Below are 922746 nucleotides of genomic sequence, written 5' to 3'. Positions count from 1 at the left end.
TATATAACTGTGCAAGCTCGTTGGCGGGATAACCCCGATAATACAATTCACCTTTGATTCCATCAATTGCACTAAGTTTTGTTTCTGCACAAATAATTCCTTTCAATCCTCTTTCGACCATAAAATCTCCTCCTTTATTGCTTATATTTAGTATAAGTTGTAACATCTATTTAAGAAATTAAATATATTTAAAAGAATTGATTAAAAATATTAATGGAGGAAGTTATGGAGCTATCCTGGATAAGAACGTTTGTGACGATAGCAGAGAAAGGGAGTTTCAGAAAAGCTGCGGATACTTTATATGTTTCTCAGCCCACGGTTACAGTTCATATTAAATTGCTAGAAAAGGAAATTGGCGTTCAATTGTTCCAACGGACAAATCGGACCATCAAACTGACCGAAGAAGGCCGGCATTATTTAAACCATGCAAATAAACTTCTTGCTGTTCACCAGCAAGGCATTGAGGAGATGCGCTCCTTTTCACAAGGGTACTCAAGAAAATTGCGTCTGGCAATATCACCGTCGATAGCAGATACTGCAATGCCTTTTATTTTAAAGAGTTATTTAAAAAAGAATACAGAGGTAGAAATATCTGTGGATATAATGGATTCTGTATATATAGAGGAAGCTGTTTCTCAAGAAAAGGTAGATATCGGGTTTAGCTTGTTGAAAAGCAATGATGCTTCTCTGTACTGTCGTCAACTATACGAAGACCAACTTGTGTTTTGTGTTCCTCATGATGGATTCGATCTTGAATCGGCTCCCGCGCACGACCCGGAGGAGATTTTCCGTAACCATCACTTGCTGACCCATAATTATCCAGGTTACTGGGATGCTTTGTCGGTTCAACTTAAATTGATTTATCCAAGGGTGAAAATGATGAAGGTGTCCCAAATTCACATTACCAAGAGGTTTATTATTCATGGATTAGGCGTTTCTTTCCTGCCCAAGTCGACTATCCATAGGGAACTATTAGAAGGGCGAATAATAGAGGCGGACATTCCCGAAATTAATTTGCCGCAAGTAAATACCTATGCATTGACTAAATATAATCATAATTTGGAAAATGATTTTTTGGAATTTGTCTCGATGCATCGATTTGGATAATCAAAAAGGCAGTTATATCCATGAATTAATGGACATAACTGCCTTTGTATCAACTGCTTTGTTTTATTTCTACAGCGTCTGGGTTGGTACGTCTCGTGCTCGTGAACATAACATAAAATGCCACTGTAGTGACAAGCACTAAGACAGCACTAAGGATGAACAATAAGGAGAATCCTGTGTAAGTGACAATAAGTCCAAGCAGGAAAGATCCAACGGCTATACCTGTATCAAACAGGGTGAAAAAGGTTGCTGTCACGTATCCATTCCTTTTGGCAGGTGCTGATTTTACTGCCAATGACAACAGAAAAGGTACAAGTGAGCCATAACCAATACCGATGAGTGCTGCAGATAAAAGCAGCAGCACTGCTGTCTGGGCGAAACTAAGAACTACTAAACCAACCGCAAACAAGACCAGGCATGGCAAGATGACCACTTTTGGACCTCGTCTGTCAAAAAGTCTTCCGAGCGATGGTCTTGTTAATAGCATGGTGACGGCGAAAACGAGAAAGAAATAACTGGATACTGATTCTAATCCGTTTGCAGAAGCATATACCGAAATGAAGGACAATATACCAGAATAGGATATAGCGACAAGGCTACCAATCAGCCCGATCGGAAAAGCTCTCCTTTCCAAGAAATCGTCGAATGTCCATTTTTTCTTATTTGTAGAAGATGTTTGTGGGACAGTTTCACTAACCTTTACAGCAGTTCCACATAAAACACTCAGTATAATAACAATGCTTAAGATAATGAATAAGGTTTGAAAAGATACAAACTGTAAAAGGGAAAGACCTATGAATGGACCTGCGACCACAGCAAGGTTCATCGACATGGTGAAGTATCCAAGCCCTTCTCCCTGGCGTTCAACAGGTACGACATCAGCGGCAATGGCTGCAGCTGCAGTAGTGAGGACACCGAAAGATAATCCATGAATGAATCGCAGTGCCAACAAGACTGTAAACTGATCGATGAAAATATAGCCAAAAGTCGTCAATGTAAACAGGACTGTCCCGGCAATTAGAATGTTGCGCTTTCCGAAGCGTTCCAATAGTCCGCCGGATAAGGGGCGCATTAAAATTGCTGCCAGAAGCATAGCTGTCACAATTAAGCCTCCTTGAGCTTCCGTTCCGCCTAAGTCGGCAATCACATAAAGAGGCAGGGTAGTAATTAAAGTATAGAATATAGTGAAAACAAGGAAATTCACAGTTGAAATACTGATAAAATCCTTGGTCCAAATCTTGTTTTGTTTTTCTGCCATGTACTTGTCACTCCTTTATTTTCCTAGTTTTTGTAATAGATGCAACAGTTGCTGTCTTTCTTGTTCAGATAGATGTGCAAGATGATCTTGTTCGAAGTTTTCTACAGATTGCTTGATTATGCTGACTTTTTGTTCAGCTTCAAGGGTTAATTGTACGATTCTTTCCCGTTTGTCTTTTCCGGGTTTTCGAGTAACCCATCCGGAAGATTCCATCCGGGCAAGTGTCCTTGTTACGGTTGGAGCCTCCACTTTCAAGTAATTCCAGATGTCGGTCTGTGTCATCGGACCACGTTTGTCTAGTGTGTAGAGAATTGTCCATTGAGAAGAATAGAGGTTATATTCCTGGAGTTTTTCATTCAATTCCTTTGAAAGCATTCTGACTTTTTGGTTAAGAGTGTGAAACAGGTGACTGGTGTCCATAACGTCAAATCTCCTTTTAATTATTTACCTGGGTAAATAATTGGCACTTGGACTATTATAGAGGTTATAAGAAGGTTTGTAAACCAGCGGATAGGGAGCAGAAAAACTGTAATGTTCCACTAAATTCATTCTAGATTATCATTAAGCAAAGATTCTTGGAAAGAATTTATTACACTATTTCTGTATATTGCGACATAACTTTAGTGTGACTTCCTATCATCCTTTTCGAATTGAATGCTAAGCCTACGCTGCGGAAAAATACTCGCTTTCCGTGGGAGCGCTTCAGCCAGGGTACTACTTGAGTAGGCTCCTTTGCTCCCTTGCGCCGAGGAATCTTACTACGAAGCGATACTAGAAGACGCAGGCGCATAGCTGTGTGGTCTTCAGACTGTTCCTTTCCCACTGGAGTCTCGCATTTTCCCTCCGCTTGGTATAGTTTTCTGATTAGGTGAGAAGTGATTCTAAAAAGTGTCTAACATGGTTTTCCCTAACAAAAATTTTTCATAATAAAACCTCCTATAGTTTTGTACCATTTAACTTTTCTAAAAAACTATAGGAGGGAACAAATACTAACATCAATTAACACTGCTGCTATTAGAAGTAGTAATAAAATGGAGGCAAGCGCTAATCCAGTAGATTTTAGAAATACCTATAACTGGCTTGATGGAAGGTGAGTGAAGCAGGGCCAATAAATAGCACCATGCTTAAACGGCATGGTGCTTGGATGGTGTGCCTGATGTCTGAATATGTTGTTCGTCATCAGACTCTATATAATGTTGAAGATGCTTTTTAAACAGATACATAACCCATAAATGGATTTTGGCCTGAGTATATTTGTAGAAAGCCCATGGCAAGGATGGTTGATATTCATGAATAGCAATGAGCAGTTCCCTCGAGTTCGGAATTTGTCTGAATTCCAACCGTCCCCTGTTTTTATGGGTGATTCGGGTGAACAGTCCCCCTGAAATCCTGTAGAGTGCCCGTGTTGAATCACTTCTTTCTGGAAGATAAGCTAGCTCGAGTATAGGTGATTTGAGCGGCTTTAAAAAGATCTTGCAATGTCTGTCTGCATCTACCTCAGACTTAACAATGAATTTTGCGAGACTGGAAATCCAGTGCATGTAGTAAGCACCAGCCCAGTTGGCGTTTTTTCCATCTGGGAGTTGGACCCGTTGAATGGATCTTACATCAGGTTGGTCTACCGATTTTTTAAGCTTTTTAATAATTGAATCTGTTGGATTATGTTCGTATTCGAGCGCCTTAACAGCAGCGGTTTTAAAACTTGTTTTTCCATCGCTGATTCCTTCCACTCTATTTTCTTTTTTGGCAACCATAGGATGTTTAAGGCTCTCAATCAAAGGATAAGCTGTTTCTTTCGGAGCACCGGTAATCAAGGTTACCCACAATCTAGATAAATTGACTGTCAACAAGGGAATATTGAACAGTCTTGGTTTCTTGTTCATTACTTCTGCGGTTTGTATAAGCATGTTCTTATAGGACATTACTTCCGGACCGCCGACATCAATTGAGCGATCTTTAACATCATCATTATCTACCGTCTTAACTAAAGAGTGTAGAACATCCTCTAATGCAATTGGATGTGTTTTCGTGCGCGTCCACTTCGGCAAAAGCATCACCGGAAGGCGTTGTACGAGTTTGGAAAGAATCGGGAATGAGGAACCTTTCGGGCCGACTATTAATCCGGCTCTGATAGTGGTTACAGGAATACCGGATGATTTCAAGATTTTTTCAACTTCCAGCCGGCTTTTGAGGTGGCGGGACAAATGATTATGTTCAGGAATGATACCGCTCAAGTATATTATCTGCTTCACCCCGTTCTTTTGCGCAGCTCTTGCAAAGTTATCCGCAAGAATGACATCCATGTCCTGAAATTCTGCCTGTGTCATTTTTGCGGATGGTTTCATGGAATGGATCAAATAGATGGCAATGTCTGCCCCGCTTAGTCCAACTTGGGCATCCTTTAAAGAGAAGAAATCACATTCCCTCCAGCTGACATGTTCAGTATTGGCTTTATCTTTCACATTTCTTGATAAAGCGATGACATCGAACGTATTCGTTATTTTGGAAAGGAGGTTTTTTCCTATATATCCGCTCGCCCCGGTCAAAGCTACTTTTAATCTTCTTTTTTGCACTTTCAGGCCTCCTATCAGTTCATTAATTTGTATGTACCCAGATTGATCAGATATGTAACAATGCTGTCTTTTATAAAGGGAATGTTAAGTTTTTATTAAAATAGTAAAATTTCCTTTGGACAATTTTCCCAAATGATTATAAAATCCTTACATGGGGAGGTGTTTTTTATCAAGTACATTGGTTTTCTTTTTATCGCTGTATTGATATATATGGTGACGAGCGGTTTTCAACAAATTTATGAATTTTCCTCATTCTGGTTGGTTGCCTTAAACGCTTTGGCCCTTGGTTATTTTGCTTATTTAATGGATCTTCCTATCTTAAGGGGGAGTAAGGACAATGCCGCGAATTAAGGATAGCATATATATGTTCCAATTTAGTACGTCCGGGAAGGGCGTTTTTTTTGTCCTAATTCACCGCTGTTTAACGAATTAGGAACAAGGGAATAGATTTTGTGTGAAATTTTGTTGAGTTATTGGACAGAACTACATAATACCATCTTATTTTACCCATCTTAAAATGAAAGCTAAAAAGGAGCTGACCCAAATGCCGCAAAGCAGACAAATTCCAAAGGAAACAGGAATGGATCATAGTGTAGCTCTGATGTCAGAAGGATATCTTTTTATTCCGAACCGATGCCGTCGATTTCAATCAGATATCTTTGAAACGAGGCTTTTGGGGGGACAGAAAGTAATCTGTATGAGTGGAGCGGAGGCTGCAGAAATCTTTTATGACAACCAAAAATTCCAGCGTAAAGGCGCGACACCAAAAGCAGTCCAGAAAACATTGTTCGGTGTGAATGCAATTCAATCTATGGATGGTGAACGACATAAGCATCGAAAGCAGTTGTTTATGTCGTTGATGACTCCGGATCGAATTCACGCATTGCAGAACATAGCTGAGGAACAGTGGGAGTATGCAATTAAAGAATGGTTGACAATGCCTGAAGTGAATTTATTCGAAGAGGCCCGGCAAATTATGTGCCGGACGGCATGCCAGTGGTCGGGTGTACCACTTAGAGCAAACGAACTGAAACAGAGGAGCAGTGATCTGGCGGCGATGGTCGATGCTTTCGGTGCCGCCGGTCCGCGGCACTTTCGCGGGAGACAGGCAAGAAAGAGATCCGAAAGATGGATAAAAGGAATTGTCGAGGAAGTGAGGGCTGGTGTAAGGGAACCAGCTGAAGGAACTGCCTTGTACGAATTTTCATGGTACAGGGATTTGGATGGCAATCTGCTTGACAGCCATATGGCGGGTGTGGAAATCCTCAATATTCTCCGGCCGATTGTAGCAATTGCATATTTTATTGTTTTTGGTGCCATGGCGCTTCATTCCTATCCTGACACAAAAGATAAATTGGTAGAGGATGATGGTACTTACCATAAGATGTTCGTACAAGAAGTACGCCGCTTTTATCCATTTGCACCATTTACCGGCGCTCGCGTGAAAAATGATTTTACTTGGAGAAACCACCAATTTACAAAAGGGACGCTTGTCTTATTAGATATTTATGGGACGAATCATCATAATGAAATTTGGGATCAGCCGAATCGATTTATGCCCGAACGGTTTAAAGATTGGAATGGCAGCCCTTTCAATTTCATTCCACAAGGTGGGGGAGAGTTTGAAATTGGTCACAGGTGTGCAGGAGAGTGGGTGACAATCGACCTCATGCAAATAAGCATGGAAGTACTTACACAAAAAATAGAATATCAGGTACCCCCGCAGGACTTTAGCATCCCAATGGACAGGATGCCTACGATTCCGATGAGTAGAATGCTTTTAACCGACGTGGAAAGAAAGGTATGAGGAAGAGAAGGCCAGCCAGAAGTATGGCTGGCCTTCTTGTTTAGCAACACACATCGCAGCAGGCTGTCCTGGGTCTAATAAAATTAAAAATGAGGCTTCTAGTCATTTTCTTTCTTTTCTGGTGGTTTGGTTTTTCCTGCCAAGCATCTTGGTTCATGCTTAGGATGCGGGATTTCTTTTCTTCAATCTCTTTTCCCATTGTATAAATATTCTCCATTATCTTACCTCCTCTGAACAACAAATACTGTTGTCAATTATTTCAGTATCGTTCTTAGTAAAGAAGAATTCCCACTCGTTGCCGTCTGGGTCAGTGATCCAGAATTTGTCTTGAAGAGCATAACAGCAGTTGGTATTTTTCTCATCACGTGTGAAAAAACCTAATTTCTCTAACCTTTGCTTATGGTGCTCTATTTCTTCTTGTTTTTCTACTTGTAAACCAAAGTGGCCGACTTGATTTCCATTTACAAATGGCTTCACATTTAGTGTAAAGTTCAAATTTAATCCTGATGGTAAGTATTTTGCATAATCGTTTCTGTTTTTGACCGGTCTTTCTCCGAATACTTTAGAGTAGAAGGCTATCGACTCTTCCAGGTTCGTGACATTGATTCCAATATGTACATTCATTTGATCATCTCCCTTAATCAATTTTTTTTGATTTATAAGATAAAGCAAACCTCAATCACAGTTAGTTGCTAGTTGCTCTTAGGTATCCAGATGATGTTGCCGGAACAGAATATTACTCACTTAGCCGGAATAAACAACATAATTCTTCAGAAAGAATATGATTGACCTGCTTAGTGTCCAGTTCATAATAACTCCATGTACCTTCTGTCTCTTTTTTTAAAAAACCGGTTTCCAGCAGAATTTTCAAGTGATAAGATAACTTGGATTGCGGAAGGTCCAGTTTCTCTGTTAAATCGCATACACACATACGCCCATTCTGTGTCAGCTCATACATGATGTGGAGTCGGCGTTTATCAGCAAGCGCTTTAAATGTTTGTTGGTAGTATTCAAATGTATTTTCCAGAGTGGGATTTTGATTCATTATTTGTTTCATCCTCCGGACACGCCTTTCATCAAATATTTTTGATTAATCTGATTATAACCATTTCCAGTATTTCTCGCAACTAATAAATCAATTTTTTTTGATTTAAATGAAATAATTACTATTGAATGTATAAGTATATTATTATATATTGATAATTAAAAGTATAGATACATGCTGAAGGCAATGACTTTGCTAATAATTTTTAAGGAGCATAAATATGTCTGAAAAAACTTTATACTTCCTTTGTACAGGAAACTCTTGCAGGAGCCAAATGGCGGAAGGATGGGGAAAAAAACACCTTGGTGATGACTGGGTTGTTAAAAGTGCCGGAATTGAAGCGCACGGTCTAAACCCCAATGCCGTGAAAGCAATGAAGGAAGTGGGGATCGATATATCAGGACAAACATCTGATATCATTGATCCTGAAATATTAAACAATGCAGATTTTGTTGTCACCCTTTGCGGAGATGCTGCAGATAAGTGTCCGATGACACCGCCTCACGTAAAACGGGAGCATTGGGGATTTGATGACCCCGCTAAGGTCGAAGGATCAGAGGAAGAAAAATGGAAATTCTTTCAGCGGGTACGGGATGAGATAGGGGAACGAATCAAGCGTTTTGCCGAGACAGGAGAGTAATAAAAAAGGAAACGGCTTAGGGAAGGGAAGCTAGCCGTTTCCTTTTTTTGATTAATGACGCTTGCTGAGCCATAAAACTCCAGACTTTGCCAGACGGGGAAGAAGTCCTGTGACAGGCTGCTTCATCATGTTGCCGAATCCGTCCGATTTACCTAATGAACCAAGTGTACCTTTCAACTTGATTTCTTTTGGTTTTTTCGGTTCATTGCCGTTTAACACGGCGGTAAGTATCTCTGCAATCTGCTCACCCTGTTCACCGGCAAGCTGGGCGCTCGGGGAGTGGTTGGAAGAGGCACAGTCACCGACTACGTAAATATTGTTTTGCTCGGGGACCTGGTAAAATTCATTCAAGATAATTTTATCCTGGCGATCCTTTGCAAAGGGTAATTCCCGAACTAGGTAGTTTGGACGTACACCTGCCGTCCAAATAGTCACATCGTTAGGAAAACAGGAACCATTATTGCAAACCGCTCCTTCTTCCACATACTCGACATTGGAATGATGTAATACTTCTACATCATTTTTCACGAACCATTCTGCTACATATTTCTGGATTTTCTCGTCAAAAGCCGATAGGACAGATGCCCCCCGGTCGAGCAGGCGAATATTTAAATCAGGTCTGCTTTCCCTTATTTCGGATGCTACTTCAATGCCGCTTAGCCCTGCTCCAACAACGGCAACTTTCCCATAGGCTTTCAAATCACCGATTGAAAGGCCGGCACGCCTTGCTTTTGAAAGCGTCTGAACACTGTGGGTGAATTCTTTTGCCCCTTCGATACCATGGTAATTATCCTCACAACCGAGACCGATTACTAAGTAATCGTAGTTGACATCCTTTTCAGAGTCTTGAATAATGATTTGTTCGTTTTCTGTATCGATTTTTTCGATTTCTCCATAGACGTAATCGACTTGGTTATGCTCCGGAAAGTTGATTCTTACTTCTTTATCGGCCGATGTTCCGGCAGCAATGGCGTAAAACTCTGTTTTTAAGGAATGATAAGGGTTTCTGTCCACCACGGTGATGTGAAGATCTGACGGAATTCCGTTGTCTAGTAATTCCTGCAATATCTCCATTCCGCCGTAGCCGCCCCCCAATATAACTAATCTCCTCATAAATATACCCTACCTTTATCAATGATATAAAAAAATATAAAAAATGCTGAAGATACCTCATTTTATGATTAATACAGATAAACCGTTTTCTAATTTCTCCCTCTTAAAGACTACCAAAAAAGACCTGGGAAAACTATAAAAATATCGAATTTTGACGACTTTTTGTCTATCTTTCTCTCACTCCTCCAAGAAAGCGTTATCATCCTTTTGTAATATCATTACCAGTAAATAAAAGATTAAAACAAAGAAGTGAAGGGAAGCATTAATCACCGGAATTGAAGTCATTCAGCAAGACAACCATTCCATTAAGTATAGAAAAAGGGCAGAGTTCAAAAACTAAGCAAATGGAACGAAAGGAGGAATGAAGAGTGACGAGACCCAAAGGTCCCAAACAGCAAAAAGAACCCGATTTACCAAAAAGTCCACAACAGCCATACGGTGAACCGTTAAGTGGATCGCATGAAGTCAAGAACAAAAACCATACCCGACAGAAGAGGAAATCTTCTCATGATATGTAAGGAATATTCCAAGACAGCTATATAGCTGTCTTGGAATATGATGCAACAATCTTTCGAAATAAATTTACAATTATCAACAAAATCACTGTTTTACACTGTCAAAGAGAAGCTGAATATGCAAGAATTTCTTGAAGGATTACATGACAATAAAGAGCTTTCCTTTAGTAAAATAATAGAAGAAAGGGAGGTGATTGAATAGAAATGGTTAAACTAACAGATATCGCAACAGACCGTTTTTTACAAAAATACACGAACTGGAACAACTTAGAGGAGTTAGAACGGAACGCTCCAATAAATCTAGCAGAGCATAAAGTTTATTGGCAGTATCTAAACCATCCTAATTTTAATCGGTATATTGCAGCTCATTCTGATTTTGATTGTTGGGAAAGCTTTGTCAGAAAAGCTACTGAAGAGTTTATGGCTAAACAGAAAGTCAGACTCTAGGTTTATATAGGACCAATTCACATGGCATCGGATCTCTCGATTCTACCCAGCTAGATTTGATTTGAAAAACGCAATAATTACATACACAGAGAGAAGCAATAATAATTTTTTCTTCAGTTAGACGATTTGCCGATTGGTCCGTTATGGGACGACTTCAGTTTGGAAGTTGATCATGAGAAAAACACTGGAAGAGTAAGGGGCCTTCCAGTGTTTTTTAGCGTTCTCTTGGTTGTACGTTCTATTTCTTTTTCGAGTTAAAATGTATGAGCTAAATCCCTGGCTCTTGCTATTCCATCTTGTTTTATTTCTTCTGCTTTGTCAGGAAGGGCGGCATGACCTTCAATGAATAGTCCTTCAAAAGATGGTACACCGAAAAAGCTCATGACAATATCCAGGTAGCGGTGGCCCATTTCCATACTTGCTGCAGGTCCTTCAGAGTAAAACCCACCCCTTGCCTGGATGTGTAGTGCTTTCTTGTCGGTAAGAAGTCCGACTGGTCCATGTTCGGTGTAACGGAATGCTTTACCGGCTACAGCGACTGAGTCGATATACGCTTTCATGATAGGCGGGAAAGAAAAATTCCAAAGCGGCGTGACAAATACGTATTTGTCAGCGGCGATAAATTGCTCGCTTAACTCTGACAAACGACCCACTTTTGATTTTTCTTCTTCAGATAGTTCCTCGAAATCCTTCCCTGATTGTAGCTTGCCCCACCCTTGAAATACATCTGCATCGATGTACGGAATGTGCTCTTTATATAAGTCGAGATGGATGATCTCGTCTTGCGGATTTTCTTGTTTGTAGGTATCGATAAAAGCAGTGGCAGCTGCCATGCTGAATGAAGCTGTTTCATCATGCGGATGTGCTGTAATATATAGAACTTGACTCATGCGATTCACCCTTCTTTTATATTATTGGGATGCTTGTTGCTTTGGATGTGTAATCATTAACGGTATATTTCCCATACTATGAATAAATAAACATGCAGGAGTAGCAAAAAAAGAACCTGTCCTTAATGGACAAGCTCTGTGATTATAAAGAGGGTTATTCATTTATATAAGGGTTTCCACTGATTTGCACCCTTATCTCATCGGTAATGTGAAAACGTTCATTATCTGTCTTAACGTTTGGCTCAAAATTCAATTTTCCGCTGCCGTCGAAGTGTGTAGGCTTTTGATCCATTTCAGACCCTCCTGAAGGTTGTTTTGATGCTTGTCTTTATTATAAACGAAAAGGCTTACAAAAATGAGTTTTTTTGAAAATTTTTTCAGGTTATCACCTCATAATGAAGGGTACTAGTTGTTAGCAGGAGACTAGACATCCGAAGGAGAGAGAATATGTGGATTCATCACCCGTTTTTTAAATATATGACCGGAACGATCCTGGTCTTGATTTGTGTTTTCCTGTTAGTGAAACTTCATTTGTTCGTGCCAGTAAAAACTGTAATTGGAGCGTTGTTCTTTCCGGTGCTTATTGCAGGATTTTTATACTTTATTACGAAACCATTTGTTCGTTTCTTGTCCCGAATGAAGTATTTGAACGATGTGACGGCAATCGTTATCTTATACGCCATAGTTACGGGGATAGTCTACGGTGGGTATAAGCTTTTGGCCCAAACGATCACAGACCAAGTATCTAAAATATCGACCAAATTGCCAGAAAAATTAAAAGAAACCACTGAACAGGCTGGTCAAGCGATTGAAAAAAACGATTTAGGAATGGTATCTACCAGTCGTCTGACCCAGAAAATAACAGGTCTGCTCGGTGACCTGGCAAAGGAGATGGGAAATCACTTAACCGAGATAGCTTCTGCTCTAACGAGTGCGACAACAGTATTGATTGTCGTTCCCTTTGTCTTGTTTTACTTTTTGAAAGATGATAACCGCTTTTCTCCATTCTTGCTGGCTTTTGTTCCAAAAAAGCATAGGCAGGAAGGGGAGGAGTTACTGTATAGGATAAGACAGACATTGGCAGCATACATTATTGGGCAAGTTATAGTGGCAACCGTTGATGGTATCCTGATGTTCATCGGCTATCTAATTATTGGTCTTGATTACGCTCTTATATTGGCATTATTTGTCATAGTGACCGCGGTGGTTCCGTTTTTTGGTCCGATGATCGGTGTTCTCCCGGCATTAGTAGTTGCCCTGACCGTTGACCCCCTTACCATGTTCTATGTTTTGCTTACATTGGTAATTGTGCAGCAACTGGAAGGGAATTTAGTAGCACCACTTGTGCTCGGAAACAAACTGGAAGTTCATCCATTGACTATCATCTTTCTGTTAATAATAGCTGCAGCTTTGTATGGATTTATAGGTATGTTGATTGCCATACCTGTTTATTCGGTCTTGAAAGTAATCGTTAAACACGTGTATTCTTTTTATTATCGAAAAAATTACACGCAAACAGGATAGAGAGGAGAAAACGAATGACAGAACACATAATTATTAACGGACTTTCCATTGAAGGAGAGAACTTTCTGGAAGAGAAAAGGGATAAAGGTGTGGAATTGAAAAGAAAGATCAGCTTTGATTTTAAAGTAAGACACGAGGAGTATCATCAGGTGACTACCACACTTTACGAAAAACGGCTTCAAGTTGAAGTTCCGAATAGAGGCTTGGATTTTCCTGCAATCATTCATGCCTATTCCACATCTCTCACCAATTTATATGAAGAGAATGCTGTAGGAACTTTTCATTTAGAATTAGTAGAAGATAAGTGAAAAGGAGAAAAAGATAATCAAACACAAATCCTTTCATGTTTTTGAGAAATCCCTGGCTTCTCAACCGGTTGAATGCTGTATCAGTATATGACATTTGTCATATAAACTGGTGACATTTATGACTATTATTGGATGCTCATTTTTTCTAAGCTAATACTAAGATTAAATTTCAGATATGAAACAGTCGATTCCGATCCTGTTTTTAGGAGGAAATCATGAGCAAACTAAACCGCCAGAAACAAGCAGAACTTAGAAAACAAGTGAAACCATTCGAGAAATCTAATGGGAAAACAAGTGTCATCCAATTGATCAACACAATCCCGCCTTTTTTCCTTTTATGGATACTGGCCTACCAAAGCTTGAACTATTCGATCCTGTTAGGGATAGTTTTTGCGATCATTTCCGCTGGATTTGTTGTTCGTATGTTCATTATTTTCCATGATTGCACACATCAGTCATTTTTTAAAAACAAAAAAGCAAATCGATTATTGGGAACCATTACAGGGATTCTCACTCATTTCCCGTTCGAAAAATGGAAGAGGGCTCATTCTATCCATCACGCAACAAGCAGTAATCTGGACAAGCGCGGGACTGGCGATGTCTGGATCATGACGGTGAAGGAGTATGTGGAGGCAGGCTTCTGGCAGCGTCTGGCTTACCGTTTTTATCGAAATCCAATTGTTATGTTCGGATTGGGCCCGATATATCTTTTCTTGGTCTCTAATCGGTTTAACCGAAAGGGAGCAAAGCCCAAAGAAAGATGGAACACATATTTGATAAATGCTTCGATCGCCATCAGTTATGCTATTGTCATCTGGGTGACAGGGTGGCAGCCGTTTGTATTAATTCAGGGCATCATACTCTTCGTTTCCGGAGCTCTTGGGATATGGCTGTTTTACGTTCAGCATCAGTTTGAAGACTCGTACTTTGAAAACGAAGAAGAATGGGATTATGTAAAAGCAGCGGTGGATGGAAGTTCCTATTATAAACTACCGAAAATCATACAATGGATTACTGGCAGTATCGGATATCATCATGTCCATCATCTGAATCCACGTGTACCCAATTATTATTTAGAGAAAGCACATGAATCTACACCGCCATTGCAGAAGGCTACTACCATTACACTATTGTCTAGTTTGGAATCCATTCGTTTCCGGTTGTATGACGAAGATAACAAAACCTTCGTCAGGTTCAAGGATGTTAAGATGCTGAAAAGAAAACTACAAAGGAACACTATTTCCATCAGCAGTGGCAAACCAAGCATAGAAAAATAAAGAATAGTTAAACCCTCTGAATCTGATTAGGAGGGTTTATTTTTTTCTGATATAATCATTAAAGCAAATTAAAGAGGAGACGGTTATGCGACACTGGTATCAAATAATACCGAAAAATATTTGGTTAAGTACATACATATGGGTAATCTTTTGTATGCTGCCTTTTTACTTCTTACTTCGGACATCTTCCACATTGGAAATTATCGCGGGAATCGGAATGATACTGCTTTTCTTTACGGCTTACAGGTTATCCTTTTTATCACAGGGGTGGCCGGTCTATTTGTGGGTAAGTATTGAAATCACCATCAGTATCATAATGACTTTGTTTTTCGGTTATGTCTATCTGGCCCTTTTTTTGGCTTTCTTCATCGGAAATGTTCAACATAAAGGGGGATTTTTAACTTTATATGTCATCCATCTGGTTAGTACGATTGCTGCTATAACAATTGCTTTTTTTTATATGAGCGATATGTTTTTGGCTCAATTGCCCTTTATCATTATTAGTGTTGTAGGAGTCATCCTGCTGCCGTTCAATATGTACAACCGTATTAAACGGGAAAAACTAGAAGGCGAACTTGAAAATGCCAATAAAAGAATTTCTCAATTGATGATCATGGAAGAGCGTCAGAGGATCGCGCGCGACTTGCATGACACACTAGGACAAAAACTTTCCCTTATCGGTTTGAAAAGTGATTTAGCCGGAAAATTGATTTATAAGAGTCCCGCCGCCGCCATGGAAGAGGTGAAGGATATCAATGATACTGCAAGAACCGCTTTGAAAGAAGTCCGTGAAATGGTAGCCAATATGAGAGGTAACAAATTAAGAGATGAAGTTATTCACGTAAAGCAGATTCTGGATGCAGCCCAAATCAATTATGTGATTGAAGGTAGTCCGGATCTTAAGAATACCCCGCTTTTAGTGGAAAATGTATTAAGCATGTGTTTGAAGGAAGCAATTACGAATGTGGTCAAGCACAGTCAGGCAGTACATTGCAAAGTAATCATTGGACAATCTTCTGAGGAATTGTTATTAAAAATCAAAGACGATGGGATAGGTATACCAGAACAAATCGAAATAGGCAAGGGCAATGGATTGCGCGGTATGAGGGAACGACTGGAATTCGTGAATGGCAGTTTTCATATAGAAACAGGTGAATGGACCGTGCTGGATATACGTGTACCGCATGTTATCAAGCAACCAAAAGAGGAGGGATTGGTGTGATTAAAATTGTCATAGCTGAGGATCAACGCATGCTCCTGGGTGCTCTAGGATCGATTCTTAATTTGGAAGACGACATGGAAGTCATCGGTAAAGCGAGGAATGGTGAGGAGGCATTAACACTGGTCAGGAAGCACAATCCCGATGTTTGTATTATGGATATTGAAATGCCTGTAAAGAGCGGGCTGGATGCAGCAGAGGAACTTAAAGGAAGTCCGTGTAAAGTGATTATTCTAACAACATTTGCAAGATCAGGCTACTTTGAAAGAGCCCGAAATGCTGGTGTGAGCGGCTATTTACTTAAAGATAGTCCCAGTGAAGAGTTGGCAAAGTCAATCCGCGGCGTTATGGATGGCAGAAGAATATATGCTCCCGAGTTAATAGATCTGGCTTTTGGTGAAGAAAATCCACTTACAGAGAGAGAAGAACAGGTCATTAAATTAATGGCAGATGGAAAGAATACCAAAGAAATAGCGAACCAGTTATACCTTACCACCGGCACCGTCCGAAATTATATTTCTGTCATATTGGATAAATTGGATGTCAGTAACAGAATCGAGGCCATATCAAGATTCAAGGAGAAGGGTTGGTTCAAATAGCCCAGAGAATAATTCCATTCTTTTGTTATTCTCCCCGAATTAATTAGGTAACTAGGATATTTTTTGAATAAGAATCATATCTTAGTTAGTGAAAATGTTGTAAGCGTTTTCAAATGAAAATGGGGAGGTAAGCGGATGAGTTTGACATCAAAGATTTTTATCGGCCTGTTGCTTGGCGCCGGAATTGGTTTACTGCTGCACTTCACTGCACCTGATTTGTTTGAGACCCTTGATGGTTATCTATTCAGCCCGCTTGGTACGATTTTTCTTAACTTAATCAAAATGCTTGTAGTTCCCATTGTCTTTTTTTCGATAACCCTTGGTACAGCTTCTCTTGGGGATCCGAAAAAGTTAGGAAGAATCGGCGGAAAGACTATCGCCTTTTTCCTTGCTACAACTACTATTGCCATCACAATCGCCCTGGCGCTCGCTTATATTTTTCAACCGGGGAATACGGGGATCGATACTTCAGCTGCAAGTTATGAAAGCACGGAAGCACCTACCGTCATTGAAACATTTACCAATATTATTCCGACTAACCCCGTCCAATCCATGACAGAAGGGAACATGCTGCAAATCATCGCTTTTTCCATTTTTGTCGGCCTGGCTTTGGCTATGCTCGGTAAAAAAACAGAGGCTGTACATCGTGTCATTGAACAAGGTAACGACATAATGATGTTCCTTGTGAATCTTATCATGAAGTTTGCACCATATGGAGCATTCGGTTTACTGGCCTCTGCTATCGGCACAATGGGACTTGATGGTGCCAAGGCCATGGCCTCCTACATGCTGGTTGTTATAGCGGGATTGTTCATTCATGCTATTGTGACTTACGGTTCAGCGGTGTCCATGCTTGGTAAAATGAATCCTGTCACTTTCTTCAAAGGATTTTTCCCGGCTATGACTGTGGCTTTCAGTACGTCCAGCAGCGGTGCCACTTTACCAATCTCTATGAAAACCGCTCAGGAAAATTTAAAAGTGCCAAAACCGATTAGCAGCTTTGTCCAACCTTTAGGGGCTACCATCAATATGGATGGAACGGCCATCATGCAAGGTGTGGCTACTGTGTTTATTGCCCAGGTTTATTCTACGGACTTATCTTTTACCCAATTACTGATGGTTGTTCTAACTGCTGTGCTGGCAAGTATAGGGACGGCCGGTGTACCGGGAGTGGGCTTGATCATGCTTGCGATGGTGTTGAATCAGGTATCACTACCAGTGGAAGGAATAGCGCTGATTATCGGAATTGACCGCCTGCTCGATATGCTCCGTACTTCTCTAAACATTACAGGCGATGCAGCATGTGCTGTGGTAGTCGCCGAAAGTGAGCGGAAACACGGAACAGAATCGGAAAGAACTGTCTCCTAGCGGTGAACAGGAATAGAGAAAGCCGCCTTCAGCATAAACTGCTGAAGGCGGTTTTTTTATGGAGATTGATTAATAGATTAATAAGGGAAATTAATGTATCTTTGTATAATGGATAAATTAATTAAATTCATAGACAGGATAAGAATGGAGATTTAGAAAGAAATGAATACAGAAAATCTGAATCAAAAGACAATTGTTACACTGCTGCTGGCTGGGGCATTTATTGCCATTTTGAATCAAACATTGATGATCACAGCAATCCCGCCGATTATGCACGAAATGAATATTACAGCAAATTCTGCACAATGGTTAACGACCGTGTTTATGCTTGTCAACGGAATCATGATACCTGTCAGTGCCTTTCTGCTTGAGCGTTTTACGACAAGACAGTTGTTCATTACGGCAATGAGTGTTTTTGCATTCGGTACTCTTGTCGGTGGCATTGCACCAAACTTCCAAGTGTTACTGCTTGGCAGAGTAATTCAATCTGCAGGTGCCGGGGTCATGCTTCCACTTATGCAGACCGTGTTTTTAATGATATTTCCGGTTAATAAGCGCGGGTCGGCGATGGGCTTGATCGGACTCGTAATATCGTTCGCACCTGCAATAGGACCCGCACTATCCGGGTGGGTGACCTCCCACTACTCTTGGAGATTATTGTTCTTTATTATTCTTCCGATTGCATTGATCGATATCCTTATTGCTGCTTTCGCACTTAAAAATGTCACTGAAGTAACCAAGCCTAAGGTTGATGTTCTTTCCATCATTCTGTCTTCTTTTGGATTTGGCGGACTGCTTTACGGCTTTACCTGTGCCGGAAATTATGGATGGACGTCTCAATGGACTTTATTGGCCCTTGGAGCTGGAGTCGCAGCCCTGATAGCCTTTATAATCAGACAGTTGCGGATGGAGCATCCCATGCTTGAATTCAGGGTGTTTAAGTATTCTATTTTCCCGCTCGCTGTAGTTATTGGCATGATTGTTTTTATGGGTTTAATTGGCGTAGAAACGATCATTCCGCTTTATATGCAGAATATGAGAGACTTTACGGCGTTTGAAGCAGGGCTTGCTTTACTTCCTGGAGCATTGATAACTGGATTTATGTCCCCGGTAACAGGCAGGATTTTTGATAAAATCGGAGCACGATGGCTTGCCATCACTGGTCTGATAATCATAACTTCATCTTCCTTTGCGTTTGCGAATCTTGATACCGATACATCATTTGCCTTTATTACCGTCATGTATAGTGTAAGGATGTTTGGTCTTTCCATGGTTCTGATGCCTATCGCGACTGCCGGATTAAATCAGCTTCCAAAGAGACTTATCCCCCACGGAGCAGCAATGGACAATACCATGCGAATGATTGCGGCTTCTGTTGGTACTGCTATTCTTGTCACAGTCATGACTACAACGGAGGAAGCTGCACAAGGACGTGCCGAGATAGCCAATCCCGGCATTTATGGAGCTAATATTGCTTTTGTCGTTGTTTCATTGTTGTCATTGATCGGACTGATTTTATCTTTCTTTGTAAAGAACAGACGGGCAGAGCAAGAGGAAGTGCAAACAATTGAATAACAACTAGCAAAAATCAGTTCTGGAGATTTAATTCCAGAGCTGTTTTTTTATGTCATAAAAGAGAGAGTAAATGTTGTTGACTAATTAGCAACTTATGATAATATAATAATACATACTACTTTAAAATTATTATAAATAAATAACCAATTGAACCAAATGTCTGTAAATACTAATTGAGGTTGGTTTTCATTCTCAATTAGAGAGGGGGAATTGAGAAAAATGTCAGTAGAAGCACGGGTTTATACAACTCCGGAAAAGGATCACTACCCGCATAAAAATATGCATTTTATGGAACAAGTGAAGAAACACGGGGAATTAATTGCTGCGTTGTCAAGTGGTATGTTGGTACTCGCTGCATGGTCGCTGGAAGGACGATTGAATGAGACGATGTTTGTTTTGTTTCATTTGGCTGCTTTCATAATCGGTGGTTATGCCAAGGGAAAAGAAGGCATTACAGCAACTATAGAAGAACGGAAGCTCAATGTAGAGATGTTAATGATCTTGGCTGCAGCGGGTTCAGCATTGATTGGATACTGGACGGAAGGGGCAGTTTTGATTTTTATCTTTGCGTTGAGTGGTGCTTTAGAAACATATACATTGAACAAAAGCCAGAAAGAAATTTCTTCTTTAATGGACCTTCAGCCAGAGACGGCATTAAAAATCACAGGGGGCAGAGAAGTGGTTGTCCCTGTTGACAGGCTCCATATCGGCGACCTTGTTAAGATTAAAGCCGGCGAGCGGGTGCCTGCGGATGGGACTATTGTGGAAGGTAAAACGAATATTGACGAGAGTACCATAACTGGGGAGTCTTTGCCTGTGCCCAAACAGGTAGATGCTGAAGTGTTTGCAGGAACAGTTAATCAGAATGGAGCAATCCTTATTGCTGTCACAAAAAAGTCGGGAGAAACTCTTTTTCAGAAAATCATTGACTTAGTACACACAGCCCAAAGTGAAAAGTCACCTTCGCAATTATTTATTGAAAAATTTGAAGGAAGCTATGTAAACGTAGTACTTGCCATTGTGGCCTCAATGATGATCTTCCCTCCTTTATTATTAGGGTGGCCGTGGCAGGAAACAGTGTACCGGGCCATGATTTTGCTTGTAGTCGCGTCTCCTTGCGCATTGGTGGCTTCAATCATGCCGGCAACCCTTTCGGCCATTTCAAATAGCGCACGAAAAGGTGTGTTATTCAAAGGCGGTATCCATCTGGAAAACCTTTCCCAAGTCAAGGCGGTTGCATTTGACAAAACAGGAACACTTACTAATGGAACGCCCGTTGTGACAGATGTCCACTTAAGGGACCAAAATGAAGAAGATACTATATTGTCTGCGATTCAAGCGATAGAAAAGCAATCCAATCATCCATTAGCCAAAGCCATTGTACATTATACGGAAAAACAAGATATTGCCATGAAGGAAGCTTTGAATGTGAATGAAATATCCGGAAAAGGGATAACTGCCCATGTGGATGGCCGGCTGTGGAAGGTAGGAAAAGATTTTCTTCCCGAACCAGCTCAAGAATATGAACGATGGAACACCATTTCCAACAAGCTTGCGGAAGAGGGGAAAACCATTGTTACTATTTTGGATGAACAAGGAGTTGCCGGCTTAATCGGGTTAAAGGATACAATACGCCAGGAAACCAAACAAGCGATTGCATCCTTGAAAAAACAGGGGATATGTACGGTGATGCTCACTGGTGACAATGAAATAACTGCTAAAGCCATTGCTGGTGAAGCTGGAATAGACCACTATGTGGCAAATTGCATGCCGGACCAGAAAGTTAAAGAAATGAAACAATTGAAGCAGCGCTTTGGCAGTGTAGGAATGGTTGGGGATGGCATTAATGACGCCCCGGCTTTGGCGGCCGCCGATATTGGTGTAGCAATGGGTGGCGGGACAGATGTGGCATTGGAAACGGCAGATGTTGTTTTGATGAAGAACGACTTGCCAAGAATTGCTAAAGCAATGGACTTATCTAAACGGATGAACAAGGTTGTAAAGCAGAATATTGTTTTCTCTATTGCTGTGATTCTGCTACTGATTACTGGTAACTTTACACAGTTTTTAGACCTTCCTTTAGGAGTAATCGGCCATGAGGGCAGCACTATTTTGGTTATTTTAAATGGTCTACGGCTTCTTAGAGGATAAAGAAAACCTGTGCCCCAAAAAGGCACAGGTTTCTATTTGGTTTACCAGCGGATATTTGACAAAGAAGTAAACAGGATCCGTTTTGAATCTTCGTCTATGGGCCAGTTGGAGATTTCTTCCCTCAAATCGGACATCCTGCAGTAGCCTTTGACGAAACCATTCAGCCTCGCTGTGATAGTGGCTTGTAGGAATTCATCTTTGTTGGGGAATAGTTCTGACATCTGTTCTATCGCATTCGGATAACGTTTCAGAAAGTACTTCTGGTGTCGTTCCTCCGCTAATGTAAAACCGTTATAAGCAGCAATTTCTGTTCTTATTTCTTCTGGTGAATCTTTCTCCAATTCAGCTTTTTTTTCATTGATCGTACGCTTTTGATCGACATTATGATATAGCAATAATGATAAATATTGCCGGCCACGATAATTTCCGCGGTTAGGATTATGAATTCTCCAAAATACGTCCAGTATATCGGTGAAAGAGATAATGGAAGGGTCGAAATCGATCTCAAGGGTCTCTGTATGATCCCCCATTTGCTTGTAGGTTGGCTTTTCTGTCGTTCCACCTGCATAACCAACCCGTGTGCTTATCACTCCGGGTAAGTGCCCGAACCGGGCATCCGTCCCCCAAAATCAGCCCATGCCGAGTGTGGCAGTCTGAAGCTCGTCCTCATTAAAAACAGGATTAAAATTACCCATCTTTTCCACTCCTTTTTAGCCAAATAAAACATAATACTACCTTTATTGCCCACAATACTTTTTTCCTTTTCCACAAAAATCATAAACCGTGACATAACTCCAGTGTGGCTTCCTATCATCCAATTCGGATTTAATGCTAAGCCCACGCTACGGAAAAATNAACTGCTAAAGCCATTGCTGGTGAAGCTGGAATAGACCACTATGTGGCAAATTGCATGCCGGACCAGAAAGTTAAAGAAATGAAACAATTGAAGCAGCGCTTTGGCAGTGTAGGAATGGTTGGGGATGGCATTAATGACGCCCCGGCTTTGGCGGCCGCCGATATTGGTGTAGCAATGGGTGGCGGGACAGATGTGGCATTGGAAACGGCAGATGTTGTTTTGATGAAGAACGACTTGCCAAGAATTGCTAAAGCAATGGACTTATCTAAACGGATGAACAAGGTTGTAAAGCAGAATATTGTTTTCTCTATTGCTGTGATTCTGCTACTGATTACTGGTAACTTTACACAGTTTTTAGACCTTCCTTTAGGAGTAATCGGCCATGAGGGCAGCACTATTTTGGTTATTTTAAATGGTCTACGGCTTCTTAGAGGATAAAGAAAACCTGTGCCCCAAAAAGGCACAGGTTTCTATTTGGTTTACCAGCGGATATTTGACAAAGAAGTAAACAGGATCCGTTTTGAATCTTCGTCTATGGGCCAGTTGGAGATTTCTTCCCTCAAATCGGACATCCTGCAGTAGCCTTTGACGAAACCATTCAGCCTCGCTGTGATAGTGGCTTGTAGGAATTCATCTTTGTTGGGGAATAGTTCTGACATCTGTTCTATCGCATTCGGATAACGTTTCAGAAAGTACTTCTGGTGTCGTTCCTCCGCTAATGTAAAACCGTTATAAGCAGCAATTTCTGTTCTTATTTCTTCTGGTGAATCTTTCTCCAATTCAGCTTTTTTTTCATTGATCGTACGCTTTTGATCGACATTATGATATAGCAATAATGATAAATATTGCCGGCCACGATAATTTCCGCGGTTAGGATTATGAATTCTCCAAAATACGTCCAGTATATCGGTGAAAGAGATAATGGAAGGGTCGAAATCGATCTCAAGGGTCTCTGTATGATCCCCCATTTGCTTGTAGGTTGGCTTTTCTGTCGTTCCACCTGCATAACCAACCCGTGTGCTTATCACTCCGGGTAAGTGCCCGAACCGGGCATCCGTCCCCCAAAATCAGCCCATGCCGAGTGTGGCAGTCTGAAGCTCGTCCTCATTAAAAACAGGATTAAAATTACCCATCTTTTCCACTCCTTTTTAGCCAAATAAAACATAATACTACCTTTATTGCCCACAATACTTTTTTCCTTTTCCACAAAAATCATAAACCGTGACATAACTCCAGTGTGGCTTCCTATCATCCAATTCGGATTTAATGCTAAGCCCACGCTACGGAAAAATACTCCCTTTCCGGGGGCAGCACCTCAGCCTCCTTGAAAATACAAAGCCATTTTCTGCGTGCGATGATTAGCTGTCGAAGCCTTACTTGGGCCTGCGATTACTCGGCCCACCGAAAACCATTGTCCTCGTGAGCAAACTGCACTCACTGCGGGGTCTTCGGAAGCTGCTCTTCCCCCAGGACTTTGGAAAGACATCCATGCATTTACACCGCACGCAGAAAATCGAACTTTATTTTCAAGGAGTGTCGCATTTTTCCTCCGCTCCGGATTGATATCTGATCATGTATAAGTGGTTCAAAAGTATATATAACATGAGGTTCTCCCAATCAAAATTCAGAAAGCCCCAAACAGCGGAGGCTAGAACAAGTAGTTTCCTCAAAATATAAACCAATTTCCTTCATACGAAGCGATGCTCTCGTAGCCTTCCTAGACCCTGCAATACTCGACCCCCTGGAAACATTTGTCCTGTGGGAATAGCAAAAGGTCTGCGATGGGGCGAGTAACCCCATTCCCGAATGGGAGCATGGAAGTTTATTCAAGTAGTCCCCTGGCTGAGTCCGTGACTGCGGAAAGTGAAGTGTTCTATCGTAGCGAGTATTAAAAGCTTAACTAAAATCAGAACACGAGTAGGCTACACCCAATAGAATGTCACTATGTCGAAGTTTTCCCTCAACTGTGAAACATATTTCAACGGCTGCTTGATTTTAGTTCTTAGACGGTTTTCTTTTTTAACAGGGTGTTGTGTTATAATCTATATAATAGAATAGGTTGTTTCAAGGGTGGTCGGCATACATCCCCACATGGAAGGGGGTGATGCTGTTGACAGTTTACGAAGCGCTTATGTTTTCTGTAGCGTTTTCAACTCTTGTAGTTGCGATACTGTCATTTAACCAAAAAAAATAATCCACCCTTGAGCTGATGACTCGCGGTGGTGGATTATTATAATTGCCCAGGGTCGATCCCCTTGCAGGGAACCATTCTATTGACTTCCGCAGATGTACCCGCATCTGCGGCTTTTTTTAATATACGTTTTCTTATGTATATTATACCATAAGAGTGGAAATACAACCACGTTTAGCGATTATAAAACTTTAAAATAAGGTTACTGCCTTACAGAATCTCGATACCTTCCTTTTCTTGGGAAAGCCAGTTATAATAATTTTCAGTCATTAATTTTTTTAGAGAGTTGGCAGGGGATATGAAGTTTCGGGATTTTCACCTCAATATCAAGATTCGGATTGTAGAATCGTTTATCAGCCGTTTTGTTGGAAGTATGATTTTCCCTTTTATGGCGATTTATCTGGCAAATCACTTCGGAACAAAAATGGCTGGCGTTTTACTGCTTGTAAATGTATTAGTCGGTATCGGTGTCAGTTTTATCGGTGGTTATTTCTCCGACCAGTTTGGTCGGAGAAAAATTATGCTGCTTGCGGAGGTAGTCCGTTTTTCAGCCTTTTTTACGATGATGATATGTAATTCACCATGGATTCAGGCTCCGTTCATCACGTTTTTAATGATGACAGTCCACAGTGTTTGCTGGGCATTGGCAGGACCGGCAAACCAGGCTATGTTGATCGACGTCAGCACTCCGGACCAGCGGAAGTTGATGTACTCAATTATGTACTGGGCCAATAATTTATCCATCGCCGTAGGTGGAATTATCGGTGCATTCTTGTATCAGGACCACTTGTTTGAATTATTCATTGGATTGAGTGTGGTTGCCGGCATTGTTGTTCTTCTTGTAGCTTTATTCATACAGGAAAGTTACACACCCGTTACAGTTCGTCTAAAAGCTGCCCAACATGCTGGAAGGATATTCACCAATTACAAGCGTGTCTTACAGGACAGGCTGTTTGTGTTGTTTGTTGTAGCTGGAGTACTTGTCATGTCGATGGAATTTCAACTTACTAACTATATCGGAATCCGGCTCAGTGAGGAGTTTCCTTCACAGCGGCTCCTTTGGTGGGAAATAGATGGCGTTAAAATGATGGGATTTTTACGCAGTGAAAATACGATCCTCGTAGCATTGATTGCGTTGTTTGCGGCGCGGGTTTCCGGCCGGTTGAAGGATCGATCTGTGCTTGTAACGAGTTGTTTTCTATTTACGGTGGGTTATGGTGCCATCTCTTTTTCCAATAATATATGGATTCTCTTTATTATGATGATCATTTTGACCGTGGGAGAGGTTTTTCGGGTTCCGGTCGAACAATCATACATGGCTGCCATTCCGCCTGATGATGCCCGCAGTTCTTATATGGCTTTCAATAATTTGAAATTTAATCTTGGCATGTTGATATCTTCATTGACGGTGACTATAAGTGCCTTTCTTTCCACCATGTTGATGGCTTTAATCATCACCTTTGTAGGTTTTGCAGGTACGCTATTGTATTATTTGATTGCTCCAAAGTTAGATGTGAGAAAAGGGAAAGCAGAGTTGAAACATGTGAGTTAAAAACAAACAATCCCGTTACTACTCGTGTAACGGGATTGTTTGATTCAAGATTCAACAACCAGCGGATCTGTAATAAAATTGTGATAATTTGTTTTCATAGCTTACTAGACATTTAAAATAGACGTGATAGAATTTAATTAACTAGATAAACGGTCATTAAAGAGGGAGATAGTTCAATGAAACTCTTACTGAAGAAAATATCCGTTATCCTGATTACTTTCATGACGTTGGGGATGTATATCCCGCCGACATATTTAGATGCAAATGCTCAAAGAGAAGATGTAGTCGCCGAAAAAGACAGCGTTGACACAGAGCATTCGTCAGAGATAGAAAATATAGAAGGTGAACTGCCTTCAATTGACCAGGTTAACTATTTTGAAATCATTTCAGGGCGAGCTAAAGAACAGACAGTTGCAAAGATGGGGCCAAGGATTGCTGATAAGGTCGAGAAAGAGTTTACATCTGAAGTATGGCCGAAAATGGAAGAGGCGCTAAAGTCTATTTCTCTTGAAGCTGGTGAAGAAACGGCCAGATATTATGCAGTTTCTGAAGAATTATCAAGCGGGTATGGCGAAAAAATCTTTAATGTATACGATGTGCGGAATGAAAAGGATATTGCCAAATTCCACGTGAGAAGGGAAAATCGTCCGGGCGAGGGATACTGGTTTAATTTTCACTATCATTTAAGTGTGGATGGATTCGAAGAACATCATACACTGGGTGAGATTTACTGGAATAAAAATACACCGCCAAAATGGATGGCGTAAAAAAAGAGCTGGACGACCTCCAGCTCTTTTTTACGCATTTTCTTGTTTTGCTTTTTTTCTGATTTGAATAAAACGATAAAGATTGATGACAATAGTTTTTCCTACTGCGTAAACTGGTATTGCGAATATCAATCCAAGCAAGCCTCCGAAATTGGCTGCCACAAGCAGGATCAATATAACCGTCAATGGATGGATCTCCAGTTTTCTGCCCATTACCTGGGGGGAGATGAAATTACTGTCCAATTGCTGTACGGCTATGATGACGATCAGGACTAGTAAAGCCTGGAAAGGGGAATCGAACAATGCGACGATAACTGCTGGTGCTGTTCCGATAAACGGACCGATAAATGGGACAACATTGGTTAGCGTAGCAACCAGCCCCAATACTAGAGGATAGTTAATCCCGACAATTAAATAACCTATTGTTAACAGCGTGCCTACGCAAAGGCTGACTAAAATTTGACCCTGTATATATGAGCTGAGGGCGTAGTCCATGTCTTTGAGCACTTTTCTGCCTTCGTTGTCATATTTATCCGGGGTGAATTGGAGTAACCGTTTCGGTAGTTTTTCTTCTTCTTTCAACATGTAAAAAAGAATGAATGGTACCGTTACAACCAATACGGCGATATTGGTGATTGTACTGATTACCGTAAGTACATTTGCTCCAATAGATTCCAGGGAACCACTTAAATATTCGGATGCCCTGCTGGCGATTTCGTTTGTAGAGATATTTCCGTTTTCCTGAAATCTTTTAAACCAACTGCTGTTTTGGAGATCGGTGAACCAGGATTGGGCAGCGTCAATAAATGATGGAATATTCTCGATAAGAGTTGAAAATTGTTTCTGGAGCGGTGGACCCACTAAGAAAACTACTCCGGTGATTGCTCCCGCCCCGAGTAAGTAAGCGAGAAGAATGGCCAACCCTTTTGGCATATATTTTTCGCCGAGATGTACAATCGGTCTCAGTAAATAATAAAGAACTCCAGCTACAATAATAGGCGCTGCGAGAGTGGTGATGATAATTGCCAAGGGGGTGAAAATAAAGCTGACTAAATCTGCTAAGTAAATAATCAATAATAAAAGAGCGATTCCCACTCCGGGAACAAACCATTTTCTTTTAGTTAATTCATTCATTTCTTTCACATCCTCTCTATATGAATACCTAATAGCCTTTCAAAAGAATATGTAAACGTGTTGGGTAAAGGAACTAATAATGGCCCGAATTAACGGGCCATTATTAGTTCCTTTAGTTTTCGTTATTTTCTCCGTCGGCGGAAGACTCGTTACCAGAGTCTGTCTGTTTGCTGGTGTCATCTTGTCCGCTTTCTTCGTTACTGCCGCTGGAGGTATCATTACCAGAGCCATCCTGCTCGGTGTCGGCATTGTCCTCTTCCTGACCAGTATCCTCGTCATTATTGTTGGAAGAGGCATCCCCATCAGAGCCATCCTGCTCGGTGTTGGCATTGTCCTCTTCATGACCAGTATCTTCGTCATTATTGTTGGAAGAGGCATCCTCATCAGAGCCATCCTGCTCGGTGTTGGCATTGTTTTCTTCTTGACCAGTATCCTCGACGTTATTGTTGGAAGAGGTCTCGGCAGCGTCTTCTTGCTCGGTGTTGTCACTGCTTCCGTCAGGTTCGTTCTGTTCGTCGCCAGAAGAAGTATCATTAGATTCTTCTTGTTGGCTGTTGTCATTTTCGTCATGTTCATTTTCATTATTGTTGTTGGATGAATTCTGCCCTGCTGCGTTTTCCTGCTCGTCATTTCCGTCTGAGTTCTGGCTGTCCCCTTCTTCATTTCCGTTGGAAGAGGAATCATTCGGGTTGTTTTGATTAGTGCCATTGGTAGTTTCGTTGTCTTCTCTATTATCGCCTTCTTGATTTGATGACCTTTCATTTGATTGTTCTTCGTCTTCGCTGTCACTGCTTTCGTTGCTTGAACCATTCCCGGATTGTTGTTCTCCACTGTTGTCCTTGTCTGTTGTTTCAGTTGTGTTGATTTTTACGGAGGCCGGGTCGCTTTCTTCTCCGTCTGAAACTGCTGTGACAGTGAAAGTATACTCTTTGTCAGGATCCAAACCGTTAACCGATAGCGCTTCTTCTTTGGTCGAGGTTGTCTGGCCGGTTTCTTCGCCATCAACGGAAGAAGAAATTTCAAAGTCGACGGTTCGATCATCTTCCTCTTGTTGATAATAATCCCATTCTAATCGCACGGCGTTGTTTTCACTATTATAGGATCCTTTTAGGTTAGTTGGGGATGGCAAGTCCGGAATGTATTCCTTGGATTCGGAAGTAGGTTCAGTTCCCTCTATAAACAACTCTTTTGTGATTTCTTCTTCAGGTGTGAAATCACTAGCTAGTTTTGGCGGATTACTGCCTTCTTCTATTTCCACTTCTTTCACGTTGTCAGGTTGCTTAAAGTCGGATGGATCTTTAGAAATGTGATCCATTAAATAGCGGAACATCCGTTGCGCAGTTCGCCTTTCTTCTGAAGTGAGATAGTTTTCTCTGTTCTGATAACCTGTCCAGATTGCTGTCGTGTATTCGGTTGTGTATCCAGCGAACCAGGAGTCCGGGGCGCCATCAGAGTCTATATTGTGCTTGTTTTTGTATTCTTCAGGGTAGTTTGTTGTACCGGTTTTCCCCGCAGCAGGTATATCGGATATTTCTGCGTAGCTGCCCGTTCCTTCTGGATGTTCGATCACATCTTTCAGCATATCTGTTACCATATATGCTGTTGATTCTTTCATTGCCTCATGGCTTTCAGGGTTTATTTCTATGGTGGAACCATCTCTTTGTTCAATCATGGTAATAGTGTGTGGTTCATTATATGTTCCGCCATTTCCGAATGAAGCGTATGCTCCAGCCATAGTCATAGGACTTGTTCCTTTATTAATTCCGCCAATCGCAGCACTTTCGTAAAGAGTTTCTTCTACATTTATACCTAAGTTCTCCAAGAACTCAGTGCCATAATCATGACCGACTTCATTAAAAGTCTTGATGGCAGGGATGTTTCGGGAATCCCATAATGCTTCCCTGATGGTGATATCCCCCTTAAATTCGCCATCCCAATTCTTTGGTTTGCCGCCGGCCTCATATTCCATTTCTTCATCTTCAATGATGCGGGCTGTTGACCATTCTAATTTTTCAATGGCAGGTCCATATACCAATAATGGTTTGATAATAGAACCTGGTTGTCTGCTTGTGTCGGTTGCAAAATTGAATCCTCGCTGCTGTTCTTTTCCGTAATTTCTGCCCCCGCCAATAGCTCTTACCGCACCGGTATCGGTATCCAGCAATGTGATCCCGGCTTGAAAAGGCTGATCGTTTTTATTGGCAGGAAAGTCAATGATGTCATCAGAGTTCAGCATTTCTTCCATCGTGGATTGGGCGTCTGTATCAAGGGTAGTATGGATCTTCAGGCCGTCCTCATATATGTTATAGTCACCATGTTCTTTCAGTTCATCGATTACCACATCGACGAAAGCTTCATTACCGTCTTCTTCGGTCAGCTTAGTTCTTTCATTATCATCTCTTTCAATTAACCCTTCATTAATTGGTGTGTTTTGAGCTTTTTCTTTTTCCTCGGTTGTAATTTTTTCATGTTCTTCCATCAGTTCCAGAACAATATTCCTGCGCTCTTCTGCTCGATCTGGATGTTCATAAGGATTGTAATTATTAGGGCTTTGGGGCATTCCTGCAAGCAGTGCGGCTTCGGCCAATTCAAGTTCCTCGATATCTTTACCAAAATAGTAGTCAGCTGCGGTCGAAATCCCGTAAATGTTATCGGAATAGTACACTTTATTCAAATACATTTCCAGTATCTCTTCCTTGCTGTAATCTTTATCAAACTGGTAAGCCATCCATGCTTCTTGCGCTTTTCTTTCCAGTGTCTTTTCAGGTGATAGAAAGGAACGTTTTACGACTTGTTGGGTGATGGTACTTGCTCCTTCTGAGCCGAAGCCATCTGTGAGGTTCGATATCACTGCTCCACCAAGTCTGATGGGATCAACACCGTGATGTTCATAGAATCTCGCGTCCTCGGTTGCAATTACCGCGTCTTCGACAAGGGAAGGTATCTCTTCATATTCGATGATCTCACGCTTCTTTTTCCCGATTGTTGCGATTACTTCTCCATCTTTATCCAGGATTTGAGAAGCGACAGGATCAACCAAATCACTTTCCCTCATCTCCGGAGCTTTACTTGCATAATATGCAAATACGCCTCCGCCAATAAGCAAGCCGGTTACAGCGGCTAGGAAAAAGAGTAAAATAACTTTTCTCCATAGAGGCATTTTATGTTTTGTTCTAGTTCGTCTTTTGTTCGGCATGTATATTTCTTCCTTTCTCCGTCCGAATCGTTTTCCCGGTTCGTATACCCGGATAGAAAGGATTTGGAACTTGTAACTTTTGACAAAGGTAAGAGGAGAAAGTCCTTGTTTTAACTAGACACGTTTAGTTTATGCAAGTACAATTTTCAAGAGAGGGGGGAATGAAGATGAGCGAGAGCAGCAAACCGATTATTCAAATTAGAGACAATGGTTCCATTCTTGTAAAAGGAGATGTGGAACTGTTGGATGCAGAAGGTAATGTATATGAAACAAAGCCGGCATTTTCTTTATGTCGTTGTGGTGCATCCAGCAAAAAACCATTTTGTGATGGTTCCCACAAAGCGATTGGATTTGAAAGTAAACTGAGAGCGAAAGATTAAGAGAATAAAAGAGCCATCCAAGTTGGCTCTTTTTTCTGTTCCGAATTTTCAAACTGAAGAAGAAAGGGGGGTTTTTATGGAAGGAATAGGTTTGGTTGTTTCAGTAATTGTAGCTGTTTATTTGGCGATCGACGCACCGAAGCAAGGAAAAAGTCCGGTCTTATGGGCTATTCTGGGTTTTATATTCGGGCTGTTAACCTTGGGGATCTATTTCATTAAAACAGGCAGAACAACAATAGGATGGGTGCTTACTATTATTATTGGTATTGCTTACTTAATCATCATCTTTTTGGTTATCTCTGCAATATTGGTGATGGGTTCCATGTTTACCTAAGGCAAGCTTTTAAAGAGCGAAGGACCTCGATTACCCGCCTCGGCGGAAGAGCATGCTATTACGCATAATCTATAAACTGCGACATAACTTCAGTGTGGCTTCCTTCCATCCTTTTCTGATTGAGTAGTAGTCCAGCGCTGCGGAAAAATACTCGCTTTCCGTGGGGAACGCTTCAGCCTCCTCGCTGGCAAAAAAGCGCCAACTGCGGGGTCTTCAGACTGTTCCTTTCCCACTGGAGTCTCGCATTTTCCTTCGCTTATGATGGAATTTCTGATTAAGTGTGAGGTTGTCCTATAATATGTCTAACATGGGTTATTCCAACTAAAAATTCAGAAAACTCCTAACAGCGAAGGCAGAACACGCAGACTCCTGCAGGAAAAGCGCGAGTCTGAAGACCCCGCAAGAAGCACTCTTTGCTGATGAGGAGGCTGAGGCCGTGCCTGCGGAAAGCGAAGTGTTCTGCCGCAGCGAGTGCATGCGCTTAACAATCATCAGAATCACAGGAAATAAAAATGTCACTATGTCGCAGTTTGCCTCTACTGTGAAGCTTACATGGTTGCCTAGAGAAGGATATACTTGTCGTTTCCGGCCTGGTTGATGAAGTCATTTCGCTCACCGAGAGACAGGACTGTTAGTTCGTGCATGGCGCGTGTGCAGGCTGTATAGAACAAGTTACGTTCCAATTCGTCATTATATGCAGACTGTGAGCCGTCGTAGATGATGACTGCATCGAATTCGATTCCTTTTGCCAAGTAAGCAGGGATGACAACAAGGCCTTCCTGGAACGTGAAGGTTTCCTGGTCGATTAATGCCGCATCTACTTTCCCTTCCAAAAAGTCAAAGGCATCATCGCTTTCTGCCATCGTTTTACAAATAACCGCCACATTTTTATATCCTTTATAACGATATGCTTCTATTTGCTCGAGTAACAGATCATGCAGCTCCTGCTTATTATTTGTTTCTTTAACAGCGGGCTTGTTTCCATCCCGGTTGAACGGGATGATCTTTTCACCACCTGGCATAAAAGCCTTTGTAAACTCGACAATTTGTCTTGTAGATCGGTAACTCCTCATCAAAGTGATTCTTTCGTGCCGGTCTTCGATATCCTCTGATAATAATGTCCCGTCTTCCAGTGCATGTGCATATATGGCCTGGTTAATGTCTCCCAACAGCGTCATCCTGCTGTAAGGAAATATCTCTTTGAAAAAGGCAAACTGAAATGGAGAGTAATCTTGTGCCTCGTCGATGAATACGTGTCTGATGGTGCGATTAACCTGAAAACCGATCAGTTTGTTCTGGAAGTATAAAAACGGTGCCGCTTCTTCCCATGTCAGTTTATTATCATCCAGCATGTCGATGGACACTCTGCAGATATCCTCCCNCTGCGGGGTCTTCAGACTGTTCCTTTCCCACTGGAGTCTCGCATTTTCCTTCGCTTATGATGGAATTTCTGATTAAGTGTGAGGTTGTCCTATAATATGTCTAACATGGGTTATTCCAACTAAAAATTCAGAAAACTCCTAACAGCGAAGGCAGAACACGCAGACTCCTGCAGGAAAAGCGCGAGTCTGAAGACCCCGCAAGAAGCGCTCTTTGCTGATGAGGAGGCTGAGGCCGTGCCTGCGGAAAGCGAAGTGTTCTGCCGCAGCGAGTGCATGCGCTTAACAATCATCAGAATCACAGGAAATAAAAATGTCACTATGTCGCAGTTTGCCTCAATTGTGTAACTTATAAATCATGTATCAAGTTGTTGCTGATAAATTCAGGTAAAAAAGGTTAGTTTCATTCGAACAAGGTAGCTGGTGTGCGGCTGCCTTGTTTTCTATTTTAGAATGCCGCATCGCTTTTCCTCCTAGTCTTTTCCCCTTCTTTTCTAGGTCAAAATATATAAATAAATATAAAATGTTCTCTTGTAACCAGTCCCAGTGTCCTTTATCTTCCCATGTTTTTCTGTACAAATAGTTCTAAATTACCTTGTTAGATAATCTTACAAATGCGTTGCGGGAATTTTCTGACGCTGGTAATTTATTAACTAACAAGTGATGTCACAAGACATTACATAAAAGGGGAGAATATTTTATGGAAACAGTTCTTATGGATAATTTATGGGTCATCATCGGAACATTTTTGGTGTTATTCATGCAAGGGGGCTTTATCCTGTTGGAAGCAGGTTCAACCCGGATGAAGAATGCTGGTCATATTGCCGGCAAGACAGTTTTCACCATCAGTATTGGTGCATTGGTTTTTTGGGCTGTAGGTTGGGGTTTTATCTACGGGGAAGGAAACTGGTTCATCGGGATGTCGGATTTCTTTTATGGTGACACGTCATTCAGTGAAGATGGATTATCTCCCGCAGTAGATTTCATGTTCCAAATGGTATTTGCACTAATAGCTTTAACAATTGCTTTTGGCGGTTTTGCTGAACGTGCTAAATTATCTGCGTATGTGATTTTTGCGGTTTTGTTCTCTGCACTTATCTATCCAGTAGTAGCTCACTGGATCTGGGGTGGCGGCTGGTTGGCGGACCACGGTAAACAGGACTTCGCAGGTTCTACTGTAGTCCATTTGACAGGTGCGATGGCTGCTTTGGCTGCAACCATTATCTTGAAGCCGCGTATTGGTAAATATAACAAAGATGGATCTTCAAACGAATTGGCGGGCCATAACCAAGTATTTACGGCTCTTGGTGTCTTAATCCTTTGGGTAGGCTGGTTCGGTTTTAATGGCGCTAGTACTTTCGGGGTGGCAGATGCTTTCTTCGGTTTTGTAATTCTTAACACTCAACTTGCAGCAGCAGCTGGTGCAATAGCCGCAATGCTAATTGCATGGGCCATGACAGGAAAAGCGGATGTCCCTACCACTTTGAATGGTGCATTGGCTGGTTTGGTTGCCATTACGGCATCTTGTGGTTTTGTTGAACCATGGGCAGCAGTTATTATTGGTATTATTGGCGGATTGATTGTATTCTTCAGCATGAAGTTCTTTGACAGAGCAAGAATCGACGATCCGATCTTCGCACTATCCGTTCATGGTACTGTAGGTGTTTGGGGAACAATCTCCAATGGACTCTTCGCTACACCGGAACTGTCAGTAGGTGCAGACTGGGGACAGCCAGGATTATTCTATGGTGGCGGATTCGAACAATTAGGTGTTCAAATCATGGGAGTCGTGGCAAGCGGCATCTATGCATTCGTAGTAGCTTTTGTAATCTTGAAAGTGATGGATAAAGTAATGGGCGGTCTTCGGGTATCCGAAGAAGAAGAAATCGTCGGCCTTGATATGAGTGAACATGGCGGCTATGGATATCCGGAGAATATTCCTGCACCAAATCGAAACGAACAGACAGGTGCTTAATATCCAGTTAATCATCGGTCAAAGGAAAAAGGCTGGGTGTTAGTTTTGAAAAGTTATGTAGAAATCAAACGGTATCGTGATAGGTATATGTCTTCTGTGTCCAGCGATCATAAAAAAATGAATTTGTTGCATGACGAATTGATTAGAAACACAGTCCATGTTGCGATGGATAAGGTGCAGGAGGAACTGGGGGGTCCTCCTGCTCCCTTTGCTTTCTTTTTAATGGGCAGTGCTGGAAGATTTGAACAATCAGTATGGAGTGACCAGGATCATGGGATAGTGTTTGATGGAGAGGATAGCTTTACAGATTACTTTCTTGCGTTGGGCGAAGAAATCACCCATGGACTTGCAACTGTTAAGTATGAGTATTGCGATGGGAAAGTGATGTCATCCAATCCTCTTTGGTGCCGCTCGGTACAAGAATGGAAAAAACAGTTATCCAGCTGGCTCGAGAAAGCAACTTGGGAGAGCCTGCGGCACTTCTCTACATTTTTTGACTCAAGAGTTTTGCTGGGTGAATCAAGCATGCTAAGAGTTCAGAAGCAGGAGGCGTTTTCCATCCTGCAAAATAATCCGGGGCTTTATATCCGCTTAATGGAAAACTTCGATTTTATCAAAAAGGGAATTGGTATTTTTGGTCAATTGCTTCCGGAACAACATGGATTAAACTCCGGGAACATTCATTTAAAACAAACAGCATTTTTTCCGTATGTAAACTCTTTAAGATTATTAGCTTTAAAAAATCAGATTTATTCTCCATCGACATTGAGCCGTTTCAAGCAACTGCCGGATAAATATCAATCTGTTAAATCGTATGAAGGTGATTTTGTCGATCTGCTTCAATTCCGGCTTCATTTTCGAAAGGATGCCAAAAGTTATAAAGAAGTACACCATGTACCGTTGAATTCAATGGGGAAAAATGAGAAACATCAATTGAAACAATTGATGAAACATGGCTATAAGCTTTTCGATGAAACGAAAAAAATAATCGAAAATGAGTGTTCAACATGATTATGGACCAAATGATTCATTTCATTAAAGAAATGTCTGGCAGATTGACTCCAGGGGGCTATACTTCTTTGCAAAACCAGACAGACCCGGGCAAGGTAGCCCTAATGAGGGAATTACAGCGCGAGATGAAAAAGAAGGATGTTCTCCAAGTTCCTTTTAATGAACTGAATGTAGTGGTTTTTGATTTGGAAACGACCGGTTTTTACCCTTACAAGGGGGATTCAATCCTATCAATCGGTGCGGTAAAGGTCAAAGGTGACCGCTTATTAAAAGAGGAAATGTTTTACGAGCCAGTGTACAACGAGCGTAGTCCTTCAAAAGAGATTGAGGAGTTGACCGGGATAACGAAAGAAATACTGCAGGAAGCTGATTCTTTACAGCATGTGTTAAAGAAGTTTTATCAATTTGCGAAAGCCGATGCACTTGTAGCTCACCATGCCAACCATGAAAAAAAGTTTATGAAACATGCCACCTGGTTTGCCTTGAAGATGAATTTCCAGCACCGGATCATTGATACATCTTTTTTGACAAAAATCATTGCCCCAACATCGGAACTGGTCACACTAGATGATTGTTGTGCCTACTATGGAATCGAAATCGGCCAAAGACACCACGCTCTGCATGACGCTATTGCTACTGCCGAGTTATGGGCGCATAGTGTACGTTCCATCCAACAACTTGGTTTCTCAAATTTAAATGATGTGTACAATCATATAGCTACTTGGAAGTAAGTGTAGATTGGCACGGAAAGAGGGGGGAAGGGGAGTGAGCAAAGAGTTACCTGATGATGTAGCAACTTTCCCGATGAGTGTAGTAAAAGAACTAACAATGCTGACGGCGCGACAAATACGTTATTACGAAGAACAAGGATTGGTTGAACCGATTAGAAATGATGGGAACAGACGAGTGTACTCATTAAATGATATTAATCGCTTAAAGGAAATCAAGGCATTAATTGATAAAGGCATCAACATTGCCGGTATTAAAGCAATGTTGAGTGAATAGGAGACAGATTCGATATGGAAAGGCGCATCGTTCATGGGGGTGGACGGTGCGCCTTTCCATGTGATTAAGAGATATCTACAGACTGCTTTTGACTGGTCCCTAAGGCAAAAAGCAGAGTAAACTAAAAGGAGTTATAACATTGTAGTATCCGATCTAATAGAAGGAAGCTTGAACGAAGGAGGGATTTTTATCGAAAATAAATGGTTGATTTCTGCATTTAATGAGAGATATCGAAAGGTTGTTGAACCACCGGGTTTTACTAGAGAGGAAACAGAAACGGTCGTGAGACACATTTCCCTGACAGAGGAGAAAAGTTTTATAAGCTATTCCAATTTTAATGAGGATGAAACGGAAAGAATAATTGATAGCGAAATAGAGTATTTCAGCAAATCAGGCAAAACGTTCGAATGGAAAGTTTATGATTTTGATCAGCCGCCTGAGTTGAAGAGTAAACTCAAAAATAAAGGTTTTATGGTGGAAGAACCAGAAGCATTGATGATTCTCCCCCTTAAAAGCCGAGCTGCTTTGACAGAAGGATTTGTCCCGAAGACTAATGTGACAGAAATTGACGACGAAACAGGCATAGGCGACTTGGTTAGATTGGAGAACTCTATTTGGAAAGAGTCTCATAAGCAATTGGGGGAACGACTTTGGAGGGACAAGCAAACCGCTCCAGAATCACTTTATATATATGGGATATACGAGAACAATCAGTTAGTAAGCGGGTCCTGGATTTATTTTGAGCCTAACACCAACTTTGCAAGCCTCTGGGGTGGTTCCACACTCCCGGAATTCAGGGGAAGAGGGTTTTACTCAGACCTTTTACGTACCAGAGCAATAATGGCAGTCGATAAGGGCTATTCGTTCCTGACGGTAGATGCCAGTCCGATGAGCCGGCCGATATTGGAAAAACTCGGATTTCATTTCCTTGGCTTTTCATTTGGCTGCCAATCCCCTTCATCATAATAGAATGAAAGTTACATTCTATTCTATAGTCCTGTTTTGACATTCTGAGTGATCTATTTTATAATTACTTTGAATTCGAGATATATTGTCGAGGATCGAGAAATCTGACCTTACAATCAATGGAACTCTCAGGGATAGGATAAAATAACTGGTTCAAAATGAGAAAGACTTAATATAGGAGGTTCGAATATGAAACATATTTTCAACAAAGGAACTGACCAATCAAAACCGACATTGCTTTTACTTCATGGGACAGGTGGTACAGAGCGGGATTTATTGCCATTGGCTGAGATGATTGATCCCTCTGCCAATGTGTTAAGTGTACGGGGGAATGTATCAGAAAACGGGATGCCGCGTTTTTTCCGTCGTTTGGCTGAAGGGGTATTCGATGAAGAGGATTTGAAATTCCGTACAACCGAGCTGAATGAATTCCTTGACAAAGCATCCGAAGAACATGGGTTCGATCGTAATAATATTGTTGCTGTCGGTTATTCAAATGGAGCCAATATTGCGGGCAGCTTACTGTTCCATTTTGCCAAAGTTTTAAACGGTGCGATTTTGCATCATCCTATGGTCCCGATCAGGGAAGTTGAATTGCCGGATCTTTCAAGTGTACCAGTATTCATCACGGCAGGGGAGAATGATCCAATTTGTTCACCCGAAGAATCAAAAGAACTGTACGACACACTGAAAGGTGCAGGAGCCAAAGTGGATATCCATTGGGAACGAAATGGACATCAGTTGTCACGAACAGAAGTCGAAGCGGCCAAATCTTGGTATGAGAAGAATTTTGGCGAATAAAGCTTTCCATAGGGCTGATCAGTTATTGCTGGTCAGCCTTTTTTGTAAGTATCTCTTATCAAAATTATGTACTATATTTATTCAAAAAAAATATGGGGAGGAAATAATAATTGAAAAGCAAAGCTCTCCTTTCTATTCTTGGAATTGGTGCATTGGTTATGGTTGTGAAGGAAGGAAGAACTTATAAAAGAAACCTTGAAAAGGAATTAAGGCGACAGCGGAATCAGTTGGTTGATGTAGTGGGGAAAGAGGTTAATGGATTTACGGAAGAAAAATAAATAAGAAAAATCCCTGTCTGCCATATAAGGGTTGAACATTTTTAATCTTTCCGTAAATTCATAAGTCCACGTGGATTCTCCAGTCTTGATTATAAAATAAAAGCCAAAAAATCCCCTTTCAGAAGATTGGGGATTATTTTTATAGTTGTTGACGTTTTTTGGAAAGTTCCAATTCTCCTTTTTCCTGGAGGATGACCAAATAAGGAATACACTTTTTCTTTTCATCCAAGTCCTCTGTTTCCCTGAATTTGGATTCCAAATGTTTATATTTCCTTTTATCTTCTTCTGAAAGTCCTTCTAAAAATTTCTGCATAACCCTTTTTCTCCTTTTGATAAGATAGCTGCTTATGTTAATACCAGGAAAGATTGGTGGTACGGAAAAGTATGTTCATCTCTGTAAGTTGCAATGATGGAAACTGCATAAGATAAAATATATTACTGATTGGACCAATAACAACATGGAGCTTATTAAAATTTCACAGACCCTTTTTATATCATTCTAGCTTTTTTGTGTCCATTATTAACTAAAGTTTAATATCATTGTTACCATATAATGGGCAAGTTATACAGACACTTAGCTTATAATCCAAAGGTTTGTAATAGTAGTGTATAACTTCTATGTGGAGAGTGTGCTGGTATTTCTCATAATTAAGTACCAATAGTACTGTTTTACTTTAGGATTTCCGCTTTAAGATGTTTTTAGAAATAAAGAAGGTTTTGGTTAGGTTTTATGTAGAGGAACATGAGGAAAAGGAGCATAATTCGCAACCAGCAGAATAAGATGTAACGAAATGCTTTTTCTTGTCTTTTTTAAGGCTCGGTTGCCTGTTAAATTGGTCAACTAGAAACCGCATTTCCTCCCTTCGGCTGCCAGGGCGTGGCTCTGGTCAGCGATTGGAGTGTACATTTTCCCAGTCATTGCAGCAGCTTCCATACATGGCAGCTGCTGCATTTTTGTTGCAACTGTTTTTACTTTCCGAGACTCATATATTCATAGCGGCCGCGAATGATTTCGAAGATGCCGTAAAGAATCAAACCTATAGCAACTCCGCCAAGCAGCCATTGACCAAACGGTTTTTGGGCAAGTTCCGATAAAGCACCGTCCAGCCCTTTTGTTTGTTCAGGATTGGAATTGATCGCCGTTTGAATAAGGAAAAAACCAATTAAGCCAAATACTATACCTCGGGAAATCAATCCGATAATGCCGGCATTTTTGGCTAAGTGACGTTCATGTTCATTCATTTCACTTTTTTTAAATCGGTTCATGAATTTTCCGGTTATAACACTGATCAGTTGGGAGATGCCTGTCACGATAATGCCTGCACCGATAATAGCGATTATCCATTGACCAAATGGCTGTGATAATACCTTGGCAGTAATCGTTTGTTGGGATCCTCCGCCGCTGCTACCTGCATGCATGGCGATTTTTATTGCTTGAAAGGCAATTCCTCCATATAAAAGACCACTTACTGTATAACTTGCCCGGATGATTTTTCCTTTCCAATCACTTCCGTGTTGATCAGGGTCTTTTACAATCTTAATCATAATCCAAACAATATAGCCAATCAGTCCGATTCCAATCAACCAAATGACTACCTCGCCAAGGGGGATGCTTGCTAAGGATCGAAACATACCGCTCGTACCTGTTGTTTGTCCACCGATTCCTGCAGCGGCCATGAAAGAAAGTAGTCCTATCAGTACGAATACAGTGCCTTTTGCCATATTGCCAATCCGGCCATATCTTCGAATCCAGGGCTTTAACTCATGCTTCGCTTCAGTTGCTTGTTGTTTGGCATCTGATTTTGACAACGAAGTATCCATGCTTTTTCCTTCTTTCGATAAGTTTTATCTTATAAATTCCCCTATAAGGCAATTTGGAAACTTTTTCGGTAAATACTCCGAAAAAAAGCTCTGAAATGCTGGGCAAATAAATAGGACAAACCCGAGTCTTCAGTCATATACATAAGGAGAGATGCTATTTTTTTGAAGGGGGGGAGACCATATGGATGGAGTAATGATGCTGGCGACAATCATTATGCCGATGGTGACGGCCTTGGTGGAACTTGTGAAAAGATCTGTTAACATGCCGAAAAACATTGTCCCTGCCGTTAGCTTTGTTATTGGCGTTTTAGTGGGAGCTGCGGCATACCCGTTTACAGACATGGAATGGATGATGAGGCTGTGGGCAGGGGGTTATGCCGGATTGGCCGGAACGGGGTTGTTTGAAATAGTGAATAAACGTGAGGGTATGACCAAGGTATCCAAAAAGAAGAAAAAGTAGCAGGATGTATAATACCTCTCTTCCTCCTGTTGATGAGCAGGAGAAAAAGAGGTATAACTGACAGCTACATTGTTTTTGGATTTGGTGATTTTTCCATGTAATAAGTATGGGCTCCAGGCATTTCATGGGTGCGAATGAACTCGATTAAATCGGCTTCTATTTTTAAATCGTAATAGCATATGGAACGGTAGGTGGGATCTTGTGAGGTTGTATGTGTAATTACAATGCAATTTGTTTCGCTTAAATCATAAAGGTTATCCGTCAACTTAAAGTCATAAAAAACGTTTTCTAAATCCTCAAGTATTTGAATTGCTTCCAAGTTGCTTAAACGAAGTTGCCGTGTCTTGGTTAATCGGACAGGACTCAAAAATTGCAAATGTAATTGGTCGATCACTACCAACTCCTTCCAAATTTTAAATATATGATATCAGAAAATTGAAATATTTTGTATAATAAAAGAAAAACTTTCGCAAAAAGAGAGAAATGAGGGAATGCGATGAAATGGGAAGTGCCGCCTCACAGCAGTAAAGGCTTTCAATTAATTGGGACAGAGAAGGTTAATGGGGAGATTTATCTACTATTTATGGGTTCCAAAGTAAACAGGGAGCGGGTGAACTTAAACTCTATCGAATCAGAGAGCAAGGAGATAAAATCCTATGTATCTTTATATTTAGGAAAAATTTTGTCAGGGGTTTATGATATTTCTTTAACCAAAAAAACCCTTGAATAGGGTTTTTGGCTGTTGCTTACTTATTTGAAAATTTTTCTGATAGCCTTACCAGTTGCTTTGCCGGCAGCGCGTCGGCCTATTCTTTTGCCAAGCTTGCCTTTCTTGGCGGCGTCAACATCGTTCCAAACCCGTAGCATCTTATAAATGGAAGACTTTAAGCCCATGCATGTTCACTCCTTTCTTTGATTTTACGTCTATATCATTGAAACGTTTCAACTTATAAGCGGAATATACCAACTTAAAAGGAGAATTTCAATCTATGCAATTAAATGTACTACCAAAACAGCTGGCTGTTATCAAAATAGCGATAAATGAAAAAATCCCGGAAAATATCTTCGAAGAAAGGGAGTTTCTCTCCATAACTTACACGGACGAAGAAATATCCATCATTTGTCCGGAAAAGAACATACCGCTTGACTTGTCAGCTCAAGTGGAAAAGGGTTGGAGTGCTTTCAAAGTGGCTGGAGAGCTGGATTTTTCATTGACAGGAATATTAGTTTCTTTAGCTGCTCCTCTAGCTGAAGCTAGCATAAGTATTTTTGCTTTGTCGACTTATAACACCGATTATCTATTGGTCAAAACAGACAACTTGGAAAGAGCCATTCACATTTTAAGAAGCGAAGGTTTTAAAGTAGAATAACATCATGTCCTTAATAAAAAAGCCTCCGGGAGGGAGGCTTTTTTTCTTGTCTAATCTAATTTCTTCACTTGTATCTTTATTTGTTCGAATTGATTAAGGGTCTCATCGAGTGTTTGGGAGATTTTTAATACTTCCGTGCTTTCTGGGTTCTTGAGGGAAGCCTGATACATTTTCTGACGAAGCTCTTCTACTTTTCTTTCTAAGGCAGTTAATTTATCCATTTTACAATCCCCCCATATCTCGCGAAAAGAGCAAGAACGTTTGTTCCTTTAATTATATGGCTTTATACCGGATTGTACAATGAAAATGTATGCGTTTGATTAGGGAAAGTTCTGACAAGTATGGTATATTGAAAGACAAGATTGCAGGAGGTGTTTATATGGAAAAGGTTATCTATGGATTTATTGGTACTTATACAAAAGGTGATAGTGAAGGAGTCTATTTGTTTAGATTGAATACGGAAGATTCCACTGTTTCTGTGGAAACAGGAGCGAAAGTGGATAATCCTACATATGTGACAGTAAGCAATAATAACCGCTATCTATATGCCGTAGCAAAAGAAGGGGACAAGGGTGGAGCTGCAGCATTCGCGATCGACCCGGAAACAAAGGCATTGACCAGAATCAACAGCCAAGTAACAGAGGGGGCTAACCCGTGTCATATTAGTGTGGATAAGAGCAATCAACTGTTGTTATCCGCAAATTATCATAAAGGTACTGTGGACGCTTATAGAGTCGATGAAGGGAACGGGACAATTGAGCCTCCGTTTTCAATAGCAAAACATGAAGGCTCTGGTCCACATGAGCGTCAGGAGAAACCACATACACATTATTCCGGTTTTACACCTGACGAAAAATATGTTGTTGCAGTAGATTTAGGCAATGACAACATTTATACGTATGAAGTAGCCGGCAATGAATTGAAAGAAGTCAGTCGTTTGGCGACTAAAGAAGGCAGCGGTCCCCGGCATATTGCTTTTCATCCAAATGGGAAATATGCCTATGTGATGACCGAATTGAGCAATGAAGTAATTCTGCTAGATTACAATCAGGAAGATGGAAGTTTCAAAGAACGGCAGTATATTTCCACAATTCCTGAAGACTTTAATGAGAATAGTCAAGGAAGTGCTATTCATCTTTCTTCCGATGGACGGTTTGTGTATGCAGGTAATAGAGGGCATGACAGCATTGCTTTATTCGAGATCGACCAATCAACTGGTGAACTATCGTTTAAAGAATGGACGTCCACAGAAGGTGATTGGCCGAGAGACTTCAGTTTGGATCCAACGGAACAATATCTGCTTGCATCCAATCAAAATTCCAGTAATCTCACTTTGTTTGCAAGGGATGAGGAAACAGGTAAACTTCAGTTACTTCAAAAGGATGTTTCCGTACCAGATCCTGTATGTGTGAAATTCCTTCATCAATAAAATGGAAAAACAGGTAACTTCCTAAGTGGAATTTACCTGTTTTTTCGTTGGGTTATTCGCCTGTTTGTCCTTTCCATAAATAAGCCGTTTTATTTGTTCCCTGTTTTTCTTATGGGTGAGAACATACAAAGTGTCTTCTTCTTCTATGATCGAGTTCCCGGTCGGGGTTATCACTTTTCCATCCCGGATAATTGCCGTGATGAGGGTATCGTCAGGCAGCTCTAAGTCTATTAGGTTGCTTCCAAGAACGGGGGAAGTATCATTCATGGACACCTCCATTATTTCTGAATCTGTCTTCCCGATAGTTATCAATTCCATGCTTGGCATAACGCCTGTTTGCTTTTCACCAGTTAAACCAAGTTTAGTGCCCACCCATGATAAAGTGCTGCCTTGGACGAGAGCTGATATTAACACTACGAAAAAGACAACGTTGAAAATAAGCTGACTGTTGTTGACTCCCTCCAACGTAGGATAGGTTGCAAGTACGATCGGAACAGCTCCTTTCAAACCTGCCCAGGAAACGAATAGTTTTTCTTTTACACTGTACTTCATAAATAGCATGCTGAGGAAAACGCCAATTGGCCGTGCCAGGAACATCAGGATGATCGACAATACGATTCCTTGCCAAAAAACGTCGAGCAGCTGGTTTGGAAATACAAGCAAACCAAGCAAAATGAACATGAGAATCTGCATCATCCATGCAAAACCTTCATTAAAACGGAGGATGGAAAAGCGGTACATAAGGTCATTATTGCCTATGAACACAGCCATTACATAGACAGCAAGAAATCCGCTCCCGCCAAAAGCCGTGGTAATGGCAAAAGTGAAGACAGCGAAAGCAAGTGCAAGAACTGGATAGAGGCCGGAAGCGTCCAGGGTGATATTGTTGATTACCCATACAGTCAATTTACCCAACAGGAGCCCCATGAGCAGTCCTAAGCCCATTTGCAGAAAGAAACTGCCGACAGCCGTCCAAACAGAACTTTCTGGAGTTTGGATTAAGGCGATAAATGTGATGGTCAAAAAAACAGCCATAGGATCGTTTGTGCCGGACTCCGCTTCTAATGTAGCCGTCAATCGTTTCTTGATATTTTTGTTGCCCAATACTGAAAATACAGCGGCAGCATCTGTAGAGCCGACGATAGCACCGAACAACATCCCTTCCAATAGGGAAAGGTTAAGTATGTACATGGCAGCAAGGCCTGTCAATACAGTAGTGATGAATACACCTATAGTTGCCAGAGAACCGGCTGCTCCTAAAATGGGTTTGATGTTGGTCCATTTAGTCTGTGTACCACCTTCAAAAAGAATGATAATAAGAGCCAAAATACCGATAAGCTGACTAAGACGGGCATTTTCGAAAAATATGTAGTTGTTCAGAAACATACCGACCAGAAGGAAAAGAACAAGTGATGGAAGCCCAAGCCGGGCGGAAAATTTGGTTGCGAGGACGCCGATGATCAACATGGTGGAAAATAAAAAAATCAAGGATTCTACAGATAAACTCAAGCTTTCTCCAACTCCCCCAAATCTTTGTTGTTTGTATCTCTATCATAAGCTTAAATCTGAAAAATCACAAAGCAATTGCCTTTTGATGGTCACAATAGAAAAAGGACTTGTAAGAAATATTCCAAGTCCTTTTTACTCTGCACATTATAAATTTGCCAAGTTGACATCATGAATTGTTATTATTTTGTTTCCCTTTCTAAAAGAGTTGAAACTTTTTATCGAAACCCTATTGGGCATGTCCTCTTAAAGAGATAAACGTCATGAACCCTTTGCACTTAGCGATTTAGCACGGGTCATTCCATTTACTTTTGCCGTTTCTTTTGTGATTGTATAGGAACTGAATAGTTCTTCTAATTTGGAGACGAGTCCCAAGGTCAACAAACCATTTCCTTCCGCTTGCTTGGCATGTCCCAAAGGGATTGTCCGTTTGATTAGCTGCGCATAAATCTCCGATTCGGACAATTCCCGGTTGAACTGTGTCTCAGCCACATTGATCAACAACGCAAGTGCCCCGGAAATGTGTGGGGTAGCCATCGAAGTTCCGCTTAACCTTGCATATTGATTATCAGGGTATGACGATAAAATACTGACTCCTGGGGCCACCAAGTCAATTTCATCATTTGTGTTGGTGAAGTCGGCCATTCGTCTGTCAAAATTGACAGCCCCCACCTGAATAACTTCATTATATGCACCAGGATAGGCAAACTCATTTGTGTCCTCACTTGCATCCCCTTCATTACCGGCAGCACATACAATCGAAATACCTTGGGCAACAGCTGACTTGATAGCCTCATGCAATTCAGGAATGTCATCTGGACCTCCTAAAGACATGGACATCACCCGCACTCTTTCCCCATTTGGCCCCCGCCATTTTGCAGCATACTCGATCGCATTAATGATCCAATCCATCTGCCCGCTTCCTTGTCCGGATAAAACTTTGAGGACTAGCAGGTTTGCTTCAGGACCGGCGCCCATGATACCCGATTCACCGCCAGATGCAGCTATAGTGCCCGCCACATGGGTACCGTGGCCATTGTTGTCGGTATAATTAAATTCATCACCGCCATAATCGGTTGTAAAATTACGGCCATCGATAATATTTTTCTGTAAATCGGGATGATCAATTTGGCACCCTGTATCAATTACGGCTACAACGATTCCTTTTCCCCGGCTTCCTTCGTTCCATAATTGAGGGGCTTCTATCAATTCAATGCCTTCTGGTACAACTCCGGCCGCGACATTCACTTCTTCTCGCTGGTAAGGTATTAAATGCACTTCACTCATTCTTTTTCCTCCCCGAAAAATGATTTACATCCCTTATCACCAATATAAAGCAATATGTCAGAAAATACTCTTTTTTCAATTAAATGGGTGCAAAAATCCTATGAAAGGGAGGGTGTTACTAGGCGTAAAGAAGGGGGAAAGTGACCTTTTGCTTTTCTGAAAATTTGGCTTCCATAAATTGCTTGGTTGTTATATACTTTAACTGTATCACATATACTAATACAGTTAATACAGATAATGGAATGGAGGGCAGTCGATGTTTGAACTAGATTTAAGAAGCCGCAAGCCGATCTATGAACAGCTTGTCGATAAGTTGAAAGAGCTGATCATCAATGAAGTGCTTCAAGTTGATGAGAAACTACCCTCCGTCAGGGTGCTTGCACAACAGTTGACAGTAAACCCAAATACCATTCAGAAAGCATACCGGGAATTGGAGAATCAAGGATATATTTATTCATTGAAAGGTAAAGGGAGTTTTGTCAATGTGCTTGAGTTTACAGAGACATCCGAGGAGTTGATGAAAGTGAAAGAACAATTGGAAAAGTTGATTGCGGAAGCCTTGTTTTTAGGAATGTCCGCATCTGAGTTGAGAGCAATAGTGGAAAAAATCGATGAATCGGCAAATAGGGGGGGATCAAATTGATCATCGGTCAAAACATCAGCAAAGCATTTGAAAAGGAAAAAGTACTCGATAATGTAAGCCTTCGTGTCGGAGAAGGATCTATTTATGGATTGCTTGGCTCAAATGGAGCCGGAAAAACCACTTTACTAAAAATATTGTCAGGTATCATCGGACAAGATGACGGTGAAGTGACTTTAAACGGTCAGCAGGTGTTTGAGAATCCTTCGGTGAAATCGGAAATGCTTTTTCTCTCTGATGCATTATACTTCCTTCCGCAGTATTCGGTAAGCCAGATGGCCAGCTACTTTGCAGAGATGTATCCGACATGGAACGAGGAACGTTACAAGAAGCTGAAAGAATTATTCGGACTGAACACAAAAAAGAAAATCGGACAATTTTCCAAGGGAATGCAGCGGCAGGTGGCGTTCTGGCTGGCTTTATCGGCGACTCCTAAATACCTGATTCTTGACGAACCTTTTGACGGACTTGATCCTGTCATCCGAAGAAGAGTGAAAAACCTGTTAATTCAGGATGTCGCTGAAAGAGGGATGAGCATCTTGATTTCCTCACACAACTTAAGGGAAGTAGAAGATATTTGCGATTACGTCGGTATTTTGCATCGCGGTACACTGCTCTTGGAAAGAGATTTGGATGATTTGAAGTCTGATGTACATAAAGTCCAGGTAGCATATAAAGGAGATGCAGACGAAAGTATTTGGGGTGATCTTGACATCCTGCATAAAGAAACACGGGGCAGTGTCCTTCTGTTTATCGTCAGAGGAAATGAAGCGGAAGTTACGGCCAGGTTCAAAAGCCATCATCCAGTCGTGTTTGATTTGCTGCCGCTTACCCTGGAAGAGATTTTCGTTTATGAAATGGGGGGTGCCGGCTATGCCATCGAAAACATCCTCGTTTAAAAAGGAAATTATCAAGTCCGACCTGTTAAATGTCGGCTGGATTGGATTCATCTATCTTGCCGGTTTGTTATTCGCCCTTCCGATTAACATCATGATGTTGCTTTCAAATGAAAGTAGTTTGACATATGATTCTTTATTCGGGTCCTTGGGCGAGTTTCAAATGATGTTCATCTTTGTGATTCCGGTGTTGCTAGCCGTTTTCTTGTTCAGATATATGCAAACAAAGAAAGCATCCGATTTTATGCACAGCCTTCCAATAAGCCGGGAAAGCTTGTATAACCATCACGTTTTCACCGGGATCGCACTGTTGATCATACCAGTATTTCTAACTGCTTTGGTGCTGATCGTCATGCATTTAACGACCGGGGCAAGTGATTATTATGAACTTACACAAGTGTGGGAATGGGCTTATGCTGTTATCGTCCTCAGCCTGATTATGTTTTTTTCGGCAGTATTTGTAGGAGTTTTTACTGGGATATCTTCCATTCATGCTGTCTTGACTTATTTATTGCTGTTGTTCCCAGCGGGAATAATAGTATTAATTTATTCCAATATCGACTTTTTACTATACGGTTTCCCGGGGAGATACTTCTATGATGTGAATAGCCAGCGGTTTTCACCTATAACAGATAATATAGAAGTATATAATTTTAAGTTTGACTGGACAGAAGGAATCGTTTACCTTGTGATTTCTTTTGCCTTGTACTTGTTCGGAATGTTTTTGTACAAAAAGCGGCCTGCCGAAGCTACCTCACAGGCTCTAGTGTTTCCCCGGATGAGACCCGTTTTCAAATATGGTGTGTCTTTCTGTGCGATGCTTTTCGGCGGTTTTTATTTCGGTGAAATGCAGAGCCAATTTACTTGGATTATTTTTGGTTATGTTCTCGGTTCTCTGCTTGGATATGTTATGGCCGAAATGCTCCTGCAAAAGACGTGGAAAGTATTCGGCCACTGGAAAGGATATCTGGTTTTTGCCGCTGTGACTACGATTATTCTTTTATTATTTGTATTTGATATTACAGGTTATGAAAATAGAATACCGGAGACTGAGGAAATTGCCGGAGTCTATTATACGGATAATCCATATTTTCAAGAAACAGACAATATGCTGGAAAAAAACTTGCTGACCAGCAAAGAGAATATCGAGGCGGTTAAAGCTTTTCACAAACAGCTTCTCGATCGCCCACGCAACAGACTGGATTCCAATCAAGAAAGTGGTGAAAGTATTTTCATAGGATATCGTCTGGAGAACGGAGACTTCCAAGCAAGAGAATACTTTGTGGAGGATAAAGTGGAATACGAAAATCAACTTAAATCCCTCTATGAGTCTGACGAATACAAACAAAACAACAATCCGTTATTCGAAATCTCTACTGAAAATGTCGAGAGAATTCAGCTATATTCCCATGTGGTTTATGAAAAAGGACTATCCATCGCCGATCCGGAACAGATGAGTGTGCTGATCGACAATTTGAAGAAAGATATATCCCAAGAGAGTTTTATGGATATGGCCCACCCAGTAGGTTCTCTTTCCTATATAATGCTTGAAATGGAAGATGGAAATGAAATAGAGGTTCCGCTGAGATGGACATATACAAATTTTATTGATTCATTAAAAGAATTTGAAATATATAAACAAGGGATCATACAGCCAGAAGACATCTCTAAAATTGTCGTCCTGGAAATCGAAAATACGGACGAGCACCCGTATGGAGATGCTTACACCCGGTTTTACGATGGAGAATTAACAGGTGATGATGTCATGACAATAGAAAACCAAGAACAGATTGCAGAAATACTCAAAAGTACCGGAACAAAAAATATTGGTCCGTATCTGATTGGTTTCTATTTCAACGGCATTCCTCATCCAGACATCTACAGCTTTGCAAAAGGCAAGGTTCCACAATTTGTGACTGAACACTTCCAACAATAGAGGAGGAGAAGGATGGAAGCAGTTGAAAAAGTTGACTTCTGCAAAATATACAGGAGATTTTATTATAGAGTTTACAAAGTGGCTTACCGAATCTTGAAAGATGAGTGCCTGGCAGAAGATGTAACGCAGGAAACCTTTATAAAAGCATTAGCACATATAGGGACGAGAAAGGACCCGGACAAAACTGGAGCTTGGCTAGCCTCGATTTCTTCCAGAACGGCTGTTGATTTTCTTAGAAAACAAAAGCGAGCTAGACATGTTTCATTTGAAATAGAATGTTCGTCTTTCCAAGCAAGGGAAAACGTAGAGCGGGAAGTTGAACAATGGAGTATGGAGCAAGAAATTATGCAAGAGTTGTCACTATTAACCTACAGTCTCAGAAAAGTTTTTCTGTTGAAATACCGGGAGCAATGGAAAGAGGCAGAAATTGCTCTTGCTTTGAACATCCCGGTTGGTACAGTAAAAACAAGGCTTTACCGAGCCCGCCATCAGATGAAAGCGAAACTGGAAAAAAAGAAGGATCAGGCTGGAGATGGAATGGTTTTGCCTGCTTGAATGATTAGAGTTTTGGAAAGCGGGGAATTGCAGATATAAGCAATACTATTAGGAGGTAAACTATGCTATATCTATTGGCGATTATCCTTCCGCCCGTTGCGGTATTATTTACTGGCAAACCCATGAAGGCAATTTTGAATCTCATATTAACCTTGATTCTATTCGTTCCAGGTGCTGTCCATGCAGCGTTAGTTGTCAAAGACTATAAAAATGGCAAACTGGCATAAACACAAAAAGCCGCTCATTTTGAGCGGCTTTTGTATTCCATAGTAGTAGTTTTTCGTAATATCCATAAACTACGACATGACTTTTTCTGGCTTCCTTCCATTCTTTTCGAGTTGAGTGGTAGTCCAGCGCTGCGGAAAAATACTCGCTTTCCGTGGGGAACGCTTCAGCCAGGGTACTACTTGGGCAGGCTCCTTTGCTCCCTTGGGACTGCGATTACTCGTCCCACCGAAAACCATGCGTCGAGGAAGCTTACTACGAAGCGATACTAGAAGACGCAGACGCATCACTGCGGGGTCTTCAGACTGTTCCTTTCCCACAGGACTTTGAAAAGACCTCCTTGAATTTACACCGCATGCAGAAAATCGACCTTTATTTTCAAGGAGTCTCGCATTTTTCCGCAGCTTGGTATAAGTTTTCTGATTAGGTGAGAAGTGATCCTGAAGGTGTCTAACATAGGTATCTTAACATCGAAATTCAGAAAACTCCTACCAGCGAAGGCAGAATACGTAGACTCCTATGGGAGCAGCGCGTGTCCGAAGACCCCGCAAGAAGCGTACTTTGCTGATGAGGAGACTGAGGCCGTGCCCATGGAAAGCGAAGTGTTCTGCCGCAGCGAGGCCATACCAGTCATTTATAATCAGAACGAGAGGAAGTCTCCCTAGAAGGAATTTTCACTATGTCGCAGTTTCCCTCAACTGTAAGTTAGTCTTACTGGTTAGCTGCTCAGATATTAGCGGACTTACAATATGAAATGCATCATCAAAAGAGGGGACATGTTTTTTTCCTTGACACCTAATCTGCCAGTCTATATAATTAATCGAGTGTAAAAATCATCACCGTATATATACGGGAGAGGTTCTTAGCTACAACCCTCTATAAAAAACTAAGGACATTTGACGTGATTTTATCAACTATCAACCATGTCCCTTAGGGCGTGGTTTTTTTAATTACTTGAGATCTATTATAAGGAGGCAGACCTATGGCAGGCAGAAGAGAAGAAGAATTGACAGATGTTACATTGTTAGGAAGCCAGGGTACAAACTATTCATTTGATTATACACCTGAAGTGCTTGAAACTTTTGATAATCAGCATCCAAACAGGGATTACTTTGTAAAGTTCAATTGCCCGGAATTCACCACCCTTTGTCCGAAAACACGGCAGCCTGATTTCGGTACCGTCTATATCAGCTATATTCCCGATGTGAAGATGGTAGAAAGTAAATCTCTCAAACTGTACTTGTTCAGTTTCAGAAACCATGGTGATTTCCATGAAGACAGCATGAATATCATTATGAATGACCTGATCGATTTGATGGATCCCCGTTACATCGAAGTTTGGGGTAAATTCACCCCCCGCGGTGGAATCTCCATTGATCCATATTGTAATTATGGCAAACCAGGTACAAAGTTTGAACAAATGGCAGACCACCGTATGATGAATCACGATCTATATCCGGAAAAAATCGATAACCGTTAAACTGCAGAGGGTAGCATTGAACATTTCTCCCAAGAAGGAGAGAGAACTTATATGTTTGTATATTTGAACGCCCTGTTTGTAGGGCTCTTGATTATTGCCAATATTTTAGGAGTTAAATTGATTAGTGTATCAGGTTTTGTGTTGCCGGCCGCGGCTGTTGCTTATGTGATTACTTACTTGGTTACAGACGTTATCGGAGAGGTTTACGGGAAAGATGCAGCACGCAAAATCGTTCAAGCCGGCTTCCTTACACAGGTTGTCGCCATGATATTTATATTTATAGCGATTCAGCTGCCTCCTGCTGCTGATTTTGGTATGCAGTCGGAATTTGAAATGATACTTGGCGGAAGCTTCCGCGTTATGCTGGCAAGCTTGATCTCTTATGTAGCGAGCCAAAACCTGGATGTTTCAATTTTTCACCGGCTTAAGGCAAAACATGGCGATAAAAAGCTTTGGCTTAGGAACAATTTATCGACTATGACCAGTCAGCTGATTGATACCATTCTCTTTATAACGATTGCTTTTTGGGGAGTTGTCCCGTTCTCTGTACTGATAGGAATGGTAATTACGCAATATATTTTCAAACTAATTGTTGCTGTAATCGATACCCCGATAGCATACCTGCTTGTAAAATGGGCCAAACGGTCAGACGCTAAAAATAATCATAAGACAATGGTTGCTTAATGATAAACAGGGCACTTGATTTATAATTCAGGTGCTCTGTTTATTTTTTTGCTTTCTTTCTACTTTATAAATTGTTAGAATATTAAGTTAACAAGGAAGTGATTATGAGATGATAGAGCAAGTACAACAAGGAGATGATTAAACTGACCTTCAAGAACTTTAAATGGTATGTTTTGTATGCCTTGTTCTTATTCTCCCTGATTTTTGTCATTATTTCTGTAGACTACGAATTAGAGCAGCATGCAGAATCAACCTTTAAAATACTTCCAAGAATGCTGTTTGCCTTCCTTGCTTATCCCTTGATCGGAATTGCTGTTGGTTGTTTAGGTTTATTTAGAGAAAAGCAAAAATCAGGCAGGTGGAAATTCAACCTTGGTAGGTTTCTTAGTATCGGGTTGCCTTCCTTCTATTTTGCTTATTATCCCTACCTTGTCTATTTCTCGGGACCTTTGAAATTTTTGGAGATACCAAATCAGCATTTTAATTTACTAATGGTCGAAGGTCCTGCTGTTATATATATATTTCAATTTATACTGGGATACAGTCTGGTAACAGGATTTCAGAAAGAAAAAACGTCTATGTTCAGTGTTGATTAAGGGGAATGAATGGACTGGATATAGTGATATGGGCTTCTTGGCGGTGGTTGTCGTGATTTAATCAAATTGTGTTCTTTAAAGGGAGTCATAGACCAACAAAAAATCGAGTCAAAAGGCTAGAGGCCTATAAACAACCAATGTGAGAATGCGAGGAGGGCGTGAACATGAATCTGATTTGTGAGTATTCGGATATAGAGTATTATTTGAAGGAGACAAAGGAGGTCGACTTTAACCACCCAGCAATACGGGAATTGTCTGAGGGACTATTTGTGCCGGCACAGACGGAAGTAAGCAAAGTGAAAAATGCATATGAATATGTCCGTGACCAGGTAAACCATTCATGGGATATTCAAGCACCCGAAGTTACTAAGACAGCTTCAGAGGTGTTGCTGGCTCAGCATGGAATCTGCTATTCGAAAACGATGCTATTGGCAGCTTTGCTACGGTCTCAAGGGATTGCTTCGGGTTTTTGTTATCAGCGTTTGCAGTTATTTGATACGCCTGAAAAGGGATATTGCATACATGCTCTAAATGCCGTGTACCTGGAGACTGTCGATGAATGGATCCGTCTCGATGCCCGGGGAAATAAACAAGGAGTGGAAGCGGAATTTTCCATTTACAACGAAAAACTTGCCTTTAATGTTAATGAGCAACTGGACGAGAAAGATTATCCCGTTGTCTATTGTGATCCACATCCAGCAACAACCGGCATCTTGCAGAAAGCGAATGATGCTGTAAAGATGTATAAACACCATTTGCCCAACAGTATTTAACTAGAAGCTTGCTGCATGGTGGGTATTCAAATGAACGAAAAAAAGGCCGTCCATTTCGGACAGCCTCTTTCCAGCTTTATTTTTATGAGTTATTGTTATTTTGCTGTTGGCGGCCTCTTTCCTCTCCGCCTTTTTTGCCAATTTCTTCATAGAATTCCTTGTCATGGTTCTTTGACGTGGTTTCTCCGCCTTTTTTACCAATCTCTTCATAAAATTCCTGATCATGATTTTTAGAAGTTGTTTCTCCGCCTTTGCGACCCGCTTCTTCTACAGACATCTTTTTGTTGTTATTGTTTTCAGCCATTTGTAAAACTCCTTTCGAATTAGTATTTGTTGGCTTCTATATAAGAACTATTCACGCTTTGGAAGAACTTCAAACATCTTATTACTAGTTTTATTAGTAATGCAAAATAGAGTTTAGATCGTGTCCTGTCGGGGTATTGTTTACACATTAAAGAAATTTTACGGAGGGATAGTATGGTAAGAATAGCGGTAGAAGAACCATTTAAGGATGTAAAACAGAAATTGATTAACAAAGGCTATGAAGCTGAAATGTTGCAGAGAAAAGTCGATGCAGTCGACTTTGACTGCTGCGTGGTCAGAGATAAAGAAGATTTGGCTGACTTGCATATGAACGTGCCATTAGTGGAAGCAAAGGGAAGAAGTGTCAAGAAGATTGTTACTGATGTGGAAACTCGTCTTCTAAGAACCGGTGCGATCGATAAAAAAGCATCATCCAACTTTACTGCCAAAGGGTTGTTCAGCGGCATAGCAGTCGGGAGCATAGTTGGAGCGACAGCCGGCCTTTTATTGGCTCCTAAAAATGGGAAGGACCTACGGGATGATTTAAATGGAAAGATGAATCAAGCAAAAGAACAGACAAACAATCTTACCGGTAAAGTGAAAGAGATGAAGCCAGGTAAGAAAAAAGAAGATAATCAGCAAAATGAAAATGAACTGGTGGTTCAAGAGGAAGAATTACCACAAAAAGTATAACAGACTATTCAAATATGGTTTGCGTGCTGTCAAGCTGTCGAGAGAGAACTCTCGACAGCTTTTTTTTATTGTCCAAGAGTAAAGGAGCGTACAACATTTTGGAAGCCGAAATTTTTTAAATTTGTTGAATCCATGTGATGCTATTTCGTGCTATGATGAAGAATAGGTTTTCAGGATAAAATTCCATATCAATTATTAGATTAGAAAGGATGTTAGATGTGAATCCAGGTTGGTTATTTGTGTTAGCGGCGGTTATCGCTGTGACGGGGATTGTAGTTGCCTTTAAACAAATGGCAGGGACAGCTGAAAAAAGACTGGAGGAAGGCAAGACAGTTACTACAGAGTCTTTCCAAAAAGAAACGACGCGCTTTTTTATCAAAGTCGCTATCATTGAAGTTATTCCGATTTTGTTGATTGTGTTCGGTTTCGTTCAAATAGAGTCATACAACGCCAACAGTCTTCAATTAATGTTTCCTATTCTGTTTATCTTGGTAATACTCCTGTTCGGCATGTTGAATGTCATTTTAACTCGAACTCGTTTAATGTCTATTAAGGATTTATCGGAGCAGTCCAGGGCATTTGTCAATTCGACTATTTTTATAGGGATTGGGCTTGTTTCAACTATACCAATCATAGGAGTTGTCGCTATTTTGACAATGGGTGCATAATACATACAGTTTCTATGCAAGTAATACAGCAGGAAGATAGCATAATCAAGATAATCTGTTTATGATTGAGAAATACAGGGTCATAATAAATAACAGACTTACTTGTTTGGAGAGGATATCGATATGAATACTCATTTAGAACAACTTTTTGAAACACCAAAGTCTTTTTTGCAGGATGCTTGGCATAATGCGGGGTTTGAGAAGGCTACTGCCGTTCAGTCGAGGGCTGTCCCCTTAATATCAGAGGGAAAAGATGTCATTGCCGAAGCACCGACGGGAAGCGGTAAAACACTTGCATACTTACTTCCATTAATGCAGCATATAAACCCGGAGCATAAGCATGTGCAGGCTGTCATCCTGGCCTCGAGTCATGAGCTCGTTATGCAGATCCACAAAGAGCTTCAGGCATGGGCAGAAGGGAGCGGCATAACTGGTATCACATTGATTGGCGGGGCAAATGTTAAACGTCAACTGGAAAAATTGAAGAAACGCCCACAGATTATCATTGGTACACCTGGCCGGGTAATGGAATTGATCAATAAGAAAAAGTTGAAAATGCATGAGGTGAAAACATTGGTGTTTGACGAAGCAGACCAATTATTCAATCCGGAGCATCAACAAACAATCCAGGCTGTTGTCAAAAGTACCATGAGTGATAGACAAATCGTACTTTTTTCTGCCACGTTATCTGAGCAGGTTGCAGATTCAGCACAAAAATTAATGAATAAACCGGAGATAATCCGAGTGACAAAGGATGAAGTCGAAACACCGCCAGTAGAACATGTCTATTTGGTGACGGAAGCACGTCAGAAATTGGATACACTACGTAAACTAATCAGAGGCTCGGAAATGAAAGCACTGGCTTTTGTTAGAGATATCGGTAATCTGTCTGTATCTGCAGAGAAACTTGAATACAAAGGGATTGAAGCTGGAGTCATTCATGGGGAATCTAAAAAACAGGAACGGGAAAAAACGATTAAAGAATTCCGTTCCGGAAATAAACCAATAGTCCTGGCAACAGACGTAGCCGCAAGAGGATTGGACATAAAGGATATAACCCATATTATCAATCTGGACTTGCCTGAAAACACGGACCAGTATATCCATCGGGCCGGTAGAATTGGAAGGCTTGGCACAGCTGGTGGTACAGTGATTTCTATCATCACCGAGCAAGAGGAAAAACAATTGCAAAAGATTGCAACAAATATGAATGTCAAATTATGTAGAAAACAGCTTGTAAAAGGTAAGCTTATAAATCCAAAATAGCCGGATTAAAAAAATTACAGGGCGCTAAAACTTGCTCCAAACTTGCATTTCCAGGTGATTTCCATGTCCGATCCTGGATAAATTTACTTTCTACTTTTGCAAGGATGTGTTACTAATAGAAAAAGCGTGAATATAGAGATTCGATATTTGCGAAAATTTTCGGGTACTGAGAAGGAGATTGCAATGAACAGAGGGTCAAGAAAGGTGGAGATTCTCCATGCAGCAGCAAGTATTGTCAGCAAGCAGGGGATTTTCAATTTAACCTTGGAGGCAGTGGCAAAAGAAGCAGGAATAAGCAAGGGCGGTCTACTATACCACTTTCCCTCTAAGGAAGCACTGGTGGAAGGAATGGTTGAGCATCTTGCGGATAATTATATGGCAAAGATCCAAAATAATGCGGAGAGTGATCCGGAAGAGAATGGGAAATGGACTCGGGCATTTTTGAACGTTACCTTTAACCAGACCTATCAGCATAAAGATATGAATGCAGGTTTGTTAGCAGCTAAAGCAGTTAATCCAGACTTGCTGCAACCTATCAAGAGTGCTTATGAAAAATGGCAGAAGAACATCGAAACAGATGGAATTGATCCTGTCAAGTCGACCATCATCCGGCTGGCGACAGATGGGATCTGGCTTTCTGAATTATTCGACATCTATCATCTGGACGCTGATCGGAAACAACAGGTATACGACACTTTGTCCGATTGGGTGGACGATTAAAAAAATTAAATAACAGGGCGAAGGCATTATCTTTTTGGATAGTGTCTTTTTTTTATGATTCTACGATTAAAAAAATTTTTTTATAAAATTTTTTCTGTACAAAAAATCAAAACTGAAATGCTCTTATTATAGGTTTTATCGACTATTAACTTCAATACTCAGAAATTTGAATCCCTTTTCATTGTTTTTTGCGCTGTTGATTAATTTACCGTCTGGATGGTATAGTAATCGCTGTGCTTAAACGAACGAGCTAAATACCTAATAAAGCCTAAAAAAATATAAAAATGAACTTTATACAGGGAGGAATTATCGATGAAATCAAAAGTTCTTTTAACAGCTGCGGTAACAGGTGCCGGTGATACGATAAAGAAAAACCCGAACGTCCCGGTAACTCCGAAAGAAATAGCAGAATCTGCAATTGATTCGGCAAAGGCAGGCGCCACCATTGCTCACGTTCATGCCAGAGATCCTGAAACCGGAGGAATCAGCCATAGCGTCGATTACTACCGGGAAATTGTTGACCGGATTCGCGAGTCAGAGACAGACGTCATCATTAACATCACTTCTGGAGGTGGGGGAGATTTCCTTCCAAGCCTTGAAACACCAGCCGCTGGAGGAGACGGTACAGATATCCAAACACCAGAGGAAAGGCATAAACCGGTTGGCGAATTGCTTCCGGAAATGTGCACGCTTGACTGCGGAAGCGTCAATTTCGGCAACATGATTTATTTCAGTCCTACCGACTGGCTCAGACAACAAGCAAAATTAATCCAGGAAAGCGGTGTAAAGCCGGAATTGGAATGCTTTGATACAGGCCATCTTCGTTTTGCAAATCAATTGATAAGCGAAGGTTTGATCGAGGATGATCCAATGTTCCAATTTTGCTTAGGAATTCCATGGGGAGCAGAAGCGGATGTGGAAACGATGAACTACATGAAAAACCGTATTCCACAAAATGCTCACTGGTCGGCATTCGGAATCGGCCGCATGCAAATTCCGGTTGCGGCACAATCCGCACTACTAGGCGGAAACGTGCGTGTCGGCCTGGAAGACAATATTTATTTGAGTAAAGGTGTCGTTGCAAGAAACGACCAGTTAGTTGATAAAGCAGTGAACATGCTTAACGCAAATGGACAACAACCAATGAGCCCGCAGGAAGCGAGAAAATATTTGGGCTTGAGAAACCCGAACGGAGGTAACAACTAATGACAAATACAACAGTAAACAAAGTAGCTGTAGTCGGAACGGGAGTCATCGGAAATGGGTGGATCGCTCGCTGTCTTGCACAGGGATTTGATGTAATCGCAACAGATCCGGCAGAAGGTGCTGAAGAACGTACTCGTGCCGCTGTCGACCATGCATGGCCTGCGATGGAAAAAATGGGCCTTGCCCCAGGTGCCTCCCGAGACCGTTTGGCATTCACAACAGATTTAGAGTCAGCCGTTGCAGATGCAGATATCATTCAGGAAAATGTTCCTGAACGGGAAGAGTTGAAGAGGAACTTACTTGCCTCGATTGATTTATTGGCGAAAGAGGATGCCATTATTGCGTCAAGTACTTCTGGAATCACACCGAGCACATTGCAAAAGGACTGTAAAAATCCTAATCGTGTAATCGTAGCACACCCATTTAATCCAGTGTACATTCTTCCGTTGGTCGAATTGGTCGGAGGACAGAAAACAGATCAGGAAGTAATCGATCGTGCACACTCTTTTTACGAATCTATTAACATGAAACCTTTGGTTGTCCGTCATGAAATTGAAGGTCATGTAGCCGACCGTTTGATGGAAGCACTTTGGAGAGAAGCACTTCACCTTGTGAACGACGGTGTCGCGACAACAGAGGAAGTTGATGCGGCTATCGTGTACGGCGCTGGTTTGCGTTGGGCACAGATGGGACCATTCCTGACTTTCCATCTAGCCGGCGGAGCGCAAGGAATGCGCCATATGCTCGAACAATTCGGTCCGGCACTCAAGCTGCCATGGACGAAGTTAGAAGCACCTGAATTAACAGATGAATTGAAAGAAAAGGTTATTACAGGCTGTGAAACACACGCCGGAGATCAATCAGTAGCCGACTTGGAACAGAGGCGGAATGAGTTCCTTGTACGCCTGTTGGATTTAGTGGAGGAATACTGGCCGGAATCAAAACAGCTTGCCAAAAACTAATATCTTTAACGGGGAAGGAGCTTGTACATGAACAATCAAGTACTTGCGTGCAAAGTATCTAAGGAATGGGTGGACTACAATGGCCATATGAATGATGCAGCGTATGCGAAGGTATTCAGTATGGCAGTAGATGCCTTAATGGGAAAAATCGGACTGGACAGTGATTCTATTGATAAACTGTCTTACACAATTTATACATTGGAAACACATCTTTGCTATTTGAAAGAAGCGCATGAAGGCCAGGATCTGAACGTGGAAGTTCATTTGCTGGACCGTGACGCTAAACGTCTCCATGTATTCTTTACCATGAAAAATGATAACGATGAAGCAATTGCTACGAGTGAGCAAATGTTGATGGGAATTGGCACTGTTGAAGGGCGTCCGGCCCCGTTTCCTGAAAGTGTGTCAGATAATGTCCAAAAACTTGAGGACATGAGTGCCGGACATGAAATACCACAACAAGCAGGAAGAACAATCTGTATTAGAAAAAAATAATTGTTTCTAAGCATTTGGGAATGAACAAAGAGGAGAATTCTTATGAATAAAATCGAAGTTCAAAACCTTACTAAAATATTCGGAAGCCATCCTAAAGATGGGATGAAGAAGTTAAATGCCGGTCAATCGAAACGGGAGATTCTTACTAAAACAGGAATGACGGTGGGGGTCAACCGGGCCTCCTTTTCTGTAAAAGCCGGAGAATTCTTCGTCATCATGGGTCTTTCAGGAAGTGGTAAATCGACCTTGATCCGTTTGATTAACCGGTTAATTGAACCAACAGATGGCGAGATTCTTATCGAGGGCAGCGATATTACCAAGATGAATAAACAAACCTTGACGGAGACAAGACGAAAGAAACTTGGAATGGTATTCCAAAAATTTGGTTTATTTCCACATCGTACGGTGCTGTCGAATGTAGCTTATGGTTTGGAAATTCAGGGTGTAAAGAAAGAAGAACGAGAAAAATCGGCTCTAAAAGCTATCGAGGATGTTGGACTGAAAGGTTATGAAGACAATGTTCCTGATCAATTAAGCGGTGGTATGCAGCAAAGGGTCGGACTTGCCAGAGCACTTGCCAATGATACAGACATCCTGTTAATGGATGAAGCTTTCAGTGCTCTTGATCCCTTAATAAGGAAAGAAATGCAGGATGAGCTCTTGAACCTGCAAAATAAATATGACAAAACGATTATCTTTATCACTCATGATTTGGATGAAGCACTGAAGTTAGGAGACAGAATTGCAATCATGAAGGATGGGGAAATCGTTCAAATTGGAACATCGGAAGAAATTCTGACAAATCCGGCTAATAATTATGTTTCCAATTTTGTGGAAGATGTCGATCGTTCCAAAGTATTGGAAGCATCACAAATTATGAAAAAACCAGAAGTACTGACAACCTATAAAGACGGTCCTCGTGTTGCGGTCAGAAAAATGGAAGAAGCTGGTCTATCCAGTATATATGTGGTCGATAAAAACAAACAGTTGAAAGGTTTACTGACGATTGATGATGCCATCAAGGCATACAAAGAAAACATTCCAATGGAACAAGTATTAAGAGAGGATTTCCATCGTACTTCCCCTGATACATCGCTAAATGATTTGTTTGGGTATGCTGCTGAGACGAAATATCCGATCACAGTGGTAGAAGACGATAGACTGCTTGGAATCATTTCCCGTGTCTCAATCCTTTCCGGACTTGTTCTAGGAAAAGAAAAAGATGAGGTGACAGCAGGATGAATTATTTCCAATTACCCTTGGAAGAATGGACAAATAATTTCGTGGATAATTGGCTTTTGCCAGTAATGGGCGGGTTCTTTGACAGTGTAAGTGAAGTAATTGGTTCTTTCGTCGAGGGAGTTACCAATCTATTGCTTTTCATACCTGCAGAAGTGTTAGCGATCCTATTGATTTTATTATCTTGGAAACTTGCCGGAAAAGGAGTAGCTTTATTTACTTTTATTGGTTGCATTTATTTAGGGGCTGTAAATTTATGGCCGGATGCCATGCAGACAATAGCGGTTGTTCTTGTTGCGACATTGCTTTCTGTTGTGATCGGTGTCCCGCTTGGGATTATGAGTGCTAAAAGTAAAGTGGCCAATGAAATTCTTAGGCCAGTATTGGACTTTATGCAGACACTGCCAAGCTTTGTCTATCTAATTCCAGCAATTCTATTATTCGGCCTTGGTGGAGTACCAGCAGTCGTAGCTACATTTGTATTTGCTACTCCCCCAGCAGTACGGATGACGAACCTGGGAATCAAGCAGGTTCCGAAAGATGTTATTGAAGCATCACAAGCTTTTGGATCCACATCATGGCAGTTGTTATTCAAAGTTCAATTGCCCATGGCAGTGCCGACAATTATGGCAGGAGTAAATCAAACAATCATGCTGGCGTTGTCTATGGCAGTCATCGCCTCTATGATTGGTGCGCCAGGTCTTGGTTCTACCGTACTTTCCGGCATTTCCAATGTGAATGTAGGACTAGGTTTGACCGGAGGATTAGGAATTGTCGTTCTGGCGATTATTTTAGACAGGATTACACAAGGGCTTGGCCAAAAAGTTTAACGAGAGGGAGTAAAAGATATGAAAAAAATCATCTTTAGCTTAGTAATGATACTTGTATTAGGGATTATTTCAGCATGTGGAGCTGATAGTCAAGGTGAAGAAGCTTCAACTAATTCAGATGAAGGCAAACCAACTATAACATTCGGCGTGGCACCATGGACGACGACCGTTCCTCCGACGAAGGTGGCCGGATTGATCCTGGAAGATATGGGATATACTGTTGAAGAAACGAAAGCCGATGTAGGCGGTGTTTTCACTGGGCTTTCCCGGGGAGACTTGGATGTATTCATGGATTCCTGGATGCCGATGCATGAAAACTATTTTGAAAAATACTCTGATTCTATAGAAGATACAGCAGTAAGTTATCCGGAAGCAGAAACAGGCTGGGTTGTACCAACTTATATGGAAGATATTAATTCCATCAGTGATATTGGAGGCAATGAAGATATATTTGATAACAAGTACTACGGCATTGAAGAAGGTGCCTCCGCTACGAAAACATCGAAAGAGTTGATTAAAGCATACGGGCTGGATATGGAACATGTTGCTTCCAGTGAAGGGGGAATGCTAGCTCAAGCTTCCCGCTTGATGAAGCAAGAAGAGCCAGTTGTATTCTTCGGCTGGAGACCCCATACGATGTTCAACAAATACGATTTGAAAGTATTGGAGGATGACAAAGGCTTCTTTGAAACTTCTTCCGTCCACGTGGTGACAAACAATAACTTAAAAGACAAAGCACCGGAGGCATATGAATTCTTAAGCAACTGGAGCATACCAATTGATGACGTCGAAGAAATGATTGTTAAAATCGAGGAAGGTGCTGATGAAACAGAAGTAGCACAAGAGTGGATTGACAACAATCAAGAGAAAGTGAACAAAATGATCGGAGAATAATTTTACTCAAAACCCGTCCTGGGCATAAGGGCGGGTTTTTTGTCTTAAAATGCAAAATCATTTCCCGGGAAATGATAACACTACCTTTCATGACGAATTTTGTAGCTGCGATTGCCAGATAAGTCCATAATTTCCTATTTACTTTTTATGATTTGTAGACGATAATAAATTACCTTTAAGAATTTTATTGTATAGGAGAAATGGTATTTGGACATCATTATCGGCTTCATTTTAGGGGTTGTAGAGGGTTTGACGGAGTTTGCTCCGGTTTCATCAACCGGCCACATGATCTTGGTCGGTCATCTGTTAGGATTTGAAGGGACGGTTAGGGCAAGTACGTTTGAAGTCGTTATCCAGCTTGGATCTATTCTTGCGGTCGTTTTTCTATTTTGGAACCGGATTTTGAATATCCTGGGTATCGGCCGAAGAGAGAGTCACCAGCAATCGATAGGAAGGCTCAGTGTTTGGCATATAGCAGCAGGGATTGCCCCCTTTTTTGCGTGCGGTTTCTTTTTCTATGATTTTATCAAAAGTCAGTTGTTTTCTACCCAAACAGTAGTATTTACTTTAATTGCCGGAGCTGTCCTGATGGTAATCGCAGAATTCTTTAAAGCGAAGAGTCCTGCCGCAGTTACTCTTGATCAAATTACGTACAAGCAGGCATTTGCAGTGGGGTTGTTTCAATGCTTTGCACTTGCACCGGGCTTTTCTCGTGCAGGTGCCAGTTTGTCCGGGGGGCTCCTTGTAGGTATGAACCACAAAACTGCGGCTGAATTCACCTTCATCATGGCTATCCCGATCATGTTTGCCGCATCGGGAAAAGACCTGTGGGAAAGCTGGGGGTATCTGACAGTTAACGATATCCCGTTATTTGCTACTGGTTTCGTTACAGCGTTTTTTGTAGCGCTGATTGCGATTAAATTTTTTCTGCAATTGATTAATAGAGTGAAGTTGATTCCCTTTGCGATTTACCGTGTATTATTGGCGGTTGTATTTTGGATATTTATCATATAATCCTCAAGTGAATTCTATCAATTTGAAACCATTAAGTTTCTGTTACGTATTCTATAGTACGAAAAAACTAAGGGGGGCTTATCGATGACTCTGTTAGGTTGGCTTTTTTGGGGATTTATCGCAACTCTCTTTATTGTAGCCTTGTTATTCAAACGGAGATCGCACAACGATAGCAAGTCACCAAACCAAATCAAAGCCGAAGAAGAAGCCAGGAACCATCCCAATCATCATACTGGAGGGTTTGGGGGGTTTTAAAGAGATTGATTGAAAGCAGGCTTTTTTCAGCCTGCTTTTTAGTTTATTAAAAAGCCACTAAGAAAATTGCAGACATACAGTCAGGAGGGAAAAAGTGAAGCACTTATTTCTGTTTGGTGGAAGTCCGCCATTTTCGCCTATACTGGGAGGGGAATTTGCCAGTATTTCATTGAGTAAATCGAAGCCGAAGATTGGTGTGTTATTTGTGGAGAGACCCGGATGGAAAGATTATATGACCAAATACACAGCGAGTCTGGAGGCATATGGGTTAAGGGATTTCTTGTTTTTACCTTTGTCCCCATATTTATCGAAGAAAGATTTTAAGGAACTCGGAAGCTGTACAGGTATAATTATCGGTGGGGGTAATACTGAAAAATATAGAAATTACATTGTCGATACACCCATCGGAGAAACAATCAGGCGATTATATGAGAATGGTGTACCGGTCGCGGTTTTTCTGCCGGAGCGCTGATAAGCCCAGCTCAGTGCGTAATTCCCCCTGTAGATAACAGTCAAAACAAGCACTTATTTTTACCAGGATTAGGCCTTATCAAAAATTGTGTGATAAGTGTCCATTATCTAAAATGGAAAGAAGAATCCAACTTGCAAACAGCAATGAGAAAGACAACCGTTCCACAAGGCTATGGGATAAATGATGAAGCAGGCATTTACTTTCAAGATGAAAAAGTAGAACAAACAGAAGGACAAGTATTTTATTTTACAAAAGAGGCTCTATAGAACGGCGTTGCTATTTCATAATATCTATAAACTGCGACATAACTTTCCTTTAGCATGACTTTCTCCCATCCTTTTCGAATTGAGTGGTAAGCCGCCGCTGCGGGAAGCGAGTATTTTACCGTAGCGCCGGGTTAGCAATTAACCTGTAAAGGATGACAGAAAGTCTCTCTAAGGTGGATTGTCACTATGCCGCAGTTTTTCTCTATTACGAATTTAATACGCAGTTGTTTGTCGGTAGCGGACGCCTTTAGTTTTTGGAAAGAGGTGTGTTAGGGATATATTTTTTAGGAAAGGGGGAAGGAGATATGCCTTATCAATTTCGCAAGATGACACAGTATGAAGCCGAGGAAATAGCTTATCAATGGAAATACCCTGAACCATATTCATTTTATGATATGACTGCTGATCCAGAAGATCTGGAAGAGTTTCTTGACTCAAAAGAGCGGGGGGAATCCTATTTCTCCGTATACGATGGACAAGAACTTATTGGATTTTGGTGCGCAACACAGCCAGATCAAACGGCTGTAGAAATCGGGTTGGGCATGAAACCGGAGATAACAGGAAAAGGTAAAGGAATCGAATTTATTAAAGCAGGAATAGCCTTTACGGAGATGTCCTGCAAATCCGAAAAAATAGTCTTATCAGTGGCGGCATTTAACAAAAGGGCAATTCGGGTTTACCAACAAGCAGGATTTAAAACATTGCATTATTTCAATCAAGATACAAATGGCAGTACATACTCATTTGTCAAAATGGAACTTCTGCTTAAATAAGCTGAAGGGCCGCTATATTACATACCGGCCCTTCGAAACAAAATTACTTACTTAAGATCTTTTGCAACTTCTTCAAAATGCGGAGCAAGAATTTCTTTCAGCACACGGGCACTATGATGAAATTTTTTCTTTTCTTCTTCGTCAAGGTCAAGTTCCAATATTTCCCGAATTCCATTTCTATTAATGACTGCAGGAACACCTGTATATACATGATTTTCTTCATATTGCCCATCAAGGTGGGCTGACACTGTTAATATACTGTTCTCGTTGTGCAAGATTGCTTTTGTTATCCTGACAAGTCCCATCGCAATCCCGTAATAAGTAGCGCCTTTTCTTTGAATGATATGATAGGCTGCATCTCGAACGTTAACAAAAATGTCGTCAAGATCTTCCTTTTTATATTTCTCATGACGTTCGATTAGTTTCATAACAGGTATTCCGCCGACATCTGCAGAACTGTAAACCGGCAGTTCACTGTCTCCGTGTTCGCCGATAATGTATGCATGGACATTGGTAGGGGCTACTTTGAAATAATCTCCTAATAAGAAACGGAAACGAGCAGTATCCAAGATTGTCCCTGAACCGATAACGCGTTCTTTCGACAAACCGCTGAATTTCCAAGTTGCATAAGTAAGGATATCAACCGGATTAGTGGCCACAAGAAAGATTCCATTAAAGCCGCTTGCCATTACGTTGTCTACGATTTCTTTAAAGATGGCCAAGTTTTTCTGCACTAAATCGAGTCTTGTTTCTCCAGGCTTTTGATTGGCTCCTGCGCAAATGACGATCAGGTCTACATTTTTACAATCTTCATAATTACCGAACCGTATGTTTGTTGGATTGGTTGCGAAAACTTTACCATGGTTCAAGTCCATTACATCGCCCATTGCCTTCTCTTCGTTCAAATCAATCATAATCAGTTCGTTGGCGATTCCCTGGTTCATGAGAGCAAATGCATAGCTTGCACCTACAAATCCTGTTCCAACTAAAGCGACTCTGTTCACTTTTTCCTGTGTCATCCGTATCTTCCTTTCTTTATGAAAGTTATCTATGTGAAATTGTTCACAATATAAGGATATAACAAGGTTTATTTTTAAACAACAGCATGAAAACCTTTGCATAAGTCATATTTGTTACAATTTAAACGTAATAACAAATCCTTCCGTTGGCATCTATTTCTACATTTAATTATAGGTTTCCACATTTTAGAAAACCAGAAACATAGACAATAGGTTGATTACAAAAGACATTTGCTCGCATAATATATAAACTGCGAACTTACTTTCTTTAGCAAGACTTCCTCCCATCCTGAATAAGTCGGGCGCTATACAATCGCTGCGGCAGAACACTTCGCTTTCCGCGGGCACGGCCTCAGCCTCCTCATCAGCAAAGAACGATTCTTGCTGGGTCTTCGGACACGCGGGACTGCGATTACTCGCCCCATCGAAGACCTTTCGCTGTTCCCACAGGATAAGGAAAGCTTCGTCGGCAAGACATCGCACGAAGAAAATCGTCTTTCATTTTCGAGGAGTCTGCGTGTTCTGCCTCCGCTGTTTGGGATGTTCTGAATTTCGGTTGGAAACATCTCAAGTTAGACATATATCAGTATTTTTCCGCAGCGCCAGGTTAGCATTCAACTAAAATCAGAACAAGAATAAGCTTCAAAAAATAGAACATTCACTAGTTCGCAGTTTCCCTCTACTGTGAAGTTAAATAGCAATTTTTTTGGTGGGGATGCATTTGCAATTCTTCTTAGAGCATATAAAATGCCTTACATAAAAAAAGAACCCGCAATTGATTTTTGCGGGTTCTTTGGGGTTAATTCCATTTTATCTCAACAGGCATAGTTTCTGCAATTGCCTTTTCGAATATGCTTTTTTCTGATTCTTTCAACCATAATTGGATAGTTCCTTTGTCTGAACTGCTTCTGATCAGACGTCCGATTCCCTGACGAAGGCGCAGAAGCATATAAGGTGCGTCGACTTCTTCCAAAGGATTATCAGCGTGTTTTCTTTTTGCCTGGAAGACAGGATCTTTCGGTGGAAAAGGCAGGGATGAAATAATAACCTGGGACAGGGACTCACCAGGTACATCCAGTCCCTCCCACAAGTGATAAGAGCATAGCACAGAATTTTCGTCTGTTTGAAAATTACGCACCGTTTCACTTATTTCTCTATCCCCTTCATAGTAGAAGTCAAATGACCAGTCGTGAATGTTTGCCCAAGCTCTGAAATCTTCCATCTCTTCCTTGGAAGAGAAGAGGACTAGTGATTTTCCTCCGTGCTTAATAAGTTGTTCCCCAATTGATCCCCATTTATTTTCATTTTCTGTATAACCATTGATGGTCATTTGTTGGTCATAATCAAAAGGAGATGCAACGGAAAAAGAATCAAATTTTTCGATACCGAGACTTCCAGCCAAGTGGGAAAAGTCCCCGCGCTGCGACAGAGTTGCGGATGAAAAGATAAATGGTATGTTTTGAGAAAACACTTCTTTTTTTAGTACATCTTCCACTAAGCGCGGCATGATTACCAATGTCCTGGCATCTTGGTCTTCTTCCAACCAGTAAATTCCCTGATCATCCTTAACCAAAATAGAAAGACCATAAGAAAAGAACTCTAAATATTCTTCGATGATTTTGATGTGATAATCATCTATAGTAAACAACTCTGAATCGAAAACAAGCTGCTCTAAAAGCTGTTGTACTTTTTCATGTAAAGTTTTCGCCATTTCAAGCATGTTTTGTGTGAGCGAAACTTCTTTACGATTGGAACCAGCTACGTCATTGGCATAGTCTCCGAGTAGGACAAACCAATCTTCGTGCAAGGCCAAAATATCTTCAATTAAATAAAGGGATTCTTCTCTGACATCCTGGCTCATGTAATTAGTCAATACATTGTTCAATGTTCCTGAATTGAATCGATAGGTAAGCCCCTTCTGAGCAGCAAATTCCAATAGATGGCCTTCATCGAATACGACACAGCTGGCATCAGGTAGAAGTGGCATTTGGCCCTCGCGCTTCCGCGAATCTTTGGTCCAAATGTGTTCCATATAAAAATCATGGGAACAGATAATCAAGTCCGTAGCATGTCTGTAATACTCTCGATAAAGCGTCTGGCCGCTTCGATGTCTCCATTCACAGGTAGAACATTGCTGTAGTGGATCCCAGGCGATTTTTTCCCAGGTTTCATTAGATACCCATGGATATTCTTTACGGTCGCCATATTTCTCGAATGATTTCATCGAAGCGCTCGTATCGAATACAAAATCAGGTATTTCATCGTGGACACTCAAAATATCCTCGTTTTTGGTCTTGTTGGCAAGTGCGTCCAGTTTTCTTACACATACATATTGCTCTCTTGCCTTGGCAAGTCTGACGTCGACCGTGAGGCCTAAAGCTTTCTCTAATTTTTCGATGTCTCCGCCTTTTTTGACCAGTTGTTCAATTAAGGTTTCATCAGCACAGGAAATGATTGCGGGTTTGCGGCGATAACGGGCATAACAGATTGCATAAAGTAAATATACAAAGGTTTTTCCTGTCCCGACACCTGCTTCAGCGAATATGGTCCGTTTGTTTTTAAATGCCTGTTCCAATTGAAAAGCCATGAAAATTTGCTCATCACGAAGCTCATACCCCTGCTCGGGAAGGATATCGTAAAAGACATCCCCGACATAATCGCCAAGGCGGTCGAAGAAATTTTCAGTTTTAGAAATGGAAAATGGAAGTGGATAAGTATTTGTCATAAGAACTCCTCACAATAGGTTTCATTCGATAAGTTTACATATTAGCATAATAGCCCTAAAATAAACAGTTTAGGCGATATTGACATTAAAAAGAGCATGTTAGTCATGCTCTTTCTTTCCTTATCAGTCGCTCCGCTGTAGTTCGTATTGCCGCTCATCCGGCAGGGAGAGAACGAGATGATTTTCATCGATAACTTGCAGAGCCGCTTCTTCCCCGGTATGAACTGCAATCGGACCTTCCTGGATATTTTGGACTGTGCCAATAAACGTATTTTCTTCTTTTGTGAATAAGGCAAGAACAATTTCATCCAATTTGTTGGAAGTTATATGTAAGTTGCTTGCCAATCCTTCAGTCAGCTCCCACTTATCGGAGCTGTTTGGATCTGTCCAGCTGCCGTATAGGGAAGAAAGCTTCTTGATTTCCATAGCTGTAAATTGATACGAAGCAATATCGTCAATTGTCAGGCGTGCGGTAGTATCATTTATTTTTTCCAGCTTGGCACTTTTCCCTTTCCAGTCAGGTTTATCTTTTGGTGCTTTCGTTATTTCTCCGAGGACCGTGTCTCCCTCCAATATATGATTGCCCATGAAAAAAGTTCCCAAATAGCTTTGTTCTTCCTTATCAGAAGAAAGTACCGGGATCTGGAAGACAATACCGCCGTATGCGATCTCCAAACTTGGCAAGTCGGGATTTCCCCAGCCAAGCCGGTCGCTCTCGTACAAGTCGAACAGCTGCTCAGTAAGTTCGGCCATTTCTTCTTCGGAATGAACTGGCTTTTCTATGTCTTCCACACTCAAGTCCAATTTTTCTTCTATATTAGTATCTTCCTGGTTGTCTGTCACTTCAGCTGTCGTACTGTTTTGGCAGCCGGAGACAAACAAAGCCATTAAAGGAAGGCAGATTATCCAACTTTTTTTCATCTTAACACTCCTAATTTACTTTCAATACTGTCCAGAAAGTGCAATAGTATCTATTTTACCATAGTAACAAGAGAGAGGGAATGTGAGATTGACGGCAAATTGGTGACATTATTTGAAAAGCTTGCATGCCTGCTTTTATACTTAATACATAATAATGATTTCAAAGGAGCCAGAGCCATGCTTTATGAATACACCGTACTTGTCGAATATCAAACTATTGACCAATCCATCGAATCTTTAAACGCTGCTGGGTTATACAATTTATACTATGAACCGCCAATAGAAATTATTAAAGTCCAGAACGGATACGATTATGAAGAAAGACAGCAGGAGTTTATTGAATTGAAGATTTATGCGGAAGAGGGGGAGAGTCCAGGATTGCCTGAAACTTATCTTTCTCTGATAGAAAATACATTAGGAATAGCAAAGGATGAAATCCGGTTAGCAAGAATAGATGATACAAGTTGGGATGTTAGTTTCGAAGACATCGATTTAGGAAATGGCTGGGTGCTCTGTTATTCTGGCCAAACAGATGTCCACCCTGGAAAAAAAATCCTTCGATTCGATCCGCAAGCTGCGTTTGGGACAGGTTTGCATGCTACTACTCAGGACTGTTTAAGAATTATCCTATCAGAAAATCTTAACGACAAATCAGTTTTGGACTTAGGGACAGGATCTGGTGTCCTCTCAATAGCGGCAGCCTTGAAAGGGGCAGAAAAGGTTACGGCGGTCGATTACGAACCTGTCGAAAGAGAAATCCGCTTAAATGCAGAGCTGAATAAAGTGGATATTCCTCTTTCAATTGAACAAGCGGATTTGCTAGAGGGAGAATACTCCGTTACAGAACCATTTGATGTCATTGTGATTAATATCGGTGCTGATGAAACAAGGAAAATCGTTGAAAGGCATCAGCTAGTCGACAAAAGTGACACGTTCCTAATATCAGGAGTAGTGGAGTGGAATGCCGGACAAGTGATGGAAATGTTTAAGAAAGAAGGATATTCTGCAGAAGTGCGGATGCAAACCGATGAATGGCTGACATTCTTGTTTAAAAAAGGAAAGTCGTAAAAGTAGTTTCCAAGCTTATATCTTCGCTTAAATGATTGAGTTTGAACTAACAGCATCCTTGGAATCGATCTTCTAAAAGACGATCGATTCCAAGTTGATTTTTCCAGCACGTCTGGTTCGACTTCAGGAGAGATCGGCTGGAGTTTGATTTCAAAAAATATTTGAGCTTTATTGGGGATTTCGTGAGGATGCAGATCATGAACCTTTGGCTCAAGCCTGCCATTGTTTGCTATACACTTGCTCATAAATAGTCTATTACAAATACGCAGGACTGTATTCACTCTTCCCATGATCAGGTTCCGGGCGGTCGAAAAGGGTATTACGTCAATTCCCATCAAATTCCTCCTTGGTATTAGTATTGTCATAATAGTATCCTATCGTAGTTGGGTTGCAGAATTAATAGTGTATCGTTCCTGATTTTGCCTTCTGTTTAAAAGGGTAAATAGATGGATGAAAGAAATCAATATCCTCATTTATCCAAGCAATCATATACTTTTTCCCCAGGAACATGGGTTTGGAAATAGGAGGAAATAAATAGAACGTTGTTTGTTTCAAGTAGGAATCAGTTATATATTGATATATTTGTCACAAATAAAAGAGGTTTGTTTCCTCAGAGGATGGGATAACCGTGGAATGGGAGATTATACTATCTTAACCGGATTGGAAGAATTCACCCTTAACATCACGCCACCTGAATGTTATAATTTAACAAATAGAATATGTTATCAAGAGTGGACGAGAGAACTGGCTCTGCGACTCCACAGCAACCTGTTAAAGGATAAGGTGCTAATACCAGCAAAGCAAGGGCTTTGAATGATAAAAACGGACAGTGCTCCTTTTGCATTTGAAGCGGAAGGAGTATTTTAACTATAGTCAGGAAAGCGGTTACATTCAAAGCCTCCAAATAGAAGGGGGAAGATTCAGATGAGATTGCATGTAAATGAAACAGCACGGGCTTATCTGGCCCAAGGAATGAAAGAAAAGGAATATTTGAGGTATGTAGCGGAGTGTGTCGAAAGCCTTTTGATACAATGGGGCTTACAAGCCGAACTAATACCGATGTGGAATAGCGGAAATGATGATTGTGTACTGGTCATCAAGATTGAAAAGCAAATTTTTTCACTAGTATTGGAAGCTTCCAGTATATATGCCCTCCAAAAGAGAGACCCGTATGCTCTGGACCTTGTCATATGGCAGGAAATCAAAGCGCAGGGTATTACCCTTGAACAGGATGATTATTTAGATACAGTATTTAACACACGGGTATCTTCTTGAAGAATCTAAAAAAACCTTAACCTAAATGGTTAAGGTTTTTTTAGATCAGTAAGCTTTCGCTGCATCATGATAATATTTGAACTCGAGCAAATTGTTAGCCGGATCAATCAGGAAAAAGGTCATATGTTCTTCTTGTTTCCCTTTGAATCGAACCATCGGCTCCTGGAAAAATGGCAGTTCCTGATTTATGGCGAATTCCAATGTTTTTTCGTAATCTTCTCTTTCTAGAAAAGTTACTCCATAATGTCTTGGGTACATTTTTGGTTCTGAATCGATATTGTCCGGGCTTAGATGACATACAACCTGATCCCCAAAGAAGTTGAATGTTACTCTGTCGGCATATCTCCGAGCAAGTTGACATCCCATTTTTTCATAGAATTCTACTGTCTCATCAAGATTTTTACACGGTATGGCTAAATGAAAGACTTTATTTGTATCCCTCACGGTTAATTCCTCCCTTAACAAGATGAAAAGTGTCTGATCGCAGGCCTAGCCGCAATGTTTCCAGGGCAATTGGATCCGTGAAAGGTATGTTGGCCAAGTTGACATTCGGTCCCAGTCTTTTAATAAAGAATGTTTGCATTTTTTTATTAGGTGCTTCGAAGATAAGTTGCTCGATACCCAAGTTGGAGGATAAGATTTCTTCGAAGATATCAAATCGGATATCACCATCCTCCCGGCATATTCCGCTAGTACCGCTTTCTCGTGCTTCTGTGATTACTTTGTCCGCTCCAGCTTCCAAGTCCTCCAGGATAAATTCCATCCATTCCGAAGAATCTTGACCAGTAGACGCTGCGGAGTCCTTGCTGCCTACTTCACTGAAAACAGTGAAATGTCCAGAAAAAGCAGATATATATTCTGCTTTTTTACGGTTGGAAAGATTGATGGTACCGTTGGATATTTCCACATACCGACAGCCGAATGACTGGCAATAATCCATATATGCTTCCACTTTATCCTGGCTGAGGAATTTTTCAAAAAGGGTGCCGCCAAAGAAAAATGCTACATTCTCTTTCTGGAGGCAATCAATTTTTTCTTGCAAACCACCAGTGATGATAGAAGTCCCCCAACCAAATTTGACAAAATCCACATATTCACTGGTACTGCTGATTGTATCCCGGAATAATTGAAGCGGGACTCCGTTGTCAATCAAAATGGTCTGGCCGTTTTGTCGGGGTTTTGTTTCACGAGTCGGTAGAGTTAATTCATGACTGTTCATTGTATGACCCTCTCGATCTTTGAATTTCTACAGAGCTGTTAAAAACAGCTAAATTCATTTACAAAACTCAGTATATTCGCCTAAAAACGAAGTGTGCCTTCCACCAATAAACATAGTCAGTTTGAACAATTACAGAGATGGTTGAATACATTGACATAAGACACATACCTAAATTTGGATTGGATGTATTTTTAGGAGAGCGAAGAGAGGGGTAATTATGGAAAAACGATTAACTTATGATAATTGGAATGAACAAACACAGCTAAATATTATAGAAGAAAACAAAGATTTCCTGGATATTCTTAAATGGGCATATCGGACATATGGGGACAGTATTTTATACTCCTGCAGCTTTGGTGCAGAAGGAATTGTACTACTTGATTTAATCTCCAAGATAGCGCCTGGAGCTAGAGTGGTATTTCTGGATACGGGTGTTCATTTCAAGGAGACTTATGACTTAATCGAACAAGTGAAAAAAAAGTATCCCGTACTCCGGATTGACTTAATTAAACCGGACCTTTCATTGGAGCAGCAAGCAGAAAAGCATGGTGAGCGTCTATGGGAGACAAACCCGAATCTGTGCTGCAATCTTCGGAAATTGCAGCCGCTTGCGAAAGAATTGGGCCAAGTTGATGCTTGGATATCAGGTTTGAGAAGAGAACAATCACCGACTAGAAAGCATGTGGAATATATAAATAAAGATGAACGGTTTAAAAAAGTGAAAATCTGTCCGCTGATTCATTGGACTTGGGATGACGTATGGAACTACATTCAACTAAACGACCTGCCGTACAACCCGCTGCATGATCAAGATTATCCCAGCATTGGGTGTGAGACTTGTACCTTGCCAGCTGAAGGTTCTTCACGTTCAGGGCGGTGGTCTTCGTTCGGAAAGACAGAGTGTGGATTGCACCAGGCTTAACAGGGGCTGTTTAATATGATTATCACTATCATAGCTTTTATCGTTGCTTTATTTTTTGCGATGAATATCGGGGCTAGCGGTGCGGCTGCATCTATGGGAATTGCTTACGGATCCGGTGCGATTAAGGTGCGCAAACTCGCCCTTGCCGTTTGTGCTGTCGGAGTTTTCCTGGGGGCTTCGCTTGGTGGTGGGGAAGTCGCGAAAACACTAGGCTCCAAAATAATTCCGGAAGATATCATTTCTATCCACATTGCTCTGGTCATATTGGCTGCTGCAGCCATCTCTTTATTTTTGGCCAATCTTGCCGGGATTCCCCTGTCGACAAGCGAAGTGACTGTCGGTGCGATAGTTGGAGTGGGTATTGCATTCAAGGCGTTGTTTGTGAAGACCCTGATAGTGGTTGTCATGTACTGGATCATCGTCCCTGTTGTTGCTTTCTTCTTAGCTGTGGCGGCAAATAAAATGATTCGCCGGATAGAAGGGCGATGGACGTTTTTAGCATTTGGAAGATGGCCGAAAATCCTGGCTGCCTTTGTTATTGCTGCGGGCTTTTTGGAAGCATTTTCGGCTGGGATGAATAACGTGGCAAATTCAGTAGGTCCATTGATTGCTTCAGGGATGATGACGATCGGGCAGGGTACACTGATCGGCGGAATCTTCGTTGCGTTGGGCGTATTGCTGCTGGGCGGCAAAGTCATGGAAACAAACGGAAAAAAAATCACAGAACTCAATCTGCTTCAAGGTGGAACAGTCTCTTCGATTGGTGCCGTTCTGGTGATTTTCGCCTCTTTGTTCGGCATTCCAATTCCCCATACTCAAGTGACTACATGCAGCATATTAGGAATCGGAATGTCTGATAAGGGTTGGAGGATTTTTGAAAAAGCCGTCATTACAAAGCTGTTGAAAATTTGGGTTGTATCTCCATTTTTTTCGTTGGTTATCTCTTACAATCTTGTCATTGTTTTTCTTGATTTTGATTTTTATTCATTAGGTCTGGTCTGCTGTGTATTCGTCGCTACAATCGGAATGATTGGTTTGTGGAAACCAATAAGAAAAAGTAAAGAAGTATATCCAGAAAAACCAGCGTTAAAAAAAGTGGAAGGAGCACCCTATGAATAAGTGAAATGGAGAATGGAGGAATTCGATGAAAAATCATATCATCTGGCATCCGGCTACGATTACTAAATCAGACAGACAAAGGTTGAATAACCATAAAAGCTGTGCCCTTTGGTTTACCGGCTATTCCGGTTCTGGAAAATCCACACTTGCCAATGAGGTGGATCACCAGCTGTTTTCCATGGGAGTGAGAAGTTTTGTGCTTGATGGAGACAATATCAGGCATGGATTGAATAAAGGATTGGGTTTTTCTAAAAACGACCGGATTGAAAATATTAGAAGAGTTGGCGAAGTGGCAAAGCTGTTTGTCGACAGCGGACAAATTGTCATGACAGCATTTATTTCGCCATACAGGGAAGACCGGGAAAACGTCAGGAAGCTGTTTAAGCAGGAAGAATTCAAAGAAATCTATGTAGAGTGCCCGTTTGAAATTTGTGAACGAAGAGATCCAAAGGGGTTGTACAAAAAGGCGAGAAAAGGGGAGATTCGTGACTTTACAGGTATCGATTCACCATACGAACCCCCGGTGGATCCTGAATTGGTAATCAGCACACATAATTGCTCCGTAGCAAAAGCGGCCGAAAAGATCATCGATTATCTGGTGGATGAAGGAGTAATTTTTAAATAAATTGTAAAGACCTGTGCCATAGAACCAGGAAAGGCCCAGGTCTTTTGATTGGCTGTTTTAGAAACAGAATAACATTTCTAATTGAGAATTTATTTCAATTAACCGTTGACAAGTGAGAATGAGAATTGTTATCATTTATTCAAGTTAAAAAACATGTTTAAACAATAATCTGGTTTGCAAACCATTATTTTTTTCATCTCAATTGAGAATGATTATCTTTATTACGAATGGAAACATTTTCTGTGGGGAAGTTACGATGAAACTAACATATTTAGCATTATCATTAGTTGTCTTATCTTTTATATCCATTTTTGTAGGGGTTTCCAATGTTTCTCCTTTAGACGTGTTCAGCTTAACGGAAGATCAACTTGACGTTCTGCTTGTAAGTCGTCTTCCAAGGCTCATAAGTATTTTGATTGCTGGTATGTCGATGAGTATTGTTGGCCTTATTATGCAGCAATTGAGCCGAAACAAATTTGTTTCACCGACAACTGCTGGGACAATGGACTCTGCCAGACTGGGGATATTGGTTGCATTAATCCTGTTTCCAGCTGACGGTGTCCTTACAAAAATGAGCATTGCCTTTGCTTTTGCTTTAGCGGGCACCTTTATATTCATGAAAATCCTGGACAAGATAAAGTATAAAGATGCCATCTTTATTCCACTGGTCGGCCTGATGTTTGGGAACATTGTCGGTTCCATCACAACTTTCTTCGCTTATAAGTATGATTTGATTCAAAGCGTCGGTTCCTGGCTGCATGGTGATTTTTCTATGATTATAAAAGGAAGGTATGAATTGTTATATATCAGCATTCCTGCTGTTATTATCGCCTACATATTCGCAAATCGCTTCACCATCGCAGGTATGGGGGAGGATTTTGCCACAAACTTAGGACTGAATTTCAAACAGGTAGTAAATATAGGATTAGTTATCGTCGCTCTTGTATCCTCTGTCGTGATGCTGACGGTTGGCTCGTTGCCCTTTTTAGGATTGATCGTTCCAAATATCGTCACGATTTATCAAGGCGATCACTTGAAAAAAAGCTTACATCACACTGCGTTGCTTGGTGCTGTATTCGTCTTAATCTGCGATATCTTCGGTAGAGTTATCATTTATCCATACGAAGTATCAATTGGATTGACAATTGGTGTAATCGGAAGCGGTATCTTCCTTTATTTACTGATAAGGAGAAGAGCGCATGGGTTATAAAATGAAAATCGTCATTCTAGCAATCTTGTCCATTATTCTGACCGCATTGTTTTTATTTTGGGATATCGGAGACCAGTGGGATTATGTACTACCGAGAAGAGCAACCAAAATATTTGCGATTATTCTAACTGGAAGCTGTATAGCATTCGCTACCGTAGTGTTTCAAACCATAACGAATAACAGGATTTTAACACCAAGTTTAATCGGTTTGGATTCCCTGTACATGTTGATCCAAACCATCATTGTTTTCTTGTTTGGGGGCAATGCACTTGCGATGATGAGCCGCGGCCATCATTATCTTCTATCAGTCGGTTTGATGGTCCTCTTCGCCTTAGTATTATTTAAATTTATCTTTCTTAAAAAAGAAGGAAGAAATATATACTTTCTTTTATTAGTAGGGATTATCATGGGTACATTCTTTGGGAGTATATCTTCTTTCATGCAATTACTCATCGATCCAAATGAATTTATGCTCGTGCAAGATTCCATGTTTGCCAGCTTTAACAATGTGAACGAAGATCTGCTTTTACTATCTATCGTGTTAGTGATTCTTGTCACCTTATACTTTTTTAAATATGTAAAATACTTGGATGTTCTTTCGCTGGGGCGGGACCAGGCAGTTAATTTAGGTGTACCTTATGATTCTGTTGTAAGACAATTATTGATTGTCATTGCTGTACTTGTGTCCGTTTCAACTGCCTTAGTGGGCCCTATAATGTTTTTGGGTTTGCTGGTAGTAAACGTGGCTCATGAATTTTTGAAAACTTACCGGCACTCCTACTTAATTGCAGGGTCTATCTTAATTAGTATCGTTGCTTTAGTTGGTGGACAGCTGATTGTCGAAAGATTGTTCACCTTTTCTACAACAGTAAGTGTCATTATCAATTTCATAGGCGGCGTATATTTTATATTCCTGCTGCTAAAGGAGAATCGATCATGGTAGAAGTCAAAAGTGTTACGAAATCATATGGAAATAAACCTGTCGTGAGTGATGTTTCCTTAAATATTGCTAAAGGAAAAATAACTTCTTTTATTGGTGCTAACGGGGCTGGAAAGAGCACCTTGTTATCGATGGTTTCCAGACTAATTCCGAGGGACAAGGGACACGTACTGTTAGACGGTAAAGAAATTACGTCTTACAAAAGCAATGATCTGGCAAAGTCAATCTCCATCTTGAAACAGTCCAACAATGTCAATATTCGTATTACAGTCCGGGAGCTTGTCAGCTTTGGGAGGTTTCCTTATTCCCAGGGAAAATTGGACAAAGAGGATTGGAAACAGGTCGATGAATCGATTCAATACATGGAGTTGGAAGATTTACAAGACAAGTTTATCGATCAGCTTAGTGGTGGACAGCTACAGCGAGCATATATCGCTATGGTATTGGCTCAGGATACGGAATATATATTGCTTGATGAACCACTTAATAATCTGGATATGAAACATTCTGTTCAAATTATGAAAGCATTAAGAAAAATGGTTGATGAACTTGGAAAGACCATCGTCATTGTCATTCATGATATTAATTTCGCTTCCTGTTATTCAGACTTCATTGTGGCCCTGAAAGATGGCAAGGTCATTCAAGAAGGTACTACAGAAGAAATCATAACGAATAAAGTATTGAAAGAAGTATTTGACATGGACTTTCAAATTAACCAAATCAATGGAAATCGTATTTGTGTTTATTTTACTTAACGAAGCATTTTGAAAAATTTAAATAAAAAATAATAGGAGTGATAGATATGAAGAGAAATATCTTATTCGCGTTGGTGGCGGCAGTACTTATGATATTAGCTGCTTGTGGAACAAATGATTCTGGGGAAGCATCTGAAGCAACAGCAGCAGACAATGAGACAGCATCTGAAAATCAAGAAACATCAGGAGACGCAGCTGAAATTACTGTTTCACATGAATTAGGAGAAACAGTAGTACCTAAGAATCCGGAAAATGTAGTAGTATTTGATTTTGGAGCGTTGGATATCCTGGATAGCTTAGGTGTCGAAGTCGGCGGTGTAGCCAAAGGAAGCTCTTTGCCCGATTATTTGTCAGAATATAATGAAGATGGTTATGTGAATGTAGGGAGTTTAAAAGAGCCCGATTTTGAAGCGATTAATGCTATGGAACCCGAACTGATTATTATTTCGGGCAGGCAGTCCGCTGCATATGAAGATCTAAGTGAAATTGCCCCAACTATTTATGTTGGTGTAGATAATGAAAATTACATGGAATCTTTTACTAACAATGTTAATACGTTAGCAGAAATCTTCGATAAAGAAGCAGAAGCTGAAACACAATTAGCAAAAATAAATGACAAAATTTCAGAAGTTCAAGAAATGACTTCCGATAGTGAGGAAACTGGTCTGGTTGTATTGACTACTGGCGGTAACTTAAGTGCATTTGGAGCCGGTTCACGTTTTGGCGTCATTCATGATGTATTCGGTGTGACCCCTGCTGACGAAAATATTGAGACAGAAGGACCTCATGGAATGAAAGTAACATTTGAATATATTGCTGAAACAAACCCTGATTATTTATACATCATTGATCGTGATGCTGTAGTGGGTGGAGATCAAGCTGCAAGCGAGGTATTTAACAACGAGCTGGTCGATAAAACAAATGCAGCCAAAAATGATAAGTTGATCTATCTGGACCCGGCTGTCTGGTATTTATCCGGCGGCGGTTTAACAGGTACTGCTAAGCAGGTGGATGAAGTCAAAGAAGGACTCGAATAGTATCTTTCAAAAGGAGACCATGCAATGCTGTGGTCTCTTTTTGTGCAGGAGAAGACTTTTTTATGAGCAGGGGACTTAGGTGTAATGGTACAGACTTGGGTTTTTCTGGAGGCCGGCATGTTTGTCTTTTATAAAGATTCAAAGAGAAATACATGGAAATGAAAACGGATTACTAATATAATAGATTTGAAACATCATTCATGACTCACAGTTACTCGTTGTGTCAAGCGAGCTGGATTGTAAACGTTTCCTGAAAATCGAGGGAAAACTACTTAATCTACATAAAGGTAGAAAAGAGGAGGAAAATGATGAGTAAAGGAATTAAAATAGCGACAATTGGCGGGGGTTCAAGCTATACCCCGGAACTGGTGGAAGGTTTTATAAGAAACTATGAGGAACTGCCGGTAAGAGAATTGTGGCTTGTAGACATCGAAGCGGGTAAAGAAAAACTTGAAATCGTCGGAAATTTGGCTAAACGAATGATTGAAAAGGCAGGGCTTCCGATTGATGTTCATCTAACATTAGATCGCAGGGAAGCATTGAAAGATGCCGACTTTGTCACTACACAATTCCGTGTGGGTCTACTGGAAGCCCGGGCCAAAGATGAACGGATTCCAATGAAATACGGAGTGCTCGGACAAGAAACCAATGGTCCAGGAGGGTTGTTCAAAGGCCTTCGTACCATTCCGGTAATCCTTGATATTTGTAAGGACATGGAAGAGTTGTGCCCTGATGCTTGGTTGATCAACTTTACTAATCCAGCGGGTATGGTGACGGAAGCCGTCCTGCGTTATTCCAATATAAGTAAGGTTGTAGGCTTATGCAACGTGCCGATCGGCATGGAGATGGGGATCGCAAAACTTCTTGATATCGATCACTCCAGAGTTCACATCGACTTTGCCGGTTTAAATCATATGGTGTACGGCTTGGACATATTTGTGGATGGTGTGAGCGTCAAAGATAAAGTAATGGACATGATAACAGATCCGGAGAACTCCAGCTTTGTTAAAAACATCAAAGGACTTGGTTGGGAACCGGAATTTATCAAGAGCTTGAATGTCCTGACATGCCCGTATCATATGTATTACTACAAATCCCGTGACATGGTCGAGAAGGCTGCTAAGAGTGCCGAAGAAGAAGGAACTCGTGCAGAAGTCGTTCAGAAGCTGGAAAAAGAGTTGTTCGAATTGTACAAGGATCCTGAACTTGACATTAAGCCTCCGCAGCTTGAAGAAAGGGGCGGTGCCTACTATTCCGATGCAGCAGTCCGGCTGATAACCTCCATCTATACCGATAAGCGGGACATACAACCAGTAAACACGGTCAATAATGGCGCAATTGCCAGCATCCCTCATGATTCCGCAGTAGAAGTAAGCTGTGTTATTACAAAAGACGGACCGAAGCCTGTCGTGATGGGTGACTTGCCTGTACCTGTCAGAGGACTTGTCCAGCAGATTAAATCTTTTGAAAGAGTTGCCGCTGAAGCAGCTGTAAGCGGTGACTATGATAAAGCTGTACTGGCTTTGACCATCAATCCTTTGACCCCTTCGGATACAGTAGCGAAGCAAATTGTTGACGAAATGATGGAAGTACATAAAGAGCATTTACCGCAGTTTTATTCCAAAGTAGAAGCATGAGAAAAAGCCCCTTCTTGATTCGAAGGGGCTTTTTTGTGTCCTTGTTTGGAGAATCTGCCAGGCATGGGTATACTTAGAAAGTAAGTGAATGTAGGAGGGTACCCAAATGAATGGCAGAAATCGAAAAGATATTGAGAAGGGCATGGAAGTAGATATTGTACTGAAAAAAGATCAGAGAAGCGGTGCATTGACTCGTGGAATCATCAAAGATATCCTGACGAATTCTCCGACACATCCGCACGGAATCAAAGTCCGTTTAGAAGATGGACAAGTGGGCAGAGTGAAGAATATCATCGAGTAATAACAGGATGGCACCGGAAAGGACATGTCTGGAACTTTAAATAGAAATAACAGAAGGCTGCCTGGCAGGCGATCCTGCCAGGCAGCCTTTTTATTTCAATAGACCCAAGGACGCTAAGCCTTTATAAATACCGTCATCATTTACTGTCGCAGTTTTATGTTTCGCAAATTCGAACAAATCGGGGTGCGCGTTACCCATCGCGAAGCTTTCTCCGACTGCCTGCATCATTTCCCTGTCGTTCATGCCGTCACCGAAAGCGATGGCACTTTCCTTCGGTATTTCAAGTAAATTTAATATTTTTGAGATTGCCTTTCCTTTGTTGACACTATGCCTGATAACGTCGTAACACTGATCTAAGTTACCGACGTTGACAGGGGAAAAGTGAAGATCGTCTTCGACTTTGTAACGGGCAGGTTCGGTTTTAGACAGTTTCATCAATGTCACACCTAAAATCTGGTCGATGAATTCAGGTCCGAATAAATCGTTCTTTTTTAACTGGAAGGTATCTATGAACTCCTGGACGGCTTTGTCTTCCATGGAAGTGAAGTAGTTTTTTTCACTAGTGTACAAAACCATTTGGTGATCATTTTCTTTCGCAGTCCGGACAAAGTGCTCGATCGTACTGCTTTTCATTGGCTCGTCCACGATAATTTCATCTTTATAGATGGCGTAGCCCCCGTTGTACCCAATAAAAGATTGAACATTCAACTGCTCGGCAATATCCGCCACCTCATGGAGCGGCCTCCCGGTTGCAAGGAACACTTCCACTCCTTGGTTTTTCACACGTAAAATCGCTTCCTTTGTTGAATCCTCTATCGAGTGGTCGGGTTTAACTATAGTGCCGTCAATGTCTAAAAATAGAATCTTGTAATCAGTCATCCTCGCTCTCCTTCATCTACATTATTGTCTGAACAAATCATACCACAATTAGAGGTTTGATTGGTATCGAGGCTGTGGTGTTTGGAATTTAAGAGCGGAATACCATTCAAGTATCCTTTGTTGTTAAGCTTTCCAAACATTTTTAGTTTTGTCTCTTAAAACAAATCTCTTTATTTATTTTTATCATTTCCTTACTCTTAAATAAGAACATTACGAGCAAAAGAGGGGTCATCAAATGAAACAAGTACATAGTGATATTATTACATTTCGAGGTTCCCATTATGATTTTGGATATAAGCAGGGGAAAATGTTGAAGGACTCTCTTATTATTCAAAACAGGGCGAGGCAGTGGAAAGTCAGAAAACCTCGTTTCAGCATAAATGAACAAGATGCAAAACAAGTATTTAAGCAATTCGGACCGGGGGTCTGGGAAGAATTGATCGGGCTCGGTGATGCGTTGGAATGGCCGATGGATAAAGTTCTCCAGGAGTTTGGCGGTTTTCGTGTAAATCATGTGAAATCGGGTTGTTCTATTTTAACTGGAGATCAATATTTCATCCGCAATTACGACTATCACCCGAAAACATATGAAGGCCGTTATGTCTTTTTTCAGCCGAATGATCAGGGATATGCGACTGTTGGACCGTCTCAAAGGATCACAGGGCGTCCAGACGGTATGAACGAAAAGGGTCTTGTATTGGGATACAATTTCATGCACCGTAAAAAGCCTGGCGATGGATTTATCTGTTGTGCAATCGGCAGAATTGTTTTAGAGACCTGCGCTAATGTGGATGAAGCTGTTTCCTTGCTGAAAGAGCTGCCGCACCGTCATTCTTTCAGTTATATTGTATTCGACAGAAGTGGTGAGACTTACATTGTTGAAGCATCGCCAAGGGGTGTAAAAGTGCGCCAATCAAAGATTTGCACCAATCATTTTGAAATAATGAAACATGAAAATAGAAACTACCTGGTTGATTCAGAACGCCGACTGAATATCCTGGAGGAACAAAGCCAGGAATATTCCGAAGCGATACAGGCTTTCCGGCTGATGAACGATTCAGATAAAGGAGTTTTCTCTGACCAATATCGGAATTGGGCCGGAACCATCCATACATCTGCCTACTTCCCGAGAGAATTGAAAACCTGGATGGTGCTTGGCGGGGATCAGGAACCGACCGAATTCAGTTTTGGTTCATGGCTCGCTGGAAAAGAAATAGAACAAAAGAAAATCACAGGAATGATCAATACAGATATACCTTTTGTCCATATGGAAGCAAATGCAGTATGGATGCGCAGCGACCGATAAGTAAACGGCTGAAAGAGATAACTTCTTTCAGCCGTTTTTTAGGCCATTCACCTATTTTAATCTGTCGACATAGGCTATTGTACAGTAATTTTCAAACAAGGGAGTGCTGTGGAATATGAGAGGGAAAGCAATCAACTTCTATGCCGGCGGTAATACGGCCAAAGGTTTTTACAGTTTATTCGATTCCAGTTTGGAAGGCTTGGAATCTGTATTTTTATTAAAGGGCGGTCCAGGGACAGGGAAATCTACGATGATTAAAAAGCTTGGTGACGAGTGGCAGGAGAAAGGGTATGATGTTGAGTTAATTCATTGTGCTTCGGACAATGACTCACTGGACGGGTTGATTATTCCCGCCTTGAAATTCGGTATCTTTGACGGAACAGCTCCACATATCCTGGAACCGAAAGCTCCCGGTGCGGCGGAACAGTATGTCAATCTTGGGCTTGCTTGGGATACAGCATGGCTTTCAGGGAAAAGGGAAGATATTTTGCATTTGCAGGATGATATCGAAAAAATGTACAAAAAAGCCTACCAATCTTTTGAAGACGGGCTTCGTGTCCACGATGATTTGGAAGAAATCTATATAGCACAACTCGATTTTGCCAAGGCAAATCAGCTGACAGAAGAGCTGATAGCAAAGATTTTCCAAGGAAGTAAAGAAAGAAAACGGGAAGCTAGAACGAAACACCGCTTCCTTGGAGCTGCTACACCGGAAGGAGCCGTCGATTTCATTCCCAATTTGACAGAGGGCACCAAACGATATTTCTTGAAAGGCAGAGCGGGAACTGGAAAGTCGACCCTGTTGAAGAAGATAGCAGCTGCAGGCACAAGGTATGGATTCGATGTAGAAGTGTATCATTGTGGTTTTGATCCGGAAAGCCTGGACATGGTGGTCATTCGTGAATTGGAAGTAAGTGTTTTCGACAGTACAGCCCCTCATGAATATGCGCCGAGCCGGCACGGAGATGAAATAATCGACTTGTATGAAAAAACAGTGGAACCTGGCACGGATGAAAAATATGAAGCCAGAATCAGTGAAGTAACAAAGCGGTATAAACAGCATATGAACGAAGGTATTGCATACTTGAAAGAAGCGAAAAAACTTCATGACCGGTTGGAACAAATCTATCTTGGCGCCATTGATTTTTCGATTGTGGATGAAATGTATGATACCATTAATACTGCTATTACAGATATAGCAGACCGAAATTAGAACAAAGAAAACAGAATCTTGTCAGTGAAGGGAATAACTGAGGAGAGAAACAACCATTATAAAATTGAATTTGGAATGATCCATGAGGATAAAAAACGCTCAGGTTGGTTGGTACCGACCCCCGAAAGTTAGAGTTATCAATCTAACTTTCGGGGGCAAACACCTGGTTCTGAGCGATTTAAGTCTGTGATAAAATCATTTCATATATTGCTCTACTAATTCGAAGCACCTTTCCTCTGTAAGGTTATTTTCGACTCTTACATATTCGTATTGCTCCATTGTTCCTCCCTCATATTTTAGCGATGCCTCTTTCGCAGTATCATCCCGGTAATCCAGCCATTCACGCTGTTCCTTTCTTAGCTGCTCCATCTTTTCTGGTGGGAGCTGCTCTTCTAAGACTCCATAAATTTCATTCAACAATCCATCCAAAATGTCGTATGCATCTCCTTCTACTTTCTTCAAAGCGAATGTTGTGTCATCTATTGGATTTTCCCGCATCTTTTCTACTTCTTTTTCGGCCTCGTTTAACTTTTTAAGATATTCTTCTTTCAGGCTAGGTCCAGTGTCAGTAGATGAGTCTTCTTCTTTTGCAGATTCATTGTTAACGGTTTCGTCTTTTTCGTTTGGATGTTGTTCGTCTGTCTCAGTTTGATCGCTCTTTGAATTGCTTTCCGTAGTGTTTTCATCAGAGGGATCTTTTTTTTCGTGTGGGGTAGAAGGGTTGTTTTCAGCCTGATTGTCGGATGTTGCACTCGATTCGTTTGATGAATTTCCGCAAGCAGCTGTTATGCCCAGTAATACTGTCAACATTACCATGAAGATTTTACGATTTTTTTTCATTATAGGTCACCTTTCTGCATTTTATTTATTGATTGTATTCAGTCAACGATCTTTAAACCAGACCGGAATTTTCATGTTTCTCAATCGTCTATACTGGTGTTTTTCTTTATTGTTAAAAGCAACAGCGGTGGAACAAGTTGGAAATAAAGCCAATTCAATTTTAACATATTGAAATGGATATTCAGCCGATAATTTAGGTGAACTTATTTTATGAAGGAATAAATTCTAAAAATTTACTAAATTAGATTGTAAGCGCTATTTTTTATTGCTAATATAATATTTAAGCAGGAAAAATTTTAGTAAAAATTTAGTGAGGTTTATCATATGGCTACGATCAAAGACATAGCGTCACGTGCAAAAGTATCTTCTTCGACGGTGTCAAGAGTATTGAATAAGGATGCATCCCTTTCAGTAACGGAAGAAACTAGAATGCGGATTTTTGCAATTGCCAAGGAGCTGAACTATAAAACAATCAAAACAAGGCATAATGAGCAAACCAGGTATCCCGGCAGTGGTCTATCCATTGGCATTATACTGTGTCAATCCTTTGAAGAAGAGTTGAATGATCCATACTTTTTATCGATACGGAAGGGGATTGAAAAGGAATGCTTCCGTAGAGGTATGGAAGCACCACATGTTCTGCCTTTGAGCACTATCACATCCAAGGTATCGGTCCGGGAATTTGATGGATTGATCGTCATCGGAAGGCTGAGCAATGAAGCATTAGAACACATCAGTGGTCATATGGACAATGTGGTCTATGTCAATCATTCACCAGATGAAGAAAAATGCGATTCTGTCATCATTGACTTTGAAAAAGCAACAAGGAACGCACTCAAACATTTCTTCCGACAGGGAATAGAGAGCGTTGGGTATATCGGAGGAAGAGAAAGAGAACACACGAAAGGAACGACACTGGAAACATATGATGAGCGGTTAACAACTTTTGAAAAAGTAATGAAGGATAAAAAGATATACCATGAAGAACATGTGTTTATCGGGGAATACAATATGTCTCAAGGTTATGAATTAATGAAAAAAGCGATAGAGACGGGACATTTGCCTGATGCATTTTTTATTGCGAGTGATCCAATGGCTATAGGTGCACTAAGAGCGCTCCAAGAGAAGCATCTCCGTGTCCCGGAAGATGTTGCTATCGTAAGTTTTGATGACATAGAAATGGCACAGTATGCCAGCACCCCTTTGACAACCATCAGAGTCCACACGGAGCAGATGGGGAGAACAAGCCTGCATTTGCTGCTGGATAGAATAAATGGTAGAGAAGTTCCTCTTAAAGTGATTATTCCGACCGAAATAATCATCAGAGAAAGCTGTGGGATTGGAACGGAGAAAGATAATCACTAGAATGAATGTTAGTGAATGTTGAATTGTAAGCGTTATATCAGTGGGATTATAAGAGTAATCATCTCAAAACTATAAATCTACAAAATGCACAGGAGGATGCAAATGATTTTTTATAATGAAAGCACAAGAGAATTCCATCTCCAAGCCAAAAATGTCAGTTATATTTTTACTGTGTTGCGAAACAATCAATTGGGACACTTGTATTATGGGAAGAAGCTGCGCCACAGAGATTCATTTGACCACTTACACAAGGAAAAACCCCGCTCAAATACAAGCAGCGTATTTGAAGGGGATGAGAGTTTTTCACTCGATGTGCAGAAGCAGGAGTTTCCTTCATATGGAACAACTGATTACCGGGAGCCTGCATACCAAATTCTTCAGTCAAATGGGAGCAGGATCACCAACTTGGAATACAAAAGCCATAAAATATATAAAGGAAAGAAGCCGTTGGAAGGACTTCCTGCTACATATGTAGAGGATGAAAACGAAGCTTCGACTTTGGAGATTTCTCTTTATGATAAATTGATCGATGTAGAAATTTTGCTAAGCTATACGGTCTTTGAAGCATATAACGCTATTACACGGTCCGTCCAGTTTGTCAATCATGGGCAAGAAGAAGTATCCCTGACAAGAGCGCTCAGTGCCAGTGTCGACTTTTTTGATTCCGACTATGAGATGGTCCAGTTGTCGGGTTCCTGGTCTCGGGAAAGACATATCAAGCAGAGAAAACTCGTTCCAGGGATGCAAAGCATTTCGAGTGCAAGAGGAGCCAGCGGGACACAGCAGAATCCTTTTCTTGCATTGAAGCGTCCTGCTGCGGATGAGCACCAAGGGGAGGTATATGGATTCAGCTTTGTCTACAGTGGAAACTTCCTGGCGCAGGTGGAAGTTGATCAATATGACGTTTCCAGAATGATGATGGGCATCAATCCTTTCGATTTTAACTGGCTGTTGGAAAGCGGGGAAAGTTTTCAAGCACCCGAGGTCGTCATGGTTTACTCTGACAAAGGTTTAAACGATATGAGTCAGACATACCATGAACTTTATCGCAAGCGACTGGCTCGTGGAAAATGGAGAGACAAAGAGCGTCCGGTTCTGACAAACAATTGGGAAGGTACTTATTTTGATTTTGATGAGCAGAAAATCTTGGAGATCGCCGGGGCTTCCAAGGAATTGGGCGTCGAGTTGTTTGTGCTTGACGATGGCTGGTTTGGAAAAAGAGATGATGACACTACCTCATTAGGCGATTGGTTTGTCGATAAGCGCAAGCTGCCAAACGGTGTGACAGGACTTGCGAAACAGGTGAATGAGCTGGGAATGGATTTCGGACTTTGGTTTGAACCGGAAATGGTTTCGAAAAAAAGCGAATTATACAGTGCACACCCGGAATGGGTCATCCATGTGCCCGAACGCAGTCTGTCACATGGCAGAAACCAATATGTCCTGGATTTTTCCAGAAAAGAAGTAGTCGATTACATTTATAGGTCCATGGCCGAAATTTTGAGTAAGGCTCCTATTTCCTACGTGAAATGGGATATGAACCGTTACATGACAGAGATCTTTTCAGTAGACTTGCCGGCTTCCAGGCAGAGAGAATTGCCTCATCGGTATATATTGGGGGTTTATGAGCTATATGAAAGGCTCACCTCGGACTTCCCGGATGTATTATTTGAATCATGTGCCAGCGGAGGGGCCCGTTTTGATCCTGGGATGCTTCATTATGCACCGCAGACATGGACGAGCGATGATACAGATGCGGTGGAAAGATTGAAAATTCAGTATGGAACCTCCTTGGTATATCCAGTCAGTTCGATCGGCGCCCATGTCTCCGACGTTCCGAACCATCAGGTTGGCAGGATTACAAGTCTGGATACGAGAGCGAATGTAGCTTACTTTGGTGCCTTTGGATATGAACTGGATGTTACCAAGATGTCCGAGGAAGATAGAGACAAGGTAAAGCATCAAATACGTTTCTACAAGGAAAACAGGCGGCTTATTTTAAATGGAACTTTTTACCGACTTGAGAGCCCTTTCGCTGGTGACGGGAATGTGACAAGCTGGATGGTGGTTTCCGAAGACAAAAGAGAAGCATTGGTAGGTCGTTACCAAATTCTTTCACTGCCAAATACAGGTTTCAAACGGATTCTCCTGCAAGGTCTGGATAAAGAATTGGAATATTCCATTGAAGGTCTGAAGGGGACCTTCTTTGGAGATGAATTAATGTATGCTGGTATTCAACTCGATCAGTTTCCTGATGAGATACGTGCTACAGATTTTTCATCTCAAATTTTTAAACTTTCAGCAAAATAGTCTTTAATTTCAAAATAAGGAGACGGATCTTTTGGGGATCCGTCTCCTTATTGTTATTCTGTCGTTTTCTTCCAACTTTCATCCATTACCATTTTACCAGGCCAAGTATAGGCGGTAATCCCGCCGTCAACGGTGATGTCCTGTCCAGTTAAATAAGAACTGTCGTCGGAAACTAAAAATAATACAGTAGTTGCGATTTCTTTCGGCTTTCCCAATCGTCCTAAAGGAGCCAGCCATTTATTGGATTCCCTGAACTCTCTGCCGCTTTCTTCTTCTTTTGAACCTGCCAGTTTATCGATGAGTGGTGTTTCCACTGTGCCAGGTGATACAGAGTTGGCTCTTATCCCTTTCCGTCCATAATCAATCGCAATCGATTTGGTGAAATTGATAATCCCGCCTTTTGCAGCATTGTAGCCGGAACGATCCAAATCTGCAAAGCTGCCGGACATCGAAGCATTATTGACAATTGCGCCCCCATTATCCAACATAAGAGGAATGAAGAATTTACTCATCAAAAACGTACCGCGCAAGTCAGTTTGATTGATTTCATCAAAAAGCTCTACAGGATACTCGTGCACTTTTCCCCCTTCTTGATCTGTACCTGCATTATTGAATAATGCATCCACGGTACCATAATCTTGTTTCACTTGCTCTGCGAAGGCTTTTACATCGGTCTCTTTGGAAACATCCACTTCATAGCTCCTGGCAGTTCCGCCTTCGTTGTTAATCGATTTGACGGTCTCTTCTAATTCTTTTTTCTTAATATCAGCAATCAAAACAGTGGCGCCTTCGTTGGCAAAGACTTCGGCAGTTGCTTTACCGATTCCGGTCGCTCCGCCAGTTACGACTGCTACCTTATTTTGTAATTTTCCCATTTTATCAACCTCCTGATTTATAAAATGTATCCATGTAAGTTGATTAGTAAACATTTTGATCAAGATTGTTGAATTTCGCGGAAAAGACTCTATTTCGTGATGGTATCGACTATAATGATAGAGAGAAAATACTAATATTAGAGGCGATAAAGTGAAAAAGAAGATTTATATTTCCATAAGTGCAATTACTCTGGCTGTGTTAATTGTGCTGGTTGCGGGTGCTAATTACTTTTACGGAGAAAGTGTCAAGCGCGGGAAAGTCGTAGAGCTTCATAAAGAAGCTGATACAGTTGAAGTGTTCGCAAATAGCCAGGAGCAAAAAATCCTTGAACAGGCAAAAATATGGTTTAATCGACAAGCTATGGAAGTAATCGAAAAAGAATCCTTCGACGGTTTGAAGTTAACGGCCGATTTCCTGGGAAATGATCAGAATACGGGAAAAGCTGTCATCCTCGCTCATGGCTACCGGGGGCAGAGCGATCAGATGGGGGATTACGCTCAATTTTATTACGACCAGGGCTTTGATGTTTTGCTTCCGGACTCCCGTGGACATGGAGATAGTGAAGGAGACTATATTGGATACGGATGGCATGACCGTCTGGATTATCTGTCTTGGATAGAGGAATTAGTGGAAAATCACCAGGCGGATAAAATAATCTTGCATGGAAACTCGATGGGTGCTGCGTTGGTTTTAATGGCAAGCGGGGAGGAGCTCCCTGAAGAGGTCAAGGGGATAATCGCAGATAGCGGATATACATCTGTTAAAGAAGAACTCTCCTACCAATTAAAACATCTGTATCATTTACCATCGTTTCCAATTATGGATATTACTAGTGCTATTACCAGACTTAGAGCAGGGTTTACTTTTGGAGAAGCGTCTGCTGTGAAGCAAGTCGCGGATAATACAAAGCCGCTGCTGATAATCCATGGCGACAAAGATGAACTGGTTCCGACGGAGATGGCGTATGAGCTATTTGATGCTGCAGGTGGCGACAAAGAATTATGGATTGTGCCTGACGCAGGGCATACGAAAGCATACTCGGTTGCAACGTTAGAGTTTCAAAACAGGGTGCAGGATTTCATTGAGCGATCGATGAATAAATGAATGATTAATAGAGAATCGAAAAGTTTCTATTAAATTTTGTTGAATAAGTGTTTGTTATACTCTACAATTTATATGGGTCAATTAGAGAGAAAGAAAGGAGTCACCATGAGACTTAAAGTAACTTTTTTGGTCATGGTTGTCGTCATGATTCTGGCAGGTTGTGGACAAAGCCAGCTGGATGAGCCGGTAACTTTGAAGAATCAAGATGATCAAGCGGTAACTTTCCCGATGGAGAAGCCGGTTTTATTCTTTTTCATTACCACATACACCTGAAGTCTCTGCCAACAACAGCTGGTTCAGCTGCATGAAAATCTGGATGAATTTCAGGATATGGATCTGGAAATGTATATTGTAAGTAAAGATACTACCGAGCAGCAAAAAGAACTGTCAATTGGTATTAGAGAATACACTGGAGAAAATAGCCTTCCGTTTATCTCTGATCCGGATTTTACTCTCATCGACACAATGGGAATGAAAGACCAGGACAGTGCTGCCCGAGGATACGGCCTCCTTGATACAAATGGCAATGTCGTCTTCCAGACGCAAAATGACCATTGGGGAGAAGAAATCGAGAAGACCGCTGCAGAAATAAAAAAAGAGTACAATAAGTTAACTGATTAATAGATGAATAGATAGAAGATACTGTCCTTGTGCAAAAGCAAGGGCAGTTTTTTTATTGCCAGCTTCTCTTTACATCCAAGACGGAAATAAGATTACTCGTTCAAAAAACTGCACAGTAACCATAAACTTCGACATAACTTTTTTGTGACTTCCTTCCATTCTTTTCGGATTGAGTGGGTAGTCCAGCGCTGCGGAAAAATACTCGCTTTCCGTGGGGAACGCTTCAGCTTCCTTGAAAATACAAATCGATTTTCTGCGTGCGATGTCTCGCTGTCGAAGCGTTACTTGGGCCTGCGATTACTCGGCCCACCGAAAACCATTGTCCTCGGTGCAAAGACCGCCCCTGCGGGATCTTCAGACTGTTCCTTTCCCACTGGAGTCTCGCATTTTTCCTTCGCTTTGGATAGAACATATAATCAAGTGGGAAATGGTCCTAGATTTGTTTAACATGGGATAATCCTTAGCCAGTATTCAGAAAAAATCTAAAAGCGAAGTGTTCTGCCGCAGCGAGTCCATGCACTCAACGATCATCAGAACAACAAGAAATAGAATTGTCACTATGTCGCAGTTTGCCTCAAATGTTAAATTTTTTTAAAAGGTACTGTATGGGGGGACCCGGTTTTAGGGTGGGGATAGAAAATTTCGCGATCAAATGTTGTTATAACGCCTTTGGAAAAGGGTAGATAAGTATAATCATGACAGCGAGAGGAGCAGAGTATAGTGAAAGTCGGAGTGATAGGAGCCAGTGGTAAAGCTGGAAGTTTAATAGCGAAAGAGGCTGTAGACAGAGGGCACGAAGTTACAGGTATCGTTAGAAATGCCTTTAAATTGAAGACCAAGTATATGGAAGTCCTGGAAAAAGACCTATTTGACCTGACGGCATCCGATTTAACCGAATTCGACATTGTCGTGGATGCGTTTGCCCCCTCCACCGGGCAAGAAAACCTTTTTCTGGAAGCCGGCACCTTACTAATAAAAGCACTGGAACAAAGCAGTACCAGACTGATTGTCGTAGGAGGGGCCGGGAGTTTGTTCATAGATGAGACAAAGGAAACCCGATTGCTGGAGACACGGGAATTCCCGGATTTTCTCCGCCCTACTGCAGAGCAACAACTCGAAACACTGAAAATGCTGGAGCAGACAAAAAATCTTAATTGGACATATATCAGTCCCGCGGTGTCTTTCGAAGCAAATGGACGGAGAACCGGATTTTATAAAAAAGGGACGGATTATGTCATCGGAAATAAACGAGGTAAGAGTCATATCAGTTATGCAGATTATGCGATTGCCGTAATCGATGAAATTGAAAATGAAGAACATAATAAAGAGCGATTCACTGTAGTGGGAGAAGAGTAAACTACTAAACTGTGAAATTCTCCTGTTGACCTTTTAATCGAAATGCTGTATATTATGTTTACAAGCTACTTTGTACGTAATGATAATAAGTTTTAACCTTTAAACTGTAATAGGGAGTTTTAAATTGAGTGTGAAATGTCAAGCCTCCAACATGCAGTGGAAGACAGGAAGCATTCTGCGAACACCCACTTTGAGGAGTGGTGGTTTAAAACTTTATTACGAAAAGTTACGGCAATGGTGGCTCTAACCATTTAAATGTTAAACCAGTCCTTAGGGGCTGGTTTTTTTGTTTTAAAATTGAGTCCATGCATGAATTACCAGCTTTCTCCTGTTGACACTTTTTGCGCCATCTGCGACAATAAATTTAATTAAATATTGGTACCTTTAATTCAGTCCAGTGAGGCTGACAAGGACAGCGGAGAACCGCAAGGGATCATAAGCACGTGTGTGTGTGTCTTTTATCGCTTGCAAATATGAAAAGCTTCTTGTCAGAAATGGCAGGAAGCTTTTTTTTGCGCTCTGATTCTTTCGCTTATTTGGTACCAGTTCTACTATTATATAGGGGGAATTGGTTATGAAACATCAACATATCGACCATGATTACGCGTTGCAAACTGTGCCGCAAAGGGGAAGGAACGGCTTTTGGAAAATGCTCTTCGTCATGTTGGGCTTTACATTTTTCTCCGCAAGCATGCTGTCGGGCGGGACACTTGGCCTGGGCTTAACTTTGGAGCAGTTTATTTGGACAGTATTGGCAGGTAACTTGATTCTTGGGCTTTACACAGGAGCACTTGCGCATATTGCGGCTAAAACTGGCTTATCAACCCATCTGCTTGCTCGTTATGCATTTGGTGAAAAGGGATCTTATCTAGCTTCTTTTCTGTTAGGAGCCACCCAGGTGGGCTGGTTCGGTGTCGGCATTGCCATGTTCGCTGTGCCTGTTCAGAAGGTTACTGGTATCGACATGACTTTTCTAGTAATTATTTCTGGTCTTCTGATGACAGCTTCTGCTTTCTTTGGTATGAAAGCACTGGCAATCCTTAGCTTTGTGGCAGTTCCCGCTATAGCTGTTTTGGGAAGCTTATCCGTTTTCAAAGCGGTCGATTCCATCGGAGGAATGACAGAATTGATGGCCTATCAGCCGGCTGAATCCATCGGAATCGCCGCAGCACTTACCATCTGTGTAGGATCTTTTGCAAGTGGTGGAACGTTGACTCCCGATGTGGCCAGGTTTGCTAAGACGAAAAGATCTGCAGTCGTCACCACAATTGCCGCTTTCTTTATCGGCAATTCGTTGATGTTTATTTTTGGAGGTGTCGGAGCTGTCGTTACAGGGCAATCCGATATTTCAGAAGTGATGTTCATTCAAGGTTTGATAATACCGGCAATTCTTGTACTTGGGTTGAATATTTGGACAACCAATGATAATGCCTTGTATGCTTCCGGTTTAGGCTTTTCAAATATCACCAAAATAACCAAAAACAAAGTGGTCATCTTCAACGGAATTATTGGGACGATTTTTGCAATGTGGCTTTATAACAATTTTGTCGGATGGCTAACTTTGCTAGGCGGTGCTTTGCCTCCGATTGGGGCGATTTTGCTTGCCGACTATTTCATTTTGAACCGCGGTAAATATCGCCGATTTGAGGAAATGTCCTTTAAGACTGTTAACTGGCCGGCGCTTGTAGCATGGGCCGCTGGATTTGCTTTTGCACAGTTTGTTCCGGGAATACCTCCTCTTAATGCCATTATTGGTTCGATTATCGTTTATGCAGGTATTTCAATTGGAGTGGAAAAAATAAAAAAATCGGCTGCTTCGATGGCAGTGGAAAAAGGGGCTTAACAGATTGATTATCACAAATGCAGTGCTCAGAGGAAGAGAAGGCCTTTGGCAAATAGTAATCGAACAAGGTATTATCCAATCAATTACACAGGAAGAGACAAATCATGCCAATCATGACGTAATCGACGCAAATGGCAGCCTCGTTCTTCCGCCATTTATAGAACCGCATATCCACCTTGATACAACTTTGACGGCGGGTGAACCAAAGTGGAATGAAAGCGGCACACTGTTCGAAGGGATTGAAACATGGTCTGAACGGAAAAAAGCACTTACAAAGCAAGACGTGAAAAACCGGGCAGTGAAGGCACTGAAATGGCAAATTGCCCAAGGTATCCAGCATGTCCGTACACATGTCGATGTAACTGATCCTGAATTGACAGCTTTGAAGGCATTACTTGAAGTGAAACAGGAAATGGCAGACTACGTGGATTTACAACTTGTTGCTTTCCCGCAAGAAGGCATCGTTTCATTTCCGAACGGAAAAGAATTGTTGGAAGAAGCTTTGAAATTGGGAGCGGATGTAGTCGGGGGAATACCGCATTACGAATTCACCCGCGAATATGGTGTGGAATCAATGAAAATCGTGTTCGAGCTTGCCGGTAAATATGACCGCTTGATTGATATTCATTGTGACGAGATTGATGACGAACAATCACGGTTTGTAGAGGTAGTGGCCGCCGAAGCACATCGGCTTGGATTGGGCAGTCGCGTTACTGCCAGCCACACTACAGCGATGCACTCCTATAACGATGCTTATACTTCCAAGCTGTTCCGGTTGTTAAAATTGTCCGGTATAAACTTCGTTGCCAATCCGCTGGTCAACATTCACTTACAGGGACGTTTTGACACATATCCAAAAAGGCGTGGAATCACCCGTGTCAAAGAGATGCTTGATTCGGGCATTAATGTCTGCTTTGGCCATGATGATATTTTTGACCCGTGGTACCCACTCGGTACTGGAAATATGCTGCAGGTGCTGCATATGGGTATCCATGTCACCCAGTTGATGGGCTATAACCAGATTAAGGATTCGATCGACTTGATTACCACCAACAGTGCGAGGACTTTAAGTATTGAAGACTCTTACGGAATAGAGGAAGGAAAACCTGCCAACATGATTGTGTTGGGAGCCGAAGATGAATATGAGGCGGTCCGCAGACAGGCAGATGTCCGTTATTCCATCCGGAACGGAAGCATTATTGCCGAGACAAAGCCTGGGGAAACAAGCCTTTCATTCGGGGAATCTGTTGAACAAGTAATATTTAAACGTTAACCATTTCTGTTGATGAAGAGAAAGTTTTCAACAGAATCAGTTAAAAGAACCGTAGATTTCATTCTAGAAATCACGGTTTTTTTTACTCTATCGTTTTTCCATTTTGTGGAGAATTACCTGTTTCTATTTAAAGTCAAACAAACATAGATGCTTTATAACTCTCTAAAGAAATTTTGGAAATGGTCAGGATGATTCCCACTATGTTTTCAAACTATCAACAATTTAAGTATGGAACTCCGCTTTACTTCCGTAAATCAATATTCAAATGTCCATTTGAATATTGACATTTCCATGCATTAATACATACACTATATTCAAATAGTTATTTGAATGTAGGTGAGTAGATTAGATGGCAGCTAAACAGGCAAGATTGAATAAAGATAAATGTGAAGTATTCTGCTATGACGAAGAAAAAGTGGATCGAATTTCCAAAGTTCTTGAAGGGATTGAACTTTCTCCAATAGCAAAGATGTTTAAAGCACTATCTGATGACACAAGAATGAGTATTACTTATGCACTAATGCAGGAACCGGAATTGTGTGTGTGCGATGTAGCGAATGTTCTCGGTGTCTCGACAGCCACCGCTTCACACCATTTAAGGCACCTTCGTTCATTGGGTATTGCGAAAAGTCGTAAAGAAGGTAAACTTGTCTTTTATTCTCTGGAGGACGAACATGTCCGCAGTCTGATTGAAACGGCTGTCCTTCACGAGAAGGAGGTGAGTGGAAATGAACGATAAGGAAGATAAAAAAGAGATTTACCGGGTCGAGGGTTTTTCCTGAGCTGGCTGTGCTGCAACGTTTGAAAAAAACGTTAAACACCTGGATGGTGTTTCAGATGCAAAAGTAAATTTTGGGGCAAGTAAAATCACTGTTTTCGGGGAGGCGGAAGTAAAAGAATTGGAGAAAGCAGGCTCCTTTGAAAATTTGAAAATTATTCCAGAAAAAGAGAACAGGAACGATTTCACAGAAGAAATAATTCCAGCATGGAAACGGCATTTTTCTATTATTGTGTCAGGGTGCTTATTTTTGCTTGGTATTGTATTTGCCATGTTTTTCCATGGAGATCATATCAGTGTGAAACTGGCATTCGGAGCCTCGATTATAACAGGCGGAAGTTCGCTTTTTAAAACCGGCTTCATTAATTTGTCTAAATTGAGATTTGATATGAAGACATTAATGACCATCGCCGTTATCGGTGCAGCAATTATAGGAGAGTGGGCAGAAGGGGCTGTCGTTGTCATTCTGTTTGCTATCAGTGAAACATTGGAAAGGTATTCAATGGATAAAGCTAGACAATCGATCCGAACATTGATGGACATTGCCCCAAACCAGGCAACCATCAGAAAAAATGGCAAACAAATCTCAGTCGATGTTCAGGAAATTGAACTCGGAGACATAATGATTGTAAAACCAGGCGAGAAAATCGCGATGGATGGAATCGTCCGGTCTGGACATTCTTCTGTGAATCAAGCCGCTATCACCGGGGAGTCGGTCCCTGTCGAAAAAGTGATTGATACAGAAGTATTTGCCGGAACATTGAATGAAGAAGGTTTCATGGAAGTTGAAGTCACCAAACATGTGGAAGACACGACGATTGCCAAAATCATCCACCTGGTTGAGGAAGCCCAAGGGGAACGGGCGCCATCCCAGGCATTTGTCGACCGGTTTGCCACGTATTATACTCCGGCAGTCATTTTGGTAGCCATCCTTGTTGCTGTGCTGCCACCTTTGTTCTGGCAGGCGGAATGGGTAACATGGATTTATCAAGGGTTGGCAGTTCTTGTGGTCGGCTGTCCTTGTGCTCTCGTCATCTCTACCCCTGTATCGATCGTTACAGCCATAGGCAACGCTGCCAAGCATGGAGTACTTGTTAAGGGCGGCGTCTATTTAGAGGAACTAGGCGCAATAAAGGCTGTCGCCTTTGACAAAACAGGTACATTAACCAAAGGAGAACCGGCAGTTGTCGATATTAGGTTATTCGAAGGTACAGAAAAAGAGTGGCTTTCCATTATGGCAGCACTGGAATCTCGTTCTCAACATCCGCTGGCTGCTGCAATTATTCGCAAAGCAGAGGAAAAGGAGATATCCTTTAAAGATATTCCCGTAGAAAACTTTTCTTCGCTTACTGGAAAAGGTGTACAAGGGAAAATAAACGGTACTGATTATTTCATGGGAAGTCCTGGTTTATTTGAGGAGTTATTGCAAAATGGGCTGTCAGCTCATATGAAAAAAGAAATCGAAACGTTTCAAAAAGAAGGAAAAACGGTCATGCTCCTTGGTACAGAAAGTCGCCTTATTGGCTTATTGGCGGTTGCTGATCAAGTCAGAGAATCAAGCCGTGAAGTTGTCCGGATGCTTCATAGAATCGGGATTGAGCAAACCACGATGCTCACTGGCGACAATCGAATTGCAGCAGATGCCATTGGTTCCAATGTCGGCGTGAAGGATATCCAGTCAGAACTTTTGCCAGAAGAAAAACTGGACGTAATCAAACAACTCTCAAAAGAATACGGCAAGGTAGCAATGGTTGGAGATGGTGTCAACGATGCACCTGCTCTTGCAGCTTCTACAGTCGGTATAGCGATGGGTGGAGCAGGTACCGATACAGCCTTGGAGACAGCGGATGTAGCGTTGATGGGGGATGACTTAACCAAACTACCATTCGCGATAAAGCTGAGCCGTAAAGCATTGTTTATTATTAAACAAAACATCGGTTTCTCCCTCGGAATTAAACTAGTTGCTTTATTATTGGTTGTTCCAGGCTGGCTTACGCTTTGGATTGCCATATTAGCTGATATGGGTGCAACACTGCTTGTCACCGCAAATGGATTGCGTTTATTGAAAATTAAAGATAAATAAATATATAACAGGGTCTTGTATCAACAATAAACAGGGCCCTGTTTTATTTATGTTTTCCAGTCAGAAACAAGCAGAAGAATTAACTGACAATTCAAGAGCATAAGAAGAAATATGTAAGAATATAAAAGAATTTATAAGAAATTGTATTTTTATATTTACATTATAGGAATATTTGGTATTATATAGTGGAATTCATTAAAAAATGAAGAATTTTTTGTAGAAAGGGGATAACAACGATGGTGATGTCTCTTTACTTGTTATCTTTGACTGTCCTACTAGTATTTCTAACTTTGTCTGCAGTAGAAAAGATCAGAACACGCAGAAACAGAAGAAAAGGGGAAATTCATTCTGAGCCGGTACCGACTGTTTTGGCTGTCAACGAACAATAAAACAATTAAATCTGTTACATTCCTGTATTGGAATTACAGCTGATATAACGCTTTTTGAGAAAAAACTCAAAAGGCGTTTTTTTTATGGAGAATTATTAATTCTTGAAATTCTTAGTTGAGGCAAACTGCGACATAGTGACAATTCTATTTCTAATTGTTCTGATGATCGTTGAGTGCATGGACTCGCTGCGGCAGAACACTTCGCTTTCCGCGGGCACGGCCTCAGCCTCCTCATCAGCAAAGAACGCTTCTTGTGGGGTCTTCGGACTCGCGCTTTTCCCACAGGAGTCTGCGTGTTCTGCCTTCGCTTTTAGATTTTTTCTGAATACTGGCTAGGGAATATCCCATGTTAAACAAATCTAGGACCATTTCCCACTTGATTAGATTTTCTATCCAAAGCGAGTATTTTTCCGCAGCGCTGGACTACCCACTCAATCCGAAAAGAATGGAAGGAAGTCACAAAAAAGTTATGTCGCAGTTTATCTATATTGTGAAAAACAGAGTATTTCAGAGGGGGGTTATTTTAGAGCCGGCGATTTTATTTAAAAGCAGCCTAATTTTTCTTTTACATGCTAATATTTCTCCAAGCCCCGGGTCAATTCCCTATCATACATGCCCAGTTAAAGCTATATAAATGTAGGGGAAGGGGGGAAGTCATGAACCAACGAGAAAACAAGGTGACATTGCAAGAGGTCCAACAGGCGAGGTTAGAGATAGAGACACTGGTTCAAAGGACTCCGCTCGTCCGTGCAGAAGCACTTTCTGAAGTAACGAAAATCCACACTTATTTAAAACTGGAAACGATCAATCAAGTAGGTTCCTTCAAAATCAGGGGAGCAGCAAACAAAATACGCAAACTGGCGGCACAGAAAAAAGCGAAAGGAGTAACCACTTTTTCCACAGGGAATCATGGATTGGCTGTATCTTATGTTGCTAAGCAATTAGGAATGAGGTCGGTAATTTGTGTCTCCAATCGCGTTCCCTCCAATAAATTGTCAGCTCTTAAGCGTTATGGAGCTGAAATCGTGGTAAGCGGAGAATCACAGGATGAGGCGGCTGAAAGGTGCTTGAAACTTCAGGAACAAGAAGGTTTGGAGCTCATCCCTCCATTTGATGACAAACATATCATTGCAGGACAGGGTACGATTGCTCTGGAGTTATTGGAGGATCTCCCGGAATTAAACGAAGTAATTATTCCGTTATCTGGCGGGGGACTACTGTCTGGCATCGGTTATACGGTAAAGCAACTAAAGCCATCCGTTAAAATTACAGGAGTCTCAGTTGAGGGTGCCTCTGCCATGAGCGAAAGTTTATCGGCTGGGAAGCCTGTCGAAGTGCCAGAAAAAGAAACCCTGGCGGATAGTCTTTTGGGAGGAATCGGTCTTGATAATTGCCATACCCTTTCAATGGTGGCTTCCTATATGGACGACTTGATTCTGTTATCCGAGAAGGCTATTGCCAAGGGGATGGCTTTTTTAATGGAAAAGGAGCGGATCATCGCAGAAGGGGCAGGAGCTGCAGGTGTTGCAGCCTTGTTAGAAAGGGATTTTCAACCAAAAGCTGGCCATATAGCAGTGATCGTGAGTGGTAACAATCTGGATTGGGTCCAGTTTTTTAAAGCATTAAGAGAGGAGGATCGACATGATTGTATTTACAGAAACAGAGATTCGTGAATACGTAAAGCAAAGTAATCGGTTATTATCCTCAATAGAAGATGGCTTTTCCCGTCTTCATTTCAATCAGGTGACAATGCCGCCGATTATGCGAATAGACTTTCCGGAAAACCATGGGGAAATAGACGTGAAATCCGCCTATGTAAAGGGGATGGATAAATTTGCTGTTAAAATGTCCACTGGTTTTTTTCTAAATGACAGATTGGGATTACCGAGCGGCAATGGTTTAATGATTTTATTCAGTTCGGAAACAGGCATTCCACAAGCAGCCTTGCTAGATAATGGATATTTGACACATCTTCGCACCGCTGCAGCAGGAGCTGTTGCTGCAAAATATCTTGCTAAAAACACTATAAAGACAGTCGGTGTTATTGGGACAGGAAGCCAGGCAAGATACCAAATTGAATCTCTTAAGCTTGTTCGTTCATTTGACCGATTGCTCGTTTATGGAAGAAGTGCAGACAAAGTAGAGCAGTATATCAATGAAATGGGGGAATTGTTCGAGGGAGAAATCGTTGGGTGTGATGCCGAAGAAGTTGTCCGTAACAGTGACCTGGTTATTACCACGACTCCGGCTGAGTCTCCAGTTATTCAGGCTGACTGGCTGCACCCTGGCCTCCATATAACAGCAATGGGATCTGATGCGGAACATAAGAATGAAGTGGAGCCTGCCGCTTTTCCAAAAGTCGATACGATTGTATGTGATAGCAAAACGCAGTGCTTACGTCTTGGAGAGCTTCATCATGCCCGGGATGTCATCAGGGAGTCCGAAATCACAGAATTAGGGGCATTGACCTCCGGATGGGAGAAAGGCAGGAAGAGAGAGGAGGAAATAACGATCTGTGATTTGACCGGTACAGGCATCCAGGACACAATGGTGGCAGATTTTGCTTTTGAAACACTGGTAAAACGGAAAGTCGGCACCAGGTTTAAGTGAGGTGGGAGGGGAGGGGGAAGCATTGTTTTCCAAAACAGAGTATATGAACAGGGTGAGAAGGACCAAAGAACAAATGGCAATTACAGGGATAGATGTCTTACTGATTACGAATCCGTCCAATATGAATTACCTTACCGGTTACAATGCCTGGTCTTTTTATGTGCATCAGATGGTAATGATATTGATCGATGAGGAAGAACCAAGATGGATAGGACGTAAACAAGATGCAAACTCTGCGAAAGAAACCACTTGGCTTCAGAATAAACATATCCTTTTTTATACGGATGACTTTATCCAATCACCTGTGAAGCATCCAATGGAGGCAATTGCAAGGGCATTAAAAAAGGCTGGAAAAGAAAAAGCGCGTATTGGAGTGGAAATGGAGAATTACTATTTCACCGCCAAGGCTTTGAAAGAACTGGAGAAAGGACTGCCGGATGCGAAATTTATCGATTCCACTTTGATGGTTAATTACTTGAGAATGGTGAAATCGGAAACGGAAATTCAATATATTAAAAAGGCAGCAGTCATTGCCGCCAAAACGATGCAAACGGCTATCGATTCTATTGAGGTCGGCACCAGGGAGAATGATGCCGTAGCAGAAATATACCATGCACAAATCAGCGGCACATCCACTTACGGGGGCGATTATCCTGCAATCGTACCACTCCTTCCTTCAGGCACCCGTACCTCTTCCCCGCACATCACCTGGTCAGACCGCCGATATGAAAAAGACGACACAGTGATCATCGAAATAGCCGGCTGCTATGAACGCTACCATGCTCCACTGGCAAGGACTCTTGTACTGGGAACGCCTTCTGATGAAGTGAGGGATCTGTCGGAGGTAGTTTTGGAAGGTTTGAATGAGACTTTAAATGCCATACAACCCGGCCAGACATGTGAAGAAGTTGAATCAGTTTGGCGCGACTCAATTGCCAGAAACGGATTTTACAAGGATTCAAGGATCGGTTATTCGGTCGGGCTTAGTTATCCACCTGATTGGGGTGAGCATACTGCCAGTTTAAGAAATGGGGATAAGACAATCCTTAAGCCAAATATGACCTTTCATATCATCCCGGGAATCTGGTTTGACGACTATGGAGTGGAAATTAGTGAAACGTTCCGGATAACTAAGACAGGTTGTGAAGTCCTGACCAACTTTCCAAGAAAACTGATTACTAAATAAGAGGGACCGAGAATGTTCTAGTGTATTTTTGGTGGCGCTAATGAGCATTTATAGGCGCAGTGGCCTAAGTTGTACAAAAAAGCTGAATTTATCTGTAAAACTCAAGTCCGTGCCGATTTGAGTTTTATTTTGTAATCTCACAATAATGATTCACCGTCTTATGTTAATGTTAAGATATCCATTCAATCTGTGTCATATGTAAAACCAATGGTTATGTATCATGCTCGGTAGTAATTGCTTTGAAATAGTTGAATGAAGGAGGTATTTTATTTTTGGGTAAAATCTTTGCGATCGTATGCAGGCTGTTTTTAGGAATTGTATTTTTGGTTGCTGGTATAAATGGTTATCTTGTAATTTTTAATTTAGAGCCATTCATTCAAACTAGTCCTGAAGCAATGGCCTTATTTGAATTTAAATATTTGTTAATAATGGAAAAAACGCTAGAAATTTTATGTGGTATGTTCCTAATCATGAACCAGTTTGTCCCATTAGTGATTTCCATCTTATCACCAATAGTCATCAACATCTTATTTCTTCATATCTTCCTCGACCACAGCCTGCTTCCGCTGGCAGTAATACTTCTTTTGGCACTTGTGTATCTATTGTTTTGTTATCGTAAAAACTTTATCGGAATAATTGAAAGAAAGCCATTCCCTGATAAGTAATTCAGTCCTTTTATCATCAATTGAAGGGAGGAAATGTGGTGAACGCCGCCGGTTTGATGCTGCGCTTTAAGGCATTTATGATTGATTACATTTTTATTCTGGTTTATTTAACATTGATTTTTGTCCTAACTGTATTTTTATTTCCTTCATTACAGAGATTTTATCAAGAATCACTAATCCAAGCTCAACTTGCTGGTTTTATTATGGTGACTCTCCCTGTCTCGCTTTATTTTATCATCGGTGATTCCAAAATCGGCAGGCAGTCTATCGGTAAAAAGAAAACGAGTATACAGGTGGTTGATGAAAATGGAGAGCCTCCCTCGATTCTCCATGCTGCAATTAGAACTCTGTTAAAGTTCTTTCCATGGGAACTTTCCCATTTTCTTGTTTATAGAGTGATAAATATTGGTGAGGGAGAAATGGCAGGCAATTTATACAGTATGGGTGCACTTGTATATGCAATGATATTCACTTACATATTGACCGCTGTATGGACAAAAGAAAAACAATCCTTATATGACTTGGCTGTTAATACCCGGGTAGTCAAGATTCCATAGCTTTTCTGCGACTTATGTTACCATAGGAGAAGAGTAGTCTTTAATTTGTAAATATTTAGTCTGCTTTTCTTCCTAGGGATATTTAGATGACACAAGCAGACACTAATTATAGTAAAACCAGCATAATACCGTAAAAGCAAAGGAGATAAAATGAATAAAAAAACAAACTTAACCGGATGGAACTTCGATAACAGTTACAGCCGTCTCCCAGACCTGTTTTATTCAAATGTTAATCCAAGTCCTGTCGAGTCACCGCAGCTTAGCATTCTTAATAGCTCATTGGCTGAAAACTTGGGATTGATTCAGGAAGAACTGCAAAGCGAAGATGGGGTTGCTATGTTTGCAGGGAACAAACTTCCTGGTGGTGCTTCCCCCCTTGCACAGGCATATGCAGGACATCAGTTCGGTCATTTCACAATGCTTGGCGACGGAAGGGCAGTACTGATTGGTGAGCAAATCACTCCCCAGGGGGAGAGATTTGATATCCAGCTAAAAGGTTCTGGTAGAACGCCTTATTCCCGTGGTGGTGATGGGCGTGCAGCACTTGGACCTATGCTCCGGGAATATATAATCAGCGAGGCAATGTATGCACTTGGCGTTCCAACAACGAGAAGTCTGGCAGTAGTGACAACCGGGGAATCGATTGTCCGGGAAACAAATTTGCCAGGTGCGATTTTAACACGTGTCGCTGCAAGCCATTTACGAGTCGGTACTTTCCAGTATGCAGCAAGATGGGGAACTACAGAGGATTTAAAGACACTTGCAGATTATGCAGTCAACCGTCATTTTCCAGAAGTCCAAGAGGATGCGCAACCATATTTGGCCATGTACCGGCAAGTAATCAAACGCCAGGCAGATCTGATGGCCAAATGGCAGCTGGTCGGGTTTATTCATGGAGTGATGAACACAGATAATATAACAGTGAGCGGGGAAACAATCGATTATGGGCCGTGTGCTTTTATGGACACTTACGACCCAGCAACTGTTTTCAGTTCAATAGACAGGCAGGGGCGTTATGCTTATGGGAATCAGCCGGATATCGATGGATGGAATCTGGCCCGGTTTGCAGAAGCTTTATTGCCGCTTTTCCATGATGACCAGGAGGAAGCAGTCCAAATCGCCCAGGAGGCGCTTGCCGAGTTTCCTAAGTTGTATCATGATAACTGGCTGAATGGCATGTGTGCAAAGCTAGGCATATTTGATAAAGAGAAAGAGGATATTTCATTAGTGGAAGAACTGTTGGCTTTGATGAAAAAACATGCAGCAGATTTTACCAACACCTTTCGAGCTCTGACTCTGGACAACTCCGTGGAAGATGGAATGTTTGCTACGCAAGAGTTTAAAGAATGGAAGGCTAAGTGGCAGGAGAGATTAAGCAGGCAGAAAGAGTCCAAATCGTCGGCGGCAGAGTTGATGAAAAAGAACAATCCTGCCGTGATTCCCCGTAATCATCGAGTGGAAGAAGCTCTGGAAGCCGCTGTTGACCATGGGGATTACACGGTCATGCACAAATTTCTCGATATATTGTCCAATCCTTTTGCATACACGGAAGAACAAGAAGAGTATGCAAAACCGCCTGCTCCGTCAAACCTTCCTTATCGTACCTATTGCGGTACCTGATCTGAATAAAAGGCTCTTGCCATCAAGTAAGGGCCTTGCTTCATAACTAGATAAGAGGGGGGATTTCTTTCAGTGAGAGAGGTACAAGCTAGTCGAAATGTAGTTTTATTCACTGCTATGAGTCTGGACGGTTACATAGCTGATGAAAATGATTCTTTGGATTGGTTATTCAAAGTAGAAGGGGAAGGAGATAACGGATACTCTGCATTCTATGATACGGTAGACACAATAATCATGGGCAAGAGAACTTATGACTGGATTATCAGGCATGAAACAGGTGAATTTCCTTATAAAGGGAAGGATTGCTATATCATAACAACATCTACAGAGGGGAAGTCAGAAGACGTCTGTTTTATAAATCCCAATCTAACTAATTTCACTAATCAACTGTAACAAAAACCTGGCAAAAATATATGGCTTGTCGGTGGTGGGAAATTGGTTCAATCATTTCTAAAAGAAAAACTGATAGATGAGCTGATATTGACAGTTTCCCCTGTTATACTAGGCAGAGGAATCCCGTTATTTAAGCAGTTGGATGATCAAGTAGAATGCACATTGACTGGAACTCAGAAATTTAATCAATTTGTGGAATTACGATATAAAATAAAATAGTAACAGTAAGCACAGGCGTTTCTCCAGATTGGAGGAACGTTTTTTCTTTGCCTTCCCAAGCAGAAGGGAATAAATGTTAAGCTGGAAGCAGGAAGGAGATGTAGAAGGTGGGATCAAGAATCATGCATGCAATCATAGCTGCTCGGATTGCAGAACATTTTTCTATTCAAGAACAGACGTCTTTTTTAATCGGGGGAGTAGCACCTGATGCCGTTTCGCCTAAAGAGTTGTCACACTTTTATACTGGAAGGGCTGAGGACTACTCTTTGGATATTAGTTTTGATAACTTTATTAACAAGTACAAACACAAATGCCAATCACCTTTCATATTGGGTTATTATACACACCTGATAGCGGATGAATTATGGCTGAAGGGTTTCTATAAACCCTGGCTGAAAAAGCAATTAGAGATGGATAAGACACTTTTTCATTGTTATCATAACGATTTCCGCTTGCTAAACGGTAAGCTGTTGGAATATTACGGTAATAAAAATCAATTAAAAGCAGAACTGAAGAAAAGCGTAGAAATTATGGGTTTAGACGAGGTTAAAAAGGCTGACGTGGAAAAACTCCTACCAGAAGTATTAGGGGATTTGGAGTATGATGAAGAGAGTCTGAAACAGTCTCTAGAAGTGTTTACTTTCAAGCAAATAGTTGGTTATATTGAAACGTCGGTTGATAAAGGGATTTATCATATGGAACTCCTGCGGAATCGATAGCGAACTTATTATACATACCATGAAACAAAGGATGAAGAGAAATGATGAAATTAAAGATAACGACGTTTGTATTAATAGGAGGACTTGTCGGAGCCATGACAGACGGTGTCATGATTGGCGTAGGTGCAGCTGCCCTCGTATTCATTGCCTATCAGCTCGAGAAACATTTTGATAGGGAATAGTAGAGCTAAACTGAATTACTGGGGAGGGAAAAGGGAATGATTCGTTTTTTGATGAAGTTTCTTTTACTTTTTATAAGTTTTACGGCGGGCGTCTTGTTTCTTATGTACATGTGGGGTTGGAGGGTCGAGGCCATTCTTTATGCCATTCCGGTACTGTCGTTGCTTGGGATAATTGGTGCGGGGATTCAATATGTTATGTCAGGAAGACAAAAAGCATTAGCACTGGCAACCCTGATCATTGCAACTGTCATCCTTCTTTGGTTTCTGACAGTATTAGCAGTTTCGGGAATGGGACAGTCGGGTTAACAATACCCGCTCACAAAAAACACCCGTTAATATACAAAATATATAAAATGCGACATAACTAACTTCACTTAACGGGACTTCCTTCCATCCTTTTCTGATTGAGTGGTAGTCCAGCGCTGCGGAAAAATACTCGCTTTCCGCGGGGAACGCTTCAGCCTCCTCGGGAAAAGCACCCTGCGGGGTCTTCAGACTGTTCCTTTCCCACTGGAGTCTCGCATTTTTCCGCAGCTCGGTATAGTTTTCTGATTAGATGAGCAGTGATCCGGAAATGTATCTATCATTGTCTCCTTAACAAGAATGGAGAAAAACCTTACGTAACGAGAGGCAGAACAAGTTGACTCTTGCGGTTACAGCACTCCTGGTTCTGGTACCTCAGAATTTTGAAAAGACATCCATTCATTTACACCGCAGAAAATTGACCTTTACATTTCAAGGAGTCTGCATTTTTCCTTCGCTTTGGATAGAACATCTAATCAAGTGGGAAATGGTCCTAGATTTGTTTAACATGGGATATTCTCTAGCCAGTATTCAGAAAAAATCTAAAAGCGAAGTGTTCTGCCACAGCGAGTCCATGCACTCAACGATCATCAGAACAACTAGAAATAAAATTGTCACTATGTCGCAGTTTCTCTCTATTATGAAGCTTACTGTTTTGGTGGAAAGGTTCTAGATTGGTGGGGAAGTTACTGGGCAATTAATTAAGAGGTTCTGTTTATAAAAGAAGGGTGCAAAATTCAATTTGCACCTCTTTTCTTTAGTTATCTAATTTGTCCGTTGCCGCTCATTTTGTATTTGATGGTTGTTAATGCAGGTAGCCCCATTGGTCCGCGTGCATGTAGTTTCTGGGTGGAAATCCCAATTTCTGCACCGAAACCAAGCGCGCCGCCATCGGTGAAACGGGTTGAAGCATTATGATAGATTGCTGCTGCATCAACCAAGTTCATGAACAGGTCAGCAGTATTCTTGTTTTCGGTCACGATTGCTTCAGAATGCTTTGTACCGTAATCTTCGATGTGCTGAATGGCCTGGGCGACATCATCTACCGTTTTTACCGCGATGTCTGTACTCAAATATTCATTGGCCCAGTCATCTTCTCCTGCAGGAACAGAACCCGGGATAACACGTACAGCTGTTTCATCACCGTGAACAGCGATGTTGTTATCATTTAAAGTCTTTATCAAAGCGTCTTTATTCGCTTCCAGCCAGTCTTTATGGATGATAGCCGTTTCCACCGCGTTGCAAACTGCCGGACGATCTGTTTTGGCATTGACCAGAATTGCCAAAGCTTTTTCCACATCCGCTTCTGCATCGATATAGATATGGCAGTTCCCGACTCCTGTCTCCAAAACTGGTACTGTTGCGTTGTTGACAACCGCTTGAATTAACTTGCCGCCTCCACGAGGAATCAACACATCGATATGCTCTTTCATCGTGAATAACTGTTGGGTAGCTTCTCGGTCTGTACTGTCAATGAACTGAACTGCTTCTTTTGGAATTTTCGTTTTCTCCAAACCACGGTGCATTACTTCGACGATTTGCTTGTTGGAGTGGATGGCTGATGATCCACCTTTTAAAACAATCGCGTTTCCCGATTTCAATGCCAAGCCTGTCGCATCGACAGTTACATTCGGGCGTGCCTCATAAATCATGCCAATAACACCAAGTGGAACGGTCACCTGTTGGACGTTTAGTTCGTTGTCGAGTGTCCAGTCCGATTTCACGATTCCGGTAGGATCTTCCAATTCCGCAACATCTCGAAGGCCTTGGGCAAAGTCCTGCACACGTTCTTTGGAAAGGCTCAGCCGGTCCATGAAAGCTGCATCGAAGCCTTTTTCACGGCCGTTTTCCAAATCCTTCTTATTTGCTTCGAGAATTGTCTCGTATTCAGCATCAAGAACATCTGCTAAAGTGATCAATGCTTCATTTTTTTCTTCAGTCGTTAAAAGAGACAATGTTTTGGCCGCTTTTTTAGCTTGGATTGCTTGTTCCTCTACATTCCATTCTTTAATGACAGTCATTGTTTTCCTCCTGTTTTGGTTTTAAACACTTGCAAGTACGGCAGTATCTAAGTGGCAGACAAGAAGTTCACTCTCAATTGCTGCCTTCTCAAAGTCCATTTGTTCGATTTCCTGATTGTTGATGAATCTGTCGAGTGCCTTAGAGGAATAATTCACCACACCAAGGCCGATTTCCTCCCCGGTGACATCCAAAATCTTAACAACGGCTCCTTTTTTAAATCGGCCGTTGACACTATGAACGCCTGTAGGCGCCAGGCTGAGATGCTCCTCGATGATTGCTTCCTTTGCATCATGCTCGACGGTTAATTCACCTTCCGGACCGGAGTTGAAAGCGATCCATTGTTTCTTCTGATCAAGGTTCTGTGTGTGTTCTTGTGGCTCGAAATAAGTTCCGACGGCGTTTTGATAAACAGCATCATATACGATGTTTATTGTACTTGCTTTACCTAGGAAAGAAGAGATTCCTGATGCCATAGCGATTTTGACCGCGTCGATTTTTGATTTCATTCCGCCAGTTCCGACTGCACTTCCCGGATCACCTGCAGCAGCTTCAATTTCCGGAGTGATTTCATATACATTTTTTAATAGTTCAGCATGTTCATTTTTACGAGGATCGCTATCATACAGTCCATCAATATCTGACAGGATAATCAATTGATCGGCATCGACAAGCCCTGCCACTTTTGCAGACAGTGTATCGTTATCGCCGAACTTCAAGAAGTCCATGGTGATAGTGTCGTTCTCGTTGACTATCGGTACGATTCCACGTTCCAACAATACATTGATCGTGTTTCTGGCATTGTCGTAACGGTTCTCGTCGGAAAAGTCGTTACGGGTAATCAATATTTGGGAAGCCACATAACCATGCGAAATAAATAAGTCAGAATATGTTTCGATAAGCAGTCCCTGACCAATGGAGGCTGCCGCTTGTTTTTCGTGGAGTTCCTCGGGCCGTGTAAGGCAGCCGAGTTTGCGATAACCGGCCGCCACAGCACCGGAAGAGACTAGCAGAACTTCGTGGCCGTCTTCTTTCAGCCGGACGACTTCTTCGACTAATTTTTCCAGTTTCCTGCGGCTTACTTCTCCGTTCATACTTGTTAAGGAACTGCTTCCGATTTTAATGACTATTCGTTGTTGGTCTGTACTGGGTGTCACGCGATCACTCCTAGTTTATTTTCCATCTGGATTGTTTTATTGATAAATTGGTGAATTTCCGGGAGATACTTACTGCTCATTTTATCGAGTATGCGTCGATTACTTTTGCAGGGCAAGTTTTTTCTCCGGTTGCTTACTTAATTCTTTTGAACGGGCAGCAGCACTTTTTACAGCTTCCATAATTGCCTGGCCGCCCCCGTATTCGTTTAATGCTTTAAGGCCAGCAGCAGTCGTTCCGTTAGGAGAGGTGATGTTCTCCCTCAATTGTGCTGGGGTTTCATTTTGGTCAAGAATCATTTTGGCGGCGCCATATAAGGTTTGTGCACCGATTTCCCTTGCCAGTTCGCGATCAAGCCCTGCCTGATGTGCTACTTCTTCAATATGTTCCATCAGGTTGTAGAAATAGGCTGGCCCGCTTCCGGCTATACCTGTATAGATATCCATTTTGTCTTCATCGATGATATATGCTTCGCCGATACATTTCATCAATTCTTTCGTCATTAATACTTGATCCATGGCAACATGTCTGCCAGGGGAAACAGCCGTAGCTGACTCCTGAATCATACTGGAAGTGTTCGGCATAACCCGAATTACTTGCTGCCCTTCGTTTAGGTTCTCTTCCATATAAGAAGTGGAGATTCCGGCTAATACAGAAATGAGTAATTGATCTGCAGTGATTCTTTCTTTCAAGTCTTCCATAACTTCATCAATGTCTTTCGGTTTCATGGCCAAAATGAACACATCGATTTCTTTATAATTCAACTGATCTTTGCTTACAGCGTTAATACCATATTTTTCTTTCAATTCATTTAAACGATTTTGATTGCTTCGATTTGTGACGGTGATTTGATCAGCATTCAGTTTATCTGAATTTACAAATCCTGAAATAATTGCTTCTGCCATATTTCCTGCGCCTAAAAATGCAATTCGTTGTTTAATCAAATGTAATACGCTCCTATAATTACGTTTGTTTTGTTTAACCGTTCATTAGCTTAACACGTACGAATTATTCTTCAAGGGTTTTACAACAAGTCGGGTGTATATGGACGAGATAGTCGGTGAAAACGATAACATGTCGAGATATATTCTTCAAAGCGGACGACAAATGCTCTCATCCGCTACAATCCGGACATATGGAAGCTGAAAAATAAGGTTTGGGGAAATAGGAAGCTTCTATTATTAAAAAAGGATACCGCACAGGCGGTATCCCATTGTTATGTCCTGATTGTATTGACGTTTTGGAGGGTAATGTCCGGATTTCTTCCTATATACGTTCTGAAGAGATTGCTTTTCTGATTCTTGTCAAAGAATCTTTTCCCTCCTCTTTTCTAGCTAATAAAACGTTTACATATATGGCGTCAATAACTGTAAGCTGTGCGATACGCGATGCCAGTGCTTCGGAGCGGAAGTCCGTTTCCTCTGAAAAGGTAAACAAGGGGATATCGACATTTTCGCTCAGGCGCGATTTAGCATAGTTGGTAATCGCAATGGTCTTGACACCGCTTTCTTTCGCCACATCCAGAATTTTAAGAATATCCTTAGTTGCCCCGGTATGGGAAATAAGGACTGCGACGTCTTGTTCCGTCATTTGTGAAGCGGACATCAGCTGCATGTGGGAATCGGTCTGGGCAAAAACAGGAAGCCCTGTGCGAATCAACTTATGATAGGCATCAAGTGCAATGATATTGGAACCGCCAATTCCGAAAAATTCAATTTTTCTTGCCTGAAGGATTGCCTGGACTGCAGGTCTGATGGAAGTTTCATTCACGACTTTAAGTGTGTCTTCAAGCGTTTTCATATTAGAATGAAAAACTTTTTCTGTTACCGTGATCTCGTTATCATTTTCCATGATCCGCTCATGGATATCCTGCATGGGTTCGACGATTTCCGCAGCAAGGACGATTTTCATTGCCTGGTATCCTTTGAAGCCTATCCGCTTACAGAAACGGAAGACAGTCGAATCGGCTATCCCGATTTCGTCGGCGACTTGATTGATGGTCCCATGCACGATTTTTTGTGGATTTTCCAAAATATAGTCAGCGATCTTTTTTTCTTTACCACTGAAAGTAGGGTAATCGGAACGAATACGCATAATACAGGTCTGTTTTTCCATTGTCGGCATTTTTCCTTCCTCCTATAAAAATCTATTATCCTAATAATAGTAGAAAACACGTAAAAAAGAAATATTTTTTTAAACGTTTACAAAAAATCGAATTTTTTTCTGGAAAACGGTTGCAATAAAATAATATTCTTTTTATAATGTGTCTATGAAATAATTTTTTTCGGAGGATGTTGTTATGAAACTAGCAATGATTGGATTAGGAAAAATGGGATACAATCTCGCACTAAACTTAATGGATCACGGACATGAAGTCGTAGCATACGATGTATCCAAAGATTCCATACAAAAAGCAGCACAAGAAGGAGCAACAGCCGCTGAATCTATCGAGGATTTAGTAAATAAATTGGAAACACCCCGGGTTATCTGGATGATGGTTCCTGCTGGAGAACCTACTACTAAACTGGCAGAAGAAATCAGCAGTTACTTGGACAAGGGTGACATTTTAATAGATGGTGGAAATTCCAACTATAAAGATACTGTTCAACGTGGTGAACAACTTGCCGAAAAAGGCATTCACTATTTGGATGTTGGGACAAGCGGTGGTATGGAAGGAGCACGCCAAGGTGCATGCACAATGATCGGTGGAAATCAGGATGCTTTCAGCCACGTAGAAAAGTTGTTCTCTGATATATGTGTTGAAAACGGTTACCTTTATACTGGCGAATCTGGAAGCGGTCACTTCTTGAAAATGGTGCATAATGGCGTGGAATACGGCATGATGCAGGCAATTGGTGAAGGATTCGATATTCTGGAAAAAAGTCAATTTGATTACGATTATGAGAAAGTAGCAAAAGTATGGAACAACGGATCGGTTGTCAGATCGTGGTTGATGGAATTAATGGAAGATGCATTCAAAGAAGACGCCCGTTTGGATGAAATCCGCGGTGTCATGAATTCTTCAGGAGAAGGAAAGTGGACCGTCGAAACGGCGCTGGATTTACAAGCAGCAGCTCCGGTTATCGCGATGTCTTTAATGATGCGCTATCGTTCCTTAGAAACAGATACTTTCAGTGGGAAAGTCGTAGCAGCACTGCGAAATCAATTTGGTGGACATGCTGTCGAGAAACAATAACAACATGACAATAGGAGGCGAATGAACATGTCATCAGCTGTATTAATATTGGTAGCGATTGCAGGTATATTTACATTATTATTCTTAGTTATCCGTACAAAATTACATGCGTTTGTGTCATTGATGATTGTAAGTTTACTAGTTGGACTAGCGGCAGGGATGCCATTCGGGGAAGTCATTTCATCCGTAGAAAGCGGAATGGGAGGCACGCTTGGTTTTGTTGCAATTGTCGTAGGTCTTGGGGCAATGTTTGGTAAGATGTTAGAGGTTTCCGGGGGCGCAGAACGCTTGGCTCAGACCCTTTTAGGAAAATTCGGTGAGCAAAACTCGCAGTGGGCACTTGGTATTACAGGGTTTTTAGTAGCTATTCCAGTGTTTTTCGATGTAGGTTTCATTATTTTAGTACCATTAGTATATGGATTGGCGAAGAAAACAGGTAAATCGATTCTTTATTACGGAATTCCGTTGCTAGCAGGCTTGGCTGTTACTCACAGCTTTATCCCGCCGACACCAGGTCCGATTGCCGTAGCAGACTTGATCGGCGCAGACCTTGGCTGGGTAATCTTGTTCGGTGTGATTGCAGGTATTCCGTCCATGTTGATTGCCGGTCCGATGTTCGGTAAATATATTGCTAAGAGAATTCATGCAGAAGTTCCCGAGTATATGAACTTTGAAGAAAACAAAGAATACGAAAAAGATTTACCAAGTTTCGGCATGATTACTTCTATCATTCTCGTTCCGTTGGTATTGATTTTGGTCAATACGCTTTCAACAGTCCTGCTTCCAGAAGGAAACGGTTTCCGAGCTTTCACAACATTTGTCGGACATCCGTTCGTGGCTTTGACTTTCGCAACAGTACTGACATTTATCTTCCTTGGAACAAGAAGAGGTTACACAAGACAAGAAGTGCAAGATATTGCAACTAAATCCTTGGAACCGGCTGGTATTATCATCCTTGTAACCGGTGCCGGTGGTGTATTTAAACAAGTTTTGATTGATTCAGGTGTTGGTGATGTACTTGGGGAAATGATGGCAGGTTCGCCATTGCCTCCGATCCTTTTGGCATTCTTGATCGCGGCAGTAGTAAGGGTGGCTCAGGGTTCTGCGACTGTATCCATGGTTACAGCGGCAGGATTGATTTCTCCGGTTATTTCCATCATGGATCTGCAAGGTCCTGTCTTGGGCTTGCTGGTAATCTCCATTGCATCCGGTGCAACTGTCTTATCCCATGTTAATGACTCCGGTTTCTGGCTTGTTAACCGTTACTTCGGCATTAACGTAAAAGATACGCTGAAAACCTGGACAGTAATGGAAACATTAATCGGCCTTGTCGGACTTGCGACGGCCATGATACTTGGATTGTTTATCTCATAAGGGAATATGTGGAGGTGGAAGCGCTTGTGTCGTAAGCGCTTCTTCCGCTTTTTCATGAAGTTTTGAGATTATCGTAAAAAAGGATACAATGAAACATGGATTTACATAGGCTTTCTATCTGTGGAGGCCAAACCTTTTATGTTTTGGAGGAGTAATGATGAAGAACTATTTGCTTGGAGTAGATATAGGAACAACCAGTACAAAAGCAGTCTTATTCAATAGGCAAGGGAAAATCCACAGCCAGCATGCGGTGGAATATCCGTTGGAGACTCCTGTACCAGGAGCTGCCGAGCAGGATACGGAAATAATATTAGAGGCCGTGATTTTATCCATTCGTGAAGCCGTTAAACAGAGCGATATCGATCAGGATGATTTACTGCTTGTATCGTTCAGTGCAGCCATGCATAGCGTGATTGCCGTGGACAAGGACTGTAATCCATTAACAAAAAGCATAACATGGGCAGACCAGCGCAGTGAACCATATGCAAAAAAACTGAAACGGGATGGCAGCGGGCATGAAATTTATTTGCGGACAGGAACCCCGATCCACCCGATGTCGCCGCTTGCCAAGATTATCTGGCTGAAAAATGAGCACCCGGATATTTTTGAAAAGGCCGCTAAATTCATTTCGATAAAAGAATATGTTTTTTACAAGCTGTTCAATGAATATGTTGTCGATCATTCGATTGCTTCAGCAACAGGTATGCTGAATCTGGAAAAACTCGATTGGGATCAAGGCGCTTTGGAGGCTGCTGGAATCACGAGCGACCAGCTTTCCAAGCTTGTGCCGACAACTCATCAAATCAAAGGGTTGCCTGAAGAAACAGCTGCGGATTTGGGTATAAGCAAAGACGTACCATTCATCGTCGGTGCCAATGACGGAGTCTTGTCTAATTTGGGAGTTAACGCCATCCAGCCCGGTGTTGTGGCTCTTACCATCGGGACGAGTGGAGCAATCCGAACGGTGACTGACAAACCGGTCACAGATCCTAAAGGGAGAATTTTCTGTTATGCATTGACGGAAAATCACTGGGTGATCGGCGGCCCGGTAAATAATGGCGGTATGGTCATGCGCTGGCTGCGAGATGAAATATGCCATGAAGAAGTAGAAGAGGCCAAAAGACTGAATGTAGACCCATATGACTTGATGACTGAAAAAATGGATCAAGTACAACCTGGGGCAGAAGGATTGATTTTCCATCCATACTTGGCAGGGGAAAGAGCCCCGTTATGGAATGCCAACGCAAGGGGATCTTTCTTCGGGCTTGGTATGCATCATAAGAAGGAGCATATGATGCGGGCTGTACTCGAGGGTATCAATATGAACATCTATACAGTTCTCTTGGCATTGGAGGAAGTAATCGGAATCCCGCAAAAAATCCAGGCGACCGGTGGTTTCGGTAAATCTCCTGTATGGCGCCAAATGCTTTCTGATGTGTTCAATCAAGAAGTGCAAATTCCGGAAAGCGTGGAAAGTTCGTGTCTTGGAGCGGTTGTCCTTGGATTATACGCTCTGGGAGAAATTGACGACCTCAACGTAGTCGAGGATATGGTCGGCACCACTGAAAGCCATACACCTGATCCCGAAAAAGTTAAAGTGTATGTGGAATTGATACCGATTTTCCTTCGTTTGAGCAGGTTGTTTGAAGATGATTACGATGCCATCGTCAACTTCCAGCATAAATATATCAAGTAATGAAAAAACACGGCAATCGCCGTGTTTTTTTTTATATGCAAATGCTCATTAGTTGAAAAAGATGCAGTGGGTGAGCTGATCAATATCCACCTTACCGCTCAAGATCATACTTCTTTTGCAGTTTGCTTCATTTCTCCTTTGCACATCGGGCATTCCTTGCTATCAAGCCCGGTTTCTGTACGAGAGTCAATCCGCATCCAGCATTTACACTGGTCGCTGGTACAATCCCACACGAGCATAGTTGTTTTCTTCTCTCTTTTGTTCGATGAATTGTTGGAACGTTCCTGTTCCGGTAGAAAGGGATCAAGAATGAATCGGGATACTTCCGCCTGCTCTCCTCGATAGTAGGAAGGCGAACAGATATACAACTCACTTTGTGCCCTTGTAATTGCGACATATGCCAGCCGGCGTTCTTCTTCAATGGCTGCCTGGATTTTTTCCCTGCCTTTATTTTCCGATATGATATCTTTCCGGTCGGAAGCTTCCAATGCAGAACTGTGTGGGAGAATACCTTCCGATGCACCAGTCAGAAATACAACGGGGAATTCCAGCCCTTTAGCACGATGAATCGTCATTAATGAAACAGCATTGGCATTCGGCGTCCTTCTGATTGTTTCCATTTCTTTGTTTTTCTCGACTACTTCATCAATGAAGGCCACGAAGTCTGAAACGGACTGGAATTTGGCTGCAGACGCTTCTATTTCGGAAAGGCTCTCCAGCAGCATTTCTTTATGAAGGGTAAGCGTATGCCGTTCATCCGCTTCCAGGAATTTATCGTAAAACTGGCGGATCTTTTTCACTGCTTTTACCGGTTTCCTGTCTTTTATGTCCTTAATCATGTTAATTCTCTCTTCAATCTGCTTTTTCTGAAAATCTTTCAACCCGCGCATTTTAATCAAGTGTTTCAACGGACGTTCGCTTGGATTGATCAGTTGTTCCGCTTCAATATGATACATCGCTTTTTCCCTGTTCAAATAAAGGGTAGGAAGGATCGACTGGATTGCTTCCAGATTGCCGGGCTCTATTGCGATGCGTAAATAATCGATGACCGGTTTGACAAGTCCCTGTTCATAGAAGGATTCTCCTTTTGTGTACGAAAGAAAAGGAATGCCCTTCATGACCAGCTGATCAAAAATTGCCCTGGCGCTGCTGTTGGTCCTGTGTAAAATGGCGAAATCGCTGTAATTTCGGGTGCCATTTTGAACCTCTGTCTCGATTTTGTCCAAGATGGCGATTGCTTCCTCATCCGTCGTTGGGGGACGAAGATAGTAAGGATTTTCCGGACTTGCCTTGGTTGCTCTCAGTTGCTTATGGTGGCGATGCTCGTTATATTGAATGACCTGGTTGGCGATTCCGAGAATGCTCGAAGTGGAGCGGTAATTGATATCGAGCGTAATGACACTGGCATCCGGATATAGCTTTTCAAAGTTTAAAATGATTGAACTATCGGCCCCGTTGAATGTGTATATGGTCTGGTCGTCATCCCCGACCACGAACAGATTATTATCTGGTTTGGCTATCATTTTAATCAACTCGAATTGAATAGGATTGGTGTCCTGCCACTCGTCACAAAGAATATATGCAAACCTGTTCTGCATGGCTTGCAGAAGTTTCGGCTGGTTGATTAGCAGATAGAAAGTTTCCAGCAGCATATCATCAAAATCGATGAAATTGTTTTCCTGTTTCCATTGCTCATATTGACGGAGAATATCTTTAATCTCTTTTTCTACCTTTGTCTTTTCTGGCATGTCATGCACGTTTTGCATATTGTTTTTATAAGAAGAAAGGATGGCAAGCAGTGTCTCCGGTTCATATGTGTCCTGAAGACTTTTCTTTTTCAGAATCAGCTTGATGGCGAGCTGCTTGCGATTCTCGCTGCTCAATACCCTTTGGTTGAACCCCTTGCTCCGCAGCAAACGGAAAAAAATAGAATGAAAGGTTCCAATCGTTATAGAGTCTACTTGTCGGCGGTCGATACCTGGCAGTGTTTGCAGACGTTGCTTCATTTCATCTGCAGCTTTTTTCGTGAACGTGACAAGCATCATCTTCTTTGGATCTACTTTTTTCATGGAAATCAAGTACCCGGTTCTCGATGTGAGCACCCGCGTTTTCCCGCTGCCTGCGCCCGCCAGGACGAGGGCAGGCCCCTCATAATGACGGACAGCTTCAATTTGCGGCTGGTTTAAATGAATTCCATTTTGCTCCAATGACCGAAAGAAAGGGGCATCGCTGTCATGATCTGATACCAGTTCCACACTAGTTTTATCACCTGCAAAAGCTGCTTCGCTGATTTTCTTGTTTTTTGAACCTAATGGATAGGAATAAAAAGTCGGTTGATTGCTCAAATCTTTCACCTTCAGTACGTAATCTGTGAAGTTATCAAAACTTTATTTTATCGAATAGATAGGACAGATACAATATCCAATCCACATTCTTTTCGTAGCAAATGAAATAAATAGAAACGGAAACACTGATTGTCGATCATTTCTGTATGTTAAAATTTAAATATAAGGAGTGAATCGACGTGAAAAAACAACTTTTGCTGTTGTTCACCATGTTTCTGCTCATCAGCGGTTGCGGGACACAGCAAACAGACAACGAAACGGCTACTAAAGAAAACGCGACGATACAGGAGGAATCGGATTCCACCCGAAACGCAGGAGAAGAGGATGAGGAAAAAGACGGCATGGAAGAAACGGCTTCCCGGTCTGCAGACGACCAATCGGGAACCCAGGAAGAGCGGGCTGCAGACGAGGAATCTAATTCAGAAGAAAATCTCCATGACGATCCTGACGACAAGCTCCGAGTCCACTACATAGATGTGGGGCAGGCCGATGCTTCCTTATTGGAGTTTGGGTCATACCGTATCTTAATTGATGCAGGCAATTGGAATAGTGACGATGTCGTCCAATATTTGCACGATCAAAATGTGGAAAAGTTGGACATTGTCATCGGTACACATCCTGATGCGGACCACATCGGCCAAATGGACCAAGTCATCAATCAATTTGAAGTGGAGGAGGTTTGGCTTTCCGGTAACACAAGTACATCAGATACTTTCACTAGGCTTATAGAAGCAATCGAATCTTCTGGCGCAGCGTATGAAGAACCAAGAGCTGGTGATGTGTATGACATTGGCCCTCTGGAAATTAATGTGTTATATCCGGACACGATCACAGGCAAAACCAACCAGGAATCGATTTCCCTCAAGCTGTCTTATGGGGAAACCGAATTTATTTTTACGGGTGATGCAGAAACGGAGCAAGAACGAGAGATGATAGAGAGTGGTACCGACCTGGATGCAGATATTCTTCAATTGGGGCATCATGGGTCAGATACATCGACCAGTAAAGCTTTTCTGAAAGCTGTCACACCGGAAGTGGCCGTCTACAGTGCTGGTGCAGATAATCCGTACGGGCATCCTGCTTCGGAGGTGATCCAGCGGATAGGAAAGCTTGGTGCGAAATTATATGGAACAGATATTCACGGGACGGTGATTGTCGAAACAAATGGGGAAGAATATCAAGTAACAACCAAGAAAGACGGAAATATATCCCCGGGAAGTTCAGAACCTGAAAACGGAGAATCGGAACAGCAAACAGAAGAGGCTACCTCAGGGCAATGCGTTGACATCAATAATGCATCTTCGGAGGATTTACAGGAAATCATTCATATCGGTCCTGCCCGTGCGGAAGATTTGATCGATTTGAGACCATACGACTCTGTGGATGACCTGTCACGTATTGACGGAATCGGACCGGTGAGAATGGCGGATATCAAAGCTGAAGAAATTGCTTGCATAGGAGGGTGAAAATGAAAGGTGTGCTTGACCGAATAGAGGATGAGCAGCATGCAGTGATTTTAATCGAGAAAGAAAATAAAGAAATCGTAGTCCCGGTAGAAAAACTTCCATCCGGCAGCAAAGAGGATTCTTGGTTTGAAATCGAGATGGATGGTAAGCATGTGACATCCATTAAGCTGGATCAGGAAAAAACGGCCTCAAGGCAAGGAGCGGCAGACAACCTGTTAAAGGAACTGCGGTCCAAAAGCAAAGGGAGTAGGTTTAAAAGAAAAGGATGAAAACAGGCACTCCCGCATTTTGGCGGGAGTGCCTGTTTATGGAGAACGGAAGCCGGGCGGACCTCTGCTTGTGTGGGCTGGTTACCGTGTTACAGGTGGCTTTCGTCGAGTTCTGGTGCGGCCGGGAGTGTTCGCAGTCTGGTTGTCAGTGCGTAATAGGCTGACAAAAATAAAAAACCGCCGGCCGCAACATTGAATACGGTTGCTCCACTAGTCACGGAAGCAATCGTTCCTCCCAATAATGATCCTAAAGGTGCCGCACTGGCCCCGACACTGGCCATGACGGAAAAAACCCTGGCCAACAGATGAGTCGGAACGATGCGCTGTATTGCAGCTGCAATGATCACATTGCAGGCTCCGACAGGTATCCAAGCTATTCCGAACAAAATCGCGCCAGCATATGCCCAAGGTAAATTTATGGAACAAAGCCACAGCGAGCCTCCAACCGCGAAGGAGACAATAATCAGCCTTCCCAGACGAAATTTTTCAAGGAAAGGGGCGGCCAAAGCTCCGGTCAATGAACCGAATGACAAGGCTGCCAGATAGAAACCATACAATTCCGGTCCCCCGTTTTCATCCGCATAAACAGGGAGTACGGCCAGGGTTGCGCCGATTGCAAAGTTTGCGACAATCATCCCGGTGAATATTTTTGCCAAGAGAGACCTGGTTACGAATTGTACTCCTTCCGTCAATTCCTGCCAATATCCTAGGACTGGTTTGAGAGAAGGGTCATCATCCTTGCTGCTTTCTGGCATTTTGAGCAACAGAAAAATGACCGCAGTGATAGCAAAAGTGACCGAGTCAATCAAAAACAAGACAGCCGCGCCCACTATTGCAATGATTATTCCTGCCAAGGCATTGAAAACTAAATCGACACCTTGATAAGCAAATGAAAACGCCGAATTTCCTTTGATCAATTGTTCTTTCGGCAGAATGGCTGGAAGTGCTGCGTTTTGGGCCGGATAAACAAATTGGTTCAACATCGAAACCAGCGGCATGATGACAAGCAACAATGGGACGGAAAGGATGTTCAAGTAGTAAGCAACAGGGATAAGCAGGACAAGCAGCCCCTGTGCGACCTGCGTGTTTACCAGTGTCTTTTTTAGAGGCCAGCGATCGATAAGAGGGCCGGTCAAAAATTGCAAAACAGCAGGAGCCATCACCAAAAAGCCAGCCAGCCCGCTGTAAAAGGCTGAACCGCTTAAATCATACACAAGCCACATGACAGCAACAGTGTACAGACTATCACCCATATTGGTAATAATTCTGCCAAGGAAAAGCAGAAAAAAGTTTCGATTTTTAAAAAGTTCCTTCATGTTTGTAGTTCCTCCGGAAAATCTCAAGCCATCCCATTGTAGAGGCTTTTTCTCCCAAAATGCAAGACATTAAGAAACAGCTGCCCTTTTCAGGACAGCTGCTATAAGATTCATTCAGCAAAATAATTGACTACACCTTCTGTAATGCCGGCTGCAACTTGGTCATTATAGGATTCCGACCGGATGACGGATAAATCGTTCGGATTGGAAAGGAAACCAAGCTCCACCAATGCCGATAAGTTGTCGTTCTTCCTTAGGACCCGGTATTGCGCCTGCTGGATGCCTTTGTCTTCCAAGCTGACATTGCCGGCTATTCCAGACTGAAGTGATTTTGCGAATTCCCGGTCATTACTATTATGGTAAAAGGTATGAATGCCGCCGACAGTGCTGATCGGAAAGGAATTAAAGTGAAAACTGATGAAGGCATCAGGATTTTGATCGTTGCTTAATGCTACCCTGTCATTTAATGATAAGTAAGAGTCACTATCGCGAGTCATTATCACATTCGCGCCTTTATCTTCCAAATTTGCTTCCACCTGTTTAGCGGTAGAAAGCGTCAGGTCTTTCTCATATGTATTATCAAAGCTGATTGCGCCTGGGTCTTTTCCTCCGTGTCCAGGATCAAGAATGATTGTGTATCCATCCAGGATTCCTACAGACTGGCTTTTACGCTTTTGTTCGGATGATTTTGAATCAGTAAGCCAGGAAGCCACCCAGCCAGTTTCACCGTCTTCTGTTTCAAGCTTGTGCCAATTATTCTTCGTTTCTACTACTTCAAAGGAATCTCCTTCATTTGTGTAGGTGGTTATTGTATGGTCTGTTCCAGGTCCCGTTCTTACCCTGACACCGTTCTCCTTTACAGTCACTTCTTGCTTTAAAGAGGTTTGAATTTCTGTATCGGAGGAATATAAATAATGAAATGCTACATAAGCAACCTGATTATCATAATAGGTTTGTGCCCAGCCGTTCTCCACGTCGAAAACAGTTACTTGGTCACCGTCATGAAGATGTCCAAGCACTTCCGCATCACCTGCAGGGGCATCCCGAACAAGTAAATTGGAAGCATCTACCGTATACACCTCATTACTTGATGCCTGGGCGAGATTTGTTGTTCCCATTAAAATGAGAAGGAATACTAAAGCTGACCCAAGATAGTTAATAAATTTCATTGAGCATCTCCTCTCCTGTGTTTTTTTAAATCGACTTTAACATGTTACCCATTCTTGCACTCTAGTAAACTAACTAATTCGAATGTTTTGGAGAAAATAGTCACTTTGGACCAGTAATAGACCCACTTCCCAATTTGGAAGCGGGTCTATTTAAGTGCTCATGAGGAGATTTTTTCTTTGAATTCTTTCAACTTTTTTTCCGTCTGTTCAAAAACTTCGCTCATTTTTTCAAAGTCAGGTTTTTCGTTTTGGGCATAAGCAATTAATGGGTAAAGACTTTCCTCGATGTTTTTATAGTCGTCTGGGTATCGTTCTTCCACTTTCTTTTCAATATGATCCCAGGTATCTGCAAGCTTCTTGCCTATCTTGTTTATTTCCTCCACCGCATCCTGTTTCTGAAGGACCGTTCTTTTCAATTCCTCCATCACGGTCAGGACATCCTCTACACTGGCAACAAGTTCGGCTTGTTCATCTTCACTTACGGGCTGAACCGCAGAAACTTCCTCGGAATTGATTTCCTGTTCTTGTTTCATATCTTTCTTTGTCTGTTGCTCTTCTTCGGGATTAGAGAAGTATAACATGGCACCGAAAACCAACAGTGCAACCCAGAACAGCTGTTTCATATAATTTCAACACCTTCCATTAATTAGTCGCTCTTACCTTCCCCTTCCATTATCTTTCTATACAAAGAATGGAAAATGAATATCATGTTTGACAAACGAATGACATGAGTGGTTGTTAGGTGACAAAAATGTTACCGGAAAATAAATTTCTTGTGACGTGAATAATTTGAAGTTTTTCTGAAGGAAAAATCGGTTATCGCCGATTTAACAGATTTTACACTTGCATGAAGGATAGCCATCAATTGCATCCGTAACACCGTTAATCCCTGCTATGCGAAAGATTGATTCGACGAGTAAAGGAGGAAGTGAAATGGCCGTTAAGAAGGCGGAGGGAGACAGACAAGACATCAAAGTAGGGTGCTTTCGACTGATTTTCAGCAAACAATGCAAGATAACAACCTTGATCAACGACCTATTAATTGGGCTATTCTTTGTGGCGGGTAGTATATTGAACTTTGCAGAAGCGATGGAAGGCTATGGGAAAATTCTATACTTATTAGGCAGTCTTATCCTTGCGAGCCGATCTTTGCAAAGCATTAAGTATAACACAGCAGTTTCGAATGAATGGAAGGGTAGACACAGTTACCAGAACAGTGAGGATGAGAAGCTCTCTTTGAAATAGGAACGGAATCCTTTATTGAATGGAAACGGAAAAAGGCAGTATGTATCGACATGCTGTCTTTCCTGTTATATAGTTGATTCGGGCAGGCCCAATGAGTTTATCTTGGTACCTGTCTTTTTTCTTGCCATGTGCAAAACTTAAGAAATTCTTCATATTTTTCCTGCCTTTATATTAAGAATTCCCGCCTATACTAGAAAACACGCAGCATTTCAACTGCTTTGGAAAGGAGGTCTGTAAAATTGGAAAGCAATGTCGTATTAGTAGTGGATGATGACAAGGAAATTCGCGATGCGATTGAAATCTACTTGAAAAATGAAGGGGTGCGAGTACTGAAAGCACAAGATGGACTGGAGGCAATCGACATTCTTGATCATCATGAGATCCATCTGATCATTCTGGACATCATGATGCCGAAGCTGGATGGGATTGCTTCTACATTCAAAATCAGAGAACAAAAGGATATCCCGATCATTATGTTGAGCGCCAAAAGTGAAGATACAGATAAGATTCTGGGGCTTCAGGTAGGAGCGGATGATTATGTGACAAAGCCATTCAATCCCTTGGAATTGATCGCCAGAGTTAAATCACAGCTTAGAAGATATGTTTCCTTTGGAAATTATGAAGGAAACAAGCAAATCGATTTGAACGGGCTGACATTGGACCAGGAGGCGAAGGAAGTGGCGGCAAATGGCGAAGCGGTCAAATTAACGCCGATTGAATACAGAATTGCGGAGTTATTAATGACTCATCCTGGCCGGGTTTTCTCCATCTCGGAAATTTACGAGCGGGTGTGGAACGAACCATCCTACAATGCAGAAAACACAGTGGCCGTACATATTCGTAAAATCAGGGAGAAGATAGAGATCGATCCGAAAAATCCAAGGTATTTAAAGGTGGTATGGGGAATTGGATACAAAATGGAAAAATAGAATAGAGCTGCTTTCGTGGCTTGTGTTGTTTGCTTACGGTTTCAGCGGAGTTATAACGGCATGGTTTGATGTCCATGATTATAGAAATCAGAACAGTTTGTTTTGGATTTACACTGTCGGAGCGGTGTTCGCCCTGATCTTCGGTATTATCCTAGGGAAAAGAAATGATTTTTTCACTCGGATTGCCCCGGACAAATGGCTTCATTTATACAAGAAAATTCCATTAGATCTGGCTATTTTTGTTTTCCTGTCAACCCTGTTCATAAGCCTGCAAATCTACACTCAAAATTTCTTCATTTATTACTATGGGCTTGTGGAGAAAATGCAGGGAATGATTTATCATTTTGTCCATATAACAATCTGGTGCGGGCTTAGCCTTGTTCAAGGAATATATTTATTCAAGAGGATGCGTGATTACACAAGTTTTCAAGCAGATTTGAAAAGAGGTTTGTCCGCCCGATTTTTAAAGGCCATAAGTGATATGTTTTTAAATAGAAGGGTTGGCACGCAGGTTTTCTTTAGCTTGGCAATGCTCTTTTGTTTCGGGGTTGGCACGGGATTGGTTCTGGTCGTGCCTGAATTAATCATTATACTGATCCCTGGTTTCTTGCTGGTTAAATTACCACTCCTTTTCCTTCTTGTCCGGAGAATTGGGTACTTTAACAGGATTGTCATGGCAACAAATGCAGTTGCAAACGGAGATGCTGAACCAGATTTGAAAGTGAAGGGGAAGTCAGTGTTGGCCAAACTCGCTGAAGACATTAACAAAATGAAACACGGGTTCAGAACTTCCCAACAGGCCCAGGCAAAAAGTGAGCGGTTAAAGACAGAATTGATCACAAATGTTAGTCATGATCTCCGTACGCCATTGACTTCGATCATGACATACACGGAACTGTTGAAGAAGCCGGAATTGTCTGAGGAAGATCGGCAATCCTACGTCGGGATTATAGACCGCAAGTCACAGCGTCTGAAAGTATTGATTGATGATTTGTTTGAAGCATCAAAAATGGCCAGCGGAAATATGGAATTGACGAAAGATAAAGTGGATATTGTCCAGCTCCTGCAGCAGGCGCTGGCTGAATACAACGAAGCTATTCAGGAATCATCCCTTCAGTTTCGTGTTCTCAAGCCTGATGAACCGGTGTATGCGTTGGTAGACGGCCAGAAGCTATGGCGTGTTTTTGAAAATCTGATTGGGAACATGCTCAAATATTCTCTGCCGAATACCAGGGCATTTATCATTATCAAGCGGGAGCAGGGACGAGTAATAATTACCTTTAAAAATATTTCGGAATATGAACTCAGCGAAAATATCGATGAGCTGTTCGAGCGGTTTAAACGTGGAGATGAGTCCCGGCATACAGAGGGATCAGGACTCGGACTGGCTATCGCCAAATCGATTATCGATCTGCACGGTGGAATATTAGAAATTCAGGTGGATGGTGACTTGTTTAAGGTGACGATCGAGTTGGACAATCAACGACAAGACATCAGCACATGATGAATACACTGGCGCGAAAGAATGCTTAAAACAGGCGTGCAATCTTTTCTTAGACTACACGCCTGCTTTTCTATTCATTTCTTTTCAAATAGACGAACAATTCGTCTGTTTGTTCAAAAATTACATTCGGCTCAGTCGAGTATTCGGAAGACTGATATTCCGGCAGCCATTTAACAGCGGCGGTTTTGGTGTGCGCCCTTGCCCCGGCTTCCACGTCAGCGTCACTGTCACCGATGTACATGGCATCTTCTGGTCGAACTCCTAATTTTGACAAAGCTTTTTCGACACCTTCCGGATCCGGTTTGTCTTCGGTTACATCATCTCCTGTGATCAGTACGTCGAAGTATTGCTTTAAATCGAGCTTATCCAATGACATTTCAAAACTCTTTCGTGACTTTCCTGTCACAATCCCTAATTTGATTCCACGTTCTTTTAATTCGGAGAGCATTCGGTTGATTTCTTCGTTCTTTTGGACAAGCTTGTCATGGTTTTCTTCGTATTCTTTATAGTAGAGGGCGACGGCTTGATCCAATTGATCGCTTTCCAGGTTTTTTTCTATCAACTCGTGTTCAGGCGGGCCGAACATTTCCTTTATTTCTTCATCTGATAAATCTTTTCCGTCATATTTTTTGAACACTTCGTGAAACCCATGGAAATTGATCGGTAATGTATTGGCAATAGTACCATCGAAGTCAAAAACGATTGCCTTCATAAGTTCCCTTCCTTTCCTGTTGATCATTGTTATTACTTTTCTTTACCCTGATTGGAAAATTTAAAAAGTCTGTCCTTAGTATTTCCTTTATAATGGAAGTTATAGAAGTATGGCAAGTTAGAAGGGACAAGCCGGTTTATATCTTAAATGCGATCATCGGCTGCATATTTGCTGAAAAAAGGGTAAAGAACTTTTATAACCAAAAAAGGAGAGTGCTCGTTATATGAGGTATGAAAATATCGCTGAAACTGATTTGTATGCCTCTGTACTTAGTATGGGCGGTGGTTCGATTACTTCACTGGATGATATCGAAGGGTGTTTCCGACTGCTGGATAAATATGTATCACTTGGCGGCAATTTTGTCGATACAGCGAATGTGTATGGAAAATGGCTGCCGGGCGGTCATAATACGAGTGAACAGATAATCGGTAAATGGATGGCCGCAAGGAAGAACAGACAAGAAATCATTCTGGCCACAAAAGGCGGCCATCCCGATTTGAATGCCATGAATACACCTCGATTATCCAAAGCGGAAGTAGAAAAAGACTTAAATGAAAGCCTTTCTTCTTTGAATACTTCCCATATTGATTTGTATTGGCTGCATCGTGATGACGAACGAATTCCGGTTCCGGAAATCATTCAATATTTAAACGAGTTTGTCAAACAGGGTAAAATTCGTTATTTCGGATGTTCCAACTGGCGGGTGTCGCGAATCAAAGAAGCGGTTGACTTTGCGGAAAAGGAAGGGTTGCAAGGCTTTACAGGCAATCAGATGATGTGGAGCTTTGCTGCCCCTGATCCTGAAGCGATAGAGGACAGGCTTCTTGTTCCGATGGACGAGGAAACATTCAAGCTGCATCAGGAAACCGGTTTGGCTGCAATTCCATACTCCTCACAAGCAAAAGGCTATTTTGAAAAACTGGACCGACAAGGGAAGAAGATGAACGAGGCAGTTAAAGCAGTGTATGATCACGATGATAATCAAACGAAATACAAGAGGCTGAAACAATTAACGGAGGAGCATTCGGTTTCCTTGACTACTTTGTCGCTAGCCTGGATGATCGCTCAATCCATCCAGACGTTCCCGGTCATCGGTTCAAGGACGATCGATCAGCTGGAAAGCAGCATGCAGGCCGGCGGGCTGGAGTTGTCACGGGAAGAGGTGCGCTTCTTGGAAACTGGGGACTTTTTTAGGAAGTAAGCTGAAAGCGATCCCCGCATTCTCCATCCTAAAAAAGTCATTGCATTTATTGAGCGGTATTTTCTGTGCCTGATATATTATCATGTAAAATAGGAGGTATCCGTACAGCTAGTATGAAGGAGACTTCTCATGAAACAAATTTCTGCAACCGTGTTTACGGTGTCTTTATGTATCTATGTTTTCATGCACTATTTCACTAATTTATTCCCGACAGACACTGGCAAACTGATTCTGTCTATTGCCGGAATTACCGCCTTGTTATTTGCGGCAGTCTACTTACCTTTCCGGGCGTTCCTTGTGCCGCTATTTTTATTATGCTCTGCAGGCATGATACTGGTTATTTCTGGAGGGTCTGTTACAGCTTTTTTGCTGGAAGGAATCATTCAAATGAGGGAACTGATCGCTTTATTATTGATTGTTCCTGTCATCGGTTGGATTTTAAAAGAAGAGCCTTATATTGACGGCATTATGAATGCTGCACGCGGCCTTTTGAACACAAGTAAAAGATTTTACTTCGGGCTTATGATGGTCAACCAAATCATTGCCTACTTCCTGTTATTCGGATCGATTCCGATGATGTATCAATTCATCAATGACTTCCTGAAGGGAAAAACAAGTGAAGCATGGGAGTATTTCAAAGGGACAGCGTTGCTGCGGTCGTTTGCATTGACGACGCTTTGGGTGATCAGCATTCCGAGTTTCGCTTTTGCTGTCGATCATTTAGGTGCGCCATTGGGTTGGACGATTGTACAAGGCTTTTTGGTATCCGTGGCTGGAATCCTGCTAGCGGTGTTGTTTGCATCAAGGCAAGAGAGTAAATATGGGGTCGATTTCAGTGCGGGGATAAAGGAAGAGATGGACAGACTGGTGGATAATACCGTGAATCCTCGGGAGGGGAAGCGGCTTGTTCTGGAATTTGCGGTATTGTTCCTGTCCTTGTTCAGTACAATTTTCATCGTACATATTATGTTTGGATGGGGACTGCTGCTTGTTATTCCACCAACGATCCTGCTGTGGACATATGGATATTTTTTAATCAAAAAAAAATCCAGACAGTTCCTGTCCCTCTCGAAAAATTATGTGGTTAAGGAGATGCGGTTCAAGTCCCAGCAGTTCAGCTTAATGCTGTCTGCAGGTGTATTGATTTTTTCCGTCAATCAGTCAGGGATAGGAAACTACATGGTGGACGGGCTCTTCTATATGGAGCAGTCTGTCCCGTTTTTGAATTTCCTGGCAATATTGCCGTTTACGGCCATCGTATTAGGGTTCCTGGGTCTTGGACCGTTGACCGTGATCGTATTGGTTGCCGGGATTCTTCAACATGTCAACTTGCCGTACCCGCCGGAACTTGTCGTGTTGTCGATGACTTCAGGTAGTGTGATTTCCGTGCTGTTATCTCCGGTCATTCTGCCGGTCATTGTCTTGAGTGCCACGAATAAATTGAGCATTCTGAAGAACGGTTTCCAGTTTAATATCGGTTACGCGGTAACCTTTTACTTTATCGTCCAGGCTTATATACAATTCATGTGGTATTTTATCTACCAATAACAGGGACCGGAAAGAGTGTACAGTTTTAAAAATTCGAAGGAGGGTCCATATGAAATTAGTAAGCAAAATACAGTTGGTAGCTGCAGGTCTATTTATCCTATTACTGGCAGCGGCTTGCGGTTCAACCGAAACAGAAGAGCAGCCGGCCGAGGATTCTGACAATCAGTCAAATCAACAGGTCGATTACCCAGAAGCAGAAGAGAACCCTGAGGTGACAATAACCATGGAAGACGGGGAAGAAATCATGATCGAACTGCTTCCGGAAGCTGCTCCCAACACAGTCGCCAACTTCATCTCTCTGGTAGAAGACGGTTTTTATGATGGGTTAATCTTTCACCGAGTAATCCCTGGATTCATGATTCAGGGTGGCGATCCGGAGGGGACTGGGATGGGCGGTCCCGGTTACCAGATTCCAGGTGAGTTTTCCGCGAACGGATTTGAAAATAACGTCAAGCATGAGCGGGGTGTTGTCTCCATGGCAAGATCCCAACAACCGGATTCAGCTGGGTCCCAGTTTTTCATTGTAGTCGAAGATGCTCCGCATTTGGACGAACAATATGCTGCGTTTGGCCGAGTCACCGAAGGAATGGAAACGGTGGATGAGATAGTAAGTGCCGAACGTGATAATAATGACAAACCATTGAACGGCCAACAAATAAAGCAAGTGACAGTCGATACAAAGGGATACGATTATCCAGAACCGAAAAAGACGGAATAGTAATAGTGTAAGCATCGGCATCTATTTCAGACATTGTTTCTACAAACAAAACAAAGAAGCTCCCATTCTCAGAAGGGAGCTTCATTTATATCACAGGAGGTAAAGGGCCTAAACTTTACCTTCTAACATTCGGTTTTTCAAATCCGTTGGAACCAACGTCGGATTTGGGGGCAGTTTTCTGTTTGCGCCTGTTTATCTCTGCTGATAAGTCGTTGAACCATTCACGATCTTTCGTCAATAGTGCCAAATCGATCAAGTCTTCCAACTGTTTCTCCGTGTGTTCAAAGTGAGTGCTTATTTTTTTGACGTTTTTCGGCTCTGTTTTAATTGAATTCCCGATTAGTTTTTCATTGTCGCTGACTACTACTTTCAATTCTACCTTCGAATTAAAGGCCTGGAAATTCTCCAAATATCCATGAACCAATTCCCCGTTCTTTGTTTTCGTTTTGACCCAGTCTCCAACTTGTAGAATGGGATTATAATTTGTTTCCATACTTGCACCACCTTTGTAGAATAATTGATCATGCTAGCTGCAGCACATACACGCAGAATCTTTATTACGCTTACCGTTAAACAGCAACTTAAGAGAGTTGCCTTTTTTTATTTGCAAATAGGATTCTTTCGCCAGTGTCAAAAGGCTTTGCTTCCTTTGTAAATACATCGAATGCCTGGATAGACTGGTCATAATCTCTGTCGTTAATTTGGCATTATTTTTTCTCAATAAATCAAAATTGTTTTCGTCTATACGTGTAAATTTAATGGTAGAGAGAGCTTCCGCATATATTTTTTCAGAATAATAGATAGATCGGTCCCCGAAAAATTCACCAGGGCTGATGATCTTGACCATACAGTTATCTGAATTGACTAACCTTACGAGACCCTCTTTTAAATAAAATACTGCATTTTCCGGTCTGTTTGAGGCATAAAGGATTTCACCTTTCCTTTTTTGCCCGTCTTGTCCGTACTTGCTCAGGCTTGTAGTGTTCTGTTCTAATGTAAGGATTGTCACAAGGAACGCCCTCCTTTATCTGTAACTTTTTTTGTTACAATTTAACTAAAATGAAAAACCTTTTGATGAGAAGGTTTCATCTGTAATTAGTCATACTACATTCTCAAAAAGCTTTCGTCAATGAAATAGACTCGGTTCACGTTTGTTTTACATTTGCGACTACATCCTCGATGCTGTATTTGGAAAGAAATTCTCCCAAATGGGTTTCGGCATCCGAAAAAATGGAAAGCAAGACGTTTTTCATATTGGCCCCGACAAGGCATTGCTCGTTTACATCCGGACATTTTGGCTGTAAGGAGCCTTCCGCTGTAATTTTATATATCTCCCAAAGGTTTACTTCTCCTGGATCTATGGCAAATATGAACCCGCCGCCAGTTCCTTCTTTGGATGTTATGATACCGTTTTTACGTAGTAAACTTAATACTTTTCTAATCCGGACAGGGTGCACGCAAGCACTTTCGGCGATAGCGTCACTTGAAGACATCCGGTCAGGCATTAAGGATAATAGTGTTAAGCTGTGCACGGCTAAGGTGAAATTACTATTCATTGTCATGGCCTCCTGGTGAACTGTTAACAGGAATCTATAATAGTGTACCTGATCGATACTAAATGTAATCTTAAATGTTACAGTATTAAATGTCAAGGTAAGCAAGCTGTAGAAGATGTTAAATCGTTTCTAGCATACAAGAAGAAATATGGTAAAATAACATTAGAAGTATTTGGAAATTAATCTGGGTTTGTCAGCACTTATCTCGTCCGGGAGGGATAATCATCATTGATTTCATTGGCTTATTCTTGTTCGGCGTTTTAATCCTTTTACTGGCATTTTTTTTGAACTTATTTATTGAGAAGAAAAAGATACTGGCTTTCGTTATGATTGTCATCTTTGTCGGAGCTGTATTAGTTTTCAAACAGTTGCAGTACACTACCTTTCAGAAGGTTTATTCTAACGACATTCCTGGAATTGATTCTGTAGAAAAAATAGTTCTCACTGCTTATGATCTTTCAGGTGAACTACCAGAGAGGGAAGAATCCATCACAGTGGAAGAAGAAGGTACGATCACAAAGTTGATGGGTGACTTTGAGAAAATAGAGCTTAAGAAGAGACCTGATATGGAACCCTATTACAAAGAATTTTCAGTAGAAATATTGGCTGCTAATGAGATAGAGGAGAACCATATACTTACGAAAAAAGTGCTCTTTGACCTTGATGAAAAATGTCTAAACAATTATGAAATAGTCAGCAGCACAGATCATTTACAAACAATTGAATCCCTTTTTGAACAAGCGGATTGACTAGATGGTATTTCTGAGTCTTGTTTTACAGGATGACTCTTTGGTCAATATATTCTATAAAAAGACCGAACCATCAACTCGATGGATCGGTCTTTACTTGTGTATGTGGTTGTTTTTCTTTTGTTAAAGTGAAAAATGCCGTGAAACCGATAAAGGAAGTTATGCATAATGCGGCACCCATCGGCACAGCAGTCGTTTCATCGATGCCGATCAGTGGAGATACAATGGAACCAAGCAAGAGCGGCAGGAGTCCTAGTACTGCACTAGCACTTCCGGCCCGGTGTCCCTGATGCTCCATCGCCAATGTAAAACTGCTGGTTACTATCATTCCAATCGTGGTCATATAAATGAAAATCAGGATGACCAGCGATGCGAGCGGGCCTTTAATAAGAGTCATGATCAACAGTAATGTGGTGGCACTGACAGAAATAATGACTGCTGCCCGTAATAGATTTCTTTCATGGTATTTTTCGCCGAGTCTTCCGATAATCGAGCTACCTGTCATGATCGCCAGCCCATTTATTCCAAACAAAATGCTGAAAACCTGCGGAGATACTCCATATATTTCCTGATAAACAAATGGCGTTCCGGAAACATATGCAAAACTTCCGCCATGGATAAACCCGACGATTAATGCATAACCGACAAACGACCTGTCCTTCAACAAGCTTCCCATTGTCCGGACTGAATCACCAATCGTGCTTGGGATCCGCTTTTCAGGTGGTAATGTTTCCTTCATACGGAGAGCCGCATTCAATACGATCAAAAGTCCGACAAAGCTTAAGAAAAAGAAAATCGTATGCCAGCTTGCGAATGGAAGAAGGAGAATCGCACCACCCGCCATCGGAGCAATCATCGGCGCCGCCGCCATGATCATCATCAATAATGCGAAAAACTTGGTGAGTTCACGTCCAGTGAATACATCCCGGACAATCGCCCGCGACAAGACGACACCGGCAGAAGCTGTAAGTCCTTGCAGAAACCTGCCCAAAATCAAGACCGTGATATTAGGGGCGAACGCACAAATCAAGGAGGATACGGCAAATAATAATATGCCAATCATTAGTGGCTTGCGTCTTCCGTGGGCATCACTCAACGGACCGACGATAACCTGACCTAAAGCCAGTCCGATCAGACATGTTGTTAAACTGAGCTGTACAAGTGAAGCATTGGTCCCAAGATCTTTCGCAATGTCGGGAAAGCTTGGTAAATACATATCGATATTCAGGGGTCCCATCATGACCAATGTACCGAGAAATAAAGCCAGCCCCATTCTTTCTTTTCCTGTTGGATTTTGCTGCATGCTCTAAAACACCTTTCCTGTCAACACTTTCTAGTATTCTAATCTATAAATATAGTAAGTGTACGGCAGAATGGCCCTGCCTGTCCATTAAGATGGACTGAGTAATATTTTTCACCCGGTAGTTTGGTATAGTAGAATAAGAACTAATATTGAAGAGTGTTTACACATATTCTTACATAAAAAAGAAAGGGTGTGAGCTTGGGATGGAAAAGGAACAATCTGCAAGCTGTCCATTTGAGCAGGAAACGGAAGCCGGTAAGCGTTCGATAGAGGGAAAACCAGCGGAGGTTGACAATGACGGTTCCTTTAAACGACAGACAAATCGATTTACCACTCCATTTGGTGAAGCGGAAGGCGAGCTGCCGGTTGAAGGGGGACGCTATCGTTTGTTATGGTCGGCAGCATGTCCATGGGCACACAGAGCGGTAATTGTCAGAAGCGTCCTCGGGTTGGATGGTGTGATCAGTCTAGGTACAGTCAGTCCGCTCCGGCCCAGAATAGACCGGGTCGACTGGGAATTTTCTTTGGATGATGATGGAGCCGACCCTGTCCTCGGCATCCGCTACCTGAGCGAGATTTACAGGAAGACCGATCCGGACTACACAGGACGGCCGACTGTCCCTGTAATGGTCGATTTACACACGCAAGAAGCGGTCAACAATGATTATTTCCGCTTGACGCATTATCTGGAGACAGCGTGGGCATCATTTCATAAAGACAAAGCTCCTAATTTATATCCAGCTTATTTGAGAGAGCAAATCAATTCGTTAAGTGATGAAATTTTTCATGATATCAATAACGGGGTATATAAGTGTGGATTTGCTGCCTCTCAAGAAGCATATGAACTGGCTTATGATAAACTGTTTGCCAAATTGGATGAACTGGAGTACCGGTTGTCGGGGCAAAGGTTTTTGCTTGGAGATTTCATAACCGATGTCGATGTCCGCTTATTTACCACGCTGGTACGTTTCGATGCAGCCTATTATACCTCGTTTCTGACCAACCGCAACTTAATCCGCGAGTTTCCGAATTTGTGGGCTTATGCACGCGATTTATTTCAGACACCAGGTTTTGGCGACACGACAGACTTTGATGCAATCAAGCGTCATTATCACCTGTCGATTACCATTAATCCTGATAAATCCGAAGCGAAAATCCTTCCGAAAGGGCCGGATTTATCAGGTTGGGATTTACCGCATGAACGGGAGCATCTAAGCAGCAGGGAAGGGAAATTTTTAGTGAAAGAGTAGGGAGAGCGAATAGAAATGAAAATACGTGATGCCAGGCCCGCAGAACTGGCCGTTATACGGGAACAAAGAGTGAAAGCATATGAGGATCATACGCTGAAGGTCAACAAAGAACACTGGCAGGCTTTGAAGCAGGCGATTACTTCAGACGCAGACAAAGGTGCCGGGGTCGAACTTATCGTAGCCGAATTGGATAATGATATTGCCGGAAGTGTCGCTTTGTTTCCTGCTAATGCCAATGCATATGATGGCTATGTCGAGGAAATCGCCTATCCGGAAATACGAGTACTCGCTGTTTCTCCCCAAGCAAGGGGGAAAGGTGTCGCCACAGCATTGATCAAGGAATGTATCAGGAGGGCTAAGCAGAAAGGCTTCCATTCGATCGGACTCCATACCGGTTCCTTCATGACAGAAGCCATCAGCTTGTATGAAAGGCTAGGTTTTGAAAGAGTGCCCGAATATGATTTCGAACCGGCAGATGACGGGATAGTCGTGAAAGCTTTCCGGTTGAAAATATAGACACAGAAAGACCGGCCCTATCAATGGACCGGTCTTTCTGTGTCTGAAATGACCTAAAGCTCCAATGTTCATGCAACGATGGATTACTTTGGTCAGTCCTTTCTTTCTAATCTTCGTCCGATGCCGATATAATCCATCCCTGTTTGTAAGACTTTGGCGGGATCTACGCAATTTCGGGCATCGAAGACTACATTTCCCTTCATTATTCTGGAAATCCTTCCTAAATCCAGGTTTTTGAATTCATCCCAGTCTGTAGCAATGATCAATCCATCGGAATTTCTAACAGCTGTCTCCTTATTATCCAAAACGCTTACATTTTCGGGGATGTCAGGAAGCTTGGCTACCGGGTCGTAACATTTAACTTTGTACCCTTTTTCTGCCAGTTTCTGAATAAGACTAACAGCCTGTGAAAACCGGATGTCATCCGTGTTAGGTTTGAAGGCGATTCCCCAAACGGTCAAGGAGGTATTGGCTGCTTTCGGAAATCGTGCCTGAATTTTATCGATAAAGTAATCGACTTGTGACTGGTTTATTTGTTGAACAGCTTCCAAAATCGGTGAACTGCCGTTGTGTTTGATTGCAAGATGGCAGAGCGAGCTGACATCTTTCGGAAAACAAGAACCGCCATAACCCAGCCCGGCATGTAAAAATCGTCCGCCGATCCGCTCGTCTTTTCCCATTCCTGTCGCTACATCCATAATATCCACGTCATAATGATCGCAAATCCTGGCTATTTCGTTGATAAACGAAATCTTGGCCGCGAGAAAAGCGTTTGAAGCATACTTGATTAATTCTGCTCCAGGAATACTTGTTACGAGAAAAGTGTCCTCGTACTCCTTATAAACATCTTTCATTTCAGCCAAGGAACGGGAGTCATCTGGTTCCAATCCGATGATAGTGCGGTCTGGATGGAACATGTCATTTACAGCAGACCCTTCACGCAGGAATTCCGGATTTGCTGCCACTCGGATTTTCTCTGGAGATATTCCGTTCTCGGCAAAACGATTTTTCACTTCATGGGTTGTTCCCGGAGGGACTGTGCTCTTCACAATAATTAACGTTTCCTTGTTAATCAAACCTGCCAATTCGTCTACGACGGAATAAATATAAGAGAGGTCTGTGCTTCCATCCTCTTTAGACGGCGTTCCGACTGTAATAAAGACGGCAGAGCTTTCCTTTGCCGCTCTATCGAGATTTGTCGTGAAAATCAACTGCCTTCTGTTTTTATGGATGAGTTCTTCCAATCCCGGTTCGTAAACAGGCATCTTTCCTTTTAGTAATTGAGTGATTTTCTTGCTGTCCTTGTCGACACAGAATACCTTATGTCCCAGCGAAGATAAAAAAGCTGCCGTCGTCAATCCGACGTAGCCAATGCCAATGATGGAAATATTCATAGTAAGAACCCTTTCTGTCTTAGAGTATCTTCTAATAATTTATTAATCGTTGTGTGCATTTGTCTCCTATAGCCGCACAAAAACATCCAAATTGAGAAAACAAACCATTTTTCCCGAGGGCCGTTACATAACAAAAAATTTACAATATCTTAATAATAAAAGGAGAAAGCGGGGTGATTTCTGTGGTCAAGAAGGCGATTATCCCGGCAGCTGGCTATGGAACAAGAAGTCTGCCGATAACGAAAGCAGTCCCCAAGGAAATGTTTCCTGTCTGGAATAAACCCGCCATACAAATTGTAGTGGAAGAGGCGGTCGAGGCCGGAATAGAAGAAATATTAATCATCGTTTCAAGGCGGAAAAATGTGATTATCGACTATTTTGACAGATCTGTGGAGCTGGAAAGTCATTTGAAAAAAGTCAATAAATCACATTTATTGGATGAACAGGAACCGCCCGCTGTAAACATTCACTATGTTCGACAGCCATATGCGAGAGGGCTCGGTGATGCAGTGCTGTTAGGGAAGTCGTTCGCGGGAAATGATCCGTTTGCCATACTGCTTCCGGATGATATAATCGTCAACGGGAAAACCTCGGGGCTTTCCCAACTAGTAGAGATTAGGAACAAACACAAAGGCAATGTATTGGCATTGAAGGAGATTCCGCTGGAACGACTACACAAATACGGGGTTGTCAAAGCGGAACAAAAAGAAGAGAGTCTTTATAAAATCATGGATATTGTAGAAAAACCGTTGAAAGACCCACCTTCCCGAATGGCGGTGATCGGCCGGTATCTCTTGAACCCGGACATCTTTTCTTATCTAGAGCAAGTTAAGCCGGGTGCCGGCGGAGAAATACAACTGACAGACGCCATCCGGATGTTGATTAAGGATCAACCATGCTTTGGAAAAGTAATCGAAGGCAAACGTTTTGACATCGGCTCATTCGAAGAATATTTGGCATTAAACGAATATATGTACCAAAATGGGCAAAAAAGCTGACTTACTGGGGATAAAGGTTAATGTTCTGGAGTCTGACCGAGGAGAACAAAATACCAAAACCGTGAGCAGAGAAGACAATCATTACTGATTACTGATGTAACGATCAAAAAGTTTATCGTCCAATTAGACACCTTTACAAAAAAGGTGTTTTTTTATGGGATTGAAGTCAAACGGCTCATAAGGATGTGTTGTTAGGAAAGAATAGAAAAGCGATTGTGAAATAAAGGAGGGCAGACAATGAAGAACATATGGAAAAACCCTGTATTTACCGTGTCGGCAGTGATCATTTCTTTATTAGTGATAACAGGGGCGGCCATGCCAGAACAGTTTGGAGAAATCGCCAGTAGATTGTTCGATTTTACTGCCATCAACTTTGGCTGGTTGTATTTGTTCGGGGTGTTTATTTTGATCATTTTCCTGGTTGGTCTTGCTGTCAGCAAATATGGAGCAATCCGGCTGGGAGGCGAACAAGAACGGCCTGAGTTTCCTTTTTTCACCTGGGTGGGAATGCTCTTCTCGGCCGGATTTGGAGTAGGACTTGTATTCTGGGGAGTCGCAGAACCGATGAGCCATTTTTTCTCAACACCTTTTCAAGGTATGGAAGGACAAACAGAAGAAGCCGCCAGAGTAGCCATGGGTTATGCTTTTTTTCACTGGGGTGTCAGTCAGTGGTCAGTATTTGCCATCGTCGGGCTCGTTGTCGGCTTTCTCCAGTTTAGAAAGGAAAAGAACGGGCTTATTTCCACAGCTCTCGAGCCTGTGGTAGGCAAAAAGCCTGTTGTAAAGGGAATCATTGACTCCCTTGCCGTGATTGCCACAGTCATGGGAATTGCGACTTCCTTAGGGCTTGGCGTCCTCCAAATGAATGGGGGATTAAATTCTGTTCTGGGAATCGGGAATTCAGGTTTTGTTCAAATTGTTATTATCGTTATTCTATTGGTTGCCTATATGTTGTCTTCCGCAACAGGCCTTGACAAAGGTATCCGCTATTTGAGCAACTTGAATCTCGGTCTGGCATTGGGACTGCTGGTATTTGTCTTTTTGTTCGGTCCGACAGTGTTCATTTTGGAGACATTTACTTTAGGAATTGGAGATTATTTCGCTAATTTCGTTCAATACAGTTTCCGTATGCAGCCATATAAAGAAGGGACTTGGGTACGCGACTGGACGATATTCTACTGGGCTTGGGCCATTGCCTGGTCGCCATATGTGGGGGCTTTTGTGGCCAGGGTATCAAGAGGCAGGACGATACGCCAGTACATACTTGGCGTAATGGTTATCCCTCCGCTCATTGCATGTTTATGGATTGCTGGTTTCGGAGGAACGGCGTTATGGTATGACTTGAATCAGGGAACTGCCATTGCCGAAGCAGTAAATGGAGATGTTACGACAGCATTATTTGCATTGTTTGATAACCTTCCTCTGACAATGTTCATGTCGATTTTATCCATTCTGCTCATTTTTACATTTCTTGTCACTTCTGCCGATTCTGCGACCTATATCTTGGGCAGCATGACTTCTTATGGCAGTATTCATCCACCAAAGTATGCCAAGTTTGTATGGGGTATCCTCATGTCGGCAATTGCCGGTGTTCTGCTGTTTGCCGGTGGTTTGCAGGCGCTGCAGACTGCTTCCTTAATTGCTGCTTTGCCATTCACCATTATCTTATTGTTGCTGATGGTCGCGATTATCAAACTATTGGCAGAAGAACCGTTGCCAATCCGGAAGGCTGACATAAAGAGATTCAAGAGGATCAGCAAGGAATTGAACAAAAAATAGAAGAACTATGGGAGGACTTATTTTCTCCTGTAGTTTTTCTTTATATCTATTCATTTAATGATACGGTCTTTTAAAATACTTGGAATACCAGTATGATACAAGTAACAGAGGAGGGATTTATATGCACAATAGAATCATTGAGCAGAACAGCCAGGCTGATCAGGTTAAATATATCATGCTAACTCTATTGTCTTTGTTGACTGTTAGAAAAATTAACCGTCTGGAATCATGGAGGAAAGAAGTGAAAGAGAAGATTGATGAAGAAAAGGACTTTACCAGATTATAATACATAATAAAAAAGAAAAGACCCGGTAAATGGAGTCTTTTCCTGGCTATATATAGGATTCTTTTATTTCAATATGGTCCTTGGTTACGGTATTCATATAGTTTCGGCCCCAGTCATACATGGCGTCAAGAATCGGCATGAGGCTCTCGCCGTGTTCTGTCAGGGAATATTCGACCTTTGGAGGTACAACGGGATAAACTTCACGGTGGATAATTTTATCTTCCTCCAGTTCCCGTAATTGGTTTGTCAGCATTCTTTGCGTTATGTCGGGGATCAGGGATTTTAGTTCGCCGAACCGTTTTGTTCCCGACTTGCCAAGATGCCACATAATCAGCATTTTCCATTTACCGCCGATGATATGCAGGGTTAATTCTTTTTCGCAGTTGAATGTTTTTGCATCTATTCTTCCCATCATAAAGCCCTCCACAATAAATTGCGCATCTTCACCAAATCAAAAGCAATGTTTCTGATTATGTTAAATATTATATTAAGCTGAAAAAGAAACACAAGAAATTTGTTTATACAAAAATCTTACAGCTACTTGGTCAGTGCATATGTCCCACCGAAATAGAGTGTAAGAATATTACAGTTGAGGCAAACTGCGACATAGTGAAAATTCATTCAAGGGAAGCTTCCTCTTGTTCTGATGATAGTGAAGTTGATATACCCGCTGCGACAGAACACTTCGCTTTCCATGGGCACGGCCTCAGCCAGGTGACTACTTGAATAAGCTTCCTTGCTCCCTTTGGGACTGCGATTCCTCGTCCCACCGAAAACCATGGGTCGAGGAATTTGCTCTGAAGCTTAACTGGAAGACGCAGACCCATCACGCGGGGTATCGGACTCGTGGGACTGCGATTCCTCGCCCCATCGAAGACCTTACGCTGTTCCCACAGGATAAGGAAAGCTTCGACAGCAAGACATCGCACGAAGAAAATCGATTTGTATTTTCAAGGATTCTGCGTGTTCTTCCTACGCTGTTAGAAGCTTTATGTATTTTGGTTAGGAATACCCTATGTTAGACATAACTTAGAACCACTTATCACTTGATCAGATATCTATCTAAAGCGGAGGAAAAATGCGACACTCCTTGAAAATAAAGTTCGATTTTCTGCGTGCGGTGTAAATGCATGAATGTCTTTTCAAAGTCCTGGGGGAAGAGCAGCTTCCGAAGACCCCGGAAAGCGAGTTTTTTTCCGCAGCGCTGGACCATCACTCAATCCGAAAAGGATGGAGGAAGTCACGTTTAGTGAAGCCAGTTATGTCGCAGTTTATGGTTTTTGTGTAATAGCAATTGTCAGGAATTGATGTTTACAAAAAAGTGGAGACTGTTTTCAGTCTCCACTTCGGGGGATCTTATTCAAGATTGGCGTGTCGTCCATACATTTTATGGGAATCGAGGCCTTTTCGCTCCATGAAACGAAGGATCACGGCGTCGAAGAACAACAACAAAGTCTGTTCAAACAAAGAGCCCATTGGTTGAATGGTTTGGTACGTATTGTTCGATTGATCTTTGGGCGAACCTGGCATTTGAATAACACTATCCGCAAGACCAGCAATCGTTGAATCAGGAGAAGTCGTCACACTGACAATCTTCCCACCGATATTTTTCGCTTTTTCAGCGATTGAAACCAATCCCTTCGTCTCTCCTGAACCAGAACAAATAATCAAAAGATCGCTGTCCTCATAGTTTGGCGTCACCGTTTCTCCGACAACATAAGCGTCGAGCCCGACATGGATCATTCGCATCGCAAATGACTTTGCCGCAAATCCGGAACGGCCGCCGCCTGCTACAAAAACCTTTTCAGCGGAAAGGATATCTTCCACCAATTGTTCTGCTTCCTGTTCTGAAAGGATAGATGCTCCCATATCCAGTTCATTGATGATGGTTTTCAGATATTCTGTAGTCTGCATAGAAAACTTACCCGTTAATCATGTTTCTCATTTGGGCTGCCACCCCTGATTTATCCTCCACGCCGGTGATACCGCCACCGACGATTACCAAATCAGGATCTGCATTTACTACTTCAGACAATGTGTCCAGTTTGATTCCGCCTGCGACTGCTGTCTTGGCATTTTTGACGACATTTTTAATGATTTGCAATTGGGCAAAGGAATTTTCCCCTTCAGCTTGCAAATCATATCCTGTGTGCACACAAATGAAGTCCACTCCAAGCTGATCGACTTCTTTAGCACGTTTTTCAATATCTTGTACATTGATCATATCTACGAGGATTTTATTGCCTTGTTTACGGGCTTCGTCCACTGCTCCTTTAATGGTGGCGTCATCGGTAGCGCCAAGCACAGTGATGATATCCGCTCCGGCCTCCGAAGCTTTCATCACTTCATAAGCTCCAGCATCCATGATTTTAAGGTCTGCCAAAACTTGTAAAGAAGGGAAGGCTTCTTTGATTTCTTTGACAGCACGCAGCCCTTCATTGATGACAACAGGAGTGCCGATTTCCACTATATCAATGTGTTGTTCAACTTCTTTCACTACCTCTTTTGCTTCTTCTATGTTTACAAGATCTAATGCTAATTGTAATTGCATGTTAACTCTCCTTTTCTGATTGAAAGTACAAAGTTTATTTTAGAGCGGGAAAAGCAGAAAAAAAAGTACGCACTTTTAAATAACATAGTTACACGGAGTATACTGTCAAAAGAGGAACATGTACTTTTTCGATAAACCAACGCTTAGTATGATGTTTATTTTTTTCTATATACTTTGTTAATATTGGAATCATAAATGAATGATCCTTTTCTTGCGTTTTATACCAGGCAGGAAACTATGAAGAGAGGGATAAGGCGTGCAATTTTCCGGAAAAATTATTATAATTGGACGGTATGTTTTTACCTAGAACCTTTTAGAAGTGACGCACCAGGAGGACCACCACATCATGAATGCATTTCCTACAGAAAGAGATATCCAGCAATGCCTGGATTTGCTATGGAATAAATATAAAGTGCCTGCCAGAACAATCCGTAAAATGTTCGGGAAGGCAAGCTTCACACGGTTGAATCAGTTACTACAGTCGTTAGGAAAAGAATCTCTGGATGCAAAAAAATTACTGGCGATTTTAATCAGGGAAAAGGGTGCAGAATTCTTTTCTGGCTCGGATGAAGGCATCAGAGAACTAAAAAAACATTTATTGAAACAACTCCCACAAGCAGATTTGATCGCTTTGTATGAACGGAACCCTTCTCCCCGGAAAAGCATTACCTCTCCGACTTATATGTTGACACCTTTGGTGACAAAGAAGTGGATGTTAGGTGGGACTTGGCCAAGAGATTTCATCCGGACGCTGGGCTTTCCGATTGTTTTCTCGGGGGTAAGCTTACCCAAGCAGTCAGGGGGCGAGCCCGTAATCGATATCGAGGCACGTAAATCCGTACCTCCGCTTGCCGACTTCCAACAGCAGTTGAAAAACGAGATGCTGGATGTGCTGAACATGGAAGGAGACCACACCAGATGTGTTGTAACATTGCCGACAGGTGGAGGGAAGACAAGGGTAGCGGTGGAAAGCTACATCGAGTGGATGCATGCCGGATTTTCTCAAGGCAAGTACTTGATTTGGGTTGCCCAAAACGAAGAACTTTGTGAACAGGCGATCTCTTGTATGTCTGACATGTGGCAGGAAAAAGAATATCCTGAATCACTTAGGATTTACCGTTATTTCGGTGGGAAAGACGTCGGGGAAGAACAGCTGATCGGCGGCGCGGTTGTTGCAAGTATTCAACAATTGTATGCCAGAGTGAAAAATGATGACCCGGTATTAAAAGAAATCCTGCAAAACTGCGGGGCGATGATTATTGATGAAGCACATCATGCAGTTGCGCCGATGTACAACCTGCTGCTTGAAAAAGCGGAAGATATTTGCGGTCCAGCCTTATTTCCGATTTGCGGGCTGACCGCCACTCCAGGAAGAAGCGATGGCGAAACGACCAAACTCGTCGATAAATTCCAGGCATATCTGGTGCAGCCCAGGTTCGAAGAATATCCGGCCTTCCATCAAAACCCTCTGTCATATTTTCGAGAACAGGGCTATTTAGCTAAACCGAAGCACATCATTTATGATTCTGGTCGTTCTTTCGAAGTGGACGAACAAAAGGTGGAAGCCGATGAGGATAAAATCAACGCAGAACTGCTGCATGTTCTAGCAAACGATGAATACCGCAACTATCAGATTATCAAGCGCCTGACAGAGATACCAGATAATTCGCAAACACTCGTTTATGCGTGCACGGTTGAACATGCCGAGTTTCTATCAGGAGCAATGAATGCATCCGGCCGTTCATCAGCGGCCATTTCTTCTCATACTCCAAAAAGCCAAAGGAGAGTATATATCGACGCATTCAAGCGCGGCGAAATCGAGTTTCTGTTTAACTATGGCGTGTTGACAACAGGTTTTGATGCCCCGAAGACAGAATATATCGTAATTTGCCGACCTACAACAAGCGTCGTGTTGTATGAACAGATAGTTGGAAGAGGATTGAGAGGGCCGAAGTTCGGAGGAACAGAGTTTTGTACCATAATTGATTTTGCCGATAACTTGCTTCGTCTCGGCAAACCGCTGGCATATGCAAGGTTCAGCGGCTTTTGGGAGAAAGAAGAAGACAGAGCGGAACTGGCCGGTGTCTAGTCACGGTTATTTCCGTTCCTGTTTTGATAATTTCCGACATATTTTAGCTTGACTGTTTAAATGGAATCGATTACTATTTAGAAAAGTGAATATTTTGTGAACTTTTTCAAAAAGGATGGTTTGATGGAGGGACAGCGTACCTGTGTCTTATTAAGCCGGCTCTTATTGAAAGCGCTTTAAAGAATTAGTGGTTTCATTTCAGCGACCCTGAAAATCGGACTACCGTTGCGTCTTTAACAGCTTTTTTGCTGTGAATGAATGTAACGGTATTTTTTATTTCAAAGGAGGAAGGGTAAAATGAACAAACACAAAAATCGTTGGTTAATCGCTCTGTCGGCAGTCGGAATCCATATTTCGATCGGTTCTGTTTATGCCTGGAGCAACTTTACAAACCCGTTGATGGAGCAGTTCGGATGGTCTGCAAGCCAGGTTCAGATGACATTTAGTATCGCCATATTGTTTTTGGGATTGTCGGCAGCTTTTATGGGGCATTTCGTGGAAAAATACGGACCAAGAACTTCCGGTCTGGTTGCGGCGACATTCTTTGGAGTCGGTGTTGCCGGTGCAGGACTAGCTGTCAATTTTGGATCATTACCATTATTGTATTTATTTTACGGAGCACTAGGTGGAATCGGTCTCGGTGTTGGTTACATAGCTCCTGTGTCGACTTTGGTCAAATGGTTTCCGGACCGCCGCGGTCTTGCTACAGGTCTAGCGATCATGGGATTTGGTTTTGCAGCTACTATCAGTAGTCCGATCATGGATGCGCTGATCAAGTCGGTCGGAGTCGCCAACACTTTTTACATTCTTGGTATAGCCTATTTCGTCGTCATGTTCTTGTCTTCTTTGTATTTGGAAAAACCAGAGGAAGGTTGGTTGCCGGCCGGCTATCAAGAGAAAGTGGACAAAGGAGAAAAAGCTGTCAAAAAGGATCTTGCACAATTAACTGCCAATCAGGCAGTAAAAACAAAACGCTTTTATTACATGTGGCTGATGTTGTTCATTAACGTCACTTGTGGTATAGCCATTTTGTCTGCGGCAAAACCGCTGGCACAAGACAGTATCGGACTCAGTACAACAGAAGCAGCTGCACTTGTCGGAGTACTCGGTATATTTAATGGCCTTGGAAGGATCGGCTGGGCTTCTGTTTCCGACTACATTGGCCGAACAAACACTTATACAACCTTTTTCGTTTTGCAACTATTCTTGTTCTTCTTTTTGCCGAATATTTCATCGGTCATTTTATTTCAAGTAATGCTTGCTATTATTTATACTTGTTATGGAGGAGGTTTCGCCTCGATTCCAGCTTATATCGGGGATTTATTCGGAACGAAACAATTGGGGGCAATCCACGGCTACATTTTGACAGCATGGGCAGCTGCGGGGCTCGCTGGTCCATTGTTTGCTGCATGGATAAGAGATACGACAGGAAGCTATGCGAACAGCCTGACATTCTTTGCGGCTTTGTTTGCGGTCGCCCTGGTGATATCTGTCTTGATCCGTTTGGATATCCGCCGGCTCGAAGGAAAAACAGCAAATACGAAATCAAAAGTGGTTGCAAATTAGCCGGTTTTGTTTTAGGGTATTTATTGCCAGCTATTAGTGAAAAGAGTTGTTTAACATGAACAAGTATGAAGCAGAATTCAGCAACCTTGTACGAGCATACCGGAAGCGCCACATGGGGAAAGGCCCTAGTCAGATCCAAACGACCTTTTGCAAAAACTGGGCGATTTGCGAGATGCAGGGTAATTTGTCGCCAGTAGAGAAGTTCATTGCCGGTTATGACGAAGGGAAACAGATGCTTCGTTCTGCACGGACAGAAATGGTGAAAGACATGTACCAGAAAAACCATCCGGTAGAAATGGAAGAACTGCTTGGTGCGAATTTCCTGGAGTTGTTCGTCGATATTGATATCGAAAAAGACAAAGGGATGTCCATCTTCGTCTTTGATCAGCAATTGGAAGACAAATTCAGTAAAGAATCATAATGGATAAAAATACAAAAACGTGTTGGCACTTGGCAGCGTTCCTGTTAAAGACTAACCACCGTGGGTTTGAGAGTGATTTTGCACTTCAGGCTTTTCGGTGGTTTTTGTGTTTTTAGAGCAGAAATTCACAAATGTGAAATAGCGGTCACATCCCTTCCTGCTCTGAAGGCCCGTCCCTGTGCAGGAAGCATATTTACATAGTTAATATTAATAGACTGATAAGGGTGAGAGAAATGGGAAAAACACAACATTCAGGTCCACAAAAAATGCCGAAGACTCCGGCGCCGGAACATTGGGTGAGTCCAGTTCCATTTGGTTTGGGAAAGGTAAAACCGAAACATATCCGCGATACGATGAAAGTGATTTGGGAAAACAAGGATAATTTGAATTATGCTAAAAACATCATAACAAAAGGTGTTTGCGACGGATGTGCACTGGGTGTGAGCGGGCTTCAAGATCAAACATTGAAAGGGCCGCATCTTTGTACGACCAGATTGAACGTGCTCCGGTTGAATACTGTGCCTGCCATGAAGGAAGAGGTTGTCCATGCAGATATCGATGAACTTCGTAAGTACAGCAGTGCAGAGCTGCGGCAATTGGGACGGATTCCGTATCCATTGATCCGCAAGCCGGGTGAGAAGAAGTTTTCCAGGATCAGCTGGGATGAAGCGATGGACATGATTGCGGAAAAAATGAAAAAGCTTGATCCCAAACAATACGGATTCTATCTGACATCCAGAGGAATTACGAATGAATCATATTATGTAGCGGCAAAAACAGCGCGTTTTCTCGGGACAAACCATATCGACAATGCGTCACGTATTTGTCACTCTCCTTCAAAGACAGCATTGAAACGGTCTGTTGGAATCGGGGCTTCCAGTGCCAATTATCAGGATTGGATCGGTTCCGATGTCTTGCTGTTCTGGGGCAGCGTTGCTTCAAACAGTTCGCCTGTCTCGACTAAATACATGCTTGCTGCCAAGAAAAAGGGTACGAAAATCATCGTTATCAATCCACACAGGGAACCTGCGATGGACAAGTACTGGATTCCGTCCAATGCGGAATCTGCCTTATTCGGAACGAAAGTGGCGGACGATTTTTATCAAGTGAACATCGGCGGAGACATCGCCTTCATGGACGGAATTATGAAGTATTGGTTCGAGATGGAGGACAGGGAGAAAGGATCTGCGATCAATCATGAATTTGTCGAAGAGCATGTCAACGGCTATGAGGAATTAAAGAGGAAAGTCGGCGAGAAAACATGGGAACAGATTGTCGAGTCGTCCGGCATTTCCAAACAACGGATCATCGAATTGTCTGAACTCCTCGCCAACAGTAAAAATGCAGTGTATGCATGGGCGTTGGGGTTGACTATGCACTCATTCGCTACAGACAATATTTCTCAAGTTGCCAATCTTGCATTGCTGCGCGGCCATCTGGGCAGAAAGTATAACGGACTGATGCCATTCCGTGGCCACTCAAGTGTTCAAGGCAGCGGCGAGATGGGAGCCGACCCTTTCGTACTGCCTGGCGGCGGCTGGGATGAAGAAAATGTCGAACGCATCGAAGAACTTTGGGGATTCGACCTTCCTGACTGGCAAGGAGACATTGTCGGCGTATCACTTGAAAATGCTGCTTTGCCGGATGATAATGAAAGAAAGCTGAAATTATATTATATGAGCGGCGGCAACTTCCTCGAGACGATGCCGAATCCGGAATTTATCGAAAAAGCCCTGTCAGAGCTTGACATCAGGGTGCATCAGGATATCATATTCAACACCTCAACACTCGTGGACGCGAAGGAAGCAGTTATTGTTCTACCCGCTAAAACGCGTTATGAACAAGACGGAGGCGGTACGTCTACTTCCACAGAACGAATGGTTTATTTTTCGCCGAAAATTGATGGCAACAAAAATGAAATTGAAGAGGCGCGTTCTGAATGGAAAATTTACGTGGATTTGGCCAAGCGAGTAAAACCGGAATCGGCCCATTTGGTGAAATTTGAAACAGGCCAGGAAATCCGTGATGAAATTGCCAAGGCGAATCCAAACTATGACGGGATTCAACACCTGAAAAAGCAGGGGGATGTTTTCCAATGGGGCGGCGCCTGGCTGTGTGAAGGCGGAGTTTGTCCGACTCCTGATGGAAAAGGAAACCTAATTCCCGTCGATATTCCGCAATTGAATAAGCCGGAAGGGACTTTCTATGTAACTACCAGGCGTGGCAAGCAATTCAATTCCATGGTTTACAAGGAAACCGATCCATTTAACGGTGCTGGCCGCTACGATGTAATTATTAACGAACAGGACGCGCATAACCTCAATATCCTGGAAGGTGAAGGAATAGTAGTTTACAATCAATTCGGCGTTTTCCAAGGAAAGGCCAGATTTGCCGAAATGGCACAGGGCAACATCGGTCTTCATTTCCCTGAAGGCAATTTCCTGATTCCAAAAGGGATTTACGACGGACCATCCGGTATCCCGCAATATAGTGTGGCTGTAAAGGTAGAAAAAGCCGAACGGTTTAACGCCCGCAAGGATACAGATTACCTCGAGAAGCCTGTTGCCGATCTTGAGACAGAAATCAGTTAACACAAAAAGAGGCGTTGCAAAATGAAAGACAATTCCGTGATGAAAAATAAGCGAATCATAAGATACGATGGAAAGTCTATACTGGAAGTCGACGATGACATAGCCAATGAATTCCCATTGACCATCTTTGTCAATGGGGAAGAGTTTGCCACCATGGTGTGCACCCCGACTTATCTGGAAGAACTGATCAAAGGCTTTCTTGCCTCAGAAGGAATCATCCGGTTTCTGGATGAAATAGACTCGTTCACAATAGATGAAGACCGCGGGTTTGCCTATGTGGAGTTGAAGAACAAACAAAGTTTGAATACCGATTCCCATTCCAAACGGTTCATCGGATCGTGCTGCGGAAAGAGCAGGCAGTTCTATTTTCAAAATGACGCCAAGACAGCGAAAACGATCATGAAGAAAACCAAAATATCTGTGGACCAATGCATCGACCTGATGAAAACAATGCAGGAAGATTCGACCGATTTCCACTCAACCGGAGGGCTTCATAATGCTGCGCTTTGCACAAGGGAAAACTTGCTTGTTTCCCGCTCGGATATCGGCAGGCACAACGCGCTGGATAAGGTATATGGATATTGTCTGGATAACCGGATTCCGCTGGCCGACAAAGTGATAGCCTTCAGCGGACGGATATCATCCGAGGTACTTCTCAAAGTTTCCAAAATTGGAGCCGGCATTATTCTATCCAAGTCAGCACCGACGACTCTTGCTTTGGATTTAGCTGAAGATTTGGGCATAACCACCGTAGGCTTCATCAGAGGAAACCGGTTGAATGTCTATACACACCCGGAAAGAATCGAAGAAATAACCGATTAAAACAACAAGCCAATTTTCCTTTGAGGGGGAAAGTTGGCTTGTATTTTTTTAGAAGAATTACTCCTGTTTAATTGGGTTCCGCTCAAGTTTCACCCCGGTTAATCTACTATTAATTTTGATTGCTCTACTGTTCTTCGTGTTTCCAATATGTTTCTTTGCCGCTAACCGGGCAAGATGGGAAGCTTTCATCTTTTTTCAATGTACTCATCTCACCGGACTGGCATAAGTAATTGCCTGTCTTAGGCACGCCTTGCCCTGTTCTATATTCACGTGATTGCTCTGTCATTTGCCTGCCTCCTTTTCACCCCCTATCCTGTCCAATTTGATTTCCACTTACTCATTTAATAAATGCCGAAACATTCACTTTATTTTGAAGGTAACCTGAAAGAGATGTAGTATTAATAAAAGGAGTAAATAAATGGAAAGAGGGATGCATATGGGGAAAGTTGTAGGTTTTGAAATTAGCAGTCAGGAGCCGGAAAAAGCGGTAGCCTTTTATTCAAAAGTGTTTGGATGGAAAGTGGAGGAACCAAAATGGGATTACCGGGCAATATCGACAGAAGGAACAGGTATTAACGGGGGAATATCCAAAGGTCCTTACGACTATCCGCACGGAACCAGGATCCAGATTGAAGTGGAAGATATCGAGGAAGCTATTTCAAGGGCAAAGGACAATGGAGCAATGGTTGTAAGGGAGAAAATGGATTTCGATGGTTTTTATCTGGCATATTTGGTCGATCCGACTGGTAATGGGATAGGGTTGATTCAAAAGCGTTAGGCATCTATTACTCCCAGGTAAACGGGAATATGTTACGATTGATGGTAGATACTGGAAGGAGGACAAACATGACTGACGAAAAAAAGACGTTGTATTTTTATATGTCCGTCGGCTATACAGGCCTCCTTTTCGTCGCACTGGCTGCTATGAGATACACTTCATATATAAACGATAGTCTTGGATATGCGATGGTTTTGTTTGGTTTTTTGATGGTTATTTCTTATGTGAGATTCTTAGAGAAGAAGCTTGGATTGACAAAGATGGAATTCGTGGTCAGCAAGGCGGTCTTCGTCATTGTTTTTGCCATTATTTCTTTCATTCTTTATGTATAAATGAGGAGGAGACGATTGAGGCGACCAATATTTGTGCTAACAGTAATATGCTGTATTCTGACGACGGCTGGCTGTTCGAATCAAAAGGATAATACTGCTACTATTTCCTCCATAGAGGATTCAGACTATATGAGTACATTTGATGATTTAGGGCTGGGATTGTTGCTGGATTTTGATTTCACTTTGCCTCAAGCTGATAAACGCTGGGTCAGGATTTGGGTGGAGGGATATAAGGATGGAGAGAAAATGCCCGATCCTTTAAATCAATTATATTATGGAGAAAGCCCTAATGAAACAGAACAGGGACATATGGGGTTTGGTCTTATCAACCCTCAATCAGAAGAATCCATGTCCTTTTTGTACGCACAGGGTGCACATCAGCAGCCGAGAGATATGGACGGCTTTTTGAAAATGGATGCAGCAAGCAGTTGGGGGTACGCCATAAGTGAAGACCAATTAGACATAGAAATCGGCCAAACATACATACTTGGCTTTTATTTTCAATCTAATTCTGAGTCAATCAGAACTTATGATTTACAGGATTCAAAATCGGTTCAGGAAATGATTGATGATAGTTCAAGATTATTGCTGTTGAAACTGCAAGTGGAGAATAAACAGACAGGATGATCATCCTGTAATGAACAGCACATCAGATCATTTTTATTGAAAATCATGCTACAATTACTTTATAGCAATTGTTTGAGGTGAAAGTGATGGATGCCAATACCATTTTAAAAAAAATAGAGAATCGTACACCGTCAGTCCTTGGACATGAGCAATTTGCCAAATTTGCTGTTCTTATCCCGATGATTGAAAAAGACGGTGAGCTTCATCTGCTGTTGGAAGTCCGCTCCCAGAATTTAAGGAGACAGCCCGGGGATATTTGTTTTCCCGGCGGGAAGATCGATAAGCAGGATAAAAGTCCAAAAGCTGCAGCCATAAGAGAGACGAGTGAGGAGCTGGGTATCGATGAGAGTGAAATCATCGATGTCCTTCCGATCGATTATATGGTGTCTGCATTCGGAATGATGGTATTTCCGTATGTCGGTATGCTGAAAGAGTCTCAAGATTTACAACCGAATCCCGATGAGGTTGGAGAGACGTTTACGGTTCCGCTGAACTTCTTTTTGGAGACGGAACCAAAGGTCTACCAGGTAAACTTGGAAGTACAGCCTGAAGAGAACTTTCCTCATGATTTGATCGCCGGGGGAGAAGACTACGATTGGCGTCCGCTCAAAATGGAAGAACATTTTTACCTGTATGAGAACAGGGTGATCTGGGGAATGACGGCGAAAATCATTTCACATTTTGTTCAGATGATCAGGGAATAAACAAACAGGAGTCCGCTGCAAGATTGCTGCGGACTCCTGTTTGTTTACTTTACCAGCGGACATCAATACCCTCGAATTGTAACTCTTCATAATCAGGAACAACGGTTGGATCTAAGTTTACAATGGTTAAAGACTCCAACTGCAATATATCCTCTACAGTACCGTTGAATGAAGAGTTCTGGATGTTCAAATACTGAACATGCTGCATTCCTTCTGAAACGCTGCTTAAATCATCCACGGTCGGACCTATGAAGGTCACTTGTTCTAAAATAGGCAGATGTTTAAGTAGCTCTCCCGGTATGATTGCCTGGTTTAGCTTCAATACTCTCAGCGATTGCATGGCCTCGAAATATTCTTCCTTTTCATCCACCTGATAAGTTCCGTCGAGATGGGAAGCATTGATGGTAAGTTCTTCTAATGCGAGCAGGTCGCTATTTGTCACTTCTTCCGGTTCCTTACCTATAGACATTGCGATAGAACGGAGAAACAGTTCATCCATCTTTACAGGTTCTTGAGGGTTATCAATTTTTTTGAATTTTTCACCAAATGAAAAAGCGTCAAAATCAAATCTCTCTTCAATCAAATGTTCCTTGTCTTCGGATAGATGAATCAACTTTACGGACTTAAGTATTGGTTCTTCAATTTCCAATGTTACGAATAAGTCGATGTTTTCTTTTTTAAACTTTTCGAAAGCCGGAGGTGAATGATATTCTGTTGTATCAAAATCTATTGTTTCATCTGAATACACAAAGGAGGTCAAATTGGAATCACTTTGTTCCTTTTCATGCTTCATTTTCTGTCCTCCATGTTGTTCAATCAATGATATCACTTCATCCGCTTTAGGGTAATCTAATACAATCTTCTTGATTTCAGCAATTTTGGCATTTATATCTTTAGATTCCGTTTTTTCCTCATTAGGCGCCTCTTCTTTCTCGTCGTCTTTTTCATCAGAGGCCGGGTGGAGAAAGGGGTTTCCGGATTGATAGAAATAAACGGACCCGCCAATCATTAGAAAAGCCAGCAAAACTGTCATGATTTTAGGTAAAACAGGAAGCGGTTTTTGTTTTGGTTTATTTTGATGGAATTTTCTTCGGTCCGCTTCTGTAAATAAAGGTTCTTCACTTATTTGTTTATTAATTGCCTTCTTCAACTCGTTACTATCCAAGTGACCATTCCCCCTTATCAACTTGTTTTTTTAACAACTGTCTGGCGCGCTGCATACGAGTTTTAATGGTAGATACCGGGGTGTCTGTGACATCTGATATTTCTTGCTGAGTCATACCTTGCTGGAATGTGAGAATCATAACTTCTCTGTATTTAATAGGTAAATTCAAAATGGCATTTGCTATTTCATCCAATCTTTCCCTATGTACAACGGTATCTTCCAAATGCTTCGGGTCTTTCTGATCAAGCCACTGATCCTTTGCCAGTTTGATGCGGTGGAGGGGAGAACGCAAATAATCCTTGCTGCGATTAATGGCAATTCTCATCACCCATGTTTTTACATGGGATTCTCCATTAAACTTATCCCATTTTCGATAAATAAGGAGTAATACTTCTTGAAAAATATCATCTGTAGTATGGTGATTTTTGACGTAAGTGTAGATAGTCCTTTTCAGGATTTCTCCATAATGATCCATGATAAATTCTATTGCTTGGTCTTTTGTGAAATGTTCATGTGTAGTGCCGGCCACCGGGTTTCTCTCTCCTTTCTTCTAACTGTTAGACGTTTCAAATAAGAACAAGGTCTGTATTTATTTAAAAAATATATTTTTTTCTATGTAAGCCTGGAAATTTGGAGAGGACGTTCCGTAATAATTCGATATTAACAAAAATCCAAAAATGGATATTGCTTTTTATAAATTTTTATTGTAATATGTAAAAAATCAAATTAAACTCCTTTATGATAAAAGCACGGAAAAGGACAAGAGATACTTTTTACGTTTTACAGAGAGGGAAGGGATGCTGGGAACTTCCTAACGCAGGAAAGTATTTTACCACCTTGGAGCAGTATTGGGGAAAGGAGAGTATCCAATACCGCGGATGCGGCGTTACAGCACCAAAGCCACAGGTTTATAAAAAATCTGTGGGAAATTGGGTGGAACCACGGGTATACGCACTCGTCCCTTATAGAGGGATGGGTGCGTTTTTTGTTTTCAATCAAATAACATGCAATGAAAAGGACAAGAGATACTTTTTACGGTTTACAGAGAGGGAAGGTATGCTGGGAACTTCCTAACGCAGGAAAGTATTTTACCACCTTGGAGCAGTATTGGGGAAAGGAGAGTATCCAATACCGCGGATGCGGCGTTACAGCACCAAAGCCACAGGTTTATAAAAAATCTGTGGGAAATTGGGTGGAACCACGGGTATACGCACTCGTCCCTTATAGAGGGATGGGTGCGTTTTTTGTTTTCAATCAAATAACATGCAATGAAAAGGACAAGAGATACTTTTTACGGTTTACAGAGAGGGAAGGTATGCTGGGAACTTCCTAACGCAGGAAAGTATTTTACCACCTTGGAGCAGTATTGGGGAAAGGAGAGTATCCAATACCGCGGATGCGGCGTTACAGCACCAAAGCCACAGGTTTATAAAAAATCTGTGGGAAATTGGGTGGAACCACGGGTATACGCACTCGTCCCTTATAGAGGGATGGGTGCGTTTTTTGTTTTCAATCAAATAACATGCAATGAAAAGGACAAGAGATACTTTTTACGGTTTACAGAGAGGGAAGGTATGCTGGGAACTTCCTAACGCAGGAAAGTATTTTACCACCTTGGAGCAGTATTGGGGAAAGGAGAGTATCCAATACCGCGGATGCGGCGTTACAGCACCAAAGCCACAGGTTTATAAAAAATCTGTGGGAAATTGGGTGGAACCACGGGTATACGCACTCGTCCCTTATAGAGGGATGGGTGCGTTTTTTGTTTTCAATCAAATAACATGCAATGAAAAGGACAAGAGATACTTTTTACGGTTTACAGAGAGGGAAGGTATGCTGGGAACTTCCTAACGCAGGAAAGTATTTTACCACCTTGGAGCAGTATTGGGGAAAGGAGAGTATCCAATACCGCGGATGCGGCGTTACAGCACCAAAGCCACAGGTTTATAAAAAATCTGTGGGAAATTGGGTGGAACCACGGGTATACGCACTCGTCCCTTATAGAGGGATGGGTGCGTTTTTTGTTTTCAATCAAATAACATGCAATGAAAAGGACAAGAGATACTTTTTACGGTTTACAGAGAGGGAAGGTATGCTGGGAACTTCCTAACGCAGGAAAGTATTTTACCACCTTGGAGCAGTATTGGGGAAAGGAGAGTATCCAATACCGCGGATGCGGCGTTACAGCACCAAAGCCACAGGTTTATAAAAAATCTGTGGGAAATTGGGTGGAACCACGGGTATACGCACTCGTCCCTTATAGAGGGATGGGTGCGTTTTTTGTTTTCAATCAAATAACATGCAATGAAAAGGACAAGAGATACTTTTTACGGTTTACAGAGAGGGAAGGTATGCTGGGAACTTCCTAACGCAGGAAAGTATTTTACCACCTTGGAGCAGTATTGGGGAAAGGAGAGTATCCAATACCGCGGATGCGGCGTTACAGCACCAAAGCCACAGGTTTATAAAAAATCTGTGGGAAATTGGGTGGAACCACGGGTATACGCACTCGTCCCTTATAGAGGGATGGGTGCGTTTTTTGTTTTCAATCAAATAACATGCAATGAAAAGGACAAGAGATACTTTTTACGGTTTACAGAGAGGGAAGGTATGCTGGGAACTTCCTAACGCAGGAAAGTATTTTACCACCTTGGAGCAGTATTGGGGAAAGGAGAGTATCCAATACCGCGGATGCGGCGTTACAGCACCAAAGCCACAGGTTTATAAAAAATCTGTGGGAAATTGGGTGGAACCACGGGTATACGCACTCGTCCCTTATAGAGGGATGGGTGCGTTTTTTGTTTTCAATCAAATAACATGCAATGAAAAGGACAAGAGATACTTTTTACGGTTTACAGAGAGGGAAGGTATGCTGGGAACTTCCTAACGCAGGAAAGTATTTTACCACCTTGGAGCAGTATTGGGGAAAGGAGAGTATCCAATACCGCGGATGCGGCGTTACAGCACCAAAGCCACAGGTTTATAAAAAATCTGTGGGAAATTGGGTGGAACCACGGGTATACGCACTCGTCCCTTATAGAGGGATGGGTGCGTTTTTTGTTTTCAATCAAATAACATGCAATGAAAAGGACAAGAGATACTTTTTACGGTTTACAGAGAGGGAAGGTATGCTGGGAACTTCCTAACGCAGGAAAGTATTTTACCACCTTGGAGCAGTATTGGGGAAAGGAGAGTATCCAATACCGCGGATGCGGCGTTACAGCACCAAAGCCACAGGTTTATAAAAAATCTGTGGGAAATTGGGTGGAACCACGGGTATACGCACTCGTCCCTTATAGAGGGATGGGTGCGTTTTTTGTTTTCAATCAAATAACATGCAATGAAAAGGACATGAGATACTTTTTACGGTTTACAGAGAGGGAAGGGATGCTGGGAACTTCCTAACGCGGGAAAGTATTTTACCACCTTGGAGCAGTATTGGGGAAAGGAGAGTATCCAATACCGTGGATGCGGCGTTACAGCACCAAAGCCACGGGTTAATAAAAACTCTGTGGGAAATTGGGTGGAACCACGGGTATACGCACTCGTCCCTTCATAGGGATGGGTGCGTTTTTATTTAATATATGAAGGAGTGTTGGTGATGGATAAGATTTTTATACAATTTCCAGATGGCAATGTAAAGGAGTACCACAAAGGAATCACAGTCGGAGGAGTAGCGGGCTCGATCAGTTCAAGCTTGAAGAAAAATGCAGTCGCGGGTAAAGTAGGTGATCAAGTCGTCGACTTAGACTTCAGGCTGAACAAGGACACACAGCTTTCCGTACTGACTCTCGATAGTGAAGAAGGATTGGAAGTGTTGAGACATACTTCAGCACATGTGCTGGCTCAAGCGGTAAAAAGAATCTATGGGAATGTCCAACTCGGAATAGGGCCGGCCATAGAATATGGCTTTTACTATGATATGAAACTGGAACATAGTCTTGGTTTAAATGACTTGGCAGTCATTGAGCAAGAAATGGAGAAAATCATTAACGAAAATTTGAAAATCAAACGAATGGAAGTTTCTTATCAAGAAGCTGAAAAGGTGTTGCGGGGAAATGACGAGCCATACAAGTTGGAAATGTTGAAACAGCTGCCAGAGGAGGATAAGATCACACTCTATCAGCAAGGAGAATTTATCGATCTTTGCCGGGGACCCCATCTTCCTTCCACTGGTTTGGTCAAAGCGTTTAAATTGACTCATGTGTCAGGCGCGTATTGGCGGGGAAATAGCCAAAACGAAATGCTCCAACGGATATACGGCGTGGCATTCAAAAAGAAAAAGGATTTAGATGAATATCTATTTTTTTTAGAAGAAGCATCCAAGCGTGACCACCGGAAGCTGGGAAAGCAATTAGAGTTATTCATGTTCTCGAAAGAAGCACCAGGAATGCCGTTTTATTTACCCAAAGGTCAGGTCATCAGAAATGAGTTGGAAAACTTTTCACGTGAGCTGCAAAATAATGCCGGTTATGAGGAAGTAAGGACACCTTTCATGATGAATCAGCGTTCTTGGGAGAAATCCGGACACTGGGATCATTACCATGAGAACATGTACTTTTCAGAAGTAGATGATACTAACTTTGCCTTGAAACCGATGAACTGTCCCGGCCACATGATGATCTTTAAAAACAATCTCTATTCTTATCGTGACCTGCCAGTCCATCTTGCTGAATTCGGTCAGGTTCACCGCCATGAATACAGTGGAGCCTTGAATGGGCTGCTCCGTGTCCGTACTTTTTGTCAGGATGACGCCCACATTTTCGTCCGCAAAGATCAAATCGAGGAAGAAATCAAACAGGTCTTCGCATTGATTGACGAGGTTTACCGTACGTTCGGTTTTGAATATTCGGTGGAGCTTTCGACTCGTCCGGAGGAATCTTTGGGAGATGATCAACTATGGGAAGTATCAGAAGGGGCTCTCAAAAATGTGCTGGACGACCTTGGCTTGAACTATCTGGTGAACGAAGGAGACGGTGCCTTTTATGGACCGAAAATTGACTTCCATATTAAAGATGCCTTGAATCGAAGCCATCAATGTGCGACAATCCAGCTTGATTTCATGTTTCCAGAAAAGTTTGATTTAACTTATGTCGATCAAAACAATGAAAAGGTTCGTCCGGTTGTAATCCATCGTGCTGTCTATGGATCCATTGACCGTTTCTTCGGTATCTTAATTGAACACTTTGCAGGGGCTTTTCCTGTATGGCTGGCACCTGTTCAAGTACAAATCATTCCTGTGTCAAAAGCTCATCTGGACTATTGCTTAAAGGTTCAGTCCGTACTGAAGCAAGCAGGGGTCAGGGTGAACATCGAACAAAGCGAAGAAAAGCTGGGATACAAAATCAGGAAGGCACAAATCCAAAAGATTCCATATATGCTTGTACTCGGGGATGAGGAAAGGGGAACAAATGCTGTAAATGTCCGAAAGTATGGAGAACAAGAATCGGAAATTGTCCCGGTGGATCAGTTTAAGGAGCTGATTCTCCAACAAATCAAACACCGCAGTATGTAATACCATAATTCAGATCAATCCATCTAATGGGTTGGTCTGGATTCATTATCTAATGTGTTGTAAATTCATGTTAAAATGAAGATAAAAACAACGCTTTAAGGAGAGTTAAATGCCTGTTATCATACATAAACAATGGATTAATGCATCTCGCCAATTATGCTTTGATCTGGCACGGAGTGTTGACGTCCATACGATGACTACATCTGGCACAAAAGAAAAAGCGGTCGGCGGTATAACGAAAGGGTTGCTGGAAGAGGGCGACACGGTCATATGGGAAGCGTTTCATCTTGGTCTGAAACGAAGATTGACAGCAAAAGTGATTGAAATGGACAAGCCGGATCAATTTGTGGATATTATGGTGAAAGGAGCCTTCCATTCCTTTACACACACACATCAGTTTGTTGAAAAAGATGGTGGGACGCTGATGATCGATACCTTTGACTATAAATCCCCATTTGGGTGGGTTGGGATTCTTGCCGACAAGTTGTTTTTAGAGAGGTATATGACTAAGTTCATAGCTGCCAGGGCAAAGGAACTCGGCAAGTTGGCAGAAAAAAGTCAGGGGATGTCTATTCGGGGAGGTTAGTATGGCGAAAAAATACAATTTGTGGTCCTTCTATATCCTGATATGTTGTATAGGAATGGCCATCTATTCTTTATATTCGAATATACATAACATGTGGTTGATTGCACCGCCAAATTACATACTCTTTTTAATCAGCGTATTCACTTTTATATTTGGTGTGAAAGGTTTTCAGGATAAAAGAAGTCCCTGGTCAAAACTTAGAAGCTGGTTAACGGTAACCTTTTCAGCTTTGCTTTCCATACTACTTTTGACAGCGCTGATTTTAATGTTGTTAGCTAGTTCCATGGGTGCGAATAAACATATCAAAACAGTAACATCTCCCGAAAACGACTACACGTTAAAGTTTTATCGGTGGGATGCGGGAGCGGCCGGTTCGTTTGGAATAAGAGGAGAATTGCATGGACCGCTTTGGTTCAAAAAGAGATTTTACTATCAGGAAACAATAGAAAAAGTTGATGTGGAATGGGAAAGTAACCGTGTAGTCACCATTAATAATCTTGCTTTGAATTTGGATGAAGGTGAGACTCATGGTTACTAGTAAGATTGGAGGAAATAAATGAACCCGCCAAAGCATATCGTTTCAGCAGCTGCAATTGTATTAAACAAGCAAAATGAAATCTTATTGATTAAAGGACCCCGCAGAGGATGGGAAATGCCTGGCGGCCAAGTCGAGGAAAGGGAGTCTTTGGAGAGAGCGGCAATCAGAGAAACGAAAGAAGAGTCAGGTATTGATATAGAAGTAACGACATTTTGTGGAGTTTTTCAAAATGTCGATCGTTCCATTTGTAACACGTTGTTCTTAGGTAAGCCGATCGGGGGAGAATTTTCGACAAGTCCTGAGAGTCTTGAAGTCGGCTATTTTCCAATTGAAAAGGCACTGGAGATGGTGACTTGGAATAACTTCAGGCAGCGGATCGAGTATTGTTTGAATAAAAAACTACATCCATTCTATGTATCTTTTTAGAATTTACAATGATTATAGGAGTGACCATACATTTACAAAAGGGTTGAAGAAAGATGTTACTCGGTATATCTGCCATGGAACCAACCCCCTGCAAAATGCAGGGGGTTGGTTTCTGTGTCTAATCCTTTTTTTCTTGTGCTGCTTCTTTCTTTTCTTTTGCAGCCTCTTCTTTCTCTTTTTGGGCTCTTTCCTTCTCTTCCTCAGCTTCTTTTATCTGATTGTAACGTTGTCGCTGCCGGTAGCCGTAGGTGGAAGACAGCACGACGTCCTCATTTTCCAGGGCAGAACCTAAAGCCCCGATGATTGTGGCCATGCTTGTTACTGTCCAGGCCACATAAAAATAGTTGATATAGCTGGCGTTTCCCGATAACTGGGACTCAAGTAATTCCATTGGAATGATCACGACTACCGCAATGGAAAAGAGGCAGAACAATAATAAGTAGTACATACAGACAGTGACATAAAGGGTAAGCACAGTAGCCATATTGTATAAATTCCGTATGTATTTGCTTCTTTCTTCATTTGGCTTTTCCCATAGACCATGTCCAAGGATTATCCACAAAACCATTGCGGAAATAGACACAAATGAAAGCATCAACATTCTCCATATTTCATAATTACTGCTGAGCATCCATAATGTCGGAAAAATCAGTGCATAGGAACCGGTTGTAAAGGCGATCATGACTACTTTCATAAAAGAGGGGAACATCGCCCAAGGTCGGTTGGCACGAACCATTCCCGTCAATACCCTTAAAGGGATACTGATGCGTGATTTAACTGTGAAGCGGACATCGATGGTTGATTCGTCATCATCTGGCCTTTCTCGTTTAATGGGGGACAAACGCTCAAATATCCGTTTTCCAACTAGACGGCGGGCACTTTTATTCTTTAATCCTTTGAATCTTTTTTGATCTTTCGTTTCCAGTTTTAGCTGGGCGTGTTCCCGGCTTGCATCGGAGCTCCCATAGTACATTTCGTTCAACAGCTGTAAGATCGATTCCCTGATTCGTTTAATCATCGGAGTTGACCCAAGCCCGGGAAGGCTGATGAGCGCAACATTTTGCTCTTCATTTGCTTCCGCAACGATTAATCTCTTATGTTTAAACAAGGGCAAATCAGTGAGACAGACGGAAAAATCCCATTCTTCCTCCACTTTTCTATTAATCATTTCATTTATGACTTCCTGGGAGTCTTCAGTCATCCCCGTAAGAGCATCAATGACAAACTCTACTTCCCAATTGTAATTATCATCTACATAATAACTGAGCAAGTTGGGTAGTGACGCCTGCAGTTCTTCGCCGATTGTGTTTGGATATCCAGGTGCTGTGATAAGGCCTAGCGTTTTCGTTGATTTGCTCATTCATGTCCACCTCGATTCATACTCTAATACTATATATCCTAAAATGATTGCTTTAAACGGGGTAATTTTTCACATTAATGCAAGAAGCTATATCAAAAGCAGTTTCTTGTACATAGACGGTGTGCCAGGAAAGTTTGACACAACGTTTAATAATCTTTATGAAATGGTCTTGATTTTTTTAATGAAATAATAATGTTTAAAGAGGGCGAGTACTGCCAGAAGAATTTGCACTGGCAGGATTTCCACAATGACGATCGAAATGATAATAAAGAAATCGGCAATCAGGTTGATGCGGATCTTTTCTTTGCGTGACAACCCTTTTTTCTCTATAAATGCTTCCGCGTATTTTTTATATAATTTGGTGTTTTTTAGCCAATTTTCCATCCGTCTGGAACCTTTTGCAAAGCAATATGCGGCGAATAAATAAAACGGACCACCCGGCAGAACGGGCAATACAGTTCCTGCCACACCAACCATGAGCGAGAGGAATCCAAGCAGTAGAAAAAGGATGCTTTTTAGTTTCTTAATTGTCATCACCTTTTATCTCTATATCTCTAATCATGTATAGGTTGAATTACATTTTTAAACTAGACTAAATTGTACTACAAATTTGAAGGAAGATTAATCAGAAAGGCATAGGAAAACATGGCATGCGGATGTACAGGCCATGTTTTTCTGTGGCTTATTACAGTATTGCTGCTTGATGTGACTTTTAAAGTCCTTGGTATATCTTTTTTAGATGGATATCGTCAGGATGGAACGGGTCGGCAGTTGCAAAAACTCCCGGGTGGGGATGCTGGTCGATGATGTTGATCAATTGTTCTCCCATATACTTTGCTGTGTATTTGAATCCGCTATGGATCCACTCCATAATCAACCCGAACAATGCATAGGCATAGTAGCTGGTCAAAAAATCCATGTCCACCCGGATTTCCGCATCATCCATAATTTCGAGGTCTTGTCTGGAAAGCTGCTTCAACACTTGGCAAAATTTAGTTTGGAAGCCTGGTATGATGCTGGATGATAGGAGAGCTTCATAGAATCTGGAGTAAGTGTATACATGTTCGAATATTTTAATTTTGGCTGAGGTCAGTTCCTGCACGACAAACGTTTCCGTATTAAGATACGGTGCTCTGTAGGAATCAATTAACTTGGTCATCACATCGTCAACCATATCGTTTAGTAATTCTTCCTTCGACTGATAGTGTTTATAGAAAGCCCCCCGGTTTACATCTGCATGCTGGACAATTTCCGTAATCGTTATCTGTTTGAGTGTCGATTTTTCTAAAAGGGAAAGCAAGGCATCGTGTAATGCGTTTTTGGTCTTCGTAATTCTCCTATCTTTTGTCATCGACAAAACACCACCAATATGTTCATTTTTTGGTATTGATTGGACAAATCATTTTAAACTATCCATTTTTCAACATTTGGGCACTTGATTGCTTATTGATACTAAAAAGTATAATAGATTAGAATTTTATTGAAAACATCATACGCTGTTTTAAATAGGAGGATGTTGAGATGAGATTGGAAGGAAAAGTAGCTGTTGTTACAGGCGCAGCTTCAGGTATGGGCAAGTCAATAGCGGAATTGTATGCAAAAGAAGGGGCGAAAGTGGTGCTGGCGGATTTGAACGTCGAAGGCCTCCAGCAAGTTGTCGAAGAGATTACCAGCAATCGTGGCGGCACCGCCAAGGCAGTAAAAGTAAATGTATCTGAAGCGGCAGATATCGAAAATATGATTGATACAGCAGTTAATGAATATGGCACATTGGATATTTTGGTGAACAATGCAGGAATCATGGACGGTTTTGAGCCAGTGGGAGATATCACAGATGAAAAATGGGATTTGCTCTTCGATGTTAATACGAAGGGAGTCATGCGTGCGATGCGCAAGGCTATCCCGATCTTTCTGGAAAAAGAAAGCGGGGTCATCATTAATACAGCTTCCACCGGCGGTTTCAGCGGTGCCCATGCCGGTGCGACTTACGGTGCATCAAAGCATGCAGTAATCGGGTTGACAAAGAACACAGGCTTTATGTATGCCAAAAAAGGGATACGGTGCAACGCCATCGCCCCTGGGTCGGTGGAAACGAACATTGGATCAAGTATGTTGAATATCAATCAATTCGGCATGGAACGTGCAGGTTTGACCCACGCCGTATCACCGAGGATCGGCAAGCCGGAAGAATTGGCTAAGGCTGCATTGTTTTTAGCTTCAGATGAATCCAGCTTTGTAAACGGCACAGTCATCACCGTGGATGGTGGCTGGACTGCTGCCTTTTAATGAATTTCAGGCTGCCGGATTAAATTCCGGCAGATTTATTGTTTTACGACTGTGGAAAAGACCGGTTAGTTAAAGACCATTCATTGATTCTTCCTATCTATGTTATGATAAAGAGACTTTTATCCATATGAGGAGGAAACCAGCGTGAATGATTATGGAAAATTGCATCAATTTAACGGTAGGTACTATTTAAGCTTTGACCGCTATCTACCGGTAAGCTGTAATGAGGCTTTTCGTGTTATCACTGATCCTCAGGCCTTCACACAATGGTATCCATTCGCAACAGGTGAAATGGAGTTGAAGGAAGGCGGGGCCATCGCATTCGATGATGGAGAGGGCTCTATTTATGAAGCGGTGATCACCCAGTTAGATGAGCCCCGTATCTTTGCCTTCCGTGAAGTCGATGATTTAATAGAAATTACTATGCAGGAGGAGCAAGAAGGCTGTAAGCTGAACTTCAAACATACCTTCGACAACGATGAATGGGCATCCAATATGGCGGCAGGCTGGCATCGATGTCTTGATGTACTTGTCCAAATAGTCAATGGGCAGCCTGTGGAGTGGGGCAATAATTCTGTGCAACTTAGGGAAAGATACAAAAAAGAATTCAATATGTGACAAACGATGGGTGCAATCCAAGTACAGGATTGCACTTCTTGTTATAAAACTGGAATAACAAAAATACTAGAGAGTCTGACAAATCCTTCCTTCTGGGAAGCTTCCATACGACCTTTAGAAGAGGCAATCAACGCCTATGTTGAGCAAACAGAGACTTATGTACAACCATAGTAAGATAATTATGCTAGTTTTATAGCTGTAGAAGGAGCATGCACTTAGGGATGCTCCTTCTTCAGGTTGAGTATCGATGCTTAGCGCATGTCATCCAACAGCCTTAAGAACGCCTTGACCTGCGGCAATCTCATTGCCGCTTCTGAAGCGCAAACCCATGTCTGTCTTGTAAGGGATTTCCCATCTACCTGCAAGGGGATAAAATGATACTCTTTGGAATCCAGGTCATGAATGGCAATTTCTGGCAGTACGGCAGTTCCTATCCCGCTGCAGACGAATTGTTTGCATGTCTGGATTTGATCCACTTTCAGGCTTTTGGAAAAAGTGATGTCAGGTTGTTGATGAAGCCAGCTGTCTACCATGGTGTGAAAGGTTGGATCAGACTGAAATTGGATAAAAGGTTTTATGTTTCCGTTTTGTTTTCTGTCCCTTTTTTCCACCAAATACAGGTTGTCAGAGAAGAGTTCTTGACAATAACCGGGTCCCTTTGGTTTATCCTCCCTGACAAGACATAGATGAAAATCGTCCCAGGAATGTCGGAAAACGTTGCTCAACCCTGTTTGCAGTTCTATTTTTACATGGGGATATGCTGCCACAAATCTCTCTAACACTTCTGGGAGGAGATACTGAGCGATTACAGAGGAAACTCCAAGTGACAGTGTTCCCTTGATTTCATCTGAAAGACTGGATATTTTTTCGCGCACCTTTTTCTCTGCCTCGACGACCCTTTCGGCCAAATGGATGATTTCTTCACCGGCAGGGGTTATGGTCAATGTCTTGTGTGATCTGATGAATATATCCTCACCCCACTGGTCTTCTATTTGTTTAAGCCGCTGACTTATAGCAGGCTGGGAAATCAGTAATTGTTGGGCCGCCCCTCTGATCGTCCCGGCTCTTTTCAACCCCACAAGCAGTTCATAATCATCCTTTTTCATATTATCCCTCTTTATATAAGTATTCCTTATCAAAATTGATTGGAAATATGTGTTTTTCTTATTCATCATTATTATATAAAATTAATGCAGGAAATAAAATGAGTTCAGGAGGGATGACAATGATACTTGGATTGCATCATGCACAGATTACGATTCCGAAAGGTGCTGAGCAGGAAGGGAAAGCTTTTTACTGCGGGATACTGGGATTACCGGAAATAGAGAAGCCTGACCCGCTTATAAGCAGAGGCGGGTTCTGGCTGAAAGTAGGGGATAAAGACGTCCATGTCGGAACCGAAGACGGATTTGAGCGAACCGCGACAAAAGCGCATTTGGCATACTTGGTCAACGACATCGAGGCTTGGAAAAAAGTGTTGGAAGAAAACAATGTGACAATAATTGATTCTGCTCCCATACCGAACTTTGAACGTTTTGAATTCCGGGACCCATTCGGCAACAGAGTCGAGATGATAGAAGAAATTTAATGGGAGCATACAAATGGAAGCAGAACCGATTATCAGACAGGCAGGACAAAAAGACTTGGATAAAATCGTTGGGATGCTCGCAGACGATCCGTTAGGGAAAAAGCGGGAGTGTTATGAACAACCGCTTCCGGCGAGTTATTTGAAAGCTTATCAAGCCATTGAATCCGATCCTAACAATGAACTGATTGTAGCTGTGTATGTCAGAGAAGTGATAGGTGTCGCTCAAATTACTTTTACACCATATATCACCTATCAGGGAGGATGGCGGGCTACGATAGAAGGAGTAAGGATTGCTCGTTCTGTGCGTGGTAAAGGTGTTGGAAGCAAACTGATCGACTGGGGAATTCGACGTGCGAAGGCACGAGGCTGTCATCTGGTGCAGCTCACTACAGACAAAAAACGGAAAGATGCCCTGCGGTTTTACGAGCGGCTGGGTTTCAACGCTACACATGAAGGGTTCAAAATGTCCCTTTGATTCGATCGTCCTCGCCGGCGATCTATTTTTATGTAAAATGTAATACCATAAATGCATAATGGAGAATGGAAATCAATAAGTCGTGAGAAGAGAGAAGCTGATACCACGCTGTTTGGGGGCTCGATTTATGTTAAGATTAGCTTAGTTTGAATTTTTTGATTATTAATCAAGAAAGGGCTCATGGAAACAAGACATCTTCATAATTAGAAAACTAAGATACCTTTTTATTGGTTCGATTGAAGCGGAAGAATGGGAGGATTGTAAATGGCGATTATAATCGCGCTCTTAATTGTCGTCCTTGGCTCTATCATTGCCTATATGCTGACTGAGGGAAAATCCAAAAAGAGAAAATTTATTATTTGGGGAATCGCCCTGATGATTGCTGTTGCACCATTCTTGTCTTTCGCCATTGGGCTGACGTACGCGAGCATTGTGAAGAGCGGTTGGGCTGCGCTGATTATGTGGTACATCTTTCCGGTGATTTTCATGATAGGATTGATCATGCTGTTGACAGGAATTTTTAAGAAAAAAAGAGTTTCAGCTCCGGATAAAGGAGGGGGTTAATTTGATGAGGCTTATGTTTCTGCTTGCTGCTTTGTGTATTCCGGTATTTGCTTACTTCGGTAAAGGAGCGAGTGGTATTTTACTAAGCCTGTTGTTTATGTTCGCAGGTGCCTTTTTCAGCAAACCGAGGTTTGAAATAGACGAAGAGTGAAGATTGGAGGGGGAGATTCTATGTTATATCGAGAGTTGGAAGAGCAGTATACCTACCATGTATGGGCCAATGACAGGTTGTTTAAGCACATTAAGTCTATTCCGGAACCGGTGTTTCATGAAGAACTGGAAAGCATTTTCCCCACCTTGGCGACAGTATTTGTCCATATGTACTTTACAGAATCGATTTGGTTGGAAGTGATGCAGGGAGAAGCGTTTCAAAATATCGAGGAATTTGTGAAACGGCCTGAACTAACCGATCATTTCTCGGGAAAATCGATGGAAGAAATCATAGACTTATATGGACAGATGGAAAGGAAATACCGTAAGTTCCTCGTTAAGACAGATCCGGACAGTGAGTTGTCTATTGACCATCCAAAACATGGGAATATCGTTATTCCTGTATCGGACATGATCAGGCATCTTATCAATCATGGAACCTATCATAGGGGAAATGTCGCAGCCATGCTGAGGCAGTTAGGACACGAAGGCATCTCCACTGATTATTTTGTGTACTTGATAGAAAGGGAATATCAAGGAAACCAAAGGTAAATCAGCAAAAATAAAAAGGGTGCAGACCTTGAATGAGATTCAAGTTGAAGAGAAAGCTATTGCGAGCGACTTCATTAAAGCAAGGGAATTTTATGTATCAGAAAATCTATTAAATCATCAAGCTGTGTAACTTATTTTGATAAAGAATAACCTTGCAGGAGGTAGACATGGATACAAAACAAATCAATAAAATATCAGGCAGCAACTACAAAGCGTTTGCAAAATTAGCCAATTCTGCGTTTGAAGGGCTTAATGCAGATCAATGGCTCCAAAACCACATTGAAGAAACCCCGACAGAAAAATTATACGGTTTATTTGAACAAGACACTTTAATTGCCGGGATGAGAACTTTCGAATTTGAAATGAATTTCTCCTCTACTACCGTTCAAGCTGGAGGTGTGGGGATGCTGGCTGTTGATATGTTACATAAGAAAGAAAAGAATGCGTATCGTTTGTTGCAATATTTCATTCAAATCAATGCAGAGTCAAATACAAATATCGTTATGCTCAATCCTTTTCAGGTAGGTTTTTATCGGAAAATGGGTTTTGGAATTGGAACACGTGCCCATCAAGTTTACATAAAACCAAAAGAATTTGTCGACTTTCAAGCAAAAAGCCATTTACAAGAACTATCGACTGAAGACCGGATACCAATCATGGAGTGTTATAACCGGATTTACTCCAGAACGCACGGAATGACAAAAAGATTTCCCCATGAGCGGGAGCTGAACAGGCCGTTTTTGTTTGGAAGAGTGATCGGTTATGTGGAAGCTGGAGAAGTGAAGGGGTATTTTGTGTACAGTATCAACGAACATCAATTACATATACATGAAATGTTTTTTGAAAATCCAGATGTAATGAAGGAATTCTCTACTTTCTTCAGCAATCAATCAGATCAAATTAAAAGGGTTGTTATCCATTCTAATTTGGATGACATCATTCATTTCATCAACTCCCCGGAAAGCGGCCTGGATACAATGATTGATCTACCTTCAAGCACCGATCATAAACATATCGAGAATGTCGGGACCGGAGTAATGTACAGGATAATCAATGTAAGAGGGTTTTTTGAAGAGTTAAAAGAAAAGAACCATCGTTTTAACCAAGTAACCATTTCGATCAAGTTGATGATTTATGATGATCTATGCTCTGAGAACGACCAGCCCTTCATTGTAAAATTCAGGGACGGGGAAATAGTAGAAATTACAGAAGAAGGCTTTTCAGATGTAGAGTTAACCATGTTTATTGGAGAATTTTCATCCCTCATGATGGGTGCTGACAATTTTTATTCCTTCGTCAAATGGGGCTTGGCAAAAGTTTCTGACGAGAGTTTTGTCCATAAAGTGAATCTACTGTTTCTGACTAGTAATAAACCGGTAATGACTAAAGCCTTTTGATGAAAAGGGAACTAATTCATTTGGTATCAAATGACAGCTTCATAAACAGACAGGGGGATTCATATGGATGCAACACAACAAAACAGCAATGCATGGGATAAAAAAGTAGAAGAGGGCTCAAGGTACACTCGGTTAGTTAGTAGCGAAGTGATTGAAAAAAGTAGAAAAGGTGATTGGAACATAACTGTCACTACAGAAAAACCTGTTCCCAGAAGCTGGTTTCCGGAATCTTTAAAAGGGTTGAAAATACTTTGCCTTGCTTCAGGCGGCGGACAGCAGGGTCCGGTTTTAGCTGCGGCTGGAGCGGACGTTACGGTTACGGATATTTCCGCAAAACAATTAGCACAAGATGAAAAGGTAGCCAAACGGGATGGCTTGACATTAAAAACCGCACAAGGGGATATGACAGATCTTAGCGACTTTGAAGATGGCTATTTTGATATAATCGTCCATCCTGTTTCCAATTTATTTGTAAACAATGTACAACCTGTATGGAACGAGGCCTCAAGGGTACTTAAAAATAAAGGTGTTTTGATTGCTGGCTTTACCAATCCATTACTTTGGATTTTCGATGACGACCAAGAACAGCAAGGTGTACTTGATGTAAGGCATTCTATCCCTTCTTCCACATTGGATTATTTGCAAAAGGATGAAGTGCAGGATTATATCGATTCAAACGAGACGATAGAATATGCCCATACTTTGGAAGACCAAATCCAAGGACAAATGGACGCTGGATTCGTTATTGCCGGTTTCTATGAAGATGACTTTGGCGGTACAAGGATTATCGATAAGCATATCAAAACGTTTATTGCGACTAAGGCGATAAAGTTGGCGGTAGATTAAGTACAGAAAAGTGAATGATTCGACTTCCAAGCAAAGGGAGATGGAGAAATTTGTTCGACTTTTTGAAAAGGGTTTTGTTCTCAATCCTGGGAATGACTGCATTGCTGGTGCTAGTCAGTATTTGGAACGGAGAAGAAATGGATTGGACAATCATTTCTGGAATTGGCGGCATTGTTCTTACAGGGCTAGTTATCAAGCTGGGTCTTGATTTATACAAATAATAAGTGAAGAAATGAATGTTTAATCTTGATTTTGTGGAGGTACATTTAATCATGTGCTTAGAAGGTATAAAGAAAGGAAGATGAAAAATGCCTGAAAATCCATTAGAAAAATATTATAATCAAGATTATCCAAAACAATATCAAAACCCGCCGGGAATCCAAAAAGAAATGGATCCTCAGCCTGACTGTGGGGAAAAGAGTTACAAGGGATCCGGACAACTAGAAGGAAGGAAAGCCCTGATCACAGGTGGTGACTCAGGAATCGGCCGGGCTACTGCGATTGCCTATGCACGAGAAGGGGCCGATGTAGCCCTCAACTATCTTCCGGTTGAAGAGCCGGATGCTCTTGAAGTGAAAGAACTAATCGAGCAAGAAGGGCGAAAAGCAGTTTTACTTCCCGGAGATCTACGGGATGAGGAGTTTTGCCGCTCATTAGTACAAGATGCGGTGAAGGAACTGGACGGACTTGATATCTTAGCCCTTGTTGCCGGTGAACAACAGGCGGTGCAAGATATCGAGGACCTAACCACAGACCAGATTTTGTCCACTTTCCAGACAAATGTATTTTCCTTGTACTGGGTTGTTCAAGAAGCAATTCCTCATCTGCCTGAGGGAAGCTCGATTATTACTACATCATCTGTGGAAGGGTATAATCCGTCACCAATGCTGCTGGATTACGGCGCAACGAAAAGTGCTATTGTCGGATTTACAAAAGCATTGTCCAAGCAAGTGGCCTCAAAAGGAATCCGTGTAAACTCCGTGGCTCCCGGACCGTTCTGGTCACCACTGCAAATATCCGGCGGGCAGCCGCAGGAAAACATCCCGAAATTCGGACAAGAAACACCTGCAGCTCCTTTAGGACGTGCAGGCCAGCCAGTTGAATTGAGCGGTATATATGTTTTCTTGGCTTCCGAACAAGCAAGCTATGTTACGGGCCATGTGTACAGTGCAACAGGAGGCTTGAATGCCAACTAATAAACAATGAACAGCAAAAAGCGCGCCAGGCATTGGCGCGCTTTTTTTTGATGAGAATATTTTTGAAGGCGGGCTTGCTGTGAGTCATGTATGGACGGATAAAAGAAGATAGTTAAAACCTACTTATGAAATGCACACGTTAATAATTATTTGAAATTGTCTAATCAGATGGTCATCTTCTTTCATGCACCTGAAGAACAAATGGAAATTTGTGTTAAAATACAAGGGAGCATTACTTTGAAGGAAATACTCTTAAAAAGAATGGAGAATGTTATGGAGAGGGTAGAAAAGCAACACATAATCAAAGTCTGCAAGGCAACTCCAACCCGCGTTCAGGGAATCGCAAAAGTTTGTATTGATGCGAACTGGTCTGCTTATCGCGGACTATGTTCAGATGAATATATCAATTCTATCATAACAGAATTCTATAATCATGAAAGAATCTTAAAAGAAGTGAAAACAGAATCTAAGGAATGGGGTGGTTATTTTGTCGCTTTAGAGGATGGAAAGGTTGTCGGTGCTGGCGGCGGTGGTTTGATCGATGATTCTGCTGGTGAAATTTATGTGTTATATATAAGCCCGGGCAAAAGAAAGCAGGGAATAGGCACCCTTTTGCTTGATGCGATTACAAACCAGCAAAAATCATATGGTGCTTCCGAACAATGGGTTTCGGTACTGAAAGGGAACGAGAAAGGAATCCTTTTTTATAAAGCTAAAAGATTCAGCTTTGAAGGTGAAGAGCAAGAGGATGAGTATCCGACCTTAAGGTTCAAGAGGCCAATTTGAAGAAAGAAGGGTTTTATTTGTTATGATTAGCTGCCTGTTTCGAAAACAGGCATTCTTATAAAAGACTAAAATAACATTTCTCCGGTTATCTCGAACCAAATACTCTCTATCAAACCCAAACAAACGACCGCCGCAATAAAAGCCATTAAAGACACCAATATTTTGATCCCCGGTGTAATGGATGTGAATTGCTTGTATAGTTTGTTGATCACGATACCAGCAAATACATAAATGGTAACAGAAATAATGCCATATACCGCATCATAATAATCAAACGGCGGACCAGTGTTTTCGTCGAGAAAGGTAACAACGATTAATCCAGGGATAAATAATATGAAGTGATAAACAGCAAATTTTAAATATTTCATGTCAGAAATGCTCCTTTAAAAATAGTCTATATTTAAATTCTAGTATTTTGCTCAGTTTTGGTTTGAAAGTATTTTAGTTTATTAAATCGTCGGGAGGCAGAGTATGAATAAAAAGCATTTCTGGATTTGGATGGTTATTATCGCGGTTCTATCTTTTTTTACAGGTGAAATGGTCACTTTCATGATGCTTCTCTTGATATTACTCACACTAAACGAAACTAATACTATTTTAAAAAAATTTTACGATGATTGGAAGAAAGAGAATTAGTTAAAGGAAGAAGAGAAGGTAGGTTATGGAATTCATAACGGAAAAATTATTATTCATCGCTTTGTTCATATTTATTATTCATTCCATTGAAACACTTGCATATTCAGTAAGATTATCGGGAGCGCGGGTTAAAATGATTGCCTCAGCATTGTCGCTCTTCAATGTAATGGTAATCGTTTCGAGGTTGGCCAATATGATGCAGCAGCCATTTACCGGGAGTTTAATCGATACGGCGCCAAAAGAGAATACTTTGGAGTTTGTAGAAACCCAATTCCGTTTTCTTATAGGAGCAGCCACTGGCGGAACAGTATTTGGAATTCTTCTGTTACCCACTTTCATAGCGTTGTTTTCAAGGGCTATTATCCATTTGTCAGAGGAGAAAGGTTCTGTCCCCTCTTTGTTTATGAAAATACTGTCTGTGCGATACATAAGAAGAGCAGTCACCCATTTTAGTCTGCCGAAATTTTCTTATTTGAAAGGTGCTAGATTAAAAGATTTTCCGATAAAGCTGTTCCTGGCGAATATGGTGATTACTTCGATCTATACGATAGGTGTTTTATCTGCTTTATATGCAGCATTAATCGCTCCTGAAAGAGCATCGACCGCTGTCATGGCATCGGGGTTGATAAACGGCATAGCAACTATTCTTTTGGTGGTTCTGGTGGATCCAAAGGTGTCCGTCATCGCTGATGATGTAGTAAATGGAAGAGGAAATTACTATCTGCTGAAAAACATTTCGTTAATAATGGTGTCTTCTAGGTTGTTAGGAACTCTGCTTGCACAATTGCTGTTCATTTCCGGTGCGAAATATATTGCCTGGTTTACTCAGTTCATTGTATAGCATTCAGGTTAAAAGCTGGGAATCATTAAAACGGGTCAGCGGAGTAGAGAATTTCAGCAGCATGAATCAAGCTTATGTAGCTGCAATTCCTGAACGATAGTGATTCATGACTAATCTGGTAAGAAAAAAGAAGGTGAGAAAATGGGGATTTTATTCGGTATTTTAATTTTTGCCGGGATTTTTGCGGTATATGACGCGTTGAGAAAAGTGAACAACAATATATTGGAACAAACCGAAGAAATAAGAAAATTACGAGAGGATATAAGCAGGAATAGTAAAAATTAGATAGATTTTTTCCATAAGAGCGATTTTTCCTTGGATGGAGAATTCGCATGGGGATTTTTTGTTATAATGGCCTGGCAAATATCCATTATCTTGGAAGTCAATTTCAGTAGGAGTGTAGTAATGAAGATAGCGAGATTTTTTTTGTTGGGAATTTTGTTTTTAACTGCTTGTTCTACAGGCGAGGAAGGCGGGACAGATAAGGAGGCAGAATCGGGAGATAGTCAGGGTACTACTTATGGATTCGAACCGGATCTTGGTTTTCATGAGGAAAATGGATGGTTACTGCCACTTTCATACCAAGTGACGGTTGATGAGTCGTTTGAAAGAATTTCAAGATACGTTACAGGTACCTCGGAAAAAATGTTTTTTTGGCACGAACCTTCAGCCAGTAAATATACCTTTGATCTTGAAACCACAACCGATAAACTACAAGAAGAAGTTCCAACCATTGAGATTAATCCAGTCAAAAAAGATACATATGCTTATATGGAGAAATATTTTTCTTTGGATTTAGAAGAAGCCGATGGACAGGAAATCAAGGAAACAGTCGAACAGGCCGTCAAAGAAAACGCTGAAGCATATTTAGAGGAAATGAAAGATAAAGCTTTGGAGGCATCAGAAGGTGAGTCGAAGGTATATACTAATGAAGAATATGATATCGAGCCTTTCACTTATATGATTGAAAGCGAATCAGCGCAAGGGGTGCTTCAATACAAATTGTTCGGAGAAGCAGAGGAAGAATATCTTAGAGCAACCCTGTCAATTCCGGACAAAAAGAAAGAAGACTTGTTCGACGGCATGCTGGCCTCCCTTCGGACAATTACGTACAACAAAGAAGAGTTTAAAGAAAATGCTGTCTACGATCAGCCGACAAGGTTGTCCTATGAACCAGCCGAGAATCTAACAGGGGCATATCCCGAAGTAGGCTATTCCTTTGAAAATCCGGAAGCGGCGACGTTTAGGCACTCTTTTCCTACATTCCATACATATCGTTATACGTTTGGAACTCTTTACGAGGAAGAAATTGAAAGGGAGCATTTTGGATTAAGAAGTTCAGAATTAGTAGTTCGGGCAGCGAAAGCGGAAAATGCCAGAACAAGGGAAGAAGAAATCCGCAATCGGCAGCTGGATGATTTTGTTGCATTCCAGTATGACTACGCCCGGTCGGTCGAATATTTACATGAAGACGAAAACTTTGATACAGGAGTATTCACCACTGGCGTTCGTGTCGAATTTGACGGTTATGAAGAATACTGGTTTTTGAGAGAAGCAGACGGCCATGTGTACGAAGTCACTTTCGATTTAGCGTTTGATGCGCCGGAATATGATGAATTGCTGGACAGTTATTTGAATGTCGTAAGGTCGTTTGAGCATACAAATATAGAGGAAGAGTGAATGGACAGGGAAATGTTTGTTTAACAAACCAAATGCAGTAGGGATTTGTGATTTAGTTGTATTTTGTCATACGGCCAACTTAATGAAAAGGTGGTTACCCTAATGAGTAAACGTTTGAAAAATAGTATCATTTCTTCATTGACGTTTGGGGTCACTGCCATCCTTTTTGGCAGTCTCATATACGGGGAAATAAAATGGCAAACAGTAATAGGGCTGTCGTTAGGCGGTTTTCTGTCTTGGTACTTCCTTATTCCAAAAATGAATAGAGAGAAAATAGAAAAAAAGAGAAATTAAAGAGCTGGACGTATCTGTAATACTAAGAATATTGTCGGCTTTAGTTGAATTAAAAAAAAGCAGAAGAAAAGAACTTCCTCAAAGCGGGGAGTTCTTTTCTTCTGCTGTTAAATCATGGATAAATTTAACTTCATACAAAAAAAAATTTTTGGAATTTTATGATAAAATGATGAAAGCGCTAGTTGCTGAGATTTATTTACAAAGCTAACGATTAAACGGAGGTGGGTTCATTGCCGAAAGTGTTCCTGACTTTTCCTGAAGGAAGACACAAAGTCCTTACGCTCAGTTATGACGATGGCAGAACGGCCGATAGACGGCTTGTAGACATTTTTAATAGTCACGGAATCAAGGGTACTTTTCATTTGAACTCTGGATTGTTCGAATTCGGAGACAGAATTCCCAGTGAAGAAGTGGCTGCGTTATACAAAGGGCATGAAATCTCAGCCCATACCTTGACACACCCGACGATTGCCAGATCCCCGAAAGAACAACTTGTACACGAAATTATCGAAGACCGCAAAAACTTGGAAAAGGTAGCTGGATATACGGTCAGGGGGATGTCTTATCCTAATGGTTCATTCAACTCACTAATCAAAGAATTACTACCTCATTTGGGGATTGAATATGCAAGAACGGTAACTAGTACGGGAGATTTTTCTATTCCCGACGATTTTTTAGAGTGGAACCCGACCTGTCATCATAATCATCGGTTAATGGAGCTGGCTGATTACTTTGTGCAGCTCCAAAAGAAACAATATTTAAATATGATGTATGTATGGGGACACAGTTATGAATTTGACAACGATCAAAACTGGGGCCTCATCGAAACCTTTTGTCAGTTCGTTGGAAACCGAAACGATATCTGGTACGCAACCAATATGGAAATTGTCGACTATATGAATGCTTTCAGGAACCTCAGATTCTCCGCAGACAGTCAGTTTGTTTACAATCCTTCCTCTTTATCGGTTTGGCTGAGTGTTGGGGACCAAATCATGGAAGTGGAAGGCGGCAGTCAGACTTGGCTTGTTTGATTCTTCGTAGGGATTTTAATAGGAAAATAGGAAACAGGGAGGAGAAATAATGAATCATGCATCAAAAATATACTGGGAACAGTTCCTGGAAAAACATCAGCTGGAAAAGCCAATTTCAGTCAGTGCATGGCAATTCGGAGCTGACCCGGACTATCTGGCTCAATTAGTAATGGAGGGTACAAAAACGGCAACATGTTCTGGATTGATTTTTTACGAATTGGAAAACGAGCCGCTTCCTTCAGCAGAAGATTACAGTGTTATTTTAAGCAGTCGTGACGAGCCTCTAGCGATCATTAAAACAGTGAGTGTCAAAATCATGCCAATGAATGAGGTGCCAGAGGATTTTGCAGTTGCCGAAGGAGAAGGGGATAGGACTTATCTTTATTGGAAGACCGTTCATGAAAAATTTTTTATGGACGAGTTGGGTCAATTAGGTCTTGAATTTTCAGAAGATATGCCCTTGGTATGTGAACGTTTCCAGTTAGTTGACGTGAAAAGATGATTTGGTGCAAATGTAAAGACAGAAAGAAAAGGATTTGGTAAAGTGCACAAATACATAATCGGAATTCTTGCCATCTTAGCTTTATCTTTTTTACTTGGATGTGAAGAAAATTCCAATGCAGTAACCCAGGAAGAAACTCAACAAGAAAAAAATGTAAAGGATCAGAAAGAGGCCGATCACAAAAAGGCAAGTGAGAATGCTGAAGCACCCTTCTTTTGGAGGGTGAATGACGGGGACACAACTGTTTACCTGCTCGGTTCCATCCATGTGGGGAACAAAGAAATGTATCCGATGGACCAAGTGGTGGAAGATGCATATGAATCATCTGACTCTGTAGTAGTCGAAGCCGATATTTTACAAGCTCCGGAAGAAATGTTCGGTGATGACTTCATGGCGAAGGCAGTTTATGCAGACGGCTCCCTATTGTCAGATCGTATTAGTGAAGAAGCATATGATCAACTGAGTGTGCATGTTAATGACTATTCGTTAGAAGGTCTGACGATGTCGGAGCTGAATCATTTTAAGCCATGGTTCATCGAAATCCTTTTATCAGACTTTTTGATGTCGGAAGAAGAGTCATTGACCTCTCAATATGGCATCGATTATCACTTTTTACAGAGGGCCGAAGAGGATAACAAACAAATCTTGGAGTTAGAGGGCGTCAACGAACAATTCAAGTTCATTTCAGAAATGCCGGAAGATCTCCAAATCAAATCATTAGAAAATTCCTTAGAGATTATGAAAGAAGAAACGGGCGGTAATGCCATTCAAACCTTGATCGAAGCATGGCAATCTGGGTCTGAAGAGAAATTGGCATCTATTGTTTCCGGTGATACCGACGCCTCCTTAACTGATTTGGTAGCTTACGAGACAGAGCTAATGGAAAAGCGGAACACCAAAATGGCAGAGAAAATCGAAAACTACCTAAGGGAAGGCTCAGGGGAAACGTACTTTGTTGTAGTGGGAGCAGCCCATTATTTAGCCGATTTCGGGCTGGATAATCTATTGGACAACGATTTTACTGTAGAGTCTTATTCAGAAATGAACTAATCGGTGAAATTTTCGGACCGAGGAGCCACGAAGCAGGAGAACCATGCCTAAATGAATATAACAAAGGGAGATGGAGTATGAAATACCAAATAGTGAGATTACCGGCATATCGTGCAGTGGGTTTGAAATGGGAGGGGACATTTTCTGAAATTGTACCCCATTTAAAAAATGTTATCGGTGAAATGAAAAACCGGGCCGGCGAGTTAGTCGGTAAGGTAACGCCCGATATTCATTTGGGTCTGTCTTACCATGTTATTGAAAATGGTTTTGTGCATTATTCGGTCTTTGAAGTCAAGGAAGAGCAGGAAATTCCGGACGGGATGGTGGAAATCAGAGTTCCAGAATGGACGTATGTGAAGACGACACATAACAAAGGCGAAGACGTAACAAAGACCTATACGGATTTACATCGTTGGTTTTCAGACAGTGATTATGCTGTCCTCTGGGAACCTGGTGTGGATTACTTTGATGACTATATGCCAATCAAACATGAATATTATCCAATCGATCAAGACCCGAATGATCCTCATTTCGATATTTATATCCCGGTTATTAAAAAGTGAATTTCTATTAAGAGAGAGGCTGCCTTAACCAGTCAGCAACAGTATATGAAGTCAGTTTTTAATGAAATAGTTATCGATCTCGATCCTAATGCGTCATTCCAAAAATGAGTGGCGCATTTTTATTTGCTAAAAATTTGCCTCTAATTACGGAACCTTGTCTGCCTTTGATTCGTCAAACAGTCGAACAAAAAGGGGGGGAACTAATGAATCAGGAACAACAATTTCATCATAAGTCAGATAAAGAAATCCTGGTGGAATTGATGGAGATGTATGGAGATATGGTTCTGCGTATTGCCTATACTTATGTAAAAGAAAAACAACTGGCAGAGGATTTAGCGCAAGAAGTATTTATACGATGTTATCAATCGCTACATACATTCGAGAAAAGATCAAGTTACCGGACATGGTTATATAGGATTGCTGTCAATCAATGTAAGGATTATGTGAAGAGCTGGACTTTCCGGAACTTTATCCCTTCAGACACTTTGAAATTAGAAAGTTCTCATGAATCCGATACAGTTAGCGCCCATGTTTTAAGACAGGAAGAAGATAGCATTCTTTTCAGGAATGTGCTGGATTTACCGGTAAAACTTCGAGAAGTGATTATTTTCTATTATTATGAAGAATTATCTGTAGAAGAAATCGCGGTTTTACTAGGGATTAAGGTCAACACAGTCAAAACGAGACTGCATCGGGCTAGAAAAAATTTAAAGCAAACGATGGAAGGAGGAACGACCATTGAGTTCTAAATGGAAATATCCCGAGGAAATGGATAATATGAAGTTTGGTAAAGACCATCAGAGAAGGGTGCTGGACCAATTGAACAAGACTTCTGTGAAAAACAAGAGGAAAAGAAATTTTAAACTTCGCTTGATGACAGCAGTAGTCGGCATTTTACTGGTTGCCTGCCTGGCATTCACACCTGAAATGCAGCACGTCCTTGCGAAAATCCCTTATATCAGCCAGTTTCTCGAACAAGAGGAAGAGCGGATGGAACAGATGGATACGCTTTTGAAAGAAGTAAATCTCCTTACACAAAAAGAAGGCTACCAATTAGAGAACTTTCATATGAATCATGATGACAAAGAAATGATCGTAGCGCTGAATAATTGGTCAGAAAAAAATGATGAAATGAAAAACTCCATTATTGAAATTTTAACTGAATCCGGCTTTGACGGTTACGATGTGAAGGTCATCCCTTATGAAGAGAAAGAGATAAAAACAGATGTCACGGAAGAAGAAATGGAGCAATATCAGAAGGATAGTCAAGAGTTAACAGAAACACTGACAAACCGTCTGGAAGAGGAAAACTTTGAGTTGATGTTTCCGGTCCAAGTACAGATGAATCCTACCCAAGGGGTATATATAAATGTCATTCTGCCTGAGACGGAAGACCGTTTAGACTTGGTAGAAAAAATCATGAAGGAAGAAGGAGAAAAATATATCGATAAACCCAAACTGGATATACGACAAGTCCAGAAAAAGGCCCGTGAACAAGAAATTCGCTGGGAGGAGACAGGTGCCGTTCATCATATTGCCCAGGCAATGATGGAGTCGGAAGAATTTCCTGTCACTGGTTTCTCTTATTCGTTCCATCCGTATCCGTTACAAATAAAGATTAAAACCTCATTGGAATCCTCTGACAATGATGCCGAAAAAGTCGCAGAAGAGATCAAAGATGAAATAAACCTGTATATAGAAAGCGGAGAAGGTACGGAACCGATCAGGGGAGATGAATTTGAAGTTCACGTTCTGGGGAAAGATAAAAAAGAAATAGACTGATATTCTCATAGAAGCACAGGATATATTTTAACCTATCCCTTTGGTTGTTTTAACCTTAGATATACCTATTATGATTGATATGCCGGTATATCTAAGGTTTTTGTTATGTGTACATACATATTTCCAGGGTCTTGAAAAAAGTTGAAACTTTTTTTTGCTAACACATATCTAATAGGCAGAAGGAGGGACGAAAATGAACGAAACAAAACTAGCAAGAAAAGCAGTCAAAGGAAATCAAAAAGCGTTAGAAGAGTTGTTGGTTGCCCATGGCGACCAGCTGTACCGAACGGCATTCATTTATACGAGAAACAGGGAAGATGCTCTCGATGTTGTGCAAGAAGCATCCTACCGGGCATTTCGCTACATAGGAAATTTGAAAAACGAAGAGTTTTTCCTGACTTGGTTGACTAAGATTCTTATCCATTGTGCTTATGATTTGTTAGAAAGAAAGAACAAAGAAATACCAAATGACAAGTTGATTGAGCTGGCAAGAATTAAAAAGGACAAGAGAGAAGAACATTTGGATTTAGTAGAAGCTGTTGGCCGTTTGGAAGATAAGTACCGCGATGTTATTATTCTATTTTATTTTCGAGATCTGCGGATTAATGATATTGCGCGCATGATGGAAATTCCGGAGAATACAGTGAAAACATACATGCGAAGGGCGAAGGCACAGTTGAAAAAACAGTTAGGAGGCTGCGAATATAATGACGAAAGATTATTTTCAAGAAGAGTATGAAAAAGTGGATGTCCCAAAAGAAGATGTAATCCATGCTATCAGGAAAGGAAGACAGCGTGCTAACAAGGCAGGAATAGAAGGAAAGAGGAGAAAAAGCTTCAAGAGTTCTTATCTTGCTGTCACGGCTGCAGCAGGTATCCTGATCACTTCAAGCTTTGCGGCTCCGACATTTTCAAAGGCGATGACGGACCTCCCTGTTATAGGAAGTATATATGATAGTTTCAACGACTTAGTAGGAAGAGACTTAGAATCGGAACAGCTGATAACAGCATTAGACAAAACGGCCAGCAGCAGAGGCATTGATGTAACAGTCAAAAGTGCTTACTATGATGGAGCAGTTATTGGTGTTACCTTTGATGTCGAAGGAAATGTGAAACCTGAACAGAATGGCGAGCTTCAAGGTTTTTACCAGATATTCGAAGGGGATGAGAGTCTTGGCGAGACGAAAGAAATCGTCCATATGAAGCCTGTGGAAAATGGTTTTACAGGACATGTTCAGTTACACTATCCAAAGTCTGATTTACCTGCCGATACTACTTTCCCGCTTGAATTTTTGACAATTGGCGGCAAAGAAGGGGACTGGAAGTTCGATGTGCCGATCGAGCAATTACCATATGAGACTGTGGAGGTTGAAAAAGAGAGTACCGGTGAAAATACGGATGTTAAAGTAAGGTTTGATTCCATTGTCAAAGGCCAAGCTTCCACTACGATCAATTATACGGCAATTTTTCCTGAGACAGGGAAGCACAATCAAGTAAGGTTGGATATGGCTACCAGCAAAGGAGAAGAAATCCATCAAGTTATAGGCGGAATCGATTTAGGATTAAAAACAGAAAATGGCAAAGGACTTGCAGAGGAAAGAACCATCATTTTGCAGCCATTGGAGGAAGAGACGGAATTTATTGAAATCCAACCAAAGGTGGCGCTTGCCGAACCAGATCAATTCGTTGAATTGGATGAACCCACTCCTGCCAAAATAGCTTCCGATAAACAGGACTTATCAATAACTGTGGAAAGAATAGCTATAAAGAAAGGCCAGGCAGTATTTGATTTCCAGATTAACGAAGGGGACAATAAAGGGAGGCGGTTCGGATTCTTCCAAGATATTGCCCGTACCGATGTAACGTTGGTTGAAAAATCTGAAAAAGATATCTATCAAGAACCGATGGAGCACTCCATTAAGGTATTGGACAAAGAGGATTTGCGATTTAGAAGCACATTCCAAACAAGTGAAGTGAGTGGCTTTAAGCAGGAGGATTACGTACTAAGAGTAAGTCTGGGTGGAATGAGCAGTAATATTCCGCTTGAATTGGAGAAAGTAAGAATTAAGATGGATTGAATTAAGGAGATAAATGAAGCTGATAATTTTCTATTAAAATAAACAGTGTCTATTTGATAAGCCAAAGGATAGCTCCGCTATTCCTTTGGCTCTTTTAATTCCTCTCCGGGTAAATAGTAGTTAGTTGAAACGATAATTTTTTCAATACGTACAAGATAAATGGATTTCTTTTTTATAAAATCTGGAATATCATGCTAATGTAATGAAAGGAGAGAACCAGGGGGGAACCGTGAATACATTTAAAATAATTGTTTTGATAATTTTTGTATTGCTTATGTATGCACTCTTGAAAGGGGAAAAAAGAAGCTTAAGATTGATAGTTCTCAGCTATTTTTCCGTATTATCCGTCATGTTTATATCAGGGATTTTTTACATATCAGAAAAGTATCAGTTAAACGATGGACCTGTCTTAGATGGCGGTTTCGTCAGTCTTTTTAACTGGGTAAGTGCATTTTCCTATTTGTATATACTACCTGCCTTTCTGGTCATGGCATACAGGCTGCTCGGATTAGCCGGAAACCTTTTTGAGGAGAAAAGAATAAGAGTAATCATGTACCTTGTTTTCGTTGCCGTCCTATGGTTGGTCGGTTATGTCTCCTTCTTTATTTTCACCCTGGTTTTTTATGGTTTTGCTCCTTGATTTAGTAGTGTTATTATTAAAGTCTTATTGTATTTATGGAGGGAAAAATGAAGAAACATAATGTATTTGGCAAAATTATTTTTTGGTTGGGTTTTTTTCTTTTTATACTTGGGGTAAGTGTAAATGGGACAGTCGGCATAGTGAAAGATGCTCCCGATATTGTCTCCTATTATTCTCTGCCTGCTCTCATTGTAGGTGTTCTTCTGCTATTGATTTCCAATGGATTCAAAAAGGAGGAACATTAGGGTGCCGGTGGAGCAACAGGATGAGAAACGACGGGATAGTTTGGTAAGAAGTAAATGGGCACTCCTTATTTCCGTAATTATTTTCGGTATTTGCATGGCTTTATATTTTCCATTTCCAAATAATCCTACCCTGGAGTCGACTACGACATTCATGTCGTTTCCGATCCAGAACCAGGATGGTTATATCCTTCTTGGTATAGTCGGTTCCGTGTTGTTCCTGATCGCCATGATTCTGCTTGTCGTTGGGTTGAAAAAATACCATGTCCGCTCCATCATACTTGTTGCCATCGGGTATGCTGGTTTGCCGGGTATGCTGACTCTGATGTACCAGGAAACGTTAGCGGGCGGGATTGACTCCATCTCTTACTACAACAATGGTGATTGCAACTTTGAGTATGTCCGGGAGGACTTGTTGAATGGGGAATGCAGCCTTGTTTTACATAACCGAAGCAATCAAGAAGTCACATTTGAACTGGAATTTCTCGATTCCTATATGGGAGAGGGGGTACGGATGGAGTCACTTATGAATGTAGCCGGACCGTACATTATTACCATGGAAGGTAATAGTAAAAAGTCTATCCATTTGGAGAAATCACTTGATGTAGCAGAGGTTCCAAATCATATTGAAGGCGGAACGTCGTCTGATGTTCATATAAAAATAAGCCATGGGGGGAAAACGCGAAAGATGTAGCGTTTCTCTGATGAGTTTTCTCGTTAGGCAATATAAATATCCAATTGGGCGCAATCAGGGGACATGGTTGCGCTTTTTATATTTTGTTTATGTTTTTGCCATCCTGTCTTAACGAAGGGACTAAAACAGTCAGCCTATCTTTGATAGTGATAAACCATTTACATACACTACAGGGGTAGTACGTAAAGGCCAAGAAATACTGGAACTTCTTCAGTTGACTTATATACTATAGGGGGGTATAGTATAAGTATAAAAGAAAAGGAAGTGATCCTTTGGAGGAAAAATGCTCGCATGATCATCCAAGTACACCGAGAACAAAAGAAGAAATGGATAAAATAATCAACCGTTTAAAACGAATAGAAGGTCAAGTGCGGGGAGTTCAGAAAATGGTGGAAGACGACCGGTATTGTATAGATATTTTGGTCCAGATTACCGCCATTCAATCCGCCTTGAAAAATGTAGGGTTCTCCATTACTGAGCGGCACATTAATCATTGTGTCAGCGATGCCATTTTGAAAGGGGAAGGCAAAGAGTCTATTGAAGAATTAATGAATGTCATGAAGCAGTTTTCTAAGTAGGGAGGGTTGATGATGAGCGAAAACAAACAGGTATCACTTGGTGTTACAGGAATGACTTGTGCCGCTTGCTCTAACCGGATCGAGAAAGTGTTGAATAAGATGGATGGAGTAGAGGCGCAAGTCAATTTAACAACGGAAAAGGCGACCGTTGCTTATAATCCGGAGAGAGCGTCGATAGAAGATATTACAAGCAAAATAGAAAAAATCGGGTATGGGGTCAGATCGGAAAAAGCTGACTTCGATGTGTTTGGGATGACCTGTGCCGCTTGTTCCACTCGCATCGAAAAAGTGTTGAATAAACAAGAAGGGGTGTCCAAGGCTTCCGTTAACTTGACCACGGAAAGTGCTTCTATTGAATATAACCCCGTATTAGTCGATCAGCATGCTTTAATCGAGAAAGTTCGAAAACTCGGGTATGACGCCAAACCGAAAGCCGAATCCGAAGAAAAACAGACTTATAAAGAAAAGGAACTTCAACATAAGAAAACAAAGCTGATCATTTCAGCAGTATTATCGGCTCCTTTATTGTTAACGATGCTCGTTCATTTATTTAACATGAGTCTGCCGGCCTTATTTATGAATCCATGGTTCCAATTCACTCTGGCAACCCCTGTTCAATTTATCATTGGATGGCAATTCTATGTCGGAGCCTACAAAAACCTGAAAAACGGTGGAGCAAACATGGATGTGCTGGTCGCTTTGGGAACGAGTGCTGCTTATTTTTACAGCTTGTATGAAGCTTTAAGGACGATTGGCAATCCTGGGTATATGCCGCATCTATACTTTGAAACGAGTGCCATTTTGATCACGCTAATTTTATTCGGCAAATATTTAGAAACTAGAGCCAAAAGTCAAACGACGAATGCTATCTCAGAATTGCTCAATCTGCAGGCAAAAGAAGCCCGGGTTATCCGGAACGGCAAAGAAGAAATGGTTCCTGTCGAAAGTGTGGTCGAGGGAGATCATTTAGTTGTAAAACCAGGCGAAAAAATACCTGTCGACGGTATTGTTTTAAAGGGAAGAACTTCTGTCGATGAGTCGATGCTTACTGGTGAATCCATTCCGATCGAAAAAGATTCAGGGGCGAAAGTGATTGGATCAACCATCAATAAAAATGGTTCGATCGTAATGGAAGCGACAAAGGTCGGGAAAGACACGGCACTAGCGTCCATCATCAAAGTAGTGGAAGAAGCGCAAGGATCGAAAGCGCCGATTCAACGCTTGGCGGATGTTATTTCCGGTTACTTCGTTCCAATTGTAGTCGGTATTGCCATGGTAACCTTCGTTGTCTGGATAGCTTTTGTACAGCCTGGCCAATTTGAACCAGCATTGGTCGCGGCCATAGCTGTACTTGTCATTGCTTGTCCTTGTGCATTGGGGCTGGCCACGCCGACTTCCATAATGGTCGGGACAGGAAAAGCGGCAGAAAGCGGAATATTGTTCAAGGGTGGAGAACATCTGGAAGGAACACATCAATTAGATGCCATCGTTCTTGATAAGACTGGAACGATCACCAAAGGTAAACCAGAGGTAACCGACTTTACTGGCGATGAGGAAGCATTGCAACTGCTGGCCAGTGCAGAAAAAGGCTCGGAACATCCGCTTGCGGAAGCGATTGTTTCCCATGCGACAGAATATGGAATCGACTTTATCGATGTGGATGAATTTACTGCCATACCCGGGCATGGTATCGAGGCGGTTATTTCCGGAAAACGAATCCTTGTCGGAAATCGCACGTTAATGCGGAATAACCAAATTGAATTGAAAGATACAGAAGAGAAACTGACGGACTTTGAAACGGATGGCAAAACTGCCATGTTGATAGCGATCGACGGTATGCATCGTGGAATTGTGGCGGTTGCGGATACCATTAAAGAAACAGCACCTGAAGCCATCAAGCAATTAAAAGCAATGGGAATCGAAGTAATTATGTTGACAGGGGATAATGAAAGAACAGCAAAAGCTATCGCTGAACAAGCAGGAATCGATCAAGTTATTGCACAAGTGCTGCCTGAAGAGAAATCAGATAAAGTGAAAGAGATTCAACTGCAAGGTAAAAAGGTAGCGATGGTAGGCGATGGTGTGAATGACGCACCTGCACTAGTCACTGCAGATATCGGAATTGCGATTGGGACAGGGACGGAAGTGGCAATTGAAGCTGCTGACGTTACGATTCTTGGCGGCGAGCTGCTGCTCATCCCGAAAGCGATCAAAATCAGCCATGAAACCATACGAAACATCCGCCAAAATCTATTCTGGGCTTTTGGATACAATACGGCGGGAATACCAATTGCAGCAGCCGGATTACTGGCACCATGGATCGCCGGCGCAGCAATGGCATTAAGTTCAGTTAGCGTTGTTTCTAATTCACTCCGCTTAAAACGGGCGAAGTTATAATGGGAAACTTCCATCAAGGTTTGTGGAAAGAATCGGGGTATCAGCATCCGTTGATACCCCGAGAAAAATCAACATTTAAAGGAGGTGAAAGAGCATGGAACAAACGATAAGCGTCCAAGGCATGTCTTGCGGGCACTGCAAAATGTCAGTGGAAAATGCATTGAATGATTTAGACGGTGTCACAGCAGCTGAAGTAAATTTAGAAGCAGGCAATGTAAATGTTACTTATGATGATTCAAAAGTTTCTTTTGACAATATGAAAGAAGCTATTGAAGAACAAGGCTATGATGTCGAGGCTTAATAAATCTGTTTTTCGTTGGAAAAATTTAACCCATGGGAGTGTGCCGGTGCCAGGTCATTCCCATGGGTTAAAATAAATCCAGATTACAGAGATTCCATGTTAAAATGGTGCCGGGGGAGGGAAATGCTCACCCCTTTCAGACCATGGGGGCTGACCATGAAATATTCAGTTTTATGTTACTTAATCAAGCAAGCTCCCACTACATATTGGAGGAATGTTCAATGACAACTGATTTGAATCCTAAGGTTGATGAGTATTTAAAAAAAGCCGAAACGTGGAAGGAAGAATTTATGGCGTTGAGAAAGATCGCCCTTGCCTGTGATGAACTGAACGAAGAATTTAAGTGGAACCACCCTTGTTACACGTTTGACAACAAAAATATCGTCTTAATACACGGATTTAAAGAATACTGTGCGCTTCTGTTTCATAAAGGTGCCTTGTTGAAGGATCCGCACGGAATTTTGATTCAACAAACGGAGAATGTTCAGTCGGCCCGCCAGATTCGTTTCACCGATGTAAAGGAAATTGTTGAATTGGAAGACATTTTGAAAACTTATATTAATCAAGCCATCGAAGTGGAGAAAGCTGGTTTGACCGTAGAAAAGAAGACACAATTCACCATACCGGAAGAACTTCAAAAAAAATTCGATGAAATCCCTGCTTTGAAAACTGCTTTTGAAGGATTGACCCCGGGACGACAAAGAGCATACATTCTTTATATATCTAAAGCCAAGAAATCCGAAACCAGAGAGGCAAGGGTTGAAAAATGTATGAAGCCAATTCTCGCCGGCAAGGGACTGAATGATTGATTTTGCGTTTTATAGATGTTTTAGAGCTTCGCGCTTGCTGAGTGGCTTTAAAGACGTTGAAGAAACAAATTCTTTTACATTGGACGGGTTGGTTTTTGCATATTCCCGTAACACCCAGCCGATTGCTTTTTGAACAAAAAACTCTTCACTGTCCGCTCTAAGCCGGATGTAGTGAAGCAAGCGTTCTTCGTCGGTTTTATCCTTATAATAAAGTTGAAATAGTATCGCAGATCTTTGCAGCCAAAAGTTCGCATCCATAATCCACTTGTCTGCATATAGAGGAATCAGCTCTGGGTAAGTTCTAAACAGATAACCCATTATGTGCGGGGAAAGCACATCCACTGTATCCCACCATGACTTTGTAACCAACAAAGAGCTTAGCCATGGCATATCTTCCGGAGTGAGTGACGTTTTTACTTTATTCAGAATATCCAGTGCAGCTTTTTGATACTCTCTTTCTGAACGTTCCCACAAGATAAGGATAACATCTTTCAAGTTTTCTTTTTCCGGCACACCAAATTCTCTTAGGAACTGTTTTGTCAGTCTCCTGCGTTCAGGGGTTCTTATTCCTAAGAAGGGAAACTGGTTCCTCATGTAATTTTTGGACCACTCGGCAAAATCCACATCGATATGCTGTGAATATAGTTGTACCAAATTATCTACATACTGCTGATTATGTTGGTTTTTCATTTATACTACTCCTCATCGTCTTTTACACTTTTCTCCATATACTACCTTAGAGTTACTGCCTGTGTAAACGCTGGCTGGGTAAAATGGCATGTTGCTGTTTCAACCAGACATTCATAATAATCTCTTTTTAAAAAGTTTAACAAGATTGTCTTCTCTTTACGGAAATAAGTTGGAATAATATGTTAGTGTTAGTTTAACAGGCCTGAAACTGACTGTCAGGACTAGTTTAATAGGTAATAATAGCAATTTTAAGGAGTCTTTTATGTGAAATTTTTTATTCTCGGCATATCGGGTTTAATGCTGCTTGGCTTGATTATTATGGGATTCTTACACGAAGAAACTTCTCAAGATTCAACATCCCGACAATGGGAAAGATCGAATGAAGTAAATCTTCAAGAACAAAGCGATCGAGAACCACCCCCAGCAGAAGAATTACAGCCAGTGAATCCAGACGATGAAATAGGTTACAGCTTGCAGAATGACGAGCTTAACCTCACTTTTAACCATGGAATCGACTGGGTAAAGGTGCCCGTCGATAAGGATCAGCTGTTCGAAGGGGAGTATAACGGAAACAAACAGCAATTAATCGATGACAGTTTTGTCCTCACGGAGGAACGCGTGGCATTTTTATATTCAGAAGGCCCCTCATGGGAAGATAAGAGCATACTGTTAACCTATTCACTAGATCAGGGTCAAACCTGGGAAAATACGGTGGTGACCGAACCTTTTCCAGCGATGCGCTTCCGGAAAGTAGAATTCCTTAATAACACCTTCGGATATGTAATCATATCTGGCGGGCGTACCATGTCACAGGAATATTCTGCGGTCCATTTAACACATGATGGAGGCAGAACTTGGGAGGAAACCAACAACTCGGATGTGACGAGGCTGATATATGATGGAGGATTCGTGGATGAATCGACAGGGTTCTTGTCGTTCGGTACTATCAACCCCGAAGAACCGGATGTTTATGTGACCCAGGATGGAGGGGGTGCCTGGGAGAAAGCAAGTTTCAAGATGCCCGGGAAGTATGACAGGATTTTTGTGTCAGCAGAAGTTCCGGTGAAAGAAGAAGAGCACTTGGCTGTTTTAGTTAACCAAGGGCCGAATGGCGATTATCTCGGTGGTAGAGTAAAAGGCAAATTTATTTCTAATGACAATGGGATGACATGGGAATTTTTAACGGAGGTCCAACCAGATGAACCTGAACAACAAGGCTAAACTCAGACTTATAGTTGGATGGATATTATTGCTGCTGGCGGTTGGTTTTTTCTGTCTGCAGTTGGGCAGCTTTTTTGTACAAGCAAGATTTCAAGCAGAATATGTAGATGATCGTTTGTTTTACATCATCAATATGATTTGCGTAATCTGTCTGGCAATGGGAATTCTGTTACTGCTCAGGCCTCGTAAATTGTGGGCGTTCATCGGAGTTGGGGCAGCAGCTGCGTATCTTTTTGCGCAGGTTGTATTGCTCGTTCACAATAATCAGGAAACCGACAATATCACAAGCATTTCCCCTGACTGGAAACATGTATTGTCCATTAAGGAAAATATGGAGACAGGCGAGTCTGTATATTACAGATCCTATTATAAAAATCTTGCGCGTCCAAAGGAACCGCTTCCTTTTGAAATCGATGGAGAAGTGAAAGTTGACTGGCTGGCCGATGATGTAGCTGTTGTCACTTACAAGGCGGAGAATGAAACGATTCAGCAATATATCGGTACTTACGGTGATCGCGGGACAGGTAGAAGCTATTATTATGTCGGAGCAGAAACGCATGGCAGATGGCAGGGTGAGAATGTAGAGGTTATCAATGATGCAGAAGGAATTACGGTGAGCGAAAATGGAGAAGCGGAAACGTTTGATTGGGACCATATCGAACAATTCGGTACCCTTGCGATTGTATTGAAAAGAGATAATCATGCCGTATGGACAATTTCCCTCGATGAAAACTTTGAAGTTCATTCAGATGCCTCGGAACCGATGGAAGGAACGATCACTTTGTATAAAGCAACAATGGAAGATAATCAGCCGATTACATTGGAATATGTGGGAGAGAATTAAATAAAACGTCCACTGCATTTGATCAGTGGGCGTTTTTATCATTGCTCTATTGGAATGCTCCATAGACCATCTACATTGATCATAGGGCCGTAAACTCCATTATCCTGCAGTTTTTTCCAGTTGGATTCTTTCTAGTTGCTGATCACGTAAACGACTGGACCTGTTCAGCAAAAGAAAAGTAACACGCTTGATTCTATCATCAAGCGCGTTACCTACCCACACTACTCATCTTTATCAATGACTGTAAACGGCCGCATCATGTCATAATCTTCGTGTTCCAGAATATGACAGTGCCAAACATAGTCCCCTGTATAGGGGGCAAACCGGGCAATCACACGGGTGACTTGGGCGGAAGGGGCTGCGATGGTATCTTTCCATCCACGTTCGTTCAGGGCCGGGGCTTGAACCGATCCTGTATAAATGATTTGTCCGTCCTCATTATAACGATCCAGATCGAACGGCCTGCGGTCGAGCACCTGGAACTGGATTAAGTGGATGTGGATAGGATGGGTGAACCCTGTTACATTCATCAACGACCAAATTTCGGTTGTTCCGAGTCGTGGTTTCTCTGTTACAGGATCATGCCATTTTTTATTATCCAATAAGAGAAGCGGCCGCCCATATTCATCTGTGGAGCCGACAAGTTTCAGATTCCGGATTGTCTTGACGTTGTTTTGGTTGAGAGAAGGAATCTCAGACAGATAACGCGGAACAACACTTGTATCCTTTTTTGTCAAAGGTTTACTGACACGAAATTGCAGGACATCGCCTGTTCTGTCTTCTGGATCAGCGTCAGGTCCCAGATCATTTTTCAAAATTACTTCTTTTCCTTCGAATTGCGAGAAATCGATAATGACATCTACACGCTCGGCGGGTTCCACTCCGATCCGCTCCATCTTTACTGTTTTTCTCAGCAGACCGCCATCGGAGCCGATTTGATAAAATGGCTGCCCGGAATCCAGGAATAACTGATAATCCCTCGTATTAGATCCATTCAAAATCCGGAAACGATATTTTCGCGGTTCCACTTCGAAAAATGGCCAAACCTTGCCATTGACCAGGATGGTATCGCCTAGAAAAGCGGGAACTATCGATGGGTCGGGCAGATTGTCGGCTGCATCGTCCGGCTGGTCCGGATAAGCCAACGATCCATCGTCGTTAAACGATCGGTCGACGATCATCAGTGGCACTTCATACTGGCCGTTTGGAAGGTTCAGCGCCTTTTCCTGTTTATCGCGGATAATATACATACCGGCAAGGCCCGCATAGACGTTGAGCCTGGTGATTCCCATAGCGTGGTCATGATACCACAACGTACAACCGCGTTGATGGTTCGGATATTCATAGACCTTCCTTGTGAATGTCGGACCCACTTCCCTATAACCGTTCGTGTACCAGGCTTCCGGATAACCATCACTATCAGGTTTCGTTTCACTTCCATGCAAGTGGGTGACTGTCCGCACTTCCGGTAGTTCATCGACATTGTGCACGGTTCCGTCGATTGGCAGGATATGCCGGGACGGGAGATTGTTCATCCAGTTTACTTGGATGGGCTCTCCTTGTTTTACATCAATGGTCGGGCCGGGAAACTGACGGTTGTATCCCCATAACAGCGTCGGCCTTAAGTCCCTGTGCAGCTTTTGCCGGAATTCTTCCATCCGTACCTCGTAATAATTCCCCGATTTCGTTTTCCTCCTTGGCCGCAAGGTGTTCATGATAGGCAGCCGGTCCACGAATTTCTCGAGTTTTGGACTCATGTTCTCATCTCCAATAAAAGCATTTACTATAGTAGATGATAAACGTCCAAACAATGGGAAGGCTGGTGTAATGGTTTCTGACAAATTCCATAAGCAGTAAAAGGGAAGTGAGGTCCCCGGCCGGCACCTTTGGATGTTTTTTACTTACGAGGACCGCGGGTGTGTACCATTTCTACAGCCAATGGACCGTACAGATAATCAGCCATCATATCTTTGGTTAAATTCCGCAAGTCGTTTGCAGCGATCCAGATATCGCCTGAGTCGTTTTTTAAATACCACTTATACTGAACCATTCCATGTTCCTTGCCGATGTATTTAACGTGCAAATGGTATGTACGGATGATTTGCATTTTTACGGCATTCAGGTCTTTTTGAACAGTATCGATCACTGTATCTAGTTTATCCATGTAGACAGGAAACGCTGCAGAAGAAAAGTTCTCGAACTGCTTCCTGTCACGTTTGAAGATGGTGAGCGCATAGGGAAGAATGATATAGCTGTAAATTGTTTTCTCCATTTCTGGATCCATCATAAACACCGCCTTTTTATTCCAGTTTACCACGAACATACGTTCTTATAAACGGTAATTTATGTCAAAGCAGAATCAAGGGGTGAAAAGATGTAAGTTGCATAGACAACTGCTCAATTGGTATCCTTTTAAGGGAAGCGGAAAAGGGTTTTCATTTTTTCGATAATTTCGGTCAGTTGGAAAAACAGTCTATCGTTGGAGGGGGTGTTTTAGTGTTAGCGGAATTCAGTGTACATGTGTCTCTAACTAATGGGCACGTAATTCAAATAACCGTGGAAAAGGACCAGGTGGATGCTCTTGTCGATGAGCTGTTGGAAGGCACTGGTATTTACAAAGGCGAAGGCATTTATTTTTTGAAAGAAAATGTAGTATCCATTGAAACGAGTGAAAAGAATGCTACAAGGGTCGATCCAAGCAAAAAAAGATTGATGCCTTAGCACTTCGATTGATTAGTTAATAGACTGGAAGCCTTCGTGATATTGTGCCTTCATCTTAATCCTGTTTATGCATTGACGGGGGCTTGGTAAATTACACAAGGACAGTCTGCAGGGAGCGTATCGAACCGGTGGTGCGCTCTTCTTTGTCATGCAAATTATTCTATTCTTTCAGATCGTGCAGTGTGTGCAGCCGGCAAGGCTCTCCGGGTTACCGGGCAGGTTGTTCACGCAGGATTTTCTCCATCGCTTTTCCTTTTGCCAATTCATCGATCAGTTTATCCAGATATCGGATTTCCCTCATCGTTGGTTCTTCGATGTTTTCCACCCTGACACCGCAAATCACCCCTTTGATCAGAGCACGAGAAGGGTTAAGTTGAGGAGCTTCCGCAAAGAACACTTCAAAATTTGTCTGTTTCTCCAATTGCAATTCTAACTCTTCCTGCGTATACCCTGTCAGCCAACGGATGATTTCATCAACTTCTGTTTTCGTACGTCCTTTTCTCTCTGCCTTCTTCACATAATGTGGATAGACACTTGAAAAACTCATCGTAAAAATTTTGTGTTTAGTCATGGTACACCTCTTCGTTAAATGATTTTCTATATTTAATCATATCATGAAAATGTCCGAGGGAATACAAGCCTTTCCTTTGCCATTTTATCTGGTCTATATAAATGGAATCTTTTAATTGTAAAAGTCTAAATAATTTAGAAACAGGCAAGGATATGGCAGAGGAGGTTATGTGAATTGATGATCATAAATTTTATCATGGGTTTTCTTGTTCCTGTACTTGTAGTAGCCTTCCATCTATACAAAAGAGAACCAGGAATTGTCATTCTTGTTGGAAGTTTCACCGCAGTACTGGCGTTTCTTATCAATGAATTTGGCTATTACTTTTCATTTTGGAAGGTCCTTCCCTATGAGTTGGGATCTTTCGCCGTCCTGCCGTTTATTTTGGGACTTTACCCGTCACTTGCCAGCTATATGGTCTATTTGATCAAAAAGTATGGGAATCCGCTATCCCATACGCTGCTTATGACCGTTTTCACCACCATACTGGAAACCATTTATGTTTGGACGGGCATGGCCGAATATGGGAATGGTTGGAATTTATTTTGGACATTCATCTCTTACTTGGTTCCGTTTACTGTCGTGTATATTTACTTCCGGCTGCTGAAAAAAGCTTTGGTCCATGGTTTTTCATGGATAAAAAGGTGAATAGAAGTCCGGCTTGGTCTTGTTGACATATAACCAAAAGGTGTTAAATCAAAATGATAAAGGAGAGGGAAGATGGAAAAATTGGATGATATCAAACAGACAATTGTTATTGATGCACCGATTCAGAAGGTATGGGAGGCCGTGTCAACCGCAGAGGGAATAGAGGCCTGGTTTATGCCGAACGATTTCGAACCAGTGGAAGGACACGACTTTCATGTCCAATCACCGTTTGGTCCTTCCCCTTGTAAAGTGCTGAAAATAGAAGAACCGAACCATCTGGCCTTTTCGTGGGACACAGAAGGCTGGATTGTCACGTTTCTTCTCAAAGACTTGGACGGTAAAACAGAATTTACCCTCATTCATGGAGGTTGGCAGGAACCCGATACCGTGCTGCCGAAAGCAAATGACAAGAGCTCTGTAATCCGTGACCGGATGAACGGCGGCTGGGCCGGCATTGTCCAGAAACTGAAAGTGGTTGTGGAAGCTTAAATGACTGCGGCCAAACATGATGTCTTTCAGGCTATCGCGGACCCGACCCGCAGGAAAGTACTCCGGCTTCTGGCGAAGGGAGAACTGCCCATTTCGGAAATATCATCCCATTTTCCGGTCAGCCGGACAGCGATCGTCAAACACCTGAACATTTTATCCGACGCGGAACTTGTGAGCGGACATAAGGCCGGCAGAGAAAAAATTTACCGCCTTCACCCGGAACCTCTAACAGAAGTGAGGGAGTTTTACGAACTGTTCTGGGAAAATAAACTGTCGATGCTGAAGCATGTTGTCGAGAACGATGGCACAAAAGGGATAAAGCGGGATGAGGATCAGGAAGGGACAGGTAGTAAAGGTAAGGAGATTTGAGGAAGTAAGTCTGGGAGTGAGGTAGCCGCATGGGAAATTTGCAATCATTTTGCGACAATTATTCGGCGGGTTATGGTAGTATTGGGAAAATCAACAGTTAACGGGAAGGAGAGTATGAACTCGTACTCTCCTTTGCTAGTTAGGTAAGATAGAAGAGTACGGGTTCATACTGTTACAACCTGGAGGGAGAATCAGAATGAAAGCTGTCAATAAAAGTAAAAAGCCATCCACGTTGAAGAAAATAGCCAGAATACTCCCGATTATCATCGGTGCATTCATTACCGCTTACGGGCTGGAAGCTGTCTTGATTCCGAACAATGTATCCGATGGCGGGGTGACAGGACTCAGTATTGTCGGTTCACAGTTGTCCGGTATCCACTTGGGAATACTGATTGCATTGCTGAATATTCCGTTCGTGTTTTTAGGATATAAACAAATCGGGAAAAGCTTTGCTGTTTTTTCTGTCGTAGGAATTGCTTCTCTTGCAGTAGGGACAAGCATCATGCACCATATTCCCCCGATTGTGGAAGGGGACACATTGCTGGTCACCGTTGTCGGAGGAATTATCATCGGAACTGGGATGGGGATTGCCCTCCGTAATGGCGGAGCGCTTGATGGCATCGATATGCTGGCTGTCTTGCTTTCACGTAAGCTGCCGTTTGGAACAAGCGACCTTATCTTGTTCTTGAACTTGTTTGTGTTTATCATCGTTTCCACTGTCTTCGGACTGCAAGGGGCGATTCTGTCAGGGATTGCCTATTTTATCGCCTCAAAAGTCATACATATCGTCGAGGAAGGGCTGAGTGGATCCAAAACATTCAAAATCATCACAAGCCAGCCAGAGTTGATGGCAGAAACGATTCGCGACAGGCTAGGCCGCAGTACGACTTTTCATTATGTAGAAGGCGGGTATTCCAATGAGCAGTTTAAACAAATTACTTGTGTGATCAACCGGTTGGAAGAAAGCAAAATGAAAGAAATCATTTTTGAGATTGACGGAAATGCCTTTATCACCGTCTATGATGTGGCGGAAGTGAAAGGCGGCAATTTCCAGAAGTTTGATATTCATTAAATAGTGTTGCATTATATCCTTTAAAATCGTCTTCCCTTTGGGGAAGGCCTTTTTGATTTAAAGCAATATTCTCCTGATATATGATACTGTAAATCAACTAGATTGTTATGCTATCATGTTTCTTATGAAAAAAGACTAGATTACCAGGAGGCTTAATATGACCCGGAACGCTCTTATCTATACAGTCTTATTTATAGCTTTCCTTTCCATGATAACGTTTTCTTTCTACTATTATTACCAATTGAAGCAGGATGACAGGCGAATAACCGAAGCCGCCGATCCCGGTTCAGCTCCTCCTTCCTATCATTTCGCTTTAATTGGAGAAGAACTGGACCATGATTACTGGCGCCTGGTCGGAGAAGGGGCTAAGCAGGCAGAAGCAGAATTCGATGTGTTCGTTGAATATGAAGGGCCGCAGCGTTCCAATCCAGAAGAACAGTTGAAGATTCTCGACAAGGCCATTAAATCAAAAGTGGATGGCATAATCGTCCAGGCACTGAATGACGAATTCACAACATTGATCGACCAGGCTGTCAGGCAGGGGATCCCAGTGATGACGATCGATACAGATTCCCCGGAGAGTTCGCGATCCGCTTATATCGGGACAGATAATTATGCAGCAGGACAACTTGCTGGAGAAGCGTTGATCGAGGACACAGATGGGAAAGCTGTCGTCGGCATCGTCACCGGACGTTTTAACAATGCCCATCATGCGCTAAGGGTGGAGGGTTTCAGAGATGTCATCGAACAAGAAGAGGGGATTGAAATCGTGGCCATCGAAGAATCCAGCATCGACCGGATCGGGGCGGAAGAAAAAGCTTATAACATGATGACAGAACATGAAGAAATAACGGCTTTGTACGGAACCAGCGCCCTGGACGGCATCGGGATTAGTGAAGCTGCCGAGTCATTGAACCGGCAGGATGATTTGTATGTGATCACCTTTGATACATTGGAAGAAAACTTGGAATTGTTGAGGCAGGGCAGGATTGACGCGCTTGTCGAGCAGCAGCCATGGATCATGGGTCACCGTAGCATTGAAATCATGCTTGATATCCTGAAAGATAAACAGATAGAGGAAATCCATCATACCGATTCTTCCATCGTCCGTAAACGGGATCTTCCTTACCGGCATGACTTGGGAGGGGAGGAATGATGATGAAAATCCGCACAAAACTGCTCATTTATTTTGCCGTCGTACTGCTATTGATTGTGATTTTGTTTTTTGTGCGAGGTCAAAACGACCAAAGGATAAATGAACTCCACAACGAAAGCATGAATCATTTCTTCCTTTTGAATGAAATCACCCGGACTACTAATGAAACGTACCAATCCCTGCAGATTTATGTGCAGGAGCCGCTGCCGGACAATTTGGGTTTTTACAAAGAGGACAAACAGGAACTGCTTGATCTCCAAGAACGGTTTGCTGTCATTGAAACAGAGACAATTCCGAGGGAAAACTTCCTTAACATGCTGACAAGTTTTCTCGAACATGCAGATCAGACGGTCGAAGGGGTAGGCGATGAAGACGTCCAGCAGTATTCGAATTACTTGAATGAAGCGGAGAAAACATCAGATTACATACATGAAGAAACCCTCAACCTGATCAATACCGAGTTGTCAGACTACCAGGATTTGTTCATGCTCACCAATGAAAAAATTCAGCATACGAAAAATTTCGGGACGTCTATCCTTCTTTCCATCATTATGCTGAGCGTTCTGTTTGCCTTGTGGTTTTCCAATGGGATCACCAGGACGATTTCCCGTTTGACGGAGGCTGCACAGGAAATATCTGCTGGCTATTATACTGGTGACGATGTCGTCGTTTCGAGAAAGGATGAACTTTGGCTTCTGTCAGAGACGTTCAACCAAATGAAGCGGAATGTCTTGGAATCTTTCAATGAGGTGGAAGAAAAAGCCAGGCTTACCAGACTGTTAAAAGAAATGGAGTTGAAAAGCCTCCAAAATCAGATCAACCCTCATTTCCTGTTCAATACATTGAATACGATTTCAAAGACTTCTTATATCGAAGGGGCAGAACGGACCAGTGACTTGATTGCATCTGTCTCGGCATTACTCCGTTATAATATTGGCGATATAAAACGGAGGACTACTCTGAAAAATGAAGTCGATATTGTCAAAGAGTATTTTTTTATACAGAAGACCCGGTTCGGCGGAAGGGTGACATTTTTCGAAAACATCGATCCTGCCTGCTTGTCGATTGAAATCCCGTGTCTGACGCTTCAGCCGATCGTCGAAAATGCATTCATCCACGGAGTAGAAGGAATGGCTGAAGGGGCGAGGATAGAATTGCACGTTTACGAAAAGAACGGAAAAGTGAATATCGATGTCACAGATAATGGGACGGGAATGGATCAACAGACCATAGACAAGTTGTTGGTACCTGAAGATAAAGGTGACACTGCAGCAGGCGAGGGATCTGGTCACTCGACAGGAATCGGAGTGCAAAACGTGATTGCACGCCTCAAGCTATTCAATAAAGAAAGCGATGTCAGCATCGTATCAGCACCGGGAAAAGGTACGATCGTCAAAATCCGGATGCCTAAGGAACGGGAGAAAGGGGGAGTATAAATGGTTAAAATAATGCTAGTCGACGATGAACCGATTGAAAGGGAGGGGCTCCGGCTTATCCTGGAAAGGAACCGCTCCAATTTTGAAATTGTGGCAGAAGCAGAAAATGGAAAACAGGCAGTCGAGCTTGCGGGACGATTTAAGCCTGACTTGATTTTTATGGACATCAAGATGCCCGAGTACGATGGATTGGAAGCTATCGAAAAAATCCTTCCTCTTCAACCTGATGCGAAATGTATCATGGTGTCTGCTTACGATACCTTTGATTACGCAAGGAAAGCGATGAAATTCGGTATTAAAGAGTATTTGTTGAAGCCGGGCAAAGTAACGGAAGTATTGGAAGCATATGACCGCATGACCGAAGAGATGGAAAAGGAGAGAGAGCGGGAAGAAGAGAGAGATGAAATCAATAACAGGCTCCAACTGGTCAGTTCGTTCATTGAAACAGAATGGGTCGTTTCTTTGATGATGGATCATATCCATGAATTTAACTTAGAAGAATGGAATCAGTCATTCAACTTGGATGATAAAGAGGGTTTTGCCGCTGTATTTTCTTTCTGGTCTGAGCACCTGCAGCCAAGCCGGGATGAAAAAAGCGAGTGGTACCGTATCCTGAAAGAAAGCTTGCAGGCGGAAGTCCTTCATTGTCTGGCAGGACCGTTGACAGCTTTTGAAGTTCCGGTTTTTGTCTTGTACGATCGTGAACAGGCTGGTATCATCAGCCGCAGCGAGTTTGTCCGATCCGTCATCCACCGTGTCCAGAATCAGTTGGAAGACAGCCAGCTGCTTGCAGGAGTAGGAACCTTGTTTAGAGGGGTGAATGGATTTCCAGAATCATATGAAGAGGCTGTACAAGCGCTTGAGGTCGTCCACCGCAATCCGGGTTCCTCCTATGAGACGTATTCTACAGAATTGAAGCAGAAAAACCAGGATATGATTCCTTATGACGTCGAAAAAGAACTGGTCGAAGCCATAAAAAAAGGCGATATCCAAACAGGAATCAACCGTTTCGACACCTATTGCCAGTCGATCCAGCAAGCTGCCGATTACCAGCCGGAAGTATTCAAAAAAGCGATGGAGGACTTTTTCATTGTATTGACTAGGACGACGAAGGAGCTTGGATTTGATGACGACGTGCAGATGAGTTTCGGTAGATTTGAAACGACCATGCAAATCAAGGAAGCGGCCAAGTCGCACCTTCTCTTCATTATCGAGCGGATAGGGGAATGGCGGACGAATGGGATTCAGGGATTGCTTATCCGTGCAAAAAGCTATATGGAGAGCAATTACCATAAAGCACTCACACTTGAAGAAGTGGCCGACCAGATCGGAATCAGTTCTTACTATTTAAGCAAACTGTTTAAGGACCGGTTCCAGGTGACCTTTGTCGAATATTTGACCAAAATCCGGCTCGATCAAGCCAAAGAGCTCCTTCTCGATGCCTCGATGCCATTGAAGGAAATCGCCTTGAACGTCGGTTACAAAGACCCCAATTATTTCAGTCGTGTCTTTAAAAAAGAAATCGGTATCAGTCCGCGGGATTATCGAACTAAACACCAGAAGTAACCTTCCGATAGGGATATAAATGATTATTATGGTCATATTAATTCATGGTGAATTCCACCAACTAACATCGATGTGGAGGGATGGTAATTTGGACATTCGTGAAGGGTTGATACCAACCGTATTGGGCTCCGCAGTCACTGCAACCGGATATGCTATGAAGCAAAGTAAAGGTTCAAACAAAATGATTGCAAATACCATTTTCGGATTCGGTTTGGCACATGTTGTCTTAGGCACAATCGACCTTGTCGAGCATCGACGTTAGTAGGAAAGGAGAGCTAATTGCAGCTCTCCTTTTTCTTATTCTCAAGTTAGTTGATTCCTCTTCTTTAATAAGAAATACAGGACAATACTGCAGCCGGAACACAAAAGGGCGAGAGAAGCAATAAAGCCATATCCTGCCTGCAGTCCCGCTATTTCGTGAGCAGCAATATCCATTCTATGAAAGATTCCACTGACCAGATCAATGATGATGCCAATCAACAAGTTGCCGATGACACTGGCGATTCCCATCAGTGTAACAGTGAAAGTGATTGCTGTTCCTGTCCCTTTAGGATAACGTTTAGCCAAAAGAGCCATGACAGTCGGGTAGATTAACGCAATTCCTATACCGGATAAGGCAAACAGAACAGCTCCTTTTTCCCCGATAAATATTCCAGCCAAATTACACAAACCGGAAAAAGCTGAAAAAATGGCAATCGATAGAGTGAAACCTATTTTATCTGTCAGCGGTCCCAACAAGAGTCTGGATAGCATGAAAAACAGAAAAAACATCGATAACATTTTAGATGCAGCGCTTAAATCCCAGTTATATGCTTGTACCAAAAAATGGACAAGCCAGCTCCCAATCGATATTTCCGATACCACACCGAATGAAAGAACAGCAACGATAAGCCAGGCAATCGGATCCCGCGCCAGCAATTTGTAGGAGGCTGTACCTTCTTCCGATTTGGAATCCATCGGAAACTTGCTGTAAAACGAAGGCAGGATCGGTAAAAGGGAAAACAGTAATACAACAAGATACATCCCTTTCCAGCCCAGCTCCCCGCCAAACATGCTCCAGCCCATTATAGATGCCGCTAATGTCGGAGCGAATGTAGAACTAAGCCCATAAAAAAAGTGGGAAAGGTTCAACATGGTCCCGGTATTTTTCGTGAAAATCCTGGCTGCCATTATTCCCAACCCGATTTCAAGCATACCGTTGGCTACATACAACAAAAAGAAGGATGCCGACAGAAAAGAATAGCTTGTGGAATAATAAATGAGTGCGCCCGATAAAGCCATAGCTAAAAATGCTGCGATTCCGGTCCATTTGATCCCTATTCTATTGCTAAGTGCGGATGTAAAGGTGCACGCAAGCAGATAGCCCAATGCATTCAGGGCTAACAGGAATCCTAGTTGTGACTGTCTTAAATGGAAATCACTTTGAATAATGGGAATCGCCGGGCCTTTTATATTTTCCGATAAACCAAAAATCAGAAAACCGCCAAATACAATGGATATCAATATAAGGTAGTTCGTTTTGGGACTCTTTTTTGATAACAGGATATTCTGGGTATCTTTTTGAGCTTCCATCGTTTGTCCTCTCTTTAACTCATTTTCAGGTACAAATTCTTTGAATTAATATTACTCTGTTACCTGCCAAAACGGAACCCTCATTTCATAGAGATCGCCATTTATTTATGTCGAAGTGACAGGATGTGGCTTAAGTCCTTCGGTTTCCAGAAAAATTCTGCTCTTTTGCCAAGATAGTCCAGAAGTTTGCAAGATAGTGAAGATGAAAACCCTATCATAGCCAATTTAACATGTTAAATTTTAGTTACCGCTTACATTAAAGGGTTTTCATCAAAAAGGAAGAGGCACATTGTGTTGGGAATGTATGCTGCCTCTGAATGTTGCACTTCAAAAAAGAGGAGGATTCATATGTTTGAAAAACATTCGACTTGGTATGTGATTTTGATTGCTGTCTCGGCAGGTATGGCCGGACTCTTGTATGGGTTCGATACAGCGGTCATTTCGGGTGCGATTGGTTACTTGCAAGAATTGTATGATTTGAGTCCGGCAATGGAAGGCTGGGTGATTTCCTGTGTGATGATCGGAGGCGTTATCGGGGTTGCTACTTCAGGCTTCTTGAGTGATAAGTACGGACGGAAAAACATCATGATGATCGCTGCCGTACTGTTCATCATCTCAGCGCTTGGCTCGGCTTTTGCTACGAGTGTGGCAATGCTCGTATGGGCGAGAATCATCGGCGGGTTCGGAATCGGTTTTGCATCTGCTTTGTCTGTGACCTATATTAGTGAATGTGCACCACCGGCCATCCGGGGCAGGCTTGGCTCTCTGTATCAATTGTTCACCATTTTCGGTATTTGTGCGACCTTTTATATCAACTATGGCGTCGCCAACAGCGGAACCCATGCTTGGGGCCTGGAAGAAGGCTGGCGCTGGATGCTCGGTTATGGAACCATTCCAGGTATTATCTTTATGATCTTGTTGTTTTTCATTCCGGAAAGCCCCCGGTTCTTGATTAAAAATGGGAGGGATTCGGAAGCGTACGAAACGCTGAAACGAATTAACGGCGAGAAAATTGCTAAAAGAGAAGCCGAGGATATTAGAACATCAATTGAAACGGAACAAAGCACTTCCGTCAAAGAGTTGTTGAAACCGGGCTTGCGCATGGCAATGGGGGTTGGAATATTCCTCGCCTTGTTCAACCAGGTGATCGGAATGAACGCGGTCACCTATTATGGTCCGGATATATTCCGCAGTGTAGGATTTGAAAACAATACAGAATTCCTGGCAACCAGCATCATTGGCAGTGTACAGGTCGTTTTCACGATTGTTGCCTTGTTGTTGATCGATAAGTTGGGAAGAAAGAAACTGATGGCAATAGGTTCAAGTCTGATGGCGATTTTCATGCTCCTTATTGGAAGCGTATTCTATTTTGAACCGGCAAACAGCGGTCCATTGCTTGTCATCTTCGTGGCCGGATTCACTGCTTCCTTCTGTGTTTCGATGGGACCGATTCCTTGGATCATGATTCCGGAAATTTTTCCAAATCATGTGCGCGGAAAAGCAGTCGGTATTGCTACCATGTTCTTATGGGGGGCTAACTGGGCAATCGGGCAGTTCACCCCGATCCTGATTAACAACATGGGTGGCGCGTTCACTTTCTGGATGTTCGCAGTGATCAATGTCATCTGCTTCACGTTTGTCATGACCATCGTGCCAGAGACGAAAAATAAGTCGCTAGAAGAGATTGCGAAGCTTTGGAAGCCTAAGAAAAAGGTAGAGAAAGAAGAAGTCGGGGAAGGTTTGGCCAGTACCCGGGGATGATTCATAGAGATAAAAAAGCATGGTACCCTATACAAAGGGTTCCAGCTTTTTTATGTCCTATTTTCATTTAATTGGTGAATTTTTCATTTAAACCAATATTCCTAAACTATAGTGTCCAATTTCCTTCTTGAGTTTCAAAAAGAGAGATTATAAGTGTCGAATTTTTTGCGAAATTGCTTGTTTTTATACTAGTAAAAAAGTTTTACTTACAGTTCTCTATTAGAAAAATATGTAAGTAGTAAGTACTTTTAACTTCTCGAAGTCTTATCAGAGGGTTAGGACTTTACCAGTATTTTGGAAAAATATGCTTAAAATAGGTTTAGTCATCCAACCAATTATGATAACTTCTTTTTTGAGGAGGGGGAGAATCAGGGGGAGAGTTTTATGATTAATAACTCAGTGAATTTTAATATGAAAAAAGTGTTACTGTTATCCTTTATTAGTGTTATAGGACTTGCATTTTCGCTTACTGCGATGCAAGTAGGAGGAAGCCCTGTTGTAGCTTCTAATTTCGGTGTTGAACTTGCTGGAAAGTTAGGTATTAGTATGGCGACAGCTGGTAAAACAATTGATTTACTTGCTGGAGGTTCTACAGTTTGGAGTGTCATTGCCATTATCTTTGGTGCTTCTGGTGGGGGTATTGCGGTATCTGCGGCAATCTTTACTGCTAAAAACCTCATCAAAAAAGAGGGAAAAGATATGGCTGCGGCCTGGTAAGAAAATAATATACTTATCCCCCCTCCTAAACTATTGAAGTACATAATAAAAATATTAAAAGAGTGAAAAAGATGAGTAAAACAAAGAAGAATATCAATCATATATTCAATATTTATCGATTCGAGAGAATTTCCCAAATAAGAAAGAACTTTCATGATTGGGGATTCGAAATTTCGATAAAGAAGTATAACCTAGTTTTATTAATAGCAAGTCTCGTGATATTTATCAGTGTAACAGCACTTGCCAATTATTTAAAAGTCCATATTCGAGCAAATGACTTTTGGGTATTCGTAGCTTTATTGACGATTTTTAGATTAATAAGTCAGTCATTTTCTTTTTATAATCAGAATAAATCTTATTTTATTTTAGATCAGAGTAAAATGCTGCTGATGAATAAAGAATTCCGAGTACTAAGGGTTTTTACCAAAGCCTTAGAAAGTAGTGTTAAGAGTACGATCATTTACTGCTATTTGATTCTATTGCCAATTTATCTAGGTGCCATGGGAGCATTAACGCCATATGTACTATATCCATTGGTTCTGATTCCGGTTCTTTATTTTCTGGTTCTTAACTTTTTAATTTTCACCATAAGCTTGAGTACCTTCTTATTGTCAAAATACATGAAATTGTTTTTCTTGAAAAACTCCTTGTATTTTGTTAGCTACATAATTACCCTGGTTATATCTTTTTACATACCATATATTTTGCTAAATGTTTTTCTGAACAGTAGTTTCGAAACAATGCACCTTACCAATCTTATTCAAGGATTGAGGATGAGATCGATGGATGACATCTTCACTACTTCAATAGGGGCGGTAGGGTTCATAGCGATTATTTTATTGGCGATTGTGAATTTCTTTGTAGTCAACCGCACGTATAAAATTTTAATGAAAACAGATCTATTACCTTATATGGATGGATTTGATTCTTATCACGCCTCCTACAAGGTGTCTCCATTCACGAAAAGCAAAAAGCCTTTTTTTATAAAAGATTTATTGAATTTGCGAAGGTTGAATGGCTGGTGGTGGGAACATTTAGGAAGGACGTTCATCATTCTTGCTTGCATTACAGGAATAAGCATCCCGTTAGTAGACATCTTTCTGTCTAATAACTCCTTTCTATATACGCTTGGCTTCACTATATTATTTTCCATCTATATCTATCACATTTTGGGCGATTCACTAAGGATGCTTCTCGCTGTTGATCAAGAAAGCAAAAATCTTCATTTATTTACCAGAAAAAGCATTTCCCTATGGGAAGTCGTTTCCCAGAAACTGAAAGTATATAGCTTATTTGTTTTACTAATGACCTTGCTTGTTTTTGTCTATCTGTTAGTAATCACGGAGTTAAATGTATTAAATACTATTTTTATGTTATGTGTATCGTTGGCATTTGGCTTAGTGAGCGGCATTATTCAAATTTCAACAACGGCTTTGTTTCCCAAAATAAATTGGGAACATTATTACGAATTGGGACAATCCAAGAAAGCGGCTTTTTATAACGAAGTGTTGAACACAGCTCTTATTGTACTATTCACTTTGATATCGACTGCTTTATTTTTCGTCGAGCGGCAGCTTTCAACAGATATGGTTTATGCTGCTTTAAGCATAACAGTGATTTTCCTTTTCTTGACCGTTGCATGCAGTTACATTTTCACTATGTTGTTTCTGAAGAAGATCGATTTTAAAGAGGTGTTCAAAGAGAATGATTAAGTTAGAAAGCGTTGGCAAAACATTTGGAGAAAACGTTGTACTGAATAACATAAACCTTCATATAGAGAAAGGCACCTTTTATGGAATTGTAGGAACAAATGGGGTAGGAAAAACAACACTAGTTAAGATTATTGCTGGATTACTAACTCCGACCGAAGGAAAAGTAAATATAAACGGATACCAAGTAGACTTAAATTCTAATAAAGTGGAAATAGGTTTTATACCTGATTCACCTACCATGTATGATTATCTGACAGGGGAAGAATATCTCTATTTTGCTTCGGCTATATTAGATATCCAAAAAGATAAAATCGATGAAAAAGTTTCTTTTTTATTAAAGAAATTTAATTTATATCAGGCCAAAGATAAACTGATTGCCAAATATTCTAATGGAATGAAGCAAAAGTTATCCATTGCTTCTGTCATTATTTCTGAACCAGAGATACTAATTCTGGATGAACCCTTAACAGGAGTAGATATGATTAGTTCCAATGTGATAAAGGATTATTTGAAATCTTTTGTCGAAAAGGGAAGTCTAGTCTTGATGACCACTCATATCTTGGAATTGGCCCATAATACATGCGACAGAATCGGAATCTTAAATCAAGGAACCCTAGCTACTGAATTTGATGTTGCGAATCATACGATAGCAGAGATGGAAGAGAAAATAAGGCGAATATATATTGAAAATAATGAAGTTAGTTAAAAGGTTTATTCATGAAGACAGGAAGTTATTTTGGGCCGCGGCATTGCTGTTGTTAGGGGGGCTCATTATAGGGTTTCTTTGGAATGACTCCGGGTCCGGCTTCAATGAATCTGGAGCGGAAATTTATGTTTCTAATGACTTTCGCGATTTAATTACAAATAATTTATTCGCTGTAGGAACCATTATGCTCGGTTATGTAACCTTTGGAGTACTATCCATTATATTTCTCCTTTACAATGGCCTTTATATTGGTTTGGCCATAAAGGAAGCATATATAGAGGGTGTTTCCATAATCGAGATTGTAATAAAAATCATTCCACATGGCATTTGGGAAATACCTGCACTGATTTTAAGCGGAGTATTAGGTTTCAAAAGTCTTCAACTTCTGTTACATAGCATATTCTTAGGGCAATCAATGCGTAACCAAATTACTGTACATCTTAAAAAAGTAGTTTCGTTAATTGTTATAATCGTAATCTTCGTTTTTTTGGCGGCAACCGTAGAAATATACATAACACCATAAGTGAAAGGATGAGAATGTATGAATAGAAAAGCGAGTTTGATTTCAACAGGAAGTTTTGTGATTGGTGCTGTATTGGCATTTTTTACTTCTTATAAATTAGTCGGATTAGTATTTATATTCATCAGTATAGGAATCACAGCGACACAGTTAGTCCAGGTGATGAAGAAATAATCAAAAGGAAGAGATAGGTGTCTAAATTGGAAAATATCAATCTAAAAAGCAGGATAGGCTTAAATTTCTGTATCACTGTGTTCATGTTTCTGCTCTTTCAAATAAGTATATTCCCTTATTTGTCTTGGCTGTCCAAACAATCAGTGGAAAGCATTTCTTCGCAAACTGTAACTACACTTGTTTTATTTATATTCGGCATGAATCTATTTGCTATTATCATTAGCTTGTTATTCACGGGGTTGGTTGCATACTTTTTTGGTGTGATTTTTGATGCAAATGCCAGTAAGGCGATGTTTATATACATAGTTAGTGCTTCAAATCTAGTCGTGTATTTTATTAATTTACCATTAGCTGTAGCTAACTTTTTTAATCAATCACCCAATCAAGTTGTCTTGCTAAACGAGCCAATTTTGCTATTTCTCAACCCTTTAATTTACTTATCACTGTATGTGTTCTATAAGTTACTTAAAAAACACACCATGCTTTCCCAAAAGATTATTATTGCGTATTGCTTTTTCTTCTTTGTAATGAAGTTAGCAGGGATTTTCGTTTCACAAATGCAGTTGGCATTTATTTAACCGTAGTCTTTATTTTGGATACTATCTATTTGTAAAGTGAGTGAACTTTTTTGAAGAAACAACTAGTAATAGGTATCGTTGTTTTTTGGGTTGTTGTTTGGATTGGAGGCATCCTTTATTTTCAAGTGAGCAGTGGAGAAGAACGTTCAGTAGATGTCGTGACGATTCAACAAGAGGAACTGACAACAAATCTATTAATCCCTGGAAAACTACGATTAAGCGAGGTTCAAACGGTACACTATAACCCGAATAAAGGTGAAAAATTTGAGTATAGTGTCGATGATGGATCGAAAGTTAAAAAAGATGATGTTTTGGTTACATACAAAAACAACGATCTAGCATATGAGAAAGAACAAAACCAAAATGCTATTAATTCCCAGTATCTTGAAATAAACCGTCTTCAAGAGCAAATAAACGTAGTAGAGAAGAAGATTGAAAAAGCTGGCGAGGAAGAACATTCAGAAAACATAATAATAAATGATCTTCGTGAGGAAAAGAACCAATACATACATCAGAAGAAACTAGCAAATATAGATTTGAATCAAAGTTTAATAGAGAAAGATAGGATAGAAGGTAAGATGGAAGATCTTCACGTAAAGAGTAAGATAGACGGTGTCGTGATGACATATACTGATTTGGACGTCTCGCGAATAGGCAGTGAAACACCTATATTACGTGTATTCAATCCTGATCATTTGGAAGCCGTCGCTTACCTTTCTGAGTACGATGTTCCAAAGGTGAAGGAAGGACAGAATGTTTCATTAAATGCTGAGGCTTTTGAGGGGGAAGAATGGGAAGGAACCATATCGAAAGTGGATTTGTTTCCAACAGAAGGAGAAAATATCGGTAATAGCGAAAAACAAACTGTCGAATACCGTGCTGTTGTAGATATGGAATCAGTGGAGCTAAATCTCCGGCCAGGATTTAATTTGAATTTAGAAATTGATACGGGTGCTATACAAGCAGATACTATACCAATTTCTTCCGTAATGTTCGATGAAGATCAAAGCTATGTTTATATAGTCATGGAAGATAAATTACAGAGAAAAAACGTAGAAACCGGAATAACGTCAGATAACCGGATTGAAATCAAAGAAGGTTTGAAGCAAAGTGATCAAATCATTGAAAATCCAACAGACGAAATGTTCGAAGGTATGGACGTGGTTGTGAATGATTGAGATAAATGACATGTATAAGCATTATTATATCGAGGAAGAAAAAGTGCCTGTTCTGGATAATATCAATCTTTCTATAGAAAAAGGCGGCTTCTATTCGATTACAGGCCCCTCGGGCTCAGGAAAATCCAGTTTGCTTAATATCATTGGATGTTTGGATAGACCATCTGAGGGTGAAATTTCTTTTAACACCCGGAATATCACGAAATACACAACAAAAGAGTTGGCGATAATAAGAAACAAGTACATAGGCTTTGTATTTCAACAGTTTCATCTACTGCCTAGAATTAGTGTCAAAAAAAACGTAGAACTTCCTTTGATTTATGCTGGTCTCGACAGACGAAGCAGAAAGGAAAAAATGGAAGAGGTCCTAGAAAAAGTGGGTTTACTAGACAAAATGAATAACCTGCCGAATACACTTTCCGGCGGTCAAAAACAACGTGTGGCGATTGCTCGGGCTTTAATTAACGATCCAGAGTTTTTGCTGGCGGACGAACCGACCGGATCCCTAGATATGAAAACCAGTGATTCCATCATGAGGATTTTTTTGGAACTAAATAAAGAAGGAACGACCATTTTAATGGTAACACATGAGTCGCATATCGCCGCCTTTGCCGATGAAAATATATATATTTATGATGGACGGATTTCTGATAGAAAAGGAAAAGTTAGAGATGAACCTTACTGAAAATTTGTTAATGGCAATAACATCCCTGAAAACGAACAAGCTTCGTTCCTTCTTGTCGATGATTGGTATTATTATCGGTGTATCTTCCGTTATTGTAGTTATGTCGATTGGTAGGGGTGGGGAAAAGTTAATCACAGATAATTTGATTGGCAGTGCATCCACCATTGATATCATCTATCAGCCTTCAGAGGATGAAATGGGAGAAGAGTATTTCTCTCAGACTCAGTCTCATTTTGATGAAACTGATATCGATATGTTGGAGAAAATACCACACGTCATTAACGTTATTACCTCGAGTACAGACTCAACCACCATCAATTATAAAGGCCGGATGGACATGTTGCCGGTTAAGGGAATTAATCAGACATATCTAGCATCGAAGGATATTCAATTGGATAGTGGTAGTCATTTTTCTGCAATTGATTTTGTTCAAGGGCGGAGAATTGGTTATATAGATTATTCGATTAAAGAAAAGTTATTCGAACAAGGAACAAACCCTATTGGAGAAGTCATCCGGGTGAACGGTCAACCAATTGAAATAGTCGGTTTAATAGAAAAATCTGATGGATTATTTGCATCGGACAATAACCAGGTTGTGCTGCCAGCTAAAACCTGGAAGAATATTTTTAACAATGAAGAGTTTACAGAATTGTCCTTGCAAGTCGATAATGTTAATCAAATTTCTATTGTCGGTAACCATGCCACAACCCTACTTAATGATACTCATAATGTAAATGGCACCTTTGAAATAATTAATTTAGAAAGAATTTCTGATGGAATAAGTAGTATAACACGTATATTATCCCTAGTTGTCAGTAGTATTGCCGGAATATCTTTATTAGTGGGCGGTATAGGCATTATGAACATCATGCTGGTTTCAGTCACAGAAAGGACGAAAGAAATTGGTTTACGTAAAGCCATTGGGGCTTCGAGAACACAAATATTAACTCAATTCTTGATAGAATCTGTCGCTATAACTTTAATTGGCGGTTCGATTGGGGTGCTAGTTGGGTGGGGGATAACTTCCATCATCTCTGTGTTAGGGATATTACCAGCAGCTGTTTCATGGGTTACCGTAACAGTATTATTAATCCTATCTATGTTTATCGGTATTTTGTTTGGAATCGTGCCGGCAGCAAAGGCTTCTAAATTAAATCCTATCGAAGCTTTAAGATATGAATAACTTTTATGATGGAAAATAGATCGCTCCGGCAGGCAGCTGTTGTGCGTAAGCAACGGCTGTTTTTTTTCGAACAAAAGAAAAGAAATTCATGGTAATAAAAAAATCGTTTTGAATAAAATGCGGTTGTGATACCTTGCATTTGATTTCGATTTATATTATTGTTGATTACAGACATTAAAGGTCTATAATATATTTATGAGGAGATCAGCATTGAAATATTCCAAAGCGACAAATTATGCCTTGCACACAATGGTCTATCTAACATTGGCACCGAAGGGAAAATCGGTTGGTGTGGATCAGTTAGCAGAAGTTCAGCATCTTTCATCCACATACCTGTCGAAAATATTGACGAAACTCGTCAAAGCAGGTTTGATCGAATCAACTCCTGGTGTGAAGGGTGGATACAGTATTGTCAATCGACGCCAAATATCTTTCCTGGATGTCATTCATGCGATTGAAGGGCAGACATCTTTATTTCATTGTTCATTAGAGCATGAAGGCGCACATAATGAAGATTGTTTGATTGAAAATGTCATGAATGAAGCTGAACGGAAAATGATGGACGAACTAGCCAACAGGTTTATTGTCGACATTGCAAAAGAAGTTGAAGCAGCCAAAAAGAAAAAAGACGGTAATCACTCACAGTAATTTTTTTGTCTGGATTATAGATATTAAGAATCTCTAATGGATGTGATAATGATCGAAAGGAGCCGTTACATGTTATTAGACTGTATTATAGTAGGTGGAGGACCAGCAGGATTAAATGCATCACTCGTTCTTGGCAGAGCAAGAAAGAATATAATCCTATTTGATGAAGATAAACCGAGAAATGGGGTCACACACGAATCTCATGGGTTTATTACAAGGGATGGTACCACACCATCAGAATTCAAAAGAATCGGAAAACAAGAATTGGCAAAATACCCAACCATAGCTATTAAAAATGAAAAAGTGGAAGATGTGAAGAAAGAAAATGATTCATTCCTTATTCATACAGAAGGAGGGGATGTTTACCGCTCAAAGAAGATTATCCTGGCAACAGGTTTGAAAGATGTTCTTCCGAATATAAAAGGTATTGAAGAGTTTTATGGAAAAAGCCTGTTCAGCTGCCCGTTTTGTGATGGGTGGGAATGGAAGGATCAGGCATTGGCAGTAATTACGGAAAATGAGCGTGCTTTTCACCTGGCAAAACTAGTATCCAATTGGAGCAGGAATCTGGTAATCTGTACGAATGGGAAAAAGGTTCTCTCGAATGAGGAAAAAGAAGTGCTGAATAATAAGCAGATCACGATCATGGAAGATAGAATAGCTGCTTTACAAGGTAACAATGGACAATTAGAGAAGATTCTTTTTAATAATGGCAAAGAATTATTAAGAAACGGAGGATTTGTAACGGCTGACTTAGTGCAAGCTACGTCCCTGCCGGAAAAGTTGGGGTGCAGATTCAACGCAATCGGTGGAATCGATACAGATGACTTTGGCAGAACAAATATAGAAGGAGTATATGCATGCGGGGACAACTCCCTTATAGCACCAGCTCAATTGATTATTGCTGCCAGCGAGGGGAGCAGAGCTGCTATCGGCATGATGAGCGAATTCGTTGAGGAGGACTTTTAGTTGCCATTATATTTTTATACTAATTAAAGACATTATATATCTTTAATATCTAATTTTAAAAAAGGAGTAAAATGATGAATCACGATTCTAATGATAAGAAACATCTAGCTAAGGTAGTCGAATATCTGGACAACCCTGAAAAGAGAGGGGGGCTGCCGCCAGAGCAGCTCCTCGATATGGTGCCAATAAATAAAAAAGACACCATTTTGGACTTGGGTGCAGGAACAGGTTATATGACCATTCCAGCAGCAAAACTGGTGGATGGTCTTGTTTATGCCCTGGATAAAGAACCTGAAATGTTACAAATCATAGCTTCCAAGGCCCGGCAAGAAGGCATGGAAAATATCAAAACGATGGAAGGCGATATGGAAGAGATACCGCTGTCCGACAATACAATCGACGTTGTAATCGCTTCGTTGGTTTTGCACGAGGCAAAAGATGTATCTCAAGTTCTTCAGCAAACAAAACGAGTGTTAAAAAGTGACGGGAAATTCATATGTATAGAGTTAGAAAAGGAAACCGACGCTTCTAATAAACATCCGAGAATTCATTCATCTTTCATGGAGAAGGAAATGAATGCAGCTGGGTTCAAAATAATGGAGAAACACCCTGCTTCAGATGGTATATATATTTTGCTTGCGGAGAAGTAAGCAAGTTTGTCCAGTTTCATTAAATGAATTAGCAGTCCAATTGGTGATTGGGCTGCTAATTTTTGTGAATAAAGTCAGTGCTGATTAGCTGCAAAATAAATCCGCGGAATCTGAGAAACGCCCAGTCACTTTCTGGCTTTCCTTCTAAATCGCTCAATCGAGAAGATGAACTTCATCATCAACCCGAATGTCGCCGGTTTTGATTACAGAGGCATAAACGCCGAAATTGTTTTTTCTTTCTTTTATCAGTGTTTTATGTAGACTTGGGTCTCTTTCTGCATTATCCGGATCTACCGTGATAATCATGCATCTTTTGCAATGCCCTACTAACTCGAGCTCTACTTGACTTCCTATTTTTAAACGTCTGCCAATCCAGTCTTCTTCTATAAACGGTTGTTTATCTTTTAGGGCGATAAATAAATTTGGGCGGAAACGACGGAAATCAAGTTTCTCTTTTCCCCACAATTTCTGCATTTGCTCTAAGGAAGCGTCCGTAACAAGCAGGATGTTTTCTACTGCAATTGGTCCAATAGGTACATGGGAAGGAGAATAGTTAACAGTAGATATTTTGCGATTCGATTTATTTTGCAATTCTTTGATTAAAGCTTGGTCTTCCCAATCGAAAACCTGCCCTTCAGGCGTTGTTACCTGTATTTCCGGGTACTTTTCCAACGAGTCTTTTCCTGTAAAACTTGCTTGATAACGAACCATTTCCGGGAATTGGGTTATCGTCAGGAAATCATCTTTTGCTTCATCTAAATAAGCATGGCTGCGGTCACCGTATAAGCCATAGTCCATTATTTTCGATTCTTGCACGAATTCTCCATCAAAAGATTTAATAGGATGCCGTACAATTTCCTTCATGTGTCCGACCAACATTTCGACCCCTCCTATAGAATTGTTCATCTGCTTAATAGTATAACAAAGAGGTCTCTAGAATTCTGCACGGAAAGTCATCGTATGTTCCATATCAAAAGAAAGCATTAGAAACAAAACAGACCAAATCAAATGCGATTTGGTCTGTTCTTGTATACATCTTGCCCTTTAAAAGTCGAATTCATCTGGGTGCGGTCCACTGCGAAGATTGCTGTTTAAAGCGTCTAACCGGGCCATCTCCTCATCAGTTAGCGAGAAGTCATACAGGTTGATGTTCTCTTTGATACGCGAAGGTGTCATTGATTTCGGAATGGTGATTACACCATGCTGCAAGTCCCAGCGGAGAATGATTTGTGCCGCTGATTTCCTATGGTCCGCTGCAATCTCTAAAACCGTCACATTATTTAAGAGCTCTGCATTCATGAGAGGGGACCAGGCTTCCACTTGAATATTGTGTTCCCTGCAAAAATCTCTTACTTGTTCTTGTGTCAACTTGGGATGGAACTCGATTTGATTGATGACAGGGGTGATTTCTGTATTGTTTAAAAGATCCTCTAAGTGATGCACTTGAAAATTGCTGACACCGATGGACTTAACCCGGCCTTCTTTATAGAGAAGTTCCAGCGCTTTCCATGGCTCAAGATATTTATTTTTTCCCGGCCAGTGGATTAAATAAAGATCAAGGTAGTCTAGCCCCATTTTTTCAAGTGTTTGTTCGTATTCCTTGATTGTTTCTTCATAGGATAAATTATCGTTCCACAATTTAGAGGTGACGAATAGATCTTCCCTTGTCACAATCCCCTCTTCAATCGCATGGCGGATACCGGTTCCAACACTTTTTTCATTACCGTAAATAGCTGCAGTATCGATACTTCTATATCCGGAACGAATCGCTGTTACTACTGCTTCTTCCAAAGCGTTCCCTTCCTCAACACGAAATACACCATATCCAATTTCAGGCATTTTCATCCCGTTGTTAAGTTGGATCTTTTTAATTCCCATCATTTATTCTCCTTTAATATTGCTTTTGTTGATAAGACCGGTCGGCCGACTTATGTCTTGTGGAATCATAATAAAGTAAAGGCAGATGGTTGAATAGTAGGCACTTTTAAGTTTCATAGGCACTTTTTAGTAATATTTAGTTGTAACAAGTCATGGAGAATATGATCTAAATGAAAGGAGGTTTGCCTATTATATCTGCGTGGTGGGCAAAGCTGCTGAGCAAAAATGGGGGGTTAGCGATTATAGGGGGGGATGACGATCAACAGGGCTAAGAAGCCGGGCTGAACAGAAATTTGCTTTCCGGTGTTATAATGATACTTGACTACTTTTTTGACGGTGATAAGCGTGTTATATATATTATTGTTAGTTTCTGCTTATATTTTTTTGCTTGGTTTTCAACTTCTAAACAAAATGTGGATAAAAACATCTACGATGGCTGTGGTTATGGCGATAGGTATTGTAACCCAAGGGGTTATGCTTAACTATTTTGGCCCAAACGGTATTGGGATATATGGAAAAATCTTAAGTATCATCAACTTAGCGCTGTGGATGTCCTTTGCAACTTCCTTTTTCATGACGTCTGTCCGAAAAAAGTTCAGACAATTTCACTTTAGTGATATTATCAACCGATTTGGGATGGGGACATGGATTGCCGGTACATCTATTTGCGGGATTTTAATTCACAGACAGTTCTTTGGGTGGGCTTTTGTAGTTGAAGTGCTATTATATGTGAATTTTGTCCTCTGGCTGGTTTACCTCTGTGTATGTATGATTTCTATTCGCGATATTTATAAGTATGATTTAATGGAAAAGGTGAATGGTATTATTTTGTTAACGACTGTCAGCACCCAATCACTGGTTTTGTTAATGAATACTGTGTATGCAGAGACTCCTGAATTCATAAACATTTCCATGATCGCTATTGGAGTGTGTTTTTATTTCATGGCAGCTTTTTTGGTAACAAAACGCCATATAAGAAGCAGAGCTTCCTTTTCCGTCGATGAGGACTGGAACAATACCAATTGTATTTTACATGGGGCTTTGTCCATTACCGGGCTGGCTTGTTTGTTTTCAACGAATGTAAATGAACAAATAATCCTTTGTATATGGATTTGTGCATTCACTGTTTTCATATTGGTAGAATTAGTAGAAATCTACAGATTGATTATTCGTATCAGGAATCATGGCATTAGAATGGGAATATTGGTTTATGATGTCTCCCAATGGAGCAGAATATTTACTTTCGGGATGTTTTATACTTTTTCCTTTATTCTTGATTCCCAATTTGTTTTTCAACAAGTCGTTCAAAATATCATCGTTAATAGCGGCCTCTGGTTTATTCTTGTTTTGACGGTGATGGAAATAATGCTAAGTTTGAAATTTTCTTTTACAACATGGAAGATGAATATAGTGGATAAAAGGAAACTGAACGAATATCACAGTTAGTCCGTTTTTGCTTATGTACAATATATAGGACAGGAAGGAGACCAAATCTATGTGATTTGGTCTCTAATCATACTTACTTTCCGTTTTGACTAACCGGATTGGAAAATATATAGTTGATATAAATTAAGATTTACAACGTGGTTGGAGTATCTCAAAAGACTACCTCTGAGCGAAAGATATCTTATTTTGGGAGGGTACTGTATGGAAGTCTTTGCAGAATATTTGGCAGGCGTTGATAACCCGGATCATCGTGACAGAGCACAGGAGATTTTCTCTTGGATTCTTGATAAATTCCCCCACTTAGAACCAGTAATCAAATGGAATACACCAATGTTCACCGACCATGGCACGTTTATTATCGGCATTGATACAGCGAAGCATCATATGAGCTTTGCACCGGAAGAAGCAGCCATGGCTATATTTGCCGACGATATTTCAAAAGCAGGTTACAGTTCTACAAAAGGTTTGTTTCGAATCCGTTGGAGTGAGCCGGTGAATTATGAATTGCTGGAGAAAGTAATTGAATTTAATATACAGGATAAAGTGGACTATACAAAGTTTTGGCGCTAATAAAAGTTAGGCGTGACTATTCTTGGCTTGTCTTTAACTGTAAAATCCGATGGTTTATTAAAATTAAGACACCGACAATGGTCACACTTATCCCGCTTAGTTTGAAAACAAGGTATTTTACTATACATATCTATTCTTTAACGAAGGATGGAATTCCTTTTTAAAAGAATGACTTCATTCCATAAAACCGAAGATCCACATGCATGTTTAAAGCTTATAAAACGAAGGAGCAATATAATGCCAGATTTAAAAGAACAAGTCGTCTTAGTTACTGGTGCCAACCGCGGGCAAGGAAAGGCTATTGCACAGCATCTTGCTGCATTAGGGGCTAAGATAGGAGTAGGGGCCAGGAGTTACACCTCGGCTGAAGAAGTAGCGAAAACGATTGGTGAAGAGCAAGCAATTCCAGTTCAGCTGGATGTCACAAGTGAATCGGAGTGGAAGTCAGCAGTCGACAAAGTGGTTAATAAGTTCAATAAGATTGATGTTTTAGTGAATAATGCTGGGAGTTTAAAACGAGAAAAGTTCACAGAAATAACGCTCGATGATTATCAGCATTTGATTCAAGTTAATCAACTAGGAGTATTTATGGGGATGCAGGCAGTGATTCCACATATGGAAAAGCAACAAAAAGGATCTATTGTGAATAATGTCTCGATATCTGCTTTTGCTCCAATTAGCAGGTCTTCTGCTTATGCAGCGACAAAAGCTGCGGTGGTTGCTATGTCAAAGGCTGCAGCTATTGAACTAGGCCCGAAAGGAATCCGGGTGAATATAGTCCATCCTGGTGGAATCGAAACAGAGATGGCAACCCAGAATGAGGGTGTTCCTGCTTATTACGATTCCGTACCACTAGGGCGTATTGGGCAGCCGATCGAAATTGCCAAAGCTATAGCATTTCTTTCCTCTGACGAAAGCTCTTATTGTACAGGCATGGAAATGGTCGTTGATGGCGGGATGACGTTGGGGACACCCGATGAGTAAATAATAATGATGAATAGCCATAGATCGGCGGTAGTAGAATTAATTTCTATTACCGCTTTTTTACGTCTAAGTTCTTGTTTAGCGGCAAAATACTATCCACGGATTGAATTCAAACCATCCTCATTAAGTGGAAGTCTTCATTTACGTATGGAAAAATCAAATAGCAAATAGTGACGAAAATTGATGAAAAAGAAAGGATATGAATAAAAAGTTCCGTAAATATTTTATACAGTTTAAACTGTTCGTACTATTTACTTAAAATCGTCTGAATTTAGTGTTTGAACTTTATGCGCAAAAAAAGATATAGTAATAAAGGAAGTCGCGAACAGGCCTTTGACGGAATAGGAAACGGAACAAATAAAAAAATAGAATAGCAATAGTGAATTTGAAGGAGTGTCCAAAGATATGTTTAATTTCAAGTGGAAAAGATTAGGAGCTGCTGCTGGATTATCTTTAGCCCTCGTAGCAGCTGGCTGTGGTCAAGATGAGGGTGATGACAGTGGAGATGGCGAATCGGCTGCAAGTATCGGTGAAGCCACAGAATACACCATCACAGGTATTGAGCCTGGTGCCGGAATTGCCCAGGCAACTGATAATGCAGTAACGGAATATGAAAACCTTGAAGGTTGGGAACACGAAAAATCATCTACGGCTGCTATGTTGACAGCGTTGGGTGATGCGATTGACAATGAAGAACCGATAGTCGTTACTGGGTGGTCTCCCCACTACATGTTTGCTCAATGGGACTTGAAATACTTAGAAGATCCAAAAGGCGTTTATGGTGGCGAAGAATCCATTAAAACCATTGCAAGAAAAGGTTTAGAAGAAGAAATGCCTGAGGCTTATACAATTCTTGACAGGTTCCAGTGGGAATCATCTGACATGGAATCGGTTATGCTTTCTGCACAGGAAATGGAATTTGAAGAGGCCGCCCAACAGTGGGTGGATGAGAATGAGGACACAATTGCAGAGTGGACGGAAGGAGTAGCCTCCGTAGAGGGAGAATCAATTGAATTAGCTCTGACACCTTGGGATACAGAACGTGCTTCAGCCAATGTGGCCAAAATTGTATTGGAAGAACAAGGGTACGACGTTAAGCTTACACCGGTTGATCCATCCGTCGTGTTTGAAGCGATTGCCTCTGGGGATGCCGACGCTTCCCTTGCTCCATGGATGCCGGCAACCCATGGTGATTTCTATAAAAAGTATGAAGAAGACTTTGTGGATTTAGGAGAAAACCTAAAAGGTGCCAAGATCGGATTAGTTGTACCGACTTACATGGATATCGAATCCATTGAAGATCTTGAACCGGCAGAATAAAAGAATAATTAAAAAATACTCTCCTTCAGATTGTCTGAAAGGGGAGTATTTTTTATTATTGTTTGTATGATACACTGTAACACTGCCATGTACAGATCTAGATTTGACTGTATTTATTGCCATCCTCAGATAGTCCAGTAACTGTATTTGAATCTCTCTTCATATAGCTTCCCTGCTTAACCCTCTTTAATGTCGCCACTATAAGGAAACTGACAATTACCAGTAGCAGCCATGAACTCACTTTTCCCAAGTGTACGAGACTCCAGGCATCGGATTGGTTCGGATATTCCCATGCTCCCAAAAATGTCGCGATATTTTCGGCTATCCAAATGAAAAAACCGATCAAGACGAAAGAGAGTGCCAGAGGCATGCGGTAACGGGATTGATTGACCTCATATACCACCCATGAACGCCAAAAGACGAGTATGACAAGTACCGATAAAATCCAACGGACATCCATCCAATAATGATGCGTGAAAAAGTTCAAATAGATAGCAGCTGCCAGAGGCACAACCAGCCAAAACGGCGGCCAGTTGATGAGGTCAACTTTCAACCTTCTCCATGCCTGGCAGAGATAACTCGCTACACTTGCATACATGAAGCCACTATACAATGGCACCCCGAGAATTTTTGAATATCCTGCTTCCGGATAAGCCCAGGAGCCCATATGCACCTTGAAAAGTTCCAGAGCAAGACCGATAAGGTGGAACAAGGTGATCACCTTCAATTCATCCCTGGTTTCCAGTCCAGATTGCAGCATAACCCACTGCATCAGCAGGCAGATAAGGAGCAGCCAGTCATATCGTGGAAGGAAGGGGAGCGGAATGATTTGCGTAACAGCTAAAGAGGCAAAAATGACGACAGGGAACAAACACGACAGAGCCTGCTCCCAACCAAAATGAATGAGTTGTTTTATGGCTCTCATGATTGGTGCCTCCCAAGATTATTTCGCTTATTGCGTGTCTTCATCACTTCGGTATTCCAGAATATCACCGGGCTGGCAGTCTAACGCTTTACATATTGCCTCTAATGTAGATATCCGGATTGCCTTAGCTTTTCCATTTTTCAATATGGAAAGGTTGGCCATCGTTATTCCGACCCTTTCCGAAAGTTCTGTCACGCTCATTTTCCTTTTTGCCAGCATCACATCAATATTGATTATTATGGGCATAGTTATCACCTCAGACCGTTAAGTCATTTTCTGATTTTATTTCGATTGCATCTTCCAGAAGTTTCTGTAGAACAGCGGCAAAGACCGCAATGACCATTGATGCAAGTATGAGGACCATTCCAATGAGGATGATACCCGGTGCGTCATCCCTCTCCGCCACAAGGTAAAAGAGTGGCATGCCGATGACAAATAAGCCGCTGATGGTTATGGCACAATATTTTATAGTCTTCAACGCTTTTACTGAGGCTTCCGAGAACGCTTTGTTCTTGTCGATATAAGTTAAAAGAATAAAAGCTTGATATAGAGCAAAGTAAAAGGGGATGGCCGCAGCATACAAATCGATGTAAACAAGATATTTCAGGTAAGCATTATCCGGATATAATTCTGCTGCGAAGTTCCCGATCTCAGGTACCACGAATATGCACAAAGCGAGAATGGGGAGGCCGATCAGAATAACTGCTAATTTTAAAAACAATGTTGTTCCTTTTTTCATGAAAAGCACCTCACTTATTTATTGTCATATTGAGTTTAATATATTTTTTATCGTTTTACAATAAATAATTAGTGAATGTAGTGATGTTTTTATTGAGGGAACATTTTCCTCTTAATAAACTGTGACAGGATTAAACAGGAAGGAATCCGGAAAGAGTGTTATAGACGATATAAGAGGAGGAGAAATTATGACACGAGGAATAGAGCATGCAGGTATTACGGTACCGGACATCGATCAAGCTACAGATTTCTTTCAAAAAGCATTTGGGGCAGAGATCTGTTATGACGTACTGACTCCGGACCAGTCTTCCCAAAAAGGGGTGAAAGCTGAGCATCACCTTGGTTTGCCTGAGGGAGCGGAGATTTACCACATACGTCTGCTTCGCCTCGGAAATAGCAGCAACATCGAACTGTTTCAAATCGGCAAGGCTGAACAGACAGAACCGGTCCAGCTGCCTGGGTACGGATTGACCCATCTTGCGTTGTATGTGGATGACATAGGTTCTGCCACGGAAAAATTCCAGACAGCGGGAGGATGTTTGTTGTCCGAACCTTTCCCATTGCCCGGAGTTGAATCTGGTCCAAGAAATGTTACGGTTTATGGACAGGCGCCCTGGGGTATGTTGCTGGAGTTGATCAGCTATCCGGATGGGGTGGATTATCCGGAAGACAGCAGGAAGAGGTGGACTCCAGGAGAGTAGGGTACTAGATTAAATGTATTCGGTATTTTTTTGTATAATAGTAGAAAGAGATTATTCCGGGAAGCGGGGAAACAAATGGCCATTAACTATAGACAATGCCCGAATTGTGGATCGGGAAATGTCCAGAAAATTATTTACGGGATGCCGAATACGGAGATCTTCCAAAGAGCGGAAGGTCAAATAAAGCTTAGCGGATGCAGCATTTTGGAAAACGGGCCGGAATATTACTGTGTGGAATGCGAACAAGAGTGGAATAAGGAACAAGCCATTGAAGCGGCATATGCCAGGATAAAAGGGGTAAAGGCTTCGGTGGGGGGATTTTTCGGTGGCCATTCCCATGTAGAAATAGAGTTCACTTCAGGAACAGTGACCTGGGAGCATTATGAGCAGGGAGAGAAGGTCGATTCCGATAAGAAGACGGTAAAAGAAAATGCTATGCAAAATTTCAAGAATGACTTGAAAAAAGTACAGCTTTTGGATTGGCGGGCTGATTATCCTAATCCAGGTATAATGGATGGCACCCAGTGGGAAGTGGAGCTTGTTAGAGATGGAAAGAACCTGAAAAAGCACGGAGATAATCAATTTCCGGATGAATGGGAAGATTTTAACAAGGCGGTCAGGCGGGTTACCGGGAGAGACTTCTTGTAAACTGGGTTTCTTGGCCATTGACTGTTGACTAGGTTGCAAGATATAGTGGTATGGCTTAGCAGAAAGGCTGTTCAGGAAAGATATGGAAAGGGGGCGGGATTAGTTATGGAGATTTCCATACAAGAAACAATTGCAAGGAATATATTGACAGAAGCAAAGGGATATCTGGATGTTGGTTTTACCCATTCCTTGAATCCATATAGTGGTTGTGGCTTTTCCTGCCGATATTGTTATGTGAGAGAAATGCCCATTCAAAGATTCAAAGAGATTCCTTGGGGAGAATGGGTAACTATTAAGAAAAATGCCGCTGAAAGTTACCGTAAAGAAATAGAGAAACTTCGGAAGAAAGCCAAGTCGGTGAACATCTTCATGTCTTCTGCCACAGATCCCTATCAACCAATTGAACGTAAAGCGGAAATAACGAGAGAACTGCTGGAGGAAATGATTATCAATCCTCCTGATTTTCTCCAAGTACAAACACGCGGACCGCTCATTACAAGGGATATCGACTTGCTGCTCAAATTAAAAGAGAAATGCAAGGTCATAGTATCTGTGACAATCGAAACAGATAGGGAAGATATCAAGAGAGTGTTTGCTCCCTATGCTCCCGGAATCAAATTACGATTAAAAGCTTTGAAGGAAGTACATGATGCGGGGATAACGACCCAAGCCTCCATTTCTCCCGTTTTACCATTTACCCCTGATTTTCCAAAAACATTGGCAGGCATAGTCGATCACATCTGGATAGACACTTTGAGTATTGGAGACGGAGCAATGGGGAAACGATCAGAAAGACTAGGAATGCCGGCGCTTTTTCAAGAAAATGGTTTAGAAAAATGGTATCAGCATAATTTGCATATAAAAGTAAAAAAATATTTTAATAAATTCTTTCCCGGTGAAATGGTGAGAGTGTCGAAGAAAGAAGCCTTTCCGCAATAATAAACTACCTATTTTCTTCCCGAAATCGGTAGTTTTTTTCGGATTTAGTTTCAATCGGGGCATCAGCCTTCATTTATAAAGATTAATGGATGACAAATCTAGCTGAGAGGGTAAAATAAGGCTAAGCAGCATTAAGTCACGACTTCTAATCGAGGAGAGTTTGATGATCCGAAAATGGAACAAAAAGGGGATCAAGGATGGATTTTAACCAAGAATTTTTTTTTGAATCACTTTATCGGAAAACGGTAGCAGATCAAAAACGTTTTGTTGATAACCCGGAAGCGAAAAAATATATTCGACAGGGGCTTTCTGAATCTCTTGGTGATTTCCCCGAGGTTGGCGGAGAAGTGAAAAACGTTCAGCCAATCCTGTTGCAACGACAAGAATTGGACAGTTTTGTGCGTGAAAGGATAGCATTCCAGACGGCGGAAGATTTGTGGGTCCCTGTTTATGTATTAACGCCAAAAGACGAGCAAGACACACACCCGGCAGTTCTGGCTTTACATGGACATGGATATGGCAGCCGGGCAATCGTAGGTTTGACAGAACATGACCTGGAAGACCACGGGACAACCGGAGGCCACCAGCATTTTGGCGTTCAACTCGTGGAACGGGGGTGAAGGTAATTGCCCCGGAATTAATCGGGTTCGGGGACAGGATGCTGTCCCGTGACAAACAGAATGACATGCCCTGTTCGTGCGAATTAATGGCCGTTCAATTATTAATGAGCGGACGCACTTTGGCTGGACTACGAATATTTGAAACTATGAGAGTTCTTGATTTAATCGATACATATTCAGATGCGCAAAAAGACAGTACAGGAATCATGGGTTTTTCAGGAGGGGGGCATGGTCGCCGCCTTTACAGCAGCCCTTGATGAAAGAGTCAAAGCAACGGTTCTGAGCGGTTTTACCAATACGTTCAAAGGAAGCATTATGGCCATGCATCACTGTATCGATAACTATTTACCCGGCATCTTGAGATATGCCGAACTTCCCGACATTATCGGACTTATTGCGCCAAGGCCTTTATTTGTTGAAGCTGGTGAAGAGGATCCGATTTTTCCAGTGGAACATGTACGAACAGCACTATCCCGCTTGAAAAAAATTTATCAGGACTGGGACGGGAAAGGCATGGCTTGCTTGTGATATTTTTCCAGGGAAACATGAAGTAAGCGGCAGGAAGTCTTATGATTGGTTACGTGATAATTTAAGGTGATGCAGGGATGGGTATTTGCAAATTCGGGGGGGATGTTTGTGAAAACGATTGGACTTATAGGAGGAATGAGTTGGGAGTCTTCTTTAGAGTATTATCGGATTATTAATGAAGAAGTAAAACGAAGATTAGGTGGGTTACATTCCGCCAAATGTTTGTTATATAGTGTCGATTTTGCCGAGATTGAGCGCTGGCAGGCTGAAGGGGATTGGAAAAGTGCCGGGGAAAGATTAGGAGAAATAGCATCTTCTTTACAAAAAGCAGGCGCGGATTTTATTGTTCTTTGCACGAATACGATGCACAAAGTAGTTGAGTATATTGAAGAAAAGGTGAACATACCTATTTTGCATATTGCTGATGCAACAGCAGATGAAGTTAAAAAGTTTAAGGTAAACACTGTTGGACTACTGGGGACAAAATATACGATGGAACAAGATTATTACAGATCCAAGATAGAATCCCATGGAATCAAAGTCGTGGTACCGAATAAAGAAGAATGGAATAAAGTGAACAGCATTATTTTTGATGAGTTATGTAAGGGACATATTAACCAGTCTTCAAAAGATTATTATAAAAAAGTCATCGAACATCTAGTTGGCAATGGAGCTGATGGAATCATCCTCGGATGCACGGAAATAGGATTATTAGTTAAGCAGGAAGAATCAGCAGTTCCATTGTTCGATACGGCAGCTATTCATGCGATTGAAGCAGTGAATATGGCGTTGGAATAAAATGTTTGCTTAAAGAAAATTCATTGGATAGCGTTTATAGGGTTTTTAAAAGCGATTACAGTTGAAACAGAAAATAGAACTTATTTAAAGAACTTGATTTTCAAGTTCTTTTTTTTGATGCTGGTAAATTTGACAAACAATAATAAAGGTGAGAAAATCTACCCAACCGAACGGTAGGTAGGTGAAATTATGAGTGCTGTCAAAATACGGGATGTTGCTCTTTCGCATTTTGCTAATTATGGGTATGAGGGTGCTTCCTTAAGTGAAATTGCCAAAGAGGCAGGGATTAAGAAACCGACCATTTATTCTCATTACAAGGGGAAGGACGATTTGTTTTTGACCGTTGTCCGATATGTATTCGATGTGGAAAGAAGAAGGATACTTGTGTATTTCCAAACTTCCAAGCATAAATCCATGAAAGCTAAACTTAAGGGTTTTTTTGACTTTATTGAAGAGGGATTCAATCAGTCCAATACGGTGAAATTTTTATTAAGAATGTGTTTTTTTCCACCGTGGAACCTGAAGTTCGAAGTGGCCAAAATAGTGAATGCTTTCATTGAGGGCATGCAGCGTCTTTTAAAGAAGCTGATGCAAAACCACCAAGAAAGTGGAGAATTAAACGGCGTCGATATTCACAACGCATCTCTGGCTTATATCACCTTGATTGATGGTGTGGTAATCGAGCTGCTGTTTACAGGTAAAAATAAATACTTTGAACGTGTGAACGCCTCGTTCCCCATTTATTGGCAAGGAATCACATCGATTGAAAAGGAGAAAGAAAGATGAATAAATATTGGATGTATGTGTTACTCGCCTCCCTTTTTGAAGTGTGTTGGGTGGCAGGTCTGAAACATGCCGGGAACCTGTTAGAATGGAGTTTGACCATACTGGCCATTATCACGACTTTTATTCTCTTACCCGTTTCTGCGAAATACCTTCCCATTGGAACCGTGTATGCTATTTTTGCAGGTCTGGGGACAGCGGGAACCGTAATAGTGGAAATTGTCGTATTTGGAGAGCCTTTCAAACTGTTAAAAGTTCTGTTGATCGGCTTGCTTCTAATTGGGGTGATTGGGTTGAAGAAAGTTTCCGGTGAACCTTCTGAAAGGGAGGGGACAGCCTAATGGCCTGGTCGGCAATTATTATAGCAGGAATCTGTGAAGTATTGGGAGTTATCAATATCAAGAGGTTGGCAATGAAAAAGTGGGATGCATTGGTCTATTGCATCGTCACCTTTGGAGTTAGCCTCGCGCTGCTTTCCTATGCCATGCAAACTCTGCCGATGGGTACGGTGTACGCCATTTGGACAGGTATCGGGACGGTCGGTTCTACTGTGATGGGAATGATCTTATATGATGAACCTAAAGAATGGAAGCGGATTTTGTTCATTTGTATCATTCTTTCATCGGCAGTTGGATTGAAGTTAATCTCGTAGGAGAAGATGCTATTTTCATACAAACAGAACACGCGGGGATTGAACCGGGTGTTCTGTTTGTATTTTTTTGTGTCTAGAATGGGTTTTCCCCTTTTACAAAAGGGATAAAAACAACATAACTAGCCCAAAGGAAAGGCAGCCAAAAGAGTACAGAAGAAAGACGTTGTCTGAATAAGTTATTTTCTGTTTCCATCCTTAAAAACAATCCAAAAATCAAGTTATATAAGACGAAAAGCATATAAGATACGCCGAACCAGTTAACCCATACATTCCCTATAAACAGGATTCCTGAGCCCTCATATAGTGGTTTTAAGATGAAGATTGTAACTAATAAACCTAACGCCAATATCAGAGGGAATTCCATCAGTTTAAATAAACAGTAAACCATTTTTTTCAATAGATCACCTTCAAGTTGGCATTTATTAATTTTCCTTATTTAGGAAAGCTTTAGTAGAGAAGTTCCTAGATATAAAATGAAAACACATATAAAACAATATAAAATTCACAAACATCCACATGTCCGCATGCCAAGTAGTCATTCCTTCTGAAAAAAGATTTGTGAGTACGAATTTGGTCCCATCCTCTACATGTAAGGTGAAAAACTTAAAGGGAAAACCATACGAATAAACGTACACACCGGAATGCAATTGGGCAGGAGAAACATCTGGGATTATCAAGGTAAGAAGAACAATAAAAGTAACGGAAGCCCAGAGAATCTTTTTGTTAAATACCTTCCCCCACCCCATTCTTCCATATAGAACCAACATAAAGATAAAAGAGACAGCAAATATACACCAACTATACTTTTCAGCGTCTGACATCGTTTCCGAAAAAGCAAGGTGATAAATCCCGGAAAAAATCGTCGAGAGTATAAAAAATATAAAAATAAACCGCAGTGTTTCTAAGACTATTTTCATTTCTTCCTCCCTGAACAAAAGCCTTATTCATTACGTTAACCTAAGGTATATTTTAACATAAATTGGAATTTGGTTTCTGTGCTTTTCTTCAAAAAAGGCAGTTATTCAGAGATTTATTTAAAGCGCTTACAAGTGCGCTATGGTACCATTATATACAAACCACTTAAGGAGGATGTTCATGTCATTCAAAGTTGCATTTATGGGTGCTGGAAGTATTGGATTTACTCGCGGGCTGCTTAGGGATTTGCTGGCTGTAAAAGAATTTCGGGACATTGATGTATCTTTCACCGATATCAACGATAAAAATCTGGATATGGTGACACAACTTTGTCAACGGGACATCGAAGCAAATGGATTGGATATCACGATTGAGGCGACAACTAATCGCCGCCAGGCACTACAGGGAGCGAAGTATATTTTCAATGTTGTGCGGATCGGGGGACTTGAAGCTTTCCAAACGGATATCGAGATTCCGCTGAAATATGGCGTCGATCAGTGTGTGGGTGACACGCTGAGTGCCGGTGGCATCATGTATGGCCAGCGCGGGATTGCGGAGGTGCTGGATATTTGCAAGGATATCCGCGAAGTAGCTCATGATGACTGCCTTCTACTGAATTACGCCAATCCGATGGCGATGATGATGTGGGCATGCAACAAATATGGCCGGGTAAATACCATTGGACTGTGCCATGGTGTACAGAACGGTCACAAACAGATTGCAGAAGTGTTTGGTCTGGAGAAAGAAGACGTGGATATTGTATGTGCAGGAATCAACCACCAGACATGGTACATAAAAATCAACCATCAAGGTAAGGATCTCACAGGCGGACTGCTGGAAGCTTTCGAAAACCATCCCGAATACAGCCGTACTGAAAAAGTGAGAATCGATATGCTTAGAAGGTTTGGCTATTACAGCACCGAATCGAATGGACATCTTAGTGAATACGTGCCATGGTACCGTAAAAGGACAAAGGAAATCAAGGAATGGATCGACCTCGGTTCGTGGATTAACGGTGAAACAGGTGGATACTTGCGTGTTTGTACAGAAGGGCGGAACTGGTTTGAAACGGATTTTCCTAACTGGCTGAAGGAGCCCGCTTTTGAGTATAAACCGGAAAACCGTGGAGAAGAACATGGTTCCTATATAGTGGAGGGACTTGAGACAGGCCGGTTGTATCGCGGACACTTTAACACAGTGAACAGCGGCATCATTTCCAATTTGCCGGATGATGCCATCATCGAAGCTCCCGGCTATGTAGATAGAAATGGCATCAATATGCCAAAAGTTGGAGACCTGCCGTTAGGGTGTGCAGCGGTTTGCAATGTGAGTATTTCCGTACAGAGATTATCCGTGGAAGCTGCCGTTAATGGGGATGACAAGCTGCTGCGCCAGGCGATGATGATGGACCCGCTCGTCGGGGCAGTCTGCAATCCCAAGGAAATCTGGCAAATGGTCGATGAAATGCTCGTCGCTGGAGAAGACTGGCTGCCCCAGTACACCGAAGCGATTGAACAGGCCAAATACAGATTGCGGACAGACGAATTGCTTCCGGTGAAAGACTATAATGGCGCTGCGCGATTAAAAGTGAAGACAGTTGAAGAAATGGCTGAAAACAGAGAAAAGGCCAGCCGGAACGCCGGGGAAGCAGATAAGTCGAAAGATAGACCTGCAGGGAAAGTATAAGGTAGTTTTATGGAAAATGCCCTCTTGATACTAGACAAGGGGGCATTAATTTTGCTTATTTTCAATAAAAATTATCTATAATAAAATAAAACATATATAATTTATAATAAAAATTTATTGTTTATCGATAAAAAGTATGGTAAATTTCAAATGACAAAGAATTAATGAGTGCTTTTTACACCTTTAATATTACTCGAAGAAAAATGGAAGAGATCTACAAGATTTCGGGAGGCGAGAGTCAATGAAAATTCCTTTTTTCAATAATAAACAACCGGGAGCATTCAATATGCACTATCCGGATCAAAATACACCGGACCATGTAGCCATCATCATGGACGGAAACGGGCGCTGGGCAAAAAAGCGGGGCATGCCCAGAGTTGCCGGTCATAAAGAAGGGATTTCTACCGTAGTGAAAATTGTCAAGGCAGCGGTCAAATGCAAAGTGAAGGTTCTGACCCTTTATACCTTTTCCACAGAAAACTGGAAACGTCCAAAGTCCGAGGTAGATACAATACTGAGACTTCCAAAGGAGTTTCTATCTATTTATCTTCCAGACTTAATCTCTAATAATGTGCGTATTGAGGCAATCGGTGATATGGCGAATCTTCCGGTCCATACTCGGGAAGCTGTACAGTATGCGATTGACCGAACCCGGGATAATGACGGACTACAGCTAAATTTTGCCCTCAACTATGGAAGCAGACATGAGATTCTGAAAGCGATGAAAGTGTTGCTCATGGATATAGACAATGGGGAAATGTCACTTGACGAACTGGATGAACAGCAATTTTCAAGATATCTGGACACAGACGGCATGAAAGACCCTGACTTGCTCATTCGCACGGGTGGGGAACAACGCTTGAGCAATTTCCTGCTTTGGCAGCTGGCCTACACGGAGTTCTGGTTTACCGATGTTCTATGGCCGGAGTTTTCCGAGAAGGAATTTGTGCATGCATTGGAAGCATATCGTCAACGCGCGAGACGGTATGGGGGGATACAAGACGACCAAAAGAAAAATTATTATTAACACTGTCACAAAATTATCTATTCTGGTGTCCTTATTGTGAGAGCTCTTGGAAGGGAGGAACCGGTGATGGAGGTGGGGGCGAACTTGTCGGGAAATCCCGACAATCCGTCAAAGAGTGGAACGTTTCAGGATTGATTTAAGCTAAATTATGCTCATAGTGTTCGAAATTTAATGGTCATAGAACAGGCATGGGCAAAATTCGAGAATAATTTTCAGCACCCTCCAAATCAATAAGAAGTAGAAAAGAAGGATTTGAAAATCAGAAAGGAATGGAGCGCAATGAAAATCAAAACAAAACGTTTACTTATTTCAGGAGTCGCTGCAGCAGCTATCTTCAGCTCACTCGCAATTCCGCAAGTTCAGGTGGGAGCGAATCAATTGTTATCGTTGTTCCGTGTGGATCAATTTGAAATGGTAAAGCTGACGCAAAATGACATAAGCGAAATCGAGAATTGGGTTAGTCAAAATGAAGCTGGAGCGATCGACCTGAAGGGGATTGGAAAGCTGGAAATGTCAGAGGCGGCTGGAGAGCCGAAAAGCTTTGGGACGATTGAATCAGCTGAAAAAGCTGGCTATACGGTACCTGAATTAGACGAGTTTGATGTTGAGGGAGTCAATGTAATTCCAGCCTCAACGATAACCTTTACCCTGAATGTAGAAAAAGCGAATCAATTATTGACCCAGTTGGGATCAAAACATCAATTTGATGCATTATTAGATGGAAAGCCATTCTCTGTATCAACATTTGATGTGCTTGAAGCAGTTTACATGTTGAAAGACCAGCAAATCTCATATAGGCATACAAAGTCTCCGGAACTGAAAGTCCCGAAAGGAGTGTCGGTCGATGAGTTGAGAGCTACACTGCTCTCTCTGCCGTTTATACCTGAAAATGTAAAGACACAGCTTGCGGGAATTGAGGATATTGGAACGACATTACCAATCCCATATGTAGAAACGGAGCAATCTAAAGTCAGTGAGGTTCACGTAGGTGAAGCTCAGGGTTTGGTAATGGAAAGTGAACAGAATTCATCGCTTGTGTGGCAGGAAAATGGGGATATTCATATGCTCACTTCTGAAAGTAAAATAGGTGTGGATGAACTAATTCATTTAGGCAGGCAAATTAATTAAAATGAAAAGTTCAGAGCAGTCTGGTACTCTCTGAACTTTTCTTAATATATAGTTTGGAGGAAGCTGATGAACGTTATTCAGACGAAATCTTTGACGAAAACATACAATGGGAAAGGCGGCATTTCAGATGTGACATTATCCATCGGTGAGGGGATTGTGTATGGATTTTTAGGACCCAATGGCTCCGGAAAAAGTACATTCGTCCGTACGCTTCTTGGATTATTGCAACCGACGAGTGGGGAAGGTTATATTCTCGGAGAACCGATCGGAACCACAAAGTCGCGGGAACAAGTGGGATACTTACCTGAATTATTCCGTTATCCAGACTGGTTGACAGGAAAGCAATTGTTGGAAAGTCATGCTGAATTATGTAAGATACCAGTTCGGAACCGAAGAAAAAGAATTGAAGAAGTAGTAGAGTTAGTCGGAATGACTGGAAGAGAAAACGGAAAGATCAGCGGGTTTTCAAAGGGAATGTCCCAACGAATCGGACTTGCATGCGCGATTTTAAATGATCCAAAAGTAGTTTTTCTTGATGAGCCCACTTCTGCACTAGATCCAATTGGGCGAAAAGATGTCCGGGATCTCATGCTTTATCTTCGCGAACAAGGAAAAACAGTTTTTCTGAATAGTCATTTGTTATATGAAGTAGAGTCTGTATGCGACCATGTCTCGATTGTCCACCAAGGAGAAATGGTGGTACAAGGGCCTTGGCGGGAATTGATGATGGCCGAAGCAAAAGTAGAAATTGTAACAGATAAGCCTATAAATGTGCCGCTGCCTTCATTTGTGGTGCATTATCAAAAAGTAAAAGAGGAAGAAACGCGTACACGGTGGGTGGTTCAGCTTGAAAACGAATCCGATATACCAAAATTTATCGATTACTTATCTTCTAATCGAATTGCTATTTATGAAGTTAAACCGATCATACCTCATTTAGAGGATGTGTTCTTGCATTGGGTGAATCAGAAAAAGGAGAACGCTTATGTGGACAATCACTAAGTTGACCTCTAAGGAGATTATATCAAAGCGGATTTTTTTAATTACAATCATTATGACCTTTGTTTTTCTGTGTCTTTATGGGACAGCCATTTATTTTGCTGCTAAGGAATCAGCGGATATTGTGGCAGATGAAGCTCAAGGGACAGATGCTATTTTAATGCAACAGTTTTTCGCTTCACAGCTTTTAGGAATCGGTCTTTATTTTTCCTCATTTATTACAGCCTTGCTTGCGATATTGTCTAGTGTTAGTGCAATCTCAGGTGAAGTTTCAAGCCATCAAATTGATACCTGGTTGATGCGTCCGATTTCAAGATCTCAATTTGTATTTGGAAAGTTTATAGGATTAGCACTCCTAATGGTTGGATATGCAGTCGGTTTATTTCTCAGTATCCTCCTTCTTCACCAAGGGATTGGAGGAGACTTGATGGCATTGGACATCAAACCGATGCAGGTGATCAAAGCCGTAAGTGTGTTTGCGATTCAGCCGTTTGTTTTGATTGGGTTCGGTTTATTATTAAGTACACGAATGACAACATTAAATGCAGGAATTGTGGCCATTATCATGTATGGGGCTGCTTTTATCGGGGGATTTATCGAGCAAATCGGTGCCCTGATAGAAAAAACGAGTTTGGAGAATACCGGTATTATTATGAGTCTCGTTTTTCCGATTGACTCCATGTACCGTAAAATGACCATCTTGCTGTTTGATACGACGGATAATCCATTGTCGTTTGCCCAGGGCGGGATGTTTACGAGTGTATCCAGTCCTAGTAATGTGATGGTTTGGTATGCGGTAATTTACGGTGTCATTGCCGTACTTCTTTCCATCTATAGTTTTAAAAGGCGTGATGTGTAGATTAGTAATAGTCGATTTAGATAGAAATGGAAAGGATAGTCAGTTTGATTGGAGGACTGACTATCCTTTTTATCAAATTTAAAACCCTTGCTTACCAAGCCAGCTCCCACACAACTCACTCCATTTTCTGACCTCAGGTTCATTTTCAGCTAGTCCCAATCCGTGCCTTCCATGAGGAAAAATGTGCATTTCAAAAGGGATGCCGTGTTTGCTTAAAGCTTGTGCATAGAGCATGCTGTTCTCCACTGGCACTGCTTCATCATCAGCCGTATGCCATAAAAAGGCAGGTGGCACATCCGAGGAAACATTGTATTCGTTCGATAAGGAGCTTCGTAGTTGTTCAGGGGCATTTTCACCTAGTAAATTGTTGGAGGAACCTTCATGAAAGTGCTGGGTAAATGAAATAACCGGATAACAAAGAACAGTAATATCAGGACGGCAGTTTTCCGAATCAATTTTATCCACTGCTTCATAGCAGCCTTGCTCAAAGTGGGTGGATGCTGTCGATGCCAGATGCCCCCCTGCTGAAAACCCCAATATGCCGACTCTATTTCTATCAATGTTCCACTCGTCGGCATTACTGCGGACATATCTTATCGCGCGTTGAGCATCTGCCAATGGAGCAGGGTGTCTAAAAGGGGATACACGATAGTTTAGTACAAACGCTGAAATGCCTAAACCGTTCAACCATTTTGCGACAGGTTCACCTTCGTGAGGGGCTCGATGTTGATATCCTCCGCCAGGACAAATAATGATAGCTCCATGTTTTTCTTGTCGATCGACAAGATAGGAGACAAGACTTGGAGAATAGTCCTGATCAGCAAGATGAAATGGGGCACCTTCAGGCCATAATACATGTGTCATTATATAAGCCTCCTTGGGTGAAATTAAGTAATTCACTTTCTATGGAGAAAACCTAAATCCATAAGTGAAATAGCATACTAAGTCGCTTAGTGATTAGTCTGCTATTTTTTTTGGTCTATCAATTTTTTGTTATAATATTCTTTGTATTAGCACTTAAAATAACATAATAATCAACATATTACTATTAGGTAATAGTAGGAATGTATTTGTATGATATTTCATTGCCAAATATTATAGTAAATGGGAATTACTCTCAATTTGGTTTATTTTAGAACAAAGTCAAAAACTTGTTATATTGTAATGGAAACAGGATTAAGTGAAATTTTTACATTAATTAAAGAGCAAAAGAGTTTAGGAATAAAGGAGATATGAACATATGCCAACTTGTCGAAATTGTGGCAGAGAGTGGAGTTGGAAACAAACGTTTAAAAAGATGATTACCTTAAATACAGCTATGGAATGTCCTCACTGTGGTGAAAAGCAGTATTATACAAAGCAAGCAAGAAGAAGAACTGCTCTCTTAACCTTTCTCACTCCCTTCATTATTCTGCTGAATTTTTTAGACATTTCACCTTATATTTTAGTCGGAGTTTATCTTGTTTATTGTATTTTAATAATGGGAGTTTTTCCATTTCTAATAGAGTTATCGAATGAAGAAGAACCTCTTTGGTAGTTAAGCTGATGTTCATAACTGAAGAAACTATTCTGGACGCTATGTATAATTATTATATAGCGTTCTTTTATTGGATGATCTGATGTCATTTATCACAAATATTAATCGAGCGTTAATTAGGTATAAGACCTATTCCGGGAGAAAGATAACATCCTTTACTTGGGAAGCTGGTAGATTTGCCCATATTGCAAAGAAAAGCAATGTTACCTCGCATACAAAAAGAAAAACATTTTTGCCTACTATCGATTCACATTACCATGTTAAAGAATCTATTCTTGATTCCGTCCATCATCTTATTTTTGTATTTCGCTAGGATTTTTGCCGTTGGTTGTTCAACGTTATCTTTTCTAGGGCGATCTATCAAGTAAGAAATCCTATTGCAGCATTTCCACATTATAATTATGAGGGAAACTCGCAGGGTTAAGTGAAAAATTAATTCAATCATTTACTCTTACTACCTTGCATTATTCAGTAGCATGGGATATAATCGCCTTAATAAATACCTAGTGAATATAATTCAATACTGATTGAAGTGGAGTAGATGTGGAAATGAATATTCAATTTAAAAAAGGAGCTTTAGAGCTTTGTGTACTTGTGATGATTGATTCGAAAGATCAATATGGATATGAGCTTGCTCAAAACATTTCCAAACATATACAAATTGCTGAAGGCACTTTATATCCGATGCTAAGACGTCTTACCAAGGAAGAGTACTTAACTACGTATTTCACTCCGTCAAAAGAAGGACCATCCAGGAAGTACTACTCCTTGACCCAAAAGGGACGTATTTATAAGAACGAACTAATCAAAGAGTGGAATGCATTTACTATAGCTGTCAATCAATTGATTGAGGAGGAGATGGATCGTGGATAAGCAACAGTATCTTGTCAAATTGGAACAGTCGCTGAAGAAGATGCCCGGCACGGAACGTTCAGATATGCTTTATGATTTTGAAGAACATTTCAGTTTGGGCCGGGAAGAAGGGAAAACAGATATGCAAATCGCTGAGGAATTAGGCGACCCTCACAAAATAGGCAAGGAACTACTAGCAGATTATCGGATCGGTCAGGCAAAAAAGGATCAATCCCTATCTAACATAGCCAGGGTTCTTTTATCTCTGATAGGTTTGAGTTTATTTAATGGACTTTTAGTAGCTGTACCCTTCCTTACTTTTCTTGTAGTACTTGCAGCAGTGGGCATTTCATCAATAGCGTTAGCCGTTTCTCCATTTATATTTTTATTTAATTTATGGTTTGGAGAAATATATTACATATGGCCTACATTTTTTCTTTCGATATGTTTAAGCGCTATAGGTATCCTGATAGGCATAGGCTTAATTATTGCAGTGAAAAAGGGTGTACCCTATTTTACTCGTTACATTCAATTTAACATTTCCGTTGTGAAAGGGGAGAAAAGCATATGAAAAAGATAGCATGGTTTGCTTTGATTGTTTTGTTTTTAGGGGCAGCAGGAACATTGATTTCGATTCAAGTGACAGATGCATTAGGGAACGGTAAGGAGAAGGTTCATAAGGAAGAGTCTTTTCCTGGGGATCAGGTGCAGGATATTAACATCGAGACAGCATTTACTAACGTTCACTTGATTAATGGAGAGAACAGGCAGGTGCAAGTCGAGCTTGCTGGTCAAACTACTGCTTGGAAAAAACATGATTTTGAGGTCAACTTGAAAGGTGGAGAGTTGTCGATTGAACTTGATAAGAGGAAAAACTGGCTGGGCTTTTCATTTGGGCTATTTGCCAAAGATTCTCTGGATTTGTTCGTCACGGTTCCTGATCAAGCGTTTCAAACGCTGACATTGCAAACATCCTCAGCAGATGTAAAGCTTGATGGGATTGCATCCTCTGTAGCGTCAGTAAAAACAAGCTCTGGTAACATCTTAATGGAAAACCAGCAAATCAATGAAGAGTTGGATATCCGTTCATCCAGCGGTGATGTAACACTGCGTCACCTTAAAGGGGTGGGCAGGACAGAGATCCACACAAGCAGTGGTGAAGTATCCGGAGAGGACTTATCACTTGGTCACACAGAAGCCAAAACATCGTCAGGGGATGTGAATCTCACCTACTCTGAATTGGCGGGCGATTTTTTTGCTGATACATCCAGTGGGGAAGTGGACTTGTCTTTTGAGGAGACACCTTCTTCGTTTATAATCGATTATTCCTCTAGTTCTGGAGATGAGCGCATAGACATGGATGGGATAGATTATGAACGACGAGCCGAGCATGAAGTGATGGGGCAAAAAGGGGAAGGTAAGTATCAAATTCAGGTAAAAACAAGTTCGGGTGATTTCCATTTGGAATAATGTGTGATGGGTGGTGAAATATTGTTTGTAGGTCGTTCTTTGTACATAATCGGTATTCTTTTTGTTGTCGTCAGCATCGTTGTCATGATAATGACGTTTTTCGCAGACAACGTAAATCCGCTTATACCTTTATTTGCTTTAATCAACGGTTTGATGGCAATGGGGATTGGTGATATAGTAATAGACTTAAATCATAGAAAAAGACTCGAGAAGAATTAATGATCACTTCTTCGAATAAAAAGGCTCAGAGTATTGTACTCTGAGCTAATTTACAGCGAAAAAATAAAAAATGAACCCGTAAAGAATGACGGCATTTATGACAATCAGTGCCCATCGCTGCCATCCTTTTGTTCTCATTGCATGAAAGATTCCGAGGACGGGTGATAATATAGTACATAATAATATAAGCAGGGCTGGAGTTCCTCCAAAGCCTCCGATTATTTGAGTAAGGCCGATGGTGCCAAAGGTTAAAACGAAGAATAGAACAATAAAGAATATCGAAGTCCTCCGGCTTTTTCGGTCCAGGTCCTTCACCCAGGTCTGGGCTGCATACAAATAAAAATCTTCATCCTCCCGTTTATCTTTTTGGGATAAAAATGCAGCTAGCACTCGTTTGGTAGCTTTCGTAGAGACCGGTTTTGGTCCTATCGTAAAGTCTTCATTCAATTGCTTTCCCTCAATCAGCTTTTCATGGAGCATCTTCATTGTTTTGACTGTTTCTTTATAAGCCCTTTTCTTCCTGTTTTTAGCACTTCTCTTTCTTACTGTTAGGTGCAAGGAGAAACGCAAGCCAGCCAAAAACATTGTCGACATTATTCTTTGAATCATTTTGTAAGTCTCTCCTACAAGTTTGTCATGTTTTGTCACTACGGGAATCTATTATTCTTATTGTCCATAGCTCCCTTTTCAACTAAATTCCAGGTTAATATTAACATAAATCCCTCCAGCAATATTCACTATAAATAGTAAAATCGATTTGATCTAGTGTAGTTTGATAAAGTATATTTTTACGTTAGAGTAAGAAGCCATTTTATTCTGCGGGGATTTAATAACAGCTTCTAAGAGGGGAAGAATCGAATGGGGAGCAACAAGGAAAAAAGAACTTTACCAGGAGGCTGAAAAACTTATAGGAAGTCAGACTATCCTCCATCTCTTTCATTGGGAAGAAGGATAGCCGATACCTATAATATAGTTCCATCTAGTGTACCATTGCCGGTTATATTAAATAAACATACTCACAAAAATCGCTGTGATAAAACTCCCCATTGTACCTGCGATAATCGCTTTAAAACTAAGAGACGAAATTTGATTTTTCTTTGAAGGTGCCAGGGAGCCTAGGCCCACAATTAATTGTCCGATAGAAGAAAAGTTTGCAAAATTGCACAAGGCAACAGATAGGATCGCAACCGTTTGTGGATTAAGTTGATCTTGTATTTTGAGTACGTCCTGGAATGCGATAAGTTCATTTGCTGTAAGCTTTGTGCCGATAATCGATGCCGCACGAAAAGCATCTTCAACAGGAATTCCGACAAGCAAAGCAAAAGGGTAGAATACATAACCAAAGATGGTCGCTAAATCCAGTCCAAAGATACCGAGCATGCCGTCTGCAAGAGCCAAAATAGAGATAAATGCGATAAGCAGCCCGCCAATGCTGGCAGCAAGCTTCACTCCGCTGACAGCTCCTTCCGAAATGGCTTCAAAAATGTTCGTATGGCCTGCGGATTCCATTGTCACATCCTTGTTTGTCACAGACTCCTCTGTTTCAGGTTCCATGATTTTAGACATGACAATAGCCACAAATGGCACGGAGAATACGGAGATGAGTAAATACCTGATATCGATGCCCATTTGAGCATAAGACAACAAGATGGCACCACTCGCAGAAGCTGTTCCGCCAACCATAACGGTGAATAATTCCGAACGGGTGAGTTTTGCCAGATAAGGTCTGATGAGTAATGGAGATTCTACAATGCCTAACATCGTATTGCCGACTGTATTGAAAGACTCTACACGTGTAGTGCCGAACACCTTGCCGACGACCCAGCCGAGGCCGCGGACAACGACAGGGATGATCCGTAAATAATAGAGTGCGGAGACAAGTGCAGAGATGAAAATAATCACGGATAAAACCTGAATCGCAAAAACAAACCCTACATTGGTTCCCTCCTCGAACAATCCGCCAAATAAGAAATCGACACCTGCCTGGCTGTAGTCCAGAACGTGCTGTACTCCCAGGGCAGCATGTTTAAGAATCCAGCGACCAAGGGGCACATGGAGCATAAAGTAAACGAAAGCACCTTCTAATACAACACCTGTTATGATAGTCCGCCATTTGATAGCTTTTTTATTTTTGCTTAGAAGCCAAGCCAGAAACAGTAACCCTGCCAGCGATAATATACCAGATAAAATATTCATGATGACCTCCCTAGGATGTCTTCATAGACCCTTATTCTCGTTAGACGTCAGACCTCATTCCAGGAATAAAAAAAGGCGCATCCTCCCAATCTATAAAGAAAGAAAAGAATGCACCTAGTTTTCACCTTTGCACGCTGACCTTCCTTATAGTCCGGCATTTTACGGCTGCCGGGTAGAAACTTATGGACCATATTTCCATAGATATATAAGGATCGTATGAAGTTGATTAATGCATTTTAGCAGAGCTGATTCAAATAAACAACAGATAAGTTAAAAGTAATAAAATACTGAATTTTCTCATCGATATCTTCTTTTCGTCCTGATCGGGAGGATAAAGAGTCTTTCTTATAGAATGTACGTAAATAGAAAAGAGGCTATCTCCTTTTCCGAACAAGTACGATAATATGAGATGCCCAGGAGGGATATTTTGAGTAGACCGATTAAGAACCAAATTAACACTATTTTCATTCATGTTAGTGACTTGAAAAAATCAGTACAATGGTACAGCCGATTACTAAATCAAGAGGTGGACTTAACAGAAGTTGCAAAACCGGTACATAACTTAGTGATGAATCAATATACTGGGCTTACACTGGACGCAGGTCCTCCGGGAGAACATAAAGAAATAAGTCCATCTTCAAATCCACTGTTCAATTTTCATACGGATGAAATCCGGGAATCTTATGAATTTGTGAAAGAGTTAGGCTGCGCAATAGAAACTGATATCGTAGAGTTTGATGACTTTGCCTATTTCAATATTAGCGATCCGGATGGAAATATTATCATGATTTGTACGGGTTAATTGAGATAATTGATTCTTCAAGCATTAGTGGACATGTATAGAGTTATCATGAGCTGAATTGGATAAATTATCAGCATATTCTCCTTGTTTGTGAAAAGGTTAATTAAAAAAAAAGCGTTTGGACAAGTCCGCGTTTGGGTAAGGGTAAATTACTTGATAGAAGTTGTGTAAGTCAAGAGTCTGTTCAAAGAGACTCTTGAGGAGGGTATATTAAATAGGCAAGTAAAGTTATGTGAAGGCGCTTACTAAGGGATGGGGTGGGTGTTTTAAAAAGCCATTCTATGTTTATTCCTTTTATTTGCATCGGTTTTGTTAATGCATTATCATTGTTAGTGAATAAGTTATATAAATTATTTGTTGATAATAATTTTAATAACTTATGAAAGAATAAACTCTCTGTAAAGAGGTAAGGTAAGTGTGACTAAATTCTTAAGGAGGTTTCTTTATGGCAAATGACAAAGATATGAATGCTCCGAATGACCAAGAAGTTAAACGTGACACTTTGACAACACGTCAAGGCCGCCCGGTAACAGATAATCAAAATATTCGTACGGTTGGTAATCGTGGGCCGGCCACACTCGAGAATTACCATTTTATCGAAAAGATTTCCCATTTTGACCGGGAAGAGGTGCCAGAGCGTGTCGTCCACGCGCGAGGATCCGGAGCTTTTGGATACTTCGAAACTTATGGAAAAGTCGGGGATGAACCAGTAGAGAAGTACACGCGTGCGAAAGTATTCTCAGGTGCCGGCAAGAAAACACCGCTAATGGTCCGTTTTTCCACAGTAGCAGGAGCTAAACATTCTCCTGAAACAGATCGTGACCCGCGAGGTTTTGCGGTGAAAATGTACACAGAAGATGGCAACTGGGATTTAGTAGGAAACAACTTGAAAATTTTCTTTATTCGCGATGCGATGAAGTTTCCTGATATGATTCATGCTTTTAAAGCGGATCCGGCTTCGAATGTGCCGAATCCTGAGCGTATGTTTGACTTCGTTTCCCGTACGCCAGAGGCAACTCATATGATTACTTTCCTGTTTTCTCCATGGGGTATCCCGGCTACATACCGCCATATGCAGGGATCAGGCGTGAACACGTATAAGTGGGTTAATGATAAAGGGGAAGCAGTGTTGGTAAAATATCACTGGGAACCAAAACAAGGAATCCGAAATCTGACCCAGGAAGAAGCAAACGAAATCCAATCCAAAAACGTTGGTCATGCCACACAGGATTTGTATGAAGCGATTGAGCGTGGCGAGTATCCGGAATGGGAATTATTCGTACAAATTATGGAAGACGATTATCATCCAGAGCTTGACTTCGATCCGCTTGACGATACCAAGCTTTGGCCGGAAGATCAGTTCCCTTGGCTTCCTGTCGGGCGTATGGTGCTCGACCGCAATCCAGAGGACTTCCACGCTGAAATCGAACAAGCTGCATTCGGTACAGGGGTCCTTGTCGATGGAATGGACTTTTCTGATGACAAAATGCTGCAGGGACGTACTTTCTCCTACTCCGATACACAGCGCTACCGCGTGGGTGCGAACTATTTGAAAGTACCTGTTAACGCTCCGAAGACAGGTATCCGGACAAACCAGCAGCGCGGACAAATGGATACCCGTGATCCGAGGGAATCGGGCGACAATCCGCATATAAATTACGAGCCTTCAATGAAAGGCGGCTTCAAAGAAGCGGATAAATCAGAAAGAATTCCACATGAGCCAACTTACAACGCGGCGGTAATGAGTGAGCCGATTGATCGTCCTAACAATTACGGCCAAGCCGGTGAAACATACCGCAGTTTTGAGGATTGGGAACGAGATGAATTGATAAAAAACCTTTCCGAAGCCTTGGCAGTATGCGACAAAAGGATTCAAGACGCTATGATTGACCATTTCACTCAAGCTGATGAAGACTATGGTCGCCGTGTAAGAGAAGGTCTTGAAGCCAAGATGATGGAAATGAAAGAAATGCAGGATGACAACAAAGTTCCCGGTCGTGAATCAGGTAAATCGAAGTATGGCGAAGGTTCTATCGCTCAGCATGAAGCAACTGAAGATGCCGTGCAGAAGAGCCACGAAGCCGATCCTTATTAATTTAAACGATGGAACGCAAAAAAGACCGTCCAGAATCTGGGTGGTCTTTTTTTGCTATCTATCAACCGAGTTAAATAATAGGTTGATTATTTTCAATTAGCATGTTTAGTTGAAAATGGATACATACTTGAACGAGATGTTTGTATCAGACATTCGGTGAGCTGTATTTCAATTCTTCCGACAGTTCCCGGCCGGCATTCTGTAATAGTTCAATAAAATAATTTAGTTTCTGGTCATCCACACTGGAAACCAGAGTGGAAATACTAATAGCGGCAAGTACCTGGTTATCTTGATTCTTGATAGGAACTGCAATACAACGGACACCTTGTTCATTTTCCTCATCATCGATTCCATATCCAAGTTCCGCTGTTTTACTTATTTCATGCCGTAACTCCTGCTCATTTTTAATGGTATGGACGGTGTGCTGTGTGTATTCATATCCTTCTAACAGTTTCTCTACCTCTTCCGGTGGCTGCAAGGACAGCAGTACTTTCCCGATCGCCGTACAGTGAAGCGGTATTCTTCTACCGATACGCGAATAACGGATTACTGCCATCTTTCCTTCCTCTTTATCAATGTAAACACCGGCACTGCCATCCAATATACCAAGGTGACAGGTTTGGCCGGTTTTGATAGACAATTCACGGAGGTGTTTCTTTGCTACCTTCCTGATATCCATCGTATTGATGACAAAATTTCCCCGTTCCACTAATTTTAACCCCAGTCGATATTTGCCGTTTTCCGGATTTTGATCTATATACCGGAATTTTTCAAGCGTTTTCAACAGGGAGTGGACAGTACTCTTATGAAGTCCCATTTGTTCACTGATATCTGTAATCTTTAATTCTGTTGTATGTTCATCGAAAAGGTCCAGTATCAAGAGAGACCGTTCGACAGATTGAATGATTGGCATCAACATTACCTCTTTCATAATTTAACACTGCGACTAGTTTAAAAAGTTCATTTATTTTCAGTAAAGGTCACAAGAGTCTTTGCTGCAATAAAAAAACGTGAGTGAAATTTTTCCGACATACACTTATTGTACTATTTTTTAATAATTCAAGAAACATCATTCCACCACTTAAGTTGAAAGGGTTTACTTTTATAAGTGATATGCTATAATCTCATTTGTAAATACTATATAGTAAAATGTAGTTTTATAATATAAAACAAAAAAGAGAAACAGACAGTTTTTCTGTTGCAGTAGGAGATAATTTTTGGAAGGAAGGAATAATATGTATCCATTTACAAGATTTAAAGGGATTATCCCACCTGTTTCAACCATCGTAAATGATGAAGGAACGTTAGAGAAAGAGCAAATGGGTCAGCTCATTGATCATTTAATAGAAGCTGGTGTTGATGGTTTGTTCTTCTTGGGAACAGGCGGCGAGTTTTCACAAATGTCTGTCCAAGAAAGAGAGAAAGTTGCTTCTTTTGCCGTAAATTACATAAATAAGAGGGTACCAGTCTTGATTGGTACCGGAAGTACAAGCACACGGGAATCTGTCCGATTAAGTCAGCATGCTGAGAGAGTGGGTGCGGATGGAATTGTAGTCATCAATCCATTTTATTGGAACTTAACAGAAGAGAATCTATTGAACTACTACAAGCAAGTATCCGATTCCGTGAACCTGCCGATCATTCTTTATAATTTTCCTAATTTAACCGGTCAGGACTTAACACCCGAGTTAGTTTTAAAGATAGCTGATCAAAATGAAAATATTGTAGGAATCAAAGATACTGTAGATTCAATTGGTCATATTCGCGAAGTCATTACAAAAGTCAAAGGGAAGCATCCTCACTTTTCCGTGTTTTGCGGGTTTGATGATCACTTATTCAATACATTGCAACTAGGCGGAGATGGAGCGATTTCAGCGAGCGCGAATTTCGCCCCACAGCTCTCGATAGGAATTTACGAGGCTTGTCAAAATGGCGACTTGTCTAAAGCCGCAGAATTACATAGGAAATTGGCGATTTTGCCTTCTTTATACAAGCTGGATTCCCCATTTGTAAACGTCGTCAAAGAAGCTACTAAAATGTGTGGAATAAACGTTTCGACAGAAGTCTTGGCACCATCGCAAAAGTTAAGAGAAGAGAAATTAAAACAAATGAGAGGGATTTTGGAAATAGCGGAGGTGCTTCCTAAGGAATCGACAACAGGTGAACAATCTTATTTTGACCAACTCCGAAGGCAGAAAGTTCAAAAGCATTTTCATTAAGGAGGCACATGATGTCAATAAAAACAATTTTTAAACATGATGATCAATCGTCATATCAAGTTAAAACGCACGCGAGCGGGCCTGTCGGCGCGTTGCCGCTTACGCCGCAGATGCTCGAGGAGTCTCCGAGTGGTGATTTGTTTGGTATGACACAAAATGTCGGAATGGGCTGGAACCCAAAAGAACTACTCGGGGCGCAAGTGCTTATTCTCGGAACAAAGGGTGGATTGAGGGATGACAAGGGAAATCCTTTGGCGTTAGGGTATCATACCGGCCATTGGGAAGTTGACTTATTAATGAAAGCGGCTGCAGAAGAAATACGCGAACATAAAGGCGTGCCCTTTGCCGGATTTGTCAGTGATCCTTGTGACGGACGGTCACAAGGCACATTGGGAATGTTCGATTCATTTCCTTATCGGAACGATGCTGCCGTTGTTTTGCGCAGGTTAATTCGTTCCTTGCCGACAAGGCAGGCTGTGATGGGAGTAGCGACCTGTGATAAGGGGCTGCCGGCCATGATGATCTCTCTTGCTGGAACGCATGATCTTCCCACTATCATAGTTCCCGGTGGTGTCACCCTGCCGGCTACGAACGGGGAAGACGCTGGGAAAGTACAAACCATCGGAGCAAGATTTGCAAATAAGGAAATCACACTGAAAGAAGCAGCCGAGCTTGGTTGCAGTGCATGCGGGTCTTCTGGCGGGGGATGCCAGTTCCTGGGGACTGCAGGCACATCACAGGTTGTTGCTGAAGCGCTCGGCATGGCAATTACACACTCTGCACTTGCCCCTTCAGGACAGAAAATCTGGGCGGAAATGGCAAAGCAATCCGCCAGAGCTGCTCTGGAAATGGAGAAAAAAGGAATCACCACGAAGGACATCATTACAGATAAAGCAATCGAAAATGCAATGGTTCTTCATGCGGCATTCGGGGGCTCAACCAACTTGCTTCTGCACATTCCGGCCATCGCCCATGCTGCCAAAAGCAAGATCCCGACAGTAGAGGATTGGGTCCGTATCAACAAAAAGACACCGCGATTAGTAAGTGTTCTGCCAAACGGGCCTGAAAACCATGCAACAGTAAGGGCATTCTTAGCAGGAGGCGTACCGGAAGTGATGCTCCATTTACGTAAATTAGGTCTCCTGCATGAAGATGTGCTTACTGTCACGGGTGACACGTTAGGTGTTAACCTCGATTGGTGGGAACAGTCAGAACGTCGTCAACAAGTAAGAAAAAGATTGGAAGAAGCGGATGGTGTTTCCCCAGATGATGTGATTATGAGCCCGGACCAAGCGAAGAAGCGGGGACTTACATCTACTGTTACTTTCCCGACTGGAAATATCGCCCCTGAAGGATCTGTCATAAAATCGACTTCCATCGATCCATCGGTTATTGATGAACAAGGTTTTTATCGTCATACAGGCAGTGCCAAGGTGTTCACATCCGAAAAATCAGCCATCAAAGCGATTAAAACAGGTGGGATTGTTGCTGGAGATATTATGGTAGTCATCGGCGGCGGTCCTGCTGGAACCGGAATGGAAGAGACTTATCAACTGACTTCAGCATTAAAATACTTACCTTTCGGAAAAAACGTTTCATTGATAACGGATGCCCGTTTTTCGGGAGTATCGACAGGAGCTTGTATTGGCCATGTCGGTCCGGAAGCATTGGCAGACGGACCGATTGGGAAATTGCGCGATGGCGATTTAATCGAGATAGAGGTTGATTGCCGGAACCTTGTTGGTGGTGTGAACTTTATCGGTACAGAATCCAAGCGGATTTCTCCTGAGGAGGGAGCATCAGTCTTGGATGAACGCGAACCACACCCTGAATTGAAGCCACATAAAGATTTACCTGATGATACGCGGCTTTGGGCTGCACTGCAGGCGGCTAGTGGCGGTACATGGCGGGGAAGTGTCTACGATACAGATAGGATTTTAGAAATTTTAGAAGCAGGTAAGAAGGCATTAGCTAGAGAAAAATCACACGTATAAATACTAGTCGGATAATGGAGGGTAAACGTTTGACTGGCAATTTGTCGGGATACTCCAGGAGATTGAAGTTGGCGTCCCTTCAAGCAAATCTTGTAAGCGTTATATTAGAAGGAGGAATATACATGGCAATTAATTCTACCGCTGAAAAAATACCAGATGAAAAAAAGGCTGGGAAGGCTGCGGATGAAAAAATAGGACTTCTTGAAAAAGTAGGATATGGTACTGGTGACTTAGCGAGCAACTTCATATGGACAGCGATGAGTACATTTATTGTTTACTACTACACGGATGTAATTGGAATTGCAGCAGGAATCGTCGGTTCGATTATGCTGTTTTCCCGGATTTTTGATGGTGTTTCCGATGTGCTGATGGGCTACGTTATTGATAAGACAAAGTCCAAGCACGGAAAAGCGCGCCCTTGGCTGCTTTGGTTATCTGTTCCATTTGCAGTTTCAGCTGTTCTGTTATTTATGGTACCGGATGTTAGTACAACTTGGCAGGTAGTGTACATAGCAATTACGTATAACGTTGTTTGTCTAGTTTACACCGGATTAAACGTCCCTTATGGAACATTGAATTCCCTGATAACACAGGATCAATACCAACGCTCAGTCCTAAACGTCTTCCGGATGAGTATCGCTTTGATCGGTGTGCTCGTTGTCAGTAACTTAACACTTCCAATAGCCAATGCACTTGGCGGCCAGCAGTTTGGCTGGGTGATTACATTCATGATTTTTGGTTCGATTGGAACTGCTCTATTCATTTTCACTTTCAAAACAACAAAAGAAAGAGTCAAACCAGTAAGTGTCGAACAACAAAAGAAAACGGTTCCTTTGAAAGACAGTTTGAAAACGCTTGGTAAAAATAAGTATTGGGCGCTTGCCAGTGCTTTTATTCTATTAACCTATATATTTAATGCACTTAACTCTGGAGCAGTTGTTTATTATGCGGAGTATATTTTGGATAATCCCTTGTTGGTTGGTCTCGTTACAACGGCCTATACCGTGTTTATCCTTGTCGGAATGTCCATTGTTGCGCCAATAACGAAGAGATTTGGAAAAAGAAATGCCATTATCGTCGGGGAAATTATAACCATCGTCGGTTACCTGATTATGTTGATTGATTTATCAAGCATCACGTTAATCGTCATCGGCACTGTCGTAAGGGGAATAGGAAAAGCTCCTATCAATGGAAGCATGTTCGCTCTACTTGGCGATACCATCGAGTATGGGGAATGGAAAACCGGTATCCGTAACGAAGGAATGGTCTATAGCGGTGGCAGTATGGGAATTAAAGTCGGAAGTGGTCTTGGTACCGCCATTATTGGCTGGGTCTTAGCCTACGGTGGTTATGTCGGCGGAAGCAGTGTGCAATCCGGTTCAGCGATTCTGTCGATTCAGGCACTTTTTGTCTATATTCCAATGGGGATCACCGTCTTAATTATGATCCTTTTGGCCTTTTATAATCTGGATAAAAAATATCCGAAGATCATAGAAGATTTAAGAGCAAGGAACGCACAATGATTTATTGGAGTTTGAACGTTCAATTACTATGTTGCAGGACTGGATCAGGCCAGTTCTGCTTCACACGAGGGGAGAATCTCTATGAAGAAAATAACCAATCCAATTTTGCCAGGTTATCACCCGGATCCATCCATCCTCAGAGTGGGGGATGACTACTATATAGCGACTTCTACTTTTGAGTGGTTTCCGGGTGTCCAAATCCATCATTCAAAGGACATGATCAACTGGAGGCTGTTGACTTACCCGTTGACAAGGTCCTCCCAACTAAACATGATCGGTAATATTGACTCGGGCGGTGTCTGGGCTCCGGCCTTGAGTTATTCGGAAAAGGACGGCCTGTTTTACCTTATCTTCACCGATGTGAAAAGTAGAACAGGGGCCTTCAAAGACACACATAACTATCTGGTAACAGCGCAGAATATCGAGGGTCCATGGTCGGAACCGGTTTATCTCAACAGCAGCGGGTTCGATCCATCGCTTTATCATGAGGAAGATGGGACAAAATGGTTGGTCAACATGATTTGGGATTTTAGAAAAGGAACGAACTCTTTCGCCGGAATCGCGCTCCAGCAATATTCTCCGGAAGAGAAGAAGCTAGTCGGCCCGATCCGGAACATTTTTAAGGGGTCAAATATTGGTTTGACAGAAGCACCACATCTTTATAAGCGGAATGGTTACTATTACTTACTTACAGCAGAGGGAGGAACATGGTACACCCATGCAGTGACAGTTGCCCGCTCTACTTCTTTATTCGGTCCATATGAAATAGATCCGGCTAATCCGATTCTGACATCGAACCAAGAGGATTTAAGCGAGCTTCAAAAAGCTGGTCATGGCAGTTTGGTAGAGACCCAGACGGGCGAATGGTATATGGCGCATTTGTGCGGCCGGCCAGTTGTCGATAAAAAATGTATCCTGGGCAGGGAAACTGCTTTGCAAAAATGCTATTGGACAGATGATGACTGGCTTCGAGTGGAAGGCGGGCCGCATCCGCAAACAGAAGTAGAGGCGCCAAATCTAGAAGAGCACCCGTTTGACCCGGAAAACAACTACGATGATTTTTCGGAAGATACATTGAAGAAATATTGGAATTCTCTACGCAGGCCATTTACAGAAGATTGGGTATCTCTAACAGAAAGACCAGGTTACTTGAGATTGACAGGCGGAGAGTCCATGCAATCTACACATTACCAAAGCCTGCTCGCGCGCAGATTGGAAAACTTCCATGCGGATATAGAAACGGAAGTAGAAATTTCACCTGATCATTTTCAACAAATGGCTGGGTTGATTGTGTACTATGATACAGATGACTACGTGTATCTGCGGGTGACACACCATGAGGAATTAGGAAAATGCTTGGGAATCATCGAATCGAAGTATGGAAAATATGATGAGCTGTTGGATAATGACATTCCTTTAAACGCCTCGTCTGTGAAGTTGAAGGCAACGATAGACAATCAATGGTTACAGTTTTTCTATACAGAATTTGAGAACGAGTGGAAAGAAATCGGTGGAAAAATCGATATCGGCCACCTGTCTGATGACGATGCTGACTATATTCGTTTCACCGGCACGTTTGTCGGTGTCTGTTCGCAAGATTTGAGCGGGCAAAAGAAACCGTCTTTCTTTCGCTATTTTCATTATAAAGAGAGATAAAAGCCTCCTATAATATTTTCATAAGGGCATGGATGGATAAATCTATTATTCATTCATGCTCTTTCTGTTTGTCTTTAGGAAAACGTAATAGATGTTCAAAGAATGTATAAGTGCTTTTCCTTCAAAAAAGGGTTGCACTCAATTATTTTTGTGCATATATTGTTAATATAGTATATATACAATATATGAAGATAAAAAACAGACAGAAGAGGGGATTGCATGCAAATAATTATTTCCAACACTTCAAAGGAGCCGATTTATGAACAAATTACCAATCAAATTAAATCGTCCATTTTAGCTGGTGAATTACAAGAAGGGACAGCGTTGCCTTCGATACGGAAGCTGGCGAAGGATTTACAAATAAGTGTGATAACGACGAAACGTGCTTATGAGGAATTGGAGAAGGCGGGCTTTATCTATTCGATCGTCGGAAAGGGATCTTTTGTGGCAGAGCAAAATTTAGAGGTCATAAAGGAGAAGAAGCTTAAGGTGATTGAGGAGCAGCTGAGTGCGGTGATAACAAACAGCAAAGAGATCGGTCTGTCGTTTGATGAGTTGCAGGAACTGTTGAAAATCTTGTACGAGGAGTGAAGGTAATGGAAAATGTGGTTGAATTAATAAACGTATCGAAGAGATTTAAAGATTTCTCCGTCAAAAACATTGATTTACAAGTGAAACAAGGTTTTGTTACGGGATTCATCGGGGCAAACGGAGCTGGAAAGTCGACAACCATTAAAATGATGATGAACCTTTTAAAGCCAGATGCAGGTGAAGTGAAGCTTTTTGGTATGGATTACAGGACGCATGAGAAGGCGATCAAGGAACGGATTGGATTTGTATATGATGGCAACGTATTTTTTGAAGGGCTTAATTTGAAAGATATAAAGCGGATAGTTTCCCCTGCATACAAAAGTTGGGATGATGCAATCTTTCATCGGTACATCGAACAGTTCGAATTGCCGATGAATAAAGCAATAAAAACTTTTTCAAAAGGGATGCAGATGAAAGCCTCACTGGCGATTGCATTATCCCATCATGCAGAACTGATCATCATGGATGAACCGACAGCCGGTTTGGATCCCATTTTCAGGCGGGAATTGTTGGCCCTTTTACAGGAAATAATGGTGGATGGCAATCGGACCATTTTCTTTTCCACGCATATTACAACGGATTTAGACAGGGTCGCCGATTACATAGCTTTTATACAAAAAGGCGAATTGGTGTTTAACCAATCCATCCACGACATAGCCGAAAACTATGCGCTCGTAAAAGGCGGTAGGGAGCTTCTGGATAGAGACACGGAAAAGGCCTTCGTCCATATTCATCGTGCACCCACAGGATTTGAGGCATTAACCGACAATATGGAAGCAGTGAGAAACACTTTCGGAAACAGTGTAGTGATTGAGCCAGCCTCTTTGGAAGATATTATGTATCACCTGAAGGGAGGCGTGCACCATGTTTAATTTAATCAGACGTGATGTCATCCTGCAGAAAAGACTGTTATTGACTTTCATTCCTTTTATCGCATTCTTTATAATCATGGATTCGCATCCAGCTATGACTTTTTTGGTTGCCAGTATTTTTATTCCATTTAATTCTTTTGCATACGATGAAAAAGCAGAGACGAATATATTGTTGAATTCTTTGCCCTACACGCGTAAGGAAATTATCGCCTCACGTTATCTTGGTGCAGTTGTGTACTTGGTAATAGAAATCGGGGTGGCGAGTCTGGCGTTGTTTATTTTCAATAAATCGTTCACGCTGCATGATATAGCGGTTGCCAGTGGTTTGTTTTTTTTATTTGCTGCATTAACCTTTCCATTGTTTTATTTATTAAAACCAGGGCATATTTTTTCAACAGTCCTTATCAGCTTTCTGCTTTTGGCAGGTATAGGACCAAGAATTGTATTGTATCTGGCTGACCACCTGACAGTGATTACGAATTTTATCATGAATTTATCCATTCCCGTCTTATATACTGGATTGTCGCTTGCTGTTCTTGTATTCTATATTGCTTCATGGGGGATTACATCGGTTATTTACGAACGAAAAGCGTTCTGAATGTTTTCGTTAAACGGACCGAATGGGGACGAAGGTACCTACCGAGTTTTAATCGATAGGTGCTTTTTGTCGTTATAACATGCTGGAATACTTGGACAATAGAACTTACCTAAACATCGGGTAAACTAGTGTTCGTTTGTGTAAGATTTGACATCGAGTAAAATTACAGGAATGATTTAGATAAATGATTAAGTTGTCGAGGATGATTGGATGAAGGACCCGGTAAATATATTGATAATTGAAGATGATGAAGACATTAATCGCTTGCTGTGTGATATTGTCCTTAAAAGTGGTTATTTTCCCAAACCAGCATATTCAGGGACGGAAGCAATGATCTATCTGGACAGCCAGAAATGGGACATGGTCCTGATTGATCTTATGCTGCCTGGTCTGTCAGGGGAAGATATACTGAAAAAGGTAACAAAAGAGAGCAATATCCCTATCATCATTATATCTGCAAAGCTTGAAACACAAGCAAAAATCAATGCATTAAGGGCGGGCGCGGATGACTACATTACCAAACCTTTTGATATTGAAGAGGTTTCTGCCAGAATTGATTCATGCCTCCGGAGATACCAAGATGTAACGGGTGTGTCGCTCACCAACCAGATCACCCATAAAGATATGGTTCTGGACCCTGATGCGAAAGTAATAACTGTGAATGGAATTGAACTTAAATTAACGGCCCGGGAATATGAAATACTATTCTTGATGATGTCTTCCCCTCATAAAGTCTTTACCAAAGCCAATTTGTTCGAACGTGTCTGGAAAGAGCAGTTCTACGGGGATGATAATACGATTAATGTCCATTTGAGCCACATCAGGAGCAAGCTCGCAAAGGCAAATCCGGATGAAGAGTATATCGAAACCATTTGGGGGATGGGATACAAACTAAAAACTTAAGGTTTTCTTAAGGATTTACTTAAGACTTTCTTATGTTTTCCTTCTTATAGTAAAAGAGTGTTCAAAAAGCAATCTTTTGAGCAAGTTAGATAATGATTTAAGGAGGAAAACCTTGATGAGTGAGTATGTTTTAACAACCAATCAATTGTCCAAAAAATACCAGAATAAACTGGCATTGGACAATGTTAGTGTAAGGATAAAAAAAGGGGCTATTTATGGATTCATCGGGCAAAACGGCGCCGGAAAATCAACGCTGATCCGTCTCATAACTGGTCTTGCATATCCAACTACTGGAACATTTGAATTATTCGGAGAAAACAGTGAACGAGAGTTGATCGAAGCCAGGAAACGAATTGGAACAATAATCGAAGGTCCTGCTTTATATCCACAAATGACGGCCGCAGAAAATTTGGAAGCGCATCGGCTGTTGAAAGGTATTCCCGGGAAAGATTGTATTGAAAAAACACTTAAGATTGTCGGACTGCACGAGACCGGAAAAAAGAAAGCGAAAAATTTTTCTTTGGGTATGAAGCAGCGTCTGGGGCTTGCAATTGCTTTATTGGGAGATCCGGAATTCCTGGTGCTTGATGAGCCTGTCAACGGACTGGATCCAATGGGAGTAGTGGAAATACGGGAATTACTTAAAAAGCTTAACCGGGAGTATGGCATTACCATATTGATCTCGAGCCATATTCTCAGTGAATTACACTTGTTGGCTACCGATTATGGAATTATCCATAATGGTGAATTATTAGAGCAGCTATCGGCGAAAGAACTGCAGGAGAAATGCCAGCAATACTTGCATATCAAAGTGGATAACCCAAATAAAGCAGCAACCATTATAGAAAACCGCTTGTCAACGCAAGAATTTGAAGTAATGCCAGGTGGGACCATCAAGTTGTTTGCCTATGTAAATGTACCAGGTAAAGTATCCCGAATTTTGTCCCAAGAGGGATTGGTCATCGAAGAATTCATGCCGATGGGGGAAGATTTGGAAACATACTTCAGCAACCGGATCGGAGGGGTACAGCATGGGTAATCTACTGAAAACAGAATGGTATAAATTGAAGAAGGATCGGTCGTTTCGTTTCTTGACCTGGATGTTGTTCGCTGCTGCCGTGTTGTTTCCTTTAATCGAATTTGATAATGGCGCACCAGGACTGCCTGCGGTAAAGGATTATTATTTGGAAAGTGTCCTTGGCACCCATGGTAATATCGTCAAGCTCATTCCAAGTATTTTGGCGGGATTTTTTATTTCGGGCGAATACTCCATGGGAACGATGAAGAGTATCGTTTCCTCCGGTAACAGCAGGGTGCGGATCTATTTTGCCAAGCTGATGGTATTCTCAGCGGGAACGATTATTATCTCTTTAATTCTGCCGATTTTTATGACGGGAGCCAGTGCGATTTACTTTGGCTTCCAGGACATGCCTGAATGGACATTTTACTTCCAGACAGTCGGACTGATTATATTGTATGGTGCAGGCTTTGCATCTATAATGGCAGTGTTTTCTATCTTGTTCACCGATAGCGGGAAAACGATTGGATTCCTGCTTATGTTTTTTATATTTGTTGACTGGCCACTGCAACTTTTAGCAGTTAAAGTGCCTTTTTTTGAACCTATTCTCAATCATTCTGTTTTTAAGTTAATATACGATATCCTCATTGTTGACACGTTGGAAAGCATGGAAGTGGCGACCCTTGTAGTGGTGCCGATTGTTACATTCTTGGCGTTTGGAGCTTTGGGAAGCTTTATCTTCCAACGGAAAGAAATTAAGTAAAAAAGGAAGTGGGTGAGGCATATGCTCTATATAACCATCATTGTCATCATTGCTTTTGCATATGTCATCACTCGTTTGTATTTACTGAAAAAAGAAGTGAAAAGTGCAACAAGGCAGCTCCATCAATTAAACCGGCACAAAACAGGCAAGAAAATAGACATTGATTATCATGACCGTGACTTTGAGGAGCTGGCGAAGGAAATTAATAATCAAATCGATTTGACGAACAAGGCAAAGGCAGAGAAACGTTCGTCTGAAAACGAGTTAAAACAGGCAGTCTCCCATATTTCCCATGACATTCGTACACCTATGACCTCGATAGTGGGTTACATTCAATTTTTGGAATCGGATGAAATAACTCCTGACATGAAAAAAGAATATATAGACACGATTAAAAAAAGTGCGGGAAGATTAAAGGTTCTGCTGGAAGATTTTTTCGAACTATCGATCATAGAGCAAGCGGATTATCCTGTGAAAATGGAGAATATCAGGTTCAATGACTTAGTTTTAGAAGCACTGTTTGGTTTTTATGAGGAATTCAATAAGAGAAACATAGAGCCGGCGATCCATATTCCGGACGAGGATGTTATTTTGCTGCTTGATCCTTCTGCTGCCAAAAGAGTAATAGAAAACCTTGTCGTTAATGCAATTAGATATTCCAGCGGCGAAGTTACCATTTCGCTCCAGAAACGTAAAAATACCGTACGGCTAAAGGTCGCCAATTCGGTCGATGTGCTGACAGAACAAGATGTGAATCAAATGTTTGACCGGTTTTTCAAGGCCGACCAGACGAGGATGGGTAAAGGTACCGGACTGGGCTTGCCGATTGCCAAAAGCTTGGTGGAAAAAATGAACGGAAGTATTTATGCTGAGTTAATTGATAAACAATTAACAATGGTTTGTGAATGGGAACTTTGATTCCGGAAATCAAAGCAGGTCCAGCAAGCATGTCAGTTTCAAATAGGAACCCCTCACAATTCTGTGAAAATGTGAGGGGGTTATTTTGTGGAAAATTAAGCCTGTATTTTTGCGGCTCTATCAAAGCCTTTCCTTACTGCTTGGACATATTCGGTCGCAGCGCGTACAGACACCTCGGCTGTTGGGTTTAATCCTTCGAAGCCGTGGTAGGCACCGGGGTATAAATGAAATTCAACATCCACTCCAGCTTCTGCCAGTTTGGAGACATATGTTAATGTTTCGCTGCGGAAGGGATCCAATTGACCGACACATGTGTAAGTATATGGTAAATTACTATAATCTTCTGCCCGGGCGGGAGCTGCGTAGGAAGGGATATTATCTTTTCCATATAAATCGCCCAAATACATTTTCCAGCCGGCATCATTTGTTTTTTGATTCCAAACCATACCCTCTTTAATTTCATTGGCAGAAGGTGTATTGTTTTGATCATCAATCATCGGATAGAGGGGCATTTGAAAACAGACAGAAGGATATTGACGATCTCGTGCCAACAAAGACAATGCAGCTGTCAATCCCCCGCCGGCGCTGGCTCCTGCAATACCGATGCGGTCTGGATCAATATTTAACAGCTGTGCATTATCAGCAATCCATTTTAAGGCTGCATAACAATCCTCAATTGGTGCAGGGTAAGGATTTTCCGGAGCTAACCGGTAGTCGACCGAAACAACTACACAATTTGCTTCATTAACAAAATTCATACAAAGATCATCATCATCTTCTACAGACCCTAAGATATAACCGCCACCATGTATCCATAGTAAAACGGGTGACGTTTCGTTGATGGATTTCGGTCGGTAAATCCGCAATGGTAATGGATTGGCATCGGGCCCCTCAATCACTTCATCTGTAATGGAAATGGACTCATCCACCACGGTAGGCGGCCTCAATTTGGCTGCTTCCTCTCTGATTGTTTGCAAATAATCCGGCTGTAAATCAAGGTCTTGAAATGTTTCCAAACCTTGTAATAATTCTGGATTTACTCGGTTTTTCATACCTAACACCTCTTTTGTAATCGTTTTCAAAAAAGTGCAGTATAATCTGGTTGGTATAGTTGGGATATAGACAGCACAATTAAATTGTAAGGAGATGTGGCATGCTTGTCAAGAAGTGTTTGGAAAATTCTAACTTTTATAGTTGCTAGGTGCCATGATTGAGACAGTTGAATTTACACCCCTCCATTCAGGTGACGGTATTTCTCAGGGGGAATCCCGACTATTCTTCTGAATGTAGCGACAAAGTGGCTTGTGGAACGAAAGCCTACCTGCATGGAAATTTCCCTGATCGTGGATAAACTGTTTTCCAACAGGTATTTTTTCGCCTGCTGGACACGTAAATTCACAAAATATGCATAAGGCGTAACGTGAAAATTTTTTTGGAACAAGGAATTCAAATGACGCTTTGATGTACCGATAAAAAGAGCCATTTCTTCAAGACCGATATCTGGATTGGAAAGCTGGGACTTCATCCAGTCGACGAGTGCGTAAAGGGTGGCTAAGTTGTTTGTATCTTTCATACTGCTCTTCGTCGCTTTCCCGTACTTTTTCAAGAGCAGAAGAAATTCATAAACATCCGAGGAGGTGCTTATACTAAGGCTTTCCTTTGTCTCGTCCCTTTGATTTAACACGTCAGCAATAAAGGTGGCAATCGGCGCCTGTTGTTCCCAGTGATATACAGCTGACTGATGGAGACCAAGTGTGATTAACATCTCTTTCACCATCATCCCGCCAAATGTTACATAAAGTGTCTCCCAAGGAGTGGCGGCGCTTTTTTCATTTCTATAGGAATGGGCAGCATTTGGTAAAAGCAGGGCCCCGTTATTGGGAGTAAGAGTCATCTGTTGATTTTGAATCGTGATAGAACCTTGGCCTGCGACAGTTTGGATCCAGTGATAGTAAGGATATCCGTTCGGCCTGCTTATATTTTCCTGGTCAGAAACCAATTGTTTCTGCGAAAAGCGGCAGCCTGCTTTCATTTAATGGGATGAGAATATGCTTTTTCATTGGCGACTTCCTTTTCGTTAAGAGTTCCTTATTCTTATATGCCTTACCATTATATTATATATAATCAGACTTTGTAATCGGATAAAATGGAAATATAATGATACAAAGGAAAGGGTGCTATCGCGTGATCAATGAAAAACTTCCAAAGATTTGGTATGGCGGAGACTATAATCCTGAACAATGGGAGAAAGAGGACTGGGATGAAGATGTCCGCATGTTTAAACTAGCGGGAATTGATGTAGCGACATTGAATGTTTTTTCCTGGGCATTAATTCAACCTGATGAAGAAACCTATGATTTTGAATGGCTTGATGAACAGATTGACCGGTTGTATGAAAATGGAATTTATACGTGTCTTGCAACAAGTACTGCAGCGCATCCCGCCTGGATGGCGAAAAAGTATCCAGACGTACTAAGGGTTGATTATCAAGGGAGGAAGCGAAAGTTTGGCGGGAGGCACAATTCCTGTCCTAACAGTCCGACCTATCGCAAATATGCAGAGCGGATGGCAGACCGGTTGGGAGAAAGGTATAAGGAACATCCGGGAGTACTTATTTGGCATGTATCCAACGAATATGGCGGATACTGTTATTGTGATAACTGTGCGGATGGTTTCAGAAACTGGCTAAAGGAAAAATACGGAAGCCTGGAAAGTTTGAATAAAGCTTGGAACACGCGTTTCTGGGGCCATACATTCTACGAGTGGGATGAAATCGTCCCCCCGAACGAGTTAAGTGAAGAGTGGAATGGGGATTCGACTAGTTTTCAAGGAATATCGTTAGATTACCGGATCTTTCAGTCTGACAGTTTACTAGAGTGCTTTAAAATTGAAAGGGATGTCTTGAAAAAGCACACACCCGCTATTCCTGTCACAACGAATTTGATGGGCACTTACAATGAGCTCGATTACTTTAAGTGGGGCAGAGAAATGGATGTCGTTTCCTGGGACAACTATCCTGCTTATAATACACCTGAGAGTTTCACGGCGATGAGGCATGATCTTATGAGGGGCTTGAAAAGCGGCCAGCCATTCATGCTGATGGAGCAGACGCCGAGCCAGCAAAACTGGCAGCCATATAATTCGTTGAAACGGCCGGGTGTAATGCGGTTATGGAGCTATCAGGCAGTGGCCCGCGGGGCAGATACGGTCATGTTTTTCCAACTGAGAAGGTCGGTCGGCGCCTGTGAAAAATACCATGGGGCCGTAATCGAGCATGTTGGCCATGAGAACACAAGGGTATTTCGTGAGACAGCCGAACTGGGACGGGAATTGACACAACTCTCCGATACATTGCTGGATGCACGAGTCCATGCAAAAGTCGCCATCGTGTTCGATTGGGAAAATCGCTGGGCAACAGAATTATCCAGCGGCCCGTCAAAGGCATTGGATTATGTAAATGAAGTCCATAAATATTACGCAGCCTTGTTCGAGGAAAACATAGCGGTTGATATGGTTGGTGTCGAAGAGGATTTGAGCAAGTATGATATCGTCTTCGCGCCAGTGTTATACATGGTGAAATCAGGATACGCGGATAAAGTGAGACAATATGTTCAAAATGGAGGAACTTTCATCACAACATTCTTCAGCGGAATCGTTAATGAACTTGATCTTGTCACGACTGGCGGTTATCCAGGGGAATTGCGCGATATTCTGGGGATTTGGGTGGAAGAAATCGATGCCCTGCCGCCTGAAGAAAAGAACCAGATTGTCCTGAAAAAAGACACAGGGAGTCTGGCAGGCAGCTACGAGTGCAGTTTGTTGTTTGACATTATGCACACAGAGGGTGCGGAAGTGCTTGCTGAATATGGTTCCGATTTTTATGCAGGTACCCCGGTCATTACCTGTAATTCTTTCGGACAAGGTAAAGCATACTATGTCGGCACCTGTCCCGACCAGGCGTTTTTGACAGATTTCGTGAAAACGATTTGTGATGAAAAAGGAGTAAAACCATTGCTCGAACTTCCAAAAGGGGTGGAAGTGACAGAGAGAAGAAAAGATGGCCGCTCTTACTTCTTCATTATGAACCACAACTCCTTAAAAGTAGATTTCGAGATAAGTGAAGGAACGGACCTGTTGACAGGTGAAGAATTAAAAGGAATTACTTCAGTAGAGGCTTATGGAGTAAAAATTATAAAAAGGTAAAGGAAGATAAGAAAATATGGGTTTTTAGGATGAATATCTGTACAACCAGTATACTATTGTAAGCATTCCAAGATTTTTAAGCTATAATTAACGAAAAGCCTTGCTGTCTTTTAATGGTAGGGCTTTTTTATGTTGTTTGTGAGTTATAGTATTATAAAGAGAGGAGCAGGAAGGGTTTCCTGATGTCAATCCATGAAAATGAGGAAATACTGACAGGGGGGAAGTGTCTGTCTCATAATGTCTTTAGTGACTTTGATATCAGATGATCGTGTCCCGATAGGCAGTGCTGAAACAAGGATGGTTATCTAAATACTTTCAAAAATAGCCAAAGAAGTTGACGTTGCTTTCCTGAAGGTGTTTTTCGTGAATAATGTTATTTCTCGAAAAACAGACATCTATGGAGTAAGCCTGTGAAATACAAACTCCCCATTAAGTATCCAGATACCTAATAGGGAGCTTTTAAGATATATTAGATTTATTTACTCTGCAGGTTCCAGGTCTTCAATGGAATCGATGTCCATATAGGATGGCACGGCTAACCCAATCCTGGCCCCTTCTACGTTCGGTCCTAAATCTTCAAATTGACCTTCATACTCTTCATAAAATGCGCCATGTGTTGCAGGCATCCAAGGAGATAGAGTGGCATCGGAATCACCTGATGCTATTGCTTCAAACATAACAGATGGGTCAACTGGTGTAAGCGAAACATCGAAACCTTGTTGTTCTAATACAATTTTAGCTACATTCGTTGAAAAACTTTCTGCATCCCATGGAGTTAAAACTAAGTCTATTGAAGTACCATTTACAGATTCTACTCCTTCTGTCCATTCTGCGACTTTTTCCCCGTTCTCATCTACCCACTGTTTGGCTACTTTTTCAAAATCAAAATCCATTTCTTGAGCTGTAAGTAAGGCTTCTTCCAATACTGGTAGTTCCCAGTAGAGTCTATCTAGAATTGTATAAGCATTAGGCATGTCTTCTTTTAAGCCATTTCTAACAATTGTTGTTATGTGTTCTTCCTCGCCAAATACAAGTTCAGGATCTTCTAAGTATTTTATATCATATTTAGCGAACATATAGTGTGGTGACCATGCTGCAACGATAATTGGTTCTTCTTTTTCGATAGCATCACCTAACGAGGTCAACATAGCAGCAGCTGAGGATGTTTCTTGCTCCCAACCTGCAAGACTTTCATATTCTGCTATAGCTTGTTCATTTGTCTCTGTTTGTCCGGCGCCAGGCTCAATACCAGTAATTTTATATTCCAATTGTTCACTAACACTTGCGGTGGCTTCAGTCTCCCCATTTCCCTCTTGTCCACAACCGGCTACTACAAGGGATAAAGTTAAACCAGCAATTACTCCTAATCTCTTCCATGTGAAGTTAAACATGTTGAATAACACTCCTTAAGTTTATAGTTTTTGCTAATTCTATTATGTAGCAATTTTTCGAATAGTTTTAAGTGTTTTATTACCTTGCTCAATAGCGAAATAGATAAGCAAGCTAGTTAATTAAGCGAAACTATTTTCCATTCTATATCTTTTTATATAGTTCATTCAAACTGCAAATAATATCATTTTTATACAAATAGCATGCAAAATTTTAAATTAGCAGAACATTCGAAGGACTTTATATCTAATTTCTATATATAACTCCGTCTTCCATTAATATAGTAATTAATATAGTATTGAAAGAATTTAATTGACATATAAGGAGGAAATGCAAAGGTGGAACTAGATTCTATATTCTTTGCTTGGATAGATACATATCGTAAAAAGACAAAAGACTTGATTAAATTAGTGTTTAATAAAAGAGTTTGGAGCCTACGATAGCTGCTAAAATCCTTTCATTCTTATCTGAATTTCCAGTAGGGAGTGTACGGAAGCAGTCAAAGGGAATGACAGTGAAAATTCAACATGTCCAACAGGCTAAAAGTGAAAAAAACTCACATTTTTAGCGGCTTTTTTCATACAATTCTTTTAGAGCCATTCTTTAGGGGTGATGACAAGTGGCAAGAGTGAAATATACTGACAGCGATGTTGATTTAGTGGCAAGGATGATGAGGGCAGAAGCCATAGGCGAAGGGAAACAGGGAATGTTGATGGTCGGAAATGTCATTGTAAATCGGTCAAAGGCCGATTGTTTGGACTTTGCTGATGTAAGGTCCATCAGGGATGTAATCTATCAAGTGCAAGGCGGAAATTACTCTTTTGAAGCTGTTCAGAAGGGAAACGTTTTTTACAACAGAGCGAGAGAATCCGAAAGAAGGCTGGCAAGGCAGGTTTTGGACTATTGGAGAGAACACCCTTCCAAGTTCGCACTCTGGTATTTCAATCCATATGGTCCATGTCCGCCTACATGGTACGATCAACCCTTTACAGGGCAATATAAACAGCATTGTTATTATGAACCACAGCCTGACACGTGTGAAAGTGTTTATGGGTGGTGACACCTGCCTGCAACCAAAACAGCTTTCTGCTTTAAATTGTTTAAATAATTCGTAATTTAAAAAACGTACCTGCGACAGAACTCGGAAAGAGCTCTGGTGCCGGTACGTTTTGTCGTTCTGAACCTATCTGGTTAATCTTCCATCCCCATCGACTTTTTGTATCCTTCCAAATAAGGCATTTCGGATGGGCTTCCCATTTCAAAGGAACCCATGGCGCGGTGCCATAGTGGATAAAAAGGTGCCGGACGGGCAACCGATTCGATACGGTCATGTTCTTCCTTTGTCAGCTGGATATCGAAGGAAGCAATGTTTTCCTGCAACTGCTCCTCATTTCGAGCCGCAATTACGATCGGACCGACATTCGGACGATCTTTAACCCATGTGTAAGCAATTTGCGGCACGGTGGCATCATGATTTGCCGCTACTTCTTCCAGTGCATCAATTACTCGGTAGAGGCGCTCTTGGTCATAAACCCATGGCTCTGGCCAGCCTCCGCCTTGCCGGGTGTTTTCCGGCGCTGTTTTATTTCGACCGATTTTTCCATTTAGAAGTCCTTCGCCGAGCGGACTCCAAATCATCGAACCAATACCGAGCTCGCTGCCTGCCGGAAGTAGTTCATATTCTGCTTCACGCGCTTCCGGTGTGTAGTAAATTTGCTGGGTGATCGGCGGGATATAACCGGACTGCTCTGCAACAGAGTACGTCCTCGCGAGCGCCCAACCGCTATAGTTGGACACGCCCCAGTAGCGGATTTTGCCGGATCTGACCAGGTTTGTCATCGTTTCAACCGTTTCTTCAACAGGGGTGCGCCCGTCCCATAAATGGACGAAATACAAGTCGAGATGGTCTGTTCCAAGTCTTTCCAAAGTACGATCGATGGAAGCTTCTATATTGCTGCGCGAAGCCCCGCGGGCGTTCGGGTTTTCTCCTAAATGGAACCCTGTCTTCGATGTGAGCAGTACCTCGTCCCGGCGTCCTTTGATGGCCGCGCCAAGTACGCGTTCGGCATCCCCTTTGGAATAGAGGTTCGCTGTATCAAACATGTTGATCCCTGCTTCCAGAGATATATCAACCATTCTGCGTGCGTCGTTTTCGTTTATATTTCCTGCAGGTTCAAATCCATTTGTACCACTGAATGGAATGGTTCCTAGAATGTACTTCGGTACCCGCAAGCCGGAATTCCCTAAATTAATGTATTCCATGATATTCCTCCTATCTGAACTTCTTTGATTGTTGGTAAATATTAGTACATTACCCTTTAGGACATTCGTAAAACTCACCTCTATCAACAATAGAAAAAAGGCACTCCAACATACAATATGGAGTGCCTTATTAATTTGAACTGTCTGCCGGACGGCCGTATTTATGCTCCCAGCAACAGAGGTATCCCGACTGCAAGTATAATAATTGATAGAAAGAGAACCCATGCCAGCGGGCGTGCAAGGTTGAGTGTCCATCCTACACCAAAGCGTTTTTCTAAAAACAGGGCTGGATCATTAGGGTTATAGTAGAACTGACCGAGCTTCCAATACTTGTCATCATCACGATCGATAATTTCGCCTTTTTTCCCTGTCCCTGTCTTCACACGGCTTCCTCCCTGCCCGGTTGTAAAGGAGAGGACTATTGCACCAATTGTCACGCCGCCTCCTAATACAAGTGGTGCGATGACTAGGAACTTCGAGTTAATTGGATAAATAAACGAAAGCTGGATAAGAGAGAACAATAGCGTCATTGCTATACCAGTGATGATAATGAACGCTGACCATCTTCTACGGAAAATGACCGATTGTTGAATCGATTTTTCCGGATTTTCCGCATTCAACTGCTGTTTAGCCTTTGCTATTACCGTATTGATACCCAAGAATAATAAGGAGAGATACACCATCATGGCTGGCATCAAGAGGATAGAACGGTAAGACTTATTTTCCCAGTTTGTGACCTCGCCGTTAAAGTTATACTGCATTGGAATCTGATCAGGTATCTGATCATAGACCGATAGAGAAAACAGTATCATTCCAAACGAGAGGATAAACGAAATAAGAAACCAGCCATTTGAATATGTGAGTTTCTGGTTACGGAACCCTGTTTGGATGACAGTGCGCTGAGGTTTCTCTTTCCCCCATTTTTGCTCAGCTTTTAGAGTTTTCATTTTACGATGAAAATACAAATAGACCAAAAACGTGATGAAGATATACAAAAGAAGAGACACACTGATTAAGACAGTAATTGTTTGTGGATCTATTTCCAATGGAAGTGCAAATAAATAAACCGCAGCTGTTAGTAAACTAACAACTCCTGTAAGCTTTACATATTTTTTTCTCATCAAACGTAGTTCCTTGGTGTAGTACACATCTTCCGGAATCCATACCCCGAAACTTTCTGTTCGCCTCGTCAAATACGGCATGAACATCATCCCGATGAACACAGGCAGGACTGTTATCAACAAAAGCAAAATGAGCGTGCTATTCATTGTGATCCCCCTCACTTAATTCATATTCTTTATACAAACTGCTGCACATTTTAAGAAATTCCTCTTTCTCTATCCCACGGCAAACGGACTCGGCAATCAGTGTGTTTAATGATTTGCTCAGCCCGTGCTTGTATTCCTCGTCTGCCTGAGGAATACCCTCTGGATTGATCACAACTCCTTTTTGCCGGTGAATCAAGATAAACCCCTCTTGCTTAAGTTGTTTATAAGCTTTATTGACCGTATGAAGATTTATCCCGATATCAGCAGCCAAACTTCTAACAGAGGGAAGCCGTTCACCCAATGCCAGTTCTTTCTTTGCAATCCCGGCAACAATTTGATTTCTCAATTGTAAATAGATAGGATCCGTTGATTGTAGATCGAGATTAATATACAATTTTCTTCACTCCTGTTTGCGTGTTATATACGTAGTATAACACATGATATTCGATAAACGAATAGTTTTTATTTATAACCGGTAAAATGGGTAAGAGCCACCAAGTATCCCAAATTGCCTATGCTAAAATAAAAGCCTAATAGCAAAAGCCAAGGTGATAGAGTCGATGACATTACTACAATTGAAGTATGTGATCGAAGGGATGAGAATCATTTGATTGGTAAAGCGGCTGTTTATTAGTGAACTTAGTATGTCCAATGCATTCAAGGAATTGGAATGGATTGGGGATCACGATCTTTTCCCTGAGGAATAAGGGAATCGATCTTATTCCTGAAGGTTCGGAGTTTATTGGTTACGCAAGACAGGTGATCTAACAGACAGCCTTGCTAGAAAATCGCAATATCAACAACACACAATCACCAAAGCAGTACTTCTCTGTATCTTGACAGCATTATGCTTTTGCTGTTAGTGCGTTTGTAAAGCTGTCGAAAGACTATAACCGGGATAATTTCAATCAAAAATATGATAAGTAAGTTTCTGAGAGAGGGAAACTTAAGGTTTCATAGACTTTTCGGGCAAACCCTCATGTGTTGGTAAGGGAATCGATAAAAGAAGTTTAGTAAAACTAAAAAATACTTAAAAATTTATGAATAAATATCTAAACTTATTGACTTCATTTTAGCTGTGTGTTATCTTTTTTTTAAAGATAAATCAATTCATTTCTTCTTTCCACAGGGTTTAATTACCTTATGAGTTTATATGTAACTAAAATGAATAATTATTTAGTTTATTTTTTTAGTTATTTTCAGTCATTTTTTGATAAAAAATTCACATTGTAAAGCAATACTTAACCAGACAGCTAAATAGTTAGCTATTTTTTTTACAATATAACCAAGTTATGAATGGGGGGTGACCGAAAATAAGGTGATGAGGTTGCAAGTGTACGGCCCGATAAATGTTTTTGTTAAATGTAAGCGCTTTAAAAATTTTTATGCAATTACTTGAAGATTGAAAAGGGGAGAAAAGGATGAAGAAAAATCAATTGCTTTTGTTAATTATGTTGTTGACTAGTGTTCTGTTATTCGCTTGTGCCCAGGAAAACGTTGACGGAGAGAACACGGAAAATGAAAGCGAAGAAACTGCCACAGATTCTACTACTACAGAGGAAGCATCTGCAAAAGAAACAGAATCCTCAAATTTAATCGTCATTATAACCCCTTCCCATGATAATCCATTTTTTAAGACAGAAGCAGAGGCAGCACAAGCTAAAGCCGAAGAGCTTGGCTATGAAACGTTAGTCATGTCGCATGATGATGATCCTAACAAGCAAAGCGAGCAAATTGATACAGCAATTTCCAGAAATGCTGCAGCGATAATCTTGGATAACGCAGGAGCAGACGCAACAGTTAGCGCAATTGAAAAAGCAAAAGATGCTGGAATTCCCTCTTTCTTGATTGACCGTGAAATAAATGAAACAGGAATAGCGATATCTCAGATTGTTGCAAACAATTACCAGGGATCAAGTCTAGTTGCAGAGAAGTTTGTTGAATTAATGAGTGAGGAAGGAAAGTATGTAGAATTAACGGGAAAAGAATCGGATACAAATGCTGGCGTACGTTCTCAAGGTTTCCATGAAGTAATTGATCAATATCCTGACATGGAGATAGTAGCTACTCAAAGTGCGAACTGGAGTCAGACAGAAGCTTTTTCGAAGATGGAATCGATTATCCAGGCAAATAGTGATATTAAAGGTGTGATTGCAGGAAACGACACGATGGCAATGGGAGCGTATGCTGCATTGGAAGCAGCCGGAATGGATGATGTTATAGTGGTAGGGTTCGATGGCAGCAATGATGTCAGAGACTCTATTATGGAAGATGGAATTAAAGCCACTGGATTGCAACCTGCATTTGAGATCGCTCAAATGGCTGTTGACCAGGCAGATACTTATATAAAAGAAGGTTCAACTGGTTTGGACGAAAAACAATTAGTGGATTGTGTACTTATTGATTCAAGCAATGCAGATAAACTGAATAACTTTGCATTATCTGAATAGCCCTAAATAACCCTTTCTAAAAGACTCTTTATGTAAAGTAAAGAGTCTTTCTTATAAGTTACTTGTGATGGAGGAGTTGAAAAAAATGGGATTCTTTTTGAAAAAGAACAAAAGCTTAGTAATAACAACTCTTACTTTAATAGGATTCATGGTTATTTTATTCACTGGAAGTACTGTGGTTAGTAATGAAGATATGCAAGCCAATGCGGATGGCCCGAGTGCTTCATCGACAGATTTTAATGCAGAAGAGTACGTAGAAGAAACATGGGAAAGCGAAGTACTTCCATACTTCGAAGATAACAAAAGGGATATAATGGAAATTTTTAATCAAATTAATGAAAAGGACTTAGCAGTTGTTGGAGAAGAGCTGGGTGTAAAAGATGGTTCCAGCTTTAATTTTATCGTTGCCGGCAAGGGCGAAGTAGTAAGTGTTAACACGGAGTCAAGAAAAGGTGTTTCAGAAATTGACGTGGAGCCCTATGACGGCAGTCCGGATTTTACTTTGCAAATTGGTCCTGTCTTTGAAGGGTATGCCATTAGAGATGTTTTGGACTACATCAAGTTTGAAGACTTTAATAACCAGATAGAATGGGCACAGCTTGGCACAACTTACAACACAAAATCCTATCAGGATAATTTAGAAGGTATTGAATTAAAAGAAGGTCTAGAAATATCTTATACGGGAGTGCTCACAGCCAGTGAAGAGGTTAGTTTACTCACTCCTGTTCTTGTCCGGGGAGGTGGAGAATAATGTCTGGTGATTCAGGAGTCGTCACAGATGTTTGCTTAGAGGCAAAAGAAGTATCTAAACTTTATCCCGGGACAATAGCTTTAGATAAAGTAAATATGAAACTTTATAAAGGAAAAGTGAATGTACTGATTGGAGAGAACGGTGCTGGGAAATCTACATTGATGAAAATCATAGCCGGCGTAGAAAGCCCAAGCGATGGCAAAATAATATTCAATGGTAAAGAAGTTCGATTCAATAATACAAGAGAAGCAGGAGAAGCCGGAATCGGGATAATTCATCAGGAGCTGAATTTATTTCCCAATTTAACAGTGGCTGAAAATATATTTATGGCAAGGGAAATAGCCAAATTTGGCAAGATAAATGAAGCTGATCAAAAAGCAAGAACGAAAGAAGTGTTAGAGAAACTAGAGCAGGCCATCGATCCAAACACATTAGTGGGTGAACTAAGAGTAGGGCAACAGCAAATCATTGAAATTGCTAAAACGATGATTCAAAAAAAACTTCAAATATTAATAATGGATGAACCCACCTCCTCATTAAGTGGAGCAGAGGTAAAAGTATTGTTCAGGCTGATTGAAGAATTAAAGCAACAAGGTGTAGCAATTGTCTATATATCCCACCGAATGGAAGAGATTATGCAAATTGGTGACTATCTTACAATTCTTCGGGATGGTAAATTGGTAGCTTCCGAAAAAGTGAAATCCATAGATTTGAAATGGATTGTCACAAATATGGTTGGCGAAGAGCGCCAGAGAGTGCAGATAAAAAAGAACAAAAACATCGGAAAGGAAATTTTAACAGTTAAGAATTTAGTGCTCCCACGGGCGGACGGACTTGCATTAGATAATGTTTCGTTTTCTCTGCATCAAGGAGAAATACTAGGTATTTACGGTTTGCTCGGAGCTGGTAGGACAGAATTGTTGGAAAGCCTGATGGGCAAAAATTATGGCGACCTAATGGGTGAAGTTTTTGTTGATGGTACATTAACTAAACCAACATCGGTGCATAAGCAAATTAAAAACGGTTTTGCCTATATACCAGAAGACCGGCAGAAAGAAGGCTTAGTTCAAACCCTTTCGATTGCTCAGAATTTGACTTTGTCAAGTATGGATAATTACACTAAATCTTTTCACTTAGTTAACTCTAAAGAGGAACATGCAATAAAGCAAACAGTGAAAGATTTCTTTATAAAAGTATCTAATACTTCATTGCCGATTTTTTCATTAAGTGGTGGTAACCAGCAAAAGGTCGTAATAGGTAAAGCTATTTTAACTTCTCCTAGAATTTTATTACTTGATGAACCGACAAGGGGTATTGACGTATCGGCAAAAGCAGATGTATTCAAAATAGTAAACAAACTGGCAGAATCCGGTCTAGGTGTAATTTTGGTATCATCCGAACTGAAAGAAATTATCGATGGATCCAACAGAGTCATTGTACTCTCAAAAGGAAAGTTAACAGGAGAGTTCAGAGGGGATGAAATAACCGAACACGCTTTGATGGAAGCCGCTACAAAAGTTTAATAAGTGGTTCATAATAGTTGAAAAAAGGAGGAATTATTGTGGTAAAGCCGATAGAAAAAATGAAAGAAGGTACACCGGAACAGAAAGCAAAACCGGCCAAAGTCAAAACTTTATCGTTTAGAATGCTTTTATTAAAGGCTAGAACCTTTATCGCCTTGATTCTATTGTTAATAGTATTCAGCATTTTGATTCCTAATTTTTTAGAGCCGCAAAATCTTATATTAATTACTAAGCATGTCGTGTTGTATGCTCTATTAGGAGTGGGTATGACTTTTGTTATAGTGACAGGAGGAATTGATTTATCGGTTGGTTCTATAGTTGGTTTAGCAGGTATGATTGCAGGAAGTTTTATTTATGAAGGATTAGTACTGAATTTTGCAGATGCTACTGTGTATTTTTCCGTTCCAGTCGTCATTCTAATCACCTTATTGTTTGGGGCGTTAATAGGTGGGATGAACGGTTTACTAATAACAAAATTTAATGTTCCGCCTTTTATTGCTACATTAGGTATGCTTTATGTAGCTCGCGGAATTGCTTTATTAATATCTGATGGAGCTACATATCCAAATTTAGCCGGAAGTCCGGAGTTAGGAAATACCGGCTTTTCTTTTCTTGGTACAGGTAATTTGTTGGGAATGCCGGTATCTATCTGGGTGATGGTTTTGTTTGGCGCTATTGCAGTATATATATTCAGAAAGACTCCATTAGGCAGGCATATTTTTGCTGTTGGTGGAAATGAAAAGGCGGCCGATATAGCCGGAGTTCAAGTTAATAAGATTAAAATGTTAGTCTACATGATATCAGGTTTATGTGCAGCAATGGTAGGGTTGATTGTTGCCTCTCAGCTTGGAGCGGCACATCCAGCAACAGGAGAAACGTGGGAATTAAACGCCATAGCAGCCACAGTACTTGGTGGCACGTCTCTTGCTGGAGGGAGAGGAAGTATCGGCGGTACCATAATGGGTGCATTTGTAATAGGGGTTTTAAGTGATGGGATGGTTATGATGGGGATTTCTGAATTCTGGCAAATGGTAATTACAGGTGGTGTTATTGTACTTGCTGTTATAGTGGATCAGCTTCAAGGCAAGATGCAGCATAAAGTGGTATTGGAACAGCAGGCATAGATTCTATTTTAAATAAAGCTTTGTTAAAAGGATAGGTTTTACAATAAACCTATCCCCTTTTCATTCATTAATTCAGTTATAACTGCTAACCAAATGAATGAAAGATCACTGATTGTCAAAATAACTTTATATATATAAATTTTTTTATGTGATTTACAATCGATTATTTAGCTTTTTTTTTTGTAAATACAGCAATAATTAGCTTTTTAGGTATGACAAAAACATGATTAAGGGTTGTTTGTAAAAAATAAGCTAAATTTTATAAAAAATTCTAGTAAAATTTATTGACGGTTTTAATATCAGTTGATAATATTAACTTAAATATTTAACTAAACATCAAAGAACTATGGAAGGTAGCTATTTAAGTAAGTATAGCCTTTAGATTTCTTCAATTAAAAATGATAGCGGTTTCTTTTAGAGGGGTTGTAGGTCAGTTTACTGCTTACTTAATTAATATTTTTATAGAGTAGTGTATTAGATAAGTAGATTAATAAAAATGGAGGGGTCTGTATGGATAAGATCAAATTAGGTTTTGCACCCACAAGAAGGTTTGTTTTCAGCAAAGAAGATGCTTACAAATATAAAGGGTTAATTCTGAAACAAATAAAAAATTTCGGATTGGATATTGAAATTGTAGACTTGGAAGGAATCAATGATGAAGGATTACTTTATAACCGGGCGGAGGAAACTGCTGTTATTAAACGGTTTAAAGACGCAGGGGTTGATGCTTTATTCTTCCCTCATTGTAATTTTGGTACAGAAGATATTGTAGCCAGGGTCGCTAAAGCAATTGATAAGCCAGTCTTGTTATGGGGGCCGAGAGATGAAGCGCCATTAGAAAATGGTATGCGTCTCCGTGATACACAGTGTGGAATGTTTGCGACTGGGAAAGTACTTCGACGTTTTAATGTACCATTTACTTACATTACAAATAGCGCGGTAGACTCTAAAGTATTTGAACGTGGATTTAAAAACTTTATCGGAGCTGCAAATGTAGTTAAGAGATTTAAAGAATTGAGGATTTTACAAATTTCCACTCGCCCTTCCGATTTCTGGTCTGTTATCTGTAATGAGGGAGAGTTGTTAGAAAAGTTTGGTATTCAAATTCATCCTGTAACTTTAGATGAGATTAAGCAGGCAACATTAAAAGTTGAAGAACATGGTAGCCCTGAATTGGATGACGCTATTCAGTATATCAAGGATACATTGGACTGGAGTGCTGTTGAGGATGAACACGTACGGCGTATTGCATCTTTAAAAGTAGCCATGAAACAGATGGCTACTGAAACTGGAAGCTCAGCAATTGCAATTCAGTGTTGGTCTACTCTTCAGGACATTATAGGAATCATGCCATGTCTTGCTAATGCTATTCTGACCGACGAACAAATTCCGGTAACTTGTGAAACGGATATCCATGGAGCTATTACTTCTGTCATGGTTCAGGCTGCTACTTTAAATACACAACCCACATTCTTTGCGGATATTACCGTCCGTCATCCCGAGAATCCAAATGGTGAATTGTTGTTTCATTGCGGTAACTTTCCTGTTTCTCTCAGCCAGGAACAAAAACCTAAGTTGCAGCGTCACTTTTTATTTGAAGATCATTCCCCGGGAACTCATGAGGGGGAAATTAAAGGTGGCAACATGACCATTGCCCGGTTCGATGGCGATCATGGTGAATATTCCATATTTCTTGGTAAAGCCCAAGGTACACAGGGACCTTATTCTAGAGGATCTTATGTATGGGTAGAAGTAAACGATTGGCCGTTATGGGAAGAAACACTAGTGAAAGGACCATACATTCATCACTCTACTGGTATTCATGCCAATGTCATCCCAGTTATCTATGAGGCTTGTCAGTACATTAATGGTTTGAAGCCTGATCCAGTGGACCCGACAGAAAGAGAAATTCAGGCTTGGCTACGAGGTAGTGATATTAATGAACAGGTTTCTGAGCCAGTTCTTAGCCGCAATTAATGAAAGATAAAAATATTTTAATTCTCTTTCAGGAGGGTGTATATCTATGATAGATGAACTATTTTTAAAACGAAAAGCTACACAAATTCGTAAAGATTTTATCCAAATGATATTTGAAGCGGGAACAGGTCACACCGGTTCATCTTTATCAAATACAGACATTTTAACTGCTTTGTATTATGGCGTGATGAACGTGAATCCCCAAAATCCGGATTGGGAAGACCGTGATCGTTATGTCCAAAGCAAAGGTCACGCAGTAGAGTCTTACTGGGCAGTCTTGGCAGATAAGGGATTCTTCCCAAAAGAAGAATTGAAGACTTTTTCACGGTATAACTCTCGATTAATTGGTCATCCAAATAACAAAGTGCCTGGTGTCGAGATGAATACCGGTGCTTTGGGGCATGGGCTGTCTGTTTCGGTAGGGATGGCTTTAGCCGCGAAATTAGATCAAAAATCGTATCGTGTATTCACCCTTATGGGTGATGGAGAACAAGCTGAAGGTTCTGTCTGGGAAGCTGCAATGGCTGCTTCCCAGTATAAGCTGGATAACTTAGTTGGAATAATTGACCGCAATCGTTTGCAGATAACTGGTAGTACGAACGATGTGATGAACAATGAACCCCTAGATGAAAAATGGGAAAGTTTCGGCTGGGAAGTTATCGAGGTAGATGGGAATGATGTAGCTGCACTGGTCAGAACATTTCAACAAGCGCCATTTAAATCTGATAAACCAACCATGGTATTGGCGAATACTGTGAAAGGAAAAGGCATTTCCTTTACCGAGAACCAAGTCGGCTGGCATCATCGCGTTCCAAGTGAGAAAGAATATAGGATGGCAATGGAGGAACTAACGAAGCAATTGGAGGTATTGATATGAACAAAATAGCCCTCAAAGCCAGTAGTGGAAATAAAATTGCAAATCGTAAAGTAGTTAGTGATACTTTGTTGGAATTAGCTAAAACAAACAAAGATATCCTAGTGCTGACTAGTGACTCCAGAGGATCTGCTTCCATGGTTCCGTTTGGCGAAGCATTTCCTGAGCAATTGATTGAAGTTGGCATTGCTGAGCAAAATCTTGTAGGAATTTCAGCGGGATTAGCATCAGCTGGGAAAAAGCCTTTTGTTGCTTCGCCAGCTTGTTTTTTAAGTATGAGAAGTATTGAACAAATTAAGGTAGACGTGGCTTATTCCCGAACAAACGTTAAATTAATCGGGATTAGCGGCGGTGTGAGCTACGGTGCGCTGGGAATGTCTCACCACTCTGTTCAGGACATTGCAGTTACAAGGGCAATTCCAGGGTTGCATGTGATGCTTCCGGCAGACCGACATGAAACAAAGAATATGATTAAAGCCTTGGTAAATTATGATACACCGGTTTATTTGAGAATTGGAAGAAACCCTGTTGATGATTGTTATACAAGTGACGACTTTGATTTTGAGATTGGCAAAGCCATAACAATGAATGAAGGCGATGACATAACAATTATTGGTACGGGTGAGACGGTCAGAGTTGCCTTGGATACAGCTGATGTCCTGCACCAAGACGGCATAAAGTGCAGGGTGCTCAATATGCATACGATAAAACCATTGGACGAAGAAGCTATCATTAAAGCAGCAATGGAAACCCGTAGGATCATTACATTAGAGGAACACAGTATTTATGGAGGGTTAGGTGCTGCAGTATCGGAAATTGTCACCCAACATCATCCTGTCCCGATGAAAATTGTAGGAATTCCAGATGAACCTGCTATTACAGGTAAAACACCGGAAGTATTTGCGCACTATGGTATTAGTGCGGAAAATGTTTCAAAACTCGCAATGCATTTAATTGGAAAATAAATTGAGGTGGCTGGAATGAAAAATAATTATATCATTGGGATAGATCAGAGCACTTCAGGAACCAAAGTTTTGCTTGTGAATTCAGAAGGTAAGATAGTCTATAAAAATTCCAAGCAGCACAAACAGCATTATTCTGAGGAAGATTGGGTAGGACATGATGCGATGGAAATCTATGAAAATGTTAAACAGCTCATCAATGAAGCTGTAGAATTTTCCACCGTTTCTGCGGAGGAAATAAAAGTCTTGTCGATTACAAATCAAAGAGAAACAATCGTTGTTTGGGATAAGGTAACAGGAATTCCGATATGCAATGCAATCGTTTGGCAGTGCCAGAGAACCTCGGAGAGTTGTCAGGAATTAATAGATAAAGGCTTTGAATTTATGGTGAAACAAAAAACCGGCTTAACTATTGATCCTTATTTTTCAGCCTCCAAGATTAAATGGATGCTGGATTATGTGGACGGTGCCAGGGAAAAAGCTGTAAAAGGAAGACTCTTAACGGGAACGATTGATAGTTGGCTTATTTGGAAACTGACAAACGGACAGACGCATGCAACAGATGTCACCAATGCAAGCCGAACACTTTTATATAATATTCATACCCTGAAGTGGGATGATGACTTGCTTGACCTCTTTACGGTTCCTTTAGCCATGCTTCCTGTTGTCAAAAATTCAGATGCATTGTTCGGAAAAATTCAAGAAAAGGAAATCGTTTTAGAGGGATTGCCGATATCAGGAGTGATTGGTGACTCTCAAGGAGCTCTTTTTGGCCAGCAGTGTTTTGAAATAGGGATGGCCAAAGCAACATTTGGCACGGGGACATCTGTTTTGGTTCATACTGGGGAACTAAGAACAACAGAGAATGGATTGGTTACATCGGTCGCATGGGGGTATGGAGGTAAAGTAAGCTATGCATTAGAGGGGATTATCCGCACAACAGGGGATATCCTCAACTGGATGCGTCATGATCTGGGATTATTTAAAGATTTTGATGAGGCAGAAAAACTTGCTGTATCGATAGCAGATAACCAGGGTGTTTATCTAGTCCCTGCTTTTGTTGGATTAGGAGCGCCTTATTGGAGTCCTGATACACGGGCTGCCATAACTGGAATGAGCAGAGCAACAGGTAAAGCACACCTTATACGTGCTGGTTTAGAAAGTATTGCCTATCAAGTGAGGGATATTATTGAACTAACGCAGCAGGAAGCCGGAACTAAAATTAAAGCGCTGAAAGTAGATGGCGGTGCAATCAGCAATCAATTTTTAATGCAATTTATCGCTGACATGTTAGGGGTTAAGGTAATAGCATCTGACACGGCCGAATTATCGGTGATCGGGGCGGTTTTTCTCGGAGGGTTAGGAGTAGGGATTTGGGAGTCTATGGAAGAAATAAAAAAAATAAATTTCAACAGTAAAGCTTATTATTCAGAAATGAGAGATGAATTGAAGGATGGAAATTACTCAGGATGGAAAGAGGCTGTCAACCGAGTGCTTGTTGCTGAAAATGAATCAGTGAGTATATAAATAAAAGGCGATAGGTTGTGTAGCAAAACCTATCGTCTTGTCCTGATTGCATAATTATTATTAACAGATGAATTTCAGATTCTAATTTAAAATGGATAACGGGATAATGTTTGATTACTAGCAGGAAGTAATACGTTCATTCTTATAGAATCAATATTTTACAAAACGATGCTTCGCTTTTCCCATGTACATATAGGGGTACTATTATCTTTGGTGTATGACAAAAGAAAACTAATAGATAGCTATTTGGGAGTTTATTCGTTTTAGGAAATAAAAGGGCAACTGTAACAAAAAATGAGGATTGGTGATTACAAAATGGTAAAAAAAGGCGAGAGGAATTCAAAGCTTGAATCTAGACCTCGTACTGTAGTAACAACTGACGGGGAAGTAGATGATATGAACTCTGTTATCCGCTTTCTTTTGTATTCAAATGAAGTGAATCTGGAAGGTATAGTGCTTACTAGTTCCATGTATCACTATGCCGGAAATGAAAAAAAGGGTGTTAAACCATATAGATGGACTGGAACAAGATGGTTAATGAACATAATTGATGCTTATGAGGAAGCGTACCCCAATTTAATAAAACATGCGGATGGTTATCCCGAACCAAGCTACATAAGAAAAGTAACGAAAATTGGAAATATTTCTGAGGCCGGAGAGATGGACACAGTCACAGAAGGATCAGAATTTCTGAAAGATCTATTTTTAAGTAATGATAACAGAGATTTATATGTTCAAACCTGGGGTGGAACAAATACTACGGCCAGATCACTTAAATCCATAGAGGAAGAGTATGAGGGGACGAAGGATTGGGAGTCTATAAAGAAAACGGTTAGTGATAAATTGGTGATATATATTATATTGAATCAGGATGAGAGTTATAGCTCCTATATTGCAGAGTATTGGCCAGATATTAGAATTATAAATGATCAGTCAAATTTTTGGCATTTTGCATATGCATGGAAGTTACATGCAGATGAAGTGAACAGAAAGTTGCAAGGAGGTTGGAATTATGAACATATTAAGAATGGTCATGGAAGATTACTAGATTTATATGCCCTTATGGGAGATGGTAATTTCATTGAGGGAGAACATCCAGAAGAGCAACGTGGGAGTGAAGAATATTTAAAGAATAATCCTCACTATGACCGGTATGATTTTATATCCGAGGGTGATTCTCCATCATTCTTTTACTTAATTAATAATGGATTAAGAAGTATGGAAGATCCATCATATGGTGGATGGGGCGGACGCTTTGGTGCTGTTAATGAAAAACTTTATAAAAATACCGTGTTAGATTTCGATATATACACAAATCGGTACGAAGCCGAGTATAGTCTTATGAGATGGTTTGATGATATTCAGAGTGACTTTGCTGCACGTGCTGACTGGGTAGTGGCTCACGATTATAAAGATGCAAACCATCATCCTACTCTTACAGTTAAAGAAGGGCTGGATTTAGAGGTTGAGAGAGGAGAAGAAGTAACTCTCCATGCTATAGGATCAGATCCAGATGGTGACAGTTTAACTTATAGTTGGTGGAGGTATTTTGAGGCGGATACGTATGAAGATTCCAAGGCACCTCCGTTAATAGTGGAACAAAAGCTTGAAGGTGGTATGCAACTTGGGCTACATCGAAGATTAAATAGAGGGGAAGTTACGAATAGCATTGCGCTATCAGGCAGTGATACAGATACTGTAACCCTAACAATTCCTAAAGATGCAAAAACAGGAGACACAATTCATTTAATTGCGGAAGTTAAAGATGATGGCATTCATGAACTGAAGCGATATCAACGTGTGATATTAACAGTTAGATAGCAAGGTAACAAAGAAGGGTGGTAGGTGTGAAGAGATATTATCGAACTATTATCCGGCCTGAGAGACCGTGCTGAGTAATAATTATTGTGTTGTGAAAGATGAATTAAGAACCTAAACATAGCAATAAACAATTGGTTAATACTAAACTTAGCTAGGCAGTTGTAACCGTTGGATATTGGAAAGGTAACTGTTAAAAGAGGTGAACAGTCTAATTATGAAATCTATTTTTGGCATCTTAAAGAGTATCTATATAAGCTGAATAACACAAACAAATGCCCCTTTTTTTCCTGATAAAAGGGGCATTTGTTTTATTTTTTTATAACGCTATGAAGCTTGAAGGATTGCTTATCATAAATTGATAAGTTGAAAAGCCGAGAACTAAATTTTAGTACATAATGCAAAAATTCAATAAATAAATTTATGAAAATTTATAGTAATTATTGACTATTAATCTATAATATTATAAAATTCTATTAACAACAGCTAAACATCAACTAAAACAATAAGGGAGTATTTATTTTTTGTTATTTTTTGAAAGCGCTTAAAACAATTATGGTTTAGGAGGAAATAACATGAAACAAGAGGGAGCTGCAGCGAATGTCTTGCAAGAAGAGGAAGTCCAACCAAGTTCTTCGATAAAAGAATTGAGGAATAAGGATCCACTAGATGAAGAAAGAGTTGTGAAAAAGCAAAAGTTAATAAAAAAAATGAAACCGCTTTTCTTTATAGGCCCTGCATTACTTATCTACCTGTTTGTTGTGGCAGGACCAGCAATTTATACATTTTACTTAAGTTTTTTCCAGACTAACGGTGTAAGTGCAGCTGGGAAAGTTTTTGTTGGTTTTGGAAATTATATCGAGTTATTCGTTAATGACTCTGTTTTCCTAAAAAGCTTTACAAACAATATTATCTGGACAGTCTGTTCGTTAGCATTTAATTTAACTTTTGCTTTGCTAATAGCATTACTGCTAAATAAGTCTTTTCGTGGAAGAACTGTTTTTCGGGCTGTTTTCTACTTCCCTTTTATTTTATCAAATATAGTGGTAGCTATGATTTGGGTGTGGATGTATCATCCAAACATTGGATTATTCAATGAAATACTTAACACACTCGGGCTTCCGAGTGTTGGTTGGCTATCAAATCCTGATTTTGCTTTGTTTTCTGTTTTTGCAGCATCCTCCTGGCAACACGTAGGAAGTTCAATGATTATCTTTCTGGCAGGACTACAAACTATTCCGAAAGAACCTTATGAATCAGCCAAGGTGGATGGAGCAAATTCGTTCCAGGCATTGACACATATTACCCTGCCTCTTTTAAGAGAGACATATATTATTGTATTCGCTACCACTTTGTTCTACTCGATGAGAGTATTTGACATAATTTATGCCATGACTGGCGGTGGGCCATCTCAAAGCACACAGGTTCTTGGTTCATGGATGTATTATCAGACATTCAACCTGAACAATGTAGGGATAGGGTCTGCGATCTCTGTTATCTTGCTCATAGTCGTTATGATTGTAGCTGTTCCATATATCTTATGGCAACAGAAGAAGTCACACGTATAAACAGGAGGGGTATTTAAAGTGAAGAGAAAAATATCTAAAACGTTGTTTTATATTTTTATTATTACATTTGGCTTAGTATGGTTAGTTCCAGTATTTTTTCTGGCAATTACTGCTTTGAAATCTACTGGAGATTTATTTTCAGGATCCTTGTTTTCCCTACCCCAAAAATATAATTGGGGAAATTTCATAGAAGCCTTCAGAGAAGGGGATATGGCTGTATATATGAGAAATAGTGCGTTTATTTCCATTATAAAAGTTCCTTTAGGTATCCTTGTAGCAGCATTGGCCGCATTTGGCCTCACCCGGCTTAATTTCAAATGGGAAAAACCGATTTATATTTTCTTCATCTTAGGAATGACTATTCCATTTCAAGCTTGTCTCGTACCTTTAGTAATAATGTTAACCAATGCTAACTTAATGGACACCTATGTAGGGTTGATTATCCTTTATATTGGTTTTGGGATACCTTTTGCGATGCTAATTTTGACAGGTTTCTTTAGGGGAATTCCAAAGGAGTTGGACGAGGCTGCCAGAATTGATGGATGTAGTGATTTGGGTTTGTTTTTTCGGATTATTCTTCCGGTTGCTAAGCCTGCAATCGCAACTTTGATTATCATGGACTTCCTGGCTACTTGGAATGAATTTCTATTAGCACAAATATTTATTTCTTCAGATAATTTGAAAACGGTTACTACCGGGATCATGAGTTTTACAGGTCAGCATTCCACAAATTATCCACTAATGATGGCTGGCGTACTTATGTCAGTTTTGCCAGTGCTAGCTGTTTATATCATCTTCCAGCGTCATTTTGTACAAGGAATGGGCGGTGCAGTCAAAGGTTAATCATTTGGAAAGTTGTTTCCTAAAGGGGGTGTAGGAACTCAAAAGAAAATAAATTTTACTTATAGGTGATACTCTAAATCCAAAATACAGGAGGGAATCGAATTGAAAAAGGTTTTATCATCTACATTCTTTATGCTTTTTACAATTTTGGTATTAACTGCTTGTAGTTCAGGAGCAAGTAATGGGCAGTCTGCTGAAGGTGAATCTAATGGTGGGAAAAGTTCCGACAGTGATAAGGTTACAGTTCAATTCTGGACACTCAGTGATGATTCAGGAATGTACGAGCCGATTATCGAAGACTTTGAAGAGGCAAATCCTGATATAAAAATCGAAATGTCAACTCGGGCTGTAGATGCTCATAAAGAAGCGTTGAAAGTTGCAGCTTCCTCAGGAACACTGCCAACTGCTTGGTTTAACTGGGGTGGAACACTCGGTAGTTTTTATCCGGAAAATGGTCTGACCCTTGACTTGACAGAGAATGCCAGCCAGGATGGTTGGGATGGAGAGTTTCAGGAAGCAGCCTTGAATTTAGTGAAATATGAGGATCAGTTAAGCGGTGTGCCGATCTCACTAAATGGACTTGGAATCTTTTATCGTAAAGATATTTTTGATCAATATGGTTTAGAAGAACCCTCAACTTTTGAAGAATTTGAATCTATTATGGCTACATTGAAAGAAAACGGCATAACACCGATCTCTGTTGGTGGAAAGTTTGGCTGGCATACAATGAGATTTACCGAAGTTGTATTAGAGCATTTTGCTGGGCCAGAAGTAAAGGATAAATTAATTAATTTGGAAGAATCATGGGACCATGATTCAGTCCAGAAAACTTACGACAAGCTGCATGAATGGAATGAAAAAGGGTATTTTCCAGAGGGTTTTATCACAATAGATCCTAATGAGGCTAAAATGCCATTCTATAGTGGTGATGCAGCAATGCAATTAGAAGGCCCTTGGTTTGATACCAACATGATAGCGGATGGATTTGATATTGAATCTGTCGGCGTATTTCCTTTCCCAACAGAACAGAGTCCTCAGCGAATTTCAAGTTTTGCGGAAATGATTCAAATTAGCAGTGATGCAACAGAAGCAGAACAAGAAGCCGCAATTAAGTTTGCTTTATACACTACTTCTGAAGAGGTAGTAGAGAATCACAAAGATGTCGTTAAATTCCCGCTACCTAGGAAAGATGCTTTTGTACCAGAAGGATTGCCTCATGTTACGGAATTGAATGAGTTTATGAAAGAAGGAAACTTCTTGATTACTGACCAGGCATTACCTCAGGATTTAGTGACCAAGTTTTTTGAAGCACAAGACAAAATTATTACAGGTGAACTAACAACTGAAGAAGCAGTGGAACTAATGAAGAAGTCTGCAGATGAAGTAGCAAACCAGTAAATTTAAATAATTCGATATAGAAGGAACATCAAGGAATGATATGTGTTGTTCCTTCTCTTTGAGTAAGGATGTAGTTGGGAAATAGAAACAAAGGAGTGATAATTTTGAATTACAACTATCAGGTTCCTGAACATAAAAAATTAAGAGTGATTATCAATACAGATGCCAAAAATGAAGCCGATGATCAATTTGCTATTGTCCATGCCTTATTAACTCCTAAGTTTGATGTGAAAGGGATTATAGCAGCACATTTCGGTGAACATAAAAGCAAACGTTCCATGGAAGATAGCTATGAAGAAATAGAAAAGTTACTAAGATTAATGGATTTAAAAAAGTCAATTAAAGTTGTCAAAGGCGCAAGCAAAGGTATGGATGATATAGATACACCGGTCATTTCGGAAGGTTCCCGGTTAATTATCGATGAAGCATTAAAAGAAGATTCTTCACCTCTTTATCTGATTTTTTTAGGTCCAATCACTGATCTGGCTTCCGCTTACATTGAAGAGCCACGGATCGTTGATAAATTAACTGCCATTTGGATAGGTGGAGGCGTCTATCCAGAAGGTGGTAGGGAGTTTAATTTGTCTAACGACATTCCAGCAGCTAATGTTGTTTTTCAGTCACCTATTCCGTTATGGCAAGTTCCTAAGAATGTCTATCAAATGGTAAAAGTAGGGATAAGTGAGTTAGAAAACAAAGTGAAACCATTTGGGGATATCGGTAATTACTTATTTGAACAGTTAGCAGAATATAATAATAGCCCGTATTGGAGAAATCCGTGGGGGGATAGTTGGTGTCTAGGCGATTCACCCGCTGTATCTCTACTAATTGATGACCATCAATTTCATTATGAAGAAAAAGATGCGCCTTTTTTCACAAACGATATGCGCTATCAACTCGGAGCAAGTAATAGTGTTAGGAAAATAAGAGTTTATAATTCTATTGATGCCCGTTTTACGTTAGAAGATATGTATGCAAAGATAGCATTAAACTATCCGGAAAAAAGCGAGACTTTAAGAAATAAAGAGGTGGTAAATAGTGAAAACTAATTACAGTGTTCCAGAACATAAAAGATTAAGACTTATTATTGATACAGATGCTAAAAATGAAGCGGATGATCAGTATGCAATTGTCCATGCATTGCTTACGCCGAAGTTTGATATAAGAGGGATTGTAGCTGCTCATTTTGGCAAATATCGCTTTGGAACAGTACCAGTAACCAACTCGATGGAAGAAAGTTATGATGAGATTATCAAGGTTTTGGGTCTAATGGATTTGGAGGAGAAAGTTGTTGTTAAAAAAGGTGCTGTAAAAGCATTGGAAGATGAATCTACTCCTCAAGTATCAGATGGAGCAAGATTAATAGTAGAGGAAGCCTTAAAATCTGATGAACAAAATCCCCTTTATGTAATTTTTCTTGGACCAATTACTGATTTGGCAGCTGCCTACTTAATGGAGCCAAAGATTGAAGATAGGGTCACCGCGATATGGATTGGCGGCGGGAAATATCCTGAAGGAGGAAGAGAATTTAATTTAAAGAATGACATCAATGCTGCCAATGTAATTATGAATTCCAATATAAAGCTTTGGCAAGTTCCTATCAATGCTTATCGTCTAATAAGGGCTAGTATTGCTGAGTTAGAGCAGAAAGTTAGACCACATGGTGAACTTGGGAAGTATTTATTCGAACAATTAGCTGAATTAAATAATGATCCTGCTTGGCCGCTTCCATTTGGAGAGGCTTGGTGCTTAGGGGATTCACCTGCAGTATCCTTGCTTATTGATGAACATAATCATCATTATAGGGAACTTCCTGCGCCGCGTATTACTGAAGATATGCAATATGTCCATTTTCAAAACGAAAGAAAAATTAGAGTATATGATTACATCGACCCGCGTTTTACACTTGATGATATGTTCTCAAAGATTGCACTTCATTACCCAGCCAGTGTCCGATAAAATAATAACAAACCAAAACAGTATATATATCAGTGGTAAATAACACTAACACTGATTCTTCACGACAAGGAGCTATCCTGGTAATGCTACATACCTCAGGATAGCTCCTTGTTGATTTTGATATTATATGCAGACAGGCTGTCTAATGTCTTGCGATAAAGACAATAAATACAACTGCTTACTTTAAAGGTGTTTAGTAGAATATATCTGTTTTACAAAGATTTTATTTCTCCATCCACCATCGCTTCCTTTTTATAAGCAATACTAGAATCTCGTTCTATAAAATCTGTATCTACAAAAACCTTTACATTGTCGGCGTCTTGTTGCTCAATAATCTGAATGAGTTTTTCCACACTTAATGATGCAATTTTATCTTTCTTAACATTTACAGTAGTTAATTCAGGTGTGAGAACCTTAGACTCAAAAATATTGTCAAACCCAACAACTGAGACTTGGTCAGGTACTTTAATATCTAACTCATTTAGTGTTTTCATGACACTGATGGCCATATAATCACATTCGCAAAACAAAGCGGTCGGCAGGTTTGTCAGGCGTTTTTTTAGTTTATCTTCAAGCTCTTTTTGAGAAGAAATGGTGGTAGGAGAAATTTCGAAAATGTTATCTTTGGTTATAGACAAGTCGTTTTCTTCTAGAGCTTGTAAAAAACCTTCTTCCCTCATATTGAAGTTGTACATACGATCAGTGGATCTTACATACCCTATGTCTGAATGCCCATTCCTTATTAAATATTCGCCAGCTTGATATGCGCCATAAAGATTGTTCATGACTACAAAGTTAATATTCAGAGTTTCGAAACAAGTATCTAACACAACAATATTAGGTTGAATCATGGCAATTGTTCTAATTTGATCTGAGGTTAAGTTTGTACCTAGTAACAGGATGCCACTGGATTTTTGTTCGTTTTCCAGTTCACTGATTTCTTCATAAAGTTTTTCAACGTTAATAGAAGAAACTAATAGTGAATAACCGTTAGTTTTTGTGCATTTTTCAATGCTGTTAATTAATTCTGTGAAAAAAGACTGGGACTCATATTGTTCTGTAACAATCCCTTCATTTGTGCAGGCTACAAAGCGCAATAACTTGTGATTAGATTTAGAAGCAGTGTATTTTTCTGCTTTTACAACAGGTCTAGGAATATATCCGTGTTCCTGGGCAATTTTAAGTATCTTTTCTCTTGTGGCCTGACTAACGCCATTCTTCCCATTTAAAGCTAAAGAAACAGCAGACTTAGAAACATTAGCTAACTTGGCTATATCATTTATTTTCATATACTACACACCTATCCAAAGTATTTGTATGAAAGCGTTTATAATATATTTATTATAACATAATTGATAAAAATTTAGCTAAAATTTAGTCTGTGAAATATCTGCATATTGCCTTTTATTAAAATTTTCGATTCAAATATTGAAGGAATTTGAAAGTTTAAGCCATGAATTTTATTCTTTTTACAAAAAAACTAAACTTTTTACTCAACTATAGTTGATTAATAGAAGAATGCTTGGTAATATACGGTAAAGTTAGTTTATATAAAGCAGATAAGTTAAGTTTTAATTGTAACCGATTTCATGTCAGTGTAAAAAACATTTTGTATGGGTTAGCCTTACAAGGAACCGTAAAGGGAGTGATATATTGTATAAGCTATCAAGCGAAGATTCAAGAGTATTGATATCTGAATCAATGGATTATTTTCAACGAGGAGATAAAAGATTTTTTTATCTAGCTGATACAGTCTGGAATGCTTTTTTGAAGTGTTCATTGGAAGAGTGGAAAGAATATCTGTTATATAGACAAAAGCAAAACTTCAATGTTTTACAAATCAGTATTCTTCCTATATTACATGATGCAAGTCAATATATTGGGGAACTTCAGCCTTTCGAAAAAGATAAAAAAGGAAATTGGAATTTTGATTTGCCGAATGAAAATTATTTTTATAAAGCTGAACAAATGATCAAAATAGCAACTGAAATGAGATTTATTCCTGCCCTAGTAGTTTTATGGTGCAATTATGTTAAAGGGACTTGGGCATCTGAAAAAGTACACCCTTCATGCATAATGCCTATAGATAAAGTAGAATCATATACTTCATATGTAGTTAACCGTTTTAAAAGGTACAGTCCTATTTATCTTGCAAGTGGGGATACAAATTTTCCTACGGACGAATCCGTTGAGTACTTTAGAACTGTAATACGAACTATAAAAAGAAATGATAGGGAAGGGTTAACCGCATTCCATTTACAGCCTCATGTGAATCTCCCAGAGGAATTCATTCATTCAAAAGAAGTAGACTTTTATATGTATCAGTCAGGTCATCAAAAAAATCAAGATCTAACTTATAAATTAGCAGAAAAATTTTCGAATATAAGGGTGAAAAGACCAATTGTAAATGGGGAACCCTGTTATGAAGGTCATGGATACGGTAGGGAATACGGGAGATTTAAATCATTCGAAGTCCGCAAAGCCATGTGGCAAAGTTTGCTGTCAGGTGCAAAAGCCGGGTTTACATATGGGGCGCATGGATTGTGGTCATGGCATAGAAGAGGCGAGATATTCAATAATAAAGAATTCTCCGATACCCCATTAGATTGGCGGTCTTCCTTACAATTGGAAGGAGCATGGGATGTTAGCTTTGCGAAATGGTTGTTTGAATTATATAACCTATTTGATCTTGAACCCCAAGATAAAATCTTAAATGAATCTGAGGAAATTAGAATGGCGTCTTCAAAAGATGGGAGAAAAGTGATTGTTTACATTCCTTATTTGACTGAAGTGCACATCAACGAGGACCTTTCTAATTTCAATTTGTATTTAGTAGACCTTTCAAAGAAAAATTTTATGATACCAAAAATGGACTTCAATAATGATAAATGGAGTTCCTTAAAGATATATGACAGTAATTCAGATGCACTGTTAATCGGCACAAGAGATTAACCTGGATGATTAGATGATGTTGTGAGACATCATTATTTTTTTTTTTGATCCATATAGCTGTAAACAGTCTTGATTTACAAATTATATCTTGACTCCATTGCTTATAATAGAAATAAGTGAAAATTGCATTATTATCTGAGATTGGCAGTCTGGATTAGACTGTTATCTTCTTTAGTAATTTGGAGTTGGACTTATGCTTATTAAATTAAATGAGAGACTGAACAGCGTGATGCCTTTTCTCGCTCCGGTAAGTGTCGTGTTGGGTGTTTTGCTTTCAGGACATATAATCGGTTTTGCTTTTTTGATCACATGGATTTTTGCTTTTATATCCTTTACTGGAAGCTTGAATTCCAATTTTCATTCTTTACAAAAAACATTTCTGAATCCCCTTCCGATCATTGTCGTGTTGATTGTGCTTCATATCATCATGCCGATTTGGGCGTGGTCTGTCGGTCATATCACCTTCAACGGAGACATGCTTACCATCATCGGATTGTTGCTTTCGATGGCGATCCCGACTGGCATTACGAGTTTTATCTGGGTGTCCATCCATAAAGGTAATATTGCGCTCACCTTTTCCACCGTAATCATCGATACGATATTATCCCCTGTGCTGGTGCCGTTGACGTTATCCTTGTTTGTGGGGGCATCGGTCGATATGGAAATTTGGAGCATGATGAGGTCCCTGGTCGGTATGGTTGTTTTGCCGTCCGTATTGGCGATGACAATCAACCATATCAGCAAAGGCAGGGCAGGCGAAGTATGGAGCCCGCGGTTATCGCCTTTTTCCAAACTCGGGCTCATGTTGGTGATCATGATCAACAGCGCTGTCGTCGCTCCTTATCTTTCCAACATCAATTGGAAGTTAGTGTGGATTGCGGCTGTGGTATTCTTCATCGCTGCTTCCGGATATTTGCTGTCATGGTGTATCGGCACGCTGCTCAACCGGGACAGGGATGAAGTCATCGCTTTGACTTTTTCGGGCGGCATGCGGAATATAAGTGCCGGGTCGGTCATTGCGGTAACGTATTTCCCGCCGCCAGTCGCTGTCCCGGTCGTGATCGGCATGTTGTTCCAGCAAGTGCTAGCGTCCATTTACGGGTTTTTATTGAGACGTTTATATGGGAAGCCATCTATAGCAGCAGATAGTCTGCAGGTTCATGAAAAGGGATAGCTGGAAAAGGCAGGAACGAACATCGTTTCAGCCTTTTTTACGTTGAAGATAGGTGGTCATGGAAATGGTGAAGTAACTAAGCACATTGGTAAATGAATGTTGTAAATGCAACAATATTGAGTTATGATTAACATATGTTTTATGTTGTAATTGCAACAAAGTACAGGGGTGGGGGATCATTATGAAGGAAATACTCCGTGAGGTTGGCATGATAGCAAGGGCTTTGGATTCAATAAGTAATATAGAGTTTAAAGAATATGATCTCACGAGAGGGCAGTATTTATATATAGTCCGGATTTGCGAAAATCCTGGCATCATTCAGGAAAAAGTGGCTGAGATGATAAAAGTAGATCGGACGACAGCAGCCCGGTCGATAAAAAAACTGGAAACGAATGGTTTTATCGAGAAAAAAGAAGATCCACATAACAAAAAGATTAAAAAACTTTATCCCACAGAGAAAGGAAAAAGCATATATCCTTTCATAAAGCGGGAAAATGATCACTCCAATCTCGTGGCGTTGCAGGGTTTTTCCGAAGAAGAAATGGAAACCATGTTCCACCTTCTGCAAAGAGTAAGAAAGAATGTAGAAAAAGACTGGGAATATGTCAAAAAGGGAAACAAAAGGAGTTATTGATTACAGAGGGGAGCAGCATATTAAAATGTCGATAAAGATGAAGTTGTGTACCTTGGGAAATGCACAGACACTGCAGGAAATTAGTCAGGAAACATTCATGGAAACATTTGAGGACCAGAATACACCGGAGAATATGAAGGCCTATATGGAGAAGGCATTCAACTTAAAGCAAATAGAAAAAGAGTTGGCAAACCCTTCATCGCAATTCTTTTTTGTTCATTTTAATCAGGAAATCGCAGGGTATTTAAAAATTAATACCGGCGAAGCGCAAACGGAAGAAATGGGTGATGACTGCCTTGAAATTGAAAGGATTTATATAAGACATTACTTTCAAAGGCATGGACTGGGAAAATATCTGTTAGGTAAAGCCATGGAGATTGCGCAAGAGCATAATTTACATAAAATATGGCTGGGTGTATGGGAAGAAAATGAAAATGCGATTGCTTTCTATCAAAAAATGGGATTTGTCCAAACGGGAGCACACGCATTTTATATGGGGGATGAAGAACAAACGGATTTAATCATGACCAAAAGGCTCTAGTGAAAAGAGAATATAGGTAGGCGCCTAATTCATATTAACGGAATAAGGGAACTCTCAAGATGGAGAGTTCTTTTTTATGAACATTATGTGAAAACAATGAATTAATCAAAGGGGAACTTTATTTTTAATAGAAAGAGTATTTATTAGAATACATAAGTGTGGTGTTAATATCAGTCAACAAAGCATTTCCCAAAAGAAGAACTCATTTTTACTGCTGTTCGGACTGGGCATGTCTACTTTAGGAGACTTTATTTATCTTGTTGCCATTAATGTTTTCGTGTTGAAACTGACGGGATCAGCTGCTGCGGTAGCCGGATTATGGATCATAGGACCGATCGCTTCGATATTCACGAAGTTTTGGTCTGGTAGTATGATAGACCGTTTGAATCTCCGGAGGATAATGATCGGTACAGACATCATTCGTGCAGCAATAGTAGCGATCATTCCTTTCTTCAGCTCTATTTGGCCTATATATGTATGTCTTTTCTTTCTCTCTATTTCCAAAGCGTTCTTTGAACCCGCAGCAGTCACCTACATAACGAATATTGTTCCAGAAAAAGGCCGGAAACAATTTAACTCGTTTAGAAGTTTGATAACGTCAAGTGCTTTCTTGATCGGCCCAGCCATATCGGGAGCACTGCTGCTCGTTACCACTGTTCATCTATCGATATGGATTAACGCTGTTTCTTTTGTTGTTTCAGCTATAATGGTATATTTATTGCCAAACGTAAATAACGATGCGGATCAAACAGTGAATAAGCTCGATTTGAAATTGCTGAAAAGTGATTGGAAGGAAGTATTCAAATTCACTCAGCGTAACCTATTTGTTGTAAAGGTGTACTTTATAGCGCAATTTTTTATGATTGTTGCACTTGGAATGGATGCGCAAGAGGTCGTCTTCACTCAAAAGGTCTTGAATTTATCCGAAGCAGAGTACGGGTTACTCATAAGCCTGACAGGAGTTGGTTCTATTTTAGGCGCAGCAACAGTTTCGTTCGTGGCTAAAAAGCTGTCTATAAGAATGCTAATCTCCAGCGGGTATTTTATGTTATCGGTCGGCTATCTAATCTATGCTTTCTCCTTTTCATTTTGGTCTGTAGCATTTGGATTTATCGTACTAGGATTCTTCAACTCCTTTTCTGGTACTGGATTTATGACTTTTTATCAAAACAATGTTCCGGTTAAGATGATGGGGAGGATTTCGAGCATATATGGCATATTCCAAAGTGTCTTTCAGATTATCTTTATTTTATTAATTGGTTTTACAGGTGATATCATTCCGGTCAGGTACAGTATCATTGCTGCCTCGATTTTACTGCTGTTGCTGAGCATTTGGCAAATAAAGCTAGCACTTATGCCAAGCAAATCCGAGTACTTCAATGAAGAGTCAGAACTCAGAAGTACCTCTTAATATGTTGGTTTTTATCTCTTTCATATCGATTAACTGTAGAAATCCTGGAAAATCGCGGGGATGATCAATAAGAATAGGGTGAGGTGAGACAGTGTCAATAAAAGGACTTAATCATTTTTTATTTTCGGTTTCTGATTTGGAAAAAGCTATTGAGTTTTACAAAAGAGTATTTGAAGCCAAACTGCTAGTAAAAGGTAGAAATACTGCATATTTTGATTTGAATGGAATGTGGCTTGCTCTCAATCGCGAGAAGGATATACCCCGTAATGAAATAAGCAGATCATACACACATATAGCCTTTTCGATTGAAGAGTCAGACTTTGATAAAATGTATGACAGACTAAAAGAATTGAATGTAAACATTTTGTCTGGCCGTCCAAGAGACAAAAGAGATAAAAAATCGATTTATTTTACTGATCCAGATGGTCACAAATTTGAATTTCATACAGGCACTTTACAAGATAGGTTGGATTTCTATAAACAAGAGAAATCCCATATGGAGTTTTTTGATTAAACGACTGAAAAGTGGAAAAAATGACCAGTTGACAATTATGATGAAATTCCTCCTGTGTAAATAGAATGGTCGAAATTTTCTATAGTTTGATAAAAAGTACATAACCATGGTATAAGTATAAATGAAGCAAAGCTATCTTTGCTTTTTATTTTTGGGGTCATATCAGGCTTTGGACTGATGCCCCGATAATGAGAGGATTTGAATTTGGTATGACTGATAATTTTTGGCGTGATCTACCACGACCGTTTTTTATACTTGCACCGATGGAAGATGTGACCGATGTTGTTTTCCGCCATGTGGTGAGCGAAGCAGCAAGGCCTGATGTGTTCTTTACAGAGTTTACAAACACGGAAAGTTATTGTCATCCGGAAGGGCAGCATAGCGTGCGTGGCCGTTTGACCTTCACGGAAGATGAACAACCAATGGTCGCCCATATATGGGGGGACAAACCGGAATATTTTCGTGAAATGAGTATCGGGATGGCGAAAGAAGGCTTCCGCGGTATCGATATCAATATGGGCTGTCCGGCACCTAATGTCGCAACAAATGGGAAAGGATGCGGACTTATCCGCCGTCCGGAAGTAGCAGCAGAGCTGATACAAGCAGCAAAAGCAGGCGGACTGCCCGTAAGCGTGAAGACAAGACTTGGTTATACGTATGTGGATGAATGGCGTGACTGGCTTACACATTTATTGAAACAAGACATCGTTAATCTATCTATTCATCTTCGTACGAAAAAGGAAATGAGTAAAGTGGATGCCCACTGGGAATTGATCCCTGAAATCAAGAAACTAAGGGATGAAGTGGCTCCTGACACACTTTTGACGATCAATGGCGATATTCCTGACCGTCAAACCGGATTGGAACTCGTTCAAAAGTATGGGGTGGATGGAGTAATGATCGGGCGAGGCATTTTCACAAACCCATTTGCTTTTGAAGAGCAGCCGAAAGAGCACAGCAGTAAGGAGTTGCTGGATCTTCTAAGGTTGCACCTTGATCTCTTCGATCACTATACGAATGAATTTGAATCGCGTCCATTCAGGCCGCTTCGCCGTTTCTTCAAGATTTATGTACGTGGTTTCCGAGGGGCGAGTGAGTTAAGAAATGAATTGATGAACACAGAGTCAACGGATGAAGTGCGTACATTGCTGGATAGCTTCGAGCAGAAGAATGAGGAGACTAGTTTAGTTTAGTTAGTCAATGAGCTATTTCTGAAATAGGGGATTCCCCCCAGGCTTCGCTATGAGACTGATCGTGCGACTTTCTTGTTGAAAATAAAACACTCACAGACGTTGTGTTATCAACGGTTGTGAGTGTTTTTTATCATAAGCTGATTATTCTCCGAACCAATTGACAGGCTCTGGTTTCAGGTTATGGAAGATATGCTTCGTTTCCGTATATTCTTCCAATCCAAGTTTACCTAACTCACGGCCAATGCCCGATTGTTTGAATCCGCCCCATGGTGCATGTGGGAAGTATAGGTTGAATTCGTTAATCCATACGGTGCCCATGCGCATTTTGGCAACACATCGTTCAGCTTTCACGATATCGTTTGTCCAAACGCCGCCGGCAAGCCCGTAAATCGAATCATTAGCCAGTTTAACAGCTTCTTCCTCTGTAGTGAACGTTTCGACAGTTATGATAGGACCGAATGCTTCATCCTGTACAATGCTCATATCTGTCGTGCAGTTAGTGAAAATGGTAGGTAAATAGAAGAATCCATTTTGTAGCGCCGGGTCTTCTGGTTGTTTACCTCCAACAACCACTTTTGCACCTTCCTTTTTACCTGCTTCTACATACTTTTCTACTTTTGCTAGATGTTCTGCGGAAATAAGCGGACCCATTTGGGTATCATCATCAAAACCACTGCCGATTTTAATGTTTTGCACACGTTCCACTAAAGCCTCCACGAACTTGTCGTGAATACTTTCTTCTATAATAAGCCTCGTTCCAGCTGAACAAATTTGGCCGGCATGGAAGAAAACGGCATTCATTGCCTGATCTACTGCTGTTTCGAAATCAGCATCCGCAAATACCACATTAGGGTTTTTGCCGCCAAGCTCTAATGCCAGTTTCTTCACATTGATGCTAGCTGCTTGCATGATTTTTTTCCCTGTTTCAATTCCGCCTGTAAAAGAGATTAAATCTACCTCTATATTGGTTGAAAGCTCTGCGCCAACAGTGTTACCTGCCCCAAGGACAAGGTTTGCGACCCCAGCCGGAACACCTGCTTCTTCTATTAATTCAAAGACTTTGACAGTTGTCAGCGGTGTGATTTCACTAGGTTTCATGACCAGTGTGTTGCCTGTGACCAGGGCGGGTGCTAGTTTCCAAGATGCTTGCAATAATGGATAGTTCCATGGAGTGATCTGCCCGCAGACTCCGACTGGCTCATGGACCACTTTGCTTACAGCGTCAGGGATGGGGGAATCAATGATTTCACCGCCATCTTTGTCGCCTATATCGGCATAATAACGGAAAACTCCGGCTATATCATCCATATCACCGCGGCTTTCTTCCACTGTTTTGCCTGTATCGAGGGATTCAAGTTCGGCTAGTTCCTCTTTATCACGTTCGATTAGTTCGGCAATTTTTCGGACAAAGGCTGCCCGTGCTGCTGCCGGTGTGTTTGGCCAATCACCATTATCGAACGCTTGTCTGGCCGCCGAGATGGCTGCTTTTGCATCCGATTCATTTCCTTCAGCAGCCACAGCAATCTCTTCTTGATTAAATGGATTGATGATGGAGCGTGTTTCACCGATTCCGGCATCCACCCATTTTCCATCGATGAACATCTTTTTTGTTTCCAAAATCGCTTCCTCCTTTAAAAACTATAAATTAGGATTCCTAACAATCCTGAACAACTGATCACCCATACCGGAGACACTTTTTTGAACAGCAGTATAATGGAAAGGAATAATATCAAATATTGGGCATATGCAATCTCGTTTGAAAATAAGTCCGTTTGTCTGCTCATAAGAAACCCTGCATAAAGAATAAGTGCGGCAATCACCGGATGGATGCCGTTTAAACAATGACGGACGATGTTCAGGGAAGCTTGGTGCGTTACCAGTTTGATAATAGCTAGCACAATCAAAAACGAAGGGAGCAAATTCCCTGCCACTGCTATGATTGCTCCTAACGGTCCAGCTGTATGGTAACCAATGAATAAAGCCGAGTTTGATGCAATCGGCCCTGGGGAGGACCCGGCAATCGCTATAATATCTGTAAATTGGTGATGCGGAATCCAGTGGTGTTCCCTATTTGCCTGTTCCATCAGCGGAATCATTGCATAACCGCCACCGAATCCGAATAGTCCTATTTTGAAAAATGCCAAAAACAACTGCAGCATCTGCATGCGGTCATCCCCTTCTATGCTCCCAAATAGATTGAAACAGACCAATCAAGCCTCCGCCGATGATCAGACATACCGGCGACAGGTTTAGAAATCCCAGCGTACAAAGGGTGAGGAGGAAAACCATCAAAGTAAATTTGTTGTAAATCGCTCGTTTTCCTATTTTGTATGCCGCAAATACAATAAGGCCGATGATGGCGGGCCGGATTCCTTTAAATGCATTTTGGACAATGTCCAGGTTCTGGTAGTTTAAATAAAGATAGGTTAACCCGACAATGATCAGACTCGCTGGCACCAACATACCGGCTATCGCAGACATGGCGCCCGGTATCCCTCTCACCGTATAACCGATATAGACAGCGGAATTGAGTGCCACAGAACCTGGGGCAGACTGGGCTATTGCCACAACATTGGGAATATCTTCTTTGGCAAGCCAATTTCTTTTGTTTACAATCTCACTTTCAATGTGGGGAATCATCGTTATGCCCCCTCCAAAGGTGAGGGGGCTGATTTTCATAAATGTCAGAAAGACAGCGAATAAGTCCTTTAGATGATTTCCAGTTAAGGCGGTTTGTTTCTCCTGGGTGATCACGCCTTAAACTCCACTTAGCACTCTGGTGCTGTGTGGTGGCTGCACTTTAGTTTCCGGATCGATGTAATGTTTCGCTTGGCTGATCGCAGTCGGCGCTTCCCCAAAACCAGAGGCAATCAGCTTTACCTTACCGGCATGTGTCGTGATATCGCCAGCAGCAAAAAGCCCGGGGATATTTGTCTCCATTTTTTCGTTTACTACAATCGAATTTTTCTCCAGTTCCACTCCCCATTCCCTGATTGCGCCAATGTCGGAAAGGAAGCCATGGTTAACAATCAAGGCGTCTACTTCGATGTTTTCAACGGCTTCGCCTTTATTTTCTTTAATAACGACTTGTTCCAGTCTATCATTATTGCCGATCAAATCGTCAATCATCATCGGCGTTTTTATTTGGACAGAGGATTCTCTCAATTGATTCACACTGTGTTCATGTGCGCGGAAGGCATCTCTGCGATGGACAAGAGATACTTCTTCTGCGACTCCTTCTAACATTAGAGCCCAATCGACAGCAGAGTCTCCTCCGCCTGCGACACATACTTTTTTACCGTGGAATGCTTGCAAGTCGGTAATGGAGTAGAGGAGGTTGGTCCCTTCGTATTTGCCTGCTTCAGCATGCTTTAACCTTCGCGGCTGAAAGGCGCCCGCGCCACTTGTTACGATGACTGTTCTTGCATAATGGATTTCCTTGGTCGTGGATACTTTAAATAGTTGGTCTTCGATTTTTTCCACGTACTGGACGTTTTCTTCCAGGCATATTTCCGGGTTGAATTGTTTTGCTTGTTGTTCGAGTTGGTTGATTAAGTCTTTTGCTAAGACTTTTGGGAAACCGGCTACATCGTAAATGTATTTTTCCGGATACAATGCCATCAGCTGTCCGCCTACTTGCGGCAGGCTGTCAATGACCTTGACCGACATTTCCCGCATTCCTCCATAAAAAGCAGCAAATAACCCGGTAGGACCTGCTCCGATAATAAGAGAGTCAACGATATTCTCTGAATTCATAACATTCACCTTCTTGTTCATTTTTTGGTTTTTTAGTTTGCTCTTAATATAAACTGCGACAAAACTTCAGTGCGGCTTCCTATCATCCTTTTTGGATGGAGTGGTAGTCCAACGCTGCGGAAAAAATCCCACTGGAGTCTCGCATTTTTCCCCAGCTTAAGATAGAGTTTCTGATTAAGAGAGAAGTGGTCCTTAATGTATGTCTAATATGGATTATTCCTAATAAAAATAAGAAAAGCCCTAACAGAAGAGGCAGTACACGCAGATTCCTCGAAAATACAAATCGATTTTCTTCGTGAGAGTTGCCACTCTGACGAAGTTCCTTATCCTGACTCACTGAAGTGAATTTCGCAATGTCGCAGTTTCTCTCAAAAAGCAGTTTTTAAAGGGTAGGTAATGTTACCCCACGAAGCGAGTTCCTGTCTTATTTATAGACAATCACTTCTTCGTTCTCCACTTTCACTTTATAGCTTGGCAGTCTTTTATCAGGGTTGGCGAGCATTCTCCCTTCGTTTTTGATGTCGAACTCTCTCCCATGCCAGGGACAGCGGATGATTTCGCCTTTGCGGCAGTAATGATAGTCTCCTGGATTACTATCGTCGGTCGTTGCTCCGCAGATCATCCCTTTATCAAGAGGTGCGCCTTGATGGGTACATTGATTTAAAAAAGCATAAAATTCACCGTCCAATGTCCGGCAAATCAGGACATTTTGCTTTCCGAAATTGGCAGCCTTCATTTCACCTGGTCCTAGTTCTGTTGTTTTACACACGACTTGCTGTTTCATAATGAACGCTCCTGTCTTCTGTTGAATTAGGCAGTTTTGGATAAAATGCTTTGGCATTCTCTGCGAAAATTTTCTCTTTCAACTCCTGATTCATATTCGGCAATGCGCGAGTCGGAGAATCATAATCCCAATGAGGGTAATCGGTAGAGAAGCAAAGAATATCGTCAGAACCCATTTGCTCAATTAGAGACATAAACTCTTGTTTGGTTAGTTCCTCTGCAGGTTGAGTGGTTACCCGGATTTGTTGTTTGAAAATGTCGCTCGGCTTCCGTTTCAACCAAGGTACTTCATGGCGCAGGTCGCGGTATTGCTGGTCCATTTTCCACAATAGGTGAGGAACCCAGGTGAATCCACCTTCGATCATCATCAAGCCGAGGTTAGGGAACTTATCAAACACACCATTGAAAATCATGTTCGTGACTTGCTTCATATGGGCAGTAGGAATCAAGGTGTGCCACTCAATGAAATATCTTGGCCATTTTCCGTAATAGACAGGCGGTTCATTGTGGTGCATGCCGATCATCAAATTATGCTTTTCGGCAGCTTCAAAAATAGGATGATAGAATGGATCGCCCCACATGATATCATCGATCGGCAGTAAAACCTGGACCATTTTTGGATGGTGTCCCACTCTTTCAATTTCTCTTACTGCAGCGTCACGATCCTGGGCTGCTATATGGACAGAGCCGTATAAACGGTCATCTTTTTCCAGCCATTCTTCTATTTGCCAGTCATTATAGGCCGTTGCCAATGCTGCTGCCATTTCATACCAACCATGCATAGATGATGGAGAAGGGTCCAATGCACTTGTTAAAATGCCGAACTCATGTCCGATATCATCCAACAGTTGTTTTTGCATAAATTCTAAGTCAGCTCCAGCTGGACGGCCATCCGGTAAAATTGCATCTGCACGATCTACTCCTGCCACAGCCGGCTGGGTGTATGGCATATGTTTTTCTTGTATCCAGTGACAGTTTTGAATGTAATGTTTGAATGGTTCATCTAAGTATTTCAATATATCCTCATATTGGACGCGTTCGTGTATGTCCGTATCCACGATGCGTATGTGCTCTTTAGCCATTGTGCATTCCTCCCACAAATTCGTTTTGCAAAACATAAATCGAATTGTATCAGTCCCTTTTCGGAACCTCCAAACCGACTGAGTGGCAAAGAGTGCGACTTAGCTACGTCAGTGAAGCTCAGTGAGCCTCAGTGAAGGCCAGTGACATATTTTTATATTTTTGTTTAATTACTTGAAAAGAGGGATAAGGGAGAGGATGTTGAGATGGTAAAAGGGTTTATGTTTCGTTTTCCACAAAAATAAAAACCACTCAAGCTAGTAAGAGCTTTGAGTGGTTTTGGGTTAGGTTAAGTTAAATGTTCTTAACCTGCCGATTTCTGTTTTTCCATGTCTTTCCGTATTTTTCGGCTTGGCTTTTTTGCGATCTCTTGTCTTGCTGCTTTATAGAAGGAACCTCCCATTAACAGCAACACGACCGAGAATGGCAATGCGGCGATAATCAACATGTTTTGCAAACCTTGTGTGCCGCCGAAATAAACAATAATAGCTGCCATAGCTGACATGGCAAGACCCCAAGTGACCTTTACGGAGTTGGCAGGGTTGATAGACCCGGATGTGCTCAGCATTCCGAGAACAAACGTTGCAGAATCGGCGGAAGTGATAAAGAAGATGGCAATCACGACAACGGTGAGCAGGGACATAAATTGACCAAGCGGGTAATGCTGAAGGACGCCAAATGTTGTTGTTTCAAGAGAGTAGGTAGAAATAGCATCTATTCCGTTTTGCTCGATATTCAGCGCGGAAACCCCGAATACTGCAAAAAAGATAAAGCATACTAACGCGGGAACGAAAAGGACTCCTAACATAAATTCTTTTATGGTTCGCCCTTTGGATATTCGGGCAATGAAAATTCCCACAAATGGAGCCCATGATACCCACCATGCCCAATAGAAGATGGTCCAGTTGTCAATCCAAGTCCGACCTTCTTCGTTCAAAGGCGACAGACGGAAACTCATATCGAAAAAGTTTGCAATGTAACTGCCAAGCGTCGATGTGAACATATTTAAAATGTATAACGTAGGCCCGACAATGAATAACAGCAGCATTAACACAAACCCAAGTCCCATATTGATATTACTTAAGTACTTGATTCCTTTCCCTATGCCAGACCAAGCTGAAATAATAAATAAAACAGTGGAAACGGCTAGAATTAATAATTGCATCCCATAGTTACTCGGCAGATTGAACAGGTAAGACAGGCCGCCATTAATCTGTGCCGATCCGAAACCAAGCGTGGAAGCCACACCAACTACTGTTGCAAAAATAGCCAGCGTATCAATCAATTTTCCAGGCCATCCCCGCATGCTCTTTTCACCGAATATCGGTATGAGTGTTGCACTTATTAATCCGGGAAGATCTTTTCGGAATTTAAAATAAGCTAAAGCAAGTGCTACCACGCCATATACTGCCCAAGCGTGAATACCCCAGTGGAAAAAGGAATACTGCAATGATTGCTTGATTGCTTCGTTCGATCCTGCTTCAGCCCCTGGAGGACTCTTGAATGCGTGGGAAATCGGCTCAGCGGTCGTCCAAAATACCAACCCCATACCCATTCCTGCACTGAATAACATGGCAAACCATGAAGCTAAATTAAAATCGGGCTTGTCATCCTCTTTACCTAATTTAATTTTTCCAAATCGCGAAAAAATCAAGTAGATACAAAATGCCAGCACCAACATAATAATCAACAGGTAATACCATCCAAATGCTTCAGAAATAAATGCCGTGGTACTTGATGTAACGGTCTGTAGGTGCTCTGGAGCAACAGCTCCCCAAACGACTAGTACGGCACAAATAGCAAGCGCGTACCAAAAAACTGAACTTACATTTTTCACGCTTTCACCTCAATTAAAGTTTTTTCACAACTCTGTTATTATCTCTTACCGTTCGATAAATATCAACATTATCCGATGTTTAACGCGTGTCGAAAGGGGTGTATGGTATTACTGAAAACCCTATCAGACGTAGGGCTGGATGAATGAAGTTAAGTTACGCAAAAACTTTCGAAAAAAATGAATCAATTCTAAAAGAAAAGGGTTTCAGATACATTTTGCCGTGAGAAATGGAGAAGGGAAATCTTGGCTGCTGGTAGATTGCGAGAAGGATACTTTTAAAACAAATGAAGCTAATATATAATGTGAATCATGTCAGCGAATACATAGAAAGGGGATTGCCATATGGTTATAAACAAAGTAATCAACAATAATGTCATTAGTGTTATCAATCATCAGGAAAAAGAACTGGTCATTATGGGGAGGGGTGTTGGTTTTCAGAAAAAATCAGGCGACAATGTAGATAAAAGCAAAATAGAAAAGATTTTCACGCTTGATAACAAAGATATTTCGGATCAATTCAAAACCTTGTTAAGAGAAGTTCCGATAGAAACAATGGAAGTAGTAGAGAAGATAATACAAGTGGCCAAAACGGAATACAACAAAGAATTAAACGATATTATTTATGTCGCCCTAACTGATCACGTAAATTTTGCAATCGAAAGGAAAAAAGAGAATCAAAGCGTCAAAAATGGTTTGTTATGGGAAATAAAGAAACTATACAAAGATGAATATGCCATCGGTTTGGAAGCGGTTAAAATGATCGAAGAAAAACTGGATGTAGCATTGGAGGAAGATGAAGCAGGATTCATCGCCATGCACATCTTGAATGCGGAGTTAAATGAAAATGTTTCGAATATCAACCAAATAACGAAAATCATACAAGACATTCTAAATATCGTAAAATACCATTTCGCCATGGAATTCAATGAAGAATCACTAAATTACTTTCGATTTATCACCCATCTTAAATTCTTTGCCCAGCGATTGATGAGTGAAACAAACCTGCAAGATCAGGACGACTATCTTTATGAAATGGTCAAACAGAAGAATCCGAAGTCTTTTGAATGTACAAACAAAATCGAAGTTTACATCGAGAAAGAGTATGGATACCGCTTGTCGAATGAAGAAAAACTATATCTGACTATCCATATTGAGCGTGTGACTAGTAGATAACTATTCTCTATCAAAGCAGGGAAGATTTTTTATAAAACGGTTTCAGAAAGCGTTGACATTTATTTTTCCAAGTGCTATATTTGACTCAAGTTAGAAAACTAAATATATATCAACCTTAATTTTTTAGGATTGTTACTGGTCAAGCAGGCAAAACCTAAATCATTAATGGATATAACTTTGCTCAGGGAGTAGTTTCTTTTGCTCTTGGAGTGTTGTATCTATTAATGGTTTAGGTTTTTTTGTTTGATAAGACCAGAAAACTTTAAAACTATTTGGAGGTGTTTCAAATGAGTTACAACAAACTGGCAAAAGAAATACTAGAGTTAGTCGGAGGAAAAGAAAACGTTAACAGTGTCAGCCATTGTGTTACAAGACTCCGTTTTCGGCTGAAAGATGAGGGAAAAGCGGACAAAACAGCCTTGGAAAAACATGATGGTGTCGTGACAGTTCGACAGAGTGCCGGACAGTATCAAGTCGTTATCGGCAACCATGTTCCGGATGTTTATAAAGAGGTTATCTCAGAAGGCGGGTTTGAGTCCCGGAATCAAGTCGAAGAAGAGGATAACGAGAAGAAGGGTTTGTTCAGCAGCTTCGTTGATATTATCTCGAATATCTTCATTCCAGTCTTGCCGCTATTAATGGCAACAGGTATTATCAAAGGTTTCAATTCCCTTTTCGTAGCATTGGGATGGCTGGAGAACACAAGCGGAACTTACCAGCTTTTAAACGCAATCGGAGACGGCTTCTTCACGTTCCTGCCAATTTTCCTTGGCTATACAGCAATGAAGAAGTTCGGCGGTACTCCGTTCTTGGGCATGGCAATCGCAGCAGCATTGGTTCATCCTAGTCTTGCAGACATCAGTTCAGGTGAAACGATCAGGACACTATTCGGTGGCACGATGTTCGAGTCGGATATCCAGATTACGTTCCTTGGAATACCAGTTATTCTAATGAGTTATACATCATCTGTGGTGCCAATAATCTTTGCGACATATTTTGGAGCTAAACTAGAGAAATTCTTTACAAAAGTTGTCCCAGGAGTTATCAAATCGTTCTTTGTACCATTTTTGACTTTACTAGTTATTGTTCCGTTGACATTCTTAATTATTGGTCCAATCGCTACATGGTTAGCACAATCCATTGGACAAGGAGTAGATTCCCTGTACCAGGCAGCTCCGCTTCTGGCAGGCATAGTCATCGGCGGCTTTTGGCAGGTATTCGTCATTTTCGGCGTCCATTGGGGCCTTATCCCAATCTACTACAATAACTTGGCGGTGTCAGGTTCAGACATGCTGATTGCGATGACTTTTGCAGCATCATTCGCCCAAACGGGTGCAATTTTAGGCGTCTGGATCAAAACTAGAAACAAAAAACTAAAAACATTAAGTCTACCAGCATTCATTTCGGCATTTTTCGGTGTAACCGAACCAGGTATCTATGGAATCACCTTACCACTTAAAAAACCATTCATTATAAGTTGTATCGCTTCCGCTGTCGGTGGAGCAATCATTGCATTAACAGGTGCAGCGCTTTATAGTGCAGGACCGCTTGGGGTCTTCAAGATTCCAACTTTCATCCATCCGGAAGAAGGCATTAACGGCGGATTCTGGGGTATGATGGTCTCCATCGCAGTGGCTTTTGTATTGGCCTTTGTTTTGACTTTACTGTTTGGCAGCGTTAACAGAAAAGAGCAAAAAAATCCGGTTGCCGGAGAAGAAACAAAGCAGGAAGAAAACCGTGAAGTCAGAAAGAATGTACAAGATGAGGAAGTTTTAAGCCCAGTAAGTGGTGAAATCGTATCCTTAACAAATGTTCCCGATCAGGTATTTGCTTCAGAAGCGATGGGCAAAGGGATAGGAATAAATCCTACAGAAGGGCGTGTGACTTCTCCTGTAACAGGTGTAATTTCCACCATATTCGAAACGAAGCATGCAATTGGCATTACATCCGATAAAGGCACAGAAATATTGATTCATATCGGAGTCGATACCGTGCAGTTAAATGGAAAACACTTTGCTGCACATGTGAAACAAGGTGATAAAGTAAATGCCGGCGACTTGTTAGTGGAGTTTGACATAGAGAATATTGAGAAAGAAGGATACTCTGTCGTTACACCTGTGATCGTAACAAATAGTAAAGACTATGAAGAGATTGTGATGACTCAGGATCAAAATGTGAAAAAACAAGATGTATTAATCGTTACCAAAAAAGTAAAAGCAATCGCAGGATAATATTTTGCAATGAATGAACTACAGGAGGTAATAATATGACAAATGATATGAGATTTCCAGAAGGATTTTTATGGGGAGGAGCAATTGCTGCCAACCAGGCGGAAGGCGGATATTTAGAGGATGGAAAAGGGATGACGAATGTCGACCTTCTTCCTCGCTCCAACAAAAGAAGAGCGATCATGGAAGGGAAGATTGACTCTTTAAAGCCGAATGAGGAGGATTTCTATCCAAGCCATGAAGCCATAAATTTTTATCATCGTTATAAAGAAGATATTGCCTTATTTGCAGAAATGGGATTCAAGTCTTTTCGATTATCTATATCCTGGGCAAGAATTTTTCCGAACGGTGATGACGAACAGCCGAATGAAGCCGGACTGAAATTTTACGATAATGTATTTGATGAACTTCATAAATACGGTATAGAGCCTGTCGTTACGATAGCACATTTTGATGTGCCTGTATCATTGATTGAGCGTTTTGGCAGTTGGAAGAGTCGTAGACTTGTAGATCTGTTCGAGAAATTTTCAAGAACGATTTTCGAACGATACAAAAATAAAGTGAAGTATTGGATGACGTTCAATGAAATCAACATGTTACTGCACCTTCCATTCATGGGGGCAGGAATCGTATTAAAGGAAGATGAAGACAGAAACCAGGTGCTCTATCAAGCAGCACACCATCAATTACTGGCAAGTGCCAAAGCCGTGCAGGCTGCTCGTGAAATCACGCCTGAAGCACAAATCGGCTGTATGCTGGCTGCCGGGATGAATTACCCGTATTCTTCCAACCCTGAGGACATCTGGAAAGGAATGGATAAAGACAGGGAATCATTCTTCTTTATCGATGTTCAGTCACGTGGAGAATATCCTGGATATGCTAAACGCTTCTTTGAGGAAAATAACCTTGATATAAAAATGCAAGACGGGGATCTGGAATTATTAAAAGAAAATACGGTTGATTACATTGGATTCAGCTACTATTCAAGCAGATGTGCCAGTACAGATCCGGAAGTATTAAAAAATCAAACATCTGGAAATGTGTTCGGTTCTGTTAAAAATCCATACACAAAAGTGTCCGAGTGGGGTTGGACCATTGATCCCAAAGGACTGAGGATTACTGCAAACCAACTATGGGATCGTTACCAGAAACCATTGTTCGTGGTGGAAAATGGACTTGGTGCTGTAGATACACCTGAAGAAGATGGAAGCATTCATGATGATTACCGTATAGAGTATTTAAGAGAACATTTTAAAGAAATGTTGGAAGCAATTAAAGACGGTGTGGAAATAATCGGATATACAAGCTGGGGTCCAATCGATATCGTGAGTGCATCTACTGGCGAAATGAAGAAACGTTATGGGTATATTTATGTGGATCGAGATAACGAGGGGAACGGCACGTTTAATCGCAGCAAGAAGAAAAGCTTCGATTGGTATAAGCAGGTAATCGAAACAAATGGCGAAAGTCTAGGTGAAGAAGTGTAAGAGAAATGGTGGCAAGTCGGTTCACTTTCACCATTACGAAAATAAATGAAAACCTATCCCTTTTATTTATAGTGAAAGGGGATAGGTTTTTTTATGTAATATTAGGCTTGAATAAGCAAGCACCATCAGAACATGTAATTGGTGGAGTATCGGTTTGTGTTATCATGAGTTTAACAATAAGTTCCAAAAAAACAAACAGATGGAGGGGGATTTATGCAGATAAACAATTATACGGCCAGTTACGCGAACAAACTGGATGTTCAAGATCCGTTACAGTCCTTTCGAGAGGAATTCTATATCCAGCAGGACACCATTTATTTGGATGGAAATTCCCTTGGATTGCTTTCCAGACGAGCTGAACAAGCCCTGTTGGACGTATTGAATGATTGGAAAAAATATGGAATCGACGGCTGGACGAGCGGAGAAACCCCGTGGTTCTATATGGCCCAGCAATTAGGTGCGATGACGGCTCCGTTAATTGGTGCCAAGAAAGAAGAGGTGCTAGTCACCGGTTCCACGACGACAAACATCCATCAGTTGGTGTCGACTTTTTATCAACCGACAGCCGGTAAATATAAAATCTTGGCGGATGATGCGACGTTCCCGTCAGATATTTACGCATTGAAAAGTCAGTTGAAATTACAAGGCCAAGACCCGGCCGATGCACTGGTGAAAGTCCAAAGCCGGGAAGGCATGCTTGTGGAAGAGCAGATCATCGCAAGCATGACAGAAGATGTTGCACTCATTTTTCTGCCGAGCGTCCTGTACCGGAGCGGGCAATTAATAGACATGGAAAAGGTCACAGCTGAAGCCCACAAGCGCAACATTGTGATCGGCTTTGATTTATGCCATTCAATCGGGTCTGTCCCCCACCAGCTAGACGATTGGGATGTCGATTTTGCGGTGTGGTGCACGTATAAACATTTGAACGGAGGACCGGGAGCGGTCGGAGGGCTGTATGTGAACCGCAGGCAATTCGGCCGGGAACCAGGACTTGCCGGCTGGTTCAGTTCGAGAAAAGATGTGCAGTTTGACATGAGCCATGACCTTACACCTGATATAGATGCAGGTGCATATGAGATTGGGACTCCGCATGTGTTAAGTATGGCGCCGCTTATTGGATCACTAGCGATGTTTAATGAAGCCGGGATAGACAAGGTAAGACAAAAATCGCTCATGCTAACAGATTATCTGATTGAGCTGGTCAATCATGAACTAAGAGACTACCAATTTCAAATTGCCAGTCCGTTAACACATGAAAAACGCGGTGGCCATCTGCTGTTGGAACATCCGTATGCCGCAAGTATTTGTAAAGCGTTGAAAGCAGAAGGAATTATCCCGGATTTCAGGGCACCTGACTTCATCCGTATCGGCCCTGTCGCCCTTTACAATTCCTTCCATGATATATGGAAAACCGTCCAGGCACTCAAGAAGATTATGAATGAGGAAACATACAAGCAATACAAAAATGAGCGTGGCGTGATTGCCTAGAAAGGAGAAAGTTCCATGAACGACCCTAAGTGGATAGACATCTCTCAGCCCCTTCATGCCGGGATTGCCCACTGGCCCGGGGATACACCGTTCTCCTATGAGCTAACCTTTTCAAAAGAGGAGACAGGCTCGGTCAATATCGGGAAAATAACGACAAGTCTGCATACAGGCACACACGTTGATGCGCCATTTCATTTTCAAAACGATGGAGCAAAAATCCTAGACTTGGATATTAACGTATTTATTGGCCCGTGTCTTGTCATCAATGCTGCCGGTCATAAGCAGATCAGCAAAGAATTTCTACAACGTCATCCTCTTGAAGGAGCGCAGCGTATTCTGTTTAAAACGGTATCGAACGGTACCCCGGACATATTTCCGGACGAGGTAGCATGTTTAACAATAGAAGCAGTCGATTACTTACAAGAAAAAGAGATCGTACTGATCGGCGTGGATGTACCATCCGTTGACATGCTTGATAGTAAAAACCTGCCTATCCACAATCAACTTCATCAGCATGGCATATATATCTTGGAAAATATCGTCTTGGATAATGTAGCATCAGGTGCTTATGAACTGGCTGCACTGCCGCTTCCGATCAAAGGGGCGGATGGAAGTCCGGTCCGTGCGGCTATACGGAAGCTTGTGAACGGCGAAAGGGGTGTAATAGGATGACAAACCCTACAGGGGATGAAAAGAACATTGAGACAAACTTCAAAGAGAAGATGACTTATGGAGACTACCTGAAATTGGATAATATCCTTTCCGGTCAACAGAGACTTTCCGGTCACCATGACGAGATGCTGTTCATTATCATCCACCAGGTCAGTGAGCTGTGGATGAAGTTGACCCTTCATGAACTCCAGGCTGCCAAACAAGCCATTGAAACAGGGGACCTATCCGTCAGTTTTAAGAAGCTGGCCCGTGTGTCCGAGATTCAACTGCAAATCATCCAAGCATGGGATGTCTTGTCGACGTTGACCCCGGCTGAATATCTAGAATTCAGGGATTCATTGGGAAGTGCTTCAGGCTTTCAGTCATATCAATACAGATTGATAGAATTCGCACTGGGTTATAAGTCAGCTTTCATTCTGAAAATCTACGAAAAAGACACGGACCTCTTGAAAGAACTCGAGGCAGCATATCGTGATACGAGCATCTATGATGCATCCATACAAGCATTAAGCCGGGCTGGTTTTCACATTTCGGAGGATGTTCTAAACCGTGATTTCACAAAATCGTACCAGGCTGATGAAACGGTTGAAGCAGCCTGGATAGAAGTTTATAAGAATACCCATAAATATTGGTATTTGTATGAGCTTGGAGAAAAGCTGGTAGATATCGAAGACCGCTTTCAACAATGGCGCTTCAGGCATATGAAAACAGTCGAGAGGATCATCGGGTTCAAAGTAGGTACAGGCGGATCATCCGGGGTGAATTATTTGAAGAAAGTACTTGATCAGCGATTTTTTCCGGAACTATGGGATTTAAGGACTAAACTGTAAGGGTTGCATGGATAGGGGATGGACATGAGCATCTTTACTTTTATGCTATATTTCGATAACATTTTCGATGTTGCGATAAATTATACGGGAGTGTATGTGCAATGGGATTCCCTACAATCTTATTCATGCTGGCAGTCATTGGATCCGCTTTTCTATTTCGGAGCCTGATTAGTATGAACAAAAAAATGAATGTTGTACTGAAGCAAAATGAATATTTAATGCGGAAGATCGATGAATGCAGAGACCAATATACAGATAAAAGGAACATTGATTAAAAAAAGTACAGACACTAGAAAAGGCAACTTTCTTTTTTGAAAAATGCTCTAAATTTTTTAATTTCTGAGTGTTTTTTTATTATTTTATTCACTAACGCACCCGATAATGAAATAAGAAAAAAGCTATATATGCATACTCATACTGATTGTCCTGGTTTCAAACCCTAGATTTTCATATAGTTTGATTGCTTTATTTCCTTCAAATACACTTAAACGGATTTCTGAATATCCTTCTTGTTTGAGTTGTTCAACTGCGGTGTTAATCAATTGTTTTGAAATACCTTTTCCTCTATATTCATCTAAAACAAATAATTCATAAATGAAACCAATTGTCCTATTAGAAAACTGGTCTTTACTACCACCTATAAGAATCCAACCCATCAACTTATTGTTTTCTATTGAAATTAAATAATAACTATCTTTCTTTAAGAGAGGTTCCACCAGTTGTTTTGCCTTTTCAATTGTTGGTTTCACTTCACCTAACGTGCCCTCGAATATCGCTTGTGGTGATAATTCCAATATCCTTTCCATTTCTAGTTCACTTGGTTTTCTTATATTCATTAAATTAACCTCCAAAATTTCTAATTATTGTTTATGAATTTCTTCAACACTGCAGCTTGTAGTTAAAGAGTAACCACACTTAATAAATAATCACCACCCGTTACTGCCTTTACTAAGATAGATTCTATTTATACCAATCAGGTTTTATTCTGTTAAAGTAATCATGATCTTCTAAATACATGTACACTTTATCCAACATTTTATTCATGTTGTCTGGAATAGTATTTAAAGTCCATACCACAGTAGAGAAAACGCACATTGCCATGTAAAGTGAATACAATCTCCAAAAAGCTTCATCAGGTTCTTGATTATTAAAGTAACCTCTGATTTGTCCTATTGAGAAAGGAATGCTTACTCCCCGGCTAAAAATTCCTATCTTTAGAAACTCATGAAATGGATCTCCCCAATCGAACCTGTTAAAATCTATAACTCCAGCAAATTTTTTATTATTCACAATGATATTTGCAAGGTGAAAATCATCATGTTGAAATAAGTTGGGACGTTGTTTCATGAGATGAATATTCTGATCAATAAAACACATTATTTTTTGGTCATTTTCAACCTTAATCTCACATTTTAAGTAAGCATTAATATATTTCCTATGCTTTTCAAGTTTCCTTGAATACCACGAAGGGATATGGTCTGGAGCGGCTAATTGGTGCATTTTTCTTAATTCTCTTCCCGCTTTAAATCCAATATTAAATTGTTCTTGGTCTGAGTATTTAGAGATTTCGTCCTCAGCATCCTTACCCTCTATGTAAGATGTAATCATATACCCACGACTTCCTACTTCACCAAGTGAAATTGGCTTTGAACAAGCAACTTGATAATCTTGCATCCTTTTCAAAATAGAGTATTCAACTTTCTTTAATTCCAACTCTTCTAAGTTAAACATTTGAAGTAGTAGATTATCGTTACAATCATGCATATGTATTAGATATTTTTCATCTGAGGAAAACCCTTTTTTGATTTCAGTAACTTTTTTACAATTACTTATTAAAGGAATCTGTTTTATCAGTGCTTTGCTCACACCCTCACCCCTGTTATTAAATATCCGCCAATTTATTAATGCTATGAAATAAATCTGCTCGTCAGTTTAAAAAAGTAAGCATCGGAGGTAACAATCAAACTCACATAGGAAATAGCATGAAGACAACGGCTATTGTCTTCATGCTATTTGGAATTTTGTACTTGATAAACAGAAGCCTTTACTTTTTAGTGCCTGCCGCTGTTAACAAGAATGAACGGCCACTTTATCTTTCTTTTATATGCAACAGCTTTTGCTTTAACTCGTTCTCCATTGTGCTGATTTCCTGCTCAGCCTCCAGGCGTTTTTTTCGCCCGTCGTCCTGTATCTGCAGCACTTCTTCAAGGGTGGAGACTAAGTTCTCCTGCGTTTTCTTCAGTGTATCAATATCGACAAGACCACGCTCGTTTAGTTTTGCCGTTTCGACGGTGTTTGTTTTTAACATTTCGGCATTTTTCAGCAATAGGTCATTGGTCGTTTTGGAAACCTGTTTCTGTGCTTCGACAGCATGCTGTTGGCGGAACATGGTCAGGGCTATCGCCACTTGATTTTTCCATAATGGAATTGCCGTTAAGATAGACGACTGGATTTTCTCCACCAGCACCTGGTTCGTATTTTGGATCAATCTAATTTGCGGTGCACTTTGGATGGTGATTTGTCGGCTTAGTTTCAGATCATGAAGTCTTTTTTCCAGGCGGTCGGCAAATTGAATGAGATCATTTACTTCCTGGAACTTCATTTGGTCATTGGCAGATTCAGCGGCTTTCCTCAAAGCAGGGATTTCCTGTTCCTGGAGTTCCTCCAGTTTAAGCTCGCCTGCCGCAATGTAGACATTCAGCCCTTTAAAGTATTCATGGTTATTTTCATATAGTTGTTCCAGCATGGATATGTCAGATAGCAGGATATCTTTATTGCGTTCGAGCTTGACACTTATCCGGTCGATTTGCGCACCGGTTTTTTGGTACTTCGAAATGACTTCCTGCACGGAGTTGGTCAGCTTGCCAAATAACCGTTTAATCGCGTTTTGTTTCTCCGGTTTCAAGTCGTCAGGGTTCATCTCGTTGAATTTCTTCATTAAATCACCGATTACTTGTCCAACTTCACCGACATCCTTTTTTTGGACATGGTCAAGCATCGAATGGGAAAAGGTCAACAATTTTGTCTGGGCCTGTGTGCCGTAAGAGATGATTGCTTCGTGGTCTTTAGGATCAATCTGCGTTGCAAGCATACGTGCTTTCTCTCTATCTTCTTCCGGCAGCACATCGATAAGGTCTGTCGACTTTTCTTCTTTTATTCGTGTCTCGGTAATTTCATCCCGATCTCCAAAAGGATTTGCCAGCAAATCATCCATTAAATTACGGTCATCATTCTTAAGTGCTCCATTGTTGTTCATCATAACCCAACCTTTCCTTCAGGTATTTAATATCTCTTCGCTTCAGTTGTGTACTTCGTAAAATCTATTTCGAATTGAAGTTGCTCTATATCATTAGAAAGAATGTGATATAAATCCTTTTCGATGGTGGTTTTCATCTCGCCTATAGTATGCCGTGTCTCATAAAGCGTTTTTTCCATCTCGCTGTTCTTTTTAGGCTGCGAATAAAGAAGGACATACTTTTCCGTTAATTCGACTGCTGAATCCAAATGGGAAAAATAAAATTTCTCTCCTTGATAGAACCGCCTCGGCTCTTTCTTTGTAACTTGTTGTATTTTCCTGATTACACGGATTAACTCAAAAATCTCTTTTAAAAAGGCCATTTCACGAATGGAAAAAAGAGCTTTCTGCATACGGTGGATCTTTCGTTTGGCATCTGTCAGATTTTTACGGATATAACGGTATTCTTTCCTGTTCAACTGATTCTTCTTGAGAAATCGGTGAAAAATAGATACAGACACTACCCAATAGGCCAGGACGGCTCCCAGCAGCGAAAGGCCTGATGAATACCAAAAAGATAGATCAAATGCAAAGAAACTAGCCAGCCATATCATCGACATAACAGGAATGGCGATTAATAGTCCAATGACTACTGTTAGAAACTTATACATGTTTTATCGACTCCTAACTTTATCCTTATAACTATTTACGGTCTGGTGGAGCAAAAGTTTCAGGTTTCGATCACGTATGCAAAAAATATTGACGATAGAACAAGTGAAAAAAGAAGTAGCTTTTAGATAAGATTGGTATTGGGGATGATACTATGTTGGGTTCATGAAAGTGATATACTCTATATAAATAGTTTACTTCAAGAACGTAATCTATTGCAATTTACGTGATGCTTGAGAGAAGAAAAAGTCATCTTCAATGAGTCTATGTTAGGTGGTATAAAATGAAAAAAAAGCTTCTGTGGTTATCGATTATCCTTGTAATCGCTGCACTATCATCCAAAGTCTACTTAGACACAAATGATTTCAAAGTTAAAACCGTAGAGTTTAAATCTACTAAACTTCCGAAAAATGCCGAGATTACCGTGTTGCAAATCAGTGACTTACATAATAAAGTCTTTGACGCCGATAATGAAACGTTACTCGATACAGTGAAAAGGTTAAATGCAGATATAATTGTGCTCACGGGCGATCTCATTGATAGAGATACGGAAAGTTTCCAGCATGTATTTGAGTTTGTCGAGAAATTAACGGTTATCAATGACAAAGTTTTTTTTGTGTCTGGAAACCATGAGTGGGGAAATACCGGGACAGAGGAATTTATTAAGGGTCTGCAAGAACGAAATATAACCTTATTAAACAATAAAAACACCGAAGTCTCCGTTGGCAAGGTGACGCTTAATTTAGCCGGAGTTGATGATGTTTCTACAAGTCACGAGAATATAGAGGAAGCGTTTAAAAACATCAACAAAGAAAGATATACCATATTGTTGTCCCATTCACCGGGTGTTGTCGATAAATATGAGAACGTTCCTGCCGATTTAACATTAAGCGGCCATACCCATGGGGGACAGGTGAGACTACCGTTTATCGGCGCACTTGTCGCGCCAGATCAAGGACTTTTTCCGAAACTGGATCAAGGAACATTTGAAATGGAGCAAAATCAATATCTTTATATCGATAGCGGGCTAGGCACCAGTGTTGCCCCTGTCAGGTTTCTTAATAAGAGTCAGATGAGTATGATTAAAATCGTTAATAGCAATTAATAAAATGATGATAGGAGAAATGATATGAAAAACCTACAAACATTCGCGCAGGAGTTCCAAAAAGAAATGGGCTGGGAAATCAGTACGGCCAGTTACCAGGATACGAGAGCTTCTTTGCTAAACAACTATATGCTGTTGACCACGGAAGTCGCAGAAGTAGCGGAGGAATTGCGGAAGTCCTTTAACCAAACAAACAGGGCGATAGGAGAAGGGATGGATGAATCGGAAGCTTTTGAGAAGGCGAAAGCAATGATCAAGGAAGATCTCGGTAAAGAGTTTGCTGACTGCATTGCCTATATAACCAAGCTGGCCAATTACTTTGAGGTAGATTTAGAGGCAAGTTTTTATGCCAAGATGGAAGAAGTGAAAAACCGAAGTAACAAGGATATTGGCGTATCACGATAGGATATTATATAGGGGGGAATTGTATGATTTTTACTTCTAAACCAAATCGAATCTTATTGCTTTTGTTAATGGTTTGGTTTTTGTTCGTGATGGTGGAGGAAAATAATCTTTATTCTTTTCATTTACTTAATAGCAAACTTCTTTGTAACTAAGAAAATCAAGCTGGACAACAATTCTATTATATATAAATCCTATTTCCTCAGGATGCCTATCCGCAAAAGGGTGATTTACCCTTATCAAATAAAATTGGTTAAATTCCAGAGAATTAGCTGGGCAACGAAAAGTGCAGTCATTTATGTGAAGAAAGGTCAAAATATATACCTCAATCATTACAAACCAACTAGCGTCACCGGAAAACTGCTGGAATTTACAAAGGAGAATGACATATCCATAAAGAAAACGAAAGACTTCCTCTTATTAGAAAGACATTATTAAATCTACATACCTAAATAGCCATTCATCGTCTTCTTGTTTTATTTTTTTGATTTAATAATTTTTCCTTATTAGGTTTGTTGTCATTTAAGAGAAAATTCGCCCAGTCAAGTTCAAGTTTATCCGTGCTTTCTTGCCAGTATAGCAGGCGGTTGTAATAATAATCTATCTTTTCACTTACTGGTTGAGCAAAATTGTCTCCTTCGTATTTTCGCACAATTGCTGTCAATTCATAGATTGGTAAGCCGATAGCATGTGTTTCTACATGCACAGTAGCTCCGGCGTGACCAATCGCATGACATAAAGCAGCGTGCACACTATCATCGATTTCTTTTGTCATAGCATGTGAACCCAATATAGCCTGTTTTGCTTCTGACATTTTGATTTTGCCCCTTGCCCAGTCCTCACACAGTTCCAGACAAATTCTGGGTCTCTGTTCATTGGGATAATTAGCTTCAAATTGTTTTAAAGGGAGTTTCGCACAATCCAATGCCCACATCACCAGAGTCCGGTGATTTTGTAATTCAATTAACTGGATCAAATCATGCAAGCAAGGACTGTCACGGGAAAACAATAGTATATTTTTTTTCTTTAGTTTTAATAAGACATCTGAATACATGTTAATTCCCTCCTGGTTAGATTCTAAAAAGCGAATTAATACTAAAAAATGGTAGGCTAATTTAGCCAAAACTATTGGTGTTTATGTATCCTCTTCGCCATATAAAACCGCTCATAATGATTTTATCACTTTTTTAAATAGATTATTTATTTGATATTAATTATTGTATTTTCTAAAAACTACCGCTAGTATAGTCTTTGAAAGCGTTTTCTGCAATTAAATCATTATTAGGGCAGGAGGAATAGGATGCAAATAAACTTACAGGGAAAAAATGCACTCGTAACAGGAGCAGGAGGCGGAATTGGACGGCAAATCGCGATTGATTTGGCAAAGGCCGGAGCGAATGTAGCGGTTCATTATGGCAGCAATGAGGAAGGAGCCACAGAAACGGTTGCACTAGTAAAAAAGCAGGAAGTAGACTCGATAGCAATTCAGGCTGATGTGTTAAAAAAGGAGGATATAACTTCTTTGGTGGATCAGGCTGCTGACTTCTTTAATGGTCGCATTGACATTTTAATCAACAATGCCGGCAATCTGGTGAAGCGGACTTTAATAGAAGAAACAAGTGAAGAACTGTGGCATGAAATAATTGATTTAAACCTAACAAGTGCTTTTTTGGTAACCCAGGCTGTGTTGCCGAAAATGAAGGAGCATGGAGGCAGTATTGTTAATATGACGTCGCTTGCAGCTCAAAATGGCGGGGGACGGGGAGCGGTTCCTTACGCAGCATCCAAAGCAGGGTTAATGACCTTTACCAAAGGTCTTGCAAAAGAAGTATCTGCTGACAATGTCAGAGTGAATAACGTGTCACCAGGACTGATCGGAGAAACAAAGTTCCATGATACATTTACTCCGAGTACTGATCGTCAAAAAACAGTGGAGAGCACGCCGATTAAGCGAGAAGGTAATCCGGCTGATGTGAGTGGAGCTGTTCTGTACTTAGTTTCAGATTTAAGCAGTTATGTCACAGGAGAAACGATCGAGGTCAATGGGGGAGCACTGATGCGTTAACGTTTCTATCGGTGATTTTATTCAGTTAGAAGAGGATCCTTGAGGTTAAGGATTCTCTTTTTTAATATATATTTCTGAATTTTTCAATAAATTTATTTACTTTCTCTTTAAAATAAAGTAATATCTGATATATCAGATACCAGGGAGGGCTGGATGTGAAGACAGGTAAGAAACAAGAATTAAGCAAACCAGCTGAATGGCTGGCTATCAAGCCGGAAAATATACAATCACTGCGTGACATCGTGGTCACATCTTTAAGAGAAGCGATTGTTTCCGGTCATTTCCAGCCAGGTGATCATCTGAAAGAACGAGAACTTTCTGAAGCTATGGGTGTCAGTACCACCCCTATTAAAGAAGCTTTCCGTATCTTGGGACACGAGGGATTAGTGGTCACGGTTCCGAGGAAGGGAACCTTTGTTTCCGAGCTGGCAGATGTGAGCATTCATGAAGTTCAGTTGTTGAGAGCAGTCGTAGAAGGGCTGAACGCCAAGCTGGCTGCAATGAAAATAACCAATACCCAGCTGACGGCTCTTGAACATCAACTAAATAAAATGGAAACATTGCGCAATAACCAGGAAGTGGAGCGATTAGTGGAAGAAAACACCACTTTTCATGATATGATCCGGGAGGCTGCTGCAGCTCCGATGATTTCCCGTATTTTAACGAATGTGGCCAGTTTTGATAAAGCTTTTCGAAAAAGGGCATTGGAGCAGGAAAAGGAGATCGATGATGGATACACCGAACACCATAAAATATTCGAAGCGATTAAAGCAAAAGATGGTGATCTGGCCGAGAAGCTTATGAAGCAGCATATTATGAGAACAGCGGAGGATGTGTTAACACAAAAATCTGGGGCGGATAATGGAGGGATAAACGATGGAGCGTTTTAAAGTATTGCTTCCTCAGCCAGTGGCAGAGGAAGGAATACGTTGTTTACAAGCAGCTGGCTGTGAAGCTGTTCATGCTGACGGGACAGACGAGCATACGCTGATAAAAGCTGTGCAAGATTGTGATGCTATTTTAGTAAGAACTGCAAGAATTACCCGGCAAATAATTGAAAGCGCTGACAAATTGAAAGTAATTGCCAGACATGGAGTTGGCTTGGATAACGTTAATATTGCAGCTGCCTCTGAACGGGGAATTTATGTGTGTAATGCACCGACGGCAAACATTCACTCTGTCGCCGAACATGTCTTAGGTCTGATGATTGCTGTTTCCCATTTTATACCTGCCGCTGATAAAGCTTTACGAAGAGGGGATTTTGCAACGAGAAACTACTTTATTGGAAATGAACTGCTCGGCAAAACAGTTGGATTAATTGGTTGTGGAAACATAGGTAAACTTGTTGCACAAAAGTGTGCCTTAGGACTGGGCATGAAAGTGATTGCTTTTGACCCGAATATTAATCGTCCGGAACAGGACTTTATTGAAATGGTTTCTACCGTTGAAGAGGTCCTTCGGAGAGCAGATTATGTGTCTTTGCATTTGCCGTATAGCCCCGAACTTCATCACTTTATCCATACATACAAGCTCAAGCTTATGAAATCTTCCGCTTATCTAATCAATGCAGCCAGAGGGGGTCTGGTCGATGAACAAGCCCTTTACGATGCATTGGTTTCCAAATCGCTTGCTGGAGCTGCACTGGACTGTTTTGAAAAAGAACCCCCACTTCCTAACCATCCGCTCTGGGAATTGGAAAATGTCGTCGTAACTCCTCATATGGCCGCTCATACAAAAGAAGCGATGATCCGAATGGCAATGATACCAGCTGAAGAAATTATCAGAGTCAAGAATGGAAAACAGCCAAATGTATGGATAAACAGAGACCTGTTCAAAGAGGGGGAGATTCATCATTAAGGATTAATGCTGTTTATTCTCAACAAACAGAAAGCGTTTAGCAGGAAAACGAAATAGAGGAGGTTCGTAAGATGAATTATGCAGAATTCAGTAAAAGGTTAGAGACAATTTCAGGTATAACTGTTACCCCGTTTAATAAGGCAACAAAGGCGGTTGACTGGGAGGGAGTGAAGGCAAATGTCGAATTTCTAATTAACAAAGGAGTAAAAGTGATCGTTCCCTGCGGCAACACCAGTGAATTCTATTCGCTCACCCTGGCAGAAGCAAAAGAAGAAATCAGCAGAGTAGTAGAATATACAGCCGGGAGAGCTTCTGTCATAGCTGGTATTGGTTATGCAGTCGACACGGCCATTGAGCTGGGGAACCACGCCAAACAAGCCGGTGCTGACGGAGTGATGATCCACATGCCTATTCACCCATATATAACAAACACCGGCGCTGTCGAATATTTTAAAAATGTTATTCAATCCATCAATCTACCATCTATTATCTACTTCAAAGATCCTCACTTAAGTGACAATCTCCTCTCAGAACTGGCTCCTTTAGAACAATTAGTGGCAGTAAAATATGCAGTGAACGATCTACCAAGGTTTGCAGCGACGGTTCAGTCGATTGACCCTGCTCACCATATCACTTGGATTTGTGGCACTGCCGAAAAATGGGCTCCTTTCTTTTATCAGGCAGGAGCAAAGGGCTTCACTTCCGGTATGGTAAATGTATACCCGGAAAAATCTTTTGAACTGTTACATGCCTTAGAAGCAGGGCAAACAGATCAAGTATGGAAGATTTGGAAGGAGATTCTACCCTTTGAAAATCTAAGAGCAAAATATAACAGCGGCAATAACGTCGTAGTGGTTAAAGAAGCAATGGAACGACTGGGACTGCGAGCAGGTGTAACACGAGAACCTGTTGGAGAGCTTGATATGCAGGATAAGCAGGCTGTGGCAGAGTTGATAGAAGCATGGGGATTAAAACTACAGACTACATGACAGATTACGAGAAAAGCCTTATTAAATTAAGGAAAAGAAAGGATAGATAAATAATGAAAATAACGGATCTTCAGTTAACAGTAATCGGAGTGCCGCGACATACAGGTTTTGTCAATAAGCATGTCATTGTGGAGCTTTTCTCGGATGAAGGCATCACAGGGATTGGTGAAATGTCCGACTTTTCCCATTTACCGCGGTATGCACCGGATATAAAGGATTTGACCAATGTATTGAAATCTATCTTAGTTGGCAGAAATCCATTCGATGTCTCATCCATTAATCAGGAACTGTCAGGGAATTTTCCGGAAGCTATGTATTATTATGAAAAAGGAAGTGTTATCAGAAACGGAGTTGATGCGGCACTGCATGATCTAAATGCTAAATTTCTTGGTATTTCTGTTGCAGACTTAATTGGCGGGCTGGTAAGAAACAAAATCAAAGTTTGCTATCCTATTTTCCGCCATCGCTTTATGTCAGAGGTAGATGAGAATTTAGCAATAGTAAGAAAGCGTCTGGAACAGGGGTTCGATGTTTTCAGGTTGTATGTCGGCAAGAATCTTGATGCGGATGAAGCCTTTTTGGATGGCGTTCAACGGGAATTTGGTTCGAAAGTGACGATTAAATCATTGGATTTCAGCCATTTGCTAGATTGGAAAGATGCCCTGCGAGCAGTAAAGAGACTGTCAAAGTATGATTTTCAACTGATTGAAAGTCCTGCACTTGCCAACGATTTCGAAGGCCTGCTGGATTTCCGGAAAAGAGTCGACGAGCCAATCAGCGAACATGTGTGGAGCACCAGGCAGCAATATGAGATGATCAAGCATAATTCAGTGGATATCTTTAATATTTCACCTGTCTTTATCGGAGGTATAACGGCAGCCAGAAAAGCCGCCCACGCAGCAGAAGTCGCTGGAAAGTCATGCTTAATGGGAACTACTCAGGAATTATCGATTGGGACAGCTGCCATGGCACAACTTGGCAGTACACTGGTAAACTTGAATTATACTTCCGATCCAACTGGTCCGGAACTCTATGTAAGTGATGTCGTTAAGCATAAAATCCAATACCAGGATGGCTATTTACATATCCCGGACAGAGGGGTAAAAGGATTGGGCGTAGAATTGGATCCTGAGCTCATGGAAAAATATAAAGTGGAAGATTTAAGCTGGGGTGACGTGACTGTCCATCAATTACAGGACAGAACGGCAACAGTGAGTACAAAATAGCTGTAAAGAAACAAAGCTCTTTGTTAGAAAGAGAAACAGCATGCGGTTCCTTTCTGGCAGAGGGCTTTGTTTCTTGCTCTGTTAAAGTTTAATGTTGATATTTGTATATATAATAGGTATTCCGGTTCTAGGTTTTTATTAAACAATCGCCCCCGTAAGTATAATCTTTCACATACGTTAGGTTCTTGAATTATATCCATTCTATCTTAATAATTTTCTTATCCAAGATAATATCCCAATATCAAAAAAACGAAATTGGGATATAGTTTTACTTTTGATTTTCACCTGTATGAATTATGTGTTGGATAGAATAACTCTTCTTCTGTATTTCTGACAATTGAAAAATGTTCAACATTGTAATGTCCATGAAGAGTTTCATTATGATGCTTTATAATTTGTTCTGCACTTAAAGCTTCGCCGTCTGATGTTGAATGTCCATCTCCAACTAGGGTGACATCCATTCCATTAATAGTCGCCGTTCGAACTGCACTGTCTATGCAATGTTGGGTGGCACATCCCATTACAACTACATGGTCAATCTCTTGAGATTTTAAGTAATTTAGAAGTCCTGTGCCATGAAACGAATTCGTTGCAGTTTTTTCAAAGAAACGTGCATTTGTCGGTACATTAATTTTTTCATGAACTTGAAAACCTTTGCCTATGCCTTCTGCAACTTCCAAGTCCCTTACAAAGACAACAGGAACCTTAACATTATTCGCTTTATCAATCACTGCATTGATATTTGTGATAAGTTGTTCCTTTTTGTATACAGCACTTTCTTCTTGATTCCCTTCAATTAATTCCTGTTGGGCATCAATAATTAACAATATTTGTTTCAACTATTTTTCCCCTCTCAAATGTGGGGAAACGCTATTAATTTGACGTTTTCCCCTTAATGTTTTTAACACCGATATATTTTTTCATTTTCATAATATCTACCTCCTACACTGAGATTGTCCTCTAATTGAGTATTTAATTTTCAGACAATTAGATATTAACATAATATAGTTGAAATCGCATTCTAATATCGTCAATTGTTTACTATACTGACAAAATCCCCGTTCTTTTAGAAAACAGCCTATTAATTTGAAACAAGGGACTTTCTGGATATCCGCTTGTCTAAATAGTCTGTTTATTATACATCCACCTCTGCATTTTTTATTTCTAGACCAAAAAAAGTGGTATAAACTGTATTTGTAAACGCTTTCAACAAATAATAAGGAGGGTTCAATCAGTGAAGAATTACTTGTTTTTATTGTTGTCGGTAGCCACACTGATTTTTTTGGCGGCATGTAGTGGAGGATCAAGTGAAGAAGCTTCTGGAAATGAAAAAAACGGAGGCGAAGATGGAGACAAAATTACATTGCGAATGTCTTGGTGGGGTTCACAAACGCGTCATGATATGACTAATGAAATTATTGCGTTATATGAAGAACAAAATCCAAATATTGATATCCAACCTGAATTTACAGGCTTTGACGGCTATTTTGAAAAGATGGCCGCTCAGGCAGCTGGTAATAACCTTCCTGATATCATGCAGCAAAACTTTGGAGAATATATCAACCAATACGCTTCCCAGGGATTGCTAGCCGATCTTACACCATTCGTAGAAGATGGAACTATTGACTTGGAAGGTGTAAGCGAAACTGTTCTTGACAGTGGGAAAGTTGATGGAACATTTGTAGGCGTACCGACTGGAACTAATGCACTTGTTGCTACTTACAATCCTGAAACATTTGAAGAGGCTGGTGTTGAGCCGCCTACTAATGATTGGACGTGGGAAGATTATCAAAACATCGCGAAAGAAATTCATGAAAAAACAGGCCAATACGGCACACGTTTAGTAGAGCCGGCCAACATGTTTGATTATTACTTGAGAGAAAAAGGTAAAGCAATGTTCAGCGAAGATGGAAAAGCTCTTGGATATGAAGATGATCAATTACTTATTGATTACTTTACCATGACAAAAGACATGATTGATGAGGGCGTCGCTCCAGGATACGATGTTATCCAGCAGATTAAAGGGTTGGAAGATGAATTGATTGTCAGAGGAGAAACTCCTCTTGATGCTACTAACTGGTCTAATCAAGTTGGTGCATTGACGGAAGCAGCCGGTAACCCACTTGAAATGGTAGTATTGCCAGGTGAAAACAATGACCAGGGAATGTTCTTAAAACCTTCCATGTTATGGTCTATCGGTGAAAATTCTAAGCATAAAGAAGAAGCGGCTAAATTTATAAACTTCTTCACTAACACAGTAGAGGTATTTGAAGTTATTGGTTCCGACCGAGGAGTGCCAATTAAACCTGAAATTCGGGAAGCATTACAACCTAGTTTAAGTGACGTAGATAAGCAGGTTTATGAATATGTAGAATATGTAGCTGAGCATAGTTCCCCGGCTGATACGAACTATCCGTCTTCAGCGAGTGAAGTTCTAAAGGCTCTGGAAGATGTTGACGAGTTGGTTATGTACGGTGAACTGACACCAGAGGAAGGTGCTAAACAGTTTAGAAAAAAAGCGGAGACAATTCTAGCAGAATAACAATGACGGGATCCTGATCAACGTTGGTGTTCAGGATCTCCCTATTGATTATGAATGGAGCAGAAAGAGGTGATGGGAATGGAACTGAAAAATGTAGAAATACAGGAAGAGGTGCAAGAGAGACCCGTATATAAAGGTAATAAAAAACCAAATCCTGTTACAAAGTTGAAGAGAAGAAAGAAAGTTCAAGATGGTTATGATAATAAGATGGGATATCTTTTTATCTCTCCATTTATTATAGGGACATTAGCGTTGACTCTTTTTCCTATCTTATACTCTCTATATCTTTCTTTTACGGATTTCAATCTAATAGGCACACCACAATGGACAGGTATTGACAATTATAAGGAAATGTTTACGCAGGATCCGCAGTTCTGGCAAGCTATGAAAGTTACCTTCCTTTACGCCGGAACTGGAGTGCCAATCCGTCTGGTTTTTGCTTTACTAGTAGCTTTAGTTCTAAATAAGGTAGTAGAAATGGCTGGCTTTTACAGGACAATGCTTTACCTTCCTTCCATTGTAGGCGGTAGCATTGGTGTATCTATTATGTGGAGACAATTGTTTGGAAATGATGGGGCATTAAATTCATTATTAGCCACGCTTGGATTACCTACACATTCATGGTTGGGTGACCCAGATACAGCAATTTGGACATTGGTAGTTCTATATGGCTGGCAGTTCGGATCATCGATGCTTATTTTCCTGGCGGGGTTGCGCAACATTCCAAAAACTTACTATGAAGCATCCTCTGTGGATGGAGCTCATAAGCTGCAGCAATTTTTCAAAATCACGCTTCCTTTGTTAACACCAGTTATTCTATTTAATACGGTTATGCAGACAATTCAAGGTTTTATGGCCTTTACACCAAGTTTTGTCATAACCCAGGGCGGCCCGATGAACAGCACCTTGCTTTACATTCTTTACATGTATCAAAATGCTTTTCAGTTTTTTGATATGGGATATGCTTCTGCTTTAGCTTGGGTAATGCTTCTTATTATTGCTTGCTTTACAGCATTAATATTTAAATCTTCCGAACACTGGGTGCATTATGACGATAATTGATAGGAGGAGGGATTGAAAATGGATTATAGAAAAAAGAAAGCTCGAAATAAGATCATTCAGCATACCCTATTACTTCTTTTTACATTAATAATGCTTTATCCACTCATTTGGATGGTCGGCAGTTCTTTTAAAGAAAGTTCGAGTGTGTTTGTCAATGCCCATCAAATATTCCCGGATGAATGGCATTTTTCGAACTTTGTTCAAGGTTGGGAGGGGTTCGGTGGTATTTCCTTTGCCACTTTTTATAAGAACACCTTCATTATAGTCATTATAGCTACAATCGGCAGCATTCTTTCTTCTACCTTCATTGCATACGGTTTTGCCCGTATCAACTTTAAATTCAAAAAAACGTGGTTTGCAATCATGATGATGACCATGATGCTCCCATTTGAAATGATTATGATACCGCAGTATGTCATGTTCAACTGGTTTGGATGGATAGATACTTATCTTCCGCTTATACTGCCCACATTTTTTGGTGTACCTTTCTTCATCTTTTTGATTATGCAGTTTATCAGAACCATTCCTAAGGAATTGGATCAGGCTGCCAGAATTGATGGTTGTAACACCATTACCATCTTTACAAGAATCATTGTTCCACTTGTCATGCCGGCAATGATGACAGCAGCAATTTTCTCTTTCTACTGGCGTTGGGATGATTTTATGGCACCTCTTCTCTATATTCAGTCTCCTTCCAAGTATCCGGTGTCGCTAGCTTTAAAACTTTTCTCTGATCCGGAAGCAGTAACAAACTGGGGTGCCATGTTTGCGATGACCACACTTAGTCTGCTGCCAATCGTCATCATTTTCTTCATTTTCCAACGTTATATCGTGGAAGGAATTAGCACGAGTGGTTTGAAAGGCTAATTTGCGTTTGAATAATAATAAAGATGGGGTGAGGATGTGAAAAAGTTTGCAGTTTGCGGGGTCAGTAAGCGTGCAATCGGCATGTTTATGGAACCGATGTTGAAAAGATTTTCAGATAGCTGTCAGCTTGTCGGGATGCTGGATGTTGATTCTAAACGATTTGAAGTGTGTAAAGAACAGCTGCCATCGACGCGTGATGTTCCTGTGTTTAAACCTGGAGAATTTGATCGAATGGTAGCTGAAACGAATCCGGATGTAGTTATCGTTGCCAGCCGGGATGATACACATGTCACCTATATTATTAATGCTTTAAGACATGGACTGGATGTAGTGACAGAAAAGCCGATGGCTACTACGGCTGCTGACTGCCGGAGAATTATGGATGAGGAAGAAAGAAGTCAAGGTAAGGTCACGGTCACTTTTAACTATCGATACAGTCCCTATCACACAAAAATTAAGGAATTAATGTTGAGCGGAAAGATTGGCAGAGTCACTTCGGTCGATTTGAACTGGTACATCGATACCTATCATGGTTCCAGCTATTTCCAACGTTGGAACAGACAGCGAGACTTATCAGGCGGGCTGTCGATTCATAAAAGTTCCCATCATTTTGATTTAGTCAACTGGTGGCTTGATCAGAAACCGGTAGAGGTTTTCTCATTCGGTGCGACTAACTATTACGGCAGTGAAAGCCCCTTAAATCCAAAGCGGGAAAATGGCCGTTATTGTGCCACATGCGATGTACAGTCCGACTGTTCCTATTACACCCGCTGGAATACGAGAAGCAACAGCGCCAGTGTCCAAGATGACCATATTGATTCTGATTTAAGTCGCCGGAATGGTTACACAGACTATCGACCAGATCAATGTATCTTTGATTCAACGATCGAAATTGAAGATACCTACACAGCGACAGTAAGATATGAACAAGGTGCTTTGTTAAGTTATTCTATTAACTTCTCGCTTCCTTATGAAGGCTACCGTTTGGCAATCAATGGTACGAAAGGAAGGCTGGAAACGGCTGAGTATCATGCACCATCCCGCGTTCCTTTTCCAACTCCAACCCAGACGATTGATTATTTTCCATTGTTTGGTTCAAAAGAAACCATCCATGTGGTCGAAAGAGAAGGCGGGCATGGAGGCGGCGATCCAGTACTTCAGGAAGATATTTTTCTCGGTGTTGACCCAGGCAGGCCATATCCAATCTTATCGGGAAGCCAGGATGGTGCTTACGCAGTAACGACTGGAGAAGCAGTGTGGAAATCAGTGAAGGAAAAACAGTCCATTTTTATTGAAGATTTACTGTCAGGGCAGAGGCTCGTCAATTCTTGAAAAAGACATTTCTGTATGGATATGATTCCAGCTGTTTATTGGAAGTCTATCCATACAGGAATAATAAGACTGATGGCGTATACTATATAGAGAGGAGCAAAGTGGATGTTAGGGAACCGTTTATTTATTGGAATTTACAAACTATGTAATTGGATTTGTTACTTTTTCTATCTTAATGTAATGTGGATTGTCTGCACGTTGCTGGGTGGTGTAATACTTGGGTTTACCCCAAGCACAATTGCTTTATACACAGTGGCCCGAAAGACCGCGATGCAGGAAGAGGAAGTGCCAGTATTTAAAACATTTTGGCAGACGTATAAAGCTGAGTTTCTGAAAGCTAACTTATTAGGCGGAATACTTGTAGGGGTGGGGTTGATTTGGTATTTCGATCTACTCTTTTTCCGTCAGCTTGAAGGAACTGTTTTTACCATCCTCAACTTGCTAATGACCATTGTGGGAGTAGTATATATTATGTTACTGCTTTATATTTTTCCAATCTATGTACATTATGATATGAAGCTTTTCAGCTATATAAAATATGCCATAGCTTTTGCTTTTTTGCATCCGCTTAATTTTGCAGCAATGTTGATCACAGGTCTTTCGACTTATTACTTTTTAGTATATTTTCAAGGATTTATCCCTCTTTTCGGTGTCAGTCTTCTGGCCCAATTAAACATGTGGCTGGCCTATCTATCATTCCAAAAGGTAGCTGGGACTTATGAAAGCCAGCAGAAAAGAAAATATGAAAAGTCACCGGCCTGATGAAAGGGTAGCCAGATCTATTTACAGCTTGTAATTTTTTACGAACTGTTAATAGATCTGGTTACCTTTGAAGCATAAAATAACAACGTTGTTATAAATGAATGAAATGAGGGGATTTATTTGTTACAATCTATGAATTACTTTTTGGAAAAAAAGATGCCGCTTTTTATACCTTTGATTGTCATTCTTGGAGTAACAGTACTGTCAGGATTGAGTGCTTTCTCGCACTGGGTTCAATGGATATTTGCTTTCATCAGTTTTTCCAGCTGTCTTTCCTTTAATTTGAATGAGGTGAAAAGTACTGTTGCTAAGCCGCTGCCGGTCTTGGTGAGTCTTATCATTCTTCAATTGATCATGCCTAGTATGGCTTTTGCTGCCGGTCATCTGTTTTTTGCTGGCGATATTTACACCATTACAGGGTTGATTCTCATGTTCACTATCCCAACAGGGGTTATTACGTTGATGTGGTCATCTATTTATGGAGGCAAGGTCGGTTTAACACTTGTTACTGTATTGATCGGCACCCTTCTTTCTCCTTTATTGGTTCCGCTTACGCTAGATATTTTAATTGGAGCTCAGGTTGCCATTGATATAGTGGGGCTTATTCAAGGGTTGTTATGGATGATTGTGATTCCTTCTCTCTTGGGAATGATGGTAAACAGGATCACGAAAGGTGAATCAAAAGCGCTCGGGAAAAAATTAGCCCCCTTTTCCAAGCTGAGTATGATGCTTGTCATCTTAATTAATAGTGCAGTAGTCGCACCATATTTCGAGCAAATTAATGGCAAGGTAGTTGTTATTTTCTTACTCGTGTTCGCACTTGCCTGTACAGGATATCTAATCGGATTTTTCACTCCTGTCATGCTGAAATGGGATAAAAGTATAGCGGTTAGTTTGATGTACACGAGCGGGATGAGGAATACAGGGGTCGGCGCTGCTCTTGCAGTTACTTACTTTCCACCTGCCACAGCCCTTCCGGTTGTCCTGGCTGTCCTGTTCCAACAATTCCTTGCTTCATTTTCCGGACAGTTCGCCGAGCGGTATCTTTCAAGTGAAAAAAGTGTACGTGCCATTTTAAAAGTCGGGAAGACAAGCTAAACCAGTAGAAGCATTCTTGAAAGTACGACTCTTCTCGCAGATTTCGTTGCTATGGAAACAACGGAGTTGAGGCAAACTGCGACATAGTGATAATTCTATTTTGTGAAGGTTTCTCTTCTTCTGATGTTAATTGAGTGTTAACCCGACACTGCGGAAAGCGAAGTGTTCTGCCGCAGCGGTTATATAGCACTCGACTTAATCAGGATGGAGGAAAGTTATTGAAATTATGTCGCAGTCTATGGTAAATCCGAAAATAACAGCCTTTTAGAAAGAGCGATCAAATGCCCTCCCTTAACAAAGAGGAGGGCTAAAACGTGTAATTCAAAGAAGGAAGTGAGAGCTTTTGAGCAGTAAAAATCGGACCCTTTCCTACCGGCAGTTAACTGCTTTTTTTATTCCGCTGGGCTTCTCGGCAAGTTTAACATCGATTTCCCATGTAATTATTAACGGAACGTTAAGCAGAGGAGAAGAGGCTGCTTATATTATCGCCTGTTATGCAGTTGCTTTTTCTTTATTTGGAATCGTGGAAAAGCCTATTATTGTTTTCCGGCAGACAAGCTCGGCTTTAGTGAAAGATTATAATTCATTTAAGAAGCTATCCGCTGTCTTTGTCTATGTTACAATAGTAATGATATTAATCAGCTTCATGATTGGCTTTACAGCAGTAGGAGACTGGATGTTTATCCATCTATTTAACGCAGATGCCAACATGGTAGATACCATTTCGCTGACTTTCCGATGGATCGCTTTAGTGATCATTTTTTCAGGAATCCGGGGCATCTATCAAGGAGTCATTATTAATCATCATGAAACGAATTGGCTGACTATAGGTGTTGTCATCCGTCTTGCTGTCATGTTTCTCGTCGCCTTTTGGTTTGTAAGTACCAATAGAGTTCACAGCATGGCCGGGGCTGCTATTTTTTTAACAGGTATGATTGTAGAATGTATGATCAGTGCCTGGAAAGGGCACCGCCTTTTGTTGCAAACGCCGGTTGAAAAAGAATCCACCCTGGAAAATGCAGAAATCATGCCATTTTATATGCCATTGGTCTTTTACTTTTTCATTCAAACTATATTGCAGCCTATTATCTATGTTTTCCTGGCCCAGTCGGCTAACATTGAATTGAGTATTGCCTCATTTGCATTAGCCTTCGCTGTTTCTCAATTAATGCTAAGTTTTTTTATGTACACCCATCAAATTGTGTTGCAATTTTATCAAACTAGCAAAGCAAAAGTTATTAAATTCACCATTTTACTTAGCCTTATTCCGACCATCATGCTCGTTTTGATGTCATACACCCCTTTTGGAATATGGACAATGAAAGTGGTGATGGGCGCGGATCCATCACTGTCTGATTCTACCTTATTTGTGCTTCAATTTTTTATAGTTAAAGTATTGGTCTTTCCCTGGGTCGATTTTTTAAATGGATTCATTATGCTTCAGCGCCGTACAGGCAAAATGCTGGCAGCCCAAGTCGTCAACTTAATTTCTGTGTTTGTCAGTCTGTTGGCACTTGTCCACTTTTTCCCGCAGTTAAATGGAGCAAACGGAGCGATTGCTGCTTCAGTCGGAGAGTTGATGGGCCTAGTAGCTGTTATTATGATTATTTCGAAAGACAAGGCTTACCGGCTTTTTCGTGTTAAAGTGAATGCAGGCTAGGGGGATACTACTTGAGTAAAGAGAGAAATAGAACAAAGAGAAAGTTATCAAGTCCATACCAACTTTTGAAAGCGCTTCATCCGGATGCGATTTTTAACAGGTTCAGTAAAATTCGCAACAAAATCTTTTCCCTTACTTTTTTGCTTTTATTAATTTTTGGTGTTATTGGGCTGATCGTTTTTCAGGCGCTCTCCATGTTATATGAAGAAAAAATATATGAAGAGTCTGCACAGAATCTCAACTTGTCTTCTCATGTAATCGATGAAGAGCTGAAAAAGATTGAAGAATTGGCTTTCCAAATCAGCACGGACAGCTTTACCCAAAACCGCATGGAACAATTAAAAAATGATAATTTTAGCTTTCAGGCTTATCGAACCCAGCAGGATCTATTGGAAAGAATGACAGTCTATGTTCACCAAGAGCCATATATTTCCTCCGTTCAAATTATTGAAGCGAGTGGTAAGGTTCTTCAAGTGGGAAGAACTTCGCAAGATCCTGATGATTTGAAGGCGAAACTGGATATCATTAATAAGGCTGAGGGAGGAAACGTGTGGTTAACCGCAGAAGGGAATCAGATGCTGCTATCCGCACTGGAGATTAGACAAAAAGACAAGCTCTCACTGGAACATCTTGGTTATTTAATTATTTCCATCAACCTCGATGACTTTATTGATAAAACTCTGAGCTTTTCTTTTAATAATCAGTTCATTATTACAAAAGAAGATGAACTGATTTATCAAGATCAATTTAAGGCTGATGAAGTGAAAAATATATTCCAATTAAAAATGGACAATGGTTATCATATTATCCCGATCGGTGGAGAAGAATATTTCGTCACCAATAAAGAATCTGAGTTTTCCGACATGACTTACTATAACATGAGACCGTTTGAGAACATCGTCAGTACCAAACAGCTGATTACCAGACTGATGATTGGTTATTTTATTTTTGTGTTGTTCTTAACGATGTTTCTCAGCCGCAAATCAGCCCGCGCTATATCTAAACCGATTGAGAAGCTGACTGCAAAAATGAAGCAAGTGCAGAATGGCAACTTTGATCCAGTAGATGAACAGGAAGAATCTTATCTAAAGGACGAAATTGGAGATTTGCAGCGTAATTTTTATATTATGCTTGATAAAATAAATGAACTGATTAAAGAGAACTTTACAAAGCAGCTGCTCATTAAAGAAACAGAATACAAAGCCCTGCAATCCCAAATAAATCCCCACTTCCTTTATAACACCCTGGATTCCATCAACTGGCTCGCAAAGATGAACGATCAGCCCAAAATATCATCGATGGTAGAAGCACTTGGCAACATGATGCGCAATATTATCAGTAAGAAAGCGCCATTAATTTCTCTTAAAGAAGAACTGGAAATCATCAATCATTACATTACCATTCAAAAATACCGATATGGCGATAGGCTTCATTTTGATTTGCAATATGATCCGGCACTTGAAACAGCCAGCATTCCCAAGCTTACAATCCAGCCGCTCGTAGAAAACGCTATTCAACATGGTCTAGAAGAAATGGAAGCCAGTTGTTACATAAATGTCCACGTATCCTATGAAGAAGACTTATTGCTGATCATGGTGCGAGATAACGGACCCGGCATGGATGAACAAACAATTCAACAAATTTACCAGGGTAATATTAAACCAAAAGGATCGGGAATCGGCCTGTATAACATAAAAGAAAGAATTGAGCTAATGTTTGGCAAAGAGCATGGAGTAAGAATCGCCAGTGAACCAGGCTCAGGAACAAGCGTGAAAATTGCTTTGCCATTTACCGAGCACTAGCGAACGGTGATTATCCTCTTTGAGACAGGCTCATTTCATATAAGAGGAATTGCGACATAGTGAAAATTTTATTTCTTGTTGTTCTGATGATTGTTTAGCGCATGCACTCGCTGCGGCAGAACACTTCGCTATCCGCAGGCACGTCCTCAGCCAGGAAATTACTTCAATAAGCTTCCTTGCTCCCTTTGGGACTGCGATTACTCGTCCCACCGAAGACCTTTGCTGTTCCCACAGGATAAGGAAAGCTTCGCCAGCATGGGATCGCACAAAGAAAATCGATTTGTATTTTCGAGGAGTCTGCGTGTTCTGCCTTCGCTGTTAGGAGTTTTCTGAATTTTGATTAGGAAGACCTCAAGTAGACATACTTTAGGACCACTTACCTTATGATCAGATATCTATCTTAAGCTGCGAAAAAATGCGAGACTCCAGTGGGAAAGGAACAGTCTGAAGACCCCGCAGGGCGCTTTTTCCCGAGGAGGCTGAAGCGTTCCCCACGGAAAGCGAGTATTTTTCCGCAGCGCCGGACCATCACTCAATCCGAATAGGATGGTAGGAAGTCACGTTTAGTAAAGCTAGTTATGTCACAGTTTATATATATCCAGAAACAACAATCTTATAGAAATCAGCCAAATTAAATCTGCCGGGAAACTGGCGGTAATTGTCCCCCTGATTTAATTATCTTCCCTGTGGATCTAAAGCTTGACCTTATGGAAGGATGAGATGGATGTTTAATGTATTAATTGTCGATGATGAAATTCCTATATTAGAAGGTATTGCTAAAATAGTGGATTGGGAAGGATGCGGCACATCTCTTGTCCATAAAGCATCTAGCGGACAAGCTGCTTTTGAACTGATTAAGAAAGATCCCCCGGATATTGTAATTACAGACATAAAAATGCCTGGTATGAGCGGGGTTGCTTTAATAGAAAAGGTGCATCAGCTTTATCCGGATATTCAGTTCATTGTCCTTTCTGGATACAATGAGTTTGATTTTGCTAAAACGGCAATGAAATACGGAGTACAACATTACTTGTTAAAACCGAGCAATGAACATAAGATTCAAGAAGCTTTGAAAGATATTGTGGAAGGATTAACGGAAAGAAAGAAGAAGGAACACTTTCTGAATGAAATGAAAGCACAGTTAAACCAAATGCTGCCTAAAGCAAGGGAGCAGTTACTGAGGGAATTTATTACGAACAAAAAGTATGGAAAAAAAGATTGGGAGCATTATCAGAAGTTGTTTAGTCTTCCTCCTGCTTCCGATTGGTTTGTGTTGTCCGTGCTTTCACTAGATGATTCGGATGATTACGAAGCACTTTTTGCCTTGAAAGAAATGATTACAAGTGAGTTGGAAGAAGACCGTCTCCCTCTGTTTTCTACGATTCTATCGGAACGAATTATCCTTCTGACAGCAGAAAAGGAAAAAGAAGCTTTACTCGAAAAGGTGAAGGTTGTAAAAGCAAAGTATAAGGAATTCTATCACTTAACCTTTACCACAGCAGTCAGCAGTCCGGGACATATATATAATTTGCACCAGCTTTATCGAGAAACGATTGATTGTCTAAGCCAGCGATTTTATGTAGGAAACGGGGGTACGATTACCTCTCGGGATATTTACCAGGATGGCTATCAACTAGAAGAGCTTCAGTTTGAGCATGAAGACCTACTTTTTGCTGTCAGGAATGGAAATACAGAGGAGACAACACAATACCTGGAAGACTTTTTCGCAAGCATTAAAGAGGCAAAGTATGAAGTGAATACAATCAAATCGCACTGCCTTGAAATGTTCATGCTGCTGATCAGACAGGCCAAAAAGGATGTAATGAACCGCTTGTTTTGCAATGTTTCACGCTTTCAGGACTTTCACACGTTGAATGATATCCAAACATTTATGATGAATACCTCTCTGGAAATAACCAAACAGAACTTTCAGGATAAAAAACAAGCCCAGCATGTATTGGTAAATGAAGTAGAGAAGTATGCAAAGGCTAATCTGCATAACACATCCCTGTCTATCTCTAAGATAGCTAACGAAGTTCTTTATATGAATTCAGACTACCTAGGAAAGGTTTTCAAAAAAGCGACAGGGGAGAAGTTTTCGATTTATCTAATGAAGCTGCGGATGCGAAAAGCGATTGAATTAATCCTTCAATCAGATGAAGTCATGATATTGGAAGTAGCCGAAAAAGTAGGATTTGGCAATAATCCCCGTTACTTTAGCCAAGTATTTAAAAAGCATACTGGGTACACACCGACCGAGTATAAAAGAATCGCTAATTAACAGACCAAATCGCATATGATTTGGTCTGTTGTTTTAAACGTGCTAATTACTATGTTTTTTCATATGCCATATTCTATCTATTTCTTATTAACTAAGTAGATAATTGTAATTTTATGTAAAAGAATATAGAGTTTGTGTATAGATCTACTTAAGCTAGCGTTAGAAATATAGTGTAAAAATTTGAGTGGGGGGAATGGAAATGCCAATTTTAATTAGTAAAAAAGGCGACGTTTTTCTAGACTTTTTAAAAATGGATGAAAAGAATATTAACGATTCTATAAGTGATGCCCCATTAACTCATTCCTTGGTTGTAGTGAAGTACAAAGACGATTACCTTCTATTGTTTAATAAATGGAGGCAAAACTGGGAATTGGCTGGTGGAATGATTGATGAAGGTGAATCACCCAGAGAGTGTGCGATAAGGGAACTTTGTGAAGAAACAAATCAAATTGTCTCACAATTAAATTTTAAGGGACTAATGAAATTTAGATTAAAACCTGATGATAGATTCGAATATGGTGCTTTGTATAGTGGTGAGATAAAAGACTTAAGACCATTCCAAGAAAACGAAGAAGCAGAACAAATTCTGTTTTGGGACAAGAAGAGCGATATTGGTTACATAGATGAAATTGATGAAAAGTTGCTTGAATATTATTAAAGGTTCTTCCGGAAACCTACTATCCTGCTATTTTTCTTTCTGCCCTATGATTATAGGGGATTCGCTCCATTTCTAATCATTTTATTATTTTGGTATGGATATTAATTTTGGGACTATTATGCTGCAAAGAAAGTTAAAAGCAGAAGTAAAGATAATACTTAAAAATGTAGGATTTCTTCAACCTTATTTCTTTTTTTTACTAATTTTGTAAACTTTTCGCCATCTCATTCGTCTTACCTAAGAAGGGAGGTGACCTGGTGAATGATCCTGAACAATTAGAGCAGCTGAACAAAGAAATGAATGTGGTCTACAGATATTTAAGAAAGATGGCAATTCCTCATGAAGACGCCCAGGATATTGTTCAAGAAGCAGCATACAAATTTCTGTTATATTATGACTCTATTAAAACACCCAAAATAAGAAGCTGGCTCATTCGTGTAGTATTAAATTTCCATCACGATCAATACCGGAAAAATAGAAGGGTAGAACTCGGATTACAGGAAGAACAAGTCCGCTCGTTTTCTGATGCCTTACCTGAAGACATAATTCTATCAAATGAAACGTTGTTAGACATAGAAAACATACTGAATAAATTAAAACCTAAATATAGAGAACTTATACAACTTAAATACATATGGAGTTTGAAATATGAAGACATATCACAATTGCTTGATATGAATATTGGTACAGTTAAGACTTCGCTGTTTCGAGCGAGGAAGCAATTCGTGAAATTGTACAGGAGGTTACATAATGAATGATCAGAAATCAAATTCTACAAAAGAAATTGACTTTGTTACAGGCCCTTCTTTCCAACAGTCAGTAAAAAAAGCGATAAGAAAACAAACGTTTAAGTTCATAAGCATTTGTTCTGTTTGTACGCTGATTATTCTTTTTGTCCTTTATCACGGAGCATCTTTTATGTTGGACAAAAAGATTGAAAGCGCTAGTGCAAGCATGTTGTATGCTAGGGTGAATGGAGCTAACATCTATGAAGATGTTAATAGTGTTGATTACCACGGTTTACTTAGCGCAACTTACATAAGTAAATTTTCTAAATATATGGGAGATCGGGAAATTACATGGAATGTTACAGAAGAGAAATTTACAGTTTTCAATAGAAACAAAGCTGACGCCATTACAATTAGAGATAGAAATTTCAGTGAGGAACTTAATCGTAGAGTACTCTATAACAAATACAATGGCGAAAGGCAAGTTGATTTTTATTATCCTCAAATAGAATATGATTTTTTACCACAAGAATTGAACATTGCAACAGAGCTTGAAGAAGACAAATTAGTTGAAGTTGCCCTTTCATTTGATAAAGGGTACACCACTAAGGAAATAGAAAAGTTAATGGGAGAAGAGAATGTGACCTGGTTCTGGGTAGATACCGCTACTGAAGAGAAAATAGACAATTTTTCCAATACCCGCTCTCCTTATGTGGATGGTCCGTCAGCTGATGGATTTCAAGTCTACAGTGACGACTATACATCCTCCGCTAAAGAATTCTTAAGGGATATTCAACAACTAAAAGAAGAGGGTACATATCAAGCCGCCGCAAAAAGGATGGCAGAAGGGATTAACGGAGAGTCCATTCCACACGTCCTTGACGTTAAATTAATCGGAGCAATAGTTACTGGGACACCAGAACAGTTGAATGAGTATAAGGAGCTTGGCATTGTAAGAGCCTCAACGATTGGGGCCACTATTGATTTTTATTAACAAAGATAGACATTCTATTTAGGATTTCCGAAAAGATTTGTGACTAAATCTGTAAGTTGCTTTGAAATAAATAGCGTGAAAAATATTAGTTGAAACAAAGTGTATGCGGCTTTTTGGGAAATCTCCACTTAAATAACAAAGTACACGGGTGAATCAGAATCTAAGAGTTTGAGGTGTGTCTTTACTAAATCAAACTTGGCTTTGTTGGGTGTCACTCATCCTGAATTTTGCAGCCGTTTTTTATTTTTTAATTATCTTCACCCGGCGCTACCTTTTTTACTCTTTTAGCCATGGCTGCATTAACCGCGATTATCGCCATCTTCATTAGTAAGGGTGTTGGAAAGGGTCTCTATTGTAATTGCCTTATTAGGAACAGGAGGACTGATCCTCGTTATTAAGAATAAAAGGCTGCAATCTAATTTTAAAAGATTGCAACCTTTTGATTTATTGTACAACATTACGCAGATGTTTCTTCACTGGTACGTTTATTTCCTTTATAGATGAAATAAAGAGCAATAATCATAAATAGTAATGCAAACCAACGTTTCGTATCCAAAGGAATTACTAAACTATTGAACCAGCCGAAGTTGTCAATAACAATGCTGATTACAAGCTGCCCAATGATAACGGTAATATTGGTTGCAATGACCCCGATTTTAGGAACAGCGGCTATAATAAAAAGTAAAAACAACACACCTAAAAATACGGCGCTTAATTGCCATTTAGGTACTTCCAGAATGGCAAGTAGATTTCCATGACCGAAAAAAAGGATAATAATGGCTAGAAACATTGTTCCAGTTAGAAAAGTTAACAGTGTAGTTTCGATTGTTCCTGCTTTACGACCGAATGTACCATTTACAGCCGATTGTGCGCTTAATGTGAGACCACCTAAAAAGGTGAAAAGAATCATTAATATACCCATTTCCAAACCTCCTAGTAAACCAATACGAGTGCTATAATCATTGAAATTACAGCCAATATTTTTTCTTTATTGATGACAGATTTCTTGCTCCCGAGCCAACCATAATGTTCAATCACCATACTCATTACTAATTGACCAATAATTACCGCAACCATCGTTATTCCGACACCGACAAATGGAACACTAATCACAATAGATGTTAAATAAAAGACCCCCAAGACACCGCCAAGTAGTGTCCATTTAGGTGCTTCAACGACATAAGAAAGTTTCCCTTTTCCAAAGAATATCCAAAGTAATCCTAGGATGATGGAACCAATAAAGAAGTTATAAAAACTAGTTTCCAGCTTTCCGATCGTTTTCCCTAATTCACCATAGATAGCTCCTTCAAAACTAAGCGCAGTCCCTGCTAATAACGCTAATATATAGGAAATGTAACGCATTAAATAAACCCCTCCTGATTTCTTGATTTTTAAATATCTAGAATAATCGATATATTGTTCATAAAAAAACAGAAATCAACCAACTCAGATTTCTGTTTGAAAATATTCAGCAAACTGACGGATGGCTTCTTCGTTCCTACGATAGTACGTCCACTGACCATACCGAACAGATTCAAGCAAACCAGCTTTCTGCATCATATTTAAGTAGTGGGATACCGTAGATTGAGAAGCTTCGGCTTTATCTTGAATGTCTCCTACACATACTCCACCTTTATAACTTACCTCCTTTGGCAGGTGTGCGCCTTGTTTAGGAAAATGCTTTTCAGGTTCCTTCAGCCAGTGTAAAATGTTCAGTCTCGTTTTGTTTGATAACGCCTTAAATACATCGATTGGTTCCATGGTCCCTATTATATATCGATTTTTTTCGATATGTCAATCTACAGAAATCAAGTGTATTTCCCATGTTTTCTGCTATAAGTAGACGTGTGCAATTTACTGGAAATAACCATACTCAGCTGGACTGCTTCATACTAAGTACCGTGATGGTAACAAGAATAATCACCATCCCCAGAATTTGAATGAAAGTCAAATGATCCCCTAGAAGTAGAACGCCGAATAATGAAGCTGTCACCGGCTCTATCATTGCGACCATTGAAGCAGTTGTCGGTGCAGTCCGCCTAATGCCAATCACATAAAATATAAAGGAAATTCCAGCCCCGACGATTCCTAATAGAAGAAACCACCCTGCATCGCTTGACGTCACAACGCTGGCTGCTTCATCATTGTCCGCGAAAAGAAAGAGGATGACACAAAATGAAAAAAAGGCGATGGTTAAGGCGGTTTGCGGCTTTCCGTTAGAAGAGGCATTTTTAAAACCGAATATAAACAATGCATAGGAAAGACCCGCAGCAAGACCTGCAGCAGCTCCTAAAAGATTTACGGAAATTGAATCTGCATTATAGGCTCCTGTAAGCAAGATTATCCCCAAAAGCACACCGAAAATGCACGCCCATTTAAACCAAGTCGACCGTTCTATCTTCAATATAAAGGAGATCAAAAGGACGAAAACAGGTGCGGTGTACATTAAAGTAGCGGCGACAGCTATGCTTGAAGCCTGGATACTGAGAAAATAAAAAGTGAAATTTCCAGCCACCCCGACACCCGCCAATAGGGACCAGATGAACAAACGAGAAGAGAAGTTTTGTCTAAAACGAAAAAGAAACCACGCAAAAAAACATATAAAACCGACAGCCCCCCGGTAGAGGGAAATGACAAGAGGATCCCAGCCATTGTTCATTAAAATATCGGCAATCCCCCCACTAATGCCCCAGCATATAGCGGCTAACATCACTAAGCCTACACCTGCAAATCTCATCGAGTACCTCCTAAAGATAGGCAATGGTAAGAGTTTTCTACACCTAATTAGAAACTGACATGGACTTCATAATGTTATGCCAAGGGTCAATCGATCTTCTTTGCGTTCCTAATCAAGCGTATGTATTAAGGTGTTATCGATAATTCCTTTAATTTCTCATACCTAAACCTAAACAAGCCCCATGGAATGTGATGGGACGGTATTTCAAAAAAAGAAACGTTACTACCAAGCGACGGGGACAAAACAGGGAAGGCGTATTATGGACAACCTCCAAGTTATCTTAATGATCTACACATCTCAGGAAGAACTAGTAAACCCGGTCTGAAGTTCCTTTAGAAACACTTCAGCTGCAGTGGAAAAAACCTGATATTTCTTCCAAACAATATTTAATCCGGATTCAAGCCTTGGTTCCAGTGGTCTAAAACAAAGATTACTATCACCGGAGGTATTCACTAGCTTATCAAGGGTTACAGCATAGCCGATGCCTTCTTCGACCATGATGGCAGCATTATATACAAGGTTGTAGGTAGCCACGACATTCAATTTATCAAAATCTTCTCCGAACCAATCCACAAATTCATTTTTAGATAATGTTTGTTTCATGGCCTGTCGTGAAAAAATCAGCGGCTCATTTAATAAGTCATCGGCTTGAATGGTCTCTTTGGAAGCGAGTGGACTGTCTTTTCTCATAATAACCCCCCAGACGTCGTTAGCCGGGATATTGATATAATTGTATTTGGATAAATCAGCTGGTTGAATTACTATGCAAAAGTCAAGAAGTCCTTTGTCAAGCCGCTCAGTCACATCTTCATCGTTGCCACTGTAGAGGTGGTAGCGTATATTTGGATAACTTGATTGCAATTCTTTAACTACTCTCGCGATCTGCTTCAAAGCTTCTGTTTCCCCGCTGCCTATGTAAACATCCCCGCTTATGGTATCCTCCATGGAAAGAAATTCTGCCTCTAATTTACCGACCATTTCGAGGATTTCTTCTGCTCTTTTCCGGAGGAGCATTCCTTCCTCTGTGAGAATGATCCTGTGACTACTGCGAATAAACAGCTTTTTCCCTAACTCTTGTTCAAGGTCTTTTAATTGCCTTGACAGGGTTGGCTGTGTAACATGCAAAAATTCAGCCGCACCCGTAATGCTTCCTTCCCGTGCAACAGTAAGAAAATACCGTAAGACTCTCAATTCCATCTAAAACTCCTCCTTTATCATGCTTTAGTATAATTGCTCATTAAATGCCTAACAAGCATATCATGTTATGAGAAATGAGTATTTGTTATAAGAGAGAGGCGTAGTTAAAATAAATAACTAGCAAGTAACAAGTTTCCTGGATTCTGAAAGGGGACATGCATTGGTATATAGGAGGTGCGTATTGATGAAAGGTAATAAATTATTGATTTTCATATTAACCGTAGGAGTTTTCGGCATCTTGAATACGGAAATGGGGGTTATTGGGCTATTGCCTTCCATTGCTGATCACTTTAATGTCAGCATACCGACAGCAGGATTGACAGTGAGCCTTTTTGCCCTTGCTATTGCAATTTCTGGACCAACGATGCCGTTATTGTTATCCGGAATTAACCGGAAGAAGGTCATGTTACTTGTATTGGGTGTCTTCGTTTCGGGAAACATCGCATCCATATTTGTAACCAACTTCACTCTCCTGTTGATCATTCGGATTGCGTTGGCCCTGTTCCATCCGGTTTATTGTTCCATGGCTTTTACCGTCGCCGCATCCTCAGCAAAACCCGAAGAAGCACCCAAAGCGGTTTCAAAAGTGTTCATCGGGATATCGGCCGGTATGGTAGCCGGCGTACCGATTGCGAGTTTTATCGATAGTGCTGTTTCCTATGAAATGGCGATGGGATTTTTCGCTATTGTAAATGCGTTTGTATTGTTCGCTACATGGATGTTTGTGCCCTCAATGCCTGTTCAAGAAAGACAATCTTACGGCGAACAACTTGCTGTTTTGAAAAAATCGATTATATGGGTGTCGATAGCAGCAGTCATTTTATTGAATTCTTCCGTATTCGGTGTATATAGCTATATTGCTGAGTACCTGGAAAACGTCACGCACATGTCGCCGAGTATCATCAGTTTGACGTTATTCGTTTTCGGTGGAGCTAATATTATTGGAAATATCGTAGCAGGCAGGGTACTCACCAATAATCCGGTAAAGTCCATCCTAGTTTTTCCTTTGTTATTGAGTGTCGTTTACATCCTTTTATTCTTCACTGGAGGGTTTGCTATTACAATGGTAATCATTACTTTCCTGTGGGGACTGTTGGCAGGAGGAATCATGGCCAATATTAACCAATATTTGATTTCATCCTCAGCCCCTGAAGCTCCTGATTTTGCCAACGGGCTATTTATATCAGCCTGTAATGTAGGGACAACTTTAGGTTCAGCTATGGGTGGATTATTTATCTCACGTATGGGTACACAATCCGTCGTTCTGGTCGGGATACTATCACTGCTTCTTAGTATAATCGTAATATTATTGAGATATTATATGCATAGTGCTTCCAAACAATTTTCTGAATCTGCAATCGCACATGATTAACAGTCTACACCTGGAAAAAGAGGCTCTCCTTGTAAAGGTCAGAGCCTCTTTTTCGTGAAGTGAAATTAACTATTCCTATAATTTGAAGTGGTCAGGGTACCTTAAAACTGAAGAAGATAACTCTGCTTTTTTATTGCAATCCTCCACTGCAGCCTGTCGGTAAGTCGTGGAGTCTTTTATTTATTTTGGCATCTTTCTTTCAGGAAGGCGTAAATGTAAATACATACAGAATTAGAACGTGGGAAAAATGAAAAGATAAAGTATAGGTTCATGAAAAAAGTTCGGGTTGGAAAGGAGCATGGTTTTTGGAGTCAATTTGGTTGGAATACGGATGGACGTTATTGATTTTGATCGGTCTGGAAGGTTTATTATCGGCTGATAATGCGCTGGTCCTGGCTGTTATTGCCAAGCACTTACCGGAAGATGAAAAGAAAAAAGCAATCAAATATGGAATATTGATGGCCTTTGTTTTCCGGTTTGTTGCTCTTTTTGCTATTTCCTTCATCGCAAATGTATGGCAGATACAGGCTATCGGCGCTGCATATCTTCTTTATTTAGGATTGAAACATGTTATAAAGGCACGATTCGGAAAGAAAAATGAAAATGTGCACAAAGAAGAGGAAAAAGAAGCGGCAGGCAAAGGCTTTTGGCCTACGGTAGGCAAGATAGCTTTAGCGGATCTTGCTTTTGCGATAGATTCTATTCTCGCTGCTGTCGCCCTTGCCCTCGGTCTTCCGGATTCTCCACTCGGAAATTTCGGCGGAATGGATGGCGGAAAATTTTTAATTGTTTTGCTCGGGGGAGTGGCAGGACTTATTTTGATCAAATATGCTGCGACCTGGTTTGTACAGCTGCTTGAAAAGCGTCCTGCTTTGGAAACAACAGCGTATGCGATTGTAGCTTGGGTTGGAGTTAAACTGGCTGTGATAACCCTCGCACATGAGGATATTGGTGTATTGGACCACGATTTCCCTCACAGTACCGTTTGGACCCTTACATTCTATGGGGTTCTCGTTGCTATCGCGTTATTTGGATGGTTTGCGCCCGGGAACAAATCACAGAACATAAATAGTTGATCTTCAAAGGGTAAGGACTATGGATGCCCAAAATTAGTTGATAAGAAAAAAACGATGTGCCAACAGACTGCATTTTTGGCACATCGTTATGTTTATTCAATATCGTACGTATTTAGGAGAAATCAGACAGTTATCTCGAAACTGAGTCTTCAAGAAAAGGGCAGGTTTATGGAAGATTTGGTTTCAAGATTATAAATTCAAATTAAATAAATGTATTGTGATTCAAAATAAGTAGAGTCAACTCGTGTTCTTTCTTCTTCTAATATTGGGAATTTCCATTGACTGACGTGGTATTTAGTATTACTATATACCTGTAATAAGTATTACTTCATATTAGTATTACTAAATACCAGATATGCAGACTAAACGGAGGTAATCATGGAAAATTTTAGAGAAATGAAGAAAGGGGTGCTTGAGGGGTGTGTTCTTGAGATTATTAGCCGTGGTGAAACATACGGCTATGAAATCACGCAAAAGCTAAGAGAACTTGGCTTTAATGATGTGGTTGAAGGAACCGTTTATACGATTACTATGCGGTTTGAGAAAAACAAATTGGTGAATATCGAGAAAAAACCATCCACTATGGGACCGCCAAGAAAGTTTTACACACTTAACAAAGCAGGTTAAGAGCACCTTAAAATATTTTGGGAAAAATGGGAATTTGTCTCAAGTACACTTAGCAAATTAAAAGCAAAGTAAAGGAGAATTCAATGAACTTTTTTGAAAAAATAACAGGCAGCGATATGACGAAAGAAATGAAAGTTTTAGAAGCACGAGCAAAAGTCTTGCCAGTTGAATATCAAATGGCTTGGAAAGAAATTAATAGTTGTCTTTGGGTTCACGGAGATTTCACCGGTCGTAATCTGATGCCGATTCTGGATAGTGTTATTGAACTGCTTGAAGTTACATCAGCAGACGGCCAGAGCGTCGAAGAAGTTCTAGGAGATGACATTAAGGGCTTCTGTGCAGCTCTTGTTGGTAACAAAGGCGCAAAAACCTTTAGAGATAAATGGCGTAATCAACTCAACAAGAACGTAGCAAGAAAATTAGGAGGTCTAAAATGAGTATCAGAGAAATCATGGAAGGTAAAAAAGAATGGAGAGCTCATGTTTCGCGTATCAAAGCACTTCCAAAAGATTACCAAATTGTTTATAAAGAGATCCAAAAATATCTTTTCAAAGTCGGTCCTGTGGATCTAAACGAAGGAATCGGACTTCTTTCTGAAATTCTCAGCTTCTTTGAAGAAGGTGTAGCTGCTGGGAAAGGTGTGCTTGAAGTCACAGGCAAAGATGTTGCTGCTTTTTGCGATGAACTAATTGAAGATTCAAAAACTTACGCTGATCTGTATCAAGAATCGGTCCATGAAAAAATCATTAAGGATAAGAAATAATAGAAGAAACATATAGTTGCCAAAATATTATTTCGATATTTTGCGGCGTTAAATATTTATATAGTTAGTACGGAGAAAAAGTGGCGGATTAATACCGTTGATGGATAAAGAAGGGGTGCCAATTGTTCAATAAACGGTGGCAAAACATTATTTTGATGGTTCGCGCCCGGCAACAAATATTTCCAGAACAACAGTAGTTGACTTCAAATGGCAAGAATAATGGATGCCGAATATAAGTTGATAAGAAAAAATGACGTGCCAACAGACAACAGTTTTGCACGTCGTTTTGTTTTTTTAGGATCGGATTATTAGGAGAGGGTAGACAGTTATCTCGAAATCAATTCTTATACAAACGGGGGCGAGTGTTCAACATGAACGATCGCTTTTTTATTACCAGGGAAACTTAAATTAGAGAATACAGTTTTGAAACGGAATTAGATTTATAACGTATGTAATAAGAGAAGTGATTTAAGGAGGGATTAGATGCGATATGAGAATCAAACTTCTGAAGAAAGAAGAGAAAGACTTAGACAAAAAGAGTTAAGCAATCCTTCGAGTAGTGGCCATGGGAGCAACCTTGCAGATTTGGTTGGTGGTTTAGGCTGGAAGGGTACTGGTATATTTATTCTCCTGCTAATAGCTGGGTTTATAATTTATTCCTTAATTATTCGATAAGAATCACTATGGTAAACCAGTCAGATATACCTCGGATTCAATTCTTCCTGACCTGCACCTGGGAAGATTTAAACAATAAAGTGCTCGTTCTCAGTACTGCTTTTTAACTTAACGGAGCAGCATAAAGCTAATAAAATTATGAGAGGGGAGCTATAAATAATAATGAGTAAAAAAAAAAAAGCAACAGGAGATACTTATTTAGCGGTTGGAATTGGTATAGGATTACCTTTAGGAGCCGTGCTGGGATTGACATTATTTGATGACCTGGCAATCGGAGCTGGAATAGGTTTGGTTTTCGGAATAACAGTTGGAACAGCAATTGATTCAAATAAAGCTTGATTAATTTTTTCAGAAAAGGCGGCGATAACTGGATAACTACCCCCTTTTCGAGGAAGCTTGATGGAGGACTCTGCTTTACTAATGATTTGAATAGTCTCTTCTATTCATAACTTTTCCCAGAGCATAAATCACAACACAATATACTGTTAAATATATGATTAATAATGGTAGAGGGTTAATTCTGTCATTTAAGAATGGTAATAGAATGATCATAAGAGCTAACAAAATTACTCCAGCTCTTGTTTGGTACTTGTTCATCTTCTTCATATTAAACACCGTGTTCTCCTCCTTACACTGAAAGATAAATAGATGTACATTGTACATTTTGTTATGTATTTCTTGTTACCTTCAGTTTAGAAGCATAAACGGCTAAGAAGGAAGTTTACTAATTTAGTGAAACGTAAAGGGATGTCTTCGATTCGAGTTTTTTTATAGGGCAGATTGCTCAATATGATCCTCGTCTAATGGACCAAGTGTGTTATATCAATATTTTGGAGGTCCAATAGCTATCGCTTGTTGTGCTAACGAAGCAGGTTAGTTTAAGTAGGTCAGGATTCTGTAGGAAATCTATACAAGAACATCACAGGGGAGATTTAAATGATTAAAGGAATATATGAATTTATAAGTGAAGCACAGCTAGAAAAGTATGCAAAACTTGCTGTACGAGCTGGTGTGAATCTTCAAAAAAATCAACTATTGATTATTCATAGTGATATACAAAATGCTACGTTTGCCCGTCTAATCCAAACGGTAGCCTACGAGGCAGGAGCTTCAAATGTATTTATAGATTGGACAGATGAACAGTCTACCAAAGAATTCTACCTAAATGCAGCAGATAGCGTCATCGATCACTTTCCTGATTGGCAGGCGGCCCGTTTTAAGGAGTGGGACGATACAGGTGCTGCTTACATCCATATTATTTCTGAAAACTTAGATGTCTTTAAGGAGGTTTCTACAGAAAGGATAAATCGTTTCCAAAAAGCATCTCGTACCAAATTGAGGGATTACTATGCGAAAATTAGATCCCATCAGGTGCGCTGGTGTCTTCTAGCTGTCCCAAACGTTGCATGGGCAACTAAAGTATTTCCAAACCTAAGTAAGGAAGAAGCTTTACGATCATTATGGAAATTAATTTTAAAAGGATCTCGGGCGGATGGGAAAAATCCTATAAAAGCTTGGGAGAGTCACAATAGAGCCTTCGAGTCTCGAAAAAAAATCCTAAACGAGAGCCAATTTGAATCCCTGCATTTTACAAATAGCCGTGGAACTGACTTATTAGTTGGTCTACCGAAAAATCACCTCTATATCGGCGGGGGTGTCATAGATAAAAATGGAATACCTTTCTTTCCGAACATTCCTACGGAAGAAATATTTACTGCTCCACATAAAAATAAAGTGAATGGCAAACTGGTAGGTACTAAACCTCTTATCTATGAGGGAAGCATAATCGATGAATTTTATCTAATTTTTAAAGATGGACGGATCACCGACTATTATGCCGCAAAGGGACAGGAATTGTTAAAAAATCTCATCGAAACAGACGAAGGTTCGCATTATCTAGGTGAAATTGCCTTGGTCTCAAATAAATCTCCTCTTGCTCGGACAGATACTCTTTTTTACAATACCTTGTTTGATGAAAATACGTCCTGTCATATTGGAATCGGAAATGCATCTCCTTCCAATATTCAAAATGGCATTGACCAATCTGGGGAAGAGTTGAAGGCAGCGGGTTTGAATACTTCACTTTTGTCAGTCAATGTGACCTTTGGTACCGAAGATATGAAAGTAGTGGGCATTAAAGAAGGTGGAACTGAAGTCCAGCTAATGAAGGATGGGGATTTCCAATTCTAATTCGTCTTCAACTTAAAAACAGAGAAAATCGATTTCTGATGGATTTTACTTAGTACTAGTTCTAGTGAAAACAAACTGGGCAGCATTCCTTTAACAAATGAAGTTTACCGGTTATGCTAGTTTACGTACACTTCAAAGTATCTCGAATTTGAGTCATCATGAAAGGCTAATAGTTAGGGGGATTTTTAGTAATGGAAGTGTTTATTAATGATTGAAGAATTAAAGTCAAATTGTACACAATGCTTTGGGTTGTGCTGTGTAGCATTGCCTTTTGCTAAATCAGCAGACTTTCCTTTTGATAAAAAGGGAGGAGAACCTTGCAAAAACTTATGCTCGAATCACTTATGTTCTATACATGATACATTGAAAGATAGAGGATTTAATGGGTGTATAACCTATGAATGTTTCGGTGCCGGGCAGCATGTTTCGCAATTTCTATATGAAGGTAGAAGTTGGCGAGAAAATAATGAGTGTGCCGAACAAATGTTTTCGGTTTTTCCTATTGTCCAACAATTACATGAGATGCTTTGGTATCTTAAACAAGCCCTAAACACAAGTGAAGCTGTTCCAATTCGATCTAACCTGCTAGAAATATATAATAAAACAGCTCAATTAACTTCAAAAGCCCCTGAAGAGATATTAGACCTTGACGTTACAGCACATAGAAAACTTGTAAATGAACATTTAGTAGAGACTAGTAAATTATACCGAGCAGATTTCCTGCATAATACAAGGAAGATAAAGGTTGCAGATTATATAGGAGCCAACTTAGATGGTAAGGACCTACGCGGAGAGGATCTTAGAGGAAAGCTTATGATTGCTGCTAATTTAAAACATAGTGACTTAAGAAAGGTTGATTTCATTGGAGCTGACCTTAGAGATGCAAATTTGAGAGGAGCTAATTTAAATGAAGCACTGTTTTTAACTCAGTCGCAAATCAATTCTGCTAAGGGAGATGCGCAGACTAAAATACCAGAGTATCTAGATAAGCCAATACACTGGTTGAGTTAAGTAATTTAGATTACACGATGATACCTTGAACTCAAGTATTTCTGTATCGGGGGCTACTATTAAAGAGGAAAGGATATTTTAATGAATTTCAGTTATGTGAAGTTTGAAGTGTTATTACCAGAAGAATACATTGTACCTTTACGTAATCATTTGAACAAAAAGAAAGTATTAACTGTTGGAGAGTATGATCATGTAGTTTCTTATACTGAGACCAAAGGATATTGGAGGCCCCTAGAAGCTTCAACACCATATTTAGGTGAAAAAAATACAATAGCATTTGGATCTGAGTGCAAAATGGAGTTCAAGGCGTCTTACAAGAGAATAGAGGAGATTAGAAATTTAATAAAAAGTATCCATCCATATGAGGAACCTATAATTAATGTTGTGCCATTAATTACGTAGCTTTTGAAATAATATCTTGATTTCGAGTCTTCCTGAATTGGGGGCGATTGTTCAATATAGACAATCGCTTTTTAACTAACGGAGAAGTTACGTTCAATAAGGAAAGATTGATTATTAGTTTGAAGTTTTAATAGTAATAAAGAAAAAACAAACGATGGGTAGGGGAGTTTATGGAATCTAAGCTAATTATTTTGTGAGGCAATGCGGGAAGTGGAAAAACTACGATTGCGAAAAGCCTTCATTGGCTGAAACTGATGGTGAGGCTGTGAATTTCTATAAGAATGATGGCTTTAACATAACAAGTATTGGAGAAAAGTATACGGGAGTTGAACGTTTTCAGTGTATTTTCAAGAGTGATTAATCAATGTGTACTGAAAATAAAGACGAAGGTGCTTAAATATTCGCTTAAATATCTTGAAATCGAGTCTTACATAAACGGGGGCTATTGGTGATTCTTAATATCGTATTTGATTGAAATTGTAAAATAAAAAAGCTGGCGCTAACCAGTTTATAATCAATTGAGAGCAAGATAATTATTACTTACCTTGATATGCTTCTATTAATTTTTCTATGTTGAACTTTTTCATTTGGAGAAATTTTTTTGTTAATCGGTTCAATTGTTCTGTTGTCCCATTTGCCATCATTTCTCCCATAACCTCCAGCCAGATTTGCCAGGAGACTCCATACCTATCTCTTAACCAGCCACATTGTTCTGCTTTTGGATCTGAGGATAGCATTTCCCAGTAGTAATCAATCTCTTCTTGATTTTTGCATCGAACTAATAGTGAAATAGCTTCATTAAATTTGAAGTTATGTGACTGAGCACTATCCATAGCAGCAAACCATTGCTTTTTAAGCATAAAATCTGTAAACATCAAAGTCCCTTCTTTATCTTGTTCAATGCCTGCTGGATAACGAACGATATTCCCTCGGCTTGACTCACTGAAGACAGAAAGATAAAAGTCACTGGCTTCTTCTGCCTTCCTAGCCACATCTTGAACATACATCAATGAAGGTACGATAAATGGTCGTTCTTCATCATCCGGGTTCGTGAGCATCAGCTGCCATGTCAGGCCATACTTATCCTTGAGCCATCCGTAGCGTTTACTGAACGGATATTCTTGAAGTGGCATAAGTGGTGTACCGCCTTGGGACAGCTCTTCCCAGACCAGATCTAAATTTTCCCTTGCGTTCTCATCTGTAGAACTGTCAAAATTGATAAAAAAAGATATAGAAGGATTAAACTGGAAATGTGGACCTCCATTTATGGCCATGAATGAATATCCTGCAATGTGAAAAGATACGACGTCACTATCTCCAGATGGCGTGTTACGAATTGTTGTGATATTGGTGACTTTTGAATCAGGGAAAATAGATGTATAATATTGTGCTGCTTCTTTGGCTTCCTGATTAAACCACAGATGGGGGACAATTTTTTGATTAGTGATTGGTATTCCTCCTTTTCATTATGACTGATACCTTGCTGATTTAATATTAGTTATTTAACTTCTTTAAGACGCTCTTCCAGGCGGTTCCAAGTTTCTGTGATGCCCTGCAGCATGCCCATATCCATAACTTTATTGAGGGCTTCCGCAGACTCATACTCTGTACGGTTAATTAGCCTCGTCTTTCCATCCATATCGATGAATTCCAAAGTGATCTCGGATGAAGGCATCGTTTCGTCAATATTACCATCAGCGTCCGAGAAAAAAAAAAGTATAAGTAATAATCTCTGGTTCAATAATATCCTTGTAAACGACTTTTCCCCAAGACTCCATCCCATAATATTCTCCTTGACCCTGATCCATACACTTCATACAGAAATGCCAAGTGCCGCCCGGTCGAAAATCAATATCGCAAACTGGAAGTTCCCAGCCATTTGGCCCCCACCAATGCTTGATATGCTCAGGTTCTTTAAACATTTTAAACACGAGATTGCGCGGTTCATCGAAGTTGCGCTCCAGTACTAGAACCTGATTGTTCTCTACTCTGGATTTTAATTGATTGAAAGACATTTTAATCCCTCCTTCGAAATGAAAAAACTTTCCATTTAGTTCTTTACCTGTACAGCAAAGTCATTATCTTCATCATCGTCAAAGTTACTATACTCTTAGGGAAAGGATGACTATTGTGTCTCAAAACTTGATATTTTTACTTGTGAGTCTCTCCATTTATGTTATAGGGGGGACCCTGCGAGATTTTTTTGTGTTTTCGTTGCCTAATCAACAATTCAATGTTTTTTCCTTTGTAACCATTGAGATAACCTTCCAACCAATCCATCCGCGATTCCCACATTAACGGTAGGAGTCAAGCCACTTATCCATCTCTTGAAGTGGTTCTGGTCTTAGCTTATATATCCGACGATTAGCTAGCGGCTGAACCTCAACAAGACCAGCTTCGCTCAAAACGCGAAGGTGTTTTGAAGTTTGGGGCTGGTTTAGGTTTAACTTCCCCGCAATCTCCCCTACTGGAAGAGGTTCGTCAAGTAGAAGGTCGACTATAGCAAGACGGTTGGGTTCTGCCAGTGCACTAAATGTTTGTACGTTCATGATGAGATTTCTCCTAACATATTTTTATTTTTCATACATAGTGTATGGTGTTACATTATGGATCACCTCCTAGTTTTTTCACTTTAATCTATGTCGCTCCCTGGTGTTGAATTAATTATTCCTTATAAGGAATATTCCCGTCAAGGAATATTTGAGTTTTTTCTCAGAACGGTAGGAAATACCTATCTAAAGTTTTCGATGTCTCGTCAGGAAAAGATAAACTGAAGAGGTGTTGCTGAGGCGATTATTGGGCTTTAAAGCATACTACTCTGCCAACAAGGAGGAAATCGAGATCATAAGGTATTGGCTTGTACGATGAGTTTTGAGTTTTTACGTCCTGTATTCACGAGAGATACCATCCTTTGTGAAGTGAAAATTGAAAAATACGAAAAGCAAAAAAATAATAGACAAGCTATTACTGCATCTTTTATATGTAAAAATCGAAAGTATAAAAAGGAAGCTTTTAAGGTGTAGTAATCTAAGATTTTTATAATTTCTTCAACACATTGTTATTTTGGACTTATTGTAGTTTTAAAAGAACGGGTATCTATTTACCTTATTGGATTTACTTATTTCTTGCTAGATGTATGTCCAAGTGAAACTACTTGGTCTATTGGATTACCGCTGAAATGAAACATAAATGAATACTGAAAAACGCTGGTACTTATTTAATCTGGCTTAAAAAAAGAAAGCCAATAAGCTTTCAATTATGTCTGATCTGTACTCATACTTTATAATATGTAATTATTTTAATTCACCTTTTGCTGATTCATTTTTATGATAGTCAAAATACGAGCGAATATCCGATACGGTCAGCCCAAGTTTCTTTGCTTCTCCCATTAACTGGACCCATTCCGGATCTAAAAAAGTAAATGAATTTTTTGGGTTCTTCATAAGAGCACCTTCTTATTGAAATTATTGTGTTTCTTACATAATATTATAAGTATTGGACACTTTTTAAGAGCTTTCAAATACTGTTCATATATCCTCTCTAGTCCCTCTAATCTTTATAAAATGTATATTTATTATACATCTATAAAATTTAAATTGGGTTTTTTATCCAAAAATATACAAAATCCTTCAGTAAGCGTTTTGTTTCACCCTTATAATTGTCATAGTCAGAATTTGTAAAAAAAGTGATACATTGAACAAGCAGCAATGCGAGAAAGTAAGGAAGAAACAAATTTAACAATTAAAACTGAAAACACAGTTGCTGTAGTTGAAGCATTCTTGGAAAAAAGGGCCAATCATGCTCTGTTCATTACTTACAAAGCGAAGTCGTAGAAGATGATGAAATTAAGTGGAGAGATATAAATACCGCAAACCAACTAATGCCTAAAAATCTAATTCCATTTTACGAGAGAAATAATGTTAAATACATTGGATCTCTATATGTGATGCACAAGAAATAGAAGACATCCAGTTTTTGAGTCTTCAACTAACCGGGGCTATTCTGAAACATCAAGTTGCTTTCTGTTTGAAAGGAATTTGTAACTTTTCAATAGAATACTTCATGAAGATAACTCAGATTAATAATTTTGCACATAAGGAGATATAACTATGGCGAATAACAAATTACTAAGAATGGACAATCTCGGGATTGTAGTAGACTCCCTTGATAACGCAATCGCTTTCTTTGAGGAGATTGGCTTGAAACTCGAAGGGCGAGCCACTGTCAAAGGTGAATGGGCTGGTCGCGTAACCGGATTGGTTTCTCAGTGCGTGGAGATTGCTATGATGGTTACCCCAGATGGACACAGCCGAATTGAACTTTCGCGATTTTTCACCCCACCTACTATATCAGATCACCGGAATGCTCCTGTAAACGCCCTCGGTTATCAACGCGTCATGTTCACCGTTGAAGACATTGACGAAATGGTATCCAGGCTCACTAAGTATGGTGCTCAGCTTGTTGGTGAAGTGGTTCAGTTCGAGGACTCGTATCGGCTCTGCTACATTCGTGGAACTGAAGGAATTCTAATCGGTTTGGCGGAACAACTCGGTAACAAATAAGTAAGTGAGATTTTATGAAAACCCTTTAATGAAGTAAAAATTGAAACAGACCAAATTGTGAAAGTACTTGATGAAAGTGAGTACGTTGTATAACTGCCCGTGGTCACCAGGAGAAGATATAGGGAAGCAGATTGTGGCGAAAACGTTATGTGCCAATTCCTCATGGTTTGAAGGAATTCTTATAAAAGAGGCAAAAGCTAAATTTGTTAATCAACTTTCAATTTCCCATTTCATAATAGAACTCTCACTCAAAAGGAGGTTATTAATTGAAGAAGCAAGTATTGTTTATTCACAGTGCAGGTCCTCAGAAAGGAAAGCGAGGAAGTAGTCATCTAATTGCCTATTTACAAAATTCATTAAGTAAGGATTACCATTTTTCCTCTCCAGCCATGCCAAATCCTGAAAACCCGAGTTATGCTGCTTGGAAGGCTATACTAAAGAAGAAACTTTCTGAGTTGAAGGGTAACGTTGTTCTGATTGGTCATTCACTGGGTGGCTCAGTCCTTTTAAAATATCTTTCGGAAGAAGCTTGTGACTTATCTATCTCTGGCTTATTTGTGATGGGATCGCCATACTGGGGCCTGGATAAAGAGTGGTTAAACCAAGAATTTGAACTCTCGAATGATTTTGCTTTAAGAGTTCCACAAATCTCCCAAATCTATCTTTATCAAAGCCGTAATGATGAAGTTGTTCCTTTTAGTCATTTCGAGTACTACGCGTATAAGCTACCACATGCGAAGACTAGGGTCTTTGAGAATTATGGACATTTATTTCAGGATGATTTGCCTGAACTTGTTCATGATATTGAGTCTACTCGATGAAGGTTTTCCTTTGAAAAAGTTTCACATTAAGCGAAGGGGGGGAACAGGTACATTCAAGTTCAAAATGTCTCAATATCGAGTCTTCCGCTAACGGGGGCAATTCTGAAACAAAAGAATTGCCCTCTTGTTAATGTTTTGGCCAGATAATTAAAGACTTCATTACGAGATGTCCGGACATCATAAGAGAACAGTAAGCGGGTTATTGGAAAATTGCAAAATAAAGCACCGAGTAATGAGAATTGAAAATTTTATCATCAAGTGTAACAATATAGTTAACAAAAAAATATATTCGAAAGTAGACTAGTAAAATTCTGAAACCGAGGTGTACCTTTTCCTGTGAGTTCACTTGGATGATGAATAATTACTAGTTACCCTTAGAAAGAGGTATTGTTTTGGAGTCAATATGGTTGGAATACGGATGGACGTTATTAATTTTGATTGGTCTGGAAGGTTTATTATCGGCCGATAATGCGCTTGTTATGGCTGTTATCGCCAAGCACTTACCAGAAGAAGAAAAGGAAAAAGCGATCAGATATGGAATATTGATGGCCTTTGGTTTACGATTCGTGGCTCTTTTTGCTATTTCTTTCATTGCAAATGTTTGGCAGATACAGGCTATCGGTGCTGCATACCTTCTCTATTTGGGTATAAGACATGTGGTAGAGGCGCGTTTCGGAAAGGAAAACGAGAACGTGCACAAGGAAGAGGAAGCAAAAGCTGCTGGCAAAGGGTTTTGGCCGACCACAGGTAAGATTGCTATAGCCGACCTTGCTTTTGCGATTGATTCTATTCTCGCTGCTGTCGCTCTTGCCCTTGCTCTTCCAAATTCTCCACTAGGAAATTTTGGCGGAATGGATGGCGGGAAATTCATTATCATTTTACTAGGCAGTATTGCTGGCCTTGTTTTGATTAAATATGCTGCAAGCTGGTTTATACATTTGCTTGAAAAGCGCCCGAGCTTAGAAACAACAGCCTACACGATCGTAGCTTGGGTAGGAGTGAAGCTGGCGGTCATCACCCTTGCCCATAAGGATATTGGGATACTCGACCACCATTTCCCTCACAGCACCGTTTGGACCCTCACATTCTATGGCGTTCTCGTTGCTATTGCTTTAATAGGATGGTTTGCCCCCCGTGAGAAAGTCCATAGTTAACATCGAATAGAAAAACATGTAATCGTCCGGATCCCGGACGATTTTTTTTATGAAAAAATTCAAGCCGAATTTGACTTTGGATTGTCTAATAAGTGTAAGGTAAAAAAAGAAGGGGTGAATTCCAATCATTAAATTAGTAAAAAAAGCTCAAAGAGGAAATGACAAAGCCTTTCTGAAACTTTTCCAGCAATTTGAACAAGACATTTATCGAATGGCATTTGTATATGTGAAAAATAAAGACGATGCTTTAGATGTCGTTCAAGACGTAGCCTATCAATCATACAAAAAAATCGATACATTGAGAGAGCCAGCGTATTTTAAAACGTGGTTAATGAAAATTACGATGAATTGTGCAACGAATGTAGTCAGGAAAAATAAAAAAGTCGTCCATTTAAAACCGGAATATGAGGAGTATTTAGGAACGGATGATGAAAATATTCCTCTATCTATATCCATACAAGACTTGCTGGAAACCTTGGAAGAGGACGAAAAAAGTATTGTTTTGCTGCGGTTTTATCATGATTTTACATTCAAAGAAATTTCCGAGCTATTGGAAATACCACTCGGTACGGCAAAATCGGTCCTTTATCGTTCATTGAAAAAGCTTCGTAAACAGGTAAGGGAGGGTGATGTTTGTGAACAACAAAATTAATGAAGAGATGCAAAAAATAGAGATTCCAAAAGAATTACATGAAAGGTCCAAATTGGGTGTGAAAAAAGCGAAAGCAGAGCAGCGAAAAAGAAGTTATATGAAGCCGTTGATAGTGGCAGTGATGATTTTAGCATTAACAACTACTTCAGCCGCTTTTGCCTTTCCATCTCTTTCATCACAAATTCCATTTATGGACAATGTCATCCGTTTTTTTAATGATGACTACAAAAACTTTGAAACCTTTTCAACTGACATCGGCCTTTCACAGACCAGCAATGGAACCACTGTCATGATAGACGATGCGGTATATGACGGAACGAATATTACGATTTCATTTGCAATCGAAACAGAACAAGAAATGAAGCAACCACTTGATATCTATGCGAAGAATTGGTTTGACGTCGTTGGGGCATCTGGAAGTGGAGGCAGTGAAAAGATTACAAAAATCAGTGACAATCGGTACGTAGGATTGGCATCTATCACTCCACATTTCAAAGAGGAAGAATATCCTGAAAAGGTAGATATCACTTGGAATCCTGAACTATTTACCAGCACTTCGGATGAGCTGTCATTGGAAGGGGATTGGTCATTTGATTTCTCGCTCAGTCGTTTAGAAGGCGATATAAAATTATTAAATAAAACGGTAAAGAATGAGAATGTAAGTTTTACACTTCAATCTATTGAGTTTACTGATGTATCAACTGTTATCAGCTATGAACAAGCTGTCACAGATGAACTTCTGCAAAAGTGGGAAAGTGTGACACCTGTCTTCACTGTAAAAGATGACATCGGTAATGTGTATATGAGTGGAACGAGTGGTGGCGGACAGACAAGTAACGATTTCAAAACATACAACGGAACAAGCGACTTCGGCACCATTAAAGAAGGAGCCAGTAAACTGATCATTCAGCCAACTCAAATTGCCAGTCTTAATTATGGAAAAGGTCATACCGAAATTGAACTTGACCCTATTGTTATCGATCTAGTTCAATAAGCAATAGAAAAGAAGGACTGTCCATCCAACATTTGGTGGCAGTCTTTTTCTCCTCGTGCGTTTTACTACTGTCTTTGGGTATTATATAATGGGTTGTCAAAGAAGATAAGGATAGGAAGTGCCTATGAATAAACGTAAGAACAGCGGATATAAAAAGTCGGCAACAAAACGCAATAAATCAAATAAACCATACGGGAAAAAGCAATTGACTGCAACGAAGCGTAAGGGCGAAAAACCCCAAGGTAAGCAGTTGTCATCAAACAAGCGCCGGAACAACAAGAAATCTGTCACGGTCAAGGTAACCTGTAACGGCCTGACCAGTGAGGGGAAGGGCATTGTCCAGTGGGAAGGAAAACAGTTGGAGATAGAGCATCTGCTGCCAGGCGAAACGGCTGAGATATCTGTGTCCCCAAGCGGGAGATATGCTAACGCAGAACTGAAGCGAGTCATCACCCCGTCTGAAAACCGGATCAAGCCAGCATGCTCGTATTTTTATGAATGCGGAGGATGCCAGCTGATGCATATGAACGATCAGGCGCAAAAACGTTTCAAACAGGAAACGATCGATAAATTGATGAAACCGTTCGGCAAGCCGGAACCCATTTTAACGATGGACCGTCCATATGACTACCGGAACAAGAGCCATACGACATTTGGCCTGAATAATGAAAGGCAGATCATTGGCGGGCTTTACGCCCAGAATAGTCATCAGCTAATCTCCATGGATCGGTGTCTCATTCACGACCCGAAAGCGGACGAGATCTGGCAAACCATTAAGGACATGATGAAGTCCTTTAAGATGCAGCCATACAATGAGGATACAGGACAAGGCTTTCTGCGTCACGTGCTGGTAAAGGTCGGCAAAGTCAGCGGGGAGATCATGGTCGTGCTTGTTGTAGCTTCATCTGTATTTAAGGGCAAGAATAATTTCGTCAAAGCGCTCAGGAAGGCCCACCCGGAGATTACGACCATCCTGATGAACGTGAACAACCGCGATACAAGCATGGTATTGGGCGATCAGGAAAAAGTGTTGTTCGGCAAAGGGACGATAACAGACACACTTTGTGGACTGAAATTCGATATTTCCGCTAAATCCTTCTACCAGATCAACCCGGTCCAAACGGAAAAGTTATACGCAAAAGCCATCGAAATGGCCGAGCTGACCGGAAAGGAAACCGTTATTGATGCATATTGCGGGATCGGTACGATTGGCCTGATTGCAAGCAAGAATGCAGGCAAGGTCATCGGGGTGGAACAGAATAAGGACGCTGTACGGGATGCAATCCGCAATTCCAAACGCAACGGCGTGAATAATGCCCGTTTCTATCAAGGTGATGCCGGAGAATTCATGGTCGAAATGGCAGCACGCGGCGAGAAAGCGGATGTAGTAATCATGGATCCGCCACGAAGCGGGAGTGATAAAGCGTTCTTGTCTAGTGTGGTGAAGCTTAAGCCGAAGCGGGTCGTTTATGTGTCCTGTAATCCGGAGACACAGGTTCGCGATATGAACTATTTGGTCGAGAACGGGTATGAAGTTAAAGGGATTCAGCCGGTTGATATGTTTCCGCAGACGGTGCATGTGGAAACGGTAGCGGAGTTAGTATGGAAGAATGACAAATAATCGGTAATACTCGGGGGCCACTTTTTATAAAGTGGTCCTTTTTGGTTTGAAATAGAATTTTATAAAGCAAAAAAACCAGCTTGTAGCGAAATACAATGCAAAAAGTGAGTAACAGCGTGGATGGATTTTTGGAGAAAAGAAAGTAACATGGAGAAGTATTAAATTTAACCCGGGGAAAAGGTATTATTTGGTATATATCGGATTACTCTAGCATAGGGTTAGAAAGAAGTGGATAAAAAAGAGCTGTTCAGTAATAGAAAATAGTTCAATTGTTCTAATTTTTTTACTTTATTATTGCTTCTTGTGTTAAAATTAATATTGTTTTTTGTAAAATTCAGGTGAAAACTGTCAAATTATAAATCAATAGATGGGTTGTTTGTAACTATATTTTGGTGAAAGTGAATATAGACTGACGAGAAGATAAACTTTTTATAGGAGGTGGAAAGATATAACGGAATTTAACGGCTTCTGAGAAGTAAGATGCCAAATAACATGTTTTTTCGTACCCTGACCAACATCAAATGATTTTGTAAGTAATCACCTTAAGAAAGGGAAAAAGAGATGGATTCTTTATTTTTAATATTAGTTCTTATATCTATTTTAGCATTTGTGATCGGCTTGATAAAACCCAGTATAGTTTTAAGGTGGTTTCCGGCAGCCAAAAGAAACAGGAAATATGCAGCGATGGTTTTTGGGATTTCGACCGTAGTATTTTTCATTTTATTTGGAGTAACTACTCCTCCCGCAACCGAGAGTGCTGTTGATAGTGAACAAGTAGAGCAAGAGGAAGAAACGGAAAAAGCTAAGGCAGAAGAAGAAGAAAAAGCTAAGGCAGAAGAAGAAGAGAAAGCCAAGGCGGAAGAAGAAGAGAAAGCCAAGGCGGAAGAAGAAGAGAAAGCCAAGGCGGAAGAAGAAGAGAAAGCCAAGGCGGAAGAAGAAGAGAAAGCCAAGGCAGAAGAAGAAGAGAAAGCCAAGGCGGAAGAAGAAGAGAAAGCCAAGGCGGAAGAAGAAGCAAAAGCCAAGGCGGAAGAAGAAGCAAAAGCCAAGGCAGAGGAAGAAGCAAAAGCCAAGGCGGAAGAAGAAGCAAAAGCCAAGGCAGAGGCAGAAACAATGTCACAACAACAAGCAGTAAAAATGGCTGAAGATTACCTTGATTATACTGCATTTTCAAAAAGTGGATTAATAGAGCAGTTAGAATATGAAGGTTTCGATAATAGTGATGCTACTTATGCAGTGGACAAAATCGAAGTAGATTGGAAAGAACAAGCGGTAAAGATGGCCCAAGACTATCTTGATTACACTGCATTTTCAAGAAGTGGTTTAATAGAACAGTTAACGTATGAAGGATTCAGTAATGATGTCGCAACTTATGCTGTAGACCAAGTAGGTTTATAATTAACATTTCGAACAAGTATCATAACAAGTGACTACAAATTGGTTCGATAAATTTACAGATCCGTACATGGTATTGCTAAGTGTAGCAATGCCTTTTCTTTTTCATTTTACTAGTGTTAGAACTGATTTTTTCTTGCACAGTGCAGCCATATTATTCATTAACAAGTTAAAAGAGTTGTAAAGACTAATCACTTATAAATTCGTCTGGAAATCGAATCGAACTAACTGTTTATAAGGAAGAGAAAGAATGCCGGAAACAAAATCCCGCCCTAAAAATCACATTTACTTTTCGGGGTCTGATCCAATAATTTCTCGGGGTTTTTAAACTATTATCCATATATTTCTTCAAGACTCCTGTTACCACCTGCCTTAACAGCGGGCGGGCGATTATGTTACCATTCTCTTTTAGAGAAGTAATAAGGAGTTAATAAATAATGGATATACCAATACTTTACGAAGACAATCATCTACTCTGCATTGAAAAGCCAGTAAATGTTCCTGTACAAGAAGATAAAACGAAAGATAAAGATTTACTATCGATATTAAAAGAGGATATAAAGTATCGGTACCAGAAGCCTGGCAATGTTTATCTAGCACTCGTCCACCGGTTGGATAGACCTGTTGGTGGTACAATGGTTTTTGCTAAGACGTCAAAAGCGGCCTCGCGTTTATCCATTATGATGCGCCGAAAATCGATTGATAAAAATTATTTGGCAGTAGTACGGGGAACAATGCCTGAAAATCATGAAGTGCTGGAGGATTACTTGGTAAAAAATCCCCGAAAAAACAAAGTACACACTGCTTCCAGTAACAATGAAAATGCCAAAAAAGCAGTATTGGAATATGAAGTGATCGGTAAAAAGAAAGGATTGTCCCTCCTTTGGATCAAACTTCACACAGGCAGACCACACCAAATTCGTGTTCAGCTTTCTTCGCGAAATCGTCCGCTTTATGGAGATCAAAAGTATGGGCAGGAGGTTAATCAACCAGGCCAGCAAATCGCCTTATGGTCGCAATCACTTGCGTTCGATCATCCGACAAAAAAAGAACAAATGAAGACATCGTCCTTGCCGCCAAACACCTTTCCCTGGAATCTATGGAAAGAGTTTGCGTGGTGACAAATTAGTTGAAATGAAGTAGGGGTCAGATTCTTGCTGTGGGCAAATGTCCATGCAGAAGGTCTGATCCCTTTTCTTGCATACATATGGACAGTATATCCACTTATATTCACGGAAACTTTTCTTATCCTGAATCGTATGATTAAATAGAAAAGAAAATTCTGTTAACTAGGTAGGGGGAACTTATCTTTACTACGGGAATACGATCAGAATCATGGAATGTGAGGTATTAGAAGTGGATATGGAACAAAAGTTATTTGAAGCAGCAACAGCTCTTATTGAAGAAAGATACCCTTCTGGATGGGGAGGGGCAGCGGCAATGTACACAAGTGATGGCAGGATATTGACGAGTGTTGCGCCGGAAGTGATTAACGCTTCGACAGAGTTATGCATCGAAACCGGTGCGATTTTGGAGGCCCATAAAATTAAGGTGAACATCACTCATTCTATTTGTGTGGTAAGAGATGATGAAAAGATGCCATTTAAAGTATTGACGCCTTGTGGGGTTTGTCAAGAAAGACTGTTCTACTGGGGGAGAGACGTTAAGGTGGCCATATCTTCCGATGATGGGGAGGACTCGCTGGTTTTTAAAACATTGGAAGAAGTACAACCATATCATTGGTCACGTGCATACAGTGACGATGAGCTATTTGACTAACTTTTGAATGGGGGTTATCCGTTTGGATTTATTTTTTTACATAACAATTATTGTTGGTTTTTCCCTAATATATTATGGATATGTAAAGAAATCAGATAATGATTTGAAAAAGAAAGAATTAGAGCTGGAAGAAAAAAGGCTTGAACTTGAAATGAAGAAATTAGAGATTAACCAAGAGTCGCCAGAACAAGGCGGGGAGCGTTAGAGAATAAAAGCTGAGTACATTTTAAAGGATCGCCCGTGCTGGCGGTCTTTTTCCATATTAGAAAGGTGTTGTACTTTATTTACTTTTTGAAATACAATTCGACCCATGTTTATTTCCCTTATTCAATAAAAGCCGTTGGCTATTCAGCGAGCAGCACAGATGCAGTTAACTTATTTGGTTGAATTTATCTTATTGTTGATTTAAAAATATGATTGCTCTCACCATCGGATAAATGACTAAACTTAGTGAAAAGCAGATAACCAAAGGGATATTTTTCAAATCTACAAGCACTCCAGTACCTTCAGTTACAAATAATATTATCCCTAAGCAGATAACTAAGATAAGATAACTTAATCCAGATGCCCTTTTAGATAGATAAACTTCTCTTTCATCTTGGTCTTGAATATCCATTTTGCCATTAGCTATATAATTAAACAGATATGCAAGAATAAAGGAAAAGAAAATAATGGTATCAAGTCTTAATTCACCATCAATGAACCATTTATACAGTCCAAAACAAGAAATGGCAATTAAAGCAACGGTACATATTACATAGATAACAATTCTATCTTTCATATAATTACATCCTTCTGTTTTTATTATCGTTCCTTATCCTCAAAAATAAATAACTCATCAACTGTTGTACGGAGATTACGTGCTAAATTAAATGCCAACGATAGTGTGGGGTCATATTTATTATTTTCAATAGCATTAATTGTTTGGCGTGTAACATTACATTGTTTAGATAATTCATCTTGTGTCATATTCAAAGATTTTCTGAATTTCTTCATATTATTCTTCAATAATTTTTATTCACCTTTACCACCCCGAAATGTAAAAACTATTTTACATTTATAAGTATAAAGAAACCAATAAAAATGTCAAATTATTTTTACATTTTTTGCGAAGGATATTTTAAATAACATTTCGTATAACGCTCCTTATAGATCTTAATAGCATAAAACTATTGGAATACAAAACGCTGTGTGAATTGTACTCCTATTTAGTATGTTTTCTCTCCAAAAAATGAATCTGTCAGGTTCAGCCCCCTCTTGTTTTTTTGCATTAAATAAAACGAACATTTCATCAAAAAAATAATAATTTGTTAGGAAATATGACATAAAATACCTCTTAGATGGTAGAATTAATTATAAAATTTCATAAATCCCAAAAATAAGTTATTTACTTATCAGATAAGTTAATGGTAAGATACTAATTATAAATTCAACTTATCAGACAAGTTGCAGTCATAATCAAAATGGAGGGGTTTGATGAAAAAATACAGTTCCATCTCAGAAAGGTTTAAGAAAGAATACAAGATTTACATAGTGGCATTTCTGATTTTGCTGATTGCGGATTCGATTGGTTCCTTTCAAATACCGCTAGGCCCTGGCATGGTCTATATTTTTCCGATTTTTTATGGAATCATCATCGGTGCCATCCTGGGTCCTGATGTCTTAGGATTTTTTAAGAAAGAAGAGGTTAAGGCAGCTTCTCCGTTGGTGTTAGTGGCCATCGCTCCGTTCATCGTAAAGCTCGGAATATTGGGCGGAGGCAATATTCCGAAGCTTATCGAGGTTGGACCAGCTTTACTGCTCCAGGAGCTGGGCAACGTCGCCACCGTGTTCATCGCTTTGCCACTGGCTCTTTTTCTCGGGTTGAAAAGGGAAGCGATCGGCGCCGCACACTCGATTGACAGGGAAACGAATCTTGGGTTGATCAGCAACTTGTATGGTCCTTCTTCTCCGGAAATGAGAGGAACGTTATCTGTCTATATTATTGGCGGATTGATTGGAACGGTTTATATCGGCATCCTGGCGACACTGGTAGCATCGACCGGTTTGTTCCATCCTTACGCACTTGGGATGGCCTCAGGGGTAGGTGCTGGAATCATGATGGCTTCTGCCACTGCCAGTTTGGCGTCCATGTACCCGGCATATTCGGACGATATCCTGATGCTTGGCGGTGCCAGTGACATGCTGACAGGATTGACCGGCATTTATGCTGCACTATTCATCGCCCTGCCGCTTGCCAACAAATTATACAGTGTGCTTGAACCCAAAATCGCTCAACGGAAAAAAGCGAAGACTACCATTTCGGACAAAGAAAAGGAGAAAATAGTATGAAGCTTAACGAATGGATTGTTATATTAGCCCTTGTCGCCATTGCGATTATCACTTCCAATCTAGTAGGTTACGGTGTATCCATTTTTGATTCCTTGAATGGCGTGTTGATTTTAGCGGGAATTGCATTTGTCGCTGTATTGGTATCAAAGGTGATTCCGTTGAAACTGCCGATTATCCTTTATTGTTCCTTGCTTGGTTTATTATTTGCATCACCCATCTCGCCTGTAGGGGATGTAGTCGCGGGTGCGACCGGCCAGATCGAATTCAAGGCGCCTCTTACAATTGTCGGAGTATTGGCCGGAATTTCGATAGGGGCAAGCCTTCATCAATTTAAAAAACAAGGCTGGAAAATGATTGTCGTCGCTTTGGTTGTCATGACCAGCACCTATGTAGGATCTGCCGTAATCTCGCAGATCGTTCTGAAACTGACTAATGCGATTTAAAAAACTTACTAAAGGTTGTATATAATGAAACAATTAATCGAAAGTGATTTGATTATCAAAGACTGCTCCATCTTAACAGCCGATTTTGATATAAAAGATAACCAATCGATCGTAATAAAAAATCAAACCATTTTAGCGGTGGACGATGCCGCTGCCATTCGGGAAAACTATTCGTCGTTATCAACCATGGATGGCAAAGGAAAATTGTTTATGCCTGGGTTGGTAGATTCGCATATGCATACATGCCAGCAATTATTGAAAGGGCGAATCGCGGATGAATACCCGATGATCTGGACACGGATCATGGTCCCGTTTGAAAGCAACTTAACAGAACAAGATGTACAAACAAGCGCACAGCTGAGCTGCTTGGATATGATCAAAAGCGGAACGACCGCCTTTGTCGATGCCGGAGGCACATATATGCATCAAGTGGCAGAATCAGCGATCCAGTCAGGACTGCGCGGCACGATCACCTGCTCGACGATGAATACAGGAAACCAAATTCCCGAGAGCATGAAAGCAACAGAAGAAGAGGCACTTAAACGGAATGTCGAATTGTTTGATGCATACCATGGTTCAGGAGAAGGAAGGTTGAATGTCTGGTTTTCGCTCCGTTCGATCATTTCCTGCACACCGAGCTTGATTACGAAAGTATTCGAAAAGGCCAAAGAACGGAATACCGGTGTACAGACACATATGAATGAATACCCGAATGAAATCAGCTTTTGTCTGGAAAATTATCAGAAACGGCCCTTTGAATTCCTTGAATCTTTACAAGTGCTGGATTCGAATTTCCTGAGCGCGCACAGCATCCTGCTTTCGGAAAATGAAGTGGATATCATCCAGAATCATGGCGTGAAAGTTGCCCACTGTCCGATAAGCAATGCCGGGAAAGGAATTCCCAAAACCCCGAGCCTATTGCAAAAAGGAGTCAGTGTCGGACTCGGGACAGACGGTGCCGCGCACTCGGGCCTTAGTATTTTTGACGAAATCAAAACGTTCAAATCGCTGATGCGCGCTTATTGGGGCACGCCGATTTTTGATCCAAAAGTGATGCCAGCCGGGAATTTGCTGGAACTGGCTACATTGGGCGGCGCCAGAGCGATGTTGCAGGAAGACCGTTTTGGTACGCTGGAAGTGGGCAAAAAAGCGGATTTGATTGGCATCGATATCGACCAGCCGCACATTCAGCCTACACATAATCTGGTTAATGGCCTGGTGGAATCGGTGAACAGTACCGACGTTTCGGATATGATTGTAAATGGGGAAGTCCTCATGAAAGACAGGGAAGTATTAACGATGGACGAAGAAAAAATCATGTACGAAAGCAAGTTGGCGATGGAAAGCATGTCAAAGCGGGCAGGAATTTAGCCGCTTGATCCCCATATAGAAAGAAAAAATGATATTGAACAGAATAGAGGGTTAACATGCTGACATATTTAGTTGCATTTATCTTGTTTTCTAATTTTTTTGTAGGTATTTTACTAGGAATCTCCAGTATCGGAGGATTCCTTCTTCCTTTGATATTTGTTGGATTTCTGCAATTACCCTTAAGGGATTCCCTTGCGCTTAGCTTCTTTTCTTTCGCTGTCGCAGGTTTGATAGGCGCCTATTATTACTGGAAAGCGGGCAATATGGACGTAAAGTTGGCCACATACCTGAGTATCGGCAGTATCCCGGGCGCGCTTATCGGCGTGAAGCTGAATGTGCTAATTCCTGATGATACAGCGAAACTTCTGCTTTACCTGTTCGTCTTGTTGTCAGGAATCTCTTTGTTGGTGAAAAATAAAAACAGCAACAACAATGGTCCGAATGGGATAACCAAGTCCAGAATATTGGACAGTAAAGCTTCCATTCTCATAATCGGTCTGATTTCAGCTGCCATTTGCTCCTTAACGGGGGCGGGCGGTCCGATCCTATTGGTTCCACTCCTTTCCAACTTAGGGATAAGCATCAGAGTGGCCGTCGGGGTCTGTTTGTTGAACTCTGTCGTAATCGCCATTCCTTCCGTATTCGGTTATTTCCAATATACCGATATGGACAACTTCGCGATCTTGTTAGCTGCCAGCATCCTTGGGCAGATTATCGGCACAATGATAGGTTCGTTCTTATCCAACAAGGTGAAGCTGAACCATTTAAGTGTTTCCATTGCCTTGTTAACAGTGGTATCATCAACGTATATGATCATTGTGCTGTTCATTTAGTATGCGGAAGGGTGGTAAAAATGGCTCTCCAAAAGATTCCGAAAGTCCATAAACAAACGGCTGTAAAACAAGCCATCGAATATTTGAAAAAGTATATATTAGAATCGAATAACCTAGAAAAAAGCAAACTTCCCTCAGAAGCTTATTTTGCCGAAGAGCTCGGTGTCAGCCGATTAACAGTAAGGGAAGCTCTTACAGTGCTTGAAAATGAAGGATTCATCACAAGAAGCCAGGGAAGCGCCAGTACGATCACGACGTTTGCCAGAAAACTTACCGAAAAAATTGACCACGCCGGAGAACTCAAAACATTCATCAAAGATTGCGGTTACGAAGTCATGATCGATAAGATTACCTATTCTTTCGAAAAAGCTACGAAAGAACAGGCGGAAGCTTTGAAAATAAAGCAGGGAGATGAGCTGCTGGTCGTGAAAAAAAGATTTCGCGCAGACGGCTAGCCAGCTGTTTACTGCATCAACAGAATTCCGAAAGTCTATATGCCCAAAGAGACGTTTACCGATAAAGAGTTAGGTGAAGACATTTTCTCCTTTACAGAAGAAAGCAACGGCTTTTCTTTCAGCCATGATCTGATGGAACTTGTCCCAAGTGTGGCGGATGGCGAAATCGGAGATATGCTGGATTTGGAGCCGTACACTCCTTTATTGCGGCTGGATATTACCAAGTACACGAATACCGGGATTCCGGTTATGTATAATACCGAGTATTATGTGCATGATCTGATTAAGTTTACGGCGAGTAGGTCGATTAGTCGTTTTTGATTGTGTTGGTCGGTGGTATGCATAGATGTATATTATTATCATGAAGGAAAGACGGGATAACGATTCCTCACTTATCATTTCAGCTCAAATTTGCACTGCAATTTAACTTGGCTGTCCCGAGTCTAAGAACTAGACTTTTGGGGCAGCCATTTTTGTTTACCCTTTTTTAAGGAAGTTCTTTCTTAATATTAATATCAGAGAAACTGGAAGCCGCCGAGAAATCGTCGACGCAAAAGAATGCTTTAAGCTGCATATGCCTAGTAATATTATAATAGGGAACTGCTCTCTACATATTAGTAGCGGGTTCTATTTTGTTTATTAATATCAAATTCGCTCACAAAAACCAAAAGTCCGCTCCCATTATGCCAGAGTATCCGCCAATACTACCCTCTGACTCACAACACATAAAACCATCCTATTTAAGGATAATAACTCTATAACGAATTCTCAGTTAAATCATGCCTGCAGGAAGGAGTCTTTACGTTATGCTTAAAAAATTCTCTACTGTATTTAAAGTATCGGCAGGGATCATGTTGGTACTGGTTGTTTTCGGCGTTGTGTGGCCTGACGGCTTAGAGAACCTCACCACAAACGTGCAAGAATTTATTGCGAGTAATCTAGGCTGGTATTACCTTATTATCGTTACATTTTTTGTCCTTGTCTGCTTTGTATTCTTAATCACGCCACTTGGTAAAATCAAACTAGGAAAGCCAGGGGACAAACCGGAGTTTTCCAGACCGACCTGGATTGCGATGCTGTTCAGTGCAGGGATGGGAATTGGTCTTGTGTTCTGGGGAACGGCTGAGCCAATCAGTCACTATGCAATCAGTTCTCCAACCTTAGAGACTGGCACCGATCAAGCTATAAAAGATGCCATGCGTTTCACGTATTTCCACTGGGGAATCCATGCTTGGGCGATTTATGGAATAGTGGCTCTTGTTTTAGCATATTTCAATTACAGACATGACAAGCCAGGCCTGATTAGTGCAACATTGGAACCGGTTATCGGCGGTGCAGCAAGAGGAACGTCAGGAAAAGTGATCGATATTTTTGCTGTCATCGCAACTGTTATCGGCGTTGCAACTACCCTTGGTTTCGGGGCTGTTCAAATCAATGGTGGTTTGGCTTATTTGTTCGATATTCCGAATAATTTTTTCATACAATTGATCATTATAGTCGTTGTAACCGTTCTGTTCATGATTTCTGCCTGGACGGGATTAGGGAAAGGAATCAAAATTTTGAGTAACGTCAACATGGGATTAGCAGGTCTCCTGTTTCTTCTCGTTTTCATTTTGGGTCCAACGTTATTCCTCTTAAACCTTTTTACAAACTCCATTGGCTCTTATATACAACACTTACCGCAGATGAGTTTTCGAATTGCGCCGTTGGATGAAGAAAAGCGTGAATGGATTAAATCATGGACGATTTTCTACTGGGCATGGTGGATTGCCTGGTCTCCATTTGTGGGAATCTTTATTGCCCGTGTTTCAAAAGGACGTTCCATCCGTGAATTTGTCCTTATCGTTTTAATGGTTCCATCCATTGTAGGTTTCCTATGGTTCGCCACATTTGGAGGAACAGCGATTCATCTTGAGCATTCAGGTGTAGCCGAGATATCGAAACTAGCAACAGAGGAGTCGTTGTTTGGTGTATTTTCGGAATATCCATTAGGCATGATCGCATCCATCGTAGCCATTTTGCTTATTAGTACATTCTTTATCACATCCGCCGATTCCGGAACCTTTGTGTTGGGATTAATGACAACAGGCGGTACAGGCGATCCAGGACAAACTGTTAAATTGACATGGGGCGTGCTTCTTTCCGCCACAGCTCTCGCTCTTCTCTACACGGGAGGACTGCAAGCTTTACAAAATACCATGATTATAGCGGCGTTACCGTTTTCAATCATCATGTTCTTGATGTGTATCAGCTTCTTGAAGTCCATTTATAAAGAAGGAAAAGAACTAGGTATCGGAGCGATTAAACAGAAGAAAAAATGAGAAAGAAACCGAAAGCTTGGATATAGAAATCCAGGTTTTCGGGATTTCCATTTGTACTGTTCTTTAATCTATAAAAAGTTTTGGTAGGTTATGTGACTAATTCCAGTTAAGACAACGTTCGTCCATTTCTAGAAAAATCCATAGACTATTTGTAGCAGGACAAAATCAACTTAAGGAAGTGACTATATTGCCTAGTTTTTTTGCAGGTCCGATTATCATTAACAGTAACGAAGGCCAAGTCATCACTGGGGATACTTTTTATGTCGGATCTTCCTCGACAAGTAAGGTTGTATCAGGCTCAGGCAGCTTTAAACCGGATATTGGATCAATAGCATTCTATGACAAGTTCTACTGTATCCTGTTTTGTTGTTTGCTTACTCATATACGGAGCCGCCCATTTTTATCCAATTATGGTTAACTTTTCAAATCTATTATACTATAAAAAATATAGTAAATATATTTGATGTAATTATATTTAAAATAATTCACTTCTTCTCTTATCATCGTTATTTTTATACAATAAAGATAGCGTTATCATGATATGGGAGGGAAGGATTTTATGAAGTATAGAAGACTGGGAAGATCCGGATTAAAGGTAAGTGAAATTAGTTTAGGTAGTTGGCTAACGTACGGAAAATCGGTAGAAGATAATATAGCTGAAAAGACGATACATAAAGCGTACGAGCTTGGCATCAATTTTTTTGATTCAGCGAACGTGTATGAGCGCGGTGAAGGAGAACGCGTGATGTCCTCTGCTTTGAAAGAGTATCCGCGCGAGTCGTATGTGCTGACAACGAAGGCATTTTGGCCAATGGGAGATGGCCCGAATGATCGAGGCTTATCACGCAAGCATGTGACAGAGCAATTACATGCAAGCTTAAAAAGAATGGATGTCGATTATGTGGATGTGTTTTATTGCCACCGCTATGACAAAGAAACACCTGTCGATGAAACACTTCGCACGATTGATGATTTAATTCGCCAAGGAAAAATTTTATATGCCGGTGTCAGTGAATGGAGTGCCGCGCAAATTGAAGAGGCTGTTGGGACTGCGGATAAATATTTGCTCGACCGCATCGTCGTCAATCAACCACAATACAATATGTTCCACCGTTACATCGAATCAGAAGTCATTCCTGTCAGTGAAAAATATGGAGTCGGCCAAGTCGTATTTTCTCCACTAGCTCAAGGTGTTTTATCTGGAAAATATAAGCCAAATCAAGTGCCACAAGACAGTCGCGCTGCCAATGAGTCGATTAATAGATTTATCCAAGGATTTTTGAAAGAAGATGTCTTGAACAAAGTCGAACAGCTAAAAGGTGTCGCTAAAGAATTGGACATTACACTACCGACATTAGCTTTAGCATGGATTTTAAGACAGCCGAACGTATCAAGTGCTTTAATTGGTGCGAGCAGACCGAGTCAAGTCGAAGAAAATGTAAAAGCAGTGGATGTACAGCTTACAGACGACATCCAAGAAAAAGTGGAATCCATTCTAGAGAATAAATCACATGATTAGAATTCATGCAACTCGTCTCCACCTCCCCACACATGAATTGCTAGAGGAAAATGGGGAGGGGTCCATAATAAAAGGAAAGAGGTGTTTAGGTGATGAAATATAGACGTTTAGGTAAGACCGATTTAAATGTTTCTGTTGTTGGTGTTGGTACATGGCAATTTGGCGGTGATTGGGGAAAAGATTTTAACCAAGCAGAAGTAGACGCAATTTTAACACGTGCAAAAGAAGTAGGAATTAATTTAATCGATACAGCAGAATGCTATGGCCCTGATCATTTATCGGAAAGCTTTATCGGCGATTTTCTTTCTCGTGATAATCGTGAAGACTGGATCATCGCTACAAAATTTGGTCACCATTGGCATAAAAAGTGGAGCCACGCTTGGAGTGTTGATGACGTACGTCAACAATTAGATGAATCATTACGATCATTACAAACAGACTATATCGATCTGTACCAGTTCCACTCTGGTTCTGATGAAGATTTTGATAATGATGCCTTGTGGACGATGTTGGATAAACAGGTACAAGCAGGTAAAATTCGCAATCTCGGAATCTCCATTGGCAGTAATCAAAATATTTATCAAACGGAACAAGCTACAGAACGCAATGCCAAAGCAATTCAAGTCGTATATAATCGCCTGGACAAAGCGCCTGAAGAAGCAGTATTCCCGTCTTGTATCGAACAGGACCTAGGTGTACTGGCAAGAGTTCCCCTAGCAAGTGGATTTTTAAGTGGAAAATATAAGCCTGGCGTCCAATTTTCCGATAAAGTTCGCCAACGCAAAGAACAAGCAGCTGTCGATGAACAATTAAGACGTGTAGAACAAATCAAACAAACAGAAGTTCCTGAAGATGCCGAAATGGCACAATGGGCACTCGGATGGTGTCTGCAGCACCCAGCCGTAACATGCGTGATTCCTGGATGCAAAAGCCCAGAACAAGTAGAAGCAAACGCCGCAGCAGCCGACCTCGACATCGTACCAGTCGACCATCGAAGCGCTGTAGTGAGATAAAGAAAAGCTGCCCTATAGTTGGGCAGCTTTTTTGTTATTTAGAGTGTATTTTTTATGAGAGCGCATTCCCGGCAAACAAGAGCAAATTCCCTTGGTTTGAATTTAGGGTAGTTGCCTGTCACTTCCTGTTAGACTTAAAGAAAGGTGGCTTATCAGTAAAGCACAACACCCCTGATAGTTAGTCTAACTTTTTGTAATAATTACGCATCACGCTCTTTAAAATGAATCATAGAAATCCCATATTAGTTTGAGGTCTTTGCTATTTGGTTGTTAACACTTATCTTTTTGCAATGCACGATAGTCAATAATAGATAGAGGATAAGAGCAATAATTGCGACGAAGTAAACTGCTTTGTAAGTGGCATATACTTCTGCAATAAAACCAAGCAAAATGGAGCCTGCTCCAATTCCTATATCAAATGAATTAAAGAAGGAGGATGCAGCACTTTCGTGTTCGTAGTCTTTAACTAGGCTTAAGGACCATGTTTGCAATGTAGGGAAAATTGCACCGAATCCAAGGCCATAAAGAGCACCAGCAATAAGAAAGTGTACATCATTTTTACCTAAAAGAATGACAAGTAATCCAGTTAGTGTAATTATACCGAATGGTAACAAAACAGAATATGGCCCCATTTTGTCATACAATTTTCCAGAGATTAACCTTGCAAAAAAACTAGCAATAGCTGTGATGGTGAAAAACCAAGCAATTAGTTGGAACTCTTTTTCAACAGCGTACAAAGGAATAAATGAAATGATTGATCCCACTGCTATACCTACTAAAAGAATAAGTAGGGAAGGAAAAGCTGCACGCTTTTCGAATATTTTTACAGTGAGTGTTTGTTTGCCATGATTGCTATCAGCATTTTTTACTTTGATTGTTTTCCTTGATGCGAAGGTTGCAAAAAAAAGGGCGAATAGTGTGATTGCCATTCCGTTTAGAAAAAGATTTTCAAATCCAAATGTTTCAAGAATGGAAATCCCGATGATTGGCCCCATAGAGATTGCAATTGTCTCACCCACCCCGAAATAACCAATTCCTTCACCCATTCGATCTTTCGGAATTCTCTCAGCTGTTACTGTGAGGAAATAGGTTGTTGCTAAACCAAAGCCCAAACCATGAATGATACGAATAAGCAATAATACTATTATGTTTGATGATAAAAAATAAAGCCCTGTTGATAGTGCACAAACTACTACTCCTGTGTTTAACAACAATTTCCTGCTAAAATGATTCGTTAACATACCTGTAAATGGACGAATGAAAATAGCTGAAAACATAAATATTCCTGTAACCAAACCGATATGAGAAGCCTCGCCGCCAATACTTGCTACGAATAAGGGGAGGGTTGGAGCGAGCATTTCAAATACCATAAACAACAAGGCATTTGCTGTCATAAGAAGAATAAATGGCTTGCTCCACAATTTAACTTTTGAATTTTGTTGAACCAAAACGGACATAAAGATACCTCATTTTATTTACAGAGTTAACTTATAAATTTGGTGAAAAAAAAGGACAAGAGATCAACGATTGTTGATCTCTTGTCCAATACTTTTCTAAGTATCCTCCGAGATTTGTATAAGAAAAATATACAGGGGATATTTCTATGAGTCAATATAAAACTTAATATCTCCACAAATTTGTACATTAAGTCCGATAAGTAAAGGTGGATACTGATTTATACCCTTTACTTTAGTGTCTTCAGGGCGATCTTGGCAGCCTTTGCAATCAGGCCATCATCATATTTGGCATCTTCTGTATTATGTCGGGACATAATTGCCATAACAATTGGTTCTCTGTTTGGAGGCCAGACAACTGCGATATCATTCCTCGTTCCATAACTTCCGGCTCCGCTCTTATCGCCAACTGTCCATCCGTCAGGTGCGCCCACACGAATCAGTGTATCTCCTGTTGCGTTTCCTTGCAGCCAATTCGTGAACCGTTCACGGTCCTCGTCGGAAAGCATGTCGCTGACTGCGTATGCTTGAAGATTTGTGGCGAGAGCTTTTGGTGTGCTGGTGTCACGGATATCTCCCGGCTTGAATTCATTCAACTCTGTTTCGTATCGATCCGATTGGGTAATGTTATCGCCGGCTTGTCTTAATGCTTCCTCAAAACCATCCGGCCCTCCCAGTGCGTTAAGTAGGAGATTCCCTGCGGTGTTGTCACTTGTACGTACTGCAGCTTCGGCAAGTTCGAATAGGGTCATCCCCGTATCCATGTGTTTTTCTGTAACCGGAGAATAGGGAACCATATCATCTGCAGTATAAGTGATGACTTTCTCAAGCTCTTCCATCGTCTTCTGCTGTAACAGGATGGCAGCTGCCAATGCTTTGTAAGTCGATGCAAAAGCGAAACGTTCATCTGATCGATATTCAATGGTCTGATTGGAACCTGTATCAATCGCATAGACACCAAGCCGGGCATTATAATCATCCTCGAGTTGAGCAAACTTATCATCGGTATTTGTTTCTTGCCCTGGTTTGTTTTCCTCATTAGATGAGACAGTGGTTGAATTGGCTGAATTAGCACAAGCGGAGAGTGTAATCAACGCGAGCAATGACATAAACAATGTAAAATTATGTATAGATTTAGGTGTTTTAATCAAATGGATAACCTCTTTCCTATTGTTCATTTACCAAGTTCATTGATCAGGTTTGAACAGTGTTAATTATAGCTAACCTGCATCTAATTCCTATAATACTCCAAATAATTTAAATAACCATAGGCTAATAGTTTTGGAGGAATGAGCCTAAAATGCATCCTCTTTCCTGGTACATAACTAATGGGATTAGAGAGGAAATACATACTATTAGGGCAGGTGCCTTTATCGAAAATACTAAAGAGCAACGCAAATCTGTCCACGTTGCTCTTCATTATCCCTTCTGTGTCTTTATTCGTTATCTTAACCTATTCTTCTTCACACTCATTGTGCAGGAGAAATTACAACGTTTATTTCTTCCGAACAGGAATCCATACTTCGCTATACGCGTAATCCTTTTTGTGTTCATCCATTTTAGTAAAAGAAAAAGTAGGGGCCTCGATTACTTCATAATCAGAAGAGGGCAGCCATTCTGAATATGTTTTAGCCATGGTTTCCTGCAATGTAGATGGGAACGGACCTTCATTAGGGAATATTGCCCAAGTACACGCTTCTACAGGTACTTTATCTAATTGATCGCTGATATTATTTTTAGTCGTTAGCACACCAATCAAGTGAGTTAAATAACCTTCTTCTTTTAAGAATTTAGCGTCAGCTTCATAAGAAGCATTAACGATTTCATAAGGCTCAATATTTTTTAAAGAATGCATTTCTTCTTTTTGTTCATCCGTTATGCTTTTTGCAAGCTCTACAATCTCATTATTAACACCTTCAAATTGCATGGGCACTCGTTTGCTTACTCCAACCAGATTAAATGCTGGCTTATCTTCAATCCTAAATTCCATAGCGGTTCCTCCTTTAACAGTTATCACAAAGGTAAGTTTTGGGTACGATTTGCTTACTCCTCGTTTTATGACATCAGAGGGTAAAAAGCCACTCCATTTCTTAAAGGCTCTGGTAAAACCGTCCACCGACTGATATCCATATTGGAAAGCAACCTCCGTTACTTTAACTCCTCGCAGTAAATCCTTATTTGCTTCAGACAGTTTCCTGTTTCTTATATACTCATTTAATGTCAATCCTGAAAGGTAAAAAAATATCTTTCTAAAGTGATAGTCCGAAACCCCTGCGTATTCCGCAATTTCCTCAAGAGTCAGCTCCTCAGTCAGATGGTCTTCAATATAGTCGATAACCATGTTTAATTCTTTTAACAATAGATCCCCTCCTTCATGTCTACATGATAGCAAAGGAGACTTATACATACTCGACATATTTCATATGAAAAATATCGAATGGTAAAGAAGGATAGTATAAGCAAGTCACTGGCTGTATATGTTCCCTTTTCTTTAAAGGAATGCTTAACCGCCACAAAGAAGCTGATTAGGAGTAACTTGGATGTAAAATCCAGCAGACGAAAGGAAATTTCTAGTAGTCTATTTTTGTGTATGCCATAAGTAAATGTTATTATCTTTATTAAATAAATTTATAGATTGTAAAAGAAAGGAAGGAGTAAAATGCTGCGGAAGATAGGACAAATTATTTTCCTTGCTTCAATCGTTCTTATTGTTACATATCTGATCTTACCGCTTTTTTCCGTATTTATATCAAATAGCCCGGCTGTCTTGCTTGAAAAACTTAACAGCAGTTTGGCTTACCAGGCACTGACGCTGAGTCTGCAGACGACAATCATATCCATATCGATTATAGTTCTGTTAGTTACGCCGCTTGCTTACTGCATGGCGCGCAATGAATTTATCGGAAAGAATGTTTTGGAGGTACTGCTCCGTTTGCCGATTGTCGCTCCAACTGCTGTTGTCGGTGTTGGCCTGCTGCTTGTCTTCGGGCAGCGCGGCCTCTTGGGCGGAGCGTTGTCTGTCTTCGACCTGGAGATCCCATTTACGGCCATTGCCGTAGTGATGGCTCAAGTATTTATGGCTTCCCCTTTTTATTTGAACTCAGCCAGACAGGCCTTTGAAGTAATTGATGACCAGCTGTTGGCCGTTTCACGAACACTGGGGGTTTCGGCCTGGCGGACCTTCTGGAAGGTTACATTTCCTTTAGCTTTGCCGGGTCTGTTGTCAGGAGTAGCATTGAGCTGGGCACTTGCCCTTGGTGAATTTGGTGCAACCATGATGTTTGCCGGAAATATGCCGGGGCGGACTCAAACCCTCCCGCTCGCCATCTTTACCGCGATGGAATCCGATGCAGGGGTTGCTGTTGCCATTTCTGCCCTGCTTTTGTCTGTTTCCTTTTTACTGCTGTTATTCGTTGGGTTAATTGATAAGTACATGCGAAATAAATTAGCTGCCCGCTAGATTGGAGAATAGTTATGCTGTCTTTTGCCTTAAAAAAGAAGCTTCGTTATTTTACATTGGATATTGAAGAGCAAATCGATACTGAGACGCTGGTGCTGATCGGCCATTCAGGCTGCGGGAAGAGCACACTACTGAAAATGCTGTCCGGCCTGCTTACTCCTGATGAGGGTGAAGTCACAGTAGGCCAGGAAAAATTATTCAACAGCAAGGAAAAAGTCGACGTGCTGCCGGAAGAACGAAACATCGGCTATGTTTTTCAAAATTATGCGCTATTTCCTCATTTAACGGTCAGGGAAAATATCGCTTATGGAATTGCACGCCTGCCTGTCAGGGAGAAAGAAGAACGGATCGAGGAAATGCTTGCATTCTTAGGCATTGAACAACTGGCAGAGTCAAAGCCTGCCATGCTTTCCGGAGGAGAACAGCAGCGTGTCGCTCTTGCCCGTGCACTGGTTACAAAACCTAAAATGCTGCTGCTTGATGAGCCGTTATCAGCACTTGACGTATCAACCCGTTCCCATGTCAGAACGGAGTTAAAACAACTGCTGAAGGAACTTGCCATTCCAACCATTGTCGTCACACATGATTATGAGGACGCCCGGGTGCTGGCGGACAAAGTCGCTGTCATGGATAAGGGGAGAATTATCCAGTCAGGCACACAGCGGGAAATTTCCCGGTTTCCTGCAAGCCCTTTTGTAGCAAAATTTTCAGGAACCAACCTCATTGCCGCAGAGAAGCTGGATGTTTCTGCCGGTCATATAGCCTTCGATCCATGGAAAGTGAAAATGGATAGTAAACCTGGTCTTACCCCTGAGACTTGCAACTTGACTGGGAAGATCGCCGATTTAAGCTGGAACGGGGGTTTTGTCCGTTTACAGGTGGAAAAATCAGATGACCAGACATCCTTTTATGCAGATGTTCCGGTTGATGTTTTTGAAAAGAAAAGTTTTGATATCGGCCAATCGGTTTTTGCCACGATTGACTGGAAAGACGTCCGGCCCATCGAGCTACAGGATCAACAAATGGAAACCGGAGCAGCAAATAAAAGGCAACAGCCACAGCTCCAGCCTAAAAGGAAAGGCCGAAAGTGGAAATGGGGAGCATTACTCGCTGTTGTTTTGTTAGCTTCTTTCACTGCGACAGTTTACGGCTTTCAATCCTCGCAAGTAGAGGAAGCGGCAGGTACTAAAACAGAGATGATGGCACTTGTTGCCGCCAATGCAACCGAGCCTTTTAACGATCTAATGGAAGAGTTCGAGAAAACCCACCCAAAAGTGGATGTCACCGCCACATTCGCTGGGACTCAGATTGTCCGAACGCAATTGGAGCAGGGGGCAGATGCAGACTTGTTTTTATCAGCTGACCTTGGACATATCGAGGCTGTCCAGGAACAGGGACTTGTAGAGGGATTTTTCCCTGTTTCATTAAACAACGTTGCCCTTGTCGTCCCTAAAGACAATCCGCAGGACATCCAGTCGCTGGAAGACTTAGCAGCAAAAGATGTTAAGCTCGTAATAGGTACGGACACTGTTCCGATCGGCAATTATTCACGGGAAGTACTAAAGAATGCCAATACGGCTTATGGCCAGGACTTTTTTGACAGGGCAATCGATCAAGTTGTTTCTTACGAGACGAACGTGAAACAAGTCTTGCAAAAAGTCTCATTGGGAGAGGCAGAAGCAGGAATGGTCTATCCAACTGATGTGACTCCAGACTTTGCCGAAAAAGTAAAAGTAATTGATATACCGGAAGAATTTAATATCGTAGCCACGAACTATATTTCTGTCCCGAAAAACGCCCCAAATCCGGAGCTTGCAGAGGAGTTCATGGAGATGATGTTGTCTGAGAAGGGGCAGGAAATCTTTATGGAGTATAAATATAAACCTGTAGAGTAATCAAATTGTCTGTTGGGATGGTTATTAAAGAAGAAAAGGAGATGGAAGAATGTCAGAAAAAAATGTGATTGTCGATGTCAGAAACAAAGAGCAGTATGAGCAGGGGAGTATTCCGGGAGCATTATCGATCCCGGTAGAAGAGTTAGACGGAAGACTGGAAGAATTGGATAAAGACTCGCATGTAACAGTTGTCTGCAATCGTGGCGGACAACGAAGCCAGCGGGCACTGGAGCTGCTGAAGGAAAAAGGTTATCAGAAAGCTGACATCCTGGAAGGCGGTATGGTTAAATGGAAGGAAGAAAACAATTAAGCGAGTGTTTTCTTTAATCTTTCTTCCGAATAAGGTGAAGTTATGAATTTGAAAAGAATCCAGGCTTTTGTCCTGGTTGTCGAAAAGGGAAGTTTTTCTGCGGCTGCAGAGTTAACAGGTCTATCACAGCCGGCGATTAGCCAGCAGATCAAGACGCTTGAAAAAGATCTGGATGTCCCTCTGCTTGAGCGGACATCCTCTGCCCTCAGACCTACACCGGCCGGCAATTACGTTTATAAAGCAGGATCCGATCTTCTCAGCCAATGGAACGAGATGGCAGAAGGGGTCCGTGCATTTCATAGCACATTGACCGGCATACTGCGGATCGGCGCAAGCACAATACCGGGAACCTATTTGGCGCCAAGCTGGATCAGTCAGTTCAATAAGTCTTTTTCCAAAGTGGATATGATCATGGATATTCAGGATTCCGGTAACGTGTTGTCCAGCTTGATCGATAAAAAGATAGATATCGCCATTACCAGCTCGGAATCAGCATCTCAGGAAGTGGTATCAGAACCAGTAGCCCATGATTCGCTGGTGCTCATTTCTCCAATTGGTCATCCGTTGGGTAACACTGTTTATCCGAAAGACCCTTGTAACTTAGTTTCCTATCCTTTTGTGCTAAGGGAGCCCGGTTCAGGAACATTGAAGACGATGGAAGCGGGTCTCGAACAGTGCGGCTTGTCCTTGTCGGATATCCAGGTAGTCGCACAGTTTGGCAGTACAGAGTCCTTGATTTCAGCAGTTGAACACGGTCTTGGTATTAGCTATGTATCCCGATTGGCGGCAGCTCCCGCAGTGAAAGCGGGACGGGTGCAGCTTGTCTCGGAGATGAAGCCGTTCAGCCAAACTTATTATATGTCTTACTTGCGATCTATGAAGGCGTATCCGGTTGTCAGGGAGTTTACTTCGCTCGTTTTGCAGCTTGTTAAAGAGATTGTTGAACGGGAGGAGAAGGATGATTAGAATAACAGAGCGATACCCGTTTTAGAATGGGTACCGCCTTTTTAAGGTTGTGATAGACACTGGAGGTTAATCGTATATGACCGCTTTTCCTTGTTCTCGTAATGTTTCCAAAGAGGTAAGCATATGGTTTATTTCTTCATCGGAATGTCTTTCCCATGTGCCTAATTCAGCCACTATTTTCAAGGGCGATTTAGATCGATAAGAGCGTGTTGGATTCCCAGGGAATTTTTTGTCCGTTAAGTTCGGGTCATTTTCAAATTCACCTTGCGGCTCTACGATAAAAATTCTTTCTTTTGATTTAGATGCAGCTAATTCGGCACCCCATTTAGCAGCATCCAACGTTGCAGTGAAATAAATGTAGTTGGATTTTTTGTCTTGGTAATTTGATAAGTGTTGCGGTACTAACAGATCTCCAATTTTTAAATCGGCTTTGGTGCCATGGAAGAAAGGGCCATTGTCTAAGACATCTTTTTTGTTATTCATACTATCCACCTCAAATATTCGGATTTGTATAAAATAGTATAGGATAGGAATTGCAGAAAGAATAGTCTATAAATAATTAGTAAATAGGAGTATAATGAAAGTAGAGAGATAGCGATGGATAAAAGGGTCTGCCTTCTTCAAGACGTTAAATGTCAGTAAAGAGGGCAGACCCTTGTTTTATATTTCCTTGAATTTTGACTACGCTGTCTGACTTTGCTCTTGAGTATGCTTTGTTACCGGCTTTTTATCACTCTTCATGATCAAGGCACCAGCAATGACGAATACCATAATGATAATGGCCAATGTCACGTAGGCGTTTTGGAATCCCATCGATCCGTATAAGTAGCCCATCACGGAGGAGAAGATGGTAATGCCGATTTGTTTTGAGAAATTAAAGCCAAGCATATAGACGGTTGCCGAGAGACGGACATCGAACATGCCTGTGATATATTTCATGATGGCAACCAGCATCAATGGCATTTCGACTGCTGCCAGCAATCTCCAGAAAGCAAGCATCCAGATTTCTGTTAAGAAAGCTGTACCAATAACACGGATGAACAGTACGATACCTGCCAGAATCAAGCCGTTTTTCGCGCCGATCTTATTGATAAACCATGGGGCCAGGACCATAAAACCCGCCTCTAGGAATACCTGGACAGAAGCGATACGGCTAAAGACAAGTTCTCCTCTTGCTGCATCATTAAAAAAGCTGGCGAAATAGTTAGGGAATTGCTGATCAAAAACATCGAACATGGTAGCGATTCCAATCATGATCAAACAAAAACCCCAGAAGCTTCTGTTTCGGAATACATTCATGATATTTTCTTTCGTAATCGGAGTTTCTTCCTCGGTTTTTCCTGAAACTTCCGGTTTCTCGACTTCTTCTTTTTTTACACGAAGAGCCCATAAAAGGACACCGAGAATAACGGCCGAAACGGTACAAGCCCAAAAAATGCTATAAGGGTTTTGGACAAACATAATACCACCGATAAATGCTGCCGTACCACCAGCAAGTGAACCGAATAAGCGGACATGCCCATATTCATAATTGCTGGCACGTGTGGAACGCTCGATGTATGCTTCGACAACACCAACCCCGCCGTTCAAACACAAACTCAGGAAAGCCCCGCCGATCACCGCACCGGCGATGGCGTTCATTTGAAGAAGCGGAATGAATGCAAATTGGACGAATGGTCCTATAAACAATAGACATAAAACGACAAAGCCGACAGATATTTTTTCAATCCCAGCTTATCCTGGATTAAGCCGTATATGGGTTCTAAGACAAGGGCTGTGATGGCCATCGCCGAGAAGACCAATCCGGCAACGCTTGTGTCAAGATTAGCTGTTTTGTTCAGCCAAAACGGTAAAAAGGCAAAGATCAATGCCCAAATCATGAAGTAGAAGTAATACATGCCTCCAAAGTTCCAAAACTTCACTTGCTTTAATTTTTCACGATTATCCCCCCAGTTAGTTTAAGACCTCAGGTGTATCAGGTGTCCATCTTTTATCTGGAACCGGTTTGCCGAAAACAGGATTTCCGTCTTCGTCCCAGTCGATTTTTTGCGCTCGTGCGTGACGGTTGGGTTCATAGAGCGGATCCCCGACCAATTCTGTATAGTTACGGGCGTGGTAAACCAGAATGGTGTCTTGTCCATCTTCTGACTCTGTAAAGGAGTTGTGTCCTGGTCCATATTGTCCGTTTTCCGGATAGCTTTGGAAGACCGGTTCGCTGCTTTTGGTCCATGAATCCGGATTCAATAAATCGTCTTCGGCACTTGCGGTTAACAGACCCATGCAATAATCGACCCCGGTCGCACTGCCGGAATAGGTGAGGAAGACTTTTCCGTTCTTGATTAAAACGGCTGGACCTTCATTTACCCAGAAACCTTTGATTTCCCAAGGCAATTCAGGCTTGGTGAGCATGACGGGTTTCGTGGCAAGCGTCCACGGATTTTCCATTTTTGCGATATACAGATTGGAGTGCCCCTTAATGTCCACATCCTGCTGAGCCCACACATAATATTGTTCACCGTTATGGAAGAACGTCGTAGCATCCAATGAGAACGTTGACATTTCTGTCTTCACTTCGCCTTTTTCCACCCAGGTATCCTCAAGCGGGTTGTCCGAAGCGCTTTCAAGAACGTACATACGATGGTTGAAAGTATCATCATCAATGTTGGTATCAGGCGCCGCGGCAAAATATATGTACCATTTGTCGTTTGCACGATGAATTTCCGGAGCCCAGATCAATTCGCTCAAAGGACCGCTGTCATGTTTCCTCCATACAGTGACTTCTTCGGCATCTTGAAGTTCGTTCAAACTCTTTGCCCGTCTCAACACAATTCGGTCGTAAAGAGGATACGAGCCCGTAAAATAATAGTAGCCGTCTGAATGCTTGTAGACGAAGGGATCTGCGCGTTGTAGTACTATTGGATTCATTATTTCTTGTGCCATATATCAAACACTCCTTGAAAATTTTTTTGAAGAGAAGATATGATACTTCTTATCTATTAATCTCTTCATAAAAAAGCGTCGTATTTTATAGCATAATGTCGAAACGCTTTCAATTTACTGATAACTTTATCAGTTATACGTACAAGTGTCAATTATAATTATCTTGTGTTCTTGGAAAAAAGGTCTAATCCATAGTTTTTAGCCGACTTGTACATACGTATTTTGTGATTAAACCAAATAAAAGGGATGAAATAGAAACTTTGATTTATGATTACGGGAGTGAGAAAGCCATTTCTTTCGCACAGGTACGTACCAGAATGATTTAGATTGAATCATGATGTAAAATCTCGGGCTGGAATTATATGTTAATATGGTTGTTAACTGCATTATCAAGGAGGGTGCCTTATTTGAAGAAATATAAAAGTACTATTTTTACTGTCTTAATAACCATTTTTATGATGCTATTACTTTCTCTATTTTCACCCTACAACGTGTTATATGAACTCAATGAAAATAATTTAATTCAAAACGATTCATTTCTGCAGTCTGAATTCGATAAAGAGGATGTGAAGGAAGTAGAGTATATCGGTGATCATACTTATATAATTGAAAAAGAAAAAACGGAATACATAGCCAGGAAGGATTATACGTCCGTTATGAATTATCAGTGGACTCTATATGAATATGAAAAAAGCTGGGGTGCTGGTGAAATAAGGGAATGATTTGTTTGTGGCCCTTTTCACTGCTGGCAAAGGGGGGCATACCCGTTGATTAAAGAATTAGGTGGCGAATTGTATATTTTTTTGTACTTAATTATACCCTTAATCGTGTTTTCCATTTTTCATCCGATCATGTCGGCGATTTATAAGGATGTGGAAAAGCAAGACAAAGGCTTTGTGTTAAACAATTATAAATTAACCTATCGAAGAAGATTAATCCGTACTTTGTGGCAGGTTCCAATTATCATTATTCTATATTTGGTTATCCACTGGATAGGTGCTTTGGGTTCTAAAGAACTCATCATCCTTGGAAGCATTTTCTTGTTAATCGCATTGCTGGATATCGTTTATAATTATATAAAATGGAAGAAGATGGAGAAGAAGGAATAAGGTATGAAATGATGGGTTGCACGCTTCTCCTATTCACAGTTTGCTTAAGAGGAATGACGATTCCCTTGCTTTTTCAAATCCTATGATTCTTTATATAATACCGACTATGAAACTAATAGTAATCCAAGCGATATGGGAAGAGAAGTGAAATAAATGGAAGTAATAGCAATGTCCAAGAAAGGTCGTAAAGTGTACAGGGACGGTGACGGCACAGAACATCTTGACTGTAATAAATGTCAGTCCGTTCAACCCCTCTCTTCTTTCGTCAATAAGAAGAACGGTTTTTATGGGAAAAGTACCAGCTGCAAAGCTTGCGACCGTAAGCGTATTGAGGAATGGAAGGCAAGGCCAGAGAACAAAGACAAAGTAAAAGCGATACATAAACGGAATAATGATAAACGAAAAGAAAGATATGGCGGGGTCACAAAACCAAAGCCAACGACAGAAGAACAAAGGCAGAAAAGACTTTATGATGGACATATTTACCGGACGAGAAGAAGGAATATGACTAACACGCTGACAGCAGAACAGTATGAAACGATTTTAAATCAATACCACAACAAGTGCTGTTTAACTGGCGCGTCAGATGTGCATTTAGACCATGTTATACCATTGGCTACCGGACATGCTGGAACCGTCTATGAAAACATGATCCCATTGTCAGGTGCATTGAACAGCAGTAAGCAAGCCTACAATATTTTTGAATGGGCGATAGATAAACACAAAGATTTCGGTTTTTCGATGGAACACTTCCATGAGGTTATGACTGAAGTTGCTGAACGAAACGGGATGACTTTTGAAGAATTCAAGAGTTATGTGTATGCGTGCCATGCCAACCCGAAGGAAGTGGAGACGCATTACAATCAGAGCCAATGGTATGTATCTTTCTACAACCGGTTAGAAAAGGCGATTGACATGTATCAAAATGGGTCAGAGCCTAAACAGGAGATCCCAAAAGAAACCGGCATCTCTCAGTCCACCTTGCTAAAGCATATGCAAAAACGGGGCATACCGCGTAGAAGGCATGGAGTTGCTAATTGGGAAGAAAGACTACAAGAAGCAATAGAATTATATAGACAAGGAATAGTTCTTAGGGAGATTTACAAGAAAACTGGAACTCATAAAAACACTCTTTTTCGTGAGTTGAAGAGGTTAGGCATTCCTAAGAGAAAGACGGAAACTGTCACGCAGGAAATGATTGATACAGCTATAGACCGGTATGTTAATAGACGGGAAAACGGCGAGGTCGTGGAGGACATTCTGAAAACGTGCGGGATGGGGAAGAAGCGGTTGTATGAGGAAATAGATAGGCGGGGGCTTAGGGATTCAAAGAGTAAGAGAAGGAGTGATTATGGAGAGGTGTGAGTGAATTATGTTATGACATTTCTAAGCTATCTGTAATCAAGGGTCAGACCACTAACGGACATAATATTCCCAGACAGGTCTGCCCCTTGTTCATAAAGATTGGGGAGTTTCAAAATATGTTGCGTCATCACCTGGAGACGTCCCTTTAAAGGGGGGCTGGAAAGAAAAATTGTATCAGACAAACTTCGGGTGGGGACAGGTAACTAAGAGATTAATAGATACGGGAGCTTTATGCGCTCCTTTGAAGACATAATCTGATTCATCTTTTCCACCTCTCAAAGTTATGCTAGGTCATAGCAATAGAAAACGCTCTTAGTGTAAATTGCTCAGAGCGTTTTAAATTTGATTTCTTTTTAGTTATCTCCTATTCTTAAGGCTTGATTTCAATGTTTCAGCATCCAGTGTTTCAAAAAACACTAGAATCACATAGAAACCGGCGTTCGTTTTCTTGAACTTATTGATAAGGAAGCTTGAACATTCATACCCCTTTTTATTACAGTACATAGGTAGTATAGTTGACGAAAGGATGGGGTGTTAATTAGTTCAGTAATGATCTTTATCAATATTTATAAATAAGTCATTTTGCAAAAGGAACTCACCTTCCTTTTTATGTAGGAGTTGAAGACAATGAGTGAGAATATCTCAGAAATTGATTACACAGAAGTGATTGAATATGCGTTAGACCCGTTAATTGTTCATTCACAATTAAAAATTATTTATATAAATCGGGCAGCTGAGGAATTTTTTAAAGCATCAAAGGAAGAGATAATAGGTGCAAGTCCTTTGGATATTTTTAAAGACACCTCAAAACCTTCGATAGAAGAAAGAATTTCGGGGGCATATAGCCGCCCGGCGGAGGTAATTGAAGAAACGATCTATAAAATGGATGGTACAGCAGTTGATGTCGAGTTATATTGTCACCCTGTAAAAATCGGTGATACCGAAGCGATACAGACTTACGTGAGAGATATTTCCAATAGAAAGCATCAAGAGAGAATAGAAAATGAAATGAAGAAACAAATAAATGAACTTTCATCGACAATTGTTCCGCTAATGGATGGTATTGCTGTCCTCCCTTTAATGGGTTCGATAAATGAAGATCAAGTAGCCGCATTATTAGAAAGAGTACCAGAAAAAGTAAGGGTTCAAGAGGTTGAAAAGTTAATTATCGACTTTTCTGGAATTTATCAAATCGACAACACCGTTGTTGATTATCTGTTTAGGATAAACAACGTACTAAAATTGCTTGGAGTGGAATGCGTACTAACAGGCTTAAGACCTCAATTAGCATCAGAAGCAATAGAACAAAATATTAATGTTAGTGACATTACAACTATTTCAACCGTGAAAGCAGCACTGAACTTACTAGGTGTTAATCATTCGCTTTAACGGGTACGATAACTTTCTTAATACACGTCATGAATCCTTTGAATGCTTTGACATGGATATGATCTGCGGTGTCCTTGACATAAATTTTTTAAAACGATAACATGGAATATAATTTAAATATATGCACTAGGGGTGTTTTTTAACTGAGATGAGTTTTACCTCAAACCCTTTGAACCTGAACTAGCTGAAACTAGCGTAGGGAAGTGTAAAATCTTATACATACTTAAAGGGCGATTATGCCTATTTATTAATATGTAGTTATTTGTTTTTACGCAACTTTCCTATGGGAAGGTTGCGTATTTTTTTTCTACTTAAGTTTCAACAAAATTAAAAATATAGGAGTTATTGGGATGACTAAAACAGTATTAGTAACAGGTAGTAGTAGAGGGTTAGGAGCAACTATTGTAAAGACATTGGCACAACAAGGATTTCAAGTGGTAATCAATTACTACAAAAGCAAAGATGCTGCTGAAAAGCTCGTTTCTGAGATTGGGGAAGAGAATGCACTTGCAATTCAGGCTGATGTAACAAATCGCAAAGAAGTAGATAAATTGATAAAAAAAGCAACGGAATATTTTGGTCAAATAGATGTTGTAGTCAACAATGCATTAGTAGACTTCAAGTTTGATCCAAATAAACAAAAAATCTTCACAGAACTCACTTGGGAGGATTATCAAAAACAACTAGATGGTACTTTAAAAGCAGCGTTCAACGTAGTTCAAAGCGTCATACCTCAATTTATTGAACGGCAAGATGGAAGTATTATAAGTATAGGCACTAATTTGTACCAAAATCCTGTTGTACCTTACCACGAATATACAACGGCTAAAGCTGGATTAATAGGTTTTACTCGTAATATCGCTTCTGAATTAGGTCAATATGGTATAAAAGCGAATGTAGTTTCAGGAGGATTATTAAAAATGACTAACGCAAGTGCTGTTACATCGCCAAAAGTATTCGATTTAATTGCTGAATCAACTCCTTTGAAGAAGGTGACAACACCCCAAGATGTAGCCAATATGGTCGCTTATTTATCTTCGGAAAATGCGAACAGTATTACAGGTCAGAATTTCACAGTAGATGGCGGTTTGACAATGAACTAATAGCATAAATTACCATAGATAATCCAACGGGAAAATGGAGTATACCACCAATAATGATGGTTTTTGAGGTGTAAACTAATGACAAAAACTAAAGAAAAACAACTTCACTTAGGTGTTTTGCTGTATGGTTGCGGGCATCATCAAGCTGCTTGGTTAATGCCTGACTCAAGCGTGGAACTTATTGGAGACATTTCTTATTATCAATCTTTAGCACAGCTAGCAGAAAAAGGTTATTTTGACGCAGTATTCTTTGCTGATAATCAATCATTTCCAGGTAAAGATTCTAGTAATATGCCAGCATTTTGGTTTGATCCAGTAGTCAATTTAACTGCTATTTCTCAAGTGACAAATCATGTGGGATTAGTTTCAACAATTTCAAGTACTTTTTCTAATCCTTTCACAGCTTCACGACAACTATTAAGTTTAGATCATATTACAAAAGGACGTGTTGGTTGGAATCTCGTTACATCAATGACTGATTTAGAGGCATTAAATCATAGTATGGGAGAACTACCTTCCCATGACAAACGCTATGAGAAGGCAGATGAATTCGCTGCTTTAATGAATAAGTTGTTTCTTTCATGGGACAGTAATGAGTTTCTACATAATCGAGAAGAAAGAAAATTGATAAATCCTTCAAACATTCAGCCTTTTAATCACGTTGGTACCTATTTTAAAGTGTATGGCCCATCCACTACGCCAAAAAGTCCGCAAGGCAAACCAGTGTCAATGCAAGCAGGGGCATCTAAACAAGGCATTGCATTAGCTGCAAAATATGCAGATGCAGTCTATTCAGTATCGTGGAACTTAAAGCAAGCAAAAAAATTCCGTGAAAGATTAGATGAACAAGTTAAACAAAGCGAAGACAGCAATAGACATATTAAAGTATTTCCAGGCTTAGTAACCTATGTAGGTCATACTACTGCAGAAGCTTTGGCTAAAAAAACAGCATTAGATGAACAATTACCTCTTGAAACAGCTTTAAAACAGTTGAGTTTCTTTATCCAACAAGACTGTTCTAATTGGGAAATGGATAAAAAAGTACCTCCACTACCTCCAGTAGAAGAATTTACTGGTCCAGTTGGACGCTACGAAACGATTCTGGAAATTATCAATGATACACAACCTACAGTAAGAGAATTATTAGGATATCTTAATGCAGGGGGTGGACATCACACGCTGATAGGTACACCCGAAGAGATTGTGGATCAGATGGAGGTCTGGTTTGAAGCTGGTGTGGCCGACGGATTTAATCTTATGCCTCCTACATTACCAGGTAGTTTAGAGGACTTTGTTGAACTAATTGTTCCTGAAATGCAAAAAAGAGGTATTTTCAGAAAGGAATATGAAGGTCATACCTTCCGTGAACTTTTAGGATTAACATTGGAATAAGTGCCTGTCACTTCCCGTTATTTGTCGATTTAAATTAAAGCTTAGGCAGTAACAAGTAACAGTTTGCAGTTGCATTCTGCCGGAGACAGCGCCTTTGGATGGAGAGATGGCGCTTCTGTGGAATGCATTCGACAAACTTCGGGTGGTGACAGGCACTTAAAGTTATAGGAAAAATAAGCAAAAATTACCCTAATGTACTATAATATGGAATATATATTATTTAATTTTAGGAGGAGCTATGACAGTTTCGATAAAGGAGATTGCTAGGATCTGCGGAGTATCCATCGGGACGGTTGATAGGGCGCTTAACAACCGTTCAGGAATAAGCCCTAAAACAAAAGAAAAAATTTTACAAGTAGCGAAAGAGAAAAACTATCGCCCTGACTACAGAGCGCAAAGTTTGGTGAAAGGAAAAACGAAAACGATCGGCGTTGTGTTGTTTGATCTTAAAAACCGATCTTTTGCTTTGCTAATGGATGCCATTGAGTCTGAATTACGGAAATCTGGATACTCTCTCCATCTGACGCTTACAGACAAAGATAAACAAAAGGAAGTAGAAAGTATTACTTACCTTATAGACAGAAAAGTAGATGGTATTATTTTATTCTCTGTTAATCAGGGAAAGGAATTTAATGAATTTTTAAATAGCTTTAACGTTCCGATTGTCACTATATTCAATCATGTTTCGGATCAGTGGCATCATATAGGCGTCAAGGAACGGGAAGCAATGCAGGATGCAGTGAAGCATACTATAGAAAAAGGTTATAAGAGGTTTGTGTTTATTTGTCCACCACTATCCTTGTTAGGAAAAGTTAATATACATACACAACATGAACGTTTAAAAGGTTTCCATGATGGTTTGAAAGAATATAATATGCTGGATAAGCAGATCATTGTCAAAGAAAAGGATTATCTGAAAGAAGTAGCTGAGATAAACTTTGTGGAAAATGAAAAAACAGCTATTTTATGTACGAGCGATGCCCATGCTCTTGAAGTGATGAAATTTTTCAAGGAGCAAAAAGTAAACATACCGGGTGAAGTTGGAATAATGGGATTCGATAATATAGACGTATTAAGATATGTCGAACCAAAATTGACTACTGTTGAATATCCGATTAAAGAAATAGGTATAAGTGCTGTTCATTCACTTGTTAATAAGTTGGAAAAGGAAACTTTTCCCTCGGTCCCATTATTGGATTATAAAATTATTCCAGGAGAATCGATTTAGCATTCTCACAAAAGCGTCGTCATGGTCTGTTTTTGGGATAACTGTTGTGTACTTCCCAAACATTTTTTGTCCGGGATTAGCTTTATTCGAATTACTTGTTGGATCAGAAATTGATTTACATTGACTTATCCAAGGATTTAATTTTCTAACAAATAATATTGACTTAATATTTTGAATAGTGTTATAGTTGTACAGGTAAGAGGCGAGTGGATAAATTATTTTGAAACCGCTTCATATTAGCAGGGAGAAGGAGTGATTTTGTACTATTCATTATAGGTATAGGCTGTGTAAACTTGTGCTTTAATTGAAAAGCCACTTTCCATCCAAGTTATGGACCAAGCTTCACTTGTTATTTTTTAATCATTTTCGTTAACGTACACGGTGATGAGGAGAGTGTTGGCTTAATTAGTAAAATAGAAAGCCGCACTCCGTACAAGTTAAAGAGTAAGTCATCCTGATTGTCAGATTCTTATACACTTTTTCGTTAACGTACACGCTAATAAGTGTATAAGCTTTAGTTTCAACGTGAATACATACACAAGGAGGAAGAAAGATGAAAAAAATGAATGCGGTTGCACTGTTTTTTGCACTAGTTCTTTTTTTAGCGGGATGTGGGAATTCAGATAGTGAAAGTGCTGGAGGAGATTCTGATTCTGGTGATACAAAAACAATCGAATTTATGCATTTATGGCCAGAGGGTACGTCCCCTGCACAAAATAAAATTCTCAATGAGATCATTGAAGACTTTGAAAGTGAAAACCCGGGAATTAAAGTTAACCAGGAAATTTTGAGTAATGAGCAGTATAAAAATAAACTAAAAGTGTTAGCATCTTCCGATGAGTTACCAGATGTAGGGATGGCATGGCCTGGTGGATGGCTAAAACCATATGTCGAAGGAAATATGTTTGCACCATTAGACGAGGTGCTCGACGATGATTTCAGAAATAAGTTTGTAGACGGTACGATAGAGGGGTTTGAAGTGGACGGCCAAACCTATGGTTTACCTACAGACCTTAATATTGCCATGATTTTCTACAATAAAAGAATCTTTGAAGAAAATGGGTTAGAGGTACCGACGACTTATGATGAATTTCTTGATGTGGTTAAAACATTGACCGACAATGGTATTCCTCCAATAGCGTTAGGAAACAAAGAGCGTTGGACAGGTTCCATGTGGTATATGTATCTTGCCGACCGTATTGGCGGTAATGAAACACTCGTAAATGCAGTAAATAGAACAAATACATTTGAAGATCCAGCTTTAGTGGAAGCCGCTGAAGAGGTTCAAAAATTAGCTGATATGGGTGCGTTTCAACAAGGTTATAACGCACTAACGAGCAGTGAGGCAGAGAGTACATTTACCTCTGAACAAGCTGCGATGTATTTGTCAGCATCTTGGATGTTACCTACTTTTACAAGTGGTGATAACGTTACCCAAGAATTTATCGATTCTGTGGACTACTTTAAATTTCCAGCCGTAGAAGGTGGAGAAGGAGAGATCAATAGCTTTGTTGGTGGTAATGGAGGATTATTCGTTTCCGAAAACTCTGATGTAAAAGAAGAAGCAAAAGCCTTCGTGAAGTACTTTACAGAGAAATTTGGAGAACGTTCTCTTGATGAAGCAGGTATCATTCCTGCTTATAAACTGAATTCTGATGAGTATGATCTACCTGAAATGTACTTGAAAGTATTAGAGGATTTAAATGATGCAAGTAATATTACCTTGTTTGCAGATAACTTGATGGGTCCGAAGACTGCCCAAGTACACCTTGACATGATACAGGCCTTATTTGGTGGAGAGGTAACACCAGAGGAATTTGTTAAAGCGCAGGAAGAAGCACTAGAGGAAGAAGCTGAAGAGTAATAGCTGACATTTGCAAAATTTTAAAACAGGAAAAGGACATCCTTATTCAACCATAAGATTGTCCTTTTCTGTGTAAGGCTTATCATTTACTAGTTAACTATTACTCACTCCCACTGATAATAGTGTTATAGTTAACGACAAGGTGATGAAACCGCTCGCCGGTTTCATAGGAAAACGGAGTTATTGGTAATATCGATTATCATAATCTTTAACACTGTTAAAGAAACCGTGCAATTGTGGTTGAACAATTACATATACAACCATTAATTAGTAAGTGTTCAAGAAAGGATGAGGAAATTGGGCGAAGAATTAGTGAAAGCAAAAATGGTGATAGATAAAGATTATGTGATTTCAAAAATAGACAAACGAATTTATGGTTCATTTATCGAACAACTTGGACGCGCGGTTTATGGTGGTATATACGAACCAGATCATCCAAGTGCGGATGAACAGGGATTTAGGCAAGATGTTCTTGATTTAGTAAAAGAATTGCAAGTACCAATTGTTAGATATCCTGGTGGAAACATGGTGTCTGCTTATAATTGGGAAGATGGTATTGGTCCAAAAGAGGACCGCCCCAGAAGATTAGAGTTGGCATGGCGTGTGACGGAAACGAACGAAGTAGGTACCAACGAATTTGTCGATTGGGCAAAGAAAGCAAATGCGGAAGTAATGATGGCTGTTAACTTGGGTACTAGAGGTATTGACGCTGCCAGGAACCTACTGGAATATACGAACCATCCCGGTGGTACTGCTTGGAGTGAGCTAAGAAAACAACATGGATACCAGGAGCCGCATAACATTAAAACATGGTGTCTGGGTAATGAAATGGATGGGTCTTGGCAGATTGGCCAGAAGACAGCGTATGAATATGGCCGTTTGGCAGCAGAAACGGCAAAGGCAATGCGTCAAGTCGACCCGACCATTGAGTTGGTTAGTTGTGGTAGTTCCAGTGCTCATATGCCTACCTTCCCAGAGTGGGAGGCAACAACATTAGATCACACGTATGAATATGTGGATTACATCTCTTTACATCAATATTATGGCAATCCGAATAACGATACAGCCAATTTTTTAGCTAATTCGATGGATATGGAAAACTTTATTCAAACAGTCATTTCGACTTGTGATTATATTAAAGCCAAAAAACGCAGCAAGAAGACTATCAATTTAAGCTTTGATGAATGGAATGTCTGGTTTCATTCCAATGATCAAGATAAGAAGATAGAACCTTGGTCAATAGCACCACCGCAATTAGAAGACGTATATACATTTGAGGATGCTCTTCTAGTGGGAAGCATGTTGAACACTCTTCTTCGCCACTCAGACCGTATAAAAATTGCTGCAATGGCACAATTAGTAAACGTCATTGCTCCGATTATGACAGAGAATGGCGGGCGTGCATGGAAACAAACTATTTTCTACCCATATTATTATACTTCCGTTTATGGTAGAGGGGTAGCACTAAATCCAGTAATAGACTCACCTGAATATGACAGTACCGACTTTACCGATGTTCCTTACTTAGATTCATCAGTCGTATATAATGAAGAAAAAGAGGAAGTTGTTATTTTTGCAACAAACCGTAATTTGCAAAATACATTACAGGTAGAAATTGATGCTCGTTCATTTAATGAATATGAAGTTAAAGAGCATGTCGTATTACACCATGATGATCCGAAGGCAACGAATACATTAGGGAACGAACAAGTTAAACCACATAATAATGGGGAATCCTATATGGACAATGGTAAGGTAGTAGGAATATTGCCAAAGTTGTCATGGAATATGATTCGTTTGACGAAAAGTGGGAAAGAGTAATTTGTAAATTTTGATTGATGTCTTTATGGGCTGACAAATTTTTATCTGCTCTGGATAAGCAAACATACCAATCTATTGTTTATTACAGAGGTATCATATAAAAGTTTCATCTATAATAAAAGCGCCACACAGATAATAATTGTGTGGCGCTTTTTAAGTCATATGAAGCTATGGTTTTGGTGAGAACGGGGAACCATTCTCTAATTGATGGAGCGCGTTAAGAGATACCTTATTAATCATATAGATTTGACCCTTGTTCATAAGGTGAAAGATGGTTGTTATGAATTTGTGCCTTAATAAAGCACGCCAAAGTGGTCGCTTGCGCAAGTATGGCAAGTGTCTTTATCAAAACGATGTTCTAATGCAACTTTTTCATGGCAGAATTGACACTTTTTATATTGTCTCTTTCTAGTGTTAATAGTTTTCATTAGCTTTTCAAGTATAAGTTTTTGTTGTTCTTCTGTACTAATTGATTTTAATGTTTCCCACGTTAAGGAATGTTTCTTATATATACCTGGTACTGGAGAAGGCATATATCCATCCCATTTTGTTGCCTCGAAGCCGAATTCCAACCCTTCATCAGTTGATCGAAGATATACCTCCGGCTCATTTGCAAAACCTTCTATCTTGAAATAATTAAAATAACCGCCCGTAAAAAAATTCTCTTTGTCATTGAAGGAGAAGAGGGAAGAAATCCATTCATTAGCTCTAGCTTGTATTGATTGCATACAGTTCAGTCCTTTTAGAGGTGATTTGTTAATATTATAGCACTCTGGCTTTTATTGATGTTTTTTAGTACAAACTTTTTAAATGGTTTGACTTCATTTGGACAAAACCCCATTGTACACATATTTGGAAATGTTAGAAATAAAGGAAGAGTTTGAAGTCATAATTCTGTGGAGGCTTGTATCGGGTCGAGTGAGAAAGGACACTAGTTAGTTTAGTCAAGGAAGGAAGGAAAATAAGATTCTAGTAAATTTAAAAAAGACGGGGTATTAAATACCCCGCCAATTACCCTAATTTAATTCAATGGTTTCTGTAACACTTCCGAAAATGCCTTCTTGAGCTACTACTGTGAGATCGTCAGCTTCAGCGATTTCCGGAGCTACATCAAACACGACTTTTCCGGTCATTTCAGAACCAGGATTAAGTTGTTCTAAAAAGAAGGAATTTTGAATGGAACCGTCTTCGCCTTGATTTGCAGTCATGCTAGCTGCTGAATCAGCTTCAAACGTTTTGTCGCCTTGTTTTAACTTGAAATACGATCCGTCAACTGTTACTGCTTCATCACCGTTGTTTTTCGCAGTGATATCAAGTACCACATAATTCCCATTTGCTTCTTCTGGAGCTATGCTTGGCCCGACTTGATCTGCAGTTGTTTTTTCATTAATAGTGTATGTCATTGCCCCTACTTCTACAGTATCACCGATAGAATACGTAGTCTCTTGTTCCTCTGAGCTACCCTCTGAATTAGAAGATTCCTCCGTGTTTTCCTCATTGTTTGATGACGAGTCGTCCCCACCTAAAGAAGCAACTACAATACCAAGAACTATAAGTGCAATGATGCCGAGACATCCGATTTTAAAGAACTTCTTCATATAAATGAAACCTCCCTGTAATATATTTGTAAAAAAATGCAATTTCCATATTAATGGAAAATTCGTTTTTCCGCAATAGGTTTTTTAAAAAAATTGATAATCGACCTTTTATCCACTACTGTTCCTTAGTGGATTTTTTGTTTCTCAGAAAATATTAAGAACTTTAGCCGAAAGCACCACTATAAAAACGAAAGAAAAAGTGACAAATTTTATTAGAATTTAATCAATTGTCTTTTAATGTCAAAATATGGTGGTTATAATTTAATTAACTACAATAAATATCTTAATAGGTATTGCATAACTAGGTGATAAATATGAAACAAAAAATGATTTTTTTAAAAGACCGATTGAACGATTTGAGCCGGAGAAACAGATCAATAAGAATGTTGAAGAAGTATGATAAGTGGTCGTTTGATCTAAACGCTGTAAAGCAGTTAGAAAAAGATCCACAGACAATCTTAGAAAACCTCCTAGTGAAGAAAACAAAAGTAACGCTGCTTAAGCAGAATGTTAACAATAAGGAGTCTTTAAATCTGTCTGGTAAGTTAACGACTCTTTTTCGGAATCTGAAGTCGATTGAAGAAGAAACGGGAATGTATGATTTGTTTATCGGTTATCCATTTATTAGTGGCTCTATGTTGGACGGAACTTATGTAAGAGCACCATTGTTTTTATACCCGGTGAAATTGGAGAGAGTCAAGACACATGGAACAGAATGGGTGGTTAAGCCACTTGAAGATGCAGAACCCATGTTGAATCGCTCTGTTTTTTTAGCAATGCAGAAAATGAGCGACCTTCATGTTCCCGATGAAATATATGAGGAAGCGGAAGAAAAAGCGGCTAATTTAAATCTGTCAGACCATGTGACTTGGCTTAATAAGTATTCTTTGGATATTAGTCAAGCCGACGGTCAAGGAATACAAGCATTTCTTGACTATAAAAAAGACACCATTCCCGAATTTGAAAAAGGTGAATTCCAACTTGACAACCTTGCCATCCTTGGCCATTTTCCCCAAGGGAATTCAGCGCTTCTTAAAGATTACGAAGATTTTATTCAACAATTAGAAGAAGAGGACGCGGATTTAGGCCTTGCTGGCGAAGTTATTAATGTAGAAGATTTAGATTTTTCTGAGGTAGTAGACAACCTTTCCCCTGGTGAGCAGTCATCGGGCCAGCCATCCAAAAAAGCAGAAAAAGAAAAGTTCTTTGTGCTTGATACAGATGCTTCCCAAGAAGAGATTATTGAATCAATGGAAACAACCAAAGGGCTGGTCATTCACGGACCACCAGGTACTGGTAAGTCACAAGTTATCGTAAACATCATTGCTGACGCTATTGCCCAACAGAAAAAAGTTTTGCTGGTTTGCCAAAAACGAGCGGCGCTTGATGTCGTCTATCAGCGTCTGGATGGACTGGGTCTTTCTCCCAATGTCAGTTTGCTGCATGACGAAAAAACGGACAGAAAAGCATTGTATCAGAAGTTAAATACAAGACTCACCATAGACGAATATTCGGAGAGTCTTGAATCGGAATTTGAGCAGCTTTCAAACAAGATTGCCAAATGTGAAGAAGAGTTGGATGCCATTGCTAAAGGGCTATATGAAGTTCAGCCTCATGGTTTTCGGGCTTTTGACTTGTACAGCAGAGGCGAACCTATGACAGAGCAGGAAGTTATTCTTAAGTTGGAAAACGTCATGAATGATTTAAACAAAGACAACTTAGACGATGTTTTGGCAACTATTTTCTCTTATGGCGATAACTATAAACGATTTGGCAAAGACGATTATCCGTTAAAAGAGCGAAAGCCTTTTTCAACCTTGGAAATCAAAGACAGGCTGACAATTGTGGAAGTATTAAAAAAGGCAACAGAGCAAGCCAAACAGAGCGTGGAATTTTTGGAGCATTTTGATCGGGAAGATATTACTCCGGAATACAGTTGGGAAGTCGGCGACAAATTAGAAAAAATTTACGAAGACCTTAATCCTGAGGAAAAGAAGACACTACAGAAACTGCGTCTTTGGTGGTGGACTTCATTTGCAGGAAAAACAATTGTAGAAGAGTTGTCGGAAGGGGACAAATTTAAAGGATTGTCTTCCAAAGAATGGCCGAAACTGCGTGAAAGTTTAAAGATTCTTTATGATCTTTCCCAAGTCTCCGATAAAATGTCTAAGGAAGTAAAACAACTATCTGCTTATTTTACAGATGATAAAGTGAACCGTTACTATGAACAAATAGCAAAAGGTGATATCCCGTTATCAGAACTTCAAAAGCAGCAAGAGTATGTCATTCAGGATTTTGAAGACTTACGACATATGGATCGCATTTACGATGAGAGCCTTCCTTTTATTAAAACAATCATTGATGAATTAAAGGGTAAGAGTGAAGAGCATAGCCAATTGACTGATCAATGGGTCGACATTGTCGAACAGTCAGCCTATATTCACTGGATTGATGAAATTGAAAGGAAGCATCGTGTGCTGACAAAAGTAGGTACGGAAGAGTTTGAAAAATTAAGGGAAAACTTTAAGGAATTACTAGAGAAGAAAAAAGCACTTTCAGCAAAAGTATTGAAAAATCGGTTGTTGAAAACACTGAATGAAGTAAAGAACCAAAACGGCAAAGCAATCAAAGGTATCGCTCACCAGACGGGTAAAAAAAGGCAGGTTTGGCCGGTACGTAAACTTGTCCAAATGTACTCCTTGGAAGGGTTGCTTGATGTTATGCCGGTATGGCTTGTTTCTCCGGAAACAGCTTCTGCCATTTTTCCGTTAGAAAAAGAGCTGTTTGATATTGTTATCTTTGATGAAGCTTCCCAGTGTACGATTGAAAACGGAATTCCGGCTATTTACAGAGGTTCGCAAGTTATAGTGGCTGGGGATGAAAAGCAATTACCACCTTCTAGTTTGTTTAAGGGTGGTTTAGAAGCGGATGAAGACGAAGAGGATGAAAATAACCTCCAGGAATCGGAGAGCTTGCTGAACCTGGCGAAACGGGTCTTCCCAAGCAAAATGCTGCAGTGGCATTACCGTTCCAAATCAGAAGAACTGATCAATTTTTCTAACCATGCTTTCTATAATGCTAATATGCAGATTGCGCCAAATGTTGAACACTTAAAAGAGCCTTCTTCACTACAGTGGCACAAGGTGGATGGTAGATGGCTTAACCAGTGCAATGTAATAGAAGCAAAAGAGGTTGTAAACTTACTAAAAGAGCTGCTGATAAAGAATCCAAATAAATCTGTCGGAATCATTACATTTAACGCCAAACAACAGGACAAAATTATCGATTATATCGATGACTTAGCTGAAAATGACGAAGAATTTAATGTGGTTTATCAACAGATGATGAGTAAGGACATGGATGAACGGATTTTTGTTAAAAACATCGAGAACGTGCAGGGAGATGAGCGGGACATCATTCTATTCTCGATTGGATATGCCAAAAATAAAGAAGGACGTGTGTATAGTCGTTTCGGCACGCTGGGCCAGCGAGGAGGAGAAAACCGCTTGAACGTTGCGGTCACGCGAGCTAAAGAGGAAATTCACCTTGTTTCAAGTATTGAACCTCATGAGTTGAATGTAGCAGGAACCAAGAATGACGGTCCAAAATTTTTAAAAAGTTACATGGAGTATGCTTTGGCTGTCTCAAACATACAAAAAGAAACAGCAGAATCTGTTCTAACCAATTTGAACGAGGAAATCAACACGAAGCGGCAAGATCAAGAGTTGAGTTTCGATTCTCCTTTTGAAACACAGGTTTATGAACAATTAACCAATATTGGTTATACAGTAGACACGCAAGTCGGTATGTCCGGTTATAGGATAGACCTTGCTATTGTTCATCCGAAAGATCCGGAAAAATATATTCTTGGAGTAGAATGTGACGGAGCAATGTATCACAGTGCCCCATCAGCCAGGGAAAGGGATATATACAGACAAAGGTTTCTGGAAGGAAGAGGATGGAAGATTGCCCGTATTTGGAGCAGAAACTGGTGGAAAAATCCGAGTACTGAACTTGAAAAGATTGATCAATTGATCAGGGGATTGGTTGACGAAGATAAAGTAAAAGAAAAGGTGAAACAAAGGGCCTAAAGACAAGGATGGTGTGCTCTCTGTAGAATTATTCTATAGTAGGGTTTCCAATAACAATTAATACTAAATAAATTAGAGCACCTACCAAGGTGTTCTTTTCTTTTTATTTTATGGGAAAATATAGAAGATAGGGAGGTGTACGACTTTTTTTCTTTCTGCTTATATCATGGATACTTAAAAAAGAGAAAAGAAAAACTATAATTCCATGGCTAGAGCGGCCAAAAGAATTAAATTAAATCCTCCTTCCTTTCCATCTTAAATCAATTATTTCCTTCCTCAATTCCAGTCTCTTCTATCCACGTAAGGATAATCTTACACTTATGACAGAAGTTCTACCTTACTACTGTATCAAAGAAAGCACAATGGCATTACTTTCTTCCTCGGGTTATGGACAGGCTAAGAGAGCAGTATGGGAAGAACCTTCTGAAAATAATTTTCCATCAAAGGAAGAGGTTAATATTGTCGAGTTGTTAAGAAAGTTTATCGGGGGCTGAGGGTTAGAGTTTAAATATTTCTACTATAACTTAATATTTCTTGAAGGATATGCTTGTGAAAATAGAGAATAAGAATTGTTGAAGGAGGAAAGAACACATTTAAGTAATAGTAGTATAAGTTGAGGTATATATTGTTTTCAAGCTAATCGAAACTAATTCAAAAAAAGGTGAGAAAATGGATACAAGAAAAATATTTGAAGAGTTATTATCAGTCAACAATTAAAGAAGGTCTTACATGTTGGCCGAAACATTAATCTTAAATTTATTAGCATTACATATTAAGAGCTTAAACAAACCTTTTTTTGCTAATTACCGTGGTTTTAAAGGACGTTAATTAGATGGATACGCTCCCGAGGGTTTTGGTGTTTTTAAGAAAAGTACAAGTGTTGAAATTAAACTCCTCAAGAGCAAAAAGTACCTTATTAAACGTCTATCAAACAACATAGAAATAACTAGTAAGAAGTTTCTGGAGTTATCGAAAACTATACAAAACTTCATTTTAATTATTCCAATAGATTTAACAAAAGGGGAAAAGGAAGAACTCAAGGAGCTTTACTTCCAAAACTTAAGAGTTAATGTATTTGTCTGGGATATTTATGACATTGATAAAATATTTATTAAATACCCTGAAGAAGTAGAAAGGGCTTATGAAAATATATCAGATCTATTATTTTCTACAACAATATTAAAAAGTGTTAATGAGGAAACTAAAGACGATTGGAGATCAAAACGTTAGGAATATATTCAAGAACTCAGAGCAAACTATTATTCGGATAAATCAGTTCTATTTGTTGGAGCGGGAATCTCAAGAGATGCAAAGATACCAACATGGGAAAAGTTAATTACAAGTTTACTTGTATCGCTAATTAGTAACAAATTAAGTGAGTTTGATATTAAGTTAAGTGAAGATGATAAAAATTTGATTCTTAACCATTTAAAACAAAATAATGGGAGTTCTCCTTTATTATTGGCTAGGTATATTAGAAAAGGCTTGAAAAATGGTTTTACAAATACCTTATCAAACATTTTGTATAGTAATTGTACTAATGAATCAGAGATTTTAACGGAAATAACTCAGTTATGTCTTCCTGTAAGAAGTGGAGTGGGGATACAGGGGGTTGTTAATTATAATTTTGATGATCTACTGGAACTTTATTTTAGTAAATACAGAATAAAACATAGAACAGTTTATAGAGAAGCAGATATACCATCAAATGACGAATTAGGCATATTTCACGTACATGGATTCTTGCCTAGAAATCTTGATGAATATGAAGATCTTTTTAAGAGTTTATTGGTATTTTCTGAGGAAGGATATCATAAATTGATGCTTGCCCCCTATAATTGGGCTAATCTAATACAATTAAACTACTTAAGAGAATATACTTGTTTATTTATAGGTCTGTCAATGTTCAGATCCTAATCTGCGAAGATTGCTTGATATTGCGATGAGAAAACAAGAAGGTGAAGTTTGTAAACATTTTGTAATATTAAAAAGAGAATCATTATTAAATAATGAAGATATTGATAAAGTAAACGCCATAAGTATTGAAAAATTTGACATTGCTAACCAGCAATTACAGGAAGAGTACTTTAAAGAGCTTGGATTAAATATTATATGGATTGATGATTATAATGAAATACCAGAAATTTTAAAGAGGCTAAAAGTGTGACTCAAGAGAATAGCTATAATATTATTCCTGAGTTCCGTGGAGTCAATTAATAATCAATACAAATAAAAAATAGACCTAACAAATTGGTTAAGTCTATTTTTAAATTCAATTCAAAGTTCATCAAGTATTCCAAGTTCCTTAATAGACGTATAAGGAGACAACGAAAAGCGAACTGATTCTCTTACGCTCTTTATGTCTAGTCCAATAGCCTGTAACACATAAGAGGGCTTTGTACTACTACAACTAGATCCTGTAGATGCTGCAATAATAGGTGATAACTTCTTTAGTAAGATTTCATTATTTAATCCAATAAAACGCACATTTACAATGCCAGGAATCTTATTCTTATCATCCGAATTAAAAGAGATATTATCTTTAAACTTGCTGGCTAATGTATTTTTAAGGATTTGCTCGAGCTCTTCTAAATGAGCATGATTGCCTACTAGCTTTTCTTCCGCAATTCTTGCAGCCTCACCAAAACCAACGATATTATGAACCGAGTATGTTCCGCTTCTAATATTCTTTTCTTGACCACCGCCATGTAGGAGGGGAGTAAGTGAAATTAACTTACCATATTGATCACTTCTAATTAAAACGGCGCCAACTCCTTTAGGACCGTGCATTTTATGTGCCGAACAAGATAAGAAGCTGACCCCGGGAAAGCTATCCCAATCTATTTCTATTTTTCCTGCAACCTGAGTAGCATCTGTATGGAAAAAGACGTTATTTTCTTTACATATATTAGAAAGTGTTTCAATATCATTTAACGAACCAAGTTCATTATTGCCCCAAATAATACTAACCAAAATGGTATTCGAAGTGATTGCTTGAGATAATTCTTCTGGATTGACTCTTCCATACTGGTCTACATCTAGGTAAGTGACCTCATAACCCTTTGTTTCAAGATATTCACATACGTCTAAAACAGCCTTATGTTCTGTTTTAGATGTGATAATATGATTACCTTTATCGGAGTAACGGTCTGCCACACCTTTTAAGACCATGTTATTACTTTCCGTTGCACCGCTAGTAAATATGACTTCAATTTCTTTCGAGTTAAAGAGTTTGGATACGTGAGTTCTAGCTTCATTGATGGCAGCATCCGCAGTTTCTGCCAAGCTGTAATACTTTCCTGATGGATTGCCGAACTCAGTTGTTAGATAAGTCAACATTTTATCTTTTACTTCTGGAAGGATAGAAGTTGTTGCACTGTTATCAAGATAGAGCACTTTTAATTAAACCTCCTTGAGGTGACCTTGGGCTAGAGTGATAAGATTATTAAGCAGCTTATCATAGTTCCTTGCATGCTGATATTCATTATCAAGAAGTTTTACTCCTCTAGTTAAGTGTGCATTGAACAGTTGAGGGAAGTATTCTTCTTCTGATATTTCTTCGTTCGCATGTTGAATGATTAACGATTTATAGAAATAATCTTGATCCCCTGTTAGGGTATTACGGTTAAACTCCAGTCCATTACTGTCAGTTTGCACTTCATCGGGTGAACTGGGTTCTAAAACAGAAAGTGAAATAGCAATTCGAGCTAATAGATTTGGTGTTAGACCAGTTGAACTTTGAAGCTTTTTTAATACTTCGCCTGTACTTGCAGTTGTTTTAAGACGAAAATTCATTAACTATTCACCTTCTTTGATGCAATATGAAAGAAATGAGGTTCTATATGTGTTCGTTTGTTTATAGTGTCATAATTAAGCGTGTATTTATTAGCAATGAAATTGGAGAGTGAATTATATAATTGCTCATCAATTTCTGAATCGGTGGAAAGTATGATCGTTTGCACTCCAAATTTTGGTATAAGCTTGGAAACGATCGAACTTTTATGTTCTCTATCTAAACGACCTAATAATGTATCAAGGATAAATGGAAGTTCCTTTTTGGAAGCAGCAATGGTACCCCAAATTACCGATAAAACAAGTAATTCTTTTTCACCAGCCGATAAGATATCCTTATTTATTTCTTCATTGTTTGAATCAAGAATTCTTAACTTAAAGTCCTTAGGATTAATTTGTATTTGATTAATAAATTCCTTTTTCCTCAATAGGTCTTTAAACATTTTTGAAGAAAAATATTCTACGTCTTTTACTTTATTTCTTAGCTGTTTTTCTTGAAATCTTTTACTGATATTAATAATTTTTTGTGACTCATCAAAGGAAGACTTAGTCTTTTGAATATCGAAGAGGCTATGCTTTACGCGTTCATACTTATTATTTAAGGTATTAATGTCTTCTTGATGCTCATGTTTTTGATTAGCGAGTAAAGATAGTTCGTTCTCAAGCTCTGCAATTTCTTTATTGTACTCTTCCATTTTGATAATCATATTTTCGAATTCAGGGGAAGCATCGTTATCTTTTAACTGCTTTTTCAAGCGCTGTATTTTATATAATAATTCTTTGTTCTCGCTTATCAAGTTACCAAAAGTGTTCAATTTATCGACATTAGTAGTAGATAATAGTGAATACACCTGTTGAGCTTCTGTCTTGGAAGCATTATGAATGATGGATACTTGTTGAACAGTTGCTAACCGATTGGTCAAATCAGACTTAAGTGCTTCTCTTTTAGAATCATTGCTCTCAATACCTAAGTTTTTAATAATATCATCCATTGGTAAGTTATTAATTTTGTCTACAAGTATATTAGAAACATGAAAATCTTCCTCACTTTTTAACTGTTCTACTAATTGAACAAGCCTTGGTAGGGCGATGAAAAATGGAAGATCTTTAGCGATGAAATCCTTTATTTGTTCGCCAATGTGTTTTCTTTGTCCTTCTACAGAGTTGATTTCCTGTTGTACCTTTTCTCGCTCTTCCATGGCAAGACCGCCATGCAAAGCAAAATCATTTTTCACAGATTTATAACGATCGTTCATAGATTCTAAGGCCATATGTTTATCATTAATCAGCTGATCAACTTGGCTAAGATTATCGATTTTTTGTTTTATTTCATCAGATAGTAAATTTCTTTCTTCTTCAAGTTTAGCTTCTTCTTTGGAACGTGAACTTTGAGAAACATAACTTGTTAAATCCTGTTCCAGACTTTGAAATAAATCAAGGTTAAAGATCTTAGTAGAGAGTTCCTGTAGGTAGTTTGACAAATTGTCTTCACTTGTAAGTTGTGTAATTTCTTCGCCATCAAATAGGCACAACTCTAGCAATGAAGGAGGAAAACTAGTTCTAAGATCTTCAAAGAAGAGGTCCTTTTTCACTTCATCTAAATGAACTTTTTCTCTAATCACAGCTACTTTTTCCTTGATACCTTTAGGAGCAGGAAGCCAACTTCGGATGATAGATATGTTTACACGCTTAAAATTTTCCACCATAGAAAAATCTAATTGGACGTTAAAGTTACCTTCATTTTTCTTCAGTGCCTTACTATTGAGTAAGGCACTGATTTTCTTCATATAATCATTTGATTCTGTTTTAAATCCATAAGCTAATGGACCATATAATGCAAGTCTTACACTTGTTAAAAGAGTTGTTTTTCCTGCTCCGTTGTTACCTCCTATTAATGTGCAATTTTTGCCATCACTAGAGGTGAAAGTGAATTCATTAACTCCTTCATATGGACCTATATTGTTAAGGGCAATTTTTTTAAAAAGCATAATCTAGTATCCTTTCCTTAGAGACTACAAGTGTAAGTAATCTTGTTTAAGTACAGATCCAAGTTGATCCATTAAGCCTCTTCTAACTTTTAATCCTGTATATTCTTTTTCAACTAAAAGCAGTTTTTTGACTGTTTTAAAGTCTAGACCTTCCTCTTTACACATCATTTCAAGCTGAGTAAGTTCATCTTGACTAAATAAAAGTCTTTCATCTTTCTCAAAGTTAAGGCTATGCTCCATAATTTCGGAGTATAGAGAAGGTAAGCTGTCTTCAAAGTCACCATCATTAAACCAATGCTTACGTATTTCTTTTAACTCACTTTCCTGAATTAATTCGTAACTTTCGTCAGATGGGTGCTGTAGCCCTTTTTGCACTTCAAGTAGTCTACGTAAAATTTCTCTTCTTGCTTCTAAAGTAAACGGCCCAAGACCTAATCTACACAAGTTACCATTCTCGTCTTTAATAAGAATATTAGGATCATCGGACGTAGATAAGTCTATATTATTATCTTTTAAGTATTGTTTTAATTCATTTCTTTCAAGGATTTCAAATTCACTTAACAAAATCTCTTGCTTTAGCCTGCTACCTTTTTTAGGTATTAACACGAATTGTTCGTCATTTTTTTGTTTTATTTGCACAGGATTAAAATAAATCTGTCCACCCATTCGGTACTTCATTCTTTTCGTGCGATCATCGCGAATCGAAGTTAGCCAATTACGAAAATCTAATAGAGGGCGCATCCAGTCATGACCGTTGTTAATAAAACCTGTTAAAGCTTTATCTTCGTTTACAACAGTACAAACCCAGCAGCCAAATCGGGAATTACCACATGATCCAGCAGATTCTTTTACTGTCTGGTCAACTACTAAAGGGCACTCACCGCTGCTTGAGTCACTGTAAAGCCTGTATAGCTCATAATTATCGTCACCCCATGGAGATTCTACACTTAGAAGATAATCCCAAACATCATCCAAATCAAAGCCTTTAATGGGTGCATATACATAAGCGTTGGAAAGAGTTGAGTGTCGCATCAGTACTCTTCCGTCAACTGAATGTGATTTTATAACGTTAGCTCGAGTAGAGCTTTCTTTTTCCCTTACTCCAAGCACCATAATTACTTCACCGAACGAATTTACCTTTTCGGTAATGAATTGGTTTGCAGGATCAATTTTCAAACGATCTGTACACCATCTGAATTGCTGGTTAGGAGAGGGATAACCTTTCCCAATAATATTAACCCAGAAGGATTGTTCAACCATTGGCTGAACCTTATGGGTTTCTATTGGTAGATTTAACTCAACAGCTTTTTCTTCTATTCTTCGCAATGTAGTATTGATGGATTGAATAATTAAAGGTGTTTCTACTAACGTATCCGATGATATGACATACACTTTTTTGGTGAGTAAGTCTGGGTCAAGTTCTGATAACGCATCAAATACCAGTTGAACTACAACAGTAGAATCTTTTCCACCACTGTATCCAAGTACCCATGGACGTTCGTCATTTAGGTAAACTTCTTTGATTTCTTCCTTTGCTTGATCAACAAGATTTGATTTTTCTTCAAATAGGTTTGAGATTATTCCGCTCATTTTGATGTTCCTTTCGTAAAGTCTTCCTCTAAGGTGGCTTCTTGCTTCGTTAAAGGAAGATTAAGCAATTTTTTGATTTGTATAGCTGTTAATTTAATCGTGTTCGTGTTCTTTTGTACTCGTCCATTTTTACTTATCGCTCTTCCTTCCCATAAAGCAGCATTTGAACGGGACCAATCGATATCTTTTAATCTTTCAACATAGTCTTGCCAATCGGTAGAATGATACTTTCGTAAATAATGTCCAACAATACCTATTGCTTCTAAAAATACACCGTGTCCAACTATATAATTTATTCGAAGTTCTTTTGGTGTTAACTCTTTGTTAATGACATGTTCCCATTCTGAGATGGAAGAGGTTAATATCTCCCAAAACTCAGTAACGTACTGTTCATCTTCGATAGTGATGGAATCTCCTTTAGAAATACCTAATAACCTTAAGTTTGTATTGAATATGTGATTTAAGGCTACAATTTTAGGTGAGTTTTTTGAAAGGGAGACTCTTTCTTTATCCGTGTATCTTTTAAGAAAAGGGATTGTGTCGGCAATTGTTTTTGTGCAAATAGCTAGTCTATCACGATGATCATATAAAATACCAATTGATGATGTCGTATTGACAGCGTGTCGATTTAAATCGGAAAAGATCTGTTGGGAATTTTTTAATCCTTTATCCATAAAAAACACAACAGAAATTGTTTCACTACCTAATTCAGGATTAATTCTCAATGCTTCTTCAATTGCTGCCCTGCGGTGTTGACCGTCGTTAATTAGAAATCTAGCATCTAGTGAAATGGTTAGCATTCCGGTTTCTCTAAAGGACGGTTCGTTTGAAATAGGGGCAAATTCTACCTCGCCATCAACCGACGCCGTTAGAGAAGAGAATACATAGTCATTAGGATTATCTATAATATAATTGGTAATTTCAGGAATTCTAACTTTGTTCAAAATCCTTTGTGCTCTATACTCTGGCGGAATTTCATCTTCGTCAAAAAGAAAGATCTTTGGTATAACTCGTAAAGGACACATTGCAATATAATATTCCTTTCCAGCTTGGACTCCTCGTATTGCAGGGAAATTATAACTGAACCCTAATTCCATAAGCAACCCCCTAAATTACGTGCGTAATAAGTTAGTTTAATTATAAACATTTTCTTTTAATAGTGCAATAAAGTTGCGAACATTTATTCTGTTTTGGGAAAAATTAGTGTTTTGAGAATGCTGAAATGAGTAATCTTATTGTGTTAAAATGAAGAGAACAATATGACTTCGGAGTTGATGAGTTTGAGTAAGTTTATTGATTTTTTGGAGGAAATGAATACACCAGCGGTTCAGTATGCCATGGAAATGGAAAAGATTATTTTTCATGATCCAAGTAGTGCTATCGTTAAGGCAAGGAAGTTTGCTGAAGTAATTGTGAATGAAGTTTTTATAAAAGAAAACTTAGAAGTACCGTATACATCGTTTTATGAGAAAACTTCTTATTTAACTAGAGAGGATTACATAAACAGAAGAGATATACAAAAATCATTTGATACGATACGACTCATAGGCAATAAAGCTGCACATCCAGGTGAATATAATGATTTAGCGGATGCATATAAGCTGCATAGAGAATTATACAATATTACCGTATGGTTTTATGAAGTGTATATTGTAGAGCAAATTAAAGTTCCTCCATATGAAACACCACAGCCACCGAAACAAAATAACGTTGAGGAAATAATCCAAAAGAAGTTAGCGGAGTTATTAGGCAAAGACGGATTTGAGGCTTATACAAAACAGAGTGAAGTAGAAGAGGATGACAATGAAGACCCTCAGGAAGAGGATTCAGAAACACAACCCATCCTTCAAAAAAATCTTGATGATGGGGAAAGCTACCTTTCAAGAGAGGTTCAACGATTAAAGGACTCTTCACAGGAAGCTATAGAAAATGCCAACCAGTTTAGTCGGTTTAAAAATTATTTGCATGTGGATCGTAAGGTTCAGAAAGACCTGGAAGAAGTTTTAGCAAAGAATAACCAAAAAGAACAGGGAAGTCTTATCTTACTATGTGGAAACGTAGGGGATGGTAAATCCCACTTATTGGCTTATTTAAAAGAGAATAAACCAGAATTAATTGAGAACTATACAATATTTAATGATGCTACAGAAAGCTTCTCACCAAACAAGGATGCAATGGAAACCCTATCAGAAATCCTAAATGGATTCTCTGATCAAAATTTCGGATTTTCTAATGATAATGTTATTTTAGCTATCAACATGGGTGTTCTGCATAATTTTATCACAACTGAACATGAACATTATACCTACAATTTGTTAAAAGAATTTATTGATGACAGTAAATTATTTACTCAGGATATAACAGCCCACTTTAGTAGTGACAACTTTGATTTGATAAGCTTTGGCGATTATCATTCGTATGAATTAACATCAAAGGGGCCTATATCTAGCTTTTATTCTTCTCTGTTAGAAAGGATAACAATGGAAACGAATGACAATCCTTTCCACCTAGCTTATAGGGAAGATGAAACGAGCGGGATCCATACGATGGTTCATGAAAATTATAAAATGCTTCAAAACCAAAGAGTACAAGAAAGTATTATTCAATTAGTGGTGCAAGCTATTGTCAAGAAAAAACTGGTTATATCTGCGAGAGCATTCTTGAATTTTATAGCTGATATACTTATACCGGATGAAATTAGCAAGTTTAAAATGTTATCTGAATTTGAGGTGTTAGAACAATCGCTTCCTAACTTGCTATTTAATCGTAAAGAACGCTCTGAAATTCTTAATGCCATTAGTGATTTAGACCCGCTACATTGCCGTTCTGTCCATATAGACCAATTAGTTATTGATTTAAACACATTAAGTAATTGGGATTCAATTATTTCAGAGAATATTAAAGATGATACTCCAATTAAATGGCTTAACTCATTTGTGACAAAAGAGGCACTAATGGGTTATACCTTCAACTTGTTTTTTGAATCCTTTATAAGAAATACTTATCTAACAAATGAAAAATTTGCTGATAATATCGCTGACACAAGCTACACGGAATATTTGAAAAATCTTTTTGCTTTCAACAAAGGTGAAATGCAGGAAGTTAAACGTTTTTATGAAGAATTCAAGTCAGCCATATTTAAATGGAAAGGTTCACCTAAGAAGGACTATGTGTATTTAAACAAACCCTCTGAAAAGTATAGATTGGCGCAAAGGATTAATTTGAGACCAACTATTGACCATTTGGAACCAAGAAGAGACGAAGTTTTGGAATCCTTTAAATCAACTATACTTATAGGGTATCGTGATGCTGATAATCAGAAAAAGATTTATTTAGATATTGATTACCCATTGTACAGCCTATTAACCAAAGTTCGAGAAGGTTACAGGCCAAACAAAAAAGATGAAGAGGATGCCATTAAGTTCGTAGAATTTATTGATAAGTTGATGGCTTTCGGGGAGAAAAAGGAAGAAATGCAAGTCTTCTTTAAAGCCGATCAGCGTTTTTATTCTATAAGCAAAGATGATTTTGGTTCCTTTGTATTTGAAAGGGAGTAAGTGAAATGGCCGAATTATATAAAGATTACCTTAAAGAGCTTTTTGAGAAGAAAAATAAGCATGATGTTGGGAAAGCAATCGACGTTCTTCCGTTCTTGTCGAAAAGAACGAGGGCTTTAAGAGGTAGATTTAACAAGGTGTTGGGAGAGTATGTTAGAAATATATGTGATTTAGAACTGGATTCCAAATCATTAAAGAAACAGGACTTCTATTTGTCTGAAGATGAAAATGAATTTAGTGAACATATTGCGGAGAAGGTAGAGTTTTCTAACGGTGACGATAAGTATGATTTTGTCCGTTTTTTAGACCAATATTTATTTAATAAGGAAGACATAAAACTTATCCATCCATTCTTATTTAATTATATTAAGGTTGATAAAAAAAATAAAAATGAATTTAGCAAGTATGCTCAATTTATGAATGACACTTTAGTTACAAGTAGAAGTGATTTAAAGGCCATTTTTAATAACAAGGAAACGGAAGATATACTAACCGAGTTGGTACTTTCACAGTTAGATGTATTAAAAGAAACAAACGAAAAAGGTAGAGAGTACAAGCCACTCCTGCCATCTCTATCTAAATTATACCAAGAAGATTTAATGTATCTAAGTAAGTATAAGGACTATTTTCTTTCTTCGTTCCCTTTATTAACTCAATTTTATGTATTTATGTATGCTTGTCAATTAGTAAACAAATTTGAACGTTTTACAGATGCGGACTATGACAACTTAGACCCTCTTTATTTCTCACTTGAATGGGAATCTCTTAGCAAGAGAAGACAAGCAGCTGGAGAATTGGATAGTTTTAAATATATTAAGGAAAAGTTACCGAATTTATTTCCGCATATCCACACGATGTCCCAGTTAAGTCATAATAAAGCCAATATTACTGAAGAAGAACTAGATGAAGAGAAGAAAAAAATCGACCTTTTGACGTATCGGGACATAATAATGTTGGTTGAAAAAGGTGAATTAAATGAAACCCAATTCTATGAAGAACTAAAGGAGTGGGTGAGTGAATACACTACCTTGCAAAAAATTGACCAAGACACAACTTTTTCTGATCTAAAAGAAGGCATGAAAGAACTGTTTCAATGTTTGAAAATTGGAATGAGTTCTACAGTCAGTAAAAGGTACGGTGAAAATGTTGAAGATATTGGAGCAAACCAATTTATAAAGAACCGTGGAAGTCTAGGACAAGTCCTAAATATCAAGCATGATTTCTTACTGTTACTAACTGCGGTATCTGTAAAAGAAAATCGTGTACCCTTAAAAGAATTGTTTGATGAGTTTCAAAAAAGAGGAGTCATACTCGATCGTTATACGAAGAAAGAAGTTACCCAGTTACTGGATAATCTGAATATAATAGACAAAAAAAGTGATAGTGGTGATGCACAATATGTCAAACCAATTTTATAATTATATAGCCTCTTTGTTACTTGATTACTTTAATAAAATTGGAATTAAATCCGGGGATCGATTTTACTTACAACTTGATAATGCTTCAGATGTTCATCAACTAATTGAAGCCATGCGTAATATGGAAAATACCACTCCATTTAGTTATAAACACGACCTTGGTGAAAGGTATGATACTTTTGCGATTAAGTTTAATGAACATAAGCTAGTAGTTGCCTTTACATCTGAAAATGTTAAACCAGACTTCCTAGTAACCCTAAGGAATTTGGTTGGTGAACAAGAAGGTGACTGGGAAAATACATCTCTAATTAGTATTGTTTCTGAACAGTTAGATTCCATCCAGGGTGGAAGCAGCGACCTTCAAAAAGAGGGAATGCCTCTTCACCCTGAATCCTTATTCAATAGTTTAAAAAAGGAAATTGAGAATAGTCAATTAGAAAAAGTAGATCAAATCATTTTGTTTGATAATCTTTCAAATCTAATGAAAGAGCAACCATTTCAACAAATTACCCTTTTTGAGTTTGAGGATATTTTTTCAACCCTTCAAAAAGGTGGTATAGAAGATAATGAATACTATAAATTTGGCCTTTTTAAAGATCCGGATCTTGCAAGCTTTCCAGGAAATGAACAGCAAAAACGTATAAATCTCAATCGAGAATTATTTAGTTTTGTCAAAAAAGTCCATGAGTATGGTTTGGATAAAGAGGATTTAGAAAACCAATTTTCCCCTAGGGGAGCAGGTGTGTTAGAAAAAGAAGATTGGCAGGAAACGGATTTTCCAAAGGTAAATCAATTTCATGAAGAATATAAAAAGTTAAACAAAAGGTTGAAGGTAGAATTAGAATCTCTAACAATAAAGGATAAATTAACATATTGGGACAAACCGCTAAATGAAAATGCAGCTGGCAAGAGAAAACGGCACATTGTTATTTTTAATCCTGATAATTTGGAAGAGATTGAACTAACAACATCCTTTTTATTAAGCGGTAATATTAGTGGATTGAATCAAGATTACTTAACAGTTGAAAAGCAATTACAAGATCAAGTAGACATTCAAGTTAAAAAGAAAAATATAGTTGCTAAATTACAAACTCAAAAGAATGAAGTTAGTTTCGTGAAATTTTCTTACAAACACGATAAAAAAGCTGCTTTGGGTGCGGAGTTTTTTATCGCCATTCTTCCAATGGATCCAATACAATTGGATAACTATAAGGCTAAATACCTTGTAAATACAAAGAAGAAAGCAATAGAAATAAATTTTGAAGAAGATGAGTTGAATTTCGGTGATGGACTGAATCACAAAAGAGAGGAAATCTCTGAACAAAATCAAGAAGTCACCTTTACTCAAGATGACAAGTTAACAATTGTACCATTACCAGAAGCGTTTAATGATAATGATGAACTATATCTACGTGTGCGCTTTTTTGATACTTCGATTCCCTTTTTATTTAGAAATGAATTGCCTGATTCCATGCCAATTAGTGGCCAGAGGATTTGGAGACTTATTCGTGAAAAAGGAAAAGATTTTCAATGGATTAAAGAAAATAATCGATTAGTATTAGAAAATCAGGAATTTTATTTCCACGCAGAATACAGAGGTTTCTTTGAGTGGGAAGATGAAATGGTTGAGTATGGCATGAGAGCGGGACAGTTTAGTTCAGACCAATTAAATCCCATAGAGATAAGTTTGGGAGAAAACTTAAGAGAAGCCTATAGTCGATTTATTAATTACTTTAAAACCCATGACTCAATACCTAGTTTAAGTACAGTAACGGAAGATTTTAAAAGACGTGCAATAGAGTATATCAATGAGTATCAAAAGGAAATAGATTCATTCGAAGAAGGAGTAGCTGCAGGAAAAAGAGGGTTAGACCTGTTTAAATTAGGTACTATAAGAACTAATGAAAATATATACCTAACTCCTTTTCACCCGCTAATGGTTGCATATAAAATAAAATACTTCGAATTATTAGGTCAAGAAGAACTTGATAATAGTATTATTAACCGCCTTAGCCCGGATGCACTAGTACCATTTATTTATGATGAGAATGAAATGCTCTATAAGCCAGATCACCAATTATCTGCTGCAGAATGGTTGGTGCTCAAGCCGGTTAATCAAGTTTCTATTTCTGATGCAAATCAATACTTGGCTAAAGTTGTGAACGATAAAATTGCTCAGTTTAAAATGCATTTTTCATACTTGTTTATAGAAAAATCACAGGCTCCACTTCAAATAAGTGTAATCAATATTTCTAATGACTTAGAGGTTTTAAGAGGTATTCTTCAGTGGATGTTAGGTGTAATTGATAAACAAGGTCCTGATGTTTTAAAACCAATAGAAGTAACGTTATATAAAAATAAATACTTGGAAAGTTCTTTCGACTTATATGCCAGAACAGAAACTGTTTCAGAATTTGAAAACATCTTTAATATAAAGCTGAAGGCAAAAGAGTTGGATTCAGAAGATGTATTAAGAATCATTAGAGAGAAGTTGTTCTTCTTTAAACGAGAGCCAGGCGCAGAATATCGGTATGCTCATATTTCTTTTTACAAGATGGATGCTCAGGAAAAGAAAGCTGTTCAGTCAATGAAAGATATGAAATCTGGAATAGCTATTGAAGGTCTATATTCAAGCGTGCCATCGATGAAGGATGCAGAGAACTATCGAAGTGGCTTTGGAACGAAATCTTACAGTATCGATAATAGCAATATTCTTACGAGCACCTCTTATTATGTAAATGAACTAGCAACAAATTTACGTAATGGAGGAAATGATAGCTATCGTAAGGGAGAAGGTATATATTCAAGAACAACAAATACCGATGAAGAGACTTTAGAAAAAATTTTCCAATCTTCTTATTGGGTAACATTTGTCGATCCCACTGTAGATTTAGAGTACTTTAATAAGTATGATGGTAACTTAGTGGTCATCCATTATAGTGACCAATATTCTTCGTCAAGTAGGTATGATGCTATAACTGTTACGGACAAGTCAGATCAATACTTTGCTGTTATAAAAGAATTCTTAAAACAAAAAGATGTGGAAGGTACAGATGAAAATGTACTAAATACCATTAAAGCCTTCAACACTTTTAATGGAGAATGGTTGTTAAGAATTATAGGTAGTAACGGCCATTTAGATCGGGAAAAATTGAGTATAATCTCTGCTATAAAATATTCGGTCTCTTATTTAGATCATCCGAATATCTTATGGATTCCCATTTCGTTAGAGGAAGTATTACGAGTAGCCGGTGCTGTTAGCCTTAACAAATCGGATGGTGTATTCACAGCGAAAAATCTAGGAGTTAAAGGTAGTCATAGTGATGACCTGCTTCTTATTGGAATAGAAACTGATCAAAATAAGGATGAGTTATCCCTTCATTTTTATCCAGTAGAGGTTAAGATTGGAATTAATAATAGTACCGTGCTTGATAAAGCAAGAGATCAAGTAAGAAAAACGAAGTCCCTTTTATTAGATACTTTAACAGGGGAAGTAGGGGACACATTTAAAGGTAAATTTTATAGGAATTTCTTTAGCCAGTTAGTTATTTCTAACGCTCAGAAGTTGGATCAAAGTGAATTTTGGAATGAAAAAAACTATCATTTAAGTGATGAGATTGTGGAGAAATTACTAAAAGATCAGTATACGGTATCTAATGAATTACAGAAATTTGCTGGTGATGGGGCTATCTTATCTTTCCAAAAAGATGCGTACCATCGTAGTGCCGCTCAGGATGAAGATATATTATTAATTAACTTAACAGAATACGATGGCTACAAGGGATTAGTTTACCCAATTAGTGCTATGAGACATTGGGTTCAAGAAAAACCTAACGATTTTATAAAAGAAGATATGCTTTCATATAAATATAAGGCAGTTTCAGAAGTTGTCAATGGGGACTCTTCTGATATAAATGAAGAGACAAAAACAGAGAAGGGATCAGAAACAAAAGAAATACAACCCGAGGCAAAAAGTGACTCCGAAGAAGAAAACAATCTCTCTGAAAATCCAACGGGATTTTCTAGCGAAGAAAGTGAAGAAACAGAAGAAGAACATGAACAACCTACTTCGAACAATGAAAATAATAAAAATGAAGAGGTTGAGGTTATCCATAAACCAGCACTAGAAGATACTCGTATCTTATTAGGAAAAGCTGAAAATTCTAATCGAGAATTGTACTGGGAATATGGAAACAAGGGATTGGCAAATAGGCATCTACTAATTTCCGGTAAATCAGGACAAGGAAAAACTTACTTCATGCAATGCTTGTTACTAGAAAAAGCAAAATTGGGTATCCCAAGTATTGTTATTGACTATACCGAAGGATTCTTGCCAAATCAGTTAGAGCCGGAATTTGTAGAGTTTCTAGGTGATAAAGTTAAACAAAAAATAGTTTATAGCGAAAAGTTTCCTGTTAATCCTTTTGCAAAAAATGTTCGTGATATTGGCGGTATAGAGCTGCCAGAGTCAGATACAGATGTAGCTGAACGTATTAAAAGTGTATTTTCTTCTGTCTATAGCACTTTAGGAATACAACAACAGAATGCAATATATGATGCAACTCTCAAGGGTTTAGAATTATATAATGAAGAAATGAATCTAGAAAAGCTTAAAGAATTATTGGAGGAAGAAGGGTCCAACTATTCAAAAACAGCTTTGTCTCAAATTAGGCCGTTTATCGATCGAAACCCATTTAGCCATACAGATACAATAAACTGGAAAGATATTATTGAGAGCAATGGAGAAGTATTTATCATCCAGCTTACTGGCTTCCCTCGCGATGTTCAGTTAATTATAACGGAATTTATTCTTTGGGATCTATGGAATTACTCTGTTAGATTTGGCAATAAGAATAATCCAATGCCTGTCATAATGGACGAGGCTCAAAATCTCGATCATACAGAAAAGTCACCTTCTGCAAGAATTTTAACAGAAGGCAGAAAGTTTGGTTGGTCTGCTTGGTATGCTACACAATTTTTAAAATCTCAATTAAGTGCTGATGAGCTAGCACGTTTGCAAAACTCATCTCAGAAAATTTATTTTTCTCCACCAGAACAAGAGCTTTCCAATATTGCTTCTAGCTTGTCTAAAGATAACCAAGAGAGAAGGCAATGGGAAAATAGGCTTGCAGGATTAAAGAAAGGGCAATGCATTGTTCACGGACCAATTCTAAAACCAAATGGAGAACTTTCAAATCCTACAATTACAGTAGTAGATATTACAGCTTTATCCGAAAGAATATAAAGAGACAAAGAGAAACCCCCACATGATGTGGGGGTTTCTTATAGTAAAGATAACCTGAAGTCTTCCATAGATGCTTTGTCGTTATGAATATCATTAATTACTCGAAGACCTTTTTCGATATAACTTAACATATATTCATGTAATTGATCATCATCGACTTGTTTTTTAACTTCATTAAAAATAATGTGCTTAAAGAGGAGAAAGTCATTCCCCTTTATAATATTATCAGGGATTGTCCACTTATTTTTACTCGTAAATTCCTCTTTAACAGGTTCATTCGTTACCTGTATTCCTTTCGCGAGCGCTATTTTAATAGCAGTTGGGCGGTCAATTTCTAATTGATCGGTAATTACGTCTAGTATTTGTTTCCCTTTTTCAGAGAGGTTCATCCTACGGTTGGACATAAAATCACTCCGTTACAAAATCGAAATATCCATCTCTTATAACAGTATATTTCTTTTTTTCGTCATAATCTAACATATATTGTTTATAGGAATGGTCTTCCATAAGCTTCACATACTCCTCTGTTATCTCTGTATCAGTTGAGAGAATGATAACTTGCTCACTAAGTTCTTTATAATAATGATTAATCAATCTGTTTCGATGGTGACTATCTAATCTTCCAAGTGGAGTATCAACTACAATAGGTAATGCAAGATCGGAAGCTTTCGTTAAAGCCCATATTAGAGAAGAAGAAATCATTTGCATTTCTCCTGCTGATCGATCTTGGATACTTATTTCTTGTAACTTATCATTGTAAAGGCGAATTGTATAGGAGTCGATATCGAATTCAATCTTTCCAAATTCATCTTGTTTTCTAAACAACTTATTTAACATATATGAAAACTCTTCCTGAATATATTGAGCTTTCATTGTAGTAACTTCTTCAACATATTGTTCCATTGCTAAGATAGTTTTTTTAGTAAGTGAATATTTATTTTGTAATTCTTCTAAATCAACTTCCTGACCAGATAATCGCGTTAGTTTATTCGTAATATTTGCTTTATTACTTTTGGCTTCATTTAGTTTCTTATTTACTGATCTTAATCTAAGGTTACATTCACCAATCATTTGAGTTAAGGAATCTATTCGCTCATTTTCTTTGTCAATATTAACAGATTCAGGAGCATTCCTGATTTCGTTCTCAATGTTCTGATATTCATTTTCAAGGCTTTCTAAATAATTGATAAGTTTTGCCATTTTACTTTTATCACTAATTATATAGTTTGTAAGGAAGTTATGGTCCTTGCCTGATAGATCGTGAATTTCTTGTATATCTGTTGTGGAAGTGTTATTGATATTGTTTTCCTTCAACCATATTTCTTTTCCGAGTTCTTTAATTTGTTTTAATTGAGTATCAGTTAAAGGTGGATCGATCTTTTCGCTGAGTAATTGATTCATAAAATTACGATAGGGCGTTAGAGACGAATTTTCTATGATACGTTTTCTTTTCACTTCATCTTCCAATTTAAGTTGATTCTTTAATTTGGTTAGCTTTTCACTTAGTATTATACTAATAGCATTCTCTTTAAAGAATGTTGATAATTCCTTCTTAGCCAAGTCCATTTGTGTTTCAATTTTGGATTGTTTCTTCACAAATGTTTCCCGAGATTTAGAATTCTGTGTAACCTTTTTATTTCTTCTCTCTTTTTCTTCAAGAAGCAAATTCTTTAATTTTTCATGCTCAGCACTTATTTTACTTCTTTTTTGTTCTAATCTTTTCATCGTCTTTGTAAGCTCATTAAGTTGTTCATCATAATCCTTTATCTTTGAGTTACTACTAGAACTTGCAAGTTTCTTTTCAATATTTTTTTGTAATGACTGGAGATCAGTAATAAGCTGGTTATAAGCGTCCATACCTGTTATTTTGTGTATTGCCTGTTTCATTTCATGACTGTTTTGCCTTAGTATAATGTCTTTGATTTCTTCCCCGTCAAAAATAAAAAATGGTGCAGCATGATAAGGGATTATTTTGTCAATAAACTTATTGTATGTCTCAATATTATCAATCTTGGCATGTCGATTTACTCTAGAACCTGGCTTTGATACGATTAAGTTTCGTTCCTCATGTGTTAATCTTTTGTATTTATCAAAATACCATTTTACCTTTAGTTTCCACTCTTCACCTGAATCAGTTTCAACTATAAGTGTAACGGAACTTTGTCGACCACCTTCATCAAAGAAAGTGTTATTCACAATATTGGAAAATAGTCGCTTATGCTCCTCCTCGGATATGCCTCTTTTCCCAAACAAGACATACAAAATAGCTTTCAGTATAGTCGTCTTTCCGGCTCCATTTAGTCCCCCTAAAAGGATAATGTTTTTACCTTCTTCCCGTATGCTTTCTGGGATATAAAGGTCAACCTCTTGAAGTCCATAATACGTTTTATAATTATCAAAGATTAACTTTTTTAATAACATAAAATCACCTTTACTTATGATTTCTGGAATGAAAATCAATTAATTCCTGGTACTCTTTTATTCTGGCACCTTGACTATGATTTTGATAGGATAATTCTTCTGCAGTTCTTAATAAGTCTTTAGCAAGTTTTAATGGAATATCGTGTTCAATACACTTCTTTGCTAAAAGTTCAATTTCTCTGCGTTTTATTTCTTTCATTTACATCACCTTTTAAAAGCATAATTATCTTCAATATTACTATACTATTACAAAATTTTATAGATGTTGACAGAATAAATCCAAATATTACAAATCAAGAGTAATTTTTTAAATAAAAAGTCATACTTGAATAACCTACTCCTTCAGCGATTGCAGGGATGGTTAAGTTGGAGTTGACAGCATCATAACTGCTTGCTTATTTTTAGGAGTTGCAAAGGTCTTTGAAGATTTTGCGGTTCCCTTTTTTATAGGTTTGATAAATAATTTGGATGAAAGTTAATATGTCCTACCATGGAAATTATTGTACAACCTTAATAATGCTGCACCATAAATTCTAAGAAATCAATCAAAGTAAATAACATTTTGTACCTGCCTTAATGACATTACTAAAATGCGGGATAAATATAACCAAACTAGTATTTTAAAATGAAACGTTTACAATTTAGCGCTATCATAAAGATAATTATCCAAAAGGATGTGAGAAGGCCATGCATTCACAAGTAATAAAATTTTATGAAGGAAGAGAAGACGTAACGCTGACAACCTACGTGATTTCGGATTCACCGGAATTATTGGGAGGTAAGAAGAGACCTGCTGTAATTATCTGTCCTGGAGGGGCCTATCTTTCCTGTTCTGACAGAGAAGGAGAAGCCGTGGCGTTGAGGTTTGCATCGATGGGATATCATGCGTTTGTGCTTCGGTATTCTACCTATACGGGAGGACAGTTTGGCTATCCGGACTTCGAACAAGAAATGGAAGTCAATGAAAACTGCATCCATCCTACACCTATGAGAGAGATTGGAAAAGCGATGCTTACAATCAGAGAACATGCGGAGGAATGGTTGGTAGATGAGGAAAGAATCGCAATCTGTGGATTCTCAGCGGGTGCACATAACTGTGCCATGTACTCTGTGAACTGGGACAAGCCAATAATGTATGAATATTTTAATGAAAAACCAGATATGTTTAAACCTGCGGCAGCCATTCTTGGATACACATTAAGTGATTACCTTCTTATGCGGTCATTACCAAAAAGTCCTGACGACCAGAAACTATTTGAGGTATCAAATCTCGCACTTACAGGTAACAAGCATCCTGATGATGAAACGCTTAAAGAAGTAAGTCCAGCCTTGCATGTATCAGAGAGTACTCCGCCGATGTTCCTCTGGGCTACATCTGAAGACACTTTAGTACCAGCCCAACATACACTGAAAATGGCTAACGCGCTTGCTGATCAAAAGATTCCTTACGAAGTGCATATCTATGAAAAAGGCCCGCATGGCTTAAGCCTTTCAAACCAGGCTACCGCACAGGCGAAAAGCCAAATCGATCAAGATGCCGCAAGATGGATAATAGAAGCTGAATCCTGGCTGGGAAAAAGATTTGCGCTGGATTTGCCTGAATCGACTCCATTTGAAATCATGATGGAACAAAAAAAGGAGTAAATGATGAAAAAAGACGTAGCTCTATGAACTATACGTAGAGTTATGTCTTTTTTACTGAATGATATAATGGAAAAGATAAAATTGTTTTTCTCAGAGTAAACAACCTAGATTAAGAGTCCTTTTGAAGGACCTTTTTGCTTTAAAGTGTGATAAGATTATTTTCGGTGTACTATTGAATTTAATATTGAAAAAATGTCTTGAATCAAATCTTTTTATTAGTTCATTAATGGGAGGAAAGAAGTATGAAACCTAGAATTACTGACAGCACTAAAAATGCATCTAATACTAAGCCTAAAATTGCAGACGTTGCTAAAGTTGCCGGTGTTTCACCGACAACTGTCTCTAGGGTCCTAAATAACCGTGGCTACATAGGTGAAAAAACAAGAACGAAAGTCCAACAGGCGATGGAGCAGCTGAATTATTTTCCAAATGATATAGCTAGATCCTTATTTATACAAAAAACATATTTAATTGGTGTTATTTTTCCAACCACTAGCAACCCTTTCTATGGACAACTTATCTTCCATTTAGAAAATATTGCTGCGTCTATGGGATATAAGACTTTGCTTTGTAACAGCCAAGGCAGAGAGGATAAAGAGAAAAACTATTTAAAAATGCTGCAAAGAAATCAAGTGGATGGAATCATCGCAGGGGCTCATAATCGGAGAATGGAAGAGTATGATATACCTTCATTACCCGTCGTCGGGGTTGACCGTTATTTATCCGAAAATACTCCGGTAGTTTCAAGTGATAATTATGATGGAGGAACACAAGCTACTCAATTGTTAGTTAATAAAGGTTGTAAACATATCATCCATATCAATGGACCAATATCTTTAGAGACACCAGCCAATTTAAGAAGAAAAGCATATGAAGATACGATGAGAGAAAATGATTTAACTCCTCATACCTACGAAGTCGGATTAGATGATCAAGAAAAAATCATAGAAAAATTATTTGACGAAAACCCGCGGGTTGATGGTGTTTTTGCAAGTGATGATATTATTGCGTCAAGGGTTTTAAGAGAAGCGAAAAACAGAAACATTGATATCCCATCTAAGTTAAAAGTAATAGGATATGATGGTACTGAGACAACTAGATTATTGTTACCGGAATTAAGTACGATACAACAACCTATAAAAGAAATAGCAGAAAAGACAATAGAGATTCTAATCAAGCAAATAAACGGTGATAACGGTGATGTTCAACTAGAGACAATGCTGCCTGTTACACTAATTGAAAGTGAAACCACTTAACTAATTAGATGAATTACCGAATTTTTAAAAAGCAAAAATTTTAATCCAAAAAAATTTCAAATTGTATGTCATCCGGTTGACATATGAAACCGGTTGACATACAATTTATTTAAAGAAATTAAAGGGAGGAATTAAAAAATGAAGGGGTTTACATTTTTGGTTATTTGCACATTAGCAGCTCTAGTACTCTCAGCTTGTAGTGGAGAAACATCATCGGGAAGTAGTAACAATGAGGTTGATATTTGGGTTCATATGTCCAATGAAACTGCTGAAGGAGAAGCAATTCAGAATATAATAGATAGATTTAATCAGGAATATGAGGGCGAATATAAAGCAAACGTCGAATTTATTACTAGAAGTGGAAGTGGTGGCGGATATGAGGATAAAGTAAATGCTGCTTTAACGACTGATTCATTGCCAGATGTATTAACGTTGGATGGTCCAAACACAGCTGCTTATGCTAAATCCGGGGTAATAGCCCCTATCGATGATTACATAAGTAACAAGGATGATTTCTTGCCTAGTATTATTCAGCAAGGTACGTATGAAGACAAGTTATATGCTATCGGTTATTCAGAGTCCAGTGTTGGTATTTACTATAATAAGCAAATGTTAGAAGAAGCAGGTGTTGATTTATCTACTTTACCTACAGTGGAAAGTCCGTGGGATTGGAACCAATTTATGGAATTATGTGAAACATTAGAGAATCACTACAATGCCCCTGCAATCAATGTGGGCTTGGACGATAAGAGCGAATGGTTGATGTATGCCTTTGCGCCATTTCTATGGTCACAAGGCGGTAACATAGTGTCTGAAGATGGAACGACTGCAACTGGCGTCTTTAATGATGAAAATAGTGTAGAGACTTTCAATTTCATTCAGGATATGGTCGAAAAGGGTTACACAACAATTGATCCTGTGGAAAAAGGATTTCATACTGGAGAATACCCAATGAAGATGAGCGGGTCATGGACGATTCAAGAACTTGAAGAATATCCGGATGTAGAATACGGTATTATGCCATACCCAACATCTCCAGATACGAATGAGTTAGTTTCGCCTTCGGGTAGTTGGCAGTTTGCTATGTCAGGTACAACAGAAAAGCAAGAAGCAGCTGGTGCATTAATTGATTTTATGACATCTACTGAATCTCTAACAGAAATAACTTTAGCAAATAGTGTTCTTCCAGCTGCTAGTTCAGTAATAGAAGAGGTCCAAGATGAAGTCTCACCACAGATGAATGTGCTTATTAATCAAAACTCAAATTCAGCGAAAGCCCGACCAGTTTTGCCAGAGTATCCTCAAATCAGTCGGATCTTCCAACAAACTGTAAGCGATGCAGCTTATTACGAAGAAAATGAAAATATCCAAGAACTGTTGGATGATAAAGCCACGCAAATGGATAAAGCGTTGAACTAGAAATCAATAATCCGGCTTGGATTATTCCAAGCCGGAAGATTTTTAAAAGGAGTTTTCACCCATGAATAATATAAAGGAAAATCACAATCTCGTGGCATATTTATTTTTGGCTCCAGCTTTTATCTTGTTAGGACTTTTTTTAATTGTGCCTGCAGGACTAGCGATTTATTATGCTTTTACTGATTATTATTTATTAACGCCAGACGATAGGCAGTTTATTGGTCTAAATAATTTCATTGAAGTCTTTAAGGATCCTATCTTTATTCAAAGTCTTAAAAACATAATGATATTTGTAGTTTTTATAATCCCTATCCAAGTTGGGGCAGCTCTTGGATTAGCTTTATTAATTAACAAGCAAAGAAGAGGAAATATCTTCTTTAAAGTAGCCTTTTTCTCTCCGGTTGTCCTATCCTTGGTTGTAATATCTGTTTTATGGCTATATTTGCTTAACCCTTCTGAAGGGTTAATAAACAGTATTTTAGTAAACATCGGATTAGATCCACAGCCATTTTTAAGCAGTCCTGACCAAGCAATTTATACTATTGTTTTCGTCTCGGCATGGCAAGGTGCAGGTTACCAAATGTTGATTTTTCTGGCGGGACTTCAGAATATCCCTTCGGATGTATATGAAGCGGGTAAGATTGATGGTGTAAATCGATGGCAGAAATTCATATACATAACGATGCCTTTGCTTAAGCCTACTTCTATTTTAATTATGATCACGACATTAATCTCGGCTTTTAAATTAATCATACAACCAATGGTTATGACACAAGGTGGACCAATGAATTCCACTATGACGCCTGTGTATTATATTTTCCAGACTGGATTCACTGACCGAATGATCGGATACTCAAGTGCCATGATGGTTATTTTTGGATTATTCATCGGTTTTGTAACGTTTATCCAAAGTAGAGTCACAAAGGAGGATGAATTTTAATGAACAAAAAATCAAAAAAAACAATAGAATATCTCTTCATGATCTTATTAGCATGTATTTTCATCTTTCCTTTGATATGGATGATTGCTTCCTCGATGAAACCAGAACAAGAAATCTATGTGGATATGGGTGGTATTCAATCATTACTTCCTTCTATGAACCCAACCCAATGGTTTGAAACATATCAAGAATTATTTTCAAGGTTTAATATTATTCAATATATATTCAACAGTGTGTTTTATGCAGTCATGATAACAGCAGGCTCAATTGTTGTTAATGCAATGGCAGGATATGCGTTTGCTAAGTTTGAATTTATAGGCAAAAAAATTATGTTCGGTCTTTTAATTGCATTGTTAATTTTGCCGGCCGAAACCATTCTTATTACTCAATTTACAGTAGCTCACAGTTTAGGAATACTAAACACCAGATTAGCAGTTATATTACCTCTGATTGCCAATATGTTTTTCATTTACTTATTTAGAAACTTCTTTAAAGCGGTTCCAGATGAAATTATAGAATCTGTTAAATTAGATGGGGCAAATTACTGGACCATCTTCTGGAAGATAATGTTGCCAATGTCTAAGCCTGCGATTGCCACAGTAGGAACATTAACCTTTATTGCGAGCTGGAACGATTACCTGTGGCCTTTAATGGTTTTAACAGATACGGAGAAGTTACCTCTTCAAGTAGCTATAACTAATATAAATACCACCGAACCTGTCTATACGAATCAGGTAATGGCAATTCTTACAATTTCAACAATACCTTTAATTATTGTCTATGTAGTAGCTCAAAAATATCTCCTGCAAGGAATGGGTGGATCTGGAACTGGAATAAAGTAAAGTATTGTTGATTAATAGGAGGAATATGGATGTACACACTAGAACGTGCAAATAATTATATAAAGAAAAGTAGCAATCAGGTAAAACAGGGGTATCGTCATCACTATCACCTTATGGCACCTATCGGCTGGATTAATGATCCGAATGGTTTTATCTATTATAAAGGAGAGTATCACTTGTTTTATCAGTACTATCCATATAAGGCTGAATGGGGACCGATGCATTGGGGTCATGCAAAAAGTAAGGATTTAATCAAGTGGGAAACCTTCCCAGTTGCTTTAGCACCAGACCAAATTTATGACAAAGATGGTTGTTTTTCTGGAACGGCAATAGAAAAAGATGGGAAAATGTATCTTATGTACACCGGACATATTATGGGAGAGAAGGACGAAGACATTAGGCAAGTCCAGTGTATCGCTGTTTCGTCAGACGGTATTAATTTTGAAAAAGCAGAGCAGAACCCTGTTATAACAGAAGATCACCTTCCCAAAAATGCTGCCCCACAAGATTTCAGAGATCCGAAAGTGATAAAAAAGGGTGAGCTATACTTTTCTTTAATTGCTTCCAAAGCGGAAGATGGAGGAGGCCAGATTCTGCTTTATAAATCTAGGGATTTACTGGATTGGGAATTTGTCTCTGTCATGTTAAAAGGAGAAGAAGGCGAAGGTGCAATGTGGGAATGTCCTGATTTATTTAGCTTGGATGGGAAAGATGTGCTAATTATATCAGTGGAAGGGTTGCCGAAACAGGAAATGAAGTTTCCTAATACTCATTCTGTTGTTTCTATCATTGGAAAAATGGATTGGGAAGAAGGAACTTTTCATAAAGAAAAGACAGAGGAGTTAGACTATGGGTTAGATTTTTATGCCCCGCAAACCATCACGGATGATAGTAACAGGAGGATAATGACCTCTTGGATGCAAATGTGGGGAAGAAATATTCCAACCGATACAGAAAATCACGGTTGGGCAGGAGCAATGACATTACCAAGGGAACTGTCTATCAAAAATAATCACATCTACCAAAGACCTGTAGGAGAAATTAAAAATTACTATAAAAACAAACAAAGCATAAACAATATTAGATTGAAAGACAATAGTAAAGAGTTTGCAGGACTATCAGGTGAGGTCTATGCTCTTGAACTAGATTTAGACACAAAAATGGGGAAACGTTTTGAATTAGAAGTACGTTCGAATGAAGAAGAAAAAACACTAATAACATATGATTGTCACGCTGATTTGCTCGAGTTAAATCGGAAGAGTAGTGGTGTGGAGCTAGTTGGCAACGAAAAAGAGCAAGTATTCAAGCGAGCAGTTTACTGTGAATCGGAAAATGATAAGTTGAACTTGGAAATTTTTGTAGATAGGGCTTCTATTGAAGTGTTTATTAACAAAGGAAAGTTCACTATGACCTCTACTATTTATCCAAAGAAAAAAGCAGACAAGCTGAAAATCGCCGCTGAAGGAGAGATAGAGATTATTAGTTTAAACAAATGGGACATAGAGGTGTAAACATGAAAAAAGTTTATACGATAGGCGAGGCTCTTATTGATTTTATCCCTCATGAAATAGGAGTATCGATTAATCAAGTAGAGAGTTTTAGAAAAAAACCAGGAGGCGCCCCTGCCAATGTCGCTGCTACTATTGCAAAACTAGGAGGGCATAGCACTTTTATCGGCCAGGTAGGCGATGATATGTTTGGTTATTACCTTAAAGATGTGTTAGCTGAAAATGGGGTAGATGTGACCAAAATAACTCATACGAGGGAAGCGAATACGGCTTTAGCATTTGTTACCTTAAAAGAAGGAGGAGAAAGAGAATTTGTTTTCTATCGAAAACCAAGTGCGGATATGCTTTTGGACAGAAAACATATAGAAACAATAGAATTTACCAATAGTGATATATTGCATTTTTGCTCTGTAAGCCTGATTGAGAGCGAAGTTAAATATGCTCATATAGAAGCAATAAAAAAAATAAAAGAACAAAACGGATTGGTAGTTTTCGATCCTAATGTTAGAAAGAATCTTTGGGAGGATCAAGAATTATATTCAACAACTATCCAAGAGTTTATTCCATATGCCGATGTATTGAAAGTTAGTGATGATGAAGTGAAATTGATTACGAATAAAGAAACAATTGAAGAAGGAATCATACACCTTCTATCCCAACCTATCAAGTTATTAATCTTGACCCGAGGTAGGAAAGGCGTGACATTCTTTATAAATAATCGGAAAATAAGTGTCGCAGGATTTAATGTTCATTCTATTGACACTACGGGGGCAGGAGATTCCTTCATTGGAGCATTTTTATATCGTTTTTCTCTAAAGGATAAAGATCTGTCGGAAATTACTCTAACTGAATTAGGTGATATGGGTACTTTCGCGAACTCTGTTGCAGCAATGGTAACGACAAGAAACGGAGCAATAAGTGCTTTGCCTACTAAGGAAGAACTATCTGATTTTATGATGAGGTCAAAAAGAGTTTAACTTCTTATCATAATTATATAAGCTATTGTTTATTTAAAATATTTTTAAAATTATATTAGGATTTTTTTGCCTTCCTGTTAGTATAAGAGGATTATAATTTTAATGAAAAAGTATTTATAATCAGACTATACAGCTTGACCTGTAATTATGTCTGACCATTAGATGAGGTGCCTGTCACGTTTGCCAAAATGATAAAGTGACAGGCACCTTTCGTTATTTAGTACCCTCTCCGTTTAACTGCGTCAACTTTTTATAGCGTCCTTAACATTTCCTCCAATCAAAATTCCCATTGACAACCCACCCCATCCCTCTATACTGTATAACTATAAAATCATACTTGCGGAAGACTGCTGTGGGAGAGAACGTTTCCTACGTCACCGAAGGGGCAAATCTTTGAAAAGATGAATCTCTCAGGTCCAAGGACCACGGCAGGACGCTTCTCTGGAGAGTGTTTCAGACACACCCACGGGGTAGACCCTAACATTAGGTAAAAACTCTCAGGTGAACGGACAGAGATTTTGACTTAATGATTAGGGGGATTATATGGTTTGGGATGTGTTGAACATGATTGGCACGATTGCCTTTGCGATGAGTGGGGCGATCGTGGCGCTGAAAGTAAAATATGATATTATCGGCGCATATGTTTTAGGATTAATTACAGCATTTGGCGGTGGCGCGGTCAGAAACCTTTTTATCGGCATACCGATCATCGAATTATGGCAGCAAAACACGCTTTTTATTGTTGCGCTCATCACCATAAGCATCGTTCTCTTATTGCCGGATAATTCCGTCCGCCTTTTGACGAAATGGAATATATTTGACTCGATTGGCTTGTCGGCATTTGCTGTTCAGGGAGCGATGTATGCCCAATCGATAGACTTGCCGCTGTTGGCTGTGATGTTCGCAGCCGCGATAACCGGAGCGGGTGGAGGAATTATTCGCGATGTGCTGGCTCAACAAAAGCCAAATGTTCTGCATCAGGATGTCTATGTGTTATGGGCACTTTTAGCTGGATTTGTTATTGGGATGGAATGGTTATCCGAATCTTATCAATTTTATATCCTTTTTGCCGTAACTTTAATATTACGGGGCATCTCCCATCGGTTCGGTTGGAGTTTGCCTACTAGAACCATTCAAAAACTACAAGAAGATTGAAAAGCTCACTCAGCGTGGGCTTTTCGTGTTTCTATAGCAGTAAAAGATCCTGAAACAAGATGGTTAAAGGTTGAAATACTGTGAGGCAGAAACTTTCACACAAGGGAACTTACAGACAGGTGCCTGTATCTGTTTGTGAGGTTAGTATCATCACTTATGCATATCCCGCTGAGGAGAAGTACCAAAATAATCTTTATATCTCCGGTAAAAGGTAGAATAATCCTTAAAGCCGGATTGCATGCATGCTTCCAAAGCAGGGACGCCATCATAAAGCAATTGTCTAGCGCTTATCAATCGTTTGATTGTTATATACTTCCATACAGTTGTATTAGTTGCCTTAGTGAATAAGATATTTAACTGAGATTTGCTTATATGAAATTCCTTACAAATACTTTCGATGCTAATATTTTCGAATAGGTGTTCATTAATGTAGCTAATCACTTTAGTCATTTGGGAATTTCGTGCAGTGAATAATATTTGAGGATTTTTGTTATGAAAACTTTTATTCAATTCATTTAAGATAGTAAGAAGATTCGTTATAATAGCTACTCTTTTTTGGTAACCATTATCTTTAACTTCCAGTATATTATTCAGGCAGGAACGCACTAATTGATTGGAAAAAGAACCCGGTGGATAGTGATTGCTGTCTCCCAAAGCTCGGTTATCAAAAGGACCGAGTAATGTTCTATTTGGGTCTATTGGATCTAAGAGCTGTGGATAAAAATGAAGTACAATCCTCTCATATGGAAGGTCATTATTTATATGGAGATAATGGGATTCATTGGAACGCATGAGCATAATACTGTTAGGATCTAGTGAGTATTCATTCCCTTCTACGCTAAAAGTCCCTTTTCCTGATAGAAGATAATAAAACTCATAAATTTCATGGGTGTGCATTCCGTATTTGGTTTGATGTGGCGGCATGTCACAGTTCTTATGGAAAAGTAGTTGATGATCTTCATAATAATCTTGATAATTCATACGCAACCTCTTTTTTTAAAGGTTAAATATTTTATTGAATTTAGTTTAGGTTAAAATGAATCTAATTGCAATGTATTTTCAATAAATTGCAATTGTATTGTAAATAGTTTGAAAATATAATGGTTTTATTACTATATATCTGTTGATTAGAAATGGTTAATAGAGTTGTATTTTTATATTCAGTCTTATAAGAAGGGAGTGAAAATTATGGAAGCACTAATCTTTAGTGCGGAACAGATAAATAAAGATTAATTTGTCTTATAGTGATTCCCCAGCAGCCATAATTGCTGCAACAAAACTACAAGTGATTTCCTTCCAAACATTACTAGCTGCGACTTGTACTACATATTTAATTACCGACTCCCTTGAATGCTAATGTATAAGTACCATAAATATGTAAGCGCTTTATATATTGATGGGTGATTTAAAAATTTTTTAAGAAGCAAAAAAAGGAGAGATAATATGAAAAAGCCTTTCTTGGTAGTAAGTTTTTTGATCATCGGTCTTCTTGCTGCTTGTAACGGTGAAGATTCTGCTAGTGGCACTAGTGAAAATAACTCCTCTGACAAAGACATCACCCTAAAGTTTGCCTGGTGGGGAGAACAGAACAGAGCGGATTATACCTTAGAAGTGATTGAATTGTTTGAGGAAGAAAACCCTGGTATAACGGTAGAGCCAGAATATGCAAGCTGGGATGATTACTGGAGAAAGCTGGCTCCGCAAGCGGCTGCAAACCAGCTGCCGGACATTATTCAAATGGATTTATCTTATATTGCAGAGTATTCCAGTAACAACCAGATTGCGGATTTAACGCCTTATGTTGGAGAACAAATTAATGTGGATAACATCTCGGAGAATGTTCTATCAGGTGGAGAAGTCAACGGCGGAATGTACGGATTTAATATTGGAACTACTGCATTGAGTTTTTATTATAACCCTGAAGTAGTGGAAGCTGTTGGATTAGATGGACTGCCAGAAGAATGGTCTTGGGATGATTACGTGAATATTGCCAAAAAAGCCGCTGAAGCAGGTTATCAGGCGGGTGCGGGTGTAGACGTTGCCCAAGTAAATTTCAATTATTACTTACGAACAAAGGGAGCAGCATTGTTTGCTGAGGATGGTAAAGGTTTAGGGTATGAAGATGACCAATTGTTTGTCGATTATTTTTCGATGCAAAAAGAACTGGTCGATTCGGGCGCAGGACTAACTCCAGATGAAGTAGCACAGCAATCCGGAGTATCCGACACACCGCTACCGAAAGGCGAATCCTTGGGCGGCATTGCTTGGTCTACCCAATTCCCTGGAGTCCAAGAGGTTGCAGACATGGAACTGGATCTACAAAATCCACCTGCCTCCACGGAAGAAACGAAAGGGGTATTTTTAAAACCTAGTATGTTCTTGTCAGTGGCCGAAAACTCCGAACATAAAGAGGCTGCCGCCAAATTCATCGATTTCTTTGTAAATAGTATAGAAGCGAATAAGTTAATTTTAGCTGATCGGGGGATTCCCGTGTCTTCAGAAGTAAAAGAAGCATTAAAGGCGGAAATGCCTGAAGCACAAGCGAAAGTTTTTGAATATTCCCAATGGGTGGAAGACAATAGTTCACCCCTGGGTCCTCCTGATCCAAAAGGGGCCGGAGAAGTTATTGGAGCATTGCAGTCTGTTGCGGATGAAATCATTTATGGACAAATAACTCCGGAAGAAGGGGCGGAAAAATTCCGGAATGAAGCACAAAACATCCTTGCACAGTAAATAGAATTAAATTGGTCTAATAAGTAAATATCTCCTGTTCATTTAGTGAACAGGAGATATTTTTTGCCTCTTAAATAATGCTGGTGAACTGTACTTGAGTTAGACTGGCATGAGATTTAATAACTCATCATTGGGAGATCACTGTTTTACAGCATGGACGTAATGAATGGTCTCAAATGCTGTTAAGTAGTCATTTCTATTACTAAAATACAGTTCATTTATATTACTCGGTGTAAGATGTTCATAAATAAGTAAGTTAAATGTTTCCAGGAGTTTCTCCAAATCCCGGTACGAAAAACATGATTTCATTGGTTCCCCGCTTGCAGCAGCCATTTTAACCATGTTCTCAACTCTATTAGAGTGACCCTTTTCAGTGAATAAAGTTTCGTCTCCATAATCAAAAACAATGGAACTTCCGGGAGGAACTTTGTTAAATAAATGAGCCATTAAGTTTGAAATTTCTTCTTTAGTTAGATAGTAAGAGACTCCTAAAAGGCTAAAAAAAGTCTTTTTATTAACATCAAATCCTTGATTAATTAGAGTTTGATCAGAATACATTTTAGAGAAATCCATTGCAACAAAATGAAGATTACTTGGAATATCAAAAGAAGCTTCTTTCAACCTTTTCTTTTTATATCCTTGCGTAGATGGCTGATCAATTTCAAATATCTCCAGAACAGTTTCCAATTCAGGATATCGATAGCAAAAAGTATCTAACCCTGCCCCAAGGATGACATATTGTTCTACTCCAAGATCAACTTCATTTAGCAATACTTTTTCTGAATAAGCAGCACGAGCCAGAGGTGTTGGAGAAAGCTGAATTTGAGTTATCCATTTTAATATTTCTTCTGTGTTTCCTTCTAATTTCTGAGCTATATCTGAGTTGAAGAATTGGACACCATGAACCATGTTCTTCTTTATCCCATTAAATTCGTCTGGTGTAATTAAATCCTTGGCTACATAGTCATCAAAAATTTTAGGTGAGTCAAAACAACTATGATAAGCCCTGCCAAAAGCAGAAATTAATGAGGTCATGCTATACTCCTTTTCTTTCACAGAAACACACTCCCTAGAAAACGAAAAATAGGATTCCCCCGGCCAGGAGAATCCTATTATATACCTTGATAATTTTATTGTAAATTATAGCATAAATTGATTTTTTTGTAAAATATTTTGCTCTTAACAAAACAGTTTCCACATTTGGTTGGCCTAACTTTCCTGCATATCGTTTGAAACATTTATGAGAATAAAATAACCGTTCCTAGGAGAATACTAGCAGTTTTACCAAATTGAAGGAGAAGAAGGAATTAATCCAGGAAAAAAAGTGGGAGTATCTTGTAATGTTGGATTGGATCCTTACAAGATACTCCCGCTATAATCGTTCTAAAATAAGCTCGTGCTCCTTTTACTTTTTAGTTTTCGTTTTTTTGAAAACAAATAGTTTCCTTTTTACTTTAGGGGAAGTACTCACTTGCTGCAAAGAGGCTGCTTGCTGTTGTAAATAATCCTTCTCCATTAGTTCTTTTCCTTTGGTAAATATCATCGTCATCGCCCAAATCCTCCCTTGTGTAAAATTAAGTTAATAAAAGTAAAGCAAAGAAAACAAAAGATAAAAAAAGATATACACTGGTATAATGGATATATAGTATTATTTCGAGAATTATCATTTGTGAGTCCATTATAAAGCATAAAATGAGATTTGCAAAAACTTTTTTTTAAAAATTTTTATTGTAATAAATGGCAGTTGCAATGGTGTATATCTGGTTGCTTGTTTACCCGCTGTTTTGAGGATTTAAACGGTATCTTAGAGTGGTATTTGCCATTTTAGCTAAGAGGCGGTAAAACAGATTATTTTGCAAAAATACATTTGACAAACCATTTTCCATCTGGTAAATTAACACCAATAACAAAATATTTTGAATTTTTCTTATCAAGAGAGGTGGAGGGACTGGCCCTTTGAAACCTCGGCAGCGGACTTTTTTCAAAAGTACTGTGCCAATTCCAGTAGCATCTCGATGCTAGAAGATAAGAAGAGCAGGGTTTTAACTTGTCATTTATCCCCCTCTTCTTATGCGGAAGAGGGGGTTTTTAATTTTAAATAGCAATCTTACTTAGATGGTCAGGTAGGGAGTCGGATGTCTGTGAAAAAAAAAAGCGGGAGAGGGATTTATATGACAAAAACATTAATTGCTGCGCCATTCAGAGCGGATCATGTGGGGAGTTTATTAAGAACAGAAAGGATTCACAACGCAAGGAAGGATTTTCAAGCAGGCGATATCAGTGCCGAACAGCTTCATGATATCGAAACAGAAGAAATCAAGAAAATAGTCGACAAGCAAATCGAAGTTGGATTGCAAGCTGTGACGGATGGAGAATTCCGCCGCCGTTTCTGGCATACGGATTTTCTTGAGCATTTAAACGGAGTGGAGGGCTATATTCCAGAGCACGGATTTGCTTTTAAAGGGGAAGAAACAGAAAGGTATGACGTGCGTGTAACGGGTAAGATTTCCTTTAATAAGGACCATCCGCATATAAAGGAGTTTATCGAATTCAAAGAAATTGTCGGGGACCGTGCCGTTGCCAAGCAGACGATTCCAAGCCCGAATCAATTGTTCAACGCAGGCATCCGCAATAAAGACATTTATCCGGACATTGAAGAATATACAGAAGATGTAATCCAGACATACCGCGATGCCGTCAAAGCTTTTTATGAAGCAGGCTGCCGTTACTTGCAGTTGGATGATGTGTACATTGCCGGCCTTAATGCACCGGATATTCCGTTCAATGACAGTGGCTATAGCCGTGAAGAGTTGATTGATTTGGCATTACGCGTGATCAATGGGGTGCTGGAAGACAAACCGGAGGATCTCGTCGTGACCACCCACCTTTGCCGTGGGAATTACCGTTCTAAATGGGCTTTTGAAGGCAGCTACGCCAAGATCGCGCCGACGTTGTTCGCGAAAGAAAAAGTGGATGGATTTTTCCTCGAATACGATGATGACCGTTCCGGTGATTTCCAACCGTTGGAATACATACCAAACGATGGCCCGAAAGTAGTGCTTGGTGTGTTCACGTCGAAACACGGTGAGTTGGAAGACAAGGAAAACATCAAAGCGCGTGTGCAAGAAGCGACTAAATACGTACCATTGGATCAATTGTGTATCAGCCCGCAGTGCGGTTTTGCTTCCACACACCATGGAAATATTTTGACAGAGGAAGATCAGTGGGCGAAGTTGAAGTATATTGTGGATCTATCTAAGGAAATCTTCGGATAAGAGTCTTTGTAAATCACTGTGGAAAAAGGAACGGCATAGCCATTGCAAGTATGGCTATGCCGTTTCTTATTGCAGAGCAGTGTTTACTATACCTACGCTTTTTTTTCATTGATTTTATGAAAAAGAGACATCACCGCCCAAATCGCAGTTGGAAGTGCAATCGCCCCAATCAGCATATATGCCAAAAGGAGAGCTCGATTATTTGAATCATTGATATTAAAAAGAATCATAATACTAGCCAGGATAACTATTGAAAGTAAGGAGTACTTTACTAATCTGGCAGAGTTTATTTTCCCAGCCGCTTTTGATTTATTACTGTACACGGTTATCACGGTCCAGCAAAGTGGAATGGCAACAACACTTAGAGCGACAGCAATGACAGTGAGTGTCACCTGTAGCGAGTTTGTGCTTATCATAGTTCCAATCCATGCTAGAACTGTCAAAGAAATCAACGAAATGGCGAGCCATTTCATCGAACTTCCCAAATTACCGTGCTTTTCGACCTCTGTCTCGCGATCACTGTAAATAGGCTTTGTACCAGGTAATGCACGAAACAAGTGAATATCTCCTTCTGAAGCAATATGTGTCCACCCGGATGAGGAAAAGAAGTCGAAATACTCCTCGGCATCCCCTTCCTTTAGGGAACGGTAATCCACACTATAGATATATTCCGCTTTAGCTCCCTTTTCAAGCGTGTACCCCATAAATTTAAAATCCCTGACATGCCAACCCTTCAAAGAATAGCTTCGTAATTTTTCCATATCCTTTATCTCTGAAAAAGCTAACCCGCCTGACATAACATACTTTGTTTTCCTCATTCATCTGCCTCCTTTAATCCCATTTCTGCTAGGTTTATCATCAATTTTCTCAATTTCACATCCGCTTCCAACACTTCTTTTCCTTTGTCCGTAAGCAGATATGTTTTCCGCCTTGGTTCCGTTCCATCATACAGATAGATCCATTCTTGTTTTAACAACTTCTTGATGATGGTGTACATGGAGGCAGGGCCTATTGTTATTTCTCCTTTTGTCCGTTCTTCAATTAATGTCATGATCGCATAACCATGCCTTGGTTTGGTCAAAGCAGCCATGATATAAAACATGGAATCCGTTAATTGCTTCGTTGTTTTCAATCAATCACCTCCTGTATCCGTTTTTGATATATCATAAAGTGATACATTTGTTAGGCTTAATATATCACTTTATGATATAGCTGTCTATAGGTATATCATTAAATGATATATCGGATTTCAAAATTAATGAAAAAATAAAATTTATTGAATTATCTGTACTTTGCAAAACTGGTATATAATGATGGAAACAGGGTGGTTGGATAACCGGGAGGGAAGTTCAGTGGAATTAAACGAAGTCAGAAATGAACTATCAGTAAGAGGGAAAAACGGTATAGGCTTTTTATTATCTGCTGCGGTGATTTGGTCGATCATCACCATCATTTTTATACAGCCATCGATAGATACATATCAGAAAAACATCTATATGTTATTTTCTACGGGTCTGATGTTCCCGTTGTCTGTTGGCATTTCAACTGTCATAAAGGCTGACTGGAAGCTTGAAAATAATCCATTGGGCAATTTAGGCCTATTCTTGAATTTGGCCCAAATCATTTATTTTCCCATCCTTTTCTGGGGAATGATATACAGTCCACAGGATGCGATTCTTTTTTTTGCTATGATAACTGGAGCGCACTTTTTTCCTTATGGCTGGTTTTACCATGCAAAAGCCTATTATATAATGGCACCGGTGATTTCGGTCGCAATTATGGTTGTGGGCCTGTTATTGAAAGGGGAAAGTTTATGGATCGTGCCATTTTCGATGGTGATCTTTTTGCTCTTTTTAATTACATGGCTCCATTTAGACTGTAAGAGGAAAGGGAAAGCGGTCGGATTATCAACTGATAAACATAGTTCAGGAGATGAGGAGTTTTCCGGAGATTTAAAGGCAACATCCAAATATTAGGGTGGAGGATCAGTAGTTCGATTTTCGAGAAAACAGTTACGAGGAAATAGCGAAGGAATTTTATGAAGAAAATGAGATTGATTACAAGGAATAGTAAATAAAAAACATCTGACATAAAATAAGCAGCCTGATTTTCATTGAAATTGGATTGCTTATTTTTTTGATTTAAAGAAAGTATAAGATGTTAACAGCAAACTAAATTTAATTATTAACGTGCAACTATCTGGTTGCCTATGATTGACATGCAACCGAATAGTTGCGTATAATCGAGTTATGGATAAAGACGCTATATTCAAAGCACTTAGTGACTCAAATCGACGTCTTATTTTAGACGAACTATCCGAGCGGAACGAGTTGACGTTGTATGAACTTACGGCACGGCTTATTATGAAACACGAACTTTCCATATCGAGACAGGCGATAGCTAAACATCTTTCCGTATTGGAAGATGCTGGCCTGGTAAAATCAAAGCGAAAAGGAAAATATCGAGTGCTTATTTTTAACAACGAGCCGCTTAAAAACTTGTTGAAAGGATGGATTGAGTAATTTTAACAACGAGCCGGGCAGTCCCTGCATCGTAAAAATCAAAGGAGGCAAAAAAATGATGAAGATTATTGTTACAAGTATATTCGTAGAAGACCAGGACAAGGCATTGGAATTTTATACCGAAACGCTCGGGTTTGAAAAGAAGCATGATGTTCCTACAGGAGAATATCGATGGATAACGCTAGTTTCTCCCGATGAACAAGATGGTACCGAGCTTTTGCTAGAACCGAATAACCACCCTGCCGCGAAGGAGTACCAAGAGAAGTTGTTTGCCGACGGCATTCCAGTAACAATGTTTGGTGTGGCAGATATTCGTAAAGAGTACGAAAGATTATTAGAAAAAGGCGTGAAGTTTACGATGGAGCCGACAAACATGGGTGAAATCACAATAGCTGTCTTCGACGATACGTGCGGCAACCTTATTCAAATCATTCAGCAGTAAATACATGGTGAAGAGCCTTCACTACTGAAAAACAGACCAAATCATATTACGATTTGGTCTGTTTTTTAATAGGCTATGTTACTTATTCTCTTATTCTTGATAAAACCCTTCGGAAATTAAGCGGGCTTTTTTAATAGTCCTCCCCTAATGGCTCCCTGAACACAGAAAGATCAATGGAATCAGCCATCGCTTTCAGTCCTGCATCATTAGGGTGTAAGTGATCTCCGCTGTCGTATTCAGGCAAAAGTCGATCCGGATTGCGAGGATCCCGGATTGCTTTGTCAAAGTCAAAAACCCCGTCGAAAACGTCCTGGCTGCGGATCCATTGATTGACCGCCTGGCGTGTATTTTCCCCTTTTGAAGTGTAATAATCGGGGTTGTCTGTGTACTCATTCATAGGTGTCAACGTGCCAATGTAAATCCTTAAGCCGTGTTCGTGCGCCTCTTTTGCAATCCTCGTCATTCCGTCGATAATCAGTTCCGGATCGTAAACATGGTAAGGATTGCTATGGCCGATATCATTGATTCCCTCCATAAAAATGACATCGGTGACCCCGGTTTGGGAGAATACATCTCTTTCCAGCCGGTCCAGCGCTTTTTCTCCGAAGGTTGGAGAATCTGTCAGTATCCTGTTGCCGGAGATCCCTTGATTCAGAACGGAAAAAGATTGATTTTTCACTTGCTTATCCAGCCGGTCATCCAGGAAATCCGTCCAGCGGTGGTTGGCATTCAAGGTGGATTTGTGCCCATCTGTAATGGAATCGCCTAAAGCCACGATTGTGCGGGGCTGTTTCGCACTCTTGGTCAAAACGTCCACTCCTGATAGATAAAACCAGGAATCGGCTTTATGTTCAAAACCGATACCGTTAATGTTGCTGGCGGCATTGCCGTCTGCGAAATAACTTTTTTGACTGGCGGTATTATGCCAGGTGGCAGGGCCGCTTTTGCCGGAGATATAGACGCTGATGGTTAAGTCAGATCCGTCGGTCACGTTAAACGGAATGGCGTCGCTTATAGCGGTTTCTCCTGCAGGGATGGTGACGGATTCTTTGTGATCAAATGTTAAAGACTTAATCGAACCGGCGGCTGCCTTTGCGCCAACAACCGTGTCGGAGATGGTCACCTCGCCGAAAGTTACCGCTTTTTCCCCGAATTGATTGGACAGCCGGATTTTCACTTCTTTTCCGGATGCCGTCGGATGGACAATCATCCGGATTGTTTCGTTTTCAAAACCGTTTTGAGAAAAGCCTTCGTCCCAATCGACCGTCTTCCAGGCACTTGTCTGACTTGCCGCCCAAGCACCGATCCAATGGCCTTTCTTGGGTTTAGCGAATATTTGAAAAGTCGAAAACGATATACTCATTGCGATGATTGCTGTGATGCCGAGTAACATTAACCTCTGCGTTGTCATCATGTTCCTCCCGTAATTATGCAATATTGCTTTATTATACTAAGGAAAACCGAATAACCAAAATAGGCAAATAGACTTAAGTGAGGGTGGAAGAGGGTACTGCCGGGGGATGGATTGTGCCATTTAGAAATGGTCGTCGATCAGACCGATTTATAGTATTGGTAGTTATGGATTAGTAAATACCGCCTAAAAGACGGTTTGCTGTACAAGTATACTAGACCATTCTAATCAATTCAGGGAAATAGACGGGTTCTTCGTTGACTTGGATACAGAATTAACCATAGTATATTAATAGAATATTCTAATTTTTCCGCCAAAAAGCAGAGGTTTGACTCAGATAGTGAGGAATGTCTGCTTTCATTGCCCATTTAATAACAACGTTGTTATTATTAAGCCATTTCCTGAGGGGAGGTGAATATTGCGTCAAATATTGAAAGCGTTTCCGTTAACCGGTTGCGTAAATCTACTTAACCAGCAAAACGCAAGTTCATATAAGTTATTCTATCTTACAGGAGGTTTCATTCGTGCTAAAAAGAATTAAAAAAGGACTGAAAAAAAGCGCTGTTGTTGTTAGTGCTGCTGTCATGGCGGCATCGTTTGCCAGTACGGCACAAGTGCCATCTGCATCCGCTGCTGATAAAACACAGGCAACCCCTTATCAATTGGAATACCTGGAACGCGGTGTTGTGGCAGTCAACACAGATGATGGCATCTTTGTAAGCTGGCGTCTGTTGGGGACAGAATCGACAGACACGGCTTTTAACCTTTACCGGGATGGCAAAAAAGTGAATGATGAACCGATCACCTCAAGCACAAACTATTTAGATGAACAAGGGACAGTGGATTCGTCCTACTATGTGAGCGCCGTCCTGGACGGTAAAACGGTGGACAAATCAAAAGAAGTAGATGTTTGGGGGAAACAATATCACTCGATTCCGCTGGATAGACCCGAGGGCGGTACAACGCCGGATGGTGTCGATTATACTTACAATGCCAACGATGCCAGTGTTGGCGACCTTGACGGGGATGGGGAGTATGAAATCGTATTGAAGTGGGACCCGTCCAATTCCAAAGATAATTCACATGACGGCTATACAGGGGAAGTTTTCCTGGATGCTTATGAGTTGGATGGTACGAAGCTGTGGAGAATCGGCCTCGGCAAGAATATCCGGGCAGGGGCGCATTATACACAGTTTATGGTGTACGACCTGGACAGTGACGGCAAGGCGGAAGTTGCCATGAAAACAGCAGACGGCACCACCGATGCAGCTGGTAATGTCATCGGCGACCCAGATGTGGATTATCGGAATGAGACCGGCCGCATACTGGAAGGCCCTGAATACTTAACAATCTTTAGTGGTGAAACTGGTGAAGAACTTACTACGACTGAATTTTCTCCAGCCAGAGGCAATTTGGCCGACTGGGGTGACACGTATGGGAACCGCATGGACCGCTTCCTGGCGGGCATTGCCTATCTTGATGGGGAAGAGCCAAGCCTTGTCATGAGCCGCGGTTATTATGAAAAAACCATGCTTACTGCCTACAATTTCCGTGATGGTGAATTGACCAAGTTATGGACGTTTGATAGTGAAGATGGTAACGAAGCCTACAGAGCCCAGGGGAATCATAACTTGAGCATTGCCGATGTTGATGAAGACGGCAAAGATGAAATCATCTTTGGCGCGATGGCAATCGATGATGATGGCACTGGCCTTTATTCTACCGGCTGGAACCATGGCGATGCGATGCACCTCAGTGACCTCGACCCGACCAGGCCCGGCATGGAAGTCTTCCAGGTCCACGAATGGGGAGATTATGGTCTCACCATGCGTGATGCCGATACAGGCGAGATGTTATGGGGATTGTATACGGGTGAAGATACAGGCAGAGGATTATCCGCCGATGTAGACCCTCGCTACCCGGGCGCAGAAGCGTGGGCAGTTGGTGGAGCATGGAATAGTAAGACCGGTGGAATATACACCGCTCAAGGGGAAAAAATCGGGGAGAATATTCCGAGCTCGAACTTTGCGATCTGGTGGGACGGCGATCTGTCCCGTGAACTGCTGGACCATGACTGGACGAATTATGATATCAATATCGGCACGCTCCGCATCGATAAGTGGGATTACGAAAACGGCGAGCTAGACAATATCATGAAAATGGAAGGTACTTCTTCAAACAATGGAACGAAAGGTAATCCTATGCTGCAAGCCGACTTGATCGGTGACTGGCGTGAAGAAGTGATCGTAAGGGATATCGACAGCACTGAACTTCGTCTTTACACGACTACTGATCTGACCGAACACCGCATCCCGACATTAATGCATGATCCGGTTTACCGCTTGGGAATTGCCTGGCAAAATGTTGCGTACAACCAGCCACCGCACACAAGTTACTATCTTGGCAGCGACATGGAAGAAGTACCGACGCCGAACATTGACTTGGTCGTTCCATCAAACGTTGATGTAAAACCTGGAACGCTGAATATGAAATCGAAAGGCAAAATGATGGTCAACGTACAGGTGCCGGAAAGTGCTGCTGATCTGGTAAAGGGAACTACAGCAGAACTTTCAGTGAACGGAGAAGCGGTCAAAGGCAAAGTACAAGGCAAAAATAACGGTTACAAAATTAAAGTGGATCGTAGAGATTTTATCACAGCGATTGGTAGCCAAGAAGGTGAAGTCAGAGTGAAAATCAGTGCCACTTCTGACGCAGGGGATATCTTTGTTGGCGAAGACACAATCAGCGTAAAATAGCCAAACGAAACACCAGAACAAATTCTTGGCAGGGCATGAGTCCGATCTTAGATTGGGCTCATGCTTTTTTATGCTTGCCACCCAGACAGCATGTTCCCTTAATTGTCTATAAGACTATTTTTATACGGGAGGAAAACCACTGAAAACCCCTTTTTAAAAAATGTCTTATTGATGGAAAGTAAATCGAAGCGATACGATTTAAGCAATCCAGACGTAGGAGATGGTTAGAAAAGGAGTGATCGGCTATGGAATTGAACGGTATCTTTGGTGGATTTTATAAAATCTCTGCATGGATAACCAGGTTTGCTTGTTTGAATATACTTTGGTTTATTTTTAACATTCCTGTTTTATTCTTCGCTTATAATCTACTGCTTGCGGGAAGCATTGGTGAAATGGTTCTTACCGGAATTATCCTTAGTATTTTGACGCCATTCATCTTTTTCCCGGCCACCACCGCTATGTTTTCTGTAATGAGGAGATGGGTGATGGGTGATGATATGAAATTAGTATCCTCGTATTGGAAGTATTTCAAGGAAGAATACAGAAAAAGTGTCTTGGGTGGCATGTTCTTTGGGACATGCTGGCTGATCCTGGCGATTGATTTCTACTTCTATGGCAATACGGATCATGACGGGAGTGGAATATTTTATGCCTTCTTTATTGCGCTTAGCTTTTTGTTGTTGGTTTTCAACTTGCACTTTTTTTCCATCATCGTCCATGCGAAAACAAATTTATTGCAAGCACTGAAAAACGCCATGATGATTACTTTCGGCAGTCCCATTTTAACTTTAGAAGTGGGGGCGTTAAGTTTTTTGTTCATTTACTTGAGTTTTCATGGGATGGCTTTTCTTCTTCCATTCGGAATGGGAGCGATTATTTCGTTTTTTGCCTTTGCAGCTTTCTTAAGATTTTATTCGAAAATCCAAGAAAGAACGGCTGCCAAATAAGGGTTATTGCGACTTATGTTCTGTTGTCTTCAAAAAAGTATTATTGCCGGAAAGAAAGTATTTCTATATGTTCATGCTAACCGGAATGAAGTAAAAGAGCTTTGTTGATAAAAAGGAAGGAAGTGATCGGAAACATGATTGAAAAAGAGGCCCTGTTGGAGGAAGAAAGCTTAGTGGAAGAAAAGGCGAAAGTTCCTGTCAAGAAAAATGTAAGCGAATTCAAAAACAACCATTCTAAAAAACCAGGCAAGCTGCAAAGATTTTTAAAACAATTGAACAGGGATAAATATTTATACTTTCTGGCATTGCCCGGAATTATTTACTTTATTTTATTTAAATACGTACCGATGTATGGAATTACCATCGCGTTTAAAGATTTCTCCCCTTTTATCGGATTTGCGGATAGTCCGTGGGTGGGGTTCCAGCATTTTCAACGATTGTTTACGGGTGATGAATTTTGGATGCTGCTCAGGAACACTTTGGCGATCAGCTTCCTGAACATACTGTTGTTCTTTCCATTGCCGATTATCCTATCGATCTTACTTAACGAATTAAGGAATCAGCCGTACAAACGAACAGTCCAATCTTTGGTTTACCTGCCGCACTTCTTGTCATGGGTGATCATTGCGAGTCTCTCTTTCATGTTGTTCGGCAAGCAAGACGGAATCATCAATTATTTCATTACCCAAATGGGTTTTGACACCTTTGATTTCTTGACTAATCCGGATATTTTTTGGTTCTTGCTAACAGGGCAGTCCATTTGGAAAGAAATCGGCTGGGGGACCATCATTTTCCTTGCTGCAATTGCGGGCGTGAATACCGAATTGTACGAGGCAGCGAAAATGGATGGGGCAAACCGGTTCAGGCAAATCTGGCATGTAACCTTACCGGCAATCCGCAATGTGATCATCATCCTGTTGATCCTGCGTCTGGGTGATGTCATGGAAGTGGGTTTTGAACAAGTATTCCTCATGTATAACGGGGCAGTGTCCGAAGTGGCGGAAGTTTTCGATACATACGTGTACCGTGTCGGTATTCAGCAAGGACAGTTCAGTTATAGTACAGCAGTCGGTTTGTTCAAATCATTTGTCGGGCTGGTAATGGTAGTTGCCGCCAATAAAATATCCAAACGATTCGGTGAAGAAGGTATTTACTAAAAAAAGGAGCGGATCCATGTGAAGCTTAGCTTGGGTGATAAGATTTTTAACATTGCGAATGTGGTTTTTCTCGGCTTGGTCGCGCTTGTAACGATGTTCCCCATCTATTATGTGTTCGTCGTTTCTTTTACTGAACCGGCAGAATATTTACAGAAAACCATTGTTATCTGGCCGGAAAATTGGTCCTTGGCATCTTATAAGTATCTATTATCTGCGCCTACCTTTATCCAGGCGCTCGGGAATAGTGCGTTTTTGGCCATCGTCGGTACGCTGTGCAGTCTTGTTGTAACATCCTCGTTTGCCTATGCATTATCGAGGAAAAAATTCAAAGGCCGAAAGTTCATCCTGATGGCAGTGTTGTTTACCATTCTTTTCAGTCCGGGAATCATCCCGAACTATCTACTGGTGAAAGAGCTGGGCTTACTTAACAGCTTATGGGCGGTTATCCTCGTCTCACTGACGAATGGCTGGTTTGTTATCTTGATGAAAGGCTTCTATGACAGCATCCCGGATACATTAGTCGAGGCTGCAACAATTGATGGATGCAATGACATTACAGCATGGATAAAGATCATCCTGCCTTTATCGCTGCCTTCGATTGCCGCATTTGGATTGTTTTTCGCAGTCCAATATTGGAACCAGTATTTTAATGCGTTGCTATATTTGAACGATGCCAGCAAGTGGCCGATACAAGTGCTGTTGCAAAACATGCTGATCGAGTCATCGAGCAGCAGCCTTGCCGAGGTAGATCCACTCATGAAACCGCCGCCGAGTCAAACATTGAAAATGGCGGCGGTAATCATAGCGATCGTGCCAATCATCTGTGTTTATCCATTCTTACAAAAGCATTTCGCTAAGGGGGTGATGATCGGTTCGATCAAAGAATAGCTTGCAACCACTGGATACCAATGAAATTACTGTGATCATTTTTTAAATCAATGGGGGGATGGAAATGAGGAAGTTATTGTTGTTTACGGGATTGTTGCTTGTTTTGATTATTTCTGCTTGCTCCAATGAAAGTTCTTCGAAAGGTACCGATGGTGAAGGCGGTTCTTCAAGCGGCGGGGGAGGTTCCACCGAGGTAAGGATCATGAGTCATTTCTTCGGACCGACGCCACCAAGCAGCGACAATCCGGTGGAACAGGAAATTGAAAAGGGGACAAATACAGAACTGGATATCGAATGGGTGTCTGCGAACAATTATGCAGACAGATTCAATGTCATGCTCGCTTCCGGCGATTTTCCGGACTTGATGTTGGTACCAGATCCTGCTGATCCTGTATTTCGCCAGGCTTCTGAGCAGGGAGCATTCTGGGATGTTGGACCTTATATCGATGATTACCCGAATTTAAAAGAAGGAATTGCGGAAGAAGCATGGAAGTATACATCACATGAAGGGAAAAATTATGCCATTCCGCTGCCTAGGCCAACAGAAGGTGATTCCTTTTTCATCGTCAGGAAAGATTGGCTTGATAATGTTGGATTAGAGGCGCCGGAAACGACAGAAGAACTGTATGAAGTGATGAAAGCTTTTACTAATGAAGATCCCGATGGAAATGGCAAAGATGATACAGTCGGTCTTGTCAGTTATATTAATGACATCAACATGGGTGGCTTAGGCGTTTTTGAAGGCGCGTTCAACGGTGTGAATAATGAGTGGGGCTTAGTGGATGACAAGCTTGTTCACAGAGCTTTCCTCCCGGAAACACGTGATGCGCTTGAATATTTGGCAAATGCCTATAGTGAAGGAATAATCGCTTCGGACTTCGCTTCTTTACAAGTAAGCCAGGTAAAAGAAATGTTCATAGCCGGCAAAGCCGGGATTACGGTCGAAAAGTCCGGCGGAATGCAAGAATATTATGACCAGATGGTGCAAATGGACCCTGAATTTGAGTTTGAAAGTCTGCTGCCATTGACAAGTATCAATGGGTATAATCCGAAAGGCACTGGTTTTGCAGGCGCAAACGCTATTCCAAAATCCGTACCGGAAGAAAAGATGAAAGAAATTTTATCTATGATCGACAAGTGGATGGAAGACGATATATTTGCCTTGCACAGGCAGGGAATCGAAGGTGTACATCACGAAGTGGAAGATGGAGAAGTTGTCATTGATTCAGAAAAAGTGATTGCGGACGGCATCGGCGAGTACAACCAGATCGTTTACGTCGCAGATCCTTATGCAAGTACAGTAAAACCGACATTCCCGGAAGAAATTCAAAAAATGTATGCCGATATCCAAGATGAACGGGAAAAAACCAGTGTCGGTGACATAGCTACAGGCCTCAATACAGAAATCGGTATCACTTATTTGCCGGAGTTGAGAAAAAATGCCCAGGATTTAAAAACGAAGATCATCCTTGGCAGTGAGCCGATCTCCTCGTGGGATGCGTTTGTGGAAGAGTTGGAAAATGATCCGGATATGCAGACACTGACAGAACAAATGAACGAAGCATATCAAAGTAGATAAAGAAGGAAATAGAACACCATCTTTCCGGCAATTTGCAGGAGGGATGGTGTTTTTATATGATAGGGGCTTATACGTTGGGAAGGAAGGTGAACCTTCCATTTAATATCTCCTATTATTAGGAGCTTATATATGGTAAACTTCATATAAAAGCGCTTACATAACGTGGAGTGGTCCATTTGAAAACAAGATTAATCAATAAATTGCCGCCGTTTTTACGTATTAGCGGCAACTACCGGAAGAATCTCGTGATTTTTTTGTTAATTGCCAGTTTTCCTGGAATTATATTCAGTTTCCTGCTGTATTTTGTGAGCAAAACACAAATGGAAAGCGAGTTGCAGACAATCCATCAGAATCATTTGTATAATACGATCGACTCGATCAAGGGACAATTTTCCGACCTTGAATTATTAATGGCTAATTGGGCGTCACAGGCCAATATGCAGGACTACAGAGATTTGGATCGGACGATGGACTATGAAACGATCAGGAACATATTCGACACGCTCGTTTTTCTGGAGGGTTACAATCCCCTAATAGGCAGAGCCGAGTTGTTTCTATCCGAACCTGAACCGATCGTCTATACAAAACATGGATACACTCTTTTGGAGAATGAAAAGGAGATAGAAAATTACCGGCGGTTATTATCCAATGATCAAAAAATGTTTTGGGATCAATCCTATACAAGCATAGAGGAATGGTATAGGGACAATTACGCACCGCTTGTCATGGTCCATAACCTTGACAACAACCTGTTTGAACCGTTCGGCTCGTTAATCGTCTTTTTAGATAAAGAAAAGCTGGAAAACATCCTGCAATCACCATATGAAGATGGATCCGTATTTTTATTAAGGGGCAATGATGAATGGTTATTCGGAAAGCAGGACCAGACAAGCCCGACTCCTGTACAGCAAGCGATCATGGAAGAGATCAATGACCGGCCGGATAACCCGGAACCCTTCGTCTTTCGTTATGACAATATCAAATATACCGTAACGTACGACTACTTTAGCAGGCTGGGAGAAAACTGGTACTATGTTTCGCTCGCACCCATGACAACTATCACTGCACCCGTCGTGTTTATATCTAAATTGTTTTTATACCTAAGTTTGTTTGTTTTTGTTTTTGCCATTATCCTGTCTTTATTTGCATCCAGAAAACTGTATGCTCCGATTGAAAAACTTACCCGCAGCATCAACGGCAGCAGCCTGTCTTCACGGAATGAATTTGAATTGATCGAAATGGAGCTCGATAACCTGTCCACGGAAAGTGAAGAACTGCAGACCCGCCTGCAAAAACAGCTTCCACATCTAAGAGAAGGATTCCTGCTGCAGCTCGTCCAGGGGTATTTGTACTCTTACCGGGAGGAAGACTTAATAGAACACATGGAACAATTTGGTTCTAACAATGAATCAAAACAATATGTGATCGCTTTTGTGCAGTTATTCGGCTTCACCAAATTGACGGAAAGATTTTCGGAAGGGGATGAAGGGTTAGTTACCTTTTCAGCGGTGAATATCACCGAAGAACTTATTCATTCATCCAAACTGGAAGCGGATGTCATTAACTTCCACGACCTGTCTTTAGGTATATTGTTCTCTTTTCCAGAGGAACAGCCAGTTGACGAGATTGATGATTTAATCGTCGGTTTCAGTGAAGAGTTGACAGAGTATATCAATGATATTTGTAAAATGGACGTTTCTATCGGAATCAGCAAAAAAGCCCGTTCACTGAAATCTGTCCATCGAATATTCGAGGAAACGAAGGCGTCGCTAAGCTTCCGTAATCTTCAAGAAAGCAACCAGATTATCGAAATGGACAAAATGGATATTCTTCTCAACAGTCACGACAGTTTCGAGTATCCGTTCGACCTTGAGAAAGAATTGACGAATGCCATCCGGCTCAGAAACAAAGAAGAAGCAACCAGGTTATTGAACGAGTTTTTTTCTCCTTTGGCTGAAAAAAACGTCAGTGAAGCCATGATGAAGCAAGCTTCCTTGAAGCTGTTGGGAAGTATTTTTCATATTATCCTGCAATCGGGGTTGGTCGAAAGTTTCATGAAAGAGGGATCAAATCTTTATGAAGAGCTATACAGATTAAAGGATACCGACGAGATCATCCACTGGTTTGAACAAAAAGCAATCATTCCGATTATCGAGGAATTGTCACAGAAACAAGATCAACGCCTGCGTTTGATCGTGGAAAAAGTCATTCACATGCTTGAGGAAGAATATATGACCGATATTTCCTTGGACTATTGTGCAGATGAAGTAAATTTGAATCCATCGGTATTAAGCAAGGTCTTTAAAGATTTTTCCGGATGGAATTTTATCGACTATTTGACACATATCCGGCTGACAAAAGCAAAAGAACTTCTCCTTGAGACAGATACCAAAATAAAAGACATCTCTGAAAGCGTCGGTTACAACCACAGTTACTTCAACCGGATTTTCAAGAAGCATGAAGGGATCACACCGAGCGAATATCGGAAAGTGAACAGGAAAATAAGTTAGGGACATGGCCCAGCGCCATGTCTTGTTTTTTTGCCGGTGTTTTGCAGGTCAATTTGGCGTGTTGGCAAAGAAAGATAAGAAAACAAAGAATATACCAGGCCTATATGAGGCGATTTCAAAAATGTCTCATTGTTGGAAATAGTGCAATCTAATAAGGTAAGAATGAGCGATGCTCTGGAGTGAATGTGTATCAGCTGGAGCGGAAGATTGATAAGTTACGAGAAAAGGAGAATGAATGTGAAGAAAAAATATGTATTAGTCGGCACCGGCGGAAGAGCTGAATTTTTCTATGGATCGATTGTGAGGGACTTCCCGGAAACTTGCGATCTGGTTGCATTCTGCGACATCAACCAGACGAGAATGGATTATGCGAACCGCTTGTTGGAGGAGAAATATAGTCACCATAAAATAAATACTTACCCAGCTGCTCAGTTTGAAGAAATGATCGAAGCCGAAAAGCCGGACACCGTCGTGGTGACTTCCGTCGACCGTACCCATCACCTATATATCATCAAGTCTTTGGAATCTGGATGCGATGTGGTCACAGAAAAGCCGATGACGGTAGATGCGGAAAAATGCCAGGCTATCATTGATGCCGTGCACCGTACCGGCAGGGAGGTCCGGGTTGCTTTTAACTATCGCTATGCCCCGCATAATACGAAAATCAGAGAATTGATCATGAATGACGTCATCGGCCAAGTGACTTCTGTCAATTTTGAATGGGCGTTGGATACCCAGCATGGGGCAGATTATTTCCGCAGGTGGCATCGTGACAAGCGCAACAGCGGCGGATTGCTGGTACATAAATCCACCCATCATTTTGATCTAGTGAATTTTTGGCTGGGAACAACACCCGAGACCGTTTATGCAACCGGCGGTTTACGTTTTTATGGGAGAGAAAATGCTGAATCGAGAGGGGTCACGAATTTTTATCAGCGTGCTTACGGGAGCGAGTATGCGAAAGATGACCCTTTTGCCATCGATTTGGAAAGTAATCAGCATTTGAAAGCAATGTACTTGGATGCGGAAATAGAAGACGGATACCAACGTGATCAAAGCGTATTCGGAGATGGAATCAGTATCGAAGACACGCTCGGTGTGATGGTGACATATAAAAACAAAGTAATTTTGAACTATTCGCTTAACGCCTATTTGCCATGGGAAGGATACATGGTTTCCTTTAATGGCACGAAAGGCAGGATCGAAGTCCGTATTCGGGAGCAGTCTTATATCAATTCCGGCGGGAGCAAGGACGATGAGGGCAGGGTGCAGGAACAATCGATCATGGTCATGCCGATGTTCGGGCAAGCCTATGAAGTGGAAGTGATGGAAGGCCAAGGCGGCCATGGAGGCGGGGATCCGATCTTGCTTCAAGACCTCTTCGGAGAACCGGTCGATGATGAATTTAACCGGGCGGCCTCCCATGTCGATGGCGCAATGTCGATTCTGACCGGTATCGCAGGGAACCAATCACTCAACACTGGCCAAGCAGTAAAAGTAGATGAACTCATTACTTTGGATGGTAATCCGGTGAAAAGCACAGGGCAGCGCACAACAGCAAATGAAATCCTATTATAAAAACCAATACGGCAAAAGAAGAAAGAAGGTCTTGTTATGAGCGAATCATTACGCCAGCAGTTTATTCACCCTCCAGAGGAATTCACCCCGATTCCGTTCTGGTTTTGGAATGATGATTTATCAAAAGAAGAGATTACGAGACAGATCCGTGATTTTCATGATAAAGGAGTAACTGGATTTGTCTTGCACCCAAGAATCGGGATTCCGGAGAAAATAGCTTATTTATCGGAGTCTTTTATGGAGTTTGTCCAAGTAGCAGTAGAAGAAGCGAAGCGATTGGATATGTCCGTTGTTTTATATGACGAGGCCATGTACCCGTCGGGAGCGGCGAAAGGAATGGTTGTCAAAGACAATCCGGAATACGCCAGCAGGGGCTTGAAGATGATCGAATACCCTTGCCCGAAGTCCGGCGCAATAAAAATAGATTTAGCCGACGGGGAAACCTTCGTTTCGGCACAGGCGGTAAAAAAGCTGGCACAGGAAACGATTGATCTGTCAGCCAGCCGGATACTGGAGTACGAGAATGGCGAGGTTTCTTTCAGCCCTCCCGATGACAATGATTGGTCGATTGCTGTTTTTGTGGAAACTTTTTCAGGCGGCCATATCCGCGGGATACATTTTGGGGAAGATGATGGCGAAGAGCACGCCCCGGCATCTGCAGATTTGTTGAACCCGCAAGCCGGCGCGAAATTCATCAGGATAACACACGATGCCTATTACGACCAACTGAAAGACTATTTCGGAAATACGATCGTTGCAATGTTCACCGATGAACCAGACATCCTTGGAAGGGGTTCTGCTGAAGGATTAAAGCCATGGACGAATGGTTTTCTATCGTACTATATAGAAAAGGGCAATCTGGAAAAACACTTGCCGGCGTTATGGTTTGACAGCGGTGATCAAACAGACATCCTCCGGAAAAATTACCGGAAGGCAGTTAATAATCGATTGACGGACGCTTATTATCAACAAATCAGCGACTGGTGTTCCACCCATCGTATCTCCCTGACCGGCCATCCGGCTGCAAGTGACGATATCGGTTTGCTTGATTCTTTCCAGATACCGGGCCAGGATGTTGTATGGAGATGGGTGGGCCCGGAAGATGGGAAAGCATTGGAAGGAGAGCACTCCACAGCCGGAAAGTGTTCGTCAGATGCTGCCAGGCACCGTGGCAGGCGCAGGAACCTTAATGAATTTTTAGGTGTGTGCGGAAAAGAGAGTCCGTGGGCGTTAAGTGCGGGTGATATGAAATGGTACATGGATTGGCTTCTGGTCAGGGGCGTGAATCTCTTATGTCCGCACGCGTTTTATTATTCGATAGACGGATGGCGGAGAAGTCATGAAAGACCGCCGGATGTTGGGCCAAACAATCTCTGGTGGCCGTATTATAAACAATTCGCCCAGTACATGAAGCGGTTGAGCTGGCTGCTGACAGACAGTGTCAACCAAACGAATATCGCCGTCCTATGTGAAGAAGATGAACTCCCTTGGAGAATCGTCAAACCTTTGTATGAACACCAGGTGGAATTCAATTACCTGGAGGAATCGTTGCTGTTATCGTCCTGCCAAATAAGGGACGGAAAGATTTTGATTGCCAGTCAAGCATATGAAGTCGTTGTGATTGAAAATATCGAGAAATTGGATGAAGCGGTTATCGATAAGCTGGTCCAATTCATCGAGAGTGGCGGAGAAGTAATCGCTTTAGATAATTTAAACGAGTTCTCGTCACGACCTCACAGAGTACGAACCATCCAGAAGGAAGCTGAAGTAGTAGATGAAATAGCAGCATTAGGCCACCAACAGCTTGCTCTTTTTCCTTCTTCCAAAGGAATTAGAGTAACGAAAGTAGCAAAAGACGACCTTCTCTTTTATTTGTTCGTGAATGAAGGAGAAGAGGATTACTCCGGACTCGTCCGCATCAATAAAGTCGGTAAAGTGGAAAAGTGGGATGCCTGGACAGGAAAAATGACGGACATGGCTTTGGCTGCACAAGGAGATGGGTGGGGTGTTCCTTTGAATTTAGAGAGAAGATCCTCGATTGTGTATTGTCTGGATACCAAAAAAAGTCCATCTTACCAAGAACAGCCAGTAACCAATTTAGACCATGAAAAGATTAAGGTAGGGAATGAGTGGAAATGCGACAACGGCTCCATGGTGGAATTGGCGTCATGGGTGAATTGGGATGGCATGGAAGACTTTTCAGGGACGGTAACATATGAAACGGATTTTGACCTGACTAATCCGGAAACTATCACAAATGCCGTCCTCGACCTTGGTATCGTTCATGAAGTTGTCCGTGTATTCCTGAATGGAAATGAAGTGGGTGTTAAAATGTGGGCACCATACCGTCTGGAAGTTGAACCGGAAAACCTTCAAGAAGGAATGAACAGGATGACGGTAGAAGTCACTAATAATAAAGCGAATCAAATGGATAAAGCCAAGTTGCCATCCGGTTTAATCGGTCCGGTAGTTTTGGAAGTTGACAGGCAGAGAAAAGAAGAAGATTTGTCATATCTTGTAGGTGAAATTTAGATTATTTAAATTCTTTGGCATGGGTCCAATCCTGGATTGGTCCCATGCCTCTTATTTTCTCATCCTCCTAATTGAATTTTCTTTCAGATGAAGGTATGATTCTAGTTATTGTGAAAATACGAAGGTCGAGGAGGTAAAGGATATGGACTATGAAGTGATTATTGTGGGCGCGGGTTCGATGGGGATGGCTGCAGGAAGCTACTTGGCGAAACAAGGGAAACGGGTGTTGCTGATCGATTCCCATAATCCACCGCATGCAGAAGGTTCCCACCACGGGGATACGAGAATCATCCGGCACGCTTATGGCGAAGGAGAAAACTATGTGGAAATGGCGTTGCGTGCCCAGGAGCTGTGGCATGAACTGCAAGAGCAGGCAGACGAAGACATTTTCATTCCGACTGGCGTGATCAATATTGCTGAACCTCATTCAACATTTATGCAAAATGTAATCAGCAGTGCGGAAAACTACTCCTTGAATGTGGAGAAATTAACGGCAGAAGAAATCAATGACAGGTGGCCCGGTTTTCATGTTCCTGAAGGGTACATAGGTTGTTATGAACTGGATTCAGGAGTATTGATGAGTGAGAATTGCATCAGAGCTTTCAGGCAGCAAGCGGAAGCACATGGTGCCGTGCTGAAGACGAATTCACCTGTGACGTCTATCTCTATCTATGAAAATAGTGTGGAAGTGAAAGCGGGTGAAGAAAGCTTTACGGCGGACTCCCTGATCATGACGCCGGGGGCTGGCACGAGAAAGCTGCTGCCGCTCGTCGGTTTGGAGCTGCCTTTACAAGAATTGAGGAATACTTTCTCCTGGTTTGAAACAGACGAAACGCTATACAAATCAAGTAGTTTTCCCTCTTTTTCATTTGAATTGCCCGGGGAAACCTATTACGGATTTCCTAGCATTGAACAAGCAGGAGTTAAAATCGGCCGGCACGATGGTGGCATCCCGAGAGATATGAGGGAACCGCTTGAACCGTTTGGAACATATGAGCGGGACAAACAAGATGTCAGCAGCTTCTCTGCACGCTGTCTGCCCGAGGTCGGTCCTCACAAACTCGGAAAAGCATGCACATACACGAATACCCCTGATGAGGACTTTATCATCGATAAGCATCCAGAGCACGAACATGTGGTGATTGCTTGTGGGTTTTCAGGTCATGGTTTTAAATTCAGCAGTGTTGTCGGTGAAATTCTCAGCCAGCTGGTCACGGGGAATAGGGAAACCAGATTGGACATCCGTCCATTTTCCATAAATAGATTTTCCGAATAACAGACTATTCACAACAGAGAAATTTGTCAAAAATTGTTGACAAGTGTCCAAAGTGCCGATATTATTGGAAAGTACTTATAACGATTAATTAAATATTTCTTATCAAGAGTGATGGAGGGACACGGCCCGATGATATCCAGCAACCTTCTCTTAGGGGAAAGGTGCTACTTCCTGCAGAAGATTTATTCTGGAAGATAAGGTTTTTACATGATAGAGCCTGATTCGGAAGAATGAGGCTCTATTTTTTTTTTTTTGCAAAGATAGAAAATAACTTGACCACAGCGTCTTTGAGAGAGCAAAAGGAGAAGAGAGTCATGTTAGTACTCGAAGGAATTCGAAAGGTTTATGGAGAGGGTGGAGACAACCCTGTCGAGGCTTTGAAGGATATTAACCTTGAAGTGGAAAAAGGAGAAATTTTCGGTGTCGTCGGTTACAGCGGTGCCGGCAAGAGTTCGTTGATCCGTTGCGTGAATCTATTGGAGAAACCGACCTCGGGAAAAGTGATCGTGAACGGAAAAGATTTAACGACATTGCCGCCGAAAGAGTTGCGGACGGAACGGAAGAAAATCGGGATGATTTTTCAACAATTCAATCTGCTGCATTCGAAAACCGCTTTTGGGAATGTGGCGATGCCGCTGATATTAGAAGGACGTTCCAAAGAGCAAATCGAAACAAAAGTGAGGAAACTTCTTTCTTTTGTCGGACTGGAGGATAAAGCGGATCATTACCCCGAGCAGCTTTCCGGCGGGCAAAAGCAGAGAATCGGCATCGCCCGGGCGCTAGCCACAGATCCGCATGTATTGTTATGCGACGAAGCCACTTCCGCGCTTGATCCGGATACGACCAATAATGTCCTGGAAGTGCTGAAGCAGGTTCGTGATGAGCTGGGCATTACGATTCTGTTGATTACACACGAGATGAATGTCATCAGAGATATTTGCGACCGTGTCGCAGTGCTGGATGGCGGTGTCATTGTCGAACAAGACACGACATTGAACTTGTTTACAGAACCACAGACTGAAATTGCAAGAAGCTTCGTGCGTACGGTTCTGAACGATGCGCTTCCTGAAGCCACGCTGGCCAAAGTGCTGGAGAAAGGTGCCTCAAATTCTGTCTACAGGCTGCTATACAAAGGTGATTCTGCCAATAATCCGCTCTTGTCCGATGTGGCGAAGAAGTTTGCGGTGGATATCAATGTCATCCATGGAACGATTACAGAGCTCCAGGGACAGCCTTTTGGCAATATCATCGTGGAATTCAACGGCGTGCGAGAGGAAATCGACAATGCCGTTGCCTTTATCGAAGGGGAGCAGGTAACAATCAAGGAGGTAGTGTCAGATGCAGTTTGATTGGTCGTGGTTTTGGCCTGAACTATTGGGTTCACTGAACGAAACCTTATACATGATCATTGTCGCTTTTCTTATTTCCATTTTAATCGGTATCCCACTGGGAATCGTTTTGGTTGTGACAAGGGAACAAGGTATTTTGGAAAACAAAGCAGTGTTTAAAATATTGAGTGTTATCGTGAATATATTCCGGTCGATCCCATTTATCATTTTAATTGTTGCCATCATACCGCTTACCAGGCTGATTGTCGGTACATCAATCGGGACTACTGCAGCCATTGTGCCGCTGGTGTTTTATACAGCACCGTATATTGGCAGATTAGTAGAAAATTCTCTATTAGAGGTCGGACCGGGAACGATTGAACTAGCTGAAGCGATGGGGGCGACCCCATGGCAAATCATATGGAGGTTCCTTCTGCCAGAGGCCTTAGGTTCGTTGATCTTGTCGCTTACCATAGCAATCATCGGTTTGATCGGGGCGACAGCCATGGCCGGTGCGGTAGGCGGTGGAGGTATCGGCGACTTAGCCATCTCCTATGGGTACAACCAATTCCAGACAGAAGTGATGGTCATCACCGTCATTATCCTGGTTATTATGGTTCAGCTGATTCAATCGCTGGGAAACTATTTATCCAAGCGGATCAGAAGGTCTTAAGACGTTCATGCAATATAAAAACTACAAGAGGGAGTCACACACGATGAAGAAATTATTATTTTCATTTGCAGCACTTTTACTATTTATTATTACAGGTTGTGGATCTGACAGTGAAACCGTCAAAGTCGGAACTTCGAATGCCGAAACCCCTACATGGGAATTGATGAAAGAACTGGCCAGTGAAGAAGGGATAGAATTAGAAATCGTCCAATTCAGTGATTATGTACAACCGAACATCGCGTTGGATAACGGGGAAATCGATTTGAATGCATTTCAAACAATCAGTTACTTTAATTCATTCAAAGAAGAACGTGAACTGGACTTGTCCGCCGTCGGTACAACTGCGATTTGGCCGATGGGCATATACTCTGAACAAGTGGAAGAGTTAAGCGAGATTGAAGATGGCGCGCAAATCATCGTACCGAAAGAACCGACAAACTTGGGTAGAGCCTTGATGCTTATGCAAAAAGCGGAATTAATCACACTGGAAGAAGGATTTGAAGGATCTGGCGGTTTGGAAGCCATTACCGAAAATCCAAAGAATTTGGATATCGTTCCTGTTACGGCAGGTCAAACAGCTCGTGGCTTGCAAGATGCCACAGCAGCACTTATCAACTCGGATGTAGCGATTGCAGCTGGATTGAATCCTTCAGAAGACCCGGTCTTCCGTGAAGACGACCAGAACGTACCATATATCAACATCATTGCCTCACAAACAGAGCGCAAAGATGAAGAGACATTCCAGAAGATTGTCGACATCTATCACTCTGAAGAAGTGACTAACTTTATCAAGGAAGAATACGAAGGTGCAGCAGTACCTGTCATCAGGCCGATTGAAGAAGTAGTGGGAGAATAAGAAAAAAAACCAACGGAGGGATTTCGATCCTTCGTTGGTTTTTTTGTTTTATGCAGGTATTAACAGATCATTAAAAACAAAAGAAAACACAGATTGCGTTTTGGGAAATCTCCATATATATACAGAATATTGCAGAAAATAAAATAGAATTAAGTTTATTTTTTTTGAATATTTTATCTAAATTACCATATTTCTGTTGATTATTTAGGGATTTACCTTTAACATGAAAGCGTAAACATTATTAAACCTCAACCACACACCTTAGAAACTCCTTATTTTAGATTAGACAGACTACTAGAAACGACAGCAAATATGAAAGCGGTTTAACTATGCTGACCCGCCCGTTATATTTTGAAGCAATTTGATTCCCGGTATGTCATACGGCCATTTATCCCGTCACTTACTTTTCAATACGGCCGCAAACCCGTTGATTTCATTGATCGATGGGGAGGAGCTCATGCTCTGTTTAATTGAATACAAATGCTCGATAGTTTTCGTGCTGTCTTGCCTGCACGAGGAAATCTTTATTGTCTATCGTTTGCGCATCAAAGGAGGAGAAAAAATGAAGAAAAACATAGTCCTGTTATTGGCGAGTGTTTCGATGCTTGTACTGGCTGCCGGCTGCAGTTTACAGACACAGGCCAAAGACCAGGTTGAACTGCGGTTTGCTTATGCAAGCAACGCACAGCCTGTCAAAGATGCCATGGCAGAATTTGGGCGGTTGCTGGAGGAGAAGACAAATGGGGAAGTAACCGTAAAGTATTATCCCGATTCCCAATTGGGAGGGGAACGGGAATTGATCGAACTGACCCAGACTGGAGCGGTGGATATCACCAAGGTCAGCGGCTCGGCGTTGGAAAGTTTTTCGGACCGCTACTCGATCTTCGGAATTCCCTATCTGTTTGATGGTGAGGAACATTTCTACCGGGTGATGGAGAACGAAGAAATAATGGAGCCTATCTACCAGTCAACTTCAGACCTTGGCTTTGTCGGATTGACGTATTATGATTCCGGGCAGAGGAGTTTTTACATGACAGATGGTCCGGTAACATCACCTGACGATTTGAAAGGGAAGAAAATCAGGGTCATGCAAAGTGAAACAGCGATTAAAATGATTGAATTATTGGGTGGTTCACCAACACCGATGGGGAGCGGGGAAGTATATACCTCCTTGCAGCAAGGTATCATCGACGGTGCGGAAAACAATGAGTTCGTCCTCGTCACTGCCGGCCATGGGGAAGTGGCCAAATATTATTCTTATGACCAGCACACAAGAGTCCCGGATATCGTGGTGATGAACGAAGCGACGTTGAACAAATTGACAGAAGAACAGAGACAGGCTGTTTATGAGGCAGCGGAAGAATCGACAGAATATGAAAAACAAGTCTGGAAAGCGGCAGTAGACAAAGAAAAACAAATGGCAAAAGAAGAACATGGAACAGAGTTTAACGAAGTGGACAATGCGCCATTTAAAGAAGCCGTCCAGCCGCTTCATGATGAATTCAAAAACAGCGAAGAGTTTAGCGCACTTTACAAAGCAATCGAGTCGATGAGCGAAAAATAGGCAAGGAGGTAAATTCATGAAGTCCGTTAAGAAGTACTTGGATAAAACACTATTGTTCGTAACCAGTTCTTTATTTCTTGTGATGGTAACGATTACAACTTGGCAAGTAATGGCACGCTATATTTTTCAGAATCCGAGCACAGTGACAGAGGAATTTTTACGGTTCAGTTTGATCTGGCTCTCGATGCTGACTGCAGCATATGTGGTCGGCAAAAGAACGCACATCAAATTCACACTCGTAAGTGATCGGTTAAAAGGAAGTAAAAAACGTGGATTGGAGATTTTTATCCAAGCGATGTTTCTCGTTTTTTCGCTTGGAATCATGGTCTTTGGGGGAGGAAAAGCGGTATCACTGACGATGGCTCAACTATCTCCTTCCCTCGGAATACCGATGGGATTTGTTTATCTCGCATTGCCTGTATCAGGTGTGTTGATTGCGTTCTACAGCGCTTTGAATCTGGCAGAGACACTGAAAGAAAGAAATGCACCTGTTGCAGACGAAACGAAAGAAGATGAAGCGAGGAAAGTGGGTGAAGCTTTATGATATTACAAGCCAGTCTGATTTTAGTACTTGTGTTCGCCGTCCTGCTTGCGGTAGGGATTCCGATTGCCATCAGTATTGCGATTGCTTCCTTGTCGACAGTCCTGCTGGTATTGCCTCTTGATATCGCCGTGTTCACGTCCGCACAGAAAATGGTGGCAAGTCTCGATAGCTTTTCCTTGATAGCCGTTCCGTTTTTCATCCTGTCGGGAATCATTATGAACAATGGTGGAATTGCGGCCAAGCTCGTCGACTTTTCCAAGCTGATGACCGGCAGAGTGCCGGGATCTTTGGCCCATACAAACATTGTTGGTAACGGCCTGTTCGGTTCCATTTCAAGCTCTGCCATCGCTGCTTCGACAGCAATCGGCGGGGTAATGGTTCCGCTGCAGGAAAAAGAAGGTTATGACCGGAAATTCGCAGCTGCAGTAAACATCGCGTCTGCACCAACTGGCATGGTTGTCCCGCCAAGCACTGCTTTTATCATCTTCTCCTTGATCAGCGGGGGGACATCGATTGCCGCTTTATTCATGGGCGGTTACGTGATTGGCGTTCTCTGGGCACTTGCAATCATGATTGTTTCGTATGTGATCGCGAAAAAAAGGAAGTACCCAATCACTGCCAAACAGGCGAACGTAAGCGCCAAGAAGGTAATCCTGGAAGCCATTCCAAGTTTGCTGTTGATTTTTATCATTATCGGAGGGATTCTGACCGGTGTGTTCACCGCGATTGAAGCTTCTGCAATCTGTGTCGTGTATTCCTTTCTGCTGGCATTTGTTTTTTACAGATCGATGACCTTGAAGCAACTGCCGAAAGTAATGGCACAGGCAGTGGAGATGACTGGAGTTATCATGCTGCTTATCGCGGCATCATCGATGATGTCGTTTGCCATGGCGTTTACCGGAATCCCTGGCGCTCTTAGCAATCTAGTATTGAGTATATCGGATAACCCGATCATCATTTTGTTAGTCATGAATCTGATTTTGCTGCTCATCGGCACCGTGATGGACGTAGCACCTGCCATCTTGATTTTTACACCGATCTTTTTGCCGATAGCAGAAAGCATTGGGATCGATCCGGTACACTTCGGTATCTTCTTTATCTTGAACCTTTGTGTCGGCACAATCACACCACCGGTCGGCACAGGTTTGTTTGTCGGCTCAAGTGTAGGGAAGCTGAAAGTGGAAGAAGTACTCAAGCCGCTGCTTCCATTTTACGCCGCTATCTTTGTTTTACTTTTGGTCGTCACTTATGTTCCTTCGATAAGTTTGTTCCTTCCAAATCTATTAGGCTTATAACTAGAAAAAATCTTGTGGATGATCCGTCAGTTCACAAGATTTTTCTACATCATCCGGCAGAAAGACTAATTTTGAACGAATAAACGATTTTACCTTGCAAGTTTTGTAAGCGCTTTATAAAATGGATTTAATAGAAGTTGAAATGTTACAGTAGAGGAAAGAGTAGATGGGAATTTTATGCAGATGAAAGTAGGAGATGCGATATGCTTGCTGTGGAACGACAGCAAAGGATCTTGTATTTATTGAATGAACAAAAAACCGTGAAGGTAACGGAATTGAGTGAATTTTTTTCCGTTACAGAGGAAACGATCCGGAGAGACCTGGAGAAATTGGAAAACGAAAAGAAGCTGGCCAGAAGCTATGGAGGGGCTGTTTCCGTTCAAGAGCAGGATGACATGGAAATTCCTTATACAGAACGTAAAGTGATTAATAGAAAAGAAAAAATGGAAATAGCTCATGAAGCAGTCAAACAAGTGGTCGATGGCGATACGATCATTCTCGATGCAAGCACGACGGCATGGTACATGGCCAAAGCTTTGCCCAACATTCCGATTACGGTGTTGACGAACTCTATTCAGGTAGTGATGGCATTGAGCCGGAAAAAAGAAATGACCGTCATTTCAGCTGGCGGAGTGCTTTTACCCGATTCTTTATCATATGTTGGCCCGCTTGCAGAAGCTTCCATTGGTACATACCGAGTAAATAAAGCTTTTATTTCGTGCAAGGGATTGCACTTTGAACGCGGATTAAGCGAACTGGATGAACGGCAGGCCCTTATTAAGAAAAAAATGATCGCTTGCGCTGAAAGCACATTTCTCATGCTCGACCATAGTAAATTTGGTGTCCAGGCGTTTTCCCGTATCACAGGATTAGATGAAATCTGTCATGTGATTACCGACAGCAAAGTCAGTAAAGAGATAACAAAACGACTGGCGGAAAAGTCTTTGAACCATATCAAAGTGTGCTATTGAGGATTGGATGCCTTCTATAGTTAATCAAGTAGTTCAGTAAGGGGCGCAAACTGGTATTTGCAGCCTTTCATTGAACTGCTTTTTATTAATTAGGAATGGAAATAATTGTTAGATTGATAGAAAGGGTATTTATGAGGTGGGGGTGAAAATATCCGAAATGCAATCCATCTAACGAACATTGTTGTGCTGATCGGTTTATTGGTATTGGGGTTTTTCCTATACTTTGGAATGCATTTTGTTCCTCAAGAAGATCCGCACACAGGTGAAAATTTGTTTATTGTATTTCTTTATGTGATATGGGCAGCAGGTTATTATTTTCAATTGAAACAATCGACGGTAAGGGGGTTTGTCATTGTTTTATTGATTTTTCTGCTGATACAGGTACTGTACTTTTTCAATATATATTATGTAGTTACGTTTTTCGAATATTTCCTGGAGTGAGTAATACGGGCAATTCTCTTGAAGGTCGCTTTCCCTATCTTGGTTACTCTGGCTTATAGGTAATGTGTAAATCATTATCAATCGGGGAAAAGGTATCCCAAGAAGCAAAGATTTAGGAGGGAATTCTAAATGGCCAATCAATCTGACAACCAAGAAACCATTAAGAAAATAAAAGACTTGATCAAAGATGAAAAAGTGGCGATGTTGACTACTGTATCGCCGGATGGAAAGCTCATGTCCCGTCCCATGCAAACTCAGGAAGTAGGATTTGATGAGGAAGAAATCTGGTTCATCACCGAGAAGGACACGGACAAATACCGGGACATCGGACAGAATCCGGCGGTTAACCTTGCATACGCAGGCAACTCCTATGTATCAATCAGTGGAACAGCTGAATTTGTGCAGGATGACAAGAAGAAAAAAGATTACTGGAATCCGATTATCGGAAAAGTGTTGGAAACATCAGCCGACGATCCGAATGTGGTGCTGGTCAAAGTGACACCTGATATTGCAGAATACTGGGAATCCGGCATGAACATGAAGACCGTGAAGGAATTCGTGAAGAAGATGACTAACAGTAAGTCAATGGAACAAGGCAATGACTTAAAAGATACAGTCCATTTTGACGAGAATTCAAGATAAGGGTGGAAGCCAGAGGGTTCCGTTTTAAGGTGTACTAAAAAATTGACAAGCAAAATGACGTGTGAATTGGCACACGTCATTTTGTCGTTATATCAGGGTTTTATCATAGAATATCCAAACAATCCGTTAATTCGTTATTCAGGTTATTATCCTTTGATTACTTATGAAATCCTGTTGTTCAGCTAACGCAGCAGATACTTTAAGATTCGAATTCAATATATTTATTTCATTTTCACTCGAATATCTTTTACTAATCGATAGTTTACTGCTAACATTCCTGCACTCAGCAGGAACATGATGATTATAGTAAAGAAAATCGGTAGGGAATGGTTTTCTAACGTAATGCCATACAGTGTTACCGTGTCGCCAGTCACAATACCTTCCAATATTAGTAAGACAACGGAGAAGCCAATAGCAAACATTCCTTTCCACCACTTGTACCTGTAGAAAACATGACCAATAAACCAACCAACCATGTAGAAAAGCCAGGAAGTAGTCACAAATAATAGGAAGAAACTTACCCAATATCCAAAACTGTTGGAGTAGATATAATCCGGATAATTAATATCTAACTGTGACAGCAAAAATCTTTCCAGGAAAGCAAGAAGAACACTAATGAGCCCAATTGTTAATGAAGTCATGAAAGAAGCGAGGGTTCCTCCTATAAAATAGGTTCTGCGTGTGAGTCCGAGTTCTATATAATAACGAAGAAAAGTGAATACCATCATGATTCCAACTACGAACAAGAAGATACGGCTGGAATCATTCATAAAGTACATAAAGTGATCGATAACTTGCCCTTCATCGCCATTATAATCCAGAATCCAAAGGACAACGCGAATGGTAATGATAACACCAAATAACCATATGGACCATTTCATCCACTCTTTATAGAGCTCCTTCATAACGGTTTTATTAAAATGTGGAAGCATCAATCTTCCTCCTTTGTAAAATGTATGAATAACTGTTGGAGGGAGATGGGTTCAACTTCAAGGTCTTTTGATTTAGCGAGTGTCCACTCTTCCTCAGTAAATTCTCCGTAAATTGTGGCGGCCTTTGTTCCACCCAGGTTTTCCTCATGCAAAATGTGCTTGTTTGCAGTAAATTCATTGACTGTATTGAGATCACCAATAACCTTAACTCCCCGGCTCGTAAATGCTTCAAAGTCTTCATCAACAATGAGCTTCCCTTGGTCAAGAATAAGTACATGATCAAAGAGATGCTCCATTTCAGACACTAAATGTGTGGAAAGAATAAACATTCTTTGATTTCTTTCCTGTTCTTCTAATAGTTCTTGATAGAACATTTCTCTCGTCGGAGCGTCGAGGCCTAAATAAACTTCATCAAAAATGGTGATGGGTGAACGATTTGCCAGCCCAAGCATGACGTGGAAGGCGGCAGTCATTCCTTTTGAATATTTACTTAGTGGTTTGTTCAAATCAATCTTGAACTTTTTGATAAGTTCATCTGCATACTCTTCATCAAAGTGAGGGCGGTGTAATTTTACCGATTTAAGATAATTATTTGCTTTTTCAACTACTTCATCTTTAAAAACACGGTCGTATCCGAAATGAATATCTTTCGTGTGCTTAGGATGCTCAAAGAGATTTTCCCCATCATAAGTAATCATTCCTAATGTAGGAAGGCGGTAAGAAGCAATCAGAGATAGCAATGATGTTTTACCAGCTCCGTTTCTTCCTATAAGGCCGTAGATTTTTCCTGACTCCAATACAGTAGTGACATTTCTAAGCGTGTGTTGCTTTCCAAACGTTAAACAAATATTATTGATCTCAAGTTTAACTGCCATTATGAAGCTCCTCCTTTGTCTTCTTGATCAAATTAAATAATTCCGCTTCTGAAAGGTTCAGTTTTTCTGCTTCCAAAATCATGCTTTTTAGGTAAACAGAAGCAAAATTCTCTTTTCTTTTCTGGAGTAATTTCTGCTGTGCTCCTTCTGCGACAAACATGCCAATCCCCCGTTTCTTATAGAGGATTCCTGCTTCTACTAATTGATTCATACCTTTGGCGGCTGTAACATGGTTCACTTTATAGAAATTGACTAATTGAGTTGTAGAGGGGGCTTGGTCTCCTTCCTTTAGCGATCCTCGAACAATTTGATCTTCCACTTTTTCTCGAATCTGTATAAAGATTGGTTTGTCAGATTTAAAATGTTGAGTCATTTGATCAACGCCTTCATCATTGGTTATATGGTTATATACTACACTATATAACCGTATAGATGCAAGGCGAATATCGGAGCAACCAAATGGAGGGTTGAAAATTGGGGAAAGTAATAACTGTAAATACATCAAACTAGCCTGAAAAGTTGAAAAGCCATCCGCTGCTTTATGCGGATGGCTATTAGGTGCATGGGTCTTTACCACATTAATAATTACAGTCCTGGAAATAAAAGCCGAAACAGGCATAAGCAGGACTTCTTTATACTTTGTATCCTGGCAAGAAAAAATCCTATATTGCAGATTATCAAGTTAAGCATATCTATGTTAAATTTAATAGAGACACCTTGATTATTTCCGATCAGATTAGTTAAATAAGAAGAGATTTACTGTAGGGGGAAAGACAGTTGCTGAAAGTGTTAAGAGTGATTTTATCCATTTCTGTTATAGTATTTTGCAGTTATATTTTGATAGCTCAACAATTGAATTTATTGCCTTATGCATTGTTGTTGACGGGTATCCTTACACTCGTAACGGGCTTAATTGTAATTCGAGAGAATCGAAAATCATTTTGGGGATATGTGAATATAGTGGCAGCTGTTTTTGTTTTTTTCATTGTGATTTATACGTCTCAGCTTCTCTAAAAAAATGAGCTTGGAACCCCAAGCTCATTTTTTAATACCATCTGACTTTTCGTTTCTTTTGTTACTGGTAATTGATGATCGCCGGATTCGGATCAAGTTTTAACACTTCTTCTGCACTCATCACAGGTTCATCCTTATTGTAAAAGATTTTGAATCCGCCGTATTGGACAGCTTCATTCCGGACGAACTTACGGTAAAGCGACATCTTTGTCGACGCATCGCCCCATCCGTCATAGTTCAAGGCGACTTCTACGTTTTCGGTCGGCTGGATGGCTTCTTTGTTCGTCAGAGCTTCATCCATGAACTGATGCACGAGTACGATTTTGTCAGGCAAATCATTTTCTTCCACCATTTTGGATAGATAGTCAACTGCTTCCTGCACTTCTTCTCCGTTCACTTGTCCGAGATCGATGCCTGGAGTTTCTCCTTCCTGTACGTGGAATTCCGTATCGATGGCCAAATGGACATAAGGGAGCTTAAGCCACTTTTCGATTAATTTCACCTGGTTGATGACAGAGTCTGTTCCGAGCTGGACATCCAGCATAAGCAATGCATCGTTTTCTTTGGCAAGTTCGGCATATTCGTCGATTTGTTCAGGTGAGGTCATATGGAAATACTTACCTTCAGGTCCCGGATCCCGCTGAGCGACAGTCGAAATCAGTTCGATTGTCGGAATGGCCGGACGGGACGGATCGGCATCGGAATATGCCTGTGTCTGTTCTTTCAACTTTTCCATTAGAGCATCGGGCTCCATCTCGCCAAGTATCCCCATATTGGTAGAATTCGGGTGTCCATAATAGGCTACAAGTCTATGATCCTTTAATGGTCCATCAGTTTGATCTTCGGCACCCTCTACCATTGTTTCCCCAACTGGAACCAAACGCGTGCGATCCCCTCCGTGTGCTTCAGCCTTAGGCATCTTTTCAAGTTCCTCTTCTGTCAGCTTATCTTCGAGAGGCTTGGCATCCTCAGCCGGTTTTATGGGTTCATAGGGCTGTTCAGGCTCCGATTCTTTGCTTTCCTCTTGCTCCTTGTTTTCATTTTCCTGGTCTGTTGTTCCTTCTTCAGGCTGTTCCTCTGACTGCTCTTCATTTTGCTTGTTTTGGTTTTCCTCATTCTCTTCATTTGTAGAAGTGGTTTCTGAACAAGCGGCAAGGAAAAAGGTCAGGAACACAGCAGAGAATAACAAAGATAATTTCTTCATGTAATTGTTCACTTCCTTATGTAAGAATTTGCTTAAATCTACGATTCTATTATATTCCCCAACTTCAGGAAATCGAAAACACACCTATTTTAACATGAACCCTGTAAGATGTAATACCAAAAGGTGGATGTGGTTCTATTACTACAGACCCTGATAACAGTTAAAAATGGAAGCAGAAAAGCTCACGGGCAGACTTTGAAAGAAGCATAGGGACTTCGTGTACAGCACTTATCATCTGCAAAATTAACAGCCGGTAGGTTTTATTAAAACCTACCGGCCATGACAATTGGTACTATTTATTATAGATTGACAGTCTCTGCTTCACGTCTTTGTTTTGCGTGTAATTTTTTCATTGAAAACCTTGCAATGGGCTGTGCAATTAACAACTCAATCCAGAACGCTATCCCAAAGTTTCTAAATCAGCTATGAAAGAAATTCTGAAAAGGTTCCATGCTTATTTGTTTCGTACCAATCCAAGTACCGATGATTGTTAACAGAATAGACAAGACTGTCACATTCAATAAAGTATTTAATAATATTCTGGCATTGAATCCATCTGTCTTTCCGACGAATTTCGGCATCACTTTGCCCACTAGTGGTCCTGCAACAAATCTTACTAACATAATGACAATAACCCACATAATCGGAATGACCTTCAAGGTTTCTATATAATTCTTCTTACTGAAACCGAATTCCATGCCCATAATGATCGGGGCGATAGTGTTGACCGAAATGACCGAAATAATCAGCATAAAGATTACGCCTTCTTTAGGGCTTTGAGGCAGTCTTTCTTCTCTGTACATATTTTACCCTCCGAAAAGTTGTAATTTCAGATGGCAGACGTATCATACGACATATATTTTTGGTTCTTATATATATACATAAGTAATCCCAATATCTCTACACACTGATTTTTTAATTTTACTATGTAATGAAAAGAATAACAGCCTTGAATAAATTGGACAGATGTGAGCAAGGGTGTGAATGATAAAAACAGGCATGAGTATAGGGGAGGCATAGCATTGTTACGACAGTGGTTGTACACCTCTTCATTTGTCATATGTAAGTGTCTGAAGGGAACATTTATTTGGAAGGCACAAAGAAGTTGTTATCTTGAAACCAAATCAGATCTCTTTCGTAAGTATAATTAACCATCCTTTCACAAGGACGGTTTGAAATCAAAATAAGCTGAAGGGAGTACCGGCTTATTATTTTGCAGATGTTCAATAAAACTGTTTCGGGGGTGTTCAGGTTCAGGAAAGAAATCATATCAGTAATTAGATAATAAATTCTCGCAATATTCGGTACATACTGTTTTCGGAAAGGAAGATAGAAAAATGATTTGGATGATGGCTGCTATATACATCCTGTTACCTTTAGCTCTCTTTTACCATCTGTTAAAAACGGACTTCGGCAGCAAGAAGGTGCTCGTGATAGACTGGCTACTCTTGCTCATGTTCATTGCGTTCATTTTCATCCTCGGTCCCTGGCACATTTACAGTCATTACTTACGTTGGCTGTGGCCGGTGCTATTTATACTCGTGTCTTTCTTTGCCTTCAGAAGATTGGGCAAATTACCTGCAAAAGGTCCGAAGAAAAGCATAAAGTATAAATTTTCCATGGGCTTCAGCATCGTGCTGTTTGTTTATTTTGGCTTGTTAGCCGCAAACGGCATAACCGGCTATATTCTGCCGGACAAAGACGAAGCCATCGAACTGGAATTTCCCATGAAGGATGGGGTTTATGCTGTCGGACATGGGGGCGCGAACCCGTCCATCAATTATCATAATGAGTACATACCCCAGCAATATGCTTATGACATTTTACAAGTGAACGGCCTTGGACTCAGGGGCGCTGGATTGTCACCGACAGACTTGGATAAATACAAAATTTATGGAACTCCGCTCTACAGCCCATGCAGTGGGGAAGTGGTCGCCGCTGTCGATGAGTATGATGATATTGCACCGCAGGAGTCTCCGGATAAAAAGGCATCACCAGCCGGCAACCATGTTATCCTATCGTGTGAAGGGGCAAACATCCACTTGGCTCATATGAAGCCAGGCACGGTAGAAGTGCAGGAAGGAGACCAAGTGAACACAGGTGATCAGCTTGGAGAGGTCGGCAATACGGGGAACACCACAGAACCACATCTTCATATCCATGCAGAAAAAGACGGGGAAGGGGTCCCGATCCTGTTTGATGGTCGATTCTTAAAGCGGAACAGTTTGGTGTTTAATTAATGTGAATGTCAGCCATACATAAAAGAGCCTCCCTTTTTAAGAGAGGCTCGTTGACATTTCTATATACAAGTCACAGTGCAGCTTGTTTCCTTGATTCTCCTTCTTCCACATCTTCATCCAACTTTCTGATCCCGAATCCATTCGTATATGGGGCGAGAAAACCATATAAAGCAGAGAAAACAATACCACCTAGGTTGAAAAAGGCCCACGGAAGGAATTCGAAGTTGCCTACGCCAAGCGTCGTGGCCATAAACACCCCTGACACAGTCCATGGCATGAGCGCTTCCGTGATCGTGACGGAATCTTCCATGCTTCTGGAAAGGTTCGTCGGGTGCAGGTTCCGCTTTTTATAGACATCACCATAAATGTCTTTGACCAGGAAATAGGTGACAAGTGCGTTCGACGTACAGTTGATGACGGCAAATCCGGTTAATAAGGAGGCGAAAATCACGCTTCCAATCGACTTGAGATACGTAATCACTTTTTCCAATATCACGTTAAGTGCCTGTGAAACTTCCAAGGCTGACGCGAAGAAAAAGGCACAGAACACAAAGAATGTCGCATTATACATCGAGTAAAGACCACCGCGGTTGAGCAGTTCCTGGATGTCTTCAGAAATAAGATCAGGCGAAACACCGAGCATTTCCGTGTGGAAGCCTTCCACTGCCGCGGTGAACAGGTTCGGAACAGTCGCACTCTGTAACAGTTGGGCGATGATCATGGCGGTCACTGCCGAACAGAACAGGACGATCAATGGGTTCTTTTTTAGTAGAGAACCAGCGATCACGATTACTGCGGGAAGTAAAACCAATGGATTAAGATTGAACAACTCGCCTATTCCTGCAAGCATTTCTTCGATATTAGTCAGTTGGCCGGGCGAAGAATCGATTTGCAGTCCGACAAAATAAAAAACGATGATAGCAATGAGAGCTGAGGGGACAGAGGTGTAGAGCATATGCTTAATGTGTTCATACAAGTTGGCACCAGCGGCAAGGGAACTCATGTTGGTGGTATCGGACAGTGGAGATAGCTTATCTCCGAAGTAAGCACCGGAAACGACGGCCCCGGCCGTAACCGCCATGGACAAGTCCATCGTCTGGGCTATACTCATCAGCGCCACACCAATCGTCCCGGCTGAACCCCACGAAGTTCCAGTACACGTGGACACAATAGCCGTGACGATAAAGGCGAGGACATATAAATGTGCTGGGTTAATGATTTCCAGTCCATAATAAACGAAAAATGGAATAGTGCCTGAAATCATCCAGGTGCCGATTAACAAACCGATGCTGAACAAAATCAGGATGGCCGGCAGGGCTGTTTTGATTTTTTCTCCCATCACGGTAATGATTTTTCCCCATTTATGTCCATATAAGGCAGCGAATATCGAGAAAAGAACGCCTGCAAAAATGAGCATGAGCTCTGCTTGAAATTTCAACACGCCGATGCCGACGATGAAAATAACGAGCGCCAGGGTAATAGGTATCAAAGCCATTCCGACAGTGGGACGTTTCACTTCACTTTGTTTCACTTGCAACCTCTCCTTTTGATAAGATTTCATCCTTTTTCAAAGCATGGAATCCATTTTCTAAATCACTGATCAACAATTCCGGGCTTTCCAGTCCAATCGAAAGACGAATTAATCCAGAAGCCATTCCTTGGTTTTCAAGCTCGGCTTGATTGTTGCGTTTAATCGGCGAATTGATCAGGCTCTCATATCCACCCCAGCTTACACCGATTTTGAAAACGTTCAATTTATTAATAAATGCAGCAACTTGCTCGAATCCCCCTTCCTTGAGTTCAAAACTCAACAGTCCGGAAAATCCGGTCATTTGATTGTCGACGAGGCTGCTGTCGTCCTCAAGACTGGGATGATGTATGGCGGCGATCTCCTCCTTTGTTTTCAAATATTCAATCACCCGAAGCGCATTTGCCTGATGCTGTTTCATCCTTAGCGGCAGTGTTCTCAGGCCTCTAATAATCAGCGATGCATCATGGGGGGAAAGCACGGAACCATTGAGCTGAAAACCGTATTGAAAAATACGGTCGACCAAATTTTTCTTTCCGATAACAGCACCGCCCACCACATCACTGTGCCCTCCGATGTATTTCGTCAGGGAATGAATCGACAGGTCGAAACCCATAGTAAGAGGTTTCTGGAAAATCGGGGTGGACCACGTATTATCGATGGCTGTATAAATGCCATGACGCATACCGGTTGCCGCGATCTTCATCAAATCGATCACTTTCATCGTCATTGTGCCAGGGCTTTCCACGTAAATGATTCTCGTATTAGGGCGGATAGCGGATTCTGCATCCTCTGTCACAAAACTGTGTTCGATCCCGAAATTTTCAAGATGCTCCATCAGCTGTTGTGTTGGTCCATAAATCGTGTTCATGAATAAAACATGGTCTCCCTTTTTAAGCAGGGAATGGAAAATGGCGCTGATTGCCCCCATTCCGGAACCGAAGCACTTACACATCTCTCCGCGTTCCAGCATAGCTAATTTGTTTTCCAGGATTTCGGTTGTCGGATTTACCCCCCTTGTATAGACGTAGTTTTCTCTTTCAGCGGATTGCGCTTCTGTAAACGCTTCAAAAGTTTCGAATGAAAATAAACTTGTTTGGTAAATAGGGGGCGAAACGGCCCCATGGTGCTCTGACGGGCTATCGAAAAGCTGGGTGCATATCTGCTCATCTGTGTATTTCACTATCTCATCGACCCTTCCTATGTAGTTGCATTTATACTATCATACTTTCAACCTGTATGAAAGGTTAGATTTTTCAAAATATACAAAGAAGTTTTGTATTCCAGTATCCCGATAGTATAATAAATGTACAGAGTAGCAGTCCGAGGTGATCAAGTGAAAGCAATCAGGAAAAAAAGATTATCCGAAATAGGTGCAAAAGAAATTAAAGATTATATAAAAAGGGAGAATCTTCAAAGCGGGGACAAACTACCTTCTGTAGCGGAACTCGTGGACATTCTGCAGATCGGCCGGTCATCGTTGAGAGAAGCCCTTCAACTCCTGGAAACACAAGGTGCCATCGAAGTATTGAACGGGAAGGGGACCTTTATCAAGGATATCAAACCATTTCAGATTCAAATGGCCTTCGAGGTGGAGGACGAGAAAAATTTCTTATTGGAGGCGCTCGAAGTCCGGGAAGCATTGGAAGGAAAGGCAGTGCAGCTGGCGGTCCGCGCTGCCAGCGAAGAGGATATCAAATCGATGGATTTCCATTTGAAACAATATGTCCAGTTCATCAACGAAGGAAAAAGGGAACAGGCAAACCTCGCGGATGCCGGCTTTCACCAAGCCATTTACCGTGCTTCCAATAATCCGCTGCTTGAAAGCATGATTGATTCGGTATGGGAAACCTTCCACCAATTTTGGAATGTACCGTTTGGGAAAGATGATATTTTCGATAAAAGTTATCCCCACCATGAAACGCTTTTGGAAGCAATCAAAGAGACGGACGAGCGAAAAGCACAAGCTGCTTTCCAGAGAATCATCAAGTCAGTGAGGGACTCGATTACGGAAGTAAAAGCACTGTGACGGAAACGTTTTGCAAGTGCCAAACAGTGCGCCAGCAACATATAAGTCGGCATTCGGTGCCGGCTTTTTTTATATACAAGGATTGTCTTCTCTAAAAACCAAAAAAACTGTAAGATATCCTTTCAGTTAACGTCTAATTTATAAGAGAGTATTAAGAGGAGGAGGGAGCATGGATAATTACAACCTTGAAGAATGGTATGAAGATTACAGCCAGGATGTTTTCAATTTCTTGGTATATTACAATCAAACAGATGATGTAGACGATTTGTTGCAGGATGTGTTTTTCAAAGCCTGGAAAAAAAGATTCACTTTCACAGGAAACTCAACACCAAAGACCTGGCTGTTTTCGATTGCCAGAAGAGTTTCCGCAGATCACTTTAGAAAGCAAAGATGGAAAGGATTTTTCCGGTTAAACGAAGATTTGAGCCATACTGACACACCTGAAAATAGACTGGTGGCCAAGGAAGAATTCAAGGAGCTTTATCAGGCAATCAGGAAATTAAAGCTCTCCTATCGGGAGGTAGTTATTTGCAGGGGGATATTGGAATTAACTTCTGATGAGACTGCCGAGGTTTTACAATGGTCAACCGAAAAAGTTAATACCACATACTTCCGTGCTAAAGCAAAGCTTGGTGAAAGCTTGAATTTTCAAAGGAGGGTGAGTGATGACAAAGCAGCGAGATGATTTGGAGGATAAGTTAAAAAAACTCCCCAGGTATGAAATGGATGCTCAAAGAAAAAGCAGGAACTATCATGAACTGAAAAAACCTAAAGAAAGTAATGGGAAATTTTTCGTCTATCCATTAACCGTTTGCACGTTTCTTTTGATGATATTTGCAGGGTATGTCCTCTTTTTCGAAAGCAGAGAAACAGCCACCACACCTGTTAGTAATAAGGAAAAGGAGTATTCAGAAATACAGAAGTTTTTTAACGGGGTCAAGCCGATTTATTCCGATTCCCATATTCCAGATTCAGCAGGTATTCCAGAGCAATATCAAAAAAGCGTAGCACTCGGATATTTGTATAATGCCTCTATTTTCTACACCCCGGAAGGCGAAAAAGTCAATCCATTGGATATCAACCACGCACACCTTGGTTCTTATTTTGACTATGAAGAAGAAAACATAGATACCTCTTATGGGCAATCTAAGGTGTTGGAAGATACGAAACCAACATGGGTATATTTAAATTCTGCCAATGTTTATATTGACAATGAATCGGTAACGAAAGATTTGAATGGTCTAACCAACATGATTACCCAAATACATGCCGCCAATCCTTTTCACCATAATTATTCCGCATACCAGAAGGTCAGCCGAAAAATATCGGAAATGGCGATCGATGTTAACCAGGTCGCTGGTAAAGCAATCGTTTATGAAGGAACGAGTGAGAACTGGTTTGTCCGGTTACAACCATTGGATGATGAGGATTTTATTCTTTATTTAGATAAGAAACGATACGATGGTAAAAAGGAAAATAGTGCAACAGCATTTTCCTTAAGCGTTACCGGGTCCGGTTTTTCGTTAGCATCGGAACTCAGCGGGAAAAGCCGGTATATCTATGGTGAAGACCTGCCGGAAAATGTGACAGAATGGGAGGAGATAAACATAGAAATAGAATTAGCTGGAATTAAAGAGGTGCTTACCTTAAAAAAACGATAGAGTTACTGGAACGGCAGAGCGGTAAGACAGGCATTTAACCATATTTTTTGTCTATCTTATCGACCAGCCATTTGACGAAGATTCCCATCATAAAATAGATGGGGGCAGAATACCAGTATTCCCAGCGCATCATCTTGTACATATTCAATTGAACGAATATCGGTTCCGCAATGAATGAGGCAAAAAGGCCAAATGCTGCCGACGCAATGAGATAGCTTTTCCACCGATAGAAAAATTGGTATAAAAGCATATAGCATACCGGCAATACCGCCAAATCTACTGGATTGAGCCGGGTAGTGAAGTACACCATCTGATAAGGGTAATACCATGCCGCAACAGAAAGGCCGAAATCATCGAACACAATGGCCAGCAGACCGATAATCAAACCCACAATTAAAATAGGCTTCAGGCGTTTTTTGTCTACCACCAGCAGCCAGATGATCCAAAGAATGACGGTGATGGCGAGGAGTATCCACCATTGAAAAGAAAATAAGACTTCGTCAAAGAAAAGCTCTTTCCGTAACTGGGCAGATTCTTTTTGCATTTGAAGCAGTTTATCTCTGATTGGCATTTTCTTGTTCACCATCCTTGAAGGCAATTCTGAAATCTTGATTAATTAACTCGCAAGCTGACGGGGTAGTGCAACTGTTATAGATTTGCTTCTATTTTTGCCACACCCATAGCCAAATGGTCCCATAGAATCTTTTCTACCTGGTCACTATTATGCTCATTACAAGTAATAATCAAAATGACATCCGCGTGTTTTCCTTTTGATTTCACGCGTTTTTTTCTTGTGATGAGCACAGCCGTAAGCCTGATCAAAAAGCCGATGATAAAACCTGTGATCGCGCCGATCAATCCCCAGTAAATCGGCCCCCATTTGAGTTCGAAGCCGACACTGGCAGTTATTACCGAAAAAGCAGTAGCCAAGGGCATAGCGATATCGATAAGCGATAGTCCATCAGATCTGTGCAAAGTGTCAAACAATCTTACATTTTCTGAACGGTTATCAAGCGGAACGGCATAAATATCGTTCCTTTCGATGCCGATTTTTTCCAGAGTGGATATGGCGATCTCTAAATAGCTATGGTTTTCAAAAGTAGAAAAAAACTGCAATTGCTTCTTCATATTTTTCTCCCTTTCAAAAGCCGGAACGACTTTGACTGATAATTTTTTTGGAGAAAGCGTCTTTGCTCTTTTTCGTAAAGCTTGTTATTTTCCACCGTATTGATATATGCATCATAAATGGCAAATCCATATACAGATGGAAACATAAACAACCATTCAGGGTTCAACACTCCGGTGGCTTTTTGGATTTCCCCTCCAAAAAGCAAAACGATAGCTTCCAGAAAACGCGATTGGTAAAAGAAAACCACACTCCAAATCACGACTACAAGCGCCGAGGTAATCCGGTGGATATACAATTGGCCCAAACCAGGCATGAATAACGACCACACAGCCGCCAGCCAGGGGATGCGCTTATCGAGATAATTTATTTCCAAAGCTCCGATGCTGAAGGAATTGAACTCATGGTCCTCCCTTTCAGCCAACACATAAAACTTGTTCAAATCGACAGCTGTTCGATAGCTGTCAAAGATAGCGAATATGTAAACCGGAATATAGATCAACAGCCATCTTGTATCCAACACTTCCGCAGCAAGTGCGGTTTTCCCTTGAAAAGAATACACCATCGCCAGATTGACATGGGACTTTAAATTGATGATCACTTCCCATGCGACCAGCATGAATCCCCGTAAATATTTCGATAACAATAAATGGCCAAAACCAGGGAACGCCACTGACCACCAGGCAACAATGTAAGGATTTCTTAGATGAATCTGGGTCGTTCCAAGGGTGCTGACATGTGCTTTATATCTTCTGCCTGTATTGTCATTGGAATAATTATCCATTAGAGTTTTCCCTTATCCTTTTGAGTGTTTAACTTAATATTTAACAAGAGACACATATTCATGCATAGATTAAATGATCGTTATAATTTTCGGAAAATACCGAAACTTACTTTGTTGATAATTCGTATTCTAAATAGAAATGGCGAAATCGGTGTTTTATAAAACAATAGGGAGGTTCAACTTATGGGGGAAATCGTGAAATTGGAAAACATAACAAAAATGTTTGGGAAAACCACTGCTGTCAAAGATGTTTCCATCACCATTGAAGAAGGCTCGACAGTCGCTATTCTGGGTCCGAATGGTGCGGGCAAGACAACGACGATTTCGATGATGCTGGGGCTGATGGAACCATCGGATGGAAATGTCAAAGTTTTTGGCGATGATCCGAAAGAATTGCGGGTGCGTAATAAAATCGGAGCGATGCTGCAAGAGGTAAGTATTGTCGACAAACTAAAAGTACGGGAAGTAATCGAATTGTTCAGGAGTTACTACGCTGCCCCCTTGTCGATGGAGGAACTCATCACGTTAACTGGTTTAAAAGAAGATGAGTTAAAACAATGGGCCAATAAGTTGTCTGGCGGACAAAAAAGGAAACTCGGGTTTGCCCTTGCACTCGCGGGTAATCCGGATTTGTTGTTTTTCGATGAGCCGACTGTCGGGCTGGATATAACAGCCAGGAGAAATTTTTGGGATAAAGTTACTTCCCTCAAATCACAAGGGAAAACGATTATTTTCACCACACACTATCTGCAGGAAGCAGATGACTTTTCCGAACGAATCATACTCTTCAACAATGGGGAAGTCATCGCCGATGGAGAACCAGAAGAAATAAAACGAAACATCGCCACAAGAAGTGTCTCCCTCCAAACAGACAGTAATGAAGTAATCCCCCTCCTGCAATCGTTTGACGGCGTGATCAGGTGCTATGAGAAAGAGGACCGTATTTATGTTGTAACGAATGATACGGATGCCGTGCTTTCTCAGATTTTCCAACACAGGGTGGATGCTAGAAACATATTGGTTGAGCAAGGGCGCTTGGAAGAAGTGTTTGAACATCTAACCTCCGACCAAAAGGAGGAAGTAGTATGAATGCGATACTGACTCAGTGCAAGTTTGAGATATTGCGCATTTTCCGGAATCCTTATTTTGTGTTTTGGACTTTGTTCATGCCTATTTTGTTCTATTTTATTTTCACCAACATCGTGAACACGGGCGTCCCGGATCAGGATGAATGGCAGGCACACTATCTGATGTCCATGACGACTTTCAGTGTGATGGGCTCGGCTATTATGAACTTTGGTATCCGCATGGTTCAAGAACAGTCAGAAGGTTGGTCTACATTCATGAAGCTCACCCCATTTCCTTCCTGGTCATATTTCACATCCAAAATGTTCGGTCAATTCACCATGCACATATTATCGATCATCATTGTCTTTTTCGCAGGTTTTCTCATTAATGGGGTTTCCCTGACGGTTGGACAGTGGTTGCTGGCCGGATTATGGATCCTGATTGCGTCTGTACCGTTTTTAGCACTTGGTTCTTTGGTGGGGATGATGAAAAAAGTCGAAACTGCCAGTGGTGTCAGTAACATTGTTTATTTGGCGCTGGCTGTTTTAGGCGGAATGTGGACGCCAATCTCGGTTTTCCCCGAGTCCCTGCAGAGAGTGGCGGAGTGGCTGCCATCTTACCACTTTGGAAGCGGGGCTTGGAACATAGTTGCCGGAGGTTCCCCTGATTGGCAAAGCTATCTTGTGTTGCTGGCTTACCTGCTGATCTTTATGCTGTTGGCCATCTTTATCAGGAGAAAACAGGAAAATTAAGATGCGAGGCAATTAAGTTTTGCATTTTGCAGAAAACCAAGAAGAGACAAAAACCCGGGACTCAAGCAGGACACTGCTTGTCCCGGGTTTTTTGGTGCTGGCCGGTTTCAGACATGATTTGTCCCATTTAAGAATACCTATATAAAAGGAAAAGAAATCACTAATCAAAGGATGAATTTTACTTAGGGGGACAATCCATGCTCGAAGCGATATTACAACTGTTTGTCAGTGAGCAGAAAGCCGAAGCCATTCTGTCCAACGGAATAATAGAATTCATTTTCATGACTTTGTTCGTGACATTTATTGTAACTTTTTTGATTCATATTTCGCTATTCGGCAAACTGAGGAAGATTCGCAACTATTTAAATGAAACAAATCGAATGGATATAGATCCGCTCCGTTCGTTCAAGCAGGAGTATGAGCAGAGGCAGAAGCAAGAGCCGGTGAAAATCGGAACATTCGTCCAGGAGAAATTCTCCGGATGGCGAGTGTACAATATGCCGGTTGTCAGTTTGATCAAACTGATCCAGATGACGGTTTCCGTGTTTATATTGGTCGGTGTGCTGGGAACATTTATCGGCTTGACGATTTCGCTTGGTAATTTGGATTCTGCCGGAGATCAGCTGGTAGAGGACGTTGCAAGTGTTTTAACCGGGATTGATGTGGCATTTTACACGAGTATTGCCGGTATGGGGTTGTCGCTGATCATGACAGTGCTTATTAAAGCGGCCAACACCGAATTCCTGCTGACAGACATCATGCTGAGGGTGGAATCAAATCTAGAAGAGAAGGAACAGAACAGCCTGCACCGTTTAATACAGGTTTCGGAAACCATCAATGCATCCATCCAGCACCTTCAGGAAACGAACCAGCATTCCTTACAAAGCATCGAAAACTCCTTTAGTGGCTTTGCCAATTTCACGACAAGCCTCCAGCAGTCTGCAGAGGATTTGGCCAAGTTCAATGATGGCTTATCAGAGAATCTGAACGATTTTCACACCTTATTCTCCAGTATGAAAGACATCACTGAAGGATTCGGTGAAACGATTAATCAATTGAACGACAATTTTGACCAGCTTTTCACGTATTTTAAAAGGATGGATGGCAGAAATGAACGGATGGCAGCCGCTTTTGATGAAACCTATAAGCAAATCAAGGAGTTGTCGACCTCCCAAATCGATACCTTGAATCATTTCGAAGGGGCGGTGGAGGAGTTAAGAAGCTTTTTCACTACCATCCTGGAAGGCCAGGGCTCGATTATCGGTTCCTTTGACCGGATGAACGCAAAGAGTAATGAACTGGTGAAACGGATGGAGGAGCATAACCGGCAGTTCAAAGGGGTGTTCGGCGATGACATCAGTTCGAGGCTGTCAGCCATTGGCAGTTATTTGGGCGAGCTGTCCAAGGACATGGACAAAGTCGGTGATTCGATCACGCATTTGCCGCGTGCATTGGAAACAATCCATAATACCCAGACAGAATACAGGCATTTGTTGTCAGACCGTTTTGATGAATTAAGGCAGTTCAACCAGGAGTTCAACAGCCACCTGAAAGCACATTCGGCTGATTCGGCAGCATTTGAACGGCATCTGATGGATGCCTCGTCGACCTATGAACAAGTCGGGATGCGGAATAATCAGTTGATCAATGAAATCAATTCGACCATTTTACAAATGAAAGATTCCTTTAACAAACGGGAGGACCACATCGAGACGAGCGTGGGCATTCTGAGGGAGACGCTATCGAGATATGTAGCAAGCCTTGAAGGGACACTCGGGGACAGACTGGATAAAGTAGGGAGAAGTATCGGCGAGTCTGCGGAAATGACCAATGAAGTGATCAAAAAGGAAATGAAACAAATAAGCCAGATCTCAGAAGAAACTCAACAAACGAGCGCACGGGCCATGCAGAAAACGTTGCTGGAGCTGCAGCAGGAAATCCAGTCCCTTAACAAACATCTGCGGGCAATGATGGAAGAAGCAATGAGAAGAAGCACAGGCAGGATAAGGGTGGAACAGCATGATTAACAAGTACCAGCGGCTGTTTAAAAATGAACAGGAAGAGAGTCATTTTTGGCCGTCCTTTACAGACCTTTTGACGACGATCTTATTGTGCTTCATTTTGATTTTTATCAGCATGATGATCATCAAGTCGTTTCAAATAGAAGAAATGAAGCGGACAATCGACCAAATCATGGGGGTGCGGGTCAATCTTGTCAACGAGTTGAATGACGAATTTCAAGACTCGACCCTTGGTATCGAAGTCGACGAGAAGACAGGCGCCATCATTTTCGATACCGATATATTATTCGCCTATGACAAGACGGAATTAAAAGAGGAGTCCTACCAATATTTGAACGAGTTTGTCCCGAAATATTTAAATGTCCTGCTGGGGAGTGAATACAGCGACTATATCGCCGAGATCATTATAGAAGGACATACCGACAGAGATAACGGTTATTTGTACAATCTGCAGTTGTCACAAGAACGCGCCTACAGTGTTGCATCGTATATACTCGGAAGCAAATTCCCGCATAAAGATATCCAACAACAGCTTGAGGAAAAGCTGACAGTGAACGGAAAATCTTATACCGACGGCCGGACGGATGATGAAGGGAACTATAGCATGGAAGCATCCCGAAGAGTAGAGTTTAAGTTTCGTTTGAAGGACGAGGAGATTTTGGACAAAACAAGGGAACTGCTGGATGGCGGGTGAGTAACGCTAACTTTGCCCGACGGCGGACAGTACGGCACCGATCGCCTGGATCCAGCTTCCCGCTGTATTCATTGATTGTGCATCTCCGCCTTTCAGCTGGATTCCCCCTGACAGAGCCTGCATGGAATTCCCAATCAATTGCAGCAGGTTTCCGTAGGTCGTATAAAGTTCATCGGTGGTCATATTGTGTTCGCCAACTTCCGTGGAAAAGTTCATTCCTGCTCCCAGGGCCTGCATCAAATTTCCTTTTATATTCAGTTTTTGATTCGTCGTCTTATCGAAGTTTGCCAAGTACTGGGCAACAATCGTTGCGTTTCCGATTGCCTGAATCTGATCCCCAATCTTATCAAGGGGTAAGATTGGGAATGCTGTCAGCCATCAGGGCATTCCCGGTTCCTTGTAGAACATTTCCTATTAAATTAAGATCCTGCAGCAGTTTTTGGGGAAGATGGGTTGTTGGTGTGCTGCCGATGGCTGCAATCACCGTACCGATCGCTTGGATCCAGGCCCCAAGAACTGCTTTTTGTTGATTTCCCATTTTATTCATCCATCCGAATTAGCATTCTATTATAGTGTACTCGTCACTGCATTCTGTTGTTATGTATTTAAGGCAAAATAGGTGAACCGTTTGGCTGAAATGGACTTAGAGGACCGGAAATGTTTTCGGAATCCGACAGATCTTTCAATTATATAGAATAGGATGTTCTTTGTTTGATAGAAGGAAATCTTCCTCTCTGTGTAGAATAGTTACTATTTGTAAGCGTTTTATTAAAAGGGCGGAAGGATGGATTCTATGAAAAAGACAGTCTATATTACGGGTGCGGACAGGGGACTGGGTCTGACCATGACCAAGCGTTTTCTTAATGAAGGATACAAGGTGTTTGCCGGAAGATACATGAATGACTGGCCGGAACTTGATGAGTTGAAAAAGGATTATGAGCCGGATCTGCACATCATCTCTCTTGATGTGACAAACCAGCAGTCGGTTGACGATGCAGCGGATTACATTGCCGGCGAGGCAGGTAAATTAGATATCTTGGTTAACAACGCAGCAATCTTCAAAGACCGGTCTACCGATGTTTTTGATGGTTTCAACTATGAAGACATGATGAAATTGTACGATACCAATGCACTGGGACCGTTGCGGGTTTCCCATTCGGTCGTCCCCTTGTTGTTAAAGGGAGAGGATAAAATACTTGCCAACATTTCATCAGAAGCGGGAAGCCTTGCCGACTCCTGGCGGGTGAAAGAATACGGCTACTGCATGTCCAAATCCGCGCTGAATATGCAGTTGACCATCCTGCAAAATCAGCTGAAAGACCATGGGGTAAAAGTGTTGGCATTCCACCCGGGTTACGTCAAAACATATATCATGGGCGACTTCAATCACGAAGCCACGATTGAAGCGGACGAATCAGCGGAAGGAATCGTCAAGCAGATTCTGGCAAAACCAGACCTGGATGAGCACATGTATATCGATTATCAAGGAAACAAACTGAATTGGTAAGGAGAGGGTAAAATGATACAAGTAGTTGCCTTGTTGGGAGACTATTGGCATGATGGGGATGATGCAAAAGCAGGGTTGGAAGCAGCCGTTTCCAAACTGGCGACCAGTGAAGAAGTAGATGTACAGTATATTACATACAAACAAGTGTCCAAAGAGCTTGATGCAAAGCCAGAGTTGTTCATTAACGCCAAAATGGACGAGCTCAATCCGAGAGATGAGCATGTGGAAACCTGGCTGACTGAAGAGCTAGATAGGAAAATCACCAACTATGTGGAAGAGGGAGGAAGTATTTTAGCCTGGCATGCAGGGATGGCAAGCTATTCGGTTGAAAGCCGCTATATTCAAATGCTGCGCGGATCTTTTGATTACCATCCGCCCGGCCTTCAACATGTCACTTACATGAGAGAGGGAAACCATTTGGAAGGAGAGGGTACTTTTTCTCTTTCCGATGAACAGTATTTTGTCCATTTAGACAAGGGGAACACGGAAGTTGATTTATGGAGTACTGGGGAGGAAGGTGACTCGGTTGCCGGCTGGAAACACCACTATGGGAAAGGCAAGGTTTGCTGTTTTACGCCAGCCCATACAAGAGAAGGGATGCTGGATGACAACATCTCGGGTCTCTTGGCGGAAAGGATTGAATGGGCACTGACTAAATAAAAAGGAGAGGCGGGCTGGACAGTCCGTCTAACAGTTAGAGTATTCATGAAAACTTTAATCTCGTTGTACTCTTTAAAAGGAAACAAGGCTCAGATAGACTGAGTCATGTTTCCTTTTTTGATTAATAATCTTCAAGAAGTCTTCCATTCCCTGATTTGCCGACCAATTTTTAACGACTACATGGTTGAAACGAAGAAATTTTTGCTTGCTGTTGCGCTTGTATATCTACGGTAGATTCCGGACCTAAGCAACCAATGTTGTTCTAATTAACTGTAAGGAATAATAAAAATACAATAGTGCAATTCCATCTTTTTTTAATAGACGGTACATTATCCAATCATGCCATGTTTATTCTTTTTTTTATTGGAGGGCAAATATGTTCATTCATGAGGTTCAAACCGGAGAATCCTTATTTATTGTTAGTAACAAGTATGAAATTCCCATTGACGAAATCAGGCTTGTGAACGGTCTGGATCAAGCTAGTATTGTGCCAGGCCAATCACTGCTAATTCCATTGAATACTTATATTGTACAACCTGGAGACACTCTATTTACAATTGCCAAAAGGGCCTTTGTCACCTTAGAACAATTAAGAGCAGCTAATCCTGCGGTTAATACTGCTGCAATGCAGCCCGGTAGAAGAATCACCATTCCTGATATTGCAGACTATCCTGTCTCTGTGCTCAGTTACTATGTTATTCGAAGTCCTGAACTTGATCAGGATATTATCCGAGAATATGCCCCTTATTCTACTTATATATCACTTTTCGGCTATCACTTTAGTGAGAATGGGGATATATTAAATGATTTAAATGATCTTACTGCCATCGAAACAACCTGGAGACGCCGGTCGACTCCACTTGCAACAATTACGAATTTAACGCCGGAGGAATTTAGTCCTGAACTGGCGCAGGAAGTGTTGAATAATCCAACCGCAAGGGGAAATCTCCTAAACAACATCGTCTATTTGGCGACGACTAAAGGATATGGCGGGGTGAATATTGATTTTGAACGAGTTAGGGCAGAGGACAGGGATTTGTTCACTGGATTTTTAAGAGAACTACGGGATCGGCTGAGACCATCAGGCTTGCTTTTAACTATCGCAGTACCTGCAAAAACCAGTGAAGATATTCCCTGGCTGGCAGGCTATGACTTCGGAGGGATCGGTTCTGTCGTAGACATTATGTTTATCATGGCTTATGATTTTCACCATGCTGGCAGTGAACCTGGTCCGGTGGCACCTATTGACGAGATGCGTAGGACAATTGAATTTACGATAAGCCGCGTTCCAAAAAATAAAGTTATCATTGGGATGCCTTTTTATGGATATGACTGGGTTATTCCGGATACCCAGGAAAATGTCGCTAGTGCAATTTCTAATCAAAATGCTGTAGAAACAGCGATAAGGTATCAAGCTACTATTCATTATTCCAACCAATATGAGTCACCATTTTTCCGATATACGGATCAAGAGGGTAACGCTCATGAGGTATGGTTCGAGGATGTAGAAAGTATGATGACAAAAGCGATGTTGATAAGGGAGTATGAATTACAGGGGCTGGGCGCTTGGCAAATAACACTTGGATTTGCACAGGGTCCCTGGATTTTAAGGAAATTATTCATCATTAAAAAGGTATAATCAAGGGTTTTGGATTCTAATGAGTCCAAAACCTTCCTTTCTGGGAAAAAAGGAAAAACAGACCGTCTTCCAGACTGCAGATTTTACATATTGTGAAAAATCCATGTCAGCTTTCCTGACAGAAACATAGATTGCTAGTAGATTCATGCGTACAATCCTCTGTAAGATTATTTACTACATGGGAGGATTTGTATGAGTACGAGTACTGAACGTTATTTGCACCCAACAGAAGAAGTAGAAGTAGTGGTGAAAAGCAAGCCAGAGCAGAAAGCATGGTGGCAGGCGATTGGGCCGGGTTCGATTATTGCAGCGGCGATTGTTGGGCCGGGAACTGTGACCACCGTCTCCGTTGCTGGTGCCAGTTATGGATTTCAAGTTGCCTGGATTCTGGTCCTCGCCTGTGTCATCGGTTTTTATCTCCAAAAGCCTGTACTGAAATGGACGATTGCCACAAGGACAAGTGTCTTGGAAGGAATCAGGGACGAAATCAACGGTGTTTGGGCAAAATTCATTTTCTTGCTATTGTGGCTTGGAGCACTTGCCTTTCAAGCAGGAAACTTTATCGGCGCCTCGATGGCCATGAGCCTGCTTGCCCCTGATGTATCAATGACAGCCTGGGTGACAATTCTGTCCGGAATGGCATTACTGGTTGCCTGGATTGGAAAATACAAATTGCTTGAAAATATTAACCGTACGATCATTGGCTTGCTGGTACTTACATTTTGTATTACCGCATTAACCTCGACACCAAGCTTGGGGCAATTCTTATCGAGCGGGTTTGCCTTCCGAGTGCCGGAAGCGGATTTCTGGATAGTGCTTGCGCTTGTGGCGACCATCATGGTCCCGAATACATTGGTGGCTTTATCAGGCTTTACAAAGAAAAAGTATCAAAATGAAAATCATTTAAATAATACGGAGAAATTGAAGCTGTCTTTTATCGATTTAAGAGTCAACTTTACTATTACGGCTATTATTGCTTTATCAATTTTAATTAGTGCGGGGACGGCAATCTTTGGGACTGGCATCGTGATCGAAAGTGCGGGGGATATGGCAATGCAACTGGCACCTGTAGCTGGCCAATTTGCTGGTATTTTCTTTGCCCTTGGACTGTTCACGGCAGGTTTTTCTTCGGGACTGTTCAACCTGACTGTCCAGCCAATGCTTTTTGGAGAGGCATTTAATGCATCGGAAGACCGTACTTCTAAGATGAATAGGGGAATCCTTGTGCTCACTGCTATCATTCCTGTGTTGCTCGTCTTCTTTTTCGGAGGCGCACCGGTACAATTGATTATTACAGCTCAAGCGGTCAATGGGCTTATTCTTCCGCTTTTGGCAGGAACGATTTTTGTTCTGATCAATAAAAAAGACCGCATGGGGACGTTTAAAAATTCGAAGGCGGGTAATATTCTCTATGGATCAATTGTGTTCGTGGTCTTCCTCCTGGCAGTTCGAGTGTTTGTAGATATTTTCGGTTTAATTTAGAGAGTGCTAGATGAATATCCTACAGCCTGAATCGCAATGCGATTTAGGTTGTTTCTTTTTCGGCGATTTTTCTAGTGAGTATTTGTCAGATATGCAGGAAATTAAGTGGTTTTTAGAGAAATGGAATGATACGCACTATGATTGCGGATAACAACAGGAATCTTCCCATCAGGTGTTATTTAAAACGAACAGGTGAGTATGATACTTAATCTTCAAAGAAGCAAGACCAGACGAATGTTGAAAGGGGACTCTAGCATTTTGAATACAAAATTCTTAGATTTACTAGCTCAGAGATATGATAGTGAAGAAAAAGTCGTAACAGAGATCATCAACCTTGAGGCCATCCTCAATCTGCCAAAGGGAACAGAACACTTTGTCAGTGATTTGCACGGGGAGTATCAAGCCTTTCAGCATGTGTTGAGAAATGGATCAGGCAAGGTGAAAGAGAAAATAAATGACCTTTTTGCAGAAACCTTATCAAAAGAGGAAATCGATGAATTTGCGACACTGGTTTATTATCCAGAAGAAAAACTGCAGTTGATCAAGAATGGATTCAACAATGAGCATGAATTGAATGAGTGGTACACCGAAATCATCGAGCATATGATCAAGCTCATTTCATATGCTTCCTCCAAATATACCCGGTCGAAGCTGCGGAAAGCCCTTCCCAAACAATTTGTTTACATTATAGAGGAACTGCTGTATAAAACGGAAGATTTCACTAACAAAAAACCATATTACAAAAAAATAGTCCAACAGATCATCTCCCTTGGTCAAGCCGATAAACTGATCATCGGTCTTTCCTACACGACGCAGCGGCTGGTTGTCGACCACCTGCATGTTGTCGGGGATATATATGATCGGGGACCTGACCCTGATAAAATCATGGATACCCTGATCAATTATCATTCACTCGATATCCAGTGGGGGAATCATGATGTGCTGTGGCTCGGTGCTTTTGCCGGATCGAAAGTTTGCCTGGCCAATATCATCCGTATATGCGCCCGCTACAACAACTTGGATATCATCGAGGATGCGTACGGAATCAATCTCAGGCCGCTGCTCAATCTTGCCGAAAAGTATTATGAAGACAATCCGGCTTTCCGTCCGAAACGGCAATCTGATGAAAAACTGTCTGATTACGAACAATTGCAAATAACAAGAATGCACCAGGCCATTTCCATGATCCAATTCAAATTGGAAAGCCCCATCATCAAGAGGCGTCCATACTTCAATATGTCGGAAAGATTATTATTGGATAAAGTAAATTACCAAAATAAAGAAATAGACATAAACGGGAAGACGTACCAGTTGGAGAACAGCTGCTTTGCTACAGTAAATCCGGACCAGCCCGATCAGCTGCTGGAGGAAGAAGAGGAAGTGATTGAAAGGCTTTTATTTTCTGTCCAACATTCGGAAAAACTGGCAAGACACATGAAATTCCTGATGAAGAAGGGCAGCCTTTACTTGAAATATAATGGAAACCTGTTGATCCATGGTTGTATGCCGCTTGACGAAGATGGAAACATGGAGAAAATGATTATTGAAGATGAAACCTACAGCGGTCGGGAATTACTGGATGTTTTTGAACGGAATTTACGATACGCTTTTGCCAATCCGGATGTGACAGACGATCTTGCCACAGATATGGTCTGGTATTTATGGACAGGGCAATGTTCCTCTCTGTTCGGAAAAAGGGAAATGACAACTTTCGAAAGATACTTCATCAAAGAAAAAGAAACTCATAAGGAAAGAAAGAACCCTTACTACTACTTACGTGAAAAAGAAGAGACCTGCCGGACGATACTGAAAGAATTCGATCTTGATCCGGATCAGGGCCATATCATCAATGGCCACACACCGGTAAAAGAAATCGATGGGGAAAATCCGATTAAAGCAAACGGCAAACTGGTCGTGATTGATGGCGGCTTTTCGAAGGCGTATCAGTCCACCACAGGCATTGCCGGTTACACTCTTTTGTATAATTCTTACGGCATGCAGCTTGTCGCCCACAAGCATTTCAATTCCAAGGAAGAAGTCTTGCGGGACGGAACGGACGTCTTGTCTGTAAAAAGGCTCGTAGATGAAGAGCTGGAAAGGAAAAAAGTGCTTGAAACGAATATAGGAGAGGAATTGTATCAGGAAGTGGCTATTTTAAACAGCTTGATGGAATATCGTTATATGAAGTGAATCACACCATCTGAATGCAAGCTCATACTCCCTAATATAATTAGCACAGAGGAAAGCTCAGAAATTTTTAATCTCTGAGCTTTTCTTTTTATTGTCTAATTAAATTAATGGACCTGTTAGTTCTACAATATTACCGCTTCCCCAATGAAAAACCGTTAAATAAGCGTCCCCCATAAGGTTTTAATATTTCATCCACCAAATTAATAACTTTGGACTTGGAATTTTCTCTATAATACAAATCAAACGCCTCAACAAATCTCTCTGCGAAAGCATCGTCATACTGTTTTAAAGAACGTAAAACCCATTTTGATGCACCAATCCAACTATTGTTTGTCCTTAAAACAAATTCACTAACAAGTTCAGTAAGTGTGTTAGCAATAAATATTCCTTCTTTTCTATTTTCGCATCCAATAAAATCATCCAGTGCGTCCGTTATAAAATATCTCTTAATATTAATTGTTTCAGATGACCATATTTCTGGACCTTTAGATAGCAATTCTTGAGCTTCAGTTTTGATAGTATTCATTACTCCATTATCTTTTAAAACCAATCCTTCTGATACCATCCTTGGTAACGAAGGTCTAGCTCTTTTATAATCACTTGTAAAAAAGTCCTGATATGAATTCAAGTTATGAACGAATAGTTCTATATTCCAATCAAATTCAATTAGTGATTCCCTATAAGCTGAGTCTAATTCATTATCAAATATTACAATATCAAGGTCAGATGTTTCTGTGGCTTGACCACGAACGACACTTCCTGCCAACAAAGCCCCATCACAAGAGGGAAAATATTTATTTATAAACTCCTGTGCTGCTTTAATCGGTTGCAACTTGTTTAAATTTCCCATAGCTTTAACCCCTTAAATAAAATCTTTCGTTTTAAAGATCACCATCATCTTATTCCATTAAACTGCCCGTTAGTTTAAGTGACTTTTTCACACTATCACATTTATTTTACCATAAAATTACAATTTCTGATTATTGAAAAAATAGGAATAGCATAATGAGCAGCTATTGTCATTATGTTATTTGAGTTGTCGCAATTTATTCTTGAAAAACAGCACCCTCTACCTGGTGGAGAGTGTGGGTTTATTAGTACCCAATAGGATTGCGAGGACAGTCGATTGACAATCTTTTTGAAAAAAGTTAGAATATTTAATAGTTAGATATTCTAACCATTTTCCAGGAGGAACAAATGACAAACATCGATATCAGACAGTTTGCATCAGCATATGTAGACATTAACACTTCACTGAACCGTAAATTCATCCAACTTTTAAGGGATGTTGCCGGTAATTTATTGACGACGGAACAGCTTGTAACGTTATTTTTCATTAAAAGTACGGAATCTTGCACTTCCTCTCAAATTGCCAAAGAGTTCGGTTTGAAGAAGAGCTCCGTGACCTCGATCATAAACCGGCTGCATGAAAAGAAATTGGTACAACGAATAACCAATGAGCAGGACCGGCGCACGATTTTATTGACGTTGACTGATGAAGGTCTTTCCAAAAGTACGGAAAAGGAAGAGCAAATATTACGGCTCCTGACACCCGCAGTGAGTAACTTCAGTGAGGCAGAACGATCCAATCTGCTGGAGAATCTTACCAAATTGGACCGGCTGCTTGGAGATATTATAAAGGATCAAAAGTAAATTGCAGGAAGTCTGACATAGGAGAATGAAGATGAAACCAGTACTGACTAATTCGATGACAAATAGCGAAGAATCGAAACATGGATTGGGTTTGGCACAAATCAAGCAATTAAAAACAGAGCTGACTAGATTCATGATGTCCTATAAATTCGCTCTTGATGAACTTAATACGAAGATTGATATCCTTAAACAAGAATTTCAATATATCCATGATTACAATCCGATTGAACATGTCAAATCACGGGTGAAGTCACCTGAAAGCATTTTGAATAAGGTTTATAGGAAGGGATACGACCTTTCTCTTTCCGCTATCAAGAAAAATATTAAAGATATCGCCGGGATACGCATAACCTGTTCATTTATCAAAGATATTTATGAACTGAGCAATATGCTGCAGTCACAGCAGGATTTGGAAGTACTTGAAGTGAAGGATTATATTGAAAATCCGAAGCCGAATGGCTACCAAAGTCTGCACTTAATCCTTCAAGTTCCTGTCTTCATGTCCGACAGAGTGGAAAATGTCTGCATTGAAGTACAGATTCGAACAATTGCCATGGATTTCTGGGCAAGCCTGGAACACAAAATTTATTACAAATACAATAAAGCGGTGCCCGAGCGTTTGAAAAATGAATTGAAAGAAGCCGCGGTCACTGCGGCACAGCTGGATAAAAAAATGGAATCGATTCACCAGGAGATGAGTGCGATCAAGGATGCTTCCCATAGTCATAACGTGGAAAAGCTGCAAATAAACGATGAAACATTCACCTTGCCTTACGACTTATTAAAACCGTTTATGAATAAGTAAAGAAGAGAGTGATAGATGATGAAACAAGAGAAGATGGATATAACTGCTTCCGTTTATGTGAAGAAAGAACTTGAAAACTTTCAGAACAAGCTCATGCCATTCATGAAAAAAACCAGAAGGATGACTTTCATCTCGATTCCACTTATTACTTTTTCGGTCATCAATTTATTTTTCTTGTTGTTTCAAGTAGGAATCAGCCAGGAATCGGCTATTTCTGCTGTAATTATTTCTTTGGCAGGAGCAATCGGCTTTGCATTGTTTAAAGAAACACTGCACAAAAATAAAGAGATAGCCAACATGAGTTTGGAATATATGAAAGACAGGATTGCCAAAGAGTGATTTTGTACCGGAACTCTCCAAACAGAGGTATATAGAAAAGCTTCAAACACAGCCGGTACACTCTTTCCATACTTTCTATGAATTTTTGAAACATGAGGAAAGTATGATAGAGAATTAAATGCCTACTTCTTGACTGCCGTTTCCACATTAAGGAAACGGCTTTTTCTATTTGACAGGTATGAAATGAAGGTTGATTGAAATAAACTGTTAAAAATAGATGTAAATACAGGTGGTGAAGGATAATGCTTTACAACGGAAAGTTCACCTTCGGATGTTTGTTTTCAGCAATCCTTATCGGGATATTGGGTCAGGATATTGCTTATTTCCTTTATGACCATTTGGCAAAAGTGAATCCTGCATCCTATTTGGCAGTATTATATACATGCAGTTTTTTGCTGTTTTTACTATCTGTGGTATCTGCTTTGGTACAAGTACGCTATCGTAAAATAAAGAAAGAAACCATCTCTTTGTATCTTCTTGTCATCTTCACGATCGGAGTCCCTGCTACTGTTTGGTCATTATTTGTCATGGCCGTGTGGTTAGGTTGATAGGCACCCACTCCGGATATGAACCGGCAACAGACTAAATATTATATTTTTCCTGCTTTTTTGCTTACAATAGGATAAGAAGACAATAAATAGTGAGTAGAAAGGGTGGAGGATATGAAAGTTCTAGTGGTAGGAGCCAACGGCCAAATTGGAAAACATCTTGTTACTTTTATCCAGGAGACCGACAACTTGGAAGCAAGAGCAATGATCCGTAACGAGGAGCAGGCCTCCTTCTTTGAAAACTTGGGAGCGGAAACCGCAGTAGTGGACTTGGAACAGGATATCGATTCGATCGCAAAAGCTGCCGAGGGAGTGGATGCAGTCGTATTCACAGCTGGATCCGGACCGCATACTGGAAAGGACAAAACAATCATGGTTGATTTGGATGGTGCGGTCAAAACAATCGAGGCAGCAAAAGTTGCCGGAGTGAAGCGTTTCGTTATGGTCAGTTCGTTTGATACGAGACGGGAAGCTATACAGGCTGCTCCTTCTTCGTTCGCCCCATATGTTGCCGCAAAACATTATGCCGATGAGTGGTTGAAACGGACAGATTTGGATTATACAATCATTCATCCAGGCGCACTGACAAACGATCAAGGGACAGGACAGGTGAACGCAGCATCCGAAGTAGAAAGAGGAGAAGTTTCCAGGCAGGACGTCGCCAGCGTCATCGTTGCCTCTCTCGAAAACAAGGATACGGTCGGCAAGGAATTTCAAGTGGTTGCCGGAACAACTCCTGTTAAAGAAGCAGTAAAATCTATTTAATAACCATTTTAAAAAGAGTGCCAAACTGCGTTGCGGTTTGACACTCTTTTTTGGCTCAAAATGGAATTGCTTGTTATAGCAAAATCGACTCAAAAAGCATTTGATATCCAAACGGCAAAATTGCGGATGCAGAAACACCGATGAAAATGGTGCCGGTCATCATAAGCCGGTAGTTTCGTTTAGATATTTCCTTTCTTGTTAAGGCGATATTTAAAACCTTGATGATCGAAAACACTGTTATAAAGATGATGATGGCCGAAAAAAAACTAATCAAAAAAACCTCCAATAAAAGAACCTCCCATTTTTCTCCACAAATATTTACTTTTCTCTTATTGAATACGTTTCTGACAGAAAATCGTTTCACATTTCAGCAGCTCTTTTTTCTTTATGGTCGATATTTTCCACAAACTCTCCGACTCTGTATCAGTTACTAAAATTGCAATGTTCACAAAAAGTTCACTTACGAAGCTGATTGCCTTATCTCTATAATAACGAGGTATCTTGAAGAAAAGGATGATAAATTTGCCAACAACGAAAAAAGAGAACTTTTATTTTGGTTTGATGATGTGCACCGGAATGGTTATAGTCATGACATTTTATAACCTGTTCGTAAATGGGCTGGTTGGAACAGTATCTGTTCCGAAAATACTTCTGCAAATGTGTTTGGGTTTTCTAATTGCATTTCTATTGGAACTGTTCATTGTAGGACCGGTTGCGCATAGAATTGCCTTTGCTTTGCCGTATGACAAGTCCAATCAACTACTTGTCATATTATCTATTTCCATTTGCATGGTAACAGGGATGGTTCTCTGTATGTCGCTTTATGGATTAGGAATGACTTACTTAACAGGAGGGCTTGAGGGAAGAGCATTAATTGGGAGTTACTTTTCAATCGCACTCAAAAATTTTGTGTTTGCTTTTCCTTTGCAGCTCTTGCTCATGGGGCCGTTGGTCCGGTACTTGTTTAAGGCAATAAAAAGGAAAGGAACTATGGAGCTGCACGGAAGCTGAAACGCTTTATGCTGGTTAACTCTTTTTAAACAGGCTTTATCAAGGTCCCCTCTCTATTGCGGGAGGACCGCGTGCCATTTTGGACTTTTCATCGTTACAGAAAAAGAAATGACTCCGTATGCAAGATAGATTCGTTTACTAATAGGGTTTGAAAAGATATCATTTCTTTGAAGGAAAGTTTTATTGGAGGAATGAAATATGACGAAAACGTATCAGTTTCCTAAAGGCTTTTTATGGGGAGGGGCTACTGCTGCCAACCAAATAGAAGGCGGGTTTGAGGAAGGAAACAAAGGAATGAACGTCGCTGATGTTCTCCCGGGCGGGAAAGGGCGTTTGCAAATATTGACGCAACCGGGATTTGACTTTCATCTCCACCCGGAGCAATATTACTATCCGAATCATGAAGCAATCGACTTCTATCATCGTTATCAAGAAGATATTGCTTTGTTTGCGGAGATGGGATTCAAAGCATTCCGGATGTCAATTGCCTGGACACGAATTTTTCCAAATGGAGATGAAACCGAACCGAATGAGGAGGGGCTGGCTTTTTATGATCGTGTCTTCGATGAATTACATAAACATGGTATCGAGCCGGTTGTTACCATTTCTCATTACGAAATGCCGCTCCACCTTGTCAAAGAATACGGTGGCTGGAGAAATCGGAAAGTGGTCACATTCTTCGAGAGATATGTAAAAGCCATTTTTGCCCGATATAAGGACAAAGTGAAGTACTGGATGACCTTTAATGAAATCAACAGCGGTTTGATCATGCCGATTAACGGTCTGGGATTCGCTATTGAAAAGGAAGAGGACAAGTACCAGCCGACTTTCCAGGCATACCACCATCAATTTCTGGCAAGTGCGATTGCAGTTAAAACAGGACATGAAATCATTCCCGGTTCCCAAATCGGATGTATGATTCTGTTTGCACCTGTCTATTCTTATGACAGCAACCCGGAAAATGTCATGCATGCCCTGCAGGAAGAGCAACTGTTCAATTATTATTGTGCAGACGTACAGGTGCGTGGTGAATATCCTGCTTTCCTAAACAGATATTTAAAAGAGCACGATATTGAATTGGACATCGAAGAAGGCGACTTAGAACTTTTGAAGGAAGGCACAGTTGATTACATCGGTTTCAGTTACTACATGTCCCGCACAGAAAAGAAAGTGAAAACAGAGGAGGAGGCTACGGAAGGGAATATTGTTGGCGGTGTCCGTAATCCTTTTCTGGAAGCCAGCGACTGGGGCTGGGAAATTGACCCTGTCGGATTGCGCATCGCCTTGAATAAATTGTATGACCGTTATCAGTTACCGTTATTCGTCGTAGAAAACGGGCTGGGTGCTTATGATAAGGTCGAAGAAGATGGTTCCATCAATGACGAATACCGGATTGGTTATTTACGCAGCCACATCCAGGCAATCGGGGAAGCCATCGAAGACGGTATTGATGTAATGGGTTATACGAGTTGGGGATGCATTGACATGGTCAGCATGTCGACAGGAGAGTTCTCTAAACGTTACGGCTATATTTATGTGGACAAACAGGATGATGGCAGTGGGTCACTCGAACGGAAAAGGAAGAATTCTTTTTTCTGGTATAAAGACGTAATTGCTTCAAATGGAAATAAACTGTAAAACAAAAAGGCTGCCATGGCAGCCTTTTTGCATGTTTAAGGAGGGTGGATTACTTCTCATCAGGAACCTTCCAGTTCCTGTTTTTGCTGCTATTATTTAGGATTCGGGATAATAAAAGATAGGCCGAAATAATGTAATTCATCGTTTGATCAATACGGACAACTCCCCCTCGAAAACCTTTTCCTCTTTCTGATTGAAAGTCGACAGCAATACAGTAAGTATGCCGGACTCTTTTTTCGTTGATTGCTTATCGATAACTTCCACGGAGTTATGCAATTCATCACCAGGGTAGACAGGTTTGGCGAATTTAATGTTGTTCATTTTCGTACCTGCTATCACATCCTCCCCATAGAATCCTTCTTCGACCCAAAGCTTGAAAGAAATCGCCAGGGTATGGATGCCAGAGGCAATGATTCCATCGAAGCGTCCTTCTTTCGCTTTTTCCTCATCCAAATGCATATATTGAGGATCGAATTCACTAGCAAACCGCAATATGTCCTCCTTTGATAATCGGTATGCTTTCGTATTAATCACTTGTCCAATTGTAAACTCGTCAAATTTCACTTTAACACCTCTATTTTTTCCTTGTAATCTCGTTTATTTTAGCATCAGCTACTTAACAAGGGAAAAAATCGGCATCAAAAAACAGGAGGAGTGGATTTGTTCATCCGCAACTCCTCCTGTTTTTCTAAATTTTTGTCATTCCGGTATAAATAAGCACGGCATCTCGAAGGAATTCGGCTATACCGTCTTGGTCTTTGTCGTAATAGGCTTTAAACCGGTCATCGTCGACATACATCTGCGCGACACCGGCATGGGCCTCTTTTGAGTATTTCGGCCAGTAATAGGTCAGCCATTGTTTGTGAAGATGAGCGGCTTTTTGAGCGATATCACTAGCAGGATCACCGGTTTTAAATGCTTCTGCCAGTGTGTCATGGATCTGCTCGGCCAAACCTGTTACTTCTTCATATTCCTCCTGGTTCATATCGAGAAACTTTTCATTTGATCGGTCTACTGTTTTGTCTCCATATTTATTCCTTATTTCTTTCCCGAATTTACGTTCATTCTCATCAATTAAACTTTTTTTAAACCCTTCGAATTTTTCTTTATCAGTCATCTTTTTTCTCCCTTCCTTTGCATTAATTGTTTTCTCCACATTAGCAATTAGTAGATCGAGTTGTTTCCGTTTGGCCAATAATTTCGTGTGATGGTCCATTAATGCATCGACAGCTTCAAAGGACGGATCATGGATTATTTCCGTTATCTTTTCCAGTTCCATTCCGAGCTCTTTATAGAAAAGAATCTGCTGCAGCTTATCTACTTCTGATTGTCCGTAGATCCGGTATCCGGACGAATTGATCCTGGCGGGTTTTAACAGTCCGATTTCGTCATAATAACGCAGGGTTCGTGTACTGACACCTGCCAGCATTCCAAGTTTTTTAACGGTGTATTCCATAAGATCACCTCCTGACAATTTCACTTTACACCTTTACGTTGCGTCAATGTAAATAGATATTTGGATAAAAATATTTTTTATCCGTTGATGGAAGGGAAGGGAGTTGTTTATTGTCTTATAAAACCAATGTGGTAAACTTAGGTGGCAACTTATTAAAGTTCTTAAATAAGTTTTTGGAGGTGGATTTTGTGGATGATTTATCCGTTACTCCTAAGTCAATGAAAATGGTCATATTGCGGGGGATACGTGAAAGCCTCTTAAAGTTGGGCAGCGCAACGAAAGCGGAATTAAGTGAACGACTTAAGATAAGTTTCCCCACGATAAGCAAATTCGTTTCCCGAATGGAAACAAGGGGAGAAGTCATTACGGCAGGTTTAGATGATTCCAGTGGAGGCAGAAGAGCGAAAAGATACGAATATAATTCTGATTACATGTTGAGCTTGTCCATATTCTTGGAGCGGTCAGAAACGAATTATATTATTTCTAATTGTTCAGGAGAAGTAAAAGAGAAAAGAAAAGTGCCCAGTGTGCTGACAGGCAATATCCTGAATTCCTTAACCGATTGTATGGAAAAGTTAATGGAAAATTATCCAACGATTCGCTCTATCGCAATTGGTGTGCCGGGTTCGGTCGACAATGGGCGTATTTTTTTCATACCGGACTATGAAGAACTTCAACATATCGATTTAAAAAAATATTATGAGGAGCGTTTTTCCGTCCCGGTGGTCGTCGAAAATGATATGAATGCAGCGGTGCTCGGTTATCACAGTGACAAGGCAGTCAAGGAAAAGAAATCGCTTATCTATTTGTACTCCGGCCAAAATGGTCCCGGAGCAGGAATAATGATTAATGGTTCTGTGGTGAGAGGAAGTACGTTTTTTTCTGGAGAGGTTACATTCGTTCCGCAGTATGATGACTGTAATTTTGGGCAAGCCTTAAAAATTGGCAGTGATCCGGATAGTGGAATTTTATACAAAGACAGTGAAATCGATGCCATTAGCAGATTGATAGCTTCGTTTGCGGCCATCGTTAATCCGCATTCGGTCATTTTTTGTGATGATGAGATGGAACAAACGACATTGAAGAAAATTGAACAAGCTTGTTCAACCTATATACCGGCTGAACATCTACCGGAACTTACCATCAGTGACTGGAAACAAGATTACTTGCGAGGATTGAACAGCCTTGGATTGGACCTGATGTTGAACGAAACAATCGGTTAAATAGAAGAATTGCTAGTAGATACAGATTAATGGAGGTATTACATATGGCGACATTGCTATTAATGATCATCTATCTCGCTTTTATCAGTCTTGGTTTGCCTGATTCTTTGTTAGGGGCGGCATGGCCTGTAATGCAACAAGACTTGGATGCCCCGTTAGAAACCGCTGGGTACCTTTTCATGATAATTGCCGGTGGTACCATCGTTTCCAGTTTAGCCAGTGGAATGGTACTGAAACGGTTCGGGACCGGAAAAGTCACACTTGTAAGTTGTTTGATGACTGCAGCATCTTTGCTAGGATTCCAATTTGCGCCATCTCTTGTTTGGTTGATTGTATGCGCCATACCACTTGGGTTAGGTGCCGGAGCTATCGATACAGGATTGAACGACTATGTTGCCAGGCATTATAAAGCACATCATATGAGTTGGCTGCATAGTTTTTGGGGAGTCGGTGCCACATCCGGACCTATCATCATGGCTATGTTTATTTCGGACCAAAGTTCGTGGAGGCATGGATATCTAGCCATTGCCATCATCCAGTTCTCCTTGGTTGCCGTCCTTTTCTTTGCTTTGCCTTTATGGAAAAAAGTGGAGAAAACAAACACCCCTTTCTTAGATGAACAGCATGAAACAAAGGATTCGGTTGATCCGGAAAGCAATGTATCTGTCAAACCTCTTCAAGTCGCCGGGGTTAAGCTTGCTCTTATGTCTTTCTTTTTTTATTGTGCAGTTGAATCGACGATGGGGCTCTGGGGAAGCAGCTTTCTGGTGAATGTCAAAGACTTATCGGCTGCTGATGCTGCCAAATGGGTTTCTTTCTATTGGGCAGGATTGACGGTTGGAAGATTTATTACCGGATTTATTACGTTCAAGGTAAGTAACCGGAATCTGATTCGGACTGGACAGTTATTGGCTTTAGCGGGAGTCCTGCTCTTGTTCCTGCCTTTGTCCCTGTTCTCGCTAATTGGGTTTATTCTGATCGGATTGGGGTTTGCACCGATTTTTCCATGTATGCTGCATGAAACACCGGTACGCTTCGGCAAGAAACATTCCCAGACAATCATGGGCTACCAAATGGCAATTGCCTATACAGGTACTACATTCGTGCCGCCTCTTATTGGATATGGTGCATCACATCTCACTATATGGATTTTTCCGTTGTGTGTCGCTGGTTTCATTGGAGCAATGCTGCTGAGCTCGGAAAAATTGAACCTTTTGCTGCAAAAGAAAAATATATACACCAGGCGAAAAGACAGTTCAACTGGTTGATGAAGCTTGCTATCTAAGAATCTAAGATAAAAAACTCTATGATAGACAATAGGAAGGAGCGTTTTTGATATTTGAATAGGTCGCAACCAAGTATCTCGACAATTACCCCGGCCTGGTTACAGGTATTAGAGAGCATCCATCATCAGCGAAATGAAGTTATTGATGAATTTGAATTATATGTTGGTAAAAAGAATTTATTTCCAGGTGTCGAAACCTATGATACCCTTAGATTATCTACATTCACGGTGATGCTTTTCAGGTGAATTTATACAACTCACACAGTCAAAAGGAGGAAAAATTATGACCAATCCTGTGATTATAGTTGGCGCGGGTTTAAGTGGCCTGCGTGCTGCATCCCTGCTTACTGCACAAGGTATTAAATGCAGAGTACTAGAGGCTAGAGATAGGATTGGCGGAAGAGTTTTAAGTGCCTCAGATCCCAACAGACCTGATTTGGGCAGATTCGACCTTGGGCCAACATGGTTTTGGCCACAGCATGAGAGCCATATTGCTAGTCTTATAGAAGAACTAAACTTAGAAACAATCGTACAATATAAGAAAGGCGATATTCTTATAGAACGATTTCAAATCAAGCCTCCTGAGCGTTGTGAGCTGAAAGAAAGTTCTGACGAAAAATGGCTTCGAATCGCTGGAGGAGTGCAGTCTCTTGTCGATGCTGTAGCAGCTACGATTCCCTCTGAAGTAATCGAACTGGAAACCCGAGTTGAAAAAATTCAGCTGGATGAAGCTGGCGATATAACGGTTGAAACAGAACTATCCAATGGAAAAAGGGAAAAAGTTCAGGCAGACGGTGTTATTTTGGCATTGCCGCCTCGTCTTGTGGCGCAGCACATTGAATTTTCGCCTTCCCTCCCACCAGAGCTTATCGTCGACATAGAAAATAAACCTACGTGGATGGCGGGACAGGCCAAGGTGGTTGCAGTTTATGATCGTCCCTTTTGGAGGGAGGCTGGGCTTTCCGGATATGTTTTGAGTGCTGTTGGCCCCTTGGAAGAAATATATGATGCTTCTCCTACCAATGGCTCCGGTGCATTATTTGGCTTTTTCGGAATGCCTTCAGAAGCACGTAATAGATTAGGTGAGGATGAAGTGTTAAATTTGGTTGTTAATCAGTTAGGTAAGCTTTTTGGAAATGAAGCTAAAAACATAGAGGCTATCCTTTACAAAGATTGGGCAAGTGATTCTGAAACAGCTGTTGCGGAAGATTTCAGCCCTTTAAAAAATTACCAGAACTATGGCCAGCCACCAATAAAGGGTGTATGGGAAAGAAAACTTGTTTTTGCTGGTACAGAGACAGACCCCCAATATAGTGGACATCTTGAAGGAGCACTTCAGTCGGCTGAACAGGCAGTTTCTAAAATCATTAATTTGTATAACAAGCTATAAGACAGCTAAATCTCTATCATCAGATAGGGATATTATTCTTATGGTAACGGGGACGATAGATAAATAAGCCCAATATAAAAAAGGACTTCCATAAAATTGTAAGTAGTTCCGATACTGTGGAGAAAATCTAAATTAACATGTGAAATGACATGCAAAAACAAACACTATGTTTAGCACTATAATTAACAGTTCAAATAGCAATTAAAAACGCTTGGGTAATAAAAATACCCAAGCGTTCTATTCTGTATTTTCTTGTTGAACTAAAGCACTCGTTAGCTTAACAACTAATAAAGCCGTTTTGAATAACCTTCTTCAAGCCTTTTCTGAATAGAATCAACACTTGTATTAGGAAGTTTAGCGTGTTCAAATATTATTTTTGCAGCCGACGGCAATAGGGCTTTATCTGTCCAAGAATTAGGTTCCCATAACCCCGAACGTTTGAAGGCTTTTGCACAATGAATAAAACATTCTTCTACCTCAACACCAATACCCAAGAGAGGTTTTTTTCCTTTAAACGACATGTTCTTAAGCAGTTCATCATCCGTAACCAAAGTGGCTTTGCCATTAACTCTCAATGTTTCACCCAAACCAGGAATAAAAAAGAGAAGACCTATTCTTTCATTGGATAAAATATTACGCATAGAATCTATTCTTTTATTTCCAGGTCTTTCAGGTATGACTAACTGGTTTTCACTTAGAACTTGTACAAATCCAGTCTTATCTCCTCTTGGAGAAACATCACAAAATCCAAATTCATCCGAAGTTGAAATAACCACAAATGGTGATTTCGATATAAATTCTAAACAATGATTATCAAGATATGTAATTACTTTGTTATTTACTAATTCACTAGGAAAACCAATGATTGAGCGTAATTCTTCTTCTGTTTGAATCATATTTTTAAACTGATAGTATCCTTTCATATGTACACCTCTAAATGATTGATATTATCCTTAATAATAACATTGCTTCTTCCACATAATGCTCCGTTAGTTTAAGGATACTCTTTCACAAACTCTCCATTTATTTTAACAGTAACAATTTCCTGATTGGTTTTAAAAAATCAGCATCGCAAATTACATCCAAATTCACATAGGAAATAGCACATTTACAACAGTTATTGTCATTATGTTATTAGGGGTGCTATTTTGTATGATAATTCAAATGTTAAAACCCTATAATCGTTGGCATGCAAGGAAAAAGGAAGAGACCAAATCTTCATGCGATTTGGTCTGCTAATTGGCATGTTATTTCGTATGTTTCTCCACCGAAACGGAACTACTTAATAAAATTGGAAGTTCTTTTCTGCTAGTAATATCAACAATTAACTTTAACAGAGCCAATGGAAAAGAAACAAACCTTAGATAACCATCAATGGTAACTAAGGTTTGTTTTTGTTGTGCTTCCAGCTGTTTGCTTGTTAAGCTCGGGTATTAGCTCTTGCAGTTCAAGCAAATCATCGATTACTATGTCTGCCTGGGCGAGTTCCTCTTCCCGTGCAAAATCGAAATTGCATCCCACGGAAACCAGCCCGTTATCCTTGGCTGCGATGATATCTGACAGGCGATCTCCAATTACTGCGCCATTGGTAATGTCATATTTTCGGACGATGTTTTGAACCAGCTCAGCCTTATTCAGTGAATCAATTTGCTGGATGCTGAAAGTTTCTGTGACCCAAAGATCGAGTCGGTAGTATTGCACGATCGTTTGTAAGTAGTCCGTCAGCCCGTTGCTGGCTATGTAAATGGAACAGCCATTTTCTTTCAAGTAACGGAAACTTTCCTGCACATTCGGATACAAGGCACCTTTTCCGCTCTTGATATTTTCCATCAATCTTCCAAGGAAATAGTCGTCCGTTTGGTTCCGTACTTCCTCGGAATGGTCAGGGAGCAATGTTTCCCATACTTTTGGCAAAGGAACTCCCATGATTTCCCGGTATGTATCGATAGGGGTTGCGGCATCCCATTTATTTAACGACCTTAAGTGGTTAAACGTATCTTCCAGTGATAATTCCAGTATTTTGTCTGTTTGAAATAGTGTTCCATCCATATCGAAAATTAGTGCTTGAGACATTCCTTAGACCCCCTGTTAAAAATATAAAAAACTGCTTATCAAGCTTAACAGAAATTTAGTGGAAATCAGGTAGAAAATATCAAACTTTCTAAATCACCAGCTTTCCGGGAACTGATGGTCATGCGGATTACGGGACCTGTTTCGATAGATATATATAATTCTTCCATTTCTAAAACAATGTTGGACAAGTTTTCCTTCTGTCCATCTTTAAAACCGTAACCGCTGACTTTTTTGATAAGGTTCTTTTCAAAAGTGAAACTAGAACCCATCACCACAAACTCCTGCACAGGGGAATCCATCGGTTCGTATTTTACCGGCGCAGGAGTTTTCTGTTTTTGTATCTGTAGGATGTCATCTCCTGTTTCATCTTCCGCCCATTCCACTTTCCAATAAGCCGGGTTGGAAAAGACGGAATCTTTTATTTCCAATACCGGTTCGTCAGAGTGGAGGATGAGATCTTTTCCAAACTGATGTGTATCCAGTTTATTTGCATATATCCCCGATAATAAACAGCCGGCAACAGACTTGAATTCTTCCCATTCTTGTTTGATTGTATTTCTCCTCCTGTCCATTAAGCTTGTGAAAGTTTATCCAACAACCCAAATTGCTTTTGTATAAACAATATGGAAACCTGTTCTTTCCATAACTCCGTAGTTATTTCATGAAAACCCGAAAAGCATTATAGTTACTACCTATAAAACAAATAATATTCAGTCAATTAAACGACAACACAATTTTTGGAAAAAGACACTCTGGCTATGGATATAAAATTATTTTCATCTCAACGGTCGTTTTTCATTAACTTTTCACCATAGTTTGATATCCTTAAGAGAAATGGATGCAGGAACAGGTTGGGGTGGGAAGATGAAAGTGCTCTTAGCAGAAGATGATGTGTATTTGGGTGAATTGACCGTTCACTTGTTAAAGAAAAAAGGCATCGATACGGTTGATTGGGTAACAGAAGGGGAAGATGCATTCGGTTATGCGACGGCTTCTTATTATGACGTGCTCATTCTCGACTGGATGATGCCTAACGGGGACGGTATATCCATTTGCCGGCGTCTCAGGGGAAATGGATATAGCGGAGCGATTCTTGTGTTGACGGCAAGAGATGCTGTGTCTGACCGGGTGGAAGGACTGGATTCCGGGGCTGATGATTATTTGGTGAAACCATTTGAAATAGATGAATTGTTCGCGCGGGTAAAAGCTCTTTCCCGCAGATCGCTTGCGCCTCTTCAAGAAGAAAAAGTCATCATCAAGGATTTGGTGCTGGAAAGGACAAGCCGCAAAGTTTTTCGAAACGGAGAAGAGATCTACTTAACCCCCAGGGAATTTCAATTATTGGATATGCTGGTGAAAAATAAGGGACAAGTACTGACAAGAGAGCTCATCTTGGACAGGATTTGGGGGATTGAAGCCGATGTTTCCATGAAAACGATCGATGCCACAGTCAAATTGCTTCGAAAGAAAATCGACCGTAAATCAAGCGTGAGCCTGATCAGGACAATACGCGGGGTGGGTTACAAAATTGAAGCTTAGAGATTACTTCACCAATTGGCTTCACTGGGATAAGAAAGATGTCTTCACAAAGACGCGCTTGCGGCTGACCTTCTATTACAGCTTCATCCTGACTTTGTTCTTGGTCGTCTTTGTTGCCATCGTCCTGTTTATTTTGTTCAGGGTTATCATAAGTGACGAAGAACGGAAAATAAACGAGCTGGCAAATCAGGAAGTCCGGCAGCTGACAAAGGGTCCGCAAGCCCAAAGGTTTCGTCAGGAAAATAGAAACGTGTTCTTAAGCGAAAATCAATTGTTTTATTATGTGACCAATCCAGAAGGCGAACTGTTGATTTCCAATGAGGCGATCAGCCCATTGCGCCCGATGTTCCTCGAGCTCATCGAGACGTGGGATGTCACTGGGAATGAAATCAAGCAGGAGACGATAAATGTTCCCGCTGATAAAGAAGAGAACAGCCGGCTGAGGGATCTCGATTTGAGGGTACTGATGCTTGGCCGCCCGATTATGGCTAATGGGGAAACGGTCGGTATGATGTACATTGGACTGGATATCACGTATTTCAATACGATTTTCAAATGGGTGCTGATTGTGTTTCTAGGTTTGGCTGTACTGTTTATAGGTGTCGCAATCTGGTTGAGCAATCTGATGTCCAAGAAAGCGCTCGTTCCCGTCGAGACAGCTTATAACCAACAACGGGAGTTTGTAGCCAATGCTTCACACGAACTGCGTACACCGCTCAGCGTCATTTTTTCCTCCTTGGAGGCTCTTGAAATGGAAAAACGGGAAGAGGATGCTTTTACGACAAAAATCCAAAAAGGAATGAAAAGCGAAGTAAAACGAATGACCAAACTGATCAATGACCTGTTGACTCTTGCCCATCTGGATTCCGATCAGGAAAAACAGAGTTTAAACAGGGAATGGTTTGATTTTGCCGAAGTAAGTGATCAAGCATCTCTTTCGTTCCGAAATTTAGCTTCAGAAAAGAAAGTGTACCTTCACTTTCAAGCTGCTGATCCATCCTTGGTATATGGAGACAAAGACAAACTCACACAATTGCTGTATATTCTTGTCGACAATGCCATCAAGTACACAAATAACGGCGGGGAAGTAACTGTCGACATCCACACAGGGGAAAAACAACTTACCATCAAAGTTTTCGATACAGGCGTCGGGATCACAGAGGAGGACAAACTCCGTATTTTCGACCGGTTCTATCGGGTTGATAAGGCACGGACTAGAAAAGAAGGCGGTTATGGATTAGGTTTGTCGATCGCCGAGTGGATTGTCACTGCACATGGCGGAACGATCAAAGTGGAAAGTGAAACCGGTATAGGATCAGTCTTTGAAGTTAATATTCCTTATTAAAATGATTAGTCAAAACGCAAAGCTTGTAGAAAAGCTTTGCGTTTTTATCTTTTTCGATAAATAAACTTCCTATTTTCACCTGATTTTCTCTTTTGTTTTGTAAAGTAAGGATGTACTTAGAAAAGGTTAGATACTTAGGAGGTATCCACATGAACAGAAAAAGAGTGGCAAGTTATGCATTAACAGGGGCACTGGCATTAGGGGGAACAATCGGTCTTGCGACAAATGTTTTTGCTGCCGAGAACAGCACCATGAACTCGTTAAGCGAGGGCACGAAAGAAAAGGTCCAGGCAATCATGGACGAGCTAAAAACCAATTTGGCAGAAGCAGGCATAGAATTACCGGAGAAAGACAGCCATAAAGATATGTTTGCTGATCTGGATGAGGAAACGAAAACCAAACTCCAGGCAATCATGGAAGAGGAAAAAGCAGGAACAATCACGCACGAGGAAGCAGAGGAGCAGTTGGCGGAACTAGGGGTGGAACTGCCGGAAAGAGGCCGGCGCGGAGGAATGATGGAGAACCTGGATGAGGAAACAAAAACCAAAGTCCAGGCAATCATGGAAGAAGAAAAAGCAGGAACGATCACGCGTGAGGAAGCAGAGGAGCAGTTGGCGGAACTAGGGGTGGAACTGCCGGAAAGAGGCCAGCGCGGAGGAATGATGGAGAACCTGGATGAGGAAACGAAAGAGCAGGCAGAAGCTTTGATAGAAGATGCCGAATCACAGTTGGAAGAGTTAGGAGTAGAAGGGCTGCCGTTTAAAGGAATTGAATAAACAAGTTTATTCAAAAGCTAGGTTCTTGTAATGAACCTGGCTTTTTACTAGGAAAGTATTCTGTGGTAATTTCCCCATTTAAGCACTTAATTTCCCGTTTTTATCCATATTCTCCCCATGCCCTCCATAATTTCCCCGAAAACAACAATATTCTCCCCGACAACGGAAAGAATCGCCCGAAACCGTCGAATAATTTCCCCATCACCTTTCCCACAAATGCTAACTATCACCAAAGAGAACGCAGTAAACAAAAAACACCTGGGTCTCCAGTCGACCCAGGTACTACCTACGAACTCGTCTGATTCTCATCATAATCCGGTGCGATCGCCCTTCTGATGAATAAGGCAATAAGAAAGGCGCCTATGCATAGAGCCAGCGCAAACCAATAAGCATGGTGTACTCCTGCCGTCATGGCTTCATTCATTACTCCCTCCGTGATCTCGCCCGATTGTTTTTCCAAGTAGCTGTTCTGTCCGTGGCTCATGATACTGACAAAAACAGAGACACCGAGTGCTCCGCCGATCGGCTGCAACGTGTTTCCGATTGCGGTCCCATGGGGATACAGTTTTTTCGGCAGCTCATTCAATGCATTAGTATGGGCAGGCATCATGATTGCCGAGATTGACAGCATTAACAAGATGTAGACAAGAATGAATGCCCAAATATGTACGGCAGGACTGATGTTGCTGAAAAAGATCATGACACCGACTAATGCCAGTGTTCCGGGGATCATTAATTTTTTCGGACCGAACTTATCGAATAACGTACCCATGACTGGTGACATCAGACCATTCAGGATGGCACCCGGCAGTAACACTAAGCCTGCCAGTTTCGCAGAATAACCCAAGGGGCCCTGCAAATACATCGGCATCACAATTTCGGATGCGAACATCGCCATGATGACTATCACAAACAGACTGACACCCAATGCATAGTTTCGATATTTAAAAACCCTGACGTCTAATAATGGCTCTTCCAGTTTCAACTGTCTCAGGATGAATAATCCAAGACTCAGTAAACTGATGAGTAAAATGGAAATAATCCTTATTGAAGCAATACCATCTGGGGCTTCTCCCGCACTACTGAACCCATATACTATTCCACCGATTCCTATCGAAGACAAGATGATCGACAAGATGTCGACTTTGGGGCGGGTGACTTCCCCGACATTTTCAAGAAATTTCACCGCAAATAAAATGGCAAACAATGCGAAAGGAATTACGGTGATGAACAACCAGCGCCAGCCTAACAGGTCCACGATGACACCTGACAAGGTTGGTCCGATTGCTGGCGCAAACATGATCACCAGCCCGAAAGTCCCCATCACTTTACCGCGTACTTCCGGCCGGTACATGTAGAGCAGTGCATTCATGATCACCGGAATCAACAGCCCCGTCCCGACAGCCTGTGTCATACGTCCTGCCAACAGCATCGGAAAATTGACAGCCGAAGCGGCGATCGTCGTACCGACCAGGAAGATCGACATCACACCGATGAACATCTGTCTAGTCGTAAACCATTGAATCAACAAGGCAGAAATCGGCATCAGTACGCCCATGACCAACATAAAGCCAGTTGCCATCCATTGAACAGTCGGCGCATCGACATTGAATACGTCCATTAACTCTGTCAAAGCTATGTTAAGCAGCGTTTCGTTCAAAATCGCAAAAAAGGCACCAATTAAAAACGTGACCATAATGATTCTAGTATTTAACTTTGTTTCCATATCTTCCTCCATATATCCAAAATTCAGCCGCATAAAAAATAGTATACCTGTTTATGTGTCTCATTGAAATCGTTTCAAAAGGTATTATTTTACTTTTTCACTCTTGAAAGGGTCATTCCGTCACCGACAGGGATTAACACGGATTCCAACTGAGGATGGTTGGCAACCGTTTCATTGAATTTTCTCATCGACTCCGTGTACCGCTTGGATTTGATGCTGTCGTCCGCTACACTGCCGCCAGCCAGAACATTATCGGTAACGATTAAGGCACCGGGCTCCGCCATCTTTACACAAGCATTAAGGTAATTTTCATAATTACCTTTGTCTGCATCAATAAAGAAAAAATCAAATCGGTTACCATCTGCAGCCAGTTTTTCCAGGCTTTCTAACGCAGGTCCTGTTAGATAGGATACCTGATCGCCGAAACCCGCTTTGGCAAGGTTGCTTTGTGCAAGTCTGGCATACTTCTCCTCTAACTCTAGGGAAGTGAGTTTGCCATTTTTACCGAATCCTCTGGCAAGGCAAATGCCACTATAGCCGCCGAGAGCACCTATTTCAAGTACATTTTCCGCTCGTGTAATAGCGACGAGCAGGCTTAGCAGTTTTCCGGACGAGGGTGATACCGATATGGATGGCATCCCGTTTTCCTTGATGGAAGCGATGACTTCCTCCAATAGGTCGTCCTGGTTAGTAAACACTGAATCAATGTAACTGTTGATTTGTTTCATTTAACATTCTCCTTTTCCCTTAATATCGTCCTGATCAAGAGACCATAGATTCCATGTTTAACTAAAGAAGTAGAAGCCGTGATGTATATAGATGGAAGTGTGGACGTTTGTTATTTCTTTTCTATCATTCATTATACATAAGAAATCCCTCTTGCCGTTTTAAAAATGTTTAAGTTTTTCATAAAGTTGTCCTTCATTTTCACCGTTTTTTCACCTTGGTTTTATATTATTTGGTTGAATCTAATATGAAGGAGAACAGAACAATGAACTTTTTGAAAAGATCTTTTTTAAGTGTGAAAGCCCGAAAAGGAAAAAGCTTGTTACAGATATTCATTTTCTCAGCTATCTGCGTGCTGGTGCTGGCAGGGTTGTCCATTCAATCTGCAGCAGAAAAGTCCGGTGATCTTGCCAGGCAGAAGCTTGGTGCCGATGTTACTTTACAGGTCGATATGGAGAAAATGCGGGAACAAATGCAGTCGGAACAGTCAGACGGGGAGCGGGTACGGTTTGAAGCTGCTCCGATTCCGGTCGAATCGGCAAAAGAGTTGATTTCATACGAGCAAATCAAAGGATACAATTTTTACTCGTCCACCACTGTGCTTGCTTCTGATTTTGAACCGATTGAAAGTGAAGGAACAGAAACGGAAGATGAGGCCGGATATGGCATGGAGCCTCCTCAAGGCAGAATGACGGCACAAGGGGATATCAGTATCCAAGGTGTCACGTTTACTGATTCTGCTGCCGATTTTATGGACAGCTCTTCCCAACTAATAGAAGGTGGGCATATTACAGAAGAAGACGAGGGGGGAAATGGGGCTATTATCGAACAAACCCTGGCTGAGGAGAATGGATTGGAAGTCGGCGATTCCATTTCGGTGGCCAATCCGGAGGATGATTCCATTTCGATAGAATTGGAGATCAAAGGTATTTATGAAACAACGTCAACAGGTTCCGATCAGGGGATGAATTTCACCGCCATGATTCCTTATAACAAAATCTATGTCCCTAATTCCGTGGCAGCGGAGTTGAAAGGGTCTGACTCCGAAGGGACGATCGATAGCGCTGTCTTTTATATTGACGATCCGGCCGACATGGAGAGCTTTGTCGACCAGGCTGAAAAAGAGAGCAGCATCGATTTTGACACCTTCCAACTAAATGCCAATGACCAGCTTTATCAGCAAATGGTGGAACCGATCGAAAACGTGGCAAGTTTTTCTAAGAATATTGTCTACCTTGTGTCGATTGCAGGAGCGGTAATCCTGGGACTGATCGTGATGATGTCGATAAGGGAACGGAAATATGAGATGGGTGTCTTACTGGCTTTGGGAGAACAACGCTGGAAACTTGCCGGACAGTTCATCGTAGAAATCCTCCTCGTAGCTGTTATCTCGCTCGGGATTGCTTCAGTCAGCGGTGACATAGTTGCAGGGCAAGTGAGTGATCAACTATTAAATCAGGAGTTGGCATCGGCAGAACAAACGGATACACCTGATTCCTTCAGAGGAGGAATGCGGGGCGGTTTCAATGGTGCGATGCCTGGTCAGGACCAGACTGGACAAGTCGAAACAATCGACGAACTGAATGTTAGTGTAACGGGAGGCGATTTAGGTATTCTTGCCGTCATCGGCATGTTAATCGCTGTTGTGTCCGCATTGCTGCCTTCCCTGTCGGTATTAAGGCTACAGCCGAAAACTATATTGACTAAACAAGATTAATGGATGAATAGGAGTGTTAAAGATGAGTTCTTTACTGGAATTGAAGAATATTCGTTATTGGTACAAACAGGAAAATAGAAAAATCGATATCCTTAAAAATGTTAATGTAAACTTCGAACGCGGTCATTTTTACACAATCATCGGGCCGTCTGGATCTGGAAAAACAACGTTCCTCGCCCTTGCCAGTGCCCTCGATGTGCCAAAGGAAGGCAGTGTTCTATATGAGGGGAAAGACATAAGAAAAATCGGGCTTACCAAGTTCCGTAACAAATATGTATCGATCGTTTTTCAAGCATATAATTTATTGCCATACATGACAGCATTGCAAAATGTAACGACAGCAATGGAAATTACGAGTGCGATTCATCGCAACAAAAAAGAATTTGCTTTGAAGATGTTGGAGAAGGTGGGGATATCTTCCGGCCAGGCCCGGCAGAAAGTGTTGACATTAAGTGGCGGCCAGCAGCAGCGTGTGTCGATTGCCAGAGCGCTTTGCTGCGACACCGAGCTGATCGTAGCTGACGAACCTACGGGAAACTTGGATGAAGAAACCGCGCAGGACATCGTGCAATTATTGCAAGATTTGGCCCACAAGGAAAATAAATGTGTGATTGTCGTTACCCATGATCAAAATATTGCCAGCATGTCCGATATAACGGTAAAACTGTCAAAAGGGGACCTCAACATTCAATCTCGACAAAAAGCAGAGGTTTTTTAATCGAATCGTTTTCAGGAATAAAGGTCATACTTGCTATGGCCTTTATTTTTCATTGCTTTACTGTATGCACCTTTTTCATTAATCAAATACATTAAATCTACTAGAACATACAAGAAATCTCTTGCTCAAACGAATATGCTAGAATAGGATTAGTATTGTGGAAGGAGAGTAGCAATGGATTATTACAACAAAGCATTCCAATCACTTCAAAGTCTTTTAACGGATGAAAATATAGACAAGTCGATAGAAAACTATAAAAGTAAACAGGAATATACAGAAGACAATCCGAGAGACCGTACCTCTTGGTATCATGAGTCCTATCCTTTGATTATAGCCACATTCAACAACACAAGAGGGCAACAGCAAAAGGGCAGGTGGGTTGCCAGACTCGCATTGACTTCTTCATGGGTTCCCACTATCCCGACCCCGGCACTTGAGGAGCAAGCCATGACTGAGCTCTCCCGGTTGGAAATGAAGTATTTCAATCGAAAATTGGAAGAGATTAATGTCGGGGAGCAGGAGGAAGAGAAGTATTTTGATATCGGGAACGCCGAACCTATCATGTTGAAAGTCTTTCTTCAGCTTGCTGACCGGATTGTAAACGGCGGGGGCAACTGGGATCGTTCCATCTCGTCTACGACAAAAGTTCTGCACTTTATGTGTCCGGGCTTGTTTCCCATGTTCGACGGCAATATCAATCAAATCATTTATGGAAACAAATCATTCAACTATCCTAAATACCACGGTTATGTATTTGCATTGAGAGAATTTTTACAAACATCCAGCCAAACCGGCAAAATCAAAAAGTTGGCAGAAAAGGAACAACTTTCTCTGATAAGAATGACAGATATCCTTTTGTTTCATATGGAATAAAACGGAACATCTATAGGATGAAGAAACTCCTGACCTAGCAGGATTTTTTCAACTTCATATATAGAAGATTTGCTACACCACCAGATAGTACTGGGCCGCTTATATGCTTCCTCCAACAATGGAAAATCCTTCTGCATTACGCTTGCAGAAGGATTTTTTGTATGTGCTGATGGATTTCCATCAAAAAGCCTCGGGTATCATTTTGAATCCTTCTATCACCGTATCCTCTTCCACTTCGATCATGATACAGCGCTTGCCGTTGTAATTCACTTGCCTTACATATCTCAAATCTTCCGGGCTGATGGCGATGTTGGCGATTTTTGTTTTGATTTTGATCGATTTGGAATTATACTTCGGCAGGATGCTGCTTGCTTTCAGCTCATACTTCTCGTCAAAAATGGCATTTTGGAAAGCTGCTTCCACCTTTTCCGTGTTCACATCTTCGACGCCGCTCATTTTTAACACCCGCTCGACATCTTTATAGTCAAGCTTTGGAGCATCCTCTTCTTCGTTTTCTTCGATGACCCGGTTGATTTCCCCATAAACATTGGCGAGCGTCGACGTATTCAATTGATCGCCTGTCACGTCTTTCACAATTTCTTCGAAAACGGTTTTGTCTTCTTTTGCCGTTATCGTTTCCTGGGCATTCAACACTTCTTCTACAAAGCTAGGATCCGGTTCATTCACCTTGCCAGCTGAATAGAGGACGTGGTTTACGTCGGCAGCATTGTCGGTGATACAAGGGAAAAGGAATCCGGACATGGGTGTGTTCAGATTGATGATCGGGTCGACAACAACATTATACTTGAATTCCCTTTCCACATAGTCGAAAAGAAGCTCTTTCTTCGGATCCTGCGTGTTATTGATACTGCATAGGATGAACGGGTTGGAATAGACAGCATCATTTTCGTCAGACTCTTCGCTTCGTCGTTTCATCTTTTTCAAGTATTCCGCTTTAATGAAGGTGATGACGATATCCTCTTCATATTGCTTGTGCTGCAGCATTTTTTCGACAAGGAGGAGCATTTGTTGTATCCAGTCATCCACATCGTTGCTCAACAAACCCTGATGAAGGATCAGCTGGCTGCTGTTCTCCGCATTGCGTTCAAATTTCAATTCGAACAATTTTTCGTCCAGCTGTCCGGCCAGCAATTTTTTGAAATTGTTCATAAATAGTTCCTGCTGGTCCTGTTCCAGCATTTCAAACGGCTGACTTTGATAATGATAGATTTCGCTTGTTTCTTTCATGATATAGACATTGAAAATATCGGAGATTTTGAGCACGTCATTATCGACTTTGAATTGTCTGCGAATGCTTGCGATGTCTTTTTTATTCATCTATTAATCCACCTCTGTGTTTGTTTCTAGTATTCTATGTTTTTATCTATTAAGTTATCACATGCTGGCACTAGAAAGTGGAGAGTAAATCTGTTCTTGGTTGATTTACTCTCCACTGCAAAATTATTGGTATCCATCTATTTTAACATAATTCATTTTTATCTAGTTAGACACTTTGATGGTGGCTTGTAAAAAATGCCCTGTTCTCACCGGGGGTCACTAAGATAGTAATTTTACCGAGTCCTATCAGCATTTGGGAAGGTCGTTTACCAAAAATCAAGCGTTCCGAGAAAAAGACCATAAGCATCAGAGGTTGCCGATACTTATGGTCTTGCTCACATAATGCTCATTTGTTCCCGATTGCCAGCTTCTTGTCCATAACTAAACTAAAGCCGACATATGCCACAAACGATAGCGAAATCGAAGTCACGACTGCATGCATACCGAATGGTTGGGGATAGAAGGACTGGAATAGCACATAGGCAGTGATTCCCACTATCATCGACGCCAGTGCTCCGTGTTTATTTCCTTTGGCCCAATAGAGCCCCATCACGATGGGCCAGATAAACGCCGCTTCCAATCCGCCGATTGCGAACAGGTTAAGCCAGATGATCAAATCCGGAGGGTTCACTGCCATTAAAAAGACGATGATACCCAACAATGCGGTAACCCCCATGCTAAGCCGCTGAACTTTTTGACGGGAAGCATCAGGTTTTAAGTAATTGATGTAGACATCTTTGACAATCGTCGAGCTTACCAATAACAGCAACGAGTCTACCGTCGACATGATTGCCGCTAACGGAGCAGCCAGGACGACACCTGCAAGCCATGGCGGCAGTACTTCCAGGGCGATAAGCGGCATCACTCTGTCGCCGACTTCAATACCAGGCAGTATCGGTCTGGCGAACACTCCGATTAAATGCATGTTCAACATGATCATACCGACGACAATTGTTCCGATAATCAAAGAGCGGTGAAATGATCTTGTGTTTTTGTAGGACATGGCCCTGACGGCGATTTGTGGCAAGGCTACGACCCCGACACCGACCAATATCCAATAAGAAGAAACATATGCAGGCGTCAAAGTCCCGTCAGCCCCATATGGCGTGATCAAATTGGGGTTTTCTGCCTGAAGGTCTGCCATGATTTCCGGAATTCCTCCGCCGGCGATAATAACCGCAACCAACAAAACCAGTGTGCCCACAAACATGATGCTGCCCTGAATGGCATCGGTCAACGTGACGGCCCGGAAACCTCCGAAAGTGACATAGACCAAAACAGTTATCACAAAAATGAACAGTGCTGAATGATAAGACAATCCTGTCAGCGATTCAATCAGCCGCCCACCCCCGATCCACTGTGCGGCCATCGCCGAAAATAAGAACACGACAATACTGAAAGAAGACAAGAGCACGACCCATTTTGATTGGTAACGTTCTTTTAAAAAGTCGACCATGGTGATTGCCTTATAGCGGCGGGTCACGATAGCGAATTTTTTGCCGAGAATCATCAAGGTGAAGTAGCCTGTCGCCACCTGTGTGACTGACAACAATACCCAGCCAAGCCCCTCATTGTAGGCAACACCGGGACCGCCTATGAAGCTGCTCGCACTTCCGTATGTAGCTGTCATCGTCATTGCAAGCACGAATCCGCCTAAACTCCGGCCGCCTAAATAATAATCCTGTATAAATGATTTGCTTGTTTTGTTGCTGCGGCTTGCGGTCAAGCCAATGAAAAAGATTAGTGCGACCGAACCAAATAATGTAATTGCTGCTTCCCAATTCATTCGTTTTCTAACTCCTCATCAAAAGGTACTTCTGTAAAAAACACTCTTACGACAATCCATACCAGTATCGCCATAATCGCTACACCAATTATGCAGCTGAAAAAAAACCATGCAGGTATTCCGAAAATAAATGTATATGTAGAGGTGTCTTTCCCTCCCAGTCCATAGGCGAAGGCGAACCACCAAATGAAATTGAATAAGACTAATCCTATCCCTATAAGCGCCTCCCTGTTAGCTATTCTGAAACGATAATCCTTGTTTTTGTCAGGATGATTTTTCACAACATCGCCCCCTCCTGTGCATTTTACCATATCGGATTGGTGTTAGGTTATTTTAAAAATGGTTCATTGCGCCGTTGGTAGAAATAACAAGGAGATAAGGGATTTAATTATTGAACCTCCAGTAACGGGAGGTTTTATAATGAATGTATAACTATTTTAGGGGGTATGTTGATGACCAGTGAATCAAAGTATTCGATTGGTGAATTCTCTGAAAGGACTGGAATATCTATCAGAACATTGCATTACTACGATGAAATTGGTTTGCTTCAACCTGAAAAGAACCAAAGTTCAGGCCACCGCGTTTATGTTCAGCAGGACCTTCTCACATTGCAAAAAATACTAAGTTTGAAATTTCTCGGTTACAGCTTGGAAAAGATCAGAGAATTGATGAAAGAATCAAGCTTTACTGTCGATTTGAATGAAACGCTAGGCCTCCACTTAAAGGCACTAGAGAAAGAAAGTGCGCGGATCGATGCTTCAATGGAAGCTATTAGAAGGGTAATGAGGCTATTGGAAGAAGAAAGAGCGATCGACAGCAATTTATTGTTAAGCCTGATCAATCATCTGCATCTGGATAATAAGCAAAAAGAGTGGATGGAAGAGCATATGCTGACAGATGTTGCAAAAGAGCTGGCAAACAAATCGGAACAAGAGAAGACGGAGTTCGATGATACCTTTCTGATGTTGGCAAAAAGGGTGAGAATGCTTTACGGAAGACCCTTTGACGATCCGGAAGTGATTGAAATGGCTGGCCAATACCTTGAAGCGACTTTTGCCTTCCTTGGAGAAGATCTAATCCGGCAATTAGCCGATGCAGAGGTAGAGGAAACGGATATCAAAGAACTGGAGCAAATGATGCCCTCGCCTTTTACGGAAGAGGAACAGGAATGGCTCAATCAAGCTATGGAATTCTTTACGCAACAAGCCGAGTAGAAGAGCAATAAACAGGCAAGAGTCAGAAATCCGGTTATTTTAGAGAATCGTGTCAGCCTTTAACAGAAATCGCTGTGCGCTGACAAACACAAATGCACAAAAAAAAGGAATATGAGAATCCTCCAAGAATATGTAGATGAGGTCAAATCTAGATATCGGGGTGTTCGTCTATGTTGGAAAATGAAGCAACAAAGCAATTGGGAATAAAATATCCGGTTATCCAGGCTCCAATGGCAGGCGGGGTGACGACATCAAAATTGGTGGCGGAGGTTTCCAATTGCGGAGGGCTCGGTACCATCGGTGCGGGTTATATGAGTCCCGGTCAAATACGAAATCAGATTAACGAAATAAGACAATGGACTTCCTGCAATTTTGGCATCAATCTTTTTGTCCCAACGGAGTTCAACGTGATAGAAGAAGAAGTAGAAGCAGCAAACCATTTACTGCAACCGATTCAGGAGCAACTGAAAGTACCCCGGACTAATTACAGGGAGGTCCCTTTATTTGAAGAAACGTCGGAAATATTCCGTAAACAAGTGAAGGTCGTAATCGAGGAGAAGGTTCCCATCTGTTCGTTTACGTTCGGAATCCCTCCAAAAGAAGTGATCGATACATTTAAGCAACACGATGTTGTCTTAGTGGGAACCGCAACGTCGGTGGAAGAAGCGCTTGCAATAGAAGAGAGTGGAATGGATATAGTCGTTGTCCAGGGCAGCGAGGCGGGCGGCCATCGGGGAGCTTTTATAAAGGCGGACGATTCGAGTCCGGTTGGCTTAATGTCGCTGATTCCCCAGGTTTCGGACAATGTCTCCATTCCCGTCATTGGAGCTGGCGGAATTATGGATGGCAGAGGATTGATGGCGTCTTTGCTTCTCGGAGCGGAGGGGGTTCAAATGGGTACTGCTTTCCTGACATGTCTTGAAAGCGGAGCACACCCTCTCCACAAAAATGCAGTCCTTCATGCTCGGGAGGATGATACCGTTCTGACCAAGGCATTCTCGGGTAAGTGGGCAAGAGGTATTGTTAACGAATTCATTACAGACATGCACCGGATGAAAGTTTCCTGGCCTGGATTTCCTGTTCAGAATGCGCTGACGAAAGGGCTTCGTGCAGCATCTTCAAGGCAAAACAAGAAGGAGTTTATGTCGCTTTGGTCTGGTCAGAGTCCAAGACTTGCCAAAGCTCAAACAGTAAAAGCTTTAATGGAAGATATAGTTTCAAGTGCTGAAGAGTTGATGGACAGAAAAATATTTTAACAAGAAAAAAGGTCTGGCTCGTTCACCGGAGTCAGACCCTTCCTTATTTATTTTACATTAAGTTATATACGGATTCTTCTTCTAAATAGAGCCAGTGGTAATATTCCACTTCTGAATCTGTCATGTTGTTAACCTTTTCTTCATTAAGGAAAGCTAGATTCCGTAAATCGTTCATTAGGTCGTTTCTTAGTGTTTGGCTCATATTAACAATCCCCTTTGTAAAAAAAGTGATGAGCGGTTAACCGCTTTCATTTCTTATATTTACTATATATCTCATTTAGAGATAAATAAAATATCAATTTGAGATGAATTATTGCTTTATCATCCAAAACTGATATCGGGGAAATTCTTAGTCCCTTTTGCGCCTAGAGGGACAAGGTTTCTGACAGATAAGTAATAATCATGGGAAGGGAAGAAAATTTCGAGAAAAAAGCAATTGGAATGGTTGACGCTGACTTATAGAGTGGAATTCATTCTTTGGAATCTACATTTGTCCGACTTTTTAAAATTAAAAATATATTGTGCCTTTTTGTATATCTTGTTATGATTATTTCTATTGTCGTAAATGGACACACAATATATCACATCTAGAAGGGACAATGTATATGCAAAGCAAAATACCATTTTCTACCTATGCCATCATTGGTACCATGCTGTTCGGAATGTATTTCGGGGCAGGGAACTTGATTTTTCCGATTCAATTGGGACAGATGGCTGGGACCCAGTTTTGGCCGGCCCTGATCGGCTTTTTAATAACGACGATCGGCTTGCCGTTTATGGGGATTTTAGCGATCGGCTTATCGGGGAGCAACGGTTTGCGGGAATTGGCTGACAGGGTTCATCCCGTGTTCGGAATCATTTTTTCCATGATGCTTTACTTAACAATCGGCCCATTCTTCGCTATTCCGCGTACAGCAACTGTACCATTCGAAGTTGGTTTCAGCCCATTCATCAATCCTGACCAAGCCAGCCTATTACTTGGTGTTTTCAGCTTTTTGTTTTTTGTTATTGTTTACTATTTTTCCCGGAACCCGGCGAAAATCATGGATTATATCGGCAAGTATCTTACACCGGCCTTTTTACTGTTCTTATTTATTTTAATTGTCGTTACTATCATAAAACCGATGGGTTCATTCGGCAGTCCGGTGGGTGATTATAGTCGCTTTGCCTTTATGACAGGCTTTAAAGAAGGCTATAATACGATGGATGCTTTAGCGTCGCTTGCCTTCGGGATTGTCGTCATCAATGCTATTAAAGGACAGGGTATTACAGAAACGAAGGCAATTGCCAAGGCAACATGGAAATCAGGGGTGTTCGCCATGGGCCTGATGACATTGATCTATGGCCTGATCACCTATATGGGGGCCTCGAGTGTATCTGCAGTCGGTAAATTTGAAAATGGAGGACAGATTTTTGCTGCTGTTGCCCAAAACTATTTTGGACCATTCGGTGCTGTGTTACTGGCTGTCATCATCGTATTGGCCTGTCTTAAAACAAGCATCGGGCTAATTACCTCCTGCAGTGAATTCTTTCATGAAGTTTTTCCGAAAGTGAGCTATAAAACATTTGTGCTTTTTTTATGTCTCGTTTCGTTTGCGATAGCAAACTTCGGTCTAACGAATATCATTCAATTTGCAGTACCCGTCTTGATGTTTTTGTATCCACTGGCGATCGTTCTAATTGTGTTGGGTCTTATTTCCCCATTATTCGGAAACCGGAAAGGTGTCTATGCGATGTCTATGCTGCTGACCTTTTTCGTCTGTGTAGTGGATGGTTACAATGCCTTAACTGGCAGTTTGCCGGAAGCGACCATAACTTTGTTTGAAACCGTAAGTGCATTCTATCTTGATTATCTGCCTCTATACAGTATGGGGCTTGGCTGGACATTGCCAGCTTTAGCCGGTGCTGTAATAGGCGGTTTTCTGCCGAATTTGAAACATCACTCTACGGCTGAGGAACAGTGATGTTTGCATAATGGTAGAATCCTGCTGATATATGAAAATTGCCCACTATAAGTTATAATAATGCTAGTATCTGGTATAGGCGGTGATGATAATAGAACATGATAGGAACAGCAGTCTTATTTCTGGCTGGCTTTCTTTAACGGATGCCTACGGCAGGATTTCCAATGAACTAGAAGCAAGGTTGCAGCAGGAACATGATTTGTCGTTGAAAGAATTTTATGTCCTTCTTTTTTTACATGAATCTCCTGATAAGAAATTAAGGTTACAGCAATTGCAGTCAATGGTGGGTTTGAGTCAGAGTGCCATGTCAAGATTGGTTTCCAGATTCGAAGCAAAAGGCTGTGGCGCCTTGCAGAGGGAAATCTGTCAGGATGACCGTAGAAATATTTACACTTCAATCACCGGAATAGGGGAAAGTAAACTGGAAAAAGCAACCATCACTTTTCATCAGCAGCTCGAATCTGCCCTCGATCGCGAGGATGTGAAGGAAAGTTTAGCCCGTTTATTTCTGGCAGAAACAAAACATACAAGTCAATGAAAACAGCTCCTTTCAGCACATTTTGCTGGGGAGTTTTTTTGTTGAAGGGGAGTTGAAGTTTAATTGATTGACGATTCTATTTCCAATCGTCTATTGTATGCATGTGCATGCAATTAATAATATTCGAATAGACCGACATTATATCATGTACAGGGAAAAATTTTTTCGGAAAGAAGGGAATTGTATATGGATCATTTATTTACGCCTTTCAAAATAAAAGGGCTGGAACTGAAAAATCGTGTCGTTATGCCGCCGATGTGCCAGTATTCTGTAACAAACAAAGACGGCATCGCCACCGATTGGCATTACATACATTATGTGAGCCGGGCAATTGGTGGAGCTAGTTTCGTCATCATCGAAATGACAGATGTAGAACCCGATGGACGGATCACCGATTATGATTTAGGTCTTTGGTCAGATGAACAGATTCCGGCATTGGCAAGAATCGTGGAAGCCTGTCATCAACATGGCGCAAAAGTCGGTATCCAAATCGCTCATGCTGGGAGAAAGGCGGAAGATGCTGACGAGCCTGTTGCACCTTCAGCTATTCCATTTGACGAAAATTCCAAAACACCTCGGGAGCTTTCGACTGCGGAAATCAAAGATATGGTAGAAAAGTTCCAATCAGCTGTGGAACGTGCTGTCAAAGCCGGTGTGGATGCCATCGAACTTCATGGTGCTCACGGCTACCTTATTCATGAATTTCAGTCTGCATATACAAATAAAAGGACCGATGAGTATGGACAAGATCTAACAAAATTCGGCAAAGAAGTGGTAGAAGCAGCGAAAAGTGTGATGCCGGAAGATATGCCGCTGATCATGCGTATATCCGGAAAAGAGTATGTCGACGGAGGATACGGGATCGAAGAAAGTATCGAATTCTCGAAAGTGTACAAGGATGCAGGCGTCGACATGTTCCATGTCAGCGCAGGCGGAGAAGGTCCGATTGCTGCGCACGGCCGGCCGGGTACACATGTCGCCTATCAAGTACCATTGGCGAGAGAAATCAAACAAGCATTGAATGTTCCGGTAATAGCAGTCGGGAGGCTGGACGAGCCTGCTTTGGCGAATTCCGTGATCGGGAATGAAGATGCCGATCTTGTAGCAGTAGGAAGAGGCATGCTGCGGAATCCATACTGGACATTGGAAGCTGCCGCCAAACTGAAAAAAGAAACAGAGATACCTCGACAGTATCAGGTTAGTTTTCCTAAGTAAAAACGAGAAACAGGGTTAATAATACAAGATGAACGAAAAGAAAAAAGGGAGGAAATAAGATGTCAAAAAAAGTGCTGATGGTGGTAACCAACCATACAACAATCACAGATGATCATAAAACAGGTCTCTGGCTGGAAGAATTTGCGGTGCCTTATTTAATTTTTAAAGAAAAGGGATACGATGTGAAAGTGACCAGCATCGCAGGCGGAGAAGTAGCATTAGATCCTAGCAGTATCGAGGAAAAACCGGAATGGAAACAAGCGGAAGCCGAACTGAAGAACACGGAAAAACTTACGAAGCAGGATGCTGACGGCTTTGATGCTATATTCCTTCCCGGCGGGCATGGAACAATGTTCGATTTCCCTGACAATGAAACGCTGCTTTATGTATTACAGCAATTTGCAGAAGATGAACGGGTAATCGGTTCTGTCTGTCACGGTCCTGCCGGCTTGGTAAATGTGACATACAAGGATGGAACTCCATTAGTCAAAGGGAAGAAAGTTTCAGCTTTTACAGATGATGAAGAAAGAGAAATGGAATTGGACCAGCATATGCCTTTCTTGCTTGAAACGAAACTGCGTGAAAAAGGCGCATTATTTGAGGCTGGAGCCAATTGGTCTGACTACTCTGTCCGAGACGGGAATTTGGTCACCGGTCAGAATCCACAATCAAGCGGCAGTACGGCAAGAAAAGTAGTTGAAACGTTGGAAGAAGCATAGGTGTTCTCCGCAATATCCAGCATAGTATTGTTTGCTAACAACTACTTTAATAACCAAACTCGATAGATGTTAAAAACCCCCACCGCCAATTTTTGATTGGCGGTGGGGGTTTGATTTATCACAAGTAATTTAAACGCCTGGAAACCACCCGGGGGTAGTAGTGATAATATTCCACAATGGATCCGGTACGACCAGCTGCTCCTGTTTGTCCTTGTCGAGCTCAGTTATAATCTCATCTTCTTTTCCTTCAGCGACTTTTTGCACCCAGTCAGGATCAATAATTAACTCGCGGCCCAATGCCAGCAGCGGCACACCGGATTCAAGTGCATGACGTGCATCTTCAGCAGTATAAATGGAGCCTACACCGATTAATGGGACCCTGTTATCGATCGTTTCTTGTAGGTGATCAATCCGTGTCTTGTTCAAATCATCCACACCACGTCTTGGAGTAGAAGCGAACTCCATCAAAGAAACGTGCAGATAATCCAAACCTTTGTCTGAAAGTACATCTATGAGAGCAAGCGTTTCATCCATTGTGATACCTGGTGTTTCCGGCTCTTCCGGAGAAAACCGGTAACCAATGAGGAATGAAGAATCCGCATGTTCCGCAGCAACGCTTTTTACTTTGTCGACAACCGCCAATGGAAACGCCATCCGTTTCTCCAAACTGCCTCCGAACCGGTCTTCACGACGGTTGGAATGAGGTGAAAAGAATTGCTGGATCAAGTATCCGTTGGCACCGTGAATTTCCACTCCGTCAAAACCTGCAGTTATAGCCCGGCGTGTTGTTTCACCGAACGCATCGATAATCTCTTCGATTTCAGATTCAGACAAAGATTTTGGTACTGGATTGCCTTCACCTTCTGCAGGAACGTCACTTGCACTGACTACTTCTTTTCCTGGAACAAGGTCTGGCGGGCACATTCGGCCGCCGTGAAAGATTTGCAGAACAGCTTTGGCGCCTTGGTCCTTGATTGCTTTAGCCAATTTGCTTAGGCTTGGAATCATGTCGTCAGAATCTGCACCGAACTCACCAGGAAAGCCTTTACCGTTCGGCGTTACATATGTACAGGCGGTAATCACCATACTCGCACCGCTTGAACGCCTTGCATAATAGGCGGCCTCTGCTTCGGTGATCGTTCCGTCATCGTTCGATGAGAAGTTGGTCATTGGTGCCATGACGATTCGATTTTTCAATTCGACGCCATTAGCAAATGTATAAGTGGATAATAATGCATTATTGTTTTTGCTCATGCTGTCTGTTTCCTCCCTAATCAAGATAAACACCATCTTAGTAAACAATCGTATCTTTGTACATTTTTCTGCTTGAATCGAAGAGGGGATTGGTATCTTTTATCGAACTATAATATAAACAGAAACCGACTATCGGAGGAGATAATATGACGGGCCAATCATACGTCAATTTGACGTCAGGATTCATCGAAGGACTAAGGTCTTATCTGAAAAACAAAGAGATTCCTTTAAAACAAGTCGTCGAAGTCTTTGCCGGCAATGGCGCGTTAGGGCTTGGGCTCGGGCTGGAGTGGAACCGCAACATTTCTGATTCGCTTTTGTTCGCAGATTATGGATATGAAGATGAGGTTAACAGGAACTGGGAAAGAAAGCCTGTTGGCGTGGTAAAAGAAACGGCATATGAAACGGCCATCCGTTTTGGGGCCGTCGGGGACATTCCGCCAAGACTCTTCATCATGGGAGCACCGCCTCCGGCCAATTCATACTATTGCCCTTCCTATGATGCTGCAAAGGCTCTTCATTATTTGTTCAATGCCAAAATTCTATTCATCGGCGAACTGTCAAGCAGTGCTTTCGCTTCGCCCAAATTCTTCACCCATGTAGAGAAAGCAGAAGATGACGGCGATGAAACCTTCCAACGTCTAGTAGTAAACCAGTATGACAACAATGACGGGTACTTTGCAAGCAACCGTTTCCGGCAGCCCCTACATGTAAGGCCATATCTATTGAAGTTTGTTCCATGCGGGGAAGAAAACTGTGATTGCCTGGATTCCTCCCAAATAAATAAAGATGTTGATCGTTACAAAATAAAACAGCTATAGTTATTGCCATTTAAGCGCATGTGCGCACCGCGGCAGATCAGGTAACTTGTTCCTTCCAAAAGTGGGCCGGGGAATTTTGCAACACCAAGGAAGCCGAAGCATTCCTCCCCTTAATGGGAGCATGTTTCGGCATATTCAACAAACTCCTTTGGGTATGTTGGGAGAATATGTCACATATCACTATAGCATAAAAGTCGGAACAACCTATCTCAAAATGATAGCTTATTTATCTCAAATAGAGATATATATAAACTATAAAATTAAAACGGTTGTTCCGTTAATCTTTTTGCCAAAGGGGATTGTTAAAAATGAGCCAAGCATTAAGAACCAACTTTGAAGAAGAACTATGTGATTTAGCTTCCTTCCAACAAGATCAAGTGAAAAAGATGACAGACGAAGAAGTAGGTTATTATCACTGGCTTTACCTTGAAGAATCGGTTCATGACTTAATGTGAGGTTTAAGACCCAAATCCCGCCAAAAAACGGGTCTTGGGTCTTATTATGTATCTTGCTCTATGCTGTCCAAAGCCTGTTTAACGGTGGCGAAGGCCTTTATTGTCTTAAATTCAATACTGTTGTTGACCACCGTCTGAACGAGTTGGGGCCGCAAGCCGGTGGTGATAACTTGGACACCCATCAATTTAGTCATGCTGCCGATTTGATGAAGAGATTGAGCCGTATCTGCATTGATCGTCAAAATCCCGGAAAAGTCTGCGATTACATAGTCGATTTCCAGTTCAGCAATTTGCGGAACTACATTTTCCATGATGTGATTTGCCCTGTAGGCGTCAATTTCGCCGATGAATGGAAGAACGACGACATCGTCTTTGACAGGTACCAATGGTGCTGATAATTCGGCAAGTTCTTTCTTGGTTTTCTCTTTATATTTGTCAGAAAGTCGTTCAAATGCATAGATTGTTTCATTCAAACTAATGTCCAACAGTTTGTTCACGCGTTTTATAACAAGTGCGTTCTCATGAATCGACATTCCGAGTTCTGAACTGATCCTGGTGAATATATCACTGAAAACTTCCCTTGTAGGAGGGTACCGGACAGCAATCTCGGAAATTTTTCCTTCAGAAGATACTTGCATCGCTGCATTCTTCTTACTCCACTCAATCAGAGAATCAGGAACTTCCCTGTTTTTTTCCGATCCTAATGATTCACCAAGGTAGCCGAGAAACTCTACGTACATCTCAACCGCTTGTTCCTGTTCCCATGCAGGGATGTTCAGGTCCATTATTCCCATTACAGTCTCGACAATCTCGTGAGCCAGAGAATTGGCATTATTTTTAAGATAAGTATGAAACCCATGAAACGAATTCACTGCTATCCACCCTTTTTACGTTTTGTTAACCTAAATATCTTTTTACTTTACAGGAAACTCCAAAAATAGACAATAAATGAGTTGATGTGAGACGCTTCACTTAAGAATCATTCCTTTTTAGTTTATACTAAACAGGAAAACATCGATAGAGGAGTAAGCAAAAATGGTAGAAAAGACATTTACAGTTATCGATCCATTGGGAATTCATGCCCGACCAGCCACAACATTAATTCAATATGCGAATAGGTTTGTTTCGGACATCAAACTGGAATATGAGAACAAGCTTGTTAATGTAAAGTCGATCATGGGCGTCATGTCTCTGGGGCTTGAAAGAGGAGCTGCCTTTAAATTGACCATCAACGGTCGAGATGAGGAAAATGCCTTCGAACAAATTTCGGCTTTTCTGAAAGACGAGGGATTGGCAGAACAAGGTTGATAGACACAGAAAAAGTGCCTCGCGTTGAACGCAGGCACTTTTTTTTGCCTTTGGTGGTTTCCTCTGTACCATCTGTAGAAGGGTCTCAGACCCTTCCGCTCGTTTCACTTTATGATTCGCTGTACGGGTCGATGGTTTGGATGGTTCCATCTTCGTTATACTTGATTTCCGTATATTTAACACTTCTCTTTTGGTTTACGCCGCCTGACAACGAACTGTCATGGTAAAACAAGTACCACTTGTCTTGAAACTGTACAATCGAGTGATGGGTTGTCCAGCCGACCACTGGCTCAAGGATTCTGCCTTTATAGACAAATGGCCCCTGTGGCTTGTCACTTACCGCATAGACAATATAATGTGTCGTACCGGTAGAATAAGACAGGTAATATAAACCGTTATATTTATGGACCCAGGCACCCTCGAAGAATCTTCTGTCTTCGTCCTCTGCGAGAATAGGATTGCCGTCCTCGTCGACAATGGAGATTTCCTGCGGTTCACTTTTGAAAGACAACATGTCATCGCTCAATTCAGCGACAATCGGGCCTAAAGCCGGTTCTGAACCTGCCGGGCCTTCCGCATCTGGGTCGAATTCTCCCGTCTGCCATTTTTCCAGCTGTCCTCCCCAAAGTCCGCCGAAATACACATAGGCTCTGTCATCATCGTCTACCAACACAGCAGGATCGATACTGAAGCTTCCTGGTATATAGCTTTCCTGAGGCGTGAAAGGTCCTGCCGGATTTGAGCTTGTGGCAACTCCGAGGCGGAAGATTTCATCCTTGTCTTTGGCAGGGAAAAACAAATAATAGGTATTGTTTTTATATGCCGCATCAGGAGCCCACATTTGCTGTTTCACCCAAGGGACATCTTTCAAGTGAAGCGCTTCCCCATGGTCCGTAACAGGTGACTGAAAATCTTCCAAGGATAAAACGTGATAATCTTCCATTCCATACTGGTCACCGTTATCATTGGAAGGTACATCGACATCCAAGTCATGTGAAGGGTATATGTAAATCTTGCCCTCAAATACATGTGCAGATGGATCTGCTGTATAAATATGTTCCACAATTGGTTGGTTTGGTTTTGCGATTTTAGCCATATTCTTCCCCTTTCAGACAAATAATAGTAAGCGCTTTAATTTTATTATAATACAAACAATCTATCAAGTTAATAAACTGTAATTCCAACATATAAAGAGAGGGAAAGAAGAAACCTGCTTGTCTGGCATGGCTTTATAAAAATCATTCTGAAAGATATGATGGATACTGTTATCGAATTGCAAACGAAAAGGAGAATGGCATGTTTATAAAAGATAGACTATACGGAGAATTCGAAGTCGAAAAAGTGCTGGAGGATTTAATAGTAAGTACCCCTGTCCAAAGATTGAAGGGAGTCCATCAGGGTGGTGCAAGTTATCTGGTCAATAAACAGTGGAATGTAACCCGGTACGAACACTCTATCGGAGTAATGCTTTTGATCCGGAAATTAGGTGGACGGTTAGAGGAGCAGATTGCAGGGCTTTTACATGACATTTCGCATACAGCGTTTTCCCATGTCATTGATTTTGTTTTCGACAACGAAAAGGAAGATTACCATGAAACCATCTACCATTCTATTGTTGAGAACTCAGAAATACCTGCTATTTTGGAAAAGTACGATTATACCTATAAAGAAATATTGGCAGATGATGCAAAATGGACGCTGCTTGAGCAGCCAGCACCGGAATTGTGTGCAGACAGGGTGGATTATACGCTGCGTGATTTGTTGGAATACGGACAAATTACTAGGGAGGAGGCTCAGGCTTTTCTGGACCGATTAGTTGTAAGAGAAGGAAAAATGTATCCTGACAGCATAGAAACCGCAGAGTGGTTTGCGGAAACTTATTATAAAGAAGTGATTGATTTCTTTATGGATCCACTCAATGTATATGCGAACGATACGTTGGCAGGTGTATTACGATTATCTCTGGAGAAAGGGGTTGTCAAACAGGGTGACTTTCTAGGAGAAGATGAAGCACTGATTCGGAAATTAGCATCGACGAACGATAAGGAAATAAACAATGGATTACGAAGACTTAACCCGAACGTGATAGTGAAAGAAGATGGAGCAGATTATGATTTGCACCGAAAAAGCAAGGTGCGGATGATCGATCCTTCTGTTTTAGTGGGCAATGAACTCGTCCGTGCCTCAGAAGTTTCCGAACGAATAACGGAATTAAATAAAGACGCACATGAAAAATTCAAGAAGGGGATGTTTGTAAAAGTAATTTCCTCCTAGTGTGAAAGCCTTTAGTAGAACCCCACATCCCAGTCCGGCATAAACTAGCAAAAAGGGTTTGTATAATGGACCTTTTATTATTCCTGCTTACCATTGCGATCGCCTGGGCGATAGGAACAATTGCAGACACAATCTCTCCATATGATATGCCCGGCAGTTGGGCCGGGGCATTGGTTGCCGGTTATGCGGGAACATGGTTTGGTTCTTTCCTCCTTGGTTCTTGGGGGCCTGAATTGGCCGGCTTTCCACTTATACCTGTGCTGGTCGGAGCGTTCATATTCGTGACAGTGATTGGAGCGATTAAAGAATATTTTGTTTTGAACGATTAATGAATTCCTGGGTATGAAAATAGGAGAAATTTATGTTGTTATCTCAGGAAAAAGCAGAACCCGCAAAACCGGCGCATAGGGAAGCAGAAACAAGTCAAACGAATATAGAATACAGCGGAGCCTCCACGGCTGTATTCTGCCATTCACCATTTCTTCCTCTTGCCCTGCTGCTGCACTACAGATGTCGTTTGGAGAAAATTACAATAAATAAAAAACATGCTAACGAAACAGGTGTCTGAATTGAGGGGAGTGTAACAAAGCATATTCGACAATTTGATGGTAGACCTTCCGTGAAATATTTTTTTTGGTGAGAGAATAAGATTGAATGGTTTCTTCATCGATAATTTTGATCAATGCTCCTCCCCGCGCATACAGCGTTACATATAAGTAGGGTTGGTAAAGCTGGTTTTCCTGCAGGAAATCGCTCGGGAAATCAGCTGTGATGAAAAGGCGGTCCTCCACATGCTTCAATGAAAGCTGACTGACAACTTGAAGATTTTTTATTTCACGTAAAAACAAATAGTACACTCCTTTGTCTTTATAAGACCAAACCTAATCACAAAGTTAATTGGACTCATTTTAAGATAGTACTCGGGGGTGCCCGTCTGTATACCATTGTTTTATTTCTAACGCAGAAGAACAATAATATCTAAAAACAGCTCATTCAGTTACATGATCCATTTTTAAATATTATAGTTCTTTCCATTAGTTTTAGAGATATAGTTTGTTAGATTTGAGGACAAGAGAATATCCATAGGTGAATGGAGAAAAGATAGATATCGGTAAGAATCCGAACCCAGCAAGCTCCCAATTGTTGAATCGGCCAATGTTTTAATTATCGGGGAAGCGTTGAGCCAAGATAGGGAAAGAGGAACATTCACGGCTCCCCAGGAGGTCAACCACTGTTGCCCGTCTGGATTGTCTACAGTAAATAGTAGGCCAGAAGACACATTTGTAGTAGAATATAATTATTACATATTTTTACTCGGTTCCTTTAAGGACGAATGAGTTTGAAGCTTTGATGAAACCGGACGTAAGTCTATTACAGAATGAATAATTATTGCCGTTCGGGCATTCATCCATTTTATACGAAAATGCAGGAGGGAAACGGTGAATGACAGCAACCCGGCTTCCGAAAGTCATGCTGAGGGAATTGACTCTTGAAGATGTAGAAGACCGTTATCAATGGTGTCTTGATCGAGAAGTTACAAAGCATTTAAATATGCCTGATAAATATCCCCCTTTCAGCAGAAACGAAACCAAAAAGTGGATTCAGATGTGCATGGACAAAACAAACGGCTATGAACAAAAAGCTATTATCACAGATAATGGAATACATATCGGCTGGATTGACTTGAAAAATATCGATCGATTGAACAAGCACGCTGAGCTGGGCCTGGCAATAGGGGAAAAGAGTTACTGGGGTAAGGGTTATGGATTATCTGCAATGAAAGAAATGCTTCAATGGGGTTTCAATCAATTACAACTTAACAAAGTCTGGCTCAGGGTGGAAGTGGACAATGAAAAGGCCATCAATTCTTATAGAAGGATGGGTTATGTAGAAGAAGGAATCTTAAGACAAGACAGACTGAGAAACGGGTTGTTTGTAGACCGTTTAAGAATGAGTATTCTTAAAAATGAGTTTCTAAACAAGAGTAACGGCATGCCGGCAGACCGCATATAAAGGGTAAGCAGTATCAGAAACCTCGTCAGTATGGCGGGGTTTTTTTTCATATTAGAGAAACTTGTGCAGCCATGTTGACTCCATCGATGTGATTGAAAATGAACCTTTTTGCAGGTTATTGAGATTGTGGGACAGAACTTTAAAGGATGAAGGTAATGAAAGGGAGGATTGCCGCATGTTCATTCAAGATGGAGGCTTGACTATCCGACTGTTGACAAGGAAGGACAGGGATCTATTGGTGAAGTGGCTTTCTAATCCCGTTTTACTTGCATTCTATGAAGGAAGGGACAATCCTCATGATTTGTCGAAGGTGAACGAGAAATTTTATTCAGGCAAGGACGATACAACAAGAGGGATTATCGAATATGGCGGCGAGAAAATAGGCTACGTGCAATTTTACCAGCTGGACATGGCGACTAGGAAAAAATATGGCTGTGGGAATGAAGAAATTATTTATGGAATGGATCAATTTATCGGCGAAACGGATTACTGGGACAAGGGTATCGGTCAATTACTTGTCGGTACGATGGTTCATTTTCTTATCTCTCGAAAGTATGCACAAAAAATAACTCTAGATCCTCGTGTAACCAATCGACGCGCTGTCAACTGTTACGAGAAGTGTGGATTCGAAAAAGTCAAAATCCTGCCGGAGCATGAATATCACGAGGGGGAATATCATGACTGCTGGCTGATGGAATACAATGCTTAGAGATAGAATATCCTTTTTATGGATAAAGAAGGAATAAGGATGCTTCGAAAAGAAGTAAGCCACAAGGGTATTAATGGATAAGTGAGACAAAAGAGGGGGGAACCATGAGAAGAGTTATATGGTTTATAGTTGTCGGTCTATGGGTTGTTGCAGGCTGTTCTGATGCAGGTTCAAAGGAAACCTATACCATCGATGACGCCGAACAGAACGGAGATGTGATCGTAGAACATGAAGCAAGCAGTTTTGACCAAATCGTTCAGGGCGCATTAGAGGTTCAGCATGCGGAAAAAGTGGTGGAGCTGCTGGATAAGGTCGAGTCGGAAGAAAAAGCCAATGTAGACATATCCATCTTCGAACCTGGCGGCAGTCATCATAAGAACTCCATTTCTTATGATGGGAAGCAAATCACGTTTGAAAATAATTATGAAGGATATCAGCAAACCCCTGTCGGAACCTTTCAATGTGATTATATTTCCCTGCGCGGTCCGATTGTTTATTTGAGTTCCTGCCAGGCAGATGATGGCACTGAGCATTCGACATTAATAGGTTTAGTTGGAACGGAAAAGGCTTTTCGGGAGTCGGATCAATGATAGAAAGCCAGCTGTTACAGGTTGGCTTTTTCATTTTGTGAAGAAATTAAAAGCAGGATTAAACTGGAGAATCTCGAATAGTATGGTTGTAGTAAAATACTCCCGATTTTTCGTCAACAGGAGGTGGGAAAAATGATTGATAGGAAGAAAGTAGTATCAAGACACCATCCGGCTTTGACAAAAGCAGATCCCTTGTCGCCACTGTCGGTGGGTAATGGAGAATTTTCATTTACTGCCGATATCACCGGTCTTCAAACGTTTGCGAAGGATTACGATGTCCCGCTCGGCACTCAGTCCCAATGGGGATGGCATTACAGCGGTCACTCCGGCAAATATGAACAGAACGATTTAGAATTGCAGTCGTTTTCTGTCCAGGGAAGGCAGGTTCAATATCCATTATATCCGCAAGGAAAGGAAGATGCATACCATTGGTTGAGGCAGAATCCGCATAGACTCCAGCTGGGACAAATTTCTTTCAGGCTGTTCAAAGAAAATGGTGGGGAGGCAGGCCTTGCTGATTTAGAGCAAGTTTATCAAACACTAAATCTATGGGAAGGAATTTTACATAGTGAGTTCATTCTTGAAGGATCCCGAGTGTCGGTCCAGACAGTCTGCCATCCAGAACGAAATCAGATTGCAGTGAGCGTAACTTCAGATTTAATGAAGGCCGACCAGCTGCAAGTCCTTCTCCGCTTCCCGTCCGGAGACATGAATTCACGCAAATGGGAAGAAGCGATTTTTCCTGACTGGTCCAATGAAGATGGACATTCATCGATATTGAAGAAGGAAAGTGAACATCGTGCTTTGATAACAAGGCGGCTTGATGAGGACTGGTATGAGGTGAGCTGGCATACAACCTCTGGAAGAATCGAACAAGCAGGAATGCACGAGTTTATTCTTTTTCCTGACCATAAGAAAGAAACACTTCGATTCAGTATCGGTTTCTCGCATAATGAAGTGATTATCGATTCTTTCGAAGTTACGAGCCGGAAGAGCAGGCAATACTGGAGTGATTTCTGGAAGAGCGGAGGGGTGATCGATTTTTCGGAAAGTACTGATCAGAGGGCTCACGAGTTGGAAAGAAGGGTGGTGTTATCACAATATTTAACAGCTGTGCATGGGAGTGGTTCCCTTCCCCCGCAGGAAACAGGATTGATGTACAATAGCTGGTTCGGCAAATTCCATTTGGAAATGCATTGGTGGCATGCAGCCCATTTCTTTCTCTGGGGTAGAGAACACCTTATTGAGGACAGTATGGAATGGTATATAAACCATCTGTCTATTGCAAAGGAACTGGCCGGATCTCAAGGCTATCAGGGGGCCCGCTGGCCAAAAATGACAGGTCCCGATGGAAAGCAAACACCGTCTGAAATAGCTCCTGTACTTATCTGGCAGCAGCCGCACCCGCTCAGTTTTGCTGAACTGTCGTATCAGTCCCAACCGACTACGGAAACATTGAAGAAATGGCGTGATGTGGTAAGGGAGACAGCCGATTTCATGGTTTCTTACGCAGAATGGGATGAAGGAAAACAAGCTTATGTGCTTGGTCCGCCTTTGATTCCGGCTCAAGAATGCCACAGTCCGGATAATGTACGGAATCCCGCTTTTGAACTGGAATACTGGAACTTTGGATTAAACGTTGCGGTTGAATGGATGGAGCGTCTGAACGAACCAGCAAACCCAAAATGGAGAGAAGTTTTGGATTCAATGACACTGCCGGCCCACGCTGACGGTATTTACCTTGCGCATGAAAACTGCCCTGATACCTTTGAAAAATATAATCACGATCATCCTTCGATGGTGGCCGCGATGGGAATGCTCCCAGGGCATCTGGTCGATTCCGGTATTATGAAAACCACGCTGGAACGAGTGTGGGCAGAATGGCAATGGGAATCAGCCTGGGGTTGGGACTTTCCGATGTGTGCAATGACTGCTGCCAGGATCGGAGAAACGAAACTCGCCGTTGATTTTCTGCTAATGGATGTCACTAAGAACAGGTATCTTGCAAACGGCCATAACTATCAGAATCCAAGTCTTACAGCCTACTTGCCAGGGAATGGAGGTCTTTTGGCAGCGGTGTCCATGATGGCCTGCGGCTGGCGGGATGCCGATGAGAGGGAGAATCCCGGATTTCCCGAGGATGGACCCTGGAAGATAAAATGGGAAGGTTTGCGTACCTTTTTGTAAAATGATAGGAAAATATTTCAAAAATATTTGTTTAGGCACTAGACATACTAATATAGGCGTTGGTATAATCTATGAAAGCGCTATCAACTAAAAATGAAAGCGTTAACACCAGACTTGGTTTTTATGTTTTCGAGGCCATATTCTGCATTATCCATATGTTGTCCAAGCAGTAATATACCAGCCTGGTCCTTTAAGACATAGTACATAAGTCTGAAAAAATTAAATAAAAGTGGGAGGTCGATGGTAGTGGTTAAAAAGATTGGTTTGCTTGTTGCTGGATTAATGGTTTTGCTTGGACTTATGGCTTGTTCTTCAGATGAATCCAGTGGGAAAAGCGGTGGAGGGGGAGATGGTGACGTTACGTTGACCATGTGGGCATTTCCCGGTATGGGATTGGATTCCAAGATCGAACAGTATATGGAGGAAAATCCGAATGTCAAAATTGAAGTACAGGAAGCAGACTATAACAATCACCACCAAAATTTGATTACTGCTCTTGGTGCCGGTTCAGGGGCACCTGATATAGCTGTTATTGAATCCGCATTCATCGAAAGGTTAAAGGAGAACCAAGACCAATTCTACAACCTGAATGATTATGGTGCGGAAGACATTAAAGACGACTATTTGGAATGGAGATGGAGAGAAGCTTCTTCTGTCGACGGTTCGTTTGTTCTCGGAGTGCCGACAGACGTAGGTCCGATGGCGATGGCCTATCGTACCGATCTTTTTGAAGAAGCCGGCCTTCCTACTGAACCTGAAGAAGTTGACGCTGCGTTCGCTACTTGGGAAGACTACATTGAAGCTGGACGACAATTAAAAGAGGCAACAGGCAGCTATATGTTCAACCTGTCCTCTGATTTGTTTACAGTTATCAGAGAACAAGCCACTGAACAGTACTTTGATGAAAATGGCGAACTAATCATAGAAGAAAGTGAGCAAATTGCGAAAGCTTGGGATCTCACTGTGGGAGCGACTGACATTCAAGCCAATATCGAAAGGGAAGAAACAGAATGGGGCGCAGCAATTGCCAATGGCGATATAGCGACAGTTTTTCTTCCACCTTGGATGCTTCAACAAATCAAGGATAATGGACCGGACACTTCCGGACTTTGGAACGTAGCCCAAATTCCAGAAGCATCTGGGAACTGGGGCGGGTCATTGTTGTCAGTGCCGAAACAAAGTGACAAACCACAGGAAGCATACGATTTCATCTCTTGGTTGATGTCACCGGAAAACCAGCTTGATATTTTTAAAGAAAAAGGTAACTTCCCTTCAACTCCGGAAGTCTATCAAGACGAAGAATTACAATCTTACTCTGACGAATTCTTCACTCGTGATGATTTGGGAAGCATGTTCGCTGAAGCTGCAGAGCGTGTCGAGTATGTTTACAGATCCCCTGACACAAGCACCATCAACACAATCATGGGAGATGCGCTTGCATCTATTTCAGATAACGGGGTCGATCCTGACAAAGCATGGGATGAGGCAATGAAGGAAATCGATCGACAGACATCACGTTAACCGGAACAATATAGACCTAGTTTGAAAACGGAAGAAGAAGCTGTTTATTTTCCGGCAGCTTCTTTTTTTCTTAATAAAATGGACTTTGAGTTGAAGAGGAGGTTATCAAATGAGTGCAGAAGCATTAAAAGTGAGAAATGACGAACAATCACAACCGGAAAAGGAGCCAAATCCAAAGAAGAAAAGACGGAAAATGGGCATCAAAGCCAAAGACAGTATTGCCGGTTACGTTTTTATATCTCCATTTTTCATCCTGTTTGGTATTTTTGGAGTGTTTCCGCTTATATTCACTGCCTATTTATCGTTTCACAGGTGGGATATATTAGGCACAAAAGAATTCATCGGGTTTGAAAACTATATAGCACTGTTCACGAACGACCAATTGTTTTGGAAAGCCGTCGGAAATACGTTCAGTATATGGATCATGTCTACATTGCCTCAATTGTTAGTGGCCTTGATTCTGGCCTTTCTTTTGAATCAGGCTTTTCTAAAGGGGAAAGGCATGTTCCGTTTAGGAATCTTTATGCCGAACATAACTTCGGTTGTCGCCGTGGCGATCGTATTTTCAGCAATTTTCGGAACAAGATACGGTGTCCTTAACTATCTCCTTTCCCTTGTTGGACTTGAGGGCATCGATTGGGGGGGCAGTTATTTAGGTACACATGTTGCCATTTCAGCGATGGTCATGTGGCGCTGGGTCGGTTATAATACGATTATTTATTTGGCAGGCCTGCAGAGTATTCCCAAAGATCTATATGAGGCTGCCACTATCGATGGGGCATCCAAACGACAGCAATTTTTGTTCATCACGATACCGATGATGCGTCCTATCATCATTTTTACGGTTATCCTGTCTACAATCGGCGGAATGCAGATCTTTGCCGAGCCTTTGTTGTTCGGACGAGGTTCCAGTAACCAAGGTTTGACGATGAACCTGTACTTATATGAAGAGGCGTTTACGAGATTCTCATTCGGTTATGCCGCTGCGATTGCATGGCTGCTATTCTTCATTATTATCATTTTCTCAGTTATCAATATGTTGATTACCAGAAAAATCAGTTCTTCTTAAGGGAGGGTGAAAACGGTGAAAGAAGTTGGAGAAAAGAAGTTTTCAAAGGTAGGTTTATATATTTTCTTGTCGTTAAGTACCATACTCTCAGTTTTTCCTTTTTACTGGATGTTTGTAATTGGCTCCAATACGAACGCCGAAGTTAGCAAAATTCCACCGGCGCTTATACCTGGTTCCAATTTTGTAGAAAATGCGATGAAAGTATTTGAAAGAATCAACTTTTTCGGTTCCTTGTTCAATTCATTCATCATTTCTACGGCCATTACGGTCTCTGTCCTGTTCTTTTGTTCGCTTGCCGGATTTGCCTTCTCGAAGATCGACTTTAAAGGGAAAGAATTTTTCTTTATCTTCTTGTTGGCGACAATGATGATTCCTCCGCAGTTAGGGTTGATTCCTACTTTTATGATCATCACTTGGCTGGATTGGGTGGATACTCTTCAAGCGGTTATAGTGCCGGGAATGGTTAATGCCTTCGGTGTGTTCTGGATGAGGCAGTATATCACTTCCTCTATTCCGAACGACTTGATCGAAGCCGCAAAGATAGACGGCTGCAGTAACTTCCGGATTTACTGGAATATCATCCTGCCGGCAATCAAGCCGGGTTTGGCTACGCTCGGAATCGTTACATTCATGAATGCTTGGAACGACTTCTTGTGGCCACTGGTCGTACTAAAGGACAAAAGTTCCCATACCATTCAGATCGCTTTAAGAACGTTGAATGATGCTTATACGACCGACTATCCGATGGTGCTTGCCGGTACCTTCATGGCTACCATCCCGATCTTGATCGTCTTTTTGATCTTTAATAAACAATTCATCGCCGGGATCACTGAAGGGGCTGTTAAAAGCTGAAGCATACGATCAGCCGGTCTCTCAGCTGAGACTGGCTGGTCGTAAGCGGGAATTTTCTTAGAAAAAAGATAAAGGGGTCGTTTTGATGAAGCGTGTCTTAGTTTTTGCGGACTGGTTATGGGAAATGTTGATCCTTCAGTTTCATTGGTTTTTTTATGTGGTTAAAGGGGCTTTCCTGTTCGGGATTTTCCCTGCGACGGCAGCTTTATATGCGGTTATACGTCATTGGTTGAAAAATGGCGGCAAAGAGGGGGAAATTCAAGAACTATATAAAAAGTTTTATAAGGAAAATTTCCGGAACGCCAATATTTCCGGATGGCTGATTGTTATTGCTGGTGTGATGGTGTACCTTAACTGGGTTTCACTTGCATATATCACAAACCCTGTTGCCAAGATGGCATTATACGGAATCATCATTTTGTTTTCTGTTTTAATTTTAGTTATCTGGCTGTTCCTTTTCCCTGTTCTTGTCCATTATCAACTATCTTGGCTGAATTATTTTATTTTGAGTCTGCGGCTCGGTTTCACTTATTTACCGATTACACTGCTGCAATTGTTTCTGTTGGGTATTTGTGCTGTCCTGCTGCTGAATTTCCCTGCCATTTCCGTTTTGTTCGGACTCACTATTATCGCGTTACTACAAACCTTTATCTGTAATTACGTATTTTATAGAATGGATCCGCAAAATTAATCCTTCGGCTGTCGAGTGATCGGCAGTTTTTTTTGTGCTTTAGTTCTTGAATCCAGTTTTCGCCATCTGGATGATTGTGCTATTATTTTTCTAAACATCATTTTGGTAAGGATGATTTATTTTGAAGATTTTATTGGTCGAAGACGATAAAACAATTGCTTCCGGACTGGATTATTCATTGCAACAGGAGCAATTCACCACAATTTTATGTCATGATGCCGAATCTGCTGCCAAAGTCTTGCAGGATCAATTACAATCGATCGATTTGTGCTTGTTTGATTTAGCCCTGCCGGATGGCAGTGGCTACGATTTGTGCCAAACAGTCAAAAAACATCGTGATATACCGGTTATTTTTCTCACTGCTGTTGACGATGAGGTCAATGTTGTAATGGGGCTTGATATGGGAGCTGACGATTACATAACAAAACCTTTTCGAATCCGCGAGCTTATCTCCAGGATCAAATCAGTGCTTCGCCGGTACCAAAAGCAATCACAAACGAATTCTGTCATTGAAATAGGCAGCATCAGAGTCAATACAATGGAAGGAAAGGTTTATAAAAACGGGGAAGAGGTGCTCATGACAGCGTTAGAGTACCGGTTATTCCTTATATTAGCCAATAACAAAGGGCAAGTACTCACTAGGGCCCAACTGCTTGACAGGATTTGGGACGTTGCCGGGGATTTTGTCAATGATAATACGCTGACAGTATATATCAAACGACTCCGGGAGAAGCTCGAAGACAATCCTCAGGCACCGAATATTATTAAAACAGTCCGCGGAATGGGATACATAGTAGGTGATTAGCATGCTGCGGAATCGAGAAGTCGGTATGCTGTTATTTGCCATGTGTTTTATCACCCTCCTTGGAACAGTGATTGCGGCGGTCGTATTTTCTTATCTTCATGCAATCCTTGTGTTTTTGACTGCAACCTCCCTGGTGATTTGCAGTATTCTCTTCACCCGATGGCGCTATAAGGAAATCGAGAAGCTCTCCAGCTATTTAAGACAAATAAGCAATGGCGATTATTCCCTTGATGTCCGTAACAATCTGGAAGGGGAACTGAGCATTCTGAAAAATGATATTTACAAAGTGACAATTATGCTATCAGAACAAGGATCGATGCTGAATGAGGACAAAGTTAAGTTGACCAATGCCATTTCCGACATATCCCACCAGCTAAAGACACCACTTACTTCGATGACAGTAATGGCTGATCTGTTAAGCGACAATGAACTGCCGGAGACAAAGAGAAAGGAATTCACCCAAAACATCAGGAAGCAGCTGGAGCGGATAGAGTGGCTGGTGTCTTCTCTTTTAAAGTTGTCAAAAATAGACGCCGGCACCGCTATGTTTAAAAATGAGCGAACTTACGTAAAAGATGTCATTCAAAAGGCAATCGACCCAATGTTGATTCCGATCGATATAAAGGAACAGACAATCGAGATAACAGGAGAAGAATCAGCTGTCTTCACAGGTGATTTGAACTGGACTGCAGAGGCTGTACTCAACATATTGAAAAATTGTGTGGAGCATACAGGGAATGGTGGTAAGCTTACGCTGTCATATGCGGAAAATCCCATATTTACGGAAATTTATATCCGTGACAATGGCAAAGGTATTCCGAAAGAGGATATCCCGTATATTTTCCAGCGCTTTTACAAAGGCAAAAACGCTGGAGAGGGTAGTGTAGGCATTGGATTGGCTATGGCTTACAGTATTGTCAAAAGTCAAAACGGTTCCATCGAAGTCACCAGTCATACAGGAGAAGGGACGACTTTTCATATCAAGTTTTATAAACAGGTGATTTGATCTGATGCAAGGTGACAGAATTGTCACATAGGAGTCACTTCAAAGTCATTTTAGACAGATATAGTGGAGGTAACATCAAACACGGAGGTTAGAAATCATGGAAATATTAAAAATGGAACATCTGTCTAAAATTTACGGAAAAGGTGAAACGGCAGTAAAGGCATTGGATGATGTATCGCTTTCTATCAATAAAGGGGAATTTGTGGCAATCATCGGTCCCTCGGGATCTGGTAAATCCACACTCCTGCATTTGCTGGGAGGTGTAGACAGACCAACCAGTGGTAAAGTGTACGTTGATAACACGGATATTTATGATCTGGATGAAACGCAACTAGCCATTTTCAGGCGCAGGCAAATCGGACTGATTTATCAATTTTATAACTTGATCCCTATTTTGACAGTGGAAGAAAATATCACACTTCCGATGCTTTTAGATGAACACAAGGTTGATCAGAAACAATTCAATGAAGTGGTCCGCATCTTAGGATTGGATAACCGGTTGACCCATTTGCCGAATCAATTGTCAGGTGGACAACAGCAGCGTGTATCCATCGGAAGAGCATTGATCAGCAATCCGTCGATCATGCTGGCAGATGAACCTACCGGCAACTTGGATAGCCAAAATAGTGAGGAAATCATGGATTTATTGAAAATGTTCAATAAAACATACAACCAAACACTGATTGTCATCACGCATGACGAGCGGATCGCACTTCAAGCTGATCGGGTCATTTCCATCGAGGATGGCAAGATATCCAAGGATGAGGTGATCCATCCATGAACATCATCAATAAAGTAACGGTCCGTCATTTAAAACAAAACAAACGCCGGACCTTGGTAACACTGATCGGCGTCATTATCTCCGTTGCCATGATCACAGCTGTTTCAACGTTGGGTGTTTCTTTTCTGGATTTATTGAAAAGACAGACAATCGCACAAGAGGGTGGTTGGCATGTTCAATATGAAGATGTAAACGATGAGCAGGTGGAAGCAATTGCAAATGACTCTTCAACAGAGGAGTTGATCGTCTCAAGAGAGCTCGGCTATGCGGAGCTGCCATCTTATGAACATGAAAGCAGACCCTATTTATATGTGAGGCAGTTCAATGAGCAGGGATTGGAGGAATTCCCCATTGATGTGAAGGAAGGGAGGCTGCCGCAGAAAGAATCGGAAGTCGTCTTGTCCGAAGAAGCTGCCGACAATTCAGGAGAAACGTTCGAACTGGGGGATACAATCACCTTGGACATCGGCCAAAGATGGCTGCCCGGGATGGAACGCCCGTTAGGTCAGAATGATCCTTTCCAAACGGACGAGAACAATGAAAAGGAAACACTCGAAGTCACTAGAACGGAAACATTCACTATAGTCGGAAAAATCGAAAGGCCGACTTGGGAACCTGCATGGTCACCGGCCTATACAGTCCTTGGCTATGTCAGTCAACGGTTGATGAAAGATGATGATACGGTCGATGCCCTTGTCAAGCTCGATAAGGTAAATGGATCGCTCTACAGCCATTCAGAGAAACTGGCAGAGAAACTAAGTATTGAATCGATCGATTATCATAACGATTTATTGCGATATTACGGTGTGAGCGATAACGACAATGTCAGGCGTACTTTGTTTTCTTTAGCAGGCATAATCATGGCAGTCATTATTATCGGTTCTGTCGGATTGATTTATAATGCATTTGCCATTAGTGTTTCTGAACGGTCCCGCCATTTAGGAATGCTCTCAAGTGTTGGTGCCACGAAAAAACAAAAGCGTAATTCCGTCTTTTTCGAAGGAGCAATTATTGGGACAATCAGCATTCCAATCGGTATTATCGCGGGACTTGCAGGGATAGGGGTGACATTTTTATTCATAAATTCATACCTTCAAGCCGCTCTTAATGTTACGGAAAGACTGGTTTTGGTTGTCACTCCAGGTTCCATTTTGACTGCTTGTCTGATCTCGGTGTTGACGATTTTCATTTCCACTTATGTACCGGCACGCAAGGCTTCAAAGGTTTCTGCCATCGATGCAATCCGCCAGGCGAAAGATATAAAACTTTCTCGAAAAAAAGTCAAAACATCAAAGTTGGTCCGCAAGTTATTCGGTTTGGAAGCTGATTTGGGTCTGAAAAACTTGAAACGAAATAAGAGAAGATACCAGGCTACTGTTTTATCATTGGTGATAAGTATTGTGTTGTTTCTATCTGTGTCTTTCTTCACCCAGAATTTAACGAAATCAGCCGATCTTTCCCAGGAAGACATAAACTATGACATTCAGGTAGCGGGCGGTGACAGTGTAGAGGAACTTGAACCATTGACCTCGCTTAAGCATGTGACAGAATCGTCCATCATCGAACAATCCCAACTTAGTTCATGGATTGATGAGTCGGAATTACCACCTGAGTTAAAAGAAAATGTCGAACAGGATCCGAGTATTCTTCAAGATGGTAAATATTCTTACTATGTGACTTTACATGGACTGGATGAGCAAAGCTTTCGTGATTATGCCGAAAAGGTGGGAGTCGACCCGGAGGAAATTCAGGCCGGGGATACACCAAATGGAATTGTTATTGAACAAATCTCTTATCAGGATTATGATTCAGGTAAAATTATTGAAACAAATTCTATCAATACAGATGTAGGTCGAAACATCGATCTACACACAATGGATTATGAGGGGCAAGAAGGGGAGAAAGTCGGTGAAGTGGAGATTTCGGCACTGACAGACCAGATTCCGATGGGTATTAACACATCCGGACTGGGAGGGCTGGATATCGTTGTTTCGGAACAGACATTTCATCAGATCGTCGACGAGGAAAGCGGCAATATGATCGAAAATTATTTATACATGAACAGTTCTGATCCGATGTCGACTCAAGAGGCACTGGAAGAAGCGAAATCTTCTGATATGTATGTGTTTAATGTCGAACAGAACAGGCAACGGAGTGAACAATTAATCATGCTGATTTCTGTCTTTACGTATGGGTTCATTGCTCTGATTTCAGCAATATCAATAGCCAATATCTTTAACACTATCTCTACTAGTATTTCCCTGCGAAAAAGAGAATTCGCCATGCTGAAGTCGGTCGGAATGACCCCGAAAGGTTTCAACAAGATGATCAATTACGAAAGTGCCTTTTATGGTGTCAAAGCATTGTTGTATGGACTGCCGATCAGCTTTGTTGTTATGTTGTTGATCCATTGGTCACTGCAGAACACATTTGAATACGGCTTTACTGTGCCATGGTTCAGTATCATTACTGTTGTTGTCGCCATCTTTTTAATTGTCAGCTTGGCTATGCTCTATTCAATCAGTAAAATAAAGAAAGAAAATATAATCGAAGGGTTGAAACAGGAGAATATCTAAATTAAAAGACTAATCGCTGGCTATAGCGATTAGTCTTTTTGATATAACTTGTTTAATGTGTTCGGGATTCTTTTAACAGAAACGATAGGAACAAGTAACCAATTTTGTTGCCTGTCCTCTATTTCATAGGGAAAAAGGGGGAGTGTAGTTTAAAACTATTTTCCTGTTTTTGTAAATTAGATAGTTTGTCCACTAGATAAATTAATGAGCAATTGATATAATGTAATCGCTTACATATAAAAGGAAAAGGAGGTTTAATAGAGCTTTATCGGAATTTTCCCTTTGAAAAAAATGAAAAAAAGGAGTTTTTACATGCTGAAAGTTCTAAGAAAACCTATTATCGCAGGATTAGCTTTTTCTTTGTTAGTCCCTTTTGGAACAAATGCTGTTCAGGCCGAGGAGGCCACAAAGCCAGTTCATGCATTGGATGTATCGCCGATTGCTGAAAGATATCAAAATTCTTTTGAGGTGGGGGCGGCCGTGGAACCTTACCAGTTGGAGGGTGTCCATGGAGAAATACTGAAACATCACTACAGCAGTATTGTTGCGGAAAATGTAATGAAGCCCATAGAAATACAGCCTGAAGAAGGAAAATTTGATTTTGAAGAAGCTGACAAAATAGTCGAATTTGCGAGAGAGAACAATATGGAGTTGCGTTTCCATAACCTCGTCTGGCACAGCCAGGTACCAGAGTGGTTTTTTATCGACAAGAAAGGAAACAAAATGGTGGACGAAACAGATCCGAAACAGCGCGAAAAAAACAAACGTTTGTTACTGAAACGCTTGGAAAAGCATATTAAGACGATCGTCAAAAGGTATAAAGACGATGTCGATGCATGGGACGTTGTCAACGAAGCGATAGACGAGTATGCTCCAAACGATAGAGGATTGCGTGAATCGCCATGGTATCAGATAACCGGAACAGATTATATCAAGACAGCGTTTGAAACGGCTAGAAAATTCGCCGGTGAGGATGCCAAACTCTATATCAATGACTATAATACCGAAGTAGCGCCGAAGAGGGATTATTTGTATGATCTTGTTAAAGACATGCTTGAGCAGGGTGTGCCGATCGATGGTGTCGGACATCAGGCACACATCCAATTGGGATGGCCTTCTATTCAGGAAATGAAAGACTCCATCAACATGTTCGCAAGTCTTGGGTTGGATAACCAGATCACCGAGTTGGATGTAAGTCTGTATGGCTGGCCGCCAAGCGGGGAGTATAAAAATTACGAGGATATTCCGGAAAGTGTTCTCGCGACTCAAGGTGACCGTTACAACGCTTTATTCGAACTTTATGAAGAACTCGATGATAAAATCAGCAGTGTCACCTTTTGGGGGATTGCCGATGACCATACGTGGCTGAATGATCGTGCTGAGCAATATGGTGGGGAAGGATCAATCGATGCACCGTTTGTATTCGACCCGGATTTCCATGTAAAACCGGGCTACTGGAAAATAACCGATTAGTAACAAGTAAGGCTGGCAGGAAACCCTGCCAGCCTTTTTCGTTATCCGTTGTTTGCAAAAGCTGAAATAAAAGTGTGGAAACTCGTCATCTGTCACCGCGGGTATTAATTTAGTAAGAGATTTTATCGATTTAATAGGAAACTCCAGATGATTTAACAGAGGCAATTTTTCCTTGTTTGACTGACTTTTCCTTGGCAGTTTCTGTGCCGGGTTCCTTCAAGAAGAACGTGCACAGGAAGCAAACAACTGCCGCAAGTCCGATGCTTACAAAAAACAGTCTGGGACTGACAAAACTGAATATGGTCAAAAATGCAGTGGCACCTATGTTTCCATAGGCCCCGACCATACCGGAAATTTGACCAGTAGCTCTTTTGTTGATATGGGGAACCATTGCATATACTGCCCCTTCGCCTGCTTGTACAAAGAAAGAGCAACACATCGTCATGATGATCGCGCACCAGATTGGCCAGCTTGAACCGATTTGAGCCATCAGCATATAACCGATCGCCAACCCTGCCATCAATACAATTAAGGTCCTTTTCCGGCCATACTTGTCGCTCATCCAGCCTCCGCTCGGCCGTGATACTAAATTCATGAAGGCAAAGCTTCCAGCAATTAAGCCGGCCTGAGCTACTCCTAGTGTAAATGTTTCTTCGAAAAACTGCGGCAATATGGATACGACAGCCAGCTCTGAACCAAATGTGCAAAAATAAGCAAACTCGAGGATGACGACCTGCTTGAAAGCGAACTTCTCGCTGTCTGGAACCCCTCTTCTTAAACGCTCCTTGTTGACAGTCCAAATTTTGTAGACATTGTATAAAAATAAAGCTGTCAATGCTATGTAGACAAGTATGGCAACACTGTGACTGATGAAATGCAGCTCCGCATCAAGTCTGTATGTCAAGAAACCAAGGATGCCATACACAGGGAGGGTCATTATGATTAGACCGGCCATGTCTTTATAGCTGCATATTTCCAGTGCCCCACTTCTTTTCGGTTTTTCGAAAGTCACCCCGTTTGGTGTGTCTTTAACTATTCGCATGAAAATAAAACCATAAATAAGGACGATTAAACCAGTCAGGCCCACTGCGTAGCGCCAGCCGTTTTCCCCTCCGAAGATCAATGCAAGAGTGGGTAATGTCATTGCAGCCGCCGCTGAGCCGAAGTTGCCCCAGCCGCCGTATATGCCTTCCGCCAGACCGACCTGTCTGGCAGGGAACCACTCAGAGACCAAACGGATCCCGACAACGAACCCGGCACCGATAATAGCCAGGAACATCCTGGAAATCATCAACTGGACGAATGTATTCGATAAGGCGAAGGCAAAACAAGGAATGCTTAGCAAGATCAACAACCCTGAAAACACCTTGCGAGGTCCGAGCTTATCGACAAGCATGCCGATGAGAACTCGGGCGGGTATAGTGAGGGCCACGTTAGCTACGGCCAACACAGCTATCTCATCGTTGGTTAACTGGAACACATCCCGTAATGTGGACATGAAAGGAGCCATGTTAAACCAGACGACGAACGTAAGAAAGAAAGCGAGAGTCGTGAAACCTAATATTTTTTTATTACCCTCATACACATTGTTTTCCATGCAAATCCTCCTATGAGATTTTCGGTGATTTTTACTTGTATTTGTCTTTCCGTTGCAGAAACCAGAATATGAGTATGAGATTATCAAGCAGAAGTAGGTTTGTCACAGACCTTGTAAGAAATCTTACCTAACAAATTCAGAATGATTTTTTATCCGCTTTCAAATGCTGATGACGATGAAAGTTGAACATTAAATTAAATAAATGCAAAATAGTTCGTAATTTGACGGTAAATGCTTGATTTTTAGATATTTTTAAAGGTAAAATAGTTTTAAATAGAAACATTCGGGAGGCGGTAAAATGGTTGGAATTCTACATGACGCAAAAAAACTATTGCTGTTAGGTTCAGGGGAATTAGGAAAGGAAATTATCATTGAAGCCCAAAGACTTGGTGTGGAAACAGTAGCTGTTGATCGCTATCAAGGAGCGCCGGCAATGCAGGTTGCCCATCGTTTTCATGTGATCGACATGCTTGATCGTGGGCAGCTGCGCGGAGTTATTGAAGAAGAACAGCCTGATTTGATAGTGCCGGAAATCGAAGCTATTGACACAGCTGCCCTTCTTGAGCTGGAAAGGGAAGGATATAATGTCATCCCTACAGCATATGCCACTCAACTGACCATGGACAGAGAAGGGATCAGACGTCTTGCAAGCGAACAATTGGGAATACGGACCGCATCATACGAATTCGCGAATTCTTTGGAAGAATTAAAACAAGCAGTTAAGGTTATCGGGACTCCTTGTGTGATTAAGCCGATCATGAGTTCTTCCGGCAAGGGGCAGACAATTTGCCGGACGGAAGCGGATATTGAATTTTCCTGGGATGAAGCGATAGAAAGCGGACGTGGGAAGACCAACAGAGTTATCGTCGAGGAATTCATCAGGTTTGAATCTGAAATTACTTTGCTTACGGTGCGTTCTGTTTCAGGAACTGTTTTTTGTCCACCGATCGGACATATCCAGCAGGACGGCGATTATATTCAGTCATGGCAGCCTCATCCATTGAGCAAGGGTCAAATAAAAGAAGCGGAAGAGATTTCGAGAAAGATTACGGATGCTCTTGGAGGATATGGTGTATTTGGTGTTGAACTGTTTATCACAGAAACAGGGGTGTATTTCAGTGAAGTGTCCCCCCGTCCGCATGATACTGGGATGGTTACCATGGCTACGCAGACGTTATCTGAATTCGCGCTTCATGTCAGAGCAGTGCTCGGACTCCCGGTAGACGACATCGATCTTGTATCTGCCGGAGCAAGCCATGCTGTTAAATCAACGATAGAAAGCGAAGATTTTCAATTAACAGGTATTGATCAGGCATTGGAAGTGCCATCTACACAGATGCGGGTATTCGGGAAACCGAATACGGTCTTAGGCCGAAGGATGGCCGTTGTTTTGAGCCAGGGAACGGACGTGGATGAGGCGTGTAACCGTGCCGAACAAGCTGCATCTCGAATCAAAGTGTCCAGCAGGCAGTTTGTCCACTGAATTTGGGGTGAAAAGCTATTTGCACTCCGATTAGCTAAGGATGTTATCGTTCATTATGAAGCATCCTAAAATCATGGAGGTGTTAAAATGGTTTTCCAAACTAACGAAGGACAGGATGAACACTTTGACGGTGAAAGAGAAGGGATTATTTCTGATAACATCGGAAAAGAAATAGGAGTTCGCTCTGATGCCGGTGAAACATCGGCAAATCCGTTCCATGTCAAATCACTGAAAAAAGACGAAAACATGAAACGGTTTAACAAGACGATGAAATAAAAGTGGAAAGTGTTTGGTCCTATCTTGGACCAGGCACTTTTTTCAAATCTGCACTGTCTTTTGGCACAGAGTCACCAAAGAAGTTCTTCTTCATTGCTAAGTTCGACCATGTAAGGTAAGAAGAAAAAAATGATGAAGAAATTATTCTTTTTTCAATTTCCTCACTTCTTCTTCCAAATCAGCTACCCGTTCTTCTAAGTCTTTTTCAAGTTTTTGTTCCGGTTTTTTTAGCTGTTTGACTATAAATATGGTAACCAAGGCAATCGTAGTAAAGCAAAGCAACAATACGAAGAAAATGATGATTATCGGCATGAATTCTGCTAAAGTCATCCCGTTCCCCCCTATGTAGTAAGAATCGATAACATGATGGTATTTCCCTCCTCTATTAAAACAGAGGCAGTTAATTTCCGTGGTTTTCATTGTTTTCATTTTACTATATAGGAAATGATCTTAGGGCAAAAAGATAAATTATAGCATAAAAAGACCTGTTACTCTTTTGGTGAGTCAGGTCTTTGAAATTATTCTGCAAATCGGTGGTTACCGATTGTGTGGGTTACTTTACGGGTCAAAATCCACTCGCTCTTTGCTGTTTTCGGGTTGTAGAAATATAGGGAGTCATTATTTTGACCGCCATTTGTGAGAGCTTCTTCGACTGCTTTGACGGAATCTTCACCTGGTAATTGATTGATTGAACCATTTTGAACAGGGGAGAAAGCATAAACCTTTCCAGTCCTTTGGTAAACAACTTCCTTTATTGAATCAGGAAAACCTTCATGCTCGACGCGGTTCAAAACAACTGTCGCTACGGCAACTTTCCCTTTATATGATTCACCTTCAGCTTCTGCATGGACAAGTCTTGCCATTAAATTCTTTTCCTCAGCCGAGATGGATGGGGGAAGGTCTTTTTTCTTGCTCGGATTTAGCGAGCTTTGTTTGTGAACTTGTACTTTCTCAGTACGGGAAGGAGAATCCGCGAAATAAGTCGAAATATTCCAAGAGTCTTCTTCATTATTTATAATGGAAGCATCGGCGCTGATCGGTATGGCCAGGTATCCGACAATTAGCGCTGCTGCCAGGAATGATAAATGGTGTTTTTTCATTGCTTCAACCTCCTAGTAAACGTGAAGTCTACTAAAAAGGCTATCAATTGTAACATAGTTATTCATTAACCAAAAAATAACATTTGAAATTCAAGCAATATAACCCCAGTGATTGTCAGGGAAGGGGCGGTTCCTGGTAATATATCCCTTACCGGAGAAACCGTTCAACTTTAACCAACAATAGAAAATTAAGGATGTTTTTTGACAATATTACATGAATATTACCATTGTCCAGAGAGAGGTAGGGGGAACAAATGGTGCAGTTGGTCGAATTGCAAAACAATGACAGACATATAAATCAAGTAGCAGACTTGTATAATTACATATGGAATTATAATGACCGGTTAATTAATGAACGGTTGGTGAGACATGCTGATTACGTGGGATTCAAGGGTTTGCTATTGCTTTCAGATGACAGAGAATTGCTCGGGTATGTATATGGATACCACTCATTGCCCGGGCAATATTACAGAGATTTGATGGAAAGCGATCTACCGTACTCAGCTTCGAAAGTATGGTTTGAAGACTGTTTTGAGTTGGTGGAACTTGGTGTGCATCCATTGCAAAGAAATAAACACTTTGGCAGATTATTAATGGAAAAACTCTTGGAAAAAGTTCCTTATAAAAAGTCTGTATTAACTACGCAAACAAATAATACAGCTGCCAGGGCTTTGTATGAATCTTCAGGTTGGACCGTTGTCAAGGAACCTTTTTATCCGGTAGGTAAACAGCGGCCTTTCGTGATTTTCGGAAAGCAATTGAAATGAGATTCAATCACTTATTTATGCATCATTTATTTAAGCGTATCTGCTGTCAGATGCGCTTTTCCTGCTTACTCCGAAAGTTCAATTAAACCATCCATCAAGTGGACTGAGGGTTCAAAGCGAATTATATGTTATAATATTGTTTTAATGGTCAAAAAAGTGAAACCAAATCCAATCAGTCACCGTATATAATAAAGATAAGATTACATTTCGGGAGGGGAGCAGCGTGTTCGAAGTACTTTTTGAATTGCCGATGAATTTACAGTTCTACATATGTCTGATGTCGGCACTTCTGCCGTTGTCCCTTCATATTGCAAAACAAATGATGGATGGACCATCAAACAGTTATACTTTGTTGAGGACAAGCAATGGCTGCGAAAGGTCGCTTGTCGGTGGTGTGCAGGTCAGCCAGGATTGCATGTTCGATACCATCATATGTTGTATAACCACTTGCATTAAGAGAAAGGATGCACCTGATTCAGATAATGACGACCATCATACCCTCCTTGTCGTTTAGATTTAACATTATAAGGAGGAGTATGTTGAAACGTTTATTTTTCATTACAAATATATTTATTTTTACAACTTTGCTGTTAAGCGGATGTTCTGGCAGCGATACAGGTGATGGCGGTTTTTTGCATCTTGTTTTCGTCGCCCCTTTTACCTACTTGATCAAATCAGCTGCATATCTGTTCGATGGCAGTTATGGGATTGCCATTATCCTGGTCACGTTGTTAATCCGGCTCCTGTTGATGCCTTTTATGCTAAAACAGTATAAAAACCAAAAGCATATGAAAGAAAAAATGGCAGTCATAAAACCGGAAATGGATCGGATCCAGCAGGAATTGAAGAAGAGCGAAAAACGGGAAGATCAGGCCGAATTGCAAAAGGAAATGATGGAGCTTTACAGAAAGCACGGCGTAAACCCATTATCGATGGGATGTCTCCCAATGCTTATCCAGATGCCTGTTTTGATGGGATTCTACTATGCCATCAAGAGCTCGACGGAAATTGCCACTCATACATTTTTGTGGTTTAACTTGGGAGAGCCGAACATCCCGCTTGCATTGATTGCCGGGGCCATTTATTTTCTTCAGTTTAAAGTACAGCAGAAAAGCATGCCTGTCGACCAGCAGCAAGGGAACCAGATGATCAAGCTGATGGGATTGATATCCCCGGCTATGATTCTGATCGTTTCGTTGAATTTGCCCGCCGCCCTTCCTTTATATTGGTCGGTAGGAGGTCTGTTCGTGATTATGCAGACGCTTTTTGCACACAATGTTTACTTGAATGATTCAAAGGAACGGCTGGAAGAATCCGCGCCATCGAACAATTGAATGATGAATCAAAAAACCAGTTCCCCTTAAAGGAACTGGTTTTCTAGAATATTTACAGGTTGATTTTGACATCTGCCTGTTCCCGCAAATCCTCCACGATTTTTTGGGTTTCTTCTATTTCTTTTTGGCTTATAATTTGTTGTTCGACATCGGATTTAACTTCCTCCAAAGGCGGAATTTCCGACTCTTGTCCATTTTGTTGGGTCATTTTCTCTTGTTGTGCGACCATTTGGTTGTATGTTTTTTCAATCTCTTCATCAGTGGCCTCTATGTTACCCGATTTTTCGGCAACAAGTTTATCCACCTTTACTTGCATTTCAATCTGGGAATTGACTTCTTCTTTATCCATTCCTTGTTCTTCCAAAGCAGACAAAAACTCTTCCTTCGATTCGAGTCCGTTTTCTGCTGCCAATTCATCCATTGTTTCATTGATGTCATCTTCGGAAGCTTTATAGCCAGCATTGTTTGCTTCTTGAACAAGCAGTTCCTGGCCGATCAAGGATTCCGCGGTTTGTTTCTTCAACTGATCCTGGTCTACACTTTCCCCTGTCATTTGGGATTGCATAGCCATTTGTTGGTATTGCCCTTCGTAAGTCGACACAAATTCTTCTTTGCCGATTTCTTCTCCATTTACTTCTGCTACTACCTTTGGGATATTTTCTAAATCAGGTTCGGGGGTTTCTGCCTGTTCTGTTTTATTTCCTGCAGCTTCCTCTTGCTGCTTAGCCTCTTCATTATCATTTCCGCATGCAGTGGTGACCGCAACAACCGCTGCAAGGGATACACTCAATAACCATTTTTTGTTCAATTTACATTCCCCTTTCGTATTCGCGTTGGTCGTCATTGTAGCATCGTTATTCACTAGCTGTAAACTTCACACTTTACCGTCTTTCGATATATGGGAAGGACATTTTTTTCTCTCAACCCTGCCAGTCCGGGCTTCTCGGGAATTTATTTTTCGCATCGAGAAGAAATATGTAAAAAGTGTGTAAAAATCCTTGAGTAGTAAAATGGTACCGTCTCTTGTATATAAATTCTTTAGGCAAATGCTCCATTTATTGATAGAGGCTGGCCGGGCAGCAATTTTAATCATTGCTGATAAGTGTGTTAACACGAATCTGACCAATTGGGCATAAAATGTACCATTCTTTAAGGAAATGGGATTGAGGTGACGGTATGGCTGTCATATCAGGTGCCGAATATATAGACCGTATTAATCAGCTCAAGTCTGAAATTTGGATCGACGGCAAAAAAGTGGAAGGACTGATTTCAAACCACCCAGCTTTTCGGGGGATCATGAAAAGCAAGGCTGAGCTGTATGATCTTCAGAAAGATATTAAGTGGAAAGAATTCCTTGTTCATAAAGACAATAAACTCCAAAAAGAATATGGAATGTCGTTTTTGATACCCGAAACACGGAATGACCTTGCTAAACGCAGGAAGGCGACACAGTTATGGGCCAGACATTCGGCAGGATTGATGGGGAGAAGTCCTGACTATATGAATACAGCATTATCCTCATTTGCTGCTTCTGTGCATTTGTTGAAAGATCAGAAGAACTGCTTTCCTGAAAACATTCTCAAGGTTTATGAATATGCAGCGGAACGGGACTTTTCATTTACACATACATTTGTCAATCCACAGAAAAATCGTTCGTCACTAGCCTTTTTGGATGAGGACTCTACAAATGCGCGTGTTGTGAAAGAGACGAAGGATGGCATTATTGTCAAAGGGGCAAAGCTGCTCGCCACACAAGGAGGCATAACAGATGAATTGATTGTCTTTTCTTCTCCGGGACCTATCGATGCTGCGGAGGCGCACGCATTTTCCATTCCAAGCAATACCGAAGGGCTGAAATTTATATGCCGCAGATCGTTTGCAGCGAATGGTCCTGCTTACGATTCTCCTTTAAGTGGAAGATTTGAAGAAATGGATTCGGTTATTGTCTTTGATAATGTTCTGGTTCCTTGGGACCGGGTTTTTTTCTACAACAACAAGGAAGCGGCGGACAAATTTTTTGTGAATAGCTATTTTGCCCCGTTCACTTTGCATCAAATCGTTTCCAGACAGGTTGTCAAAACAGAATTCGTCCTTGGGTTGGCTCAACTTATCGTCGAGACGATCAATATCTCGGAATACCAGCATGTGCAGAGCAAAGTTGCGGAAATTATCAAGGGACTGGAGTGTGCCAAAGCCCTGCTGACCCAGTCGGAATTAGAAGCAGCGGCAGATCAGCAAGGGGTGATGGTGCCAGAGCGTACACCGCTTTATGTGGCGGTGAACATGTTTCAGGAAATATATCCGAGATTCATAGAGATTATCCAATTACTTGGAGCGAGCGGGATGGTTACTCTTCCCGAACAAACCCAGTTCCAAGCAGAAATCGGGGAAAAGTTAGAGCACTACCTACAAGCATTTGAAGTCGGCGGAAGGGAGCGGGTTGGAATCTTCAACTTGGCTTTTGACTTATGCATGAGTGCTTTCGGCTCCAGACAAACACTCTATGAGCAATTCTTCTTCGGAGATCCGGTCAGGCTTTCCCAAATAATCTATCATTCCTACCCAAAAAGCGGGCATGTATCTTTTGCCAAGCAGTTTCTGGACAGGAAATAATTCTGACCAAAAAAAAGAAGGTGAGCGGGGTATTCCCCGTTCACCTTCTTCTTGTTTAGTAAACCTTGTCTCCGTTGAAAATGGAATTTTTAACGACCACATAGTCCACGTTCCGGATAGCTTCCAGCTTGCTGCCGCCTGCGTATGAAATAGAGGACTGTAGATCCTGTTCCATTTCGTTCAGGGTATCTTGAAGGTGTCCTTTGTATTCAACGAACATCTTTTTACCTTCGACATTCTTTTTTTCGCCTTTTTGGAACTCAGAAGCAGATCCGAAATATTCTTTAAATAACTTTCCGTCTCTTTCAACTGTCTCGCCGGGAGATTCTTCATGGCCTGCGAATAATGAACCGATCATTACCATTGTAGCTCCGAAGCGGATCGATTTAGCAACATCCCCGTGGGTGCGGATACCGCCATCGGCGATGATTGGCTTACTTGCTGCCTTGGAGCACCAACGGAGCGCAGCCAATTGCCAGCCGCCTGTACCAAAGCCTGTTTTTACCTTGGTGATACATACTTTTCCGGGCCCAATCCCTACTTTTGTAGCATCCGCTCCGGCATTCTCAAGCTCGCGAACCGCTTCAGGAGTACCTACATTGCCGGCGATGACAAAGCTTTCTGGCAGGTTTCTTTTGATATGCTGGATCATTTCGATGACTGCATTTGAATGGCCGTGCGCGATGTCGATAGTGATGTATTCCGGTACAAGTCCTTGTTCTGCTAATTGCTCGACAAAGCCATATTCTTCTTCTTTCACTCCGACACTGATTGAAGCATAAAGACCGCGGTTATTCATGTCTTTGATAAAGTCAATTCTTTTTTCCGGTTCAAAACGATGCATAACGTAAAAGTAACCATTTTCCGCCAAGTGCGTCGCTATTTTTTCATCTATTATTGTCTGCATATTCGCAGGTACTACAGGCAATTTAAAAGAACGCCCGCCTAAACTTACAGTGGTATCACATTCAGAACGGCTGTTCACTACACATTTCGCTGGAATTAATTGAATATCTTCATAATCAAACACGTTTTCCATGTTGTACACCCCTAAACACGAATATTATAAAATAGTTAATTGGAATTGTTCGTACATTTGGTAATATACCTTACTTTGGTTAGTAAGTCAAAGTATTTTTTTTAGAATAGGAAAGAATCCTGAACTTTCATTACTGCAAGAAAGGAATTAAGAGAGCGGATGGCGAATCATTTCTAATGGACAAAAATAACAAAGGGGTTTAGAAATGATCGAAAGAATAGATACTATTTGTATGCAAGTAGAGAATGTCGAAAAAGCAAGTACATGGTATGAGGAAAAGCTGGGTTTTCAGCTTTCTTTTATAGGAGAAGGCTATAGAGTATTGAATGTTGGTGACAGCCCGGTACCTTTGACGATTGAAGAAGCGGGTGCCTCCCGAAAGGAGAACAGCAGCTATCCAATCTTTTTTGTACCGGAGATTGAGAAGGCTTATCAAGATCTCCAAAACAAAGGAGTCCAAGTTTCAAAACTCCATAAAGATAAAGATAACTGCTATTTTGATTGTTATGATTTAGATAATAACAGACTGCAATTCTGCTTTTGGGAATAAACCATTCAACGTGTACGGCAACTGTTAACTTTTTGTTTAACGATACCGTGATTGGTCAAAATAACCATATGAAATCTTATCAATCTAACCATTTTAAAGGTGGACTTATTATATGAAGGTCAGAATCGAAGTTTCCTACCGGACAAAAAAAGGAACGGAAACTGTATTCAGCTCGGACGAATTAAGAGCACCAAAAGCCATCCTGATTGCGGAAGACTTGGAAAAGACAGGTCGGGCCAGAAATATCCTGTTCAAAGACCGTCAAGAGCTGACTTGGACAATGAAAGAGCTTAAGGAATTTCTGAAAGGGATTGAGACAGAACCCCACAATGTGGCGGTCTACTTTGACGGAGGATTCGACTTGAAGACCAAGCAATCAGGTTTGGGGTGTGCCGTTTATTATGAACAGAACGGTAAGTCGTTCCGACTCAGAAAGAATGCGCTTGTAGACGAGCTGGATACAAATAATGAAGCGGAATACGCTGCGCTTAATCTCGGACTACAAGAAATAGAATTGCTTGGTGTCCATCACTTGCCGGTAACTATTACCGGTGATTCCCAAGTAGTCATCAATCAATTGGACGGGGAATGGCCGTGCATGGAAGAGGAATTATCAAAGTGGGCAGACAAAATTGAACAAACTTTCAGCCGGTTAGGGATTACGCCGGAGTATCAACTCATTTCCCGTAAAAAGAACCGAGAAGCCGACCACCTGGCATCCCAGGCTTTGAAGGGTGTGGAAATAACCAGTACGATCGAAATCAAATAAACTAATAACACGAATAAAGCCGGATTCCATTCAGGATACCGGCTTTATTTTTGCATTCATAATTTACACCATATTACTTTGACAGACAAAGTAATATGGTGTAAATTATATTTCAGGAGGTGAATTAATTTGGGCAACAAGATTTCTACGGATTTAATCCGCGGCCATACCGACACCATCATTTTAAATGTGTTACGGCAAGGCGACAGCTACGGCTACCAGATCTATAAGACCATTATCAAGTTGAGCGGGCATCAATATGAATTAAAGGAAGCGACGCTTTATACAGCCTTTCGCCGCTTGGAAAAAGAGGGTTATATTGTCTCCTATTGGGGTGATGAAACGCAGGGAGGTCGGCGCAAGTATTACCGGATTGCTGAAGAAGGGCTTGAGCGTTATAGGCAAAACAAACAAGATTGGGAGTTTGCCAAAACAATTTTAAATCAATTAATTGAAGGAGGTATCGAACCGGATGCGAAGCCAGAAGGGTTTGAATGAAAAAATAAAAGCATATTTGGATGATTTGTTCGCAGGAGTCGGGGAAAGTCAGCAGCTGTTTGACTTAAAAGAAGAACTTGCCATCAATTTGAGAGAGAAAATCGGTGATTACGAAAAGACCGGAATGAGTCAAGAGGAAGCGTTTAAAGCGGCAGTCAGTTCCATGGGTGATCTCAGTGGATTGGTCGATGATATGCGTGAAGCGGGCCGGGATAAAGCAAGGCAAAATGTTTATACCTCTATGTCTGAACGGATATCGACTGCAGGTTTGATTGTTGGAATATTGATCATCTTATTCGGTGCCCTGACAACCGCGATGATATGGTTCATGGGTCTTCAGTTAGAAGCTGTTATGGGACCGGTCATTTTCATCGTATTTGGCGGAGCCATTCTCACGTACAGTTTATTGACAAGGGAAACGAGAAAGAAGTATGCCATGAACAGAGTCCGTGCCATCCTTTATTCATTGTCAGCAGGCCTGCTTTTGTTCAGTCTGTATGTCGGTTTTACATCGGGTTTTGCGACCGGCGAAGTGTTTATCGGTATCAGTACATTTATGGTTTTCTTTTTAATCGGGATAGGATTGTTGCTTGGATTACTATTTACAGGTAGTGATCGAAGAAAATAAGGAGGCTTGGTTTGATGAAATGGAACGTGAAGGAAAAAATCGAAAGAAAAGCCCCTTGTATCAAGACAAGGCGGCCAATCTTTGACAATTTGTGCCGTTAGAGGGCAGCTTTTGAAGAGAAGTGTTGGGGCACTTCTCTTTTGTTTATTATACTGGAAAAGTTTACGTGAATCCACCGACCGTTTATTTCCTATTTACTTTATTCGTCTGTTGGATGACAATATAGATAGGAATCTGTACGTGAAAGGGAGTTAAAACGATTGAAAAAGTTTCTCACCTATGAAGAAATTCAAGATAAATGCGAACAATTAAATGAAACGTATCAAATAGAAGAAGAAAAGTTTTATCAAGTTGTCGAAAAGTGGGCAGACCGGCAAACGACTACAGAACAAAAATTACTGTCCAGTTTTTCAGAGCTTCTGCAAGTGGTAAGTGATGAAATATCAGGGATCGAAGAAGCTGTTGAGATGGAATCGACATGCAGGTTGGGATGTGCGTTTTGTTGTTATTTTCCAATCATTATCAACGGTATGGAAGCAAAGTTGATGAAGAAAGCAATCGAAAACTTTCCCGAACAGAGAAGGAGAGAAATCGAAAATCATTTAGAAACATACTATCAGCAATACGCCAGCCAGTTGGAAGAGATCGTTGGTTTGGATTTTGAATCTGATGAAGGGTTTAAAAAGAAATATAAACAGAAGAACTTGCCATGTGCCATGCTTGATACGAAGACGAATCAATGCATGGCCTATGAAATCAGACCGCTACCATGTAGGACCTATGTCAACTATACCGATCCGAAGGTTTGTGAACAGCAAGTGATGCCAAAGGAAACATTGAGTTTCGAGTTTTTATACAGCGAGTATATGGGAGCATTGAATGAATTCGTGCAATATTTGTATGAAGAAGAAGATACCGCCTTTATTAATTATCCAGATGATGTTTATGTTCATGACTATTTAGTGAATTGGTTCAGGGATTAGTTGTATCCCCCTCATTGGGTTCATGCGCTGATCTGTTCTCTGTGCGGAACTTTTCCTTTTGTTGTTTGGAGGACGCTTGAATCTGTTCATAGGACGGATTGGTGATAAACAGAACTTGGTTTTTGATATGGCCGTCTTTGTCCATTATTTTCACATCCTTTTCGTCTTTTTCCACAGCAGCTTACTATCCTGCTGACCAGGTAATCTATATTGATAGTTTGGATTGCTAAGCCAATTTTATGTATGGACATCACGCAAAAAAATCCCAGCAAATCTGCTGGGATTTTTGTTATGAAGCCCTTCTGTCTTTTCTTTTTCCCGGAACTTTGAAAGAGGAATAGATGAGTGCCCCGATAAGGAATATTCCGAGATAACCGATAAGTGGGTAGAAAAAAGCCACCAAGTCGGTGAATCCGGCAAAACTTGCAGCAAATGCCGCAATCAATGTGAGAATGATCAATGTTTTGAATTTCTGAGTGCCAGTCACGGCAAAGCGGGCTCCGAAAGCAAAGAACATGCTTACGGCTGTATTGAAAATCATTCCGAACAAGATCAGTGAATAAATGACTCCCAAGATAGGGGAATAGTTGCTGACAATATGTAAAAGCGGCATATCGAATTGAGCGGCCGTTCCGACTTGGGAAAAGATCGCCAGGTGGCTCAGCAGGATAAGAATTCCCAGCCCAAATCCTCCAGCCAAACCGCCGAGTGAAGCAATTCGTTCATTTTTTTCTGCTCCGCCCATTACAATCGACATGGAAGCCCCTAAGGCGATATTGAATGAAACATAGTTTATGGCAGAAATAAACCAATTGGGTAGTGCAGATGGCTGGTCACTGGCAATCGCGTCCAACTCCGAAAAAGACGATTCCATACTGATAACAGAGAATAACGAAATGATAATCACCGATATAATCAGAAAAGGGGTAATACTTCCTATCACCGCCACTACCCGGTCTACTTGGAGCATGGCTGTGAAAAAGACAAGAATCGTCATTAACGCTGCTCCGATTACAGGAGACAGTCCCAGCTGTTGATCAAGAATAGATCCGGCGCCTGCGACCATTACCACACCCACACCGAATAGAGTGAAAATGATAATATAATCGACGACAATGCCCATGTACCGTCCGCTGATCTGATAGATGGCCTCTTTGTGCGAGTTCGTTTGCAGCCGGCTGCCAAGTCTTGTTAATGTCATCCCGAGATAGGCGAATAGTGCTGTTGCGACTATGCCGGCAAATGTCCCCATTATTCCAAAGCTCGTAAAATACTGTAATACTTCCTGTCCAGAGGCGAAGCCCGCACCGACAATAATGCCGATAAAGGCGCTTGCCATTTGTAAAACTTTTTTCATGATGTCCTCCAATGTCTGTGATGGAAAGATGGTGTTTTTCATTATTTTCAACTTATATATGATAACAAATTTATTAGATATCCTGTTTGAAAAAGTGCTGATATAAAAAATGTTCTACTTTTCAAATTTTTCCTCGAGAATAGCTGTTCAGTCTTCACTGAAAAACCCTTCATGAATCTTCCTTACTTTTTCTGCAAAGCTATCCATAGGGACAAACCTTGCTTCCCTCAAGATTTCTTTACCATTATTGTAAAGCAAAAGTACGGGGGCGGTGAATGCCATGAAGTAGCCCGCGGCTTCCGGTACTTCTTCTACATTAACCGTGCCTGTCCCAATTTCCGGAAACTTGTCCATAACCTCCTCAACCTGAGGAAGCAAACCATGGCAGACGCTTCAATGGGTAGACCAGATGAATAGAAACGATAATGAATGTTGATGGATAAATTGATCGATGTCTGTGATCGAATTCAAAGCTTGCATATACATCCTCCTTTTACGTTTAGTATTCCGAGGGGAGCTGTGTTGCAGAACCTGTTGGGAGAAATGAAAGAAATCAATAGGTAGAGCATAACAACGCTGCTCTTAGTTCAGCCTCCACTCAGTAATGTATATTTACTTCATCCATTTCCCTTTTCTTACCTGTTGACACTTTCTCTTTGTGTTAGGATCAAAAGATTCCTCCAGGGTTGATCGGATAAAGTTTCCCATCCAATGTAAAAGAAGCCTTTCCAGTTTCCTCAGAAACAATGAGCACTAAAGCATCACTGACTTCCGACAATCCCAGTGCCGCCCTGTGTCTTGTTCCAAAACTTTGGTCCTGCGTCACACTTTGAGAGAGTGGAAGCACATTACCGGCAGAAACGATGGAGTTTTTTTTGATTAGTACTGCACCATCGTGGAGAGGGCTGCCTGGGTAGAAAATGGATTCCAGCAATGGGTAGGAAAGATTGGCTCCGACCACCGTTCCTTTGGTAATAACAGGTTCCAGAGAAGTTTCCCTCTGGATGACGATCAAAGCCCCATGTTTCCGTTCGGATAAATGGCGGATTGCGATTGACAACTCCTGGTAACGGTCTGTGAACGGGGATAGATAGGAATTCAAGTAATAAGAGGCAGCTGTCATTTGCAAATCGCTAAAAAGAAAATGTACTTTTTCGAACTCGTTCAGAATGCAGCAATCTTTGTTTGCGATTGTATCAAGCATATGTCCAATGTCTTTTGTAATCTGATTTAGGTACCTTGTTAAATGCATCTGCATGGTGTGGGAAAGCCGGATATCGGACGCATCCATTGTTTGTTGCTCCTTTGCTGTCAGTTTGGTTTTTAGATTTTCCTCAAGATGTCAAGTTATTCTGATTAACGCAGACAAATAAACATACTGACAGACTAAAAGAGAAGCCAGCAGTTGGCTTCTCTTTTCCTTAACAGCAATTACCGGCATCTCCAAGCAGGGATAGCCCGCTGTTGTCACCGCTGACATCAAGAGTCAATGTTTGAGTATGGGGTTCGATAACCGGTTCGATTGCCACCTTGATGCCATTGATGGTGCTTAATGAATCATCTTGTTTAGGCTCATCCAGAGCCATTCCTATTCTTGGGGTGCCTCAGCCATAGCCGTCAAAGTATAGACGGATACCTGAAACTTTTTCTTTGCGCAGCATATCTTCCAAAAGACCGCGTGCTTCGTCAGTTATAACCACGGTTCAATCTTCCTCTCCCTTTTTAGTCTATCTATCATTCTACCTGCTGTATCATTTTAATGGCAATAACCGAATTTAACAAGTACGTTACCTATAGCACGAAGAGCACAGTTTCTTAATTATTATCGTTGCTTATATTTTTCATGGTAAGCTGCATGCGTTGGTTGAAAAGGGTAGGGTACGATAAATACCCAAGCATGATGCTTGTCAAGACGGCTGTTGTCAGAATAAGGAACAGGATAAGCAATTGAAATTGGACAGCTTGAACTGGATCTGCTCCTGCTATGATCTGACCGCTCATCATACCTGGTAACTGGACGAGCCCGATTGTTTTCTGGCTTTCGATGGTAGGTATTGTGCTCGCCTTAATGGAAGCGATCAACTGGGTATGGATCGCCTGTTTTGGTGTTCCGCCCAATGAAAGGATCAATTCCAATTCATCCTCCCGCGTATCGACCTCGGAAATAAACCGGTTCAAAAATAGAATCGATAAAACCATCGAATTTCCAATAATCATCCCGCTTATCGGAATGATATACTGAGCCGTAGCGGGTGTGATCGACAAACCAAGCAATATACCCTGTGTAAGCACTTCGACGAGAAGGAAAGTAGCAACCAGTTTCCAGGTGATCCCCTTGATCGATTTTCCTTTTCTTCGGGCATTTTGCGTTGCAGCCCCGATCATAAGGGCCACCATTAAAAAGATATAGATGATATTTTCCGTATCAAATACAAATTGCAGGAGGAAACCGACTGCCAGCAATTGAACAATGGAGCGGATTGCAGCGATGGTTGTATCCTTTTCCAGACCCAGACGCAATGTTTTGGATAAAACGAGGGGAATAATAACAAATATAAGGGCAAGGGATAAAGTGAAATAACTCATTCTTCTTCCCCCTTAACAAACCGTCTTACCTCATCGTTGGCAGGATTTCGAAGAATACTGCTGTCGCCTGTTTCCGCAAGCGCGCCCGACATCATAACCCATGTATAATCGCCGATAGTCCGTGCTTGATGAAGGTTATGGGTGATCCAAATGATGGTGGTTCGGTATTTTTTGTTAATCCGGATGATCAGTTTTTCGATATCATGCTGTGAAACCTGATCGAGTGAAGAGGTTATTTCATCAAGCAGCAGAACAACAGGCCGATTGACAAGGGTGCGTGCTATTGATAATTTTTGCCGCTGACCACCGGATAAATCTTTAACATTGCGTTGGAGAAAATCCTTGTCCAATCCGACTAGTTCCAGCAATTCACCAGCATCCTCATCCTTGAGTTGTTTTCCTTGCAGTTCCAATGGAAGTCCAAGATTCTTCCGGACACTGCCGCTAACCATAGTTGCTTTTTGCAAGGCAATTCCCACTTTTCTTCTCAGTTCAATCGGATTATATTCCTCGATAGGTTTCTCATTAATAAAGATGTCACCGGAATCAGCAGAACGGAGTCCGTTGCAAAGGCGGAAAAGGGTGCTTTTTCCTGCGCCGGAGGGACCAACCAATGTGGTAATCTTCCCTTCCGGAAAAGACCCTGTAATATTTCTCAGGATATGCAACCCATCTGTCGAGTAATTGACGTTATGGAATCGAATGGCCGTATCTGTTGTCTGGTTCATTTCAGGTCCTCCTTAATTCCTTTGCTACTAGGTTGGTTTCCCCAATATTATTCCATAAAACAAATCGATTGTCCCTTTTAGATTGCCATTGCTTGATGATTTCACTCCTTTTCGTTCTTTAGTCTTTGTACCAACTGAACCAGTTATTTCTATTAATTAGAAGTGATTTCATCCAAATGGAATTCCATAAAATCAAGGAAGTGCTATAATAATGGGAGAAGGAGGGAAACTTATGGATCCATTAGAAATTGTCGGAAACCTGCATAATACCAAGCCGATTTACCAGCCAATCATCAGTGCTATCAGGCATACCGTCATCGGATATGAAGTACTTGGTCGGTACCGTAACGGTGATGAATGGGTCAGCCTGGGAGATTTTTTCCTGGATTCAGAAGTGCCTGAAGAATTCAAAGTAGAAGTGGATCAACACCTGTTGAAAATGGCAATCAAAGATATGCTCGATACCAACACAGAAGGTTATCTGTTTATCAACCGGAATGCGAAGCAGTTAATGGTAAATGACGGGGAAGACCTGCTGCAAACATTGATTTCTTTCGAACAAAAAGGATTTTCCATGAGCAGAATTGTGATCGAGGTGACAGAACATGACTTTGATGAAGAATTTGAAAATCTCAATCACTTGCTCCTATATTATAAAACATATGGAATCCAGGTTGCTGTCGACCATGTCGGTGCCAAGAGTGCTAACATCGACCGGATCAGACAGCTGGAGCCCCATATTCTGAAGATTGATACAGATATCATCCGCAATCATAAATCAGACGGGTTCCAGGATATCATGCATTCCCTTTCTATGCTGGCCCGGCGCATTGGAGCTGCCTTATTGTTCGAAAACATAGAAGATAACTTTCAACTGCATTTTGCCTGGAAACATGGCGGCCGTTACTACCAGGGTTATTATCTTGCCAAACCAGGATTCGATCTTACAGCCAAACGCCCATTATCGGTAAATGTCACTGAGAAAGTTTCCGAGTACATACGCAGGGAAAAAAGGCTGGTCGAAGAAAGAGTCAACCATGTTCTTGCATGGGAGCAAAAGGTGAAAAATGCTATTCCGAATTGGCATGGTCCGAAAAAAATCGATACTTTTATCGAAGCACTCACAGCTTACTTCGATGAAGAGAGTTTTCGCATGTTTATATGTGACAGTGACGGGCAGCAAGTATCTGCCAACTTTAGGAAACGTGGGAAAGAATGGGAAATAGAGCCGGATAAAAAAGGTTCGAATTGGGCTTTCCGGCCGTATTTTCTGGAAAATACCATGCAGATGAAAACATGGAACAGAGGAATATTGTCTGATATATACTCTGACATAGAGACAAGGGAAATGATCAGGACATTCAGCTACCCGCTTACAGATCAGTATTTCTTGTTTATCGACATCCAATATTCTTTCCTTTATGATAATGAATCTCTTTTGATTTAGTTTTATAATGATGGGCACTTGTGCATCGGATATGACTGCATGGGTGCTTTTTTACATTATTTAAGCTATCATTGAAAATATTATGATACTACTAAGCCCTTGGCAGGAATAGATGGAGGGGCAACGAAGAAAATGAAATTAACCAGAAAATTAATTAAAGAAAGATGTGGAGACACTTCTTATAAAGGCGGGGAGACGTTTTTTCGAAAAAACAAAGTAATGATTCAAGAAATCACCCCGCATCAATGGAAAGCCACTGTTTCAGGGACAGAAGACTTCCAAGTCACCGTGACAAAGGACGAAGCAGGAAACCTTCTGACAGCATGCTCCTGTCCGACACTGGCTAGTTTCAAGAAAGATTGTCAGCATATTGCAGCTGTATTACTAACCATAAATGAACGGCAGGAAGGCCAACAGCTGACTGACAGCTTCTTCAATCTATTTAAAGGTAAGCCACAACGGTCAAGTTCACACCAGCCGTATTTTGATGACAGGGAAGTACTCGAAGTATCGTTCACATGCGAACCTGTACGTGTAAGGGAGAAGGATAGTTTGTTCGGAATCGGAGTAAGCATCGGTTCTATAAAAGTAAACGAAATTCTACCCTTTTTAAAAAGTTTTCAAGCAGGTGCGCCATTTCAAGTATCGTCTGTTTTCACCATTGATTTAAGTTACCACTGTTTTGACGTCGAATCAGATGCCGTTATAAAGCAATTGATCGAAGTGATGGAAGATAAGCGTTTTTTTGAAGAATCCGGTAAGAGAGACTTATTAGTAATTCCGCCTTCTTCCTGGGAAAAGCTGCTGCCATTACTGGAGAAGACCCATGCTTACGTCGAGAATGGAGAAGGCGTGCACGAACTGCAAGTTGCTGAAGAAAGGCTGCCATTACGATTTGAACTGGATGGAGATGATGATAAAGGCTACCATTTGAACGTTGCCGGTTTAGATACCATGCTCCTTCTGCAGCCGTATCGTGTCGTTGCCTATAAAGGAAGAATCAATAAATTGGCTGCTGATGACTGCAGGCGGATCGCTGAACTGCAGAGAGTGTTGGAAAAGTCACCCAATGATTCAATTCCTATCCCCGGCGAACAACTCCGGTTCTTTTTGGAACAAATCGTTCCGGGTTTGCACGGTCTGGGCGAAGTCTCTGTTGCAAAGTGGATCAGAAACAAACTTGGTCAGGAACCTCTTGTTGCAAAACTTTATTTGGACCGGATAAGAAACCGGCTGCTCGCTAGTCTGGAATTCCATTACGGCCATGTTGTGATTAACCCGGTGAAGGTTTCTGAACCAAATCCACATCCGGGATTGTTGAGGGATACCAAAAAAGAACAACAACTTTTGGATTTGATGGAAGAAAGTTTGTTTACAAAGACAGAAACCGGTTATTATCTCCAAAACGAAGAATTGGAATATGATTTTTTAAGGTATCAGGTGCCAAGACTGCAGAGACTCTCATCCGTCTATACGACAACAGCCGTCCGAACCAGGGTTGTCAAAGACCGACATTTTCCGAAAATCAGGGTAAAGGTGAACAAGGAACGATCAAACTGGCTCGAATTCAAATTTGAGATGGAAGGTGTACCGGATGAGGAAATCAAAGAACTGCTTTCCGTCCTGGAAGAAAAACGGAAATACTATCGTTTGAAGAGTGGTTCGCTGTTATCACTGGAAACGAAAGAGTTCCAGGAGGTCCAACGCTTTCTTTCCGGTCTTCCTGTAAAGGAGAAGGGACTGGAAAACGGGTTGAGCATCCCTCCTGAACAAGCTGTGCAGCTTTTGGACTCCTTTGAAGGAAGCAGCACGTTTATCACAGAAAAATCGTTCCGCGAGTTTCTTGATGCAATCCGGCGTCCGGGAAGCTTGAAGTATGATGTACCTGTTGAGATGCAGGGAGTTTTAAAGAAATACCAGGTTCAGGGGTACCGATGGATGAAGACGCTGGCGAACTACCGTGTCGGTGGAATTCTTGCAGATGATATGGGACTAGGCAAGACAGTGCAAAGCATTGCTTACATGCTGTCGGTCGTGCTGGATTGCCGCGAAGGAAAAATGCCCGTTCTCGTTGTTTGTCCGTCTTCTGTCACATACAACTGGAAAAGTGAATTGGAGAAATTCGCCCCGGACCTCCTTGTGAAAATTGTAGATGGTCCTAAGACGACGAGGAAGAATAAAATGGAGGACCTGAACAGCTGTGATGTAGTCATTACTTCATATCCCATTTTACGGAGGGATATTTCTGCTTTTGAGAGGATTTCTTTTCACACAGTCTTTTATGATGAAGCCCAGGCTTTCAAAAATCCGATTACCCAGACTGCAAGAGCTGTAAAAAGAATCAAGGCCGATTATCGTTTCGCGCTAACTGGTACCCCTGTAGAAAATTCCCTTGAGGAACTTTGGTCCATATTTCATGTCGTATTTCCCGAGTTATTCCGAGGCCTGCAGGAATACAGTCATTTAACCAAAAAGACCATTTCACGGAGGGCAAAACCATTTATTCTTCGTCGATTGAAGAAAGATGTACTCTCTGAATTGCCGAAAAAGCGTTTAAGTCTTGAGTCAGTGGAGTTGTTCCCGGAACAGAAGAAACTTTATGCCGCATATTTGGCAAAACTCCGTCATGACACGCTGAAACATCTGGATAAAGATACATTCCGAAAAAACAAAATCAGGATACTTGCAGGTTTAACGAGACTTCGCCAGATTTGCCTCCATCCAGGTCTGTTTGTTGACAATTATCAAGGCAGTTCATCGAAATTCGAGAAGCTGTTCACGCTTATTGACGAAGCACAGCGTGCAGGCAGAAGAGTCCTTATATTTTCCCAGTTCACCAAAATGCTTGATTTGATTGGGAGAGAACTGGCCGCTAAAGGCAATTCTTTTTTCTATCTAGATGGTCAGACTCCTTCAGAAAAAAGGGTGGGTATTTGTAACAGATTCAATGAGGGGGAGCGCGATTTGTTCCTGATTTCATTGAAAGCAGGAGGCACAGGCCTAAACCTTACAGGAGCCGACACGGTCATCATGTTCGATAGCTGGTGGAACCCTGCAGTAGAAGAACAAGCAGAGGATCGTGCCTACCGGATCGGACAGTTCCGTGACGTACAGGTGATAAAGCTCGTCACTCGTGGTTCCATTGAAGAAAAAATGAATGATTTGCAGGAGAAAAAAAGACATCTTTTCAAAGAATTGATTGATGCCGAAGCCGATGGGCCGTCCGAGCTTTCAGAAGATGACATAAAAGAGCTTTTGTCCATTAACGCTTGACAGAAAAAATGCCAGCATGGAGCTGGCATTTTTATTATAAAAGTTTTAGGTTGTTTCTTTGGAAAAATGGTTTGCCAAAGCAATAATCATAGCCCCCATTTTTGGCTTGTCCGGTTCGACGACTCTTTGGATGCCGGCATTTAGGAGTTCTTCTCCTGTCACCTTGCCTACTGCTACAGCCACCACTTTATTTCTGAAAGCATCCAAAAGGCCTTGCTTGTTAGGGGAGTCCGTAAATAGGTTTTGGACCTGGGTTTTACTAGTGAAAATGACGGCATCCAATTCCCTGTGGACGATAGAAGCCCTTAAGTTTTCAAGTGTATTTGTTTCCGGGGGCAGATAGTAGTAAGGCATGGATATGTATATGGTTATCGGAAGAGATTCCAACTGTTTGATCAAACGCTCTTCGTCTTTGTTGTATGCCTGGAAAAAAAACTGTCTGCCATGGATATCCTGGGATTTCAATCCGTTGATAAGTTGATCCATCGTTCCGTCTGGAGAAGTAAAGGCGGGTTGTAAACCCCATTTTTTCATCCAGGCCACCGTTTTGCTTCCTCGAACCGCCAACTTGGTCTGCTGCAATGAATCAATATATGCATCAAGGCGTCCAATTCGATTCGCAGCCTGTTCTAAAGCTTCCGCTCCAATACCAGTGGTAAGAATCACCCAGTCGAATTGGCTTTGAATCAAATGCTCCACATCTTCTTCGGCCTTTTTTTCGTTCAGCAGCCGTTGACCTTGGATCGAGCGGACTACCGGTGTGCCGCCTTTCTTTCGGATGATCTCGCTTAAGGCCTCCGATTTGCGGTCTGCTGCAAGGCCTATTTGTTTTCCGGTTAATTCTTGCATGATCTAGCTCCTTTCCGCCGAATTTACTATTGGTTGATAAAAGCATTATGTTCCATGATAAAGGGGACCCAAATCTTGTTGATGCTTGACGACATCAATAAGCTATTAATGGAACTCGCTATTCAAAGAGTGATGTTCTTTCTTTTGATTTTTGAAAGAAGTTCCTTTGAAATTGGTGAGAATCAGTGTTGCAAATATACCACTCGCAATCATGGCGACCGTATAAAAACTCGAGCGGAGGAATACTTCTGTCAAACAGTAGGCCAATACTAAGGAGACTACCGGAGAAGAGACCCATACTTTTGCAATTTGATGAATCACCTTTTTCCGCCATGTTTCCTTCCAGTTTTTAGAGGCATCTACACCAACTATAGCTGATGTGGTGACTTGTGTCATCGGAATGGGAATTCCCATCAAAGAAGCCAGGAAGACCAGAAAACCAGATGTGCCGGAAATAATAACGCCATCACCGACAGTTAAATTTGAAATTCGTTTTCCGTTTGTCTCGAGTACCCTTCCCCCTAACAGAATACTTCCAAGTGCGATGAAAATACCTCCTGTCAGCAAACCGGTCTGCTTATCCATCACTTGGGCCCCCACTAGTGGACCGATAGCGTTGGCGACATTGTTCATGCCTGCAGCGAATGCCTCGATAAAGCCTGTCACTACAAGCAGTATTGCTAGCTGCCGGTGCCACTTTCTTCCGGGCGCCCGACGGTTTTTCCATATTCGCAAACCATTCCTGACCAAAAAGGTAAATAAAAAAGCTGCAACAGGGACAATGATCCAAAAAGAAATAATGTGAATCAGGCTTCCCAGCTGAAGCTGTTGAAAAGATATCCCCACACCGATGATGGAACCGACAGTCACTTCACTGGTAGAGAGAGGAATCCCTGCCAAATTGGTAAAAAACAATGTTGCAGCAGATGTGAACAGGATGATGATCACTGCATGCAGGGTCAAAAGAGAGGAAGGGACGAGACCGTTGCTGATTGTCTCGACAACTTCCCCACCTCCCCAGACAGCCCCGAGCAAGCCTCCGGCACCACATATAATCAGCGCGGTCCGTTTGTTTCGGATTACACCTGCACCGTAAGGAATACCCATTGTCGCTGCCGAACCGCTTGCACCGATATTCAAGGCAAAGAAGCAAGCGGCAAACAGGGTGACAATTAAGAGAATCATGAATTTGGCCCGTTAGTTGCGACTGTATGCAAACCGCATTCGGTCTTGTTGAAGCCCTGCCATCTTCCTCCGCGGCCGTCAGGATCTTCTGATGGCAGTGTACAAGGCGCACAACCGATACTTGGATAACCCTTATCATGGAGCGGATTGTAAGGTAAATCGTTATCGTGGATATGGTTCCAGACATCATCCCAAGTCCAATGAATCAAAGGACATACCTTTATGGACTGGAAGCGGTCATCTTTATTGACGAAGTCTGTTTTGCTTCTGCTTGCAGATTGTTGGCGTCTTAAGCCGGAAACCCAGGCGGTTACACCCTTCAAGGCGTCCTCCAATGGTTTTATTTTTCTAATATAGCAACATTGATCAGGCTGCCTTTCCCACAACGCATCACCGTATTGCCGGGCTTGTTCCTGAAGAGTCAATGCAGGCTTTTGCATGATGATTTGCAATCTAGGAAATCTTTCTTTAACCCGGTCGATTAAATCATACGTTTCCTGAAAGTGGACTCCGGTATCAAGGAAGACAATCTTGGCATCAGGTTTCACTTTCGAAATCAAATCGATTAAAACAATTCCTTCCGCTCCAAAGCTGCAGGCATACGTGATATCGTCATAGCTTTCATATGCCCATCGCAGCACGTCGAGTGCCCCTTTGTCCGGGCCTGTTACATCCAAATGAGTTAATGGATCTGTAGAAAATGTTTCGTATGTTGGTGCTTGTTTTTGTTTTTCCATTTGGTTTTCCTCCAATCAAATTCAAAGACTGCTAAGTTAAAATATATAACGATCGAGTCGGCAGGGCTGAATTGGAATCATGTAAAAAATCCTCATCCAGCCAGATAGGAAGAGGATTTGCAAAATTGCTTTTTCACTCTTCTTATCTTTCAAGCATCGATTATGCCTGCTGGAATTAGCACAGTGCCAGAAATAGCCTGTTGCCGAGGTTTCTTCGGGCCAGTCCCTACACCTCTCTTGATAAGAAAAACATCTAAGGTTTTCCAAAAATATACAGCATACAAAATCCCATGTCAATTGCGAAAACTTTTAAAACCAACTTTTTTTATAGGAATTATATTATTATTTTTCATTTACTATAACATGAATGTGCCAAAACTGTAATCAATTAGTTTTGAAAGTTTTCTAAATTGAAAGATAAAACGTTTTTTCATAAATGCTTATATTCTACATAGGATATACAAATATTTAAATTTTTAGAAAAAATCATATTGCAATATCTTCCACCTTGTAATAAGATGAATGAAAGTTAAAAATTAACAAAACAAAATTACATATATTTCTTATCAAGAGAGACGGAGGGACTGGCCCTTTGATGTCTCAGCAACCAGCCTGTCAAAGGATAAGGTGCTAATTCCAGTAGGCAGATGCCTAGAAGATAAGAGGATTGTTTGAAAAGGACCTTCTTCTTATGGAGAGGTCCTTTCTTTTTTTGCCTAAACTTACTAATAAGGGTGAACACATATGACGAAACAGCGAATCGAAACAAAACTGGCGCAACTTGGCAATAATAGTGATCATGTTACAGGGGCAGTGAACCCTCCAATCTATTTATCTACTTCCTATCAACACCGCGGTCTCGGTCAGTCTACAGGGTTTGATTATACTCGTACAAAAAATCCGACCAGAACTATTTTGGAAGAAGGGATTTCCAGTTTGGAAGAAGGGGATCAAGGATTTGCCTGTAGTTCCGGGATGGCTGCCATCCAACTGACTCTTTCCCTCTTTCGTTCAGGTGATGAGTTGATTGTGCCGGAAGATTTATACGGAGGTACATACCGTTTATTCCAGCATTACGCAGAATATTATGATATTCATGCCACTTATACAGAATTCAAGTCTGTTGAAGAAGTTGAAGACTTAATCACCGAAAAAACAAAGGCTTTGTTTATCGAAACACCCACCAACCCATTAATGCAGGAAATAGATATCCGGGCATTTTCAAATCTTGCAGCTGAACATGAACTGCTGATGATTGTCGATAATACATTCCTGACACCATATCTTCAGCAGCCGCTGGAGCTAGGAGCCGATATTGTCATTCACAGTGGCACGAAATATATCGGCGGACATAATGATGTTCTTGCCGGGCTGGTAGTCGCCAAAGGTGAACAGGTATGCGGAAAGCTTGCTGCTTTTCATAATGCATCCGGTGCAACGCTGGCGCCTTTTGACTCCTGGTTGTTGATGAGGGGACTGAAAACTCTTCCTCTAAGGATGAGACAGCATGAAGAAAACGCCAAGAGGCTGGTGGAATTCTTAGAAGCAGAAGAAAGAGTTGGAGATGTTTTGTATGCGGGTAAAGGCGGCATGATTTCATTCCGGTTGAAAGACAGTAATTGGGTCGGGCCGTTTCTGGAAAACCTGCAGTTGATTGTTTTTGCGGAAAGTCTCGGCGGGGTGGAAAGTTTTATCACTTATCCGGCAACACAGACACATGCCGAAATGCCTGTCGAAGAACGCACCCGTCGGGGAGTCTGTGACCGATTATTGCGGTTTTCCGTCGGTATTGAACATATCGAGGATTTGATCTGGGACTTGAAACAAGCATTTCTTAGTCTGGAGAAGGAGGAGAAGACAATATGAGTTTCGATAAGGAACGATTGGAAACGAAATTGATCCATGCTTCAACGAGAGGATTTACCGAACAGAGGACGGGTGCAGTCAATGTTCCGATTTACTTATCATCCACTTATCATCAGGACAGTTTTGATGAGTATGGGCGGTTCGACTACAGCCGCTCCGGAAATCCTACCAGGCTTGCCTTAGAGGAAACGATTGCCGAATTGGAAGGCGGTGCCAGAGGTTTGGCTTTCGCATCAGGGATGTCTGCTATTTCATCTGCTTTCATGCTTCTCTCGGCTGGTGACCATGTCCTGGTTTCTGAAGATGTGTACGGCGGGACATATCGCTTTATAACGGAAATGCTAAATAAATTTCATATAGACTATAGTTTCGTCAACATGACGGACCTTGCAGAAGTTGCTGCTTCTGTCAGACCAAATACCAAAGTGATCTATATCGAAACACCATCCAACCCCTGTCTGAACATCACTGATGTAGAAGGCGTTGTGAAAATCGCCAAAGCGAATGGTTGTCTGACTTTTTTAGACAATACTTTCATGACACCCCTTTACCAAAACCCTATCCAGCTTGGTGTCGATGTTGTTCTTCACAGTGCAACCAAATTTTTATCAGGACATAGTGATATCATTGCTGGGCTGGCGGTAACTAGAACAGAAGAGCTTGGCGAAAAGCTGGCCTTTATCCAAAACACATTCGGTTCCATTCTTGGTGCCCAGGATTCTTACCAATTGATTCAAGGGATCAAGACATTGGGTACCAGGTTGAATCAATCGACCGCTTCCGCTCAAAAGCTGGCAGCCCATCTGGCCGGTCATCCACTGGTCGAGGAAGTGTTCTATCCGGGTTTGGTTTACCATGCCGGCCATTCGATTCATCGCAGACAGACAAAAGGGGACGGGGCGGTATTGTCCTTCAGACTTCCGAACCGTGAAACAGCCAAGGCGTTCGTTGACAACACGAAACTTCCGGTTTTCGCTGTAAGTCTCGGAGCGGTGGAATCCATCCTGTCTTATCCCGCAAAGATGTCGCACGCTGCCATGCCGAAAGAAGAGAGGGAGAAGAGAGGAATCACAGACGGTCTTTTAAGGATCTCAGTGGGCCTTGAACATATTGATGATTTGATTGCCGACTTCAGCACGGCGCTGCAAGCAGCGGAAAAAATCCAATTGCAAACAACAGGCGTAAGTAATTAGGTAGAACTTACCACTACGCACATTGACAGGGGCAATTGTTTTCGGCAAAGGTCGTGAAGCATGTCTGGCAGCTGAACAAAAATTTGTAATAACCAATTGTCCTTGTGCGTATTATTGTGTAGAATTATAAAATAAGAATACTAATAATTTTTAGTAAAATTTGACAATGGTGACAAAGGAAGATAGTATAATTACTAATAATCTGCGTGAAACAATTCTATAAACGGAATTTCTTATCTCGAGAGGTGGAGGGACTGGCCCTTTGAAGCCTCGGCAACGGCGTTGACATGATTGATGCTGTGCCAATTCCAGCAAGTGTTGCGAACGGCACTTGGAAGATAAGAAGATTGGTAGATGCAAACGAAAACTTAAACCTCTCTTCTTAATAGGAAGAGGGGTTTTTCATTCCCTTCCCGTAGAGCATTTTCTTATCTGGATGCTTGACCGGGAGATTGTTTGTTAATATAACCAAGTAAACAACTTGGACTACAATGAGTTATAATGGAAGCAAATACGGAATCAAGGATCAGGGGATGGCATTATCTGTTTTCTGACAAGAGAAGGAGTTTTGATACCACATGAGGAAAAAAGTTTACATTGTCGGTGCTGGTCCGGGTGACCTTGATTTGATCACTGTTAAAGGTTTGAAAGCAATCCAGCAGGCAGATGTAATTTTATACGACCGGCTGATCAATAGGGAGCTGCTGGAAGAAGCCGATGAAGATGCAGAACTCATTTATTGTGGAAAGCGTCCCGATCACCATGCCATGAATCAGGACACAATCAATGCTTTCCTTTGTAAATTTGCTCTTCAAGGGAAAACAGTTGTCCGCTTAAAAGGCGGGGATCCGTTTGTTTTCGGTAGAGGTGGAGAGGAAGCGGAAGCCTTGGCACGACAAGGCATACCGTTTGAGATTGTTCCAGGAGTCACTTCAGGCGTCGCTGCACCGGCATATGCAGGTATTCCAGTGACACACAGGGGGATCAGCTCATCCGTAGCGTTCATTTCCGGCGTCAGCAAAGCAGGTGATGACGAGGAGGCGTACTGGGACCATGTCGTGAAAAGCATGGATACACTTTGCATTTATATGGGTGTCCGCAAACTGCCGGAAATCAAGGAAAAGCTGATCCGGCACGGCCTTAATCCGTCAACCCCGATAGCTTTGGTTCAGTGGGGGACGACCGTTCATCAAGAAACGGTAACAGGGACATTGGATAATATCATCGAGCGTGCGAGCGGATTAGGGAATCCATCGATGATTATTGTAGGAGAAGTAGTCAAAATGAGGGAGAAGTTGAAGTGGTTCGAACGAGCCTCGGATGTGAGGGAACTGCAGCTTTCTTCAAGTGTTGTTTAATCGAAAGAAAGGAGGGAGGAATATGGAAGCTGTTTTATATGTCAGTCATGGAAGCCGAGTAGAAAAGGCCCGTTCTGAAGCTTTGGCATTTATCGATGCAGTCCAGGATATGATCGACGTCCCTTTACAGCAAACTTGTTTTTTGGAATTGTCTGATCCAGATGTAGAGCAAGGGTTAGCTGAACTTGTAAAGGAAGGGGCAACTTCGATAGCGGTCATACCTGTACTGTTGTTGAGTGCGGGTCATTACTACCAGGATATCCCCGAGGAAATCGACCGTGCCAAACAGCGGTATCCGGGTGTCCGATTCCATTATGGTCGCCCACTTGGAGTCCAGGACCGGCTTGTTGACATCCTTGTTCAGCGTATGGAAGAGACAGGGATCGATCTTGAGCCGGATGCCGATATTCTTCTGGTCGGGAGGGGAAGCCGCAATCCGGAAACTCCCAAGGATATCGGACTGATTGCCAGGAAACTTGAAGAAAGAACGGGATTGACCGTAAATTCGTGTTATTTAGCTGCCTGTAAGCCTTCATTTGATGAAGGATTGAAAGCTTCACTTAAAAAGGGAGGAACACAAACCATTGTTGTACCATATCTTTGGTTTACCGGTTTGCTTATGCAGTCTATGCAAATGAAAATAAACCAAGTACAGCAAGAGACTGACAAGCAAATGGTATTGTGTCAGTATTTAGGAGATCACCCTTTCATGAAGGAAGCCTTAAAAAATCGGGTCGAAGAGGTGTTGAATCCAAATCGGATGCGCCCGGAAAAAGTACCGGCTGCTGACAAAATGAACTAGTGTCGCAGCATATGCGGCGGCCATTATAACAGGGAGCTATCCCGGTATAAACAATAGAAAATAATTCATTACGAGGTGGGAATTTTGCAGTTTCAGATCATGAACAGTCCTTTTAACCAAGAACAGGCAGAGTTGTTGAATCGTCTGTTACCAACATTGACAGAAGGCCAGAAAATTTGGCTGAGCGGCTATCTGGCTGTTTCTCAGACAACAGAACCCGCAGTAGCGGCCAGCCTTGCAGTTCAGGAAGCTCCTGGACAAGAACTGGGAGTCCAAACTTCCACAGAGAGCAGCACCCGTGAAATTACGATCCTGGTTGGTTCGCATACAGGCAACTGCCAGTCACTTGCTGACGATATGAAGGAGCAGTTGAAACAGCAGGATTACAAGGTTGTGCTCTATTCAATGGATGACTTTAAGCCTAAATCATTGAAAAAAGTGGAGGATCTACTGATTCTAACAAGCACACATGGAGACGGTGATCCACCAGATAATACAATAGGCTTTTACGACTTTTTACATAGTAAGAGAGCGCCAAAACTGGAGGGGCTCCGCTTTTCCGTGCTTGCACTTGGTGACAGTTCGTATGAATTTTACTGTCAAACCGGAAAAGACTTCGACAAGCGACTTGAGGAATTGGGAGGAGAACGTCTGTATCCGCGTGTAGATTGTGATTTGGATTTCGAAGACCCTGCAGCCGAGTGGTTTGAAGGTGTCTTGGGTGTTTTGAATCAATCTAAGCAGTCCAGCCAGCCAAACAGCCAGCAGGACCTTGCAATCGCAACTACGGGTACTACGGCGGAAACGACCTATTCCAGAAAAAATCCGTTCAAAGCAGAAATCCTGGAAAATTTAAACCTGAACGGCCGGGGATCGAATAAAGAGACACGTCATCTAGAACTTGACCTGGAGGATTCTAATTTGACATTTGAACCGGGTGACAGTTTAGGTGTTTATCCGGAAAATGATCCTGTATTGGTGGATCAATTGATAGAGGCTGCTGGATGGGATGCGAATGAATTGGTAGAGACAGATAAAGACGGTGGACAGCAGTCGCTTCGTGATGCCTTGGTTTCTACTTATGAAATTACCAGTCTGACAAAACCGCTGCTCGAAAAAGCGGCAGAGCTGTCGGAGAATGATGAATTGAAACAGCTTATCCAGCCGGAAAAGAAAGAAGAGCTTAAAACTTATATCGAAGGCCGAGACTTGATCGACTTGATCAACGATTTTGGACCATGGAATACTTCTGCACCCGAGTTTATCAAGATTCTCAGAAAAATTCCGGTCCGCCTTTATTCCATTGCGAGCAGCCTGAAAGCAAATCCGGATGAAGTGCATATTACCGTTGGAGCTGTCAGGTATGATGCCCACGGCAGAGCACGATCTGGCGTATGCTCGACACAATGTGCGGAACGGTCGCAGCCGGGAGACACCCTGCCTGTATTCATCCAGCGCAATCAGAACTTCCGGCTGCCGGAAAATCCTGATACCCCGGTAATCATGATCGGTGCTGGTACAGGGGTCGCTCCTTATAGGGCTTTCCTTGAAGAGAGGGAAGAACTAGGAGCACAAGGGGATGCATGGCTGTTTTTCGGTGAACAGCATTTCGTATCGGATTTTCTCTATCAAATCGAATGGCAGAATTGGCTGAAAGAGGGAGTGCTGACACGGATGGATGTTGCTTTTTCGCGTGATACAGATGAAAAAGTGTACGTTCAGCATCGTATGCAGGAAAGAAGCCATGATTTATATCAATGGATTGAAGCTGGTGCGCATGTATATGTATGTGGAGACGAAAAACATATGGCAAAAGATGTTCATGCGACTCTGGTTGAAATCCTCAAGAGTGAAGGCGGCATGAACCAGGATGATGCGGAAGCATTTTTGTCTGACATGCGTAAACAAAAACGGTATCAGCGTGACGTGTATTAATAGATTGGGAATGCCAGGTTAATAGGAAAGGAGTCAACATATAATGACCTTGAAACAAGTTCAACAGCAGGATGGACCTCCAAGTGAAATGGAGGAAATCAAAAATGAAAGTAACTACCTGCGGGGAAACCTGGTCGAGAGCTTTGAAGACCGGATCAGTGCAGGGATACCAGATGCAGAAACAAAACTATTAAAATTTCATGGAAGTTATCAACAAGATGACAGGGATGTAAGGATTGAACGGAACAAACAGAAATTGGAACCAGCTTACCAATTCATGATCCGTGTACGTGCTCCGGGGGGTGTGGCTACTCCCGAACAGTGGCTGACAATGGATGACATCGCCAATAAATATGGCAACGGAACATTGAAGCTGACGACACGGCAGACGTTTCAAATGCATGGCATTCTGAAATGGAATATGAAAAAAACGATGCAGGAAATTAACAATGCCTTGTACGATACCATTGCTGCCTGTGGCGACGTTAACCGGAATGTCATGGCCAGTGCCAATCCGTACCAGTCAGATGTCCATGCAGAAGTGTACGAATGGTCCAAAAAATTAAGTGAACATTTATTACCACGGACAAGAGCATATCATGAAATTTGGCTCGATGAGGAAAAGGTGGTAGACAGCCTTGAATCTGAAGAGGAAGTAGAACCTATTTATGGGGCACAGTACTTGCCGAGGAAGTTTAAAATAGGTATCGCCGTACCTCCTTCCAATGATGTCGATATTTACTCGCAAGATTTGGGATTCATCGCCATTATCGAAGACGGAGACCTGAAAGGTTTTAACATAACCGCAGGCGGGGGAATGGGAATGACCCACGGCGATACGAATACCTATCCGCAATTATCCCGTGTTATCGGATTCTGTACACCAGACAAAATCGTCGATGTAGCTGAAAAGATTCTTACGATACAGCGCGATTATGGAAATAGATCCGAACGGAAAAATGCCAGATTCAAGTACACTATTGATCGAAGAGGCCTTGACTGGTTGAAGAGCGAACTCCATGAAAGGCTGGGTTGGGAGCTGGAAGAGGAGCGACCATACACATTTGATCATAATGGCGACCGCTATGGCTGGCTGAAGGGGGATGGCAAATGGCATCTGACCTTGTTCATCCAGAATGGCAGGATTGCCGACTGGGATGATTATCCCTTGATGACTGGCTTGCGTGAGATAGCAAAAGTCCATACCGGCGATTTCCGGATGACGCCGAACCAGAATTTGATTATAAGCAATGTCACAAACGACATGAAACCGAAAATCATCGAATTGGTTAATGAATACGGGCTTACAGATGGAAAATATAATTCAGCCCTGCGTAGAAATTCGATGGCGTGTGTGGCCCTTCCGACTTGCGGACTTGCAATGGCGGAGTCTGAACGGTATTTGCCATCTTTGATTGATAAAATTGAAGTGATCCTTGATGAGGCCGGGCTTAGAGAAGAAGAAATCGTCATCCGTATGTCAGGCTGCCCAAATGGCTGCTCACGACCAGCACTCGGAGAAATTGGTTTTATTGGTAAAGCGCCGGGTAAATACAATATGTATCTGGGAGCGGGTTTCACCGGTGACCGGTTGAATAAACTTTATAAAGAGAATATTGGGGAAGAAGAAATCCTTGCTTCACTTAAGCCGATTCTTTTCCAATATGCGAAAGAACGCGAGGAAAACGAGCGGTTCGGAGATTTTGTTATCCGTGCAGGATACGTGGAAGAAGTGCGGTCCGGACTCGACTTTCATAATTAATGAACAAAACACCGACAGGGTACTAGCCCCGTCGGTGTTTTATTTGTATCAGTTTTTAGATGCGAACAGTCCATTCCAGAACAAATTAGTCAATTCTGCTGCTGTTTCCTCGATTGTTGGATAAAAAGCCCGCCCCTCACTGTCCCGGTAATTGCCTGCTTTCACAAGCGCAATGTAAGTATGGGCTGCAAATGTCGGATTAACTGTTGGAATCTCCCTTTCTTCCATGGCTCGATCGAAAGCAGCTTCGAGAACCTTATACATTCCCTCTTCTGCTTGGTGGATACGTCTCACTTGTTCCTCTGCGAGCGCATTCTTTGTTTCCCTCATAAAGCCATCGATGTCCATATCGACAGTGGCCTTCAAGTGTGCTTCCGACACATGATAGAGTCTTTCAAACAGTGGTATTTCTTCTGACAAAATCTTCTCCATATAGTAACTTATCCTGCGCATCATTTGCACAATCGTTTCGGTAAACAGTTCAGGTTTATTTTCAAAATGATAATAGACAGTCGCTTTCGTAACATTGCATTCACCGGCAATATCATCAACGGATACTTCTTGATATCCATATGATAAAAAAAGTTCTGTCGCTGTCTCGATAATGATCTGACTGGTGGGCTGTTTTTGATCTGCAGCCCGAGGCCTTCCCAGTGATCGCTTGGTCCTTTTCAAAATGAATTCTCTCCTTGTCCATTCTTTCCAGATAAATTATATCATAATTAAAAGGGTTTCGTTGTAAATTAACTGACCAGTATATATAATTAAAGTGGCATATAGGCACATAGATAGTAAACAGGAGAAGGAGAATGAATATGAACCAATATTTTAGAAAACTTGGTGCATTGTCGGCAGGGGCCAAAAGCAGGTGGGTCGCTTTAGCTGTCTGGTTGTTGCTCGTCGCGCTTTTTTCTGTGATTTGGCCCCAGGTCAACAATGAAGAGTCTGGTTCGAATAACTTGTTGCCTGAAAGTGCGATGTCCGTGGAGGCAACAAATATTGCCAACGAACAATTTCCGGATGAAAACGGCGTTCCGCTTTTGTTGGCCTGGCAGAGAGGCGGTGGATTGACGGAAGACGATTTGGAGGCTGTACAATCAATTTACAAAAAGCTGGAAGAACAGCCGCTTGATCACCAATCGATGATTCCCCCTTTTGGTGATATGCCGGTCGAGGCTCTGGCCGAATCAACATCTGAAGACGGAGAGGCTCTTACCACTCCGGTTTTCTTCGAAAGTGCAGTTTCCACAGAACAACTGGAAAATTCATTGAACCAACTAAAGGATATAATGAAAAACGAGTTGGAAGTTGATCCGTTCGGCGGGGATCTCTCCGGGCAAGGCCTGCATGTCCGTTTGACGGGACCTGTGGGCATCCAGACTGACGCAAGCTCTTTGTTTAGCCAGGCCGACGTCACATTGCTTATCGCTACTGTTTTGTTGGTACTGGTTTTATTGATTTTGCTCTATCGATCGCCGATACTGGCTGTTGTTCCGTTGGTTGGTGTCGGGTTTGCATATGGTATTGTCAGCCCGCTACTTGGATTTTTTGCTGAACAGGGATGGATTGTAGTCGATGCTCAAGCTATATCGATTATGACTGTATTACTATTTGGTGCAGGGACGGATTACTGCTTGTTCCTTGTGTCGAGGTACAGGGATGAATTACAGCTGGAACCGAACAAGTATAAAGCACTTCAACTTGCCATTGCCAATTCCGGCGGAGCGATTTTGATGAGCGCTTTGACTACCGCCATTGGCTTGTTTACATTGTCCCTTGCTCAATACGCCTCCTATGACCGCTTTGCAGTGCCGTTCAGCGTGGCTATTTTGATTATGAGTATTGCCGTATTGACACTGTTGCCTGCTATATTGGCAATGCTTGGCAGGTCGGCATTTATTCCTTTTGTGCCAAGGACGGAGGAAATGGCAAAAGAACTGGAGAGGAAAAAAGGAAAGCGGATCAAGAGACTGAAGAGCAGGAGCAGATTCAGTAAAGCAGCCGGGAAAATTGTGACGGAAAAACCATGGCCGGTAATAATTGCCTGTCTTTTGTTTTTGGGTGGACTCGCTTTATTAGTGCCGAAAATCGATTATACGTATGGTGTTTTGGATTCCTTTCCGGATGATATGCCTTCCCGTGAAGGTTTCTCGATCATTTCCAATCACTATCCTCCAGGGGAAATCGCTCCTGCGCAGGTGATTATCGATACCGAAGGGAATGAGGTGTCCATTCAGGAACACCTTCAATCCCTGTCGGAAGTAGAAAGCGTAAGTGATCCCAGGGAAGGAGAAACCAATCCGGACCTTCAAGAATTCACCGTCACTTTTGGTGTCGACCCTTATTCATCCGTAGCTGTTAGCAGTATTCCTGTAATGAAAGAGAACATAGCTGCTGCTTTGACAGATTCGGGTATTGAGAATGCGAAAGATAAAGTGTGGATCGGCGGGGAAACAGCAGAGCTTTATGATACCGAAGAAATTACCAACAGGGACCAGCAAATCATTATTCCTGTTGTACTGGTCATTATTGCTTCATTGTTGTTAATGTATTTGCGATCGGTTGTCGCCATGCTTTATTTAATTGTTACTGTGGTGCTATCCTACTTCTCCGCCCTTGGACTCGGATGGCTGGTCATTCATTATGGAATGGGCGAGCCGGCCATGCAGGGATTGATTCCGTTATATGCTTTTGTCTTTTTAGTAGCTCTCGGGGGCGATTATAATATATTCATGATATCAAGCATTTGGAGAAACAGGAAGAGTATGTCCTTGAACCAAGCAATATCAGAAGGCGTTGGAGAAACTAGTGGTGTGATCACTTCTGCAGGATTGATTCTGGCAGGAACGTTCTCCGTGTTGGCGGTGATGCCAATCCAGGTTTTGGTACAATTCGGGGCAGTGACGGCGATCGGTGTGTTGCTGGATACGTTTATTGTAAGACCGTTACTTGTACCGGCAATCACCACCGTTCTTGGCAGATTTTCTTTTTGGCCGGGAAAGCTCTGGAAGCAAGAAGAAACAGAGAAACAGCATGGCAGATAAACGGCAATCATAGCTATCGTATGCCGAAATCACATAATCTTCCCATCATCTCCCATACTATAGATAGGAGGTGATCTGGTGAGTAAAGACTTTGAACAGGTTTATAATGAATATAAACAGCAGGGTGAAGACCAGGCGCGGTCAGAAGCAGGTGCCCCTGTTCGAACTGACCAGGAGCAGATAATTGCCGTGCGAAAAAATGAAGACGGAGATATCATTGCTTTTAAGACAGAAAGTGGTAGAGAACTGGATTATATTTCCGCACTTGAAGAGGCAAAAGCAGGCAAATTGGCTCATGTCGATGTCTTTCATAAGTATGGTAGAGACATCCTCCGAAGCGAGCCGGATGGCGTTAAGGAAAACAACCTGGACAATCTCGAAACATTTTAAAAAGCAACGAACAGCTGTGAAAGCTGTTCGTTGCTTTTTAGCTTATCTAATTGCCACGATAGATTTCTTTCGATATAACAAGGAACCAATCAAGAAGCTAACGACACCCCAGATAGTCATGATCCCGATCCCGAACCATAGGGAACCTGTAAGTCCGGTTTCATAGACCATACTATCACGGAGTCCCTCTGCAAAATAGGTTAGAGGCAGTATGTTTGATACAGGCTGAAGCCATTCCGGCATAGTTTCTATAGGGAAGAAAACACCGCTCAAAAACATCATTAAAAAGCTGATTATGTTGGCAATTCCCATGTAAGCTTCCGTGGTTTTGCTGAAAGATGAAAAGAAATACCCCAACGCATTGAAGGAGAGGGCGCCGATTAGGAATACGACAATCAAGCTGACCAGGTTGATATAAAGGTTCGCTCCAAAGATGAACACACCGATCAAGGATAGGAGAACAATTTGGACAATACTGAACAGCATCCGCATCACCATATCGCTCAAACCGAAAATACCCATGTTGGCAGGTGTCATGCGCAGCCTTTTGATAAGTCCTTTTCTTCGCATTTCTACCAAATCCACCATGCCAAACATACCACCTTGCGCAATTGCCAATGCAATCATGCCAGTTAACAGAAAATCGGTATAATCGAGCTCCGTACTGCCGGCGGATATGGAGTCCATCTGGATTTCGTATGCGGGCTCTGCTCCTGCAGCAAATAAATTTGCCTGTTGTACGAATTTATCCAACATTCCTGAGATGGCCTGGGTCGTGACATCCTGTTCGTTTTCTTTGTTCACTAAGATGGTTAATGCATTGGGTTCAGCTTCGTCAGGCAAGATGACTGCCGCGTCAATTTCTTGTTCTTTTACCAAGTCTTCAGCTTTCTCCCTGCTGACTGCCTGGTCTGATTCCATTTCCAATACGGGAATTTGGCTTATCTGGGTTAATAGCTGTCCGGATGCTTCATTCGGATTTTCATCTACGACGGCAATTTTTCCGGTAAACTCTTCACTGGAACTGCCGCTGAAAATCACCATGAAGATGACCATGAGTATCACCGGGAAGAAAATACCCCAAAACCAAGCCTGCTTTTCTCTTAAAGTCATTTTCAACTGGGCGGAAAACATCCTTTTAAACTGTCTGAAATTATTCATCTAATCTCTCCATTCTTTCCCTGTAAATGCGATGAAAACATCTTCCAGGCTCATCTCGTGAATCGAAACCTGTTCTACTTGGTAACCATGTTCTTTGGTGAATTTGAAAAAATCATACAATGTATCTTCCGGGTTAATTGTCCATAGTTTCAACGCACGGTTGTTACGTTCGGTGCGGGTCACAGATGGAAGGTTTTCGGAATATTGCTCGGCTTCCTTGGCAGCCTTTTCTCCGTCCAGGAATGACAACCTGACTTCTCTTTCGTCGGTCAGCCTTTCGATAAGGGCTGCAGGTGTGTCCAATGTAATAATCCTGCCTTGATCGACTATGCATACACGGTCACTCAGCTTTTCTGCTTCTTCCATGTAATGGGTCGTCAGGATTGTCGTTTTTCCAAATGCTTTTAGTTGTTGGATTATGTCCCATATATTGCGGCGGGCTTGAGGGTCAAGTCCTGTTGTAGGTTCATCGAGGAAGATAATTTCCGGATCGCTGATCATCGCCAGGCCGATAGCGAGGCGCTGCCGTTGTCCCCCGGATAGTTTCTTTACTTGGTTGTTGCGGTGTTCGGTCAGGTTCACCAGGCTAAGGATATCTTCAGTCGGACGGGCTTTATCATAAAAGGTGGCAAATAGATCAAGGTTTTCTTGAGGTGTTAGTAAATCGAACATGGCACTTGACTGGGGCTGGACACCTATCATCTTTTTAATGTCCGCAGCATGTTTATCCCAGGTTAACGAACCATAACTTATTTCTCCTTGATCTGGTGTAACCAACCCTTCGATCATTTCAAGCGTTGTAGTCTTGCCAGCCCCGTTCGGGCCGATAATCGTAAATATTTCTCCAGTTTTCACGGTGAAGCTTATATCTCTGACAGCATGAATATCACCGAAAGATTTTTTCAACTGCTTTACTTCTAAGACCGTCATCTATTTTCCCCGCTTTCGTTTTAGCTTACAGACATACTTATTTTATCAGATTATTCGCAAAAAAATGGTTAAATGTCAGGTTTTTCAGGAATAAGAGGCAGAACTTCGAGGAGAAGAATATTTCTTTTGACAAGTGAACTAGAACCCCTTATGATAAGTGAAGTAATTCCGACAAAAATTATAAGAAAAGGGAGATTTATATGGCTACAGTGAAAAGAGTACAACCTGTAGATGAAGTAAAGGATCCAGTACTTAAAAGTGCTGAATTAAATAAACCTCAGACCCCCTTGATAGTCGGAGGTCTGGTTGTCGCAGCAATACTATTAATCTATCTTATGATCACCCAAACCGCGGCTCAGCCGATCCTGCTTGTTTTAGGGCTGCTGCTGGGGTATACGCTATTCCATGCACGGTTTGGATTTACATCTGCCTTTCGCCGTCTCATGTCTGTTGGAAACGGTCAGGCCTTGCGTTCCCACATGCTGATGTTGGCAGTGGCAGTGACACTGTTCGCACCGATCCTTGGTTTCGGACTTTCGTTCTTCGGTGGAGATGTGAATGGCTACGTATCACCTGTAGGAGTAAGCTTAGTAGTAGGAGCGTTTATGTTCGGAATAGGCATGCAGCTTGGCGGAGGATGTGCATCCGGTACCCTTTACGCGGTAGGAGGCGGTCGTTCAGTCATGTTTGTAACCCTCTTGTTCTTTATCGTTGGTTCCACTGTCGGAGCAAAACACCTGTCTTTCTGGACAGAAGACCTGCCAGCGTTCGAACCGGTCTCCTTGGCAACATCGACAGGGTTAGGTTACGGAGGGGCCTGGGCAGTGTCAATCGTCTTGTTCGGATTGATTTCCTGGATTACCCTTGTGGTAGAAAGAAAAAGAAAAGCTCCGAAGATGGCGCCAGTACCATCGACAAAAGGATGGAAGCGGATATTCCGTGGTTCATGGCCATTGTTTGCAGCTGCGATTGCCCTTGCAGTCCTTAACGCTTTAACTTTGATGACACGTGGAGCACCATGGGGTGTTACATCTGCTTTTGCTTTATGGGGTTCGAAAGCAGCGCAATTCATCGGCATCGATGTGGCAAGCTGGGATTACTGGCAAGGCGCGAATGCAGCCGTCCTGCAATCATCTATATTTGCAGATTCGACTACTGTATTGAATTTCGGTGTTATTCTTGGAGCGTTCCTTGCTTCCGCGGCAGGCGGACTTTTCAAATTCACGAAGGTCAACATAAAGAATATTAGTGCAGCCGTAATCGGTGGATTATTAATGGGTTATGGAGCACGCCTTGCGTTCGGCTGTAATATCGGTGCTTACTTTGGCGGCATTGCTTCTTTCAGCCTTCATGGTTACATTTGGGGAATCCTCGCTCTGGCAGGTACCTTTGTAGCTTTATATTTACGTCCATTGTTCGGCTTGTCCGTACCCAAATCAAAAGATTCTTTTTGTTAAAACAATCCACCATGCGAATTATTTTGCATGGTGGTTTTTTGTGTATCTTCACATGTAAAATCAGCTTGACAATTGCTTTGATTGTAAAGTAAACTTAACGTAAAGTCAGCTTTACAAAAGGTGATAACATGAAAAATACTATCAAAGAAAAACGGACAGCCAAGAACCTTACTCAGGAATACCTTTCCAAGCAGTTGAAAGTTTCCAGACAGACAATCATATCCCTTGAGAAAGGCAAATACAAACCTTCATTGATTCTCGCGCATAAGCTGGCTCAACTTTTTGAATGCCATATCGAGGACTTATTCATTTTTGAAGGGGATGAAAACATTGAGTGAAGAATTGCTGAATACGTTGATTGCGCTCTCAGGTCTGGTTGGAGGCGGAGGGTTGGCTGTGTTGATTGGCTATTTCGCGAAAAAGAAATGGAAAAGGAAACATCTTCTGGATGAACGCCAAGAGTATGTTAGTACGATGGCAAAGGCTGCAGGTTGGAACACGACACTGGTGCTAATCATGATTGCATGGGGACTCGTCATTATATTTGATGGGATTTCCACTACTTTTTTCATCATGACAGGACTTTATGTGGCACATTGCCTCACCTTGATCATAACGAGCGCTTACTATGCTAATCAGAATTAACTAGGCAAATTGAAGAACCCCGGTTTATAATAAGTAGTTCCGTTTCGGTGGAGAAACACACGAAATAGCATATCAATTAGCAGACCAAATCACATATGGTTTGGTCTTTCCTTTTTCCCTGTATATCAGCGATTATCGGTTTTTAACACTTAAATTAGTATACAAAATCGCACCCCAAATAGCATATCGTCAATAGCTGTTGACAAGGCGATTTTTACTCTGCTAAACGGTGTGCTATTTAAATGTTAATTCTTATAAGCTAAACAGATAATTGTAATTATATGTTAAAAAATTGATATAAGATTACGAATTTTATGTTGTTCGATTAACGGGTGCAATAATTGAACAAGACGGCCTTCTACTTGTAGAAAGAGGAATGTTTTTTTTGACCTAATCCGAGGTATATTATGAATAAATTAAAGAAAAAACTTGTATTATGCACAATGGAGGAATGTTATATGAACACAGGTACAGTAAAATGGTTTAACGCAGACAAAGGTTTCGGTTTCATCGAAGTTGAAGGTGGAGACGATGTATTCGTACACTTCTCAGCAATTCAAGGCGACGGTTTCAAAAGCTTAGATGAAGGCCAACAAGTTTCTTTCGATATTGAAGAAGGTAACCGTGGACCACAAGCAACAAACGTTGTTAAATTATAAAATAGAACGCTTGGGTAATAAAAATACCCAAGCGTTTTTGTTTGTTATTTGTTTTGTTATTTATAGTGCTAAACATAGTGCGTTTCGTGTAAATATTTAGCCTGTTATTTTAGATTTTCTCCACAGTATCGGAACTACTTAGGTTTATAACCGGAGTTCTTTTTTATGCCAGAGGTTATTATTGTTTGTTTTATTTATTGCAGGTTTTCTAATTTTTGTGGTAATTATCATCAGGTTAGAATTGACTAAAGCGACTAATTGCAATGACTTCCGTAATTCAGCTGATAGTTCAATACATTACAGGAAAAACTACACATCAACCTTATATAGAAGGAGGGTTTAGATGGTTAAATCAAAAGGAATCGAGTCCGCTATTGAGCGGTTGACGAAACATACTCGTTTGGTGGACTTTCAACAGCCTGTAGAGCTTTTTCCTGAGCTGATGACGTATTTGCAATTTTACGGATTAAAAACAGAACAGACCGATATCCATTTTGGGGTAATGAAAACAGGCGATATAGATATCATCGTGCAGCTTTTCAAACCAGACCGAAGCAAGGGAACCATCATACTGCTGCATGGTTATTTGGATCATGTCGGTCATCTGAGGCACATCATCCGTTTTCTTACCGAACGCTCATACACAGTCGTCACTTACGATTTAAAGGGGCATGGATTATCTTCAGGCGAACAGGCATCTATCAAGCAGTTTGCAGAATATGTTTCTACTTTGGAGAGCTTGATGAAGAAAGTGAAGAGGGAATTGCCGGGCCCTTATTATGTGATTGGCCATAGTACGGGCGGAGCTATTGCAATGAACTATATTTTGAAACATCCTCTTCATTGTTTTGAAAAGGTTATCTTGGCGGCACCTGTTGTTCAATCTTATCTATGGCACCTTTCTGTGGCTGGTTTTTATATGATGAAGGCACTTCCGTTTGTCGATGCATTACAGAGGAAATTCCGGGAAAATTCTTCTAGTGCGCAATACGCAGTATTCAGACAGGAGGACCCATTGCAATCGAAGGAAATCCCTTTGGACTGGCTGGGGGCCCTTATTGCATGGAATAAAAATATCGCTGATTTCCCACCGGTCCAGACAAGCACTTGTTTGATCCAAGGTACGAAAGATCGAACGGTCGACTGGAAGTACAACATCGGATTCATCAGTGAAAAGCTTCCTCATTTAAAGCTGAATTACATCGAAAAAGGAGGTCATGCGCTGTTTAACGAGTCAAAACAAATGAGAGACTTGGTTTTCTCTTATATAGATGACTTTCTTAACGAATAGGACAGAGCAGCACGATGCTGGTCCTGTCCTATTCATTCAATATACTTTCTTCCAAAACTTCTGATTTATCCCCATATACTCTTTCTATATGAATCTCTCCCCAAGCACACAAAGAATCCAGAATCCCTTGGAGACTTCTTCCATAATCACTTAATTCATATTCGACTTTCGGTGGAACCTGGTTATAAATAATCCTGTTGATTATTCCATCTTCTTCTAATTCGCGAAGCTGTTGTGTAAGCATCTTCTGGGTAATATTAGGCATCAGGCGTTTAAGTTCACTTGTCCTCTTCTTGCCATGGGTCAAGTGACAGAGGATGACACATTTCCACTTTCCCCCGATTACTTCCAGTGTTGCTTCGACAGAGATATTGTATTTCTTCTGCTTCATTAGAAAAACCTCCTTAATAGGTACTTTAAAGTGCCTATAGTACTTTCAGGTGCCTATATAACTTTAAAGTGCGTACTACCATTCTTGTTTACTATAAATCATAATATCATTTGCCGGCAAGAAATTATCACTTTAATTTAGGAGGAAGAATATGTCTGTAGAAAAAAGAAGAAGTATCGTTGGATTGATAGCTTTAGCTGTAAGTGCTTTTGCGATAGGTACAACAGAATTTATCAGTGTCGGGCTTTTGCCTATGATTTCTGGAGATTTGAATATATCTGTGAAAACGGCAGGCCTCACCGTTTCGTTATATGCTCTTGGGGTCACATTCGGAGCACCTGTTTTAACGTCACTGACATCAACTATGTCCAGAAAGTCATTGTTGTTGTGGATCATGATCGTCTTCATTATTGGAAATAGTATAGCAGCCGTTTCAAGCAGTGTTGGCGTTTTATTATTTGCAAGAGTTCTTTCTGCATTGTCACATGGGGTGTTCATGTCAATTGGTTCCACAATTGCTGCTAATCTGGTTCCGGAGGATAAGAGAGCGAGCGCTATTTCGATTATGTTTACAGGGCTTACAGTCGCGACAGTAACCGGGGTGCCGTTTGGGACGTTCCTTGGCCAGCAGTTTGGTTGGAGAATCGCATTTCTTGCAATTGCAGTCATTGGCATCATCGCATGGACAGCCAATTATGTTCTTTTACCGTCCGGATTGCCGAAAGGTGAACGCATCGCTCTTTCAGATCAATTCAAATTAATAAGCAACAGACGTTTAATACTTGTGTTTACTATTACAGCTCTGGGATATGGAGGAACTTTCGTTGCTTTCACCTATTTATCTCCTATCTTGCAGGAAGTAACCGGTTTTCAAGCGGAAACCGTCGCACTGATTCTATTGATTTATGGGGTGGCCATCGCCATCGGCAATATGGTTGGAGGCAGGTTATCCAATCTTAATCCAATTAAGGCACTACTGTTTATGTTCGTTGTACAAGCCATCGTCCTCTTTGCTTTGAGCCTTACCGCTCCCTATAAAATCGCTGGTTTACTGACGATTGTTTTAATGGGATTGTTTGCATTCATGAACGTGCCAGGACTTCAGGTATATGTAGTGATGCTTGCAGAGAGATTCGTTCCCGGGGCAGTAGATGTTGCTTCAGCCATCAACATTGCCGCATTCAATGCAGGCATAGCAATTGGTTCCTATTTGGGTGGCACAATCACTGATTCAATAGGTCTCATCCATACCGGTTGGGTGGGAGGAGTGATGGTTACCATAGCCGTCTTCCTGACATCCTTGAGTGCAAGGCTTGAATCCGCCGACAGGCATCAGCAAATTAGCAGGACGAAAGAAGTTAGTTAAACAAAAAAGGGACGTCGACAGGACGTCCCTTTTCAGGGAAATTAAACATTTTAATAGAGTGGGTAATAAGGGAAAGCTCCCTGATACGGTGTATGTCCCCATTGCTGGATAGGAACTTGATGTGATTGATGGCAATTGGCATATGGACCAATATAGGTAGATGGCTGGACTGGTGCTGTTACCTTCTTCCACTCGGTTTCATCCATGCAGTAAGTATGAGCCATTATTGGGGCAGGGGTGAATTTCAAAATATCGGACCCTAATATGACCTCAGGTGTAGGAGCATCAAATATCGCTAATAAATGTGTTTGATCCATGGTAGCTATCTCATAATGCCACCAGCCTTGTGGAACATTTGCTACTTGGCCGGGAGTGATCGGGAAATGGAGGATCTGTTTGGTATAGGGGTTGAATATCGACACTGTGGCTGCTCCTGAAATACAATATACCAATTCTGCTGCATTTTGATGGTAATGTGGTTCCACAACATTGCTTTTACTTAAGAAGATATCCAAAAGGGATACATTCTCCAACGTGTTCAGTTGTTTAATTCCCAAAACATTGATCAAGTTATGGTTATCTTTTTTAAATAAATTGCTTTTGTTTACATCAAATGTAAACTCTGTCGAAGGGGACGTATAATCCAATTGTCCGCTCAAGTTTATTACCTCCATCCAGATAGTGGTTTCCATATATTATTCCGTTAACGATAATGGGTGAATTGCCTAAACGATCTAAAAAGTAAGGACCACCCTTATAAAAATGGAGGGTGGTCCTTACTTAGTTTAAAAGGCTGTTTTCAAAAGATTGGTGTTTCGGGATATATATAAACTGCGACATAACTTCATTGTGACTTCCTTTCATCCTTTTCGGATGGAGTGGTGAGCCGACGCTGCGGAAAAATACTCCCTTTCCGTGGGGAACGCTTCAGCCTCCTCGCTGGCAAAAAAGCGCCAACTGCGGGGTCTTCAGACTGTTCCTTTCCCACTGGAGTCTCGCATTTTCCTTCGCTTATGATGGAATTTCTGATTAAGTGTGAGGTTGTCCTATAATATGTCTAACATGGGTTATTCCAACTAAAAATTCAGAAAACTCCTAACAGCGAAGGCAGAACACGCAGACTCCTGCAGGAAAAGCGCGAGTCTGAAGACCCCGCAAGAAGCACTCTTTGCTGATGAGGAGGCTGAGGCCGTGCCTGCGGAAAGCGAAGTGTTCTGCCGCAGCGAGTGCATGCGCTTAACAATCATCAGAATCACAGGAAATAAAAATGTCACTATGTCGCAGTTTGCCTCTACTGTGAAGCTTACATGGTTGCCTAGAGAAGGATATACTTGTCGTTTCCGGCCTGGTTGATGAAGTCATTTCGCTCACCGAGAGACAGGACTGTTAGTTCGTGCATGGCGCGTGTGCAGGCTGTATAGAACAAGTTACGTTCCAATTCGTCATTATATGCAGACTGTGAGCCGTCGTAGATGATGACTGCATCGAATTCGATTCCTTTTGCCAAGTAAGCAGGGATGACAACAAGGCCTTCCTGGAACGTGAAGGTTTCCTGGTCGATTAATGCCGCATCTACTTTCCCTTCCAAAAAGTCAAAGGCATCATCGCTTTCTGCCATCGTTTTACAAATAACCGCCACATTTTTATATCCTTTATAACGATATGCTTCTATTTGCTCGAGTAACAGATCATGCAGCTCCTGCTTATTATTTGTTTCTTTAACAGCGGGCTTGTTTCCATCCCGGTTGAACGGGATGATCTTTTCACCACCTGGCATAAAAGCCTTTGTAAACTCGACAATTTGTCTTGTAGATCGGTAACTCCTCATCAAAGTGATTCTTTCGTGCCGGTCTTCGATATCCTCTGATAATAATGTCCCGTCTTCCAGTGCATGTGCATATATGGCCTGGTTAATGTCTCCCAACAGCGTCATCCTGCTGTAAGGAAATATCTCTTTGAAAAAGGCAAACTGAAATGGAGAGTAATCTTGTGCCTCGTCGATGAATACGTGTCTGATGGTGCGATTAACCTGAAAACCGATCAGTTTGTTCTGGAAGTATAAAAACGGTGCCGCTTCTTCCCATGTCAGTTTATTATCATCCAGCATGTCGATGGACACTCTGCAGATATCCTCCCACCCGTCCGGCAGGCTCGCAGAACCACTCTCCACACTCTGGCTTTCATATAGTTTNCCGTGGGGAACGCTTCAGCCTCCTCGCTGGCAAAAAAGCGCCAACTGCGGGGTCTTCAGACTGTTCCTTTCCCACTGGAGTCTCGCATTTTCCTTCGCTTATGATGGAATTTCTGATTAAGTGTGAGGTTGTCCTATAATATGTCTTACATGGGTTATTCCAACTAAAAATTCAGAAAACTCCTAACAGCGAAGGCAGAACACGCAGACTCCTGCAGGAAAAGCGCGAGTCCGAAGACCCCGCAAGAAGCGCTCTTTGCTGATGAGGAGGCTGAGGCCGTGCCTGCGGAAAGCGAAGTGTTCTGCCGCAGCGAGTGCATGCGCTTAACAATCATCAGAATCACAAGAATTAAATTTTAACTATGTCGCAGTTTGCCTCAAATATGAAAGTAAAAAGCAACAATTCTTATGAAAGGAGCCTTTTTAAAAGACTTTCGTGGTCCAGTCTTCGCAGTTCCATATATCCGTTACTACATCTTCGTAAAAGTCTGGTTCGTGCGAGATAAGCAGAACGCTTCCTTTGTAAGCATTGATGGCACGTTTCAATTCTTCCTTGGCATCCCTGTCCAAATGGTTGGTCGGCTCATCCAGTACGAGCAGGTTTGTCTCTTTGTTAATCAATTTGCAAAGGCGGACTTTAGCTTTTTCCCCACCACTCAGGACTTGGACTTTACTCTCGATATGTTTCGTCGTGAGCCCGCATTTAGCCAAAGAAGCCCGAACCTCATATTGGGTGAAGTGCCGGAATTCTTCCCAAATTTCTTCTATGCAGGTATTTTGGCTTGTTGTCTTCAATTCTTGCTCAAAATAACCGATATGCAAATGTTCCCCTAGTTCAACAGAGCCGGATACCGGTTTGATTTCTCCCAAAATGCTTCGCAGTAAAGTAGTTTTCCCGATTCCATTAGCGCCGGATAAGGCAATTTTTTGTCCCCGTTCCATTTTCAAATTCAATGGGCGCGACAATGGTTCGTCATATCCGATAACGAGTTCATCGGTTTCAAATAGAAATCTACCCGGAGTACGAGCTTGTTTGAAATGGAATTCCGGTTTCGGTTTCTCTGAATCCAATTCGATTACGTCCATTTTATCCAGTTTCTTCTGGCGTGACATCGCCATTTTGCTGGTAGCAGCATTTGCTTTGTTCCGGGCCACAAAGTCTTTGAGACCTGCAATTTCTTTTTGTTGTTTTTTGAAAGCCGCTTTCAACTGCTGCTTTTTCATTTCATAGACACGTAAAAATTCATCATAGTCCCCTGGATATCGGTTCAATTGTTGATTTTCCATGTGATAAATTATATTCACCACACTATTCAAGAAGGGAATGTCATGGGAAACAAGGATAAAGGCGTGATCATACTCGAGCAAATAGTTTTGTAGCCATGAAATATGTTCGACATCCAAGTAGTTAGTAGGCTCATCAAGCAATAAAATATCTGGCTTTTCCAACAGAAGTTTTGCCAGCAGCACTTTGGTTCTCTGGCCTCCGCTTAAGTCATGGACATCTCTCTCCAACCCATACTCGTCCAATCCAAGACCATTAGCAATTTCTTCGACCTTGGCATCGATGGTATAAAAATCGTTATTTGTAAGGATATCCTGGATTCGTCCAGTTTCTTCCATGATTTTTTCCAACTCGTCGGGTTCCGCCACAGCCATCTTTGCATATAATTCATTCATTTCCGTCTCCATGTCATACAAATACTGAAATGCTGTTCTTAGCACATCCCGGATGGTCAATCCTTTGTGCAATTCTGTGTGTTGGTCCATATAACCGATCCTTGCATGTCTGGACCATGTTATTGTCCCGCCATCCGGTTCCAATGCACCGGTAATGATATTCATAAATGTAGACTTGCCTTCTCCATTAGCCCCGACAAGACCTATATGTTCTCCTTTTAACAATCGAAAGGAGACATCATCGAAAATAGCGCGGTCCCCAAATCCGTGACTCAAGTTATTTACAGTCAATAAACTCATGTTTAAACACCTTTTCTTCTAATAATTCATGCCTTTTCATTATAAAGGGCTTCCGGAAAAAGTGATAGTGCCTGATTATAATTTGTATTTGGATAAAAATTTACAATTTAAGAGAATAACTGGATGAAGAATATTCAACACTAGTAAGGAAGGATGGAGGTGGCAACAATGCAAAGTGAAAATTTCGGCATACATGAAATTACAGACATGCGGGAACTGATCAATTTTAAAATAGCTTGTCTGGAGCAGGCAAAAACGCGTTTGGATCTTGTGGACAATCCGGTACTCAAAGGCTTGGTTGAACAAAGTGTGGAGCAAGACAATCTTTCTGTTAGTCAGATGAAAGATTTGCTTGGCAAGGCATCTTTACAAATGGACCAGTAGAAGGAGGGGATAGGAATGGAAGAGAAATCATTGAGCTTTTCAGACCACGTAATTGCTACAGATATGCTGTTCGAAACAAAAGCGGCTGTAAAAGATTTGGCGGCGGCTATCACAGAATCTACATCCTATGAAATAAGATCATTCCTTAAACAGGAAATAAAAACCGCTATTTCCCAGCATGAACTTATCTATGGTTTTTTGCAGGATAGGGGCAGATATGATGCCTATAATGTTCCCGAACAACTTCAAAAAGATATCAAATATGCAAATACGGCACTAGAGGGGTAAATCAAGTGGGAAGGAGTGGGATTGATGGCAGATAAACTAGGTTTACATGAACAATTGGAACTCCATGAATTGGTCACATTCAAAAGTCTTTGTTTGACGAAAGCTACTATTATGCAGGGTTTGGTAACGGACCAACAGTTGAAAAATATTATGCAGCAGGACGCAAACATGCATACCAGACATTTGGAAGATTTAAAAGGATATTTATCATAAGGAGGAACAATGTGAACCAGCTAATTGAAAAGATGATGGGGATGGCCCCGATGACAGACCAAATAATCGCCACTGACATTTTGATAGCAGCCAAAGCCGAAATAAAAAATTATGCGCTAGCTATTACAGAAACAGCCACAACTGAAGTCAGGGAAGCATTGGTGAAACAAATGGAAGAGGCCATTGATTTTCATGAACAGATTTTTGGATATATGGTAGATAAGGGATACTATTTTCCTCATGATACATCGAAACAAATGGAATTAGATTTGAAAACGGCCGGGACTGCTTTGGAACTTGCCGGTAAATAGAAAGTAATGAGTGAACGAAAAAGAAAAAGCTGCTGGAGTCCGGCAGCTTTAATAGATGATAAGCAATTGCTTTTTGATTGTACCACCATAAAGATCTACTTTCTTAGAAATTAAGATCCAAACTCCAAGGGCTACCCCATATTCTCTTTAATAAAATTGACAACTACTATTTCGTCATGATCAAAGCTATGGATGTCATCTGTCATTACCAGTTTTGTTTTCAGTTGGTACATAACCTGATCGGAACTGGGCGGAAGGTCAACTGGCAGCCGGTATTGAAATGCAATGCTTTTCTGTGAGTTAGGTGGAAAAGAGTGGGACATTAATACCGTCTTGACCGGTTCGATTACTTCAGGTCTTTCACTCGAGTAATGTCTGACCAAGTCGCATTCCAGTCTGCTTATTTTTTGTTCAAACCAGCCGCTTTTTAAAAGAAACGTACCTGTCACTTTCTCACCTGGTTCAAGTTCCTTTGTATTTAATAGAAGATCTACTTTCGGTGAACCAATTCTTAGATAATTTAGCAGTCTTTTTATCAACACCATTGCCTCCTGAATTAACATTTATATCTCAAGCGGTAAATGCTCTCTGCATTTTGTACCATTTGCTATCAATAAACCACGAATTTGGGTGGGGATAGTGGGTCGGGCATTACAATGGTTACTGAATATAATGGGAAGGTACCTAACAGAGAAAAACACTAATATTTCACTTGCGAAAAAATTTTTCTCTCAGCTGTATAGTAAGACTATCAAAAAATAAAAACCTTTACCATTAGAATGGTAAAGGTTGGATTAATCGATATATATCCCTTTACCAGAGCTGGCAAAGGTCTCGCAAACAACAAGAATATGTTGCCAATCATGCCGGTGATCAAATAACCACGTATTGTCGACATAACTGTAAGCTACTCCCCTTTGGAGTATTATTTGGTTCTATACTTGTATAATAGCTCAATAGAGTTGCCAAGTCAACGTAATTTTCGAAAGAATAAAAAAACTTTAACAAGTATAAAATTATGATCGGTTAAAGTCTTTCCCTCTTGCATATTCTGTTCATATTTCTTCTCTAAAACCATATGCTGTAGGGGGAAAGGAATGATTTATTATGGCCGTACACGTAGTGAATTGGGGAGATACACTTTGGGGAATATCGAACGCATACCGAGTACCAATTACCGTTATCAAGGAATTTAACGGATTGACTTCCGACCTTCTCATGCCGGGACTTGCCCTTTTCATGCCTGATCCTTCATTTCCAGTTCGCTATTACACCATCCAGACAGGTGATACTTTGTGGCAGATAGCTCAAAGGTTCCATACAAGCGTCGAGTTAATTTTTCAGGCAAATCCGGGAATTGCAGTGCAAAACCTGACGATTGGACAGGTTTTGACGATTCCGACACTAGACAAATATCCTATGGAGATTTTAGCCTTTGTCGATGCGTTTGTACCCGGCTCCATTTCAGAAAAATTAGGGCGTTATTCAGAAAGCATTACATATCTTGCTGTTTTCACTTATACTGTTACGCCGTCCGGGTCTCTGTCGGGATTGGATGACAGGCAACTTGTCCGGGAAATCAGGAGTTATGATATCGAGCCATTGATGGTCGTCAGTAATTATGCAGAAGGAACATTCAGCCCGGAGTTGGCAGACCAGGTTTTAGAGGAAAATATCCGAGGAAACATGGTGAACAGCATTGTTGCGATGGTAAGGGATAAAGGATATTCGGGAGTCAGTCTTGATTTTGAATTTATTCCCCCGGAAAGAAGAGCGGATTTCACAGCTTTTGTCTCTGAATTGAAACGAGCCTTGGGTGAACAAATTCTGCATGTCAATGTTTTTTCGAAGACAAGAGACATGCCGTCGAATCCCTTCGCAGGGGCTTTCGATTATGCTGCGATCGGTCAGTATGCAGATATCGTCACCGTACTGACTTATGATTATGGATACGCAGCAGGCCCCCCTGACCCGATTGCCCCGATTTGGTGGGTGGATCAAGTCGTCCGGTATGCCTCCGGTTTGATACCTGAAACTAAATTGATGATTGCCATTGCCCTATTCGGCTATGACTGGATCACTCCTGATCAGCCCGATGTAGATGCAAGGTCACTTCCCGCACTAGATGCGCAAACCCAGGCGCTTAATAACTATGCCATCATTCATTATGATTCCCAAGCCCAATCCCCTTATTATACCTATAGTGAAAATGGACAGCAACGCGTGGTTTGGTTCGAAGACATCAGGAGTGTAGAGGCAAAATACCGATTGCTTGAATCGTATGGCTTGCTGGGCGCTTCTTTCTGGCGGTTCCGATATGGTTTTCCTCAAAATTGGGCATATTTGGCTAGAAATATTGATGTAATCAAAAAGGATAGCTGATCACTGATGACGGAGCGAGGATGAATACAACAAGGCTGGCAGCGGCCAACTGCCAACCCTGTTCTTCAATCAACTTTCAGCAAAATTTTGCCGATGTTTTTATTACTCTCCATATGAAGGTGGGCCTGCTGTACTTCCTCCAATGGAAAAACTCTGTCGATGACCGGACGCAGTTTTCCATCAGCAAACAGTTGGAGGGCTTTTTCTGAAAAGTCTTTTGTCAATTCAGCTTTGTATTGATCTGATCTTGGTGTCAGCAAGGTTCCTTTCCATTGCACTCGTTTTGCCATTAATTCCATCAAATTTACTTTTTCGAGCTGAGAACCGCCAAGCAGTCCAATCAAAATCCATCTTCCGTCCACTTTTATACTTGCCATGTTTTTACGATAATAGGAAGCACCGACAAAATCGAGAATAAGTTCTACTCCCTGATTACCGGTAGCATTCAATACTTCTTGGTCAAATTCCTGGGTCTTATAGTTAATGCCGATATCTGCACCAAGTGAATGACAGTATTCCAGCTTTTCGCTTGAGCCCGCCGTAGTGATTACTTTAGCACTGGAAAGCTGTTTGGCCAATTGGATGGCAGCTGTACCGACACCACTACCGCCTGCGTGGATGAGAACCGTTTCTTTTTCTCGCAGAGCTCCCAGCCAGTACAATGTCTGGTATGCTGTCAAAAAGACTTCCGGGATGGCGGCTGCTTCTTCAAAAGACAGGTTGTCTGGAACAACCATCGCCCGTTCTGCCGGCATGACCGCATACTCGGCATAACCACCCCCGTTAACAAGGCCCATTACCCTGGTACCGGTTTTTACATTCGTCCCGGGGCCCGCTTCCACCACAATTCCGGAAACTTCTATGCCGAGAATCGGATGGTCAAGGTAACCGGATTTTGCCTGCCTGTTGATTATATCGGTCCGGTTAACCCCTGCTGCCTTTACTTTTACAAGTAGTTCACCATTTTTCACTTCTGGTTGATTCCGATCTTTCAGCTGCAGCTGCTCTGCTCCACCGGGTTCTTCAACTATGATTGCTTTCATTATAAAAGCTCCTTTTCTCGTGGTATGGACAAATTTTATCATTATATCTTTAAGTCATAAAAGAATATGTCCTGTTTCCTTCCCTTAGTAATGCTACAATATAAAAATAATCCAACATGCAATGTATTCAGACAAAGGGGAGAAATTAACATGTTCAAGTACACGATCGATGATTCACTTCATTTAAAAATGCTTGATTTGCAGGATGCCGAGTCATTGTTTTCGCTTACAGAAAAATCAAAAAGCGAACTGGTCAAATGGTTGCCTTTGATTGCTGATAATACTTGCCTGGAAGATACACAGCGATTCATAAAGTCAACTATCCAACGTTTTGCCGAGAATAACGGTTTCAGTGCAGGCATATGGTATCAAGGAGACATAGCGGGAGTAATCAGCTTTCATCACATTAACTGGCACAACTTGAATACTTCCATAGGTTACTGGCTCGGAAGCGGGTTTGAGGGGCGTGGACTAATGACTAAATCTTGTGCAGCTTTGATTTCTTATGCATTTTCAGAATGGAAATTGAACCGGGTGGAGATTCGCGCTGCTTCCGATAACTGGAAAAGCAGAAGAATCCCGGAACGGCTTGGCTTCACCGAAGAAGGGTGTATCAGGCAGGCTCAGAAAATCAATGGACGGTATGTGGACCATATGGTTTACGGAATGTTGGCAAACGAGTGGACGTTTTCTGAATGATTGAGTTTTAGTGACATGACAGATAGTAAATCTTTTGTTATGATAAAGTCAATTACATAAAGAGGTTCTAGCTACACCCTCTATAAAAAACTAAGAACGAAACTATACTTTCTTAGGTATAGTTTTTTTATTTTTTTCGGGTAGATAGGATTCTCTTTTTCAAAGATGAAAGGGGAATTTTTTTATGCAAAATAATAAAGCGGTTGTCGTATTCAGTGGTGGTCAGGACAGTACTACTTGTTTGTTCTGGGCCCTTGAAAAATTCGAGGAAGTAGAAGTGGTGACATTCGATTATGACCAAAGGCATAAGGAAGAGATCGAGGTGGCCAAAGAGATAGCTGCCGACTTGAATGTAAAACATACCATTCTGGATATGGCGCTTCTCAATCAACTGGCCCCGAACGCCCTCACAAGAAATAGTATAGATGTTCAAGATGGAGAAGAAGGAGAACTGCCGTCGACCTTCGTGCCGGGACGTAATTTGTTGTTTCTTTCGTTCGCCACCATCATGGCCGGCCAAATCGGGGCAAAGCATATTGTCACAGGCGTTTGCGAAACGGATTTCAGCGGGTACCCGGATTGTCGCGATATTTTTATTAAATCACTCAATGTTACCTTGAATTTGTCGATGGATGAACAGTTTGTGATTCATACCCCATTGATGTGGCTGGATAAAGCACAGACGTGGGAGCTAGCCGATAAGTTGGGTGCATTCGACTTTGTAAGAGAAAGAACACTTACTTGTTATGAAGGGGTAAGGGGCTCGGGATGCGGCGAGTGTCCAGCCTGTAAGCTTCGGCAGAAGGGACTGGATCAATATCTGGCACAGTTGGAAGGTGCAGAAAAGTAATGGAACAATATGGGTTCACCATTGTTGAAAAGCTGCAAAAACTCGGAGAAGAAATACAAAAGCAGGAATTGAAGTATCATAGCAAAAGAGTGATGGTCAGTAAGGAGTTTACATTCGACGCTGCCCATCATCTTCATTGCTATGAAGGCAAGTGCAAAAACCTTCATGGACACACTTATAAAGTGATTTTTGGCATAAGCGGCTTCGTCGATGAAATCGGACTGGTAATCGACTTTGGGGATATAAAAGAAATCTGGAAAGAAAAAGTGGAAATATATCTTGATCATCGTTACCTTAATGAAACATTGCCAAACATGAATACATCGGCCGAAAATATGGTTGTTTGGATTTATGAAAAAATGGCCGAAGAATTGTCGAAAGTAAAATATCAAGAACTCAGGTTGGAATTCGTGCGGTTATATGAGACACCCACTAGTTACGCAGAGGTACGGAGGGAGTGGATGATCAATGCATAAATTCCCTGTACTCGAAATTTTCGGTCCTACCATACAAGGGGAAGGTATGGTAGTAGGAAGGAAGACGATGTTTGTCCGTACAGCCGGATGTGATTACAGTTGTTCCTGGTGTGATTCGGCTTTTACTTGGGACGGAAGTGCAAAAGAGGAGATTCATAGACTGACAGCTGATGAGATTGTTCAACAGTTAATAAGAACAGGCGGTAGACGATTTGACCACGTCACCATTTCCGGAGGCAATCCGGCCCTTTTAGTACACTTGAAGGAATTGGTTGACAGTCTGCATGCAATTGGTTGTGAGGTCGCATTGGAAACTCAAGGCAGCCGTTGGCAGGAATGGTTCTTGGCAATTGATGATTTGACTATCTCCCCAAAGCCGCCGAGCTCCGGAATGAACACCAATTGGGAGACGCTTGACGACATTGTGAAAAGATTGACTGAAAATAAAGTCGACCACCATGCGAGTCTGAAAGTGGTCATTTTCAATGAAGAGGATCTTGACTTTGCAGAAGCTGTCCATCAGCGTTATCCTGGCATATCATTCTATTTGCAAGTAGGCAATGAAGATTTGGAAGAGTCAAATCCGGCAAGCCTCTCTGCCAGACTGCTTGCAAAATACGAGTGGCTTATCAACAAAGTAGTCGATTCCGAACAATTGAACAATGTCAGAGTACTTCCGCAAGTCCATGCCTTGTTATGGGGAAATAAGCGAGGGGTATGAATGAGCTTTCGCTTTAAAGTTGTTTTTAAAGCTGAATATTGCTGCCTGGTCTATGACCAGGTTTTTTTATTCGTGTCGAAGCTGCAAAAATCTTATCCAGAAAATGTATGACTGATTCACAGATATAGCGGGTATATGTTACTCATAAACCGGTTTTATGTCGAGAACAAAGTGTTGATTTACACATATTTTAATGATAATATATCGATAATTTAACATTTTGAAAATTCAGAAAAGAAAGGAGAAATTCTCATGAGAAAAGTTACATTGAAAAATATTTATCAACATCCCATTACCCAAAAATATGTAAGGCGTTCGGGCATGGCTCATGCTATTTCGGTGGCCAATCACGCCTTTCATCTTGCCAAGACGTACGGAGTAAACCCTGATTTGGCAGCAAAAGCGGGCTTTCTTCATGATATCGGCCATTATAACTGGTACCGAAATGGAGAGTGGGACTATCAGTTATATAAGAATTGTGATATTCATCCGATTAAGGGCGCTGAACGGGCTCATAAGCTGCTGGTCCGATTAGGGGAAGACAAACAAGCTGCTAAAGAAATCGCCCATGCTGTTTTGTTTCATACAGAATCAGCATTGCCCGAGGGGAATTTTCAGCTTAGTCCTTTACAAAAGGTCGTCCATTTAGCCGATGAGAAGGATAAACAGCCGGGGGATTTGCATCACTATCGAAACATCGACCCGAAGGATGAATTAAGATTGATCGAAAAGCTCGATACAAAAATTGATCAGCATGAGGATTCGGAAATAATAGTATGAAGCTGTGATTATGGCAAGGATCGGCTTCTTCCTCCTCTCCCTCTCCTCCCTTGTTTCCCTACTGCACAGTTTGTGCGATTCCTCTTCCCATGTTTTATTATTCCTTTAAGCAATTTCTTTTATTTTCAGAGTCTGTTATGTAATTATTAAACTTATAAATAGAAAGGAGTGGATATATTTGGCAGGACAAACAAAACTCGGAAAATCGGATCTAACAGTAAACCCGATTGGATTAGGTACGAATGCTGTAGGAGGCCATAATCTTTATCCGAATCTGAATGAAGAGACTGGAAAAGACTTAGTCCGTACTGCCATCAGTAATGGTATCAATTTTCTCGATACCGCTTTTATTTATGGGCCGAAACGATCAGAAGAGTTAATCGGAGAAGTGTTGAAGGAAACAGGTAAACGGGATGAAGTTGTCATAGCAACCAAGGGTGCGCACAAATTTGCCGGTGATGAAACAGTGATGGATAATTCACCATCATTTCTGAAACAAGCTGTTGAAGACAGCCTGAAACGGCTTGGAACCGATTATATTGACTTATATTACATCCACTTTCCTGATGAAGATACTCCGAAGGATGAAGCAGTGGGTGCCTTGAAAGAACTCAAAGATGAAGGGAAAATAAAATCAATCGGTGTCTCAAACTTTTCAATCGATCAATTGAAACAAGCAAACAAGGATGGATATGTAGACGTTTTTCAAGGTGAATATAATCTCCTTCAACGATATGCTGAAAAAGAATTGCTGCCATATGCAGCAGAACACAACATTTCCTTCATTCCATACTTTCCACTAGCTTCAGGTTTATTGGCCGGCAAGTACACGAAAGAAACGAAGTTCGATGATTTACGCAAGAGCATGCCGCATTTCCAAGGTGAAGAATTTGAAAGGAACCTGGACAAGGTGGACAAAATCAGGCACATCGCTGAAGCAAACAATGCCGAAGTTGCCCATGTAGTTTTGGCATGGTATCTGACACGGGAAGGAATAGACGCGATTATTCCTGGAGCAAAAAGGCCTGATCAGGTATTGAACAATTTAAAGACTTTGGATGTGCAACTATCCCAAAGTGAAGTGGACGAAATTGATCGTGTGTTCCGCTGATATGCCCATGGTCCGGATGAAAGGCTTTTTCTGTCTTCATCCGGGTTTGTTTGCGTTAATATGAAAACGCATGCACAGATTGGCTCAACGTGCTACAATAACAAAGTTGATTTCAAAGTATTTTCATAAACTGGAAGGTTGTTAAATAGGTTGTTAAGGCGACCATTTTTATTGTGTTGTTACATAGCTGGATATCATAAGAAAATGGTATTTTAAACAGGGGAGAATAAGTCAATGTCCAAACATGAGTCGGTGCTTTCTTTGAAGTTTTTGCTCTTTTTCTTTCATGCTGCCAACTCGATTGTCGTCACTTTTCTGCCACTATATCTTCAACATAAAGATTTGGATGGCAAAGAGATAGGCTGGGTTTTGGCGATTGGTCCGTTGGCCTCTATTATCGCGCAGCCCTTTTGGGGGTTTATGAGTGACAGGTATCAAACGGTCAAGCGAATACTTCTTATTTGTTTCGGGGGCTTGCTTTCTTGCAGTCTTCTCTTCTTTCAAATGAATGTTTTGGCTGCGATCATCATCATGGCGGCGGTTTTTTATTTTTTTATTTCACCGATAGGAGCCCTGAGCGATAGTTTAACCCAGAGGAAGGCCGATCAATTGCAGATTGCTTTTGGAAGCATACGGACGTGGGGTTCGATTGGCTTTGCAATATCCGCCTTATTGATTGGCGAATTGTTGTCACTTGTAGACGTGGACAAAATGGTATGGCCTTACTTCCTCTTCGGGGTAGCGGCATTGCTCTCGTGCCTGGCTCTGACCGACATTAAAGTAGAATCAAAAGCGAGAGTCCAATTAAAAGATATAAAGAGGCTGTTGGGGAACAAACCATTTTTGTGGTTCTTGTTCTTGATCATGTTCATGACCGTCACACATAGGGCAAGTGACAGCTTTTTGGGTATTTACATTGTACAATTGGGTGGCAGTGAAGGATTGGTGGGTGTAGCTTGGTTCGTCGGAGTGCTCAGTGAAGCCATCGTTTTTGCTTTGGCTGCTGTCTGGTTCAAAAAATTCCATCCATTGTATTTTATTATCGCTGCAGGATTTTTGTACAGTCTTAGATGGTTTATTTACGCTTTCTTAGACAATCCGGCTTTTGTAATAGGTTTTCAATTCATGCATGGCATTACGTTTGGTGTATTTTACCTCACGGCTTTTCACTATGTGACTAGATTGATACCGGTCAATTTGCAATCAACCGGCCATCTAGTCTTTGTATCGGTCTTTTTTGGTGTTTCTGGCATAATCGGTTCCTTGCTGGGTGGGGCATTGATTGACAGTTTCGGAGGAGAAACCCTTTATTTTATTCTAGGATGGTCGGCATTGATCGGGAGTATCAGTCTTATAGTCTACCAGATGCTTCCTTTGAAAAAAGTCCAGCAAACGGTCAGTTAGACAGTCGCCTTTTGCAGGGTTGGCTGTCTTTTTTTAATGGATACTTTACAGAATAAAGATAATGGAGAGGTTGTGGTTAATCAGAGATATGATAAAATGGATTGCATATTTGTGTAAGCATTTTCAATAGAGAATGAGTAAATTAGGGTGATATCTATGATCCGGAAGTAATCCTGATAGGCGGAGGAATTAGCGCACGCAAGGATTTGATCGATCGTATCGATGAGAAGCTTGGCAATATTGTAAACGCTGTCCGGCTGGCAAGGATAAAACCGGTCATCGCTGCTTGTACTTTCCGGGAAAACGCAAATTTATTGGGTGCTGTTTATGGTTTTATGAAAGAAAGCGGGAAAGAAGTATTGGAAGTTAAAAATTAGGAGAGGGGTAATGAAAAGTGGCTATTAACCGTTCAAGTATCATACCAGAAAATTTTATGTGGGGAGGAGCAGTTACTTCGTTCCAAACAGAAGGAGCTTGGAATGAAGGAGGGAAAGGTCCTTCTATCGTAGACGCAAGACCTATCCCTGAAGGTCATTCTGACTGGAAAGTAGCTGTTGATTTCTATAATCGCTATAAAGAAGACATCGCGCTGTTTAAAGAGATGGGTTTCAATGCTTACCGGACAAGCATTTCCTGGGCCCGTATATTCCCTGACGGAGAAGGGGAAGCGAATGAAGAAGGATTGGAATTTTACGATAATGTCTTCGACGAGATGATTGACAATGGAATCCAGCCTGTGATTACTCTGTATCACTTCGATGCTCCGCAAGCTCTTGCCGAAAAATACAATGGCTTTGCTTCAAGAAAAGTTGTTGATTTGTTTGAAAAGTATGCCAGGACCGTGTTTGAACGTTATAAAGATAAGGTGAAATACTGGTTGACATTCAATGAACAAAACTTGGTGCTGTTAAATCCGGAATATTGGGGAGTAGTCAAGGACGGTGACTCGGAAGCGTTACGTTACCAGGTTTGTCATAATGCTTTTATAGCCCATGCAAGAGCGACAAAAGCTCTCCATGAGATTGTACCGGGCGGGCAGATGGCTGGTATGATCACTTATTTCACTACATACCCGACAACACCTAAGCCGGAAGATGCTTTGGCTAATCATAAAGCTAAGGAACTATTGAACGATTTCTATTTCGATGTGTTTGCTAATGGCGAGTATCCTGCTTATGTATCCAGTGAATTGACGAAAAAGGGAATCATGCCGACATTCGAAGAAGGTGATAAACAGCTGCTGAAAGAAAACACAGTTGATTATTTATCCATCAGTTATTATCAAAGTCATACAGTACAGGCTACCGACAAGGCAGGTATTACGGCCGGAATTACCAAAAATCCATACTTGGAGGCAACTGAGTGGGGGTGGACAGTTGACCCGATTGGATTCCGGATTGCATTAAAAGATATGTATTCAAGATACCGTCTTCCGATATTTGTGACCGAAAACGGAATAGGGGTAAAGGAAGAATTGGATGAAAATTACACCGTAGAAGATGATTACCGCATCGATTATTTGAGGGATCATTTAAGTGAAATGAAAAATGCGATGGAAGAAGGAGTCGACATTATCGGATATTTGACTTGGGGAGCTACAGACATTCTTAGTTCAAAAGGCCAAATGTCGAAGCGGTATGGATTTATTTATATCAACAGAGACGAGAAGGACTTAAGAGATTTGAAGAGATACAAGAAGAAAAGCTTTGACTGGTATAAACAAGTGATTGCATCAAATGGAGAGAATTTGTAACCGCTAAGGCTCTTCAGCTATAAAGCAAGATTTTCCGTTTAAAATGTTGATTACTAATGACTGGATCTTCGTTTACTAGCCTATATAAAAAAACGCTTGGTCGTAAACATTCCAAGCGTTTTTTTGGTGTTTGCTTCTTGTAAGTTGTAATGAATCTGCCATTCGTTTTAATTTTTTGTCTCAACTTTGTTGTTCATAAGTCCGAGGGAAGCCAGTCCATTGAACACCCCTCCATCATTGACATCTGAGGTGGTATGCTTGGCGTAATCAAACAAGGAGGGATGTGCGTTTGCCATTGCGAAGCTTTCTCCTGTCACAGAGAGCATTTCTTTGTCATTCATGCCATCCCCGAAGGCTATCGAGCTTTCAAGTGGGAATTTTAAATGATTCATCAATTTTTTAACAGCCTCGCCTTTATTTACGTTATCCCTGATTGCATCATAAAAATTGCGTCCTTCGACATCCTGGGCCAGTACCGGTTCAAAGTGGATGTCTTTACTTCCTTGATAATGCTTTAAATCTTCTTTGGTTACATTTAACAAGGATACCCCCAGTATCTCCTCTTTTATTTCTCGGGAAAGAAGTCCATTATGTTGGAAATTCAAGTAACTTATCATTTCTTTTATAGGTTTAGATTCCAGTGTAGTAAACAAATTTTGTTTACTTGTGTACATAAGCATGTCGTGTCCAAGCTTACTGGCAATGCTCATATAACGGGAAATGAGAGCGGGGGGCATTGGTTCGTTTACAATCACTTTATCTTTGTATATGGCATATGCCCCATTATATCCAATGAAAGAATGGATATTGAGCTGATCGGCTATATAAGATATTTCATGTAATGGCCTGCCTGTTGCCAGAAAAACCTCTATATTTTGTTCTTGTGCTATCTTAATCGCGTCTATAGTAGATTGTTCCATAGTGCCATCATGTTTCATGATCGTCCCGTCGATATCTAAAAATAATACTTTATAATCTGGCATAACTGACTCCTTCTATTGTCATTTTCCATAAGAAATAAGATGGAACAAGAAAAAAATCATCTCAGTAAACGAAAGCCTGTTTATAGATTTTCCTGCTCGACTCAAAGTTTGCAGACTGCTTGCTCATGGAAGTTATCTTTTTAAGTTAATAAAATTGTATCACAGGGGCAAATTTGATTGGAATTATTTACATTTCAAAAAAACAATGATTAAGAGAGTTTATTGTCTCAAAAATATTACATTATTAAAAAATTCGTAAAATATTGGATGTTTTCATAGATTTCTGGGATATTTTAAAAAATGAAAGCTGTTACAATCTGTGTAAGCGCTTAACAAAAGGAGGACTTATAGATGAAAAAAATAGGTATGCTATTATTCGGATTGGTAGTAGTGCTGGGGCTTGCTGCCTGTAGCAGTGGCAGTGGTGAAGAATCGTCCGGCAGTGGGGATGTCATAGAATTAACATTATGGAACGACTGGACGGAAGATCGTCCTGAAAACACTACTTATAAGAACATGGTTGAGAAATTCAACGAGCAAAACGAAAACATACAAGTGAAAATTGAAGCAATTCCGCATGATCAATATGAAACGAAACTTCGCACACAAGCAGCAGGACAGCAGCTTCCCGATATGTTCCGGGTATGGCCGGGAACAAGGCTTGAACCGTTAGTTAAAGGGGAATCCGTACTGTCATTGAATTCCATTAAAGACAACTGGGAAGGTGTTATTCCTGAAGGAGTCATGAAAGACTATGCAATTGATGGAGAGCAATACGCTATTCCGGGGAATATCAGCGAAACAAGTTTGATTTTCTACCATAAAGATGCTGTAAAAGAGGCTGGTTTCGAAGAATTCCCGACTACGTACGAAGACTTGAAAACGCTTATCAGTAGTTTGAATGAGACAGGAACTACACCGATTGCTTTAGGTAACAAAGCGACTTGGCCTTTGCAATCTGTTTATATTTCTACGATCGGTGACCGCTATACTGGAAGCGATTTCCTTCCAAACACACTTAATGGTGAAGGAACATTTGAAAATGACCAATTTATCAATGCCCTTTCAGTCATAGATGAAATGACCAAGATGGATGCTTTCAACGGTGATATGAACACGATCGATGAAGCGCAAGCAAGAAGTATGTTCCTTAGCGGTGACTCCGCCATGCATTTTGCCGGGTCATGGGCGATCGGTCCAATCCTGGACAGTGTGGAAAGCAATGAAGACATAGGGGTGGCTCCATTCCCTGAATTTGAAGGTGGAGAAGGTGACCCAGCTAAGATAGCTGGTGTTGCAGGTGGCGGTATCGCAGTCAATAGTAGTTTGAGCGAAGCTGAACAGGATGCTGCTTTCGAATTTTTGAAGTTTTTCTATATTGAAGAAATGTACCAAGAATTGGTTCAAGCGCACATTATTGTGCCGGCGGATGTCGAAATGAGCGATGATATCCCGCAAGTTTTCCAGGAAGCAAATCAACTTGCTCAAGGCGGGCTTGCTCCAGTATATGATGCTACTTTGACTCCTGAATTGACTGATGTCATCAATAACGGACTACAGTCTATCACTTTGGGTGAAAAGACACCGGAGGAACTTGCAGCTGAAATGCAAGAAGAGCTGGAAAAATAACATCTGACTGAGATGAATGAAGCAGGTTGCCAAGCAATTGGCAGCCTGTGCACATATAGGAGGGATAACATGCATGCTGCTGGAAAAACAAAAGCCGCCATTATTATTGGTTTAGCTCCTGCATTATTGCTTTATACGGTTTTTGCCATCTTGCCAATACTTCAATCCTTTTATTATTCCTTTATGGAATGGGATGGCTTTTCTGAAATGACTTTTGTGGGCTTGACTAACTTTCAACAGCTGTTCCAGGATTCCTTATTTTGGAATTCTGTGAAAAATAACATCTATGTTGTACTGGCATCAGTTTTCGGTCAAGTACCGATTGCATTGTTCATTGCACTTTTGCTGAACAGGAAGCTTAAAGGATTAAAGATTTTCCGTACGATCGGTTTCCTTCCCGTCGTTTTATCTACCGTTGTCATATCATTAACTTGGAGCTTGATTTATAACTCGGAGAACGGGATGATCAACGAATTTTTGAGAGCGATCGGATTAGGTGCATTGGCGCAGAATTGGCTCGGTGACACACAATGGTCTATGATCGCCGTTTGTGCGACAGTCATTTGGCAGTTTGTAGGCTTGTATTTGATTATCTTTTTAGCCGCATTGCAAAACGTTCCGGAAGAAGTGCTGGAGGCAGCCAGGATCGACGGAGCGAATGAGTGGACGACAACTTGGAAAATCACAGTGCCGATGATATGGGACACGATTATTGTTGCGGTCATTCTTTGTATTGCAGGAAGTTTGAAGACATTTGATTTGATTTATGTAATGACAAATGGCGGACCATCGCACTCAACAGATGTTATGGCGCTCTATATGTTCAATGAAACATTCAGCCAGTTGCAGTACGGTTATGGCAGCGCCGTTTCAGTAGTGATTTTCTTCTTTAGTCTGCTTTTGATTTTTATCGTGACCAAGCTATTAGGCAGGAAGATGATTTAGGAGGGAGGAAGACAAATGGAAACAGCTGTACAATCTAAAGCAAAAGTAGATGAAAAAAAGGGCAGACGTAAAAAAATGAGTTTGAAAAAAGCGATTATTTACGCAGTGTTGATTTTATTTGTAATTGTGAACGCCTATCCGATTCTGTGGATGGTAATTAACTCTTTTAAGTCAAATCAGGAATTCGCTGTAAACCAATTTGGTTTTCCTAAGGAGTTTGTTTTCCAAAACTATGTAGATGCCTGGAATACTGCAAATTTTGGTGTTCTGTTTGGAAATAGTATTTTTATTTGTCTGACAGCGACAGCGATCACCGTTCTTATCGGTGCGATTGCATCTTATTTTCTGGCGAGGTTCCAATTCCGGATGAGTAAAGTTGTTTACACTTTCTTCATTTTCGGGATGTTGATCCCGATTCATGCAACTTTGGTACCGATGTTCATTTTAATGAGAAATCTTGGTCTGTTGAACACACCGATCACTCTGTTATTCCCATATATTGCCTTCCATTTGCCGATCACGATCTTTTTGCTGACCAGCTTCATGAAGGCTTTTCCAAAAGACATCGAAGAATCGGCAATAATGGATGGATGCGGTATTTTCCGGATTTTCTGGTCGATTATTCTGCCGATGTCACGACCGGCAGTTGCTACAGTAGTAATTCTTAACTTCATTTATAACTGGAATGAATTCTCTTTTGCATTGGTATTGATCAATGATCCTATGCTGCAAACATTGCCTCTGGGTCTCGCAAGTTTTGCCGGACAGTTTACTACCAATTATGGTGCACAGATGGCTGGACTGACAATGTCCCTGGTTCCTATTGTCGCTTTTTACTTGCTGCTTGAAAAAGAAATTGTCAAGGGCATGACAGCTGGTGCTGTAAAAGGCTAGAATAGGGTGAGAATAATTTAAGGATTGATGTCACATGTTCCGGCGCTGGAATCTTAAAAAACAATTTGCAACCGTATTCTTAGTATTAATCACTTTACCTACGATCTTGTTTGGAATTTTGATTTATTATCAAACAACCCATGCTTTCAAAAAACAGGCGGAAGAGAATACGATTGCCAGGTTGGAGAAAAACGATGACAATTTGATATCAATCATCAGAAATATCGAAACAATGACGTCTTACATGATTTATGATGAAAGCTTCAAGACTTTTATGACTACCCCGGAAACGGAAGTTCAGGAAATGAGACGGGTGGAAGAAAATATCAAAGGTTACTTGACATTTCAGCTTATGAGTAACCGTTATATCGATTCCATTCTGCTATCAGGAGAGGAAGGAAGCTCTCTTGAGTTCGGCACACCTATCCAGGCGGATGAAAGTTCGCTCCTAGAACAGGCACGAACAATGGGTGGAGGTCCTTCTTGGAGTGACAGCTACCAGGTAGAAAGTGAGTGGGGCGGAACCCAGAAGGTAGTCAGTCTTTCCAGAATGATCAACGATATTGATAATATTTCGGAACCGATTGGGCTGGTGCGGATAAGGCTTGATGTTCCAGCTCTGTATCAAGCGGTAGAAACCGACGCTGAACAGCAAGGGGATTATTTTGTCCTGTCAGAATCCGGGGAAGTTGTCCTTCATCCGGATACATCCATGGTCGGGGATAGGTTTCCTGATAACAATGTCATCGATTTGGTTATGGGCAGTGAGCAAAATGTCACGACTTTTCAACATGGAAATGATGATTACTTGTTAGTGAAAAGCCCGATCGAAGGCACGAGCTGGTATTCTGTCGTTACAGTTAATGAAGGGGAAGTCGTCAAGGGATTGTATCAAGTGAGATCCTTGATTACCGATATGATTCTTCTGTTGATTTTGTTGGGCATAATTGCTTTTGCAGGTTTTTACTATTTCAATATTAAACGGATTACAGAGCTTACAGCACAAACCAAACAGCTGGAAAACGGCGATTTCTCTGCAAAAGTCAACGTTACTTCAGAGGATGAAATTGGAAGGCTTGGAGCCAGATTCAATCGGATGGTGGTTATGATTCAGCAATACATCGACAGAGAATATAAGCTGAAAATCAAACAAAAGGAATCAGAGTTAAAAGCGCTTCAAAGTCAAATAGACCCTCATTTTCTTTATAACACACTTGATATGATCAGATGGACTGCCAGGCTGGAAAAGGCGATGGAGACCGGCCAGTTGATTGAACGTCTATCGAAAATTTTCCGGATGAATTTGAATATGGGAAAAATGTGGGTGACTGTAGAAGAAGAGGTTATCTATATTCAAAACTATCTGGAATTGCAAAAAAGCAGAATGGGAGAGCGATTGCAGTTTTCCATTTATTATGATGCAGAAATCAAGGATGCCTATATAATGAAACAGCTCCTTCAGCCTCTGGTGGAAAACAGCATCCTGCATGGGTTTAAGGACCTCCAGGGTCAAGGTTTCATCAACCTTCGTTGTTATCGGAAAGACGAAGATTTGATTGTTGACATCATAGACAATGGCAGGGGATTTCCAGATCCTTCAGACGAACTCAAGCAAGATAGCAGCAAGGGATATGCCTTGGAAAACCTGCGGGAAAGACTGGGATTAGCTTTTGGCTCCAGTTATTCCATTGAAAAAGTGGATCGTCGACAAGGAGCCTGGATCCAGGTCAAAATGCCGGTCCTTCATAAAGATGATATAAAATACATTCAAGAGTCAGGTGAGCAGAATGACTTATAAAATGCTGATAGTCGATGATGAGCCGATTATCTGCAGGGGACTAAAGGAAACTATACCCTGGCAGGAAGCAGGCGTTGAAGTGGTAGATGTTGCATATGACGGTAACGAGGCCATTGAAAAGCTGCAGCGTTGGCAATCTATCGATTTTGTGATAACCGATGTAAGAATGCCAAACAAAGATGGTCTTGAGTTGGCTCGATATTTGGCCGAGAACCGTCCATCTGTACGGACAATCATGATCAGCGGATATGATGAGTTCAAGTATGCCCAGCAGGCCATTCACCTGGGGGTAAAGGATTACTTGCTTAAACCTGTCGATGTGGATGAACTATTGCATGTGGTCCATAAATTGATCGAACAATTGGAAGAAGAGAAAAAAGAATCAAGAAGTTTCTTATTCTCCAGTATCCGAAATGCCATTTACACACAGGTGTTTGACTACCCGGTTAAAAAGGAGGACAGTTTTCCTGAGGAGGATGTAACCGTATTTCCGTTCCTTACTATGATAGGAAATTATGGATCTCTGTTGGACCAGAGTATTGACGGGACTGTAGAAAACATAAAGCTGGACTGGAAACAGAAACTGGATCAACACCTTTTTAACTCTGGTTTGGAAAGCATCTCTATTTTTACCGGAGAAAACATTCTGCTTACCTGTGTTCTGGCAAAGAATTCAAAAGAGCTGTCAGCGGATGACTGCCTGCCGATAATAAAGGAGGCTATAAATGATCAATCCTTTTCTCTTTTATTTGTATTGAATCAAACTACTGTACAACTTCATAACCTCGGCAAAGTTTACAAGGGGCTGAGACAAGATGTTGAGTATCTGGCGGTCGTGGAACAAGGAATCATAGTCAGCCCTTTCGACCAGTCAATATTATCAAAAAACCAACCATATCCGAATGAAATAGAAAGCGACTTGATTGATTCCGTCTTTCAAAACCAAGGAAAAACTGCTGATTTCCTGGAATCCTTATTTGCATATTTGAAAGAACACCGTTTCTTACTGAAAGAGGTAGTGCCATATTGTTCGGAAATCGTATCGAATATCCGGAAGCGGGCGGAAAAACTACTGAAAAGAAATACAGGAGATGGCAAGCTGAACTTCGAACGGCGGATCGACTTAACTGTTTACAATTCTTATGAGCTTGTTGAAGATTTATTTATCCAGGACATTGAACGGTTGATGAAAGAGTTTGAACTATGGGAAATTGACCGTAATGACTGGATGATCGAAAGAGCGGAGGAGTATATTAAGACCTATTATGCTTCTGACTTAAGAGCACAGGAAGTTGCGGATGTCATAAACATCTCACCGAATTATTTCAGTTCGCTCTTTAAGCAGAGGACCGGCAAAAATTTCACCGAATATATTAATGAAATCAGAGTGGAGAAAGCCAAAGCGCTGCTTGAAGAAACACCATTTAAAGTGCATGAAATAGCCGAGCAGGTCGGTTACCATGAATATAAATACTTTGTGGAAGTATTCAAGAGATTTTCAGGGACAACCCCGACTAAATACCGCAAAATGACCGTTAACAGGTTATCCTGAAACAGCTGAATTTTATAAAAGGAGAGATATTATGCAAACGAAAACAATTAAAGTACCGGATAAATTTATGATTGGAGCAGCAATCTCGGCCTGGCAGTCAGAAGGGTGGACCGGAAAAAAAGACACACAAGACTCTTATCTCGATTTATGGTACAAAAATAATAAAAACGTATGGCATAACGGATATGGGCCGGCTGTAGCCACCGACTTCAGGAACCGTTACAAGGAAGACATTGGGTATATGAAGGAAATAGGACTTACCCATTTCCGTACCTCGATCAATTGGTCGCGCTTTTTGACAGACTATGAAAACGCTGTAGTAGATGAAGAGTATGCCAGTTATATAGATGATATGATCAATGAGTTGATAGCGAACGGTGTGGAGCCGATGATTTGCCTTGAACACTACGAAGTACCTGCCGTGCTATTTGAAGAGTATGGCGGCTGGGGCTCCAAACATGTGGTCGAATTGTTTGTAAAATATGCCGAAAAAGTGTTTGAACGGTATGGGGACCGTGTTAAACATTGGTTCACGTTTAATGAACCTGTGGTCGTTCAAACACGTGTGTATTTGGATGCTATCCGCTGGCCATTCGAACAAAATACAAAGAAATGGATGCAGTGGAATTACAATAAGGGCCTGGCAACCGCCAAAATAGTCCAGCTATTCAAAGAGAAAGGGCTTAAGGAGAAAAACGGTGCCAAAATCGGCGTCATCATCAACCCGGAAGTTACATATGCCCGGTCGACAGCTGAACATGATCAGGAGGCGGCGAGAATCTATGATTTGTTTTTCAACAGAGTCTTTCTTGACCCTTCCATACATGGGGTTTACCCACAGGAATTGTTTGATTTAATGGATAAACATGACATTAGATTCGAATCTACGGAAGAAGAGTTGCAAATCATCAAAGAGAATACTGTAGACTATGTTGGCCTGAACCTATATTTCCCGCATCGTGTAAAAGCAAGGAGTACTGCCTGGAATGAGAGAACACCATTCCATCCTGAGTACTATTATGAAAAATTCGACCTGCCAGGAAAGAAAATGAATCCTTATCGAGGCTGGGAAATCTATCCGCAGATCATGTATGATATGGCTGTTCGCATGAAAGAAGAATATGGCAACATTGAATGGTTCATTGCAGAAAACGGTATGGGAGTAGAGAATGAAAAAAGGTTCAAAAATAATGAGAATGTAATACAAGACGATTACCGGATCGAATTTATCAGTGAACACTTGAAATGGCTGTTGAAGGCTGTTGAGGAAGGCGTGAATTGTACGGGATATATGCTTTGGGCTTTCTCTGACAATGTTTCACCAATGAATGCATTTAAAAACAGATATGGGCTGGTGGAAATCGATTTGGAAGATAACCGGAATCGTACCTTGAAGAAATCCGCCTATTGGTATAAACAATTGATTGAAACCGGACAATTTGAAGCATTGGATGATGATATCAATAAATAATGAAATGCTACTGATCAGACAGGCGCACTAACAGGGATGTGGGGGATTAGTATGAAGCGTTATCTAGCTTTTGATATTGGCGGGACATATATAAAATACGGGATTGTAAATGACAAGGCTGAAATTATGGAAAGTGAAAAAGTTAAGACTCCAAAAACATTGAATGAGTTATTGGATTGTATTGAACAAATTGCCAAGCGTTATCACGGAATTGCCGGCATAGCAGTAAGTTCTCCTGGAGCTGTTTCATCTGAAGGAGTTATCCACGGTTCCAGTGCGCTTCCTTTCATTCATGGGCCTAATATAAAAAAACTGATAGCTGAACGGACGGGGTTGTCGGTTTATTTGGAAAATGATGCCAACTGTGCTGGTTATGCAGAACTGTGGAATGGTTCAGCTAAAGGAAAAAAAGACGTTCTTGTCATGGTTATCGGTACAGGTATCGGTGGTTCTGTAATAAAAGACGGTCTCCTTCATAAAGGCGGAAACCTTCATGGCGGCGAATTTGGATACATGTTGATTAACAGCGACTTTGTCGAAAATGATGGGGTGTGGAGCAGAGTGGCTTCCACGGCAGCCTTAGTAAGAAATGTGGCCGCCAAAAAGGATGTAGATCCAGAATCGTTGACAGGGGAGGAAATTTTCGCGATGGCCGATGATGGTGATTCTGACTGTCAAGAAGCAATCGACCAATTTTATCGGCTGCTTGCCCTTGGTATCTACAATCTCCAATATATTTACGATCCGGAGATAATCTTGATCGGTGGAGGGGTAAGCGCAAGAAGTGATCTTATTGACAAGATAAACGATAAACTGGATTGGATTTTGGAAAATGTTACATTGGCAAAAATCAAACCCAATATCGCTGCCTGTAAATTCCGCCAAAATGCCAATTTGTTAGGTGCAGTATACGGATTTCAAAAAGAAAACAATATTGTATAATATATTAGAATAGAACGTTTCTGATAGTATGGAGGAAAAGCTGATAAGCTTTTCCTCTTTTTTAGGAATTTTGCACGCAAACATCTCGGCACTACACCTATCTGCCCGTCAATATTCTTATTTAAGCCATAAAAGTTGATCGGAACTGTAAACTAGTGAATATCCATTCAAGGGAAGCTCCCTCTTGTTTGTGATAGCGAAGTAGATGTAGTAGCTTCGGCAGAACACTTCGCTTTCCGCAGCGTTGGGCAACCACTCAAACCGAAAAGGACGGAAGGAAGTCATCCTGAAGAAAGTTAGTTCACAGTTTATGGGATAAACGATAAAACAGAAATCTATTAAACCCCTTTTTATTAACGCAGGATATTAGCTAATAGGATTAGATTGTTTTAAAATGATAGAAAATGCATGCTTTTCATTTTTTGTATGGAGGATTTTTATGAATATAGTATCGATAGACTTTGAAACTGCCAACAGTGTCCGGTACAGTCCTTGTTCGATAGGAATAGTGGTCGCAAATGAGCATGAGATCATCGAAGAATATTACAGTCTCATAAACCCTTTGATGGAATTCAGCCCATATAACACCTATATTCACGGAATCAGAGAGGTGGATGTGGAGGATGCGCCGACTTTTGACCAATTATGGCCCGTCATCAGAGGTTACTTAGAAAATAATTTAGTTGTGGCGCACAATGCCAGTTTCGACATGAGTGTTTTAAGAGCTACTCTCGACCGTTATGAAATAGAGTACCCGGAACTGGAGTATCTTTGTACAGTGAATATCTCCAAAAAAGTATGGCCGGATTTATTCAATCATAAACTGAACACAGTGGCTTCTCATAATAACATCGAATTCAATCATCACGATGCTTTAGAGGACGCGAGAGTGGCCGCCTTGATTTTAATGGCTGCCCTCAAAGAGCAGCAGGCAGAAAGCATGGAAGGGCTCAAAGAAAAATACGGTCTTACTTGCGGCCGGATATTTGAAAGGGGTTATGTTGCTCCGAAAACAAAACCCGCTCAAAGAAAAAGGCGAAAGACACGACAATTCCATGATTAGATTGTCATAGTTTTTCCATTCTGCCGTTTATAAACGTAACATAACTCACTTTTTCTTGAATTTCGGATAGATAAAGAGCTTGTTTCATGTACTTCTGACTGTTTGTTTTTTCGCCAAGATAGGATAGGTTCAATCCTTTCTCATAAAGGAATTCTCCCAGCAGATATAGATTATGGTTCTCCAAACAGGCCCTGATCCCCTTGTTACAAAGATTGAGTGCTTGCTGGTAGTCTTCTTTTCTGCTTAATACAACGGCATAATTGTATAAAATGCGATAATATAAATTATCTTTTTGAAAAGATGGGGTCCTTTTCCAATATTGGATAGCACACTGATACCATGCGACTGCATTGTCGATGTCTCTTTCTTCGTTATATATGTTCGCAATCGAGTTCATGATTTCGATATCCCTGACAGTTAAAATGGTAAGGGCTGTTTCGGTGATTTTTAAGGCGTGATTAAGAGTACGGATAGAGCGGTGAAATTCCTGATTTACGTAGTAATCGCAAATTCCTTTGTTCCACAGCATGAATTTCTGCATGTCCATTGATTTGAATCGGGGATTGTTTGTTTCTGCGAGCAATAAATCCTGCGCTTCCTGAAAAGAAGAGTGAATGATGAGTTTTCTTATTTCTTCACAAAATTCTCTTGCATAGTCTTTACGGCAGTTATTGGCAAATTCAAAAAAATAATTGATATCAACCCCTAGCCTCAGGGCGATTCGGTAGAGAACCTGTGCTGAAGGAGAGACTTCTCCTTTTTCCAATCTACTGATAAAAGACTGTGTGCAAATATCTTCACATAGTTCCAGTTGCGACAAGTCCCGGTACTCTCTCAATTCTTTGATTATCTGCCCCAAATGACCCATAACTGTCCCCCTTTTAAAAACTATGATTATATTCATATTATAATATGAATAACAGTGAAGTGGCTAAATAACAACCTTTTTTAACGTAAATTCACTTGAATTCAGGCAATTATGCCTGTCTTTTTTTTGTCGGAAGTTAAATATACTAGAAACAATTAAATAGAAAGGGGGATCAAGATGAAGATTATAGCAAAAGTTTTCTTGATTGTATGGATAGTCGCAGGCATGTACGGAACATCGGGGGATCTAACTTCTATTCAAACCGCAGATGATCATTTACCACTTGCCCATTCTATGGATCAAATGTAGGGAAAGCATTGCCGGCATTTCTGATGTGTTTCTATGTCGATTGCAAGCCACTCAAACAAGGGAGGATATCGTATGAATGTAAGCAGAAGTCTGTTCGGCTTATTGACGATTCTCTTCGTTTGCAGCTATTCAATATCTCCATCAATTAAAGCTATCCAAACAAGAAAAGTGATTGAAACGGAAGTTTTGGACAGGGAGAGAATAGATGATTATGTCGGTCGACTAGAAGAGTATTTGATATTGAAGGAGGATGGTACAGTTTCATTCAATGAAGAAATCGAGTTTGTTTCTGATGTTCCTCCAGTTTTTGTCAGTGCCATTGAGCAGTGGATGGCTGCCATTAACAAAGAGGTGAAGGCAGGCACTTTGGAGATAGATGAGAACTATGAGATTTCATCTAAAGAACAAATAAACCAAAACAGTGCAGAGCTTATTACGCCAACAGAAACAAAGGCCGGAAAATCCAGTTTGAGTTTGTATTGGTGGGGTTACAAAATGTACCTCGATGACGCATTGACGAAAGAAACGAGGAATGCATTACTTGGCGGTGTGGTCCTGTCAAGGTTAGTAGATATATGGATTCCATGGTTCAGTGTTCCGACGGCTGCGTTACGCGCAGTTGCGGCTTCCGTTACATTGGTTGCAGGGTCAGCTGCCGCTGCATTGCACAAACAGAATAACGGAAAAGGTGTCTATATCCGCTTTACAGGAATGGTTCCTTTTAGTGTCGTTGTCACTGGGATTTTCCCGCAATAGCGTTACGAAGAGGCATCTAGAAGGATCATCAATATATCTACCTGTCCTTGTCCTATAAGTGACAGGTTTTTTAATTGTATAATTATAATTCATTTGTCAGAATGGTTCATTTTCGTTTATATTAAATAAATACATAAAGGATTATGAATATGCATATTCCTTAATTTTAAGAAAAATTTTGGGGGCAATCGTTTATGAAGGATATCTTACAGCGAGAAGTTAAAAACATAGAACAGAAACTTTGGGATATGAGCGATCATTTGTACCATAACCCGGAGCTGGGCGATGAAGAATATAAATCCATGAAACTATTAACAGACTTTTTGGAAGCTCATCGATTTAAAGTGGAAACAGGAATCGTAGAAAGACCTACAGCTTTTAAGGCGGTTTATGACAGTAATCTGGAAGGGCCTACCATTGCTTACCTGGCAGAATACGATGCATTGCCTGGCGTAGGTCATGGTTGTGGACACAATTTAATTGGAACGATGGGGACCGGGGCTGGAGTACTGCTGAGTAAAGTTGTTGATGAAATTGGGGGGCGAGTTGTTGTTCTCGGCACTCCTGCGGAAGAAACAAATGGGGCAAAAGTACCCATGGCCGAGCAAGGCGTGTTCAAGGATATAGACGCAGCAATGATTCTCCATCCGGCAGATGAATCTTACGAAAGCGGCGAATCACTGGCCATGGATGCTATTCAATTTGAATACCAGGGCCGAACAAGCCATGCCGCTGCATCGCCGGAGGAAGGGATAAATGCACTTGATTCCGTCATTCAACTATATAATGGAATTAACGCTTTAAGACAACATGTAACATCGGATGTTCGTATTCATGGGGTGATTACGGAAGGGGGAGTGGCAGCGAATGTGGTGCCGGACCGAGCAGTAGCCCAGTTTTATGTACGTGCCAAGGACAGGGGCTACTTGAACCAAGTTGTACAAAAGGTTAAAAATATCGCCCGCGGAGCTGCAGATATGACGGGAGCCGAGGTGAAAATCAGCAACTATGAATTAAGCTATGACGATATGGTAACCAATAAGACTCTGTCAAAATTGTTTACAGACAACCTTCTTGCCGCCGGAATCCAGAAGATACATAAAGCGAAAGATTCCTATGGATCGATCGATATGGGTAACGTAAGCAAAGTCGTTCCTGCAATCCATCCGTATATTGGGCTGGATTCACCGGGCCTAGTGGCACATACGAAAGAGTTTGCGGACACGACGATTACCGATAATTCACACACTGTACTAAGTAAAGGGGTCCTGGCACTGGCAACGACAGGATATGACTTGATTACTAATAAACAGCTTTTGGAAATGATGAAAAAAGAATTTGAGCAAAACAACTAACAGTTAGGATAGAATAGTCACAGAGTGCGGGCACACACCGGCACTCTGCTTATCCAGAATATTCGAAAAATATAAACTTTTTATATTCATAGATTTATCCTCTTTCCAAATTGGCAGACTTTTGTTAAGATACATTCAGATGAATAAATATACATCGATAGATTTCGACAAATGGAGGAAAAAAAGATGAAAAAGAAAATCTTATTTGCACTTATGATGGTATTCACTTTGCTGCTGGCAGCATGTGGCAATTCTGCAAGCCCCGAAGAAGCTGCCGGTGAGAACAGTACAGAAAAAGAGAAAGACGGTGGAAAGAAAGTAATAAAGATGGCCACCTCAGCCGACTTCGCTCCATTTGAGTCAAGAAATACAGCAGGAGATATTGAAGGGTTTGATATTGACCTTGCTAATTACATAGCCGAGGAACTAGGTTATGAGCTGGAGATTCAAGATATGAAATTCGACGGGTTGATCGGTGCTTTACAAAGCAACAGGGCTGATATGGTCCTCTCGGGAATGTCTGCTACAGAGGACAGGAAAAAGAATGTCGACTTCTCTATGCCTTATAACCATTCTGGTGAAATGTTCGTCACTTTGAAAGATTCACAGATTAGCAAACTTGATGACCTTGAAGGAAAAACCGTCGGCGTACAGCTCGGAACAATCCAGGAAGAAGGCGCCAAGAAAATCAAGGAAAATGAAGTGGATTTTGAGATGAAGCAATTGGATGATGGAACCGCACTTATCCAGGAACTTCTGTCCAACCGAATCGATGTCGCTTATATGGATAAGTCTGTTGCTGTTGGATATATCGAAGAGCAGGATTTGGCAGGTTTTGACGACCCGACTTCAAGCTCCCCGGGAATGGCGGTTGCTTTTCCTAAAGGAAGCGAACTTGTCGATGACGTCAACCAAGTACTTGAAGAAGCAGAAGAAAATGGAAAGCTTCAAGAACTAAAAGATAAGTGGCTCTCAGACGTCCAGTAACGAATCTTTTTTTAGATTGGCAATACAACAACCAAGAATTTATAGAAATGAGGTGTAAGGCATGAATTTGGATTTTAGCCAAATTGTGCCTTATATTCCTTTTATGCTGGAAGGAATATGGGTTACATTAAAATTTGTCGCAGTGGCAATACTATTCGGCTTCATATTGGGTACTATTATTTCATTATTCAAAATCAGCCATAAGAGAGTTCTCCGTTTTATCGGAGATGCTTATACTTCCATTTTCAGAGGGACTCCGTTAATCCTTCAATTAATGCTCATCTACTTTGCCATACCCCAGTTGACTGGATATGATATTACTCCATTCATATCAGCCATATTGGCGTTCGGTCTTAATTCAGCCGCATATGTATCGGAGATTATACGTGCTGGAATCCAAGCAGTTGACAAAGGACAGACAGAGGCTGCACAGGCATTAGGCGTTCCGTATCGTGCTATGATGAAGGATATTATTCTGCCGCAGGCGATGAAAAATATTTTGCCTGCATTGATGAATGAGTTTATCACATTGACTAAAGAGTCTGCACTCGTATCGACTATCGGTTATTTGGACCTTATGAGAAGGGCGCAGGTAGTTGGTTCGGATATTTACCGGAACTTTGAACCACTATTGTTTGTCGGCTTGATTTACTGGCTGATGGTGATGGGCTTGACAGTTGTCGGAAGGATGGTTGAACGGAGGTTGAGATTAAGTGATTAAAGTAGCGAATTTATACAAACAATTTGGCGAAGTGGAAGTTTTGAAGAATATTACGACTGAAATCGGAAAAGGGGAAGTCGTATCCATTATCGGGCCTTCTGGTTCTGGAAAGTCCACGTTCCTTCGTTGTTTGAATTTGTTGGAGCAACCGACGAGCGGAATTATAGAAATAGATGGAGAAGTACTGACAGATGCTGATACCAACATCATGAAAGTGCGTGAAAAAATCGGGATGGTGTTTCAACACTTTCATTTATTCCCTCATTTGACGGTTTTGGATAATTTAACTTATGCACCTGTCAAAGTAAAAGGGATCAGGAAACAGGATGCTGAAATCAAGGCGCGTGAATTGCTCTCAAAGGTCGGCCTTTCTAATAAGGAAAAAGCATATCCTACTAGTCTTTCCGGGGGGCAGAAACAGCGTGTGGCGATAGCCAGGGCACTGGCGATGGAACCGGAATTAATGTTGTTCGACGAACCTACGTCGGCATTGGACCCTGAAATGGTAAAAGAAGTGCTTGATGTTATGAAAGATTTGGCCAGGACAGGAATGACCATGGCAGTCGTTACGCACGAAATGGGATTTGCACGGGAAGTCGCCGACAGAGTGCTGTTTCTGGACGAAGGAGCACTTGTGGAAGAGGGGGAACCTACTGCTTTTTATGAGAATCCACAATCGGAACGGGCACGTGCTTTCCTTGACAAGATATTATAGTGAAACAAATGACATTCCGCATAAAAGCGGACTGTCTTTTTTTATGCTTTTAGGGAAGGGCTTACACTTTACATTTAGGTTTAAGTCAGAGATAATTAGGGAAAAGTTTTATGTTTGTGAATCTTTTATCAATTAAACATATCTACCACAAAAATGGGTAGAAAATGTTACTCTATTAAAAGAGTACATTGAAATAAATGTGAAAGGTGGATGCAACTTGACCAGCAATAAACCAAAAATCGTCGTTCTTGGTGCAGGATATGCCGGAATGATGACAACAAAACGATTGACTCAGAAATTGGAAGCAGAAGAAGCAGAAATTGTATTGGTTAATAAGCATAATTACCATTACCAGACAACATGGCTTCATGAACTGGCAGCTGGAACGCTCGACCCCAATAAGGTCAGAATGTTGATCAGTGACGTGATCGATACAAGCAGGGTCGACCTAGTGCACGATACTGTTGTCGAAATTAAAAAAGATGAAAACAGGGTCATCCTTGAAAACGGAGAACTGGAGTATGATTATCTGGTCGTTGGCCTTGGTTTTGAAAAAGCAACCTTTGGTATCAAAGGGATGGAAGAAAATGCTTTCTCCATCCAAAGCGTGGACAGCAGCCGGCTTATCCGTGAACATATCGAGTATCAATTTGCCCGTTATAGCAGCGGTGAGGATACGAACGAAGAGAACTTAAACATAATTGTAGGCGGAGCCGGCTTTACCGGAATTGAATTTGTTGGCGAACTTGCAGAACAAGTACCTAAGCTTTGTAAAAAGTATGATATTGACCGCAAAAAAGTCCGCATTATCAATGTGGAAGCAGCGCCTACGATTCTTCCTGGGTTCGATGAAGATCTTGTCGATTACGCACGTAAATCACTGGAATTCCGTGATGTGGAATTCAGAATCGGTACGAAAATCAACGAATGCAAACCGGATGCATTTGTCGTTGGAGATGACAATGAAGAGATCAAAGGCGGCACCATCGTCTGGACAGGCGGAGTTCAAGCCAATTCAATCCTTGGTAAATCCGGCTTCGAGATATTCAAAGGAAAAATGAATGTGAACACCGACTTGCGTGCACCTGGTTATGAAAATACCTTTGTCCTGGGCGACTGTGCTTGGGTGATGAACAAAGAAACAGATCGTCCATATCCTCCGACAGCCCAAATCGCTATCCAAGAAGCAGATACATGTGCAAACAACATTGCTGCTTTGTTAAGAGGCGGAGAGTTGGAAGAGTTTGTATTTGATAATAAAGGGACCGTTGCTTCACTTGGTGGAAGTCATGCTATGGGTACCATCTTCGAAGGGAAAAAATTATACGGTAAGACAGCCAGAGCGATGAAAAACGTAATTGATAACCGTTATCTATTCATGCTCGGCGGTCCGAATCTAGTATTGAAAAAAGGTAAATTACGACCTTTTTAATGAACTTCTTTTGGTAGGAAGATCTCCACTTAGAGGGGGGAAAAGAAATGAAAAATACACTGTTAGTCACCCTGTTGACATTACTTTCAACAGTTATATACACTGTGGTGGTAAGAAGCCAGGAAAACAGCAAAGATTTTCGTTAATAGTTAAACCGGTATTCTTCGGAATGCCGGTTTTCTTGTTGCAATAAATTAAGTTCTTCCAAAAAGCATGTCAGGGCTATTGCTATACAACAAGATTATTATCATAATATTATACTGATTAATTAAAGGGTAATGATTCCATCAACCACCATACCAAATAATCAGGAGTGAATAAAAACGAATGTATGTTCCTGTATCATCCAAGAATATGTTATAATAAGAACATTCATAAAGGAAACTGGTTTAAGTACAGGACTATCCCTCTTGATTTATTCACTACATACCCCCCCTTCATAATCAAAATAAATTTACCGCAAAGAATGGTGATCAGATGAAATTGATATTGGCTGAAAAGCCTTCCGTCGCAAAGAATATTGCAGATGCCTTGAAGATAAAGACAAAGAGCGACGGGTACTTTGAGGGAGAGCAATATATTGTCACTTGGGCCTTTGGACATTTGCTTCAACTCTATGATGCGAAAGACTATGATGGCAAGATGACAAGGTGGAAGATGGAGAATTTTCCTTTTATTCCTCAAGAATTTAAATATAAAGTAAAGGCAGACCCCCGGAATAGGGGCAGGGCGGATAGTGGGGCACAGAAACAGTTAAAGATAATTCACAGGTTAATGAAACGAAAAGATGTTGATATGGTAATTTCGGCTTGCGATTATGACCGGGAAGGACAGGTTATAGGGGATAGTATTATTGAAAATGCCAAAATCGGTAAGCCGGTTTACAGACTTCTCATCAACGAATGGACACCCAAGGAAGTTATCCGGGGATTGGACAATATGAAGCCGAATGCTGAATTGAAGCCTTTGCAAGACGCTGGGATCAGCAGGCAGTGGGCAGACTGGGTTATCGGAATCAATTTAACCTCTGTTTCGACATTGAAATATCAGACTGGCAGGGGGAAGGCACTCAATATCGGCAGAGTTTTGCTGCCTACTTTAAAAATTATCTATGATCGGGATAAGGAAATAGAAAATTTCAAGCCGGAGAATTACTATAAACTGACTGCAACCTTTCAAACAGATACCTTGGAAGAATATCAAGGAACTTATACGAGTGGAAAGCAAGAAAAATTTACTGAAGAAGAAGATTTGCAGAAGCTAAAACAGCTAATTGATGACCGGCAGGCCCAGATATTGGATAAAGAAGTAGAAACAAAGAAAGAGTTTCCGCCTCTGTTATTTAATCTTTCGAATCTGCAAGGTTACATGACCAACAAGTATAGTGGCTGGACGTCAGACAAAGTGTTGAAAGTGGCCCAAACACTCTATGAAAAGAAATTTATCACCTATCCAAGAACTTCCAGTACGGCGCTGGATGAAAGTCTTGTGGGAAAAGCTGCCGGGGTATTGAAAGTTCTGGCAGAGGGGCTCCCTTATGAGGGCGAGCTAAAGTTCACGAAGTCGAAAAGGATTTTCAATGATGCCAAGGTTGAAAGTCATAGCGCCATCATTCCTACTTATTTAAAGCCGGGACGGCTTACAAATGATCAGGAACTCGTCTACACAGCTGTGAAAAACAGATTTCTTATGCAATTTATGCCTGTTGCTGAATATGAAGAAACCAGATTAGTTACTACTATTAAAGATATGGAACTTCAAGGTGTTTTTCTATCAAAAGGTAAAGTGCAGTTGAGAGAAGGGTGGAAGAAAGTCGAGAAGATCCAAAGTAAGGACACGCTGCTTCCTTACGTAAACAAGAACGCTCTTGTAAAAGTGAATAACTCCCAAGTTTCATCCCATGTAACAAAACCGCCAAAACATCATACAGAAAAGACATTGTTAAGAGTAATGGAAACTTGCGGTAAAAATATCAAAGAGGAAGACACAGAGGAAATGATGGGAAGTATACTCAATGGATTTAGTATTGGCACCCCGGCAACAAGAGCGGAAACGATAAAAAAATTGAAAGATATCGGATATATCTCCAGCAGGCAAAAAAACCTTTACAGTACAGAATTAGGTAAAAAGTTAGTCGAAACTTTTCCAATCAATGAGTTATTCGACTTGGAATTTACAGGCCGTCTAGAGAAAACCTTGGCAGATATGGAAAAGAAAAAGATAGAGAAACAGTCTTTTTTAAATATGGTATATGAGTTTACAAGTCATTCCGTTGTTACAATAAAATCAGCAGAAGAAGCAACGATCAACCAAGTAACCTCTACAACTTCAAATCCAGAGATATTAGGAAAATGTCCTCAATGCGGTCATAAAATCATTGAGGGTAAGAAAGGCTTTGGCTGCAGCAACTGGAAAATGGGATGTAAATATGTAATATGGAAAAATGATAAGTTCCTGGCATCCATGAGAAAAAAGGCAAATAAAACGATGGTTAAGTCATTGCTTAAAAACGGAAAGGCATATGTAAAAGGGCTGACCAGTAAAAAGGGAAAGAAATTTAATGCCTATCTCCGTTATAAAAAAAATGAAGACAATGATTATTATAGCTGGGAAATGGAATTCAAGAAGTAACCGCTTGGAGAAAGAGCGAACTATCTGAAACTGGAATAAGAAAAAACTGTGTGAGATGTTCTGACAAACAACAGGAAATGGGCGAAATACCTATGTTATATTAGTTGCACAGGAACGAAACAGACTGTCAACGATGATCGTTGTAGTGTGTTGGCCTTTGTACCAGACGGCTTAGCGTTTCCCTTTATTCCAGTTAGTTAGTGTCTAGTCTAGATTGCTATCCTTCCAATAGCAAATCATCTGCCAAAATAACCATTTGTGGTTATTTTGGCTTTTTTTTACTCATTGATTTTCGCCTTTTTTGTCAAATTTGCAGGAATTTTCATTAATGTGACGAAATATTTTAATTTAGTAAGGCAAATAGAAGGGTGAGTCTATGAGGTACATAATTGATTCCATGAAATTTCCGGTAGATAATTTAATGGGAATGTTTCTTTATGCATTACTGTTCATGATGGCTGCAGGACTGATTGTCGGACTGGCACTCCGCTACATTCCATATCCAATTCCCGAATGGGCTAAAGGTTCTATCCTGGCTGTGTTTGTGTTTCTTAGTATTTATGCCTGGTGGGAAATCGTCATTTTGTAAGTATATAGGCAGTTATAGAACATTTTAATGGAAATCCCTCCTGATTTAATGATATTATCAGTCCTGTACGATTATTATGAGAATAACAAGGAGGGTTAATAATGGCTGAATCAATTTCATTGAGTAAGTATGAAGAACTCGCAGAATCTGCAAGTAAACCCATTGTCCTTGAATTTGGGGCAGATTGGTGACCAGGCTGTCGAATGCTGAGACCGGTGGTCTCTGAAGTATCCGAACAGCTGGACGCTGTCGAATTTTATTACGTAAACGTTGATGATGCACCAGATTTAGCAAGCAAGTTCGGTGTGCAAAGCATCCCGACTATGGTGCTTATAAAAGAAGGCGAGGAAGTTGACCGTTCAGTTGGCTTTAAGCCGGAAGAACAGGTGAAAGAATTCGCCCAAGGATAAAGGAACAAGGAAAGATCCGCCATACAAATATGGCGGATCTTTTTTTAAGATTTATTAAGTATGGTAAATTCAAAGCCTTTTTTTCGGATGGTTTGAATCAACTCTGGAAGAACTTCTACCGTTTGTTTCAGTTCATGAAGTAAGATGATTGCTCCGTCCTGTAAGTGGTCTGCCACATTGCTGACTATTTGTTCCGGAGTGTTCTTTAGTTCCCAGTCAATGGATGCTATCTTCCACATGACTGTTTCCAAGCCCAATTCCTCAGCTGCTCTGAGTGTTTCCTGATTATACTGACCGAAGGGAGGACGGAAATATGCCACCCTCGTCCCGGTTATCGATTCTATCTCGTTTACACTTTGCTTCAGGTCAAGCAATTGCTGCTGGTATGACAGTTTTGCCAGATTTCGGTGTTTTAGTGTATGAGTACCAATGGTGTGACCTTCTTCGATTACCCGCAGCCAGGGTCTTTCTGGATAAAGAAGCCGTGCCTGCCAAAAGAACATGGCCTGAACTCCTTCTTGTTTGAGAATGTCAAGTATGGCTGAAAGGTGTTTACCCGGCCCGTCGTCAAATGTTAGAACTACTTTTTTTCCTTCTGTGGCACTTTTTGTAATCACGTCATCTGTTGAGTCGTACACGACCCTTGAAGAATCGACAATTCATGGACTTTTCAATAACATGCTTCAAGACCTCCCGTCCTTATACATGGCTAAATTCCCTTTGTTTTTGATCATCGGCATCATAAGTATCGAAAAATTTCTCATCATCAAATTCGCTAGGTTTCCCGTCAAAGATTATCTCCCCGGCTTTTAAAGCAATAATACGTGTAGCGTATCTTTTAGCGAGGGTTACATCATGAACATTGATTATGCTTAGCAGCTGAAGCCGTCGATGCATTTCTTGCAATAACGTAAATATATGATTGGAAGTCCCAGGGTCCAGGCTGGACACAGGCTCATCCCCTAACAGAGCCTCAGGCTGCTGTAATATAGCACGTGCAATGCCTACTCTTTGCTTTTGTCCGCCAGATAATTTTTCTACTCTGCGATTTAACTGATCTTCCAGACCTACATCGAAAATCACTTGTTTAGCTTGTTTTTTTTCTTGTTCTGTAAACATACCGAGCAAATTTTTAATCGTACTTCTATAACCGAACATTCCGGTCAGGACATTTTGAAGGACACTTAAACGCGGAATGAGGTTGAAATGTTGAAAAATCATTCCCGTTTTTCTGCGAACTTTCCGTATTTCCTCCTCCGACATGGTGGACAAGGAGGAGCCGTTCCAGTAAACATCACCTTCTGTGGGCTGTTGCAAACCGTTCAGACAGCGGATCAGGGTTGATTTTCCCGAACCGCTCTTCCCGAGAATGCAGACAAAATCACCTTTATGGAAGGTAAGGTTTATGTCGGTGAGGGCGTTGGATTCACTGCCTTTGTATTTAACGGATAAGTTTTTTAATTCAATCATAACACTCTGTCCCTTCATATAACCTTGTTGCGTACATAGCTGCCAAATAAATCAACAATAATGACAATTACCATAATAATCAATACATCAAGAGAGACCGAAGAGTATTGAAAGGTTTTGAAGTCATTGAACAGTCGCTGACCAATTCCGCCACCGCCGATGAAACCGAGTACGAGAGAAGTTCGGATGGCTACTTCAAACCTGTAAAAATAATGGGAAAGAACATTCGGCCAAATTTGCGGAATAATGCTGAATAGGGATGCAAATGTATTTTTTGCTCCGACTGCTTTCATCGCTTCCTGTGGCCCTGGATCGGACGCTTCTACTAATTCGGATATCAGCTTGCCGAGTACTCCGATATTATGGAACATGATAGCTATTACTGCTGGAAAGGGGCCAAGACCCAGTGCTGTGAGTAAAATCAATCCAAAAACTATTTCCGGAATCGATCTGACGAAACTCAGGGCAATCCTTGAAAGATGATAAACCCACTTATATGGAGCAGTATTCCATGCAGCCAAAAAACTTATCGGCAAGCCTATGATAAGTCCGAGGAAGCTACCTAGAAATGCCATGGCCAGTGTTTCCAGACTGTCCTGGATCATGTCCGGCAATTTAGAGAAGTCCATCGGGAACCATTGAGTCAAAAAGTCTGTCATATTACGAAAATCTCGGAATTTTGTTAAATCAAACTCTGTAAGCCTCATGCTTAGGAAAATGAATACAGCCAGAACGGCAAGTGTAACAATATTACTTTTTTTGAACCACATGATATCAGCTCTATTCTTCCATATATCCCTGTTTGACAGCGGCATCGCGAATTGCTTCGTAATCTTCATTGCTGGCTTCGGTAAAACCGGACGCGCCGAATGCATCGAGAATTACTTCGTCTTCGATACCCAAAAAGGTTTCTTGCAGTGTTTCAATTGTTTCCTGGTCGGTGTCAGGGTGTACTGCCCAAGGGTATTGGAACAATTCCTCTGATTGCCAGATTGTCTTCAATTGTTCATCATCCACTTTTCCTGATTCCACCAACTGATTATAAATCGCACTGTCGATAGCACCGGCACTTACTTGTTTGTTTTGGACTGCCAGAGCTGTAGCATCGTGAGAACCAGTAAAACGGACGGAATTGAAGCTATGTTCATCCTCTGACTGATAGACTCCCCGATCTTGTAATTCGATACTCGGAATTAGCGATCCAGAAGTGGAATTAGGATCTCCAAAGGCAAAATCCACTTCTTCAGGTGAGGCCAAAAGATCTTCAAGTGACTCGTATGGATTGTCTTTATGTGTAATGATATAGGAATAGTAAAAAGGCTCTCCATCAATTAGCTGGGTGATGATTGCTTCTGCTCCACCTTTTTCGTGAGCAATGACATATGTCAATGGACCAAAGTAGGCCATATCGATTTGATCATAGTTCATTGCCTCGACCACTCCATTATAATCGGGATACACTTCAATACTCACTTCCTGCTTCATTTCTTCATTGAGGATGGATTGAAGATTATCCATAGCTTGTTCCATTTCCCCTTCTGTTTGTGATGGAATGACTCCGATAGTAAAGGTTCCGCCTTCTTCGTTTTCATCAGCTTGTTCGTCTGTGTTTGTTTCATCATTTGTTTCCCCGCATGCGGCAAGAAGGAGAACCATACACAGCGAGAAAAGCATGGTAAATGACCATTTTTTCATTTTCATGACTTTCACCTCATCCATTTTATTTACTTGTGTTTCTGTCCAGCATCTCTATCAATCCATCTTCCAATAAGTAATCGATGTTCCAATCAAGCTGGGTTAAAGCTTTAGAATTGTTCAGATAGCTTTTTTGGATTTCTCCGATTCGGCCTTGTGTGTATATTGGATCGATCGATTTGCCGGTCGCAGTATTTATTTTTTTAACCAATTCTTTTAGTGATGTCTGCTGATTAGTGCTTATGTTCAATATTTGGTTATCTCCCTTTTTAAGGGCTGACTGAATTGCTGAAACAACATCTTTTACATAAACAAAATCTCTTGTCTGTGAGCCATCGCCGAACACATAAGGTTGTTGATCCATTTCCATTTTTCTAAGGAACTTCGAAACAACACTGCTTTCCCCTTTGTCATCTCCTGGGCCATATACATTTGCAAATCGTAAGATGGTATAAGAAAAATTATAAAGTTCAGCAAACGTTTTAACATACTGTTCACCAGATAATTTAGAGATCCCATAGAAAGATAGAGGAATCAATGGATGTTCCTCATCTACACCTAAATACTGCGGTTCCCCATATACAGCAGCTGATGATGCATAGATCACTTTGCTGACATGGTACTTCCTGCAATACTCGAGAATGTTTATGGTGCCAATAATATTTGTGCGGGCATCGTCTACTGGCTTTGCAAGGGATTGGTTCACATCTACTTGTGCCGCAAGATGGATGACACACTCCGGAGCAAGCTTATTAAACACTTCATTCAAGGGTTTTGTTATATCAGCAGGGAAATGCTTTACTTCCGGGTATTTGTCATAATGGTTGGAGCGATTGTCTATTACTGCTTCCTCATGCCCGTTTGCTATTAATTCTTTCACTAAATGAGTGCCAATAAAGCCCGTACCACCTGTCACAAGTACTCTCATATCGATAAATCCTTTCCCGGGTCATTAATATAGTATCCCAAATTGCAAAAAGGGCTCGAACCGAGCCCTTTTTTGGAATAGACGGTTCTTTCCGTTATTCTCGCCATTACTTAACAGTAATCCGTCCTGGATTCTCTTTTGTGACTTCTCCAATAATTGCAGAAGAAACATTTTTAGCTTTAAGGGTTTTCTGCAGGGATTCGGCTTCATTCTCTGGCAATGAGATGAGCAGACCACCTGAAGTTACTGCATCGCAAAGAATCAATTGGTCAATTTCATCGATATCTTCATTGTAATCAATGGATTCTCTCAGCCATTGATGATTCTTTTTAGTTCCTCCAGGTATGATGTTTTTCTCAGCCAATTCTCTGGTTCTGGACAATTTTGGAACTTGCTTGCTATAGACAGTCACTCCAACATGGCTTCCGGCTGCTATTTCACGGGTATGGCCAAGCAATCCAAAACCTGTTACGTCGGTACAGGCATTCACATTGAAATCATCCATGGCCTCACCGGCATCTTTATTTAGCGTGGCCATTGCATTCATGACTTCGTCTGTGGTATCTGGATCAAGAACATCCTTTTTAATAGCAGTAGTCAAAATCCCTACGCCGATCGGTTTTGTAAGGATCAACTTGTCACCCGGCTTTGCACCGGCATTTGAGCGGATCTTGTCAGGATGAACAGTTCCTGTTACAGAAAGTCCGAACTTAGGTTCTTGGTCGTCGATGGAATGGCCGCCAACCAATGCGGCGCCGGATTCTTTTACTTTGTCGGAAGAGCCGGCAAGAATGTCGGCAAGAACACTTTTATCAAGTGTGCTGATGGGGAATCCGACTATGTTCATCACGGTGATTGGCTTTCCGCCCATTGCATATACATCGCTGAGTGCGTTTGCGGCTGCGATTTGACCGAACATGTAAGGGTCGTCGACGATTGGAGTGAAATAATCCAACGTTTGGACAAGCGCCGTTTCCTCGTTGATTTTATATACTCCGGCATCATCCGAAGTGTCCAAACCAACCAACAGGTTTGGATCTGGTACAGCTTTTGGTAAGTGACGCAGCACCTGCGCCAGGTCCTCGGGACCGATTTTGCATCCTCAACCACCTTTTGTCGATAAAGAAGTCAACTTGACAATTTCTTCTTTTGACATGTATCTCACTCTCCTTCTATTACAGAAGAAGCAGAAAACTTAGCGTGATCCTACTTCTTCATAAATCTTTCTTAATTGTTCAGCTTCATGCTGACTGGAATGGTTTTCGGCAATATATGCTTTCGCATATTTCCCGATTGTTTGCCTTAATTCGTTATTATTCATTATTTGTTTGACATAATCAAGAAATTCGTCTGCATTATCATATACAAATCCAGTTTCACCATTGGCGACGATACTGCGGTTACCCTGGTTTCCGGATACAAGTACTGGTAGTTCATGGGCCATTGCCTCCAAAATAGCGGAAGATTGGCCTTCTGAGTGGGAAGTGTTTAATACTGCATCTGCTTGCTTGTAAATAGCCCCCATATCTTTATGCGGAATTTCACCCAGGTAAGTGACCCAGTCTTTGTTTTCTTCTGCCATTTTTTGGACCAATGCACCTTCCTCTTCCTCCAGGACAGGGCCTGTGATCCACAAACGAATCCGCGAATCCTTATCATGCCCTTTTTTTAACATAGAGATGGCGCTTGGCACATTTTTCACTTTTCGGATACCTGCTGGAAGAACGAATAAGAAGGTGTTTTCCTCCTTGTCGATTTGAAACGGGCTGCTGATAAAGTCATCCGCTCCTTGAGGAATCAAATAGGTTTTATCCTTAAGAGAGGGTGCCTCTTTCAAAAGGGTTTCTTTGGCTTCATCGTTAAAAACATGAACAGCGCTGGCGCCATTCAATGAAGCGAGAACATCATCCCTCGTTTCTGGATCGTAAATGAAATGGTTCAAGTCAGTTCCGGTAATCGTAATCATATAAACGGATGGTTTCTGTTTCAATTTCTGCATGAATTTGTAGAAACGGTATGCATGGAAACCGTGTACTACATCGGCTTCCGGCAGAGACTGCAGCGATGAATCGTCAGTGACAGAAATGATTTCAGTTTCGATTCCCGCACGATTCAGATGATCGGCGATTCTCTGTACGGTAACAGTATTGCCTCTTGGCTGGTGAAAATTGGGGGTGGCTAAAACGACTTTCATTATTATTCATCCTTTTTATCAATAAAACTTTTTCTTAGTTTGTCACATGTAATGCCCATCCATGATGGTAATTGGTTATTACCTTTTCTCTTTCCCATAAAGAAAGCCTTCTAATCCGGTTAGAAGGCCATTAATGTTATGTAGTTGGCGGGACTGTGTGGGAATCGAACCCACCGGAGACGGCACGCGCCTCCCTCAGGGTTTTGAAGACCCAGGGGGACACCAGTCACCCATCCAACCCCATCATTGTTAAAATACCTATCCAGTTTATAATGAATAAAACAATAACGCAAGCGACAAGTTTTGACAAATGGACTTCCTTACATGCATTTGCCCGAACAGCATCATACTAAAAAAACAATGGATGAAAAGAGGTGATAGCTATGGGAAGAGACGAACATAACCATTCACACGGAAAAAATAAACGGAAGCTGCCATTGACTCCCGGCAATGAGAAAGACAGAGTCGGGGTTGATATGGAGATGGCAGTCAACCCGGAAGTCCAGTTAGGGATAAATGAAGAGGGGAAAAGAGAACAAAATTCTTGATAATCGGGCAATTGGTTTTGATTATTCCATGATCGAATCAATTGCCTTTTTCATGGATTGATTCGTGTTGCTTGAAACCGTGAATAGCACCGATTAAAGTAAAAGTATCAACATAATAGGAAAGCAGGTGCAGGAGTGGAAGATACGTATTATACGATCGGTATGGCCGGTCATATCGACCATGGGAAAACGACGTTGACAAAAGCGTTAACCAATGTCGAAACAGATCGGTTGAAAGAGGAGAAAGAACGGAATATATCGATTGAATTAGGATATGCGCCTTTACATACAGAAGACAATACCCATGTTTCGATTGTAGACGTCCCTGGGCACGAACGGTTTATCAGGCAAATGATCGCCGGAGTTGCAGGAATCGATCTTGTCATCCTTGTTGTAGCAGCCGACGAAGGAGTCATGCCACAGACACGTGAACACTTGGAAATTCTTGAGTTTTTAGGAATTAAGAGATGTATGGTTGCTGTCACTAAGATCGATCGGGTTGACGAGGAATTGCTTGAACTTGTCGGAATGGATATCAATGAGTCTCTGTCAGGTACGGTTTTTGAAGATGCCAGAATGGTTTTTGTGGACAGTGTTTCCAGCAAAGGCATAGAAGACATGAGAAGCGCTATCTTCGAAGAACTTAGGCAAGTTGAAATCAGGGATAAATATGGCTCGTTCCGTCTCCCGATTGATCAAGTATTCACTGTTCAAGGATTAGGTACGATTGCAAGAGGCACGGTTTATGAGGGAGTGGTAACAAAAGGCAGCCATCTTAATGTCCTCCCAAATGGCAAAAAAGTGAAAGCGCGCAGTATTCAAGTTCACCATCAAGAGGTAGAAGAAGCGCGCGCCGGGCAGCGTACTGCGATAAATCTTGGGGGAATAGACAGGGAGGAAATCCAAAGGGGCGATGTATTGGTTGCTTCCGATCACTTCATCGTTACCGATACAATCGATGTTTCATTAAAGTTGGTCAACGAACTGAAGTATCCGCTGAAACAGAGATCTCCGGTAAAAGTGCATATTGGAACGGCCGAACAAATGGGTAAGCTCGTTCTCTTTGATCGTAATATAATTGAGGAAAACGATAATGAAGTACTGTGTCAAATCAGGCTGGATAACGAAATAGTTGCAAGGAGGGGAGATAGGTTTATTTTAAGAAGGCCAACCCCGGCCGAAACAATCGGTGGGGGATGGGTCATCGAGCCAAAAGGAGAAAAATACCGGTTTGGTAACGAAACTATTTCTTTTCTTCAAAGGAAAAAAGAGGGTACACCGGACGATTTGGTGGAGGAAGTATTGAACGAACAAATGATAGCGGACAAAAAACAGTTGATCCAAAGCACATCGCTCGACGAACAGGTGTTAGTGCCCCTTTTAGAAAGCGGTGTTGCCGAATCGAAATATCTTCAGGTTGACGACAAATTTGCTCTTACTGCAACCTATTCGCGGCTGGCGGAAGAGTTGAAAAATGAAATATCCGCATTCCACCAAGCACATCCGTTGAGACAGGGGAAAAACAAGGCGGAAATCCTGCAAAGCTTCAAGAGTGCCTATCCTCGAGAGTTTATTGAATTTACATTGGAAGAGCTGATTGAACAAAACGAATTGAAAAGCATGGATCAATTCCTGGCAGTCGCTGACTTCCAGGAGCACCTTCCCAAGAAGTGGGCAAAGCGGATGGAAGAAGTGATAGATAGGTTGCAGCAAGATGGTGTTTCTGTTCAAAAATGGGATGCTTACGTTGCTAATACCCCTTTTTCAAACGAAGAGGCAGCCGATTTGAGAAAATACTTGCTCGCAACTAAAAAGGCGTATATTTTGACTGATGAAATGATTGTACACAAACAATCTTTCGACAAGGCAGCTGGAAAATTGAAACAAGAGACAGAGGCTACATTCGATTTAAAACAGGCAAAGGATATACTGCAATTGTCGAGAAAATATTTAATCCCATTCCTGGAATTACTTGATCAGTTCAAGCTGACGGAAAGAGAAGGAAGCGAACGGACTTGGACAGACTTGCACTAAATTAAAAAAATAAGGGAGGTTTTATAAGTGGCTTTCAAAGTATCAATTGAATTTTGCATGCAGTGAAACTATGCCCCTAAAGCCGCAAGTTTTGCGGAACAGTTGTTTAACCATTATCGGAATTCCATAACTGGATTGGAATTGATTCCAAGTTCAGGGGGAGCCTTTGAAGTTACAGTAAACGAAATCAAAATCTATTCGAAACTAAAGACCGGGTCATATCCGGAACTAGATGAAATCANTCACTTCATCGTTACCGATACAATCGATGTTTCATTAAAGTTGGTCAACGAACTGAAGTATCCGCTGAAACAGAGATCTCCGGTAAAAGTGCATATTGGAACGGCCGAACAAATGGGTAAGCTCGTTCTCTTTGATCGTAATATAATTGAGGAAAACGATAATGAAGTACTGTGTCAAATCAGGCTGGATAACGAAATAGTTGCAAGGAGGGGAGATAGGTTTATTTTAAGAAGGCCAACCCCGGCCGAAACAATCGGTGGGGGATGGGTCATCGAGCCAAAAGGAGAAAAATACCGGTTTGGTAACGAAACTATTTCTTTTCTTCAAAGGAAAAAAGAGGGTACACCGGACGATTTGGTGGAGGAAGTATTGAACGAACAAATGATAGCGGACAAAAAACAGTTGATCCAAAGCACATCGCTCGACGAACAGGTGTTAGTGCCCCTTTTAGAAAGCGGTGTTGCCGAATCGAAATATCTTCAGGTTGACGACAAATTTGCTCTTACTGCAACCTATTCGCGGCTGGCGGAAGAGTTGAAAAATGAAATATCCGCATTCCACCAAGCACATCCGTTGAGACAGGGGAAAAACAAGGCGGAAATCCTGCAAAGCTTCAAGAGTGCCTATCCTCGAGAGTTTATTGAATTTACATTGGAAGAGCTGATTGAACAAAACGAATTGAAAAGCATGGATCAATTCCTGGCAGTCGCTGACTTCCAGGAGCACCTTCCCAAGAAGTGGGCAAAGCGGATGGAAGAAGTGATAGATAGGTTGCAGCAAGATGGTGTTTCTGTTCAAAAATGGGATGCTTACGTTGCTAATACCCCTTTTTCAAACGAAGAGGCAGCCGATTTGAGAAAATACTTGCTCGCAACTAAAAAGGCGTATATTTTGACTGATGAAATGATTGTACACAAACAATCTTTCGACAAGGCAGCTGGAAAATTGAAACAAGAGACAGAGGCTACATTCGATTTAAAACAGGCAAAGGATATACTGCAATTGTCGAGAAAATATTTAATCCCATTCCTGGAATTACTTGATCAGTTCAAGCTGACGGAAAGAGAAGGAAGCGAACGGACTTGGACAGACTTGCACTAAATTAAAAAAATAAGGGAGGTTTTATAAGTGGCTTTCAAAGTATCAATTGAATTTTGCATGCAGTGAAACTATGCCCCTAAAGCCGCAAGTTTTGCGGAACAGTTGTTTAACCATTATCGGAATTCCATAACTGGATTGGAATTGATTCCAAGTTCAGGGGGAGCCTTTGAAGTTACAGTAAACGAAATCAAAATCTATTCGAAACTAAAGACCGGGTCATATCCGGAACTAGATGAAATCATAAAGAGTATGGATGGACAAGTCTGAATGACAGCCTTACAAAAGAAATGCCTTTACAGGCGGGGGCTTGTTTTTTCCTGAGTATCTAAAAAGGATGAGTAGCATGAAAAAAAGATTGCGGGAGCTCCCGCCTGTACATGAATTACAACGAAGTGAACAATTCTTGAGATTGTTAAAGAGTTCAGGAATCTCCACACAACGACTGATCGGAGTAATCCGTGAAGAAGTCGATCGGTTGCGGACCCAATTCTTGGAAGGATCGGATCCTATTGATAAGGAAAAGGAAACGGTTGCGGACTACCTATGGGAGCAAATCAAGGAAAAAACCAACCATTTAAGCCGAGATCGGATCACCCGTCTTATTAACGGGACAGGGACAGTGTTGCATACTAATCTTGGCAGAGCAAGGTTAAGTAAGGAAGCGATCGAACATATTATGCGGACAGCCGGCGGCTATTCGGATTTGGAATATGATCTGGAGACAGGTAAGCGCGGTTCCCGGCATGATGTTATCGAAGATTTGCTGACCGCCTGTACTGGTGCCGAAGCTGCAATGGTAGTCAATAACAATGCTGCTGCAGTGTACCTTATTCTGAGGGCTTTAGCAAAGAACAAAGAAGTGATTGTTTCAAGAGGCGAACTGGTGGAAATTGGCGGCTCATTCCGTGTTTCTTCTATTATGGAAGAAAGCGGGGCGAAGCTAGTCGAAGTTGGTACGACCAATAAAACACATGAGTATGATTACGAACATGCCATCACAGAAGAAACAGGTATGATCATGAAAGTCCATACCAGTAATTTTAAAACGATCGGTTTTACAGAATCTGTTTCGACAAAGGAATTGGTCCGGATTAAACATGGGTCAGAGGATGTCCTGTTTTATGAAGACCTGGGAAGTGGTTCGTTGTTTGATTTTAGAAAACACCAGATTGGGGACGAACCACTTGTCAGGGAAGTGATCGAAAATGGAGCAGATTTGGTTTCCTTCAGCGGTGATAAGCTTCTTGGCGGTCCGCAAGCCGGAATAATCGTCGGTAAAAAAGAGCTGGTCGAACGACTCAAGAAACATCAACTGGCAAGAGTTTTACGCGTAGACAAAATGACCCTAGCCGGATTGGAAAAAACCCTTGATGTATATTTATCCGATGAAAAGACAGCAGAACAACTACCGACAATACGAGATATTACAAAGCCCTTGGATAAAATTCACAGTCAGGCTGTAGAATTTCAAAGTATCTTGACTACCTTGCGTTCTGACTATGAAGTTTGTTTGTCTAAAGACACATCGCAGGTGGGCGGAGGCACGATGCCTGGAGTTGAATTGGATACCTATGTAGCTGAAATAACGGTTGAAGGTACATCCGCACAGTCTTTGGCAGCGCAATTGCGAAATAGTACACCAAAAGTCATCACAAGGATAAAAGAGAACAAAGTGTTAATTGATTTCCGGACAATTTCAGACGATGAAATAACAGAATTAATAGAAGCTTTTCGTTCATTGTAAAGTTATTTTAGAACTTGGTTGACTCCTTTTCACTTGATTGTGGATAAAAACTTGTCACTGATTTTTCAAAACGCCCCAGGTCGTTTATAATGGAGGCGACAAAAAATTTCTACGGAGGCAATCAATGGAAGACATAATGAAACTAAAGGGAAAACATATTGTAATAATGGGTGTCGCAAATCAGAGAAGTCTTGCCTGGGGTGTCGCAAGGTCGCTTTACCAAGCAGGTGCGAAATTGATTTTTACATACCGGAAAGAGCGATCGTTGACAAAATTGAAAAAGCTTCTGCAAGAAGAAAATGCCGAAGCTGAATTGATTGTTCCATGTGATATAAATGATGACGAAAGCATAAAGCAGGCTTTTTCTGATATCGGTGAAAAAGTCGGTACCATTCATGGAATTGTCCACTCGATTGCTTTTGCACATGGAGAGGATTTAAAAAACGATTTTCTTGAAACCTCGAGGAGCGGGTATGCATTTGCTCAAGATACAAGTTCTTATTCGTTAATAGCGGTAGCGCGTGAAGCGAAACCCTACTTGGAAAAGGGCAGTGCAATTATCACGATGACTGCCCTTGGTGGCGAACGTGTGATTGATGGCTACAAGGTGATGGGTGTCGCCAAAGCTTCATTAGAATCTTCTGTTAAGTATCTCGCTTTGGATTTGGGGCAGGACGAAATTCGCATAAATGCCATTTCGGCAGGACCGATACGTACATTGGCAGCCAAAGGTATTCCATCATTCAACCAGATGCTCCATGATATAGAGGAAAGATCGCCGCTGAAAAGGAATGTTACACAAGAAGAAGTCGGGGATATGTCCCTTGTCATGCTTAGTCCTTTATCAAGGGGCGTTACAGGGGAAATTGTCCACGTCGATGCAGGTTACAATATAATGGCTTGATGTTTTGCTAAACCGTTTGGGAGTCCAGACGGTTTTTTTATTTCCAGTAATGACGGAAATCGGAAGGAATCAAACGTCCCTCAAATGCAAATAGTAATCGTGCCACAGCTTAAAAAATGGAGGTTGTCCAATGAAAAAAGTTTTAATGGGTGTTGTAACAATCGCATTAGCTGGAACATTGACTGCCTGCAATAACGATAACCAGGAAGCACAAAATCAAAATGAGACGATGAACACTCGGAATGTTGGTTTCCATGGTGGTAACGGAGGAGAGCAGCAAGGCCAGCAGGGTGAACAGATGTATGAACAAGAAAGATTTCAAATTTCCTTAAACCCAAGGGGTCAATCGCAATATCCGAATTACCGATTCAACCCGGCAAGAGAAAACGGCCAGCAGGATGGTAGACAATTCAACCAGCAGGAAACACAGCAGAATCGCGGGCAGCAAGGAAATCAAGAAGGCCAGGGTGGCCAGGCTCAGCAAAACAACCAAAACGCCAACCTGAGTGAAATTCAGCAGGAAGTAGTCCGTTTGACCAATGAAGAAAGAAGAAACAATGGACTTAGCGAGTTGAAAGCCGACGGTGAGCTGACGGAAGTGGCACAGACAAAGTCAGAGGATATGGCTGAAAAAGGATATTTCTCTCACACCTCTCCAACCTATGGATCTCCTTTTGATATGATGCAGGAATTCGGCGTCGATTATCAGTCAGCAGCAGAAAATATAGCCTCCGGGCAGCAATCCCCAGAAGCTGTGGTAGATGCTTGGATGAATAGTCCAGGACACCGTAAAAACATTCTAAATGGGAACCTTACCCATATCGGAATCGGTTTCGATTCTGACGGGAACTACTGGACACAAATGTTTATTCAAAAATAAGCAATGAAGCCGGCATACACGAAAGCGTGTATGCCGCTTTTCGTTTTTGACGAGTAAAAAGTATGGGAAGTTATCTTACATGGTTTATACAAATTTTCGGCTGTTATGTTAGTCTTTACACTAATTGGAAAGGATTTTGAATATTTAAACAACGAAGCCGTAAGCAAGAATGATGAAGGGGTGGCTAAAGATGAAAAAAAAGTTGGTGTTAATAGGTAATGGAATGGCGGGAGTGCGGTGTATCGAAAACATTCTCAAAGAAAACGCCTGCGTTTATGATATTACCATTTTCGGCAGTGAGCCCCACGTCAATTACAATCGTATCATGCTTTCATCTGTCCTTCAGGGAGGAACGGGACCAGAGGAAATTATCATCAATGACAAAATCTGGTATCTGGAAAATAATCTTACTCTATTCTCAGGAGAAACGATCATCGACATTGATTCAAAGGCCAAAATGGTTATAAGTGATGCGGGGAGAAAAGTACGGTATGACAAGTTGATAATCGCCACAGGATCTACTCCGTTCATACTTCCAGTAAACGGGGCGGACAAAAACGGTGTTATTTCTTTTAGAACAATTGAAGACTGCGAGAAGATGATGAAAGCAGCGGAAAAGCATCGAAAAGCCGTGGTAATAGGGGGCGGCTTGCTGGGGCTGGAGGCCGCCAGAGGACTGCTCAATTTGGGGATGGAAGTGGATGTCGTTCACATTTCTGACGCTTTAATGGAAAGACAGCTCGATAAAGCAGCATCCAGCATGCTTCAAAAAGAGTTGGAAGCGAGAGGGATGAATTTTTTGATGGGAAAGGAGACCGAGAAAATTTGGGGGAATGAGAGGGTAGAAGGTATTCGATTTAAAGATGGTACTGTAGTGCAAGCTGATCTGATTGTAATGGCTGTCGGTGTTAAACCGAATATCGAGCTTGCAAAACGAAGCGGCATTGCCACAAACCGAGGTATTGTCGTGGACGATGTGCTGTCCACAAGTACTCATGATGTTTATGCAGTCGGTGAGTGTGCCGAACACAATGGGGTTGTCTATGGGCTGGTCAAACCTCTTTACGAGCAAGGGGAAATTCTTGCCCGCCATTTAACCGGAAAAGCGACAAATGGATATCAGGGATCTGTCATGTCTACTCAATTGAAAATTTCAGATGTGGATGTGTTTTCGGCTGGTCAGTTATCCCAAGACGAAGAGGTGAAATCGATTCAGATTTATAACGAAGTGGAAGGAATCTATAAAAAGATCCTTTTCAGAGGTAACAAAGTGGTTGGTGCGGTACTTTTCGGCGATACGCAGGTTGGACCGGCAATTTTTGACAGCATCGTGAAACGAAAAGTGTTTTCGGACAAAGATAAGGTTTCTTTACTCGAAACTCCAGATCCCTCTGCTTCCTATGCAGCTACAATGCCGTCGACCGGACAAATCTGTACGTGTAACGGTGTGACTAAGGGCGAAATCATACAGGCAGTGCAGCGCGACAGCTTATCTACTGTCCATGAAGTCAGAAATTGTACAAAAGCATCCAGTTCTTGCGGAAGTTGTAAGCCACTTGTTTCAGAACTATTGTCTTACATACAAAGTGAATATTTCGATGAACAGGTGGTCGATAATTCTCTTTGTACCTGCACACCCTTAACAGAAGATGACGTGGTAGAACAAATCCAATCAAAGAATCTTTCTAGTCTCCAGGAAGTCTTCATGGAGCTTGAGTGGAAAGTACAGAAAGGGTGCAATATATGCAGGTCTGCAATCGAGTATCATTTAAATGTGATTTATCCTTTTTTCGAGAAGGATGACGATTCCTCCTTTGCGGATGAAAAAATGACTGTGGCCATCTTACATGATGATACATATGCAATTATTCCAAAAATATATGCAGGTCTCATAAAAGCCGAACAGCTGAGAAATTTGACGGAAATCAGCAAGAAATACCCTGAGGTCAAAATGGTTATCGCGGGTGACCAACGCATACATTTGACAGGAATAAGAAAAGAGCAATTATCCAGCATCAGAAACGAATTGGATATCCCCTTGCAATCTGCCAACAGCAATATGGCAGTAGAAGTCAGGACAGATGGGGGCGATCATAGTTGTCGCTGTAACAAGCACCCATCGTTTAATCTGGCAGAATTAATCGAGAAGAAGACAGAATTTCTCAAGACCCCTCACCGTGTGAAAATAGGTATTTCTTCTTGCAACCACAATGGTGCCGGTTTTACTTCGAAGGATGTCGGTGTAATCAAAAGAGGAGGAAAGTGGGAAATTTACGTTGGAGGAAACAGCGGAAGTAACGTTCGTCAAGGTGAATTGTTGTGTGTAGGAATCAATAATAAAGAAGCAATCGATATTATTACTGCCTTTATTCAATATTACCGTAATTCGGCAAATTATTTGGAACGTACTTGGCAGTGGATTGACAGGGTTGGATTGATGCATATAAGGGAGGTGCTGTTTGAGGAAGATTTGCGCAACCAGTTGTTGGATAGCTTGGAAGCTGTGGTTAGGGAGAAAGGGAAATACCTGGTTAACAGTAGGTAACGACAGAAATTCCAACGGGAGCACTAAACAAGAAAAGACGGAAAAGGATGATTTACTTGACGGAGCTTATGTTGAAATACTTTCAGAGGAAGCAGCAGGAAGTCCAATCAGAGAAAGTTTATGATTCTCAATGTCCGTTTTGCAGCATGCAGTGCAAAATGCAACTGATTGAGCAAAGGGTTGTGTCCAGAAAGGCATATAAAACAATCGGAAAGGATAATCCGACCACCGCAGGCAGACTTTGCATCAAAGGAATGAATGCACACCAACATGCACTGCATAATCAACGGATCAAGCAGCCGCTGCTTAAGATTGATGGTGAGTTCGTTCCAGTCTCGTGGAACGAAGCACTGCAGTTTATTCAGAAAAGATTTGCCGAAATTCAGAAAACGGATGGTAAAGATGCACTCTCCGTATATGGAAGTGCGTCACTTACAAATGAAGAAGCTTATCTGCTGGGCAAGTTTGCCAGAGTGGCATTGGAAACGAAGCATATTGATTATAATGGAAGGTTATGCATGGCAGCAGCTGCCACTGCTGCAAATCAGACATTCGGAATCGATAGAGGATTCACCAATACTATCCATGAAATTCCGCATACACGATGCATTATCCTGGCTGGAACGAATATAGCTGAATGTCAGCCGACAATTATGCCATATTTTGAGAAAGCAAAAAAGAATGGAGCTTATATCATAGCGATCGATCCACGGCCGACAGACACTACTAAAATGTCTGATTTCCATTTGCAAAACAAGCCGGGGACCGACGTGGCAATTGCCAGTGCACTGTTGAAAATCATCATTGATGAGCAGTTAGTAGACGAATCTTTTGTCGAATCCCGAGTGAATGGATTTGAGGACGTCAAAAACTCACTTCATAGATTGGATTTAAAGGAAGTGGAAGCAATGTCTGGTGTTTCGATATCAGACATGCGTCATGTAGCAACAACTTTTGCGCAGGAAGAATCGGGAATGATTTTTACGGCAAGAGGTGTGGAGCAACAAACAGATGGTACCGCTGCGGTCCGCAGCTTTTTAAATATCCTGCTGGCCACAGGGAAAATAGGAAAGGTGAATTCTGGTTATGGGGCGATTACAGGTCAGGGAAATGGACAAGGAGCAAGAGAACATGGACAGAAAGCAGATCAGTTGCCTGGATATCGGTCCATTGAAAACAAACAGGACAGGAAATATGTGGCCGACGTCTGGGGAGTGAAAGAAAAAAGCTTGCCGGGTAAAGGCGTTCCGGCATATGAAATGTTTGAAAAAGTGAAACAGGGCGAAATTACCGGCATGTTTATCATGTGCTCTAATCCGGTGGTATCTAACCCTAATGCCCATTTTGTAGGACAAGCTTTGAAAAAACTGAGATTGCTTGTAGTCGTTGACATGTTTTTATCTGAAACTGCCAAACTGGCCGACTTGGTCCTCCCCTCCTCATCATACTTAGAGGATCAAGGGACAATGACAAACATCGAGGGAAGGGTGACGCTGAGAGAAGCATGCAGGCCATTACCGGGTGAAGTAAAACATGACTGGCAAATAATCTGCGAAATCGCTGAACAGATCGGAAAAGGAAAATACTTCCCTTTTAAAAATAGTGAAGAGATTTTTAATGAGCTAAGACTTTCCAGCCGGGGAGGAAAGGCAGATTATTATGGTATAACCTATGACAAAATACGAAGAGAGAGTGGGGTTTTGTGGCCAAGTCCGGAATTAAACGATAAAGGAACTGAGAGGCTGTTCACCGATGGTTTCGCTCATGAGGACGGAAAGGCGAAAATGTCTGTAGAAGTAATTCATTCAACAGTGCCGAAGGATGAGCCTTGTTCCGATTATCCCCTTATTCTTACAACAGGAAGGGTAATGTCTCAATATTTGACAGGTGAACAAACGAGAAAAAGTCCGGCACTTGCAGCAAGAGATTTCGAATCATTTATGGAGATACATCCTGAAACCGGGAAAGAATATAGTTTGGATGAGGGCATGCTTGTGAATATCGAATCAAGACATGGAAATATAACAGTCAGAACCAAATGGTCAAAGCAGATGAGAAAAGATACCATATTTGTTCCCTTCCATTGGACGGAGTCTCAGAACGTGAATAAATTGGTTTCTGGTAAAATGGATCCGGACTGCAGTATGCCGGGTTTTAAAGTAATTGCTGTCCGTGTTTCGCCAGCTTATACAAATGACATGTCGGAAAACTACGTTAGGTAATCTTACATACTTATTGATTGAAAAGTGATTTGACCATAAACTGATGTAAATATTCAAAATAATACAAAAATTTGGAGGGTTTATCTGCATGGCAAAACAGAAACTAGTGCTCATCGGAAATGGTATGGCGGGCGTCCGGGCGGTGGAAGAAGTACTGAAAACATCGCCTGATCGATTTGATATCACCATATTTGGAAGTGAACCATATCCAAATTACAATAGAATCCAGCTTTCAAAAGTTTTACAAGGTGATACGGTAATCGAAGATATAACCTTAAACAGCTGGCAATGGTATGAAGATAATAACATTTTATTATATCCCGGTGAAACCGTAACTGCCATCGATAAAATAAACCAAAAAATCTATACAGATAAAGGCCGTAACGTTGATTACGATAAAGTAATTATCGCTACTGGTTCTGTTCCATTCATACTGCCCCTCCCGGGTGCCGATCTGGAAGGAGTGACAGCATTCAGGGATATTCAGGACTGCGAAAAAATGGTTGATTACTCCAAGAAATATAAAAAAGCTGCAGTAATCGGTGGAGGACTGTTAGGTCTTGAGGCAGCCAGGGGCTTATTGAATTTGGGCATGAAGGTCGATGTCATACATATCTCTGATTATTTGATGGAACGCCAATTGGACAAACCGGCGGGAAAAATGCTTCAGAAAGAATTGGAAGCACAAGGAATGAACTTTCATTTAGAAAAGCATACTGCAGAGATTATCGGGAAGAAAAGGGCCAAAGGGCTTCGGTTTAAAGATGGAGAGGTTCTCAAAGCTGACTTGGTAGTTATGGCAGTAGGAATTAAACCTAACGTCAGCCTTGCTAGGGAATGCGATCTTGAAGTCAACAGGGGTATCCTGGTAAACGACTATTTAGAAACTAATGATCCCAATATTTTTGCAGTAGGTGAGTGCGCAGAGCACAGACAGATGGTATATGGATTGGTTGCCCCTCTGTATCAACAAGGGCAAGTATTGGCTAAGCGAATCTGTGGGATAGAAACGAAAGGTTATCAGGGATCTATCCTTTCGACTCAATTGAAGGTTTCCGGGGTAGATGTATTTTCCACGGGTACAATCAACGAAAATGAAGAAACAAAGTCCATTAAAGTATTCGATGACTGGCGCGGTGTCTATCAAAAAGTGCTGGTTAATGATGGTAAGATTTCAGGAGCGGTATTGTTCGGTGATACAAAAGATGGAAACAGACTGTTAAGTTTAATCAATAAAGGGGCATCGATCGAAGAGTATACGGAGAATGACAGACCTGATGAGTCAGGACAGGACCTTTTGACTTCCATGCCTGATGAAGAAATTATTTGTGGATGCAATGGTGTTACCAAAGGAACGATCGTTGATTCCATAAAAAACCAGGATCTTACAACAGTGGAGCAAGTTAAAGGATGTACAAATGCTTCGCGGTCTTGCGGGCGCTGCCAATCCCTTGTTTCTGATTTGTTGGAATATACATTGGGTGAGGAGTATGATGCGAATCAAAAAGAATCCATATGTGCATGTACCTCTTTGTCTAGAGATGAAGTGATTGAAGAAATAAAGGACAAAGGGCTGATGTACACCAAAGAAGTCATGAATGTACTTGGTTGGAAAACGGAAGAAGGCTGTTCAAAGTGTAAACCTGCTTTGAACTACTATCTGGGCATGTTGAAGCCAGCTGAATACAAGGATGAGAGGGAGTCCCGTTTTGTTAATGAGAGGCTGCACGCCAATATTCAAAATGATGGTACTTACTCGGTTGTCCCCCGGATGTACGGAGGTGTCACCAATTCTGATGATCTGCGCAAGATAGCAGAAGTCGCAGACAAATACCAAGTAAGGATGATCAAAGTAACAGGTGGACAGAGACTGGATCTCCTCGGTGTTCAAAAAGAAGATTTGCCGAAAATATGGTCCGAGTTGGACATGCCGTCAGGGTCTGCCTATGCAAAAGGCCTTCGTACGGTCAAAACTTGTGTAGGTGCCGATTTCTGCCGATTCGGTACACAGGATTCCATTGGCCTTGGAATAAAAATGGAGAAGAAGTTTGAAGGTCTGAATACACCCCATAAAGTGAAAATGAGCGTGTCCGCATGCCCGAGGAATTGTGCAGAAGGTTCAATCAAAGATGTGGGGATAACTGGTCTTGATGGAGAGTTTGAAATTTATGTCGGTGGGAACGGCGGAACTTATATGAGGAAAGCCGAGCTACTGGCCAAAGTAAAAACAGAGGAAGAAGTTCTTGATTATACAGCCGCCTTCTTGCAATATTATCGGGAAAATGCCAATTACTTGGAAAGGACCTCGGCATGGCTTGAAAGAGTCGGAATGGAACATGTCAAAGAAGTGCTGACAGACAAAAAGACCTTTATTGATCTAAACCATCGAATGAACGAAGCATTGGCAGTAGTGCAAGAACCTTGGAAGCAAGCGCTGGAAGATCAAACAATATTGAGAGACCTGTATAAGAGTGTAAAGGTACCGACAGGAGCGAAATAGTGATTCCTAAATACAAACCGATTACCATTCATCAACATTAGGGGGAATTCTAATGGAAACAATGTTAAATAAAGTGTTTATCGCTAAAATAAATGAACTGCCGGAAAGACTGGGGAGAACTGTAACAATCGGTGAGAAAGAGTTAGCCGTGTTTAAATTGGCCGACGGTGAGATACGAGTAATTGAAAACCGATGTCCACATAAGGGAGGTGTCTTGGCCGAAGGAATGGTAAGTGGTGAGCATGTATTTTGTCCAATGCATGATTGGAAAATCAGCGTAGTTGATGGTCAAGTACAGGAGCCGGATGTAGGCTGTGTACAAACGTTCGAGGTCGAGACAGTTGACGACAGAGTATATGTAATCATGTAGTTTGCCAATAGCTTTCAAGTTTAACTAAAAAGGAGGGGGCCATTATATCGAAAGTTTATTTGGTGGGGGCGGGTCCCGGCGATCCGGACTTAATCACAATAAAGGCACTTAAATGTATCAAGGCAGCTGATGTTGTCTTGTATGATCGATTGGTTAATGAAGAGTTACTGCGAGAAGCAAGGCAAGGGGCCGATTTGGTTTTCTGCGGAAAACATCCGAACTTTCATATTCTCAAACAAGAAACAATAAACCATCTGCTGGTGAAATATGCAAAGCAGGGCAAAACTGTGACAAGATTAAAAGGCGGAGACCCGTTTGTATTCGGGAGAGGGGCAGAGGAAGCGGAAGCATTGGCCAAAAATGGCATTCCATTCGAAGTCGTGCCAGGGATTACGTCGGGCATAGCTGCCCCTGCCTATTCTGGTATACCTGTCACACATAGGGAGTTTGGCAGTTCCGTTGCCATGGTTGCCGGTCATCGCTGCAAAGGGAAACATAAGGAAATAGACTGGAAAAGCCTGGCTGAAAATGTCGATACCATAGCAATATACATGGGGATCAGTAACTTAACTTATATTTGTGATCAACTTAAAAGAAATGAAAAAAATGCGGACATGCCGGTGGCGATTATTCAGCAGGGAACCACAATAGAGCAAAAGATCGTGACAGGGACTATTAATACTATTGTGGCCGAAGTTGATAAAGCGGCTATTAACAATCCAGCCATGATAATTGTCGGGGAAGTTGTCCGTTTCAGAGAACGGTTATTGAATTTAGAAACACTTAACATACAATCAACGGGAGAAAAAGCGTTGCATGCCTGACGCATAACGAGAACCTGTAAAAACCTTCTTAAACTTCCGGTAGAAAGGTTTTTACAGGTTTGTTTTTTAAAGAGAACGCAGCCAGTCAAGTGTACGGTCTTGAACGGAAGTATCCAAATATGTTTCTTCTAAAAATTTTCGGAGATACTGATTCCGTGTCTGGATGGATAAATTTGATTTCTTCAGAATTTCTCTTGCTTCGAACAGGAATTCCAAATAAAATTCATAGTCTTCCGTAAAGCGTCCGGCTAGTTCACCCGTCACTCTTTTTGCCAGCAAGGGACTCGCACCGTTAGTAGATACGGCAATAGTTAATTTCCCTCGCTTGAACTGGGCCGGAAAATGAACATTACCCGTCGCGGAGTCACCAGCAGCGTTCACAAGACTGTTGGAAGGGGCCGCTTCGACAACGGCTTTGTTAATAGCTTCTTTATCAGTGGCGGCAATAATCAAGTCAGCCTTAGATAAGTCATCGTCCGAGAAGTTCTTCGGCATCCAAACTATCTTCTTTTTATGGAAGAGGGAGGCAATTTCTTCATTCACCTTAGGACTGATCACCGTGATTGTCGCATCGCTTTCTAGAAGGTTGTTGATCCTCCGAGCAGCAATTCTCCCACCGCCTACTACGACTATATGTTTGCCTTTGAAATTAACCATCAATGGAATATGCGCCATACTTATTACTCTCCTTTTCAAATAGATTATCTCATGTTCTATTTGAACCTACAATTATTGGCATGAAAAAAGAGTGTCCATATCGGACACTCGAAAATGATCATTTTGTTCGTTTTTGATGTGGTTGTGTCTCCACTTCATCCAATATCTCTTCTTTCATTTCATCTTTGATTTCCTCGTATAGGTCATCTTTGACCTCTAGGTACATTTCTTCTTTCATTTCATCTAAAAATTCTTCACGGATTTCCTCTTTGACCGAAGCAAATTGATTCTCCTGCCGCCTCTGTTTTTCAGCTTTCCAATCCTTGCCGAACATGACAAATAGTGAAATGATCATTATTGACATAATGATGGCGAACGGAAGAGCGGCGATAATCGAAGCTGTTTGGAGGGCGCTTAATCCTCCACCGCCGCTCAACAACAAAACGCTTGCCGTTCCTGCGATCAGGAATCCCCATAATACTTTGACAGACAATAATGGTTCCAGGCTGCCTCTGGAAGTCATTGCACCGAGAACATAGGAGGCCGAATCTGCAGAAGTAATGAAAAAAATCAAGATCAATATGACTGAGATAATGTTGGTAATTGCACTTAGCGGGAGTTCTCCTAACGTCGCAAATAATGCGATTTCCACCTCGCCTGTCACAAGTTCTCCGATACCTCCAGGACCGTTCATCTCTAAATTAAGTGCAGTCCCGCCAAAAGTCGTGAACCAAACAAGAGCTAGTGTGGAAGGTACAATCAGAACCCCTGCCATGAATTCCCTGATCGTGCGCCCTCTTGAAATTCTGGCAATGAACATTCCCATGAACGGAGCCCAGGATATATGCCATGCCCAAAAGAAGATTGTATTGGTTCCAAGCCATTCACTTTCTGAGAATGGGGTCATTGTCAAACTCATTGGCACAACATTGGAAATATATCCACCCAGAGTCGTTACAAAGCTTTCGGCGATAAATAGGGTAGGTCCCACCACTATCACGAAGATGAGCAGCAAAGCGGCAACAGCCAGGTTGATATTGCTTAACACTTTAATGCCTTTATTAACCCCTTTTGCAGCAGATGTGATAAATAGAACAGTCACAATGGCAATGATGATGATTTGGGTCCAGGCAGTGTTCGGTATGTTGGAGATATAAGAAAGCCCCCCGGTAATTTGCATGGCGCTCAACCCGAAAGTGGTCGCCACTCCTGTACAGGTGGCAAGCACAGCTAGAATGTCAATAGCCTTGCCGAGAGATCCTTCCACACGGTTCCCTATTAATGGATAGAAAGCAGAACTGATAAGTGCTGGTTTGTCTTTACGGAATTGAACATAGGCCAACGTCAAGCCGACAATCGAGAAGATGGCCCATGGATGCAGGGACCAATGGTAGACACCATAACGCAGCCCGGCGATAGCCGACTCCCTGGTGGAGGGGGAATACCCGTCCGGGGGATCAAGATAATAAAGTACAGGCTCTGCAACACCCCAGAAGACAAATCCCACCCCTATACCTGCAGCAAACAACATTCCAATCCAGGAATACCAAGAGTATTCTGGACGATCTTCTTGTTTTCCAAGTCTTAGTTTCCCATATGGACTTATCGCCAGGACAATAACGAATAGGACAAAAAATGCAGTGATCAACATGTAGAACCAGCCGAAGTTTTCAATCATCCAGCCAAGCGCGTCATTCGCCTGTGTATTCAGGCTCTTTGGGGAAACAGCTCCCCAAACAACGAACAAGGCAACCAGTATAGCCGAGATAATTAAGACAGAGCCAGGTTTCTTGGCCTCGTAAAAATAATTTTCATCGTTCATATAAATAAGTTGTGCAATTGAATCTGCACACAATCCTCCCCTCTGTGATTTAATAGTCGGTATGTATTAAGTTTTAACTATTAATACCGCTTTTTCTTGTAATCTAAACCGTATCAATTACTAAGTATTTATGTAAATAGTTAGAATTGCTTAACTATACGGCGGTTAGATTAGCAGCTGGCATGAATGGGTATATCGTAAAGGAATATGTTCAAAATGAGGTTAAACGTTGTTGCCACCATTATGGACAAAGTTATTTTGTATCGGAGGAAACACTTATGGAATCCACCTTTGTTTCAGTTCTGATTCCTTCTTATAATGAATCGGAGAATGTCATGCTCATTTACGAAGCTTTAACCGCTGAATTTGCCAAAACAAATTATCGTTATGAAATAGTATTTGTCGATGATGGGAGTAAAGACGATACATTGCAGCTTGTCCAGCTGTTGTCCAGCAGAAATCAGGAAGTGAAATATATATCCTTCACAAGAAATTTCGGAAAGGAATCGGCACTGATAGCCGGGCTTGAGCACGCAGGTGGGGATGCAGTCATCATTATGGATGCAGATTTACAGCATCCTACAGAACTGATCCATCAATTGCTGGCTGGATACGAAGAAGGATATCATCAAGTAGTGGCCAAACGGAATAGAGAAGGCGACTCAAAGGTAAGGTCTGCAATTTCCTCTGTTTACTACAAACTGATTGATCGTGTAGTCGATGTAGAACTGAAAGATGGAGAAGGAGACTTTCGCTTGTTGAGTAGACAGGCCGTCGAAGCGATAAAAAAATTGTCTGAAGGCAATCGCTTTTCAAAAGGATTGTTTTCATGGATCGGTTTTGACCGAAAGACTGTTTTTTATCAAAATAAAATCAGGGATAACGGGGATTCTAAATGGTCTTATAAAAGCTTGATCAATTATGGAATCGAGGGAGTAGTATCCTTTAATAATAAACCGCTCAGAATGTGTTTGTATGTGGGACTTACGGTTTTGGTTCTGGCCCTGCTGTATATCTTCCTCATGCTGATTGAAATTATTAGATCAGGCATTGAAGTTCCAGGCTACTTTACATTGATAGCTTCCATCCTGTTCCTTGGCGGAGTGCAGTTAGTGAGTTTAGGGGTCATCGGTGAATACGTGGGCAGAATTTATTTGGAAACGAAACGCCGTCCACATTATCTAGTACAAGATACGAACATGGATAGAGAAAGATGAGGAAAATGTTGAATCATGAATTAGTCCGTTTTATGATTGTGGGCGGACTGAACACAGCTAATTATTATATACTCTATTTGATTTGTTATAACTTCCTTGGTTGGCATTATATGGTTTCCCATATAATCGGATTTACAATTAGCCTTATTCTCTCTTTCTTTTTGAATGTCTATTTTACTTATAAAGTGAAACCCACACTCATGAAGTTTCTGAAATTTCCTTTGACCCAGCTCGTAAACATGCCTGTTTCATCATTCTTTGTTTATGTATTTGTCGATTTATTGAATTGGAATGGCAACATCGCTCCGATTGTCGCAGTATTTTTGACAGTACCGATCACATTCGTCGTCACAAGCAAAATATTGAAAAAGTAATGGTGGCTTTTATATGAAGAACAGTAAAAAAATTTTGTTGCTCGTTTTCGTTAGTTTGATTACAGCGATTTTGGCACATGGTTTTTTCCTCATTCAATGGGCGAATGGGGTCTATATGGCCGGTCCGAATGATGGACTATCGCAAATGGTTCCTTTCAGGAAAATGCTGTATGAACAATTTACAAGTGGAAACTTCTTTTATTCATTTGAATTCGGTCTGGGAGGAAGTACATATACTCAGCTTGCTTATTATTATGGCTTGAATATTTTTTTCTTTATAACTGTATTGATCTTATACGGCTTTGAGCTATTGTCCGTCATCGGGCAGACGGACATACTGTTTTGGGCGCAAGCAACCGTTTTTATTAGCATAATACGGTTAATGCTTGTCCTGGTGATCACAACCAGTGTTTTTCGTTATATGAGAATCAGCCTTCTGTCTTCCTTCACAGGAGCTGTCCTTTATGGGCTCTCAGGGATGTATTTTCGCCATGTCACATATTGGGAGTTCTTTGGTGATGCTTTTCTTTGGCTTCCTTTGTTAGTACTTGGCGTCGAAAAAGTGATCAGGGAGAAACAGCCGGTATGGCTCACAGTCGCAATAGCTATCTCTTTATTCGACAATTTTTACTTTGCCTTTATTAATTTTTGTTTTATAGGCGTTTATATTATCTGCCGTTCATTCTTGACGCTTGGGAAAAATGAAGCAGACAGAATTGCTCAGTGGAAAATGTATTTTGTATCAGGGTTGCTTGGTTTTGGTATTGGTTCGGTGGGTTTTGTTCCATCGGTTTATGGATTTTTTCAAAATTACCGTCCTGATTATCAGCAATATGTACCCAGGCTGGATATGACAAGTAATATATTGTTTGACAGCCGGTTATTAATAGTGCCGGCGGTTTTTGTTTTGTTTTCCTTTGTATTTACCTTTTACAAGAACCTACGATTCCGATTATTTGCTATGTTGAGTCTGCTGATTATAGTGCTGCACTTTGTACCGTTGGCGGCTAGTTTTTTCAATGGAATGTCAGCACCCCAACATCGATATGAGTATTTGGCTTCTTTTGCCATTGGAGGGGCAGTTGCAAGCGGGTTGGAACTATTACGCAGAGTTACTTTTAGAGAAATGATTCAAGCCTGTATTTTAACTTTTTATCTGTATTTATTATTTTTTATGAAGGATGCCTCTCTAAATATGGATGAGCCTTATTTGAAGCGGACTATCTTACCGGCTTTGGCCATCCTGATAATAACGATGTTAGTCCGGAACTCCAAAAATAAATGGATATATGGAATGTTATTGCTAGTTATCTTAACTGCCCAGATTATCCATGTGAATGACTACCAAAAACGGAAGTTATATGAGACAGGGAACGTAGAAAAGGTGACGAAAGACTATATATTGAGCGAAAACTATTATTCAGAAGAACAATCAAAGCTAATAGACAGGGTATTAGAAGCCGATCCAGCTGTATTGCCAAGACTCGAATGGAAAACAGATGGGCGGAATAATACACCTATCATTCAGGATTTTGCCGGAACAAGTGTTTACTCCAGTATTCTCAACAAAGAAATCCTTTATTTTTATTATCATGATTTAGAAATAGACATGAAAAGAGAAAGTGTCAGCAGATACTCTGGTTTTGGGGACAGGGCTAATCTGTACAGCCGGTTTGGCGGGAAATACATTATGTATAAGAAAGAAAAAGTGGAAAACGTCCCATATGGATTTGAAAAGTATATGTCAAGTGCAAATTATGTCGTCTATAAAAATGCCAACTCGCTTCCCTTTGTGCAGACTTCCAGTAATATATTTTCCGAAAAAGAATTGGAATCGAATTCCATCCCAGAAAGAGAACATGCCATGCTGCAAGGTATTGTGTTGGAAGAGTATAAAGGGGGAGAAGCGGCTACCGAAACTGTACCAGATATATTCGACCAGGTGGATGTTAAACCGGTTAATGCTGGATATCGGGATAATCAACTGGTGGTAAAAGGAGAAACTGGAGGTTTGGATTTCCACCTTGAAAACCCCCCTGAATCTGCCAAGGATTATTATTTGTCGTTTCATTTGCAAAATAATTCTAAGAGTGCGCCTGCGTTTCCTTTACATGTCGACAACTTCAAAACAAGCCGTAAATCGAGACAATCCATTTACAGGACGAAAGTGGACGATATAACTATACGAATACCACGTGATGAAGTGATTTCACTAAGAGTGCCTGAGGGAAATTACACAATCAAAAATTTCCAATTGTATCCGGAAAATTATCAAGTACTAAAAGATGTGAAAAAATCAACTGTAAACAATGACAGTAATGTATCGATAAGTGGTAACAAGATTGAAATAAATATTGAAAATAAACAAAATGATAAATACCTAGCCATTCCTGTCCCACACGAGAAAGGGTGGCAGGTTTACGTGAATGGGGAGAAACATCCAGTGAAAACGGCAAATTATGCTTTTTTGGGAACCGCGATTGACCCTGGGAGGAATAAGGTAATATTTGTTTATTATCCACCATATTTTAAGACAACAATGGCAGCAGCTTTGGTGTCGACTATCTTAATAATAATTTGGAGAAGAAGGACGCGAAAAAGGACGGAATAAACCCGTCCTTTTTTAGATAGCAGTTTTATTAGAACGAGGACGATAAATCCGTTGTCTTACTTTGAATGGCTCCTCCATAAGATTCCGAGTAAAACCAGTATGACTATATCCAACCTTGCTTCAAAGGCAAATGACAAAAAGCCTGTATGCAAAATAGGAACTTTGGTGAGCAATATGGCAGCAATCATGATGAACAACAAGGGGACACTCGCTTTTTTGACATGAAAATTAAGAATGATCAACCCAGCACACACAACTTCCGTTACGGCTATTATTATAACAGCCGTGGCAGCACTAGGAATACCGAGATGGGCGAATATAGAAGAGAATTCAGGATTCAACAGCTTAATTAATCCGGACACAATAAAAACATAACCGACTATATAGCGGATCAGTTGCATGGATGATAAAGCAGACTTCAACGGTTTCCCTCCTTTTATATTGGTTTATGTCCAATATATGCTTGTCAGGACAACCTATGTCAGTTAAAGGAACATACGGATGGTTACCGTAGAAATATTTATCTTTTCTGAAAATTTAATTGCTTTTTGGAGTAAATATTATTACTATATAAAGTAAGGAGGGGTTGCTGTGAAGGAAGACATTCAATTAAATGTCCCGTTGCTCCGTAAACGTGTTCCTAATTTGACGACAGCTGCCAAATCTGTTGGTTTGCGGCCTGCAACAGTATCTAACTTATGCACAGGAAAAATTTCACTGGGAAAAGCGGAGGTCCGGACACTAGTAAGCCTGGCATCATTGGCTGATTGTACTGTCGATGAGCTGATCATACGAAAAGGCGGGGGAGAGATGATCGAAACCGGTATAAAAGTAATGGATTTTTTTGCACCTATTGTTAAAGGAGGACGTATTGGCCTGGTTGCACGACAAGGGATGGGACAACTGGTGGTGTTGACGGAAGTATTTTACAGATTGAAGAAAAAAGGATTCCGTACCATTTTCCTTGCAAATAGCACAGACAATAGCATTGCCGATGTCTTGACTGAAACGGATTTTCATACTTCTTGTGTCTACTATGCCTTTGAGAAGCTGAAAGAGTTCAGACAGGAAGGCGAGATAATCTTGGGTATTGACCGTAGTATCTACCTGTCAGAAACTTTTCACGAACTGGAAGAAAAATTAACGGAAGATGGCGGGGATGCCATTACTTACGCCATCGTGGATACAAGCGGAGATGCAGTGGACGAAGAAATGCCGTATGGACCTTTGGATACATTATGGGATTTTGATATGGAACTTGCTGTTAAGCATAATTTCCCGGCAGTCCATCCACTAGTTTCCACTTCAACAATTCTGGAAGGGCTGGAAGCGGGAAGCAGGCATCTGGAGACACAGTCAAAAGCGAAAAAGATGATCAGGAGATACAAAGAGCTGAAATTTTTTGTCCGGCATCGCGGTTTAAACAGTCTATCTGATAGAGATCAGCAATTATACAGCCGTGGCGAGAAGTTGGAAGCATACTTCACACAGCCCTTTTATGTGGCGGAGGACTTCACCAATATAAAAGGAGAATCCGTCCCACTTGATGTGACAATCAAAAATGTCGAGCATATCATGACCGGCAAGGTCGACAGCCTGGAATCAGATAAATTGAGATATATAGGAGAATTGCCAGCATGATTACTAAAGACTTGAGAAATGGTTTTTCTATAGATTGCAGTTGCAAAACCCTTGTTTAAATGTTATAGTTACTGAGCGATGAGCTATTTGCGTAAGTCGAAAGATATGCTTTCATGCTAAACGTCGAATGTGGTCGACGGTCTATTCGCCGCAAACGTAAAGCCTCCCTGACAGGACAGGGGGGCTTTTTTTATTATTGATTTTTGTTTGCAAGGACCATCTACCTGCAGGAGTATGATCTTTGCTAGGAATATTCCATGGTAGACAACTTTTAGATCCACCTCTCGTGTGAACAGAAAATCTAACCTATGCAGTGGGAAATAGCTTATATTTTTCTGCAGCGTCGGCTTACCACTCCATCCGAAAAGGATGAAAGGAAGTCACAATGAAGTTATGTCGCAGTTTATATATACCCTGAAACAACAATTTTGTCGAAAACAGCCTTGCGATTTAAATGCTTAAATGCGACTTATTTCTAAACTTCCGGTAACAATAACGTAAGAAAAATAATTCGGAGGATTAGATATGGGTGCAAACAATCAGAAGATATATTGTGCAAGTGAGTACGATGTGTTAAAGCGTGTTATGTTATGCGAACCTCAGTATATGACTATTAGAGATGTGATCAATGAAGCGCAAAAACATTACAAAGATGAGGGTATACACATTGAAACTGCAGTAAGACAGCACAGGGAATTCGTGAGCAAATTGAGGGCCTGTGATGTGGAAGTGGTACTATTGCCGTACCATAAAAAATTTCCAGAGCAAGTGTTCACCAGGGATATTGGTTTTACACTTGGGGAAATCATTTTCGTTGCCGACATGGCCCAGGAAGTGAGAGATGGCGAAGAAGATCAATTGAAACAGTGGCTGGAGGATGAAGAGGTATCTTACTACAATTTGATCGGTGACTATATAGAAGGGGGAGATGTCATAATTGACAATTCCACCGTATTTGTCGGCCTGAGTAACCGGACCAATCAAAATGCCGCAAATCATTTACGGAAATTGCTTACGGATAAGGAAATTGTGACGATCCCATTTAAAGAAAAATACCTGCATTTAGACTGTGTATTTAATGTCATTTCCCCTGATGAGGCGCTATGCTTTCCTGAAGCATTGGGCAAACAGGAAATGGAGGTTTTGAATGCCCGATATGATTTGATTGAAGTGACATCAGAAGAACAATTCACGTTGGGAACAAATGTCTTAAATATAGGCGAAAAACGAATTTTCAGTCTGCCGGTAAATAAAAATGTCAATAAACAACTCCGCGAGAGGGGCTATGATGTGATTGAAGTGGATATATCGGAAATCATTAAGTCCGGTGGTTCTTTCCGTTGTTGTACATTACCAATTCTACGTCAGTGATAGTACGGAAAGGAACGATTCCATTTCTCTTGGCTTCGTTCCTTTTTTTATTCCCTCGAACCATGACTCTTTTAAGTGTGTACATATTGGAGCAAATGAATAAATTTCATGACTTGAGGCATTATAACAGGCGATAACAAATTGTCTCAGGAGGTATAAATTGAAAAGAATAGTTTTGACTGTTACAGGTCTTTTTTGTCTTTCCCTCGCATGTCCTGAAGGATTTGGAATAGCTGCTCCTGTAGAAACAGAAGAAAGAAAGGAAAACAGGGGTTCATTGTCACATGAATGGATTCATATCGGGACCGATCATGAAACCATTGAAGTGGACACGCATAGTTACAATTACTGGAAAAACTTCATTAAGAGGACCAGGAGTTGTCTAATTTCTCATGAAATAAAGACAGAGATTTTTTATTGCAAACTTCATGATCATACTAAAACAAAATCATCGGTAGAAAGGGTAATACACAGTGACAACCACTCAGGTAAACATTAGAATTGCCACTTGAATACATAATGGAAAGGAAGACATTTGATGGAACATTTGGATATTGCCCGCTCCATGTTCGGAACAACGATGGGCTTTCACATCATATTCGCAACACTTGGAGTAGGAATACCCCTAATGATTTTGTTTGCGGAACTTCTATACCAAAAAACAAAAGACAAAGATTACGCAATCATGGCCAATAGGTGGACCAAAGGTTTTGCGGTTCTGCTCGGAGTGGCGATACCGACAGGGACAATCGCCGGTGTCCAGTTATCTTTGTTATGGCCGGGGTTTATGGAAGTTATCGGAGAAGTTATGGCTCTTCCTTTCCAAATCGAAATATATGCTTTCTTTGTAGAAGCTTTATTCATGTCGATTTATGTGTATGCTGCCGATCGAATTCCTCCATGGATGAGAATATTAAGTGTAAGTCTCGTGGCGTTGGGAGCAGTGGCTTCTGCCATCCTGATTACCAATGTTCATGCATTTCAGGAAACACCTGTCGGATTCCGGATCGAGAACGGGGAAATAGTGGATGTGGATCCCTGGGCTGCTTTTTTCAACCCGAGTTTCTTTATAACGGCCAGTCATGTGGTAGTTTCTGCTTATATGACTGGTGCGTTCGTCATAGCTTCTATCGCTGCTTTTAAATTGCGGAAATCTGTCTTTCAAAGCAGAGTTTATCAATTTCATAAAAAGGCCCTCGTTCTTAGTTTGGCTGTGGGCGGGATATTTTCTCTGTTGACTGCATTCAATGGTCATGAATCTGCACAAATGCTGCATGAATATCAACCGGAAAAGCTGGCCGCTGCTGAAGGGTTATTCGAAACACAGGATTACGCCCCGCTCGCTATCGGTGGTTATACGGATCGAGAGTCAGAAGAAGTAAAATGGGCAATCGAAATTCCCTGGGCCTTAAGTTTTTTGGCTGATGACCGGTTTGATACTGTCGTTAAGGGATTGAATGATTATCCGGAAGAATGGTGGCCTCCACTGTATATTCACACTCTTTTCAATGCAATGGTGGGGATCGGATCCTTACTGATCCTCTTATCTCTGATTGGTTTTGCCTGGAATAAAGTATTGAAAAAAGATCGGTTCCCCAAAATATTGATATGGGCTTTTGTCTTTTCTGGGCCTTTATCCATGCTTGCAATCGAATTCGGCTGGATCTTTGCATGTACGGGCAGACAGCCTTGGGTGATTTACAGAATGCTGACAACAGAAGAGGTCGTTACCGGATCAACCCAATTAGGTACATTGTTCTTCTTGTTCGGTTTAGTTTATCTCGTTCTTGCCATTGCGGTTGTATTAGTGCTCAGAGTATATTTCCGGAAACATCCTGTTCAACAAGAATTAGAAGAAGCGGACAGATAAACTTGGATTAAGAAAGGCAGGTGAACAGAAGTGGCCGATGTAATAATTGCTATCACCATTCTCTGGGGGTTCATATTTATTTATTCTGTTATGGCTACCATGGATTTCGGAGCCGGTTTTTGGTCGATGATTTATATAAACAAAGAACAGACCAATGCCACCAACATAGCTAACCGCTATTTATCTCCGACATGGGAGGTCACCAATGTGTTTATAGTGGCGATAGTGGTTGCTTTGATCAGTTTTTTTCCTGGAGCAACTTTTACTCTGGGTACCGTTTTGTTGCTGCCAGGCAGCATGATATTATTGCTTCTGGCTATCCGCAGTGGCTTTCTTGTTTTTTCCCATATTGCAAAGGAATATGAAAAGCCGCTGACATATGTGTCAGGTATAACCGGATTTTTGATACCAGCTCTTCTGATTTGCATTCTTCCGATTACACACGGAGAGTTTATCGAAGAAAGGAATGGAGTAGAGCAATTAATGCTGGGTGAATTGTTCACAAGTCCGCATGTTCTTTCCTTTATCGGCTTTGCAATAAGCAGTACGCTGTTCCTGTCTTCCTTGTTGCTTGCTGATTTTTCGAATCATGCAGATGAACCTGAAGCATATAAAGTTTATAGGAGGGATGCATTAATCTTAGGTCCGATAACTTTGCTGATGGCGTTTCTTATCATGCTGACTATGAAGTATGAAGCAGGATGGATTTATGAGAAAATGCTTGATTTTAGTCCTTACTTAATATCTTCTGTGGCAGCTTTCTTACTAGCAGGGGTTTTTCTGTTTTTCCCAAAGGTCGGTTCGAGGAGAATCAAAGGCATGCCAAGACTTGCAGTAATTATCGTGGTTATCCAATATTTACTTGCAAGCTATGCATACGGAAGGGCACATCTACCGTATTTGGTTTACCCTACGATCACAATCGAGGAAGGATTTACAAATCCGAATGCTTTCAGAGCCTTGTTTGTAAGCTATGTGGTCGGATTTGCCATTTTGTTTCCTGGCTTTATTTACTTTTGGAAGTTATTTATGAAAGACAAAGCCTATGCGAAAAAAAAGGAAGGTAATTATAGTAAATAAAAAAATTCATCAGGGTTATACCTGATGAATTTGGCTTATTTTCTTTCGGCTTCGAAAGCGGCTATTTTATCTTCATTTGTCAAAGTGACTGCGATTTCATCCCAACCATTTAGAAGCATTTCCCTTTGATATCCGGGTAGATTAAAGGGGACATCGAAACCTCCATTGTCCTTAACTCTTTGTTGCTCAAGATCCACAGTGAGCGTGTATTGTTTCTTTTCCGCACGTTCAATGATTATGCTTGTATGTTCTTCGCTTAATTGAATTGGCAGGATTCCGTTTTTGGTGCAATTGTTATAAAAAATGTCGGCAAAACTTGGTGCGATGATAACCTTGAACCCATAATCCTGCAGTGCCCATGGAGCGTGTTCTCTTGATGAACCACATCCGAAATTTTCACCTGCAACAAGAATCGATGCCCCATCATATTTAGTTTCATTAAGGGAGAAGTCTTTTTTTCGTGATCCATCGTCATTAAAGCGCCAATTGTAAAACAAAAATTGGCCGAACCCCTGCCGCTCAATTCTTTTCAAAAATTGTTTAGGGATTATCTGATCCGTATCGATATTGGCTCTGTTCAATGGGTAGACTAATCCTTCATGTTTCCTGATCGGTTCCACTATGACCCCTCCTAAGAATTAAGTGTTGCTTCTGTAAATTTCCTGACGTCTACAAAATGGCCTTCGATCGCTGCAGCTGCAGCCATTTCAGGACTGACTAAATGTGTTCTCGATCCATTTCCTTGTCTTCCTTCGAAGTTGCGGTTGGATGTGGAAGCACATCGTTCACCAGGAGGGACAATGTCATCATTCATTGCGAGACACATGCTGCACCCGGCTTGCCGCCATTCGAAGCCGGCCTGGGTGAAAATAGTATCCAATCCTTCTGCTTCAGCAGCCTTTTTTACACTGTACGAACCGGGTACGACGATTGCCTGAACATTTCGATGTACCTTTTTTCCTCTGATCACTTCGGCTGCTCTTCGCAGGTCGCTTAGCCGTGAATTGGTACAAGAACCTATAAAAACATGTTCGATTGCGACAGATGAAATTGGCTGTCCCGGTTTCAATCCCATATATTCCAAGGCACGGTTGATTTCTTCTTTCTTGCTTTCAGAAGCAGCGGATTCCGGATCAGGTACTGACGCGCTTACCGGGATACACATTCCAGGATTCGTTCCCCACGATACTTGTGGTTCAATTTCTTCTGCATCGATCTCGACAGTCGAATCATAGACAGCTCCATCGTCTGTAGCCAATGATTTCCACTCTGCTGCAGCTGTCTCGAAGGCATCATCCTTGGGAACATGCCGTTTTCCTCTTAGATACTCAACCGTCGTGTCATCCGGACTGATTAACCCGGCACGGGCACCTGCCTCAATGGACATGTTGCATACGGTCATTCTTTCCTCCATGGTAAGATCTTGAATTGCTTCACCGGTGTACTCGATGACATAGCCTGTTCCAAAACGAACGCCGAATTTGGCGATGATCGCCAAAATCAAATCTTTTGAAGTAACTCCTTTCCCGAGTTTGCCATTGATTTTGACGTTTAGTGTTTTTGGTTTTGACTGCCAAAGTGTCTGGGTGGCCAGTACGTGTTCGACTTCACTAGTGCCTATGCCGAATGCCAGTGCACCGAATGCTCCATGTGTAGAAGTGTGACTGTCACCACAAACAATTGTCTTTCCAGGCTGAGTAAGTCCTAACTCCGGTCCAATCACATGGACAATTCCCTGATCAGGATGGTCGATATCCGCCAAAGAGACACCGAATTCAGCGCAATTCTGCTTCAGTGTTTCCATTTGTTTCTTCGATACGGCATCTTTGATGACGTTTCGGTGTTTGGTCGGAACATTATGATCCATTGTGGCGAAAGTGCGTTCCGGCCGGCGTACAGGACGATTGTTCATTCTCAATCCTTCAAATGCCTGTGGGGAAGTAACTTCATGTACTAGATGTAAATCAATATAAAGTAAATCTGGTTTTCCATCTTCCTGGTGGACGACGTGTCGGTCCCAAATCTTTTCAATTATCGTTTTTGGCTTGCCCATCATCATTTCAACTCCTTACTATTGGGGGGATGGGGGAGACAGCAGTCCCCCTCCGTCAAGGTCCTGAATTTTCCATTATGCATAGCAGTTTTGAATACTTTTTGTGGTATTCTGAGATTTGATCAACTCTACAATCAAGCGGGTCATCTCTTTCGTTCCTACTTGCTGTCCGTCTTTAACCTGTAAGTCGGCTGTATAGTACCCTTCATTTAAAATCGACTGGACGGCAGATTCAATCAATTCCGCTTCATTTTCCAAATGGAAAGAGTGTCGCAACATCAGTGCAGAGGACAATATCATAGCTAATGGGTTTGCTACTCCTTTACCGGCTATATCGGGGGCGGAGCCATGGACTGGCTCATACAAACCGACACCGTCTTCCCGCAAGCTCGCTGATGGAAGCATGCCCAGTGAACCAGTCAAAACGGAAGCTTCATCACTTAAAATGTCCCCGAACATGTTTTCGGTAACAATTACATCGAATTGACCTGGATTTGTAATAAGTTTCATGGCAGCAGCATCGACTAAAAGATGCTCAACACTAACGTCCGGATAAGCGGTTTTCTTTTCTTCAACTACTTCCCGCCACAATTTACTTGATTCCAGAACATTGGCTTTATCTACAGAAGTTAACTGTTTTCTTCGCAGTTGGGCACTTTGAAATGCTTTGTCGACCACCTGCTCAATTTCTTTTTTTGTATAGGATAAAGTGTCAACTACTGTTTCACCGTTATCTCGCCGCTCACTGGGTTGGCCGAAATAAAGACCTCCGATCAATTCTCTTACGATTAACAAATCGCTCCCTTTTACTACTTCTTCTTTAAGAGGGGAGGCATGCAGAAGCTTCGGAAATCCTTTTACAGGACGAAGGTTGGCAAATAGGTTGAGAGCCTTCCTGATGCCGAGCAAACCTCTCTCGGGTCGGAGATGGGAGGGAAGTTCATCCCACTTGGGACCCCCTACAGCTCCCAATAGGACGGCATCTGCTTGCTTACAAGCTTCCACTGTTGCCTCTGGTAGAGGAGTACCGTGTTTGTCAACTGCAGAACCGCCGATGTCATGTGTTTCAAAAGAGAATTGATGACCGAACTCTTCAGCCACTGCTATCAGGACTTCCTGGGCAGATTTGATTACTTCAGTACCAATTCCATCACCAGGCAGAAGTACTATTTGTTTATTCATGGTAAGCCTCCTTCTATTATGATAATGGGCCTCAACGCATCACAGTTGGGCAGTTTGTTTCGTTAAACTTCTTTGGTTGATAAAAGTCCGGTTTACTGCGTTTAAAAAAGCTTGTGCCGAGGCTTCTAAAACATCCTGGGCAGAACCGCGCCCACTGACTTCATCGCCATTGACTGTCATATTGACATGGACTTCAGCCAAGGCGTCGCGTCCTTTGCCGATTGAACTCAAATTGAAGTCCGTTAAATGAATTTCTTCTTCGACCAATGATTCAATTGTGTTATAAAGAGCTTCCACGCTGCCTTGGCCAGTAGAGGCTGTCTCTACACGGGAACCTTCAGGTGTAGTCAAGGCCACTGTAGCGGTAGGCATATTGGATGATCCATATTGAACTTGAAAAGCCTGAAGAGAATATTTCTTTACATCGCTTAAATCGGTTTGGATATCCGTTAAAATAGTGAACAAGTCATCATCTGTAACTTCTTTTTTTCGATCGGTCAGCAATTTGAAGGACTTGAATGCCTGGGTAATTTTCTCTTCGGAAAATTGATAGCCGAGCTGCTCGACTTTATCTTTAAATGCATGGCGTCCGGAATGTTTACCGAGGACCAGATTGTTGGAATGAATGCCGACCAGCTCTGGTGTAATAATTTCATAGGTTGAAGCATTTTTCAGGACTCCATCCTGATGGATGCCTGATTCATGTGCAAATGCATTCCTGCCAACGACCGCCTTATTGGCAGGCACGGCCATGCCGGTGAATTTGCTGACAAGGTCACTGGTCCTTTTTATTTCTTTTAAAACAAGATTGGTTTGGTAAGGATAGCGATCATTCCGGATGTTTAACGCAACGGCAAACTCCTCTAATGCCGCATTACCGGCCCGTTCACCGATTCCGTTTATAGTTCCTTCAATTTGGGTGGCACCGTTTTCGATGGCTGCCAAGGAATTGGCAACAGCCATGCCCAAGTCATCATGGCAGTGGGCGGAGAGAGCCACTTTATTTATATTCGGAACGTTTTCCCGCACATAACGGAAAAGCTTTCCGTACTCCTCGGGAGTCGTATAACCCACAGTATCCGGTAGATTTACAACAGTAGCTCCAGCATCGATGACTTTCTCGATAATTTTAACGAGGAAGTCCTTATCCGATCTTGTGGCATCCTCAGCCGACCACTCGACTTGAGGGAATTTCTCCCTTGCGTAAGCTACCATCTCTACGGCAGTCTGAATGACTTCTTCCGGTGTCTTTTTTAATTTATGAGTCATGTGGATAGGGGAGGTGGCAAGGAAAATATGCAGCCTAGGCTCATCCGCATCTTTTAGCGCATCCCATGCAATATCGATATCTGATTTCTTTGCTCTTGCAAGTCCTGTAACAGAAACATTCTTAATGGTCCTTGCGATGTTCCGGACTGCCTCGAAATCCCCTTGGGAGGAAGCAGGGAATCCTGCTTCCATGATATCTACGCCGAAACGTTCCAATTGCTTGGCGATCTCCAACTTTTCAAGCTGATTCAGATTGACACCGGGCGACTGTTCGCCATCTCTTAGTGTCGTATCGAACACTTTAATTTGAGCCATGTGTGACCACTTCTTTCTTCTTAGAGTTTAGAGGCTGTTTAACAAATGGCATTAACTCACGAAGCTCACGACCTACCTTTTCAATTGGATGATTGTTTTCTGATGTATTGATTGCGTTGAATTGTGGACGGTTGACTTGGTTTTCCAATATCCATCCTTTGGCAAATGTACCGGTTTGAATGTCGCTGAGCACTTCTTTCATTCTTGCTTTTGTTTCTTCGTTGACAACGCGAGGGCCGGAAACAAAGTCACCCCACTGAGCTGTATCGGAAATAGAGTAACGCATGTTCTCCAAGCCGCCTTCATACATCAAGTCAACGATCAATTTCAATTCATGCATACATTCAAAGTAAGCGACCTCTGGCTGGTAACCTGCTTCAGTCAACGTTTCAAAGCCTGCTTTTACCAGACTGGTAAGCCCTCCACACAATACTGCCTGCTCACCGAACAAATCAGTTTCCGTTTCTTCCTGGAAAGTTGTTTGTAATACACCAGCACGTCCGGCACCGATTCCTTTTGCATATGCCAATGCTGTTTGTGATGCATTGCCAGTGAAATCCTGATAAATACCATAAAGTGCAGGAACCCCGGCGCCTTCCTGGTAAGTTCTGCGTACCAGATGACCTGGACCTTTAGGGGCGACAAGGAATACATCTACATCTTCAGGAGGTACTACCTGATTAAAGTGAATATTAAATCCGTGGGCAAATGCCAGTGCATTTCCCGGCTGCAAGTTCGGTTTAATGCTTTCTTCGTACACCTTCGGCTGATATTCATCAGGAAGAAGTATCATTACTACATCCGCCTGTGCTGTTGCTTCAGCCACTGTTTGGACTTCCAAACCGTCCTCGACAGCCTTATCCCATGACTTTCCTTCTCTCAATCCTACGACTACATCAAATCCACTTTCTTTCAAATTAAGTGCGTGGGCATGTCCTTGAGAGCCATAACCAATAACGGCTACCTTTTTTGCTTGTAGTTCCTCTTCGCGAATATCATTGTGGTAAAGTACTTTTGTCATAATAAAAACATCCTCTCAAATTTTGTTATTTATTTTAATAGAATAAAATACAGGTTCTGTTTCTTATTTAAGTAGTGAATAAGAGTTAAGTTCTGTAACTTGCGGTTGGTGGCCTCGAAGGAAAGCAGTCATTCCGGTGCGGGCCAATTCTTTGATGCCATAGGGTCTTAGCAGTTCGATAAGTGCTTCGATTTTCTCCGGTTTACCGGTAACTTGAACGGAAAGGCTGTCTTTGCTGACATCGATGATGGAAGCCCGGAACGGTTCAATGATCCCTTGAAGTTCATTTCTCAATTGACCACTTGAGACTACCTTAATCAATGCAAGTTCTCTGGCTACAATCGCTTTGTCCGTAATATCGGAAACCTTGAGAACATCGATTTGCTTGTTCAGTTGTTTTGTCAGCTGTTCAAGTTTTTGATTATCCTGTACTTCGACAACGAATGTCATCTTGGAGATGCCTTCTGTTTCTGTCCGGCCGACTGAAATGCTTTCAATGTTGAATTGTCTTTTCTGCATTAATCCGGTGACCCGGTTTAAAACACCGCTTCGGTTTTGAACGGTAGCAGTTATAATTCGTCTCATGGTTTCACCCCAATCATTTCTTGAATTCCTTTACCAGGAGCTATCATCGGATATACGTTTTCCTGTTGAAGTACCCGGCAGTCCATCAACACAGGACCATCGTAAGCAAAAACTTCCGGCAAGAGATCAATCAATTCTTTTTGCGTTTCCACTTTATAACCACGGATACTATAGCTTTCAGCAAGCTTTACAAAATCAGGCTGTACATGGAGAAGCGATTCGGAATATCGTTCTTGATAGAAGGTTTCCTGCCATTGACGAACCATGCCGAGTGCTGCGTTATTGACGATGACCACTTTGACCGGAAGCCCGCGCTCCTGTAGAACGGATAATTCCTGCAATGTCATTTGGAAACCTCCATCACCGACAACAGCAACAACTTGTTCGCCAGGTTTTGCAAGCTGGGCGCCAATGGCGGCCGGGAAGCCGAAGCCCATCGTTCCTAAACCACCCGAAGTGACCCATTTATTAGGTTTGTCAAAAGCATAATATTGGGCTGCCCACATTTGATGCTGTCCAACATCTGTGGTAATAATTGCATCGCCATCCGTTGCATTATGCAAAGATTCGATTAACCATTGAGGTACCATTTCCTTATCCGGATTGTTGTACCATAAAGGAAACTCGACTTTTCTGGATGCCAGCAATTCTTGCCATTCATTGTTATCAGGCGACTCACAGTGCTGACTGTTCAATGCTTCCAATGCTGCTTTTGAATCAGACACAACCGGAATATGTGTTGCCACATTTTTCCCTATTTCCGCAGGGTCGATATCGATATGAGCAACAGTTGCCGATGGAGCGAAATGATCAAGATTTCCGGTCAATCGGTCATCAAACCGGGCACCTATATTGATGAGCAAGTCACACTCATACAAAGCCATGTTGGCAGCATATGTTCCATGCATGCCAGCCATTCCTAATGACAAACTGTGATTTCCCGGAAAGCCTCCAAGCCCTAGAAGAGTGGTGGCAACTGCAAGATCGTGTGTCTCGGCAAATCTTTTTAACTCTTCAGAGGCATTCCCGAACAAGACTCCAGCACCTGCGAGGATAACCGGCTTTTTCGATTTTCCAAGTGCATCGGCCAGCTTTTTTATTTGAAGTGGGTTCGGTTTCACCGTAGGCTGATAGCCTGGAAGGTGAAAATCCGTATCATAATTGTCTCCGCAGGGATTTGCTGAAATGTCTTTAGGAATATCTACTACTACAGGACCTGGTCTGCCTGTGGAAGCAATATGGAATGCTTCTTTTACGATTCGTGGCAGATCAGCTATATCCTGAACCTGGTAATTGTGTTTTGTAATTGGAGTAGTGATTCCCATAACGTCTGCTTCCTGGAATGCATCTGTACCGATTACTCCTCTTGCAACTTGCCCGGTGAAGACAACTAGCGGAAGAGAATCGATCATCGCATCCGCTATCCCGGTAACGAGGTTTGTGGCCCCAGGCCCGGAAGTGGCAATCACTACTCCTGGTTTTCCGGAAACCCGTGCATAGCCTTCCGCTGCATGGATGGCCCCCTGTTCATGCCGGGTAAGAATATGTGTAAAGGAATCTTTCGCTTTATAGATCGCATCATAAATAGGTAAAACAGCACCACCTGGGTAACCGAATATTGTTTCAACCTTTTCACTGATCAGCGATTCGACTAAAAGATCTGCTCCTGTCTTGGGTTCTGTTCCGGTTTTGATTTCCGGCATGGTTTTTACCTTCACTTTGTAATCCCTCCTAATAAGAGTCATTTGAATATTTTGATAATTATAGATAAAACTTTATAATTCAACATGAAAAAAGACCTCATTCTTCCTCAAATAAACTGCAGCAAATGCAGAATATCGGGGAGAAAAGGTCTTTGCTTTTCACGGTACCACCCTGATTTGCAGTATCCTCACGGATACTGCCTCATGGAGCAACAGCCAAATGCTTGAATGCTCCTTTTGGTAACAGGTGGTTTATTTCACCTGGTTATGCCTAGTGGGCTCCAATCCGTTCGGCATAACACTCTGGGACGATGTCGGAATAAGGTGTACTTCCGGGCTTCCAGCAACCCCGGCTCTCTGTGAGTACAGCTATCTTATTCCTTTGTTCCCGTCATCGTTTTATTCTTATATAGTTTTTTGATAATCTAGCTTACCACTGCCTTAGTTGTGGTGCCGGGGTAACAATCGACCCCATCTTCAGTGACGATCTTTCTGAACTCCTGAAGTAAATGGTTTGTTACCTTTCCAGGTTTGCCATCCTGAATCTTACGGCCATCTACTTCGGCAACGGCAATTACTTCGACTGCTGTTCCTGTAAGAAAAACTTCATCGGCGACATAAACATCATGTCTGGTGAATGGAACTTCTTTGATTTCATAATTGTTTTGTCTGGCTAAATCAATGATGGCATTTCTTGTGATGCCTTCTAAGGCTCCCAGATAAACAGGGGGGGTATAGATGATTCCATTCTTTACAATAAATACATTATCTGCTGATCCTTCCGTTACATACCCTTGATCATTGAGCATCAGTGCTTCGTCTACACCCGCTTGGGTAGCCTCTAGTTTAACTAAAATATTGTTCAAATAATTCAATGATTTTATTTGTGGGCTGAGAACGTCCGGACGGTTACGGCGGCTTGCTACACATCCGACTTTTAGTCCGCGTTCATATAGTTCTTTAGGGAAGAGAGCCAGAGCTTCTGCGATAACGACTAATCGTGGTTGAGAGCAATGCCTGGGATCCAGACCTAAATTTCCTGCGCCTCTGGAAACGACAACCCGGATATAGGCGTTTTCCAACTGGTTTTTCCTGATTGTTTCCACAATAATTCGGGAAAGATCCTCCTTAGTGTGCGGCATTTGCAGCATGATGGACTGGGCTGATTCGTAAAGCCGTTTTAAATGTTCTTCCAATTTAAAAACGTTCCCGCCATAAACGCGAATTCCTTCAAAGACTCCGTCTCCATATAAAAAGCCATGATCATAAACGGAGACAACAGCATCTTCTTTTTTGACGAATCCGTCATTTAGGAATATCCATTGATTGCTCATTTTTCAACCACTCCTCTCTTTTAAAAGTTAAGTATGTCAGTTTATGAAGAATTCATATAAAAAGTATGGGCCATATTATAGATATGGTTTGAGGCCCGATAATCCACGATTCGAGAAATTTTGTTTGTAAGATTTTATTCCGTAAATGCTTGGATTGACGACAATAATACAACCATTTAATACGAAGGTCAACAGGTTTTGTAAAAGTTTTCTGATATTTATGACAAGTCAGAAAACTAGTAAGCGCTTACAGTGGTGTGGTGTAAGGGAAACCGCTTAAAAAAAAGTTTTGACCAGATCATACCCCCTTGTTTTACTCGATCTCAAAAAGAAATGAAAGGGCTTGTAACCTTATGCGGACAAGATTGATGGGATAAACCTTGGAATCAGGAACGACTGGAGCATCCGGCTCAAAGTTTTTATGGATAAGGAGAGGCCAGGTTGAATGGCCAGGAGGGAATTCTGGACTTGAATTTATGTAACTTTTTTTAAAAAGAAGTGTATATGAAACGACCGATAAGAAAGCAGCACTTCATTCATACTTATTGCTGACCTTTTTCCAAGCTGAGTTAATCGTATTTTAAGTGTTTCTCAAATTTTCTTGTAAAAGATGGGTAAAAGACTTGGAAATGTTTTCGGTATTTGTTATTATAATAATAGCTATTTTGTTCGTGACCACTTCAAGTAATTGAAACATCAACGTTTTGTAGAGGTAAGAGCAAGAATAGTAATACATGTGTGTGGAAAATCCACACAAGGAGGAAAAGTTTCATGGCTCAAGGAAAAGTAAAATGGTTTAACGCAGACAAAGGTTTCGGTTTTATCGAAGTAGAAGGACAAGACGATGTATTTGTTCATTTCTCTGCAATCCAAGAAGAAGGTTTCAAGACTCTTGAAGAAGGTCAAGAAGTAACTTTCGACGTTGAAGAAGGAAACCGTGGACCACAAGCAGCTAACGTTGTTAAAGCGTAAGCTAGCTTTATGATAGAGAGAGGCAACCCGATGGGTTGCCTCTCTTTTTGTTTTTAATCAAATCGGCGGAGGGTGGTTTTTATGAGCCAGTTATTTATTATTCCTTGTGGAAAGAAGAAAATTTGGGATAAGTATGAGCATGCGGGACCCGTTGCAGCAAAGCGGGCATACATTGGCACGTTTCATCGACTCTGTGAGAACTATGCTAAACAATTTGGAGATCGTTGGGTAACACTTTCAGCCAAATATGGCTATCTTGATCCCGAGGATATCGTTGAGGCAAACTACGATTTGACATTCGGGGACAAAACTAATGGGGTAATTACTCCTGCACGCCTGAAAGAGCAGGTCCTGGAAAAGCGGCTTGATCGATATATTGAAGTGATTGTCCTCACTGGTAAAAAGTATAAGCCAATTGTTTTTGGCAGTTTTCCGGATACACAGACCATAACGTTTCCATTACTCGACTGTTCTGGCATAGGCATGATGCAACAGCGCTTGAAAAGGGCTGTTCAAGACAATTTACCGATTCATTGAGAACAGGAGGCAGCATCCTCCTGTTCTTCAACGCTGTAGCCACTCTCTTTTCAATATACTCATTTCATATGAACTCCAGTATGTATCTTTCATTTTGCGCACTTCTCTGAACAAGCCTTCTTTCTGAAAGCCTGCTTTTTCATAGCTCTTAATGGCCGAAGTGTTGAAGTCAAAAACACCGAGACTAATACGGTTCAAACTCAATTCGTTGAATCCTTTTTTCAACATCAATTCAACCATTTCACGTCCATAGCCATTTCCACGTGCGCCTTCTTTCACAAATACTTTCCCGATTCGCCCTGTTTCGTGTTGGCGGTCAACTTTTCCGAGGGAAATATGGCCTACTACTTCACCTGTTTCTTGTTCGATAGCTTTATAAATAAATTCTTCGGACCCTTCTTGGTTGGCATCACGTATGTAGGCATTCAGCTGTTCAATGGTCAGAGGGAAATCGAATGCCGGTCCGCTCCATTTCAGCGTTGTTTCCGGACTGTCAATCCAGCTCATCAGCAAGTTGAAATCTTCTCTTTCGAAAAATTCCAATGTTAGCATATGGAACCTCCTTTATTTTTTTGTTTATCCAGGTTATACATACTAAAACAATTTTATAGTTACAAATACGAAGTTTCCCTGTAACCATTTTATCGAGTATTGAATATCTAAGTAAAGAGGGTCAAATACCCATATGATTACTTAAAAAAAGGAAGTGAGATATTTGTTCTATCATGTCAAGGAACTCCAGTACAGAGCGAAACCAGATTGTCCCGATCCAGTGTTTGCCAGAAAGCTGCAGGAAATATTAGGAGGGCAGTTTGGAGAAATTTCTGTTGCCATGCAATATCTTTTTCAAGGGTGGAATACACGGGGAGATGGAAAGTATCGTGACTTACTAATGGACACGGGCACAGAAGAATTGGCCCATATTGAGATGCTCGCAACCATGATAGCTCGCTTGCTGGATGGAGCACCGGATGTGGAGTTGGATGAAGCGGCGAAGAACCCTGTCGTGGCTGCGATTTTGGGTGGGTCGAATCCACAACATACAATTGTATCCGGGTTAGGCGCAATGCCGGCTGACAGTGTCGGAAACCGCTGGACAGCTGATTATATTATTGCAAGCGGTAACCTGTTGGCTGACTTCCGGGCCAATTTGAATTCCGAGTCACAAGGAAGGCTGCAGGCAGTCCGTTTATATGAGCAAACCGACGACCGGGGAGTAAAAGACATGCTGTCCTGGTTGATTGCCAGGGATACCATGCACCAAAATCAGTGGTATGCTGCTATCGCTGAACTTGAAGAAAAAGAAAATATTGTTGTTCCAAGTACATTTCCTCGTCATTTAGAAAAACAGGAGGTTTCTTACACATTGTTCAATTACTCTGCCGGCAATGCAAGTGCGGCGGGGCGTTGGGCTCATGGACCGAGCATGGATGGCTGCGGCATGTTTAATTATGTGGAACACCCCGTTCCGTTCGGAAAGAAACCGAAACTTAAGCCTGCTCCTCCGTATATATATGATACGCCGCTTGCAGCTCTGAGAGATACTGGAGACCTGCCAGACCCCGATTTAAAATAAATGGTATAATATGTGAAAATCTATCTCCAAAACTGGAGATAGATTTTTTAAAAGGGAATCACTAAACACATAAAACGTGCGATTCGTTTTAAGGGGGAAGACTATGAGTACCGTGGAAATCAATATGAAGAGTATAAAGAAAGAAATCGGAAAAGCCATCGTTGGCAAGGATTTTGTCGTCGAGTTAATGATGACTGCTATTTTGACTGAAGGCCATATCCTGCTGGAGAGCGTTCCAGGATCCGGAAAGACTAAACTTGCAAGAAGCTTTGCAGAAATCATCAGTGGGGAGTTCCGGCGCATACAATTCACTCCTGATGTCCTGCCGAGTGATGTGACGGGAATCCGGTTTTTCGACCCGAAATCGAAAGAATTTGTTTTAAGACCAGGACCGATTTCGACGAATGTACTATTGGCTGATGAAATTAACAGAGCTACACCTAAAACGCAATCCAGTCTGCTTGAAGCCATGGAGGAACAGCAGGCCACGATAGATGGACAAACAGTCAAACTTCCGGAGCCGTTTTTAGTAATAGCCACTCAAAACCCCGTTGAAAGCAACCAAGGAACATTCCAGCTCCCAGAAGCACAATTGGATCGTTTTCTTTTTAAAATCGACATGGAATATCCGTCGTTGGAGGAAGAACGACAAATCCTGGATACATATCGAACAAGCCTAGTAAAACCCCGATTGGATAAAATACTTGGCATGGATGAGATAACTCACATGAAAGCAGAGAGCAGGAAAGTGAAAATTTCTAGCATAGTCCGGGATTATTTACTTAATCTTGTGAGAAAGACAAGAGAACATATAGATATCGAACTAGGGATCAGCACGAGGGGGGCTTTGGCCTTGATGAGGGCCTCACAATCATTTGCTTTTTTGCGTGGAAAGAATTTTGTGAGTCCTGAGGATGTAAAACAATTAGCACCATTTGTGTTTGAACATAGACTGGTCTTGAGTATGGAAGGATCTCTTAAAAAGACTCCGGGACAGGTTGTGACAGATATTCTATCTGATGCCAATGTTCCTGTGGAAATGGGCAAAACAGAATGAAAACGGGGAAAAAGGCAGGCAATCAAGGGAAGTACGTGTACGAACAGCTGATAGCAATGACTTTTATTTTGCTTGTGCTGTCTTTGGTATTCAATCAGCCGCTTTTATTTCTTCTGGTAGGAGTGATGGCTGTTTATGCTGGCGTGGGGATTTTGTATGAAAAAAAGATGGCAGACAGACTTACTATGGTAAATGAAGAATTGATACTGCGCATGTTTCCCGGGGATGAAGAGCGCATCACTTTTTCCTTCAAAAATACATCCAGATTTCCACTAGTTAATGGTAGGTTAAGCTTTCGAATAAAGGATATTGTAGTGTCGGAAGCAGTGGTCCGATCGAAAGATAGACAAGGTTATAAATACGAACTGCCTTTTTCCATCATAAAAAAGGGGATAACAAACGTAACATTCTCTTTTGCTGCTAAAGCGAGGGGCACAACGAGGATTCGGCACATTTCCTATCTGTTCCCACATGTAACAAGTTTTCAACCAATCGAGCTTTCTTTTCATGGTTTGTATAAAACAGAAATAATCATCTATCCAAATCCGATTCCAGTTCTCGGAATCGAAAAAATATTTACTGTCGCACCGGGGACCCAACGAGCCTATATCTCCCCATTTGAAGAATACATGGAGCCTGTTGGTACTAGGGGTTATGTGAATTCGGATTCTTTTTCAAGTATCCACTGGAAAGCCACTGCAAGAACCAATACCCTTCAGACGAAAACATACGAAAAACGACAGGATTTTACATGGATGTTTGTAGTGGATTTAGCAGAATCAAGCCCAGTCGGGAACTTGTATTTCGCAAAAGACAAGGAGAATATCATTTCTAGTGTTGCTTATCTATGTCAAGTGGCAGTGGACAAAGGTTACCCTTTTCAAATAGTAATCAACATAGCCAAAGCAGGTAACAACCAATTTTTAACCTTAGGAGAAGGAGAGGGCAGAGCTCATCTTAAAACAGCGCTCGAGCTGTTGGCAAGAGTCGATCCAGCATCCCGTCTCGTTAGTCTTCCAAAATTGAATCCATATATAGATAAGGAATTGTATAAACCGAAGACAGTCGTATTGTTTTCAAGCGGCAAAAAGGAGCAGGGCAATCATTCTAATTACTGGTACAACAAGGGATCTGTTCTTTTTCAGGTTATTGTTGATGAGCAGGGAGCCGTTATGAAAAAGTGTGGTGGAAAAGGGTGAAAAGCGCTGGCCTCGAAATTACTCGATTATACCAATTTATAAGTGAAGCGGTTCTTATTTATCTTTTTCTGCAAATGTTACTGTGGCTTTTCAATGTGAATTTTTCATTTAGCAGTTTCCTTGTATTAACGGTTCTTTATTTGATTTTTGGCTTGATTGCTGCCAAGATTGCGAAAACTTTGTTTACATACTTTCTACTTGGGTGTTTGATCGTCCTTTTTGCAGTAGTCTTCCTGGACTATTCGTTTCCATTAACATTACTGACAGCAGGATGTTTCTCCTGGCGCTGGATATCCCATCAAAAAGATGCTGATCAACAGAATGAAAAGCAGGTACTTATCTGGTCGTTCGTTTTGATTGCCATCTACACGTTCTTTTGGGACCAGTCACTGTATATTTGGATTGGGTTTATTCAATTGACTCTATTGGTTGGCGGGTATATGACCAGGCATATAGCTAGCATGGAACGTGACCGTTTGGCCGCAACTGCCAGTCTGCTTCTTTTCTCAAGTATCTTCACATTCGGTCTTCTTATCGTACCTTTTATATTTCCAAGTGTAAGATTTGTTTTTCGGCAATTTCTTCAAGCAGTAGTTTATATTTTTGGAACACTAGTCGGTGGATTGTATTCATTTGTTGGTTTTTTTGGCTTTGAGTTAAAACCGAGCGAAGATAATGGCAGCAGCGAAACCACCCAGGAGATGGGAGCTGGTGACAGTTTTCCAAATCTAAGAGACGAGTTCGACCCTGCTGTTGTTAACCAGGCTGTCGACATATTGACATGGATTTTCTGGAGTTGTGCTTGTATAGCTGTTATATTATTGATCGTTTATCTATCCAGAAAGAACATAAATCAAGAAAAAACGACATCTCCCCAAGTGGATATTGTTACTATGTCTTTACATGATAAAGCGGCCGGGCCAGAGAGGAACTCGATTTTTATTTCGAGAGCTGGTTTAGGAAAACCGAAAAACAGTGTCAGGAGACTATTCTATGATTTTGAAAAGTTTGCTGTTTCGGCAGGATGCGGAAGAAAAAAACATGAGACAATAGAAGAGTGGTTCAACCGCATCGGTCTTTCCGCTAATCATGTAGATTTATATCAGAAAGTCAGATATGGTGAAATACAGTTGACAGAAATGGAAATAAGAGAATTCAAAAAATCAATCAATGGTTTGAAAGACCGAATAATCAAAGATAATAATGGCGGGGACTGAACGATCAGTCCCTGTTCCTATGCCTGGTCATAATGATAAACTCTAACAAATTATTTGTAAAAGTCTTATCTTTTCTAAAACCTGCTCTCTCATAAACTTTTATAGCCCGTTGGTTGAAAGCCGCCACGCTTAATCTTAGAAAGGAGGGGGCGAATTGTTCCTCCGCAAACCGGATTCCGACTTTCAAAAATTTCAAGCCCATTCCCTTTCCTGTCAACTCTGGAGATAAGGCCAGGCCTATATCCAGCGCGTTTTTTGTGTATAATCCTTCTTTTATCCCTCCCGGTACTTGAGCGCTTTCTCCATAGCAGAAGTAACCGATCAGGTTTCCTGATTCATCTTTAACCGAATAATAAGTTCCATTCAGCAACTCATGTTTAATCTCTTCTGTTTCATCAAGACTGTACATTTCATAAGGTTCTTGATATTTCCATTGGCAAAAATGAAAAACTTCTTCTTCCTTTAACGGTGAAATATGGATAAAAAAACTCCTTTCTTGTTCCAGCACGACACTTTTCATCAGGTACGGAACGATTAATAATTATGAATGCAAAACTCCAGACGGCTGATTGATACATTGTCTTATCATGCAGTCTGAGGAAAAAGTACAAGGAGGAAGTTAATGAAACCGATTTTGATTATTGATCCAGGCCATGGAGGAGCAGATTCAGGTGGGGGAAGTAATTCCGTCTGGAAAGAAAAAGACTTTAATCTTCGTTTGTCCAAGTACCAGTATAACAGATATCGGGAATTGGATATTCCGGTAGCAATGACGAGAATGGCAGATTTAACGCTATCTCCAGAAACCAGAGTGAAAAAAGTTCTAGATAGCGGGGCGAAATATTGTCATTCCAATCATGTGAATTCCGGAGGGGGTGATGGAGCGGAGGTGATTCATTCGATTCACAGTAATGGCAAAATGGCTGGAATGATCGCTGACGAATTGAGTTCGGAAGGCCAAAATGTCAGAAGGGTATTTACTCGGACACTTCCTACTGTCAGCAATCAGGACTACTACTACATGAATAGGAAAACCGGAAAAGTAGAAACAATTATAATCGAGTATGGGTTTGCTGATTCGCAAAGAGACGATGTTCCTCAATTGACCAACAGTTGGGAGAGGTATGCAGAGGCTGTTGTTCGCTCCTTTTGTAAGTTTACAGGTTATGCTTACCGCAGCCCTGTTAAACGTATGGAGGGCTTTATCGGAAAAAGGGTGGAAAGCAAAGTGGATGGTTTAAGGTTCTATAACCGCCCATCCTGGAGTGATGGCGCGGTGGTAAATACCATCGATAAAGGAATTGGGTTTCCGGAAATAGTGGGAAAGGTCCGTGTAGGAGATGGAGAGCAATACAAAGTCCATAATTCGCGTGGAGAAATTTTTTATCTTACTGCCAATAGCAAATATGTGCTTGTACTATAGTTCGCCATGTTGATTGTTTATCAGGTCATGTGAGGGGGGATATTCTCAAACTATGCTTTTTGGACAGTTAAATATTTATACAGCATGGGTAGAAATGCAATCTTGTCAGCCGATGATGAAATTGCAGACGGGGGTGGATTGCACTAGGAAAACAGCGTTACAAAAGAATATGAAAAAAGAAGGTAAAAGGGAGCTTTTTTTTCACCTCATGAATAGAATACAGTAGAGGTGAGCGCCCATGAAAGGTGTTTTTTTAGTTCCGATCGATGAAACATCCAGCTGCTTGCGGGCCATTGATTACGCTGTGGAATTAGCTGGGGATGCAGGCTATTCTTTAGAATTGTTGAATGTTCAGCCTAAAGTTCACACTAGCTATGCGCGAAAAAAGATTGGTTTTCAACAACTACAGGAATTTAAGTTGGAGCAAGCAGAAAAGATACTCGAAAAAGGAAAACATCGAGTTGGAAACAGGGTAGAAGTAGCCTGCAAGGTTAAAAATGGTTTGCCGGCATATGAAATTTGTTCCGAGGCAAAGAATAAGCACATAAAGGGGATTATCATGTCTCCGAAGAAAAGAAAAAAAACGATTGGGAGTGTTTCTCACAAGGTCCTTCAACTGGCAGATTGTCCTGTCATTATAGTTCCTTAATTTATTTGGAATCAGGGCATAAAATCTCGCAGTTAACTAGAATGATAGTTGATAGTTCAGAGATTTTCAGGTTATAATACCACTAGCAGAAAAAGCATAAGTAACAAAGCCTTCAGGGGGAGCCATATGGCTGAGAGTGAACGAAAAGTTCAGACCCTTTGAACCTGTTAGTTAATACTAGCGTAGGGATGGTGGCTTTTTTGATGGCGTAGTATGCAATGTGAGCGGGTCCTCCATCAGGAAGCTTCCCCTTGGCATTGCTTTTTTTGTTGCCAAAAAATAAGGGGAGGAAGCAACATGAATTCAAAACGTACGTTATTTTTAGTAGAAGTGGCTATCTTTTCGGCGTTAGCCCTAGTACTGGATATTGTTCCATTTCTATCGTTTAAAATCTGGCCGCAAGGAGGGTCTGTATCTTTCGCTATGATTCCCGTGTTTATAGTGGCATTCCGCTGGGGACTTAAGGGAGGTTTGCTTAGTGGGTTGTTGTTCGGGATTTTTCAAATTGTAGTGGGTACAGGTTATATTTTGACACCTTTGCAAGGCTTTATTGAATATGGACTGGCCTTTACTGCGCTTGGAACTGCAGGTATATTTTCCAAACAAGTCCAATCCTCCTTGAAATCAGGGAACAAGACTAAGTTTTTCACCTATATTGCCGTTGGAGTATTTACAGGATGTGTGTTGAGATTTGTCGGGCACCTTTATGCGGGAGTGGTATTTTTTGCCGAGTATGCTCCGGCAGATCAACCTGTCTGGTGGTATTCCACATGGTATAATGGATCATATATGCTTCCGGCTTTCATTTTGAGTTCTATTGTCATTGGCTTCTTGTTTTATAAGCAGCCGCGATTAGCGTCTGCTGCATAATGAAGCTTCAAAACCTGGCAGGGGGTAAGAGGATGGAAGAGTTTGTTGGCAAATGCCAAAAATGCGGTAAGGAAATATATTGTGAGAATGGTTTTTTGAATGGTGTTACGTCAGAAGGAAACCTGTATTGTTTTCAGTGCTCTGAAGGGAAATTTGCCGATAAAGAAGACAGCCGCTAGCATGCGGCTGTCTTCTTACATATTGTCAGATAAAAGACGATCTACATTGTTTGTTTCTGTCACAATCATCAAAACTTTCCCTTTATCCATTTCTTCTTCATAATTGTCGGCTTCGACATCGGAAAGCCCGACTTCTATTAATTTATTGCGAAGTTCATCGCCTTTCTTGTTGAAAAAGTTTCCGACAGCGCTTTGCATGTCCATTTCTTTCATGCCGATTTTGTTTGCTCCTGCATTATCTGCAACTCTTTTTGTACGGTCATCATCATGTGAAAGGACATATATGTTCTCTTTATCTACTCCTTGTCTGCTCAATGTGTTGACATCCTGCTGAAGTTCTTCATCGTTTGTGTACTTTTTGACATAAGGCGTCGTCATGCTCGATTCCTCCTTTAATAATGGAATTATATTCAATAAATACCCTTTGGTCTGTTTATTAAACTGGGGTTAGTGACATAAAGACAGAAAGTTTGCCGAATGCTGAATGGTTGGATAAAATGGAAAAGATTAAAGGAGGAATATTATGAATATTAGTGATATTGTCGCTACTTTTTCGATTGTAGGATATGATCCGGATACTGGGGAACATGGCATTGCAGTCCAATCCAAGTTTATAGCGGTAGGATCTGTCGTGCCTTGGGCTAAGGCGAACATAGGGGCCGTGGCCACCCAGGCATTTGCAAATCCCTCCTATGGACCAAGAGGACTTGAATTGCTTGAAGCTGGTAAAACCGCCCAGGAAGCAATCGATCTCTTGATAAAAGACGACCCGGACAGGGAGCACCGGCAAGTAGGCATCGTTGACGCACAAGGTAATAGTGCCTCTTTCACCGGAGATAAATGTTATAACTGGGCCGGCGGTATCCAAGGAGATAATTATGCCGCACAAGGAAATATACTAGTGAATAAAGAAACAGTTACGGAAATGGGAAGAGCGTATGAGAATTCGGAAGGGCCTCTTGCTGAACGTTTGATCGGCGCCCTTGAAGCAGCTCAATCAGCAGGCGGGGACAGCAGAGGAAAACAATCAGCTGCGCTGTATGTCGTGAAGGAAAAAGGGGGCTATGGACAATTTAACGATCGACTTGTAGACCTCAGGGTGGACGACCATCCAGAACCAATTAAAGAACTGCGTCGACTTTACAATCTGCAGCAATTATATTTCGGTAAAACAAAACAAGATAATATGCTTGTTATTGAAGGTACAGTAAAAAAAGAATTGATATCCGGACTGATGGAGTGGGGTTACTTGCAATCAACCCAGGTTAAAGAAAAAGAATTGCAGGAAGCCTTGACAAAATTTATACATACAGAAAACTTCGAAGAACGGGAACTTGAAGCAGGAAAAATAGATCGGGAAGTTCTTGAATTTATTAATCGTGGTAACTGAGAACTATTAAACCCGAAGAGCAGTCAAACACCTATTATCCCTCTTGTGCATAGGCTATAACACAAAATAGCCAGACATAAGGGGGTTTTCATATGGAGTTAACGATCTCCCATTGGCTTTACGGCCTGTTTACGCTGATGATCATTTTTACCATGGTTTTTCGTAAAGGGGTAGTGTTGCCGACGTTGTTGGGAACTTTTATTGTAGCATGGGTCTATAAGGGCAGTGTAATCGGCGGCTTTACTGCAATTTTCAACGCTAATTTGGTGGCTGCCAAAGAATTGTTCAACATCTTTTTAATTATAACTTTCATGGTAGCGTTACTACATTCGCTAAAAGACCTGGATGCTGACAAACGAATGATCGAGCCCATCCAGAAGGTTATGGTGAACGGCCATATTTCTTTTTTTGTCCTGATTGGTGTCACTTATGTGATTTCCTTGTTTTTTTGGCCGACTCCGGCAGTGCCGTTGATATGTGCTTTGTTAGTGCCAGCTGCAATCCGGTCCGGTCTTCCGGCAATAGTAGCAGCCATAGCTGTTGCTCTGGCCGGTCAGGGGATGGCTTTGTCTTCTGATTATGTCATACAGGTGGCCCCTGAATTATCTGCGAAAGCTGCTGGAATAGACACGGCCGCCTTGGTCGATAAAGCGTTAGCTCTTTCGTTAATCACAGGGGTGGTCGCTATCGGTCTTGCCTATCTTTTGAATCGAAGATATATTCGGTCGAATAACGACCCGTTGATCGAACAAGAACTGAACGTCATGCAAGGTGTGGATAAAGGAAAGCGTCACGAATCTGTACAAACCGGACCTATGTGGAGTAAAGTGTTTGCAGTACTTGTCCCTTTGTCCATGTTGACCGTGATGATTTATATGGTTTCGACGAAGCTCACTTCAGGAAGGATGGGAGGATTCGAAGGCGGAGATGGGGCAGCATTTATCGGTGGAGTGGCTGTAGTCCTCCTCTTATTATCTACGATCGCCTTTGGTAAACACAAAGCACTCGATTATATAGGTGATCATATAACAGATGGATTTGTGTTTGCTTTTAAAGCGATGGGGCCAGTCATACCGATAGCAGGTTTCTTCTTTCTGGGAAGTTCCGATTTCTCTGGCAGCGTGTTGTCTATTGCGGATGGGAACCCGCCTGCGTTTTTGTTTGATCTCGTCCAATCCACACAGGATTATCTGCCGGAAAGTGCTGTACTTGCAGCCTTCAGCATATTGGTCATCGGTATAATCACTGGGCTGGATGGATCGGGTTTTTCCGGTCTCCCTCTTACTGGTGCTCTATCTGGAGCCATGGCTGATGGAACGATTGATCCATCTACTCTTGCAGCTATAGGGCAGATGGGGTCGATATGGACGGGGGGTGGAACGATTATCGCCTGGTCATCTCTAATTGCCATAGCCGGTTTTTGCGGGGTACCAGTGATGGAACTTGTCCGGAAGAATTTCGTGCCTGTAGTGAGTGGCTTGTTTGTATCTACACTGCTAGCGTTGATTCTGTTTTAAGATTTGATAGTTGAAATCCGTCCATTGGTATATGGCGGGTTTCTTTTTCTTTTATCAACTTGTCAAACCATCCCCAGGAGGAGAAATATGTTCCAACAGATTGATATCAATTGTTTTAGAGGAATGTCTGAACTATGATACGATAATCTTTGACAATGAACGATTCTGCTGCTCATGTTGCCGGGCGTTGATGGATGTATGGAATGTAGGAAACCAGTTTGATAAGAGGATGGAAGACAGCTGGGGCAGCAATCAACTATCTTGAAGGAGTGCAAAATAATGAAAGCATTTGTACATGTAGGGAAAGAAGTGAGATATTCAGACATTGATGAGCCATTGGCCGGTAAAGGGCAAGTGAAAATAAAATTGAAATGCGCTGGTTTAAACCATCGGGACTTGAATATCCCGAACAGAAGGGGAGATAACCCTGAACCATTGGTATTAGGGTCAGATGGTGCTGGAATAATTACAGAAGTTGGCAAGGGTGTCTCGAAATTCACTGTAGGTGATGAGGTCCTTTTAAATCCTGGACTGGGATGGAAGGAAAACAGCGATGCACCTCCAGAGGGATTTGAGATTTTAGGAATGCCGGACCATGGGACATTTGCTGAATACATAGTCACAGACAGTGATCATATCGAGAGGAAACCTGGGCATCTTACATGGGAAGAGGCGGGTGTATTGGCACTCCCGGCATTGACAGGATTTCGTGCGTTGTTCACTAAAGGGGAAATCCAAAAGGGTGAAACGGTGTTTGTTCCTGGAGCGGGAAGCGGAGTAGCTACATTTCTAATTCTGTTTGCCAAAGCAGCAGGTGCAAGGGTAATAGTTTCTTCCAGGAGTGAGTCGAAAAGAAACAAGGCTCTTGAGATCGGTGCCGATGTTGCGATTGACACAAACAGTGACTGGGTAGAATCTTTAAAAGCGGAACAAATTGACCTTGTGATCGAAAGTATTGGAAGGGCCACATTCAACAGGTCGCTTGGCGTGTTGAGAAAAGGAGGCAAAATCGTCACTTTCGGAGCAACTACCGAAGATGAGATAACAATCGACATCAGGAAATTTTTCTATGGACAATATAAGTTATTCGGATCCACTATGGGAAGTCGCGAGGAATTGAGACAGATGCTGAATTTCATCACAGAACATCAAATCAGGCCTGTCCTGGCGGAAAGTTTCGATCTGGCCCAGGCTCTGGACGCTTTCGATTATCTTAAAGAGGCGAAACAGTTCGGCAACATTGCACTAAGAATTGGTTGATCAAAAAAAACTCAGGCATCTGCCTGAGTTTTTTGATCATCCTTTGGGTTTGAAAAGAATCGCTCCGATCATTCCGAAAATGATTGCGGCAGAGATACCTGCACTGGTTACTTGGAACATCCCGGTTATTACACCGATCAGCCCGTGTTTTTCGGCTTCTTGCATTGCTCCGTGAACCAAGGAATTGCCGAAACTTGTAATAGGGACGGTAGCTCCTGCACCGGCAAAGTCGATCAAGGGTTCATACAGACCAAAACCATCCAGCAATGCTCCCAGAACCACTAAAATGCTAAGCGTGTGACCGGGAGTCAATTTGAATACATCAAACATTATTTGGCCGATGACACAGATAATACCCCCAACTATGAAAGCCCACAAGAAAATCATTGGCTTTCACCTCCATTTTCGATTGCCACTGCATGGGCTATACATGGTATCGATTCTTTTTGTTGTGTTGTAAGAGGAGAGAGCAAAGCCCCGGTCGCAACTACCAATATACGGTTCAACTCACCTTTTATCATCCGTTTCAAAAAATGGCCGTATGTGACCACTGCGGAACAACCAGCTCCGCTTGCGCCGGCATGGACTTTCTGATCTTTTGTATAGATGGTAAGACCGCAATCCACATATTTATTGCTCGGCAAATTTATTCCATGCTCATTTAACAAATCAAATGAAACTTGCCGGCCGATTTGTCCAAGATCGCCAGTGATAATTAAATCATAATGATCTGCCGCTAAACCTAGATCAGAAAGATGCGCTTCTATCGTGTCCACCGCCGCCGGAGCCATCGCCCCTCCCATGTTGAAGGGATCGGTAAGCCCCATATCGATAACTTTGCCGATTGTAGCGGAAGTCACTCGTGGTCCATTTCCCTGCCGGCCGATGAGAGCAGTTCCGGCACCTGTCACGGTCCATTGCGCTGTCGGCGGTTTCTGACCTCCATACTCTGTCGGATAACGGAACTGTTTTTCGACAGCTGAATTATGGCTGGAAGCGCCGGTCAGGATATAATCGGCTCCTTGTGAATTGACAATATACGCGCTCAGTGCTAGACCTTCCATAGATGTAGAACAAGCACCGAATAAGCCAAAATAAGGAGTCCCCAGCGTTTTTGCTGAAAAACTTGTCGGGGTAATCTGGTTGATCAAGTCACCGGCGATAAAAAAATTCACCTGTTCTTTTTGGATGCCGGCTTTTTCAATAGTTTTCTGACATGCTTCTTCCAGCAATATTTTGTGCGCTTTTTCGAATGAGTCCTGCTGCATATATAAATCGGAATGAAGAAGGTCAAAATCATCCGGTATATTGCCAGCAGCTTCGAAAGGACCGCCGACAGTCCCAGTTGAGATGATTACCGGTTTATTATCGAATATCCAAGTCCGGTTGCCTGTCAGCATCATAATCCCCCCCATTGAATCAGTATGGTTTTTATCAATGCAACTACAAACGCGGAGAAGACACCGAATAAGATGACAGAACCGGCGAGTTTGAACATATTCCCGCCGACGCCCAATACGTACCCTTCTGCTTTGTGTTCGATTGCTGCAGATATGACTGCATTGCCGAATCCTGTCACAGGCACGGCTGTCCCTGCACCGGCAACTTGAGCGATCCGGTCATAAACCCCAAAACCAGTTAACAACATTGTAAGGAATATCATGGTTGCTACAGTTGGATTCCCGACATTCTGCTCTGTGAAATGAAAGAAGTAAATGTAAAAAGTGGAAATCGCTTGTCCGATAACACAAATAAATCCTCCGATGAGAAACGCTTTTATACAGTTTTTTAATACCGGTCGTTTTGTTTCTCTCTGCTTTGCAAAATCCTGGTAGTGCTTTTCGGCGGAGTTGTTTTGTTTTTTCTTGTTATTTGCCATCTCTGTTCCCTCGCTTGTTATGCTTCATCATTAATTAAGCTTTTTACTTCTTTGAACCTTTTGTTCAACTCTTTTTTGTCGATTTTCTGGTTTTGTATTTTGCTTTCCAGTTTATCGATTTCGATAAATAGTTTTTTGTCTGTACTTACTTCGATTTTTTTCTCTGGATATTTTTTTTCTAATGTTTTTTTAACATCCTTCTTTAATTCTTTTAAACGGAACCTGTCCATCTGTTTCACTTCCACGGCTATCAATAATTCCTTATCCGTGTTAACGCTTCTTGCTCCAATAATGGGGCCTTTCTTCAGCACAGCCTCCTTGGCCTCGTTAGCTACAGCTTGATTTACAGCTGGGAGGCTGTTGACTTGTGTAAGGTCGTAATTGGGATCCTTTATGGCAGTCCTGTTGTCCTTTTCATTGGTATTGCAACCTGCCAATAAAACAAACAAGAGAACAAATGATATAATTCTTATTGGTTCGATTAATCTTTTCATTGAGCATCACCTTGTATGGTCGTAGTATAGTTAGCAAGAGTAAAGTCTGAATCGTTAGAGAATGGATAAGTCATTTAACCTAAGAGACAGCCTCTTAAGAAGAAACTCGGAAACGTTTCGAGAGGCCGTATTTCAGTAAGTATTTGAAAACAGTTGTCCAGCTGCTGAGTTGTTTATAGGTTAATCCACTTTTCCTTAAATATGCCTTCCTGAAATTTCCACTGATACAGATAAAAAATTTCATAAAAAATGACCGGGATAAGGTTTATCCCGGTCATTTGAATAATTTTAAATGTTTTGTCTGTCTGGTGGAGCCATGAATTCGGGACCTACTGGTTTTTTGATGACTCTCATCAAGATTTCGTCGATATCTTTCATGGAATCACTGTCTATCTCAAAATCCCACAGTCCGTTTAATGGTTGTAATTGTTCCGGATGTCTCATTCCCCATAAGGCTATGTTATTGCCTGGTTGCTGTAAATTCCATTTTAACGCTAGCTGTGCAACCGACTTTCCGAAACGGTCTTGAGCTAAATCATCCAACTCTTCTACAGCTTGAAGATATTCTTGAAAGTACGGTCCTTGAAATTTTGGATCGGCCGATTTTCTGATATCATCTCCTGTAAATTCGCTTTCTTGATGGATTTTACCGGAAAGCATACCTCTTGTTAGTGAACTATAATAAAGTGCTGTAATATTTCGAGCATGTGCATAGGGCAAGATATCCTTTTCGCTGTCTCTTTCGAATAAATTATGCGGCACTTGGATCGTATGCAGGGGAGCAGCTTCTTGGAATACATCTATCTGTTCGGTTGTATAATTACTTACTCCTATAGCTTTTATCTTGCCTTGCCTATATAAATAATTCAAAGCTTCCGCCGTTTCGTAAATCGGTGTCAACGGATCTGGCCAATGAATATGGTACAGATCGATATAATCCGTTCCTAGTCTCTTAAGAGAATCTTCTACCTCTTGGTGGATCCTTGCTTTGGTGGAATCTCGAAAGAAATCACCTTCATCTGTCCAATTCATGCCTGCTTTAGTGGATATGACCACATCTCCGCGATTGTGATGGTTCTGATTGATAGCTTTACCAACGATTTCCTCTGCTTTACCATAGCCATAACCTGGTGCTGTATCAATAAGATTGATTCCCTTATCTAAAGCTGCTTCGATTGTTTTCACCGCTTGATCTTCGTCGGTGCCGCCCCACTGAGTACCTCCGATAGCCCATGTACCCAGCCCGATGCGACTCGTTTCTATATTAGTGTTTGTTATGCTGGTTTTTTCCATCATTTGCACCTCCAAAGTAAAACTAATGTACAAGTTCCCGTTTTTATGTTTTCTAAATCATGATAAAATAAATTCAAAAATATGAAACTTTTTCCATTTTTGAATCGTCTATTATTTGAAAATGTAAAATTCTAAATATTGATTGTTATAAAGGAGAGAAATTATGACAAAAAGAGTTCTTGTCATGTTGCTTGTTTTCCTATTAGTGGGCGGAGGTACTGTTTATATGTTGGCAGAAACAACCGAAGCCAAACTGAAAGAACCTGTTAAAGTACATAAAGAACAAGATGATTTTATATTGCATGTGAGAGCCGAAGAGAGGGAAAAGGGTTTTCAAGTGCTTAGGTCGTTGGAATACCGAGGGAACAGTGCAATAACAGTAGAGCACCGCACTCCTCTGATTTCCGCTTCAGTCGATAGGGAAGGGCATGATTTCACTGGAAGTCCGGTCCAGAAAGAATTGAAACCAGGGAACATATATTATCCGCAAGGTGAGAAGGTGTTCGAGTCGCCTGGGAAAGGCAGCTACACTTTGTATATCAAATGTCAGTTTTTTGTAGATGGTGAACTAAATGAAATAACAGCAGAAAGGGAAATTATTTTTGAATGACTGAAAAATGTTCGGAAACGAGAATGATAAGCAAGGTACTTTCCGCAATCTTACACGGGAGAATTCTTTGCTTATCATTTTTTGTGACTTTCAGAGAATCCGATATCGGATTTTTCATCAGGGAATTCCAACGTATGTTCCTATTCTATTGACCATTAACGGTCTAACTCCCCAATCCAGCCTTCTTCTGATAATAAAAGTTTTTTTTTATCCAATTAGTGGAATTATCTAAAAGAAGCCTGATCTCTGTAATAACCTAATTAAAAAGAAGAAATTACAGGAAAGGTGCTGGACATGGGAGAGCTTATTGATTTTGATAAAATTAAAACGAAAAAAAGATTGAAGCAAATAGCCAATGAAAAGGGCATTGTCTACGAAATTTATCTCACTGTAGTTAAATATGTATATAAATATGCTAATACAGACTTAGTCAGCACCAGTGAATTTCTTACAACAGAAGCAGATTTATATATTTTATACGGAGGAAACAAAGAACGGTTTAATGCAACTTTTGCAGAGTTGGTTCAATATTGGGATTTGGCACCTTTGCCTGAAGATGAGGTGCCTGACAACCAAGAATTTGAGAGATTTCCGACTATTGGCGATTTATGCACGTATATTGAAAAAAAAGTGAATAAACGTAAAAACAGTTGACTTCATAGAAGGAAAAATATTGATGGAAGAGTGCTGGTAGTTTTGAACTGGTTTAAACAGGCAATATACTATTAAATTTGATTGGAGGGAATCAGTAATGGCAAGAGAAATTTCATCCCATGAGAAAGCTGAACAATTGATGGATTTGCAAGAAAATGTCCCGTTCGATAAAGTGATCGAATTACTGGATCTCCAGGGAGATGAAAAAATTATTGAGTTGGGGGCACAAAGCGGACGTCTAACATTACCGCTTGCGAAAGCAACAAAAGACAGAGTGATGGCTGTAGAATTAGATCAAGAACTGTTGGAAATATTGGAAGAAAATGCTAGAGATCAAGGTTTGAACAACATTGACCGGATGCCCAGCGGTATAGATTACTTGAATTTTCCGGATAATTCTTTTCAGAGAGGTTTAGCTGCATTTGCCTTTCATCAGACAGATGATTTAGACAAAGCGACGAGGGAGATTCACCGCGTCATTAATGAGCAAGGTAAATTGGTCATTGTGGAATGGGAGCAATCTGAAGACGAAGATGGACCTCCATTGGATGATCGTCTGCCGTCGGAAGCTTTAAAAGACAAACTGCAGAATACTGGATTCAAGGTGAACTCAGGCAGCTTGTCCAGCAATGTATATTATATAGTGGCTGATAAAGTTAAAGAAGTATAGATTACCCAAAAGGACTTTCCCACCTTCAGCTGGTGGGAAAGTTTTTTTGGGGGAATATTCCTTCAAGAGTTGGAAACTGCATTCGGACCAAAGACCGAAAATAATTACTGCTCTGTGTCGTATTGAATTATCGGTACGCCTCTTATAATCAATATAAGAGGTGAAGACAGATGATAATTTCCATATATGAATTAGAGAAAGAAGTGGAACGTCGTAAAAAGTAAATTAGTACCATGATCAAAGCCGGCCTCTCATGAAGAGGCCGGCTTTAACTTTAAGTTGAGTAAGATTAACCTAATGTTTGAAGGTATCGGTTATTTGCAAGTAGAGGCGGTAATTTATTATCACGAAAAAAGAACAAAGACCACTTTTACCAGAGGTCTTTGCCGAGAAAAGATGGAGAAAAGGATGATTATATATGATAAACTTCAAATGAAGTTATCAAACATTCGACTAGATTACGATAGATATACCACTGCTCTTAACGGTATGGTGGTTGCGCATTTTTGATTTTTCCACTTTGCTGCGCAATAGTTCGCTGAAGTCTTTATATACTTCATTCGGATTTTCGCCATCGATAATCACGACAATCGGCTGCTTGTCAGATGCTACCAGGAAAAAGGACATAAGCTTAGGAAAGTTGGCAGTATCTGCAATTTGGTCTTGTTGGTATAAGTAAATATCGTGGCTGCTTTTTGAAGCATAACGATATAATGCCACTATTTCTTGGGTGGTCATTTTATGTTTTAAATTAATTTGATAGGAAGTTATTTCTTTCAAAGGAATCACCTCTTCAAAATTGTTTATTGTCTGTCTGAGTTAGTTTTGCAGAGAAAGACATAACTTTATATGTTCGGGTCAATTTGTTTGCTTGGTTGTAAAATACCCTGGAAATATTGAAATAAAACCAATATTTCAGATTGTTTTACAGCTTTCTTGTTTTTGTTAAACTTTACTAAAAGGCTGAATAGAAAGGTATGTTGAAAAATGGTGGAGAAAAGAAAGCCAATCCCGGTGGAAAAAGCCGTGGATCTAGTAATGGATAGAAAAATTCAGGGGAATACCGAAATCGTGTCATTGGAACAGGCTGATAACAGACGATTGGCGGAAGAGATCATCGCAACGCATCCGATTCCACCATTTAACAAATCTCCATATGATGGATTTGCTTTCCGTTCTGAAGATACGGAAGGTGCTTCGAAGGATTCGCCGGCAGTCTTTGAGGTAGTAGAAAGAATTGGGGCCGGTTCGAGGGCGAGTCGCTCATTAAAACCCGGACAGGCAGTAAGAATAATGACTGGTGCGGAATTGCCACAGGATGCTGACTGTGTTGCAATGTTCGAGATATGCAATTCTTTTACCGATGAAGGCAAAGATTATATGTCACTGAAAAGAAAAATGGAGCCAGGACAGAATGTAATCGCTACTGGTTCGGAAACAGCAGCGAATGAGAAGTTAGTTGAGAAAGGGACGATTATCAATCCGGGTGTCAAGGCATTGTTGGCCACTTTTGGGTATGCAACTGTTAAAGTTGTCCGAAAGCCGGTTGTAGGCGTTTTTGCTACGGGTTCCGAGTTATTGGATGTGGATCAAGAATTAGAACCTGGGAAAATCAGAAACTCGAATGCTTACATGATTGCATCTCAAATAGGTAGGGCTGGAGGCGAAGTGAAGTACTATGGTAAACTAGAAGATGACTTCCAAACCAGTTATCAAGCAGTGAACAAGGCTTGGAAAGAGGTGGATTTCCTGGTCACCACAGGAGGTGTTTCTGTAGGCGACTTCGATTTGCTGCCTGATATTTATAAAAAAATGGAAGCGAAAGTGCTTTTCAATAAAGTTGGTATGAGACCCGGCAGTGTTACAACTGCTGCTGAAAAAGACGGAAAGCTGCTGTTTGGGCTGTCTGGTAATCCTTCTGCATGCTATGTCGGCTTCGAACTTTTTGTACGGCCGCTTCTCCGGTCCTTTCTGTTAGAGGAAAAGCCATATGCCAAAATGGCGGAGGCAGAATTGGAAATCGATTTTCCAAAACCTAATCCATTCACACGCTTTGTAAGGAGTGCGATTGACTTTCAGGGCGGGAAAATTCGGGTGAAGCCGGTCGGGATGGACAAATCGGCAGTAGTAACATCCCTTGCGTTTACCAATGCTTTGATGATTCTTCCAGGCAGTACGAGAGGGTATCAAGCTGGTGACAAAGTAAGTGTATTATTAATAGACAATCTTGAAGGCCAGAAGTCCTTTGGAACGATAAAGTGAACTTTTTGCGTTAGTGTAATTGACTGAGGAGCGATAAGGCATGGAAAATAACAACCAATATATAACTGATCATTTTAAACGCCCCTTAAAGGATTTAAGGATTTCTGTGACTGACCAGTGTAATTTCAGGTGTACATACTGTATGCCTGCGGAAATATTTGATAAAGACTACCCCTTTCTAACTAAAAATGAACTTTTGAGTTTTGATGAAATTGTCCGGCTGGCCGAAATTTTTGCCGGATTGGGTACAGAAAAAATCAGGATAACAGGTGGGGAACCCTTGCTTAGGAAAGATCTCGACCAATTGATAGCAAGACTTTACCAAATCGATGGAATAAAGGATATAGCCTTGACTACGAACGCTGTTTTACTGACGAAAAAAGCAGCAAAGTTGAAAGCGGCCGGTTTGAACCGGGTAAACGTAAGTCTTGATGCAATCGAAGATGAAGAGTTCGGAAAAATTAATGGACGGGGAACTGGATCACAACCCGTACTGAAGGGAATCGAGGCAGCCATGAAAGCCGGTTTACAAGTAAAGGTCAACATGGTGGTTAAAAAAGGTCTGAATGATACCCAGGTTTTGCCGATGGCAAAGTACTTTAAGGGTAAAGACGTAATCCTCCGGTTCATCGAGTTTATGGATGTCGGGAATCATAACGGATGGAATATGGAAACAGTGATGTCCAAGAAAGATATTATTGATCAAATCCATCAGGAGATGCCCCTGACAGCAGTGGAAGCAAATTACTATGGGGAAGTGGCCTCGAGATACCGTTATGTTGATGGGGGAGGGGAGATTGGTGTTATCTCTTCTGTAACGGATTCTTTCTGCAGTAGTTGTACTCGAATCAGGCTTTCTGCAGAAGGAAAGTTATATACCTGTTTATTTGCCTCACAGGGTCATGATATTCGTAAGATAATGAGGGACGAGGTCAGCGATAACCAGCTTATGATGGAAATCATCAGCATTTGGTCCCGGCGTAAAGACCGATACTCAGATGAACGAAAAGAAGGCAAACCTCTAAAACGAAAGAAGATCGAAATGTCCTATATAGGAGGATAACAAGATGAAAACTTTTAAATTGATTTCACTTGATGTTTTAGAAGACAGAAAAGAAGACATTCAGCAGAAGAATATACCACTTCTCGATGGATTGATCATTAATCGGGAAGATGAAAAAAATCAATGGATGTTGGAAGCATATCTCGATCACTCCTATAAACCTTATTTCGATGAGTTGTCTGATAAAAAGGATAAGTTAATGCTGCAGGCTAAGATTACGAAACCGAGCAATCAGCCTGCAACGTTTGTGGCTACCATCGTCGAAGTCAATGACCTGGAAAACAAACATATGAATGTATTATTTATCGGAACATTGGTTGATCTGCAAAGAGATCAAATTGAAAAGACACTTCAGGCATTGATTGAAGAAGGTTATCAAGGTGACGAATTACTTGATGCTTTCAAAGATCGAATGTAGGCAGCAAGGCACGGATATATACTTGTATGTACTGTTGTCTTGAAAAGCAGAACATGAAACATCGGAGGGGGAGGTTGCTTTGGAGGAACGATGGGTAGATAATCAAGGGGTTGCTGTCCATTATTTAATGAATGGTGATTTCGGCACAACTAAGGTTCCGTTGCTAATTCTGCCGGGCTTATGTGAATCAGCAGATGAGTATAAGTGGATGCTAGAAAAACTATCTCCCCATCCCTGTGTTGTTCTTTCCTATCGAGGGAGAGGAAAGAGCGCAAGACCCAAATATGGCTATACTTTATATGACCATATTCAAGATATGGAAGCGGTTACAAAAGATGCGGGTTTACAGGCAATTGCCATGTATGGCTTTTCAAGAGGGGTAAGCTACATGCTTGGGTATGCCTTGAGCAATAAATCTGCTATTAAAGGAATGATAATCGGCGACTATCCTGCATTGCATAAAACTCTTTCCCGAAAATGGCTGTCCCAGTATTCCTATATTCCTTTTCCGGGAAGTGGCAAAGAGAAAGCGAAGCTCTCTTATAAAGTTGCCAAGGCTTTGCAGAACGATTCTCATGACGTAGTATTCTGGGAAGCTTTGAGCGGTTTTCAATTTCCTGTATTGGTGATCAAAGGGGAAGGAAGTCAGTCATTCATCAGCAAACAAGATATGAGAAAATATGAATGGTACCTGCCGATTTTTCAACCGATGATTTTAAATGGATATGGACACAACATAAATGAAGACAAAAGGATATGTGATATCATTAAGAAGTACTTATTAATGATTGAAAGATGACAGGATCGCTTAATTATTGGAACGATCCCGTCATCTTTTATTTTCTCTTAGGGCATTTTTTCAGGCCATTTTCATAGGCTTCAAGTAATAATTCAACAAGATGTACCGCACTTACCTGCTCTGTTAACCCCATTTTTTCTATGCCGAGTTTCATTTGTAACAGGCAGCCAGGATTGGTCGTTACAATGACTGTTGCCCCTGTGGCTTTTGTCTGCTCCATTTTATAATCAAGAATTTGCATGGACATTTCCGGCTCGGTTATATTATAAATCCCTGCTGAACCACAACATCTTTCAGCGTCCTTCATTTCGTGGAAAACAGCTCCCTCGATAGAACGCAACAGCTTCCTAGGTTCCCGGATAGTATGCTGCCCATTCCTTAAGTGGCATGAATCTTGGTAAGTAACGATCCGGGGTTCTATTGTTAAAAGTTCTTTATCAAGTTCCAAGTCGACCAATAATCTTGATATATCAGTAATTTTATCTGAAAACCGGCTTGCCCGGTTTTTCCAGTCTGCTTCGTCTTTCAATAATTCTGTGTAATCTGTCAAGAATGCACCGCAACCTCCGGCGTTTGTTATGATGTGATCAACTTCTTCGTTTTCAAAAGCCCGTATGTTTTGTTTTGCGATTGATTTGGCTATCTCTTTTTCACCACCATGGCCATGTAAGGCCCCACAGCAATTTTGCCGTTTTGGGATTACGATCTCACAGTCTGCATAAGCAAGAAGTTTCAGAGTAGCTTCATTGATGGGAAGAAACATGGTATTCATCAGACAACCTGAAAAGAAAGCGACTTTCCGCCTTTTTTTGTTACTTGGATGTATATGGTGTGGCCTGTGGCGCATCATGGTTCTAGAAGGGATTTCCGGGAGTATTTTTTCCATCTTATGTAGGTGTTCCGGCAACAGGAGATTCAACAAGCCCGTTTTCCTTGCAAGTTTCTGCATGCCAGTTTTTTGATAGAGTCTTAGTAAACTCATCAAGCCGATAATTCTGTCTTGATGGGGAAACAAATGGTGAAATACAAACTTTCTAAGCGCTGTCACAGGGAAGGATGGCTGTTGATTTTGATAAATGATATCTCTTGCCTGTTCTAGCAATTGGCCATATTTTACGCCCGAAGGACAAACAGGTTCACAAGCTCTACAGCCCAGACACATATCAAGCGAGCGCTTGACTTCACTATCCAACTCGATTTCACCATAGACAACACCCTTCATAAGGGCAATTCTTCCTCTTGGCGACTGGGTCTCATCATTTCCCGATTCAATATAAGTGGGACAGGTGGGAAGGCAGAAACCGCATCTCATACAATTCATCAAGTCGTCATAGTCCATTCTTTCTTTAAATTCCGCCTGCATTTGTGAATTATCCGTATTCATGTCTTAGAGATCACCACACGCTTCCTGTCAGAATCTGAAAATAGCTTTCCGGGATTCATGATATTTTGGGGATCGAATGCCTGCTTTATCGCTTTCATCGTGGTGACACCATGTTTCCCGGCTTTCAAGTGGAGGTACGGTGCCTTCATGGCTCCGACCCCGTGTTCTCCAGTGATTGTTCCACCTAAATCTACTGCCTTTTTGAAAATGGCTTCAAAAGCTTGTTCCACTCTTTGCATTTCTTCTTTGTTTCTGGCATCTGTAAGACAAGTCGGGTGCAGATTGCCATCGCCTGCATGGCCGAACGTACATATGTCTACCTGAAATTGATCGGCAATAATGTTGATTGCTTTCACCATTCTTGCGACTTCTGAACGCGGAACAGTAGCATCTTCCAATATAGTGGTAGGTTTTATCCTTGCTAATGCGGAAAGGGCGGCTCTCCTGGCGGTGGTTAGCTGTTCTGCTTCCTCCACGGTCTTTGCGACTCTGACTTCAACTGCTCCTTGTTCTCTGCAAAGTATTAAAATTTGCTCTATATCTGATTCAACTTGTTCGCTCTTTCCATCTTGCTCAATTAAGAGGACAGCTTCTACATGGGTTGGAAGACCAGCCTTGGCATATTCTTCTACAGCCTGAAGAGTGGCGCGGTCTAAAAACTCCAGGGTCGCGGGTATAATCCTATTTTCTATTATTTTGGACACGGTTTCGGCAGCGGCGTCTATATCAGTGAATAAAGCGAGGAGTGTTTTCTTTGTGTCCGGTTTGGGCAGAAGCTTCAATGTTGCCTCCGTTATAACACCTAAGGTGCCTTCTGAACCGACCATTAATCCAGTCAAATCGTAGCCGGCGACATCCTTGGCAAGTTTGCCTCCGGTTCTGACAATATTACCGCTTGGAGTCACGAACTCCAATCCCAATACATAATCTCTGGTAACTCCATATTTAAGACCCCTCAATCCTCCGGAATTTTCATTTATATTTCCGCCAATTTGAGAGATTTTCATGGAACTGGGATCAGGTGGGTAAAACAAGCCTTTAGCTTCCACAGCTTCCATTAAAGATAAAGTGATAACCCCTGGTTGAGTGGTTACAGTCAAGTTTGCTTCGTCTATCTCAAGAATTTTGTCCAAGTGTTTCATTAATAATATAATCCCCCCATACAAAGGAGTTGTTCCGGCACTCAAATTAGTTCCGGAGCCTCTTGGGATTAGCGGGATATTATGCGAGGCGCATAATTTTACAATTTCAGCTATTTCTTCGGTTGTTTTTGGACTTACTACAACATCCGGCCATGACTGGAAATTAGGCGTAGCATCATAGGAATAGGAAAGTAGGGAAGCGTTGTCTGTTGCTACATTCTCATCACCAACAATCTTTATTAAGTTTTGGATAATTCTGTTATCTAGCATTAAACCTCTCCTTTATCATATCTGGCTATGTTCTTTAAAGAACACTACCATTGGTTGCGCTTACATATAGAAGGAGTTATATTGGGATTTTTCTCAGAATAGCATGTTTTCAAAAGGTTGGGAAGAGGATTTTCAGATTCTGTATTGACTACACTTATGAAATATGATTAAGTGTACCTTTAGAAACTCTGTCAAAAAAAGCCTGGCATCGTTCATTTTATAATTGAACAAGAGTTTTGGCTAATAAATGATATAATATGACCATCATTGGTAACTCGTACTCGGTAAAGGAGCAAGTATATGAGGGTAAGGCATCCTAATTTTCGTTGGATTAACAAATTATCTCCTGTCCAGTTAATTGTCATGTTTTATGGCATTGCTGTGACGGTGGCATTTGTTTTATTATCACTTCCTGTGTCACATCAGGAAGGAGTAAATGTTTCGTTTATTGACATTCTATTCACAGCCGTGAGTGCAGTCAGTGTAACCGGTTTGACGGCTGTTTCGACTGTTGATACGTTCAGTACCACCGGAATATTTCTCTTGGCGTTGATCCTGCAATTGGGCGGTATTGGGGTTATGACTTTGGGGACCGTGATTTGGATGATTTTCGGAAAAAAAATCGGGCTCAAAGAGAGAAGGTTGATAATGACCGATCACAACCAAACGTCTTTTGAAGGGATGGTCCGGTTAATCAAGCAAATTATATTGGTGATTTTAACTATCGAATTTATTGGGTTCATTGTACTTGGTACATACTTCATTCAATATTTTCCAACTGTAGGTGAAGCTTATTTTCAAGGTTTCTTTGGAGCGATAAGTGCTACCACCAATGGTGGTTTCGACATTACAGGGCAATCTCTGGTCTTGTTTAAAGATGACTACTTTGTCCAATTTATCAACATATTGCTTATTATCTTAGGCGCCATCGGTTTCCCCGTCCTGATAGAGGTAAAAGAATATCTCTTTTCTAAAACGGAAGAGCGGCGATTCGTCCGTTTCAGTTTGTTCACGAAATTGACTACTTTGACATTTCTATTGCTTGTAGTATTGGGGAGCATAATGATTTATCTCCTTGATATAAATAACTTCTTTGCAGGAAAGTCGTGGCATGAATCATTATTCTACTCCGTGTTTCAATCCGTAACAACTAGGAGCGGAGGGTTGTCAACTATGGATGTAAGCTTGTTGACAGAACAGAACCATCTTGTCATGGCTGCTTTAATGTTCATCGGAGCCTCTCCAAGCAGTGTGGGCGGAGGGATACGTACAACAACATTTGCGCTAGTTGTCATCTTTATTCTGACGTTCGCCCGTGGAAAAAGCCGAATTCATATCTTCAATAGGGAAGTATATGATGAAGACTTGTATAAAGCTGTAGCGGTTACTTTAATGGCTATACTGACAGTGTTTTCGGCTGCTGTTATTTTGACTATCGCTGAACCATACTCTTTGACGGAAATAATTTTCGAGGTTTGCTCTGCGTTCGGTACGGTGGGCTTGTCGCTGGGAATTACGGGAGAGCTATCAACCGTCAGCAAGTGTGTGCTAATGGTTTTGATGTTTATGGGCCGGATAGGAATATTGACTTTCTTGTTTACTTTCTATCGCAATAATCCTGTAGATTACCGGTATCCAAAAGAGAAAATAATTATTGGTTAACAATAAACCCTCGGAGTGTCATTACTCCGAGGGTTTATTTATTTTCGGTGTTTGGATGATTAGCAGTAAAAAGCTGCACCAACAATGATGAGTAAAATAAACAGTACAACGATCAAAGCGAAAGAGTTGCCATAACCATATCCTCCGCAATATCCGCCGTAACCACCATAAGATCCGTACATACATACTCACCTCCTGAACGTTTACAGTTCAATATATGGGTTGCGATTAAGTTATGTATGGACATTTTGCCTATATTGCACAAAAATGGGCTTGTTCACAAATAAAGGCTGGCGACTACTGTTTTAAGAAGATGCAATTTCCCGGCTGCTTTTCAGGATGCGGACTTGATCATTTTCATATCCAACTGTAAACCGATACAGGTAGCTTTTCTCGATTGTGTCCTTATTGGATTCCTTTTCTAAATGGTCTACTTTAAGACTTATTTTTAACTGGTCTTTCTCGTCATTTTTCTTTATTTCCATTTCATGAGTAGTTGTTTCAAGGATATGGATATAGTTCTCACGGAATTTCTGATAGTTTGTGTCGTTTTGCCAATCACTTCCGAGAAGGGAGTATGCATTGATATAATCTCTAATCGACAAACTTTCAAAAAAATAATCAATAATATACTTTCCGTTCTCTTCCAATTTTTCCAAGTCCGTGTGAGCAGCTTTCATGGCTGGACTTTTGTAATCGAGTTCTTTATCGACGGCTGAATCTGACCAATCGGCAGCCGTTTCGATCACCTGGCTAATTGGTATACTGAAACCTAGTCCGCCTTCTTTTGAACCTGCGGAATTGATTGCGACAACTTTGCCGCTGGACCTGTGAATAAGAGGTCCGCCGCTATTGCCATTAGTGATTTGGGCAGAAATTTGGTACACATTATCATAATTATATCCATCTATTGAAAAAGTCCTGCCTTTTCCTGAAATAATTCCCAAAGTGACCGAGTTTTGAAATCCAAGCGGACTGCCGACGGCAATAATCTCGTCCCCAAGTTCCGCGTTGAAGTTTGTATCCAATTGAGCGGGACTCTGGTTTGCCAATTGTGGAACTCTTATTACGGCAATATCTGTTTCGTCGCCAATTCCTACTAATGCAGCTGTATAAGTATGGGCATTGGATGTTTTGACGTAAATTGTATCTGCATCTTTCACAACATGGGCATTTGTGATGATGTCTCCTTTTTTATTATAAAGAAAACCAGATCCCGCCTTTTCAGAAGTAGAAGTAAGAGCCTCTATCTGGACGACATTTTTTTGCGATTCATGGATAATCGATTTTAAATTCACAGCATTTTCTTCTTCCGACACCTTCTGGGCCAGCGTATTTTTCATGTTGATTTGTTTATTATCCCAATGGTCATAAATCAGATATATACCCAGGATCCCAATCATAATTACAGCTGCCGATATGAGAATAGGAAGCGAATGCAATTTCTTCATCTTCTCACTCCATAGCATTTTTTAGTTTAGAAACCATTTAATTTTGTCAATTTCTATCTTTAAGGCGTTTTGCCCACTATCTTGTTCATAATGGGTGAATTCGAATTTGCCTTTTTCGCCAGGATAAATGGTATCAGGAAAGACATATACTTCATTTGTCAGCACTACTTCATCTTTTTTATTCATTATAGAATATTCAACCGCAACTGAATTAATAGGTACGGTTGCCACACTTTTAATATTTCCATTTACTACGATCTCGTTTTGCTGGTTTCGCTCGACGCTCGCTTTTTCAATTTCGACTGCGTTATTTAAATTCCGGTCCTTTTCTTTTTCAGCTGCTGTAATCGCTTGTTCTATTCTATCTTGTTGTGCCGTTTCAAAAGCTGTTTTTTCTTTTTGGATAGTTGTTTGAAGACTTTCCAATTTACTTGATTCAGGTACATAATGAAGACCGTCTTCCACAATATCTCTTGCATTGGTGAATTGTTTTTGGGATAGTTGTTCACTGGCTGTAGAATAGATATAAGAAACTATACGGTCTCTAATAATTTCGGCAATAGATGCTGCTTCTTCATCTTTTATAGCTTCGGCCTGCCAAAGCAGTGTTTTCAGCTCTTCAATGGAGGGATCTTTATCCATCTCACTTTTCAATAATTCCATTTCCGTAGCTGTCCGCTGATCGACTATGTTTGTAAGAAGCAGTTCAACCGCCTCTCCATGGTAATTTTTCAACAAACTTTCTGCGGCATCCAGTTCCTCTAAAGATTGCTGGAATTTTCGTTGATTCGTGAGTTTTACTGCTTTGCTTATATGTTCTTCGGCATCAAGAGCGTTATCCGTGAACACTTTGACTTCTTTGGCGGCGGGAAAGTCGCTTTTACTCTCTAACGCCTCCTGGAATTGACGGGAAGCCCGTTGAAACTTTCCCGACAACAACATTTCTTCCCCGTTTTCGAAAGCAGACTGTGCTTTACTGGTTTGATTTTGAAGAAATAAATAATATGCTCCCACAGCTGTTATCGTTATAATCAAAGTACATAATGGGATAAACCATATTCGATAATCTTTTTTGTTGGATGGATTTCTGTCGAACATATCTCCGGGAAGTTTTTTTCCACATTTTATGCAGTAAAGCTCGTCCTCTTTTGAAATACTTCCGCAATATGGACAATGGAACATTGATGCACCCTCTTTCTATATGGAAAAAAGCTCCTTTTAAACATCGTAATCAGAACTAAGTTTATCATAATTAGTTTTATATACATACCTAAAAACCGATAGAAGGAGAAAAAGGAAATAGACCTGGTTGTTCAGGGGCAATTTATTGCTGTATTGATTAAAGAGTAATAAGGCTATAGAATAGGGACTGGGAGGTGTATCTAGATGGATGTCATTCTATTTATTGTGTCCTTGGTGATTATAGTTGGAAGTATAGGCTATTGTATTTTCGATAATGCTTAAAAAAGGTTTAGAGGCCGGAAACTCCCTTGGGCTGAAATCGGTCACCCGGGAGTTCTGCCTTTAAACCTTTGGTCATTTTATTCTTGTTCAACCGCGGTGGGTCAGATGATTTATTCTGACCTTCCGGTGTTTCTCAGATTAATATGGGTTTCCCGTTCATGAAGTTGTGCAAGTTAATGACTTTGATATGGTTATTGTCTAATTCATATCCTCTAATAGGTGGATTTTATCATAAATTGTTTAAAAATTTTGTCTAATTTTGCGATTTGCTTTACTTCCCATTGAACGTCTGGCATAATCATTAGCGTTCATACTTAAAAAACGAGAAAGGTCTTGGAGCTAAATGGAAGGTCCTTATGCAGATGTCGACAAGAAAAGTTTACAGGAAAAGATTCGGGATAAGAGAAAGCAAATGATTCAAGTTGCAAACCTTTACGGATTTACCAGTTTGATCACAGTGCAGCATAGTCAGGAACTGGATGTTCTTCTCAATGAATATTCGCGGGAAAATCTATCAAGTATATCAAGCTGTTAGGGATGACTTTCTTAGACGGACAAACACATACAGATACAAGAAAAGCAATTTTATATCAGCATTTATTAGCGCGCTGGAGAGGGGGTAACCCGGCAGCCAATGAACGATACACAATTATTATTAGTCAAGATAGAACTTCTGAGAAATAAGATGACCGAGGTTGCCTTGAAAAAAGGCTTTTCAAGTGCAGAATCTGTATCCATAAGCCAGGAGCTCGATCAGCTTCTGAACCTCTATGATACAAAGAAACAAATAAAACCAGACAACAAACAGTTGACAGCAAGTCACCATGATAACGGTATATAACAGGAAAAGGACTGGTTCCAACTTTGACGAAGTTGGGGCCAGTCCTTTTGTTGGAATTACCCTTAGTCGAACCTAACCGTTATGGCAATGATTCACCAAGAAAGACTCCAGCCGGTCCAATCCTTTTTCCAGGGTTGTCATATCGTATGCGTACGATAATCTGAGAAATCCTTTCCCGGCTTCACCGAAAGCATCACCGGGCACGAGTGCAAGTTTCGCTTCATCGACAAGCTTTACAGCCAAGTCAAATGTACTCCATCCTTCTAAGGAGACAGGAAGGAAAAAATAGAAAGCCCCATCCGGTTTATCAACAGATATTCCCATTTCAGTAAGCCTGTCAAATACATAATCGCGGCGTTCTCGGTATTTCTCTCTCATTCTTAGAGGATCGCATTTTCCAGTTGTCAAAGCTGTAAGGGCTGCATGCTGACTGATAGATGACGCACAAGAAACGTTATATTGATGAACCTTTAGGATGTGTTGGCAAATCCATGACGGAGCAAGCAGGAATCCTAGTCTCCATCCCGTCATCGAATGTGATTTCGAAAGTCCGTTTATAACAATTGTTTTATTTTTGACTTGCTGGTATTGAGCGATTGATTTGTGTGGGTGCTCATATACAAGTTCACTATAAATTTCATCGGTAAGAATGAAGATATCCTTGTCCTCAAGCAAGTCAGCAATTTCTTTTAATTCGGATTCTTCCAATGTAACTCCTGTGGGATTGGAGGGATAGGGAAGAATGATACATTTGGTTCGTTCAGTTATGTGCTCGGCAATTATCTGTTTAGTGATTTTAAAGTTGGTCTGATTGATTTTGGCAAAGACAGGTACACCGCCTGCAAGCTTGATCAATGGTTCGTACCCCGGATAAACCGGGGAAGGCAAAATAACTTCATCTCCCGGGTTTACAATCGTTCTCAGAGCAATGTCGATTGCTTGAGATGCACCGACAGTGACGATTATTTCTTCTTCAGGCTTGTAGTTTAATCCGTGATTTTCACTGACAAAACCGGAAATCGCTTCTCTGAGAGAAAGTAGTCCGGCGTTGTGTGTATAAGTGGTCTGGTTGTTGTCTATAGCTTGTTTGCCGGCTTCTTTCACTACATCCGGAGTGAAGAAATCTGGTTGTCCGATAGTCAATGATATGACATCTTCCTTACCGTTAACCATGTTGAAAAATTTTCTGATACCGGATATCTCGATGTTCTTTACTTTATTGTTTAAAAGGTGTTCCATTTTTTCCTCCACATCCCTATTGTAAGTATAAGTTAGTAAAAGTAAATTGTAACTGTTCTGATATTATCATAGACTGCCGTCTTGATAAAAGTAGCTGCAACTTTGGTTTGGAACGAAGTAGTGGATTGAAAAGTGACTTCCTGAGGCAGTTCCCGCTGGAAGTATATAATGTAAGAGGGTAGGGGAATAATGGAAACAAATGGGTGTGGAGGTGAGTTATGGAAAGTTGGTTACTGATAGATCTTATTTGGATCAAGAAAGCACAGTTGAATACATTGGGATTGAACGACACCTATTTATACCTGATGGCGGGATTTTTCTTGATGGCCGCTCTTTTCTTAATAGTCCGGCCCATTATCAGATTACTGATCATGTTAAGGTGGGAGAACTTGATGAGTTATATGTGGGGGAGCATGGGAGTAATATCTTTTGTTGTTTATTTTACCAGAAAAGCTCCAGGTGATATTCCAAGCTTTTACCTTGGTATTATTTTGTTTGGAGTTACTTTAATCATCTTAAAGTTGGGTATGTTGTTGTATGGTTTTGTTAAGAGCAGGATGTCGATACATACGAATAGTTAGATGAGATAGCTTCTTTACATTTACTAGCTCTCAATATTTCTCCCCAACTATACTTGAAGTTGCTGCAGAAAAGAAACAGGAAAGAATCAGTAGGCTAGAGTATTGATTCTTCCCTGAAGAATGATTGTCTTTTGCTTAGTTGCAATGATCAATAAGGTTCTTCATCTTTAATTCCCATTTCCTCTTGTAATGAATTCAGCCATGAAATCGATTGGTTGTATAAAGCATCTGGTGAACTTCCGTTTGGCGATTGAGCCAAGACCAGCTGCTTCTCATTTTCGGAAAGACGTTTGTAGGAATCTTGCAGGACAGAAGTTTGGTTCATGTAACGGTTTAATTCATATAAAAAGTCTTGTAACTCTGTCATGATAAACCTCCTTTTTATCTATTCATACCTTTGATACAGCAATTTGAAACTACAAAAAAAGAAACACCGGTTTAGAAAGGATCTACCGGTGTTTTTTCATTCCTTAAAAAGAAGTTACTTGTGATTCTGACGACGGTTCCACTGACCGAGTGAAGAGGGAGTATAGTAAGAAGAGGATGGTCTTGATCTGTTCCAGTCATTGTTTGAAGCATTATTCGACCATCCCAAATACTTGCTGAGTATTTTTTTAGATTGTGCCAAAGATATGTTGGGTTTCGGATTACGGTAATCTTTGTCAACATTCCCTAAATGTTTAAGTTCTTTAAAGTCTGACTTTGTAGGTGGGATGTGGAAATAATAATCACTGACCTTTACAAGCAGGGTCGAATACTGCCGGCTAAACCTGGGATTTTCCGAAAAATGAAGTCCCACTTTTTTCGCTTGTTTTTCTTTTATTAGTTTATTTATCGCCTGTTTCTTCATGGCATATAATTGTCTGGGATCAGGAGCTGATTTAGCATGTCGGTTAACGGTATATAACGCTTTTGCGATAAGGTTGATACTGTCCTGGTTACTAACCATAAATCGTTCTCCTCTCTTAGTATGTATGCAGATGATAATGGTTTATTTTTTGTTACATCATTTTTTTCAAATCTTCCACGATGGTGTCCATATTCGCTGCTTTAGTGCCATCGTACTTCTTAATTGCGTTGCCTTCAGGCGTGATTAGATAAAAGTTGGTTACATGCATAAATTGATCTGAATCAGGTAGTTTCTCCAAAGGGGCTTTAAAGGACTTAATGGACAGTTCTTTTATATCTTCGAATGAATAGCCGGTCAACAAATCCCAATTATCGAATTTTCCCCCGCGTTCAGCGCTGTATTGTTTTAGCACCTCAGGTTTGTCATTCTCGGGGTCTATGCTAAAGGAAACCAACCGGACATCCAAGCCTTCCTGTTCCAGTTTTTCCTGCAATCTTGCCATGTTGGCTGTCATTGGCGGGCAAACACTATCACAATTAGTGAAAATCAAGTCTGCAACCCAAAATTCACCGTCAAGGTCTTCTTTGGTTACTTTCTCGCCATCTTGGTTAATAGCTTCAAATGATTGCACTTCGTAAGAAAAATCTCCATCATAATTAGGGCCGCAAGCTGCCAACATCATCAGGGACAAAGCAAGCCCTATAAGTGTTTTACTTCTTCTCATATCTTTATACCTCCAACTACTTGTCTACTATCAAATCATTTTAGCACGCAATATTGAAAAATACTATGGAAGTTATGTGTAAAGATGAGTAAACATGCTTAATCGAAATACTATCTGACGTTTTTATGAATATTTCCTGGAAAAGAAAAGCAAGCCTGCACACAAAAGGCTTGCTTATACCATCACCACTTAGGATAGCCGTAAGGATAACCATATGGATAATACGGCGGTCTCGGCCGGTAAGGTGGATATGGTGGATAATATCCTGGTTGAAAAGCACCATACAGCAATGGACCGAACGCAAGACCGGTCAAAAATGGAAGGGCCGGTCCAGGGAAAAAACGCTGGTCTTGGTGAGGTGAACGAGCATAAGGCAGCAATACATGTCTGTTGTAATCCAAAACGCTCCCCCTCTCCTGAAAATTATCTTTCGTTAAAGTATATGAATTATTAAGAGTGGTGGAGCTTGTTCGATTGGATAAATACCCGTTTAATCTAAGTTGTAACATTGAAAATTGCTCAGGAAGATGCTTCCATTTTAAAGACGGTTATTTCAGGTCTGCACAGAAAGCGATAAGGAAGCCTGGTGGTCCCTACCCCTCTACTTACGAACAATTCCAATTTTTCGTCTATCAAGTATTTGCCTTCTACATATTTCTCGGCAAACTTGGGTGTATAGATATATCCGATCAAGGGAATTTGAATTTGCCCGCCATGACTATGCCCGGATAACTGGCAATCTACTTGGTAGTTAATCGTATTATCCGCATAGTCTGGTTCGTGTACAAGCAGCATGGTGTAATTGTCAGGGTCAGCATTTTTCAGTGCCTCTTCTAAATCGGGTTTGCCAAGCATCAAATCATCCAGACCTGCTAAAGTAAAAGCTGCTCCTTGTTTCTCTATTTCCACATGGCTGTTTTGCAATAGAGAAAATCCGCCGGCCTCCATTGTCTCCAATAAAGTCTCTGTTCCATATCCGCCATGGTCATGGTTGCCATATATCCAGTATTTTCCCATGGGTGCTTTAATTTTGTTGAGAATTTCTATTATTCCGTTACCCCACGGAAACTCGTTTGGCATATCAACAAGATCACCCGTGAAAACTACAATATCTGGACTCTGGGCATTTATCTCGTAAACCAATTCCTCCAATTGTTCCAAGCTATAATGAAAGCCTACATGCGTGTCTGAAAATTGAAGAATGGTCAGATCATCCAATTGTGTTGGTATTTTATTAGAAGAAAGTGTTTCCTTGTGAATCGTAAGCATACTTGGTTCAATTTCTCTTGCATAATAATAGGTCCCACCGCTTAAACCCAACAATCCTAGTGTAGAAGCGAGAGCCTTTTTCAAAAACGATCTTCGGTTCATAATTTCTCCAAGCCTTTCGTCAGGAGTTAATCGTATTGCTCTACATCCTATTCAATTTACAAGTTTTAATAAATAAAATCAATTACTTCAATAAGAATTCACTGAATTGATAAAAAGAACATCACAAAAAATGGAAGTCTTCTAATTTTGAAGACTTCCATCGACCGGAACCCAAATTGTTCATCCCAGATAGAGGATTACTGAAAAGAAATGGAAAATGGAACCACCTAAAACAAAGAGATGCCAAACAGCATGGTGAAACTTAAAGCCCCTCCATACATAAAAAATGGAGCCAAGGGTGTAGAGGAGCCCTCCAATAACCAAGAAGAGCATCCCGTTATATGGCACATTTTTGACCAGTATCTGCCATGCGAATACAATTTGCCAACCAATAACGATATATCCTATTGTGGATACAAATAAAAACTTTTTCACAAAAAAACATTTAAATATGGTTCCTGCAATGGCAAGACCCCAGACAACCCCGAACAGTGTCCAGCCAATCCAGCCGTCGACTGCTAAAAACAAGTAAGGAGTGTAGGTGCCAGCTATAAAAAAGTAAATGGCTGAATGATCGAGAATTTCAAATATGTCTTTCGCTTTTCCTTTGGGCAATGCATGTACAAATGTGGATGAAACATACAGCAGGACCATGGTTAAACCGAATAAGGTGAAACTCGTCAAATGCCAGAAAGTACCGTATAGAGAGGCGTGTATAATTAAAGTTACCAGGGCAGCAATGCTCAGCAGAGCTCCGATGCCATGGGTGACCGAATTAGCAATTTCCTCGCCTTTAGTAAAAGTATGGGTTTGCGCCAAAACTATCGTCCTTTCGAATAAATTGATTTTAACTTTTATTATACACGTTTGACCTGACAATATAAAGGTAAAATAAAGGCGTGGTATGCAGGGCTATGGAATTATTTTCATTGCCACTGACATGTTTAGGTTGAGGGACCGTAGTTTTCCGGTGCTGAATATGATATTATAGAACGTGGGATTATTGCGTGAAATTGGACTCCTTCAACTGGATTTTAAAGGAGTGTTAATAAAATGACGAATACGAAAAGTAAAGAAATGACGGACATTACTGTCGGCGAATTGATGATTTCTTCGGAAAAAGTCGCACATGTACAAGTCGGAAATCCATTAGAACATGCATTGCTTGTATTGGTCAAATCAGGCTATTCTGCGGTTCCCGTATTGGATGCCGCATATAAGTTACAAGGAACAATCGGAAAAACGATTATCCTCAATAACTTACTGGGTCTTGAGCGGTTTGAGATGGAAAGGCTGTCCGATATCAAAGTTCATGAAGTGATGAATACGGATCTCCCATGTTTACACAAGGATGATACGCTTACCACTGCACTCAAATCAGTCATTGATTATCCATTTGTATGTGTTGCAGATGAAGAAGGTTACTTTGACGGAATTCTTACAAGAAGAGCAATTCTGAAGCAGTTGAATAAGTTTATTCACGCACCAAAGTGACACATATGTGAAACAGTTTATAATTATTTCGAGCCCTTGATAAAGTTATCAAGGGCTTTTTTATTCACAGGAAATAATGTAGTAAGTTATTCCTTGTGTACTATAAACATCTTTTGATAAAGTTAATAGGAAATGAAGTTTAAAGCCAAGGAGGAAAACAAATGAAAATGATGGATGCAAATGAAATTATTTCTTTCATTTCGAATAGCAAGAAATCTACCCCGGTAAAAGTTTACATTAAAGGTAGTCAGCTGGAAAAGATAAATTATGGAGAGAATATCAAGACATTTGTCGAAGGCAATACTGGTGTACTGTTTGGTGAATGGAAAGAACTCAAAGGTGTCCTTGATACATATAGTGAACAAATAGAGGACTATGTTGTCGAAAACGACAGGAGAAACTCTGCAATCCCTTTATTGGATTTAAAAGGAATCAATGCAAGAATCGAACCTGGCGCTGTTATCAGAGACCAAGTCGAAATTGGCGATGGCTGTGTAATCATGATGGGTGCGATGATCAATATCGGCTCTGTGATCGGTGAAGGAACGATGATCGATATGAACGTGACACTAGGCGGGAGAGCGACAGTAGGCAAGAATTGCCACATTGGGGCAGGATCCGTTCTTGCCGGTGTCATCGAACCCCCTTCAGCTAAACCGGTTGTGATTGAAGACGGCGTGGTTATCGGAGCAAATGCTGTTGTGCTTGAAGGAGTAACTGTCGGTGCAGGAGCTGTCGTCGCAGCTGGGGCGATTGTCACTCAGGACGTACCGCCAAATACTTTAGTAGCAGGTACACCTGCCAAAGTATTGAAAGAGATAGATGATCAGACAAAATCCAAAACAGAAATTAAAGCTGAATTAAGAAAGCTTGATGAAGAATAAGATAGCAGGGCAGGAGGAGACATCTTCTCCTGCTCTGTTTCTATCAAAAAACGTTTGTGAACGGTGGGAAGAATCTTATGAAAGATCTTAACAAAATAAGAAGAGATTTACACCAAATTCCGGAGCTCGGTTTCAAAGAATGGAAAACCCAGGAGTATTTACTGGGAAAAATTCAAGAAATGCCGCAGCAACATCTATCAATGAAAACTTGGAAAACCGGGATAGCTGTAAAAGTGGCAGGGACGAATCCAGAAAAAACCATAGGGTTCCGTGCGGATATTGACGGGTTGCCGATAAAGGAAGATACTGGGTATTCCTTTGCTTCCAGGCATGAAGGCAGGATGCATGCATGTGGACATGATTTCCATATGACGATAGCGCTTGGTGTACTTCATCTTCTATCCCAATCACCTGCAGAAGATAATGTGCTGTTTATTTTTCAACCGGCGGAAGAAGGGCCTGGAGGGGCACTGCCAATGCTCGATACAGATATTTTCAAGGAGTGGCGGCCCGATGTCATTTTCGCACTCCATGTAGCACCTGAGCTGCCCGTAGGCACAGTATCTACGAGAAAAGGGTTGCTTTTTGCCAATACGAGCGAACTGTTTATTGATTTTCATGGAAAAGGCGGGCACGCTGCATATCCTCACTTAACGAAAGACATGGTTGTTGCTGCCAGCAGTTTTGTCACTCAATTACAACAAATCGTTTCGAGGAGAATTGATCCTTTGGAAAGTGCTGTGGTGACTATCGGAAAAGTCACCGGAGGATTTGTTCAAAATGTTATTGCTGAAAACGCCAGACTTGAAGGAACTATACGTACTTTGCAGCCTGAAACGATTGATACAGTGAAAGAGGAAATTGAACGAATTGCCAAAGGTTTTGAAATATCGAATGACTGTTCGATCGAGATTGACTATGGATCCAATTACTATCAAGTCTTTAATGAAGCGAGCTATGTAGATAAGTTTAAAGAAATTGTCAAGAACGAAGGAATAAACTGGCAGGATGCAGCACCGGCAATGACAGGAGAAGATTTCGGTTACATGTTAAAAGAGATTCCAGGCTTCATGTTCTGGCTCGGAGTTGATTCTGATTATGGCTTACACCACAGCAGGCTGGACCCTAAAGAAGAGGCTCTGCAAGTGGGCGTTCTAGTAGTCGAAAAGTCAATAAGGTCATTGTAATACCTTTCTGCATACCTATTCATTATCTGGGGATTATATAGATGATTTTTCAAAAAGATAATGAAGGAGGTAGTTCATGTGCCAAGAATAGGTATCGAAGGAACTCTTTCAGATATTAAAGGCGCATTGCAGGAGAGAGGATACGAACTTGTCGAGCTCAGACAGGAGCAAGATGCTCAAAACTGTGATTGCTGTGTTATTTCCGGCCAGGATAAAGATGTGATGGGAATGTCCAATGCTGCTATCCAAGGTTCGGTGATAAATGCCCACGGCATGACGGCCGATGAAGTATGCGAACAAGTTGACAGTCGTTTTCAGTAAATGAAAAAATGGGTCCATTTATATGGGACCCATTTTTTCTAATTCGTTTCTTTTTTTATATTTACCTGGTGTGGGTAAGGAATATCAATGCCGGCTGCGTCGAACTCTTCTTTTATACGTTTTCTTAAATCTCTTTCCGCACCCCACTGCTCCATGTTTTCTGTTTGACCGAGAATTCTCAACACAATATCCGAGGATCCGATGCTTTGAACGCCAAGTACATCAGGTCCTTCCTTAAAGCGTTCATCATTCTCTTTGTACTCATCGCATATACGTTGAAGAACCGCCATTGCTTCATCGATGCTGTCATCATAGCTTATTCCGATATCGACCATAGCTCTCATAGTCCCTCTTGAATGGTTGCTGACACCGACAATTTCTCGATTAGGTACAAAATTCAAGGTCCCATCAAAACTTCTTATTTTCGTGGTGCGCAGACCGATTTCTTCCACTATGCCATCATAACCGCCAGCTGTTACATATTCATCCACTTCCACTTGTTTTTCCAGTAGAAGGAAAAAGCCGGTTACTACATCACTGACAAGTCCTTGAGCTCCAAAACCAATGGCAAGCCCTACTACGCCTGCACCGGCAAGAAGAGGGCCAATCGGAATTTCGAAAATACCGAATACCATCACAATGAAAAGAAAAATCAATACATACGAGTATATGTTTAACAACAATTTTTCCAATGTTCTGGCTCTGCCTTCTGAAATCTTCTGTCTGCTTCCGGCTCCAGACAAGGTCTTAGATATGACCTTTTTCCCGATTGGTGAAATAATCATGAATGCAATAATCAATAAAATGATTTGCAACCCGGAATAGAGGACCAATTCCATTGTTTCACCAAAATCCCAATTTTCGAATAAACTCATTTTATTTCTCCTTTCATATTCAATCTTAAGGATAAAAAAAAAGAATTGAAGAATCAAATTATATCTACTTTTGATTTAACAGGAAAGGATTAGCATACAAGGTAGGTGGAGAAGGTTCATGTTCCTTTATTTGATTAGTTTAACTAACGCGATTTAAATTTTTGACTGTTTTTACGTGGTCCTATATAATGTGTTCTGTAATCAAAATTAGCGGGTTTCGACATCATCATTCGACAAATTGCATTAATGTGCGATTTTTACAAATATCTTAAATAACAGTAGTTTCTACATAGAAGAGGTAGAAGATAATTAATGGTGAAGAATGGGCCTGCTATATAATACATGGATTTTATGGAGGGATTTATAATGGCAGAACGTATGGTTGGTAAACAAGCTCCTCGTTTTGAAATGGAAGCAGTGCTTTCAAACAAAGAATTCGGCAAGGTATCATTGGAAGAAAATATGAAGAATGACAAATGGACAGTTCTTTTCTTCTATCCTATGGACTTTACATTTGTTTGTCCTACTGAGATCACTGCTATGTCTGACCGCTTCGATGAATTCGAAGATCTTGATGCAGAAGTAATCGGTGTATCCACCGATACGATCCATACACATCTAGCTTGGATTAACACTTCTCGTGATGAAAATGGATTGGGAGATCTTGAGTATTCATTAGCCGCTGATACAAACCATAAAGTTGCAAAAGAGTATGGTGTGTTGATTGAAGAAGAAGGCGTTGCATTACGAGGCTTGTTCATCATCAATCCTGAAGGTGAACTTCAATATCAAGTTGTTAACCACAACAACATCGGCCGTGACGTTGATGAAACTCTTCGCGTCCTGCAAGCATTGCAAACCGGCGGACTTTGCCCGGCAGACTGGAAGCCAGGCCAAGAAACTTTATAATAAAGAAAGAGGGTCTAACACCCGGTGTTAGACCTTTTTTACCTTATAAGCGATAAAAAACGAATAGCCTACTGCTAAAGGAGGAACCGTAATGAAACTAAGAGAACCAATGCCAGAATTGGATGGCGCTACTGAGTGGCTGAATGGAGAAGTTACAAAGACAGACTTAGTAGGTGACAAACCTACATTAATCCATTTTTGGTCTGTAAGCTGTGGTCTTTGTAAGGAAGCGATGCCGAACGTGAATGAATTCCGTGACGAGTATAAGGATGAGTTGAATGTAGTTGCAGTCCATATGCCGCGTTCAGAAAAAGACCTGGACTTAGATAAGATAAAAGAGGTCGCTGAAGAACATGGAATTTCCCAATCCATCTTTGTTGATAATAAGCACGCATTGACAGATGCCTTTGAAAATAAATATGTACCTGCCTATTATGTATTCGACGAAGAAGGAAATCTCCGCCATTTCCAAGCTGGCGGAGGAGGCATGAAAATGCTGCGTAAACGCGTGAATCGTGTCCTTGGTAAAAATGTGAAATAAGTTATCCGATTGTGAACCCCCTGTCGATCCAAATACAGGGGGTTTTCTTATGTGCAAAAACAGGTATCAAAATTTTTAAAAAATTAAGTCGAAAGGGTGGAAATTTATTTCGGAACCCGATATATTTATAAATACGTGACAAATTGTTAGAGGGAGGGGAACAGATGGAAACATTCAAGAAATTGAAGCAATATTATTGGCCTTTTAGAAAGTATTTTTTTACTTCTCTGTTTTTTGTAATGTTAGTGACAGCGATTACACTCACCTATCCGATCATACTGAAGATTACCATTGATGATGTAGTTTTAGGCGAGCAATACAACTTGATTCCGTATTTATCAGCAGGGTTCATTCTGATTATGCTGGTAAAAGGTGTTGCCAATTTTCTTCAGCAGTATATGGGGGACTTATTTGGGGTTAACTCTGTGTACACATTGAGGGACGGTTTGTACAAAAAGCTGCAACGTTTATCATTTACTTATTATGACAATGCGCGAACAGGAGATTTGATGTCACGGCTGACAATGGATGTAGAAGGTTTTAAATTCTTTTTGGCGGCCGGACTCAAAGAATTGATAAAAGTGGTTCTCTTAATCGTTTTCAGTTTAAGTGTAATGTTTTATTACTCTATACCGCTTGCTCTGGTAACTATGGCTGCCATGCCATTTTTGGGTGTTGTAGTCTATAAGTTTGACCAACGGGTCCATCCTTCATTCAGAAAGATCAGAAAGTCTTTAGGGAAATTAAACACCAGGATACAAGAAAATGTCAGTGGTATGAACACAGTCAAATCATTATCAAAAGAGGGCTTTGAAATTGAAAGATTCACCAGCAACAATGTAAATTATAAAGACAATTATATTGCGACCTCCAATATTTGGGCAAGGTATTTTCCCTTGATGGAGTTCATCGGCAACGTATGTATGGTGGCCCTGTTGGCATATGGTGGGTACCTCGTAGTAAATGGCAACCTCAGCTTAGGGGCATTGGTAGCCTTTTTCAGTTTGGTAAGTTATATACTCGGACCTCTAATGCATTTGGGGTTCATCGTCAACATGTTTTCCCAGGCGAAAGCATCCGGTGAACGTCTGTTGGAAATTTTGGAGGCGGAAGAAGATATAGTCGAGCAGGACTGTCCGATAAAAATGGACCGTTTGAAAGGGCATGTTACCTTCAATGATGTTACCCTCACTTACGCAGAAGAAGATGATACTGCCTTGAAAAATATTTCTTTCGACGCCCCTCCTGGCAAAGTGATAGGCTTAATGGGTGCGACTGGTGCTGGAAAGACGAGTATCACTCAGCTGATTTCCAGGTTTTATGAACCAGAAACCGGCGAAGTATTGGTAGATGGGATCAATACGAGAGAGTATGATTTAAAGACATTGCGCCGCAATATAGGTTATGTTCTGCAAGAGTCCTTCCTGTTTTCTACAAGCATAAAAGAGAATATTGCATACGGAAACCCGGCTGCAGATATGGAACAAATCATCGATGCAGCCAAGAGAGCACAGGCGCACGATTTTATCATGGAAATGCCGAACGGATATGACACCATGCTCGGCGAAAGGGGAATGGGGCTGTCTGGAGGACAAAAACAAAGAATTGCAATCGCGCGGTCTATTCTCATCGACCCAAGCATACTAATTCTGGACGATGCCACGTCTGCTGTCGATATGGAAACTGAATTCAAAATTCAAAAAGCGCTTAAAGAAGTAATGAAAGACAGGACAACTTTTATCATTGCTCACCGTATTTCGTCTATTAAACACGCTGATGAGATACTTGTTCTTGAAGATGGGGAAATTGTAGAGCGCGGGCGGCACGAGGAACTACTGATCAATGGCGGCCCATACCAGCGCATCTATGATATTCAATATCAGGATAAAGAAGAAATTATGAGTGCTTCTAAATAAGGAGGGAAAAATTTGGCTAAGAATATGACAAGTGGATCCAATAATAGCAGCAGACACTTAAAGCGATTTTATTATCCCCTTGACCGAGCTGTAGAGAAGCCTTTTAACTGGCAACAGATGGCCAGGTTGCTTACGTACTTGAAGCCGTACGCAAAAACCCTCGTGCCCGGGGCGATCATCGCTATGTTTATTTCTACCGCGGTTCGTCTTGCAGTACCGATTTTAATAGGGAAGGTAGCAATCGATGTAGCAATTAAAAATGGAGATGTTGGTTTTCTTACTTATTTGGTTTTGGGGATTGCACTCTTGTACTTAATCAGTTATATAGGGAATACGTTCCGGATCAAGTGGGTAAATATACTGGGTCAAAACGTCATCTATGATTTAAGAAAGAAGTTGTTTTCCCATGTGCAGTACCTTTCGCACAATTTCTTCGATAAACGGTCGGCAGGATCCATTCTGGTAAGAATCCTGAATGACGTTAATTCGCTCCAGGAACTATTTACTAACGGTATTATCAATTTGTTGATGGATACCGTCATGCTGCTGGGTATCGTGGTAATCCTTTTCGTGCTGAGTCCAAAACTTGCTTTGGCTGTATTGATCATCCTGCCGTTAATGTTTTATATTTCAACAAGACTGAGAAGGAATATACGGAGGTCCTGGCAAGAAGTCAGGATTCAAAAATCCAGATTGAATTCGCATCTTAATGAAAGTATGCAAGGCATCCGCATCACACAATCCTTTTCTCAAGAAACAGAAAACACCGAGTTCTTCGACGGGGTGAACAAAGACAACTTTGAAAGTGAAAGGCTGGCAACTAAGAAAAGTGCCTATTTCGGGCCGTTCGTCGAAATGAGTAATGCTATTGGTACAGTCATCCTCATCTCCTATGGTGCCCACTTGCTTTTAATGGGGGAGACCAACGGTGGAATTGCTATCGGGGACTTCGTCTCGTTTGCTTTTTTCCTGGGGATGTTCTGGGAACCAATATCCCGATTGGGTCAAATATATAATCAGTTATTGGTAGCTATGGCTTCTTCGGAACGAATATTCGAATTTTTGGATGAAAGGCCGAATGTTGTAGAGAAGAAGGAAGCGATTGAATTAAAGGACATGAAAGGGCATATTGAATTTGACCGTGTACAGTTCTCCTATGATGAAGATAGAATTGCATTACATGAAATATCTCTTGAAATGAAGCCGGGTGAAACAGTGGCTCTTGTAGGTCATACTGGATCTGGAAAATCGACGATAGCGAATCTAATCAGTCGTTTTTACGACCCGACCAAGGGGGCCGTACGAATAGACGGCCATGACTTAAAAGATATAAAGTTGGATAGCCTCCGGCAAAATATCAGCGTAGTACTGCAGGATACGTTCATTTTTTCCGGAACAATTCTGGAAAACATCCGATTCGGCCGGCCTGATGCAAGTGAGGAGGAAGTATATCAAGCTGCAAGGGTAGTGGGAGCGGAAGATTTTATCAAGCGCTTGGCTGATGGTTATGAAACGGAAGTTGAAGAAAGAGGTAATATCCTTTCTGCCGGTGAAAGACAACTGTTATCTTTTGCGAGGGCATTGTTGGCAGATCCGAGAATATTAATATTAGATGAAGCGACTGCAAGTATTGATACAGAGACAGAAGTGAAAATTCAACAAGCTTTGAAAAAGCTGTTAAAAGGACGTACAGCCATCATGATTGCCCACAGATTGTCTACTATACGGGAAGCCGATAACATCATAGTCCTCGAACACGGAAAGATTCTTGAACAGGGCAATCACCGCGAATTAATGGATAAACGGGGAGAGTATTTTGACTTGGTGAAGTCTCAATTTCAAATGCTGAATGATTTATAGAATACAAAAATAGACCCATGGCTGTTCCGGCCGGGTCTATTTTTTTGTATGCGTTAATTTTTTTGCTCGATCTATACAAAGAAATATTATTCGAAATGTTTATAGCTTAAAGAGAAAGGATATTGGGAATAAGCAGGTTTTTATTTTTCCGGCAAGATTCATACTTCCGCGGTAAATTTAAGGCAAATAAGGCGGAAAGATATGATTCCCCGCTTGGTTTGGCTATCACTCTGGCAATATGCAGCGCGCTAAACCTTGAGGCTGGAAATCTTGCTCTTTTTACTGAATACATACTTTATTTGAGGTGATAATCGATGTTTGAAGACAGCGTCATGATGAGCAGGGCGTTGACGTCTTTGACGTTAGGCTTCCATATAATTTTTGCCACGATCGGTGTTGGGGTGCCCTTCATGATTTCATTGGCAGAACTAATCGGTATAAAAAAGCAGGATCCCCACTACCTGCTGCTTGCAAGAAGATGGGCGAGAGGTTTCGTCATAACCGTTGCAATTGGAGTTGTGACCGGCACGGCAATCGGACTTCAGCTCTCCTTATTGTGGCCCTCCTTTATGCAAATAGCCGGTAATGTTATCAGCCTGCCTTTATTTTTGGAGACTTTTGCCTTCTTTTTCGAAGCAATATTTCTCGGTGCCTATTTATATACTTGGGATCGATTTAAAAATCCGTACACCCACTGGTTATTATCTATACCTGTAGTAGCAGGAGCTACATTGTCAGCAGTGTTCATTACGGTGGTGAATGCTTTTATGAATGCTCCTCAGGGTTTTACACTGGAGGGACGTACGATAACAGCAATCGATCCAATAGCAGCTTTTTTTAATCCAGCGACCCCTGCGAAAGTGTTTCATGTGGTGTCGTCTGCCTGGTTGACAGGTGCAGCAATATTGGCCGCCATTACGGCGTTTACCATTCTGAAAAAACAGTCGAGTCCATATCACAAAAAAGCGTTGAAGCTATCGATGACGGCAACTTTGATTTTTGCTTTGTTAACCGCTGTTGCCGGAGATGTATCTGCAAAATATCTCGCCAACAACCAGCCTGAGAAATTGGCGGCATATGAATGGCATTTCGAGACAGAAGCAGGTGCTGACTTGATTTTCTTCGGAACCTTGAATGAAAATAACGAAGTGGAAAATGCAATCAGATTTCCAAAGTTTCTAAGTTTTTTATCCCATGGTGACTTCAATAGTGAAGTAATTGGACTTGAGGAATTTAAAAAGGATGTAACACCTCCATTATGGATCCATTATTTGTTTGATGGGATGGTAATGATAGGTATGTTTGCGTTGGGAATCTCTATGCTTTACCTTCTTTTTGAGAGAATCCGGAAATGGAATGAAGAAAACAGACTATTGCTTTGGCTGATTTTCCTCAATGGCCCGCTCGCAATGCTTGCCATTGAATTAGGGTGGATACTCGCGGAAGTTGGCAGACAGCCTTGGATTTTGAGAGGTTACATGAAAGTCGCCGAAGCAGCTACAACATCTCCCAATGTTGGCTGGATGTTTCTTTTATTCTTAACACTTTATCTGATTCTTGGTGTGATGGGGGTAGGAGTTCTAAGAAAACTGTTCAAAGATAATCCAGCCGAATTGGAACTGGAAAAGCGATATCCGAATATCTCTAAAAAGGATGATTTCAAATGAGTTATGAAATGGCCGGAATTATAGTACTCTGGTTATTCCTATATGGTTACCTGATTGTTGCCTCCGTAGATTTCGGAGCAGGTTTCTTTGCTTATTATGCGAAACAAACAAAAAAGGATCATATTGTTAATCAACTGATCTCCAGATATTTATCGCCGGTTTGGGAAGTTACCAATGTGTTTTTTGTTTTTTTCTTTGTAGGGCTTGTTGGTTTCTTTCCTGATACAGCTTTTTATTATGGTCAAACCTTATTGATACCTGGCAGTATTGCAATCGTTTTGATAGCAATAAGAGGCTCTTTTTATGCATTTGAAAACTATGGATCGAAAAAGAGTCCCGTTTATATGTTTTTATACGGTGCTACAGGTCTCCTCATACCTGCTTCGCTTTCAACTGCACTCACCATCTCGGAGGGGGGATTTATTCAAGTAAAGGAGGACAATGTATCGCTGATGACTTCTAAATTGCTGACAAGTCCGTTTTCATGGAGTGTTGTTTTCCTGGCAATCGTTTCTGTGTTATTTATCAGTGCGGCCTTTTTGACATATTATGCTGATCGAGCAGATGATCAACCAGCACTTCGTCTGCTAAGGTCTTACGCCTTAATCTGGAGTTTTCCTACGATGATTGCCAGTTTAACAGCGTTCATAGCATTAAGTCAGCATAATATGGAACACTATCAAAACTTAATTGATTTATGGTGGATGTTCGGTCTCTCCTTGGCTTGTTTTTCTGTTGCAATATGGCTGATTTATCAAGAGAGACACTATGGCGCCGCATTTATATTTGTTATGTTCCAATTCTTTTTCGCCTTTTTTGGATACGGAGCAGGACATTTACCATATTTATTATATCCATATGTAACGATTCAAGAAGGCGCCACACATGAAACGATGGGGTTAGCCTTGGTAATAAGTTTCATCCTAGGTCTTTGTCTGTTAATTCCTTCATTATATTTGTTAATGAAAATGTTCTTGTTCGATGCTGATTATGTCAAAGGAAAAAAGTGAGACATTTCACGCTATTTATATTCAAAATGTGTTAGACTAATCATGGAAATTGTAACTCGGTAACTAAAATCCGGGTAGGAAAGATTTATCGTAGATGGAGGAAATATCATGAAACGAGATTTTGCTGTAATCGGACTTGGACGCTTCGGCGGTAGCATATGCCGGGAATTAAGCAGTGAAGGTATGAATGTACTTGCTATTGATTTGGAAGAAGATAAAGTAAACGAATATAAAGATGTCGCTTCACATGCTGTGATTGCAGATACAACCGATGAGAAAGTGTTGAAAGAATTGGGAATCAGAAATATTGACCATGTAATTGTAGCAATCGGAGACAATATCCAATCGAGTATCCTGACCACGCTGATGCTGAAAGAACTAGGGGTCAAAAGAATCACTGTAAAAGCACAAAATGATTATCATGCCAAAATTCTGAATAAGATGGGAGCCGATCAAGTAGTCCATCCCGAAAGAGACATGGGAAAAAGGATTGCACATAGTATCATCTCCAATAATATACTCGATCACTTGGAATTATCGGAAGACCACAGTATTGCTGAAGTGAAGGCCGGAAGGAAGATGAGCGGCAGAACATTGCAAGAATTGGATATCCGGGCCCAGTTTGGCTGCAACGTGGTTGCCATCAGACAAGCTAAAGAGATAAACGTTTCTCCGATGGCAGATGAAAGGTTGAGTTCTGAAGATATTTTAATTGTCATCGGCGCGGATAAAGATATATCGCGGTTTGAAAAGCAATTGGTAGTTGAGGATGATTAAAAATATGCTATAAAAAAACCGCCCTGTGAAGGGCGGTTTTTTTTATACTTCCATGATTATTGGAAGGATCATCGGTCTCCGTTTTGTTTTTTCATATAGGAACGGAGCGATTGTATCGGTGATTTCATTTTTGATTTCGGACCATTGTGTTGTTCTTCTTTCCATTACTTTGTTTAAATGGCCGGAAACCATTTTTTGAGCTTCCTTGATCAAGTCTTCTGATTCTCTCATATATACGAAGCCTCTTGAAATGATATCTGGTCCAGAAGCTATCTTGAATTCTTTCATATCAATGCTTACTACTACAATAACAAGTCCTTCTTCGGACAAAATGCGACGGTCTCTCAAAACGATATTACCGATGTCGCCAATGCCGCTTCCATCCACATATATAGAACCGGACGGGATTTTACCAGCAATCGAAGCACTGTCTTTGCCAAGGGCAAGTACATCGCCATTATCCATTACAAAACAATTACCTGGATCGATATCACAAGCATTGGCCAATTTTGTATGCTCTTTAAGCATCCGGTATTCTCCATGTATAGCCATGAAATACTTCGGCTGGATTAATCGAAGCATGAGCATTTGCTCTTGCTGACTACCATGACCGGAAGTATGGATGTCATTTAGAGGGCCATGAATGACTTCCGCACCAGCTCGATATAACATATTGATGGTTCTGCTGACGCTTACGGTATTTCCAGGGATTGGTGAAGAAGAAAATACTACCGTATCGCCAGGCATTATCTGGATTTGTCTATGGGTTCCGTTAGCTACCCTTGATAAAGCGGCCATTGGTTCTCCTTGGGAGCCAGTACAAAGAATTGTAACTTCGTTGGCAGGTAACCTGTTTAGTTGGTGAGCATCGATAAACGTATCTTTAGGAGCTTGTATATAACCTAACTCCTGACCGATTGTGATTGCCGCTTCCATGCTTCTTCCGAATACCGCAACTTTTCGATTATGTCTTACCGCTGATTCCACAACCTGCTGAAGTCGATGGATATTGGAAGCGAAAGTCGCAAATATCAGCCTGCCGTTAGTACGGCTGAATATATCGTTAATGCTTTCACCTACAACGCGTTCGGACATAGTAAATCCCGGAACTTCACTATTTGTGCTGTCTGATAATAAACATAAAACTCCTTCTTTACCGATTTCAGCCATTTTGGCTAAATTTGCCGGTTCACCGACCGGGGTGAAATCAAATTTGAAGTCCCCGGTATGGACGATGTTTCCAGGAGGTGTTTTGACTACTATTCCATAGGAATCTGGAATGCTATGTGTGGTACGGAAAAAAGTAACTGAAGTTTTTCTGAATTTAATTATATCGTCTTCTTGAAATGTGTTAAGCTTAGCATTTCGTAAAAGTCCGTGTTCATCCAATTTGTTTTTAATTAGTCCAATCGCAAGTTTTCCAGCATAGATAGGCACATTTATTTGTTTTAGGAGATAAGGGATGCCTCCAATATGGTCTTCGTGTCCATGAGTGATGAACAGCCCTTTGATTTTATCTTGATTTTGCACCAGGTAGGTGTAGTCTGGGATGACATAATCAATTCCAAGAAGTTCGTCTTCAGGAAATTTGATTCCTGAATCTATAAGAACAATCTCATCCTGGAACTGTACGCCATACATGTTTTTGCCAATTTCACCTAAGCCGCCGAGTGCAAAGACAGCTGTTTGGTCGTTTTTAACAAATTTCATCGATTATAGATTCTCCACTTGGAAGTCTTCCGACTCTTTTTCGTAGTCTAAATGTGCTGCATCAAGTAACTGGATAAACTCGATGTTGATATTGCGATTGGAAAGCTCTTTGCGTACTTCTCTTTCTGATTCAGCTTCAAAATATAAACTTTTTGTTCTTTCTCTTACAGGAACTTCGTATGGGAGTTCCTGATATAGTACTTTATAAACCATTTCTATATCTCTCCTTATGTTCTTTATTACAGTTTTTTTTCCTATATAGCAAATTTATTATCAGCATTTAGTGGTTCAATTCGCGGTAATGGGTCAACGACAATCTTATTTTCGAAAAGTGCTGGGCACACCTTTGCGTCCCAATAGACCTTTCCATCTTTTCTTTAATTTTTCCCTCAAACGTTTTAACATTATTGCTTACAGCTCCTTTCCTTATACAAAAAGCAAAGCAACAAAAACGTTTTTACCGATCCGATCCAATCCCTATTACTTAATAGTATAGTATGAATTGGCAAATATTGAAATAGAAACACACTTTTATATAGAAAAAAATCCATCAGGTGCCATCTTGTAAGTCTTTTTCGTCTGCTTTCGTAGTAGTTTTTTCTGAATGGGGCTGCTTATGCAGTCACAGGCAAGGGAGGGCTGAATAGTCGGGCAGCCATAAAAGGATTTACGATATCGGCCGCTACATGACCAGTGACCGGTCTGTCAATGAATTGTGGGAGTCAATAATATATAGGAAGAAAAAACACTGGCCGGAAATCATTCCGGCCAGTGTTTTGCTCGATTTATTCGATTGGTTTTGCGTTTTCAGGTGCTTCAAACGGATTTTCCGGATTAATATAATCATAAAACATAACACCGTTCAGATGGTCTATTTCATGTTGGAACACGATTGCTGCATAACCTCGCAAGCGTAATTTCACTTCATTACCGTCCAAGTCGACAGCCTTAACAGTTATTCTCGCATATCTTGGGACATAACCTGGAATTTCCCTGTCTACTGAAAGGCATCCTTCTCCAGATGACAGATATGCTTTTTCAACGGAATGGCTGACAATTTTCGGGTTAAACAGACCGTAACTGTAATGTTTGTCATCCAGATCATCGAAATGTACGGCAATCATACGTTTGGACAATCCGATTTGTGGAGCAGCAAGGCCGACTCCAGGTCTTAATCCGTATTTAGAAGACACTTCCTCATCTTGGCTGTTTTTCAAGTATTGAAGCATTTCTTCAAGTGTCTCTTTATCAGATGCCGATGCAGGTAGTGGTACCTCCTCGGCTACTTTATTTAGAATTGGGTTTCCTTCCCGTACGATATCTTTCATGGTGATCATTCTTCTTCACTCCTATAAGCCTTCTTTTACTGATATAAGTTTAACACAGAACTTCCTTCAATTGTTGCGTTAAACACAAGCACTTCTCAGTCCGGAATTTCCTATAAAGAAAACGGTTGTATAAAGCTTGGAAAATCCTTTATTATCTGCGAAAATTGTTATATTATTGTAATCGTACATATTTTATACATAAACAAGGTACCCATCAAGAGTTAGGAGGAGAAGTGTTGGGAAAGAGAGTATTTGCATACATATCTGCAGTTTTCTTACTTGTGCTGGCTGCTTGCAATAATCAATCGACTTCTGAGCAAATGTATGAGCATCTGGAAGAAGCTGTCGCTTTGGAGGAGGCCTTTGCTGAACAACAGCAGCCCCTGGTTGAATTGGAACAACGGGAGAAAGAAATTTATAATGAAATTATTAACCTGGGAATGGAAGAATTCGATCAGGTCGAAGAATTATCCCAAGAAGCAATAAGTATTATCGATGAGCGCGAAGAGAAGCTGAAAACAGAGAAGCAAAGCATTGAAGATGCCAAAGAGGAATTTGATAAAGCGGCAGAAATGGTTGACGAGCTGGAAGAAGAAGAGGTCAAGGGGAAAGCGGAAGAAATGGTCTCAACTATGAATGATCGTTACCAAGCATATCAGGATTTGAATGAATCTTACACTTCCGCCCTTGAACAAGACAGAACCTTATACGAATTACTCCAAAATCAAGAACTGAAAGAGGAAGAATTGAGAAAGCAGATTGATACGATCAACAATCAATATGACGAAGTGATTTCGGCAAACCAGAGCTTCAACGACTATACGGAACAATATAATCAATTGAAACAATCGTTTTATGAAGCAGCAGGTATAGATGTCGAGTATGACGAAGCAACTGAATCGGGCGAAACCGAAGAATAATCAACAAAAAAACTTCCATTTAAAGGGAAGTTTTTTTTGTTGGGAATTAAGGCGGGTCGTCAACCATTCATTAATACAGTTCTCTGTTTCAAATGAAACAGGGTGGTTGTAGACGGCTTGAGAAAAAGTTATTTATATAGGAAACCATGAAAGTTTTTGATAAAAATAAATAAAAATACAGGTTAAAGTGTTTGACCATGGGAAATGGATGAGCTAAACTAATATCAGAGTGAAAATTGTACCAGTCAAATTGATGTATATAAATGTAACAGTTTCTTGCTACTAGTGATCAAGATTAAAAAAATACATACAGGGTATTGTATTTTATATTATGGTACAGATTTTTTCATCTTTTGGGAAGGCTAAAACGGTAAAGGGAAAATTCCCGCTGCGTACGGCTGATAGTCCTTATTCGGACTAGAAGCTCGGCTTATCAAAACTCAGTCTTACTAACCTACCCGTAGTTACGGGAAAATTTAAAGGATAAGAGAAAGGAAGAGGTGAGTCATTTTGAAACGTACTTTAGAAAATATCGAAAATCAATTTGAAACGTTTCAAATTCTGAATGAAGATGGCGAGATTATCAATGAAAATGCTATGCCTGATTTATCAGATGAAGAATTGAAGGAACTAATGCAACGGATGGTTTATACTCGTATCTTGGATCAGCGTTCAATCGCGTTGAATCGTCAAGGAAGACTAGGTTTCTACGCTCCTACTGCAGGACAAGAAGCTTCCCAGCTGGGAACACAGTTTGCTTTGGAGAAAGAAGATTTCATTCTTCCCGCATACCGTGATGTACCACAATTGATCTGGCATGGCCTGCCACTATATCAAGCTTTCTTATTTTCCAGAGGACATTATCACGGCAACCAAATGCCTGAAGGGGTCAATGCCCTAAGTCCGCAAATTATCATCGGAGCTCAATATACTCAGGCTGCAGGAGTGGCTCTTGGTATGAAACGCCGTGGCAAAAAGTCCGTAGCTATAACATATACAGGTGACGGTGGTACTTCCCAAGGTGATTTCTATGAGGGTATTAACTTTGCAGGGGCATACCAGGCGCCGGCGATTTTTGTTGTGCAAAACAACCAATTTGCTATTTCAGTACCAGTAGAAAAACAAACTGCAGCTAAGACATTGGCGCAAAAAGCAGTAGCTGCTGGAATTGAAGGCGTACAAGTAGACGGTATGGATGTGCTGGCAGTATATGCTGCAACTAAAGAAGCAAGACAACGCGCTGTAGATGGAGAAGGTCCTACACTGATCGAAACTTTGACTTATCGTTACGGTCCACACACAATGGCTGGAGATGATCCTACCCGTTATCGTACAGACAACATGGATAACGAATGGGAAAAAAGAGACCCGCTTGTTCGTTTCCGTACTTTCCTTGAGAAAAAAGGCCTGTGGTCAGAAGAGGAAGAAAACAAAGTGATCGAGCAAGCTAAAGAAGAAATCAAAGCTGCGATTAAAAAAGCAGACGAACAACCAAAACAAAAGGTAACAGACCTTATTAAAAATATGTATGACGTACTTCCGGCTCACTTAGAGGAACAGTTGGAAGAATACACAGAAAAGGAGTCGAAGTAAATCATGGCACAAATGACAATGATTCAAGCAATCACTGATGCCTTGCGCACAGAACTTAAAAATGACGAAAATGTGCTTGTCTACGGTGAAGACGTTGGACAAAACGGTGGAGTTTTCCGTGCTACTGAAGGGCTTCAAGCCGAGTTTGGCGAAGACCGTGTATTCGATACCCCTCTTGCAGAGTCAGGTATTGGCGGAATTTCTATCGGTCTTGCTTTGCAAGGGTTCCGTCCTGTTCCCGAAATTCAGTTCTTTGGCTTCGTTTATGAGGCTATGGATGCAATCAATGGCCAGATGGCTCGATTGCGTTACAGATCAGGAGGTACGGTTGAACAACCAATTACTATCCGTTCGCCTTTCGGTGGAGGGGTACACACTCCTGAGTTGCATGCAGACTCATTAGAAGGGTTGATTGCTCAACAGCCGGGAATGAAAGTGGTCATTCCTTCTACTCCATATGATGCGAAAGGATTGTTGATTTCTTCCATTCGTGATAATGATCCAGTTGTATTTCTTGAGCATATGAAACTTTATCGTTCTTTCCGTGGGGAAGTACCTGAAGAAGAATATACTATTGATCTTGGTAAAGCAGACATCAAGAGAGAAGGCAGCGACGTTACTTTAATTGCATACGGTGCGATGGTCCATTCTTCCCTGAAAGCAGCTGAAGAATTAGAAAAGAACGGCATCCAGGCAGAGGTAATCGACTTAAGAACTGTTATGCCGATAGACATGGAAACAATTTTGAAATCTGTGGAAAAGACTAATCGTGTCGTGGTGGTTCAAGAAGCTCAACGTCAAGCTGGTATGGCTTCCCATATCATCGCTGAAATCCAGGAAAGAGCAATTCTGCACTTGGAAGCGCCTGTTCTTCGAGTTACTGCACCTGATACCGTTTATGCATTCTCGCAAGCGGAAGAAGTTTGGTTGCCGAATTACAACGACATCGTAGAGAAAGTAAATCAAGTAGTTAACTTTTAATAGAACCTGAGATGGGAGGTAATATTTATGGCTTTTGAATTTAAGCTACCGGATATCGGTGAAGGTATCCATGAAGGTGAAATTGTAAAATGGTTCGTCAAAGAAGGCGACGAAATTAAAGAAGACGACGTTCTTTGTGAAGTGCAAAATGATAAAGCGGTAGTAGAAATCCCTTCTCCTGTAGAAGGAACCGTTAAAGATGTGAAAGTAGAAGAAGGTACTGTGGCAGTAGTAGGTGATGTTATCATCTCTATCGATGCTGAAGGATATGAGTCAGAAGAAAGTACGGAAGAAGCTTCTGAACCTGCAGCGGAAGAAGGCAGCCAGAACGAGCCTGCCGCAAAAACGCAAACGGAAGAAGAAACAGGATCAGACGAAGAAGTAAACAATGGCACTATTATTGCTATGCCGTCTGTTCGTAAATACGCTCGTGACAACGATGTAGACATCCGCAAGGTCCAAGGTTCCGGAAAAAACGGTCGTATCGTCAAAGAAGATGTAGACAGTTATTTAGGCGGTGGACAGCAGACTGCTACAGCTGATCAGCAAGAACAAACTGAACAACAGCCTGAAGAACAAAGTGCTGCTACTCAGCAAACTGCACCAGCCGGCGAATTCCCTGAAACTCGCGAGAAAATGAGCGGTATTCGCAAATCTATCGCGAAAGCAATGGTGAATTCTAAAACAAAAGCTCCACACGTTACTTTACACGACGATGTCGACGTAACCGAGCTGGTTGCTCATCGTAAGAAATTCAAAGCTGTTGCTGCTGAACAGGAAATTAAACTTACTTATCTTCCTTATGTAGTTAAAGCTCTAGTTTCTGCATTGAGAAAATATCCAATCTTGAACGCATCTATCGATGAAAATACAGATGAAATAGTTCAAAAGCATTACTATAATATCGGTATTGCTGCTGATACGGATAAAGGATTGTTAGTTCCTGTCGTGAAAAATGCAGATGCTAAATCTATCTTTGCTATTTCTCAAGAAATTAATGAATTGGCAGTTAAAGCTAGAGATGGTAAACTAGGACCGAATGAAATGAAGGGTGCTTCAAGCACTATTTCTAACATCGGTTCTGCAGGTGGACAGTGGTTTACTCCGGTTCTTAACTATCCGGAAGCTGCAATTCTCGGTATTGGTCGAATTGCCGAAAAACCGGTAGTTCGTGACGGAGAAATCGTTGTAGCTCCTGTATTGTCCCTATCCTTGAGCTTTGACCACCGTATTGTAGATGGTGCAACAGCACAAATGGCATTGAACCAGATCAAGCGTTTGTTGAACGATCCACAATTAATCATGATGGAGGCGTAAAGTATGGTAGTAGGAGATTTTCCAATTGAATTAGACACTCTTGTTGTTGGTGCAGGACCTGGCGGCTATGTAGCCGCCATCCGCGCTGCGCAAACTGGACAAAAAGTTACAATTGTCGATAAAGGAAATTTGGGCGGCGTTTGTTTGAACGTTGGATGTATTCCTTCCAAAGCATTGATCCAGGCTGGACACCGTGTTGAGTATGCACACGGGGAAGATGACATGGGCATTAAAGCTGAAAATGTTTCTGTTGATTTTTCCAAAGTCCAAGAATGGAAAGGCGGAGTAGTTAACAAACTTACTACAGGTGTTGAAGGACTATTGAAAGCGAACAAAGTAGATATCGTCAAAGGTGAAGTTTATTTTGTCGATAAAAATACTGTTCGGGTAATGGATGAGAAAAACTCTCAAACCTATACATTCAATAATTGCATTATTGCTACTGGTTCAAGACCTATTGAATTGCCAACTTTCAAATACTCCAACAGGGTAATTGATTCGACAGGCGCTTTGGCCCTTGAAGAAATTCCTGAAAAGCTTGTAGTTATCGGTGGAGGTTATATCGGAACTGAGCTGGGTACTGCCTATGCAAACTTTGGCACCCAAGTAACTATTCTCGAAGGTACGAAAGATATCTTGGGTGGTTTCGAAAAACAAATGACTTCCCTTGTTAAAAGACGCCTGAAGAAAAAAGGTGTAGAGGTTGTTACTCAAGCCATGGCCAAAGGCGTTGAAGAAACTGATAGTGGCGTAACTGTTACGTATGAAGCGAAAGATAAAGAAGAAAAAATCGAAGCGGATTATGTATTGGTGACTGTTGGCCGCCGTCCGAACACAGAAGAAATCGGCCTTGAGCAAGTAGGAATCGAAATGGATGATAAAGGCATTATTAAAATTGACGAGCAGTGCCGCACAAATGTAGAGAACATTTATGCTATCGGTGATATCGTACCTGGACCGCCATTGGCTCATAAAGCATCTTATGAAGGAAAGATTGCAGCTGAAGCGATCAGCGGTGAAAAAGCAGCTATTGATTATAATGGTATTCCAGCTGTTGTTTTCTCTGAACCTGAACTTGCTACTGTCGGTCATGACGAGCAAAGTGCCAAAGATGCTGGTTATGAAGTAACAGCTGCTAAATTCCCATTCGCTGCAAATGGTCGAGCATTATCACTGAACGATAGCGATGGTTTTGTTAAGTTGATTACTAGAAAAGAAGATGGATTGGTACTTGGTGGCCAGATTGCAGGCCCGAATGCCAGTGACATGATTGCTGAAATTGGCTTGGCTGTGGAAGCTGGTATGACAGCGGAAGATTTAGCACTTACTATCCATGCCCATCCAACTCTAGGAGAGATTGTTATGGAAGCTGCAGAGGTTGCCATGGGAACTCCTATCCACATTGCTAAGTAATAACAGAATAGATATTTGATAAATAGGAAAAAGCTGTATCAGAAGTCTCTAAAGGACTTTCTGATACAGCTTTTTTGATGACCCGGCTGCCTTGCCAGAAGACTAAGGGATATCGCGTTAAATAGAAATAAGAAAAGCTTTGTAGCGCTGCCTACAAAGCTTTTTCTGCATCCACTATTTTTTTTAATTCGGAAAGGACATCGGATTTGGAAGTCTGTCCGCTAAGTTTCGTAATGGTTTGTCCATCCTTCGTAATTACCAGGGCAGGCGTTTCGGTGATTGAATCTGCTTTTATAGCTGACACTGAAGTTTCCTTCAGTTCTATTTTATTGATTAAAGAGGGGTATGAATTTTTCAAATCAAGAATTGCACTCAAGTATTCATCTTCCAATTCAAGATCTGATTTATCTGAAAAGAATTGAACCTTATAATCGCTTGGGCTGAATTCCACAATTTCAACAGGTTTCTCATGACTGCAGCTGCTGATAAAGAAAATCATGACTAAGAAAACAAATGGAAACCATTTTTTTGTATGGATAGGAGGCACCTTCCTTTATCAAGATTTGTTTACATTCTAACAAATAATTTGTCATTATATGCCGATGTTACGTAAATGTTATACAAATGAAAAAGGAGAGTGATATGCGAAAAATACTGTAAAATAGTTTGATTAGCATTCTCGGTAGGATTAGTTCCTATTTAAAAACACCTCTTCTGCAATAGCAAAAAGAGGTGTTTTTTGTCGTATTAATTTTTTGGCCTTCTCAAATCCATCTGCTTTGCTTCCTCTTTAAATGATTTGACCAGCGAGAATACGATCAATATCATAATGATTGCGAAAGGAAAAGCTGCAATTATAGATGCTGTTTGTAATGTTTCTAAGCCACCTTGCCACAGAAGGATAGCTGCAGCTGCAGACTGAATGATGCCCCAAACAAATTTGATTTTGTTTTGAGGGTTCAAGCCGCCGCCTGTTGTCTGCATGCCCAATACAAACGTAGCCGAGTCTGCTGAAGTGATAAAAAAGGTACTGATAAGCAATACGGCAATGATGGACATAACAATGCCTAAAGGATAGCTTTCCAATACTGCGAACAACGCAACCTCTGTACCCATATCATTAACATAGTGAATGATGTCTTGACCGCCATAAAACTCTAGGTTGATGGCAGATCCGCCGAATACTGAAAACCATAAGGCACCGAAAATAGTTGGAACTAAAAGTACCCCAAGTACAAATTCTCTGATTGTCCGGCCTTTAGAAACACGGGCAATAAAGGTACCTACAAATGGCGCCCAGGCAATCCACCAAGCCCAATAGAATATCGTCCAGCCTTGAATCCATGTGTTGTTCTGATCAAATGGTGTCAACCTGAAGCTCATGCCAGTAATATTTGCGGCATAGTTACCAAGTGAAGTGGTAAATAGGTCCATGATAAAGTTTGTCGGACCAGCAAAAAGCAAGAACAGCATTAGTAGAATGGCAAGGACAATATTAGTGTTACTTAAATACTTGATTCCCTTGTTAAGACCGGTCATAGCTGATAGAAGGTAAAGCACTGTGACGACTCCAATTATAATTAGTTGGACGGAAATCGTTCTGTCAATACCAGGAAAGATAAATGCTAAGCCTCCGCTGATTTGGATTGCGCCAAGACCAAGTGATGTAGCAACACCGAATATAGTCGCAAAAACTACAATGAAATCAACAAGTGTTCCCCAGCCGCCTTTTATTTTCTCGCCGAACAGTGGTTCCAATATGGAACTGACAAGCCCAGGGGCACCTTTTCGGAATTTGAAATATGCTAATGCCAGAGCAATTACTGCATAGATTCCCCACGGATGCAAACCCCAGTGGAAGAAACTGTAACGCATAGCTGTACGTGCTGCATCTCCTGATCCCGGAGTGATATCTGCATCAGGCGGTGTGTGGAAATGTGACAATGGTTCGGCCGCTCCCCAGAAAACAAGGCCGATACCCATTCCGGCACTGAAAAGCATGGCGAACCAAGTTAAGTAATTATACTCCGGTTGGTCATCCGGCTTACCAAGCTTGATATTCCCATACTTAGAAAAAATGAGGAATATTGCAAATACTAGAAAGCCTGTAGCGGATAGTAAGTAAAACCAACCGAATTTTTCTACAATGAATCCTTGGACGATGCTTGTAACGTTGTCCAAGTTTCCGTTTGGAAGGACAGATTCCGGGATGATACCCCAGGCTATGAATATTACTGCTACTGCGAGTGAAATCCAAAATACTCTTGTAATTCTATTCATCCATATCATTCCTTTCATTTTGGTTTAATTTTTCAAATAAGGATATTTTAAGCCACATTTAAGTATTAAAACATAATTGTTGACTAATTTAAAATGATTTGCCGTGTTTTATAGTGATTTTTTCGACAAGCGTTTATAATATGTCCTTAACAAGTTGAAAGATACAAAATTATGAACTGCGCGTTACATTATAATCTACTACCCAAACCCTCTCGGCTATAAACAAAACCAGAAAGAAATCACATGCAATCAAAACATCTAAAATATGACAATGATTTAACAAAAAATGTCACAATATAAATATTTTTCCGTTATAATAGGGGAGAAGTTTTTTCATTATCAGGGGGTCTTTTTTTGAAGAAATATTTGTTTATGACTCTGTTAGGGCTGTTTATCCTATCGGCTTGCAGTAATGCTGCCGATTCCAGTACGGAAACAGATTCAGAAGAGTTGTCAAATGCAAACGAAGTAAAAGAGGAAGATTCGGATAAATCCAACGATGGGGAGGTAGAAACCAGCGGACAACCAGATGAATTGGATGTAGAGGAAGAACAAGAAGAACAAGAAGAACAAGAGAGCCCGGAAGTAGAAATCTCGCCAAAGTATGAACTAACAGAAAACTGGCGTGTAAAACCTCTGGAAGATGGAGTCGATGAGCAAGTTGTTCTTTTGACTATTGACGATGCGCCTGACGAACATGCTCTTCAAATGGCTGAAACACTAAACGAATTGGATGCCGGAGCGATATTTTTCGTTAATGGCCACTTTCTTGATACTGAAGAGGAAAAAGACACATTGAGAAAAATCCATGAAATGGGATTCCTTATCGGAAATCATACCTTTAATCACCAGGCACTGGGAGAGGTAGACGAACAAACACAAAAAGAAGAAATAATAAAATTGAATGACTTGATTGAAGATATCATTGGGGAAAGGCCTAAGTTTTTCAGGGCGCCACACGGCCAGAATACCGACTACTCGAAGAAACTGGCGGAAGAAGAAGGAATGTTGCTAATGAACTGGTCATATGGATATGATTGGAACGAAGAGTATATGACAAAAGAAGCTATAGCTGATATCATGGTCAACACCGAGTTGCTTGGCAATGGAGCAAATTTGCTAATGCACGATAGGGAATGGACAGCGAATGCTTTGGAAGATATAGTAAAAGGTCTGAGAAACAAAGGTTTTGAACCGATAGATCCGAAATTATTAGAAACACCGGAATAAAACCAACTCCATTGCATATACTGCAATGGGGTTTTATTATGCCTAATTGTATGACATAATTATATAAAAATGTAACATATAACCCTTGAAAATCGCTAATTATGATATTATAATGAAAACGAATACAAAATTACTAATTTAAAGGGGTTGGACGTTTAATGGGTACGATCGTTTGTCAGGATTGTCAGTGTATCATTGATCATTATGAGGATGAGAAAGTATCTACGCTTTATGGAAAATGTCCGACTTGTGGAAAAGAATAAGAAGAAAAAACTGCCTGAAATTTAATCAGGCAGTTTTTTTAATCATTACCGGAATGCTTTGTGTTCTTTAATGACCCGGATCATATTAAGTGTTTCATCCTCTAATCCCTGTACAGGCAGTCCTGCTTCAAGGTTCTCTTTAATATAAATGATATTTTCTTTCGTAATTATTTCCCCAGGGATAAAAATAGGGATGCCAGGCGGATAAACCATAATCGATTCAGCACTGATTCTGCCGGTTGCAGAATGAAAAGGAATTACTTCTGTTTCCGCATAAAAGGCATCTCGAGGCGACATCGCCAATAAGGGGATTTCCGGAATTTTGACAGGAATACTTTTTTGGATGGCATATTCCTTTCTTTCCCAAGCCAGTTGATCCAAGGCTTCCACCAAAAGGCTTGCCTCTTCATTGGTGTCTCCAGGAGTTATAATGCAAAGTATATTATACATATCGGAAAGTTCTACTTCGATCCGATAATGCTTCCTCAACCATACTTCCACATCGTACCCAGTCAGGCCTAGATTCTTAACAGATATTATAAGCTTTGTTGGATCGTAGCTGTATGTTGCATCACTGCCTAGAATTTCTCTGCCTACACAATATAGGTTAGGAATTCGATTGATTGAGCGGCGAATAGTTTCTGCCAAATTTAATGCAAGGTCAATCGACTGTTTACCGTTTATGGCCAATTGTTTCCTGGCAGTGTCGATAGAAGCCAATAAAAGATAAGATGTTGACGTGGTGGTCAACATAGATAATACGCTTTGTACCTTTTCATGTGAGACTAATCCTTCCCGCAAGTTTAAAACAGAACTTTGTGTCAGCGATCCTCCGAGTTTATGAACACTTGTTGCTGCCAAATCTGCTCCAGCTTGCATGGCTGACAAGGGTAATTCACCATGGAAGTGGATATGAACACCGTGTGCTTCGTCTACTAATACTGGTACATCGAATGAATGGGAAATTTTGACGATTTCTTTCAAATCAGCTGCTATGCCAAAGTATGTCGGATTGATAACCAATACTGCTTTAGCATCCGGATGGGCGTGAAGTGCTTTGTTTACTGCCGTCGGTGTGATACCGTGAGAGATACCCAGCTCCTTATCTAGTTCTGGATGAATGAAAATAGGGGTTGCACCAGAAAATATTATGGCAGTCGTTACTGATTTATGGACATTTCTCGGAACGATTATTTTGTCGCCTGGACCACACACACTTAATACCATCGTCATGATAGCCCCGCTTGTTCCTTGGACAGAAAAAAAAGTATAATCTGCTCCGAAAGCATCTGCTGCTAAATCCTGCGCTTCTTTAATCATGCCTTGTGGATGATGAAGATCGTCCAATGGTTCAATGTTAATCAAATCAATGGATAACGCGTTATCTCCGATGAAAGAGCGGAAATCTGGATTCATGCCTTTGCCTGCTTTATGGCCGGGTATATGAAATTGTATAGGTTTCTGGTTTGTATGATGAAGCAAGCCAGAAAATAGGGGAGTATTTTTTTGTGAAGACATGTTTACACCTCTTATAAAGAATTAAGCAAAAAATCTTGTTGGATATGCAAATGAAATTATAGCAAACAGTAACATGAATAGCTAATTTTAGCAAAATGGATTAATGGCATGATAGGATAAAATAAAATTAAAATATACAGCAAGGGATTAAATAATGTAAATAGTAAAGGGGTAATTCGATGAATTATAGCTATCCAATTGATGAGTCTTGGTCTAAGCAGGAGATTATTGATGTAGTAAATTTCTATTCTTTAGTTGAAAAAGCATATGAATCAGGAGTGGGAAGCCAGGATATCATGATTGCTTATACGCGTTTCAAACAAATAGTTCCTTCAAAAAGCGAAGAAAAGCAATTATGCAACAAATTTGAGAGAGAATCTGGATATTCATGTTACAGGACTATTCAAAAAGCAAAACAACTAAACAATGGAGAAAAAGTGCAGATGTAGGAAAAAACCGTTTGAAGACTATAAAGAGGGTATCGACCTCCGAGCTTCAAACGGTTTTTTAACTGCTATTTTTCTGAAACAGCCAATTTATAATAAGGAATTAGCTTTTCAAAAGTTTGCTTGGTAAGTGCGATGAAATCTTCAGCATCCATTGCCGCTGTTTTTTCAGCGCCTATTTGTCTTCCGACTAGAAATTCTGCTTTTTTAATATCCCTGAATCGTTTAAGATGATTTTCTGTTAAATCTGCAGTTTTAAAGGCATCTTTTTTTGTATGATCCATAGAAACAACAAAATCATCCGGAAGGTTTTTAAACTCATTCATTTCTTGTAGATATAATTCTGCGATTTCTTTCTTTTCAGGGAGTTCATATATCAAGGCAAGCCAGATGAAAACATGATCATCGAACAGTCCCACTTGAAAATGGGGGTGCTTTTTATATCCTCTCTTGTTGCCTGCTATTGCAAGCCAAGTATCATTAGGGGGATTGACAGATCGTCTAGCGTGTTTTGCGATATGCAAGAACATCTCATTATTTAGTTGTTCTGTAAGATACTCGGTCAACTCTGCCCCTAATTCCTGGAACTTCGGCTGAATTCTGGATTGAATAGCTTCCATTCTGGCATCAAGACCATCAATTTGAAAAGTATCGAAGTCTTTCGTCTCGAATCCTGTAAAAGTCAAATTTCATCTTCCTTCCATGTTTCGACAAATTGTATAACTTATTTTAACATAGGCAATCTTTCAGTTAAACGGAATTGCCCAGTGTTTAACTTATAAGGGACCGGGGTATAAAAAAATTAACATGATGAATCAAAGAATGACGCCTCTATATAACAATAACAAAAGGAAGTGATACGGATGAAATACGTAATGGAAGCTTTAAAGCAAAGAGAGGCCCAAGAAAAAATACCAGGAATCCGGATGGAAATCGATTATGAACTAGTGACATTACATGATGCATTACAAGAAAATGACCAGCAGGAAATCGAACGTACGAAACATAGGCTGAATGAATTAAGAGAGCAATTATACGAACTTTCTTAATAGAATGAGCAGAAATGCTCGTTCTTTTTTCTTATCGTTTTTTTTTCATGCTGGTTGGAATCGACAAAATCACCTTTAGAGATTAATAATACTTACATTATTTATTATCTACAAGGTTATACTTCATGCATACGTCTTGTTAATCTGGTAGTATGGATGGTAAATGGGAAGAGGGTGTGAATATGGAGCTTAGAATCAGGAAAGAAGTATTTCAAACAGCAAAAGAGTGGATACTCGAAGCTGGCAAAAATATACGTGAAACGATTGACGAACCGTTGAAAATTAATACAAAGTCGAACGCAAATGACTTGGTAACACAAATGGACCAAAATACGGAGAAATTTTTCACACAAAAAATCAGGAGCACTTATCCGGATCATTATATAGTTAGTGAAGAAGGCTATGGTGACGATCTGGAGTCCGATAAGGGGACAGTTTGGATAATTGATCCGATAGATGGCACCATGAATTTTGTGCATCAAAAAAGAAATTTCGCAATATCCATCGGTATCTACCATGATGGCATTGGAGAGATAGGCTTTATTTATGATGTGATGAACGATATTCTGTATAGTGCAGAAAAAGGCGAGGGTGCTTTCAAAAACGGACAAAAAATACCTGAACTGAAAAATGAACTTGTTCTGGAAGAGTCTATTCTAGTGATTAACAGTCACTGGTCTTGCGAAAATAAGCGAGTAGACGAAAAAGGGATTCAAGACCTAGTCAGAAAGGTGAGGGGAACCCGTTCGTATGGTTCTGCAGCACTTGAGCTGGCTTATGTTGCCGAAGGGGTTGTGGATGGATATTTAACCATGAAATTGGCCCCGTGGGATTTTGCGGCTGGAATGGTGATTGTTAATGAGGTTGGAGGCTTAACTACAAAAGCAGACGGCCAGCCATTGGATTTGCTTAACGTAAATACGATCTTTTCAGGAAACAAACGTATCCATGAAACTGTAACCACCCAATATGTCCGCTTAAAGGGTGAATGAAAAACGGCCCATTCCGAAACGGATGGGCTGTTTTTAAATGAAGAATTAACTGTTGAACTGTTTCTTTCTTTTTAAGGAAAGACCGTATCCCATGATGGCAAATCCCATGAAAAAGAAGAACGCCGTTAACCAGTAATTTCGGAAACCAATGGCAACCCCGACGGCCAAGAAAGAGAAAATGACAAGCATTGCCAAAACAAGCATAGGAAATTGAATTTTTTTCATTGTTTCACCTCTTCTTCTCTAAATGTATTATAACGGAATTTTGGCTTTGTGTTAAACCCTATAAATAAAAGGTAGCGCCTGTTTAAAAGTTTTAGTATGATAGTTATTGGAATGGAAAGGATTGAGAGGTGGAACTTTGGAAGGGAACAGTGGATCAATAGATATTGGCAATAATCTCCCTGTGGTTGATTTTTTATTCAATACAGTCGCCAATGGAGAAGACAACCTCTTACTGGGTTTTTTTCTATTATATATAACAATCGCAATATTGCTTGCTGCCAGTTTTAAACTTGGTTTTGCAAGAAAGTTGCCTGTATTGAAATCAGTGGTAGTATATATCGTCTTGCTTATCGGTGCCTTCGTGATTGCCATTTTGGGATTGAAATTGCCGATGGCCGAGTGTTTGATCATTATAGTCTTGGTTTTGGGCACATACAGGTTCAGGTTGTATCAAGAACGGAAACAAAGAAATACATAAAAAGGCTTCCTTCTTAAAAGGGAGCCTTTTTTGTCTTTATATCAAACTGTTACTCTGTTTCTTCTTTTTGTATAACTTGAAGTTACCTGTCTCATGTCTTTTTTTAGTGTTCACTTCGATTCTTTTGTCGCATGTCTGACATAAGTACATATGGATTCTGCGATTTCTCAACCGTTTTGCCTGCAAGGAGTTACTATCAATCTTCTCAACTGTATCACATAGCACACATTTTACTCTCAAGTTCATTCACCTCTTTTAGCAACCCTTTTTATCCATACTAACATAGAAGCAAGTGTTCTCCTAGTCCATATAAACTTCTTTTTCATTTCATAAATGCCGGGAGATTTCGGACGAACTTGTTAGTTATCAATTTCTCGATAGATTTAGAAGAAATAACAGAACATACAAAAAGGACTGCCCGGTATAGCCTGTACAACCGGGCAGTGCATACAATTAGTTATTCATTTGATTTTTTGATTGATCGTTTTCGATATTTTCCAATTCTTTTTCGTCTTGTTGAGGGGTTATTTGTTTATTTTGATCAGGTTCCTGTGGCTGATCTTCATTTATAGGGAATTCTGGCATATATCTGCCTACTATGGCAGATAACTCATCAACAATTCCTTGGATTGGGTGGCCTTGTGCTACCTTGTCTGCCATCATTCTTATCCGCTCTGCCCCATCAGCATCCGCTACGACTACTGCTGTTTTTCCGTAAGGATCATGATAAAGCGCTTCTGCAACAGAATATTTGATTGTTCCCACCCGAGATCTGTCTAAGTCCTTATCAACATCGATTCCGACTACCGCATAAGGTCCGGCTACTACGGATGCTGCATCATTTACATTCGGTACCTCTGATGCGAGGTTGGCTAAGTGGTCAGCTATTTCCTCATTTGAGTAATTTTCCCGTTCCTGGTTATTTGGATCTGAATCTTTCACTTGGATGGTCGGATTTTGGTTCTCTTGTTCCGGCAGGCTTTCCTCCTGCTGGCATCCAGTCATGACAAGAATCAAAGAAATTGTACAAAAGCTAAAGAAACGAATGCCTTTCATGATACTCCTCCTTTTCAATATCAAGGTTATACTCGATATTATTGGCAAAAGGGAGAATAACATGTATGGCAACTTTTATGTATTTCTTTTCCGTGTTAAGGACAAAATGCAATTACTCGACAATTATTTTGGTAATACCTTGGATTGGTTCTTCCCGATTTGATCCGTCTCGAAAAAAGAGATGGACCGGGCCATTCTCTTTGACAGGTTTTCCGTTCTCGGCAAACAACAAGTATGCGTTTTCCAATTGGTTTATAGAAATACTGATGCTTTCTTCATTCATTAAAATCAACTTGGCTTGTTCTGCTTCCTCGTTTATTTCCGAAGTGGCGATAAAATCGTATATCGGCATCAAAAAGGTACCATTCAGGATTTGCTCTTTTTGATAACGGTTAATACTTTTATTTACCGGTGGCTTGACTCTTTGTTGATAGATTTCCTGATTCCAGCGCTCTGAAGCTTTCTTTAATTCCTTTCCTTCATCTATTTCAGAAACAACATCCTTAGATTCGAATGCCTGCTCAAACGTTACTTTTCTGTCATCGAAAATCCAGACAGTCGGATCTAAAGTCAATGGATATTTTACCTTGCCTGTTAGTTGAATGATCAATGTATTTACCGCCTTTCAAAATATTAATTTTATCTATTAATCAATATTAGCATAGCAAACATTTTAATTAATTTCACTAAGGGGGTCACAATGGAAAGAGAAATGTCGAAAGAACTGTTGGAGGATTGGTTACTTCATGTAAAAGATATCGCCGAAATAGGAAAGGTGGCCGATTATATTCCTGCACTGGCCTCACAGGACCCTAGACATTTGGCGGTCGGCATTCACAGAGTCAGCGGGCAGACTGTATATGCAGGAAAGGCAGATCATTTATTTACTTTACAAAGTGTTTCGAAAGTGATCGCGCTTGCTCTGGCATTGCTGGACAATGGAGAAGAGAGAGTTTTTTCCCATGTCGGAATGGAGCCGAGTGGCGATCCCTTTCATTCTATTGTTAAGTTGGAAACCTCCAAGCCGTCGAAACCATTGAATCCGATGATAAATGCCGGAGCTTTGGCAGTGACGGATTTAATTCAGGGTAATACACCGGATGAGAAAGTTGGTCGTATTTTAAGTTTCATACATGATTTGACGAGTGATAAAACTATCCACTTCAATCAACAAGTAGCCGAATCAGAATTCCAATCAGCATTCTTGAACAGGTCTTTATGCTATTTCATGAAGCAACATGGAGTAATAAATGGGGAGGTGGAAGACGTTTTAGATGCGTACACTAAGCAGTGCTCGATAGAGATGAATATTAAGCAGTTAGCCAGACTTGGCGCAGTATTCGCTAATGATGGTTACGACCTTGAAACCTTAAGACCGATCATTCCCAGAAATTTGGCGAGAATATGTAAATCATTTATGGTGACTTGCGGGATGTACGATGCTTCAGGAGAGTTTGCCATCAAGATAGGGATACCTGCAAAAAGTGGTGTTTCCGGAGCTATCATGTGCAGTGTCAAACATTATGGCGGTATTGCCGTATTTGGTCCAGCATTGGATGAAAAGGGTAATAGCGTGGCTGGGCTGAAGTTGCTGGAGTATATAACGAAACAGGGAGATCTATCTATATACTAGGCAGGCTATCCAAGTGCTCTTGTTAGTTCAAAGGCGACTTCAAGAGTGGTGGGCCAAGTGATTTGTTTTACCAAGTTTTCTTTAATATTTGCTTTCTTACCTTGCAATTTCAAGCTATACAGGCTAATATTAATAGAAGAAAGTCTGTTTATCGGAGGGGATTTAGTGATACCTGAAGTGGCTGTTAGTAACCGTGATAAAGCCTATGCCCTTCTTGAGGCTGATGCAAATAAAATTCTAAAGTTAATTAAAGTACAGATGGATAACTTGACTATGCCGCAGTGCCCTTTGTATGAAGAGGTATTAGATACACAAATGTTCGGCTTGTCCCGGGAAATTGATTTTGCGGTTAGGCTAAATTTAGTCAAAGAGGAAGATGGCAAAGCACTTCTTGAGAACTTGGAAAGACAGTTGAATGTCTTACATGAAGCTGCTCAAAGTTCCTAAGGTGATTTTGGGCAATACTCTATAAAGATAGAAACAAAAATCCTTGCCAGCATTTCCGGCGAGGTTTTTTTGAAAAAAAGATCATTACACTAACTGAATAGAAAATTTACGGAGTGTTGGTAGCAGAAAGCAGGGAGCAGCCTTCTTACCGTATTAGTAGAATATGAATAAGGAGTAATTTCATTGAAACATAAATGGAAAGATTTTGATTTTACGCTTTTTATATCTCCGTTACTCCTGACTTGTTTTGGAATTGTGATGGTATATAGTGCGAGTATGGTTGTGGCCGTAGTTACATATGATGTGCCTAGTAATTACTTCCTTATAAAGCAATTGCAGTGGTTCGCTCTAGGTTTATTCCTGTATGTTTTTTTCAGTATGTTTGCCTACCGCCACTATGCCAGGCTTGTAAAGCTAATAGTTATCGGGATGGTCGGTTTACTGCTTGTTGTAAAGTTATTTGGTGTGGCAACAAACAATGCTCAATCCTGGCTGCAGATCGGATCGCTAAGAATTCAACCTGCCGAATTTGTGAAAATAGGCTTGATTCTGTATCTTGCATCTGTTTATTCGAAAAAGCAAAAATATATTGATGATTTTAACAAGGCTGTATTGCCCCCGTTGATTCTTACCGGGATAATTGTTGGCTTGATTGTATTACAGCCTGACATAGGTACTGCCGCGGTAGTATTTTTGATTGCCTGTTCAGTAATATTCAGTTCTGGTATCCGGTTTAAGCATTTAGCCATACTGGCGGCAACCGGAATAGGCCTGGTTGGATTGGCTGCTACTCAGATGGTGACAACTGAAAGAATATCAAGGTTCACTGGTGCATATAAGCCATTTGAAGACCCCGATTTAGCAGGTTACCATTTAATCCAATCATATCTTGCCATAGGTACAGGCGGTATAACCGGTGAAGGGTTGGGACAAGGTGTTCAGAAGCTTGGTTATTTGCCTGAGCCTCATACCGATTTCATAATGGCTGTCATAGCGGAAGAACTGGGCTTTATTGGTGTGATTATTGTGATCGGACTGTTGGCCACAATTGTGCTGAGAGGCTTTTATATTGCTCGCATTTGTGACGATAGTTTTGGCTCTTTGGTTGCCATCGGAATTTCTTCTATGATTGGCATCCAGTCTTTTATCAATCTTGGAGCTATGAGCGGTTTACTACCTATAACCGGTGTGACTCTTCCTTTTGTAAGTTATGGCGGGTCGTCCTTGTTGCAGCTAATGATTTCGGTAGGTATATTGAACAATATCGCCCGCCATGTCAGAGCAAAAGAGCATCGTATTTCCAAAGAGCCAGATCAAATGGACTCAACGGAAAATCAGTCAAAATTTAATATGGCAAAAGGCGGCAGGACACGCTTGAATTGATTGCTTTAAAATAAAAACTCCACATTGTCTTTCTGGACAATGCGGAGTTTTTTGTCATTTCATGAAGCTTTATTAACTTTTTCAAATTTTGCACTCCTGGAACATAGCAACAAAAAGTAACTCAATATTCCAAAGAATAGGGAGATGATCAAAGCGTGAAGCAGTGCTACAAACAGGTTGACGTAAGTGAAAATGATCATCGCGCCTGTAGCGACTTGTAAGAAAATCAGAGAAGAAGCTATTAACCAGCCCCGATACATAACCCTGTGATTACGATAGCTCTTAGTAATCCGGAATAACAAATATATAGTCCAAATGAACGCGAATGCAGCAGCGAGCCGATGTCCCATCTGTATCCATTGACCGAAGTTATGGGGAATCGAAAAAGGGTTTGTATTGTCGCAAAATGGCCAGCTCCCACAAGCCATACTGGAATTGGCATGTCTGACTAATGCTCCTGTGTAAACAACGCCGAGTATGTATGCTGCCAGTCCATAAAAGTGACGGCGTAACCCTTTGTCAATAACTAATGAATTAGCATCAAATTTCTTGTCTATTTCAAATATCAACAATGTAAGCAGCAGAACAGCTGCAAATGAAATAAGAGAAATTCCAAAATGCATGGCTAATACAAAATCAGACTGTGGCCACAGTACAGCCGCAGCTCCTATAAGACCTTGGAGGACCAGAAAAAAAACAGATATGAAGGAAAGAAACTTAACTTCTCTGATATGTCCTACATGTCTCCATGCCAGAAACGATAATAGCAAAACTACTATTCCCGCCGTACCGGAAACAAGTCTGTGACTTAATTCGATAAATAACTCTGAAGATATTTCCCCCTCGCAAACAGGCCAGTTCGCTCCACAACCCATACCAGAATCGGTTTTGGTTACAAGAGCACCGCCAAGGAGTACAAGAATCATCGTTAACGTTGCTACAATAGACAGCCTTTTTAATACTTTGATCATGACATTGCCTCGCAATCCTATACAAATGAATAGAGGCAGACATTCACCTGCCTGATGTCGTTTTCCTTAAATCCATGGTAAACATACAAAAAATATACTATCATGTTTCCGTGTCATTTTCACTAGAAATAAACAAAAAAGCCTTGCATTGTTTGTGGTTGTTTGCTAGAAATAAATAAGAGGATTGGAATATGGATTTAATTGTCTAACATGGGATAAGAGACCGTCATGTATGCGGTGGCGGCGGTTGAAGTGCTGTGGAATCAACTCAAAATCATTAATGGATTTCCCGTCACAAAATTGTCATAACTTTCATCTGCACGTGACAGGCAATTAAGCGTATAGTTAAATAGATGTTATCTTAATTCCATGATACAATAGTAGTTGCACATGTACTTTTTCCATGACTTGTTTTAAGATTAATCGTGTTATCGAATTCAATGGATAATTTGCATGGGGAGCTGGAAGGAGGGTTGTAGGCTAAGATGAATAAAATAGAAGCAACTTCTTCCCAAGTAATAGGGAAGACTGACAGCAAAGAAGGGTCTACTCTCTGGGCGGATATGATGGCTCTCATCAAAGTCGGAATCATCAATTCCAATTTATTGACAGCCTTTGCCGGTTTTTGGCTGGCTTTGTATTATGCAGGTGAAAGCCTTTCAACGCACTGGGGCACCTTGCTGTTAACTTTAGTCGGTACTGCTCTTGTAATTGCCGGAGGTTGTATACTAAACAATTATTATGATCGGGATATCGATCCGGTAATGAAAAGGACGAAAAAACGTGCTACAGTAACCGGCACGATACCATTGAAAGTAATTTTGCTAATGGGAATAGTTTCTTCCGCAGCAGGTGTGGCACTCTTATCTTTCACATCTGTACAAGCAGCCGTGATAGGAACGATCGGCTGGTTTACCTATGTGGTTTTATACACCATGTGGTCAAAACGAAAATATACCATCAACACGGCAATAGGAAGTGTTTCTGGTGCCGTACCGCCATTGATCGGCTGGGCTGCCGTCGATCCTGATTTGCATTTTGCTGCATATGTTCTGTTTTTAATTATGTTCATGTGGCAAACTCCGCATTTCTTGGCGCTTGCTGTGAAGAAACGTGACGAATATAAAGCAGCGGGAGTTCCGATGCTTCCGGTAGTTCACGGATTTGCAATCACCAGAAGGCAGATGGTAATATATGTAACGTGTTTGTTGCCGCTTCCTTTCTATATGTCTGCTTTAGGAAACGTGTTCCTGATAATTGCCACATTATTGAATGTTGGCTGGCTTGTAATGAGTATTTACGGATTTATTATGAAAAATCACATGAAGTGGGCAAACTTGATGTTTGTGTACTCATTAAATTATTTGATGATCATATTTTTGACAATGATAATTGTCACTTTACCAGGTGTTATTAATTAAATTAGGATATAATCAGTTATCCAGGGAAATGCTGAGAAAAGGAACATGGAATTTGCGTTCCCTGGATAACCATGTTTTATTCTAATTATTTAAATAAAAAGAGGATTATAGAGAAAGAGAGGTATTATGAATGAAAGGTTGGATGGGAAAATTCCGGGCATTCTTCTTGATTGGCACCTTGATGCTGGTCCTTTCAGGGTGTGGGAAAGAAAACTTAAGTGCCTTAATGCCTAAAGGCTATGGTTCCAAAGCTATCCTGGATCTAATCAATATTTCTTTGGCGGTAATGATTTTTGTATTTATAGTCGTAATGATTATATATACTGTCGTACTGATCCGTTTCAGGAAAAAGAAAGGTCAAGAGGACTACATACCACAGCAAACAGAGGGCAATAAAGCACTGGAAGTGATTTGGACGGTTATTCCGATCATATTACTCGTTATTATTGCAATTCCTACTATTACACTAACTTTTGACCTTGCTGACGAAAGCGCTGCTGGAGACTCCATAAATGTCAATGTGACAGGTAACCAGTTCTGGTGGCATTTTAACTATGAAGGTGAAGAAATCCAGACCAGTCAGGATCTTTATATTCCAACTGGTGAAAAGGTATATTTAAACATGATGACCAGCGATGTACTGCATTCATTCTGGGTGCCTGCTTTAGCTGGTAAAATGGATTTGCATCCAGAAAACGAAAATACCATGTTCATACAAGCAGATGAAGAAGGAGTATATGAAGGGAAATGTGCTGAATTCTGTGGCACTTCTCATTCATTGATGGACTTCAAAGTTATCGCGGTAAGTCCTGAAGAATACGACCAGTGGGTACAGGATATGCAGAATGTAGACCCTGAAGCACAGCCGGAATCCGCTGATGCCCAAGAAGGTCAAGCATTATTCGAGGAAAACAGTTGTATCGGATGTCATGCGATCGGCTCGTCTCCTGCAGCAGTAGGCCCGAACCTTACTAACTTTGGTGACAGAACTACGCTTGCCGGGATCGAAGACCATACAAAAGAAAACATCGTAAAGTGGATTATGAACCCGGAAAAAATGAAACCGGGCAACAAAATGGCTGATGCAGATTATGAAGTATCAGAAGAAGAAGCAGGCAAGATAGCCGATTACTTACTACAATTACAACCATCAGAAATTACTCCGCAATCAGCGGGTAGCGAAGAGTAATAAATAAAGGGATGGATGAGGTTAAGGGAGGTTTATAAGCGTGAGTAGCACAATTGCGCAAAAACAAAGCTTTGGCGCCTTCATATGGGATTACCTGACAACCGTTGATCACAAAAAAATCGCACATTTGTATTTAGTGTCCGGTGGATTGTTTTTCCTTATTGGAGGACTTGAAGCATTATTGATACGGATTCAGTTAATTAAACCTGGCAACGACTTTGTTAGTGCAGGTTTTTACAATGAATTGTTAACGATGCACGGTACGACAATGATCTTCTTGGCAGCGATGCCATTGATCTTTGCCATCATGAATGCAGTAGTTCCGTTACAAATTGGGGCTAGGGACGTTGCATTTCCGTTTTTGAATTCTTTAGGATTTTGGTTGTTTTTCTTTGGCGGCCTTCTGCTTAATTGCAGTTGGTTTCTGGGAGGGGCGCCTGATGCGGGGTGGACAGCATATGCCCCATTATCAGCAGTATCTCCAGGACATGGAGTCGATTATTATGTATTAGGGCTTCAGATATCCGGTGCGGGTACGTTAATAGGTGGTATTAACTTCCTTGTAACGATCATAAATATGAGGGCTCCAGGTATGACATATATGCGTATGCCTTTGTTCACTTGGACGGCCTTGGTGACAAGCGTACTAATTCTATTTGCTTTTCCGGCGCTTACAGTCGGCCTGTTTTTATTAATGTTCGACAGATTGTTCGGTTCCGGATTTTTCAATGCCTCAATGGGAGGTAACTCTGTTATTTGGGAACATCTGTTTTGGATTTTTGGTCACCCTGAAGTTTATATCCTTATTTTGCCGGCTTTCGGTGTCTTTAGTGATGTTTTATCTGCTTTTTCAAAAAAACGTCTATTTGGATACACGGCGATGGTTTTTGCGACTACTTTAATTGGTTTTCTTGGTTTCATGGTTTGGGCCCATCATATGTTTGCAACAGGCCTTGGACCTGCCGCTAACTCCATTTTCGCAATCGCGACAATGGCAATTGCAGTACCGACGGGAATCAAAATTTTCAACTGGTTGTTCACTTTATGGGGAGGAACAATCACAATCAATTCCGCCATGTTGTGGGCACTGGGTTTTATCCCTTCCTTTACCATCGGAGGGACGACAGGAGTAATGCTCGCAGCAGCAGCTGCTGACTATCAATATCATGATACTTACTTTGTTGTAGCCCATTTCCACTATGTCATTGTTGGCGGAGTCGTATCAGGTCTTTTCTGTGCCATGCATTATTGGTGGCCTAAGATGTTCGGTAAAATCCTTAACGAAACATTGGGACAGATTACATTCTGGACATTTTTCATCGGTTTCCATCTTACGTTCTTTATCCAGCATTTCCTTGGTTTGATGGGTATGCCTCGTCGTTACTGGACATATATGCCGAATTCAAACTTGGACACTGGAAACTTGATAAGTACTATTGGGGCATTCTTAATGGCAATTGGCGCAATCGTATTTATCATTAATGTTATTTACACATCACTCAAAGCTGAAAAAGTTGGAGGGGACCCATGGGATGGCAGAACACTTGAATGGGCGATTCCATCACCGCCTCCACACTACAACTTTAAACAGACTCCTCTTGTAAGGGGACTTGATCCATTATGGATCGAAAAAATGGAAGGTAGGAAAGGTATAACTCCAGCAGAGCCGCTGGATGACATTCATATGCCGAATCCTTCTATCCTGCCATTCGTAATGTCGGTCGGGTTATTTATTGCCGGCTTCGGCTTTATTTATCAAGTTGACAATCTTGCATGGCTATGGGTAGTCATCCTTGGGATGGGTATTACACTGGGCGCGATGTTTACCCGTTCAGTCAAGGATGATCTGGGACATCATATACACAAAGAAGATCTTGAAAAGGGGGCTGATCATTAATGAGCAGTGATCAAACATTGAATCCGGAGACTATGCCGGAGCAGCCCGAAAGAGCCACCCTTGAAGGTAAAAACAAGTTCTTAGGTTTTTGGTTTTTCCTTGGAGGGGAAACAGTATTATTTGCAAGCCTGTTCGGCACCTATTTGGCATTGAACAATTCGACCAACAATGGACCTGGTGCTGAAGAACTCTTTGGGCTTGAACTTGTATTCATCATGACCATGTTATTGCTGACAAGTTCTTTGACTAGTGTTTATGCTATGTACCATATGAAAAACAATGATTTTGGTAAAATGCAAATATGGCTTGGAATTACAGTGTTATTGGGATTAGGATTCCTTGGATGTGAACTATATGAATTCTACCACTATATTCATGGCGAAGGATTTACACTGAGATCTTCCGCTTTCGGATCTGCTTTCTATACATTGGTTGGTTTCCATGGTGGTCACGTAACTTTCGGACTCTTGTGGATTATCGTATTGATGGTAAGGAATGCAAAACGTGGATTGAACTTGTATAATGCACCTAAGTTCTACATTGCAAGTCTTTACTGGCACTTTATCGATGTTGTTTGGGTTTTCATCTTCACAGTTGTGTACCTCATGGGGGTGATTTAAGCCATGGCAGATAAAGTTAACACTACACAAGCAGAATATCGTAAAAAGAAAAACAAAGAAGAAATGAAGCAGCAAGTAATTACATTCGCTTTGATGATAGCCTTCACCGTCATAGCTTTTGGTATGGTGTATGGAGGACTTGACAGTCTATTTGTTATGCCTGTTCTGATCATCCTGGCGGTAGTACAAGTAGGTTTTCAGCTTTACTATTTCATGCATATGAGTCATAAAGGGCATGAGATGCCGGCTTTGATGCTGTTTAGTGGAGCAGGTGTTGCTTTTTTGACAGTCTTGACACTATCTGTATTAATTTGGTGGTAATTACATTACGAGAGGCCGGGATTTTTCCTGGTCTCTTTCTTTCGTATTAAGTGTACATGCACTTGTTTTTAAATTGTCACAATAGAATAGAGATTTTTGGCCGATATGCGTTATAATTAAAAGAGCAATTAATTATGGAGTGAAATAAAATGTGGCTTGAATTACAAATTTTTGGTTTCAGAGCCTTGTGGAGCCCTTACTATTTATTGTTTGTCGTTGGTTTGGGTGTATTATACTATTTAATAACAGTTGTTTGGAAAGATAAATTAGGTAATGGGGAAAGACCGAGTGCAAGTCAGTTTGCTTTCTTTTATTCTGGATTGGCCCTTCTTTATATAGTCAAGGGGTCGCCGGTAGATTTGATTTCCCATATAATGTTTACTTCCCATATGGTGCAAATGGCTGTTTATTACCTTGTTTTTCCGATCTTTATTATTAAAGGTATCCCTGAATGGATTTGGAGAAAAGTCCTTTCCATTCCGGTTATCAAGCAAATGTTTGCTGTTTTGACAAAACCATTGGTGGCCCTGTTATTGTTCAATGGCTTATTTTCTATGTACCATTATCCAGTCATATTTGACTTTGCAAAAGCAAACACTTTGTCACATGCGGTGATTACGACAGTTATATTGGTTACAGCGTTTTTAGTGTGGTGGCCGATCTTTACCCCGATAAAGGAAATGGATACTTTGTCACCGTTGTTAAAAATCGGTTTTATTTTCGCCAATGGTGTATTAATTACTCCTGCATGTGGATTGATTATTTTTGCCGGTCATTCTCTATATTCGACTTACAGCGATCCGTCGGGATGGGTACAGGCAATGTCGCTTTGTGTACCTGCCAATGTTCTGGACGGACTAACTTTGACGGGGCCACAGATGTTTTCTCCGATACCGGTAATAGATGATCAGCAGCTCGGCGGTATTTTAATGAAAGTAACACAGGAAATTGTATATGGAATCGTTCTGGCTCGGATATTTTTTGCATGGTTCAAACAGGATGCCGACAAAATCGATCCGCTGCCAGCATCTTCTACGACTTCAAGTGAAGTTTGAATAAATTTAACCAGTGTCAATTGAAAGGATTTAGTAATATGCCATTACTTCCAACATTTAGTACTTTTTTTATCGTTTTATCAGCAATCTTAGTAGCTATAGGCTGGGTGTTCATTGCCCGGAACAGATTCAAAGCTCATAAAGTTACCATGATTATGGCTGCTGTGAGTGCTTTATTATTTTTCATCATTTATGCTTCCAGAACAATCTTCATCGGAAATACAAGTTTTGGAGGACCACAAGATATAAAGATTTATTATACGATTTTTTTGATTTTCCATATAATCCTAGCAACAACCGGGGCAGTATTTGGTATAGTCACTTTGACTCTTGCATTTAAACGAAAAATAAGAAAACATCGGAAAATCGGCCCTGTAACCAGTATAATTTGGTTTTTTACTGCTATTACCGGCGTGGCTGTTTATTTGCTTTTATACATTATCTATGATGGCGGAGAAACAACTAGTATGATAAAGGCCATATTGGGATTTTAAGAAAAAGCTGGTCATAATACATTAAGCAAATGCTCATACTAAAATTAAAAGGAGCTGTCCTAAAAATAGGACAGCTCCTTACGTTTAAGGTAATTGTTTACAAGGAATATAGTGTATAAAAGTACTGAAACGAAAGGAACGGTTACAATGGATATAGAAAGTTCTCGATTAATCATAGAACCTGTTACCCTGGACGATGGGCAGATGTTGATCAGGAACCCTATGGAGTACTATTATAGTCACCAAATTCCATATGAGTTGGATTGGCCGCATGATTCACTAAAAGTTTTATTGCCTTTATACTTAGAAGATCTGGAAAATGACGACAAAGCCCTCGGCTATGGGCCGTGGATAATCAAAGATAAATATAAAGGTAACATTATTGGAGAAATTGGCTTTAACGGTTTTGATGACCATGAAAACACATTGGAATTAGGTTATCAGATAATTGAAAAGTATCAAGGTGCAGGGTATGCAACTGAAGCTGTCGAAGCCATATGTCAATGGGCGTTTTATCAGGGTGTCAAAAAAATAACAGCCTGCTGCGATAAAGAAAACAAGGCATCACAAAAAGTGTTGAAGCATAACGGATTTAAAAAGGTAGGAAATGAGAAAGGTATATTGATTTACGAGAAATTAAGAAAAGTGTACGAAAAAAATTACCAGTCCACGAATAGTTGAATGGACAAAACGAAAGACAAGGCACTTCCTCTATAAGACAGAGTGCCTTGTCTTTCTTTGTTTGTTATACCTTGAAGTTCCATTTAATGATTCCGGCTTCTTTTGCAGAGTTAAATGCAATGACGAGCAATGGTCCAAGGATAAAGCCGACGATGCCGATCAACTGCAAACCTAAATACATTGCTATGAGGGTCGCCAACGGAGAAAGACCTATGTGTCGTCCCATTACTTTTGGTTCAACCGTTCTTCTGATGGCGAGCAAGATGATAGCCAATATGGCCAGCTTGGTCCCCATTATTGGATCGCCTGCCAAATACATATAGAGTGACCACGGTCCCAGAATGACAATGGACCCAATAATGGGAATGAAGTCGACTATCCAGATGACAATGGACATAATGATGGCAACCTCTGGTGATATATACAACAGGCCTAATAGAGAAACAATAAAAATGATTATACTGACCAGAAACTGGGCTTTCAGAAATCCGAGTATTACATAAGATAACCGAGCATTCATAAATTTAACTTTTTCCGCAGTGTTAGGGGTCAAATGATCATAAGATTTTGACTTGAGACGCGGAAGTTCTAACATAAACAGGAATAGAGCTATTAAATAAACGAGCAGGCTCACCAGATATTCAGGTATCTTCGCAGCTGCTGAAGCTATTTTATCCAGCTCCAAATATTGCTTCACCTTCTCATTAAATATTTGCAAGTTGCTGATAATGCCGTCTTTTACTTCGGTTACAAATTCTGCAGGTAAGTCTTCTGTAAATCTGTCTAAGTCTGATTCCCACTCGATAAATTTCGTATTGAGTTGGTTCACATACACTGGAGCATTTTCTGCGAAATTCACGACATGTGTAACAGCGCGCGTGACAAAATACGTGCCGATCAAACTAATCAATAGCAAAAAGATCAAAAATACGATTGTAACGGAAATTTTTCGGTTTATTTTGAATCGCAGTTGAAGCCATCTGATCGCGGGGTTCAGGCATAATGCTGTCAGCAATGCCAAAATCAACGGGATGGAGACTGGCAATATAAAATAACCTGCAATTGCTAAGATGATTATTGATATGATTATGATTAATTGACGTTTGCTTATGTAACGGAACAATTTGCTTATGTATCTCCTTTCTAAGGAACGCATAATGATAAAAAAAGATAGTGTGCATATGGAACACATCTGAAAGTTTACTGTTGAGCAATTATCATGCAACATTATTCAAAATATAGCACGAAGTTTACATTTTGAATAGGTAGCATTATAAATTAAGTTAGTTATAATGCTTTAACTAAATAGTAACATGTTACGCTAAATTATTGTTGTGAAGGAATCGGGGGAAACAAAAATTTAAAAAAGCTGCTGATCCAGAGTAATCAGCAGCTTTTTAATATTATTTTTCAAAGCTGTCAAGCTCATTTTTGGCTTTGGAAAGGACCCGTTTTGTTTTGTCTACAAGGCTTTCCGGAAAGCCTTCTTGTTCACCATATTCCACTCCATGTGGATAGTAATGCTTGCCTAAAAGCGGGGTGCCAAGTTTGATGACTGCATCGCCCTTATCAACGTCTCCTTCCACCGCATAGCCTTGAATACGTATGTAATAGGTTATGTTTTTCTCAGCAGAACCAACTTTATAATCGTATGTAACACGCTCATAATCCCACTGTCCTGCACGGACGAAAGCAATCGTATCCATGATATGGTCCAGTGGCTTTAAATCAATAAATGTTCCTTCGATTCCTGTTCCTTCTATTTTCATTCCTTCCACCTCACAAAAATTGTTCTGACTAATCTTATAATAGTATGAATCCGTTCAACTTGCAATTAATATTCCGTCACGGCCGTTCCTTTATGCTCCTTGCCGGACAGCCCCGAAAATGAGTACTTAGCAGGAATCCTTCTGTTTTTACAACACAGGTTCGGATAAATTTGGTAAACTAACATTTTATAAGATAATGTTTTTTCATAATTTTTGGTACATACTACTATAATTTTATAAGCGGTGAAAAGGAGTTAAGGGCCTATGAGAGCAGTTAAGACAGTAATAGTATTATTAGTAATCTGTGCAGGAATTTATTATTTTTTGGGTTCTGGGTTTTCAAAAGAAGAGAAGGCTGCCTGGAAAGAAGAAAGATTACATACAAAAGAGACAGAAATGAAAGAGAAAGAGACTCCAGAGAAACTGACATCGGCGGATGTTGATGTTGAGGAGAGTATGTTTAACTGGGTTGGCAGAGAGGCCCGTGAACTAGAAGAAAAGCTAGGGGATCCGGAAAGAATCGACCAAAGCTCGTATGGTTATGAATGGTGGGTATTTACCGACTATGAGAATGAATATTTCCAGTTCGGTGTAATGGATGGGGAGATTGTTACCTTGTTTGCGACCGGCAATGAGGTGGAGTATGAGCCATTGGAGATCGGGCAGGATTATGAGCAAGTCCAAGCAGAATTTGATTTCGGCCAAGAAGTAACGTTATCTAAAGGAGTAACCTCCTATCGTTTCCGCCTGACCGAAGAGCAACTGAAATCCGAGCCGCTTGTAAAAGTGGATGACGACCTTTTTCTGCAATTATATTTTGATACCTTTACTAATTCTTTGTCATCTTTTAGATTAATGAATGCAGACATATTGCTAGTACAACGTCCATATGAAATCTTCTATCGAGGCAAACTGCCGGAAGCGCCCGTGCTTACTGACGGGGAATGGACAAAAGTGCAATCAGGTATGGAACAGCAAATTTTTGATATCACAAATATTTACCGCCACCGCTTCGCAAAAGGAAAATTAGATTGGGATGATCCGGTTGCAGATGTAGCATTTGGACATAGCAAAGATATGGATCAAAACAATTATTTTTCGCACTACACTCAAGACGGAAAAGGATTGAAAGAGCGGCTCGCAGCAAGTGACATTTCATACTATACTGCCGGTGAAAACATTGCCGCACAATATACTGATGGACCTGCAGCAGTTGAAGGCTGGTTGAACAGTGAGGGGCATCGAGAAGCCCTGCTGAAAGAGGAATACACGCATCTGGGGGTAGGAGTGCACAAATATTATTACACACAGAATTTTCTGCAAAAACCATAAAGCGATAGATCATCAGCCTGAGGACGCATAAGTTCTCAGGCATTTTTTTGTTGACAAGCTGTATATAGACGTTTGGCACGATTTTTTTTTGTTCATCATAAAATAAAAACAAAACTATCAACATCTTTAAGTACGAATAGTCAAAAGGTTAAAAGGGAAAAATCGAGGTGAACGCAAATGAAGGATGTGCATCCTACTGTTAAAGAATTCAAGGAATTCGTCAAACGCCATCCCCTCTTGATTAAAGAAGTTAAAGAGAACCATGGCAATTGGCAGGATTACTATGAAAAATGGGTTTTATTGGGTGAAGAGGACGATACTTGGAATCGTTATCGAACTGATGCCACATCAGACAGCCAAGCAGGGAAAACAGATAAAGAAACAAAAAAAGATAAACAACAAGAGTTGACGGGACAATTTATGAAAATGATCGAAAATGTCGATCTTAACAAAGTCCAGCATCATATCCATCAACTAAACGGTGCTATTTCCAACATCCAGACACTCGTAGGCCAGTTCCAGGAAATAAAAAGACAAGGAAATATCGGCACAAAAAAAAGCCAACCTTTTAATTGGAGTAAAGATTAGCGGAAGGGAGCATGATTGTGCAGCCGACACTGATGCAGTATCTAATGGACCGAAAAGATCTCCGGCATTTTATCAGGATGAATCCGCTATGGTATAGAATGTTGACCAGGGATCCATCATTAATAACGCAGTTGGAAAAAGAAGCAAAGGTTTTTTATGGGAAGACGGTACCACAGAAAATAGAAAGAATTAGCAGTCAGATGCAAATGGTTTCTATGTTGATCCAGATGGCAGGTGCAATGAAAGATTGATGCCTGCCCTCTTTTATTTATTGTAAAAAGTTGCTATCATAGGTATTGTGGAGGTGCAAATATGATTGCTACTTTAGAAATAGTTGATATGATAGATAAATCAGAACAGATCGGTAAAATGATACTTAATTCTGATGTAATGGAACAATATAATTTGGCAAAACAAGCGTTGGATGAAGATCCAGAAGCACAAAAATTAATTGCCGAATTCAAGGGTACCAAAGAGCAGTACGAAGATGTCCAGAGGTTCGGCCGATACCATCCTGATTACAGCCAAATTATGAAGGACATTCGTTCTATTAAAAGGGAACTCGATATGAACGACAAGGTCGCTTCTTTCAAAATTGCCGAAAGAAATTTGCAGGCTTTTCTTGATGAAGTCAGTGAACTGGTTGCCTTCAGTGTGAGCAAGCAAGTGAAGGTTCCAAAAGATGGTGCAGCCTTGCAAGATGGAGGCTGTGGCTGTGGAAGCGGCAGCAGTGGTTGTGGATGCCAGGCATCTTAAACAGATTCATGGTGTATCAGTTCCTTTCCTCCATCTTGTTGCATAAAGAATATTCTGTTAAAATAAAACAATAATGCTATAAGCGGGGAAAACATGATGAGAACAAAACGCCAAGGGTTAATCGTATGGTTTCACCATATGAAAAACGTTAAACAGATTAAGCGCTTTGGCCACTTGATTTATGTGTCAAAGGAGCTTAAATACGCTGTATTATATGTTAATCAAGAAGAATTGGAAGAAAAAGCCGCACGATTAAACGAACTGCCTTATATTACGAAGGTAGAATTCTCTCATAAGCCTTCTGTAAAAACAGAATTCGAGAATGCCAAAATGGATAAGGCAAAAGAATATGATTATAAAATGGGAATATAGGCTGTGAAAAAGCAATCAGGAGATCGTTTCCTGATTGCTTTTCGTTATATTTTCAGTAAACGGTTCATTTGAAAGATGCCCATTACATACTGAAAGTACAATTCTGTTTCATAAAAATCAGTAGATGGCTTTATCTGAAGCTCGATAATCCGCTTGTTTAACCGATCCGCTGTTTCTTTGAACAAATCAAACCGTTGATTCGGTTTGTGATTCGGATCAGGTATTCCTTCAAGACAAACATAAATGGGTTGGAATTCACCTTGTCTGGCCGGTTGCATGATTAATACCAGCGAAGTTACATGATAGCCGTTTTTTTCTGTAGGCAGTGATACAAAACTATTGACTCTTTGAGGCATTTGATTTGCCAGCTCCAAAAGTTCATAGAAATCTGAAAGGCCTTCACCCAATTGAATAAATTTTTTCATTGTATTTACTCTCCTTCCCGTATTGCTTACTTTAGCATGGAAGAGATCAAATTAAAATATAAGGAGGACAGAATAATATCTTATGTAAAGGTTCTCCCCATAAGTTCAGATGCTTTTTATATCAAAATGCGCACCAGTGATAATCTGATTTAGAGTTGTTCATATCTTGGATGAATAAGGACTTTCGTTAAGGCGGGGTCTTCCCCCTGAAAATACCCAATTTTCTGCACTGAAATGTTCGCAAGTACGGTATGACTGAAAAAACAATAGAAAACAACTTTATAAAAAAAAGCCTGCAGATAAAAATCTGCAGGCCCTTTTTGGTTACCAGCGGTAGCCAAAAAGGCAAAGGGAGAGGAGAAACCGGAGGAAGAACTTATGGGGAAACGTAAGTCTTCTCCGTGTTCTGAAGCAGCTGCTGATAAACAGCCGCTTCACTAGATTATTATGGACGAAGACAGAAATAATATACATAACGTTTCATATTTTGAAAAATATTGTCATTATTTCCTGAATAGGATGTTTTATGGTAGGATTAATTGCGAGCATAAATAGGAAGAGGGAGTGCCTGCAGTGAGAGTAATCTCGGGAAAATATAAGGGAAGACAGATCAAGCCAGTCCCGCATAAACTTACACGGCCGACTACAGATAAAGTAAAAGAAGCTTTATTTCAAATCATCGGCCCGTATTTCGAGGGAGGGGTTTGCCTGGATTTATTCGCCGGTTCAGGGGGGTTGGGAATCGAAGCGCTTAGCAGGGGAATGGACAGGGTTGTCTTTGTGGATGTCCATCCAAAAGCCATCCGAACAATTTATGAAAATATAGAGTTGTTACAACTCGAAGAATATACAGAGGTTTTTCGGGCAGATGCCTTTAGAGCGATCAAAGGGGCTGCCAAACGGGGACTCCTGTTTGATTACATCTTTTTGGATCCGCCTTACAAGAAAGTTTCATATGAAGACTTACTTGAAGCGATTCATACATACGGACTTTTGAAAAGAGATGGATATATCATATGCGAACATGATGCTAAAAGTAACCTTCCACGTGTTTTGCATGGTTTTGAACAAATACAGACAGAAATTTATGGTAGTACAACTGCTGTATCATTGTATATAGAAGAAGGGAGTACAACAAGTGAGTAAACGGTTAGCGATATGTCCGGGAAGCTTTGACCCCGTAACGTTCGGGCACCTGGATATTATTCAAAGAGGGGCAAAGGTTTTTGACGAGGTAATAGTCGCGGTTTTCAATAATCAATCCAAGTCCCCTTTATTTACTGTATCGGAACGAATAGATTTGTTGAAAAGTACTACAGCTCAACTGGAGAATGTAAGGGTGGATGCTTGCGACGGACTTTTGATGGAATATGCCCGGGATAAAGGTGCATCAGCTATATTGAGAGGGCTGAGAGCTGTGAGTGACTTCGAATATGAATTGCAGATTACCTCCATGAATAGAAAGCTTAATGAAGATATTGAAACCTTTTTCATGATGACCAATAATCAATACTCTTTTCTAAGCTCGAGCATGGTCAAGGAAGTTGCAAAATACCATGCTAATGTTTCTGATTTGGTCCCTTCTGAAGTGGAGGAAGCGTTGAAGGGTAAATTCAAGCAAATAAGTGAAGGATGAACGCCAACAGTGAAAGTCAGGGAAAGCTCTCAATCTTTTCCTGACTTGTTTTTGTTTATTTGGATCCGAAGCTTCTTCCGAACAATAGGATAACTGCGAATGTAAGTGAAATCAGGGTTATGAGAGGCCCGATATCCTTCAAAAAATAGAGGACATCAAACCATCGATCACTATTATTAGTTGAAAAAACCGGGATGTTATTAAATTCGAATGTTTGTTGATCTAAATATAAAGGTTTGAACAAGATTACTGCGAGTATGCTGGCAAACAATCCATGCAAAAGCCTTGCGAAAAAGTATGGAACAAAACTGATGTCGCTTTCCGCTATAATGCTTGCGACCTGGGCTTGAACAGAAAAACCATTAAAAGCAAGAATAAAACATACGACCGTAACAGGTGCAAGCAGATTGGTAACGTCCGTGTGGGAAATCATTTGGGCTCCCAGCGTTATCTCAAACAATCCGGAAAAGAATGGAATGGAGAGTTCACCCGGTATGCCGATCAATTGAAATCCTATGGAGATGAAGGTGGCAAAGAAACCGGAAATTCCAATTAAAAAAATCAGTTTTGTAAATACGGAAAACATAATGATGAACCCGCCGATCATAAGCAAAGTCTGGATGGAGTTAATGACTGCATCACCGAAAATCTTCCCGAATGGTCGGGAATCTTCCAATCTTGTACGATGTAAAGCCTGAAGAGCACCATAAAGCGAGATTTTGCTTTTTTCCCTTTCCTTATTGTCGTCGTTTTTCATTCCGTAGAACCTCATGCATATACCGACAAGAGTGTTGCCCAGATAGTGGCAGGTTGCCAGAAGGATTCCCAGTTTGGCATCATGGAAAAACCCGACTGAAACAGCACCGAATATAAAAAGAGGGTTTGATGCATTGGTAAAAGAAACCAAGCGTTCAGCTTCTGTTTTAGTCAATTGATTCTCCAACCGCAGTCTTGTCGTCAATTTCGCTCCGGACGGGTACCCGCTCGCCATTCCCATCGCCCAGACAAAACTTCCCACTCCCGGCACATTGAATAATGGTCTCATGATAGGTTCGAAAAGAATTCCGATAAACCGGACGACCCCAAATCCAATCAAAAGTTCTGCAGTGATAAAAAATGGCAGTAGGGATGGAAAGACAATTTCCCACCACATATTGAGTCCTCTTATACTGGCCTCCAGAGCCTCATCAGGGTACAAAATAAGGGATGCAGCAAGAAATAGTGCAATGAAGGCAAGAACAATTGATTTTATTTTTGATTTCAAATTCATGTCCTCCCAGCTGATATGCTCTCACATTTCTGTACTTCTGTATTGGTAAATAGTAGAATATGGATAGCCCGAATAGTACAAGCAATTCTTTAACAATATACGCTCATAGATCCATCATTTATGCCATAATATGTTTAAAAACATTTCGTCCGGGGGGAGAATGCTTGTGGGTGAGCCGACGATCGGATTGGCGCTTGGATCGGGAGGAGCGAGAGGCTTTGCACATGTCGGGGTGATCAAAGTCTTGTCGGAATCAGGTATAAAATTCGACCTGATAGCTGGCAGCAGTATGGGTGCTTTAGTAGGATCATTGCATGCTGCAGGGCAGGATATCGATAGTCTTTATCGACTTGCTTCCACTTTTAAAAGGAAATATTTTTTGGATTTTACCCTTCCTAAAATGGGTCTTTTACAAGGAGAAAGAATAAAAGAATATATCAAGTTACTAACATTCAATAAAAAACTAGAGGAGTTTGACCTTCCTATAGGAGTCGTCGCTACGAATTTGTATGATGGGAATAAAAAGGTATTTTATGAAGGCAGTGCTGCATCGGCGGTAAGGGCAAGTATATCCATCCCCGGTATCTTCATTCCGGAACGGATTGAAGATCAGCTGTATATTGACGGAGGAGTGATTGACAGGGTGCCGGTTTCAGTCGCCAAAACAATGGGGGCTGACATCGTCATAGGCGTTGATTGTGCTCATTACACACCGAATACAGGAATTTATTCCATTTATGATGTTATCATTCAAAGTATTGACATCATGCAGGATGAACTGGTAAAGACTATAGGAACCCGAGCCGACATTATGCTCAAGCCGGAAGTTTCCACCTACAGTTCACGAGCTTTTAAAGATACCATGGATATCATAAGAGAAGGGGAAAAAGAGGCAAAAAGAAAACTGTCCGAGATAGAACAATGCATCGAGAAGTGGAAGGAGAAGAATAAATGAGATTCAACAAGCGTGGAATGTTTTCGGCAATTATCATTTTAATTATTGCTGTCTTTCTAGTTAGCTATCGGCTGCCATATTACATTTATAAACCGGGCGGTGCGGATGCGCTTAATCCGATTGTAGAGGTTGCGGATGGCTATAAAAGTGAGGGAGATATGCATTTGGTGACAATCAGAGGGGGACAGGCTACACCGCTTCAGTATTTGCTGGCATCGATAAGACCCTATCAGGAAATTCAGCCAATTGACGAAGTCTTCCCAGAAGGAATTTCTCAAGATGAATATTTTGATGCACAGCTCCAGATGATGGAAAATTCCCAAGAAGCATCCACAGTAGTTGCTTACCAGGCGGCTGGTGAGGAAATTGAAATCGAATATAAGGGAATTTACGTTGTCACTGTAATAAGGGAAATGCCTGCTGATGGTAAACTGAAGGCAGGGGACAGAATTTTGCGGATAGATGGGGAAGAAATGGAAACATCTGATCAGATGATCGATTACATCTCAACCAAAGAAGCTGGTGACAAGATTGAAGTCACTGTGAATAGAGATGGCGAACAAATTACAGAAAGTATTGAACTTGAACTGTTTCCTGGTCAGGATGAACGGATTGGCATCGGGATTCAATTAGTAACAGACCGGGAAGTAGAAGTAGAGCCAGCCTTGTCGTTCGCAAGTGGAAATATCGGCGGCCCAAGTGCTGGATTAATGTTCAGTTTGGAAATCTATGATCAGCTGACAGAAGAAGATATGACAAAAGGATACCAAATCGCCGGTACAGGAGAAATAAACTATGAAGGGGAAGTCGGCAGGATAGGCGGCATAGACAAGAAAGTAATTGCAGCAGATCAAGAGGGATGCGATGTCTTTTTTGCTCCGAATGAAAATGGAGCAGAAAATTCCAATTACTCAGTCGCTAAAGAGACTGCCGAAGAAATAGGTACAGATATGAAAATTGTTCCTGTTGACACTTTCCAGGAGGCCGTAGATTATCTAAACGAAATGCAGTCCATTGGATAAAAAAACTGTCAGGGCTATATACCTTGAAAAAGGGCGGCCCGGACAGTTTTTTTGTATATTTATGTCGCCATGTATGGCGGCATAATTTCTTTTTTACGCAGCTCTTTTCTTATACGGGGAGGGAGGATACTATAATAACCATCAGTAGCCCGTTCCTCCAAGGCAAGTACAGGGTTGTTCTCTCTAGGAAGTTTTGAATACAGCGGGGAGTTGAGCTTTTTTTTCATCAAGTTAAGGTAACTTCTACCTGCAGGTGACATAGCCAGAATCCTTATGTAAGGTGCCGCATCATTTTCTAACATTCTACTTACCGAATCTGCTTCGTTATGTAGCAAAATATTTACAAAGACACGCTGCAGTCTTGTCCATGTGTACCTTTTGGTCTTTAAAAGCTGCATCCAGGATTCAAAAGAATCTGCCTCTTTGGCTGTCTTTTTCAGTCGGTATTCCAGTCCTTCTCTTATCCCGAATACATTTTTCAGTTGATCGACCGGCATAGTTAACACCCTGTATTGTAGAATGGAAAAGTAAGCTTCCCAGTTATGCCATGTTTTTGCTTTTTGTAAGTATCGCTCTAATGCTCTTTTCGAAGGACCAGGAAGTGTAGAATTAACCGGTTCCGTCAGCTTTCTGTGCTTATGCAGCTCTTTCCTGATACTTGTGGCGCTTGCGATTTGATGTTGTATTTCTGTATCATGGTAATCATTGTGGATTCTTTTTATCGTCATCGGTCTGATGGATAATTTCAATTGATGTATGGCCTTTATATAACTAAATCCCAAAATATTGTTGGGTTTTGTTAAATCGATCTCCTTGTTGGAAAGACCAATGGTTTCATAAGCAGATCGGCTCGCTTCAGGAAAAGACAAGCCATCAGACAACCCGTGTTTTAATATATCAGTGTATTTATCACTCTGTTCCTCAAGCGTTTTCCGCGCATGCAAAAAAGGTTCGGTCTTGCCTTGTTCACTTCCGAAGCAAATAGAGTCAACACCTAGTTCCCCTAAAATCATCAAAGCACCTTTAGCGAAGTAATCGCTATTCTGGACAGCATACAAGGTGGGGAGTTCTACTACTAAATCTACGCCAGAGTCGATGGCTGCTTTGGCACGCTCAAATTTATCGATTATTGCAGGTTCTCCCCTCTGCAGGAAATTACCGCTCATTACAGCAACCATGCAATCAGCACCTGATAATTGCCTTGACTGTTCTAAATGATATTTATGACCGAAGTGGAAAGGATTGTATTCTACAATAAGTCCGCAAGCATCCATTTTGTCAACTCCTGTGTTAAGATGTGTTCATTTTACCATGGTGTATGCTCCAACAGCAAAAGTCACTGGAAAAGGAATATACAGGCTGTATTCTCAATGCGTGGATATACAGGGATAATTGTGTTAAGATGAATGAACGAAAAAAGTTATAAGGTTTTGGATTATGGATAAAGTATTTAATAGTCTGTAAAGAAAAAATGTTGACAAATCGTCAATTTCCTTTTAAAATTACTCTTGTTGCCTTGAGGTGATTTATATGAAAATTTCTCTCCAAAAACTTAAAATAGCAGGATCAGAACCTGTCTATTTTGAAGAAACGGAAGATATCTCTGAAATTGCAGAAATGAAAAATGATATCCGTAAAATTGACCCCGTTCATGTCAAAGGCCACGCTACTATGCAGGGAAATGAAGTTACCTGTCATTTCTCGATTGATGGTGAAATGATCTTACCGTGCGCACGAACGTTAGTCGATGTCCCGTACCCGTTTCATGTGGATGCTATTGAAGTGTTTTCCACGTCTCCTTATTATCAAGAGGAAGATGAATCGGAAATTCATCCTGTCGATGGAGAAATGCTTGACTTAACGCCTTATATCAAGGAAAATGTTTTATTGGAAGTACCGTTCAGAGTTTTTTCTGAAGATAAGGCTGTTCAAGAAAATGCTTTGACAGAAGGGGAAGGCTGGGAACTACAAACCGAAGCAAAGAAAGAAAAGAAAATTGATCCCCGCCTGGAAAAACTGCAATCATTATTAAATGATCAGGAAAATAAAGAAAATCGATAGGATTACCTATGGATCCTTATTATAAGTAAGGTCAGATTTTCGTAAGGATTGAAGGAGGTGTAAGACATGGCAGTACCAAAAAGAAGAACTTCAAAGAAAGTTAAAAATCAACGTCGTACCCACAAAAAGTTGCATTTACCTGGCATGATTGAATGCTCAAATTGTGGAGAATACACAAAACCTCACCGTGTTTGCAAATCTTGCGGACATTACGATGGAAAACAAGTGGTAGAACAATAAACCGCTGATTCAATAAAACACCTTTCAAACAAACCTGTTGTCTGTTTGAAAGGTGTTTTTAATTTTTTTACATGTAATTAAAAATAGAGTGAGATATTTAGTCTATCATACCTATCTTTTGCATACATTGATAGCAAACCGTATACAGGAGGGATGGTATGAACAATACGAGACAGGATGCCTGGAGCCAAGATGAAGATGTGCTTCTGGCTGAAACCGTTTTGCGATATATAAGAGATGGGAAGACCCAATTGGAAGCCTTCAAGGAAGTGGCCAATCGCTTGTCCAGGACCCCGGCGGCTTGCGGATTCAGATGGAATGCAGCAATTAGGAAGCAATATCAAAAGGCTATTGAACTTGCAAAAAAAGATAGAAAGCAAGGAGACACTCTGGAGACGTATATGCCTGTGAAGGATAGCGGAGAAGGGGAAGTCACCCTGGATGCTGCTATCTCTTTATTGGAAAAAATGAGGACTAATTACAATTCCATTAATAGTCGGGATTCTAGCGAGGAAGAACTGGAAAAACTGATCGAGGAAAACAAAATCCTAAAAAGCAGGCTGAAGAGGTACCAAGAAGCTTGGAGGGAAATAGGTGTGCTTTGGAAATGGGTGGAGACCCCATCTAGTGATAAACAAACCGTCGATAAATAATCATTGAAGAAGTCGTCAGAATGATCTGCGTGTCCCTGTGTCTCTGCGGGAAAGCGATAAAGATCATAAGACGACTTTTTTATGGTATCTATTCGTCAGGAAGCATTTTGTTCAGCGACACCAGGCGGCGTCCAAATCAGTGGGTTTTCTCCAAGATCCCTTTCCATGTCATACTTTGCTTTCTGAAACCCCATTTTCTCCCAAAACTCATGGGAATTAATTCTGGGATTAGTCTTGATAGGCATTTGATATTGTTTGGCGAATTCTACTAATGCAGTACCGTATCCCTTTTCCCTGTAATCCGGCAACACTTCCAACTTCCATAATTCAAGATAATCTTGGGGAGGATCGAAGTATTTATCGTACTTGGCGGATATTTTATACAAGCTCATCCTTGCTACTAAAGCGTTCCCATAATAAATGCCGAAAAAAGGAGATTCGCTGTCATTCTCAATAATGTTACTTTGTAAGTCTTCCCACATCGATAATTCCTGGTTTCCGTATTCTTTGAATCTGGTGAACATCTCTAATGTCTTGTAATTGACTAACAATCTTTCCACTTTTATCGAGTCCACATTGATTACCCCTTTCCCTACGAACGAAGATTGATCAAAATTTGAAAAGGCATGCTGCTAATAATTAAATGCATATTCTGGCCTGCTGGAAGATAACTTGATTTTTATAAAGGTTTTTCTTCTTTTTCATGCCTCTTCGCAATATTCGGTTATTTCTCTGTACCTTTATTATAATACAAAAATTTTCAGAATGAAATGAATTGCAAATTTATTAAGTTTGAGACGAGTTTAGACAGAAAATTCACCTATTGTTTGCTACAATAAGCAGAGGATGTTTTGAATAGAAGGTGAAATGTAATGGACATAGGGATTATCGGCGGAGGTGCTGTCGGTCTTTTGACAGCCGCTTATTTCGCAAAGGAAAATCACAGGGTCACTATTTACGTAAACAGAGAATCTCAAATGACTCTTATTAGAAAACAAGGAATTATCTTATTACCTCTTCAAGAGAGTTTTTATATAGAAGCAAGATTAGTCAGTGAATTGAAAAGAGAAGATTTATTGTTTATTGGCGTCAAACAATATCATTTAGAAGAGGTATTTCCTGTTCTCCAAGAGAAAAGTGGAGCACCGCTTGTATTTATGCAGAATGGAATGGGACATATACCGCTTATTTCCGGGTTGGATGTTCCACAGGCCATTTTGACAGCTGTAACAGAACACGGGGCTGTTAAAATGGCTGATAACAAAGTGGAACATACCGGGATGGGGAACATGAAAATGGCTGTCGTAAAAGGGGAGTTGAAGAACGAAAGAGACGTTCAATCGGCACTCGACAGGGACTGGTTCCCTGTTGAAATAGTAGAAAGTTGGTTTAGTATAATGGCTGAAAAACTAGTTGTTAATGCAGTAATCAATCCACTGACCGCCATCTTTCAAGTAGAAAATGGCATGATCCTCACGAATCCGCACCTGGCTGTTTTGGCAAAGCGTCTTTGTGCGGAAGCGTCCGGTGTATTGGGACTTGATGAGAAAAAACAATGGATAAGAGTTTTGGAGATAATTGAAAAAACCGGTGCTAACCATTCTTCGATGAAAAAAGATATCCAACTTGGAAGAAAAACGGAAATAGATGGTATATCCGGGTATCTTCTTTCACAGTCATCAGTTTATTTGCCATATACTACATTTGCTTATCAGAGTGTCAAAGCCTTGGAGAGTAAAGGAGAAAGGGGATAAAAGTAATTGATAGAAATAATAGCCTACTTAACGGGTGTTATCGTAACCGTGCCTGTTGTCATCACTTTCCTCATTTATTTCTCATCTGCAAAATTGTTCAGAAATAAGTGGAAGGCAATCCATACTACGGTTAATTATTCTACATTGATTTATATTATTTCAGTCGGCACACTGCTTCAGGTAATTACTGGAAGGTCCTATTTTGGTTATATATTTGTATTATTGATTGTATTGCTTGCCGCCTCGGTATTCATTCAGTGGAAAACAAAGGAAGAAATCATCTTCCGGCACGCATGGAAAGTGTTTTGGCGTTTCAGCTTCCTGTTGTTTTTCGCTGTTTATTTCGGTCTTGTTTTTTTAGGCTTGGCGAAAGCTTTGATTGATATATAAACAAAAAAAGTGAATTTAGAAAGGGAATTATGTAAAATACGATATAGTAAGCAAAGTGGCTGGTATCACCGGTCATTCTACGTCAATTACTTTGAAAAGGAGCAGTTATTAGATGCGGATTGACCCGATAAATCTTAATACTCAAAGCCGGCTCATGGCTGGTTACCGCAATGGAGACAAATATATCCACCAAAAATTCGACTATAATCCTTTCGATTCCGATACATATTCTAAAAGGGTCTCTGATTTAAACAAACGTGTTTATGATCGTGCTGGCCTGGCAGCTGTTCTGGAAGAGGCAAATAAAAAATGGCATGCGCCCGATTCTACGATGGCGAACATTGACAGACTGAGGAATCCCGACAGTGTCGTTGTTATCGGTGGACAACAGGCGGGGTTACTGACAGGACCTTTATATACCATACATAAGATGATTTCCATTATTAACTTCGCTCATGAACAAGAGAAGCAGTTGCAAATACCTGTAGTTCCGGTTTTCTGGATTGCGGGGGAAGATCATGACTTCGCGGAAATAAACCATATTATGGCCGAAGATTCCTCCAATATGAAAAAAATCAAAATTGATCATAATGTGGTGGAAAAAAAATCAGTTTCCGACCTTGAAATGGATAAGGAGGCTGGTTACAAATGGTTAAAGCGAGTTTTCCAACGCCAGACAGAAACAGAATATACGCGCAGTCTGTTAGAGGAATTGGAAGCACTATTGGAACAATCTGTTACCTATGTAGATTTTTTTGCCAGAATAACGTTCCGGCTACTTGACGGGCATGGGCTTGTACTGATCGATTCTGGAGATCCCAATCTCCGGAAATTAGAGGGTGAGCATTTTGTCAAAATGATTGAACAACAACCGATTATTAGCAGCGGTGTTAATCGTTCACTAAACGATAGCAATGGGAATGGCTATCCAATTGCCATGGACGCGGAAGAAGATGCCGGCCATATATTTTATCATATAGATGGAGAAAGAGTTCTATTGTTCAAAGATACCGATGGCCTTTGGAAAGGGAAACAGGGCGAGTGTGAATTCACTACAGAGGAATTGATAGACATCGCAAGAAATACTCCGGAAAAACTGAGCAACAATGTGGTGACAAGGCCATTGATGCAGGAGTTTTTGTTCCCTACACTCGCATTCATTGCAGGCCCTGGTGAAGTTGGATACTGGTCCGTGTTAAAAACAGCTTTCCATGCTTTGACCCTGCTAATGCCCCCTGTATTGCCGAGGTTGTCGTTGACGCTGATTGACCGTCAGTTGGAGAAAAGGATGGAGAAATTGTCCATCACCGCAACGGATGCTGTGGGGAAGGGCGTCGATACCGAAAAAATCAATTGGCTGTCCTCCCAAATGTCACCACCGATAAAGGAAATAGCCGATCAGTTGAAAAAGACGGTCGAAGTGGCTCACAAACCTTTACGGAAAGCTGCCGCAGATATAAGTGATGATTTGGACGATGTGGCAGAAAAGAATTTAGCTTATCTATTCAATGACATTGATTACCTGGAGCGCAGAGTTTTTAAGGCATTACAAGCAAAACACAGCAAAACAATCAGCGATTATGATCACATTCAATTAATGCTTCACCCAGAGGGCGGATTACAGGAACGGAGCTGGAATGTCCTGGCATGGATAAACCGGTATGGCAGAGGCTTCTTGGATGAACTGATTGAATACGACTACGATTATCAAAAAGAGCATTACGCCGCTTTTTTATAATTGCGGCATATACCACCCACTTTCCTCCACTTCGGGGAATGGTGAATAGCAAACACTTGGCCGGACTCATGTCCGCCAAGTGTTTTTTTATTTATTGGTTTAATGCAAGAAACGACAGGGAAGGGCCACTGAGCAAAGTATCTTGATGAAAGCCGTCACCGACAGACTTAAAACTTTTGTCCAAACATGCAATTCCAGTGAAAAATTTTACGAAAAAAATGAGTGGTGAATAGTGGGGGATTGTGGTAGGATGAAAATAGAAAGTGGGGGCGGACTATATGTTTATGGGGGAATTCCAACATAATATTGATACAAAAGGCCGCATAATAGTCCCTGCAAAATTCAGAGATGGATTGGGAGACAATTTTGTACTGACCCGTGGGTTGGATCAATGTTTGTTTGCATACCCGGAAAACGAATGGCGCCTCCTCGAAGAAAAATTGAAAAAGCTGCCACTGACAAAGAAAGACGCTCGTGCCTTCACAAGATTTTTTTTCTCAGGAGCAGTTGAATGTGAAATAGATAAACAGGGAAGGATAAACATCCCGGCACCATTGAGGAAATATGCAGAACTAGATAAGGAATGCGTGGTCATCGGTGTATCCAACAGAATTGAATTCTGGGCAGGAAACAAGTGGGAAACATATGTAGAAGAGTCAGAAGAATCATTTGCGGAGATAGCCGAGAATATGATGGATTTTGATATCTAAAAAATAGCAATGAATGATGTTAAAGCAGGTGAAAAAATGTTTGAGCACGTTAGTGTTTTAAAACGGGAAGCTGTCGACGGATTGAACATACATGCTGAGGGTACATATGTTGACTGTACTTTAGGCGGTGGTGGCCATTCAGAATTGATAGCCCGGCAGCTTGGTCCCGGAGGCAAGTTGATAGCTTTTGATCAAGACGAAAATGCCTTGGCGGCAGCAAAAGAAAAATTGACAGATTACAGCGATCGAGTGGTATATGTCCATTCAAATTTCCGAAACCTTAAAGAACAATTAGAGAAGATAGGGGTTAAGGAAGTAGATGGTGTTTTGTTTGATTTAGGGGTTTCCTCTCCACAGCTTGATCAGGCAGACAGGGGATTCAGTTACCATAACGATGCACCACTTGATATGCGAATGGATCAAAATCAAGACTTTACTGCTTACGAAGTGGTGAATCACTGGTCATATCAACAGCTTGTCAAAATTTTTTACAGATATGGTGAAGAGAATTTTTCCAAACAGATTGCCAGAAAGATTGAAGAGAGAAGAGAAATAACACCGATTGAAACAACTTTCGAGCTAGTGGAGATCATAAAAGAAGCGATTCCTGCTCCTGCAAGGAGAAAAGGAGGGCATCCAGGTAAGAGGGTATTTCAAGCAATCAGAATCGCCGTAAACGATGAATTGAATGCTTTCGACGAAGCGCTCCATCAAGCAGCAGAAGTGTTATCAATAGACGGAAGGCTTTCTGTTATTACTTTTCACTCCCTTGAAGACAGGCTTTGTAAACAAGCTTTCAAAAAGTGGAGCAGTACTCCGCCTTTGCCGAAGAATATCCCGATTATCCCTGAAGAGAGTAAGCCTCCATTCAGGCAAATAAATAGAAAACCAATTCTTCCAGACGATAATGAGCTAGAGACAAATCGAAGAGCAAGATCTGCAAAACTCAGAATTTTAGAGAAAATAAAACCTTGGAATCAAAATTTCAAGTATCAAGAAGGGTGGAATAAGAGATGAGTTCAGCACCAGTAAAAAATTGGCAACAAAGTTGGGAACAGACCCACGGAAGTCCGGAAAAGAAAAAACAAGTAAAAGTCAAGATACATAAAAAAAGATGGGTTACAACTGGAGAAAAAATCCTGTATACTTTGTTTAGTGGTGTGATGGTCGTTGGATTGTATTTCACCGTATCTTTCAGTAACACAACGGACTCTTTAAACAGGGATCTCCAATCACTTGAGCAGAATGTTGACAAGCAGCAGGAAATCAATAGCAATCTCGAATATAAAGTGGAAGAGTTGAGCAATCCCGATCGAATTCTTGATATAGCGAAAGATAATGGGTTGAAAATCCAAAACGCCGAAGTAAAACAAGCCACAAAGATTTCCAATTGAATAAAGGTGGAGAGGTGACGTGAAGAAGAATAAGACAACACATGTCATGGCAACGGTGTTCATGCTAGTCTTCATCGCAGTATTTTTAGTAATAACAGGACGGTTTCTTTATATTCAAGGTACCGGAGAGGTAGAAGGCATTTCATTACAACAGTGGGCCGACGAAAAACGGACAAACAGTTATACCGTTAAAGCTGAAAGAGGCAAAATCCTCGACAGGAATGGCATGGTTTTGGCTTATGATCGGGCTACATACCGACTATCAGCTGTTGTAGATGAAAGTTATTCAGAGGGCCTTGAAGCTCCTAAACATGTCAAAGACATAAAAGAAACTGCAGAAAAGTTATCTCCCCTTTTAAATATGGATGTTTCTGAAATAACATCCATTCTTGAAGAAGGGAGAGAAAAAGATCTATTTCAAGTCGAATTCGGGGCAAACGGAAAAGAATTAAGCCAGGAGACAAAGGAAGAAATTGAGGCTTTGGATTTGCCCGGTATTAATTTCACACAACAAACGAAACGATATTATCCGAATGGTATGTTCGCTTCTCATATAATTGGACTGGCCCAAAGCGGTGAAGAAGGAATATCGGGAATGAACGGAATCGAAAGACAGTTAAACGACGTCCTGTCCGGGACTGATGGACATATTTCCTATAAAAGGGATAACTATAATACAAAATTGCTGAACCCTGATGAGGTCGTCAAAAAAGCCGATAATGGAGAAGATGTCTTTCTGACGATTGATCAGAAGATTCAAACCCTGTTGGAAGATTCCATGTCTGAAGTACAAGAACAATATAACCCCGAGCGGATTTCTGCTATTGTAATGGATCCGAAAACAGGAGAAATACTAGCAATGGGGAATCGGCCAAGCTACAATCCAAATGATCTTGGAGAGGTTCAAAATTGGTACAATGATGCTGTGTCGAATCCGTTCGAACCAGGCTCTACCATGAAAATATTCACATTGGCAGCTGCCATAGAGGAAGGTGTATTCAACCCGGATGAATTCTATCAATCTGGCAAATATCAGAACGACGATATGAATACTGCCATCCATGACCATAAACCAAGCGGATGGGGTTCCATCAGTTTTCTGGAAGGTATTCAAAGATCTTCAAACGTAGCAGCAGCAAAATTGGTTTATGAAAAAATCGGGGCCGACAAATTCCTGGATTATTTAAAAGATTTCGATTTCGATAAGAAGACAGGCATAGACTTACCGAATGAACAAGCCGGCAGGATTCTGTACGACTGGCCAATCGAAAAAGTCACTGCTTCATACGGACAGGGGACTACCGTAACCCTTATCCAACAAATGCAGGCGGCTTCAGCAATCGCCAACAATGGACAAATGCTTCAACCTTATGTTATCTCCAAAGTCGTCGACTCCGAGTCGGGGGAAGTTCTTGAAGAGAAACAACCTGAAACGAAAGGGAAGCCAGTATCTGAAGAGACGGCAAAAGAAGTAAGAGATATCCTTGAAACAGTTATTACATCGGAAAATGGCACAGGTCACGGAATCTATGATTTGAATGACTATTCGGTTGCGGGCAAAACCGGCACAGCACAAATACCTAATCCGAATGGTGGAGGCTACATGACAGGCTCGGAAAATCACATTTTTTCCTTTTTGGGCATGGCTCCCAAGGAGGACCCGCAGTTAATGATGATTGTATCTGTAAAACAGCCCGAATTAAAAGTAGGGGAACACGGATCTGCGCCTGTATCTTTTATCTTTAAGAATGTCATGGAGAATGGCTTGCATTATCTTAATATCGAGCCGGATCAGGATAGTGAACATGAAGTGAAAACGATAAACATTCCGGATGTCGAATCCATGTCATCGAAAAAAGCAAAACAAGAGTTGGAATCGCTCGGCCTTCAAGTAACCCAGATTGGCAAGGGGAAAGAAGTGAAATCGGTTAGTGGTGATGCTGATCATGAATTCCTGCCGAACGAAAGAGTGTTGTTGGTTACTGATGAACCAACCATGCCGGATATCAGCGGCTGGTCTGTCAGGGATGTTTTAAGACTAGCAGATTTATTGAAGCTGGATGTAGAAACGATGGGGAACGGTTTTGCAAAGAAACAAAGCATAAAAGTCGGGACTGCCCTGAAAGGGGAAGAATACTTGGTTGTTGAATTCAGTCCACCTTCCTCTTCTGGAGTTCGTGAAAAAGACGAAAAGCCTGATTCAGACCAGGAGGAACAAAACGAAACGGTTGAATAACGCAGGTATGTAGCGGAAAAGCAGTGTTCTATCTGTTTTCTCATTTTCATATATTGGATACAAGCAAACCTTTGTAAGTTAGGAGAGGTTCTATGAAGCGCGTATCCAATGTTACGATGAGAAAACGTTTAGTCACTGTTTTTCTTTTGGGAATTTTAATATTTGCGATTATTGATATTCGCCTTGGTTATGTCCAATTCGTGCTGGGAGAATGGTTGATGGAAGAAGCCAAAGAATCTTGGAGCCGTGACATTACTTTCGAACCTGAACGCGGAAAAATATTGGACAAGAATGGCGAAGTGCTGGCTGAAAATGTGTCTGCTCCTACAGTCATGGTCGTTCCCCGTCAAGTAAAAGAACCAGAAAAAGCAGCTAAGTACCTGGCTGAAATTCTGGGGATGGAGGAGGAAGATGCTTTTAATGAAGTAACCAAAAATGAGAATATCGTAAGGATTCATCCTGAGGGCAGAAAAATCTCAGAAGATAAGGCTGAAGCCATCAGGACACTTGGATTGGATGGTGTCTATATTGCCGAGGACTCTAAGAGGCATTATCCAAATGGTGACTATTTATCCCATGTATTAGGATTCAGTGGAATAGATAACCAGGGGTTAATGGGCTTGGAATTGTATTATAACGATTTTCTGAGCGGAACCAAAGGAAGTCTGTCCTATTTTTCCGATGCGAAAGGTCAGAGAATGCCTAATTTAGCAGATGTTTATAAAGCACCAGTCGATGGAAACAACATGAAATTGAGCATTGACACTCGTGTGCAGACAATAATTGAACGGGAATTGGATTTAGCCGTTTCGAAATATAATCCGGACGGGGCTTTAGCGATCGCTGTCGATCCCAAAACAGGGGGAGTATTAGGTATGTCTTCACGCCCGAACTTCGATCCTGAAAATTATCAGCAAACGGAAGCCTCCATATATAACCGGAACCTTCCAATCTGGAGTACGTATGAGCCGGGTTCGACCTTCAAAATCATCACCCTCGCTGCAGCGCTTGAAGAAAAAGTGGTCGACCTGCATGAGGATGAGTTTCATGATGGGGGTTCAGTGAAAGTCGGCGGCGCAACCCTTCATTGCTGGAAGCGGGGAGGCCATGGGCATCAGACTTTCTTGGAAGTTGTCCAAAATTCATGTAACCCCGGCTTCATTGCATTGGGAGAAAAACTAGGGAAAGATAAATTGTTCTCCTATATCGATAATTTTGGATTCGGTCAAAAAACAGGGATAGACTTGCAGGGCGAAGGAAGAGGGATACTTTTTAAACCCGAAAACGTGGGGCCTGTCGAATTAGCTACAACAGCTTTTGGGCAGGGTGTATCTGTTACGCCTATTCAACAAGTTATGGCAGTTGCAGCCGCTGTCAATGGCGGGTATTTATATGAACCCTATCTGGCAGAGGAATGGATCGACAGCAAAACGAATGAAGTGTTGAAAAAAACGGAACCCACATTGGTTCGAAAAGTTATATCCAATGATACTTCCAAGCAAATCAGGGAAGCACTTGAGAGTGTAGTGGCAAAGGGGACAGGTAGGAGTGCTTACGTCGAGGGTTATCGCGTCGGCGGTAAAACGGGAACTGCCCAAAAGGTCGGAGAAGATGGGAAATACATGAGCAATAACCATATTGTTTCTTTTATAGGCTTTGCCCCTGCTGACGATCCAGAAATCGTCGTTTATGTCGCAGTAGATAATCCCAAAAACACCGTCCAATTCGGAGGGGTTGTGGCCGCTCCCATTGTAGGCAATATCATTGGTGACAGCTTAATGGCTTTGGGAGTCGAAAAAAGAAAAGATGGTCTGGAAAAAGAATATCAATGGCCTGATACACCATTGGTAGAAGTTCCTGATTTGATTGGTTTGAATAAGAAAGATTTGACGGAGTATATGGTGAACCTTTCCATCGAAGCAAATGGTTCCGGTCAATATATTATTGATCAGGCTCCTGCAGCTGGATCAAAAGTTGCAGAAGGCGAGACGGTCAGAATATACCTGGCAGACAAAAAACCAGATGAAAATTAATCCCAGAATCGTGCCAGGAAAAAAGTTCTGTTATAATAAGGTGGAACTTCTTTGGAATGATGTTTACTCCTATCAGAAGGCTTCTCATTTTGCTGGAAAACGGCGTTTTGTTTTTTTAGGAATTATACATTTCCAGATATGTTCCACTGAAGCGGCAAAACAAAAGATTAAATTGAAAGATTAAAACATATACTTTCGGGTAACACATATTTGTATGGTTTATTGGCCGGTGTGATTATGGTAATTTAAAGAGCGGAAAGTAAGGATGTGTAGCTAGTGAAATTAAGTCAAATTGCCGAGGCTTTGCACATTTATACATCTATACCCCAAAATCTTGGTCATACTGATATTACCGGACTTCAAATGGATTCGAGAAATATAAAAAAAGGGGACCTTTTCATATGCATAAACGGGTTGACTGCAGACGGCCATGATTTTGCACGGCAGGCCGAAGAAAAAGGCGCTGCAGCGATTGTTGCTGAAAAACCTCTTGACGTACGGATTCCGGTTATTATGGTTCGCGATACTGTAAGGGCTATGGCAATCCTATCCAATAAATTTTTTGACTACCCAACAGATAAACTCCGACTTATCGGCGTTACAGGTACAAACGGCAAAACATCTGTGACATATCTGCTTGAATCGATTATGCGTGAACACAGGCACAAACTTGGGCTTATTGGAACAATCCAGATGAAAATAGATAACCAGTGCTTCAATGTGAAGAATACTACACCTGATTCACTCTTCCTTCAGAAAAGTTTTCATAAAATGGTTGAAAGACAAATAGATACAGCGATCATGGAAGTTTCATCCCATGCTTTATCGATGGGAAGGGTATTTGGCTGTGATTTCAATATTGCTGTGTACACTAACTTGTCCCAGGATCATTTAGACTATCATACTTCGATGGAGGATTATTTTCGTGCAAAAAGCCTGTTGTTTTCCCAATTGGGAAACAGTTATGATTCTATAGAGCCAAAGTTTGCAGTAATAAATCTGGATGATCATTATAGTCAACGGTTGATGAATAGTACTTCCCAACCGGTTATTACCTATGGTATTTATTCGGAAGCCGATGTGGTGGCTTCAAATATAAGGTTGGGAGCCGAAGGAGTAAAGTTCACATTACGATACGTTAGGGAAGAATTAAAAATTTCGAGCAGGCTGATGGGGAAATTCAGCATCTACAATATGCTGGCAGCCGCATCAGCTGCTATATGTGCCGGAGTTCCTTTACATACTATCAAGAAAGCTCTTGAGAAAACGAATGGAATCAGCGGAAGGTTTGAACCAGTAACAGAAGGCCAGGCATTTGGCGTCATCGTTGATTATGCCCACACACCGGATTCCTTGGAAAACGTGTTAATGACAATTCAATCGTTTGCTAAGGGACGCGTGATCGTAGTGATAGGATGCGGTGGGGACAGAGACAGGTCAAAACGGCCATTAATGGGAAAAGTGGCATCCAAGCTATCTGATTTAGCCATTTTCACCTCTGACAATCCAAGAACCGAGAAACCGGCCGCCATTCTGGAAGATATGATTCAGGGGCTTGACCGTGACAATTTCCTGGTGGTTGAAGACCGCAGATCGGCGATAATTAAAGCGATAAATCATGCACAAGAAGAGGATATTGTCCTGATTGCAGGAAAAGGACATGAGACTTATCAGCTGGTAAATGGAAATATCATTGATTTCGATGATCGGAAAGTCGCCGCTGAGGCGATACAGAAAAAGCTAACTAAGGAGAAATAGAACATGTTATTTTCTACAAATTTTTTAGCAACTATTTTTAAAGATTACAAAGGAGCCGCATTAAACGATATCCCTATTCAGGAAGTAACTACCGATAGTAGGAAAAAGGCAGAAAAGTCTTTGTTTGTGCCGATTAAAGGCGAATCGTTTGATGGTCATGAATTTATCAAGGGGGCTTTTGACAATGGGGCCGTGGCGGCTCTTTGGGCGGAAGGGGTGCCTTTGCCGTCATTTTTGCCAAACGATTTCCCCGTCTTTTTTGTGAAAGACACGATCCAAGGGCTGCAAACACTTGCCCACGAATACAGAAAAAATATCGATCCTGTAGTTATAGGAGTAACCGGCTCAAATGGCAAAACCACTACGAAAGATTTAATTGGCACGGTATTGTCTTCCCACTACCGTACACATCGCACGCAAGGCAACCTGAACAACCATATCGGACTGCCGCTGACTATTCTGTCCATGCCCAGGGAGACGGAAATGCTGGTGTTGGAAATGGGAATGAGCCAATTCAGGGAGATTGAGGTCTTATCAAATATTGCTCTTCCGGATTATGGTGTGATAACCAACATTGGCGAGTCGCATATAGAATATTTAGGTTCAAGGGAAGGTATCGCCCAGGCCAAATCTGAAATACTCGCCGGTATGCAAGCGGATGGTCTATTATTGATAGATGGTGATGAACCATTGCTTGCAAAATTGAAAGAACGGGATAATGTTTTGACTTGCGGCTTCAATACCGATAATGAAGTAGTTGCCAGAGAGCTTCAAATGGGGAAAGAGGACACTACCTTTCTTTTGGGAAGTGAAAGATTCCGATTGAAGATGCTTGGTGAACATAATGTGAAAAATGCATTATTTGCAATCTCAATCGCTGAGAAACTTTCGATACCTAAAGAAAAAGTGAGGAAAGCTTTGGCCAATCTACAGCTGACCGGGATGCGTTTTGAGCTAATTGAAGGCTTGAATGGTGCTACTATCATCAATGATGCCTACAATGCCTCTCCGACTTCAATGAAAGCCTCGATTAATGTAGTGAAAAAGATGACCCCATATGACAGGAAGGTATTGGTTCTGGGTGATATTTTTGAACTCGGTGAAAGGTCAAAAGGTCTTCATCGCGAAGTTGCGGAAGTTATTACCGAAGAAATCGATGTGCTGTTGACTATTGGCCATGATGCTGTCGAAATTTCGAAAGCGGTCAAGGAAAAGGGATTGGACATCGAATTGACTCATTTTAATACAGTGGGTGATTTACAACAATCCATTTCCGGGTTTCTTTCAGAAGGAACGCTTATTCTGCTTAAAGCATCACGGGGCATGAAGCTTGAGCAATTGTTAGAAGAAATGACAAATTAAAAACTGCAAAAAGAGGACGGGTTTTTGTAGCAAAGGAGGAAATAAGAATGAATGAATATGTTTTGTTAGTAACAATGGCTATCGCCTTTTTAATTACCGTCCTGATTTCTCCAGTATTTATTCCTTTTTTAAGAAGATTAAAGTTTGGACAAAGTATTAGAGAAGAAGGACCGCAATCACACATGGCAAAGACCGGAACACCGACGATGGGCGGGGTGATGATACTCTTGAGTGTTGCAGTGACGACACTGATTATGACCAGCAAATTCAATCCAAACCCATTAAGTTATGAAGTGGTATTGCTGCTAATTGTACTTTTGGGATACGGTTTGCTTGGCTTTCTCGATGACTTCATCAAGGTAGCCCTGAAGCGGAATTTAGGTCTTACATCCAAACAAAAAATGGCCGGTCAAATAATCATCGCACTTGTTTTTTATTTTATCTTGAGAGCTAATGATTTTCCCACTTATATTCAAATTCCCGGAACAGACTTTCAATGGGATTTAGGTTGGGGCTATGCCATACTTATTCTTTTTATGCTTGTAGGTGCATCAAACGCAGTCAATTTGACCGATGGCTTAGATGGATTGCTTGCCGGTACAGCAGCGATTGCTTTCGGAGCTTTCGCTATTCTTGCATGGTACGGGACGACGCAATTTGAAGTGACCGTATTTTCGTTAGCTGTTGTCGGAGCATTGTTGGGTTTTCTGGTATTCAATGCCCATCCTGCAAAAGTATTCATGGGAGATACAGGTTCTCTCGCTTTAGGCGGTGCTATAGCTGCTATTGCAATCTTAACTAAATTGGAAATTTTGCTTGTTATTATCGGGGGAGTTTTTGTAATAGAAACCCTGTCGGTGATCATTCAGGTGATTTCATTCAAAACAACTGGCAAGCGTGTCTTCAAGATGAGTCCCCTCCATCATCATTATGAATTGATTGGATGGTCTGAGTGGAGAGTGGTTACGACCTTCTGGCTAGTCGGGATAATTTTTGCAGCACTTGGCATTTATATCGAGGTGTGGACAAATTGAAAACTTTAACAAATTTTCCTTATAATAAAATACTTGTATTGGGTTTGGCGAAAAGCGGGACTGCTGCCGTAAAACTTCTTCTTAATAGTAAAAAAGAGGTAAGGGTCAACGACTATAAAGCGGACGATACCGATCCGGTTGTAAAGGAACTTCGTGAACTGGGGGCAGAGGTTATAACTGGCGGCCACCCTCTTTCGGCCCTTGACGGTATAGACATTATCGTCAAAAACCCTGGAATTCCATATGAGAATGTATTAATCAGCGAAGCTTTATCCAGAAATATTCCTATCATAACAGAAGTGGAACTTGCAGGCAGACTTGCTAACGACTCGATTATAGGAATAACAGGCTCTAATGGAAAAACGACAACTACCACACTCATAAATGAAATGCTGAACAAAAGCGGGCGCAAAGCACAAATCGCCGGGAATATAGGAAATGTTGCATGTGAAGTGGCTCAAACTCTTGAGCCTGAAGAAAGTATGGTGATTGAATTATCATCCTTCCAATTGCTTGGGATTCAAACATTCAAGCCAAAAGTTGCCGTATTATTAAATTTATTTGAAGCGCACTTGGATTACCACAAGAACTTCGAGAATTATAAACAGGCAAAGGGAAATATCCTGGTAAATCAAACCAATGAAGATTTTGTCGTCTACAATGCCGATGATCCTCATATTTCAGAGCTGGCAAACGGTTCAGACGCTGACAAGGTACCGTTCTCCATAAATTCAAAACAGCCGGACGGTGCTTGGGTTGATGAACATCACCTATATTTTAAAGAAGAAAAGATCATTGACTTGCAGGATATCGTTTTGGTAGGTAAGCACAATTTGGAAAACATTTTGGCAGCAGTAAGCGCGGCCAAATTGAGCGGAGCCGATAATAAAGGCATCCAACGTGTTTTGACAAGTTTTTCCGGGGTAAAGCACAGACTCCAGTTTATCGGCAAGATTAATGGCCGTTACTTCTATAACGATTCAAAAGCAACGAATATCCTGGCTACAAGTAAAGCATTATCTTCTTTTGAACAGCCGATTATCCTCTTGGCGGGAGGGTTGGATAGAGGCAACTCTTTTGATGACTTGATTCCTTCTCTAACGCATGTAAAAGCCATGGTATTATTTGGAGAAACTGCGGAAAAATTGCAAAATACTGCTGCAAAAGCAGGAATAGATACAATTGAATATGTCGATAATGTAAAGCAGGCAGCACGTAAGGCATACATGATTTCCGAAGAAAACGATGTTGTATTATTGTCTCCCGCTTGCGCAAGCTGGGATCAATACCGAACTTTTGAGGAAAGAGGAGACATGTTTGTTGAAGCTGTGCATACATTAAAGTAAGGGCTTGTTCACAGACAGGCATGCTACTTTCCCGCGTCAAGGAGGTCACCAAAGGATAGCGTATAATCCGTTTCTATCTTATTGGTGGCCTTTTTAATACATGGAACTGAATTATTTAAGATCGTCGGGAAACGAAAGCAAGAAGGATGATCAAGTGTATTGCAGAATGGGGTGGTGTCTTGGCTAGGAAGTCTGCTAATGCCGGGAAAAACAATCCGGATTTAATGCTCGCCATTGTTATTTTTACGTTGTTGCTTGTTGGGGTAATCATGGTATATAGCGCCTCTGCTATATGGGCTGATTATAAATTCGGTGATTCATTCTTCTTCGTCAAAAGACAGTTGTTATTTGCGATTGCCGGTATTGTCTCCATGTTTTTTATTGTCAATATCCCGTATTTGACCTGGCAGAAGTATGCAAAACCGATTTTATTGATTTGCTTTATCTTGCTTCTGGCTGTTTTAATTCCAGGTGTAGGGATGGTTAGGGGTGGAGCAAGGAGCTGGATCGGTGTCGGAGCCTTCAGCATCCAGCCTTCGGAGTTTATGAAACTCGGCCTGATCATTTATTTGGCATCTTTTTTGACGGCAGGACAGAAGTATATCACTTCATTCAAAAAAGGGTTTTTCCCTTCCATATTGCTGGTATTCGTTGCTTTCGGTTTGATTATGCTTCAGCCGGATTTAGGTACTGGTGTTGTGCTTGTCCTGACCTGTATGGTGATGATTTTTGTATCAGGAGCTAAGATATCCCATTTTGTTGGATTGGGTGTATTGGGGATCGCTGGTTTTTTGGGCCTGATTGTATCTGCTCCTTATCGCATCAACCGTATTACCGCTTTTTTAAATCCATGGGAAGACCCATTGGGGAACGGTTTTCAGATTATCCAGTCCCTGTACGCAATCGGTCCGGGTGGATTGATGGGATTGGGGCTTGGCCAAAGTCTGCAGAAGTTCTTTTATTTGCCTGAACCTCATAACGATTTTATTTTTGCCATTTTGGCAGAAGAGCTTGGCTTTATTGGCGGGACATTCGTCATTCTGTTATTTCTCCTTCTCTTGTGGAGGGGCGTCCGTGTGTCTCTTGCAGCTCCGGACACATTCGGAAGCCTGCTCGGCTTAGGCATAGTCGGAATGATATCGATCCAGATAATGATAAATATCAGTGTAGTAACAGGTTTGATCCCTGTTACTGGTATAACGCTTCCTTTTCTCAGTTATGGGGGTTCATCCCTGACATTGACCCTTTGTTCTGTCGGAATTTTACTCAATATTAGCCGGTATGCCAGACTTTGATCACAGTAAGTTCTCTCGAAGGAGAGAGCTTTTTATTTTTGTTGAAAATTATGATAGAAAGTATGGTCGATTCCCTCACCATAGAGTCTAAATATGATATAATTTTCAGAGATGAATTTGAAAAACGGCATCCAGTATGGCGTTTTTTTCATTACCTTCTTATGGACCGAGAGCAGAAGGACAGGAAAAAGACGAAAAATATAACAAAGGGAAGTATGAAATGAGCGAGAAAAAAGTAGTTTCTATCGAAGAACGTATCCCGAAGCTCAAACACGCAAGGAAGAAAAAAGCGAATAGGAGACTGGTCTTTTATCTTTCTGTCTTTTTTATTTTGATTTCTGTTGTCGTCTACTTACAATCTCCATTGAGCAATATACGGAATGTATCCGTTGAAGGAAACCAATTTGTATCCGATGAAGAATTAAAATCAATAAGCGAACTGGCAAGTGACGATAACTTCTGGAGTGTAGATAAAGAAGCAGTAAAGAACAGAATTGAAGAACACCCTGTCATCGAAGAAGTGGATATTTCCAAGCAGTTTCCTTCCACAATCAGGCTTCAGGTCAAGGAGTACGACCGGGTAGGGTATGTTGAAAATGAGGGAGCCTACTTTCCTGTTCTTGAAAACGGAAAAAGGCTTACCACTAAAACTACCAAAGTAGCCGGAAGTGACGCCCCTATATTGATTGGATTTAATAATGACACATACTTAAAGGAAATGACCAAAGAACTTCAAATACTGCCTGATAGTATTGTCGATTTGATTTCTGAGATTCACTGGAGTCCTTCTGATGAAAACCCATATGTCATCCAACTGTTTATGAATGACGGTTACCAGGTAGATGGTTCGATCAGGAGCTTTTCCGAAAAAATGATGTCATATCCTTCCATTGTTGCACAACTGGATCCTGGTAGTGAGGGCATTATCCATATAGGCGTAGGTGCTTATTTCGAATCTTACGAAGATGGAGCCTCGGAGGGACAGCAGGAAGACGGGGAGAACCAAGATGGGACTGAAGGGTAGGCATGTTGTTTTATCTTTTGTTTTACTGGTTTCCGGATTTTTGATCGCCTTCAGTTATCAACAAACGAAAAGAGAATCCGAAGTCGTACAAATGTCTGATCAACAATGGGAAAAAAATTATTATTACAGACAACAGCTGATTGAAATGGAAGAGAAAAACAAAGAATTGCAAACAGAATTGGCGGACAAGAGGCAAGAAATTCAGAATTTAGAAGTTGAGCTTGGCAGCAATGAGGCCACCCTCAGCGATTATGTTAATAGGAAAAAAGAACTTCAGATGTTTACAGGTGAGTTGCCTGTAACCGGTCCCGGAGTCAACATAACACTAAAAGATGCTGATTATATTCCGTCAGAAGAAAATGCGAATCAATATATTGTTCATGAGCGTCACATTCTCAGAGTGGTAAACGAACTACTTAGTGCGGGCGCAGAAGCTGTTTCCATCAATGGACAGAGAATTTTTAAAGATAGTTATATTTCTTGTGTGGGTCCTGTAATCTCAGTGGATGGCGTCCAGTACTATGCTCCGTTTATTGTCGGGGCTATCGGTGATCAAGATGTGTTGTTTGCAAGTGTCAACATGACGAATGGTCTTATAGATGAACTGACTGGAGACAACATCGAAGTGGAGATTGACAAGGAAGCTGCCATAGAAATGAGTTCCATTCACACGGGAGAAAGGGGATAAAATTTGTATTATAAGCATAAATTTTTGATTTCCCTTGTCTTTTGCTTCGTTGGATTTATGGCAGCGATCCTTTTTGCGTCCAACAGGGAACCAGATGAGCGGGACACGCGCGATCTCTGGGAAGTGAGAACGCAATTACAAGAAGAGCAAAAATTACAACAGCATCTCTATCAGCAATTATCAGAAGCAGAGGAAACAATTGATCAGTATAAAGCCGAGTCAGGTTCCGATAATGTCGAGACATTGAAAGCATCTCTGGAAGATCTTAGAGAAAAAGCCGGCTTGACTGAATTGACCGGGGAAGGGTTAGTAATCGAGATAGCACCTATGTTCTTGGAAAACGAACGCTTTCAGACATATCCGGAGCTGACACCGGAATTGTTGAGCCGTTTATTTAACGAACTTCGAACTTATGGAGCCATCGACATTTCAATCGAAAATGAACGAGTAATCAATAATACTCCTATTCGGTATGTCAATGGAAAAACATATATCAACAACCACCCTCTGCCTTCTGTTCCTCTGGAAATAAAGGTATTTGCAGAAAATCCTCACAGATTGTTAAATTATATGGAAGTGAGTCAGTCTATAGAAGAATTCGCTATTGAAGACCTTCTGATTAACTTAAGCTATCGGGAAGAAATAACCCTGCCGAAGTATGAGGATTCTTTATTGATTGAAACGTTGAAAATTGCAGACACAGATGAAGCAGGTGAACTATAAATGTGGCTTCCCATCCTTTTTTTAATAATGGGAATATGTCTTGGGTTACTCACCGATTTCACAGTTCCCGAAGCATATTCAGATTATTTGTCTATTGCCGTGTTGGCTGCTTTTGATACCCTGTTGGGAGGAATTAGGGCTTATCTGGAAGGGAAATTCGATGAAAAAGTTTTTCTCACTGGCTTTTTCTTCAATGTTATCTTAGCTGCGTTATTAGCCTTTATCGGTGTACAACTCGGTATAGACCTTTATTTGGCGGCGGTCTTCGCATTTGGTGTCCGATTGTTTCAGAATCTTGCCATAATAAGAAGGCACGTTATCGACGGGAGATTCTTTTCGAAGAAAGTCAAAAAATAAATGCAAATTAACAGGAAATCCAGTTTTTTTATAGAATATGCTCTAAAAGCAATCAGTAGGTTTAAGCGGAAGCTTTTGAGGGAATTTGTATTTAGTTGGGAATGGGACAATCCCTTTTCACCCGAATTGCAATTTCTTCAAAAGGCTACTGGCTAATCTGCCGCATTTCCCATATACTTGTATATATTAATGACCAATTCCATGTATCATTGTATAAGTTATGGATTGTAATTAAACTAATTGTTCGATATTATTTGAACTATTCAAATGTCATAGACTAGGAGGTGCCTTTCTTTGAACAACAGTGAAACGTTAGTCAGTCTTGATATAGGTACATCAAAAATCAAAGTAATAATAGGCGAAATACACAATGATTCTCTCAATATCATCGGGGTTGGATCCGCTAACTCCAACGGAATGAAAAAAGGTGCCATTGTAGATATAGATCAGACTGTACAATCAATAAAATCAGCTGTCGAACAAGCAGAGCGGATGGTTGACATGCGTATTGACAGAGTAGTAGTAGGAGTTAATGGCAATCATATTCAATTACAGCCATGTCATGGTGTTGTTGCTGTTTCCAGCGAGAACAGGGAAATAGACAATGAGGATATTAGACGAGTGATTGATGCAGCCCAGGTCATCTCCATTCCGCCCGAGAGGGAAATTATCGATGTGGTGCCTAAACAATTTATTGTAGACGGGTTAGACGAAATTAACGATCCACGAGGCATGATAGGTGTGCGCCTGGAAATGGAAGGAACCATCATTACATGCTCGAAAACATTGCTACATAACATTCTGAAATGCGTAGAAAAAGCCAATCTTCAAATATTGGATATTTGTTTGCAGCCACTTGCCGCCGGGTCGATTGCCCTGTCAAAGGATGAAAAGAATTTAGGTGTAGCCCTTATCGATGTAGGTGGTGGAAGCACAACAGTGTCTGTTTTCGAAAATGACCACATGGCAGCTACAAGTGTAATTCCTCTAGGAGGAGACAACATAACAAAGGATTTGTCGATCGGCCTGCGCACTTCTTCCGAGGAAGCCGAAGAAATCAAAGTGAATCATGGCCATGCCTTTTTTGATGATGCCAGAGAAGATGAAACATTTGATGTGACCATTATTGGAAGCAACAGAAAACAAACGTTTAACCAACTTCAGATTTCTGATATGATTGAAGCTAGATTAGAAGAAATTTATGCATATGTTGAAAGGGAAATAAGAAGTATGGGTTACCAAGGTCTGCCTGGTGGTTATGTTTTAACAGGTGGATCAATGAGCATGCCTGGTGGCCTCGAACTGGCCCAGGATTTATTCCAATCTAACGTCCGCATCGCTATTCCAGACTATATAGGCGTACGTGAACCTCAATATACCTCTGGTGTGGGAATCTTGAAATTTGCCTACCGCAATGCGAAAATACAAGGGAAAGAGATCTCGGCAGCGGTTAAAACAATGGAACCGGACGCAAACCGGGATAGAAAGCAGCCTAAGAGGACGACGAAAGAAAAGGAATCAGCCCCGAATAAAAAGAAAGAGTCAGGAATCGCTAATCTGTTTAAATATTTTTTTGATTAAACGAGCGTTCCCTTACACATTGAGAAATTACTTCATTGAATCTTGTAATCTTGCAAATTAGGAGGAACGAAAATGTTAGAGTTTGATACAAATATGGACCAGCTTGCAACCATCAAGGTTATCGGAGTCGGCGGCGGTGGAAGCAATGCTGTAAACCGAATGATCGAGCATGGGGTGGAAGGCGTTGAATTTATCGCTGTTAATACAGATGCTCAGGCATTAAATCTTTCAAAAGCTGAAGTGAAAATGCAAATCGGCTCCAAATTGACTCGGGGACTTGGCGCGGGAGCGAACCCTGAAGTCGGCCGCAAAGCCGCTGAAGAAAGCAAGGAACAATTGGAAGAAGTACTGCAAGGCGCCGATATGGTCTTTGTTACAGCCGGAATGGGAGGAGGAACCGGTACCGGAGCAGCTCCTGTTATCGCTCAGGTCGCAAAAGAACTTGGAGCGCTGACTGTCGGAGTTGTGACACGCCCGTTCAGCTTCGAAGGCCGCAGAAGGTCCGTTCAGGCGGTATCAGGAATCGATGCACTTAAAAGTAATGTTGATACATTAATTGTGATTCCTAATGATCGCTTACTGGAAATCGTAGATAAAAATACCCCAATGTTGGAAGCTTTCCGTGAAGCAGACAACGTCCTTCGTCAAGGTGTACAAGGGATTTCCGATTTGATTGCCAAACCTGGTTTGATCAATGTAGACTTTGCCGATGTTAAGACAATCATGTTCGATAAAGGATCTGCGCTTATGGGAATTGGTGTGGCTACAGGAGAAAACCGGGCCACAGAAGCTGCGAAGAAAGCTATTTCATCTCCATTGCTGGAAACTTCTATTGATGGAGCACATGGTGTATTGATGAACATAACGGGTGGAGCAAATCTGAGCCTTTATGAAGTGCAGGAGGCAGCTGATCTGGTTACGTCGGCAGCCGACCAAGAGGTGAATGTCATCTTCGGTTCCGTAATTAATGAAGACCTTAAAGACGAAATTGTCGTTACAGTCATTGCAACCGGATTTGATGAAACACAACTAAACCAAAACCAGCCAAAACAGAGACCGGCAGCTGCCAACCCCGCAAAACCTGCCGTGGAAAACAGAAGAGAAGAGTCACGCAGAGAGACTCCGCCTTCACGCGAACAAAGAGAACAAAAGGTAACACAAGAAGAAGATACGTTGGATATCCCGACGTTCTTAAGAAATAGAAATCGTAGAAGATAAAGTTGATTTTTGACTTTGACCCCTTCCAGTTATCCTGGAAGGGGTTTTTTTGTGTCAATACAGAATGTTGGATGAAAGAAGGTTTGACAAATTCGGCGATAACTTCTAAAAATAAGTTCAAATTATGAACCAAGATATGACAGACTTCTTTTTCTATATTAGCTATACTTACAACTAACCCGACACCAGGACGGCAACACAATCACAGGAAGTGTATTTACGGATTTATGCTTTAATGGACGTCGAAAGGAAGTTCGTGCATGACCATTTATCTTGATGCAGTATGGTTATTGAATTTTTTGCTGGACTGGATGATCTTAAACTTGACGCAATGGATTGTAAGAGATGATGTCCGTCGTTTAAGGATTATGGGTGGAGCCGTCATAGCCTCTTTGTTAGTGCCTTTATCTATTTATTTCCCTGACTCTTTTGTTAATTCTTTGGTAGGAAAAGGTGTCTACTCCTTATTAATTGTGTGGAGTGCGTTTGGTTATCGGAATTTTGCTCAATTCAAAAGAAAACTACTAAGCTTTTATTTTGTATCCTTTGCGCTCGGTGGTGGACTTGTAGGGATTCATTTTTTGATTGGTCAGCATATGGTTGCTTCCGAGAGTGGTTTTCTTACTTACCAAACAGGGTTTGGCGACCAGATCAGTTGGATGTTTGTCGGGATCGGTTTCCCGGTTGTCTGGTACTTTACCAAAACGAACATGGACAAGCATGCACTGGAAAAATTTCAATGGGAACAGCGGTTCGAAGTAACACTGAAACTAATGGGAGAAAGCCATATGGCAATGGGTTATATGGACAGCGGAAATGGGCTTGTCGACCCATTTTCCAATAATCCAGTTGTTATCTGCGACAGTTCTTTTATGAAAAATTGGTTTGGAGAAGAAGAGTTGAATGCTTTAAAAGAGGCGCAGGATCAATTGGATTTTGATTCTTTGCCGGCATCCCTCGAAGGGAAATTTCATTTAGTTCCTTATCAAGGCGTAGGTGGGCAGCATAGGTTCATGATTGTCATAAAACCTGAATTGATTTCCCTTGTTTATGAAAGCAAAACAATCTCGACAAGTAAAGTATTCGTTGGTATTCAATTTGGGGATTTAGCTGCTGATGGCAGCTATCAGTGTCTTCTCCACCCTGGGATTTTGAAACACTCAGTTGCCACTTCTGCTTGATAATTTTAAGAAAAAGGAGAGATTGACATGGGGAAATGGAAGTTAAAAATAAAGCTTTGGTGGTATAGACTCCTTATCAAACTAAAGGTTAAATCAAACGAAATTTATTACATAGGTGGGAATGAGGCTCTTCCCCCGCCGCTTAGTAAAGAAGAAGAATTTGAGTTGTTGAAGAGACTGCCAGTAGGAGATAAAGCTGCAAGGGCTATGTTGATCGAAAGGAATCTGCGACTAGTAGTGTACATTGCCCGTAAGTTTGAAAATACAGGGATAAATATCGAGGACCTAATAAGTATCGGTACCATAGGACTCATCAAGGCAGTAAACACGTTCAACCCTGAGAAAAAGATAAAACTGGCGACTTACGCGTCCAGGTGTATTGAAAATGAAATATTGATGTATCTTAGAAGAAATAATAAATTGAAAACGGAAATTTCTTTTGACGAACCATTAAACATCGATTGGGATGGGAATGAACTGCTTTTATCCGATGTGTTGGGAACAGAGGAAGATATCACAACAAAAGACCTTGAGGCAGATGTGGATAAAAGCTTACTGAGAAAAGCGCTGGAGCAATTGAATGATCGAGAAAAACAAATCATGGAACTCCGATTCGGCCTGGTGGGGGAAGAAGAAAAAACACAAAAAGATGTGGCAGACATGCTGGGCATTTCTCAATCCTATATTTCCAGACTAGAGAAAAAAATTATCAGCCGGTTAAAAAAAGAATTTAATAAAATGGTGTAACCCTTGTCGCTGTAATAATATACCGATTTGCACTTTCACCCATTCGTTAAGTCCTGCATAAAATCCCTCTCTGCGGAGATACTGTTCCTTGAATAGGATCTCCAACTGGGAGGGTAACACATGACAAGACATAAAGTTGAAATCTGCGGAGTAGATACCTCAAAATTACCAGTACTTAAAAACGATGAAATGCGAATCTTGTTTAGGAATATGCAGCAAGGTGATGTTGAAGCAAGAGAACAACTCGTGAATGGGAATTTAAGGCTTGTGTTGAGTGTTATTCAGCGGTTTAACAACCGCGGAGAGTACGGCGATGATTTATTTCAAGTCGGTTGCATCGGCTTGATGAAATCAATCGATAACTTTGATCTTGGCCAGAATGTAAAGTTTTCCACATATGCAGTACCTATGATAATAGGAGAAATCAGAAGATATTTAAGGGATAATAACCCGATAAGAGTCTCTCGTTCCTTGAGAGACATAGCTTACAAAGCCCTTCAAGTCAGGGAAAAACTTATCAGCAAATCTTCCAAGGACCCTACACCTATGGAAATCGCGGAAGAAATGGGAATTCCTCATTCGGATATTGTATTTGCTATGGACGCTATACAAGATCCTGTTTCCTTGTTTGAACCAATTTATAATGATGGCGGGGATCCCATTTTTGTCATGGACCAATTAAGTGACACGAAGGATAAGGATTCCACTTGGCTGGATAACCTTTCGCTTAAAGAAGGAATGAAACGCCTTAATGAACGGGAGAAAATGATATTGAATAAACGTTTTTTTCAAGGTAAGACACAGATGGAAGTTGCCGAAGAAATAGGAATATCCCAAGCGCAGGTATCCAGACTTGAAAAAGCGGCCATTCAGGAAATGAATAAAGAAATGTTTGAATAACAAAAAAGCCCGAGCCGGCCTTGGCCGGGCTTTTTTGTTGTGTCCAAATAGTTTAAGTATATCTTGTGATTATTAGAAATTAAGTCCTTTCAAGCGCATATAGTAAAAGAAAAGGCAGGTGATTCAAATGCTAACTCTTTCAGAATTACAAATGAAAGATGTTATTCTTGTCGAAGACGGAAAAAGAATGGGCAATATTATGGATTTGGAAATTGATGTGGATAGAGGGAAAATTCTTTATCTTATAATTGGTATCAGGGGAAAGATGATGGGGCTGTTTGGGAAGGAAGAAGAGATAGCAGTTCCATGGGAGCATATTGTCACTATTGGTTCGGATGTTATATTGATTAAGAAGCCGAAGGACCCTAAACTATTTACAGAAACGCAAGAATGACTATAAAGTAGAAGAAAACGAGGAAATAATGTGATAAAATATATGGCAATGAGGAGGGAACTTATGGCAGAGCCCTTTCAAACAACAACAGATTCGATAATGTTGATACGCAGCTGGGTGGAAAATCATCCTGGAATAAAAGCAGGTATCACTACAAGAAATGGCGGTTTCAGCAATTATCCATTCGATACATTTAATATGGGACTCCACGTAGAAGACGAACAACAAACAGTCATCTCAAACAGGGAGAAACTGGCGGAAATCCTGAATTTCCCGCTGGGGGACTGGGTTTCCGGTCAACAAATACATGAAACGAATGTGGCAGTCGTAACAGAAGAGGACAAGGGAAAAGGTTCAAGAAAAATGGGGGACGCTCTTAGTGGCTTTGATGGACTAATAACAAATCAGTCAGGAATCCTCTGTACTGCTTTCTTTGCTGATTGCGTGCCTTTATTTTTCTTCCATCCATCTTCTGGCTGGATGGGTATAGCCCATGCAGGCTGGCGTGGCACGGTCAATCGTATGGGAGAGAAAATGGTTTGTGAATTCAAAAATCAGGGACTTGATATCAGCCAACTGCTAGTGGCTATCGGTCCATGCATAAGCCAAACAAAATACGAGGTTGATGACCGGATATTGAATGAAATTCCGGCTGGATTAACAGAACAAGTCGTACAACAGGTTGGGGATGGCAGGGGGCTGCTGGATCTGAGAAAGACAAACTATGAAATCTTCCTGCAATCCGGTTTAAAGAAAGAAAACATTCAAGTGACAGAGTATTGTACATACCGAGATGACCAATTATTTTTTTCACATCGTAGAGACAAAGGTTCTACTGGAAGAATGCTTGGTTTTATAGGATTGGAGAAATAAGCGAGAAAGGAGCGTTCGGTCCGTTGGAGGTTAAGGAGAATTTACAGGAAATACGGCAAAATATCAGACAAGCATGCGGCAAGGTTAATAGAAACCCTGAGGAAATTACCATCATTGCTGTAACGAAATATGTTACAATTGAACGAACACAAGCAGCTTTGGAAGCTGGCATTATGAATCTGGGGGAAAACAGGCTAGAAGGCTTTAGTGATAAATATGAAGCGATAGGAGACAAGGCGGTTTGGCATTTTATCGGTTCATTGCAATCCCGTAAAGTTAAAGATATGATTAATGAAATTGATGTCCTTCATTCCTTAGACAGGAAATCACTTGCAAAAGAGATAAACAAACGCGCAAACAGTGTCAAATCTTGTTTTATTCAAGTGAATGTAAGTGGAGAAGAATCGAAACATGGCATAAGTCCTGATGAAGTGGTTGCATTTGTTGAATCACTGCAGGCTTATGAAAAAATACGAGTTGACGGATTAATGACGATGGCTCCAAATATAGAAGATGAAGATAAAATACGATCTGTATTTCGTGAACTCCGCCATTTGCGTGAATTGATCATATCGAAGAATTTATCGTACGCTCCATGTCAGGGTTTGTCTATGGGAATGAGCAATGACTATCATATAGCAATTGAAGAAGGAGCAACACATATCCGAATCGGTTCTAAATTGGTGGGCCAATAAATGCTTGAGGTGAAAACATGAGTTTTAAAAATAAAATCAAAACTTTTTTTACAGTTGATGATGAATATGAATATGTAGAAGAGGAAGAGGAATTGGAGGAGCCCGGGCAATCTTACGGTCAGTCGACATACGACAACGAAAAAAAGCAAAATGTTGTCAGTTTAAAAAGTGTCCAGAATACGTCAAAGGTCGTGCTCTGTGAACCCAGAACATATAACGAAGCACAGGAAATTGCTGACAATATTGTTAATCGCCGGGCTGTGGTGATTAACTTGCAGCGGGTTGACCATGGACAGGCCAAACGGATTGTAGACTTTTTAAGTGGAACAGTTTATGCTGTGTCCGGTGATATACAGAAATTGGGAAGTCATACGTTCCTCTGCACTCCCGACAATGTAGATGTCTCCGGAACAATTACAGATATGTTGACTGAAGATGAAATGGAAAAAAGGTGGTAGAAGGAATGCAGCAAATATATACACTACTTGTCTATGCAATCGAAATTTACAGTTTCGCCCTGATTGCTTATATTTTAATGTCCTGGTTTCCGGGAGCAAGGGAGTCATCTTTCGGGAGTTTTCTGGCTAAAATTTGTGAACCATACCTGGAACCGTTCAGAAAGATCATCCCGCCGTTAGGAATGATTGATATATCTCCAATCGTGGCTATTTTAGTGCTGAACTTTGCTACTAGAGGCCTGGCTGTACTATTCAGTATGTTCGTTTAAAATCGTTTACTACCTTCCATGCAGGGAAGTAATACAGACAGAAACTTGGCACAGAGCCAAGTTTTTGTGCTTAGGAGTATGAGTATGGAAATTTACCAACATTTTAGGAAAGAGGAACAACCATTTATCGATCAGGTTTTATCATGGCAGGAAGATGTCGAGAGGACATACCGGAGTAAATTAAGTGACTTCCTGGATCCGCGGGAACAGAAGATATTTGCATCCATCATCGGTAACCATGAGGACTACAACTGGCGTTTTTATGGAGGAAGCGAGCATTCCGAAAGAAAAAGAGCCATTCTTTCTCCTTATTATGAAGAGATTACCGATGAAGATTTTGACATCGTATTGCTAGAAGCGTCATTTCCTGAAAAATTTATTTCGATTGCGCACAGAGATGTGCTTGGTTCCTTTCTTTCATTGGGAATAAAAAGAAAAAAACTGGGTGACTTGATTGTTAAAGACGGTCTCATTCATATTGTTGTTTCTACAGAAATCAGTCCATATGTCCAAGTCAACCTTACAAATATAAAAAAAGCGACAGTCAAGTTCGAAGAGAAGCCTTTATCCGAGATAATTAAAAATGAAGAAGCATGGTTGGAGAAAGATGCTACTGTTTCTTCTTTAAGACTAGATGTAGTAATTAAAGAAATTTATAACATTTCCAGACAACAAGCAGCACAATTTATTCAAAAAGGGTTCGTTAAAGTCAATTTCCGGACAGTGGAGACATCTTCCTTCATACTCGAGCAAGGAGATCTCCTTTCATTGCGTGGGAAGGGAAGGAGCCATTTGAAAGCAATCCATGGCTTGTCGAAGAAAGAAAAATGGAAGATAACGGCCGGAATATTAAAATAGTTCTATTTTTGTGAAGGAAATTCTGTTGTTTTGTCGAAAAAGTCTACAAGCAATCTTTTCTATTATACAAATATTAAAATAGACATCTGTTAGGAGGTGGCCATTGTGCCATTAACACCATTGGATATCCATAATAAAGAGTTTACGAGGGGTTTCAGGGGTTATGATGAAGACGAAGTAAATGAATTCCTTGACCAAGTCATAAAAGACTATGAAATGGTAATCCGGGAAAAGAAAGAGTTGAAGGAAAGAGTCGACCAGTTGACTGAACGGTTAGGTCATTTCACCAATATAGAAGAAACCCTGAACAAATCAATATTAGTTGCCCAAGAAACAGCTGAAGAAGTAAAGGGAAATGCCACGAAAGAATCTAAATTGATTATTAAGGAAGCCGAGAAAAACGCCGACCGGATTATCGATGAAGCTTTGCACAAGTCCAGACGCATAGCTATGGAAGTCGAGGAGTTGAAAAAGCAGGCAAAAGTGTTCCGTACTCGTTTGAAAATGCTTGTGGAGGCCCAATTAGACATGATTGAAACGGATGATTGGGACGGACTTTTTGAGACGGAAGTAGACCCGGAAACAGAATTCGAGAAAGAAGCAGTAGAAAATAACTACTGATACTTGACGTTTTGATGTATTTTACATATAATTCATTAACATAAACGCTAAAATTACTGGAAATTGAATCACCGGATAAATACAATGACAGGGACAGTATAAAAGGAATTTTTCTGAAATAGCGAGCCGGGGAAGGTGTAAGCCTGGACAGAACCCTTTTAGAAAATCACCCTTTAGTATCTATTTTGAAAAATAGTAAAAATAGACGGGTAATCCACGTTATGGATTCTGAGTGGATGGAAAAGCGACTTTCTGTCTATAAGGGTGGTACCGCGAGTCTTTCTCGTCCCTTCGGGATGAGAGGGGCTTTTTTTATTTTCTGCTGTTTTCCTATCTCTTCTACTGAGATAAATAGAGAAACATTGGCATCCTGTTATCCTTTACCGGATGAGTGCTAATCCGTTTAGGTGGCAGATCTTGTTACAAGACAAAATACACCCGCACTTATCACATTGACTCAGTCCGATTTCCAAGTTGACAACAGTATTGCGTATTTATGAATGTGTTTTAGAAGGAGGAAGGCAAATTGGATTATAAACAAACACTACTAATGCCGAAAACAGAGTTCCCGATGAGGGGCAACCTGCCTAACAAAGAGCCCAAGATGCAGCAGTCTTGGGATGAGGCCGGAATTTATGAGCAGGTTCAAAAGAGAACGGAAGGAAGACCGCTGTTTGTGCTTCATGACGGACCACCGTATGCCAACGGCGATTTGCACATGGGCCATGCGTTGAACAAAATTTTAAAAGATTTTATCGTCCGTTACAAATCCATGGCTGGTTTCCATGCACCATATGTACCGGGCTGGGACACCCATGGTCTGCCGATTGAACAGGCATTGGCTAAAAAAAAGGTGAACCGCAAAAAGATGACAGTGGCGGAATTCAGGCAAAAGTGTGCAGAATATGCTTTAAAACAGGTCGACAACCAACGCACACAGTTTAAACAACTAGGTGTTAGAGGTGATTGGGATAACCCTTATATCACCCTTAACAAAGAATATGAGGCAGCCCAGATTAAAGTATTTGGTGAGATGGCCAGGAAAGGGTATATTTATAAAGGTTTAAAACCAGTCTACTGGTCGCCTTCTTCTGAATCAGCACTTGCAGAAGCTGAAATTGAGTACCAAGATAAACGATCTGCATCCATCTATGTTGCTTTCAATGTGAAAGACGGGAAAGGAATACTCGAAGGCGATGAGAAGTTTATCATCTGGACGACAACCCCGTGGACGATTCCTGCTAATTTAGCAATCAGTGTACATCCTGAGCTGGATTATTCAGTCGTTAAAGTAAACGGAAGCAAATTCGTCATCGCACATGACATGCTCGAGACAGTATCGGAAGTATTAGATTGGACAGAGGCTGAAGTTGTCAAAACGTTTAAAGGTAAAGAAGTTGAACGAGTTACAACACAGCACCCTTTTTATGATCGTGAATCCCTGGTTATACTTGGAGAACACGTCACAACTGAAAGCGGAACAGGCTGCGTGCATACTGCACCCGGGCATGGGGAAGATGACTTTTTTGTTGGTAAACAGTATGGTCTGGAAGTGCTTTGCCCAGTCGATGAGAAGGGGAACTTCACGGAAGAAGCTCCTGGATTTGAAGGACAATTTTACGATGCTGCCAATAAAGAAATCACCCAAAAGCTGGAGGAAACAGGTGCACTGTTGAAATTGGAGTTCATCACTCACTCCTATCCACATGACTGGAGGACGAAAAAGCCGACAATCTTCCGCGCTACAAATCAATGGTTTGCTTCGATCAAAGATTTCCGGGAGGATGTCCTGAATGAAATCAAGCGTGTTAAATGGTTCCCTAAATGGGGAGAGACAAGGCTGTTTAACATGGTCCGTGACAGGGAAGACTGGTGTATTTCCCGCCAGAGAACCTGGGGTGTACCGATTCCGGTATTCTACGGGGAAAATCGCACTCCGATTATCACGGAAGAAACAATTAACCATGTATCCAATTTGTTCAAGGAACACGGTTCGAATATTTGGTTTGAATGGGAGGCAAAAGATTTGCTTCCAGAAGGATATGTCTCCGAACACAGTCCTAATGGAAAGTTCACCAAAGAGACAGACATTATGGATGTGTGGTTCGATTCTGGGTCTTCGCATGAAGGTGTTCTAAATGGACGTCCGGAACTCAAGCGCCCGGCTGATGTGTATTTAGAAGGTTCTGATCAATATCGCGGCTGGTTCAATTCTTCGATTTCCACATCTGTAGCTGTTACCGGTAAAGCTCCTTATGACACGATTATCAGTCATGGTTTTGCTTTAGACGGTCAAGGTCGTAAAATGAGTAAATCTGTAGGGAATGTGGTTGTTCCATCAAAAATCATGAAGCAGTATGGGGCAGACATTCTGCGTTTATGGGTTGCTTCTGTGGACTACCAGGCGGATGTTCGTATTTCTGATGAAATCATCAAACAAACTTCTGAGGGTTACCGTAAAATCAGAAATACATTCCGCTTTATGCTTGGAAATTTGCATGACTTTGATCCAGGCGAGCACAGAGTGGCTGACAGTAATTTGCAGGAAGTCGACCGTTATATGCTTATCAAGCTCCAAGACTTGATCGAAAAAGTCCGTTATGCATATGACCATTACGAGTTCTCTACTATCTACTCTAACATCCATAACTTCTGTTCAATCGACTTAAGTTCATTCTATCTTGATTTTGCTAAGGATGTCCTATATATCGAAGCTGCCGACAGTTCGCGTCGTCGCAGTATTCAAACTGTCTATTATGAAATTCTGACAGCACTAGTCAAAATGCTTTCCCCGATTTTGTCACACACAGCTGATGAAGTATGGAGCTATATCCCTGGCGTCGAATCGGAAAGTGTTCAATTGACAGATATGCCGGAACCGAAGCAAATGGAAAAAGGGCAAGAGCTTAAAGCGAAATGGGATGCCTTCATGGAGGTTAGAGACGATATATTAAAAGCGCTCGAAGAAGCAAGAAGCGAAAAAGTAATCGGAAAGTCTCTGGAAGCCAGTCTCAAAATAGTTCCGAAAGACGAATCAACAAAACAATTGCTGGAAGGAATTGACCATCTTGAACAATTGTTGATTGTTTCGGCTGTCGAGGTGGATAGTTCAAACAATGCTGCCAAGGAATACGACCTTGTTTCCGTTTATGTGGAAAAACATCCTGGAGAAAAATGCGAACGTTGCTGGGTTTCTTCAGATACTGTAGGCGAAGACTCTGATTATCCCGAACTTTGCACAAGGTGTGCAGAGGTTGTAAGAGAGCATTATACAGAAGTCGAATAAAAACTGCTGAAACAGCTGCCGGTGTTCAGGAATCTGAGCAAAGGCAGCTGTTTTTTTGCTTGGAAATCTCAACGTATGGAGGGAAGTTTTTCTATCAAGCCCTTTTTTGTGATAAAATGCAGAAGTACATAGAAAGTTAAGAACGGGGGAAATGCCTTGCTTTATTATTTACTGTCGGCAATCATTATCATCATCGACCAGATTTCCAAGTGGTTGATTGTACAATCGATGGAGATTGGAGAGCAGATTACAGTAATCGAAGATGTGCTGTATATAACTTCGCACAGGAACACTGGAGCGGCATGGGGAATTTTGGCCGGCCAAATGTGGTTTTTTTACATTGTTACTTCCATCGTCGTGCTGTTCGTCATTTACTATATCCGCAAATATGCAAAAACGAGCATTTTGATGGGCCTATCGCTGGCATTCATATTGGGAGGGGCTGTCGGAAATTTTATCGATCGTATCTTCCGGAAAGAAGTTGTGGACTTTGTAGACGTTTATATTGGCAGTTATGATTACCCGATTTTCAATGTCGCTGATTCGGCATTGGTGTGTGGTGTTATACTAGTACTTATCGCAACATTTGTCGATGAGAAGAAGAAAGGAAGATCCTCTGAATGACTACAAGGAGCCATATTGTGCAACCAGAAGAGAATGGTGTACGGATAGACAAGTTACTGACACAAGTGAACGATGAAGCATCCAGGTCACAGGTACAAGCATGGATAAAAGATAGTTTGGTGACCATCAACGGAGTAACTGTGAAAAACAATCATAAATGCCAGGCTGGAGAAGAAATTTCGTGGGAAATTCCCGAGGCGGAACCATTGGAAGTAGAAGCCGAAGATATTCCATTGAATATCGTTTATGAGGATTCAAGTCTGCTCGTCGTCAATAAACCAAAAGGTATGGTGGTGCATCCTTCCGCAGGCCATTACAGTGGCACTTTGGTGAACGCCTTACTCCATCATTGCGATGATTTATCGGGGATAAATGGAGTGATAAGACCTGGAATCGTCCATCGTATCGATAAAGATACGAGCGGTTTGCTTGTCGTCGCCAAGAATGATCAAGCGCATGTATCACTGGCAGAACAGCTCAAGGACAAAACAGTGAAAAGGAAGTATGATGCTATTGTGCATGGAGATATCCAGCATGAATACGGTACAATCGAAGCACCGATCGGAAGGGATCCGAATGACAGGCAAAAACAAGCTGTGGTCAGTGGAGGCAAAGATGCTGTCACCCATTTCCAGGTTTTAGAACGCTATGAGAAATACACCCATGTCCAGTGTGTACTGGAAACCGGCCGTACCCATCAAATAAGGGTGCATATGCAATATATCGGCCATCCATTGGCAGGAGACCCAAAATATGGGCCAAGGAAAACACTTGAAATCAAAGGGCAGGCTTTGCATGCAGGCGTTTTGGGATTCGAGCACCCTCAGACAGGCGAATGGCTTGAATTTGAAGCAGAATTGCCGGAAGAATTGCAAGAGGTCATCAAAAATTTATCGAAATAAGTTGACAGGTGTTTGTATATTTGCAATAATAATCAATAGAAATGAACAGGAACCTTTAATACAGTCCCGTGAGGCTGAAAGGAATTCGGATAACATACGGTACGTATGACCAAATGCCCTTTCTCTCAGGAGAAAGGGCATTTTTTTACCTTGAAGGATTCCAACCGGACAGCAGTCAGGAGGGTGGACGGATGAACAAAAAAGCAACAGTACTGGACACTTCGGCTATCCGGAGGTCTTTGACCAGAATTGCCCATGAAATCCTGGAAAAAAATAAAGGTGTAGATGGTCTGGTCTTAGTTGGCATAAAAACGAGGGGCACTCCCCTTGCTGAAAGACTAAGGCGGAAGATAGCGGAAATCGAGGGAGTGGAAGTTCCCATCGGTGAGGTGGACATTACCCTTTATCGTGATGATTTGACAAACATGAATGAAAGCAAGGAACCAGATCTGAAGGAAACAAAGATAAATGAAGAAATTTCCGGCAAGACATTAATCCTTGTAGACGACGTTCTATTCACCGGCAGAACTGTGAGAGCGGCGATGGATGCCATCGTAGACCAAGGCAGACCTTCCCAGATTCAATTGGCAGTCCTTGTCGACAGAGGGCATAGGGAATTTCCGATCAGAGCAGATTTCATCGGTAAGAATATACCTACATCACATGAGGAAGTCGTCGTTGTAGAACTGGAAGAAACAGATGAACAAGATCAGGTAAGCATATACGAAAGATAATAATTAACGAACCTTTAAATAAGTCCAGAGAGGCTTGCAAGGTGCGAAAGAACAGGATACGTGTATAGATACACGTCTGCCTCTTTGCGGCCTTGCGCAAAGAGGCTTTTTTTATGGATTGATTCAACTTACAGGAGGAATTTAAATGGATAAAAACCACATTGCTATGGATGTTCATGAAAGACCTAAAATTCATAAATGGATTACTTTGAGTTTACAGCATTTATTCGCCATGTTCGGAGCGACGATTCTCGTTCCTTTCCTTACCGGCCTTTCTCCATCCGTTGCACTTGTATCAAGCGGAATCGGTACATTGGCATACTTGTTGATAACCAAAGGTCAAATACCTGCATATTTGGGTTCAAGCTTCGCTTTCATTGCGCCAGTTATCGCTGCAACTACAGCCAGCGGTGTACCGGGAGCGATGGTAGGAAGCTTCCTTGCAGGGATTGTTTACGGACTTGTATCAATGCTTATTAGGGGATTTGGTCTTGGTTGGCTGATGAGAATTCTTCCACCGATTGTTGTCGGGCCTGTTATTATCGTGATTGGACTTGGTCTTGCATCATCAGCAATCGATATGGCGATGTATGTACCAGGCTTGGACGAACAGGTGTACAGCGGTACTCACTTCAGTGTAGCCCTGGTCACTCTTGCAGCTACAATTTTGGCAACAGTTTTCTTCAGAGGATTTCTCGGACTTATCCCTATTCTGACTGGTATTGTTGTCGGTTATGTTTTTGCGATGATTCAAGGAATTGTCGACACTTCCGCAATCAAAGCGGAATGGGCGGAAATCTCGTCTGCGGGAAATATCGGTGAATTTTTCGGAGCGTTGTTCCAAAATCCTGGTTTCATGGTACCTTTTGTCCATTACTCTCCATTCGAAGTGATCAGCTGGGAAATCGTATTGATCATGGTGCCGGTCGCTCTAGTCACTATTGCAGAACATATTGGCGACCAAATGGTTCTTTCCAAGGTTGTGGGCCGCAATTTTATTGAAAAGCCTGGTTTGCATCGTTCGATTTTAGGAGACGGAGTCGCAACCATGATTGCTTCATTCCTTGGTGGACCGCCCAATACGACATACGGGGAAAATATCGGAGTCCTTGCGATCACTCGTGTATTCAGTGTATTCGTTATAGGCGGAGCGGCTTGCATTGCCATCTTTTTCGGATTCGTCGGTATTGTTACAGCAGTTATCGGAGCAATTCCGTCTGCTGTCATGGGAGGAGTATCCATCTTATTATTCGGAATCATCGCTTCCAGCGGGTTAAGAATGCTGGTTGACAATAATATAGATTTAGGTAACAAGCGTAATCTGATTATTTCTTCTGTCATCCTGGTAGTCGGGATCGGCGGAGCGTTCATTCAGGTGAATGATAATCTTCAGATAGCTGGTATGGCGCTTTCTGCTATCATCGGTGTCCTGCTAAATCTTGTTCTTCCTGGCAAAGAATCTGGATACGGCAACGGGAATATGTTTCAGGCAGATGGCACAGATACTGAAAAAAAAAGTAGCGCAGCCTAATTAACAAAGGAAGGACTGTATCCATAAAGTAAGCTGATGGAACAGTCCTTTCCTCTGAAAAAAATAGCAAAACGCAGGGGAGGAAATGTGATGAACCACTTTTTGTCTATGAAAGATTTGTCCGAACATGAACTGTTGAGACTGATTAAGGAGTCTGAGGAATTAAAAGAAACAGGTATCGAGCCGATCAACAGAAAACTGTTTGCCGCCAATTTGTTTTTTGAACCTAGTACAAGGACAAAAATGAGTTTTACTATCGCTCAGCGCAGGCTCGGTCTTGAGAGTTTGGATTTCAATAGTGATACATCCAGTGTTCAGAAAGGTGAAACAATCTACGATACAGCCCGAACTTTCGAGGCGCTTGGTGCATCCGTACTTGTTATTAGACAATCAGAGGAAGAAATTTTACAGCCGTTGGCCGACGGACTTTCCATACCGGTAATCAATGCAGGGGACGGAAAAGGAGAACATCCATCACAATCTTTGCTCGACTTGTTAACAATCTACCAAGAATATAAGAAATTCACTGGCCTTAATGTCGCGATTATAGGAGACATTAAACACAGTCGTGTCGCAAGATCCAATGCATACGCTTTGAGTACACTCGGAGCAAATGTATATCTTTCGTCTAAACCAGAATGGCAGGATTCTACACTTCGGTTTCCTTATATATCGATTGACGAGGCAGTTGATAAATGTGATGTTGTCATGCTTCTTCGAGTACAGCATGAAAGGCATCAAGAAAACGATATTATCAATAAGACCGAATATCTTGATTCATACGGTTTGACGATTGATAGGGAAAAACGTATGAAAGAGCATGCGATCATCTTGCATCCAGCTCCGGTCAACAGAGGAGTGGAAATTGCCGATAGCTTAGTGGAAAGCGGGAAATCAAGAATATTCAAACAAATGGAAAACGGAGTTTATGCAAGAATGGCTATTATCAAAACTTTATTGGAGAACAGGGGGATTATCGATGCGGAAATTATTGGTGAACGCACTGCGCTTGTCGGAAGATGATCAACTGGAACCGTGTGAAATCGCGATTGAAAACGGAAAGTTAGTAGATATTGCAGAACATCTATCTGATAGAAGCGGAGAAGTGATTGATTGTGAAGGGAATTTAGCTGTACCTGGTTTTGTTGACATACATATACATCTGCGTGAACCGGGTGGGGAGGCGAAAGAGACGATCCATACTGGTACGCTCGCAGCAGCAGCCGGAGGATTTACTACAGTTTGTGCGATGCCTAACACCCGGCCAGTCCCTGACAAGGAAGAAACGCTCAGCCAGTTGCAAGAAAAAATAGAAAAAGATGCACATGTCAGGGTGCTCCCTTATGCAGCCATTACAGAAAGACAGTTAGGAAAACATTTGACTGATATGGCTGCATTGAAGAAAGCCGGCGCTTTTGCGTTCACAGACGATGGGGTGGGAGTCCAGTCTGCCGATATGATGCTCAGTGCGATGGAAGCAGCTTCTGAACTGGGGATGCCAATTGTTGCACATTGTGAAGATAATACATTGATACATAAAGGAGTCCTTCACGATGGCATAACCAGCAAGCGGCTGGGAGTGCCTGGAATTCCGTCTGTTTGTGAATCGGTTCAGATAGCCCGCGATGTTTTATTGGCAGAAGCTGCAGATTGTCATTACCATGTCTGTCATGTAAGTACAAAAGAATCTGTCCGAGTAATACGCGATGCCAAAAAAGCCGGCATTAAAGTAACAGCAGAAGTAACACCCCATCACCTTCTCCTTTCGGAAGATGATGTCATAAATGACGGGAATTTTAAAATGAATCCTCCATTAAGAAGTAAAGATGATCGCCAAGCACTTCTTGATGGTTTGCTCGACGGCACGATTGATTTTATTGCAACAGACCATGCACCACACACAGAAGAGGAAAAGGAACAGGGGTTGCTGGGAGCGCCATTTGGAATTACAGGGTTGGAAACAGCTTTCGGTTTGCTTCATACAGGATTGGTAAAATCGGGCAAGGTATCGTTAAAGCAATTGATAGACTGGTTGACAGTAAAACCGGCAGACACCTTTGGACTACCTTTTGGGCAGTTGGCACCGGGAAGGGACGCAGATATTGCTTTGTTGGATTTAAACAATGAATGGATCATAGACAGCACGAAATTTTATTCAAAAGGAAAAAACACACCTTTTGCTGGACGGAAAGTTTCAGGAAAGCCAGTGCTGACTATAGCTTCAGGCTCAATCGTATTCGAGGAGGTTCATTATGACAAAGAGAAAACTCATTCTTGAGGATGGAACAGTATTTACAGGAGAAGCGTTCGGAAGCATGAAAGAAGTTTCAGGTGAGGTTGTATTCAATACGGGAATGACTGGTTATCAAGAGATATTGACTGACCCTTCTTATTGCGGCCAGATTGTAACGATGACTTACCCATTGATTGGGAATTATGGAATCAACCGGGACGACTTTGAAACAATCACTCCATCAATACATGCACTTATTGTAAAAGAGTTATGCGATTTTCCTTCCAATTATCGAAGTGAAGAATCGGTCCATGATTTTCTTGAAGCAAATGATATTCCGGGAATCTCGGGGGTTGACACGAGAAAGCTGACGAGAATCATCCGTAATCACGGTACGATGAAAGGACTTATTGTATCGGAGGAGTACCCGACAGATAAAGCTTTAGAACGATTGAAAAATACCCATCAGAAAAGGGATCAAGTAAAAAGGGTTTCCACCGTAAAACCATATGTGGTACCCGGAAGAGGCAAAAGGATTGTTCTGATCGATTTTGGAATGAAACACGGCATTTTAAGAGAGCTGACAAAACGGAACTGTCATGTTACCGTCGTGCCTTATCATTATAGTGCCGAACAAATTTTACGGATGAAGCCGGAAGGTGTAATGCTGACAAACGGACCAGGCGATCCCCAGGATGTGCCGGAAGCCATTGAAATGATAAAAGGAATTATCGATAAAACGACGATATTTGGTATCTGTCTCGGCCATCAATTACTAGCCTTGGCTTGTGGGGCAGAGACGGAAAAATTATCTTTCGGTCACAGGGGCTCCAATCATCCTGTAAAAGACTTAATCAAAAATAAAACGTATATGACCTCTCAAAATCATGGTTACACGGTTAAGAAGGAATCACTTGCTAATACCGACCTGGAACTGACTCAAACGGCATTGAACGATGGCACGGTGGAAGGGATCAGGCATCTAACCTATCCGGCTTTCTCTGTACAATATCATCCGGAAAGCTCGCCAGGTCCCGATGATACAAACCAGCTGTTTGACCAGTTCTTGCTCAATATCGAAGCACATCAAGTTATCGACAAGGAGGAAAAATCATGCCAAAGCGTAAAGATATAAACAAAATCCTAGTTATTGGTTCAGGTCCCATCGTCATCGGACAGGCAGCGGAATTCGATTATTCGGGTACACAAGCCTGCCAGGCACTAAGGGAGGAAGGTTATTACGTCATTTTGGCCAATTCCAATCCCGCTACAATCATGACTGACGAAACAATGGCTGATACTGTTTACATGGAACCATTGACTGTAGAGTTTTTATCCAAGATCATCCGCAAGGAACAACCGGATGCATTGCTCCCCACACTTGGAGGACAAACGGGATTGAATATGGCTGTAGAGTTAGATAGGTCAGGCATTCTTGCCGAGTATGGTGTGGAATTGTTGGGTACTTCCCTTGATGCGATTCAACAGGCAGAAGACAGGGAGAAATTCAGAAACTTGATGAACAGACTCAACGAACCTGTTCCCGATAGCAGTATTGTCCATACTATAGAAGAGGCATTGCAATTCGCTGGTGAAATTGGTTATCCACTGATCGTGAGGCCTGCATACACGCTGGGTGGAACAGGCGGAGGCATGTGTTATACAGAAGAAGAGTTAATCGAGATTACTAGAAATGGCTTGTTTCTGTCTCCTGTAACCCAATGTTTGATAGAAAAGAATATTGCGGGTTTCAAAGAAATCGAGTATGAAGTGATGAGAGACAAAAACGATCAAGCAATCGTTGTTTGTAATATGGAAAACATTGATCCGGTCGGCATACATACTGGAGATTCGATTGTCACTGCACCATCGCAGACACTCACCGACAGGGAATACCAATTACTGCGGAATGCTTCATTGAAAATTATCCGATCATTGAAAATAGAAGGGGGATGCAATGTCCAGCTGGCATTGGATCCAGACAGTTTTCAATATTATATCATCGAAGTGAACCCAAGAGTGAGTCGATCGTCAGCTTTGGCTTCGAAAGCGACTGGCTATCCAATTGCCAAGCTTGCAGCCAAGATTGCTGTGGGATTAACTTTGGATGAAATTGTTAATCCAATTACCGGTAATACGTTTGCCTGCTATGAGCCTGCGTTGGATTATGTTGTTACAAAATTGCCTAGGTTTCCGTTTGATAAGTTCACTTCCGGTAATCGGACGCTTGGAACCCAGATGAAAGCTACAGGTGAAGTGATGTCGATTGGCAGGACTTTTGAAGAATCGTTCTTAAAAGGAATTCGTTCGCTTGATTCTACTTCAGATGAATTGTGGATGGAAAACTTGGCAAATGCTCCACTTGAAGAATTAAAACACCGTCTGGTACATCCGGATGATGAAAGAATCTTTGTTTTAGCGGAAGTGATCCGGCGTGCAGTTTCTATTGAAGAAATATTTCAGTTAACAAAAATCGACAGGTTCTTTTTGAAAAAAATTGAAAAGATTGTCGATTTAGAACAGGTAATCAAAGAAAATCCATGGGATAAAACGACACTTGAAAAAGCCAAGCAGTCTGGTATCAGTGATTCCCAAATTGCCCGTTTATGGGGAACCACCACTGATAAAGTCTATCAATTGAGGAAACAAGAGAAAATAACACCTGTATATAAAATGGTAGACACTTGTGCCGCGGAATTTGAATCTCAGACACCATATTTCTACAGTTCTTACGAAGAAGAAAACGAATCTATCGTTTCCCGTAAAGAAAAAGTGCTCGTGATTGGCTCTGGACCGATCCGGATCGGCCAGGGAATTGAATTCGATTATGCAACAGTGCACTCGGTATTGGCTTTGAAGGAAGCGGGTTATGAAGCAATTATCATGAATAATAATCCGGAAACTGTTTCAACAGACTTCAGTGTCTCGGATAAATTATATTTCGAACCGCTCACATTGGAAGATGTCATGCATGTTATCGATTTGGAAAAACCTCTCGGGGTAATTGTTCAATTCGGTGGACAGACTGCTATAAACCTGGCGGCAGGACTGGAAAGAAGAGGGGTCAATATTCTTGGAACCTCACTAGAAGCGATCGATGCAGCGGAAGACAGGGACAAATTCGAACAACTCCTTGATGAATTGGATATCCTCCAGCCGAAAGGAAAGAGTGTGCGCAGCCTGGATCAAGCTATAGATGCTGCAAGAGAAGTGGGTTATCCAGTATTAGTACGTCCATCTTATGTAATTGGCGGCAGTCAGATGGAAATCGTCTACGATGATGATGAACTTTACAACTACTTGAAGAAGACAAACAATATCAAACATACACATCCGATACTGATTGATAAATACTTGACTGGGATTGAAATGGAAGTCGACGCGATCAGCGACGGAGAAACAATCATCATACCTGGTCTTATGGAACACATTGAAAGGGCAGGAGTTCATTCAGGTGATTCAATTGCTGTTTATCCAACCCAGCGAATCAGTGAGACAATCAAGAGAAAATGCGAAGAAGCAACAATGAAAATAGCCAGGAAACTGCAAGTGAAGGGACTCATAAACATACAGTTCGTGGTCCATGACAACGAAGTATATGTGCTTGAAGTCAATCCGAGGGCAAGTAGAACTATTCCGTTTCTAAGTAAAATAACAGGTGTAACGATGGCAAATATCGCAACGAAGTGCATTATCGGTGAAAAACTGGAAGACATGGGGTATGACAATGGTATTCTGCCTGAATCTGATCTGGTTTCTGTAAAGGTTCCGGTCTTCTCCTTCGAAAAACTCAGGAGTGTGGACACCATACTTGGACCCGAAATGAAATCGACCGGTGAAGCAATCGGAACAGACAAGACATTGGAGAAAGCTTTGTACAAGGGTTTGACCGCATCTGGTCTGTCTATTCCGCAAGAAGGGGCTGTTTTATTGACAGTTGCAGATAAGGATAAACACGAAATGACGGAAATCGCTTCGAGGTTCCATCAGCTTGGTTTCCAGTTGTTTGCAACAGAAGGGACCGGGGTTCACCTGGTAAAACACGGCATACCAGTCCAGAAAGTAGGTAAGATAGGCTCTGATGGAACCAACGTCCTATCTATTATAGAAAATGAGACTGTACAAGTAGTGATCAACACCTTGAACTCTGGTAAACAACCTCGTTCTGACGGCTTCAGAATCAGGAGGGAATCCGTTGAGCATGGAATTGCCTGCCTGACCAGTTTGGATACTGCTGAAGCAATTTTAAACGTCATTGATTCCACTTCATTTACAGCGCGCCCTGTAAATCAAGTGAAGGCTGCGGTGACCGTATGAAACAACAATATATGACCGTTCTTTCTGTCGATGAAATTGCCGATCAAACAATTGAAATGAAATTACAGGCAGATTATCCTTCAGGAGAAGAGGTGGTACCGGGACAGTTTATCCATATAAAAGTGGATTCTTCCCATATGCTGAGGAGGCCGATATCTGTTGCGGATGTAAGAAACGGAGTCTGGTCCATCATATTCAAGATAAACGGACAGGGGACGGATCAGTTGAGCAAACGTTCTGTAGGGGATCAATTAGATGTCCTGGCTCCTTGCGGGAAAGGTTATCCAATAGCAAATCTTTCATTTAGGAAAGCATTATTAATCGGAGGCGGGATTGGCGTCCCCCCTCTCTACTATCTTTCCAGGAAATTGAAAGAGAGAGGCATCGAAGTCGTCCACATATTGGGATTTCAATCCAAAGACCACGTATTCTATGAAAATCAATTTTCCGCTTTAGGGAAAACAATCATCGTGACGAATGACGGGACTTATGGAGGAAAAGGTTTTGTAACCAATTACCTGCATGAAGCTGGGGAGTATGATTACTACTTCACCTGTGGTCCTGAAGCTATGTTAAGGGCGGTTGCTGAAAACCTCTGTGACAAAGAAGGTTACATCTCGATTGAACAGCGGATGGGATGTGGGATTGGGGCCTGCTATGCTTGTGTCGTACCGACTGCTTCTGGTGATGGATCATTCAAGAAAATTTGCAAGGATGGACCAGTATTTTGCGCGAATGAGGTGGCAATATGAGCGTTTTGCAGACTAACTTGCCGGGACTGGATCTCAAAAATCCCATCATGCCTGCATCTGGGTGCTTCGGATTTGGCAAAGAATACAGCGATTTCTATGATTTAAATATTCTCGGTGCAATCATCATTAAAGCGGCGACCCTTTTTCCTAGATATGGAAACGACACACCTCGTGTGGCCGAGACAGCATCAGGTATGCTTAATGCTATCGGACTCCAAAACCCAGGTGTCGAAGCTATCATAAAAAACGAAATTCCATTTTTGTCCCGGTATGATACACCGATAATCGCCAATGTAGCAGGCAGTACTGTCGAAGAGTATGTTGCAGTATCGAAAGCTCTCAATGAGTGTTCTGACATCAAAGCTTTAGAACTGAATATTTCCTGTCCAAATGTCAAAGAAGGCGGCATTCAATTCGGTACCGATCCAGGGTTAGCTGAAGAAGTGATCAGCAAAGTTTCTTCAATAAGTCGATTACCGGTGTATGTGAAACTTTCCCCGAACGTATCCAACATTGTGGGAATGGCACAAGCCGCCGAAAGAGCGGGGGCTGCAGGTTTATCCATGATCAACACATTGACGGGCATGCAAATCAATTTAAAAAGCAGGCAGCCTTTACTGGCAAACAAGACGGGTGGATTATCCGGTCCTGCTATCAAGCCCATTGCCGTCAGGATGATTTATGAAGTGAGACAATCTGTATCACTGCCAATAATCGGGATGGGAGGTATCACGTCGGCAGAGGATGCCCTTGAGTTTTTGCTGGCAGGAGCCAATGCAGTGGCAATTGGGACAGCAAATTTTCAAAATCCCTTAATATGTAAAGAAATTGTAGAAGAATTGCCTGCAGTGATACAACAGAATGGTTTTTCTTCTGTTCAAGAAGTAATAGAAAGGGGACATCAACATGGAAAAACCAATGTTTCTAGCACTTGATTTTCAGAACTGGAATAAGGCAGAGTCCTTTCTTGTTTCCAACCACTTGGATGGAGTTCCAGTAAAAATAGGGATGGAGCTTTTTTATAAAGAAGGTCCCCGGGTTGTCCGTGAGCTACAGAAGAAAGGTCATTCTATTTTTCTTGATTTGAAATTACATGATATCCCCAACACAATCTACCGTGCGATGCGGAACATAGCTGAACTGGGGGTTGAGGTGGTAAACGTGCATGCTTTGGGTGGCGGAGAGATGATCCAAGCGGCTAAAGAAGGATTGATGGAAGGTGGACACGGCAATTATTCCCCGAAACTGATTGCTGTCACCATCCTGACTTCTCATGATGAACAAACCCTACACAACGATTTGCTCATCGAAGAAAATATAGAATCTGCGACACTCAGGTTGGCTGGGAAGGCTAAGCAAAATGGAGCAGATGGAGTAGTATGCTCTGTCCATGAGGTTTCCGCAGTTAAAAAATTGTGTGGAGAAGATTTTTACACAATTACTCCCGGTATCCGGTTAGCAGCCGGCGAAAACCAGGATCAGAAACGGGTGGCAACACCTGATTTTGCACGTAATGCAGGAACAGATGCGATTGTGATCGGGCGAAGCATTACCAATGCTCAAAATCCTGCCGAGACGTACAATACTGCTATAAAGGAGTGGAGAAATGACTTCCCTGAATATTGATATTGCCAAACAACTACATAAAATAGAAGCGGTTAAACTCAGCACGGAAAATCCGTTCACCTGGACATCTGGTATCAAGTCACCAATATATTGCGATAACCGGTTGACCATGTCAGACATGGATTTAAGGAATAAAATCTCCGATGCTTTTGTTCGGATGATCGACGAAATGCCGGAAAAGCCGGATGTGATTGCTGGATGTGCGACTGCCGGTATCCCGCATGCGGCATGGCTTTCAGAAAAACTAGGGCTGCCAATGGTTTATGTTCGCTCTAAAGCCAAGTCACACGGAAAGCAAAACCAGATTGAAGGGAAAGTAGAGAAAGGGCAGAAAGCTATCGTCATTGAAGATCTTATCTCGACAGGTGGTTCTTCTATAAAAGCTGCCGAAGCGTTGCAGCAAGAAGGTGTCCATGTAATTTCTGTACTGGCAATATTTACATATGGATTAAGAAAAGCAGAAGCACAGTTTGCCGGTAAAGCCATTCCATTGAAGACGATCACCAGCTTTGATACTTTGCTGGATGTTTTGGAAGAAGAAAACCATATCGAGGAAGACGAAAAAACAAAGCTATTAACTTGGAGAAACTCTTTTCAATAGAATCTATTCTTGGAGCCCGGCAATGATGCCGGGTTTTCTTTTGTTTAAGTTCCCTAATACTGTGGTAAATGTAATTTATAGATAAATAATTATTATGTTCAGAATTTATAAGGAGTGAAAAATCATGCAAAATCAAGAACAGCAAAACAGTAAATTAATGGTCGGTATGGCAGCCGGTGCATTGGCAGGAGCCGCTATAGCCATGCTAAACTCTAATACCCGCTCAAAGGTTAAGAATAATGTCAGCGGGATGAAAGATTCGGTGACTAAAGTCGCAGGAGACATCAGGGAAAATCCTCGGGAAACAAAGGATCAATTGATGGAACGAGTGAAAGAAGCATCTGATACGCTAAAAGAGGCAATCACTACCGTACAAGAAGTTTACAATAAAACCAACAGCAATCTTCGCAGCGAAATGAAAGATGTTCAAAACGATACACAAGAAGCTGTGACGACTGTGAAAGAGGCCAGCAATTCATTGAAGGATGCCGGAAATAAAGTAAAAGAAGCGAAGGAAGAATTGGTAGAGGGCGGTTCTTCTGAGCAAGAGGACGATCGTAATAGACAAAATTCCCCTCTTCAATAACATGGTTTAAAAAAAGGAAGTTCCGGAGTAAAAGGAACTTCCTTTTATTTATTTTTTATCATTTAATCTTAGTTTTTCGATAATAGATACTTCCGGTGTGACAAACAAAGTCTTTTGATTATCGTATGTGACAAAACCTGGTTTTGCACCATTCGGTTTTTTGACATGCCGAATGAGTGTGTAATCAACCGGTACAGAGGAAGAATTCTTCGATTTACTAAAATTGGCGGCTATTTGTGCCGCTTCTTTCAGCGTTTCCTCGCTAGGATTTTTGTCTCGGATAACCACATGGGAACCAGGAATATCTTTCGTATGAAGCCAGATATCATCGCGCGCAGCCATTCTGTTGGTCAAGTACTCATTCTGTTTGTTGTTTTTTCCTACTAGAATCACTGTTCCGTCAGTAGCATAAAATTGCTCTGGCTCTGGTTTCGTTTGTTTTTTTGATTTCTTTTTTGACTTGGTCTTGGTCTTTAAATAACCTTCTTCGCGGAGTTCTTCCCGAATTTCTTCAATATCCTGTTCTCTGGCACCCTCGATTTGTTGTATTAATTCATCCAGATATTGAATTTCTTTATTCGCTTTTTCGATTTCCTGTACGACAACTTCCTTGGATTTTTTCAATTTTTGGTAAGTTTTGAAATATCCTTGGGCATTTTCGCTCGGGGTCTTGTTCGGGTTCAATGGAATCTCGATTTCTGCCTGCTCTGGGTCATAATAATCAATGACCTTTGCAGATTGATCCCCTTGTTTGACCGTATGCATATTTGCTGTCAACAGTTCGCCAAGCCGTTGATGATGATCTGCTTTTTCGGCCTTTTTTATTGTCTGTTGATGTTTTTTTATTTTTCGTACATTTTTTTCCCGTTCATTCTTCAAAAAACGATGCAGATCGCCTGCTTGCTGTTTTACCCGATCGCGCTCCGCTTTACCAGAGTAGTATCGATCAAGCATTTCACTGACAGTGTCGTATAACTTTGCATGTTCTCGCCAGGAGATCAAGGGAATAACGTAGAAATCTTCTTTCTGGTTTTGATTTATAGCAGGTTGATAATTATGCTCAAGCAATCTTGACTGGATATCAATAAACACATTTTTGTATTTATCCGATTCCCCCAGTTTCGCTCTCTCGATAATATCTCGAGCAATCAATGGAGAGAATCCCATGAATTTGTCGACAATCTGTTTATCCAGCATCCCTGCATTGAAATCAAGTTTTTTCACAAAATCCTCAGCACTGAGTTCAACCGGGTTGATTTTTCCTTGATCTGGTGGAAGTTTATACAGATGCCCAGGCATAATTGTCCGATGCCTGTTAAGGGCAGGCGGAACATGTTTTATGCTATCAAGGATATGTCCTTTTTCCCTGTCGATCAGCAGGATATTACTGTGTTTTCCCATCACTTCTATGATCAGAGTTTTGAAAGTTTCGTCTCCTATTTCGTTCTTGCCCTTAAAATGGAAGGAAACGATCCGTTCGTTCTCATGCTGTTCGATTTTTTCTACAAAGCTGCCTGCCAAGTGTTTTCTTAATAACATGCAAAACATCGGTGGCTCTTTTGGGTTGTGATAACTGTCTTCCGTCAAATGGAAGCGTGCATAACTCGGGTGTGCCGAAAGCAAGAGGGAATGGTTGGTCCCCTTGCTTCTGATCGTTAAAATAAGTTCTGTTTCTGTTGGTTGATAAATTTTCATTAGCCGCCCTGCTGTCAATGTGTAATTCAATTCATTCGTGACAGCACGGGTAACTATTCCATCAAAAGCCATGGAATCACCTCGCTCCGTAATTATAGCATTTTTCTGGACAAGTCTGAATAGATATACAAAAGACAGACTTGTACATGGAGGAATGCTATGTGAAATGGTACCAATTATCTGGAGAAGAAATAGAGAAGAAACTGGGTGTGGATACAAAAACAGGGCTTACGATGCAGGAAGCGGACACAAGAAGAAAGAAATTGGGAGCAAATGTACTGGAGGACGGGAAAAAAACTTCGCTTTGGCTTGTTTTCTTAAAACAATTTCAGGATTTTATGGTATTGGTTTTACTTGCCGCCACACTTGTTTCGGGTTTGCTGGGAGAGTATGTTGACGCAATCGCCATTATGTTTATCGTTTTGATAAATGGCTTCATCGGTTTTTTCCAGGAACAGAAAGCTGAAAAATCGTTAGCGAAACTGAAAGAGTTATCGGCACCGTTAGCGCAAGTCCGGAGAGATGGGAAATGGATGAAAATACCATCAAGCGAATTAGTGGTCGGCGATATAGTCAAGATGAACAGTGGCGACAGGGTTCCAGCTGACATCAGAATACTCGAGTCAGGAAGTATGGAACTGGAAGAGTCGGCGTTGACGGGCGAATCACTGCCGGTAGCCAAACAAGCTCAGTCGTTGAAGGCGGATAACCTGGAGCCTCAAGATCAAAAAAACATGGTGTTCATGGGAACGTTAGTCACAAGGGGAAGCGGGTTGGGAATAGTGGTCGGGACCGGGATGAAGACTGCTATGGGGCAGATTGCCACTTTGCTTGTGGAAACAGAAGAAATGTCGACACCTCTTGAAAGAAAACTGGCTGAGCTTGGTAAAATTTTGATACTTGTAGCATTGCTTCTGACTGCGTTTGTCGTCATCATTGGTGTCTACCAAGGGCATCCTCTTTACCAGATGTTTTTAGCGGGTGTTTCATTGGCAGTCGCTGCCATTCCCGAGGGCTTACCTGCTATTGTGACTGTCGCACTCTCTCTCGGTGTTCAAAGGATGATCAAGAAGAAAGCGATTGTCCGCAAATTGTCGGCTGTAGAAACATTGGGCAGTGCATCAGTCATTTGTTCTGATAAAACCGGGACCATGACCGAAAATCAAATGACTGTAAAGGAAATTTTCATGCCTTCCAGTTGTGTACAGGTGACCGGTGAAGGATATGATGTCAATGGTTCTTTTTATGAAGGAAATAAAGAAACCTCCAGTACGGAATTGAAGTCTCTGCTGCTATACGGGTCTTTGTGCAACAATTCCAGTCTCGAACAAAAAAAGGGAAGATGGTATGTTGATGGGGATCCGACCGAGGGTGCTTTGTTGGTTGCGGCGAGAAAAGCTGGATTAGATGTCGCTGATACAGCTCGATTTAAAATACTCAAAGAAATCCCCTTCGATTCGGATAGAAAACGAATGACTGTTTTAGTGGAAGATGAACACGGCAATCGTCTCGCCATCTCGAAAGGCGCCCCCGATGTCTTGCTGCCAAGAATGTCCTTTCTGTTCGATGGAAGTAGACGGGCGATTAAAGCGAATGACATCAAAAAAATAGAAACCGCAATCGATGAAATGGCTGGTAAAGCTTTACGGACAATAGCGATTGGTATCAAGACAGTTACCACTGACCTCATTCCTGACGAGTTTGCCTTGGAAAAAGATTTGACTTTCATCGGGATAACCGGAATGATCGATCCACCTCGTAAAGAAGTAAAAGCAGCTATTGCGGAATGCCGGGATGCTGGTATCAAGACAGTAATGATTACCGGGGATCACTCGAAAACAGCTCAGGCAATTGCAAGTGATCTCCAATTGCTTCCTCCGGGAGGGAAGGTGTTGGAAGGACACCAACTGTCTGCTATGACACAAGATCAGTTAAGCGAAGTCATAGAGGATGTCTATGTGTTTGCCCGAGTCACACCGGAACACAAATTGAAAATCGTCAAAGCATTTCAGAAAAAAGGCCATGTCGTGGCGATGACGGGAGACGGGGTGAATGATGCCCCTGCCATCAAAGCGAGCGATATAGGGATTAGTATGGGGAATAGTGGTACGGATGTGGCAAAAGAAGCCTCTGCTTTAGTTTTAATGGATGACAACTTTGCAACGATAAAATCAGCTATAAAAGAAGGACGGAATATCTATGAAAATATCAGAAAGTTTATCCGTTACCTTTTAGCATCCAATGTAGGAGAGATATTAGTGATGCTGTTTGCGATGATCCTTGCTCTTCCGCTGCCTCTGATACCAGTCCAGATTTTATGGGTGAACCTTGTCACAGATGGGCTTCCTGCCATGGCATTGGGACTAGATCAACCGGAGGAAAACGTGATGAAAAGAAGGCCCAGAAGCCCGAAGGAGGGCGTTTTTTCCAGGGGATTGGGTTTTAAAATTATCAGCAGGGGGATAATGATCGGCTTGGTGACGCTAGTTGCTTTTATGACTGCTTATCAAGGAAATCCGGACAATCTACGTTATGCCCAAACAATTGCCTTTACGACCTTGGTTATGGCCCAGCTTATCCACGTGTTTGATTGCCGGAGCGATAAGTCCGTTTTTGCCAGGAATCCATTCCAAAATCTTTATTTAGTCGCAGCCGTAATATCTTCTGTGTTGTTATTGCTCGTGGTTATTTATTTCCAGCCTTTGCAAGAAGTATTCCATACGATGGACCTTGTTTTGAAAGATTGGTTGTACATTCTGGCCCTTGCTGCCATTCCTACAGTTCTGTTCGGCTTTACAAAGAAATAAATCATTTGCAGAAGGCTGCCGGTATGGCAGTCTTTTGTTTTTTATCCATTCATTTTATAGGCACAAGCCTGGTTTTTTGTTATGATTACGTTGGAATAATCGGCAGAAAATCCCGAAAATGGATGTGAATAGCATGGTTAGGAGCATGACCGGTTACGGAAGGGCCGAAATATCTTCAGGCAGTATAGTCGTAACTGCAGAAATAAGAAGTGTCAATCACCGATTTTTAGATGTGTCGACCAAATTACCGAGAGCTTCCCTATCAATGGAAGATTCGATTAAACGAATCGCAAAAAAACATTTTCGCAGAGGTCGGTTCGATATATTTGTTAATCTGGAAGAGGAAGGGGATGGCAGCCGTACAATCGAGATAGATTGGAACTTAATGGATCAATACATAGAAAAATTGCGAGAGGCCAAGGAAAGATATGGCTTGGCGGGGGAAATCCCTGTCAGCATGGTTACTGATTTGGATCAATTGTTTTTGGTTAAAGAACAAGAAAAGGTAGATGAAGATTTGCAAAGTGTTGTTCTACAAGCTGTCGAGAAAGCATGCAGCCAAGTCTCTGAAATGAGGGAAGAAGAAGGGAAAGAGTTAATACAAGATATCAAGAGACGGATTGAGTTTTTACAAAATACTGCAAAGTGGTTGGGAAAACAAAGAGATATTGTTATAATGGAGTATCGAGAAAGAATCAGCAACAGGATTGCTGAATATGTTCAGGAAGATTTTTTGGCCGATGAATCACGGATCATACAGGAAATAGCTTTACTGGCTGAAAAAGGAGACATCACAGAGGAATTGACCAGGCTTAAAAGCCATATTGAACAATTTTTGAATACGATTTGTCTTCATGATGCGATTGGAAGGAAGCTGGACTTTATTGTACAAGAAATGCTGCGGGAAACAAACACAATCGGATCCAAATCGAATGATGTCAAAGTCAGTGAATGGGTGATTGCTGTAAAGAGCGAATTAGAAAAAATAAAAGAACAAGTGCAGAATATTGAATGAGGTTATTTTTCCCCAATATGGGAATAATAATAGACTCTATCTATCGTGCAAGGCAGTTCTAAAGGGGGAGCAATTGTGAGTTTACGTTTAATTAATATCGGATTTGGCAATGTGGTGTCCGCAAACCGGATTATCTCCATTGTTTCACCAGAATCCGCTCCAATAAAGAGAATCATCACGGTGGCCAGAGATACTAATAAATTAGTGGATGCTACATATGGCCGCCGAACTAGAGCCGTTATCATTACGGACAGTGATCATGTCATTTTATCAGCTGTACAGCCCGAAACGGTTGGTCAGCGTGTAATAAGTCATGAAGATATATCGGATGAATAGCTAGGAGGAAGAAATTTGATTGAAGAGAAAGGGATTTTATTTGTACTTTCAGGCCCTTCCGGTGTGGGGAAGGGAACTGTCCGCAAAGCACTTTTCGAATTGGACACGGAACTGCAGTATTCCATTTCCATGACGACAAGAGACATCCGTCATGGTGAAACAGAAGGCGTGGATTATTTTTATAAAACCAAGCAGGAGTTCGAAAATTTAATTGCTGACGAAAAATTGCTTGAATATGCACAATATGTAGGCAATTACTATGGAACACCGAGAGATTACGTGGAAGAGACTCTTGAAAAAGGAAAAGATGTATTTCTCGAAATTGAAGTGCAGGGTGCACTTCAAGTGAAAAAGAATTTCCCGCAGGGAGTTTTCATTTTCCTTATTCCTCCGAGTCTTGAGGAGTTGAAGAACCGGATTGTCGGTAGAGGAACGGAGACAGAGGAATTAGTCAAAAACAGGTTGTTAGAAGCAAAAAAAGAAATCGACATGATGGATGCTTATGATTACGTGGTCGTAAACGACAGAATTGAATCTGCCGTCGAAAAGATCCAATCGATTGTTAGAAGCGAACATTGTAAGAGAGAGCGGGTTGCAAGAGAATACAAAAAAGCATTGGAGGCTGATTTAGGATGATGCTAGAACCATCTATCGACTCACTACAAGAGAAAATCAATTCAAAATACACTTTGGTTACATTGTCTGCCCGACGCGCGCGTCAAATGCAGGAAACCAAAAAGATTCTGGTGGAAAGGCCTAAATCACATAAGTATGTTGGTATGGCTTTGGAAGAAATCGAGGAACAAAAACTTGGTGTCCGCGGCGGCATTACCGAAGATTAATGCTGTCCTTTCTAACTATCACCGATAAAGTACAATAAATGGTCAACCCTTGCTGAATGTAAATCGGCAAGGGTTTCCTTTTGACCTGGCATGGAACCAAGAGACTGTACTTTTTCCCTGAAATGCAGTTTTGTGATATAAATAAGGGAAAAGACAGGGCAAGGGAAAGGAGGAAAGCAATGATGATCAATGGAAAAAAAATCGTACTAGGTGTTGCTGGGGGTATCGCTGCGTATAAGGCTTGTGCGTTGACCAGCAAACTTACTCAGCAGGGAGCCGACGTGAAAGTTATCATGACAGAAAATGCACAGCAATTTGTCTCGCCACTCACATTTCAGGCACTATCACGCAATCCTGTATTTACAGATACATTTGATGAAAAAGACTCTGCTAAAATAGCCCATATTGATTTAGCCGATTGGGCGGATATATTTGTTATCGCTCCTGCAACTGCCAATGTTATCGGCAAAATTGCAGGAGGTATCGCGGATGATATGCTGTCCACCACCTTGTTGGCGACTGAAGCGGAAGTTTATATTGCTCCTGCCATGAATGTACATATGTATGCCCATCCTGCTGTGATGGAGAATATGAAAAAGCTGGAAGCCTGGGGGTATAAGTTTATAGAACCAGGCAGTGGGCTGCTTGCCTGTGGATATGTTGGCAAAGGGCGGCTGGAGGAACCAGAAGAAATCATGAAAGTTATCGCTACCGACCAAGAGAACAAAAACTTGTTGAAAGGAAAGAAAGTGTTGATATCTGCCGGACCTACAAAAGAAAGAGTCGATCCGATCAGATATTTTACCAACCATTCTTCTGGCAAGATGGGATTTGCATTGGCCTCTGAAGCAGCCAAAATGGGAGCTGAAGTGACGATGGTTTCTGGACCTGTGAACTTGGAAACACCTGCAAGAGTTAAGAGAGTCGATGTGGAAAGTGCAGAGCAGATGTATGAAGAAATGATCCGTTTATATCCGGAGCAAGATGTGGTCATCAAAGCCGCAGCCGTAGCTGATTACCGTCCTGTCGTTGTCTATGATGAAAAAATGAAAAAGAAACAGGGCGGACTGACGATTGAAATGGAGAGGACAAATGATATTCTCAAAGAATTAGGTCGGCGGAAGACGAGCCAATTCCTGGTGGGATTTGCAGCTGAAACAATTAATCACATGGAGTATGGAAGAAAAAAGTTAGTGGATAAGAATCTGGATGCGATAGTAATCAATAATATAAAAGAAACAGGCGCCGGGTTTGGAGCAGATACCAATGTCGTCACCTATATTAATAAATTCGGTGACATCAAAGAAATGGAACTCGCGAAGAAAACTGATATTGCCAGCAAGATTTTAGACGAAATCTCGAAAGGTTTGAAGGAGGCTTCAGATTGAACATCGCAAAAGTAGTAGTCGATGTTCCTTCCTCCCAAACAAATCGCCTGTTTGACTATAAAGTTCCAGCCCATCTGAGAGATATGATTAAACCCGGGATGCGGGTCATTGTCCCATTCGGACCGAGAAAAATAATGGGCTATGTGCTCAGGCTTGCATCAGACTCTCAATTCGACAAACTGAAGTATATCACTGACACGATGGACGTCACCCCTGTTTTAACCGGTGAACTGCTTGAACTTGGGAAATGGATTTCTGAACAGACATTGAGTTATTATATTTCGGCATACCAGGCAATGCTTCCGCAAGTGCTTAAAGCAAAATATAAGAAAGAACTGCACAGGCTTACAGAAGAAGAGCTACCGGAAAATTTGGAAAAACTTTTTGCCGGCAGGGATTTTCTTGCTTATGAAGAGTTTATAGAAAGAAAAGGGAATCTGGGTCTCTTACAAAAAGCCATTCAAGAAGGTTTAATCGAAGTGAATTACTTAGTCAAATCCCGTGAAACGAAAAAAACGGAAACAATGCTTTCCATCTCAAAAGAGCCTATTCTTATCGAACAAGCCATTGCTGAGTTGCCGAAACAAGCAGTTAGACAGAAAGAACTTTTGTCGCAGATGCTCGAGATGGATGGTCCTGTTAGTCAGAAGGAATTGCTTTCACGACTTCATACGACCAGATCTTCTTTGAAACCTCTGATTGACAGAGGGTTAATCACTGAATTCAAACAGGAAATATACAGAAATCCTTATCAGGATGAAAATTATCCAAGAACGACCGCATTGCCTTTAACAGATCAACAGGAGGCGGCGATAAAACCTGTCCATAAATCTATAGAAGAAAATGAACACGAGGTTTTCTTGCTGCACGGCGTAACGGGAAGCGGCAAAACAGAAGTGTATCTTCAATCCATTCAATCAGTAATTGACAAAGGACAAGAGGCGATTGTTCTCGTACCTGAGATAGCATTGACTCCCCAAATGGTGCAGCGGTTTAAAGGAAGGTTCGGTTCGAAAGTAGCAGTTTTGCACAGTGCTCTATCTGCCGGCGAAAAGTTCGACGAATGGAGAAAAATCCAGCGGAAAGAAGTACAAGTGGTAGTAGGTGCAAGATCCGCCATTTTTGCTCCTTTTGAAAACCTGGGTATCATTATCATTGATGAAGAACATGAGACAAGCTATAAACAAGAAGATCATCCAAGATACCATGCGCGGGATGTCGCCATTCATCGAGGAAAATATCATGCATGTCCTGTTATTTTAGGCAGTGCAACTCCGATGTTGGAAACCTATGCGCGCGCCCAGAAAGGGGTTTATCGTTTACTCACTCTCTCGAAACGGATGAACAATGCCACCATGCCAGTCGTGCACCTTGCGGATATGCGGGAAGAACTACATGCAGGCAATAGATCTATGTTTTCCAGGCAGCTTAAAGAAGCAATTGAAGAACGGCTTGCAAAGAAGGAACAAATCGTTTTGTTTTTAAACAGGCGTGGTTATTCCACCTTTGTGATGTGCAGAGATTGCGGCCATGTGATGGAATGCCCGCACTGTGATATAGCATTGACCTATCATCGGAATTCAGAGAGACTGAAGTGCCATTATTGTTCTTATGAAGAACGAATGCCCAACAAATGTCCGGAATGTGAGAGTAAAACTATCCGCTATTTTGGAACAGGAACCCAAAAAGTGGAGGAGTCTTTGACCAAATTAATTCCGCAAGCAAGGATTATCAGGATGGACGTTGATACGACCAGAAAAAAAGGGTCCCATGAAAAATTACTTAATCAATTTGCAAACAAAGAAGCCGATATATTGCTTGGCACCCAAATGATTGCCAAAGGACTCGATTTCGCAAATGTTACATTGGTTGGTGTGCTTGCTGCCGATTCCTTACTGCATCTACCCGATTTCAGGGCCGCGGAGAAAACCTTCCAGTTACTAACGCAAGTAAGTGGAAGGGCTGGCAGGCATAGTCTTCCGGGCGAAGTAGTGATTCAGACATACACACCGGAACATTACAGTGTGGAAATGGCTAGCCAATATGATTATGAGAACTTTTACAGGAAAGAAATGGGAATGCGAAGGTCTTTTCATTATCCTCCTTATTATTATTTGTCATTGATTACTGTCTCTCATTCCAATCAGGTGAAAGTGATGGAAGTGACCAAAAAAATCGTCCAATTTTTAAACAATAAGCTCTCGGCTCAGACGACCATTCTCGGCCCTACTCCGTCGCCACTGACCAGGATCAAAGATAGATATCGTTTTCAATGCATGATAAAATACAAAAATGAACCAGACCTTAGGAAAACTATCCGTAAAATGCTCACCATTTTTGAAGAGGATACCAAGCAGAACGATCTCTTAATCAGCGTTGATATGCAACCATATCAGTTGATGTGAAGTATAAGAAGGAAAGGAGCAGGACATGAAACGAATTGTTTTTATGGGAACGCCGGACTTCGCTGTTCCGGTGTTGCGTATGCTTATCGAAGAAAAATATGAGGTGGTCTTGGCGGTTACACAACCGGACAGGCCGAAAGGAAGGAAAAAAGAGCTGACACCTCCACCTGTCAAAGTCGAGGCAGAGAAACACGGCATCCCTGTTTTCCAGCCAGAAAAAATTAAAAACGAATACCAGCATGTCCTCGAATACAAGCCGGATTTGATTGTCACCGCTGCATTCGGTCAAATTTTGCCGGTCCAGCTTCTGGAACATCCAGAATACGGATGTATTAACGTACATGCTTCTTTACTTCCGGAATTACGGGGCGGCGCTCCAATACATTATGCTATTTTACAAGGTAAAAAGGAAACAGGTGTAACAATAATGTACATGGTGGAAAAATTGGATGCAGGCGATATTCTTACGCAATCCAGAGTTGAAATCACGGAAGAAGATCATGTCGGAACACTTCATGACAAATTGTCTGTCGCAGGTGCTTCCTTATTAAAGGAAACCCTGCCCAAACTATTTAATCATGAGTTAAAACCAATCAAGCAAAATGAAGCCCTTGTGTCGTTTGCCTCGAATATCAAAAGATCTGACGAAGAGATCGACTGGGAACGGGATCACAAGGAAATATATGACCAGATTCGCGGACTGCACCCTTGGCCGGTTGCATTCACTTATTATGATGGAAAAGTGATGAAAATCTGGTGGGGCGAGCCGCTCGAAGAAACATTTAGTGGTGAACCAGGTGAAATTATCCGCTTGGATAATGATGGTTTTGTCGTGTTGTGTGGTGATCATAAGGGGATAAAGATAACGAGTCTCCAACCGGCAGGTAAAAAGAAAATGACAGCCGGGGACTTTTTAAGAGGTACGGGAAACGGCCTGAATACTGGGGACAGGTTAGGAGTCAACAATGCCTAAATACCAATTGAGACAGACTGCATTAGATATTTTGGTAAGAGTCGGGGAAGGTGGAGGCTTCAGTCACTTGTTAATCGATCAATCGATTAAAAAGAAAGGAATGAGCCAGAGAGATGAGTCATTACTGACTGAAATTGTGTACGGGACGATTCAGAGAAGGCTTACTCTTGATTACTATCTGTCAGGCTTTATCAAAGGTAATAAAAAGATGGAGCCATGGGTTAAATGGTTGTTATATATGTCTGTTTATCAGATGATTTATTTGGATAAAGTGCCCGAACACGCCATCATCCATGAATCAGTGGAAATTGCCAAGCAAAGAGGACATAGAGGTATTTCTTCGATGGTAAATGGGATCTTAAGAAACGTTCAGCGTAAGGGAGTTCCGGATACTGACAAAATAAACGATACGGCCAAGAGGCTTGCCATAGAAACAAGCCATCCCGAGTGGCTTGTGAATCGCTGGGTCGAAATGTATGGACCGGAAACCACCGAGAAAATGTGCCGGACGAATTTACTTCACAAACCGATGAGTGTAAGGGTGCAGCCGTTGAAGATTGATCGATCTTCTGCCATTGAGAAACTGGAGGCAGAAGGATATGAAACGGAACCCTCTCTCTTTTCTGGTCAAGGAATTAATATATTGAAAGGCAATATTCTCAAAAGTGATTTATTTCAAGCAGGATATCTAACTGTTCAGGATCAAAGTTCTATGCTTGTTGCGGAAATGCTTGATTTAAAGAAAGGCATGAAGGTTCTCGATGCATGCAGTGCCCCAGGAGGGAAGACGACACATATAGCCGAGAAGATGGAGAACGAAGGAGAAGTCTTTGCCTATGACCTGCATGCGAAAAAAGCAAAAGTTGTTGCAAAGAGAGCTTTGGAGCTTGATTTACATATTATAAATGCACATCAGGCAGATTCTCGTCAGTTATCCAGTCTTCATGGGGACGAAAGCTTTGAAAGAATCCTTCTTGATGCACCATGTTCGGGGCTTGGAGTTTTAAGGGGAAAACCGGATATCAAGTACCATAAACAGGAAAAAGACATCCGGTCCTTGTCGGAAATTCAACTTGAATTATTGGAAAGTGTATCCTCTTTATTAAAAAAAGGTGGTAAACTATTATATAGTACGTGTACTGTGGATAAAACTGAAAATGAACAAGTTGTCGAAAAGTTTCTTGCATCACATGAAGACTTCGAAATAGATGATGACTTTACAAGCGATCTGCCTGAAGGACTGCGCAGTGCTGAGGGTTTGACAAAGTGGGGATTGCAATTGTTCCCGCATGATTTCAATACAGATGGTTTTTTTCTTACACGTTTAGTTAAGAAAACGGACTGATCTGTGATAGATGAGGATTAGTGTCGGCAACGTACAGGAGACGAGGTGAAAGAATGAACGGATACTTTATGACAGATAAAGGTCGGGTTAGAAGCCATAACGAGGATTCTGGCGGTGTTTATATCAATTCTGCCCAACAGATTCTTGCTGTTATTGCTGATGGCATGGGTGGCCACAAAGCAGGTGATGTGGCCAGTCATATGGCTGCTTCGGGACTGAAGGAGAAGTGGGAAGAGACTTCGGCATTTTCTTCGCCCGACCAAGCGGAGGAATGGCTCACCAGGAAAATCAAAGAAGTGAACGATTCTATCTTGAGACATGCCGAGCAGAATGAAGGGTGCAGGGGAATGGGAACCACTATTGTTGCAGTAATATGTACAAGGGATTTCATCACCATTTCCCATATTGGTGACAGCAGATGCTATTTGGCAAATGGCCAGGGCTTTAAGCAACTCACGGAAGACCACTCACTAGTAAATGAATTGGTGAGATCTGGCCAGATTACCAAAAACGACGCTGATCACCATCCAAGGAAAAATGTATTATTAAAAGCATTGGGAACAGAGCCTGATGTACAGGCCGATGTTTCTTCCATAGGTTGGGAAGTTGGAAACAGTTTGTTGCTCTGCTCTGATGGGCTTTCGAACAAAGTGGAAGACAGGGAAATTTCGGATAAAATGCAACTTCCTATTGGGTTAGAAAGCATTGCCCAGAGGCTGATCGACTTGGCCAATGAACGTGGCGGAGAGGATAACATTTCTCTCGTGCTTGTCCGATATGATGATTTACAGGGAGAAGGTGGATCATAGTGTTGGACGGCCGATTGTTGAATGAAAGATACAAGATTAAACAGACCATCGGCGGGGGCGGAATGGCGAATGTGTATCTTGCCAGAGATATCATCTTGGACAGAGATGTTGCTATAAAGGTATTGAGACTTGAATATGCTAATGATGAGGAATTCATCGCGCGTTTCCATAGGGAAGCACATTCAGCAACAAGCCTTTCCCATCCTAATATAGTGAATATTTATGATGTGGGTGAAGAGGAAGGCATTTACTACATGGTCATGGAGTATGTAGATGGGTTGACATTGAAACAATACATACAAACTTACGGGCCGATTGAAGTGGAGGAGTCTTTGGATATCATGAAGCAGGTAGCATCGGCAATTGCTCATGCCCATGCCAACGATATCATTCACAGAGACATCAAACCGCAGAACATATTGGTAGATTCTTTCGGCAAGGTAAAAGTGACAGATTTTGGGATCGCAGTGGCGCTAAGTGCCACTTCACTGACCCAGACAAATTCTGTATTAGGTTCTGTTCATTATCTATCCCCTGAGCAAGCCAGAGGGGGCATGGCCAATAAAAAGTCCGATATCTATTCTTTGGGGATAGTGTTATTTGAATTGTTGACAGGCAGATTGCCTTTTTCCGGCCAATCTGCAGTTTCGATTGCATTGAAACATCTCCAAAGTGAAACGCCATCTATAAGACGGGCTAACCCTTCTATCCCACAAAGCGTGGAAAACATTGTTTTGAAGGCAACTACAAAAGATTCCTTTCATCGCTATGACTCCGTTTATGAAATGGAGGAAGACTTGGAGAGTTGCCTTGATCCTGACCGCCTTGATGAAGAGAAATTCTCGCCGCCCGATGAAGATGGGGAAGCGACGAAAGCCATTCCAGTCATCACCGAAGAATCTTTTGAAACGAAATCAACTGAAGAGACCATCGTACATGATGCCAACAACCTTCCGAAAGAGGAAAAAACAAATAAAAAGAAAGGCAGAAAAAAGAAAAGGAAGAAAACCCTGCTTTGGATTGCCCTCTTGTTACTTGTTTTGATCGGTGGGGGAATAATAGCCCTGTTCTTCATGCCTGGTTTCCTTCAACCTAAAGATGTTGAAATCATGGATGTTTCGGGAATGGAATATGAGGAAGCATATAGTGAGTTGAACGCTTTGAATCTAGTTGTAGAAAGAGAAACTACTTATTCAGATGAAGTCCCGGATGGGTATGTTATTAGAACAGATCCTGAAGCAGGTACCACTATAAAAGAAGGCCAAGTTGTAACTGTTATTTCGAGTCAGGGGAAAGAGCGGGTAACCTTTGAAGATTATCTCGGAAAGGATTTTACCCAGGTGGAAGAATTGCTGGAGGAGAAAGGTTTTTCAAATATCAATGCTTATGAAAAATTTTCTGAACAACCAGTTGGTGAAATCATTACACAAATCCAGCCGCAGCCGGAGGATGAAGTGGTACCGGAAGACACAAATGTCATTTTCGAAATCAGCCGTGGACCTGAAACAGTCCGTTTGCAGTCACTTGCAGGAATGACTGAAGAAGAAGCAAGAGAATACTTGGAAAATGAAAACCTAGAAATCGATGTGACAGAAGTTCACTCAGAGGATGTTGAAGAAGGAAGAGTCGTCAGGCAAAGCCCTGCAGCATTTACTGAAGTCGAGATTGATTCCCAAGTAGAAGTCTATATTTCGGTGGGGCCAGAAGAAAAACCTCCTTCCAATCACTCAGTGACGTTCACCGTCCCATACACAGCGGATGACCAGGAACCAGAGCAGAAGCAGGAGGAAGAGTCCCAAAGTCAGGAAGAACCGGAAGAAGCAGAGCCGGTCGAGCAGACAGTCCGCATCTACATCGGGGATATGGACCGGGATGTTACAGAAGTTGCCCGCGAAGAGACAATCGTGGAAGATACCGAATTTACAATCCGACTTACAATCCCTCCGGGCGAAGAGGCAGAGTACCGGGTCATGCGGGATGACGAGGTAGTTATCGAAAAATCAGTTCCATACGAAGACGAAGAGGGTGACTAAATGGTAGAAGGAAAGATCATAAAAGCATTGAGCGGTTTTTATTATGTGATATCAAAAGAAAACCAGCGAGTTTATCAATGCAGAGGCAGAGGTGTATTTCGGAAAAATAAAATAACCCCATTGGTCGGCGATGTTGTTTTGTTTGAAGAGAGCAACCCAGGTGAAGGATATGTGGTGGATGTCAAGAACAGAAAAAATGAACTTGTCCGTCCTCCGATAGCCAATATTGACCAAGCTATTATTGTGGCTTCTGCCGTAAAGCCTGATTTCAGTCCTCTACTATTGGACCGTTTTCTTGTATTGATCGAATCAAAAAATATTGAGCCGGTCATCTTCATTTCGAAAATGGATATGGTGGATTCGGATAAGCAAAAAGCAATAATGAACATCCGGGAAGATTACGAAAAAATAGGTTATTCAGTTCTTACACTTTCAACGAAAGACCCGGAAGGACTATTGACAGCCAAAAATTATTTCAGAGATAAAATATCTGTTATCGCCGGGCAATCGGGGGTAGGAAAATCTTCGATGTTAAATGCAATTAATCCATTATTGGACCTGGAAACCAATGAAATATCAACGAGCCTGGGTAGAGGAAAGCATACGACTCGTCATGTTGAATTGATCGAAGTCAACGAAGGTCTAGTTGCAGACACTCCGGGTTTCAGTTCGCTGGAGTTCAATGAATTGGACCAGCAGGATTTAGCGGATTGTTTTCCTGAAATGAGGGAAAGGAAAGCAGACTGCAAATTCAGGGGCTGTATGCATCACAAAGAACCAAAGTGTGCGGTTAAAGCAGCTGTGGAAAGTGGGGATATTCCATCTTACAGATATGACCATTATCTGCACTTTCTCGAAGAAATACGAAATAGAAAGCCGAGGTATTGATATAATGACAAAAATAGCGCCTTCTATACTTTCCGCCAATTTTGCGCGATTGGAAGATGAAATAAAAGATGTAGCCGATGGAGGAGCAGACTATATACACGTGGATGTCATGGACGGGCATTTTGTACCGAACATAACGATTGGTCCGCTGGTAGTCAAAGCGATCCGCCCCACAACTGATCTTCCGCTGGATGTCCATTTGATGATTGACAATCCAGATCGATATATTTCAGAATTCGCGGAGGCAGGTGCAGACATTCTAACCGTTCAGCAGGAGGCATGCCCCCACCTGCACCGGACTATTCAATTGATTAAGGATGCAGGTGTAAAGGCGGGGGTAGTTATCAACCCTGGTACTTCTCCTGAATTGATCAAACCGATATTGGCAGATGTGGACTTGGTTCTATTAATGACCGTCAATCCCGGATTCGGCGGACAAGCGTTTATCCCGTCTGTCCTGGATAAAATCAAAACAGTGGCAGAGTGGCGGAAGGAAAAGAATCTGTCCTTTGAAATAGAAGTGGATGGAGGAGTCAACGCAGAAACTGCTAAATTGTGTGTGGAGGCAGGTGCTGATGTCTTAGTCGCGGGCAGTGCGGTTTTTAATAAGGAGGACCGCAAACAGGCCATTGACGAAATTAGAAAGTAATGAAGTAACGAGCTGGCACCGGTGCTTTTAAAGTAAAAGTATCGATCTGTCAGCTTTTTTTACATGAGAAAATGTTAAGTGCGATTACCTGTCTCACTCAGAACACTTTCTACTTCACAAAAAAGAGAAACTACGCCATAAATGGACATGCTTACTCCCATCCTGATTAAGTCGAGCGGTATACAACCGCAACGGCAGAACACTTCTCTTTCCGCGGGCACGGCCTCAGCTAGGGAACTACTAGGATCAACATCCTTGCTCCCTTTGGGACTGCGATTACTCGTCCCACCGAAGACCATGGGTCGAGGAATTTGCTACGAAGCTTAAAGACGCAGACCCATCACTCGGGGTCTTCGGACTCGTGGGACCGCGATTACTCGCCCCGTCGAAGACCTTTCGCTATTCCTGCAGGAGTCTGCGTGTTCTGCCTTCGCTTGTAGAAGTTCTATGGATTTTGGTTGGTAAAATCTCATGTTAGACATATTTGAGGACCACCTCTCACCTAATCAGAAATTCTATCCAAAGCGAAGGAAAAATGCGACACTCCTGGGGGAAGAGCAGCTTCCGAAGACCCCGAAGTGAGCGTTTTTTGCTCAAGAGGAGGCTGAGGTGCTGCCCCCGGAAAGGGAGTATTTTTCCGCAGCGCTGGACTACCACTCATTTCGAAAAGGATGGAAGGAAGCCACACTGAGAGTTGTGTCGCATTTTGCCTCTAATATCTAGCAGTCATAAATGGGGAAGGGGTCGCAGTTTTCGATTAAAAGTATCTTATATTTAAACAGGAGGCTTTTTAATAATGGGACATGTAGCTATCGTCGGCGGAGGACCGGTAAGTTATGTACCTGATCTAAGTTCTTATAAGGAAGTATCCTACTGGATCGGGGCCGACAGAGGGGCATTAACTTTGATAGAAAACGGAATAACACCCGATTTGGCATTGGGTGACTTTGATTCCATATCCGCAGAAGAAAAAGAACTAATAAAAAAACAGGCAAAAAATTTTAAAGAATATCCTGCTGAAAAGGATGAGACTGACTTAGAACTTGCTGTAGAAGAAGCCGTAAAGAAAAACGCTTCTGAGGTTTTTTTCTTCGGAGTTTCAGGAGGAAGAAAAGACCATGAACTTGCCAATATCCAGCTTTTGTATCATATGAGGGAGAGAAATATACATTCCTGGCTGATAGACATCGGCAATAAGATCGAGCTGGTAAAACCGGGCATCCACGGCATTGAAGCGGAATCCCCTTATGAATATATATCTTTTCTTCCGTTTTCGGAAAAAGTAACAGGCATAACTTTGAAAGGTTTTTACTATAATTTAGAGAATACGACAATTAAGTGGGGCTCTACATTATGCATATCAAATAAGCTTCTTTTGGAAAAAGGTACTTTTTCCTTCGAGGATGGCATACTTATAGTAATAAAGAGCCGAGATGTATTTATGGATGGAAGATAAATATTATTGATTTCATTTCATGCAATCATTGCTGCTATCCGGAAAAGAGGAGGGGGATTTGATGAAATTTTATACCTTTAAACTCCCGAGGTTCATTGGTGGCTTTGTAAGAGCAATTATTAGTACAATTAAAAAAGATTGAAAACAAAAAAAGCACCTTGCAAGGTGCTTTTTTTGTTATCTTTCGTTTTTCAAACGCTTAAACACGTTCTACTTTGCCGGATTTCAAAGCGCGGGCAGAAACATATACTTTTTTCGGCTTGCCATCTACCATAATGCGCACTTTTTGAACATTTGCTTTCCAATTACGTTTATTAGCGTTCATGGCATGAGAACGAGAGTTTCCTGAACGGGTTGTACGACCTGTAACAACACATTTGCGTCCCATGTGTATCCCTCCTAAAACATATATATCTTTACATACTTATATAATTTATCATATGGTAGAACATATTGCAATTGTTCTTTTTTAATGTATCAAGAAAACTCACTTGACAGAATGTCGGTTTTCGTCCATTGTATAAAGGGGTTTGTGTATAGTGAAACTGCTTTCAAAGTCAGTTGTGTTATAGTAAAATTATCTTAATTAATATATAGTTGAGAAGGAGGAGTCATTAATGACCATAGAATTAACTACCAATGACGGCCAGGTAACCATTACGAACGAGGTTGTTTCTACGATAGCCGGTGGAGCAGCTATTGAATGTTATGGAATAGTGGGCATGGCTTCCAAAAATCAATTGAGAGACGGAATAGCAGAAATTCTACGCAAAGAAAATTTTTCGAGAGGCGTAGTCGTCCGCCAAGAAGGGGATAATCTACATATAGACATGTATATTATTGTAAGCTACGGCACCAAAATATCAGAAGTGGCTCATAACGTACAATCCCAAGTGAAATATACACTCGATAAATCACTTGGTTTATCCATAAGCTCGGTAAATATCTATATCCAAGGTGTAAGAGTAGCCAAGGAATAACAAAAGCAGGAGTGACGAAATGACTGGACTTGCCCGAAGGATAAAAACAGCAGCTGCATTTTTCTTTCGGGTTTGGCAGCATGTCTAAACAGGAGTGCTTGCTGATCAGTATAGAAAACTGGTCAGTTTGTCAAGAAGGAGGAAGCAGGAGTGACGGTACGAACGATAGACGGTACTACTTTTGCCCAAATGGTTTTATTAGGGGCGAAGCATTTGAGTAATAATGCTAAAATGATTGATTCTTTGAATGTCTTCCCGGTACCAGATGGTGACACCGGGACAAATATGAACTTATCGATGACTTCAGGAGCTGAGGAGGTAAAGAACCAAACATCTGAGCATGCAGGTTTAGTAGCCCAGGCATTGGCTAAAGGGTTATTGATGGGTGCTCGTGGTAATTCCGGTGTTATTCTTTCCCAATTGTTCAGAGGGTTCGCTAAAGGGATTGAAGATAAGGCTGAATTAACTTCGAAGGATTTTGCTGTGGGCTTCGAGACCGGTGTGAATACTGCTTATAAAGCAGTCATGAAACCCGTTGAAGGAACAATTTTGACAGTGGCTAAGGATGCAGCCGCAAAAGCCAGCGAGTCTGCAGAAGAGACAGAAGATATTGTCGCTTTTCTGGAGAAGGTTCTGGAAGAAGCAAAATCCTCATTAAAGCGTACGCCTGAGTTACTGCCGGTATTGAAAGAAGTCGGAGTTGTCGATAGCGGCGGTCAAGGACTTGTAACCATTTATGAGGGTCTGCTGGCCTCATTGAAAGGGGAACAGCTCCCAGACAGCAGTGATACAGATGTAAGTATCGATGACATGGTAAACGCCGAACACCACAAGATGGCACAGGACTTTATGAATACAGAAGACATCGAATTTGGGTATTGTACGGAATTCATGGTCAAACTGGAAGAAGCTAAGCTAAAAGAACATCCATTTGACGAAGACACATTCCGAAATGAATTAGGAGAACATGGAGATTCCCTTTTAGTCGTATCGGATGATGAAATTGTCAAAGTTCATATCCATGCGGAATATCCGGGTGATGTTTTGACATTAGGCCAGCAGTTCGGGAGTTTGATAAATTTAAAAATAGAAAATATGCGTGAACAACATACCTCGATAGTGGGGAACAAAGCACAATCAAAACCTGCTGATAAGGCTGAATACGGCATAGTGACAGTGGCCATGGGTGATGGTTTGAAGAAATTGTTTGAAAGTCTTGGGGCTACGGTCGTGATTCAAGGTGGACAAACAATGAATCCGAGTACGAAAGATATCACGGATGCTATCATGGAAGCCAATGCAAGAAATATCCTCATTCTTCCTAACAACAAAAACATCGTCATGGCAGCAGAACAAGCGGCAGAATTGGCAGAAGAAAATGTTGTAGTGGTACCGACAAAAACAATCCCTCAAGGAATGAGTGCTCTCTTGGCGTTTTTCCCCGAAGCTGGGCTGGATGGAAACAAACAGAACATGCTTGATGCAAGCAAACAAGTAAAAACCGGCCAGATTACCTATGCTGTCAGGGATACGCAGATTGATGGGATGACAATCGAAAATGGAAACTTCATGGGATTAGCTGATGGTGCAATCATAGCCACCAATAAAGATAAGGTGGAGACTGCCAAGCGTCTATTGGACGGGATGATAAGTGAAGAAGATGAAATAATCACAATCCTGCAAGGAGAAGATGCAAGCGATCAGGAAATGGAAGCCCTGGAAGCATACCTTGAAGAGAATTTTGAAGATATTGAAGTTGAAATTCATCAAGGAAACCAGCCGATATATTCTTATATTTTCGCTGTTGAATAATTTGAAACTAAGAACCCTCTGTCAAGTAGAAGAGGGTTTTGTCATGCCTCACTTTTAGGGGTCTTTTTTGACTGGAGTGTGGAATGCCGCGATAAATAGTTTTAAAATAGAAAAGGAGAGGATGTGATTATATGAAATACAAATCAGTATTTGATATTATAGGTCCGGTCATGATTGGTCCCTCCAGTTCCCATACAGCCGGAGCAGCCCGTATCGGAAGGGCTGCCCGTACATTGTTTGGCAAAGAACCCGTGTGGGCTGAAATCCATTTGTATGGCTCCTTTGCTAAAACGTACAGAGGACATGGTACTGATGTCGCAATTGTCGGAGGTTTGCTCGATTTCGATACAGATGACAAAAGAATCGGAAAATCTTTGGAAATCGCAAAAGAGAAAGGCATGCAAATCCGTTTTCATGAAGACGAAGCAGCGACTGAACATCCTAATACGGCTCGGATAAGAATAGGTGACGGAAAAGAAGAACAAGAATTGGTCGGTATTTCCATCGGGGGCGGCAAAGCAGAGATAACGGAATTAAATGGTTTTGAGCTAAGATTGTCAGGTAATCATCCTGCTGTTCTTGTCATGCATAATGACAGGTTCGGGGCAATTGCCTCAGTGACGCAAATACTCGCAAAATATGAAATCAATATTGGCAGGATGGAAGTATCGAGAAAAGATATAGGTAAAGAAGCATTAATGGTAATAGAAGTGGATCAAAACGTGGATGACCATATATTAAAAGAGCTGGAGGATGCCGCTCATATTTTGCAGATTGCCAAAATAGTGGATTAATAGAAATCACATCTAGTCAGGCATGGAGAATGTCGCCATTCTGCCATTTGATTCCTGATGGAAGGGAGCTTGTACAATGATGTTTCGGAATGTATCAGAATTGGTGGAAATAGCCGAAAAGGAAAATATCAGGATATCTGAAGTGATGATCAGACAGGAAATGGATGTACGGGATAAATCACGCAGAGAGATTATGGAGCAGATGGAGAAAAATTTAAAAGTAATGGAGAATGCTGTCGAAGAAGGCTTGAAAGGGGTCCGCTCACATTCTGGACTAACAGGCGGGGATGCTGTACTATTGCAGAATTACATGAAGGATAAGCAGCCTTTGTCCGGTCATTTACTGCTTGACGCCGTAAGCAAAGCAGTGGCCACCAACGAAGTGAATGCGGCAATGGGGACAATTTGTGCAACGCCTACTGCTGGCAGTGCAGGATGTGTTCCGGGTGCATTGTTTGCCGTCAAAAACAGGCTAAATCCTTCCAGAGAGGATATGATCAGATTTTTGTTCACTTCGGGAGCTTTCGGTTTTGTTGTTGCTAACAATGCCTCGATTTCCGGGGCGGCCGGCGGATGCCAGGCAGAAGTTGGTTCAGCTGCGGCTATGGCATCAGCAGCGGTAGTCGAGATGGCGGGAGGAACTCCACAACAAAGTGCAGAAGCCTTTGCGATCACTCTGAAAAATATGCTGGGGTTGGTCTGTGATCCTGTAGCAGGTTTAGTGGAGGTGCCTTGTGTGAAAAGAAACGCAGCCGGTGCATCCAATGCTATCGTATCCGCCGATATGGCGCTTGCCGGTATCACAAGCAGGATACCGTGTGATGAAGTAATAGGTGCGATGTACAGAATAGGAAAAGCCATGCCGACTGCACATAAAGAAACAGCTGAGGGTGGATTGGCTGCAACTCCTACCGGCCGTGCGATCGAAGCAAAGATATATGGAACTTCTTAAAGAAAAGAGTGAAAGATGTTGCTTAATCAACCCGTTAATCAAGTAAAGGGAATTGGGGAGAAGTTACAAGAGGAATTGAACGGACTTGGAATTGAAACAGTAAGAGACTTGCTTCTTTATTTCCCCGCCCGTTACGATGTTTATGAAATAAAACCTCTGAGTGAATTAGTTCATGAAGATAAAGTGACGATTGAAGGGGAGGTCATTGGTCAACCCTCCCTTTCTTTTTATGGAAAAAGAAAATCACGGCTGACGATGAATTTGCAAGTGGAACACGTGGTAGTTAAAGCGGTTATGTTCAACAGGGCTTTTGCCAAAAAGCAACTGCAAGCAGGAGATAAAGTGACTGTTACAGGAAAATGGGATCAACATAGATTGCAAATAACTGTTAGTAATTATAAAAAAGGGGCTGCAAAAAGCCAGATTCCGATTCAGCCCGTTTACGCTGTCAAAGGAAACCTTACCAGCTTGCAGATAAAAAAAGCTGTGTCCTCCGCACTCACTGAATATTTAGATCAGTTAAATGAAATTTTGCCTGCCGATTATTTGGCATCCTATAAGCTCCCAGAAAGAAAAGAAGCAGTAAGGCATATGCATTTCCCGCCGACTCATCAGCATTTAAAGCATGCCAGGAGAAGGTTCACGTATGAAGAATTTTTGCTTTTTCAATTAAAAATGCAGTTGCTTAGAAAGAGAAAGAAAGAAGCGACTATGGGTAATGCCCAAAATTTCGATGATCGGAAAGTAGAACAATTCGTCCATCGCCTTCCTTTTCGATTGACAGGGGCACAAAAACATTCTTTGGAAGAGATTCTTTCAGATATGAAGTCTCCATATCGTATGAATCGGCTGCTACAAGGCGATGTGGGATCGGGCAAAACTGCAGTGGCAGCTATTGGATTATTTGCTGCATTGACTGCAGGTAAACAAGGTGCGCTTATGGTTCCGACTGAGATTCTTGCTGAACAGCACTATGATTCCCTTTCTTCCATGTTCGGAGACACTGCCAAGGTTGTCTTGTTAACGGGATCTGTAAAAGGAAAAAGAAGAAATGAGATACTGCGTCAAATTAAGGAACGGGAAGCGGATGTCATTGTCGGAACACATGCGTTGATTCAGGATGAAGTATTTTTTTCGGATTTGGGTTTGGTAATTGTAGATGAGCAGCACCGGTTTGGAGTAGAGCAAAGAAGAGTTCTGCGCGACAAAGGCCTCAACCCGGATGTCCTGTTCATGACAGCTACACCGATTCCGAGGACCCTGGCAATCACTGCCTTCGGAGATATGGATGTGTCCGTGATCGATGAAATGCCTTCAGGAAGAAAAGAAGTAGAAACTTATTGGGTGAAAGAAAATATGCTGGACAGGGTTTTGCAATTTATATCGAAGGAAATCAGCGCTGGGCATCAGGCATATGTCATATGTCCATTGATAGAGGAATCAGAAAAGCTTGACATTCAAAATGCTGTTGATGTGTACAACCAGCTTGTCCACTATTTCGCTGATGATTTCCAAGTGGGCTTAATGCATGGCAGACTGCATGCGGATGAGAAAGAGGAGGTCATGAAGAGCTTCGCTTCCAATCAAATCCAAGTCCTTGTATCCACTACAGTAGTCGAAGTGGGAGTCAATGTCCCTAATGCTACCATCATGGTCATTTATGATGCGGAGAGATTCGGCTTATCACAACTTCACCAGCTGCGGGGCAGGGTAGGAAGAGGAGACGCACAAAGTTATTGTATTTTACTTGCTGATCCGAAGGGCGAAGTCGGTAAAGAGAGAATGCGGATAATGACAGAAACCTCCAATGGGTTTGAATTGTCTGAGCAGGATTTAAAGTTAAGAGGTCCTGGTGACTTTTTTGGCAGAAAGCAGAGCGGAATACCCGAGTTCAAGGTCGGAGACATGGTCCATGATTATCGAGCATTGGAAACCGCGCGAAAAGATGCACAGGAAATCATCCAATCGAATGCACTAGAGAATGATGGGGCATACCAATATATAAGGGAAGAAATTGAAGCAGATGTAATAATGAAAGGTAAAACATTGGATTGAGTTCCGCTGTACAATTACTTGCATAAATGGAATTGGTATTATATATTACTATTAGTACCTAGTCTTAATTTGGACGGTGGAGCCATGAAGAGAAATAAAAAGGAGAGGCAGAATCTTCTTAAAAAGACTATTGAAGAAATGCCCTTTACAACAGACGAAGAGCTGGCTGGGAAATTTTCTGTCAGTATTCAAACGATTCGTTTAGATCGCATGGAGTTATCTATACCCGAATTGCGTGAACGGATTAAATCTGTTGCCACCCATCAATGGAACGAAACCGTAAAGGCGCTCCCGATAGATGAAATAATCGGACAGGTTGTCGACCTTGAACTGGATAAACGGGCCATTTCCATATTGGATATCGGACCTGAACATGTCTTTTCCAGGAATCGGATCGCCCGGGGGCATCATTTGTTCGCCCAAGCCAATTCACTAGCCGTGGCGGTCATCGATGATGAACTTGCCTTGACGGCCCGGGCAGATATCAAGTTTACACGCCAGGTTAAACAAGGGGAAAGAGTGGTAGCCAAAGCGACTGCAGCAGGAAATGACAGGAAAGGAAGGACTGCTGTGGAAGTGGAAAGCTTTGTCGGTACCGAGAAGGTCTTCTCGGGGGTGTTTACAATGTTTCGTTCCACTGATTATAAAGGAGAATCAAGTAATGAAAATAGCGATTGACGCCATGGGCGGCGACCATGCTCCAAAAGAAATAGTTCAGGGTGCATTGGAAGCCGCCAAGGAAATGAAAGATATCGAAATTACTTTGATCGGGGATGAAACAAAGATATCACCATTGTTGGGTGATAGTTCCAGGATCAACATCATACATACAAAAGAAGTAATCACCGGAGAGGATGAACCTGTCCGGGCAGTAAAGCGAAAAAAAAATTCCTCCCTTGTAATGATGGCGAACGAAGTGAAAGAAAAGAGGGCGGATGCCTGTATATCGGCTGGTAATACTGGTGCTTTGATGAGTGCAGGGTTATTTGTCGTGGGAAGGATAAAAGGTATAGAAAGGCCGGCATTAAGTCCCACATTGCCAACACTGGATGGCAGAGGCTTTTTGCTGTTAGACGTTGGAGCAAACGTCGATGCCAAACCGAGACATCTGGTTCAATATGCCGTTATGGGTTCTATCTATTCGGAAAAAGTACGTCAGATAGATAACCCGAAGGTAGGTCTGTTGAATGTCGGGACAGAAGATGGAAAAGGGAACGATCTATCCAAAAAGGCTTTTGAACTATTAAAGGACTCACCTGTCAACTTCATCGGCAATGTAGAAGCAAGGGATTTGCTGGAAGGTGCCGCTGATGTTGTGGTCACTGACGGCTTTACCGGAAATGTTGCGTTGAAAACAATCGAAGGCACGGCCATGATGATGTTCCATATGATGAAAGAGACTTTTATGAGTAATATGAAAACAAAGCTTGCTGCTGGTCTGGTCAAGTCTGACCTGAAGGGTCTGAAAGCCAAATTGGATTATTCGGAATATGGCGGTGCTGGTTTATTCGGTTTGTCGGCTCCTGTTATAAAAGCTCATGGTTCCTCTAATGCCAGGGCCATATACAATGCAATTAATCAAGCACGTCACATGGTTGAACAAAATGTGACAACCATGATAGAAGATACAATAGGGAAGATTGATTTGACGAACGAGGAGGAGTAGCAGAATGAAGCGAGTCGCTTTCGTTTTTCCCGGACAAGGTTCTCAAAGTGTGGGAATGGGAAAAGATATTTATGAACAAGTGAGTGACACAAACGAATATTTTGATTATGCTGATGAGGTATGTGGAATTTCATTGACCTCCATTATGTTCGAGGGGCCAAAAGAAACACTTACCAAAACGGAGAATGCTCAGCCTGCCTTATTATTGACAAGTGTCCTGTTAAGTGACATCCTCAAAAAAGAAGGTGTACGTCCGGTCATGACAGCCGGTCACAGTCTTGGTGAATATAGCGCACTTGTAGCTGCTGGAGCTTTGACGATAAAGGATGCTCTTCCATTGGTAAGGCATAGAGGCCAATTAATGGAGAAAGCTTACCCGGAAGGCAAGGGTGCAATGGCAGCGGTACTTGGAGGAGAATTGGAAACAATTGAACAGGTGCTGAAAAACATAAGAGAAAATGGTCAGACTGTCCAGGTAGCTAATTTGAATTGCCCGGGGCAAGTTGTCATTTCAGGGACAAAGACAGGCATCGACAAGGCTGCGGAGGATTTGAAGGAAGCTGGCATTAAGCGTGTCCTTCCCTTGAATGTGAGCGGACCTTTTCACTCACAGCTCATGAAACCTGCTACAGAGGAATTCAAGTCAGCGCTGCAGAATGCTGCGTTCGATAATGCCGAAGTACCTGTCTATGCCAATGTAACGGCACAACCGGTCATAGACAAACAAGAAATTCCGGAATTGTTGATTCAGCAATTGTATTCTCCGGTCAGATTTCAAGAGATAGTGGAGAATATGATAAAAGAAGACATTGATGCAATCGTAGAAATTGGCAATGGTAAAGTCTTGACAGGATTAGTGAAAAAGATAGATAGGCGTATGAAAACTTTTTCGGTTCAGGACTTGGAATCCTTGAGCGAGTTCGTCGAATGGTATAAGGAGGAATCCTGATGTTATTAGAAGGAAAAGCAGCTCTTGTCACAGGAGCGTCACGTGGGATTGGAAGAGCTATAGCAGTTGAACTGGCAAAACAAGGAGCGAATATTGCCGTCAATTATGCTGGAAACGAAGAAAAGGCACAACAAGTTGTTGACGAGATTGAGCGTGCAGGTTCAAAAGCATTTGCAATAAAAGCAGATGTATCAAACCAAGAAGAAGTGACTGCCATGATTAAATCAGTGGTAGGGGAGTTCGGCTCTCTTGACATATTGGTAAACAACGCCGGAATTACGAAAGATAACTTGTTGATGCGTATGAAAGAAGAAGAATTTGATCAGGTCATCGATACCAACCTGAAAGGTGTATTTTTGTGTACCAAAGGGGTTACACGACAAATGATGAAGCAGAAGAGCGGCAGAATCATCAATATTGCTTCAATAGTCGGGGTCAGCGGAAATCCCGGGCAAGCTAATTATGTTGCAGCCAAGGCTGGGGTTATCGGATTGACCAAGTCTACAGCTAAAGAACTGGCTTCCAGAAATATTCTCGTAAATGCAGTTGCACCTGGATTCATCGAAACTGATATGACAGACCAGTTATCAGATGAACAAAAAGAAGGCATGCTTCAAATGATCCCCCTTTCCAAATTGGGAAAAGGGGAAGATGTAGCGCGCGTAGTACGTTTCTTGGCCTCTGATGATGCCAATTATATTACTGGGCAGACTATCCATGTCGATGGTGGAATGGTCATGTAACGCTGTGGTGACTACTGGTAATTCCTGAGTTTGCCGGGAAGCCAGTCCTTGCAGCTGAAATTTTGAATGTAATACTTTGAAAGGGGGTGAATTGCGATGGCAGATACTTTTGATCGCGTAAAGAAAATTGTAGTAGATCGTTTAGATGTAGAAGAGTCCAAAGTAACAATGGAAGCTTCTTTCAAGGACGATTTAGAAGCAGATTCATTGGATGTGGTTGAACTAGTAATGGAACTTGAAGATGAGTTCGACATGGAAATTTCCGATGAAGAAGCGGAGAAAATTGAAACAGTAGGTGATGCTGTTAATTACATAAACAGCATTCAATAATACATGTACAGAATATCTTTGTGTTTTACTACTTAGTTTACAATTTACAAAACGGAAGTCTCGCTTATAGCGGGACTTTCTGTATATATTTATATCCTTTCCAGGATCGGGAGGTGGAGAGATGAATTTCTCGCAATTACAGCAAAAACTCGGTATCGAATTCCACAATGAAAAGTTGCTTAAGCAAGCATTTACCCATTCATCTTATGTGAATGAGCATCGAAAAAAGCAATTTCAGGATAATGAACGGCTCGAATTCCTGGGAGATGCTGTTCTCGAATTGGGAGTGTCCCAGTATTTGTTCCGGGAATATCCAAACATGGAAGAGGGGGAATTGACTAAGTTCCGGGCTTCCATTGTATGTGAGCCTTCCTTGGTCAGTTTTGCAACTGACTTGGATTTTGGGGCTTTCATATTGTTGGGTAAAGGAGAAGAAATGACCGGGGGAAGAAGCAGGCCTGCTCTTCTTGCCGATGTATTCGAAGCATTCATAGGAGCATTGTATTTGGATCAAGGATTCGATGTATCGATTAATTTCCTGGAAAAATATGTGTACCCGAAAATCAGTAAAGGTGCTTTTTCGCATGCGATGGATTACAAAAGCCAATTACAAGAGCTTGTTCAAAGAAGCAAAAACGGCGTTATCGTCTATTCAATAAGCGAAGAAAGAGGCCCGGCACATAATCGTGAGTTCGTGGCAGATGTGCTTATTCACAACCAGGTTGCCGGAACCGGGGTAGGCCGTACAAAAAAAGAGGCTGAACAAAGGGCTGCCAAAAAAGCCCTGGACAGTTACAATACATGACTTAAAAAGGCTGGTCTTTCTATGAAAGGCCAGCCTGAGTCGTTATAGATGTGCACTTTTATTTTCGATCACTTTCGCAGAGATGCTAATTCTTCAATGAATGCCTGGGTTTCAGCAACGCTCAAGTTTCCTTTTGCCACCAACATGTCTCTTAGTGACTTAAGTTCGCTGTATTTTTCTAGATCAAAGTCTTCTGGTTTCATGATGGAACGATTGACGACTTGTAGGTGTTCGGCTATTTCATTCACGATAATATTCATATTTTTCTGGGTCGGCTCATTAAGACTCACTTATGTAACACTCCTCGTTTGATTATTGTTTCCTTCTATCACTCTTCTCTTTATGATAAAATAAATTAATCAAAAATTGAAGTCCTTGTGTAGCAAGGAATCTGACGTTTTTTTCTTTTAGTTAGTCACAGCTTTGGTCACAGAATCAAAGATTTCAGCTGCTTCTCTTCTGGAATCATCATCAAAGTGGGTGTAAGTGTTCAATGTAATGGCCACATCACTGTGACCCAATCGCTCACTCACAATCTTGACATTGACTCCCTCTTGGATTAATAATGAAGCGTGGGTGTGTCGCAAATCATGGAATCGGATTCTCGTCACGCCTGCTTTTTCGCAAAAATGGTCCANAGCAAATAGACTGGTTCCCCAAAACAGGCACGACAAAGACAAAATGTTTTGCCAAGAAATGCTAGAGTTGATTGCATGTATAGCTGGCGGTTTAGGTGTCCGTTTAATCTTTTGCACCCAGTATCCAGTCTCGAAAACAATGCCAAGGGATGTAAAACAAAATTCCGATGCAAAAATGTGCTTCCGAATCCAAAATAAATACGCCAGTGCTGTGGTGTTGGGAGAGGAAAACGGTCATGCTGCGGAACTCCCGGACATAAGGGGACGGTGTATGTTGGTGCAAGGACCGAATCTTTTAGAGATGCAAGTACCGTATATCAGCGACAAAACGATGAACGATTTGCTTGTCGATTACATGAAAGGAGCAAGAAAGGACGTTACACCGGATGAAGCAGAAACAGGAGAAAATACTATTGAGTTTATCCCGATTGGGGATGCTTAATAGAAGGCAAATACAGCACCTACACGACACGGGGAGCGTTCGGAATACTAACTATCTCATGCAGGATTTAAAGCCATACACGGACTATCTGGAACGCTCAAATGGGCGGATATATAAACTTAATCAGAAAGGAATCAATCTGTTAGGCGAAGGTACTTTGTTGAAATGGGGGAATGTGGAACACCGGATAATCAGAAACGATGTCTATATCAAATATCGGCCGGACAAATGGTTTCCGGAAACAGAAATCAAAGTGAAAGGCGTAAAGGTATTGCCGGATGCGGTGTTTCAATCTGGCATGACGTATAAAATTTTAGAGGTGGATCGTACCCAACGATGGTATAAGAACAAAAAGAAGATGGAGGACTATGCCAAGTTAAAGGAAACAGGTGCTTTCCAGAAACAATACGGACACTTTCCTACTATTATATGGGTGGTGGATATGGAGAGCAGGATTCCGAAGATTAAGCAGTTGGGAAAGGAGTTAGGGCTGTTGTGTGAGGTGTATGGAGTAAAAATGTGACCCGGTCACACCAAAGGTCACATGATTTATTCTTTGTATCGTTTTTGATAGGTTTTATTGGATAAGGGTGTTAAAGAAAAGCCTTGAAATGGCGGTTTTCCTGCACGTATCGAATTTTTGACGTTTATGATAAAATAAATTAATCAAAAATTGAAGTCCTTGTGTAGCAAGGAATCTGACGTTTTTTTCTTTTAGTTAGTCACAGCTTTGGTCACAGAATCAAAGATTTCAGCTGCTTCTCTTCTGGAATCATCATCAAAGTGGGTGTAAGTGTTCAATGTAATGGCCACATCACTGTGACCCAATCGCTCACTCACAATCTTGACATTGACTCCCTCTTGGATTAATAATGAAGCGTGGGTGTGTCGCAAATCATGGAATCGGATTCTCGTCACGCCTGCTTTTTCGCAAAAATGGTCCATTTTGTTCCGGATGAAAACAGTATGAATGGATTTACCATTACGGGTGGCGAATACTCCATTGTGGATGTTTGCGACCCAACTTTTCTTTTTGTACTCCTTCAATACTTCTACAAGGCTGTCGGAAATATAAATAGTACGCCTGGAAGAGTCTGTTTTCGTTTCCTTTCGCATATCGAAGTCCATGGCGTTTTGATGAAGGGAATATTTCACCTCGATCAATTTATTTGTCATATCAATATCCGACCACTTCAACCCTCTTATTTCGCCCGCACGCATGCCTGTATGCAATGCCAAGTAATACATGGTGTAAAGGGGCGGATACTCCTTCGCAACATCCAGAAACGCTTGTATTTCCTTCCTATCCCATATCTGGATATCATTCTTTGGAGTACGTTTCATTTTCACTCGATGCGGATTTGTCTTGATGAACTCATTTTCGATGGCGAAATCAAAAAAGCTTTTCATTGCCGTATAGCTTTGGTTATACCCGTGTGCGGAGTAACCTTTCGCCAACTCGTGATAAGCTTCCTGGATGTGATATGGTTTGATGTTTTCCAGCTGTTCTTCTTTGAGGTATTTGATAAACCGTTTGTACCCGGCCCGGTACGAATTTTGCGTACTTTCTTTAAGATGGGCCAGGTGTACTTCGTCCCACTTTTTCAGCAAATCAACTATGCCTACTTTAGAGGAATATAATTGTTTTCCTTCATTGATCTGATTAAGTATCTCTGTAATTTTAGCTTCTGCTTCCTTCTTGGTGCGAAACCCACTACGTCTGATTTGTTTTCTTTTACCCCGGTGGTCTTTTCCTGCATCCACCACAATGGAATATCCACTAGTCCTTTTTTGTATCGAGCCTCTCATGCTGCTTTTCCTCCTGTTTGTCTTTTGTTCCAACATACAGGATACCTTCCGATTTCACTTTAACATCCTTTTCCAATTTTTGAGTATAAATGACCAATTAGAACCAGTCCTTTCTTCTAGTTAGGAACACTTGTTCGTTAGTGGGTCTTATTATACTCTTATTTTCTCACTTTTTCCACAATTTTGGGAGCGATTACCCTTGCTCAAAGTGTGGTATTTTGCGACACTTTACGACATCTTTTTCATTTCTTTTATGATATGGGCATATTTGCGTATATCTTCAGCTGTCAATTCTTCTTTTTCCATGTCTTTTGGTAAAGTAATCCAATCTATATCTAAATCCTTCAATTCTTCTGGAAGCTCAACTTCGACTCCGCCAAATAAATAGGTTTCACTAATTCCATATAAATTACATAACTTCTCATATGTTTTTAAACTAGGGTTCTCCACTTTTCCTTTCTCTATTTTAGAAATATAAGAAAAATCTAATCCAGTCAATTTACCAGCATCTCTCAAATTATATCCTTTTTCTTTTCTAGCCTTCGATAACTTTTCCCCTATCTTTACCAAATCCATTTTTCCTCACCCCTTCCCTAAGTTTTACTACCATATTATAAACCAATAAAAAGAGGACTACCAAAAAAATAACGGAAAAAGTTACAGGAAAGTGTTGCATACATTACTACAAAGTGCTATTATTAAATCAAGCCAAGTGGTTCACAATACTACAAGGAGGTGTTAGTGGAATGGATGGAAACAAAATTAAACAAATTCGAATAGCAAAAGGTATTTCGCAAACCGAACTTGCCAAGATGATTAAAAGCGATCGTAGTTATCTCAACAAAGTAGAGAATAACAAGCAAAAAAATCCGGGCACAAAGTATTTAGCCAGGATAGCAGCAGCGCTCGACTGTTCCATCAGTGATTTTTTTTAATTAAATAGTGGCTCATATTACTACAAGGGAGAGGAGAACATGAAAATTTTAACACCGAAAGAAGTTGCGGAAATCCTGCAATGCAACGAAGAGCACGCAAGGAACATCATGTCATACCGTGACTTTCCAAGCTTCGCCATCAACAAATCCAAGAAAAGGGTTTTGAGAAGAGTTTATGAACATGACCTTCATGAATGGCTGGAGAAACAAAAGGATGGAGGTATTGCCTTATGATGCCAAAAACGAAAACTGATTGGTTTTACTCTATTGGATTCTTCGGTGTAACACTTGGATTTATCTTTTATACGCTTGTGACAGCGTAGACCCATATTGCGACACAAAAGGAGGTAACAAAATGGACACAGGAAGAATTATCGATGAATTGAATCGGTGGATAATACGAAATAAAGATTGCCGACCACAAGGAAAGTTGGATGATTATATCACTCTTAAAGATGCTGAATTATTAGTGCGTGAGTGCAAAGAGATAGAAAACAAAAACGAAAAAATGTTGAAGCACTTTAGGGAGATACACGACACCATAGAAGACGATTCTTTAAGCGATGAAGAAAAAATACAATCAATAATTATGAAAAACGTCCATTTTCTAATTTTAAATTAGTGCATAGTCCGAACATATTGCGAATAAGGAGGAGACAAAAAAGGGGTTAGATATCGAAACAAATTCACAGGACATAGTAGGGCGGCAAGGAGAGTAGTGGTAAAGCTTGGTTTAGTAAAGGAAGAAGAGATGTCGTTCATGAGCGATGATGATATAGCGAATCTGATTAATAAAGTTGTTGCTTCAGGAGACTACGAGTTATTAGAACTTGAAGAAGATTGGGTGTTGTACCCGAAAGAATATCAAGACAAATTCACATGGATTTGCAGATAAAAGGAGGAAACAAAATGAACACAACCCAAAAGCAAGTAGCATCCCTATACGGGAAAATCGCTCAAAAGTGTATGGAGTTAAGCATGATAAGTGATTTTCAATTCCATATATCCGGCACAGAAATTATTCGAGTTAACATGATTAGACATATCAACAACGAATGTTACCTCTACCAGACCAAACGCATCTACAGAGAGACTGCCGATGATTTGATTTACCAACTCGATCAGTTATACCAAACCCTATCCGAATCCGTGGAAGAAGGCGCACCTAAACGTGAATGGGTGGTGGAAATGGCAGCAGATTACTTAGACCGACATGAAGAATCATCCTGGCGGGAGGTATGCCGGATATTCGATTTAGAACGTAGCGACATTGACCATCTGTTTGCGAAAGAGGAAGAGGAAGAGGTTGCGGGATGGCCTAACCACCATCCGATACTTCAAGTTGAAGGTTTATTAAAAAGCGCAGGCATGTCATTTAAGGATTTCATATAAGGGGTAGCTCGCCAAAGTCATACCCCTTTGAAAAAGTATTCACGTTTATCTTACCACAGAAAGGAAGAATCGAAAATGAGCGAATCTCGAAAGCTTGTTTCTAAGCTGGCGAAGGTTATGTCAGAAGTAAAGTATATCGAAAAGAAAGGCTTTAATAAATTCCAAAAATATAAGTATGCTACTGAATCTGATGTTGCGGAAAAGGTGAGGGAAGTATTAGCTGAACAACATGTCGTCATGTTTCCTGATGTAGTTGAACATTCCACTAGAGAACACACTACTCGAAACGGAAATATCGAATATATCGCCACGGTCAAAGTAAAGTTTACCTTCATTGATGGAGAAACAGGAGAAGAGCTTGCTATCCACAGTATCGGGGAAGGTCAAGATTCTGGTGATAAATCAGTTTATAAGGCCATTACAGGTGCACAAAAGTATGCTTTGATGAAAGCCTTTATGATTCCTACTGGTGACGATCCAGAAGCTGATAATAACCATGGGAATTCTAATGAAAGCCAACCAGATCCCTTGAATGGAGAAATCACAACAAAATTTAGCGAAGCATTACAAGTGGTCGGAAATAAAGATAAGCTATATGAAATTTTAAACACCGATAAATCAGCTATGTCAAAGTTAATCCAATCAAAGAGCAAAAAGAACAAAGAAAACATGATTAAACAGCTAGAGGGCGTTATCAATGATAACCGACAAGCAGGATAGATGTCACTTTATTGGCGGGTCAGAAAGTCATTACATTTACATGAATTACGAAACAGCCACTTTCAAATCGTGGTGGAAAAACAAGTTGGAAGGGGTCAACGAGGACTCCTTCTCCAATCTAAGCATGGCAGTAGGAACCATATTGGAGCATGACGTTATCGCTTTATATGAACAAATAAACGGCATATCAGGCGAGAAAGATAAGCAGATGGTCAAAGGTATTGCCAGGGCTAACACAGACTATATACACGGCTCTAAGGTGTCTGATGTGAAGGTATCTAAGCAAGCTGCATCCTGGCATAAGAAAGGAAAAGTACCACTCAAATACAAGCGCCAACTAATCCATTATCTGTACGTTTGCGATTTGGATAAAGCATCCATCATCGCCTATCAATGTGACGAGGAACTAAAAGAAAATCCCTTTCTCCCACTAACAGAAGATAAGCTGTATGAAATTGAGGTAGAGGTGACAGAGGAAGAGATCAGGAAGCATCAGCAGTTAATTGAATACCTGGAATTTTGCAGAGACATGGGAGTGTACCCATCATGAAAACACTTCTCTGGATATTATTAGCCTATACGATGGTTGCTGTCGTATTCGGCAGCATCATCCTGATTTTTAGTTAGAGTAGACCGAAAAAGCGAATTAAGGGGATGAGAAAATGAAGGATTACTTTTACAGGGAAATTTCAAAGTGTTTTGACAATGTAATTTTTAGAAAATATGGCTCGGTCACTGTTGGTTTATTAGGCAACGATGAAGACACTGTAATGCAGTATGTTGCTTACGATATCCCTTATAGCGAGTACAGAGAAATGGATGCAGAAGAACAAGAGGGACATGTGAAAATAAGAAAAACTTACGATATATCAGACGTTGATTTCAACAATAAAATGAGTGTGCTACAAAAAATAAATGAGCTTGTGAGAAGTTTTGAAATGGAAGTTTACACTTAATGTTGTTACAGAGTCCGAAGAAAAGACGACATAAAGGAGTGATGCCATGAAATGCCCCATCTGCGACGGCAAGACAAAGGTAAAAGAAACACGCATTAAAGAACGTTTCTACCGCAGGAGAGAGTGCCTTTCCTGCGGAGAGCGCTTCACCACCTATGAACTCACCAAAATGGATGTGCTGGATATATTGGATGAACATCTACCGGAAAAGGCAGTCGATGACTTGGCGATTGTTTTAGATCAAGAACTCCCATCTCATGACATTAAAGTAAATATCCAAAATTGGAACAGGAGGAGAAATCATGAACAGCAGTCCATATGAACATGTCCGTAAAATTGTAGACCGGGAATTGAAGGGAGAGCAGCGACAGGCTGTATTGGATTATCTGGATAACCAACATGCGGAGATTGGAAAGCTGGAGAAAAGGGTGATGCCAAATGAAACTAAAGCCAAGGCATAAAGGAGAAGTATATCGGCCTAGAGCCATTGTACGCAAGGTTAAGAGAGGTTTGCCAACCAAGATAGAAATAGGTGGAAGGACATATTCTTTTGAAAGTAAATCACTGAAAAATGAGAATAAAAACTTGAAAGAAAAAGTCGCCAATTTGAGAAAAGAATTAGAACGTGTAGGGAGGGCTTAGAAATGAGGACTTTAAAATTTCGTGCTTGGGATAACGTTAAGAATCGAATGTTGTATGTGGGAGAAGAATCAGATATTGTTTTCGAGCCTACAGATACAGGATTCAAAGCAGTGGATATTGCGCATGAAGAAGGAGAGCCAAATTACTATTTAGATCATCTCGAATACATGCAATACACCGGACTAACTGACAAGAACGGCAAGCAGATTTATGAAGGGGATATTGTAGAAGCTACTGATTATATGGACGGATTAAAAGAGCTGCCTGGCACAATTACCTCACGGGTTAGTTTTAAAAATGGGTGCTTTGAGTTAACTGACCATATTTATTCTTTAAATAGATTGCTAACCAATTATGACGAGTTAGAGGTTATCGGCAACATATACGAGGACAAGGAGCTGATACCATGACCCAACACACCTGCCCCGATTGCGGAGACATCACCACCAGGCCACAGCCATACCGGGATAAACTTCTCTGCCAGCTATGCTATGTGCAGATACCGGAGGAGGAGCGTACACGGGATATATTGGAGGGGAGAGCATGGGCGAAATAAAGGATTTCAAGCCATATGAAGTAGTTGAGTTTGATTGGGGAACAGCAGTCCGTCACAGGAATGGTAAGTGGGAAAAGTTATTCATCAGTCCGGACGGCCAAGAGATAGATGTAACCAATATTGAAGTTATCTTGCATGGTAACGGAATTGAATTCATTTAGGAACACCAGTTCTAATGAAGGGTAAAAAAAGAGGATTATTCCTCTTCTTCATCAAGATAAAGCAGATCACCAGGCTCGCAATCAAACAGTTTACAAAGCCTGTATATCGTATCAAAAGCAATAGTGCTGCTCTCTTCATTAAACAACTTGGAGATGGTGGTTCTGCTCAACCCCGTTGCTTCATGAACATCTTTAATATTCATTTTCTTTTGCGCCATAAGGATACGCAAATTATTTTTGACTATCATTTTGAAACACCTCTTTAACTTATTAGTATATTCGTAGTGTACACATTCATACCTAATAAATAAACTTTTTCGCAAATAATAACCACATAGTTGTTTACAGTAACCATATAATAGTTTATACTTATATTCAAGGGGAGGGAAAATAATGCCAAAACAACCAAAAGAAAAAGTTGAAAATGTTGAATTCAACTTACACGAACTTATGGCTAGAAAGAAAATACGAAAAGTAACTGATCTAGCCGAAGTAACTGGAATATCTCGCACAGTCCTTTACGACTTGTCAAACGGCAATAAGCGCTCTGTACGATTGGATACATTGGTAAGAATTTGCAAAGCGCTAGATTGCGAGATAGGAGATTTAATTAAGTTAAAAAGAGAGGTGTGATAAGTGGCAAAAGAAGCATATTACTTTTCGCATGATGCTAACGCTAGGCAAGATGAAAAGATTTTGATGTTAAGAGCAGAACACGGTTGGGAAGGTTACGGCATTTACTGGGCCTTAGTTGAAATGATGTTTGAAAGTAGCGACTCTGCTTTACATCATCAAAAGGTAAAAGGGATAGCCGTTAGTTACAACATAGATATAACACTGTTAGAAAGTGTTATTAACACATGTATAACAGAAGATTTATTTGTTAGTGATGGAGAAAAGTTTTGGAGTGACAGTCTCAAAAGAAGAAAGAACAAATACCAGGAATTGAAAGAGAAGAAAGCGGAAGCTGGCAGAAAAGGCATGGCTAAACGGTGGGGAAATCAACAAAACAATAACACTGTTATATCAGATGATAACAACACTAATAACACTGATATAACAAAAAATAACAAAGGAAAGGAAAGTAAAGAAAAGGAAAGGAAAGAAAAATATAGAGATTATGTATATCTCACCAAAGATGAATACGAACGTCTTGTTTCCGAATACGGTCAATCAGTAACAGATTCCAAGATTGAGGATTTAGACACATATCTTAGCAACAAAGGAAAAAACAAATACAAAGATCACAACAAAACAATTCGTAACTGGATGAAGAGAGATGGAGTTAAGACTCTCGAAGAACAAAAGCCGAAAGAGAAGAACGAAGATGAAAAGCAGCATGAACGCATCCAGGAATTAAAGGCTGTCAAAAGGTTATCACGTGCTTATTATGAGATGACCAATGAGGGACACATATACGATGAAGCGGTAAAGGAGTTGGAACGTCTTGAACAACTTTGAACTCATTAAAGACAAAGTAAAACTATATGACCTATTAGATGCAGACCTGGAACTAAAAAAGAGTGGACGAGTTCATAAGGCGTTATGTCCATTTCATGACGAGCGCACACCATCCTTTACCTATTATCCGCAAAGTGATACCTTTCATTGTTTCGGTTGTCACAAGGGTGGCACGGTCATTGATTATGTAATGGAAAAGGAAAACATCAAAGAGCCATATGAAGCAGTCGCCTTTATTGCAGATAGAAACAATTTAGTGATCGAGGGATTTGACAGGGAAGCGATTGAACGAAAAAAAGAAACGGTCAAAAAGAACCGTTCCCATGCTGCCGAGAATTTCCGTAACAGGAAGAAAGCCGAACAATTCTTGGCGGAACGCGGCTTCCAACCTGATACAACAAAAACATATGGTATTGGTTACAGTATAGCACAAAACGCTATATACATACCATACCTGGACACATACGGGAATGTAGTAGGCGGCACTTATCGTCACTTGGAAGAAGGAAAGCCCAAATATGAAAACAGCGCAGAAGATGAAGTATTCAAAAAATCTGAACTGTTATACGGATTGGATAAAGCACGTCACCATATCAAGGATAAAGTTTTCATCGTAGAAGGTTACTTTGATGTATTGGCTCTTTATCAGATGGGTTACAAGGAATCCGTTGCATTTTGCGGCTCATACCTAACAGACGGACAAGCATCTTTGTTATCTAAGTATATACAACGAAACACCAAAATATACCTCATTCCCGATAATGATAAAACAGGATTGCAAAACGTTGGCCGGAACATCAAAACATTGCGAAATAAGATTAGGAGCAACCCGATCAGTGTCATCAAGTTTCCAGATGGAATCAAAGATGCAAATGACGTATTGAAGTACGGGGCGCATGTAGATGATTTTGAATCCGAACATCATGAACTCTTTTTACTTAAACAAGAATTAGATAAATGCCTGGAGCAAGTGGACGAATACGAAACAGCTAAAGATTTTGTGAAGTACACCACCAATAAGATGATACGAGCAGAAATGGCTGATTATCTGGCGGAAAGATGGAGTAAATCAAAAGAGCTTGTATTCGATTACATGGAAACAGATGAAAGCACCATGGATAGAGCAGACGATATTCAAGACTTCTCCACCATCAAAGAGAAATTCAAAGTAGCTGCCAGGGATAGCGTTCATAATCGAGTATATTTCAATCTCAAAAAGCCTGACTTGCAAGTGAAGGGCATGAAACGGAAAGAAGTCGCTTATCTGATGGGTAGAGCTGGATCAGGTAAAACAACTTTCATTTTGAACTTTATCTATAACCTGGTATTCAAACAAAGCAAAAACGTTATATTCAACTCTTTGGAATTGGCAGGGGAGAACATTGCTCCTCAATTAATGCAGATACACCTTGACCAAACGGAAGAAGCAGTAACGGAATTGATGTTGAATGATGACCCGAGTCTTGACCCGATTTATGAAACGCTGGACAAGCATTTACGAGTGATTGACAGAAGCGGTCAAAGCCTAAAGGACATTGAAAACTATGCCAATGAGTGTAATGAATATCACTTTGACGGACAAGTGGACGTTATCATGATTGACTACTTCGGTTACATCAAGCGAGAAGGAAAAAGAAGCAGTTACGACGAGTATTCGGAGATTGCTAGAGAAATAAAACAGATGGCAAAACGATTAAACTGCTTGGTATTCGTTTTAACACAGACAAACCGATCCGGCGGAGATGGAAGCGAACCACTCACAATGGATGCGGCCAGGGACTCCGGAGCTATCGAGGAAAGCGGAGATTATGTATTCGGTGTATATAGGCCGGCAGCCAAGGCGGAGGTAGAAGAAGCTGATAAAACTCCTGACTTTGACCATGAATATTATCTACAATACCTCAAAAACAGATGGGGCGGCGTTGGAAAGAGCCTATTACACTTTGACCCTACCACAAAGCGGATAACGGATTTTGATGAATGGAAAAAGAGAGTTTATTAAGGAGTGAATCCATGAACGATTACGAAAAGGAATATCAATTCTTGATGACGGTAGTAGCTGAAAAACTGGAAAACGGGGAGCTGCATGATGAAGGAGTGCAAGCACTCATTAACAAGGTGGAGAGAGTGTACTTCCTTGGATTCCAGGCAGGACGGGAGCAAGAAGAAAAGTATAGCAATTACAAAGAATCAAACGTTAATCATCCTACTCATTACCAAGGCAAAACAGAAGTGATCGACATCATTGAACAGGGGGTGGAAGGGTTGCAAGGACTGGATGCCTTCTGCATGGGAAACGTCATCAAATACGTTATGCGGCATGGCAAGAAAGGCGGCAAGGAAGATTTGGAAAAAGCAAGCTGGTATCTCAATAAAGTAATCGAAGGAGATGGACAAGATGCTAAACGAATTCAATCCAGTCCCAAAGCCGAAGCACAAGCGTAGCACACCGAAGAAGAAACAACGTGGCGCAATCTCACAAAAGGAATATGACAAGACGGTTGAACAACATGGAGCTTTTTGTTTCTGGTGTGGCCGAGGAGAAAACCTGGAATGTCATCATGTGATACCTAAAGGATTCAGCAGATACCGGAATGGACGGGGGAAATTCAGGAATTTAAGGTTTCTCTGCAAGGAGCATCATGACCAGGTAGATGGCAGCGAGGAAATGAGGCAGGAGTTGGAACAGTACCACAAGACATTATACGGACCACACTTCTACAAAGATGAATACGATTTGATGGCAGAAGGCTTGATTACGGATAAAGACCAATTTGAAAAATTCATGAAGGGAGAGGAAGCACGTGTTAAGAGACAAGGATATAGTCCTGAAGAATGGTGAGAGCAGAATGTATCAGGTGGAAGGAAATGTGGTGGATGTCAGCGGCACAAAGGCGGTCAAGTTGAAAGGCGAAGGAGATAAGCTGTTTGATGTGGAGCTGCTGCAAAAAGTGGACTTTGGAGTTGAGTGGTAATGGCGAAAATCGTGATATGCAAAGAGTGCGGAGAGGAAGGGAAGCATCGTGCGTTCGGATTGTGCAATCGCTGCCACTGGAAACAAGCGAAAAAGAAGAAATTGGAGAAACCCTGGTCACAGGATGATCTCGAATATATCTGTAAATTCAGCTTCATTGGTGACACCATGCTTGCCGAAGGTATTGGACGACCGACATGGAGCGTGACAGCCAAGCTGAAAGAGCTGAAAGCGAATGGCAAGTATGAAGAGTATATCAAATCTTACTTGAAGAAGATGGCAGAATGAGTAGGCCGAAACGATACATCATCTGTCCGGTATGTGAAGAAGAACAGGAACACCATAGCAAAGGGTGCTGCAAGAAATGTTATTACAAGGTATGGGCGAAAAATAACAGGAAGCCAAAACCTAAAGCGATATGGTCACAAGACGATCTGGAATATATATGCGCTTATGAAAAAGTGGAGACACCCAACATGCTGGCTATCGGGATTAGAAAGACCGTGAGTGAAGTATTGGAAAAATTGGACGAGTTGAAAGCAAACGGTATGTACTGGGAGTATAAAAAATCATACGAAAGGAAGTTAGAGGAATGAGTGAAGCACAACCGAAAGAAAAAAGAGTCTTGCTAACAGTCGGTAATTGCAGAGTCAGAGAATACGACAGTCTGAATGTCCAGATTGAGCGATATGAAACGTACTACAACCCAAAAACAAAAGAACAGACACAGGGATGGAAATTTAAAGGCTATTCCGCAACCATTTTAAGGGCTTTGCTGACCATCCAGAGGGATAACCTTCTAATCAATCAAAACGCTGTCAGCGACTTGGAAACGTATCTAAACGAGGTGCATAAATCCAACGAACAATTAAAAGAAGCGATCGAGGAGGTAGTGTGATGAGTGAATGGCTTACTACTGGAGAAATGATTGATAAGTTAAAGATTGGTGAGGTTGCAAAGTTACAAGAAAATTTAGAATTATCAGATGAAGAAGGAGTGTTATTTGACCGGGTTTTCAAGGATAATGATGGAGATATTTTGTGGTGTAACGAAGATAAAACAATACAAGCTGCAACACCAATTATATTGTATGGTCACACTCTGAATTGGAAATGGCGTATCCTCGAAAACTATGTATCTTTTGAAGAAGCAATGGCTGCATTAAAGGCGGGAAAGAAAGTTGAATTGCACCGTAAAAGTTATCCGGAAAAGACGGTGTTCAGAAATTGGTACACACTTGAGACTAGAGAAGACTTAACTTTTTCAGATTTATTTAGCGGAAAATGGACGATAGAAAATGACTAAAATTTATGTCCGAGAAACACTAACCAGGAATACAGACGGTGAGGAATTGGTAGTGGTTAGGACATATGAAAGCAAACCTTTAATTTTTGACTATATTGTGTTTGTGAGGCAATAAGAATCCGACTCTAATTATGAGTCAAGATGGTAAATGACACAAGAGAACAAATATTCCCATTAGAAGGTGACTAAATGGAGCTATTCAGAGGAATGAAATACGCTTTACTACCTTCCCTGATCCTATGGGCTATCGTCATAAAGATTATTACTTGGATATTTTAGGAGGAGATTGAGTGAGAAACCTTTTCTCAGTATTACTATCTTTCCCGCTTTATTACCTGGTGTGGAATTCAGAACAATTATGGTTTTTGGTTCCGTTAGTCTTACTTCAAATATTAGCAGGACTTAATTTTGAAATTGGGAGGAAATATTAATGAGTTTAAATCGTGTAATTTTGGCTGGCAGGTTAGTACGTGATCCGGAGCTTCGTTATTCACCTAATGGAGTCGGTGTCTGTAACTTTACTATAGCTGTCGGAAGAAACTTTAAGAGCAACAATGGACAAGATGCCGATTTCATCAACTGTGTTGTATTCAAAGGCGGCGCTGAAAGTCTGGCTAACTATCAGAGAAAAGGAAACTTGATCGGGGTGGATGGGCGTTTGCAGTCACGTTCTTATGATGACAAGGACGGTAAGAAAGTATTCGTTACAGAAGTTGTGGCTGATTCTGTTCAATTCCTGGAATCGAAAAAAGAAGGCAACCAGCAGCAGAATGATAAACCATACGGAAATGATGCTGAACCAACTAACCTGGATGAATCTCAATTACCGTTTTGAGGGGGATTATAATGGATTGCTCTAAAGCGACTAATAAACAGTTATGGATCATCTTTCAAGAGGATTGGGACGTTCCAAAAGAATTAATGAAACCTCTTGTAGAAGAAGCGTTCCAAAGAAACCTATTTGACAATCTAATCAAGCATCTAATCAATAAAATGTTTAACCGCTTTTCCAACATGAGGAGATACCACTTCAAAGATTTATTCCAACATGGATATATAGGTGTGGTGAGTGCATTAAAGGCATATAAACCGGGCAAGGGTTCTTTTAAGACCTTTGCCTACCTCACCATCAAAGCAGAGTTTCTAAAGCTCATAGTTAAAGAGAACAGCCAAAAAAGAGAACATGAAAAAGACATGATTTCCCTAAATGTACCACAGCATGACGATAACGAAACCAGCTTCCTGGATCAACTGGCAGATAATAACCGAAATGTAGAGAAAACAGTATTAAGCAAAATGTACTGGAGAGAAGAATTAAACAAGTTATCTCCAAGAGAGCAGGAAGTCCTTATTTATTTCTCACAAGGATATACCCTTAGTGAAATGGCTGAAATGTACAAATTGAAATCATCAGTCAGCTTGCATCGGCAAATGAACAGAGCTTTTATGAAGTTGAATCCAAACAGACCGAAAGTGAGTCTCAAGGAGTTGGGGATTGTGACCAGGAGAAAGGATATGGTCGGGGCATGAACCAAACAACGCTTTATGACTTTATAGAGGACATCCCCCAAGAAGGTGACATTATCGAAACCAGAGAAGGAAAGATAAGGATTTTAGGACGGACTACTACTTGGGGCGGAACAGAACTAATGCTTTATGCGGATCCAAAGAATTATTTAAAAGGTGTACTGATGGATGAAATAAACGAATGGAGGGAGAAACTTTGAAAGTTAAAAGACTAAGGGAATCAGCAGTCATTCCAACATACGCAAAACAGTTTGATAGTGGATTTGATTTAGTAGCTGCCGAAGATGTGGTTATTGCACCAGGAGAAACAAAACTTGTACCCACTGGATTGGCTTTCGAGATACCAGAAGGATATGAGATACAGGTAAGACCACGATCGGGAATGACACTGAAAACGAGATTGAGAGTCCAATTCGGAACTGTGGATGCAGGGTACCGGGGAGATGTAGGAATCATCGTAGACAATATTTCTCGAGACAATTGGAGTAATGCCGCGAGACTCATAAACAATTCTTATGCATATGAAACATTAGATGAATGTATCCCTGGTTCATATTTAATCAAAACAGGGGACCGGATAGCACAAGGAGTTATAGCGGCAGTTGAACATACCACCTTTGAAGAAGTGGACGATCTGAACGAAACGGAGAGAGGAACAAACGGTTACGGGAGCACCGGGATATGAAAGTTCCAGTACGAGAATGGGATAAACGCAAATTTGTCAGGGAGTGCCGCAGGAAAGAAGCAGACGGATATGAATGTGTAAGAGGGATGAAAACTATATACGTTTATCATAAGCGATTTAAACAATACAAAAACAGCTATGAGTTCCAGGAGAAAGAAGAAGATGCCTATTATGAAGCGATATATGAGAAAAAGGAGATGGAGAAATGAACAATACAGAAGCTAAATTAAAATATACAGAAAACCAGCTACTTAACGAACGCCAGCGCCGATTATGGGCGGAGAACGATAAAGAGAAAGCAGAACAAATGAACGTAAATCTATGGACGGCAATAATCCTCATGGCAATAACGATTATCATGTTGGTGCTGTTCAATGGGTAAGGCGAGCAGGGACAAAGGGCAGCGCAGGGAACGGGAATTTGCAGAGTTGATCGGTGGGAGGAGAATTCCTCTCTCCGGCGCTCAAGACGGCTTTCCGAACGATGTAGAGGGAATGGGTCTCCAATGGGAAGTAAAAGCCAAGAAGGACGGTTATAAGACGATATATGACTATGTATTGGATGAACGGGAGAAACCGGATGCAGTAGCTTTAAAGGCAGACAGGAAACCATGGTTAGTGGTGATGACTCTGGATAAATTTAAGGAGCTGATGGGTGAATGATCTGGTATTTACTCCGCAATAAAGAAGGACAAGAGGTACGGACGGACGACTACGGGAGAGTAGCCTACTGGCAGGGGTTAGGATATATCCTCATGAGCGAGATAGACCTATCGGATGCAAGCAAGTGTAAGGAGGGGCAATCATGAAAATATTGACAAACTCCCAATATGAAACCCTTGTGAGGGATGCGCTTGAATCGGGATATAAAAAGGGATGGAACCAAGGTTTTGATGATGGTTATCAAGAAGGAATGAAAGCTGAAAAGGAAGGCGTTCACATTAACGGTACGGGTCTATACTACTTCAATAACGAGGAAGTGAAAAACAATGCTTGAACTGGCATTGTGTATCTTTTGCCTATCTGGTGCTGTGCATGATGGAGGGGGATTGAGATGAATTTCATAGTACAAACAAGCCAAAAGAAAACGGAACGACGCGACTCATTCGGAAGACCGCAATTAAGCGATTGGGATACTCATAGCGAATTCACTTCATTTCCATTAGCAGATGCGGAAGCGAAAAGATTGATAAAGGAAACTCCATTAGATGCTGAACAAGTGAGAGTGGTTGAGGTAGTGGCTAATTATTCATCACATATTGTTGTTGAGACAAAAAAGCGTGATGAAAATGGCTGAATTACAAGAAGTAGTAAACATGATGATGGAAACATCAAAACGAATCGACAAAGCGACACGCACCATCTACAAGCTGGCTGATAAGAAAGCAGAAACAGAAAGAGTGTATAGATCATTGCTCGCACAAGAAATCATCAAACTGAAAGAACAGGGGATGCCAGCAACACTAATCGCAGACGTAGCCCGTGGTAACATGGCGCTCATGAAATTTGAACGGGATGCTGCAAGGGATGTATTCAACAGCGCAAGGGATAGCTTGAGGGCGTTGGAAGTGCAGGCATCGGTTCTCCAAACAATAAGTAGATACAATTCAGATGTGTAGGGGGGGAGTGACATGGAAATAATGAAGAACTATTCTGATATAACAGTAGAGATTGAACTAATCAAAGAACAGATTAAATTTACGGAATGGGAATTGGAATATTGGTTCGGAATTAAATTCCATGACGAAAACATTGATGGAATACCTCTCGCTAGTAAGGGCTCCTTCAAATACGGAACGGAAACAGCATTAATCCAGGCTCAAAAGAAACTAACTTCTCTCAACAAACTATACGAGCAATTAGAAAGCTACGAGAGCGCAAAAAAGAAAATGGATAAACTTATACATGCCTTAGATGGACTGGAATACAAAATAGCATATAAACGGATTGTTGAAGAGAAAACACATCAAGAAATAGCAGACGAGCTTGGTTACACGCATGATTACATCAGAAAAAAATGGTCAAATTATCAAAGAACGCACATTGATAACACAGAAAGTATTGTAAAATTATAATATCATGGTAGTATAGAAAGTTTATACGATATATTGATTTCACAACAATCTTAGCAAACGGGAGTTGTAGAAGGCAACTCAATCCCAACCACTTACCTGACTCTGGATCGGGTAGGTGGTTTTTAATTTGAACGGATGATGAAAATGAAACTACGAGAAAACGAATACGAGCAACTATGCAAAAACTGCCCATTCCTGCGTAAAGGCTACAAGCGAGTATGCACATATGGAATGGGATGCTACAAGAAAGCCTTATATAATCAAATTCTCCATCAGAGGAGGGGAAACGATGCTTAGAATAGCGAAAGATTCAGGGTTAACGGATGTAGTATCAGATGATGGGAGCAACCCGATCCAAACGCAACACCCGATTAGCGGAAGCTCCGAAACCATCCAAGCATACCTATTCAACGATGACAGCACAAAACGGTATGAAAGCATCACGATAACACCAGAGGACACGACAGATACAGACGAATCATCCTGGATTGAATTATCCTTAGATGGGACGAATTTTTCTTCATCCATCAGTCCTGCTGACATATCCGATACAAGCGCACATGCTTTTTATGTAAGAGTCACCACTCCGAGCGTATCCGATACGCAAAACAAGACGGATATTAAGTTATCTGTCACAGGTACGGAGTTTGCTGTCTGATGAAGAAATCCATCCGTGGCAGATTGAAGGCGAAAACACAGGCGGATAAGGATAGCATCGTCAAGAGTATCAACAAATATGAACTATGGAAATTAGATACACAGGACTTTACAGGGGATGAAACAGCAGAGCCTTCTTTCAACTTTGAAGCATGGGTGAACACGGAAACCGATAAGAATAACCTCTTCTCCGACATGAAAAAGAAAGTCGATGAATTATCAGGGGAAATTGATTGGCATGACTGCACCCATGACGAGAAGGAGAAGAAACCTTGTAAAATAGCCGAGAAGTATGAGAAGAAGGTGAATTAAAATGTACCTTCAAATGGATGGTGTGGATGATAAGCTTTCTCTTCCTTCTATGACTCTCAAGGATATCGTGATGGACATAGAAATATCTGATTCTAATGAATCAGGCCGTCATGATTATGCTGATTATGGAGGGGATACCGGAACAACTGCACAATTTTACAGACAAGATGGAGATACAAAGGAAAACGCAAACACTTTTTTGGTGGATGGTGTAGAAAGAGCAGAAGTTACACCCTTAAATAGAGTAACTCTAAAATTAGTGGGTTGGATTGATTATACAGGTCCAGGTACTATATTTTCACACCCCGTTAACCCGTATTTTATGAATGGTAAAATTTGGGGTGTCAAAGTCTATGACAATTCCGGTTCTTTAGTCGCCCATTACGACATGTCCACCGGAACCGTACAAGACCAATCAGGAAACGGTAACCATGCTACCTTATACGGCGGTACATGGGTAGATGACGGTGGAGGAGAAGAACCGACAGGCGAGGAAGTATCTTACACATACGACATAGAAAACCGTCTGTATGCAGAACGCACAAACAGTTACGACATGAAGCAATCCATCTATGAAGAAGTGATAAACTCCTTTGATGCCAAAATCGACATGTATCAGGATATAAGCCAATCCTACAATACAGCGCAAATCATCTATGAAACCGTAACGAACCTATACGATACCTTCCAAGAAATATACAGTGACAGCATCGTAAGGACATGGAACTATGACTTATCCCTTTCTCTTTATGCGGAGAAGGAACATATATACGATACAAAGCAAGCATGGTACACCAATCAAGAAACCCTGGCAGACTTGGAACAGGCGATATATAAGGCAACCACAGCAGAAGGAGATATTAACCTTGTCATCTATGCAGACAGGCAGGAGACAATAGACACGCTCCAGGAGTTATATAATCCTGTTAGCTACGAATACGATACAAGGCAAACCTTCTACGATGAAGATAAGTCGATAGTCAGGCGCATACGGCTGGAGGGAGAAAGAAACCTCAATGTGTATGTGGCAGGGGAAAGGCGATTGAACGTAACCATCCCCGGAGAAAGAAAACTAAACGTCACGGTAAAGGGCGTGATTCAATGATAACGATGTATGCAGGAGATACGCTGAACATTACAATTCCTGTAACGGAAAACGGAAACCCGGTCGATTTATCCGGTGCTACGGTAAAGTGGAGACTGGATGACATAGAAAGAAACACGGCTACGATAAACACGAATGACTTTGTGGTGAAGATTGTTCCTGCTGATACGGAAGGGAAACATGGTAACTTCACTTTTGAGGCGGAGATAACCGATCAGGCGGGGAATGTGAGTACGGTGGTGCAGGAGAGAGTCTATATAATGAAGGGAGAGATAACATGAATTATGCAGTAGTCATAAAAGAATTAGGGATACACGAGGTATCTGGTGTTAATTACATTGCATTTGCGGAGGGAAAGACTATTTTCTACGGTGAAGAAGATAAAATACTCCTTGCGATAAATGATGATGAATTGAATCTGTTTTATTTGTGCGATGAGGGTGTCGAGCAATGACTGATTTGGAGATGATATACAAAGCTCACGGCTATGATAGCTTAGAAAAGTTATACAACGCTTTGAGAGATGACATTATTTCAAGCGCAAAAGAAAAACAACCCATTGACTATATAAACGAATCATATCAATAACCTGGAGGGGATGGAATGAACCATATAAACAGAGTGCTCCGGAATGAATTAGAAAGATTGGAAACAGATAAAAACTGGGCCGATAAACACAGGAGAGACTTATTGGACGAATTGAAAAGGAACGGCAAGCATATCAAGGAACTGGATAAGAGAATCAAAGAAGTGAAAGAAGCCTTGCCTGATTATGATACAAGCCCTAATTGTGATTCGGTCATATGGACAGATAAATATACAAGGAAAGATTCACCCGAAATACAAGTAACATTAGACGGTAGAGAGTTCGCTGAAAAGGCAATTGAATATATTGACCCCGATCAAAAAATATTCAGGAAAGTGTAAATCATAAACGAATAACCAGTTACCTATAAGGTGGGAGGGAGGCTTATAAGGATATGGCGGGTAGAAAATCCAGATGGGAAGAATTAGAGATGGATGATAAACTCTTGCTTGTTGAAGGATGGGCGAGAGATGGACATACCGATAAAGACATGATGGAAATGTTAGGTGTGAGTCATGATGTGTTCTACAAATGGAAACGAGAAAAGAAAGAATTTAATGATGCCTTAAAAAAGGGCAAAGAGGTTGTCGACCGACAAGTAGAAAATGCTCTGCTTCAATCTGCATTAGGGTTCCGATACCAAGAACAGACAGTCACGAATAAAGGTGATGTGGTAGACGTTGAGAAGTACGAGAAACCGAACACGACAGCTCAAATATTCTGGTTGAAGAATCGAAAGCCGGATGTGTGGAGAGATAAACAGGACATTAAGCATGAGGGAGATTTAGGGTTAAACGTGGTGGTTGATTATGGCGACGATGACGAAGGTTAAAGTCGGATTTAATAAGTCATTCAAAGAAGCTAACCAATCCAAGAAACGTTACCGCATCATGAAAGGGTCTGCCGGTTCTGGTAAATCGGTGAATGTGGCCCAGGATTTCATTATCAAGCTATCCGATCCAAAGTATAAAGGCGCTAACTTATTGTGCGTTCGTAAAGTGGATGTATCTAACAGACATTCCACCTTCTCCGAGCTAAAAGGTGCTATCAACAAGATATACGGGGATAAGGCAGATAATTACTGGTATGTGAACGAAAGCGCCATGACATTGAAATCATTGGTTACAGGGAATGAAGTTATATTCCGTGGTGTGCAGCATGAGAAAGACAGGGAGAAACTAAAGTCTATCAACTTCCCGAATGGTAAATTGACTTGGATATGGATTGAAGAAGCTACCGAGCTATATGAAGCAGATGTGGATATACTGGATGACCGTCTGCGTGGGATACTGGAGAATCCGAATCTTTATTATCAAATCACCATGACGTTTAACCCTGTATCTGCACAGCATTGGATTAAGAAGAAATACTTCGACTATAAAGACGATGATATATTCACCCATCATTCCACTTATTTGAATAATCGCTTCATTGACGAAGCTTATCATAGACGGATGGAACGAAGGAAAGAGCAAGACCCGGAAGGTTACCGGATATACGGTCTTGGAGAATGGGGAGAAGTTGGTGGATTAATCCTGACCAACATTAAAATCCATGAGTTTGAATCAGACTTATCAAGATTCGATAGTAAGATATATTCGCAAGACTTTGGTTATAATCACGCTAATGCAATCCTCGATCTTGGATATAAAGATGGGGATATTTTTGTGTGTGATGAAATATACGAGTATGAAAAAGACACAGACGAATTAATCAAGATTGCAAATGAAAGAGGATTGAATAAACGGTTGCAAATGCCCTGCGATTCTGCTGAACCAGACCGTATAAAAATGTGGAAAAAAGCAGGATATAGAGCTTACCCCGTTAAAAAGGGTCAAGGTAGTGTGAACGCACAAATTGACTGGTTAAAGCAACGCACAATCCATATTCATCCAAGGTGCGTGAATACCATCAAAGAGATACATCAATGGAAATGGCGCAAGGATGAAAAGTTAAATATATATCTGGATGAACCAGTAAATATCTTTGATGATGCCATGGCAGCTCTTAGATATGGTGGTTCCCATTACATGAAACCGACAATGACATTCGTAAACTAAAGGCAGGTGAAAACATGTACCCTAATGAACCCACTCACACAGAAGAGTTAATCCAAGCCATAGAAGAAAACTCTCCCCGAATAACGGATATCCTAAAGGCATATATAGACGAACACGACACGACAGACATGCTTGAAGGGATAAAGTATTATTACAAGGAAAACGACATCACAGAGCGCATTATTTACAAATATGACAATGACGGCGTTAAGCATCCTGACTATGAAGCAACCAACAACAAGCTGGCATCCGGCTGGCATAAGCTGTTGGTTGACCAGAAAACCTCTTATCTTGTAGGTGATCCCGTTACGATAGGCAGCAAGACCGACCAGGATATAGAAGTTATCCTTGATACATTGGGAGATGAGTTTGACGATACATTACCGGAATTGGTGACTGCTGCATCCAATAAAGGGGTGGAATGGCTGCATCCTTACATTGATGAAGAAGGAAACTTTGATTACATCATCATCCCGGCACAAGAGTTTATACCGATTTACGACAATACCAAGCGAAAGAATCTCATAAACGGCATCAGGGTGTATGAACTGGATGACGGCACACTAAAGATTGAGTTGTGGGATACCGAAATGGTTACCTTTTATGAAATGGTACATGGAAACATCGAATTGGATGCTTCTATTGAAGTGAATCCACAGTCTCATTGGTATAAAGGGGAAAACGGCTTCGGATGGGGTAAGGTTCCATTCGTTGAGTTTGCTAACAACAGTAAAAAAGTTGGAGATTTAACCTTTTACAAGGACTTTATAGATGCTTACGACAACTTAACAAGCGATACTACCAACACTCTTGAGGACATTCAAGAGATTTTTTATGTGCTTAGAGGATACTCCGGTACTGATATGGACCAAGCAGTAACCAATCTGAAACGATATAAGGGTGCTGCTGTTGATGCGGAAGGCGGTATCGAAACCGTCAAGGCAGAAGTTCCGGTGGACAGCATTGAGAAGTTCTTAGATCGTATTGTGGGAGACATATACCAATTCGGACAAGGAGTTAATACGAATACCGATAAGTTCGGTAACAGCCCATCAGGTATTGCGCTCAAGTTCTTATTCTCCTTACTCGATATGAAAGCCAATGTCCTGGAAAGAAAGTTTGCCAAAGGGTTAAGGCAATTCATGTGGTTTGTATGTGAATATCTTGGAGAAACCAATCAAGGGAACTTTGACCACAAGGACATCACGTTTACGTTTAACAAAGCGATGTTAATGAATGAAGCAGAACAAGTTGACATGCTTATGAAGAGTCCGGAGTTGTCTGTTCGGACGAAGATGGAGAACCATCCGATGGTTACGGATGCACAGGTGGAAATGGCTAGGCGAGAAGAAGAGAACGAAGGCATGATTGACCTCGATAATGAGGAAGTAGAGGAAGATGAATAAGAAACAACGTCAAGCTGCTAAACGGTTGGATAACCTGGAAAGGGAGTTTGAACGAGAGCTTATTCGCAATTACCAAATATCCTTGAAAGAACTACGGTCCAAGATTGCGAAGATATACCAGGAATATGACGGTGATTGGTATGAGATGCAGAAATACAATCGCCTTTCTAAACTGGAAAAAGAAATTGCCAAGGAGATAGGCAAGCTCACGGGTAAGAACGCCCAAACGCTGAAGAAAAGCCAGCGGCACATTTATGAAGAGGGCTATTACCAAACAGCTTACATCTTATCCGATGCAGTAAACGCAGACTTAGGCTTTGCGCTCTTGGATAAAGATGAAATAGAGAGGGCTATCGAAAATCCGTTAGATCGTATCGGTTTCTTGGAACGCAACCGGGATAATCAGCAGCGACTAACCAGGCAATTAAGAGAAAACTTAGCACAAGGGTTAATACAAGGGGAGTCTTTCCGAAGTACAGCCAAACGAATCAAAGAGAGAATGGATGTAGGGGCAAGCAAGGCTCTCACCATTGCCCGAACAGAAAACCATAGAGTAAGAGAACAATCACGGCATGATGGCATGGTAAAAGCATCCGAGGCTGGATTGAGATTGAAGAAGGTATGGATAGCTGCACAACAGGATAGAACAAGAGAGGCTCACTCAGAGGCAGATGGCCAAGAAAGATATATTGATGAACCATTTGAAGTGGACGGGGAAGAGTTGATGTATCCTGGCGACCCATCCGGTAGTGCAGACAACGTAATTAATTGCCGTTGTGACATGTTGGAAGTACCGGACGGATTTGAAAGCAATGCAAGCGCCGTGCAGAATGTCAGTTATGATTCCTATGACGATTTCAAATCCAACCTGTCGAAATAAGCCACGTTTACAAACGAGCCTAAGAAGCATACTCTAATAAAAAGGAGTGATGCTATGAAAATAGATGTGATTAACGGGCATTTGCCTAAACAATGTATGGAAATGGTCAGGAATATCTATAATCACCCCAATACGAATAAACATACGAAGCAGTTTATCCGGTTTGAACTTCAACGAATACTAGGAAGAGAGTATGATATAAAAGGTTATTTGCAAGAAAAGTCGAAATAAGCCACTTCTAAGAAGGATTTTTCGGTATACTATAGAATATAGACAATATTATCCAAATTTGAGGAGTGGTTTCATGAGATTATTATGTATTTTCTTACCGCCAGTACCAGTGTTTCTTTATGGAAAGCCCATTCAAGGATTAATCAATATCCTGTTGTGTTTGTTACTGTGGATTCCGGCCGTCATTCATAGTTGGGGAGTCGTAACCGATGCCAAGGCTGATAAGCGAATGAAGAAGCAAGTGAAATTACAAGCTAAATATAACAATAAGACATCCTCATAACAGGGTGTCTTTTTTGTTGGGAAGAAGGTGCTTGGATGGATGAAGAAGTGTATTTCACCAATAAGGATATTGAGAATTATTTGTTTCGTGGACTTATTGAACAGGGATATTCACCAAGCGAAGAAGAATTAGAAGTTTTGGCAGAGTTATTCTTTGATTTTCTCTTAACTGTGGGGGGAGAAGAAACTTAATAAAGGATGTGGTCACATGTTTAAACGTTTATCCCGATATGGGGGAAAGGCTAGGGTGGTCCATCTTATCTCCGTTTGCTAGTCGGTTATCTAGCTTGACCTGGATATGTCATTAAACTGTCTATTTATTATGTCCGCAGTCATGCGTTAAATGGCTATCCTACCGGAGACTATACTTCGTTAACAAATGTAAGGAGAGATAAATATGAAACGTGAATTTCTTAAAGAATTAGAGTTAGAAGAGGAAGTAATCAACAAAATCATGATCGAACATGGCAAAACGGTCAATGACATCAAAGATAAGGCTGATAAAGTGGATACACTGGAAAGCCAAATCGAGAATTATAAGCAGCAAATACAAGACCGTGATACGCAGCTTGACGAATTGAAGGAAAAAGCCAAGGGGAACGAGGAAATGCAGCAAAAGATTGCTGACCTACAAAAAGCAAATGAAGAAGATGCTAAACAGTGGGAAGGTAAGCTGTTGGAAGAACGCAAAGAAGCTAAATTGGAATTGGCTTTGAAAGATGCGAAAGCCAAGAACAACAAGGCTGTAAAAGCTTTAATTGATGCAGAGAAAATTAGTTTAGATGGTGATAATCTTATTGGACTGGAAGAACAACTCAAAAAGGTCCAAGAAGAATCGCCTTATTTATTTGGTGAGGAAGAAACACCGAAGGGAAGGCAACCACACACGCCGCAGAATCCAGACGGTGGCGGTGCTGTAAAGAATCCTTTCTCTAAGGAAAACCTCAACCTTACCGAACAAGGAAAAATCATCCGTGATGACCCGGAAAAAGCAAAACAATTAATAAGCCAAGCAGGGGGAAATCCTGCAATTTATGGACTATAAAAGGAGAGATTTTAAATGGCAGTAACAAGAGTATCAGACGTAATTATTCCAGAGGTATTTAACCCATATGTAATTAACACAATTGAGGAGCGCAGCGCTTTGGTTCGTTCTGGAATCATGTCAAGCGTGCCGAATTTAACTGTGCCAAATGGTGGAGATAGTGTAAATATGCCTTTCTGGAACGACCTTGACGGTGATCCGGAAGCGATTCAGTCTGATTATGCATTGACTCCAGAGAAAATCAATGCAGGGAAAGACGTTGCGAGGGTATTTACATTTGGTAAAGCATGGAGTTCCGAGGACATAGCAGCAGAGTTAGCGGGTTCTAACCCTATGCAAGCTATTGCAGACCGTACAGCCGACTATTGGACACGTTCCCAACAAAACATGCTTATCCGTATGCTTAACGGTGTATTTGCGGATAACGCTGCTAATGATGATGGCGACCTTATCTTAGATGTTTCTGATGAGAGTGGAACTGGCGAGACAGCAAGCGGTGATGTTTTCATTGATGGCGCTCAATTACTTGGAGATGCCAAAAACAAATTCACGGCTATTGCTGTACATTCCCGTGTTCATGCTAACTTGCAAAAAGCGCAATTGGTTGAATATCTTCCAGAGAATCAAATCGACATTGGTTTCGGTACGTACCAAGGGAAAACGTTGATTGTTGATGACAATCTTCCTGTAATCGATGGTACTACAAGCGGTAAGAAATACACTTCTTACTTGTTCGCTTCCGGTGCTGTTGGTTATGTAGCAGGTTCTCCAAAAGTGCCTACTGAAACAGATCGTAACAGCTTGAAAGGTGAAGATATTCTAATCAACCGTCAGAAATTCATCATGCACCCTCGTGGATTCCGTTGGACTGAAAACAATGTTACTGGCCAAATGCCTACACTTGCAGAAATGGAAGCTGCTGCTAACTATGATCGTGTTTATGACAAGAAGAAAGTTCGTGTCGTCCAACTTGTAACAAATGGCTAAGAGCTGGGATAACCCGGCTCTTTTTTATATGGAGGTGGAACAATGGGAGCTACAACCTTTTATCTGTTAGAAAAAGAAAAAAGGGAGCGTGAAGCAAATGCCAAAACCGAATCGGGGAACCAAGAAGGACATGAGACTGAAGCGCAATCGGAAGGCCAGAGGACGGAAACAGAAGAACAATCCAAGGAGCAAGAAACGCTAAATGATAAAACTGTTCCGGAACTTAAAAAGCTGGCGAAGGATGAAGGCATTGATGGTTATTCCACCATGACTAAAGCGCAGCTAATTAAAGAATTAGAGGGGTGATTGCGTGGTAACAGTTAGTCAAGTGCAATCTTCTCTTGGTTTAAAGAATAAAGAGGAACAAATAGCCGAATTGATTCCGGTTGTCGAGAATCACATCAAAGGATACTGCGGGATTAAAGAAATACCGCCGGAATATGAGTTGAATCTTATCAAAATGATTGAATTCCAATTAAACTCCAAAGCAGGAATCACATCAGAAAGCCTGTCACGCCATTCTGTAGGATATGCAGACAATTACCCTAGCAATGTGTTAAGAGGGCTCAGAAGGCGGCTGAGATGGTGAGAGCTATAGTTGAACGTTACACTACTGTTGATGATGGTATGGGGGGAGAAACGCACGAATGGGATACTCATTTGGAATTGGAAGGCACACTGGATCAGTTGAGTGCCGATGAAGTGTTGGCCAATGAAAAACTTGGTGTAGTATCCTCCCATATATTCATCATCTTTGAAATAGTCGATGTAAAGGAAACGGACAGGATGATTATTGGTGATAAGATATACCAAATCAACAATGTCGATAATCCAAACAACCTCAACCGACAACTGGAAATAAGTTTGGAATATACGGGTGATACAGTTGGTTAAATACACTTCTAACCGTAAACAAGTGATTCAAGCCATGGATAATGCCAACAAAATGATGCTGAAAGCAGTGGGTATGGCCGGAGCAACTCATGTAAAGCAAGTCATCCAAGCTAAGAACTTAATAGACGAGGGTAACTTATTGGGAAGCATTGACCATCAAGTGGATGAGACAGGGGTTTACGTTGGTTCTAAATTGACAAGCGAAGAATATCCTATCTATTTGGAAAAATCGACATCAAATATCCAAGGCAAAGAGTATCTCCGGCCTGGCATCATGAACAACCTTGGCAATTTGAGACAGGTTGCTGAAAGGAATTACAAGTTATGAAGCATATCATGACTGCGATATACCAAGTGATTGATAACGCACATTCTTATAAGACTTATCAGGGGAGAGCTTCGCAAAATGGAGCTTTCCCCTATGTTGTTTATAAACTATTCCCTGTGGACCCGACAGAAAGCGGAAGAGATGACTACACGTTGGAAATAAGCTGTTGGGATAAAGGGGAAGGCACATCACATGGAACGGTGGTGGAAATAGCCGAGCAAGTCAGGCAATCTCTTTTGGACTTTCGCTTGCTGGATGAACACAACTTGATTGTGGCTACTCGTCCAAGTGTCGGTTACGTTCCCGATCCAGATGAATTAATCAAACGTTATGATGTGACCACCACATTATTGACGTATAGGAGGTAATGAAATGGCTGTTAATCCAGTAGGAGTGACACAGAACACGCCCGAGCGCATGTTATTGGATGCCGGGGCAATCTATAAAAATTTAACATATGACGATACAACTGGAGACTTCACAGGAGAAGTATTGGGCGCTACTAGTGGCGGTAATGAATTTCAAGTGGAAATCGAAACACGGCAGCCGGAGTTGGACGGAGTAAAAACCCGTATCCGAGGTTTGAAATTCGTCAACTCTCATGAAGCGCAATTGACCGTAAACTTGAAAGAACTTACAGCCCAGAACATAAAAAACGCCATTGGTCCTGCTGATATAGATGATACCGATTCAAACTTTGATATTGTCACAGGCCGTTCCAACATTGAAGATGGAGATTATCTGGATAATATTGCTTTTGTAGGGCGCTTAAGCGGTAACGATAGGCCTGTAGTCATTTTGCTTAAAAACGCTCTATCCGCCGAAGGTTTCACCATGAGTACAGAGGATGATGGGGAAGCTGTTGTTCCAATCGTATTCCATGCACACGCAGACTTTGAAGATATTGAATCTGGAAAAGTCGCGTATCAAGTGTACTGGCCAAAAGAAACCACAACATAAGGAGAGGGGCAACCCTCTTCTTTTTTATTATTAGGAGGTAATTATGCGGAATATTAAATCAATGGACTTAATCACGATCATGTCAATATTAAGCAAAGCAAACGTAAAGCAAAAGCTAGTTAACTTGGAAGTACCTGAAGGTGTCACAGAGCAACAATACGGCGTTTTATTGGTACTTACCGTATTAGAAGGTGTGCCGGAAGCGAAAGGCGATATACTTGCTTTCTTGGCTGATGTTTATTCGCCCATTCGTGTAACTCTCGCTGATGTCTATCCATCCGGTTAAAGCTGACACTCTTATTGACGAGATTCGATTTACGGATGGATGCGCCTTTCCCTTTGATTTTCACGGTTATCTCCTTTCTGGATAGTTGGTAAATCCTATCTTGATAACAATGTATGCAGGGTGGGCTTGGTTGTTTACACAATTATGTAATTTAGTTTGCATTATTGTGTAATTTGATTTATAATAAAATTAAGGTAATAATAGAAGGAGGTGGAACATATAATTGGAGGTTGCGGAATTGAAGAAGAAAGTACGATCTAAATTAGGTGAAGTATTGGAATCTAAAGGAATACGAAAAAAATGGGTTGCTGACAATATCGGCGCTACCCAAGCGCAAGTGAATAGATGGTGCAACAATGATAAAGATGGAGTCGCTGAATCCACTCCTTCTGTTTACTATATATTGCGGTTAGAGAAGCTGCTTGATGTGAAGGTGAGTGATATGTACGAAGAAACTACCGAAGAGTAGACCCAAAATGCGACAAAGAAAGGATGAAATAAATGGCAAGTAAAACTATTCACTATTGCGATGTTTGCGATAAGGAAACACAAGATAACAACCTTTTTCATGCCAAAATGAAAATCGAACAAGGCGCTAAAGATTTTGTTTATTGCACGTTAGATGTATGCGAGGAATGCTTAGAGGAAACGGGATTCGTTGCTAGTCATGGGAATAGTTCTAACAATAGCAGAAGAACAGAGCGCGGCTTTGGTATATGGTCAAAATGGTTCAAAAAAGGTAAAAGAGTTAAGTCGTAATCCGACCAAACAGAGGCGTAAACAATAATTGAATAATTATTTTTGGTTGTATCGTAAATACTTTTCCAGGAGGAGAATGATGCGAGACAAATATTTAGGTAAAACGTTTGTAAATAAAGAGGGAAGAGAAGCTGTGGTGGTTGGGTTTCCGAAGTTCAGCAATACGCATGTGATCGCCCGTTTCCTCGAATCAGGATATTCTGATGTTTTCGAAGTTGGGAATCTGGTTAAAGGGAATTTTAAAGACTATGGAGTCCCTACCGTTTACGGTGTCGGGTATTCGTACAAAGGGGCTAAAAAGAATAACTTAAAAGTGTATAAATCATGGAGTCATATGCTAGAAAGATGTTACTCAAAGCGATTCAGTGCATATAAATGGTACGGTGGCAAAGGGGTAAAAGTGCATGAAGATTGGCTTCATTTCAGGAAATTCGAGAACGATATAAAGAAACTTAAAAACTACGATAAATTTTTAGTGGACCCGTTCGAGTACACTCTCGATAAAGATATTATAGGTGACGGAATGTTATACTCTAAAGATACTTGTGTGTTTGCATCAAGAAAAGAACAGGTCTACGCACAAAAACGAATGAGACCTATTAAAAGTTTCTCTGAGGATGGCGAAGTGAAAGTATTCTCTTCAATCAGAGAAGCTTGCAAAGAGTTGAAAGTCCAAAACGCTAATGTATATAAAGTATTGAACGGAACAAGAAAACATACATGCGGATACAGGTTTGAAAGGATTAGCCCCACCGAATAAAGTGGGGCTTTTACCTTTACGCTACCTTACTAATTTCCTTACGTGTTTGCGGTCCCGCTTTTCCATCAACAAGTATGCCACGATCCCGTTGAAAGGCTTTGACCGCTGCTACCATTAAAGGACCGTAGGAGTTATCTAGCGCCCCTTTATAAAAGCCGTAATACTTCAATATCTCTTGCAGATAACCGACTTGCTTTCCTTTGGAGCCATATACAAGGTTTACGGTCGGAACGGTGAAGTTAGGCTTGTTATCCGCTACTTTCACAAGGTCTTCTCTCGCTGTAATGTAGTAAACAGCGCCTTTTGAGTTCTCCACTTCATACATTTCACTCTTGCCAACTTTGATTTTCTTTCTAATAGTCCATCCCATACCATAACTGAATGAACCGACTGGGTTATCAAAGGATGGTTCCTTGTAGAAGTTTATTCCTTCTGAACCTCTGTAAATGGACTCTACCCGTTTACCTTTGTCGGACGTTGAAACAGTTGATACAGATACGGATTCAGTAGTGGCAGATTTGACTTGTGTTTCCTTGCTTGCTGATTTGAATACACCATCTTTGAAATCATCAAACCGACTAAGCAGTTTTCTTGGACAGTTTTTCCCTGACCAATGCTTATGAGGTACAACACGGTCAATGCTAAGGTCATGATCGTCTAGCAATTTCCGCACCAACCATTGTGCATTAGCAACAGCCTTTTCAAAGTCACCGTCTGCATTTTCGCATATCTCGATACCGATTGATTTCCTGTTACCGGACCCGTTTGCCCCGTCGCCGGCATGCCAGCCATTTTCATTAGTCGGTAAGTGCTGATATATCTCTTTGTCATCCACTGTAAAATGCCAGGATGCACCACGACCACCACCGCCATTCAATAGATAACGAGAGTGCATTTCTGCATTGGCTCCCTTTGATGCATTGGCTGTATTGTGAATGGTGATATACTCTGGATTCATGCTGTATGCCGGGCGTAACGAACGGTAAAACGTAGGGATATACTTTTTGATGATTTTAACCATGTTATCTCCTCCTTATTTTGTCGTGCCTGGTCTTGACTTAACTAACTCAAACAATCCTGTACCGGATAACCCGGCAAATCCTCCGGCCCATAACCTCAATACAAGCTCCATATCGGAAAATGGATAGGCTATGGCTCCAACTAAAATCCCCACCGCAAAGGATACGGCAGGGACGATTGCTTTCGGCATATTCACGGTTCTTTTGATTAGCTCCACCAATGCCAATACGATGGGGAGCAATAGGGTTGCAAAGGCTAATACTTCTTCCATTGTTATCTACCTCCTATTTAAGTCCTAACTGCATAAGAAGCATGGCTCCGATCAATAAAAAAGCAAGACCCCACCATCTGTTGCGTTGGTCTCGCCGTTCTTGTTCGTATCGCTTTGCTTCATCTTCCTTCTCTTTCTCCCACTTCTCCTCCCACTTATCACCAAGAGCCTTCAAGCCAGTTTTCAACTCGCTTATATTCTCCATTAAGTGTGTTTGGGACTGCTGCATAAGTTGACTTGATGACCGTAAGTCTGTAACATCTGACCGCAATTTTTCCACCTTCTCTTTTAACTCACGAATGTCATCTGTGTTATTGGCAACATTCTTTTCGATGAGTTGCACCTGCTGTTCACCCACTCTCTAGCCTCCTTTGTAAGGGAGGTTTACTGTTCTCGACCCCCTGAGAATTTTAAAACTAAAGCAGGAATTTTCTCTCTTGATGTCGTATTTGTTATTACCGCCCGGAATAGACCCTGTCCGGGTGGGAGAGGGTGCTAACCCCACCCTCGTTTTTCTCCATAAAAAAGACGCTCGGAGTGAGCGCCTTCACTGTGTCGCAATATTGTNTTCACTTCTTCTGTCAGCCGGGCTTTTGTCGTCCATAAGAACCGAAAACATGTCCGATAAAAATAAGATTGAGAAGATATTTGAGTACACCGGAACACACGTCAAAGGGTTAAATGGCAACGTGAAGAAGTGCCAATTTATTCGTAAAGCCAAAATGGAGAATGGAACCGAATATGTGTACCGTCTGCCGTTGGGATTGCCTTATAAGCAGTTGCAGCACCTGAACAAGAATATCGGCGTATTCAAAGACGGTCTGCATAAGAATGTGGAAGTAGAATTTGATGGGGGGATGTTACACTTGTACGTTTATGAAACGGATTTACCAAAGAAGTGGGAATACAAAGAAGTTGTACCGTTACTAAAGAATAAATGGAATATCCCGATAGGAAAGACACATAAAGGGTTGGTCTGGCATGACTTTGACCAGATACCGCATATGGTGGTGGGTGGTACTACCAGATATGGCAAGACAGTCAATTTGAAAGGGTTGATGACTTCTCTTATCTTATCCAATCCACATGATGTAGAGTTTTACATTATTGATCTAAAGGAAAAATTGGAGTTTGGCAAATATGAAAAGTTGAAGCAAGTAACACAAGTTGCTGGAAATCCCAAAGAAGCTGCTGATATGTTGGAGGACTTGAGGAAACGCATTGTGAAGATGATGCAAGCTTTTGGTGCATGTGGATACACAAACATTACGGAAACGAATGATAACAAGCGAATATTTGTCATAGTGGATGAAGCAAATAGACTGGTTCCCCAAAACAGGCACGACAAAGACAAAATGTTTTGCCAAGAAATGCTAGAGTTGATTGCATGTATAGCTGGCGGTTTAGGTGTCCGTTTAATCTTTTGCACCCAGTATCCAGTCTCGAAAACAATGCCAAGGGATGTAAAACAAAATTCCGATGCAAAAATGTGCTTCCGAATCCAAAATAAATACGCCAGTGCTGTGGTGTTGGGAGAGGAAAACGGTCATGCTGCGGAACTCCCGGACATAAGGGGACGGTGTATGTTGGTGCAAGGACCGAATCTTTTAGAGATGCAAGTACCGTATATCAGCGACAAAACGATGAACGATTTGCTTGTCGATTACATGAAAGGAGCAAGAAAGGACGTTACACCGGATGAAGCAGAAACAGGAGAAAATACTATTGAGTTTATCCCGATTGGGGATGCTTAATAGAAGGCAAATACAGCACCTACACGACACGGGGAGCGTTCGGAATACTAACTATCTCATGCAGGATTTAAAGCCATACACGGACTATCTGGAACGCTCAAATGGGCGGATATATAAACTTAATCAGAAAGGAATCAATCTGTTAGGCGAAGGTACTTTGTTGAAATGGGGGAATGTGGAACACCGGATAATCAGAAACGATGTCTATATCAAATATCGGCCGGACAAATGGTTTCCGGAAACAGAAATCAAAGTGAAAGGCGTAAAGGTATTGCCGGATGCGGTGTTTCAATCTGGCATGACGTATAAAATTTTAGAGGTGGATCGTACCCAACGATGGTATAAGAACAAAAAGAAGATGGAGGACTATGCCAAGTTAAAGGAAACAGGTGCTTTCCAGAAACAATACGGACACTTTCCTACTATTATATGGGTGGTGGATATGGAGAGCAGGATTCCGAAGATTAAGCAGTTGGGAAAGGAGTTAGGGCTGTTGTGTGAGGTGTATGGAGTAAAAATGTGACCCGGTCACACCAAAGGTCACATGATTTATTCTTTGTATCGTTTTTGATAGGTTTTATTGGATAAGGGTGTTAAAGAAAAGCCTTGAAATGGCGGTTTTCCTGCACGTATCGAATTTTTGACGTTTATGATAAAATAAATAAGTTGAATTGCAAATGAAAACTGACTTTTATTAAAAACTTCACTTTTTTCTTTGAAATCATACATATATCAAGCTGGATGCAGATAGCGAGATAGCTTTCCTGTCGCAGCCAGATACCATTCATTTTATACAGTGGAAACCGAAACCTCCCTGTATTCGTTATATTTATAAGTAATAGGAGAATGATTATGTTCCTTAAAAGATTGGATACTGTTGGATTTAAATCCTTTGCTGAACGGGTTTCAGTGGATTTCGTACCGGGTGTAACAGCGGTGGTCGGTCCAAACGGTAGTGGAAAAAGCAATATAACCGATGCCATCCGGTGGGTGTTGGGAGAACAATCTGCCAAATCGCTGAGAGGCTCAAAGATGGAAGATATTATCTTTCAAGGAAGTGACTCAAGGAAACCTTTAAACGTCGCAGAAGTAACTTTGACCTTGGATAACAGCGATCAGGCGCTTCCGTTGGATTTCAGCGAAGTCAGCGTGACAAGAAGGGTTTATCGCTCTGGAGAAAGCGAGTTTCTTATTAATAAGCAATCTTGCCGCTTAAAGGATATCGTCGATTTATTTATGGATTCTGGATTAGGCAGGGAAGCCTTTTCCATTATTAGCCAGGGGAAAGTGGAAGAAATACTCAGTTCAAAAGCCGAAGAACGACGCTCGATTTTTGAAGAAGCTGCCGGAGTGTTGAAATACAAGCAACGGAAGAAAAAGGCCGAATACAAATTGGCGGAAACCCAGGAAAACTTAAACAGGATTGAAGACATTATCTATGAAATCGAAGGCCAGCTTGAGCCATTAAAAGAACAAGCGGCTGTCGCCAAAGATTATTTGGAAAAAAAAGATCAATTGAAAGAGATTGAAATTTCTTTATTAATTGCAGAAATTGAACAGCTTCATGGCAATTGGAAGAAATTGCTTGCCGATTTGGAAAAACAAAAAGAAAAAGAATTGGAATTACAAACTACAATACGGAGCAAAGAAGCCGGATTGGAAGAACAAAGAAGCGAAATACAAGCACTGGATGACTCGATTGAAACTTTGCAGGAATCACTGCTTGTCTTGACTAAAGACCTCGAAAAACTTGAGGGAAAGAAACAGCTTATCAATGAAAGATCCAAACATCAGGAGGACAACCGTTCGAAGTTAGAGCAAGAAAACGAACAATTGGTCGAAAAAACCAATAGCTTGGAAACATTACTGAAAGAAGAAGAAAAGCGACTTGCCGAGTTAGAAATGAATAAATCACAAACAAGGAAAACTATAAAACAAATATCAGGCCAGTTGTCTACTTCGAAAGAGAATATAGAAGACCAAATTGAAGAATTGAAAAGTGAGTATATAGAACGCTTGAACAGGCAGGCTGCAAAGAGAAACGAGAGGCAGTCCATCGAAAGACAGCTAAACCAAATTGGCCTGAAAAAGAACAGCCAGCAGGATAAATTCCAAGGGATGGTAGAAGAAAGAAAGCGCCTGGATGAACAGTTGAAGCAACTTCAGACGGAACATCAAGAACAAATGAAGAAGAGTGAGCAGGCCGGCTCTGAATTTGATAAATTAAAAGATAAACTGGATACAGATAAGGAACAATATCAGGAACTTCAAACGAAGCTTTACCAAGGTTATCAATATATTGAAAAACTAAAATCCAAGAAAGAAATGCTGGAGGATTTAAAAGAAGGTTTCCAGGGATTCTTTCAAGGTGTGAAAGAAATTTTGAAAGCCAGGGAAGATCGCCAACTGAAAGACATCGAAGGTGCAGTAATTGAGTTGATAGACGTTCCAGCCGATTATATTACGGCAATCGAGACGGCACTCGGCGGTCAAGCCCAGCAAATAGTCGTTAAGGATGAACCTGCAGCAAGGACAGCGATAAATTGGCTGAAACGCAATAACAAAGGGAGGGCTACTTTCCTGCCAATGACTGCTATAAAGCCTAAGCAGATTCCGACGGATTTACTCGCCGGCATAAAAGACCATCCAGGCTTCATAGGGATTGGTTCGGATTTGGTCAGCAACGAGGGAAAATTTGATTTTGTTGTAAAGAATCTGTTGGGCAATACAGTAATTGCCAACACGCTGAAAGATGCCAATGATCTGGCAGTAAGGCTTCAACGAAGATTCCGCGTAGTTACGATGGAAGGAGATGTAGTTAATCCTGGAGGCTCGATGACAGGCGGTGCACAAAAAAAATCAAACCAGTCATTGTTCACGCGTGAAAAAGATCTGCAAGACATCATTATCAAATTAAATGACTTTGAGACCAAGGCGGTAGAATTTGAAAGAAAAGTGCAAAGTCATAAGCTATCCATTCAAAACCGAGAAGAAGAGCTGGAAAACAAGCGGCTGGAATTGGCAGAAATAAGACAGTCAGAACAGGACATAAAAACCAATTTGAAAGAAATAGAACTCAAATTGAATCATTTTAATGAAAATCTAAAGTTGTTCGACCAGGACAACAATCAGTATGCATCAGATCAGGAAAGCCTTAAGGAAAGAGATGACGAATTATCCGGAGAGCTTTCGATACTGGAATCAGAGTTGGCGGAGATCCAACAGTCGATCGATCAACTAACAGAGCAACAAAACGACTATCACCGGAACAGGGAAATACTGCAGGGGAAATTGCATCAACATCAGGTAACGTTAGCAGAACAGGATGCCCAGCTTAAAAGCCAAAAAGAAAAGTGTTCCGGAATACAAAGCCAGCTGGCGGAATTGAAACAATCTCTTGAGTACAATAACCAACAACTGGAACAGTTATATGAGGTCCAGTACAATATTGAAACGGAAGAAGAAATCGAAGAAAAATTAACTGAGAAGAAGGAACAAAAAGAAAAGGTAGCAAGGTTGATCCAACTACGCAGGCAAGAACGGGTGAATCGAACCGAACGAATCAGCGACGCGGAACGCGAATTGAAAGAATACAGCAGACAACACCAATCCTTGAATACTCACATTCAAGATATAGAAGTGAAAACCAACAGGCTTGATGTAGAACTGGAAAACAGGTTGAATCATTTACAAACCGAATATGCGATCACTTTTGAGAAAGCTAAACAGTCATTCGAGAAGACAGACAACATAGAACAAGCCCGAAAGTCTGTCAAGCTGATAAAAATTTCTATTGATGAATTGGGGACAGTTAACCTTGGAGCAATAGAAGAATATGACCGGATTGAAGAGCGGTACCGCTTTTTGACTGATCAACAGACAGACCTTGTACAAGCCAAAGATACTTTGCACACTGTCATTTCCGAGATGGATGAAGAGATGATCAGGCGATTTGATTCTACTTTTTCTCAAATAAAAGAAGAGTTTTCCCTCGTTTTCCGTTCCTTGTTTGGTGGAGGTCAGGCAGAATTGAAGTTGACAGATCCGGACAATCTGTTGGATACCGGAGTGGAAATCGTCGCGAGGCCGCCTGGAAAAAAACTTCAGCATCTTGGTCTGCTTTCTGGCGGAGAGCGGGCATTGACGGCTATTGCCTTGTTGTTTGCCATACTGAGGGTAAGACCGGTGCCGTTCTGTGTACTGGATGAAGTTGAAGCTGCATTGGATGATGCAAATGTCACTAGATTTGCCCGGTATCTGAAGGAATTCAGTGAAAAAACGCAATTTATTGTCATCACGCATAGAAAGGGTACAATGGAAGAAGCGGACGTTCTTTATGGGGTAACTATGCAGGAATCCGGCGTGTCGAGACTTGTTTCGGTAAGACTGGAAGAAACGGCAGAGTTGGTTAACGCGTAAAACTGAAGCGGCCGTCACGCTTTTGGTTCAAAATATATTGATAGAGGATGATTCGATGAGTTTTTTTAAGAAGTTGAAGGAAAAGTTTACAGGAGATACTCCTCCTGCTGAATCTAATCCGGATAAATATAAAGAAGGACTTTCTAAAACCCGGAATTCCTTTTCCAGTAAGATCAATGATTTGGTAGCACGATACAGGAAAGTCGATGAAGATTTTTTCGAAGACTTGGAAGAAATATTAATTTCAGCCGATGTCGGAGTCCAGACCGTCATGGATTTGATTGATGAATTAAAGATGGAAGTGAAAAGAAGGAACATAAAGGATTCACAAGAAGTCAAAGAAGTTATCTCGGAAAAACTTGTCGAAATCTATTATGATGGAGAAGACGAGGAAATAGAACAGCTCCATTTACAAGAGGACAGTCTTTCTGTCATCCTTTTCGTCGGTGTCAACGGTGTTGGGAAAACAACGACTATTGGCAAAATGGCCCATAAACTGAAGGAAGAAGGCAAGAAAGTCGTCTTGGCGGCCGGTGATACTTTCCGTGCAGGAGCGATAGAACAACTTGAGGTGTGGGGCGAACGCACAGGCGTAGAAGTCATTAAACACAATGCCGGAAGCGACCCTGCTGCCGTTATCTTTGACGGCATTCAGGCAGCAAGGTCAAGAGGGGCCGATGTACTGCTTTGCGACACGGCAGGCAGGTTGCAAAATAAAGTTAACCTGATGAATGAACTGGCTAAAGTCAAAAAGGTGATTGCAAGAGAAATACCGGATGCTCCACATGAAGTGCTGTTGGTGTTGGATGCAACTACCGGGCAGAATGCAATGAATCAAGCTAAAACATTCTCAGAAGCAACCGATGTGACCGGGATCGTTCTGACTAAACTGGATGGAACGGCCAAGGGGGGAATTGTGCTGGCTATACGTAACGAACTGGAGATTCCGGTTAAGTTTGTAGGGCTCGGCGAGAAAGTCACAGACCTTCAGACATTTGATGCAAGTGCCTTTGTGTACGGATTGTTCGCCGATATGGTGGAAGAAGAAACGTCTTGACAGAACCTTGTTCTGTCCGATAGTATTTCATTGTAAAGGCATTTCACTTAACAAGGAGTGCTCGATTTGTTAGAAAAGACGACAAGAATAAATTTTTTATTCGACTTTTATCAAGAGTTGTTGACTCCTAAACAACGGAGCTATATGGAAATGTATTATTTGGAGGATTATTCCCTTGGTGAAATTTCAGAGGGATCCAACGTTTCCAGGCAAGCAGTTTATGATAACATTAGACGGACTGAAACAATGCTTGAAGCCTATGAAGAGAAACTGCAACTATATGACAGGTTTAAACGGAGAAACCATCTACTTGAATTAATGGAACAGGCATTGGAAAAAGAAGATAAAAACAAATTAAAAGAAATTATGATTTCTTTAAAAGAATTAGATTAGGAGGCTCCTTCTATGGCTTTTGAAGGTTTATCCGACCGCCTGCAAAGTACGATCCAGCGAATCAAAGGAAAAGGGAAAGTGACGGAGCAGGATGTCAAAGAGATGACCAGAGAAGTTCGTCTGGCTTTATTGGAAGCCGATGTAAACTTTAAAGTGGTCAAAGATTTTGTAAAACGTGTCAAAGAGCGTGCAGTTGGCCAGGAAGTAATGGAAAGCCTGACGCCCGGACAGCAAGTTATTAAAGTAGTACGCGATGAGCTTGCGGAACTAATGGGAGGCGAGCAGAGCAAGATAGCAGTGGCTGATCGTTCACCGACTGTTATCATGATGGTTGGTCTTCAAGGGGCAGGTAAAACGACCACTACCGGAAAGCTCGCAAATCTGCTTCGAAAAAAATATAATCGTTCACCGATGCTGGTAGCTGCTGACGTATACCGTCCCGCCGCAATCAACCAACTGGAAACCCTGGGCAAACAACTGAACATGCCTGTTTTTTCTCTTGGCACAGAAGCTAACCCAGTGGATATAGCCAATCAGGCGATAGCACAGGCAAAAGAAGAACACAATGATTATGTCATAATAGATACAGCCGGACGATTGCACGTGGACAATGATTTGATGGATGAATTGCAGCAAATCAAATCCAATGTCAATCCGGATGAAATCTTTTTGGTCGTGGACGCAATGACGGGACAAGATGCCGTTAATGTCGCCGAAAGTTTTAATGAACAACTGGATATCTCTGGAGTAGTCCTTACGAAGTTGGATGGAGATACTCGAGGTGGTGCAGCGCTATCAATCAAAGCAGTCACAGATAAGCCGATAAAATTTGCGGGTATGGGGGAAAAACTCGACGAATTGGAAGCTTTTCATCCTGAACGTATGGCTTCCCGTATCCTCGGGATGGGAGACGTCCTTTCTTTAATCGAGAAAGCACAGGATACAGTGGATGAAAACAAAGCAAAAGAACTGGAAGAAAAGATGCGTTCCGCCTCGTTCACTTTTGACGATTTTCTGGAACAAATGGATCAAGTCCGCAGTATGGGACCGCTTGATGAGTTGATTGGCATGCTCCCTGGGGCCAACAAGATGAAAGGTCTGAAGAATGTCCAACTGGACGAAAAGCAAATCAACCACGTAGAAGCGATCATCCAATCCATGACAAAGCAAGAGCGTCAGGATCCTGGTATCATGAATGCGAGCAGAAAGAAACGGATCGCCAAAGGATCTGGGCGCTCGGTTTCCGAAGTCAACCGCTTGTTGAAACAATTTGAAGAAATGAAGAAAATGATGAAACAAATGACAGGTATGCAAAGCGGCAAAAAAGGAAAAAAAGGTAAAGGATTCAATTTTCCTTTCATGTAATGGAAAAACCCTTTACAGACTATAAAATATCTGATAGAATCTAAACTTGTGAAAAGCATTAATAAATTTGGAGGTGCAAGATATGGCAGTGAAAATTCGCCTAAAGCGTATGGGTTCCAAAAGAAATCCATTTTATCGTGTAGTCGTAGCTGATTCACGTTCTCCTCGTGATGGACGTTTGATTGAACAAATTGGCACATACAATCCGGTGGCTAATCCGATTGAAGTTAAATTAGATGAAGATAAAGCTCTTGACTGGTTGTCTAAAGGTGCTAAACCAAGCGATACTGTACGTAACTTATTTTCTAAAGAAGGCATCATGACTAAATTCCATGACTTGAAAAACCAAAAGTAAAGTAGTGTGATATCATGAAGGCCTTAATTGAAACGATTGTCCAACCCCTGGTCGACTATCCTGAAGACGTTGTTGTCACAGAAAAGGAAGAAGATCACAAAGTCACTTATCATTTAACGGTGCATAAGGATGATGTCGGGAAAGTAATCGGTAAGAACGGCCGGATAGCTAAGGCTATTCGTACCGTTGTTTATGCAGCAGGTACGAACACAACCAAGCGTATTTATCTGGATATCATGTGAAAAAGGAAAGGGAAACCTTTCCTTTTTTTACAAGCAAAATTTTTTTCAGTCTTTACATACAAATCGCAGACAGAATATGGTTATATATGACTTGTCTTACATAGATTTTTCTTTTAAATCTTATATAGATGGTTTTAACCTGAACAGGCTAATATTAGTTTTCGTAAAGAGAGGCTGAAGTTTATTGTGAAAATAATTCAAAAGATTCCCGTTAAACAAGTGATTACCGAAAAAAGCAAACAAGGTCTTGCCGATCAATTCAATGGCCAGAAGCAGCGGCTTGAACAAGAGTGTCAACAACTCCAGTTTGAACAAAGAAAATTGCAGAATAAAAAGGGCGTCTCCAAAGAGGAAATCACAAAGAGATTCCAACGTGAAATAACCAAGCGCAAAGATAAAGTGAAATGGATAGAATTCCAACTGGAACAGCTGGAGATTCTGCCCATCGGAAGCGAAATTACAGAAGGAGAAGTTGAATCTCTTGTTGAGGTTGAAGTGGGAAACAGTTGGGACAGCTTGACCGAAGATAAAGCTATCATTATCAAGGACGGCGTCGTTATCCAAATAAAATAGCAGGTGAATCAAAAATGAAAGAAAAAATGTTCAATGTAGGAAAAATCGTGAATACACACGGGATTAATGGAGAAGTGAAAGTCATCCGTATTACGGACTTTGATGAAAGGTTTGAAAAAGGGCGGCAACTATTCTGGGCAAATGACGAGAATTCAGAGACGATTCCGTTGGTAGTATCCGGTCATCGCAGACACAAGAACTTTGATTTATTGCGATTTGAAGGACATCCATCCATCAACGATGTAGAAAAATATAAAAATGGCATGTTGAAAGTGAAAAAAGAACAACAAGAACCTTTGGACGAAGGGGAATTTTATTATCATGAAATAATCGGATGTGAAGTATTTACCAATACAGAGGAATATTTAGGGGTGATCCGGGAGATTTTGGCTCCAGGTGCCAACGATGTCTGGGTTATTAAAAGAAAGCAGGAGAAAGATCTGCTTATTCCATATATTGAGGACATCGTAAAAGAAATCGATATAGTTGGCAAGAAAGTAATCATTGAACCAATGGAAGGATTGCTTGACTGATGAAGATTGATATTTTGACACTGTTCCCGGAAATGTTTGAAGGTGTGTTCAATAATTCTATTTTAAAGAAGGCTCAGGAAGCCGGGACTTTCCAGCCGGAATTTATCAATTTCAGAAACTATACCTTGAATAAACATAAAAAAGTGGATGATTATCCTTATGGCGGAGGAGCGGGAATGGTTTTAACACCACAGCCGATCTTTGATGCAGTTGAGGATATTACAAAGAACACAGGCAATAAGCCAAGAATAATTCTCATGTGCCCTCAGGGAGAAACACATACCCAGGAAAAAGCCTTAGAACTTGCTGAGGAGGATCATCTTATTTTTATATGCGGCCACTATGAAGGATATGACGAAAGAATCAGGCAGCATTTGGTTACAGATGAAATTTCGATAGGTGATTACGTGCTTACTGGCGGAGAATTGGGTGCCATGGTTGTTATCGATAGTGTCGTCCGTCTCCTTCCTGGAGTATTGGGTAATGAGGAATCGGCTCCCGAAGACTCGTTTTCACATGGTTTGTTGGAGCATCCGCATTATACCCGTCCTGCTGACTTTCGAGGCATGAAGGTCCCTGAAGTTCTATTATCCGGCAACCATGGAAAGATTGATGAATGGAGAAAGCAGCAATCCCTTTTGCGGACATTTGAACGCAGGAAAGACTTGTTGGATGAATACCAACTGTCGAAACAAGAAAAAGAATGGCTTAAAAACCAAAAAGATACCTGAGAATAGTTGAAGTGGAAAGTAGATTATGTTATATTATTTGTTGTGCTTGAGTAATATTGCTTAAGCTGATAAACGATGTTCCGCTGCCGAATGAATGGTAAGAGCATTGGTTTGGAAGGAGTGTAACAGGATGCAAAACTTACTAGAAGAAGTGTCAAAAGAACAGCTTCGTACTGATCATCCTGATTTCCGCCCTGGTGACACAGTAAAAGTCCACGTGAAAGTTGTGGAAGGAACTCGTGAACGTATCCAGGTATTCGAAGGCGTTGTAATTAAACGTCAAAACGGCGGAATCAGTGAAACATTCACTGTTCGTAAAATTTCTTACGGTGTTGGCGTTGAACGTACTTTCCCAGTACATTCTCCACGTGTAGACAAGATCGAAGTTAGCCGCCGTGGTAAAGTCCGTCGTGCTAAACTTTACTATTTGCGCAATCTACGTGGTAAAGCTGCTCGTATTAAAGAAATTCGCTAATTGTAAAATGATAGAAGGAGCTTGCGTAGACAAGCTCCTTTTTTCTACTATAAAAAGGAATTTGAAAACTGCCGCTTGGATCAATACCATTAATTTGGTGCCGAAGAGTGACTGGTTTTTTGGAGGTAACGGTATGGCCAAAAAAAAGAACGAATGGCTGGATTGGGTGAAAGCACTTTTGATTGCTGGCCTTCTAGCAGTCATTGTCAGGATGTTCTTGTTTGCTCCAATCGTTGTGGACGGACCATCTATGCTCCCGACCTTACATGATGGAGATCATATGATCGTCAATAAATTTAACTACATGATCGGAAAACCGGAGCGTTTTGATATTGTCGTTTTCCATGCTACAGCCCAAAAGGATTATATCAAACGTGTAATCGGAGTTCCTGGAGATCATGTAGAGGTACAGGATGATACACTGTACATAAATGGGGAGTCTGTGGAAGAACCTTTTATTAACGACCGGAAGCAAATGATGGAAGGGAACCAGGACTTTACATTTGATTTCAGTCTGGAAGAACTGCCTGGAGGATACCAAGAAATACCGCCCGAGCATGTTCTGGTCCTAGGGGACAATCGCGGTAATTCGACAGACAGCCGTCTGCTTGGATTGATTTCTTATGACCAATTGGTCGGAGAAGTTCAGCTGTTATATTGGCCGATGGATCGTTTCCGGTTTATCACAGGTTAGGGGGGTATATGATGACTATACAATGGTTTCCAGGGCATATGGCAAAAGCTAAAAGAGAAGTGCAGGAGAAGTTGAAACTTGTTGATTTTGTGATTGAACTGGTTGATGCGAGAGTTCCTGAATCATCACAAAATCCGATGTTGCAGCAAGTCCTGCAGGGAAAGCCGGTAATGAGAGTGTTGATGAAGAAAGACTTGGCAGATTTCGAAAAAACCACAAAATGGATCGACCATTTCAAAAGGGAAAACACGCCTGCTGTGGCAGTGAATGTTCAGGAGAAACAAGACATTCAACAGGTCATAAATCTTGCCAAGGAAATGGGCAGGGAGAAGATGAAAAAGCTGGAAAAAAAGGGTGTAAGGCCCCGCCCTGCCCGTGCAATGATCATTGGCATTCCCAATGTTGGCAAATCGACACTGATTAATCGGCTGGCCAACAAGAAAATCGCCAAAACAGGTGATCGACCGGGAGTAACCACTAGCCAGCAATGGATCAAAGTCAAAAAGGATTTTGAGCTTCTGGACACCCCTGGAATACTGTGGCCTAAATTCGAAGACCAACTTGTCGGATACAGACTGGCAGCAATTGGGACAATTAAAGATCAATTGCTCCCAATGGACGATATTGCTGTATTTATTCTTCGCTTTCTAGGGGAGAACTACCCTGAAATAATGGAAAACCGCTTTAAAATATCAAGAAATCAAGAGGATATGGAAGAGATTTTTTCTGATATAGGGAAAGCAAGGGGAGCCTTGGAAAGCGGCGGTAAAGTTAATTTTGATAAAACGGCTGATATTGTCATAAGAGATTTAAGGACAGGAAAGCTGGGGCGGATTACATTGGAAGATCCGCCATCAATTTCATAAATTACGGAAGGGGCACCAATCAGGATTGGTGCCTTTCTTGTGTATTTTAAGACTCAGTTCACTAGGTAAAGGGGATACATATGAAAGATTTAACGATAACTCAAGTAAAGGAAATTATAAAAAAAGAAAGCTTCTCCGAGGAATGGTTAGATGGTTTACGGAATGATAGTAGAAAAGGCGTACAGCGGTTAATTTTGGAATATGAGCGCAAACAGGAAAACTTGCAAAAACAGAAGGATTTATTTGAACAGATGAAGACCTTTGAAAAAGAACAATACTGTAAAGGAGTACGGCTCGTGGCCGGCATAGATGAAGCTGGGAGAGGGCCGTTGGCCGGGCCTGTGGTGGCAGCGGCTGTTATATTAGAAGAAAGTTTTTTTCTGCCCGGGTTGAATGATTCTAAAAAACTTTCTTATTCGATTCGGGAAGAATTTTATAGAAGAATAGTAGCAGAAGCAGTAACATATGGAGTAGGTATCGTACACAGTCACGAGATTGACCAGATGAATATCTATCGTGCGGCACAAAAAGCAATGTTGTCGGCTGTAAACCAGTTAGACCCTGTTCCAGAGCATATATTGATTGATGCTATGCCGCTCGAAATGGCCTCGGCATCTACTGAATCAATTATTAAAGGAGATCAAAGGAGCATTTCGATTGCAGCGGCGAGCATCGTTGCCAAAGTAACCAGAGACAGGATGATGGAGGAGTTCCATCAGGAATACCCTTACTATCAATTCAATAAAAATATGGGCTATGGAACACAAACTCACATACAGGCAATCAAGGACTACGGGGTATCACCTTACCATCGCAGAACTTTTGCACCTGTCAAGGATTATATTTGAAAAGCAAGGAGGTGAAAGGATGGAACTGAATCCTTTCCGTTCTATAAACTTACATTCTTCCTTACATAAAACTCTGAATCAACGACCGATGGTTACGTTACAGCCAGGACAAATACTATCGGGCAGAATTCAAAAGCTTTATCCAGACCAAAAGGCATCTATCCAGCTTGGCAGTAGCATCATGACGGCACAACTGGAAGCACCGCTTACCATACATAAAAACTATTGGTTTCAAGTACAATCTGTGGGGAATTTGGTTCGTTTAAAGGTATTGTCCGATCATGGCGGAACATCCGCAGGGCGTGGAATAAAGCAACTGTTGCAAGAACTAGGTATACCTGTCACGAAGAGCAGAATTTCTTTTGTGAAGAACTTATTAGAACATAACATTCCATTTGGCAAAGACAACCTCTACAAAGCATTGTTGACGATGGAACAGGCAACCGATAAGGGATTGGCAAGGGAGGTATTGGTGAATGCGATGCAACGCAATCTACCCCTTACCACTGCTGTGTATGATGCCCTGACAGCAACTAAACAAGAACAGTTAGGGAAGTTATTGTCAGAACTCCACCTTAGCCTGAAGACACAGCATACCGCTTCTCTTCCCGGCCTGTTGCAAATACTTGAACAATTGACACTACAGGGCGGTAAAAGTCTGGAGAATCGACTTCAATCGCAGATTCTTCAAGAAGTAGCCAGCAAGAATACAAGCATGTTCAGATTACTGCGGCTGACAGGGTTCGTCTCATCTACGACCGATTATGCTTCCTGGCAGGATGCCTGGTTAAATTGGCGGAATTCAGCGGAACCGTCCTCACCTCCATTCTCTATAAAAGGGAAAGAATCTTCATTGATAAACAGTTTGGACAAATTGTTGAAACAACAGATGTCCTTACAGGAAAACGAAAGGAAGATAACCTGGAATTATATCCAGAACATCCGGAACATGAAAAAAGGAAATGGTACACCCAATGTGTCCATAAAAGCAAGTTTACTTCATCAACAATTGTCAGACAGAGGTGTTTTAACCAAGTTGATTCGTCATTTGCCCGATATTTCTGAATCGTTTTTAAAGTACGGACCAACAAAGTCAATATCCGATCAAGAACTGCTTCAGGTGGAAAGAACGATGGAAAAACAGTTGACAGTCTCTGAAAAGAAAGCAATTTTTGATTTAATGACCGGAACAAAAGAAGGTCAGGAATTTTTCAAGGAAAAACCAGCCGCCATATTTTTGAGTAAGCTTTTTCATTTTCAATCTCTATTAGGTATAGGTTATGAAAATCAATTGAAACAACAGAAATATAGTGAGAATACATTAAAATCCATCCTTTTCCAATTTGTTCAAAGTGGAAATATATCAACAGAGCAATCCGAAACCTTGCTAAACTTTATAACTGGTCTGCAGTTGAATTCCATTCAAGAGAACAGTGAAAGTATCCATTTAAACTACCAGCTTCCCGGCGATCATATTGGTATCAATAAGGATATCCGGGTTGAATTCGAAGGTAGAAAAGGGAAAAACGGGGAAATTGATTCTGATTATTGCAGCATTCTCTTCTATTTAGAGCTGGACAAGCTGAAAGAAACGGTGGTAAACATGAATGTGGAGAGTCGCAGGGTTAATTTGACGATTTACAACAAGCAGGAAAGAGGACTGGAACAATTACTATCAACCTATAAGTCCATACTTAAAGAAAAGTTGAACGAGCTTGATTACCAGCTGACTTCCATATCGCTCAAACCGCTTGAGGATCAGACAAAATTTGATTATTTGCAAGAAAAAAATATCAATTATGAAGGAGTAGACTTTAAAATATGAACAGACCTTATAAAAGGAAAAAAGCGGTCGCATTAAAATATTTGGAAGGAAACGATACAGCACCAAAAGTATCCGCGTCCGGCCGTGGCGTGATAGCAGACAACATCCTGGAAAAAGCAAGAGCCAACGACATACCTGTACATGAAGATGAAACACTTGTCGAATTATTGTCGGAATTGGAAATAAACGAAAGGATTCCGGATGAATTATACCGGGCTGTTGCTGAAGTTTTTGCATTCATTTATAACGTTGACAAGGATATTCAAAACTAGCAATCCAGAAAACTGTTAACATGCCAAACATAATGTGTAGACAATTTATGACTTTTTTTTATACAATGTAGGTGCAGTGAAATTTGATGGGAGGATGGAAGATGAACATTCATGAGTACCAAGGCAAAGATATTTTGCGAAAATACGGTGTTGCTGTTCCTAATGGCCGTGTAGCTTATTCTGTTGATGAAGCAGTAGAAGCCGCTGAATCACTGGGCAGCAGCGTTTCGGTTGTTAAAGCACAAATTCACGCAGGCGGCAGGGGTAAAGCCGGCGGTGTCAAAGTAGCAAAGAATCTGGACGAAGTGCGTACATATGCCGAGGACATATTAGGCAAAACACTGGTTACACACCAAACGGGTCCTGAAGGGAAAGAAGTTAAGCGTTTACTCATTGAAGAAGGCTGTGACATCAAGAAAGAATACTACATCGGCCTTGTTCTTGACCGGGCGACATCACGGGTAACTATGATGGCTTCTGAAGAAGGGGGTACAGAAATAGAGGAGGTGGCAGCAGAGACTCCGGAAAAGATTTTTAAAGAAGTCATCGATCCGGTTGTCGGGCTTACACCGTTCCAGGCAAGGAGACTTGCATTTAACATCAATATTCCCGATGAGTATTTGTCGAAAGCAGTCAAATTCATGATGGGTCTTTATAGAGTGTTCGAAGAGAAAGACTGCTCTATTGCTGAGATAAATCCGTTGGTTACAACAGGGGATGGAGATGTCTTGGCATTGGATGCCAAGTTGAACTTTGATGATAACGCTATCTTCCGTCAGAAAGATGTCGCCGATTATCGGGACTTGGACGAGGAAGATGAGAAGGAAATCGAAGCTTCCAAGCATGATTTAAGTTATATCGCCCTAGATGGCAATATTGGCTGTATGGTAAACGGGGCTGGACTTGCGATGGCCACAATGGATATTATCAAACATTACGGCGGCGACCCCGCTAACTTTCTCGATGTAGGGGGCGGAGCCACTGCTGAAAAAGTAACAGAAGCTTTCAAAATTATTTTGTCCGATTCCAATGTCAAAGGAATTCTTGTCAACATCTTTGGCGGCATAATGAAATGCGATGTTATTGCTGAGGGTGTCGTGGAAGCAACAAAGCAAGTGGGATTAGAAATTCCGCTAGTGGTTCGGCTTGAAGGTACTAATGTGGAACTCGGCAAGAAAATCCTTGCTGAATCGGGGCTTAATATTACGGCCGCTGAATCTATGGCAGACGGGGCAGAAAAAATCGTATCACTCGTCAAATAATATTCCAAAAATTCAAAATCGCGCGATTACGGCTCGTAAAATAAATTGCCTTTATAGAAAAACGTATTATTAAACTAGTAATCTGTGAAGGTTGAAATGTTTCCCTTTTCAGCTAAACAGTAACCAGCTCAGCCATAATGTAGAAAGGACGGACGAAAATGAGTGTATTCGTAAACAAAGATACAAAAGTAATCGTTCAAGGTATAACAGGATCAACAGCTCTTTTTCATACAAAACAAATGCTTGACTACGGGACAAAGATTGTCGGAGGGGTTACACCTAAAAAAGGTGGAACAGAAGTGGAAGGCGTTCCAGTTTTTAATACTGTAAAGGAAGCTGTAGACAAGACAGGTGCCAACGCTTCAGTTATTTATGTACCGGCACCTTTTGCTGCAGATGCAATCATGGAAGCTGTCGATGCAGAATTAGACCTGGCAATTTGCATAACGGAACATATTCCGGTCATGGACATGGTGAAAGTAAAACGTTATATGGAAGGCAAAAAAACCCGTTTAGTGGGACCGAACTGTCCTGGAGTCATTACTCCGGATGAGTGCAAAATCGGTATCATGCCGGGATATATCCATAAAAAAGGACATATCGGGGTTGTTTCACGTTCTGGTACGCTGACTTATGAGGCGGTACACCAGCTGTCTGAAGAAGGTTTCGGTCAGTCAACTGCTGTGGGAATCGGCGGCGACCCGGTCAATGGAACTGACTTTATCGATGTCCTCCAAGCTTTCAATGACGATCCAGAAACCGAAGCTGTTATGATGATTGGAGAAATTGGCGGAACAGCAGAGGAAGAGGCTGCAGAGTGGGTAAAAGCCAATATGAAGAAACCAGTAGTCGGATTTATAGGCGGTGCGACAGCACCTCCAGGAAAGCGTATGGGCCATGCTGGTGCGATCATTTCTGGTGGTAAAGGTACAGCCGACGAGAAAATTAAAGTAATGAACGATTGCGGTATCGAGGTGGCAGAAACACCTGCTGTTATGGGTGAGACGATCATCCGGGTATTGAAAGATAATAATCTGTATGATAAATGTAAAACACATTAACTTGTGCGGGCTGGCTTATCTAAGCCAGCCTTTTTGTTAAATAATAGTGAAAAGGAGTAAGTGCTTTTGAATAATTTCAAGACAAGGTTGATTTTGCTGCAAAGGTGCAGGAATGCTTCCAGATTGATCATATGGAAAATCATTAGAAAAGATCCCGATTTGACTAAAATTTTTTCTATGTCCCCTATGCAAATCTCCAATGAATTTACCATTCCAATAAAACGCTCATATGCCCTCTGTAAAGATCTACGGGATAAAAATCTGCTTGCCTCTGTACTGGAAGATATGAAGAAATTCCATGTCCTCACTATATTCGAAAAAGATTATCCTTCTATCTTAAAAGTGATTAAAGATCCACCCATCGTGTTATATTTAATCGGCAATCTAGACTTGTTAAAACACAAACCTTGTCTTAGTGTTGTGGGAACCAGAGAACCATCACAGTCATCCTGGACTTTAATGGAGAAAGTTCTCTTTCCTTTGGTAAAGGAAGGATGGCTGTTGGTGAGTGGTATGGCTAAAGGTATTGATGCAAATGCCCACCGTCTTGCTGTAAAAGGAAAAGGGAACACAATCGCAGTATTAGGAAGTGGTTTTCACCATATTTATCCGCGACAGCATACTGAATTATTCCGCCAACTTGCTGCAACCCAATTAGTCATCTCAGAATATGCACCCTCAACCCCTCCTAAGAAATATCACTTCCCTGAGCGCAACAGGATTATCAGCGGACTGAGCTTTGGAACTCTTGTAGTAGAAGCTAAAGAAAAAAGTGGAACAATGATCACAGTTGAGCAGGCACTCGACCAGGGGCGAGAAGTGTATGCTTTTCCGGGCTCTCCGTTGTCTGACCAATCATCAGGGTGTAACAAATTAATTCAAGAAGGTGCTAAATTAGTGCTTAAGACCCATGATTTAGTGGAGGATTGGCACGATTTGGAAAGAAAATGGGGTCGAATTCTGTCTGAAAATGAAGAAAATTAAGCACCTTATTGAAAAAAATTTAATTGATCTGTTTGACAAAATACAAAAAAGTATTTAATAATAGGGAAGATTTATCAACTAAAAGTGGAACTTTTATCCTTGATGCATATAATTTCCTAATATATCTTTTATTGTGTGTAAATTTATAACTAAATAGAGAGATTTTTATAACGTAGATAATAAACCACAAACTGCGAACTAACTTAATCGGGCCTTCTTCCGTTCTGGCTAAGTCGATGATATACACCACGCTACCACATCATCGCTTCGCCCGAAGAAAATGGCTTTTTATTTTCAAGGAAGCTGAGGTGCTGGAAAGGTAATATTTTTCCGCTGCGCCAGGTCAGCATTCAACTTCATCAGAACGAGAGAGATGTTGAATAAGATCACAGGTGCTTGGCAAGTTCGTTAAAGGAATCTGAAAATAATCTGAAATTATAAAGAAAAATTCACCAATGAAATATATTTAGGAATAGCCGAGTCAAGTTTAAAATAGTATGAAAAACAACAGAAATACCTCTTGGGAGGAAAAGACATGGCAGATTATCTTGTAATTGTTGAATCTCCAGCAAAAGCAAAAACTATTGAACGTTATTTAGGAAAGAAATACCAAGTAAAAGCGTCGATGGGGCATGTGAGAGATTTACCTAAAAGCCAAATGGCTGTAGACATTGAAAAGTCATTTGAACCCAGATACATCACAATTCGGGGCAAAGGACCTGTTTTAAAAGAATTGAAGACGGCAGCAAAAAAAGCAAAGAAAGTCTATTTGGCTGCCGACCCCGACAGAGAAGGGGAAGCAATAGCATGGCATTTGGCCCACAGTCTGAACATCGACGAAAACTCTGACTGCCGGGTTGTTTTTAACGAAATAACGAAAGACGCAATAAAGGAATCGTTCAAGCATCCCCGGTCAATCGACATGGATTTAGTCGATGCACAGCAGGCCAGACGGATATTGGACAGGTTGGTGGGATATAACATTAGTCCTTTATTATGGAAGAAAGTAAAAAAAGGACTTAGCGCAGGCCGCGTTCAATCTGTAGCGGTAAAAATGATCATCGACAGGGAGAAAGAAATTGAAAACTTCAAGCCGGAAGAATATTGGTCAATTGACGCAAACTTCTTGAAAGAGAAGGAGTCATTTGAAGGGGCTTTTTACGGTTTGGACGGAAAGAAACAAGCACTTGGCAATAGGGAAGAAGTGGATAGCATTTTATCAAAACTAGATGGATCGGACTTCCGGGTCGATAAAGTGAACAAGCGTGAAAGGAAGCGAAATCCATCCCAACCATTTACTACTTCCTCTTTGCAACAGGAAGCCGCTAGAAAACTGAATTTCCGTGCAAGGAAGACAATGATGGTCGCCCAACAATTATACGAAGGAATTGATTTGGGGAAAAAGGAAGGTATTACCGGCCTTATAACTTACATGCGTACAGATTCAACCAGAATATCCGAAACAGCCCAAAAAGATGCCGCTTCCTATATAAAGGAACAATACGGTGATGAATACTTGGGTGGACCGAAGAAGGCGAAAAACGCTGAAGGAGCACAGGATGCCCATGAAGCGATCAGGCCGACTTCCGTCCATCGGGATCCTAAAGCCATGAAAAGCATCTTGTCGAGAGATCAATACAGATTATATAAATTGATTTGGGACCGCTTTACTGCCAGCCAGATGGCACCGGCAGTGATGGATACCATGACGGTTCATTTACTGAATGAAGGGGTCGAATTCAGGGCTACTGGCTCAAAAATAAAGTTTAAAGGTTTTATGAAAGTATATATCGAGGGACGGGATGACAATAAGAAAGAAGAAGATAAATTACTCCCAGACCTTGAAGAAGGGATGACAGTCAAAGCGGAGGAAATAAATCCGAATCAGCATTTCACCCAGCCGCCGCCAAGATACACAGAAGCGCGTCTAGTCAGAACAATGGAAGAACAAGGATTGGGAAGGCCGTCTACGTATGCCCCAACCTTGGATACCATTCAGCGCCGGGGATATGTGACACTGGATAATAAGCGATTCGTGCCGACAGAGTTAGGTGAAATCGTTACAGATATAATGGAAGAATTCTTCCCGGAAATTATTGATGTAGATTTCACAGTTAAAATGGAGGGCGATCTAGATGCTATTGAAGAAGGAAAAACTCAATGGGTAAACATCATTGACGAGTTTTATTCTGGTTTCGACAAACGGCTTGAAAAAGCGGAGCAGGAAATGGAAAAAATAGAAATCAAAGATGAGCCAGCCGGGATCGACTGTGAAAATTGCGGTCATGAAATGGTATATAAAATGGGTCGGTATGGTAAATTTCTTGCTTGTTCGAACTTTCCGGACTGTCGGAACACAAAACCGATTTTGAAAGAGATAGGCGTTAAATGTCCGAACTGTAAAGAGGGAAATATAGTAGAGCGCAAAACAAAAAAACGCAGGACTTTTTACGGGTGTGATAACTACCCGGAATGCGAATTCATTTCATGGGACAAACCGATTTCACGGCCATGCCCAAAATGCAGTTCCTTGCTTGTTGAAAAGAAAGCTAAAAAAGGAACCCAAATCCAGTGCACGAATTGTGACTATAAAGAAGAAACACAAACGTAACAGGAAACACCAGATCTTCATTTGATCTGGTGTTTTTTTCATGCAGGGAGAACGTCTTTGTTAACAGTGGAATGAATAGAAGTTTGTTACAAAAGTGCGGTAAACGGGTATGAGGAAATTAACTAGGAGGGATAATATGACGGAAAAGAACAAATATTTTGTGAAAATCGAGACAGGAGATGTAAATCCCACTCCAACACATGACGGGGGTGTAGAGTATGAAATTGAAGGTACGTATGAAAACAAACTGGAAATCGAATCATTGTTCCATGAACAGCATTTAGCCGGAAGCCGGGCAGCTGAATATCATTACAGAGCGCCTTTCCAAGAAAAAGCTGCCGATGAGGAAAGGGAACAATATGACGATCAAATGATCAATGTTTTCCGTAAGATATATGAATTGGGGACGGAAAAGACGAAGCGCCAAATAGAAGAAATAGGAATACTGGAACAGCAAAAGTGATAAGAGCAGAGTCATAAGGGTGTTTTCATTTGACAGTGGTTTTCTTTATGTCTATAATTACCGTTTGGTAAGAATATCACTTGACATCCTCATAATATTAAGTAATCACGGGAGGATTTACAGGGTCATTTTATGAATCCTCCCTTGTATTGAGAAAAATATAAGAAAAAATGGAAAATACTTGGAATAATTCAGAATTTTGTTACAATTTAGTAAAATCGATTGCGTGGACGAGCTTTGTTATGTTAATATTTAAACGCCTTGAAAAGAGGTGGGGGAATGAATAGTTGGGAGGCTTACAGGAAAGCCTTTACAGAATATTTACAAATTGAAAAGAACGCTTCCGCTTATACAATAGAATTTTATTTGAAAGACCTGTCCGTTTACTTCGATTTTCTGAAACAAGAAGCCATTTCGGATGTTTCTTTAGTCGATTACCAGACGGTCAGAATTTTTTTGGCATTTTTATATGAACAGCGCTTGTCGAGAAGAAGTGTATCAAGGAAGATATCAAGTTTGCGAAGCTTTTATAAGTTCTTACAAAGAGAGGGAGAGGTCGATTCCAACCCTTTTCTCCAAATCACATTGCCGAAGGCGGAGCATCCTGTTCCGGGATTTCTCTATGAGGAAGAAATGGAAAAACTTTTTTCGGTGAGTGATACCACAACGATATTAGGTCAGCGAAACCAGGCAATATTGGAATTGGTATACGCCACAGGAATTCGGGTGAGCGAGTGTACTGGTCTGCTTTTAGAAGACGTGGATTTTTATCTGGGTACTATGCTGGTTAGAGGGAAAGGAAAGAAAGAGCGATACTTGCCTTTTGGCCGTTTCGCTGAAGAAGCTCTGGAAAAATACATAAGCGACGGCAGAAAACAATTGCTGCAAAAAAGCAAATCGGACACTTCTTTTATATTTTTAAATGCCCGCGGTAAACCTTTAACGGCCAGAGGAGTAAGGTTAATATTGAACAAGTTGGTAGAAGAAGCTGCGCTGACAGTTGACCTGCACCCCCACAAATTGAGGCATACTTTTGCGACCCATATGTTAAACGAAGGGGCAGATTTGCGTGTGGTACAAGAGCTGCTCGGTCATGAGCATCTGTCTTCTACACAAATCTATACACACGTAACAAAGGATAGATTGCGTGAAATCTATATGAACAGCCATCCTCGTGCCAATAATAGGGATGGATAGAATGTGAGGTGGAAAAATTGAACGGAGAATTTCATGCTACCACTATATTCGCTGTCAGACATAATGGACAGTGCGCCATGAGTGGCGATGGGCAAGTGACTTTAGGGAATTCCGTCGTGATGAAACATAAAGCGAAGAAGGTTCGTAGATTATTCAAGGGGCAGGTGCTGGCAGGATTCGCTGGTTCTGTTGCCGATGCATTCACCCTCTTCGAAAAGTTCGAGGGCAAGCTTGAAGCCTACAATGGCAATTTATCCAGAGCAGCAGTTGAACTTGCCAAAGAATGGCGATCAGACAAAGTATTGCGCAAACTCGAGGCTATGCTTATCGTCATGAATAAAGACGAAATGTTGCTTGTGTCAGGCACTGGTGAAGTGATTGAACCTGATGATGGAATTTTGGCCATCGGTTCTGGTGGAAACTTTGCATTGAGTGCCGGCAGAGCCCTGGTACGATATTCGAAAGAATTGACAGCAAAAGAGATCGCCCAAGCGGCGATGGAAGTCGCAGGAGAAATATGCGTATTTACAAATGATCACATCACATTAGAGGTCATTGAGTAGAAGGAGGCTATGTTATGGCTGTGAATATGACTCCCAAGCAGATCGTGGAGCAGCTGGATCAATATATTATCGGTCAGCGGAATGCAAAGAAGTCTGTTGCGATCGCGTTGCGAAACAGATATAGAAGACTTCACCTTGACGAAAAGATGCGGGATGAAATCGTCCCTAAGAATATTCTGATGATAGGTCCGACGGGTGTTGGAAAAACAGAAGTAGCCAGACGGCTGGCGAAGCTTGTAGGGGCCCCTTTTGTAAAAGTGGAGGCAACCAAGTTCACGGAAGTAGGCTATGTTGGCCGGGATGTGGAATCCATGGTCCGCGATTTGGTTGAAACTGCAGTCAGGCTTGTCAAGGAAGAAAAAATGTCAGGGGTCATGGATAAAGCTGAAGAACTGGCAAACAAACGTCTTGTGAAAATACTGGTGCCCGAGGAAAAAAAACAAAACAACTTCAAAAATCCCCTTGAGATGTTTTTTCCGCAACAAGGAAACGAGGATACAGAACAAGAATCCGACAGCACAAAGCAAGAACTGGAAAGCAAGCGGAAAAGAATCAGACAACAACTGGACCTTGGCGAGCTGGAAGACAGAATGGTCTCTGTTGAAGTGGAACAGCCTTCCCCTTCCATGTTTGATATGCTGCAAGGTTCTGGTATGGAACAAATGGGCATGAATATGCAAGATGCTTTGGGGCAATTCATGCCGAAAAATAAAAAGAAACGCAGGCTTCCTGTTTCAGAAGCAAGGCGACTCCTCATCCAGCAGGAAGCACAAAAATTGATCGACATGGATGAAGTAGGCCAGGAAGCTGTACAGAAAGTGGAACAGTCAGGAATCATATTCATTGATGAAATAGATAAAGTGGCCGGGAAAAGTGAACAGTCTGCCAATGTATCGAGAGAAGGGGTACAACGGGACATCTTGCCGATTGTGGAAGGTTCGACAGTCGTCACAAAGCACGGAGCGGTCAAAACGGATCATATCTTGTTTATAGCCGCAGGTGCTTTTCATATGGCTAAGCCTTCTGATTTGATTCCCGAACTGCAAGGCCGCTTTCCGATCAGAGTAGAATTCGACAAGTTATCCATCGACGATTTCAGAAGCATTCTGACCGAGCCTTCCAATGCATTGTTGAAGCAGTATCAGGCTCTTCTTGCCACAGAAGGTATAAATGTTGAATTTTCTGACGATGCTGTTACCAGACTTGCGGAGGTAGCTTATGAAGTGAACCAGGAAACGGATAACATTGGGGCGAGAAGGCTTCATACTATCCTGGAAAAATTGTTGGAAGATTTATCTTATGAAGCTCCGGATATTACTATGGAGAAAATAGAGATCACTCCTCAATATGTCGACGATAAGCTAGGCTCTATAGCAAAGAACAAAGATTTAAGCCAATATATTTTATAATCATTACACGATTGGAGGATCGATCGAATATGGAATTATTAGATCGTGCAAGAAAAATCAATTCAATGTTACAAAAAACTACGGGGAAATCAGTGGATTTCAATGATATGTCAGCAACATTAAGGGATACGATTACTGCTAATATATTCGTTGTAAGCAGAAGAGGGAAATTACTTGGGGTTGCCATCAATCAGCAAATAGAAAACGAAAGAATGAAATCCATGTTGGAAGAAAGACAGTTTCCGGAAGAATATACCGATAGCTTGTTCGGGGTACAGGAAACCACTGCCAACCTGGATATAGATAGCAAATACACTGCTTTCCCGGAGGAAAATAAAGAACTGTTCCAAAATGGTTTGACTACGATTGTGCCTATCATTGGCGGTGGTGAACGACTCGGTACATTGATCTTAAGCAGGTTGACCCAAAGTTTCAATGAAGACGATCTACTGCTGGCTGAATATGGCGCAACGGTAGTAGGAATGGAGATTCTTCATGAAAAAACAGAAGAAATCGAGATGGAAGCAAGAAGTAAAGCCGTGGTACAAATGGCTATCAGTTCTTTATCATATAGCGAGTTGGAAGCAATTGAGCACATCTTTGAAGAACTTGATGGAAATGAAGGGCTGCTTGTTGCAAGTAAGATTGCCGATCGTGTCGGAATCACGCGTTCTGTCATCGTTAACGCATTAAGGAAATTGGAGAGTGCAGGAGTAATTGAATCAAGATCACTTGGCATGAAGGGCACTTACATCAAAGTATTGAACGGAAAGTTCCTTATTGAATTGAAAAAATTGAAATCAAGTTAGAATTGTGGAAAAAAATAAAAAAGCTGCTGATAAACAGGTGAAAAACCTGATATCAGCGGCTTTTTTTATATGAAGTTTTTGTGATTTTCAGAAAAAAATTCCAGGAATTTTAAAAATCATGTTTGCCCTGGGCATTTATGTTGATATATAATTAGGCATGGTTCGACAAAATAGGCTAAAATAATCAAAAATACGCGGTTCTTTGGTCCTATGAAAATTCCAGTCAATACAGACCTAAAGTTGTATTTCCAAAAATTTCATAGACACTCTACATAAATTAAATTACAATGTTCGGAGAAGAAGGTCGTTTTTTGACTGTTTTTAGTAATTTAAGGGAAAGAAGGTTTTATTCAAAAATGGCGTTATTCGGAAAAACAATAAACAATCTGGAATCGGCTTTGAATTATTCCTCACTAAAAAATCAAACCATTTCCAATAATATTGCAAATGTTGATACACCCGATTACAAAGCACAAACTGTCCAGTTCAAAAACGTTTTAGAGAAAGAAATGAGCGGCGAATTTCAAGCAAAACTCACTCATCCTAAACATATCCCTTTCCATTCCAACGGTGGACTATCCTCCTTTCAGGTCGTAACAAATCCCAATACAACGTATAACCACAACGGCAATAATGTTGATATTGACAAAGAAATGACCGATTTGGCCAAAAACCAAATCTATTATCAAGGGCTGGTTGATAGAATTAACGGAAAATTTAATAGTCTTCAAACTGTCATCAAGGGAGGAAGATAGCCATGAGTATATTTCACTCGATTAATAATAGTGCCAGCGCTCTTACGGCTCAACGATTGAGAATGGATACTATATCTTCGAACATAGCAAATGCAGAGACAACCAGGGCCAGGATAAACGAAGATGGCGAATATGAACCATACAGGCGCAAGCTTACTTCTTTTCAAGCCAAAGAGACACCGTTCAGCAACTATTTACAGAGGGCTGCCGGAGGATCGTCCGGACCAGGACAGGGTGTACGTGTGAGTGAGATAACAGAAGACGATGAACCGTTCAAGGTAGTCTTTAATCCTAACCATCCTGATGCAAACCAGGACGGCTATGTAGAATTGCCGAATGTAGATCCATTGAAAGAAATGGTCGATATGATGAGTGCGACAAGATCTTATGAAGCAAATGTAACAGCTATGAATGCCAGTAAAAGCATGCTGCAAAAAGCACTGGAAATTGGAAAGTAATCAGGAGGATGAGAAATGGCAAACCCAATAAATGTTCCTAGTCTCCAAATGTCTGCAGTTACGAATCAGGGGAGAATATCACATAAAGCGACACCTGCAGAAGCACAAAACGAGTTCGCAGCAAGTTTGAAAAATGCGATCGATGGATTGAACCGTACCCAGTTGGAGTCAGATAAAAAAACTAATGCGCTTGCGAACGGGGAAATCAACGACCTACATGATGTAATGATCACTGCACAAAAAGCCAGCGTCACCCTGAATACAGCTGTTGAGCTGCAGAAGAAAGCAATCGATGCTTATAACGAAATAATCAGGATGCAAGTGTAGTAATCTTTTTTAAAATTATAAAGCAGGGAATTTTAATTTTATATGATAGGGGAGTTTACACGTCCCCAAGAACCTATTCCCGTAATTTGTACATATTAAACATAATAATAAATAAAAAATTATAACAGCTTCCTATTGAAGAAAAGTGACTGTTTTTGGAGGCAAATGAATGAAGCAAAAATACAAATTATATAGAGAAAAAACAATGGATTTTTGGAATTCCAAGTCTCGTACTTTTAAATGGTTTCTGGGCGGAGGAATTGTGTTGGTTATCCTCTTGGTTGCAGTAGGGACAGCATTGGCGGGAAATACAAGGATGGTCCCACTGTACAGCAATCTATCATTGCAAGAAGTAGGGCAAATAAAAGGTGAGTTGGATGCCAGAGGAATTGGCTATGAATTACAGGATGGTGGTAAAACGATTCTGGTTCCCGGTGAGAACGTTGACTCTCTTTTGGTAGACTTGGCAGCCCAAGGGCTTCCGAAAACCGGAAATGTGGATTACTCTTTTTTCAGTGATAATGTCTCATGGGGAATGACCGACAAAGAGTTCGATGTAATCCAGTTAGACGCAATGCAGTCTGAGGTTGCCAATTTGATCAAAAGTATTGATGGAATTGAGGATGCAAACGTAATGATCAACAAGCCGGAGGAGGCTGTTTTTGCAAGCGAACAGACAAACGAGGCCTCTGCTTCGATTGTTATCAATACACAACCTGGTTACCAATTGGAAGGCAGTCAAATACAATCTCTCTATCACTTGGTTTCCAAAACTGTTCCGAACCTTCCAGCGGAAAATATAGCCATCATGAATCAAAATTTTGAGTATTTCGATCTGAATAGTACAGAAACCGCAAATCAAAGCAACACCTATGAATATCAGCAGACAGTAAAGAAAGATATTGAAAGAGATATACAACGTCGTGTTCAGCAAATGATCAGCATGATGGTTGGGCAAGGAAAAGTGGTTGCTTCGGTGACAGCCGATATTGATTTCACACAGGAAAACAGAGTGGAAGAGCTCGTGACACCTGTTGACGAAGAGAATATGGAAGGCTTGCCGGTCAGCGTCGAAACGATCAAGGAAACATACGAAGGCGCTCCGCCCGATGGCGGTGTTGCCGGTACCGGGGAAGAAGATATTCCTGATTATCCGGCCGGGGAAGATGGCCAGAACGGCGATTACGAACGTGTTCAGGAGTCAGTAAACAATGAATTTAACCGAATTAAGAAAAATATTGTAGAGAGCCCATATAAAATAAGAGATTTGGGTATCCAGATTGCTGTAGACAATACAAAAACTTCAGGTCCGGATGGTGAAGTGGAATACTTGTCGCCCGCCGAAGAAGAATCGGTAGAGGAAGGCATAGCCTCCATATTGGATTCTATTATTACCACTTCGATCGATAAAGAATATGGACAAGTTACACCAGAAGAGAAAACATCGATTGTTTTCCAAGAATTCAATGGACAGCAGGAAGAAACTGTTGCTGCCGAGAGTTCTCAGCCATTCTGGTATTATATTGCCGGAGCAGTACTGTTGTTGATCATTTTCATTCTGTTATTTCTGTTGTTCAAGCGAAGGAACAAAGAAGAAGAGGTGGAAGATGAATTGTTCGAGCATTCCTTTTCGACGGAACCTCGCGAAGTTCCGGAATTGGAGGAAGCAGCTGATACAGATGCCTCCATACGGACTAAACAGCTTGAAAAGCTGGCTAATGAAAAACCAGATGAATTCGCTAAACTCTTAAGAAGCTGGATTGCAGATGAATAGGGGGCAATCTAAATGGTAAGACATAAAGAAAAATTATCGGGAAGACAAAGAGCTGCTTTGTTGTTGATTTCAATGGGGCCTGAGGTTTCCGCCCAAGTATATAAACATTTAACGGAAGAAGAAATCGAAAAGTTGACATTGGAGATCTCCTCGGTCAAGAAGGTAGATGCTTCTCAAAAAGAAGAAGTTATCGAGCAATTCCACCAGCTGGCGCTTGCACAGGATTATATATCCCAAGGCGGAATCAATTACGCCAAAACAGTACTTGAAAAAGCGTTGGGGGAAAAGGAAGCAACGAACATCATAAACAGATTGACTACATCCTTGCAAGTAAAGCCTTTTGATTTTGCCAGGAAAGCCGATCCGTCCCAAGTATTGAATTTTATCCAAAATGAACATCCCCAGACGATTGCGTTGGTTTTGTCTTATCTGGAAGCTGAACAGGCTAGTCAAATATTGTCCGAACTGCCCCAGGAGATGCAGGCGGACATTGCTAAAAGGATAGCTGTAATGGATTCTACTTCTCCCGAAATCATTTATGAAATCGAACAAGTCTTGGAACGGAAACTCTCTACGACAGTGACCCAGGACTACACACAGACTGGTGGTATCCAGGCAGTTGTGGAAGTGCTGAATGGTGTGGACAGGAGCACCGAAAGAACCATTCTGGATTCCCTGGAAATTCAAGATCCTGAGCTGGCAGAAGAAATTAAGAAACGGATGTTTGTTTTCGAAGACATTGTTACCTTGGATAACAGGGCTATTCAAAGAGTCATCAGGGAAGTCGACAATGATGATTTGAAACTTTCCTTGAAAGTGGCCAGCGAAGAGGTTAAAGAAGTGGTTTTCAACAATATGTCCACCAGAATGGCGGAGACTTTCAAAGAAGAGATGGAATTTATGGGTCCTGTCAGGCTTCGTGACGTGGAGGAATCCCAAACGAAAATTGTGTCTGTTATAAGAAGATTGGAAGAACTGGGAGAAATAGTCATCGCCAGAGGCGGAGGTGACGATATCATTGTATAAATCGGCAAGTCAGTACAAGAAAGATCACCCAAGTAGAATAATAGGGTTAAAACCGGTTATGCAAAGGAGAGTTTCCGACACGGAAATGAACGATCATGACGAGGGATTGGCTGCTGAGAAACTTCAAGAGGCAGAGCAACTGATTGAAAAAGCCAAACATGACGCGGAAAATCTGATAAAACAGGCCGACGAAAGAATAACCAAGCAGAAACAGGCTTGGGAATCAGAACGACATCAGTTATCCGACCAGGCAAAAAAAGAAGGGTATTTGGAAGGCATCGAAATCGGAAAACAAGAAGGATTGAAGGAGCAGGGCCGTTTAATAGAGGAAGCACAAAGAGTGTTGGACGAGGCAAAGAAAGATTATTTGACGACCTTGGATTCAAGTGAAGAAGTAATTCTTGAATTGGCTATGAAAGCTGCCGGGAAAATCATAAAAACAGAGCTGAATGGAGAAGCGTATTTGAATATCGTCAAAGCTGCCATTCAAGAAGTAAAAGAACAAAAGAGTATCACCATTTATTCCAGTCCGGAGGAATATAAGCTCGTCTTAGACCAGAAGGACGAACTCCAATCCATTACAAAGGGAGATGCAGAACTAAGTGTCTACCCTGACAGTCAATTGAAGAAAGGCGGTTGCATCATTGAGTCTCCTTTTGGAAGAATTGATGCCAGCGTCGACACCCAGCTGATAGAAATAAGAGAAAAACTTTTTGAAATCTCAAGGGAGAATTCAGATGAAAGTTGAAAATTATCTGCAATCCATCGAGCAGATGGATTCTTATAAACGGCTAGGCAAAATCCAGCGAGTAATTGGGTTGATGATCGAGTCTCAGGGCCCTGAAGCCAGTATAGGAGACGTGTGTTACATACACCCGAATGGATTGAATAAAAAGAAAATCCCCGCAGAAGTAGTCGGTTTTAATAATGAGAAGCTTTTATTGATGCCATATGATTCATTAAAAGATGTAGCGCCGGGATGTCTTGTGGAAGCGACAGGACAGCCACTTACAATAAAAGTTGGAAGGGGATTAATTGGAAAGGTCATAGACTCTTTGGGAAAACCCTTGGATGGTTCACCGCTTCCAAAAGGTCTTACTTCCTATCCATCCGAACAAAATCCGCCCAATCCATTGGACAGGCCAGTAATTAAAGATCAAATAAGTACGGGAGTAAAGTCGATCGATACACTGCTGACAGTAGGAAAAGGTCAGCGTGTCGGCATTTTTGCCGGCAGTGGTGTCGGGAAAAGTACATTGCTCGGTATGATTGCCAGGAACAGCAACGCTGATATCAACATTATTGCTTTAATCGGAGAACGTGGGAGAGAAGTGAAAGAGTTTGTCCAAAATGATTTGGGACCAGAAGGGCTGGAAAGGTCGATCGTTGTGGTTGCAACCTCTGACCAGCCAGCTTTGATGAGAATGAAAGGGGCATATACGGCAACGGCATTGAGTGAATATTTCCGTGATGCTGGATATAGTGTCAACCTGATGATGGATTCAGTAACGAGGGTGGCAATGGCCCAAAGGGAAATTGGCCTGGCTGCCGGAGAACCCCCGACAACCAAAGGATATACTCCTTCTGTGTTTGCGATATTGCCAAAGTTACTGGAAAGAACGGGTCTTAATGAAAAAGGTTCCATTACTGCTTTTTATACAGTACTGGTCGATGGAGACGATTTTAATGAACCGATTGCAGATACGACCCGCGGTATTTTGGATGGTCATTTCATTTTAGATAGAAAACTGGCGGAGCAAGGCCGGTTCCCGGCAATTAATGTGTTGAAATCGGTGAGCAGGGTGATGCCGCAGCTTGTAAGTGGGGGACACCTTTCTTTGGCGACAAGGACAAGATCCCTCTTGGCTACTTATGAAGAAAATCAGGAATTGATTCAAATCGGCGCATATAAACGGGGGACTAGCAGAGAGATAGATGAAGCAATCTCATTTAATAGCAGGATTATTCAATTTTTGAAACAAGGAACAAATGAGCAGGTGTCTGATGGAGAAGCTTTAAAGCAATTGGAAAACCTGGGTTTGTGACTGATGGATAATGTGAGGGGCTAAATGATCTTTTGGAGGATTGCCTAGTGGTCAGGGAAAAAACAATGGAAAAAATATTGGACATCCGCTTATCTGAAAAAAAACGGGCACAGAAAGCTTACCAGCAATCTGCCGATAATTTTGAGAAAGTGGCTTCACAACTTTACCATTTGTTGAAAGAAAAGGAAAAAGCAGAGGAAGCATACCAATCTAGTTTGAATGATTCTTTTCCGGTGCAGGCTATAACGTCTCAAGTAAGTTATTTGAACTCATTGAAAGAGAAAATTGTCAAGCTCCAATATTCAGTTGAAGATGCAAGAAACATAATGGTCTCGCAGCAAGGGAAATTAACAGAATCGTTTATAGAGGCAAAAAAATATGAAAAATTGATCGAATTTCAAAAAGATAAGAAGTCAGAGTGGAAAAGAGAGACGGAAAACAAACAAATGGATGAGATTTCTGTCACACATTTTCTAAATCACAGGGTCAGGTGAGTATATGGCTAAACCCATTAACCAAAAAACAGAAAAGAAAAAAGGACTTTTTCAGTGGTTGCTATGGCTGCTCTTATCCGTCATTTTGATTGCTGCAGTAGCAATTGTCATTCTGATTGCTTTAGGAGTAGATGTCAGAGGGGCGGTAAGTAAGTATGCCGGAAGTGTGCCGGGTGTCGCTTCTTATGTAGAAAGCTCAGACAACGAAGAGACAGTTCATGCCAGCAGAGTAAAAGAACTGGAAGGTTTGATTGCAGAAAAAAACGACGAAATTGAAGAACTGACAGGTCAAATTGCTTTCCAGGAAAAGACAATCGAAGACTTGAACGAAGATATGGAAAGTAAGAAACAGTCAGAGAGTCTGGACATAGAAGAGAAAGAAGAAAGGGATGTTGTAAAAGAACTTGCTTCCTCACTCAGAAATATGGAGGCAGAAAGCGCAGCAATGATACTGACTAAACTAGAAAATGGACAGGCTGTCGAGGTGTTGGAAACGATGAGTGGAAAAGACCGGGGAGAGATACTTGGGGCGATGGATCCAGAAGAAGCAGCCAAGATTGCAAACGATTATCTTGATGAAAGGCAATAACGGTATCACCGGAAAGGAGGTGAAATGTTGGATAATGGAATGTTGACACTAGTCTCTAACAAAATGCCAAGAGAATTTCCATTGGATAAGAACCTTTCCCAGAACGATACTTCAAATGAAAAGGAAAATTTGTCTTTTGAAGATATTCTAGGTTTGATTGGACATACATCTCTTGAGGACAAGGAAGTCTCAGAGGAAATTTCCATAGATTTGACTTCCTTGCTGAAACAACAGCAAGATCACAACTCACCGGCGAGTTCTAGGGGAGCTATCAAGACAGTAGACGAGTTATTGAAAAAAATGCCTGTGGAACTTCAGGAAAAACTAATGAGCCAGGATCCGGGCGAATTGGTCACCGACATCCCACTTGAGGATTTGTTGGCACTATCTTCAGCGTTTTCTGGCGAGTCAGCCTCCCTGCAGAATTCTAGTGATTTTAAGGAATCGCCTCTTTTGAATCAGGGTGATAATACCAAGCTACCTGTTTCCCAGGGTTTTGACATGGGACTTTTGCAACTCGGTAACAAAAAAGTCGATAGTTCAATCAGTAAGATGGAAGAAAACAAGATACTAGCAGAACTATGGAATAAGGCTAAAGGGATTTTAGAAGGTTTAATAAATAGCGATAAACCTCCAAACAAACAACAGGAAGTTCAATTGCACAGGATAATGGAGCAATGGTCCAAGCTTGAAAAGCAAGCGACTGGAAATAATCTTCCTCCTTTATTGGAAACAGTGGATGGGAAAGAGAAAAAACTAGCCATGACCTGGTCGCAGATACTTAATAAATTCGAGAAACGTCATTCTAATTTGAACCTTCAGAAATATGGCAGCGATGCTGTTATAACTTCCAAAGAAATCGGGAAATGGATTTCTCAGGCATTGTCAAAGTACACTGAAGAGCAAAAGTTTTCGGTAGCGCCAAGTTCTGCGTCCACATTACATCTCCCTATGTCCAAGATTGAACAGTATATTGTGCATGTCAATAATACCGGTAATCAGGATCAATTACAAAAAAGTTTAATCGATGACTTCCAGTCTGTATTAAAATCCAGCAGCTTCATGAAGGAAGGCGGCAGTACAGAACTATTACTGAAACTCCGTCCTGCACAATTAGGTGAAGTGCTTGTAAAATTAACGCAGACTAATGGCGAAATGATCGTAAAGATGACGGTGACGACAGCTGCTGCCAAGGAGATGCTTGAAGGCAGTATGCACCAGCTCAGGCCGATGTTTTCTCCCCACCAAATAGTGATCGAAAAACAAGATTCTCAACTTTTTCAGCAGGATTTTACATATGAGGCTGAACGAGAAAGCGACAAAGAGGGAATGAACCAGTCGTTTAAGGATGACACAGAACAATCATCAGAAGAAAAATCCGAGGATGGAGAAGGAAAAGAAGAAGTTTTCCATCAACTATTGATGAATGAGAAAGCGCAGGTGTAATGATGACAAAAATCGACCCGGGTTATTATTTGAGCAATCAATCGAGGGGGACGACGAGTACCGACTTAGGCAAAGATGAGTTCTTGAAAATATTGATGGCCCAGCTTCAAAATCAAGATCCGTTAAATCCGATGGAAGACAAGGAGTTCATTTCCCAAATGGCCAGTTTTTCTTCACTGGAACAAATGATGAACATGTCTAAGTCGATTGATCAAATGGCAAAATCTCAACAAGTGACACCAGTGATTCAATATAGCCATTTAATTGGTCAGGAAGTAACTTATCAACAAGAGTCAAAGGAAGAAAACAGCAAGAGTGAAGTGATTGCTGTCAGACAGTCTGACGGACAAGCTGTACTGGAGTTGAAAAACGGCGAGGAAGTCAATGCTGATTCTATATTGAAAGTAAGCAGCATTAATCTAGATTAGTTGCAGGTTTAATGAACTTCAGAATCTACCAGATGTATTCAAGTAAACAATCTTAGTCATGAGTATATCCAGTCTTCTTCCATCTCTTTTGAAAAAAAAGAGTTTATTAATGCTAAGTGTTTAAAATAATTAAACTCGCAAACCAAGACTAGCTGATTAGAGATATAGACATTAATTCCGAACAGTGGAGTAAAATATCATAAAAATTTTAGAAGCAAAGTAACAAACTCTAGCGGTGGACAGAGCAGTTATGATGGTCGATGGTAAACACCTTAAAATGCTTACAGATTTGGACAGAAGGAAAGCAACCAACCTTATCTTACGATTATCAAAGGCACTATTGTCAAAAGGGAACAGGCCGGACCCATTATCTGGGAAGCCTCAAAGCTGCCGATCGACCACAGCAGCTTATAACTAAATTTTTAAAAAAAGGATGAAGGTCAATGTTACGTTCAATGTACGCAGGGATTTCCGGAATGAAAGGTTTTCAAACAAAATTAGATGTTGTCGGTAATAATATTGCCAATGTAAACACTTCAGGATACAAGAAGGGGAGAGTTACATTTCAGGATATGATGAGTCAGAGTCTGTCGGGGGCAGAGGGTCCAGTACAACAAGGCGGAAATCTGCTTCGCGGTGGTATAAACCCGGCACAAGTAGGTTTGGGTTCGCAAGTAGGCTCTGTAGATAATATACATACACAAGGTAACAGGCAAACAACTAATCGCCCGCTTGATTTAGCCCTAGAAGGGGATGGAATGTTTGTGTTGGGAGAAAATTTGGACAATGAAAGTGATTTTAACTTCGGCCAGTCTGAAATGAGCTTCAGCCGTGCAGGAAACTTCTATCTTGACAATGATGGTTATATTGTCAATTCGGATGGCAGTTATCTATTAGGGAACAATCAACCGAACGATCCGGACGGCGTCGATAATCTGGCGGCGATTTCCATACCGGAAGATGCCGAGAGCTTCAGTATTCAAAGTAATGGTATGGTGACTTACGTGGCTGCCAATGGAGATACAATTGACGCTGGACAAATCAGGCTGGCTAAATTTTCAAATCCGGGCGGCCTTCAAAAAATCGGTTCTAATACTTTCCAATTGACCAACAATGCAGGTATTTTCACGGATGATGGCGTGTTTAACGGAATCGGTGATTTAGTAGAACCAGGCCAGGAAGGGTCGGCTTCGGTTGTTTCTGGTGCACTGGAGATGTCAAATGTCGATTTGGCAGAAGAGTTCACCGAAATGATCACATCGCAAAGAGGTTTCCAGGCGAATACCAGAATTATCACTACCTCTGATGAAATTTTGCAGGAACTTGTTAACTTAAAACGATAGATAGTAAGGGGGTGGGGGACCCTGGTCCCCTCCATATATGATTAAAGTCACTAGGCTAAACGGTGAAATTTTTACTTTGAACGCTCTGTATATTGAACAAGTTCAGTCACTGCCGGATACTACTATAACTCTATTAAACAGCAAAAAGATCGTGGTTAAAGAACAGGAAGAAGAAGTCAACAAACTTATCTTCCAATTCTATAAAAAGATAGGACTGGCAGCATGTTTGACGCAAGCAGGTGATTCTAATGACATCTAAGTTAATGAAAACACTCGTTGTATTTCTTGTATTGTTGCTCGTCGCGGCGATTGCCGCATTAGTGATCATCCTGAAAGTCTCAGGTAAAGAGGAGGCGTCAGGGGAGCCTACTTTGGATGAAGTAGTGGAAAATTCCTTTCAGACTTCAGAAATAAACACCGATCTTGAGGATGGAAGTTTTGTAAGGATTCAATTTCAGGTTGTAACAGACAGTCATGATGCAAAAGAAGAAATCGAAAAAAGAGAATTTCAGTTACAAAACATTCTCATAAAAGAACTTGCCAGTATGAACCGGGAAGATTTTAAATCCGGTTTGAGCCAATTGGAGACAGCAATGAAAAACAAGCTAAATGAAGTTATGCTAGAAGGAAAAGTTACCGATGTATACACCATCAATAAAGTATTGCAGTAAAGGTATTATACTCCGGGGCGGAGGTGATTTGAATGGCTGATGAAGTGCTGTCACAGAATGAAATAGATGATTTACTGTCTGCGCTCTCGTCGGGTGAGATGGATCCAAATCAACTAAAACAGGAAAAAGAAGAGAAAAAAGTCAGGGTCTATGATTTTAAACGGGCACTACGGTTTTCAAAAGACCAAATCAGGAGTTTGTCAAGGATTCATGAAAACTTCGCCAGATTATTGACTACATATTTTTCGGCTCAACTACGGACATACGTCCAAATCTCTGTTGCATCTGTAGATCAAATACCATATGAAGAGTTTATCAGGTCTGTACCTAAGATGACTATTTTAAATATTTTCAGTGTCGCTCCATTGAATGGGAGGATGATTTTCGAATTCAACCCCAATGTGGCCTATGCAATGCTTGACAGGCTGTTAGGAGGCAGGGGCAGCAGTTTGAACAAAGTGGAAAGTCTTACGGAAATAGAAACAAAGCTTATGTCGCAACTGTTCGAAAAAGCGCTGGAAAATCTCCGAGAGGCATGGAGCTCTGTAATTGAAATTGATCCGGTTTTGGAAGAATTCGAAGTGAATCCTCAATTTATGCAATTGGTTTCACCAAACGAAACAGTGATCGTAGTATCTTTGAATACGGCGATTGGGGAAAGCAGCGGAATGATCAATATTTGTATTCCGCACGTTGTACTGGAACCCATAATCTCGAAGTTGTCTGTACATTATTGGATGCAGACAAGTTCGAAGGAACCAAAACCAGAAGAATATCGCGATTTAGCCAAAAATATAGAAAAAGCAAAAGTGGATGTGAGAGCGATTTTAGGGGAAAGCAAAATCAGCATAAACGATTTGCTCAACATGAAAAAAGATGATGTCATCCAGCTAGACCAGGCGATTGATGATCCATTAATTTTGAAAATCGGCAGCCAGCCAAAGTTTTTAGGACAACCCGGCCAAAATAGAAAAAAATTGGCCGTCCAAATTCTGGAAGAAATAAGAGGGGGGAATCAAGAGGATGAACGATGACATGTTATCACAAGAAGAAATCGATGCCTTGTTGAAAAATACAGAAGATGACAACGAGCAGGAAACCAGGCAAGACATACGTACAACTGATAATCCCCCTGTGGAAGATTATTTATCTATAGTAGAGCAAGACGCCTTAGGGGAAATAGGCAATATTTCTTTCGGGAGTTCTGCAACCACTTTATCGACTTTGCTTAATCAGAAGGTTGAAATAACCACTCCTGAGATTTCGGTTATCAGCAAAGACAATTTGTCATCTGAATTTCCGGAACCGAATGTTGGTGTGGAAGTAGAATACACAGAAGGGTTCTCCGGGGTGAATTTATTTGTTATTGAGTCAGGTGATGCCGCTGTAATCGCAGATCTTATGCTTGGCGGGGATGGACAGTCAGCCTCTGGAGAATTAAATGAGATTCATTTAAGCGCCGTACAGGAAGCCATGAATCAGATGATGGGAACAGCAGCAACCAGTATGTCGACAGTATTCAGCAAGAAAGTCGACATATCCCCTCCTTCTATCAGTATGATAGATATGGAAAATGAATCACGGATAAATAAATTCTCCCAGCATGATATTTTTGTGAAAGTTTCCTTTCAACTGAAAATAGGAGATTTGATTGATTCCAACATCATGCAATTGCTGCCTGTTCCGTTTGCGAAGCAGTTGGTAGATCAATTGATGAATCCAGAGATTGAGCCATCAGGACCAGATGTAAAAGGGCCGGGATCATCGGAAAGTGAGCAGACTTCCCTTGATTCAAAATCCGCTCCAGCCCATGACAGACCACAGAATGAGCAGGTTGTGTATAACAGTCACAGAACAAACAGCAGAGAAGACGGTAATCATCAACAGACTATCAAACCGAATGTACAACAAGCTGAGTTTTCTTCTTTCGAACCTTATGATTTACCTGCTCAGGAACAAAGAAATTTAGATATGTTAATGGATATTCCTTTGAATGTCACAGTCGAGTTGGGGAGGACAAAAAGATCTGTCAAAGAAATCCTTGAACTGTCTTCCGGGTCTATTATTGAACTGGATAAACTGGCAGGCGAACCTGTAGACATTCATGTCAATGATAAGTTGATAGCCAAAGGTGAAGTGGTCGTAATCGATGAAAACTTCGGAGTAAGGGTCACAGACATTATAAGTCAAACTGACCGAATCAAAAAATTAAACTAAGCTAAGCATGGGGGAGAGCCAAATGGCAAAAAGAGTGTTAATTGTAGATGATGCAGCATTTATGAGAATGATGATTAAAGATATTTTAGTCAAAAACGGATTCGAGGTAGTCGGTGAAGCTCAGGACGGGAGCCAGGCTATTGAGAAATATCAGGAACTTAAACCTGATTTAGTTACAATGGATATCACCATGCCGGAAATGGATGGAATTACAGCTTTGAAAGAAATAAAGGCAGTAGACAGCAATGCTAAAGTATTAATGTGTTCCGCCATGGGCCAACAATCCATGGTAATTGATGCCATTCAGGCAGGAGCGAAAGATTTTATTGTCAAGCCGTTCCAGGCTGACAGAGTAATCGAAGCTATCCAAAAAGTTTTGGACTAAGTATTGGGTGTATGGTTGTGAAACGTTTATTTATACAAATCATCCTTGTTTTTACGGTAGGATTGGCAGCAACTTCCTATCAAGTATCTGCTGCGGCTCCAAATGTGGATGACTGTCTTGGCAGTGATATGGAAGAGTGTGTACCAGGTTCGGAGCAAGAACAGCCTGCACAGTCTGATGACAGACCATTGGCTGACTCAGAATCCGGACAAAGTTTGTTTATAAGCTTTCTCAAACTGGGGGTATCTCTGGCTTTTGTATTAGCATTGATTTATTTCCTGTTGAAGTTTGTAAACAGACGTAACAAAATGTTCCAGAAAGTCAGGGCTCTTGAGAATCTCGGCGGCATTTCCCTTGGTTCTCAAAAGTCGCTTCAGGCAGTCCGGATTGGAGATAGGGTGTACGTGATCGGCGTAGGAGACAATGTTGAACTTTTGTCAGAAATCACGGACGAGAAGACGAAAAACGATTTGTTGAAACAGGAGACGACTGAGTTGAACCCTGCTAATTTCGTAACAGCTCTGATCAATAAGAAACCGGGTAATCAAAAAGAAAGTAATTTTTCAGATATATATAAAAAGGAACTCGATCGAATTAACCTGGCACGAAAAAAAATGATCGAACGTCATCAAA

The 922746-nt window shown here is 41.1% G+C and carries 952 protein-coding genes, 1 tRNA gene, 1 other RNA gene, 14 pseudogenes, 13 riboswitches and 12 other annotated features (2 of these 993 running past the window's edge); of the genes and pseudogenes, 719 read left to right on the top strand and 249 right to left on the bottom strand.

The window, feature by feature from the left end:
* Window positions 1-121 carry the 5' end (the start) of a citrate synthase/methylcitrate synthase gene (locus CZ434_RS08925; RefSeq protein WP_077622810.1) on the bottom strand. The gene continues 995 nt to the left of window position 1, outside the view, so only the first 121 of its 1116 coding nucleotides appear in the window; it begins with the start codon at window positions 119-121; the stop codon falls past the left edge of the window.
* Window positions 122-225: 104 nt separating this feature from the next.
* Between CZ434_RS08925 and CZ434_RS08920 the strand changes: the two genes are divergently transcribed.
* Window positions 226-1107 (top strand): LysR family transcriptional regulator, encoded by an 882-nt coding sequence (locus tag CZ434_RS08920; protein ID WP_077622809.1) that lies wholly within the window; start codon window positions 226-228, stop codon window positions 1105-1107.
* A 49-nt stretch (window positions 1108-1156) separates the two neighbouring features.
* Here the strand turns inward: CZ434_RS08920 and CZ434_RS08915 are convergent, their stop codons facing one another.
* From CZ434_RS08915 to CZ434_RS08905, 3 genes are all read right to left on the bottom strand, one after another.
* Window positions 1157-2365: an MFS transporter gene (locus CZ434_RS08915; RefSeq protein ID WP_077622808.1), complete on the bottom strand. Its 1209-nt coding sequence runs from the start codon at window positions 2363-2365 to the stop codon at window positions 1157-1159.
* A 15-nt stretch (window positions 2366-2380) separates the two neighbouring features.
* The gene (locus CZ434_RS08910) at window positions 2381-2785 is read right to left on the bottom strand and encodes a MarR family winged helix-turn-helix transcriptional regulator (RefSeq protein WP_077622807.1); all 405 of its coding nucleotides are present in this window, start codon (window positions 2783-2785) and stop codon (window positions 2381-2383) included.
* Window positions 2786-3489: 704 nt separating this feature from the next.
* Window positions 3490-4938 (bottom strand): NAD(P)H-binding protein, encoded by a 1449-nt coding sequence (locus CZ434_RS08905; RefSeq protein WP_077622806.1) that lies wholly within the window; start codon window positions 4936-4938, stop codon window positions 3490-3492.
* 544 nt (window positions 4939-5482) lie between these two features.
* Between CZ434_RS08905 and cypC the strand changes: the two genes are divergently transcribed.
* A complete protein-coding gene (gene cypC / locus CZ434_RS08895; protein ID WP_077622804.1) occupies window positions 5483-6745 on the top strand; it encodes a CYP152 family fatty-acid peroxygenase CypC in 1263 nt (420 codons plus the stop codon).
* 40 nt (window positions 6746-6785) lie between these two features.
* Here cypC and CZ434_RS22115 read toward each other — a convergent pair whose 3' ends face one another.
* The 3 genes from CZ434_RS22115 to CZ434_RS08885 all read right to left on the bottom strand — a co-directional run bounded on the left by CZ434_RS22115 (window position 6786) and on the right by CZ434_RS08885 (window position 7802).
* On the bottom strand, window positions 6786-6962 hold the full coding sequence (locus tag CZ434_RS22115; RefSeq protein WP_179107221.1) for a hypothetical protein: 177 nt from the start codon (window positions 6960-6962) through the stop codon (window positions 6786-6788).
* A complete protein-coding gene (locus CZ434_RS08890) occupies window positions 6962-7369 on the bottom strand; it encodes an ArsI/CadI family heavy metal resistance metalloenzyme (RefSeq protein ID WP_077622803.1) in 408 nt (135 codons plus the stop codon). The genes CZ434_RS22115 and CZ434_RS08890 overlap by 1 nt, the downstream gene beginning before the upstream one ends.
* 112 nt (window positions 7370-7481) lie before the next feature.
* Window positions 7482-7802, bottom strand: coding sequence for an ArsR/SmtB family transcription factor (locus tag CZ434_RS08885; protein ID WP_245830953.1), 321 nt, complete (start codon window positions 7800-7802; stop codon window positions 7482-7484).
* A gap of 208 nt (window positions 7803-8010) precedes the next feature.
* Here CZ434_RS08885 and arsC point away from each other — a divergent pair, with 208 nt between their 5' ends.
* On the top strand, window positions 8011-8430 hold the full coding sequence (gene arsC, locus CZ434_RS08880; protein ID WP_077622801.1) for an arsenate reductase (thioredoxin): 420 nt from the start codon (window positions 8011-8013) through the stop codon (window positions 8428-8430).
* A gap of 51 nt (window positions 8431-8481) precedes the next feature.
* On the opposite strand, the gene CZ434_RS08875 is transcribed toward arsC, so the two are convergent.
* Window positions 8482-9543 (bottom strand): NAD(P)/FAD-dependent oxidoreductase, encoded by a 1062-nt coding sequence (locus CZ434_RS08875; protein ID WP_077622800.1) that lies wholly within the window; start codon window positions 9541-9543, stop codon window positions 8482-8484.
* A gap of 368 nt (window positions 9544-9911) precedes the next feature.
* On the opposite strand from CZ434_RS08875, the gene CZ434_RS08870 reads away from it, so the two are divergent.
* Window positions 9912-10061: a small acid-soluble spore protein P gene (locus CZ434_RS08870; protein WP_077622799.1), complete on the top strand. Its 150-nt coding sequence runs from the start codon at window positions 9912-9914 to the stop codon at window positions 10059-10061.
* 201 nt (window positions 10062-10262) lie between these two features.
* Entirely contained in the window at window positions 10263-10505 is a 243-nt protein-coding gene (locus CZ434_RS08865) for a hypothetical protein (RefSeq protein ID WP_077622798.1), read from the top strand.
* Between the two features lie 254 nt (window positions 10506-10759).
* Here CZ434_RS08865 and CZ434_RS08860 read toward each other — a convergent pair whose 3' ends face one another.
* Window positions 10760-11395: an FMN-dependent NADH-azoreductase gene (locus CZ434_RS08860; protein ID WP_077622797.1), complete on the bottom strand. Its 636-nt coding sequence runs from the start codon at window positions 11393-11395 to the stop codon at window positions 10760-10762.
* A gap of 154 nt (window positions 11396-11549) precedes the next feature.
* Window positions 11550-11687, bottom strand: coding sequence for a hypothetical protein (locus CZ434_RS22110; protein WP_179107220.1), 138 nt, complete (start codon window positions 11685-11687; stop codon window positions 11550-11552).
* Between the two features lie 155 nt (window positions 11688-11842).
* Here CZ434_RS22110 and CZ434_RS08855 point away from each other — a divergent pair, with 155 nt between their 5' ends.
* The 8 genes from CZ434_RS08855 to CZ434_RS08820 all read left to right on the top strand — a co-directional run bounded on the left by CZ434_RS08855 (window position 11843) and on the right by CZ434_RS08820 (window position 21416).
* Window positions 11843-12919 carry an AI-2E family transporter gene (locus CZ434_RS08855; protein WP_077622796.1) on the top strand — a complete coding sequence of 359 codons (1077 nt, stop codon included), beginning with the start codon at window positions 11843-11845 and terminating at the stop codon, window positions 12917-12919.
* Window positions 12920-12933: 14 nt separating this feature from the next.
* Window positions 12934-13227 (top strand): DUF3219 family protein, encoded by a 294-nt coding sequence (locus tag CZ434_RS08850; protein ID WP_077622795.1) that lies wholly within the window; start codon window positions 12934-12936, stop codon window positions 13225-13227.
* A 215-nt stretch (window positions 13228-13442) separates the two neighbouring features.
* A complete protein-coding gene (gene desA / locus CZ434_RS08845; protein WP_077622794.1) occupies window positions 13443-14504 on the top strand; it encodes a Delta(5) desaturase DesA in 1062 nt (353 codons plus the stop codon).
* An 85-nt stretch (window positions 14505-14589) separates the two neighbouring features.
* Complete coding sequence (locus CZ434_RS08840) at window positions 14590-15726, top strand: sensor histidine kinase (protein ID WP_077622793.1); 1137 nt, start codon at window positions 14590-14592, stop codon at window positions 15724-15726.
* Window positions 15723-16322 carry a response regulator transcription factor gene (locus CZ434_RS08835; protein WP_077622792.1) on the top strand — a complete coding sequence of 200 codons (600 nt, stop codon included), beginning with the start codon at window positions 15723-15725 and terminating at the stop codon, window positions 16320-16322. The genes CZ434_RS08840 and CZ434_RS08835 overlap by 4 nt, the downstream gene beginning before the upstream one ends.
* 135 nt (window positions 16323-16457) lie before the next feature.
* Complete coding sequence (locus CZ434_RS08830; RefSeq protein WP_077622791.1) at window positions 16458-17690, top strand: dicarboxylate/amino acid:cation symporter; 1233 nt, start codon at window positions 16458-16460, stop codon at window positions 17688-17690.
* Window positions 17691-17852: 162 nt separating this feature from the next.
* Window positions 17853-19265, top strand: a complete 1413-nt coding sequence (locus tag CZ434_RS08825; RefSeq protein ID WP_077622790.1) for a DHA2 family efflux MFS transporter permease subunit — start codon at window positions 17853-17855, stop codon at window positions 19263-19265.
* 219 nt (window positions 19266-19484) lie between these two features.
* A complete protein-coding gene (locus CZ434_RS08820; RefSeq protein ID WP_077622789.1) occupies window positions 19485-21416 on the top strand; it encodes a heavy metal translocating P-type ATPase in 1932 nt (643 codons plus the stop codon).
* 41 nt (window positions 21417-21457) lie between these two features.
* Here the strand turns inward: CZ434_RS08820 and CZ434_RS08815 are convergent.
* Window positions 21458-22033 (bottom strand): annotated as a pseudogene (locus tag CZ434_RS08815) (peptide-methionine (S)-S-oxide reductase MsrA); the annotation flags it as partial.
* Between the two features lie 239 nt (window positions 22034-22272).
* Here CZ434_RS08815 and CZ434_RS08810 point away from each other — a divergent pair.
* Window positions 22273-22710: pseudogene (locus CZ434_RS08810) on the top strand (HAD-IC family P-type ATPase); the annotation flags it as partial.
* A 41-nt stretch (window positions 22711-22751) separates the two neighbouring features.
* Here the strand turns inward: CZ434_RS08810 and CZ434_RS08805 are convergent.
* Window positions 22752-23327 (bottom strand): annotated as a pseudogene (locus CZ434_RS08805) (peptide-methionine (S)-S-oxide reductase MsrA); the annotation flags it as partial.
* A 1434-nt stretch (window positions 23328-24761) separates the two neighbouring features.
* On the opposite strand from CZ434_RS08805, the gene CZ434_RS08800 reads away from it, so the two are divergent.
* Window positions 24762-26015 carry an MDR family MFS transporter gene (locus CZ434_RS08800; RefSeq protein WP_077622786.1) on the top strand — a complete coding sequence of 418 codons (1254 nt, stop codon included), beginning with the start codon at window positions 24762-24764 and terminating at the stop codon, window positions 26013-26015.
* Window positions 26016-26191: 176 nt separating this feature from the next.
* The gene (locus tag CZ434_RS08795; protein WP_077622785.1) at window positions 26192-26782 is read left to right on the top strand and encodes a YpjP family protein; all 591 of its coding nucleotides are present in this window, start codon (window positions 26192-26194) and stop codon (window positions 26780-26782) included.
* A 30-nt stretch (window positions 26783-26812) separates the two neighbouring features.
* Here the strand turns inward: CZ434_RS08795 and CZ434_RS08790 are convergent, their stop codons facing one another.
* The gene (locus CZ434_RS08790) at window positions 26813-27916 is read right to left on the bottom strand and encodes an AI-2E family transporter (RefSeq protein WP_077622784.1); all 1104 of its coding nucleotides are present in this window, start codon (window positions 27914-27916) and stop codon (window positions 26813-26815) included.
* Between the two features lie 112 nt (window positions 27917-28028).
* Window positions 28029-31112: a penicillin-binding protein 1A gene (locus CZ434_RS08785; RefSeq protein ID WP_077622783.1), complete on the bottom strand. Its 3084-nt coding sequence runs from the start codon at window positions 31110-31112 to the stop codon at window positions 28029-28031.
* A gap of 167 nt (window positions 31113-31279) precedes the next feature.
* On the opposite strand from CZ434_RS08785, the gene CZ434_RS08780 reads away from it, so the two are divergent.
* A complete protein-coding gene (locus CZ434_RS08780) occupies window positions 31280-31492 on the top strand; it encodes a CDGSH iron-sulfur domain-containing protein (protein WP_077622782.1) in 213 nt (70 codons plus the stop codon).
* 76 nt (window positions 31493-31568) lie between these two features.
* The gene (locus tag CZ434_RS08775) at window positions 31569-31826 is read left to right on the top strand and encodes a hypothetical protein (RefSeq protein WP_077622781.1); all 258 of its coding nucleotides are present in this window, start codon (window positions 31569-31571) and stop codon (window positions 31824-31826) included.
* A gap of 560 nt (window positions 31827-32386) precedes the next feature.
* Here the strand turns inward: CZ434_RS08775 and CZ434_RS08770 are convergent.
* Entirely contained in the window at window positions 32387-33190 is an 804-nt protein-coding gene (locus CZ434_RS08770) for an ATP-binding domain-containing protein (RefSeq protein ID WP_077622290.1), read from the bottom strand.
* Between the two features lie 715 nt (window positions 33191-33905).
* Between CZ434_RS08770 and CZ434_RS08765 the strand changes: the two genes are divergently transcribed.
* The 7 genes from CZ434_RS08765 to CZ434_RS22105 all read left to right on the top strand — a co-directional run bounded on the left by CZ434_RS08765 (window position 33906) and on the right by CZ434_RS22105 (window position 39241).
* A complete protein-coding gene (locus CZ434_RS08765) occupies window positions 33906-35180 on the top strand; it encodes an ammonium transporter (protein ID WP_077622780.1) in 1275 nt (424 codons plus the stop codon).
* A gap of 36 nt (window positions 35181-35216) precedes the next feature.
* Complete coding sequence (locus CZ434_RS08760; RefSeq protein WP_245830951.1) at window positions 35217-36191, top strand: DUF294 nucleotidyltransferase-like domain-containing protein; 975 nt, start codon at window positions 35217-35219, stop codon at window positions 36189-36191.
* Window positions 36188-36922 (top strand): exonuclease domain-containing protein, encoded by a 735-nt coding sequence (locus tag CZ434_RS08755; RefSeq protein WP_095742910.1) that lies wholly within the window; start codon window positions 36188-36190, stop codon window positions 36920-36922. Before CZ434_RS08760 ends, CZ434_RS08755 begins: the two co-directional genes overlap by 4 nt.
* Window positions 36923-36956: 34 nt before the next feature.
* Entirely contained in the window at window positions 36957-37196 is a 240-nt protein-coding gene (locus tag CZ434_RS08750) for a MerR family transcriptional regulator (protein WP_095742909.1), read from the top strand.
* Between the two features lie 168 nt (window positions 37197-37364).
* The gene (locus tag CZ434_RS08745) at window positions 37365-38162 is read left to right on the top strand and encodes a GNAT family N-acetyltransferase (RefSeq protein ID WP_245830950.1); all 798 of its coding nucleotides are present in this window, start codon (window positions 37365-37367) and stop codon (window positions 38160-38162) included.
* Window positions 38163-38351: 189 nt separating this feature from the next.
* Window positions 38352-38963: an alpha/beta hydrolase gene (locus tag CZ434_RS08740; protein WP_077622779.1), complete on the top strand. Its 612-nt coding sequence runs from the start codon at window positions 38352-38354 to the stop codon at window positions 38961-38963.
* Window positions 38964-39073: 110 nt separating this feature from the next.
* The gene (locus CZ434_RS22105) at window positions 39074-39241 is read left to right on the top strand and encodes a hypothetical protein (RefSeq protein ID WP_179107219.1); all 168 of its coding nucleotides are present in this window, start codon (window positions 39074-39076) and stop codon (window positions 39239-39241) included.
* A 139-nt stretch (window positions 39242-39380) separates the two neighbouring features.
* Here CZ434_RS22105 and CZ434_RS22100 read toward each other — a convergent pair whose 3' ends face one another.
* Together CZ434_RS22100 and CZ434_RS08735 are read right to left on the bottom strand one after the other, a co-directional pair.
* The gene (locus tag CZ434_RS22100) at window positions 39381-39554 is read right to left on the bottom strand and encodes a hypothetical protein (protein ID WP_179107218.1); all 174 of its coding nucleotides are present in this window, start codon (window positions 39552-39554) and stop codon (window positions 39381-39383) included.
* Window positions 39555-40210: 656 nt separating this feature from the next.
* Entirely contained in the window at window positions 40211-41062 is an 852-nt protein-coding gene (locus tag CZ434_RS08735) for a DUF1206 domain-containing protein (RefSeq protein ID WP_077622778.1), read from the bottom strand.
* A gap of 181 nt (window positions 41063-41243) precedes the next feature.
* Between CZ434_RS08735 and CZ434_RS08730 the strand changes: the two genes are divergently transcribed.
* A complete protein-coding gene (locus tag CZ434_RS08730) occupies window positions 41244-41522 on the top strand; it encodes a holin (RefSeq protein ID WP_077622777.1) in 279 nt (92 codons plus the stop codon).
* 64 nt (window positions 41523-41586) lie between these two features.
* Here the strand turns inward: CZ434_RS08730 and CZ434_RS08725 are convergent, their stop codons facing one another.
* Complete coding sequence (locus tag CZ434_RS08725; RefSeq protein WP_077622776.1) at window positions 41587-41916, bottom strand: hypothetical protein; 330 nt, start codon at window positions 41914-41916, stop codon at window positions 41587-41589.
* A 102-nt stretch (window positions 41917-42018) separates the two neighbouring features.
* Here CZ434_RS08725 and CZ434_RS08720 point away from each other — a divergent pair, with 102 nt between their 5' ends.
* Window positions 42019-42252 (top strand): hypothetical protein, encoded by a 234-nt coding sequence (locus CZ434_RS08720; RefSeq protein WP_077622775.1) that lies wholly within the window; start codon window positions 42019-42021, stop codon window positions 42250-42252.
* 20 nt (window positions 42253-42272) lie between these two features.
* On the opposite strand, the gene CZ434_RS22095 is transcribed toward CZ434_RS08720, so the two are convergent.
* On the bottom strand, window positions 42273-42416 hold the full coding sequence (locus CZ434_RS22095; RefSeq protein WP_179107217.1) for a hypothetical protein: 144 nt from the start codon (window positions 42414-42416) through the stop codon (window positions 42273-42275).
* A gap of 95 nt (window positions 42417-42511) precedes the next feature.
* Between CZ434_RS22095 and CZ434_RS08715 the strand changes: the two genes are divergently transcribed.
* Complete coding sequence (locus CZ434_RS08715; RefSeq protein WP_077622774.1) at window positions 42512-42892, top strand: ACT domain-containing protein; 381 nt, start codon at window positions 42512-42514, stop codon at window positions 42890-42892.
* Window positions 42893-42942: 50 nt separating this feature from the next.
* On the opposite strand, the gene CZ434_RS08710 is transcribed toward CZ434_RS08715, so the two are convergent.
* Window positions 42943-43113 (bottom strand): aspartyl-phosphate phosphatase Spo0E family protein, encoded by a 171-nt coding sequence (locus tag CZ434_RS08710; protein ID WP_077622773.1) that lies wholly within the window; start codon window positions 43111-43113, stop codon window positions 42943-42945.
* Between the two features lie 158 nt (window positions 43114-43271).
* On the opposite strand from CZ434_RS08710, the gene CZ434_RS08705 reads away from it, so the two are divergent.
* Entirely contained in the window at window positions 43272-44321 is a 1050-nt protein-coding gene (locus CZ434_RS08705) for a lactonase family protein (RefSeq protein WP_077622772.1), read from the top strand.
* A 21-nt stretch (window positions 44322-44342) separates the two neighbouring features.
* On the opposite strand, the gene CZ434_RS08700 is transcribed toward CZ434_RS08705, so the two are convergent.
* Together CZ434_RS08700 and CZ434_RS08695 are read right to left on the bottom strand one after the other, a co-directional pair.
* The gene (locus tag CZ434_RS08700; RefSeq protein WP_077622771.1) at window positions 44343-45830 is read right to left on the bottom strand and encodes a potassium/proton antiporter; all 1488 of its coding nucleotides are present in this window, start codon (window positions 45828-45830) and stop codon (window positions 44343-44345) included.
* A gap of 258 nt (window positions 45831-46088) precedes the next feature.
* Window positions 46089-47114, bottom strand: coding sequence for a S8 family peptidase (locus tag CZ434_RS08695; RefSeq protein ID WP_077622770.1), 1026 nt, complete (start codon window positions 47112-47114; stop codon window positions 46089-46091).
* Between the two features lie 256 nt (window positions 47115-47370).
* Here CZ434_RS08695 and CZ434_RS08690 point away from each other — a divergent pair, with 256 nt between their 5' ends.
* The 9 genes from CZ434_RS08690 to CZ434_RS08640 all read left to right on the top strand — a co-directional run bounded on the left by CZ434_RS08690 (window position 47371) and on the right by CZ434_RS08640 (window position 54899).
* A complete protein-coding gene (locus CZ434_RS08690; protein ID WP_077622769.1) occupies window positions 47371-47757 on the top strand; it encodes a GntR family transcriptional regulator in 387 nt (128 codons plus the stop codon).
* Window positions 47754-48653 carry an ABC transporter ATP-binding protein gene (locus tag CZ434_RS08685; RefSeq protein ID WP_077622768.1) on the top strand — a complete coding sequence of 300 codons (900 nt, stop codon included), beginning with the start codon at window positions 47754-47756 and terminating at the stop codon, window positions 48651-48653. Before CZ434_RS08690 ends, CZ434_RS08685 begins: the two co-directional genes overlap by 4 nt.
* A complete protein-coding gene (locus tag CZ434_RS08680; RefSeq protein ID WP_077622767.1) occupies window positions 48628-50586 on the top strand; it encodes a DUF6449 domain-containing protein in 1959 nt (652 codons plus the stop codon). Before CZ434_RS08685 ends, CZ434_RS08680 begins: the two co-directional genes overlap by 26 nt.
* A gap of 12 nt (window positions 50587-50598) precedes the next feature.
* Window positions 50599-51141, top strand: a complete 543-nt coding sequence (locus CZ434_RS08675; RefSeq protein WP_077622766.1) for an RNA polymerase sigma factor — start codon at window positions 50599-50601, stop codon at window positions 51139-51141.
* A 62-nt stretch (window positions 51142-51203) separates the two neighbouring features.
* Complete coding sequence (locus CZ434_RS08670; protein WP_077622765.1) at window positions 51204-51368, top strand: YqaE/Pmp3 family membrane protein; 165 nt, start codon at window positions 51204-51206, stop codon at window positions 51366-51368.
* An 847-nt stretch (window positions 51369-52215) separates the two neighbouring features.
* Window positions 52216-52262, top strand: a riboswitch (PreQ1 riboswitch).
* 86 nt (window positions 52263-52348) lie between these two features.
* Window positions 52349-52846, top strand: a complete 498-nt coding sequence (queF, locus tag CZ434_RS08655; RefSeq protein WP_077622762.1) for a preQ(1) synthase — start codon at window positions 52349-52351, stop codon at window positions 52844-52846.
* A 51-nt stretch (window positions 52847-52897) separates the two neighbouring features.
* Entirely contained in the window at window positions 52898-53530 is a 633-nt protein-coding gene (locus CZ434_RS08650; RefSeq protein ID WP_077622761.1) for a queuosine precursor transporter, read from the top strand.
* A gap of 134 nt (window positions 53531-53664) precedes the next feature.
* Window positions 53665-54126 (top strand): hypothetical protein, encoded by a 462-nt coding sequence (locus tag CZ434_RS08645; protein WP_077622760.1) that lies wholly within the window; start codon window positions 53665-53667, stop codon window positions 54124-54126.
* Between the two features lie 164 nt (window positions 54127-54290).
* The gene (locus tag CZ434_RS08640) at window positions 54291-54899 is read left to right on the top strand and encodes a transglutaminase-like domain-containing protein (RefSeq protein ID WP_077622759.1); all 609 of its coding nucleotides are present in this window, start codon (window positions 54291-54293) and stop codon (window positions 54897-54899) included.
* Between the two features lie 121 nt (window positions 54900-55020).
* Here CZ434_RS08640 and CZ434_RS08635 read toward each other — a convergent pair.
* Window positions 55021-55203 (bottom strand): annotated as a pseudogene (locus CZ434_RS08635) (stress-induced protein, KGG, repeat-containing protein); the annotation flags it as partial.
* A gap of 173 nt (window positions 55204-55376) precedes the next feature.
* Between CZ434_RS08635 and CZ434_RS08630 the strand changes: the two are divergent.
* From CZ434_RS08630 to CZ434_RS08570, 15 genes are all read left to right on the top strand, one after another.
* Window positions 55377-55895 (top strand): YkuS family protein, encoded by a 519-nt coding sequence (locus tag CZ434_RS08630; RefSeq protein ID WP_245830949.1) that lies wholly within the window; start codon window positions 55377-55379, stop codon window positions 55893-55895.
* Window positions 55896-56113: 218 nt separating this feature from the next.
* Window positions 56114-56563 carry a hypothetical protein gene (locus CZ434_RS08625; RefSeq protein WP_077622757.1) on the top strand — a complete coding sequence of 150 codons (450 nt, stop codon included), beginning with the start codon at window positions 56114-56116 and terminating at the stop codon, window positions 56561-56563.
* 123 nt (window positions 56564-56686) lie between these two features.
* Window positions 56687-57829 (top strand): DEAD/DEAH box helicase, encoded by a 1143-nt coding sequence (locus CZ434_RS08620; RefSeq protein ID WP_077622756.1) that lies wholly within the window; start codon window positions 56687-56689, stop codon window positions 57827-57829.
* A gap of 183 nt (window positions 57830-58012) precedes the next feature.
* Window positions 58013-58549: a TetR/AcrR family transcriptional regulator gene (locus CZ434_RS08615; protein ID WP_077622755.1), complete on the top strand. Its 537-nt coding sequence runs from the start codon at window positions 58013-58015 to the stop codon at window positions 58547-58549.
* 312 nt (window positions 58550-58861) lie between these two features.
* Window positions 58862-59755, top strand: a complete 894-nt coding sequence (locus CZ434_RS08610; RefSeq protein WP_077622754.1) for a beta-keto acid cleavage family enzyme — start codon at window positions 58862-58864, stop codon at window positions 59753-59755.
* Entirely contained in the window at window positions 59755-60717 is a 963-nt protein-coding gene (locus CZ434_RS08605; protein ID WP_077622753.1) for an L-carnitine dehydrogenase, read from the top strand. The genes CZ434_RS08610 and CZ434_RS08605 overlap by 1 nt, the downstream gene beginning before the upstream one ends.
* A gap of 27 nt (window positions 60718-60744) precedes the next feature.
* Window positions 60745-61212 (top strand): thioesterase family protein, encoded by a 468-nt coding sequence (locus CZ434_RS08600; RefSeq protein WP_077622752.1) that lies wholly within the window; start codon window positions 60745-60747, stop codon window positions 61210-61212.
* Between the two features lie 42 nt (window positions 61213-61254).
* The gene (locus CZ434_RS08595; RefSeq protein ID WP_077622751.1) at window positions 61255-62454 is read left to right on the top strand and encodes a quaternary amine ABC transporter ATP-binding protein; all 1200 of its coding nucleotides are present in this window, start codon (window positions 61255-61257) and stop codon (window positions 62452-62454) included.
* On the top strand, window positions 62451-63281 hold the full coding sequence (locus CZ434_RS08590) for an ABC transporter permease (RefSeq protein ID WP_077622750.1): 831 nt from the start codon (window positions 62451-62453) through the stop codon (window positions 63279-63281). Before CZ434_RS08595 ends, CZ434_RS08590 begins: the two co-directional genes overlap by 4 nt.
* Before the next feature lie 18 nt (window positions 63282-63299).
* Complete coding sequence (locus CZ434_RS08585) at window positions 63300-64175, top strand: glycine betaine ABC transporter substrate-binding protein (RefSeq protein WP_077622749.1); 876 nt, start codon at window positions 63300-63302, stop codon at window positions 64173-64175.
* 207 nt (window positions 64176-64382) lie between these two features.
* Window positions 64383-65189 carry an undecaprenyl-diphosphate phosphatase gene (bacA, locus tag CZ434_RS08580; RefSeq protein WP_077622748.1) on the top strand — a complete coding sequence of 269 codons (807 nt, stop codon included), beginning with the start codon at window positions 64383-64385 and terminating at the stop codon, window positions 65187-65189.
* A gap of 84 nt (window positions 65190-65273) precedes the next feature.
* The gene (locus tag CZ434_RS22085) at window positions 65274-65444 is read left to right on the top strand and encodes a hypothetical protein (RefSeq protein WP_179107216.1); all 171 of its coding nucleotides are present in this window, start codon (window positions 65274-65276) and stop codon (window positions 65442-65444) included.
* Between the two features lie 94 nt (window positions 65445-65538).
* Complete coding sequence (locus tag CZ434_RS22470) at window positions 65539-65916, top strand: type 1 glutamine amidotransferase family protein (protein ID WP_245830948.1); 378 nt, start codon at window positions 65539-65541, stop codon at window positions 65914-65916.
* A gap of 131 nt (window positions 65917-66047) precedes the next feature.
* Entirely contained in the window at window positions 66048-66182 is a 135-nt protein-coding gene (locus CZ434_RS22625; RefSeq protein WP_281252255.1) for a hypothetical protein, read from the top strand.
* A 305-nt stretch (window positions 66183-66487) separates the two neighbouring features.
* Window positions 66488-66955: a GNAT family N-acetyltransferase gene (locus CZ434_RS08570; protein WP_077622747.1), complete on the top strand. Its 468-nt coding sequence runs from the start codon at window positions 66488-66490 to the stop codon at window positions 66953-66955.
* Between the two features lie 47 nt (window positions 66956-67002).
* Here CZ434_RS08570 and CZ434_RS08565 read toward each other — a convergent pair whose 3' ends face one another.
* From CZ434_RS08565 to CZ434_RS08555, 3 genes are all read right to left on the bottom strand, one after another.
* Window positions 67003-67974 carry an L-lactate dehydrogenase gene (locus CZ434_RS08565; protein WP_077622746.1) on the bottom strand — a complete coding sequence of 324 codons (972 nt, stop codon included), beginning with the start codon at window positions 67972-67974 and terminating at the stop codon, window positions 67003-67005.
* Window positions 67975-68773: 799 nt separating this feature from the next.
* Window positions 68774-70699, bottom strand: coding sequence for an ATP-dependent DNA helicase (locus CZ434_RS08560; RefSeq protein ID WP_077622745.1), 1926 nt, complete (start codon window positions 70697-70699; stop codon window positions 68774-68776).
* Between the two features lie 123 nt (window positions 70700-70822).
* Window positions 70823-71620, bottom strand: coding sequence for a hypothetical protein (locus CZ434_RS08555; protein WP_077622744.1), 798 nt, complete (start codon window positions 71618-71620; stop codon window positions 70823-70825).
* Between the two features lie 177 nt (window positions 71621-71797).
* Here CZ434_RS08555 and CZ434_RS08550 point away from each other — a divergent pair, with 177 nt between their 5' ends.
* A complete protein-coding gene (locus CZ434_RS08550; protein ID WP_077622743.1) occupies window positions 71798-72688 on the top strand; it encodes a 50S ribosomal protein L11 methyltransferase in 891 nt (296 codons plus the stop codon).
* 719 nt (window positions 72689-73407) lie between these two features.
* Window positions 73408-73511, top strand: a riboswitch (SAM riboswitch).
* Between the two features lie 101 nt (window positions 73512-73612).
* The gene (locus tag CZ434_RS08545; RefSeq protein ID WP_077622742.1) at window positions 73613-73963 is read left to right on the top strand and encodes a hypothetical protein; all 351 of its coding nucleotides are present in this window, start codon (window positions 73613-73615) and stop codon (window positions 73961-73963) included.
* 45 nt (window positions 73964-74008) lie between these two features.
* Here the strand turns inward: CZ434_RS08545 and CZ434_RS08540 are convergent, their stop codons facing one another.
* Together CZ434_RS08540 and CZ434_RS08535 are read right to left on the bottom strand one after the other, a co-directional pair.
* The gene (locus tag CZ434_RS08540; RefSeq protein ID WP_077622741.1) at window positions 74009-74407 is read right to left on the bottom strand and encodes a VOC family protein; all 399 of its coding nucleotides are present in this window, start codon (window positions 74405-74407) and stop codon (window positions 74009-74011) included.
* Complete coding sequence (locus CZ434_RS08535) at window positions 74391-75182, bottom strand: phosphosulfolactate synthase (RefSeq protein WP_077622740.1); 792 nt, start codon at window positions 75180-75182, stop codon at window positions 74391-74393. Before CZ434_RS08535 ends, CZ434_RS08540 begins: the two co-directional genes overlap by 17 nt.
* 217 nt (window positions 75183-75399) lie before the next feature.
* On the opposite strand from CZ434_RS08535, the gene CZ434_RS08530 reads away from it, so the two are divergent.
* From CZ434_RS08530 to CZ434_RS08490, 9 genes are all read left to right on the top strand, one after another.
* Window positions 75400-76104 carry a phosphoadenylyl-sulfate reductase gene (locus tag CZ434_RS08530; RefSeq protein ID WP_077622739.1) on the top strand — a complete coding sequence of 235 codons (705 nt, stop codon included), beginning with the start codon at window positions 75400-75402 and terminating at the stop codon, window positions 76102-76104.
* A gap of 15 nt (window positions 76105-76119) precedes the next feature.
* Window positions 76120-77223, top strand: a complete 1104-nt coding sequence (locus CZ434_RS08525) for a sulfate permease (protein WP_077622738.1) — start codon at window positions 76120-76122, stop codon at window positions 77221-77223.
* A 25-nt stretch (window positions 77224-77248) separates the two neighbouring features.
* A complete protein-coding gene (gene cysC / locus CZ434_RS08520) occupies window positions 77249-77848 on the top strand; it encodes an adenylyl-sulfate kinase (RefSeq protein WP_077622737.1) in 600 nt (199 codons plus the stop codon).
* Between the two features lie 256 nt (window positions 77849-78104).
* Window positions 78105-79058, top strand: a complete 954-nt coding sequence (locus tag CZ434_RS08515) for an ABC transporter permease (protein ID WP_077622736.1) — start codon at window positions 78105-78107, stop codon at window positions 79056-79058.
* Window positions 79048-80001 carry an iron chelate uptake ABC transporter family permease subunit gene (locus CZ434_RS08510; RefSeq protein WP_077622735.1) on the top strand — a complete coding sequence of 318 codons (954 nt, stop codon included), beginning with the start codon at window positions 79048-79050 and terminating at the stop codon, window positions 79999-80001. The genes CZ434_RS08515 and CZ434_RS08510 overlap by 11 nt, the downstream gene beginning before the upstream one ends.
* Window positions 79995-80753: an iron ABC transporter ATP-binding protein gene (locus CZ434_RS08505; RefSeq protein WP_077622734.1), complete on the top strand. Its 759-nt coding sequence runs from the start codon at window positions 79995-79997 to the stop codon at window positions 80751-80753. Before CZ434_RS08510 ends, CZ434_RS08505 begins: the two co-directional genes overlap by 7 nt.
* 47 nt (window positions 80754-80800) lie before the next feature.
* Window positions 80801-81790, top strand: a complete 990-nt coding sequence (locus tag CZ434_RS08500) for a siderophore ABC transporter substrate-binding protein (protein ID WP_077622733.1) — start codon at window positions 80801-80803, stop codon at window positions 81788-81790.
* Between the two features lie 308 nt (window positions 81791-82098).
* The gene (locus CZ434_RS08495; protein ID WP_077622732.1) at window positions 82099-83427 is read left to right on the top strand and encodes a 6-phospho-beta-glucosidase; all 1329 of its coding nucleotides are present in this window, start codon (window positions 82099-82101) and stop codon (window positions 83425-83427) included.
* A 106-nt stretch (window positions 83428-83533) separates the two neighbouring features.
* On the top strand, window positions 83534-83728 hold the full coding sequence (locus CZ434_RS08490) for a YwbE family protein (protein WP_077622731.1): 195 nt from the start codon (window positions 83534-83536) through the stop codon (window positions 83726-83728).
* 90 nt (window positions 83729-83818) lie between these two features.
* Here the strand turns inward: CZ434_RS08490 and CZ434_RS08485 are convergent, their stop codons facing one another.
* On the bottom strand, window positions 83819-84607 hold the full coding sequence (locus tag CZ434_RS08485) for a Cof-type HAD-IIB family hydrolase (RefSeq protein ID WP_077622730.1): 789 nt from the start codon (window positions 84605-84607) through the stop codon (window positions 83819-83821).
* Between the two features lie 235 nt (window positions 84608-84842).
* Between CZ434_RS08485 and CZ434_RS08480 the strand changes: the two genes are divergently transcribed.
* Complete coding sequence (locus tag CZ434_RS08480; protein WP_077622729.1) at window positions 84843-85913, top strand: C45 family autoproteolytic acyltransferase/hydrolase; 1071 nt, start codon at window positions 84843-84845, stop codon at window positions 85911-85913.
* A gap of 115 nt (window positions 85914-86028) precedes the next feature.
* Window positions 86029-87126: a PRK06851 family protein gene (locus CZ434_RS08475; protein ID WP_077622728.1), complete on the top strand. Its 1098-nt coding sequence runs from the start codon at window positions 86029-86031 to the stop codon at window positions 87124-87126.
* 195 nt (window positions 87127-87321) lie between these two features.
* On the opposite strand, the gene CZ434_RS08470 is transcribed toward CZ434_RS08475, so the two are convergent.
* Window positions 87322-87966 carry a lysozyme inhibitor LprI family protein gene (locus CZ434_RS08470; protein WP_077622727.1) on the bottom strand — a complete coding sequence of 215 codons (645 nt, stop codon included), beginning with the start codon at window positions 87964-87966 and terminating at the stop codon, window positions 87322-87324.
* A 324-nt stretch (window positions 87967-88290) separates the two neighbouring features.
* Here CZ434_RS08470 and CZ434_RS08465 point away from each other — a divergent pair, with 324 nt between their 5' ends.
* Both CZ434_RS08465 and CZ434_RS08460 read left to right on the top strand, forming a co-directional pair.
* A complete protein-coding gene (locus CZ434_RS08465) occupies window positions 88291-89331 on the top strand; it encodes a LacI family DNA-binding transcriptional regulator (RefSeq protein WP_077622726.1) in 1041 nt (346 codons plus the stop codon).
* 102 nt (window positions 89332-89433) lie between these two features.
* Window positions 89434-91641 carry an alpha-galactosidase gene (locus CZ434_RS08460; protein WP_077622725.1) on the top strand — a complete coding sequence of 736 codons (2208 nt, stop codon included), beginning with the start codon at window positions 89434-89436 and terminating at the stop codon, window positions 91639-91641.
* Window positions 91642-91694: 53 nt separating this feature from the next.
* Here the strand turns inward: CZ434_RS08460 and CZ434_RS08455 are convergent, their stop codons facing one another.
* Entirely contained in the window at window positions 91695-92516 is an 822-nt protein-coding gene (locus tag CZ434_RS08455; protein ID WP_077622724.1) for an SDR family oxidoreductase, read from the bottom strand.
* A gap of 151 nt (window positions 92517-92667) precedes the next feature.
* On the opposite strand from CZ434_RS08455, the gene CZ434_RS08450 reads away from it, so the two are divergent.
* From CZ434_RS08450 to CZ434_RS08370, 20 genes and pseudogenes are all read left to right on the top strand, one after another.
* Window positions 92668-93621, top strand: coding sequence for an alpha/beta hydrolase (locus CZ434_RS08450; RefSeq protein WP_077622723.1), 954 nt, complete (start codon window positions 92668-92670; stop codon window positions 93619-93621).
* 105 nt (window positions 93622-93726) lie between these two features.
* A complete protein-coding gene (locus CZ434_RS22080; protein WP_179107215.1) occupies window positions 93727-93894 on the top strand; it encodes a hypothetical protein in 168 nt (55 codons plus the stop codon).
* A gap of 18 nt (window positions 93895-93912) precedes the next feature.
* Window positions 93913-94242 (top strand): redoxin domain-containing protein, encoded by a 330-nt coding sequence (locus tag CZ434_RS08445; protein WP_077622722.1) that lies wholly within the window; start codon window positions 93913-93915, stop codon window positions 94240-94242.
* Window positions 94243-94962: 720 nt separating this feature from the next.
* Window positions 94963-95598, top strand: coding sequence for an NAD(P)-dependent oxidoreductase (locus CZ434_RS08440; RefSeq protein ID WP_077622721.1), 636 nt, complete (start codon window positions 94963-94965; stop codon window positions 95596-95598).
* Window positions 95599-95657: 59 nt separating this feature from the next.
* Window positions 95658-95846, top strand: a non-coding RNA gene (gene ssrS / locus CZ434_RS08435) — 6S RNA.
* 326 nt (window positions 95847-96172) lie between these two features.
* The gene (codB, locus tag CZ434_RS08430) at window positions 96173-97441 is read left to right on the top strand and encodes a cytosine permease (RefSeq protein ID WP_077622720.1); all 1269 of its coding nucleotides are present in this window, start codon (window positions 96173-96175) and stop codon (window positions 97439-97441) included.
* A 4-nt stretch (window positions 97442-97445) separates the two neighbouring features.
* The gene (locus CZ434_RS08425; protein WP_077622719.1) at window positions 97446-98714 is read left to right on the top strand and encodes a cytosine deaminase; all 1269 of its coding nucleotides are present in this window, start codon (window positions 97446-97448) and stop codon (window positions 98712-98714) included.
* 349 nt (window positions 98715-99063) lie between these two features.
* Window positions 99064-99453 carry an ArsR/SmtB family transcription factor gene (locus tag CZ434_RS08420; protein ID WP_077622718.1) on the top strand — a complete coding sequence of 130 codons (390 nt, stop codon included), beginning with the start codon at window positions 99064-99066 and terminating at the stop codon, window positions 99451-99453.
* Complete coding sequence (locus CZ434_RS08415) at window positions 99443-101575, top strand: heavy metal translocating P-type ATPase (protein ID WP_077622717.1); 2133 nt, start codon at window positions 99443-99445, stop codon at window positions 101573-101575. The genes CZ434_RS08420 and CZ434_RS08415 overlap by 11 nt, the downstream gene beginning before the upstream one ends.
* 236 nt (window positions 101576-101811) lie before the next feature.
* Window positions 101812-101964: a hypothetical protein gene (locus CZ434_RS22075; protein ID WP_179107214.1), complete on the top strand. Its 153-nt coding sequence runs from the start codon at window positions 101812-101814 to the stop codon at window positions 101962-101964.
* Between the two features lie 656 nt (window positions 101965-102620).
* Window positions 102621-103637, top strand: coding sequence for a hydroxyectoine utilization dehydratase EutB (eutB, locus tag CZ434_RS08410; protein ID WP_077622716.1), 1017 nt, complete (start codon window positions 102621-102623; stop codon window positions 103635-103637).
* Window positions 103606-104574: a cyclodeaminase gene (locus CZ434_RS08405; RefSeq protein WP_077622715.1), complete on the top strand. Its 969-nt coding sequence runs from the start codon at window positions 103606-103608 to the stop codon at window positions 104572-104574. Before eutB ends, CZ434_RS08405 begins: the two co-directional genes overlap by 32 nt.
* Before the next feature lie 43 nt (window positions 104575-104617).
* Window positions 104618-105760: a M24 family metallopeptidase gene (locus CZ434_RS08400; RefSeq protein ID WP_077625125.1), complete on the top strand. Its 1143-nt coding sequence runs from the start codon at window positions 104618-104620 to the stop codon at window positions 105758-105760.
* Window positions 105761-106032: 272 nt separating this feature from the next.
* On the top strand, window positions 106033-106425 hold the full coding sequence (locus tag CZ434_RS08395) for a hypothetical protein (protein ID WP_077622714.1): 393 nt from the start codon (window positions 106033-106035) through the stop codon (window positions 106423-106425).
* 38 nt (window positions 106426-106463) lie between these two features.
* Window positions 106464-106982 (top strand): RDD family protein, encoded by a 519-nt coding sequence (locus CZ434_RS08390; protein WP_245830946.1) that lies wholly within the window; start codon window positions 106464-106466, stop codon window positions 106980-106982.
* Between the two features lie 150 nt (window positions 106983-107132).
* Window positions 107133-108602 carry a protein adenylyltransferase SelO gene (locus CZ434_RS08385; RefSeq protein WP_077622713.1) on the top strand — a complete coding sequence of 490 codons (1470 nt, stop codon included), beginning with the start codon at window positions 107133-107135 and terminating at the stop codon, window positions 108600-108602.
* 117 nt (window positions 108603-108719) lie between these two features.
* Window positions 108720-109214: pseudogene (locus CZ434_RS22775) on the top strand (dihydrofolate reductase family protein).
* A gap of 107 nt (window positions 109215-109321) precedes the next feature.
* A complete protein-coding gene (locus CZ434_RS08375) occupies window positions 109322-109933 on the top strand; it encodes a zinc dependent phospholipase C family protein (RefSeq protein ID WP_077622712.1) in 612 nt (203 codons plus the stop codon).
* Between the two features lie 41 nt (window positions 109934-109974).
* Window positions 109975-110115, top strand: coding sequence for a hypothetical protein (locus CZ434_RS22070; protein WP_179107213.1), 141 nt, complete (start codon window positions 109975-109977; stop codon window positions 110113-110115).
* Window positions 110116-110151: 36 nt separating this feature from the next.
* Window positions 110152-110421, top strand: a complete 270-nt coding sequence (locus tag CZ434_RS08370) for a hypothetical protein (RefSeq protein WP_077622711.1) — start codon at window positions 110152-110154, stop codon at window positions 110419-110421.
* 758 nt (window positions 110422-111179) lie between these two features.
* Here CZ434_RS08370 and CZ434_RS08360 read toward each other — a convergent pair.
* From CZ434_RS08360 to CZ434_RS08345, 4 genes are all read right to left on the bottom strand, one after another.
* Window positions 111180-112439, bottom strand: a complete 1260-nt coding sequence (locus tag CZ434_RS08360) for a glutamate-5-semialdehyde dehydrogenase (RefSeq protein ID WP_077622709.1) — start codon at window positions 112437-112439, stop codon at window positions 111180-111182.
* A 21-nt stretch (window positions 112440-112460) separates the two neighbouring features.
* Window positions 112461-113594 carry a glutamate 5-kinase gene (proB, locus tag CZ434_RS08355; protein ID WP_077622708.1) on the bottom strand — a complete coding sequence of 378 codons (1134 nt, stop codon included), beginning with the start codon at window positions 113592-113594 and terminating at the stop codon, window positions 112461-112463.
* A gap of 99 nt (window positions 113595-113693) precedes the next feature.
* Window positions 113694-114536 (bottom strand): pyrroline-5-carboxylate reductase, encoded by an 843-nt coding sequence (proC, locus tag CZ434_RS08350; protein ID WP_077622707.1) that lies wholly within the window; start codon window positions 114534-114536, stop codon window positions 113694-113696.
* 322 nt (window positions 114537-114858) lie between these two features.
* Window positions 114859-115716 carry a MurR/RpiR family transcriptional regulator gene (locus tag CZ434_RS08345; protein ID WP_077622706.1) on the bottom strand — a complete coding sequence of 286 codons (858 nt, stop codon included), beginning with the start codon at window positions 115714-115716 and terminating at the stop codon, window positions 114859-114861.
* A gap of 175 nt (window positions 115717-115891) precedes the next feature.
* Between CZ434_RS08345 and gnd the strand changes: the two genes are divergently transcribed.
* From gnd to gntK, 3 genes are all read left to right on the top strand, one after another.
* Complete coding sequence (gene gnd / locus CZ434_RS08340; protein WP_077622705.1) at window positions 115892-116788, top strand: phosphogluconate dehydrogenase (NAD(+)-dependent, decarboxylating); 897 nt, start codon at window positions 115892-115894, stop codon at window positions 116786-116788.
* A 27-nt stretch (window positions 116789-116815) separates the two neighbouring features.
* On the top strand, window positions 116816-118162 hold the full coding sequence (locus tag CZ434_RS08335) for a GntP family permease (protein WP_077622704.1): 1347 nt from the start codon (window positions 116816-116818) through the stop codon (window positions 118160-118162).
* Window positions 118163-118316: 154 nt separating this feature from the next.
* Complete coding sequence (gene gntK / locus CZ434_RS08330; RefSeq protein WP_077622703.1) at window positions 118317-119858, top strand: gluconokinase; 1542 nt, start codon at window positions 118317-118319, stop codon at window positions 119856-119858.
* Between the two features lie 104 nt (window positions 119859-119962).
* On the opposite strand, the gene CZ434_RS08325 is transcribed toward gntK, so the two are convergent.
* On the bottom strand, window positions 119963-122203 hold the full coding sequence (locus tag CZ434_RS08325) for a UvrD-helicase domain-containing protein (RefSeq protein WP_077622702.1): 2241 nt from the start codon (window positions 122201-122203) through the stop codon (window positions 119963-119965).
* A gap of 179 nt (window positions 122204-122382) precedes the next feature.
* Here CZ434_RS08325 and CZ434_RS08320 point away from each other — a divergent pair, with 179 nt between their 5' ends.
* The gene (locus tag CZ434_RS08320; RefSeq protein WP_245830945.1) at window positions 122383-123669 is read left to right on the top strand and encodes an MBL fold metallo-hydrolase; all 1287 of its coding nucleotides are present in this window, start codon (window positions 122383-122385) and stop codon (window positions 123667-123669) included.
* A gap of 2 nt (window positions 123670-123671) precedes the next feature.
* On the top strand, window positions 123672-123938 hold the full coding sequence (locus CZ434_RS08315) for a DUF3006 domain-containing protein (protein ID WP_077622701.1): 267 nt from the start codon (window positions 123672-123674) through the stop codon (window positions 123936-123938).
* An 89-nt stretch (window positions 123939-124027) separates the two neighbouring features.
* Here the strand turns inward: CZ434_RS08315 and CZ434_RS08310 are convergent, their stop codons facing one another.
* The 3 genes from CZ434_RS08310 to CZ434_RS08300 all read right to left on the bottom strand — a co-directional run bounded on the left by CZ434_RS08310 (window position 124028) and on the right by CZ434_RS08300 (window position 127046).
* On the bottom strand, window positions 124028-125254 hold the full coding sequence (locus CZ434_RS08310; protein ID WP_077622700.1) for an MFS transporter: 1227 nt from the start codon (window positions 125252-125254) through the stop codon (window positions 124028-124030).
* A gap of 110 nt (window positions 125255-125364) precedes the next feature.
* Window positions 125365-126423 carry an N-acetylmuramoyl-L-alanine amidase family protein gene (locus tag CZ434_RS08305; protein WP_077622699.1) on the bottom strand — a complete coding sequence of 353 codons (1059 nt, stop codon included), beginning with the start codon at window positions 126421-126423 and terminating at the stop codon, window positions 125365-125367.
* A gap of 158 nt (window positions 126424-126581) precedes the next feature.
* Window positions 126582-127046, bottom strand: coding sequence for a hypothetical protein (locus CZ434_RS08300; RefSeq protein ID WP_077622698.1), 465 nt, complete (start codon window positions 127044-127046; stop codon window positions 126582-126584).
* A gap of 310 nt (window positions 127047-127356) precedes the next feature.
* Here CZ434_RS08300 and CZ434_RS08295 point away from each other — a divergent pair, with 310 nt between their 5' ends.
* Entirely contained in the window at window positions 127357-127668 is a 312-nt protein-coding gene (locus CZ434_RS08295; protein WP_095742908.1) for a YrhK family protein, read from the top strand.
* 12 nt (window positions 127669-127680) lie between these two features.
* On the opposite strand, the gene CZ434_RS22065 is transcribed toward CZ434_RS08295, so the two are convergent.
* Window positions 127681-127821, bottom strand: coding sequence for a hypothetical protein (locus CZ434_RS22065; protein ID WP_179107212.1), 141 nt, complete (start codon window positions 127819-127821; stop codon window positions 127681-127683).
* A gap of 86 nt (window positions 127822-127907) precedes the next feature.
* Between CZ434_RS22065 and CZ434_RS08290 the strand changes: the two genes are divergently transcribed.
* A complete protein-coding gene (locus CZ434_RS08290) occupies window positions 127908-128597 on the top strand; it encodes a response regulator transcription factor (protein WP_077622696.1) in 690 nt (229 codons plus the stop codon).
* Window positions 128575-130101, top strand: a complete 1527-nt coding sequence (locus CZ434_RS08285; protein ID WP_077622695.1) for a sensor histidine kinase — start codon at window positions 128575-128577, stop codon at window positions 130099-130101. The genes CZ434_RS08290 and CZ434_RS08285 overlap by 23 nt, the downstream gene beginning before the upstream one ends.
* A 70-nt stretch (window positions 130102-130171) precedes the next feature.
* Here the strand turns inward: CZ434_RS08285 and CZ434_RS08280 are convergent, their stop codons facing one another.
* On the bottom strand, window positions 130172-130813 hold the full coding sequence (locus CZ434_RS08280) for an HAD family hydrolase (protein ID WP_077622694.1): 642 nt from the start codon (window positions 130811-130813) through the stop codon (window positions 130172-130174).
* A 223-nt stretch (window positions 130814-131036) separates the two neighbouring features.
* Here CZ434_RS08280 and CZ434_RS08275 point away from each other — a divergent pair, with 223 nt between their 5' ends.
* The 3 genes from CZ434_RS08275 (at window position 131037) to CZ434_RS08265 (ending at window position 134280) form a co-directional block, all read left to right on the top strand.
* Window positions 131037-132014, top strand: coding sequence for an aldo/keto reductase (locus CZ434_RS08275; protein ID WP_077622693.1), 978 nt, complete (start codon window positions 131037-131039; stop codon window positions 132012-132014).
* A gap of 129 nt (window positions 132015-132143) precedes the next feature.
* Entirely contained in the window at window positions 132144-133562 is a 1419-nt protein-coding gene (locus CZ434_RS08270; protein ID WP_077622692.1) for a hypothetical protein, read from the top strand.
* 49 nt (window positions 133563-133611) lie between these two features.
* Complete coding sequence (locus CZ434_RS08265) at window positions 133612-134280, top strand: peptidylprolyl isomerase (RefSeq protein WP_077622691.1); 669 nt, start codon at window positions 133612-133614, stop codon at window positions 134278-134280.
* 115 nt (window positions 134281-134395) lie between these two features.
* On the opposite strand, the gene CZ434_RS08260 is transcribed toward CZ434_RS08265, so the two are convergent.
* The 3 genes from CZ434_RS08260 to CZ434_RS08250 form a co-directional block, all read right to left on the bottom strand.
* A complete protein-coding gene (locus tag CZ434_RS08260; protein WP_077622690.1) occupies window positions 134396-134773 on the bottom strand; it encodes an IDEAL domain-containing protein in 378 nt (125 codons plus the stop codon).
* Between the two features lie 33 nt (window positions 134774-134806).
* The gene (locus CZ434_RS08255) at window positions 134807-135289 is read right to left on the bottom strand and encodes a Crp/Fnr family transcriptional regulator (protein ID WP_077622689.1); all 483 of its coding nucleotides are present in this window, start codon (window positions 135287-135289) and stop codon (window positions 134807-134809) included.
* Window positions 135290-135425: 136 nt separating this feature from the next.
* Complete coding sequence (locus CZ434_RS08250; RefSeq protein ID WP_077622688.1) at window positions 135426-135836, bottom strand: RrF2 family transcriptional regulator; 411 nt, start codon at window positions 135834-135836, stop codon at window positions 135426-135428.
* Between the two features lie 284 nt (window positions 135837-136120).
* Here CZ434_RS08250 and CZ434_RS08245 point away from each other — a divergent pair, with 284 nt between their 5' ends.
* On the top strand, window positions 136121-136585 hold the full coding sequence (locus tag CZ434_RS08245; protein WP_143262123.1) for a hypothetical protein: 465 nt from the start codon (window positions 136121-136123) through the stop codon (window positions 136583-136585).
* 73 nt (window positions 136586-136658) lie between these two features.
* Here CZ434_RS08245 and CZ434_RS08240 read toward each other — a convergent pair whose 3' ends face one another.
* Window positions 136659-137888 carry a Bcr/CflA family efflux MFS transporter gene (locus CZ434_RS08240; protein WP_077622686.1) on the bottom strand — a complete coding sequence of 410 codons (1230 nt, stop codon included), beginning with the start codon at window positions 137886-137888 and terminating at the stop codon, window positions 136659-136661.
* Between the two features lie 203 nt (window positions 137889-138091).
* Between CZ434_RS08240 and CZ434_RS08235 the strand changes: the two genes are divergently transcribed.
* The gene (locus CZ434_RS08235) at window positions 138092-139138 is read left to right on the top strand and encodes a glutathione S-transferase family protein (protein ID WP_077622685.1); all 1047 of its coding nucleotides are present in this window, start codon (window positions 138092-138094) and stop codon (window positions 139136-139138) included.
* Window positions 139139-139153: 15 nt separating this feature from the next.
* Window positions 139154-139654, top strand: a complete 501-nt coding sequence (locus tag CZ434_RS08230; protein ID WP_077622684.1) for a GNAT family N-acetyltransferase — start codon at window positions 139154-139156, stop codon at window positions 139652-139654.
* A gap of 92 nt (window positions 139655-139746) precedes the next feature.
* Here CZ434_RS08230 and CZ434_RS08225 read toward each other — a convergent pair whose 3' ends face one another.
* Entirely contained in the window at window positions 139747-141048 is a 1302-nt protein-coding gene (locus CZ434_RS08225) for a UDP-glucose dehydrogenase family protein (RefSeq protein WP_077622683.1), read from the bottom strand.
* Between the two features lie 182 nt (window positions 141049-141230).
* On the opposite strand from CZ434_RS08225, the gene CZ434_RS08220 reads away from it, so the two are divergent.
* The 3 genes from CZ434_RS08220 (at window position 141231) to CZ434_RS22060 (ending at window position 144111) form a co-directional block, all read left to right on the top strand.
* Window positions 141231-142046, top strand: coding sequence for a UTP--glucose-1-phosphate uridylyltransferase (locus CZ434_RS08220; protein ID WP_077625122.1), 816 nt, complete (start codon window positions 141231-141233; stop codon window positions 142044-142046).
* Between the two features lie 237 nt (window positions 142047-142283).
* Window positions 142284-143825: a BCCT family transporter gene (locus tag CZ434_RS08215; protein ID WP_077622682.1), complete on the top strand. Its 1542-nt coding sequence runs from the start codon at window positions 142284-142286 to the stop codon at window positions 143823-143825.
* Between the two features lie 121 nt (window positions 143826-143946).
* A complete protein-coding gene (locus CZ434_RS22060) occupies window positions 143947-144111 on the top strand; it encodes a hypothetical protein (RefSeq protein ID WP_179107211.1) in 165 nt (54 codons plus the stop codon).
* A gap of 46 nt (window positions 144112-144157) precedes the next feature.
* On the opposite strand, the gene hxlR is transcribed toward CZ434_RS22060, so the two are convergent.
* The 3 genes from hxlR to hxlA form a co-directional block, all read right to left on the bottom strand.
* Entirely contained in the window at window positions 144158-144523 is a 366-nt protein-coding gene (hxlR, locus tag CZ434_RS08210) for a transcriptional activator HxlR (protein ID WP_077622681.1), read from the bottom strand.
* Between the two features lie 944 nt (window positions 144524-145467).
* The gene (gene hxlB / locus CZ434_RS08205; protein ID WP_077622680.1) at window positions 145468-146025 is read right to left on the bottom strand and encodes a 6-phospho-3-hexuloisomerase; all 558 of its coding nucleotides are present in this window, start codon (window positions 146023-146025) and stop codon (window positions 145468-145470) included.
* A 7-nt stretch (window positions 146026-146032) separates the two neighbouring features.
* Window positions 146033-146662, bottom strand: a complete 630-nt coding sequence (gene hxlA, locus CZ434_RS08200; protein ID WP_077622679.1) for a 3-hexulose-6-phosphate synthase — start codon at window positions 146660-146662, stop codon at window positions 146033-146035.
* Window positions 146663-147008: 346 nt separating this feature from the next.
* Between hxlA and CZ434_RS08195 the strand changes: the two genes are divergently transcribed.
* From CZ434_RS08195 to fdhD, 5 genes are all read left to right on the top strand, one after another.
* Window positions 147009-148751, top strand: coding sequence for a DEAD/DEAH box helicase (locus CZ434_RS08195; protein WP_095742907.1), 1743 nt, complete (start codon window positions 147009-147011; stop codon window positions 148749-148751).
* 297 nt (window positions 148752-149048) lie between these two features.
* The gene (locus CZ434_RS08190) at window positions 149049-150317 is read left to right on the top strand and encodes an L-lactate MFS transporter (protein ID WP_077622678.1); all 1269 of its coding nucleotides are present in this window, start codon (window positions 149049-149051) and stop codon (window positions 150315-150317) included.
* Window positions 150318-150372: 55 nt separating this feature from the next.
* Complete coding sequence (locus CZ434_RS08185; protein WP_077622677.1) at window positions 150373-150738, top strand: Na-translocating system protein MpsC family protein; 366 nt, start codon at window positions 150373-150375, stop codon at window positions 150736-150738.
* Between the two features lie 233 nt (window positions 150739-150971).
* The gene (locus CZ434_RS08180) at window positions 150972-153329 is read left to right on the top strand and encodes an FdhF/YdeP family oxidoreductase (RefSeq protein ID WP_077622676.1); all 2358 of its coding nucleotides are present in this window, start codon (window positions 150972-150974) and stop codon (window positions 153327-153329) included.
* A 21-nt stretch (window positions 153330-153350) separates the two neighbouring features.
* Complete coding sequence (fdhD, locus tag CZ434_RS08175) at window positions 153351-154151, top strand: formate dehydrogenase accessory sulfurtransferase FdhD (RefSeq protein WP_077622675.1); 801 nt, start codon at window positions 153351-153353, stop codon at window positions 154149-154151.
* 124 nt (window positions 154152-154275) lie between these two features.
* Here fdhD and CZ434_RS22055 read toward each other — a convergent pair whose 3' ends face one another.
* A complete protein-coding gene (locus tag CZ434_RS22055) occupies window positions 154276-154437 on the bottom strand; it encodes a hypothetical protein (protein ID WP_179107210.1) in 162 nt (53 codons plus the stop codon).
* A gap of 150 nt (window positions 154438-154587) precedes the next feature.
* Between CZ434_RS22055 and CZ434_RS08170 the strand changes: the two genes are divergently transcribed.
* From CZ434_RS08170 to CZ434_RS08155, 4 genes are all read left to right on the top strand, one after another.
* Window positions 154588-154929: a VOC family protein gene (locus tag CZ434_RS08170; protein WP_077625120.1), complete on the top strand. Its 342-nt coding sequence runs from the start codon at window positions 154588-154590 to the stop codon at window positions 154927-154929.
* Between the two features lie 29 nt (window positions 154930-154958).
* Complete coding sequence (locus CZ434_RS08165) at window positions 154959-155261, top strand: hypothetical protein (RefSeq protein WP_143262122.1); 303 nt, start codon at window positions 154959-154961, stop codon at window positions 155259-155261.
* A gap of 15 nt (window positions 155262-155276) precedes the next feature.
* Window positions 155277-155888 (top strand): hypothetical protein, encoded by a 612-nt coding sequence (locus CZ434_RS08160; protein ID WP_077622673.1) that lies wholly within the window; start codon window positions 155277-155279, stop codon window positions 155886-155888.
* 86 nt (window positions 155889-155974) lie between these two features.
* Window positions 155975-156592 carry an NUDIX hydrolase gene (locus tag CZ434_RS08155; protein ID WP_077622672.1) on the top strand — a complete coding sequence of 206 codons (618 nt, stop codon included), beginning with the start codon at window positions 155975-155977 and terminating at the stop codon, window positions 156590-156592.
* A gap of 49 nt (window positions 156593-156641) precedes the next feature.
* Here the strand turns inward: CZ434_RS08155 and CZ434_RS08150 are convergent, their stop codons facing one another.
* Both CZ434_RS08150 and CZ434_RS08145 read right to left on the bottom strand, forming a co-directional pair.
* Complete coding sequence (locus CZ434_RS08150) at window positions 156642-157757, bottom strand: hypothetical protein (protein WP_077622671.1); 1116 nt, start codon at window positions 157755-157757, stop codon at window positions 156642-156644.
* The gene (locus CZ434_RS08145) at window positions 157750-158286 is read right to left on the bottom strand and encodes a sigma-70 family RNA polymerase sigma factor (RefSeq protein WP_245830944.1); all 537 of its coding nucleotides are present in this window, start codon (window positions 158284-158286) and stop codon (window positions 157750-157752) included. The genes CZ434_RS08150 and CZ434_RS08145 overlap by 8 nt, the downstream gene beginning before the upstream one ends.
* 212 nt (window positions 158287-158498) lie before the next feature.
* Window positions 158499-158723 (top strand) — a binding site (T-box leader).
* Between the two features lie 34 nt (window positions 158724-158757).
* Window positions 158758-158982 (top strand) — a binding site (T-box leader).
* A 34-nt stretch (window positions 158983-159016) separates the two neighbouring features.
* Window positions 159017-159241, top strand: a binding site (T-box leader).
* Between the two features lie 34 nt (window positions 159242-159275).
* Window positions 159276-159500: a binding site (T-box leader), on the top strand.
* 34 nt (window positions 159501-159534) lie between these two features.
* Window positions 159535-159759: a binding site (T-box leader), on the top strand.
* A gap of 34 nt (window positions 159760-159793) precedes the next feature.
* Window positions 159794-160018 (top strand) — a binding site (T-box leader).
* A 34-nt stretch (window positions 160019-160052) separates the two neighbouring features.
* Window positions 160053-160277 (top strand) — a binding site (T-box leader).
* Between the two features lie 34 nt (window positions 160278-160311).
* Window positions 160312-160536 (top strand) — a binding site (T-box leader).
* A gap of 34 nt (window positions 160537-160570) precedes the next feature.
* Window positions 160571-160795: a binding site (T-box leader), on the top strand.
* Between the two features lie 34 nt (window positions 160796-160829).
* Window positions 160830-161054: a binding site (T-box leader), on the top strand.
* Between the two features lie 34 nt (window positions 161055-161088).
* Window positions 161089-161313: a binding site (T-box leader), on the top strand.
* Window positions 161314-161358: 45 nt separating this feature from the next.
* Here CZ434_RS08145 and thrS point away from each other — a divergent pair.
* The 4 genes from thrS to CZ434_RS08100 all read left to right on the top strand — a co-directional run bounded on the left by thrS (window position 161359) and on the right by CZ434_RS08100 (window position 164822).
* Window positions 161359-163272: a threonine--tRNA ligase gene (gene thrS / locus CZ434_RS08115; RefSeq protein WP_077622668.1), complete on the top strand. Its 1914-nt coding sequence runs from the start codon at window positions 161359-161361 to the stop codon at window positions 163270-163272.
* 109 nt (window positions 163273-163381) lie between these two features.
* Window positions 163382-163858, top strand: a complete 477-nt coding sequence (locus tag CZ434_RS08110) for an SRPBCC family protein (RefSeq protein WP_077622667.1) — start codon at window positions 163382-163384, stop codon at window positions 163856-163858.
* A 1-nt stretch (window position 163859) separates the two neighbouring features.
* On the top strand, window positions 163860-164396 hold the full coding sequence (locus tag CZ434_RS08105; RefSeq protein ID WP_077622666.1) for a DUF5412 family protein: 537 nt from the start codon (window positions 163860-163862) through the stop codon (window positions 164394-164396).
* An 18-nt stretch (window positions 164397-164414) separates the two neighbouring features.
* The gene (locus CZ434_RS08100) at window positions 164415-164822 is read left to right on the top strand and encodes an NUDIX hydrolase (protein ID WP_077622665.1); all 408 of its coding nucleotides are present in this window, start codon (window positions 164415-164417) and stop codon (window positions 164820-164822) included.
* A 118-nt stretch (window positions 164823-164940) separates the two neighbouring features.
* On the opposite strand, the gene CZ434_RS08095 is transcribed toward CZ434_RS08100, so the two are convergent.
* From CZ434_RS08095 to CZ434_RS08085, 3 genes are all read right to left on the bottom strand, one after another.
* Window positions 164941-166182 carry a hypothetical protein gene (locus CZ434_RS08095; protein WP_077622664.1) on the bottom strand — a complete coding sequence of 414 codons (1242 nt, stop codon included), beginning with the start codon at window positions 166180-166182 and terminating at the stop codon, window positions 164941-164943.
* 156 nt (window positions 166183-166338) lie between these two features.
* Entirely contained in the window at window positions 166339-166716 is a 378-nt protein-coding gene (locus CZ434_RS08090) for a YbaN family protein (RefSeq protein ID WP_245830943.1), read from the bottom strand.
* A gap of 178 nt (window positions 166717-166894) precedes the next feature.
* Window positions 166895-167533 carry a TetR/AcrR family transcriptional regulator gene (locus CZ434_RS08085; RefSeq protein WP_077622663.1) on the bottom strand — a complete coding sequence of 213 codons (639 nt, stop codon included), beginning with the start codon at window positions 167531-167533 and terminating at the stop codon, window positions 166895-166897.
* A 170-nt stretch (window positions 167534-167703) separates the two neighbouring features.
* Here CZ434_RS08085 and CZ434_RS08080 point away from each other — a divergent pair, with 170 nt between their 5' ends.
* Window positions 167704-168468, top strand: a complete 765-nt coding sequence (locus CZ434_RS08080) for an SDR family oxidoreductase (protein ID WP_077622662.1) — start codon at window positions 167704-167706, stop codon at window positions 168466-168468.
* A gap of 144 nt (window positions 168469-168612) precedes the next feature.
* Entirely contained in the window at window positions 168613-169086 is a 474-nt protein-coding gene (locus CZ434_RS08075) for an SRPBCC domain-containing protein (protein ID WP_077622661.1), read from the top strand.
* Window positions 169087-169337: 251 nt separating this feature from the next.
* Here CZ434_RS08075 and CZ434_RS08070 read toward each other — a convergent pair whose 3' ends face one another.
* Window positions 169338-170192, bottom strand: coding sequence for a LysR family transcriptional regulator (locus tag CZ434_RS08070; RefSeq protein WP_179107209.1), 855 nt, complete (start codon window positions 170190-170192; stop codon window positions 169338-169340).
* A gap of 119 nt (window positions 170193-170311) precedes the next feature.
* Between CZ434_RS08070 and CZ434_RS08065 the strand changes: the two genes are divergently transcribed.
* The 10 genes from CZ434_RS08065 (at window position 170312) to CZ434_RS08030 (ending at window position 176640) form a co-directional block, all read left to right on the top strand.
* On the top strand, window positions 170312-170674 hold the full coding sequence (locus CZ434_RS08065) for a VOC family protein (protein ID WP_077622659.1): 363 nt from the start codon (window positions 170312-170314) through the stop codon (window positions 170672-170674).
* 13 nt (window positions 170675-170687) lie between these two features.
* Window positions 170688-171149, top strand: coding sequence for a GNAT family N-acetyltransferase (locus tag CZ434_RS08060; RefSeq protein WP_077622658.1), 462 nt, complete (start codon window positions 170688-170690; stop codon window positions 171147-171149).
* A gap of 264 nt (window positions 171150-171413) precedes the next feature.
* On the top strand, window positions 171414-171713 hold the full coding sequence (locus CZ434_RS08055) for a hypothetical protein (protein WP_077622657.1): 300 nt from the start codon (window positions 171414-171416) through the stop codon (window positions 171711-171713).
* Between the two features lie 4 nt (window positions 171714-171717).
* The gene (locus CZ434_RS22050) at window positions 171718-171864 is read left to right on the top strand and encodes a hypothetical protein (protein ID WP_179107132.1); all 147 of its coding nucleotides are present in this window, start codon (window positions 171718-171720) and stop codon (window positions 171862-171864) included.
* A gap of 20 nt (window positions 171865-171884) precedes the next feature.
* The gene (locus CZ434_RS08050; RefSeq protein ID WP_077622656.1) at window positions 171885-172415 is read left to right on the top strand and encodes a DinB family protein; all 531 of its coding nucleotides are present in this window, start codon (window positions 171885-171887) and stop codon (window positions 172413-172415) included.
* A 167-nt stretch (window positions 172416-172582) separates the two neighbouring features.
* Complete coding sequence (locus tag CZ434_RS08045) at window positions 172583-173812, top strand: GNAT family N-acetyltransferase (RefSeq protein WP_077622655.1); 1230 nt, start codon at window positions 172583-172585, stop codon at window positions 173810-173812.
* A 63-nt stretch (window positions 173813-173875) separates the two neighbouring features.
* The gene (locus CZ434_RS08040) at window positions 173876-174658 is read left to right on the top strand and encodes a class I SAM-dependent methyltransferase (RefSeq protein WP_077622654.1); all 783 of its coding nucleotides are present in this window, start codon (window positions 173876-173878) and stop codon (window positions 174656-174658) included.
* A 50-nt stretch (window positions 174659-174708) separates the two neighbouring features.
* On the top strand, window positions 174709-174879 hold the full coding sequence (locus CZ434_RS22045) for a hypothetical protein (protein ID WP_179107208.1): 171 nt from the start codon (window positions 174709-174711) through the stop codon (window positions 174877-174879).
* An 87-nt stretch (window positions 174880-174966) separates the two neighbouring features.
* Window positions 174967-175854: an SDR family oxidoreductase gene (locus CZ434_RS08035; RefSeq protein ID WP_077622653.1), complete on the top strand. Its 888-nt coding sequence runs from the start codon at window positions 174967-174969 to the stop codon at window positions 175852-175854.
* A gap of 237 nt (window positions 175855-176091) precedes the next feature.
* Window positions 176092-176640: a GNAT family N-acetyltransferase gene (locus tag CZ434_RS08030; protein ID WP_342745672.1), complete on the top strand. Its 549-nt coding sequence runs from the start codon at window positions 176092-176094 to the stop codon at window positions 176638-176640.
* 65 nt (window positions 176641-176705) lie between these two features.
* On the opposite strand, the gene CZ434_RS08025 is transcribed toward CZ434_RS08030, so the two are convergent.
* Complete coding sequence (locus CZ434_RS08025) at window positions 176706-177008, bottom strand: hypothetical protein (protein ID WP_077622652.1); 303 nt, start codon at window positions 177006-177008, stop codon at window positions 176706-176708.
* Window positions 177009-177301: 293 nt separating this feature from the next.
* Here CZ434_RS08025 and CZ434_RS08020 point away from each other — a divergent pair, with 293 nt between their 5' ends.
* The 19 genes from CZ434_RS08020 (at window position 177302) to CZ434_RS07935 (ending at window position 192758) form a co-directional block, all read left to right on the top strand.
* Entirely contained in the window at window positions 177302-178117 is an 816-nt protein-coding gene (locus tag CZ434_RS08020; protein WP_077622651.1) for a lipid II flippase Amj family protein, read from the top strand.
* Between the two features lie 141 nt (window positions 178118-178258).
* Entirely contained in the window at window positions 178259-178402 is a 144-nt protein-coding gene (locus CZ434_RS22040) for a hypothetical protein (RefSeq protein WP_179107207.1), read from the top strand.
* 120 nt (window positions 178403-178522) lie between these two features.
* Complete coding sequence (locus CZ434_RS08015; RefSeq protein WP_077622650.1) at window positions 178523-179797, top strand: hypothetical protein; 1275 nt, start codon at window positions 178523-178525, stop codon at window positions 179795-179797.
* A gap of 102 nt (window positions 179798-179899) precedes the next feature.
* Window positions 179900-180091: a hypothetical protein gene (locus CZ434_RS08010; RefSeq protein WP_077622649.1), complete on the top strand. Its 192-nt coding sequence runs from the start codon at window positions 179900-179902 to the stop codon at window positions 180089-180091.
* Between the two features lie 230 nt (window positions 180092-180321).
* Complete coding sequence (locus tag CZ434_RS08005) at window positions 180322-181122, top strand: polysaccharide deacetylase family protein (protein WP_077622648.1); 801 nt, start codon at window positions 180322-180324, stop codon at window positions 181120-181122.
* 49 nt (window positions 181123-181171) lie between these two features.
* Entirely contained in the window at window positions 181172-181624 is a 453-nt protein-coding gene (locus CZ434_RS08000) for an ASCH domain-containing protein (RefSeq protein WP_077622647.1), read from the top strand.
* A 42-nt stretch (window positions 181625-181666) separates the two neighbouring features.
* Complete coding sequence (locus CZ434_RS07995; protein WP_077622646.1) at window positions 181667-182674, top strand: TraB/GumN family protein; 1008 nt, start codon at window positions 181667-181669, stop codon at window positions 182672-182674.
* Between the two features lie 77 nt (window positions 182675-182751).
* Window positions 182752-183237 carry a GyrI-like domain-containing protein gene (locus CZ434_RS07990; protein ID WP_077622645.1) on the top strand — a complete coding sequence of 162 codons (486 nt, stop codon included), beginning with the start codon at window positions 182752-182754 and terminating at the stop codon, window positions 183235-183237.
* 203 nt (window positions 183238-183440) lie between these two features.
* A complete protein-coding gene (locus CZ434_RS07985; RefSeq protein ID WP_077622644.1) occupies window positions 183441-183986 on the top strand; it encodes a sigma-70 family RNA polymerase sigma factor in 546 nt (181 codons plus the stop codon).
* Complete coding sequence (locus CZ434_RS07980; protein WP_077622643.1) at window positions 183976-185019, top strand: DUF4030 domain-containing protein; 1044 nt, start codon at window positions 183976-183978, stop codon at window positions 185017-185019. The genes CZ434_RS07985 and CZ434_RS07980 overlap by 11 nt, the downstream gene beginning before the upstream one ends.
* Before the next feature lie 193 nt (window positions 185020-185212).
* A complete protein-coding gene (locus CZ434_RS07975; protein ID WP_077622642.1) occupies window positions 185213-185758 on the top strand; it encodes a sigma-70 family RNA polymerase sigma factor in 546 nt (181 codons plus the stop codon).
* The gene (locus tag CZ434_RS07970) at window positions 185727-187097 is read left to right on the top strand and encodes a DUF4179 domain-containing protein (RefSeq protein ID WP_077622641.1); all 1371 of its coding nucleotides are present in this window, start codon (window positions 185727-185729) and stop codon (window positions 187095-187097) included. The genes CZ434_RS07975 and CZ434_RS07970 overlap by 32 nt, the downstream gene beginning before the upstream one ends.
* 229 nt (window positions 187098-187326) lie before the next feature.
* Complete coding sequence (locus CZ434_RS07965) at window positions 187327-187737, top strand: hypothetical protein (protein WP_077622640.1); 411 nt, start codon at window positions 187327-187329, stop codon at window positions 187735-187737.
* A 47-nt stretch (window positions 187738-187784) separates the two neighbouring features.
* Window positions 187785-187982, top strand: a complete 198-nt coding sequence (locus tag CZ434_RS07960) for a hypothetical protein (RefSeq protein ID WP_077622639.1) — start codon at window positions 187785-187787, stop codon at window positions 187980-187982.
* A 1-nt stretch (window position 187983) separates the two neighbouring features.
* The gene (locus CZ434_RS07955) at window positions 187984-188673 is read left to right on the top strand and encodes a hypothetical protein (RefSeq protein WP_245830942.1); all 690 of its coding nucleotides are present in this window, start codon (window positions 187984-187986) and stop codon (window positions 188671-188673) included.
* A 326-nt stretch (window positions 188674-188999) separates the two neighbouring features.
* Window positions 189000-189251 carry a metal-sensing transcriptional repressor gene (locus tag CZ434_RS07950; protein ID WP_077625115.1) on the top strand — a complete coding sequence of 84 codons (252 nt, stop codon included), beginning with the start codon at window positions 189000-189002 and terminating at the stop codon, window positions 189249-189251.
* 12 nt (window positions 189252-189263) lie between these two features.
* The gene (locus CZ434_RS07945; protein ID WP_077622638.1) at window positions 189264-191648 is read left to right on the top strand and encodes a heavy metal translocating P-type ATPase; all 2385 of its coding nucleotides are present in this window, start codon (window positions 189264-189266) and stop codon (window positions 191646-191648) included.
* A 94-nt stretch (window positions 191649-191742) separates the two neighbouring features.
* Complete coding sequence (gene copZ, locus CZ434_RS07940) at window positions 191743-191949, top strand: copper chaperone CopZ (protein ID WP_077622637.1); 207 nt, start codon at window positions 191743-191745, stop codon at window positions 191947-191949.
* A 221-nt stretch (window positions 191950-192170) separates the two neighbouring features.
* Window positions 192171-192758, top strand: a complete 588-nt coding sequence (locus CZ434_RS07935; RefSeq protein WP_077622636.1) for a YdeI/OmpD-associated family protein — start codon at window positions 192171-192173, stop codon at window positions 192756-192758.
* 9 nt (window positions 192759-192767) lie between these two features.
* Here CZ434_RS07935 and CZ434_RS07930 read toward each other — a convergent pair whose 3' ends face one another.
* Window positions 192768-193448, bottom strand: coding sequence for a DNA alkylation repair protein (locus CZ434_RS07930; protein WP_077622635.1), 681 nt, complete (start codon window positions 193446-193448; stop codon window positions 192768-192770).
* A 264-nt stretch (window positions 193449-193712) separates the two neighbouring features.
* Between CZ434_RS07930 and CZ434_RS07925 the strand changes: the two genes are divergently transcribed.
* Both CZ434_RS07925 and CZ434_RS07920 read left to right on the top strand, forming a co-directional pair.
* A complete protein-coding gene (locus tag CZ434_RS07925) occupies window positions 193713-194669 on the top strand; it encodes a WD40/YVTN/BNR-like repeat-containing protein (protein WP_077622634.1) in 957 nt (318 codons plus the stop codon).
* Window positions 194647-195513 carry a hypothetical protein gene (locus tag CZ434_RS07920; RefSeq protein ID WP_077622633.1) on the top strand — a complete coding sequence of 289 codons (867 nt, stop codon included), beginning with the start codon at window positions 194647-194649 and terminating at the stop codon, window positions 195511-195513. Before CZ434_RS07925 ends, CZ434_RS07920 begins: the two co-directional genes overlap by 23 nt.
* 221 nt (window positions 195514-195734) lie before the next feature.
* Here CZ434_RS07920 and CZ434_RS07915 read toward each other — a convergent pair whose 3' ends face one another.
* Both CZ434_RS07915 and CZ434_RS07910 read right to left on the bottom strand, forming a co-directional pair.
* Window positions 195735-197270, bottom strand: coding sequence for a multicopper oxidase family protein (locus CZ434_RS07915; RefSeq protein WP_077622632.1), 1536 nt, complete (start codon window positions 197268-197270; stop codon window positions 195735-195737).
* Window positions 197271-197410: 140 nt separating this feature from the next.
* Window positions 197411-197797: a YhjD family protein gene (locus CZ434_RS07910; protein ID WP_077622631.1), complete on the bottom strand. Its 387-nt coding sequence runs from the start codon at window positions 197795-197797 to the stop codon at window positions 197411-197413.
* Window positions 197798-198009: 212 nt separating this feature from the next.
* Between CZ434_RS07910 and CZ434_RS07905 the strand changes: the two genes are divergently transcribed.
* Window positions 198010-198234, top strand: coding sequence for a hypothetical protein (locus tag CZ434_RS07905; RefSeq protein ID WP_077622630.1), 225 nt, complete (start codon window positions 198010-198012; stop codon window positions 198232-198234).
* Between the two features lie 208 nt (window positions 198235-198442).
* Here CZ434_RS07905 and CZ434_RS07900 read toward each other — a convergent pair whose 3' ends face one another.
* The gene (locus CZ434_RS07900; protein WP_077622629.1) at window positions 198443-198805 is read right to left on the bottom strand and encodes a DUF2200 domain-containing protein; all 363 of its coding nucleotides are present in this window, start codon (window positions 198803-198805) and stop codon (window positions 198443-198445) included.
* 174 nt (window positions 198806-198979) lie between these two features.
* On the opposite strand from CZ434_RS07900, the gene CZ434_RS07895 reads away from it, so the two are divergent.
* The 8 genes from CZ434_RS07895 (at window position 198980) to CZ434_RS07860 (ending at window position 205800) form a co-directional block, all read left to right on the top strand.
* Complete coding sequence (locus CZ434_RS07895; RefSeq protein ID WP_077622628.1) at window positions 198980-199450, top strand: hypothetical protein; 471 nt, start codon at window positions 198980-198982, stop codon at window positions 199448-199450.
* 72 nt (window positions 199451-199522) lie between these two features.
* A complete protein-coding gene (locus CZ434_RS07890) occupies window positions 199523-199939 on the top strand; it encodes an SRPBCC family protein (protein WP_077622627.1) in 417 nt (138 codons plus the stop codon).
* A complete protein-coding gene (locus CZ434_RS07885; protein ID WP_077622626.1) occupies window positions 199940-200308 on the top strand; it encodes an ArsR/SmtB family transcription factor in 369 nt (122 codons plus the stop codon).
* Between the two features lie 196 nt (window positions 200309-200504).
* Window positions 200505-201380 (top strand): YitT family protein, encoded by an 876-nt coding sequence (locus CZ434_RS07880; protein ID WP_077622625.1) that lies wholly within the window; start codon window positions 200505-200507, stop codon window positions 201378-201380.
* 157 nt (window positions 201381-201537) lie between these two features.
* Complete coding sequence (locus tag CZ434_RS07875; RefSeq protein WP_077622624.1) at window positions 201538-202536, top strand: sugar-binding protein; 999 nt, start codon at window positions 201538-201540, stop codon at window positions 202534-202536.
* A complete protein-coding gene (locus CZ434_RS07870; protein WP_245830941.1) occupies window positions 202533-203972 on the top strand; it encodes a sensor histidine kinase in 1440 nt (479 codons plus the stop codon). The genes CZ434_RS07875 and CZ434_RS07870 overlap by 4 nt, the downstream gene beginning before the upstream one ends.
* A complete protein-coding gene (locus CZ434_RS07865; RefSeq protein WP_077622623.1) occupies window positions 203973-205538 on the top strand; it encodes a response regulator in 1566 nt (521 codons plus the stop codon).
* A gap of 88 nt (window positions 205539-205626) precedes the next feature.
* Complete coding sequence (locus CZ434_RS07860; protein WP_077622622.1) at window positions 205627-205800, top strand: asparagine synthase; 174 nt, start codon at window positions 205627-205629, stop codon at window positions 205798-205800.
* Between the two features lie 41 nt (window positions 205801-205841).
* Here the strand turns inward: CZ434_RS07860 and CZ434_RS07855 are convergent, their stop codons facing one another.
* Window positions 205842-207110, bottom strand: a complete 1269-nt coding sequence (locus CZ434_RS07855) for an MFS transporter (RefSeq protein ID WP_077622621.1) — start codon at window positions 207108-207110, stop codon at window positions 205842-205844.
* A gap of 300 nt (window positions 207111-207410) precedes the next feature.
* Between CZ434_RS07855 and CZ434_RS07850 the strand changes: the two genes are divergently transcribed.
* The 13 genes from CZ434_RS07850 to CZ434_RS07795 all read left to right on the top strand — a co-directional run bounded on the left by CZ434_RS07850 (window position 207411) and on the right by CZ434_RS07795 (window position 218591).
* A complete protein-coding gene (locus CZ434_RS07850) occupies window positions 207411-208871 on the top strand; it encodes a sugar porter family MFS transporter (RefSeq protein ID WP_143262159.1) in 1461 nt (486 codons plus the stop codon).
* Window positions 208872-209255: 384 nt separating this feature from the next.
* On the top strand, window positions 209256-209588 hold the full coding sequence (locus CZ434_RS07845) for an uberolysin/carnocyclin family circular bacteriocin (RefSeq protein ID WP_077622619.1): 333 nt from the start codon (window positions 209256-209258) through the stop codon (window positions 209586-209588).
* A 71-nt stretch (window positions 209589-209659) separates the two neighbouring features.
* A complete protein-coding gene (locus tag CZ434_RS07840; protein ID WP_077622618.1) occupies window positions 209660-211300 on the top strand; it encodes a hypothetical protein in 1641 nt (546 codons plus the stop codon).
* Window positions 211293-212006 carry an ABC transporter ATP-binding protein gene (locus tag CZ434_RS07835; RefSeq protein WP_077622617.1) on the top strand — a complete coding sequence of 238 codons (714 nt, stop codon included), beginning with the start codon at window positions 211293-211295 and terminating at the stop codon, window positions 212004-212006. Before CZ434_RS07840 ends, CZ434_RS07835 begins: the two co-directional genes overlap by 8 nt.
* The gene (locus CZ434_RS07830; RefSeq protein WP_245831062.1) at window positions 211993-212529 is read left to right on the top strand and encodes a stage II sporulation protein M; all 537 of its coding nucleotides are present in this window, start codon (window positions 211993-211995) and stop codon (window positions 212527-212529) included. Before CZ434_RS07835 ends, CZ434_RS07830 begins: the two co-directional genes overlap by 14 nt.
* Before the next feature lie 18 nt (window positions 212530-212547).
* Window positions 212548-212700 (top strand): hypothetical protein, encoded by a 153-nt coding sequence (locus tag CZ434_RS22035; protein WP_179107206.1) that lies wholly within the window; start codon window positions 212548-212550, stop codon window positions 212698-212700.
* Between the two features lie 17 nt (window positions 212701-212717).
* Window positions 212718-213278: a hypothetical protein gene (locus CZ434_RS07825; RefSeq protein ID WP_077622615.1), complete on the top strand. Its 561-nt coding sequence runs from the start codon at window positions 212718-212720 to the stop codon at window positions 213276-213278.
* Window positions 213279-213328: 50 nt separating this feature from the next.
* Entirely contained in the window at window positions 213329-214456 is a 1128-nt protein-coding gene (locus tag CZ434_RS07820; protein WP_077622614.1) for an efflux RND transporter periplasmic adaptor subunit, read from the top strand.
* Window positions 214449-215141 (top strand): ABC transporter ATP-binding protein, encoded by a 693-nt coding sequence (locus CZ434_RS07815; protein WP_077622613.1) that lies wholly within the window; start codon window positions 214449-214451, stop codon window positions 215139-215141. Before CZ434_RS07820 ends, CZ434_RS07815 begins: the two co-directional genes overlap by 8 nt.
* Complete coding sequence (locus tag CZ434_RS07810) at window positions 215128-216324, top strand: ABC transporter permease (protein WP_179107205.1); 1197 nt, start codon at window positions 215128-215130, stop codon at window positions 216322-216324. Before CZ434_RS07815 ends, CZ434_RS07810 begins: the two co-directional genes overlap by 14 nt.
* Before the next feature lie 210 nt (window positions 216325-216534).
* Window positions 216535-216972 carry an Rrf2 family transcriptional regulator gene (locus CZ434_RS07805; RefSeq protein WP_077622611.1) on the top strand — a complete coding sequence of 146 codons (438 nt, stop codon included), beginning with the start codon at window positions 216535-216537 and terminating at the stop codon, window positions 216970-216972.
* A 69-nt stretch (window positions 216973-217041) separates the two neighbouring features.
* Window positions 217042-217941 (top strand): NAD(P)/FAD-dependent oxidoreductase, encoded by a 900-nt coding sequence (locus tag CZ434_RS07800; RefSeq protein WP_077622610.1) that lies wholly within the window; start codon window positions 217042-217044, stop codon window positions 217939-217941.
* A 74-nt stretch (window positions 217942-218015) separates the two neighbouring features.
* Window positions 218016-218591 (top strand): class I SAM-dependent methyltransferase, encoded by a 576-nt coding sequence (locus CZ434_RS07795; RefSeq protein WP_077622609.1) that lies wholly within the window; start codon window positions 218016-218018, stop codon window positions 218589-218591.
* 153 nt (window positions 218592-218744) lie between these two features.
* Here the strand turns inward: CZ434_RS07795 and CZ434_RS07790 are convergent, their stop codons facing one another.
* Together CZ434_RS07790 and CZ434_RS07785 are read right to left on the bottom strand one after the other, a co-directional pair.
* Window positions 218745-219470: an MOSC domain-containing protein gene (locus tag CZ434_RS07790; RefSeq protein ID WP_077622608.1), complete on the bottom strand. Its 726-nt coding sequence runs from the start codon at window positions 219468-219470 to the stop codon at window positions 218745-218747.
* 165 nt (window positions 219471-219635) lie between these two features.
* Window positions 219636-220469 (bottom strand): aldo/keto reductase, encoded by an 834-nt coding sequence (locus CZ434_RS07785; RefSeq protein WP_077622607.1) that lies wholly within the window; start codon window positions 220467-220469, stop codon window positions 219636-219638.
* A 345-nt stretch (window positions 220470-220814) separates the two neighbouring features.
* On the opposite strand from CZ434_RS07785, the gene CZ434_RS07780 reads away from it, so the two are divergent.
* The 4 genes from CZ434_RS07780 (at window position 220815) to CZ434_RS07765 (ending at window position 224789) form a co-directional block, all read left to right on the top strand.
* Complete coding sequence (locus CZ434_RS07780; protein WP_077622606.1) at window positions 220815-221915, top strand: TDT family transporter; 1101 nt, start codon at window positions 220815-220817, stop codon at window positions 221913-221915.
* 201 nt (window positions 221916-222116) lie between these two features.
* A complete protein-coding gene (locus CZ434_RS07775; RefSeq protein WP_077622605.1) occupies window positions 222117-222485 on the top strand; it encodes an iron chaperone in 369 nt (122 codons plus the stop codon).
* 237 nt (window positions 222486-222722) lie between these two features.
* Window positions 222723-223469, top strand: coding sequence for an SDR family NAD(P)-dependent oxidoreductase (locus tag CZ434_RS07770; protein WP_077622604.1), 747 nt, complete (start codon window positions 222723-222725; stop codon window positions 223467-223469).
* Window positions 223470-223874: 405 nt separating this feature from the next.
* Window positions 223875-224789 (top strand): glycine betaine ABC transporter substrate-binding protein, encoded by a 915-nt coding sequence (locus CZ434_RS07765; protein ID WP_077622603.1) that lies wholly within the window; start codon window positions 223875-223877, stop codon window positions 224787-224789.
* A 97-nt stretch (window positions 224790-224886) separates the two neighbouring features.
* Here CZ434_RS07765 and CZ434_RS07760 read toward each other — a convergent pair whose 3' ends face one another.
* Genes CZ434_RS07760 through CZ434_RS07750 form a run of 3 tightly spaced genes read right to left on the bottom strand, consistent with a single transcriptional unit; the run spans window position 224887 to window position 226453 of the window.
* Complete coding sequence (locus tag CZ434_RS07760; RefSeq protein ID WP_077622602.1) at window positions 224887-225714, bottom strand: DUF817 domain-containing protein; 828 nt, start codon at window positions 225712-225714, stop codon at window positions 224887-224889.
* A gap of 27 nt (window positions 225715-225741) precedes the next feature.
* Window positions 225742-225960, bottom strand: coding sequence for a helix-turn-helix domain-containing protein (locus CZ434_RS07755; RefSeq protein WP_077622601.1), 219 nt, complete (start codon window positions 225958-225960; stop codon window positions 225742-225744).
* A 10-nt stretch (window positions 225961-225970) separates the two neighbouring features.
* Window positions 225971-226453, bottom strand: a complete 483-nt coding sequence (locus tag CZ434_RS07750) for a DUF2975 domain-containing protein (protein WP_077622600.1) — start codon at window positions 226451-226453, stop codon at window positions 225971-225973.
* Window positions 226454-226640: 187 nt separating this feature from the next.
* On the opposite strand from CZ434_RS07750, the gene CZ434_RS07745 reads away from it, so the two are divergent.
* From CZ434_RS07745 to CZ434_RS07670, 14 genes are all read left to right on the top strand, one after another.
* Entirely contained in the window at window positions 226641-227153 is a 513-nt protein-coding gene (locus CZ434_RS07745) for a VOC family protein (protein WP_077622599.1), read from the top strand.
* A gap of 75 nt (window positions 227154-227228) precedes the next feature.
* Window positions 227229-227801 (top strand): hypothetical protein, encoded by a 573-nt coding sequence (locus tag CZ434_RS07740; protein WP_077622598.1) that lies wholly within the window; start codon window positions 227229-227231, stop codon window positions 227799-227801.
* A 105-nt stretch (window positions 227802-227906) separates the two neighbouring features.
* Complete coding sequence (locus CZ434_RS07735) at window positions 227907-228740, top strand: SPL family radical SAM protein (RefSeq protein WP_077622597.1); 834 nt, start codon at window positions 227907-227909, stop codon at window positions 228738-228740.
* 197 nt (window positions 228741-228937) lie between these two features.
* Window positions 228938-229360, top strand: coding sequence for an alpha/beta hydrolase family protein (locus tag CZ434_RS07730; RefSeq protein ID WP_077622596.1), 423 nt, complete (start codon window positions 228938-228940; stop codon window positions 229358-229360).
* A gap of 228 nt (window positions 229361-229588) precedes the next feature.
* Window positions 229589-229888, top strand: coding sequence for an alpha/beta hydrolase (locus CZ434_RS07725; RefSeq protein WP_077622595.1), 300 nt, complete (start codon window positions 229589-229591; stop codon window positions 229886-229888).
* A gap of 108 nt (window positions 229889-229996) precedes the next feature.
* Window positions 229997-230686: an aspartate/glutamate racemase family protein gene (locus CZ434_RS07720; RefSeq protein ID WP_077625113.1), complete on the top strand. Its 690-nt coding sequence runs from the start codon at window positions 229997-229999 to the stop codon at window positions 230684-230686.
* 189 nt (window positions 230687-230875) lie between these two features.
* The gene (locus CZ434_RS07715; protein WP_077622594.1) at window positions 230876-231472 is read left to right on the top strand and encodes a TetR/AcrR family transcriptional regulator; all 597 of its coding nucleotides are present in this window, start codon (window positions 230876-230878) and stop codon (window positions 231470-231472) included.
* Window positions 231469-231810 carry a DMT family transporter gene (locus CZ434_RS07710; RefSeq protein WP_077622593.1) on the top strand — a complete coding sequence of 114 codons (342 nt, stop codon included), beginning with the start codon at window positions 231469-231471 and terminating at the stop codon, window positions 231808-231810. Before CZ434_RS07715 ends, CZ434_RS07710 begins: the two co-directional genes overlap by 4 nt.
* Window positions 231810-232121: a DMT family transporter gene (locus CZ434_RS07705; protein ID WP_077622592.1), complete on the top strand. Its 312-nt coding sequence runs from the start codon at window positions 231810-231812 to the stop codon at window positions 232119-232121. Before CZ434_RS07710 ends, CZ434_RS07705 begins: the two co-directional genes overlap by 1 nt.
* A gap of 1095 nt (window positions 232122-233216) precedes the next feature.
* Window positions 233217-234722 (top strand): alpha-glucosidase/alpha-galactosidase, encoded by a 1506-nt coding sequence (gene melA / locus CZ434_RS07690; protein WP_077622590.1) that lies wholly within the window; start codon window positions 233217-233219, stop codon window positions 234720-234722.
* 241 nt (window positions 234723-234963) lie between these two features.
* Complete coding sequence (locus CZ434_RS07685; RefSeq protein ID WP_077622589.1) at window positions 234964-235749, top strand: undecaprenyl pyrophosphate synthase; 786 nt, start codon at window positions 234964-234966, stop codon at window positions 235747-235749.
* A 279-nt stretch (window positions 235750-236028) separates the two neighbouring features.
* A complete protein-coding gene (locus CZ434_RS07680; RefSeq protein ID WP_077622588.1) occupies window positions 236029-236877 on the top strand; it encodes a DUF4367 domain-containing protein in 849 nt (282 codons plus the stop codon).
* A 66-nt stretch (window positions 236878-236943) separates the two neighbouring features.
* Window positions 236944-237879 carry an ABC transporter ATP-binding protein gene (locus tag CZ434_RS07675; RefSeq protein WP_077622587.1) on the top strand — a complete coding sequence of 312 codons (936 nt, stop codon included), beginning with the start codon at window positions 236944-236946 and terminating at the stop codon, window positions 237877-237879.
* Entirely contained in the window at window positions 237863-238735 is an 873-nt protein-coding gene (locus CZ434_RS07670) for an ABC transporter permease subunit (RefSeq protein WP_077622586.1), read from the top strand. Before CZ434_RS07675 ends, CZ434_RS07670 begins: the two co-directional genes overlap by 17 nt.
* A 78-nt stretch (window positions 238736-238813) precedes the next feature.
* On the opposite strand, the gene CZ434_RS07665 is transcribed toward CZ434_RS07670, so the two are convergent.
* Window positions 238814-239599 (bottom strand): alpha/beta hydrolase, encoded by a 786-nt coding sequence (locus CZ434_RS07665; protein WP_077622585.1) that lies wholly within the window; start codon window positions 239597-239599, stop codon window positions 238814-238816.
* 376 nt (window positions 239600-239975) lie between these two features.
* Here CZ434_RS07665 and CZ434_RS07660 point away from each other — a divergent pair, with 376 nt between their 5' ends.
* The 5 genes from CZ434_RS07660 to CZ434_RS07635 all read left to right on the top strand — a co-directional run bounded on the left by CZ434_RS07660 (window position 239976) and on the right by CZ434_RS07635 (window position 242813).
* Complete coding sequence (locus CZ434_RS07660; protein ID WP_077622584.1) at window positions 239976-240272, top strand: TIGR04104 family putative zinc finger protein; 297 nt, start codon at window positions 239976-239978, stop codon at window positions 240270-240272.
* A 549-nt stretch (window positions 240273-240821) separates the two neighbouring features.
* Window positions 240822-241145 (top strand): PadR family transcriptional regulator, encoded by a 324-nt coding sequence (locus tag CZ434_RS07650; RefSeq protein WP_077622582.1) that lies wholly within the window; start codon window positions 240822-240824, stop codon window positions 241143-241145.
* Window positions 241138-241695: an HAAS signaling domain-containing protein gene (locus CZ434_RS07645; RefSeq protein ID WP_077622581.1), complete on the top strand. Its 558-nt coding sequence runs from the start codon at window positions 241138-241140 to the stop codon at window positions 241693-241695. The genes CZ434_RS07650 and CZ434_RS07645 overlap by 8 nt, the downstream gene beginning before the upstream one ends.
* Window positions 241692-242594, top strand: a complete 903-nt coding sequence (locus CZ434_RS07640; protein ID WP_077622580.1) for a DUF4097 family beta strand repeat-containing protein — start codon at window positions 241692-241694, stop codon at window positions 242592-242594. Before CZ434_RS07645 ends, CZ434_RS07640 begins: the two co-directional genes overlap by 4 nt.
* Window positions 242595-242615: 21 nt before the next feature.
* Entirely contained in the window at window positions 242616-242813 is a 198-nt protein-coding gene (locus CZ434_RS07635; protein WP_143262121.1) for a hypothetical protein, read from the top strand.
* A gap of 45 nt (window positions 242814-242858) precedes the next feature.
* On the opposite strand, the gene CZ434_RS07630 is transcribed toward CZ434_RS07635, so the two are convergent.
* Together CZ434_RS07630 and CZ434_RS07625 are read right to left on the bottom strand one after the other, a co-directional pair.
* Window positions 242859-243422, bottom strand: a complete 564-nt coding sequence (locus tag CZ434_RS07630) for a hypothetical protein (RefSeq protein WP_077622578.1) — start codon at window positions 243420-243422, stop codon at window positions 242859-242861.
* Window positions 243423-243815: 393 nt separating this feature from the next.
* Entirely contained in the window at window positions 243816-245009 is a 1194-nt protein-coding gene (locus CZ434_RS07625) for a NupC/NupG family nucleoside CNT transporter (protein ID WP_077622577.1), read from the bottom strand.
* 127 nt (window positions 245010-245136) lie between these two features.
* A riboswitch (purine riboswitch) is annotated at window positions 245137-245238 on the bottom strand.
* A 198-nt stretch (window positions 245239-245436) separates the two neighbouring features.
* Here CZ434_RS07625 and CZ434_RS07620 point away from each other — a divergent pair.
* Window positions 245437-245811 (top strand): VOC family protein, encoded by a 375-nt coding sequence (locus CZ434_RS07620; protein WP_095742904.1) that lies wholly within the window; start codon window positions 245437-245439, stop codon window positions 245809-245811.
* 445 nt (window positions 245812-246256) lie between these two features.
* Window positions 246257-247906, top strand: coding sequence for a catalase (locus tag CZ434_RS07615; protein WP_077622575.1), 1650 nt, complete (start codon window positions 246257-246259; stop codon window positions 247904-247906).
* Window positions 247907-248051: 145 nt separating this feature from the next.
* Here the strand turns inward: CZ434_RS07615 and CZ434_RS07610 are convergent, their stop codons facing one another.
* Window positions 248052-248819, bottom strand: a complete 768-nt coding sequence (locus CZ434_RS07610; protein ID WP_077622574.1) for an IclR family transcriptional regulator — start codon at window positions 248817-248819, stop codon at window positions 248052-248054.
* Between the two features lie 322 nt (window positions 248820-249141).
* Between CZ434_RS07610 and CZ434_RS07605 the strand changes: the two genes are divergently transcribed.
* The 11 genes from CZ434_RS07605 to CZ434_RS07555 all read left to right on the top strand — a co-directional run bounded on the left by CZ434_RS07605 (window position 249142) and on the right by CZ434_RS07555 (window position 260961).
* On the top strand, window positions 249142-250125 hold the full coding sequence (locus CZ434_RS07605; protein ID WP_077625111.1) for a dihydrodipicolinate synthase family protein: 984 nt from the start codon (window positions 249142-249144) through the stop codon (window positions 250123-250125).
* A gap of 11 nt (window positions 250126-250136) precedes the next feature.
* Entirely contained in the window at window positions 250137-252119 is a 1983-nt protein-coding gene (locus CZ434_RS07600) for a YjhG/YagF family D-xylonate dehydratase (protein ID WP_077622573.1), read from the top strand.
* A gap of 122 nt (window positions 252120-252241) precedes the next feature.
* On the top strand, window positions 252242-253642 hold the full coding sequence (locus CZ434_RS07595; RefSeq protein WP_077622572.1) for an MFS transporter: 1401 nt from the start codon (window positions 252242-252244) through the stop codon (window positions 253640-253642).
* A gap of 81 nt (window positions 253643-253723) precedes the next feature.
* Window positions 253724-255298, top strand: a complete 1575-nt coding sequence (locus CZ434_RS07590; RefSeq protein ID WP_077622571.1) for a glycoside hydrolase family 43 protein — start codon at window positions 253724-253726, stop codon at window positions 255296-255298.
* 219 nt (window positions 255299-255517) lie between these two features.
* Window positions 255518-255889: a GntR family transcriptional regulator gene (locus CZ434_RS07585; RefSeq protein ID WP_077622570.1), complete on the top strand. Its 372-nt coding sequence runs from the start codon at window positions 255518-255520 to the stop codon at window positions 255887-255889.
* A gap of 5 nt (window positions 255890-255894) precedes the next feature.
* On the top strand, window positions 255895-256761 hold the full coding sequence (locus CZ434_RS07580; protein ID WP_077622569.1) for an ABC transporter ATP-binding protein: 867 nt from the start codon (window positions 255895-255897) through the stop codon (window positions 256759-256761).
* The gene (locus tag CZ434_RS07575; protein WP_077622568.1) at window positions 256754-257359 is read left to right on the top strand and encodes an ABC-2 transporter permease; all 606 of its coding nucleotides are present in this window, start codon (window positions 256754-256756) and stop codon (window positions 257357-257359) included. Before CZ434_RS07580 ends, CZ434_RS07575 begins: the two co-directional genes overlap by 8 nt.
* Window positions 257360-257569: 210 nt before the next feature.
* Window positions 257570-258262, top strand: a complete 693-nt coding sequence (locus CZ434_RS07570) for a response regulator transcription factor (protein WP_077622567.1) — start codon at window positions 257570-257572, stop codon at window positions 258260-258262.
* Window positions 258263-258377: 115 nt separating this feature from the next.
* Window positions 258378-259301, top strand: a complete 924-nt coding sequence (locus tag CZ434_RS07565; RefSeq protein WP_077622566.1) for an ABC transporter ATP-binding protein — start codon at window positions 258378-258380, stop codon at window positions 259299-259301.
* Window positions 259294-260043: an ABC transporter permease gene (locus CZ434_RS07560; RefSeq protein WP_077622565.1), complete on the top strand. Its 750-nt coding sequence runs from the start codon at window positions 259294-259296 to the stop codon at window positions 260041-260043. Before CZ434_RS07565 ends, CZ434_RS07560 begins: the two co-directional genes overlap by 8 nt.
* Before the next feature lie 21 nt (window positions 260044-260064).
* Window positions 260065-260961, top strand: coding sequence for a sensor histidine kinase (locus CZ434_RS07555; RefSeq protein ID WP_077622564.1), 897 nt, complete (start codon window positions 260065-260067; stop codon window positions 260959-260961).
* A 95-nt stretch (window positions 260962-261056) separates the two neighbouring features.
* Here the strand turns inward: CZ434_RS07555 and CZ434_RS07550 are convergent, their stop codons facing one another.
* The gene (locus tag CZ434_RS07550) at window positions 261057-262013 is read right to left on the bottom strand and encodes an alpha/beta hydrolase (protein WP_077622563.1); all 957 of its coding nucleotides are present in this window, start codon (window positions 262011-262013) and stop codon (window positions 261057-261059) included.
* 173 nt (window positions 262014-262186) lie between these two features.
* Entirely contained in the window at window positions 262187-262960 is a 774-nt protein-coding gene (locus CZ434_RS07545; RefSeq protein WP_179107204.1) for an AraC family transcriptional regulator, read from the bottom strand.
* Window positions 262961-263145: 185 nt separating this feature from the next.
* Between CZ434_RS07545 and CZ434_RS07540 the strand changes: the two genes are divergently transcribed.
* Window positions 263146-265164: a beta-galactosidase gene (locus CZ434_RS07540; protein WP_077622561.1), complete on the top strand. Its 2019-nt coding sequence runs from the start codon at window positions 263146-263148 to the stop codon at window positions 265162-265164.
* Window positions 265165-265643: 479 nt separating this feature from the next.
* Here CZ434_RS07540 and CZ434_RS07535 read toward each other — a convergent pair whose 3' ends face one another.
* Entirely contained in the window at window positions 265644-266555 is a 912-nt protein-coding gene (locus CZ434_RS07535) for a glycine betaine ABC transporter substrate-binding protein (protein ID WP_077622560.1), read from the bottom strand.
* A gap of 617 nt (window positions 266556-267172) precedes the next feature.
* Here CZ434_RS07535 and CZ434_RS07530 point away from each other — a divergent pair.
* Window positions 267173-267613: a cell wall hydrolase gene (locus CZ434_RS07530; RefSeq protein ID WP_077622559.1), complete on the top strand. Its 441-nt coding sequence runs from the start codon at window positions 267173-267175 to the stop codon at window positions 267611-267613.
* A gap of 131 nt (window positions 267614-267744) precedes the next feature.
* Here the strand turns inward: CZ434_RS07530 and CZ434_RS07525 are convergent, their stop codons facing one another.
* The 3 genes from CZ434_RS07525 to CZ434_RS07515 all read right to left on the bottom strand — a co-directional run bounded on the left by CZ434_RS07525 (window position 267745) and on the right by CZ434_RS07515 (window position 270477).
* On the bottom strand, window positions 267745-268815 hold the full coding sequence (locus tag CZ434_RS07525) for an aldo/keto reductase (RefSeq protein ID WP_077622558.1): 1071 nt from the start codon (window positions 268813-268815) through the stop codon (window positions 267745-267747).
* 161 nt (window positions 268816-268976) lie between these two features.
* A complete protein-coding gene (locus CZ434_RS07520) occupies window positions 268977-270083 on the bottom strand; it encodes a DUF1648 domain-containing protein (RefSeq protein WP_077622557.1) in 1107 nt (368 codons plus the stop codon).
* Window positions 270076-270477: a GntR family transcriptional regulator gene (locus tag CZ434_RS07515; protein WP_077622556.1), complete on the bottom strand. Its 402-nt coding sequence runs from the start codon at window positions 270475-270477 to the stop codon at window positions 270076-270078. The genes CZ434_RS07520 and CZ434_RS07515 overlap by 8 nt, the downstream gene beginning before the upstream one ends.
* Window positions 270478-271504: 1027 nt before the next feature.
* Here CZ434_RS07515 and CZ434_RS07510 point away from each other — a divergent pair.
* From CZ434_RS07510 to CZ434_RS07445, 14 genes are all read left to right on the top strand, one after another.
* A complete protein-coding gene (locus CZ434_RS07510; protein ID WP_077622555.1) occupies window positions 271505-272533 on the top strand; it encodes a D-ribose ABC transporter substrate-binding protein in 1029 nt (342 codons plus the stop codon).
* 67 nt (window positions 272534-272600) lie between these two features.
* Window positions 272601-273284 carry a DUF2291 family protein gene (locus tag CZ434_RS07505; RefSeq protein WP_077622554.1) on the top strand — a complete coding sequence of 228 codons (684 nt, stop codon included), beginning with the start codon at window positions 272601-272603 and terminating at the stop codon, window positions 273282-273284.
* On the top strand, window positions 273284-274807 hold the full coding sequence (locus CZ434_RS07500) for a sugar ABC transporter ATP-binding protein (RefSeq protein WP_077622553.1): 1524 nt from the start codon (window positions 273284-273286) through the stop codon (window positions 274805-274807). The genes CZ434_RS07505 and CZ434_RS07500 overlap by 1 nt, the downstream gene beginning before the upstream one ends.
* A gap of 17 nt (window positions 274808-274824) precedes the next feature.
* The gene (locus CZ434_RS07495) at window positions 274825-275931 is read left to right on the top strand and encodes an ABC transporter permease (protein ID WP_245830940.1); all 1107 of its coding nucleotides are present in this window, start codon (window positions 274825-274827) and stop codon (window positions 275929-275931) included.
* A gap of 510 nt (window positions 275932-276441) precedes the next feature.
* Window positions 276442-277908, top strand: coding sequence for an L-fucose/L-arabinose isomerase family protein (locus CZ434_RS07490; protein WP_077622552.1), 1467 nt, complete (start codon window positions 276442-276444; stop codon window positions 277906-277908).
* A 46-nt stretch (window positions 277909-277954) separates the two neighbouring features.
* Window positions 277955-278785, top strand: coding sequence for a transketolase (locus tag CZ434_RS07485; RefSeq protein ID WP_425442022.1), 831 nt, complete (start codon window positions 277955-277957; stop codon window positions 278783-278785).
* Window positions 278782-279747, top strand: coding sequence for a transketolase family protein (locus tag CZ434_RS07480; RefSeq protein ID WP_077622551.1), 966 nt, complete (start codon window positions 278782-278784; stop codon window positions 279745-279747). The genes CZ434_RS07485 and CZ434_RS07480 overlap by 4 nt, the downstream gene beginning before the upstream one ends.
* A 15-nt stretch (window positions 279748-279762) precedes the next feature.
* Window positions 279763-281271, top strand: a complete 1509-nt coding sequence (glpK, locus tag CZ434_RS07475) for a glycerol kinase GlpK (protein WP_077622550.1) — start codon at window positions 279763-279765, stop codon at window positions 281269-281271.
* Window positions 281272-281586: 315 nt separating this feature from the next.
* Complete coding sequence (locus CZ434_RS07470) at window positions 281587-283092, top strand: DUF1593 domain-containing protein (protein WP_077622549.1); 1506 nt, start codon at window positions 281587-281589, stop codon at window positions 283090-283092.
* Between the two features lie 572 nt (window positions 283093-283664).
* Entirely contained in the window at window positions 283665-284657 is a 993-nt protein-coding gene (locus tag CZ434_RS07465; RefSeq protein WP_245830939.1) for a carbohydrate ABC transporter permease, read from the top strand.
* An 18-nt stretch (window positions 284658-284675) separates the two neighbouring features.
* A complete protein-coding gene (locus CZ434_RS07460; protein WP_077622548.1) occupies window positions 284676-285500 on the top strand; it encodes a carbohydrate ABC transporter permease in 825 nt (274 codons plus the stop codon).
* Between the two features lie 102 nt (window positions 285501-285602).
* A complete protein-coding gene (locus tag CZ434_RS07455) occupies window positions 285603-286898 on the top strand; it encodes an ABC transporter substrate-binding protein (RefSeq protein WP_077622547.1) in 1296 nt (431 codons plus the stop codon).
* A 95-nt stretch (window positions 286899-286993) separates the two neighbouring features.
* Window positions 286994-287947 (top strand): nucleoside hydrolase, encoded by a 954-nt coding sequence (locus tag CZ434_RS07450; protein ID WP_179107359.1) that lies wholly within the window; start codon window positions 286994-286996, stop codon window positions 287945-287947.
* Window positions 287937-288857, top strand: a complete 921-nt coding sequence (locus tag CZ434_RS07445) for a nucleoside hydrolase (RefSeq protein ID WP_077622545.1) — start codon at window positions 287937-287939, stop codon at window positions 288855-288857. Before CZ434_RS07450 ends, CZ434_RS07445 begins: the two co-directional genes overlap by 11 nt.
* Before the next feature lie 212 nt (window positions 288858-289069).
* Here the strand turns inward: CZ434_RS07445 and CZ434_RS07440 are convergent, their stop codons facing one another.
* A complete protein-coding gene (locus tag CZ434_RS07440) occupies window positions 289070-290146 on the bottom strand; it encodes a LacI family DNA-binding transcriptional regulator (RefSeq protein WP_077622544.1) in 1077 nt (358 codons plus the stop codon).
* Between the two features lie 364 nt (window positions 290147-290510).
* Between CZ434_RS07440 and CZ434_RS07435 the strand changes: the two genes are divergently transcribed.
* The 7 genes from CZ434_RS07435 (at window position 290511) to CZ434_RS07405 (ending at window position 297276) form a co-directional block, all read left to right on the top strand.
* The gene (locus tag CZ434_RS07435; protein ID WP_245830938.1) at window positions 290511-291809 is read left to right on the top strand and encodes a glycoside hydrolase family 140 protein; all 1299 of its coding nucleotides are present in this window, start codon (window positions 290511-290513) and stop codon (window positions 291807-291809) included.
* 193 nt (window positions 291810-292002) lie between these two features.
* Window positions 292003-292983, top strand: a complete 981-nt coding sequence (locus CZ434_RS07430; protein WP_077622543.1) for a bile acid:sodium symporter family protein — start codon at window positions 292003-292005, stop codon at window positions 292981-292983.
* 181 nt (window positions 292984-293164) lie between these two features.
* Window positions 293165-293617 carry a MarR family winged helix-turn-helix transcriptional regulator gene (locus tag CZ434_RS07425; protein WP_077622542.1) on the top strand — a complete coding sequence of 151 codons (453 nt, stop codon included), beginning with the start codon at window positions 293165-293167 and terminating at the stop codon, window positions 293615-293617.
* A gap of 25 nt (window positions 293618-293642) precedes the next feature.
* Window positions 293643-294158, top strand: a complete 516-nt coding sequence (paiA, locus tag CZ434_RS07420; protein WP_077625106.1) for a spermidine/spermine N(1)-acetyltransferase — start codon at window positions 293643-293645, stop codon at window positions 294156-294158.
* Window positions 294159-294258: 100 nt separating this feature from the next.
* On the top strand, window positions 294259-295569 hold the full coding sequence (locus CZ434_RS07415) for an MFS transporter (protein ID WP_342745728.1): 1311 nt from the start codon (window positions 294259-294261) through the stop codon (window positions 295567-295569).
* A gap of 91 nt (window positions 295570-295660) precedes the next feature.
* Complete coding sequence (gene fosM / locus CZ434_RS07410) at window positions 295661-296083, top strand: FosM family fosfomycin resistance protein (RefSeq protein ID WP_077622540.1); 423 nt, start codon at window positions 295661-295663, stop codon at window positions 296081-296083.
* A 209-nt stretch (window positions 296084-296292) separates the two neighbouring features.
* Window positions 296293-297276, top strand: a complete 984-nt coding sequence (locus CZ434_RS07405; RefSeq protein WP_077622539.1) for a tRNA dihydrouridine synthase — start codon at window positions 296293-296295, stop codon at window positions 297274-297276.
* A gap of 141 nt (window positions 297277-297417) precedes the next feature.
* On the opposite strand, the gene betB is transcribed toward CZ434_RS07405, so the two are convergent.
* The 7 genes from betB to CZ434_RS07370 all read right to left on the bottom strand — a co-directional run bounded on the left by betB (window position 297418) and on the right by CZ434_RS07370 (window position 304732).
* On the bottom strand, window positions 297418-298878 hold the full coding sequence (gene betB / locus CZ434_RS07400) for a betaine-aldehyde dehydrogenase (RefSeq protein ID WP_077625105.1): 1461 nt from the start codon (window positions 298876-298878) through the stop codon (window positions 297418-297420).
* A gap of 29 nt (window positions 298879-298907) precedes the next feature.
* Window positions 298908-299441 carry a chromate transporter gene (locus CZ434_RS07395; RefSeq protein WP_077622538.1) on the bottom strand — a complete coding sequence of 178 codons (534 nt, stop codon included), beginning with the start codon at window positions 299439-299441 and terminating at the stop codon, window positions 298908-298910.
* 4 nt (window positions 299442-299445) lie between these two features.
* Entirely contained in the window at window positions 299446-300030 is a 585-nt protein-coding gene (locus CZ434_RS07390; RefSeq protein ID WP_077622537.1) for a chromate transporter, read from the bottom strand.
* Between the two features lie 3 nt (window positions 300031-300033).
* Window positions 300034-301032, bottom strand: coding sequence for an NAD(P)/FAD-dependent oxidoreductase (locus tag CZ434_RS07385; RefSeq protein WP_077622536.1), 999 nt, complete (start codon window positions 301030-301032; stop codon window positions 300034-300036).
* Between the two features lie 424 nt (window positions 301033-301456).
* Complete coding sequence (locus tag CZ434_RS07380; protein WP_077622535.1) at window positions 301457-301816, bottom strand: Rieske (2Fe-2S) protein; 360 nt, start codon at window positions 301814-301816, stop codon at window positions 301457-301459.
* On the bottom strand, window positions 301794-302897 hold the full coding sequence (locus tag CZ434_RS07375) for an amidohydrolase family protein (RefSeq protein WP_077622534.1): 1104 nt from the start codon (window positions 302895-302897) through the stop codon (window positions 301794-301796). The genes CZ434_RS07380 and CZ434_RS07375 overlap by 23 nt, the downstream gene beginning before the upstream one ends.
* Before the next feature lie 302 nt (window positions 302898-303199).
* On the bottom strand, window positions 303200-304732 hold the full coding sequence (locus tag CZ434_RS07370) for a glycine betaine uptake BCCT transporter (protein WP_077622533.1): 1533 nt from the start codon (window positions 304730-304732) through the stop codon (window positions 303200-303202).
* A 342-nt stretch (window positions 304733-305074) separates the two neighbouring features.
* Between CZ434_RS07370 and licT the strand changes: the two genes are divergently transcribed.
* From licT to CZ434_RS22030, 7 genes are all read left to right on the top strand, one after another.
* Complete coding sequence (gene licT / locus CZ434_RS07365; protein ID WP_077622532.1) at window positions 305075-305905, top strand: BglG family transcription antiterminator LicT; 831 nt, start codon at window positions 305075-305077, stop codon at window positions 305903-305905.
* A 287-nt stretch (window positions 305906-306192) separates the two neighbouring features.
* Window positions 306193-308136 (top strand): beta-glucoside-specific PTS transporter subunit IIABC, encoded by a 1944-nt coding sequence (locus tag CZ434_RS07360; protein ID WP_077622531.1) that lies wholly within the window; start codon window positions 306193-306195, stop codon window positions 308134-308136.
* A gap of 35 nt (window positions 308137-308171) precedes the next feature.
* On the top strand, window positions 308172-309620 hold the full coding sequence (locus tag CZ434_RS07355; RefSeq protein WP_281252249.1) for a 6-phospho-beta-glucosidase: 1449 nt from the start codon (window positions 308172-308174) through the stop codon (window positions 309618-309620).
* Between the two features lie 213 nt (window positions 309621-309833).
* Window positions 309834-311111 carry a kynureninase gene (gene kynU, locus CZ434_RS07350; RefSeq protein WP_077622530.1) on the top strand — a complete coding sequence of 426 codons (1278 nt, stop codon included), beginning with the start codon at window positions 309834-309836 and terminating at the stop codon, window positions 311109-311111.
* 15 nt (window positions 311112-311126) lie between these two features.
* The gene (gene kynB / locus CZ434_RS07345; protein ID WP_077622529.1) at window positions 311127-311783 is read left to right on the top strand and encodes an arylformamidase; all 657 of its coding nucleotides are present in this window, start codon (window positions 311127-311129) and stop codon (window positions 311781-311783) included.
* Entirely contained in the window at window positions 311780-312613 is an 834-nt protein-coding gene (gene kynA, locus CZ434_RS07340; protein WP_077622528.1) for a tryptophan 2,3-dioxygenase, read from the top strand. The genes kynB and kynA overlap by 4 nt, the downstream gene beginning before the upstream one ends.
* Window positions 312614-312714: 101 nt before the next feature.
* On the top strand, window positions 312715-312888 hold the full coding sequence (locus CZ434_RS22030) for a hypothetical protein (RefSeq protein WP_179107203.1): 174 nt from the start codon (window positions 312715-312717) through the stop codon (window positions 312886-312888).
* Window positions 312889-313011: 123 nt separating this feature from the next.
* Here CZ434_RS22030 and CZ434_RS07335 read toward each other — a convergent pair whose 3' ends face one another.
* The 4 genes from CZ434_RS07335 to CZ434_RS07320 all read right to left on the bottom strand — a co-directional run bounded on the left by CZ434_RS07335 (window position 313012) and on the right by CZ434_RS07320 (window position 316519).
* On the bottom strand, window positions 313012-313449 hold the full coding sequence (locus tag CZ434_RS07335) for a GNAT family N-acetyltransferase (protein WP_077622527.1): 438 nt from the start codon (window positions 313447-313449) through the stop codon (window positions 313012-313014).
* 124 nt (window positions 313450-313573) lie between these two features.
* Entirely contained in the window at window positions 313574-314479 is a 906-nt protein-coding gene (locus CZ434_RS07330; protein ID WP_077622526.1) for an aminoglycoside phosphotransferase family protein, read from the bottom strand.
* A 223-nt stretch (window positions 314480-314702) separates the two neighbouring features.
* Window positions 314703-315872: a toxic anion resistance protein gene (locus CZ434_RS07325; protein WP_077622525.1), complete on the bottom strand. Its 1170-nt coding sequence runs from the start codon at window positions 315870-315872 to the stop codon at window positions 314703-314705.
* A gap of 23 nt (window positions 315873-315895) precedes the next feature.
* Window positions 315896-316519 (bottom strand): 5-bromo-4-chloroindolyl phosphate hydrolysis family protein, encoded by a 624-nt coding sequence (locus CZ434_RS07320; protein ID WP_077622524.1) that lies wholly within the window; start codon window positions 316517-316519, stop codon window positions 315896-315898.
* 281 nt (window positions 316520-316800) lie between these two features.
* Between CZ434_RS07320 and CZ434_RS07315 the strand changes: the two genes are divergently transcribed.
* The gene (locus CZ434_RS07315; RefSeq protein ID WP_077622523.1) at window positions 316801-317622 is read left to right on the top strand and encodes a metallophosphoesterase; all 822 of its coding nucleotides are present in this window, start codon (window positions 316801-316803) and stop codon (window positions 317620-317622) included.
* A 24-nt stretch (window positions 317623-317646) separates the two neighbouring features.
* Window positions 317647-318027, top strand: a complete 381-nt coding sequence (locus tag CZ434_RS07310; RefSeq protein WP_077622522.1) for a MazG-like family protein — start codon at window positions 317647-317649, stop codon at window positions 318025-318027.
* Window positions 318028-318484: 457 nt separating this feature from the next.
* Here the strand turns inward: CZ434_RS07310 and CZ434_RS07300 are convergent, their stop codons facing one another.
* Window positions 318485-319078, bottom strand: a complete 594-nt coding sequence (locus CZ434_RS07300; RefSeq protein ID WP_077622520.1) for a putative immunity protein — start codon at window positions 319076-319078, stop codon at window positions 318485-318487.
* Window positions 319079-319324: 246 nt separating this feature from the next.
* On the opposite strand from CZ434_RS07300, the gene CZ434_RS07295 reads away from it, so the two are divergent.
* From CZ434_RS07295 to CZ434_RS07275, 5 genes are all read left to right on the top strand, one after another.
* Window positions 319325-320089: an SDR family NAD(P)-dependent oxidoreductase gene (locus CZ434_RS07295; protein ID WP_077622519.1), complete on the top strand. Its 765-nt coding sequence runs from the start codon at window positions 319325-319327 to the stop codon at window positions 320087-320089.
* Window positions 320090-320244: 155 nt separating this feature from the next.
* Complete coding sequence (locus tag CZ434_RS07290) at window positions 320245-320979, top strand: GntR family transcriptional regulator (RefSeq protein WP_077622518.1); 735 nt, start codon at window positions 320245-320247, stop codon at window positions 320977-320979.
* Window positions 320966-321946, top strand: coding sequence for a hydroxyacid dehydrogenase (locus CZ434_RS07285; protein ID WP_077622517.1), 981 nt, complete (start codon window positions 320966-320968; stop codon window positions 321944-321946). Before CZ434_RS07290 ends, CZ434_RS07285 begins: the two co-directional genes overlap by 14 nt.
* 71 nt (window positions 321947-322017) lie before the next feature.
* Window positions 322018-322935, top strand: a complete 918-nt coding sequence (locus CZ434_RS07280; protein ID WP_077622516.1) for a dihydrodipicolinate synthase family protein — start codon at window positions 322018-322020, stop codon at window positions 322933-322935.
* Between the two features lie 53 nt (window positions 322936-322988).
* Window positions 322989-324161, top strand: coding sequence for a mandelate racemase/muconate lactonizing enzyme family protein (locus CZ434_RS07275; RefSeq protein WP_077622515.1), 1173 nt, complete (start codon window positions 322989-322991; stop codon window positions 324159-324161).
* A gap of 281 nt (window positions 324162-324442) precedes the next feature.
* On the opposite strand, the gene CZ434_RS07270 is transcribed toward CZ434_RS07275, so the two are convergent.
* The gene (locus CZ434_RS07270; protein ID WP_077622514.1) at window positions 324443-325000 is read right to left on the bottom strand and encodes a cysteine hydrolase family protein; all 558 of its coding nucleotides are present in this window, start codon (window positions 324998-325000) and stop codon (window positions 324443-324445) included.
* 395 nt (window positions 325001-325395) lie between these two features.
* On the opposite strand from CZ434_RS07270, the gene CZ434_RS07265 reads away from it, so the two are divergent.
* The 12 genes from CZ434_RS07265 (at window position 325396) to CZ434_RS07210 (ending at window position 339947) form a co-directional block, all read left to right on the top strand.
* Entirely contained in the window at window positions 325396-326703 is a 1308-nt protein-coding gene (locus CZ434_RS07265; RefSeq protein ID WP_077622513.1) for an ABC transporter substrate-binding protein, read from the top strand.
* A gap of 207 nt (window positions 326704-326910) precedes the next feature.
* Entirely contained in the window at window positions 326911-327765 is an 855-nt protein-coding gene (locus tag CZ434_RS07260) for a carbohydrate ABC transporter permease (protein WP_245831061.1), read from the top strand.
* 18 nt (window positions 327766-327783) lie between these two features.
* Window positions 327784-328632 (top strand): carbohydrate ABC transporter permease, encoded by an 849-nt coding sequence (locus CZ434_RS07255; RefSeq protein ID WP_077622511.1) that lies wholly within the window; start codon window positions 327784-327786, stop codon window positions 328630-328632.
* A gap of 36 nt (window positions 328633-328668) precedes the next feature.
* On the top strand, window positions 328669-329964 hold the full coding sequence (locus CZ434_RS07250; RefSeq protein ID WP_077622510.1) for a Gfo/Idh/MocA family protein: 1296 nt from the start codon (window positions 328669-328671) through the stop codon (window positions 329962-329964).
* Between the two features lie 105 nt (window positions 329965-330069).
* Window positions 330070-330726, top strand: a complete 657-nt coding sequence (locus CZ434_RS07245; protein WP_077622509.1) for a YesL family protein — start codon at window positions 330070-330072, stop codon at window positions 330724-330726.
* A 120-nt stretch (window positions 330727-330846) separates the two neighbouring features.
* Window positions 330847-331824: a bile acid:sodium symporter family protein gene (locus CZ434_RS07240; protein WP_077622508.1), complete on the top strand. Its 978-nt coding sequence runs from the start codon at window positions 330847-330849 to the stop codon at window positions 331822-331824.
* Between the two features lie 343 nt (window positions 331825-332167).
* Window positions 332168-333484: a hypothetical protein gene (locus tag CZ434_RS07235; RefSeq protein WP_077622507.1), complete on the top strand. Its 1317-nt coding sequence runs from the start codon at window positions 332168-332170 to the stop codon at window positions 333482-333484.
* Window positions 333485-333495: 11 nt separating this feature from the next.
* Window positions 333496-335286 carry a cache domain-containing sensor histidine kinase gene (locus tag CZ434_RS07230; protein WP_077622506.1) on the top strand — a complete coding sequence of 597 codons (1791 nt, stop codon included), beginning with the start codon at window positions 333496-333498 and terminating at the stop codon, window positions 335284-335286.
* Between the two features lie 724 nt (window positions 335287-336010).
* Complete coding sequence (locus tag CZ434_RS07225) at window positions 336011-337567, top strand: response regulator transcription factor (protein WP_179107202.1); 1557 nt, start codon at window positions 336011-336013, stop codon at window positions 337565-337567.
* A 199-nt stretch (window positions 337568-337766) separates the two neighbouring features.
* Window positions 337767-338225: an NUDIX domain-containing protein gene (locus CZ434_RS07220; RefSeq protein WP_179107201.1), complete on the top strand. Its 459-nt coding sequence runs from the start codon at window positions 337767-337769 to the stop codon at window positions 338223-338225.
* Between the two features lie 257 nt (window positions 338226-338482).
* Window positions 338483-338983 (top strand): RNA polymerase sigma factor, encoded by a 501-nt coding sequence (locus CZ434_RS07215; RefSeq protein WP_077622503.1) that lies wholly within the window; start codon window positions 338483-338485, stop codon window positions 338981-338983.
* Window positions 338976-339947 (top strand): anti sigma factor C-terminal domain-containing protein, encoded by a 972-nt coding sequence (locus CZ434_RS07210; RefSeq protein ID WP_077622502.1) that lies wholly within the window; start codon window positions 338976-338978, stop codon window positions 339945-339947. The genes CZ434_RS07215 and CZ434_RS07210 overlap by 8 nt, the downstream gene beginning before the upstream one ends.
* 457 nt (window positions 339948-340404) lie before the next feature.
* Here CZ434_RS07210 and CZ434_RS07205 read toward each other — a convergent pair whose 3' ends face one another.
* The 5 genes from CZ434_RS07205 to CZ434_RS07185 all read right to left on the bottom strand — a co-directional run bounded on the left by CZ434_RS07205 (window position 340405) and on the right by CZ434_RS07185 (window position 343881).
* A complete protein-coding gene (locus CZ434_RS07205) occupies window positions 340405-340869 on the bottom strand; it encodes a DMT family transporter (protein WP_077622501.1) in 465 nt (154 codons plus the stop codon).
* Window positions 340870-340880: 11 nt separating this feature from the next.
* Complete coding sequence (locus tag CZ434_RS07200) at window positions 340881-341309, bottom strand: DMT family transporter (protein WP_077622500.1); 429 nt, start codon at window positions 341307-341309, stop codon at window positions 340881-340883.
* Window positions 341310-341393: 84 nt separating this feature from the next.
* Complete coding sequence (locus CZ434_RS07195; protein ID WP_077622499.1) at window positions 341394-341708, bottom strand: ArsR/SmtB family transcription factor; 315 nt, start codon at window positions 341706-341708, stop codon at window positions 341394-341396.
* 112 nt (window positions 341709-341820) lie between these two features.
* Window positions 341821-342684, bottom strand: a complete 864-nt coding sequence (locus CZ434_RS07190; protein WP_077622498.1) for a DMT family transporter — start codon at window positions 342682-342684, stop codon at window positions 341821-341823.
* Window positions 342685-342981: 297 nt separating this feature from the next.
* Complete coding sequence (locus tag CZ434_RS07185; protein WP_077622497.1) at window positions 342982-343881, bottom strand: LysR family transcriptional regulator; 900 nt, start codon at window positions 343879-343881, stop codon at window positions 342982-342984.
* A 181-nt stretch (window positions 343882-344062) separates the two neighbouring features.
* Between CZ434_RS07185 and CZ434_RS07180 the strand changes: the two genes are divergently transcribed.
* The 10 genes and pseudogenes from CZ434_RS07180 to cutA all read left to right on the top strand — a co-directional run bounded on the left by CZ434_RS07180 (window position 344063) and on the right by cutA (window position 351997).
* Window positions 344063-345253, top strand: a complete 1191-nt coding sequence (locus CZ434_RS07180; protein WP_077622496.1) for an MFS transporter — start codon at window positions 344063-344065, stop codon at window positions 345251-345253.
* A 305-nt stretch (window positions 345254-345558) separates the two neighbouring features.
* A complete protein-coding gene (locus CZ434_RS07175; protein ID WP_077622495.1) occupies window positions 345559-346329 on the top strand; it encodes a TerC family protein in 771 nt (256 codons plus the stop codon).
* 378 nt (window positions 346330-346707) lie between these two features.
* Window positions 346708-347028, top strand: a pseudogene (locus CZ434_RS07170) (PadR family transcriptional regulator).
* An 11-nt stretch (window positions 347029-347039) separates the two neighbouring features.
* A complete protein-coding gene (locus CZ434_RS07165) occupies window positions 347040-347393 on the top strand; it encodes a DUF1048 domain-containing protein (RefSeq protein WP_077622494.1) in 354 nt (117 codons plus the stop codon).
* Window positions 347390-347719 (top strand): DUF1048 domain-containing protein, encoded by a 330-nt coding sequence (locus tag CZ434_RS07160; RefSeq protein ID WP_077622493.1) that lies wholly within the window; start codon window positions 347390-347392, stop codon window positions 347717-347719. Before CZ434_RS07165 ends, CZ434_RS07160 begins: the two co-directional genes overlap by 4 nt.
* 483 nt (window positions 347720-348202) lie before the next feature.
* On the top strand, window positions 348203-348394 hold the full coding sequence (locus CZ434_RS07155) for a DUF6366 family protein (RefSeq protein ID WP_077622492.1): 192 nt from the start codon (window positions 348203-348205) through the stop codon (window positions 348392-348394).
* Between the two features lie 162 nt (window positions 348395-348556).
* Window positions 348557-348733 carry a glycine zipper domain-containing protein gene (locus CZ434_RS07150; protein ID WP_077622491.1) on the top strand — a complete coding sequence of 59 codons (177 nt, stop codon included), beginning with the start codon at window positions 348557-348559 and terminating at the stop codon, window positions 348731-348733.
* Window positions 348734-349330: 597 nt separating this feature from the next.
* Window positions 349331-350584 (top strand): aminopeptidase, encoded by a 1254-nt coding sequence (locus CZ434_RS07140; protein ID WP_077622489.1) that lies wholly within the window; start codon window positions 349331-349333, stop codon window positions 350582-350584.
* A gap of 207 nt (window positions 350585-350791) precedes the next feature.
* The gene (locus CZ434_RS07135) at window positions 350792-351595 is read left to right on the top strand and encodes a pentapeptide repeat-containing protein (protein WP_077622488.1); all 804 of its coding nucleotides are present in this window, start codon (window positions 350792-350794) and stop codon (window positions 351593-351595) included.
* A gap of 81 nt (window positions 351596-351676) precedes the next feature.
* The gene (gene cutA / locus CZ434_RS07130) at window positions 351677-351997 is read left to right on the top strand and encodes a divalent cation tolerance protein CutA (protein ID WP_077622487.1); all 321 of its coding nucleotides are present in this window, start codon (window positions 351677-351679) and stop codon (window positions 351995-351997) included.
* A 536-nt stretch (window positions 351998-352533) separates the two neighbouring features.
* Here the strand turns inward: cutA and CZ434_RS07125 are convergent.
* The 3 genes and pseudogenes from CZ434_RS07125 to CZ434_RS07115 form a co-directional block, all read right to left on the bottom strand.
* Complete coding sequence (locus tag CZ434_RS07125) at window positions 352534-353430, bottom strand: VOC family protein (RefSeq protein ID WP_342745727.1); 897 nt, start codon at window positions 353428-353430, stop codon at window positions 352534-352536.
* Window positions 353431-353495: 65 nt separating this feature from the next.
* Window positions 353496-353919 (bottom strand): annotated as a pseudogene (locus tag CZ434_RS07120) (SRPBCC domain-containing protein).
* A gap of 229 nt (window positions 353920-354148) precedes the next feature.
* Window positions 354149-354546 (bottom strand): annotated as a pseudogene (locus tag CZ434_RS07115) (ArsR/SmtB family transcription factor).
* Between the two features lie 291 nt (window positions 354547-354837).
* On the opposite strand from CZ434_RS07115, the pseudogene CZ434_RS22725 reads away from it, so the two are divergent.
* A pseudogene (locus CZ434_RS22725) lies at window positions 354838-355020 on the top strand (enoyl-CoA hydratase); the annotation flags it as partial.
* A 270-nt stretch (window positions 355021-355290) separates the two neighbouring features.
* Here CZ434_RS22725 and CZ434_RS07110 read toward each other — a convergent pair.
* On the bottom strand, window positions 355291-355440 hold the full coding sequence (locus tag CZ434_RS07110; RefSeq protein WP_077622485.1) for an anti-repressor SinI family protein: 150 nt from the start codon (window positions 355438-355440) through the stop codon (window positions 355291-355293).
* Between the two features lie 666 nt (window positions 355441-356106).
* On the opposite strand from CZ434_RS07110, the gene CZ434_RS07105 reads away from it, so the two are divergent.
* The 10 genes from CZ434_RS07105 (at window position 356107) to CZ434_RS07060 (ending at window position 365177) form a co-directional block, all read left to right on the top strand.
* Complete coding sequence (locus CZ434_RS07105) at window positions 356107-356559, top strand: VOC family protein (protein WP_077622484.1); 453 nt, start codon at window positions 356107-356109, stop codon at window positions 356557-356559.
* 266 nt (window positions 356560-356825) lie between these two features.
* Entirely contained in the window at window positions 356826-357380 is a 555-nt protein-coding gene (locus tag CZ434_RS07100) for an alpha/beta fold hydrolase (RefSeq protein WP_077622483.1), read from the top strand.
* Between the two features lie 392 nt (window positions 357381-357772).
* Window positions 357773-358534, top strand: a complete 762-nt coding sequence (locus CZ434_RS07095; protein ID WP_077622482.1) for a TerC family protein — start codon at window positions 357773-357775, stop codon at window positions 358532-358534.
* A gap of 124 nt (window positions 358535-358658) precedes the next feature.
* Window positions 358659-359186, top strand: a complete 528-nt coding sequence (locus CZ434_RS07090; protein WP_245831060.1) for a sigma-70 family RNA polymerase sigma factor — start codon at window positions 358659-358661, stop codon at window positions 359184-359186.
* Window positions 359170-360180 carry a DUF4179 domain-containing protein gene (locus tag CZ434_RS07085; protein ID WP_179107200.1) on the top strand — a complete coding sequence of 337 codons (1011 nt, stop codon included), beginning with the start codon at window positions 359170-359172 and terminating at the stop codon, window positions 360178-360180. Before CZ434_RS07090 ends, CZ434_RS07085 begins: the two co-directional genes overlap by 17 nt.
* Before the next feature lie 124 nt (window positions 360181-360304).
* Window positions 360305-361801: a 23S rRNA (uracil(1939)-C(5))-methyltransferase RlmD gene (gene rlmD / locus CZ434_RS07080; RefSeq protein WP_077622479.1), complete on the top strand. Its 1497-nt coding sequence runs from the start codon at window positions 360305-360307 to the stop codon at window positions 361799-361801.
* A 561-nt stretch (window positions 361802-362362) separates the two neighbouring features.
* On the top strand, window positions 362363-363196 hold the full coding sequence (locus CZ434_RS07075; protein ID WP_077622478.1) for an Ltp family lipoprotein: 834 nt from the start codon (window positions 362363-362365) through the stop codon (window positions 363194-363196).
* A gap of 434 nt (window positions 363197-363630) precedes the next feature.
* A complete protein-coding gene (locus tag CZ434_RS07070; protein WP_077622477.1) occupies window positions 363631-364314 on the top strand; it encodes an RluA family pseudouridine synthase in 684 nt (227 codons plus the stop codon).
* A 235-nt stretch (window positions 364315-364549) separates the two neighbouring features.
* On the top strand, window positions 364550-364972 hold the full coding sequence (locus CZ434_RS07065; RefSeq protein ID WP_077625103.1) for a cytidine deaminase: 423 nt from the start codon (window positions 364550-364552) through the stop codon (window positions 364970-364972).
* A gap of 22 nt (window positions 364973-364994) precedes the next feature.
* The gene (locus CZ434_RS07060; RefSeq protein ID WP_095742901.1) at window positions 364995-365177 is read left to right on the top strand and encodes a hypothetical protein; all 183 of its coding nucleotides are present in this window, start codon (window positions 364995-364997) and stop codon (window positions 365175-365177) included.
* Between the two features lie 189 nt (window positions 365178-365366).
* On the opposite strand, the gene CZ434_RS07055 is transcribed toward CZ434_RS07060, so the two are convergent.
* Window positions 365367-365753, bottom strand: a complete 387-nt coding sequence (locus tag CZ434_RS07055) for a hypothetical protein (protein WP_077622475.1) — start codon at window positions 365751-365753, stop codon at window positions 365367-365369.
* Window positions 365754-365776: 23 nt separating this feature from the next.
* Complete coding sequence (locus CZ434_RS07050) at window positions 365777-365980, bottom strand: helix-turn-helix transcriptional regulator (protein WP_077622474.1); 204 nt, start codon at window positions 365978-365980, stop codon at window positions 365777-365779.
* 468 nt (window positions 365981-366448) lie between these two features.
* Between CZ434_RS07050 and CZ434_RS07045 the strand changes: the two genes are divergently transcribed.
* The 9 genes and pseudogenes from CZ434_RS07045 (at window position 366449) to CZ434_RS07000 (ending at window position 375258) form a co-directional block, all read left to right on the top strand.
* Window positions 366449-367303: a DUF3100 domain-containing protein gene (locus tag CZ434_RS07045; protein ID WP_077622473.1), complete on the top strand. Its 855-nt coding sequence runs from the start codon at window positions 366449-366451 to the stop codon at window positions 367301-367303.
* Entirely contained in the window at window positions 367300-367746 is a 447-nt protein-coding gene (locus CZ434_RS07040; protein WP_077622472.1) for a hypothetical protein, read from the top strand. The genes CZ434_RS07045 and CZ434_RS07040 overlap by 4 nt, the downstream gene beginning before the upstream one ends.
* 24 nt (window positions 367747-367770) lie before the next feature.
* Entirely contained in the window at window positions 367771-369117 is a 1347-nt protein-coding gene (locus tag CZ434_RS07035) for an amidohydrolase family protein (RefSeq protein ID WP_077622471.1), read from the top strand.
* A gap of 56 nt (window positions 369118-369173) precedes the next feature.
* A complete protein-coding gene (locus tag CZ434_RS07030; protein ID WP_077622470.1) occupies window positions 369174-369950 on the top strand; it encodes a sulfite exporter TauE/SafE family protein in 777 nt (258 codons plus the stop codon).
* A 20-nt stretch (window positions 369951-369970) separates the two neighbouring features.
* Window positions 369971-370405: a GntR family transcriptional regulator gene (locus CZ434_RS07025; RefSeq protein ID WP_077622469.1), complete on the top strand. Its 435-nt coding sequence runs from the start codon at window positions 369971-369973 to the stop codon at window positions 370403-370405.
* Between the two features lie 12 nt (window positions 370406-370417).
* Window positions 370418-370726 (top strand): annotated as a pseudogene (locus CZ434_RS07020) (UTRA domain-containing protein); the annotation flags it as partial.
* Between the two features lie 485 nt (window positions 370727-371211).
* Complete coding sequence (locus CZ434_RS07015) at window positions 371212-372726, top strand: glycine betaine uptake BCCT transporter (RefSeq protein ID WP_077622467.1); 1515 nt, start codon at window positions 371212-371214, stop codon at window positions 372724-372726.
* A gap of 559 nt (window positions 372727-373285) precedes the next feature.
* Window positions 373286-374245, top strand: coding sequence for an aldo/keto reductase family protein (locus tag CZ434_RS07005; RefSeq protein WP_077622465.1), 960 nt, complete (start codon window positions 373286-373288; stop codon window positions 374243-374245).
* A gap of 92 nt (window positions 374246-374337) precedes the next feature.
* A complete protein-coding gene (locus tag CZ434_RS07000) occupies window positions 374338-375258 on the top strand; it encodes an aldo/keto reductase (RefSeq protein ID WP_077622464.1) in 921 nt (306 codons plus the stop codon).
* Between the two features lie 242 nt (window positions 375259-375500).
* Here CZ434_RS07000 and CZ434_RS06995 read toward each other — a convergent pair whose 3' ends face one another.
* The 3 genes from CZ434_RS06995 to CZ434_RS06985 form a co-directional block, all read right to left on the bottom strand.
* On the bottom strand, window positions 375501-376715 hold the full coding sequence (locus tag CZ434_RS06995) for an MFS transporter (protein ID WP_077622463.1): 1215 nt from the start codon (window positions 376713-376715) through the stop codon (window positions 375501-375503).
* A 227-nt stretch (window positions 376716-376942) separates the two neighbouring features.
* A complete protein-coding gene (gene bla / locus CZ434_RS06990) occupies window positions 376943-377821 on the bottom strand; it encodes a class A beta-lactamase (RefSeq protein ID WP_179107356.1) in 879 nt (292 codons plus the stop codon).
* A gap of 386 nt (window positions 377822-378207) precedes the next feature.
* Window positions 378208-379071 carry an AraC family transcriptional regulator gene (locus CZ434_RS06985; protein WP_077622461.1) on the bottom strand — a complete coding sequence of 288 codons (864 nt, stop codon included), beginning with the start codon at window positions 379069-379071 and terminating at the stop codon, window positions 378208-378210.
* 300 nt (window positions 379072-379371) lie between these two features.
* On the opposite strand from CZ434_RS06985, the gene CZ434_RS06980 reads away from it, so the two are divergent.
* Genes CZ434_RS06980 through CZ434_RS06965 form a run of 4 tightly spaced genes read left to right on the top strand, consistent with a single transcriptional unit; the run spans window position 379372 to window position 383343 of the window.
* Window positions 379372-380172 (top strand): ABC transporter permease, encoded by an 801-nt coding sequence (locus CZ434_RS06980; protein ID WP_077622460.1) that lies wholly within the window; start codon window positions 379372-379374, stop codon window positions 380170-380172.
* Window positions 380173-380186: 14 nt separating this feature from the next.
* Complete coding sequence (modA, locus tag CZ434_RS06975; protein WP_077622459.1) at window positions 380187-382067, top strand: molybdate ABC transporter substrate-binding protein; 1881 nt, start codon at window positions 380187-380189, stop codon at window positions 382065-382067.
* Window positions 382068-382116: 49 nt separating this feature from the next.
* Window positions 382117-382377: a rhodanese-like domain-containing protein gene (locus tag CZ434_RS06970; protein ID WP_077622458.1), complete on the top strand. Its 261-nt coding sequence runs from the start codon at window positions 382117-382119 to the stop codon at window positions 382375-382377.
* A gap of 42 nt (window positions 382378-382419) precedes the next feature.
* On the top strand, window positions 382420-383343 hold the full coding sequence (locus tag CZ434_RS06965) for a selenium metabolism-associated LysR family transcriptional regulator (protein ID WP_077622457.1): 924 nt from the start codon (window positions 382420-382422) through the stop codon (window positions 383341-383343).
* Window positions 383344-383409: 66 nt separating this feature from the next.
* On the opposite strand, the gene arr is transcribed toward CZ434_RS06965, so the two are convergent.
* The 3 genes and pseudogenes from arr to CZ434_RS06950 form a co-directional block, all read right to left on the bottom strand.
* Entirely contained in the window at window positions 383410-383826 is a 417-nt protein-coding gene (gene arr, locus CZ434_RS06960; RefSeq protein WP_077622456.1) for an NAD(+)--rifampin ADP-ribosyltransferase, read from the bottom strand.
* A gap of 198 nt (window positions 383827-384024) precedes the next feature.
* A pseudogene (locus CZ434_RS06955) lies at window positions 384025-385223 on the bottom strand (oligosaccharide MFS transporter).
* A 73-nt stretch (window positions 385224-385296) separates the two neighbouring features.
* Window positions 385297-386283: a glycoside hydrolase family 43 protein gene (locus tag CZ434_RS06950; protein WP_077622455.1), complete on the bottom strand. Its 987-nt coding sequence runs from the start codon at window positions 386281-386283 to the stop codon at window positions 385297-385299.
* A gap of 407 nt (window positions 386284-386690) precedes the next feature.
* Here CZ434_RS06950 and CZ434_RS06945 point away from each other — a divergent pair, with 407 nt between their 5' ends.
* From CZ434_RS06945 to arfA, 9 genes are all read left to right on the top strand, one after another.
* The gene (locus CZ434_RS06945; RefSeq protein ID WP_077622454.1) at window positions 386691-387005 is read left to right on the top strand and encodes a hypothetical protein; all 315 of its coding nucleotides are present in this window, start codon (window positions 386691-386693) and stop codon (window positions 387003-387005) included.
* A 45-nt stretch (window positions 387006-387050) separates the two neighbouring features.
* Entirely contained in the window at window positions 387051-387392 is a 342-nt protein-coding gene (locus tag CZ434_RS06940; protein WP_245830933.1) for a hypothetical protein, read from the top strand.
* Between the two features lie 153 nt (window positions 387393-387545).
* Window positions 387546-388757 (top strand): hypothetical protein, encoded by a 1212-nt coding sequence (locus tag CZ434_RS06935; protein WP_077622453.1) that lies wholly within the window; start codon window positions 387546-387548, stop codon window positions 388755-388757.
* Window positions 388758-389384: 627 nt separating this feature from the next.
* Window positions 389385-390146 carry a PAS domain S-box protein gene (locus CZ434_RS06930; protein WP_077622452.1) on the top strand — a complete coding sequence of 254 codons (762 nt, stop codon included), beginning with the start codon at window positions 389385-389387 and terminating at the stop codon, window positions 390144-390146.
* A gap of 118 nt (window positions 390147-390264) precedes the next feature.
* Window positions 390265-390365, top strand: a riboswitch (TPP riboswitch).
* A 131-nt stretch (window positions 390366-390496) separates the two neighbouring features.
* Window positions 390497-391249: a 3-oxoacyl-ACP reductase gene (locus CZ434_RS06925; RefSeq protein WP_077622451.1), complete on the top strand. Its 753-nt coding sequence runs from the start codon at window positions 390497-390499 to the stop codon at window positions 391247-391249.
* A gap of 78 nt (window positions 391250-391327) precedes the next feature.
* Complete coding sequence (locus CZ434_RS06920; RefSeq protein WP_077622450.1) at window positions 391328-392641, top strand: LLM class flavin-dependent oxidoreductase; 1314 nt, start codon at window positions 391328-391330, stop codon at window positions 392639-392641.
* A 238-nt stretch (window positions 392642-392879) separates the two neighbouring features.
* Window positions 392880-393869 (top strand): LacI family DNA-binding transcriptional regulator, encoded by a 990-nt coding sequence (locus tag CZ434_RS06915; protein WP_077622449.1) that lies wholly within the window; start codon window positions 392880-392882, stop codon window positions 393867-393869.
* A 553-nt stretch (window positions 393870-394422) separates the two neighbouring features.
* Complete coding sequence (locus tag CZ434_RS06910) at window positions 394423-395733, top strand: extracellular solute-binding protein (RefSeq protein ID WP_077622448.1); 1311 nt, start codon at window positions 394423-394425, stop codon at window positions 395731-395733.
* Between the two features lie 288 nt (window positions 395734-396021).
* Complete coding sequence (arfA, locus tag CZ434_RS06905) at window positions 396022-397554, top strand: arabinosylfuranosidase ArfA (RefSeq protein ID WP_077622447.1); 1533 nt, start codon at window positions 396022-396024, stop codon at window positions 397552-397554.
* 293 nt (window positions 397555-397847) lie between these two features.
* On the opposite strand, the gene CZ434_RS06900 is transcribed toward arfA, so the two are convergent.
* Both CZ434_RS06900 and CZ434_RS06895 read right to left on the bottom strand, forming a co-directional pair.
* Window positions 397848-398282, bottom strand: coding sequence for a hypothetical protein (locus tag CZ434_RS06900; protein WP_077622446.1), 435 nt, complete (start codon window positions 398280-398282; stop codon window positions 397848-397850).
* Window positions 398283-398570: 288 nt separating this feature from the next.
* Entirely contained in the window at window positions 398571-399152 is a 582-nt protein-coding gene (locus CZ434_RS06895; RefSeq protein WP_077622445.1) for a DUF4352 domain-containing protein, read from the bottom strand.
* Between the two features lie 314 nt (window positions 399153-399466).
* On the opposite strand from CZ434_RS06895, the gene CZ434_RS06890 reads away from it, so the two are divergent.
* The 4 genes from CZ434_RS06890 (at window position 399467) to CZ434_RS06880 (ending at window position 405410) form a co-directional block, all read left to right on the top strand.
* Window positions 399467-403243, top strand: coding sequence for an AAA domain-containing protein (locus tag CZ434_RS06890; protein WP_077622444.1), 3777 nt, complete (start codon window positions 399467-399469; stop codon window positions 403241-403243).
* Window positions 403244-403563: 320 nt separating this feature from the next.
* Window positions 403564-403737, top strand: coding sequence for a hypothetical protein (locus CZ434_RS22025; protein WP_179107199.1), 174 nt, complete (start codon window positions 403564-403566; stop codon window positions 403735-403737).
* A 919-nt stretch (window positions 403738-404656) separates the two neighbouring features.
* Window positions 404657-405160, top strand: coding sequence for an SIR2 family protein (locus CZ434_RS06885; RefSeq protein ID WP_179107198.1), 504 nt, complete (start codon window positions 404657-404659; stop codon window positions 405158-405160).
* A 25-nt stretch (window positions 405161-405185) separates the two neighbouring features.
* Window positions 405186-405410 carry a hypothetical protein gene (locus CZ434_RS06880; RefSeq protein ID WP_077622442.1) on the top strand — a complete coding sequence of 75 codons (225 nt, stop codon included), beginning with the start codon at window positions 405186-405188 and terminating at the stop codon, window positions 405408-405410.
* 110 nt (window positions 405411-405520) lie between these two features.
* Here CZ434_RS06880 and CZ434_RS06875 read toward each other — a convergent pair whose 3' ends face one another.
* From CZ434_RS06875 to dndB, 5 genes are read right to left on the bottom strand one after another with little or no spacing between them, the layout of a single operon-like run.
* Window positions 405521-406639 carry a cysteine desulfurase family protein gene (locus tag CZ434_RS06875; RefSeq protein WP_077622441.1) on the bottom strand — a complete coding sequence of 373 codons (1119 nt, stop codon included), beginning with the start codon at window positions 406637-406639 and terminating at the stop codon, window positions 405521-405523.
* A 6-nt stretch (window positions 406640-406645) separates the two neighbouring features.
* Complete coding sequence (gene dndE / locus CZ434_RS06870; protein ID WP_077622440.1) at window positions 406646-407038, bottom strand: DNA sulfur modification protein DndE; 393 nt, start codon at window positions 407036-407038, stop codon at window positions 406646-406648.
* Window positions 407038-409023 (bottom strand): DNA sulfur modification protein DndD, encoded by a 1986-nt coding sequence (gene dndD / locus CZ434_RS06865; RefSeq protein WP_077622439.1) that lies wholly within the window; start codon window positions 409021-409023, stop codon window positions 407038-407040. The genes dndE and dndD (CZ434_RS06865) overlap by 1 nt, the downstream gene beginning before the upstream one ends.
* 24 nt (window positions 409024-409047) lie before the next feature.
* Window positions 409048-410613, bottom strand: a complete 1566-nt coding sequence (dndC, locus tag CZ434_RS06860) for a DNA phosphorothioation system sulfurtransferase DndC (RefSeq protein WP_077622438.1) — start codon at window positions 410611-410613, stop codon at window positions 409048-409050.
* Window positions 410610-411710, bottom strand: a complete 1101-nt coding sequence (gene dndB, locus CZ434_RS06855) for a DNA sulfur modification protein DndB (RefSeq protein WP_077622437.1) — start codon at window positions 411708-411710, stop codon at window positions 410610-410612. Before dndB ends, dndC begins: the two co-directional genes overlap by 4 nt.
* Before the next feature lie 183 nt (window positions 411711-411893).
* On the opposite strand from dndB, the gene dptF reads away from it, so the two are divergent.
* The 3 genes from dptF to dptH are packed head-to-tail and all read left to right on the top strand — an operon-like array spanning window position 411894 to window position 420833.
* Window positions 411894-414170 (top strand): DNA phosphorothioation-dependent restriction protein DptF, encoded by a 2277-nt coding sequence (dptF, locus tag CZ434_RS06850; protein ID WP_425442020.1) that lies wholly within the window; start codon window positions 411894-411896, stop codon window positions 414168-414170.
* Window positions 414171-414175: 5 nt separating this feature from the next.
* Window positions 414176-415588, top strand: coding sequence for a DNA phosphorothioation-dependent restriction protein DptG (gene dptG / locus CZ434_RS06845; RefSeq protein WP_077622436.1), 1413 nt, complete (start codon window positions 414176-414178; stop codon window positions 415586-415588).
* Entirely contained in the window at window positions 415569-420833 is a 5265-nt protein-coding gene (gene dptH, locus CZ434_RS06840; protein ID WP_077622435.1) for a DNA phosphorothioation-dependent restriction protein DptH, read from the top strand. The genes dptG and dptH overlap by 20 nt, the downstream gene beginning before the upstream one ends.
* A 38-nt stretch (window positions 420834-420871) precedes the next feature.
* Here dptH and CZ434_RS06835 read toward each other — a convergent pair whose 3' ends face one another.
* The 3 genes from CZ434_RS06835 to CZ434_RS06825 are packed head-to-tail and all read right to left on the bottom strand — an operon-like array spanning window position 420872 to window position 423453.
* Window positions 420872-421237 carry a DndE family protein gene (locus tag CZ434_RS06835; RefSeq protein ID WP_077622434.1) on the bottom strand — a complete coding sequence of 122 codons (366 nt, stop codon included), beginning with the start codon at window positions 421235-421237 and terminating at the stop codon, window positions 420872-420874.
* A gap of 4 nt (window positions 421238-421241) precedes the next feature.
* Window positions 421242-423254 (bottom strand): DNA sulfur modification protein DndD, encoded by a 2013-nt coding sequence (gene dndD / locus CZ434_RS06830; protein ID WP_077622433.1) that lies wholly within the window; start codon window positions 423252-423254, stop codon window positions 421242-421244.
* 10 nt (window positions 423255-423264) lie between these two features.
* Window positions 423265-423453: a DNA modification system-associated small protein gene (locus tag CZ434_RS06825; protein ID WP_077622432.1), complete on the bottom strand. Its 189-nt coding sequence runs from the start codon at window positions 423451-423453 to the stop codon at window positions 423265-423267.
* A 488-nt stretch (window positions 423454-423941) separates the two neighbouring features.
* Between CZ434_RS06825 and CZ434_RS06820 the strand changes: the two genes are divergently transcribed.
* The 8 genes from CZ434_RS06820 to CZ434_RS06785 all read left to right on the top strand — a co-directional run bounded on the left by CZ434_RS06820 (window position 423942) and on the right by CZ434_RS06785 (window position 432995).
* Window positions 423942-424898, top strand: a complete 957-nt coding sequence (locus CZ434_RS06820) for an alpha/beta hydrolase (RefSeq protein ID WP_077622431.1) — start codon at window positions 423942-423944, stop codon at window positions 424896-424898.
* Window positions 424899-425140: 242 nt separating this feature from the next.
* Window positions 425141-426154: a LacI family DNA-binding transcriptional regulator gene (locus CZ434_RS06815; protein WP_077622430.1), complete on the top strand. Its 1014-nt coding sequence runs from the start codon at window positions 425141-425143 to the stop codon at window positions 426152-426154.
* Between the two features lie 138 nt (window positions 426155-426292).
* A complete protein-coding gene (locus tag CZ434_RS06810) occupies window positions 426293-427573 on the top strand; it encodes an ABC transporter substrate-binding protein (RefSeq protein ID WP_077622429.1) in 1281 nt (426 codons plus the stop codon).
* A 61-nt stretch (window positions 427574-427634) separates the two neighbouring features.
* Window positions 427635-428513: a carbohydrate ABC transporter permease gene (locus CZ434_RS06805; RefSeq protein WP_077622428.1), complete on the top strand. Its 879-nt coding sequence runs from the start codon at window positions 427635-427637 to the stop codon at window positions 428511-428513.
* A complete protein-coding gene (locus CZ434_RS06800; RefSeq protein WP_077622427.1) occupies window positions 428513-429355 on the top strand; it encodes a carbohydrate ABC transporter permease in 843 nt (280 codons plus the stop codon). The genes CZ434_RS06805 and CZ434_RS06800 overlap by 1 nt, the downstream gene beginning before the upstream one ends.
* A gap of 29 nt (window positions 429356-429384) precedes the next feature.
* Complete coding sequence (locus tag CZ434_RS06795) at window positions 429385-430866, top strand: glycoside hydrolase family 32 protein (RefSeq protein WP_077622426.1); 1482 nt, start codon at window positions 429385-429387, stop codon at window positions 430864-430866.
* 2 nt (window positions 430867-430868) lie between these two features.
* On the top strand, window positions 430869-431840 hold the full coding sequence (locus tag CZ434_RS06790) for a carbohydrate kinase family protein (RefSeq protein ID WP_077622425.1): 972 nt from the start codon (window positions 430869-430871) through the stop codon (window positions 431838-431840).
* Between the two features lie 343 nt (window positions 431841-432183).
* Window positions 432184-432276, top strand: a riboswitch (glycine riboswitch).
* A gap of 2 nt (window positions 432277-432278) precedes the next feature.
* Window positions 432279-432356, top strand: a riboswitch (glycine riboswitch).
* Window positions 432357-432383: 27 nt separating this feature from the next.
* Entirely contained in the window at window positions 432384-432995 is a 612-nt protein-coding gene (locus CZ434_RS06785) for a trimeric intracellular cation channel family protein (RefSeq protein WP_077622424.1), read from the top strand.
* 150 nt (window positions 432996-433145) lie between these two features.
* Here the strand turns inward: CZ434_RS06785 and CZ434_RS06780 are convergent, their stop codons facing one another.
* Entirely contained in the window at window positions 433146-433976 is an 831-nt protein-coding gene (locus CZ434_RS06780; protein WP_077622423.1) for an AraC family transcriptional regulator, read from the bottom strand.
* Between the two features lie 462 nt (window positions 433977-434438).
* On the opposite strand from CZ434_RS06780, the gene CZ434_RS06775 reads away from it, so the two are divergent.
* Window positions 434439-435728, top strand: coding sequence for an ABC transporter substrate-binding protein (locus tag CZ434_RS06775; protein WP_077622422.1), 1290 nt, complete (start codon window positions 434439-434441; stop codon window positions 435726-435728).
* A gap of 138 nt (window positions 435729-435866) precedes the next feature.
* On the opposite strand, the gene CZ434_RS06770 is transcribed toward CZ434_RS06775, so the two are convergent.
* On the bottom strand, window positions 435867-436784 hold the full coding sequence (locus tag CZ434_RS06770; protein WP_077622421.1) for a class I SAM-dependent methyltransferase: 918 nt from the start codon (window positions 436782-436784) through the stop codon (window positions 435867-435869).
* Between the two features lie 349 nt (window positions 436785-437133).
* Entirely contained in the window at window positions 437134-437277 is a 144-nt protein-coding gene (locus tag CZ434_RS22020; RefSeq protein ID WP_179107197.1) for a hypothetical protein, read from the bottom strand.
* Window positions 437278-437652: 375 nt separating this feature from the next.
* Window positions 437653-437760, top strand: a riboswitch (SAM riboswitch).
* 139 nt (window positions 437761-437899) lie between these two features.
* On the opposite strand from CZ434_RS22020, the gene CZ434_RS06765 reads away from it, so the two are divergent.
* The gene (locus CZ434_RS06765; RefSeq protein ID WP_077625100.1) at window positions 437900-439003 is read left to right on the top strand and encodes a 5-methyltetrahydropteroyltriglutamate--homocysteine S-methyltransferase; all 1104 of its coding nucleotides are present in this window, start codon (window positions 437900-437902) and stop codon (window positions 439001-439003) included.
* 92 nt (window positions 439004-439095) lie between these two features.
* On the opposite strand, the gene CZ434_RS06760 is transcribed toward CZ434_RS06765, so the two are convergent.
* Together CZ434_RS06760 and CZ434_RS06755 are read right to left on the bottom strand one after the other, a co-directional pair.
* Window positions 439096-439821 carry a DUF2812 domain-containing protein gene (locus tag CZ434_RS06760; RefSeq protein ID WP_077622420.1) on the bottom strand — a complete coding sequence of 242 codons (726 nt, stop codon included), beginning with the start codon at window positions 439819-439821 and terminating at the stop codon, window positions 439096-439098.
* Complete coding sequence (locus CZ434_RS06755; protein WP_077622419.1) at window positions 439818-440135, bottom strand: PadR family transcriptional regulator; 318 nt, start codon at window positions 440133-440135, stop codon at window positions 439818-439820. Before CZ434_RS06755 ends, CZ434_RS06760 begins: the two co-directional genes overlap by 4 nt.
* A 220-nt stretch (window positions 440136-440355) precedes the next feature.
* On the opposite strand from CZ434_RS06755, the gene CZ434_RS06750 reads away from it, so the two are divergent.
* From CZ434_RS06750 to CZ434_RS06740, 3 genes are all read left to right on the top strand, one after another.
* Window positions 440356-440979 carry a DUF7010 family protein gene (locus tag CZ434_RS06750; protein WP_179107196.1) on the top strand — a complete coding sequence of 208 codons (624 nt, stop codon included), beginning with the start codon at window positions 440356-440358 and terminating at the stop codon, window positions 440977-440979.
* A gap of 273 nt (window positions 440980-441252) precedes the next feature.
* The gene (locus tag CZ434_RS06745; protein ID WP_077625098.1) at window positions 441253-441525 is read left to right on the top strand and encodes an ArsR/SmtB family transcription factor; all 273 of its coding nucleotides are present in this window, start codon (window positions 441253-441255) and stop codon (window positions 441523-441525) included.
* Window positions 441526-441583: 58 nt separating this feature from the next.
* The gene (locus CZ434_RS06740) at window positions 441584-441967 is read left to right on the top strand and encodes a VOC family protein (protein WP_077625099.1); all 384 of its coding nucleotides are present in this window, start codon (window positions 441584-441586) and stop codon (window positions 441965-441967) included.
* Window positions 441968-442097: 130 nt separating this feature from the next.
* On the opposite strand, the gene CZ434_RS06735 is transcribed toward CZ434_RS06740, so the two are convergent.
* Window positions 442098-443378, bottom strand: a complete 1281-nt coding sequence (locus tag CZ434_RS06735) for an SGNH/GDSL hydrolase family protein (RefSeq protein ID WP_179107195.1) — start codon at window positions 443376-443378, stop codon at window positions 442098-442100.
* A gap of 584 nt (window positions 443379-443962) precedes the next feature.
* On the opposite strand from CZ434_RS06735, the gene CZ434_RS06730 reads away from it, so the two are divergent.
* The 18 genes from CZ434_RS06730 (at window position 443963) to CZ434_RS22015 (ending at window position 467101) form a co-directional block, all read left to right on the top strand.
* Entirely contained in the window at window positions 443963-446134 is a 2172-nt protein-coding gene (locus tag CZ434_RS06730; protein WP_179107355.1) for a rhamnogalacturonan lyase, read from the top strand.
* Between the two features lie 245 nt (window positions 446135-446379).
* Window positions 446380-447081 (top strand): YesL family protein, encoded by a 702-nt coding sequence (locus CZ434_RS06725; RefSeq protein WP_077622417.1) that lies wholly within the window; start codon window positions 446380-446382, stop codon window positions 447079-447081.
* A 134-nt stretch (window positions 447082-447215) separates the two neighbouring features.
* On the top strand, window positions 447216-448238 hold the full coding sequence (locus CZ434_RS06720) for an ABC transporter permease (RefSeq protein WP_077622416.1): 1023 nt from the start codon (window positions 447216-447218) through the stop codon (window positions 448236-448238).
* Window positions 448239-448256: 18 nt separating this feature from the next.
* Window positions 448257-449126 carry a carbohydrate ABC transporter permease gene (locus CZ434_RS06715; protein ID WP_077622415.1) on the top strand — a complete coding sequence of 290 codons (870 nt, stop codon included), beginning with the start codon at window positions 448257-448259 and terminating at the stop codon, window positions 449124-449126.
* 64 nt (window positions 449127-449190) lie between these two features.
* Window positions 449191-450705 carry an extracellular solute-binding protein gene (locus CZ434_RS06710; RefSeq protein ID WP_245830932.1) on the top strand — a complete coding sequence of 505 codons (1515 nt, stop codon included), beginning with the start codon at window positions 449191-449193 and terminating at the stop codon, window positions 450703-450705.
* 176 nt (window positions 450706-450881) lie between these two features.
* Window positions 450882-453215 carry a helix-turn-helix transcriptional regulator gene (locus tag CZ434_RS06705; RefSeq protein WP_077622413.1) on the top strand — a complete coding sequence of 778 codons (2334 nt, stop codon included), beginning with the start codon at window positions 450882-450884 and terminating at the stop codon, window positions 453213-453215.
* A gap of 231 nt (window positions 453216-453446) precedes the next feature.
* A complete protein-coding gene (locus CZ434_RS06700; RefSeq protein WP_077622412.1) occupies window positions 453447-454793 on the top strand; it encodes a Gfo/Idh/MocA family oxidoreductase in 1347 nt (448 codons plus the stop codon).
* A gap of 36 nt (window positions 454794-454829) precedes the next feature.
* Window positions 454830-457325: a glycosyl hydrolase gene (locus tag CZ434_RS06695; protein ID WP_077622411.1), complete on the top strand. Its 2496-nt coding sequence runs from the start codon at window positions 454830-454832 to the stop codon at window positions 457323-457325.
* Window positions 457326-457467: 142 nt separating this feature from the next.
* Window positions 457468-458601 carry an N-methyl-L-tryptophan oxidase gene (gene solA, locus CZ434_RS06690; RefSeq protein WP_077622410.1) on the top strand — a complete coding sequence of 378 codons (1134 nt, stop codon included), beginning with the start codon at window positions 457468-457470 and terminating at the stop codon, window positions 458599-458601.
* Window positions 458602-458697: 96 nt separating this feature from the next.
* Window positions 458698-458802, top strand: a riboswitch (SAM riboswitch).
* A 113-nt stretch (window positions 458803-458915) separates the two neighbouring features.
* Window positions 458916-459950, top strand: a complete 1035-nt coding sequence (locus CZ434_RS06685; RefSeq protein ID WP_077622409.1) for a methionine ABC transporter ATP-binding protein — start codon at window positions 458916-458918, stop codon at window positions 459948-459950.
* Complete coding sequence (locus CZ434_RS06680; protein ID WP_077622408.1) at window positions 459940-460602, top strand: methionine ABC transporter permease; 663 nt, start codon at window positions 459940-459942, stop codon at window positions 460600-460602. Before CZ434_RS06685 ends, CZ434_RS06680 begins: the two co-directional genes overlap by 11 nt.
* A gap of 43 nt (window positions 460603-460645) precedes the next feature.
* On the top strand, window positions 460646-461458 hold the full coding sequence (locus CZ434_RS06675; RefSeq protein WP_077622407.1) for a MetQ/NlpA family ABC transporter substrate-binding protein: 813 nt from the start codon (window positions 460646-460648) through the stop codon (window positions 461456-461458).
* A 562-nt stretch (window positions 461459-462020) separates the two neighbouring features.
* On the top strand, window positions 462021-463022 hold the full coding sequence (locus CZ434_RS06670) for a TRAP transporter substrate-binding protein (RefSeq protein ID WP_077622406.1): 1002 nt from the start codon (window positions 462021-462023) through the stop codon (window positions 463020-463022).
* Window positions 463023-463038: 16 nt separating this feature from the next.
* Entirely contained in the window at window positions 463039-463566 is a 528-nt protein-coding gene (locus CZ434_RS06665; RefSeq protein ID WP_077622405.1) for a TRAP transporter small permease, read from the top strand.
* Window positions 463563-464861, top strand: coding sequence for a TRAP transporter large permease (locus CZ434_RS06660; RefSeq protein ID WP_077622404.1), 1299 nt, complete (start codon window positions 463563-463565; stop codon window positions 464859-464861). Before CZ434_RS06665 ends, CZ434_RS06660 begins: the two co-directional genes overlap by 4 nt.
* A gap of 203 nt (window positions 464862-465064) precedes the next feature.
* Window positions 465065-465832: a DeoR/GlpR family DNA-binding transcription regulator gene (locus CZ434_RS06655; RefSeq protein WP_077622403.1), complete on the top strand. Its 768-nt coding sequence runs from the start codon at window positions 465065-465067 to the stop codon at window positions 465830-465832.
* Between the two features lie 570 nt (window positions 465833-466402).
* The gene (locus CZ434_RS06645; protein WP_077622401.1) at window positions 466403-466915 is read left to right on the top strand and encodes a pyridoxamine 5'-phosphate oxidase family protein; all 513 of its coding nucleotides are present in this window, start codon (window positions 466403-466405) and stop codon (window positions 466913-466915) included.
* A gap of 42 nt (window positions 466916-466957) precedes the next feature.
* Window positions 466958-467101: a hypothetical protein gene (locus CZ434_RS22015; RefSeq protein ID WP_179107194.1), complete on the top strand. Its 144-nt coding sequence runs from the start codon at window positions 466958-466960 to the stop codon at window positions 467099-467101.
* A gap of 35 nt (window positions 467102-467136) precedes the next feature.
* Here the strand turns inward: CZ434_RS22015 and CZ434_RS06640 are convergent, their stop codons facing one another.
* The 3 genes from CZ434_RS06640 to CZ434_RS06630 are packed head-to-tail and all read right to left on the bottom strand — an operon-like array spanning window position 467137 to window position 469095.
* Window positions 467137-467847, bottom strand: coding sequence for an LTA synthase family protein (locus CZ434_RS06640; RefSeq protein ID WP_077622400.1), 711 nt, complete (start codon window positions 467845-467847; stop codon window positions 467137-467139).
* Entirely contained in the window at window positions 467847-468722 is an 876-nt protein-coding gene (locus CZ434_RS06635) for an ATP-binding cassette domain-containing protein (protein ID WP_077622399.1), read from the bottom strand. Before CZ434_RS06635 ends, CZ434_RS06640 begins: the two co-directional genes overlap by 1 nt.
* On the bottom strand, window positions 468712-469095 hold the full coding sequence (locus CZ434_RS06630; RefSeq protein ID WP_077625097.1) for a GntR family transcriptional regulator: 384 nt from the start codon (window positions 469093-469095) through the stop codon (window positions 468712-468714). The genes CZ434_RS06635 and CZ434_RS06630 overlap by 11 nt, the downstream gene beginning before the upstream one ends.
* 413 nt (window positions 469096-469508) lie before the next feature.
* Here CZ434_RS06630 and CZ434_RS22770 point away from each other — a divergent pair, with 413 nt between their 5' ends.
* Window positions 469509-469736: a DUF3953 domain-containing protein gene (locus tag CZ434_RS22770; protein WP_425442093.1), complete on the top strand. Its 228-nt coding sequence runs from the start codon at window positions 469509-469511 to the stop codon at window positions 469734-469736.
* A gap of 61 nt (window positions 469737-469797) precedes the next feature.
* Here CZ434_RS22770 and CZ434_RS06620 read toward each other — a convergent pair whose 3' ends face one another.
* Complete coding sequence (locus CZ434_RS06620) at window positions 469798-470940, bottom strand: hypothetical protein (RefSeq protein WP_077622397.1); 1143 nt, start codon at window positions 470938-470940, stop codon at window positions 469798-469800.
* A 419-nt stretch (window positions 470941-471359) separates the two neighbouring features.
* A complete protein-coding gene (locus CZ434_RS06615; protein ID WP_342745663.1) occupies window positions 471360-471743 on the bottom strand; it encodes a hypothetical protein in 384 nt (127 codons plus the stop codon).
* Window positions 471744-472277: 534 nt separating this feature from the next.
* On the opposite strand from CZ434_RS06615, the gene CZ434_RS06610 reads away from it, so the two are divergent.
* Window positions 472278-473180, top strand: a complete 903-nt coding sequence (locus tag CZ434_RS06610; protein WP_077622396.1) for a M23 family metallopeptidase — start codon at window positions 472278-472280, stop codon at window positions 473178-473180.
* A 70-nt stretch (window positions 473181-473250) separates the two neighbouring features.
* Here CZ434_RS06610 and nhaC read toward each other — a convergent pair whose 3' ends face one another.
* Together nhaC and CZ434_RS06600 are read right to left on the bottom strand one after the other, a co-directional pair.
* Complete coding sequence (gene nhaC / locus CZ434_RS06605) at window positions 473251-474711, bottom strand: Na+/H+ antiporter NhaC (protein WP_218668309.1); 1461 nt, start codon at window positions 474709-474711, stop codon at window positions 473251-473253.
* Window positions 474698-475891 carry a trans-sulfuration enzyme family protein gene (locus tag CZ434_RS06600; protein WP_095742900.1) on the bottom strand — a complete coding sequence of 398 codons (1194 nt, stop codon included), beginning with the start codon at window positions 475889-475891 and terminating at the stop codon, window positions 474698-474700. Before CZ434_RS06600 ends, nhaC begins: the two co-directional genes overlap by 14 nt.
* A gap of 123 nt (window positions 475892-476014) precedes the next feature.
* Here CZ434_RS06600 and CZ434_RS06595 point away from each other — a divergent pair, with 123 nt between their 5' ends.
* The 3 genes from CZ434_RS06595 (at window position 476015) to CZ434_RS06585 (ending at window position 478398) form a co-directional block, all read left to right on the top strand.
* Window positions 476015-476737 (top strand): FadR/GntR family transcriptional regulator, encoded by a 723-nt coding sequence (locus CZ434_RS06595; RefSeq protein ID WP_077622394.1) that lies wholly within the window; start codon window positions 476015-476017, stop codon window positions 476735-476737.
* Between the two features lie 169 nt (window positions 476738-476906).
* Window positions 476907-477422 (top strand): RNA polymerase sigma factor, encoded by a 516-nt coding sequence (locus CZ434_RS06590; RefSeq protein ID WP_077622393.1) that lies wholly within the window; start codon window positions 476907-476909, stop codon window positions 477420-477422.
* Window positions 477403-478398: a hypothetical protein gene (locus tag CZ434_RS06585; protein ID WP_077622392.1), complete on the top strand. Its 996-nt coding sequence runs from the start codon at window positions 477403-477405 to the stop codon at window positions 478396-478398. Before CZ434_RS06590 ends, CZ434_RS06585 begins: the two co-directional genes overlap by 20 nt.
* 34 nt (window positions 478399-478432) lie before the next feature.
* Here CZ434_RS06585 and CZ434_RS06580 read toward each other — a convergent pair whose 3' ends face one another.
* The 3 genes from CZ434_RS06580 to CZ434_RS06570 form a co-directional block, all read right to left on the bottom strand.
* Window positions 478433-478969 carry a CBO0543 family protein gene (locus CZ434_RS06580; protein ID WP_077622391.1) on the bottom strand — a complete coding sequence of 179 codons (537 nt, stop codon included), beginning with the start codon at window positions 478967-478969 and terminating at the stop codon, window positions 478433-478435.
* Between the two features lie 77 nt (window positions 478970-479046).
* Window positions 479047-479526, bottom strand: a complete 480-nt coding sequence (locus CZ434_RS06575) for a hypothetical protein (protein WP_245830931.1) — start codon at window positions 479524-479526, stop codon at window positions 479047-479049.
* Window positions 479523-480308: a hypothetical protein gene (locus CZ434_RS06570; protein WP_077622390.1), complete on the bottom strand. Its 786-nt coding sequence runs from the start codon at window positions 480306-480308 to the stop codon at window positions 479523-479525. The genes CZ434_RS06575 and CZ434_RS06570 overlap by 4 nt, the downstream gene beginning before the upstream one ends.
* 183 nt (window positions 480309-480491) lie before the next feature.
* Between CZ434_RS06570 and CZ434_RS06565 the strand changes: the two genes are divergently transcribed.
* The 4 genes from CZ434_RS06565 to CZ434_RS06550 all read left to right on the top strand — a co-directional run bounded on the left by CZ434_RS06565 (window position 480492) and on the right by CZ434_RS06550 (window position 484843).
* Window positions 480492-481397 carry an ABC transporter ATP-binding protein gene (locus CZ434_RS06565; RefSeq protein WP_077622389.1) on the top strand — a complete coding sequence of 302 codons (906 nt, stop codon included), beginning with the start codon at window positions 480492-480494 and terminating at the stop codon, window positions 481395-481397.
* Window positions 481394-482128 (top strand): ABC transporter permease, encoded by a 735-nt coding sequence (locus CZ434_RS06560; protein ID WP_077622388.1) that lies wholly within the window; start codon window positions 481394-481396, stop codon window positions 482126-482128. The genes CZ434_RS06565 and CZ434_RS06560 overlap by 4 nt, the downstream gene beginning before the upstream one ends.
* Window positions 482129-482325: 197 nt before the next feature.
* Window positions 482326-484155: a MotA/TolQ/ExbB proton channel family protein gene (locus CZ434_RS06555; RefSeq protein ID WP_077622387.1), complete on the top strand. Its 1830-nt coding sequence runs from the start codon at window positions 482326-482328 to the stop codon at window positions 484153-484155.
* Window positions 484148-484843 (top strand): OmpA family protein, encoded by a 696-nt coding sequence (locus CZ434_RS06550; RefSeq protein ID WP_077622386.1) that lies wholly within the window; start codon window positions 484148-484150, stop codon window positions 484841-484843. The genes CZ434_RS06555 and CZ434_RS06550 overlap by 8 nt, the downstream gene beginning before the upstream one ends.
* A 6-nt stretch (window positions 484844-484849) precedes the next feature.
* Here CZ434_RS06550 and CZ434_RS22455 read toward each other — a convergent pair whose 3' ends face one another.
* Window positions 484850-485149, bottom strand: a complete 300-nt coding sequence (locus tag CZ434_RS22455; RefSeq protein ID WP_425442092.1) for a DUF6944 family repetitive protein — start codon at window positions 485147-485149, stop codon at window positions 484850-484852.
* Window positions 485150-485189: 40 nt separating this feature from the next.
* The gene (locus tag CZ434_RS22450; RefSeq protein ID WP_077622384.1) at window positions 485190-485381 is read right to left on the bottom strand and encodes a DUF6944 family repetitive protein; all 192 of its coding nucleotides are present in this window, start codon (window positions 485379-485381) and stop codon (window positions 485190-485192) included.
* A gap of 255 nt (window positions 485382-485636) precedes the next feature.
* On the opposite strand from CZ434_RS22450, the gene CZ434_RS06535 reads away from it, so the two are divergent.
* The 5 genes from CZ434_RS06535 to CZ434_RS06515 all read left to right on the top strand — a co-directional run bounded on the left by CZ434_RS06535 (window position 485637) and on the right by CZ434_RS06515 (window position 492321).
* A complete protein-coding gene (locus tag CZ434_RS06535) occupies window positions 485637-486350 on the top strand; it encodes an SDR family oxidoreductase (protein ID WP_179107193.1) in 714 nt (237 codons plus the stop codon).
* Between the two features lie 12 nt (window positions 486351-486362).
* On the top strand, window positions 486363-487010 hold the full coding sequence (locus CZ434_RS06530; protein ID WP_077622382.1) for a ThuA domain-containing protein: 648 nt from the start codon (window positions 486363-486365) through the stop codon (window positions 487008-487010).
* A gap of 376 nt (window positions 487011-487386) precedes the next feature.
* Window positions 487387-488649 (top strand): glycoside hydrolase family 18 protein, encoded by a 1263-nt coding sequence (locus CZ434_RS06525; RefSeq protein WP_077622381.1) that lies wholly within the window; start codon window positions 487387-487389, stop codon window positions 488647-488649.
* 192 nt (window positions 488650-488841) lie between these two features.
* A complete protein-coding gene (locus CZ434_RS06520; RefSeq protein WP_077622380.1) occupies window positions 488842-490131 on the top strand; it encodes an Nramp family divalent metal transporter in 1290 nt (429 codons plus the stop codon).
* A gap of 258 nt (window positions 490132-490389) precedes the next feature.
* Window positions 490390-492321: a fructose-1,6-bisphosphatase gene (locus CZ434_RS06515; RefSeq protein WP_077622379.1), complete on the top strand. Its 1932-nt coding sequence runs from the start codon at window positions 490390-490392 to the stop codon at window positions 492319-492321.
* Between the two features lie 130 nt (window positions 492322-492451).
* Here the strand turns inward: CZ434_RS06515 and CZ434_RS06510 are convergent, their stop codons facing one another.
* Complete coding sequence (locus tag CZ434_RS06510; protein WP_077622378.1) at window positions 492452-493171, bottom strand: nucleotidyltransferase domain-containing protein; 720 nt, start codon at window positions 493169-493171, stop codon at window positions 492452-492454.
* 347 nt (window positions 493172-493518) lie between these two features.
* Here CZ434_RS06510 and CZ434_RS06505 point away from each other — a divergent pair, with 347 nt between their 5' ends.
* The 6 genes from CZ434_RS06505 to CZ434_RS06485 all read left to right on the top strand — a co-directional run bounded on the left by CZ434_RS06505 (window position 493519) and on the right by CZ434_RS06485 (window position 496431).
* A complete protein-coding gene (locus CZ434_RS06505) occupies window positions 493519-493974 on the top strand; it encodes a MarR family winged helix-turn-helix transcriptional regulator (RefSeq protein WP_077622377.1) in 456 nt (151 codons plus the stop codon).
* 55 nt (window positions 493975-494029) lie between these two features.
* Entirely contained in the window at window positions 494030-494779 is a 750-nt protein-coding gene (locus CZ434_RS06500; RefSeq protein WP_077625094.1) for a GTP pyrophosphokinase, read from the top strand.
* A gap of 15 nt (window positions 494780-494794) precedes the next feature.
* Window positions 494795-495118, top strand: coding sequence for a DUF5392 family protein (locus CZ434_RS06495; protein ID WP_077622376.1), 324 nt, complete (start codon window positions 494795-494797; stop codon window positions 495116-495118).
* On the top strand, window positions 495105-495236 hold the full coding sequence (locus tag CZ434_RS22765; protein WP_179107192.1) for a DUF5392 family protein: 132 nt from the start codon (window positions 495105-495107) through the stop codon (window positions 495234-495236). The genes CZ434_RS06495 and CZ434_RS22765 overlap by 14 nt, the downstream gene beginning before the upstream one ends.
* Window positions 495237-495360: 124 nt before the next feature.
* Window positions 495361-495666 carry a hypothetical protein gene (locus CZ434_RS06490; RefSeq protein ID WP_077622375.1) on the top strand — a complete coding sequence of 102 codons (306 nt, stop codon included), beginning with the start codon at window positions 495361-495363 and terminating at the stop codon, window positions 495664-495666.
* A 114-nt stretch (window positions 495667-495780) separates the two neighbouring features.
* Window positions 495781-496431, top strand: coding sequence for an SDR family oxidoreductase (locus CZ434_RS06485; RefSeq protein ID WP_077622374.1), 651 nt, complete (start codon window positions 495781-495783; stop codon window positions 496429-496431).
* 73 nt (window positions 496432-496504) lie between these two features.
* On the opposite strand, the gene CZ434_RS06480 is transcribed toward CZ434_RS06485, so the two are convergent.
* Window positions 496505-496717 carry a hypothetical protein gene (locus tag CZ434_RS06480; RefSeq protein ID WP_077622373.1) on the bottom strand — a complete coding sequence of 71 codons (213 nt, stop codon included), beginning with the start codon at window positions 496715-496717 and terminating at the stop codon, window positions 496505-496507.
* 236 nt (window positions 496718-496953) lie between these two features.
* Between CZ434_RS06480 and CZ434_RS06475 the strand changes: the two genes are divergently transcribed.
* Entirely contained in the window at window positions 496954-497442 is a 489-nt protein-coding gene (locus tag CZ434_RS06475; protein ID WP_077622372.1) for a DUF2798 domain-containing protein, read from the top strand.
* 198 nt (window positions 497443-497640) lie between these two features.
* On the top strand, window positions 497641-499080 hold the full coding sequence (locus CZ434_RS06470; protein WP_077622371.1) for a glycoside hydrolase family 1 protein: 1440 nt from the start codon (window positions 497641-497643) through the stop codon (window positions 499078-499080).
* Window positions 499081-499218: 138 nt separating this feature from the next.
* Here CZ434_RS06470 and CZ434_RS06465 read toward each other — a convergent pair whose 3' ends face one another.
* Together CZ434_RS06465 and CZ434_RS06460 are read right to left on the bottom strand one after the other, a co-directional pair.
* The gene (locus CZ434_RS06465; protein WP_077622370.1) at window positions 499219-499644 is read right to left on the bottom strand and encodes a MaoC family dehydratase; all 426 of its coding nucleotides are present in this window, start codon (window positions 499642-499644) and stop codon (window positions 499219-499221) included.
* Window positions 499645-499768: 124 nt separating this feature from the next.
* The gene (locus CZ434_RS06460; RefSeq protein ID WP_077622369.1) at window positions 499769-500536 is read right to left on the bottom strand and encodes a MerR family transcriptional regulator; all 768 of its coding nucleotides are present in this window, start codon (window positions 500534-500536) and stop codon (window positions 499769-499771) included.
* A 218-nt stretch (window positions 500537-500754) separates the two neighbouring features.
* Here CZ434_RS06460 and CZ434_RS06455 point away from each other — a divergent pair, with 218 nt between their 5' ends.
* The 4 genes and pseudogenes from CZ434_RS06455 (at window position 500755) to CZ434_RS06445 (ending at window position 504434) form a co-directional block, all read left to right on the top strand.
* The gene (locus CZ434_RS06455; protein ID WP_077625093.1) at window positions 500755-501759 is read left to right on the top strand and encodes an ROK family transcriptional regulator; all 1005 of its coding nucleotides are present in this window, start codon (window positions 500755-500757) and stop codon (window positions 501757-501759) included.
* A 44-nt stretch (window positions 501760-501803) separates the two neighbouring features.
* Entirely contained in the window at window positions 501804-503027 is a 1224-nt protein-coding gene (locus CZ434_RS06450; protein WP_077622368.1) for an MFS transporter, read from the top strand.
* Between the two features lie 79 nt (window positions 503028-503106).
* Window positions 503107-503290: pseudogene (locus CZ434_RS21715) on the top strand (IS1595 family transposase); the annotation flags it as partial.
* A gap of 37 nt (window positions 503291-503327) precedes the next feature.
* Window positions 503328-504434 carry a flavin monoamine oxidase family protein gene (locus tag CZ434_RS06445; RefSeq protein ID WP_077622367.1) on the top strand — a complete coding sequence of 369 codons (1107 nt, stop codon included), beginning with the start codon at window positions 503328-503330 and terminating at the stop codon, window positions 504432-504434.
* A gap of 284 nt (window positions 504435-504718) precedes the next feature.
* On the opposite strand, the gene CZ434_RS06440 is transcribed toward CZ434_RS06445, so the two are convergent.
* The 3 genes from CZ434_RS06440 to CZ434_RS06430 all read right to left on the bottom strand — a co-directional run bounded on the left by CZ434_RS06440 (window position 504719) and on the right by CZ434_RS06430 (window position 507079).
* Window positions 504719-505357 (bottom strand): pyridoxamine 5'-phosphate oxidase family protein, encoded by a 639-nt coding sequence (locus CZ434_RS06440; RefSeq protein WP_077622366.1) that lies wholly within the window; start codon window positions 505355-505357, stop codon window positions 504719-504721.
* A gap of 448 nt (window positions 505358-505805) precedes the next feature.
* Entirely contained in the window at window positions 505806-506507 is a 702-nt protein-coding gene (locus CZ434_RS06435) for an HAD family hydrolase (protein WP_077622365.1), read from the bottom strand.
* 65 nt (window positions 506508-506572) lie between these two features.
* Window positions 506573-507079 (bottom strand): hypothetical protein, encoded by a 507-nt coding sequence (locus CZ434_RS06430; RefSeq protein WP_077622364.1) that lies wholly within the window; start codon window positions 507077-507079, stop codon window positions 506573-506575.
* 292 nt (window positions 507080-507371) lie between these two features.
* On the opposite strand from CZ434_RS06430, the gene CZ434_RS06425 reads away from it, so the two are divergent.
* The 3 genes from CZ434_RS06425 to CZ434_RS06415 all read left to right on the top strand — a co-directional run bounded on the left by CZ434_RS06425 (window position 507372) and on the right by CZ434_RS06415 (window position 510167).
* Complete coding sequence (locus CZ434_RS06425) at window positions 507372-508046, top strand: response regulator transcription factor (RefSeq protein ID WP_077625092.1); 675 nt, start codon at window positions 507372-507374, stop codon at window positions 508044-508046.
* On the top strand, window positions 508036-509391 hold the full coding sequence (locus CZ434_RS06420) for a sensor histidine kinase (RefSeq protein WP_245830929.1): 1356 nt from the start codon (window positions 508036-508038) through the stop codon (window positions 509389-509391). Before CZ434_RS06425 ends, CZ434_RS06420 begins: the two co-directional genes overlap by 11 nt.
* 149 nt (window positions 509392-509540) lie before the next feature.
* A complete protein-coding gene (locus tag CZ434_RS06415; RefSeq protein ID WP_077622363.1) occupies window positions 509541-510167 on the top strand; it encodes a hypothetical protein in 627 nt (208 codons plus the stop codon).
* Between the two features lie 286 nt (window positions 510168-510453).
* On the opposite strand, the gene CZ434_RS06410 is transcribed toward CZ434_RS06415, so the two are convergent.
* Both CZ434_RS06410 and CZ434_RS06405 read right to left on the bottom strand, forming a co-directional pair.
* Window positions 510454-511893 carry an MDR family MFS transporter gene (locus CZ434_RS06410; protein WP_077625090.1) on the bottom strand — a complete coding sequence of 480 codons (1440 nt, stop codon included), beginning with the start codon at window positions 511891-511893 and terminating at the stop codon, window positions 510454-510456.
* A gap of 89 nt (window positions 511894-511982) precedes the next feature.
* Window positions 511983-512621, bottom strand: a complete 639-nt coding sequence (locus CZ434_RS06405) for an O-methyltransferase (RefSeq protein ID WP_077622362.1) — start codon at window positions 512619-512621, stop codon at window positions 511983-511985.
* 263 nt (window positions 512622-512884) lie between these two features.
* Here CZ434_RS06405 and CZ434_RS06400 point away from each other — a divergent pair, with 263 nt between their 5' ends.
* The 3 genes from CZ434_RS06400 (at window position 512885) to CZ434_RS06390 (ending at window position 515927) form a co-directional block, all read left to right on the top strand.
* Window positions 512885-514336 carry an ABC transporter permease gene (locus tag CZ434_RS06400; RefSeq protein ID WP_077622361.1) on the top strand — a complete coding sequence of 484 codons (1452 nt, stop codon included), beginning with the start codon at window positions 512885-512887 and terminating at the stop codon, window positions 514334-514336.
* Between the two features lie 22 nt (window positions 514337-514358).
* A complete protein-coding gene (locus CZ434_RS06395) occupies window positions 514359-515054 on the top strand; it encodes an ABC transporter ATP-binding protein (RefSeq protein WP_077622360.1) in 696 nt (231 codons plus the stop codon).
* 174 nt (window positions 515055-515228) lie between these two features.
* The gene (locus CZ434_RS06390) at window positions 515229-515927 is read left to right on the top strand and encodes a hypothetical protein (protein WP_077622359.1); all 699 of its coding nucleotides are present in this window, start codon (window positions 515229-515231) and stop codon (window positions 515925-515927) included.
* A gap of 180 nt (window positions 515928-516107) precedes the next feature.
* Here CZ434_RS06390 and CZ434_RS06385 read toward each other — a convergent pair whose 3' ends face one another.
* From CZ434_RS06385 to CZ434_RS06375, 3 genes are all read right to left on the bottom strand, one after another.
* A complete protein-coding gene (locus CZ434_RS06385; RefSeq protein ID WP_077622358.1) occupies window positions 516108-517265 on the bottom strand; it encodes a DUF4317 domain-containing protein in 1158 nt (385 codons plus the stop codon).
* Window positions 517266-517611: 346 nt separating this feature from the next.
* Window positions 517612-519051 (bottom strand): sodium/pantothenate symporter, encoded by a 1440-nt coding sequence (gene panF, locus CZ434_RS06380; RefSeq protein ID WP_077622357.1) that lies wholly within the window; start codon window positions 519049-519051, stop codon window positions 517612-517614.
* Window positions 519048-519332: a YhdT family protein gene (locus CZ434_RS06375; protein ID WP_425442018.1), complete on the bottom strand. Its 285-nt coding sequence runs from the start codon at window positions 519330-519332 to the stop codon at window positions 519048-519050. Before CZ434_RS06375 ends, panF begins: the two co-directional genes overlap by 4 nt.
* Before the next feature lie 171 nt (window positions 519333-519503).
* On the opposite strand from CZ434_RS06375, the gene CZ434_RS06370 reads away from it, so the two are divergent.
* Both CZ434_RS06370 and CZ434_RS06365 read left to right on the top strand, forming a co-directional pair.
* On the top strand, window positions 519504-520265 hold the full coding sequence (locus CZ434_RS06370; protein WP_077622355.1) for a MerR family transcriptional regulator: 762 nt from the start codon (window positions 519504-519506) through the stop codon (window positions 520263-520265).
* Between the two features lie 170 nt (window positions 520266-520435).
* The gene (locus CZ434_RS06365) at window positions 520436-521521 is read left to right on the top strand and encodes an NAD(P)H-dependent flavin oxidoreductase (protein ID WP_077622354.1); all 1086 of its coding nucleotides are present in this window, start codon (window positions 520436-520438) and stop codon (window positions 521519-521521) included.
* A gap of 52 nt (window positions 521522-521573) precedes the next feature.
* Here CZ434_RS06365 and CZ434_RS22005 read toward each other — a convergent pair whose 3' ends face one another.
* Window positions 521574-521723, bottom strand: a complete 150-nt coding sequence (locus CZ434_RS22005; RefSeq protein ID WP_179107191.1) for a hypothetical protein — start codon at window positions 521721-521723, stop codon at window positions 521574-521576.
* A gap of 403 nt (window positions 521724-522126) precedes the next feature.
* On the opposite strand from CZ434_RS22005, the gene brnQ reads away from it, so the two are divergent.
* From brnQ to CZ434_RS06345, 4 genes are all read left to right on the top strand, one after another.
* Window positions 522127-523485 carry a branched-chain amino acid transport system II carrier protein gene (gene brnQ / locus CZ434_RS06360; RefSeq protein ID WP_077622353.1) on the top strand — a complete coding sequence of 453 codons (1359 nt, stop codon included), beginning with the start codon at window positions 522127-522129 and terminating at the stop codon, window positions 523483-523485.
* An 85-nt stretch (window positions 523486-523570) separates the two neighbouring features.
* Window positions 523571-524023, top strand: a complete 453-nt coding sequence (locus CZ434_RS06355) for a MarR family winged helix-turn-helix transcriptional regulator (protein WP_077622352.1) — start codon at window positions 523571-523573, stop codon at window positions 524021-524023.
* A gap of 186 nt (window positions 524024-524209) precedes the next feature.
* Window positions 524210-525238 carry an NADH:flavin oxidoreductase/NADH oxidase gene (locus tag CZ434_RS06350; RefSeq protein ID WP_077622351.1) on the top strand — a complete coding sequence of 343 codons (1029 nt, stop codon included), beginning with the start codon at window positions 524210-524212 and terminating at the stop codon, window positions 525236-525238.
* 59 nt (window positions 525239-525297) lie between these two features.
* Complete coding sequence (locus CZ434_RS06345) at window positions 525298-525957, top strand: type 1 glutamine amidotransferase domain-containing protein (RefSeq protein ID WP_077622350.1); 660 nt, start codon at window positions 525298-525300, stop codon at window positions 525955-525957.
* Between the two features lie 129 nt (window positions 525958-526086).
* On the opposite strand, the gene CZ434_RS06340 is transcribed toward CZ434_RS06345, so the two are convergent.
* A complete protein-coding gene (locus CZ434_RS06340; RefSeq protein ID WP_077622349.1) occupies window positions 526087-527211 on the bottom strand; it encodes an NADH-dependent flavin oxidoreductase in 1125 nt (374 codons plus the stop codon).
* 146 nt (window positions 527212-527357) lie between these two features.
* On the opposite strand from CZ434_RS06340, the gene CZ434_RS06335 reads away from it, so the two are divergent.
* Both CZ434_RS06335 and CZ434_RS22000 read left to right on the top strand, forming a co-directional pair.
* The gene (locus CZ434_RS06335) at window positions 527358-528032 is read left to right on the top strand and encodes a hypothetical protein (RefSeq protein ID WP_077622348.1); all 675 of its coding nucleotides are present in this window, start codon (window positions 527358-527360) and stop codon (window positions 528030-528032) included.
* A 308-nt stretch (window positions 528033-528340) separates the two neighbouring features.
* The gene (locus tag CZ434_RS22000) at window positions 528341-528487 is read left to right on the top strand and encodes a hypothetical protein (RefSeq protein ID WP_179107190.1); all 147 of its coding nucleotides are present in this window, start codon (window positions 528341-528343) and stop codon (window positions 528485-528487) included.
* 44 nt (window positions 528488-528531) lie between these two features.
* Here CZ434_RS22000 and CZ434_RS06330 read toward each other — a convergent pair whose 3' ends face one another.
* Complete coding sequence (locus tag CZ434_RS06330; protein WP_245830928.1) at window positions 528532-529359, bottom strand: STAS domain-containing protein; 828 nt, start codon at window positions 529357-529359, stop codon at window positions 528532-528534.
* A gap of 163 nt (window positions 529360-529522) precedes the next feature.
* Between CZ434_RS06330 and CZ434_RS06325 the strand changes: the two genes are divergently transcribed.
* Window positions 529523-529795, top strand: a complete 273-nt coding sequence (locus CZ434_RS06325; RefSeq protein ID WP_077622347.1) for a phosphocarrier protein HPr — start codon at window positions 529523-529525, stop codon at window positions 529793-529795.
* Window positions 529796-529904: 109 nt separating this feature from the next.
* On the opposite strand, the gene CZ434_RS06320 is transcribed toward CZ434_RS06325, so the two are convergent.
* On the bottom strand, window positions 529905-530891 hold the full coding sequence (locus tag CZ434_RS06320) for a glycoside hydrolase family 43 protein (protein WP_077622346.1): 987 nt from the start codon (window positions 530889-530891) through the stop codon (window positions 529905-529907).
* 200 nt (window positions 530892-531091) lie between these two features.
* On the opposite strand from CZ434_RS06320, the gene CZ434_RS06315 reads away from it, so the two are divergent.
* Window positions 531092-532069: an HD domain-containing protein gene (locus CZ434_RS06315; protein ID WP_077622345.1), complete on the top strand. Its 978-nt coding sequence runs from the start codon at window positions 531092-531094 to the stop codon at window positions 532067-532069.
* Window positions 532070-532134: 65 nt separating this feature from the next.
* On the top strand, window positions 532135-532398 hold the full coding sequence (locus CZ434_RS06310; RefSeq protein ID WP_077622344.1) for a GlsB/YeaQ/YmgE family stress response membrane protein: 264 nt from the start codon (window positions 532135-532137) through the stop codon (window positions 532396-532398).
* 219 nt (window positions 532399-532617) lie between these two features.
* Here CZ434_RS06310 and CZ434_RS06300 read toward each other — a convergent pair whose 3' ends face one another.
* Window positions 532618-532917 (bottom strand): hypothetical protein, encoded by a 300-nt coding sequence (locus CZ434_RS06300; protein ID WP_077622342.1) that lies wholly within the window; start codon window positions 532915-532917, stop codon window positions 532618-532620.
* A gap of 595 nt (window positions 532918-533512) precedes the next feature.
* Between CZ434_RS06300 and CZ434_RS06295 the strand changes: the two genes are divergently transcribed.
* The 13 genes from CZ434_RS06295 to CZ434_RS06235 all read left to right on the top strand — a co-directional run bounded on the left by CZ434_RS06295 (window position 533513) and on the right by CZ434_RS06235 (window position 548342).
* A complete protein-coding gene (locus CZ434_RS06295; RefSeq protein ID WP_077622341.1) occupies window positions 533513-534082 on the top strand; it encodes a GNAT family N-acetyltransferase in 570 nt (189 codons plus the stop codon).
* A gap of 175 nt (window positions 534083-534257) precedes the next feature.
* Window positions 534258-534791 carry a GNAT family N-acetyltransferase gene (locus CZ434_RS06290; protein WP_077622340.1) on the top strand — a complete coding sequence of 178 codons (534 nt, stop codon included), beginning with the start codon at window positions 534258-534260 and terminating at the stop codon, window positions 534789-534791.
* A 104-nt stretch (window positions 534792-534895) separates the two neighbouring features.
* Window positions 534896-535381: a hypothetical protein gene (locus CZ434_RS06285; protein ID WP_077622339.1), complete on the top strand. Its 486-nt coding sequence runs from the start codon at window positions 534896-534898 to the stop codon at window positions 535379-535381.
* A gap of 132 nt (window positions 535382-535513) precedes the next feature.
* Window positions 535514-537568, top strand: a complete 2055-nt coding sequence (locus CZ434_RS06280; protein ID WP_077622338.1) for a glycoside hydrolase family 65 — start codon at window positions 535514-535516, stop codon at window positions 537566-537568.
* Between the two features lie 246 nt (window positions 537569-537814).
* Entirely contained in the window at window positions 537815-539089 is a 1275-nt protein-coding gene (locus CZ434_RS06275; RefSeq protein ID WP_077622337.1) for an ABC transporter substrate-binding protein, read from the top strand.
* Between the two features lie 109 nt (window positions 539090-539198).
* Window positions 539199-540158: a carbohydrate ABC transporter permease gene (locus CZ434_RS06270; protein WP_179107189.1), complete on the top strand. Its 960-nt coding sequence runs from the start codon at window positions 539199-539201 to the stop codon at window positions 540156-540158.
* A gap of 15 nt (window positions 540159-540173) precedes the next feature.
* Window positions 540174-541010, top strand: coding sequence for a carbohydrate ABC transporter permease (locus CZ434_RS06265; protein WP_077622336.1), 837 nt, complete (start codon window positions 540174-540176; stop codon window positions 541008-541010).
* Window positions 541011-541095: 85 nt separating this feature from the next.
* Window positions 541096-541701, top strand: a complete 606-nt coding sequence (locus tag CZ434_RS06260; RefSeq protein ID WP_077622335.1) for a YesL family protein — start codon at window positions 541096-541098, stop codon at window positions 541699-541701.
* A 121-nt stretch (window positions 541702-541822) separates the two neighbouring features.
* Entirely contained in the window at window positions 541823-542506 is a 684-nt protein-coding gene (locus CZ434_RS06255) for a response regulator transcription factor (protein ID WP_077622334.1), read from the top strand.
* 1 nt (window position 542507) lies between these two features.
* On the top strand, window positions 542508-543512 hold the full coding sequence (locus CZ434_RS06250) for a sensor histidine kinase (protein ID WP_077622333.1): 1005 nt from the start codon (window positions 542508-542510) through the stop codon (window positions 543510-543512).
* A 97-nt stretch (window positions 543513-543609) separates the two neighbouring features.
* Entirely contained in the window at window positions 543610-544293 is a 684-nt protein-coding gene (locus CZ434_RS06245; RefSeq protein ID WP_077622332.1) for an ABC transporter ATP-binding protein, read from the top strand.
* Window positions 544290-546869 (top strand): ABC transporter permease, encoded by a 2580-nt coding sequence (locus tag CZ434_RS06240; RefSeq protein ID WP_077622331.1) that lies wholly within the window; start codon window positions 544290-544292, stop codon window positions 546867-546869. Before CZ434_RS06245 ends, CZ434_RS06240 begins: the two co-directional genes overlap by 4 nt.
* Window positions 546870-547181: 312 nt before the next feature.
* Complete coding sequence (locus tag CZ434_RS06235; RefSeq protein WP_077622330.1) at window positions 547182-548342, top strand: endo-1,4-beta-xylanase; 1161 nt, start codon at window positions 547182-547184, stop codon at window positions 548340-548342.
* Window positions 548343-548472: 130 nt separating this feature from the next.
* On the opposite strand, the gene CZ434_RS06230 is transcribed toward CZ434_RS06235, so the two are convergent.
* Window positions 548473-549939, bottom strand: a complete 1467-nt coding sequence (locus tag CZ434_RS06230; RefSeq protein ID WP_077622329.1) for a NarK family nitrate/nitrite MFS transporter — start codon at window positions 549937-549939, stop codon at window positions 548473-548475.
* Between the two features lie 298 nt (window positions 549940-550237).
* On the opposite strand from CZ434_RS06230, the gene purT reads away from it, so the two are divergent.
* Both purT and CZ434_RS06220 read left to right on the top strand, forming a co-directional pair.
* On the top strand, window positions 550238-551422 hold the full coding sequence (purT, locus tag CZ434_RS06225) for a formate-dependent phosphoribosylglycinamide formyltransferase (RefSeq protein WP_077622328.1): 1185 nt from the start codon (window positions 550238-550240) through the stop codon (window positions 551420-551422).
* A gap of 87 nt (window positions 551423-551509) precedes the next feature.
* Complete coding sequence (locus tag CZ434_RS06220) at window positions 551510-551698, top strand: hypothetical protein (protein WP_077622327.1); 189 nt, start codon at window positions 551510-551512, stop codon at window positions 551696-551698.
* Window positions 551699-551839: 141 nt separating this feature from the next.
* Here the strand turns inward: CZ434_RS06220 and CZ434_RS06215 are convergent, their stop codons facing one another.
* Window positions 551840-552028, bottom strand: coding sequence for a hypothetical protein (locus CZ434_RS06215; protein ID WP_077622326.1), 189 nt, complete (start codon window positions 552026-552028; stop codon window positions 551840-551842).
* Between the two features lie 188 nt (window positions 552029-552216).
* Window positions 552217-552798: a cell wall hydrolase gene (locus CZ434_RS06210; RefSeq protein WP_077622325.1), complete on the bottom strand. Its 582-nt coding sequence runs from the start codon at window positions 552796-552798 to the stop codon at window positions 552217-552219.
* Window positions 552799-553052: 254 nt separating this feature from the next.
* Between CZ434_RS06210 and CZ434_RS06205 the strand changes: the two genes are divergently transcribed.
* The 3 genes from CZ434_RS06205 to yidC all read left to right on the top strand — a co-directional run bounded on the left by CZ434_RS06205 (window position 553053) and on the right by yidC (window position 554899).
* On the top strand, window positions 553053-553565 hold the full coding sequence (locus tag CZ434_RS06205) for a GNAT family N-acetyltransferase (RefSeq protein WP_077622324.1): 513 nt from the start codon (window positions 553053-553055) through the stop codon (window positions 553563-553565).
* 223 nt (window positions 553566-553788) lie between these two features.
* Window positions 553789-554079: a hypothetical protein gene (locus tag CZ434_RS06200; protein WP_077622323.1), complete on the top strand. Its 291-nt coding sequence runs from the start codon at window positions 553789-553791 to the stop codon at window positions 554077-554079.
* A gap of 25 nt (window positions 554080-554104) precedes the next feature.
* On the top strand, window positions 554105-554899 hold the full coding sequence (gene yidC, locus CZ434_RS06195) for a membrane protein insertase YidC (protein WP_245830927.1): 795 nt from the start codon (window positions 554105-554107) through the stop codon (window positions 554897-554899).
* 52 nt (window positions 554900-554951) lie between these two features.
* Here yidC and CZ434_RS06190 read toward each other — a convergent pair whose 3' ends face one another.
* Entirely contained in the window at window positions 554952-555707 is a 756-nt protein-coding gene (locus tag CZ434_RS06190) for a SurA N-terminal domain-containing protein (protein WP_077622321.1), read from the bottom strand.
* A gap of 368 nt (window positions 555708-556075) precedes the next feature.
* On the opposite strand from CZ434_RS06190, the gene hpaB reads away from it, so the two are divergent.
* Entirely contained in the window at window positions 556076-557512 is a 1437-nt protein-coding gene (gene hpaB, locus CZ434_RS06185) for a 4-hydroxyphenylacetate 3-monooxygenase, oxygenase component (protein WP_077622320.1), read from the top strand.
* Window positions 557513-557567: 55 nt separating this feature from the next.
* Here the strand turns inward: hpaB and guaC are convergent, their stop codons facing one another.
* Window positions 557568-558551, bottom strand: coding sequence for a GMP reductase (gene guaC / locus CZ434_RS06180; protein WP_077622319.1), 984 nt, complete (start codon window positions 558549-558551; stop codon window positions 557568-557570).
* Window positions 558552-558756: 205 nt separating this feature from the next.
* Between guaC and CZ434_RS06175 the strand changes: the two genes are divergently transcribed.
* The 5 genes from CZ434_RS06175 (at window position 558757) to CZ434_RS06155 (ending at window position 561979) form a co-directional block, all read left to right on the top strand.
* On the top strand, window positions 558757-559101 hold the full coding sequence (locus CZ434_RS06175; protein ID WP_077622318.1) for a VOC family protein: 345 nt from the start codon (window positions 558757-558759) through the stop codon (window positions 559099-559101).
* Between the two features lie 112 nt (window positions 559102-559213).
* On the top strand, window positions 559214-559870 hold the full coding sequence (locus CZ434_RS06170) for a ribonuclease H family protein (RefSeq protein ID WP_077622317.1): 657 nt from the start codon (window positions 559214-559216) through the stop codon (window positions 559868-559870).
* A 129-nt stretch (window positions 559871-559999) separates the two neighbouring features.
* Entirely contained in the window at window positions 560000-560368 is a 369-nt protein-coding gene (locus CZ434_RS06165; protein WP_077622316.1) for a PadR family transcriptional regulator, read from the top strand.
* Window positions 560343-560996: a permease prefix domain 1-containing protein gene (locus tag CZ434_RS06160; protein ID WP_077622315.1), complete on the top strand. Its 654-nt coding sequence runs from the start codon at window positions 560343-560345 to the stop codon at window positions 560994-560996. Before CZ434_RS06165 ends, CZ434_RS06160 begins: the two co-directional genes overlap by 26 nt.
* A gap of 260 nt (window positions 560997-561256) precedes the next feature.
* A complete protein-coding gene (locus tag CZ434_RS06155) occupies window positions 561257-561979 on the top strand; it encodes a YkgJ family cysteine cluster protein (protein ID WP_077622314.1) in 723 nt (240 codons plus the stop codon).
* On the opposite strand, the gene CZ434_RS06150 is transcribed toward CZ434_RS06155, so the two are convergent.
* The 7 genes from CZ434_RS06150 to CZ434_RS06125 all read right to left on the bottom strand — a co-directional run bounded on the left by CZ434_RS06150 (window position 561969) and on the right by CZ434_RS06125 (window position 566650).
* Window positions 561969-562154: a hypothetical protein gene (locus CZ434_RS06150; protein WP_077622313.1), complete on the bottom strand. Its 186-nt coding sequence runs from the start codon at window positions 562152-562154 to the stop codon at window positions 561969-561971. The two genes, CZ434_RS06155 and CZ434_RS06150, sit on opposite strands and share 11 nt — an antisense overlap.
* 114 nt (window positions 562155-562268) lie before the next feature.
* A complete protein-coding gene (locus CZ434_RS06145) occupies window positions 562269-563336 on the bottom strand; it encodes a YkvI family membrane protein (protein WP_077622312.1) in 1068 nt (355 codons plus the stop codon).
* Between the two features lie 147 nt (window positions 563337-563483).
* A complete protein-coding gene (locus tag CZ434_RS22445) occupies window positions 563484-563690 on the bottom strand; it encodes a YbbN family protein (protein ID WP_245830926.1) in 207 nt (68 codons plus the stop codon).
* Between the two features lie 313 nt (window positions 563691-564003).
* Complete coding sequence (gene cdaS / locus CZ434_RS06135; protein ID WP_077622311.1) at window positions 564004-564627, bottom strand: sporulation-specific diadenylate cyclase CdaS; 624 nt, start codon at window positions 564625-564627, stop codon at window positions 564004-564006.
* A 130-nt stretch (window positions 564628-564757) separates the two neighbouring features.
* Window positions 564758-564922 (bottom strand): hypothetical protein, encoded by a 165-nt coding sequence (locus CZ434_RS21995; protein ID WP_179107131.1) that lies wholly within the window; start codon window positions 564920-564922, stop codon window positions 564758-564760.
* Window positions 564923-565151: 229 nt separating this feature from the next.
* The gene (locus CZ434_RS06130) at window positions 565152-565922 is read right to left on the bottom strand and encodes an ABC transporter permease (protein ID WP_077622310.1); all 771 of its coding nucleotides are present in this window, start codon (window positions 565920-565922) and stop codon (window positions 565152-565154) included.
* Entirely contained in the window at window positions 565919-566650 is a 732-nt protein-coding gene (locus tag CZ434_RS06125; protein ID WP_077622309.1) for an ABC transporter ATP-binding protein, read from the bottom strand. Before CZ434_RS06125 ends, CZ434_RS06130 begins: the two co-directional genes overlap by 4 nt.
* Before the next feature lie 232 nt (window positions 566651-566882).
* Between CZ434_RS06125 and CZ434_RS06120 the strand changes: the two genes are divergently transcribed.
* Window positions 566883-568097 (top strand): EAL domain-containing protein, encoded by a 1215-nt coding sequence (locus CZ434_RS06120; protein WP_077625087.1) that lies wholly within the window; start codon window positions 566883-566885, stop codon window positions 568095-568097.
* Window positions 568098-568229: 132 nt separating this feature from the next.
* The gene (locus CZ434_RS06115; RefSeq protein WP_077622308.1) at window positions 568230-571370 is read left to right on the top strand and encodes a DEAD/DEAH box helicase; all 3141 of its coding nucleotides are present in this window, start codon (window positions 568230-568232) and stop codon (window positions 571368-571370) included.
* 45 nt (window positions 571371-571415) lie between these two features.
* Here the strand turns inward: CZ434_RS06115 and CZ434_RS06110 are convergent, their stop codons facing one another.
* The 3 genes from CZ434_RS06110 to CZ434_RS06100 form a co-directional block, all read right to left on the bottom strand.
* The gene (locus CZ434_RS06110) at window positions 571416-572219 is read right to left on the bottom strand and encodes a uroporphyrinogen-III synthase (protein ID WP_077622307.1); all 804 of its coding nucleotides are present in this window, start codon (window positions 572217-572219) and stop codon (window positions 571416-571418) included.
* Between the two features lie 105 nt (window positions 572220-572324).
* Window positions 572325-573404: a sulfate permease gene (locus CZ434_RS06105; RefSeq protein WP_077622306.1), complete on the bottom strand. Its 1080-nt coding sequence runs from the start codon at window positions 573402-573404 to the stop codon at window positions 572325-572327.
* The gene (locus tag CZ434_RS06100; protein WP_077622305.1) at window positions 573401-574141 is read right to left on the bottom strand and encodes a phosphoadenylyl-sulfate reductase; all 741 of its coding nucleotides are present in this window, start codon (window positions 574139-574141) and stop codon (window positions 573401-573403) included. Before CZ434_RS06100 ends, CZ434_RS06105 begins: the two co-directional genes overlap by 4 nt.
* A gap of 139 nt (window positions 574142-574280) precedes the next feature.
* Window positions 574281-574388: riboswitch (SAM riboswitch) on the bottom strand.
* A 313-nt stretch (window positions 574389-574701) separates the two neighbouring features.
* Window positions 574702-574806, top strand: a riboswitch (SAM riboswitch).
* A gap of 79 nt (window positions 574807-574885) precedes the next feature.
* On the opposite strand from CZ434_RS06100, the gene CZ434_RS06095 reads away from it, so the two are divergent.
* The 6 genes from CZ434_RS06095 (at window position 574886) to cysI (ending at window position 583057) form a co-directional block, all read left to right on the top strand.
* Entirely contained in the window at window positions 574886-576007 is a 1122-nt protein-coding gene (locus tag CZ434_RS06095) for a methionine biosynthesis PLP-dependent protein (protein ID WP_077622304.1), read from the top strand.
* Window positions 576004-577200 (top strand): aminotransferase class I/II-fold pyridoxal phosphate-dependent enzyme, encoded by a 1197-nt coding sequence (locus tag CZ434_RS06090; protein WP_077622303.1) that lies wholly within the window; start codon window positions 576004-576006, stop codon window positions 577198-577200. Before CZ434_RS06095 ends, CZ434_RS06090 begins: the two co-directional genes overlap by 4 nt.
* 230 nt (window positions 577201-577430) lie before the next feature.
* Window positions 577431-577545, top strand: a riboswitch (SAM riboswitch).
* A gap of 233 nt (window positions 577546-577778) precedes the next feature.
* Window positions 577779-578558, top strand: coding sequence for a uroporphyrinogen-III C-methyltransferase (gene cobA / locus CZ434_RS06085; RefSeq protein WP_077622302.1), 780 nt, complete (start codon window positions 577779-577781; stop codon window positions 578556-578558).
* A 22-nt stretch (window positions 578559-578580) separates the two neighbouring features.
* A complete protein-coding gene (locus tag CZ434_RS06080; RefSeq protein ID WP_077622301.1) occupies window positions 578581-579360 on the top strand; it encodes a sirohydrochlorin chelatase in 780 nt (259 codons plus the stop codon).
* Between the two features lie 84 nt (window positions 579361-579444).
* Window positions 579445-581295, top strand: a complete 1851-nt coding sequence (locus CZ434_RS06075; protein WP_077622300.1) for an assimilatory sulfite reductase (NADPH) flavoprotein subunit — start codon at window positions 579445-579447, stop codon at window positions 581293-581295.
* 43 nt (window positions 581296-581338) lie between these two features.
* On the top strand, window positions 581339-583057 hold the full coding sequence (gene cysI, locus CZ434_RS06070) for an assimilatory sulfite reductase (NADPH) hemoprotein subunit (protein ID WP_077622299.1): 1719 nt from the start codon (window positions 581339-581341) through the stop codon (window positions 583055-583057).
* A 48-nt stretch (window positions 583058-583105) separates the two neighbouring features.
* Here the strand turns inward: cysI and CZ434_RS06065 are convergent, their stop codons facing one another.
* Complete coding sequence (locus tag CZ434_RS06065; protein WP_245830925.1) at window positions 583106-583732, bottom strand: TetR/AcrR family transcriptional regulator; 627 nt, start codon at window positions 583730-583732, stop codon at window positions 583106-583108.
* Window positions 583733-583872: 140 nt separating this feature from the next.
* Here CZ434_RS06065 and CZ434_RS06060 point away from each other — a divergent pair, with 140 nt between their 5' ends.
* On the top strand, window positions 583873-586101 hold the full coding sequence (locus CZ434_RS06060; protein WP_077625085.1) for an MMPL family transporter: 2229 nt from the start codon (window positions 583873-583875) through the stop codon (window positions 586099-586101).
* Between the two features lie 75 nt (window positions 586102-586176).
* The gene (locus tag CZ434_RS06055; protein ID WP_077622298.1) at window positions 586177-586491 is read left to right on the top strand and encodes a DUF3892 domain-containing protein; all 315 of its coding nucleotides are present in this window, start codon (window positions 586177-586179) and stop codon (window positions 586489-586491) included.
* Window positions 586492-586533: 42 nt separating this feature from the next.
* Here CZ434_RS06055 and CZ434_RS06050 read toward each other — a convergent pair whose 3' ends face one another.
* Window positions 586534-587652 carry an ABC transporter permease gene (locus CZ434_RS06050; protein WP_245830924.1) on the bottom strand — a complete coding sequence of 373 codons (1119 nt, stop codon included), beginning with the start codon at window positions 587650-587652 and terminating at the stop codon, window positions 586534-586536.
* Window positions 587653-588582 (bottom strand): ABC transporter ATP-binding protein, encoded by a 930-nt coding sequence (locus CZ434_RS06045; protein ID WP_077622297.1) that lies wholly within the window; start codon window positions 588580-588582, stop codon window positions 587653-587655. It lies immediately after the preceding gene.
* A 200-nt stretch (window positions 588583-588782) separates the two neighbouring features.
* On the opposite strand from CZ434_RS06045, the gene CZ434_RS06040 reads away from it, so the two are divergent.
* The 5 genes from CZ434_RS06040 to CZ434_RS06020 all read left to right on the top strand — a co-directional run bounded on the left by CZ434_RS06040 (window position 588783) and on the right by CZ434_RS06020 (window position 592634).
* Complete coding sequence (locus CZ434_RS06040; protein WP_077622296.1) at window positions 588783-590039, top strand: YeeE/YedE family protein; 1257 nt, start codon at window positions 588783-588785, stop codon at window positions 590037-590039.
* 128 nt (window positions 590040-590167) lie between these two features.
* Window positions 590168-590377, top strand: coding sequence for a helix-turn-helix transcriptional regulator (locus CZ434_RS06035; RefSeq protein WP_077622295.1), 210 nt, complete (start codon window positions 590168-590170; stop codon window positions 590375-590377).
* Window positions 590370-590684 (top strand): hypothetical protein, encoded by a 315-nt coding sequence (locus tag CZ434_RS06030; RefSeq protein ID WP_077622294.1) that lies wholly within the window; start codon window positions 590370-590372, stop codon window positions 590682-590684. The genes CZ434_RS06035 and CZ434_RS06030 overlap by 8 nt, the downstream gene beginning before the upstream one ends.
* Window positions 590685-591142: 458 nt before the next feature.
* Window positions 591143-591343, top strand: coding sequence for a cold-shock protein CspD (cspD, locus tag CZ434_RS06025; RefSeq protein ID WP_067724712.1), 201 nt, complete (start codon window positions 591143-591145; stop codon window positions 591341-591343).
* Between the two features lie 343 nt (window positions 591344-591686).
* Entirely contained in the window at window positions 591687-592634 is a 948-nt protein-coding gene (locus CZ434_RS06020; protein ID WP_077622293.1) for an alpha/beta hydrolase, read from the top strand.
* A gap of 28 nt (window positions 592635-592662) precedes the next feature.
* Here the strand turns inward: CZ434_RS06020 and CZ434_RS06015 are convergent, their stop codons facing one another.
* On the bottom strand, window positions 592663-593025 hold the full coding sequence (locus CZ434_RS06015; RefSeq protein ID WP_077622292.1) for a winged helix-turn-helix transcriptional regulator: 363 nt from the start codon (window positions 593023-593025) through the stop codon (window positions 592663-592665).
* Window positions 593026-593176: 151 nt separating this feature from the next.
* Here CZ434_RS06015 and CZ434_RS06010 point away from each other — a divergent pair, with 151 nt between their 5' ends.
* Window positions 593177-594391, top strand: a complete 1215-nt coding sequence (locus tag CZ434_RS06010) for an MFS transporter (RefSeq protein ID WP_077622291.1) — start codon at window positions 593177-593179, stop codon at window positions 594389-594391.
* A gap of 50 nt (window positions 594392-594441) precedes the next feature.
* Here CZ434_RS06010 and CZ434_RS06005 read toward each other — a convergent pair whose 3' ends face one another.
* The 3 genes from CZ434_RS06005 to CZ434_RS05995 all read right to left on the bottom strand — a co-directional run bounded on the left by CZ434_RS06005 (window position 594442) and on the right by CZ434_RS05995 (window position 598562).
* Window positions 594442-595065 (bottom strand): cupin domain-containing protein, encoded by a 624-nt coding sequence (locus CZ434_RS06005; protein ID WP_077625083.1) that lies wholly within the window; start codon window positions 595063-595065, stop codon window positions 594442-594444.
* A gap of 641 nt (window positions 595066-595706) precedes the next feature.
* A complete protein-coding gene (locus CZ434_RS06000) occupies window positions 595707-596510 on the bottom strand; it encodes an ATP-binding domain-containing protein (RefSeq protein WP_077622290.1) in 804 nt (267 codons plus the stop codon).
* 495 nt (window positions 596511-597005) lie between these two features.
* Entirely contained in the window at window positions 597006-598562 is a 1557-nt protein-coding gene (locus CZ434_RS05995) for an ABC-F family ATP-binding cassette domain-containing protein (protein ID WP_077622289.1), read from the bottom strand.
* A 168-nt stretch (window positions 598563-598730) separates the two neighbouring features.
* On the opposite strand from CZ434_RS05995, the gene CZ434_RS05990 reads away from it, so the two are divergent.
* Genes CZ434_RS05990 through CZ434_RS05975 form a run of 4 tightly spaced genes read left to right on the top strand, consistent with a single transcriptional unit; the run spans window position 598731 to window position 599758 of the window.
* Window positions 598731-598946 (top strand): hypothetical protein, encoded by a 216-nt coding sequence (locus CZ434_RS05990; RefSeq protein WP_077622288.1) that lies wholly within the window; start codon window positions 598731-598733, stop codon window positions 598944-598946.
* A 15-nt stretch (window positions 598947-598961) separates the two neighbouring features.
* Window positions 598962-599234 carry a spore coat protein gene (locus CZ434_RS05985; protein WP_077622287.1) on the top strand — a complete coding sequence of 91 codons (273 nt, stop codon included), beginning with the start codon at window positions 598962-598964 and terminating at the stop codon, window positions 599232-599234.
* Between the two features lie 24 nt (window positions 599235-599258).
* Window positions 599259-599447, top strand: a complete 189-nt coding sequence (locus CZ434_RS05980) for a hypothetical protein (protein ID WP_077622286.1) — start codon at window positions 599259-599261, stop codon at window positions 599445-599447.
* Between the two features lie 11 nt (window positions 599448-599458).
* Window positions 599459-599758 carry a spore coat protein gene (locus CZ434_RS05975; protein ID WP_077622285.1) on the top strand — a complete coding sequence of 100 codons (300 nt, stop codon included), beginning with the start codon at window positions 599459-599461 and terminating at the stop codon, window positions 599756-599758.
* A gap of 131 nt (window positions 599759-599889) precedes the next feature.
* Here CZ434_RS05975 and CZ434_RS05970 read toward each other — a convergent pair whose 3' ends face one another.
* On the bottom strand, window positions 599890-600297 hold the full coding sequence (locus tag CZ434_RS05970) for a sporulation protein (protein WP_077622284.1): 408 nt from the start codon (window positions 600295-600297) through the stop codon (window positions 599890-599892).
* A gap of 212 nt (window positions 600298-600509) precedes the next feature.
* Window positions 600510-600656, bottom strand: a complete 147-nt coding sequence (locus tag CZ434_RS21990; protein ID WP_179107188.1) for a hypothetical protein — start codon at window positions 600654-600656, stop codon at window positions 600510-600512.
* A gap of 209 nt (window positions 600657-600865) precedes the next feature.
* Between CZ434_RS21990 and CZ434_RS05965 the strand changes: the two genes are divergently transcribed.
* On the top strand, window positions 600866-602140 hold the full coding sequence (locus CZ434_RS05965) for a LysM peptidoglycan-binding domain-containing protein (RefSeq protein WP_077622283.1): 1275 nt from the start codon (window positions 600866-600868) through the stop codon (window positions 602138-602140).
* 65 nt (window positions 602141-602205) lie between these two features.
* Here CZ434_RS05965 and CZ434_RS05960 read toward each other — a convergent pair whose 3' ends face one another.
* Window positions 602206-603183, bottom strand: coding sequence for an NAD(P)H-quinone oxidoreductase (locus tag CZ434_RS05960; protein WP_077622282.1), 978 nt, complete (start codon window positions 603181-603183; stop codon window positions 602206-602208).
* Window positions 603184-603333: 150 nt separating this feature from the next.
* Here CZ434_RS05960 and CZ434_RS05955 point away from each other — a divergent pair, with 150 nt between their 5' ends.
* The 9 genes from CZ434_RS05955 (at window position 603334) to CZ434_RS05920 (ending at window position 610977) form a co-directional block, all read left to right on the top strand.
* Window positions 603334-603882 carry a GNAT family N-acetyltransferase gene (locus CZ434_RS05955; RefSeq protein WP_077622281.1) on the top strand — a complete coding sequence of 183 codons (549 nt, stop codon included), beginning with the start codon at window positions 603334-603336 and terminating at the stop codon, window positions 603880-603882.
* A 55-nt stretch (window positions 603883-603937) separates the two neighbouring features.
* A riboswitch (PreQ1 riboswitch) is annotated at window positions 603938-603982 on the top strand.
* An 84-nt stretch (window positions 603983-604066) separates the two neighbouring features.
* Entirely contained in the window at window positions 604067-604732 is a 666-nt protein-coding gene (gene queC, locus CZ434_RS05950; protein WP_077622280.1) for a 7-cyano-7-deazaguanine synthase QueC, read from the top strand.
* A complete protein-coding gene (gene queD / locus CZ434_RS05945) occupies window positions 604732-605208 on the top strand; it encodes a 6-carboxytetrahydropterin synthase QueD (RefSeq protein ID WP_077622279.1) in 477 nt (158 codons plus the stop codon). Before queC ends, queD begins: the two co-directional genes overlap by 1 nt.
* A complete protein-coding gene (gene queE / locus CZ434_RS05940) occupies window positions 605201-605929 on the top strand; it encodes a 7-carboxy-7-deazaguanine synthase QueE (protein ID WP_077622278.1) in 729 nt (242 codons plus the stop codon). Before queD ends, queE begins: the two co-directional genes overlap by 8 nt.
* Window positions 605930-606181: 252 nt before the next feature.
* A complete protein-coding gene (locus CZ434_RS05935) occupies window positions 606182-606709 on the top strand; it encodes an HD domain-containing protein (protein ID WP_077622277.1) in 528 nt (175 codons plus the stop codon).
* Between the two features lie 178 nt (window positions 606710-606887).
* The gene (locus CZ434_RS05930) at window positions 606888-607820 is read left to right on the top strand and encodes an aldo/keto reductase (protein WP_077622276.1); all 933 of its coding nucleotides are present in this window, start codon (window positions 606888-606890) and stop codon (window positions 607818-607820) included.
* 234 nt (window positions 607821-608054) lie between these two features.
* Window positions 608055-609224 carry an MFS transporter gene (locus CZ434_RS05925; RefSeq protein ID WP_077622275.1) on the top strand — a complete coding sequence of 390 codons (1170 nt, stop codon included), beginning with the start codon at window positions 608055-608057 and terminating at the stop codon, window positions 609222-609224.
* A 206-nt stretch (window positions 609225-609430) separates the two neighbouring features.
* Entirely contained in the window at window positions 609431-609601 is a 171-nt protein-coding gene (locus CZ434_RS21710) for a hypothetical protein (protein ID WP_179107187.1), read from the top strand.
* A gap of 17 nt (window positions 609602-609618) precedes the next feature.
* Window positions 609619-610977: a glycoside hydrolase family 1 protein gene (locus tag CZ434_RS05920; RefSeq protein WP_077622274.1), complete on the top strand. Its 1359-nt coding sequence runs from the start codon at window positions 609619-609621 to the stop codon at window positions 610975-610977.
* A 167-nt stretch (window positions 610978-611144) separates the two neighbouring features.
* Here the strand turns inward: CZ434_RS05920 and CZ434_RS05915 are convergent, their stop codons facing one another.
* The gene (locus CZ434_RS05915; RefSeq protein WP_077622273.1) at window positions 611145-611960 is read right to left on the bottom strand and encodes an HAD family hydrolase; all 816 of its coding nucleotides are present in this window, start codon (window positions 611958-611960) and stop codon (window positions 611145-611147) included.
* 351 nt (window positions 611961-612311) lie between these two features.
* On the opposite strand from CZ434_RS05915, the gene CZ434_RS05910 reads away from it, so the two are divergent.
* From CZ434_RS05910 to CZ434_RS05875, 8 genes are all read left to right on the top strand, one after another.
* On the top strand, window positions 612312-613589 hold the full coding sequence (locus tag CZ434_RS05910; RefSeq protein WP_077622272.1) for an extracellular solute-binding protein: 1278 nt from the start codon (window positions 612312-612314) through the stop codon (window positions 613587-613589).
* Between the two features lie 69 nt (window positions 613590-613658).
* Window positions 613659-614534: a carbohydrate ABC transporter permease gene (locus tag CZ434_RS05905; protein ID WP_077622271.1), complete on the top strand. Its 876-nt coding sequence runs from the start codon at window positions 613659-613661 to the stop codon at window positions 614532-614534.
* 15 nt (window positions 614535-614549) lie between these two features.
* Complete coding sequence (locus CZ434_RS05900) at window positions 614550-615428, top strand: carbohydrate ABC transporter permease (protein WP_077622270.1); 879 nt, start codon at window positions 614550-614552, stop codon at window positions 615426-615428.
* A 34-nt stretch (window positions 615429-615462) separates the two neighbouring features.
* Window positions 615463-617226: a cache domain-containing sensor histidine kinase gene (locus CZ434_RS05895; protein ID WP_077622269.1), complete on the top strand. Its 1764-nt coding sequence runs from the start codon at window positions 615463-615465 to the stop codon at window positions 617224-617226.
* Window positions 617216-618778, top strand: a complete 1563-nt coding sequence (locus CZ434_RS05890; RefSeq protein WP_077622268.1) for a response regulator transcription factor — start codon at window positions 617216-617218, stop codon at window positions 618776-618778. Before CZ434_RS05895 ends, CZ434_RS05890 begins: the two co-directional genes overlap by 11 nt.
* 31 nt (window positions 618779-618809) lie before the next feature.
* Window positions 618810-620249, top strand: a complete 1440-nt coding sequence (locus CZ434_RS05885; RefSeq protein ID WP_077622267.1) for a glycoside hydrolase family 1 protein — start codon at window positions 618810-618812, stop codon at window positions 620247-620249.
* A 51-nt stretch (window positions 620250-620300) separates the two neighbouring features.
* The gene (locus CZ434_RS05880) at window positions 620301-621191 is read left to right on the top strand and encodes an ROK family protein (protein ID WP_077622266.1); all 891 of its coding nucleotides are present in this window, start codon (window positions 620301-620303) and stop codon (window positions 621189-621191) included.
* Between the two features lie 439 nt (window positions 621192-621630).
* The gene (locus CZ434_RS05875) at window positions 621631-622254 is read left to right on the top strand and encodes a 3'-5' exonuclease (protein WP_077622265.1); all 624 of its coding nucleotides are present in this window, start codon (window positions 621631-621633) and stop codon (window positions 622252-622254) included.
* 4 nt (window positions 622255-622258) lie between these two features.
* Here the strand turns inward: CZ434_RS05875 and CZ434_RS05870 are convergent, their stop codons facing one another.
* Complete coding sequence (locus CZ434_RS05870) at window positions 622259-623122, bottom strand: helix-turn-helix domain-containing protein (protein ID WP_179107186.1); 864 nt, start codon at window positions 623120-623122, stop codon at window positions 622259-622261.
* 177 nt (window positions 623123-623299) lie between these two features.
* Between CZ434_RS05870 and CZ434_RS22620 the strand changes: the two genes are divergently transcribed.
* From CZ434_RS22620 to CZ434_RS05825, 10 genes are all read left to right on the top strand, one after another.
* Complete coding sequence (locus tag CZ434_RS22620; protein WP_281252246.1) at window positions 623300-623431, top strand: hypothetical protein; 132 nt, start codon at window positions 623300-623302, stop codon at window positions 623429-623431.
* A 72-nt stretch (window positions 623432-623503) separates the two neighbouring features.
* Window positions 623504-624187, top strand: a complete 684-nt coding sequence (locus CZ434_RS05865) for a hypothetical protein (RefSeq protein ID WP_077622263.1) — start codon at window positions 623504-623506, stop codon at window positions 624185-624187.
* Between the two features lie 194 nt (window positions 624188-624381).
* Window positions 624382-625542, top strand: a complete 1161-nt coding sequence (locus CZ434_RS05860) for a M20 family metallopeptidase (protein ID WP_077622262.1) — start codon at window positions 624382-624384, stop codon at window positions 625540-625542.
* Between the two features lie 186 nt (window positions 625543-625728).
* On the top strand, window positions 625729-626529 hold the full coding sequence (locus tag CZ434_RS05855; protein WP_077622261.1) for a transporter substrate-binding domain-containing protein: 801 nt from the start codon (window positions 625729-625731) through the stop codon (window positions 626527-626529).
* A gap of 61 nt (window positions 626530-626590) precedes the next feature.
* Window positions 626591-627250: an amino acid ABC transporter permease gene (locus CZ434_RS05850; protein WP_077622260.1), complete on the top strand. Its 660-nt coding sequence runs from the start codon at window positions 626591-626593 to the stop codon at window positions 627248-627250.
* Window positions 627243-627965, top strand: coding sequence for an amino acid ABC transporter ATP-binding protein (locus tag CZ434_RS05845; RefSeq protein WP_077622259.1), 723 nt, complete (start codon window positions 627243-627245; stop codon window positions 627963-627965). The genes CZ434_RS05850 and CZ434_RS05845 overlap by 8 nt, the downstream gene beginning before the upstream one ends.
* Before the next feature lie 217 nt (window positions 627966-628182).
* Entirely contained in the window at window positions 628183-629397 is a 1215-nt protein-coding gene (locus CZ434_RS05840) for an NAD(P)/FAD-dependent oxidoreductase (protein ID WP_077622258.1), read from the top strand.
* Between the two features lie 477 nt (window positions 629398-629874).
* Window positions 629875-632028: a type IA DNA topoisomerase gene (locus CZ434_RS05835; RefSeq protein WP_077622257.1), complete on the top strand. Its 2154-nt coding sequence runs from the start codon at window positions 629875-629877 to the stop codon at window positions 632026-632028.
* 376 nt (window positions 632029-632404) lie between these two features.
* On the top strand, window positions 632405-632617 hold the full coding sequence (locus CZ434_RS05830; RefSeq protein ID WP_077622256.1) for a hypothetical protein: 213 nt from the start codon (window positions 632405-632407) through the stop codon (window positions 632615-632617).
* A gap of 203 nt (window positions 632618-632820) precedes the next feature.
* A complete protein-coding gene (locus CZ434_RS05825; protein WP_077622255.1) occupies window positions 632821-633027 on the top strand; it encodes a thioredoxin family protein in 207 nt (68 codons plus the stop codon).
* A gap of 44 nt (window positions 633028-633071) precedes the next feature.
* Here the strand turns inward: CZ434_RS05825 and CZ434_RS05820 are convergent, their stop codons facing one another.
* From CZ434_RS05820 to CZ434_RS21985, 8 genes are all read right to left on the bottom strand, one after another.
* Window positions 633072-633665, bottom strand: coding sequence for a polysaccharide deacetylase family protein (locus CZ434_RS05820; protein ID WP_077622254.1), 594 nt, complete (start codon window positions 633663-633665; stop codon window positions 633072-633074).
* Between the two features lie 61 nt (window positions 633666-633726).
* Window positions 633727-634497: a phosphonate ABC transporter ATP-binding protein gene (phnC, locus tag CZ434_RS05815; RefSeq protein ID WP_077622253.1), complete on the bottom strand. Its 771-nt coding sequence runs from the start codon at window positions 634495-634497 to the stop codon at window positions 633727-633729.
* A 14-nt stretch (window positions 634498-634511) separates the two neighbouring features.
* Window positions 634512-635267 carry a phosphonate ABC transporter, permease protein PhnE gene (gene phnE / locus CZ434_RS05810; protein ID WP_077622252.1) on the bottom strand — a complete coding sequence of 252 codons (756 nt, stop codon included), beginning with the start codon at window positions 635265-635267 and terminating at the stop codon, window positions 634512-634514.
* A gap of 10 nt (window positions 635268-635277) precedes the next feature.
* Window positions 635278-636192: a phosphate/phosphite/phosphonate ABC transporter substrate-binding protein gene (gene phnD, locus CZ434_RS05805; protein ID WP_077625082.1), complete on the bottom strand. Its 915-nt coding sequence runs from the start codon at window positions 636190-636192 to the stop codon at window positions 635278-635280.
* A 25-nt stretch (window positions 636193-636217) separates the two neighbouring features.
* Window positions 636218-637120 carry an NAD-dependent epimerase/dehydratase family protein gene (locus CZ434_RS05800; protein ID WP_077622251.1) on the bottom strand — a complete coding sequence of 301 codons (903 nt, stop codon included), beginning with the start codon at window positions 637118-637120 and terminating at the stop codon, window positions 636218-636220.
* A 106-nt stretch (window positions 637121-637226) separates the two neighbouring features.
* A complete protein-coding gene (selD, locus tag CZ434_RS05795) occupies window positions 637227-638276 on the bottom strand; it encodes a selenide, water dikinase SelD (protein WP_179107185.1) in 1050 nt (349 codons plus the stop codon).
* A 39-nt stretch (window positions 638277-638315) separates the two neighbouring features.
* Window positions 638316-639314 carry a glycosyltransferase gene (locus CZ434_RS05790; RefSeq protein ID WP_179107184.1) on the bottom strand — a complete coding sequence of 333 codons (999 nt, stop codon included), beginning with the start codon at window positions 639312-639314 and terminating at the stop codon, window positions 638316-638318.
* A 145-nt stretch (window positions 639315-639459) separates the two neighbouring features.
* A tRNA-Sec gene (locus tag CZ434_RS21985) sits at window positions 639460-639556 on the bottom strand.
* Between the two features lie 141 nt (window positions 639557-639697).
* Here CZ434_RS21985 and CZ434_RS21980 point away from each other — a divergent pair.
* From CZ434_RS21980 to cobA (CZ434_RS05735), 13 genes and pseudogenes are all read left to right on the top strand, one after another.
* A complete protein-coding gene (locus CZ434_RS21980; RefSeq protein ID WP_179107183.1) occupies window positions 639698-639862 on the top strand; it encodes a hypothetical protein in 165 nt (54 codons plus the stop codon).
* Between the two features lie 135 nt (window positions 639863-639997).
* Window positions 639998-641896: a selenocysteine-specific translation elongation factor gene (selB, locus tag CZ434_RS05785; RefSeq protein ID WP_077622249.1), complete on the top strand. Its 1899-nt coding sequence runs from the start codon at window positions 639998-640000 to the stop codon at window positions 641894-641896.
* Between the two features lie 78 nt (window positions 641897-641974).
* Window positions 641975-642412 (top strand): annotated as a pseudogene (locus tag CZ434_RS22825) (SelT/SelW/SelH family protein); the annotation flags it as partial.
* A gap of 108 nt (window positions 642413-642520) precedes the next feature.
* Complete coding sequence (locus tag CZ434_RS22610) at window positions 642521-643240, top strand: SelB domain-containing protein (protein WP_281252297.1); 720 nt, start codon at window positions 642521-642523, stop codon at window positions 643238-643240.
* Window positions 643241-643318: 78 nt separating this feature from the next.
* Window positions 643319-643507, top strand: a pseudogene (locus CZ434_RS22605) (Rdx family protein); the annotation flags it as partial.
* A gap of 76 nt (window positions 643508-643583) precedes the next feature.
* A complete protein-coding gene (selA, locus tag CZ434_RS05770) occupies window positions 643584-644984 on the top strand; it encodes an L-seryl-tRNA(Sec) selenium transferase (RefSeq protein WP_077622246.1) in 1401 nt (466 codons plus the stop codon).
* 124 nt (window positions 644985-645108) lie between these two features.
* Window positions 645109-645888, top strand: coding sequence for an enoyl-ACP reductase FabI (fabI, locus tag CZ434_RS05765; protein ID WP_077622245.1), 780 nt, complete (start codon window positions 645109-645111; stop codon window positions 645886-645888).
* 130 nt (window positions 645889-646018) lie between these two features.
* Window positions 646019-646768: a CAP domain-containing protein gene (locus CZ434_RS05760; protein WP_077622244.1), complete on the top strand. Its 750-nt coding sequence runs from the start codon at window positions 646019-646021 to the stop codon at window positions 646766-646768.
* Window positions 646769-646958: 190 nt separating this feature from the next.
* Window positions 646959-649313: a nitrite reductase large subunit NirB gene (gene nirB, locus CZ434_RS05755; RefSeq protein WP_077622243.1), complete on the top strand. Its 2355-nt coding sequence runs from the start codon at window positions 646959-646961 to the stop codon at window positions 649311-649313.
* Window positions 649314-649369: 56 nt separating this feature from the next.
* Entirely contained in the window at window positions 649370-651535 is a 2166-nt protein-coding gene (gene nasC / locus CZ434_RS05750) for an assimilatory nitrate reductase catalytic subunit NasC (RefSeq protein WP_077622242.1), read from the top strand.
* Between the two features lie 88 nt (window positions 651536-651623).
* Window positions 651624-654035 (top strand): nitrite reductase large subunit NirB, encoded by a 2412-nt coding sequence (gene nirB, locus CZ434_RS05745; RefSeq protein WP_077622241.1) that lies wholly within the window; start codon window positions 651624-651626, stop codon window positions 654033-654035.
* Window positions 654036-654087: 52 nt separating this feature from the next.
* Entirely contained in the window at window positions 654088-654405 is a 318-nt protein-coding gene (gene nirD, locus CZ434_RS05740; RefSeq protein WP_077622240.1) for a nitrite reductase small subunit NirD, read from the top strand.
* Window positions 654406-654446: 41 nt separating this feature from the next.
* A complete protein-coding gene (cobA, locus tag CZ434_RS05735; protein ID WP_179107352.1) occupies window positions 654447-655229 on the top strand; it encodes a uroporphyrinogen-III C-methyltransferase in 783 nt (260 codons plus the stop codon).
* Window positions 655230-655295: 66 nt separating this feature from the next.
* Here cobA (CZ434_RS05735) and CZ434_RS05730 read toward each other — a convergent pair whose 3' ends face one another.
* On the bottom strand, window positions 655296-655904 hold the full coding sequence (locus tag CZ434_RS05730) for an NAD(P)-binding protein (RefSeq protein WP_077622238.1): 609 nt from the start codon (window positions 655902-655904) through the stop codon (window positions 655296-655298).
* A 100-nt stretch (window positions 655905-656004) separates the two neighbouring features.
* A complete protein-coding gene (locus CZ434_RS05725; RefSeq protein WP_077622237.1) occupies window positions 656005-657708 on the bottom strand; it encodes a BCCT family transporter in 1704 nt (567 codons plus the stop codon).
* A 278-nt stretch (window positions 657709-657986) separates the two neighbouring features.
* Between CZ434_RS05725 and CZ434_RS05720 the strand changes: the two genes are divergently transcribed.
* The 3 genes from CZ434_RS05720 to CZ434_RS05710 are packed head-to-tail and all read left to right on the top strand — an operon-like array spanning window position 657987 to window position 661910.
* Window positions 657987-658925, top strand: a complete 939-nt coding sequence (locus CZ434_RS05720) for a glycosyltransferase family 2 protein (protein ID WP_077622236.1) — start codon at window positions 657987-657989, stop codon at window positions 658923-658925.
* Window positions 658926-658930: 5 nt separating this feature from the next.
* A complete protein-coding gene (locus CZ434_RS05715; RefSeq protein WP_077625081.1) occupies window positions 658931-659299 on the top strand; it encodes a GtrA family protein in 369 nt (122 codons plus the stop codon).
* 13 nt (window positions 659300-659312) lie between these two features.
* A complete protein-coding gene (locus CZ434_RS05710) occupies window positions 659313-661910 on the top strand; it encodes a YfhO family protein (RefSeq protein WP_077622235.1) in 2598 nt (865 codons plus the stop codon).
* A 56-nt stretch (window positions 661911-661966) separates the two neighbouring features.
* Here the strand turns inward: CZ434_RS05710 and CZ434_RS05705 are convergent, their stop codons facing one another.
* A complete protein-coding gene (locus CZ434_RS05705) occupies window positions 661967-662332 on the bottom strand; it encodes a DoxX family protein (RefSeq protein ID WP_095742896.1) in 366 nt (121 codons plus the stop codon).
* A gap of 169 nt (window positions 662333-662501) precedes the next feature.
* Here CZ434_RS05705 and CZ434_RS05700 point away from each other — a divergent pair, with 169 nt between their 5' ends.
* From CZ434_RS05700 to CZ434_RS05680, 5 genes are all read left to right on the top strand, one after another.
* Entirely contained in the window at window positions 662502-663551 is a 1050-nt protein-coding gene (locus CZ434_RS05700; protein ID WP_077622234.1) for a P-loop NTPase family protein, read from the top strand.
* A gap of 525 nt (window positions 663552-664076) precedes the next feature.
* Window positions 664077-664922: a dimethylarginine dimethylaminohydrolase family protein gene (locus CZ434_RS05695; protein WP_077622233.1), complete on the top strand. Its 846-nt coding sequence runs from the start codon at window positions 664077-664079 to the stop codon at window positions 664920-664922.
* 160 nt (window positions 664923-665082) lie between these two features.
* Window positions 665083-665421 carry a hypothetical protein gene (locus CZ434_RS05690; RefSeq protein WP_077622232.1) on the top strand — a complete coding sequence of 113 codons (339 nt, stop codon included), beginning with the start codon at window positions 665083-665085 and terminating at the stop codon, window positions 665419-665421.
* A gap of 39 nt (window positions 665422-665460) precedes the next feature.
* Window positions 665461-666792, top strand: coding sequence for a cytochrome ubiquinol oxidase subunit I (locus CZ434_RS05685; RefSeq protein WP_077622231.1), 1332 nt, complete (start codon window positions 665461-665463; stop codon window positions 666790-666792).
* A 30-nt stretch (window positions 666793-666822) separates the two neighbouring features.
* Window positions 666823-667872: a cytochrome d ubiquinol oxidase subunit II gene (locus CZ434_RS05680; protein ID WP_077622230.1), complete on the top strand. Its 1050-nt coding sequence runs from the start codon at window positions 666823-666825 to the stop codon at window positions 667870-667872.
* A gap of 35 nt (window positions 667873-667907) precedes the next feature.
* Here CZ434_RS05680 and leuD read toward each other — a convergent pair whose 3' ends face one another.
* From leuD to ilvE, 8 genes are all read right to left on the bottom strand, one after another.
* Window positions 667908-668492: a 3-isopropylmalate dehydratase small subunit gene (gene leuD, locus CZ434_RS05675; protein ID WP_077622229.1), complete on the bottom strand. Its 585-nt coding sequence runs from the start codon at window positions 668490-668492 to the stop codon at window positions 667908-667910.
* 11 nt (window positions 668493-668503) lie between these two features.
* Window positions 668504-669925 (bottom strand): 3-isopropylmalate dehydratase large subunit, encoded by a 1422-nt coding sequence (gene leuC, locus CZ434_RS05670; protein WP_077625079.1) that lies wholly within the window; start codon window positions 669923-669925, stop codon window positions 668504-668506.
* 75 nt (window positions 669926-670000) lie between these two features.
* The gene (gene leuB, locus CZ434_RS05665) at window positions 670001-671107 is read right to left on the bottom strand and encodes a 3-isopropylmalate dehydrogenase (protein WP_077622228.1); all 1107 of its coding nucleotides are present in this window, start codon (window positions 671105-671107) and stop codon (window positions 670001-670003) included.
* A gap of 39 nt (window positions 671108-671146) precedes the next feature.
* A complete protein-coding gene (locus tag CZ434_RS05660) occupies window positions 671147-672691 on the bottom strand; it encodes a 2-isopropylmalate synthase (RefSeq protein WP_077622227.1) in 1545 nt (514 codons plus the stop codon).
* On the bottom strand, window positions 672678-673712 hold the full coding sequence (ilvC, locus tag CZ434_RS05655; RefSeq protein WP_077622226.1) for a ketol-acid reductoisomerase: 1035 nt from the start codon (window positions 673710-673712) through the stop codon (window positions 672678-672680). The genes CZ434_RS05660 and ilvC overlap by 14 nt, the downstream gene beginning before the upstream one ends.
* Before the next feature lie 63 nt (window positions 673713-673775).
* Window positions 673776-674297, bottom strand: a complete 522-nt coding sequence (gene ilvN / locus CZ434_RS05650) for an acetolactate synthase small subunit (protein ID WP_077622225.1) — start codon at window positions 674295-674297, stop codon at window positions 673776-673778.
* Window positions 674294-676000 carry an acetolactate synthase large subunit gene (gene ilvB, locus CZ434_RS05645; protein ID WP_077625078.1) on the bottom strand — a complete coding sequence of 569 codons (1707 nt, stop codon included), beginning with the start codon at window positions 675998-676000 and terminating at the stop codon, window positions 674294-674296. The genes ilvN and ilvB overlap by 4 nt, the downstream gene beginning before the upstream one ends.
* A gap of 425 nt (window positions 676001-676425) precedes the next feature.
* Window positions 676426-677334: a branched-chain-amino-acid transaminase gene (gene ilvE, locus CZ434_RS05640; RefSeq protein WP_077622224.1), complete on the bottom strand. Its 909-nt coding sequence runs from the start codon at window positions 677332-677334 to the stop codon at window positions 676426-676428.
* 771 nt (window positions 677335-678105) lie between these two features.
* On the opposite strand from ilvE, the gene CZ434_RS05635 reads away from it, so the two are divergent.
* Entirely contained in the window at window positions 678106-678306 is a 201-nt protein-coding gene (locus CZ434_RS05635; protein ID WP_026570561.1) for a cold-shock protein, read from the top strand.
* 81 nt (window positions 678307-678387) lie between these two features.
* Window positions 678388-678843: a DUF6884 domain-containing protein gene (locus CZ434_RS05630; RefSeq protein ID WP_077622223.1), complete on the top strand. Its 456-nt coding sequence runs from the start codon at window positions 678388-678390 to the stop codon at window positions 678841-678843.
* A gap of 27 nt (window positions 678844-678870) precedes the next feature.
* Here CZ434_RS05630 and CZ434_RS05625 read toward each other — a convergent pair whose 3' ends face one another.
* Window positions 678871-679395, bottom strand: coding sequence for a GNAT family N-acetyltransferase (locus CZ434_RS05625; protein WP_077622222.1), 525 nt, complete (start codon window positions 679393-679395; stop codon window positions 678871-678873).
* Between the two features lie 163 nt (window positions 679396-679558).
* Here CZ434_RS05625 and CZ434_RS05620 point away from each other — a divergent pair, with 163 nt between their 5' ends.
* The 4 genes from CZ434_RS05620 (at window position 679559) to CZ434_RS05605 (ending at window position 683892) form a co-directional block, all read left to right on the top strand.
* A complete protein-coding gene (locus CZ434_RS05620; RefSeq protein WP_077622221.1) occupies window positions 679559-680419 on the top strand; it encodes a manganese catalase in 861 nt (286 codons plus the stop codon).
* A 103-nt stretch (window positions 680420-680522) separates the two neighbouring features.
* Window positions 680523-681476, top strand: a complete 954-nt coding sequence (locus CZ434_RS05615; RefSeq protein ID WP_077622220.1) for an AAA family ATPase — start codon at window positions 680523-680525, stop codon at window positions 681474-681476.
* Window positions 681473-682675: a DUF58 domain-containing protein gene (locus CZ434_RS05610; protein WP_077622219.1), complete on the top strand. Its 1203-nt coding sequence runs from the start codon at window positions 681473-681475 to the stop codon at window positions 682673-682675. Before CZ434_RS05615 ends, CZ434_RS05610 begins: the two co-directional genes overlap by 4 nt.
* The gene (locus CZ434_RS05605; protein ID WP_077622218.1) at window positions 682672-683892 is read left to right on the top strand and encodes a hypothetical protein; all 1221 of its coding nucleotides are present in this window, start codon (window positions 682672-682674) and stop codon (window positions 683890-683892) included. Before CZ434_RS05610 ends, CZ434_RS05605 begins: the two co-directional genes overlap by 4 nt.
* A 4-nt stretch (window positions 683893-683896) precedes the next feature.
* On the opposite strand, the gene CZ434_RS05600 is transcribed toward CZ434_RS05605, so the two are convergent.
* Window positions 683897-684400 (bottom strand): GNAT family N-acetyltransferase, encoded by a 504-nt coding sequence (locus CZ434_RS05600; RefSeq protein ID WP_245830923.1) that lies wholly within the window; start codon window positions 684398-684400, stop codon window positions 683897-683899.
* Between the two features lie 114 nt (window positions 684401-684514).
* On the opposite strand from CZ434_RS05600, the gene CZ434_RS22600 reads away from it, so the two are divergent.
* The 4 genes from CZ434_RS22600 (at window position 684515) to CZ434_RS21975 (ending at window position 687013) form a co-directional block, all read left to right on the top strand.
* Window positions 684515-685315 carry an N-acetylmuramoyl-L-alanine amidase family protein gene (locus CZ434_RS22600; RefSeq protein ID WP_077622216.1) on the top strand — a complete coding sequence of 267 codons (801 nt, stop codon included), beginning with the start codon at window positions 684515-684517 and terminating at the stop codon, window positions 685313-685315.
* Window positions 685316-685553: 238 nt separating this feature from the next.
* Window positions 685554-685964, top strand: a complete 411-nt coding sequence (locus CZ434_RS05590; RefSeq protein WP_077622215.1) for a universal stress protein — start codon at window positions 685554-685556, stop codon at window positions 685962-685964.
* Window positions 685965-686069: 105 nt separating this feature from the next.
* Window positions 686070-686170: riboswitch (TPP riboswitch) on the top strand.
* 91 nt (window positions 686171-686261) lie between these two features.
* A complete protein-coding gene (thiT, locus tag CZ434_RS05585; protein ID WP_077622214.1) occupies window positions 686262-686834 on the top strand; it encodes an energy-coupled thiamine transporter ThiT in 573 nt (190 codons plus the stop codon).
* Between the two features lie 32 nt (window positions 686835-686866).
* Entirely contained in the window at window positions 686867-687013 is a 147-nt protein-coding gene (locus tag CZ434_RS21975; RefSeq protein ID WP_179107182.1) for a hypothetical protein, read from the top strand.
* Between the two features lie 15 nt (window positions 687014-687028).
* On the opposite strand, the gene CZ434_RS05580 is transcribed toward CZ434_RS21975, so the two are convergent.
* Window positions 687029-687391, bottom strand: a complete 363-nt coding sequence (locus CZ434_RS05580; RefSeq protein WP_077622213.1) for a YflT domain-containing protein — start codon at window positions 687389-687391, stop codon at window positions 687029-687031.
* Between the two features lie 145 nt (window positions 687392-687536).
* On the opposite strand from CZ434_RS05580, the gene CZ434_RS05575 reads away from it, so the two are divergent.
* The 3 genes from CZ434_RS05575 to CZ434_RS05565 all read left to right on the top strand — a co-directional run bounded on the left by CZ434_RS05575 (window position 687537) and on the right by CZ434_RS05565 (window position 691180).
* Window positions 687537-688403, top strand: a complete 867-nt coding sequence (locus tag CZ434_RS05575; protein WP_179107181.1) for a DUF1028 domain-containing protein — start codon at window positions 687537-687539, stop codon at window positions 688401-688403.
* A gap of 92 nt (window positions 688404-688495) precedes the next feature.
* Complete coding sequence (locus CZ434_RS05570; RefSeq protein WP_077622211.1) at window positions 688496-689920, top strand: hypothetical protein; 1425 nt, start codon at window positions 688496-688498, stop codon at window positions 689918-689920.
* A gap of 279 nt (window positions 689921-690199) precedes the next feature.
* The gene (locus CZ434_RS05565; RefSeq protein ID WP_077622210.1) at window positions 690200-691180 is read left to right on the top strand and encodes a zinc-binding dehydrogenase; all 981 of its coding nucleotides are present in this window, start codon (window positions 690200-690202) and stop codon (window positions 691178-691180) included.
* A 36-nt stretch (window positions 691181-691216) separates the two neighbouring features.
* Here the strand turns inward: CZ434_RS05565 and spoVAE are convergent, their stop codons facing one another.
* The 5 genes from spoVAE to CZ434_RS05540 form a co-directional block, all read right to left on the bottom strand.
* Complete coding sequence (spoVAE, locus tag CZ434_RS05560) at window positions 691217-691567, bottom strand: stage V sporulation protein AE (protein WP_077622209.1); 351 nt, start codon at window positions 691565-691567, stop codon at window positions 691217-691219.
* Window positions 691564-692580, bottom strand: a complete 1017-nt coding sequence (spoVAD, locus tag CZ434_RS05555) for a stage V sporulation protein AD (protein ID WP_077622208.1) — start codon at window positions 692578-692580, stop codon at window positions 691564-691566. Before spoVAD ends, spoVAE begins: the two co-directional genes overlap by 4 nt.
* Window positions 692580-693059 (bottom strand): stage V sporulation protein AC, encoded by a 480-nt coding sequence (gene spoVAC / locus CZ434_RS05550; protein WP_077622207.1) that lies wholly within the window; start codon window positions 693057-693059, stop codon window positions 692580-692582. Before spoVAC ends, spoVAD begins: the two co-directional genes overlap by 1 nt.
* A 17-nt stretch (window positions 693060-693076) precedes the next feature.
* On the bottom strand, window positions 693077-693553 hold the full coding sequence (locus CZ434_RS05545) for a YhcN/YlaJ family sporulation lipoprotein (RefSeq protein ID WP_077622206.1): 477 nt from the start codon (window positions 693551-693553) through the stop codon (window positions 693077-693079).
* 288 nt (window positions 693554-693841) lie between these two features.
* On the bottom strand, window positions 693842-694846 hold the full coding sequence (locus CZ434_RS05540; RefSeq protein ID WP_077622205.1) for an aldo/keto reductase: 1005 nt from the start codon (window positions 694844-694846) through the stop codon (window positions 693842-693844).
* 163 nt (window positions 694847-695009) lie between these two features.
* Here CZ434_RS05540 and CZ434_RS05535 point away from each other — a divergent pair, with 163 nt between their 5' ends.
* The 3 genes from CZ434_RS05535 (at window position 695010) to CZ434_RS05525 (ending at window position 696780) form a co-directional block, all read left to right on the top strand.
* Window positions 695010-695456 (top strand): hypothetical protein, encoded by a 447-nt coding sequence (locus tag CZ434_RS05535; RefSeq protein WP_077622204.1) that lies wholly within the window; start codon window positions 695010-695012, stop codon window positions 695454-695456.
* 294 nt (window positions 695457-695750) lie between these two features.
* Window positions 695751-696110: a hypothetical protein gene (locus CZ434_RS05530; protein WP_077622203.1), complete on the top strand. Its 360-nt coding sequence runs from the start codon at window positions 695751-695753 to the stop codon at window positions 696108-696110.
* 97 nt (window positions 696111-696207) lie between these two features.
* Entirely contained in the window at window positions 696208-696780 is a 573-nt protein-coding gene (locus CZ434_RS05525; protein ID WP_077622202.1) for a class I SAM-dependent methyltransferase, read from the top strand.
* Window positions 696781-697233: 453 nt separating this feature from the next.
* On the opposite strand, the gene CZ434_RS05520 is transcribed toward CZ434_RS05525, so the two are convergent.
* The gene (locus CZ434_RS05520) at window positions 697234-697560 is read right to left on the bottom strand and encodes a hypothetical protein (protein ID WP_077622201.1); all 327 of its coding nucleotides are present in this window, start codon (window positions 697558-697560) and stop codon (window positions 697234-697236) included.
* 207 nt (window positions 697561-697767) lie between these two features.
* Here CZ434_RS05520 and CZ434_RS05515 point away from each other — a divergent pair, with 207 nt between their 5' ends.
* The 4 genes from CZ434_RS05515 to CZ434_RS05500 all read left to right on the top strand — a co-directional run bounded on the left by CZ434_RS05515 (window position 697768) and on the right by CZ434_RS05500 (window position 701322).
* Entirely contained in the window at window positions 697768-699042 is a 1275-nt protein-coding gene (locus CZ434_RS05515; RefSeq protein ID WP_077622200.1) for a molybdopterin molybdotransferase MoeA, read from the top strand.
* 40 nt (window positions 699043-699082) lie between these two features.
* Window positions 699083-700105: a GTP 3',8-cyclase MoaA gene (gene moaA / locus CZ434_RS05510; protein ID WP_077622199.1), complete on the top strand. Its 1023-nt coding sequence runs from the start codon at window positions 699083-699085 to the stop codon at window positions 700103-700105.
* Window positions 700106-700109: 4 nt separating this feature from the next.
* Window positions 700110-700523: a YwpF-like family protein gene (locus tag CZ434_RS05505; RefSeq protein ID WP_077622198.1), complete on the top strand. Its 414-nt coding sequence runs from the start codon at window positions 700110-700112 to the stop codon at window positions 700521-700523.
* A gap of 79 nt (window positions 700524-700602) precedes the next feature.
* Window positions 700603-701322: an alpha/beta fold hydrolase gene (locus tag CZ434_RS05500; protein ID WP_077622197.1), complete on the top strand. Its 720-nt coding sequence runs from the start codon at window positions 700603-700605 to the stop codon at window positions 701320-701322.
* Window positions 701323-701359: 37 nt separating this feature from the next.
* Here the strand turns inward: CZ434_RS05500 and CZ434_RS05495 are convergent, their stop codons facing one another.
* Window positions 701360-702706 (bottom strand): (Fe-S)-binding protein, encoded by a 1347-nt coding sequence (locus CZ434_RS05495; RefSeq protein WP_077622196.1) that lies wholly within the window; start codon window positions 702704-702706, stop codon window positions 701360-701362.
* Window positions 702703-704118, bottom strand: a complete 1416-nt coding sequence (gene glcD, locus CZ434_RS05490) for a glycolate oxidase subunit GlcD (protein WP_077622195.1) — start codon at window positions 704116-704118, stop codon at window positions 702703-702705. Before glcD ends, CZ434_RS05495 begins: the two co-directional genes overlap by 4 nt.
* A 300-nt stretch (window positions 704119-704418) precedes the next feature.
* Between glcD and CZ434_RS05485 the strand changes: the two genes are divergently transcribed.
* Entirely contained in the window at window positions 704419-705780 is a 1362-nt protein-coding gene (locus CZ434_RS05485; RefSeq protein WP_077622194.1) for a TrkH family potassium uptake protein, read from the top strand.
* Window positions 705781-705839: 59 nt separating this feature from the next.
* Here the strand turns inward: CZ434_RS05485 and CZ434_RS22760 are convergent, their stop codons facing one another.
* The 3 genes from CZ434_RS22760 to CZ434_RS05470 all read right to left on the bottom strand — a co-directional run bounded on the left by CZ434_RS22760 (window position 705840) and on the right by CZ434_RS05470 (window position 708329).
* A complete protein-coding gene (locus CZ434_RS22760) occupies window positions 705840-705962 on the bottom strand; it encodes a YjcZ family sporulation protein (protein WP_077622193.1) in 123 nt (40 codons plus the stop codon).
* Window positions 705963-706085: 123 nt separating this feature from the next.
* Entirely contained in the window at window positions 706086-707231 is a 1146-nt protein-coding gene (locus CZ434_RS05475; protein ID WP_077622192.1) for a S1C family serine protease, read from the bottom strand.
* A gap of 21 nt (window positions 707232-707252) precedes the next feature.
* A complete protein-coding gene (locus CZ434_RS05470; RefSeq protein ID WP_143262119.1) occupies window positions 707253-708329 on the bottom strand; it encodes a zinc ribbon domain-containing protein in 1077 nt (358 codons plus the stop codon).
* Window positions 708330-709038: 709 nt separating this feature from the next.
* Between CZ434_RS05470 and CZ434_RS05465 the strand changes: the two genes are divergently transcribed.
* Together CZ434_RS05465 and CZ434_RS05460 are read left to right on the top strand one after the other, a co-directional pair.
* Window positions 709039-709230, top strand: a complete 192-nt coding sequence (locus CZ434_RS05465) for an aspartyl-phosphate phosphatase Spo0E family protein (protein ID WP_077622190.1) — start codon at window positions 709039-709041, stop codon at window positions 709228-709230.
* Window positions 709231-709329: 99 nt separating this feature from the next.
* Window positions 709330-709536 (top strand): aspartyl-phosphate phosphatase Spo0E family protein, encoded by a 207-nt coding sequence (locus CZ434_RS05460; protein WP_077622189.1) that lies wholly within the window; start codon window positions 709330-709332, stop codon window positions 709534-709536.
* Between the two features lie 72 nt (window positions 709537-709608).
* Here the strand turns inward: CZ434_RS05460 and CZ434_RS05455 are convergent, their stop codons facing one another.
* A complete protein-coding gene (locus CZ434_RS05455) occupies window positions 709609-710775 on the bottom strand; it encodes an aminotransferase A (RefSeq protein ID WP_077622188.1) in 1167 nt (388 codons plus the stop codon).
* Between the two features lie 218 nt (window positions 710776-710993).
* Between CZ434_RS05455 and CZ434_RS05450 the strand changes: the two genes are divergently transcribed.
* Window positions 710994-711356, top strand: coding sequence for a hypothetical protein (locus CZ434_RS05450; protein WP_077622187.1), 363 nt, complete (start codon window positions 710994-710996; stop codon window positions 711354-711356).
* A 148-nt stretch (window positions 711357-711504) separates the two neighbouring features.
* Here CZ434_RS05450 and CZ434_RS05445 read toward each other — a convergent pair whose 3' ends face one another.
* The 6 genes from CZ434_RS05445 to trhA form a co-directional block, all read right to left on the bottom strand.
* A complete protein-coding gene (locus CZ434_RS05445) occupies window positions 711505-711723 on the bottom strand; it encodes a hypothetical protein (RefSeq protein ID WP_077622186.1) in 219 nt (72 codons plus the stop codon).
* A 114-nt stretch (window positions 711724-711837) separates the two neighbouring features.
* Window positions 711838-712305, bottom strand: coding sequence for a YkyB family protein (locus tag CZ434_RS05440; protein WP_077622185.1), 468 nt, complete (start codon window positions 712303-712305; stop codon window positions 711838-711840).
* A gap of 52 nt (window positions 712306-712357) precedes the next feature.
* Window positions 712358-712930, bottom strand: a complete 573-nt coding sequence (locus CZ434_RS05435; RefSeq protein WP_077622184.1) for an SCO family protein — start codon at window positions 712928-712930, stop codon at window positions 712358-712360.
* A gap of 182 nt (window positions 712931-713112) precedes the next feature.
* On the bottom strand, window positions 713113-713331 hold the full coding sequence (locus CZ434_RS05430) for a hypothetical protein (RefSeq protein WP_077622183.1): 219 nt from the start codon (window positions 713329-713331) through the stop codon (window positions 713113-713115).
* A 118-nt stretch (window positions 713332-713449) separates the two neighbouring features.
* Window positions 713450-714301, bottom strand: coding sequence for a metallophosphoesterase (locus CZ434_RS05425; protein WP_077622182.1), 852 nt, complete (start codon window positions 714299-714301; stop codon window positions 713450-713452).
* Between the two features lie 180 nt (window positions 714302-714481).
* Window positions 714482-715120, bottom strand: a complete 639-nt coding sequence (gene trhA / locus CZ434_RS05420) for a PAQR family membrane homeostasis protein TrhA (RefSeq protein ID WP_077622181.1) — start codon at window positions 715118-715120, stop codon at window positions 714482-714484.
* Between the two features lie 234 nt (window positions 715121-715354).
* Here trhA and cbpB point away from each other — a divergent pair, with 234 nt between their 5' ends.
* The 4 genes from cbpB (at window position 715355) to CZ434_RS05400 (ending at window position 718187) form a co-directional block, all read left to right on the top strand.
* Window positions 715355-715795: a cyclic-di-AMP-binding protein CbpB gene (cbpB, locus tag CZ434_RS05415; protein ID WP_077622180.1), complete on the top strand. Its 441-nt coding sequence runs from the start codon at window positions 715355-715357 to the stop codon at window positions 715793-715795.
* Window positions 715796-715956: 161 nt separating this feature from the next.
* Window positions 715957-716679, top strand: coding sequence for a 2,3,4,5-tetrahydropyridine-2,6-dicarboxylate N-acetyltransferase (gene dapD, locus CZ434_RS05410; RefSeq protein ID WP_077622179.1), 723 nt, complete (start codon window positions 715957-715959; stop codon window positions 716677-716679).
* A gap of 77 nt (window positions 716680-716756) precedes the next feature.
* A complete protein-coding gene (locus CZ434_RS05405) occupies window positions 716757-717866 on the top strand; it encodes an N-acetyldiaminopimelate deacetylase (protein ID WP_077622178.1) in 1110 nt (369 codons plus the stop codon).
* A 78-nt stretch (window positions 717867-717944) separates the two neighbouring features.
* Window positions 717945-718187, top strand: coding sequence for a YkuS family protein (locus tag CZ434_RS05400; RefSeq protein WP_077622177.1), 243 nt, complete (start codon window positions 717945-717947; stop codon window positions 718185-718187).
* A 38-nt stretch (window positions 718188-718225) separates the two neighbouring features.
* Here CZ434_RS05400 and CZ434_RS05395 read toward each other — a convergent pair whose 3' ends face one another.
* On the bottom strand, window positions 718226-719062 hold the full coding sequence (locus CZ434_RS05395) for a mechanosensitive ion channel family protein (RefSeq protein WP_077622176.1): 837 nt from the start codon (window positions 719060-719062) through the stop codon (window positions 718226-718228).
* Between the two features lie 366 nt (window positions 719063-719428).
* Between CZ434_RS05395 and CZ434_RS05390 the strand changes: the two genes are divergently transcribed.
* From CZ434_RS05390 to CZ434_RS05355, 7 genes are all read left to right on the top strand, one after another.
* The gene (locus CZ434_RS05390; RefSeq protein WP_077622175.1) at window positions 719429-719971 is read left to right on the top strand and encodes a peroxiredoxin; all 543 of its coding nucleotides are present in this window, start codon (window positions 719429-719431) and stop codon (window positions 719969-719971) included.
* Between the two features lie 91 nt (window positions 719972-720062).
* The gene (locus CZ434_RS05385) at window positions 720063-720512 is read left to right on the top strand and encodes a TlpA family protein disulfide reductase (RefSeq protein ID WP_077622174.1); all 450 of its coding nucleotides are present in this window, start codon (window positions 720063-720065) and stop codon (window positions 720510-720512) included.
* Window positions 720513-720676: 164 nt separating this feature from the next.
* The gene (locus tag CZ434_RS05380; RefSeq protein WP_077622173.1) at window positions 720677-722428 is read left to right on the top strand and encodes an ABC transporter ATP-binding protein; all 1752 of its coding nucleotides are present in this window, start codon (window positions 720677-720679) and stop codon (window positions 722426-722428) included.
* 24 nt (window positions 722429-722452) lie between these two features.
* On the top strand, window positions 722453-724288 hold the full coding sequence (locus tag CZ434_RS05375; RefSeq protein ID WP_077625077.1) for an ABC transporter ATP-binding protein: 1836 nt from the start codon (window positions 722453-722455) through the stop codon (window positions 724286-724288).
* Between the two features lie 314 nt (window positions 724289-724602).
* Complete coding sequence (locus tag CZ434_RS05365; protein WP_077622171.1) at window positions 724603-725955, top strand: cytochrome ubiquinol oxidase subunit I; 1353 nt, start codon at window positions 724603-724605, stop codon at window positions 725953-725955.
* Window positions 725952-726965, top strand: a complete 1014-nt coding sequence (locus CZ434_RS05360) for a cytochrome d ubiquinol oxidase subunit II (RefSeq protein WP_077622170.1) — start codon at window positions 725952-725954, stop codon at window positions 726963-726965. The genes CZ434_RS05365 and CZ434_RS05360 overlap by 4 nt, the downstream gene beginning before the upstream one ends.
* A gap of 108 nt (window positions 726966-727073) precedes the next feature.
* Window positions 727074-727742, top strand: coding sequence for a potassium channel family protein (locus CZ434_RS05355; protein ID WP_077622169.1), 669 nt, complete (start codon window positions 727074-727076; stop codon window positions 727740-727742).
* Between the two features lie 42 nt (window positions 727743-727784).
* Here CZ434_RS05355 and rnjA read toward each other — a convergent pair whose 3' ends face one another.
* The 3 genes from rnjA to def all read right to left on the bottom strand — a co-directional run bounded on the left by rnjA (window position 727785) and on the right by def (window position 730789).
* Window positions 727785-729452, bottom strand: a complete 1668-nt coding sequence (gene rnjA / locus CZ434_RS05350) for a ribonuclease J1 (protein WP_077622168.1) — start codon at window positions 729450-729452, stop codon at window positions 727785-727787.
* Window positions 729453-729455: 3 nt separating this feature from the next.
* A complete protein-coding gene (locus CZ434_RS05345) occupies window positions 729456-729665 on the bottom strand; it encodes a DNA-dependent RNA polymerase subunit epsilon (protein WP_077622167.1) in 210 nt (69 codons plus the stop codon).
* Window positions 729666-730237: 572 nt separating this feature from the next.
* Window positions 730238-730789, bottom strand: a complete 552-nt coding sequence (gene def, locus CZ434_RS05340; RefSeq protein WP_077622166.1) for a peptide deformylase — start codon at window positions 730787-730789, stop codon at window positions 730238-730240.
* A gap of 224 nt (window positions 730790-731013) precedes the next feature.
* Between def and CZ434_RS05335 the strand changes: the two genes are divergently transcribed.
* From CZ434_RS05335 to lpdA, 5 genes are all read left to right on the top strand, one after another.
* A complete protein-coding gene (locus CZ434_RS05335) occupies window positions 731014-731700 on the top strand; it encodes a YkyA family protein (protein WP_077622165.1) in 687 nt (228 codons plus the stop codon).
* Between the two features lie 510 nt (window positions 731701-732210).
* Window positions 732211-733293 (top strand): pyruvate dehydrogenase (acetyl-transferring) E1 component subunit alpha, encoded by a 1083-nt coding sequence (gene pdhA / locus CZ434_RS05330; protein WP_077622164.1) that lies wholly within the window; start codon window positions 732211-732213, stop codon window positions 733291-733293.
* A 3-nt stretch (window positions 733294-733296) separates the two neighbouring features.
* The gene (locus CZ434_RS05325) at window positions 733297-734274 is read left to right on the top strand and encodes an alpha-ketoacid dehydrogenase subunit beta (RefSeq protein WP_077622163.1); all 978 of its coding nucleotides are present in this window, start codon (window positions 733297-733299) and stop codon (window positions 734272-734274) included.
* A 27-nt stretch (window positions 734275-734301) separates the two neighbouring features.
* A complete protein-coding gene (locus CZ434_RS05320) occupies window positions 734302-735591 on the top strand; it encodes a dihydrolipoamide acetyltransferase family protein (RefSeq protein WP_077622162.1) in 1290 nt (429 codons plus the stop codon).
* Window positions 735592-735594: 3 nt separating this feature from the next.
* Window positions 735595-737004, top strand: coding sequence for a dihydrolipoyl dehydrogenase (gene lpdA / locus CZ434_RS05315; protein WP_077622161.1), 1410 nt, complete (start codon window positions 735595-735597; stop codon window positions 737002-737004).
* Between the two features lie 151 nt (window positions 737005-737155).
* On the opposite strand, the gene CZ434_RS05310 is transcribed toward lpdA, so the two are convergent.
* A complete protein-coding gene (locus tag CZ434_RS05310) occupies window positions 737156-737551 on the bottom strand; it encodes a hypothetical protein (RefSeq protein WP_077622160.1) in 396 nt (131 codons plus the stop codon).
* Window positions 737552-737751: 200 nt separating this feature from the next.
* A complete protein-coding gene (locus tag CZ434_RS05305) occupies window positions 737752-739284 on the bottom strand; it encodes a glycine betaine uptake BCCT transporter (RefSeq protein ID WP_077622159.1) in 1533 nt (510 codons plus the stop codon).
* A gap of 354 nt (window positions 739285-739638) precedes the next feature.
* On the opposite strand from CZ434_RS05305, the gene CZ434_RS05300 reads away from it, so the two are divergent.
* The gene (locus tag CZ434_RS05300; RefSeq protein ID WP_245830922.1) at window positions 739639-740514 is read left to right on the top strand and encodes a polysaccharide deacetylase family protein; all 876 of its coding nucleotides are present in this window, start codon (window positions 739639-739641) and stop codon (window positions 740512-740514) included.
* 158 nt (window positions 740515-740672) lie between these two features.
* On the top strand, window positions 740673-740777 hold the full coding sequence (locus CZ434_RS05295) for a GapA-binding peptide SR1P (RefSeq protein ID WP_077622158.1): 105 nt from the start codon (window positions 740673-740675) through the stop codon (window positions 740775-740777).
* A 45-nt stretch (window positions 740778-740822) separates the two neighbouring features.
* Here CZ434_RS05295 and CZ434_RS05290 read toward each other — a convergent pair whose 3' ends face one another.
* Window positions 740823-742295 (bottom strand): aminotransferase class I/II-fold pyridoxal phosphate-dependent enzyme, encoded by a 1473-nt coding sequence (locus CZ434_RS05290; protein WP_077622157.1) that lies wholly within the window; start codon window positions 742293-742295, stop codon window positions 740823-740825.
* A gap of 179 nt (window positions 742296-742474) precedes the next feature.
* On the opposite strand from CZ434_RS05290, the gene CZ434_RS05285 reads away from it, so the two are divergent.
* Window positions 742475-742744 carry a UPF0223 family protein gene (locus CZ434_RS05285; protein ID WP_077622156.1) on the top strand — a complete coding sequence of 90 codons (270 nt, stop codon included), beginning with the start codon at window positions 742475-742477 and terminating at the stop codon, window positions 742742-742744.
* A gap of 65 nt (window positions 742745-742809) precedes the next feature.
* On the opposite strand, the gene CZ434_RS05280 is transcribed toward CZ434_RS05285, so the two are convergent.
* Complete coding sequence (locus CZ434_RS05280) at window positions 742810-743427, bottom strand: YktB family protein (RefSeq protein WP_077622155.1); 618 nt, start codon at window positions 743425-743427, stop codon at window positions 742810-742812.
* Between the two features lie 177 nt (window positions 743428-743604).
* On the opposite strand from CZ434_RS05280, the gene CZ434_RS05275 reads away from it, so the two are divergent.
* Both CZ434_RS05275 and CZ434_RS05270 read left to right on the top strand, forming a co-directional pair.
* Window positions 743605-743790, top strand: a complete 186-nt coding sequence (locus CZ434_RS05275) for a hypothetical protein (protein WP_077622154.1) — start codon at window positions 743605-743607, stop codon at window positions 743788-743790.
* Between the two features lie 182 nt (window positions 743791-743972).
* Entirely contained in the window at window positions 743973-744782 is an 810-nt protein-coding gene (locus CZ434_RS05270; RefSeq protein ID WP_077622153.1) for an inositol monophosphatase family protein, read from the top strand.
* Between the two features lie 45 nt (window positions 744783-744827).
* Here CZ434_RS05270 and CZ434_RS05265 read toward each other — a convergent pair whose 3' ends face one another.
* On the bottom strand, window positions 744828-745007 hold the full coding sequence (locus CZ434_RS05265) for a DUF5325 family protein (RefSeq protein ID WP_077622152.1): 180 nt from the start codon (window positions 745005-745007) through the stop codon (window positions 744828-744830).
* A gap of 136 nt (window positions 745008-745143) precedes the next feature.
* On the opposite strand from CZ434_RS05265, the gene CZ434_RS05260 reads away from it, so the two are divergent.
* Complete coding sequence (locus tag CZ434_RS05260) at window positions 745144-745485, top strand: YlaH-like family protein (RefSeq protein ID WP_077622151.1); 342 nt, start codon at window positions 745144-745146, stop codon at window positions 745483-745485.
* 36 nt (window positions 745486-745521) lie between these two features.
* On the opposite strand, the gene CZ434_RS05255 is transcribed toward CZ434_RS05260, so the two are convergent.
* From CZ434_RS05255 to CZ434_RS05245, 3 genes are all read right to left on the bottom strand, one after another.
* A complete protein-coding gene (locus tag CZ434_RS05255; protein ID WP_425442015.1) occupies window positions 745522-745731 on the bottom strand; it encodes a YlaI family protein in 210 nt (69 codons plus the stop codon).
* 207 nt (window positions 745732-745938) lie between these two features.
* The gene (locus tag CZ434_RS05250) at window positions 745939-746541 is read right to left on the bottom strand and encodes a YhcN/YlaJ family sporulation lipoprotein (protein WP_077622149.1); all 603 of its coding nucleotides are present in this window, start codon (window positions 746539-746541) and stop codon (window positions 745939-745941) included.
* A 112-nt stretch (window positions 746542-746653) separates the two neighbouring features.
* Window positions 746654-747151 carry a hypothetical protein gene (locus CZ434_RS05245; protein WP_077622148.1) on the bottom strand — a complete coding sequence of 166 codons (498 nt, stop codon included), beginning with the start codon at window positions 747149-747151 and terminating at the stop codon, window positions 746654-746656.
* Window positions 747152-747241: 90 nt separating this feature from the next.
* Here CZ434_RS05245 and glsA point away from each other — a divergent pair, with 90 nt between their 5' ends.
* The 3 genes from glsA to ftsW all read left to right on the top strand — a co-directional run bounded on the left by glsA (window position 747242) and on the right by ftsW (window position 750004).
* Window positions 747242-748174 carry a glutaminase A gene (gene glsA, locus CZ434_RS05240; protein WP_077622147.1) on the top strand — a complete coding sequence of 311 codons (933 nt, stop codon included), beginning with the start codon at window positions 747242-747244 and terminating at the stop codon, window positions 748172-748174.
* A 165-nt stretch (window positions 748175-748339) separates the two neighbouring features.
* The gene (locus CZ434_RS05235) at window positions 748340-748621 is read left to right on the top strand and encodes an Fpa/YlaN family protein (RefSeq protein ID WP_077622146.1); all 282 of its coding nucleotides are present in this window, start codon (window positions 748340-748342) and stop codon (window positions 748619-748621) included.
* Window positions 748622-748804: 183 nt separating this feature from the next.
* Window positions 748805-750004: a putative lipid II flippase FtsW gene (gene ftsW, locus CZ434_RS05230; RefSeq protein ID WP_077622145.1), complete on the top strand. Its 1200-nt coding sequence runs from the start codon at window positions 748805-748807 to the stop codon at window positions 750002-750004.
* 59 nt (window positions 750005-750063) lie between these two features.
* Here ftsW and CZ434_RS05225 read toward each other — a convergent pair whose 3' ends face one another.
* On the bottom strand, window positions 750064-750975 hold the full coding sequence (locus CZ434_RS05225; protein ID WP_077622144.1) for a COX15/CtaA family protein: 912 nt from the start codon (window positions 750973-750975) through the stop codon (window positions 750064-750066).
* A 485-nt stretch (window positions 750976-751460) separates the two neighbouring features.
* Between CZ434_RS05225 and cyoE the strand changes: the two genes are divergently transcribed.
* From cyoE to CZ434_RS05185, 8 genes are all read left to right on the top strand, one after another.
* Window positions 751461-752396 (top strand): heme o synthase, encoded by a 936-nt coding sequence (gene cyoE, locus CZ434_RS05220; RefSeq protein WP_077622143.1) that lies wholly within the window; start codon window positions 751461-751463, stop codon window positions 752394-752396.
* A 130-nt stretch (window positions 752397-752526) separates the two neighbouring features.
* Window positions 752527-753585, top strand: coding sequence for a cytochrome c oxidase subunit II (coxB, locus tag CZ434_RS05215; RefSeq protein WP_077622142.1), 1059 nt, complete (start codon window positions 752527-752529; stop codon window positions 753583-753585).
* A gap of 40 nt (window positions 753586-753625) precedes the next feature.
* Window positions 753626-755482, top strand: coding sequence for a cytochrome c oxidase subunit I (gene ctaD / locus CZ434_RS05210; RefSeq protein WP_077622141.1), 1857 nt, complete (start codon window positions 753626-753628; stop codon window positions 755480-755482).
* Window positions 755482-756102: a cytochrome (ubi)quinol oxidase subunit III gene (locus CZ434_RS05205; RefSeq protein WP_077622140.1), complete on the top strand. Its 621-nt coding sequence runs from the start codon at window positions 755482-755484 to the stop codon at window positions 756100-756102. The genes ctaD and CZ434_RS05205 overlap by 1 nt, the downstream gene beginning before the upstream one ends.
* 3 nt (window positions 756103-756105) lie before the next feature.
* Entirely contained in the window at window positions 756106-756423 is a 318-nt protein-coding gene (gene ctaF, locus CZ434_RS05200) for a cytochrome c oxidase subunit IVB (RefSeq protein ID WP_077622139.1), read from the top strand.
* Window positions 756424-756572: 149 nt separating this feature from the next.
* A complete protein-coding gene (gene ctaG, locus CZ434_RS05195) occupies window positions 756573-757478 on the top strand; it encodes a cytochrome c oxidase assembly factor CtaG (RefSeq protein WP_077622138.1) in 906 nt (301 codons plus the stop codon).
* A gap of 38 nt (window positions 757479-757516) precedes the next feature.
* Window positions 757517-757972, top strand: coding sequence for a DUF420 domain-containing protein (locus CZ434_RS05190; RefSeq protein WP_077622137.1), 456 nt, complete (start codon window positions 757517-757519; stop codon window positions 757970-757972).
* A gap of 147 nt (window positions 757973-758119) precedes the next feature.
* Window positions 758120-758653, top strand: coding sequence for a GNAT family N-acetyltransferase (locus tag CZ434_RS05185; protein ID WP_077622136.1), 534 nt, complete (start codon window positions 758120-758122; stop codon window positions 758651-758653).
* Window positions 758654-758717: 64 nt separating this feature from the next.
* On the opposite strand, the gene ytvI is transcribed toward CZ434_RS05185, so the two are convergent.
* Complete coding sequence (gene ytvI / locus CZ434_RS05180) at window positions 758718-759776, bottom strand: sporulation integral membrane protein YtvI (RefSeq protein ID WP_179107180.1); 1059 nt, start codon at window positions 759774-759776, stop codon at window positions 758718-758720.
* A gap of 280 nt (window positions 759777-760056) precedes the next feature.
* A complete protein-coding gene (locus CZ434_RS05175; protein ID WP_077622135.1) occupies window positions 760057-760422 on the bottom strand; it encodes a YugN family protein in 366 nt (121 codons plus the stop codon).
* Between the two features lie 264 nt (window positions 760423-760686).
* On the opposite strand from CZ434_RS05175, the gene CZ434_RS05170 reads away from it, so the two are divergent.
* The 5 genes from CZ434_RS05170 (at window position 760687) to CZ434_RS05150 (ending at window position 763470) form a co-directional block, all read left to right on the top strand.
* Entirely contained in the window at window positions 760687-761754 is a 1068-nt protein-coding gene (locus CZ434_RS05170; protein ID WP_077622134.1) for a CAP domain-containing protein, read from the top strand.
* Between the two features lie 177 nt (window positions 761755-761931).
* Window positions 761932-762342, top strand: coding sequence for a YlbD family protein (gene ylbD, locus CZ434_RS05165; protein ID WP_077622133.1), 411 nt, complete (start codon window positions 761932-761934; stop codon window positions 762340-762342).
* 17 nt (window positions 762343-762359) lie between these two features.
* Complete coding sequence (locus CZ434_RS05160) at window positions 762360-762593, top strand: YlbE-like family protein (protein ID WP_077622132.1); 234 nt, start codon at window positions 762360-762362, stop codon at window positions 762591-762593.
* A 61-nt stretch (window positions 762594-762654) separates the two neighbouring features.
* Window positions 762655-763098 (top strand): YlbF/YmcA family competence regulator, encoded by a 444-nt coding sequence (locus CZ434_RS05155; protein WP_077622131.1) that lies wholly within the window; start codon window positions 762655-762657, stop codon window positions 763096-763098.
* Window positions 763099-763194: 96 nt separating this feature from the next.
* On the top strand, window positions 763195-763470 hold the full coding sequence (locus tag CZ434_RS05150; RefSeq protein ID WP_077622130.1) for a YlbG family protein: 276 nt from the start codon (window positions 763195-763197) through the stop codon (window positions 763468-763470).
* A 44-nt stretch (window positions 763471-763514) separates the two neighbouring features.
* On the opposite strand, the gene CZ434_RS05145 is transcribed toward CZ434_RS05150, so the two are convergent.
* Complete coding sequence (locus CZ434_RS05145) at window positions 763515-763895, bottom strand: DUF7147 family protein (protein ID WP_077622129.1); 381 nt, start codon at window positions 763893-763895, stop codon at window positions 763515-763517.
* A gap of 573 nt (window positions 763896-764468) precedes the next feature.
* On the opposite strand from CZ434_RS05145, the gene rsmD reads away from it, so the two are divergent.
* Window positions 764469-765041 carry a 16S rRNA (guanine(966)-N(2))-methyltransferase RsmD gene (gene rsmD, locus CZ434_RS05140; RefSeq protein WP_077625074.1) on the top strand — a complete coding sequence of 191 codons (573 nt, stop codon included), beginning with the start codon at window positions 764469-764471 and terminating at the stop codon, window positions 765039-765041.
* Entirely contained in the window at window positions 765034-765531 is a 498-nt protein-coding gene (gene coaD / locus CZ434_RS05135; RefSeq protein ID WP_077622128.1) for a pantetheine-phosphate adenylyltransferase, read from the top strand. The genes rsmD and coaD overlap by 8 nt, the downstream gene beginning before the upstream one ends.
* Before the next feature lie 55 nt (window positions 765532-765586).
* Here the strand turns inward: coaD and ylbJ are convergent, their stop codons facing one another.
* Window positions 765587-766795, bottom strand: a complete 1209-nt coding sequence (ylbJ, locus tag CZ434_RS05130; protein ID WP_425442014.1) for a sporulation integral membrane protein YlbJ — start codon at window positions 766793-766795, stop codon at window positions 765587-765589.
* A gap of 166 nt (window positions 766796-766961) precedes the next feature.
* Here ylbJ and CZ434_RS05125 point away from each other — a divergent pair, with 166 nt between their 5' ends.
* Together CZ434_RS05125 and CZ434_RS05120 are read left to right on the top strand one after the other, a co-directional pair.
* The gene (locus CZ434_RS05125; protein WP_077622126.1) at window positions 766962-767756 is read left to right on the top strand and encodes a patatin-like phospholipase family protein; all 795 of its coding nucleotides are present in this window, start codon (window positions 766962-766964) and stop codon (window positions 767754-767756) included.
* Complete coding sequence (locus tag CZ434_RS05120; RefSeq protein ID WP_077622125.1) at window positions 767753-768778, top strand: SepM family pheromone-processing serine protease; 1026 nt, start codon at window positions 767753-767755, stop codon at window positions 768776-768778. Before CZ434_RS05125 ends, CZ434_RS05120 begins: the two co-directional genes overlap by 4 nt.
* 59 nt (window positions 768779-768837) lie before the next feature.
* On the opposite strand, the gene CZ434_RS05115 is transcribed toward CZ434_RS05120, so the two are convergent.
* Entirely contained in the window at window positions 768838-770052 is a 1215-nt protein-coding gene (locus tag CZ434_RS05115; protein WP_077622124.1) for a nucleotidyltransferase, read from the bottom strand.
* Between the two features lie 256 nt (window positions 770053-770308).
* Here CZ434_RS05115 and CZ434_RS05110 point away from each other — a divergent pair, with 256 nt between their 5' ends.
* The 3 genes from CZ434_RS05110 to CZ434_RS05100 all read left to right on the top strand — a co-directional run bounded on the left by CZ434_RS05110 (window position 770309) and on the right by CZ434_RS05100 (window position 771732).
* Window positions 770309-770839, top strand: a complete 531-nt coding sequence (locus CZ434_RS05110; RefSeq protein ID WP_077622123.1) for a YceD family protein — start codon at window positions 770309-770311, stop codon at window positions 770837-770839.
* Window positions 770840-770905: 66 nt separating this feature from the next.
* Entirely contained in the window at window positions 770906-771079 is a 174-nt protein-coding gene (rpmF, locus tag CZ434_RS05105) for a 50S ribosomal protein L32 (protein ID WP_077622122.1), read from the top strand.
* A gap of 158 nt (window positions 771080-771237) precedes the next feature.
* Window positions 771238-771732 (top strand): RsfA family transcriptional regulator, encoded by a 495-nt coding sequence (locus tag CZ434_RS05100; RefSeq protein WP_077622121.1) that lies wholly within the window; start codon window positions 771238-771240, stop codon window positions 771730-771732.
* Window positions 771733-771827: 95 nt separating this feature from the next.
* Here CZ434_RS05100 and CZ434_RS05095 read toward each other — a convergent pair whose 3' ends face one another.
* Window positions 771828-772307: an N-acetyltransferase gene (locus CZ434_RS05095; RefSeq protein ID WP_077622120.1), complete on the bottom strand. Its 480-nt coding sequence runs from the start codon at window positions 772305-772307 to the stop codon at window positions 771828-771830.
* A gap of 297 nt (window positions 772308-772604) precedes the next feature.
* On the opposite strand from CZ434_RS05095, the gene CZ434_RS05090 reads away from it, so the two are divergent.
* The 43 genes from CZ434_RS05090 to CZ434_RS04870 all read left to right on the top strand — a co-directional run bounded on the left by CZ434_RS05090 (window position 772605) and on the right by CZ434_RS04870 (window position 818561).
* On the top strand, window positions 772605-773486 hold the full coding sequence (locus tag CZ434_RS05090; RefSeq protein ID WP_077622119.1) for a 2-dehydropantoate 2-reductase: 882 nt from the start codon (window positions 772605-772607) through the stop codon (window positions 773484-773486).
* A gap of 6 nt (window positions 773487-773492) precedes the next feature.
* Window positions 773493-773876 carry a DUF3397 domain-containing protein gene (locus CZ434_RS05085; RefSeq protein ID WP_077622118.1) on the top strand — a complete coding sequence of 128 codons (384 nt, stop codon included), beginning with the start codon at window positions 773493-773495 and terminating at the stop codon, window positions 773874-773876.
* A 112-nt stretch (window positions 773877-773988) separates the two neighbouring features.
* Window positions 773989-775614: a bacillithiol biosynthesis cysteine-adding enzyme BshC gene (gene bshC / locus CZ434_RS05080; RefSeq protein WP_077622117.1), complete on the top strand. Its 1626-nt coding sequence runs from the start codon at window positions 773989-773991 to the stop codon at window positions 775612-775614.
* A 278-nt stretch (window positions 775615-775892) separates the two neighbouring features.
* Complete coding sequence (mraZ, locus tag CZ434_RS05075; RefSeq protein WP_077622116.1) at window positions 775893-776324, top strand: division/cell wall cluster transcriptional repressor MraZ; 432 nt, start codon at window positions 775893-775895, stop codon at window positions 776322-776324.
* Between the two features lie 36 nt (window positions 776325-776360).
* Window positions 776361-777341, top strand: coding sequence for a 16S rRNA (cytosine(1402)-N(4))-methyltransferase RsmH (gene rsmH / locus CZ434_RS05070; RefSeq protein ID WP_077625073.1), 981 nt, complete (start codon window positions 776361-776363; stop codon window positions 777339-777341).
* Window positions 777338-777718, top strand: a complete 381-nt coding sequence (gene ftsL / locus CZ434_RS05065) for a cell division protein FtsL (RefSeq protein WP_077622115.1) — start codon at window positions 777338-777340, stop codon at window positions 777716-777718. The genes rsmH and ftsL overlap by 4 nt, the downstream gene beginning before the upstream one ends.
* A gap of 19 nt (window positions 777719-777737) precedes the next feature.
* The gene (locus CZ434_RS05060; protein ID WP_077622114.1) at window positions 777738-779954 is read left to right on the top strand and encodes a penicillin-binding protein; all 2217 of its coding nucleotides are present in this window, start codon (window positions 777738-777740) and stop codon (window positions 779952-779954) included.
* Window positions 779955-780046: 92 nt separating this feature from the next.
* On the top strand, window positions 780047-781987 hold the full coding sequence (locus tag CZ434_RS05055; protein WP_077622113.1) for a stage V sporulation protein D: 1941 nt from the start codon (window positions 780047-780049) through the stop codon (window positions 781985-781987).
* Window positions 781988-782263: 276 nt separating this feature from the next.
* Entirely contained in the window at window positions 782264-783745 is a 1482-nt protein-coding gene (locus CZ434_RS05045) for a UDP-N-acetylmuramoyl-L-alanyl-D-glutamate--2,6-diaminopimelate ligase (RefSeq protein ID WP_077622111.1), read from the top strand.
* 3 nt (window positions 783746-783748) lie between these two features.
* Window positions 783749-785107, top strand: a complete 1359-nt coding sequence (locus CZ434_RS05040; RefSeq protein ID WP_077622110.1) for a UDP-N-acetylmuramoyl-tripeptide--D-alanyl-D-alanine ligase — start codon at window positions 783749-783751, stop codon at window positions 785105-785107.
* A gap of 47 nt (window positions 785108-785154) precedes the next feature.
* On the top strand, window positions 785155-786141 hold the full coding sequence (mraY, locus tag CZ434_RS05035; RefSeq protein WP_077622109.1) for a phospho-N-acetylmuramoyl-pentapeptide-transferase: 987 nt from the start codon (window positions 785155-785157) through the stop codon (window positions 786139-786141).
* The gene (gene murD, locus CZ434_RS05030; protein ID WP_077622108.1) at window positions 786138-787487 is read left to right on the top strand and encodes a UDP-N-acetylmuramoyl-L-alanine--D-glutamate ligase; all 1350 of its coding nucleotides are present in this window, start codon (window positions 786138-786140) and stop codon (window positions 787485-787487) included. The genes mraY and murD overlap by 4 nt, the downstream gene beginning before the upstream one ends.
* Window positions 787488-787633: 146 nt before the next feature.
* Window positions 787634-788782, top strand: coding sequence for a stage V sporulation protein E (gene spoVE, locus CZ434_RS05025; RefSeq protein ID WP_077622107.1), 1149 nt, complete (start codon window positions 787634-787636; stop codon window positions 788780-788782).
* Between the two features lie 220 nt (window positions 788783-789002).
* A complete protein-coding gene (locus CZ434_RS05015; RefSeq protein WP_077622105.1) occupies window positions 789003-789806 on the top strand; it encodes a cell division protein FtsQ/DivIB in 804 nt (267 codons plus the stop codon).
* Entirely contained in the window at window positions 789790-790494 is a 705-nt protein-coding gene (locus tag CZ434_RS05010) for a DUF881 domain-containing protein (protein WP_077622104.1), read from the top strand. Before CZ434_RS05015 ends, CZ434_RS05010 begins: the two co-directional genes overlap by 17 nt.
* 3 nt (window positions 790495-790497) lie before the next feature.
* Window positions 790498-791217 (top strand): DUF881 domain-containing protein, encoded by a 720-nt coding sequence (locus CZ434_RS05005; RefSeq protein ID WP_077622103.1) that lies wholly within the window; start codon window positions 790498-790500, stop codon window positions 791215-791217.
* Window positions 791218-791574 carry a small basic family protein gene (locus tag CZ434_RS05000; RefSeq protein ID WP_077622102.1) on the top strand — a complete coding sequence of 119 codons (357 nt, stop codon included), beginning with the start codon at window positions 791218-791220 and terminating at the stop codon, window positions 791572-791574.
* 294 nt (window positions 791575-791868) lie between these two features.
* Window positions 791869-793155, top strand: a complete 1287-nt coding sequence (gene ftsA, locus CZ434_RS04995; RefSeq protein WP_077622101.1) for a cell division protein FtsA — start codon at window positions 791869-791871, stop codon at window positions 793153-793155.
* Between the two features lie 72 nt (window positions 793156-793227).
* Window positions 793228-794373 (top strand): cell division protein FtsZ, encoded by a 1146-nt coding sequence (gene ftsZ / locus CZ434_RS04990; protein WP_077622100.1) that lies wholly within the window; start codon window positions 793228-793230, stop codon window positions 794371-794373.
* A 260-nt stretch (window positions 794374-794633) separates the two neighbouring features.
* Window positions 794634-795554, top strand: a complete 921-nt coding sequence (gene spoIIGA, locus CZ434_RS04985; protein ID WP_077622099.1) for a sigma-E processing peptidase SpoIIGA — start codon at window positions 794634-794636, stop codon at window positions 795552-795554.
* A gap of 27 nt (window positions 795555-795581) precedes the next feature.
* On the top strand, window positions 795582-796301 hold the full coding sequence (gene sigE, locus CZ434_RS04980; protein WP_077622098.1) for an RNA polymerase sporulation sigma factor SigE: 720 nt from the start codon (window positions 795582-795584) through the stop codon (window positions 796299-796301).
* Window positions 796302-796421: 120 nt separating this feature from the next.
* Entirely contained in the window at window positions 796422-797201 is a 780-nt protein-coding gene (gene sigG, locus CZ434_RS04975) for an RNA polymerase sporulation sigma factor SigG (protein ID WP_077622097.1), read from the top strand.
* Window positions 797202-797328: 127 nt separating this feature from the next.
* Entirely contained in the window at window positions 797329-797595 is a 267-nt protein-coding gene (locus CZ434_RS04970; RefSeq protein ID WP_077622096.1) for a YlmC/YmxH family sporulation protein, read from the top strand.
* Between the two features lie 63 nt (window positions 797596-797658).
* On the top strand, window positions 797659-798468 hold the full coding sequence (gene pgeF, locus CZ434_RS04965) for a peptidoglycan editing factor PgeF (protein WP_077622095.1): 810 nt from the start codon (window positions 797659-797661) through the stop codon (window positions 798466-798468).
* A gap of 23 nt (window positions 798469-798491) precedes the next feature.
* Complete coding sequence (locus CZ434_RS04960) at window positions 798492-799163, top strand: YggS family pyridoxal phosphate-dependent enzyme (protein ID WP_077622094.1); 672 nt, start codon at window positions 798492-798494, stop codon at window positions 799161-799163.
* Window positions 799164-799180: 17 nt separating this feature from the next.
* Window positions 799181-799621 (top strand): cell division protein SepF, encoded by a 441-nt coding sequence (locus tag CZ434_RS04955; RefSeq protein WP_077622093.1) that lies wholly within the window; start codon window positions 799181-799183, stop codon window positions 799619-799621.
* 5 nt (window positions 799622-799626) lie between these two features.
* Window positions 799627-799890 carry a YggT family protein gene (locus CZ434_RS04950; RefSeq protein ID WP_077622092.1) on the top strand — a complete coding sequence of 88 codons (264 nt, stop codon included), beginning with the start codon at window positions 799627-799629 and terminating at the stop codon, window positions 799888-799890.
* Window positions 799891-799974: 84 nt separating this feature from the next.
* Window positions 799975-800748, top strand: a complete 774-nt coding sequence (locus CZ434_RS04945; protein ID WP_077622091.1) for a YlmH family RNA-binding protein — start codon at window positions 799975-799977, stop codon at window positions 800746-800748.
* Between the two features lie 105 nt (window positions 800749-800853).
* Window positions 800854-801369, top strand: a complete 516-nt coding sequence (locus CZ434_RS04940) for a DivIVA domain-containing protein (protein WP_077622090.1) — start codon at window positions 800854-800856, stop codon at window positions 801367-801369.
* Between the two features lie 75 nt (window positions 801370-801444).
* Window positions 801445-801663 (top strand) — a binding site (T-box leader).
* Window positions 801664-801895: 232 nt separating this feature from the next.
* Window positions 801896-804655, top strand: coding sequence for an isoleucine--tRNA ligase (gene ileS / locus CZ434_RS04935; protein ID WP_077622089.1), 2760 nt, complete (start codon window positions 801896-801898; stop codon window positions 804653-804655).
* 156 nt (window positions 804656-804811) lie between these two features.
* The gene (lspA, locus tag CZ434_RS04930; protein ID WP_077622088.1) at window positions 804812-805279 is read left to right on the top strand and encodes a signal peptidase II; all 468 of its coding nucleotides are present in this window, start codon (window positions 804812-804814) and stop codon (window positions 805277-805279) included.
* Entirely contained in the window at window positions 805276-806181 is a 906-nt protein-coding gene (locus CZ434_RS04925) for an RluA family pseudouridine synthase (RefSeq protein ID WP_077622087.1), read from the top strand. Before lspA ends, CZ434_RS04925 begins: the two co-directional genes overlap by 4 nt.
* A gap of 191 nt (window positions 806182-806372) precedes the next feature.
* Complete coding sequence (gene pyrR, locus CZ434_RS04920) at window positions 806373-806915, top strand: bifunctional pyr operon transcriptional regulator/uracil phosphoribosyltransferase PyrR (RefSeq protein WP_077622086.1); 543 nt, start codon at window positions 806373-806375, stop codon at window positions 806913-806915.
* Window positions 806916-807060: 145 nt separating this feature from the next.
* On the top strand, window positions 807061-808446 hold the full coding sequence (locus tag CZ434_RS04915) for a solute carrier family 23 protein (protein WP_077622085.1): 1386 nt from the start codon (window positions 807061-807063) through the stop codon (window positions 808444-808446).
* Window positions 808447-808536: 90 nt separating this feature from the next.
* Entirely contained in the window at window positions 808537-809469 is a 933-nt protein-coding gene (locus CZ434_RS04910; protein ID WP_077625072.1) for an aspartate carbamoyltransferase catalytic subunit, read from the top strand.
* A complete protein-coding gene (locus CZ434_RS04905; RefSeq protein WP_077622084.1) occupies window positions 809426-810724 on the top strand; it encodes a dihydroorotase in 1299 nt (432 codons plus the stop codon). Before CZ434_RS04910 ends, CZ434_RS04905 begins: the two co-directional genes overlap by 44 nt.
* Window positions 810699-811814 carry a carbamoyl phosphate synthase small subunit gene (locus CZ434_RS04900; RefSeq protein WP_077622083.1) on the top strand — a complete coding sequence of 372 codons (1116 nt, stop codon included), beginning with the start codon at window positions 810699-810701 and terminating at the stop codon, window positions 811812-811814. The genes CZ434_RS04905 and CZ434_RS04900 overlap by 26 nt, the downstream gene beginning before the upstream one ends.
* Window positions 811793-814996, top strand: coding sequence for a carbamoyl-phosphate synthase large subunit (gene carB / locus CZ434_RS04895; protein WP_077622082.1), 3204 nt, complete (start codon window positions 811793-811795; stop codon window positions 814994-814996). Before CZ434_RS04900 ends, carB begins: the two co-directional genes overlap by 22 nt.
* Entirely contained in the window at window positions 814993-815748 is a 756-nt protein-coding gene (locus CZ434_RS04890) for a dihydroorotate dehydrogenase electron transfer subunit (RefSeq protein ID WP_077622081.1), read from the top strand. The genes carB and CZ434_RS04890 overlap by 4 nt, the downstream gene beginning before the upstream one ends.
* Window positions 815745-816683, top strand: coding sequence for a dihydroorotate dehydrogenase (locus CZ434_RS04885; RefSeq protein WP_077622080.1), 939 nt, complete (start codon window positions 815745-815747; stop codon window positions 816681-816683). The genes CZ434_RS04890 and CZ434_RS04885 overlap by 4 nt, the downstream gene beginning before the upstream one ends.
* Entirely contained in the window at window positions 816655-817374 is a 720-nt protein-coding gene (gene pyrF, locus CZ434_RS04880; RefSeq protein WP_077622079.1) for an orotidine-5'-phosphate decarboxylase, read from the top strand. The genes CZ434_RS04885 and pyrF overlap by 29 nt, the downstream gene beginning before the upstream one ends.
* Window positions 817355-817975: an orotate phosphoribosyltransferase gene (gene pyrE, locus CZ434_RS04875; protein WP_077622078.1), complete on the top strand. Its 621-nt coding sequence runs from the start codon at window positions 817355-817357 to the stop codon at window positions 817973-817975. Before pyrF ends, pyrE begins: the two co-directional genes overlap by 20 nt.
* Window positions 817976-818099: 124 nt before the next feature.
* Window positions 818100-818561: a hypothetical protein gene (locus tag CZ434_RS04870; protein ID WP_077622077.1), complete on the top strand. Its 462-nt coding sequence runs from the start codon at window positions 818100-818102 to the stop codon at window positions 818559-818561.
* Between the two features lie 48 nt (window positions 818562-818609).
* Here the strand turns inward: CZ434_RS04870 and CZ434_RS04865 are convergent, their stop codons facing one another.
* Window positions 818610-820328, bottom strand: a complete 1719-nt coding sequence (locus CZ434_RS04865; RefSeq protein WP_077622076.1) for an Rqc2 family fibronectin-binding protein — start codon at window positions 820326-820328, stop codon at window positions 818610-818612.
* An 89-nt stretch (window positions 820329-820417) separates the two neighbouring features.
* Here CZ434_RS04865 and CZ434_RS04860 point away from each other — a divergent pair, with 89 nt between their 5' ends.
* From CZ434_RS04860 to spoVM, 15 genes are all read left to right on the top strand, one after another.
* Window positions 820418-823063 carry a calcium-translocating P-type ATPase, SERCA-type gene (locus tag CZ434_RS04860; protein ID WP_077622075.1) on the top strand — a complete coding sequence of 882 codons (2646 nt, stop codon included), beginning with the start codon at window positions 820418-820420 and terminating at the stop codon, window positions 823061-823063.
* 133 nt (window positions 823064-823196) lie between these two features.
* Complete coding sequence (locus CZ434_RS04855) at window positions 823197-824078, top strand: YicC/YloC family endoribonuclease (RefSeq protein ID WP_077622074.1); 882 nt, start codon at window positions 823197-823199, stop codon at window positions 824076-824078.
* Between the two features lie 75 nt (window positions 824079-824153).
* Window positions 824154-824414: an extracellular matrix/biofilm regulator RemA gene (remA, locus tag CZ434_RS04850; protein WP_077622073.1), complete on the top strand. Its 261-nt coding sequence runs from the start codon at window positions 824154-824156 to the stop codon at window positions 824412-824414.
* Window positions 824415-824429: 15 nt separating this feature from the next.
* Window positions 824430-825050, top strand: a complete 621-nt coding sequence (gene gmk / locus CZ434_RS04845) for a guanylate kinase (RefSeq protein WP_077622072.1) — start codon at window positions 824430-824432, stop codon at window positions 825048-825050.
* A complete protein-coding gene (rpoZ, locus tag CZ434_RS04840) occupies window positions 825047-825256 on the top strand; it encodes a DNA-directed RNA polymerase subunit omega (protein ID WP_077622071.1) in 210 nt (69 codons plus the stop codon). The genes gmk and rpoZ overlap by 4 nt, the downstream gene beginning before the upstream one ends.
* Before the next feature lie 182 nt (window positions 825257-825438).
* A complete protein-coding gene (coaBC, locus tag CZ434_RS04835; RefSeq protein ID WP_077625071.1) occupies window positions 825439-826644 on the top strand; it encodes a bifunctional phosphopantothenoylcysteine decarboxylase/phosphopantothenate--cysteine ligase CoaBC in 1206 nt (401 codons plus the stop codon).
* Window positions 826641-829049, top strand: coding sequence for a primosomal protein N' (priA, locus tag CZ434_RS04830; RefSeq protein WP_077622070.1), 2409 nt, complete (start codon window positions 826641-826643; stop codon window positions 829047-829049). Before coaBC ends, priA begins: the two co-directional genes overlap by 4 nt.
* Before the next feature lie 25 nt (window positions 829050-829074).
* The gene (gene fmt, locus CZ434_RS04825) at window positions 829075-830022 is read left to right on the top strand and encodes a methionyl-tRNA formyltransferase (RefSeq protein WP_077622069.1); all 948 of its coding nucleotides are present in this window, start codon (window positions 829075-829077) and stop codon (window positions 830020-830022) included.
* Complete coding sequence (gene rsmB / locus CZ434_RS04820) at window positions 830015-831367, top strand: 16S rRNA (cytosine(967)-C(5))-methyltransferase RsmB (protein ID WP_077622068.1); 1353 nt, start codon at window positions 830015-830017, stop codon at window positions 831365-831367. The genes fmt and rsmB overlap by 8 nt, the downstream gene beginning before the upstream one ends.
* A gap of 53 nt (window positions 831368-831420) precedes the next feature.
* On the top strand, window positions 831421-832176 hold the full coding sequence (locus CZ434_RS04815; RefSeq protein ID WP_077622067.1) for a Stp1/IreP family PP2C-type Ser/Thr phosphatase: 756 nt from the start codon (window positions 831421-831423) through the stop codon (window positions 832174-832176).
* A complete protein-coding gene (pknB, locus tag CZ434_RS04810; protein WP_077622066.1) occupies window positions 832176-834209 on the top strand; it encodes a Stk1 family PASTA domain-containing Ser/Thr kinase in 2034 nt (677 codons plus the stop codon). The genes CZ434_RS04815 and pknB overlap by 1 nt, the downstream gene beginning before the upstream one ends.
* A complete protein-coding gene (rsgA, locus tag CZ434_RS04805; RefSeq protein ID WP_077622065.1) occupies window positions 834210-835097 on the top strand; it encodes a ribosome small subunit-dependent GTPase A in 888 nt (295 codons plus the stop codon).
* Between the two features lie 4 nt (window positions 835098-835101).
* Complete coding sequence (gene rpe, locus CZ434_RS04800) at window positions 835102-835746, top strand: ribulose-phosphate 3-epimerase (RefSeq protein ID WP_077622064.1); 645 nt, start codon at window positions 835102-835104, stop codon at window positions 835744-835746.
* Between the two features lie 796 nt (window positions 835747-836542).
* A complete protein-coding gene (locus CZ434_RS04795; protein ID WP_077622063.1) occupies window positions 836543-837202 on the top strand; it encodes a thiamine diphosphokinase in 660 nt (219 codons plus the stop codon).
* Between the two features lie 19 nt (window positions 837203-837221).
* Entirely contained in the window at window positions 837222-837344 is a 123-nt protein-coding gene (gene spoVM, locus CZ434_RS04790) for a stage V sporulation protein SpoVM (protein ID WP_077622062.1), read from the top strand.
* 57 nt (window positions 837345-837401) lie between these two features.
* Here spoVM and rpmB read toward each other — a convergent pair whose 3' ends face one another.
* Window positions 837402-837590 (bottom strand): 50S ribosomal protein L28, encoded by a 189-nt coding sequence (gene rpmB, locus CZ434_RS04785; RefSeq protein WP_077622061.1) that lies wholly within the window; start codon window positions 837588-837590, stop codon window positions 837402-837404.
* Between the two features lie 229 nt (window positions 837591-837819).
* Here rpmB and CZ434_RS04780 point away from each other — a divergent pair, with 229 nt between their 5' ends.
* The 11 genes from CZ434_RS04780 to rnc all read left to right on the top strand — a co-directional run bounded on the left by CZ434_RS04780 (window position 837820) and on the right by rnc (window position 848288).
* On the top strand, window positions 837820-838182 hold the full coding sequence (locus CZ434_RS04780) for an Asp23/Gls24 family envelope stress response protein (RefSeq protein WP_077622060.1): 363 nt from the start codon (window positions 837820-837822) through the stop codon (window positions 838180-838182).
* A gap of 150 nt (window positions 838183-838332) precedes the next feature.
* On the top strand, window positions 838333-839994 hold the full coding sequence (locus CZ434_RS04775; RefSeq protein ID WP_077622059.1) for a DAK2 domain-containing protein: 1662 nt from the start codon (window positions 838333-838335) through the stop codon (window positions 839992-839994).
* A gap of 131 nt (window positions 839995-840125) precedes the next feature.
* Window positions 840126-840788 (top strand): L-serine ammonia-lyase, iron-sulfur-dependent subunit beta, encoded by a 663-nt coding sequence (gene sdaAB, locus CZ434_RS04770; protein ID WP_077622058.1) that lies wholly within the window; start codon window positions 840126-840128, stop codon window positions 840786-840788.
* Between the two features lie 79 nt (window positions 840789-840867).
* Entirely contained in the window at window positions 840868-841740 is an 873-nt protein-coding gene (gene sdaAA / locus CZ434_RS04765) for an L-serine ammonia-lyase, iron-sulfur-dependent, subunit alpha (RefSeq protein ID WP_077625070.1), read from the top strand.
* 18 nt (window positions 841741-841758) lie between these two features.
* A complete protein-coding gene (gene recG, locus CZ434_RS04760) occupies window positions 841759-843795 on the top strand; it encodes an ATP-dependent DNA helicase RecG (protein WP_077625069.1) in 2037 nt (678 codons plus the stop codon).
* Window positions 843796-843879: 84 nt separating this feature from the next.
* On the top strand, window positions 843880-844473 hold the full coding sequence (gene fapR / locus CZ434_RS04755) for a transcription factor FapR (RefSeq protein WP_077622057.1): 594 nt from the start codon (window positions 843880-843882) through the stop codon (window positions 844471-844473).
* Window positions 844457-845461, top strand: coding sequence for a phosphate acyltransferase PlsX (gene plsX, locus CZ434_RS04750; RefSeq protein WP_077622056.1), 1005 nt, complete (start codon window positions 844457-844459; stop codon window positions 845459-845461). Before fapR ends, plsX begins: the two co-directional genes overlap by 17 nt.
* A gap of 4 nt (window positions 845462-845465) precedes the next feature.
* Window positions 845466-846410: an ACP S-malonyltransferase gene (gene fabD, locus CZ434_RS04745; RefSeq protein WP_077622055.1), complete on the top strand. Its 945-nt coding sequence runs from the start codon at window positions 845466-845468 to the stop codon at window positions 846408-846410.
* Complete coding sequence (gene fabG, locus CZ434_RS04740; protein WP_077622054.1) at window positions 846410-847153, top strand: 3-oxoacyl-[acyl-carrier-protein] reductase; 744 nt, start codon at window positions 846410-846412, stop codon at window positions 847151-847153. Before fabD ends, fabG begins: the two co-directional genes overlap by 1 nt.
* Window positions 847154-847249: 96 nt before the next feature.
* Window positions 847250-847483: an acyl carrier protein gene (locus CZ434_RS04735; RefSeq protein WP_077622053.1), complete on the top strand. Its 234-nt coding sequence runs from the start codon at window positions 847250-847252 to the stop codon at window positions 847481-847483.
* A 121-nt stretch (window positions 847484-847604) separates the two neighbouring features.
* Window positions 847605-848288, top strand: coding sequence for a ribonuclease III (gene rnc / locus CZ434_RS04730; protein WP_077622052.1), 684 nt, complete (start codon window positions 847605-847607; stop codon window positions 848286-848288).
* Window positions 848289-848356: 68 nt separating this feature from the next.
* Here the strand turns inward: rnc and CZ434_RS04725 are convergent, their stop codons facing one another.
* Complete coding sequence (locus CZ434_RS04725; RefSeq protein ID WP_077622051.1) at window positions 848357-848578, bottom strand: DUF1128 domain-containing protein; 222 nt, start codon at window positions 848576-848578, stop codon at window positions 848357-848359.
* 117 nt (window positions 848579-848695) lie between these two features.
* Window positions 848696-849043, bottom strand: coding sequence for a site-specific integrase (locus CZ434_RS22595; RefSeq protein ID WP_281252241.1), 348 nt, complete (start codon window positions 849041-849043; stop codon window positions 848696-848698).
* A 154-nt stretch (window positions 849044-849197) separates the two neighbouring features.
* On the opposite strand from CZ434_RS22595, the gene CZ434_RS21970 reads away from it, so the two are divergent.
* Complete coding sequence (locus CZ434_RS21970; protein ID WP_179107179.1) at window positions 849198-849368, top strand: hypothetical protein; 171 nt, start codon at window positions 849198-849200, stop codon at window positions 849366-849368.
* Window positions 849340-849891: a replication-relaxation family protein gene (locus tag CZ434_RS04710; protein ID WP_179107128.1), complete on the top strand. Its 552-nt coding sequence runs from the start codon at window positions 849340-849342 to the stop codon at window positions 849889-849891. Before CZ434_RS21970 ends, CZ434_RS04710 begins: the two co-directional genes overlap by 29 nt.
* 191 nt (window positions 849892-850082) lie before the next feature.
* Here the strand turns inward: CZ434_RS04710 and CZ434_RS04705 are convergent, their stop codons facing one another.
* Together CZ434_RS04705 and CZ434_RS04700 are read right to left on the bottom strand one after the other, a co-directional pair.
* Complete coding sequence (locus tag CZ434_RS04705; RefSeq protein ID WP_179107178.1) at window positions 850083-851177, bottom strand: site-specific integrase; 1095 nt, start codon at window positions 851175-851177, stop codon at window positions 850083-850085.
* 228 nt (window positions 851178-851405) lie between these two features.
* The gene (locus tag CZ434_RS04700) at window positions 851406-851753 is read right to left on the bottom strand and encodes a helix-turn-helix domain-containing protein (RefSeq protein WP_077622047.1); all 348 of its coding nucleotides are present in this window, start codon (window positions 851751-851753) and stop codon (window positions 851406-851408) included.
* Between the two features lie 170 nt (window positions 851754-851923).
* Between CZ434_RS04700 and CZ434_RS04695 the strand changes: the two genes are divergently transcribed.
* The 13 genes from CZ434_RS04695 to CZ434_RS21950 all read left to right on the top strand — a co-directional run bounded on the left by CZ434_RS04695 (window position 851924) and on the right by CZ434_RS21950 (window position 856539).
* Window positions 851924-852112, top strand: a complete 189-nt coding sequence (locus tag CZ434_RS04695) for a helix-turn-helix domain-containing protein (protein WP_077622046.1) — start codon at window positions 851924-851926, stop codon at window positions 852110-852112.
* A 39-nt stretch (window positions 852113-852151) separates the two neighbouring features.
* Complete coding sequence (locus CZ434_RS04690) at window positions 852152-852346, top strand: helix-turn-helix domain-containing protein (protein ID WP_077622045.1); 195 nt, start codon at window positions 852152-852154, stop codon at window positions 852344-852346.
* A gap of 121 nt (window positions 852347-852467) precedes the next feature.
* Window positions 852468-852734 (top strand): hypothetical protein, encoded by a 267-nt coding sequence (locus CZ434_RS04685; protein ID WP_077622044.1) that lies wholly within the window; start codon window positions 852468-852470, stop codon window positions 852732-852734.
* A 96-nt stretch (window positions 852735-852830) separates the two neighbouring features.
* A complete protein-coding gene (locus CZ434_RS21965) occupies window positions 852831-853007 on the top strand; it encodes a hypothetical protein (protein WP_179107177.1) in 177 nt (58 codons plus the stop codon).
* 14 nt (window positions 853008-853021) lie between these two features.
* Window positions 853022-853504, top strand: coding sequence for a hypothetical protein (locus CZ434_RS04680; RefSeq protein WP_077622043.1), 483 nt, complete (start codon window positions 853022-853024; stop codon window positions 853502-853504).
* A 75-nt stretch (window positions 853505-853579) separates the two neighbouring features.
* Window positions 853580-854224: an ERF family protein gene (locus CZ434_RS04675; protein ID WP_077622042.1), complete on the top strand. Its 645-nt coding sequence runs from the start codon at window positions 853580-853582 to the stop codon at window positions 854222-854224.
* Window positions 854202-854774: a YqaJ viral recombinase family protein gene (locus CZ434_RS04670; protein WP_077622041.1), complete on the top strand. Its 573-nt coding sequence runs from the start codon at window positions 854202-854204 to the stop codon at window positions 854772-854774. The genes CZ434_RS04675 and CZ434_RS04670 overlap by 23 nt, the downstream gene beginning before the upstream one ends.
* A gap of 112 nt (window positions 854775-854886) precedes the next feature.
* Window positions 854887-855180: a hypothetical protein gene (locus CZ434_RS04665; RefSeq protein ID WP_077622040.1), complete on the top strand. Its 294-nt coding sequence runs from the start codon at window positions 854887-854889 to the stop codon at window positions 855178-855180.
* 46 nt (window positions 855181-855226) lie between these two features.
* Window positions 855227-855502: an NrdR family transcriptional regulator gene (locus CZ434_RS04660; protein WP_077622039.1), complete on the top strand. Its 276-nt coding sequence runs from the start codon at window positions 855227-855229 to the stop codon at window positions 855500-855502.
* Window positions 855483-855641, top strand: coding sequence for a hypothetical protein (locus tag CZ434_RS21960; RefSeq protein WP_179107176.1), 159 nt, complete (start codon window positions 855483-855485; stop codon window positions 855639-855641). The genes CZ434_RS04660 and CZ434_RS21960 overlap by 20 nt, the downstream gene beginning before the upstream one ends.
* On the top strand, window positions 855619-855822 hold the full coding sequence (locus tag CZ434_RS21955; RefSeq protein WP_077622038.1) for a hypothetical protein: 204 nt from the start codon (window positions 855619-855621) through the stop codon (window positions 855820-855822). The genes CZ434_RS21960 and CZ434_RS21955 overlap by 23 nt, the downstream gene beginning before the upstream one ends.
* Window positions 855823-855824: 2 nt before the next feature.
* The gene (locus CZ434_RS04650) at window positions 855825-856232 is read left to right on the top strand and encodes a YopX family protein (RefSeq protein WP_077622037.1); all 408 of its coding nucleotides are present in this window, start codon (window positions 855825-855827) and stop codon (window positions 856230-856232) included.
* 133 nt (window positions 856233-856365) lie between these two features.
* Window positions 856366-856539 carry a hypothetical protein gene (locus CZ434_RS21950; protein WP_179107175.1) on the top strand — a complete coding sequence of 58 codons (174 nt, stop codon included), beginning with the start codon at window positions 856366-856368 and terminating at the stop codon, window positions 856537-856539.
* A 35-nt stretch (window positions 856540-856574) separates the two neighbouring features.
* On the opposite strand, the gene CZ434_RS04645 is transcribed toward CZ434_RS21950, so the two are convergent.
* Window positions 856575-856787, bottom strand: a complete 213-nt coding sequence (locus tag CZ434_RS04645) for a helix-turn-helix domain-containing protein (protein WP_077622036.1) — start codon at window positions 856785-856787, stop codon at window positions 856575-856577.
* 145 nt (window positions 856788-856932) lie between these two features.
* Between CZ434_RS04645 and CZ434_RS04640 the strand changes: the two genes are divergently transcribed.
* From CZ434_RS04640 to CZ434_RS04440, 47 genes are all read left to right on the top strand, one after another.
* A complete protein-coding gene (locus CZ434_RS04640) occupies window positions 856933-857172 on the top strand; it encodes a helix-turn-helix domain-containing protein (RefSeq protein ID WP_077622035.1) in 240 nt (79 codons plus the stop codon).
* 3 nt (window positions 857173-857175) lie between these two features.
* Window positions 857176-858000 (top strand): DUF4373 domain-containing protein, encoded by an 825-nt coding sequence (locus CZ434_RS04635; protein ID WP_077622034.1) that lies wholly within the window; start codon window positions 857176-857178, stop codon window positions 857998-858000.
* On the top strand, window positions 857987-860002 hold the full coding sequence (locus CZ434_RS04630; protein ID WP_077622033.1) for a DnaB-like helicase C-terminal domain-containing protein: 2016 nt from the start codon (window positions 857987-857989) through the stop codon (window positions 860000-860002). Before CZ434_RS04635 ends, CZ434_RS04630 begins: the two co-directional genes overlap by 14 nt.
* An 11-nt stretch (window positions 860003-860013) precedes the next feature.
* Window positions 860014-860445 carry a DUF3310 domain-containing protein gene (locus CZ434_RS04625; protein WP_218668308.1) on the top strand — a complete coding sequence of 144 codons (432 nt, stop codon included), beginning with the start codon at window positions 860014-860016 and terminating at the stop codon, window positions 860443-860445.
* Window positions 860399-860842, top strand: coding sequence for an HNH endonuclease (locus tag CZ434_RS04620; RefSeq protein ID WP_077622032.1), 444 nt, complete (start codon window positions 860399-860401; stop codon window positions 860840-860842). Before CZ434_RS04625 ends, CZ434_RS04620 begins: the two co-directional genes overlap by 47 nt.
* Window positions 860805-860975: a hypothetical protein gene (locus tag CZ434_RS21945; RefSeq protein WP_179107174.1), complete on the top strand. Its 171-nt coding sequence runs from the start codon at window positions 860805-860807 to the stop codon at window positions 860973-860975. The genes CZ434_RS04620 and CZ434_RS21945 overlap by 38 nt, the downstream gene beginning before the upstream one ends.
* On the top strand, window positions 860975-861262 hold the full coding sequence (locus tag CZ434_RS04615; RefSeq protein WP_077622031.1) for a hypothetical protein: 288 nt from the start codon (window positions 860975-860977) through the stop codon (window positions 861260-861262). Before CZ434_RS21945 ends, CZ434_RS04615 begins: the two co-directional genes overlap by 1 nt.
* Window positions 861259-861570, top strand: coding sequence for a hypothetical protein (locus CZ434_RS04610; protein WP_077622030.1), 312 nt, complete (start codon window positions 861259-861261; stop codon window positions 861568-861570). The genes CZ434_RS04615 and CZ434_RS04610 overlap by 4 nt, the downstream gene beginning before the upstream one ends.
* Complete coding sequence (locus CZ434_RS04605) at window positions 861567-861872, top strand: hypothetical protein (protein WP_077622029.1); 306 nt, start codon at window positions 861567-861569, stop codon at window positions 861870-861872. The genes CZ434_RS04610 and CZ434_RS04605 overlap by 4 nt, the downstream gene beginning before the upstream one ends.
* Complete coding sequence (locus tag CZ434_RS04600; protein WP_077622028.1) at window positions 861872-862279, top strand: hypothetical protein; 408 nt, start codon at window positions 861872-861874, stop codon at window positions 862277-862279. The genes CZ434_RS04605 and CZ434_RS04600 overlap by 1 nt, the downstream gene beginning before the upstream one ends.
* 430 nt (window positions 862280-862709) lie before the next feature.
* Window positions 862710-863114 (top strand): single-stranded DNA-binding protein, encoded by a 405-nt coding sequence (locus tag CZ434_RS04595; RefSeq protein ID WP_077622027.1) that lies wholly within the window; start codon window positions 862710-862712, stop codon window positions 863112-863114.
* 11 nt (window positions 863115-863125) lie between these two features.
* On the top strand, window positions 863126-863809 hold the full coding sequence (locus CZ434_RS04590) for a sigma-70 family RNA polymerase sigma factor (RefSeq protein WP_077622026.1): 684 nt from the start codon (window positions 863126-863128) through the stop codon (window positions 863807-863809).
* Window positions 863806-864006, top strand: coding sequence for a hypothetical protein (locus tag CZ434_RS04585; protein WP_077622025.1), 201 nt, complete (start codon window positions 863806-863808; stop codon window positions 864004-864006). The genes CZ434_RS04590 and CZ434_RS04585 overlap by 4 nt, the downstream gene beginning before the upstream one ends.
* Window positions 863988-864491 (top strand): dUTP diphosphatase, encoded by a 504-nt coding sequence (locus CZ434_RS04580; RefSeq protein ID WP_077622024.1) that lies wholly within the window; start codon window positions 863988-863990, stop codon window positions 864489-864491. Before CZ434_RS04585 ends, CZ434_RS04580 begins: the two co-directional genes overlap by 19 nt.
* Window positions 864488-864700 carry a hypothetical protein gene (locus CZ434_RS04575; protein WP_077622023.1) on the top strand — a complete coding sequence of 71 codons (213 nt, stop codon included), beginning with the start codon at window positions 864488-864490 and terminating at the stop codon, window positions 864698-864700. Before CZ434_RS04580 ends, CZ434_RS04575 begins: the two co-directional genes overlap by 4 nt.
* Window positions 864697-864873 carry a hypothetical protein gene (locus CZ434_RS21940; protein ID WP_179107173.1) on the top strand — a complete coding sequence of 59 codons (177 nt, stop codon included), beginning with the start codon at window positions 864697-864699 and terminating at the stop codon, window positions 864871-864873. Before CZ434_RS04575 ends, CZ434_RS21940 begins: the two co-directional genes overlap by 4 nt.
* On the top strand, window positions 864866-865153 hold the full coding sequence (locus CZ434_RS04570; RefSeq protein WP_077622022.1) for a hypothetical protein: 288 nt from the start codon (window positions 864866-864868) through the stop codon (window positions 865151-865153). Before CZ434_RS21940 ends, CZ434_RS04570 begins: the two co-directional genes overlap by 8 nt.
* 142 nt (window positions 865154-865295) lie before the next feature.
* Window positions 865296-865487, top strand: a complete 192-nt coding sequence (locus CZ434_RS04565) for a hypothetical protein (RefSeq protein WP_077622021.1) — start codon at window positions 865296-865298, stop codon at window positions 865485-865487.
* Between the two features lie 57 nt (window positions 865488-865544).
* Window positions 865545-865787, top strand: a complete 243-nt coding sequence (locus CZ434_RS04560; protein ID WP_077622020.1) for a hypothetical protein — start codon at window positions 865545-865547, stop codon at window positions 865785-865787.
* Window positions 865780-866109, top strand: coding sequence for a hypothetical protein (locus CZ434_RS04555; RefSeq protein ID WP_077622019.1), 330 nt, complete (start codon window positions 865780-865782; stop codon window positions 866107-866109). The genes CZ434_RS04560 and CZ434_RS04555 overlap by 8 nt, the downstream gene beginning before the upstream one ends.
* Window positions 866110-866121: 12 nt before the next feature.
* Window positions 866122-866565, top strand: a complete 444-nt coding sequence (locus CZ434_RS04550; RefSeq protein WP_077622018.1) for a hypothetical protein — start codon at window positions 866122-866124, stop codon at window positions 866563-866565.
* A 289-nt stretch (window positions 866566-866854) separates the two neighbouring features.
* Entirely contained in the window at window positions 866855-867223 is a 369-nt protein-coding gene (locus CZ434_RS04545) for a hypothetical protein (RefSeq protein WP_077622017.1), read from the top strand.
* Window positions 867223-867534 carry a hypothetical protein gene (locus CZ434_RS04540; protein ID WP_077622016.1) on the top strand — a complete coding sequence of 104 codons (312 nt, stop codon included), beginning with the start codon at window positions 867223-867225 and terminating at the stop codon, window positions 867532-867534. The genes CZ434_RS04545 and CZ434_RS04540 overlap by 1 nt, the downstream gene beginning before the upstream one ends.
* A 1-nt stretch (window position 867535) precedes the next feature.
* The gene (locus CZ434_RS04535; protein ID WP_077622015.1) at window positions 867536-868639 is read left to right on the top strand and encodes a hypothetical protein; all 1104 of its coding nucleotides are present in this window, start codon (window positions 867536-867538) and stop codon (window positions 868637-868639) included.
* Window positions 868636-868920 carry a hypothetical protein gene (locus tag CZ434_RS04530; protein WP_077622014.1) on the top strand — a complete coding sequence of 95 codons (285 nt, stop codon included), beginning with the start codon at window positions 868636-868638 and terminating at the stop codon, window positions 868918-868920. The genes CZ434_RS04535 and CZ434_RS04530 overlap by 4 nt, the downstream gene beginning before the upstream one ends.
* Entirely contained in the window at window positions 868917-869093 is a 177-nt protein-coding gene (locus CZ434_RS21935; RefSeq protein WP_179107172.1) for a hypothetical protein, read from the top strand. The genes CZ434_RS04530 and CZ434_RS21935 overlap by 4 nt, the downstream gene beginning before the upstream one ends.
* Window positions 869090-869227, top strand: a complete 138-nt coding sequence (locus CZ434_RS21930; RefSeq protein WP_179107171.1) for a hypothetical protein — start codon at window positions 869090-869092, stop codon at window positions 869225-869227. Before CZ434_RS21935 ends, CZ434_RS21930 begins: the two co-directional genes overlap by 4 nt.
* 15 nt (window positions 869228-869242) lie before the next feature.
* A complete protein-coding gene (locus CZ434_RS04525) occupies window positions 869243-869566 on the top strand; it encodes a hypothetical protein (RefSeq protein WP_077622013.1) in 324 nt (107 codons plus the stop codon).
* 53 nt (window positions 869567-869619) lie between these two features.
* A complete protein-coding gene (locus tag CZ434_RS04520) occupies window positions 869620-870057 on the top strand; it encodes a hypothetical protein (RefSeq protein ID WP_077622012.1) in 438 nt (145 codons plus the stop codon).
* The gene (locus tag CZ434_RS04515; RefSeq protein ID WP_077622011.1) at window positions 870035-871285 is read left to right on the top strand and encodes a PBSX family phage terminase large subunit; all 1251 of its coding nucleotides are present in this window, start codon (window positions 870035-870037) and stop codon (window positions 871283-871285) included. Before CZ434_RS04520 ends, CZ434_RS04515 begins: the two co-directional genes overlap by 23 nt.
* Before the next feature lie 14 nt (window positions 871286-871299).
* Window positions 871300-872691, top strand: coding sequence for a phage portal protein (locus tag CZ434_RS04510; protein WP_077622010.1), 1392 nt, complete (start codon window positions 871300-871302; stop codon window positions 872689-872691).
* Complete coding sequence (locus CZ434_RS04505; protein ID WP_077622009.1) at window positions 872684-873571, top strand: phage head morphogenesis protein; 888 nt, start codon at window positions 872684-872686, stop codon at window positions 873569-873571. Before CZ434_RS04510 ends, CZ434_RS04505 begins: the two co-directional genes overlap by 8 nt.
* A 54-nt stretch (window positions 873572-873625) precedes the next feature.
* Complete coding sequence (locus CZ434_RS21925) at window positions 873626-873802, top strand: hypothetical protein (protein WP_179107170.1); 177 nt, start codon at window positions 873626-873628, stop codon at window positions 873800-873802.
* 73 nt (window positions 873803-873875) lie between these two features.
* The gene (locus CZ434_RS04500; RefSeq protein WP_077622008.1) at window positions 873876-874085 is read left to right on the top strand and encodes a YqaE/Pmp3 family membrane protein; all 210 of its coding nucleotides are present in this window, start codon (window positions 873876-873878) and stop codon (window positions 874083-874085) included.
* Between the two features lie 35 nt (window positions 874086-874120).
* The gene (locus CZ434_RS21705; RefSeq protein WP_095742893.1) at window positions 874121-874276 is read left to right on the top strand and encodes a YozD family protein; all 156 of its coding nucleotides are present in this window, start codon (window positions 874121-874123) and stop codon (window positions 874274-874276) included.
* 205 nt (window positions 874277-874481) lie between these two features.
* Window positions 874482-875129 (top strand): phage scaffolding protein, encoded by a 648-nt coding sequence (locus CZ434_RS04495; RefSeq protein WP_077622007.1) that lies wholly within the window; start codon window positions 874482-874484, stop codon window positions 875127-875129.
* Between the two features lie 15 nt (window positions 875130-875144).
* On the top strand, window positions 875145-876116 hold the full coding sequence (locus tag CZ434_RS04490) for a major capsid protein (protein ID WP_077622006.1): 972 nt from the start codon (window positions 875145-875147) through the stop codon (window positions 876114-876116).
* Between the two features lie 42 nt (window positions 876117-876158).
* Window positions 876159-876422, top strand: coding sequence for a Rho termination factor N-terminal domain-containing protein (locus CZ434_RS04485; RefSeq protein ID WP_077622005.1), 264 nt, complete (start codon window positions 876159-876161; stop codon window positions 876420-876422).
* Window positions 876423-876426: 4 nt separating this feature from the next.
* On the top strand, window positions 876427-876705 hold the full coding sequence (locus tag CZ434_RS04480) for a phage head-tail connector protein (RefSeq protein ID WP_077622004.1): 279 nt from the start codon (window positions 876427-876429) through the stop codon (window positions 876703-876705).
* A complete protein-coding gene (locus CZ434_RS04475) occupies window positions 876702-877010 on the top strand; it encodes a phage head closure protein (RefSeq protein WP_179107169.1) in 309 nt (102 codons plus the stop codon). The genes CZ434_RS04480 and CZ434_RS04475 overlap by 4 nt, the downstream gene beginning before the upstream one ends.
* The gene (locus CZ434_RS04470) at window positions 877003-877338 is read left to right on the top strand and encodes a hypothetical protein (RefSeq protein ID WP_077622002.1); all 336 of its coding nucleotides are present in this window, start codon (window positions 877003-877005) and stop codon (window positions 877336-877338) included. Before CZ434_RS04475 ends, CZ434_RS04470 begins: the two co-directional genes overlap by 8 nt.
* The gene (gene gp17, locus CZ434_RS04465; protein ID WP_077622001.1) at window positions 877335-877706 is read left to right on the top strand and encodes a tail completion protein gp17; all 372 of its coding nucleotides are present in this window, start codon (window positions 877335-877337) and stop codon (window positions 877704-877706) included. The genes CZ434_RS04470 and gp17 overlap by 4 nt, the downstream gene beginning before the upstream one ends.
* A 4-nt stretch (window positions 877707-877710) precedes the next feature.
* Window positions 877711-878298, top strand: coding sequence for a hypothetical protein (locus tag CZ434_RS04460; RefSeq protein ID WP_077622000.1), 588 nt, complete (start codon window positions 877711-877713; stop codon window positions 878296-878298).
* Window positions 878299-878341: 43 nt separating this feature from the next.
* Window positions 878342-878584, top strand: a complete 243-nt coding sequence (locus CZ434_RS04455; RefSeq protein ID WP_077621999.1) for a hypothetical protein — start codon at window positions 878342-878344, stop codon at window positions 878582-878584.
* A gap of 238 nt (window positions 878585-878822) precedes the next feature.
* Complete coding sequence (locus tag CZ434_RS04450; RefSeq protein WP_143262117.1) at window positions 878823-879053, top strand: helix-turn-helix transcriptional regulator; 231 nt, start codon at window positions 878823-878825, stop codon at window positions 879051-879053.
* Window positions 879054-879085: 32 nt separating this feature from the next.
* On the top strand, window positions 879086-879343 hold the full coding sequence (locus CZ434_RS04445) for a hypothetical protein (RefSeq protein WP_077621997.1): 258 nt from the start codon (window positions 879086-879088) through the stop codon (window positions 879341-879343).
* A 79-nt stretch (window positions 879344-879422) separates the two neighbouring features.
* Window positions 879423-880103 carry a hypothetical protein gene (locus tag CZ434_RS04440; protein WP_077621996.1) on the top strand — a complete coding sequence of 227 codons (681 nt, stop codon included), beginning with the start codon at window positions 879423-879425 and terminating at the stop codon, window positions 880101-880103.
* A 16-nt stretch (window positions 880104-880119) separates the two neighbouring features.
* Here CZ434_RS04440 and CZ434_RS04435 read toward each other — a convergent pair whose 3' ends face one another.
* The 3 genes from CZ434_RS04435 to CZ434_RS04425 are packed head-to-tail and all read right to left on the bottom strand — an operon-like array spanning window position 880120 to window position 881752.
* Window positions 880120-881124, bottom strand: a complete 1005-nt coding sequence (locus CZ434_RS04435) for a peptidoglycan recognition protein family protein (protein WP_077621995.1) — start codon at window positions 881122-881124, stop codon at window positions 880120-880122.
* Window positions 881125-881136: 12 nt separating this feature from the next.
* On the bottom strand, window positions 881137-881394 hold the full coding sequence (locus CZ434_RS04430) for a holin (RefSeq protein WP_077621573.1): 258 nt from the start codon (window positions 881392-881394) through the stop codon (window positions 881137-881139).
* A 13-nt stretch (window positions 881395-881407) separates the two neighbouring features.
* Window positions 881408-881752 carry a hypothetical protein gene (locus CZ434_RS04425; RefSeq protein ID WP_077621572.1) on the bottom strand — a complete coding sequence of 115 codons (345 nt, stop codon included), beginning with the start codon at window positions 881750-881752 and terminating at the stop codon, window positions 881408-881410.
* Window positions 881753-882011: 259 nt separating this feature from the next.
* Between CZ434_RS04425 and CZ434_RS04420 the strand changes: the two genes are divergently transcribed.
* From CZ434_RS04420 to CZ434_RS04200, 44 genes are all read left to right on the top strand, one after another.
* Window positions 882012-883148 (top strand): FtsK/SpoIIIE domain-containing protein, encoded by a 1137-nt coding sequence (locus CZ434_RS04420; protein ID WP_179107168.1) that lies wholly within the window; start codon window positions 882012-882014, stop codon window positions 883146-883148.
* Window positions 883120-883671, top strand: coding sequence for a replication-relaxation family protein (locus CZ434_RS04415; protein WP_179107128.1), 552 nt, complete (start codon window positions 883120-883122; stop codon window positions 883669-883671). The genes CZ434_RS04420 and CZ434_RS04415 overlap by 29 nt, the downstream gene beginning before the upstream one ends.
* A 329-nt stretch (window positions 883672-884000) precedes the next feature.
* The gene (gene smc / locus CZ434_RS04405; RefSeq protein WP_077621992.1) at window positions 884001-887567 is read left to right on the top strand and encodes a chromosome segregation protein SMC; all 3567 of its coding nucleotides are present in this window, start codon (window positions 884001-884003) and stop codon (window positions 887565-887567) included.
* 55 nt (window positions 887568-887622) lie between these two features.
* Window positions 887623-888624 (top strand): signal recognition particle-docking protein FtsY, encoded by a 1002-nt coding sequence (gene ftsY / locus CZ434_RS04400; protein ID WP_077621991.1) that lies wholly within the window; start codon window positions 887623-887625, stop codon window positions 888622-888624.
* A 66-nt stretch (window positions 888625-888690) separates the two neighbouring features.
* Window positions 888691-889017 (top strand): putative DNA-binding protein, encoded by a 327-nt coding sequence (locus tag CZ434_RS04395; RefSeq protein ID WP_077621990.1) that lies wholly within the window; start codon window positions 888691-888693, stop codon window positions 889015-889017.
* A 12-nt stretch (window positions 889018-889029) separates the two neighbouring features.
* Window positions 889030-890382 (top strand): signal recognition particle protein, encoded by a 1353-nt coding sequence (ffh, locus tag CZ434_RS04390; RefSeq protein ID WP_077621989.1) that lies wholly within the window; start codon window positions 889030-889032, stop codon window positions 890380-890382.
* An 82-nt stretch (window positions 890383-890464) separates the two neighbouring features.
* Window positions 890465-890737 carry a 30S ribosomal protein S16 gene (rpsP, locus tag CZ434_RS04385; protein ID WP_077621988.1) on the top strand — a complete coding sequence of 91 codons (273 nt, stop codon included), beginning with the start codon at window positions 890465-890467 and terminating at the stop codon, window positions 890735-890737.
* A gap of 14 nt (window positions 890738-890751) precedes the next feature.
* Window positions 890752-890979: a KH domain-containing protein gene (locus CZ434_RS04380; protein WP_077621987.1), complete on the top strand. Its 228-nt coding sequence runs from the start codon at window positions 890752-890754 to the stop codon at window positions 890977-890979.
* A gap of 186 nt (window positions 890980-891165) precedes the next feature.
* Window positions 891166-891552, top strand: coding sequence for a YlqD family protein (locus tag CZ434_RS04375; protein ID WP_077621986.1), 387 nt, complete (start codon window positions 891166-891168; stop codon window positions 891550-891552).
* 14 nt (window positions 891553-891566) lie between these two features.
* On the top strand, window positions 891567-892085 hold the full coding sequence (rimM, locus tag CZ434_RS04370; protein WP_077621985.1) for a ribosome maturation factor RimM: 519 nt from the start codon (window positions 891567-891569) through the stop codon (window positions 892083-892085).
* Window positions 892085-892816: a tRNA (guanosine(37)-N1)-methyltransferase TrmD gene (gene trmD / locus CZ434_RS04365; protein ID WP_077621984.1), complete on the top strand. Its 732-nt coding sequence runs from the start codon at window positions 892085-892087 to the stop codon at window positions 892814-892816. The genes rimM and trmD overlap by 1 nt, the downstream gene beginning before the upstream one ends.
* Before the next feature lie 130 nt (window positions 892817-892946).
* Window positions 892947-893291: a 50S ribosomal protein L19 gene (gene rplS / locus CZ434_RS04360; protein WP_077621983.1), complete on the top strand. Its 345-nt coding sequence runs from the start codon at window positions 892947-892949 to the stop codon at window positions 893289-893291.
* Window positions 893292-893424: 133 nt separating this feature from the next.
* Window positions 893425-893985, top strand: a complete 561-nt coding sequence (gene lepB / locus CZ434_RS04355; RefSeq protein ID WP_077621982.1) for a signal peptidase I — start codon at window positions 893425-893427, stop codon at window positions 893983-893985.
* An 11-nt stretch (window positions 893986-893996) separates the two neighbouring features.
* Window positions 893997-894851: a ribosome biogenesis GTPase YlqF gene (gene ylqF, locus CZ434_RS04350; RefSeq protein WP_077621981.1), complete on the top strand. Its 855-nt coding sequence runs from the start codon at window positions 893997-893999 to the stop codon at window positions 894849-894851.
* An 80-nt stretch (window positions 894852-894931) separates the two neighbouring features.
* Window positions 894932-895699: a ribonuclease HII gene (locus tag CZ434_RS04345; RefSeq protein ID WP_077621980.1), complete on the top strand. Its 768-nt coding sequence runs from the start codon at window positions 894932-894934 to the stop codon at window positions 895697-895699.
* A 19-nt stretch (window positions 895700-895718) separates the two neighbouring features.
* Window positions 895719-897524: a hypothetical protein gene (locus CZ434_RS04340; RefSeq protein ID WP_077621979.1), complete on the top strand. Its 1806-nt coding sequence runs from the start codon at window positions 895719-895721 to the stop codon at window positions 897522-897524.
* On the top strand, window positions 897521-897796 hold the full coding sequence (locus CZ434_RS04335) for an EscU/YscU/HrcU family type III secretion system export apparatus switch protein (RefSeq protein WP_077621978.1): 276 nt from the start codon (window positions 897521-897523) through the stop codon (window positions 897794-897796). Before CZ434_RS04340 ends, CZ434_RS04335 begins: the two co-directional genes overlap by 4 nt.
* 101 nt (window positions 897797-897897) lie before the next feature.
* Window positions 897898-899058, top strand: a complete 1161-nt coding sequence (gene sucC / locus CZ434_RS04330) for an ADP-forming succinate--CoA ligase subunit beta (RefSeq protein ID WP_077621977.1) — start codon at window positions 897898-897900, stop codon at window positions 899056-899058.
* 158 nt (window positions 899059-899216) lie between these two features.
* Window positions 899217-900119 carry a succinate--CoA ligase subunit alpha gene (gene sucD / locus CZ434_RS04325; RefSeq protein WP_077621976.1) on the top strand — a complete coding sequence of 301 codons (903 nt, stop codon included), beginning with the start codon at window positions 899217-899219 and terminating at the stop codon, window positions 900117-900119.
* A 66-nt stretch (window positions 900120-900185) separates the two neighbouring features.
* Window positions 900186-901103: a DNA-processing protein DprA gene (gene dprA, locus CZ434_RS04320; RefSeq protein WP_095742892.1), complete on the top strand. Its 918-nt coding sequence runs from the start codon at window positions 900186-900188 to the stop codon at window positions 901101-901103.
* Window positions 901104-901638: 535 nt separating this feature from the next.
* On the top strand, window positions 901639-903714 hold the full coding sequence (topA, locus tag CZ434_RS04315) for a type I DNA topoisomerase (protein ID WP_077621975.1): 2076 nt from the start codon (window positions 901639-901641) through the stop codon (window positions 903712-903714).
* 136 nt (window positions 903715-903850) lie between these two features.
* Window positions 903851-904177 carry a hypothetical protein gene (locus tag CZ434_RS04310; protein WP_077621974.1) on the top strand — a complete coding sequence of 109 codons (327 nt, stop codon included), beginning with the start codon at window positions 903851-903853 and terminating at the stop codon, window positions 904175-904177.
* A 279-nt stretch (window positions 904178-904456) separates the two neighbouring features.
* Window positions 904457-905374 (top strand): tyrosine recombinase XerC, encoded by a 918-nt coding sequence (xerC, locus tag CZ434_RS04305; RefSeq protein WP_077621973.1) that lies wholly within the window; start codon window positions 904457-904459, stop codon window positions 905372-905374.
* A 17-nt stretch (window positions 905375-905391) separates the two neighbouring features.
* Window positions 905392-905937: an ATP-dependent protease subunit HslV gene (gene hslV / locus CZ434_RS04300; protein ID WP_077621972.1), complete on the top strand. Its 546-nt coding sequence runs from the start codon at window positions 905392-905394 to the stop codon at window positions 905935-905937.
* A gap of 14 nt (window positions 905938-905951) precedes the next feature.
* Window positions 905952-907346: an ATP-dependent protease ATPase subunit HslU gene (gene hslU, locus CZ434_RS04295; protein ID WP_077621971.1), complete on the top strand. Its 1395-nt coding sequence runs from the start codon at window positions 905952-905954 to the stop codon at window positions 907344-907346.
* Window positions 907347-907375: 29 nt separating this feature from the next.
* Window positions 907376-908155 (top strand): GTP-sensing pleiotropic transcriptional regulator CodY, encoded by a 780-nt coding sequence (gene codY, locus CZ434_RS04290; RefSeq protein WP_077621970.1) that lies wholly within the window; start codon window positions 907376-907378, stop codon window positions 908153-908155.
* A gap of 356 nt (window positions 908156-908511) precedes the next feature.
* Window positions 908512-908910, top strand: coding sequence for a flagellar basal body rod protein FlgB (gene flgB / locus CZ434_RS04285; protein WP_077625066.1), 399 nt, complete (start codon window positions 908512-908514; stop codon window positions 908908-908910).
* 2 nt (window positions 908911-908912) lie between these two features.
* On the top strand, window positions 908913-909368 hold the full coding sequence (flgC, locus tag CZ434_RS04280; protein WP_077621969.1) for a flagellar basal body rod protein FlgC: 456 nt from the start codon (window positions 908913-908915) through the stop codon (window positions 909366-909368).
* A gap of 48 nt (window positions 909369-909416) precedes the next feature.
* The gene (fliE, locus tag CZ434_RS04275; RefSeq protein WP_245831054.1) at window positions 909417-909695 is read left to right on the top strand and encodes a flagellar hook-basal body complex protein FliE; all 279 of its coding nucleotides are present in this window, start codon (window positions 909417-909419) and stop codon (window positions 909693-909695) included.
* A 169-nt stretch (window positions 909696-909864) separates the two neighbouring features.
* Window positions 909865-911469: a flagellar basal-body MS-ring/collar protein FliF gene (gene fliF, locus CZ434_RS04270; protein WP_077621967.1), complete on the top strand. Its 1605-nt coding sequence runs from the start codon at window positions 909865-909867 to the stop codon at window positions 911467-911469.
* A 12-nt stretch (window positions 911470-911481) separates the two neighbouring features.
* Entirely contained in the window at window positions 911482-912495 is a 1014-nt protein-coding gene (gene fliG / locus CZ434_RS04265; RefSeq protein WP_077621966.1) for a flagellar motor switch protein FliG, read from the top strand.
* The gene (fliH, locus tag CZ434_RS04260; protein ID WP_077621965.1) at window positions 912488-913243 is read left to right on the top strand and encodes a flagellar assembly protein FliH; all 756 of its coding nucleotides are present in this window, start codon (window positions 912488-912490) and stop codon (window positions 913241-913243) included. Before fliG ends, fliH begins: the two co-directional genes overlap by 8 nt.
* Window positions 913233-914540: a flagellar protein export ATPase FliI gene (gene fliI, locus CZ434_RS04255; protein ID WP_077621964.1), complete on the top strand. Its 1308-nt coding sequence runs from the start codon at window positions 913233-913235 to the stop codon at window positions 914538-914540. Before fliH ends, fliI begins: the two co-directional genes overlap by 11 nt.
* Window positions 914541-914587: 47 nt before the next feature.
* Complete coding sequence (gene fliJ / locus CZ434_RS04250) at window positions 914588-915034, top strand: flagellar export protein FliJ (RefSeq protein ID WP_077621963.1); 447 nt, start codon at window positions 914588-914590, stop codon at window positions 915032-915034.
* Window positions 915035-915038: 4 nt separating this feature from the next.
* Complete coding sequence (locus CZ434_RS04245) at window positions 915039-915623, top strand: MotE family protein (protein WP_077621962.1); 585 nt, start codon at window positions 915039-915041, stop codon at window positions 915621-915623.
* Window positions 915624-915650: 27 nt separating this feature from the next.
* Entirely contained in the window at window positions 915651-917069 is a 1419-nt protein-coding gene (locus CZ434_RS04240; RefSeq protein WP_179107167.1) for a flagellar hook-length control protein FliK, read from the top strand.
* Between the two features lie 2 nt (window positions 917070-917071).
* The gene (gene flgD, locus CZ434_RS04235) at window positions 917072-917497 is read left to right on the top strand and encodes a flagellar hook assembly protein FlgD (protein WP_077621960.1); all 426 of its coding nucleotides are present in this window, start codon (window positions 917072-917074) and stop codon (window positions 917495-917497) included.
* 443 nt (window positions 917498-917940) lie between these two features.
* Window positions 917941-918840 (top strand): flagellar basal body rod protein FlgG, encoded by a 900-nt coding sequence (gene flgG, locus CZ434_RS04230; RefSeq protein WP_077621959.1) that lies wholly within the window; start codon window positions 917941-917943, stop codon window positions 918838-918840.
* 37 nt (window positions 918841-918877) lie between these two features.
* Window positions 918878-919099, top strand: coding sequence for a flagellar FlbD family protein (locus CZ434_RS04225; protein ID WP_077621958.1), 222 nt, complete (start codon window positions 918878-918880; stop codon window positions 919097-919099).
* Complete coding sequence (gene fliL, locus CZ434_RS04220) at window positions 919089-919511, top strand: flagellar basal body-associated protein FliL (RefSeq protein ID WP_077621957.1); 423 nt, start codon at window positions 919089-919091, stop codon at window positions 919509-919511. The genes CZ434_RS04225 and fliL overlap by 11 nt, the downstream gene beginning before the upstream one ends.
* Window positions 919512-919543: 32 nt before the next feature.
* Complete coding sequence (gene fliM / locus CZ434_RS04215; protein ID WP_077621956.1) at window positions 919544-920545, top strand: flagellar motor switch protein FliM; 1002 nt, start codon at window positions 919544-919546, stop codon at window positions 920543-920545.
* Complete coding sequence (gene fliY, locus CZ434_RS04210; RefSeq protein ID WP_077621955.1) at window positions 920535-921728, top strand: flagellar motor switch phosphatase FliY; 1194 nt, start codon at window positions 920535-920537, stop codon at window positions 921726-921728. Before fliM ends, fliY begins: the two co-directional genes overlap by 11 nt.
* 22 nt (window positions 921729-921750) lie before the next feature.
* Window positions 921751-922113: a response regulator gene (locus tag CZ434_RS04205; RefSeq protein ID WP_077621954.1), complete on the top strand. Its 363-nt coding sequence runs from the start codon at window positions 921751-921753 to the stop codon at window positions 922111-922113.
* A 17-nt stretch (window positions 922114-922130) separates the two neighbouring features.
* On the top strand, window positions 922131-922746 hold the 5' portion of the coding sequence (locus CZ434_RS04200; protein ID WP_179107166.1) for a flagellar biosynthetic protein FliO. It continues 26 nt past the right edge of the window; the window shows 616 of its 642 coding nt (coding positions 1-616); the start codon lies at window positions 922131-922133; its stop codon lies beyond the right edge, outside the window.

The sequence above is a fragment of the Sediminibacillus massiliensis genome, from assembly GCF_900156915.1.
Classification (GTDB): domain Bacteria; phylum Bacillota; class Bacilli; order Bacillales; family Amphibacillaceae; genus Sediminibacillus_A; species Sediminibacillus_A massiliensis.
Note: the sequence above shows the minus strand (reverse complement) of the source record. Positions and strands in the feature narration are given on the sequence as shown.

Coding starts and splice junctions, on each gene's coding strand:
- CZ434_RS05565 (WP_077622210.1), top strand. CDS start 690,200: ATGAAAGCATTTGTACATGTAGGGAAAGAAGTGAGATATTCAGACATT.
- CZ434_RS07615 (WP_077622575.1), top strand. CDS start 246,257: ATGGCAAATGACAAAGATATGAATGCTCCGAATGACCAAGAAGTTAAA.
- CZ434_RS06315 (WP_077622345.1), top strand. CDS start 531,092: ATGTTTATAAAAGATAGACTATACGGAGAATTCGAAGTCGAAAAAGTG.
- CZ434_RS07990 (WP_077622645.1), top strand. CDS start 182,752: ATGAAATACCAAATAGTGAGATTACCGGCATATCGTGCAGTGGGTTTG.
- CZ434_RS07795 (WP_077622609.1), top strand. CDS start 218,016: ATGAATCACGATTCTAATGATAAGAAACATCTAGCTAAGGTAGTCGAA.
- CZ434_RS08280 (WP_077622694.1), bottom strand. CDS start 130,813: ATGAAGGCAATCGTTTTTGACTTCGATGGTACTATTGCCAATACATTA.
- CZ434_RS05835 (WP_077622257.1), top strand. CDS start 629,875: ATGAAATTGATATTGGCTGAAAAGCCTTCCGTCGCAAAGAATATTGCA.
- CZ434_RS06740 (WP_077625099.1), top strand. CDS start 441,584: ATGAAGATTATTGTTACAAGTATATTCGTAGAAGACCAGGACAAGGCA.
- CZ434_RS06745 (WP_077625098.1), top strand. CDS start 441,253: ATGGATAAAGACGCTATATTCAAAGCACTTAGTGACTCAAATCGACGT.
- CZ434_RS22065 (WP_179107212.1), bottom strand. CDS start 127,821: ATGAAGAATTTCTTAAGTTTTGCACATGGCAAGAAAAAAGACAGGTAC.
- CZ434_RS07535 (WP_077622560.1), bottom strand. CDS start 266,555: ATGTTTAACTTCACATGGAAGAGATTAGGAGTAATTGCTGGTTTAACT.
- thiT (WP_077622214.1), top strand. CDS start 686,262: ATGAATTCAAAACGTACGTTATTTTTAGTAGAAGTGGCTATCTTTTCG.
- CZ434_RS04705 (WP_179107178.1), bottom strand. CDS start 851,177: ATGAGAGGCTCGATACAAAAAAGGACTAGTGGATATTCCATTGTGGTG.
- CZ434_RS07850 (WP_143262159.1), top strand. CDS start 207,411: ATGTATGCTGCCTCTGAATGTTGCACTTCAAAAAAGAGGAGGATTCAT.
- CZ434_RS07640 (WP_077622580.1), top strand. CDS start 241,692: ATGAAAAAGATAGCATGGTTTGCTTTGATTGTTTTGTTTTTAGGGGCA.
- CZ434_RS08505 (WP_077622734.1), top strand. CDS start 79,995: ATGGTAGAAGTCAAAAGTGTTACGAAATCATATGGAAATAAACCTGTC.
- CZ434_RS06400 (WP_077622361.1), top strand. CDS start 512,885: ATGAACTTTTTGAAAAGATCTTTTTTAAGTGTGAAAGCCCGAAAAGGA.
- licT (WP_077622532.1), top strand. CDS start 305,075: ATGGTTATAAACAAAGTAATCAACAATAATGTCATTAGTGTTATCAAT.
- cutA (WP_077622487.1), top strand. CDS start 351,677: ATGAATTTCAGTTATGTGAAGTTTGAAGTGTTATTACCAGAAGAATAC.
- CZ434_RS05885 (WP_077622267.1), top strand. CDS start 618,810: ATGCAAACGAAAACAATTAAAGTACCGGATAAATTTATGATTGGAGCA.
- modA (WP_077622459.1), top strand. CDS start 380,187: ATGCTGTCTTTTGCCTTAAAAAAGAAGCTTCGTTATTTTACATTGGAT.
- CZ434_RS06790 (WP_077622425.1), top strand. CDS start 430,869: ATGAAAAAAGTTTATACGATAGGCGAGGCTCTTATTGATTTTATCCCT.
- CZ434_RS08485 (WP_077622730.1), bottom strand. CDS start 84,607: ATGACTGATTACAAGATTCTATTTTTAGACATTGACGGCACTATAGTT.
- ylbD (WP_077622133.1), top strand. CDS start 761,932: ATGAAGGATGTGCATCCTACTGTTAAAGAATTCAAGGAATTCGTCAAA.
- CZ434_RS05355 (WP_077622169.1), top strand. CDS start 727,074: ATGAAACGAGATTTTGCTGTAATCGGACTTGGACGCTTCGGCGGTAGC.
- pyrF (WP_077622079.1), top strand. CDS start 816,655: ATGGAAAAACCAATGTTTCTAGCACTTGATTTTCAGAACTGGAATAAG.
- fliG (WP_077621966.1), top strand. CDS start 911,482: ATGGTAAGACATAAAGAAAAATTATCGGGAAGACAAAGAGCTGCTTTG.
- CZ434_RS04670 (WP_077622041.1), top strand. CDS start 854,202: ATGATAACCGACAAGCAGGATAGATGTCACTTTATTGGCGGGTCAGAA.
- CZ434_RS05375 (WP_077625077.1), top strand. CDS start 722,453: ATGACAAGTGGATCCAATAATAGCAGCAGACACTTAAAGCGATTTTAT.
- CZ434_RS04905 (WP_077622084.1), top strand. CDS start 809,426: ATGCGGAAATTATTGGTGAACGCACTGCGCTTGTCGGAAGATGATCAA.
- CZ434_RS07430 (WP_077622543.1), top strand. CDS start 292,003: ATGCTTATTAAATTAAATGAGAGACTGAACAGCGTGATGCCTTTTCTC.
- CZ434_RS04225 (WP_077621958.1), top strand. CDS start 918,878: ATGATTAAAGTCACTAGGCTAAACGGTGAAATTTTTACTTTGAACGCT.
- CZ434_RS07575 (WP_077622568.1), top strand. CDS start 256,754: ATGTTTAATTTAATCAGACGTGATGTCATCCTGCAGAAAAGACTGTTA.
- CZ434_RS07320 (WP_077622524.1), bottom strand. CDS start 316,519: ATGTATAAGTTTCTAACAGTAGTCATTGGACTATTAATCGCCATTCCT.
- CZ434_RS07740 (WP_077622598.1), top strand. CDS start 227,229: ATGGCCATTAACTATAGACAATGCCCGAATTGTGGATCGGGAAATGTC.
- rplS (WP_077621983.1), top strand. CDS start 892,947: ATGCAAAACTTACTAGAAGAAGTGTCAAAAGAACAGCTTCGTACTGAT.
- gp17 (WP_077622001.1), top strand. CDS start 877,335: ATGAAGCATATCATGACTGCGATATACCAAGTGATTGATAACGCACAT.
- CZ434_RS05925 (WP_077622275.1), top strand. CDS start 608,055: ATGTCCAAACATGAGTCGGTGCTTTCTTTGAAGTTTTTGCTCTTTTTC.
- CZ434_RS07790 (WP_077622608.1), bottom strand. CDS start 219,470: ATGTTGGTCGGACACATGAAGGAAATTGTACGGCATCCTATTAAATCT.
- CZ434_RS06115 (WP_077622308.1), top strand. CDS start 568,230: ATGAAATTAACCAGAAAATTAATTAAAGAAAGATGTGGAGACACTTCT.
- CZ434_RS06780 (WP_077622423.1), bottom strand. CDS start 433,976: ATGAATTATCAAGATTATTATGAAGATCATCAACTACTTTTCCATAAG.
- CZ434_RS04970 (WP_077622096.1), top strand. CDS start 797,329: ATGCTAACTCTTTCAGAATTACAAATGAAAGATGTTATTCTTGTCGAA.
- CZ434_RS04545 (WP_077622017.1), top strand. CDS start 866,855: ATGCTTAGAATAGCGAAAGATTCAGGGTTAACGGATGTAGTATCAGAT.
- CZ434_RS05465 (WP_077622190.1), top strand. CDS start 709,039: ATGGAAGGTCCTTATGCAGATGTCGACAAGAAAAGTTTACAGGAAAAG.
- CZ434_RS05570 (WP_077622211.1), top strand. CDS start 688,496: ATGGAGTTAACGATCTCCCATTGGCTTTACGGCCTGTTTACGCTGATG.
- CZ434_RS08570 (WP_077622747.1), top strand. CDS start 66,488: ATGCCTTATCAATTTCGCAAGATGACACAGTATGAAGCCGAGGAAATA.
- phnD (WP_077625082.1), bottom strand. CDS start 636,192: ATGAAAAAATGGTCATTTACCATGCTTTTCTCGCTGTGTATGGTTCTC.
- CZ434_RS04535 (WP_077622015.1), top strand. CDS start 867,536: ATGTACCTTCAAATGGATGGTGTGGATGATAAGCTTTCTCTTCCTTCT.
- CZ434_RS07425 (WP_077622542.1), top strand. CDS start 293,165: ATGAAGGAAATACTCCGTGAGGTTGGCATGATAGCAAGGGCTTTGGAT.
- CZ434_RS06775 (WP_077622422.1), top strand. CDS start 434,439: ATGAAAAAGCCTTTCTTGGTAGTAAGTTTTTTGATCATCGGTCTTCTT.
- CZ434_RS07055 (WP_077622475.1), bottom strand. CDS start 365,753: ATGAAAGATAGAATTGTTATCTATGTAATATGTACCGTTGCTTTAATT.
- CZ434_RS08530 (WP_077622739.1), top strand. CDS start 75,400: ATGGAAAAACGATTAACTTATGATAATTGGAATGAACAAACACAGCTA.
- CZ434_RS05425 (WP_077622182.1), bottom strand. CDS start 714,301: ATGAACCGAAGATCGTTTTTGAAAAAGGCTCTCGCTTCTACACTAGGA.
- CZ434_RS06210 (WP_077622325.1), bottom strand. CDS start 552,798: ATGAAAAAACACCATTTATCATTCCTGGCAGCAGCGCTAATTGTCGGA.
- CZ434_RS05760 (WP_077622244.1), top strand. CDS start 646,019: ATGAAAAAAGTTTTAATGGGTGTTGTAACAATCGCATTAGCTGGAACA.
- CZ434_RS04495 (WP_077622007.1), top strand. CDS start 874,482: ATGAAACGTGAATTTCTTAAAGAATTAGAGTTAGAAGAGGAAGTAATC.
- CZ434_RS06675 (WP_077622407.1), top strand. CDS start 460,646: ATGAAGAAATTATTATTTTCATTTGCAGCACTTTTACTATTTATTATT.
- leuC (WP_077625079.1), bottom strand. CDS start 669,925: ATGGGCAAGCCAAAAACGATAATTGAAAAGATTTGGGACCGACACGTC.
- rpe (WP_077622064.1), top strand. CDS start 835,102: ATGACAAAAATAGCGCCTTCTATACTTTCCGCCAATTTTGCGCGATTG.
- CZ434_RS08600 (WP_077622752.1), top strand. CDS start 60,745: ATGAACAATCAAGTACTTGCGTGCAAAGTATCTAAGGAATGGGTGGAC.
- CZ434_RS08765 (WP_077622780.1), top strand. CDS start 33,906: ATGGAAACAGTTCTTATGGATAATTTATGGGTCATCATCGGAACATTT.
- brnQ (WP_077622353.1), top strand. CDS start 522,127: ATGCAAAGCAAAATACCATTTTCTACCTATGCCATCATTGGTACCATG.
- CZ434_RS06565 (WP_077622389.1), top strand. CDS start 480,492: ATGGGGGAAATCGTGAAATTGGAAAACATAACAAAAATGTTTGGGAAA.
- CZ434_RS05825 (WP_077622255.1), top strand. CDS start 632,821: ATGCTGAGACCGGTGGTCTCTGAAGTATCCGAACAGCTGGACGCTGTC.
- CZ434_RS05955 (WP_077622281.1), top strand. CDS start 603,334: ATGTTCAAGTACACGATCGATGATTCACTTCATTTAAAAATGCTTGAT.
- cobA (WP_077622302.1), top strand. CDS start 577,779: ATGAGGAAAAAAGTTTACATTGTCGGTGCTGGTCCGGGTGACCTTGAT.
- CZ434_RS08785 (WP_077622783.1), bottom strand. CDS start 31,112: ATGCCGAACAAAAGACGAACTAGAACAAAACATAAAATGCCTCTATGG.
- fdhD (WP_077622675.1), top strand. CDS start 153,351: ATGAAAGACAATTCCGTGATGAAAAATAAGCGAATCATAAGATACGAT.
- cspD (WP_067724712.1), top strand. CDS start 591,143: ATGAACACAGGTACAGTAAAATGGTTTAACGCAGACAAAGGTTTCGGT.
- sdaAB (WP_077622058.1), top strand. CDS start 840,126: ATGAAATACAAATCAGTATTTGATATTATAGGTCCGGTCATGATTGGT.
- CZ434_RS05495 (WP_077622196.1), bottom strand. CDS start 702,706: ATGAATACGGATAATTCACAAATGCAGGCGGAATTTAAAGAAAGAATG.
- CZ434_RS06720 (WP_077622416.1), top strand. CDS start 447,216: ATGATTGAAAAAGAGGCCCTGTTGGAGGAAGAAAGCTTAGTGGAAGAA.
- CZ434_RS07210 (WP_077622502.1), top strand. CDS start 338,976: ATGAATGATCAGAAATCAAATTCTACAAAAGAAATTGACTTTGTTACA.
- CZ434_RS06930 (WP_077622452.1), top strand. CDS start 389,385: ATGAGTGAGAATATCTCAGAAATTGATTACACAGAAGTGATTGAATAT.
- rsmH (WP_077625073.1), top strand. CDS start 776,361: ATGTTTGAGCACGTTAGTGTTTTAAAACGGGAAGCTGTCGACGGATTG.
- CZ434_RS08775 (WP_077622781.1), top strand. CDS start 31,569: ATGGAAGGAATAGGTTTGGTTGTTTCAGTAATTGTAGCTGTTTATTTG.
- CZ434_RS22450 (WP_077622384.1), bottom strand. CDS start 485,381: ATGGGAAATCAACAAAAAGCAGTTCTTGGGGCCTGGATCCAAGCGATC.
- CZ434_RS05470 (WP_143262119.1), bottom strand. CDS start 708,329: ATGTTCGACAGAAATCCATCCAACAAAAAAGATTATCGAATATGGTTT.
- CZ434_RS06575 (WP_245830931.1), bottom strand. CDS start 479,526: ATGAAGAAGCAATTGCAGTTTTTTTCTACTTTTGAAAACCATAGCTAT.
- CZ434_RS05730 (WP_077622238.1), bottom strand. CDS start 655,904: ATGGCGCATATTCCATTGATGGTTAATTTCAAAGGCAAACATATAGTC.
- fliE (WP_245831054.1), top strand. CDS start 909,417: ATGTCTGCAGTTACGAATCAGGGGAGAATATCACATAAAGCGACACCT.
- CZ434_RS08080 (WP_077622662.1), top strand. CDS start 167,704: ATGAGATTGGAAGGAAAAGTAGCTGTTGTTACAGGCGCAGCTTCAGGT.
- CZ434_RS07335 (WP_077622527.1), bottom strand. CDS start 313,449: ATGAATATAAGAAAACCAAGTGAACTAGAAATGGAAAGGATATTGGAA.
- CZ434_RS06595 (WP_077622394.1), top strand. CDS start 476,015: ATGTACAGAGTAGCAGTCCGAGGTGATCAAGTGAAAGCAATCAGGAAA.
- CZ434_RS22610 (WP_281252297.1), top strand. CDS start 642,521: ATGATAGCGGACAAAAAACAGTTGATCCAAAGCACATCGCTCGACGAA.
- CZ434_RS04685 (WP_077622044.1), top strand. CDS start 852,468: ATGGACACAGGAAGAATTATCGATGAATTGAATCGGTGGATAATACGA.
- CZ434_RS07405 (WP_077622539.1), top strand. CDS start 296,293: ATGACTGATAATTTTTGGCGTGATCTACCACGACCGTTTTTTATACTT.
- CZ434_RS05295 (WP_077622158.1), top strand. CDS start 740,673: ATGGGTACGATCGTTTGTCAGGATTGTCAGTGTATCATTGATCATTAT.
- spoVE (WP_077622107.1), top strand. CDS start 787,634: ATGATCAAGTGTATTGCAGAATGGGGTGGTGTCTTGGCTAGGAAGTCT.
- CZ434_RS06915 (WP_077622449.1), top strand. CDS start 392,880: ATGACAGTTTCGATAAAGGAGATTGCTAGGATCTGCGGAGTATCCATC.
- solA (WP_077622410.1), top strand. CDS start 457,468: ATGGACTATGAAGTGATTATTGTGGGCGCGGGTTCGATGGGGATGGCT.
- CZ434_RS07735 (WP_077622597.1), top strand. CDS start 227,907: ATGGAGATTTCCATACAAGAAACAATTGCAAGGAATATATTGACAGAA.
- CZ434_RS07960 (WP_077622639.1), top strand. CDS start 187,785: ATGAAGAAACATAATGTATTTGGCAAAATTATTTTTTGGTTGGGTTTT.
- CZ434_RS08020 (WP_077622651.1), top strand. CDS start 177,302: ATGGAATTCATAACGGAAAAATTATTATTCATCGCTTTGTTCATATTT.
- CZ434_RS05100 (WP_077622121.1), top strand. CDS start 771,238: ATGAACAATACGAGACAGGATGCCTGGAGCCAAGATGAAGATGTGCTT.
- CZ434_RS06230 (WP_077622329.1), bottom strand. CDS start 549,939: ATGGAAAACAATGTGTATGAGGGTAATAAAAAAATATTAGGTTTCACG.
- CZ434_RS06710 (WP_245830932.1), top strand. CDS start 449,191: ATGAGGAAGTTATTGTTGTTTACGGGATTGTTGCTTGTTTTGATTATT.
- fabD (WP_077622055.1), top strand. CDS start 845,466: ATGAAGCGAGTCGCTTTCGTTTTTCCCGGACAAGGTTCTCAAAGTGTG.
- CZ434_RS06455 (WP_077625093.1), top strand. CDS start 500,755: ATGAAAATGGTCATATTGCGGGGGATACGTGAAAGCCTCTTAAAGTTG.
- CZ434_RS22025 (WP_179107199.1), top strand. CDS start 403,564: ATGACAGAAGTTCTACCTTACTACTGTATCAAAGAAAGCACAATGGCA.
- CZ434_RS06095 (WP_077622304.1), top strand. CDS start 574,886: ATGACGAAACAGCGAATCGAAACAAAACTGGCGCAACTTGGCAATAAT.
- CZ434_RS04680 (WP_077622043.1), top strand. CDS start 853,022: ATGAACACAACCCAAAAGCAAGTAGCATCCCTATACGGGAAAATCGCT.
- CZ434_RS08035 (WP_077622653.1), top strand. CDS start 174,967: ATGCCTGAAAATCCATTAGAAAAATATTATAATCAAGATTATCCAAAA.
- CZ434_RS07585 (WP_077622570.1), top strand. CDS start 255,518: ATGCAAATAATTATTTCCAACACTTCAAAGGAGCCGATTTATGAACAA.
- CZ434_RS08110 (WP_077622667.1), top strand. CDS start 163,382: ATGCCTGTTATCATACATAAACAATGGATTAATGCATCTCGCCAATTA.
- CZ434_RS05915 (WP_077622273.1), bottom strand. CDS start 611,960: ATGCCAGATTATAAAGTATTATTTTTAGATATCGACGGGACGATCATG.
- CZ434_RS08060 (WP_077622658.1), top strand. CDS start 170,688: ATGGAAGCAGAACCGATTATCAGACAGGCAGGACAAAAAGACTTGGAT.
- CZ434_RS06290 (WP_077622340.1), top strand. CDS start 534,258: ATGTTCATTCAAGATGGAGGCTTGACTATCCGACTGTTGACAAGGAAG.
- CZ434_RS22035 (WP_179107206.1), top strand. CDS start 212,548: ATGAATAGAAAAGCGAGTTTGATTTCAACAGGAAGTTTTGTGATTGGT.
- CZ434_RS05530 (WP_077622203.1), top strand. CDS start 695,751: ATGGGAGAGCTTATTGATTTTGATAAAATTAAAACGAAAAAAAGATTG.
- CZ434_RS21940 (WP_179107173.1), top strand. CDS start 864,697: ATGAACAATACAGAAGCTAAATTAAAATATACAGAAAACCAGCTACTT.
- CZ434_RS04890 (WP_077622081.1), top strand. CDS start 814,993: ATGAAACAACAATATATGACCGTTCTTTCTGTCGATGAAATTGCCGAT.
- CZ434_RS08790 (WP_077622784.1), bottom strand. CDS start 27,916: ATGAATGAATTAACTAAAAGAAAATGGTTTGTTCCCGGAGTGGGAATC.
- CZ434_RS08875 (WP_077622800.1), bottom strand. CDS start 9,543: ATGAGGAGATTAGTTATATTGGGGGGCGGCTACGGCGGAATGGAGATA.
- CZ434_RS08595 (WP_077622751.1), top strand. CDS start 61,255: ATGAATAAAATCGAAGTTCAAAACCTTACTAAAATATTCGGAAGCCAT.
- CZ434_RS04605 (WP_077622029.1), top strand. CDS start 861,567: ATGAGTGAAGCACAACCGAAAGAAAAAAGAGTCTTGCTAACAGTCGGT.
- CZ434_RS04460 (WP_077622000.1), top strand. CDS start 877,711: ATGGCTGTTAATCCAGTAGGAGTGACACAGAACACGCCCGAGCGCATG.
- plsX (WP_077622056.1), top strand. CDS start 844,457: ATGAAAATAGCGATTGACGCCATGGGCGGCGACCATGCTCCAAAAGAA.
- CZ434_RS08180 (WP_077622676.1), top strand. CDS start 150,972: ATGGGAAAAACACAACATTCAGGTCCACAAAAAATGCCGAAGACTCCG.
- CZ434_RS06130 (WP_077622310.1), bottom strand. CDS start 565,922: ATGAGTTATTTCACTTTATCCCTTGCCCTTATATTTGTTATTATTCCC.
- CZ434_RS06965 (WP_077622457.1), top strand. CDS start 382,420: ATGAATTTGAAAAGAATCCAGGCTTTTGTCCTGGTTGTCGAAAAGGGA.
- CZ434_RS04735 (WP_077622053.1), top strand. CDS start 847,250: ATGGCAGATACTTTTGATCGCGTAAAGAAAATTGTAGTAGATCGTTTA.
- CZ434_RS07105 (WP_077622484.1), top strand. CDS start 356,107: ATGGCGAATAACAAATTACTAAGAATGGACAATCTCGGGATTGTAGTA.
- CZ434_RS22095 (WP_179107217.1), bottom strand. CDS start 42,416: ATGGGCTTAAAGTCTTCCATTTATAAGATGCTACGGGTTTGGAACGAT.
- nirD (WP_077622240.1), top strand. CDS start 654,088: ATGGAAACAATGTTAAATAAAGTGTTTATCGCTAAAATAAATGAACTG.
- dptG (WP_077622436.1), top strand. CDS start 414,176: ATGGCCGAATTATATAAAGATTACCTTAAAGAGCTTTTTGAGAAGAAA.
- CZ434_RS08100 (WP_077622665.1), top strand. CDS start 164,415: ATGAACCCGCCAAAGCATATCGTTTCAGCAGCTGCAATTGTATTAAAC.
- CZ434_RS06570 (WP_077622390.1), bottom strand. CDS start 480,308: ATGGATAATTATTCCAATGACAATACAGGCAGAAGATATAAAGCACAT.
- CZ434_RS07490 (WP_077622552.1), top strand. CDS start 276,442: ATGGATAAGATCAAATTAGGTTTTGCACCCACAAGAAGGTTTGTTTTC.
- CZ434_RS07505 (WP_077622554.1), top strand. CDS start 272,601: ATGGAGGAGTTGAAAAAAATGGGATTCTTTTTGAAAAAGAACAAAAGC.
- sigE (WP_077622098.1), top strand. CDS start 795,582: ATGGGGAAATGGAAGTTAAAAATAAAGCTTTGGTGGTATAGACTCCTT.
- CZ434_RS08690 (WP_077622769.1), top strand. CDS start 47,371: ATGTTTGAACTAGATTTAAGAAGCCGCAAGCCGATCTATGAACAGCTT.
- CZ434_RS22620 (WP_281252246.1), top strand. CDS start 623,300: ATGAAGATTATAGCAAAAGTTTTCTTGATTGTATGGATAGTCGCAGGC.
- CZ434_RS08165 (WP_143262122.1), top strand. CDS start 154,959: ATGTTACGATTGATGGTAGATACTGGAAGGAGGACAAACATGACTGAC.
- CZ434_RS06145 (WP_077622312.1), bottom strand. CDS start 563,336: ATGAAAAAAGTTTTACAAATGGCAAGCGCCTTTATCGGCATTATTGTC.
- CZ434_RS06435 (WP_077622365.1), bottom strand. CDS start 506,507: ATGTCTCAAGCACTAATTTTCGATATGGATGGAACACTATTTCAAACA.
- CZ434_RS08795 (WP_077622785.1), top strand. CDS start 26,192: ATGAAACTCTTACTGAAGAAAATATCCGTTATCCTGATTACTTTCATG.
- CZ434_RS04570 (WP_077622022.1), top strand. CDS start 864,866: ATGGGTAAGGCGAGCAGGGACAAAGGGCAGCGCAGGGAACGGGAATTT.
- CZ434_RS08885 (WP_245830953.1), bottom strand. CDS start 7,802: ATGAAACAAATAATGAATCAAAATCCCACTCTGGAAAATACATTTGAA.
- CZ434_RS08045 (WP_077622655.1), top strand. CDS start 172,583: ATGGATACAAAACAAATCAATAAAATATCAGGCAGCAACTACAAAGCG.
- CZ434_RS06620 (WP_077622397.1), bottom strand. CDS start 470,940: ATGAAGAAATTATCTTTGTTATTCTCTGCTGTGTTCCTGACCTTTTTC.
- CZ434_RS08015 (WP_077622650.1), top strand. CDS start 178,523: ATGAAGATAGCGAGATTTTTTTTGTTGGGAATTTTGTTTTTAACTGCT.
- CZ434_RS06285 (WP_077622339.1), top strand. CDS start 534,896: ATGAGAAGAGTTATATGGTTTATAGTTGTCGGTCTATGGGTTGTTGCA.
- CZ434_RS08025 (WP_077622652.1), bottom strand. CDS start 177,008: ATGAAATATTTAAAATTTGCTGTTTATCACTTCATATTATTTATCCCT.
- CZ434_RS05485 (WP_077622194.1), top strand. CDS start 704,419: ATGAGGGTAAGGCATCCTAATTTTCGTTGGATTAACAAATTATCTCCT.
- CZ434_RS08510 (WP_077622735.1), top strand. CDS start 79,048: ATGGGTTATAAAATGAAAATCGTCATTCTAGCAATCTTGTCCATTATT.
- CZ434_RS05170 (WP_077622134.1), top strand. CDS start 760,687: ATGAGAGCAGTTAAGACAGTAATAGTATTATTAGTAATCTGTGCAGGA.
- CZ434_RS08490 (WP_077622731.1), top strand. CDS start 83,534: ATGAATGGCAGAAATCGAAAAGATATTGAGAAGGGCATGGAAGTAGAT.
- CZ434_RS07760 (WP_077622602.1), bottom strand. CDS start 225,714: ATGAGAGCCATAAAACAACTCATTCATTTTGGTTGGGAGCAGGCTCTG.
- CZ434_RS05405 (WP_077622178.1), top strand. CDS start 716,757: ATGAAAGATCTTAACAAAATAAGAAGAGATTTACACCAAATTCCGGAG.
- cypC (WP_077622804.1), top strand. CDS start 5,483: ATGCCGCAAAGCAGACAAATTCCAAAGGAAACAGGAATGGATCATAGT.
- CZ434_RS05515 (WP_077622200.1), top strand. CDS start 697,768: ATGGTGGAGAAAAGAAAGCCAATCCCGGTGGAAAAAGCCGTGGATCTA.
- CZ434_RS08890 (WP_077622803.1), bottom strand. CDS start 7,369: ATGAATGTACATATTGGAATCAATGTCACGAACCTGGAAGAGTCGATA.
- CZ434_RS07770 (WP_077622604.1), top strand. CDS start 222,723: ATGCCAGATTTAAAAGAACAAGTCGTCTTAGTTACTGGTGCCAACCGC.
- CZ434_RS04515 (WP_077622011.1), top strand. CDS start 870,035: ATGGCGACGATGACGAAGGTTAAAGTCGGATTTAATAAGTCATTCAAA.
- CZ434_RS04870 (WP_077622077.1), top strand. CDS start 818,100: ATGCAAAATCAAGAACAGCAAAACAGTAAATTAATGGTCGGTATGGCA.
- CZ434_RS08400 (WP_077625125.1), top strand. CDS start 104,618: ATGAACAGGGTGAGAAGGACCAAAGAACAAATGGCAATTACAGGGATA.
- CZ434_RS08240 (WP_077622686.1), bottom strand. CDS start 137,888: ATGCAGCAAAATCCAACAGGAAAAGAAAGAATGGGGCTGGCTTTATTT.
- CZ434_RS06355 (WP_077622352.1), top strand. CDS start 523,571: ATGATAATAGAACATGATAGGAACAGCAGTCTTATTTCTGGCTGGCTT.
- CZ434_RS04505 (WP_077622009.1), top strand. CDS start 872,684: ATGAATAAGAAACAACGTCAAGCTGCTAAACGGTTGGATAACCTGGAA.
- CZ434_RS08740 (WP_077622779.1), top strand. CDS start 38,352: ATGAAACATATTTTCAACAAAGGAACTGACCAATCAAAACCGACATTG.
- CZ434_RS08850 (WP_077622795.1), top strand. CDS start 12,934: ATGACAGAACACATAATTATTAACGGACTTTCCATTGAAGGAGAGAAC.
- CZ434_RS21960 (WP_179107176.1), top strand. CDS start 855,483: ATGAACAGCAGTCCATATGAACATGTCCGTAAAATTGTAGACCGGGAA.
- CZ434_RS06340 (WP_077622349.1), bottom strand. CDS start 527,211: ATGAGCAAAAACAATAATGCATTATTATCCACTTATACATTTGCTAAT.
- CZ434_RS07610 (WP_077622574.1), bottom strand. CDS start 248,819: ATGCCAATCATTCAATCTGTCGAACGGTCTCTCTTGATACTGGACCTT.
- CZ434_RS07510 (WP_077622555.1), top strand. CDS start 271,505: ATGAAGAAAAATCAATTGCTTTTGTTAATTATGTTGTTGACTAGTGTT.
- CZ434_RS08910 (WP_077622807.1), bottom strand. CDS start 2,785: ATGGACACCAGTCACCTGTTTCACACTCTTAACCAAAAAGTCAGAATG.
- CZ434_RS07670 (WP_077622586.1), top strand. CDS start 237,863: ATGTGGACAATCACTAAGTTGACCTCTAAGGAGATTATATCAAAGCGG.
- betB (WP_077625105.1), bottom strand. CDS start 298,878: ATGTTCATCGATGGAAAATGGGTGGATGCCGGAATCGGTGAAACACGC.
- CZ434_RS06295 (WP_077622341.1), top strand. CDS start 533,513: ATGACAGCAACCCGGCTTCCGAAAGTCATGCTGAGGGAATTGACTCTT.
- CZ434_RS07520 (WP_077622557.1), bottom strand. CDS start 270,083: ATGAATAGCACGCTCATTTTGCTTTTGTTGATAACAGTCCTGCCTGTG.
- CZ434_RS05695 (WP_077622233.1), top strand. CDS start 664,077: ATGGGTGCAAACAATCAGAAGATATATTGTGCAAGTGAGTACGATGTG.
- leuB (WP_077622228.1), bottom strand. CDS start 671,107: ATGAATAAACAAATAGTACTTCTGCCTGGTGATGGAATTGGTACTGAA.
- CZ434_RS07075 (WP_077622478.1), top strand. CDS start 362,363: ATGGATTCTTTATTTTTAATATTAGTTCTTATATCTATTTTAGCATTT.
- CZ434_RS05055 (WP_077622113.1), top strand. CDS start 780,047: ATGAAGCGCGTATCCAATGTTACGATGAGAAAACGTTTAGTCACTGTT.
- CZ434_RS08235 (WP_077622685.1), top strand. CDS start 138,092: ATGGAAAAGGAACAATCTGCAAGCTGTCCATTTGAGCAGGAAACGGAA.
- CZ434_RS06505 (WP_077622377.1), top strand. CDS start 493,519: ATGACAAACATCGATATCAGACAGTTTGCATCAGCATATGTAGACATT.
- fliY (WP_077621955.1), top strand. CDS start 920,535: ATGAACGATGACATGTTATCACAAGAAGAAATCGATGCCTTGTTGAAA.
- CZ434_RS05225 (WP_077622144.1), bottom strand. CDS start 750,975: ATGATCAAAGTATTAAAAAGGCTGTCTATTGTAGCAACGTTAACGATG.
- CZ434_RS07915 (WP_077622632.1), bottom strand. CDS start 197,270: ATGAGTCCAAAACTCGAGAAATTCGTGGACCGGCTGCCTATCATGAAC.
- CZ434_RS07550 (WP_077622563.1), bottom strand. CDS start 262,013: ATGAAAAACCGAGTAAATCCAGAATTATTACAAGGTTTGGAAACATTT.
- CZ434_RS07070 (WP_077622477.1), top strand. CDS start 363,631: ATGGATATACCAATACTTTACGAAGACAATCATCTACTCTGCATTGAA.
- CZ434_RS06685 (WP_077622409.1), top strand. CDS start 458,916: ATGTTAGTACTCGAAGGAATTCGAAAGGTTTATGGAGAGGGTGGAGAC.
- CZ434_RS07865 (WP_077622623.1), top strand. CDS start 203,973: ATGGTTAAAATAATGCTAGTCGACGATGAACCGATTGAAAGGGAGGGG.
- CZ434_RS08615 (WP_077622755.1), top strand. CDS start 58,013: ATGAACAGAGGGTCAAGAAAGGTGGAGATTCTCCATGCAGCAGCAAGT.
- fliL (WP_077621957.1), top strand. CDS start 919,089: ATGACATCTAAGTTAATGAAAACACTCGTTGTATTTCTTGTATTGTTG.
- CZ434_RS06900 (WP_077622446.1), bottom strand. CDS start 398,282: ATGCAATCAATACAAGCTAGAGCTAATGAATGGATTTCTTCCCTCTTC.
- CZ434_RS06810 (WP_077622429.1), top strand. CDS start 426,293: ATGAAGGGGTTTACATTTTTGGTTATTTGCACATTAGCAGCTCTAGTA.
- CZ434_RS07845 (WP_077622619.1), top strand. CDS start 209,256: ATGATTAATAACTCAGTGAATTTTAATATGAAAAAAGTGTTACTGTTA.
- CZ434_RS04945 (WP_077622091.1), top strand. CDS start 799,975: ATGGAAATTTACCAACATTTTAGGAAAGAGGAACAACCATTTATCGAT.
- CZ434_RS22055 (WP_179107210.1), bottom strand. CDS start 154,437: ATGACAGAGCAATCACGTGAATATAGAACAGGGCAAGGCGTGCCTAAG.
- CZ434_RS04560 (WP_077622020.1), top strand. CDS start 865,545: ATGAATTTCATAGTACAAACAAGCCAAAAGAAAACGGAACGACGCGAC.
- CZ434_RS05255 (WP_425442015.1), bottom strand. CDS start 745,731: ATGAACTTGAGAGTAAAATGTGTGCTATGTGATACAGTTGAGAAGATT.
- CZ434_RS04595 (WP_077622027.1), top strand. CDS start 862,710: ATGAGTTTAAATCGTGTAATTTTGGCTGGCAGGTTAGTACGTGATCCG.
- CZ434_RS08305 (WP_077622699.1), bottom strand. CDS start 126,423: ATGAAATTTATTAACTATCTTGGGTCAGCTTTAGTATTCCTTCTCATT.
- CZ434_RS06080 (WP_077622301.1), top strand. CDS start 578,581: ATGGAAGCTGTTTTATATGTCAGTCATGGAAGCCGAGTAGAAAAGGCC.
- CZ434_RS06670 (WP_077622406.1), top strand. CDS start 462,021: ATGAAGAAAAACATAGTCCTGTTATTGGCGAGTGTTTCGATGCTTGTA.
- CZ434_RS04500 (WP_077622008.1), top strand. CDS start 873,876: ATGAGATTATTATGTATTTTCTTACCGCCAGTACCAGTGTTTCTTTAT.
- CZ434_RS06995 (WP_077622463.1), bottom strand. CDS start 376,715: ATGTCCGTTTTGGTTCAACAAAATTCAAAAGTTAAATTGTGGAGCAAG.
- CZ434_RS05120 (WP_077622125.1), top strand. CDS start 767,753: ATGAGATTCAACAAGCGTGGAATGTTTTCGGCAATTATCATTTTAATT.
- CZ434_RS07840 (WP_077622618.1), top strand. CDS start 209,660: ATGAGTAAAACAAAGAAGAATATCAATCATATATTCAATATTTATCGA.
- CZ434_RS07880 (WP_077622625.1), top strand. CDS start 200,505: ATGAAAGCTGTCAATAAAAGTAAAAAGCCATCCACGTTGAAGAAAATA.
- CZ434_RS04440 (WP_077621996.1), top strand. CDS start 879,423: ATGCGAGACAAATATTTAGGTAAAACGTTTGTAAATAAAGAGGGAAGA.
- CZ434_RS07000 (WP_077622464.1), top strand. CDS start 374,338: ATGAAATATAGACGTTTAGGTAAGACCGATTTAAATGTTTCTGTTGTT.
- lpdA (WP_077622161.1), top strand. CDS start 735,595: ATGGTAGTAGGAGATTTTCCAATTGAATTAGACACTCTTGTTGTTGGT.
- CZ434_RS06585 (WP_077622392.1), top strand. CDS start 477,403: ATGACAAAGCAGCGAGATGATTTGGAGGATAAGTTAAAAAAACTCCCC.
- CZ434_RS08565 (WP_077622746.1), bottom strand. CDS start 67,974: ATGACACAGGAAAAAGTGAACAGAGTCGCTTTAGTTGGAACAGGATTT.
- CZ434_RS04310 (WP_077621974.1), top strand. CDS start 903,851: ATGACGGAAAAGAACAAATATTTTGTGAAAATCGAGACAGGAGATGTA.
- CZ434_RS05345 (WP_077622167.1), bottom strand. CDS start 729,665: ATGGTTTATAAAGTACTATATCAGGAACTCCCATACGAAGTTCCTGTA.
- CZ434_RS07885 (WP_077622626.1), top strand. CDS start 199,940: ATGACTGCGGCCAAACATGATGTCTTTCAGGCTATCGCGGACCCGACC.
- CZ434_RS07830 (WP_245831062.1), top strand. CDS start 211,993: ATGAAGTTAGTTAAAAGGTTTATTCATGAAGACAGGAAGTTATTTTGG.
- CZ434_RS07185 (WP_077622497.1), bottom strand. CDS start 343,881: ATGGAATTGAGAGTCTTACGGTATTTTCTTACTGTTGCACGGGAAGGA.
- CZ434_RS08470 (WP_077622727.1), bottom strand. CDS start 87,966: ATGAAAAAAAATCGTAAAATCTTCATGGTAATGTTGACAGTATTACTG.
- CZ434_RS07970 (WP_077622641.1), top strand. CDS start 185,727: ATGACGAAAGATTATTTTCAAGAAGAGTATGAAAAAGTGGATGTCCCA.
- CZ434_RS04555 (WP_077622019.1), top strand. CDS start 865,780: ATGGCTGAATTACAAGAAGTAGTAAACATGATGATGGAAACATCAAAA.
- CZ434_RS05385 (WP_077622174.1), top strand. CDS start 720,063: ATGAAACTAAGAGAACCAATGCCAGAATTGGATGGCGCTACTGAGTGG.
- CZ434_RS05980 (WP_077622286.1), top strand. CDS start 599,259: ATGGCAGATAAACTAGGTTTACATGAACAATTGGAACTCCATGAATTG.
- CZ434_RS06060 (WP_077625085.1), top strand. CDS start 583,873: ATGAACCAATATTTTAGAAAACTTGGTGCATTGTCGGCAGGGGCCAAA.
- fabG (WP_077622054.1), top strand. CDS start 846,410: ATGTTATTAGAAGGAAAAGCAGCTCTTGTCACAGGAGCGTCACGTGGG.
- CZ434_RS05910 (WP_077622272.1), top strand. CDS start 612,312: ATGAAAAAAATAGGTATGCTATTATTCGGATTGGTAGTAGTGCTGGGG.
- CZ434_RS22600 (WP_077622216.1), top strand. CDS start 684,515: ATGAAACCGATTTTGATTATTGATCCAGGCCATGGAGGAGCAGATTCA.
- CZ434_RS08055 (WP_077622657.1), top strand. CDS start 171,414: ATGGCGATTATAATCGCGCTCTTAATTGTCGTCCTTGGCTCTATCATT.
- CZ434_RS06445 (WP_077622367.1), top strand. CDS start 503,328: ATGACCAATCCTGTGATTATAGTTGGCGCGGGTTTAAGTGGCCTGCGT.
- spoVAC (WP_077622207.1), bottom strand. CDS start 693,059: ATGGCAAATAACAAGAAAAAACAAAACAACTCCGCCGAAAAGCACTAC.
- CZ434_RS05000 (WP_077622102.1), top strand. CDS start 791,218: ATGTGGCTTCCCATCCTTTTTTTAATAATGGGAATATGTCTTGGGTTA.
- CZ434_RS07325 (WP_077622525.1), bottom strand. CDS start 315,872: ATGATGAACAACAATGGAGCACTTAAGAATGATGACCGTAATTTAATG.
- CZ434_RS06105 (WP_077622306.1), bottom strand. CDS start 573,404: ATGATTCTCTTAATTGTCACCCTGTTTGCCGCTTGCTTCTTTGCCTTG.
- CZ434_RS06170 (WP_077622317.1), top strand. CDS start 559,214: ATGAAGGTCAGAATCGAAGTTTCCTACCGGACAAAAAAAGGAACGGAA.
- CZ434_RS07135 (WP_077622488.1), top strand. CDS start 350,792: ATGATTGAAGAATTAAAGTCAAATTGTACACAATGCTTTGGGTTGTGC.
- pgeF (WP_077622095.1), top strand. CDS start 797,659: ATGGCAGAGCCCTTTCAAACAACAACAGATTCGATAATGTTGATACGC.
- CZ434_RS06485 (WP_077622374.1), top strand. CDS start 495,781: ATGAAAGTTCTAGTGGTAGGAGCCAACGGCCAAATTGGAAAACATCTT.
- CZ434_RS05145 (WP_077622129.1), bottom strand. CDS start 763,895: ATGAAAAAATTTATTCAATTGGGTGAAGGCCTTTCAGATTTCTATGAA.
- CZ434_RS06925 (WP_077622451.1), top strand. CDS start 390,497: ATGACTAAAACAGTATTAGTAACAGGTAGTAGTAGAGGGTTAGGAGCA.
- CZ434_RS06490 (WP_077622375.1), top strand. CDS start 495,361: ATGCTTTACAACGGAAAGTTCACCTTCGGATGTTTGTTTTCAGCAATC.
- CZ434_RS07225 (WP_179107202.1), top strand. CDS start 336,011: ATGTTTAATGTATTAATTGTCGATGATGAAATTCCTATATTAGAAGGT.
- CZ434_RS22040 (WP_179107207.1), top strand. CDS start 178,259: ATGGGGATTTTATTCGGTATTTTAATTTTTGCCGGGATTTTTGCGGTA.
- CZ434_RS21970 (WP_179107179.1), top strand. CDS start 849,198: ATGTTGGTGCAAGGACCGAATCTTTTAGAGATGCAAGTACCGTATATC.
- CZ434_RS07625 (WP_077622577.1), bottom strand. CDS start 245,009: ATGAATATTTTATCTGGTATATTATCGCTGGCAGGGTTACTGTTTCTG.
- CZ434_RS06215 (WP_077622326.1), bottom strand. CDS start 552,028: ATGACTTTAGCAGAATTCATGCCGATAATCATCATTTTCTTCGTATTG.
- queF (WP_077622762.1), top strand. CDS start 52,349: ATGGCAGGCAGAAGAGAAGAAGAATTGACAGATGTTACATTGTTAGGA.
- CZ434_RS07785 (WP_077622607.1), bottom strand. CDS start 220,469: ATGGGAATTAAAAAGATCCAACTTAACAACGGGATGAAAATGCCTGAA.
- kynU (WP_077622530.1), top strand. CDS start 309,834: ATGCAGATAAACAATTATACGGCCAGTTACGCGAACAAACTGGATGTT.
- coxB (WP_077622142.1), top strand. CDS start 752,527: ATGAAAGGTTGGATGGGAAAATTCCGGGCATTCTTCTTGATTGGCACC.
- CZ434_RS06630 (WP_077625097.1), bottom strand. CDS start 469,095: ATGACTCAACATTTTAAATCTGACAAACCAATCTTTATACAGATTCGA.
- CZ434_RS04520 (WP_077622012.1), top strand. CDS start 869,620: ATGGCGGGTAGAAAATCCAGATGGGAAGAATTAGAGATGGATGATAAA.
- CZ434_RS05935 (WP_077622277.1), top strand. CDS start 606,182: ATGAGAAAAGTTACATTGAAAAATATTTATCAACATCCCATTACCCAA.
- CZ434_RS08695 (WP_077622770.1), bottom strand. CDS start 47,114: ATGAGTGAAGTGCATTTAATACCTTACCAGCGAGAAGAAGTGAATGTC.
- CZ434_RS06970 (WP_077622458.1), top strand. CDS start 382,117: ATGTCAGAAAAAAATGTGATTGTCGATGTCAGAAACAAAGAGCAGTAT.
- CZ434_RS08645 (WP_077622760.1), top strand. CDS start 53,665: ATGATTAAACTGACCTTCAAGAACTTTAAATGGTATGTTTTGTATGCC.
- CZ434_RS08515 (WP_077622736.1), top strand. CDS start 78,105: ATGAAACTAACATATTTAGCATTATCATTAGTTGTCTTATCTTTTATA.
- CZ434_RS05660 (WP_077622227.1), bottom strand. CDS start 672,691: ATGGCTCAAATTAAAGTGTTCGATACGACACTAAGAGATGGCGAACAG.
- spoVAD (WP_077622208.1), bottom strand. CDS start 692,580: ATGCTGACAGGCAACCGGACTTGGATATTCGATAATAAACCGGTAATC.
- CZ434_RS21980 (WP_179107183.1), top strand. CDS start 639,698: ATGGGAAGAGACGAACATAACCATTCACACGGAAAAAATAAACGGAAG.
- CZ434_RS08050 (WP_077622656.1), top strand. CDS start 171,885: ATGTTATATCGAGAGTTGGAAGAGCAGTATACCTACCATGTATGGGCC.
- CZ434_RS05615 (WP_077622220.1), top strand. CDS start 680,523: ATGAGTACCGTGGAAATCAATATGAAGAGTATAAAGAAAGAAATCGGA.
- CZ434_RS22115 (WP_179107221.1), bottom strand. CDS start 6,962: ATGGAGAATATTTATACAATGGGAAAAGAGATTGAAGAAAAGAAATCC.
- CZ434_RS07275 (WP_077622515.1), top strand. CDS start 322,989: ATGAAAATAACGGATCTTCAGTTAACAGTAATCGGAGTGCCGCGACAT.
- CZ434_RS07040 (WP_077622472.1), top strand. CDS start 367,300: ATGAAGCTTAACGAATGGATTGTTATATTAGCCCTTGTCGCCATTGCG.
- CZ434_RS07935 (WP_077622636.1), top strand. CDS start 192,171: ATGACAACTGATTTGAATCCTAAGGTTGATGAGTATTTAAAAAAAGCC.
- CZ434_RS08310 (WP_077622700.1), bottom strand. CDS start 125,254: ATGAAGGAACTTTTTAAAAATCGAAACTTTTTTCTGCTTTTCCTTGGC.
- CZ434_RS05895 (WP_077622269.1), top strand. CDS start 615,463: ATGTTCCGGCGCTGGAATCTTAAAAAACAATTTGCAACCGTATTCTTA.
- CZ434_RS04590 (WP_077622026.1), top strand. CDS start 863,126: ATGGATTGCTCTAAAGCGACTAATAAACAGTTATGGATCATCTTTCAA.
- pyrE (WP_077622078.1), top strand. CDS start 817,355: ATGACTTCCCTGAATATTGATATTGCCAAACAACTACATAAAATAGAA.
- CZ434_RS06365 (WP_077622354.1), top strand. CDS start 520,436: ATGTTGGAAAATGAAGCAACAAAGCAATTGGGAATAAAATATCCGGTT.
- CZ434_RS05305 (WP_077622159.1), bottom strand. CDS start 739,284: ATGAATAGAATTACAAGAGTATTTTGGATTTCACTCGCAGTAGCAGTA.
- CZ434_RS07440 (WP_077622544.1), bottom strand. CDS start 290,146: ATGAAAATAAATGATATAGCCAAGTTAGCTAATGTTTCTAAGTCTGCT.
- CZ434_RS04435 (WP_077621995.1), bottom strand. CDS start 881,124: ATGGTTAAAATCATCAAAAAGTATATCCCTACGTTTTACCGTTCGTTA.
- CZ434_RS04430 (WP_077621573.1), bottom strand. CDS start 881,394: ATGGAAGAAGTATTAGCCTTTGCAACCCTATTGCTCCCCATCGTATTG.
- flgB (WP_077625066.1), top strand. CDS start 908,512: ATGGCGTTATTCGGAAAAACAATAAACAATCTGGAATCGGCTTTGAAT.
- CZ434_RS06895 (WP_077622445.1), bottom strand. CDS start 399,152: ATGAAGAAGTTCTTTAAAATCGGATGTCTCGGCATCATTGCACTTATA.
- CZ434_RS21975 (WP_179107182.1), top strand. CDS start 686,867: ATGGAAGAGTTTGTTGGCAAATGCCAAAAATGCGGTAAGGAAATATAT.
- CZ434_RS06260 (WP_077622335.1), top strand. CDS start 541,096: ATGAAGCGTGTCTTAGTTTTTGCGGACTGGTTATGGGAAATGTTGATC.
- CZ434_RS05715 (WP_077625081.1), top strand. CDS start 658,931: ATGTTGAATCATGAATTAGTCCGTTTTATGATTGTGGGCGGACTGAAC.
- CZ434_RS04955 (WP_077622093.1), top strand. CDS start 799,181: ATGAGTTTTAAAAATAAAATCAAAACTTTTTTTACAGTTGATGATGAA.
- CZ434_RS08680 (WP_077622767.1), top strand. CDS start 48,628: ATGCCATCGAAAACATCCTCGTTTAAAAAGGAAATTATCAAGTCCGAC.
- CZ434_RS06310 (WP_077622344.1), top strand. CDS start 532,135: ATGGACCTTTTATTATTCCTGCTTACCATTGCGATCGCCTGGGCGATA.
- CZ434_RS06110 (WP_077622307.1), bottom strand. CDS start 572,219: ATGCAAGAATTAACCGGAAAACAAATAGGCCTTGCAGCAGACCGCAAA.
- CZ434_RS05265 (WP_077622152.1), bottom strand. CDS start 745,007: ATGAAAAAAATTCAATTTCCTATGCTTGTTTTGGCAATGCTTGTCATT.
- CZ434_RS04700 (WP_077622047.1), bottom strand. CDS start 851,753: ATGGATTTGGTAAAGATAGGGGAAAAGTTATCGAAGGCTAGAAAAGAA.
- CZ434_RS05960 (WP_077622282.1), bottom strand. CDS start 603,183: ATGAAAGCAATCATAGTTGAAGAACCCGGTGGAGCAGAGCAGCTGCAG.
- CZ434_RS08105 (WP_077622666.1), top strand. CDS start 163,860: ATGGCGAAAAAATACAATTTGTGGTCCTTCTATATCCTGATATGTTGT.
- CZ434_RS06700 (WP_077622412.1), top strand. CDS start 453,447: ATGAATGTGAAGAAAAAATATGTATTAGTCGGCACCGGCGGAAGAGCT.
- CZ434_RS06530 (WP_077622382.1), top strand. CDS start 486,363: ATGATACAAGTAGTTGCCTTGTTGGGAGACTATTGGCATGATGGGGAT.
- CZ434_RS07025 (WP_077622469.1), top strand. CDS start 369,971: ATGGCTCTCCAAAAGATTCCGAAAGTCCATAAACAAACGGCTGTAAAA.
- CZ434_RS05325 (WP_077622163.1), top strand. CDS start 733,297: ATGGCACAAATGACAATGATTCAAGCAATCACTGATGCCTTGCGCACA.
- CZ434_RS04690 (WP_077622045.1), top strand. CDS start 852,152: ATGAAAATTTTAACACCGAAAGAAGTTGCGGAAATCCTGCAATGCAAC.
- CZ434_RS06325 (WP_077622347.1), top strand. CDS start 529,523: ATGGTAGAAAAGACATTTACAGTTATCGATCCATTGGGAATTCATGCC.
- CZ434_RS06950 (WP_077622455.1), bottom strand. CDS start 386,283: ATGGCACAAGAAATAATGAATCCAATAGTACTACAACGCGCAGATCCC.
- CZ434_RS06350 (WP_077622351.1), top strand. CDS start 524,210: ATGGATCATTTATTTACGCCTTTCAAAATAAAAGGGCTGGAACTGAAA.
- CZ434_RS07870 (WP_245830941.1), top strand. CDS start 202,533: ATGATGATGAAAATCCGCACAAAACTGCTCATTTATTTTGCCGTCGTA.
- CZ434_RS07380 (WP_077622535.1), bottom strand. CDS start 301,816: ATGAAACAGCAAGTCGTGTGTAAAACAACAGAACTAGGACCAGGTGAA.
- CZ434_RS06815 (WP_077622430.1), top strand. CDS start 425,141: ATGAAACCTAGAATTACTGACAGCACTAAAAATGCATCTAATACTAAG.
- CZ434_RS05455 (WP_077622188.1), bottom strand. CDS start 710,775: ATGGAACACCTTTTAAACAATAAAGTAAAGAACATCGAGATATCCGGT.
- CZ434_RS22030 (WP_179107203.1), top strand. CDS start 312,715: ATGGGATTCCCTACAATCTTATTCATGCTGGCAGTCATTGGATCCGCT.
- CZ434_RS07590 (WP_077622571.1), top strand. CDS start 253,724: ATGAAGAAAATAACCAATCCAATTTTGCCAGGTTATCACCCGGATCCA.
- arr (WP_077622456.1), bottom strand. CDS start 383,826: ATGAATAACAAAAAAGATGTCTTAGACAATGGCCCTTTCTTCCATGGC.
- CZ434_RS06395 (WP_077622360.1), top strand. CDS start 514,359: ATGAGTTCTTTACTGGAATTGAAGAATATTCGTTATTGGTACAAACAG.
- CZ434_RS05610 (WP_077622219.1), top strand. CDS start 681,473: ATGAAAACGGGGAAAAAGGCAGGCAATCAAGGGAAGTACGTGTACGAA.
- CZ434_RS08630 (WP_245830949.1), top strand. CDS start 55,377: ATGGTAAGAATAGCGGTAGAAGAACCATTTAAGGATGTAAAACAGAAA.
- CZ434_RS06100 (WP_077622305.1), bottom strand. CDS start 574,141: ATGGAAAAACAAAAACAAGCACCAACATACGAAACATTTTCTACAGAT.
- CZ434_RS21935 (WP_179107172.1), top strand. CDS start 868,917: ATGAATTATGCAGTAGTCATAAAAGAATTAGGGATACACGAGGTATCT.
- dndC (WP_077622438.1), bottom strand. CDS start 410,613: ATGAGCGGAATAATCTCAAACCTATTTGAAGAAAAATCAAATCTTGTT.
- CZ434_RS05155 (WP_077622131.1), top strand. CDS start 762,655: ATGATTGCTACTTTAGAAATAGTTGATATGATAGATAAATCAGAACAG.
- CZ434_RS06615 (WP_342745663.1), bottom strand. CDS start 471,743: ATGTACAGAGAAGAAAGACTGCCTCAAAGCCCTAAAGAAGGCGTAATC.
- CZ434_RS05290 (WP_077622157.1), bottom strand. CDS start 742,295: ATGTCTTCACAAAAAAATACTCCCCTATTTTCTGGCTTGCTTCATCAT.
- CZ434_RS07295 (WP_077622519.1), top strand. CDS start 319,325: ATGCAAATAAACTTACAGGGAAAAAATGCACTCGTAACAGGAGCAGGA.
- glpK (WP_077622550.1), top strand. CDS start 279,763: ATGAAAAATAATTATATCATTGGGATAGATCAGAGCACTTCAGGAACC.
- CZ434_RS07015 (WP_077622467.1), top strand. CDS start 371,212: ATGCTTAAAAAATTCTCTACTGTATTTAAAGTATCGGCAGGGATCATG.
- CZ434_RS04780 (WP_077622060.1), top strand. CDS start 837,820: ATGACCATAGAATTAACTACCAATGACGGCCAGGTAACCATTACGAAC.
- nirB (WP_077622243.1), top strand. CDS start 646,959: ATGAAAAAAAAGTTGGTGTTAATAGGTAATGGAATGGCGGGAGTGCGG.
- spoVAE (WP_077622209.1), bottom strand. CDS start 691,567: ATGATTTTCTTGTGGGCTTTCATAGTTGGGGGTATTATCTGTGTCATC.
- CZ434_RS06390 (WP_077622359.1), top strand. CDS start 515,229: ATGGATTATTACAACAAAGCATTCCAATCACTTCAAAGTCTTTTAACG.
- CZ434_RS08555 (WP_077622744.1), bottom strand. CDS start 71,620: ATGAAAAAAAGTTGGATAATCTGCCTTCCTTTAATGGCTTTGTTTGTC.
- CZ434_RS06270 (WP_179107189.1), top strand. CDS start 539,199: ATGAGTGCAGAAGCATTAAAAGTGAGAAATGACGAACAATCACAACCG.
- CZ434_RS05535 (WP_077622204.1), top strand. CDS start 695,010: ATGACAAAAAGAGTTCTTGTCATGTTGCTTGTTTTCCTATTAGTGGGC.
- CZ434_RS07300 (WP_077622520.1), bottom strand. CDS start 319,078: ATGTATTCAGATGTCTTATTAAAACTAAAGAAAAAAAATATACTATTG.
- CZ434_RS07730 (WP_077622596.1), top strand. CDS start 228,938: ATGGATTTTAACCAAGAATTTTTTTTTGAATCACTTTATCGGAAAACG.
- CZ434_RS04490 (WP_077622006.1), top strand. CDS start 875,145: ATGGCAGTAACAAGAGTATCAGACGTAATTATTCCAGAGGTATTTAAC.
- CZ434_RS06635 (WP_077622399.1), bottom strand. CDS start 468,722: ATGGCAGTTAAACTTGAGATCAATAATATTTGTTTAACGTTTGGAAAG.
- CZ434_RS06175 (WP_077622318.1), top strand. CDS start 558,757: ATGATCGAAAGAATAGATACTATTTGTATGCAAGTAGAGAATGTCGAA.
- CZ434_RS06010 (WP_077622291.1), top strand. CDS start 593,177: ATGTCTGTAGAAAAAAGAAGAAGTATCGTTGGATTGATAGCTTTAGCT.
- CZ434_RS07565 (WP_077622566.1), top strand. CDS start 258,378: ATGAGTGAGTATGTTTTAACAACCAATCAATTGTCCAAAAAATACCAG.
- CZ434_RS06280 (WP_077622338.1), top strand. CDS start 535,514: ATGATTGATAGGAAGAAAGTAGTATCAAGACACCATCCGGCTTTGACA.
- CZ434_RS22005 (WP_179107191.1), bottom strand. CDS start 521,723: ATGAGCCAAACACTAAGAAACGACCTAATGAACGATTTACGGAATCTA.
- pyrR (WP_077622086.1), top strand. CDS start 806,373: ATGAACAAAAAAGCAACAGTACTGGACACTTCGGCTATCCGGAGGTCT.
- CZ434_RS06725 (WP_077622417.1), top strand. CDS start 446,380: ATGGAATTGAACGGTATCTTTGGTGGATTTTATAAAATCTCTGCATGG.
- thrS (WP_077622668.1), top strand. CDS start 161,359: ATGGATAAGATTTTTATACAATTTCCAGATGGCAATGTAAAGGAGTAC.
- fliI (WP_077621964.1), top strand. CDS start 913,233: ATGAAAGTTGAAAATTATCTGCAATCCATCGAGCAGATGGATTCTTAT.
- CZ434_RS05175 (WP_077622135.1), bottom strand. CDS start 760,422: ATGAAAATAGAAGGAACAGGAATCGAAGGAACATTTATTGATTTAAAG.
- CZ434_RS08315 (WP_077622701.1), top strand. CDS start 123,672: ATGAAAGGTGTGCTTGACCGAATAGAGGATGAGCAGCATGCAGTGATT.
- CZ434_RS05365 (WP_077622171.1), top strand. CDS start 724,603: ATGTTTGAAGACAGCGTCATGATGAGCAGGGCGTTGACGTCTTTGACG.
- CZ434_RS07985 (WP_077622644.1), top strand. CDS start 183,441: ATGAATCAGGAACAACAATTTCATCATAAGTCAGATAAAGAAATCCTG.
- CZ434_RS06460 (WP_077622369.1), bottom strand. CDS start 500,536: ATGGAATACACCGTTAAAAAACTTGGAATGCTGGCAGGTGTCAGTACA.
- CZ434_RS07285 (WP_077622517.1), top strand. CDS start 320,966: ATGGAGCGTTTTAAAGTATTGCTTCCTCAGCCAGTGGCAGAGGAAGGA.
- CZ434_RS22445 (WP_245830926.1), bottom strand. CDS start 563,690: ATGGACAAGTTTCCGGAAATTGGGACAGGCACGGTTAATGTAGAAGAA.
- CZ434_RS06555 (WP_077622387.1), top strand. CDS start 482,326: ATGCTCGAAGCGATATTACAACTGTTTGTCAGTGAGCAGAAAGCCGAA.
- codY (WP_077621970.1), top strand. CDS start 907,376: ATGGAATTATTAGATCGTGCAAGAAAAATCAATTCAATGTTACAAAAA.
- CZ434_RS06495 (WP_077622376.1), top strand. CDS start 494,795: ATGATGAAACAAGAGAAGATGGATATAACTGCTTCCGTTTATGTGAAG.
- CZ434_RS07375 (WP_077622534.1), bottom strand. CDS start 302,897: ATGGCTAAAGAGCACATACGCATCGTGGATACGGACATACACGAACGC.
- CZ434_RS07200 (WP_077622500.1), bottom strand. CDS start 341,309: ATGCGTTACATTTCCTATATATTAGCGTTATTAGCAGGGACTGCGCTT.
- CZ434_RS06440 (WP_077622366.1), bottom strand. CDS start 505,357: ATGAAAGGATACTATCAGTTTAAAAATATGATTCAAACAGAAGAAGAA.
- CZ434_RS04245 (WP_077621962.1), top strand. CDS start 915,039: ATGGCTAAACCCATTAACCAAAAAACAGAAAAGAAAAAAGGACTTTTT.
- CZ434_RS08085 (WP_077622663.1), bottom strand. CDS start 167,533: ATGACAAAAGATAGGAGAATTACGAAGACCAAAAACGCATTACACGAT.
- ffh (WP_077621989.1), top strand. CDS start 889,030: ATGGCTTTTGAAGGTTTATCCGACCGCCTGCAAAGTACGATCCAGCGA.
- CZ434_RS05360 (WP_077622170.1), top strand. CDS start 725,952: ATGAGTTATGAAATGGCCGGAATTATAGTACTCTGGTTATTCCTATAT.
- CZ434_RS22000 (WP_179107190.1), top strand. CDS start 528,341: ATGAGCCAAGCATTAAGAACCAACTTTGAAGAAGAACTATGTGATTTA.
- CZ434_RS06425 (WP_077625092.1), top strand. CDS start 507,372: ATGAAAGTGCTCTTAGCAGAAGATGATGTGTATTTGGGTGAATTGACC.
- CZ434_RS05900 (WP_077622270.1), top strand. CDS start 614,550: ATGGAAACAGCTGTACAATCTAAAGCAAAAGTAGATGAAAAAAAGGGC.
- CZ434_RS06345 (WP_077622350.1), top strand. CDS start 525,298: ATGTCAAAAAAAGTGCTGATGGTGGTAACCAACCATACAACAATCACA.
- glsA (WP_077622147.1), top strand. CDS start 747,242: ATGGAAAGAGAAATGTCGAAAGAACTGTTGGAGGATTGGTTACTTCAT.
- CZ434_RS05460 (WP_077622189.1), top strand. CDS start 709,330: ATGAACGATACACAATTATTATTAGTCAAGATAGAACTTCTGAGAAAT.
- CZ434_RS05110 (WP_077622123.1), top strand. CDS start 770,309: ATGAAAATTTCTCTCCAAAAACTTAAAATAGCAGGATCAGAACCTGTC.
- CZ434_RS06765 (WP_077625100.1), top strand. CDS start 437,900: ATGACAAAAACATTAATTGCTGCGCCATTCAGAGCGGATCATGTGGGG.
- CZ434_RS07355 (WP_281252249.1), top strand. CDS start 308,172: ATGACAAATGATATGAGATTTCCAGAAGGATTTTTATGGGGAGGAGCA.
- CZ434_RS04910 (WP_077625072.1), top strand. CDS start 808,537: ATGAACCACTTTTTGTCTATGAAAGATTTGTCCGAACATGAACTGTTG.
- CZ434_RS06920 (WP_077622450.1), top strand. CDS start 391,328: ATGACAAAAACTAAAGAAAAACAACTTCACTTAGGTGTTTTGCTGTAT.
- CZ434_RS05630 (WP_077622223.1), top strand. CDS start 678,388: ATGAGCCAGTTATTTATTATTCCTTGTGGAAAGAAGAAAATTTGGGAT.
- CZ434_RS05865 (WP_077622263.1), top strand. CDS start 623,504: ATGAATGTAAGCAGAAGTCTGTTCGGCTTATTGACGATTCTCTTCGTT.
- CZ434_RS05270 (WP_077622153.1), top strand. CDS start 743,973: ATGGAGCTTAGAATCAGGAAAGAAGTATTTCAAACAGCAAAAGAGTGG.
- phnC (WP_077622253.1), bottom strand. CDS start 634,497: ATGATTGAATTAAAAAACTTATCCGTTAAATACAAAGGCAGTGAATCC.
- gntK (WP_077622703.1), top strand. CDS start 118,317: ATGATGAAGAACTATTTGCTTGGAGTAGATATAGGAACAACCAGTACA.
- CZ434_RS08640 (WP_077622759.1), top strand. CDS start 54,291: ATGAATCTGATTTGTGAGTATTCGGATATAGAGTATTATTTGAAGGAG.
- CZ434_RS05575 (WP_179107181.1), top strand. CDS start 687,537: ATGAATATTAGTGATATTGTCGCTACTTTTTCGATTGTAGGATATGAT.
- bshC (WP_077622117.1), top strand. CDS start 773,989: ATGCGGATTGACCCGATAAATCTTAATACTCAAAGCCGGCTCATGGCT.
- CZ434_RS06980 (WP_077622460.1), top strand. CDS start 379,372: ATGCTGCGGAAGATAGGACAAATTATTTTCCTTGCTTCAATCGTTCTT.
- CZ434_RS05190 (WP_077622137.1), top strand. CDS start 757,517: ATGCCATTACTTCCAACATTTAGTACTTTTTTTATCGTTTTATCAGCA.
- CZ434_RS07570 (WP_077622567.1), top strand. CDS start 257,570: ATGAAGGACCCGGTAAATATATTGATAATTGAAGATGATGAAGACATT.
- CZ434_RS08270 (WP_077622692.1), top strand. CDS start 132,144: ATGAAACAAATTTCTGCAACCGTGTTTACGGTGTCTTTATGTATCTAT.
- CZ434_RS06805 (WP_077622428.1), top strand. CDS start 427,635: ATGAATAATATAAAGGAAAATCACAATCTCGTGGCATATTTATTTTTG.
- cdaS (WP_077622311.1), bottom strand. CDS start 564,627: ATGGATGCGTCCGATATCCGGCTTTCCCACACCATGCAGATGCATTTA.
- spoIIGA (WP_077622099.1), top strand. CDS start 794,634: ATGACCATTTATCTTGATGCAGTATGGTTATTGAATTTTTTGCTGGAC.
- CZ434_RS07755 (WP_077622601.1), bottom strand. CDS start 225,960: ATGCCCATAATAATCAATATTGATGTGATGCTGGCAAAAAGGAAAATG.
- CZ434_RS05850 (WP_077622260.1), top strand. CDS start 626,591: ATGAATTTGGATTTTAGCCAAATTGTGCCTTATATTCCTTTTATGCTG.
- CZ434_RS21990 (WP_179107188.1), bottom strand. CDS start 600,656: ATGTCGACAATACGTGGTTATTTGATCACCGGCATGATTGGCAACATA.
- CZ434_RS08420 (WP_077622718.1), top strand. CDS start 99,064: ATGGCAGCTAAACAGGCAAGATTGAATAAAGATAAATGTGAAGTATTC.
- selA (WP_077622246.1), top strand. CDS start 643,584: ATGAAAAAAAGATTGCGGGAGCTCCCGCCTGTACATGAATTACAACGA.
- CZ434_RS05450 (WP_077622187.1), top strand. CDS start 710,994: ATGGAAAGTTGGTTACTGATAGATCTTATTTGGATCAAGAAAGCACAG.
- CZ434_RS04510 (WP_077622010.1), top strand. CDS start 871,300: ATGTACCCTAATGAACCCACTCACACAGAAGAGTTAATCCAAGCCATA.
- sigG (WP_077622097.1), top strand. CDS start 796,422: ATGACAAGACATAAAGTTGAAATCTGCGGAGTAGATACCTCAAAATTA.
- CZ434_RS08345 (WP_077622706.1), bottom strand. CDS start 115,716: ATGCCGACAATGGAAAAACAGACCTGTATTATGCGTATTCGTTCCGAT.
- coaBC (WP_077625071.1), top strand. CDS start 825,439: ATGATCAATGGAAAAAAAATCGTACTAGGTGTTGCTGGGGGTATCGCT.
- CZ434_RS04585 (WP_077622025.1), top strand. CDS start 863,806: ATGAACCAAACAACGCTTTATGACTTTATAGAGGACATCCCCCAAGAA.
- CZ434_RS07035 (WP_077622471.1), top strand. CDS start 367,771: ATGAAACAATTAATCGAAAGTGATTTGATTATCAAAGACTGCTCCATC.
- carB (WP_077622082.1), top strand. CDS start 811,793: ATGCCAAAGCGTAAAGATATAAACAAAATCCTAGTTATTGGTTCAGGT.
- CZ434_RS05040 (WP_077622110.1), top strand. CDS start 783,749: ATGTTATTTTCTACAAATTTTTTAGCAACTATTTTTAAAGATTACAAA.
- CZ434_RS08295 (WP_095742908.1), top strand. CDS start 127,357: ATGGCCGTTAAGAAGGCGGAGGGAGACAGACAAGACATCAAAGTAGGG.
- CZ434_RS07220 (WP_179107201.1), top strand. CDS start 337,767: ATGCCAATTTTAATTAGTAAAAAAGGCGACGTTTTTCTAGACTTTTTA.
- codB (WP_077622720.1), top strand. CDS start 96,173: ATGAAACATCAACATATCGACCATGATTACGCGTTGCAAACTGTGCCG.
- CZ434_RS06695 (WP_077622411.1), top strand. CDS start 454,830: ATGAGCGAATCATTACGCCAGCAGTTTATTCACCCTCCAGAGGAATTC.
- CZ434_RS05275 (WP_077622154.1), top strand. CDS start 743,605: ATGAAATACGTAATGGAAGCTTTAAAGCAAAGAGAGGCCCAAGAAAAA.
- CZ434_RS05855 (WP_077622261.1), top strand. CDS start 625,729: ATGAAAAAGAAAATCTTATTTGCACTTATGATGGTATTCACTTTGCTG.
- panF (WP_077622357.1), bottom strand. CDS start 519,051: ATGAATTGGGAAGCAGCAATTACATTATTTGGTTCGGTCGCACTAATC.
- CZ434_RS06035 (WP_077622295.1), top strand. CDS start 590,168: ATGAAAAATACTATCAAAGAAAAACGGACAGCCAAGAACCTTACTCAG.
- CZ434_RS04950 (WP_077622092.1), top strand. CDS start 799,627: ATGCAGCAAATATATACACTACTTGTCTATGCAATCGAAATTTACAGT.
- CZ434_RS05830 (WP_077622256.1), top strand. CDS start 632,405: ATGAGGTACATAATTGATTCCATGAAATTTCCGGTAGATAATTTAATG.
- fliF (WP_077621967.1), top strand. CDS start 909,865: ATGAAGCAAAAATACAAATTATATAGAGAAAAAACAATGGATTTTTGG.
- CZ434_RS04380 (WP_077621987.1), top strand. CDS start 890,752: ATGAAGGCCTTAATTGAAACGATTGTCCAACCCCTGGTCGACTATCCT.
- CZ434_RS05435 (WP_077622184.1), bottom strand. CDS start 712,930: ATGAGAAGAAGTAAAACACTTATAGGGCTTGCTTTGTCCCTGATGATG.
- CZ434_RS21705 (WP_095742893.1), top strand. CDS start 874,121: ATGGATGAAGAAGTGTATTTCACCAATAAGGATATTGAGAATTATTTG.
- CZ434_RS07765 (WP_077622603.1), top strand. CDS start 223,875: ATGTTTAATTTCAAGTGGAAAAGATTAGGAGCTGCTGCTGGATTATCT.
- CZ434_RS07665 (WP_077622585.1), bottom strand. CDS start 239,599: ATGACACATGTATTATGGCCTGAAGGTGCCCCATTTCATCTTGCTGAT.
- CZ434_RS08855 (WP_077622796.1), top strand. CDS start 11,843: ATGTGGATTCATCACCCGTTTTTTAAATATATGACCGGAACGATCCTG.
- CZ434_RS08860 (WP_077622797.1), bottom strand. CDS start 11,395: ATGAGTCAAGTTCTATATATTACAGCACATCCGCATGATGAAACAGCT.
- CZ434_RS08460 (WP_077622725.1), top strand. CDS start 89,434: ATGATTTTTTATAATGAAAGCACAAGAGAATTCCATCTCCAAGCCAAA.
- CZ434_RS05505 (WP_077622198.1), top strand. CDS start 700,110: ATGAAAACTTTTAAATTGATTTCACTTGATGTTTTAGAAGACAGAAAA.
- CZ434_RS04795 (WP_077622063.1), top strand. CDS start 836,543: ATGGGACATGTAGCTATCGTCGGCGGAGGACCGGTAAGTTATGTACCT.
- CZ434_RS07875 (WP_077622624.1), top strand. CDS start 201,538: ATGACCCGGAACGCTCTTATCTATACAGTCTTATTTATAGCTTTCCTT.
- CZ434_RS08735 (WP_077622778.1), bottom strand. CDS start 41,062: ATGGATACTTCGTTGTCAAAATCAGATGCCAAACAACAAGCAACTGAA.
- rpmF (WP_077622122.1), top strand. CDS start 770,906: ATGGCAGTACCAAAAAGAAGAACTTCAAAGAAAGTTAAAAATCAACGT.
- CZ434_RS05445 (WP_077622186.1), bottom strand. CDS start 711,723: ATGACAGAGTTACAAGACTTTTTATATGAATTAAACCGTTACATGAAC.
- CZ434_RS04205 (WP_077621954.1), top strand. CDS start 921,751: ATGGCAAAAAGAGTGTTAATTGTAGATGATGCAGCATTTATGAGAATG.
- CZ434_RS07110 (WP_077622485.1), bottom strand. CDS start 355,440: ATGAAGAACCCAAAAAATTCATTTACTTTTTTAGATCCGGAATGGGTC.
- CZ434_RS05995 (WP_077622289.1), bottom strand. CDS start 598,562: ATGAGTTTATTGACTGTAAATAACTTGAGTCACGGATTTGGGGACCGC.
- CZ434_RS08550 (WP_077622743.1), top strand. CDS start 71,798: ATGCTTTATGAATACACCGTACTTGTCGAATATCAAACTATTGACCAA.
- CZ434_RS07810 (WP_179107205.1), top strand. CDS start 215,128: ATGAACCTTACTGAAAATTTGTTAATGGCAATAACATCCCTGAAAACG.
- CZ434_RS07595 (WP_077622572.1), top strand. CDS start 252,242: ATGGCAATTAATTCTACCGCTGAAAAAATACCAGATGAAAAAAAGGCT.
- ctaF (WP_077622139.1), top strand. CDS start 756,106: ATGGCAGATAAAGTTAACACTACACAAGCAGAATATCGTAAAAAGAAA.
- CZ434_RS05390 (WP_077622175.1), top strand. CDS start 719,429: ATGGCAGAACGTATGGTTGGTAAACAAGCTCCTCGTTTTGAAATGGAA.
- fmt (WP_077622069.1), top strand. CDS start 829,075: ATGAAACGAATTGTTTTTATGGGAACGCCGGACTTCGCTGTTCCGGTG.
- dndD (WP_077622439.1), bottom strand. CDS start 409,023: ATGCTTTTTAAAAAAATTGCCCTTAACAATATAGGTCCATATGAAGGA.
- CZ434_RS05635 (WP_026570561.1), top strand. CDS start 678,106: ATGGCTCAAGGAAAAGTAAAATGGTTTAACGCAGACAAAGGTTTCGGT.
- hxlR (WP_077622681.1), bottom strand. CDS start 144,523: ATGGGAAGAATAGATGCAAAAACATTCAACTGCGAAAAAGAATTAACC.
- CZ434_RS05010 (WP_077622104.1), top strand. CDS start 789,790: ATGGGACTGAAGGGTAGGCATGTTGTTTTATCTTTTGTTTTACTGGTT.
- hxlB (WP_077622680.1), bottom strand. CDS start 146,025: ATGCAGACTACAGAATATCTGAAAACCATCATCAATGAACTGGATATG.
- CZ434_RS05540 (WP_077622205.1), bottom strand. CDS start 694,846: ATGGAAAAAACCAGCATAACAAACACTAATATAGAAACGAGTCGCATC.
- CZ434_RS07005 (WP_077622465.1), top strand. CDS start 373,286: ATGAAGTATAGAAGACTGGGAAGATCCGGATTAAAGGTAAGTGAAATT.
- CZ434_RS08720 (WP_077622775.1), top strand. CDS start 42,019: ATGAAATGGGAAGTGCCGCCTCACAGCAGTAAAGGCTTTCAATTAATT.
- CZ434_RS04345 (WP_077621980.1), top strand. CDS start 894,932: ATGAAAGATTTAACGATAACTCAAGTAAAGGAAATTATAAAAAAAGAA.
- CZ434_RS08215 (WP_077622682.1), top strand. CDS start 142,284: ATGAAGAACATATGGAAAAACCCTGTATTTACCGTGTCGGCAGTGATC.
- CZ434_RS04525 (WP_077622013.1), top strand. CDS start 869,243: ATGAACCATATAAACAGAGTGCTCCGGAATGAATTAGAAAGATTGGAA.
- CZ434_RS22020 (WP_179107197.1), bottom strand. CDS start 437,277: ATGACGATGATATTTACCAAAGGAAAAGAACTAATGGAGAAGGATTAT.
- ilvB (WP_077625078.1), bottom strand. CDS start 676,000: ATGCCGGAAATCAAAACCGGAACAGAACCCAAGACAGGAGCAGATCTT.
- CZ434_RS05905 (WP_077622271.1), top strand. CDS start 613,659: ATGCATGCTGCTGGAAAAACAAAAGCCGCCATTATTATTGGTTTAGCT.
- CZ434_RS08545 (WP_077622742.1), top strand. CDS start 73,613: ATGAGATTGCATGTAAATGAAACAGCACGGGCTTATCTGGCCCAAGGA.
- CZ434_RS08840 (WP_077622793.1), top strand. CDS start 14,590: ATGCGACACTGGTATCAAATAATACCGAAAAATATTTGGTTAAGTACA.
- CZ434_RS06535 (WP_179107193.1), top strand. CDS start 485,637: ATGAAAAAGACAGTCTATATTACGGGTGCGGACAGGGGACTGGGTCTG.
- CZ434_RS07030 (WP_077622470.1), top strand. CDS start 369,174: ATGCTGACATATTTAGTTGCATTTATCTTGTTTTCTAATTTTTTTGTA.
- CZ434_RS08010 (WP_077622649.1), top strand. CDS start 179,900: ATGAGTAAACGTTTGAAAAATAGTATCATTTCTTCATTGACGTTTGGG.
- CZ434_RS05015 (WP_077622105.1), top strand. CDS start 789,003: ATGAGCGAGAAAAAAGTAGTTTCTATCGAAGAACGTATCCCGAAGCTC.
- purT (WP_077622328.1), top strand. CDS start 550,238: ATGGTTGGAATTCTACATGACGCAAAAAAACTATTGCTGTTAGGTTCA.
- CZ434_RS08170 (WP_077625120.1), top strand. CDS start 154,588: ATGGGGAAAGTTGTAGGTTTTGAAATTAGCAGTCAGGAGCCGGAAAAA.
- cbpB (WP_077622180.1), top strand. CDS start 715,355: ATGACGAATACGAAAAGTAAAGAAATGACGGACATTACTGTCGGCGAA.
- CZ434_RS07165 (WP_077622494.1), top strand. CDS start 347,040: ATGAACTTTTTTGAAAAAATAACAGGCAGCGATATGACGAAAGAAATG.
- CZ434_RS04600 (WP_077622028.1), top strand. CDS start 861,872: ATGAGTGAATGGCTTACTACTGGAGAAATGATTGATAAGTTAAAGATT.
- CZ434_RS05475 (WP_077622192.1), bottom strand. CDS start 707,231: ATGAAGAAATTGCATTCGCTTCCTATTCTCATATCGGCAGCTGTAATT.
- CZ434_RS04445 (WP_077621997.1), top strand. CDS start 879,086: ATGGCAAGTAAAACTATTCACTATTGCGATGTTTGCGATAAGGAAACA.
- CZ434_RS04665 (WP_077622040.1), top strand. CDS start 854,887: ATGAAGGATTACTTTTACAGGGAAATTTCAAAGTGTTTTGACAATGTA.
- CZ434_RS06005 (WP_077625083.1), bottom strand. CDS start 595,065: ATGGAGGTAATAAACTTGAGCGGACAATTGGATTATACGTCCCCTTCG.
- CZ434_RS07310 (WP_077622522.1), top strand. CDS start 317,647: ATGAAAAACCTACAAACATTCGCGCAGGAGTTCCAAAAAGAAATGGGC.
- CZ434_RS07710 (WP_077622593.1), top strand. CDS start 231,469: ATGAATAAATATTGGATGTATGTGTTACTCGCCTCCCTTTTTGAAGTG.
- ylqF (WP_077621981.1), top strand. CDS start 893,997: ATGACTATACAATGGTTTCCAGGGCATATGGCAAAAGCTAAAAGAGAA.
- CZ434_RS21930 (WP_179107171.1), top strand. CDS start 869,090: ATGACTGATTTGGAGATGATATACAAAGCTCACGGCTATGATAGCTTA.
- CZ434_RS07045 (WP_077622473.1), top strand. CDS start 366,449: ATGAAAAAATACAGTTCCATCTCAGAAAGGTTTAAGAAAGAATACAAG.
- CZ434_RS08275 (WP_077622693.1), top strand. CDS start 131,037: ATGAGGTATGAAAATATCGCTGAAACTGATTTGTATGCCTCTGTACTT.
- CZ434_RS06520 (WP_077622380.1), top strand. CDS start 488,842: ATGAGTACGAGTACTGAACGTTATTTGCACCCAACAGAAGAAGTAGAA.
- CZ434_RS06430 (WP_077622364.1), bottom strand. CDS start 507,079: ATGGACAGGAGGAGAAATACAATCAAACAAGAATGGGAAGAATTCAAG.
- CZ434_RS06795 (WP_077622426.1), top strand. CDS start 429,385: ATGTACACACTAGAACGTGCAAATAATTATATAAAGAAAAGTAGCAAT.
- CZ434_RS08190 (WP_077622678.1), top strand. CDS start 149,049: ATGAACAAACACAAAAATCGTTGGTTAATCGCTCTGTCGGCAGTCGGA.
- queD (WP_077622279.1), top strand. CDS start 604,732: ATGGAACAATATGGGTTCACCATTGTTGAAAAGCTGCAAAAACTCGGA.
- spoVM (WP_077622062.1), top strand. CDS start 837,222: ATGCAATCATTGCTGCTATCCGGAAAAGAGGAGGGGGATTTGATGAAA.
- arsC (WP_077622801.1), top strand. CDS start 8,011: ATGTCTGAAAAAACTTTATACTTCCTTTGTACAGGAAACTCTTGCAGG.
- ctaG (WP_077622138.1), top strand. CDS start 756,573: ATGTGGCTTGAATTACAAATTTTTGGTTTCAGAGCCTTGTGGAGCCCT.
- CZ434_RS06910 (WP_077622448.1), top strand. CDS start 394,423: ATGAAAAAAATGAATGCGGTTGCACTGTTTTTTGCACTAGTTCTTTTT.
- dndE (WP_077622440.1), bottom strand. CDS start 407,038: ATGAATTTTCGTCTTAAAACAACTGCAAGTACAGGCGAAGTATTAAAA.
- CZ434_RS04455 (WP_077621999.1), top strand. CDS start 878,342: ATGCGGAATATTAAATCAATGGACTTAATCACGATCATGTCAATATTA.
- CZ434_RS05205 (WP_077622140.1), top strand. CDS start 755,482: ATGAGCAGTGATCAAACATTGAATCCGGAGACTATGCCGGAGCAGCCC.
- CZ434_RS07525 (WP_077622558.1), bottom strand. CDS start 268,815: ATGGAATACATTAATTTAGGGAATTCCGGCTTGCGGGTACCGAAGTAC.
- rsgA (WP_077622065.1), top strand. CDS start 834,210: ATGGTAGAAGGAAAGATCATAAAAGCATTGAGCGGTTTTTATTATGTG.
- CZ434_RS07745 (WP_077622599.1), top strand. CDS start 226,641: ATGACACGAGGAATAGAGCATGCAGGTATTACGGTACCGGACATCGAT.
- ilvN (WP_077622225.1), bottom strand. CDS start 674,297: ATGAGACGAATTATAACTGCTACCGTTCAAAACCGAAGCGGTGTTTTA.
- glcD (WP_077622195.1), bottom strand. CDS start 704,118: ATGCTAGATAACAGAATTATCCAAAACTTAATAAAGATTGTTGGTGAT.
- CZ434_RS08465 (WP_077622726.1), top strand. CDS start 88,291: ATGGCTACGATCAAAGACATAGCGTCACGTGCAAAAGTATCTTCTTCG.
- CZ434_RS05525 (WP_077622202.1), top strand. CDS start 696,208: ATGGCAAGAGAAATTTCATCCCATGAGAAAGCTGAACAATTGATGGAT.
- CZ434_RS06645 (WP_077622401.1), top strand. CDS start 466,403: ATGGCCAATCAATCTGACAACCAAGAAACCATTAAGAAAATAAAAGAC.
- CZ434_RS08370 (WP_077622711.1), top strand. CDS start 110,152: ATGATTCGTTTTTTGATGAAGTTTCTTTTACTTTTTATAAGTTTTACG.
- CZ434_RS04925 (WP_077622087.1), top strand. CDS start 805,276: ATGACTACAAGGAGCCATATTGTGCAACCAGAAGAGAATGGTGTACGG.
- CZ434_RS06385 (WP_077622358.1), bottom strand. CDS start 517,265: ATGAATAAAAAAGACATCGCAAGCATTCGCAGACAATTCAAAGTCGAT.
- CZ434_RS07705 (WP_077622592.1), top strand. CDS start 231,810: ATGGCCTGGTCGGCAATTATTATAGCAGGAATCTGTGAAGTATTGGGA.
- CZ434_RS06660 (WP_077622404.1), top strand. CDS start 463,563: ATGATATTACAAGCCAGTCTGATTTTAGTACTTGTGTTCGCCGTCCTG.
- CZ434_RS05545 (WP_077622206.1), bottom strand. CDS start 693,553: ATGAAAAGATTAATCGAACCAATAAGAATTATATCATTTGTTCTCTTG.
- CZ434_RS04610 (WP_077622030.1), top strand. CDS start 861,259: ATGAGTAGGCCGAAACGATACATCATCTGTCCGGTATGTGAAGAAGAA.
- CZ434_RS07485 (WP_425442022.1), top strand. CDS start 277,955: ATGATAGATGAACTATTTTTAAAACGAAAAGCTACACAAATTCGTAAA.
- CZ434_RS07480 (WP_077622551.1), top strand. CDS start 278,782: ATGAACAAAATAGCCCTCAAAGCCAGTAGTGGAAATAAAATTGCAAAT.
- CZ434_RS04695 (WP_077622046.1), top strand. CDS start 851,924: ATGGATGGAAACAAAATTAAACAAATTCGAATAGCAAAAGGTATTTCG.
- CZ434_RS07605 (WP_077625111.1), top strand. CDS start 249,142: ATGTATCCATTTACAAGATTTAAAGGGATTATCCCACCTGTTTCAACC.
- CZ434_RS07930 (WP_077622635.1), bottom strand. CDS start 193,448: ATGAAAAACCAACATAATCAGCAGTATGTAGATAATTTGGTACAACTA.
- CZ434_RS08920 (WP_077622809.1), top strand. CDS start 226: ATGGAGCTATCCTGGATAAGAACGTTTGTGACGATAGCAGAGAAAGGG.
- CZ434_RS04550 (WP_077622018.1), top strand. CDS start 866,122: ATGGAAATAATGAAGAACTATTCTGATATAACAGTAGAGATTGAACTA.
- fabI (WP_077622245.1), top strand. CDS start 645,109: ATGGAAGACATAATGAAACTAAAGGGAAAACATATTGTAATAATGGGT.
- CZ434_RS08480 (WP_077622729.1), top strand. CDS start 84,843: ATGAAACAAGTACATAGTGATATTATTACATTTCGAGGTTCCCATTAT.
- CZ434_RS08670 (WP_077622765.1), top strand. CDS start 51,204: ATGCTATATCTATTGGCGATTATCCTTCCGCCCGTTGCGGTATTATTT.
- CZ434_RS08225 (WP_077622683.1), bottom strand. CDS start 141,048: ATGAATATTTCCATCATTGGCATTGGCTACGTCGGATTGACGACGGCA.
- rpsP (WP_077621988.1), top strand. CDS start 890,465: ATGGCAGTGAAAATTCGCCTAAAGCGTATGGGTTCCAAAAGAAATCCA.
- CZ434_RS05440 (WP_077622185.1), bottom strand. CDS start 712,305: ATGGTTAGTAACCAGGACAGTATCAACCTTATCGCAAAAGCGTTATAT.
- CZ434_RS04575 (WP_077622023.1), top strand. CDS start 864,488: ATGAAAGTTCCAGTACGAGAATGGGATAAACGCAAATTTGTCAGGGAG.
- CZ434_RS08250 (WP_077622688.1), bottom strand. CDS start 135,836: ATGAATAGTAATTTCACCTTAGCCGTGCACAGCTTAACACTATTATCC.
- CZ434_RS08335 (WP_077622704.1), top strand. CDS start 116,816: ATGTCATCAGCTGTATTAATATTGGTAGCGATTGCAGGTATATTTACA.
- CZ434_RS07750 (WP_077622600.1), bottom strand. CDS start 226,453: ATGAAAAAAGGAACAACATTGTTTTTAAAATTAGCAGTTATTCTGATC.
- CZ434_RS06415 (WP_077622363.1), top strand. CDS start 509,541: ATGAACAGAAAAAGAGTGGCAAGTTATGCATTAACAGGGGCACTGGCA.
- CZ434_RS07140 (WP_077622489.1), top strand. CDS start 349,331: ATGATTAAAGGAATATATGAATTTATAAGTGAAGCACAGCTAGAAAAG.
- CZ434_RS08915 (WP_077622808.1), bottom strand. CDS start 2,365: ATGGCAGAAAAACAAAACAAGATTTGGACCAAGGATTTTATCAGTATT.
- CZ434_RS05580 (WP_077622213.1), bottom strand. CDS start 687,391: ATGACGACGCCTTATGTCAAAAAGTACACAAACGATGAAGAACTTCAG.
- CZ434_RS07975 (WP_077622642.1), top strand. CDS start 185,213: ATGAACGAAACAAAACTAGCAAGAAAAGCAGTCAAAGGAAATCAAAAA.
- CZ434_RS04660 (WP_077622039.1), top strand. CDS start 855,227: ATGAAATGCCCCATCTGCGACGGCAAGACAAAGGTAAAAGAAACACGC.
- CZ434_RS06125 (WP_077622309.1), bottom strand. CDS start 566,650: ATGAACCAGACAACAGATACGGCCATTCGATTCCATAACGTCAATTAC.
- CZ434_RS08455 (WP_077622724.1), bottom strand. CDS start 92,516: ATGGGAAAATTACAAAATAAGGTAGCAGTCGTAACTGGCGGAGCGACC.
- CZ434_RS04540 (WP_077622016.1), top strand. CDS start 867,223: ATGAAGAAATCCATCCGTGGCAGATTGAAGGCGAAAACACAGGCGGAT.
- CZ434_RS08560 (WP_077622745.1), bottom strand. CDS start 70,699: ATGACAAATACTTATCCACTTCCATTTTCCATTTCTAAAACTGAAAAT.
- CZ434_RS07950 (WP_077625115.1), top strand. CDS start 189,000: ATGGATAAAATAATCAACCGTTTAAAACGAATAGAAGGTCAAGTGCGG.
- sucD (WP_077621976.1), top strand. CDS start 899,217: ATGAGTGTATTCGTAAACAAAGATACAAAAGTAATCGTTCAAGGTATA.
- CZ434_RS06610 (WP_077622396.1), top strand. CDS start 472,278: ATGATTTGGATGATGGCTGCTATATACATCCTGTTACCTTTAGCTCTC.
- CZ434_RS07245 (WP_077622509.1), top strand. CDS start 330,070: ATGTTAGGGAACCGTTTATTTATTGGAATTTACAAACTATGTAATTGG.
- phnE (WP_077622252.1), bottom strand. CDS start 635,267: ATGTGGTTCAAAAAAAGTAATATTGTTACACTTGCCGTTCTGGCTGTA.
- CZ434_RS07660 (WP_077622584.1), top strand. CDS start 239,976: ATGCCAACTTGTCGAAATTGTGGCAGAGAGTGGAGTTGGAAACAAACG.
- CZ434_RS06760 (WP_077622420.1), bottom strand. CDS start 439,821: ATGAGGAAAACAAAGTATGTTATGTCAGGCGGGTTAGCTTTTTCAGAG.
- CZ434_RS08730 (WP_077622777.1), top strand. CDS start 41,244: ATGGATGGAGTAATGATGCTGGCGACAATCATTATGCCGATGGTGACG.
- CZ434_RS08070 (WP_179107209.1), bottom strand. CDS start 170,192: ATGAAAAAGGATGATTATGAACTGCTTGTGGGGTTGAAAAGAGCCGGG.
- CZ434_RS22760 (WP_077622193.1), bottom strand. CDS start 705,962: ATGTACGGATCTTATGGTGGTTACGGCGGATATTGCGGAGGATATGGT.
- CZ434_RS08585 (WP_077622749.1), top strand. CDS start 63,300: ATGAAAAAAATCATCTTTAGCTTAGTAATGATACTTGTATTAGGGATT.
- CZ434_RS08300 (WP_077622698.1), bottom strand. CDS start 127,046: ATGAAACAGCTGTTCTGGGTTGCACTGTTGGTTTTCGGTGCCATGTTA.
- CZ434_RS06655 (WP_077622403.1), top strand. CDS start 465,065: ATGCTTGCTGTGGAACGACAGCAAAGGATCTTGTATTTATTGAATGAA.
- CZ434_RS05985 (WP_077622287.1), top strand. CDS start 598,962: ATGGAAGAGAAATCATTGAGCTTTTCAGACCACGTAATTGCTACAGAT.
- CZ434_RS08610 (WP_077622754.1), top strand. CDS start 58,862: ATGAAATCAAAAGTTCTTTTAACAGCTGCGGTAACAGGTGCCGGTGAT.
- CZ434_RS07195 (WP_077622499.1), bottom strand. CDS start 341,708: ATGGAACCAATCGATGTATTTAAGGCGTTATCAAACAAAACGAGACTG.
- CZ434_RS05185 (WP_077622136.1), top strand. CDS start 758,120: ATGGATATAGAAAGTTCTCGATTAATCATAGAACCTGTTACCCTGGAC.
- CZ434_RS07630 (WP_077622578.1), bottom strand. CDS start 243,422: ATGATTCAAAGAATAATGTCGACAATGTTTTTGGCTGGCTTGCGTTTC.
- CZ434_RS07815 (WP_077622613.1), top strand. CDS start 214,449: ATGATTGAGATAAATGACATGTATAAGCATTATTATATCGAGGAAGAA.
- CZ434_RS04335 (WP_077621978.1), top strand. CDS start 897,521: ATGAACAGACCTTATAAAAGGAAAAAAGCGGTCGCATTAAAATATTTG.
- CZ434_RS06500 (WP_077625094.1), top strand. CDS start 494,030: ATGACAAATAGCGAAGAATCGAAACATGGATTGGGTTTGGCACAAATC.
- sdaAA (WP_077625070.1), top strand. CDS start 840,868: ATGTTTCGGAATGTATCAGAATTGGTGGAAATAGCCGAAAAGGAAAAT.
- CZ434_RS08155 (WP_077622672.1), top strand. CDS start 155,975: ATGGATGCCAATACCATTTTAAAAAAAATAGAGAATCGTACACCGTCA.
- CZ434_RS08495 (WP_077622732.1), top strand. CDS start 82,099: ATGAGTAAAGGAATTAAAATAGCGACAATTGGCGGGGGTTCAAGCTAT.
- CZ434_RS07855 (WP_077622621.1), bottom strand. CDS start 207,110: ATGGAAGCTCAAAAAGATACCCAGAATATCCTGTTATCAAAAAAGAGT.
- CZ434_RS06730 (WP_179107355.1), top strand. CDS start 443,963: ATGGCGGCATCGTTTGCCAGTACGGCACAAGTGCCATCTGCATCCGCT.
- CZ434_RS08590 (WP_077622750.1), top strand. CDS start 62,451: ATGAATTATTTCCAATTACCCTTGGAAGAATGGACAAATAATTTCGTG.
- dapD (WP_077622179.1), top strand. CDS start 715,957: ATGAAAATGATGGATGCAAATGAAATTATTTCTTTCATTTCGAATAGC.
- CZ434_RS21950 (WP_179107175.1), top strand. CDS start 856,366: ATGGGCGAAATAAAGGATTTCAAGCCATATGAAGTAGTTGAGTTTGAT.
- CZ434_RS06890 (WP_077622444.1), top strand. CDS start 399,467: ATGAAACAAAAAATGATTTTTTTAAAAGACCGATTGAACGATTTGAGC.
- CZ434_RS07580 (WP_077622569.1), top strand. CDS start 255,895: ATGGAAAATGTGGTTGAATTAATAAACGTATCGAAGAGATTTAAAGAT.
- CZ434_RS08040 (WP_077622654.1), top strand. CDS start 173,876: ATGGATGCAACACAACAAAACAGCAATGCATGGGATAAAAAAGTAGAA.
- cysC (WP_077622737.1), top strand. CDS start 77,249: ATGAAAAATCATATCATCTGGCATCCGGCTACGATTACTAAATCAGAC.
- trmD (WP_077621984.1), top strand. CDS start 892,085: ATGAAGATTGATATTTTGACACTGTTCCCGGAAATGTTTGAAGGTGTG.
- dndD (WP_077622433.1), bottom strand. CDS start 423,254: ATGTTATTAAAAAAGTTAATCTTTGATAATTATAAAACGTATTATGGA.
- ilvC (WP_077622226.1), bottom strand. CDS start 673,712: ATGACAAAAGTACTTTACCACAATGATATTCGCGAAGAGGAACTACAA.
- CZ434_RS05090 (WP_077622119.1), top strand. CDS start 772,605: ATGGACATAGGGATTATCGGCGGAGGTGCTGTCGGTCTTTTGACAGCC.
- CZ434_RS08230 (WP_077622684.1), top strand. CDS start 139,154: ATGAAAATACGTGATGCCAGGCCCGCAGAACTGGCCGTTATACGGGAA.
- hxlA (WP_077622679.1), bottom strand. CDS start 146,662: ATGCAATTACAATTAGCATTAGATCTTGTAAACATAGAAGAAGCAAAA.
- CZ434_RS06245 (WP_077622332.1), top strand. CDS start 543,610: ATGGAAATATTAAAAATGGAACATCTGTCTAAAATTTACGGAAAAGGT.
- CZ434_RS06580 (WP_077622391.1), bottom strand. CDS start 478,969: ATGCCAATCAGAGATAAACTGCTTCAAATGCAAAAAGAATCTGCCCAG.
- CZ434_RS08535 (WP_077622740.1), bottom strand. CDS start 75,182: ATGAACAGTCATGAATTAACTCTACCGACTCGTGAAACAAAACCCCGA.
- CZ434_RS04645 (WP_077622036.1), bottom strand. CDS start 856,787: ATGATAGTCAAAAATAATTTGCGTATCCTTATGGCGCAAAAGAAAATG.
- dndB (WP_077622437.1), bottom strand. CDS start 411,710: ATGGAATTAGGGTTCAGTTATAATTTCCCTGCAATACGAGGAGTCCAA.
- CZ434_RS07260 (WP_245831061.1), top strand. CDS start 326,911: ATGGGATATCTTTTTATCTCTCCATTTATTATAGGGACATTAGCGTTG.
- CZ434_RS08000 (WP_077622647.1), top strand. CDS start 181,172: ATGAATCATGCATCAAAAATATACTGGGAACAGTTCCTGGAAAAACAT.
- CZ434_RS06205 (WP_077622324.1), top strand. CDS start 553,053: ATGGTGCAGTTGGTCGAATTGCAAAACAATGACAGACATATAAATCAA.
- CZ434_RS07190 (WP_077622498.1), bottom strand. CDS start 342,684: ATGAGATTTGCAGGTGTAGGCTTAGTGATGTTAGCCGCTATATGCTGG.
- CZ434_RS04915 (WP_077622085.1), top strand. CDS start 807,061: ATGGATAAAAACCACATTGCTATGGATGTTCATGAAAGACCTAAAATT.
- CZ434_RS08780 (WP_077622782.1), top strand. CDS start 31,280: ATGAGCGAGAGCAGCAAACCGATTATTCAAATTAGAGACAATGGTTCC.
- CZ434_RS22085 (WP_179107216.1), top strand. CDS start 65,274: ATGACTCTGTTAGGTTGGCTTTTTTGGGGATTTATCGCAACTCTCTTT.
- CZ434_RS05395 (WP_077622176.1), bottom strand. CDS start 719,062: ATGAGTTTATTCGAAAATTGGGATTTTGGTGAAACAATGGAATTGGTC.
- moaA (WP_077622199.1), top strand. CDS start 699,083: ATGGAAAATAACAACCAATATATAACTGATCATTTTAAACGCCCCTTA.
- lepB (WP_077621982.1), top strand. CDS start 893,425: ATGGCCAAAAAAAAGAACGAATGGCTGGATTGGGTGAAAGCACTTTTG.
- CZ434_RS05115 (WP_077622124.1), bottom strand. CDS start 770,052: ATGGATGCTTGCGGACTTATTGTAGAATACAATCCTTTCCACTTCGGT.
- CZ434_RS06825 (WP_077622432.1), bottom strand. CDS start 423,453: ATGAAAGAAATAAAACGCAGAGAAATTGAACTTTTAGCAAAGAAGTGT.
- CZ434_RS04340 (WP_077621979.1), top strand. CDS start 895,719: ATGGAACTGAATCCTTTCCGTTCTATAAACTTACATTCTTCCTTACAT.
- CZ434_RS04885 (WP_077622080.1), top strand. CDS start 815,745: ATGAGCGTTTTGCAGACTAACTTGCCGGGACTGGATCTCAAAAATCCC.
- CZ434_RS07560 (WP_077622565.1), top strand. CDS start 259,294: ATGGGTAATCTACTGAAAACAGAATGGTATAAATTGAAGAAGGATCGG.
- hslU (WP_077621971.1), top strand. CDS start 905,952: ATGGCTGTGAATATGACTCCCAAGCAGATCGTGGAGCAGCTGGATCAA.
- CZ434_RS07385 (WP_077622536.1), bottom strand. CDS start 301,032: ATGAATTCAGAGAATATCGTTGACTCTCTTATTATCGGAGCAGGTCCT.
- CZ434_RS07465 (WP_245830939.1), top strand. CDS start 283,665: ATGAAACAAGAGGGAGCTGCAGCGAATGTCTTGCAAGAAGAGGAAGTC.
- CZ434_RS21955 (WP_077622038.1), top strand. CDS start 855,619: ATGAAACTAAAGCCAAGGCATAAAGGAGAAGTATATCGGCCTAGAGCC.
- CZ434_RS08710 (WP_077622773.1), bottom strand. CDS start 43,113: ATGGATAAATTAACTGCCTTAGAAAGAAAAGTAGAAGAGCTTCGTCAG.
- CZ434_RS07715 (WP_077622594.1), top strand. CDS start 230,876: ATGAGTGCTGTCAAAATACGGGATGTTGCTCTTTCGCATTTTGCTAAT.
- CZ434_RS05125 (WP_077622126.1), top strand. CDS start 766,962: ATGCTTGTGGGTGAGCCGACGATCGGATTGGCGCTTGGATCGGGAGGA.
- CZ434_RS07555 (WP_077622564.1), top strand. CDS start 260,065: ATGCTCTATATAACCATCATTGTCATCATTGCTTTTGCATATGTCATC.
- CZ434_RS22100 (WP_179107218.1), bottom strand. CDS start 39,554: ATGCAGAAATTTTTAGAAGGACTTTCAGAAGAAGATAAAAGGAAATAT.
- CZ434_RS04815 (WP_077622067.1), top strand. CDS start 831,421: ATGAACGGATACTTTATGACAGATAAAGGTCGGGTTAGAAGCCATAAC.
- CZ434_RS05875 (WP_077622265.1), top strand. CDS start 621,631: ATGAATATAGTATCGATAGACTTTGAAACTGCCAACAGTGTCCGGTAC.
- CZ434_RS22075 (WP_179107214.1), top strand. CDS start 101,812: ATGGTGATGTCTCTTTACTTGTTATCTTTGACTGTCCTACTAGTATTT.
- topA (WP_077621975.1), top strand. CDS start 901,639: ATGGCAGATTATCTTGTAATTGTTGAATCTCCAGCAAAAGCAAAAACT.
- ftsY (WP_077621991.1), top strand. CDS start 887,623: ATGAGTTTTTTTAAGAAGTTGAAGGAAAAGTTTACAGGAGATACTCCT.
- fliM (WP_077621956.1), top strand. CDS start 919,544: ATGGCTGATGAAGTGCTGTCACAGAATGAAATAGATGATTTACTGTCT.
- CZ434_RS07150 (WP_077622491.1), top strand. CDS start 348,557: ATGAGTAAAAAAAAAAAAGCAACAGGAGATACTTATTTAGCGGTTGGA.
- CZ434_RS06450 (WP_077622368.1), top strand. CDS start 501,804: ATGGCGACATTGCTATTAATGATCATCTATCTCGCTTTTATCAGTCTT.
- CZ434_RS04625 (WP_218668308.1), top strand. CDS start 860,014: ATGAACGATTACGAAAAGGAATATCAATTCTTGATGACGGTAGTAGCT.
- CZ434_RS05790 (WP_179107184.1), bottom strand. CDS start 639,314: ATGAAAGTCGTTTTAGCCACCCCCAATTTTCACCAGCCAAGAGGCAAT.
- CZ434_RS04865 (WP_077622076.1), bottom strand. CDS start 820,328: ATGGCTTTTGATGGAATAGTTACCCGTGCTGTCACGAATGAATTGAAT.
- mraY (WP_077622109.1), top strand. CDS start 785,155: ATGAATGAATATGTTTTGTTAGTAACAATGGCTATCGCCTTTTTAATT.
- hpaB (WP_077622320.1), top strand. CDS start 556,076: ATGGCTGTCATATCAGGTGCCGAATATATAGACCGTATTAATCAGCTC.
- CZ434_RS06335 (WP_077622348.1), top strand. CDS start 527,358: ATGACGGGCCAATCATACGTCAATTTGACGTCAGGATTCATCGAAGGA.
- CZ434_RS06160 (WP_077622315.1), top strand. CDS start 560,343: ATGCGAAGCCAGAAGGGTTTGAATGAAAAAATAAAAGCATATTTGGAT.
- ftsL (WP_077622115.1), top strand. CDS start 777,338: ATGAGTTCAGCACCAGTAAAAAATTGGCAACAAAGTTGGGAACAGACC.
- CZ434_RS07160 (WP_077622493.1), top strand. CDS start 347,390: ATGAGTATCAGAGAAATCATGGAAGGTAAAAAAGAATGGAGAGCTCAT.
- CZ434_RS06320 (WP_077622346.1), bottom strand. CDS start 530,891: ATGGCTAAAATCGCAAAACCAAACCAACCAATTGTGGAACATATTTAT.
- dptH (WP_077622435.1), top strand. CDS start 415,569: ATGTCAAACCAATTTTATAATTATATAGCCTCTTTGTTACTTGATTAC.
- CZ434_RS08755 (WP_095742910.1), top strand. CDS start 36,188: ATGATTATGGACCAAATGATTCATTTCATTAAAGAAATGTCTGGCAGA.
- flgC (WP_077621969.1), top strand. CDS start 908,913: ATGAGTATATTTCACTCGATTAATAATAGTGCCAGCGCTCTTACGGCT.
- CZ434_RS06835 (WP_077622434.1), bottom strand. CDS start 421,237: ATGTCCAACCGTAGGATGAACCTCTCTGAAAAAGGGAAACAAATACTA.
- copZ (WP_077622637.1), top strand. CDS start 191,743: ATGGAACAAACGATAAGCGTCCAAGGCATGTCTTGCGGGCACTGCAAA.
- CZ434_RS04530 (WP_077622014.1), top strand. CDS start 868,636: ATGATAACGATGTATGCAGGAGATACGCTGAACATTACAATTCCTGTA.
- CZ434_RS07675 (WP_077622587.1), top strand. CDS start 236,944: ATGAACGTTATTCAGACGAAATCTTTGACGAAAACATACAATGGGAAA.
- CZ434_RS06550 (WP_077622386.1), top strand. CDS start 484,148: ATGATTAACAAGTACCAGCGGCTGTTTAAAAATGAACAGGAAGAGAGT.
- eutB (WP_077622716.1), top strand. CDS start 102,621: ATGAACCAACGAGAAAACAAGGTGACATTGCAAGAGGTCCAACAGGCG.
- CZ434_RS05710 (WP_077622235.1), top strand. CDS start 659,313: ATGAAGAACAGTAAAAAAATTTTGTTGCTCGTTTTCGTTAGTTTGATT.
- cyoE (WP_077622143.1), top strand. CDS start 751,461: ATGAATAAAATAGAAGCAACTTCTTCCCAAGTAATAGGGAAGACTGAC.
- CZ434_RS21925 (WP_179107170.1), top strand. CDS start 873,626: ATGAAAATAGATGTGATTAACGGGCATTTGCCTAAACAATGTATGGAA.
- CZ434_RS06560 (WP_077622388.1), top strand. CDS start 481,394: ATGAATGCGATACTGACTCAGTGCAAGTTTGAGATATTGCGCATTTTC.
- CZ434_RS08260 (WP_077622690.1), bottom strand. CDS start 134,773: ATGGAAACAAATTATAATCCCATTCTACAAGTTGGAGACTGGGTCAAA.
- CZ434_RS06680 (WP_077622408.1), top strand. CDS start 459,940: ATGCAGTTTGATTGGTCGTGGTTTTGGCCTGAACTATTGGGTTCACTG.
- CZ434_RS08265 (WP_077622691.1), top strand. CDS start 133,612: ATGAAATTAGTAAGCAAAATACAGTTGGTAGCTGCAGGTCTATTTATC.
- CZ434_RS05890 (WP_077622268.1), top strand. CDS start 617,216: ATGACTTATAAAATGCTGATAGTCGATGATGAGCCGATTATCTGCAGG.
- CZ434_RS07650 (WP_077622582.1), top strand. CDS start 240,822: ATGAATATTCAATTTAAAAAAGGAGCTTTAGAGCTTTGTGTACTTGTG.
- queC (WP_077622280.1), top strand. CDS start 604,067: ATGCAAAATAATAAAGCGGTTGTCGTATTCAGTGGTGGTCAGGACAGT.
- CZ434_RS06510 (WP_077622378.1), bottom strand. CDS start 493,171: ATGGGAAATTTAAACAAGTTGCAACCGATTAAAGCAGCACAGGAGTTT.
- CZ434_RS07800 (WP_077622610.1), top strand. CDS start 217,042: ATGTTATTAGACTGTATTATAGTAGGTGGAGGACCAGCAGGATTAAAT.
- CZ434_RS04620 (WP_077622032.1), top strand. CDS start 860,399: ATGCTAAACGAATTCAATCCAGTCCCAAAGCCGAAGCACAAGCGTAGC.
- CZ434_RS05870 (WP_179107186.1), bottom strand. CDS start 623,122: ATGGGTCATTTGGGGCAGATAATCAAAGAATTGAGAGAGTACCGGGAC.
- rlmD (WP_077622479.1), top strand. CDS start 360,305: ATGAATAAACGTAAGAACAGCGGATATAAAAAGTCGGCAACAAAACGC.
- CZ434_RS04650 (WP_077622037.1), top strand. CDS start 855,825: ATGAGGACTTTAAAATTTCGTGCTTGGGATAACGTTAAGAATCGAATG.
- CZ434_RS08825 (WP_077622790.1), top strand. CDS start 17,853: ATGAATACAGAAAATCTGAATCAAAAGACAATTGTTACACTGCTGCTG.
- ftsZ (WP_077622100.1), top strand. CDS start 793,228: ATGTTAGAGTTTGATACAAATATGGACCAGCTTGCAACCATCAAGGTT.
- CZ434_RS06820 (WP_077622431.1), top strand. CDS start 423,942: ATGCATTCACAAGTAATAAAATTTTATGAAGGAAGAGAAGACGTAACG.
- CZ434_RS04420 (WP_179107168.1), top strand. CDS start 882,012: ATGTCCGATAAAAATAAGATTGAGAAGATATTTGAGTACACCGGAACA.
- CZ434_RS07470 (WP_077622549.1), top strand. CDS start 281,587: ATGGTAAAAAAAGGCGAGAGGAATTCAAAGCTTGAATCTAGACCTCGT.
- CZ434_RS08385 (WP_077622713.1), top strand. CDS start 107,133: ATGAATAAAAAAACAAACTTAACCGGATGGAACTTCGATAACAGTTAC.
- CZ434_RS05860 (WP_077622262.1), top strand. CDS start 624,382: ATGAAGGATATCTTACAGCGAGAAGTTAAAAACATAGAACAGAAACTT.
- CZ434_RS06935 (WP_077622453.1), top strand. CDS start 387,546: ATGGAAGTAATAGCAATGTCCAAGAAAGGTCGTAAAGTGTACAGGGAC.
- CZ434_RS05965 (WP_077622283.1), top strand. CDS start 600,866: ATGGCCGTACACGTAGTGAATTGGGGAGATACACTTTGGGGAATATCG.
- CZ434_RS05880 (WP_077622266.1), top strand. CDS start 620,301: ATGAAGCGTTATCTAGCTTTTGATATTGGCGGGACATATATAAAATAC.
- CZ434_RS22070 (WP_179107213.1), top strand. CDS start 109,975: ATGATGAAATTAAAGATAACGACGTTTGTATTAATAGGAGGACTTGTC.
- CZ434_RS06220 (WP_077622327.1), top strand. CDS start 551,510: ATGGTTTTCCAAACTAACGAAGGACAGGATGAACACTTTGACGGTGAA.
- paiA (WP_077625106.1), top strand. CDS start 293,643: ATGTCGATAAAGATGAAGTTGTGTACCTTGGGAAATGCACAGACACTG.
- CZ434_RS06020 (WP_077622293.1), top strand. CDS start 591,687: ATGGTTAAATCAAAAGGAATCGAGTCCGCTATTGAGCGGTTGACGAAA.
- CZ434_RS08090 (WP_245830943.1), bottom strand. CDS start 166,716: ATGACAATTAAGAAACTAAAAAGCATCCTTTTTCTACTGCTTGGATTC.
- CZ434_RS22050 (WP_179107132.1), top strand. CDS start 171,718: ATGAGGCTTATGTTTCTGCTTGCTGCTTTGTGTATTCCGGTATTTGCT.
- CZ434_RS06665 (WP_077622405.1), top strand. CDS start 463,039: ATGAAGTCCGTTAAGAAGTACTTGGATAAAACACTATTGTTCGTAACC.
- CZ434_RS08620 (WP_077622756.1), top strand. CDS start 56,687: ATGAATACTCATTTAGAACAACTTTTTGAAACACCAAAGTCTTTTTTG.
- guaC (WP_077622319.1), bottom strand. CDS start 558,551: ATGGAAAACGTGTTTGATTATGAAGATATTCAATTAATTCCAGCGAAA.
- CZ434_RS04675 (WP_077622042.1), top strand. CDS start 853,580: ATGAGCGAATCTCGAAAGCTTGTTTCTAAGCTGGCGAAGGTTATGTCA.
- rsmB (WP_077622068.1), top strand. CDS start 830,015: ATGCCTAAATACCAATTGAGACAGACTGCATTAGATATTTTGGTAAGA.
- CZ434_RS08185 (WP_077622677.1), top strand. CDS start 150,373: ATGAACAAGTATGAAGCAGAATTCAGCAACCTTGTACGAGCATACCGG.
- CZ434_RS07920 (WP_077622633.1), top strand. CDS start 194,647: ATGAACCTGAACAACAAGGCTAAACTCAGACTTATAGTTGGATGGATA.
- rpoZ (WP_077622071.1), top strand. CDS start 825,047: ATGATGCTAGAACCATCTATCGACTCACTACAAGAGAAAATCAATTCA.
- CZ434_RS07835 (WP_077622617.1), top strand. CDS start 211,293: ATGATTAAGTTAGAAAGCGTTGGCAAAACATTTGGAGAAAACGTTGTA.
- CZ434_RS06525 (WP_077622381.1), top strand. CDS start 487,387: ATGTTCATTCATGAGGTTCAAACCGGAGAATCCTTATTTATTGTTAGT.
- bla (WP_179107356.1), bottom strand. CDS start 377,821: ATGTCATTGCTCGCGTTGATTACACTCTCCGCTTGTGCTAATTCAGCC.
- CZ434_RS06045 (WP_077622297.1), bottom strand. CDS start 588,582: ATGACGGTCTTAGAAGTAAAGCAGTTGAAAAAATCTTTCGGTGATATT.
- CZ434_RS08675 (WP_077622766.1), top strand. CDS start 50,599: ATGGAAGCAGTTGAAAAAGTTGACTTCTGCAAAATATACAGGAGATTT.
- CZ434_RS04615 (WP_077622031.1), top strand. CDS start 860,975: ATGGCGAAAATCGTGATATGCAAAGAGTGCGGAGAGGAAGGGAAGCAT.
- cysI (WP_077622299.1), top strand. CDS start 581,339: ATGACCTTGAAACAAGTTCAACAGCAGGATGGACCTCCAAGTGAAATG.
- xerC (WP_077621973.1), top strand. CDS start 904,457: ATGAATAGTTGGGAGGCTTACAGGAAAGCCTTTACAGAATATTTACAA.
- CZ434_RS08830 (WP_077622791.1), top strand. CDS start 16,458: ATGAGTTTGACATCAAAGATTTTTATCGGCCTGTTGCTTGGCGCCGGA.
- CZ434_RS08865 (WP_077622798.1), top strand. CDS start 10,263: ATGGTTAAACTAACAGATATCGCAACAGACCGTTTTTTACAAAAATAC.
- arfA (WP_077622447.1), top strand. CDS start 396,022: ATGAGGAAATTGGGCGAAGAATTAGTGAAAGCAAAAATGGTGATAGAT.
- CZ434_RS07945 (WP_077622638.1), top strand. CDS start 189,264: ATGAGCGAAAACAAACAGGTATCACTTGGTGTTACAGGAATGACTTGT.
- CZ434_RS06240 (WP_077622331.1), top strand. CDS start 544,290: ATGAACATCATCAATAAAGTAACGGTCCGTCATTTAAAACAAAACAAA.
- flgG (WP_077621959.1), top strand. CDS start 917,941: ATGTTACGTTCAATGTACGCAGGGATTTCCGGAATGAAAGGTTTTCAA.
- CZ434_RS08705 (WP_077622772.1), top strand. CDS start 43,272: ATGGAAAAGGTTATCTATGGATTTATTGGTACTTATACAAAAGGTGAT.
- CZ434_RS06090 (WP_077622303.1), top strand. CDS start 576,004: ATGAGTTTCGATAAGGAACGATTGGAAACGAAATTGATCCATGCTTCA.
- sucC (WP_077621977.1), top strand. CDS start 897,898: ATGAACATTCATGAGTACCAAGGCAAAGATATTTTGCGAAAATACGGT.
- CZ434_RS06050 (WP_245830924.1), bottom strand. CDS start 587,652: ATGAATAATTTCAGACAGTTTAAAAGGATGTTTTCCGCCCAGTTGAAA.
- nirB (WP_077622241.1), top strand. CDS start 651,624: ATGGCAAAACAGAAACTAGTGCTCATCGGAAATGGTATGGCGGGCGTC.
- CZ434_RS06470 (WP_077622371.1), top strand. CDS start 497,641: ATGACGAAAACGTATCAGTTTCCTAAAGGCTTTTTATGGGGAGGGGCT.
- CZ434_RS08475 (WP_077622728.1), top strand. CDS start 86,029: ATGAGAGGGAAAGCAATCAACTTCTATGCCGGCGGTAATACGGCCAAA.
- CZ434_RS06640 (WP_077622400.1), bottom strand. CDS start 467,847: ATGCTTCCACATTTTAATAAAACCGTTATGAAGGAGCTCTATAAAGAG.
- CZ434_RS07360 (WP_077622531.1), top strand. CDS start 306,193: ATGAGTTACAACAAACTGGCAAAAGAAATACTAGAGTTAGTCGGAGGA.
- queE (WP_077622278.1), top strand. CDS start 605,201: ATGCATAAATTCCCTGTACTCGAAATTTTCGGTCCTACCATACAAGGG.
- CZ434_RS05990 (WP_077622288.1), top strand. CDS start 598,731: ATGCAAAGTGAAAATTTCGGCATACATGAAATTACAGACATGCGGGAA.
- CZ434_RS06735 (WP_179107195.1), bottom strand. CDS start 443,378: ATGACAACGCAGAGGTTAATGTTACTCGGCATCACAGCAATCATCGCA.
- kynB (WP_077622529.1), top strand. CDS start 311,127: ATGAACGACCCTAAGTGGATAGACATCTCTCAGCCCCTTCATGCCGGG.
- CZ434_RS08065 (WP_077622659.1), top strand. CDS start 170,312: ATGATACTTGGATTGCATCATGCACAGATTACGATTCCGAAAGGTGCT.
- CZ434_RS07600 (WP_077622573.1), top strand. CDS start 250,137: ATGTCAATAAAAACAATTTTTAAACATGATGATCAATCGTCATATCAA.
- CZ434_RS07500 (WP_077622553.1), top strand. CDS start 273,284: ATGTCTGGTGATTCAGGAGTCGTCACAGATGTTTGCTTAGAGGCAAAA.
- CZ434_RS05720 (WP_077622236.1), top strand. CDS start 657,987: ATGGAATCCACCTTTGTTTCAGTTCTGATTCCTTCTTATAATGAATCG.
- rnjA (WP_077622168.1), bottom strand. CDS start 729,452: ATGAAATTTGTTAAAAACGACCAAACAGCTGTCTTTGCACTCGGCGGC.
- CZ434_RS08800 (WP_077622786.1), top strand. CDS start 24,762: ATGAAGTTTCGGGATTTTCACCTCAATATCAAGATTCGGATTGTAGAA.
- CZ434_RS07155 (WP_077622492.1), top strand. CDS start 348,203: ATGCGATATGAGAATCAAACTTCTGAAGAAAGAAGAGAAAGACTTAGA.
- CZ434_RS04900 (WP_077622083.1), top strand. CDS start 810,699: ATGACAAAGAGAAAACTCATTCTTGAGGATGGAACAGTATTTACAGGA.
- CZ434_RS08500 (WP_077622733.1), top strand. CDS start 80,801: ATGAAGAGAAATATCTTATTCGCGTTGGTGGCGGCAGTACTTATGATA.
- CZ434_RS06800 (WP_077622427.1), top strand. CDS start 428,513: ATGAACAAAAAATCAAAAAAAACAATAGAATATCTCTTCATGATCTTA.
- CZ434_RS06370 (WP_077622355.1), top strand. CDS start 519,504: ATGACCAGTGAATCAAAGTATTCGATTGGTGAATTCTCTGAAAGGACT.
- CZ434_RS08360 (WP_077622709.1), bottom strand. CDS start 112,439: ATGACTGTCATTAAAGAATGGAATGTAGAGGAACAAGCAATCCAAGCT.
- CZ434_RS04565 (WP_077622021.1), top strand. CDS start 865,296: ATGAAAATATTGACAAACTCCCAATATGAAACCCTTGTGAGGGATGCG.
- CZ434_RS05250 (WP_077622149.1), bottom strand. CDS start 746,541: ATGAAAGGCATTCGTTTCTTTAGCTTTTGTACAATTTCTTTGATTCTT.
- CZ434_RS04580 (WP_077622024.1), top strand. CDS start 863,988: ATGGAGGGAGAAACTTTGAAAGTTAAAAGACTAAGGGAATCAGCAGTC.
- CZ434_RS07890 (WP_077622627.1), top strand. CDS start 199,523: ATGGAAAAATTGGATGATATCAAACAGACAATTGTTATTGATGCACCG.
- CZ434_RS07910 (WP_077622631.1), bottom strand. CDS start 197,797: ATGGATCCAGAAATGGAGAAAACAATTTACAGCTATATCATTCTTCCC.
- CZ434_RS05150 (WP_077622130.1), top strand. CDS start 763,195: ATGAGAACAAAACGCCAAGGGTTAATCGTATGGTTTCACCATATGAAA.
- CZ434_RS06590 (WP_077622393.1), top strand. CDS start 476,907: ATGGATAATTACAACCTTGAAGAATGGTATGAAGATTACAGCCAGGAT.
- rimM (WP_077621985.1), top strand. CDS start 891,567: ATGAAAGAAAAAATGTTCAATGTAGGAAAAATCGTGAATACACACGGG.
- CZ434_RS06040 (WP_077622296.1), top strand. CDS start 588,783: ATGGCTACAGTGAAAAGAGTACAACCTGTAGATGAAGTAAAGGATCCA.
- CZ434_RS07685 (WP_077622589.1), top strand. CDS start 234,964: ATGAAAATTCCTTTTTTCAATAATAAACAACCGGGAGCATTCAATATG.
- CZ434_RS05320 (WP_077622162.1), top strand. CDS start 734,302: ATGGCTTTTGAATTTAAGCTACCGGATATCGGTGAAGGTATCCATGAA.
- CZ434_RS07900 (WP_077622629.1), bottom strand. CDS start 198,805: ATGACTAAACACAAAATTTTTACGATGAGTTTTTCAAGTGTCTATCCA.
- smc (WP_077621992.1), top strand. CDS start 884,001: ATGTTCCTTAAAAGATTGGATACTGTTGGATTTAAATCCTTTGCTGAA.
- CZ434_RS08405 (WP_077622715.1), top strand. CDS start 103,606: ATGATTGTATTTACAGAAACAGAGATTCGTGAATACGTAAAGCAAAGT.
- CZ434_RS05725 (WP_077622237.1), bottom strand. CDS start 657,708: ATGAACGATGAAAATTATTTTTACGAGGCCAAGAAACCTGGCTCTGTC.
- CZ434_RS06015 (WP_077622292.1), bottom strand. CDS start 593,025: ATGAAGCAGAAGAAATACAATATCTCTGTCGAAGCAACACTGGAAGTA.
- CZ434_RS22110 (WP_179107220.1), bottom strand. CDS start 11,687: ATGGATCAAAAGCCTACACACTTCGACGGCAGCGGAAAATTGAATTTT.
- rpmB (WP_077622061.1), bottom strand. CDS start 837,590: ATGGGACGCAAATGTGTTGTTACAGGTCGTACAACCCGTTCAGGAAAC.
- CZ434_RS08095 (WP_077622664.1), bottom strand. CDS start 166,182: ATGAGCAAATCAACGAAAACGCTAGGCCTTATCACAGCACCTGGATAT.
- CZ434_RS05625 (WP_077622222.1), bottom strand. CDS start 679,395: ATGCTAACATTGGAATTTTTCGAAAGAGAAGATTTCAACTTGCTGATG.
- kynA (WP_077622528.1), top strand. CDS start 311,780: ATGACAAACCCTACAGGGGATGAAAAGAACATTGAGACAAACTTCAAA.
- def (WP_077622166.1), bottom strand. CDS start 730,789: ATGATCACCATGAAAGATATCGTACGGGAAGGAAACCCAATTCTAAAT.
- CZ434_RS04485 (WP_077622005.1), top strand. CDS start 876,159: ATGGGAGCTACAACCTTTTATCTGTTAGAAAAAGAAAAAAGGGAGCGT.
- CZ434_RS08650 (WP_077622761.1), top strand. CDS start 52,898: ATGTTTGTATATTTGAACGCCCTGTTTGTAGGGCTCTTGATTATTGCC.
- CZ434_RS08715 (WP_077622774.1), top strand. CDS start 42,512: ATGCAATTAAATGTACTACCAAAACAGCTGGCTGTTATCAAAATAGCG.
- CZ434_RS07680 (WP_077622588.1), top strand. CDS start 236,029: ATGAAAATCAAAACAAAACGTTTACTTATTTCAGGAGTCGCTGCAGCA.
- rnc (WP_077622052.1), top strand. CDS start 847,605: ATGAATTTCTCGCAATTACAGCAAAAACTCGGTATCGAATTCCACAAT.
- CZ434_RS05380 (WP_077622173.1), top strand. CDS start 720,677: ATGGAAACATTCAAGAAATTGAAGCAATATTATTGGCCTTTTAGAAAG.
- CZ434_RS07255 (WP_077622511.1), top strand. CDS start 327,784: ATGGATTATAGAAAAAAGAAAGCTCGAAATAAGATCATTCAGCATACC.
- CZ434_RS06120 (WP_077625087.1), top strand. CDS start 566,883: ATGGATCCATTAGAAATTGTCGGAAACCTGCATAATACCAAGCCGATT.
- CZ434_RS04640 (WP_077622035.1), top strand. CDS start 856,933: ATGCCAAAACAACCAAAAGAAAAAGTTGAAAATGTTGAATTCAACTTA.
- melA (WP_077622590.1), top strand. CDS start 233,217: ATGTCATTCAAAGTTGCATTTATGGGTGCTGGAAGTATTGGATTTACT.
- CZ434_RS06880 (WP_077622442.1), top strand. CDS start 405,186: ATGAGAAAACAAGAAGGTGAAGTTTGTAAACATTTTGTAATATTAAAA.
- CZ434_RS22080 (WP_179107215.1), top strand. CDS start 93,727: ATGAGACTTAAAGTAACTTTTTTGGTCATGGTTGTCGTCATGATTCTG.
- CZ434_RS06250 (WP_077622333.1), top strand. CDS start 542,508: ATGCTGCGGAATCGAGAAGTCGGTATGCTGTTATTTGCCATGTGTTTT.
- CZ434_RS08820 (WP_077622789.1), top strand. CDS start 19,485: ATGTCAGTAGAAGCACGGGTTTATACAACTCCGGAAAAGGATCACTAC.
- CZ434_RS22060 (WP_179107211.1), top strand. CDS start 143,947: ATGCACAATAGAATCATTGAGCAGAACAGCCAGGCTGATCAGGTTAAA.
- CZ434_RS06235 (WP_077622330.1), top strand. CDS start 547,182: ATGCTGAAAGTTCTAAGAAAACCTATTATCGCAGGATTAGCTTTTTCT.
- CZ434_RS05685 (WP_077622231.1), top strand. CDS start 665,461: ATGGAACATTTGGATATTGCCCGCTCCATGTTCGGAACAACGATGGGC.
- CZ434_RS08605 (WP_077622753.1), top strand. CDS start 59,755: ATGACAAATACAACAGTAAACAAAGTAGCTGTAGTCGGAACGGGAGTC.
- CZ434_RS06785 (WP_077622424.1), top strand. CDS start 432,384: ATGGTTTGGGATGTGTTGAACATGATTGGCACGATTGCCTTTGCGATG.
- CZ434_RS07395 (WP_077622538.1), bottom strand. CDS start 299,441: ATGCAGATGCTGCAGTTGTTTTTGGCATTTTTCAAAATAGGACTATTC.
- ilvE (WP_077622224.1), bottom strand. CDS start 677,334: ATGAGCAATCAATGGATATTCCTAAATGACGGATTCGTCAAAAAAGAA.
- CZ434_RS06410 (WP_077625090.1), bottom strand. CDS start 511,893: ATGGAAACAAAGTTAAATACTAGAATCATTATGGTCACGTTTTTAATT.
- CZ434_RS07205 (WP_077622501.1), bottom strand. CDS start 340,869: ATGGGTATATTAATGATTCTTTTCACCTTTTTAGGTGGTCTCACATTA.
- CZ434_RS08195 (WP_095742907.1), top strand. CDS start 147,009: ATGAATGCATTTCCTACAGAAAGAGATATCCAGCAATGCCTGGATTTG.
- CZ434_RS07315 (WP_077622523.1), top strand. CDS start 316,801: ATGAAAAAAAAGCTTCTGTGGTTATCGATTATCCTTGTAATCGCTGCA.
- CZ434_RS07775 (WP_077622605.1), top strand. CDS start 222,117: ATGGAAGTCTTTGCAGAATATTTGGCAGGCGTTGATAACCCGGATCAT.
- CZ434_RS05285 (WP_077622156.1), top strand. CDS start 742,475: ATGAATTATAGCTATCCAATTGATGAGTCTTGGTCTAAGCAGGAGATT.
- CZ434_RS04855 (WP_077622074.1), top strand. CDS start 823,197: ATGGTTAGGAGCATGACCGGTTACGGAAGGGCCGAAATATCTTCAGGC.
- mraZ (WP_077622116.1), top strand. CDS start 775,893: ATGTTTATGGGGGAATTCCAACATAATATTGATACAAAAGGCCGCATA.
- CZ434_RS07725 (WP_077622595.1), top strand. CDS start 229,589: ATGGTCGCCGCCTTTACAGCAGCCCTTGATGAAAGAGTCAAAGCAACG.
- CZ434_RS21995 (WP_179107131.1), bottom strand. CDS start 564,922: ATGGCTCTGGATGAGCCTAAACAAGATGATTCATTAAGCACCATCAAT.
- CZ434_RS06405 (WP_077622362.1), bottom strand. CDS start 512,621: ATGAAACAAATCAACAGTTACATTGATTCAGTGTTTACTAACCAGGAC.
- desA (WP_077622794.1), top strand. CDS start 13,443: ATGAGCAAACTAAACCGCCAGAAACAAGCAGAACTTAGAAAACAAGTG.
- flgD (WP_077621960.1), top strand. CDS start 917,072: ATGACAAAAATCGACCCGGGTTATTATTTGAGCAATCAATCGAGGGGG.
- CZ434_RS05590 (WP_077622215.1), top strand. CDS start 685,554: ATGAAAGGTGTTTTTTTAGTTCCGATCGATGAAACATCCAGCTGCTTG.
- fapR (WP_077622057.1), top strand. CDS start 843,880: ATGAAGAGAAATAAAAAGGAGAGGCAGAATCTTCTTAAAAAGACTATT.
- gnd (WP_077622705.1), top strand. CDS start 115,892: ATGAAACTAGCAATGATTGGATTAGGAAAAATGGGATACAATCTCGCA.
- CZ434_RS08525 (WP_077622738.1), top strand. CDS start 76,120: ATGATTATCACTATCATAGCTTTTATCGTTGCTTTATTTTTTGCGATG.
- CZ434_RS05800 (WP_077622251.1), bottom strand. CDS start 637,120: ATGAGAGTACTTGTGACAGGTGGTACGGGCTTTATTGGCACTCATTTA.
- CZ434_RS07280 (WP_077622516.1), top strand. CDS start 322,018: ATGAATTATGCAGAATTCAGTAAAAGGTTAGAGACAATTTCAGGTATA.